Below are 919191 nucleotides of genomic sequence, written 5' to 3'. Positions count from 1 at the left end.
AAACGGTGTAAGGGCGAGTCAGCGGCGTCCGGCTCTCCAGGTGTAGGTATGTAGGGAATCAGGAACGCGCCCACGACGCCTGCAATGGTGGCATGCACTCCTGAGAGAAGCGTCACGTACCAAAGCAAGGCCAGGCCGATCAGATACGGCCATAGCACCATCACTCGCATGCGATTGAGCACGAACAAAACGCCGATGATCACTGCTGCTGCGAGCAGCGCCATGAGGTTGATTGAGGATGTGTAGAAGATTGCGATGATGGCCACTGCGCCCATGTCATCAATGATGGCCACGGAAACCAGCATCAGCTTGAGGGATAGCGGTGCATGGGGCCCTAGTAGAGCCAGGGCGCCGATGGCGAAAGCGATGTCGGTAGCGGCAGGAATGGCCCAGCCATTAGTCAACAGAGGGTCGCCCTGGGTTAGCGTCAGATAGATCACTGCCGGTACTGCCATACCCATCAGAGCTGGCAACGCCGGTAATCGGCGCTGCTCCCAGGAAGATAGGCGCCCATCTACCAGCTCGCGCTTGATTTCCAGGCCAACCAGCAGGAAGAAGATGGCCATTAGGCCGTCATTGATCCACAGGTGTAGTGTCATAGGGCCAAGCTTGTCGCTGAGCGTAGGGCCTGTTTCAACGTGGAGAAGATGCAGGTAGGTGCTGGCCCAGGGACTGTTGGCAACAATCACGGCGGCTGCGGCTGCGATCATCAGCAGTACGCCACCGGCTGCCTCGCTGGCCAGAAAGCGCTTGAGCGCGGACTGCCTTAGGGGGGATGACGATTGGGTCATGAAGGGTTCTCCTTTAGCGAATGAAAACTGGCGCTGTATCGCGCAGAGCACGCGGCCGTTAAACGGCGGACACAGCGAAGCACTGGCCAGGAAATACGCTGGTCAGCGGTAGGAATGCGGAGTGTTGAGTTGGCAGGGCGTGCCCAGCGGAGCTTCAGAGAAGCGGGGCGTTGCCATGAAAATTGGGACTGCTGCATGTCTCTGGAAAGCCTCACGGAAAACGACTAATCGTTCTCCGTATACGGGGCTAATCCCGGGCGCACGCAGCACACGCCAATAAACAGAATCATATCTCGGGGTCATGCGAACCTCAATCAAACAGCATTTCAGGCTGTTACGCGTGCTCTTCAAAAAATCGTTGATGGCACTAGCAATGCGATCAATGTAACATGTGGATATCCGCATATTCGGTTTTCCATTTATACGAGTCGCCATGCTGACCCCACCCGAAGCCTTCAAGTGCCTGGCAGACGAGACCCGCGCTCGTGCCACCCTCCTAATCTCTGAGCACGGAGAGCTCTGTGTCTGCGAGTTGATGTGCGCCCTGGAAGACAACCAGTCCAAGATCAGCCGTCACTTGGCGCAGCTCCGGACAGCCGGCCTGATGCTTGATCGCCGGCAGGGACAGTGGGTGTATTACCGGCTTAATCCCAGCCTTCCAGAGTGGTTCAAAGACGTGCTTCGCATTACGTCAGAAGGCAACGCTGCGTGGCTGGGCGACAGCACGGCCCGCCTGAGCAAGATGAATGGACGCCCCGAGCGTGCCACCAGTTGTTGCTAGTTTTTGCCGAGAGCCTTTGAGATGGTCGTCGCAGCGGCTGTATTTGTCTTCACCCTTATCCTGGTCATCTGGCAGCCACGCGGCTTAGGCGTTGGCTGGAGCGCAACTGTCGGTGCCACCCTGGCCCTGCTGGTTGGTGCGGTATCGTTTCAGGACATCCCGACTGTCTGGGCGGTGGTATGGAACGCGACCGCAACATTCATCGCGATCATCATCATTAGCCTGTTGCTGGACGAGGCCGGTTTCTTCGAGTGGGCGGCCTTGCACGTTGCTCGTTGGGCGAATGGTAACGGACGGCGCCTCTTTGCATTTACAGTGTTGCTGGGAGCAGCGGTTTCAGCGTTATTCGCTAATGACGGTGCCGCGCTAATCCTCACCCCCATCGTCATTTCGCTTTTGGTGGCACTGCGTTTCTCGGCGGGCGCCACACTGGCATTTGTCATGGCTGCAGGCTTCATTGCAGACACCGCGAGTATGCCGCTGGTGGTCTCCAATCTGGTCAACATCGTTTCTGCTGACTTCTTCAAACTGGGCTTTGCCGAATATGCCTCCGTCATGGTGCCGGTCACCGTGGCCAGCGTGGCATCGACGCTGCTGGTGCTTTTCCTGTACTTCCGCCGTGAGGTGCCAGCCACTTACTCGTTGGCCGATCTGAAAGATCCTCGATCCGCGGTGCGAGACCGCAGCACCTTCATCTGTGGCTGGTGGGTGCTCGGGCTGCTGCTGCTCGGCCTATTTGCGCTGGAGCCGATAGGCGTGCCAATCAGCGCAGTCGCTGCTGTATGTGCAGCGATCCTGTTTGCGGTTGCATCCAAAGGACATGTGATCTCGACTTGCCGGGTACTGCGTGAGGCGCCTTGGCAAATCGTGGTCTTCTCGCTGGGCATGTACCTGGTCGTCTACGGGCTGAGTAATGCAGGTCTCACCAGCCACCTCACAGCCGTACTCAACCGACTTGGCGAGCATGGCGTCTGGGCCGCAGCGCTCGGCACCGGGCTGCTGTCAGCCCTGCTGTCATCGGTCATGAACAACATGCCCAGCGTACTGATCGGTGCGCTGTCCATCAATGCGAGCGCCACCTCGGGCTTAGTACGCGAGGCGATGATCTACGCGAACGTGATCGGCTGCGATCTTGGCCCGAAGATTACGCCCATCGGTAGCTTGGCCACCTTGCTGTGGCTGCATGTCCTTCAGCGTAAAGGTATCCGAATCACCTGGGGTTACTACTTCAAGGTTGGTGCCTTGCTCACTTTCCCAGTTCTGCTCATCACCCTTTCTGCGCTCGCTCTGCGGTTGAGCCTTTGAGCCCGCCAATGGCGGTAGGAGTTAGCATGCGAGTTCTATTCATGTGCACGGCCAACAGTTGCCGGAGCATCCTCTCTGAAGCGATGTTCAACCACATCGCGCCCCAGGGATTCGAGGCTGTGAGTGCCGGTAGTTTTCCCAAGGGGCAAGTGTTGCCGCGCAGTCTGCAAACGCTGAAAGAGGCAGGTATCTCTACCGCAGGCTTGAGCAGCAAGGGTAACGACGCTTTCGAGGCGAGCCCGCCTGATATCGTAATTACCGTCTGCGACAAGGCCGCTGGTGAGGCATGCCCGGTGTACTTCGGCCCGGCGCTCAAATCGCATTGGGGGCTGGAAGATCCTTCCGATCTGCAGGGCGAAGAAACCGAGATTTCAGCTGCTTTCAATGCGACGCTCGCGCAGATTGAACGGCGTTGTCGCGCATTCCTGGAACTGCCGTTTGAAGACTTGAGCCGTGACGAGCTGAAGCGCGAGCTGGATCGTATTGGCCAACTCTGAGGAATCCATCTATGACCGTTGAACTCCCCAACGTCGAACACGCCCTGATAGGCCAATTCTCCAAACGCATCGAAGCGAGCCAGCACAAGCCGCGAATCCTATTGCTCCATGGCTCCACCCGTGAGCGCAGTTTCAGCCGGCTGTTGGTCGAAGAAGCTGCGCGACTGCTTCAGCACTTTGGCGCAGAGACCCACATCTTCGATCCATCGGGCCTTCCGCTGCCTGATGACGCGCCGGTTGAGCACCCCAAAGTTCAGGAGCTACGTAATCTTGTACTGTGGTCTGAGGGACAGGTCTGGTGCTCACCGGAGCGACACGGCGCCATGTCCGCTGTATTCAAGGCTCAGATCGACTGGATTCCGCTCACGCTGGGTGCGGTCAGGCCCAGCCAGGGCAAGACACTCGCGGTTATGCAGGTATGCGGTGGCTCGCAGTCGTTCAACGTGGTCAACCAACTGCGCGTTCTGGGTCGATGGATGAGGATGTTCACCATCCCTAATCAGTCCTCGGTGCCCAAGGCCTACATGGAGTTCGGCGAGGATGATCGAATGAAGCCATCTGCCTACTACGATCGCGTGGTCGACGTGATGGAAGAGCTGATGAGGTTCACCCTTCTGTTGCGTGATCAGAAAGACTTCCTCTTGGATCGTTATTCCGAGCGCAAGGAATCGGCTGAACAGCTATCTGCCCGCGTTAACCAACGCTCCATCTGAGGTGCCGGATCATGATCAATGTGAGGGAGGCATCCGATTCGGATGCCGAAGCAATCCAAGCAATCTGTGAACCTGTGGTGCTTGTCACTGCTATCTCGTTCGAAGAGGTGCCCCTTCAGTAGAGGAAATGCGGGGGCGGATACTTGCGACCCTTGAGACCTATCCCTACTTGGTGGCTGAACAAGAAGGAGTTGTCATCGGCTATGCCTACGCAAGCCAGCACAGTGCTCGAGCAGCATACCGCTGGGCTGTCGATGTGACGGTGTACATCGCTGAAAACGCGCGCCGTGAAGGGGGTGGGGCGGCGGCTGTACGCGACCTTGTTATCGATGCTCAAAGGGATGGGCTACCGCTCCGTCTATGCGGGAATTGCACTGCCAAATGCAGGGAGCGTCGGGCTTCATGAGCGGCTAGGTTCCCGGCATATCGGCACATTCCCCCAGGTGGGATACAAGCATGGTGCGTGGCATGACGTGGGGTACTGGCTTCTTGATCAGGGCGACCGATCAGTGTCGCCCCTGGGGCCTATTCGCTTTCTTGGGTACCTGCCGAATTGCGATTAGCGCATTATCTCCTAAGGCGAGGCAATGACTGCTTCTGGCCGATTGCTGCCGGTGACGACGGGCAGCTATCGGCCAATAGCAGACGTTCGCGGGTGACTGTTAACGCCATCCATAGCTGACAGTGGCTAATAGCGAGCGCAATTCGATTTGCTGTTGGCAGCCGTGGCCGACGCTACCCATCCCGAACGACGGCCATAGCGTGAGGTGCCTCTACCTTGCGTCATTGCAGAAGCGGTGAATTGCCCCGCAAGCCGCACGCAGCGACTCATCATCCAGAGCGTAGGCAATACGAAGGTAGCCTGGAAGTCCAAACGCACTACCTTGTACGACGGCCACGTTGGCCTCTTCAAGTAGTGCCAAAGCGACCGCTTCGTCGTCAACTAGATCACTGCCGCCCGGCGAGCGCTTGCCGATCAGGCCGGAACAATCGGCAAAGGCGTAGAAGGCCCCGCCTGGAACTTCGCAACTGATGCCCTGCGCCTGGTTGAGTAGCTCGACCATGAAATCTCGACGCCGCTGGAACACTTCACGGCTGTGGGCGATGAAGTCTTTCGAACCGTCCAGAGCAGCGACTGCCGCATGCTGCGAGATGGAACAGGCGCCCGAGGTCTGCTGGCCCTGCAACTTTTCCATCGCTTCGAGCAACCAGCGAGGCCCAGTGGCAAACCCGATCCGCCAGCCAGTCATGGCGTAGGCCTTCGATACGCCGTTCATGGTCAGCGTCCGTGCAGCCAGTAGGGGCTCAACTTGGGCGAGCGTGATGAAATCACGCCCGTCGAAGATCAGGTGCTCATAGATGTCGTCTGCCAAAATCATCACTTGCGGATGATCGAGCAACACCTCAGCCAGGGCTTTCAGCTCGTCGCGATCATATACAGCTCCCGTGGGGTTGGACGGCGAATTCAGGATCAGCCAACGAGTCTTCGGCCCGATGGCTCTGGCCAACGCTTGCGGCGTGAGCTTGAAGCCCGACTCGGCGCCACAGGTAACGATCCGCGACTCGCCGCTGCACAACTCAACTATTTCTGGATAGCTGACCCAGTATGGCGCGGGGATTACCACCTCGTCGCCTTCATTGAGGGTCGCGGCCAAGGCATTGAAGATGACCTGCTTGCCTCCACAGCAGACTAGTGTGTCCTGCCAGCTTACATCGAGACCGTTCTCGGACTGGTACTTACGGGCTATGGCTTCACGCAGCGCGCGAAGGCCTGCCACCTGGGTGTAGCGGGTATTTCCATTGTTGATCGCAGTGATGGCCGCAGCACGGATGTGCTCCGGGGTATCGAAGTCAGGCTCACCCGCACAAAGCGAGATGATATTCGCCCCTTCAGCGCGACGTTCCGCAACGCGGTCGATGATTTTATAGGTCGCCGAAGGCTTGGCAGCCTCCAAACGGCGGTTCAGCGTTTCCAGGCTCATGCGTGCGCCTCCGGGAGGGAAAGGCCCATCAGGTCCATGGTGGTGTGACCTTCGCGCAGCTTGGCCATGAACACTGCCTCTTTATCGGCGCGTTTCTGCCCTTCGTGCAGTGTGCGTTCAACTGCATCGACCGGGATGATGATCACACCATCCTCATCCGCGACCACTAGGTCGCCGGCAGTGACCTGCGCCCCGCTGAAGTCGAACGGTTTGCCTACGGACGGCGTGGTCGCCTTGACGGTACCTTTGACGGAGATGCCCCGAGCAAAAACCGGAAAGCCGCGCGCTTCAAGCGCGGCGATATCGCGCACGCCGCCATTGATTACCAAGCCAACAATACCAGCGGCTTCAGCCGCCACAGTAAGTACTTCACCCCAGTAGCCGGCAACGAAATCGGCGGAGTCACAGACCAGGACGCTACCGCGTGGCGCGTTCGCCACGGCAATGTGCAGGCCCAGGTTGTCACCTGGCGAACACTGCAGCGGGTACGCCGGTGCAGCAATGAATGCGCCTTTCCAGACAGCGCGAATCTCGCGGTCCACAGCGCACGGCAACCCGGAGGCCTCGTACAGGGTGGAGCTGCCGAGGACCTTTGCAATGTTCTGATACTCGTGTGGAAGGCTCATGATTTTTTGCTCTGCAGAGAATGGTAACCGAGGGCGTCACGGGCTTCCTTAAGGCTCTTGCCAGTGGCGATTTGTTCGCGGATCTGCGCTTCAACGTGTTCGATGCGCCGTGCCGATTCGGCGACTTCTTGAGCACGACCGCGCGGGACTATGACGACGCCATTGGCGTCAGCGACGACGATGTCGCGGGCACAGACCCGCGCTTGGCCAACCGACACCGGCTGGTTGACGGCCACAACTTCCACGCGGTCTTTGCCGGTACGCATGAAGCGACCTTTACTGAACAGTGGATACCCCTCGCCCAGAGCCTTGTTCACATCGCGGCAGACACCGTCTATGACCGTGCCGGCGATACCGCGGGCCAGGGCGTACTGGGTCATGATGTCGCCCCAAACAGTGCAATCGGTGCGACCCTCGTTGGCGATGACCACAACGTCGCCTGGTGCTACGTCATCGATGAAGTCCCCGACAGTGCCGGGCGGTGTGCTCGCACTGACGTACTGAACGGTGAAGGCTGGGCCGACCACAACTTGGCTGTAGTTAGCCAGCGGTACTACGCCAAAGGCTTGGCCTGGAAGGCCTAGCTTGTCCATAGCGTCGGAAATCCCCGGCGTATCCAGGCCTTCGAACAAGGCAACGAGGTCTTTATCTGAAAGGCTCATATCAGTGCTCTACCTTGATAGCTTCGAACTGGGTGTCGTGCATGACTTCCTCGACCGATCGGCCTGCACGCACGGCGTCCACCATGCCGGCTTGTCGGCGGTCGATACGCTCGGCCAGACCAAGAACCTTCTCGATGGCATTGGCGGGGACAAAAACGGTGCCGCATTCATCGGCGATCACATAGTCGCCTTCCTCTACCTCGACGCCAGCCATGCGAACTTTTACGGCTGCGTCTATCTGGATGAGCCGGTTACGGGCGCTGATCATGGTCACGCCGCGGCCGAAGACCGGATAGCCGATGTCCACGCTGCCGCGGATGTCACGGCTGAAACCGTCGATGACCGAGCCCCGGATACCTTTGCGCTGGGCGGCGTTCGCCAGGATGTCTCCCCAGCTAGAGATACCATCGACGCCACCCGCGATCACCAGCACGCGGTCATCGGTGGTGATCTGCTCCACTACCGGAGTAATCAGGTGAACGGTGGGCGCCACGTCCTGCTTGGGCCCCAATTGAACAGTGCTGGCTCGACCAACAATCTTTGGGCATTTCCAAAGCGGCATCAGGCCATTAGTGGCGCCAGGGAGCTGGAGGAAGTCCAGCGCGTCCGACACCGTGTTGGTGTCGAGTGCGGCCAGGCGCTCAAGCGGGGCTTTCAAACTCATCGGTTGCAGACCTCTTGCTAGGTGAGGCTTGAGTATCTGCGCCGAGATTTGATACGTATATTACGAAGAAGCTAAGCTTTTCATATCCAAAACCTATGGAAGTGCGCCGTGATCAACTTTCGCTTGATACGCCATCTATGGCTGTTCCTGGCCGTAGCTGAAGACCAAAACTTCACCCGTGCAGCTAAACGGCTGGGCATGTCACAGCCGCCATTGACCGAGCAAATCCAGGCGCTGGAGCAGTCCTTACGGGTTCAACTGTTCACTCGGTCTCGCCGAGGCGCTCACCTGACCGCTGCGGGAGCTGCCATACTCCCCGCCGTACGAAAGTTTGCTGATCAGCTGGAACGATTGGAGCTTGCGGTACACGAGGCCGTAGCCGGCCACGCTGGCGTAGTGACGATTGGGGCGATTACCTCAGCAATGATTGATGTACTGCCCCCGCTGATCGAGCAGTTTAAGCAGGATCATCCACTGATCACGGTATCGGTTCGAGAGATCGATAGCGCGGAGGCTATTCCCGCTCTTGAGGCCGGCGATATCGACATCGCCTTCGCGCGCCTTGAGGGCAACCTCGGTCGGCATTTGCAATCTCTACCGTTGTCCGAGGATCGACTGGCAGTAGCACTCCCCAACGATCATCCCTTGTCCGCGAGTAAGTCCGTCTCCCTCAAGTCCCTCGCCGATGAAACCTTGGTGATGGCTTCGCGCGATGTGAGTCCTGTCTACTTCGACTATCTGGTCGGACAGTGCAAAGCCAGCGGCTTCGCCCCGCGGATAGTGCACCAAGTTCGCTCGGTCTCGTCACAAGTTGCCTTTGTCAGCTGCGGCCAGGGCATTGCCTTGGTTCCCAGCTCGATGGGCAAGCTCGCGCCTAAAAACGTACTCATTCGGCCTCTGTTCCCGGAGGTCAAAGTGGTGACTACGGCCATGGCGTGGCACAGCGAGCATAAGAATCCGCTCGTGGATGCCATGATCGACCAAGCGAAGCAGACCTTGCTTTCATAGGCTAGGCATATAACAGGGTTCGTGGCTTCGTATTTTACAAATCCTATGGCGAGTTCAACATTGAGGATGTCTGTAATAGGAGCTCCGACCCGTGTCCCATCCAGCTCGCTTCACCCACGAGAAAATTCCACTGAACATCGACGGTATACAGCTCGACCTTGCGGTGATTCATCGCCGTGGGCCTAAAGCGCCCATCCTGTTCCTCCACGGTTTTGGCTCCACAAAAGAGGACTACGCCGATATCACGTTGCAGCCTTCTTTCGATGGGCATCCCTTCATTGCCTACGATGCTCCAGGCTGCGGTGAGACCGAATGCAGCGACCTCTCGCGCATCAACATCCCATTCCTGGTGAAAACCGCACAGGCCGTACTCAAGCATTTTGAGACCAACACTTTCCACTTGGTAGGTCACTCCATGGGAGGTTTGACCGGCCTGATGTTGGCTCATGGAGATCCTGCGCGCGTGCTGAGTTTCGTCGACATCGAGGGCAACATCGCTCCTGAGGACTGTTTCCTCAGCCGCCAAATCCACGATCATCGCTGTGATGATGTACGATTTTTCCGCGACTTTATTGAACGCACTCGATTGGCATCGGACCCTGCGAGCGCGCTGTATGCCGCAAGCCTGGCGCACAAAGTGCGTGCCGGCGCGGTGCGCGGCATTTTCGAATCAATGGTGGATTTGTCCGACAATGGTCAGTTGATGGATAAATTTCTAGGCCTGCCATTCCCGCGCCAATACATGTATGGCGTGACCAATTCCCACCTGTCCTACCTCAAGGACATTGCAGCACAAGGCGTGCACCTAGCGTGCATTCCTGATTGCGGCCATTTCCCGATGTACTCGAACCCTGTGCTCATGTGGCGGCGGATCAAAGCCCTACAAGACTTCGCCTAAGCAGATTTAACCATTTACACGCGGTTATGTCGGCCGCATGAAGCTCCGCACTACTCGGTAAAAATAACAATTAGGTTGCGCCATGCTTGAAGCCAATAGCGGTCATCGAGTGCCTACAAGACCAGTGGCGATTCACACCTGCTTTGATCCGCTTTTGTTCGCTGTAATTTCGACACGTCAAAAAGACAGTCTTGATGCCGATCAGTAGCGTCTAGCCATTACGATGCCTTGGCAGGTTTGGTACGTGTGGCCTTTGAAGTCGCTTTTTCACCTAGCCTAGTCGCGTTTGCCATTTTCGCGTCTATGCAAATCAAGGGATTACCGCATGAAAATGGACGTTATCAGACATCTCAAGGTGTGTTATGCGACAGCAATGTCGCCTAATTAATAGTTAGGCGGCAAAGGCACAGGAGGCATGTTACGGGCATAGAAGCTATTCATAGTTGTGCTGTTAAACAACGTGCACGCTCGAACTCATTCGCTGCTTACCAGGCCTCAAGTCCGATCATCAACGCCGTATCGGGGCGAACAGACCGCATGAGTGCGTTCCCAGCAAAAACCAATATGTTGCTTGCAGGGCCCTCGCGGGTTGGCCACAGTGCGGTATTTATTACCTGCGTCCGGCTCGAAGTCCTCTGCCTAACAGGTGGTTCAAGTCACTCGCTTCGCTCGTTCGGGATCGCGTTCCGCGGCCCCTTAACCAAACGTTAGGCGATGACATCGGCCCGCCAAAGCAGCAATTAAAGAAGGCTAAACCTCAATGAACCTCGACCTCTCACCTCCCTCGGTTGGTTTGAATAAGGATGCGCTCGCCCGGCTTGGTGCCTCTATTCAGGCCGACATCGACAGCGGAAGGCACTTTGGCGCTTCAATCCTCGTCGCTCGCCACGGTCAGGTGGCCTACCAGGCGACCTTCGGAACGGTTGCTCCGGGTCGGGCTCCATCAGGTGACGATCGATACCTGCTCATGTCGATGTCAAAGGCCTATACCGCGACGCTCGTCCTCAAAGCGATTGATGAAGGCCGTTTCGGCCTTGATACACGCATCGCGGACCTCGTTCCCGGCTTCGGCGCACTGGGCAAGCAGCGGGCAACCGTGCGGCAATTGCTGGCGCACACCGCGGGGCTGCCGTTCGGTCTCGTTCCGCCTCCGCTTGGCCTGGACAAGGTCGGAAACCTCGCGGTCAAGACAGCCGCGATGTGCGCATTGCCTGCGGCCTACAGTCCCGGCACCAAATGCATCTACACATCGGGCTTGGGCTACGATCTGTTGGGCCAGATCCTGGTCAATACCGATTCGAAAAAGCGCGGTTTCAATCGCATTGCCCAAGAAGATTTGTTCACGCCGTTGGGCATGGCGGACAGCAGCTTCGCGTGCTCGATCGACGATCCTCGACGGGTTCCGGTGTCGTTTACTGAGGCGAATGTGGGACCCACCACACCGATGCTTCTGCGCCTTTTCAATGAGTTCCTTGACGCGGACGCAGAGATGCCGAGCGGGAATGCGTTTTCCACGATCAAAGATGTCTTCCGGTTCACCGAAGTTTTCCGCGGGCGTGGGACAGCGCACGGCCAGCGTGTTCTCTCACCCGTGCTCTTCGACTACGCTCGGCAGGATCATGCGCCCGGCTTGATCAACGATGCGACCGCCTTCGAGGTCGAAGAGCGGGGCCTCAACGATTTCGCGGCGCACTTTACCTTGCTCGGTGGTTATATGCGCGGGAGTGGGCACATCCTGAACGCGACCGGGCACACCGCATCGCCTCAAAGCATTGCGGCGGTCGGCGGTGCCTCGACGGCATGGATGATCGACCCTGAGCGGGATCTAACCGTCATCTTCCTATCTGCCGGCTTTATTGAGGGCCTGCGCCATATCGAGCGTGTGCAACGTATCAACGACCTGGCCTTGGCCGCGGTCGAGGCCTAGCAATCTGCGGCGGAAGCAATCCGAGGACTGCCTAACAATTCGTTCAAGCCGAGCCCGCTTCGCGGCTCGACTTAACTCAGGCGTTATGCACACGAATATGCCCCATCGACAAGCGCGATTAAAGGGCATGCGACGTCTCCCCATCCTCAGTAGCACTTGTATTTAGAGTCGATCTATCTGTCCGCTTTTGGCCGATTGCTGCCGGTGGTGTCCTGGCAGCACACGGTTTCAGCCAGTTCGAATTTCATCTCATGGTAAGCAGGTAAGGAGATACCAGTCCTGTGGCCTAGCTCTAGCCAACGATCCTTACGCCAACAGCGACCATCTCCCACCAAATCACGCCCACGATCCAATCGTCTTGCCGGCCAAATACCGGGGGAGGCGAGGAGAAACAGCCAGATACGACAAAGCCCGCACAAGGCGGGCTTTGTCGAGGTGTTTCGCGAGCAGCGCAGGGCTGCTGGAAACTGGGATTTGGTCGGAGAGACAGGATTCGAACCTGCGACCTTCTCGTCCCGAACGAGACGCGCTACCAAGCTGCGCTACACTCCGAATGCGCCGAATTGTACTGAAAAAGTTTTGCAGCACAAGGGGTTAGCGCAAAATTTTTGATCGGGGCGCAGCGCCTGAAGCCTGCGCCCGCGATGGGTCAACGGTGCTTACAGCTCTTTGACGGTACGAACCTGATCTTTGTTGACCTTGGTGCGCTTGCCATCCAGTTGTTCGAATTCGTAGAAGCCAGTGTCGTCGTCGAAATCAGGGCGATCTACGGTCTGGATTTCCCGGCCATCGTTCAGGGTGATGACCGAAGGCGTGGAACAACCGGCCAGAGTAACCAGGCCGAACGCGAGTAGAAATGCAGCGGTAGTCCGTTGCTTCATGACATGTCTCCTTAAATCGAAGCTGAATGATTACTTGGGCTAAGACGAGCACGGCGACCCCAAGTTCCACCCTATTTATCCACTCGGCTGGCTGACTCGCAAGCGCGATCTATTCGAGAAGCTGCGGTGAATTGACGTTGCTCAGGCGCGGATCGTCTGGCGCGCAGGTTAGCGCCACGGGCTGGTGATCGTGCAGCCAGCGCTGTGTGCTGCGCTGGCCCGCCTGCCAGGCCTGCTCCAGAGAGGGCAGCAGGCTGCGCGGGACGACCGCGAACAGCGGTTCCCAGTGGCCGTCGCGCTTGGCCATCACCGGGCGCTCGCCGGCCAGCGCGATAAGTTCGTCGAGCAGGCTGCGGTCTACCCGGGGTGCGTCACAGGGCAGCACCAGCAGGAGAGGGTGGCGGGCGATCTGCAGGGCGGCGCGGATGCCGGCCAGGGGGCCGGGGTAGTCTGCGCTGTCATCGCCAACGAGGCGGTCGGCGTAGGGCGCATAGGCGTCATGGTTACGGTTGCAGGAGATGATCAGGTCGTCGGTGAGGGGGCGAACCTGGTCGTGCAGCCAGGCGATCATCGGGCGCTCCTGCCACTGCACCAGGCCCTTGTCGCGGCCCCCCATGCGCTGGCCGCGGCCGCCTGCGAGCAGGACCACCGAGAGGCTTTGGGGCGGGGCTGAGGTAGGCATGGCAGGGTCTCTGGAGGTGGCGCTGTGGTATAACACCGGCCATTGTTCACGACAACTGGAAGCCTGCCATGAGCCACAAGGCCGATGCGCCATTCGTGCCCCTGAATATCGCCGTTCTGACCGTCAGCGATACCCGCACGCTGGAAACCGATACCTCCGGGCAACTGTTCGTCGACCGCTTGAAAGCGGCCGGCCACAACCTCGCCGAGCGCGTACTGCTGAAAGACGATCTGTACAAGATCCGCGCCCAGGTCGCCACCTGGATCGCCGAAGACGTGGTGCAGGTCGTGCTGATCACCGGCGGCACCGGCTTCACCGGGCGTGACAGCACGCCGGAAGCGGTGGCCTGCCTGCTGGACAAACAGGTCGACGGCTTCGGCGAGCTGTTCCGGCAGATCTCCACCACCGACATCGGCACCTCGACCATTCAGTCCCGGGCACTGGCCGGCCTCGCCAACGGCACGCTGGTCTGTTGCCTGCCTGGCTCGACCAACGCTTGCCGCACCGGCTGGGACGGCATCCTGGCCGAGCAGCTCGACGCCCGCCATCGCCCGTGCAACTTCGTGCCGCACCTCAAGCTCGCTGCGCCCTGCGAGAGCCGCGGATGAGCGAGCCGCATTCGCCGCTGATGCCGGTGGAGCAGGCGCTGCAGCGTCTGCTGGCACTGGCCGAGGCCACGCCCATCGAGGGGCAGGAGCTGGTCGATCTGGCCGACGCCGATGGCCGTGTGCTGGCCCAACCGATGATCGCCGGCCTGGATCTGCCGCCATGGCCCAACAGTGCCATGGACGGCTACGCGCTGCGCCTGGCCGACTGGCAGGGCGAGGCGCTGCCGATCAGCCAGCGCATCCTCGCGGGTACCGCCCCGGAGGCGCTGCAGCCCGGTACCTGTGCGCGGATCTTCACCGGCGCGCCGGTGCCGCTCGGTGCCGACACGGTGGAGATGCAGGAAAACGTCAGCGTGGCTGATGACGGTCGCGTGCACTTCGATCAGGCCCTGAAGCTCGCCCAGAACATCCGCCCCCAGGGGCAGGAGAACCGCAAGGGTGAAACCCTGCTGACCGCCGGTACGCGGTTGGGCCCGGTGGAGCTGGGGTTGGCGGCGTCGATTGGCCTGGCGCAACTGCCGGTGCGTCGCAAGCCGCGGGTGGCGGTGCTCTCCACCGGTGATGAGCTGGTCGAGCCGGGGCAGCTGCTGGGCGCCGGGCAGATCTACAACAGTAACCGTTACCTGCTGGTCGCCTGGTTGCAGCGCCTGGGCTGCGAGGTGATCGATGCTGGCATTCTGGTGGATGATCTCGAGCGTACGCGCGAGGCCCTCGGTGCCTTGCAGGATGTCGACCTGATTCTGTCCACCGGCGGTGTGTCGGTGGGCGAGGCGGACTTTCTCGGCATCGCCTTGCGTGAGGCTGGCGAGCTGGCCCTGTGGAAGCTGGCGATCAAGCCCGGCAAGCCGCTCACCGTCGGTAAGTTCCGTGGCCGCCCGGTGATCGGCCTGCCCGGTAACCCGGCATCGACCCTGGTGACCTTCGGCCTGCTGGCGCGGCCTTATCTGCTGCGCCGCCTGGGCGTGCAGAAGGTCGAGCCGCTGGGCTTCGCGGTACCGGCGGGCTTCGTCTGGCCGAAACCGGGCAAGCGCCGCGAGTTCCTGCGGGCGCGGCTCGAGAACGGCCGTGCAGTGCCCTATGCCAATCAGAGCTCCGGTGTGCTGCGCAGTGCCGCGTGGGCCGAGGGGCTGGCGCAGGTGCTGGAAGGCACCACCCTGCAAGAAGGCGACAGCCTGCACTTCATTCCCATGAGTGAACTGCTCGGCTGAGGTGTAGAGTCGACGATGGGCAGGCGTGATTATTTCGCTTGCCCGTTGTCTGCATTGGCAGTCGTTTTCAATCCCGTTTTCCGGAGCCGTTATGCAAGAGCGTAAAGCGCTGTTGATCCTTCATGGTAAGCAGTCCCTCAACGAAGAGGTGCGTGCGGCGGTCAAGACCCAACGCGAGCGTGGCTGGGACCTGGCCGTGCGCCTGACCTGGGAGGGCGGCGATGCCCAGCGCCTGGTCAGCGAAGCGTTGCAGGCGGGCTATCCGACGCTGATCGCCGGGGGCGGCGACGGCACCTTGCGTGATGTCGCCGAAGCCATGGCCAAAGCCGAAACGGATGCCAGCCTGGTGCTGCTGCCGCTGGGCACCGCCAATGATTTCGCCAATGCAGCCGGTATTCCGCTGGCGCCGGCCGAGGCCCTGGCGCTGCTCGACACCCCCGCGCAGCCCATCGATCTGGGCGAGGTCGACGACCAGCTGTTCCTCAATATGGCCACTGGCGGCTTCGGCTCCAACATCACCGCCAATACGTCCGAAGACCTCAAGCGTGTGCTCGGTGGCGCGGCCTACATGCTTACCGGCCTGACCCGCTTCGCCGAAGTGCGCTCGGCCTTCGGGCGCTTCAAGGGGCCGGACTTCGAGTGGGAAGGCGAATTTCTCGCCCTGGGCATCGGCAATGGTCGCCAGGCCGGTGGTGGGCATGTGCTGTGCCCCCATGCCCGGGTCAACGACGGCCTGCTGGATGTGTGCATCGTGCCGGCTGCGTCGGATGTGGTCGGCACCCTCGGTACGCTGTTTTCCGGTGGGCTGAAGGGCATCGAGGGGGTATCGGTAAGCGCTCGGTTGCCCTGGCTGGAAATCGAGGCGCCCGAGGGGCTGGACCTGAACCTCGACGGCGAGCCGCGAGAAGGCCACAGCATGCGTTTTTCCGCGCGGCCCCAGGCGTTGCGGGTGCATTTGCCCCAGCAGTCGCCTTTACTGCAGGACTGAGCATGGCGCGCTGGTTTTCCGTCAGCCACTGGTGCAGGATGGCGTTGCGCCATGCCGCCTTCAGTAATGCAACGACTGGCCGATAGCCTCACAAGAACATCACGCCTCACAGGAGCGAATAATGGCCGGTATTCTCGACACCGTTGATCAACGGACACAGCTGGTAGGTGAGAACCGCCTGGAAATCCTGATGTTCCGCCTGGCTGGCCGGCAGTTGTTCGCGATCAACGTATTCAAGGTGCAGGAAGTCCTGCAGATGCCCAAGCTGACGCTGATGCCGCAGCGCCATCGTTTCGTCTGCGGGGTGATTCACCTGCGCGGCCAGACCCTGCCGGTGATCGACCTGTCCCAGGCCATCGGCATGCGCCCGATCGTGCCCGATGAGCGCAGCACCATCATCGTCACCGAATACAACCGTTCGATTCAGGCCTTCCTGGTCGGCGGCGTCGACCGCATTCTCAACCTCAACTGGGAATCCATCCTGCCGCCGCCTGGCGGAGCAGGGCGCCACCACTACCTGACGGCGATCACCAAGGTCGACGACCAGTTGGTGGAAATCATCGACGTCGAGAAGGTCCTGGCCGAGATCGTGCCGTACGACACCCGCATTTCCAGCGACCGCCTCGCCGATCCGCTGCTGGAGAAGGCCCGTGGCCGCGAAGTGCTGCTGGTCGACGACTCCAGCGTGGCGCTGTCGCAGTTGCGCGATACCCTGTCGCAGCTGGGGATCAAGATGCATGTGGCCACCGATGGCCTGAAGGCGCTGAACATGCTCAAGGCCTGGGCCGATAACGGCCAGGTGATGACCGACAAGCTGCTGATGATCTTCACCGACGCCGAGATGCCGGAAATGGACGGCTATCGCCTGACCACCGAGATCCGTCAGGACCCGCGCCTGCGTGATCTGTACGTGGTGCTGCACACCTCGCTATCCGGTAGCTTCAACGATGCCATGGTGAAGAAGGTGGGCTGCGACAACTTCCTCTCCAAGTTCCAGCCCGACAAGCTGGTCGACGTGATTCGCGAGCGCCTGGCGCTCGACGAGCAGTAAGCGCTCAACGCCACGCGCCTGGCTTGAGCCGCGGCGGCGGTTTGCGTATAACCGCCGTTTCGCTCTAGTCAGGACGCCGGGCCATGCACCTTTCCTCGCTTTATCGCTTTCCTCTCAAGTCCGCCATTGGCGAATCGCTCCCCAGCCTGCAGCTCGACGGCCTGGGCGTGGTCGGTGATCGCCGCTGGATGCTGGCGAGCGAGGAGAACGGCCGCTTTCTGACCCAGCGCACCTTTCCGCAGATGAGCCGCCTGACGGCGCGCTGGAATCAGAGCGGCGGCCTGACCCTCGAGGCGCCTGACAGGCCCTCTCTCGATGTGGCGCTGCCGGACCCGGACGAGGCGTTGCGCGGCGTGATCATCTGGCGCGACAGCATGCGCGTGCCGGATGCCGGCGACGAAGCCGCGGCCTGGGTCAGCGCGTTCATCGGCAAGCCCTGTCGGCTGGTGCACGTGCCTGCAGAGCGTGCGCGCTATATCGAGGGCAATGTGAGCGGCGATGAGAAGGTCGGGTTCGCCGACGGCTTCCCGCTGTTGCTGATCGGCCAGGCCTCGCTCGACGACCTGGTGGCCCGGGTTGGCCGCCCGCTGGAAATGCTGCGCTTTCGTCCCAACCTGGTGGTGCAGGGCAGCGAGCCCTATGCCGAAGACAGCTGGAAGCGCATTCGTATCGGCGATGTCGAGTTCACCCTCGCCAAGGCCTGTTCACGCTGCATCATCACCACCATCGATCCGCAAACCGGCGAACGCAGCGCGGATCGCGAGCCGCTGACCACCTTGCGCAGCTACCGCCAGCGCGAAGGCGAGATTCTCTTCGGGCAGAACCTGATCAACCACGGCAGCGGCGAATTGCAGGTCGGCATGCCGGTCGAGGTGTTGGCGTAGGTTGAGGCATTCACCCCAGATGTAGCCTGGGTCGAGCGCAGCGAAACCCGGGAGGGTGCCCTGGGTATCGCTGCGCTTAACCCAAGCCCCGGCGGCGGGGCCGCTGCGCGCTCTTTCTTGCCGCTTGCCGCCGCTTTATTGGTCGAAATAACGCTCGTGCCAGCCTACCAGCGGCTGCGGGGCGTTGAGTTTGTCGCCGTAGATCACCGCATAGGACAGCACGTTCTGCACGTACTGGCGGGTTTCATTGAACGGGATGTTTTCGACCCATACGTCGTAGGACAGGTGGTTGGCGCCGCGCAGCCATTGGCGAACGCGGCCTGGGCCGGCGTTGTAAGCGGCCGAGGCCAGCACGCGGTTGCCGTTGAACTGGCCGTAGATCTGGCTCAGGTAGGCGGCGCCAAGCTGGATGTTGACGCTCGGCAGCAGGGCGTTGTTGGGGTTGCTCAGGGGAATGCCGTACTTCTTGGCGGTCTCCTTGGCGGTGGCGGGCATGACCTGCATCAGGCCCATGGCGCCGGCGTGGGATTTGGCGTCGGCCATGAAGCCGCTTTCCTGGCGGGTGATGGCGAACACCCAGCTGGAATGCAGGCCGCGTTTCTTCGCTTCGGCGGTCAGCGGTTCGCGATGGGCCATCGGGAAGCGCACGTCGAGGTCATCCCAGTACTTGGCCTGGCTGATGGTGCGAATGGCCGGGAAGTACCACTCCATGTCGTAGGCCAGGCGTGCCTGGGCGACCAGTTCGTCGCGGTCGAAATGACGGCTGGCGTGGTACCACTCGCGGCGGCCGTCGACGATCTGGCCACGGTCATGGAATTCCATGGCACGGCGGATGCCGGGGGCGTTGCGGACCTTCTTGATCACCGCGGCGCTGAGCGGCAGCGGCGCGTTTTTCAGGTAGTAGGGTTCCTTGACCTGGTCGGCAGCCATGAAGCCATAGAAGTCGCGCTCCTTGGCCAGTTCGTGGAACAGCGGCTGTGCGGCCTTGCCGTTGGGTTGCGCCAACTGCAGGCTGCGCGCCTGCCAGTAACGCCAGCGGTTGGTGCTGATCAGGGAGTCGGGCATGCGGCTGATCAGTTTGTAGGCATCGTCCCAGCGACCCAGGCGCAGCAGCAGGCGCGCGCGCCACTCGCTGACGGTGTCGTCACGCAGGTTGGGGTCGTACTTGGCCATCACGTCGAGGGCACGCGGGTCGAAGCGGCGTGCCAGGGTCAAGCCGATCTCGTTGGCGATGGCCACCTTCTCCTGCTCGGAGAAGCGCATGCGCTGGGAATAGCCTTCGAGCAGGCTCAGGGCCTGTTCCGGGTCCTGGCGAGCGAGGCGGCGCAGGCCCAGGCTGACCACGTCGCCCATGGCGTCGTCGGCCGGCATGAAGCGCGCGGTCTGGGTGAGGATCTGCGGCTTCTGGCCGACTTCCACGAGCAGTTTGCCGTGGTTGCTGAGCGTCGGCAGGTCCTTGCTCAGGAAGGTGGCCAGGCTGTAGTTGCGCGCTTCGGCAGCCAGCTTGGTACGTTGCCAGCGGCGCTGTTCGGTCAGTTGCCCTTCGGCGGCCCAGCGGTCGAACAGGCGATCACAGGCTTCCGGTTGCGACTTGCCGACCAGCCACAGCTTCTCGGCGCTGGCGTAGCCTTCGGCGGTCTGGCCCTGATTGAGCTGGCGCTGGCCGTTGAAGCAGTCCAGTTCGGTGAAATTGAGGTTCGGATCGTAGTACTTGGCGAAGGTCTGCCATTCGCCACGCTCGGCCAGCCAGCGCAACCAGCGCAGCTTCATCCAGTTGGCCTGAGGCAGGTCACCATGGGCCGCGAGAAAGGCCTCGATCTCGTCGTTGCTGGCCCATTTCAGGCGCGCAGTGAGCTCGTCGTACGCCAAGTAGGGCGTCAGCGGGTAGTCACGCAAGGCGCTGGCATAGCGCTGATAGGGGCCCTTGTCGCCCTTGGCGAGGGCTGCTTTGGCCTCGTCGTAGTACTGGCGTTGCTGGGGCAGGCTGGCTGCCTGGCTCAGGGTTGCCGTGGTGGCGCAAAGGATCAGGCAGGACAGCAGACTGGGCAAACGACAGCGCATGGCACTTCCGGGGGATCATCTCGTGAGCGGGCGCGATCTGGCTGAATGCCGGTCGCTCGATGCGCCCTTGGGGCGGTTGCCGTTCTACAGGCGATCACGGCAGTGCCGGGCGCGGTGACGACAACGGGCGTTAGCTTAGCCTTTTGCCCACTTGGCGCGAAAGGGCCGTTGCAGCCTGGCGCATGTCTGTTTATGTCACGTCGACGGTCGGCACGCACGGCCTCACAGACGCCGAGGGTCTTCTCGGTTAGAATACGCGCCCGGTTTTTGGCTGGCGCATGCGCCGGCCAGATCAGTTTTCGTGGTGGTCGGCCACGCGACGAGCCCATTGGCTGCGTTCGCACACCCTTTCGCCCATCACCCCAGCGTATTGTCGAGGCAACTCCATGACCCTGCTCAAGTTCACCGATGTATCCCTGGCCTTTGGCGCCATGCCGCTGCTGGACAAGGTGTCTTGGCAGATCGCCCGGGGCGAGCGGGTGTGCATCATCGGTCGCAATGGCACCGGCAAGTCCAGCATGCTCAAGCTGGTCAAGGGTGACCAGAAGCCCGATGACGGTGCCGTGTGGCGCGCGCCGGGTCTGAAGATCGGCGAGTTGCCCCAGGAATTGCCGGTGGCCGACGGGCGTACCGTGTTCGACGTCGTCGCCCAGGGGCTCGACGGCGTGGGCGAGTTGCTCGCTCAGTACCACCACCTGGCACAGAACTGCGTCACCGAAGAGGACCTGAACAAGCTGATGCACGTTCAGCAGGACCTCGAAGCCCGTGATGGCTGGCGCCTGCAGCAACTGGTCGACAGCACCCTGAGCCGTCTGCAGTTGCCTGCCGACAAGACCCTGGCCCAGCTGTCCGGTGGCTGGCGCCGCCGCGTGCTGCTGGCCCAGGCGCTGGTCAGCGAGCCGGATCTGCTGCTGCTCGACGAGCCGACCAACCACCTGGACATCGGCGCGATCGCCTGGCTGGAAGAAGCCCTCAAGGATTTCCAGGGCGCGGTGCTGTTCATCACCCACGACCGTTCCTTCCTGCAGAACCTGGCCACGCGCATTCTCGAACTGGATCGCGGCGGCCTGATCGACTGGAATGGCGATTACGCCAGCTTCCTGGTGCACAAGGAGGCCGCGCTGGCCGCCGAGGAAACCGCCAACGCGCTGTTCGACAAGCGCCTGGCCCAGGAAGAGGTATGGATCCGTCAGGGCATCAAGGCCCGACGTACCCGTAACGAAGGCCGTGTGCGCGCCCTCAAGGCCCTGCGCGTGGAGCGCAGCGAGCGTCGCGAGCGCACCGGCAAGGCCAACATTCAGCTCGACACCGCGGAGAAATCCGGCAAGCAGGTGATGGTGCTGGAGAACGTCAGCTTCGCGCACGCGGGCGGACCGTTCCTGATTCGCGATTTCTCCATGGTGCTGCAGCGCGGCGACCGTATCGGCCTGCTGGGCGCCAACGGCACCGGCAAGACCACCCTGTTGAAACTGATGCTCAATGGTCTGCAGCCGACCAGCGGCACGGTGGAAGAGGGCACCAAGATCGATGTCGCCTACTTCGATCAGTTGCGCCACCAACTGGACCTGGAAAAGACCGTTATCGACAACGTGGCCGAAGGCCGTGACTTCATCGAGATCGACGGGCAGAACCGCCACGTGCTCAGCTACCTCGGCGACTTCCTGTTCAGCCCGCAGCGTGCTCGTACGCCGGTCAAGGCGCTGTCCGGTGGCGAGCGTGCGCGTCTGCTGCTGGCCAAGCTGTTCAGCAAGCCGGCCAACCTGCTGGTCCTCGATGAGCCGACCAACGACCTCGACGTGGAGACCCTCGAACTGCTCGAGGAAGTGCTGCTGACCTTCAAGGGCACCGTGCTGATGGTCAGCCACGACCGGGCATTCCTCGACAACGTGGTCACCAGCACGCTGGTCTTCGAAGGCGAGGGCAAGGTGCGCGAGTACGTCGGTGGTTATCAGGACTGGCTGCGCCAGGGTGGTTCGCCGCGCCTGCTGGGCGTTGGCGAGACCAAGTCGGGCAAGGCCGAGCTGGGTTCCGCAGTGGTCGAGGCGCCTGTCGCCGCCCCCGTTGCCGCCCCGGTGGAAAGCGCGCCGGCAGCCAAGAAGAAACTCAGCTACAAGCATCAGCGTGAGCTGGACGCCATGCCCGAGCAGATCGATGCTGCAGAGCAGAAGATCGCCGAGCTGGAAGGGCAGATCGCCGATCCTGCGTTCTATCAGCAGTCGGCAGAGCACACCGCTGCGGTGCTGGCGCAGTTGCAGGCGCAGCAGGAAGAGCTGGACCGTCTGGTGGAGCGCTGGGCTGAACTGGAAGGCTGACAATCGTCACAGGTGGTTGGGGCTTACCGCTGCCCTGTGAAGTAAGTCGATTGCAAAACGTCAGGTTTCTGTCTGGCCGGCAAGAGCATGTTCGATGCCGTTGCAGGAGCCAAGACCCCGCGGCGATCGCCGGCCTTCACACCACTGGTGTGAAGGCCGGCCATTGCATCGCGCCGGGGGCGACGCTCCTACGCGGGTTTCCGCCTTTTACTCAGCGAGTAGCGGTCAGACCGACGGCTTTTTCAGGCTGACGGCCAGTACGTCGCAGGGCGCGCCGTGCAGTACGTCATTGGCGGTCGAGCCGAGCAGCAGGGCCAGGCCGTGACGGCCATGGCTGCCGACGATGATCAGATCGCAGTGCTGTTCGGAAGCCAGGCGGTGGATTTCCTGGCGCGGCTGGCCGTAAGCGAGGTGGCGGCTTTCGGTGCCGAGCTGCGGGTGTTTGAGGGCGAAGGCGTCGAGGCGCTCCTTGGCCTGTTCGAACTGCTGTTGCTGCAGCATCGACAGGTCCATCGGTACGTCGCCACCAAAGGCCATGGCCATGGGTTCGACGATGTGCACCACGGACAGTTTCGCCTGGGTGCTGCTGGCCAGGGCCTGGGCGCGCTTCATTACCGGGTCGCACTCCTCGGTCAGATCGACGGCGACCAGAATGTGCTGGTAGGACATGAGATTGTCTCCTTACAAGGGTGACCAATGATTTCAAGTGTGGCTGATTTGAGCATTTACCACAGGTTGCACGGTCGAGATAGAAATTATGACGGGTTGGATCGTTGTCGCACTACTGGTAGTCGCCCTTAGCCCCCTGGTCTGGCTGGTGCCGTCGCGGCGTCAGCGCGGCCAGATGGACGTTCGCATGGAGGCGCGACGCATGGGGCTGGCCATGCAGCTGGCCCGGGAAGAATGGCCGTACTGGATGACCAGTGCGCCGCCGAGCCCCTGCCCGCAATACCACCATCCGCGGCCTCGCGGGCGGCAGGACAGCTGGTGCTACTGGCAGAAAGAGCCGGGCCTGTGGGTGAACAAATGGCAGGAGCCCTGCGCGGACAGGCCGCTTGCCGAGCAACTCGCCACGCTGCCGGGGGATGTCTACAAGGCCGAAGTGACCCCGCAGATGATCGCCTTGTTCTGGGGTGAGCGGGCGCGCCCCGAATCGTTGCAGGCTGTTGCGACTTTTCTCAAAACCCAGGCTTGAGGGTTGCTCATCAAGGGCTGTCATGACGGCTCGCTCACCTGGTCTTGGCGGGCGTAAAGCTCGGTAACCTCCATCAGCCCGCGGATGATGCTGTCCGAGTACTTGTTGACCAGAAACGGCACGCTCTTCTCGTTGTAGTTGCGCAGCGACTTCTCGATGTAGCGCCATTTGGTCGTCACCGCGTCGAGCGCCGTATCGATCCGTGCATCGTTGTCCGGCCGGTTGCGCAGTGCAGTCAGGCGGCTGGAGAAGTCAGTCACCTGATCCTCGATGGGCCGCTCGCTGCTGTCCCCGGAAAAACTCGCGCCTACCGATGCACTGCGTGCCGCGTAGCTCACGGCGATGCCTTGCATCAGCAGGCTGAGCTCTCGGGTGCTGGCGGTCTGCTCGGAGATCGCGCCGGGGTCCGTGCGCTGCAGGGCTTCGTACAGGGCCTGGCTGGTCGCCAGCACCTGGCGGTTGCGCGCGGCCATGTCGGCCACCGGCTGCAGGTCGGTATAACCCTGCTTCGCCAGGGCGGCCATCAGCTCGCTCAGATCCCGGTCATAGGCCTGCCATTGCTGCTGCAATTGGGCATGCAGGCGCGCTGCGCCAACGTCGGGGATGCCAGCCAGCGTGCTCAGTTGTTCACTGGCCTCCCGGCGGGATTCATCGATCATCCGCGCATAGCGCTGATCACCTTCCATACTGTTGTACATGTAGAAGTCGCCCAGGCTTTTCTGCGCAGCCAGGTGCAGGCGCAGCAGATGTTGCAGGTAGGGCGAGGTCTGCGCGGCAGCGGCCAGACCAGGCAGGAGCAGAAGGGTGGCGAGCAGGGTGTGCAGAGAGATGGCGCGCAGGCGTGAATGCATGCTGGAACCTCGGTGACGACATGTCGTTATTGTTGTTTTTGTCATTCGGTGGCAGCCGAATCGCGCGACTCTACCTGCGGCCTGAAATTTTGGCTAGCGGCGGATCGAGGTGCGGGCATGTCTACCGAATGATGCGTTATCGACGCCATTGATCTACTTTTCGCCGCAGCCTCGATCGATCACCTTGAGCAGGTAGTGCGCACTGCAAGTGGCTACAGAACGCCAATTGACAATTCACGGCTTTTCCGTGAATGTGTGCTCACCCAAATCAAACGGGCGTATGAATTGAGCGTTTGCCGTTTTGGCAGTGCCCAATCCAGTCCGATATCGCATCGGTGGGTAGCGGAATTTCGGCTACGGTGTCTTGTGGCGTGAGTCTGTGGATTGACTCCGGTGTGTACTGTTCAGATTCCCTAAGCGTGGAGATCAGTTGATGATTTACGAAGGTAAAGCCATCACGGTTAAGGCTCTTGAAAGCGGCATCGTCGAACTCAAGTTCGATCTCAAGGGTGAGTCCGTCAACAAGTTCAATCGTCTGACCCTGAGCGAGCTCCGTCAGTCCGTCGACGCGATCAAGGCCGACGCCTCGATCAAAGGCGTGATCGTCAGCAGCGGCAAGGACGTTTTCATCGTCGGTGCCGACATCACCGAGTTCGTCGACAACTTCAAGCTGCCGGAAGAGCAACTGGTCTCCGGTAACCTGGAAGCCAACAGGATCTTCAGTGATTTCGAAGACCTGGCAGTGCCCACCGTCGTCGCCATCAACGGCATCGCCCTGGGTGGCGGCCTGGAAATGTGTCTGGCCGCCGATTACCGGATCATGGCCGAAGGCGCCAAGATCGGTCTGCCCGAGGTCAAGTTGGGGATCTACCCAGGCTTCGGTGGCACCGTGCGCCTGCCGCGCCTGATCGGTACCGACAACGCCGTCGAGTGGATCGCCTCCGGCAAGGAAAACCGTGCCGATGAAGCCCTCAAGGTCGGTGCGGTGGACGCCGTGGTCAGCGCTGACAAGCTGCAGGCCGGTGCCCTGGACCTGATCAAGCGCGCGATTTCCGGTGAGCTGGATTACAAGGCCAAGCGTCAGCCCAAGCTGGAAAAGCTCAAGCTCAACGCCATCGAGCAGATGATGGCCTTCGAAACCGCCAAGGGTTTCGTCGCAGGCCAGGCCGGCCCGAACTACCCGGCACCGGTCGAAGCGATCAAGACCATTCAGAAAGCCGCCAACTTCGGCCGTGACAAGGCGCTGGAAGTCGAAGCCGCCGGTTTCGCCAAGCTGGCCAAGACCTCGGTCGCGGAAAGCCTGATCGGCCTGTTCCTCAACGATCAGGAACTGAAGAAGAAAGCCAAGGCCCACGACGCCATCGCCCAGGACGTGAAACTGGCCGCTGTGCTGGGTGCCGGCATCATGGGCGGCGGTATCGCCTACCAGTCGGCGTCCAAAGGCACGCCGATCCTGATGAAGGATATCCGCGAAGAGGGGATCAAGATGGGCCTGGGCGAGGCCTCCAAGCTGCTCGGCAAGCGCGTCGAGAAGGGTCGCATGACCACCGCGCAGATGGCCGAATCGCTGAGCGCCATTCGCCCGACCATGTCCTATGGCGACTTCGGCCATGTCGACATCGTCGTCGAAGCCGTGGTCGAGAACCCCAAGGTCAAGCAGGCCGTGCTGGCCGAGGTCGAGGCGGCGGTCAAGGAGGACACCATTCTGGCCTCCAACACCTCGACCATTTCCATCAGCTTGCTGGCCAAGGCCCTCAAGCGCCCGGAAAACTTCGTCGGCATGCACTTCTTCAACCCGGTGCACATGATGCCTCTGGTCGAAGTCATCCGTGGTGAGAAGTCCAGCGAGAAGGCGGTTGCCACCACCGTGGCGTACGCCAAGAAGATGGGCAAGAACCCGATCGTGGTCAACGATTGCCCGGGCTTCCTGGTCAACCGCGTGCTGTTCCCGTACTTCGGCGGCTTCTCCAAGCTGCTCAGCTTCGGTATCGACTTCGCACGTATCGACAAGGTCATGGAGAAGTTCGGCTGGCCCATGGGCCCGGCCTATCTGTCCGACGTGGTCGGCATCGATACCGGCCACCACGGCCGTGACGTGATGGCCGAAGGCTTCCCGGATCGCATGGCGGTAGAAGGCCGCACCGCGGTCGACGTGATGTACGAAGCCAATCGCCTGGGCCAGAAGAACGGCAAGGGCTTCTACGCCTACGAGACCGACAAGCGCGGCAAGCCGAAGAAGGTCACCGACCCCGAGGCTTACGAGCTGCTCAAGTCGATCGTGGTCGAGCGGCGCGAGCTGAGCGACGAGGACATCATCAACACCATGATGATCCCGCTCTGTCTGGAAACCGTGCGCTGCCTGGAAGACGGTATCGTCGAAACGGCTGCCGAGGCCGACATGGGCCTGATCTACGGCATCGGTTTCCCACCGTTCCGCGGTGGTGCGCTGCGCTACATCGACAGTGTCGGGGTAGCCGAATTCGTGGCCCTGGCCGACAAGTACGCCGATCTGGGCGCGCTGTATCAGCCGACCGAGAAACTGCGTGAAATGGCCAAAAACGGCCAGACCTTCTTTGGTTAATCGCGCAACGATTGGAGCGAGAGTGAATTTATGAGCCTGAATCCAAGAGATGCAGTCATCGTCGACTTCGGCCGTACCCCAATGGGGCGTTCCAAGGGCGGCATGCACCGTAATACCCGTGCCGAGACCCTGTCCGCGCAGCTGATCAGCAAACTGCTGGAACGCAACGACAAGGTCGATCCCAAGGAAGTCGAAGACGTCATCTGGGGTTGCGTCAACCAGACCCTGGAGCAGGGCTGGAACATCGCGCGCATGGCGTCGCTGATGACCCAGATCCCGCACACCAGTGCCGGGCAGACCGTCAGCCGCCTGTGCGGTTCGTCGATGAGCGCGCTGCACACCGCCGTGCAGGCGATCCAGACCGGTAACGGTGATGTGTTCGTGGTCGGCGGCGTGGAGCACATGGGCCACGTCGGCATGATGCACGGCGTTGACCCGAACCCGCACCTGTCGCTGTACGCTGCCAAGGCCTCCGGCATGATGGGCCTGACCGCCGAGATGCTGGGCAAGATGCACGGCATCACCCGTGAAGCTCAGGACAAGTTCGGCGTGCGTTCGCACCAGTTGGCCCACAAGGCCACTGTCGAAGGCAAGTTCAAGGACGAGATCATCCCGCTGCAGGGTTACGACGAAAACGGCTTCCTCAAGGTCTTCGACTACGACGAAACCATTCGTCCCGAAACCACCCTGGAAAGCCTGGCCAACCTCAAGCCTGCGTTCAATCCCAAGGGCGGCACCGTCACGGCGGGTACCTCCTCGCAGATCACCGATGGCGCTTCCTGCATGATCGTCATGTCCGCTCAGCGTGCTCAGGATCTCGGCATCCAGCCAATGGCAGTGGTTCGCGCCATGGCCGTGGCCGGTGTTGACCCGGCGATCATGGGTTACGGTCCTGTACCGTCCACCCAGAAGGCGCTCAAGCGCGCCGGTCTGACCATCGACGACATCGATTTCGTCGAGCTCAACGAAGCCTTCGCTGCCCAGGCCCTGCCCGTGCTGAAGGACCTCAAACTGCTCGACAAGATGGAAGAGAAGGTCAACCTGCACGGCGGCGCCATCGCTCTGGGTCACCCGTTCGGTTGTTCCGGGGCGCGTATCTCCGGTACCCTGCTGAACGTGATGAAGCAGAACAACGGTACCTTCGGCGTGGCGACCATGTGCGTCGGCCTGGGGCAGGGTATCACCACGGTGTTCGAGCGCATCTGACGTTTAGGTGGTTGCACAACCGGGGCTTCTGCCCCGGTTTTTGTTTTTTGGCACTGCATCGTTAATGCAGGCCATTCTGGTTTGGCTAGCGGCATGAAATGCTGCCCGACCGTTTTTATCGAACGAAAAAAATTTCCAGGAAATTGAATGATGTCGCTGCAGCCCGGTCTCTACCGTCACTACAAAGGTCCCGAGTACCGCGTACTGGGTGTAGCCCGGCATTCCGAGACGGAAGAGGACGTGGTCGTTTACCAGGCCCTGTATGGCGAATATGGCCTCTGGGTGCGACCGCTGGAGATGTTCCAGGGCGAGGTCGAACTGGACGGCAAGCGGGTTCCGCGCTTTGCTTTTGTCGAGGGTGAGGCAAGCGTTCTGCGTCGTCCCTGAGGCGGCTGCAAAAAACACTCGCCCTTGACCTCGGCTTGACCGCCACTATATATAGCGGGGCCAAAGCAGGTCGCAGGGCACTCGTGGTCCGTTGGATAACGACAGGATCGATGTGGTACAAGCGGCAGCGCCACGTTTTTTCGGTGTTCGCTCTGTCGAGCGGACGCTTTCATCGTCGATGCAGCGTGCGTCGAACCGAGACACCCAATAGTTCTTTCAGGCGCTAGCCCGCCTTTCAATTACCGAATTTCAGGAATTTTCCAATCCATGGGTAAATCGCTGGTCATCGTGGAATCCCCGGCCAAGGCCAAGACCATCAACAAGTATCTGGGCAGCCAGTACGTGGTGAAGTCGAGCATCGGCCACATCCGCGACCTCCCCACCAGTGGCGGGGCGGCAGCCAAAGAGCCTGCCAAGCGCGGCAAGGCTGCAGCTGGCGAAACGCCGGCCCTGTCGCCCAAGGAAAAGGCCAAGCGTCAGCTGTTCAACCGCATGGGCGTCGATCCCGAGCATGGCTGGAAGGCCAAGTACGAGATCCTGCCCGGCAAGGAAAAAGTGGTCGAGGAACTGCGTCGCCTGGCCAAGGAAGCCGACACCATCTATCTCGCGACCGACTTGGATAGAGAGGGGGAGGCGATCGCCTGGCACCTGCGCGAGTCCATCGGTGGCGACGACAGCCGCTACAAGCGCGTGGTGTTCAACGAAATCACCAAGAAGGCCATCCAGGAGGCGTTCTCCGCCCCGGGCGAGCTGGATATCAATCGGGTCAATGCCCAGCAGGCGCGCCGCTTCCTCGATCGCGTGGTGGGCTACATGGTTTCGCCGCTGCTGTGGGCGAAGATCGCCCGTGGCCTGTCCGCCGGCCGGGTGCAGTCCGTTGCCGTGAAGCTGGTGGTCGAGCGTGAGAAGGAAATCCGCGCGTTCGTCCCTGAAGAATACTGGGAAGTGCACGCCGACCTGGGCACCGCCAAGGGTGCCAATGTGCGCTTCGAAGTGGCCCGCGAGAACGGTGCGGCCTTCAAGCCGCTCAACGAAGCCCAGGCCATGGCAGCGCTGGCGACCCTCAAGGCGTCGAGCTACAGCATCGCCAAGCGTGAGGACAAACCGACCAGCAGCAAGCCGTCGGCACCGTTCATCACCTCCACGTTGCAGCAGGCCGCGAGCACGCGCCTCGGTTTCGGTGTGAAGAAGACCATGATGATGGCCCAGCGTCTCTACGAGGCGGGCTACATCACTTACATGCGTACCGACTCCACCAACCTGTCGGCCGATGCCATCGAAATGGTGCGCGGCTTCATCGACGGTGAGTACGGCAAGAAATACCTCCCGGAGAAGCCCAACGTCTACTCCAGCAAGGAGGGCGCCCAGGAGGCGCACGAAGCGATTCGTCCTTCCGACGTCAATCTGCGGCCGACCCAGCTGTCCGGCATGGAGCGCGATGCCGAGCGCCTGTACGAGCTGATCTGGCGCCAGTTCGTTGCCTGCCAGATGCTGCCGGCCGAATACTTGTCGACCACCGTCACCGTCACTGCCGCCCAGTTCGAGCTGCGTGCCAAGGGGCGTATTCTCAAGTTCGACGGTTACACCCGCGCATTGCCGCAAATCAGCAAGCCGGGCGACGACGCCGTGCTGCCGGAAATGAAAGAGGGCGAGGCGCTCAAGCTGATCAAGCTCGACCCCAGCCAGCACTTCACCAAGCCGCCGGCACGCTACTCGGAAGCCAGCCTGGTCAAGGAAATGGAGAAGCGCGGGATCGGTCGTCCGTCCACCTACGCAGCGATCATTTCCACCATTCAGGATCGTGGCTACGTGGCGTTGCACAACCGCCGCTTCTATTCGGAAAAAATGGGCGACATCGTTACCGAGCGCCTTTCCGAGAGCTTCTCCGACCTGATGGACTACGGCTTCACCGCCGGCATGGAAGAGAACCTCGATGACGTGGCCCAGGGCGAGCGCGAGTGGAAGCACCTGCTCGACGAGTTCTACGGCGACTTCAAGAAGAAGCTCGAAGTGGCCGCCGATGGCGACAATGGCATGCGTGCCAACACGCCAACGCTGACCGATATCGCGTGCCGCGATTGTGGCCGGCCGATGATGATCCGTACCGCCTCCACCGGCGTGTTCCTCGGCTGCTCGGGCTATGCCCTGCCACCGAAGGAGCGCTGCAAGGCCACCGTCAACCTGGTGCCCGGTGACGAGATCGCCGCGGATGACGAGGGCGAGTCCGAGTCCCGTGTACTGCTTGGCAAGCACCGCTGCCCGATCTGTGCGACGGCGATGGATGCCTATCTGCTGGACGAAACGCGCAAACTGCACATCTGCGGCAACAACCCGGACTGCGCCGGTTATGAGATCGAGCAGGGCCAGTTCCGCATCAAGGGCTACGAAGGGCCGAGCCTGGAGTGCGACAAGTGCGGCAGCCAGATGCAGCTCAAGACCGGGCGCTTCGGCAAGTTCTTCGGCTGCACCAACAGCGAGTGCAAGAACACCCGCAAGCTGCTGCGCAGCGGCGAGCCCGCGCCACCCAAGATGGATGCGGTGAAGATGCCGGAGCTCAAGTGCGAGAAGGTCGATGACACCTACGTGTTGCGTGATGGCGCCTCGGGCTTGTTCCTGGCTGCCAGCCAGTTCCCGAAAAACCGCGAGACCCGTGCACCGCTGGTGCTCGAACTGATCCCGCACAAGGACGAGATCGATCCGAAGTACCACTTCCTGATCGATGCGCCGGCCAAGGATCCTGAAGGTCGCGCTGCGGTCATCCGTTACAGCCGCAAGACCAAGGAGCAGTACGTACAGACCGAAGTGGACGGCAAGCCCACCGGCTGGAAGGCGTTCTTCGACGGCGGCAAGTGGAAGGTCGAAGACAAGCGTTGATCCGCGCCAGGCACGCTCTCGTGGAGCGTGCCTGAGGCTATCTGGAGAGTGCATATGGCTGGCGAACTGTATACCCGCACCAATCAGAAGATTTTCTACGCCGGGCTCTCTCTGGAGTCCTGGCGCAAGGCTGAAGAGGGCCGGGCGATGAATGCCCAGGCGTTGGTGCAGGCCGAGCGAGAGGCCACGCTGTTTCACCTGTATGGGGCGCTATTGGGCCTCTGCCACGAGATCGCCGGCTTCTATCGCTTGCCGAACAGCGGTGCCGCGCGGGCCGAACTGCTGCTGGATCGCCAGAACCTGGCGGCTGCACCGACCCCGGAGCTTGCCGAGCTGGTGGAGCTGTCCGAGAACGCGCACACCTGGCTCGGCCAGTTGCTGGCGGCCCATGCGCAACTGTTCAAGCCACCGCGTCCACCACGTGAAGCCAAGGCCGATCCTGGCGCTACGTCGCTGATCGAAGCGGTGAGCCTGGATGAGGAGTTGCCTGTTCTCGAGCGGGAAACCCTGGAGAGCTGGCGGCAGGAGCTCAAGGCGCTGGCGCAGCGTTTTCGCGTCGGCCTCAGCGAATGGTAAGCGTGTCGCTTGCCGTTGATTGAAAGCCCGTTCAGCACCTGGCGGTTTTTTCGCCAAGCGATCGAGCGGAGCGGCTGCTACAATGCGCGGCCTTTCGTGGAGAATCCGAGTTATGCCTACTTCCTTCCTTGAAATCGTCGAACTGCCCGATGGGCGTATTGCCCTGCGTCGAGCCGATGATGAGGAAGCACTGGTGGTGCTGGACTTCTCCGAAGATGCCAAGGCCTTTCTCCAGGGCCAGCATGTGGAAGTCGCCAAGGCGATGCTCAATGTCGGCGTGCAAATGGCCGGCAGAATGGCAGAGGGCGATTTCGAGCAGGAAGACGAGCAGCCTCGCGTCCTGCACTGATTCGGTTTTCTACCCGCGCCCCTCGAGGGAGAGCAGGTAGAAAAGCGAGGCTTCAGTTGTGATCATTTCTCTGTAACCGCGGATCAGCCCAGGCTGATGTTCAGGCTTTGCGCCTGACCGAGGCGTGCTGCCGCTTCCAGTTGCTGGCGCGCGTGCTGGGGCAGGGGATGCAACCAGCTCACTACCGTATGGCTACGGCCAAGCTTCAAGGCTTCCTGAGCCAGTAGCAGGGCGCTCTGGCTGTTGCGCGGGTGCAACAGCAGAATCCGCTCACGGTTCAGGCCTGCATCGCGCAGCCAGCTTTGGGTCAGGCTGGCCGGTGGGGCGATCAGGGTCAGCCAGCGTTCGTCGTCCTTCTCGCTCAGTTCCCGCAGCATGGGAGCCAGCAGTGTCAGACAGTTACCCGCAGCACCTCTCAGCGACACCTCGCTGAACGTGGTTTCCTGGGCTACCGGTTCGGGCTCGACCACTGCGAGGGTCGAGGCCAGAAAGGCATCGAACAGCGGAAGTTGGGTACGGCTCAGTGACTGAGGGAACTGCATAAAGCCTCCATTAGCGGCGTATGACGCCGACACTCAAGCCTTCGATGATCAGCTCCTGTTCTTCCAGGTTCACTTCGATCGGGGCGAATTCTGGGTTCTCGGCCAGCAACCAGACGGTGTTGCCTTCACGCTTGAAGCGCTTGACCGTTACCTCGTCATCGATGCGCGCGACCACGACCTGGCCGTTGCGTGCTTCGCTGGTGGTGTGTACGGCAAGCAGGTCACCGTCGACGATGCCGATGTCCTTCATGCTCATGCCGCGCACTCGCAGCAGGTAATCGGCCTTGGGGCGGAAGAAGTCCGGGTTGATCCGGCAGGCTTCCTCTATATGCTGTTGAGCGAGGATCGGCGCACCGGCAGCGACCCGACCGATCACCGGCAGGCCTTCTTCCTCGACCTGATTGGGCTCGAAGCCCGGGATGCGGATGCCACGGGAGGCGCCCGGGGTCATCTCGATCGCACCCTTGCGGGCCAGGGCCTTGAGGTGTTCCTCGGCAGCGTTCGGCGACTTGAAGCCGAGCGCCTGGGCGATCTCTGCGCGAGTCGGCGGGTAGCCGTTGTCTTCCAGGCACTGCTTGATGAAGGCGAGGATTTCGGCTTGGCGGGGCGTCAGCTTGATCATGTGGGCGGCTCTGTCTTTTTATACAGTGACTGGGATTATATACAGTAATCGGCGCTTGGCAATCCATTGATGTGCGTTGCGCCTGTGTTATCCGCCAGGCGGCGTTCCGGGCTATGCTCAGCGGGCCATTGTGCAAACCCGGCCGGGATGGCCGCGACGCTATCGCCAAATGATGACTGAGCATCCAGAATACGGCCTGCGCGACTTGACAGGCGTGCGCGCTGAAACGTATGTTTCAAACACTTGTTTGTCGGATGGATGTCATGGCGCAATCGGAAACCGTTGAACGCATTCTGGATGCCGCGGAACAATTGTTCGCGGAGAAGGGGTTCGCCGAGACGTCGTTGCGCCTGATCACCAGCAAGGCTGGGGTCAATCTGGCCGCCGTCAATTACCACTTCGGCTCGAAGAAGGCCCTGATCCAGGCGGTCTTCTCGCGTTTTCTCGGGCCATTCTGCGCGAGCCTCGAGCGTGAGCTCGACAAGCGCCAGAGCAAGCCCGGAGTGACCTTCAGTCTCGAGGAGCTGCTCGAGTTGCTGGTCGAGCAGACCCTGGCGGTGAAGCCGCGCAGTGGCAACGACCTGTCCATCTTCATGCGCCTGCTTGGCCTGGCGTTCAGTCAGAGCCAGGGGCATCTGCGCAAATACCTCGAAGAAGTCTACGGCAAGGTGTTCCGCCGCTACATGCTGCTGGTGCACGAGGCCGCGCCTGGCATTCCCCCGCTGGAACTGTTCTGGCGTGTGCATTTCATGCTCGGCGCCGCGGCGTTCAGCATGTCCGGTATCAAGGCGCTGCGCGCCATGGCCGAAAGCGACTTCGGCGTGGATACCTCCATCGAGCAGGTCATGCGCCTGATGGTGCCGTTTCTCGCCGCGGGCATGCGCTCCGAAAGTGGCGTGACCGACGAGCGTCTGGCCGCCGCGCAGATCATCCCGCGCAGCAAGGGCCCGGCCATCACCAAGGCCTGATCGCCTTGCCCGGCTTGCCGGTGGCTTGTCGCTGCCCCTAAGCTAGCGCCCCTGTCAGTCGCTGCTTCCTGCATCGCCCAGGTTCGGGCGAGCGTTTGCCAATCGCTGTGCCTGCTCGCTCGCCGAATACGGAACCTGTGCGTGCGATGCGGTCCCATGGCTGTTCCTGCATGTATGCAGGCAGAACCGCAGAGCTGCTGCAAGACTTTCCCTGGTGCCCGCTCGAGGCGTGGCGCTGATCGATGAAGCGCCTCGCTCCGGTCGAGCGGGGCGGCCACTCAATTAAGGATTACCCGTTGTGAGTACCCCCCTGTATGGCTCCCTGATGGTGGATATCGCCGGCACCTGGCTGACTGCCGAAGACCGGCAGTTGCTGCGCCAGCCGGAAGTCGGCGGCCTGATCATCTTCGCCCGCAATATCGAGAACCCGCGTCAGGTGCGTGAGCTGTCGCAGGCCATTCGTGCCGTGCGCCCGGATCTGTTGCTCGCCGTGGATCAGGAGGGCGGCCGCGTGCAGCGTCTGCGTGAAGGCTTCGTGCGTCTGCCAGCGATGCGCGCCATTGCGGGCTGCGCCGATGCGCAGAATCTGGCGCGACAGTGCGGCTGGCTGATGGCGACCGAAGTCCTGGCAGTGGGCCTGGACCTGAGTTTCGCGCCGGTGCTGGACCTCGATCACCAGCGCAGTGCGGTGGTCGGCCACCGAGCCTTCGAGGGCGACCCCGAGCGTGCCACCCAGTTGGCTGGGGCGTTCATTCGCGGCATGGCGGAGGCAGGCATGGCGGCGACCGGCAAGCACTTCCCCGGTCATGGCTGGGCGGAAGCCGACTCCCATGTGGCGATTCCAACCGACGAGCGCAGTCTGGATGCAATCCGTCAGACCGACCTGCGACCCTTCGCGGCCCTGAGCCGTGACCTGGCGGCAGTGATGCCGGCCCATGTCATCTACCCGCAGGTCGACAGTCAGCCTGCTGGCTTCTCGCGCCGCTGGCTGCAGGACATCCTGCGCGGCGAGCTGGGTTTCGAGGGGGTGATTTTCAGCGATGATCTGTCGATGGCTGGCGCCCATGTAGTTGGCGACGCCGCCAGCCGCATCGAGGCGGCCCTGACGGCCGGTTGCGACATGGGGCTGGTGTGCAACGACCGTGCAGCTGCAGAGCTCGCGCTGTCGGCAGCCCAGCGCCTGGGTGTGGTTGCGCCCAAAGGCCTGGCCGGCATGCGCCGTCGCGCCTTCCCCGGCACCGACTATCGCCAGGACCCGCGCTGGGCTCAGGCGTTGTCGGCATTGCGGGCAGCGCAGTTGGTGGAGGGAGCGCAAAGCCGGTATGGGTGGTGATATGGCCAGTTGGTGGGCTGAAGCCCACCCTACAGCTCTAATGATCGCAGCGAATCATCGTGGGAGCGGGCCGTGCCCGCGATTCGCGCGCCTGGCGCGCTGCCACTCTCGGTGCTTGCCGGGATCTGAGGTGGTGGCGGGGCAGTTGGTGGGCTGAAGCCCACCCTACAGCTCTAAGGCTCGCAGCGGATCAATGTGGGAGCGGGCCGTGCCCGGGATTCGCGCCTGGCTCGCTGCCACTCTCGGTGCTTGCCGGGATCTGAGGTGGTGGCGGGGCAGTTGGTGGGCTGAAGCCCACCCTACAGCTCTAAGGCTCGCAGCGGTTCATTGTGGGAGCGGGCCATGCCCGCGATTCGCGCGCCTGGCGCGCTGCCACTCTCGGTGGCTGAGGTGGCGGCGGGGCTGATGTGTAGGGTGGGCTTTAGCCCACCAATCGAGTGTCGAAGCTGGTGTAGGCCGTTTTACCAAGCCTCGGTCATCCCTTCGCTCGATACTGGCCACAAGCGATCAGGGCCGCTTGTGCGGCCCTGATCGTTTTCAGTCCTTCACCGTCGCCAGCAGGCGTTCGAGCAAGGCTTCCAGCGTGTTGAAGCGTTCTTCCGCCCGCTCCATGGGGATGGAGAAGCGGAACAGCGTGGCGCCTTCGAACTTGTAGCGGTTCGGCGCGCTCTGGATCAGCTTGATCAGCGTCAGCGGATCGACCGGGGTTTCCGCTGCGAACTCGATGCGCCCACCCTGCGGCCCGGCATCGATCTTCTTGATGCCCAGGCGCTCGGCCTGCAGCTTGAGCAGGGTCAGGCGCACCAGATGCTTGGCCGGCTCGGGGAGCAGGCCGAAGCGGTCGATCATTTCCACCTGCAGCTCTTTGAGGCCGTCCTCGTCGGTGGCGTTGGCGATGCGTTTGTAGAGGATCAGGCGGGCGTGCACGTCCGGCAGGTAGTCCTCGGGGATCAGTGCCGGCACGCGCAGGTTGATTTCCGGCCCGCCGCCCAGCGGTTGGTCGAGGTTGGGCTGCTCGCCCTTGCGGATCGACTTGACCGCGCGCTCGAGCATTTCCATGTACAGGGTGAAGCCCACGGCCTGGATCTGCCCGCTCTGGCCGTCGCCGAGCAGTTCGCCCGCACCGCGGATTTCCAGGTCGTGGGTGGCGAGCACGAAGCCGGCTCCGAGGTCCTGGGCATTGGCGATGGCTTCGAGGCGTTTCTGCGCGTCGTCGGTCATTTGCTTGCGCGGTGGCGTCAGCAGGTAGGCATAGGCCTGGTGGTGGCTGCGCCCGACGCGGCCGCGCAGTTGGTGCAACTGGGCCAGACCGAACTTGTCGGCACGCTCGATGATGATGGTGTTGGCGCTGGGCACGTCGATGCCGGTCTCGATGATGGTCGAGGCGATCAGCACGTTGAAGCGCTTGTGGTAGAAGTCGCCCATCACCTGTTCCAGCTCGCGCTCGTGCATCTGCCCATGGCCGATGCCGATGCGCGCTTCAGGCACCAGGGCGGCCAGATCCGCGGCGCACTTCTCGATGCTCTTCACGTCGTTGTGCAGGTAGTACACCTGGCCACCGCGCAGCAGTTCGCGCAGCAGCGCCTCCTTGATCGTCGGGTTGTTCTGCTCCATGACGAAGGTGCGCACCGAAAGGCGGCGGGCAGGCGGCGTGGCGATGATCGACAGGTCGCGCATGCCGGAGACGGCCATGTTCAGGGTGCGCGGAATCGGCGTGGCGGTGAGGGTGAGGATGTCCACCTCGCTGCGCAGCGCCTTGAGGACTTCCTTCTGGCGTACCCCGAAGCGGTGTTCTTCGTCGATGATCACCAGGCCCAGGTTCTTGATCTTGACGTCATCCTGCAGCAGCTTGTGGGTGCCGATGATGATGTCGATCTTGCCGTCGGCGAGCTGCTCGATCGCCGCGTTGACTTCCTTGGCGCTCTTGAAGCGGCTCATCACCTCGACGGTTACCGGCCAGTCGGCGAAGCGGTCGCGGAAGCTGTTGTAGTGCTGCTGGGCGAGCAGGGTAGTGGGCACCAGAATCGCGACCTGGCGACCGCCGTGTACGGCTATGAAGGCCGCGCGCATGGCCACTTCGGTCTTGCCGAAGCCGACGTCGCCGCACACCAGGCGATCCATCGGTTTGGGGGCGAGCATGTCGTCGCGCACCGCCTCGATGGCGCTCTGCTGGTCCGGCGTCTCTTCGAACGGGAAGCCAGCGCTGAAGGTTTCGTAGTCCGCCTTGGGGTCGTTGAAGGCATAGCCTTCGCGGGCGGCGCGACGGGCATAGATGTCGAGCAGCTCGGCGGCGACGTCGCGGACCTGCTCGGCGGCCTTGCGCTTAGCCTTCTGCCAGACTTCCGAGCCGAGGCGGTGCAGCGGCGCCAGGGCATCGTCGCTGCCGGTGTAGCGGGCGATCAGGTGCAGGCTGGCGACCGGCACGTAGAGCTTGGCTTCCTCGGCGTACATCAGGGCGAGGAACTCCGCGGCCTGACCATCGAACTCCATCGTCACCAGGCCCAGGTAACGGCCCACGCCATGATCGATATGCACCACCGGCGCGCCTTCGCGCAGCTCGGTAAGGTTCTTGATGACGTTGTCGCCGCCGTCGCGGGTCTTTTCACGACGCCGGCGCTGCATGACGCGTTGGCCGAACAGCGGGCTTTCCGCGATCAGCGCGATGTTTTCGAGCTGCAGACCTTCGTCGAGTGGCGCGATGGTGATGCCCAGGCGCTCCTTGCTCGCGCAGAACTGCGGCCAGCCATCGACTTCCTTGGGTTTGAGCTTCAGGCGCGCCAGCAGCTCCAGCAGCACTTCACGGCGCCCGGCGGATTCCGCGCAGAACAGCACGCGGCCCGGGTATTCCTCGATGAAGCGGCGCAGCGCGGCCAGCGGCTCGCTGGTTTTCGCCTGGATCGCCAGATCGGGCAGGGCGCTGGCTTCGAAACGCGTGCGGCCGACGCCCGGCTCGATGTCGTCGGCGCTGACGACCACGCGCGGCCAGTCCTTCAGGCGTGCGAAGCAGTCCTCGACCGGCAGGAAGATATCCGCCGGTGGCAACAGCGGACGCTCCGGATCGACGCGGCGTTCGTCATAGCGGTTGCGCGCGTCGGCCCAGAACTGCTCGGCGGCCTTTTCGATGCCGGGCAGCGAGAACACCTGGGTGTCCTGGGGCAGGTAGTCGAAGAGGGTGGCGGTTTCTTCGAAGAACAGCGGCAGGTAGTACTCGATACCGGCCGGGGTAATGCCGGTGGAGAGATCCTGGTAGATCGGGCAGCGCCTGAAGTCGACGTCGAAGCGCTCGCGAAAGCGCCCGCGGAAATCGGTGACGGCCTTCTTCTCGAGCGGGAATTCGCGTGCCGGCAGCAGCTTGATCGACTCGACCTTGTCGATGGAGCGCTGGGTCTCCGGGTCGAAGGTGCGCAGGGTTTCGATCTCGTCATCGAACAGGTCGATGCGGAACGGCAACTTGCTGCCCATGGGGAACAGGTCGATCAGCGCGCCACGCACGGCGAATTCACCGTGCTCATAGACGGTATCCACGCAGCGGTAGCCGGAGGCTTCCAGGCGCAAGCGCATGTCGTTGACGTCGATGCGCTGGCCGACGTCCAGCACCAGGCTGCTACCGAGCAGAAAGCGCGTTGGCGCCAGGCGATGCAGTGCCGTGGTGATGGGCACGACCAGTACGCCGTGCTTGAGTTCGGGCAGGCGATACAGCGCCGAGATGCGCTGGGAGATGATGTCCTGATGCGGCGAGAACAGGTCGTAGGGCAGGGTTTCCCAGTCGGGGAAATGCAGCACCGGCAACTCCGGCGCGAAGAAACTCAGTTCCTGCTCCAGGCGCTCGGCACTCTGGCTATCGGCGGTGAGCAGCAGGGTGAAGCGCTTCGCAGCGCTGGCCGCTTCGGCGATTGCCAGGCTCAGCGCGGCACCGGGCAGGTTGCCCCAGTGTTGTTTACCGGCGGTGGCCGGCAAGGACGGCAGACGCAGTACAGGCACAGGTGGCTCGCGATTGGTAACGATTTGGCCCCCGATTGTAACTATCCGCGAGGATGGCTGTCAGTGTTTCGACCGCTGCAGATTGCCGACCAATGTGTGTGTCGTCATAATGTAGCCCCTTTTTTCAGCCCCTACATGTGGAAGGTATTGCCGTGACTCAGAAGCCCGACCAGTGTCTTGGTGAATGGATTGACCGTGAAGCCCTCGCCGAGGCGATGATTCCGCTGATTGGTCAGCTATACCGCAACAACAATGTGGTGCTGTCGATCCATGGCCGCAGCCTGATCAACCGTTCGGTCATCGAGATCCTCAAGGCGCATCGCTTCGCTCGCCACCGTCAGGCTGACGAGAATGGCCTGGCCGTTCATGATACTTACGCCGTACTCAAGGCCATGAGCGAGCTCAAGCTGGGTGCAGCTTCCGTCGACCTGGGCAAGATGGTCGGCAAGTTCAAGGCCGAAGGCCAGGGCCGCAGCATCGAGCAGTTCGTCCGTGACGAGCTCGCCGACGTGGCCAACCAGCAGAACGCCTCGCCGCGCAAAGGCACCGACGTTGTCCTGTATGGCTTCGGTCGTATCGGCCGTCTGCTGGCCCGCATTCTGATCGAGCACACCGGTGGTGGCGACGGCCTGCGTCTGCGCGCCATCGTCGTGCGCAAGGGCGCCGAGAATGACCTGGTCAAGCGCGCCAGCCTGCTGCGCCGCGACTCGGTGCATGGCAAGTTCGATGGCACCATCACCATCGACGAAGAAAACAGCACCCTGACCGCCAACGGCAACCTGATCCAGGTGATCTACGCCAAGGATCCGTCGGCCATCGACTACACCCAGTACGGCATCAAGGATGCGCTGCTCGTCGACAACACCGGCGTATGGCGTGATGCCGAGGGCCTCGGCCAGCACCTCAAGTGCCCAGGTGTCGATCGCGTCGTGCTGACCGCTCCGGGCAAGGGCGCTCTGAAGAACATCGTGCATGGCATCAACCACGGCGAAATCACCGCTGATGACAAGATCGTCTCGGCCGCTTCGTGCACCACCAACGCCATCGTGCCGGTGCTCAAGGCCGTCAACGACAAGTACGGCATCGTCAATGGCCACGTGGAAACCGTTCACTCGTACACCAACGACCAGAACCTGATCGACAACTTCCATAAAGGCAGCCGTCGTGGTCGTAGTGCCGCGCTGAACATGGTCATCACCGAAACCGGCGCGGCCACCGCTGCTGCCAAGGCGCTGCCGGTTCTCAAGGGCAAGCTGACCGGTAACGCGATCCGCGTTCCGACGCCGAACGTGTCCATGGCGATTCTCAACCTGAACCTCGAGAAGGCCACCAGCCGCGAAGAAATCAACGAGTACCTGCGCCAGATGGCCATGCACTCCGACCTGCAGAAACAGATCGATTTCGTCAGCTCCCAGGAAGTGGTGTCCACCGACTTCGTCGGCTCGCGCCACGCCGGTGTGGTCGATGCCGAAGCCACCATCGCCAACGACAACCGTGTCGTGCTCTACGTCTGGTACGACAACGAGTTCGGCTACAGCTGCCAGGTGGTTCGCGTGATGGAAGACATGGCAGGCGTCAACCCACCTGCATTCCCGCGCTGATCACGGCGACCCGCAGCACGAGATAGGAGCCTTCGGGCTCCTATTTTTTTTGCCTGCTGTTTTGTCCGTGTCACTGCTGTCTTTGATGCCGGGAGGAGGGCGGTGCGGCGTTATGTCGCCGGTCGCCGAGCTCGTCGGCGTTAATTTCCTGTTGCGTTCTGTAACGGAAATCCGAAAAAAGCCAACCGCTTGGGTGGCGTCAGGTTGTCGCACAACTTTATAATCCCGGAGATTTCTTACCTGCGCTCAACATCTCCCGCGGCAATAGTGATATTGGCGTGCGTCCTGCCTTTTGGCTGACGTTTCGTTGAGTGCGTATCAAAAATTTTAAGCTCAGTGGTTAGGCAGACCTATGATCAAAATAAAACGTGGGCTGGATTTGCCCATAACAGGCGCGCCGGCTCAGCAGATCGAAGCATCGAGGCCGGTGCGCAGCGTCGCTGTCATAGGCTTCGATTATCACGGTATGAAACCCACCATGGCGGTTCAGGTGGGTGACCGGGTCAAGCTGGGTCAGATTCTTTTCTCCGACAAACGATCCGAGGGGATCCAGTACACGGCTCCAGGCGCTGGCATCGTCAGTGCGATTCACCGTGGCGAGAAGCGGGTGCTGCAATCGGTGGTCATCGATCTCGATGGCGACGAGCAGGAAACCTTCGCGCAATTTCCCGACGCCCAGTTGAGCAGCCTCGACGCTGCACAGGTTCGCGAGAATCTGCAGCAGTCGGGCCTGTGGACGGCGTTGCGCACGCGGCCATTCAGCAAGGTACCGGCCATCGATGCCGTACCGAGCTCGATCTTCGTCAGCGCCATCGATACCCACCCGTTGGCGGCCGACCCTGCGCCGATCATCGCCGAGCACGCGGCCGATTTCGAGAGCGGTCTCAAGGTGCTGGCTCGTCTGGGCCAGGTATTCCTGTGCAAGGGCCCGGATGTGAACCTTCCGGGCGAACAGGCCGAGGGTGTTCGCAGCCAGGCTTTCGCCGGCCCGCACCCGGCCGGTCTGGCGGGCACCCATATCCATTTCCTCGATCCGGTCAGCGCCAGCAAGAGCGTCTGGACGATCAACTATCAGGACGTGATTGCTGTCGGCAAACTGTTCACCACCGGTCGGCTGTGGGTCGAACGCGTGGTCGCCCTGGCCGGCCCGGTCGTCGAGCGGCCACGTCTGCTGCGTACCCGTCTGGGTGCCAACCTCGATGAGCTGACTGCCGGTGAGCTCGCCACGGGCGAGAATCGGATCATTTCCGGCTCCGTGCTGGGGGGGCGTACGTCCCGGGGTTCCTGTTCCTACCTGGGTCGCTACCACCTGCAGGTGTCTTGCCTGGCCGAGGGCAGCGAGCGCGAGTTGATGCATTACCTGCGCGCAGGGGTGAACAAACACTCGGTCCTCAATATCTTCGTGTCCAAGCTCAACGCCGCAAAGCGGTTCGCGTTCTCGACCACCACCAATGGCAGCCCGCGCGCCATGGTGCCGGTCGGCAACTACGAAGAGGTGATGCCGCTGGACATCCTGCCGACGCAACTGCTGCGTTCGCTGATCGTCGGCGATACCGAGATGGCCCAGCAGCTTGGCTGCCTGGAGCTCGACGAGGAAGACCTGGCGCTGTGCACTTACGTGTGTGCCGGCAAATACGAATACGGTCCGATCCTGCGGGATAGTCTGGCCCTCATCGAGAAGGAGGGTTGACCCGTGAGCGTGCGTGAATTCCTCGACAAGATCGAACACAACTTCGAAAAAGGCGGCAAGTACGAGAAGTGGTACGCCCTCTATGAGGCCGTGGACACCTTCTTCTATCGTCCTGCCAGCGTTACCAAAACCACCGCCCACGTGCGTGACGGCATCGACCTCAAGCGCATGATGATCACCGTCTGGGCCTGTACCTTCCCGGCGATGTTCTTCGGCATGTGGAACACCGGCTACCAGGCCAACCTGGTCTATGCGCAGAGCCCGGAACTGCTGGCCGCTCAAGACGGCTGGCGCTTCGCGCTGATCGGTGCGCTGGGCGGTTTCGACCCGAGCAGCCTGTGGGACAACTTCATCCAGGGGGCGGCGTACTTCCTGCCCGTCTACCTCACGGCGTTCATCGTCGGGGGGTTCTGGGAGGTGCTGTTCGCCTCGATCCGTCGCCATGAAGTGAACGAAGGCTTCTTCGTGACCTCGGTGCTGTTCGCGCTGATTCTGCCGCCGAGCATTCCGCTCTGGCAGGTCGCGCTGGGCATCAGCTTCGGCGTGGTGATCGGCAAGGAAGTGTTCGGTGGCACCGGCAAGAACTTCCTCAACCCGGCTCTGGTCGGTCGTGCCTTCCTGTTCTTCGCCTATCCGGCGCAGATCTCCGGTGATGGCGTGTGGACCGCCGTGGACGGCTATGCCGGCGCCACCGCGCTGACTGCCGTCGCTGGCGGTGGCGTGGAGAGCCTGATCGACAACGGCCTGACCTGGACCCACGCGTTCATCGGCCTGATGCCGGGTTCCATCGGCGAGACCGGCACCCTGGCGATCCTGCTCGGTGGCGCGGTGCTGCTGATCACCAAGATCGCCTCCTGGCGGATCGTCACCGGAGTCATGCTCGGCATGATCGCCACCGCCACGCTGTTCAACGCCATCGCCTCGGAAAGCAATCCGCTGTTCGCCATGCCCTGGTACTGGCATCTGGTCACCGGGGGCTTCGCCTTCGGCATGATCTTCATGGCTACCGACCCGGTGTCGGCGTCCATGACCAATACCGGCAAGTGGATCTTCGGCATCCTCATCGGCCTGCTGGTGACCATCATTCGTGTGGTCAACCCGGCGTTCCCGGAAGGCATGATGCTGGCGATCCTGTTCGGCAACCTGTGTGCGCCCCTGATCGACCACTACGTGGTACGGGCCAACATCAAGCGGAGGCTGGCGCGTAATGTCTAAGATTAAAGAAACTCCGACACGCACCCTAGTCGTGACCCTGGTGATGTGCCTGGTGTGCTCGATCGCGGTATCGGCCGCCGCGCTGATCCTGCGTCCGACCCAGCAGGAAAATGCGCTGGTCGACCGTCAACGCGCGGTACTGGTGATCGCCGAGCTCTGGCAGCCGGGCATGTCCAGCGATGAAGTGCGCGAAATGTTCTCCTCGCGCGTCACCCCACGTCTGGTCGATCTGCGTACCGGCGAGTACAGCGACGCCTTCGACCCGCATACCTTCGACCAGAACAAGTCGATCGCCGATGCATCCTTGTCCAGCCAGATCCCGGAAGGGCAGGACATCGCCTCGATTCGTCGCCGGGAGCACTACGCTGTGGTCTACCAGATCGAGCAGGACGGGCAGATGGATCGCCTGGTGCTGCCGGTGCGCGGCTACGGCCTGTGGTCGACCATGTATGGTTTCGTCGCCCTGCAGAGTGACCTGGAGACCGTCGCCGGCCTGGGCTTCTACCAGCATGGGGAAACCCCGGGGCTGGGTGGCGAGATCGACAACCCCAACTGGCAGGCCAAGTGGGTCGGCAAGAAGGTCTACCAGAATGGTGAACCGGCGCTGCGGGTCATCAAGGGCAGTGTCAATGAACAGAGCCCGCAAGCCGATTATCAGGTCGATGCCATCGCCGGTGCGACCATCACCGCCAACGGCGTGACTCACATGATTCACTTCTGGCTTGGTGAGGACGGCTTCGGCCCGTTCATCAAGAAGCTCGGCGCAGGGGAGGCTTGATCCATGTCCAAATCCAACATGAAAGAGCTGTTGCTCGATCCGATTCTCAACAAGAACCCGATCGGTCTGCAGATCCTCGGCATCTGCTCGGCACTGGCGGTCACGTCCAGCCTGAGCACGGCGCTGGTGCTGTCCATCGCGCTGACCGTGACCACGGCGTTTTCCAGCTTCTTCATCTCGATGGTGCGCCACCAGATTCCGGGCTCCATCCGCATGATCGCCCAGGTGGTGATCATCGCTTCGCTGGTGATCGTCATCGATCAGTTCCTCAAGGCCTATGCCTATAGCCTGAGTCAGCGGCTGTCGGTATTCGTCGGCCTGATCATCACCAACTGCATCGTCATGGGGCGCGCCGAAGCCTTCGCCATGTCCAACCCGCCGGTGGCGTCGTTCGTCGATGGCCTGGGCAACGGGCTGGGCTACAGCGCCATGCTGGTGGCGCTGGGTATCGTGCGCGAGCTGTTCGGTGCCGGTTCGCTGATGGGCGTGCAGATTCTGCATACCGTCAACAACGGCGGCTGGTATCAGCCCAATGGCTTGCTGCTGCTGCCACCGTCGGCGTTCTTCCTGATCGGCCTGTTCATCTGGGCACTGCGTAGCTACAAAAAGGAGCAGGTCGAGAAGGTCGAGTACCGCATGGCGCCGCAAGTGAAGAACGAGGAGGCTTACTAAATGGAACATTACATCAGCCTGTTCGTCCGTGCGGTGTTCATCGAGAACATGGCCCTGGCGTTCTTCCTGGGCATGTGCACCTTCCTGGCGATTTCCAAGAAGGTCGAAACCTCGTTGATGCTGGGTCTGACGGTGATCGTGGTGATGATCATCACCGTGCCGCTGAACAACCTGCTCTATGTCTACCTGCTCAAGGATGGCGCGCTTTCCTGGGCTGGTCTGCCGGAAGTCGACCTGAGCTTCCTCGGTCTGATCTGCTACATCGGCCTGATTGCCGCCGTGGTGCAGATCATGGAAATGGTGCTCGACAAGTACCTGCCTGCGCTCTACAACGCGCTGGGCATCTTCCTGCCGCTGATCACCGTGCACTGCGCCATCTTCGGCGGCACCCTGTTCATGGTCGAGCGTGACTACAACTTCACCGAGAGCGTGGTCTACGGCGCTGGTGCCGGTGTCTCCTGGGCACTGGCCATCGTGCTGCTGGCGGCGATCCGCGAGAAGCTCAAGTACAGCGATCCACCCGCCGGTCTGCGTGGGCTGGGTCTGACCTTCATCACCGTTGGCCTGATGTCGCTGGGCTTCATGTCGTTCTCCGGCGTACAGCTGTAAGGGGTTGCCAATGGCTTTCGAGATTCTAGTAGCAGTCTCCATGTTCACCGTGGTGATCATCCTCCTCGTGGCGGTGATCCTCATGGCGCGTGCACGCCTGGTTTCCGCGGGCGACGTGAACATCGAGATCAATGGTGAGCGCACCATCACCGTTCCGGCTGGCGGCAAGTTGCTGCAGACCCTGGCCGAGAACGAGATCTTCCTGTCGTCCGCCTGTGGCGGCGGTGGGACCTGTGCGCAGTGCAAATGCATCGTGGAAAGCGGCGGCGGCGAGATGCTGTCCACCGAGGAGTCGCACTTCAACAAGCGTGAAGCCCGTGACGGCTGGCGCCTGTCCTGCCAGACCCCGGTCAAGCAGGACATGAAGATCGAAGTGCCCGAAGAAGTCTTCGGCGTGAAGAAGTGGGAATGCACGGTGGAGTCCAACCCCAACGTCGCCACCTTCATCAAGGAGCTGACCCTCAAGTTGCCGGAAGGCGAGAGCGTCGACTTCCGCGCCGGTGGCTACGTGCAGTTGGAGTGCCCACCGCACACCGTGCAGTACAAGGACTTCGACATCCAGGAGGAGTACCGCGGCGACTGGGACAAATTCAACCAGTGGAAGTACGTGTCCAAGGTCGATGAGACCGTGATCCGTGCCTACTCCATGGCCAACTACCCCGAAGAAGTCGGCCTGGTGAAGTTCAATATCCGCATCGCTTCGCCGCCACCGGGCAAGGACCACCTGCCGCCTGGCCAGATGTCTTCCTGGGTGTTCAGCCGCAAGCCCGGTGACAAGGTCACGGTGTACGGCCCGTTCGGCGAGTTCTTCGCCAAGGACACCGATGCCGAGATGGTCTTCATCGGTGGTGGTGCCGGCATGGCGCCGATGCGTTCGCACATCTTCGACCAGCTCAAGCGTTTGAAGTCCACCCGCAAGATCAGCTTCTGGTACGGCGCGCGCTCGATGCGCGAGGCCTTCTATACCGAGGAATACGACCAGTTGCAGGCGGAGAATCCGAACTTCGAATGGCACCTGGCACTGTCCGATCCGCAGCCGGAAGACAACTGGACCGGCCTCAAGGGCTTCATCCACAACGTACTGTACGAGAACTACCTGAAGGACCACCCGGCACCCGAAGACTGCGAGTTCTACATGTGCGGCCCGCCCATGATGAACGCCGCGGTGATCAAGATGCTCACCGACCTGGGTGTCGAACAGGACAACATCCTGCTCGACGACTTCGGCGGATGATTCCACGGGCTGCAATACTGCAGCCCGCCCTTGTCACGGCCCTGGCTGTGGCATTGGCGGGCTGCGGCTTTTCCGAGCGTGTCGAAGAGTTCGGCGGCCCTGCTCAGGGCAGCACCTATTCGGTCAAGTACGTGAGCACTGCGTCCGCGCCGGACAAGGCGGCGCTCAAGGCCGAGGTCGAGGCGATCTTCTCCGAGGTCGACGAGCAGATGTCCACCTACCGTGACGACTCGCTGATCGAGCAGTTCAACCGCGCCCCGGCAGGCACCTGCATGCCCATGCCCGAAGGCGTGTTGACGCTGGTGCAGACCGGTGACGAGCTGCACCGTGACAGTGGCGGAGCCTTCGATCTGACCCTGGAACCGTTGCTCGATCTGTGGGGCTTCGGCCCGCGCGGTAACGGCGAGCGCCAGGTTCCGGATGGGGAGGCCCTGAAAGAGGTGCGCGGGCGCATCGGCCAGCAGCATTTGCATATCGAGGGTGATCGCCTGTGCAAGGATCTCGACCTGCAGGTCGACTTCAACAGCATCGCTGCCGGATATACGGTTGATCGAATCATCGAGCGTCTTGTCGAACGGGGTGTGCGCAGTTACCTGGTGGAAGCCACCGGCGAGCTCAAGGCGGTAGGGCGCAAGCCCGATGGTCAGCCCTGGCGCATCGCCCTGGAAGCGCCCCGCGATGATCAGCGCACCATCCAGCGGGTCATCGAACTGGATGGCTACGGCATTTCCACTTCGGGTGACTATCGCAATTATTTCGAGGAGCAGGGCGTGCGTTACTCCCACACCCTCGATCCGCAGACCGCCGCACCGATTCAGCACACCCTGGCGGCGGTCACCGTGGCTGCACCATCGACGCTGATGGCTGATGGCCTGTCCACCGTGCTGCTGGTGCTTGGCCCCGAGAAGGGCTACGCGTATGCAGAGCGTGAGGGTATAGCGGCGTTTTTCGTGACCCGTGAGGGTGACGGATTCGTCACACGCAGTACCGCCACTTTCGAGCAGCTTTTCGCTGCGGGAGGCAAACAATGACATTCGTAATCGTTTTTCTGGTCATGCTGACGGTCGTCGGCCTGATGGCCGTTGGTGTGATGATGGGCCGCAAGCCCATCGCCGGCTCCTGCGGCGGCATCGCCAATCTGGGGATCGAGAAGAAATGCTCGATCTGCGGCGACGACCGCGAGCTGTGTGAAGAAGTGACGCGAAGTAACGAAGACAAGGGCGCCTCCGGCGTGCAGAGCTTCGACGCGAGCAAGCGCTGATCGCCATTTGCGGTCTGGCCCGGTAGGCTATGCGCTGTTGCGAAATGTTGCGTACCAGGCCGCACGGTCGGTCTGGTTCTGCCGAGAATGCCCGATAAGCGTTCCGGCGTGATCTGAGGAGAGAACATGGCGGTCTACAACTACGATGTCGTGGTACTGGGTTCCGGCCCGGCGGGAGAAGGGGCTGCGATGAACGCGGCCAAGGCCGGCCGCAAGGTGGCGGTGGTCGATGACCGCCGCGAAGTCGGCGGCAACTGCACCCACCTGGGCACCATCCCGTCCAAGGCGCTGCGCCACTCGGTGCGGCAGATCATGCAGTTCAACACCAACCCCATGTTTCGCCAGATCGGCGAGCCGCGCTGGTTCTCCTTTCCGGACGTGCTGAAAAGCGCCGAGCGGGTAATCGCCAAGCAGGTCACCTCGCGCACCGGCTACTACGCCCGTAACCGTATCGACGTGTTCTTCGGCACTGGCAGTTTCGCCGACGAGCAGACCATCGAAGTGGTGTGCCCCAACGGCGTACTGGAAACCCTGTCGGCCAAACAGGTGATCATCGCCACCGGCTCGCGCCCGTATCGCCCGGCGGATATCGACTTCAACCACCCGCGCGTCTACGACAGCGACACCATCCTCACGCTCAGCCACACGCCGCGCCGTCTGATCATCTACGGAGCCGGGGTGATCGGCAGCGAGTACGCATCGATCTTCAGCGGCCTGGGCGTGCTGGTCGACCTGATCGACAACCGTGACCAGTTGCTCAGCTTCCTGGACTCGGAAATTTCCGACGCCCTGAGCTACCACCTGCGTACCAACAACGTGCTGATTCGTCACAACGAAGAGTACGAGCGCATCGAGGGCCTGGATAACGGTGTGATCCTGCACCTCAAGTCCGGCAAGAAGATCAAGGCCGATGCGCTGCTGTGGTGTAACGGGCGTACCGGTAACACCGACAAGCTGGGCCTGGAAAACATCGGTATCAACGTCAACAGCCGTGGTCAGGTGCAGGTCGACGAGCATTACCGTACCGAAGTCGACAACATCTACGCTGCCGGTGACGTGATCGGCTGGCCAAGCCTGGCCAGTGCCGCGGCTGACCAGGGTCGCTCCGCGGCCGGCAGCATCGTCGACAACGGCAGCTGGCGGATCGTCGATGACATTCCTACCGGTATCTACACCATTCCCGAGATCAGCTCGATCGGCAAGAACGAGCACGAGCTGACCAAGGCGCAGGTGCCGTACGAAGTCGGCAAGGCGTTCTTCAAGAGCATGGCCCGTGCGCAGATTTCCCACGAGCCGGTGGGCATGCTGAAGATCCTCTTCCACCGCGAAACCCTGGAAGTGCTCGGCGTGCACTGCTTCGGCTACCAGGCTTCGGAGATCGTGCACATCGGCCAGGCGATCATGAACCAGAAGGGCGAGGCGAATACCCTGAAGTATTTCGTCAACACCACCTTCAACTACCCAACCATGGCAGAGGCCTACCGGGTAGCGGCGTTCGACGGCCTCAACCGGCTTTTTTGAGCGGCTCCGGCCGGCGGCCTGAGCCGGTCGGGGATCCTTTCGCCGACTCCCGCGACTGGCGCTGGCCAAACCGCGAGAGCGTCTGAGCAGGCCCGAAAACCGATCCCTTGTGGATCGGTTTTTTTATGGACGGCACCTGTCGAAAGCAGACAGGGCAGCCGGGTCGAGCGCAGCGATATCCAGGATTATCTGATTCAAGCTTATCGCTGCCCTCGACCCCGTGCGGTGGCTCGTCATGCGTGAATCGCGGGCATGGCCCGCTCCCACAGCGTCAGGCCGAGCTTGGCTCACGAGGCAAAAACAACGGTGCGGCCACCAATCGCCTGCAAGCAGGCTCCTACAAGACGTTGGCACAGATCCGTAGGAGCCCGCTTGCGGGCGATGCGCCGGTGGCCATCTTGCCGCTGCCCTCGGACCGAGTGCGGGAATGCGCCATGCGCGAATCGCGGGCATGGCCCGCTCCCACAGCGTCAGGCCGAGCTTGGCTCACGAGGCAAAAACAACGGTGCGGCTACCAATCGCCTGCAAGCAGGCTCCTACGCGACGTTGGCACAGATCCGTAGGAGCCCGCTTGCGGGCGATGTGCCGGTGGCCATCCTGCCGCTGCCCTCGGACCGAGTGCGGAAACGCGCCATGCGCGAATCGCGGGCGTGGCCCGCTCCCACAGCGTCGAGCCGACGCCTGGCTCACGACACAAATAGCGGTGCGGCCACCGATCGCCTGCAAGCAGGCTCCTACGCGACGTTGGCGCTGATTCGTAGGAGCCCGCTTGCGGGCGATGTGCCGGTGGCCATCCTGCCGCTGCCCTCGGACCGGGTGTGGGAGCGCGCCGTGCGCACGAATCGCGGGCGTGCCCCGCTCCCACAGCGTCAGGCCGAGCTTGGCTCGCGAGGCAAAAACAACGGTGCTGCCACCAATCGCCTGCAAGCAGGCTCCTACGCGACGTTGGCACAGATCCGTAGGAGCCCGCTTGCGGGCGATGTGCCGGTGGCCATCTTGCAACGTCGCGGCATGGCCACCGATCGCCTGCACGGCGGCAGGCTGTGGAGGACTCAGCCGCGCAGGGTGCTCACTGCGATACCGGGGAAGTCGGTGATGATGCTGTCCACACCGAAGTCTGCGAGGCGGCGCATGAGGGCGGGTTCGTTGACTGTCCATACCGACACGTGCAAACCGGCCTTCTGGGCCTTGAGCAGGCGTTCCGGGGTGCACAGCGTCCAGTTCAGGGCCAGCAGGTCGCAGCCATAGTTGCGGGCGACCTTGAGCGGATCCAGCCAGGCGTATTCGGCGACCAGGCCGCGGGCCAGGTGCGGTGTCAGGCGCTGGGCGGCGCTCAGGACCTCACGGGAGCTGGAGGTGATGGTGATCTTGTCGTCCAGGCCAAAACGCCGGCTGAGCAGGGCGATGGCCTCCACCGTACGGGCGGCGCGGACCTTGGAGGCGCTCTTGACCTCCAGTTGCCAGTGCTCGAAATCGCACTGCTCGAACAGTTCGCTCAGGCGCGGAATGGGGCAGGGGTGGCGCCAGCCCGGGCCGCCACGACGGGCGTCGTAATGCACCAGGTCGGCGGCGTCATGCTCGACCACCTTGCCGCGCTGGCCGGTGGTGCGCTTCAACGTCGGGTCATGGATGACCATCAGCTCGCCATCACGGGACAGGTGCAGGTCCAGCTCGCAGCGACGCACGCCGTGCTCGAGGCACTGCTGAAAGCTGGTCAGGGTATTTTCCGGGGCTTCGCCCTTGGCGCCGCGGTGGCCGTAGATCAGGGTCACGGTTGCTCCTTACTCGGTTCGTGTGGTGCGCGGTTGTTGATGGCGCACGCTGTTGATCACGTGGTCGTATTCGAAGTAAACGCTGAATTCGCGGTAATCCCAGCGGGTAATCGGTGGCTTGCCGACTGCGGGATGCTCTTCGTCAGCCAGGCCGAAGCGCTCCAGCACCGAACGCTTGGACTGGCCGAGCTTCGGCAGGTCGGTGAGGTCGGCACCCTGCTGGCCGATGGGGATGGTCAGCGTGTCGGCATGGGCAGCGGCTGGCAGCAGCAAGGCCAGTGACAGGAACAATCGTAGTACGGTCATGCGGAATCCTCGCGAGCCTGACGGCGCTCCTGCGCCTGGCGTTGCAGGATATGTCGGGCGAGCAACTGGCGCTGTGCGTCAGTCAGCGCTTCGAATTCGGCGCCGATCTCGAATTGCCCTTCGTGGTCCTGGCAATGCAGCACCCTGGCACGCAGCAGCAGGCCCAGTGCCTGGGGCATGAGCACCATCTTCAGCGCCAGGTGCGTGTCGACCGGCAGGGGCTGGGCATTGAGGAAACTGATGCCGCCCTCCGACAGGGTGACGCGTTTCGGCGGGCCGATATCGCGCAGCAGGCTCTGGGCCATGGCCTGACCGAGCAGGTCGATGCGTTTGTTGACCACCTTGAGGTAATTGGCCAGGGTGCGGTCGCGCTCGCTGATGTTGCGCAGCAGGTGCTGGGACTCGAAGTCCATCAGATGCAGTTCGCTGAGCAGGTTGAACAGCGGTGAAGCGTCGTGAAGCTCGTCACTGGCCAGGGCTTCGGCACCAGCCAGTGGGGTGAAATCCAGTGCGATCGTGTCCTCGATACGGTAGTATTCGCGGCGATCATTTTCGTCTTGAGTCGACATGGCGAACCCATGGCAGCGGTGGTGGTCAGAGTGTAAGGCCGCTCGCCAGGCCCCGCCACAAGGACGTTTCTCTTTCCCTCGAACAAGCCCCCCACATGTTCAGACCCCTGTCCGTTTTTCTCGGTACGCGCTACACGCGGGCCAAGCGTCGCAACCACTTCGTTTCGTTCATATCCCTGACCTCGATGATCGGGCTGGCACTCGGTGTGCTGGTGATGATCCTGGTGTTGTCGGTGATGAACGGCTTCGACCATGAAATGCGTACCCGCGTGCTGGGCATGGTGCCCCACGCCACGGTCGAGAGCTCCCAGCCGATCAGCGACTGGCGCCGCCTCGCCGACCGTGCGTTGCAGAACCCCCAGGTCATCGCCGTGGCGCCGTTCAGCCAGATGCAGGGCCTGCTGACCAACGATGGCAAGGTACAGAAGGTGCTGATCAATGCCGTGGATCCCGTCGAGGAGCCCAAGGTGTCGATCATCGGCGACTTCTTCCGCGAGGGCCGGCTGGAGGATCTGCAGCCTGGCACCTTCGGCATCGTCATCGGTGACAAGGCGGCCGAGAAGCTCGGTGTTGGCCTGGGTGACAAGCTGACCTTCGTGGCACCGGAAGTCACCGTCACCCCTGGTGGCATGTTTCCGCGTCTCAAGCGTTTCACCGTGGTCGGCATCTTCCATGTCGGTGCCGGTGAAATCGACGGTTTCATGGCCATGACCCACATTCAGGATCTGGCCCGCCTGCAGCGCCACCAGGCCGATCAGGTGCAGGGCATCCGCCTCAAGTTCGCCGACCTGTTCCAGGCGCCGCGCACCGCCTGGCAACTGGCGCAAAGCTTCGGCGAGCAGGACTACCTGGCCCGCGACTGGACGCGCACCCACGGCAATCTGTATCAGGCCATCCGCATGGAAAAAGCCATGATCGGTCTGTTGCTGCTGCTGATCGTCGCCGTGGCAGCCTTCAATATCATCTCCACCCTGGTGATGGTGGTGACCGACAAGAAGGGCGATATCGCCATTCTGCGTACCCTGGGCGCCACGCCGATGCAGATCATGGCCACCTTCATGGTGCAGGGCACGGTGATCGGGGTGATCGGTACCCTGATCGGCGCGCTGCTGGGCATCCTCGCCGCGCTCAACATCAGCTCGATCATCGCCGGCGTCGAGCGCCTGCTCGGCTTCAAGTTTCTCAATGCCGATGTGTACTTCATCGACTACCTGCCGTCGCAGCTGATGCTCGCCGACGTGGTGCAGGTCTGCGGTGCGGCATTGGTCCTGAGTTTCCTCGCTACTCTTTATCCGGCCTGGCGCGCGGCGCGCACCCAGCCCGCGGAGGCATTACGTTATGAGTGATCCGGTCGTGCAGGCGCAGGCAAGCGCCGTGCTCAGCTGCCGCAACCTGAGCAAGCGCTACGAAGAAGGCCCGCAGTCGGTGGTGGTCCTCGACGACCTGCAACTGGAACTGTTGCCCGGTGAGCGGGTGGCCATCGTCGGCAGTTCGGGTTCCGGCAAGAGCACCCTGTTGAACATGCTCGGCGGCCTGGATACGCCAAGCAGCGGCAGCGTCTGGTTGGCCGGTGAGGAGCTGTCGGCGCTCAACGAGAAACAGCGCGGCCTGCTGCGTAACCGCGCCCTGGGTTTCGTCTATCAGTTCCATCACCTGCTGGCCGAGTTCACCGCGCTGGAGAACGTGTGCATGCCGCTGCTGATCGGCAAGACCTCGATCAGCGAGTCGCGTCAGCGTGCCACCGAGTTGCTCGAGCGGGTCGGCCTGGGCCATCGCCTGAGCCACAAGCCTGCCGAGCTTTCCGGTGGTGAGCGGCAGCGCGTGGCGATTGCCCGGGCGCTGGTCAATCGCCCGGGGCTGGTGCTGCTCGACGAGCCTACCGGCAACCTCGACAACCACACCGCTCAAGGTATTCAGGACCTGATGCGCGAACTCAGCACGCAGTCGCAGACCGCCTTTCTGGTGGTGACCCACGACCTGCAGTTGGCGCGGCAGATGGACCGGGTGCTGAGCCTGGAAGACGGCAAGCTGGTGCACGCCTGATGTTTCGCCCGCTGAGTGTCTTCATCGGCCTGCGTTACACCCGCGCCAAGCGCCGCAACCACTTCATCTCGTTCATTTCCCTGACCTCGATGATCGGCCTCTCTCTGGGCGTGCTGGCGATGATCGTGGTGCTGTCGGTGATGAATGGTTTTCACCGGGAAATGAGCTCGCGCATTCTCGGCATGGTGCCCCATGCGACCATCGCCGGTTCGCCAGCCCTGGCCGACTGGCAGGCGCCAGCCAAGGTCGCCCTGGAAAATCCCCAGGTGGAAGCGGCCGTGCCCTTCGCCGAGCTGGAAGGCATGCTGTCTTACCGCGGCGTGATGCAGCCGATTCAGCTGCACGGCATCGACCCCGAGCTGGAACCGAAGGTCTCGATCATCGGCGATCACATGGTGCAGGGCCGTCTGAGCGATCTGCGCGAAGGCGAGTACGGGGTGATCATCGGTGAGATCACTGCACGCCGTTTCCAGCTGCAGGTTGGTGATCGGCTGGCGCTGATCGTGCCGGAAATCAGCTCGGTACCGGGTGGTATCACGCCGCGCATGCAGCGCCTGAACGTGGTTGGCATCTTCAAGGTGGGCGCCGATCTGGACAGCTCCCTGGCCCTGATCAACGTAGCCGATGCCGCGCAGATTCAGCGCCTGGAACCCGGCTCGGTGCAGAGCATCCGCCTCAAGCTGAAGGATCTCTACCAGTCACCGCAGGTTGCCGCCGGCATTGCCGCGCAACTGGGCGAGGGTTACCGCGCCAGCGACTGGACGCAGACCCAGGGCAGCCTGTTCAGCGCCATGAAGATGGAGAAGACCATGATCGGTCTGCTGCTGCTGCTGATCGTCGCGGTGGCTGCCTTCAACATCATCGCCACGCTGATCATGGTGGTCGCCGACAAGGGCGCCGACATCGCCATCCTGCGCACGCTGGGCGCCACGCCGCGACAGATCATGGGGGTGTTCATGGTGCAGGGCACGGTGATCGGGGTGATCGGTACCCTCATCGGTGGCGTGCTCGGTGTACTGGCAGCGCTGAACGTCAGTGAGCTGGTGGGGTGGCTCGAGCGTATCAGCGGGCAGCATGTGTTCAGCTCCGACGTGTACTTCATCAGCACCTTGCCGTCCGAGCTGCAGGTCGCCGACGTGGTGCTGATCTGCAGCGCTGCGCTGACCCTCAGCTTCCTCGCCACGCTCTATCCTTCCTGGCGTGCGTCGCGCACCCAGCCAGCCGAGGCGCTGCGTTACGAATGAGCTGCTAAGCTGAAGGAGGCCGCTATGGATAGCGGCCTTTTCGTTTGTGTCGTGAGCAGGACAACCCATGGAAGGGACTCGATCAGGCAACCTGCGCAACGGGTTGCTGGGCTTGGCGGCAGGGCTGTTGCTGCTGCGCTTCTTGCCGCAACTACCCCCCGCGTCGCTGGTGCTGGCCGCCGCTTTGGTGGGGCTGGCTCTACTGCCGTTTCGCAGCTATCCCGTCGCTCTGTTTCTGCTCGGCTTGAGTTGGGCCTGCACCTCTGCGCAATGGGCGCTGGATGATCGTCTCGATCCAGGGCTGGACGGCCGCACCCTTTGGCTGGAGGGCAGGGTGGTGGACCTGCCGGATGTGCGTGAGGGGGTGGTGCGCTTCCATCTGCAGCAGCCGCAGTCGCGACGCGCGCAGTTGCCGCAGTTATTGCGGTTGTCCTGGTATGGCGGCCCCGAGATTCGCGCTGGCGAAACCTGGCGGCTGGCGGTCAATCTCAAGCGCCCCCATGGTCTGGTCAATCCGCAGTCCTTCGATTACGAAGCCTGGTTGCTGGCGCAGCGCATCGGTGGTGTCGGCACGATCAAGTCCGGGCAGCGCCTTGACGATGCAGGCGGTGGCAGTGCCTGGCGAGACCGTTTGCGGCAGCGCATGCTCGCCGAGGACGCCCATGGGCGCGCCGGAGGGTTGGCCGCACTGGTGCTGGGCGATGGCTCCGGGCTGTCGGTGGCCGACTGGCGCGTGCTGCAGGATACCGGCACGGTGCACCTGCTGGTGATTTCCGGCCAGCACGTGACATTGGTGGCCGGCATGTTCTACGGCCTGGTGTTCTGGCTGGCGCGGTTGGGCTGCTGGCCACGGTTTCTGCCCTGGTTGCCGACAGCGTGTTTGCTGGCGTTCTCGTCGGCGCTGGGCTACAGCCTGCTGGCCGGCTTCGACGTGCCGGTGCAGCGGGCCTGCGCCATGATCGGCCTGGTGCTGCTGTGGCGCTGGCGCTTTCGTCATCTGGGCATTGCCTTGCCGTTGCTGGTGGCGCTGGTCGCGGTGCTGCTGTTCGAGCCGCTGGCGGTGTTGCAGCCGGGGTTCTGGCTATCGTTCGGGGCAGTGGGGCTGCTGATCCTGATCTTCGCTGCCCGCCTTGGGGCCTGGGCCTGGTGGCGTACCCTGGGGCGTGCGCAATGGGCGATGACCGTGGGCTTGCTGCCGATGCTGCTGGCCCTCGGGTTGCCGATCAGCGCCAGCAGTCCCCTGGCCAATCTGATCGCCGTGCCCTGGGTGGGGTTCGCGGTGGTGCCGCCCGCATTGCTTGGCACGCTGTTGCTGCCTGTGCCCTGGCTGGGTGAGGCTCTGCTCTGGTGGGCGGGCTTCGCTCTCGAATGGCTGTTTCGCCTGCTGGCGCTGATAGCCGCCTGGCTGCCGGCCTGGATACCCAGCGCGTTGCCGTTCTGGGCCTGGCTGCTGGTGGCACTGGGCGCGCTGCTGATCCTGCTGCCCAGCGGGGTGCCGCTGCGCGGATTGGGCCTGGTGCTGCTCTTGCCGCTGCTGTTCACCCCGGTGCAGCGGCCGGCCGAACAGCGCGCCGAGGTATGGATGTTCGATGTCGGGCAGGGCTTGTCGATGCTGGTGCTGACTCGCGAACACGCGTTGCTCTACGACGCCGGGCCACGCTTTGGCGACTTCGATATCGGCGAGCGGGTGGTCGTGCCGTCGCTCAGGGCGCTGGATGTGCGCAGGCTGGACATGATGGTGCTCAGCCATTCGGACAACGACCATTCCGGTGGTGCCGAGGCGGTGGCCCGCGGCATGACGGTGAGCCAGGTGCTCAGCGGCGAGGCGCCCGAGTTGCCGACGGTGCTGGGCGCGCAACCCTGTGGCGAGGACAGCTGGATCTGGAATGGCGTGCACTTCAGCACCTGGCGCTGGGCGCAGGCGCGGGACAGCAACCAGTCATCCTGCGTGCTGATGATCGACGCGGGGGGAGAGCGCGCTCTGCTGACCGGGGATATCGATGTGCGTGCCGAGCGCGCCCTGATCGACACGGGGCGGGATTTGCGGGCCGACTGGCTGTTGGCTCCCCACCACGGCAGCCGCAGCTCTTCCTCGGCGATTTTTCTGGCCGCTGTCAGGCCTGGAGCGGTGCTGTATTCGCGCGGCAGGCACAATGGCTACGGGCATCCTCACCCCACGGTGCTGTCACGTTACGCGGCGATGGGCGCCAGGGCTTACGACAACGTCGAGACCGGCGCGCTGCGTATCGATCTCGGTACATTCGGTGAGCCGCACGCCTTGCGTAAAATACCGCGTTTCTGGCGGGAAAAATGAGAACCGCAGCCGTCGGCGACATCACGACCCTATGCTAGAGTGGCGCCACTTTTGTGAAGGGGATCTGCCACCGTGTGGGAACTGGTTATAGCTGGCGGCTGGGTGATGCTGCCGATCGTTCTGTGTTCAATCGCTGCCCTGGGCATCATTGCCGAGCGGCTGTGGACGTTGCGCGTCAGCCGAGTCACGCCGCCCAACCTGCTTGGGCAGGTGTGGCGCTGGATCAAGGACAAGGAGCTGAACAACCAGAAGCTCAAGGAGCTGCGCGCCGATTCGCCGCTGGGAGAAATCCTCGCCGCGGGTCTGGCCAACTCCAAGCATGGTCGTGAAGTGATGAAGGAGTGCATCGAGGAGGCTGCGGCCCGTGTGGTGCACGAGATGGAGCGCTATCTCAATGCGCTGGGCACCATCGCCGGAATCACGCCGCTGCTCGGCCTGCTCGGTACGGTGATCGCCATGATCGATATCTTCGGCTCGTTCATGGGGGGCAGCACGGCCAACCCGGCGTTGCTCGCCGGCGGTATCGCCAAGGCGCTGATCACCACCGCATCGGGTCTGACAGTGGCGATTCCGGCACTGTTCTTCCACCGTTTCCTGCAGCGCCGCGTCGATGAACTGGTCGTCGGCATGGAGCAGGAAGCGATCAAGCTGGTGGAGATGGTGCAGGGCGAGCGTGATGTCGACCTGGCCGAGGAGCCCAAGCCGGCCAAGGGGAGCAAGAAGGCGTGAAGTTCAGACGTAGACGGCGTGAGCAGGTCGAGATCAATCTCGCCTCGCTGATCGACGTGGTGTTCATCCTGCTGCTGTTCTTCGTGGTGAGCACTACCTTCACGCGTGAAACCCGTATGCAGGTCGACCTGCCCGAGGCTGCCAGCGGTACACCGCCCGAGCAGAGCGAACTCAAGCAACTGGAAGTGGTGATATCGGCAGAGGGCGGCATCTCGCTCAACGGCCAGGCCCTGATCAAGAATGATCTGGATAACCTGATGGCGGCCTTGCAGAAGGAGTCCGGTGGCGACAACAGCCTGCCGCTGACCATCAGCGCCGACGCCAAGACCAGCCACCAATCGGTGGTCACCGCCATGGATGCAGCCGGCAAGCTGGGCTTCGCGCACCTGCGCATCACCACGGTCGAGACTCAGGCCGCGCCCTGATGGCGAGCTTTTCCGACCGTCTGGTGCGGGCCTGGTACGAAGGGCATCCGGCTCTGGCGCTGTTGCGGCCGCTGGAGGCGCTGTACCGCGGTGTGGTGCAGCGCAAGCGCGCGCGCTTTCTCGCCGGTGCGGGTGAAAGCTACCGCGCACCGGTGCCGCTGATCGTGGTGGGTAACGTCACCGTCGGCGGCACCGGCAAGACCCCACTGATTCTCTGGCTGGTCGAGCAGTGCCAGGCCCGCGGCCTGCGCGTTGGCGTGATCAGTCGCGGGTATGGCGCCAAGCCGCCGAGCCTGCCCTGGCGGGTCAGGGCCGAGCACACTGCCGAGCAGGCTGGCGACGAGCCGCTGCTGATCGTGCAGCGCAGTGGCGTGCCGCTGATGATCGACCCGGATCGTGGTCGCGCCGCTCGCGCCTTGCTGGCCGAGGAGCCCCTGGACCTGCTGCTCAGCGACGATGGCCTGCAACACTACCGCCTGGCCCGTGATCTGGAACTGGTCCTGATCGACGCCGCGCGGGGGCTGGGCAATGGCCGCTGCCTGCCCGCCGGGCCGTTGCGCGAACCCGCTGAGCGCCTGCAGAGCGTGGATGCCTGCCTCTACAACGGCGCGCCGAGCGATCCCCTGGGTGGGTATGCCTTTACCCTGGTACCCAGCGCCCTGATCAACCTGCGCAGCGGCGAGCGCCGTCCGCTCGATCACTTTCCGCCCGGTCAGGCCGTGCATGCGGTGGCCGGTATCGGCAACCCGCAGCGTTTCTTCACGACCCTCGAGGCGCTACACTGGCGGCCTGTCGCGCATGCCTTCGCCGACCATGCTGCCTACAGCGCCGAGCTGCTGAATTTCTCGCCGGCGCTGCCGCTGGTGATGACGGAAAAGGACGCGGTGAAGTGCCGGGCCTTCGCGGCTGACGACTGGTGGTATCTGGCCGTCGATGCCCAGCCCTCCGTCGCGTTTCGTGACTGGTTCGAGGCTCGCCTGGATCGTCTGCTCGGCGAGCGGCAGTAACCGCGTCACGCGCTCACTCCTCTTGTTCTCAAGGATTTTCCCATGGACCCGAAACTGCTCGATATCCTGGCCTGCCCGATCACCAAGGGCCCGCTCAAGCTCAGCCAGGACAAGACCGAACTGATCAGTAAAGGTGCCGGCCTGGCCTATCCGGTCCGCGATGGCATTCCGGTCATGCTGGAAAGCGAAGCCCGCACCCTCAACGATGACGAACGCCTGGACAAGTAAGATGAGCAACGCCTTTACCGTGGTGATTCCGGCGCGCTATGCGTCCACACGCCTGCCAGGCAAGCCACTGCAGGATATCGCCGGCAAGCCGATGATCCAGCATGTCTGGGAACAGGCCTGCAAAAGCAGTGCAACCCAGGTCGTGGTAGCCACCGATGATGCGCGCATCGTCGAGGCCTGCCAGGGGTTCGGTGCCCAGGTGCTGCTGACCCGCGTCGATCACAACTCCGGCACCGACCGCCTGGCCGAAGTGGCCGCTGCGCTGGGCCTGGCTGCCGATGCCATCGTGGTCAACGTGCAGGGTGACGAGCCGCTGGTGCCGCCCGCGATCATCGATCAGGTGGCCGCCAATCTGGCCGGCAACCCCCAGGCCGCCATCGCCACCCTGGCCGAGCCCATCGACGATGTCGCCGCGCTGTTCAACCCCAATGTGGTCAAGGTCGCCAGCGATCTCAACGGTCTGGCGCTGACCTTCAGCCGTGCGCCGCTGCCGTGGGCGCGTGATGCCTTCGCTGTCGATCGCGATACCTTGCCTGCCAATGTTCCCTATCGCCGGCATATCGGCATCTATGCCTATCGCGCTGGCTTCCTGCAGGACTTCGTCGCCTGGGGCCCGTGCTGGCTGGAAAATACCGAGTTCCTGGAGCAGTTGCGCGCGCTCTGGCACGGTGTACGTATCCACGTCGCCGACGCGCTGGAAGCGCCGCCCGCCGGGGTCGACACTCAGGAAGACCTCGACCGCGTACGTCGGTTGCTGGGCGCCTGATGCGCGTTCTGTTCGTTTGCCTGGGCAATATCTGTCGTTCCCCCACTGCCGAGGCGGTATTGCGTCAGCGTCTGCAGCAGGCGGGGCTGGCCGAGCGCATCGAAGTCGACTCCGCTGGCACCGGCGGCTGGCACGTGGGCAAGGCTCCGGACCCGCGTACCCTGGAGGCTGCCAGTCGACGAGGCTATGACCTGTCCGGCCTGCGCGGCCGTCAGGTCTCTGCCGACGATTTCTCGCGCTTCGATCTGGTGCTGGCCATGGATGGCGCCAATCTGCGCGACCTGCAGCGCATGCGTCCTGCTCAAGCGCGGGGCGAGCTGGACCTCTATCTACGCCGCTACGACCTGGCCGTGGATGAGGTGCCCGATCCCTATTACGGCGGTACCGAAGGTTTCGAGCAGGTGCTGGATCTGCTCGAGCAGGCCAGCGACGCATTGCTGATCGAACTCAAGGGGCGTTTATGAAGGTGGTGGTCCAGGCCGGCGTTTCGCTCAAGGCTTACAACACGTTCGGCGTGGATGTGGCGGCGCGCTACTTTGCCGAGGCGGCCGACGACGACCAGGTGCGCCAGGCACTGAGCGCTGCCCGTGAGCGGCAGGTGCCGCTGCTGCTGCTGGGAGGCGGTAGCAACCTGCTTCTGACCGCGGATGTCGAGGCGCTGGTGCTGCGCATGGCCAGCCGCGGTATTCGTCTGCTGGCCGATGATGGCCAGCGGGTGGAGATCGAGGCGGAGGCGGGCGAGCCCTGGCATGGCTTCGTGCAGTGGACCTTGCGCCAGGGCTTTGTCGGCCTGGAAAATCTCAGTCTTATTCCGGGTACGGTCGGTGCCTCGCCGGTGCAGAACATCGGTGCCTATGGCGTCGAGCTGAAGGACTGTTTCCTTGGGCTGACGGCGCTGGATCGACACAGTGGTGAGGTCAGAGCGTTCGATCTGCAGGATTGTGCCTTCGCTTATCGCGACAGCCTCTTCAAGCGTGAAAGCGGGCGCTGGATCATTCTGCGCGTGCGTTTCGCCCTGAGCCGCAATGCTCCCTTGCACCTCGATTACGGCCCGGTACGCCAGCGCCTGGCGGAGCAGGGCATCGAGGCGCCGAACGCCAGCGATGTCAGCCGGGCCATCTGCGCCATCCGCAGCGAGAAGCTGCCAGACCCTGCCGTGCTCGGCAACGCAGGCAGCTTCTTCAAGAATCCGCTGGTGCCGGCCGAGCTGGCCGAGCGTCTGCAGCACATTCACGCTGATCTGGTGGCCTATCCCCAGGCCGACGGCCAGGTGAAACTGGCGGCTGGCTGGCTGATCGAAAGGGCGGGCTGGAAGGGCTTTCGTGATGGCGATGCCGGCGTGCATCGCCTGCAGGCGCTGGTGCTGGTCAATTACGGTCAGGCCAGCGGTCAGCAACTGCTCGCATTGGCACAGCGCATTCAGGCGGATATCGCCGAGCGCTTCGGCGTGAGCCTGGAAATCGAGCCGAACGTGCTCTGATCCTACATGCCGCGCAGCCTCGCCATGCTGGCGGAGCTGTGCAGGCCTGATCGCTCCATCCTTTTCGTTTTCGGACATCACTGCATTCAACAGCGCGCTGCGTTCTGGGCGCTTGCAGGGTCTGTTGACGTTTCGCGCTGAAACGTCAGCAGACCCTGGAAATCACAGTGTCTAGTCCTGAAATAGGTTTACACCGTTTCAGCTAGGTTTGCGGTACTCAAAATGCCCGATGCACCGCATCGGGCGTTTTGTATTTCAGGGCCAGATGCGGCCGCTCCGTGTTGTAGATCCTGACCGCCTCGCTAACCATTGATCTGGCCTGTTCTAGATCATTGGGGCTGCGTAGCAGCAGTTCGTTCTTCAGAATTCCATTGACCCGCTCCGCAAGCGCGTTCTGATAGCAGTCGTAGCCATCGGTCATCGAACACTGCACACCGTGGTATTTGTGCAGTGCCTGGTAGAGCGCTGAGCAATACTGGATTCCGCGATCAGAATGATGGACGAGTACCTGGTTACCCTGGCGTCTTTTTAGTGCTCGCCTGAAGGCAACCGCCACGGACTCTGCATGCAAGCCTTCATGGACGTGATGGCCGACGATCTTTCGGGAGTACGCATCCGTGACCAAGCTCAGATACAGCGGGCCGCCTCGGGCCGGCAGATAGGTGATATCCGCCACCCAAACATGGTCGGGCGCTGTCGCCGTAATCTGATCAGCTCCAGACTTGAGCAGGTTCGGATGCCGATAAAAACGATGAAAGCTCTGCGTGGTCTTGTGATACGCGCGCTTGGGCAGTACCAGCAGGCGGTGTTCGGCCAATATCTTGAATAGCCGGTCGCGCCCGACCTTCAGGCTGTCATTGGGTTGGCGGTGCAGAAGGTAATGTAACTTGCGCGTGCCGATCCTTGGCTGGCGAAGCCTTAACCGCTGGACATAACACGCGATCAGCTCATTCTGTATAGCGCGCTGATCAGCAACACGGTTGTGCTTGTAATAAGCCTGGCGACTGATGGATAGAAACTGGCAAGCCCTGACGATGCTCAGCCCTTGGGCTTGCCCTTGCGAGATGACTTGCCGGGTCGCTTTTTTACGATCGAAACACCGTAATCCTTCTTCAGCACGTCGACCACAGCTTCAAAGAACTGTGCCTTCTGGCTCATGAACTGCAGTTGCTGCTCCAGATCCTTGATGCGTTGCTCGGGCGTCAGGTCTTTGGGATCGGTCACGATCTGGCTCCTGCCGGCTCGAATCGAGGCCCCCTGACTCCAATCCTGCCGACCATGCTTACGCAACCATACCAAAACAGTGGACTTGCCCTGAATGCCATACCGGTCCTGAGCCTGTTTATAGGTCAGCTCGCCTTTTTCGATCTGATCGACCACCGACAATTTAAAAGTCAGCGAGTAATCACGCTGCGTACGTTTAGCACCTTGCTCCATTGAGTTCTCCAGATTCTCGGGCAGAAGGTGTAAACCTTATTCAGGACGGGACACAGGCAATAAAAAGGGGATGCCGAAGCATCCCCTTTTCTTTTGCGCTACCTAATCAGGCGTGCGGCTTGGGCGCGTCCTGATCGCGCTGAGCGCTCTCGTCGACCGGCGTGACGATGACGTCATCTTGCTCGACGGGCTCGCTGGCCGGTTGAGTGTCGACAACGGCTTCACTCTCGGTTGCCGGAGCAGCGGGCTCAGCTTCCACCACCGCTGCGGCTGGAGCGGCCTTGGCGGCCTCTTCAGCTTCGCGGGCCAAGCGCTCTTCTTCACGCTTGCGGCGACGCACTTCACGCGGGTCGTTCGGTGCGCGGCCGTTGCTTGCAACCAGTGCGGCTGAAGCGGCTTGCTCTTCGATCGCTGGCGCCTCGACCACAGGTGCTTCCACTGCAACTTCCTCGGCTGCCGGAGCGGCCTCGGGTGCGGCAGTGAAAGTGGTTTCGGCTACCGGAGCTTCGATGGCCGGTGCTTCGAACACTGGCGTTTCGGCAACGGGTGCTTCGACGACGACCGCTTCGCTGACTGGCTCGGCCGCGACCGGAGCTTCCTGCTGCACTGCTTCGAATTCCGCTGCCGAAGCACGTGGGCGTTCGATTTCAGGTAGGGGCTCGATCACTGCATCGGCACGCTCGGCAACTGTTTCTGCCGGCACTTCGACTGGCGCAGGCGCCTCTTCGACCACAACGGCAGCAGCTTGTGCAGGCTGCTCGGTCTCGACCGCTGGCTGTACGTCCTGTACGGCGACAGGTGCTGCGGTTTCGGTGGTGGCAAAGGTCTCTGCTTGCTGAGCGACCGGCTGTTCGGCTGGTTTCTCGGTTTCAGCGATAACGGCTGCCACGGTAGCGGCTGCAGCAATGCTGCCGTTGTCTACCGGCTCTTCCGCATTCTCGTCGCTGCCTTCGATCGGGTTGCCGTCGGCATCACGCTGACGCTCGCGACGATTGCTGCGGCGACGCTGACCGCGGGAGCGGCGACGTGGGCGATCACCGCCTTCGTTACCTTCCTGCTCGTCGTCTTGCTGCTCGTCGTTGTTCAGCACTTCGTCTTCAGCAGCGTCTGCCTGAGCCTGTTCGGCGCGAGGTTGACGTTCTTCACGAGGCTGGCGTGGCTGGCGCGGTTCACGTTGCGGGCGTTCGGCGCGAGCTTCTTCACTGGCGACGGCTGCAGTTTCGTTCTGCGGCTCGGCATCCAGCGGAGCGCGCAGTTCGCGCGGCTGACGCTCTTCACGCGGGCGACGTTCACGGCGGTTTTCCTGACCTTCACGCGGTTCGCGCGGCGGGCGGGATTGACGCACTTCCTGAGGCTCGCGAACTTCCACGTTCTCGCGCGGCTGGCGATCTTCACGCGGGGCGCGAGGCTGACGCTCTTCACGCGGTGCACGCTCTTCACGAGGCGCACGTTCCTCGCGGGCTGCGCGATCTTCACGTGGGGCGCGTTCTTCACGCGGCTTGCGATCTTCATCGCGACGGTTGCCACGGTTGCGGTTCTGCTGGCGACCGTTACGACGCTCGTCGCCACGCGGCTGACGCTCGCCCGGCTTCTTCTCGACCACGGTTGGTTTCTGCTCTTCGGCACTGGCGAACAGGCCTACCAGGGACTTCACCAGGCCTTTGAACAGGCCGGTTTGCGGTGCGGCGGCAACGGGTGCGGCAGCAGGCGCAGCTACGGCAACTTCCGGAGCAGGAGCGCTGCGCGGCGGAGCGGCCTTGATCGCAGCTTCCTGGCGAACCAGGGTGCGGGTGGCTGCAGCCGGTTTCTCTTCCTCGACTTCGACCGTGGCCATTTCGTAGCTGGTCTGGGTGCTCTGGGCTTCCGGGCTGTCGTCACGGATGCGCTGCACTTCGAAGTGCGGCGTTTCCAGGTGGTCGTTCGGCAGGATGACGATGCGCGCACGGGTACGCAGTTCGATCTTGGTGATCGAGTTGCGTTTTTCGTTGAGCAGGAACGCGGCGACCGGGATCGGCACCTGGGCGCGAACCTCGGCGGTACGATCCTTTAGGGCTTCTTCTTCGATCAGGCGCAGAATCGCCAGGGACAGGGATTCGACGTCACGGATGATGCCTTGACCGTTGCAGCGCGGGCAGACGATGCCGCTGCTTTCGCCCAGCGATGGGCGCAGGCGCTGACGGGACATTTCCAGCAGGCCGAAGCGCGAAATGCGACCGACCTGTACGCGGGCACGGTCGGCTTCCAGGGCTTCACGTACTTTCTCTTCGACAGCGCGCTGGTTCTTGGCTGGCGTCATGTCGATGAAGTCGATGACGATCAGGCCGCCGATGTCGCGCAGGCGCAGCTGACGGGCGATCTCTTCGGCGGCTTCCAGGTTGGTCTGCAGCGCGGTTTCTTCGATGTCGCTGCCTTTGGTGGCACGCGCCGAGTTGATGTCGATGGACACCAGGGCCTCGGTCGGGTCGATGTAGATCGAACCGCCGGATGGCAGCTTCACTTCACGCTGGAATGCGGTTTCGATCTGGCTTTCGATCTGGAAGCGGTTGAACAGCGGCACGCTGTCTTCGTACAGCTTGATCTTGCTGGCGTACTGCGGCATCACCTGGCGGATGAAGGTCAGGGCTTCTTCCTGGGCTTCGACGCTGTCGACCAGTACTTCGCCGATGTCCTGGCGCAGGTAGTCGCGGATGGCGCGGATGATGACGTTGCTTTCCTGATAGATCAGGAACGGGGCAGGGCGGTCCTGGGACGCTTCCTTGATGGCGCTCCACAGTTGCAGCAGGTAGTCGAGGTCCCACTGCATTTCTTCGCTGGAACGGCCCAGGCCGGCGGTGCGCACGATCAGACCCATGTCATTGGGGATGTCGAGACCATTGAGAGCTTCGCGCAGTTCGTTGCGCTCTTCGCCTTCGATGCGGCGGCTGATGCCACCTGCACGCGGGTTGTTGGGCATCAGCACCAGGTAGCGGCCGGCGAGGCTGATGAAGGTGGTCAGGGCTGCGCCCTTGTTGCCACGCTCTTCTTTCTCGACCTGAACGATGACTTCCTGGCCTTCCTTGAGCACGTCCTTGATGTTGACGCGGCCTTCGGGGGCCTTGCTGAAGTATTCGCGGGAGATTTCTTTGAGGGGGAGGAAGCCGTGACGCTCGGAGCCGAAGTCGACGAATGCCGCTTCGAGGCTGGGTTCTACGCGGGTAATGCGACCTTTGTAGATATTCGATTTCTTCTGTACACGGGCGCCGGACTCGATGTCCAGATCGTACAGGCGCTGGCCATCTACCAGCGCAACACGCAACTCTTCGGGTTGAGTCGCGTTAATCAACATTCTTTTCATGTGGTACCAATGGTTTCCGGTGCTGCCGGAAGCCGCGTTAGGCACACACGACGCTCAGGGTCGGTGTCAGGCGCGTCAGAAACGGTCGTAAATCGTTTCATTGTCGAGCGGCAGCAGCCAGTTGTGCTGGGCCGCGACGGACGTCTCCTGCTTGCTGTATGTGACAGAAAGCACTCAGAACTCGCTGGCGATCGGCTAAGCACTGGCCCTGCTGCGTTAAAACCTGCTTGGAAGATCGTTTACCTGGGTAAGCGAGCTTCTTTGCCTGCCCCGGATCGGGGGCTGTCACTAACGTAGCGTCTTGCGTGGCGCTAACTTGCGAGACCGTAAACGGGTTCTCAGTCAGGAGGAGGAATCAAGGGTCGGTAGCGGACGATATGACGCGTCTCTGATAAAGCTGTTTGCTACGCAGGCCGACCGTTGTGCATCTCCACCCTACACGTATCGCTGAAAATCGGGTGCCGCTCACGAAAAATCCGCAGCGGGTTGGCATTACCGCGACCCTCCATAAGGGCTGGTCGCGCATCTGTGTCTCAGGCCTTATTTCCGAGTTTCTCGAGCAGCCATGCAGGCCTATCGCTCTCTGAGACGCCCGTCGGACGGCCTTACGTCCTGAATGGGTTGCTTGATTCACGATGGCGGTTTGGCAACATCCGCGAATCAGGCCGCTTTTGGCGGCATTCGCGACTATAGCAGCAATGATTAAGTGCTTCAAATGCATAAAAATTGTATGATCTCGGCCATGACGACACCCACTACTCCAACCTCCGGCGTTCAGCTGCTCGAGGTCGCGCCTGAACTCGCGGGTCAGCGCATCGACAACTTCCTTCGTACCCAGCTCAAGGGCGTACCCAAGACCTTGATCTACCGCATCCTGCGCAAGGGTGAGGTGCGGGTCAACAAAGGTCGGATCAAGCCCGAATACAAGCTGCAGCCTGGTGACATCGTGCGCGTGCCGCCGCTGCGCCTGGCCGAACGCGACGAGCCCGAGCCGCTGGCCCAGGGCCTGCTGCAGCGCCTGGAAGCGGCCATCGTCTATGAAGACAAGGCGCTGATCGTTTTGAACAAGCCGGCCGGCATCGCCGTGCACGGCGGCAGTGGTCTCAATTACGGCGTGATCGAGGCCTTTCGCCAGTTGCGCCCGGATGCCAAGGATCTGGAGCTGGTGCATCGCCTCGACCGCGACACTTCCGGGCTGCTGATGATCGCCAAGAAGCGCAGCATGCTGCGTCATCTCCATGAAGCACTGCGCGGTGACGGCGTCGACAAGCGTTACATGGCCCTGGTGCGTGGCCACTGGGCGACCGCCAAGAAGCAGATCAACGCGCCGCTGCTCAAGAGCAATCTGCGTTCCGGCGAGCGCATGGTCGAGGTCAACCCCGAAGGCAAGGAGGCGCTCACCGTGTTCCGCGTGCTGCGCCGTTTCGGCGAATTCGCGACCCTGGTCGAAGCCAAGCCGGTGACTGGCCGGACCCACCAGATTCGCGTGCATGCCCAGTACGGCGGGCATTGCATTGCCGGTGACAGCAAGTATGGCGATGACGACTTCACCCGGGAGATTCGAGAGTTGGGCGGCAAGCGCCTGTTCCTGCATGCCTACGAGTTGAACATTCCGCTGCCCGAGGGCGGCGTGCTTAAGCTCGAGGCGCCGGTCGACGAGATGTGGGCTCGCACGCTGGAGCGCCTGAGTGCGTGATTATCGGCTGCTGATCTTCGACTTGGACGGCACGCTGGTCGACTCCATTGGCCGCATCGTCGCGGCCATGCACCAGGCGGCCGACCAGTGTTCCATGCCGCGGCGCAGTGACGAGGCGGTCAAGGGCATCATCGGCCTGGCGCTGCCCGAGGCGATCACCACGCTTTATCCGGAACTCGTCGAAGCCGCACACGTCGAACGCTTCCGTGTCAGCTACAGCGACTGTTATGTGGCCATGGATCAGACCCCCTCGGCGTTCTTCGCGCAGGTGGAGCAGAGTCTGGCGCAGTTCCGCGCGCAGGGTTATCAGTTGGCCGTTGCCACCGGCAAGAGCCGCCGTGGCCTGCAGCGGATTCTCGACGCGCTGGGCTGGCAGGAATATTTCGACATCACGCGGTGCGCCGATGAAACGGCGAGCAAGCCCGATCCGCGCATGCTGCATGAAATTCTTCAGCATTGTGGCGTGCCGGCCGGGCAGGCACTGATGATCGGTGATTCCTCGTTCGATCTGCTGATGGCGCAGCGCGCGGGTATGGATTCTGTGGCAGTGGGTTACGGTGCGCAGACGCTGACAGCGTTGAGTGCCTATGAGCCGAAGCTGTCGATCAACCATTTCATGGAACTGAGTGCCTGGCTGAACCAGACGGTGGCCGAGCCCCAAACCGAGGAGAGTGAGCATGTGGGGTGATAGAAAGACGCCGGTCGTGGCCGAGAGCGACCCGAAGAGCTGGAAACTCCTCGAGAAGACGCTGCTGGCCAGCGTTCACGAGCAGCGCCGCTCGCGCCGCTGGGGGATCTTCTTCAAGCTGCTGACCTTCATTTATCTGTTCGGTGCCCTGGCGCTGTTCTCGCCGCTGCTCAATCTGCAGAAGGGTGCCAGCAGCACGCCGCACACCGCGGTGATCGACGTGCGTGGCCTGATCGCCGACAAGGAAGCGGCCAGCGCCGACAATATCGTCGGCAGCCTGCGCGCAGCCTTCAAGGACCCCAACACCAAGGGTGTGATCCTGCGCATCAACAGCCCCGGTGGCAGCCCGGTGCAATCGGGCTACATCTATGACGAAATCCGCCGTCTGCGCGGCGAGAACCCGGACACCAAGGTGTACGCGGTGATTTCCGATCTGGGGGCTTCGGGTGCCTATTACATCGCCAGCGCTGCCGACCAGATCTATGCCGACAAGGCCAGCCTGGTGGGTTCCATCGGTGTCACTGCGGCCAGTTTCGGTTTCACCGGTCTGATGGACAAGCTGGGCGTTGACCGCCGCGTCTATACCTCGGGCGAGCACAAGGCGTTTCTCGATCCGTTCCAGCCGCAAAAGCCTGAAGAGGCGGCGTTCTGGAAGACCGTGCTGGAAACCACTCACAAGCAGTTCATCGACAGCGTGAGGAAGGGCCGCGGCGATCGCCTCAAGGATGCCGAGCATCCCGAGCTGTTCTCCGGCCTGATCTGGTCTGGCGAACAGGCGCTGAATCTGGGCCTGATCGATGCCCTGGGCAGCACCAGCTATGTGGCGCGTGACGTCATTGGCCAGGAAGAAATGGTGGATTTCACCGTCCAGGAAAGCCCGCTGGATCGCTTCACCAAGAAGCTGGGCGCCAGTGTGGCGGAGCAGTTGGCGATGTGGATGGGGTTCCAGGGCCCGGCACTGCGCTGATAGCCTGATATGCAATAAAGAGCCCCGGCACTTGGCCGGGGCTTTTTATTGGCCGATCGCTTTCAAGGTGGGCAGTTGGGCGCGCATGAAGCCGATGGCCGGATGAAGCGCCAGTTTCGCGCCCGATCCAGCCTACGCACGACCCCAGCACATCAGCCTGACGGCAGAGGTTCTGGTCGCGCGAAGATCACTTGACGCTTGTAACTTGCTACTGCTCTTAGCGCTCATCGAGTGCGAAGGCCGTCAGGCTGTAGGTGGGAATGCCCATGTCCTGCAGTTTGCGCGAGCCACCCAGCTCCGGCAGGTCGATGATCGCGGCCGCTTCATGAATGCCTGCCCCCATGCGTTTGACCAGTTGCACGGCGGCCAGCAGGGTGCCGCCGGTGGCGATCAGGTCGTCGACGATGAGCACCTTGTCGCCTTCGCACAGACTGTCTGCGTGCACCTCCAGAAAGGCTTCGCCGTATTCGGTCTGGTAACCCTGGCTGAGGACGTCGGCTGGCAGTTTGCCTTGCTTGCGGAACAGCACCAACGGCTTGTTCAGCTCATAGGCGATGATCGAACCGATCAGGAACCCGCGCGCATCCATGGCGCCGACGTGGCTGAAGTCGGCCTCGACATAGCGCTGGATCAGGCTGTCGATCACCATGCGCAGGGCGCGCGGCGACTGGAACAGCGGGGTGATGTCGCGAAACACCACGCCCGGTTTCGGAAAGTCGTTAACCGGGCGAATGAGGGTCTTGATACTGAATTCGTCGAAAATCATCGGTAATCCTTGTAGCGGTCAAAATTGAGCCTTGGAACCTGTTCATGACTTTGCGAGCTAGAGCCATGCAAGGGCTAGGCGCCCCTGCAAAAACAAGCGAGGAAGCGGACTGGGCTCGCACGCGAGTTTACGAGCTGTGAATGGGCATTCCGACGGGAGCGCCTAGCTTGGGCTGGCAATCCCGCTTGTTTTCAACGCAGCAGGGCCGACGCGCAGCAGATCATGAACGGGTTCTCGAGGCCCTATCAGCCATTAAGGTTACCACCCGCCAGAGCGCACAGCTCGATCGGGTCGAGAATATGCACTTCCTTGCCTTCGGCTTCGAGCAGTTTGCTCTGCTGGAAGCGGGTGAATACCCGCGACACGGTTTCCACCGCCAGGCCCAGGTGGTTGCCGATTTCATTGCGCGACATCGCCAGGCGGAACTGGTTGGCAGAGAACCCGCGGGCACGGAAGCGCGCCGACAGGTTGACTAGGAAGGTAGCGATGCGCTCGTCGGCGGTTTTCTTCGAGAGCAGCAGCATCATCTGCTGATCGTCGCGGATTTCACGACTCATGACGCGCATCAGCTGGCGGCGCAACTGCGGCAGGCTCGCCGACAGTTCGTCGAGGCGCTCGAACGGGATTTCGCAGACCGAGGTGGTTTCCAGCGCTTGCGCCGATACCGGGTACAGCTCGGTATCCATGCCGGAGAGGCCGACCAGTTCGCTGGGCAGGTGAAAGCCGGTGATCTGCTCTTCGCCCGCATCGCTGATGCTGAAGGTTTTCAGTGCGCCGGAGCGTACCGCGAAGACCGAGTTGAAGGTGTCGCCCTGACGGAACAGGAATTCGCCCTTTTTCAGGGGGCGGCCGCGTTTGACGATATCGTCGAGCGCATCCATGTCCTCGAGATCCAGCGACAGCGGCAGGCAGAGACTGGAGAGGCTGCAATCCTTGCAGTGTGCCTGATGAGTTGTACGCAGCTTGATGCTTTCGGACATCGCCCTTATCCCTAGTATAGACACAGAAGTCGTAAGGGTACCGCACCAGAGGGGGCACGGCCACCCAAGGGGGCGCGCTCAAGTGTCGCTCCCCCCTGCCGATAACGCTGAATCAGTGAGTTGACGGCCAGGAGCGTTGCAATGCGTGTAGATAATCCCGTTTCGCTCGAGCGCAGTATCGTGCCCTCCAGTTCGACTGCGACCGCCGCTGCGGCGCCTGCCGAAACCAGCGAAGAAACCTCGACTGCGGCGCCAGCGGCTGGCACCAGTGCCGAGCCGGGCGTCAAGGTCACGCTGTCCCTGGAGGGCCTGGCGCAGTCGAAGTCCGAGGACAAGAACAGCGATATCGACGAGAGCGACCTGCCTTCGAACATCAAGCAACTGCTCAAGATGATTCGTGAGCTGAAAGCCCAGCTCGCGCAGAAAATGGCCGAGTTGCAGGCGATCATGGCTCAGAGCGATATGGACGACGAAACGCGTCAGGCCAGTGCCCAGGCGCTGCAGACCGAGGTCAGCTCGATCAGCGGCGCCTTGAGCACGGCTAACGCCGAGCTGGTCAAAGCTATTCGCGACCAGGAACTCAGCACCGAGCAGAGCGTCACCGTCACATCGCTGATGATCAGCTGATTTTTTCTTCCTTGGCACGGCAGTAGCCGTACTCAGATCACCCGCGAGAAGCGCTGCAGGTTCTGCTCGCTGAGGTAGCGATCAAACAGCATGCACAGCGAGCGCACCAGCAATCGTCCCGCCGGCAGCACCTCGATGCTGCCATCTCGCAATTCGATCAGGCCCTCGCGGCTCATCTGCTGCAGGGCCGGCCAGGTGTCGGCGAAGTAGCTGCGGACATTCACCGCGAAGCGCCGTTCGATTTCCGCGAAGTCCAGCTGGAAGTGGCAGATCAGTTGCTGGATCACGGCGCGGCGAAGGCGATCGTCGTCGTTGCAGCCCAGGCCGCGCAAGGTCGCCAACTGGCGATTGTTCAGGTTGGCCTGGTAGGCGGCCAGATCCGAGCTGTTTTGGCAGTACAGATCACCGACCTGGCTGATCGACGACACGCCGAGGCCGATCAGGTCGCAATGCCCGTGGGTGGTATAGCCCTGGAAGTTGCGCTGCAGGCTGCCGTCTTCCTGAGCGCTGGCCAGTTCGTCGTCGGGCAGCGCGAAGTGATCCATGCCGATGTAGCGGTAACCGGCGCTCGCCAGTTGTTCGATGCTGCCCTGCAGCATGGCCAGCTTGTTCGCTGCACTGGGCAACTGGGTGCTGTCGATGCGCCGCTGCGGCATGAAGCGTTCCGGCAGGTGGGCGTAGTTGAACAGCGACAGGCGATCGGGTTGCAGGGCGATCACCTGCTGGACGGTGTGGGCGAAATTCTCCGGCGTTTGTTGTGGCAGGCCGTAAATCAGGTCGATGTTCACCGAGCGAAACTGCAGGGTTCGTGCGGCCTCGATGATGGCGCGGGTTTCTTCCAGGCTCTGCAGGCGGTTGATGGCGCGCTGCACGTTGGGGTCGAGGTCCTGCACGCCGAGGCTGACGCGGTTGAAGCCCAGTTCGCGCAGCAGGCCCATGGTCGACCAGTCCGCTTCGCGGGGATCGATCTCGATGCTGTAGTCACCGGAGTCGTCGTCGAGCAGGGTGAAGTGCTCACGCAGTTGCGCCATCAATCGGCGCAGTTCGTCGTGGCTGAGAAAGGTCGGGGTGCCGCCGCCCAGGTGCAGCTGTTCGATGTGCTGGCGCTTGTCGACATGGCGGCTGAGCAGTGCCATCTCCACTTCCAGCGCCTGCAGATAAGGCTGGGTGCGGCCGCGATCCTTGGTGATCACCTTGTTGCAGGCGCAGTAGTAGCAGATGTTGGCGCAGAACGGCAGGTGAACGTACAGCGACAGCGGGCGCAGGGCACGACGGCTTTCGCGCAGGGCGTGGAGCAGATCGAATGAGCCGACGCCGTCATGAAATTGCACGGCGGTCGGGTACGAGGTGTAGCGCGGGCCGGCTTGATCGTATCGGCGGATCAGGTCGGAATCCCACTGGATGGCGTCGAGCATGGCGAGTTCCGCTTCAGCGTTGAGTGCTCGGCAGTCTAGGGCGGGCCTGGGCGGGGCTCTTTGATCTGAGTCATGGGGGCGCAGTGGGGGTGTGACCGCTGGGTCGCCGACAGATCGAGCCTCAGTGCCCCATCAGCCAATGCTGGTGCGGACCGGGCAGTGTCCACAGACCGAACAGCATCACCAGCAGGCCGCCTGCCACGCGCACGCCACGCTTGCGCAGCAGGCTGCCCAGGCGCTCGGCCGCCAGGCCGGTGGCCAGCAGCACCGGCAGGGTGCCGACGCCGAATGCGAGCATCAAGGCGGCGCTGTGCAGGGCATTGCCCTGGCTGGCCGCCCACAGCAGGGTGCTGTAGACCAGGCCGCAGGGCAGCCAGCCCCACAGGCCGCCGAGGAGCAGTGCGCGCGATGGACTGGTGATCGGCATGAAACGGCGGGCGAGCGGTTGCAGATGTCGCCAGAGGCCGCGGCCCAGCGCCTCGATGCGCGTCAGACCGCTCCACCAGCCTGCCAGATAGAGCCCCATGACGATTAGCAACAGCCCGGCGATGCCTCGCATCACGATGGCCAGCGGGCCGCTGGCCAGTGCCCAGCCTGCCAGGCCGAGCAGCAGGCCGGCCAGGGCATAGCTGAGAATGCGCCCGGCGTTGTAGGCCAGCAACAGGCGCAGACGCTGATCACGCCGCTCGGGCGCAATGGCCAGGCTCAGGGCGCCCATCAGCCCGCCGCACATGCCCAGGCAGTGGCCACCGCCGAGCAGGCCCAGAATCAAGGCGGACAGCACGTGTGGCAGCAGCTCAGTCATGGGGTTTCTGGTCGGGCTCGCTGGCCTGCTGCACGGCGGCCTGGTGGCGCGGGTCATCGTCGTCGAAGAGGATGCGGTGAGCGGGGCTGTCGAGGTCGTCGTACTGACCGCTGTCGACCGCCCAGAAGAACAGCCACACGGCGAAGGCGACCAGCAGCAGGGCAACGGGAATCAGGATGTACAGCGCGGTCATGATGATTTCCCCAGGCGCAGTGCATTGAGCACCACCAGCAACGAACTGAACGACATGCCCAGCGCGGCCCAGATCGGGGTGATCAAGCCGAGGGCCGCGAAGGGCAGTACCAGGCCATTGTACAGCCCGGCCCAGGCCAGGTTCTCGATGATGATGGTGCGGGTGCGGCGGGCCAGGCGCAGGGCATCGACCAGGCTGCCCAGGCGATTGGACAGCAGCACCGCGTCGGCGCTGGTTTTCGCCAGGTCGGATGCCGTACCCATGGCCACGCTGATATCGGCTCCGGCGAGTACCGGCACGTCGTTGACGCCGTCGCCGAGCATCAGTACGCGGCGCCCCTGTTTCTGCAGGTCGTGAAGGATGGTCAGTTTGGCGTCCGGGGTCAGCCCGCCGTGGGCCTGTTCGATACCCAGCTTGGCCGCCACTTCGCCGACCATGGGCGAGCTGTCGCCACTGAGCAGGAGAATCTGCCAGCCGCGCGCCCGGGCGGACTCGATCAGCGCAGGCGCATCGTCACGCAGGCGATCATCGAGCACGAACCAGGCCAGAGGGCCCTGTTCGTCACCGAGCAGCAGCCATTGGCCCTGATCCCCCGGAATGTCGGGCGGTGGGCTGGCGCTGAGCGTGCTGACGAACGCTGGCTGACCGATGCGCAGGCGGCGGCCATCCACCATGCCCTGCAAGCCCAGGCCGGGAAAACTCTGCAATGCTTCGACCATTGCGGCTGTGTGGCCAAAGGCGCGGGCGATGGGGTGTTCGGAATGACTTTCCAGTGCGGCGGCAAGCGCCAGGCAGGTATCGCCATCCTGTGTGCCCAGCGGGTGCACGGCGCGCAGGGTGAGGCGGCCGTCGGTGAGGGTGCCGGTCTTGTCGACGATCAGCGTGTCGATCTGCTCCAGGCCTTCGAGCACGTGACCGCGAGTCAGCAACATGCCTTGTTTGTGCAGGGTGCCGGTGGCGGTGGTCAGGGCGGTTGGCGTGGCCAGGGCGAGGGCGCAGGGGCAGGTCGCGACCAGCAGGGCGAGGACGACCCAGAAGGCGCGAGACGGGTCGAGCTGCCACCAGACCAGGCCGACGACGGCGGCCACCACCAGAACGATCAACAGGAACCACTGCGCGACCCGGTCGGCGATTTCCGCCAGGCGCGGTTTTTCGCCCTGGGCGCGTTCCAGCAGGCGCACGATGGCCGACAGCCGCGTGGCGTCGCCCAGCGCCTGCACCTCCACGGCAAGCGGGCCTTCGACATTGAGGGTGCCTGCGGTAACCCCATCACCGACCGTACGAGGTTGCGGCAGGTACTCACCGGTGAGCAGCGATTCATCGATGCTGGAGTGGCCCTGCAGAACCTGGCCGTCCGCAGGTAGCAGCGCCCCAGGCGGAACCAGCACGTGGTCACCGAGACGCAGTTCGCTGAGCAGGATGCGCTGGCTCTGGCCGCGTTCATCCAGGCGCAGGCAGGAGGCCGGCAACAGCTTGACCAGTTGCGCGGTCGCCGCTGCGGTACGTTCCCGGGCACGGCGTTCCAGGTAGCGGCCGCTGAGCAGAAACAGGGCGAACATGCCCACCGCGTCGAAATACAACTCGCCGTGGCCCGTTACCGTGGACCAGATGCCCGCTGCGTAGGCGCCGCCGATGGCCAGCGACACCGAGACGTCCATGCTCAGTTGGCGGGTGCGCAGGTCACGCAGGGCGCCACGGAAGAACTGGCCGCAGCAATAGAAGACGATGGGGGTGGTGAGAAACAGGCTGACCCAGCGCAGGATGCTGTCCAGTTCCGCGCTCAGGTCGATATTGAATTCCGGCCAGGTGGCCATGCTCGCCATCATCACCTGCATCCACAGCAGCCCGGCCACGCCCAGTTCGCGCATGGCTCGGCGATTTTCTCGGGTCAACTGCTCGGCAGCGGCATCGGCCTGCCAGGGGTGGGCCGCATAGCCGATACGGCGGATCGCGCCGAGCAGTTCGCTGAGCGGCAGGGCGTTCGCGTCCCAGCGTACCAGCAGGCGGTGGCTGGACAGGTTGAGGTGCGCTTCGGCCACGCCTGCCAGGGTATTCAGGTGTTTCTCGATCAGCCAGCCGCAGGCCGCGCAACTGATGCCTTCGATGAGCAGATTGGCCTCGCTCAGCTCGCCCTGCTGTTCGACGAATGGCTGCTGCACGTCGTGGCGGTCGTAGAGCACCAGCTCATCCGGCAGTACCTGAGGCAGTTGCCGCGGATTGCTGGCAGCCTCGCTGCGGTGCCTGTAGTAGTGCTCCAGGCCGCTCTGCACGATGGTCTGCGCCACCGCCTGGCAACCGGGGCAGCACATTTCGCGGGGCTGCCCCAGCACCACGGTCTGGAAATGCGCGCCGGCGGGCACCGGCAGGCCGCAGTGGTAACAGGGCGTGGGGACGGCATGCACCGCCCCGGAGGCTGAAGCGTCGATCAGTGTTCATCCCCGAGCTGGATGCTCTGGCCGGGTTGCAGGGTTTCTTCCTCGAACAGGCGCCAGTCCTGACCGCCTTCCTGGCCGATCAGCTCGACGAAGCGCCGGCCCTGCACGCTGTCCTGCAGGTTGCCGCGATACAGGCCGTCCCCCTGATGCTGCAGTACCACGCGACGGTCGCGCTCGGGCTGGGTGGGCGATACCAGATTGAGCACCAGTTGCGCTGGCGCGCTGCTGCCCCGCAGGTGCAGCTCGGCGATGCCGCGCTGGTCATCGAGGTCGAGGCTGGCGCGCAGCTGCAGGCGCACGGCCAGGTTCTCGCGTTCCAGCGACTGGTTGATGCCCTTGCCGACGTCGTAGTAATCGTCGGAGATCAGCCCCGGTGGATTGCGTGTGGCCACGGTCAGCAGGGTCAGCCCCTGAATCACCGAGTAGCCGAGCAGGGCGATCAGAAACCAGGGCCAGAACTGCTTGTACCAGGGCGCGGGTTGGGTCTCTTCGTTCATGGCTGGCCTGCTTTCTCTTCTCGGTGTTGGTGCTTGGCTTGGGTCATTCGCTTTGGTGGGCTGAAGCCCACCCTACGGAGTTACGGCTGTAGGGTGGCGGGGAGGCGATCCAGCCGTTCAGCTATCTCACGCTGGGGCCGATAAACCGGCTGCTGGCGTCGTTGTGGATGCTCTCGTCATCCGTGGCACGGATGCGGAAGGTGATCTCGTTGGTGCTGGACGGCAGTTTCTCGGCGTCGATGGACAGCTCCACCGGAATCGCGAGCACTTCGCCGGCCAGCGCGCGGACCTCGCGGCGGCCTTCGTAGACCAGACCGTCCAGACCATCGGCCTCGATACGGTAGACGACGTCCTGTTGCGCCTTGTTCATGATCTTCAGGGTATAGACGTTCTCGATCCGGCCCTGCTCGTTCTCCCGGTAGAGCACCCGGTCCTTGAGCACGTCCAGCTCCACCAGCGGGCGGTCGTTCAGCGCCCAGCCGAACACCGCGAACATGGCCAGCAGTGCCAGCGCATAGCCGATCAGGCGCGGGCGCAGCAGCTGGGTCTGCTGCCCGGAAAGGTTGTGCTCGGTGGTGTAGCTGATCAGCCCGCGTGGGTAGTTCATCTTGTCCATGATGCTGTCGCAGGCATCGATGCAGGCGGCGCAGCCGATGCATTCGATCTGCAGGCCATCACGGATGTCGATGCCGGTCGGGCAGACCTGCACGCACAGGGTGCAGTCGATGCAGTCCCCCAGGCCCAGGGCCTGATGATCGGCGCTTTTCTTGCGCGCTCCGCGGGCTTCGCCACGGCGCGGGTCGTAGGAAACGATCAGGGTGTCCTGGTCGAACATCACGCTCTGGAAGCGCGCGTAAGGGCACATGTGAATGCACACCTGCTCGCGCAGCCAGCCGGCGTTGCCGTAAGTGGCGAGGGTGAAGAAGGCGATCCAGAACAGCGCCCAGCCACCGGCCTCGAAGCTGATCAGCTCGGCGAGCAGTTCGCGGATCGGCGCGAAGTAGCCGACGAAGGTCACCGCGGTGATCAGCGAAACGCCCAGCCAGATGCCGTGTTTGGCGAAGCGGCGCAGGAACTTGCCTGCGCTCATGGGCGCCTTTTCCAGCTTCATGCGTTGATTGCGGTCGCCCTCGGTGACCTTTTCCGCCCACATGAAGATCCACGTGAAGACGCTCTGCGGGCAGGTGTAGCCGCACCACACACGGCCGGCGAAGACGGTGATGAAGAACAGTCCGAAGGCGGCGATGATCAGCAGCGCCGAGAGCAGCACGAAATCCTGGGGCCAGTAGGTGGCGCCGAAGATGTGGAACTTGCGGTCCGGAAGGTTCCACCACACCGCCTGGTGGCCGTTCCAGTTCAGCCATACGGTGCCGAAGTAGAGGATGAACAGCAGCGCACCGCCGGCCCGTCGCAGGTTGCGGTAGAAACCACTGAAGGCGCGGGTGTGGATTTTCTCGCGACTGGCATAGAGGTCGATGGTCTCGCCGGCGGCAACCGGCGTGACGTTCTTGACGGGGATCTGTTGGCTCATCGAGGGCTACCACAACGGTTGGTCGGGCATGTCGCGACCGATACCTGCCGGTCGCAATCGTTCGCTGCGCCGATGGTACGCCTCCAGCCCTCATCGGGCTTGCGGCCACCCGTCGCAGGGATCAGGCGTGACCATCCTAGACGCAGCATCGGCAGCCCGCCCTGACCCAGATCAGTGCACTCACTCTTTCTCCCGGTCTGGCTCCGCCGCCGGTTCTTCGGCACGCTGCGACAGGCTGTACACGTACGCGGCCAGCAGGTGCACCTTGTCGTTGCCGAGGAAGTCCTCTTGCGCCGGCATCTGGCCGCTGCGCCCGTAGCGGATGGTCTGCTGCACCTGAGCGAAGCTGGAGCCGTACAGCCAGACCTTGTCGGTCAGGTTGGGCGCGCCGAGCACCTGCATGCCCTTGCCGTCGGGGCCGTGACACATGGCGCAGTTGGTGGCGTACAGCTGTTTGCCTTTGTCCATGTCCGCGGCGCTATCCGCCGGGTTCTCCAGGCCGGAGAGGCTGCGTGTGTAAGCGGTGACGTCACGCACGCCGTCATCGCCCAGCACTTCCTGCCAGCCGGGCATCACGCCCTGGCGACCCTGCATGATCGAGGTCTTGATGGTGTCCGGGTCGCCGCCGTACAGCCAGTCATCGTCGGTCAGGTTGGGAAAACCGTAGGCGCCCTTGGCATCCGAGCCGTGGCACATCGAGCAATGGTTGGCGAACAGGCGGCCACCTATCTTCAATGCCCGTTCGTCCTTGGCCAGGTCGGCGATGGGCATGGCGGCGTACTGGGCGAACAGCGGGCCGTAACGGGCATCGGCGACGGCCATCTCGCGCTCCCATTGGGCGACTTGCGTCCAGCCGTCGTCGTAGCCCGGCAGCAGCCCCCTGAAGTTGCCGAGGCCGGGGTAGAGCAGCAGGTAGCCGAAGGCGAACATCAGGGTGCCGACGAACAGCAGGAACCACCAGCGTGGCAGCGGGTTGTCGTATTCCTCGATGCCATCGAAGCTGTGGCCGACGGCCTGGTCGGTGTTGTCGGGGCGCTGGCCCTTGCGGGTGGCGAAGATCAGCCAGGTCACGGCCAGCAGCGTACCGAGGGTGAGCAGGGCGATGTAGCCCCCCCAGAAGCCACTCATGGCTTGTCGCTCCCGGTACCGTCCTTGCGAGCCTCCGGCTCGTCGGCGAAGGGCAGGTTGGCCGCCTCGTCGAAGCTGGGTTTGCGCTTGTTGCTGTAGGCCCAGAGCACTACCGCGACGAAGGCGATGAACACCACGGCGGTGCCGATGCCGCGGATGGTGCCGATGTCGGTCAGAAAGGCTGGCATCGGTTCACCGCTTGTTCTGAATGGCGGTGCCGAGCACCTGCAGGTAGGCGACCAGCGCGTCCAGCTCGCTTCGTCCTTCGACCGCTTCCCTGGCCCTGGCGATGTCCTGATCGCTGTAGGGAATGCCGAAGTCGCGCATCACCTTCATCTTCTCGGCGGTCAGAGAACCGTCCAGTTTCTTCTCGGCGAGCCAGGGATAGGCTGGCATCTTCGATTGCGGTACCAGGTCGCGCGGGTTGAGCAGGTGCACGCGGTGCCACTCGTCCGAGTAGCGGCCGCCGATGCGCGCCAGGTCCGGCCCGGTACGCTTGGAGCCCCACAGGAAGGGGTGATCCCACACGCTTTCGCCAGCCACCGAGTAGTGGCCGTAGCGCTCGGTCTCGGCGCGGAACGGGCGGATCATCTGCGAGTGGCAGCCGACGCAGCCTTCCTTGATGTACACATCGCGGCCTTCGAGTTGCAGCGCGGTGTAGGGCTTCATGCCGGCGACCGGCTCGTTGACCACATCCTGGAAGAACAGTGGGACGATCTGCGTCAGGCCGCCGATGCTCACCGCAATGACCATCAGCAGGGTCATCAGGCCGAGGTTCTTTTCGATGAGGTCGTGTTTCATCCCTTGGCGCTCCCTGACTGGGCAACGGGAATCCGTGCGGCGGCCTCGTACTGCGCCGGCTGGGCGCCACCGATGGTGCGCCAGGTGTTCCAGGCCATCAACAGCATGCCGGCGAAGAAGATCGCGCCGCCGATCATGCGCACCACGTAGCCGTAGTGGCTGGCCTCAAGGGATTCGACGAAGGAATAGGTGAGCGTGCCATCCTCGTTCACCGCCCGCCACATCAGGCCCTGGGTGATGCCGTTGACCCACATCGCGACGATGTACAGCACGGTGCCGATGGTCGCCAGCCAGAAATGCACGTGGATGGCCGCCAGGCTGTGCATCTGCTCGCGGCCGAACACCTTGGGAATCAGGTGATACAGCGAGCCGATGGTGATCATCGCCACCCAGCCAAGGGCGCCGGCATGCACGTGGCCGATGGTCCAGTCGGTGTAGTGGGAGAGGGCGTTGACCGTCTTGATGGCCATCATCGGCCCCTCGAAGGTCGACATGCCGTAGAACGCCAGGGACACCACCAGGAAGCGCAGGATCGGGTCGGTGCGCAACTTATGCCAGGCGCCGGAGAGGGTCATCATCCCGTTGATCATGCCGCCCCAGCTCGGTGCCAGCAGAATGATCGACATCACCATGCCCAGGCTCTGGGCCCAGTCCGGCAGGGCGGTGTAGTGCAGGTGGTGGGGGCCAGCCCAGATGTACAGGGTGATCAGCGCCCAGAAGTGCACGATGGACAGGCGATAGGAGTAGATCGGCCGGGCGGCCTGTTTGGGCACGAAGTAATACATCATCCCCAGAAAACCGGTGGTCAGGAAGAAACCCACGGCGTTATGGCCGTACCACCACTGGATCATCGCATCGGTGGCGCCGGCGTAGGCCGAGTACGACTTGAACAGGCTTACCGGCACTGCAGCGCTGTTGACCACGTGCAGCATCAGGGTGACCAGGATGAAGGCACCGAAAAACCAGTTGGCGACATAGATGTGGCGCGTTCTGCGCCTGGCGATGGTGCCGAAGAACACCAGCATGTAGACCAGCCAGACGATGCCCAGCAGGATATCGATCGGCCACTCCAGCTCGGCGTATTCCTTGCTGCTGGTGTAGCCCATCGGCAGGCTGATCACCGCCGCAACGATCACCGCCTGCCAGCCCCAGAAGGTGAAGGCCGCCAGACCGTCGGACATCAGCCGTACCTGACAGGTGCGCTGCACCACGTAATAGCTGGTGGCGAACAGCGCGCAACCGCCAAAGGCGAAGATCACCGCATTGGTGTGCAGCGGGCGCAGGCGGCCGAAGCTGGTCCACTCCATGCCAAGGTTCAACTGCGGCCATACCAGCTGCGCCGCGATGAACACACCCAGCGCCATGCCGACCACGCCCCAGACCACCGTCATCACCGCGAATTGGCGAACGACCTTGTAGTTGTACGCAGCCGGGCTGCTTGCTGGGCTCATGCTGGGTTCCACGCTGGGCTGGGTGCTGCGGATGGGGCGATAGATATTTCGGGCGGCGCGAGTATCCCCGACCGGCTCAGGCGGTGCAATGAGTTGGAAATATGCGGAAAGCGCTCTGTTACAAGCCTTGCTGTGTTTCTAGAAGAGGCGCGGCCAATGGTGGCGGGACTTTGGGGCGAGAGGAAATTACCGAAAGAGTAGAAGCCTGTGACCTGGGAACCTTGGTGGGCGGGGTTTTGTGGGAGGGGCTTTAGCCCCGAGTTTTATTCTGGAACGAAGAGCTCGGGGCTAAAGCCCCTCCCACGGTGGGTTGCATTGTAAGTTGATAGGTCAGCTTGAAAATATTGAGCTGATTTTCAGAGCCACACTGCATCCCCAAAAGGGTAATCGCCGATACGTTTTACCAGGCCTGCACGTAGAGGATTGGCAGCGATGTATCGTGCAGTTGGCAGTATGTCCTCCTCACGGCGTAGCGCTCTGTCATGGAAACCCTCTTGCCAGCGTTTGCCTTGGCGGCCGAGCCGACTGTTCACCTGCAAGGCGCTGCGTCCTTTGACGCGATGCATCAATTCGCTGAGCGAACCTTGTTGCAGGGATACCAGCCAGTGCAGGTGATCGGGCATGACTACCCAGGCGAGCGACTCAGCCAGTCCTGATGCCAGGGCATGATGCAACTCGCGAATCAGGAGACGAGCGGGCGCCAGGTCGGCAAAGATCGCCTGGCGATTTTCGACAGTGGCCGTGAGCAGGTAGATCTGGTTGGTTAGAGAGATTCGGCCTTTGCGCAAACTGACTGAGTGGGGCATTCCGTTGCCTCCTGAGTAGGTAAAGCAACGGTAGCTGATAGATGGCGACCTGCGGGGGGATCTCGTAGGAGCGGCTTTAGCCGCGAGCTTTATCGCCCGACCAGACACCAAAGAGCTCGCGGCTAAAGCCACTCCCACACATGGGCATTATTCGCCTGGTTGCGGTTTGCGGCTCAGGCTCAGCACGTAGGCCGCCAGCAGATGCACCTTGTCGTTGCCCAGGTACTGCTCCTGAGCGGGCATCTGCCCGTTGCGGCCGTAGCGGATGGTCTGCTGCAACTGCGCCAGGCTCGATCCGTAGATCCAGCCGCCCGGATGCGTCAGGTTCGGTGCGCCAAGCAAGGCCATACCGTTTCCGGTCGGGCCGTGGCAGGCCACGCAGGTGCTGTCGTACAGCTGCTTGCCCTTGTCCAGATCGGCATTGCTGCCTTCCGGCAATGGCAGTTTGGCCAGGCCGTTACGCACGTAAGCCGCCACGTTGCGCACGCCGTCATCACCGAGCACCTCACCCCAGGCTGGCATGGTGCCGATACGCCCGTTGAGGATGGTGGTCTTGATGGTTTCCGCATCGCCGCCCCAGCGCCAGTCCTGATCGGTCAGATTGGGAAAGCCCACCGCGCCCTTGGCATCCGAACCATGGCAGATCGAACAATAGGTGGCGAACAGCCGACCGCCCATCTTCAGCGCCTGCTCGTCCTGCGCCACCTGCTCCAGTGGCATGGCCGAATACTTGGCGAAGATCGGCCCGTACTGGGTGTCGGCCTTGGCCACTTCGCGCTCCCACTGGGCGACTTGCGTCCAGCCGTCGTCATAGCCTGGCAGCAGGCCCTTGAAGTTACCCAGGCCCGGGTAGAGCGCCAGGTAGCCCGCCGCGAAGATCAGCGTGCCGAGAAACAGCATGAACCACCAGCGCGGCAGAGGATTGTCGTATTCCTCGATACCGTCGAAGGAGTGCCCCATGGTCTGATCGGTGGTGTTCTTGCGCTCGCCTTTGCGGGTGGCGAACAGCAGCCAGAACAGCGCGACCAGGCTGCCGAGGGTCAGCAGCGTGATGTACCAGCTCCAGAAAGTGCTCATGGGGTGTTGTTCCTCGACGCTTCTTTGTTGGGTTCATCGGCGAAGGGCAGGTTGGCCGCATCCTCGAAGGCCTTGGCGCGTTTGCCGCTGTAGGCCCACAGCGTCACGCAGGTGAAGGCGATCAGCACCAGTGCGGTACCGATACCGCGCACCATGCCGATGTCGATCAGGTCGGTAAGCATGGGATCACCTCTTGTTTTTCAGCGCAGTGCCGAGCACCTGCAGGTAGGCGACCAGCGCGTCCATCTCGGTCTTGCCCTTCACCGCGGCGCTGGCGCCGGCGATATCGTCATCCGTATAGGGCACGCCGAGAAACTGCATGGCCTTGAGCTTGGCGGGGGTGTCCTTGCCGTCTAGCACGTTCTCCACCAGCCAGGGGTAGGACGGCATCTTCGACTCCGGCACCACGTTGCGCGGGTTGTACAGATGCGCGCGGTGCCACTCGTCCGAGTAGCGGCCGCCGACCCGGGCCAGATCCGGCCCGGTGCGCTTGGAACCCCACAGGAAAGGGTGATCCCACACGCTTTCGCCAGCCACCGAGTAATGGCCGTAGCGCTCGGTCTCGGCGCGGAACGGGCGGATCATCTGCGAGTGGCAACCCACGCAGCCTTCCTTGATGTACACGTCGCGGCCCTCGAGCTGCAGCGCGGTGTAGGGCTTCATGCCGGCCACCGGCTCGTTGACCACGTCCTGGAAGAACAGCGGGACGATCTGCGTCAGGCCGCCGATGCTCACGGCGAACACCATCAGCAGGGCCATCAGGCCGACGTTCTTTTCGATGATTTCGTGTTTCATCAGTGGGCTCCCCGTACCGAGAACTGGGCTGCGGCTTCGAGCTCGGCCGGCTTGCTGGCGCGCACGGTCTGCCAGGTGTTCCAGGCCATCAGCAGCATGCCGGCGAAGAAGATCGCACCGCCGATCACCCGCACCACGAAGCCGGGGTGGCTGGCTTCCAGTGCTTCGACGAAGGAGTAGGTGAGCGTGCCGTCGCTGTTCACCGCCCGCCACATCAGGCCTTGAGCGATGCCGTTTACCCACATCGAGGCGATGTACAGCACGGTGCCGATGGTGGCGAGCCAGAAGTGCGCGTTGATCAGGCCGATGCTGTGCATCTGCTCGCGGCCGAACACCTTGGGAATCATGTGGTACAGCGAGCCGATGGAAACCATGGCGACCCAGCCGAGGGCACCGGCGTGTACGTGGCCGATGGTCCAGTCGGTGTAGTGGGAGAGGGCGTTGACCGTCTTGATGGCCATCATCGGCCCCTCGAAGGTCGACATGCCGTAGAACGCCAGGGACACCACCAGGAAGCGCAGGATCGGGTCGGTGCGCAACTTATGCCAGGCGCCGGAGAGGGTCATCATGCCGTTGATCATGCCGCCCCAGCTCGGCGCCAGCAGCACCAGCGACATCACCATGCCAAGCGACTGCGCCCAGTCCGGCAGCGCGGTGTAGTGCAGGTGGTGCGGGCCAGCCCAGATGTACAGGGTGATCAGCGCCCAGAAGTGCACGATCGACAGGCGATAGGAGTACACCGGGCGCCCGGCCTGCTTGGGCACGAAGTAGTACATCATCCCCAGGAAACCGGCAGTGAGGAAGAAACCCACCGCGTTGTGGCCGTACCACCACTGGATCATCGCATCGGTGGCACCGGCATACAGCGAGTAGGACTTGGTCAGCGTGACCGGCACTTCCAGGTTGTTGACCACGTGCAGCAGCGCCACGGTGAGAATGAACCCGCCGAAGAACCAGTTGCCGACATAGATATGGCTGACGTTGCGCTTGATGATGGTGCCGAAGAACACGATCGCGTAGCTGACCCAGACGATGGTGATCAGGATGTCGATCGGCCATTCCAGTTCGGCGTATTCCTTGGAGCTGGTGTAGCCCAGCGGCAGGGTGATGGCCGCCAGCAGGATCACCAGTTGCCAGCCCCAGAACGTGAAGGCCGCCAGTTTGGGCGCGAACAGCGTGGCCTGGGAGGTGCGCTGTACGGCATAGTAACTGGTCGCGAACAGGGCGCAGCCGCCGAAGGCGAAGATCACCGCGTTGGTGTGCAGGGGGCGCAGGCGGCCGAAACTGGTCCAGGGCAGGTCGAAGTTGAGCCATGGCCAGGCGAGCTGCGCTGCGATAAGCACGCCGAGCCCCATCCCGACTATGCCCCACACCACCGTCATGATGGCGAATTGGCGAACCACCTTGTAGTTATAGGCGGAACTGGTTGTTGTGTTCATGTCTGGGTTTCCATCCACGGTTATGGGCAGATCATCTGCAGCCCCCACGCGGATCGACATGACCGCACGGTAACAGAGGGCTTTTTATGAGCGAGGCAAGCATGCGAGAAGGGCAGCGGAACGGTATTGACGCCGGTCAACAGGCACAGGGAAGTCCGGCGGCACAGCTGCTGTGGGAGCGGCCAACGGGCGACAGCCTGGGCACGCTGATCCTCGCCCACGGCGCCGGCGCGCCGATGGACAGCGATTTCATGAACCTGATGGCAGAGAAACTGGCGGCTCGCGGGCTGACGGTGGTGCGTTTCGAGTTCGACTACATGGCCGCGCGCCGGCAGGACGGCAAGAAACGCCCACCCAATCCCCAGGCCAAACTGCTCGAGCGCTGGCGCGAGGTGCATGCTGCCGTGCGACAACAGGTCACCGGCCCGCTGGCCATCGGCGGCAAGTCCATGGGCGGTCGCATGGCCAGCCTGCTGGCCGACGAACTGGGCGTGGATCGGCTGATCTGCCTGGGCTATCCCTTCCACGCCATCGGCAAGGCCGATAAACCCCGCACGGCGCATTTGGCCGACCTGAAAACACCGACCCTGATCGTGCAGGGCGAGCGCGACGCCATGGGCGACCGTCACACCGTGGCGAGCTATCAGCTGTCACGGGCCATCGAACTGTTCTGGCTGACCGCTGGCGATCATGATCTCAAGCCGCTGAAGGTGTCCGGCTATAGCCATGAGCAGCATCTGGAGTCGGCAGCGGATGCGGTCGCGGCGTTTCTTGCGCAGGGTGATTGAGGACGCTGGTGCTGCAGTTGAATCGTGGGAGCCGCGCCCCCGCGGCGAATGGCCCAGGCGATGCTGATATCCAAGATAGGCCGGAATCGCATCGCACCGAGGTCGACGCTCCTACACCCGAGAGTGGCTGGCAATGGGTAGGAATCGCTCACTCCTACAAGCGCTGCCCGCAATGCAGGCAGTTCGGCGTTGCCGGATCATGCAGATCACCGGCAACCTGATCCGCCTTGCTATGCGGTAGCTCACCGCAACCGGGGCAGGTAAAGCGCGATAGCAGTTGATGCTGGCGATAGAGGCTCAACACCACGCTTGCGACCACTGCGGCCAGCGCAATCAGCAGCTCACCGTCAGGCCGGAACATCGCCAGCACGAACAGGGCGATGACCAGCACGGCGAGCAGGGATTCGAGAAAGTCGACGTGTTTGCGAAGGCGGTTATAGTCATCCTGGCACATGGGAACGTCCTTGTTGTTGTCCTCGGATGCTGCCGTCTTGGCTGCGGGGTGACAACCTTCCCACTGGTTAGCTGATGTGTCGTACCTGCATCATGCTGACAGTGCTGATCGTTTCGTTATCGAGATGCCTGCTCGCCTAAACTAAATTGGCTTGTACCAAGGTCACGCCAGACTTCGACCTTAGAGGGCACCCACAACCGTAGGAGCCGGCTTGCCGGCGATACGATCTATCCCGCGAACCCCTCGTGCATCCTGCCACCGTCATCGCCAGCAAGCTGGCTCCTACACGTACGCCCGGTTTAATGCGTTCTTTTGGGACTGCATTCTGGTCGATGCCCATTTACGTTTACTGCGCTGTTTTCTTCAGCGCCATGCCCTGGCTCGCGGGGGCGGTCAGCGCAAAGCCGAACTGCTGGTAGAGGCGATAGGCCTCGCCGTCGGCGATCAGGCTCACGTACGCGGATTCTGGCACCTCGCGGGCGATGAAGTCGCTGATCGCGGCCATGATCTGCTTGCCCAGACCACGCCCCTGATGGGCTGGCAGCACCGCGATATCCACCACCTGATAGAACGAGCCGCCATCACCGATCACCCGGCCCATACCGACAGGCTCGCCAGCACAGAGAATCTGCACGGCGAACAGGCTGTTGGGCAGGCCACGGGTTGCCGCCTCGACGGTCTTGGCGCTCAGCCCGGCTGCGGTGCGCAGGTGGCGATAGGTTTCTACCGATGGGATGGCGTGTGTGACGGAATAGGTTTGCGGCGTTTCGGTCACGATGACGCTCCTGTGAATGGAGAGATGTGCATTGGGCAGGGCTGGACAGGCGATGTTTAGCGCTGCCGTTATTCGAAGTTTCGTAGGGTGGACGACGCTCCATCTGTCCACCGTTTGAGATCGCTATGGTGGATGGAAAAGTGTCATCCACCCTACGCGCTTAACGTTTAGCGGTGATACCAGTTTGCGGTTTTCGATTTTGCGTTTGGATTGTGTTTTTGCAGCAAGGATGCCATCTGCTCGAGCTGCTCGTACCCTTCGAAGCGAAGGTCACTGAATGATTCGTTCGTTAGCAGGATTGACGTCACCTTGCCCTTTAGCTTCTGGATGATCAGCTTTTCTATATCCGAAAGCGGCATGCTTATGGTCGTGTCGTTGTGCTTTATCCGGATTTCATTATCAAGTTCGCTTATTTCGACCTCCGGATATGATGCTTCGCCCATAACAACACGTCTGTAAGCAGCAGGCAGATACCTGCCCATGAGAAAAGCTGTTAGCGCTGCAATGCCTTTGTTGAGGAGGCTGTCGCTACTGATGAGCATCCAGATGCATCCGAGGAAAATTATCACCACCAGCAGTGCTGCAAGTACTGCGTTTCTTCTGTCGCGGCGTTTATAGTTTTCAGATACTTTGAATTTCATATGTTTCTCTAACGGTTAGTCAAAGCGAAATCATTGATCGTATGGTGTGCAGGGTGAGTGCGTTGGTAGTAGTTAGGTGCTGTATCTGGCTAACTATCCGCGGCCGATGCGTCGTTTGTTGAGAGTTGCTATTTCAGAACGGTCTTAAACCACAGTGCATCACCCAACTAGATGGCAAGCGTCTTCATCTGTCTGCTTTAGCGTTTTAGTTCGTAGGGTGGACGACGCTCCATCCGTCCACCGTTTGAGTCGCCATGGTGGATGAAAAAGCGTCATCCACCCTACTTGCTGGGCTGTTTCAGGCATCTTGCGGATTTACGCTCTAAAAGCCTAACGCTCGGTTTTGGGGCGGACTTTTAGCGGTGACGGTGGAAAGGCCGTCCCAGCCCCTCACGACTGAGTCCTCTAGATGAAGCTCCGCTAACGCTAGCAGCATGCGCGCGCCCGGAATGAATCCGAAAGCGCAATGCAGTGGGCGTCGCCGTGCCTGCCTTGGTTAGGCATTTCTGTAATGATCCTCAAGCCAACTCAAGGCCTCGTCAGCAGTATAAATAGTAGGATCATAGACGGCGTAGGCATTGCCCTCATGAACAATGTATTTGCCTACGACCTTGACCTCTCCCGAGAACCCAACCTCGTTTAACTTTCGACAAAGCTGATCCTCACCGTGCTCATACACCACGCGTGTATAGTCCATCACGGTGTCAGAGACTATTCCATGCCGGTTAAAACTTGCCATCGCCTCAGCAACATCTACAGATGAAATATTTTTGATCGTCTCTAGCACTTCATGGAGTGAATCGCTCGATATACTGCTCATACATTGCGCTCAATTGCCTACCGATTAAACCGCGCCACCAACGAATACTGCCCCTGCGCCGTACTGGTCAACTCTTCACTCAATAACGCCGTGCTTTGCGCCTCGCCAGCAGTCTGGTCAGAAAGTTGGGCGATGGTGGTGATATTGCGGCTGATTTCGTCGGCTACGGCGCTTTGTTCTTCGGCGGCGGCGGCGATCTGGTCGGCCATTTCGGCGATGTTGGCGACGGCGTCGCTGATACCGGCGAGGGCGTGGTCGGCTTGTTGTACGCGTTCGACGCCTTCGTCGGCCTGCTTGCGGCCTATGTCCATGGTCAGTACCGCTTCGTCGGCGGTGCGTTGCAGCTTGGCGATCAGTTCGTGGATCTGGCCGGTGGATTGGGCGGTGCGTTGCGCCAGGGAGCGGACTTCATCGGCGACCACGGCGAAGCCGCGGCCCATCTCGCCAGCGCGGGCGGCTTCGATGGCGGCGTTGAGGGCCAGCAGGTTGGTCTGGTCGGCGATGCCTTTGATCACGTCGACCACGCCGCCGATTTCGTTGCTGTCGTGAGCGAGGCGGGTGACGGTTTCGCCGGTTTCGCCCACCGAGAGGGACAGGCGCTGGATCGCTTCGCGGGTTTCGCTGGCGATGGTGCGGCCTTGCTGGGTGAGGCGGTTGGCTTCCTGGGTGGCGATGGCGGTGCGTGCCACGTTGTTGGCCACTTCCAGGGTGGTGGCGGCCATTTCGTTGACGGCGGTGGCGACCTGATCGGTTTCCTCACGCTGGCGCTGCAGCCCGGCAGAGCTGTTGTGGGCCAGCACGTCGGCCTGAGTGGCCTGTTTGGCGAGGTTCTCGGCGCTGTCCTGCAGGCGGGTGAGACAGGTCTTCAGACGTGCTTCCTGGCTGAGGATGGACAGCTCCAGGCGGCCCTCGACGCCTCGGCTGTCGGTGTACATCTGCGCGATCAGCGGGTCGGAGGTGCTTTGTTCGGCCAGTTGCAGCAGGCGCTTGATGCCGCGGCTCTGCCAGGCCAGGCCCAGCAGGCCGAGCGGGATCGACAGCGCAGCGGCGGCGATGAAGCCCCAGGTGCTGTCCAGCCAAGCGCCGACCAGAAAGCCGACCTGGCTGACCAGAATGAACGGCAGCCAGTTCTGCAGCACCGGTAGCCAACGGTCGCGGCTCGGTATGGCAGCCTTGCCAGCGTTGATGCGCGCGTAAAGCAACTGGGCGCGTTGAACCTGCTCGGCGGTGGGTTTGGTGCGCACCGACTCGTAGCCGGTGACTTTGCCATCATCGAGCACCGGCACCACGTAGGCGTTGACCCAGTAGTGGTCGCCGCTCTTGCAGCGATTCTTGACGATGCCCATCCACGGCCGACCGGCCTTCAGGGTGCTCCACATATGCTCGAACACCGCAGGCGGCACATCAGGGTGGCGCACCAGGTTATGGGGCGCGCGTATCAATTCGTCTCGCGAGAAGCCGCTGATTTCGACGAAAGCGTCGTTGCAATAGGTGATCTGGCCCTTGAGGTCCGTGGTCGAGATCAAACGCTGTTGCGCCGGGAACGTCCGCTCGTTCCCGGTAATCGGCTGGTTGTTACGCATGGCATCTACCCTGATGTTTTTTGATTTGTCGCGTACGCGTGGCAGGCCTGGGAGTGTAACCGGATTTGCATGCAGATCGCATTTTGACGCCGGTAAAGCGACAGTTCGTGCCGTCAGGTGGCTGGAGCTATTGGCGTATGGGGAGAGCGGAGGAGGGGGTAATTGGAGGGGTGATGGTGCCCGTGAGCGCATTCACGGGTGTCGCCGCGCTCGACCTGGGCTACGGATGGCAGAGGACGCCGCATCCTTGCGGCGCCCGTTGCAGCGCTGTCAGCCGGCGATCAGCTGGCGCAGCACGTAGTGCAGGATGCCGCCTGCCTTGAAGTACTCCACTTCGTTGAGGGTGTCGATGCGGCAGAGCAGCTCGACACTGCGCTGCTTGCCGTCTTCACCGGTGATCTCCAGCGTCAGCGGCATGTGCGGGCGTACTTCGACGCCGTCCAGGCCCTTGATGGCCAGGGTCTCCTTGCCGGTCAGACCGAGACTCTTGCGGTCGGCACCGTCGGTGAACTGCAGTGGCAGCACACCCATGCCCACCAGGTTGGAGCGGTGGATGCGCTCGAAGCTTTCCGCGATCACCGCTTTCACGCCCAGCAGGTTGGTGCCCTTGGCGGCCCAGTCGCGGCTCGAGCCGGTGCCGTATTCCTTGCCGGCGATCACCACCAGCGGCGTGCCTTCCTGCTGATAGCGCATGGACGCGTCATAGATGGCCAGCTTCTCGCCGCTGGGCACATGCACGGTGTTGCCACCTTCTTCACCGTCGAGCATCTCGTTGCGGATGCGGATATTGGCGAAGGTGCCGCGCATCATCACTTCATGGTTGCCGCGGCGCGAGCCGTAGGAGTTGAAGTCACGCGGCTCCACGCCTTGCTCGCGCAGGTAGCGGCCAGCTGGGCTGTCGGTCTTGATGTTACCGGCTGGCGAGATGTGGTCGGTGGTCACCGAGTCGCCGAGCAGCGCGAGGATGCGTGCATTGGCGATGTCGGTGATGGCCGGTGGCGCCTGATCGATAGCCTCGAAGAAGGGCGGGTGCTGGATGTAGGTGGAGTCGTTCTGCCAGGTGTAGGTATCGGCTTCGGGCACGGCGATGGCTTGCCACTGCTCGTCACCGGCGAATACTTCGGCGTATTCCTTGCGGAACATGGCGGTATCGACTTTCTGTACCGCCTCGGCGATTTCTTTCTGGCTCGGCCAGATATCGCGCAGGTACACCGGCTTGCCGTCGCGGTCTTCGCCCAGCGACTCCTCGGCGATATTGATCCGCACGTTGCCGGCCAGGGCATAGGCGACCACCAGCGGTGGCGAGGCCAGCCAGTTGGTTTTCACCAACGGATGCACGCGGCCTTCGAAGTTGCGGTTGCCGGACAGCACCGAGGCCACGGTCAGATCATGCTCCTGAATGGCCTTCTCGATCGGATCGGGCAGCGGGCCCGAGTTGCCGATGCAGGTGGTGCAGCCGTAGCCGACCAGATCGAAACCGAGCTTGTCGAGGTACTCGGTCAGCCCGGCAGCAGCGAAGTATTCGGTCACCACCTTGGAGCCTGGAGCCAGCGAGCTCTTGACCCAGGGTTTGCGCTGCAGGCCTTTTTCCACCGCCTTCTTGGCCAAGAGGCCGGCAGCCATCATCACGCTCGGGTTGGAGGTGTTGGTGCAGGAAGTGATTGCCGCGATCACCACGGCACCATCGCTGAGCGGATGACGCTTGCCGTCCATCTCGTAGTGGATTTCGTTCTGCGCGGCGTTGCCAACTGCCACGCCGCCACCGCCTTCGCTCTCCAGGCGGCCTTCTTCCTTGCCGCTGGGCTTGAGTTGCAGGCCGAGAAAATCCTCGAAGGCCTGGCTGACCTTCGGCAGGGCGACACGGTCCTGAGGACGCTTCGGGCCGGCCAGGCTGGCTTCCACCTCACCCATGTCCAGGGACAGGCTGTCGGTGAATACCGGCTCGGTACCAGCGTTGCGCCACATGCCCTGTGCCTTGGAATAGGCTTCGACCAGCTTCACAGTCTCCTCGGGGCGGCCGGAGAGGCGCAGGTAGCCCAGGGTGATCTCGTCGACCGGGAAGAAACCGCAGGTGGCGCCATATTCCGGTGCCATGTTGGCGATGGTGGCGCGGTCCGCCAGGGGCAGTTCGGCCAGGCCGTCGCCGTAGAATTCGACGAATTTGCCGACCACGCCCTTCTTGCGCAGCATCTGGGTGACCGTCAGCACCAGATCGGTGGCGGTGATGCCTTCCTTGAGCTTGCCGGTCAGCTTGAAGCCGATCACTTCGGGAATCAGCATGGACACCGGTTGGCCGAGCATCGCCGCTTCCGCTTCGATGCCGCCGACGCCCCAGCCGAGCACGCCCAGGCCGTTGATCATGGTGGTGTGCGAATCAGTGCCGACCAGGGTATCGGGGTAGGCGAAGGTGGTGCCGTCTTCTTCCTTCGTCCACACGGTGCGGCCGAGGTATTCCAGGTTGACCTGGTGGCAGATGCCGGTGCCTGGCGGGACCACGCTGAAATTGTCGAAGGCGCTCTGGCCCCAGCGCAGAAACGCATAGCGCTCGCCGTTACGCTGCATTTCGATCTCGACGTTTTCGCCGAATGCCGCAGGCGTGGCGAACTTGTCGACCATCACCGAGTGGTCGATGACCAGGTCTACCGGGGACAGCGGATTGATCTTCTGCGGGTCACCGCCGGCCTTGGCCATGGCGTCGCGCATGGCCGCCAGATCGACAACCGCGGGTACGCCGGTGAAGTCCTGCATCAATACGCGGGCAGGGCGGTATTGAATCTCGCGGTCCGAGCCGCGTTTCTGCAACCAGTCGCTCATGGCCTGCAGGTCGTCGCGGGTGACGGTCTTGTCGTCCTCCCAGCGCAGCAGATTTTCCAGCAGGACCTTCAGCGAAACTGGCAGCTTGTCGATATTGCCCAGTTGCCTGGCGGCCTCGGGCAGGCTGAAGTAGTCGTAGGATTTGCCGTCCACGTCCAGTGTGCGGCGGCAGTTCAGGCTATCGATGGAAGGCATCGTGCATCTCCTCGTGGCTTGCACGGTACAAGCCGTTCTGGTTTTGGCAGAGGTTCTCTCCAACTCTGCGCACTAATTCCCTTACGGCTTGCGATGAGCCGTGGTCCGGTCTTGCGCCGGGCGTGAAACGCCTGTGTGGCGGGGCCGGTAAATGCCGGGATTCTGTTCACTGGACAGGGGGCAGGCGCCGCGGGTTCCAGTTTTCGCTATCATGCGCGGCCCAAGGAGAGCCCTGATGAAGACTTTGTTGCTGCACTGCCGCCCCGGTTTCGAAAACGAGGTGTGTTCGGAAATCTCCGAACATGCGGCCCTTCTCGACGTACCCGGCTACGCCAAGGCCAAGCCCGATAGCGCCTGCGCCGAGTTCATCTGCGCTGATGCAGAGGGCGCCGAGCGCCTGATGGCGGGGCTGCGTTTCAGTCAGTTGATCTTTATCCGTCAGTGGGCTCGGGGGCGTTTCGTCGAGCTGCCCGAGAAGGACCGCATCAGCGTGCTGCTCGAGCACCTGGCGCCGTTGCCGGCCTTTGGCAGCCTGTGGCTGGAGGTGCTGGACACCAACGACGGCAAGGAGCTGTCCGGCTTCTGCAAGAAATTCGAAGGTCCGCTACGCAAGGCCCTGACGGCTGCCGGCAAACTGGTGGAGGATGGCCGGGCACCACGCCTGTTGCTGACGTTCAAGAGTGGCCGTGAAGTGTTCCTGGGCATGGCCGCGGCGAACAACTCGGCAATCTGGCCCATGGGCATTCCGCGGCTCAAGTTCCCCCGTGAAGCACCAAGCCGTTCGACCCTGAAGCTGGAAGAGGCCTGGCACACCTTCATCCCCCGCGAACAGTGGGACGAGCGTCTGTCGGGCGAAATGACCGGCGTTGACCTTGGCGCCGCACCCGGCGGCTGGACCTATCAACTGGTACGCCGTGGCATGCTGGTGACCGCTATCGACAATGGTCCGATGGCCGAGAGCCTGATGGAAACGGGCCTGGTGAAGCACTTGATGGTCGATGGTTTCACCTGGAAACCCAGGCAGCCAGTGGACTGGATGGTCTGCGATATCGTCGAGAAGCCCGCCCGCAGTGCCGCACTGCTGGAAACCTGGATCGGCGAGGGACATTGCCGCGAAGCGGTGGTCAATCTGAAACTGCCGATGAAGCAGCGCTACGCTGAGGTACGGCGCCTGCTCGAGCGCATTTCCGACGGGCTGGCGGCACGCAAGGTCAAAGTCTCCATCGCCTGCAAGCAGCTGTATCACGACCGCGAGGAAGTGACCTGCCACCTGCGGCGGTTGGGCAAATAAGGCGTCGCGCTGCCTGCACGCTACTGACTAGACGATTCGATATTCGCGGAGCCCCTGATGCTGGATTCAACACCTGACGACACCCTCGACGCTACCGGGCTGTTCTGCCCGGAGCCGGTGATGATGCTGCACAACAAAGTGCGCGACCTTGCGGCCGGTGGCCTGCTCAAGGTGATCGCCACCGACCCCTCGACTCGCCGTGACATCCCCAAGTTCTGCGTGTTTCTCGGCCACGAATTGGTGGACCAGGCCCAGGACGCAGAAACTTATCTGTACTGGATCCGCAAGAAAGCCGATTGAGCGCTGCAAGGCGTTAGCGGACCTTCGATTTGGTGGGCTAAAGCCCATCCTACAGCCGCGCATCTAACCGTAGGGTGGGCCGGGCGGCGATCCGCTTCAGTCCACCAATTGGCGCCCCGCAATCAACGGCGGCTACCGCCTTCTTGCTGTCAATTCACGCTTGGCTGCTTTCGCGTCCCGGCGCCGCGGCCAGCCAGATCCGCCGCTTGGCGCTGCTTTTCAGGCGCAGTGTCAGCATCAGGGCGGCGCAGGTCAGGCCGACGATCAACCCTTCCCAGAGCCCGGCGGGGCCGCTGGCCGGGCCGAACAGGTCGGTCAGGCCGAGCAGGTAGCCGACCGGCAGGCCGATGCCCCAGTAGGCGAACAGGGTCATGATCATGGTCGCCCGGGTGTCCTGATAACCGCGCAGAGCGCCTGCGGCGGTGACCTGCAGGGCGTCGGAGAACTGAAACAAAGCGGCGTAGACGATCAGGCTGGCGGCCAGGGCGATCACTTCGGGTGCGGGGGTGTAGATCTGTGCGATCTGCTCGCGCATCAGCAGCATGCAACTGGCCGACACGCAGGCATAAGCCAGCGCGGTAACCATGCTCACCCCGGCGGCGAAGCGCGCCTCACGCGGCTCGCCACGGCCCAGGGCCTGGCCCACGCGCACCGTGGCGGCCATGCCGATGGAGTAGGGGATCATGAACACCAGCGAGGCGAAGTTCAGGGCTATCTGGTGCCCGGCGACCACCGTGGCGCCCAGCCCGCCGATCAGCAACGCAATCACCGCGAAGATGCTCGACTCGGCGAATACCGAGATGCCGATTGGCAACCCTATGCCCAGCAGGCGCTTGATCAACGGCCAGCTCGGCGGGTCGAAGCGCTGCAGCGGCGTGGTGTCTCGATAGGCCGGTGCGCGGCGAATCCACCAGATCATGCCCGACAGCATGAACAGCATCACCAGTGCCGTGGCCCAACCGCAGCCCACGCTGCCGAGCGGCGGCAAACCGAGTTTGCCGTAGATGAGTACGTAGTTCAGGGGGATGTTCAGCAACAACCCGAACAGGCCCACCACCATGGCGGGGCGAGTACGGCCCAGGCCGTCGCTGTAGCAGCGCAGCACATGGAACAGTGCCACGCAGGGAAAGCCGAACGCCACGCCGTGCAGGTAGCCCATGGCGGGCTCGATCAGGTCCGGATCGACCTTCATCAGGCGCAGGACGAACTCGGCGTTCCACAGCACGATGCCGGCCATGCAGCCCACCGCGAGGGCCAGCCATAGTGCCTGGCGCACCAGCGGGCCGATCTCCCCAAGCTGCCCGGCACCGAAGCGTTGCGCCACTTTCGGCGTGGTGGCCAGCAGGATGCCGGTCATCAGCAGGAATACCGGCACCCAGATCGAATTACCCAGCGCTACCGCCGCCAGATCGCGGGCGCTGAAGCGCCCGGACATCACCGTGTCGACGAAGCCGATGGAGGTGTACGCCAGTTGCGCGATGATGATCGGCGTGGCCAGAGCCAGCAGCGTGCGCAACTCGGTGCGTACGCGCTGCAGGCGGGAGAATGCAGGCATCGGGGTTCCGTGATCCGTGGAAAACCGCACAGTCTACGCGTTGACGGATCGGTCAGGAAAGGCGCCGGAGAACGGTTTCCGGCGCCGCCCAGCCGAAGCCCGGTTGTTTTTCGTGCAGAGCCCGAGCAGTGCATCCGGTTACAATGCCTGCCTGATTGCGGAGATTCCCATGCGCATAGTCGCCGACGAAAACATTCCCCTGCTCGATGAGTTCTTCGCCGGTTTCGGCGAGATTCGCCGCTTACCCGGTCGTGCCATCGATCGTACCGCCGTTGGCGATGCCGAGCTGTTGCTGGTGCGCTCGGTAACCAACGTCGATCGTGCGCTGCTGGAAGGCAGCCAGGTGCGCTTCGTCGGCACCTGCACCATCGGCACCGATCACCTGGATCTGGAATATCTCGCCGAGGCCGGCATCGCCTGGAGCAGCGCACCGGGTTGCAACGCCCGTGGCGTGGTGGACTACGTGCTGGGCAGCCTGCTGGTGCTCGCCGAGCGCCTGGGCAGCGACCTGCCACAGCGTACCTACGGTGTGGTCGGCGCAGGCCAGGTCGGCGAGCGGTTGGTGCGTGTGCTGCGCGGCCTGGGCTGGCGGGTGCTGGTCTGCGATCCGCCACGCCAGCGCGCCGAAGGCGGGGACTTCGTCGACCTGCAGCAGATCGTCGAGCAATGCGACGTGATCAGCCTGCATACGCCGTTGACGCGCGACGCTGAGTTCGCCACCCGGCATCTGATCGATGCGCACTGCTTGCGGCGGCTGCGTCCCGGCGCCTGGCTGATCAACGCCAGTCGCGGTGCGGTGGTGGATACCGCTGCGTTGCGTGAGCATCTGCAGCAAGGGGCCGATCTGCATGTGGTGCTGGACGTCTGGGAAGGCGAGCCGCTGGTGGAGCCAGCATTGGCTGCGCTGTGCCATATCGCCACCCCGCACATCGCCGGTTACAGCCTGGACGGCAAGCTGCGTGGCACTGCGCAGATCCATGACGCGTTCTGCCGACACCAGGGCATCTCGCCGCAGGTGCAACTGGACGCCCTGACGCCCGAGCGCTGGTTGCCGCGCCTCAGCATCGGTGCCGGAAGCGAACCTGCCTGGGCGTTGGCGACGCTGTGCCGTGCGGTCTACGACCCACGCCGCGATGACGCTGACCTGCGTCGCAGCCTGGTCGCGGACGAGCAGGCACGCAAGGCCGGCTTCGACCTGCTGCGCAAGCAGTACCCGATGCGGCGCGAAATAGAAGGGTTGGAGGTGGAACTACGTGGCAGTGATCAGGGGCTGCATGCGCTGATCACGGCGCTGGGGGCACGCGTGATCAGCGCTCGTTGATAGCGGTGACGGTCAGGCAGGATTTTCGTCCCTGGGCTTGACCCACTGCTTGTCCAGCTCGCTGCAGGCTTGCTGGATCATGCTTTCGGTGATCGGGATTTCCCGGCCGCGAGGATCGATCACGGCACCATGGGTGGTTTCCGACTCCGCACTGGCTTGATTGGCGTGTTGCTCGTCAGGGCTGCTCATCGTGGTTTCCTCATCAGGTGTTCGCACTGTCTGCCGGGCATCTATGCTTGGCGACGTTATCTGGCGATGGGGGGCATCCCAATATGGCTTCAACCTTGCCCACCCATACTGTCGCAAAAAATTACCGGATAAAGAAGAGTGTCCGGCGAACGGTTTTGGCTTGAGAGGGAAGCATGGCGTGCTGAGATCATCATTATTGCTGCTGAGCTGTCTGCTGAGCCTGCAGGTATTTGCCGTGGAGCCGGCGAAGTTGGTGGATGGGGCTCGTCAGCAGGTCGGTGTGACCCTTGCCTACGATCCCGTTTACCGGGGCATCGATTACCCTGGCGGTGATGTGCCGATGGAGACCGGTGTCTGCACCGATGTGGTGATCCGCGCATTGCGCTTGCAGGGCCTGGATCTGCAGAAAGCGGTGCATATCGACATGGCGGCGAATTTTGCCGCGTATCCGAAGCATTGGGGGCTGAGCCGCCCCGATCGCAATATCGACCATCGCCGGGTGCCCAATCTGATGACCTGGTTCCGGCGCCAGGGCATGGCGTTGCAGGTCAGTCGGGAAGCCCGCGATTATCGTTCGGGCGATATCGTCACCTGGGATCTGGGGCGCGGCCTCACCCATATCGGCATCGTTTCCGATGGACTCTCGTCGACCGGAGAGCCGTTGATCCTGCACAACATCGGCGCTGGCACCCGGGAGGAGGCCATTCTGTTTCGTTTCACCATCACGGGTCATTACCGCTTCCCGGCCGGCTGATCCCAGAAACGACGAAGCCCCGCGCCGGTCAGGCTGCGGGGCTTCATTGCGGACACGTATCAGGCGTGGTGGTAGCTGATCACGCTGTCCTGTTCCTTGAGCATCTTGCGCATTTCTGCCGGGATGTTGCCGGCTCTGACGGCGAGCTCGAGGCGGATGTCTTCGAGGCTTTGGGCGAAAGCGTTCGAGTCGTTCAGCTGCAGCTTCTGCAGCACCCGGCTGTACGCGGTGGTATCGGCTTCATCGATCAGGGAGAGAACGATGCTGCCGTCCGGGCGAGGCCGACTGAAGGTGGCGCGTAGGGGGGCGAATAGCTGGTCGACAAGCTGTCGATTACTATTTTCCATTGACGAACTCCAGTTGAAGTATGAATACCTATGAGTGACCAGGATTCATTAAGTTCGACGATGGCTACTATTTCGCTCCCTTAATCGTGACGTTGTTTGCAGATTCGCCTGCGAGATCAGCGACGCAGTGCCTGGCGGGCACGTTCGATCACACCTTTCAGGGAATCGTCGCAGTATTGGCCGGGGTAAAGGCGCTGGCTGTGCTGGGCGACACCGGTGTGGTCCACGACTGTAAAGCTGAAGCTGCCCTTGCGGGTTGCCAGGATATGGCAGGCAAGCGGAGCGAAGGCGTTGGACAGGGTATGGATGGCGGTCTGGATTTGTTGGTTGGTATTCATATTTGGGTGTTTCCTGATACTACGGGCGCATGATCGCGCCATATAAAGAGGGCTCCGGGCACTGGCTTGGGCCAATACGATTGTTTGTCGGAGCGGACTGCGCGCTTTTAAGTTCCACCTATTTGCTGAGGTGAAAGCTAGAGCGGGTCTGTACGTCGGAAGACTGGCGAAGGTCGACGCGTGAGCGGGACGGCCAGATCAGTCAGAGGAGGGGGTCTTGGCGGTTGTGCGTGCATCCTGTGGATGCCGATTGCCAGGAAACCATCGGGAAGGCCTTGAGGCCGAATGACTTGCAGCGTGGTACGAACGGGACGGACTATACGTGACTGTATAAAATTTAGCCAGCCCCGTTTCCGATCTTTTTCATGTCCGCCAATCGGCGTCGCACTGATAGGCCGATTTGAGCTAGCATTAGTCCTCTTTTGCTTTCCTCTGGCGACGGTTTTCAATGAGTTATCAGGTTCTTGCACGCAAATGGCGCCCGCGGTCGTTTCGCGAAATGGTCGGGCAGACCCATGTGCTGAAGGCACTGATCAACGCACTCGACAGCCAGCGCCTGCACCACGCCTACCTGTTCACCGGTACCCGGGGCGTGGGCAAGACCACCATCGCGCGGATCATCGCCAAGTGCCTGAACTGCGAAACCGGCATCAGCTCCACCCCGTGCGGCACCTGCTCGGTGTGCCGGGAGATCGATGAAGGCCGTTTCGTCGATCTCATCGAAGTGGACGCCGCCAGCCGCACCAAGGTGGAAGACACCCGCGAGCTGCTCGACAACGTGCAGTACTCGCCGAGCCGCGGACGCTTCAAGGTCTACCTGATCGACGAAGTGCACATGCTCTCCACCAGCTCCTTCAACGCCTTGCTCAAGACGCTCGAGGAACCGCCACCCCACGTCAAATTCCTGCTCGCCACCACCGACCCGCAGAAGCTGCCGGTCACCGTGCTGTCGCGCTGCCTGCAGTTCTCGCTGAAGAACATGCCGCCAGAGCGCGTGGTCGAGCACCTGACCCACGTGCTGGGCGCCGAGAACATTCCTTTCGAAGACGATGCCCTGTGGCTGCTCGGCCGTGCGGCCGACGGTTCCATGCGCGATGCCATGAGCCTGACCGACCAGGCCATCGCCTTCGGTGAAGGCAAGGTACTCGCCGCTGATGTGCGTGCCATGCTCGGTACCCTCGACCATGGTCAGGTATACGGCGTGCTGCATGCACTGATCGAAGGTGACGCCCGCGGCGTGATCGAAGCCGTGCGTCAGCTCGCCGAACAGGGCCCGGACTGGAGTGGCGTGCTGGCAGAAATGCTCAATGTGCTGCACCGCGTGGCCATCGCCCAGGCGCTGCCGGATGCGGTGGACAACGGCCAGGGTGATCGCGACCGTGTTCTCGGCCTTGCTCAGGCGCTGCCGGCCGAAGACGTGCAGTTCTATTATCAGATGGGCCTGATCGGCCGACGCGACCTGCCGCTGGCGCCGGATCCGCGCGGTGGCTTCGAGATGGTCCTGCTGCGCATGCTGGCATTCAGGCCGGCGGGCGAGGGTGCTGCGCCGAGGGTGGCGCTAAAGCCACTGGGGATCAGCCAGGCCAAGGCTGATCCCCAGACAACGCCGGTGGCCGACGCAGCGCCTGCTGCGTCAGCCCCTGTTGTCAGTGCCGCGCCTCAGGCCAGCGTCGTCCCCAGTGTGCCGACGCCGGCCGCAGCCGTGCCGCCGCCAGCAGCGCCACCTGTTGCCGCTGCCATCACGCCACCGGCAGTTGCGCCCGCGGCCGTTGCTGCCCCTGCGCCTGTGGTCACTCCGCCGTGGGAAGAGGTGCCGGTCGAGGCCAAGGCCGCCGAACCCGCAGTACCGGTCGACGACACGCCTCCGCCGCCGGTCGCCGTGCAGGCGCAGCCTGAGCCGAAGGTCGAAGAGCCGGTCAAGGCCGTAGAGCCCGAGCCGGAAGTGGCGCTGCCCGTTCCCGAGCTGGCCGACGTGCCGGTGATCGACAGCAACTACCTGAATCCACCGGACAGCGATGACGAGCCACCACCCGGTGACTACGACTACGTGGCGATGGATGCCGAGAACCTGGATTACGATTTCGCCGATGCGCTCTCCGACGAGCAGCCACAAGCCGAACCCGAGCCTGCCTCGCTGCCGGCTACCGGCCTGGCGGCGGACTGGCTCGAGCTGTTCCCGAAGCTGGGCCTGGGCGGCATGACGGGCAGCATCGCCGCCAACTGCAGCCTGATCGCCGTCGAGGGTGACAAATGGCTGCTGCACCTGGATCCGGCCCATAGCGCACTGTTCAACGCGACCCAGCAGCGCCGCCTGAACGATTCGCTCAATGCCTACCATGGCCGTGAGCTGCAACTGGACATCGAGCTGATCAAGCCCGAACAGGAAACGCCTGCCCAGGCTGCCGCCCGCAAGCGCGCCAATCGCCAGCGCGAGGCTGAAGCGTCGATCCAGAACGATCCATTGATTCAACAGATGATTTCGCAGTTCGCCGCCTCCGTGCGTGCGGGCAGCATCGAACCCGTCGATACCGTCGTTAATCCCTGACTACCGAGGACAACATCATGATGAAAGGTGGCATGGCCGGCCTGATGAAGCAGGCACAGCAGATGCAGGAAAAAATGCAGAAGATGCAGGAAGAGTTGGCCAACGCCGAGGTAACCGGTCAGTCCGGCGCCGGTCTGGTCAGCGTGGTGATGACCGGTCGTCATGACGTCAAACGCGTCAGCCTCGACGACAGCCTGATGCAGGAAGACAAGGAAATCCTCGAAGACCTGATCGCCGCTGCCGTCAACGACGCCGTGCGCAAGATCGAAGCCAATAGCCAGGACAAGATGTCCGGCATGACCTCCGGCATGCAGCTGCCGCCCGGCTTCAAGATGCCGTTCTAAAGCAGTCGATCCTGGTGGGCTGAAGCCCACCCTACGGCTGTGGGGGCGGGCCATACGCGCGAAAAATCGCGGGCATGGCCCGCTCCCACGGATACTGCGTCAATGGCCGCTTTCGCCTCGAAGCGTCCGTACCGGCGCTATGCCGTCAAACCTCTCCGCTTTCATCGTCGAGCATCCGCGCCATGAGCTTCAGCCCCCTGATCCGCCAACTGATCGATTCCCTGCGCATCCTGCCCGGTGTCGGCCAGAAGACTGCCCAGCGCATGGCCCTGCAGTTGCTCGAGCGCGACCGCAACGGCGCCGTACGGCTGGCCCAGGCGCTGAACCAGGCCATGGAGGGGGTCGGTTACTGCAAATCGTGCCGCAGCCTCAGTGAAGACGAGGTCTGCCAGATCTGTCTCGACCCGCGTCGGGACGACAGCCTGCTGTGCGTGGTCGAAGGGCCGATGGACGTATACGCCGTGGAGCACACCGGCTTTCGCGGTCGTTATTTCGTGCTCAAGGGGCACCTGTCGCCGCTCGACGGGCTGGGTCCCGAGGCCATCGGTATCCCCGAGCTGTTGCAGCGCATCGAGGCAGGCCAGTTCAGCGAAGTGATCCTGGCCACCAACCCGACCGTGGAAGGCGAAGCGACCGCCCACTACATCGCCCAACTGCTGGCCGGTAAAGGGCTGGTAGCGTCGCGCATCGCCCACGGCATGCCGCTCGGTGGCGAACTGGAACTGGTGGATGGCGGCACCCTGGCTCACGCCCTGGCCGGCCGTCGGCCGATCAGCATCTGAGCCGCAGTAGCCCGGGTATCGCTATGCTCAGCCCAGGCTGCGGATCAGCAGCCTACGAATCCCTGTAATTCGCTTCTGAGAAGCATTACCATTCATGCCTCGTCCAGGTGCGGTGATGGTGTGCTCGATGTCGCTTGTTTCCTCTCAGCAGTCCCTGCAACAGTTGTATCGCGAGCACAGCAGCTGGTTGAACGGCTGGCTGCGCAGGCGGCTGGGCTGCGCCGAGAATGCCGCGGATCTGGCGCAAGATACCTTCCTGCGCGTGCTCAGCAAGGAGCGCGAGCTGCCGGCGTTGCGTGAGCCGCGGGCCTATCTGTCGACCATCGCCCACTCGCTGCTGGTCAATCACTGGCGGCGCCAGGCGATCGAGCGTGCCTACCTCGAAGCCCTGGCGTTGCAGCCGGAACAGCATGCCCCCTCGCCGGAAGCGGCCGAACTGATCATCGAAACCCTGCTGGCCATCGACGCCATGCTTCTGCGCCTGCCGGGCAAGGTGCGCGAGGCTTTTCTGCTCTCGCAACTGGACGGCCTGACCTACGCCGCCATCGCCCTGCGCCTGCAGGTGTCCGAGCGCATGGTGAAGAAGTACATGGCCCAGGCCATGCTGCAGTGCCTGTTGCTGGTGGAGAGCTGAGCGATGAACGCCGATCACCATACCCTGCAGGAAGCCGCCGAGTGGTTCGCGGTGCTGGCCGACCCACCCGTCAGCGACCATCAACAACAGGCCTGGCGGCAGTGGCTGGCAGCGCGGCCCGAGCATGCGGCGGCCTGGCAGCGGGTCGAAGCGATCAGCGGCCAGTTCACCCGGCTGCCCACCGATACCCGCCGTCAGGCTGCCGGCCAGGCGCTGCGCAGCACGGGTCGAAGTCGCCGTCAGGTGCTCGGCCTGTTCGCGTTGCTGGGAGCAGCGGGCATGCTGACGGTGGCGGGGCAGGGGCGTCCGTGGCGCGCCTGGGTCGCCAGTGAGCGAACCGCTACCGGGGAGATCCGCGCCACGCGCCTGGCCGATGGTACCCACCTGTGGCTGAGCAGCCGCACTGCGGTGGATGTCGACTACAGTGCGTCGACCCGCCTGTTACGCCTGTTTCAGGGCGAGGTGCTGATCGAGACCGCCGAGGATCCGCGTCCGCTGCTGGTGCAGGCCGTGCACGGGCGCCTGCAGGCGCTGGGTACCCGCTTCGGCGTGCGCGAGGGCCATGGCTTCACCCTGCTCAGCGTCTTCGATGGGGCGGTGCGCATCGAGCCTGGCAGCGGCGGTGCGCCGCTGGTCCTGCAGGCAGGCAATCAAGCGCGTATCGGCCCTGATGGCATTGCCGCGGGGGAGCCGGTGGAGCGTGCCCGCGAGGCCTGGAGCCGGGGTGTACTGCTGGCCGATAACCGCCGGTTGGGCGACTTCATCGAAGAACTCGCCGAGCACGTACCTGGCTATCTCGCCTGTGACCCGCGGGTTGCCGACCTGCGGCTGGTCGGCGCCTATCCGCTGGGCGACACGCAGCGCATTCTCGATGCGTTGCAGGGCAGCCTGCCGATACGGGTCAACCGCCGCCTGCCGTGGTGGGTGACGCTCGAGCCGCTACAGGGTTGAAGATTTCGGGCAATGCGCCGTTTTCGCGCTATTGGCAAAAAAATTCAAATCTGCGGTTCCCCTTTTTCATTTTCGCTTGGCTTCAGTGCATCCGGCCCTTGCGTGTCATGCGCGGCCCCTGCAATGAGGAAGTCCCATGTACTCGAATCCCCGTTTTTCGCCGAGCGCTCTGCGGCGGTCAATTCGCCTTGCCACGCTGACGCTGGCGGCCTTGTCGCCGCTGCTTGGTCATGCTCAGGTCGTCGAGGCTGATAGCTACCAGCAGAGCGCGCGCAACTATCAGATTCCCGCTGGCCCGCTGTCGGCGGCACTGAGCCGTTTCGCGGCCGAGACGGGTGTCCTGCTGTCGGTGGATGCACGCCTTACCGAAGGCAAGCAGAGCCCGGGACTGCAGGGCGAGTTCGGCATCGACGAGGGCTTCTCCCGCCTGCTGCAGGGCAGTGGCCTGCAGGCCACGGCGGACGGTAATGGCGGCTACTCGCTGCAGGCCGCCCGCCAGGCCGACGCTGGTTCCGTCGAGCTGGAGAGCACCGCCATCCGTGCCTTTGCCCTCGGCAATGCGCTGGGCAGCATGGACGGCTACAACGCCACCCACAGCAGCGTGTCGACCAAGACCAGCAAGGAGTTGCTGAAAACCTCGCAGAGCGTTTCGGTGGTCACCCGCGAGCAGATCGAGAAGCAGGGCGCCGCCAGCGCTGCCGATGCGATGCGCTACACCCCGGGCGTGCTCACCAACCCCTATGGCAACACGCACCGCTACGACTATTTGGCGATTCGCGGGATCAACGACGGCGCGGTGGACAACATCATCATCGATGGCCTGAAGTCCATGGGTGATCCTGGCTCCTACAGCAGCCTGCAGATCGACCCGTACTTCATCGAGCGTATCGACGTGCTCAAGGGGCCATCCTCCGTGCTCTACGGCCGCAGCAACCCAGGCGGCCTGGCGGCCATCAGCACCAAGCGGCCCGAGTTCACCCAGGCTGGGCGGGTGGATGTTTCCTACGGCAACAACAACCGCAAGTCGCTGGGTTTCGACGTCACCGGGCCGTTGAACGAGAACATCGCCTATCGCGTCGTCGGGCTGGCCAGGGATGCCGACTCCCAGGCCGACCACGTCACTGAAACCCGCTATGCACTGATGCCCAGCCTGGCGCTGAACCTCAGTGAAGACACCTTCATGACCCTCTACGCCTACCTGCAGGACGACCCCAACGGTGGCTACCACGGCAGCCTGCCGGCCTCCGGTACTCTGCACAAACGCAATGGTCAGCGCATCTCCAGCAGCTTCTTCGAGGGCGATCCTGCCGTCGAGGAGTTCACCCGCACCCAGCAGATGGTCGGTTACGAGCTGGAGCATCGTTTCAACGACACCTGGAGCACCCGGCAGAATTTTCGATACCTGGATGCGCGGGTAGCGAACAGCCAGATCTGGGGCTCGGGTTACCTGAGCGATACCAGCAACGAACTGTACCGTGGTTACAGCGGTGGCCAGGAGCGTTTGCACGCCTGGATCGTCGATAACATGCTGCAGGCCGAGTTCGCCACCGGTGCCGCCCAGCACACCGTGGTGCTGGGGCTGGATTATCAGTACTCGAAGAACAAGATCGCCAGCCAGCGTGACAACTCGATACTGCAGCCGCCGGGCTCGGTCACGCCCATCGACGTGTTCGACCCGGTCTACTACACCAATGGCCTGACCGCCATCACCCCGGTGAGCGATGCGCTGCGGCGCCAGAAGCAGACCGGTCTGTACCTGCAGGATCTGGTCGAGATCGACAACTGGAACCTGTCCGTCGGCCTGCGTCAGGACTGGTACGACGTTTCCATCGACGACGAAATCGCCGGCCAGAACGACAGCCAGGGCGAGAAACTCAGCGGCCATGCCGGTGTGCTCTATGCCTTCGACAATGGCGTGTCGCCCTACGTCAGCTATTCGACCTCGTTCAACCCGACGTCCAACTACTCCAGCGGTGCGCAGATTCTCGACCCCACCACCGGCGAGCAGTGGGAGGCCGGTATCAAGTTCCAGCCGCCCGGCACCGACGACCTCTACACCCTGTCGTTCTTCAATCTGGAAATGGAAAACCTCTACGCCAAGGAAAACAGCCTGATCACCGACAGCTTCTACAAGGGCGTGGGCGGGATCGAGTCCAAAGGCGTCGAACTCGAGGCGCGTTTCCGGCCCATCGACAACCTGCAACTGATGGCCAGCTACACCTACGCGGACGTCTCCTACAGCAAGTCCTATTTCGTCAACAGCGGCACGGGCGTGGTGGATGCCAACGGCAACAACCCACCGCAGACCCCCGAGCGGATGGCCACGCTGTGGGCGGACTACAGCTTCACCGCCGGGGCGCTCGCCGGCGTGACGGTTGGCGCCGGTGCGCGTTACGTGGGCAAGAGCAAGGGCAGCGAGCTGAACGACTTCGAGGTGCCGTCCTACACCCTGTTCGATGCATCCGTCGGCTATGACCTGACCCAGGTCGGGCTACGCGGAACCTCGCTGCGACTCACCGCCAACAACCTTACCGATGAGTACTACGTGGCTTCCTGCTATTCGGCAGTGGCCTGCTACCTGGGTGAGGAGCGCAGTGTTACCGCAACCCTTACGCAAAGGTTCTAGGGGGCGAGGGTTCTTGGCGGCAGATGTAAAAAAGCGCGTCACCGACCCCGATCGGTGACGCGCTCTTTCGGGTCTGCGATCAGCCCGCGTTGCGCAGCCTGTGCATGTCGCGCAGGGGGGGCGCGCCGAACAGGCGGCTGTATTCACGGCTGAACTGGGACGGGCTTTCATAGCCGACGCGGAAGCTGGCCGACGCCGCTTCCAGGCCTTCGCTGAACATCAGCCTGCGCGCTTCCTGCAGGCGCAACTGCTTCTGGTACTGCAGCGGGCTCAGGGCGGTGACTGCCTTGAAACGGTGGTGCAGGGTCGAGGCGCTGAGGTTGACTTCACGGGCCAGCTCTTCGATGCGCAGCGGTTTGTCGTAATGCTGGTTGATCCATTCGATCGCCCGGGCGATGCGATGGCTCTGGCTGTCCGCCATCACCAGTTCGCGCAGGCGTTGACCCTGGGGGCTGCGCAGCAGGCGATAGAAGATCTCGCGCAGCGCCAGCGGCGCCAGCATGGCGGCATCGCGCGGGGTATCGAGCAGGCGCAGCAGGCGGATCACCGCGTCGAGCATCGACGGATCCAGGCGGTCGACGAACAGGGCACGGTTGGCGCCGGGGTTGGGCAGGCCGATGGGGCCGGCTTCGGCGAGCAGGCTGCTGATCATCGCCGGGTCGATGTCCAGTTTCAGGCTCAGGTACGGCACTTCCGGCGTCGCCTCGACGACCTGACCGGTGACCGGCAGGGTTACCGAGGCCACCAGGTAGTTCAGCGGGTCGTAGAAGTACTGTTCCGCACCGAGACGGATCTCCTTGCGGCCCTGGGCGATGATGCACAGGCAGGGTCGGTAGAGCGTCGGCATCGGCAGGCTGGGCGCTGCCGTGTAGGCGAGGCTCAAACCCTCGATGAGGGTATCGTGCATGCCTTCCGAGGGCGTCTTGCGCTTGATCAGACTGGCAAGTTCGAGTTGCCGGGCGGCCAGTTCATCGAGCTGATCGGGTTGCATCATGGGGTCACTCCTGAGTCTGGGCGCAGATTATCCGGGATTTGCCCAGACGTCCTGCGCGGCAGTCGCACTCCACAGGAATGGGCAAGCATAAGAGAGGAATAGGCAATTTCCTGTAGGGGCGCCAGCACTCATGGGCGAGACGCGATGAAACCAAAACCGCATCAAGCAGAATCAGGCAAGAATGTTCCAGTAATCGACTAACGCCAAATCGCCCTGATCCTTAATCTCTGGACCTATCGCGGCGCAGTGAGCCGCACTCACCAGAGGATCTCGTCATGTCCAATATCCAAGAAAAAGTCGTACTGATCACTGGCGCCAGCAGCGGAATCGGCGAAGGCTGCGCCCGTCTGCTGGCAGAGAAGGGCGCTCGGGTGGTGCTCGGCGCACGCCGTGTCGAGCGCTTGCAGCAACTGGTCGAAGAGATCGGCGCGGCTGGTGGCCAGGCCATCGCCCGCCGCCTCGACGTCACCGACGCCGCTGACGTCCAGGCCTTCGTGGATGCCGCGCTGACCGAATACGGTCGCGTCGACGTGCTGATCAACAATGCCGGGGTAATGCCGCTGTCGATGATCGAGGCGCTCAAGCTCGACGAGTGGAACCGCATGATCGACGTCAATATTCGCGGTGTGCTGCACGGCATCGCCGCCGTGCTGCCGTTGATGCAGGGGCAGCGTAGCGGGCAGATCATCAACGTGGCATCCATCGGTGCCTATCGCGTATCGCCAACCGCTGCGGTGTATTGCGCCACCAAATATGCGGTTCGGGCGATCAGCGATGGTCTGCGCCAGGAAGTGGGTGGCGACATCCGCGTCACCCTGGTCTCCCCCGGCGTGGTCGAGTCCGAGCTGGCCGAGAGCATTTCCGACGAGGGCGCCCGTGAGGCCATGCGCGAGTTCCGCAAGATCGCCATCCGCCCCGACGCCATCGCCCGCGCTGTGGCGTATGCCATCGAGCAGCCAGCGGACGTCGACGTCAGCGAACTGGTGGTGCGCCCCACGGCAAGCATCCACTGAAGGTTACCGCTAAAAAACACCCCGGTTTTCAGTGGCGTCCTGGAAGGGGCGGCGCCAGTGTTCGGCGCCGCCCCCTGATTCATTCGTGAGGACACATTCATGCAGACCCACATCACCGTGCTCGATGCTCCACCTGGCCGCTGCGAAGAGTTGGGCGGCTACCTGCGAGACCTGCTGGAACCGCTGCGTGGCCTGGAGGGCTGCGTAGCTTTCGAACTGCAGCAGGACCGGCAACGCTGGCAACTGCGCAGCAGCTGGCGCTCTTCAGCCGATCTGGATCGCTACTTTCGCACGCCCTTGCTGCAGGAGGTGCTGGACAGCGCCTGGCGCAGCGGGGCGATCCAGCACTTGCAGAGCCGTGCCGCCTGAAACGACAACGCCCCGGAATGATCCGGGGCGTTGTCGTCGAGCGGCATGCCGTCAGCGAGCGATCACTCGACCAGCGTCAGAGTGACGTCGATGTTGCCCTGGGTGGCATTCGAGTAAGGGCACACGATGTGCGCCTTGTCGATCAGCGCCTGGGCTTCTTCACGGTCCAGGCCCGGCAGGGTGATCTTCAGTTCCACCTCGATGGCGAAACCGGTAGGCACTGCGCCGATGCCGACAATCCCTTCGATCCAGCTGTCCGGCGAGACCTTGTGCTTGTCACGGGCACCCACGAACTTGATCGCACCCAGGAAGCAGGCCGAGTAGCCAGCCGCGAACAGCTGCTCCGGGTTGGTGCCCTGGCCGCCAGCGCCGCCCAGCTCCTTCGGTGTGGTGAGAGCGACATCGAGTACGCCGTCGGAGGAAATGGCACGGCCTTCACGACCGCCAGTGGCTTCAGCGTAGGCGCGGTAGGCAACGGTTTCGATAGACATGTTGGAATCCTCTGTTCGTGGGTTGTATTTTGCGTGGTAAAGAATTGTGCGCAAGCTATTTGCTTGAGGTGGACTCTATTCCTGATTTAGTTAGTGCGCAAGATATTTTTCACGGCTTGCCGTATCGGGCTCGAAAGCCTCGGCTCGTGGCCGAGCAGGCGAGCCTTAGTGTAGGCCTGTGGCGGCAATCGAGCCGTTGCTATCAGAGGCTTTCCTGCAACTGCTTGCGCAGTGCCGTGAGTTCGGCGGTCAGGCTGGCCAGGCGTTTGGCGGTCTGGGCACTGGCGTTGAGGATGCAGCCGGGAATCTGCCGAGCCTCGGCGTGCAGGGCACGGCCCTTGTCGGTGAGCTGCAGGTGCACCACGCGCTCGTCGCTGCTGCTGCGCGTGCGGGTGATCAGACCCTCGGCCTCCAGACGCTTGAGCAATGGCGTGAGCGACCCCGGGTCGGTCAGCAGGCGAGCGCTGATCTCGCCCACGGTGATGCCGTCACGTTCCCACAGCACCAGCATGGCCAGGTACTGCGGGTAGGTCAGCCCGAGCTTCTTGAGCAGCGGCTTGTAGACCTTGGTCATCGCCAGGGAGGTCGAATGCAGGGCGAAGCACACCTGGTTGTCGAGCAGCAGATCAGCGCAGGTGTCGTCGGTGGTCATGAAAGCTCCGGAATGAGGGGGCAGGGCGGTTGGCGCAATTTATCGCGCCCGCAGCACCTATACCAGTTGTTTGCGTGACCCAGCGCAGACGAGCTGCCCTGTATCCGTCATACAATGCCGCGTCGCTGACCAGCGTCCTGCAACATGGGGCATGCGTGCTGGGCAGCCCGATTGAATTTCACGGGAGTGAAACGCATGAAAACCTTGATGGCCGGCCTCGCCGCGGCGCTGATACTGGCGGGTTGCAGCCACACCAAGCCACCGGCGCCGCAAGTACCCGTCACGGGCAAGATCAACCCGACGCGTGTCATGGTGACCCCGTCCGATGCCGACACCGAGGCGGCCAAGGCCAGCCTGTTCACGGCGATCGACCCGCGTGGCATCAGCTTCGACTCCCTGTTCGGTACCGCTGCCAGCCGTGCTGGCGATGATCTGGCGGTGTGCGGCTTCGCCAGCCGCGACGAGCAGCCGGGCGCCCTGTATTTCGCCTACTACAACGGCGAACTGCTGCTCTGGGACGAAGCCGCACCCCACGGCACCAGCACGGAAAACCAGTTCCTGGCGATGATCTGTTCGTACCGCTGATGGCCCTGCGCAGCTCGACGCGGACACACCCGCCGGCACGTCCGTCAGATCAACCCTGACCCAGCAGGCGCTGCGGCGCGGGTAGCCGCTTCACCGTGTCTGCCGGCTTTCTTGAGGCGGCCATGCGCCGCTTCGCCGGGCAGATACCGGTCACTCCGCGAAACAGGCCCAGCGCGCCTGCAGCGATGTCCACCAGGCCGAAGACGCCGCGTACGGCAAGCCCCTTGCGTATCAGCATCACCCCACCGGCAATGGAAATCACCCGTTCCATGGGCGCCAGGTTGATCGCGCTATCGTGCTTGGTGTGTTCGGTCATGTGCTACTCCGTTCGAGGGGGTCGCGTATCAAGAGGCTTTCTTCAGGGCGCTGATCAGCTGCGCCTTGCGCATGGTCGAGCGGCCGCTTATCTGTCGGGCGCGGGCCAGATGCAGCAGTTCCTGCTTGCTCTGGCTTTCCAGCGGCCGATCAGGGTGCACCTCGCCGCGGCGCGTGGCCGCAGCGCGTTGAGCCGAGTCCTGGCGGGCCCTGGCTTTGGCCTGGGAGCTGGTGCCACGCCCGGATCCGCCAAGGCGTTCACCACCACCGGATTGCTTGTTCACGGTCGCCCAGGCGCGAGCGCGGGCTTCGTCCGTGGGCACGCCGCGTTGCTCATAAGTGGCTTCGATCGCTGCAGCTTTGCGTTTCTGGGCTACGGTGTACTTGTCTTTGCTTCCGCTTGGCATGGGCGTCTCCTCGCGCTTGATGGAGCAGAGACCGGCGCGCGGCCAGTAGCGTTGTGAAACGCGGCGCGCGAGGCGAGTTCATGACGACGGATGAATGGTCGTCGGCAAATGCATCTATGGATTGAACTCTGTCGCATGTGGGGTACTCATTGCTAAGGACTTTGGGGCAGGGCTCTGGAATGCGCCTGACCAGCCACCGACAAATTCATGAGGAGATCGACGATGAAACGAGATTGGGAACTGATCCGTGAGCTGCTGCTGCAGATCGAGGCACTGGAGACCGGGCATCATTTCTACCCGCAGGACGTCGGCCAGCACTCCGCTGAAGCCGTCAGCTATCATATTCATCTGATGTGCCAGGCCAATCTCATCGAGTGTTCCCAGCATCACCCGTGGAACGGTGCGCCAGTCGCCATCGCCAATGGCCTGACCCTGACCGGCCACGACCTGCTCGACGGCATTCGCGAAGAAGCGCTGTGGGAAGCCAAGAAAGCCTTCCTGCAGGCACGCGCCGGTGGCATCACCTACGAAGGCCTGAAGAACGCACCAACCGCCGACTCCATGTTGTTCGCCGCCAACCGCGGTGCCGATGAGGGCCACAACGGTCACGTCTATAACTGATTCAGGGAGTGAACCTGTGATGGCCGAGGAAGCAGCGAAAGCAACAGACCACGTCGAAACTTTCAAACAACTGATCCTGGCCAAGCTCAGGTATGCGGTCGGCAAGGACCCGGGCAATGCTTTCGACCACGACTGGTTCGAGGCCGTTGCGCTGGCAGCCCGTGATCACTTGGTCGATCACTGGGAAGACGCCTCGTTGCAAGTCGACCGCCAGGACCAGAAGCGGGTCTATTACCTCTCGCTGGAGTTCCTGATCGGCCGTCTGCTGGTCGACAACCTCAGCAATCTCGGCCTGCTCGACACCGCTCGCGAGGCGCTCTCGCAACTGGGTGTGGATTTCGAGCAGATCCGTGACATGGAGCCCGATGCGGCCCTGGGCAACGGTGGCCTTGGCCGCCTGGCCGCGTGCTTCATGGAAAGCATGGCGTCGCTGAACATCGCCGCCCATGGTTACGGCATTCGCTACGAGCACGGCCTGTTTCGCCAGGTGGTGGTCGATGGCTGGCAGCAGGAGCACACCGAAACCTGGCTGGACTTCGGCAACCCCTGGGAGTTCGAGCGCCCGGAAGTGAGCTACCGCATCGGTTTCGGCGGCAGCGTTGCCAACCTCGCTGGCTCCGGCGAAGTGCCTCGCCACGAATGGCTGCCCAACGAACAGATTCGCGCCATCGCCTATGACACCCCCGTGGTCGGCTGGCGCCATTCCAGCGTCAACACCCTGCGCCTGTGGCGGGCCCGCGCCGAGGAAGACCTCAAGCTGGAACGCTTCAACGCCGGTGACCATTTCGGCGCGGTAGCCGATGTGGTCAAGGCCGAGAGCATCTCCCGGGTTCTCTACCCCGCGGACAGCACCGAGGCAGGGCAGGAGTTGCGCCTGCGTCAGGAATTCTTCTTCGTGTCCGCCTCGCTGCAGGATCTGATCGCCCGGCATCTGGAGCTGAACCTCGACATTCACTCGTTGCCCGACCGCGTCGCCATCCAGCTCAACGACACCCACCCGGCGATTGCCGTCGCCGAGCTGATGCGCCTGCTCGTCGACGTGTATCGCCTGGAATGGTTCGAGGCCTGGAAGCTGACCGTCGCCACGCTGTCCTATACCAACCACACCCTGCTGCCCGAAGCGCTGGAGTCCTGGCCGGTATCGCTGATGGAGCGCCTGCTGCCGCGGCACATGCAGATCATCTACCTGATCAATGCGTATCACATCGATTCGCTGCGGGCCAAGGAGATCCATGACTTCGAGCTGCTGCGCTCCATCTCGTTGATCGACGAAGACAACGGTCGTCGCGTGCGCATGGGCAACCTGGCATTCCTGGGCTCGCACAGCATCAACGGGGTGTCGTCACTGCACACCAATCTGATGCGCAAAAGCGTATTCAGCGACTTCCATCGCCTGTACCCCGAGCGCATCAACAACAAGACCAACGGCGTGACCTTCCGCCGCTGGCTGTATCAGTCCAACCCGCAACTGACCGAGCTGCTGGTCGGCGCGGTGGGTGATGAACTGCTCGATAACCCGGAAGCCACCCTGCGCAAGCTCGAGCCGTTCGCGGCCAAGGCATCGTTCCGCAAGCAGTTCGCCGCTCAGCGCCAGCACGCCAAGCGCGAGCTCGCCGAGTTGGTTCGCGAGCGTATGGGTATCAGCCTGGACACCCAGGCGATCTTCGACGTGCAGGTCAAACGCATCCACGAGTACAAGCGGCAACTGCTCAACCTGCTGCACACCGTGGCGCTGTACCAGGCGATGCGCAACGACCCGGCCACCGACTGGGCGCCACGGGTGAAGATCTTTGCCGGCAAGGCCGCGGCCAGCTATCACCAGGCCAAGCTGATCATCAAACTGGCCAACGACATCAGCCGCACCATCAACGTCGATCCGACCCTGCGCGGCTTGCTCAAGGTGGTGTTCATCCCCAACTACAACGTCAGCCTGGCCGAGGTGATCATCCCGGCAGCCGACCTGTCCGAACAGATTTCCACGGCGGGGCTGGAAGCGTCCGGTACCAGCAACATGAAGTTCGCCCTCAACGGTGCACTGACCATCGGTACCCTGGATGGCGCCAACGTGGAGATGTCCGAGCAGATCGGTCGCGAGAACATGTTCATCTTCGGCATGACCGCTCAGCAGGTGGCGGCGCGTTCGCGTCGTGACCTGAACATGAGCGCCGAAGTGGCCGCCTCCGAGCGCCTGGCCGGCGCCCTGGAAGCGATTCGCTCCGGGGTGTTCTCGCCGGACGATCCCGGTCGCTATGTTGGCCTGATCGATGGCCTGCTGGCTCACGACCGCTTCCTGGTGTGTGCCGATTTCCAGGCCTACTGGGACGCGCAGCGCAAGGTCGACATGCTCTGGCGCACCCCGGACCGCTGGTGGCAGGCGGCGGTGCTCAACACCGCACGTACCGGCTGGTTCTCCTCCGACCGCACCATCCGCGAGTACGCCAAGGACATCTGGAAAGTAGGCGGCATCGGCGACTGAGCGATACGCATGCAATGAACCAGCGCCCGTCATCGGTCACGAGACGGGCGCTTTCTTTTGCCTGAAGAAAGAACGCCGCGCGACCGCGCGGCGAATGGTGGTCCTGACGCGTTGTTGCGGTAAGCCGCCCATCGCATCGCCCGCAAGCGGGCTCCTACGGGGCGGGTGGCAGCGCTGTTTGCGTAGGAGCCAGCTTGCTGGCGATTTTTGGTCTCGATGCGTTGTGGTGGTATGGCTGCCATCGCATCGCCCGCAAGCGGGCTCCTACGGGGTGGGTGGCAGCGCCGTTTGCGTAGGAGCCAGCTTGCTGGCGATTTTTGGTTTGGATGCGTTGTGGGGGTATGCCCGCCAGATCGCATCGCCCGCAAGCGGGCTCCTACGGAGTGGGTGGAAGCGCTGTTTGCGTAGGAGCCAGCTTGCTGGCGATTTTTGGTTTGGATGCGTTGTGGTGGTAGGCCTTCCAGATCGCATCGCCCGCAAGCGGGCTCCTACGGGGCGGGTGGCAGCGCGGTTGCGTAGGAGCCAGCTTGCTGGCGATTTTTGGTTTGGATGCGTTGTGGTGGTATGGCTGCCATCGCATCGCCCGCAAGCGGGCTCCTACGGGGCGGGTGGCAGCGCGGTTGCGTAGGAGCCAGCTTGCTGGCGATTTTTGGTCTCGATGCGTTGTTGCGGTATGCCCGCCAGATCGCATCGCCCGCAAGCGGGCTCCTACGGGGCGGGTGGCAGCGCCGTTTGCGTAGGAGCCAGCTTGCTGGCGATTTTTGGTCTCAATGCGTTATTGCGGTATGCCCGCCAGATCGCATCGCCCGCAAGCGGGCTCCTACAGGGTGTGTGGCAGCGCTGTTTGCGTAGGAGCCAGCTTGCTGGCGATTTTTGGTTTGGATGCGTTGAGGTGGTATGCCTGCCAGATCGCATCGCCCGCAAGCGGGCTCCTACGGAGTGGGTGGCAGCGCTGTTTGCGTAGGAGCCAGCTTGCTGGCGATTTTTGGTCTCGATGCGTTGTTGCGGTATGGCTGCCATCGCATCGCCCGCAAGCGGGCTCCTACGGGGTGGGTGGCAGCGCCGTTTGCGTAGGAGCCAGCTTGCTGGCGATTTTTGGTTTGGATGCGTTGAGGTGGTATGCCTGCCAGATCGCATCGCCCGCAAGCGGGCTCCTACGGGGCGGGTGGCAGCGCTGTTTGCGTAGGAGCCAGCTTGCTGGCGATTTTTGGTTTGGATGCGTTATTGCGGTATGCCTGCCAGATCGCATCGCCCGCAAGCGGGCTCCTACGGGGTGGGTGGCAGCGCCGTTTGCGTAGGAGCCAGCTTGCTGGCGATTTTTGGTTTGGATGCGTTGAGGTGGTATGCCTGCCAGATCGCATCGCCCGCAAGCGGGCTCCTACGGAGTGGGTGGTTTTGCTGGCGCTTGTTGCAGCTCGCGCATCGCTGCCTGGTGGGCGGCTCTGGCCAGCTCGCAGGCGTCTTCGGTGAGCAGGTGCGCGACTTCGCTGATGTTACGGAGGTCGCTGGCGTCCGCCAGGGTGACGTTCATGACTGCGAGGCTGTACAGCAGGCCGCGTACGGCGTTGAGGCGTTGCTCGGCGCATTCCTGCAGGTCGATGTAGGAGCGGCTGGTGTCGACCAGCAGCACGGGCGTGCTGCTCGGGTTGCTCGACAGCGGGATGAGGTCAGGCATGTTGGTGGCCTCCCTTATCGTGGTCGGCAGCGCGGCATGCAGGCGGATTGGGGGCGTGTGTATGTTCCATGGTGTGAGGCTCCTAGAGTAGTGGAACCGCCACGGCCTGCTGCAAAACAGGATTGGGTGGCGGCTGTACGCAGGTTTGCAGACCGAGACTCTAGGAACCCGGCGCGCACGAAGGCGCCCTGCGCACAGCCACCATAAAGCGAAACAACGGGCACGAAAAAACGCCTGTTATCAGCTGGTGGCGCTGGTGCGCCTAGAGATGTACGGGCTGCAAAACCCGGCCGCTGGATTGACAGCGACGGCGCGCAGGTTAGCGCGGCGATAGCTCGGGGGCAAGCTGCCGCCCTAGGGCCGTAATGCCTGGTCGATCATCGTGAAACGTCGTGATAGACGGCGCAGCTGCTCGAGCTGCGTACGGGCTCGAGCGTGCCTAGCTGGTGAGCACGTGCTGGTGCTGCTGATAGGTTCGGTAGGCGCGTTCACGCAGCCGCGCACGACGCGGGGCATGCTGGCGCCGCCAGGATTGGCTGGTCGGCGAGGTGGGCAGGGGCGGGAACTCTTCGGCCAGCTGGGCTTCGAGCTGGTAACGGTTGATCAGGCGCAGCATGCCCCAGAGCATGGCCGCCGACACCAGCAGCCAGCCCGAGATCATCAGCAGGATATAGCTTTCGGTACTCATGGAGCCTCCTCGGCCTGTGGGCGAGCATCGACGTGTAGGCGTTGATTGACGCTCGTCCCCAGCAGGCATTGGTCTATCACGCTGCAGGCATAGCGTTGCAGGGTGATGATTGCAGTGTGGTCGCCATCCCGGGCGGTGCCTTGGCTGTCGCTCGGGCGATGGCCAGGTACGTCCACCAGCGTCCAGGCCAGTGGCGATTTGTGCAGGCTGTGCTGCAGGTGCTCGACCTTTTCGCCGGGCAAGTGCGCGGCATCGTCCAGCCAGCTGTGGTCACCGATCAGCAGCAGGCGTTGCACCCTCGCGCTGGGCAGTCCCTCGAGCAGGGCGATGATTGCGTCATACGTACGCTCGAACCCATTGCTGTCACAACCTGCGCGCAACTGGCGACTGCTCAACACAGCTATCACCGCGTCCGCTCCGGCGACGCTGCGGGCCACGCTGGCTGCATCGAAGGGGTTGCCGCTCTTGGCGCTGAGTTTCGGCCGCGCGGCGATGTCGGTGGGGTCGTCGACGATCACGATGGCCTGCAGGCCCTTGCTGGCCATGGCCTCGAGCAGGGCATCGGTCATTCTGTCCGGCGCGCCGTACAGGGCGATTTTCTCGATCACGTTGGTTTCGCTCATGGACGCGTGCTCAGCTCTGGCGAACCTGGCCGGGTTCCTGATCACCGGTATCACCCAGCGGCTTGACGTCGATATCGGTGATTTCGCTGGGCAACTCGCTGCTGTGCAGCGATTCGATATGGTGGCGCGCCTGTTCGGGCGTCAGCGCGGGCGCTGCTGCCTGGACCTCGGTGGATTTCTTCTGGCTACCCAGTTTGTAGCTGACGAGAAAGTAATGATTTCTGGACATTCGAACCTCCTGTCATTGGGCATCGTGATCGGTTGCAGTCACGTCACGGTTAATGAAACAGACTGAGCAGGGTTCACGGCCGTTCAGGTTTTTCGCCCAACGGTCAGTGCCGGAAAAAACCTTGAATGCGGATTGTCGTCCGCCTCTGTGACAGCCCGTAGGTCACGAAAAAAGCTCAAACCTATCGCTGCCCGCAGAGTCGATAGCGGAGCGCCAACAGCGCTTCGGCTGTGTCAGTGCGCCCATGAGCATCCGTGCCGGCAGGGAGCGATCATTTTGAGTTTCTGGGACGAAGTACTGGCCACGCTGGCCAACGAGTTTTCCGATCTGAGCACACCCGAGCAATTCACCCAGGTCACCCTGCGCCTGCTGCTGGCTGCGCTGCTCGGCGGTCTGCTTGGCCTGGAACGGGAAACCAATGGCAAGGCAGCGGGCATTCGCACTCACATGCTGGTGGCCATGGGCTCGGCGTTGTTCGTGCTCGTGCCTGCGCAGATGGGCGCCGAGAGCGATGCGATGAGCCGGGTGATCCAGGGGCTGGTGGCGGGTATCGGCTTTCTCTGCGCCGGCACCATCATCAAGGGCGACTCCATGGCCGAGGTGAAGGGCCTGACCACCGCCGCTGGCATCTGGTTGACCGCTGCGATCGGCATCACCGTGGGCATGGGACGCGAGGCGACCGCGGTGCTGGGTACCTTGTTGGCACTGTTCATTTTCAACACCGTGCCGCACTTCATCGGTTGGCTGGAAAAACGTACGCGGTGAAACCGTTGGAACACCTGCGCTTTCCCACGCTCCTATCAAATAGGCCCGCATCTTGAGGCCTCGAGACAGAAGTGGAGTCTGCTATGTTCAGAAACTTCAAGGGATGCATTGCCTGGACGGATGCCATGAAGGATGGCCAGCAGTACGTGGGCCTTATCGAGTACCAACCCAAGTGCGCCGGCGCAGCCGTGCAGATGCTCTGGGTGGCCGCTCCCGGCAGTATCTGCGAGAGCGAGGCGGAAACCGCGGCAGACAACATGCTGCGCGAGATCCGTGACATCACCATCGACGGCAGCGTGATCTATCGCGACGGCGTCGCGCTGTAATCATCGCTGCATGCTTCGCAACGCCAGAACTGCGCCATCGCCGCGCAGTTTTCCTTCATCCGTATTTCCCTTCTTTTTTCCGATGTCGGTCACGTGTCGCTGCCCTCCGGCGGATGACTGAAACTTTTGTTTTCGCGCTCAAGTCACCCGTTAACGTTCATATGGCGGGGGAGTGAATTCATGGCGCGTGCAATCTGGAAAGGGGCGATCAGCTTCGGTCTGGTCCATATCCCGGTTTCGCTGGTCTCGGCGACCGAGACCCAGGGCATCGACTTCGACTGGCTCGACTCGCGCAGCATGGAGCCGGTCGGCTACAAGCGCGTCAACAAGGCCACCGGCAAGGAAGTCGACAAGGAACATATCGCCAAGGGCGTGCAGGTGGAGAAGGGCCGCTACGTGATCATCGGCGAAGACGAGATCCGCGCCGCCCACCCCGAGTCCACCCAGACCATCGATATCTTCGGTTTCCTCGACGCCGAGGCGATTCCGTTGCAGCACATCGAGCGCCCCTATTACCTGGCGCCGGACAAGCGCGGCGAGAAGGTCTACGCCCTGTTGCAGCAGACCCTCAAGGATACCGGCAAGGTTGCCTTGGCTCACGTCGTGCTGCACGTCAAACAGCACCTCGCCGCGCTGATGGTCGACGACTCGGCGTTGCTGCTGGTGATGCTGCGCTGGCCCGACGAAGTGCGTGGCCTCGACACCCTGGAACTCAGCGAGGCGGTGACCGGCGCCAAGCTCAGCAAGGGGGAGCGCGACATGGCCAAGCGCCTGGTGCGCGACATGGCGGTGGACTGGGAGCCTGGGGAATACCACGACACCTTCCGCGACAAGATCATGGCGCTGGTCGAGAAGAAGGCCAAGGCCGGCAAGATCGAAGATGTGGAAAGCGGCGAGCGCAAACCGCCGAGCAAAAGCGCGGATGTCATCGACCTGACCGATCTGCTCAAGCGCAGCCTGGAAGGCAACTCGGCCAAGCCGGCACGCAAACGCACGTCGAAGTGAGGTGAGCGGCCATGGCCAAGGCGACCAGCGTCTACAACCGCAAACGCAACTTCGAGTCCACCAGCGAGCCCCGTGAAGCGACCACGCGGCCTCGTGCCAAGGCCGGGGCGCTGCGTTTCGTGGTGCAGAAGCACGATGCGCGCAACCTGCACTACGATTTTCGCCTGGAGTTGCAGGGCACCCTGAAGAGCTGGGCGGTGCCCAAGGGCCCGAGCCTGGACCCGAGCCAGAAACGCCTGGCCGTGCACGTCGAGGACCACCCTCTGGAGTACGCCAGCTTCGAGGGCAGTATTGCCGAGGGCAATTATGGCGCGGGTGACGTGATCGTCTGGGACCAGGGCATCTGGCAGCCCGAGGGCGACCCTGGCGCAGCGTACGAGGCGGGCAAACTCAAGTTCACCCTGATCGGCGAAAAGCTCACGGGCGCCTGGACGCTGGTGCGCACCCGTCTCAAGGGCAGCGGCGACAAGCAGCAGTGGTTGCTGATCAAGGAGCAGGATGACGTGGCGAGATCGGCAGGCGACTACGACATCGTCGCCGCGCTACCGGCCAGCGTGATCAGTGGCAATCTGGTCGGCGGCATGCACAAGCCCGCGGCCAACCAATCGCGGCCCGCGGTGGGCAAGGCAAAGCGGGCGACCAAAGGCAAACCGACGAGTGCCAAGGGCGAACCCATGCCCGAGGTGCTGTCGCCACAGCTGGCCACCCTGGTCAGCGATCCTCCATCGGGCGAGTGGACCTACGAAATCAAGTACGACGGCTATCGCATCATGGCGCGTATCGCCGACGGCACGGTGACGCTGTTCAGCCGCAACGGCCACGACTGGACCCGGCGCATGGCGCCCCAGGCCGCCGCGTTGGCCAGGCTCGGGCTGGGTGACAGTTGGCTCGATGGCGAAGCGGTGGTGCTCGACGCCCAGGGCATGCCGGATTTTCAGGCCCTGCAGAACGCCTTCGACGAGCAGCGCAGTGGCGACATCCTGTATTTCCTCTTCGATGCACCGTGGCTCGATGGTCGCGATCAGCGCAGCCTGCCAGTGCAGGAGCGGCGCTCGGCGCTGCTCGACAAACTACCGGCCAAGCGCGGCCCGCTGCGTTTCTCGGACGCTTTCGAGGTCGACCATCAGAGCGTACTGGGCAGCGCCTGCGCGTTGGGGCTGGAAGGTGTTATCGGCAAACGCGTCGGCAGCCCCTACCGATCCGCGCGCAGCCCCGACTGGATCAAGCTCAAGTGCCGGCAGCGTCAGGAGTTCGTGGTGGTTGGCTTCACCCGGCCGCAAGGCAGCCGCTCCGGCTTCGGCGCGTTGCTGCTGGCGGTCAACGATGACGATGGGCTGCGCTATGCGGGGCGGGTCGGCAGCGGTTTCAACGATGCGCTGCTGAGCAGCCTGCACAAGCGCATAAAGGCACTCGGTCGTGATGATTCGCCTCTGCGCAAACAACCGAGCGCCGCCCAGCGCCGCGGCGTGCAGTGGGTCGAACCGCAACTAGTCGTCGAGGTGGCATTCGCCGGCTGGACCCATGAAGGCCTGGTTCGTCAGGGCGCCTTCATCGCCGAGCGCGGCGACAAAGCTGCCGAGCAGATCGTCGAGGAGCGGCCAGTGCCCGCCGAGGTGCTCGAAGAGGTGCCCGCGCCTAGCGCCCAGCGCCGCACGGGTCGACAAGAGGTTGGCGAGGTGTCGATCAGCAACCCGGATCGGGTTATCGACGGGCAGAGCGGGGCGACCAAGGTCGAGCTCGCGCAGTTCTACGCCGGGATCGCCGACTGGCTGCTGCCGGACCTGCGCAGCCGCCCGGTATCGCTGTTGCGTGCGCCAGATGGCGTGGACGGTGAGCAATTCTTCCAGAAGCACGCCGAGCGCCTGGCGATCCCCAATATCCGCCAGCTCGATCCGGCGCTGTACCCTGGCCATGACCGGTTGATGGCCATAGACAGCGTGCCGGCGCTGGTCGGTGCGGTGCAGATGGGCACCATCGAGCTGCACACCTGGAATGCCGGGTACGCCAGCATCGAGCGCCCGGACCGGCTGATCCTCGACCTCGACCCTGATCCGGCGTTGCCCTGGCGCGCGGTGGTCGAAGCCACCCGCCTGAGCCTGGCGGTGCTCGATGAGCTGGGGCTGGAGGCGTTTCTCAAGACCAGCGGCGGCCATGGCATGCACCTGGTCGTGCCGTTGGCGCGGCATGTCGACTGGGACACGCTGAAGGCCTTTGGCAAGGCCCTCTCGCAGTTCATGGCCGACGAACTGCCTGACCGGTTCAGCGCCCGCATGGGCCCGAAGAACCGGATCGGCAAGGTTTATCTGGACTACCTGCGTAATGGCCGTGGTGCCAGCACGGTGGCCGCCTACTCGGTGCGCGCGCGGCCCGGGTTGCCGGTATCGGTGCCGATCCGCCGTGATGAACTGGCGCAACTGCAAGGCTCGGCTCAGTGGCATATCGGCAATCTGCAACAGCGGCTTTCACGCTTGAAAGGCGACCCCTGGGAGGGCTACGCCAACCGCCAGCGCATTACCCGCGGCATGTGGAAGAAGCTGGGCGCGGATGTCCCCTGACAACCTGCTGCTAGCCTCATTTCAGACAGATTCCAGCTCCTCGGAAACTCTGAACTTTGCCGGAGCCGGCAGGTTCGGAGATAGACAGGTCACGGCAACCCGGAACTTTTCATGACCTCGCACGCTAGAGCCTTTTCTTATGTATCAGGCCGACGCAGCAGATCCTGAAACGCCCCCGTACACCGTGGCAAACCCGCATTAGGTACGCACTTTCGTGTACGGCCTATGGCATGAGCCATACGGCTAACAGCTTATACGCCTGCCAGGCGTGAGGAGCCCGTTTCGATGCCGTCTGCTCATCTGCAAACCCCTTATCTGCAAGAGCCCGTCCGCTTGGGCCATGGCCAGTTGTCACTCGAACAGGCGCTGGAGTTGCCACGCCTGGCCATCGAGGCGGTGGAACCGCAGATCGAGCAGGGCCGTTTCGCGGTCAAGGCGATAGCGGGTGATCAGGTGACGGTCAGTGCGCTGATCTTCGCCGATGGCCACGACAAGCTGGCCGGTGAAGTGCTGTGGCGCGACGTCGGTGCCGAGGATTGGCACCGCGAGCCGTTGGAATTCATCGGCAACGACCGCTGGCAGGCACTGATCACGCCGCAGCGGGTCGGCGAAGTGGAGTTTCTCATCGAAGCCTGGTGGGACATCTACGCCAGTTACTGCTACGAGCTGTCGAAGAAGTTCGGCGCCGGGGTCACCATCGATCTGGAGCTGCAGGAAGGCGAGTTGCTGCTGCGTCAGGCTGCGGAGCGTGTGCAAGGCGATCTGGCAACGACTCTTCAAGCCCTGGTCGATGAACTGCCCCAGCAGAGCCTCGACGAGCGCGTGGCACTATTGCTGGCACCGGAAACCCAGGCTCTGGTGCGCCGTGCCGAAGGCCATCCGCACCGTACCCGCAGCGCCGTTTACCTGCTCGACGTGGAACGCCCGATGGCGCGCTTCGCCAGCTGGTACGAGTTGTTCCCGCGCTCCGAGACTGACGATCCCGAGCGCCATGGCACCCTCCGGGACGTGATCAAACGCTTGCCGGCGATCCAGGCCATGGGCTTCGATGTGCTGTATTTCCCCCCGATCCATCCCATCGGTACCGCGCACCGCAAGGGCCGCAACAATTCGCTGACCGCTGGCCCGGACGATCCCGGCAGCCCATACGCCATCGGCAGCCATGAGGGCGGCCACGAAGCGATTCACCCGCAGCTCGGTACCCGCGAGGACTTCGTCGCGCTGGTCGAGGCGGCCCGTGAGCATGACCTGGAAATCGCGTTGGATTTCGCCATCCAGTGCTCGCCGGATCACCCGTGGCTGCAAGAGCATCCCGGCTGGTTCAGCTGGCGTCCGGACGGCAGCATCCGCCACGCGGAAAACCCGCCGAAGAAGTACGAAGACATCGTCAACGTCGATTTCTATGCCAGCGACGCCATACCCGACCTGTGGCTGGCCCTGCGTGACGTGGTGCGCGGCTGGGTCGAGCTGGGCGTTTACCAGTTCCGGGTCGATAACCCGCACACCAAGCCGCTGCCGTTCTGGGAGTGGCTGATCGCCGATATCCGCAAGACCCACCCGCAGGTGATGTTCCTCGCCGAGGCCTTTACCCGCCCGGCGATGATGGCGCGCCTCGGCAAGCTGGGCTTCACCCAGAGCTACACCTATTTCACCTGGCGCAACACCAAGGCCGAGCTGGAAAGCTACCTGACCGAGCTCAACGAGGCACCGTGGCGCGACTGCTACCGCCCGAATTTCTTCGTCAATACGCCGGACATCAACCCCTATTTCCTGCACCACAACGGGCGCCCCGGTTTCCTGATCCGAGCTGCGCTGGCCACCATGGGCTCCGGGCTGTGGGGCATGTATTCGGGCTTCGAGATCTGCGAGGCGCTGCCGGTGCCAGGCAAGGAGGAGTACCTGGATTCGGAGAAGTACGAGATCCGTGTGCGCGATTACCAGGCGCCGGGCAACATCGTCGCCGAGATCGCCCAGCTCAACCGCATCCGCCGCCAGAACCCGGCCCTGCAGACGCACCTGGGCTTCAAGGCCTTCACTTGCTGGAACGACAACATCCTGTACTTCGGCAAGCGGACCGCCGACCGCGAGAACTTCATCCTCGTGGCCGTCAGCCTCGACCCGCACAACGCTCAGGAAGCCAATTTCGAGCTGCCGCTCTGGGAGCTGGGCCTGGACGACGATGCCACCACCCTGGGTGAGGACCTGATGACCGGGCATACCTGGCAGTGGCACGGCAAGGTGCAATGGATGCGCATCGAACCGTGGCACCAGCCGTTCGGTATCTGGCGCATCCGCGTGGCTGGCTGAGAGGGCATACCCAATGGCACGCAGAGCTCGCCGCGGGGCGTTTCTCAACGACCCGCAATGGTACAAGGACGCGATCATCTATCAGGTACACGTGAAGTCGTTCTTCGATGCCAACAATGATGGCATCGGCGATTTCCCGGGGCTGATCGAAAAGCTCGATTACATTGCCGACCTGGGCGTCAACACCCTGTGGCTGCTGCCGTTCTATCCTTCGCCGCGGCGCGATGATGGCTACGACATCGCCGAGTACCGCGATGTGCACCCGGACTACGGGACCATGGCCGACGCCCGGCGCTTCATCGCCGAAGCTCACAAGCGCGGCCTGCGGGTGATAACCGAGCTGGTCATCAACCACACTTCGGACCAGCACCCCTGGTTTCAGCGCGCCCGTGCCGCCAAACCCGGCAGCAAGGCGCGGGATTTCTACGTGTGGTCCGACACCGATCAGAAGTACGACGGCACGCGGATCATCTTTTTAGATACCGAAAAATCCAACTGGAGTTGGGATGCCGAAGCCGGTCAGTACTACTGGCATCGTTTCTACTCGCACCAGCCGGATCTGAATTTCGACAACCCGCAGGTGCTCAAGGAAGTGCTGGCGGTGATGCGCTTCTGGCTGGATATGGGCGTCGACGGCCTGCGCCTGGACGCCATTCCGTACCTGATCGAGCGCGACGGCACCAACAACGAGAATCTGCCGGAAACCCACGAGGTGCTGAAGAAAATCCGTGCCGAGCTGGATGCCCATTATCCGGATCGCATGTTGCTGGCCGAAGCCAATCAGTGGCCTGAAGACACCCAGCTGTATTTCGGTGGCCATGACGGTGGCCCCGGCGACGAATGCCACATGGCGTTCCATTTCCCGCTGATGCCGCGCATGTACATGGCCATCGCCCAGGAAGATCGCTTTCCGATCACCGATATCCTGCGTCAGACGCCGGAGATTCCGGAAAACTGTCAGTGGGCGATCTTCCTGCGCAACCATGATGAGCTGACCTTGGAAATGGTCACCGATCATGAGCGCGACTACCTGTGGAATTACTACGCCGCCGACCGTCGTGCGCGCATCAACCTGGGTATTCGCCGCCGCCTGGCGCCGCTGGTTGAACGCGATCGTCGCCGGGTCGAGCTGCTCAACAGCCTGCTGCTGTCCATGCCCGGTACGCCGACGCTGTATTACGGTGACGAGATCGGCATGGGCGACAACATCTTTCTCGGCGACCGCGACGGGGTGCGCACGCCCATGCAGTGGTCGCCGGATCGTAACGGCGGTTTTTCCCGCGCCGACCCGGCCAGCCTGGTGCTGCCGCCGGTGATGGACCCGCTGTACGGCTTCCAGAGCGTCAACGTCGAGACCCAGGCCCGCGACCCGCATTCGCTGCTCAACTGGACGCGGCGCATGCTGAGCATCCGCAAGCAGCACAAGGCCTTCGGCCGCGGCACCCTGAAGATGCTCATGCCGAACAACCGCCGGGTACTGGCCTACCTGCGCGAAGCCACCGATGCCGAGGGCAACCCGGAGCTGATCCTCTGCGTGGCCAACCTGTCCCGCGCTGCTCAGGCGGTGGAACTGGAATTGTCGGCCCACGACGGCAAGGTGCCGGTGGAAATGGTCGGTGGCTCGTCGTTCCCGCCCATTGGCCAGCTCAATTACCTGCTGACCCTGCCGCCCTATGGCTTTTACTGGTTTCTGCTCGCCGAGGAGGCGCAAATGCCCAGCTGGCACGTATCACCGGTCGATCGCATGCCGGAGCTGACCACTCTGGTGATCAAGAACCAACTGGGCGAGCTGTTGCAGCTGCCTGCCCGGGCGACCCTGGAGCAGGAGTCGCTGCCGGCCTACCTGCCCAAGCGTCGCTGGTTCTCCGGGCAGCGCGAAGACCTGCGTCAGGTCGAGCTGCTCTACGCGATTCCCTTTGGCGGCGCCGACGAGCTGTATGTGCTCAGTGAAGTGGAAGTCAGCCGCGCCTCGGGCGCCACCGAGCACTATCAGGTGCCGCTGGGGTTCGTCGGTGAGCATGAAGCCGGTAGTAGCGTGCCGCAGCAGTTGGCCTTGGCGCGTCTGCGTCGCGGCCGTCAGGTCGGCTTGCTGACCGACGGCTTCACCCTCAGTGGCTTCGTGCGCCATGTGATGCGCCACCTGAGTGAGCGCAGCGTGCTGGGTTGGCAGGGCAGCGAGATCCAGTTCGTGCCGACGCCACGCCTGGAGGCGCTGGGTGATCTGAGCAACGCGGATGTGCAGCTGATCTCTGCGGAGCAGTCCAACAGCTCGGCGATCATTGCCGAGCAGGCGGTGCTCAAGCTGATTCGCCGGGTGCTGCCGGGTATCCATCCGGAAGCGGAAATAGGTGGCTATCTGACCGCCGCCGGCTTCGAGCATATCGCCCCGTTGCTGGGTGAAGTTCGCCGGGTCGACGAGCAGGGCGTACCCCATACTCTGATGATTCTGCAGGGCTACCTGAACAATCAGGGCGACGCCTGGCAGTGGACGCAGAACAACCTGGAACGGGCCATCCGCGATGAACTGGCGGGCGGTCATTCCGATCAGGAGAACCAGCACTCGGCGTTGGCCGAACTGGAATCCTTTGCCGGGCTGCTGGGGCAACGCCTCGGCGAAATGCACATGGCGCTCGGCCAGGCCAGCGACAACCCGGATTTCGGCTACCGTCAAACAGGTGAAGCGGACGTTGCCGAGTGGTCGCAGAACATCGCCGTGCAGGTGCGCGAGGCGCTCAAGGTGGTTGCCGAGGGCAGGGGGCACCTGCCAGGTGAAGCGGCCAATCAGGCCGACTGGCTGGCCGCGCGCCACGACTCGATCATCGCCCTGGTGGACGACCTGGCACGGCGTTCGGCGGGCGGCATCCGCATGCGTGTACATGGCGACCTGCACCTCGGCCAGGTACTGGTGGTGCAGGGCGATGCCTATCTGATCGACTTCGAGGGCGAGCCGACCCGCACGCTGGACGAACGCCGGGCGTTCTACAGCCCGCTCAAGGATGTCGCCGGCATGTTGCGTTCCTTCGACTACGCCGCCGCCATGGCCATGCGCAGCGCCCAGAGCGCCGACGTGACGCCGGAAGCGGAACACGCGCGCCAGCATATCGCCGGGCTGTATCGCAGCCAGGCGAGAACGGCGTTCAACGAAGCCTATCGCCTGGCGGCGGCAGACCTGCCCCACGCCTGGCATGACCGTGAGGGTGAAGTGGCAGCGCTGGCGCTGTTCTGCATCGAAAAGGCGGCCTACGAAATTCTGTATGAAGCGCGCTATCGTCCCGATTGGCTGGAAGTTCCGGTACAAGGGTTGATAGAGCTGACCAAATATCTTCTGGGGAGCGGTAAACGATGATCAATGGAGAAACCGATCGCCAGGTGGCGGGTGTCGACCGCGCCGCCATCGAGGCCCTGATCAGGGGTGAGCATGGCGACCCGTTTTCGATTCTCGGCCCACACGAGTTCGCTCACGGCCTGACGATTCGCACCTACTTGCCTGGAGCCCTGGGCGTCGAACTGATCCATGCCGTCAGCGGTGAAACCCTTGGCGCGCTGGAACAATCGAGCGTGCCAGGGCTGTTCAGCATTCGACTGGATCAGCGCGTTCCCTATCGATACCGCATCAACTGGAGCGCTGGCGTTCAGGAGACCGAAGACCCCTATGCCTTCGGGCAATTGCTCGGGGAGATGGACCTGTATCTGTTCGCCGAGGGCAATCACCGCGAGCTTGGCAAGAGCCTTGGCGCTCAGCTGACTACCCACGAAGACGTGCAGGGCGTACGTTTTTCCGTATGGGCACCGAATGCCCGCCGGGTGTCGGTGGTCGGCGGCTTCAATGGCTGGGATGGCCGCCGCCACCCGATGCGCCTGCGCCAGCCGAGCGGGGTCTGGGAACTGTTCGTGCCGCGCCTCGGTGCGGGCGAGGTCTACAAGTTCGAGATCCTCGGCCGTGATGGCCTGCTGCCGCTCAAGGCCGACCCCATGGCGCTGGCCACCGAGCTGCCTCCCGCCACGGGGTCGGTGGTCTCCGCGCCGCTGGAATTCGACTGGCGCGATGGCGACTGGATGCAACAACGCCAGGCCCAGCAGGGCTATCAGGCGCCGATGTCGATCTATGAAGTGCATGCCGGTTCGTGGCGCCGCGAGGGGGGCGAAGACGGCCGCGTGCTGAGCTGGAAAGAGCTCGGCGAGCAACTGATTCCCTATGTGCAGCAGTTGGGCTTCACCCATATCGAACTGATGCCGATCATGGAGCACCCGTTCGGCGGCTCCTGGGGCTATCAGTTGCTTTCCCAGTTCGCCCCCACGTCGCGTTATGGCAGCCCGGCGGATTTCGCCGCGTTCGTCGACGCCTGTCACCAGGCCGGCATCGGGGTGATTCTCGACTGGGTCCCCGCGCATTTTCCCACCGATGCCCACGGCCTCGGCCAGTTCGATGGCACGGCACTGTACGAGTACGCGCACCCATTCGAAGGCTTCCATCAGGATTGGGATACCTACATCTACAACCTCGGGCGCACCGAAGTGCACGGTTTCATGCTGGCTTCGGCGCTGCACTGGCTGCGCGCCTATCACATCGATGGCCTGCGCGTGGATGCGGTGGCTTCGATGCTGTATCGCGACTACTCGCGCAAGGAAGGCGAGTGGATTCCCAACCGCCATGGCGGTCGCGAGAATCTGGAGAGCATCGACTTTCTGCGCCACCTCAACGACGTTGTCGCGCAGGAAGTGCCCGGCGCGCTGGTGATCGCCGAAGAGTCGACCGCCTGGCCGGGCGTCAGCCGCCCGACTCAGGAAGGCGGCCTGGGCTTCGCTTACAAATGGAACATGGGCTGGATGCACGACAGCCTCAAGTACGTCGCCGAAGATCCGCTGCACCGTCAGCATCATCACCATCAACTGACATTCGGCCTGCTGTACGCGTTCTCCGAGCATTTCGTGCTGCCGATTTCCCATGACGAAGTGGTGCACGGCAAGCGCTCGCTGCTCGACAAGATGCCTGGCGACCGCTGGCAGAAATTCGCCAACCTGCGCCTGTACCTGAGCTTCATGTGGAGCCATCCCGGCAAGAAGCTGCTGTTCATGGGCTGCGAGTTCGGCCAGTGGCGCGAGTGGAACCACGACCACGAGCTGGACTGGTACCTGCTGCGTTACGGCGAGCACAAGGGCGTGCAGCAATTGGTCAGTGACCTCAACGGGTTGTACCGCCATGAGCCGGCGCTGCACCGCATGGATGGCCAGGCCGAGGGCTTCGCCTGGCTGATCGGTGACGACGCCGTCAACAGCGTGTTCGCCTGGTTGCGTCAGGATGAAACCGGTGCGCCGCTGCTGGTGGTCCACAACTTCACGCCCGAGCCGCGTTATGGCTACCGCATCGGGGTGCCGAAAGCGGGGAGCTGGCACGTGCTGCTCAACAGTGACGCCGAGCGTTATGCCGGTTCGAATGCGGGCAGCCAGGGGGCCCTGTTGAGTGAAGCGCTCGCCAGCCATGGCCAGCCGCAATCGTTGCTGCTGGATCTGCCGCCGCTCGCCACGCTGGTGATCAAGCCGCACTAACGCAGAAGGGGTGGATCGGTTACCGATCCACCCCTTCTGGACTCAACGTGGCTTGAGCTGAAGCCCTACACGTAGGGCTGGCCAGCGAAGCCGCGTGGCAGGCGATGGGTACCCGGCAGCTCGGTAAGGCGTTGCTGCCACGACGAGCGCCAGTCGCTGCGAGGCTGATTGCTCTTGGCCCTGCGCGCAGCGCGGCGGCTGGCATTGCGAGTGTCGCGGCGAGCCTGCTTGTAGACTTCGGTGTTGCGGCAGTTGCGGCACTTCACCCGGTTCAGCTCTTTGCTGGAAGTGACGTTCTCGCCGTGGGTGCCGCAGGCCAGGTGACCATCTATCTTGTAATGGGTAACCATGGTGAATCTCCTTGCTCATGTCGGTCCGGGAGCGGAACTTGCTCCGTGTCCGCAGGCCCTTTGATTCGGACGCTGGGTTGCCGGTAGACCGTTGCGCTTGTGCTTAGGTTCGAATTGATTTTTCGCCTCCTTTCCTGCGATTTGGCCGAACGATACCTGCTATTTCATGCATGAAGACGTTGTCAGCGAGGTTTCTGACAGGGCCATGGCCCGTGCCGTTGTCGATCACCGACGCGCTGAACCAATCGCGCAGCGGAGCCGGCAGTCAATCGACCGAAATTGTCGCGGATAGGCTGGGGGTTGGCGTTGTCTCAGCAGGGTCGTTTCCATCCAAGGATTGTTCGGGTGAAGTCATCGTTCCTGCATACACCCTGTGCACTGTTGATGCTGCTACTGGCCGGCTGCTCCAGCCAGCCCCAGGTACCTGCGCCGAAACCGGCTGAGGTGCGCGCGCAGATCGTCCGCCTGATGCCGGTAAATACGCCTGATCGCGAGGGCTGGGCGGCGGATATCTATGCGGCGTTCGCCGCCCAGGAGATTGCGCCGAGCACCGAGAACCTCTGCGCCGTGCTGGCGGTGACGGAGCAGGAATCGACGTTCAATGCCGATCCGCAAGTGCCTGGCCTGGCGAAGATCGCTCGGGCGGAGATCGACCGTCGTGCTGCCAGCCTGCATATTCCGGGATTCGTGGTGAATGCCGCGCTGAACATCGAATCGCCCACCGGCAAGACCTATCAGCAACGCCTGAGCAGGGTTCGTACGGAAAAGCAGTTGAGCGCTATCTTCGATGACTTCACCGGCATGGTGCCGCTCGGTCGGCAACTGTTCGGCACCCTCAATCCCGTGCGCACTGGCGGGCCGATGCAGGTCAGCATCGCTTTCGCCCAGGCCAATGCCGAGGGCTATCCGTATCCACCTGATGGCTCGATTCGTCGTGAGGTGTTCAGCCGGCGTGGCGGCATGTACTTTGGCATCGCTCATCTGTTGGGCTATCCGGCCAACTACCCGAAACCCCTTTATCGCTTCGCCGACTTCAATGCCGGCTGGTACGCCAGCCGCAATGCGGCCTTCCAGCATGCGGTCACCATCGCGTCGGGTATTCCACTAGCGCTGGATGGCGACCTGATCATTCATGGCACTAGCAAGCCTGGCTCCACCGAACTGGCCGTGCGATCTCTGGGCAAGCGCCTGGACATGAGCGACCGGGCAATCCGCCGCGCGCTGGAGGAGGGCGATACGTTGGAGTTCGAAGAAAGCCGTTTGTATGAGCGGGTATTCGCCCTGGCTGATGAGGCAGAAGGCATGTCGTTGCCGCGGGCGGTGCTACCAGGCATCGTGCTGAAAAGCCCGAAGATCACCCGCCGGCTGACCACTGCCTGGTTCGCCGAGCGTGTCGATACGCGCCATCAACGCTGTATGGCCCGCGCTCGATAACCGGCTGCACAAAACTTCCAGAAAGCGTCTGGTTAGGTCGGTTAGCATGGACGCTCCGTATGGCGTGGCGCTGGAGCAGGCATGAGCGCGCAGAGTTGGGTCGACCTGGCCCAGGACGAAGACACCGGTATCGAGACCATCCGCGCGCATTTTCGCGGGCACGCCTACGATCCCCATTGGCACGACGCCTATCTGGTCGGGTTCACCGAGCAGGGCGTGCAGCAGTTCCATTGCCGCAAGCAACTGAACAGCAGCCTGGCCGGCCAGGTGTTTCTGCTCGAACCTGGCGAGCTTCATGACGGCCATGCCCCTGAGCCGGAAGGCTTCACCTATTCGATGCTGTACCTGGATGCCCACTGGCTGGAGCGCGAGTTGCGCAGCCTGTTCGAACAGGCGCCCGCTGACTGCCTGCCCGGCTTCAGCGCCACCCTGGCCAGCGAACCGCGCCTGCTCACGGCGGTCGGCGAGGCCTTTACCGCGCTGCATCGCCAGGAGATGCGCATGGTCAGGCAGAGCGCGCTCGATGGCCTGCTGATGCGCCTGACCGAGCAATTGCATTGGCGCCGGCGCCTCGATCCGGACCCGCGCCTGCCGCTGGTGGCGCAGCGCGCACGGGATTTTCTGCACGACCAGCACACCCGCGATATCGGTCTCGATGACCTGGCTGCCGCCTGCGGCGTCGACCGCTTTCGCTTGAGCCGCGCGTTCAAGGCGGCCTTCGGCCTGGCGCCACACGCTTATCTGGTGCAACTGCGCCTGGCCCGGGCGAGGCATATGTTGGCCCGTGGCGAACCACCGGCGCAGGTCGCGGCGGTACTTGGCTTTGCCGATCAGAGCCACCTCGGGCGCTGGTTCCGGCGTGCCTATGGTATGACCCCGGCCCATTACCAGCGGCGCTGCTCAAACCTTCCAGACGCCTGACGCTGCCCGACTCATGATCAGCGCTCGGTTTGTCTGGAGCCTGTTCATGACTCAGTTGTTGCCCTTCATGCTGTTCGCTTTCGTCGCGTCGATCACTCCGGGGCCTACCAATGTGCTGGTGCTGGGCAGCAGCGCCCGTTACGGCGTGGCGGCAACCCTGCCGCTGGTACTCGGCGCCTGCGCAGGCTCTGCGGCCATCGTGGTGGCGGTCGGGCTTGGCTTGGGCGAATTGCTGCAGCAGCACCCGCGCCTGCAATGGGCGATGGCCTGGTTCGGCGTGTTGTGGCTGAGCTACCTGGCGTGGCGCATCTTCAGCAGCCCGGCTGCCGCGCTGAGCGCTGCCGATGTGCAACCAGGCGAGCGGCGATTGGGCCTGTTCGCCGGCGCGGCACTGCAGTTGATCAACCCCAAGACCTGGATGATGGCCTTGGCGGTAGTCAGCGTGTTCGCCACCCCCGGCCCCGGGCAGGCAATGCGAGTGACCTTGCTGGCGGCGATCTTCCTGGCTATCGCCTTGCCATGCTTGGGCTGCTGGGCATTGCTCGGACGGGGCGCTGCCAAACTGTTCACCTCGGCCCGAGCCATGACCCGCTTCAATAACGCCATGGCGCTGTTGCTGCTGATTTCCGCCTGGCTCGGCGCGCCGCTCTGAACCTCCTCCATAACGCCGCGACCCCGCGGCGAATCCTGGGCATTGCGCCGTTTTGCGATATGGCTGCCATCGCATCGCCCGCAAGCGGGCTCCTACACGATAGCGGGGCTTCCGTAGGAGCCAGCTTGCTGGCGAATGGTGGCCGTGATGCGAGGTTGCGGTATGGCCGCTACCGATTTCGCGCCGAGGACGACGCTCCTACCCGATTGGCATGTATGCCGCGATCCCGGGGCGAATCCTGGGCATTGCGCCGTTTTGCGATATGGCTGCCATCGCATCGCCCGCAAGCGGGCTCCTACACGATAGCGGGGATCCCGTAGGAGCCAGCTTGCTGGCGAATGGTGGCCGTGGTGCGAGGTTGCGGGATGGCCGCTACCGCTTTCGCGCCGAGGGCGACGCTCCTACTCGATTGGCAGGGATGCCGCGATCCCGGGGCGAATCGTGGGTGCTGCGCCGTTTTGCGGTATGGCCGCCATCGCATCGCCCGCAAGCGGGCTCCTACACGATAGCGGGGATCCCGTAGGAGCCAGCTTGCTGGCGAATGGTGGCCGTGGTGCGAGGTTGCGGGATGGCCGCTACCGCTTTCGCGCCGAGGGCGACGCTCCTACCCGATTGGCAGGGATGCCGCGATCCCGCGGCGAATCCTGGGCACTGCGCCGGTTTGCGGTATGGCTGCCATCGCATCGCCCGCAAGCGGGCTCCTACAAGACGGTGGGGATCCCGTAGGAGCCAGCTTGCTGGCGAATGGTGGCCGTGATGCGAGGTTGCGGTATGGCCGCTACCGCTTTCGCGCCGAGGGCGACGCTCCTACGCGATAGTGGGGATCCCGTAGGAGCCAGCTTGCTGGCGATTGGTGACGTGATGCGTGGTTGAGGCTGCCCGATAGATATCTATCTCGCCCGCAATGCTTCCAGGCGCTGCCGCTGCTTGCCATGTTCGTCGAAGTTGTCGGGCGACAGCCAGCGTTGTAGGGCGTCGCGGCATTGCGGCCATTCGCTGTCGATGATCGAGAACCAGGCGGTATCGCGGTTCTGTCCCTTGATTACCGCGTGCTGGCGAAACAACCCCTCGTGAACGAAACCCAGGCGTTCGGCGGCGCGCAGCGAGCGGGCGTTGCGTGCATTGCACTTCCACTCCAGGCGCCGATTGCCCAGGTCGTCCATCGCCAGGCTCATCAGCAGCCAGATCGCCTCGGTTGAGGCGGGGGAGCGCTGCATGGCGTGGCCAAAGGCGATATGGCCGATTTCGATACAGCCGTCGGCGGGCGCGATACGCAGGAAGGACAGCAGCCCTACGGCCCGCCCGCTGGTCTTGTCGATCACGCTGAAGAACAGCGGGTCACTGGTGCTTTGCTTGTCCTGCAGCCAGGCATCGAACCCGGCGCGCTCGGCGAACGGACCATAGGGCAGGTAATCCCATAAGGCAGGGTCGCTGTCCACTCCTTGCAACGCCTCCCAGAGATCATCGCCATGCGCTGCTGCGTCCAGCGGTTCCAGGCACACGTAGCGGCCGTCGATGGCGCTGCGCGGTGGCGGCGAAACGGGTGTCCAGTCGAGCAGGGTGTCGTCGGTCATGGTCTGGGTTCCTGATTACAGCTGCTTGCGGTATTGCACGAAACCGGAGCGGTCGGCGATGTGATCGTAGAGCCGCATGGCGGTGGTGTTGCTTTCATGGGTCAGCCAGTGCACCCGCGAAGCGCCAGCCAGCTTGGCCTGAGCGTAAACATGCTCGATCAGCCCGCGCCCGGCGCCGCTGCCGCGAACGCTTTCGTCGACGAACAGATCCTGCAGGTAACAGTAATCGCCGGTCGTCCAGCAGGAGCGGTGGAAAATCCAGTGCACCAGGCCGATGGCGCGCACTTCGTGCCAGGCGAGAGCCGCATGCATCGGTTCGTCGTCAGCGAGAAAGCGTTGCCAGGTCAGGGCTGTGGTGGCCTCGGGCATCTGCTGCCCGTAGAAGCGCAGATAGCCCTGCCAGAGTGGCGACCAGGCAGCCTGATCGTCAGCGGTGATTGCGCGTATTTCCATGATCGAAGTCTCCTCGGTGATTAGTCATTCATTCGCTGCGCCAGGGCGCGGTCGCGGGGATCAGTGCTGGCGCTGAGACCGTCATGCACGCCCTGGCGATCGGCTTCGCTGCGGTTCTGGCCAAGCTTCCATTTGCCCTCCAGGCGTTCGATGGGCAGGGCGAAGCCGACGATGGCGCGCAGCATGCCGGCGATGTAGTCCTCGGGAGCATCGCTCAGCGCCCAGGGTTGCGGGCGCGGGTTCTCGTGACGGGCGCTGAGTTCGTCGAGCAGGCTCAGCAGGCGCTCGCTGTCATCGAAAACCGCGGCCTGGCCGTAGGCATGCACTGCGATGTAATTCCAGGTTGGCACCACCTTGCCGTGCTCGGCCTTGGCCGGATACCAGGACGGGCTGATATAGGCATCGGCGCTGTTGAAGATCACCAGCGCTTCACCGCCTTCGGCCAGTACCTGCCAATGCGCATTGGCCCGCGCCAGGTGGCCGTACAGCGTGCCGTTGCGGCCTTCTCCGGGGCGCAGCAGCAAGGGCAGATGGCTGGCTTGCAAGCCGTTCTCGCCATGGCTGATCAGGGTAGCCAGGCGGCAGTCGGCAATCTCCCGGTGCAGGGCGGCGAGGTCGTTCTGGCGAAATGCGGAGGGTACGTACATGGAGCATTCCCGTAGGTGGACGGACTCATGCTAGAACTGCCATTGGTCTGTTGTAAGATCCATTTTAAGTGACTTTCGTAGGGCCAATTAATGGCGTCTTCAGCTTCTTTGCCGGTCGACCTTTCCGGCCTGCATCTGCAGCCTGGCAAGGGATTGTCCCGCCAGCTCTACCAAGCCCTGCGCGAACGCGTGCTCGACGGCCGTCTGCCTGGCGGCACCCGACTGCCCGCCAGCCGGCAATTGGCCGAGCGCCTGGGGGTGTCCCGCAATACGGTGAACCGTGCGCTGGATCAGCTCTATGCCGAAGGCTACGTGCAGGGCCGGGTGGGTGATGGCACCTATGTGGCCGCCATCTCCGCGGTCGCGGAGCCGCCAGCCGCAGATGTGCCGGGCACGGCCAGTAGCGCCGCGCTGCAACGGCTCGACGAGTACCATCTGCCGGCACCGTTAGCCGGCGCACCGCGGGCGTTTCGGGTTGGCGTGCCGGCTTTCGATCTGTTTCCGTTCGAGACCTGGGCGCGGCTGTCGGCGCGTTTCTGGCGCAGGCCGTCACCGGCACGGCTGGGCTACGGCGATCCGGCGGGTGACCCGCAACTGCGCGAACTGATCGCCGCCTATCTGCGCAGCAGCCGGGGCCTGCAGTGCGATCCGGCGCAGATCATCGTCACCTGCGGCGCACAGCAGGCGATCAGCCTGTGCGCGCAATTACTGGTCGAGCCGGGTGATCCGGTGGCCGTCGAAGATCCGGGGTACCGTGCCGCCGGCCATGCCTTCAGCGTTGCCGGCGCGCAGCTGCGCGGTATTGCCGTCGATGGCGACGGCCTGGATGTCGCGCAGTTGGAGCGGGCAGGGGCGTGCCGGCTGGCCTATGTCACGCCTTCGCACCAGTATCCGACCGGGGTGACGCTGTCACTGCCCAGGCGCCTGGCGCTGCTCGACTGGGCCGAGCGTAACGATGCCTGGATCATCGAGGACGATTACGACGGCGAGTACCGTTACAGCGGCACGCCGCTGGCGCCGTTGGCCGCACTGGATCGTGGGCAGCGTGTGCTCTATGTCGGCACTTTCTGCAAAATCGCCTTTCCGGCGCTGCGGCTTGGCTATCTGGTGCTGCCACCCCGTCTGGCCACTGCCTTCTCCCGGCGTCGTGCGGTGGATATGCGCCACTCGGAGGTCGGCACCCAGGCGGTGATGGCCGCGTTCATCGCCGCCGGGCATTTTCAGCGGCACATCCGCCGCATGCGCAATGCCGCCCGCGCCCGTCGGGATGCGCTGCTGGCGGGCTGGCCGCAAAGTCTGCCGGGCTGCGAGCCGCTGCCCGATGTACACGCCGGCCTGCATCTGAGCGTGCGCTGCGAAAGCCTGGCGCGAGAACGGGAACTGGTTGCCGGTGCGGCGACGGTGGGTGTGGAGATCAACCCACTCAGCAACTACTGGCTACCTGGCGGTGATACGTCGATGGACGATCGCGCTGGCTTGGTACTGGGTTTCGCGGCGGTGCCGGAAAAGGCGATCGGCGAGGCCTTGCAGGCCTTGCGGGGTGCCTGGAAACTGTCTGATTAAAAAGGCGCCATCTTCGCCTGTAGACGAGTCTTCACGGCGGGCCACCCACTGTCGATGATGCTGAAACGCACCGAGTTGCACTTGCGCCCGTCGGGCATGATTCGTTAACGCTCACAGCCCAAGCTCCGAGCCGCATGCTCTGAGCCACCATCGGCGTTGAATGGCTTTGGTGGGTTAAAGCGCCACCCTACGGTCGATGCCCCTGGGGAGTAGGGTGGGCTTCAGCCCACCACCGACAACGCTCACAGCCCGAAGCTCCGAACCGCATGCTTTGAACGTCCAGCCACCTCGGCGTTGAATGGCTTTGGTGGGCTTAAGCCCCACCCTACGGTCGATGCTCCTGGGGAGTAGGGTGGGCTTCAGCCCACCACAACAACGGCCACAGCCCCAAGTACTGAACCGCATGCTCTGAGCCACCAGCCACCATCGGCGTTGAATGGCTTCGGTGGGCTAAAGCGCCACCCTACGGTCGATGCCCTGGGGGTAGGGTGGGCTTCAGCCCACCACGGATAACACCCACAGCCCGAAGCTCCGAGCCGCATGCTCTGAATAGCCAGCCACCATCGGTGTTGAATGGTATTGGTGGGCTAAAGCGCCACCCTACGGTCGATGCCCTGGGGGTAGGGTGGGCTTCAGCCGACCGAACGATCGCACCACCGCCCGACCAGGCGAAGCCCCTGAACAGGTTAAGATGGGCGCCCACCCAAGCACGAGGAACTGCCGATGCGGATGTTGCAGTCTGCCGAATTTCAGCCCCGTCTGCGTGAGGGCCTGCTCGAGTTTCCGGTGCACCATGTGCGCGGCGGGACGTCCACCGGCCTGGTGATCTGGGAACCGTTCGCGCCTGCGGATCCGGTGCTGCGCGAGGAACTGCTGCGCCATCTGATGGGTGTGCCCCTGAGTGGCTCGCAGCCCGGCAATCGTCAGATCACCGGCCTGGGCCGTGGTGCGCCGACCAGCAACAAGGTGTTCTTCGTCGACTGGGAAGCGACTCGTGACGGCGAGCGATTGGTCAGCACCCTGGCGCAACTGGCCAGTGATCACGCCGCCATCGACTGGAGCGTGAATTGCGGCAACCTGTCCAGCGCGTTGCCGCTGTGGGCGCTGGACGTTGGCCTGGTGACGGCAGCGGCGGGCGAAAGCCGTGACATCAGCATTCGCAACAGCAATACCGGAGTGATCAGCACCGGGCGCATCGGACGTACTGCCGAAGGCGCGCTGGTCTGTGCGTCGATTCCCGGTGTCAGCGGCGAATTTCCCTCGGTCGATCTGTTTCTGCACGATCCCGTGGGCGCCAAGACCGGGCAGTTGCTGCCGACCGGGCAGGCGGTCGAACAGATCGACGGGCGTGCGGTGTCCTGTGTGGATGTGGCGGTGCCGATGGTCATCACCCTGGCCAGCGATTTTGGCAAGACCGCCCATGAGCCCCTCGCCGACCTGCAGAACGACCAGGCCTTCATGGCCGACCTGCGCCGCGTGTGGGTCGAAGCGGGGTTGCGGATGAAGCTGCGCCGCCGCGACGGCGAGCTGATGACGGCGGACGAACTGGCGCGCAGCGAAACCCAGCCCAAGGTCTGCATCGTCGGCCCACCCCAGGCAGGCGGTAATATTTCGGTGCGTTATTTCACGCCCCAGGCACTGCATGCTTCGATGGCGGTTTCCGGTGGCTGCTGCCTGGCTGCTGCTGCACTGATCCCGGGCTCAGTGGCCTGGCAGGTGGCTACGGGGCTTGCCGCGCCGTCTGGCGAGTTCGCCGATATCGAGGTGGCCATCGAAAACCCGGCGGGCGTTCTCGCCACCACGGTGGTGGCCCGTGAGCGCGACGGCAAACTGCAGGTCAGCAGTGCCGCCTATCGGCGCACGGCGCAGGTATTGTTGCGCGGCCACGTACCGCTGTATCGGGCATCGCCAGGGCTGGTCGAAGCACTATTGCCGTTGACCCAGCGCTAGACCAGGCGCTGTTTCGGGTTCTGTTCGGCGGGAGGAGGCTCGATGCCCCAGTCGCCATGCAGGTACCAGTCGTCACCGAGCATTTCGCTGGGATGCTGGGTGCGGCCTGCACCGTTGCCACACTCCAGGTCGTCGGCAGCGCAATAGCGGTCGCACCCCCAGCAGACGCGCTCGGGGTTCTTCGGGAGCAGGGGGAATTTCTTGGCCATGTCGCGCACTCCTGTGAGTCTCGAACTCAAGCTAGCGCGTCTGGCGTCGCGGCCCTTGACCTGGGTCAGCAGGGCCGCTGTCGATGCTGACCCTCAGGCCGGGTCGGTCGCTTCGCTGGAAGCGTCCTGATTGCCGTTCTGGCGCAGCTTCTTGGCCCGCTTTTCCAGCACCAGATACACCACGCAGGCGACGGCCAGTGGCAACAGGAAGTAGATCGCCCGGTAGCCGATCAGCGCGGCGACGATGCTGCCCTTGGACATTTCGTGCTGCAGCAGGGCGATGAACACCGCCTCGATGACGCCCAGCCCGGCCGGGATATGGGTGATCACTCCGGCGATACTGCTGATCATCAGAATGCCGAGAATCATCGGGTAGAAGGCTTCTTCCGGCAGCAACAGGTAGATGATCAGCGCCATCAGCGACCAGTTCAGTGCACCCAGGCCCGCCTGCAACAGCGCCATCGGCAGCGCAGGGAGGGTCAGTTCATGGCCACGCACCTTCCAGGTTCGGCGTTTGGAGAACTGGCAGGCGAGCAGGTAGCCGATGCCCACCGCCAGCAACGCCAGGCCGATGATGCGCAGGCCCGTGGCGCCGATGGCCCAGCCTTCCGGCAGCTTGAGCAGGCCGAAGGTGAAGATCACGCCTGCCAGCAGGATGTAACCCAGCCAGTTGGTGATCAGGCTCATGCTCAATACGCGGGTGATGGTCGAAACCTTGAGGCCGAGGCGCGAATACAGGCGATAGCGCAGGGCGACGCCGCCCACCCAGGAACTCAGGTTGAGCGTGAAGGCGTAGCAGACGAAGGTCAGCGGCAGGATCTGCCGCGCTGGCAGCTTGTGGCTGGTGTAGGCGCGGCCGATCAGGTCGAAGCTCGAGTACACGGCGTAGCTCAGCGCCGAGACGCCGATCGCGGCGAGCAGAATGCCGCTGCTGTAACCGCGCAGGGCCTTGCTGACTTCCTGCCAGTCGAGGTTCTTGACCAGCATGAACAGCAGCACCGGCACCAGGATGAAAAAGCACAGGGTCAGCAGGCGCTTGGCCCAGCGCCATACCGGTTTGCCTTGCTTGTCGTCGGGCTCGCTCACGAGACTTTCTCCTGGTCGATCTGCAGGGTGTTGCACTGTGGCGCCTCGACGTTCGGTTGCAAGAGCTTGAGCCGTGGCGAGTGGGCCGGGAACCAGCCGGCGATGGCCGGAAAGTGGCGCAGGAAGTGGAAGCACATGAAGATCAGCGGCGCGCGCCACCAGTAGCCGCGCATCACCCGCTTTAGCGGCACCGATTTGCAGCTCGAGGTGGCCAGTTCCATCAGGTGCTCGTATAACCGGCGATTGAGGGCCGGGTCACGGACGATCACGTTGGCTTCCAGATTCAGCGACAGGCTCAGGGGGTCCAGATTGCTGGAGCCCACGGTCGACCATTCGTGGTCGGCCAGCGCCACCTTGCCGTGCAGCGGGCGCTGGCAGTATTCGTAGATGGTCACGCCGTCGCGCAGCAGGTAGTTGTAGGTCAGCCGCGAGCACAACCGCACCAGCGGCATGTCCGGTTGGCCCTGAAGAATCAGGGTGACCTTGACCCCACGCCGCGCCGCGTTGCGCAATTCGCGCAGCAGGCGGTAGCCGGGAAAGAAATAGGCGTTGGCCACCACCAGACGATGCTGGGCGTTGCGGATGGCGTCCAGGTAATGCTGTTCGATGGTGTTGGTGTCGTCGCCGTTGTCGCGGATCGCCATGAGCATCCGGCTGTTGCCTGCATGACGATGCTGAGTCGGCTGATTGCTGCGGCGCAGGGCCACTTCACGGTCGTCGCGCGCTTGCAGCAGGCGCTCGCTGGCCGCGTGCAGATCGGCAACGATCGGCCCGCGAACGCGAAGCGCGTAGTCCTGCTTGGCCATCGGCCCATTGGCGATGAGGTGATCGACGCCATAGTTGATGCCGCCGATGTAGGCCAGCTCGCTGTCGATCACCACGATCTTGCGGTGCAGGCGGCGGAACAGGTTGGTGCGCATGCCCATCAGGCGCTTGCCCGGATCGAACATGTGCACGCGCACGCCGGCAGCGACCAGCGCCGCGACGTATTCTTTCGACAGGTCGGCGGTACCGTAGCCGTCCACGGTGATCTCCACGCGGGCGCCGTTATGCGCGGCAGCGATCAACGCTTCCTGCAGCTCCATGCCAACTTTGTCTTCGAAGATGATGAAGGTTTCCAGCAGCACCTCGCGCTGGGCGTTGCGGATGCTTTCAAACACGGCAGGAAAGAAATCCTCGCCGTTGATCAGCAAATCGACCTGGTTGCCATCACGCCAGTCGTACTTCATAGCCGTATCTCCACAGCCAACGGTGCATGATCCGACAGGTGCGACCAGGGGCGGGTCGACAGCACCTGCGGGTTGTGAGTGGTTGCGTTGCGCACGTAGATGCGATCTAGGCAGAGCAGCGGCCAGCGCGCGGGAAAGCTCTTTGCCGGCGCGCCATGTTCGCTGACGAAGGCTTCCTTCAGACCGCTGGCGGCCAGCAAGCCGTCGGCACGTTTGCGCCAGTCGTTGAAGTCACCCGCGACGATCACCGGCGCATCGGCAGGCAGGCGGTCGAGCACCTTGCAGAGCAGACCGAGCTGCTGCTTGCGATGGATTTCCCGCAGCCCCAGGTGCACGCAGATGGCGTGTACTTCGGCGTGGCCCGGCACGTCGAGCACCGAGTACAGCAGCCCGCGCTGCTCCTGGGTGCCAATGGAGATATCCAGGTTCTCGTGGCGCAGGATGGGAAACTTCGACAGCAGTGCATTGCCGTGGTCGCCGTGGGGGTAAACGGCATTGCGGCCGTAGGCGAACTGCGGCCACATGCTGTCGGCGAGAAACTCGTATTGTGGCGTCGCTGGCCATTCTTCGTAGCGCTTGGCGTGGTGCTCGTGGGTACCGTGCACCTCCTGCAGGAACACCATGTCCGCCGACAACGTGCGGACCGCATCGCGCAGCTCCGGCAGGATGAAACGCCGATTCAGAGCGGTGAACCCCTTGTGGGTATTGACCGTGAGAATCTTCAGCGTGTGGACCGCCGTAGCCAGTTCGGTCGGTGCCGGTTGGTGGGTGCTCATTGGGAAACTCCTGGCGACCGGCCTGGGGCATTGGGCAGCCCCTCGGCCAGGTCGAACTGCTGTAAAAGCGAGTAGGCGTCGTAGGGGGCGCGTACCTTGAGATCGTTGTCGAAATAGCAGTAGACGTCGCGCGAGGCCCTGGCACGAGGCTTGTGGGCATCGATCAATTGCGCATCGCCTGGCTGGTTGCCGCGGCTCCAGGTGGCGATGCGCTGGTGCCAGTGGGCCAGCGCAGGCTCATCGTAGCCGCTGGCGTAGAGTTTCTTGTTGCCGTGCAGGCGCAGGTACACGAAGTCGCTCGTCAGGTCTTCGGCGTAGGGCCACTTGCCGCCACTGTCAGCGAACACCAGCGCCACCTTGTGCTTGCGCAGCAGGGCGATGAAGACCGGGTCCCGGAAACTGCCATGGCGGATTTCCACGGCATGTCGCAGACGCTGGTGATGGGGTGCGTCGAGACTGCCTTCGCTCTGCCGATCCGCTTCGCGGGCACAGCGTTGTGCCTGTTCGGTATCTTTGGGCAGCAAGGCGAGAAAGTCGGCGAAGCGCTGCTCATCGAAGGCCATGCTCGGCGGGAACTGCCACAGGAACGGGCCGAGTCTGTCGCCGAGTTGCAGAGGCCCGGAGGCGAAGAAGTTGGCGATCGGCGTGGCTACGTCGTTCAGGCGGCGTATGTGGGTAATGTAGCGCGGCGCCTTGACCGCGAAACGAAACCCCTCAGGCGTCTCGCTGGCCCAGCCGGCATAGCGCTCGGGCGTCTGCAAGGCGTAGAACGAGCCGTTGATCTCGATGCTGTTGACGGCCCGGGAGGCGAACTCCAGCTCCTCCTTCTGACGCAGGCCCTGGGGATAGAACTCACCCCGCCATGGCGCGTAACGCCAGCCGGAGATGCCGATATGGATGCGGCTCAAGGCGATTCACCCAAGCAACAGGCGCCAAGCGGCAAGCTGCGCGTGCAGGGCGCACACCCAACCGGATGCCTTCTCGTCGCCTGTATCGGCATGGCTCAGTGCGCTCCGGTGACGCTGCGAAACGGTGCCGTGCTGGCGTCACTGTCACCGGCCTGGGCGATGTTGCTCAGGGAAACGACACCCACCAGACGACTCTCGCGGCTCAGCACCGGCAGACGACGTATCAGGTTCTCACCCATGTTGCGGGCCACATGACCGACGTCTTCGTCTTCGGAGCAGGTGATATCGTTGATTGTCATTCTGTCCTCCGGTCGGTGGTCGAGGTGTTCAGCGAGGCGACTGGGCAGCTTCAGAGTGAGCTTCGGCATCGCAGGCGCTGGTTTAAATCGGACTGGAGGATCCCGAAAGCGGTTCAAGGTTTTCGCTAGGCAGGCGCTTCAGATGTGTTCCGCATCGAGCGATGCTCGACGTCGTTGACCAGAAAGTTTTTTGTCAGACAAAAGTGTCATTTATTGGGCGGTTAGCAGACTTTTCTAAACGAAGGGTCAGCGGATTTGACACTTGTTCATTTGTGCTCGGTGCGTGCCTTGGAGAAGATTTTCCCCACGGCGCGTAACGCGATGCGTCTGCTGGCTTGGCCGGGATTGATTCACCAGTGCATCTGCGCCTGGGCTGTTCGGCGGATCGAATGTTCGGAGGAGGTACCTGCACATGGACGTTCGCAGCCCATTGTTTCAAAACATCGCCCTGATTCTGGCGGGTGTGATGTTCCTCAACCCCATCGCCGCCACTGCCGCGCAACTGACCGTGGACGCGCAGGCGGGCGGCAACACCAGCCTGGGGCAGGCCGCCAATGGCGTGCCGATCGTCAACATCGCCACGCCCAACGGCAGCGGGCTGTCGCACAACAAATTCACCGACTACAACGTCGGCCAGCAGGGGCTGATCCTCAACAACGCCACCGAGCGGCTGCAGAGCACCCAGCAAGGCGGCATCATCATTGGCAACCCTAACCTGGGTGGCTCCACTCTGCAGGGGCGTGCGGCAGGGGTCATCCTCAACGAAGTGACCGGCAGCAACCGCAGCCAGCTCAAGGGCTACACGGAAGTGGCCGGGCAGGCGGCGAACGTCATCGTCGCCAACCCCCATGGCATCACCTGCGACGGCTGCGGCTTCATCAACACGCCGCGGGCGACCCTGAGCACGGGGGCCCCGGTGATCGAAAACGGCCAACTGCGCAGCTTCGACGTCATTGGCGTGTTGACTCCCGCAGCTCAGGGCAGCGATGAGAAGTCGCTGCAAATCGGGGCGCAGGTGGCTGGAAGGGCTACGCAGTACAACTATCTGGAACACTCGGATGTTTCGGCTTTTGCGGAAGATATGGCGTCCTGCGGAGAGGATGAAGGATGCCAGCAGAAGAAATGGAGCGATGAAAAGTATGAAGATGAGAGCCTTCTCAACCTGCTCGAGTCCGCGTTCGATAATAGCTTGCAGGGGATGTCCGTTCTGGCACAGCGAAGAACCTAAATGGTCTGTTTCAGCAGGGTATTGATGCCGGGCCAGATAGTTTACATATCTATGGGCATAGTCAAGGTGGTTTGCTGACTTGGGTCGCTATGAAGGGCTTGGATTTTTCCAACGGAGGAAGCCCTACTGCAACGCTGAACACCATCCAGCTCTCTGGGGCGCCGGTGGATGCTATTCAGTTCCACGAGGATGCAGAGACTGGCAGCTTCGGAAGAGGGTATAGCTTTTTTCAAGTGAACCGACCTGATGAGACAGTATTCTTCGGCCTTTTGCCGAAGACCGATACGGTCTCCGATTTGCCGCTATTCCTGGGAGGCAATGCGCAGTATTCGGATGATCCGGCGGCGCGCATCTGGGGTGCGCTGCTTAGTGTGACCAGCTTGTTTGGCGAGGGCAGTCCGCACAGCAATTATGCGTGTGTCTTCTGCAAGCCTTCGGCGCCTGGGAGTGCGGATGCACAGATACGTGACATTGTAATCAAGCCAACACTGATTGATAGGCAGGGTGATTTTAGGCGGATTGAATGAGTAAATATTTCTTAACTTTGGGGTTTCTGCTGATATTGCTAAGCGGTTGCAGAAGTTATCAAATGGAATATGGGGTGGTGAAGAATGGAGTGGTTTTTTATCCCCTGTGCGAAAGAGCAAAACAGCGTATCACCGATATGCAGCGTATCAGTTTTGAATTACCGCTCTTGTTCAGGCAGGCCTCCTGTCGTAATTGGCCTGACTATAGCTATAACTCTCGAATCGACAGTCTATCTGTAGAAGTTCCCGGTGTTATTGCCAACGAGTCGCATATGTCTGTTGGCGGTGTCTACTCTATGCTCTTTCGCGCGGGGCACGCGCGCACAGAATACTATTTGCCGCCTGACAAGTTTTTTGAGGATTACAAAGAATACCTCAGTGAGCGCAGGTATATTTCCAGTTTGGTTACCGCAAGTTGGGTGGACTGGCAAGGTGGGCGCTGTGCGCGTTTCTACTCGGATAGCGATACCGGACTTTTTCTTCGCAGGGTGCTCGACTACTTCTGCTGGGAGTCAGTCAGCGGCTCGAATTTCCCCATCCATATTGATGCTAGCGAGAAGCTACCGCCAGGCCACGCTCCAACCAACCTAGACAGGGAACTCATTGAGCCGGTACTGGCCAGCTTACAGATCAACCGTGTTCCAAAACAGCGTTTAGCTTTGTGGGACAGTTATCGTGCTGATTTTTGTAAGAGGTTGAAGGAGAGTTACGATAATAAGACAGCTATGCGCAGATTTCGCGACGGTCCCAATCGTCAGCGCGCTATTATTTTCTTGCGCGAGTGCGGTTATCAAATGCCAGATCCGGTCGGGCCAAGAAGCTGGGCAGAGCTCTTAAGGCCCCATGGACAATTGATTGGTAGAGCCGATGGAGAGCGAATGTTGCGTAAAGTAACTCATGCTCAGTTTGCAGAGCTGGAAGCTAAATTAATGTCCTTGCAACTCAAACTTGGTGAGCGCCCCGAAATCCGATCCTCTCGACTTTCACGAGATGGCAAATCTCTGGTAGAGGACTTTAGGGCTACAGGTCACTACGCTGGTGAGTGGTACAGGGTTCCACCCTATTACAGCGATCAGAATGGAATCGGCATTCGTAATGATCCGGTATTGGGGCGAGTGATAGATGTGCATTTAATGGACTTCCCGCCAGGCTTGAAAATTATAGGTGAGTGAGATTTTAATTGCAGGGTTTGACGGCGGTCACTCCTCTTTACGGGTTTGAATAAGGAGTAATAGGGGGCAAAAGTAATAGGGGACAGCCCACGATTATTTCTCGATCTTTGAGTGAATTGTGGTCTGTCCCCTAAAACCGATTCTAAAGATTTTGTTGTTTTTGACAAAGCGCGGATACGACTTATCACAGCCATGTCCGTTCTTGGAGTGATTTGCATCCAGACATGCAAAAAGCCCTGCAACAGGCAGGTATGGTTGATCGTAAAGGTAATATTCTTACTGGTGGAAAGCGATAATGAACTATCAAGACCCCCAGCCTTATAATAAGCGAGCTTTAGAAAAAGCTTTTGCTTCGAGGGATGTTAAGAGCATTTGTGAGGCACTTGTCTCCGTTGCTTTAAATGATTCTGATTGGAGGTGGGCACAGAATAAATGCTTAGAATTTCTCCGCAACGAAATCCCTGATGTTAGAGGGCTTGCAGCAACTTGTCTTGGACATATAGCAAGGATTCACCGCCAGCTTGATAAAGAAAAGGTACTCATTGCTCTTCGTGAGCATCTAGATGACAACATAATCTCAGGGCAAATTGCGGATGCCCTAGACGATATCGATATGTTCTTGAGGTAGTATCACATTGGTATTGTCGCGCTGATGTTGATTTATCTGTAAAAGTCTCGTGTCGAGCTGATCTGGCACTTTAGAGAAAAAGGGGACAGGGGAAAGGGGACAGATTTATTTTATTGCTGATGGACTATGCTGAAAGCCTCAATAGCGGAAAGGGGACGGATTCTTGACGCGGTAAGGCGGATCAAAACTCGTAGGATGGATTAGCGAAGCGTAATCCGTCGTTCATCGCGACCTCTTTCACCTGCCTATATACTACGCGGATCAGCCGCTCTTTAAAGCGGAAAGGAGGACAGATTTATTTTTCGGGTGGTTGAAGATTAAATAAATCAGTCCCCTTTTCTACATTGATTGATGAGTATGGCAATGCCAAGAGGTTACATTGAATAAGTGGTTTTTGTTGTTGGTCTTGTTGTCGTCGATTCTATCGGGTTGTGGCGGGTATGAAGTTAAATATGGTGAGGTTAGAACTAATGGGAGTATTCTTTATCCCTTGTGCGAAAGAGCAAAGCAGCGCGTCACCGATATGCAGCGTATCAGTTTTGAGTTACCGCTCTTATTCAAACAGGCCCCCTGTCGTAATTGGCCTGACTATAGCTATAACTCTCGATTCGACAGTCTATCTGTAGAAGTTCCCGGTGTTATTGCCAACGAATCGCAGATGTCTGTTGGCGGTGTCTACTCTATGCTCTTTCGCGCGGGGCACGCGCGCACAGAATACTATTTGTCGCCTGACAAATTTTTTGAGGATTACAAAGAATACCTCAGTGAGCGCAGGTATATTTCCCGTTTGGTTACCGCAAGTTGGGTAGAGTAATAGGGGACAGACCACGATTATTTATCGATCTTTGAGTGAATCGTGGTCTGTCCCCTAATACCAAAACACAAATGGTCAGTTCATGTATGTGATCGACCAGAAAGGCAATCTAATAATAGGTACGCGCTCTGGTCAGAAAATGTCTCACCCAACACTTGTCGGGGGGGGAGAATCCTCAAGTTTTGGGGGCTGGAATCGTTGAAATAAGGGGCGGCAAGATTTACTCGGTGGATAACGCATCAGGCCACTTCAAGCCAGGCGCAGGGTCGCTGGAGGCTGCAAAGAATACCTTTGGCAGCATTCCGGACAAGTACTTCAGTAAAGACTTTCAAGGGTACAAATCCTATGCAGACTAACTTTGCGGGTTCTTGGGGAATATATCCGTGGTCTCCCGAGCTGGGCGATAATTTAGTCGCCCCTGACTCTCTAGATGCAGTTCGGTCTATCAGGCCATATGGGAAACTATTTAGTTGTTCAGGGATGTCTAATGGGTATTTAACCTTGAGATATAGAGATCAGGAGCTTTTTGTAAGGCCTGATCTCTATGTTGTCGTGCAATGCCCTGGATTTGGCTTTCTAGATGAGGCGAAAATTTTGGGAACTGGAAAGGTTGGTGTGATTTTCGATATTGAGTGGCACTACAAAAGGGTAGAGCCGATTTTTTATCTTGAATTTAGTGGGAAGAGATCATCAAAACAGTATTTCAAGCCTGATCTTGTGCCGATTCGATGAAGCTCGGGGGGACATGGCTTGATAGCCAAACCCAATTCTCCGCCTGAAAGAACTTGAAGCCCTGTTGGTGCATCCGCAGAGCTTCAATTGTTAGTACCACAGGTTTTCCATAGCGTTGCCCGACAGTGACAGCTGTTTGTAAATCCTGCGACAGGTGCACATGGTGGCGATTGCCAGCAATCAGCCTTTGTTGACGAATCGGCTCTAGGAAGCGTGTGGCGGTGCCATGATAGAGAAATTCTGGTAGTAATAGGGGATATACCACGATTATTTCTCGATCTTTGAGTGAGTTGTGGTCTGTCCCCTAAAACCGTGCGTAAAGGTAAGTAGTGATGTTGTTAAAAATTGATGGCGCACATTGTCAAATGAAAGTCGTCTATTCACACTCGAAAGAATTGCAGAAAGATCCAGCCCGCGTTGCTGCTGCTCAAGCGTTAACTTTGAATTCTGGCAAGCCTCTGCTGGGGCTTAAAGGTAAGTATGGGTTGTATGGGTCTCAGGAGTGGTGGGGCAATATTTATCTCGGAAATGTGCCGCTCCTTTTCTTTTCTGGGATTATTGTTCGCGCCTACGCGGCTGGTCAGGATAATACAGCAGAAAACAACACTGTTGAGTTGTTGGTGGAAGATGGCTCGGTGATTGACATTGGTATATACGTAAATGAAAGCTCTGATGTTGAATTGTTTCGAGCTGGCTGTAAGTTGCAAATTGTATATGCGCTTGATGAAATGAAAAAGCAGCCAGGCCCGGATGGTAATATAAGTTATGCCAAAGTTGCACTTGAGGTGGCAGTGTCGTTGGGTTTTTCGGAAAGGTCGACAGATTTATTTTCTATCTGATCAGCTAAGCTAAAGGTCTCGATGGACGGAGGTCTTTATGCCGAGGATGAGGCTGATAGTAATAGGGGGGGCAAGTAATAAGTAATAGGGGGCAGTCCACGATTATTTCTCGATCTTTGAGTGAGTCGTGGTCTGTCTCCTAATACCGGTGATATTAACTTCTAGGAATAATCTATCAGGAGCTCAACCATGATTCGGGCGCCTTGGGCAAAACAAGAATATTGGGATAGGTGCGCAAATTATAGTGTCGAGAATGTTTTCAAGGATCTAGAGCAAATTAAAAAGCCATCAAATAATCCTGGGTGTCGACCACAATTTATTTGGGATTTGGTTACGGGGCGCTTTTCTTCGTTTCATCCTCCGACGCTATTCCCGAGGTGACGCAATCCGTGGGTTAAGTCAGAGTTTTCTGGCCTGCTCAATGCCTGGGAACTATCGAACAAACTAGCAGATGAGTTGAATGCACAGTTGAAACCCGGACAGGGCTGGGATCATCGGCATCTCTTAACGGCGCCTTTAGCAAGTGATGATCCACGTAGCCACACTGATCTGCATTCATGGGTTTTCAAACTGAGCGACCTCAACCACTACAACTGGTGTTTCTGGTTGGTGGGTCTGGCGCTTGCCCTGGAAATCCCGGACGAGCAATGGCAGCGGCTGTTGGTCTTGATCGGTGGCGAGGGAGAGGACGAACTGTTGGATCGGGTAATTGACAGCCGCCAGCCTGGTCGCAAGATTGGTACGATGTTGCTGCACAACAAGCCATATGCCCGTCTGCTCAAGGCCGTGAATGCACCGAAAGAGCAGCATGCCGTATTGCTGCGCGACTTTTTGGAGCATTGGTACGCCGAGTTGAAACGCAAGGGCAAGGATGAACTGTGGTGGTACATATACGGCGATCCGGAGAAGTATCCGCTGGAGAAAGGCAGCTATTTTGGCCGCTGGTGCATCGAGGCGGTCGCTGCCGTCAAGGCGTTCGAACTCGACGATAGTCTCTGCCTGGGGCACGAGCACTACCCCGGGGATCTGCTGCGCCCGGATGGGCCGAGCACCCATCCTGGGCGGTCGGAGCCGAATCGTTGCCCGTACCGGTCAGCGTTACCTGGCCGGGCTGACCAGCGACAAGGCGATGTTCCGCTACTTATAACCCGCAAGGTCAAAAGGTTAAGTTTAATCCTGCCATAAATATGTGGGTACCAGAATGATTGGGCAAGAAGATATGTGTGTAGCTTGGGATGCTCCGATTGTCCCAGGCTTTTCACTTGCGGGAATACCATTGCACATGGATGCTGCTGATCTTGAGACTGAGCTTTCGAGATATTTGGTTGAGGGCAGAAGGTTGCGTTATCGATTTGAAGGGGCGCCAGATCTTCATTTGAGTAATTTTGGTCTTGATGAGCATGGGAATGGTGGTTATTCATTTTCAATTTTTGAATCTGAAGTCGTTGGTGAATTGAGGTGGGGAACTCCTGCGTTATCGATACTCGTTGAAAGTGGAAAGGTATATGCAATTAAGGCTTATGACTTCAGCTTTCCTGGCGAGCCCGCTCATGGGCTCGTTTACAAGGGTAGGTTGTCTGGGAATATAGGCCTTGGGAGTCCGCTTTCAGAGGTTTTGTCGCTCTCGAGTTTGGAGTTTGATGACGCAGAAGAGTGGTTTTATACCAGCTGTGACTATGGTGTTCTTGAGGTATCGGGCTGGGGGGGGTCTCTGGATGACGAGCCAAATCAGCTTATTACGGCTATATGCGTTATATCAGCGTAGAAAAGGGACACAAAATCGATGGGGTCAGAGTCATCGATTTTGGCGTGTCATGACCGTTATCGTTTTCCGATCCTGAGGAGAGGGGTACGCCGTGGCCGGTATACCTCGTCTTTATTTTTCGGGATGCGTCCAGCACGTGATTCAACGAGGCAATGATGGTGAGTCCTGCTTTTACGATGAAGCGGATTACAAGGCTTACCTATATTTTCTGAACGACGCGGCCGAAAAATACCAGGTTGCCATTCATGCTTTTGTGCTGATGACAGATCATGTGCGCCTGCTAGCCACGCCCAGCGATGAGCAGGGTATTAGCCGGTTGATGCAGGCCCAAGGGCATCGAAACGTTCAACACTTAAATTTCATTTATGGTCGTACCGGCGCCTTGTGGGAAGGACGATATAAATCAACGCTTGTCGATAATGATTGCTACCTGCTAACGGTTTACCGCTATCTAGAACTGAATCCGGTACGAGCAGGCATGGTTGCTCATGCATCGGAATACCGGTGGTCAAATTATCAGGCCAATGCTTTGGGCAAGCCTATCCAGTTGCTCACGCCACACTCACTGTATCTTCGCCTCGGTAAAACAGAGGAGGAGCGCCTACCGTTTACTGTTCCGGGGGGGCGATTGCCTTAACGAAAGTTGTCGGAGGTTCGTGAGCGACGAACAAGGGTTGGGTGCTCGGTGATGGTCGGTTCAAGGCACAAGTCGAGGTCAAGACAGATAGACGAACAGCTCCTATTGGGCGAGGCGGCGATAGGAAATCTGCGAAATATCACGAGGCTAGCAGCTAAATCAATGACTCTGACCCCATCGATTCATGTTTTGAGGAAGAAGAGAGGTTTGTTGGTCGAGGCATTTGAGTCAACTCGAGAGTTCGCAAGATCAACTAGTTGACGGTTTAGAGGGGGCCAAGCCTCTGTCAATCGAAGCGCTAGGTGCGACGCTTTTATTATATATAAAAAATTCGTATTTTTATTCTCAGCGAGTTCACTTCATCCAACTCGGAGGGAGAGCAATTACTCAGTTTTCTTTTTGTGCTGATGAGGAAAATTTGTCATAAAATGAAAGGCTAAATAAGTACTCTTTGGATGGAAAAGGGGGGAGATTTATTTTTCAATTGATTAATCTTGAGGCGTGTAAAGACGGCAGTGTGACCGTTTTTGAGAATCTCGGAAGTATGCCGCCGGCGCTACGATGAATTACGGAGCGATGTACGACAGGTGTCGCTTGTTAATGGAAGTCAATAGGAATTGCAATGCGGAATAAATCTCTTGTTGTTGCTGGGTTTTTGGTGGGCTGCGCTCCTTCGTATTCAGTCTGGGAGAGGGGGCTTGATTCGTTTGTTGGAACGCCATTTTATTCGCATGTGTACAGAGATTGTACTAACGGTTGTGGTAGTTCGTATTGGTCGCCGGTGAATAAAAACGAGGTTTTTGATAGGGTTGTAGACGAAGGAGGCGACAAGCGCTACTACGTTACTTGGATAAGGTCTTGTAAGTATTCTATTTTGGTCTCTGGCAACGATGTTATAAAGTCATGGCGTTACGAGACGGATAGTTTAAAAGATTGTTACGTATTTTAGTCAGTGGTGGAAGTGTTAACGGAAGATGGAAACTACGCACTGAGTTATTTGCTGGAACGAAGGAAGCCTTGGGGGTGGAGAGTCAGAATAGGTAAGCCGAATCATCTCAAACGTACGCCAAGATTTTGAAAGCGGGAAGCGGACATCCATTAGCCGGCCCTGCGTGACAACTCAAAGCTAACTTGCCTCTTTTCACGACCTCATATCAATGACTTGAGGTAATCGCCAAAACCACCGCGTGCACGGCAGTCCAGTCGTGCGCTGGTGTAGACCTGTGGCAGGCAGCTCCAGGCGATGCGTGCGCCGATGCGCTCGAAGGCTGCTACCAGTTGTACGTCTTCATCGACCGGGATGGCCTTGAAACCGCCAGCGCGACGGTAGCAGGCGGCGCTGAAGGACAGGTTGGCGCCATGGATATGCCGGTGTCCGTCGCGGGCCTGGTAGGCGCTTGCGTAGCGCGCCTGCACCTCGTGGCCGAGGTCACCCCATTCGGCGACCTGCACGGTGCCGCAAACCATGTCGGCCTTCAGGCTCAACTGGCGTACCAGCCAGTCCGGGGCGACGCGGCTGTCGGCGTCCGAGCAGGCTATCCAGGTGGCGCCATGGGACAACAGCCACTCGATACCAGCAGCCCGCGCCAGGCCCACGTTCTGCGCCTCGATGGTGAGGGTGTCGACCGGGTAGTTGGCGATGACGCTGGCGGAGCCATCGGTACAGCTGTCGAGCACGACCAGAACGCGAACGGCCACCTTCAGCTCGGGATGAGCTGCGGCGGTGAGCACGGCGTCGAGGCACTGGTCGAGTGACCTTTCTTCGTTGTGCGCAGGAATGACGACGCCGATCATGCTGGCAACTCGTCACCCGTGGAGGGGGCCAGCCCCTCACGTTGCGCAACCGACGTTGGCTCGGTGCCCCATACCTCGAGCAGCATATCGGCATCTTCATGGCGCAGCAGGCGCGGCAGGCCTAGTGCCTGATGAATGCGTTGGTGGACCTGGTCACCGGTCAGCGGGCATTCGTCGATCGGCCAGCGCCAGTGGCAAGCGAGCAGGTTGCCGCCCTGATTGAGCGAGGTCCGTGCCCGCTCGATGAGGCGATCGAGGTCTTCGCTGTCGAGGTAGTAGCACAGCTCGCTGAGTACGATGAGGTCGAAGCTGCCCTCCGGCCACTGCTCCGGCAGGCGGGTCTGCAGCAGGCGCACGTTGCTGCGATGGGCGAGACGATTGCGGGCCAGTTCCAGCGCGATGGCCGAGGTATCGCTGCACAGCAGTTGGGTGCAGCGCTCGGCAAGGCGTGCACTGAGCTCGCCATTGGCACAACCTGGCTCGAAGATGCTGCCGTAATGGTTGCGCGGCAGGGCGGCGAGGGTCAGGTTGCGCTTGCGTTGCTCGTACCAGCGCTCGCGAAAGGACCAGGGGTCTTCGCTGCCTTTGAAGAGCCTGTCGAAATAGTTGTCGGCGACACTCATAAAAAAACCACCTCGAACGGTTGCTGCAGGCGCTCCACGGTCGTGGCCGAAAGCACCGGCTCGTGGCCCGTATCCGGGTCGCTGTAAAGCTGGCTGGCGAAGGCCTGTATGGCGTGGCGCTTGCGGGCTTGTGCCCATTTGTCCAGCTGCAGCTTGCGGGCCCGCTCCCAGGGCAGGCGAGGATCCTCGGGGTTCGCCCAGTGCCAGGCCCAGACCGGAATTTCGTGCACCTTTGCGCCGCAGCTCCTTGCCGCCGCCAGGGATGCGCGGCCTACGGCTTCATGATCGCTGTGACCGTCCTCGCTCCAGGTGGTGAACACCACGTCGCTGGGCTGCAGATAGGTGCTCAGGAATAGCTGCAGTTCGTGTTCGCGCGCGGCCACTCCGGTATCGGGAAACCCGCCGTGTACCCATTGCATCTGATTCAGGGGCAGGCCAAGGCGCTTCAGGGCGTCGGCGCTTTCCAGCGGGCGCACGACGCTGAGCCGCTGCGGTGTCCAATACCCGGAGTCCGGGTGGCTGGCACCGCCGTCGGTGACCGAGATCAACAGCACCTGGCGCTGTTCACGAGCGAGCAACTGCAGCAGACCACCGCAGCCGAGTATTTCATCGTCCGGATGGGGCGAGACGATCACCGCCCGGGAACCTGCCGGCACCAGTTGCGTGCAGTCCATGTCAGGTACCTGAGCAAGGTGCCGCGACGCTCTCCAGGCTTGTGGCGAGGTGCCTTGTCCCTGAATCGGATTGGCTTTCATAGCGTCCAGCTCCCTGGTCGTTGTTGCGCTGCGAGACGGCCGAGGTCGGCCAGGTCGCGTTCTGCATGGCTTTGTCGCAGGTACACCGGCAGATCGGCCAGGTGTCTGGCGAGTACGCCGTCACGGCAATAGGGAGCAGCGCCCAGTGCGCGGCCGACATGACGAATCACGCTGTCGGCAGCGCTTTCGCAGCGGGCACGCACCTGGCGCACCGGCAATTCGGCGTTCGCCTGCGGGTTGGCATCTATCCAGCGGGCGCAGTCGCGCAATGCGCTGGCCGCCGCGAGCAGGGCGTTGTCCACCTCGCCGAGGTGGGCGAGGGCGTGGGGTTCATCGTGGCGTGCACAGTGTTTGCGCAACGCCTCGCCGATCAATTGCGCCGAGCCGTACCAGCAGGCGGCGATACCGGCGCCACCCTGCCAGAAACCCGGACGCTGCAGATAGCCACCGGGCGGCCCCACGCGGTAGCCGCGAGCACCCTCGAACGACACCTCCACGCTTTGCGTGGCCTGCATGCCGATTGCCTGCCAGCCGCCGTTGCTGACGCTGACGCCTGACTGGGCCAGCGCGACAGCCACCAGTTGCTGCTCGCCGCTGGCATTCCAGGCGGTCAGTAGCCCATGGCTGAGCACCTTGGCGCCCGAGCACCAGGCCTTGCGCCCATGCAGATGGACACTGCCATCGCTCTGCTCGGCATGCAGCTCGACGCGTGCCTGGGGCGGCTCGGCGGCCCACATGCCCCAGGTGCTGTCGCTGGGCGGCGACGGTGCCGCGAAGTGCTGCATGATCGCCAGGGCGTCCGTGTGCCCTTCGTAGAGTTTGCACAGGCTCAGATCGTGTGCCGCGACCGTGGCCAACGCCTTCCAACGTTGCAGGGTATGGCCACCGCCGGGTTGCGGTAATTGGTCGAGGCCGGCGCCACAGAGCGTTTGCAACGCATGGGCGAGGGCCTCGGATTGGATCGGTGCAGCGAGCGGCAGCTCGTCCAGCATAACGCCGAGGCGATCCACGGGAGAGCCGCCGCCGGGCGTCATGCCTGTTTTTCCTTGTGCAGCTCGAAGAGCACCAGAGAGCGATGGGTCACGGTGAACTCGTCGCCGAACTGGAAGCTTTCGTCTTCCGGTTCATCGGTGCGGTTGGTATCGAGCATGCAGGTCCAGTGGCTGCCCTGAGCGACTTCCGGCAGGCGGAAGTTGACCACGTCGTGATGCGCGTTGACCACCAGCAGCAGGGTTGCGTCGGCGCCGCTGCGGCGAATGCCGGTCGGCTGCGCGCGGCCATCGAGCAGCATGCCCAGGCAGCGGGCGTGCGGATCGTGCCAGTTCTCTTCGCTCATCTCTTCGCCGTGGGGCGCCAGCCAGGTGACGTCCTTGACTCCCAGCTCTTCGTTGTAGGCACCGACGAAGAAACGGCCGCGACGCAGGATCGGGTAGCTCATGCGCAGCTTGATCAGGCGGCTTACGAAGGCTTGCAGTTGCTTGCCCTGTTCACCGAGGTTCCAGTCGATCCAGCCGATCTCGCTGTCCTGGCAGTAGGCATTGTTGTTGCCGTGCTGGGTGCGCGCGAACTCGTCACCGGCCACCAGCATCGGTGTGCCCTGGGCGAGCAGCAGGGTCGCCATGAAGTTGCGCATCTGCCGGAACCGCAGGTCGTTGGTGGCTTCGTCGTCGGTTGGCCCCTCGACGCCGTGGTTCCAGGACAGGTTGTTGTTGCTGCCGTCCTGGTTGTTCTCGTCGTTGTCCTCGTTGTGCTTGTCGTTGTACGACACGAGGTCATTGAGGGTGAAACCGTCGTGGGCGGTGATGAAGTTCACCGACGTGAACGGGCGCCGACCGCGCTGGTTGTACAGGTCGCCCGAAGCGGTCAGGCGGCTGGCGAGCTCGGCCAGCTGACCTTCGTCACCTTTCCAGAAGCCCCGTACGTTGTCGCGGAACTTGTCGTTCCACTCCGCCCAGCCCGGTGGGAAACCGCCGACCTGGTAACCGCCCGGGCCGCAGTCCCACGGCTCGGCGATCAGCTTGACCTTGCTCAGCACCGGGTCCTGGCGGCAGGCGACCAGGAAGCTGTGGCGCTCGTCGTAACCGTCGTGGGCACGGGCGAGAATGGTCGCCAGGTCGAAACGGAAACCGTCCACGCCCATTTCCTTGGCCCAGTAGCGCAGCGAGTCGGTGACCATCTGCAGCACGCAGGGGTGGCTCAGGTCCAGGGTGTTGCCGGTGCCGGAATCGTTGATGTAGTAGCGCTTGTCGTCGGGCATCAGCCGGTAGTAGCTGGCGTTGTCGATACCGCGCATGGACAGGGTAGGGCCCAGCTCGTTGCCTTCGGCGGTGTGGTTGTAGACCACGTCGAGAATCAGCTCGAGGCCGGCGTCGTGCAGGTGCGCAGCCATCTCCTTGAACTCGTTGATGTGCCCACTGGCCAGGTAGCGCGGATGAGGCGCGAAGAAGCCGATGCTGTTGTAGCCCCAATAGTTGTTCATGCCCTTTTCCAGCAGGTGCTGGTCATTGACGAAGGCATGCACGGGCAGCAATTCCACCGAGGAAACACCCAGTTTGCGGATGTGCTTGATCACGTCGGCGTTCATCAGCCCGGCGAAGGTACCGCGCTTGTCTTCGGCCACCGACGGGTGACGCATGGTCAGGCCGCGCAGATGGGCTTCGTAGAGCACCGTCTTGTCCCAGTCGACGCGATGGTTGCGGTGTTTGCCCCAGGTATAGGCAGGGTCGACGACCTTGCACTTGGGCACGAAGGGCGCACTGTCACGCTCGTCGAAGCTGAGGTCGCCATCGGGATGACCGATCTCGTAGCCGAACAGCGCTTCCGACCACTTCAGTTCGCCAACCAGTTGCTTGGCGTAGGGGTCGATCAACAGCTTGTTGGGGTTGAAACGGTGTCCGGCTTCCGGCTCGTAAGGGCCGTAAACCCGGTAACCGTAAATCAGCCCCGGATGTGCATCGGGCAGGTAGCCGTGCCAGATCTCGTCACTGTACTCCGGCAACTCGATGCGTTCGATCTCCTCGAGACCGTCCGGATCGAAGATGCACAGCTCGACCTTGGTGGCGTGAGCCGAGAAGAGCGCGAAGTTGACGCCCAAACCATCCCAGGTCGACCCCAACGGAAAGGGGTGACCTTCGGTAATACGCGAGCGTGGTTGACTCATTCTGGGTGGCTCCTGGTGTCAGGCCTTGGGTTTCTTGGGGGCGGGTTTCGCTGCGGTCGGTTTGGCCTTGGCCGGCGCCTTGGCCGGTTTCAGTTCGGCCGGCTTTTCGGCTGCGGCCGGCGCGGTCTTGCTGGCGCGCGGCTTGATCGGCGCGGCAGGCTTCGGCTCGGTGGTGGCGGCCTTCGGCTTGCTCACGCGCTTGGCGGTGGCCTTGGCAGGCGTCTGCTCGGCTTCGGCGAGCTTGGTGGCCATTTCCCAATGGCGTTTGGCCTGGCCGCTGGGTTTCCCTTCGGATTCCCAGATCTGGTAGGCGAATTCACGGATGCGGTCTTCTTTTGCGCTCATGGGTGTGACTCCTGAGAATGGGTCGGGGCGATCAGCAGATTGACGGGAACATCGCGCAGTACGTCGCGTACCGCGATATGGCCGTCGCTCGGTAACAGGTCGGCAGAGGAGAAGGCACTGTGCAAAGCCTTGTCGGACAGAGCCGGAGGCAGGGCGATGCGGGTGTCGCCCCATTGGTCATGGGCAATCAGCGGGGTCTGGCTGTCGCCCAGTAGCGATGCGGCCAGGCGTGGCACGATCACCAATGCGTGGGTGTCGCCATGGCTGCGCAGGAAGGCGAGCACCTTGCTGGCATGACGACCCGTTACGGTGAGCGGCTGATAGTCGCCTTTGGCGAACAACCGCTGATGTTGCTTGCGGGCGGCCAGGGTTGCGGCGATCAGCGCCTGCTTGATCTGGCCGTCGTGCCAGTGCGGCAGCGCCTCGGCAAGCGATGCATTGCTGTCCAGCGCCTGCTGGCGCGCGGCAAAATCCACTGGGCGGCGGTTGTCCGGATCGACCAGAGAGAAGTCCCAGAACTCGCAGCCCTGATACAGATCGGGTACGCCCGGCACGCTCATGCGCAGCAGGCTCTGGGCCAGACTGTTGAGTGCACCAGCAGGGGCGATCTCCACGGCAGCGGCGCGGATCTCTTCGCGCAGCTGGCTGCCTTGCCCGCTGCCCAGCAACTTCTCCAGATAGTCCCGGCAAGCACTTTCGTAGTCGCCGTTCGGGTTGCTCCAGGTACTGCGCAGCTTGGCCTCGCGAACGGCCTTTTCCTGCCAGGCGGTGACCCGCTCGGCGAGAGTCTGCAGGCCCTGGGAGTCATCCGCCTGGAGATCCAGCGGCCAGCAGGCCAGGAGGATCTGCAGCAGCATCAGCTCATCACCTGGCGACGGTGCAGTGCCGTCATCGAGCTCGTTGCGCAGCGGTGCTGCCAGCTCGCGCCAGCGTTGGCAACGTTCGGCGAACCATTCCGCGCGCTCGCTGAGCACCGCCAGCCGGGCACGGGTGTCTTCGCCACGCTTGTGGTCATGGGTCGCGGTGGTCAGCAGGTTGGCCGGAAAGTGCTGAGCACGTTCCTGGCAGCCCTGATGGAAAGCCTCGACGGGAGCACTGAACTGCTGCGGGTCGAAGCCCACGTCATTGCGCGACAACAACACCGCGCTGCGGTAGCAGGCGGTATCTTCCACCGCCTTGGCGGCGGCCGGGGAAGTGAGCTGCTGAAAGCGCTCGATCATTTTCGTCCACAGCTTGCGCTGCGGGCTCGGTGGCAGCTCGGAAAGCACCTGGCCGCCCAGCCAGTTGTCCAGGTGCTCGAGCAGCGGCCAGTCGGCTTCGGCCAGGGTGCTGCGCGCGCCTTCCAGGGCCTGGTCGAACACCGCCTGGTCGCTGGCGCTGCGTCCAGCGGCGGACACGTAAGTGCGGTACACGGGGAAATGCACGATCAGTTCCAGCAGGGCCCGGCGAATGGCACCCAGGGTCAGGTCGCGGGTAGCGATATCGTCCCGAGCGATCAGCAGTAGGCCTTGTGCCAGCGCCTCCAGATCGCCGGCCAGAGAGGTGGTCAGCACCAGTTGGCGGGCCTGACGCACTTCCTCCATGAAGTCGGCGCCACGGCCGCTGGTTTCGCTCCACAGTTGGGCCAGCACGGCCTCGCCCTGAGGGTCGTGCTGCAGCAGGGACACCTGGTTCATGAACTCGTAGCCGGTGGTGCCATCGACACCCCAGTCGAGAGGCAGCTGCTCACCCTCGCCGAGAATCTTCTCGACGTAGATCGGGAAGCGGCTGCCGCGCAGCTCGGCGGGGCGCTGCGGCAGCAGTCTCTCGACGCGACGGCGCAGCTTGCGGCAGTAAGCACGTGGGTTGGCCAGGCCATCGACATGGTCGATACGCAGACCGTCGACCAGACCTTTCTCGATCATCTCGAAAATCTTCGCGTGGGTCGCTTCGAAGACCTCGTGGCGTTCGACCTTGAGGCCGCCCAGTTCGTTGATGTCGAAGAAGCGCCGCCAGTTGATGTCGTCCGCCGCGGTGCGCCAACTGGCCAGGCGATAGTGCTGGCGCTCGAGCAGTTGATGCAGGGGCTCGAAACCCTTTTCTTCGCTTGGGCGCAGGCTGGCGATGGCGCGATCGATTGCGCCTCCGGCCTTGCTGGCCAGTGCGACCAGCTCACGGAACAGGGTGCGCGCCTGGCGTTGGCCGTCCTGGCTGTCGTCCAGTGCCGCGAAGCGCTTGCCCAAGGCCTGCAGTTCGGGATGCCCGCTGTGTTGCAGCACGTCGCCATAGGTCGACGGGTTGAGCGGAAAGCGGTGATCGTAGTGCTTGGCGTAGAGCAGGCCCCGTTCGGCATCGAAATGCAGCTCGATCTCGCCGGCTGCCAGGACCTCGCCATAGTCGCTGCGCAGGAAGGGCACCAGCAACTGACCGCGCAGCAGCGGGTCGTGGGACTGCCAGTGAATGTCGAAGAACTTGGCGTGGGGGCTGCTGATGCCCCATTCCAGAACGTCCAGCCACCAGGGGTTGGCGTCGCCGCCCACGGCCATGTGATTGGACACGATGTCGAGGATCAGGCCCATGCCCCTGGCGCGCAATGCCGCGACCAGGCGCTGCAGGGCCGCTTCGCCGCCCAGCTCAGGGTTGATGCGGGTCGGGTCGACCACGTCATAGCCGTGCATGGAACCCGGCCGCGCGGTCAGCAGCGGCGAGGCATAGATGTGGCTGATGCCCAGGCGAGCGAAGTAATCGACCAGGGGCACTGCGTCTTCGAGGGTGAAGCCCTTGTGGAACTGCAGGCGAACGCTGGCGCGCAAATCAGTCATGGCGTGTGCCCTCGACCAAATTGCGTGCCCACTGCAGGCGTTGCAGGCGGTGGCTGACTGCTGGCTCGTCGAGCATGCCATCGGCATCTTCCGACCAGCGCCGCCGCCAGTTCGGGTGTTCTTCGCCGGGGCCCGGCAGGTTGGGCTGCTCGGTGGCGGCCATGGCATCTTCCAGTGGCAGCAGTACCAGCGGTGCCGGTGTGCTGCCGATGAAGGCGATGCTGGCATCCAGTTGCTGGGTGTCGTCCATGTGTTCCGCAGTAGCGTGTCCGTGCTCGTGCAAGGCCTGGTGCAGTGCCTGGGTTTCGTGAGCGCGCAAGTCGTGATCCTGTCTGGTGTAGTCGTCGCTGCGGTGACCCGCGGCCTGGCGCCAATGGATGTCGCGGGAGGCAAGCCAGCCGCGGATACTCGGCAAATCGTGGGTCGTGGTGGTGGCCAGGGCATCGCGTGGCCAATGCGCCGGCGCGTTGAAGCGGCCATTGCTTTGCTCGAACAGCAGCACGCGCATGCCGAGGATGTTGCGCTGTGCCAATTCTTCGCGCAGACCATCGGGCACGGTGCCGAGGTCTTCGCCGATGATCAGCGCCCCGTGGCGCTCGGCCTCGAGGCACAGCAGGCGCAGCAGATCCCGGGACGGGTAATTGAGGTAGGCGCCTGCGCCGGAGTCCGCACCTTCGGGAATCACCCACAGACGGCGCATGCTCATCACATGGTCGATGCGCATGCCACCGGCGTGGGCCAGGTTGGCGCGCAGCATCTCGATATAGGCGCGGAAGCCGTTGCGTTGCAGACCGCTGGGCGAGAACGCGGAAACCCCCCAGTTCTGCCCGGAGCGGTTGAGGATGTCCGGTGGGGCGCCGACGCTCACTGCCTGCAGCAGTTCGGCCTGGCGAGCCCAGGCCTGGCTGCCGGCCGCGTCGGCGCCCACCGCCAGGTCGGCGATCAGGCCGACCGCCATGCCGGCTTCACGGGCGCTATACTGGGCACGGTCGAGGCAGCGGGCGATCAGCCATTGGGCGAAGGCGTGGAATTCGATTTCTTCCTGATGGCCCTCGCAGAACTGCTCGACGGCTTCGTTGGCCGGGTCACGGTACTGTTCTGGCCAAACGCGCCAGTCCACCGGCAGCCCGTTGAGATCCATGAACCCGCGCAGCGCTTCGAAGCGACAGTGCTGGCGCAGGGCGTCGCCAGCCTCGCGGCGAAAGTCGTCGAAGTCGTCGCGCAGCGGGTGGGCGCTGGCGCGAAAGTCGGCATGCAACTGACGCAGGATACGCATACGGCTGCCAGCCACACCCGGCCAGTCGATCAGCTCGAGGCTTTCCAGGCGCGCCAGTTCTTCACCGAGACCGCAGCTGCGAATCGCCTGCTGCAGCGCGTCTTCGCCAAGAATGCTGCCCGGCGCGGCATGCAGCACGTTGAAGAACAGACGGCTGGAAGGCGAGTAGGGGCTGTAGGTGTGCAGATTGGCGCTGAACATGGCATGCATCGGGCTGATCGCCACGGCATCGGCGCCACGCCTGGCTGCGTTGCGGACCAGGGACTCGAGCGCCTGGGTGTCGCCCAGGCCACCATCGTTGGGGCGACGCAGCGAGTACAACTGGGCACTCAGCCCCCAGATCTTGGCGTTTTCGCGGTCGGCCAACTGGGCGACGCTAGGGCAGGCCGCTGGTGCGACCGCCAGAGTCACCACGCCGCCAGCGATGCGCAACTGGTGATAACCGGTGATGCCGATGACCGGCAGGCGGCCGCTGTCATCCAGGCGGCCTTCTAGGCGTTCGCCCTGTTCCAGCTCGATCTCGTACAGGGTTCCTGGCGGGAAGTAACGGGTCAGATCGAGGGTTTCCTTGAGGTCCAGAGTCACCAGTGGTCCAAGTGCAAGGCTGTCCTGACGCTGTTGCAGTTCGGCGAGGCTGGCGTCGATCTGCTCGCTGTCCTGCACGGCATAGCCCAGTGCTTCGAGCAGGCGTCGCTGGTTTTCCGGGGTAACCGATTGCTGGCGACCATCGGCGTCGATCCAGTCGACGCTCAGGCCTGCGGCATGGCTCAGTTCGGCAAGGCGTGCATCGCTCATGCTGCGCCCTCCAGCAGAACCCGGATGCTGCGTGGCGGCAACTGGTCGGCATCCTTGTCCGCGCGATGGGCGAACAGTGTGGTGGCACCTGCAGGGGCATCTGCGGCGACTTGCGCGTCGCTCAGGTTCAGGTCGATGCGCAGGATCTGCCCATCACCCAGCTGCCAGCTGGCAGCCACTGCGGCGTCTGCCAGTACCCGGCTTTCCAGGGCCTGGCTGCCCTGCAGGCGCGGCACGATGTGCTCACGGCGCAGGCTAAGCAGCTCGCGGTAAAAACCCAGCCAGGCCTTGCCGGAGGCTGTCTCGCGGGTGTGGTGATCGGGGGTGGAGGCCTGGAATGTGCTGGTTTCGTTAGGAGCGGGAATTTCCTGTCCGGAGAACCTGGAGAATTCGCGAAACTCGTTCTGCCGGCCCTTGCGTACCGCTTCGCCCAGCTCGTCGTTGTGCGAGGTGAAGAACTGGAAGGGCTGTTCGCTGCCCCATTCCTCGCCCATGAACAACAGGGGAATCATCGGGCTGAGCAGCAGCAGGGCAGTGGCGCTCCTCAGTGCATCGCCGTCGGCCAGGCTGAGCAGGCGCTCGCCAAGAGCGCGGTTGCCGACCTGGTCGTGGTTCTGCAGGAACAGCACGAAGGCGCTGGGAGGCAGATGCCCGCTGCTGCTGCCACGGGCCGTGCCGTGGCGGGTGGTTTCACCCTGGTAGATGAAGCCTTCGCGCAGGCAGCGGGCGAGCTTGTGAGTGGCGTCCTCGGCGAAGTCGGCGTAATAGCCTTCGTGCTCGCCGGTGAGCAGATGATGCAGCACGTTGTGGCCATCGTCGTTCCACTGGGCGACGAAACCATGTTGCAGCAGCTCGGCGTCGTTGTTCTCGTTTTCCAGCACCAGGTGCAGATGACGGCCACTGGCAATCGAGCCATGTACACGCTCAGCCAGCTCGAGCAGGAAGTCGCGCTCACCGATGGCATGCACGGCATCCAGACGCAGGCCGTCGACGCGGTAGTCCTGCACCCACATCAGCGCATTGTCGATGAAGTAGTCGCGCACTTCGCGGCGGCGGAAATCGATGGCCGGGCCCCAGGGCGTGTGGACGTCCTCACGGAAGAAGCCACTGGCGTACTGGCCGAGGTAATTGCCATCGGGGCCGAAGTGGTTGTAGACCACATCGACGAACACCATCAGACCCAATTGGTGAGCATGATCGATCAGCGCACGCAGCTCGTCGGGGGTGCCGTAGGAGGAATCCGGGGCGAAGGGTAAAACCCCGTCGTAGCCCCAATTGCGGCCACCGGGAAATTCGCCCAGGGGCATCAGTTCGATGGCGGTGATGCCCAGCTCGCTGAGCGCCTGCAGTTTTTCCTGCACGCCTTTATAGCCGCCGAGGGTGCCGACATGCAGTTCGTAGAGCACCGTTTCCTGCCAGGGACGACCCTGCCAAGCGGCCGTGCTCCAGTGGTAGTGGCCAGGCGCGTCCACGCGGCTCGGGCCATGAACGTCCGCGGCTTGCCAGCGTGAAGCGGGATCGGGTACCAGCAGGTTTTCGTCGATCAGGTAGCGGTAGTCGCTGCCGGCACCTACCGGCAGCGTTGCCGTGAACCAGCCGTCCTGGCTGGCGGTCATTGCATGTCGCTGATTATCTTGCAGTGCTACTGCTACACGCTTGGCATCTGGTGCCCAGAGGGCGAAATGGGTGTGACCATGTTCGTCCAGCCAGGCGCCATGTCGTCGGGATTTCTCAACCATCACGCCAATTTCCCACCCGACATCTTCGCGGCCAGCAGCTTGCGGTACAGCGCCGCATAGGGCTCCACCGACTGCGTCCAGTACAGCGGTGATGCCATTGCACGGGCGCGCATGGCGTTGAGCAGCTGCGGATTGCGATGCACGGCCATGGCCCGGCGTACTGCTTCCAGATAGCTCTCGGTGCTGGTTTCGTTGAACAGGAAGCCGCTCACGCCATCTTCGATGGTGTCGGCCAGACCGCCGGTAGCACGGGCGATCGGCAGTGAGCCGAAGCGCTGGGCGTACATCTGGCTGAGGCCACAGGGCTCGAAGCGCGACGGCATGAGCAGGAAGTCGCTGCCTGCGAACATGCAGCGCGCGTCCGCTTCGTTGAAGCCGACATTGGCGCCGACCCGGCCCGGGTAACGGCGGGCGAGTTCTCGCACCGCTTCTTCCAGGTGCTCTTCGCCTCGGCCGATGATGGCGATACGGCCACCTTCGGCAACGATGGTGTCAGCGATTTCCAGGGTCAGGTCGATGCCTTTCTGTTGCACCAGCCGGGACACCACGGCGAACAGCGGACCATCGCTCTGCTCGAGGCCGAACATCTTCTCGACGTGGCGGGTGTTGACCCGTTTGCTTTCCCAGTCGTGGGCTTCGAAGCCCTGGACCAGATGCGGGTCGTTCAGCGAATCCCAGCTTTCGTCGATGCCGTTGGGGATGCCGCTCAACTGGTTGAGCTGCACCTTGAACTGCAGCATGCCTTCCAGGCCGCAGCCGAATTCCTGGGTGGTGATCTCGCGGGCGTAGTTTTCGCTCACGGTGGTCACGTGATCGGAGTACACCAGGCCAGCCTTGAGGAACGACAGTCTGCCGTAGAACTCCATGCCCTGATGGCCGCACGCCGAGGAGGGCAGGCCCAGTTCAGGGCTGCATTCGAGGCTGCACAGGCCCTGATAGGCGAGGTTGTGAATGGTGAACACGGTGGGGGTGTTCTGGCCACGCCAGGTCATGTAGGCAGGCGTCAGCGCAGCAGGCCAGTCGTTGGCGTGAACCACCTCGGGGCACCAACTCAGGCAGGCGGTACCGGAGGCGATCTCGGCGGCAGCCAGGCCCAGGCGGGCGAAACGGATGTGGTTGTCTTGCCAGTCGCGGCCCTGGGCGTCGGCGTAGGGGGTGCCGTCACGGTCGTAAAGCTCGGGGCACATCAATACATAAACGATCAGCCCGTCGGGCAGGGTCATGCAGCCTACGCGGGCCGGGGGCAGGGCGGCGTGGCCGGGAACGCTGCCCACGTCGCGAATGGCGTGACCGCTTTCCAGCACCTGGCGGTAGCCGGGGATCAGTACGCGAACATCGTGATTGGTGCTCATGGCGCGTGGCAGCGAAGCTGACACGTCACCCAGGCCACCCACCTTGATCAGGTCGGCGAGCTCGGAACTTACAAAGAGGACTTTCTTCTTTGCTGCATGCAAATTGGTGATTTTGCTCTGCGGCTTGAGCGGCATTTCTATCGATAAAGCCTGATCAAACCGTGTTGCCACGACAGCGTTTCCCATACCCACCTCCGATCGATTCTGTCCTTGACCCGTAACTGTTTCTTTCGCTTGCACGCTAACGGGAATATGCCGCATGTCGTTCCAATTGAATCCCGTGTCAGGGCCGGAGGAAAAGCTGCTTTCTGATTATTAATTCCCACGTAGTTCATGACCTAGGTAGGAAAGAAGAAGTTTCGACTATTTTCAATGTCGAGCCGCGCGGCGGGGAACTAATGGAAAACAGCAGGTTTTCGCTGCGATTACGCCGCAAGTGACTGATTTTCGACTGTGATAGGCGCTTCTGGTTGGAGCTTTCAGCTGTCCGAGAGTCGCTCTGGGAGGCGCTTGTCAGGTTTTTGACTCACTCAGGGCGACAGGCGGTCATGTTTACCTTCATCGCCGGGATTTTTGGTGGGCCCTTAATGGCTCAGGCAGGAGTTGGACAGAAACTTGGACAACTAAGGCCGGCGTGCAATTGATGAAGTGCTGGCACTTTAGTTTGATCGTTTGAATAACTATCGCCGCTAACGTCATATATAGCTTTTTGAGTGTTCAATATTCCCTGTCGTAAATTAGAGTGGGCACTTTTCAATCGGATGCTGCCCGCCGCACAAAGGCTGGCACGCTGCCGTCTTCTGCACTTTGCAGGCGCTCTTTTGCTTTCCTGGCGGATTAGCGCAGTCGCCTGTCGTGTGACGCTGTTGAAAATCGTGAACGCCTGCCCGCTCGGGAGGCGCGCGAACGGGGCATTCTGGTACTGTGGCGCAGCCCTCAACAGCACCCCATGGCCATGAACCTCGATAACCGCATCAAATTCCGCCACCTGACCTGCTTTCTGGAAATCGCCCGCCAACGCAGTTTCGCCAAGGCTGCCGACTCCCTGGCAATCAGCCAGCCGGCGGTATCCAAGACGCTCAAGGAACTGGAGGAAATTCTCGCTGCCGTGCTGTTCGAGCGGGGCAAGGGTGGTGTCAGCCTGACGGCCGCCGGTCTGGCGTTCATGCGCTACGCCGGGCCTTGCGTACAGGCGCTGCGCGACGGGGTGGCGAGCTTGCGTGGCGGCGAGCATGACGCCGGCCATGTGCGCGTTGGCGTGCTGTCGACCGTCGAGAGCCTGCTGATTCCGGAGGTGGTGCGCCGCCTGCACGAGCGTCACGCCGCGCTGGTGGTCAGTGTCGCCACCGGGCCAAGTGCCTATCTGCTGTCGCAGCTGCGGGTTGGCGAGCTGGATCTGGTGGTCGGTCGCATGACCGACAGCCCGGAGATCCAGGGTTTGACCTTCGAACACCTGTACAGCGAATCGATGAGCCTGGTGGTACGCCCGGGTCACCCTCTGCTCGCACTGGGCGACGAGGGCCTGGTGCAGCTGGGTGACTATCCACTGGTACTGCCGCTGGCAGGCACCACTATTCGCCGCTATGCCGACAGCCTGTTCGTGCAGTGCGGTGTGCCGCAGCCCCGGCAACGACTGGAAACCCTCTCGCCGGCCCTCAGTCGGCGTTACGTGCAATGCAGCGACGCGGTCTGGGTGGCGCCGCTGGACGCCGTACGCCTTGACCTGCAAAGCGGTGAACTGGCGGAACTGTCTCTGGGCATTCGCGAGCCCGGTGGTTCGGTCGGTATCTGCAGCAACGCGGCTCTGCCGCTGTCACTGGCTGCCCAGTGGTGTTGCGAGACCTTGCGCGAGTTGGCTTCGGAGTATCACGGGCACCGATCCTGAGCCTGCTCGAGGTCTGCCGCGGGTCGGCAACGTTGCGCTAAGCGGGTTCCGGGCGCCTGTCGAGCCGGTCGCGGGCCGCTGTCCAGCTGGTGACGTTGGGGCGTTGGTCATCCAGAGGTGGTGGCGCTGCATAGTGGGGATACTCGTCCGCAATGACCGTCTGCAGCACCGCTGGCAATGCAGCGATGCCAGGCACCTGCTGGCCCGTAGCGTTGAACACCATCAGGCCTGGTCGGCTGCCCATGCGCATGAAGGGCAGCCAGGGCGCAATGCGGACCCAGGCGACACTGGCGTTGGCGCTATCGGTATCGGTGCGCAGTAATTGTTCGCGGTCAGCCGTGAAATTGAAGATTTCCATGGCGTGGTACTGATTGCCCACCAGATCCTGATGGTTCCCGGCCAGTGGATTGTCATGGAACAGAGGAATCTCGGCGCTCAGGAACACCCGCTCAGCCTGCATGCGCAGGGGGGCTATGAAAGGGCGCCCCTGCACGTCGCGCTCGAAGAAGGGTGGCAGATTCACCGGGTCGTTGGCCACGTGCATGACGGCTACATCGGCCCCCGTCCAGGGATTGTGCCAGCTATGCAGTGGCTCGCCCGTCAGTGGGTCGAGGTAGAGCATCAGCTCTCGGGAGACGTGACGGAAGCCGATTCCGCGCCTGGGGTCTTGCAGGGTGCCAAGCTGGCGGATGTTCATGCCTTCGACCCGGAATAGCAGGCGGTCCGCTTCTCCCTCGACTCGCGACCAGACACGGCCTGACCAGTGATAGATGGTCGGGATGCCGTCAAGGGTCGAACCGTGGATCTTGCGCAGGGCGATGAGCGCGTCGGCAGGCTGGTTCAAGTCGAGCCGGCGAGTGCTTTCCAGCGTTTGAAGTGGCGTAAGCATGGGGAGCGATCCTCGGGCAGGGTGGCTAATCTGCCGATGCAGCCGTGGTGTGGCTTGCATTATCCGGTGCTTCACCGCTGCGCCGATAGGGCCGCACCGGGCCTGGTCGAGGGCGATGGCGGGATTTAATCCAATCTTAATTCATAACCCATGGGTTATTGATGGGCGGGTTATATTCATTGGGCGCGACGCGTTGCCTGCGTGATCATTGTCTGTAGAACCCGTACCGTCCGCCAAGCCTGAGCACGGTCAACGGGGCGACTCCATAATTTCAATAACCGGAGCCTGTCATGCCTGTTGAGGATAATAGCCGTTTCGTCATTCGTGATCGTAACTGGCACCCCAAAGCCTTCACTCCCGATTACAAGACCTCCATCCCACGTTCGCCGCGTCAGGCGCTGGTGAGCATTCCGCAGTCCATTTCGGAAACCACCGGGCCGAACTTCACCCATCTGAAGATGGGCCGGCACGACAACGACCTGCTGCTCAACTTCAACAACGGTGGCCTGCCGGTTGGTGAGCGCATTCTGGTCTGCGGGCGAGTGATGGATCAGTACGGCAAGCCGATCCCGCACACCTTCGTGGAGATGTGGCAAGCCAACGCCGGGGGGCGCTATCGTCACAAGAACGACCGCTACCTGGCACCGCTGGACCCGAACTTCGGTGGTGTGGGCCGGGCCCTGACCGACAGCGAAGGCAATTACAGCTTTCGCACCGTCAAGCCGGGTCCGTACCCGTGGCGCAATGGTCCCAATGACTGGCGGCCTGCGCACATTCACTTCTCCATCAGTGGCCCGTCGATTTCGACCAAACTGATCACCCAGCTGTATTTCGAAGGAGATCCGCTGATCCCGCTGTGCCCGATCGTCAAGGCCATCGCCAACCCGGACGCGGTACAGACGCTGATCGCCAAGCTCGACATGAGCATGGCCAACCCCATGGACTGCCTGGCCTACCGCTTCGATATCGTGCTGCGCGGCCAGCGCAAGACCCACTTCGAGAACTGCTGAGGAGCCTGTCATGCCTGTCGAACTCTTGCGCGAAACCGCTTCGCAAACAGCCGGCCCTTACGTTCATATCGGCCTGGCACTGGCCGCCGCCGGCAACCCGACCCGCGACCAGGAAATCTGGAACCAGATGGCCCAACCCGGTGCGCCAGGTGAGCACATCACCCTGATCGGCCACGTCTACGATGGCAACGGCCACCTGGTGCGCGATGCCTTTCTGGAACTCTGGCAGGCCGACCATCAGGGTCGCTATGACACCGAGTACGATCTGGACAAGCCCTTCAACGGCTTCGGTCGTACCGCGACCACCTTCGATGCCGGCAGCGAATGGACGGTGCAGACCATCAAGCCCGGCGTGGTCAACAACGCCGCCGGGGTTGCGATGGCACCCCACGTGAACGTCTCGCTGTTCGCCAGGGGCATCAACATCCATTTGCATACCCGCATCTATTTCGACGACGAAGCCGAGGCCAATGGCAAGGATCCGGTGCTCAACCTGATCGAGCAGCCATCGCGCCGCGAGACCCTGGTCGCCAAACGCTGCGAGGTTGACGGCAAGCCGGCCTACCGATTTGATATCCGCATTCAGGGGGACGGCGAAACGGTGTTTTTTGATTTCTGACAGAGGGCCGGATACGCCCGTCGAGCGGATCGGCGAGCGTATCCATCATGGGTTCACGGCGGCACTCGACGCCCGCGGCTTTCGTGCCGATACCGAGCAACAGCGAGCAATCGATACCCTGGCGCGGTGGCTGCAAGGCTGGCTCGCCGGGCGTCGTGGCTGGCTGCGCAAACCCGCTGCCGGTGTTTACCTGTGGGGCGGCGTGGGCCGCGGCAAGAGCTTCGTCATGGATGCCTTCTTCGCCGCCGCACCCTTCGCGGCCAAACGACGCGTGCATTTTCATGCGTTCCTGCAGGAACTGCAGGAGCGCATGAAGGCGTTCGCCGGTCACCCCGATCCTCTGGTGCTGGCGATCCGCGCGCTGGCACAGGACATCCGCCTGCTGTGCTTCGACGAATTCCACGTGCACGACATCGGCGATGCCATGCTGTTGCGGCGCCTGCTCGATGTGCTGGTCGAGGAGGGCGTTGGCCTGGTGATGACCTCCAACTACGCACCTGCGGGGCTGTGCCCCAATCAGCTGTACCGCCAACGCTTCACGCCGGCGATCGAGATGATCGAAAAGCGTTTCACCGTACTGACGCTGGACGCCGGTATCGATTACCGCGAGCTGCCCGGTGGCGGGCAGCGCTGGGGCGAATACCTCTGGCCACAATCGGCAGGTGGCCTGGCTTACCTGGAAACCTGGCTGGCGCTGGACGACCAGGCGCAGCGCGATCGATCGCTGACGGTCAATCATCACCCGTTGCAGGTAAGGGCGCTGGCCCCCGGTCGCGCCTGGCTGGAGTTCGCAGAGCTGTGCGGCAATGCCCATTCCACCGCGGACTTCCTCTGGCTGCTGCAACGCTACCCGCGCCTGGCGCTGACGGGTGTGCCGGCCCTGGATTCGCAACCTACCGACGCCTGTCAGCGGTTCATCAATCTGATCGATATCGCGTACGATGCGGGCGCGAACCTGCTGCTATGCAGCGAGTCCAGCCTCGAGCGACTGTGTCGCGGTTCGCCTCACCAGGACTTCGGGCGCACCCGAAGCCGCCTTAGCCAGCTCCAGGCACGTGAGCTCAGCGTGATCGAAAGCGCTAGCCGGCATGCCACTGGAGTCAGCGACAAGGAATTCTGAAACCGTGCTGCAAATCTTCCAGATCACCGCGCCGATCTTTCTGCTGATCGGGCTCGGTTATGCCGCCGCCATGAGCGCCGTACTCAATCGTGAACAGGTGCGTGGCATCGGTGCGTTCGTGATCACCTTCGCCATGCCGGCGCTGCTGATCAAGACCTTGGGCACTTCGCCGATTCAGCAGACCCTCATTCCTGGCTACCTGCTGGCCTATACCCTGGGTTCCTGCGTGGCCTTCGCGGCAGCGTTCGGCGTGTCGCGCTGGTTACGCGGCGACGATCTGTCGGGCTCGGCGATCAACGCCATGGGCATGTCGGTATCCAACAGTGGCTTCATCGGCTACCCGCTGGTGGCCGCGGCCATCGGATCACCCGCGGTGCTGGGCATGGCCATGGGCATGCTGGTCGAGAACCTGCTGCTGATTCCCTTGGCCCTGGTACTGGCCGAAGCTGGCAAGCAGCGGGGCGGTGGTGGGCTTACCGTACTGCGCATGACCTTCGGGCGACTGCTGAAAAACCCGGTGATCATCGGTATCGTCATCGGGCTTTGCGTGTCGCTGCTGGATATCGAGATTCCACCGCTGCTGCTCAAGCCCATCGACATGCTGGCGGGTGTCTCGGCGCCGCTGGCGCTGTTCGTGATCGGGGCCGGGCTGTTCGGCATGAGGGCCCGTGGCGTGTGGATCGACGCCGCGTGGATATCCGCCGGCAAGCTGATCATCCATCCGCTGGCGGTGCTCTGCGCGTTCATGCTGGTGCCTGATGTCAGTCCGGTGATGAAGGCGGTGGGGGTGTTGTTCGCCTGCTCACCGATGATGAGCATCTTCCCGATCCTCGGTCAGCGCTTCGGCCTCGAGGATCGCTGCAGCGCGACCCTGCTGGTGGCCACCGTGCTGTCGTTCTTCACCATCAGCGTGGCGCTGATGTTCATCCACGCCACGCCAGCCTGAGCGCTTGCCCCTCATGGCGGTGATGCGACCAGGTGGTGGCCCGGGCGGCGTCCACTGAAGCCCACCCTTGGCTCAATCGTAGGGCGGCAGGGAGGGCTTCAGCCCACCGGCTCGAGTGGCCGTTTCCGGCTCTATACCCGACTACCGAGTTGCTCGGCGCGCCGCAGCCAGTTCTGGCGCTGGGTTTCCGAAGAGGGGCGTACGGGGGAGAACTCTGCCAGACGCCGGGTCTTGATGCCGCAGAAGCCGAGAATGGTGCGTTTCATCTGGCGATGGGCCGGTGCGCCGTAGATCCAGCGGAAGTACCAGCTTGGCGTGTCCTGGGTCACCAGCAGGTCGGCGGTGCGGCCGCTGAGCAGCTTGTCCCACAATTGCGAGTCACTGCGGTACTTGAAGGCGAAACCGGGCAGCAGCACGCGGTCGAAGAAGCCCTTGAGCAGTGCTGGCAGGCCGCCCCACCAGACCGGGTAGACGAATACCAGATGCTGGGCCCAGTGAATCTGTCGCTGGGCTTCGAGCAGGTCCGGCTCCAGGGTCTGGCTTTGCGTATAGCCTTCGTGCAGCACCGGATCGAAGCTGATCGCTCCGAGATGAATCTGCCGCACCACATGACCCTCGGTGCGCGCACCCAGCGCGTAAGCCTCTGCCAGCGAGTGGCACAGGCTGTCACTTTTCGGCGTACCGATGATCATCAGGATGCGCTTGCCATCACCCTCGAGTGGGGTGGCGCCGCTCTTGGCGGTTTCAGTCATGTTGCCCTGCCTCCAGCATGGTTTCCGGGCGAACCCAGGCGTCGAACTGTTCCGCGGTCAGATGACCCAGCGCCAACGCCGCTTCACGCAGGGTGGTGCCGTCCTGATAAGCCTTCTTGGCGATCTCGGCAGCCTTGTCGTAACCGATATGCGGGTTCAGGGCAGTGACCAGCATCAGGCCACGTTCCAGGTGCTCCGCCATGCGCTGCTCATCAGGTTGCATCCCGACGATACAGTGTTCACGGAAGTTGCGACAGCCGTCGGCCAGCAGGCGAATGGACTGCAATACGTTGTGGATGATCACCGGCTTGTAGACGTTGAGCTGCAGGTGCCCCTGACTGGCCGCGAAGCCGATGGTCACGTCGTTGCCCATCACCTGGCAGGCGAGCATGGACAGCGCTTCGCACTGGGTCGGATTGACCTTGCCGGGCATGATCGAGCTGCCTGGCTCGTTGGCCGGCAGGCGTACTTCGGCGAGACCACCGCGCGGGCCGGAGCCGAGCAGGCGCAGGTCGTTGGCGATCTTCATCAGCGTGGTGGCCAGGGTTTTCAGGGCACCGGAGAGCGCTGCCAGCGGCTCATGGCCGGCGAGGGCCGCGAACTTGTTCGGCGCGCTGCGCAATGGCAGGCCGCTCAAGGCAGCCAGCTCGGCGGCGATGGCTTCGCCGAAGCCGGATGGCGAGTTCAGCCCGGTGCCCACTGCCGTGCCACCCTGGGCCAGCTCGCAGACCGCTGGCAGTGCGGCACGGATCGTCTGTTCCGAGTATTCCAGCTGGGCGACGAAGGCAGACAGCTCCTGGCCGAAGGTGATGGGCGTGGCGTCCATCATGTGCGTACGGCCGGTCTTCACCAGACGGCTATGGCGCGCGGCCTGGTCCGCCAGGGCTTCGGACAGTTCGCCGATAGCGGGCAGCAGGTCGCGTTGCACTGCACCGACCGCGGCGATATGCATGGCGGTCGGGAAGCAGTCGTTGGAGCTCTGGGCGCGATTGACATGGTCGTTCGGGTGCACCGGGCTCTTGCCGCCACGCGGGTTGCCCGCCAGCTCGTTGGCGCGCCCGGCGATCACTTCATTGACGTTCATGTTGCTCTGGGTGCCGCTGCCGGTCTGCCATACCACCAGCGGGAACTGCTCGTCGTGCTGGCCAGCGATGACTTCGTCGGCAGCCTGTTCGATCAGCCTGGCGATATCGGGAGGCAGGTCGCCGATACGGTCATTGATGCGCGCAGCGGCTTTCTTGATCAAGGCGAGCGAGTGCACCACGGCGATGGGCATGCGCTCTTCACCAATGGCGAAATTGATCCGCGAGCGCTGGGTCTGTGCGCCCCAGTAGGCTTCTGCGGGGACGTCGATGGGGCCAATGCTGTCGGTTTCGGTGCGGCTCATGGGGGGCTCTCCGTTGCTGTTCAGGCAGTTTAGGCTGCGACAACGGCGACACGTTCCACTTCCAGTCGCTTACCAGCGGCTTTTCGACGCGCCCATCCAGCCCAGCGCTGCCCTGACCGGCACGCGTTCACCCTGGGCGTCACGCAGCAGGCCGTCGTAATGACCGAACCATTCCTGGGTGTCTGCATACAGCAGGCCCAGTGCCAGTCGAGGTTTGGCGATGTGCAACTGGCGCGGGGTGAAGGTGAGATCGACCTGGCCGTCTTCGGTGAACAGCTGCCAGGGCGCCAGAGGGCTGTCCTGGGTCTGGCGCATCTGCACGGCCTGATCGACGTGCAGCAGTAACCCGCCGAACCACAGGGCGTTTTCCGTCAGGCCGCTGCCGTCCGTCCAGCCCGTGCCGAAATTGCCACCGATGCCGCCGGGGGCTGCGAACACCGCCCGGGTCCAGTGGCTGTGCAGCGGCCATACGCCACGGCCGAAATCCATCGACGCGAAGCTCTGACCCGGGCTGCAGTGGTATTCACGATCACCGAGGTGGACGCTGCCACTGACGGGCAGGCCGACCTGCCGGCAGGTGGCGTGAAACCCCCTGGAGCCGAACGGCACGACCAGATTCACCGACTCGAGGTGAGCAGGGCGCTGGATATCCAGGGCCAGATGCAGCGGCAGGCCGCCGATGTTCGCCGAGGTGGCGGTCAGCCGCACGCGGCCGGGGTATTCGTTGAAATGCAGCTGCAGGCGAGAGTGGTCGAAGGCATGGCTGCCCAAGGGGGTATCCGGCAGGCTGCAGCCGCGCCCGAACAGGCTCAACTGGCTATGGGCGACGTGCTCACCGCTGGCCAGATCGAGAAAGTACACGGCGCCATAGCCGACGTAGTCGATGTCGGCCTGGATCAGTGACAGCGTCCAGTCGGGCGTGTTGATGGTCCAGTGATTCCAGCGCTTGCGGCGTCCCAGATTGCCCGGCAGCGAGCAGGCGACCCGCGGTTGTGGCGACCAGCCAATGGCGTCCGGATTGAGGCGCCCGCGCGGGTCACACAGGGGAATCGGCGGTGGTGGAACGAAAGGGCTATTCATCGGGCACGTCCGTGTGTGCGACATCAGCCGCCGAGCATGAAGGCGTCGTGCGGCAGGAACAAGTACTGGCATTTTGGACCTGGCTGGAAGAGTGCGCCAGTAGGCATTTAGCGATAGTCATTGGCCGCCATATCGCCGCCGGTACATCTCTCGCGCTAACGAAAAGGCTTGAGAGGCACGGCCGCGGGGCACAAAATGCGCTGCAGTCGGTCCAAGCACCTCACCCTCGTGATCAGGAGTACCCCGATGTCCCGTATCCCCGCACTCTGCATTGCCGCTCTGATGGCTGTTGGCAGCACCCAGGTGCTGGCCGATGCCCGCAGCCATGCCGCCGATGCCGAGCGCTTCCTGCAGCTCGCCCACGCCGACAAGCTCGCCGTTCCGGTGTACGCCCAGGTCCAGCAGATGTTCGCCCAGCGCTTCGCCGAAGCCAAGGCCCCGGAAAGCAAGCAGGCGGTGCTGGAAACCTACCAGGCCAAGGCCAACGCCGAACTCGACAAGGCGGTCGGCTGGGACAAGCTCAAGCCTGATATGGTCAAGCTCTACACCAGCAACTTCAATGAACAGGAGCTCAAGGACCTGATCGCTTTCTATCAGTCGCCGCTGGGCCAGAAGGTCCTGCAGAAGATGCCGGCACTGACCGCGCAGTCCGCCCAGATCACCCAGGCCAAGCTGGAAGGCGCGGTACCCTCGGTGAACAAGCTGCTGGCGGATATGAGCACTGAACTGGGCGTCAAGAAGCCCTGATAGCCGTCGTGGCCGGCACCTTGCCGGTCACGGTTTCCCCCCGCGGAGCAACCGATGTCGAAAATCGAACACCTTCAGGCGGCCTTTGCGGCCCTGCAACCCGAGCACCTCGACGTGCTGGACGAGAGCCACATGCACAGCCGCGGTCTGGAAACCCACTACAAGGCCGTGATCGTCAGCCCGCAGTTCGACGGCCTCAATGCCGTCAAGCGCCACCAGAAGGTATATGGCGCACTTGGCGACCTGATGGGCCAGGTGCATGCCCTGGCGCTGCACACCTATACGCCCCAGGAATGGTCCGCCCAGGGCATCGCCCCGGACTCGCCAACCTGTCGCGGCGGCAGCAAGCACGACCATTGACGGTCAAAAGCCTACTCTTCAGGGCAGCGCGCATGGCATCACAAATGTGATGCGGTTGCGCTGGGCAGCGGCGTACACTCGGCCGATCACTGCTGCAAGAGTGTGCTGCAATGCGCAAGAAAAGCCTCATTATCTTGTATTGCGTACTGGGTGCCGTGGCCTACGTCCTGCCCATCGGTTTATCCATTTCCCTCGCCTGGCAGAGTGGCCATGCAGAGGCGCGGCACTACCTCGAGCAGTTGAGCGACGACGTGCTGCGGCGTTCTTTCGAGACGCACAGACAAGTCAGCATCGCGATCGCTGCCATGCAGGTGTCGCCGCAACTACCCACCTGTTCTCCTGAGCAATTGCGCCGCATGCGCGCGGTCGCTGCCGGTTCCGTTTACCTCGAAGGGCTGGGCTATCTGCAGGACAACGCGCTGCTTTGTGCGTCTTTCACGCAGCTCGATCAGCCGCTAGAGCTGGGTGAACCGGATCGCATCACCCCGTCCGGCGTGGTTTCCTGGAGTTCGGTGGAGTTGCCCAGCGTGCCGGGTGTTCGCTTCAACATAAACGCTCGTGACGGGTTCGCCGCGATCATCACTCAGGATCTGGTGCTCGACACGCTGCCCGACAACTCCATTTCGCTGGCTCATGTCAGTGATCAAGGCGTAATAGTCCGCTCGCGTGGGGTTTTCTTGCCAGAGTGGCTGAACGACTACAGCGGCGAGCCACTGACCTTTTCCAATGGCGAGTACCTCGTGGTCATCCGGCCCGCAGAAAACCGGGAAACCTCGGTCGTCGCTGCCATGACCCATGAGCAGTTGCTTGGCAAGATCCAGGCCGCCATGTGGCGTCTGGTGCCACTTGGTGTGCTCGTTGGGCTTCTGCTGGCAGGGCTGATGTATTTCATTGCACGCTATCGCCTGTCTCTCAAGGCTCAACTGCTGCGGGCCCTGAGTCGGCGGGAGTTCTACCTGCTTTATCAACCGGTGGTCGATTTGCAGACCGGCCAGTGTGTCGGTGCAGAGGCTTTGGTGCGCTGGAACCGACCCGCTGGTGATGCCATCGGCCCGGCGATATTCATCCCGGCCGCTGAAAAGCATGGGTTGATCGTGCAGATCACCGCGCAGGTCATGGAGATGGTCGCCAGGGACACGATTGAACTGCTGCGTGACCATCCGGATATTCACATCGCCATCAATTTCTCGGCGGACGATCTGCACTCTTCTGAAACCGAAGCCCGGCTGCAGTCGCTGATTGCCAACGCAGGTGGCACCTCGCGCAATATTCTCATCGAGGCCACCGAGCGCGGCTTCATGTCGCCTGAAAAAGCCAAGGGCGTTTTGGTTTCCGTGCGTTCCAAGGGGTTCAAGGTTGCTATCGACGACTTCGGTACGGGCAATTCCAGCCTCTCGTACCTGGCTACCTACGACCTGGATTACCTGAAGATCGACAAGATGTTCGTCGATGCATTGGGCACCGATACGCCGAGCAGTCGAGTCGCCTTCCACATTATCGCCATGGCCAAGAGTCTCGACTTGCAGATGATCGCCGAGGGAGTCGAGACCGAGCAGCAGCGGGATATCCTGCGCGACGCCGGCGTGCAGTTCGCCCAGGGCTGGGTGTTCGGCAGGCCTATGCCAATGCACGAACTGGCGGCGTTCATTCGCTTGCACATTGATGGTCCGCCTGAGCCCGCGGCTCCGTAGCCACTGCTACCGACCTGGTGAGTTGATGTCGTTTACGCTGTTGCGGCGATCCTGGCCCTACTAATCGCGTAGGGGCCTGCCGACCCACCAGATCAATCAGCGCCGGTGCTGGCTGGATTCACCTCGCAAGTTGCGTATCTACAAACCAGTGTGGGAGCGGGCCGCGCCCGCGATTCACGCGCATGGCGCGCTCCCACAGTCGTTGTTGGTGCTCACGCCAGTAGGTGGGTCACGCCTCACCGAGGTACCAGAGCACTCAACGCCGATGCTGGCTGGATTCGCCTCGCAAGCTGCGTATCTGCAACCCAGTGTGGGAGCGGGCCGCGCCCGCGATTCGCGCGCATGGCGCGCTCCCACAATCGTTGTTGGTGCTCACGCCAGCAGGGTGGGGCACGCCTCACCGAGGCACCAGAGCACTCAACGCCGGTGCTGGCTGGATTCGCCTCGCAAGCTGCGTATCTGCAACCCAGTGTGGGAGCGGGCCGCGCCCGCGATTCGCGCGCATGGCGCGCTCCCACAGTCGTTGTTGGTGCTCACGCCAGCAGGGTGGGGCACGCCTCACCTAGGCACCAGAGCACTCAACGCCGATGCTGGCTGGATTCGCCTCGCAAGCTGAGTATCTGCAACCCAGTGTGGGAGCGGGCCGCGCCCGCGATTCGCGCGCATGGCGCGCTCCCACAGTTGTTGTTGGTGCCGACGCCAGTAGGTGGGGCGCGCCTCACCGAGGCACCAGAGCAATCAACGCCGATGCTGGCTGGATTCGCCTCGCAAGCTGCGTATCTGCAACCCAGTGTGGGAGCGGGCCGCGCCCGCGATTCGCGCGCATGGCGCGCTCCCACAGTCGTTGTTGGTGCTCACGCCAGCAGGGTGGGGCACGCCTCACCTAGGCACCAGAGCACTCAACGCCGATGCTGGCTGGATTCGCCTCGCAAGCTGAGTATCTGCAACCCAGTGTGGGAGCGGGCCGCGCCCGCGATTCGCGCGCATGGCGCGCTCCCACAGTTGTTGTTGGTGCCGACGCCAGTAGGTGGGGCGCGCCTCACCGAGGCACCAGAGCAATCAACGCCGATGCTGGCTGTGCCGTTACCACTCGACCACGATCTTGCCGAAATGGCTGCCGCTTTCCTGCAGACGAAAGGCATCCGCGAGGTTCTCGAGGGCGAAGCTGCGGTCGAGAATCGGGCGCACGCCGGCGCGTTCCAGGGCGCGGATGTAATCCTGCTGGTGGCGGCGGCTGCCGACGATCAACCCCTGCAGGCGCACCTGCTTGGCCATCAGTACCGAGGTCGGCACTTCGCCCTGACGCCCGGTCAGCACGCCGATCAGGGCGATATGGCCGCCCACGCGCACGGCGCTGATCGATTGCGCCAGGGTGCCCGGGCCGCCGACTTCGACGACCTGATCGACGCCACGCCCATCGGTCAGCTCCAGCACCCGCTTGCCCCATTCCGGGGTCTGTCGGTAGTTGATGGTGTGATCGGCACCCAGCTTGCGCAGGCGCTCGAGTTTTTCGTCGGACGAGGAGGTGGCAATCACCGCTGCGCCCATCATCCTGGCGATCTGCAGGGCGGCGATGGACACGCCGCCGCTGCCCAGTATCAGCACGCTGTCACCGGCTTTGAGCCCACCATCGACGACCAGTGCCCGCCACGCGGTCAGTCCGGCGGTAGTGATGGTCGCCGCTTCGGCATGGCTCCAGCCGCGCGGCGCATGGGTGAAGGCCGAGGCGGCGCGCACCGCGTACTGGGTGGCGAACCCGTCGATGCCGTCGCCCGGCGTGCCGGCGAAGTTGCTGACCGGGGCGAACACGTCGCCGTCCGGCCATTGTGGGAAAAAGCCGGAAACCACGTGGTCGCCGACCTGAAATTCACTGACCCCGTCGCCCACGGCTTCGACCACGCCGGCACCGTCGGACATCAGCACCCGGCCGTCTGCCGTGGGAATGCTGCCATTGGCCACCAGCAGGTCGTGAAAATTCAGCGAGCTGGCGTGGAGGGCCACGCGAATCTGGCTTGGTCCCGGTTGGCCGGTATCGGCGATGTCGGTCACCTCGATCTTGTCCAGGCCTCCGGGGCTGCGAACGACGACGGCTTTCATGGGGTGCTCCTCTATGGTGGGTGTGGGCTTTGGCCAGCGCGGCGACGCTGGCGAACGACTGCGGCAGGGAATCACCGCGCTTCTCTCTCGACCACCCTCGCTACTGAGCGTTCCACTACACCTGAGCGTCCAAGACCAGTAAACTGCACGGCCCATTTCCGCAGCGCACCGCGCTATGCCCCGGCGACGCCATCGGGCAGTGCCATGCTTCGCTGAAACGGCTCCCATTTCGTACCCAGTCCGCCCTTTGCGAGGGCGACTACTGAAGGACAGTGACATGACCGATAACATCGTCGTGGCTGCGCTCTACAAGTTCGTCTCCCTGCCGGACTACGAGGCGCTGCGCCAACCCTTGCTCGATACCCTGGTCGCCAATGGCATCAAGGGCACCCTGCTGCTTGCCGAAGAGGGCATCAACGGTACCGTTTCCGGTAGCCGTCAAGGCATCGATGGCCTGTTCGCCTGGTTCGCCCTCGACCCGCGTCTGGCCGATGTCGACCACAAGGAGTCCTACTGCGCCGAGCAGCCTTTCTATCGCACCAAGGTGAAGCTGAAGAAGGAAATCGTCACCCTGGGCGTACCGGGCGTCGATCCCAATCAGCGCGTCGGCACCTACGTCGAGCCCCGGGATTGGAACGCGCTGATCGCCGACCCTGAGGTATTGCTGATCGACACCCGCAACGATTACGAAGTGTCCATCGGCACCTTCGAAGGCGCCATCGACCCGCAGACCAAGTCCTTCCGCGAGTTTCCGGCGTACATTCGCGAGCACTTCGACCCCAGCAAGCACAAGAAGGTGGCGATGTTCTGTACCGGCGGCATCCGCTGCGAGAAGGCCTCCAGCTACATGCTCAACGAAGGCTTCGAGGAGGTTTACCACCTCAAGGGCGGCATCCTCAAATACCTGGAAGAAGTGCCCCAGGAAGAAACCCGCTGGCAGGGCGACTGCTTCGTCTTCGACAACCGCGTCACCGTACGCCACGACCTCAGCGAAGGCGACTACGACCAGTGCCACGCCTGCCGTACCCCGATCTCGATCGAGGACCGCTCCTCCGAATATTTCAGCCCGGGGGTGAGCTGCCCGCACTGCTGGGACACGCTGCCGGAGAAGACCCGCGAGGGAGCCCGTGAGCGCCAGCGTCAGATCGAACTGGCGAAAGTGCGCAATCAGCCCCATCCTCTGGGCAACAATCCCCGCCAAAAACACGAGGCCTGAGGATGCATGCGCGCCTGCTCTACGTGATGGACCCACTGTGCTCCTGGTGCTGGGGCTTCGCACCGGTGCTCGAAGCGCTGGCCGCTCAGGCCGCCGAGCGCGGCGTGCCGGTGGAGCTGGTGCTCGGCGGCCTGCGCCGTGATCAGGTGGCCATCGATGCCGCTGCGCGGGTGCGTTACCTGGGCTACTGGCAGGCGGTCAACGCCAGCACCGGTCAGCTGTTCAACTTCGATGCCGGGCTGCCCGAGGGCATGCGCTACGACACCGAGGCGGCGTGCCGGGCGGTGGTCACCGTGCGCGGCCTCGACCCGCAGAGCGCCTGGCCGATGGCGCGGCGCATTCAGCAGGCGTTCTATCAGGAAGGCGCGGACGTGACCCAGGCACTCACCCTGGTGCGCCTGGCCGAAGAGGTCGGTATCCCGCGTATCGAGTTCGCCGAGGCCTTCGACAGCGAAGAACAGCACAGGGCCACGGCCGCGGATTTCAGCTGGGTGCAGGATCTCGGTATCGCCGGCTTCCCGACCCTGCTGGCCGAGAAGGGCGGGCGCCTGGCATTGCTCACCAACGGCTACCAGCCACTCGATGCGCTCTCGCCGCTGCTCGCGCGCTGGCTGGAGCACGCCATCGATGGTTGATCGCCTGAGCTGGGCGGAAATCCGTCGCCTGGCCTTGCGCCACAAGCGTGGGCTGATCCTGGCCAACCTGGTCGCCGTGCTGGCGACCCTGTGCAGTGTGCCGATCCCTTTGCTGCTGCCGTTGCTGGTCGACGAAGTGCTGCTGGGTGACGGCAACTCCGCGCTCAAGGTGATGGACAACTTCCTGCCTGCAGGTTGGCAGAGCGCAGTCGGCTACATCCTGCTGATGCTGGCGCTGACCTTCTTGCTGCGCGGCGGCGCGCTGATCTTCAACGTGGTGCAGGCGCGGCTGTTCGCGCGGCTCTCCAAAGACATCGTCTATCGCATCCGCATCCGTTTGATCGAGCGCCTCAAGCGGATCTCCCTGGCCGAGTACGAAAGCCTTGGGGGCGGTACCGTGACCACTCACCTGGTCACCGATCTCGACACCCTCGACAAATTCATCGGCGAAACCCTGAGCCGCTTTCTGGTCGGCGTGCTGACCCTGGCCGGTACATCGGGAATTCTGCTGTGGATGCACTGGAAGCTGGCGCTGCTGATCCTGCTGTTCAATCCTCTGGTGATCTACGCCACGGTGCAGCTGGGCAAGCGCGTCAAGCACCTGAAAAAGCTCGAGAACGACAGCACCTCGCGCTTCACTCAGGCGCTGACTGAAACCCTCGACTCGATCCAGGAAGTGCGCGCCGGCAATCGCCAGGGCTACTTTCTTGGCCGCCTGGGCGGGCGTGCCCGTGAAGTGCGCGACTATGCCGTCGCCTCGCAGTGGAAGACCGACGCCTCGAACCGTGCCAGCGGTCTGCTGTTCCAGTTCGGCATCGATGTGTTCCGGGCGGCGGCGATGCTCACCGTGCTGTTCTCCGACCTGTCCATCGGCCAGATGCTCGCGGTGTTCAGTTACCTGTGGTTCATGATCGGCCCGGTCGAGCAGCTACTGAGCCTGCAGTACGCCTTCTATGCCGCCGGTGGGGCGCTGACCCGCATCAACGAATTGCTCGGGCGTCGTGACGAACCGGACTATGTCGGCGGCGCCGATCCGTTCAAGGGCCGCGAAACCGTCGGTATCGATATTCGGGACCTGACCTTCTCCTATGGCGAGGAACCGGTGCTGACGGGGCTCAACCTGTCCATCGCACCCGGTGAAAAGGTCGCCATCGTCGGTGCCAGTGGCGGCGGTAAAAGCACCCTGGTGCAACTGCTGCTGGGCCTCTACACGCCTCAGGCGGGTGTCATCCGTTTTGGCGGCAGCAGCCAGGAAGAGATCGGTCTGCCGGCCATTCGCGAGCACGTGGCGGTGGTGCTGCAGCATCCCGCACTATTCAACGACTCCGTACGCGCCAACCTGTGCATGGGCCGCGACCGCAGCGACGACGCCTGCTGGCAGGCACTGAGCATCGCCCAGCTGGCGCAGACCATCCGCCAGTTGCCGCAAGGCCTGGATACTGTGGTCGGTCGCTCCGGCGTGCGCCTATCCGGTGGCCAGCGGCAGCGCCTGGCGATCGCCCGGATGGTGCTCGCCGAGCCGAAGGTGGTGATACTCGACGAGGCCACATCGGCCCTGGACGCCGCGACCGAATACGCCCTGCACGAAGCCCTGGCGCAGTTCCTCAGCGGTCGCACCACGCTGATCATCGCCCACCGCCTGAGTGCGGTGAAACAGGCTGACCGCGTGCTGGTCTTCGATGGCGGCAGCGTCGCCGAAGACGGCGACCACCGCCAACTGATCGCCGAAGGCGGCCTGTACGCCAAGCTCTACGGCAATCTGCAGCACTAGGCGGGTTCACGCCACTATCGGTTTGAACCACGAATTCGCCCGCAAGCGGGCTCCTACGGATATCGACGTGCCTGCTGCTGGGGCGGTGTTGACTCGGATGGCGTAGGAGCCCGCTTGCGGGCGATGGATAGCGGCCATACCGCAGCATCGCGTCAGCCAAACGATTCGCCCGCAAGCGGGCTCCTACGGATTATCGAGGTGCCTGCTGCTGGGGCGGTGTTGACTCGGATGGTGTAGGAGCCCGCTTGCGGGCGATGGATAGCGGCCATACCGCAGCATCGCGTCGGCCAAACGATTCGCCCGCAAGCGGGCTCCTACGGATATCGAGGTGCCTGCTGGTAGGGCGGTGTTGACCCCGATCGCGTAGGAGCCCGCTTGCGGGCGATGGATAGCGGCCATACCGCAGCATCTCGTCAGCCACACGATTCGCCCGCAAGCGGGCGCCTACGGATATCGAGGTGCCTGCTGGTAGGGCGGTGTGACCCCAATCGTGTAGGAGCCCGCTTGCGGGCGATGGATAGCGGCCATACCGCAGCATCGCGTCAGCCACACGATTCGCCCGCAAGCGGGCTCCTACGGATATCGAGGTGCCTGCTGCTGGGGCGGTGTTGACTCGGATGGTGTAGGAGCCCGCTTGCGGGCGATGGATAGCGGTCACACCGCAGCATCGCGTCAGCCACACGATTCGCCCGCAAGCGGGCTCCTACAGATTATCGAGGTGCCTGCTGCTGGGGCGGTGTTGACTCGGATGGTGTAGGAGCCCGCTTGCGGGCGATGGATAGCGGTCACACCGCAGCATCGCGTCAGCCACACGATTCGCCCGCAAGCGGGCTCCTACAGATTATCGAGGTGCCTGCTGCTGGGGCGGTGTTGACTCGGATGGTGTAGGAGCCCGCTTGCGGGCGATGGATAGCGGTCACACCGCAGCATCGCGTCGGCCAAACGATTCGCCCGCAAGCGGGCTCCTATGGATGCCGAGATGCCTACGTAGGAGCTGACGTGTGGGCGATGGGTGACTGTGCCGCAATCCCGTGCAGAGGCCGCCTGCACATCGCTACGCGAGCCTTTGCTTCGCTTGGTGAGGTCGCTGTCTCAAGGTTTCTGCTGGAGGCCTTCGAGCAATGCCTTGTGGAAGCGCTCCGGCTCCTGAATCTGCGGTGAATGGCCGAGATCCGCAAAGGTCACCAGGGTCGCATCGGGAATACGTTTAGCGGTCGCCGGACCCAGTGCCTTGTAGTCGCCGAGTTTGCTGCGCATCGCTTCAGGCGCTGCGTCCTTGCCGACCGCGGTGTTGTCCTTTTCGCCGATCAGTAGCAGCACTGGCATTTTCAGGTTGGCGAATTCGTAGACCACCGGCTGGGTGTAGACCATGTCGTAGGTCAGCGCCGAGTTCCATGCCACGATTTCCTTGCCATCGCCCTTGAACATGCCTGCCTGCATATCTACCCAGCGGTCGAACTCGGGGCGCCACTGACCCGCGTAGTAGGTGTTCTTCTGGTAGTTGCGGCTGGCTTCTGCAGTGGTCTTCAGTTCGCGCTGGTACCACTGATCCACGCTCAGGTAGGGAACGCCAAGGGTCTTCCAGTCTTCCAGGCCGATCGGGTTGACCATCGCCAATTGCTCGACCTGTTCGGGGTAGAGCAGGGCATAACGGGTGGCGAGCATGCCGCCCATGGAGTGACCCATGACCGTCACGCGCTCGATCTTCAACTGTTCCAGCAGCGCATGGGTGTTGCTGGCCAGTTGCTGAAAGCTGTACTGGTAATGAGCCGGCTTGCTGGACTTGCAGAAGCCCACCTGGTCCGGCACCACCACACGGTAACCGGCCTCGCTCAGCGCTGCGATGCTGCCTTCCCAGGTTGCGCCGCAGAAATTCTTGCCGTGCATCAGCACGATGGTTCGGCCATTGGCTTTCTTCGGTTGCACGTCCATGTAGGCCATCTGCAGCGAGCTGCCCTGGGACTCGAAGGTGAATCGCTTGATTTCATGTGGGTAATCGAAACCTTGCAGTTCGGGGCCGTAACTGGGCGTTTCGGTAGCCAGGGCTGGCAGGCTGCCAGCGATCAGCAGGGTGGCGAGGGCAATGCGCACGGGGAATGCTCCAGACGTTGGGGGAGCAAAGACTGACAGCAATGCATGGCTGGCATTGCCGGCAAGTGTTTACAAAACCTGTCCGAGTGGCGGGTTTCAGCCCAGTTCGCGAACGTAGTGCAGCATATCCGGGGCACCAGCCTGGCACAGGCCTTCGCCCAGTGCGGAGGCTTGGGGGGAATGCTTGGGCAACAGCAGAAATTCCGGCGAGCCCGGGGTGCGCAATAGGCTCAGGCGGGCGTAGGGCACGTCGTGATCCATCAGCAGTTGCATGAAAGCGGCATCGCTCCAGGCGGCGCAGGGCATGGCCAGGGCATGGTAATGCTGATCCAGATCATGCAGGCCTTGCGCGCTGACGCGGTATCGGGTGATGTCCGCCGGCAGGCTGATTTCCAGCCCACGCAGCCGCGCATAGGCCACGGCGCTCGCGAATGCCTGCGGGTGTGACTCCCCGGCCCAGAACAGCCGCTCACCGCGCCATTCGGCCTGGAGGAGATCGAGGCGCTGATTGGGGAAGCCGGGCAGCGCCTGACCGAGCGTCTTGAGGAAATCCCGATAGCTGATGATGCGGATTTTTCGGCAGGCGTCGCTGGCTGCATAGTCTTCGAAGCTGGCGTGTCGCTCATCGCAATGAACCAGACTGTCTACCTTGCGCAGGTCGAGCTGCTCGATCTGCCGGTGCTCGACCTCGATGAGATGGGTCAGCGCAGCATGAGCGTCTGCCTTGTCTTCCTGCACGGGGCCGGACAGTGCGCTACGCGGTAGATCCTTGAGGCGATGCAGCGGCGGGCCGCCAAGCCAGGAGATATTGTCGGTGAAGGTGGGAATCGCGGCGAACGGCAGGCACAGCTGGCTGGCGCGTTCGAAGATCGGCCTGCTGCCACGGCCGAGCAAACCCACACGCTGAGCCAGGGCGGTCAGGCGTGAGGTAATGGGGCTGGGCTGTTCAGGCAGGCTCATGGCAACTCGCGTACGTCTGTATGCCCGAGGCAGTGTGGCAGAGCTGGCACCGCAATGCCAAGCGCCAGTGCACGTGGCTGGCGGCCTTGTGGCAGAATCCGTTCATTCATTTGCAAGGAGCCTCCATGCCCAGCCTGGTTCTGGATATCGCGTTATCGGCAGAACGTCTGCGGGTGGTCTATCAGGGGCGGGCCAATCGCATCCAGGCCCTCAGCCGTGATGGCCGGCGGGTGAGCATTCCGTCCCATCATTTCCGGCCATTTCTGACCCATGAGGGCATCTATGGTTCCTTCGAGCTGCAATTCAACGAGGAAGGCGAGTTGCTCAGTCTGCGCCGCCTGCCTTAGGCCTCGCTAGGCGGGGCGTTGGGCGGCTATAATTCGCGCCTTTCGATTTCGCCACTGACGAGCTGAGCCTGCCCATGTACAACCTGGCCCGCGAGCTGCTGTTCAAACTGTCCCCGGAAACCTCCCACGAGCTGTCCATCGACCTGATCGGTGCAGCCGGCCGGCTGGGCCTCGCCGGACGTCTGTGCAAGGCGCCGAGCAGCCTGCCGGTTACGGTGATGGGCCTGCAGTTCCCCAACCCGGTTGGCCTGGCCGCAGGGCTGGACAAGAATGGCGATGCCATCGACGGTTTCGCGCAGCTGGGCTTCGGCTTCGTTGAAATCGGCACTGTCACGCCGCGTCCGCAGCCAGGCAATCCCAAACCTCGACTGTTTCGCCTGCCCGAAGCCGAAGCGATCATCAACCGCATGGGGTTCAACAACCACGGCGTCGATCACCTGCTCGCCCGCGTGCAGGCTGCCAAGTTCCGCGGTGTACTGGGGATCAACATCGGCAAGAACTTCGATACCCCGGTCGAGCGAGCGGTAGACGATTACCTGATCTGCCTGGACAAGGTCTATGCCCACGCCAGTTACATCACGGTCAACGTCAGTTCGCCGAACACGCCGGGGCTGCGTAGCCTGCAGTTCGGCGATTCGCTCAAGCAGCTGCTCGATGCCCTGCACAAGCGCCAGAACGAGCTGGCCCTGAGCCAGGGTCGTCGCGTCCCCCTGGCGATCAAGATCGCCCCGGACATGACCGATGAGGAGACCGTTCAGGTTGCCGCTGCGCTGCTGGAAAGCGGTATGGATGCCGTCATCGCCACCAACACCACGCTGAGTCGTGAGGGGGTCGAGAACCTGGCGTTCGCCAACGAGGCGGGTGGCCTGTCGGGTGCGCCGGTACGCGACAAGAGCACTCACACGGTCAGCGTGTTGGCGGGGGAGCTGGGTGGGCGTCTGCCGATCATCGCTGCTGGCGGTGTCACCGAAGGTCGCCATGCCGCAGAGAAGATCGCGGCGGGTGCGAGCCTGGTGCAGATCTATTCCGGGTTCATCTACAAAGGGCCGGCACTGATTCGCGAGGCGGTGGATGCAATTGCCGCGGCGCGCCGCTGAGAAGGGGAAATAAAAAGGGCTCCCTCAAGGGAGCCCCTGGGCTCTCGCCCGCCGCTCGGATGGAGCGTGCTTGGTGAAGTCGGTAGGTCCCTGGTTTAGCCGACAGCTCGAAGTTCGTTGAGTCGATGGATACCGGCGGTGCCGGTCAAACCGTCCCAGTTGTCACCGCGGCCTTCACGCCAGCCATTGAGCCAGGCCTGACGCACGGACGGAAGAGTGAAAGGACAAAGCTCGCGGGATTTACCACTGATGCCGTACTGATAGCCGCGCAGAAAAGCTTTTTCTAAAGGATCACGCTTAAGTCTTCTCATAGGGTGTTGCCCTCACTTGTTGACTGTTTATGTCCCATAGACCTCTGGGAGGTCAGGCAGAAGGTTCTGCCGTGGAGTTCGCTGCCGGCGTCGCGAGCCTCCTGTGCCACCGTCATTGCGACGATGGCCTGGGTAGATTTCTATCGAATGCATGAACCCGTGTGAATGATCGATTTGTCATAAGGACGTAACGGTTTTGCGGGTGAGGCCATAAGGTCGGCGTATTTTTCTGCCGCTCTTGAGCGAAAGTCCCGCTAGCTGGGGCTTTGCGCATTGCTTGCTGGTGTTTTGCCATCGTGAATGGCTATCGATTACACCTGCTATTTATTCCGACGAAGGGTCGCTTTGCGACTTTTTGTCACTTATTTTGGTTGTGCCTTCTGTTGCGCCCAACCCATTACTGCCTTCGGGCACTGGATCTCTGATGTCGGACGATAACGAACTCTTCCTCACGTGCCCCAAGGGGCTCGAAGGCCTGTTGCTGGAGGAAGCCAAGGCGCTGGGCCTGGAGCAGGCCCGTGAGCACACCTCGGCCATTCGTGGCGTAGCCAGCATGGAGACGGCCTATCGCCTGTGCCTGTGGTCACGCCTGGCCAACCGGGTGCTGCTGGTGCTGGCGCGTTTTCCGGTGCGCGATGCGGAGACCCTGTATCAGGGAGTACTCGATGTCGATTGGTTCGAACACCTGGAGCCGAGCGGTAGCCTGGCTGTCGAGTTCAGCGGCAATGGCTCGGGCATCGACAACACCCACTTCGGCGCCCTGAAGGTCAAGGACGCCATCGTCGACAAGCTGCGTCAGGCCGATGGCACCCGGCCGTCGGTGGACAAGGTCAATCCGGATCTGCGCGTGCACCTGCGCCTGGATCGTGGCGAAGCGATCCTGTCGCTGGATCTGTCCGGCCACAGTCTTCACCAGCGTGGTTATCGCCTGCAGCAGGGTGCTGCGCCGCTGAAGGAAAACCTCGCGGCCGCGGTGCTGATCCGCGCTGGCTGGCCACGTATCGCCGCTGAAGGCGGCGCCCTGGCCGACCCGATGTGCGGTGTGGGCACCTTTCTGGTCGAGGCCGCGATGATCGCTGCCGATATCGCGCCGAACCTGACCCGCGAACAATGGGGCTTCAGCAACTGGCTCGGCCATGTGCCAGCCACCTGGAACCGCTTGCGCGTTGAAGCCGAAGAGCGTGCCGCTGCCGGCCTGGCCAAGCCACCGCTGTGGATTCGTGGCTACGAAGCCGATCCGCGACTGATTCAGCCTGCCCGCAACAACATCGACCGGGCTGGGCTGAGTGACTGGATCAAGGTTTATCAGGGCGAAGTGGCGACCTTCGAGCCGCGCCCTGACCAGAATCAGAAAGGCCTGGTGATCAGCAACCCACCCTACGGCGAGCGCCTGGGTGACGAAGCGAGCCTGCTGTACCTCTACCAGAACCTTGGCGAGCGCCTGCGTCAGGCCTGCATGGGTTGGGAAGCGGCGGTATTCACCGGTGCGCCCGATCTGGGCAAGCGGATGGGCATCCGTAGCCACAAGCAGTATGCGTTCTGGAACGGCGCGTTGCCCTGCAAGCTGCTGCTGATCAAGGTTCAGCCCGAGCAGTTCGTCACCGGCGAACGTCGCACTCCCGAGCAGCGCGAGCGCGAGCGCGAACGAGAGCAGAGCGAGCTGCAGGCCGAAGAACCGAAACTCAACCGCAACGGCAACCCGATCAAGCCGGCACCGGCTCCCGTGGAGCAGGCGCGCCTGAGCGAAGGTGGACAGATGTTCGCCAACCGTCTGCAGAAGAATCTCAAGCAGCTCGGCAAGTGGGCGCGCCGCGAGGGCGTCGACTGCTACCGTCTGTACGATGCCGATATGCCCGAGTACGCCCTCGCTATCGACCTCTATCACGACTGGGTGCACGTGCAGGAGTATGCCGCGCCACGTTCCATAGATCCGGAAAAGGCCCAGGCCCGTCTGTTCGATGCGCTGGCCGCCATTCCCCAGGCGCTGGGCATCGACAAGAGCAAGGTGGTGATCAAGCGCCGCGAGCGGCAGAGCGGTACCAAGCAGTACGAGCGCCAGGCCGCTCAGGGCCAGTTCATGGAGGTGAAGGAGGGCGGTATCAAGCTGCTGGTCAACCTGACCGACTATCTGGATACCGGGCTGTTTCTCGACCACCGTCCCTTGCGCCTGCGCATCCAGAAGGAGGCCGCGGGCAAGCGCTTCCTTAACCTGTTCTGCTACACCGCCACGGCCAGCGTGCATGCGGCAAAGGGTGGTGCGCGCAGCACCACCAGCGTCGATCTGTCGAAGACCTATCTGGACTGGGCGCGGCGCAACCTGTCGCTCAACGGTTTTTCCGACAAGAACCGCCTGGAGCAGGGCGATGTGATGAGCTGGCTGGCCGATGACCGCGGCGAGTACGACCTGATCTTCATCGATCCGCCGACCTTCTCGAACTCCAAGCGCATGGAAGGGGTGTTCGACGTCCAGCGTGATCATGTGCAGCTGCTGGATCTGGCGATGGCGCGTCTGGCCCCGGCTGGGGTTTTGTACTTCTCCAACAACTTCCGCAAGTTCCTGCTCGACGAGCAGTTGCCATCGCGTTATCAGGTGGAAGAAATCAGCGCAGCGACCCTCGATCCGGACTTCGCCCGTAACGCCAAGATCCACCGCGCGTGGAAGTTGACGGCCAAGTAACCAACGGACCGTAGCTCGGGTCGAGCGCAGCGATACCCAGGGCGTTCTCCCGGGTGTCGCTGCGACGTCATGCTTTTATCTGGCAGCGCTCTTCGGCTGCTTGTAGAGGTCGAGCAGCACCTGATCGAGAATCACCGAAGCGCCCCAGGGTTTTGGGTCGTTGAGGATCGCCACCACGGCCCAGCTGTTGCCATTGCTGTCGCGGCTGAAGCCGGCGATGGCGCGCACGTTGTTCAGGGTGCCGGTCTTGATGTGCGCCTGGCCGGCCATCGGCGTGTTACGCAGGCGTTTGCGCATGGTGCCGTCCAGCGCGACGATCGGCATCGAGCTTATGAATTCGGCGGCATAAGGGCTCTTCCAGGCAGCCTCCAGAATACGGCCCATTTCTCGCGCGCTCAGGCGCTCCGCCCGGGACAGCCCGGAGCCGTTCTCCATTACCAACTGCGGCGCGGTAATGCCCTTGCGGGCCAACCAGGCGCGAATCACCCGCTGCGCAGCGTGGGCGTCGTCGACGTCCGCATTGGTGCGATTCTGCGCGCCGATGCTGAGGAACAGCTGCCGGGCCATGGTGTTGTTGCTGTACTTGTTGATGTCGCGGATGATTTCCACCAGATCCGGGGAAAAGGCTCGCGCCAGCAGGCTCGCGCTCTTCGGCACATCGGCTTGGCGGTTCTTGCCCATGATGCTGCCGCCCAGTTCCTGGAAGATGGCGCGCACGGCACCCGCTGCATAGCCGGGATGGTCGAGTAGCGACAGGTAGGTCTGGGCGCTGCAGCCATCGGTCAACTGGCCGGTGACGATCACCCGGGTGCCGTCGAACTCCTTGACCGGGTTGTAGCGCACGTCCGGCCAGGCGGGGCATTTGCCAGCCTTGAGCACCTTGACCTGATTATCCAGCGTCAACCCCGCCAGCGGTGGCTCGGCAGCGACAGTGACCTTGCCATTTTCGGCGCGGGCGATGAAGCGCAGCGCCTTGAGGTTGACCAGCAGCGAGTCGGGGGTGACCAGATAGGGCTTGTTGGCATCGCCGCCGTCGTCGTCGAAGGCGGGCAGGTCCGGTTGCGAGAAATAGCTGCGATCGAGCACCAGGTCGCCAGTCACCTGACGCACGCCATTGGCCCTCAGATCGCGCAGCAGCAGCCAGAGCTTTTCCATGTTCAGCTTGGGGTCACCGCCCCCCTTGAGGTACAGGTTGCCGTTGAGTACGCCGTCCTTGAGCTGGCCGTCGGTATAGAACTCGGTCTTCCACTGATAGGTCGGGCCGAGCAGTTCCAGTGCGGCGAAGGTGGTCAGCAGCTTCATGGTCGAAGCCGGATTCACCGACACATCGGCATTGAAGATGGTGCCGTTGCCTGGGCCAGTGAGCGGCAGGGTGACCACCGACAACGATTGCTGGCCGATCTTGTTGGCCTTGAGGCTCTTGGCCACGCTTTCCGGGAGGTTGGCGCTGGTCGCCGCATGGGCGGGCAGGGCAGTGGGCAGTACGAGGCAGGCGAGGGCCAGAGGGCGGAGGATGCGCAGCCTCCGGACGACGGGTACAACGGAAAATCGCATTACGAGCTCCCACAGCGGTTTGGGACAATGCCGCGCATTATGCCCCATGGCTGCGCTATCAGGGCTGCAATCGCCGGGTTTTTCATCAGCTGACGGGCATCGTGGCCGTGAAGCTGGTAGAGTGCCGCGCGTTATCACTCTGAAGGATTTTTACCCATGGCTACCAATCGTTCCCGTCGTCTGCGCAAGAAACTCTGTGTCGACGAATTCCAGGAGCTGGGTTTCGAACTGAACCTGAACTTCAAGGAAGACCTGAGCGACGAAGCCGTCGACGCCTTTCTCGATGCCTTCCTGAGCGACGCCATGACTGCCAACGGCCTTGGCTATGTGGGCGGTGACGACTACGGCCTGGTGTGCCTGTCCAAGCGCGGCTCGGTCAGCGAAGAGCAGCGCGCCGCTGTCGAAGCCTGGCTGAAGGGGCGTTCGGAACTGGTCGATTTCAGCGTCAGCCCGCTGCTCGACGTCTGGTATCCGGAAAACGAGATCAACTCGGCTTCCTGATTCCTGCAAGGGCCTCGTTCGAGGCCCTTCTCATTTGCGCAGGACGATGACGGTCTAGACAACCTGAGCCGGCGCAGCAGCCTTCATCCAGCTCCGCTCTCGGGCTCTTCGGCCTGACGACTTTCCAGATGCCGCGCGGTAATCGCTGCCACGGCTTCACTGAATGCCACGCATTGTTCATGACGGATGCCGCGATGGCCGTCCAGCAGCTCGCCTTGAAGCAGCACGAAGAGGCCGAGCAGCTTGCCCTGTCGATCACGCAAGGCAATGGCCAGTACGTTCACACGCGGTGTCCCGAGCGCATTGAGCAGCGGCTGAAGATCGCCGGCCTTGTCGAAGCCCAGTGACAGTGCTGCGGTGCCCTGATCCAGAGCCTGGGCCAGCCAGACCGGCGAATCGCCGCCATCCAGCGGCTGGGTCTGCAGGTCGCTGACGCGCAGCCTGTCACCACTGTGTTCCAACTCCAGCGTTTGCGCTCGCAGGCGCCCATCCTCGACCAGATAGACGATGCCAGCCTGGGCATCGATGGCCTGCAGGGTCTGCCGGGTTATCCATTTCAGCAGCGCCTGAACGCTCGGTTGATGTCCCAGTTCGGCGATGATCTGCTGGTAATGGATGAGGGCCCGATTCATCCGGGCCATGGCCTGGGCCAGGCAATCCACTTCCAGTACCGAGGAGCGTATGCCGCCTGCCGCGGCGAAGTCGAAACGCCCCATGGCTTCGGTTTGATCCTGCAGGGCGGCCAGCGGACGGGTGATGCAACGCGACACCAGCCAGGCGATCGGCAGACACAGCAGCAGGGTGGTCAGGGTAATCAGCGCGCCTTGCCAGCGGATCCGGTAGGCGTCGGCGAGCAGTTCGTCCTCGGGCACCAGCAGTGCCAGGTACAGGCCATCGGGCCCACCTTCGCTGACGTGGCTGCGTGAGACCACCCAGCGGCGCTTGTTCAGCGTCTCGATACCCTGCTGGTTGTGTCCCGGAGCCAGTTCGTCCAGCGTGCCGGCCAGCTCCGGTAGCAGCTCGGTCACTGGCCGCAGTCGTGGCTCGGGCGTGTGGTTGAGCAGGCGCTGGCTATCGGGATAGGCCACGGCCAGGCCTCGGGCATCGAACAGCACCACTTCGCTATTGGGAGTGACCTTGTGCTTGATCAGGGTGGCGGAGAGATCTTCCAGGGTCAGATCCGCGGCAATTACCGCCTCCTCACCGGCGGCATTGGCGAGGGTGGTGCCGATCGCGCCCGAGGAGAAGAATACGTAGGGCGTGGTGGTGACGCTGCCTTTCTGACTGCGGGCACGGCTGTACCACTCGCGCATGCGCGGGTCGTAATCCTGACTGCCCAACGTGCGCCTCTCCAGCAGATTCAGCGCGTCGTCGAAGAACAGATACTCGCCGATTCTGCCAGCATCGTGCTGCTCGACCGACCAGATTTGCAGGGATGCACCGTCAGGCGCCTGGAACTGTCGCTGGATGGCTCGGGTACGCAGGGCTCGAACCATGAAAAAGTCGCCGCTGCGGTAACCGAGATACAGCGAAGCCAGCTTGGGATTGTCACGCAGGGCCTGGGCGAAGGGGGCGAGCAGCGTCATGCGCGTTTGCAGGTCATCACTGCGAGCGCCTTGCGCGTAGGCCAGTACACCGAGCAGATGCCGAATGGGCTGGTAGGTGGCACTGATATCGCGGTGCACATCCTGCTGGATGTGTTCGAACAGGGTCGCGCTGCTGGAAAAGATGATCGCGGTGGTCTGGCGGTAGTTGAACAGGCCCAGTGCGCCGCCGGCGAGCAGCAGCATGAGCATGAACAGCACGCTGATGTGGACGTGCAGGGGTAATCTGCGTTCTGCGGGGCGGAAACTGCCGGGCATCGCGCCTCGCTCCATGGTTGCGCTATTAACTGGCCAGCATAGTCAAGCGTTCAGGATCCTGTCGACTCATGTGAATGCGCTGGGTCGTTATTGCCGACTGGTCGCCGTTTTGCTTCGGCTCGATTGTCCAGCCATTGCCGCAGGCCATGCATCAGCAGGGCGATGAACAGCGCCAGCAGGATGCCGAGGGTGACGTTGAACAGGCGTACCTGTGGCAGGTGCCAGTCCCTGGCCAGGCTCTCCGCGAGCAGCACGAAGCACACCGTGGTCTGCAGCACGAACAGACCGTAGTTGTGGGCCTGCAGCGCACGACTGAGGGTGATCAGCGGCAGCATGATGGCCACCATCAGCGGTGGGCTCTGCAGGCTGTTGCCGAACAGGATCAGCAGCCCGGCAGCGCTCAGGCTGGCCATGCTCGCCTGCAGGGCGCGCACCAGGCTCCCCCTGAACTCCAGCTGCAGCGTGGTGACCACCGCGAGGGTCAGCCAGTAGCCGCGCTGCAGGTGCGCGAGGTTGACGATCAGACCAGCCAGCGATACCGCCAGCGTGCAGCCCGTGGCGTACAACCACCATTGCTGGCGCGACTGGCGACGTGCGTGGCGGCGCAGCACCTTGAGCAGGCTCACCAGGCGCGGCATGTACGGCCACATGCGCAGGCCGTGGACGCCGCGCAGGCCGAACGCCAGGAGCATCACCCAGAGCCCGCCGAGAATGAACAGCATGGCGATGGCGTAGGGATTGTTCAGGCTGCTGCTGCCGTATTGGCCTTGCCCCAGGCACAGGCACACGGTGAGGCCGATACCCAGCTTGCCCGCCTCGGTGCCGTAACGCTGCAGCCAGGCCAGCAGCAGGCCGAAGGCGGCGAACAGCGACAGGCTGATCAGTGGGTGCGTGGCCGACCAGAAACCCAGCCCGGCGCTGCAGGCGCCCAGCCCGGTGAGCAGTAGCATGCGCAGCATGCCGAAGCGATGCAGCGGATTGGCCTGGGCAGCCTGAAAGGCGCCGACCGAGGCCCACAGGAAGCCAGGATGAGCGCTGAACAGCCCCAGCAGCAACGGCAGCGCACAGCCCAGGCCCGCCACCACGGCCGGCCCCCAGGCGGGTGGCCCGGCGTGCCAGCTGAACAGCTGTCGCAATACCTGGCGCATGCTCAGACCGGGCTCGAGCGACCGGTCATTTCGCGCGCCATTTCGGTGGCGTAGCTATCGGTCATGCCGGCAATGAAGTCGATCATCCGCAGGAAGGAGCGGTACAGAGGCCAGTGCGGATCTGGCGCGTTGTGGCCAAGCAGGTCGAGGATGCGCCGGTTCTTGAACGACGGCGTGCGCCCGCCATGTTGTTCCAGCGCCGCGCCGCAGAAGGCGTTGAGGAGGATTTCCAGGGTGGTGTAGGCGCCGATCTCGTGGAGCGTCTTGCGTTTGTCCTGAAAGATCTTCTCCCGGGCCATGGCCTTGGCAGCTTGCACGCAGTTCTTGGCCGGGCCGTGCATGTGCTCGACCAGATCGCCTTCCAGAGTGCCGGCCAGCAGTGCCGACTGCTGTTCGACGAAGGCGTGGGCCGCCGAGTTGGTGAGGTGCTCGATGGCCTTGCCGCGCAGGATCGCCAGCTTGCGGCGGCGTGAGTCGTGGGGCCCCAGCTGGCGATAGGTTTCCGGCAGATCATCGCCGACCAGATCGAGCAGCAGCGACTCCACTTCGGCGTAGTCGAGCAGCTCCATTTCCAGGCCGTCTTCGAGGTCGATCAGGCCGTAGCAGATGTCGTCTGCCGCCTCCATCAAGTAGACCAGAGGATGACGCGCCCAGCGCTGTTCCTCGAGTTGCGGCAGGCCGAGCTTGCTGGCGATCTGTTCGAGCAATGGCAGCTCGCTCTGGTAGCAGCCGAACTTGTGCTTCTTGTAACCCAGGGCTTCCGCATGGCGGGACGTCCAGGGGTACTTGAGGTAAGCGCCGAGGGTCGCGTAGGTCAGCCGTGTGCCGCCGTCGAACTGGTGGTACTCCAGTTGAGTGAGCACCCGAAAGCCCTGGGCGTTACCCTCGAAACTGAGGAAGTCGCCGCGTTCGGCATCGCTCATGGCGTCCAGCCAGCCCCGTCCGGCCGCCTGTTGGAACCAGTGGCGAATGGCGTCTTCGCCGGAATGACCGAACGGCGGGTTGCCAATGTCGTGAGCCAGGCAGGACGACTGCACCACCATGCCCAGGTCGCTCGGCTCGCACCAGGAGGGCAGTTCGCTGCGCAGTATCTCGCCGACGCGCATGCCCAGGGAGCGGCCGACGCAGCTGACCTCCAGCGAGTGGGTCAGCCGCGTGTGGATGTGGTCGTTGCTGGACACCGGGTGCACCTGGGTCTTGCGGCCCAGGCGCCGAAAGGCACCGGAGAAGATGATCCGGTCATGGTCCTTGTGGAAGGGGCTGCGGCCCAGCTCGTCGGCGCTGGGCGACGGTTTGCCGAGTCGTTCACGGGTAAGCAGGGTTTGCCAGTCCAAGCGTGCTTCCTTTGCCGGAGACGACGGCGCGGCCTTCGTCGGTCAGGTGCATGCGCTTTGCCGAAGGCTGCGCGCACGCGAATTGTCCGTTAGCTTCCCTGTTCGCTGGAGCAACTGCAAGGCCGCATCCACTAAAGTCCATGGGCATCGATATCGACCAGCAACAGACGATTGCCGTTGTCGATGAACTGCCCGGCCGTGAGGCAGTACTGGTTGCTGGTCGCATCGCGATAGGTGCTGGACAGAATCAGCCTGCGTTCTTCCCAGCCCTCGGCCAGCAACTGGTAGAAATATGGCCGCCACGACCAGTTGTGGCCGATGTATCGGTCATCGGCCTGCCAGGCGCCGTCGCGCCATTCCAGGTTGGGCGTCGTCTGGGTGCCATGCCGGTCACACTGGTACAGGCGTAGCAGCCAGGGGTAGGCGAGCGGTGCGGCGAGCGTCGTTGGCGAATCGCTTTCCAGATTGTCCTTGAGGGCGGCGAACAGCTCGGCGAGTTGCCGGCGCAGGCTCATCAGGCGCGCGCGTTCGGCCAGCTTCTGTTGAACGTAGCCGTCGCGCAGCAAGGCGAAACGCTCGACGAACGCATCGTTCTCGAAGAATCCCGGTTCGGGTCGTGCGAACAGATAGCCCTGGACATAGCGAGCCCCGCATTCCAGAGCGAAGTCCAGCTCGGCGTTGGTCTCCACGCCTTCGGCGATGATCCAGCAACCGGTTTTCTCGGCCATCATCGCCAGTGCCTTGACCACCTCGCCACTGGGACCGCCGCGGGCCGCTTCCTGGAACAGGCGCATGTCCAGCTTGAGGATATCGGGCCGCAAGGCCAGTACCCGGTCTAGCTGCGAGTAGCCGGCTCCGAAATCGTCGATGGCGATACGCGCTCCGGCTTCCCGATAGCGGGCCACCACCCCAGGCAGGCGCTGGCTCGCGCCGCCCAGTTCGGTGATCTCGAACACCACGCGCCTGGGATCGATGCCGCTGCGTTCGAGTTGCCGCAGGCTCGGTAGCGCCTGATCGGGCCGCAGGCGGCTGATCCAGCGTGGCGATATGTTCAGGCTCAGGAACCATTGCGACGGGGCGTCATGAAAACGCATCAACGCCTGTTCGCGTACCTGCCGGTCGAGGCGGCGCAGGGCGGTTGGCGGTGTCTTGGGATCGGCGAACAGCGGCCCTGCCGAGTGCAGGCGACCTTCTGCGTCACGCAGCCGGGCCAGCGCTTCGACACCGGCAATCTGGCCGGTAGCCGTATCGATGAAGGGTTGGAAGACGGCGAGCGGTTGACCGTCGAGCACCGAGCACATCCTTAGCGAAGGGAAAGGTAATGCCGAGAAATATCCGGCTCATACCCATGACACTAGCAAGAATGTGGCCAGCATCAGACCTGATCGGGCTCTTTTGCTGGCTTTTTGCCTTCAGGCCCCGCAGGGCGTTTTCTCAGGTTGGGGAACGCCTCCAGGGCCATGCGCAGCCAGCGCCGCCATTGACCCCCGCGCATGCCGAGCAGGGTCAATGCGAAGGCGCCGCCAGTGATCCAGATTGGTGCATTGCTGCCCTTGAGTTCCTGGCGCCAGTGGTTACCGAAGTCCTTGGCTTTCTGCAGGGGCTGCAAGATGACCATGGTTTCGTGGCGAATTTCCTGGCGATGCATTTCCAGGCGCAGGCGCAGCATGGTTTTGCGCAGTTCCTGGGTGGAGGCTTTGTCGCGTGCACGGGTCATGGCAGCAGTTGCTCCCGGTCGCGGGCCAGCTCTTCGAGGCTGGCGCTGAATGGAGCGGGGGCGTTGCGCATGCGCTGGACGAGGCTCGCTGCACAGGCAAGCAGGCCCAGGGTGTAGAAGAGGCAGAGCAGGGAAATCACCAGAATGCGATGGCTTTCCCAAAACGCGATCAGCAGCGCGGCAGACAGGCCGATGATCAGCAGCAGCCCGAACAAGATGCACAGGCCGGTCAGGATCAGCAGGGTGACGGTACGCGCCTGCTGCTCCTTGAACTCTTCGCTGAACAGTGCCACATGGCCGTGGATCAGCCCGAGCAGGGCACCGGCCAGACGCCGCGGCGAAGGGCCGCGGCTGGGAGGTGCTGCTGTCTGGCTGTCATCCATGTGCTGTCCTGATCAACGTCGGCTAATGAGCATGCCGATCAGTATACCAATGCCCGCGGCGATACCGATGGTCTGCCATGGATGGGTCTGCACATAGTCTTCGGTCGCGCCGACCGCAGCCTTGCCGCGCAGCACGACGTTCTCTTCGGTGTTCTTCAGCGTCGAGCGCGCACGGCCGAGGCTGTCACGGATCTGAGCGCGCAGCTCTTCGGCCTGATCGCCGACCAGGCTGGCCGAGTGTTGCAGCAGAACTTCGGTGTCGCGCACCAGAGCCTGAAATTCTTCGAGCAGCTCTTCTTTATTGGCAGGTGCAGCAGGGCGTGAAGGAAGTGGGCGGGCCATGGATCGTTCTCCTGTAGGTGTGATGCGGTGTAAGGGGTTCGAGTGGCTGCCATTGGCCAGGTTCAGTCTATCTGCGAATCGCCGGGAATGAAGCGGGCCTGAAAGGCATAAGCATTGCATTGGCGTGGTGCGTTCGTGCCTGAAATGCATGTTTCTGGTGCCTGTACTGCTAGGGAAGCAATTATCTGGTGCGTTCTTAACTAATTGATAATTAATGAATAAGCATTGAGTCGAGGGCATCGTTGAGCACCAGGATGGCGCTCGCTTTCAGCAGGAACCCGTGCGGGGCGATCAAATATGCCTCCTGGTGGTGCCTTCTGATGGCTGGATGTTCTTTTCTGGTGCATTTCTTTGCGGAGCCTCTGCCTCGATGGAAAACCTCAACAGTGCCGTGCAAACGCTGATTCACGGCTCCAATACATTGTTCATCCTGATCGGCGCGATCATGGTGCTGGCCATGCACGCCGGCTTCGCCTTTCTGGAAGTGGGCACGGTAAGGCAGAAGAATCAGGTCAACGCCTTGTCGAAGATCCTCTCCGACTTCGCGATCTCCGCCATGGCCTACTTCTTCGTCGGTTACTGGATCGCCTATGGCGTGACCTTTCTGCACCCCGCCAGCGTGCTGGTGGAAGGCAACGGTTACGCCTTGGTGAAGTTCTTCTTTCTACTGACCTTCGCTGCGGCGATTCCGGCGATCATTTCCGGTGGTATCGCCGAGCGCGCACGGTTCGGTCCGCAGCTCTGCGCCACGGCGCTGATCGTCGCCTTCGTCTATCCGTTCTTCGAAGGCATGATCTGGAACGGCAACTTCGGCTTGCAGAGCTGGCTGCAGGCGCAATTCGGCGCGCCATTCCACGACTTCGCCGGTTCGGTGGTGGTGCATGGCGTCGGTGGCTGGCTGGCATTCACCGCGGTGCTGCTGCTCGGTCGCCGGGATGGCCGTTACCGCGATGGCCGTCTGGTCGCCATGGCGCCGTCGAGCATTCCGTTCCTGGCGCTGGGTTCGTGGATCCTGATCATCGGCTGGTTCGGTTTCAACGTGATGAGTGCCCAGACCCTGGGCAGTATCAGTGGGCTGGTCGCGGTGAATACCCTGATGGCCATGGTCGGCGGCACCCTGGCGGCGCTGATCGTCGGTCGCAACGACCCGGGCTTCCTGCATAACGGCCCGCTCGCCGGGCTGGTGGCCATCTGCGCAGGCTCCGACCTGATGCATCCGGTCGGCGCACTGGTCACTGGCGCCATTGCCGGTGCGCTGTTCGTCTGGGCGTTCACCGCGACCCAGGTGAAATGGAAGATCGACGACGTGCTCGGCGTCTGGCCGCTGCACGGTCTGTGCGGTGTCTGGGGCGGTATCGCCTGCGGCATTTTCGGTCAGCAGGCCTGGGGTGGCCTGGGTGGTGTCAGCCTGGTCAGCCAGTTGCTCGGCAGCGCAGTCGGGGTAGGGGTGGCGCTGGTCGGCGGTTTTCTGGTGTACGGCGTGCTTAAAGGGGCCGTAGGCATTCGCCTGAGCCAGGAGCAGGAGTATTACGGCGCGGACCTGTCGATACACAAAATCGGTGCGGTCAGCCAGGATTGAGGCGGTTGCCGGGTCGATCAGGTCCTCTGGTCGATTCGGCGTCTGCTCGCCCTAAACTTTTGCCGGAAGCTGCCGTCAACCTTGGACATGCTCCGTTTCGGTGACTTGCCATGACTGTTTCCCTTCCGCTGTCGACACCAACGACAGGCCGTTCGCCTCAGATCGGCGGCCAGACCACCATCCGCAATGCGGCCGACGCCCAGGTCGCGCTGTCCAACCGGCTCGCCGAGCGTCTCGGCCTGCCTGCCGGCTCGCTGACTGCCAAGCAGGATGATTTCTCCCCGGAGAAGGTGGCGGATCGCGTGCTCGGTTTCATCGAGCAGCGACTGAAGAGCGAAGCGGCTTCGGGGGCCAATCCGGAAAAGCTGCAGAAGCTGCTGGATCAGGCGCGCTCCGGCGTTGAGAAGGGGTTCGACGAGGCTCGCAAGATTCTCGACGGCATGGGCCTGCTCAAGGACAAGGTCGCCACCGATATAGATGATACCTTCCAGCGTATCCAGCAGGGTTTCGCCGGCCTCGACAAGCAGTACGGCGCAGCGCCGGCGACGGGTGGCAACACGGGTGTCGTGCCGACTTCGAGCGACCGTTTCGCAGCCGTGGCGGAAAGTTTCGAGCTGGATATCACCACCCGCGACGGTGACCGCCTGCGCGTATCGATCGCGCAGGCGTCCGCCGCATGGTCACGTACCGAGGGCTCCGGCAGTGAGTCCGGCAGCCTGCAGATCGGCGGTTGGCAGGTGCAGGTCGAGGGTGATCTGGACGATCAGGAAAAGGCCGCCCTGGAAAAGCTGTTCACCCAGGTCCAGGATCTTTCCAATTCCTTCTATTCCGGTGATGTGGCCGGTGCCTTCGATCGAGCGATGTCGCTGGAAATGGACGGCTCGCAGCTGGCCTCCATGTCGCTGAAACTGACCCAGACCAGTGTGCGTCAGGCCACCGACACCTACGGCTCGGTGGCCAGTCAGGGCGGGCAGCCTGCCAGCGCGGTGAATGGCGCGCTCAACGACTATGCGCAAGGCCTGCTCGACGCGTTGCGTAATGCCAATGATTGGGTCAGCGATGGCAAAGGCCTGTTGCAGGACCTGCTCAAGGGCGGGTTCTCGCTGGATGAGCGTTTTGATAGCGCACGGCTGGACAAGGCAGAGCAACTCAACGGTCGCTTGTTGGACGGTCTGCAGGGTCTGCTGAGCTCGACCCTTGCGCCGAAAGCGGACGACGGAGCCGCGAGCGCCTGATTGCCGGGGCGGGGTGGTAGACTGCCACCTTTCTCACCTTGGAGGCTGACCCATGCTCCCTGAGTGCCAGTTGCTGGGAACCCTCGGCTGTCACCTGTGCGAATACGCCGAAGCGGTGCTGATGCCCTTCGTCGAGCACGGCCTGCTGGTCGAGTTGGTCGATATCGCCGAGCATGACGACTGCCTGGAACGCTATGCACCGCTGATACCCGTGCTGAAACGCACCGATACGGGCGCAGAGTTGCCCTGGCCATTCGATGCCCCGCAAGTCGCCGCTTTTCTCGGCTGATTCGCCGTCTGCACACAACGAGCCTGACGCATCTGAAGTCGGGCCAGGTTTTGCTTTTTTCAGGTTTGAAGGGGAGTGATTTCCATGAGTATGGTGCTGGGCGATGCGCTATCGCTGCTGCTGTTCCGTTTGCACAGTGGCCGTTTGCTGGGCATCAATCTGCTCAAGGTCAACGAGATCATTCCCTGCCCGCCGCTGACCAAGATGCCCAGTCGACACCCTCACGTGCGCGGCGTGGCGACCCTGCGCGGTTCGGCGCTGACGGTCATCGACCTGGCCCGGGCAATCGGCGAGCGGGGCGGTGGTGACAGTCAGGATGGCTGCCTGATCGTCACCGAACTGAGTCGCTCGCGTCAGGGCCTGCACGTGCACAGCGTGGAGCGTATCGTGCAATGCTCGACCCGCGATGTGCGGCCGCCACCGGCCGGTGCAGGCGTGCGTGCGTTCATCACCGGGGTGACGCAGATCGACGGCACCATCGTGCAGATTCTCGATATCGAAAAGGTGTTGCATGAAATCGCCCCGGCTCCGGCCGAAGAGGTGGTCGATGAATTGCTCAACTCGAGCGAGCGGCAACTTTTGCAGGGGCGTCGCGTACTGGTCGTCGACGATTCCCAGGTGGCGCTGCAGCAGACCCTGATCACCCTGCGCAAGCTCGACCTCGATTGCCAGGCCGTGCGCAGCGCCGCCGCCGCGCTGGAGCTGCTGCATGGGGCGCAGCAGGAGGGGCAGCCCATCGAGGTGCTGGTTTCGGACATCGAAATGCCGGAGATGGACGGCTATACCCTGGTTCAGCAGATTCGCAAGGACCCCGTTCTCGGCGAGACCTACGTGCTGCTGCACACCTCTCTGGACAGCACCATGAACACCGAGAAGGCGCGCGCGGTGGGGGCCAACGACGTACTCACCAAGTTCTCCAGCGTCGATCTGAGCAAGGCGCTGCTGCGCGCGTTTCAGCGCCTCGACGACTGAGGCGCGGCGCGTCTATTCGATTCGTTGTTCGCCGGTGAACTGCAGGGTGATCTTGCAGCGTCGGCAGTAGTAGCGACGGCCCTTGGCGACCAGGGCATGGCGCTGTGCCGAGAACGGAAACTCGCCCTGCGGGCATTGGCAGCGATAGATGAAGCGGCTGACCTGGCGGCGTTTCACGTCGTAACTGTGGCAGCGGTGCGGCGGCAGCTCGTAGACCCCGCGCATGATCAGTTGCCATTCCTCGCCATGGGGCTGGATGCTCAGGCCAAAGAGTTGATGGGCGACCAGGTGCGCCACTTCGTGGGGAACCGTCTGGCGCAGAAAATCTTCCTGATTCTCACGGTACAGCTGGGGATTGAAGCGCAGCTTGTTTTCCGTGAGATGAGCCACACCGGCCTTTTGGCCGCGCAGTTTGAAACTCACCTCGGGGCGCTTGAAGGGCTGCTTGAAGAAGTGTTCCGCCTGCTGATAGCAGGCTTCGACGCGGGCGTGGATCTGGTCTGGCATGTGGGCATCGGAGGCAGGTGACTGCAACCGATTATGCCGCAGATCATCCTGCCACGCAGCGTTTGCAGGCTGAACGGCAACTGCCTTCAGCGGTAATAACGCTGCAGCGTTTCCATGGCCTGATTGATGCTCTGCAACTGTTGCGTGCTGCCACCACGGTCGGGGTGATGGATGCTGACCAGTTGTCGGTAGCGCTGCCTGATGATCGTCAAGTCGAGATTGCCGTTGTGTGCCTCCAGCTCGAAAACGGCGAGGGCGGATTGTTTTTCGTCCCCGCCCTGCAGACGTACCCAGAACGCGCCAAGCAGTTTCTGCACATCGTCGGCGTCCGTATCGCGCAAATGGCTCAGGTCGAGATAGTACTCGCGTAGCGGGTCCTTTTCGCTCAATGCGCTTTCGCCTGCCTGGTAGGGCAACAGGCGAATGCACAGCGGGCTGATCTGCAGCACGGCAAGTTGCTCGGCATGCAGCTGGTCGCGCAGCCGGTAAAGCGTGTGGAACAGCAGAAAATGGGTGCGAAACAGCTCCAGAGTATCCGTGGGCAGGCGCTCTTCGGCGCCTTGCCAGCGGCTCAGGCGCAGCAGCAGTTCATACTCGGATAGGCCTTCGGGCGCGGCCTGGAGCAATTCGAAAAGGCGTGTGTTGGGGCAGGTTTCTTCGTTCATCGGCTCACCTTAGACGAAGGATTGCCGCCTTGCACGATCAGCCATCAGGCGAATCGGCGATGGTTGGTCGTTTTGTGGCTGGGGTACGCTTCGGTTTCCGGGTAAAATGCGCGGCCTCAGTACTTCTACCGGATTTACGCGCGCCATGGGCACCCTCTCGGTCAATCAGAACAAGCTGCAAAAACGCCTGCGTCGTCAGGCTGGCGAAGCCATTGCCGACTTCAACATGATCGAGGAGGGCGACAAGGTGATGGTCTGCCTGTCCGGTGGCAAGGACAGCTACACCATGCTCGACATCCTGCTTTACCTGCAGAAGGTCGCGCCCATTCACTTCGAGATCGTCGCGGTGAACATGGACCAGAAGCAGCCAGGCTTCCCCGAGCACGTGCTGCCGGCTTACCTGGAATCCATCGGTGTGCCGTACCACATCGTCGAAAAGGATACCTATTCGGTGGTCAAGGAGAAGATCCCGGAAGGCAAGACCACCTGCTCGCTGTGTTCGCGCCTGCGTCGCGGCACCCTGTACACCTTCGCCGACGAGATCGGCGCGACCAAGATGGCCCTCGGTCACCACCGTGACGACATCCTCGAGACCTTCTTTCTCAACATGTTCTATGGCGGCACCCTCAAGGCCATGCCACCCAAGCTGCGTGCCGACGACGGGCGCAACGTGGTGATTCGCCCGCTGGCCTATTGCAACGAGGCCGATATCGAGGCCTACAGCACGCTCAAGGAATTCCCCATCATCCCGTGCAACCTCTGCGGCTCCCAGGAAAACCTGCAGCGTCAGGTGGTCAAGGACATGCTTCAGGATTGGGAGCGCAAATCGCCAGGCCGCACGGAAATCATGTTCCGCGCCCTGCAGAACGTGGTGCCATCGCAGCTTGCCGACCGCAACCTGTTCGACTTCGCCAGCCTGAAGATCGATGACCAGGCCACGCCACGCTTCCTGAACGTGATGAATCTGTAAGGGGGCGAGTCATGTACAAGGCCATGCTGGTGATGTTCTGTCTGTTGCTGGGTGGCTGTGGCGGCAGTGACGAGCAGGGTCAGCTGACGCTCGAACTGGGTGGCAAGGCCATGCATTTCGATTCGCGGCTGGTGGCCCAGTTGGCCGAGAGCCGCGAACATCTGGTCATTGGCGGTCGTCTCGACGATGGGGCCTTGAGCGACAGTTACGATTTCGAGTTGTGGGCGCTGGGCGGTGAGATCACGCCAGGTACATACAGCCTGTCAGGCTCCAGGCTGGTCAGTCGTTATGCCATACAGCATGAGGGCGGCACGGAAATCTGGTCGGCGCTCAGTGATGAGGATGGCGCCGCATTCAATCTCAGGATCGACAGCATCGACGATTGGGGCGTGCGTGGCAGCTTCGACGGTCGCCTCAAGCGCCTCGGCGGCGAAGGTTTCATCGAGGTGAGCGAGGGTCGCTTCGCTGCACCGTTCAAACTCCAGTAGATCCCAAGGCAAACGATGCACGATTATCGATGGATGCATGAATATTGCGTGAACCGCGTCGGCTCGCTGGCAGCTCTCGAGGCGCGCTTGCCACAACCGGCTTCTGACAAGAAGCTGCGGGCCCTGGGTGATGATCGCTATCTGTCGATCATGAGCCTGCGCATCTTCCGGGCGGGTCTCAAGCACAGCCTGGTGGACGCCAAGTGGCCGGCCTTCGAGGAGGTTTTCTTCGGTTTCGATCCGGAAAAGGTCGTGCTGATGGGCGGCGAACGCCTCGAGCGTCTGATGCAGGACACTCGCCTGATCCGTCACCTGGGCAAGCTCAAGAGCGTGCCGCGCAACGCGCAGTTCATTCTCGACGTGGAGCGTGGTGCGCTGAGCGGGCCGGCTGCCGCCGTGAAAGCCACCACCCCGCGACCCGGCTTCGCCTTCGGTGCGCTGATCGCCGATTGGCCCGTGACCGATATCGTCGGGCTCTGGCACTGGCTGGCCAAGCAGGGTACTCAGCTCGGCGGCCTTTCTGCGCCGCGCTTTCTGCGCATGGTTGGCAAAGACACCTTCATTCCGTCCGATGACATGGTCGCCGCGCTCAAGGCCCAGAAGATTGTCGACAAGGTGCCGAGCAGTCAGCGCGACCGCGCGGCGGTTCAAGCTGCCTTCAACCAATGGCATGCGGAAAGTGGCCGGCCCATGTGCCAGCTGTCGGTGATGCTGGCCCATACGGTCAATCACTGATGCATCCGCTTCTGCCGCGAATCGCCTCCGCTATCGCCGATGCACGGCGGATCCTGATCATTACCGGAGCGGGCTTGTCTGCCGACTCCGGGTTGCCTACCTATCGTGGCCTCGGTGGTCTGTACAACGGCCATACCGAAGAGGGCGTGCCGATCGAAGTGGCGCTGTCAGGCGAGATGCTGCGTCGCGACCCGGCGCTGTGCTGGAAGTACCTGGCACAGCTCGGCACCGCCTGCCTGGCCGCCCAGCCGAATGCGGGTCACAAGGCGATTGCCGACTTGCAGGCCTTGAAGCCCGAGTGCTGGGTACTCACCCAGAATATCGACGGTTACCATCGTCTGGCAGGCAGCCCGGCGCAGCGGTTGATCGAAATTCATGGTGAGTTGGCGCCACTGCACTGCCAGCAATGCGCTGGCGTGGATGAGCGACTCGCCGAGCACCTGCTGCAGCCGTTGCCCCCGCTGTGCGGCAATTGCGGTGGCGTACTGCGTCCGCCGGTGACGCTGTTCGGCGAGATGTTGCCGGAAGACGCCGTCGGTCGCCTTTATGCGCAACTGGAGAAGGGTTTCGATCTGGTGATCAGCGTCGGCACCAGTGCCAGCTTTCCTTATATAGTCGAGCCGCTGCTGCGCACGCGACAGGCGGGCGGGGTGACGGTGGAGGTCAATTTGTCGCAGAGCGAGGTCAGCGATCTGGTTGACTTCAGGCTGGAAGAAAGGGCCTTAGATGTTTTTCCGGAACTACTGAGTCACATCGTTACTCATAATATTTGCAAATGATCCCGTTAGTGGGCATAGTCGCGGCTGTTCATTTTTCACGCCACGGTCGTGCCCATGCGCAAACGCTTCGCACCCCTCGTGCCTCTCGCACTTACGATGGTTCTCGCCGCCTGCGCTAACCATGCTCCACAATCCCAGATCGATGCCCCGGCCCAGGCTTCGTTGCCTGCCAGGCCAGTGGTTGCAGCGCCTGTTCTGGATCGCAACGATGTCGTCGAAGACGATGCGGTTGCCGACTTCGCCGACCACGCACCTTACGAGCTGCCACAACTGGCGGACAGCGTCCTCGAAAAAGGCCTCTCGCTGATCGGCACCCGTTACCGTTTCGGTGGCAATTCGGTGAAAACCGGTTTCGACTGCAGTGGTTTCATCGGCTATCTGTTCCGTGAAGAGCTGGGCATGGAACTGCCGCGCTCGACGCGTGAAATGATCAACATCGACGCCCCGCTGGTCGAGCGCAAGGCCCTGGAGCCGGGTGATCTGGTGTTCTTCAGTACCAACGGTCGCGGTCGTGTCAGCCATGCCGGCATCTATCTGGGCGATGATCAGTTCATCCATTCCTCCAGCAGCCGCAGCGGTGGGGTGCGTATCGACAGCCTGGACGATCGCTACTGGAAGCGCACGTTCATCGAGGCCAAGCGCGTCCTGGCTCTGGCGCCGACCGAGCACCTGGCGTCCCAGCACTGAGGCCTGAATGCCCGATCTGTCCGGATCGGGCAACATCTTGATAGTTTTCAAGCGACTGCAGCATAAAGCTAAAGCTTGCACTGCAGTTGTGAACGGGGCAGAGTAGGGCGCATTCAGGCTCCAGGATCGTCCGTCCATGACTGCCACCATCCGCATCGCCTTCCTGCTGCTCGCTGCACTGCTCAGTGCATGTTCCAGTCGCGCCCCCGTACCCGCTCCGCAGCCTGTGGTGATCGCGCCCGCTCCTGGCAATTATCAGGGCGGCGCCGACGACGTGCTGTTCCGTGCCCTGGGGCTCGTCGGTACGCCATACCGCTACGGCGGCAACACACCGGCCAGTGGTTTCGACTGCAGTGGGCTGATCGGCTATGTGTACCGTGATGCCGCAGGCATCCAGTTGCCTCGCTCCACCCGGGAGCTGATCAGCATGCGCGCCCCAGTGGTTGGCCGCGATGCCCTGCGCAGTGGCGATCTGGTGTTCTTCGCCACCAACGGTGGCCGGCAGGTCAGTCATGCCGGTATCTACGTCGGCGAAGGGCGCTTCGTGCATGCACCTTCTTCGGGCGGCACCGTGCGTCTGGACAGTCTCGGCAACAGCTATTGGCAGCGCACCTATATCGAAGCGAAGCGGGTGTTTCCGGTCGAGCTGGCCAGCCATCCCTGAGCGCCAGGCCAGCGTCCGCTGCAGCTCGGCCATGCTCCTTTGAGACCGCCCTGGGACCCTGCGTGGCTCTGGCTCGCCTGCCAGGGAGGCGGATTCTGAGTCTTCGATTGACGCTGAGGCGGCCAATCCTTACCCTTCGCGGCTTGCTTCAGGTGTCCCCGGTTTCGGCCGGGGGTGAAACTGGGAAGTCGGTGCGCCGCTGTTTCAATAGGCAGGCAAGGCCGACGCTGCCCCCGCAACGGTAAACGAGTCCAACCACGCTTCTCGCCACTGTATCGTCGATACGGGAAGGTCGCGTCGGTGTCCGCATTCTGCTGAGTGCGGTGCTCGCAAGCCCGGAGACCGGCCTGTCGCTTTTCCAGGTTTGCGCGGTGGGCGCGGCCGGTGCGCGGCCGACCCGGTCAGCTCCTGCCTGCTCCTGTGTGATTCCTTCATCGTCTGGCCTGAACCCGGTTTCCTGCCCGACCGTTTCACTGGCGTGTGCCGCGCGGCCTCGCGCAAAGGAGATCCCATGACCCCATCCCCAAGCCGAGAATCAGCAGAGCGCGACGCGCGGCACAACGCCCGCATGGCGCGCAAGAAAGCCCTGATGGACGAAAAGATCGCCCAGGCTCAGGACGAGTACGGCCTGCTGCTGGTGCACAGCGGCAATGGCAAGGGCAAGAGCAGCTCGGCCTTCGGCATGGTCGCCCGCGCGCTGGGGCATGGTCTCAAGGTCGGCGTGGTGCAGTTCATCAAGGGCGGCATGGCCACCGGTGAGGAGCACTTTTTCCGCCGCTTTCCCGATGAAGTCAGCTACCACGTGATGGGCGAGGGCTACACCTGGGACACCCAGGATCGTCAGCGGGACATCGAGAAGGCCGTTCAGGCCTGGGAGGTCGCCCGGCAACTGCTGAACGACCCGCAGATCGCCCTGGTGGTACTGGACGAGCTGAACATCGCCCTCAAGCACGGTTACCTGGACGTGGATGTGGTGCTGCGTGACATCGAGTCGCGCCCCGAGCTGCAGCACGTCGTGGCTACCGGCCGTGGCGCGCCACCGGCGCTGCTAGAGGCCGCGGATACCGTTACCGAAATGACGCTCGTGAAGCATGCCTTCAAGTCCGGCGTGAAAGCACAGAAAGGCGTGGAGTTTTGAGCGTTACAGCGTCTGTATCCGATGCGGGTGAGCGCGCGTCGCGCCACTGTCCGGCACTGTTGATCGCTGCGCCGGCCTCGGGGCAGGGCAAGACCACCGTCACTGCGGCCCTGGCACGCCTGCACACCCGGCAGGGCAAGCGGGTGCGGGTGTTCAAGTGCGGGCCTGACTTTCTCGATCCAATGATCCTCTCCCGTGCCAGCGGCCACCCGGTTTATCAGTTGGATCTGTGGATGGTTGGCGAGGCCGAGAGCCGCCGCCTGCTGTGGGAAGCCGCTGGCGAGGCGGACCTGATCCTCATCGAAGGTGTGATGGGGCTGTTCGACGGCTCGCCATCCGCCGCCGACCTGGCCCGCCGCTTCGGGGTTCCGGTGCTGGGGGTGATCGATGGCTCCGCCATGGCCCAGACCTTCGGGGCACTGGCCGTCGGCCTGGCCAGCTATCAGCCGGATCTGCCGTTCTCCGGTGTGCTCGGCAATCGCGTCAATCCCGGGCGCCATAACGATCTGATCCGCGACAGCCTGCCAGCCTCGATCCGCTGGTACGGCTCTTTGCCGCGTAGCGCCGCGATCGAATTGCCGAGCCGCCACCTGGGCCTGGTGCAGGCCGCCGAGCTCGCCGACCTCGATGTGCGTCTGGATACCGCTGCCGATGCTCTGGCACAGACCGCAACGGTTACCCTGCCGCCACCAGTGACCTTCGCTGCGCCGTCGATTGCAGCGCCATTGCCGCTGCTGGAGGGCGTGCGCATCGGCGTGGCCCGCGACGCATCCTTCGCGTTCACCTATCAGGCCAATCTCGATCTGCTGGAGCGCATGGGCGCGGCCCTGACGTTCTTCAGTCCGCTGGCAGATCAGAGCCTGCCCGAGGTGGACAGCCTTTATCTGCCAGGCGGCTACCCGGAGCTGCATCTGCAGGCGCTGGCCACCAACCGTTCGATGATCGAGGCCATCACCGCCCATCAGCGAGCTGGCAAGCCGATTCTCGCCGAGTGCGGTGGCATGCTCTACCTGCTCGACACACTGAGCGACGCGGCAGGCGAACGGGCGGAGCTGGCCGGCTTGGTGCCTGGCCATGCCCAGATGCAGAAGCGCCTGGTCGCCCTCGCGCTGCAGGCGGTCACGTTGCCCGAAGGGCTGTTGCGCGGTCACAGCTATCATCATTCGCGGCTCGAATCCGAGCTGCAGCCGCTGGCTCGCGGCGAGTGCCCCAATGACAAACCGGTCAGCGAGGCGGTGTTTCGTCTCGGCCGGCTCACCGCGTCCTATATCCACTTTTACCTGCCATCCGATCCTGCGGCCGCAGCGGCATTGTTCAGGCCATGAGCGACCACGCCTTCAGCGCCGAGGAGCGTGCCGCTGTCTATCGGGCCATTTCCGAGCGCCGCGATATGCGTCATTTCAGTGGTGGCGAGGTGGCGCCTGAACTGCTCGCCAAGCTGCTCGAAGCTGCGCACCAGGCGCCCAGTGTGGGGCTGATGCAGCCCTGGCGCTTCATCCGCATCACCCGGCCAGCACTGCGTGAAGACATCTATCAGTTGGTCGAAGCCGAGCGCCGGCTGACCGCCGAGGCGTTGGGCGAACGCTCCGACGCGTTCATGCGCCTCAAGGTCGAGGGCGTTCGTGAGTGCGCCGAGTTGCTGGTCGCGGCGCTGATGGACGGCCGTGACGCTCATGTCTTCGGCCGGCGCACCCTGCCAGAAATGGATATGGCGTCATTGTCCTGCGCCATTCAGAATCTCTGGCTCGCCGCCAGGGCCGAGGGGCTGGGCATGGGCTGGGTGTCGCTGTTCGATCCTCTCGCACTGGCCGAGCTGCTGGGCATGCCAGCCGGCAGCAAGCCGGTGGCGGTGCTGTGCCTGGGGCCGGTGCAGGCGTTCTACCCGGTACCGATGCTGGCCCAGGAGGGCTGGGCCGAAGTGCGACCATTGAGTGAATTGCTGTTTCAGGATCGCTGGGCATCACATGACGGGGAGCCACATGAATAGCGCAGTGTGTTTATGAGCCTGATCCTCAGTGCTGCCGTGGGCGTGGCGCTGGATGCCGCGCTTGGTGAACCGAGGCGTTGGCACCCGCTGGTGGGTTTCGGCAAGCTGGCCAATCGTCTGGAGCAGCGCTTCAACCCGTCCGGAGGCGGCTGGCGTAGCCACGGCGTGACGGCCTGGTGCCTCGCGGTATTGCCGCTCACGCTGCTAACCGTGCTGCTGGTGCAGGTGCCCTGGATCGGCTGGCTGGTGCAGATCATCGCCCTGTATGCGGCCCTCGGCTTGCGCAGCCTCGATCAGCATGCTCAGCCGGTGGCTCAGGCCCTGCGCCTTGGCGATCTGGCCCTGGCCCGCCAAAGGGTCGGCTATATGGTCAGCCGCCGCACCGATGACCTGGACGCCACCGGTGTGGCCCGTGCCGGTACTGAGTCGGTGCTGGAAAACGGCAGTGACGCGGTATTCGCCGCGCTGTTCTGGTTTCTCGTGGCTGGCGCGCCGGGTGTGGTGCTGTACCGCCTGAGCAATACGCTGGATGCCATGTGGGGCTACCGCAACGAACGTTTCGAGCGCTTCGGCTGGGCCGCCGCGAAGATCGACGACCTGCTCAACTACGTGCCGGCGCGCCTGGTCGCGCTGACCTACGCGCTGCTCGGGCGCACCACCACGGCAATGCGTTGCTGGCAGCGCCAGGCGCCGCAGTGGGACAGCCCCAATGCCGGACCGGTGATGGCCGCTGGTGCCGGTGCGCTGGGTGTCAGCCTCGGCGGTGCTGCCGTCTATCATGGCCAAGTGCACCAGCGGCCCGAGCTGGGCGAGGGCCCGCAGCCCCGGGCACGGGACATCGAGCGGGCGATGAATCTGGTCTGGGGGGGCGTCTCGTTGTGGCTGTTGCTCATGCTGATCGTGGGGGTGTGCGTTGCTTGAACATGGCGGACGTTTGCGGCGAGCGGCCCAGCAATACGGCATTCCCCTGAGCGACTGGCTGGACCTGTCAACCGGCGTGGCGCCTTATGGGCTACCCCTACCGGCGATTCCGGAGCAGGCCTGGGTGCGTCTGCCCGAGCAGGATGATGGGCTGGAGGCTGCTGCCTGCGCCTACTACGGCGTCGACCACCTGCTGCCAGTGGCCGGCTCCCAGGCGGCCATCCAGTGCCTGCCACGGCTGCGAAGCGAGGCGCGGGTGGGCATCGTATCGCCAGCGTATGCCGAGCATGCGGCGGCTTGGCAGCGTGAAGGGCATCGGGTGCTGGAGCTCTGCGAGGCGAGCGTCAACCGGGCGCTGGAGCGGCTCGACGTGCTGCTGCTGGTCAATCCCAACAACCCTACCGGTCGGCGATTTTCGCCGCAGCAACTGTTCGCCTGGCATGCGCGCCTGGCCGAGCGAGGGGGGTGGCTGATCGTCGATGAGGCCTTCATCGATTGCACCCCGGAACAGAGTCTGGCGGCTCATAGTCACCTGCCCGGGCTGATCGTGCTGCGCTCGTTCGGCAAGTTCTTCGGCATGGCCGGTGCCCGGCTGGGTTTCGTGCTGGCCGACGCCAAGCTGCTAGGTGAGCTGGAAGAAATGCTCGGTCCCTGGACTCTCAGCGGGCCGACACGCTGGCTGGGTGCCCACCTGCTCGAAGACCGCTCTGGCCAGCAGGCGCAGCAGCAGCGTCTGGTCAGGGATGGCCAGCGTCTGGCCGACCTGCTGCGCGAGCATGGCCTGGCTCCCACCGGCGGCTGCTCGCTGTTCCAGTGGATCGCCTGCGAGCGCGCGGCCCTGCTGCACGAATTCCTCGCCTGCAATGGCATTTTCACCCGGCTGTTCGAGCGGCCGGCAAGCATTCGTTTCGGCCTGCCGCCGGACGAAGAAGGCTGGCAGCGCCTGGACCGGGCGCTGAGCGTATTCGCCGAGGAGTCGCGATGAGCCGTTCTGAATCAGACGCCGCTCTTGTTCAGCAGGGCGCTACGTTAATGGTGCAAGGCACCACGTCGGATGCCGGCAAGAGCACCCTGGTCACCGCGCTGTGCCGCTGGCTGCGTCGCCAGGGCGTCAGCGTGGCGCCTTTCAAGCCGCAGAATATGGCACTCAACAGTGCGGTAACCGCCGACGGCGGCGAGATCGGCCGTGCTCAGGCCGTGCAAGCCCAGGCCTGCGGTCTGGCGCCCCATACCGACATGAACCCGGTGCTGCTCAAACCCAACAGCGACACCGGCGCTCAGGTGATCATCCACGGCCAGGCCGTCGGCAACATGAATGCCGTGGCCTATCACGATTACAAGCAGGTCGCCCGCCAGGCGGTGCTGGCGTCCCACCAGCGGCTGCAGGCGATTCATCAGGTGGTGATGGTGGAAGGTGCAGGCTCGCCTGCAGAGATCAACCTGCGCGCCAACGACATCGCCAACATGGGCTTTGCCGAGGCGGTCGATTGTCCGGTGATTCTGGTCGCCGATATCGACAAGGGCGGCGTCTTCGCCCACCTGGTCGGCACCCTGGAATTGCTCTCGCCCAGTGAACAGGCACGGCTCAAGGGCTTCGTGATCAATCGCTTTCGCGGCGATATCGCCTTGCTGCAGCCTGGCCTGGACTGGCTCGAGAAACGCACCGGCAAGCCGGTGCTTGGCGTGCTGCCCTATCTGATGGATTTCCATCTGGAGGCCGAAGACGCCATCGACCGTCGCCAGGTGAGCAAGACCGAACAGGTGCTCCGGGTGGTGGTTCCGGTGCTGCCACGGATCAGCAACCACACCGATTTCGACCCGCTGCGCCTGCACCCTCAGGTCGAGCTGACCTTCGTCGGCCCCGGCGAAGCGATCCCGCCCGCCGACCTGATCATTCTGCCCGGCTCCAAGAGCGTACGCGCCGACCTTGCCTTTCTGCGCAGCGGGGGTTGGGCCGAGGCCATCGAGCGACACCTGCGCTATGGCGGCAAGCTGCTCGGCATCTGCGGCGGGCTGCAGATGCTCGGGCGTTGCGTCGAGGATCCCGACGGACTCGAAGGGCCCGCCGGGGCTAGCCAGGGCCTGGGACTCTTGCAGATCGACACGGTGCTGGAGCCCCACAAGCAACTACGTAATGTGCGCGGGCGTCTGTGTCTGGAGGATGCCTCTATCAGCGGTTACGAGATTCATGCCGGGGTGACCTCGGGCGCCGATCTGCAGCGCGCCGCGGTTCGCCTCGATGATGGCCGTGCGGACGGTGCGCTGAGCGCCGATGGCCAAGTCATGGGTACTTACCTGCACGGCCTGTTCGAGTCGTCGCAAGCCTGTTCGGCGCTGCTGCGCTGGGCTGGCCTGGGGGAGGTGCAGGAGGTGGATTACCACGCCCTGCGCGAGCGCGATATCGAGCGCCTGGCGGATCTGGTCGAAGCGCACCTGGATCGCTCGGCCCTGCGCGCGCTATGCGGCCTGGCGGCCCCAATGGAGAGCGAATAGATGCAGGAGTTGATTCTCGGTGGTGCTCGCTCCGGCAAGAGTCGGTTGGCCGAGCGCCTGGCCCAGGAGTCGGGCCTCGAGGTGACATACATCGCCACCAGCCAGGCGCTCGATGGCGAAATGAGCGTCCGTATCCGTTCCCATCGCGATCGTCGTCCGGCGCACTGGGGGTTGGTCGAAGAACCGCTGGAACTGGCCCGGGTGCTTGGCGAGCAGGCATCGGCACAGCGCTGCCTGCTGGTCGATTGCCTGACCCTTTGGCTGACCAACCTGCTGCTGCTGGAAGATGACGCACGCCTGGTACGCGAGCGCGATGCGCTGCTGGCCTGCCTGGCGAATCTGTCAGGGCGGCTGATTCTGGTCAGCAACGAAACCGGGCTTGGCGTGGTGCCGATGGGCGAGTTGACCCGCCGTTATGTCGATGAAGCCGGCCTGCTGCACCAGGCCATCGCCGAACGCTGCCAGCGCGTGGTGTTCACGGTCGCTGGCCTGCCCATGATTCTCAAGGGAGATCCGTTATGAACCTCGACTGGTGGCTCAATCCCCCCCAGCCTATGGACCAGGTGGCGCGTGACAAGGCCGAGGCGCGGCAGGGGCAGTTGACCAAACCGGCCGGTTCGCTCGGCGAACTGGAGCGCCTGGCGATTCGCCTGGCCGGGCTGCAGGGCCGTGAGTGCCCGGGCGTCGACAAGGTGTGGATCGCCATTTTCGCCGCTGATCACGGCGTCGTGGCTGAAGGTGTCTCGGCCTACCCGCAGGCTGTCACCGGGCAGATGCTGCGCAACTTCGTCGCTGGCGGCGCGGCGATCAGCGTGCTGGCCCGGCAGTTGGACGCATCGCTGGAAGTGACCGATCTGGGCACCGCGCTGCCGCTCGAACCACTGCCAGGCGTGCGCCATTTGCAGGTCGGCGCTGGCACCGCCAACCTCATGCGCGAAGCGGCGATGACGCCTGCCCAGGCCCTGATCGCCCTGCAGGCCGGCCGCGACAGCGTCGTTCGTGCTGCACGGGATGGCCGCGAGCTGTTCATTGGCGGTGAGATGGGCATCGGCAATACCACCGCGGCCACGGCGCTGGCCTGCCTGCTGCTGGACTGTCCGGTGGCCGAGCTGGTGGGGCCGGGTACCGGGCTCGCCGCTGCCGGCGTGGCCCACAAGGCACAGGTGATCGAGACGGCCCTGGCGCTGCACCGCGCAGCTGCCAGCGAGCCGATGGAAGCCTTGCGTCGTCTGGGCGGTTTCGAGATCGCTGCACTCACCGGCGCCTACCTGGCGTGCGCCCAGCAGGGCGTGGTGGCGCTGGTCGACGGCTTCATCTGCAGCGTCGCCGCCTTGCTGGCGGTGCGTCTGAACCCGGCGTGTCGCGACTGGCTGCTGTTTTCTCATCAGAGCGCCGAGCCCGGTCATCAGCGTCTGCTCGCCGCCCTGCAGGCCACGCCGATCGTCAGCCTGGGCCTGCGCCTGGGCGAGGGTAGTGGGGCTGCACTGGTGGTGCCGATGCTGCGTCTGGCCTGTGCGCTGCACAATGAGATGGCCACTTTCGCCGAGGCGGCAGTGGCGGATCGCGCGCCGTGATCCTGCATCTCTTGCGCCACGGCGAAACCGAACAGGGCGGCGGCTTGCGTGGCAGCCTGGACGACGCGCTGACCGAGACCGGCTGGGCACAATTGCGGTCAGCGGTGCGCGCCGATGAACACTGGGATGCGCTGATCAGCTCGCCGCTGCAGCGCTGCGCGCGCTTCGCCGAGGAACTGGCCGCCGCCCGCGATCTGCCGTTGCAGTTCGAGGCTGGTTTGCAGGAGCTGCATTTCGGTGACTGGGAAGGACGTAGCGCCGCCCAGTTGATGGAGACCGACGCCGACGATCTTGGTCGCTTCTGGGCCGATCCCTATGCCTTCACGCCGCCCGCCGGCGAGCCACTGCTGGACTTCGAGGCGCGGATACTGGATGCAGTGCGGCGTCTGCAGGACAGCTATCAGGGGCGGCGGTTGCTGGTGGTCACCCATGGCGGGGTGATGCGTCTGTTGCTGGCGCGGGCACGGGGGTTGCCCCGAGAGCAACTGCTGCAGGTCAGTGTGACCCATGGTCAGCGGGTGCACCTGCAATTCGATGGCTTGGGCGTGCGGGAAATCCCATGACACCTTTCTGGATCGCATTGCAGTTTCTCACGCGCTTGCCGGTACGCCTGGCCGGCATGCCCACGCCTGAGCAAACGGGACGCTCGCTACTCTGCTACCCGCTGGTTGGTGGGGTGATCGGTTTGCTGCTGCTGGCTGCCGCGCACCTGCTCGAAGCGGCAGCGGTGCCCCTACAGGCGGCGCTGTTGCTGAGCCTGTGGGTGGCACTGAGCGGTGCGCTGCATCTGGATGGCCTGGCCGACAGCGCGGATGCCTGGATGGGCGGTTTCGGTGATCGCGAGCGCACCCTGGCGATCATGAAGGACCCGCGCAGCGGGCCGATCGCCGTGGTGGTGCTGGTGATGGTGCTGCTGCTCAAGTTCGTCGCCTTGCTGACTCTGCTCGAGCGGGGTGATCACCTCGCGCTGCTGCTGGTCCCGGTGCTGGGACGTGGCGCGCTGTTGGCCCTGTTTCTCTGCACGCCCTATGTCCGCGCGGGAGGTCTGGGCGAGGTGTTGGCCCGGCACCTGCCAAGGTCGTCCGCCATCGCGGTGCTGATGGTGACGTCGCTGACCTGTCTGCTGGCCGGTGGTATCTGGGTGATGCTGGCGGCGGTGGCAATTTTCTTCTGCTTGCGGCGCATGATGCAGCAGCGCCTGGGCGGCACCACTGGCGACACCGCCGGAGCGCTGCTGGAGGTGCTCGAGTGCGGGGTGCTGCTGGTGATGGCTTTGCACGTGGCGGGCTGACCACCTGGCCCATGGCTGGGTCGAGCGGGCGATACCCGCGTTTGCCAGCGCATGCATTGCATGTGGCCCGTTCTCCTGTCCTGAGAGCGCACGGAAAGTGTTGCATCGGGGGTTGTTTGGCGGGAGAAGCGGGTATATACATGCATTCCATGTTGCCTACCGAATGCCTCTGCACCCGCTTGCGTCGCGCCAGCCGTGGCGTCAGCAAGCTCTATGACGACGCCCTGAGCGGTGTCGGCCTCAATGTCGCCCAGTATTCTCTGCTCCGGCATCTGCAGCGCCTCGGTCAGCCGAGCATCACCGATCTGGCCGATGCCATGGGGCTCGAACGCAGTACCCTGGGGCGCAACCTGCGTGTTCTCGAGGGGCGTGGCCTGGTGATGCTGCAGGGGGGCGTGGACCAGCGCAATCGCCTGGTAGCGTTGAGCGAGTCTGGTGAGCAGCTGCTCGCCCAGGCTTTGGGCGCCTGGCAGACGGCGCAATTGCAACTGCAGCAACGATTGCCCCCGCAACACATGGAAGCGCTGGACGAGTTGCTCGCCAGCCTGGATTGACGGGAGCGGGCGTGGATCGCCTCTTCCCAGCTTGCGTTTCGACCTGACAACAGAAGGACATGCAATGAGTTCGGTATGGCGCACGAGTTTCTGGCTGATGCTGGGAGCCTCTCTGATCCTCGCCCTGTCCCTTGGCACGCGCCACGGGTTCGGTCTTTTCCTGTCGCCGATGAGCGATGATTTTGGCTGGGGGCGCGGTGTGTTCGCGTTCGCCATCGCCTTGCAGAACCTCATCTGGGGCATCGCTCAGCCCTTCACCGGTGCCCTGGCGGATCGTTTCGGCGCGCAGCGGGCGATCATCGTCGGCGGTCTGTTGTACGCGACCGGGCTGATCTTCATGGGGCTGTCGGACTCGCCGCTATCGCTGTCGCTGAGTGCCGGTTTGCTGATCGGCATCGGCCTGTCGGGCACGTCGTTCTCGGTGATTCTCGGCGTGGTCGGCCGTGCGGTGCCGGTGGAGAAACGCAGCATGGCCATGGGCATCGCCGCGGCGGCGGGGTCGTTCGGCCAGTTCGCCATGCTGCCGGGTACGCTCGGTCTGATCGGCTGGCTCGGTTGGTCGGCGGCACTGATTGCCCTGGGCATCATGGTGGCGTTGATCGCACCGCTGGCCGCCATGGTCAAGGATCGCCCGCAGGTGTCACAGGGGCCTCAGCAGACGCTTGGCGAGGCGCTGCGCGAAGCCTGCGGCCATTCCGGCTTCTGGTTGCTGGCGCTGGGCTTTTTCGTATGCGGGTTTCAGGTGGTGTTCATCGGTGTCCACTTGCCGGCCTATCTGGTCGATCAGCACCTGCCGGCCATCGTCGGCACCACCGTGCTGGCTCTGGTCGGGCTGTTCAACGTGTTCGGTACCTATATCGCCGGTTGGCTCGGCGGGCGGCGCTCCAAGCCGCGGCTGCTCAGTGCGCTGTACCTGGCCCGTGGCGTGGTGATCGCTCTGTTCATCACGGTGCCACTGAGCGTATGGACGGCTTATGCGTTCGGTATCGTCATGGGGCTGTTGTGGCTGTCCACCGTACCGCTGACCAATGGCACGGTGGCGACCCTGTTCGGGGTACGCAACCTGTCCATGCTCGGCGGCATCGTCTTTCTGTTCCACCAACTGGGTTCTTTCCTCGGTGGCTGGCTGGGCGGCTACCTCTACGACCACACGGGCAGCTATGATCTGGTATGGCAGATTTCCATCCTGCTCAGCGTACTGGCCGCAGCGCTCAACTGGCCGGTTCGCGAACAGCCCGTCGCCCGCCTGCAAGGAGCCCATGCATGACGCTCAGGCCCTGGATCGCAACCGCCCTCGGCGCCGCAGCGCTGTCGCTGCTGGCGTTGATCTTCTGGGGCTGGCATCAGGGTGGGCTGGCGATCATGCAGCTGGGGATGAGCCTCTGCTGAGCGGATTCACCGAGAAGGAAACCACCTGATGCGCGTGCGACTGTTTGCTCTGCCGCTGGTTCTGCTGGCGTTCAATGTCTCCGTACAGGCTGCCGAATGCCCGGCGCTGCTGGAGGGGGAGCTGCCCAAGTTGCGCTCCAAGGACAAGATCGACCTGTGTGAGCAGTTCGCCGGCAAGCCGCTGGTGGTGGTCAATACCGCCAGCTTCTGCGGTTTCACCTCGCAGTTCGAAGGGCTGGAAGCGCTCAATCAGCGCTACCGGGGGCAGGGCTTGGAAATTCTCGGCGTACCGTCCGATTCGTTCAAGCAGGAGTCGGACGACGCCGAAGAGACCGCCAAGGTCTGTTACGTGAATTACGGCGTGACCTTCACCATGAGTGAAACCCAGCCGGTGACCGGCGACCAGGCCATTCCCTTGTTCAAGGAACTGGCTGCGCAGACGGCAGCGCCACGCTGGAACTTCTTCAAATACGTGGTCGATCGCAAGGGCCAGGTGGTGGCGCGGTTTTCCAGCATGACCAAGCCCGATGACCCCGAGCTGATCGCCGCTGTGGAGAAGGCGATCGCCTCACAGCCCTGAGTCGAGGCAACAATGAAAAATCGCGGCATGAGCCGCGATTTTTGTTTCCGATCATCGTCTGATGAGCACGCCGCCCCGAGGGCCGTGCGTGCTCGAGATCGGTTCAGAAGCGGTAGGTCAGCGAGGCGCCCAGGCCGTGGGCGCTGTTCTTGTACGTGGCATTGTAAGTGCCGCGTGTCGCGCTGCTGCGATTGATATCGACTTCTTCTTCCTTGAGATAGGTGTAGGCCAGGTCGATGGTCATGTCGTCGCTTGGGCTCCAGCCTGCGCCGACGCTGAAAATCGTCCGGTCACCCGATGGGATGCGCGGCGAGCGATGTTCGTTTTTGGTGGGTGTCTGGTCGATGGCCACACCGGTACGCAGGACCCATTGCGGGTTCAGCTTGTAAGACACGCCAACCGCATGAGCCCAGGTGTCGTGCCAGTCCTGATCTTCGACGATGGTGTTCAGGCCGCCGGCCAGAAGGCCACCGACACCTTCGTTCTCCACGCGAATCTCCTTGAAGCGGCTCCAGCGTGTCCAGGTGCTGCCGGCATACAAGGTCCAGTCATCATTGAGGGCGTGGGTGATCGACAGGTCCACGGACTCGGGGGTGGTCACGTCGAGGGAGGCATCGTACTTGCCTGCGGAAGTGCCGATCACCGCCCCAGGACCCGATACGCGGGTGTCGCCTTCCAGCTCGTACTTGACCCGCGAGTGGTAGGCCAGGCCTACGCGTGTTTGTGGCGTGAACTCGTACAGAACACCGACGTTGAAGCCTACGGCCACGTCGTCGCCCTTGATCTTGACCTTGCCATCATTGCTGCCAGGAGGGCCGATCGGGTTGGTCAGCGACGAAGTGAGTTCGCCTTCTATGTGGTTGAAGGTGGGGCCGAAGCCGACCGACAACTGGTCATTGAAGCGGTAGCTGAGCGTCGGCTGTACCGTGATGACGCGTACATAACTCTTGTCCGCGAAGTAGCGGCCCTGGAAGCCACTCTCGTACTCGGTTGCCAGGCCGAAGGGCGCGTAGACGCCGATACCGAAAGCGACTTTTTCATCCAGCGGTTTGACGTAGTAACCCATGGGGACGCCCGTGGTCGGCACCATGTCACCATCGTTACTGCCACCATTGGCTGTGCCGGCAGCGGTCGTACTGCCGTTGCTGCTGATCCTGCTCTTGGCATGGATGGCCGCCACACCGAAATTGACCTGTTCGCGCTTGATTCGCGCCATGCCAGCCGGGTTGCCGAACACGGTGCTGGCGTCTTCCGCCGACGACGAGCGGCCAGCGAACGACATGCCCATGCCCGAGACGCTTTGCTCGTTGAGCGCAAAGCCACTGGCCAAGCTGTAGCTGGAGGTGGATGCGATGGCGATTGCCAGACCGGTTCTTAGGATTCTTGTACTCACGGGGTGCTCCTTGGCAGGGTCGGGGGAACTCTCGCTTTGCTGACTCAACGTCAATTCGGAAAGTTCAGGGTTAAACACGATCCGTCGAGGTGAAGCTGTCCGTTCGGGCAGGATATAGAGCCTTGCGGTGCTTGGCACCCGTGACCCGGTAGTCAGTTGCTCAGGCTGCAACCGACCGTCCGAAAATGCAGCGCTGCCAGGCTGAAACGAATTCGTCCGGCTTGCGATGGGGCGCGAAGACCTGCTGCCAGATCAGCGCCTGCGCACCGAGGTCGTCGGCGATGGGTAATGCCTTGCCATGGCTTTCGATGAGCAACCAGGCAATGGCGGTGGCATAGCGCAAATTGACGGTCAGCTCCAGGTGTGGCGCGCCAAGAAAGGCATGCTGGCTGGCCAGACCTCGTACCCGGCTGGCCAGTTCGGGGTCGCCAGCCAGGTGATCATCCCAGAGGTGCTGGTGGTGGTATGCCGAGATCCGGTACAGGCCGTAACCGCTGTGGTTGTCCAGCGCTGCGCCCAGAGATGACTGGCAAGCGGCGACGCCCAGCAGTAGCGCTTCGGCGGCGATGGATTGTTTATCCAGATACAGCAGGGTGGGGCGGATGACCTGCTGGTTCAGATCACAGGCAGCGATTCCCATACGAGCCTCTACGCAGAAATGGCCGGTGGAGGAGGGCGCTGGCAACGTCGTCTTGATCTGGTGGTGGCTTTTCGACGCGACCCACCGACCGTAAATCCCACCGGAAGCAGGGGTTAGCTGCTCAAATTCAAGCTTAGTGGGATATTCATACCGTAAAGAGCTGTTTTTAAATCGATTGAGGATTTACACCAGCCTGCATATGCCGAATTGGAACTGTAGCGAGCTGTATTGACACCATTGCGCTGCGTTCGGCAATATCGACCTCTAGTCGTCTTGCCCGAGCATTACATGTTCTCCATCTTCCAGCCCATGCCTTCTGTCCGCAGCCCCGCCGCTGCGTCGCAGAACGTTTGTCTGGAAGCTGGTAAGTCGAAGAAACAGTCGCTCATTTGACCGGGGCGCGCTGTCCCGTCAGATGGGCTGACAGGACAGAGGCGCGAGGTCGAAGCATCCCTTCGTCAGACTCCCTTCCCGCACTCCATCGACGGTGACCACACGGTCTACACCGAGGAGTTGCATGCATGTCTACATTTTCCGGAATCTGGGTCGCCCTGGTCACGCCGTTTCGCGATGGTCAGGTGGATCTACCGGCCTTGCGTTCGCTGGCCGTGCATCTGCTGGATGCTGGCGCGGCAGGTCTGGTGGTCTGCGGTACCAGTGGCGAAGCGGCGGCGCTGGATGAGCAGGAACAGTTGGCGGTGCTCGACGCCGTGCTCGAAGTGGTGCCTGCCAGCCGCGTGGTGATGGGGCTCAGTGGCAACAATCAGACTGCGGTACTGGCCCGCTTGCAGCGCATCCAGGGCCGCCCGCTGGCGGGGTTGCTGGTGCCGGCACCTTATTACATCAGACCGTCGCAGCAGGGGCTGCTGGCATTCTTCGAGGCCATCGCCGACGCTTCGCGGTTGCCGATCATCCTTTACGACATTCCTTACCGCAGCGCCGTCAGCATGGAGCTGGAAACCATCCGCCAGCTCGCCAGGCATCCGCGAATAATGGCGATCAAGGATTGTGGCGGTGACGTGCGCAAGACTCAGATGCTGATCGAGGATGGATTGCTCGACGTGCTCACCGGCGAAGACGAGCAGATATTCGCCACCCTGTGTCTCGGGGGGAGTGGCGCCATTTCTGCGGCAGCGCATATCCGTACCGCCGACTTCGTGCAGGTGGTGGCGCATCTGCAACAGGGCGATCTGCAGGCCGGTCGCGCACTGTTTCGCCAGTTGTTGCCGCTGATCCGGCTGGCCTTCGTCGAGCCCAACCCGGCGCCGGTGAAAAGCTTGCTGGCCATGCAGGGGTTGATCGCCGACGAGTTGCGTGAGCCCATGCTGCGCTGTTCGGACGGATTGCGTGAGCGCATGCGCAGTGAACTGCTGTGAGCGTGCAACACGGCAGAGGCTCACGGGATATACTGCGCGGCAATCTTTACGGGAGAGCCGCGTGAGCATCGAAATTGCCTGGATTCGAGACAACGCCAGCCTGGCGGAGCACTGCTCTGCCTGGCGCAAACAGCCATTTCTGGCGCTGGACACCGAGTTCATGCGCGTCGATACCTTTTACCCGATTGCCGGCCTTCTGCAGGTCAGCGAGGGCGAGCAGGCCTATCTGATCGACCCGCTGCAGATCGACGACTGGTCGCCGTTCGCTGCGTTGCTCGAGGATCCTCAGGTCATCAAGGTGGTGCACGCCTGCAGCGAGGACCTGGAAGTGCTCCTGCGCCTGACCGGCAGCCTGCCCGCGCCGCTGTTCGATTCGCAACTGGCCGCCGGTTACCTCAATCTGGGTTTCTCCATGGGCTATTCGCGGCTGGTGCAGGCGGTGCTGGGCATCGAACTGCCCAAGGGCGAGACCCGTTCGGACTGGCTGCAGCGTCCGCTGTCCGACACGCAGGTCAGTTACGCTGCCGAGGACGTGGTGCATCTGGCCGAGCTCTATCGCCGCCTGCAGGACAAACTCTCTGCCGAGAAGAATGCCTGGATTCTCGAGGACGGTGCCGAGCTGGTCGCCGGTCTGGGTCGCGAGATTCCCGCTGAAGAGGCGTACCGCGAAGCCAAATTGGCATGGAAGCTGTCGCGTGCCCAACTGGCCGTGCTGCGCGTGCTGTGCATCTGGCGCGAGCGCCAGGCGCGGGCACGCAATCAGCCGCGCAACCGAATCCTGCGTGAGCACTCGCTGTGGCCGCTGGCTCGCCAGCAGCCGAGCGATCTGGTCAGCCTGGCACGCATCGAGGACATGCACCCGAAGACCGTGCGCCAGGACGGCGAGACCATCCTGCAGATGATCCGCGATGCCGCCGCGCTACCTCAGAGCGAGTGGCCGCCGGCCATGCCGGAACCGCTGCCGCTGGAGTCCACGGCGCTGCTCAAGAAGCTGCGAGCCATTGGCCAGCGTGAAGGCGAACGTCTGGATATCGCCCCGGAACTGATGCTGCGCAAGAAGACCCTCGAGGCCCTGCTCAAGAGCGGTTACCCGGATGGTCCCTACCGCCTGCCCGACAGCCTGCGCGGCTGGCGCCGTGAGCTGATGGGCCAGGCGTTGCTCGATTGCCTGGCCGCTCGAGGAGAGTCCGCTTGAAACTTATCTGCTCCATCTACAAGAGCCCCCGCAAGGATGGCATGTACCTCTACGTACTGCGTGCCGATGCGCTGAAACAGGTTCCCGAGAATCTGCTGAGCGCCTTCGGGCCACCCGTCCTTGCCTTCGACATGGTGCTGACGCCTGAGCGCACCCTCGCACGCGAAGACATCCACAAGGTGCTGGAGAACCTCGATAGCCAGGGTTATCACCTGCAGATGCCGCCACCGGAAGAGGATTACATCGAGCATCTGCCGGAAGAGCTGTTACGTCGCAACGACCCTGTCTGAGGTAGGCCGAAATGCGTGTACTGATTGCCGAGAACGATCACGTTCTGTACCGCGAATTGCTGCAGAGGGCCCAGCCGGAGCTCGAGCTGATCGCTGGCGATGGCCCCGAGCTGGCGGCACAGGCGGGTAGTTGTCAGGTCTGGCTGGGTGAGCCGCATCTGTTCGCCGAACTGATCCGCGCCGGCCACAAGCCGGACTGGGTGCAGTCGACCTGGGCCGGTATCACGCCGCTGCTGGCGGAGGACTTGCCACGGGATTATCGACTGACTCGCGCGGTCGGGGTTTTCGGCCAGGTGATGGCCGAGTACGTGCTCTGTCACATGCTCGCCCACCAGCGCGAACTCTTCGCCCGCCTGCAGGCGCAGCGCGAGCGGCGTTGGGATGGTCGCCTGCCGGGCAGCCTGGCTGGGTGCAAGGTGCTGATCGTCGGTACCGGCGAAATCGGCCTGGCGGTTGCTCGCTTCCTGCAGCCGTTCAACGTCGTACTGACCGGGGTCGCCAGTAGCGCGCGGACACTGGCGCCATTCAGTGAAGTGGCGTCTGTCGAGGCGCTGCCGCGTCTGGTCGCCGAGGCCGATTACGTGATCAACCTGCTGCCCAACACGCCGGCCACCCGGGACATTTACGATGCGGCCTTGCTGGCATGCTTCAAACCATCGGCGGTATTGATCAATGCCGGACGCGGTACCTCGGTGGTCGATGAGGATCTGGTCGCGGCGCTTGCCCGTGGGCAACTGGCTGCGGCGGTGATCGATGTCTGCCGTGAAGAGCCGTTGCCCACCGGGCACCCGTTCTGGACCGCCGACAACCTGTTGCTCACCGGTCACAGCGCTGCGCCGAGCCTGCCACCGCTGCTGGTCGAGCTGTTCGTCAGCAACCTGCAGCGTTATCGAGCCGGCAGCGCCCTGCACGGGCTGGTGGATTTTTCCCGAGGCTATTGAGCCACGCTGCCGCGTGCAGCTTGTACTGTGCGGTCGGCAGACCTAGACTGCCGGCCTTTTCGCCCGTTACCTCCAGTTGCTGATCATGGCCGCGCCCGTCTCTCCGTTCTGGAAACACAAGACCCTCGAGCAACTCGACACCCGGGAGTGGGAGTCGCTGTGCGATGGTTGTGGCCTATGCTGCCTGCAGAAGCTCGAAGACGAGGATGACGGAGCCGTCTATTACACGCGTATCGCCTGCAAGCTGCTCGACCTGGATACCTGCCGCTGCAGCGATTACCCGAACCGCAAGACCTTCGTGCCGGACTGCATTCAGCTCACCCCAGCCCAGGCGGATCAGTTCCAGTGGCTGCCGCCCACCTGTGGTTATCGACTGGTCAGCGAGGGCAAGGATCTGCCGCTCTGGCATCATCTGGTGTGCGGTGACCCGGATGCGGTGCACCGTGAGAGGATCTCCCAGGCAGGGCGCATGCTCAGTGAAAACAGCGTGGCCGAAGATGACTGGGAAGAACACCTGATCTTTCGCGCTGGCTGAGGGTCTGTGATGTGCCGTTAAGGCTCGCTTAAGCGGGCCGGTGTCTCATAGCCCTGTTGCACCCTGCCTCTAGTGTGCTCTGATCCCATGGAACGTTCCGATTCGTCTGTTCTGGAGTTGCCTGTATGTCGATTCGCTGCCTGCTGCTGTCCGCTGTTCTGTTGAGTACCGGCACACCCCTGTGGGCAGCCGAAAAGGTCGATCTGGACTACAAGGTGAAATTCCTTCCGGAAAGCGATCAGGCTGAAGTCAGCATTAGCCTGGAGAAGGGCGAGCGCGTGCGCAGCCTCAACTTCAACCTGGGCGACGATGGCTATTACAGCGACTTCAAGGCTGACGGCGAGTGGAAGCAGGAGGGCGAGCAGCGCGGCCTGTGGGTGCCTGCCAAGGGCAAGGCCAGCCTGACTTACAAGGTGCGTATCAGCCACCCTCGTGGCGAAGGTCGTTTCGACGCGCGGATGACCGAGGACTGGGCTCTGCTGCGCGGTGACGATCTGATCCCCAGTGCGGTACTCAATCAGGTCGACGGCACGGATCTGGTGGCGCGCCTGGAGTTCGACCTGCCCAAAGGCTGGCGTAGCGTCGAGACCGGCTGGCCGCGCGTGGGCAAGAACAAGTTCCGCATCGACAACCCGCAGCGCAAGTTCGATCGCCCCACTGGCTGGATCGTCGCTGGCAAGGTCGGCACGCGTCGCGCCAAGCTCGGTGAAACCCAGGTAACCGTCGCTGCGCCGGTGGGTGAGGGCATGCGGCGCATGGATGTTCTGACCCTGCTGACCTTCGTATGGCCCGAGATGCAGGCGGTGTTCCCGCGTGACCCGGGCAAGCTGCTGGTGGTCGGCGCCGGTGACCCGATGTGGCGTGGCGGTCTGTCGGCCCCCAACTCCTATTTCATGCACGCCGACCGTCCGCTGGTCAGCGAGAACGGCACCAGCTCGCTGGTGCACGAACTGGTACACGTGTTCAGCCGCATCAGTGATACCGACAAGAGCGACTGGATCAGCGAGGGCCTGGCCGAGTACTACGCCATCGAAGTGATGCGTCGGGCCGGTGGGCTCAGTGAGGATCGCTACCAGAAGGTGCGCGAGCACCTGATCAAGTGGAGCAAGCCGGTCAAGTCCCTGCGCACCGAGAACTCCACCGGGCCGATCACCGCCCGTGCGGTGCTGCTCCTGCAGGAGCTCGACCGGGAAATTCGCCAGGCCACCAAGGATGGCCAGCAGCGCTCGCTGGACGACGTGGCTCGCGGCCTGATGCGCCTTGAAAAGGCCAGCACCAAGGATTTCATCGAGATCACCGAGAACGTCATGGGTCGCAGCTCCAAGGTGCTGGACACCCGATTGCTACGCTGATCGTTTGGAGCGACATCACCCTCGAGAGCCCTCTTTCGAGTCAGCAACGCCCAATCCGGTGCAGGCACCGGGTTGGGCGTTTTCGCATCCAGCCCCCGCCATTGCTGGTGTTCAGCAAGCTATCAATGAAGTCGATCTTTACTATTCCCAGGATCGAGTTTTTGATCAAATTTTCTTGAGTAACATGAGCTCCATACCCACTTACTTCCTCCCAAGGAGCTCAACATGAAAACCGAATTCATTGCCAGCCTGTTCATCGCCACCCTCGCCAGCGCCGCTTTTGCACTGCCGCAAGCACCTGTCGAGGCCACTACTTCGCACTCCGTTGGTGCGCAGAAAGTCGCAGAGGATGGTTACAAGCGTACCGGTGGCAAGTTCGCCGAGAGCGGCTTCGAACGTGTCGGCGGCAAGCTGGTCGCTGAAGATGGCTACGAGCGCACTGGCGGCAAGATCGCCGAGAGCGGTTTCGAACGCGTCGGCGGCAAGCTGGTCGCTGAAGATGGCTACGAGCGCACTGGCGGCAAGATCGCCGAGAGCGGTTTCGAGCGTGTCGGCGGCAAGCTGGTCGCTGAAGATGGCTACGAGCGCACTGGCGGCAAGATAGCCGAGAGCGGTTTCGAGCGTGTAGGCGGTAAATTGGTCGCTGAAGATGGTTACGAGCGTACCGGTGGCAAAGCTGCCCAGGCTTTCGAGCATATCGATGGCAAGCTGGTTGCCGAAGATGGCTATAGCCGTACGGGTGGCAAGGTCCAACCTTCCTGATCAGTCAGCGTCAACACAAAGCCCGGCTCGCTCCGGGCTTTATCTTGTCTGCAATCTGGCTCAGTACTTGGCGCCGGTTCTGGTGTTGTTGCCTTTGGCCAGGCGGTCATAGAGCACCACGTTGACCGTCGCCGCGAGGTTCATGCAGCCCTGCGTGGGGATGTAGACCACCTCTTCGCACCAGTCGCGTACTTCCTGGTCCAGCGAGCCGTCTTCCGGGCCGAAGATATAAAAGGCGCGATCCGGGTGGGTGTAGCTCGGCAATGGCCGGGCACCGTCCACCAGTTCCACGGCTACCGGGGTGCACCCCAGGGGAATGACTTTCTGCAGGTCATCGATGCCGATCAGGGGAATGTCCAGGTGCACCCGCTTGGTATCGGTGACGAAGTCCCGGGCGCGCTCGTAGCGCTTGCCGGTGTAGAACACCGAGGTCACGCCATAGCAGCCGGCGGCACGCATCACGGCGCCGACGTTCTCCGGTGACTTGGGGTTGTAGAGACCGATGCAGCTGTATCGTTTGTTGCCCACGGACAGGCCTCGCGCAAAAGGAGCGGCATTATACGGCCTGTTTGGCGACTAGGGTCTGTTGACGTTTCAACGCGAGCCGCGTTGCCGCGAGAAATCTCGCCAGGCCGGGCGGCGATCCGCTAGCGGAGGACGCAGGGAATGGACTAGCCGTCCGCGTTTTCCCTTGCCAAGTCCTCCAACAACGCATGGCGAGATTTCTCGCGCAACCCGCAGGGCCGGGCCCGTTTTTGCGCGATACGGCGTTACTCGATGTCTCATTTGGCCCACCAAACTTCGCATCTCGTGCCTTGCCTCGCGCAAAAACGGGCTCCGGCGCGGCCGTGCGTGAAACGTCAACAGACCCTAGGACTTTTTCTGCAGCAGATCGGCCAGATTGGCAAACGCCTTGTGGGTGGTTTTCGGCCCGCTCTGGCTGGCAGTGGAACCTTCGCTGAAATACTGCTGGTCGGTGTACCGGGAGTGTTCATTGTCGTGGCAGAACAGGCACAGCAGCTCCCAGTTGGAGCCGTCCTGGGGGTTGTTGTCGTGATTGTGGTCACGGTGGTGAACGGTCAGTTCACTGAGGCGCTTGCCTGAGAACTCGCGGGCGCAACGGCCGCAGACGTGCGGGTACATGCGCAGGGCCTTGTCCCGATAGCCTTCTTCACGGCTGCGCTGGGCATCGGCGAGGATGCGGTCGAGTTTGGACGTAGGCGTGGACGGGCTGCTCATGTTCGCTCCTTGGTGGGTAGCGCTCAGTATAGGGCAGCATCAGTGACTGCCGAGAGGAATCTGTTTGCACTTTCCGGCATCTCGCCAGCCCAAGGCAGTTCGTCCCATCGAACATTGGAGTACCCAACATGCGCAAGTCCATCGTGATGCTGATCAGTCTGCTGTCATTCGCCGGCATCGCTCATGCCCAGCAGGAACAGCCTTCTGCCGCCCAGCCCGCGGGTACCGTGCAGAGCCCCGACGTGCCCGATCCATCGGCCGTCGATCCCGACACTCCACCCGTGATCCGCGATGGCCGTGACAACGACGAGTCGACCGAGGCAGCCGACGACGCTGCGGAGCGTCAGCACGAGCAGCAAGACCAGCACAAGAAACACTGAGTGCTCAGCGCTGGCTGCCGGCCACGTCAGCCAGCCAGGTATCAGGCCTCGGAACGCAGGCCGAGTACCTTGAAGAGGAAGGCATATTCCAGCGCGACGTCCCGCAGCGCCTGATAGCGGCCACTCATGCCGCCATGGCCGGCTTCGAGGTCGGTTTTCAGCAGTAGCAGGTTGTCATCCGTCTTCAGTTCGCGCAGGCGCGCCACCCACTTGGCCGCCTCCCAATACTGCACGCGGCTATCGTTGTAGCCCGCCACCGCGAGAACCGCTGGATATCGCTGCGCCTGCACGTTCTCGTAGGGTGCGTAAGCCTTGATGCGCTCGTGCACCTCTGGCTGGTTGGGGTCGCCCCACTCATCGTATTCGGTGACGGTCAGTGGCAGCTCCGGGTTGAGCATGGTGTTGAGCACATCGACGAAGGGCACTTCGGCGATAGCCGCTGCGAACAGCTCCGGCCGCTGGTTGAGCGTTGCGCCGATCAGCAGGCCGCCTGCGCTGCCGCCGCTGATGGCCAGCCGCGACGGGCTGGTGAACCCTTGGGCGATCAGGTGCTCGGCACAGGCGATGAAGTCGCCGAAACTGTTCTGTTTGTGTTCCAGCTTGCCGGCCCGGTACCAGGCTTCGCCCAGTTCACCGCCGCCGCGAACGTGGGCGATGGCGAACACCACGCCGCGATCGAGCAGGCTCAGGCGTGCGTGGGAGAACCAGGGATCGAGGCTTTCGCCATAGGCACCGTAACCGTACAGATAGAGCGGAGCGGCCTGGCCCAGGGCATCGCGGCGGGCGACCAGGCTGATCGGTACCCGGGTGCCATCTTCCGCGGTCGCCCACAGCCGCTGGCTGAGATAGGCATCGGCATCGAACTCGCCGAGTACCGGGGTTTCCTTGAGAATCTGCTGGGTGCCATCGGCCAGGTTCAACTGGCGAATCTGCGCGGGACGATTGAGTGCCTCGTAACGCAGGCGGATCACCGGGCTGGCGAACTCCAGGCTGTCCTGCACGTACAGGCTGTAGGCGGCATCGGGCAGGCTGACCCGATAACCGGCCAGCCCTTGCGGGCGTACGTCGATGATCGGCAGGCCGCCTTCGCGCAGGCTGAGCACCAGCGCCGACTCGGCCAGGCTGACGCCTTCGAGCATCACCTGTTCGTTATGCGCCACCAGCTCCTGCCAGTGTTCGCGGGTCGGTCGTTCAGGCGTGGCACTGTACAGCGCGAAATTGATGCCAGTCTGGTTGCTGCGAATCAGCCAGGCCCACTGGCCGTCGAGTTTGCCGTGGTCGGGGTAGTACTCATGGCCTTCCTCGCGCGGCGCCAGGCACTGGAAGGGCTGCTGCGGCGTGTTCGCGTCCAGCACCCAGCATTCACTGGTGGTCTTGCTGCCCAGCAGCAGTACCAGCTGGCGTTCCGAGCTGCTGCGGTAGCAGGTGAGAAAGAAACGGCCATCGGGCTCGTGGAACACCTGGGCGCTCTGCGTTTCACCAAGTCGATAGCGATGCAGCGTGCTGGGGCGGTGGGCATCGTCCAGTTCGCCATAGAACAGGGTCTGGCTGTCGTTGGCCCAGGTCATGCTGCCGTCGCAGTCGTCGAACGGCAGCTCATCGATGGCGCCACTGGCCAGTTCCTTGACGAACAGGCGATAGATCTCGTCGCCACTGGTGTCCAGGCTGTAGGCCAGGCGCTGCTGGTCGGGGCTGATGCTGAAAGCACCCAGGGACAGAAAACCGCCCGCGGCGATTTCGTTGGGATCGAGAAGCAGTTGCTCAGCGCTTTCGTCGAGCTGCAGGCCGCCGTCCGCAGGGCGAGGGCAGCGATAGTGGCGGGGATACTCGTCACCGGCAGTGGTGCGTTGGTAGTAGAGGTAGTCACCCCAGGGGGTCGGCAATGACAGGTCGGTCTCGCGGATGCGCGCCTTTATTTCCTGGAACAACCGTTCGCGCAATCCAGCCTGATCGCTCAACTGGTCTTCCAGGTAGGCGTTCTCGGCACGCAGGTGGCTCAGCACCTCGTCGCTGTCGCGGTCTTCGAGCCAGTGATAGGGATCGGTGCCAGTGTCCTTGCGGGCAATGGGGGCAGTGGTCATGAGAGTCTCCAGAACGCAGGGCGATGGCAACGGGCACTTCTTAAAACTACCAACGTTTTTAGACGTACCCTAAAGGCGCCGAACCCGGGAAAAGCCGTTATCATAAGCGCCTTTGTCGCCAGGCAGCCGCCGAAAAATGCGGATTGACCCGTTCGAGCCAAGTAAAGCAAGGGAACCGTCCCCCTCATGATCGAAAACGACTATCTCCTCGCCTGGGGCGCTTATGCCATTGCCGCGTTGGGCTGCCTGCTGGTGTGGTTCCGTATCACCAGCTGGATGTGGCGCTACGTGCGCGAACCGCTGCGCGTGCTGGTGGCGATTCTGCTGTTCTGCCCGACCATCGTCGATCCGGCCAAGGAACTGTTCGCGCCTGCAGTGGCTATCGTCGCCCTCGATCTGATCTTCAAGGTCGGCAGCAATGCCTGGCGAGCCGTGGCTGATCTGGCCATGTACGGGCTTATCGTGTTCGCCATCTATCTGCTGTTCGTGGCCATTCGTTGGCCGTTCCTGCGCAGTGCCAGGGCCCGCAAGGCCGCACGCGAAGAGGAGCAGGGCGAGGACAGCGATCTGACCCTGCGCGAACGTCTGCAGCAGGAGCAGGAGCCGAAGTACACCGCGCCACGCAGTACCCGCAGCGCTCGCGTCGAGCCGCGGTTGTAAGCCGGATCAATCGAGAACCAGATCATGTGTGAACTGCTCGGCATGAGCGCCAACGTCCCGACCGATATCGTCTTCAGTTTTACCGGGCTGATGCAGCGTGGTGGGCGTACCGGGCCGCATCGCGATGGCTGGGGCATCGGTTTCTACGAAGGCCGGGGCCTGCGCCTGTTCCAGGATCCTCGCGCGAGCAGCGAGTCGGAAGTGGCGCAGCTGGTGCAGCGCTATCCGATCAAGAGCGAAGTGGTGATCGGCCATATTCGTCAGGCCAATGTCGGGCGTGTCTGCCTGGCCAACACCCATCCTTTCGTGCGCGAGCTGTGGGGGCGCAACTGGTGCTTCGCCCATAACGGCCAACTGGCTGATTTTCGCCCGGCCCTGAGTTTCTATCGTGCCATCGGCGATACGGACAGCGAATCGGCCTTCTGCGATCTGCTCAACCGCATTCGCACAGCGTTTCCGGAAGCGGTTCCCATCGAGGTGCTGTTGCCTGAACTTGTCGCTGCCTGTGCGGCCTATCGTCAGCATGGCGTGTTCAATTGCCTGCTCAGCGACGGTGACTGGCTGTTCAGCTTCTGCTCCAGCAAGCTGGCACATATCACCCGGCGTGCGCCCTTCGGGCCTGCGCACCTGCGCGATGCCGACATGAGCGTGGATTTTCATGCCGAAACCACGCCCAACGACGTGGTTTCGGTACTGGCCACCGAGCCGCTGACCGACAACGAGCAGTGGTCGCTGTATCAGCCGGGCGAATGGCGCCTGTGGCGCGCGGGCGAATGCATCGCCCAGGGCCTGAGCAACTGACGAGCGTCCCGCGTGGCGGGGCTGCGGGGGATGAATGTTAAGAAGTTATCTGCGTCTGGCGTTGTTCGCTCTGGGCCTGTTGCTTGGCGTTCAGGTGCCGGGTTTCATCGATGATTACGCTAAGCGCGTCGAAGCCCATCGCCTGGAATCCGAACAGAGCCTGAGCGGTTTCCGCGATACCGCCCGGCGCTTCTTCGATGGAGACCTGCAGCGCCTGGTCGGCCATTATCGTGGCAGTACCGACCCGGTGATGCAGAGCGACGCGCGCAGCGTGGGCCTGCTGGTCGAACGCTCCGAACTGTTGCAGCGCGAATCGCTGGCCATGCAGGGCCCCTGGTATCGTCAGGTCTGGCACCTGGCAACCGCTGCCGACGAGCAACTGCTGCAGGAAACCCACGCTGCCTACCGCTATCAGGTGCTCCTGGCGCCCGAGGCGATCGCCTGGGGTATCGCCTGCGCGCTTTTCCTCGCCTGGGTCGTGGAAAGCATCCTGCTGTTGCTGGCCCTGCCGTTCCGGCGCCGTGAGCGCCGCGTAGTGCCCGAACGTCAACAACCGCGCATGCGCTGAGAGCACGTGGCCTAGCCTGGGTTGAGCGAAGAACCGTAGGGTGGGTTAGTGACGCCATCCCCCGGAAAGCCAGGCGCATCTTGTTTCGGCGCGTCGCGTAACCCACCAAGTGATATTCGGCATTGCATAAAAGTGGGGTAGAGCGCCGTCAATCGTGTAAATACCCTTTGCACTGGCTGGCGCCTAACCTGTGCGACCCGACGTACCTTGGGTAGGGGCCGCGACCATCACTTGGCCAGAAAGCGCATCCCATCCTCCAACCCCTGCAGGGTCAGCGGGAACATCTGGTCGTTGATCAGTTCGCGGATGATGCCGGTCGAGGTGGTGTAATCCCAGGTCTGGCGCGGGTAAGGGTTGATCCAGATGAGCTTCTTGTAGGTTTCCATGAAGCGGCGTAGCCACAGGTAGCCGGCCTCTTCGTTCCAGTGCTCGACGCTGCCGCCCGGCTGGGTGATTTCGTAGGGCGCCATGGCGGCGTCGCCGATGAACACCACCTTGTAGTCGGCGCCGTACTTGTGCAGCAGGTCATGGGTGGAAACGCGCTCTGCGTTGCGGCGCTGGTTGTTCTTCCACACCGTCTCGTACACGCAGTTATGGAAGTAGAAATACTCCATGTGCTTGAACTCGGTGCGACAGGCCGAGAACAGCTCTTCGCAGACCTTGACGTGGGCATCCATGGAGCCGCCGATGTCGAACAGCAGGAGCAGTTTGACCGTGTTGCGACGCTCCGGGCGCATCTGGATGTTCAGCAGGCCGCCGTCCCGGGCGGTGTGGTCGATGGTGCCGTCGAGGTCAAGTTCGTCCTGCGCACCCTGGCGGGCGAATTTGCGCAGACGGCGCAGGGCCACCTTGATATTGCGGGTGCCCAGCTCGACCGAGTCGTCGAGGTTCTTGTACTCGCGCTGGTCCCACACCTTGACGGCCTTGCCCTGGCGCTCACCCGCATCACCGACGCGGATGCCTTCGGGGTTGTAGCCGCCCGAGCCGAAGGGGCTGGTGCCGCCCGTGCCGACCCACTTGTTGCCGCCGGCATGGCGCTCCTTCTGTTCCTCCAGGCGCTTCTTGAATTCCTCGATCAGCTTGTCGAGGCCGCCCAGGGACTGGATCTGCGCGCGCTCTTCAGCGCTCAGGGAACGCTCGAACTCCTTGCGCAGCCACTCTTCGGGGATCAGTGCTTCCAGGTGTTGATCGAGGCTCTGCAAGCCGTCGAAATAGGCGGAGAAGGCACGGTCGAACTTGTCGAAATGGCGCTCGTCCTTCACCAGGATGGCGCGCGACAGGTAGTAGAACTCGTCCATGTCGGCGAACACGACCTTGTGCTTGAGGGCATCGATCAGGTCGAGCAGTTCACGCAGGGAAACCGGCACCTTGGCGGCACGCATTTCAGTGAACAGGTTGAGCAGCATGGTGGCTTCCTCAGTCGCGACGTTCTACGGGCAGGCCGTCGGCGATCCGGTACCAGTCGGCGCAGGATTCGGCATGAATGTGTTGCTGCGCAACGCTGGGTAGCGGCGTATCCAGCGTCCCCAGGGTTACCGACAACCAGTCTGGACGGGGCTGCTCGGCGAACCACTGCAGATTCGAGCCGCAGCGCTGGCAGAAAGTACGGCCTACGCCTGGTGACGAGTTGAAGGTGCTGACCGATTCCTCGCCCTGGGTAAAGCGAAAGTGCTCGCGCCGCACGTTGCCGTACGTGGCGAACGCCGCGCCATGGCCTTTGCGGCACTGGCTGCAATGGCAATGATTGGCGGACTCGATGGGCGCGTCGATCTGGTACTTCACCGTACCGCAGAGACAGCTGCCGCTATGCATCTGGTTCATCCTCGTTATTCAACACAGCTTGGATTTCCAATGCCAGTGCTCCTTTGCTTATGCCGGTTCCTCGCAGATGTCGAGACGTGCTGGTTTGTGCGCTGACGTCGAGCCAAATGACTTTTGCTGAGTCATCCAGAGCGCTGTGATCTTCGTTGGTCGACAAGTCAAACTCGATGAAGCGATGTTCTTGGGTCAACAACATTCCGTTAACCCAATAACCGCCATAGATATTGGCGTCTAGCTCCATGATGATCGATCTATCCCAGTCTATCGCTTGGCCTAAAGCGTATTGCCGCAGGGCAAGCGGAACTCTGTCTGGATTGTCGCGATAAAAGGTGGCCGCTCGCAGCAGTGATTCCTGTCTCAGTAGCGTCTGTTCCTGGACGTTCTTCTGACGCTTACGACGTACTCGTTCGATATCCATTTTGATATCAGCGATTACCGCGGCGCGCCATGAAGGCCAGGCGCTCCAGCAAGTGCACGTCCTGCTCGTTCTTCACCAGGGCACCAGCCAGGGGCGGGATGGCCTTGGTCGGATCGCGCTCGCGCAGCACCGCCTCGCCGATGTTGTCGGCCATCAGTAGCTTGAGCCAGTCGACCAGTTCGCTGGTCGAGGGCTTCTTCTTCAACCCCGGCACCTTGCGCACGTCGAAGAACACGTCGAGGGCTTCGGCCACCAGGCTGTTGCTGATGCCGGGGTAGTGCACGTCGACGATCTTCTGCAGGGTCTGGCGATCCGGGAAGGCGATGTAGTGGAAGAAGCAGCGGCGCAGGAAGGCGTCCGGCAATTCCTTCTCGTTGTTCGAGGTGATGATGATGATCGGGCGCTGCTTGGCCTTGATCGTCTCGTCGGTCTCGTAAACGTAGAACTCCATCTTGTCGAGTTCCTGCAACAGGTCGTTGGGGAATTCGATGTCGGCCTTGTCGATTTCGTCGATCAGCAGCACCACGCGCTCTTCGGCCTCGAAGGCCTCCCACAGCTTGCCTTTCTTGATGTAGTTGCGAACGTCGTGAACCTTCTCGGAGCTGAGCTGCGAATCACGCAGGCGGCTCACCGCATCGTATTCGTACAGACCCTGGTGAGCCTTGGTGGTGGACTTGATGTGCCAGGTGATCAGGCGCGTGCCGAAGGACTCGGCCAACTGCTCGGCCAGCAGGGTCTTGCCGGTGCCAGGCTCGCCCTTGACCAGCAGCGGCCGCTGCAGGGTGATGGCCGCATTGACCGCCAGTTTGAGATCGTCGGTGGCGACATAGGACGGTGTGCCTTCGAACTTCATTGGATGATCCTCGTGCGTCGACGCCAGCAGGGGCAGGGCATGTGTCAAAGCGGAGACTATAGCGTGATGGGGTCACGACTGTGAACGCGGGGCGGCTATTCAGTCACTGAATAGACGTTTCATTGTTCCGTTGCCGCGCCTCGCTCGAAGCGGCTGTTGAACGCCTCGACGAAACCATTGCGCAGGATGCCGATGAACGCCTGGAAGGCGCTGATATCCTGCTGGCGTGTGCTGCCACGCAGCTCCACGCGGGTGGCGATCTGGTCCTGGCGCTGATTTTTCAGGACCTTCTCGCCGCCACCGACCACGGCTTCCCAGATGGAGCGGAAAAAGCCCTTGTTTTCGTTTTCCACGTCCTGCTGCCAGTCGAACACTTCGACGTTGCGCAGCAGTGGCTTGATGTAGCCGCTCAGTTGGGAGTCTTCGGCGAAGGCTTCGACCACCAGGTCACCGTTGCCGCTCTTGAAATCGAACTTGCCATAGGCATTGGCCAGGTCGTTGAGGCGTGGCAGTTCGATGCCGGTGGCGCGTACGCGGAATTCGAAATCCTGGAAGTTGTGGAAGGGGTCGAATACCGCGCTGGCTTCCAGGGGGGCATGGTCGAGCAACCGTGCCTTGCCTTCGAAGCGGGCGACCCGGTCACCCTGTTCGTCGGCCACGTTGGTCAGGTTATAGAGGCTGGCCTGGATGGCGTTGGCCTGGATCTTCACCGGTGGCGAGGCATTGAAGTTGTAGAAACCGAGGGTGCCATCGTTCACGCGAACTTCGTTGAGGGTGATGGGCAGCAGCTTGTTCAGTTGCTCGCGCCAGTCGACGCCTTCACCGGTCTGGGCGTCGTCGCGGTTTTCGCTGTCGACGAAATTCACCTCGGGTTTCTCGAACACCACCCGGGCGACCACTGCACGGGCACTCCACAGTTCGTTCCAGCTCACCGATATCTCGATCTGCGGCACCGCTACGAAGGGGACTGGAACGTCGCGCTCCGCCTTGACAATACGCAGGCCGTTGATGCGGTAACCGCCGCGCCACAGTGCCAGGTCGACATCCTCGACATGGCCGCGGTAGTCGCCCATGTCGGCGAGCTTCTCGTTCAGGTAGTCGCGTACCACATAGGGCAGGGCGACGTGGACGACCAGCAGCAGTGCGAGCAGGCCCAGGCAGATCCAGAGCGGCAGGCTGTAGCGGCGTTTCATCGGATGCATCCGTGTAGGTGTAGTCTGGGTGGACTGCAAGGGCGCCCGCAGAGTTCGACCTTCCCGACGCTGGACGCCCTGACGCATCGGGCATAGGCTGATGGGCTCAGTCATGACAAGGAACCGGTACACCATGAGCCGCATATATGCAGACAACGCACAGGCTATCGGCAACACACCGCTGGTGATGATCAACCGCCTCGGGCCCAAGGGCGTGACCATCCTGGCCAAGATCGAGGGGCGCAACCCTGCCTATTCGGTGAAGTGCCGGATCGGCGCCAACATGGTCTGGGATGCCGAGTCCCGTGGTGTGCTCAAACCGGGCATGACGCTGGTAGAGCCCACTTCGGGCAACACCGGCATCGGTCTGGCCTTCGTCGCCGCTGCCCGTGGTTACAAGCTGGTGCTGACCATGCCGGCGTCCATGAGCCTGGAGCGTCGCAAGGTGCTCAAGGCGCTGGGTGCCGAACTGGTACTCACCGAGCCGGCCAAGGGCATGAAGGGGGCGATCGAGAAGGCCGCCGAAATCGCCGCCTCCGATACCGCCAAGTACTACATGCCACAGCAGTTCGAAAACCCGGCCAACCCGGCGATCCACGAGAAAACCACCGGCCCGGAAATCTGGAATGACACCGAAGGTGCCGTGGATGTGCTGGTGTCCGGTGTGGGTACCGGCGGTACCATCACCGGGGTCTCGCGCTATATAAAGCAGACCCAGGGCAAGGCGATCCAGTCCATCGCGGTCGAGCCGGTCTCCTCGCCAGTGATCACCCAGACCCTGGCCGGCGAAGAGGTCAAGCCCAGCCCGCACAAGATCCAGGGCATTGGCGCCGGCTTCGTACCGAAGAACCTCGACTTGTCGCTGGTCGACCGGGTCGAGCAGGTGACCGACGAGGATTCCAAGGCCATGGCCCTGCGCCTGATGCGCGAGGAAGGCATTCTCTGCGGTATTTCCTGCGGCGCGGCAATGGCAGTGGCGGTGCGCCTGGCCGAGAAGCCGGAAATGCAGGGCAAGACCATCGTGGTGATCCTGCCGGACTCCGGTGAGCGCTACCTGTCGAGCATGCTGTTCAGTGACCTGTTCACCGAGCAGGAATTGCAGCAGTAACGTATTGGCCGCGTAGCCAATCGGATCGCTCCCCACGCTTGAGCGTGGGAGCCATCAAACGAGGCGAATTGGTGGGCTGAAGCCCACCCTACGTCAGCGCCCTGTAGGGTGGGGCTTCAAGCCCACCAAAATCGACAACCGACTCTCTTCAAAGTCGCCGCAAGGCGAATCACCACGAGGCAATGGTGATCTACACACGGCCATGCAAACGTCCCCTGTAGGGTGGGCTTCAGCCCACCAAAATCGACCACCGACTCTCTTCAAAATCGCCGCAAGGCGAATCACCACGAGGCAATGGTGATCCACACGCGGCCATGCAAACGTTCCCTGTAGGGTGGGGCTTCAGCCCACCAAAATCGACCACCGACTCTCTTCAAAATCGCCGCAAGGCGAGTCACCACGAGGCAATGGTAATCCACACACGGCCATGCAAACGTCCCCTGTAGCGTGGGGCTTCAGCCCACCTAATCGATCGTCCGGCACTGCTTTCGAGCCGTACGGGGGGCCGACGCTTCACTTGCACGCCGCGACCCACCCTATGGGATTGGACAGCTGTCTATGCCGGTGCTTTCGTCGCCGGGCGAACCACCAGCCACAAGGCGATGGCGATCAATATGCCGCCGTACAGGTGCGCCCAGGACAAGGGCTCGTCGAGCAGCAGCGCGCCCCAGAGCACACCGAAGATGGGAATCAGAAAGGTGGTGGTCGACGCCCTGATCGGCCCGATGTCGTTGAGCAGGCGAAAGTACAGCACGTACGCGAAGGCCGTGCAGCCCAGCCCCAGGGCCAGCAGGGAAGACCACTCCAGCCAGCCGCCCCAGGTGGCCGGTGGCTGTATCGCCAGTGAGCCACCGAACAGCGGCAGCAGGAACAGGCTGGCGCCGCACAGGCTGCCAAACGCGGTGAGGCGATTGTCCAGGCCACCGGCTATCCAGCGCCGGGTGAGGAAGCCAGCCAGGCCGTAACAGAGCGTCGCCAGCAGGCAGGCGAGGGCGCCAAGTACCAGATCGATATCCAGTTCCACCGGGCCGCTACGGGTCAGTACGGCGACGCCGAACAGGCCAAGGGCAACACCTGCGGCGCGGGTCAGCGTCATCGCTTCGGCGAAGAACAGGGCGCCGATCAGCACCCCCATCATCGGCGTGGTGGCGTTGATGATCGCCGAATAGCCGGCGGGCAGCACCAGTGCCGCCAGGCTGTACATGGCCGATGGAATGCCGGCATTGATCACCCCCAGCACCAGGCACAGGCCCAGCTTGCCATGGAAGTTCCACTTCACCCGCATCAGCAGCAGGATCGCCAGCAGGCCCAGCATGGCGATCGCGGCGCGAAAGAAGGCGGTCGGCATGCTGCCGATCACGGGGGCCACCACGCGCAGGAACAGGAAGCTGGCTCCCCAGATCGACGCGAGTAGCAGAAGGCGCAGCATGTCGGCAGGGCGCAAGGTGGGCTCCAGTTTCGGGCGGAAGGCCGGCAGTTTTGCCGGACGTCGCCCGCAAGGCAAGCGCGCAATGGGCTTTCAATGTCGGCAGGTGCACCTTTGGCGAGAAACACGCTGCAACTTTTATGAATCGCCCAGCGCACAACGGCTTCGCGTTCACGGTCACTATTGTTTGAACAAGCGCTCTGGCGCGCGGGTCGCACGTCAGGCTGCAAAGCACCATAATGGCGCCGCTCTCCATCGCCACTCAAATATGGATGGTCGCGCCAACTACGCGCTGTCGAAGAATCAAGGAACACGCCCATGAGCTGCAACCCGCCTGCGCAACTGCCCGAACTGTCCCGTCTGGCCAAGGCCATCCTGTTATGCAGCTGCGCGGCTGCAGGTGCGGCACAGGCGGCGGAGCCTGTCAGCAGGCTGGTGCTCGATCCCAGCGTGGTGACCGGCTCGCGTAGCGCGATGCAGAGTTTCGACCTGCCATTCTCGGTTGACGGCATCGACCGCGAGCAGATCAGCGATGGTCAGCTGGGTATCAATGCCTCCGAGGTGCTCACCCGGGTGCCCGGCTTGGTGGTGCAGAACCGCCAGAACTATGCCCAGGACCTGCAGATATCGTCCCGTGGTTTTGGCGCACGCTCGGCGTTCGGCGTGCGTGGGCTGAAGCTGATCACCGATGGCATTCCGGCCAGCACGCCGGACGGCCAGGGCCAGGCGGCGACCTTCAACCTGGATACCGCCGACCGCATCGAAGTGCTGCGTGGCCCGGCCTCGACGCTGTATGGCAGCAATGCTGGCGGGGTGATCCAGATGTTTTCCCGCGATGGCGTCGGCCGGCCGCGTATCGGTGCCGAGACCCTGATCGGCAGCGACGGCCTGACCCGCAACCACCTCACCGCCGAAGGCGAGGCGGATGGCGTGGGCTTCGTGCTCGACGCCTCGCGGATGGACACCGACGGTTACCGCGACCACAGCTCGGCACGCCGTGACCAGACCTTCGCCAAGCTCAACTTCAAACCGGATGAAGACAGCAAGCTGGCGCTGATCTACAGCAGCCTGGAGCAGAACGGTACCAAGGATCCCCTTGGCCAGGCTTGGGAGGCATATAAGGCCGATCCGCGCTCGGTGGCGGTCAATGCGCGAAACTTCAATACCCGCAAAAGCATCGATCACCAGCAACTGGGCGCCAACTATGAGCGCTATTTTGGTGATGCGACGCTGCAGGCCACGGCCTATGCAGGCAAACGCAGCGTGATTCAGTACCTGGCCATTCCTCAGGGGCCGCAGGGCAATCCGAATCACAGTGGCGGGGTAGTGGATTTCGACCGAGAATTTCATGGTGGCAGTGTTCGCTGGCTGCAACCGGTGGATGGGGTCGCGGGTGATCTGCGGCTGGTGTTCGGCCTCGATTATGATCAGAGCCGTGACGATCGCCGTGGATACGAGAATTTCTCTGGCTCTCAGGTAGGCGTCAAAGGTGCGCTGCGCCGCGACGAAGTCGACACCGTCACCAGCCTGGATCCCTACGCCCAGGCAACCTGGACACTGGGTGACTGGACGCTGCAGGGGGGGCTGCGCTACAGCACCGTGGAGGTGGACGTCGATGACAAGTACATCGTCGGTGCCAATGGTGACGACAGTGGCACCCGGCGCTACGAAAAGGCCACGCCCTCGGTCAGTCTGGGTTACGCCTTCACGCCCGACCTGAATGGCTATGTCAGTGTCGGCAAGGGTTTCGAAACGCCGAGTCAGGCCGAGCTGGCCTACTCGCAGGGCAATGCTGGCTTCAACTATGGCCTGGAGCCGTCGGAAAGCACCCAGTACGAAATTGGCCTGAAAGCCCGCGTTGCCGAAGGCACCCGCGTCAATGCCGCGATCTTCCAGATCACCACCGATGATGAAATCGTCGTGCTGGAAAACAGCGGCGGCCGCACCAGCTACCAGAACGCCGGCAAGACCCTGCGCCGCGGTTTCGAGCTGGGCATCGAGAGCCAGTTCAATGAGCAGTGGTCGGCAGCGTTGGCCTATACCTACTTGGCCGCGACCTATGATTCGCGCTTCGTCGCAGGCAATAACACCATCGACAAGGGCAACAATCTCCCTGGCGTGCCACGCACTACGCTGTTCGGCGAAGTGGCCTGGAAGCCCGTCGATGGCATCAGCACTGCCGTGGAAGGCCTGTATCGCAGCAAGGTGTACGTCGAGGACACCAACAGCCAGAAGGCTGCACCGAGTTACGCGGTCTTCAACTGGCGTACCCGCTTCGAGCAGAATCTGGGGGCCTGGAAGACTCACCAGACCCTGCGCCTGGATAACCTGTTGGATAAGCAGTATGTCGGCTCGGTGATTGTTGGCGATGGCAACGACCGCTATTACGAGGCGGCGCCGGGCCGTTCCTGGTATGCCGGAGCGGGTGTGGAGTATCAGTTCTGATGAAACCGGAGGGGGCTGTTGCATCGGCCCCCGATTGTCAGCAGGCGCAAAGCGACGGTCGGTAGCGCCTTGCAACGGTTGGAGGCTTGTTACATCTCCCCTAGTGCGATGGTTTCGGCTACTCTCAAGTCAAGCGGCCACCATAGCCGCGTGCAGTCGAGGATATCTCTTATGAAAGCCTGGTTCGAAAAACTTGCCGCACAGCTCAATGCCCTGTTTGCCCCGCGCATGCAGCCGATCCCAATCCGCAGTGAAGAGCAGCGCCGCCTGGCTGCCGAGCGTCAGCGCCGCCGCTGAGTAGCGCTGCGTCATTGATCTGGAAGCGCCGCCAGCGGCGCTTCGATGTTCACATCTGTATCCCCGCCCAGGGATTGATACAGCGTGACTGCATTTATCAGCTGGTTCAGACGATTCTCCGCCAAGGTAATTTGTGCCGTGCGGCGGGTGTCCTGTGCGCTCAGCCAGGATTGCAGATTCACAGCCCCTGATTCGTAACGAATTCGATAGATACGCTCGGCCTCGCGGGCTGCGTCCAGTGCGCGACTGCGCATCGCTTCCTGCTCGGCGTAGTGGCGTCGCCCCGCCAGCCCGTTCTCCACGTCGACCAATGCCTGATACAAGCTCTGCCGGAAGTCCGTCACCGCCAGCTCATAGTCGGTTTTCGACACCGCGAAATCGAGTTTCATCTGATTCCACTGCAGGAACGGCATGGCCAGGCTGGCGCCCACGGCGCCGACCGGATTCTGCAGCAGATTGCCCAGTGCCGAACTGGAGTAGCCTAAGGTGCCGGTCAGGCTCAGATCCGGGTAATAGCTGGCGCGGGTGGCATCCACGGATTTCAGGCTACTGCGCAGGCGCAGTTCAGCAGCGCGCAGATCCGGGCGACGAGCCAGCAGGCTGGCCGGTAGATCGGCGGCCACGGCCGGTAATACGCTGCCTTGCAGGCTCTGCAGTTCAATCAGGCTCACCGGGCTGGCCCCATCGAACAGCACGGCCAGGGCGTTGCGCTGCTCGACGCGTTGCTGGCGCAGGTCCACGTCACTGGCCAACTGGGTTTCCAGGCTCTGCCGCGCCTCGGCGAGCTCCAGCGCCGAAGCCTGGCCGGCATCGTATTGCACCTGAACCAACTGCAGGGTTGCCGTGCGTACTCGATGCTCGCGGCGCTGGCCGCCAAGCGTTCGTTGAGATAGCCGATCTGCCAATACAAGGTCGCCACCGTACCCGCCAGTGACAGGCGGGTAGCGGCGTAATCCTGCTCGGTCGCCAGCGCTTCGAGCTCGGCTGCATCGGTAGCGCTGCCCAGACGGTTCCACAGGTCGGCCTCCCAGCTCACCGAGCCGGTCAGCGAATAGCTGTGAGCGGTGCTGCCTTCCCCGCGCAAGGCACGCGTACGGTCGGCACTCAGCCCGCTGCTGAGCTGGGGAAACTGCCCATCGCGGGTCAGCCCAGCCTGCAATCGTGCGCGGCGTACGTTCAGCAATGCGGTGCCGATATCGTTGTTGCGGGCCAGCGCCGCATCGATCAGTCGATCCAACTCCGCATCATTGAAGGCTGTCCACCAGGCCTGGCCGCTGCTGGCCTGCTGTTGGCCAGGCTGCTGCCAGCTGGCGGGTACGTTCAGCGCCGGGCGCTCGTAAGGTGTGGAGAGCAGCGAGCTGCAGCCGCCCAGAGCAAGGGCGACGAGCAGTGACAGAGGTTTCAGGTAGTGACTGTGCATGATCGGCTACTCGCGAGACAAAGCGTCGACGGGGTCGAGGCGGGCGGCATTGCGGGCTGGCAGAAAACCGAACACCAGGCCGATGACCGTGGAACAGAGAAACGCAGCGATGATCGAGCCGCTGGAAAACACCAGGCTGAATTCACTGGTGAAACGGCTGAACAGCGCACCGAAGGCCAGCGCCGATATCACCCCCAGTGCGCCACCGATCAGGCACACCAGCACCGCCTCGATCAGGAACTGGCGAAGGATGTCGTTCTGCCGGGCACCCACGGCCATGCGCACGCCGATTTCACGGGTACGCTCGGTGACCGACACCAGCATGATGTTCATCACCCCGATGCCGCCGACCAGCAGGGAGATCAGGGCGATGGCCGAGATCAGCAGGGTCATTGTCTGGCTGGTCTTCTCGATGGTCTGGCGGATGGTGTCGGTGTTCATCACGAAGAAGTCCTGGACCCCGTGACGGCGGGTGAGCAGGCGGATGATGCCTTGCTCGGCGGCATCGCTCGAGACACTGTCGTCGACCCGCACGGTGATGCTTTCCAGGTACGACTGGCCGAGCATGCGGTTCATCACTGCGGTGTAGGGCAGATAGACGCGCAGCGAATCGCTGCCGCCGAAGTTGCTCTGAATGGGGTCGAGCACGCCGACCACGCGTACAGGAACGTTGCCCAGCAGAATCACCTGACCGAGTGCCTGCTTGCCGGCGAATAGCTTCTTGTAGGTGTTGTCATCGATGACCGCGCTCTGCGCCGATTCGCGTACCGCCTTGGCATCGAACGCGCGGCCCTGGGCGAAGGTGTAGCCCTTGGCGCGGAAGAACTGCTCGCCCACGCCGCTGGTGGATACGCTCAGCGCCTGCTCGCGATAGCGCAGGGTGCCGGAGCTGGAAACCGACGGCGTGACGCTGTCGACGAAAGCCTGGCCGGCCAGGGCGTCGGCATCGGCCGGCACGAGTGTCTGGATGCGCCCGGAGCGGCGATCACCAAAACCGCTGCCGGGATAGATGTCGATGGTGTTGGTGCCGATCGCACTGATGTTTTCCATGATCTTCTGCTGCGAACCCTGACCGAGCGCCACCACCGAGACCACCGAGGCGATGCCGATGATGATGCCGAGCATGGTCAGAAAGGTTCGCAGCTTGTGCGACAGCATCGCCAGCAGGGCCATGCGCAGGGCTTCGCGAAACTGGCCGAAGCCGGCCTTCACGGCATTGGCGGCCCGTGCCGGCGCGGGTTCAGGCATGGCGCGCACATCGTCCTCGACGGTGCGCAGGCGGCGGTCGGCGATGATGCAGCCGTCGCTGATCTCGATGATGCGGTCGGCGATTTCTGCGACCTTCATGTCGTGGGTGACGATGATCACCGTGTGCCCGGCGGCATGCAGCTCGCGCAGCAGCTTGAGCATTTCCTCGCCGCTGTGGCTGTCCAGTGCGCCAGTGGGTTCGTCGGCGAGAATCACCTGGCCGCCATTCATCAGCGCCCGGGCAATGGAGACGCGTTGCTGCTGGCCGCCGGAAAGCTGGTTCGGCCTGTGGCTCAGGCGCTCACCGAGGCCGAGCCGCTGCAACAGCGCTTCGGCGCGCTCGCGGCGGCTGGCGGCGTCCTTGCCGGCGTAGATGGCCGGTACTTCGACGTTACCCACGGCGTCCAGATCGCCAAGCAGATGGTAGCGCTGGAAGATGAAACCGAAGTATTCGCGGCGAAGTTCGGCCAGTTCGTCCGGTGACAGCTTGCCGGTTTCCCGGCCGGCGATGCGGTAGGTGCCGGCGCTGGCTCTGTCCAGGCAGCCGAGGATGTTCATCAGCGTCGACTTGCCGGAACCGGAGGTGCCGATGATCGCCACCATCTCGCCTTGTTCGATGCTCAGGTCGACATCCTTGAGCACGGCGATGGTCTGTTCCCCGGCAGGGAATTCGCGGCGCAGGCCGCTCAGTTCTAGGAGTGCCATATCAAAGCCTCATCGGCCCGCGCATGCGCAGGGTGGTGCTGGAGCCGGCCGCGGCATCGCCGAGCACCACCTTGTCGCCGGTCTCCAGACCTTCCAGCACCTGGGCATTGATCGAGTCTTCCAGGCCGGTGCGGATCTGTCGTGCCTCGACCTTTCCATCCTTGCCCATCACCTGCACGGTGTAGCTACCGTCACGGTTGGCGCTGCCCAGCGCCGACACCGGAACGCTTGCCGCGCCCTTGACGCTGTCGAGGACGATGTTCACTTCGGTGGTCATGGAAATGCGCAGCTTGCCGTCCGGGTTGGGCACGTCGAACACGGCGATGTAATACACCGCCGTATCGGTGGAGGTGGTCGACGATGAACTGCTCGAGGTGCTGTCGCTGGTGTTGATCGAGTCCGGTGCCGGCTCGATCATGCGCAGCGTCGCTTCATAGCGCTTGCCGGGCTCGCCGAGAATGGTGAAGTACACCGGCAGGCCAGGCTGCAGATTGACCACATCGGCCTCGGAAATTTCTGCGCGCACGGTCATCTTGTCGAGCTGGGCGACCTTGACGATGGTCGGCGCCGACTGCGCCGAGTTGACCGTCTGGCCTTCCTTGACCACCACGCCAACCACGGTGCCATCGATGGGCGCGACGATCTTGGTATAGCCGAGGTCGACTTCGGCGGTGGACACCTGAATCTGCGCCTGCTGAATCTGCGCATCCAGCGCGGCGACCTGGGCCTTGGCGGTATTCAGGTCGGCCTCGGCGGTCTCGTAGCTCTCCCGCGAGCTGGCGTTCTGGGCGAGCATCGACTTCTGGCGGTTGAAGGCGAGTTGCGCCTTCTTCAAGGTCGCGGCCTGCACCGCGCGCTGCGCCTTCACATTGGCCAGTGCGGCCTTGGCATTGGCCAGGTCGTTCTGCTGTGTCAGGGAATCGATCTCGGCGATGGGGTCGCCCTGCTTGACCAGATCACCGAAGTCGACGTGCAGGCTGGTGACCTGGCCGGACACCTGGGCGCCGACACTGACCTGTTTGAAGGCTTCCAGCGTGCCGGTGGCGATGACCGTCTGCTCGATGTCTGCCTGGCGCACCTCGGCCGTCAGCAGGCCGTTGCCCGGTGCAGGCTGCAGCCAGCCGTGGAGTGCATAGCCGCCCAGGGTCAAGGCGGCTATGGCGGGAATCAGGAGCAGCAGCTTGGGTCTTGGCATGGTGATGGCACGCAACGAATGTGGATGTCGCCACTATAGGGAGGCGGCCATCGGCGTTGGGTAAGAGCGAGGTAAGGTTCTGTCAGGAATAGGTAAAGTTCGTGGCGGACCACCGGCTGCGGTCATTTGTGACCCGGTGAAGGCGGCAAGGCTCTCAAGTCACCGCCGCGCTTGCCGACATTATGGAAAGCCCGATCGGGTAAGCAGGAAACAGGCGTGGCAGGGAGCCAAGTACGACGACTCCAACGTGCCATTTCGCTCGTGCTTAGTTGTTTAAAACCAAACGCCTACCTGTGCTGGCGCGGCAGCTTTGCTGTGCTAGACATAGTGGAGTGGCAGGGATGTACCCTTCACGAACTAAAGGATTGCAAGCATGCGTCAGAATCTGCCGGTGACTCAGCGCGAAAGGACTTTTCCTGCGCATGAGCGGTTGATCTCCACCACCGATCTGAACAGCAAGATCACTTACTGCAACGACGCATTCGTTGCCATCAGCGGCTTCACTCGTGAGGAACTGATCGGCCAGCCTCACAACCTGGTGCGCCACCCGGACATGCCGCCAGCGGTATTCGGCCACATGTGGGACACCATCAAGCAGGGCAAACCCTGGATGGGGATCGTCAAGAACCGCTCGAAGAATGGCGATTACTACTGGGTCAGTGCCTACGTCACGCCGATCTACCAGAACGGCCAGGTGTCGGGTTATGAATCGGTGCGCTCGCTGCCCAGTGAAGACCAGAAGCGCCGCGCCGAGGCGCTGTACGCCAGGTTGCGAGCCGGCAAGCCCCCGGTGCCGAAGATCGAATACCTGACCTATGACCTGATTCGCTCCTGGCCGCTGATTCTCGCCACACTGGTGATCCTCGCTGCTCAGTCGGTGCTTGCCGGGTTCTGGCTGGCGGCGCTCATCGTGGTGGTGATGGCCGCCCTGGGTTCCTATCAGCTGTACAGCAAGCGCTCGTTGATTCGCCGGACCCTGGCCGATCATCCCAAGGCTTTCACCAGCAGTCTGGTGGCGCTGACCTACAGCGAGAGCCGCGGCGCTCAGGCATTGCTGGACATGGCCATGATCAGCGAAGAGGCGAGGCTGCAGACGGCGCTGACCCGTCTCGAAGACGCCGGCGTCAACGTCAAGAAGCAGGCCGCCCAGTCCGCCGGTTTTTCTCGAGCGGGCGCCGAGATGCTCGACCTGCAGCGCAGCGAGACCGATCAGTCGGCCACGGCGATCAACCAGATGGCCGCGACCATTCAGGAAGTCACCCAGAACGTGCAGAGCACCAGTCATGCCGCCGAAGAGGCCGATCGCCTGGCCAAGGAAGGTCGGCAACTGGCCGGGGGCAGCCTGGAGTCCATGCAGCACATGGCCAAGGCGGTCGCCGACATCGGCCAGGCGGTGAACGACCTGGCCAACTCCACCCAGTCCATCGGCAGTGTCGCCGACGTGATCACCTCGATCGCCGAGCAGACCAACCTGCTCGCGCTCAACGCCGCCATCGAGGCGGCGCGCGCGGGCGAGCAGGGGCGTGGGTTCGCCGTGGTTGCCGATGAGGTGCGCTCCCTGGCCTCGCGTACGCGCGAGTCGACCCAGCAGATTCACCAGATCATCGCTTCGCTGCGTGCCGGCGCCGAGCGCGCGGTGGTCACGGCCGGGCGAGGCGAGGAGATCTCCCGGGAGAGCGTGCAGAGCGTCGAGGCGGTGCGTCTCGCGCTGGATGGCATCAGTGAATCGGTCAGCCGCATCACCGGCATGAGCCAGCAGATCGCCGCCGCTTCCGAAGAGCAGGGTCAGGTGGCCGAGGACATCAGCCGGCAGATCACCCGCATCGCTCAGCTTTCCGAGCAAGGCGCCGAGCAGGCTCACCAGGGCGCCGCCATCGGCAGGGAACTGGAAACCATGGCCGACTACCTGCATAGCCTGGCCGAGCGATTCAACCGCTGATACAACCGCTCCTCGGCTGTGCAAGTGTGCTATGGCACACTGCGCGGCCGAGGAGACCTGCCCATGTCACGCCCCCGTTGTTCCCGCTGCAAACGTCCCGAAAGCCATTGCCTGTGCGCGTTGATCCCCGATCTGCCCAGCCGTACCGAAATACTCGTGCTGCAGCATCCCGATGAGGTCGATCACGCCCTGAACACCGCCAATCTGGCCGTGCTCGGCCTGCGCAATGCAAGGCTGCGGGTTGGCGAGGTGTTCGAGGATCTGTCGTTGTGGTTGGCGCACCCTGACCATCGCACCTGTTTGCTATTTCCGGGGGACGATGCGCAGCCGCTGGACAGCCTGGTCGATGAACCGGATGGCAGACCATTGCGGCTGGTAGTGCCCGATGGCACCTGGCGCAAGGCACGCAAGCTGCTGCATCTCAATCCTGCGTTGGCAGCGCTGCCGCGGGTGACCCTGTCGGATGCACCGCCCTCACGCTATCGCCTGCGCAAGGCACCGATGCAAGGATCGCTGTCGACCCTCGAGGCGATCGTCGCAGCATTGAACGTGCTGGAGGCGCCAGCTGATTATCAGGCGCTGTTGAAACCCTTCGACGCCCTGATCGAAGGGCAGATCGCGGCGATGGGCGAGGAGACGTTCAGGCGCAATCACCTGCGTTGATTGGCCTTGAGGAGGTACTGGTGGGCTGAAGCCCACCCTACTTCCCTGGGGCATGAACCGTAGGGTGGGGCTTTAGCCCACCGAAGCCATTCAACGCCGATGGTGGCTGACTGTTCAGAGCATGCGGTTCGCAGCTTCGGGCTATGGGCGTCATTGGTGGTGGGCTGAAGCCCATCCTACCTCCCAGGGACATGAACCGTAGGGTGGGGCTTTAGCCCACCGAAGCCATTCAACGCCGATGGTGGCTGACTGTTCAGAGCATGTGGTTCGCAGCTTCGGGGCTGTGGGCGTCATTGGTGGTGGGCTGAAGCCCACCAAAGCCATTCAACGCCGATGGTGGCTGACGGTTCACAGCATGCGGTTCGCAGCTTCGGGGCTGTGGGCGTCATTTGCGGTGGGCTGAAGCCCACCCTACTTCTCAGGGGCATGAACCGTAGGGTGGGGCTTTAGCCCACCAATAGCGACGCCCGCTTCAGGCAAAGGTGCCGTCACGGAAGTCGCGCATCGCCTGTTCGATTTCTTCCCGACTGTTCATCACGAACGGCCCGTACTGCACGATGGGTTCGTTCAAGGGCTTGCCGGCGAGCAGCAGGACGCGAGCGCCGGTTTCGCTGCTCAGGTGTACGCTACCCTGGTCATCCAGGCGTACCAGCCTGCCGGCTTTCACTGCATGGCTGTGTTGAACATGCGCTTCTCCCTGGTACACGTAGAGCAGAACGCGATGCCCGTCGGGCAGGGTGGGGCTCAAGGTGCTGCACGCCGGCAAATGCAGGTCGAGCAGGTAGGGGGCGGTGTGCGGGCGCTGCACCGCACCGCTCTGCACCATCTCGCCTTCGGCGAAGCGGCCGGCGATGACCACCACTTCGGCGCCGTTGCCGAGGCGCACGCGAGGGATCTGCGCGGCCTCGATATCGCGATAGTCCGGGTTGGCCATCTTGCTCTCGGCGGGGAGGTTGAGCCATATCTGGAAGCCACGCATGGCACCCTGTTCCTGCTCCGGCATTTCGCTGTGGATGATGCCGCGCGCTGCGGTCATCCACTGCACGTCGCCGCCCTGCAGCAGCCCGACATTGCCCAGATGATCCTCATGGCGCATGCGCCCTTCGAGCATATAGGTGATGGTCTCGAAACCGCGGTGTGGGTGCGGCGGGAAGCCGGCGATGTAGTCGTCGGCATTCTCGGTGCTGAACTCGTCGAGCATCAGAAAGGGGTCGAAGCGTTCGATGCCGCCACCGCCGATCACCCGGTTGAGGCGCACACCGGCCCCGTCGGAAGCGGGTTGCCCCGGCTGAATGGCGAGTACGTTGCGTAGATGGGTCATGCTGGAGCCTCCTGAAACGCGGTAGGCCTATGTTAGGCGAGGCGATTCGGGAGATGGATGGGAAAAGGCCGTGTTATCCATCGAGAAAATCGATGCCGGATGGCGGCGCCAAGGGGCGCCGCCATGTCGGTCACTCGGCGATCTGCAGCTTGCGCGATTCGGTGTAGAAGAAGCGCAGCTTCTCGTACTCGAACGGCGAGTTGATCTGGCCATAGCGGAAGCTGGTGGTCGATCGCTGATCGACGCCCCTGAGCAGGGTGACCTCCGGGTGGTCGCTGGCCACTTCGGCCATGTTGAGGTAATTGACCGCTTGTGCGACGCCGAAGTCCACCGCCAGGCCACCCGTGTCGCGCAGGTTGGATGGGCCCAGAATCGGCAGCATCAGGTAGGGGCCGGCGGGGGTGCCATAGAAACCCAGGGTCTGGCCGAAATCCTCGCGCTGCTTGGGCAGGCCCATCAGAGTGGCTGGGTCCCACAGCCCGGCCACCCCGAGCGTGGTGTTGAACAGCAGGCGTGCCGTGGTGTTCAGTGCGCGCTGCCCCTTGAGCTGCGCCACGCTGTTGAACAGGTTGGGCACGTCGCCCAGGTTGCCGAAGAAATTGGTCACACCCTTTTGCACGAAGCCAGGTGTGATGTAGCGGTAACCGTCGACCACCGGCAGGAACACCCACTCGTCGAAGCGGTAGTTGAAGTGGTAGACGCGGCGGTTCCACGATTCCAGCGGGTCGAAGATTTCCAGCGCGGACAATGTCGAACGCTCGAACTCGCGCTGGTCCAGGCCGGGGTTGAATTTGAGCCTGCTCAACGGTTGCTTGAATCCGTCATCGTCGACCGTGGTCTGGGCAACGGCTGTACCGCAGGTCAGCAGGGCAGAGAACAGCGCGAGAGTAGGAAAGGACTTAGCCACGGAAGAACTCCAACATGTCTTTGCTGTTGACGCGGTAATTGAGGTTGCCGCAGTGGCCGCCGAGCGGGTACACGGTCAGACGGTCGCCCATGGTACGGCGCAGGAAACCCAGGTCACCCGGGCCGAGAATCACGTCATCGGCGTTGTGCATCACCGCGATTTTCGGGCTGTTCTTCAGGTAATCCTCGATCCCGTACAGGCTCACCTCATTGATCAGTTGAGTCATGCTGCCGCCGTCATAGCGGGCACGCCACATGGGGATCAGCTGTTCGGCCATGTAGCAGTCGAAATCGCATTGCAGTGCCCGGCGGAAGAACGGCGTCAGGCTGGTGCCCTCGCCAATCGGATAGTCCACCGGGGTGATCAGGCCTCGACGGTTGATCAGGTCGGACGTGAAGGTGATGTCGGCTGCCGAGAAACGGAAGGAGGTGCCGATCAGCATGGCCATCTGTTCGTCTGTCAGATGTTCCTTGGACTGCTGGAAGTCATAGAGCAGTGCATCGTTGATATCGACGTAACCCTTCTCCTGGAAGTAGCGGGTCAGTTTGCCCAGCACCAGTTCATAGAAGGTCGTGCGGTTGCTGATGCCCTTGACCTCGGTCTGTACCAGACGATCCAGGTTGGTGATCGAGGTGTACAGGTTGACCGGCGGGTTGAGCATCAGCACGCGCTTGAAATTGAAGCTGCGGCGGGTTTCGTCCAGTTGGCTGACGAATGCGGCGTGCAACGCACCGAGGCTGTAACCGGTCAGGTAGAAGTCGGTGACCTCCAGGCGCGGGTGCTGGGCACGCACTGCCTGCATGGCGCGGTACAGATCCTCGGCATCGTCACGGCTGATGCCCGGTGTGGCGAAACGTGAGGCCGAGGTCATGAAGTCGTAGCTGGTCGGCGACGACAGCTGCACGACGTGGTAGCCCGCGCCGTAGAACAGCTTCTTCAGGTACTCGGGGGTGCTGCTCGAGTAATGCGCGCCGGTGCCGGCGATGATGAAGATCAGCGGCGCTGGACCCTTCTGCTCGGCCAGCCGATAGCGCATCTTGGTCACCGCCCAGAAGTTGTCCGGCAACTGGAATTCGCGCTCCGGACGCAGGCGGACCTGGTAGTCCTTCTGATTGATATCCGCGTCGTTCGGTAGCTCCGGGCGCAGCTCCGGCGGCGTGGTGGCGATGGTCGCCTCGAACGGATTGGTGAGCGGATAGCCATAGGTCTGCGCGTCGATGTCGGCAGCCCAGAGTGGGGCGCTGAGCAACAGACTGCCGAGCAGAGCAGCGAGGCGGGGTATGAAAGACATACAAGATCCCTTTGGAAGAGAACATTCTTTTCAGAGGTGGGCGGGGCTGCCCGTGCTTTCGGCATCAGCCGCGATGACTAGGACAACTGCCCATGTGTCAAAGTGCCATGGGAAATTAGCGTTGCTTTGCAGCTTAATGCAGTAGATACCGGATTTGCCGCGAAAGGTCGAGCTAGCGCGGATTCACGCGGCTGCGCGCCGACTTCATTTGTGGCTTGCATCCGTCTGGCGGGCGATTATGCTGAGCGCCATTTCCACCCCCCTCTGGAGTGCCGCATGCCCCGTCGCCTGTCTATCGTTGTGCTGGTGATCACCGCCGTTGTGTGCGTGGTCGCCAGCTATGGCCTGCGTTACCTGCTCATGGAGGGTGATCAGTGGGTCGGTCGCTGTGTCGACGATCCGGCCAATCTGGCCTGCCAGGTCCGTGCCACGCTGGGTTGGATGATCCATCTGCGGATCATCGCCTGGGCCGCGCTTGGCTGCGCGGTGCTGGCATTCGTGCTGCCGGGTGCATGGGGCTGGCGTCTGGCGGTGCCGGGGCTGCTGCTCGGCTTGCCGGCGCTGGCGCTGTATACCGCGAGCCTGGCGGTGTTCGCGGTGGTACTGTCACTGCTGCGACTGGTACGCGCGCCTGCTTCGACCCTTGGCTGATGCCGCCCGGCGTTGCGCTCATTCGCAACGCCGGGCAAGGCCGTGCCGCGCTAGCCCTTTCAGGCTTTCGAGCGTTTCAGGCTTCGCCATAGCGCGAGCGCCAGCAGTACGCTGGTGATGGCCCAGCCAATCGCCTGCAGGTTGTCCAGCGTCTCTTCGTAGAGTTGCGGTATCACGCCTGCGGCGATCAGCACCGCCAGCAGGGCGATTTCCCGACGTGGTGCGGCCACCGGGCGCAGCAGATAGACCAGCGCCGGTAACAACAGCGCCGCGCTGGGGAAGCTGCGGTAGCGAGCGTCGGTGACCATGGCCAGCATCATCACCGCGCCGGCGAAGCCGGCTGCCGCCAGCCACCAGCCTGCACGACGCTCCAGCCAGGTGAATGCCCGCCCACGCCAGCCCTGTGCGGTGGACAGCGACAGCGCCGCATGGGCCAGTACCAGCACGTTGAGCGCGAGCAGGGCAGCGGCCCACAGCCATTCGCCGACGTAACGGCTGGTGACCCACGACAACTCTGCCCATAGCCCGATGCACGCTGCGCCCAGCGCGGCCAGCAGTGGCAGCAGCACGGCGTTGCGGGTCGAGCTCGGGCGCCCGCCAATCAGCAGGCCGAAGGCCAGAACGGCGCCACTGATGGCCAGCCAGATAGGCCAGTGCGGCAGGTTGGAAACCGGCCCGGCGAGGATCGACTTGTCCTGACGGTCGGCATCGTACAACCCCCAGAAGCCGCCGACGGCACCTTCGCTGACGCGTTTCCAGGGTTGATCGAAGGCTTCGATCAGGTTGTAGCGCCAGCCGTGCTGTTCGGCCAGGGCGACGAAACCACGGATGAAGGTGGCCTGGTTGACGCGGCTGGGCACGGCGGTTTCGCGCTGGCGGCCTTCGCTGGGCCAGCCGGTTTCGCCGATCATGATGTCCTTGGGCGCGAACTGCTTGCCGAACAGCTCGCGTACTTCGGTGACCTCATGCAGAGCCGCGTCGATGCCGGCAGGATCATCTTCCCAGTAGGGCAGCAGGTGAATGGTGATGAAGTCCACTGCCGGCGCCACTTCGGGGTGTTTGAGCCAGAACTCCCAGACATCGGCATACGTCACGGGCTGGGTGATTTCGGCCTTGACCTGATTGATCAGCTCGACCAGTTGCCCGCCCGTGACTTCCTTGCGCAGCAGCGCTTCGTTGCCGACGATCACCGCTTCGACGACGTCCGGGTTTTCCTTGGCCAGCTTGATCAGGCCCTGAATTTCGATGGCCGTGTCATGCGGGTTGCGGCTCACCCAGGCGCCGGTGATCAGCTTGAGGCCATGTTTGCGCGCCAGGTCCGGCAGCGCCTCGAGGCCTGTGACCGAGTAGGTGCGAATGCACTGGAAGCGCTCGGCGAGCAAGGCCAGGTCGGTGTCCATCTGCTGCGGATGAATCTGCAGAGGCAGATCGAACGGTGACTGATCCTTGCCGAATGGTGTGTAGGACGCGCACTGCAGCTTGTGCGTGGGTGTCGCGGCATCGGCCAGGACGACGGGCTTGCCAATGGTTTGCCAGAGACTGCCAAGCGCGAGAAATCCGATGACGCAGGCGCTGATGTAGGGGAGCAGAGGAAAGCGGGCGATGGCGGGCATGATCGAACACGCGTGGTAAGAGAGACGCGCATCTTAGCGGCGAGCAGGGGCTTTAGATAGCTGCGCGGACGGTGCTTTCGAGCTCACCCATTTGACAAGTGGAGCAGGCTGGCTAATTTTGTTGATGCGGCGTTAGGAATACCCGCGTCGCTCAATTCGAGTGGATCTATAAGGATATTGATCATGATGAAAACTACCCTGCACGCTCTGTTTTTCGCCGCACTTGCCAGTGCTTCCCTGTTGGCGAGTGCCAACGAAAGTGCGAAGAAGCCCGCCAGCGAACCGGTTGCCCAGCAGGTGGCCGAGCTCAACCCCATCAACCTCAATACCGCTGACGCGGAAACGCTGCAGCGCGAGCTCAGTGGCGTCGGTCTGGTCAAGGCGCAGGCCATCGTTGCCTACCGTGAGGCCAACGGCGAATTCGCTTCGATCGACGAAGTGCTCGAGGTCAAGGGGATCGGCGAGGCGTTGCTCGAGCGCAACCGTGCCAAGCTGACCGTCGGCCAGTAACCCTCACCAGCCAGCAACAGCGGAGCCGCTCGCCCTTTGGGGCGAGCGGCTTTTTCGTGGCTGCCGTAAGCGATGGCGGCCATGGCGCGCGATTCGAGTTGGCCTCGCGATTCGCCCGCAAGCGGGCTCCTACAATGTGCGGGCGGTTGCGTACTCCACGTCAGCCGCGGGCCGCGTAGGCGCGTCGACCTCGGCGCGAAACGATGGCGGCCATGGCGCGCGATTCGAGTTGGCCTCGCGATTCGCCCGCAAGCGGGCTCCTACAATGTGCGGGCGGCGGCGTACTCCACGTCAGCCGCCGTCCGCGTAGGAGCGTCGACCTCGGCGCGAAACGATAGCGGCCATAGCGCGCGATTCGAGTCAGCCGCACGCCGACGAGAATTGATGCTTGGCCGTTCAGACGCGATTGGCTCGCTTCCTGCTTTTACCCGTCTGCGCAGCGCCATGGCGCCAGCAAAACGATGTTCCGGGCAAAGGCGCGCAGTTGGCACCCTTGTTGCAATCACCCTTGCAAAGCACACGCGGCGTCAAAAAACCGCGGTCAGTGGAGGAAAGGTCATGAGTCAGGGTGTCGCGTTCAATCGTCTAATGCTGGAAATGCGCTCCATGCAGGCTGAGGCCATGGCTCGCAAACCGGCAGTCGCCGAAGCACAGGAGGCCGGTGCGCCGAGCTTCTCGGACATGCTCGGGCAGGCCGTGAACAAGGTCAGCGATACCCAACAGGCTGCTGGTCAGCTGGCCACGGCCTTCGAGATGGGCCAGAGCGGGGTCGACCTGACCGATGTGATGATCGCCTCGCAGAAATCCAGTGTTTCCTTTCAGGCCATGACCCAGGTGCGCAACAAGCTGGTTCAGGCGTATCAAGACATCATGCAAATGCCGGTTTAAGAGGTAAATTCCGATCATGGCCGACGCACTTGCCACCACCGTACCCGCCACTTCCGCTGGCAGCGCGCCGAAAAAGCCGCTGTTCGGGCTGACCTTTCTGGAAAATCTGTCCGATATGCCGGTGCTGCGTCAGGCAGGCCTGCTGGTTGGCCTGGCCGCCAGCGTGGCGATCGGTTTCGCCGTGGTGCTGTGGTCCCAGCAGCCGGAGTACAAGCCGCTGTACGGCAGCCTCGACGGTATGGACGCCCGCGGCGTGATGGAAACCCTGACCACGGCCAATATCGATTACACCATTGAGCCGAACTCCGGCGCGCTGCTGGTCAAGTCGGAGGACCTGGCCCGTGCACGCATTCGTCTGGCTTCCGCTGGCGTTGCGCCCACCGATACCAGCATCGGTTTCGAGATTCTTGACAAGGAGCAAGGCCTGGGCACCAGCCAGTTCATGGAAGCCACCCGCTACCGCCGCGGCCTGGAAGGCGAGCTGGCGCGCACGGTTTCCAGCCTGAACAACGTCAAGGCCGCTCGCGTGCACCTGGCAATTCCGAAGAGCTCGGTATTCGTTCGTGACGAGCGCAAGCCAAGCGCATCGGTACTGGTCGAGCTGTATTCGGGCCGTAATCTGGAGCCGAGCCAAGTGATGGCGATCGTCAATCTGGTCGCCAGCAGCGTGCCGGAAATGGACAAGGGCCAGGTCACCGTTGTCGATCAGAAGGGCAACCTGCTGTCCGATCAGCAGGAAATGTCCGAGCTGAGCATGGCCGGCAAGCAGTTCGATTACAGCCGCCGCATGGAGAGCCTGTTCACCCAGCGCGTGCACAACATCCTGCAGCCTGTGCTCGGCATGGGTCGCTACAAGGCCGAAGTCTCGGCAGACGTGGATTTCAGCGCCGTCGAGTCGACTTCGGAAACCTTCAACCCGGATCAGCCGGCGCTGCGCAGCGAGCAGCAGGTCAACGAACAGCGCAGCAGTGGCAGCGGCCCGCAGGGCGTGCCTGGTGCGCTGAGCAATCAGCCGCCTGGCCCGGCCGCCGCGCCACAGCAGGCTGGTGGTGCCGCCGCGCCCGCTGGGCCGATCGCTCCCGGCCAGCCGCTGGTCGATGCCAACGGTCAGCAGATCATGGACCCGGCCACCGGCCAGCCGATGCTGGCGCCGTACCCGGCCGACAAACGTGATCAGTCGACCCGCAACTTCGAACTCGATCGCTCGGTCAGCTACACCAAGCAGCAGCAAGGTCGCCTGCGCCGGCTTTCCGTCGCCGTGGTGGTCGATGACCAGGTGCGTGTCGACCCGGCTACCGGCGAAACCACCCGTGTGCCGTGGACCAGCGACGACCTGGCGCGCTTCACTCGGCTGGTCCAGGATTCGGTTGGTTTCGATGCCAGCCGTGGCGACAGCGTCAGCGTGATCAACACCGCCTTCAGCAGCGAAACCGCTGAAGTGATCGAGGTGCCGTGGTACCAGAGCGAGCTGTTCCTGATGGCCATGGGCGGGCTCAAGTCACTGTTCCCGGCACTGCTGATCTTCCTGCTGGTGTGGTTCGTGCTCCGCCCGGTGCTCAACAACATCACCGGTGGCGGCAAGGGCAAGGAGCTGGCCATGGCTGGCGGCGGCCGCGATGGCGATGTCGACCTCGGCGAAATGGGTGGTCTGGATGGCCAGTTGGCGTCCGACCGGGTGAGCCTGGGCGGCCCGCAAAGCATTCTCCTGCCGAGCCCGAGCGAGGGGTATGATGCACAACTCAATGCGATCAAGAGTCTGGTCGCCGAAGATCCGGGCCGTGTCGCCCAGGTAGTCAAAGACTGGATCAATGCCGATGAATGAGAACCGTACCACTGCCAAGATGACCAAGGTCGAGAAGGCCGCGATTCTTCTGCTGTCGCTCGGTGAAACCGATGCAGCACAGGTACTTCGTCATCTGGGGCCCAAGGAGGTCCAGCGGGTGGGTGTGGCGATGGCTGCCATGCGCAACATTCATCGCGAGCAGGTCGAACAGGTGATGGGTGAGTTCGTCGAAACCGTCGGCGACCAGACCAGCCTCGGCGTCGGCTCCGACAGCTACATCCGCAAGATGCTCACCCAGGCCCTTGGCGAAGACAAGGCCGGCAACCTGATCGACCGCATTCTGCTCGGTGGCAGCACCAGCGGACTGGACAGCCTGAAGTGGATGGAGCCGCGTGCCGTGGCCGATGTGATCCGCTACGAGCATCCGCAGATCCAGGCCATCGTGGTGGCCTATCTGGACCCTGATCAGGCTGGCGAAGTATTGGCGCATTTCGATCACAAGGTTCGCCTGGACATCGTCCTGCGCGTGTCGTCGTTGAACACCGTACAACCCGCGGCACTCAAGGAACTCAACCTGATCCTCGAGAAGCAGTTCTCCGGCAGTTCCAATACCACTCGCGCCACCATGGGCGGCGTGAAGCGCGCTGCGGACATCATGAACTACCTCGACAGCTCGGTCGAAGGGCAGCTCATGGACTCGATCCGCGAGATCGACGAAGACCTGTCGTCGCAGATCGAAGACCTGATGTTCGTCTTCGACAACCTGGCCGATGTCGATGACCGCGGCATCCAGGCGCTGTTGCGCGAGGTGTCTTCCGATGTGCTGGTGCTGGCGCTCAAGGGCGCGGACGAGGCGATCAAGGAGAAGGTGTTCAAGAACATGTCGAAACGTGCCGCCGAATTGCTGCGTGATGACCTCGAAGCGAAAGGCCCGGTGCGTGTCAGCGACGTCGAGACCGCTCAGAAGGAAATCCTCACCATCGCCCGGCGCATGGCCGAGGCTGGTGAAATCGTGCTGGGTGGCAAGGGCGGCGAGGAGATGGTTTAACCCATGGCCGGCAAGGAACCCGTCAGCGAACTGATTCGCGCCAAGGACCTGGGCAGCGTCAATCGCTGGTCGTTGCCAAGCTTCGACGAGCATGTCGATGTGCCCGAAGAAGAGCAGCCCACCAGCGAGCCGGCTGCCGAGGCTGCGTTGCCGGTGCAGGAGAGCGAAGAGGTCGCCCTCGAGGATGTCAAACCCTTGACGCTCGACGAGCTCGAGGCCATTCGCCAGGACGCCTACAACGAAGGCTTCGCCACCGGCGAGAAGGACGGTTTCCGCGCCGGCCAACTCAAGGCCAAGCAAGAAGCCGACACGGCGCTTGCCGGCAGGGTGAAGGCGCTCGAGCAGGTCATGAGCCAGTTGTTCGAGCCGATCGCCGATCAGGACCAACAGATCGAAGCGGCGCTGGTCACCCTGGTCGGCCAGATCACCCGTGAAGTCATCCAGCGCGAATTGAGCCGCGACTCCAGCCAGATCCGCCAGGTGCTGCGTGAAGCGCTCAAGTTGCTGCCCATGGGCGCAGAGAACATTCGCATTCATCTCAATCCCCAGGATTTCGAACTGGTCAAAGCGCTGCGCGACCGCCATGAGGAAAATTGGCGGATTCTCGAAGACGATGCGCTGCTGCCCGGCGGGTGTCGGGTCGAGAGCGAGCACAGTCGCATCGACGCCAGTGTCGAAACCCGTCTGAGCCAGGCGCTCAAGCAACTCTTCGAACAGCAACGCGAACACGCCACGACGCCTCGATCCGCTGACGTGCACATCGATCTGGATGACGCCAATGCGCCTTGAGCGCATCAGTTTCGCCCGGCGCATGGACGGCTACGGTGACGCCGTGAAGCTGCCGTCCCAGCCGATCGTCGAAGGTCGCCTGCTGCGCATGGTCGGCCTGACCCTCGAAGCCGAAGGGTTGCGAGCTGCGCTGGGCAGCCGCTGCCTGGTCATCAACGACGACAGTTATCACCCCGTGCAGGTGGAGGCCGAGGTGATGGGCTTTTCCTCGGGCAAGATCTACCTGATGCCGGTCGGCAGCCTGGCCGGTATCGCGCCGGGCGCGCGGGTGGTGCCATTGCCGGATACCGGGCGCTTGCCAATGGGCATGTCGATGCTCGGCCGGGTGCTCGATGGCGCTGGCCGTGCCCTCGATGGCAAGGGCGGGATGAAGGCCGAGGACTGGGTGCCAATGGATGGTCCGACCATCAACCCCCTCAAGCGCCATCCGATCAGCGAGCCGCTGGATGTCGGCATTCGCAGCATCAATGGCCTGCTCACCGTCGGTCGCGGCCAGCGGCTCGGCCTGTTCGCCGGTACCGGTGTCGGTAAGTCGGTACTGCTGGGCATGATGACCCGCTTTACCGAAGCCGAGATCATCGTGGTCGGTCTGATCGGCGAGCGGGGTCGCGAGGTGAAGGAATTCATCGACGAGATTCTTGGCGAGGAGGGCATCAAGCGTTCCGTGGTGGTGGCATCGCCTGCCGATGATGCGCCGTTGATGCGCCTGCGCGCCGCCATGTATTGCACGCGCATTGCCGAGTACTTCCGCGACAAGGGCAAGAACGTCCTGCTGCTGATGGATTCCCTGACCCGTTTTGCCCAGGCGCAGCGCGAGATCGCTCTGGCCATCGGTGAGCCGCCAGCCACCAAGGGCTATCCGCCGTCGGTGTTCGCCAAGCTGCCACGCCTGGTCGAGCGTGCCGGTAACGCCGAGGAGGGTGGTGGCTCGATCACCGCGTTCTATACGGTCCTCTCGGAAGGCGATGACCAGCAGGATCCGATCGCCGATGCCGCCCGCGGGGTGCTCGATGGGCACTTCGTGCTGTCGCGGCGTCTGGCCGAGGAGGGGCATTACCCGGCGATCGACATCGAAGCGTCCATCAGCCGGGTCATGCCTCAGGTGGTCAGCCCCGAGCACATGCGCAACGCCCAGCGTTTCAAACAACTGTGGTCGCGTTACCAGCAGAGCCGCGACCTGATCAGCGTGGGCGCCTATGTACCCGGTGGCGATGCCGACACCGACATGGCCATCGCGCGTCAGCCGGTGATGGTGCGCTACTTGCGCCAGAGCCTGGTTGAAAGCGAAAGCCTGGACAGCAGCCGCGACCTGCTGGCCGCGGTTCTGAACCCCACAGCGGCGTCCTAACCGGTGGCAACCAGTCGCGCCGCTCGGCTGGCGCCCGTCGTCGAGATGGCCGAAAAGGCCGAGCGCGAGGCCGCGCTGCAACTCGGACGAGCCCAGGGCATGCTGGGGCAGGCGCAGGGAAAACTGGCCGATCTGGAAAATTACCTGCAGGGCTATCAGCAGCAGTGGATCAATGAGGGGCAGCGGGGCGTGTCCGGTCAGTGGCTGATGAACTATCAGCGCTTTCTTTCCCAGCTCGATGTGGCGATCGCTCAGCAGCAGCAGGCCGTGAGCTGGCACCGTAGCAACCTGGACAAGATGCGTGAGATCTGGCAACAGCGCTATGCTCGTCTGGAAGGATTGCGAAAACTGGTGCAGCGCTATCTGGACGAAGCCCGTCTGGCCGAAGACAAGCGTGAACAGAAGTTGCTCGACGAGCTCGCGCAGCGCATACCTCGACGCGATTATCAGGAATGATGGTTGCCGCTGACGCAGGCTAATGCTAAATCTTCATATGCCGGAATTCAGGCCGCCGGAGAGCGGCCTGGGCAGGGTCAGGAAAAACAGGTGAGACACCGCGCCACGGCTCCGGTCAACAAGGTATAACCTGCTCATAAGGGTAGAGTCGGCCTGGTTGGCTCGCATACGGCGGGCCAGCGGGTTTCCCGGATCTCAAGGAGTGTTTCATGCCCATCACCTCGCTGCCTTCGGAAGACGGGCAAGAGTTGACCATAACGATTCAAGGTCGCTTCGATTTTGGCGTCCATCAGGAGTTTCGTCGTGCTTACGAGCGCGTCGACATTCGTCCGAAACGCTACGCGGTAGATCTCAAGGGGACGACCTACCTCGACAGCTCGGCGCTCGGCATGTTGCTGCTGTTGCGCGATCATGCCGGTGGCGACCGTGCGCAGATTCGTCTGCTCAACTGCAACCCTGACGTGCGCAAGATCCTGTCCATTTCCAATTTCGAACAGCTTTTCCAGATCGTCTGAGGCGCGATGAACGCCTCTCGACTCACCATCCTGATCGCCGAGGACAGCGCCACTGACCGCATGCTGCTGGCGACCATCGTCGGTCGTCAGGGGCACCGGGTGCTGGCTGCCAGCGATGGCCTCGAGGCGGTCGCGCTGTTCGAGTCGCAGCGCCCGCAATTGGTATTGATGGATGCGCTGATGCCGGTCATGGATGGTTTCGAGGCGGCGCGGCGAATCAAGGCCATGGCTGGCGATGCCATGGTGCCGATCATTTTCCTGACCTCCCTCAGTGAAGACGAGGCGTTGGTTCGCTGCCTCGAGGCAGGCGGCGATGACTTTCTCGCCAAGCCCTACAGCCGGGTCATTCTGGAAGCCAAGATCAACGCCATGGATCGCCTGCGTCGCCTGCATCAGGAGGTGTTGCAGCAGCGTGACCTGATCGCCCGCCACAACGAGCACCTGCTCAACGAGCAGCAGGTGGCCAAGGCGGTGTTCGACAAGGTGGCCCACTCCGGGTGTCTGGCAGCCGGCAACATTCGCTACATGCAGTCGCCCTATGCGCTGTTCAACGGCGATCTGCTGCTGGCGGCGTTTCATCCCAGTGGCGACATGCACGTGCTGCTCGGTGACTTCACCGGCCACGGTCTGCCCGCGGCGATCGGCGCGATGCCGTTGGCCGATGTCTTCTACCGCATGACCGGCAAGGGGCATTCACTGGCCGAGATCCTTCACGAGAGCAATGCCAAGCTGCGGCGTATCCTGCCGCGCGGGGTATTCTGCTGTGCCACGGTGTTGAATATCAGCTTTCGCCGTCAGGTGGTCGAGTTCTGGGGCGGCGGCCTGCCGGACGGCTACGTGCTGCGCAAGGGCGGCGAGCGAGTCGCGCTGGTATCACGCCATCTGCCGCTTGGGGTGCTGGAGCCGGACAGTTTTCGCGATGGCTATGAGGCCTATCCGCTGGAATTGGGCGATCGCGTATTCCTGCTCTCCGATGGCGTGCTCGAAGCCCAGAACGAGCATGAAGAGCTGTTTGGCGAGCAACGATTGCTCGACGTACTCGACAACGGTCATCCGCCGTCTGCGTTGTTCGACGACATTCAGCGTGCCCTGCAGCGCTTTCATGGCGAGGCGCGTGACGACGTCAGCCTGGTCGAGGTGACCATGGTCGAGGACAGCACGGTCAATCGACCGCCGCTGACGACCGGCGAATGGCGTGCCGGGCCTGAACAATGGTCGGCGCGTTTCGATTTTCGTGGCCCCACCCTGCGTGACTTCTATCCCTTGCCTTACCTGCTGCAGCTGTTGCTCGAAGTGCCCGGCTTGCGTGGCCATGGCGGCAATCTCTACAGCGTGCTCTGCGAGCTGTACACCAACGCCCTCGAGCATGGCGTATTGGGGCTGGACTCAAGCCTTAAACGCGATGCCGCAGGCTTTTCAGAATACTACCGGCAGCGAGCGGAGCGTCTCGATGACTTGCAGGATGGCTGCGTCAGCATCGCCGTCGACGTCAGTCGCGAGGAGGGCGGCGGGCGTTTGACGCTGACGGTGGAAGATAACGGCAAGGGGTTCGACCCGCTGGCGATACTGGCGCGTCAACATCCCGCCGGAGGGTTGAGCGGGCGTGGCATGAGCCTGGTTCGCGATCTCAGCGAGCGCAGCAGCTGGTCTGCTGACGGACGTCGGGTCACTGTGGAGTTTTCCTGGCCCGCAGAGGCATAATCGCCAATCAATTGATGGCTTCGGCTTGCTGGCGCGAGCCGTTTCGATCTGCTGCGGTGAACTGCCCCCCTGGGCAGGCTTGGAGTTAAGGGTGTCCGACAATCATCTAGACCGCGCCGTGCTGGTTGCCCTGCAGGACATCATGGAGGACGAGTATCCCGTGCTGCTGGATACCTTCGTCGCCGATTCCGACGAGCGCCTGCGCCTGTTGCAGGAGGCCGAGCGCCTGCAGGACGCCCAGGCCATGCGCCATGCTGCACACAGCTTCAAGGGCAGTTGCAGCAATATGGGCGCCAAGGTGCTGGCTGAATCCTGTCGCGAGCTCGAAGAGCTGGCGCGGCGCGGCGACCTCACCGATTCAGCCGAATTGATCGGGCGTGTCGAGCGCGAGTTCGCCATCGTGCGCATTCTGCTCAAGTCGGAACGCCAGCGTTTTTCCACCGATTGAATCTTCCGCTTGAGAGGTTGGCCCGACCCTTGCTTGGTCTCAGGTCACGACAACATTCATGCGGAGAGCATTCATGCCCGTTGCCCCTGATCTGCTGCTGACGCCTACGGCCGTAGCCAAGCCCAAGGCCCCTGCGGCGAACACTGCGCAGAACAAGGCTGAGCCGCGCAAGCAAGAGGCTTCCAGCTTCTCGCAGGTATATGCCAAAGAGCGTCAGGCCAAGGCGGCCGAGCGCCAGGACGATGCCGCCAAAAGCGCACGCGACAGCAAGAACGAGCCGCAGAAAGACGTCAGTAGTCCGGCGCCTACCGCGGAGCAGGCGCCAGCCGTTGCCGAAAGCGGCAAGGACTTGCCTGCCGACCCGGCAAGCGAGGACGCGGCGGTCGATCCGTTGCTGATGCTCGGTCTGTTCGAGCCACAGCCGATCGTCGAGGAGGTCATCGACCCCGCGCTGCAAGCGCAGGTCACTGCAGCCCCGACCAGCCTGATCGGCTCCGCGCCAGCCGCCATGACTGAAGCCAGCTTCGATCCGGAGATCGATGCGCTCAACCAGTTGCCCGCTGTGCGCCTGGCGCTCGATGTCGGCGTGCAGGAAAAGGTGGCCGAGCAGACCGCAACGAGCAACGGCGGGGCGTCGACGTCCTCGTCCGCCAGCAGTGGTCAGGCGTTCGCCAGCGCCATGGCGGCAATGGGCATGAAGACCACGGCTGTCGAGGGCGAAGCCGGCGAAACCGTCGAGCTGCCGCAACTGGAGCTCAGTACCCAGGGCCTGGAGGCGCTCAAGGAGAGTTCGGCCGATACCGCTCCCGAGCAGTTCGTCAGCAAGCTCAGTGCACTGACCCAGGCGATCAACCAGCAGACCTCGCAAGTGGCGCGCGTGCCCACGGTGCCTGGCCACCCGGTCGCCATGCAGCAGGCCGGCTGGAGCGAGGGCGTGGTGGACAAGGTGATGTGGATGTCCAGCCAGAACCTCAAATCCGCCGAGATTCAGCTCGACCCGGCAGAGCTTGGCCGCCTGGACGTGCGTATCAGCCTCAACCAGGACCAGACCCAGATCAGCTTCGCCAGCGCCCACCCGGGTGTGCGTGAGGCGCTCGAAAGTCAGGTGCACCGCCTGCGTGAGATGTTCACTCAGCAGGGCATGAACCTTGCCGACGTGAACGTTTCCGACCAGTCCCAGGGGCGTGCCTGGCAAGGGCAGGGGCAGGACGGTGACAGCCGTGGCCGTGGTGGCCGGCTCGCCGACGACGGCGCTGCCGGTGGCGCCGATGACGAGCGGGTGATCGGCAGCGTGGAGCTGCGTGATCCCGCTCAGGGCGCCGGCCGCGGCATGGTCGATTACTACGCCTGATCGAGGGCCTGGCGATCCTCGCTGGACGATTCCCGGGTAGCGCTGCGCTCGACCCCGGGGTCGATACGTCATCCGGCCCGCCTGTCGCCAAGCGCGAGGCAAACGCTTAAAACCGCTCAGCGTCGGTACTCTGTTCTAGACTTCACCCTGTCCGAGTCTGTCGGTCAGGGTGTTTTCGTTCATGGCCCGATGCCCGGGTCAGCGCTGGCGCTTTCGCGTACCATGGCGCGCGCAGCATTTGCGCCAGAGCTTATGAGCTGGCATAACACTTGCTCTTAACCCTTTGAAAGCGGAAGGTTCTCCGCCTCGTGACGGATTTTTGGCATGGCTAAGAAGAACGCCCCACCCGCTGCGGCTGCCGAAGCAGGCAGCAAGCCGCCAGGCAAGCTGAAGCTCATCATCGCGATCGTCCTGGCGCTGCTGCTCGCCGTGGGGCTGTCGGTCGGTGGTACCTGGTTCTTCCTCAGCAAGGGCGCCGCCAAGGAAGAGGCCTCCCACGAGCAGGCCGAGAATGCCGCGCCGGTCAAACAGCCCGCCATTTATGAAGAATTGACACCCGCGTTCGTGGTCAACTTCACGCAGAACGGCCGCGCTCGCTACATGCAGGTCAGCGTTGCCTTGATGACCCGCGACCAGGCCGGGCTGGATGCTCTCAAGGTGCATATGCCGGTACTGCGCAACAATCTGGTGATGCTGTTCTCCAGTCAGGATTTCGCCACGCTGATCACCCCGGTGGGCAAGGAGATGCTGCGTCAGCAGGCCACGGCCAGCGTGCAGCAACTGGCCGAGAAGGAGACCGGCAAGGTCACCGTCGAGCAGGTGCTGTTCACCAACCTCGTGTTGCAATAGGGCGGGAGTCCGATAATGGCTGTGCAAGACCTGCTATCCCAGGACGAGATCGATGCGCTGTTGCATGGCGTCGACGACGGCATGGTGGAAACCGAGGAGTACGTCGAGCCTGGCAGCGTCAAGCAGTACGACCTGACCAGCCAGGATCGGATCGTGCGCGGGCGCATGCCCACCCTGGAAATGATCAACGAGCGCTTTGCGCGCTACACCCGCATCAGCATGTTCAACCTGCTGCGTCGCTCTGCCGATGTGGCCGTGGGTGGCGTGCAGGTGATGAAGTTCGGCGAATACGTGCACTCGCTGTACGTGCCGACCAGTCTCAATCTGGTGAAGATGAAGCCGCTGCGCGGTACGGGTCTGTTCATTCTCGATGCCAAGCTGGTGTTCAAGCTGGTCGACAACTTCTTCGGCGGCGATGGTCGCCACGCCAAGATCGAGGGGCGTGAGTTCACGCCTACCGAATTGCGCGTGGTACGCATGGTGCTGGACCAGGCCTTCATCGACCTGCGCGAAGCCTGGGCCGCCGTGATGGACATCAACTTCGAATACGTCGGCTCCGAGGTCAACCCGGCACTGGCCAACATCGTCAGCCCCAGCGAAGTCATCGTGGTCTCGACCTTTCACATCGAGCTCGATGGCGGGGGCGGCGACCTGCACATCACCATGCCCTACGCCATGGTCGAGCCGATCCGCGAAATGCTCGATGCCGGCTTCCAGTCCGACGTCGACGATCAGGACGAACGCTGGGTCAAGGCCCTGCGCGAGGACATCCTCGAGGTCAGTGTGCCGCTCAGCGCCACGGTCGCAAGGCGTCAGCTCAAGGTACGCGACATCCTGCACATGCAGCCGGGCGACGTGATTCCCGTCGAGCTGCCGGAGCACATGATCCTGCGCGCCAATGGCGTGCCGTCCTTCAAGGTCAAGCTCGGTTCGCACAAGGGCAATCTGTCGCTGCAGGTGCTCGACCCGATCGAGCGTCACCGCTAGCCCCATTTTCGCCATGCGCCGAGCGCGTGGCCCAACCGATAAACGCCAGCCGAGGTTGAACGATGGCAGACGAGAACGAAAACACCACGCCAGAGGAACAGGCGCTCGCCGATGAATGGGCTGCGGCCTTGGCCGAGTCCGGTGATGCCGAAGGGCAGGACGACATCGATGCCATGCTGGCCGCCAGCGTGCCGAGCCAACCGGCTGCCCCGCGGGCGCCCATGGAAGAGTTCGGCAGCATGCCCAAGGCCAACAACCCGGTCAGCCTGGACGGCCCGAACCTCGACGTGATCCTCGATATCCCCGTGTCCATTTCCATGGAAGTGGGCAATGCCGATATCACCATCCGTAACCTGCTGCAGCTCAATCAGGGCTCGGTGATCGAGCTCGATCGCCTCGCCGGTGAGCCGCTCGACGTGCTGGTCAACGGCACGCTGATCGCCCATGGCGAAGTGGTGGTGGTCAACGAAAAGTTCGGCATCCGCCTGACCGACGTGATCAGCCCAAGCGAACGCATCAAGAAGCTGCGCTAGAGATCATGAATAGAATCCTGCTCGTTCTTCTCGCCCTGCCACTCTCCGTACTGGCCGCCGAACCCGCAGCCCAGGCGCCGGTGGCAGGCAGCGGTATCGGTGGCCAACTGGTGCAGCTGGTGATTGGCCTGTTGCTGGTCATCGGCCTGATCTTCCTGCTTGCCTGGATGATGCGCCGTGTACAGCGTCTCGGGCCAAGCGGCGGCAAGGTGATCAAGATCGTCGCCACCCAGGCGCTGAGCCCCCGTGATCGACTGGTGCTGGTACAGGTGGGCAACGAGCAGATATTGCTGGGCATGACCCCGGGGCGGATCAATCAGTTGCACGTGATGAGCGAGCCGGTTCATCTGCCCGATGCCGAGCCTGCTTCGACGGAGTTCGCCCAGCGCCTCATGGAGCTGCTGGGCAAGGACCAGAAGGACAAGTCCTGATGCTGCGCCTTCTGCTTGTGCTGGTGTTCACCCTGGGCGCCTCGCTGGCTTTCGCCCAGGAGCCGCCTGGCGGCAGTTCGCTGATCCAGCAGGGCAACAACCCGCTGTCGATTCCGGCGATCACCCTGAGCACCGACGCCGAGGGTCAGCAGGAATATTCGGTGAGTCTGCAGATCCTGCTGATCATGACCGCGCTGAGCTTCATCCCGGCGTTCGTCATGCTGATGACCAGTTTCACGCGGATCATCATCGTGTTTTCCATCCTGCGTCAGGCCCTGGGCCTGCAGCAGACGCCCTCCAACCAGATTCTCATCGGTCTGGCGCTGTTTCTGACCATGTTCATCATGGCGCCGGTGTTCGACCAGATCAATCGCGAGGCGCTGCAGCCCTACCTGAGCGAGCAACTGCCTGCGCAGCAGGCGATCGAGCGGGCGGAGGTGCCGATCAAGAACTTCATGCTGGCGCAGACCCGGGAGAGCGATCTGGAGCTGTTCGTGCGCCTCTCCAAGCGTACCGACATCGCCACGCCCGAACAGGCGCCGCTGACCATTCTGGTGCCGGCGTTCGTGACCTCCGAGCTGAAGACCGCCTTCCAGATCGGTTTCATGATCTTCATCCCGTTCCTGATCATCGACATGGTGGTGGCGAGCATCCTCATGGCCATGGGTATGATGATGTTGTCGCCGCTGATCATTTCGCTGCCCTTCAAGATCATGCTGTTCGTGCTGATCGACGGCTGGGCGCTGATCATGGGTACGCTGGCCAGCAGTTTCGGCACTTTATAGCGAGGCTCACATGACCCCTGAAGTCGCTGTCGACCTGTTCCGAGAAGGGCTCTGGCTGATCTGCCTGATGGTCGGCCTGCTGGTCATGCCCAGCCTGCTGGTGGGCTTGCTGGTGGCCATGTTCCAGGCCGCTACGCAGATCAACGAACAGACCCTGAGCTTCCTGCCGCGCCTGCTGGTGATGCTGCTGACGCTGATCGTCGGCGGGCCGTGGATGGTGCGTGAGCTGATGGAATACACGCAGAACCTGATCATGAACATTCCGCAGCTGATCGGCTGAGTGCGATGTTCGAGCTGAGCGATGCGCAGATAGGCAGCTGGGTCAGCAGTTTCGTGCTGCCGCTGTTTCGCATCGCCGCCTTGCTGATGGTGATGCCGATCTTCGGGACCCAGTTGGTGCCGACGCGGGTGCGCCTGTATCTGTCGCTGGCCATCAGCGTGGTGCTGGTGCCTACCTTGCCACCGATGCCGCAGGTGGACTCCATCAGCCTGCAGGCTTTCATGCTCATCGCCCAGGAAATTCTCATCGGGGTGATGCTCGGTTTCGTGCTGCAGCTGTTCTTCCATGTCTTCGTGGTCGCCGGGCAGATCCTGGCGATGCAGATGGGCCTGGGCTTCGCGTCCATGGTCGATCCGGCCAACGGTATTTCGGTACCGGTGATCGGTCAGTACTTCACCATGCTGGTGACCCTGTTGTTTCTGGCCATGAACGGCCATCTGGTGGTGTTCGAGGTGCTCGCCGAGAGTTTCGTGACGCTGCCCCCAGGTTCCGGCCTGCAGGTCGAGCATTACTGGGAGGTGGCGACCAAGCTCGGCTGGGTGATGGGAGCGGCATTGATTCTGGTGCTGCCGGCGGTCACCGCCTTGCTGGTGGTCAACATCGCCTTTGGCGTGATGACCCGGGCGGCTCCGCAGCTGAACATCTTTTCCATCGGCTTTCCGCTGACGCTGGTGCTGGGCATGATCATCGTCTGGATTTCCCTGGCCGATATCCTTTCGCACTATCAGGGCCTGGCGTCCGAGGCGCTGATCATGCTGCGTGAACTGGCGAGGGCGAACTGATGGCCGAATCGGAAAGCGGTGCCGATAAAAGCGAGGAACCCACGGAGAAACGTCGCCGGGAGTCTCGCGACAAAGGTCAGATCGCGCGTTCGCGCGAGCTCAACACCTTCGCCATCATGCTCGCCGGCACCGGCGGCCTGCTGGCGACCGGCGGAGCTGTCGGCAACGCCATGCTGGAGATCATGCGCGGCAATTTCGCGCTGTCACGCGAGGTGCTGATGGACGAGCGCAGCATGGCGCTGTGGCTGGCGGCTTCGGGGAAGATGGCCCTGGATGCGCTGATGCCGCTGTTCATCGTCCTGCTTATCGCTTCCATCGTCGGTCCCATCTGTCTGGGTGGCTGGCTGTTCTCGGCCAAGGCCATGGCCCCCAAGTTCAGCCGCATGAACCCGCTGGCCGGGCTAAAGCGCATGTTTTCGATGAAAGCGCTGATCGAGCTGCTCAAGGCATTGGCCAAGTTCCTGCTGATTCTGATGGTGGCGCTGGTGGTGCTGTCGATGGATCGCGACGACCTGCTGGCGATCGCCAACGAGCCGGTCGAGTCGGCCATCATGCACTCGGCGGAGGTGGTGGGCTGGAGTGCGCTGTGGATGTCCCTCGGGCTGATCCTGATCGCGGCCGTCGATGTGCCGTTCCAGCTCTGGGACAACAAGCAGAAGCTGATGATGACCAAGCAGGAGGTCAGGGACGAGTACAAGGACAGCGAGGGCAAGCCCGAGGTCAAGCAACGGATTCGTCAACTGCAGCACGAAATGACGCAGCGCCGCATGATGCAGGCTGTCCCACAGGCCGACGTGGTCATCACCAACCCGACCCACTTCGCCGTGGCCTTGAAATACGACCCGGAGAAGGGCCAGGCGCCCATGTTGCTCGCCAAGGGCAGTGACTTCACCGCCTTGAAGATCCGCGAGATCGCCCAGGAGCACAAGGTCATGCTGCTGGAGTCGCCTGCGCTGGCGCGTTCGATCTATCACACCACCGAGCTCGATCAGGAAATCCCCGCGGGGCTGTATCTGGCAGTCGCTCAGGTGCTCGCTTACGTCTATCAGATCCGGCAGTACCAGGCTGGCAAGGGCAAGCGTCCGGTGCCGCTGAAGGACCTGCCCATCCCGCCGGATCTGCGGCGCGACGAGTAAGCGCACACCACGAGCCACGGCTCGCGATGTGCGCCAGTGCAGTTACTTGATGACGCCACAGGCGACGCGAGCACCACCGCCGCCCAGCGGTTTCGGATGGTCGGCATGGTTGTCGCCGCCGGCATGCACCATCAGCGCCAGGTTCTTCAGCTCGTCCACGCTCTTGATGCGGGGTGCCAGCACGGGCTGGTTGGCCTTGCCATCGGCGGTGACCAGCAGGGCAGGGAGGTCGCCGAGGTGGCCGTCACCCCAGGGTAAGCCATGTTTGCCGGTGTTCTGCGGGTCCCAGTGGCCGCCAGCGGCTTCGGCAGCTGACGGCTGGCCGTCCTTGGGTGCCGGATCGCAGCTGGGCTTGCCGTGCACGTGGAAGCCGTGCACGCCGGGTTCCAGGTCATGCAGTTCGGGGGTGAAAACCACGCCGTAGGGGCTCTGGCTGATCACCACCTTGCCCACCGAGCTGCCGACGCCCTTGGCGTCCACGGCGTTGAGGTCGACCGTCAGGTCGGCGGCCTGCAGGCTTGCAGCGCAGCAACTGGCCAATGCGGCCATCATCCAGCGTTTCATACGTGACTCCTCGAGGATGGAAAAACGGGGGGCGAAACCACCGCCCACAGGGTGTGGACTCGTGTTTGCCGGCGGGGTTCGTGTTTTCGTCTCGCCTCGGTGCCGCTCACGGCACTCGTCATGGGCCTCGTAGCCCAGTCATTTCGCGCTTTTCGAAGAGTTGGAAAGGTTCTTGCAAACACCGGCAGCGAGGGCGTTCAGGCGTCAAAAGATTGAATAAGCCGGGGTAACCAAGTGGCAGTAGATCGCGCACAAATGATTGGCGACGTTCGCAGCAACCTTTCCGGGTTGCGCAACGGCAATCTCGGCATCCCGCTGTTGCTGCTGGTCATGCTCGCCATGGTCATGCTGCCGATTCCGCCGTTCCTGCTGGACGTGCTGTTCACCTTCAGCATCGCCTTGTCGATCGTCGTCCTGCTGGTGGCGATCTACGCGCTGCGGCCGCTCGACTTCGCGGTGTTCCCGACCATCCTGCTGGCCGCGACCCTGCTGCGCCTGGCGCTCAACGTCGCCTCCACGCGTGTCGTGCTGCTGCACGGCCAGGATGGCCATGACGCTGCCGGTAAGGTGATTCAGGCCTTCGGTGAAGTGGTGATCGGCGGTAACTACGTGGTCGGTATCGTGGTGTTCGCGATCCTCATGATCATCAACTTCGTGGTGGTCACCAAGGGTGCGGGGCGTATCTCCGAAGTGAGCGCGCGTTTCACCCTGGACGCCATGCCCGGCAAACAGATGGCCATCGACGCCGACCTCAACGCCGGCCTCATCGATCAGGTCGAAGCCAAGAAGCGCCGTACCGAAGTCGCTCAGGAAGCCGATTTCTACGGCTCCATGGACGGTGCCAGCAAGTTCGTTCGCGGTGACGCCGTCGCCGGCCTGCTGATCCTGTTCATCAACCTGATCGGTGGCATGGCCATCGGCATGCTGCAGCACGGCCTGAGTTTCGGCGAAGCCGGCCGCATCTACACCCTGCTGACCATCGGTGACGGCCTGGTGGCGCAGATCCCGTCGCTGCTGCTGTCCACCGCTGCCGCGATCATGGTGACCCGGGTTTCCAGCTCCGAAGACATGGGTGCCCAGGTCAACCGTCAGATGTTCGCTTCGCCCCGTGCGCTGGCGGTGTCCGCGGCCATCATGATCGCCATGGGCCTGGTACCCGGCATGCCGCACATGTCCTTCATCAGCCTGGGCCTGGTGGCTGCCGGTGCCGCCTACTGGATCGCCAACAAGCAGCGCAAGACCAAGGAAGCCGAAGTTCAGGAAGTGCAGCGCCAGCAGGAGTTGCTGCCCGCGCAGCGTGCTCAGGAAGTGAAGGAGCTGGGCTGGGATGACGTGATGCCGGTTGACATGGTCGGCCTGGAAGTCGGTTACCGGCTGATTCCGCTGGTCGACCGCAACCAGGGCGGGCAACTGCTGGCGCGGATCAAAGGCGTACGCAAGAAGCTCTCTCAGGAGATGGGCTTCCTGATGCCGTCCGTGCATATTCGCGACAACCTGGATCTGCAGCCCAACGCTTATCGCCTGACCCTGATGGGGGTGAGCGTCGCCGAGGCCGAGGTGTATCCGGATCGCGAGCTGGCGATCAACCCGGGTCAGGTGTTCGGCACGCTCAATGGCGTCGCCGCCAAAGATCCGGCGTTCGGCCTGGAGGCCGTCTGGATCGATCCCGGTCAGCGTGATCAGGCGCAGTCGCTCGGTTACACCGTGGTGGATGCCAGTACCGTGGTCGCCACGCACCTCAATCAGATTCTGCACAAGCATGCCCACGAGCTGCTGGGCCACGAGGAAGTCCAGCAATTGATGCAGTTGCTGGCGAAAAGCTCGCCAAAACTGGCAGAAGAGCTGGTTCCTGGCCTGATCTCGCTGTCGACCCTGCTCAAGGTGCTGCAGGCGCTGCTGCAGGAGCAGGTGCCGGTGCGCGACATCCGTACCATTGCCGAAGCCATCGCCAACGTCGCGCCACGGAGTCAAGATCCCGCCGCCATGGTGGCCGCAGTACGTGTCTCGCTGGCCCGTGCAATCGTGCAAAACATCGTGGGACTAGAGCCGGAGCTGCCTGTGATCACCCTTGAGCCAAGGTTGGAACAGATATTGCTAAATAGTCTTCAGAAGGCCGGTCAAGGCTCCGAGGATGGCATCCTCCTGGAGCCTGGCATGGCCGAGAAGCTGCAACGTTCCCTGGTGGAAGCAGCGCAGCGTCAGGAGATGCTTGGCAAGCCGGTGATTCTGCTGGCAGCCGGGCCGGTTCGGGGAATGCTCTCGCGTTTCGCCCGGTTGGCCGTCCCGAGCATGCATGTTCTGGCGTACCAGGAAATTCCGGACAACAAGCAGGTCACCATCGTTGCGACGGTGGGGCAGAACTAATCGAGGGTACGGGCCATGCAGGTCAAACGCTTTTTTGCCGCCGATATGCGCCAAGCCATGAAGCTGGTTCGTGATGAGCTGGGCGCTGATGCGACCATCATCGGTAACCGCCGAGTAGCGGGTGGCGTGGAATTGACGGCCGCGCTCGATTATCAGGTTGCGCCCCCACCGGCGCGACAAGCCAACCCGGCGCTGGAGGCCGAGCTGCGCAAGACTCAGTCGCGCATCGCTTCCGCCCAGGCCGAACTGACCACCCGTGCGCAGCTCGATGCCGGCAAGGATCGTCAGATGTTCGCCGAAGCGCCTGCTGCCGCGCCAGCCGACAGCCTGGACGCGGTACTCGAGCGTCAGCAGAAGAAGCCGGTCTCGGCTTCGGTCGATCAGTCTGCCCTGGAGTCCATGCGCTCCGAATTGCATGGTCTGCGTGAGTTGATCGAAATGCAGATGGGCTCCATGGCCTGGGGCCAGCTGCAGGCTCGTCGACCGCAACAGGCCACGCTGTGGCGTCGCCTGCAACGGATGGGCCTGCCTGGTGAACTGGCGCGTACGCTGCTCGATCGCGTTGCCTCGCTGAGCGATCAGCGTCAGGCCTGGCGCATGGTGCTTGCGCACCTTGCCCACTCGATTCAGACGCCCAAGCAGGAGCCGATGGAAGAGGGCGGCGTGATCGCTCTGGTTGGCCCGGCCGGCATGGGCAAGACCACCACCCTGGCCAAGCTCGCAGCGCGCTACGTACTCAAGTACGGCGCCACGAACATCGCTCTGGTGAGCATGGACAGTTACCGCATCGGTGCCCAGGAGCAGCTCAAGACCCTTGGCCGTATCCTTGGCGTATCCGTGACCCACGTCGATCCTGGTCAGTCACTGACTCAGGCGCTGGCACCGCTGGTGCGCAAGCGCGTGGTACTGATCGACACCGCCGGCTTGCCGGCCAACGATCCGGCGCTGCGCATGCAGTTGGAGACGCTGGCGAGCCGCGGTGTCAACGCGCGCAATTACCTGGTGCTGGCGGCTACCAGCCAGGCGCAGGTGCTCAAGGCGGCCTACCACAGCTACAAGCGCTGTGGGCTGGCTGGCTGCATTCTGAGTAAACTGGACGAAGCGACCAGCATGGGCGAGGTATTGGGTCTGGCTATTAGCCACCGTCTACCGGTAGCCTATCTGGCAGATGGTCCGCGGATCCCGGACGACGTTCATGTGCCGCGCAGTCATCAGCTGGTCAGCCGTGCCGTTGGCCTGCAGGCCCCGGATGAGCCGAGCGAAGACACGATGGCCGACATGTTCGCCGGGTTGTACCAGGACCCGGCACGACGTGCAGGATGAACAGGCAGGTGTGGCGAAGTGCTGGTTGTGCTCGCCACGGCAGCGCACAATGGCCCTAAGGCTTAAAGCGAAGTTAGATAAGGTGTGTAGATAACATGGGTATGCATCCCGTACAGGTGATCGCGGTGACCGGCGGCAAAGGCGGCGTTGGCAAGACCAATGTGTCGGTGAATTTGTCGCTGGCGTTGGCGGATCTCGGTCGGCGCGTAATGCTCATGGATGCCGACCTCGGTCTGGCCAACGTCGACGTGCTGCTCGGCCTGACGGCCAAGCGCACCCTGGCCGATGTCATCGACGGCCAGTGCGAACTGCGAGACGTGGTTCTGCAGGGGCCTGGCGGCATTCGTATCGTTCCCGCGGCCTCCGGCACCCAGAGCATGGTGCAGCTCACGCCCATGCAGCACGCCGGCCTGATCCAGGCCTTCAGCGACATCAGCGACAACCTCGACGTCCTGATCGTGGATACCGCCGCCGGTATCGGCGACTCGGTGGTGAGCTTCGTGCGCGCCGCCCAGGAAGTGCTGGTGGTGGTGTGCGATGAACCCACCTCGATCACCGATGCCTACGCGCTGATCAAGCTCCTCAACCGTGACCACGGCATGAACCGTTTCCGGGTGCTCGCCAATATGGCGCACAGCCCGCAGGAAGGCCGTAATCTCTTTGCTAAGCTGACCAAGGTGACCGACCGTTTTCTGGATGTCGCGCTGCAGTACGTGGGCGCGGTGCCGTACGACGAATCGGTACGCAAGGCCGTACAGAAACAACGTGCGGTGTATGAGGCGTTCCCTCGCTCGAAGTGCGCGCTGGCGTTCAAGGCGATTGCCCAGAAGGTGGATGCGTGGCCACTGCCGGCCAATCCGCGAGGCCATCTGGAATTCTTCGTTGAGCGCCTGGTGCAACAACCGACTGCAGACACGGCTGTATGACGACAGCCTCTGGACTCCGTATGTACAGCAAGGCAACAGCACGAGATTCACAGCATCAGTTGATCGAACGTTACGCGCCGTTGGTCAAGCGCATTGCCTATCACCTGTTGGCGCGGTTGCCCGCCAACGTGCAGGTGGATGATCTGATCCAGGCCGGGATGATCGGTCTGCTCGAGGCATCGCGCAAATATGACGCCGGCAAGGGCGCCAGTTTCGAGACGTTCGCCGGCATTCGCATTCGTGGCGCCATGCTCGATGAGGTCCGCAAGGGCGACTGGGCACCGCGTTCGGTACACCGCAACAGCCGTATGGTCAGCGACGCAATCAGAAAAATCGAAGCCAGAACGGGGCGAGACGCTAAAGATCAGGAGGTTGCTGCCGAACTCCAATTGAGTCTCGAAGATTACTACGGCATTCTTGGCGACACTTTGGGCAGCCGCCTGTTCAGTTTCGACGACCTGTTGCAGGAAGGCGAAAGCGGCGGACTGCAGGAAGACACGAATTCTTTGCACCATGGGCCATCGCATGAACTGGAAGACGATCGTTTCCAGGCCGCGCTGGTGGATGCCATCAGCAACCTGCCGGAGCGTGAGCGGTTGGTGTTGTCGCTGTATTACGACGAGGAATTGAACCTCAAGGAAATCGGCGAGGTACTGGGAGTGAGTGAGTCGCGGGTCAGCCAATTGCACAGTCAGTGTGCCGCGCGTTTACGCGCGCGGTTGGTGGAATGGCGCGCATAGGGAAATTTCAGGCGCTGGACATACACAGTGGACGCAGCAAAGCCGGGCGCAATAGGTTTGCGGCGTTCCGCCAGGCCGGTTTCACGATTTATAAGCGCTTTGGAATGCCGAGGCGTTTTAGGACTGTACGGAGGTCGACTTGGACAAGAACATGAAAATCCTCATCGTCGATGATTTCTCGACGATGCGACGGATCATCAAGAACCTCTTGCGTGATCTGGGGTTCACCAACACCGCGGAGGCCGACGACGGCACCACCGCATTGCCGATGCTGCAGAGCGGTAGCTTCGACTTCCTGGTGACCGACTGGAACATGCCGGGCATGAGTGGCATCGATTTGCTGCGCGCAGTGCGTGCCGACGAGCGCCTCAAGCAGATGCCCGTGCTGATGGTTACGGCAGAAGCCAAGCGTGATCAGATCATCGAGGCCGCCCAGGCCGGTGTGAACGGCTATGTGGTCAAGCCATTCACTGCCCAGGTGCTCAAGGAAAAGATCGAGAAAATCTTCGAGCGGGTCAACGGCTGATGTCTGCCGCGAGGTTGTTATGGAACACGATGATTCAAAAGAGGCCGACCTCGAGTCGACCCTGAAAAGCAATGCCCGCCAACTGGTCAACAGCCTCGAACAAGGCAACTTTGGCGAAGCGGTACAGCTGATCAACGAACTGAACAAGGCGCGCGACCGTGGTCTTTACCACGAAGTCGGCAAGCTCACCCGTGAGCTGCACAACGCTATCGTCAATTTTCAGCTCGACCCGCGCATGCCTCACGCCAAGGAGGTCTCGCAGATCTCCGATGCGACCGAGCGGCTCAATTACGTCGTGACCATGACCGAGCGTGCAGCCAACCGCACCATGGATCTGGTCGAGCAAAGCGCGCCGCTGGTCAACGACCTGAGCAGCGAAGCCGATGCCCTGAGCGAGGATTGGGGGCGCTTCATGCGTCGTGAAATGGGCGCTGACGCGTTCCGTGAACTGGCCAAGCGCATCGAGCTGTTTCTGGCGCGCAGCCAGCGTGACAGCAGCAAGCTGTCCGGGCACCTGAACGACATTTTACTGGCGCAGGACTATCAGGACCTGACCGGGCAAGTGATCAAGCGTGTCACGCAACTGGTCACCGAGGTCGAGAGCAATCTGCTGAAACTGGTGCTGATGGCCAGTCAGGTGGACCGCTTCGCGGGTATCGATCACGACCACGAAGAGCTGCGTGCCGAGCAAAACAAACAAAAACCTGCGTCACATGGTGAAGGTCCGCAGATTCATGCCGATAAGCGTGATGACGTTGCTTCTTCCCAGGACGACGTCGACGATTTGCTGTCCAGCCTGGGATTTTAGGAGCACGTCATATGAGCTTCGGCGCCGATGAAGAAATCCTCCAGGATTTCCTGGTAGAGGCCGGCGAGATTCTCGAGCAGTTGTCCGAGCAATTGGTAGAGCTGGAAAGCCGCCCGGACGATATGAACCTGCTCAACGCGATTTTTCGGGGATTTCACACGGTAAAAGGCGGTGCCGGTTTCCTTCAGCTCAATGAGCTGGTGGAGTGCTGTCATATCGCCGAGAACGTGTTCGACATCCTGCGCAAGGGTGAGCGTCGCGTCGACTCCGAGTTGATGGACGTGGTGCTCGAGGCGCTGGATGCCGTCAATGGCATGTTCGCCGAAGTGCGCGAGCGCGCCGAGCCGACGCCTGCATCTCCCGAGCTGCTGGCCGCCCTGGCGCGTCTGGCCGAGCCGGCCAGTGCCCAGCCGGCGCCGGTTGCCGCAGTCGCTGCGCCAGTGGCTGCTGCTGTCGCCGAGCCGGTGACAGCCGAAGCCTCGTCGGATATCACCGACAGCGAGTTCGAGCAGTTGCTCGACGCCCTGGGTGACGAGCCGCAGCCGCAAGCCAGCGCCTCTGATGATGAAATCAGCGATGACGAATTCGAGTCGCTGCTCGACCAGTTGCATGGCAAAGGCCAGTTCGCAGCGCCAGCAGCGGCTGCTGTCCAGGCGCCAGCGCCTGTGCCTGCTCTGGCCAGCGCTGCGAACAGCGCCAGCGGCGATGACATCACCGATGACGAATTCGAAGCCTTGCTCGACCAATTGCATGGCAAGGGCCAGTTCGTGGCTCCTGCGGTGGAAGCGCCGGCACCGGCTGCTCCTGCCGTATCCGCCAGCTCCGCGGCGCAGAGCGACGAAATCACCGATGATGAGTTCGAAGCGCTGCTCGATCAGTTGCATGGCAAAGGCAAGTTCGTCGAGCCGACACCGGTCGCTCCCGCTGCTCCCGCTGCTGCCGCTCCTGCTCCCGCAGCCGCTGCGGCCCCTGCGCCGAAGCCGGTAGCCAAACCCGCTGCGCCGGTAGCTGCCAAGGCTACGCCGGCACCTGCACCAGCACCTGCGGCCAAGGCAGAGCCGGCCAAGGCACCGGCTGCGCCGGCCGCCGCTGCTGCACCAGCCAGTGAAGCGGAAACCACCGTGCGGGTCGACACCGCGCGTCTGGACGAAATCATGAACATGGTCGGCGAGCTGGTGCTGGTGCGTAACCGCCTGGTGCGCCTGGGGCTCAACAGCGGCGACGAGGCCATGTCCAAGGCCGTGTCCAACCTAGACGTGGTCACCGCGGATCTGCAGACGTCGGTCATGAAGACCCGCATGCAGCCGATCAAGAAGGTCTTCGGGCGCTTCCCGCGCCTGGTTCGCGACCTGGCTCGCCAGTTGAAGAAAGAGATCAATCTGGAGCTGGTCGGTGAAGAGACCGATCTCGACAAGAACCTCGTCGAAGCCCTGGCCGACCCGTTGGTCCACTTGGTGCGCAACGCGGTCGACCACGGCGTGGAAAGCCCGGAAGAGCGCGAGGCCGCTGGCAAGTCGCGTACCGGTCGCGTGGTGCTGTCCGCCGAGCAGGAAGGTGACCACATCCTGCTGATGATCACCGATGACGGCAAGGGTATGGATGCCGACGTGCTGCGCAGCAAGGCCGTGGAAAAGGGCCTGCTGGACAAGGACGCCGCCGATCGCCTGACCGATCTGGAATGCTACAACCTGATCTTCGCCCCCGGTTTCTCGACCAAGACCGAGATTTCCGACGTGTCCGGCCGTGGCGTCGGCATGGACGTGGTGAAGACCAAGATTTCCCAGCTCAACGGCACGGTCAACGTGTTCTCGCAGAAAGGCCAGGGTTCGAAGATCGTCATCAAGGTGCCACTGACCCTGGCGATCATGCCAACGCTGATGGTGATGCTCGGCAACCAGGCGTTCGCCTTCCCGCTGGTCAACGTCAACGAGATCTTCCATCTCGACCTGTCGCGCACCAACGTGGTCGACGGCCAGGAAGTGGTGATCGTGCGCGACAAGGCATTGCCGCTGTTCTATCTCAAGCGCTGGCTGGTCAGCAAGGCTGCCCACGAAGAGCAAGGCGAAGGCCATGTGGTGATTCTCACCGTCGGCAATCAGCGTATCGGCTTCGTCGTCGATCAACTGGTCGGCCAGGAAGAGGTGGTGATCAAGCCGTTGGGCAAGATGCTGCAAGGCACGCCTGGCATGTCGGGTGCGACCATCACCGGCGACGGGCGCATCGCCCTGATTCTCGACGTGCCAAGCATGCTCAAACGCTACGCACGGCGTATCTGATCGTCCGCGGCGCGGCCTCTGCCGTGCCGCTTAGGAGTGTTTATGGTTGTCAAGGTACTGGTGGTCGACGACTCCGGCTTCTTCCGCCGCAGGGTTTCGGAGATCCTCTCGTCCGATCCCAACATCACCGTGGTCGGCACGGCCACCAACGGACGTGAGGCCATCGATCAGGCGCTGGCACTCAAGCCGGACGTGATCACCATGGACTACGAGATGCCGTTGATGGACGGCATCACGGCAGTACGCAGCATCATGCAACGCTGCCCGACACCGGTGTTGATGTTCTCCTCGCTCACCCACGAAGGCGCCCGGGTCACCCTGGATGCGCTGGATGCCGGGGCGGTGGATTTCCTGCCGAAGAATTTCGAGGACATCTCGCGCAACCCGGAGAAGGTCAAGCAACTGCTGTGCGAGAAGGTGCACAGCATTTCGCGCAGCAACCGCCGGGGGATCGGCACGGCGTCCCTGACGCCGCCTGCCGGCGGTAGCCTGAGCCGACCTGCCAGTACGTCGAGCGCACCTGCACCCGCGGCGCGGCCACAGCCAAGCGTGAGTCACCCGCCTGCCGAACGTCATTCGTCCAGCGCCAGTGCTGCGCCCAAGCGCAAGGCCTACAAGCTGGTGGCGATCGGCACCTCGACCGGCGGCCCGGTCGCTCTGCAGCGGGTGCTAACGCAGTTGCCGGCGAATTTCCCGACGCCGATCGTGTTGATCCAGCACATGCCTGCGGCCTTCACCAAGGCCTTCGCCGAACGTCTGGACAAACTCTGCAAGATCAACGTCAAGGAAGCCGAGGATGGCGACATCTTGCGCCCCGGGCTGGCCATTCTGGCGCCGGGCGGCAAGCAGATGATGATCGACGGGCGCGGCACCATCCGCATCCTGCCCGGCGACGAGCGTCTGAACTACAAACCCTGCGTGGATATCACCTTCGGTTCTGCCTCCAAGTCGTACAACGACAAGGTGCTGGCCGTGGTGTTGACCGGCATGGGGGCCGATGGTCGCGAAGGCGCTCGCCTGCTCAAGCAGGGGGGCAGCCAGGTATGGGCGCAGGACGAAGCCAGTTGCGTGATCTATGGCATGCCCATGGCGATCGTGAAGGCCAACCTGGCGGATGCGGTGTACCCGTTGGATGACATCGGCCGGCATCTGGTCGAGGCCTGCCTCTGATGGATGTACTGAGCCTGATCGGTCTCATCCTGGCATTCGTCGCCATACTTGGCGGCAATTACCTGGAAGGCGGTCATGTCTCGGCACTGCTCAACGGCCCGGCGGCGCTGATCGTGATCGGCGGTACGCTGGGTGCGGCGTTGCTGCAAACGCCGGTCATCGTATTCAAGCGCGCCATGAGCATCCTGCGCTGGATCTTCTTCCCGCCGCAGATCGATCTGCCTGGCGGTATCGACCGGGTGGTGAACTGGAGCATGACCGCGCGCAAGGAGGGCCTGCTCGGCCTCGAGGCGGTCGCTGACGGCGAAGCCGATCCCTACGCACGCAAGGGCCTGCAACTGCTGGTCGATGGCGCCGAGCCGGAAGCCATTCGCAGTATTCTCGAGGTCGATCTCTACACCCAGGAAAGTCGCGACATACAGGCTGCCAAGTTCTTCGAGTGCATGGGCGGTTACGCGCCGACCATCGGCATCATCGGCGCGGTCATGGGGCTGATCCACGTGATGGGCAATCTGGCCGATCCGAGCCTGCTCGGTGGCGGGATCGCCGTCGCTTTCGTCGCCACCATCTACGGCGTGGCCATCGCCAACCTGCTGCTGTTGCCCATCGGTGCCAAGCTCAAGTCCGTGGCCATGCGCCAGTCGGCGTATCGAGAAATGCTCCTCGAAGGCATTCTGTCCATCGGCGAGGGTGAGAACCCACGCTCCATCGAGTTGAAGCTGCAAGGCTTCATGAACTGATCATGGCTCGCCGACGCCGCCACGAAGAGCATGAGAATCACGAGCGCTGGCTGGTGTCCTACGCGGACTTCATCACGCTGCTGTTCGCCTTCTTCGTGGTGATGTACTCGATTTCCTCGATCAACGAAGGCAAGTACAAGATCCTTTCGGAAACCCTGACGGGCGTGTTCAATCAGCCTGATCGCTCGATCAAACCCATTCCGGTGGGTGATGAGCGACCGCGTACCACCGAGCCGGATCGCTCCATGGTGGATGAGGAAACGGCGCAGCAGATCGCCGCCTCGACCCTGGAGAGTATTGCCGACAGCGTGCGTGAAGCCTTCGGCGGGCTGCTGCAGAGCGATCAGCTGAAAGTGCGCGGCAACGAGCTGTGGATCGAAATCGAATTGAGCTCCGGGCTGTTGTTTCCCAGCGGCGATGCACTGCCCAACGATGCCGCCTTCGAGATCATCGAGAAGATTGCCAAGATTCTGGCGCCCTACGGCAACCCTGTGCACGTGGAAGGCTTCACCGACAATCAGCCGATCAGAACCGCGCAATTCCCAACCAACTGGGAGCTGTCTACCGCACGCGCTGCCAGCATAGTACGGATGCTGGCCATGGATGGCGTCGATCCGTCACGCATGGCGGCGGTGGGCTATGGCGAGTTTCAGCCGGTAGCCGACAACGCCACGGCAGAGGGCAGGGCGCGCAATCGTCGAGTGGTGTTGGTGGTCTCGCGTAATCTCGATGTGCGGCGTAGTGTAAGCGGCGTGGGTAGCGCCAATGCCCAGCCGGATGCGGCGATGCAGCGTGCTGGCACGCAACCTGCTTCAGCGCCTGCAGCACAGGCTCCAGCCAATGGCGCCGTCAATTCCCCGTCGCCTGCGCAATGAAGTGGGCACTCAGTCTCGGCCGGGCTCAGCCTGCTCCGGGAGGATGAAGAGTATGAGAGTTTGGGCTGTATCCAATCAGAAAGGCGGCGTGGGTAAAACCACCTCGACCATCGCCCTCGCAGGTCTGCTGGCAGACGCCGGCAAACGTGTGGTGGTGGTCGATCTCGACCCGCACGGCTCGATGACCAGCTATTTCGGTCACGATCCCGATAGCCTCGAAAACAGCGTCTTCGACCTGTTCCAGCATCAGGGCAGCGTGCCCCAGGGGCTGCCGCAGCAGCTGTTGCTGCCGACCAGTCACGAACGAATTTCCCTGCTGCCGTCGAGCACCGCACTGGCCACCCTGGAGCGACAGTCTCCCGGACAAAGTGGCCTGGGGCTGGTGGTCGCCAAGAGCCTGGCGCAGCTGTGGCAGGATTTCGACCACGCGGTGATCGACAGCCCGCCCTTGCTCGGTGTGCTGATGGTCAACGCCCTGGCAGCCAGCCAGCAGCTGGTGATTCCGGTGCAGACCGAGTTTCTTGCGGTCAAGGGGCTCGAGCGTATGGTCAGCACCCTGGCGATGATCAATCGCTCGCGCAAGCAAGCCTTGCCGTACACCATCGTGCCGACCCTGTTCGACCGCCGTACCCAGGCATCGATGTCGACGTTGCGGTTGCTCAAGAGCACCTATCCCGAGCATCTCTGGCAAGCCTATATCCCTGTCGACACCCGCCTGCGTGATGCCAGCCGGGCCGGGCTGACCCCCTCGCAGTTCGATGCCAACAGCCGCGGCTCCATCGCTTACCGGGCGCTGCTCAAGCATTTGCTGGCGCAGCAGCCTGCGTCTCAAGTGGCCTGATCCGCCATGGCCAGATATTCTGCGCAAACAGCCTCAAGTCTGCCGCCCTTGCGGCCGATAGCTCATACAGGTCTCCATTGCGGGTTGCATTCATGAGTCGTTCCACCGCCACAGCCACAAGGCCCCAACTGGCCCTGCAGTCGTACCTCGACGGGTTGCTGCAGGAGGCCGCGGTCGAGCTCGACCAGGAGCAGGCCCAGAGCAGCCTCGATGATTTCGAGGCTGCCGTGCTCGAGGAGCAGATTCGCGATGCCCAGGCCGCGCCGCGTGTCGAAGCCGCGCCCCTGACATTGGTGCAGCCGGTGGCCGAGGTGGTTGTCGAGCCGGTGGTCGAGGCATTGGCGCCGGTGTTCGTCGAGCCGATTGCCATGCCGTCGGTGGTCGAGCCTGTGGCCGAAGTGCATCGCCCGGCGCCGCAGATCGCCTCGGTGCTGGCAGACGGTCGTCCCGAGTGGGCTGAAGAGCCGTTCGAATGCCTGCTGTTCGACGTCGCTGGCCTGACGCTTGCCGTGCCACTGGTGTGTCTGGGCTCCATCTATCCGCTGGCGGGGCAGGACCTGACACCTTTGTTTGGCCAACCGGACTGGTTTCTCGGCATACTGCCATCACAGTCGGGCAACCTGAAGGTGCTCGACACCGCGCGCTGGGTTATGCCGGATCGCTATCGAGAGGATTTCCGCCAGGGGCTGCAGTACGTGATTTCCGTTCAGGGTTACGAGTGGGGTTTGGCCGTTCACCAGGTCAGCCGTTCGATTCGCCTGCACCCGGACGAGATCAAGTGGCGCAGTCAGCGGGCCCAGCGGCCCTGGCTGGCGGGTACGGTGATCGAACACATGTGTGCGCTGCTGGACGTCGCCGCATTGGCCGAGTTGATCGCCAGCGGCGCGACCAAGCGCATGAGCAACGGACAGATACACTGATTACTGGATGCGCGCGCCGTGGCGCGGGCAGCCGATTGAATAGCGGGAATCCCGCACACCGCCACACGCGGTCAATGACGAGGCTAGGCCATGAAGAAAAACTCTGCACAAGGCGCTGAAGATCCGATCCTGCAGTGGGTCACGTTCCGTCTGGACAACGAAACCTACGGCATCAACGTGATGCAGGTGCAGGAAGTCCTGCGCTACACGGAAATCGCCCCCGTACCGGGCGCGCCGAGCTACGTGCTGGGGATCATCAACCTGCGCGGTAACGTGGTCACCGTGATCGACACGCGCCAGCGTTTCGGCCTGGATTCCTCCGACGTCACCGACAACACCCGTATCGTCATCATCGAGGCGGACAAGCAGGTCGTGGGCATCATGGTCGATAGCGTGGCCGAAGTGGTTTACCTGCGTCAGTCCGAAGTGGAAACCGCACCGAACGTCGGCAACGACGAGTCGGCCAAGTTCATCCAGGGCGTGTGCAACAAGAACGGCGAGCTGTTGATCCTGGTCGAGCTGGACAAGATGATGACCGAGGAGGAGTGGTCGGAGCTGGAGAGCATCTGAGGTGCTCGAAGCTGCACTGATCGTTCTTGCCCTGGTCTGTGCCGGGCTGGTGGGTACCTGCGTGTGGTTGGCAGGGCGCTTGCGCCTGGCCAGCCAGCTACAGGCCGAGCGCGACACCCAGCGTGACCAGCGCATCCGCGAACTGGGCAAGCGCCTGGACACCTACCTGACTGGCAGCATCCGTATGGGCGAGGAGCTCCACGAGCTACGCCGCACCGTCGCGCCGCTGCCGGACAAACTGACCCAGATCGAACAACGCGATCCCTCCAGCCTGTCCTTCACCCAGGCCGCTCGCCTGGTCGGCATGGGTGCCAGCGCCGATGACCTGACTCAATCCTGCGGCCTGAGTAAGGCCGAAGCAGAGCTGGTCGCCAAGCTGCACCAGTCGCGCCGTACCTAGACGCCACAGCACTACGACAGCCCCGTAGGAGCCCGCTCGCGGGCGATACGATAGCGGCCACACCGCAATACCGCATCAAGCCCAGAAATCGCCAGCAAGCTGGCTCCTACGCCACGGCGCTACGACAGTCCTGTAGGAGCCCGCTTGCGGGCGAGGCGATAGCGGCCTTACCGCAACATCGCATCAAGACCAGAAATCGCCAGCAAGCTGGCTCCTACGTACAGCGGCGCTACCTGCCTCCGTAGGAGCCCGCTTGCGGGCGAGGCGATAGCGGCCATACCGCAACATCGCATCAAGCCCAGCAATCGCCAGCAAGCTGGCTCCTACGTACAGCGGCGCTACGACATTCCCGTAGGGCCCGCTTGCGGGCGATACGACAGCGGCCACACCGCAACATCGCATCAAGCCCAGAAATCGCCAGCAAACTGGCTCCTACGTACAGCGGCGCTACGACAATCCCGTAGGAGCCCGCTTGCGGGCGAGGCGATAGCGGCCACACCGCAACCCGCATCAAGCCCAGCAATCGCCAGCAAGCTGGCTCCTACGCAGCGGCGCGAGCCCGCTTGCGGGCGATACGATAGCGGCCATACCGCAACATCGCATCAGGACCAGGGATCGCCAGCAAGCTGGCTCCTACGTACAGCGGTGCGAGTCCGCTTGCGGGCGAGGCGGTGGCAGGCATGCCGCAACAACGGGTCAGGGCCAGCATTCACGCAGGGTCGCGGCTTCTCCAGGATTTGCACGAATCGCCGCCTGCGTCGAGCGAAGCGACGTTCGGGGTGCCGGCTTAGCGTTTGCTACTCGTGCGCTCCGGTCCGCCGAGCAGCAGCGGGCCGTCTTTCGGCTTGCCGCGCGGATCGAAGCCGGCCGGGAACTTGCCTTTCAGGTACCAGGCGAACGCGATGATTTCGGCGATGCAGCGATACAGCTGCTCGGGGATTGCCTCGCCCAATTCCAGCCGGGCCAGCAAGCGCACCAGCTCGGCATTCTCGTAGATCGGTACATCGTGGGCGCGGGCGATGGCGAGTATCGCTTCGGCGAGTTCGTCGTCGCCCTTGGCGCTGAGGTTGGGAGCGTTCTGGCCGTCGTAGGTGAGGGCGATGGCCTGACGGGGGGCTTTATTGCTCATGCGGTTTCATCGACCCAACGCTGTTCCAGTGAGGTTTTCGGGCCTTGCGGCGGCGTGCCCTGGCTACAGGCCAGGTCGCCGACGGTAAGGCCAGCTGCCACTAGGCGCTCACGCAGGTTGCCCAGTTCGCGGTCGATCAACCCCGCAGTGCTGGCACGCTCGGCCCAGAGTTGGCTGGACAGGCTGCCATGGGCCAGTTGCGCCTGGACCTGCAGTGGCCCCAACGGGTCCAGATCGAACGCCAGGTCGATACGCCAAAGCGCTTCCTTGGGATCCTGCTTGGCGGAGGGCGCAGGTTCTTCATGCTGGATCTTCACCTGCAGGGGCACCAGTTCATGCTGGTTGCGCATGGGCACCTCGATCTGCCAGGTCGTCACCAGTGCACCGTCGGGCCCGGTCTGGCTCTGTGCCAGGCTGGACAACTGATGGGTTTGCAGGCGCGAGATGGCGGCAGCGGCCAGTTTCAGCAGCGCTTCCAGGTCGGCCTCGCCGTCCATGGCCTGCATCAGGCGGCTGGGCAGGGGGAAGCTCATGGCCTGCTGACGACCGCTGCTCTGGCCGATATTGCCGAGAATATTGCGGGCGAAGGCGGGCAGTGCCTGGGTCATGGCATTGGTCGACGCGGTGGCGGCAGCCAGAGGCGCGGAACCGGGCAGCAACGGCAGCAACTGGCTGACCAGGCGCAGCAGGTTGGCCTTCATGTCGGCGCCCAGTGCGCCAGGCTGGCCGGTCAGCAGTTTGCTTTCGAGAAACAGGCCGCTGTTTTCCAGCGCCTGCATCAAGCCCTTGCCGCTGCTCATCTGCTCGCCACTTGGCAGCCCACCCAGCAGCTTGTCGATGCTGCCGCGCAGGCCATCGGGCATGCCATCCTGGCCGCCCATGCCCTTCAAGGCTGCCAGCAAGCCTTCCAGCGAGCCTTGGCGGCTCTGCTGGTTACCGAGCTGTTGGAGCAGCGCCAGTTGATCGAGCCTGCCGCTCAATGGCAGGAACGCCAGGGACTGATCGCCCTGCACGCGCGCGCTGAGCAGGCTGCCGAGGGGCAGGTCGAGATGGGTTTCCAGGCTCAGCTTGCTGCCGGCCAGTGGTGTGTTGAGCAGGTTCACCAGCACCTTGTAGACGGTTTGTGCAGCCTGAGCGGGCAGGGCTTCGCGGGCGATGACCTTGCCCTGCAGCAGGGTACCGACGGGCAATTGTTCGAGGTCGATACTGGTCAGCGGTTTACCGCCGGCGAGTACTGCCAGCGCCAGGCGCGTATCGGAAAGCGCCGTCACCGCCAGCGCCGTGCCCTGGGCGATGGGTTGCGGGCTGCTGGCCTGCAGCGTAGCCTGGCGACCGTTTTCCAGGGTGACGCGCAGCATCAGCTGGAAGTTCTGCGACACTTCCTTGAGGCCCACCACTTCTGCCTTGGCACTCTCGCCGCTGCTCATCAGGCCGTCGAGGGGCTGCAGAAGCTTTACCGCCAGGTCGGCAGCGTTGACTGGCGGCCTGTTGGCGGGAGCCGCTGCGGCGATAGGACGCGATCCACTGATCTCGGTCATTAAGTCTCATACTCTGTAGCCAAAAGCGCACTGCGAGTGGGCCTATTGGGCATGTATAATTCCGGCCACTTCAATGTCCGCATCATTATAGCGGCCACATTCGTCTCGACTTGAACCAGGTGTCCGCGCTGTGAGCAGTCCCTTTCTCGAAGCCATGGCACTTTCCTGCGAACGGGATTGGCGCCTGCTGTTCGAGAACCTCGATATTCAGCTGGACGCCGGGCAGATGCTACAGGTATCGGGCCCCAACGGCAGCGGCAAGACCAGCCTGCTGCGCGTGCTCGCCGGATTGAGACAACCCACTTCAGGGCAAATTCGCCTGAAGGGCCAGCCCCTGACCAGCCGCAGCGGCGATCTGGCCAGTGATCTGCTGTGGATCGGCCATGCCGCTGGCATCAAGGGTTTGCTCAGTGCCGAGGAAAATCTCGCCTGGCTGTGCGCCCTGCATCGCCCTGCGAGCCGTGAGCAGATCTGGCAGGCGCTGGAGTCGGTGGGGCTGCGCGGCTTCGAAGATGTGCCCTGTCACACCCTCTCGGCCGGCCAGCAACGCCGTGTGGCACTGGCGCGGCTTTATCTCGATGGCCCGCCGCTGTGGGTTCTCGACGAGCCTTTCACCGCTCTGGACAAGCACGCCGTCAGCCAACTGGAGGACCATCTGGCTGCGCATTGCCAGCAGGGTGGCCTGGTGATTCTGACCACCCACCATACGTTGAGCCGCATGCCAGCGAGTTACCGCGATCTTGATCTGGGACAGCATGCCGCATGAGTAGCGTATTTATGCTGCTGGCCGTGCGCGAGGCGCGACTGCTGTGTCGGCGCCCTGCAGAGCTGGCCAACCCACTGGTGTTTTTCGCTATCGTCATCGCCCTGTTTCCGTTGGCTGTCGGCCCGCAAACGCAACTGCTGCAAAGCCTTTCACCCGGCCTGATGTGGGTAGCGGCCTTGCTGGCGGTGTTGCTCTCCCTCGACGGCCTGTTTCGCAGCGATTTCGAGGACGGCTCCCTCGAACAGTGGGTGCTTTCCTCGCACCCGTTGCCGTTGCTGGTGCTGGCCAAGGTCTGCGCGCACTGGCTGTTTTCCGGCCTGGCCCTGGTGCTGCTGTCACCCTTGCTGGCCCTCATGCTCGGGCTGCCGGTGCGCTGCATGCCGGTGCTGCTCGCGTCGTTGCTGCTCGGCACGCCCATCCTCAGCCTGCTCGGCGCGGTCGGCGCCGCCCTTACCGTGGGCCTGAAACGCGGCGGGCTGCTGCTGGCACTGCTGATTTTACCCTTGTACATCCCGGTGCTGATTCTTGGCAGCGGGGCCTTGCAGGCGAGCCTGCAGGGGCTGCCGGTGGCGGGTCATCTGTTATGGCTGGCCAGCCTCACCGCATTGGCAGTAACCCTGACGCCTTTCGCCATTGCCGCTGGCCTGACCATCAGTGTCGGCGAATGATTCAACCGTGCTACCGAGGATGGCCAGCGATGGCCCCTACCTCGGAGAATGATGAGTGACCTGATGAATTGGACATGGTTTCACAAGCTGGGCTCGCCCAAATGGTTCTACGAGATCAGTGGCCGCTGGCTGCCCGGGCTGGCGATCGCCGCTGCCGTGCTGCTGGTCGTGGGTACGGTCTGGGGCCTGGCCTTCGCGCCGCCCGATTACCAGCAGGGCAACAGTTTCCGGATCATCTACATCCACGTGCCCGCGGCGTTCCTGGCCCAGTCGATCTACGTGATGCTGGCCGTGGCCGGCGTGGTCGGTCTGGTCTGGAAGATGAAACTGGCCGATGTCGCCCTGCAGCAGGCTGCCCCCGTCGGCGCCTGGATGACCGCCATCGCGCTGATCACCGGCGCGGTGTGGGGCAAGCCGACCTGGGGGACCTACTGGATCTGGGATGCGCGCCTGACCTCTATGTTGATCCTGCTGTTCCTGTATTTCGGCGTGATCGCCCTCGGCCAGGCGATCAGCAACCGCGACAGCGCCGCCAAGGCCTGTGCCGTGCTGGCGGTGGTCGGGGTGATCAACATTCCGATCATCAAGTACTCGGTGGAGTGGTGGAACACCCTGCATCAGCCGGCCACCTTCAGCGTTATCGACAAGCCGGCGATGCCCATGCAGATGTGGCTGCCACTGCTGATCATGGTGCTGGGCTTCTACTGCTTCTTCGCCGCCGTGCTGCTGATGCGCATGCGCCTCGAAGTGTTGCGCCGGGAAGCGCGCAGCAGCTGGGTGAAGGCCGAGATTCGCGCGCTGGTGGAGGGTAAACGATGAGCTTCGCGTCATTCGCCGACTTCCTCGCCATGGGCAACCACGGTGCCTATGTATGGTCGGCCTACGGTATCTGCCTGGCCGTGCTGGCGCTCAACGTGGTGCTGCCGCTGCGTGCGCGGCGTCGCCACCTGCAGGACGAGGCGCGTCGTATGCGTCGGGAGGAATCACGTTGAACGCTGTTCGCAAGAAACGCCTGTTCATCGTTCTGGCCATCGTCGCCGGGGTTGGTATTGCCGTGGCGCTGGCTCTGAGCGCGCTGCAGCAGAACATCAACCTGTTCTATACGCCGACGCAGATCGCCAATGGTGACGTGCCACACGACACCCGCATTCGTGCTGGCGGCCTGGTTGAGAAGGGCTCGGTGAAACGTTCCAGCGACTCTCTGCAGACCGACTTCGTGGTTACCGATGGCGTGGCGCGGGTGACCATCCGCTTTCACGGCATTTTGCCGGACCTGTTTCGCGAGGGGCAGGGTATCGTCGCCATGGGCAAGGTCGACGACAGCGGCATGCTGCTCGCCGACGAAGTGCTGGCCAAGCACGACGAGAATTACATGCCGCCGGAGGTCAAGCAGGCCCTGGAGCAGAGTGGCATGAACAAGCACTACGAGAAGGCCGGGGAGGCCGCGCGATGATTCCCGAACTTGGCCATCTGGCCATGATCCTGGCGCTGTGCCTGGCCCTGGTGCAGTCCACGCTGCCGCTGATCGGCGCCTGGCGCGGCGACCGGCAATGGATGAGCCTGGCGCAGCCGGCCGCCTGGGGGCAGTTCGCCTTTCTGACGTTCGCCTTCGCCTGTCTTACCTATTCCTTCATGGTCGACGATTTCTCGGTGGCCTACGTGGCGCAGAACTCCAATACCGCGCTGCCCTGGTATTACAAGTTCAGCGCGGTATGGGGCGCCCACGAGGGTTCACTGCTGCTCTGGGCGCTGATCCTCGGTGGCTGGACCTTCGCCGTGGCGATCTTTTCCCGACAGCTGCCGGAAGAGATGCTCGCCCGGGTGCTGGGTGTGATGGGCATCATCAGCGTCGGTTTCCTGCTGTTTCTGATCATCACGTCCAACCCGTTCACCCGCCTGCTGCCGAACGTGCCCGCCGATGGTCGCGATCTCAATCCGCTGCTGCAGGATTTCGGCCTGATCATTCACCCGCCGATGCTCTACATGGGCTATGTGGGTTTCTCCGTGGCCTTCGCCTTCGCCATTGCCGCACTGCTTGGCGGCAAGCTGGACGCCGCCTGGGCGCGCTGGTCACGGCCCTGGACCATCGTCGCCTGGGCCTTTCTGGGCATCGGCATCGCCCTGGGCTCCTGGTGGGCCTACTACGAACTGGGCTGGGGCGGCTGGTGGTTCTGGGATCCGGTGGAGAACGCCTCGTTCATGCCCTGGCTGGTCGGCACCGCGCTGATCCACTCCCTCGCCGTGACCGAAAAGCGCGGGGTATTCAAGAGCTGGACGGTGTTGCTCGCCATTGCCGCGTTCTCCCTGAGCCTGCTGGGTACCTTCCTGGTTCGCTCCGGTGTGCTGACTTCGGTGCACGCGTTCGCCAGCGACCCGGAGCGGGGCGTGTTCATTCTCGCGTTTCTGCTGCTGGTGGTCGGCGGCTCGCTGACCCTGTTCGCCCTGCGCGCCCCCGTGGTGCGCAGCCAGGTCGGCTTCAGCCTGTGGTCGCGGGAAACCCTGTTGCTGGCCAACAACCTGATTCTGGTGGTGGCGGCTTCTATGATCCTGCTCGGCACCCTCTATCCGCTGGTGCTGGATGCCTTGAGCGGCGCCAAACTGTCGGTCGGCCCGCCTTACTTCAACGCGCTGTTCGTGCCCTTGATGGGCTTGCTGATGGCGGTACTCGCGGTTGGCGTCTTGGTGCGCTGGAAGGACACGCCGCTGCGTTGGCTGCTCGGCATGCTCGCGCCGGTGCTGGTCGCCAGTGTGGTAGTGGCGCTGCTGGCCAGCTGGCTGTGGGGTGATTTTAACTGGGCGGTGCTCGGGGTCTGCCTGCTGGCCGCCTGGGTGGTGCTGGCCGGGCTGCGCGACATTCACGACAAGACCCGTCACAAGGGCCTGTTCAAGGGCATGGCCAGCCTGGGTCGCAGCTACTGGGGCATGCAGCTGGCGCACCTGGGCCTGGCGGTGTGCGCGCTGGGGGTGATCCTCACCAGCCTTGGCAGCTTCGAGCGTGACATGCGTATGGCGCCGGGCGATGCCGTGGAGCTGGGCGGCTACCGGTTCGTGTTCGAAGGTGCGGCGCATCACGAGGGGCCGAACTTCATCTCCGACCGCGGTACGGTACGGGTCTTCGAAGGGGAGCGGCAGATCGCCTTGCTGCACCCGGAAAAACGCCTGTACACCGTGCAGCAATCGGTGATGACCGAAGCCGGCATCGACGCCGGCCTGACCCGCGATCTCTTCGTCGCGCTCGGCGAGCCGCTGGAGCAGGGCGCCTGGGCCGTGCGCGTGCACATCAAGCCCTTCGTGCGCTGGATCTGGCTGGGTGCCCTGATGATGGGCTTTGGCGGCTTTCTCGCCGTCGCCGACAAACGCTACCGGATGAAGGTCAAGACGCGCGTCCGTGACGCCCTTGGCCTGCAGGAGGCACGAGCATGAGACGGCTGATTCTGTTGCTACCGCTGGTGATCTTTCTCGGCGTGGCGGTGTTTCTGTACCGCGGCCTGTTTCTCGACCCTGCCGAGCTGCCGTCGGCGCTGATCGACAAGCCTTTTCCTGCGTTCTCCCTGCCAGCAGTGCAGGGCCACCAACTGATCACCCAGGAAAACCTGCTGGGCAAGCCTTCGCTGGTCAACGTCTGGGCCACCTGGTGCGTCGCCTGCAAGGTCGAGCACCCGGTGCTCAACAAACTGGCCGCCCTGGGCGTGACCATCCATGGCGTCAACTACAAGGACGACAACGCTGCCGCGCAGAAATGGCTGAGCGATTTCCACGATCCTTATCAGCTAAACATCAGCGATCCGAAGGGCACGCTGGGCCTCGATCTGGGCGTGTACGGCGCGCCGGAGACCTTCTTCGTCGACGCCAAGGGCATCATCCGTCACAAGTTCGTCGGCGTGATCGACGAGGCGATCTGGCGTGAGAAGCTCGCGCCGCTATACCAGCAGATGGTCGACGAGGCCGGGCGATGAAGCGCCTGTTGATCGGGCTGAGCCTGTTGCTGGTGCTGGTCGGTGTCGCCCACGCGGCCATCGATACCTACGAGTTCGCCAGTGAGGCAGAACGGGCCCGCTACCGCCAACTCACCGAAGAACTGCGCTGCCCGAAATGCCAGAACCAGAACATTGCCGATTCCGACGCGCCGATCGCCATGGACCTGCGTGCCGAGATCTACCGCAAACTGGAGGCGGGTGACAGCAATGCGCAGATCATCGATTACCTGGTCGCCCGTTATGGCGATTTCGTGCTCTACAAGCCGCCGGTCACCCGCCGCACGCTGTTGCTCTGGTATGGCCCGGCAGCGCTTCTGGTCGGTGGCTTCGTGCTGCTCGGGGTGATCGTCCTGCGCCGTCGCAAGGCTGGCGGGGAGGTCTCCACCGGTCTGTCGAGCGATGAACAGCAACGTTTGGCGCAGCTGCTCGAGCAGGCGCCTCTGGATAAGAAAGAGCCATGATCGAATTCTGGTTGTCCGCCGGGCTGCTGTGTCTGCTCGCCGTGAGTTTTCTGCTGATCCCGCTGCTGCGCGGTCGCAAGGTTCAAACCGAGGAGGATCGCACCGCCCTGAACGTCACCCTGTACCAGGAGCGCCTGCGCGAGCTGGAGCAGCAGCACCAGGCCGGAACGCTGGATGACGCCCGATTGCAAACGGCCCGTGACGAGGCTGCGCGTGAGCTGATTGCCGATACCGAAGGCAGCGGTGAGACGAAGGCCGGGCGCCTGGGGCGCACCGTGCCGCTGATCGCCGCCGTGCTGGTTCCGCTGCTTGGCGTGCTGCTCTATGCGCAGTGGGGCGCTATCGGCGAGGTCGAGCGGGCGCGGACCTTCACTGGCGAGCCGCGCAGCATCGAGGAAATGACCGCGCGCCTGGAGCAGGCCGTGCAAGGCAATCCGGAGTCCCCCGAGGGCTGGTACTTCCTGGGTCGCAGCTACATGGCGCAGGAGCGCCCGGCGGATGCAGCGCGCGCGTTCGAGCAGGCGGTAAAGGTCGCTGGTCGCGAGCCCGAGCTGCTTGGGCAGTGGGCTCAGGCCCTGTACTTTGCCGGCAATAAACAGTGGGCCGCGCAACTGGATGCGCTGACCGGCGAAGCCTTGAAGGCCGACCCGGAAGAAGTCACCAGCCTGGGCTTGCTGGGCATCGCCGCTTACGAGGAGCAGCGCTTTCAGGACGCCATCAGCTACTGGGAACGCCTCGTCGCGATCTTGCCCGAGGGCGATCCGTCCCGTCAGGCAATCGCTGGCGGCATCGCTCGTGCCCGTCAGGAAATCGATCCGCAAGCCGGCGCTGCCGCCACCGCGCAGACGCCGGAAATCGGCAGCCTGCAGGTGCGTGTCGAACTGGCGGATGCGCTGCGTGACAAGGTGCAGCCGGGCGACACGGTGTTCGTCTTCGCCCGTGCTGCGTCCGGGCCGCCCATGCCGTTGGCGGTCAAGCGCCTGAGCGTGGCCGATCTGCCAGCGCAGGTCAGCCTCTCGGACAGCGATGCGATGATGCCGCAACTGAAACTTTCCGCGTTCGACCAGGTTCAACTGGTAGCGCGCATTTCGCGCGCCGGCGATGCGAAGAGCGGCGAGTGGATCGGCCAGGGGCAACCGTTGTCCAGCACCACCCAGACCGTGCAACGCCTGATCATCGATAGCGCTGACGGCAAACAACCATGAATAAACTGATGTCGGCTGCCCTTGCGGCCACCCTGTTGAGCCTCGCCGGCTGTACATTGCACAGCCCCGCACCCGGTACCGATGGCCCCTCGGCACCTGCTGGCTCACCGCCAGCCAGCAAATCCCACCCGCGCTTCGCACCGCCGCCGGGCGTCTCCAGTCATTGGGATGGCGGTTTGGGGGTCTATGTCGTCGACTCCGAGCGGGACACCTACTACCGCGAGCGCACCTTCTACCGCTGGAGCGATGGCTGGAGCTGGGCTGGCACCTTGCAGGGCCCATGGCAAACCGTGGACAGCAGCGGCGTACCCCCAGCCCTCTACCGGCATCACGCCCAGTAAGCGTCGCCTTCGACGCGGTATCCGACGCCGCGTGAACATCAGCCGCTACCGCGTTGAATGGCTTGGTGGGTCGATGAAGCGTGACCCACCCTACGGTCGTAGGAGCCTGCTTTCGGGCGATGCAATGATAGCTGTCCAGCGGCGTAGGGTGGGCTTCAGCCCACCAACACTGGCGTTTCGCATCAGGCGTCATCCCGCCGCCAGTACCCTGCCGCCTTGATGCGTTTCTCATCGATCTCCTGCTCTTCGATCAGCATGCGACGAACCTTGCGAGACTGATTGGCCTCGCAGGCGACCCAGGCGTACAGCTCGCCTTCAGGCTTGCGCAATGCGCGCGTGGCGTCGAGCAGGCTGCGTTCGCCGCGAATCAGCCAGTGCAGTTGCACCTCGGCCGCGCTGGGCAATCGCTGTTTTTCCGCCTCGTTCTCGATCTCCACCAGCACCGTCGCCTTGCGCCCTGGTGTGAGCGCCTCCAGCCATCGACCAATGGCGGGCAGGGCGGTTTCGTCGCCGATCAGCAGGTAGGCATCGAAGATATCCGGCACCACCAGAGAGCTCCGTGGCCCGGCGATATACAACTGCTGCCCCGGCTGCACCTGACTCGCCCAGGTGGAAGCAGGCCCGTCGCCGTGCAGGACGAAGTCCACGTCCAGTTCACCAGCCTGCGGGTCGTAGCGGCGCGGCGTGTAGTCCCGCGTTAACGGTCGTTCGCCATCGCGGCCCGCCAGAAAATCATCGAGGCGGCGTTGTTCGTCTTCGTTGTGTGCGAACAGTAGCTTGATGTGGTCATCCGCAGCGGCGGAAACGAAACCCTCGAGCGCCTCGCCAGTGAAGGTCACGCGGCGCATGCGTGGGGTGACATCCGCTACCCGTGCCACCGTCAGGCAGCGGCGGGCGGTGGGGTGCATCACCCGCTCGATGATCTTGGCCCTGGAGGTCACTCGTCTCACTCCTTTTTCCTAGAGGCATGACTTGCTCTGCCAGTGACAGTCTTGTGATCACCGAGTGCCAGTTTTGAGCCTCGGATACAGGGGCAAGCTCAGGATCGCTGCCGATTACCTTGCGATTATCGCACCGCAGTTCGATAATCGCGCATATCGTCAGGATGAGTTGATAGCCATGACCGAATCCCGTTCCCTGCCAAGCCCGATGGCGCCACCGATCATCGCATCGCCGGCTAAGCGTATCGAAGCGTTCACGGGCGATCCGAATTTCATGACTTCGCTCGCGCGCGGGCTGGCGGTCATCCATGCCTTTCAGGAGCGCAAGCGCCACCTGACCATCGCGCAGATCAGCCACCGTACCGAGATTCCCCGTGCCGCCGTGCGCCGCTGCCTGCACACCCTGATGAAGCTGGGCTACGTGACCACCGACGGGCGGGTCTATTCGCTACTGCCCAAGGTGCTGACGCTGGGCCACGCCTATCTGTCCTCGACGCCCATGGCGGTCACTGCCCAGCCGATCCTCGACCGGCTCAGCGAGCAACTGCACGAAGCCTGCTCCATGGCCACGCTGGAGGGCGACGAGATTCTCTACATCGCCCGTTCGGCCACGCCGCAGCGGCTCATCTCCGTTGACCTCAGCGTGGGTAGCCGGCTGCCGGCGTATTGCACGTCCATGGGCCGCATCCTGCTTGCAGCCTTGGGAGATGCGGCGCTGGACGATTACCTGAGCCATGCCGATCTGCAGGTAAAGACCAGTCGCACCCTGCACACGGCGGAAGACCTGCGCGCCAATATCGAGGAGATTCGCCGTCAGGGTTGGGTGATCATCGATCAGGAGCTGGAAGTCAGCCTGCGTTCCATCGCTGTACCGCTCAAGGATTCTGCCGGCCAGGTGCTGGCAGCGCTGAATGTCGGTACCCACGTTGGCCGCGTTTCGCGACAGGAGCTGGAAAATCGTTTCCTGCCGATCCTGCTGGAAGCCAGCCATGAGCTGAGTACGCGGCTGTTTCAGTGACGTGAAAAACACTCCCGGGTGTCGCGGCGCTCGACCCCGGCTACGTGCGAGCAACCGTCGGAATGGCGGCCTGGGTCGAGCGAAGCGATACCCAAGGACATGACCGACACACGATCTCCCCGCCATACCCGGCCCGCGGTCTGCCCATTCAACAGGCTGATGATGGCTGGGGCCTGGGTTTGCCTTCGCTACACTCGGGCTGTCTTTCATTGGCCAGCAGGGCAGGTTGCGTATGCACAATCGCATGATGATCACGGGTGCCGGGTCCGGTTTGGGGCGTGAGATCGCGCTGCGTTGGGCCCGTGAGGGCTGGCGCCTGGCGCTGTCGGACGTCAACGATGCGGGGCTGGCCGAGACCCTGAAGCTGGTGCGTAACGCTGGCGGGGAAGGTTTCACCCTGCGCTGTGACGTGCGCGATTACAGCCAGCTCACCGCGTTCGCTCAGGCGTGCGAAGAGAAGCTGGGTGGCATCGATATCATCGTCAACAACGCCGGTGTCGCCTCGGGCGGTTTCTTCGCCGAGCTGTCCCTCGAAGACTGGGATTGGCAACTGGCGATCAACCTGATGGGCGTGGTGAAAGGCTGCAAAGCCTTCCTGCCGCTGCTCGAACGCAGCCAGGGGCGCATCGTCAACATCGCTTCGATGGCGGCACTGATGCAGGGGCCGGGCATGAGCAACTACAACGTCGCCAAAGCTGGCGTGGTGGCGTTGTCGGAGAGCCTGCTGGTCGAGCTCAAACCGCTGCAGGTTGGCGTGCACGTGGTGTGTCCGTCGTTCTTCCAGACCAACCTGCTCGATTCCTTCCGCGGCCCTACGCCTGCCATGAAGGCTCAGGTCGGCAAGTTGCTGGAGAGCTCGCCGATCAATGCCGAATTCATCGCCGATTACATCTTCCAGGCGGTGGCCGACGGGCAGTTCATGATCCTGCCCCACGAGCAGGGCCGCCAGGCCTGGGCGCTGAAGCAGAAGAATCCGCAACTGCTCTATGACGAAATGACGCTCATGTGCGAAAAGATGCGCGCCAAGGCAACTGGTCTCAGAGAATCCTGAAGCCCTACGCAACCGTACCGCCGCAACCCTGCAGGAGCCCGCTTGCAGGCGATGCGGTCTTAGCCGCCATGCAATGGCCAGCAATCGCCAGCAAGCTGGCTCCTACAAAGGACCAGCCCCTGCCGCCCGCGGCACCGCCATGTAGGGACCAGCCCCTGCCGTCCGCAGCACCGCCATGTAGGAGCCCGCTTGCGGGCGATGCGGTCGAAGCCGCCATGCAATCGTGCGCCATGGCCGCCAATCGCCAGCAAGGACCAGCCCCTGTCGTCCACGGCACCGCCATGTAGGAGCCCGCTTGCGGGCGATGCGAGCGTAGCCGCCATGCAATCGTGCGCCATGGCCGCCAAGCGCCAGCAAGGACCAGCCCCTGCCGTCCGCAGCACCGCCATGTAGGAGCCCGCTTGCGGGCGATGCGGTCGTAGCCGTCATGCAATCGTGCGCCATGGCCTCCAATGCCAGCAAGGATCAGCCCCTGTCGTCCACGGCACCGCCATGTAGGAGCCCGCTTGCGGGCGATGCGATCGTAGCCGTCATGCAATCGTGCGCCATGGCCGCCAATCGCCAGCAAGGATCAGCCCCTGTCGTCCACGGCACCGCCATGTAGGAGCCCGCTTGCGGGCGATGCGATCGTAGCCGCCATGCAATCGTGCGCCATGGCCAGCAATCGCCAGCAAGGACCAGCCCCTGCCGCCCGCGGCACCGCCATATAGGAGCCCGCTTGCGGGCGATGCGATCGTAGCCGCCAGGCAATCGTGCGCCATGGCCTCCAATGCCAGCAAGGATCAGCCCCTGTCGTCCGCAGCACCGCCATGTAGGAGCCCGCTTGCGGGCGATGCGATCGTAGCCGTCATGCAATCGTGCGCCATGGCCTCCAATGCCAGCAAGGATCAGCCCCTGTCGTCCACGGCACCGCCATGTAGGAGCCCGCTTGCGGGCGAAGCGGTCGTAGTCGTCATGCAATCGTGCGCCATGGCCAGCAATCGCCAGCGAGCTGGCTCCTACATTATTGGGTGAGCCCGACTGTGGGAAATGGTGGTCCTCCCGACTCATGACTGCAGCGCTTTTAGAGACAAGGCCGCTGCCAGGCTTGCTCTAATCCAGGTCTGCCGGTAGGGTTGCCGCCTCGGCTAAACCTGGCCACCTGATCAGGATATCCTGTGAAACCCGTTTCTCGCGCTTTGTTGCTGTTGGCCCTCGTGGCCGCAGCGGTGAACCTGCGCCCCGGCATTACCTCGCTGGCGCCGCTTATCGAACGCATCGCTCAGGAGCTTTCCCTGAGCCGTGGCTTCATCAGCCTTACTACCGCGCTGCCGGTGCTGTGCATGGGGCTGTTGGCGCCGCTGGCTCCGCGCCTGGCGGTCAGGTTCGGTCTGGAGCGCACCATCACCCTGTGCCTGGGCACCATTACCCTGGCGTTGATGCTGCGCCTGATTGGCCATTCCAGTGTGATGCTGATCGGCAGCGCAGTGCTGATGGGAGCCTCCATTGCCATTGCCGGGCCGCTGCTGTCGGGCTTCATCAAGCGTCACTTCGTCGGGCGCATGGGGCAGGTGCTGGCCTGGTACTCCTTGAGCATGGCTATCGGCGGGGCGGTTGGCGTGGTGCTGACCATGCCGGTTACCCATCTGTTCGCCGATGACTGGAGTTACGGCCTGGCCATCTGGGCATTGCCCGCCGCCTTAGCCGTCGCCATCTGGTGGCGTCTGCCCAAGCACCGGGCCGAGCCGCTGAGCCATGAAGAAGCATCCGCCGGCTTGCCCTGGCGCGAGGCGCGGGCCTGGTTGATCGCCGGCTACTTTTCGCTGCAGGCCGGGCTGTTCTACGCGATTGCCACCTGGACAGTGGCGCGCTATCAGGAAGCCGGGCTGTCGGCGATGCACAGCAATACGCTGTTCAGCCTGGCCATGCTGATGGGCCTGCCAAGTTCCTTTCTGCTGCCCTGGTTGGTGCAGCGTGTCAGCAACCCTTATCTGCTGATGGTCGCTTGCGGTTCCATGACGCTGACCAGTCTGAGCATGATCACCTTCCTGCCTACCTTCGTCCCCGAGCTCTGGGCGCTGACCCTGGGCTTCGGCATGAGCGGATCTTTCGCCCTGTCGCTGCTGCTGCCCATCTACGAAGCGGGCTCGCCCATGGCGGTCAGCCGCTGGACGGCGATGATGCTCGGCCTGGGCTATAGCGTGGCCTGCCTCACGCCGGTGCTCAGCGGCCTGGCGCGGGACATGGCCGGTACCTACCAGGTGCCGTTCATGGTGCTGACCGGCATGGCTGCGGTGATGGTGCTGGTGGCCTGGGCGATGCGCAAGGGTCCACGCCGGCCGTAGCAGGGCGGGGAGGTGCGCAATGACCAAACCCGTCACAGCGCTCATCCGTGGAGTTTCCCTGAATCGCTCCCTGTGATAGAAGGCAGCCAGTTTTTTTGCGGAGTGACCCGTGGAATCGGAATCCATCGTCTATGGCAGCATTCGTGACTGGCCGTCGGACAGCCCATCGGAGAGCCGCTTGCGGCGTCTGCTCAACCAGCAGGTGCTGGAGGCCTTGCCTGTCGGTGATGCCTGGCCGTTTCTCGGGCGCGAGATGTTTTCCTGCTGCCAGCGGCCTGGCAGCGGTTTGTACCAGACCCAGGTCATCCATTTCGGCGCGAGCTACCAGACCATCGAATACGAATGGAAGCTCTGGGTCGCCGAGTTCGAGGCGCTGCTCAAACGCCTGTATTGGGCCAGTGCCGTGGTGCATCTGGAAACCGAGCTGAACGGCACCCACACCTTCCGCTGGGAGTCGGACACCGGCCGGCACAGCCCGCACGACGGTGGCTTGCGCGTGCGCTGCGCCTGGGAACGAGAAGGTGGCCTGCGCGGCTAGCTCCTCGGAAGTCGCCCCGGCGCGAAGGCGATTGCGGCCATTCCGCAAGACCGCGGCGCTACAACTATTCGCCGCGAGGTCGCAGCTCCTACGCCAATGCGGCGTTTCCTCCGGCCGTAGGAGCGTCGCCCCCGGCGCGAAAGCGATTGCGGCCATTCCACAAGACCGCAGCGCTACAACTATTCGCCGCGAGGTCGCGGCTCCTACGCCAATGCGGCATTTCGTCCGGCTGTAGGAGCGTCGCCCCCGGCGCGAAGGCGATTGCGGCCATTCCACAAGACCGCAGCGCTACAACTATTCGCCGCGAGGTCGCGGCTCCTACGCCAATGCGGCATTTCCTCCGGCCGTAGGAGCGTCGCCCCCGGCGCGAAGGCGATTGCGGCCATTCCACAAGACCGAAGGGCTACAACTATTCGCCGCGAGGTCGCGGCTCCTACGCCAATGCGGCGTTTCGTCCGACCGTAGGAGCGTCGCCCCCGGCGCGAAGGCAATTGCAGCCATCACCCAATCGTCGCTACTCCTCATCCTCTACCAGCCACTCCTTCGGCACATCGCGCTTGAGCGCCAATTGGCATTGCTGGCTTTCCGGATCGAACACGATCACCGCTTCGCCCTTGTCCAGTGCGCGACGTACGCGGATCACCCGGGTTTCCAGCGGTGTCTCGTCACCATTGTCGGTACCGTCGCGGGTCACGAAGTCTTCGATCAGGCGGGTTAGGGTGTCTGCTTCTAGCAGATTGGCGGGGATCAGCAAGGTTTTCTCCTAAGGCGCTCTCGGCCTCTTACCATCAATTGCGTTGGCTCTCTTGGACGGCGCTCGCGTTGTTTTGATCACCTCTTTCGCTGCTCGGCATGCAACATCACAGACGACTATCCCGAGCCAACCTGGCGACCAAGCAACATTCCAGCCCAGACAACGACTTACGTTCATCTGCCCGAATCTGCTGCAGTCGATTCAAGAACCGAACCACATTTTCCGAATTGGTGGTTTTTTAGACTGTTCAAAAGCTGATCAGCGTGCTACAACCATTCCATCGAGTGACATAGCCGCTTGAAAACGAAGGGAAAAGTATGACCAAGTCGGAGCTGATCGAAAGAATCGTCACCCACCAAGGACAGCTTTCAAACAAAGATGTCGAGCTGGCCATCAAGACCATGCTGGAACAGATGTCCCAGGCGCTGGCGACCGGCGATCGCATCGAGATTCGTGGCTTCGGCAGCTTTTCTCTTCACTATCGGGCGCCGCGTGTAGGCCGCAACCCGAAAACCGGCCAATCCGTTCGTCTGGATGGCAAGTTCGTTCCGCACTTCAAACCCGGTAAAGAACTGCGCGACCGAGTGAACGAAGAAGAGGAATGATGATGTACCCGGTGTCGCTCTAGCCTGGGTCTTTCAACGTCTTTCGCGCACCATCCCGCGTCTATGCCACCGTTATTCGGATTGGCTACGCCGTGAGCTCGCAACGAGCCAAGGCACCTCAGATCTAACTCACCCAATAATAAAGCGCCATACCGCCCTACAGCCGCCTGTGGCTTAGCCGATACTGGTAACGATGCCAGCGCATACCTTGCGATTGCAGCTCACCCTCCTATCTACAGGTTTGCATATGAACTGGTTCTACAACGCCAAGCTCGCGACCAAGCTGTACCTGGCATTCGCCCTCTGCGCCACGATCACTCTCGTTGTCGGTGCGGTAGGCAGTCAGGGGATCGGCTCACTGTCCTCCAGCCTGCAGCTGGTTTTTTCCAATAACCTCGTGTCTGTTGCCAAGACCGCCGAGGCTCGTTCCAACGCCGTTGCCCAGAACCGCGACCTGTATCGCTTGCTGGATGCGGCCACGGCTGGCGCTCCGCAATCTGAGCGAAGCGCCATCCTCACCTCCATGAAGGAGAACCGCCAGACCAGTGAACGTGCCTTCGCTACGTACCGCGCCACGCCTCTGGCTGACGACGAACGAGCCGCTGGCGACCGCATGGACAAGAGTTGGCCCGCCTATCAGGCACTCGTCGAGCGCGCGTTGGCGCTGATCGAGAGTGGCGACTTCGATGCCGCCAGGCTGCTGATTGCCGGTGACGTGTCACAGGCCTACCGCACAGTCATCGATGAAATGGGCATCATGGTGGAGTCCAACAACCGCCAGATCGGCGAAGGTGCCGAAGATGCTCGGCAGAGGGAGGCGGCCGCCAAGCTCAACCTGTATATCGGCATCGGCCTGGCGTTTCTCGCTGCCTTCCTGCTGGGCATGTTCATCAGCCGGGTGATCAGCGGGCCTATCACCCTGGCGGTGCGCAACGCCGAGCGCATTGCCGGCGGCGATCTCACCCACACCATCGCCAGCGGCCATCGCGACGAGGTCGGCCAGTTGCTGACTGCGCTCGGAGCGATGCAGGGCGGCCTCAAAGGCACCATTCAGCAGATTGCCAGCGCAGCCGATCAGTTGGCTTCGGCCGCGGAGGAGCTCAACGTCGTGACAGAGGAGAGCAGCCGAGGGTTGATTCGCCAGAACGACGAAATCCAGCTTGCCGCCACAGCTGTAACCGAGATGAGCGCAGCCGTCGAGGAAGTGGCCCGCAACGCCACCTCCACCTCCGAAGCATCCAGGCAGACCAGCCAGGAAGCCGCCAGCGGTCGCGATCAAGCGCGCGAGGCAGTCAAGGCCATCACCAGCGTGAACAGCGAGATTGGCCATTCGACCGTCATCGTCGACGAGCTGGCCGGTAGCGTGCGCGATATCGCCAAGGTGCTCGATGTCATTCGCGGTATCGCCGAGCAGACCAACCTGCTGGCTCTCAATGCCGCCATCGAAGCCGCACGAGCGGGAGAGCAGGGTCGGGGCTTTGCGGTAGTGGCCGACGAAGTGAGAGCGCTGGCTGCGCGCACCCAGGCATCCACCGGTGAAATCGAGTCGATGATTACCAGTGTTCAGTCACGCGCCGACGATGCAGTGAAAGCAATGGGCAATAGCAGAACCCTGGCCAACAGCACGCAAGAGCTGGCCAAGGCCACCGGTGAGTCCCTCGAGCGAATCGCCCATAACATCGCCGAGATCAACGACCGCAACATGCTGATCGCCACGGCATCCGAAGAACAGGCCAACGTCGCCCGGGAAGTGGACCGCAATCTGGTCAACATTCAAGACCTGTCGACCCAGACCTCGGCAGGTGCCCATCAGACCAGCGCTTCCAGCCAGGAGCTGTCGCGCCTTGCCATCTCGTTCAACAACCTGGTGAGCACCTTCAAGCTTTAAGGCGCTCGCCAGCCAGGGCCGTCGGCGGCGCAATGCCGCTGATCGCCCTGGCACCCGTTTTCGTAGCCTGGGTTGATCCCTGCCTTCAGCGTCGGCCGCACGCAAGAGATGCTCTACGAGCTGGAAGACATCATCCACAGCAAGAAACTGCACACCACAGCGGTACCAGAAACCTTTGTGGGAGCGGGCCATGCCCGCGAAGCTTTCAAAACTGCACCAAATGACCCTGCTGAAGTCGACTGGCCACGCCTGCCCATCATCCTGGATTCAGCCTTGGCAAGCCGCTTCATCCAGGGCTATCGCGAACTGAAAGACCATTAGAACGACGAAGTGCTGGCCCGCATGCAATCCGGCAGAAGGCCGATGGCCTTCGAGCAACTGATCACCATCGACAGCCACTCCGACCACCAGAGGATCCTCAATCACCTGGTAAGCAGCGCCAGACCCACCATCGTCATCGCTGGCAACGGCATGTGCTCCAGCGGCCGTATCCTCAACATCACTGACCCGATAGACCCATAGCCTCGGTTAGCCGAGGGGCATCCGGGATCCCCTTGAGGCGAGCCTATTCTGTCGCTCGTTTCGAATAAAATGCGTGTTCTGACCTCGAAACGGAACATGAACCCCGATGACCGCTATATCCGCAACTGCGCAAGGCACACCAGCTAGCGATCCTTCACCGAAGTCGAAACTGGAGCGTGTGCTAGCCCACTGGGGCGCAATTGCCTGGTTGCTCAGCTTGTTTGGATTACTGGCGGGGTTCGCGAGCCTGTTCTGTTACACCCATGCAATTGGCCGTATTGATCTCTTTCAGGCCGCTGCGGCGAATCAATCGATGCTGCTCGTTTGGTTGGCCTGGGTAGGGCTGATGTCGGTCGCCTTCATGCTTATCATGGCGAGCGCTGCCGTGTTACTCGCCTTGGCGGTCTCGATGCTCAACACTCATCACCGCTTGCAGCGCCGAGCGATCAATTCGCTGCTGTTCATCGTCTCGGCCGGGTATGCCTGTTTCGGTGGTCTGATTCTTTGGGCATCCGATTGGGGTGTCGAGTGGGTGGCGGTGGCGGTCTTTCTGGTCACTGCCCTGGCGACCACGCTGTTCTACTTCCTTAATCCCAATCTGCACATTCCGGTCGTGCTCTCCGCGCTCAGGCCGAAAAAAGGCAAAGCGGCATCGCCCTGGGCTCTGCTCTTCTTCCTGTTCCTGGCTTTGCTGGGCACGGTAGTGGCAGGTGTTTTCCCCGCGCAAATGGTGCTCATGGCTTACCGAGGAGAAGACACCCCCGATGCCGTGGGACAACTTATGCTGATTGCGGTGCTTTCGATGATTCTTGCGTTGCTGCCCGTGTGGGTGTTCTACAAGGCGCGTGGTGATCTTGCCCGCCGCTGGCAGTTATGCGTGGCTAGCCTGGTCGCTGCGCTAATGGTGTACCTCGTTCTGTCGCCAGCCACGCTAGGCATCATCACCTATGCTGCGGCGAGCTCCATGGGCATGCGTGATAATCAGGTACGGGCCTATATGCTCACCGACAAGCATGTGCTCGGTGAACTGGATTCGAGCGAATGGTCGCTCGAGGCCAGGCAGAAAGGCTCCGCCAGAATCGAAGCCTTCAAGCTGTTCGGTTTTGGCAATGTGTTATTGCTTTGCCCGGAAAGCTTGGTAAAAACCGAACTCAAGCATTGGCCGCAGCGCTCCGCGCGATGCCTGCTCACGAGCGCCACCTTGGCGCGAGTGTTACCCCAGTGACGGCTTAGGGCGCCCCTAAAGACCCGCCTCGGCGCATGCTGAACACCCGCGCGAGGTAGATTGTGACGGACATGGTGGCGGTGGAACCGCAAAAGGCATTGGTCAGAGCACTCGAGGTTTCATGCGTAAAACGGCAACAAGTTGTAGATATAAAATTCACATGAGAAAGAGCCGTGCTATAAGCAGCCAAAGGCTGACCTCGCCAGCCGTTCGTCTGAATGCAAGCCGCCGATGAACGGCAACTCAAGCTCTGAGGATATGAACGGGCGAGGGCAGTTGGCTTGTTCAGAGGCAGGTTGCCGCCAACCGTGAAGAGCAGTCGTTGGGAAAATGCGCTTTTCACTGAGATTTTCATCACAACCATGACGAAATCCACAAACAAAATTGGGTAGAATGCCGCGCTCGACAGATTCTGTTCGCTAGTAGTGGTACCGCTAATAGAAACTTCAGCTCGGCGGCAGGTGTATGACATCTGCGCTACCGGGTGTCGGCCGATGGTGAAAATCACAGCCCGCGCTACGCACGTGGGCTCAATAGGACTGCAGTGACGGCAATGGTTTTGCCGGATCCCGGAAAACGATGCCTGAATCGATCAAGAAATCATTGCGTTCGCTAAAGCTCTTTAAGCTTAGCCACCCCCTTCGCGCAGCCTCTGCCTGCCTGGTTATCGACCAGCTTGGCTACGGGGCCATGCCATGCAACCAGCAAAAAGATTCCATTTCCTCCATGAAACAGCTGGACGTTATGCGCCATGCCTGTTGAGTGCCTGTTGCCCCTATTACCCCCGAACTGCCCATGGCCCGCTGGCGCTGTGAGCTGGGGTGTGGACATTTATTTTCCAATCGCTTTGAAACAGGATGACTGAGCCCATGTCGCAAGCCCCAAACGTCCGTCCGCAGAACGATGACATCGATCTCGGCGAGCTAATGCGCGCACTGTGGGAGCGCAAGAAGCTGATCATCGGTGTCGCTGCCGTGGTCACCCTATTGGCAGTTGCTTATGCGCTGTTGGCTACCAAGTACTATCGCACCCAGAGCATCCTGCGCCCGGTTGCGATGAATGTATTGGATGAGCTCAATGCATCCGGCCTCTACGAATTGACGCCTGAAGAGGCGCTGCAGCGAGTCGGTGCGGGGATCAGCTCCTACGAGTATCGGCTCGAGTACTTCAATGCCAATCAGGAGCTATTTGGGCCAGATGCTATGAATGATGGGCAGACCGCTGAGCAGGCGATGAACCAAATCATCGAAGACTTTGAAATACTGCGGCCTGACCCTAATCGCCCCGACGGTGGCTTTTCCTATATAGGGCTCGCTTATACCTACCCATGGGGTGTGAAAGGTGCCGATATCGTCAATGGGCTGATCCAGTACGTGATCCAGCAAGAGCGTACTGCCCTCGCAGAAGACGTGGAAGTGATCATCCGTAACCGCTTGGCCAAGCTGGAGCAGCGTATGGCAGCCGAGCGTGCTGCCTACCAGGCAGACAAGCAAGCGAAGATTGCATCGCTTTCGGAGGCTGATGCTCTCAAGCGAGCTCAGCTGCAGGACGAACTGAACTCTTTGCGCAAGCAACTCCGTACTCGTCGTGATGACCGAATCGCACAACTAAATGAAGCTGTCATGATCGCGAAGTCGCTGGGCATCGAGAAGCCGAGTACGCCATCCACCCTTTCTGATAGCGCACCAGTGTCTGGCTCTGGCAATGTCATCCGCACGGAGGTCAATAACCAGCAGATCCCTCTCTATTTCATGGGCACTGAGGCGCTCGAAGCAGAGCGCGATGCGCTACAAAAGCGCCGCTCGGATGAGTTTACCGAGCCCCGTGTTGCAAAGCTCCAAGCCGACTTACGGTTGCTTGAGCAGAATCGCGAAGTTGAACTCCTCAAACAGCGCGCTGATGAGGATGTATATATCGAGAACTATGCGAAATGGAATCAGGAGGCTGCGGAGCTCAAGGGTCTCAATCTGAACCTTAATGCCTTGCAATTGGTGAACATCGATAGGCAAGCGATATATCCACGCTCTGCCATCAAGCCTAAGAGGATTTTGGTGGTGGCGCTAGGTGCTGTATTGGGCACCATGTTGGGCCTATTCATTGCGCTGATGAGCGTTTTGACCAGTAAGCCTAAAACGCACTCTCGTTTTAGCGACGCCGGTTAATTTTTATATCTATATTCTATAAGTATCTGGAGTGTTACATGACGTCAGCTATCAAGCAGACAAGCGTTGCCAAGTTCAAGAGCAGGGAGGCCCTGATTGGTATTGTCGGTCTTGGCTACGTAGGGTTGCCGCTTATGTTGCGCTACAACGCAATTGGATTCCGCGTTTTAGGTATCGATATCGATGTCAATAAGGTCGATACGCTCAATGCTGGCGGGAGTTATATTGAGCACATTCCCGCTCAAAAAGTAGCTTCCGCACGTTCTTCGGGATTCGAAGCGACAACGGATTTTCAGCGCGTCAGTGAGTGCGACGCTTTGATTCTATGCGTACCGACACCGCTAAATAAGTATCGCGAGCCGGACATGAGCTTCGTTATAAATACTACTGACGCGATCAAACCCTACCTACGTGAGGGGCAGGTTGTGTCATTGGAAAGCACCACTTATCCAGGCACCACCGAGGAGGAGCTGCTGCCACGTGTCGAGCATGCAGGGCTGAAAGTCGGTGAGAATATCTTCTTGGTCTACTCGCCAGAACGTGAAGACCCAGGCAATCCCAATTTTGAAACACGCACCATTCCGAAGGTAATTGGTGGTCATACGCCTGCCTGTCTCGATGTAGGTGTTGCGCTCTATGAGCAGGCCATCGACAAAGTCGTGTCCGTCAGCTCCACTAAAGCTGCAGAAATGACCAAGCTGCTCGAAAATATCCACCGTGCGGTAAATATTGGCCTAGTAAATGAGATGAAGATCGTCGCTGATCGCATGGGTATCGACATCTTCGAAGTCGTTGATGCCGCAGCAACCAAGCCATTCGGGTTCACTCCTTACTATCCTGGCCCTGGGCTCGGCGGTCACTGCATCCCAATCGATCCTTTCTACCTGACCTGGAAGGCTCGCGAGTATGGCCTGCACACCCGTTTCATCGAACTGTCTGGTGAGGTCAACCAAGCTATGCCTGAATATGTCGTCACCAAGCTGATGGATGGCCTGAACGACGCGGGTAAACCGCTTAAAGGCAGTAATGTGCTCGTACTTGGTATCGCCTACAAGAAGAACGTAGACGATATGCGTGAGTCGCCCTCGGTGGAGATCATGGAGTTGATCGAGGCGAAAGGATGTCGAGTCGCATATAGCGATCCACATGTGCCTAAATTTCCTAAAATGCGTGAGCATAATTTCGATTTGTCTAGCGAGCCGCTTACCGCCGAGAACCTCCAGCGCTTCGACGCAGTTATTCTCGCCACTGATCATGATAAGTTTGATTACGATTTGATCAGTCAGCATGCGAAGTTGATAGTCGATAGCCGCGGTAAGTACCGTGCGCCTGCTGCCAACGTAATCAAAGCTTAAGTGGGGGAGGTCATTTTGAAACGATTTGCACTTATCGGCGCCGCTGGTTATATCGCTCCTCGCCATATGCGAGCTATCAAGGATACGGGTAACGAGTTGGTCTCCGCTTATGACATCAATGACTCTGTCGGGATCATCGACAGCCTGTCGCCTCAGAGCGAGTTCTTCACTGAGTTTGAACGTTTCGCCGAGCATGCCAACCGCATCAAGCGAGATCCGGCCACGGCTCTTGATTATGTCGCAGTCTGTTCGCCCAACTACTTGCATCACGCGCATATCGCCGCCGGTCTGCGGCTGGGATGTGATGTTATTTGCGAGAAGCCGCTGGTACCTACGTCTGAAGTGCTGGATGAGCTGGCTCGCGTAGAGAAGGAGACCGGCAAGCGTGTTTACAACATTCTGCAGTTGCGGCATCACCAAGCAATTTTGAGCCTAAAGGAAAAGGTTGCCAGCGAAAATCGCGAGGCCAAGTACGATGTCGAGCTAACTTACATCACGTCCCGCGGCAAATGGTATATGGAGAGTTGGAAGGGGGATCCGCGCAAATCATACGGTGTCGCTACGAACATAGGTGTGCACTTCTACGACATGCTGCATTTCATCTTCGGCAAGCTGCAGCGCAATGTATTGCATTACGCTAACGACTACAAAGCGGCTGGCTACCTCGAATATGAGAAAGCACGTGTGCGCTGGTTCCTGTCCATCGACGCTGATGATTTGCCAGAAAGCGTGAAGGGTAAGAAGCCGACCTATCGATCGATCACCGTGGACGGCGATGAAATCGAGTTTTCTGAAGGCTTCACCGACCTACATACCATCAGCTACCAGGAAATTTTGGCGGGTCGCGGTTACGGAATTGAGGACGCCAGGCATTGTGTTCAGACAGTCGATACCATTCGCTCTGCCACTGCAGTTACTGCAGTGAATGGAGAGGGGCATCCCTTTCTCGGTCGTTTGAATTGACGCTGATCTCACGGGCTATTTCCGATGTTTAATACCAAGACAATCAGCCGCTCTTCTGCGCGCGATGTTCGGCGCGATGTTCAGGGGCTTCGTGCATTGGCGGTGCTGGCTGTCTTGGTGTTCCATATCGAAAAGGATTGGCTGCCTTCAGGCTTTACCGGCGTTGATATGTTTCTGGTCATATCCGGCTTCATCATCACGTCAATGTTGTTGAAGCAAGGCGATGCTGTCGATTGGAAGCTGTTCTACTGGGCACGCGCACGCAGAATTGTGCCGGCCTATCTGGTCATGCTGACCTTGGTTACCTTATTGGCAGCCTGGATGTTTCTGCCTCCTGACTTCGACATATACCAAGACAGCCTAGGTTCCGCTCTGGGCTTCTACAGCAATTTTTATTTTTCCGATTTCGGTAGTTATTTCGCGCCTGCAAGCCATGAACTGCCTCTGTTGCATACGTGGTCCTTGGCCATCGAGATGCAGTTCTATTTGTTTTTTCCACTCTTTTTTGGTTTGACTCCCGTCCGCTACCGAGCGCTAGCTCTAGCGTTTTTAATAGTCGTCACGTTAGGGTACTCGCAGTACCAGCTTTTAGCAGATCAAGCCACGCACGCTTATTTTTCATCTATTGGCCGGGCCGGCGAGTTTTTGATCGGGGCTTTGCTGGCGGTCTTATCGCTGGGGCGAAGTTGGTCTATTGCTCTAGCCACCGCTGCTGGTGGAGTAGGTCTTGTTCTGCTCATCGCGGGCTTCACCGTAGTCGACCAAGGTAGATTTCCCGGCCTCTGGGCGCTATTACCTTGTCTAGGCACAGCTCTCTTGATCGCCGCACGCAACGGCTGGATCAATATTCTATTGTCTCACCGCGCCGCTGTTTGGGTCGGTGGCTTGTCGTATTCCATCTATTTGTGGCATTGGCCGCTGCTTGCCATTTATCGTTATTACACTGGAGGTTACGAGCTTTCATGGTTGCCGGTGGTTGTAATCGTGGCAATGACATTGATCATCTCCGTGATTTCATTGCGCTGGATAGAGACGCCCGCGAGACGTTTGAAGTTGACGGCGTCGGGCTTTGGCATAGCCGCTGCCATGGCGTCGCTGTGTGTGCTGGTCATGGTGGCTTCGCCGCGCTTGGGTTCCGGACCGCAAGCGGAAGTTCCCGCGGCTATGGCGCGGTATGCAATACCAGAAGAAATATGCCATGGACGCTTGGTGGGCAATTGTGTTCGGGGAGACAAGCACATACCTCCAGAGGCGTTGGTTATTGGCGACAGCCACGGCGCCCAGCTCAATTATTTCTTCGATGTCGCAGGCCAGGCCGAAGGTTTCTCTGTGAAGCTAATCACTGGCAGCAGTTGCGTGCCTGTACCTGACTTCGATGTCGAGCGTCTTCCTGACTACGCTCAAGAGGACTGCCGCCACCAGATCAAGGCTGTACAGGATTCGTTAAGTGATTTCAAAGTAATCGTGCTAGCAGGTAAATGGCGGTGGCACTTCGGAAGCCAGCGGTTTCTCAGTGCTATCGCGTCCTTCGTGAGCAGCTCGGTTGCCGAGGGTAAGAAAGTCATTGTCCTTGCGCAGATACCCATGTTCGACGGCAATCTTCTGAGGGCTCGCCACTTTGAAGCACTGGGGTTGTCCGTCGCAGTCCACGAGGACGCGGAGTGGAGACATGCAAATCAGCAGATCAAGGAGCTGGTCACGAAATTTCCAGGCGCACAGTTTGTCGACTATTCCGGCTCAACCTTTTTCGCGAATGCACCGTTCGATCAAGGCGAGCTAATGTATATGGACGCTCATCATCTCAATGAAACAGGTGCTAGGCACTATGGGCGTTTCGTAGCATCGGACTTGGCCCTCTTACTTAAAGATCACCAATAACTATGAATTACTATAAACATCCCTCCGCAATAGTTGATGACGGTGCACAAATTGGTCAGGACTCACGCGTTTGGCACTTCGTGCACATCTGTTCGGGGGCACGCATCGGTGCCGGTGTTTCTCTTGGTCAAAATGTATTCGTCGGCAACAAAGTGGTCATCGCCGATAATTGCAAGATCCAGAATAATGTCTCGGTCTATGACAACGTATCTCTTGAAGAAGGTGTGTTCTGTGGTCCGAGCATGGTGTTCACCAATGTCTACAATCCGCGTTCGTTGATAGAGCGCAAAAGCGAATATCGCAACACGTTGGTGAAAAAGGGTGCGACGCTAGGCGCCAACTGCACGATTGTGTGTGGGGTGGTGATTGGCGAGTACGCCTTCATTGGTGCCGGAGCGGTCGTCAACAAGGATGTTCCAGCTTATGCCCTGATGGTGGGGGTTCCCGCGCGTCAGATCGGCTGGATGAGTGAATACGGTGAACAACTGCCCTTGCCCGTCACGGGTGAGGGTGCAGCCACCTGTGAATACAGTGGCGCCCGCTACGTTCTTAACGGCAACACTCTCTCCAAGGAAAATCTGTAATGATCGATTTCATCGACCTCAAAGCGCAGCAGGCACTGATCAAGGATAGGATCGATGCTGCCATTCAGCGCGTGCTAGCCCATGGGCAGTACATCCTCGGCCCTGAGGTCTCTGAATTAGAGGAGCGACTCGCCGATTTCGTTGGTGCCAAATACTGTATCAGCGTGGCGAATGGTACCGACGCGCTTCAGATCGCGCAGATGGCCCTCGGGATTGGCCCAGGAGATGAAGTCATCACCCCTGGTTTTACCTACATCGCCACGGCGGAAACTGTCGCACTGTTGGGAGCCAAACCGGTATACGTTGACGTCTGCCCGCGTACCTATAACCTTGATCCGCAATTGTTGGAGGCAGCTATTACACCTCGCACCAAAGCGATCATCCCAGTGTCGCTGTATGGGCAATGTGCCGACTTCGATGCCATTAATGCCATAGCGAAGAAACACGGCATTCCCGTCATCGAGGATGCGGCACAGAGTTTCGGTGCTACTTACAAAGGGCGTCGCTCGTGTAATCTATCGACTATCGCTTGTACGAGTTTCTTTCCGAGCAAGCCGTTAGGCTGCTATGGTGATGGTGGAGCTATTTTTACAAACGATGATGAACTCGCCAAAGTACTTCGCCAAATAGCCCGCCACGGACAAGACCGCCGCTATCATCATGTGCGTGTAGGGGTAAACAGTCGTCTTGACACACTGCAGGCCGCCATTTTACTACCGAAGCTCGATATCTTTCCTGATGAATTAGCTGCTCGTCTGAATGTCGCCGCTTCTTATAGTGAGCTGCTGGCACCATATGAAATAAAAACACCCTATATTGAACCCCATAATATAAGTGCTTATGCTCAATATACGATATGTGTTGAAGAGCGTGAGGCCTTGCAGCATAGGCTAAAGAGTGAGGGTGTACCAACTGCCGTACATTACCCTATACCATTGAACAAGCAGCCTGCTGTTGCTAATGAGAAGTATCTTCCGATCGGTGACAAACTTTCACAGAAAGTGTTGAGCTTGCCTATGCATCCTTATATGTTGGAGGAACATATTGGTTTGATAGTAAAAGCTCTATCAAAATGAAGCTTAATATTTTTAGTCAATTCAACTCAATAGTGGCGCGTTCGATAGCGGTGATGTTTGGGGGCACTGTCTTAGCTCAGGGCATTACATTCGCAGTAACACCTCTATTGAGCAGGTTGTTTTCGCCTAGTGACTTTGGTGTGCTGGGCGCTTTTGTTGCGATTTTGACAATTTTGATTTCTTTTTCATCTTTAAAGTATGAATTTGCTATACCACAGGTCTCAACGAAAAAGCATTCACTAGAATTAACGGTTTTGTGTCTTTATATATTGTTTGCCATGTCCCTTCTCGTTGCGGTTTCTTTGTTTTTGTTGTGGGCTTTTGATTTCTACCATGCGGACGCTTACTTTTGGCTCTTACCTTTGGCCGTTTTTTTTGCTGGTTCTTTCCAAGTTGCCACCTACTATTCGATTAAGGAAAAAGATTTTTACTTACTATCTAAGGCTAATGTGAGCAGAAGCTCCGGACAGGCAGTTTTGCAAGTCCTTTCGGGCATTTTTTCACTAGGCGGTGGCGCTCTTATACTGAGTTATGTTTTTAGTCAGGCTTTAGGAAGTTTTGAGATTCTATATCGTGCCTTGAAAGGATTTAAGTTTCCAAGTTTTTTGAGGCTGCTTGTGTTGTGCCGGAAATATATAAGATTTCCCAAATTCTCCGCTTCCGCGAGCACCCTGAACACAGCCGCTACCAACTCCCTGCCTTTTCTTATTATTTATTTCTGGTCAGTCGGAGAAGCAGGTCTTTTTGCGCTGACTCAGCGAGCCATGGGAGTGCCTATGGCATTTCTAGGAGCTGCTATCGCAAACGTTTATTTGGCTGAGCTACCAAGAATATTACAGCGAGATCCAGCTGAAGCAAAAAAATTCTACATAAAATCTCTTCGGAATTTAGTGTTGGCCGGGTTGCCTTTGATTGCCGTGTCAACGCTAATACTTTTTTATTATGCAGAATTTATATTTGGTGGTGAGTGGTTCGGGATATCTGCTCTAGTAATAGTCTTGGCGCCTTTCTTTCTAGGGCAGTTTGTGGCCTCTCCATTAAGTCAGACTCTCAATGTAATTGGACGGCAAGATGTTCAGTTGATTTGGGATCTTTGTCGGCTAATAGTTGTCTTGGGCTGTCTCGTTGCTTGTGGTATTTATCAGGTTGGTTTTTCTGTTTCGATATTAATCTACAGCATTTTGATGTTTTTTTTCTATGCTGTAAGTGTTGTCGTGACTTTAATTTTGATTGATCGAAACTCGTTGGAGGTTAAATGAAAGTCCTTACTGTGGTTGGGGCTAGGCCCCAGTTTATAAAAGCGGCAGTTCTTTCTCGTGCTTTTTTATTGCACGGCATTGAAGAGGTTCTTGTACACACGGGGCAGCATTATGATAACGATATGTCAGATGTTTTTTTTAGTGAGTTAAGTATCCCTCAGCCCTCCTACAATCTTGCTGTTGGCGGTGGCACGCATGGGCAAAACACAGGGCGCATGTTGGAAAAGCTTGAAGAGTTGATGGTTGCCGAAAAGCCAGACTGGGTTTTAGTGTACGGTGATACTGACAGCACGCTTGCTGGTGCACTTGCTGCTGCTAAGCTTCATATTCCAATTGCGCATATTGAAGCTGGGCTGCGCTCATTCAATCGTGCAATGCCCGAAGAAATTAATCGTGTTCTGACCGATCATGTGTCGTCGCTTCTCTTCTCTCCCACTAAAGTGGCTGAAGAAAACCTTTTGAGGGAAGGTATTGCTGACAAAAAAATCCATGTTGTTGGCGATGTAATGTACGATGCGACAGTTTTTTATTTGGACCGTGCTGTTAAGCCTAGTTGGTTCGATCTCGGTGGGTTCGAGGTTGACGAATTTATTCTCTGCACTGTTCACAGGGCTGAGAATACTGACTCTGAAGTTAGAATTAGAAATATCCTTTTGGGGCTGGGCAGCTCTAAATTGCCCGTGATTTTACCCATGCACCCTCGCACCCGAAAGAAGCTCGACTCGTTGTCAATATCAATACCAGATAATGTCCGAGTAGTGAGCCCGGTCGGCTATCTCGAAATGAACTGGCTGGAGGCTAATTGTAGATTAATAGCTACTGATTCAGGTGGTGTACAAAAAGAGGCATATTTCCATAAAAAATATTGTGTAACTATGCGCAATGAAACGGAGTGGGTCGAGCTTGTGAAGAAAGGTGTTAACGTTTTGGTTGGTGATTCTGCTGAGTTGATAAAGGATGCTATAAACTCTTCCAAGAAATACGATTTCAGTGAGTTTATATATGGTCGGGGTGACACAGCATCTAAAATTATAGATGTATTGGTCTCTAACGCTCGATAACTGACTTCTGCCTCTGCCTCTTAGAGATATAGATATGTTGATTTTAAAAAATCTAGCTGAGAGGCTTTTCTTTCCTGGGTTTGGTTTTTTTGTTTTTGTTTTGTTTATTGGTGTTACTTATTGCATCATCCCGTTTTTTCTTTTCATGTTTTTCTCAGTGGATGAGTTTTTTATAAAACTATCGGGGCTGACTTTTTTCTCCATTATCATACTAATAGTTGGGTATTTCACTCCATTAATTGATGGTCAGTTCTCTGAAGGTGCGCGTCGAATAGTTATTAGTAGCTCTTTTTTTAATTCTGTGGTGTGGGCGTTTTTTTTAGTTTTTGCTGCCTACACGTTTTATACTGCTCAATCTATACCGCTATATAGTGCGTTGTTGGGCGCCAGTGCAGATGCTTTAAGCCAGGAAAGAGGGGATTTTTTCAAAGGACGTACAGGTGCGGAATCAATGCTGTTGTACTTGAGTACAATTTTTACAACAGTGCTTATTCCTTATAGTTTAGTTCTAATGTATAGGGACAATAATAGATATAGGCATTTTTTGTTTTTGATGTCCTTTGCATTTTGCGTCAGTTTTTTGCAGAAAGCTCTTTTTCTCAATATTTTTTTGCCTGTCTTAGTTTGCTTTGCAATAACGGGTCGACTTTCACTTCGTATGTTTTTAGGTTGCTTGTTTGGTATACCTCTTATTTTGGTAGCTGCTGTTTTTCTTTCGCTCGGGGACGCGTCAACCGCTTTAGTGAGTGAGGGTGTAAAGCTGGATTATTATTTTTCTTCTAAGTATCTGCCGGTTGGTGGCATGGATTATTTGTTTTGGCGCATATTTGCAGTGCCGCTTTTTACGGCTACTGATACTTTGTTGGTGCATTCCGAGATTTTCAAAGGAGAATTTCTGATGGGGGCTACCAGTACCCTCCTGTCACTAATTTCAGGTATGGATAGGATTAATATAGAACGATATGTTTTTCAGCACCAGTTTGGAAGTTGGAATGAGATTGCGAACGCTAATGCTGTTTTTGTATCTGACGCCTATGTTAATTTTGGCTGGGTTGGCATTTTTTGCTTTTCCTTTCTTATCGGTCAGGTTTTCAGATGGTTCAGGCTGTCAAGTGATATCGCCTTCAAGTCGCTATGGCCCGTGTTTGCTTTGACACTATATTCTGCTTCTTTGATTGGAATGCTTATGAGTAATGGCTTTCTATACATACTGTTCCATGCGCTGTTTCTCCGGATTTATTGTGCCCCAAGATAAAGGCTGCATGATTCGCCGCTTATATAGATATTTCTGAGGTTATTTTATGAATGTTGTTTTTATCGTGCACTATTTTCCACCTGTAAATAGCTCAGGGGCTAAGCGTGTTGAGGCGATTTCTAAGTATCTCGCTTCGGATGGTAACTCTGTTACAGTTATTACAACTAAAAAAACTGCTTCTGACGGTAGATTTACGGAGGTTTATCCTAAAGGGGTCAATGTCATCGAGCTGGATGGTTTTGGTAGAAAAAAAGTATCAAGCGCGACTGATGGTGTTTTTGAGCCGATGTATACAAAAGCACCGTCCTTAAAGCGGCGAATCAAAGATTTTGTCCTAAAGATACTAGGCCAGATACCTGACCCCCGCTTACCCTTCGCGCTCGCTTTCCTGAAGCCATCATTAAGTCCTGAAGTGAAGCTTGCATTGGAGTCTGCAGACGTTGTAATCGGGTCTGCTCCGCCGTGGCCCATGATTCTCGCAGCTGTAATATGCAAAAAAAGATTCGGTGTTCCCTGTATTCTAGATTATAGGGATCACTTCAGTGAGTGCCATGAGATGCCTGGTGGGGCTTTTGCAAAGTGGTTGGAGTTAAGATTTGATAAGTGGCTGGTTAGGAACTCTGATCATGTTGTTGCGATTTCTGAACCGATGAGCTCCTATTATCGCGGTATGACTCCTGAAGTCACCACGATAATGAACGGCTACGATCATGAGGTTTTGGATGCTGCTCGTAGTAAAGTTACGTCGTTTGATTCGGATTTAACCGTCATTCGCTATATGGGAATTGTATCGCCTGGACGAGTGCCGCATAACGTTATGAAAGCGCTTGTGCGCCTGCGTGAGGTCAATCTACCCGCCTTTGAGAAACTCAGGTTTGAGTTTTATGGCGGTGCTGATTTGATCAAGGCTGCTCTGTCAAGTAGTTATCCAAGCATTCAAGGAGCATTTTCATTCTACGATGCAGTCCCGTACATAGAGTCTCTGAAGCTTGTAGTTGCAGCGGATTACTTGCTGTTTTCTGAGACATCTTCGCAGGGCACACTCAGTGCTCAGGGTATTTTGACCACTAAACTATTCGAGTATCTTGGTTCCGGTCGTCCTATCGTTGCGGATATATCTTCTCAAACTCTTGCTGGCTCATTTTTGGTTAGTGCTAGCGAGTCTCATGTAGTTGGAATTCATTCCGATGTATTTTTGAATGCCTTCCTTGATGAGGACTTCTATGTGAGGAAAGATAGCTTCGTCTCGGATTTCGCGAAAGGTCTTTCAAGGCGAGCTCAAGCTAATCAATATGCTGAAGTAATTCAGTTAGTGAAAAAAGGCTAATTATATGTCGACCAATCAATCGTCACGTGCAATCTGCCGTAATTGCATAATGGACACTAGTGATCCACGTATCTCTTTTGACCCTGAAGGAGTATGCGAATACTGCAATAATTTCAAAGCTGAAATTGCACCTAACTGGCACCCCGATGCACGCGGGGAGGCCGAGCTTGCAAATCTCGCGGCAAAGATAAAGAAACAAGGTGAAGGTAAGGATTTCGATTGTATCATTGGGCTGAGTGGCGGCCTCGATAGCTCGTATGCGGCTTACATCGCCAAAGAGAAAATGGGATTGCGGCCATTGCTATTCCATGTGGATGCAGGCTGGAATACTGACCAAGCGGTTGGCAATATCGAAAAACTGGTGGATGGGCTTGGTCTGGATCTCTACACCGAAGTCATCAACTGGGAGGAGATGAAGGATCTGCAGGTGGCATTCCTGCGTTCGCAGATTGCAGACCAGGATCTACCCCAGGATGCCGCCTTTTTTTCCGGCCTGTATAAGTTCGCACGCAAGCATGGCATCAAGTACGTATTGACCGGTGGTAACTATTCGACCGAGTGCTGCCGCGAGCCTGAAGAGTGGGGCGGCTATCCGGGCATCGACAAGACGTTGTTCGCGGACATCCACAAGCGCTTCGGCAAGCGTCCGCTCAAGACCTTCCCGCTGGTCGATATCATGACCTACAAGATCCTCTATCAGCGAGTGCTGGGCATGGAGATCGTCAAGCCGCTGAATCTGGTGCCGTACGTCAAGAAAGAGGCTGAAGCCGAGCTCGAACGCCGTTTCGGTTGGCAGAAGTTCCAGCACAAGCACCACGAGTCCCGCTTCACGCGCTTCTACGAAGACTACTGGATGCCGCGCAAATTCGGTTATGAGAAGCGCCGCGCGCATTTCTCCAGCCTGATCATGACCGGGCAAATGACTCGTGACCAAGCTCTGGAGCGTATTGCCAAGCCGGAGATGGATGAGCAGTTCCTGAAAACTGAATTCGAGTTCGTGGCCAACAAATTGGGGCTGTCGGTCGCGGAATTGCAGGCGATTTTCGAGGGAGAAAACAAAACGTATAAGGATTACAAGAACAAGCGCTTTCTAATCGGTATCGGTTCGCGTGTAATGAGCGCCCTCGGATTGGAGAGAAGGCTTTTCAGATGATCACCATCATCGACTACGGTCTGGGTAATATTCAGGCCTTCGTAAACGTCTACAAGCGACTGCATATACCGGTCACGGTAGCGACCAATGCTGATCAGCTGACCGGTGCCAGCAAGCTGATCCTGCCCGGCGTGGGCGCATTTGACCATGCGATGCAGCGCCTGAACGCGTCAGGCATGCGGCAGACGCTCGATGACATGATTCTTGGCCAGGGCATTCCTGTGCTAGGCATTTGCGTAGGCATGCAAATGCTCGCCGAATCCAGTGACGAGGGTGTGCTACCTGGTTTGGGCTGGATCCCGGGTCGAGTGCGCAACTTCCATTCGGTACCTGAATCGAGCGAGCTGGCATTGCCCCACATGGGCTGGAATGATGTACAGCCTGCTCCTGGCAGCCCTCTGTTCAAGGGCCAACAGGAAAGCTGGTTGTTCTATTTCCTTCACTCGTACTTTTTCGAGTGCACTGAGCCTGCGCATATCGCTGCGACTGCGACTTATGGTGCCAGTTTCAGTTGTTCCGTTGCCTCGAACAACGTGTATGGGGTGCAGTTCCATCCCGAGAAGAGCCACCACTGCGGTGTCGACTTGCTGAAGAACTTCGCGGAATTGTGAAATGTTGAGACCACGTATCATCCCTTGCTTGTTGATCCAGGATAGCGGTCTGGTCAAGACCGTGCGATTCAAGGATCCCAAATACGTCGGCGATCCGATCAATGCCGTGAAGATCTTCAATGAGAAGGAAGCGGACGAACTCATCGTCATCGATATCGATGCCAGTGCCCATGATCGTGAGCCGGACTATCAGCAGATCGCCCACCTTGCGTCGGAGTGCAGAATGCCGCTTTGCTACGGTGGCGGCGTGCGCACTGCCGAGCAGGCCAAGCGCATCATTGCGCTAGGTGTCGAGAAGGTAGCCATCAGCTCCGCTGCGCTGGCCAACCCGGGCCTTATCAGTGAAATCGCCGCTGAGATCGGTCGCCAAAGTGTTGTCGTGGTGCTTGATCACAAGCAGCGGTTGCTGGGCAAGACTCAGGACGTCTGGACGCACAATGGCACTCGCAACACAAAACGTAGCGTCGTCGATGTAGCCTTGGAGATGGAAAAGCTCGGGGCGGGCGAAATCGTCATCAACTCCATCGATAACGACGGAAAGATGAAAGGCTATGACTTAGCGCTGGCTGCTCACTTGCGTGAGGTGCTGACCGTGCCACTCACGGTGCTAGGCGGGGGAGGTAGCCTCGACGATATGCACAAGGTGGTCGCTGCCTGCGGGGTTGTGGGCGTCGCTGCAGGTAGTTTTTTCGTGTTCAAAGGCCCATATCGTGCGGTGCTGATCAGTTACCCCACCGCACAGCAGAAACGTGACTCTATTTATTCAGCCCTGCAAGGCCGCCGCTAGGCTGCTTCGCATTCAGATCTCAGGATTGCATATGTTCAATGGAAAGAAACTGCTCATTTCCGGTGGTACGGGCTCCTTCGGTAATGCCGTGCTCAAGCGCTTTCTCGACACCGACATCGCTGAAATTCGCATTTTCAGCCGGGATGAGAAGAAGCAGGACGACATGCGTAAGCATTACTCCAGCCCGAAACTGAAGTTTTATATCGGTGACGTACGCGATTATCAAAGCGTGTTGAATGCAACCCGTGGTGTCGATTACATCTTCCACGCGGCTGCCCTCAAGCAAGTTCCGTCTTGCGAGTTCCACCCGATGGAAGCTGTAAAGACCAACGTGCTGGGTACCGAGAATCTGCTCGAAGCTGCCATCCAGAATGGCGTCAAGCGCGTGGTCTGCCTGAGTACCGACAAGGCTGTCTATCCAATCAACGCCATGGGTATTTCCAAGGCCATGATGGAAAAGGTCATGGTTGCCAAATCGCGTAACCTGGATGAAACCAGCACCGTCATCTGCGGTACCCGTTACGGTAACGTCATGGCATCACGTGGCTCGGTGATCCCGCTGTTCGTCGATCAGATCCGCGCGGGTAAGCCGCTGTCTATCACCGATCCGAACATGACCCGTTTCATGATGACCCTGGCTGATGCGGTCGATCTGGTTCTGTACGCGTTCGAGCATGGCCGCAATGGTGATCTGTTCGTACAGAAAGCACCGGCTGCAACGGTTGAGGTGCTCGCGCAAGCGCTGACCTCGCTGCTGGGCAAGCCCGACCATCCCATCCAGGTCATCGGCACTCGCCATGGCGAGAAGCTTTACGAAGCGCTGCTGAGTCGCGAGGAGATGGCCTGCGCCGAAGATCGCGGTGAGTACTACCGTGTGCCGCCGGATCTGCGTGATCTCAACTACAGCAAGTTCGTCGAGCAAGGTGAAGAGCGCATCTCCCACACGGAAGATTACAACTCGCACAACACAGAACGTCTGGACGTGCCGGGCATGCAGGAGCTGTTGCTCAAGTTGAATTTCATGCGTGCCATTCAGCGCGGCGAAGACGCGGCGCCCGAGGAGTGAGCATGAAAGTTCTGATCACCGGTGCTAATGGTTTCGTTGGCAAGAATCTGATCGTTCATCTCAAGGAGCGCCAGGATGTCGAGATTCTCACTTTTGGCCGTTCTGACGACCTGAGCACGCTCGGTGAGCGTATTGCCCAGGCAGACTTCGTCTTCCACTTGGCAGGCGTGAATCGGCCTCAGGATCCTGCCGAGTTCAGAGAGGGCAACACCGAGCTTACCGTTGAGCTTTGCAAGGCGATTGAAGCCAGCGGCCGGCAGATTCCGGTTGTATATACCTCGTCGAGCCAGGCCTCGCTGGACAACCCTTACGGAGTCAGCAAGCGTGGAGCTGAAGAGGCCTTGCATGCACTTGCACAGCAGCACGGCAGCGCTGTGCATCTTCTGCGCTTGCCGAATGTATTTGGTAAATGGGCCAAGCCGAACTACAACTCGGCGGTGGCCACGTTCTGCCATAACATTGCCCGTGATCTGCCTATCCAGATCAACGACCCCGCAGCCGTCATCACTCTGGTGTATATCGACGACGTCATTGCCCACTTCCTTGCGTTAATGTCGGGAGAAACCAAAGGCGTTGACGTTGAACCGCAATACCGGGTCAGTGTTGGCGAGATCGCTGATCGTTTGCGTGGTTTCAAGGAAAGTCGCAATACCCTGATTACGGATCGGGTAGGTGAAGGCTTCGTGCGTGCCCTTTACTCGACGTATTTGAGTTACCTGCCTCCAGAGCGATTCACCTACGAAGTTCCCAAGTATGGTGATCCGCGTGGTGTGTTCGTCGAGATGCTGAAAACCCCCGACAGTGGGCAATTCTCATTCTTCACGGCTCACCCCGGCATCACGCGCGGCGGTCATTATCACCACACCAAGACCGAGAAGTTCCTGGTCATCAAGGGCCGCGCCCGTTTTGGTTTCCGGCATATAGTTTCCGGCGAGCTCCATGAACTCATTACGGAAGGCGACAAGCCGGAGATCGTTGAAACCGTGCCCGGCTGGACACACGACATTACCAATGTTGGTGATGACGAGATGATCGTGATGCTCTGGGCGAATGAGATCTTCGACCGCGCTCACCCTGATACCTACGCCTGCCAGGTGAAACCATGAAAAAGCTGAAAGTTGCCACGGTCGTTGGCACCCGTCCCGAAATCATCCGCCTGGCCCGAGTGATGGCCAAGCTGGACGAGCATTGCGATCATGTGTTGATCCATACCGGTCAGAATTACGATTACGAGCTCAACGAGATTTTCTTCGACGACCTGGGTATTCGCCGGCCTGACCATTTTCTCAACGCCGCGGGCGCCACGGGCGCAGAAACCATCGGCAATGTGATCATCGCGGTCGATAAGGTGTTGGCTGAAGTCCAACCGGATGCGTTGCTGGTGTTGGGTGATACCAATAGCTGCATGGCGGTGATTCCAGCCAAGCGACGCAAGATCCCCACCTTCCATATGGAAGCAGGCAACCGCTGTTTCGATATGCGTGTGCCGGAAGAGATCAACCGCCGGATCGTCGATCACACGGCGGATATCAACCTGACCTATAGCACCATTGCCCGCGACTACCTGCTGCGTGAAGGGTTATCACCGGATATGGTGATCAAGACCGGCAGCCCGATGTTCGAAGTGTTGACCTACTATCGTGAAGGCATTGACGCCTCCGACGTCCTTCAGCGTCTTGGATTGGAGGAGGGCAAGTTCTTCGTCGTCAGCGCGCACCGTGAAGAGAACATCGACTCGGAAAAGAACTTCCGCAAACTGGCCGAGACCTTGAACCAGGTCGCTGCGCATTACGGCATGCCGGTCATCGTTTCTACCCACCCCCGCACCCAGAAACGCGTGGATGCATTGGGCGTGACCTTCCATCCCAATGTGCGGCTGCTCAAACCGCTGGGGTTCAAGGATTACAACAAGCTGCAGGCCTGCGCCAAAGCTGTGTTGTCCGACAGCGGCACCATTTCGGAAGAGTCCTCGATTCTGAACTTCCCTGCGCTGAACATTCGTGAGGCCCATGAGCGTCCCGAGGGGATGGAAGAAGCCTCGGTGATGATGGTGGGGCTAGAGGTAGAGCGAGTGATGCAGGCGCTTCAGGTACTCGAGTCCCAGGGCCGCGGTGACGAACGCAGCCTGCGCTTGGTTGCCGATTACAGCATGCCCAATGTAGCGGACAAAGTCGTACGGATCGTTCATAGCTATCGCGACTACGTGATGCGCACGGTATGGAAACGGAACGACTGACGCGCATGCGAGAGGGAAAACTGAAGATATTGATCGTCAGCCAGTATTTCTGGCCCGAGAACATGCGCGTCAATGACATGGCCGAAGAGCTGGTGCGTAGAGGGCATGAGGTTACTGTGCTCACGGCATTGCCGAATTACCCTGAGGGTCAGGTATTCGAGGCTTATCGCGAGGCGCCGGAGCAATTCGCCAGTTATCGCGGCGCGGAGGTGGTGCGCGTACCGTTCATCCCGCGCGGCAAGCGCAGCCTCACCCTTATTCTCAACTACCTGTCGTTCGTAGTCAGTGGTTCGTTGCTGGGCAGTTGGAAGCTGCGGGGCCGAGAATTCGATGGGGTTTTCGTCTATGCAGTCTCGCCGATCATGTCGGCCATTCCGGCTCTGGTGATCGGCAGGCTGAAAAAGGCACCAGTCAGCGTGTGGGTGCTGGATTTGTGGCCGGAGACCCTGCGCGCGGTCGGTGTAGTCCATGATGACCGGGCCCTCGCATTAGTGGGCAAGATGGTTTCCTGGATCTACAACCGTACCGATTACCTGCTGCTTCAATCACGCGCTTTCCTGGATAGCGTGCGTTCTTACTGTACCCGGCCTATCGATGACGAGCGGCTGGTGTATTTCCCCAGTTGGGCAGAAGACGGATTCAACGAGCTACCTGAAGGGGCATCGCCTTTGCTGGCGCGCTCTCCGGACGAATTCACCATTCTGTTCGCCGGCAATCTGGGCGAAGCGCAGGATTTTCCCGCGATTCTCGAGGTGGCTCAGGCCCTGCGAGACACCGTCAAGGTCCGCTGGGTGCTGGTCGGGGACGGCCGCATGAGCGATTGGCTGCAGCGTGAGGTCGCGCAACGCAACCTCGACAACGTGCTTTTGCTTGGTCGCCACCCGCTGGATGCCATGCCGGGGCTTTTCGCCACGGCGGATGCGCTACTGGTTTCGCTGAAGACCAACGAGGTATTCGCCAAGACCATTCCGGGCAAGGTTCAGGCTTATCTGGCGTCAGGCAAGCCTGTGCTCGGGATGATTGGTGGCGAGGCCGCACGTGTCATCGAGGAGTCGGGAGCAGGACTCGCCTGCGCTTCTGGCGATCAGGAGGGCCTGTCTCTCATCGTGCAACGCATGGCGGCTATGACCTCGCAGGAACGTATTGCCATGGGGGAAGCAGGTAAGCGCTATTACGATGATCAGTTCTCCAAGGAAAAGATCTTCTCTAATCTGGAGCGCCTGTTCCGGCAGGGAACGCGCAGGGATCGAAAGCAATCATGAAACGAATAATGGTTACAGGTGGCAGTGGTTTTGTCGGCCGCACACTGCTCGAACGTTTGCATCAGGAAGGCCACGAGTTGATTGCCCCCTCGCGCTCCCCCTTGACCCAGGCACCAGTGAGCGTCGTTAACCCGCTGGTAGGTGGGCTGGCGGCAGATGTGGACTGGACCACCTCGCTCGAGGGCGTTTCGGTCGTCATCCACAGCGCAGCTCGCGTTCACGTCATGAACGATACGGCCGCCGATCCTCTGGTGGAATTTCGCAAGGCCAACGTTGACGGCACCCTGAGCCTTGCCAGGCAGGCGGCCGCAGCTGGCGTGCAGCGCTTCGTGTTCATCAGTTCGATCAAGGTCAATGGCGAGGGCACCCAGCCAGGGCATGCTTATCGGGCAGACGATACGCCCGCCCCCCAGGACCCTTATGGCGTATCCAAGATGGAGGCCGAGCAGGGCCTGCGCTCACTGGCGAACGAAACCGGCATGCAGGTGGTGATCATCAGGCCCGTGCTCGTTTACGGCCCGGGCGTGAAAGCCAACTTCCGCAGCATGATGAGCTGGTTGCGCAAAGGCATACCACTGCCGCTTGGCGCTACAGGAAACAAGCGCAGTCTGGTTGCAGTGGACAACCTCGTGGATCTGATAGCCACTTGTATCGATCACCCGGCGGCAGCCAACCAGACATTTCTGGTCAGTGACGGTGAGGACCTATCCACGACTCAACTGCTGCAGCGCATGGGTAACGCGCTTGGGCGACCCGCAAGATTGCTCCCGGTGCCAGCCACTCTGCTGCAAGCCGGTGCGGCAATGCTTGGCCGACGCGCCATCGCTCAGCGGCTATGTGGTTCCTTGCAGGTGGACATCGCTAAAACCCGAGAACTGCTGGGGTGGACGCCGCCCGTGAGCGTCGATGATGCATTGCGCAAAACGGCACTTGCCTTCGACGCTGGCTGAACAGCAATGCCTGCCGTGAGCGGCGGGGGTTAGGAGAGATTAATTGTTGATCACTGTTTTGCTGGTAGTCGCCAGCACGTCCTGTCTGCTGACCTGGTTGTTGAGGCGCTACGCCCTGGCTAGCAGCCTGATGGATATCCCCAATGCACGCAGCTCACACTCGGTGCCTACACCTCGCGGTGGCGGTGTGGCCATCGTGGTGTGCTTCATCCTTGCCGTGTTCGGCCTAGCGTTACTTGGTCGAGTCGACAGTGCTACAGCCTTTGCATTGGGCGGGGCAGGCGGGCTGGTGGCTGTGGTTGGCTTTCTTGACGATCACGGGCACATCGCGGCTCGCTGGCGGCTGCTCGGCCATTTTGCGGCCGCTACCTGGGCGCTTTTCTGGCTGGGTGGCCTGCCGGCAATCAGTTTGTTTGGCTCCGTGGTCGATCTAGGCTGGTTCGGCCATGTGCTGGCAGCCATCTATCTGGTCTGGTTGCTCAACCTGTACAACTTCATGGACGGCATTGACGGTATCGCCAGTGTGGAGGCCATCTGCGTTTGTATTGGAGGAGCCTTGCTATACGTCTGGCTCGGAAATGCCGATGGCTCACTGATTATCGTCTTGTCGCTGGCAGCCGCCGTGCTCGGCTTTCTGATCTGGAATTTCCCTCCGGCTCGTATTTTCATGGGCGATGCGGGCAGTGGCTTTCTGGGCATTACGCTCGGTGTTCTGTCCTTGCAGGCTGCTGCTGCGTTTCCTCAGTTGCTGTGGGCCTGGCTGATATTGCTCGGCGTGTTTGTCGTCGACGCGACCTTCACCCTGCTGCGTCGGCTAGTACGTGGCGATCGGGTTTACGAGGCCCACAGAAGTCATGCTTATCAGTACGCCTCGCGTCATTACGGTCGCCATTTGCCTGTCACCTTGGCGGTGACCGCGATCAACCTGTTATGGCTATTGCCCATCGCACTGTGGGTCGGGTTGGGTGGCGTGGACGGAACTATTGGATTGGTGATGGCCTATCTTCCGCTGGTCTTCCTGGCCATCAAGTTCAACGCCGGGTCTTTGGAGCCTAAATGATCGACAACACATTGCTGATACTGGGAGCCGGGGGGCATGGCAGGGCCGTTGCCGAGGCGGCTTTGGCATCCGGCCAGTGGCAGTCGGTTCGTTTTCTGGACGATCGCTGGCCGGGCTTGAGCGAGCTTTATGGGATACCGCTTGTCGGCAAGCCTGATGATCTCAGCGCTCATGCTGGCTCTGGCAATGCAGCGATTGCCGCCGTTGGCAACAATGCCCTGCGTGAACGGTGGAGTCAGCTGATCGAGTCTGCTGGGCTGTCGTTGGCGACCGTCGTCCATCCAAGGGCCTTCGTCAGCGACGATGCCGAGGTGGGGCGCGGCGTTGCCGTAATGGCGATGGCGATGGTTGGCGTAGGTGCCATCCTGGGGCAGGGTGCTATCGTGAACGCGAACGCCACCGTTGACCATGATGCGGTGCTGGGCGCTTACGCCCACCTCGGTGTCGGCGTACAGCTTGCCGGAGGTGTAAAGGTCGGTGCCAGAGCCTGGCTGCAGGCCGGCTGCTGCGCTGGCTATCATGTAGTGGTCGAGGAGGGTGCGGTGCATGCACCCGGAACGGCCTTGAAGTGTTGAATCGTTACCGTGAGATGGTTTAGAACCATTCATGCTTGTGCTGCTGGGTGTGAACCTGGCACTGGCTCGCTATAGGGATATGAGGTGTCGTTGTGTTGAGGTTTGCTGAGCTGCTACGTACTCGCCTGGTACGGCTGCGCCGTCGTCAGAAGCGCCTGATTCAGGTCGCCATCGACGTGATGTTGGTGTGGGCTGCACTGTGGTTGGCTTTTGTCGTTCGCCTGGGGGATTTCGAAGAGGTCTATCCGCTGGACGGGCACCTATGGCTTTTCGCGCTAGCACCTCTTATCTCCATTCCAATGTTCATCCGTTTCGGTATGTACCGGGCCGTGATGCGGTACTTCGGTACCGAAGCACTCATTGCCATCGCCAAGGCCGTGTCGCTATCCGCCTTGATTCTGGCGTTGGCCATTTACTGGCATCAGGATGCACGCGCAGTAATCCCACGTTCCATGGTGTTCAACTACTGGTGGCTGAGCATCATGCTCATCGGTGGGCTGCGTTTGGGGATGCGGCAGTTCTTCATGGGCCACTGGTTCGCCGCCGATCAGCCGTTCAAATTGAGTAGTCGCGATGCCGGGTTGCCGCCTGTCGCCATCTACGGTGCAGGCTCGGCGGGTAATCAGCTGGCCGCCTCCTTGCGGCTGGGCCGCTCGATGAGGCCGGTCGCGTTCATCGATGACGACTCGAACATTTCCAATCGAATCATTGCCGGTCTGCGTGTCTATTCGCCCAAGCATATTCAGCAGATGATCGATGAAACGGGCGCCGTCGAGATACTGCTCGCGCTGCCATCCGTTTCTCGTACTCGACGCCGCTCGGTATTGCAGCTACTCGAACAGTACCCGCTACACGTACGTTCGGTCCCGGGCTTTATGGATCTGGCCAGCGGTCGTGTGAAGGTCGAGGATGTTCAGGAGGTCGACATTGCCGATCTGCTTGGGCGAGACGCCGTTCCCCCACAGCGCGAGTTGTTCGAACGATGCATACGCGATCAGGTGGTCATGGTCACCGGGGCAGGTGGTTCGATTGGCTCCGAGTTGTGTCGGCAGATCCTTGGCTCCGGGCCAAGAACGTTGCTGCTGCTCGAGCATGGCGAATTCAATCTTTACTCCATCCACAGTGAACTGGAGCAGCGGATCCGCCGCGAGTCTTTGCCCGTTCGCTTGGTGCCCATTCTCGGTTCGGTTCGTAACCAGAATCGCCAGGTCGAGCTGATGCGCGCCTGGGATGTGAATACGGTTTATCACGCAGCAGCCTACAAGCACGTGCCAATGGTCGAGCACAATGTCGCCGAAGGCGTTTTGAACAACGTGTTTGGTTCGATGTGCACGGCCCAGGCTGCGTTACGCGCAGGCGTCGAACATTTTGTGCTGATCTCGACCGACAAGGCAGTTCGCCCCACCAACGTAATGGGCAGCACCAAACGTCTCGCGGAAATGGTGCTGCAGGCACTGAGCGAAGAAACGGCGCCAGTATTGTTCGGTGATAAAGAAGGGCTGCATCAGGTCAACAAAACCCGTTTCACCATGGTGCGTTTTGGCAACGTGCTGGGCTCATCGGGTTCTGTGATCCCACGCTTCTACGAACAGATCCGCAAGGGCGGACCGGTTACCGTCACTCATCCGAACATCACCCGCTACTTCATGACGATTCCCGAGGCCGCGCAACTGGTGATCCAGGCCGGCTCCATGGGGCAGGGTGGAGACGTGTTCGTACTGGACATGGGGCAACCCGTGAAGATCGCCGAGCTGGCCGAAAAGATGATTCATCTCACAGGCCTCAGCGTGGCTTCTGATCACAACCCCAGCGGCGATATCGCCATCGAGTTCACGGGGCTGCGTCCTGGTGAGAAGTTGTATGAGGAGCTGCTGATCGGCGACAACGTGAGCCCTACCGATCACCCGATGATCATGCGTGCCAACGAAGAGCACCTGCCTTGGGAAACGTTCAAGATCGTCATGGCGGATTTGCTCAAGGCCGTGGAGCAGGACGATTACGATCGCGTACGGCAATTGCTGCGTGACACTGTCTGCGGCTACACCCCTGAGGGCGAGATCGTCGACTGGATGCATGTGCGTCGTGCAGCCAAGAAGCCACTGGTTTAACGCGCTTCTACTGCCGCGGAAAGACGATCCCCATCGTTGCGCTAGCTTGCAACGATGGGGATCGTTGTTTTAGTGCTTGGGCTTCAGCCCTGTAGCCTGGCGTGCAGCGGTTGGTTTGCGGTGCACTAGCTCTAAGGCCATGCCATGTTTCAGCCCTCTGGCAAGCAGAGTGGTAACGGTCCGACTACTCACCTCGAGCTCCTCCCTGAACCTGTGATATCGCTCGCCGGTACAACACCACCAATTCATTCAGCAGTGCATTGGCTGCCAGCGAAGCCGCGAGTATTCGCAGGTAATCGGTTTCAAGCTGCTCCTGAATGACGAGATCATCCAGCAGCTCTCTCAGCATATCGGCACGCAGTTCGGCATCCGCCTGGGCGGGGCAGGCCTTGTAGCTGGTGACGCGGGCTGGGCTCGGGCGTGACGGGAAGGGCAGTACGCGGCCTGGTGAATCAGCCATGGTGCACCTCCTGGGGGGAGGCCATTGGCGTAGTTTTGCGGGCTGGGTGGTGCCCTGAACTGAAAGCGAGGTAGCGCATTGTCCTTATGCTCCTTGAACGATTGAGTGCCAGACAAGCCGAGGCCTGCCTTGAACGGCGTGCCCAAAAAAGCGGTAGCACGGCAATCGATACCGGCTAGGCAATTGGACGCACCGCGTCTCGAACATTCAGGTTGCTACTCCCGGTCACGGGATAGACCGTGACGGGCGCACTCTAGCTCGCGAGGTAGGTGATGGCAACCTTTGCAGCCGCCAGATAGAGGGGGCGGCAACGCTCAGCTGCCGATCGGTGAGCAGAGTTCGATCAGCGTGCCGTCCGGGGCGCGGATATAGGCGACGGTTTGGCCCCAGGGTTTTTGAATGGGGGCGCTGAGTTCCGTCGCACCTGCGGCGATCGCTTGTTGGTGTGCACCGGCTACGTCTTCCGTAACCAGCCCGATTTCCATGCCCAGCGGCTGGATGGACGTGTCGGCTCGCACGTGTCCACCCGGGAAGTTCATATCGCCGAGTTCGTGTGCGGCGAAGGCAAGCGTGGTGGCACCGGTGTCCAACTCGCCGTAGGTACCGGACTCGTGCAGAAAACGTTGTTCCAGGCCGAATGCCTGTTTGAAGAAGGCCAGCGAGGCCGCGACGTCCGGCACGTAGATGATGGTGTATCCCAGCTTCATGGTGAGCTCCTTGCCGTTGGACACGTGGTGGGCAGGTTACCGTGTTTGGCTGCTGGCGTAAGGGGTGGTGGTTTCGGAGAGGCTGACCTCGCTCCGTTACGACGTGTCGGCTGAACGTGTATCGCTGGCAAGCTAGCTCCTACATGGGCTCAGCCATCAACGCGATCGCGTAGGTGCCGGCTTGCCGGCGATGCGATGGTGAGTCTGTTGCGCCATTCGCGCCGGCTACGCCACTCGGCGCCGACGCGAGGGCGGCCAGACTGCAAGAATAGCGAATGGCCAACAATCGCTGGCAAGCCAGCTCCTACATGGGCTCAGCTATCAACGCGATCGCGTAGGAGCCGGCTTGCCGGCGATGCGGTGGTGGGTGTGTTGCGCCATTCGCGCCGGCTACGCCGACGCCGACGCCGACGCGAGGGCGGCCAGACTGCAAGAATAGCGAATGGCCAACAATCGCTGGCAAGCCAGCTCCTACATGGACTCAGCTATCAACGCGATCGCGTAGGAGCCGGCTTGCCGGCGATGCGGTGGTGGGTGTGTTGCGCCATTTGCACTGGTCCGCTCGACCCGACCCCGATGCGAAAGCGGCCAGACTGCAAAAATAGCGAATGGCCAACAATCGCTGGCAAGCCAGCTCCTACATGAGCTCAGCTATCAACGTGATCGCGTAGGAGCCGGCTTGCCGGCGATGCGATGGTGGGTGTGTTGCGCAATCTATGCTGCCGATGAGATTCGCCGCGAGGGCATGGCTCCTACGCTGGCTTAGCTTTCTCTATCTCTATTGCCCACCAAGCTATCGACGGTCGGCACGCGGGTGTCCGTTTCCATCTGCGCATCGTGTTCCAGTTGGTGGCTGAAGCGCTCCAGGGAGCCGTTTTCCGGTTGTGCGTCGCTGGCGAATACCGGTGGGCTGAGCAGGTAGGCGCCCAGCAGGCGGGAGAGGGCGGCGAGGCTGTCGATATGGGTGCGTTCGTAGCCGTGGGTGGCGTCGCAGCCGAAGGCGATCAGCGCGGTGCGGATATCGTGGCCGGCGGTAACCGCGGATTGGGCATCGCTGTGGTAGTAGCGGAACAGGTCGCGGCGTACCGGGATCTCGTTGTCGCTGGCCAAGCGCAGCAGTTGTCGGGACAGGTGGTAATCGTAAGGGCCGCCGGAGTCATGCATGGCCACGCTGACGGTGTGCTCGGTGGAGCGTTGGCCAGCGGCGACCGGAGCGATGTCGATACCGACGAATTCGCTGACGTCCCATGGCAGTGCAGCGGCCGCGCCGGAGCCGACTTCTTCGGTGATGGTGAACAGCGGGTGGCAGTCGATATGCGGCTCCTGGCCACTTTCGACCACGGCCTTGAGCGCGGCGAGCAGCGCTGCGACACCCGCCTTGTCGTCCAGATGGCGGGCACTGATGTGGCCACTCTCGGTGAACTCGGGGAGCGGATCGAAGGCCACGAAGTCACCAACCGAAACCCCGAGGCTTTCGCAATCGGCACGGCTGGCGACCAGGGCGTCCAGGCGCAGTTCGACGTGGTCCCAGGAAATCGGCATCTGGTCGACTTCGGTGTTGAAGGCGTGCCCGGACGCCAGCAGGGGCAGCACGCTGCCGCGCAGCACGCCATGGTCGCTGAACACGCTGACGCGGCTACCCTCGGCGAAGCGGCTCGACCAGCAGCCGATGGCGGTCAGGCACAGGCGGCCGTTGTCCTTGATCTCGCGCACCATGGCGCCAATGGTGTCGAGGTGCACGGAAACCGCACGGTCCGGGCTGTAGCGACGGCCTTTGAGGGTGCCGCGGATGGTACCGCGCCGGGTCATCTCGAAAGGGATGCCGATTTCCGTCAGGCGCTCGGCAACGTAGCGCACGATGGTGTCGGTGAAGCCGGTTGGGCTGGGAATGGCGAGCATTTCCAGCAGTACTTTCTGCATGTACTCGAGGTCGGGTTCTGGAATTTGCGACATGGGATCTCCATCTATGACGGGGATGGCCGCCGAGCGGCGTCAGTCTTGGGTGAATGCTTTGACGCCTGTCGACGGACGGTAAGAATCAGGTCTCTGTTACATGCTGACCTGCTATAGCGATGAGGGTTTCAAAGAGCTTTGGGGATATGACCGTCTTCATTCGCGCCGGGGGCGACGCTCCTACGCACGAGGTGATGCAACCGCCTCGTGGGAGCCGCGCCCCCGCGGCGAATCGTTTGGCCAGCGCCGGCATTGCGGTATGGCCGCCATCGTTCGCGCCGGGGGCGACGCTCCTACATACGGCGTGATGCAACCACCTCCGTGGGAGCCGCGCCCTCGCGGCGAATCGTTTGGGCAGCGCCGATATTGCGGTAAGGCCGCCATCGTTCGCGCCGGGGACGACGCTCCTACGCGGTATGCCGCAACCAGTAAGAACTTCCGGAATCACCTGTCATACTCAATCGCCTACGCCATGGCTGAGCGGGAACAGCAGGTCGATGAATCGCTCGGCGGTCGGCTGCGGCTCGTGATTGGCGAGGCCGGCGCGTTCGTTGGCCTCGATGAACACGTGCTCGGGCTGATCGGCTGCCGGTACCAACAGGTCGAGGCCCACCACGGGAATGTCCAAGGCGCGAGCGGCCTTGACCGCGGCTTCAGCGAGCGTGGGATGGAGGATGCCGGTGACGTCCTCGAGAATCCCGCCAGTGTGCAGGTTGGCGGTCTTGCGCACGGCCATGCGCTTGCCCTGAGGCAGCACGCTGTCGTAGTCGAAGCCGGCGGCATGCAGGGTGCGCAGGGTTTCGGCATCCTTGGGGATGCGGCTTTCGCCACCGGTGGCGGCCTGACGGCGACGGCTCTGCGCGTCGATCAGCTCGCCGATGGTGTGGCGGCCATCGCCCAGCACTTCTGCCGGGCGGCGTATCGCGGCGGCGACCACTTCGAAGCCGATCACCACGATGCGCAGGTCGAAACCTTCGTGGTAACTCTCCAGCAGCACACGCTCGTCGAAGGGGCGGGCGCGCTCGATGGCGGCTTGCACGTCGGCCGGTGTGCGCAGGTCGACGGCGACGCCCTGGCCCTGTTCGCCGTCTACCGGCTTGACCACCAGGCTGCCGTGCTCGGCGAGAAAGGCCGCATTGTCTTCCGCGCTGCCTGCCAGGCGCTGGGCTGGCAGGCTCAGACCGGCACGGCTGAGGGTGCGGTGGGTCAGGCGCTTGTCCTGGCACAAGGTCATGGTCACGGCGCTGGTCAGGTCGGTCAGCGATTCACGGCAGCGGATGCGGCGTCCGCCCTGGCTGAGGGTGAAGAGACCGGCTTCGGCGTCATCGATATGGGCATCGATGCCGCGGCGCCGTGCTTCGTCGACGATGATGCGCGCGTAAGGATTGAGGTTGTCGTCCGGGCCGGGGCCGAGGAACAGCGTCTGGTTGATGCCGTTCTTGCGTTTGACGCTGAAGGTCTGCAGCTCGCGGAAACCCAGCTTGGCATACAGCTTCTTGGCTTGGCCGTTGTCGTGCAGCACTGACAGGTCCAAGTGGCTCAGGCCACGGCTCATGAAGTGTTCGACAAGATGGCGCACCAGTACTTCGCCAACGCCTGGGCGGCTGCAGGCTGGGTCCACCGCCAGGCACCACAGGCTGCTGCCGAGTTCCGGGTCGTGGTAGGCCTTCTGGTGATTGAGGCCCATCACGCTGCCGATCACCGCGCCGCTGTCTTCATCTTCGGCCAGCCAGTAGACCGGACCGCCCTGATGACGGGGGGTCAGTTTTTCCGTGTCGATGGGCAGCATGCCGCGAGTCTGGTACAGGCAGTTGATCGCCTGCCAGTCGGCTGGCGTCTGCGCGCGCCGCACGCGGAAGCCACGAAAGCCGCGGCGGGCCTGACGGTAGTCGCTGAACCACAGGCGCAGCGTGTCCGACGGGTCGAGAAAGAGCTGTTGGGGTGCATACGACAGCACCTGCTGTGGCGCCGCGACGTAAAGGGCGATGTCGCGCTCGCCGGGCTGCTCGCTGAGCAGCTCTTCAGCCAGCACCGAGGCATCCGGGAAGGTGTGCCCGATCAGCAGTCGACCCCATCCGCAATGCACGATCTGCGGCTGGCTGATGCCGTCGCCGTGCTCTTCGGCGAAGCGGGCCTGCAGGCGCTCGTAGGAGGGGGATTGGCCTCGCAGGAGGCGTTGATTGTGGGCAGTGGCTCGCATTGGAGAGTGTTCCTTTGCTTTCGCATGTCCGGCATGTGCCGGCGATCGGTTGACCTGTCTGCTGATCCGCATCGAGGCGGATTCGGCCATTCCTGTTGGGTTGCGGGGGAGCCACTGGCTCCCCCGTCCTCGCTTACAGCCCCTGTTCGCTCAGCCACAGGTTGAGTGCTGCCATCTGCCACAGCTTCGAACCGCGCAGCGGGGTCAGCTGGCCTTGCGGGTCGGTCAGCAGGCGGTCGAGCATCTTCGGGTTGAAGATGCCGCGGTCATGAGCCGGGTCGACCAGCAGATCGCGAACCCAACCGAGCGTAGCGCCCTCCAGGTGCTTGAGACCCGGCACCGGGAAGTAACCCTTCTTGCGGTCGATGACCTCGGAAGGGATGACCTTGCGTGCGGCTTCCTTGAGCACGTACTTGCCGCCTTCTGGCAGTTTGTACTGGCCGGGGATGCGCGCGGACAATTCGGCCAGGCGGTAGTCCAGAAACGGCGTGCGGGCCTCGAGGCCCCAGGCCATGGTCATGTTGTCGACGCGCTTGACCGGGTCGTCGACCAGCATCACCGTGCTGTCCAGGCGCAACGCCTTGTCCACGGCCGCATCGGCACCGGGCTGGGCGAAGTGCTGGCGGACGAACTCCCCGGCCACGTCATCGGTCAGCCAGGCGGGTTGCACGCAAGCGGCATATTCATCGTGCTCGCGGTCGAAGAAGGCTTTGCGATAGGCGCTGAAGGCGTCTTCGGCACCATCGACCAGCGGGTACCAGTGGTAGCCGGCGAACAGCTCGTCAGCGCCCTGGCCGCTTTGCACCACCTTGCAGTGCTTGGCCACTTCCCGCGAGAGCAGGTAGAAGGCGATGCAGTCATGGCTGACCATCGGCTCGCTCATGGCGCGGAAGGCCGCTGGCAACTGATCGAGAATCTCGTTCTCGCCGATGCGCAGTTGGTGATGCTGAGTTTCGAAACGTTTGGCGATCAGGTCCGAGTACTGGAACTCGTCGCCACGCTCGCCACCGGCATCCTGGAAACCGATGGAAAAGGTCAGCAGGTTCTCGACGCCGGCCTCACGCAGCAGGCCGACCAGCATGCTCGAGTCGACCCCGCCGGAAAGCAGTACGCCGACATCGACCGCAGCACGCTGACGGATCGAGACCGCCTCGCGCATGCCGTCGAGTACCGCATCGCGCCACTCGTCGAAACCGTAGTTGGCTTCGTCGGCGTTCGGGCCGTAGTTCAGCGTCCACCAGACCTTCTGCTCGACCTTGCCATTGACGTCGATGCGCATCCAGGTCGCGGGTGGCAGCTTCTCGACACCGGCAAGAATGGTGCGCGGTGCTGGCACCACGGCGTGGAAGTTCAAGTAGTGGTTGAGTGCGATGGGGTCGAGGGTCTTGCCGATGTCGCCGCCTTTCAGCAGCGCTGGCAGGCTGGAAGCGAATCGCAGACGATCCTTGGTCTTGGACAGGTAGAGCGGCTTCACGCCAAGACGGTCGCGGGCGATGAACAGCTGTTGGCTGTCGCGTTCCCAGATCGCGAAGGCGAACATCCCGTTGAGCTTGGGCAGCAGGTCGGCGCCCCAGGCGTGATAACCCTTGAGCAGCACTTCGGTATCGCCGCCCGAGAAGAAGCGATAACCAAGCTGTTCCAGCTCGCCACGCAATTCCGGGTAGTTGTAGATGGCGCCGTTGAAGACCATCGACAGGCCGAGATCGTTATCGATCATCGGCTGGCCCGAAGCCTCGGCGAGATCCATGATCTTCAACCGGCGATGACCGAACGCAACGGGGCCGCGGCTATGGAAGCCATGGGCGTCAGGGCCACGCGGGGCGAGATGGTGAGTGATACGTTCAACGGCAGCCAGGTCGGCTGGTTGGTTATCGAAGCGTAGTTCGCCTGCTATTCCGCACATAGTCTATAAAGCCCTCGTATTTCCTGGGCTCTGTTCCTCCTTAGCGTCAGTCCGTACCAGTTGTGTACCGGTTCTGAGTTCCAGCGCGCGTCACCGCGCACCGGAGACAATCGAGCATCTGCGACCGATGCATGCCTGCGGCAGCACAGCGGTCCCGAGCTTTTTCGAGTCACCTCGACGCAGGAATGTTCAATAAAATGACGGGGTGGGTGGCGTACGGCTTGCGAATCCTTCCTTGCAGCCAGTACTGGCGACAGTGCCGAAATCGCGGCGTGGCCACGATCATTCGCGCCGGGGGCGACGCTCCTACGGATGCGGTGCTGCGATCGCCATGGTAGGAGCCGCGCCCGCGCGGCGAATCGCAAGGGCAACACCGAAATCGCAGTATGGCCACGATCATTCGCGCCGGGGGCGACGCTCCTACGGATGCGGTGCTGCGATCGCCATGGTAGGAGCCGCGCCCGCGCGGCGAATCGCAAGGGCAACACCGAAATCGCAGTATGGCCACGATCATTCGCGCCGGGGGCGACGCTCCTACGGATGCGGTGCTGCGATCGCCATGGTAGGAGCCGCGCCCGCGCGGCGAATCGCAAGGGCAACACCGAAATCGCAGTATGGCCACGATCATTCGCGCCGGGGGCGACGCTCCTACGGATGCGGTATCGCGATCACCATGGTAGGAGCCGCGCCCCCGCGGTGAATAGCAAGGGCAACGCTGAAATCGCGGCACATCCACGAACATTCGCGCCGGGGGCGACGCTCCTACGGATACGGTATTGCGATCACCGTGGTAGGAGCCGCGCCCTCGCGGCGAATCGCAAGGGGAACAATCGAATTGCGGTATGGCCCACTAGAGCCAGATTGCATCCCAGTGCGGATAATCGCCTATTCGCTTTACCAATCCAGCGCGCAATGGATTGGCTACGATGTAACGCGCAATATGAAGTACATCGTCCTCTCTGCGCACTGCATGATCGTGGAAACCCTTTTGCCAGATTGGCTCACCGATATGCCTCGACGACAGCGACTTCACTCTACCAACGAGCTGTGACAGGGTTCCTTGTCGTAACTGAAAGAGCCAATGTAGATGATCAGGCATCAACACATAGCTTAACGTCGTGTGCGTACCCGCCAGTGCGTCCTGCTTGATTATGTTGATCAGCTTCCTGGCTTGGTGAAAGTCAGCGAAGACAGGTTTTCTATTCAGAGTCACCGTGGTTATCAGGTAAACCTGGCCATGGGCTGACCACCTTCCCAAGCGAAGCCTATGGGCAAATCGGTGATTGGCGTTCACATTAATCCCTCCTTGGATCTACGTGTTTCGCTAGTGTAGTTCAGCGATCGGAACATTCGTTTTTGGCGAACAGCTGGGATCCGCGGTACAGCCACGATCATTCGCGCCGGGGGCGACGCTCCTACGGATACGGTATTGCGATCGCCATGGTAGGAACCGCGCCCCCTCGGCGAATCGCAAGGGCAGCGTCCGAATCGCGGTAAGGCCGCAACTGTTGGCGCGCCGCGCACCAATCGGTAGATATCAGCCCTTGCGGATCAGTTGCCGCAGCATGAAGCGGTTGGGGTGGCAGGCTTCGGCGATGTCCTGGGGGACTGGCAGCGGTTCGTCGTTGAGCCAGGCGGCGATCAGCTCGCCGGACAGCGGTGCGGTGATCAGCCCGCGGGAGCCGTGACCGCTGTTGATGTACAAGCCTTCCTGCCAGGGGCAAGGTACCTGCGGCACCTGGCGGGCGTCACGGGCCAGTACGGCGTAGGCCTCGGCGAAGGCGACAGGATCGGCGAGCGGCCCGACGATAGGCAAATAGTCCGGGCTGGTGCAGCGAAAAGCCGCGCGACCTTGCAGCGTATCCGGCTCGAGCGCGTCGACTTGCAGGCGGTCGGCGAGGTCGCCGGATATCTCCCGCAGCAGCTCCAGATTGCTGGCGTGCTCGGCGCTACTCGGCGTCAGGTCATCGCTGTCGAAATTGAAGCTGGCGCCCAGGGTATGTTCGCCCTGGCAAACCGGCGCCACATAACCTTCGGCGCACACCACAGTGCGCAACGCGATGCTCGTTGGTGACGCAGGCAGGCGGCTGATCTGCCCGCGGATTCGCTTGAGCGGCAACTGCGCGCTCTGTGCGAAGCGGGTGATATCCGCGGCCCCGCAAAGCACGACAACCGCTGCGCGGGCAATCATTCGCTCACCGCTCCAGGCCTGCCACTCACCGTCCACGCGTTTGAGCTGCAAGGCATGTTGACAACCGTGCAGGTTCACCTTTGGGTGAGCGATCAGATGCTGGCAGAGCGCAGGCGGGTGCACCCAGCCGGCGTCGGGGTAGAACAGCCCGCCGCTGGCCAGCCCGACACCCGCCTTGCGCTCGGCTTCCTCACGATCGATCTGAGTTAGCAAGGTGTCGGGAAAGGCGGCGGCGAGCTTGGCCTGGCGCTGTGCTTCACGCTCGTCGAAAGCCAGTTGCAGCACGCCGCAGTCGTCCCAGTCCTGTCCCTTGTGCAGACGCTCGAGCAGCCGGCGGGTGAAACCGAAGCCGTCGACGATCAGCCGCGACAGTGCCGTGCCATGGGCGGAGAGCTTGAGATACAGCACGCCCTGTGGATTGCCGGACGCTTCCTGAGCGATGGCCGCATGGCGTTCCAGCAGCTCCACCTGCCAACCCCGCGCGGCAAGGCTGGCGGCGGTAGCGCAGCCGGCGAGCCCTGCGCCGATCACCAATGCACTGCGCTCGCGTGGGCTATGGGCCGGGCGGGCGAACCACGGCTTGCTCGAGGTGCTGGCTGCACCGCCGAAGGTGCCGCGCATGACTTCCCATTTCTTGCCGAGGCCGGGAACCCGCTTCATCTGGAAGCCCGCGTCGTTGAGCGCACGGCGAACGTAGCCGGTGGATGTGAAGGTGCCGAGCGTGGTTTGCGCGGTGCTTAGCCGGGCCAGCTGAGCGAACAGGTCGGGGGTCCACATCTCGGGGTTCTTCGAGGGCGCGAAACCGTCGAGAAACCAGGCGTCGACACGAGCATCGAGCTGCGGCAGCATGGCCAACACGTCGCCGATCATCAGCGTCAGTACCACGCGCCCGGCGTCGAAAACCAGGCGCTGAAAGCCCGTGTTGATACCGAAATATCCATCGAGCAGTTGCTGGCTGTAGCGCTGCAGCGACGGCCACAGCGCTAGCGCGCGCTGCAGGTCGGCGTGGGTAAGCGGGTGCATTTCGACACTGACGAAATGCAGCCGTGCACCGCTTGGGGCCATTTGCTCGAACAGCTCCCAGGCGCAAAGAAAGTTCATGCCGGTGCCGAACCCGGTTTCGCCGATCACCAGTTGCTCGTCAGGTTGCAGCGCAGCGAAGCGTTGCGGCAGGTCGTTGTTGCTGAGGAATACGTAGCGCGTCTCTTCCAGGCCGTTCTCCCGGGAGAAATAGACGTCGGCGTATTGGCGTGACGAGGGCTGGCCCTGTTCGTCCCAGTCGAGTTGTGCGTGTTGATCGGCCATGGCGGCGTTCCTGAACGGGCAGGGCGGCGATTCTAACAGGGGCGATGTGCAGCGTGAGCGCCAACGCGGCTTGCACTGCAATGCCAACGGCCCCTAGTCTGGAGCATACCGTTCAGGAAGAGGTGCTTATGTTCGAATCCGCCGAGATCGACCACGTCATCGACAAGGCCACTTTCGACGCCGAAGAGCAGGTGCTGCGCGAGGCGCTGCTCGAGGCGCAATATGCGTTGCGCGAGCAGGGGCGTTCGGCGGTGATCATCCTGATCAACGGCATCGAAGGCGCAGGCAAGGGCGAGACGGTCAAGTTGCTCAACGAGTGGATGGACCCGCGCCTGATCCAGGTCAGTACCTTCGACCAGCAGACCGACGAAGAAATGGCCCGGCCGGCAGCCTGGCGCTACTGGCGGCAACTGCCGCCCAAGGGGCGGATCGGTATCTTCTTCGGCAACTGGTACAGCCAGATGCTGCAGGGCCGCGTCCACGGCGACCTGAAGAAGGACGACCTCAATGGCGCCATCGACGGCGCGCTCGGCCTGGAGCAGATGCTCTGCAACGAAGGCACGTTGATCTTCAAGTTCTGGTTCCACCTCTCCAAGAAACAGATGCTGGGCCGTCTCGAGAGCCTGCGGGACGATCCGTTGCACAGCTGGCGCCTTAGCCCGTTGGACTGGCAGCAGTCGAAGACCTACGACAAGTTCGTACGTGTCGGCGAGGATCTGTTGCGGCGCACCAGCCGCGATTACTCGCCCTGGTACATCGTCGCCGGTGCGGACGCCAATTACCGCAGCCTGACTGTTGGGCGCGTTCTGCTCGAGGGGTTGCAGGCCGCACTGCGCGGTACGGGTGAGCGTGCGCCGCTGCCTCATGCCACGCCGTTGATGACTCGAACCGACCAGCGCAGTCTGCTCGACAGCCTGGATATGAGTGCGCACCTGAGCAAAGCTGACTATCGCGAGCAACTGACCCGCGAACAGGCACGCCTGTCACTGTTGATGCGCGACAAACGCATGCGCCGCCATGCCTTGGTGGCGGTGTTCGAGGGTAACGATGCCGCTGGCAAGGGCGGAGCCATACGCCGGGTCGCCGCGGCGCTGGACCCCCGGCAATACCGTATCGTGCCGGTGGCAGCGCCGACCGAGGAGGAACGTGCGCAACCTTATCTTTGGCGTTTCTGGCGGCACATTCCGGCGCGCGGCAAGTTCACCGTGTTCGATCGTTCCTGGTACGGCCGGGTATTGGTGGAGCGGGTCGAGGGCTTCTGCGAACCGGCGGACTGGTTACGTGCCTATGGCGAGATCAACGATTTCGAGGAGCAGCTCAGTAATGCCGGCGTGGTGCTGGTGAAGTTCTGGCTTGCCATCGATGGCGACACCCAGCTGATGCGTTTTCGCGAGCGCGAGGCCAATCCGGTGAAGCGCTTCAAGATCACCGAGGAAGACTGGCGCAACCGCGAGAAGTGGCCGCAGTACCGCGAAGCGGTGGGCGATATGGTTGATCGCACCAGTACTCGCCTGGCGCCTTGGACGCTGGTCGAAGCCAACGACAAGCAGTTCGCCCGTGTGAAGGTACTGCGCACCATCAATGATGCGCTGGAAGCTGCTTTCGAAAAGGACGGGCGCTGAGGCCGTCGGTATCCGCGGCCCCTGGCCTGGCGTTGAGCGAAGCGAGACCCAGGGTTGATGGCCGATGGGTCAGGGCCTGAAGCCACCCTCGCTGTTGCGGCTCTCGATGATTGCCAGCGACTGCAGCATGCGGTCGATATAGCGAGGGATGCTGCGCTCGGCCTCATCCCGGGAAAAGTAGGGGCCTTCGAGGGTGCCTTCGCGCGTTGTGAAGAAGAACCGACCATTGATCGTGGTGACCCGGTCACTGCGGAAATGGGTGGTCGGGGTCGTATCCTGTGCACGCTGAGTCGTCATGCCTGTCACCTCCTGTGAACTGATCTCCCATGCAGTGTATCAGCGGATGGAAAATCTGTTGGCGATGCCCGGACGTGCAGTCTGGCTGTCTGCGGTCATGCCGATGGATCCTGGCGGATCAACCATCGCCCGCAAGCGGGCTCCTACAGTCGAGTGGCGTTTTGGGGGTGAGGGCGTGAGCCGATTCGAGCATTCCAACCTCCCGCGCAGTAGTGTTCGCGCCGCCGCGCACCCCGCAGGAGCCCGCTTGCGGGCGAAGCGAGGGTGGCCATTCTGATAGATCGGGGAGGCCGAACGACGGATCGCCCGCAAGCGGGCTCCTACAGTCGAGTGGTGTTTTGGGGGTGAGGGCGCTAGCCGATTCGAGATATTCCAACCTTTCGCACGGAAGCGATTCGCGCCGCCGTGCACCCCGCAGGAGCCCGCTTGCGGGCGAAGCGATGGTGGCCATTCTGATGGATCGGGGAGGCCGAACGACGGATCGCCCGCAAGCGGGCTCCTACAATCGGGTGGTGTTTTGGGGGTGAGGGCGAGCCAATTCGAGACATTCCAGCCTTTCGCACGGAAGCGATTCGCGCCGCCGCGCACCCCGCAGGAGCCCACTTGCGGGCGAAGCGAGGGTGGCCATTCTGATGGATCGGGGAGGCCGAACGACGGATCGCCCGCAAGCGGGCTCCTACAATTGAGTGATTTTTTGGACTTGAGGGCGCTAGCCGATTCGAGACATTCCAGCCTTCCGCACGGAAGCGATTCGCGCCGCCACGCACCCGTAGGAGCCCGCTTGCGGGCGAAGCGATGGTGGCCATGCTGATAGATCGGGGGCTGAACGACGGATCGCCCGCAAGCGGGCTCCTACAGTCGAGTGATTTTTTGGACTTGAGGGCGCTAGCCGATTCGAGGCATTCCAACCTTTCGCACGGTAGTGATTCGCGCCGCCGCGCACCCCGTAGGAGCCCGCTTGCGGGCGAAGCGATGGTGGCCATTCTGATAGATCGGGGGCCGAACGACGGATCGCCCGCAAGCGGGCTCCTACAGTCGGGTGGCGTTTTGGGCTTGAGGGCGCGAGCCGAATTCGAGACATTCCAGCCTTCCGCACGGAAGTGATTCGCGCCGCCGCGCATCCCGTAGGAGCCCGCTTGCGGGCGAAGCGATGGCGGTCATTCTGATAGATCGGGGGCCGAACGACGGATCGCCCGCAAGCGGGCTCCTACAGTCGAGTGGTGTTTTGGGGGTGAGGGCGAGCCAATTCGAGACATTCCAGCCTTTCGCACGGAAGCGATTCGCGCCGCCGCGCACCCCGCAGGAGCCCGCTTGCGGGCGAAGCGAGGGTGGCCATTCTGATAGATCGGGGAGGCCGAACGACGGATCGCCCGCAAGCGGGCTCCTACAGTCGGGTGGCTTTTTGGACTTTAGGGCGCGAGCCGATTCGAGATATTCCAACCTTTCGCACGGTAGTGATTCGCGCAGCCGCGCACCCCGTAGGAGCCCGCTTGCGGGCGAAGCGATGGTGGCCATTCTGATAGATCGGGTGCCGAACGACGGATCGCCCGCAAGCGGGCTCCTACAGTCGAGTGGTGTTTTGGGGTTGAGGGCGCGAGCCGATTCGAGCATTCCAACCTTTCGCACGGTAGCGATTCGCGCCGCCGCGCACCCCCGTAGGAGCCCGCTTGCGGGCGAAGCGAGGGTGGCCATTCTGATGGATCGGGGAGGCCGAACGACGGATCGCCCACAAGAGGGCTCCTACAATCGAGTGGCGTTTCCGGCGCGCAGGTGCTGTCGGCTATTCAGCGTCGGTCCGGCAGCGTCTTCTGTTTGAGGATGTACAGGCTGACGAGCACGGCGCTGGTCAGCATGAACAGGCGGGCCCATATCAGTGGTACCAGCCAGCAGGAAACACCGATGCTCAGCCACATCAGGCCGATCGCGTAAATCTTGGCCTTGCGGGGGATGCCTTCACCTTCGAGATAGTCGCGAATCCATGGGCCGAGGCGAGGGTGTTCCACCAGCCATAGATAGAAGCGTCGTGAGCTGCGCATGAAGCAGGCGGCAGCCAGCAGCAGGAAGGGAGTGGTTGGCAGTACCGGCAGGAAGATGCCGAGTACGCCCAGCGCTACGCTCAACCAGCCGAGGGTCAGCAGGCTATAGCGCAGCAGCGGGTTGCGTGTTTCGTAAGGTTCGCGCGCCATATCGATGGCGTCGCCATCAATGATGGCGAGGTTTGAGCAGGGCGGGCTTCTCTTCTGGCGCGTTGCACAGCAGGAACAGGGCGGTGAGCAGTTCGGGGATCTGCTCGATCATGCTGTCGACCAGATCGCGGTCACGGGCAATCTCGGCGAATTCCGGCTGCTCGTCGAACAGGCCGGAACCGACCATGATCGGCAGCAGCAGTTCGCTGACTTCGTCTTCGGCGTCGTCGAACCATACCGCTTCGCGCAGGAACACGCCTTCCATGAAACCGATGCACCAGCCGCGCAGGTCGGAGTCGTCAGGCTCGTCGCCCAAGTCCAGGTCGCAAGGGACTTCCGGCTCGTCGTCACTGGCCAGCTGGCGAGCGATGTGGGACTGCAGCTGGATAAGCGTGGCTTCGATGTCATCGCGCTCTTCATCGCTGCGGTAGTGCGGCGGCTCGGAGAACAGGGCATCGATCCACTCGCGGGTCTCGACCTTGTCCGGGCAGATGGAGAGGGCGGTCAGGTAACCGTGTGCGGCGACATAGTCCAACGCCTCTTCGTGCAGATCATCAGCATCGAGGAAGGCTTGCAGACGGGACAGTTGCTCGGCGAAGGACATCGGTGGCTACCTTGAAGAAGTAAACGAGGCTGGATTCTAGCAGGCTGTTGAAAAACTATCTGCGTTGCCGTTGCTTCGTTGAAAACAGGTTCAGCAAGGCGTTTACGGCTAACGCACTTCAGTGCGGCCCGAAGGGCGAGCGAAGCGAGTCATGCTCATTTACAACTCGTAAACTCCGCGTTCCCACCTGTTTTCGCCTTGCACCGGCTGCCTCGCCTAGGTTTTTCAACGGCCTGTTAGAGCAGACCAACCAGCCCGGCCAGAGTTGCAGGCAAAACGGCGTGCTAAACGCTAAAAAACACATCCGTTGCCCGTCGCCGCGAGACACTTGCGTATAATGCCCCGCTTGATTCGGAGACCCTACATGCTCGAGCAGGCGCAACGCATCCTCAAAGACGTATTCGGCTATGACAGCTTCCGTGGCCGCCAGGGTGCGATCATCGAGCGCGTGGCCAGTGGTGGCGATGCGCTGGTGCTGATGCCGACCGGTGGCGGCAAGTCGCTGTGTTTTCAGGTGCCGGCGTTGCTGCGCGATGGCCTGGCGGTAGTGGTTTCACCGCTGATCGCGCTGATGGACGATCAGGTGGCGACCCTGGAAGAGCTGGGTGTGGCCGCTGTGGCGCTGAACTCCACGCTGGATGCGGATCAGCAGCGCGATATCGCTGATCGTATCCGTCGCGGCGAGATCAAGATGCTCTATCTCGCCCCGGAGCGTCTGGTGCAGCCGCGCATGCTGGCCTTCCTGCAGCAGTTGCAGATCGCGCTGTTCGCCATCGACGAGGCTCACTGCGTGTCCCAGTGGGGGCATGATTTCCGTCCCGAATACCTGCAGTTGGGGCAACTGGCCGAGCTGTTCCCCGATGTGCCGCGCATCGCCCTGACCGCGACCGCGGACATGCGTACCCGTGAGGAAATCGTCAATCGTCTGCATTTGCAGAATGCCGAGCGCTTCCTGTCCAGCTTCGACCGTCCCAACATCTTTTACCGCATCGTGCCCAAGGAGCAGCCCCGCAAGCAGTTGCTGGCGTTTCTGGCCGCGCGCAAGGGCGATGCAGGCATCGTCTATTGCCTGTCGCGCAAGAAGGTCGAAGAGGTGGCGGGCTTCCTGACCGAGCAGGGCTTTCCGGCGCTGCCCTATCACGCCGGCCTGCCGGCCGAACTGCGGGCCTACAACCAGAAGCGCTTCCTCAATGAGGAAGGGCTGATCATGGTGGCGACGATCGCCTTCGGCATGGGTATCGACAAGCCCAACGTGCGCTTCGTCGCGCACCTCGATCTGCCCAAGTCGCTGGAAGCCTATTACCAGGAAACCGGCCGTGGCGGCCGCGACGGTCTGCCGGCCGACGCCTGGATGGCCTACGGCCTGCAGGACATGATCTTCCTCAAGCAGATGCTCGCCAATTCCGAAGGCGACGAGCGCCACAAGCGCGTGGAGCAGCACAAGCTCGATGCGATGCTCGCGCTGTGCGAGGAAACCCGTTGCCGCCGCCAGGTGCTGCTGGCCTATTTCGACGAAGAGTTGCCGCAGCCCTGCGGGCATTGCGACAACTGCACCGACGGCGTGCAAACCTGGGACGCCACCGAACCGGCGCGCCAGGCGCTGTCGGCCATCTACCGCAGTGGTCAGCGTTATGGCGTCGGCCACCTGGTGGACATTCTGCTCGGCCGTGACAACGAGAAGATGCGCGGCCTTGGCCATCAGCATCTCTCTGTTTTCGGTGTGGGCAGTGCGCTCAGCGAAGGCGAGTGGCGCTCGCTGTTCCGTCAGTTGGTCGCGCGTGGCCTGGCTGATGTGGACTTGGAGGGCTATGGCGGGCTGCGCCTGTCCGACAGCTGTAGGCCATTGTTAAGGGGGGAGGTGACGCTGCAACTGCGCCGTGACCTCAAACCGCAACAGAGTGCCAAGGCCTCGGGTAGCCCGGCGCGGCAGTTGGTGCGGGGCGAGGAGCGCGAGCAGTGGGAAGCGCTGCGTGCCCTGCGCAAGCGTCTGGCCGAGGAGCACGCGGTGCCGCCTTACGTCATCTTCCCGGATGCCACGCTGCTGGAGATGCTGCGCAGCAAGCCCACCACGCTGGCGGAAATGGCCCGTGTCAGTGGTGTCGGCGCGCGCAAGCTGGAGCGTTACGGCGATGCTTTCCTCGAAGTGCTGGCCGGCAACGAAGCGCCGCAGCCGGTGGTCGATCTGCGTCATGAATTGGTCAGCCTGGCGCGTGCCGGGATGACCCCCGCGCAAATCGCCAGTCAGCTCGGCTGCAGTCAGAAGAGCGCCTACTCGCTGCTTGCCGAGGCCATCGCTGACCAGCAGATTTCCCTGGAGCAGGCTCTCGATCTGCCTGAGCAACTGCTCGGCGAGATTCAGGACGCTTTCCTCGATGGCGAGGGTGAGCTACCACCTGTGGCGCAGATCAGCCCGCTGTTCGTCGGGCGCGTGGAGGAGGGTGTGCTGCATTGCGTCCGGGCCGCATTACAAGCTGAATTCGAAGCCTGATCGACGATTATTGACGCGACAGTCTCTTATCTCGCAACGACCGCAATCTTGCTCTCTGCCAAAAGCTATGGTTAGCTCGCTAATAATTAGTTTTTGATAATTCCAAGAGCGGCCTCAATGTCCCAATCCGAACAACACCGTTTTGCCATGCAGTTGGCCCAGCTGTCCCGTTCCTGGCGCGCCGAGCTGGATCGGCGGCTTGCCGGTCTGGGGCTGTCCCAGGCGCGCTGGCTGGTGCTGCTGCACATCGGCCGTTTCGCCGAGCTGCCGACCCAACGTGAGTTGGCCCAAAGTGTCGGTGTGGAAGGGCCTACCCTGGCCCGCTTGCTCGATAGCCTCGAGGCGCAGGGGCTGGTCACCCGCCAGGCAGTGCCCGAAGATCGTCGCGCCAAGAAGATCGCCTTGTGCCCTGCCGCCAAACCGCTGATCGAGCAGATCGAAGCCATCTCCACGCAACTGCGTGAAGAGCTTTTCGCTGGCATCGACGAGGAGGATCTGCGGCGCTGCCAGCAGGTCCACGCACGCATTCTGGGTAACCTGGAACGGCGTTGATGCAGGACCTGTCTCTCCTGCAGAGACGCTTCGGGCCACGTTATCCGCAGTATCTGCTGGTCGTGCTGATGCTGGGCAGCATGGCGATGATTCTGGCGTCGACCAGCATCAATGTGGCATTGCCGGCGATCATGGTCGATTTCCACATTGGCCGCCCCCTTGCCCAGTGGCTGTCCACCGGGTTTCTCGCGGCGATGACCGCTGGATTGCTGCTGTCTGCCTGGGCCCAGGCCCGGTTCGGCGCTCGCCGGACGGCGCAGGCGGGCCTGGGGTTGTTCATCGTTACCTCGTTGCTCGCACTGGTGGCCGATGCCGCCTGGCAACTGATCGCCTTGCGCGTCATTCAGGGGCTGTGCGCCGGTATCGTCCAGCCGCTGGCGATGGTGCTGATCTTTCAGGTGTTCGCTGGCGGTGGTCGCGGTACCGCGCTGGGGGCTTACGGGCTCGGCGTGATGATCGCGCCTACGCTGGGGCCGACCATCGGCGGCTATCTGGTCGATGACTTCGGCTGGTATGCGGTGTTCTGGCTGCCTCTGCCAATGTGCGTACTGGCCATGCTCGCCGGGCAGTTTCTGATGCCCAGCGCGCGTCAGCGCAATACGCCATTTCTCGACCTGTGGGCATTCAGCCTGTTGTGCGTTGGTCTGTTCGCCTGGCTCGGTGCCCTGGCCGAAGCGCAGCGCTTTCCCTGGGTGCAGCCGCGGGTCTGGCTCACTGGCCTGCTCGGCAGCCTGGCGATGGCCGGCTTTCTATGGCGCAGCCGCCACAGTGCTCGCCCGCTGCTGCCGCTCGGGCTCTGGCTGCATGTCGGCTTTCGCAAGGCCAGCTGGGTGGCGCTCGCGCTCGGCATGGGGCTGTACGGCACTACCTATCTGATTCCTCTGCATGTGCAGACCATCGAGGGCTATAGCGCGGGCAGGGCCGGTCTGCTGTTGCTGCCAACCGGCATTCTGATGGGTGTGGCCTCGTTTCTCGGTGGCTGGCTGAGTGACCGTCTGTCCACTGCGGTGTTGCTGGTCAGCGGCTTGCTGATGTTGGCGCTGTCTTCGTTCGGGCTGGGTTGGCTGGAACCGGGGGCCTCCTTTTTGGTGCTTTGCTGCTGGGCCTGCGTGGGGCGAGTCGGCCTGGGTATTCTGTTGCCCGCACTGAGCACCGGAGCGCTGGACATTCTCGGCCGTGAACAGCTGGCGCACGGAGCGGGCGCAATCACCTTCGTGCGTCAGTTGGGCGGTGCATTCGGCGTCAACCTGCTGACGTTCTTTCTGGAGTGGCGACATCGCCGGGAGGGCGGGGATTTCTCTGCCGAGGTGGTGGCGTTTCAGCAAAGTTATCTACTGATGGGGGCGCTGTTCGTCTTGACCGTTTTGGCTGCCTGGAACATTCGCCCGTCACAACGTTGACGTCGTTCACATAACTAGCCGTATTTCTGGCTTTTTGCGTATGATGGCCAGATGCTCGACTTCGAGCGGATCATGCGGGTTGAAAACTCGCAAGCCGTTGAATCGAGACCATACTCACTACTCGGTGGGACAAGGAGCGTTTGCCGACGCAGCGCTGTGCTACGCCGCATCTTGCAGGAAGACCGATCCGGTTTCGGTTGCTGCAGCTACTCTTCGAGCGGAGTTATCGGGAGCTTTTATGACTCGTGTTCGTCACTTACTGATCGGCCTGGCATCAGGTTCGGCATTCTATTCGGGACTGGCGCCAGCGCTGGGGCTGGGTGAGATCACCCTGCATTCGGCACTCAATCAGCCGCTGAATGCCGAGATCGAACTGCTGGCGGTCGGCGATGACATGAGCACTTCGGATATCAAGGTCTCACTGGCGCCGGCAGATGCCTTCAATCTTGCCGGTGTCGAGCGCATCTATTTTCTCAATGACCTGCGCTTCAGCCCGGTACTGCGCGGCGGCAACAGCGTCGTGCGGGTGGTCTCCAATCAGCCGGTGCGTGAGCCCTATCTGAACTTCATCGTCGAGCTCAAGCGGCCGGGCGGCCAGTTGCTGCGCGAATACACGGTGCTGCTCGATCCGCCGACGTCATCGTCCTACACCAGCCAGGCGGCTCAGGTTGGCAACGAACAGTTCACATCGTATGCGCCGCCGCGCCGCACGCCGATCGCCAGCCGGGGTGAGCGTTATCAGGTCGCCAGCGGCGAGAGCTTGTGGACCATTGCGTCCAAGCTGCGGGTTGAGGGCAATCAGTCCTCCCTGCAGGACCTTATGCTGGACATTCACGCGCTCAACCCCGAGGCCTTCAGCAACGGTGATATCCATCGTCTGCGCGCCGGGGCCTCGTTGCTGCTGCCGGATCACGCCCGCATAGCCGAAGCCGCACCCAGCCAGCCTGCGCAGTCAGGGCCTGCACCGCAGCCTGCAGCCCCTGCGCAGATCATCCCCGATACCGCGCCGCAACAGCCTGCCGAACCGCAGGTGGAAGTGCTTGCGCAGATTCGCCGTGTCGAGGAAGAGGTCGCCAACCGCAGTGCCGAGAACCTGCAACTGCAGCAGGACCTGCTGGTGGTGCAGAACCAGTTGAAAGACATGATGACGCGCATGGAAGCGCGTGATCAGCAGATCGCCCAGTTGCTCGAGCAGCTCGCCCAGCGCCCGGCAGCCGCTGCGCCTGCAGTGCCGGCCGCCGCTCCGGCACCGCCTGCGGCCGCGCAGGAGCCTGTTGCCGCTCCGGCACCTGCTGCGCAGCCGGCTGCCGAAGGTTTCTGGAATCTGTGGAACATGCTGCTGGCAGCCCTGCTGGGCTTACTGGCGCTCCTGTTGTTGCTGTTCAAGCGCAAGCGCACGCCTGCCCCCGAAGTCATCGCCGAGCCGGTCGTGGTGGTGCCGCCAGTGGTTCAGGCGCCCGCGCCCGAGGCTGTCGAACCGGTCGTGGCGCCGCGGGCCACGGTGGTGGATGTACCGCTGCCAGTACGCCCTGCAGTTGTCGCGAGGGCGGAGCCGAATCCCACCGATCCGCTGGATGGCGCCAATATCTACCTCGCCTATGGCCGTATAGGCGAAGCGGTATCCGTACTGCGCCAGGCGTCGCAAGCCAACCCGCAGCGCCTGGACATTCGCTTCCGTCTGCTCGAAGTGCTGGCACAGCAGGGCAATACGGCCGCTTTTGCCGAAGAAGAGAGCACGTTGCGTAACGCCGGGTTCGACGGTGAGCGTATCGACGAGCTCAAGGGCCGTTACCCGGCACTGTTCGCCTCGCAGCTGAGTGCCCAGGACCCTGACGATTCACTGGAGCCGCTGGAAGGTCTCGATGAGCTGATCCTCGAATTGGACGACACACCGGCTCCGGCGCCCGCGTCCGAGCAGAGGAAAGCCCAGGAGGACGATTTCCAGTTGAACCTGGACGATCTGTCGCTGGATGCCGACTGGGATCTGGTCAACCCCTTCGAAAATGGAGCACGCAAGAAGCGTGGTGGCGTCGACGCCGAATCCTCCGCGGCGCAGAGTGCCGAGCAGTCCACCGATATCTTCGGCCACGATGCCAGTAGCCCGTTCGCTGGCACCATGCTGGTCGAAGAGGAGGGGCCGGAGGATGAATGGCTCGAGCTGGACGATCTGCCCAGTGAGCCGGCTGAAGGGTTCGACCGCTTCGTCACCAACCACGAGAACCTCACCAAGCTCAACCTGGCGATGGCCTACATCGAACAGGACGATCTGGAAGCAGCCTGCGACATCCTCAACGAAGTGATCAACGAGGGTGACGAGGACGAGAAGCAGGAAGCCCGCGAGCTGCTCGCGCGTATTGCGTAGGCGCGTTTCCCCTGGCGCGAATGATCTTGCCTCACCGAAATTTGGGTGTTGGCCGCACGATTCGCCGCGGGGGCGGTTGCAGCACATCGCAGGTGGGAGCGTCGCCCTCGGCGCGAACGATTTTGGCCTCACCGCAATTTTGGTGTTGGCCGCACGGTTCGCCGCGGGGGCGCGGCTCCTACGCTAATGCGGCATTTCCGCCGACCGTAGGCGCGTCGCCCCGGCGCGAAAGCGATTGCGGCCATTCCACAAGACCGCAGCGTTACGACCATTCGCCGCGGGCGCGCGGCTACGGGGCTGGTGCAGTAACGCGGCTTGTCATGGCCGGCGCGCTGTTAAGATAGCGGCCAGAGCAATGGAGCCCACCCATGACCCCCAGCAAAGCCGAAGTCACCATCACCTATTGCACCCAGTGCCAGTGGCTGCTGCGCGCGGCGTGGTTAGCCCAGGAACTGCTGTCGACCTTCGCCGATGACCTTGCCAGGGTCAGCCTCGAACCAGCCACCGGCGGTACTTTCCGCGTTCAGTGCAACGGTGTCGAGATCTGGGAGCGCAAGGCCGATGGAGGGTTTCCCGAGGCCAAGGTGCTCAAGCAGCGGGTGCGCGACCAGATCGACCCGGCCCGCGACCTGGGCCACAACGACAGGCCCGCAGCCAATTGAGTCGCGCCGACTAGGCGGTTTTCGGCACTTGCCGCGAGCTGGCCTGAGCAGCGCTCATGCATACCGCGAAGATGATCAGGCTGCCGCCAGCGAGCATGCCAGGAGTCGGAACCTGGTTGAACAGCAGCCAGGCGAAGCCGATGCCGTACACCGGCTCGAGGGCGAAGATCAGTGCGGCATTGCGCGCTTTGACGACCCGCAAGCTGGCCACCAGCAAGCTGTGCGCCAGCGCCGTGCACAACACGCCCAGTAGCGCCAGCCAGAACCATTGAGCGGCTGCCAGGCTCTGCAGCGTTGCACCCGCGAATGGCAGGGAGCAGGCCAGTGCCACGAGGTTCTGCCCCATCGCCGCCTGGATCGGCTCGACGTGTCTGGCGATGGTTCGGCCAAGCAACGACAGCAGGGCGAACAGCAGCCCCGACATCACTCCCCAAAGCAGTCCCTGGGTGTGGCTGTCGCTCGGATCCAGAGCGGGCGCAACCAGCAGCAGACCGATACTGACCAGCGCGACCATCAGGTATTCACCAGGCCGTGGGCGTTCACCCAGCAGGAGCACTTCAAGCAGCACGGTGAAGGCTGGAAAGCTGGCGAAACCCAGCGTCGCGATAGCCACGCCTGACACCCGCACCGATTCGAAGAAGGTCAGCCAGTGCGCTCCCAGCAGCAGGCCGCCCAATACCAGCCAGGGCAGGTGACGGGCTGCGACGCGCAACGGTTTGCGTGTTGCGAGCAGAAACAGGCCCAGTGCAAGCACGGCGAACAGCGCGCGGCCGCTGACGATGGCGATCGGCGAGGTGCTCGCCAACTCGCCGAAGATCCCGGACAGGCCAAACGCCAGGGCGCCCAGATGCAGGCCGAGCAGTGCATTGCGGGTGTTCATGCCAGGCGCGCGCCATTGGGCAAGGGCTTGTCGAAGCTGGCCAGGACGACTTTGCCATCGCTGTCATAGACTCCCGTGACCAGTACTTCGGAACGTACTCCAGCAATGCGTTTGGGGGCGAAGTTGCAAACGCAGAGCACTTGGCGCCCCACCAGTTCGTCGGCGCCGTAATGGGCCGTGAGTTGGGCGCTGGAGGTACGGACGCCCAGCTCGCCGAGGTCCACCTGCAGCACGTAGGCGGGTTTCAAGGCTTTTTCGTTGGGTGATGCGCTGATGAGGGTGCCGACGCGCAGCTCGACGCGTTCGAAGTCCTGCCATTCGATGATTTGCATGATGCCGCTCCTGTTTTGGCTGCACTCTAAAGGGCCGGAACAGGATCAGCTGTCGCGTGACTGGCGTTATTTGTCGCGAGGCTGGCGCTCGCGCAGCGCTTTGGGCGTTTCGCCGAATTGTCGGGAGAGGGCGGCGGTGAACGCGCTCTGCGAGGTGTAGCCGACTCGTGCAGCGATCTCGCCGACGCTCAGGCGGCTGTTGTGCAGCAGTTGCCGGCCCAGGCGCAGGCGTTTATCGCGCACGTAGGCCATGGGGGTGAGCCCAGTCTCGTCGAGAAAGCGGTTGTGAAAGCGTGCGGCCGAAAGCCCGGCAAGGCTGGCCAGGTCCGCCACCTGAATGGGATGGGCAGCGTGCCGCTCGATATAGGCGTTCAGCGCGCTCAGCGGCAGGCCCAGGCTGGGACGTGAATCCGCCTGCGCACTAAGGCTGGCCAGCAGCAGGATAGAGCCCTGGCGAGCGATCAGCGGATCGTTGATCGGGCTGGCGGCCAGCCAGTTGACCAGGCCGCTCTGCGTGACCGACAGCTCGACCTTCTGCGGCGCGTCCAGCAGGCGTCGGCTGGCATCGACATGGTTGCCCAGGTGTCGCTCCAGCCAGTCACCCGCCGGTACGTCGAACACCAGGCATTCGCTACCGTGACGGCTGTCGCAGGCATGGCGTGCGCCGGCTGGCACCACCACCAGGGTTTGCCGGCTGATACGACTGCCAAGGCCCGCCACCTCGAACTGCAGGTGCCCGCTCACGCCGAAAACCAGTTGGGCATGGTCATGCTCGTGGCAGACGATGTCCTGATGGTAGTGGCGTACTGACAAGAGCGCTGACATGGCGGAGTTCCTCGAACGGTCGTGGCAGTTTACTCCGTGAGCCGGTTTTTGGGATCTGGGCAACGGGCGGGCGTCTGCGAAAAGGCCGCTTTCGTGATGCTGCTGTCATCGAATCGCCATGCCACGTTCACAATCATTTCACCGCTTTCGCTCAAGCTCGGCCGAAAATCTGCCGGAGATCGCCCGATGAGCATCGCACAACTGGTAAGGCCGAGCCGCAAGCAACGTGTCCGTACGCTGTGGATTTCCGATGTGCATCTGGGCACACGGGACAGCCAGGCCGAGCACCTGGCGGCCTTCCTCAAGCGTTATCAGGCCGAGCGCATCTACCTGGTGGGCGACATCATCGATGGCTGGAAGCTGCGTGGCGGCATCTACTGGCCGCAGGCGCATACCAACGTGATCAGGCGCCTGCTGACCATGAGCAAGCGCGGCACCCAGGTCATCTACGTCACCGGCAATCATGACGAGTTCCTGCGCCGCTATTCGAAGCTGTTGCTGGGCAACATCCAGCTTGTCGACGAAGCTGAACACGTCACCGCCGATGGGCGACGCCTGCTGGTGATCCACGGCGACCAGTTCGACGTGATCACCCGCTATCACCGCTGGTTGGCCTTTCTCGGCGATTCGGCCTACACCGTCACCCTGGTGCTCAATCGCTGGCTCAATCACTGGCGGCGCCGCTATGGGTACGGCTACTGGTCGCTGTCCGCGTACCTGAAGCACAAGGTCAAGACGGCGGTGAACTTCATCAGCGATTTCGAGGAGGCCATCACCCACGAGTGCGCTCGTCGTGGCTTCGACGGTGTGGTGTGCGGGCATATCCACCACGCGGAGATTCGCACGCTGGGAGACGTCGAGTACCTCAACTGCGGCGACTGGGTCGAATCCTGCACGGCGCTGATCGAGCACCCGGACGGGCGCATCGAACTGTACCGCCTGGCCGATGAGCAGGAGCGCCTGGCGCAACTGCAGGCAGACAAGGTCGCGGTCATTGAGCCGGCCGCATGAGGCTGCTGATCGTCACCGATGCCTGGGCGCCGCAAGTCAATGGCGTGGTCACCAGCCTGCAGGCCCTGGTCAGCGAGTTGCGGGACATGGGGCATCTTGTCGACGTGCTTTCACCCGGTGCGTTTCGCTGCGTGCCCTGTCCGAGCTACCCGGAGATTCCCTTGGCCTGGGACCTCTGGCGGGTCGCTGCGGCCATCGAGGCATTCGCGCCTGATTGCGTGCACCTGGCGACCGAGGGGCCCCTGGGGTGGGCCGCGCGACGTTGGCTGCTGCGCCGAGGTATGGCCTTTTCCAGCGCGGTGCATACCCGCTTTCCCGAGTACCTGACGACGCGCTGTCCGTGGCTTCCGCTGGGGTTGGGGTATGCCTATCTGCGTCTGTTTCATCGTCCCAGCCAGGCGGTGCTGGTGAGTACCGAACGCTTGCGCGAGGGGCTTGCCGGCCGAGGGCTGCAGCGCCTGGCGTTATGGCGCAAGGGCGTGCATACCCACCTGTTCGCACCCAAGGCCCGCGCCCAGACGCCGGTGACCGCGGTATTCCTGTACGTGGGGCGCATCGCGCCGGAGAAGAACCTGCAGGCATTTCTCGATCTCGACCTGCCCGGCGAGAAGTGGGTGGTCGGTGATGGGCCGCAGCGAGAGGCGCTGCAGCAGGCGTATGCTCAGGTCAGATTCTTCGGCTATCGACACGGCGAGGCGTTGGCCGATTTCTATCGTCGCGCCAGTGTGCTGGTGTTTCCCTCGCTGACCGATACCTACGGCCTGGTGATGCTCGAGGCTCAGGCCTGCGGCACCCCGGTGGCGGCCTTCGCCGTGCCGGGACCGCTGGACGTGGTGGTGCCGGGCGTGACGGGCGTGCTCGCCGACGATCTGCGTCAGGCCTGCCTGGCAGCGCTGGAGCTGGATCGCAGGCAGTGTGCGGAGGAGGCCGGGCGACAGTCCTGGCGTGCCTCGGCTATCGAGTTTCTGGCCCGGCAGCCCCTGTTGAGCGGTGAGCCGCTGGAGATCGCATTGCCGGCTCGTGTCGCGGGCAGTTGCTGACGCCCCGGCCGCGTTCGCGCTGGCGGTGTCACATGATGATCTTGTCGCGCAGCTTCTCGGCAGCCTGTTGCAGGGCCTGGATGACCCGTTCCTTGTCGAAGTTCTGAATGCCGTTGGTATCCAGGTACATGGAGAACCCGGGCAACTCGTGCTCGACGTAGCTGGAGGTGGCGCCCAGGTCGCGGCGGAAGTCCACCACCTGGTAGATCTGCACTGGTCGAGTGAAGCCCTTGACGTTGATCTGGCCCTTGTCGCGGCACATGATCACGTCCTTGATCAGCGAGTAGGTCTCGTGGGAGATCAGGATCTCGCCGGCTTCGGCGGCGCTTTCCAGGCGGCTGGCCAGGTTCACGTCGCGACCGATGATGGTGTAGTCCATCCGCGTATCGGCGCCGAAGTTGCCCACCGTGCAGTAGCCGGTATTCAGGCCCATACGGATTTCCAGCGGTTTGGTGATGCCCTGGGCGCGCCAGTGCTGGCGCAACACCTTCATGTGCTTGCGCATGGCGATGGCCATCGAGACCGCTGCCATGGCGTCCTTCTTGGCGCCCTGGCTGCTCGGGTCACCGAAGAACACCATGACGCTGTCGCCGATGAACTTGTCGATGGTGCCGCCGAACTTCATGCAGATCTTCGACATCTCGTTGAGATAGGTGTTGAGCAGGTCGGTCAGGGCCTCGGCTTCCAGTTCTTCGGACAGTTCGGTGAAACCGCGAATGTCGGAAAAGAACACCGTGAGCTTCTTGCGCTGGGTTTCCAGGCGCACGTGTTTCTTGCCGCTGAAGATCGACTCCCACACTTGCGGCGACAGGTACTTGGCCAGGTTGCGGGCCAGGCGTGCGGCTTTTTCCTGCTCACGCTTGATCTCGATACGTACCTGGCTCAGGCGGATGCTCTGCTGGTGCACGAAGTACGCGGTGATGCAGATGTACAGGGTGGTAAAGACGATACTGACCAGCGCCACCAGAGCAGGGGTTTCCGGTGCGACGTGCAGGTCGGTGAGCGAGGCGGTGAGCAGTGCACCGCTGCACGCCACCAGCAGCGCCAGGCCCATGTCGCGCAGCCCGCCGACGATCAGGGCACTGAACGTGAGGGTGAGCAGGCACATCAGGCTGGGTACCACCGAAAAACCCAGCAGTGCGGCGGCGGCACCACAGTGCAGGGCATCGACGAACAGCAGGGTCATGACGGTACGGTGTGGATGCTCGTCCCTGAAACGCTTGCTGAGCCAGTACGCCAGGTGCGGATAGAGCAGGGCGTAGGGCACCAGCCACAATAGTTCGTGGCTGAACACCTGCGCGTAGGTACCAGCGGCAACGCTGGCGGCCACGGCGATATAGGCCAGCACACGGGAGTAATACTCGCGCGTAGGCAGCGTTGGTAACCCGTTCGGAATGGCGGAAAGAGTTGCATTCATGCGGTGGTGACGATCCCTGCTGTAAATCCGACTGCATTACCGGGAGCCAGGCAGCACGGGGCGTGCGGACGGGGCCAGCGGAAAACCGGGATCATATACGTTGACGTCCAGACCAGCAAAGGCGAAGTGCCATAAGGCTCCGAACGGTCGCGTCGAACGGCTTGCCGGTCTTGCCGGTGCGCCCGGCTAGAAACGGATTTTCCCTGTCAGGGCGTCCTTGAGCATGACCCAGTCGCCCATCAGCGAGTACAGCGGATGCTGGAAAGTGGCCGGTCGGTTACGTTCGAACACGAAGTGCCCCAGCCAGGCGAAGCCATAGCCGATGACCGGCAGGGCCAGTAGCCAGAGCCATCGCTGGCTGACCAGCGCATAGCCGAGTACCAGCAGCACCAGCAGGCTGCCGACGTAATGCAGGCGCCGGCAGATCGGGTTGGCGTGCTCCTGCAGGTAGTACGGATAGAACTCGGCGAAGGAGTTGAAACGCTCGTGGGGCTGGCTGCTCATCGACGGCCTCCTGTTTTTGTTGTGTCAGGAGAGTATAGGGCCTGTTAACGCTGGCGCACGACCGTGCTGGCGGCCCTCTGGGCTGTGCGCAAGCCTCAGCAGGCCTTGGCCGAATCCGGGCGCTCGTGGCGCCCGGTCATCTGTGGCCAGGTGGTATCAATGCCGCCAGAACGCGGGCATCAGCAGCACCAGCACGGTAAGGATTTCCAGACGGCCCAGCAGCATGCCCAGAGTCAGCAGCCACTTGGCCATGTCCGGCAGGCTGGCGTAAGTGCCGGCAGGGCCGATGATCGGGCCCATGCCGGGACCGACACCGGCGACCGTGCTGGCGGCGCCGCTCAGCGCGGTGATCCAGTCCAGGCCGCAGAGGGTCAGCGCCAGCGCCAGCAGGGCGATGGTGATGGTGAAGAAAAACGAGAAGGTGAGAATCGAGCGGACGATGTCCTCGTCGAGACGGTGGCGGTTGTACTGCTGCTTGATCACCGCGCGGGGGTGCACCAGTTGCATCAGGTTGGCCTTGAGCAGAATGTAGGCGACCTGAAAACGGAAGATCTTCAAGCCGCCGGCGGTGGAGCCGGAGCAACCGCCGATGAACCCCAGATAGAAGAACAGCATCCCGGCGAAACCACCCCACAGTGAGTAGTCGCCGAGTGCGAAACCGGTGGTGGTCATGATCGAAGTGGTATTCACCGCGACGTGGCGCAGGGCATCGAGCCAGTGCAGGTCGGTAGTCAGGTAGTACCAGATGCCGAGGATCAGCCAGGTACCCAGCAAAATGGAGAGAAAACCACGCACTTGCTGGTCGCCCAGCACCGCGCCGAAGTTGCCGCGCAAGGTCGAAACGTAGAGCACGAATGGCAGGCTGCCGAGAATCATCAGCACCACGGCCACCCAATGCACCGCCGGTTGCGTCCACTTGGCCAGCGACAGGTCCGAGGTGGAGAAGCCGCCTGTCGAAATCGCCGACATGCTGTGGTTGATGGCGTCGAAGAAACTCATACCGGCCAGCCACAACCCCAGGCAGCCGAGCAGGCTGATACCCAGATAAGCCACCACCATGTACTTGGCGACCATGTGCGAGCGCGGCATGACCTTGTCGGAACGGTCCGACGACTCGGTCTGGAACAGCCGCATGCCACCGATGCGCAGCATCGGCAGAATGGCCACCGCCATGGCGATGAAGCCGATACCGCCGAGCCAGTGCAGCATGGAGCGCCAGATCAGGATGCCCGGTGACATGTTGTCCAGGCCGATCAGCACGGTGGCGCCTGTCGCCGTGATGCCCGACATGCTCTCGAAGAAGGCGTCGGTGTAACTCATGTGCTGGGTGAACATGAACGGCAGCGCGGCGAAAATGCACACCATCAGCCAGCTCGAAACCGTCAGCAGGTACATGTCGCGGGGGCGCAGATGCACATCCTGAGGACGGCCACGGGCGATCATCGACAGCCCGGCGATGAAGGTGATCAGGCTCGACCAGGCGAAGGGACTCACTTCTGCGGCGCGATCAAAGACGAACAGGGTGAACATCGGGCCGACCATGCCGATAGCCAGGGTGATCAGAAAGATGCCATTGATGAACGCGATGAGTCTTAGGGTTGGCCAGGCCATCGGTTTTATCCGCGAAAAAGTGGCGCCATTCTACCTGTGCCGCTGATGCTGTAAACCAGCCCGCTCAGGCGCCTCGATCGCCCGTCAGGGCGGCCACTCGTGCCACTTTACAAGTCCGTGGCGATGCATAGAATACGCCCTCAGGTGCCGGCCCTTGCCGGTTTCTGAGCCCTTTCCAAATCATGTCCAATCCTTGTCTCGCGTGTGGCGCCTGCTGTGCGCATTTTCGTGTGTCTTTTTTCTGGGGTGAGTGCCAGTCGGCAGGCGGAACCGTGCCGGACGAGCAGGTCATCCTGATCACTCCGCACCGCGTCGCCATGCGCGGCACCGAGGCCAAACCATCACGCTGCACCGCCTTGCTGGGCGATGTGGGGCAGGGCACTCGCTGCACGCTGTATGAACAGCGTTCCAGCACCTGCCGCGAGTTCGAGGCCTCCTGGGCCAACGGCGAGCACAACCCGCATTGCGATGACGCGCGCAGGGCCTACGGCTTGCCACCGCTGGTGCCGCCGTTGGAGCCTGAGCTGTCGCCGGACCGGGTTGCCTAGCGGCCAGGCCACGCATTTATGCGGGCATCCACCATCGCTTCGCCCGCAAGCGGGCTCCTACGGATCTGTGGTTGGTCGCACGCTGGTTGTAGGAGCCGGCTTGCCGGCGATGGGTGGGTGCGCCGCGGATTGGCGTGATGGCCATCATCGCATCGCCCGCAAGCGGGCTCCTACGGATCTGTGGCTGGTCGCGCGCTGTTTGTAGGAGCCGGCTTGCCGGCGATGGGTGGGTGCGCCGCGGATTGGCGTGATGGCCACCATCGTATCGCCCGCAAGCGGGCTCCTACGGATCTGGGCCCGTTCGCCCGTTTGTTGTAGGAGCCAGCTTGCTGGCGATTGGTGGGTGCGCCGCGGATTGGCGTGATGGCCATCATCGCATCGCCCGCAAGCGGGCTCCTACGGATCTGTGGTTGGTCGCGCATTTGTTGTAGGAGCCGGCTTGCCGGCGATGGGTGGGTGCGCCGCGGATTGGCGTGATGGCTGCCATCGCTTCGCCCGCAAGCGGGCTCCTACGGATCTGTGGCTGGTCGCGCGCTGTTTGTAGGAGCCGGCTTGCCGGCGATGGGTGGGTGCGCCGCGGATTGGCGTGATGGCCACCATCGTATCGCCCGCAAGCGGGCTCCTACGGATCTGGGCCCGTTCGCCCGTTTGTTGTAGGAGCCAGCTTGCTGGCGATTGGTGGGTGCGCCGCGGATTGGCGTGATGGCCATCATCGCATCGCCCGCAAGCGGGCTCCTACGGATCTGTGGTTGGTCGCGCATTTGTTGTAGGAGCCGGCTTGCCGGCGATGGGTGGGTGCGCCGCGGATTGGCGTGATGGCTGCCATCGCTTCGCCCGCAAGCCGGCTCCTCCGGAGCTGCGTCCAGGCCGTGCGTATGTGGCTCATGCTGGCGTCGCTTGGCTGGTAGAATCCCGGTTCTTTTTCTGGAGGTGAACCGATGGATGCTCTCGATGCGCTGATCAACCGTGTTTCCGCTCCTCGTTTGATCGACCCTGCACCCACCGCCGAGCAGCGTGAGCAGCTGTTTCGTGCCGCGTTGCGGGCGCCGGATCACGGGCAACTGCGCCCCTGGCGTTTCCTGACCGTCGAGGGTGATGCACGTCATGCGCTGGGCGAGCTGTTTGCCGAGGCGATCGCGGGCAAGTATCCCGATGCTGACGAGGAGGCGCTGACCAAAGCACGTAACATGCCGCTGCGGGCGCCACTGCTGATCGTCGTGATTGCCCGTACCCAGGAGCACCCCAAGGTTCCAGCTCAGGAGCAGGTACTGGCTGCAGGCTGCGCGGCGCACGGCATTCTGCTTGCCGCCTACGCCCAGGGTATCGGTGCGGTGTGGCGGACCGGCGAGTTGTCCCATGATCCGCTGGTGGATGCCGGCCTCGGCCTCGCGGGCAACGAGCAGGTGATTGGCTATCTCTATCTGGGGACGCCACAACGTGAACTGCGCGCTGTGCCACAAGTGGATACCGGCGAGTTCGTCAGTACCTGGATGGGCAACGCTTAGGGCTCGTTGACGTTCCTGCGCGAGCCGCGTTGCCGCGAGAAATCTCCACGGACCCTAACTACTTTCCCGCTCGATCAGCTCGCACGCCAGCGGTTGCGGGGCATCGCTCGGTGCCTCCTCGAGTACACCCAGTTTCTGCAGGATGCGCTGCGCCGCCACTTCGCCGATCTGCCTGGCCGGTGGCCGGATGGTGGTCAGGCTGGGTATCAGCATCGGTGCGAAGGCGTAATCACCAAAGCCCACCACCGCGCAGTCTTCCGGGATGCGCAGGTCGGCGCGGCGGCCGGCGAGCAGGCCGCCAGCGGCCAGGTTGTCGTTGGCGAAGATGATCGCATCCGGGCGCTGCGCCCCCCGCATCAGGCTTTCCATTGCCTGCTTGCCCGCTTCGAAGGGTTGCAGGTTCTCATCCGGTGCGAACGCCCAAGGCTCGAGACCTGCTGCCCGCAAGGTATCGGCGTAGCCGTCGCGGCGCTCCAGCGCGCTGAAATCCCCCGGCACGCTGTTCTGCACGAATGCGATGCGCCGATAGCCCTTGTCCAGTAGATAGCGCGCCGCGGTCACGCCAACCTCGTAATGCACGAAGCCTACCTGCAGGGGCGCTCGTTCGGGGCGGTAGTCCCAGATCTCCACCAGCGGGATGTCGGCGTCGGCGAGCATCTTTTCCGTACCGGCACTGTGGAAGTGGCTGGTGACCACCAGAGCGGCCGGCGACCAGCCGAGAAAGGCACGCACTGCGCTTTCTTCCTGTTCCTCGCTGAAATAGCTGGAAGCCAGCAGCAACTGGTAGCCGTGGCGGCTGAGGGTGTCGCTGAAGCCCTGGATGGTCTGGGCGAAGATCGGCCCGGAGATGTTCGGGATGACCATGCCGACGATCCGCCCCCGCGCGGATGCCAACCCGCCAGCCACCAGATTGGGCACGTAGCCCAATTCGTCCACCGCACTGCGGATGCGCTCACGCAGTTCTTCGGACACCTGATCCGGCTGGTTGAAGTAGCGCGAGATGGTGATCGAGGACACGCCGACGCGCTCTGCGACGCTGCTCAGCGTGACGCGGCCTGCGCCGCGTCTCTTGCGTGGCGAGTCGGCTGGAGGGCGGGGCATGGGTGATCCTGACAGGAGGCTGGGGCGCTAAACATACTGCAACGTTAGCGCTAACAAAAGCGTTGGCAGGGCGTCTGGATATTTATTTTTTTGGAATATAAAAAGCATTTTTTATTATTTGACGATCTCTTAGGCGCTCTCCACACTTTGCCTTGTTAGCGCTAACAGCGCATCGCACTTCCGTCGCATGACTGCCACTCGCACGAGCGAGATCCGTTGACGACTGTGTGCAGTACGCTCGCCATGGGGCGAGCATCAATCGGTCAATCAGGCAGTGAACGTCATGCATAACGCATTTTTGCCGGCCGCCCGCAGTGCGCGCCGCCTCCGTGTTTCGATTTCCCTCCACCCACTGGCGGTCGCCGTGGTGCTCGCTTCCGGGGCCGCACCGCTCTGGGCGGCCGAGCCGAGCGAGCCCGCCGCCACTTCGTTGAAAGCCGTGACGGTCACCGCGACCCGCCGCGAGCAATCCCTGCAGGACGTGCCGGTCGCCGTGTCGGTGGTCGATGGCGAGCAGCTCGAGCGTGACAATCGCAATGGCGTCGCCAGCATCGTGCAGCAGGTGCCTACCCTGAATTTCCGCTCAGGTGCATCGAACAAGGACACCTCGCTGTTCATTCGCGGCGTAGGCACCATCTCCACCTCGCCAGGTGTCGAGCCGACCGTCGCGACGGTGGTCGACGGCGTGGTGTTCGGCCGGCCGGGGCAGTCGACCCTGGACCTGCTCGATCTCGAGCGCATCGAAGTGCTGCGTGGCCCTCAGGGCACCTTGTTCGGCAAGAACGCCTCGGCTGGCGTCCTCAACATCGTTACCCGTGAGGCGCCCGAGGAGACCCGCGGTTATGTGGATTACTCGCACTTCGGTGGCGGCAACGAAAACCGCCTGCGCTTCGGCATCGGAGGCCGGTTGACCGACACCCTCAAGGGGTCGCTGAGTACCCTGTGGGGCAGCTACGACGGCAACGTCGAGAACGTCGCCAATGGTCATGACGTCAACGGTTACGACCGCAAGGGCGTGCGCGGCAAGCTGCAGTTCGAGCCCAACGAGGATTTCAAATTCACCCTGATCGGTGATTACCTGGAAGGCGAAGACACCATTCCCAGCGGCATCATCGTATCGACCACCGCGCCGGCACTGTCCGCCGGTTTGCGGCCGAGCGAGCACAACGGCAAGATCAACAGCGATTACAAGACCCACGTCGAGGACACCAATACCGGCTTGTCCGGGCAGGCCGACTGGAGCCTGGGTGATTTCACGCTAACCTCGATCACTGCCTGGCGCGGCTGGGACAACACCCAGTACCAGGATGGCGACCGCAGTGCCCAGTTGCCGACCACTGCCTCTCATGACAAGGGCGACGTACGCTACGACCAGTATTCTCAGGAGCTGCGCCTGGCTTCGCCAAAAGGCGAGTTTCTTGAATACGTGGTGGGCGCCTTCTACATGCATGGCCGTTCGGATGAGGTCTATCGCCGTCAATCGACCAACGGCGGCGTTACCAACAACGGCCGTGCCGATTACAGCGTGACCAACGACAGCTACGCGGTGTTTGGCGAGAACACCTTCCATTTCACCGATGATTTGCGCGGCATCCTCGGTCTGCGCTGGACCCATGACGACGTCGAGTACGATCACCGTCGCGCCTCCACATCGGCCACGGCAGTCACCGGCATTCAGCCAGCGACGCGCAGCTCCGGTTCGGTCGATGAAGATGGCTGGACCGGCCGTATCGGCGGTCAGTACGACTTCACCGACAACCTGATGGGCTACGCCACCTACTCGCGTGGTTACAAGGGGCCAGCCTACAACGTGTTCTTCAACATGCAGCCGCGCGATACCGAGGCGCTGAAACCAGAGACCTCCGATTCGTATGAAATCGGCCTGAAGAGCACCGCCTGGAACAACCGCCTGGTCACCAACCTCGCGGTATTCCACACCGATTACGATAACTACCAGGCCAACTTCTTCGACACCGTGGCCAATCAGGTGGTAACCCGCCTGATCAACGCTGGCAGCGTCAAGACGCAGGGTGTCGAGCTGGATTACAGCCTGCAGGCCACTCGTCAGCTGAAACTGTCCGGCGCCGTTGCCTACACCAAGGCGCGGGTCGACAGCTTCCAGTGCCCGCCGGGCGCTGCGGCAACCTGCGATATCGACGGCTCGCCATTGCCGTTCACGCCGGACTGGAAGAGCTACGTGCGTGCCGACTACAGCATCCCGCTGGACAACGGCCTGGACGTGGAACTGAGCTCGGACTACAGCTGGCAGGACAAGGTGCAGTACAGCCTCGACCAGAACCCAGGCACCACCCAGAGCGCCTACGGCATCTGGAATGCCAGCGTGGCCCTGGCCAACTACAACGATGGCTGGCGTGTGGCGCTGTTGGCGAAGAACCTGACCGACAAGTCCTACTCCACCATGCTGGCCTCGGGCGGTAACCATATCTACCGTATGGCGCCACGTGACGATCAACGCTATTTCGGTGTGCAACTGCGCAAGGATTTTTGACAAACAGCGTGCCTACCTAGCGTGCGGAACCCGCCCGAGCCGATAGAACGGCAGGGCGGTCATGCATTCACCCAGGGATTCATCATGACTCGATCCACCCGCCAGCTCAGTCTCGGCGCATTTCTCATGGCCACCGGGCACCACGTCGCTGCCTGGCGCCATCCGGACGTACCAGCCGATCCACTGGATTTCTCGGTTTACAAACGTACTGCGCAGATCGCCGAAGCGGCCTGCTTCGACGCGCTGTTCGTGGCCGACAGCGTGGCTGCACCGACCGATGCCATCGCCAGCCGGATGCCGCGCTCGGCGCATTTCGAACCCCTGACGCTGCTTTCTGCGCTGAGCGCGGTGACCGAGCGCATCGGCCTGATCAGCACGGTAACCACCAGCTACAACGAGCCCTATCACGTGGCCCGCAAGTTCGCCTCCCTCGACCAGCTCTCCGGTGGTCGCGCAGGCTGGAACCTGGTGACCTCGGACGCCGCCGCCGAGGCCTACAACTTCGGCCGCGACGCGCACATTCCCCACGCCGAGCGCTATGCCCGCGCGCGGGAGTTCCATGACGTGGTCACCGGGCTCTGGGACAGCTGGGCAGACGACGCCTTCCTGCACGACAAGGCCAGCGGCCAGTTCTTCGATCCGGCCAAATTGCATGTGCTCGACCATCAGGGTGAGCACTTCAAGGTACGCGGGCCGCTGAACGTGGCCCGCTCGCCCCAGGGCAGGCCGGTAATCGTTCAGGCGGGCTCCTCGGAAACCGGTCGGCAGCTCGCCGCAGAGACCGCCGAAGTGGTCTTCACGGCGCAGACCTCGCTGGCCAAGGCCCAGGCGTTCTATGCCGATCTCAAGGGTCGGTTGCACGGCTTCGGGCGCCGCGAGGATTCGCTGAAGATCATGCCCGGCGTGTTCGTGGTGGTCGGTCAGAGCGAGGGCGAAGCCCGCGAGAAATTCGAGCGCTTCCAGGAGCTGGTCGAACCACAGGTCGGCATCGCGCTGCTGGGGCGCATGCTGGGCAACTTCGATCTGTCCGGCTACCCGGCCGATGGTCCGCTGCCGGAGCTGCCGCTGACCGAGAATGGTCAGCAGAGCCGGCAGAAACTGCTGACCGAACTGGCAGGGGCGGAGAACCTGACCCTGGCGCAACTGGGGCGGCGTATCGCTGGCGGGCGCGGGCATTACAGCCTGATCGGCACACCCAGGCAGATCGCCGACGAATTACAGGCCTGGTTCGAGGAGCGCGCTGCCGACGGCTTCAACGTGCTGGTACCGCATCTGCCGGCCGGTCTGGAAGATTTCGCCACGCAGGTGGTGCCCGAGTTGCAGCGTCGCGGGCTATTCCGCCGCGAGTACCAAGGCCGCACGCTGCGCGATCATCTGGGCCTGAGTGCGCCGCAGAACCGCTTCTTCACGCAGGAAAATCGATGAAACTCGTCCTCGCCTGTCTGTTGGCCCTCGGGATTCCCGGCAGCGCGTTCGCGCTGTATGGCGACGCCCGCCCAGACGCCCCCGAGCTTGCCGCGCGCGGTGAGCATCAGGTGGGCGTACGTACCCTTGAGCTGGTAAACCGCGATCAACTCGACGTGCTGTCCATCGATGCCAGGAATCCTGCGCCGCGTTACGAGCGAAGGCTGCGCCTGGAAGTCTGGTATCCCGCGCAACTGTCGGCCGGGCAACAGGAGCTGACCACCTACCGCGACGTGCTGGGTGCCGGTGCCAACGACCCCAAACGGCCCAACACGCCGTTCGAGTTCCAGGGCCGAGCCTTGCGTGATGCGCCGGCGAGCGAGGGCCGTTACCCGCTGGTCATCGTCTCCCACGGCTACCCGGGCTCGCGCCTGCAGATGAGCTACCTGACCGAGCACCTGGCCTCCCACGGTTACGTGGTGGCGGCCATCGATCACCCGGAGTCGACCCGCGCGGACAAGGCCGGTTTCGCCAGCACGCTGCTCAATCGCCCGCTGGACGATCTGTTCGTGCTCCAGCAGTTGAGCGCCTTGAGCGAGGCTGGCAGTGACAGCTTCCTGGCCGGGCATCTGGACGTGCAGCGCACCGCTTTGCTGGGTTACTCCATGGGCGGCTACGGCGCATTGAATGCCGCCGGCGCCGGAGTCAGCGCGGTGGCCAGCAGCCTGGTGCCGGGCTCCGCGCTCGAGTCGCGACGTGCCGGAAACAGCGTTTACGAGGGTGGCCGAGATACACGGATCAAGGCGTTGGTGCTGTTCGCGCCCTGGGGCGGGCGGCAGGGCATCTTCGATCAGGCCGGTCTGGCTGGCCTGCGGGTGCCTAGCCTGTTCGTCGCCGGTGACCAGGACGACGTCTCCGGTTATCGCGACGGTATCAGGCGCCTGGTGGACGGCGCGGTGAATGCCGAGCGCTATCTGCTGGTCTATCAAAATGCACGCCATAACGTGGCACCGAATCCGCCACCGCCTGCCGCCAGCAGTCATCCCGACGATTTCTCCGCCTATGCGGAGCCGGTGTGGGACAGTGCGCGGATCAACAACATCAACCAGCATTTCGTTCTGGCGTTTCTCGACCAGCAGCTCAAGGGGCTGGACAGAAAGGCCTATCTTGACCTGACGCCCCTGGCCGTCGACGGCAAATGGTCGCTGGATGGCGAAGGTCGCCAGCAGGCCGACCACAGCTACTGGCATGGTTTCAAGCAGCGCAGCGCCGTGGGCCTCGAGTGGTACCACCTGCCCGCCGCGCAACCTGCACCTATTCCCTGATGGAGAACTTCTGATGACCTACATCGCCAACCCGCAGCGCTATGAGCGTGTACCCTATCGCCGCGTCGGCCGCAGTGGCCTGGTGCTGCCGGCCCTGTCTCTGGGGCTGTGGCACAACTTCGGTGACGCCACGCCCATCGACACCCAGCGCGCGCTGCTGCGTACGGCGTTCGATCTGGGGATCAATCACTTCGATCTGGCCAACAACTATGGGCCGCCCTATGGCAGCGCCGAGAGCAATTTCGGCCGTTTGCTGCGTGAGGATTTCAGGCAGTACCGTGATGAGCTGATCATCTCCACCAAGGCCGGCTGGGACATGTGGCCCGGCCCCTACGGGCAGGGCGGCAGTTCGCGCAAGTACCTGATTTCCAGCCTCGACCAGAGCCTGCAGCGCCTCGGCGTGGACTACGTCGACATCTTCTATTCGCACCGCTTCGACCCGCACACGCCGCTGGAAGAAACCGCCGGGGCACTGGCCAGCATCGTCGAGCAGGGCAAGGCGCTGTACATCGGCATCTCCTCCTACTCGGCAGGCAAGACCCAGGAAATCGCCGCGCTGCTGCGGGCACGCAACGTGCCGCTGCTGATCCATCAGCCGGCCTACAACCTGTTCAATCGCTGGATCGAGAAGGATCTGCTGACGGCGACCGAGGAGGAGGGCGCCGGGGTGATCGTGTTCACCGCGCTGGCCCAGGGGCTGCTCAGTGACAAGTACCTCGATGGCATTCCCGCCGACGCTCGGGTCAATCGCCCGGGTGGCGCTTCACTGCGGCCCGAGCATCTGTCCGACGACAACATCGCTCGTGCCCGCGCCCTCAACGAAATCGCTCAACGTCGCGGCCAGAGCCTGGCACAGCTGGCGCTGGCCTGGACCCTGCGCGATCCGCGGGTCACCTCGGCGCTGATCGGCGCGAGCAAGCCGGAGCAGATCACCGAGAACGTCGCGGCGCTGGACAACCTGGCGTTCAGCGCCGAGGAACTGGCGGAGATCGACCGCTACGCCGTCGAGGGCGGCATCAACCTCTGGGAAAAACCGTCGACCGACTGGCAGGAGTGAGCATGAAAGGTATGAAGTTAGCGCTCGCCGCAGTGGCGTTGATCGGTCTTGCGCAGGCTGTAAATGCCGACCCGCAGACCTTGCGCATCGGCTACCAGAAAGGCTCGGTCAGCCTGGTGCTGGCCAAGGAGCACGGCATGCTGGAAAAGCGTTTCGCCGACACCAAGGTGCAGTGGATCGAGTTCCCTGCGGGCCCGCAAATGCTCGAAGCGCTGAACATCGGCAGCCTGGATATCGGCGCCACGGGTGATATCCCGCCGATCTTCGCCCAGGCCGCAGGCGCCGATCTGCTGTACATCGCCGCCGAGCCACCGAAGCCCCAGGCCGAGGTGATTCTGGTGCCCAAGAGCAGCTCCATTCAGTCGGTAAAAGAACTCAAGGGCCGCAAGGTCGCCTTGCAGAAGGGCTCCAGCGCGCACAACCTGGTACTGCGTGCACTGCAGCGTGAAGGCCTGAGTTTCGCCGATATCCAGCCGATCTACCTGGCGCCCTCTGACGCCCGTGCCGCCTTCGAGAGCGGTAGCGTGGATGCCTGGGCCATCTGGGACCCGTTCTATTCGGCCATCGATCTGGAAGGCAAGGCGCGTCTGCTGGCCAATGGTGAGGGCCTGGGTTTCATCGGCCCGTTCTTCCTCGCTGCGCGGCCCTATGCCGAAGCCAACCCGGCATTCATTGCGCAACTGCTGGAAGAACTCGGCCGCGCCGAGGCGCTGACCCGCGATGACAAGGCAGCGAGCATCAGCCTGCTGTCACGCTTCATGGGTTTGTCCGAAGCGGTGATCGAGCGCACCTTCAGCCACCGCCCGCCGTCGCCGCCCATCCCGGTCAGCGACGAAATCGCCGCCGCCCAGCAGCGCACCGCCGACCTGTTTCTGGAAAACCGCCTGCTGCCCAAACGAGTCGATGTGCAGAGCGCCGTCTGGAGGCCTTGAGGTAGACGATACGATCGTTCCCACGTTGAACCGCGGCCTCTGGCGACACTTGGATCGTTCCCACGCTCATGCGTGGGAATGCCTCTGAGGACGCTCCGCGTCCAGTAACTCGCGTGACCACGCAGGCACGTGGGAACTATCGACAACGGACGGTGACCGGCTTATTTGGGCGCGCGCGAGGCGCGCGAATCGCGGGCATGGCCCGCTCCCACGGTGTGTCGCACGGTGTCAGCTCACCGCTTCGTGACCGCGATGGATCGTTCCCACGCTCCTGCGTGGGAACGCCTCTGAGGACGCTCCGCGTCCAGTACCTCGTGTGACCACGCAGGCACGTGGGAACTATCGACAACGGACGGCGACCTGCTTATTTGGGCGCGCGCGAGGCGCGCGAATCGCGGGCATGGCCCGCTCCCACGGTGTGTCGCACGGTGTCAGCTCACCGCTTCGTGACCGCGATGGATCGTTCCCACGCTCCTGCGTGGGAACGCCTCTGAGGACGCTCCGCGTCCAGTACCTCGTGTGACCACGCAGGCACGTGGGAACTATCGACAACGGACGGCGACCTGCTTATTTGGGCGCGCGCGAGGCGCGCGAATCGCGGGCATGGCCCGCTCCCACGGTGGAGCGCACGGTGTCAGCTCACCGCTTCTTGAGCGCGATGGTGTATGAAAAGAGCGTCAGCTACGCGTCTCGATCCACCCTGCATCTGTGTGGGAGCGCGCCATGCGCGCGAATCGCGGGCATGGCCCGCTCCCACGGTGTGTCGCACGATGTCAGCTCACCGCTTCGTGACCGCGATGGTGAATGAAAAGAGCGTCAGCTACGCGTCCCGATCCGCCCTGCATCTGTGTGGGAGCGCGCCATGCGCGCGAATCGCGGGCGCGGCCCGCCGTCACGTTAAACCACCGCCTCGAGCGGCAGAATCAGTTTGGCGCTGAAACCACCGTCCGGATGGTTTTCCAGCTGCAGGCGACCGCCGTGGCGTTCTGCGGCGCGGCGGGCGATGGCCAGGCCGAGGCCGTGGCCGGCAGCGCTCTGGCCGGGGGCGCGGAAGAAGGGTTCGCCGAGTTGTGCCAGGTGCTGTTCGGGAACGCCGGGGCCGTGGTCGCGGACCTCCAGGTACACCTCATCGGTGCGGCGTACGAAATTCAACTCGATGGGCTGCCCCTCGGGGCTGAAGCGCAGGGCGTTGCGCAGCAGGTTGTCCAGCGCCCGCTCGAGCATGTCCGGCCAGCCCAGCAGGTGCATGCCCGGCTGCAGGCTGACGTCCAGTTGCTGTTCGGGATGGCTGAGTTTGACGTCCTCGCGCAGCTTGCCGGCCAGTTGTGCCAGGTCGATGCCCTGCGCCGAACCCGGTTCAGCATCGAGGCGTGCCAGGGCGAGGATTTCGCTGATCAGGTCTTCCAGGCGATCGCATTCGCGAATCAGCCGTGGCCAGAGTTTTTCCCGCTCCGCAGGCTCTGCGCGTTCCGCCAGCGCCAGGGCGATGCGCAGGCGGGCGAGCGGCGAACGCAGCTCATGGGAGACGTCGCGCAACAGCTGACGCTGGCTGCCGATCAGGTCCTGCAGGCGCGCGCCCATGCGGTTGAAATCGTTGGCCAGCACACCCAGTTCATCACGGCGGCTGGCCAGGCGCGCCAGGCTGTTCTGCTGGTAAGCGGTCTGCCCGAGGTCGTGTACCGCGCCACGCAAACGATCCAGCGGGCGGGTGATGGACAGGGTCAGCAGTAGGCTGAACAGGGTCAGCACCACCAGTGCGATACCCAGCGCACTCAGCGGCCAGAGCAGGCTGCCACGGTGCCAGGCATCCAGCTCCGGGTGCGGGATGCGGTAGATGAACAGGTAGGTCTCACCGCTCGACGGGCTGGTGTAATCGGTGGTCAGGCGCCGCCAGGGCAAGCGCCGCTCGCCCTCGTTGCGCTCTTCGAAGGCCGCGGCGCGGGGCGGGAAGGTGCCGCGAACCACAGGCTGACCGGTTTCCGTCAGCACCTGGGTGTCGATGCGAAAACGCCGTTTGCGCTTTTCCAGCACGTCCTGCGCGGCGCGTGCGCCGTCCGTTTCATACGCCTGCACCCATTGTGCGGGCAGGTTTTCCAGGCCGGGGTGCTGGTTGAGAATCCAGGCGTCCTGGTTCAGGGCGCGACCCAGCAGCATGGACAGGCCTGCCACCAGGGCAATCGCCAGCCAGAAGCTGCCGAGAATCCGCCAGAACAATGAACGCACGTGAACTCCTTCAGACGCAGAAGCCTGTGCCACCCGAGGTGGCACAGGCGAGTAGTGGGGCCGTCATCTGGTCTTCAGACGACGGGCTGTCACGATCAGCCAGCTTTCTTGTGTTCGGCTTTCCAGGCTTCGAAGGCTTCGCGATCGGCCTTGCGTTCTTTCATCTTGGCCGCCTGTTCGTCGAAGGTCTTCTGCTGTTCCGGGGTCAGCAGGGCGCGAATGGCGCTCTGCTGCTTGTCGCGGGAAGCCTTGCGCTCGGTTTCCAGCGCCTGCTTGTCGGCAGCCGGCAGCTTGTCCAGATAACGCTGGGTGAGTTCGCGATAGTTCTTTCTCTGTTCGCCCATCAGTTTGTGTACCTGGCGTTGCTGGTCCTTGCTCAGATCCAGCTCATGGAAGAACCGCGGGCCGTGATCAGCGCCTGGGCGATGGTCACCACCGGGGGCTGCCATTGCCAGGGTCGGCAGGGTCATGGCGAGGAGCAGGGCGGTCATGGTCTTGCGCATGGTGTATCTCCTTGTCTCGAAACCGGCCAGTTGCCGGATGTGCCCAGATTAGGGGTTTCAAGGTAAGGCGCGGTCAGCCAAGGTAAAGGCAGGGTAAAGAGACTGAGTGCTATGTAAGTTGCTCAGATCGCGTAGTAATAGCCGCGGCTGCGCAGGGCGATGATGCGCTGGCGACCATCCGGGTGAGGGCCGATTTTCTTGCGCAGGTTGCTGACGTGCATGTCCAGGCTACGGTCGTACAGGGTCAGCTTGCGGCCCAGGGCCAGTTGCGCGAGCACCTGCTTGTCCACCGGCTCGCCGGGTTGCTTGAGCAGTGCTTCGAGGACCCGGCTTTCGGACAGGGTCAGGACGATCTCCTGGCCATCTTCGCCAAGTGCGGCCACGCCGCGCGCCGGGCTGAAGCGCAGATCGCCCAGTTCCAGCTGGCTGGAGGTGGCGGGCGGCAGGCTGCGGCGCAGCACGGCGCGCAGGCGGGCGGTCAGTTCACGGGGGTCGCAGGGTTTGGCCAGGTAATCGTCGGCGCCCAACTCCAGGCCTAGAATCCGATCCAGCGGCTCACCCCGGGCAGAGAGCATCAGCACGGGCAGTTCGGGGTGTTCGCTGCGTAGCTGCTTGAGTACCTCGAGGCCACTGCCGTCAGGCAGCATCACGTCCAGTACCACGGCGTCAGGGGCGCCTCGCGCGAGTGCCTGGCGGGCACTCTGGCCGTCGTGGCAGGCGGTGACCTGAAAGCCTTCCTGGGTCAGCCAACTGGCCAGCAGGTCACAGAGTTCGACGTCGTCGTCGATCAGCAGCAGATTGCTCATGGTAAGAGGCGACGATTCCTGATCAGGGCAGCACGTGTTTGAACGGCTTGACCACTATTTCCGCGTAAACGCCGGCCTCGCGGAAGGGATCGGCATTGGCCCAGGCTTTGGCGGCGTCCAGTGATTCGAATTCGGCGATGATCAGGCTGCCGCTGAAACCGGCCGGGCCTGGGTCGTTGCTGTCGATGGCCGGGTTGGGGCCGGCGATGATCAGGCGTCCTTCGGTTTTCAGTTTTTCCAGGCGTGCCAGGTGGGCAGGGCGTACGGAAAGACGACGCTCCAGGGAGTTTTCCACGTCGGTGGCGATGATGGCGTAGAGCATGTCGATCCTTGTGTTCGGAAACATCGGGTGGGAACGCTGTGCAGTGCCAGCAAGAATCTGCCAGCCGAGGCATAATAACAAACATGAATCGTCGGGAAAGCGCCCCTTATGCAGGTTGATCTTCACTGTCACAGCACCGCCTCGGACGGCGCGCTGCCGCCTGCCGAAGTGGTTGCCCGCGCCCATGGGCGTGGCGTTCAGATGCTGGCGCTGACCGATCACGACACCCTCGAAGGGCTCGATGAGGCCAGCGCGGCCGCCACGGCGCTGGGGATGCGGCTGGTCAATGGCATCGAGCTGTCCTGTACCTGGGGCGGGGCGACCATCCATGTGCTCGGCTATGCCTTCGACAGTGAAGCGCCGGCATTGCGCCAGGCGATCGCCGACTTGCATCAGGGCCGCTGGTTGCGTGCCGAGGAGATTTCCCGGCGCCTGGCGCTCAAGGGCATGGATGGTGCGCTGGAAGGCGCCCGGGCCATTCAGCAGGCACAGGGGGAGAGCGGCAACGCACCGGCGCGACCGCATTTCGCCGAGTTTCTGGTGCGCGGCGGTTACGTCAAGGACCGCGCCGATGCATTCCGCAAGTGGCTGGGCTCCGGCAAGCTGGGCGACGTCAAGCAGCACTGGCCTACGTTAGATGAAACGCTCGATACCCTGCGCCAGTCCAACGCATGGATCAGCCTGGCTCATCCCTGGCAGTACGATTTCACCCGCAGCAAGCGGCGCAAGCTGGTGACGGCTTTTGCGGCGGCTGGTGGCCATGCGTTGGAGGTGGTCAACGGCATGCAGCCTGCGGAGCAGGTCGGAGGCCTGGCGATCCTGGCGCGCGAGTTCGGTCTGCTGGCCAGTGTCGGCAGCGATTTTCACGCGCCCGGCGACTGGTCGGAGCTGGGACTGTACCGACCGTTGCCCGAAGATCTGTCACCCATCTGGACGCGGTTCGCCTGCGCCCCGTCTTCCGATGCCGTTTGAGAGCCCCTGACCATGAGCCAGTTTTTTCAGATACACCCGGAAAGTCCTCAGGCCCGCCTGATCAAGCAGGCGGTCGAAATCATCCGCAATGGCGGCGTGGTGGTCTATCCCACCGACTCGTCCTACGCGGTCGGTTGCGTGATGGGCGCCAAGAGTGCGCTGGAGCGCATTCGTCGCCTGCGTCAACTCGATGACAAACACAACTTCACCCTGGTGTGCCGTGACCTGTCGCAGCTCAGCACCTTCGCCAAGGTGGACACCGCCGCCTTTCGCCTGCTCAAGAACCACACACCCGGCCCCTACACCTTCATCCTCAACGCCACCCGGGAAGTGCCGCGCATGCTGCTGCACCCCAAGCGCCGTACCATCGGCCTGCGCGTGCCCAATCACCCGATCGCTTCGGCGCTGCTGGAGGAACTGGGCGAGACGATGATGAGTGTCAGCCTGATCCTGCCCGGCGAGGATCTGCCCATGAGCGATCCCTATGAAATGCGCCAGATACTCGAGCATCAGGTGGACCTGATCATCGACGGCGGTTTCGGTGGCCTGGAAGCCTCGACGGTAATCAGCCTGGTGGACGACGAGCCCGAGGTGATCCGCGTTGGCTGTGGCGATCCGTCACCCTTTGCCGAGCAGCGCTGAGCCGATGTCCGCCCCTGCCGAACAGCTCGACAGCCAGGCCGGTGCTCAACAGGAGTTGCCGTTCGCCCTGGTCTACGGGCAGGCGCTCACCGAGATGCCGGTGGATCTGTACATTCCGCCGGACGCTCTCGAGGTGTTTCTCGAGGCCTTCGAAGGCCCGCTGGACCTGCTGCTCTACCTGATTCGCAAGCAGAACATCGACGTGCTGGACATCCCCGTGGCGGAGATCACCCGCCAGTACATGGGCTATGTCGAGCTGATGCACAGCGTGCGCCTGGAGCTGGCCGCCGAGTACCTGGTGATGGCCGCCATGCTCGCCGAGATCAAATCGCGCATGCTTCTGCCACGCTCCTCCGAGGCGCAAGAGGAGGAGGACGATCCGCGTGCCGAACTGATTCGTCGTTTGCTGGAGTACGAACGCTTCAAGGCGGCGGCCGAAGGCATCGACACCTTGCCCAGGGTTGGCCGTGACCTGACCGTGCCGCGGGTCGAAGCCCCCGAAGCGCGAGCGCGCAAGTTGCTGCCCGAGGTCAGTCTGCAGGAACTGCTGGTGTCCATGGCAGAAGTGCTGCGCCGCGCCGATATGTTCGAGAGCCATCAGGTCAGCCGCGAGGCGCTCTCGACCCGTGAGCGCATGAGCGAAGTGCTGGAACGCCTCAAGGGCGGGGAGTTCGTGCCCTTCGTCGAGCTGTTCACGGCCGAGGAGGGGCGCCTCGGTGTGGTGGTGACCTTCATGGCGATTCTCGAACTGGTCAAGGAGTCGCTGGTCGAACTGGTGCAGAACGAGGCGTTCGCCGCCGTGCATGTACGTCTGCGCAATGAACAGAGCGTCGAGGAAATGGCGGACGAGCGCTGAGCCGCAGTAATCGCTTTCACTTTCCATCGCTATTTCCAGCCATTAATCAGGACGATTCAATGAGTCTGTTTTCCCGCTTCTTCGGCCGTCAGGACGGCAGCAGCCCCGATAACACCGAACTGGTCGCCAAGCCAGGCATCGACAACCCGCTCAGCCTGCAGGTGCTGTTCGCCCAGCCTCTGCGGATCGCCGAGGCGCCCCTGACGGCGGCCCTGCGCCGTTACCATCCGAGCATGAGCGATGCCCGCTGTGACATCGCCAACGAGGTTGAACAGTTCTTCGCCCTGGCCGGTTGGGGTTCCCATGTGGTGAAAATGGTCGGTTTCGACCATCCCTTTCCTGCTGACGCTCTGGAAAACTGCGTCGCTCCGGCGCACTACCCACAGCAGGTCAAGGACGAGGTGCGGCAACAGACCAGCCACATTCTGCTGTACTACGCAGGTCATGAAACCGATCCGCTGGAGCAATACGTGGCCCTGGCTGCCGTTGCCGGGGCGCTGGCTGGTTTCGGGGCGCTGGCGGTGCTCAACGAAACGGCGCATACCTCCTTGCCGGCCGCCGTGTTCGCTGATGAAGACATGGGCGAGCACAGTCTGGAGATCCTCCGTGACCTGCCGCTGACCATGCTGTACTGCGGCTTCGTGAAGTATCAGGTCGAGGGGGTGCATGGTGTGTGGATGCGTACTTATGGCAGTGATGCCTTCGGCCTGTCGGATTTCGCCGCGCTGGCTGCCGGTCACCATGAAGGCCAGCGTTACATGGACATCTTCAATACCGTGCTCGGCTATCTGATCCAGAGCGGCGCGCACATGGAGGCGGGGCACACCATGCAGATCGGCGAAACCGAGTTCATGCGGTTGCGCGATCCAGCCGAGGGCGAGTACTACCTGCATGGCTCCGAGCGCGTGCTGGTTGCCGAGATCATCGCGGCGAGCGAGATCGTCAGCCAGTGACGGCGTGGCGCTCGCTGATTTGCTAAGCTGGCGCCGCCCCAGAACCAAGCAGACCTTGCCCAGACGATGAACCTGTCCGATCCCAAACAACTCTCCACCCTGCTCGAAGGCCTGCTGCTGGCAGCCGGCAAGCCCATGTCGCTGGAACGGCTGATGGAGTTGTTCGAGGAGACCGAGCGGCCCGGGGCGGACATATTCAGAAAGGCGTTGGCGATTCTGGGCGGCAGCTGCAAGGGGCGGGCCTTCGAGCTCAAGGAAGTGGCATCCGGTTATCGCCTGCAGATCCGCGAGAACCTTTCCACCTGGGTGGGGCGTCTGTGGGAGGAGCGGCCGCAGCGTTATTCCCGTGCCATGCTCGAAACCCTGGCGCTGATCGCCTACCGTCAGCCCATCACCCGTGGCGAGATCGAGGAAATTCGCGGTGTGGCCGTGAACAGCCAGATCGTCAAGACCCTGCAGGAGCGCGAGTGGATTCGCGTGGTGGGCTACCGGGAGGTACCTGGCAGGCCGGCGATGTTCGCCACCACCAAGGGCTTTCTCGATCATTTCAATCTGAAGAACCTCGATGAGCTGCCGCCCCTGGCCGCGCTGCGCGAACTGGAGCCCGAGCCGATCCTGGCCCAGGATGACGATCCGGACGTACCGCCGAGCCTGCAGGCTCGTGCCGATCTTGCCCAAGGCGAAGAACCTGAAGCGGATGGCCGCTCCGAAGCCGCTGCCGAGACCAGCTTCGGTTCGCTGCTGGCCGAACTCGATGCCATGGAGCAGGGCCTGAAAACCGATTTCGATGATCTGGCGCGCGGTGACGAAGAGCCGAACCGCGAAGAGCAGGGTGATGTCTCTACAGCTGAGGATGACAGCCGTGAAGAGAGCCCATGAAAGATCCCTGCATCAGCGTCTGCAAGTTCAGCGATACCATCTGCCTGGGCTGCGGGCGCAGCAAGGCCGAGATAAAGGCCTGGAAAAAACTCGACAAGGCTGAACAGCGCCTGGTGATGGCCGAAGCGGATATGCGCCTGATCTCGCTTGGCCCGAAAGCCCGGCGCAAGCGCTGAGTCGACATCGCTGGCTGGACGCCGTCATTTGCTCAGCTATGCTCTTGCGCCAGGTGCGTCGAGCGCCTTATCCGCGTATGATGCGCGCCCCTTCGACGACATGATCGTCCTATCACCAGAGAACACCGGGAGGTGCCCAGATGAGTGAAACCGAAGAATACAGCCCCGCTGGCGAAAAACTGCAGAAAGTCCTGGCTCGCATGGGTCTTGCTTCGCGCCGCGAAATCGAATCCTGGATCAGTGCCGGCCGCGTCAAGGTCAACGGCAAAGATGCCACCTTGGGCCAGCGCGTCGATCTGCACGACGCCATCGCCATCGACGGCCGCGTGCTGCGCCGCGAAGAAGCGGCGGAAACCGTGCGCCGCGTGCTGATCTACAACAAGCCCGATGGTGAGATCTGCACCCGCGACGACCCGGAAAAGCGCCCAACCGTTTTCGACCGTTTGCCGCGTCCGAAAGAAGGCCGCTGGATCAATATCGGCCGCCTCGACATCAATACCACCGGTCTGCTGATGTTCACCACCGACGGTGAGCTGGCCAACCGCCTGATGCACCCGTCCTATCAGATGGACCGTGAGTACGCGGTGCGCGTACGCGGCGAAGTCGACGAGGAGATGATCGAACGCCTCAAGGCCGGCGTGATGCTCGAAGACGGCCCGGCGAAGTTCACCGACATCAAGGAAGCACCTGGCGGTGAGGGCTTCAACCACTGGTACCACTGCGTGGTCATGGAGGGTCGTAACCGCGAAGTGCGCCGCCTCTGGGAGTCCCAGGGACTGGTGGTCAGCCGTCTGAAGCGCGTGCGCTTCGGCCCGGTGTTCATGACTTCCGACCTGCCAATGGGCCGCTGGCGCGAAATGGGCCAGCGCGAAGTCGACATCCTCAGCGAGGAGGTCGGCCTCAAGCCAGTGGCTCTGCCGGAAATGAAGGAAAAGACTCGCGAGAAGCTCGATCGTCTGCAGCGTAAGGCCGCCAAACCCATTGGTCGAGGTGAGCGTCCGGCGCGTACCCTGCGCCCTGGCGCTCCAGCTCCCGCTCAGGGAACCGGCAATGGTCGTGGCGCGCGTGACGAGCAGGGCGAACGCCCGACGCGTGTACCTCGCGCACCGCGCGGAGAGGGCCGCAGCGAGCCCTCGCGCGGCACGCCAGTGGCCGAGCGCCCACGTGACGTCGGCAAGAAACCCGGCAAACCGCGTGGCGAGCGTGCCGAATCCGGCGAACGCGCACCGCGCAAGCCGGCAGGTGCCGACAAGGGCCGCGGTCGCCCGGCAGGCGAAGGTCAGCGTCCGGGGTTCGGTCGTGGTAGCCGCAAGCCGCAGTGACTGGTCGTAAGGCAGCGCGTAGCGGCTGCCAGCGGCCATGAAAAAGGGCCCCCTCCGTCAGGAGTGGGGCCCTTTTGATTTTCCGGTCTGGCGAAGCTTCTATTGGTCGATCAACCGGCCATGGCCATGCAATTGCGGCCATTGCGTTTGGCGCTGTACAGCGCCTTGTCCGCGCGGTTAAGCAGGCTTTCGATCGACTCGCCCGGCTCCAGAGCCGCGCAGCCGAGGCTGACCGACAGCTCGATGGGCTTGCCCTGAGCCACGCACTGCAGGTCGAGAACTGCCTGGCGCAGGCGCTCGCCGACCAGTGCGGCTCCCTCGCGCGGTGTGCCGGACAGCAGCACCAGGAACTCCTCACCGCCGTAGCGGAACACCATGTCGATATTGCGCAACTGGTCCTTGAGGGTCGTGGCGACGGCTTTCAACACTTCGTCGCCTGCACTGTGACCATGTTCATCGTTGATGCGCTTGAAGTGGTCGATATCCAGCATCAGCAGCGACAGCGGCTGGGCGTTACGGCGTGCCAGTTCGATTTCCCGGCCCAGTACCTGATCCATGGCAATGCGGTTGCCGGTGTTGGTCAGCGGGTCACGCAGCGCACTCTGGATGGCAACGCGATAGAGCAGGGCGTTGCGCAGAGGGAACAGCAGGCTGGCCAGTAACGACTCCAGTTGCGTCAGCTCCTGATCGGAGAAACGCTGGCGGCGGCGAAAGGTCAGTTCGCCCAAATACTCGCTCTCGTGGCTGAGGCGGTAGGTGGCCGAATGATTGGCCTGCTGGCCCATCTCCAGACGCAGATCGCTGCTCGAGTGCTGGTAGCCCAGTGCGTCGACCGGCACCAGATGCTGCAGCTCGCGGAAGAACATGCCGAGAATGCGTTCGGCATCCAGGCTGGTCTGCAGTTGCAGGCCGAGGCGCTGGCGCAACTGCGCGAGGCTGATCGGGCGAGCCTCATTCTTACGAGTCGAGAAGCCGAGGCGCTGCAGCTTGGCAGCGTCGAAATCGATCGTGTTTTTCTGGCTGGGTGGAACCATTTTGGTGAACCTCTGGCGCTTCGTTACGGCTTGTGAGCAATAGAGCGAATTTCGTGCCAGTCTTTTTGGGCCGTATAAAAGCCTTAAGGTTCAACAGGTTGGCTACCGGGGAGGGAGGCGCATGGCCATTAGTGGCAATGCGCCGTCAGAAGGACGGCAATCATTTGCCGGTTCGGGCGTTGCCGCGACAATTTACTGTCACGGCACGTCGGCCGCGCGATGGCGAGGGCTGGAGTGGGCGATCCCGATGATGACCGGGTCCCCCGGCGTACCTATTGGGCGTCGAAGGCCTGGCCATTGATGCCCTGGCTGTCGGGGCCCATCAGGTACAGGTAGACCGGCATGATGGCCTCGGGCAGCGGTTTGCTTTCCGGGTTCTCGCCTGGGTAAGCCTGGGCGCGCATGTCGGTGCGGGTGCCGCCCGGGTTGACGCTGTTGGCGCGAATCGCCGTGATGCCGTCGACTTCGTCTGCCATCACCTGCATCAGCCCTTCAGTGGCGAATTTGGATACCGCATAGGCGCCCCAGTAAGCCCGGCCCTTGCGCCCTACGCTGCTCGAGGTGAACACCACCGAGGCATCGGCCGACAGCTTGAGCAGCGGCAGCAGCGTGCTGGTCAGCATGAACATCGCGTTGACGTTGACCTGCATGACGCGCATGAAATTCTCGCCGGACAACTGCTCCAGCGGCGTGCGCGGGCCGATGATCGAGGCGTTGTGCAGCAGGCCATCGAGCTTGCCGAATTGCTTTTCGATCATCGCAGCCAGTTCGTTGTACTGATGCGGTAGGGCACTTTCCAGATCGAACGGAATGACCACCGGTTGCGGATGGCCAGCGTGCTCGATGGCGTCGTAGGTGCGCGCCAGGTTGTCTTCGCTCTTGCCGAGCAGCAGCACGGTGGCGCCATGGGCCGCATAGGCACGGGCCGCAGCTGCGCCAATGCCACGTCCCGCTCCGGTGACCAGAATCACACGATCCTTGAGCAGGTCGGGGCGGGCGCTGTAATCGAACATGGGAATTTCTCTAGCTAATGAATCAGGAAAAGGCCGGATCAATCGTGAGGCCACGACAGACCGCTGCCAGTTTGTGTCCATCTGGATCACGGACATAGGCGCCGAAGAAGTCGGGGCCATAGTGGGGGCGCAGGCCTGGCGGGCCTTCGCAATGGCCGCCGTTGGCGAGCGCTGCGTGGTGAAAGTCTCGTACGGCCTGCCAGCTATTGGCCTTGAAGGCGATCATGCTGCCGTTGCCTGAGCTGGGTGCTTCACCGTTGAAGGGCTTGCAGAGCCAGATGGCAAGCTCCTCACGGCCATTATCGAGATAGGTGCCCCAGCCCAGAAAATCCTCCCAGCCTTCCTCGTTCGGCGTGCAGCGCTGCAGGCCTAGAGGTGCAAGGGTTGCATCGTAAAAGATGGCCGCTCGCTGCAGGTCACTGCAGCCCAGGGTGATGTAACTGAACATGGGCAAGCCTCAGCAACTGCACAGCGCCTGATCGAGTACCTTGCGCAGTTCCAGTGGGTGATCGACCACCACGTCGGCGCCCCAGTGGCGCGGGTTGTCGTCGGGGTGGATGTAGCCGTAGGTCACCGCTGCGGTCTTGGTACCGGCGTCGCGACCGGACTCGATATCGCGCAGGTCGTCGCCGACGAACAGCACGCTGGCCGGATCCAGCTTGAGGGTCGAGCAGGCGAGGATCATCGGCTCGGGGTCCGGTTTGCTGCGGGTCACGTGATCAGGGCAGATGAGGATGGAGGAGCGTTCGGCCAGGCCCAGGCGCTGCATGATCGGCTCGGCGAAGCGCAGTGGCTTGTTGGTCACCACGCCCCAGATCAGCTTGGCGCGTTCGATGTCTTCGAGCAGCGTCTCGATGCCGTCGTAGGGACGGGTCAACACGGCACAATGATCCTGATAGCGCTCCAGAAACTCCAGACGCAGGGTTTCGAAGCCATCGCTCATCGGGTCGATGTCGAAGGCATTTAGGATCATCGCCCGGGCGCCGCCGGAGACGTGATCGCGAATCAGCTTTTCATTCACCGGCGGCAGACCGCGCTCGGCACGCATGGCCTGGCAGATGGCGATGAAATCCGGCGCGCTGTCGAGCAACGTGCCATCCATGTCGAAAAGAACCGCGCGCAAGCGCATCAGGCCTCCTTGGGGATTCGAGTCTAGCGTTGGCATATCGGCCCGCAGGCTGGTGTTCGGCAGTGGGCTGGCAGTTGGTCGTCAACCAGCTGCAGCGTCTCATGTTGCCAGTTTCCAGCGTCTGATTGGGCCGTGGTAATGCTCTCACTGTATGTCACTTTGTCGCAGCGTGCAGTGAAGGGTTGGTACTTCAGCTCATCAAGCTGACCTGTGCGGCCACGATGCGCCAGTTGCCTGCCAGTTTCACCCAGCTCTGCTGCTGGCGCCCGATTCTGTCGCTGCCTTCCCGGGTGAACTCGGTGCTGCACACCGCAAAGCTGTCACCGTAGGTGGTGATGACCGTGTTCCTCAGTTCGCGGTACAGCCCTGTCGCTGGCCGCGCAGCGCGAAACGCGCGGATTTCGCCGATGCCGTAGAGGTTTTCTCCGGCGCCCAGGCGTACCGTGCGTTCGTCGTGCCAGAACAGCTCGTCCAGCACGTCGATATCGTTGCCGGTCAGGGCTTTTTCGTAGCGCTGGAAGGCATGGGTGACCTCCGCCAGAACGTCCGGCAGATCTATCTGTTCAGTATTCATCGCGTCACTCCAGGTTGGCAGGTGTTGCGTGGGCGATGCCCATGCGCTCGAGCGCGCTGGCGGCGCGCAGGCAGGCTTGTTCGTTGAACGGCGCGGCGATCAGTTGCACGCCGATCGGCAGGCCACCCGCAGTGCGCAGCGGCACGCTGACCACCGGCAGGCCGAGGAAGGAGATCGGTTGAGCCAGCATGCCCATGCTCGCGCGGGTCGGCAGGTCGGTACCGTTGATGCGCAGGGTTTCCTGGCCGATGGGCGTCGCGCTGGTGGGCGTCGCTGGTGCGATCAACACATCCACGCCGGCGAACAGCGGCAGGACCTGCTGCTGGAAGTGACGACGGAAGCGTTGCGCCTGCACGTACCAGGCAGCCGGGATCATCGCACCGGCAAGCAGGCGCTCGCGTGACAGCGGCTCGAAGGAATCCGGCGAGCTGCGCAGTGCCGGCAGGTAGCTGTTGCCGCCCTCCGATGCACTGATGATGAACGCGGCGGTACGCGCCAGTTCTGCCTCTGCCAGGATGACTTCTTCGCTGGCGTCGAGGGCCTTGGCCACCTGGGCCACGGCATCGCGAGCGCTGTCGTCGCACCATTGCTGGAAGTAACCGCCAAGCACGCCGAAGCGCAGCCCATCGAGGTCGCGCTCCAGCAGCGCCGTTACCGGCTGCCTATCCTGCGCGGCCTGAAAGCCGTCTTGCGGGTCATGGCCTTGCAGCACGTCGTAAACCTCGGCGAGATCGCGGGTGCTGCGTGCCAGTGGGCCGATGTGGTCTAGGCTGCCCACGAACGGGTGTGAGCCGCTGCGCGACAAGCGGCCGAAGGTGGGCTTCAGCCCGAATATCCCGCACAGCGATGCCGGTACGCGGATGGAGCCGTTGGTGTCGCTACCCAGTGAGAAATTCACCAGTCCGGCCGCAACGGCGGCTGCCGAGCCCCCGGAAGAGCCGCCCGCGATGCGGGAGAGATCGTGGGGGTTGCGGGTTGCGCCGAAGTGAGTGTTTTCCGTGGTGAAGCCATAGGCGTAAGCATCCATGTTCAGCATGCCCGACAGCAGGCCGCCGCTGGCTGCCAACTGGCGTACCGCCCAGGCGTCGACAGTTGCTGCTGGGCGGTTCTGGAACAGGCGCGCTCCGGCCAGGGTCGGAAAGCCCGCGACATCGAACAGGTTCTTCACGGCGTAGGGCACGGCCGCCAGGGCGGGCAGGGGCGAGCCCTGGCGACGCAGGCGGTCGAGGTTGTCCGCTTCGTCTTTCATGCGCTGCTGGGTGATCTGCGTCCAGGCGTTGATCGTCGGGTCGTGCCGCTCGATGGCTTGCAGGCTGTGCTCGGCTATTTCACGTGCACTGAGCTCGCCGGATGCCAGGGCAGCGCGCAGCTGGGCAATCGATAAGAGTGCTGGATTCATGCTTTGTAGACTCCCGCGACTTCCAGTCGGTCGTCGAGCGGGTAGTCCATCAGCGGCTTGGCCATTGCCGCGATGCGGCTGAACTGGGTGAGCAATTCCTGACGGCGCGCATCGTCCAGTTGCAGGGCCAGAACCTCTTCCATCTGCGTGACGTACGCTGCCCAGTCGGGCGTGGTCTGTGTCATGGTGATCTCCTCTCGGAGGCAGCGGCACAGCCTCCTGGCGCGGGTTGACGGGTTTCTGCGTTGCGACTTCAAGCAGGCAGGTGACTTCCTATATCATCGGCTGAATGAAACGAAAGTTACAAGGCGCCACCATGAATCAACTCGATGAACGTCTGCGCAGTCATTACTCGCAGCTCGCGCCTCAGGAGCAGCGGATCGCCGACTTCGTGCTCGACCATTACGACGATCTGGTCAGCTACAACAGTGCCGAACTGGCCCGGCTGGCTGGCGTCTCCAAGGCGACCGTAAGCCGCCTGTTCAAGCGCCTGGGCTATGAAAAATACAAGGACATGCGCGAGGAGCAGCGGACCCTGCGCCAGAGTGGCATGCCGGTCGCAGACAGCCGCGACGCGGTGCAGGGCAACACCTTGCTGGCTCGTCATTACAAGCAGGAGATGGCCAATCTCACCCAATGGGTGAACGGCATCGATGCTGGCCAGTTCACCGAAGTGGTGCAGGCACTGGGTAGCAGCAGGCGAGTCTTCGTCATCGGCATGCGCAATGCCTTTCCCGTGGCGTTGCACCTGCGCCAGCAACTGCTGCAAATCCGTAGTGGCGTTCAGGTGCTGCCCCAGCCCGGGCAGACGCTGTCTGAGGAGCTGGTGGATCTGACTGGCGAGGACATGGTGGTGGTGCTGGCGTTCCGGCGTCGGCCGCGGATCATCCGCCCGCTTCTACAGGCCTTGCAGTTGCAGCAGGTTCCGACGCTGGTTATCTGCGAGCCCCAGGCCCAGGCAATCATCGAACTGGCCAGGTGGCAGTTGTGTACGCCGCTGGACAGCGTGTCGGCCTTCGACAGCTACGCGGGCGCCAACAGCCTGATCAACCTGCTGGTCAATGCCGTGCTGCACGAGCAGTTGACCGGAGGGCGGCAGCGAATTCATCAGATCGCCACGTTGTATGGACAACTCGACGAGCTGGAACAACGGTAGTGCACCTTGGTGGTGCATTAATTGAAGTGGGCGCCGTTTTGGCGCCCTTTTTTGTGGCGCGATTCTGGAAAAACGACCGCTCCGTGGCGGCACCAGAGCGGCCTGGATGATCGCTGGTTGCCTTGGAGGGCCCGCTATCCGGAGGTTTTTCTGTATCGATGAGGGTGATCGCAGAAAAAATCGATGGCATGAAAGGCTGTGGCACGTTGGTTGCAAAATCCTTGATAACGAATCTTTCGTTTCATGGCTGACGTTAACGGGGTGACGAAAATGAAGAAAGGATTGATCGCGATACTGGCTGCCGGTCTGTTGCTGACCCAGGCCACGACCGCCCTGGCGGACCAATTGCAGGACATCGAGAAACGCGGCGTGATCCGTATCGCCGTGCCGCAGGATTTTCCACCCTTCGGCTCCGTGGGCACCGATCTGCAGCCCCAGGGCTATGACATCGACATGGCCAAGTACCTGGCCAAGGAGATGAAACTTAAGTTGCAACTGGTTCCCGTCACCAGCGCCAACCGTGTTCCGTATCTGCAGACCGACAAGGTCGATCTGGTCATCTCCAGCCTCGGCAAGAACGCCGAGCGCGAACAGGTGATCGATTTCAGTGCTGCTTATGCGCCGTTCTTTCTCGGTGTATTCGGCGCCAAGGACAAGGCCCTGCAGAACGCCGAGGAGCTCGCAGGCAAATCGATCGGCGTCACCCGTGGCGCCGTCGAAGACATGGTGCTGACCGAGGTGGCGCCGAGCGGTGCACAGGTCAAGCGCTACGAAGACAACAACACGACCTTGTCCGCGTATCTGTCCGGGCAGGTCGAGTTCGTTGCCACCGGCAACCTGGTGGTCGCGGCCATCGAGCGGCAGAACGCCGATCGGGCACCCGTCGCCAAATTCATGCTCAAGGATTCGCCTTGCTACATCGGCCTGCGCAAAGGCGAAGCCGCGCTGAAGGCCAAGGTCGATGCGCTGATCGATCAGGCCAAGGCCGATGGCACGCTCAACGGTCTGTCGGAACAGTGGCTGAAGGCGCCGCTGCCGGCGAACCTGGGCGCATAAGGATTTCGCGATGATGGCGCAGCTGAATTTTTCCGCCCTGTGGCCCTACTGGCCGGAGTTGCTTTCCGGCCTCTGGGTAACCATCCAGCTCACGGTGATGGCGACCGTGGGCGGCGTGGCCCTGGGCATTCTGGGTGCTGCACTGCGCAGCGGCCGCCCGACCATTCTCAGCCGCCTGTGGGGCGTCTATGTCGAACTGATCCGCAACACGCCCTTCGTGGTGCAACTGTTCTTCATCGTTTTCGGCTTGCCGAATCTTGGCTTGAAACTGACGGCGGGAGAGGCTGCGCTGCTGGCCATGCTGATCAATCTGGGGGCCTACAGCACCGAGATCATCCGTGCCGGCATTCAGGTCACGCCGCGGGGGCAATGGGAGGCGGGGCGCGTGCTGGGCCTGAGTCGCACGCAAACCTTCATTCAGGTGGTCTTGCCGCCGTCCCTGAAGCGCATTTATCCGGCGCTGGTCAGCCAGTGCATCATCGTCATGCTCGGCTCGTCGGTGGTTTCCCAGGTGTCCCATGAGGAGCTGACCTTCGCCGCCAACCTGATCCAGTCACGTACCTTTCTGAGCTTCGAGGTCTATCTGGTGACCACGCTGATGTACCTGGCACTGTCCATCGCCATGCGTCAGCTGTTGCTGGCTGCCGGCCGCAAATGGTTTGGAGATCAGCCATGATGACCACCTTCACCGACTGGGACATCCTGCGCAATCTGCTCCTGGCTGCGCGCTGGACCGTTCTGCTGTCTCTCACGGCATTCATCGGCGGCACCCTGGTGGCCATTCCGCTGGTCATGGCGCGCTTGTCCAAGCGGGTCTGGCCACACTGGCTGATTCGCGGCTACACCGAGCTGTTCCAGGGGACGCCACTGCTGATGCAGCTGTTCCTGGCGTTCTTCGGCGTGGCGCTGTTGGGGATAGATGTATCGCCCTGGACGGCTGCCTCGCTGGCGCTGACGTTCTATACCAGTGCGTTCCTGGTGGACATCTGGCACGGCAGCATCCGTGCGCTGCCCAAGGGCCAGTGGGAAGCATGCCGCTGTTTGGGGCTGGATTTCGGTCAGACGCTGTTTCGCGTCATCCTGCCCCAGGCGCTGCGCATCGGTATTGCACCGACCGTTGGCTTCGCCGTGCAGGTCGTGAAGGGCACGGCTCTGGCGTCGATCATCGGTTTCGTCGAGCTGACCAAGGCCGGCACCATTCTCAACAACGTCACCTACGAGCCTTTCAAGGTGTTCGGTCTGGTGGCGCTGGGCTACTTCCTCATGTGTTATCCGCTGTCGCGTTACAGCCAGTATCTGGAGAAGAAATTCAATGCCGCTCATCACCATTGATCAGGTACAGAAGTACTACGGCGACAACCACGTACTCAAAGGGGTCGACCTCGATATCGAGGTCGGTGAGGTGGTGTCGATCATTGGCCGCAGCGGCTCGGGGAAAAGCACCTTGCTGCGCTGCATCAACGGCCTCGAAGGTTATCAGGATGGCAGCATCAAGCTCGGCGGCATGACCGTCACCGACCGTGACTCCCAGGCGCGGGAGATCAGCCGCTCGGTCGGCATGGTGTTCCAGAACTTCAACCTGTTTCCGCACATGACCGCCCGTGAGAACGTCATGCTGGCACCACGTCGGGTGCTGAAGAAGAGCGATGCCGAGTGCCGCGAGCTGGCCGCGCAGATGCTGGAAAAGGTCGGCCTGGGCGATCGCATGGACTATTACCCGGCCAACCTCTCCGGCGGCCAGCAGCAGCGGGTCGCCATCGCCCGTGCGCTGGCCATGTCGCCCAAGGTGCTGCTGTGCGACGAGATCACTTCGGCCCTCGATCCCGAGCTGGTCGGCGAAGTGCTCAAGGTGCTGGAGCAACTGGCGAAGGAGGGCATGACGCTGATTCTGGTCACCCACGAAATGAACTTCGCCCAGGAAGTTGGCGACCGCGTGGTGTTCATGCACCAGGGGCGCGTGTGGGAGCAGGGCCCCAGCCGCGAGCTGTTCGCCAATCCGCAGAGCGCCGAACTCAAGCAATTCATTTCGTCCGTGCGTGGACTGAACTGAGCGTCTTTAGAACGAGAAATCCCAGATGAACACGACTTTCCTGCCAGTGAATCCGCCCCAGCGTCTGTTGATGGGACCGGGCCCGATCAATGCCGATCCCCGTGTGCTGCGCGCCATGTCCAGCCAACTGATCGGCCAGTACGACCCGGCCATGACCCACTACATGAACGAGGTGATGGCGCTGTACCGCGGCGTCTTTCGTACTGCCAACGCTGCAACCCTGGTGATCGACGGCACCTCGCGGGCCGGCATCGAGGCCATTCTGGTCTCGGCGATTCGCCCTGGCGACAAGGTGCTGGTGCCGGTGTTCGGCCGTTTCGGCCATCTGCTCTGCGAAATCGCCCGGCGTTGCCGTGCCGACGTTCACACCATCGAGGTGCCCTGGGGTGAAGTGTTCACCCCGCAGCAGATCGAGGATGCCATCAGGCAGGTGAAGCCACGGCTGCTGCTGACCGTGCAGGGCGATACGTCGACCACCATGCTGCAGCCACTGGCCGAGCTGGGCGACATCTGCCGGCGCCATGGCGTGCTGTTCTATACCGATGCCACCGCGTCGTTGGGCGGCAACCTGCTGGAAACCGATGCCTGGGGGCTGGATGCGGTGTCCGCCGGTCTGCAGAAGTGCCTGGGTGGGCCATCCGGCACCGCGCCGATCACCCTCAGTGCGAGCATGGTGGAGGTGATTCGTCGCCGCGCCTGCGTGGAGGCCGGCATCCGTACCGCTGCTCATCAGGACGGCGACGACGAGATGATCTACTCCAACTATTTCGACCTTGGCATGATCCTCGATTACTGGGGCCCCGAGCGCCTCAATCATCACACCGAAGCCACGTCGGCGCTGTTCGCTGCCCGCGAGTGCGCACGGGTGATTGGCGAGGAAGGCCTGGACGAGGGGATCGCCCGACACAAGCTGCATGGCGATGCTCTGCTAAAGGGCATCCAGGGCATGGGTCTGGAAACCTTCGGCAACCTCGAATACAAGATGAACAACGTCCTTGGCGTAGTGATTCCCGAGGCGGTCAATGGCGACCAGGTGCGCAAGCTGATGCTCGAGGACTTCGGTATCGAGATCGGCACGTCGTTCGGGCCGCTGGCTGGCAAGGTCTGGCGTATCGGCACCATGGGCTACAACGCCCGCAAGGACTGCGTGATGCAGACCCTCAGCGCTCTGGAGGCGGTACTCAATCGTCTCGGCCTGCGTACCACTCAGGGCGCCGCGATGCAGGCGGCCTGGGATCACTACAGCGAGCGTTGCTGATGAGCGCCATGGACAAGCTGGCGGCAGGCCGTGCGGGCGCGCGGATCATGGCGCGTTGCGACGAGCTGGCGGCGATCAGCGAGTCTGCCGATGGCCTGACCCGTGTGTACCTGTCGGCAGAACACCTGCGTGCCAATGCGCTGGTGGGCGAGTGGATGCAGGCGGCCGGCATGCGCGTCTGGCAGGACGCCGTTGGCAACATCTGCGGGCGTTACGAAGGCCAGCGTGCTGGCGCGCAGGCGCTGTTGCTCGGCTCGCACCTGGATACCGTGCGCAACGCCGGTCGTTATGACGGCATGCTCGGTGTGGTCGCCGCCATCGAGACCGTGCAGCACTTTCATGACCGCGGCATACGTTTGCCGCTGGCCATCGAGATCGTCGGTTTCGCCGACGAGGAGGGGACCCGCTTCGGCATCACCCTGCTGGGTAGTCGCGGTCTGACCGGTACCTGGCCGCAAGGCTGGGTCGAGCAGGCCGATGCCAATGGCGTCAGTGTCGCCCAGGCGATGACCGCGGTCGGCCTGGATGCGGCGCAGGTCCCCAGTGCGGCTCGGAACGCGGATGACTTCGCCGCCTATCTGGAACTGCATATCGAGCAGGGCCCGTGCCTGGAGCGCGAAGAGCTGGCGCTTGGCGTGGTGACGGCCATCAATGGTGCGCGCCGGCTGAATTGCCGCTTCGTCGGTATGGCCGGGCATGCCGGTACCGTGCCGATGAGTCATCGCAAGGACGCCCTGGCTGCTGCGGCGCAGTGGATGGTCTACATCGAAGCGCAGACCGCGCAGCGCGATCCGCAGTTGGTGGCCACGGTGGGCAGCCTGCAGTGCCACCCTGGCGCGGTCAACGTGATTCCCGGTGAGGTCGCCCTGACCCTGGACGTGCGTGGCCCGGAGGATCAGGCATTGGCAGATTTGCTCGACGACCTGCTGAGTCAGGCGCAGGCGATTGCCCGGCAGCGCGGGCTGCAGTTCCATGCCAGCCAGTACTACGGCATACCGGCGACCCGTTGCGATGACGCCATGCAGGCTTCCCTGGCACAGGTGCTGACCCAGGTGCAGGGGCGCAGCCTGTCGCTGCCCAGTGGTGCAGGCCATGACGCGATCGCCATGGCCGAACACTGGCCGGTCGGCATGCTGTTCGTGCGCTGTGCAGGAGGGGTCAGTCATCACCCGGCCGAGGCCGTCGAGGTGGGTGATGTGGCGCTGGCGATTCAGGCGTGCGTGGACTGGGTTCAGGCGTTGGCGATGGAGCCGCCTGCCAAGTCGGTCGAATGAGCGCAGGGCGTTGAGGTCAGCCAGCGTACGGCCCGAGTGGGTGTGCGCTGGCTGGCCCGGCAGGATCAGTCTGCCTTGCTGGTGTGCACCATGTAGTTGACGTCCACGTCGTTGGCCAGCTTGTAGTGCTTGGTCAGCGGGTTGTAGGTCAGGCCGATGATGTCCTTGACCTGCAGGCCGGCGTCGCGGCTCCAGGCGCCCAGTTCCGATGGGCGGATGAATTTCTTGAAGTCATGGGTGCCGCGCGGCAGCAGGCGCAAGATGTATTCGGCGCCAATCACCGCGAACAGGTAGGCCTTGGGATTGCGGTTGATGGTGGAGAAGAACACCTGGCCGCCGGGCTTGACCAGCTTGTGGCAGGCGCGAATCACCGACGACGGGTCGGGCACGTGCTCGAGCATTTCCAGGCAGGTGACCACGTCGAACTGGCCGGGCATCTCTTCTGCCATGGCTTCGGCGGTGATCTGCCGGTAATCGACTTCAACGCCCGATTCCAGCTGATGCAAGCGGGCCACAGCCAGCGGCGCTTCGCCCATGTCGATGCCGGTCACCGTGGCGCCACGTTGAGCCATGGCTTCACTGAGAATGCCGCCACCGCAGCCAACGTCGAGTACCTTCTTGCCCGCCAGCCCGGCGCGCTCGTCAATCCAGTTGACCCGCAGCGGGTTGATCTCGTGCAAGGGCTTGAACTCGCTTTCCTTGTCCCACCAGCGATGGGCGAGGGCTTCGAATTTGGCGATTTCGGCTTGGTCGACGTTGCTCATGGTTTTCCCTGAATAAAGCGAATACGTATGACATGACGCGCAGTGCGTGCATGTTGCCAGCTTTGCTCGGCGCGCGGCTGGCCTCTGATGTGTGACAGTTTGCCGTAGTTTGCGCTCAATGGGTCGGACGCCCGGCTATCGGACACCCTAAAAATTACCGGCGTTGTCATCACTGCGTTAAAAACGGGCTCGTGCTGACTGCCTCGGCAAGGTTCTTAGCGGTGTCCGATTTTTGCGCCCCACTGTCGCGTGGTCGCGATGATGCGTTCCTCGTCGAGGCGCGTCAGTCTGCGGTCTTCGAACAGTGGCTTGCCAGCGACCCAGAGGTGCTCGACGCAGTCTCGGGAGGTGGCGTAGATCAACTGCGAAACGGGGTCGTAGACTGGTTGCTGGGCCAGGCCGCGCAAGTCGAAGGCGACGATGTCGGCGGCCTTGCCGAGCTCCAGTGAGCCAATCTCGCCGTCGAGGCCCAGGGCGCGGGCGCCATTGAGGGTCGCCATGCGCAGCGCGCGGTGTGCGTCCAGGGCGCTGGCCGAGCCGGCTACAGCCTTGGCCAGCAGCGCGGCGGTGCGGGTCTCGCCGAGTAGGTCGAGGTCGTTGTTGCTGGCGGCACCGTCGGTACCGATGGCGACATTGACGCCGGCCTGCCAGAGTTTCTCGACCGGGCAGAAGCCGCTGGCCAGCTTGAGGTTGGACTCCGGGCAGTGGATCACGCTGCTGTTGGTGGCGACCAGCAGGGCTATATCGTCATCATCGATCTGGGTCATGTGCACGGCCTGGAAGCGCGGGCCGAGCAGGCCGAGGCGGTGCAGGCGGGCCAGCGGGCGTTCGCCATGCTGTTCGAGGCTCTGCTGCACTTCGAAGGCGGTTTCGTGCACGTGCATATGAATGCCGGCGTCCAGCTCTTCGGCGAGGATGCGCAGTTTTTCGAGGTTCGCGTCACCGACGGTGTAGGGCGCGTGAGGGCCGAAGGCGACGCTCAGGCGCGAGTGGTGTCGCATTTCGTCGAACAGCGTCACGCCCTTGCGCAGCGCCTCGTCCGCGTCACGGGCGCCGGGGATGGCGAAATCCAGCACCGGAATGCTGATCTGCGCGCGCATGCCGCTGGCGTGCACCCGCTCGCAGGCCATCTCGGGGAAGAAGTACATGTCGGCGAAACAGCTGATACCGCTCTTTATCTGCTCGGCAATGGCAAGTTCGGTGCCGTCCTGAACGAACCGCTCATCGACCCACTTGGCTTCTGCCGGCCAGATGTGCTTTTCCAGCCAGGTCATCAGTGGCAGGTCGTCGGCCAGGCCGCGGAACAGCGTCATTGCCGCGTGACCGTGGGCGTTGATCAGGCCCGGTGTCAGCAGGCGCCCAGGCAGCTCGCGGATCTGCGTGGCGCCGCGCCGCAAGGCATCAGCGCGTGGTGCGATAAGGGCGATCTTGCCATCGCGAATGCCCAGGCCGTGATCGTGCAGTACCACGCCTGCGGGCTCGACCGGCACCAGCCAGGTGGGCAGCAGTAAAAGGTCGAGCGGAGCGTCTGCCATGGGTGGGTTCCGTCGTTGAAAACGCCGAGTCTATAGAGGAATGCCGTGATCTTGAAAGTGCGTAGCGTCGCCCAGCGCCGTGCGCGAGGTGCGGCTGCCGGTTCGCGCGGCGTATACTGGCCGGCTTTCGAGGATGGAGTGGGTAATGCGCGAGCGTTTGCTGGCTGCCGAGCAGGTCGTGGGCTTTGTCTGGCGCGAGGGTGCCCTGCATGTGCTCGATCAACGCCGCCTGCCCGGTGAGCAGGTCTGGCATGCCTGTCATTCGGTGTCTGCCGTTGTGGAAATGCTTGCTGGCGGTGCGCTGCAGGGGGCTGCCGCCAGGGTCATCTGCGGTGCTTACGCCCTGGTGCTCGGGGCGCGCCAGCGTGCCGACGAGGGTGGCGACTGGTATGCCGGGTTGCAGGTGGATGCCAGTCGGCTCGCCGAGGCGGGCCTCCATGCCCTCGAATGCGAGCGTTTGCTGCTGCGGATGCACGAGCGGCTGGCGCGCTCGCGGCCTGGCGCGCAGCCGCTGGAGGTGATGGAGGACGAAGCCCACGGCATTCATCAGCGTGATCGCGAGGCCAGCCTGGTCATGGCACAGCTGGGGGTGGAGCTGATTCGCGGTTTTCAGGGCAACTCGCAGAATCTGCTCAGCATCGGCTGCGCCGGGGCGCTGACCAGTGGTGGTTTCGGCACGGCGCTGGCGGTGATCCGCGCTGCTCGGCTCGAGGGGCTGCTGGAGCGCTGCTATCTGGGCGAAAGCCGCCCGTTGCTGCAGGGTGCTCGGCTGGCGGCCTGGGAGCTGCGTGAAGAGGGCATCGCCGTGGCGCTCAGTGCGGATGCTGCGCTGGCTCACCTGATGAAGGACCGTGGCATCACCTGGGCCATCGTCGGCGCCGAGCGAATCGCTGCCAACGGAGACGTGCTCGGCCTGATCGGCACCTATCAGCTGGCGGTCGCCGCCATGCACCATGGCGTACGGCTGATGGTGGTGGCGCCGAGCGCCGTCATCGACCTGCAGGCCGAGAGCGGCGAGGAATGTTTTCACGAGCTCGGTCATGCGCCGTTGGCCTATCCGCAGAGCGAGCGGGTGGCCGGTGTGGACGAGATCGAGCCGCAGTTCGACGTGACACCCGCCGATCTGGTGGATTTTGTGGTCACCGAGAAGGGCGTGATCGAACGCCCGGACGCTGCCAAGATCGCCCAGTTGATGTCGCGCAAGCGGCTGCACTGAGCCCCTGGCTTCATGAGCCTTCAGGGATAGGTGCGGGGCACGCTTTGTGGTAAGCTCCGGCAGTTTTCAGGGGCGCCGTCAGCGGTCGCCATTACTGCTCGAATGCATGGCATAACGTATTGATTTGTCGTGAGTCGTCGCTGGCCTGATGCCATTGCGACGCGCTTCGCCAGGTTCCCAATGAACGCGGCGGAGTTTCACCAGAAAAAAGGAATCAGGCTACTCATGGGCGAACTGGCCAAAGAAATCCTCCCGGTCAACATCGAAGACGAACTGAAACAGTCCTACCTCGACTACGCCATGAGCGTGATCGTCGGGCGTGCCTTGCCGGATGCGCGCGATGGTCTCAAGCCCGTGCACCGTCGGGTGCTGTTCGCCATGAGCGAGCTGGGCAACGACTGGAACAAGGCGTACAAGAAATCCGCCCGTGTGGTCGGTGACGTGATCGGTAAATATCACCCGCACGGTGATACCGCCGTTTACGACACCATCGTGCGTATGGCTCAGCCGTTCTCGCTGCGTTACCTGCTGGTCGATGGCCAGGGCAACTTCGGTTCGGTGGACGGCGACAACGCCGCAGCCATGCGATACACCGAAGTGCGCATGACCAAGCTGGCCCACGAGTTGCTGGCAGACCTGCACAAGGAAACCGTCGACTGGGTACCCAACTACGACGGTACCGAGCAGATCCCGGCGGTCATGCCGACCAAGATCCCCAACCTGCTGGTCAACGGTTCCAGCGGTATCGCCGTGGGCATGGCGACCAACATTCCGCCGCACAACCTGAGCGAAGTCATCGACGGCTGTCTGGCCCTGATCGACAACCCGGAGCTGACGGTCGATGACCTGATGCAGTACATCCCGGGGCCGGATTTCCCGACCGCAGGCATCATCAATGGCCGCGCCGGTATCGTTGAAGCCTATCGCACCGGTCGTGGGCGGATTTACATCCGTGCCCGCGCCGAGGTCGAAGACATCGACAAGGTTGGCGGTCGCCAGCAGATCGTCGTTACCGAGCTGCCTTACCAACTGAACAAGGCGCGCCTGATCGAGAAGATCGCCGAGCTGGTCAAGGAGAAGAAGCTCGAAGGCATCACCGAGCTGCGCGACGAGTCCGACAAGGACGGTATGCGCGTGGTCATCGAGCTGCGTCGCGGCGAAGTGCCCGAGGTGATCCTCAACAACCTCTATGCCCAGACCCAGATGCAGAGCGTCTTCGGCATCAACGTCGTAGCCCTGATCGACGGTCAGCCGAAGATTCTCAACCTCAAGGACATGCTCGACGCGTTCGTCCTGCACCGTCGTGAGGTGGTGACCCGGCGTACCGTGTTCGAACTGCGCAAGGCCCGTGAGCGCGGTCACATCCTCGAAGGCCAAGCCGTTGCGCTATCCAACATCGACCCGGTCATCGCCCTGATCAAAGCCTCGCCGACGCCTTCCGAGGCCAAGGAAGCGCTGATCACCACCGCGTGGGAATCCACCGCCGTGGAAGCCATGGTCGAGCGCGCAGGTGCCGATTCGTGCCGCCCTGAGAACCTCGATCCGCAGTTCGGCCTGCGTGATGGCAAGTACTACCTGTCGCCGGAACAGGCCCAGGCGATCCTGGATCTGCGCCTGCACCGCCTGACCGGCCTCGAGCACGAGAAGCTGCTGGCCGAGTACCAGGAAATCCTCACCCAGATCGGCGAGCTGATCCGCATCCTCACCAGCGCCGTGCGCCTGATGGAAGTGATTCGTGAGGAGCTGGAAGCGGTCAAGGCCGAGTTTGGTGACAAGCGCCGTACCGAGATCCTCGATTCCCGTCTGGACCTGACTCTCGGCGACATGATCCCCGAAGAAGAGCGCGTAGTGACCATTTCCCATGGTGGCTATGCCAAGACCCAGCCGTTGACCGCGTACCAGGCCCAGCGCCGCGGGGGCAAGGGCAAGTCGGCGACTGGCGTCAAGGATGAGGATTACATCGCTCACCTGCTGGTCGCCAACAGTCACGCCACGCTGCTGCTGTTCTCCAGCAAGGGCAAGGTGTACTGGCTCAAGACCTACGAAATTCCCGAAGCGTCCCGTGCTGCCCGTGGCCGTCCACTGGTCAACCTGCTGCCACTCGACGAGGGTGAGTACATCACCACCATGCTGCAGATCGACCTCGAAGCCCTGCAGCAGCAAGCCGGCGCCGACGACGTGGACGACAGCGACGATGCCGTGCTCGAAGGCGAGATCGTGGACGCCGAAGAAGTGGCTGAAGTCGCCGAGATCGAAGAAGTCGAAGGCGAGACCGCCGAGCTGGTGGCCGAACCGACCGGTGCCTACATCTTCATGGCCACCGCCTCCGGTACCGTGAAGAAAACCCCGCTGGTGCAATTCAGCCGTCCGCGCTCCAACGGCCTGATCGCGTTGAAGCTCAAGGAAGGTGACACCCTGATCGCCGCCGCCATCACCGACGGTGCCAAGGAAGTCATGCTGTTCTCCAGCTCCGGCAAGGTGATTCGTTTCGCTGAAAGCGTGGTGCGTGTCATGGGCCGTGGTGCCCGCGGTATTCGCGGCATGCGTATCGGCAAGGAACAGCGCCTGATCTCCATGCTGATCCCCGAGTCCGGTGCGCAGATTCTCACTGCTTCCGAGCGCGGTTTCGGCAAGCGCACGGCGCTCTCCAAGTTCCCGCGCCGTGGTCGTGGCGGTCAGGGCGTGATCGGCATGATCACCAAAGAGCGTAACGGTGCGCTGATCGGTGCCATCCAGGTGCAGGACGGCGAGGAAATCATGCTGATTTCCGACCAGGGCACCCTGGTGCGTACCCGTGTCGACGAAGTTTCCAGCTCCGGCCGTAACACGCAGGGCGTGACCCTGATCAAGCTGGCCAAGGACGAGAAACTGGTTGGCCTGGAGCGTGTGCAGGAGCCATCCGAAGAGGACATCGAAGAGGCGCTGGACGAAGAGGGCAATCCGATCGTCGTCGCCGACCTCGACGAGGCCGTTGCTGGCGATGAGCCGTCAGCGGAAGGTGACGAGCAAGGCGAAGAGCGCGACGCGTAAGCGCGCCGCTTTGCCTGCAGCACCCTGGTGCTGCAGGCAACATTTCGCCAGATAGATGTAGCGCTGTAACCAGACAGTCAAGCGAGAGTGAATTGTGAGCAAGCGAGCCTATAACTTCTGCGCCGGCCCGGCCGCGCTTCCCGAAGCCGTTCTGCAGCGTGCCCAGGCCGAACTTCTAGACTGGCAGGGTAAAGGCCTGTCCGTCATGGAAATGAGCCACCGCAGTGACGAATACACGGCCATCGCTGAAAAGGCCGAGCAGGATCTGCGCGATCTGCTGACCATTCCCTCCGACTACAAGGTGCTGTTCCTGCAAGGTGGGGCCAGCCAGCAATTCGCGGAAATACCGCTCAACCTGCTGCCTGAAGACGGTACTGCCGATTACATCGATACCGGCATCTGGTCGAAGAAGAGCATCGAGGAGGCCCGCCGCTACGGCAACGTCAACGTCGCCGCCAGCGCCAAGGCCTACGACTACTTCGCCATTCCCGGGCAGAACGAGTGGCAGCTGTCCAAGGATGCCGCCTACCTGCATTACGCCAGCAACGAAACCATCGGTGGCCTGCAGTTCGACTGGATCCCCGAGGCTGGCGACGTACCGCTGGTGGTCGACATGTCGTCCGATATCCTCTCGCGTGAAGTGGATATCTCCAAGTTCGGCCTGATCTATGCCGGCGCTCAGAAGAACATCGGCCCCAGCGGGCTGGTGGTCGCGATCATCCGTGAAGACCTGCTCGGCCGCGCGCGCAGCGCCTGCCCGACCATGCTCAATTACAAGATCGCTGCCGACAACGGCTCGATGTACAACACCCCGGCGACCTTCTCCTGGTACCTTTCGGGGCTGGTCTTCGAGTGGCTGAAAGAGCAGGGCGGTGTGGCCGCCATGGAGCAGCGCAACAAGGCCAAGAAGGAACTGCTGTACGGCGTGATCGACGCCAGCGAGTTCTACAGCAACCCGATCGCCAGCAATGCCCGTTCGTGGATGAACGTACCCTTCCGTCTGGCTGACGAGCGTCTCGACAAGCCGTTCCTGGCGGGTGCCGATGCCCGTGGCCTGCTCAACCTCAAGGGCCATCGCTCGGTGGGTGGCATGCGTGCGTCCATCTACAACGCAGTGGGCCTGGATGCCGTGCAGGCCCTGGTCGCTTACATGGCGGAGTTCGAGAAGGAGCACGGCTGATGACTGCGGATGCGAACACCGATCAGGCGCTGCAGGCTCTGCGCCTGCGCATCGATAGCCTGGACGAGAAGATTCTCGAACTGATCAGCGACCGTGCACGCTGTGCCGAAGAAGTGGCGCGGGTCAAGATGGCCTCGCTGCCCGCTGGCGAGCAGCCGGTGTTCTACCGTCCCGAGCGTGAGGCTCAGGTGCTCAAACGGGTGATGGAGCGTAATCGCGGCCCGCTTGGCAATGAGGAAATGGCGCGGCTGTTCCGTGAAATCATGTCCTCCTGCCTGGCGCTGGAGAATCCGCTGAAGGTCGCCTATCTGGGCCCGGAAGGTACCTTCTCCCAGGCGGCGGCCATGAAGCATTTCGGTCATGCCGTGATCAGTCAGCCCATGGCGGCTATCGACGAGGTGTTCCGCGAAGTGGTGGCCGGCGCCGTCAACTTCGGTGTAGTGCCCGTGGAGAACTCCACCGAAGGTGCGGTCAACCACACCCTCGACAGCTTCCTCGAGCACGATCTGGTGATCTGCGGCGAAGTGGAACTGCGCATCCACCATCATCTGCTGGTCGGCGACGCCACCAAGACCGACCGGATTACCCGCATCTATTCCCATGCCCAGTCTCTGGCCCAGTGCCGCAAGTGGCTGGACGCCCATTACCCGAACGTCGAGCGCGTGGCGGTTTCCAGCAACGCCGATGCCGCCCGCCGGGTGAAGAGTGAATGGAACTCGGCGGCCATCGCCGGTGACATGGCCGCCAACCTGTACGACCTGACCCGGCTCGCCGAGAAGATCGAGGATCGCCCGGATAACTCCACGCGCTTCCTGATCATCGGCAACCAGGAAGTCCCGCCGACCGGCGACGACAAGACCTCGGTGATCGTCTCCATGCGCAACAAGCCAGGCGCGCTGCACGAGTTGCTGGTGCCGTTCCACCAGAACAACATCGACCTGACCCGCATCGAAACCCGTCCGTCGCGCAGCGGCAAGTGGACCTACGCCTTCTTCATCGATTTCGTCGGTCACCACCGCGATCCGCTGATCAAGGACGTGCTGGAAAAAATCAATGGGGAAGCCGTGGCGCTCAAGGTGCTGGGCTCCTACCCGAAGGCGGTACTTTAAACAGCAGCTGCAAGCTGCGAGCCACGAGCTGCAAATGAGCGGCGTTCTGGCTTCTAGCTTGCGGCGTATAGCTTGAGGCTTGCAGCTATGTCTTGTGATTTCATCGCCCTGGCCCAGCCAGGCGTGCAGAAACTTTCCCCCTACGTGCCAGGCAAGCCGGTCGACGAGTTGGCCCGCGAGCTGAACATGGATCCGGCCAGCATCGTCAAACTGGCCAGTAACGAGAATCCGCTCGGCCCGAGCCCCAAGGCGCTGGCGGCAATTCGTGCCGAGCTCGACGAGCTGACTCGCTACCCCGACGGCAACGGTTTCACCCTGAAAACCCTGCTGGCCGAGCGCTGCGGCGTCTCCACCGCTCAGGTCACCCTGGGCAATGGCTCCAACGACATTCTCGAGCTGGTCGCCCGCGCCTACCTGGCCCCAGGTCTGAATGCGGTGTTCAGCGAGCACGCGTTCGCCGTGTACCCGATCGCTACCCAGGCCGTTGGCGCGCAGGCCAAGGTCGTGCCGGCGGTCAACTTCGGTCACGACTTGCCGGCCATGCTGGCGGCCATCGATGCCGACACCCGTGTGGTATTCATCGCCAACCCCAACAACCCGACCGGCACCTGGTTCGACACCCAGGCGCTGCGCGATTTCCTCGCCGGCGTGCCGGAAAACGTGCTGGTGGTGCTGGACGAGGCCTACATCGAATATGCCGACGGCGACGAGTTGCCGGATGGCCTGGACTTCCTCGCTGGGCACGCCAATCTGCTGGTCTCGCGCACCTTCTCCAAAGCCTACGGGTTGGCCTCGCTGCGCGTTGGCTACGGCCTCAGCTCGACTCAGGTCGCCGACGTGCTGAACCGTGTGCGTCAGCCGTTCAACGTCAACAGCTTCGCACTGGCCGCGGCCTGCGCAGCGTTCGACGATGCCGAGTATCTGGCCCGCAGCCGTGAAATCAACGCAGCTGGCATGTTGCAATTGCAGGAAGGTTGCCGCGAGTTGGGCCTGGGCTGGATTCCGTCCAAGGCCAATTTCCTGGCCATCGACTTTGCTCGTGATACCGCTGCGATCAACCAGGGGTTGTTGCGCGAGGGAGTGATCGTACGGCCAGTCGCCGGCTACGGCATGCCCAACCACCTGCGCGTTTCCATCGGCCTGCCGGCCGAGAACGCCCGCTTCCTGGAAGCGCTGCGCAAGGTGCTCAACGCGTGACCGAAGGCATGACACCGATAAACAAGCCTTTGGTCCAGCGCCTGGTCGTGGTTGGCCTCGGGCTGATCGGCGGCTCTTTCGCCAAGGGCCTGCGTGCCCGTGGCGTGTGTCGCGAGGTCGTTGGCGTCGATCTGGATCCGCAGGCGCGCCGCATGGCCGTCGAGCTGGGGGTGGTGGACCGCTGCGAGGAGCAGCTGGCTGCCGCCTGTCAGGGCGCGGATGTGATCATGCTGGCGGTCCCTATCCTGGCCATGGAGTGTTTGCTCGGCGAGTTGGCCAGGCTGGATCTGGGCGATGCCGTGCTCACTGATGCGGGTAGCGCCAAAGGCAACGTGGTGCGCGCTGCGGATGCGGTCTTCGGTGGCGTGCCGGCGCGCTTCGTGCCGGGCCACCCGATTGCCGGCTCCGAGCAGAGCGGGGTGGAGGCGGCCAATGGCGAGCTGTTCAAGCGCCACAAGGTGATCCTCACGCCGCTGCCGCAGACTGATGCGATTGCGCTGCAGCGCGTCGATCAACTGTGGCGCGAGCTGGGCGCCGACGTCGAGCACATGCAGGTCGAGCACCACGATCAGGTGCTCGCTGCCACAAGTCATTTGCCACATCTGCTGGCCTTTGGTCTGGTCGACTCGCTGGCCAAACGCAACGAGAATCTGGAAATTTTCCGCTATGCCGCCGGCGGCTTCCGCGATTTCACGAGAATCGCCGGCAGTGATCCGGTCATGTGGCACGACATCTTCCTCGCCAACCGCGAGGCGGTGCTGCGTACTCTGGATGTATTTCGCGACGACCTAGACGCCTTGCGCGATGCGGTCGACGCAGGGGACGGGCATCACCTGCTGGGCGTATTCACTCGCGCCCGCGTGGCCCGCGAACATTTCAGCAAAATACTGGCCCGTCGGGCCTATGTGGACGCTATGCACTCGAACGATCTGGTTTTCCTGGCTAATCCTGGTGGCAATGTCCGTGGGCGTATCCGCGTTCCAGGCGACAAGTCCATCTCCCACCGCTCGATCATGCTCGGCTCCCTGGCCGAAGGCACTACCGAGGTCGAAGGTTTTCTCGAGGGCGAAGACGCCCTGGCGACCCTGCAGGCGTTCCGCGACATGGGCGTGGTCATCGAAGGGCCGCACCATGGCCGCGTGACCGTGCATGGCGTTGGCCTGCACGGCCTGAAGCCGCCACCCGGTCCTCTCTACGTAGGCAATTCCGGCACTTCCATGCGCCTGTTGTCCGGCTTGCTGGCTGGCCAGCCCTTCGATGTGACCATGACCGGTGATGCATCGCTGTCCAAGCGCCCGATGAACCGCGTGGCCAATCCGCTGCGCGAAATGGGGGCCGTGGTCGAGACCGGCCCGGACGGTCGCCCACCGCTGACCATCCGTGGTGGCCAGAAGCTCAAGGCACTGACCTATACCTTGCCGATGGCCAGCGCCCAGGTTAAGTCGTGCCTGCTGCTGGCGGGTCTGTACGCCGAAGGTGTGACCACGGTTACCGAGCCGGCGCCGACCCGTGACCACACCGAGCGCATGCTGCGCGGCTTCGGTTATGCCGTCGAGTCCAACGGGCCGGTGGCTTCCCTGCAGGCCGGTGGCAAGTTGACGGCTACCCGCATCGAAGTGCCGGCGGACATTTCCTCGGCAGCGTTCTTTCTGGTGGCGGCTTCCATCGCCGAAGGCTCTGACCTGCTGCTCGAGCATGTCGGCATCAACCCGACGCGTATCGGCGTGATCGAGATTCTGCGCCTGATGGGCGGTGACATCACCCTGGAGAACCCGCGTGAAGTCGGGGGCGAGCCTGTGGCTGACCTGCGCGTGCGCGGCGCCAAGCTCAAGGGGATCGAAATTCCCGAAGCGCTGGTGCCCCTGGCCATCGACGAGTTCCCGGTACTGTTCATCGCTGCGGTCTGCGCCGAAGGTCGCACCGTACTGCGTGGCGCCGAAGAGCTGCGCGTGAAGGAGTCCGACCGTATCCAGGTGATGGCCGACGGCCTGACCAGTCTGGGTGTGAAGGTCGAGCCGACCGAAGATGGCATCATCATCGACGGTGGCCAGGCCATTGGCGGTGGCGAAGTGCACAGCCACGGCGACCACCGCATCGCCATGGCCTTCAGCGTCGCCTCGCTGCGTGCGACGGCGCCAATCCGCATCCATGACTGCGCCAACGTCGCCACCTCGTTTCCCAACTTCCTGGCTCTGGCCGAGCAGGTTGGCATTCGTGTGGCCGTGGAGGGGCAGCAATGAGCGTCAACGCGCCGGTCATTACCATCGACGGGCCGAGTGGCTCGGGCAAGGGCACGGTTGCCGGTCTGCTGGCCAGGCAGCTGGGCTGGAACCTGCTGGATTCCGGCGCGCTGTATCGTCTGCTGGCATTCTCCGCACGCAATCATGGCGTCGACCTGACCAACGAAGAGTCGCTGAAGCTGCTGGCCGCGCACCTCGACGTGCAGTTCCTCGCTGCCGGTGACGGCAAGCCACAGCGCATCATCCTCGAAGGCGAGGAGGTGACCGACGCCATCCGTAACGAGCAGATCGGTGCCGGTGCTTCTCAGGTCGCGGCACTGCCAGCGGTGCGTGATGCGCTGCTGCAGCGCCAACGCGCCTTCAACGAGGCGCCGGGCCTGGTGGCCGATGGTCGTGACATGGGCACCGTGGTGTTTCCAGAGGCCCCACTGAAGGTTTTCCTGACCGCCAGCGCCGAGGAACGTGCCAATCGACGTTACCTGCAGTTGAAGGCGAAGGGCGATGATGTTAATCTCGCGAGTCTTCTTGATGAGATTCGGGCACGCGATGAGCGTGATACCCAGCGTGCGGTGGCTCCGCTCAAGCCGGCAGCCGACGCGATCCAGCTGGATTCCACCGAATTGTCCATCGAGCAGGTGCTGGAAAGAATTCTGAGCGAAGTCGCCAATCGCGACCTCGCCGGTTGAAAAGAGCCATTTTCGGCTCGCAGGGGAGGCATACGGGGATACCAGTCCTAGTCCCGTAGGCCTTCTTTTATATGAATAAACCCGCATTGTCTGGAATGCGGAGCAGGGCGAATCCCCGCCCGATCCAACAGGAATCAACATGAGCGAAAGCTTTGCAGAACTTTTTGAAGAAAGCCTGAAAACCCTGGACATGCAGCCGGGTGCCATCATCACTGGCATCGTGGTCGACATCGACGGCGACTGGGTTACCGTTCACGCTGGCCTGAAGTCCGAGGGCGTCATCCCTCTGGAGCAGTTCTTCAACGAACAAGGCGAGCTGACCATCAAGGTCGGTGACGAAGTCCACGTTGCGCTGGACGCGGTTGAAGATGGCTTTGGTGAAACCAAGCTGTCCCGCGAAAAAGCCAAGCGCGCCGAGTGCTGGATCGTCCTGGAAGCAGCTTTCGCCGCTGAGGAAGTGGTCAAGGGCGTTATCAACGGTAAGGTTAAAGGCGGCTTCACTGTCGACGTTAACGGCATCCGTGCGTTCCTGCCAGGTTCCTTGGTCGATGTCCGTCCGGTGCGTGATACCACTCACCTGGAAGGCAAAGAGCTCGAATTCAAGGTCATCAAGCTCGACCAGAAGCGCAACAACGTTGTCGTTTCCCGTCGTAGCGTCCTGGAAGCCGAAAACTCCGCAGAGCGCGAAGCCCTGCTGGAATCGCTGCAGGAAGGCCAGCAGGTCAAAGGTATCGTCAAGAACCTCACCGACTACGGCGCATTCGTGGATCTGGGTGGCGTCGATGGCCTGCTGCACATCACCGACATGGCCTGGAAGCGTATCAAGCACCCGTCCGAGATCGTCAACGTTGGCGACGAGATCGACGTCAAGGTTCTGAAGTACGATCGCGAGCGTAACCGTGTTTCCCTGGGCCTGAAGCAACTGGGCGAAGACCCATGGGTTGCTATCAAGGCGCGTTACCCGGAAAGCACCCGCGTTGTTGCGCGCGTGACCAACCTGACCGACTACGGCTGCTTCGCAGAGCTGGAAGAAGGCGTGGAAGGCCTGGTACACGTTTCCGAAATGGACTGGACCAACAAGAACATCCACCCGTCGAAAGTCGTTCAGGTTGGCGACGAAGTGGAAGTCATGGTTCTGGACATCGACGAAGAGCGTCGTCGTATCTCCCTGGGTATCAAGCAGTGCAAAACCAACCCATGGGAAGATTTCTCCGGTCAGTTCAACAAGGGTGACAAGATCTCCGGCACCATCAAGTCGATCACCGATTTCGGTATCTTCATTGGTCTGGACGGCGGCATCGACGGTCTGGTTCACCTGTCCGACATCTCCTGGAACGAAGTCGGCGAAGAAGCCGTACGTCGCTTCAAGAAGGGCGACGAACTGGAAACCGTCATCCTGTCGGTCGACCCAGAGCGTGAGCGCATCTCCCTGGGCATCAAGCAACTGGAAGAAGATCCGTTCTCCGACTACGTTGCAGTCAACGACAAAGGCACTATCGTTCGCGGTACTGTGAAAGAAGTTGACGCCAAGGGCGCGATCATCACCCTGGCCGACGGCATCGAAGCCACTCTGAAAGCCTCCGAAATCAGCCGTGACCGCGTTGAAGATGCGCGCAACGTTCTGAAAGAAGGCGAAGAAGTCGAGGCCAAGATCATCAGCGTGGATCGCAAGAGCCGCGTGATCAGCCTGTCCGTCAAGTCGAAAGACGTTGAAGACGAAAAAGAAGCAATCAAGGAAATGCGTAAGCAGGAAGTTGAAACTTCCGGTCCGACCACCATCGGTGATCTGATCCGCGCGCAAATGGAAAACCAGAACTAAGTTCTGGTAATCCAGAAAAAGGGCGACTTCGGTCGCCCTTTTTTGTGGGCGTCGTTCAGGTATTCAGCTTCGAATCGAGTTTCAGCCGCAGGCGGGCGATCACCTCGGCTAAATCGCACAGGGTCCGAAAGCCTGGTCCTCCAAGGTGATTCCGCCCCGGCGGCCGTATCGCAGGGTGGTCACTCCGGATCGAGATGCTTGACCAGATTCAGGCAGCGCTTGAGCAGCGGTGAATCGTCATCCTTGCGGTAACTGATGACGATCGGCGAGGTGGCGCTGACGTCGAGCAGGGGCGTGTAGCCAATATCGTCGCGGTGCAGGCGCTGTACCGAAGCCGGCACCAAAGTGATGCCGATGCCAGCGGCCACCAGGCCAATGGCGGTCTGCAGCTCGTTGGTCATCTGTGCTACGCGAATCTTCAAGCCATTGCGCGCGAACAGCCCGAGCACATGGTCGGCATAGCTGGGCCTTGGCGTGCCTGGATAGAGCACGAACGGTTCCCGTGCCAGGTCTTCCAACGATGCGGGGGCGGCGAGCAGATGATGGCCAGCGGGCAGGGCGGCGACCAGTGGATCTTCACGAATGACCTCCTGCACGATGGCCGGGTCCTCGATATGGATGCGCCCGAAACCGATATCGATGCGGCCGCGTTTGAGGGCTTCCACCTGCTGCAGGGTGATCAGTTCGGACAACCCCAGCTCGATGGCGGCCTCGCTGCGCAGCTGACGGATCAGCTCCGGAAGTGCGCCATACAGTGTGGAAGGAGTGAAGCCGATTCCCAGCCAGCGTCTTTGCCCTTCGGCGATCCGCCGCGTGTCTTCGCTGACGCGGCCAAGCTGCTCAAGCAGCTGCACGGAATGCTCATAGAAGAACCGACCAGCCTCGGTCAGGCGCAACGGCCTGCCGCGCTCGATCAGGGCCACGCCCAACTCATCTTCCAATTGCTGGATTTGCCGGCTCAGCGGCGGCTGGGCGATATGCAGGCGTTCTGCTGCGCGCGTGAAATTAAGGGTTTCCGCGAGCACGCGGAAGTAACGCAGGTGGCGCAGCTCCATGATACCTCCAGGGTATGAAACCAGACCGATTCAATATTGGACTGGCTTATTTGCTGAGGTCAATCTGTGCCGGAACAAAAATAAAACCTGAAGGATATGCTCGTGATGACTCGCATCCTTTGCTCCTCCACCGCGTTCTTGCGTCTGGCTGGCCTTCTGAGCGAGGCGCCGCAGCGCTGCGTCTCGCAGCCTTTTGCCAGTCGTTCTGACCTGCACACGGATCACTTCCAATGAGCGTTCCCCTGATCGAAAGCCTCGAGACCCTGATCGTCGATCTGCCGACCATTCGCCCGCACAAGCTGGCGATGCACACCATGCAGCGGCAGACCCTGGTGATCCTGCGCCTGCGCTGCAGTGACGGTATCGAAGGTGTCGGTGAAGCCACCACCATTGGTGGCCTGGCCTATGCCGGGGAAAGCCCGGAAAGCATCAAGACCAACATCGATACCTACTTCGCACCGCTGCTGATCGGCCAGCCGGCCGGCAACATCAACGCCGCGATGCTGCGCATCGACCGCAACGTGCGCGCCAACACCTTCGCCCGCTCGGCAGTGGAAACCGCCTTGCTCGACGCCCAGGGCAAGCGCCTTGGCTTGCCGGTTGCCGAGCTGCTCGGTGGCCGTGTGCGTGACGGTCTGGAAGTCGCATGGACGCTGGCCAGTGGCAATACCGCCACAGACATTGAAGAGGCCGAGCGCATGCTCGACCTGCGTCGCCACCGGATTTTCAAGCTGAAGATCGGCAGCCGCGATGCGTCGCTGGATATCGCCCACGTAGCGGCCATCAAGCGCGCATTGGGCGACCGTGCCAGCGTTCGGGTAGACGTCAACCAGGCGTGGAGCGAAGCGGTGGCCATGCGCGCCTGCCAGGCGCTCGGCGATGCCGGCGTCGATCTGATCGAGCAGCCGATTCCTCGCCAGGACGTGCAGGCCCAGGCGCGCGTCAGCGCCCGCAGCCCAGCGCCGATCATGGCCGACGAAGCCATCGAGAGCGTGGAAGACAGTTTCAACCTGGCCCGTGCCGGCGCCGCACCGGTGTTCGCCCTGAAGATCGCCAAGAATGGTGGCCCGCGCGCCGTGCTGCGCAGCGCCCATATCGCCGAAGCCGCGGGTATCGCTCTGTACGGCGGCACCATGCTCGAAGGCAGTGTCGGCACCCTGGCCTCGGCCCATGCCTTCGCCACCCTCAGCAAGCTGGAGTGGCACACCGAGCTGTTCGGGCCGCTGCTGCTGACCGAGGACATCCTCGTCGAGGTGCCGGTGTACCGCGATTTCGAACTGAAGATTCCGACCACGCCCGGCCTTGGTGTGACGCTCGATGAAGAGCGTCTGCAGCACTTCCGCCGTCGTTGATGCTTACCGAAAGGACGTTGCCATGCTGTTCCATGTGCGCATGACCGTAAAACTGCCCACCGATATGCCGGCCGAACAGGTCACCCGCCTGAAGGCCGATGAAAAAGAGCTGGCTCAGCGTCTGCAGGGCGAGGGCACCTGGCGCCATCTATGGCGAATTGCCGGGCTGTACGCCAACGTCAGCGTGTTCGACGTGGCCGACGCCCAGGCTCTGCATGACACTCTGATGCAACTGCCGCTCTACCCCTGCATGGAGATCGAGGTCATGGCGCTGTGTCGTCACCCGTCCTCGATCCATGATGACGATCGCTGATTCGCCAGCATAATCCGTTCAAGAAAAAAACAAGATGAGGAAAAGACCATGACCGTACGTATCGCCCAGACCGTGGATGTGCAGAAGTTCTTCGAAGAGGCCAGTGGTTTCAGCAATGACCAGGGCAGCGCGCGCATGAAGACGGTGATTCACCGCCTGCTCAACGACACCGCGAAGCTCATCGAGGATCTTCAGATCACCCCGGAAGAATTCTGGAAAGCGGTGCACTACCTCAACGAACTCGGCAGCCGCCAGGAGGCTGGTTTGGTTGTCGCCGGTCTGGGTATCGAGCATTACCTCGACATGCTGATGGACGCCGAGGACGAAGAGGCCGGTCGCACGGGCGGTACCCCACGCACCATCGAGGGGCCGTTGTATGTCGCCGGAGCGCCGCTGAGCAAGGGCGAAGCCCGTCTGGACGATGGTCAGGATGCCGGTACACCGCTGTTCATGCAGGGCCGTGTGTTCGATACCGACGGCAAGCCATTGGCCGGTGCCATCGTCGACGTCTGGCACGCCAACACGGGCGGCACCTATTCCTACTTCGATCCCGCGCAGTCGGAGTTCAACCTGCGTCGCCGCATCGAGACCGATGCCGAGGGCCGCTATCGCTTTCGCAGCATCGTGCCGTCCGGCTACGGCTGCCCGCCCGATGGCCCGACCCAGCAACTGCTCGACCAGCTCGGCCGCCATGGCCAGCGTCCGGCCCACGTGCATTTCTTCATCTCGGCACCCGGCCATCGGCATTTGACTACCCAGATCAATCTGGATGGCGACAAGTACCTGCACGATGACTTCGCCTACGCCACCCGCGATGAGCTGATTGCGAAGATCGATTTCTTCGAGGATGCGGCGCGTGCCAGTGCCCACGGGGTGGCAGGACGCTTCGCCGAAATCGAATTCGATTTCACCTTGCAATCCACCGCTGAGCCCAAGGCCCAGCAACGCCACGAGCGGGTGAGGGCGCTGGAGGCCTGAGGGCTGCTCTGTCAGGCCCGGTTCTGAACCTGGCAAGCCTGGATTACCCCCTGCACAGGGGGTAATTGTGTTTGGCATGTAGGCCCGAAGCTGAGGGCTGTGTGGATACGCCGTGCAGGCCCATGGATGATGCGGCTGGCGGGTGTCGGGCGGGAAGGGAGAGCGGTTCAAGCATTGTTCGATTATCGAACAAATAATCGATTATCGGATTGTTAGCTCGCTATGGGCTGGGTACCTTGTACTCACACGGCGCAATAGCCGCCCCACGGTTTCCAGAGCAATAAGACGAGAACGACCATGGCTGAAATTCTCTCCCTGCGCGAGGCGGTTGAGCGCTTCGTTCACGACGGTGACACCATCGCCCTCGAAGGCTTCACCCATCTGATTCCCACTGCGGCTTCCCATGAACTGATCCGTCAGGGCAAGAAAGACCTGACGCTGGTGCGCATGACACCGGATCTGGTCTATGACCTGCTGATCGGTGCGGGTTGCGCCAAGCGTCTGATTTTCTCCTGGGGTGGCAACCCCGGTGTCGGCTCCCTGCACCGTCTGCGCGACGCGGTCGAGAAGCACTGGCCGCACAAGCTGGAAATCAGCGAGCACAGCCACGCGGCGATGGCCAACGCCTACGTCGCTGGCGCATCCAATCTGCCGTTCGCCGTGCTGCGCGGCTATCAGGGCTCGGACCTGGTCAAGGTCAACCCGGAAATCAAGTTCATCGAATGCCCGTACACCGGCGAGAGCCTGGCTACCGTACCGAGCGTGCGTCCTGACGTCACCGTCATCCACGCGCAGAAGGCCGACCGCAAGGGCAACGTGCTGATTCAGGGCATTCTCGGTGTGCAGAAGGAGGCCGCTCTGGCTGCCAAGCGTTGCATCGTCACCGTCGAGGAAATCGTCGACGACCTGCAAGCACCGATGAACGCCTGCGTACTGCCGACCTGGGCACTGACTGCCGTCTGTGTGGTGCCGGGCGGTGCTCATCCATCCTATGCCCATGGCTATTACGAGCGTGACAACCGCTTCTACCAGGCCTGGGATCCCATCGCCCGCGACCGTGAAACCTTCACTGCCTGGATCGATGAATACATCCGTGGCACCGAGGATTTTGCGCAGTACCAGGCGAAGGTTAACGGGGAGGCCAAGTGATGAGCGAGTTCAACACCAATGAAATGATGACCGTGGCCGCCGCGCGCCGCCTCGGCAATGGCAGCGTCTGCTTCGTCGGCATCGGTTTGCCGTCCAAGGCGGCCAACCTGGCGCGTCTGACCCACGCCCCGGAAGTGGTACTGATCTACGAATCCGGCCCGATCGGCGCCAAGCCCACCGTGCTGCCGCTGTCCATCGGTGATGGTGAGCTGGCCGAGACGGCCGATACCGTGGTGCCGACCGGCGAGATCTTTCGCTACTGGCTGCAGGGCGGTCGTATCGATGTCGGCTTCCTCGGCGCGGCCCAGGTCGACAAGTTCGGCAATATCAACACCACGGTGATCGGTGATTACCATGCGCCGAAAGTGCGTCTGCCGGGTGCCGGTGGCGCGCCGGAAATCGCTGGCAGCGCCAAGAAGGTGCTGATCATCCTCAAGCAGGGTCATCGCACCTTCGTCGACAAGCTGGCGTTCATCACGTCGGTGGGCCATGGCGAGGGTGGCGATCACCGCAAGCGCCTCGGCCTGCCGGGCGACGGCCCGGTCGCGATCATCACCGACCTGTGCATCATGGAGCCGGAAGCGGGCAGCAACGAATTCATCGTCACCTCCCTGCATCCGGGCGTGAGCCGTGAGCAGGTGGTCGAGAACACCGGCTGGCAGATCCGTTTCGCCGACAACGTGACCACCACCGAAGCGCCGAAAGCCGAAGAACTGGCTGCGCTGCGTGATCTGGAAGCACGCACCGCCGCTGCCCATGGGCAGAAGGGGAGTGACGAATGACTCGCGATGTATTCATTTGCGATGCGGTGCGTACGCCGATCGGTCGGCTCAATGGCGGCCTGTCCGCGGTACGCGCCGACGACCTGGCAGCCATTCCGCTGAAGGCACTGATCGAACGTAATCCGCAGGTCGACTGGTCGGCGGTCGATGAAGTGTTCATGGGCTGCGCCAATCAGTCCGGCGAGGACAACCGCAACGTCGCCCGTATGGCGCTGCTGCTCGCTGGCCTGCCGGAGACCGTGCCTGGCGTGACCCTCAACCGCCTCTGCGCCTCGGGCATGGAAGCGGTGGGTGCTGCCTTCCGAGCCATCGCTTCCGGGGAAATGGAGCTGGCCATCGCTGCCGGCGTCGAATCGATGACCCGCGCGCCATACGTGATGGGCAAGGCGGACAGTGCCTTTGGCCGTGGCCAGAAGCTCGAAGACACCACCCTGGGCTGGCGTTTCGTCAATCCGGCGATGAAGGAGCGCTACGGCGTCGACCCGATGCCGGTGACCGGTGACAACGTGGCCGAAGATTACGGCGTCAGCCGTGCCGACCAGGACGCCTTCGGTCTGCGCAGCCAGCAGCGTGCCGCCGTGGCGCAGCAAAGTGGTTACTACGCCGAGGAAATCGTGCCGGTAGTGATCAAGACCAAGAAGGGTGAAAGCATCGTCGATACCGACGAACACCCTCGCGCCGACACCACCGCCGAGGCACTTGCCAAGCTCAAGCCGGTCAACGGCCCGGACAAGACGGTGACTGCAGGCAACGCCTCGGGCCTCAACGACGGGGCGTCGGCGATGATCCTGGCGTCTGCCGAAGCGGTGCAGAAATATGGCCTCGGGGCCCGCGCCAAGGTACTCGGCATGGCCAGCGGTGGCGTGGCCCCTCGGGTCATGGGTGTCGGCCCGGTACCGGCGGTACGCAAGCTGCTGAGCCGCCTGAACCTCGATATCGATGCCTTTGACGTGATCGAACTGAACGAGGCGTTCGCCGCTCAGGGGCTGGCGGTCACCCGTGATCTCGGCCTGGCGGACGACAGCCCCAAGGTCAATCCGAACGGCGGCGCCATCGCCCTCGGCCACCCCTTGGGCATGAGCGGCAACCGCCTGGTGCTGACTGCCGTACACCACCTGGAAAAGACCGGCGGCAAGCTCGGTCTGGCGACCATGTGCGTGGGCGTCGGCCAGGGGCTGGCATTGGCGATCGAGCGCGTCTAGAAACCTGCAGATCGACCATGGGGCGTTACTCATGCGCTGTTTGGTGGGCTGAAGCCCACCCTACGTTACGTCGGGTGCTTGTCTCTTGTAGGGTGGGCTTCAGCCCACCAACATCGACGACCGCCAAGAGTCCGGCGATATGCCCACAGGTCCCAGAGTTTGTTTGCTTCGGTATCGGACAGGGCTCCACGCCGCCGTGTCCGGTACCGGTGCAAGCGATCAGGCGGGGTAATAATGCTCGAATCATTTGGTTACATGTAAGTCGGAGTAGGGAACCGTCCCGTTCCTTACCAGTGAGTATCCATGATGAGTTCCGAAGCCAGCACGGTGTACGAAGCCCCGAACTACAGCCCGGAAGAGCGCCGCAAGCGCATCTTCGCCATCGTCGGCGCTTCCTCGGGCAATCTGGTCGAGTGGTTCGATTTCTACGTGTATGCCTTCTGCGCGATCTACTTCGCGCCAGCTTTCTTTCCGTCCGACGACCCCACCGTCCAGTTGCTCAATACCGCAGGTGTATTCGCTGCCGGGTTTCTGATGCGACCGATTGGCGGCTGGGTATTTGGCCGGGTTGCCGACAAGTACGGACGCAAGGTCTCGATGATGATCTCCGTGCTGATGATGTGCCTGGGGTCGCTGGCCATCGCCTTCATGCCGACCTATGACAGCATCGGCGCCCTGGCACCGCTGCTGCTATTGCTGGCGCGCCTGTTCCAGGGGCTGTCGGTGGGCGGCGAGTACGGCACTACGGCGACCTACATGAGCGAAGTGGCGCTCAAGGGGCAGCGCGGGTTCTTCGCGTCGTTCCAGTACGTCACGCTGATTGGCGGGCAATTGCTGGCCGTGCTGGTGGTCGTGATCCTGCAGCAACTGCTCACCGAAGATGAGCTGCGTGCCTGGGGTTGGCGCATCCCGTTCGTGATCGGTGCCCTGGCTGCCGTGGTGGCCTTCTACCTGCGCCGTTCGCTGGACGAGACCGCCAAGAAGGACCAGATCGGCAACAAGGAGTCGGGCAGCATCGCCTACCTGTTCAAGCACCACAAAGCGGCGTTCTTCACCGTGCTTGGCTATACCGCCGGTGGCTCGCTGATCTTCTATACCTTCACCACCTACATGCAGAAGTACCTGGTCAATTCGGCAGGCATGAGCGCCAAGACCGCCAGCGGCATCATGACCGCTGCGCTGTTTCTGTTCATGATCATGCAGCCGCTGTTCGGCGCCTTGTCCGATCGCATCGGTCGACGCACCTCTATGCTCTGGTTCGGTGCCCTGGGGGCGATCTTCACCTGGCCGATCCTGGCGCTGCTGCAGACCGTGCACAATCCGGTGGTGGCCTTCCTGCTGATCATTGTGGCCCTGGCCATCGTCAGCCTGTATACCTCGATAAGCGGCCTGGTGAAGGCCGAGATGTTCCCGCCGGAAGTCCGCGCCCTGGGCGTCGGCCTGGCTTACGCGGTAGCCAATGCGCTATTCGGCGGGTCTGCCGAATACGTGGCCCTGGGCCTGAAGTCCATTGGCCTGGAGCAAACCTTCTACTGGTACGTGTCGGGCATGATGGTGCTGGCCTTTCTGGTCAGCTTGCGTCTGCCGCGCCAGGCCAGTTACCTACACCATGATCATTGACCACGGAGTTTCAGCAGTATGAGTTCAAGGCCCTGCAGCCAGTTGTTCGATGCCTACTTCACCAGTGCGCCGATGCGTGAGGTGTTCAGCGACCATGGCCGCGTGCAGGGCATGCTCGACTTCGAGGCGGCGCTGGCCAGGGCCGAGGCTGCGGTCGGCGTGATTCCCGCGGCAGTGGTCGCCGATATCGAGGCTGCCTGCCGGGCCGAACTCTATGATTTCGATGCCCTGGCCATCGCCATCGGCAGCGCCGGCAACTCGGCGATTCCGCTGGTCAAGGCGCTGGGCAAACGCATCGCCGCGCAGAGTGAAGAGGCCGAGCGCTACGTGCACCTGGGCGCCACCAGCCAGGACGCCATGGACAGCGGCTTGGTGCTGCAACTGCGCGCCGCCATCGTGCTGCTGGAAAACGACCTCGATGCCCTGAGCCGACTGCTGGCCGAACAGGCCGAGCGCCATGCGGCCACGCCCATGGCCGGGCGCACCTGGCTGCAGCACGCCACGCCGGTAACCTTGGGTATGAAGATCGCTGGGTGGCTGGGGGCGGTCGACCGCCATCGCCAGCGTCTCGCAGAGATCAAACCGCGCCTGCTGTGCCTGCAGTTCGGTGGGGCGTCCGGCAGCCTGGCGGCGCTGGGCGACAAGGCCTGGCCGGTGGCCGAAGCGTTGGCGGCTGAGCTGGATCTGCAACTGCCTGAACAGCCCTGGCACACCCAGCGCGATCGTCTGGTCGAGTTCGCCAGCCTGCTTGGCATGATCGCCGGCAGCCTGGGCAAGCTGGGCCGCGACCTCAGCCTGCTGATGCAGACCGAGGCCGGCGAGTTGTTCGAGCCCTCTGCGCCAGGCAAGGGCGGTTCCTCGACCATGCCGCACAAGCGTAACCCGGTCAGCGCTGCGGTGCTGATCGGCGCCGCGACCCGCGCGCCCGGCCTGGTTGCCACCATGTTCGCGGCCATGCCTCAGGAGCACGAGCGCAGCCTCGGCCTGTGGCATGCCGAATGGGAGACCCTGCCGGAGCTCTGCTGCCTGGTGTCCGGTGCCTTGCAGCAAGCGCTGCTGGTGGTGCCAGGGCTCGAGGTGGATGCCGGGCGCATGGCCCGCAACCTCGACCTGACCCGTGGCCTGGTGCTGGCCGAGGCGGTGAGCATCGCCCTGGCGCAACGCATCGGTCGTGACGCGGCTCACCGCCTGGTCGAGCAGTGCTGCAAACAGGCGGTGAAGGAGGGCGCTCATCTGCGTGAAGTGCTGGGCGCCAATTCCGAGGTCACTGCCCAGCTGTCCGCGGAAGAACTGGATCACCTGCTCGATCCTGCCCATTACCTGGGCCAGGCGCGCCGCTGGGTCGAGCGTGCCGTGGCGCAGAGCCGCGAACTGAATTCGTAGATCATCTAGGAGATTGTCATGCCCGTGGTATCCCTCGCCGATGGCGACCTGAACTACAAACTCGAAGGCCCGGCGGATGCGCCGGTGCTGGTGCTGTCCAATTCCCTGGGCACCAACCTGCACATGTGGGACGCGCAGATGCCGGCGTTCAGCGAGCATTTTCGTGTGCTGCGCTACGACACCCGTGGCCATGGCCAATCGCTGGTCAGCTCCGGCTTCTACAGCATCGAACAGAACGGCCGCGACGTCCTCGCGCTGCTCGACGCGCTGAACATCGACACGGTGCATTTCTGTGGCCTGTCCATGGGCGGTTTGATCGGTCAGTGGTTCGGCCTCAACGCCTGCGAGCGTCTGCAGCGCCTGGTGCTGTGCAACACCGCCGCCAAGATTGGCACCGATGAGATCTGGAGCACCCGCATCGACACCGTGCTCAAGGGGGGCGAGAAGGCCATGCGCGATTTGCGCGATGCCTCCATCGAGCGTTGGTTCACCCCGCCATTCGCTGCCAAGCACCCGGAAAAGGTCGACCCCATCGTTACCATGCTGGCGCAGACCTCGCCCCAGGGCTACGCGGCCAACTGCGCGGCGGTACGCGATGCCGATTACCGTGAGCAGATCGCTGCGATCGAGGCGCCGACCCTGATCGTCTGCGGTACCGGCGATGCGGTGACCACGCCGGAGCATGGCCGCTTCATGCAGGAACGCATCGCCGGTGCCGAGCTGGTCGAGTTCGACGCCGCGCACCTGTCCAACGTGCAGGCAGGCGAGTTGTTCACCCGGCGTGTGCTGGATTTTCTGCGCGCCAAATGACTGAGCGCTCTACCCCATGAAACCGGAGTTACCGATGGACGAGAAACAACGCTACGAAGCCGGCATGCAGGTGCGCCGCGCGGTGCTGGGCGATACCCACGTCGACCGCAGCCTGGAAAAGCTGACGCCGTTCAACGAAGAATTTCAGGAAATGATCACCCGTCATGCCTGGGGTGATATCTGGACGCGTCCGGGATTGCCGCGCCATACCCGCAGCCTGATCACCATCGCCATGCTGATCGGCATGAACCGCGAGGGTGAATTGAAGCTGCACCTCAAGGCTGCCAAGAACAATGGCGTCACCCGTGAGGAACTCAAGGAATTGATCATGCAGAGCGCGATCTATTGCGGCATTCCCGCTGCCAATGCGACCTTCCACCTCGCGGAAGAGCTGTGGGACGAAGTCGGCGTGGAGTCGCTGAACAAGGCGTAGGCAAGTTTCGTAGGGTGGAAGACGCTGTTTTCTTCCACCAGGCGATTCGAGTATCGCTCCGCTCGACCCAGGCTACGCGAAAGCCCCGCAGACGCGGGGCTTTCGCTTATCGGCTTACCACTGCGGTGCGAAGTCCGGGCTCACCAGGCGGCGATCCTTGGGCAGGCTGGCGATCAGCGCGCGGTCTTCATCGTCGAGGCGGATGTCCAGAGCGGCCAGGTTGGCCCGCTGGTTTTCCACGCCGCTGGCCTTGGGGATCGCTGCCACGTGGTCCTGAGCAAGCAGCCACTGCAGCACCACCTGACTGGGGAATACGCCGTGCTTGGCGGCAATCTGGCGGATTTCTGGCAGTTGCGCGGCTTCACCACGGGCCAATGGGCAGTAAGCGGTGAACGCCAGGTTGTGTTCGCGGGCGTAGTCGAGCATCGGTTGCTGATCGAGCAGCACGTGATATTCCACCTGAATCGCGGCGATCGGGGCTTTGAACTCCTCGATGCTCTGACGCAACAGCGGCAGCGGAAAATTGGCGACGCCGATGTTCAGCGTCGTGCCCTCGTCACGCAGTGCCGCCAGTGTCTCCAGGGCGCGGTGCAGGCCATCACCTTTCAGGCTGCCGGCGTTGCCTGGCCAGTGGATCAGGAACAGGTCGACATACTCGGTGCGCAGCGCCTGCAGGCTTTCGGTGAGCGAGGCGCGGATGGCATCGGGCTGCAGCTTGTCCCACCAGACCTTGGTGGTCAGGTGGATCTTCTCGCGCGCCACCTCGGTGGCCGCCAGCGCCTTGCCGACTGCCGCTTCGTTCTCGTAGGCCGTGGCGGTATCGATATGTCGGTAGCCGATCTCCAGGGCTTGATGCACCGCGCGGGTGCATTCGTCGTCGCGCATGGGCCAGGTGCCCAGCCCCAGTTTCGGCATGTTCAGTTGGTAACGATTGCGGATGGCCTGCATGTGAGTACTCCTGATGACAACGGGTGACTATTCGTAGGCGTCGATGCCCGCCGCGTGGCGCGCGGCGAGGTAGCCAAAGGTGAGGGCGGGCCCCAGGTTGATACCGCCGGAGGGGTAGTGGCCGCCGAACACGCTGGCCATGTCCGCGCCAGCGGCGTACAGGCCGCTGATTGGCAGGCCTTCGACATCAAGTACGCGGGCCGATGCGTCGGTCTTCAGGCCGGCGAACGTGCCGAAGCAGCCAGGCTCTACTTTGACTGCATAGAAGGGGCCCTGTTCGATCGGCGCGACGCAGGGGTTGGGCCCCGGATGCAACGGATCGCCCTGTTTCCGGTTGAACGCGGTGCTGCCGCGGCCGAACTCGGGATCGTCGCCCGCCCGCGCGTACTGATTGAAGGTCGCCACCGTGGTCGCCAGGGCAACCGGATCGATACCGCATTGCAGTGCCAGTCGTTCTACGCTGGCAGCGCGCTGCAGGTAGCCACTGCGCAGTGCCGACCACAGCGGCACGGGAGCCGGGCGGGCGAAGCCCAGGCCATAGCGACGCTGGAAGCGATGGTCGCAGATCAGCCAGGAACAGACTTCCTGTCCATCCGGCACCTGCTCGACCATGGCCGAAACGTAGTCGTAGTAACCGTGGGCCTCGTTGACGAAACGCTTGCCGTTGGCCAGTACGCCGATGATGCCCGGCTTGCCACGCTCGATGATATGCGGGAAGTGGCCGCTGCTGCCGTCGCGGCGCGGCACTCTGGAAACCGGCGCCCAGGCGACGGGCGACTTCAGCCGGGTGTCGACCTGAGCGCCTAGCGCCTCACCGAGGCGCAGCCCGTCGCCCGAGCAGGAGGTGGGTGGCAGCGCCAGGTTGTCCCGGCCGCTGGCATCGCGGGGAAACAGTTGCCGGCGACGCAGTGGATCGTTGGGGAAGCCGCCAGCGGCGAGAATCACTGCGCGGGCGCTGATGAAATGCTCGCCATCCTTGTGCCGGATCGTCACGCCGTTGACGTGACCGTCCTGCCGATGCAGGCGAACCACGGGCGCCGATTCGATCATCGTCACGCCCAGATCAGTGGCAGAGCGTACCAGCCGTGCGACCAGCGCCACACCGTTGACCAGATGCATGGCGCGGCCGTAGCGGGCCAGGTGGTAGAGGTGAGTGCTGAAGCGACGAACCACGTGCCACAGGGACTTCGGTGAGCGGGTCATGCTGAGGAAAGCCCCCAGATCAGCTCCGGCCATGATCGGCATGCCCATGAACGAGGTTTCCGCCATGGTCTTGCGCAGGCGCGGCAGCAGGTCGAGCACTTCGTGGGCATCATAGGGGGCGGCGATCACCTGATGGCCACCCGTGGCGGCCCCCGGCGTATCACCATGCATATCCGGGATGGCGTTGCCGTCGGCGAACTGCAAGGCCGTGTGTCGTTCGAAGAACGCCACCATATGCGGGCAGGCTTCGAGAAAGGCCGCGACGCGCTGGCCATCGAAGTGCTCGCCAAGTTCGTGGCGCAGGTAAGTGAGCGGCTGCTCAATGTCTTCCTCAATGCCCGCCCGGCGTGCCAGCGGGTTGCGCGGTAGCCAGGCCCAGCCACCGGACCAGGCGGTGGCGCCGCCGAGAACAGCGTCCTTCTCCACCAGCACCACCTTCTGGCCGTGCCAGGCGGCGGTCACTGCGGCAGCTAGCCCGGCGGCGCCGGAGCCGACCACCAGCAGGTCGCATTGTTGGGGGAGCGGGGTGGGAGGAACGGCGGGCATGAAGGGCTCCTGACGGCTTATGATTATTTTTGGAATCGAGTTCCATATATTAATTTCAACCGGGCGCTGTCGCCAAGAACGCTCCCCGCGCTTGATGTTTACCCCGCACGGCCCCATCTGATGGGCTAGAGCCCTTCTGCCATCAGCCTTCGAGCCTGCCATGAACCTGTTTTTGTCTTCCCGCCAGCGCGAGGCCCTGCGCATGTCGTGGGCGTTTATCGCCCCCTATCGTGGGCGCGTGGCCGGTGCGCTGCTGGCGCTGCTGTTTACCGCAGCGATTACCCTGTCCATGGGGCAGGGCATCAAACTGCTGGTGGATCAGGGCCTGGCCACGCAATCGCCGCAAGCGCTGCGCCATTCGATTCTGCTGTTCTTCGTGCTGGTGCTGGCCCTGGCGGTCGGTACCTACACCCGGTTCTATCTGGTGTCCTGGCTTGGTGAGCGGGTGGTGGCGGACATTCGCAAGCGGGTATTCGACCATCTGGTCGGGCTGCACCCGGGCTTCTACGCGCACAATCGCAGCTCGGAGATCCAGTCGCGACTGACCGCCGATACCACGCTGCTGCAATCGGTGATCGGTTCTTCCCTGTCGATGGCTTTGCGCAACCTGATCATGCTGGTTGGCGGCATGATCCTGCTGGTGGTCACCAACCCCAAGTTGAGCGCCATCGTGCTGGCTGCCTTGCCGCTGGTGGTGGCACCGATCCTGCTGTTCGGCCGCCGCGTACGGGAGCTGTCGCGGCTCAGTCAGGACCGCATCGCCGATGTCGGCAGTTACGTCAGCGAAGTGCTCGGGCAGATCAAGACGGTACAGGCTTACAACCACCAGGCCGAGGACCGTCGCCGCTTCGGCCTGTCCGCCGAGGCTGCGTTCGATACGGCGCGCAAGCGCGTCGCCCAGCGTGCCTGGCTGATTACCGTGGTGATCGTGCTGGTGCTTGGCGCCGTTGGCGTGATGCTCTGGGTCGGCGGCATGGACGTGATCGCCGGGCGCATCAGCGGCGGTGAGCTGGCTGCGTTCGTGTTCTACAGCCTGATCGTCGGCTCCTCGTTCGGCACCCTTAGCGAAGTGATCGGCGAGTTGCAGCGCGCGGCCGGCGCCGCCGAGCGCATCAGCGAATTGCTGCGCGCGCGCAACGAGATCCATGCGCCGCTCGAGGGTGCTCTGCTGCCGACCCCGCCCGTGCAGGGGCGCATCGAGGTTCAGGGGTTGTCGTTCGCCTATCCGACCCGCCCGGAAAGCCTCGCCCTGCAGGGCATCGATCTGACGGTGGTGCCCGGTGAGACCCTGGCCATCGTCGGGCCGTCCGGGGCGGGCAAGTCGACGCTGTTCGATCTGCTGCTGCGCTTCTACGACCCGCAGCAGGGGCGAATCCTCATCGATGGCCTGCCGATCGATCGGCTCGACCCGCACGCCCTTCGCGAGAACTTCGCGCTGGTCTCCCAGCACCCGGCGCTGTTCTTCGGCAGCGTGGAGGACAACATCCGCTACGGGCGCCTGGATGCCAGCAGCGCCGAAGTGGAAGCCGCTGCCCGTGCGGCCCATGCCCATGAGTTCATCGAGCGATTGCCGCGGGGTTATCAGACCCATCTGGGCGATGCCGGGCTGGGCCTTTCAGGTGGCCAGCGTCAGCGCCTGGCCATTGCCCGTGCGTTGCTCGTTGATGCGCCGATCCTGCTGCTGGACGAAGCCACCAGTGCCCTCGATGCCGAGAGCGAACACCTGATCCAGCAGGCGCTGCCCGAACTGATGCGTGGCCGCACCACCCTGGTGATCGCCCACCGCCTGGCGACGGTGAAGAGCGCGGACCGCATCGCCGTGTTCGATCAGGGACAATTGGTTGCCTTGGGCAAGCACACCGAATTGGTCGCCGGCAACCCGCTTTACGCGCGGCTGGCCGAGTTGCAGTTCGTGGAGAAAACCTGAGGCGGGTATCAGGAGCGGCGCGAGTCGGTTTACCGGCGATTGGTGGTCATACCGTAACAGTGCGCAATGACCACCACCGTTTCGCGCCGGGGGCGACGCTCCTACGGAAGTGGTGTGTTCATCCGACGCGTAGGATCCGCGCCCCCGCGGCGAATGGTACAGGCGGCACCGATATCGCGGTGACGCCAGCATCGTTTCGCACCGGGGCGACGTTTCTACAGTAAGCGCTGAGTGCTCGGTTTCAGCTATTGACCAGGCTGAGGAACTCGCTGCGGGTCGCGGCGTTTTCGCGGAACTCGCCGAGCATCACCGAGGTGACCATGGAGGAGTTCTGCTTCTCCACGCCGCGCATCATCATGCACATGTGCTTCGCTTCGATGACCACAGCCACGCCAAGGGCACCGGTGACCTGCTGGATCGCCTCGGCGATCTGCCGGCTCAGGCTTTCCTGGATCTGCAGGCGACGGGCATACATGTCGACGATGCGCGCCACCTTGGAGAGGCCCAGCACCTTGCCATTGGGGATATAGGCGACGTGGGCCTTGCCGATGAAGGGCAGCAGGTGATGCTCGCACAGCGAATACAGCTCGATGTTCTTCACCACCACCATCTCGCTGGCGTCGGAGCTGAACAGCGCACCGTTGGTGACTTCTTCCAGGGTTTTCTCATAGCCGTTGCAGAGGTACTGCATGGCCTTGGCGGCGCGCTTGGGCGTGTCGAGCAGGCCTTCGCGGGAGACGTCTTCACCCAGTTCGCCGAGGATCGCGGTGTAATGCTGTTCGAGAGTGTTACGGCTAGAGTCCATGCGGCTTCCAGTGATGTTCGGATGACAATGTACCTGCTGCCTGCCGGCCCGGCTGGCGACGCCGACCAGAGCGGTCTGGCGTCAATGGCCGGCATTGAGGTTCAAGCGGGCGGCAATTGTAATCCGCTCACGGCGATTTACCGAGCGTAATCGGCTTCGATGCCTCGCCGCACTGGTGGGCGGTGACTCATTTGGCTGCGTGAGCCGCCAGGCAGGTGTCGAGCATGCGGTTGGAGAAGCCCCACTCGTTGTCGTACCAGGCCAGTACCTTGACCAGCCGGCCGTTCACCTTTGTGTGGTTGGCGTCGAAGATCGACGACAGTGGATTGTGGTTGAAGTCGCAGGACACCAGCGGCAGTTCGTTGTAACCCAGCACACTCGATTGCTGGCTGGCGGCGCGCAACAGAGCATTGATCTCCTCGGCGCTGGTGTCGCGCTGCACCTGCACGGTGAGGTCGACCAGCGACACGTTGATCACCGGTACCCGCACCGCCATGCCGGTCAGGCGGCCCGCCAGCTCCGGCAGCACCAGGCCGACGGCTTCGGCCGCACCGGTCTTGGTGGGAATCATCGACTGGGTGGCCGAGCGCGCGCGGAATGGGTCGCTGTGGTAGACGTCGGAGAGGTTCTGGTCGTTGGTGTAGGCATGAATGGTGGTCATCAGCCCGCTCTCGATACCCAGTTCGCGCTGCAGCACCTGGGCGACCGGCGCCAGGCAGTTGGTGGTGCAGGAGGCATTGGAGATGATCTGATGACTGGCGCGCAGGCTGTCGTGGTTGACGCCGTAGACTACCGTGGCGTCAGCGCCCTTGGCGGGGGCGGAGATGATCACCTTGCGGGCGCCTGCAGTCAGGTGTGCAGCAGCCTTGTCGCGGTCGGTGAACAGACCGGTACACTCGAAGACCACGTCGACGGCAAGGTCTTTCCAGGGCAGATCCGCCGGGTTGCGGATGGCGCTGACGGCAATGCGATCGCCATTGATGATCAGGTTCTGGCCGTCGACCTCGACGGACGCATCGAAAATGCCGTGTACGCTGTCGTATTTGAGAAGGTGCGCATTGATTGCACTGTCACCCAGATCGTTGATCGCGACGACTTGCAGGTTTTCGCGGTAGCTCTGGGTATAGAGTGCACGCAGAACGTTACGGCCGATGCGGCCGAAACCATTGATGGCAATTCGCAGTGTCATGAGCGCTGATCCTTATATGTTGTTTTAAAAACAAGATTATTCTCATGAAAGTAGAAATCAAGCGTTTTAGCTGTCAGTATTTTGATAAAAATACAATTCGAATTGCTACCTGTTAGCCTGGAGTACACCATGCATCCCCGCATCCTCGAGGTAACCGACCGCCTGATCGCCCGCAGCCGCGCAACCCGCGAGCGCTACCTGGCGCAGATGGCCGCCGCCGACAGTGACGGTCCGCACCGCGGCGCATTGCAATGCGCCAACTTCGCCCACGGCGTTGCCGGCTGTGGTTCCACTGAAGACAAGCAGCGGTTGCGGCTGATGAACGAGGCCAACGTCGGCATCGTCACCGCCTACAACGACATGCTTTCCGCCCATCAGCCCTACGAACACTATCCCGAACTGATCAAGCAGGCGCTGCGCGCGGTGGGCTCGGTCGGCCAGGTGGCGGGCGGTGTGCCGGCCATGTGCGACGGGGTCACCCAGGGCGAACCGGGCATGGAACTGAGCCTGGCAAGCCGCGAGGTGATCGCCATGTCCACCGCCGTGGCGCTGTCGCACAACATGTTCGATGCGGCGATGCTGCTGGGCATCTGCGACAAGATCGTCCCGGGGCTGATGATCGGCGCCCTGCGTTTCGGCCACCTGCCGATGATCTTCGTGCCGGGCGGGCCGATGCCCTCGGGCATCCCCAACAAGGAAAAGGCCGAAGTCCGCCAGCTCTACGCCGAAGGCAAGGCAACCCGCGAAGAGCTGCTGGAATCGGAGATGAAGTCCTATCACAGCCCCGGCACCTGCACCTTTTATGGCACCGCCAACACCAATCAGGTGGTGATGGAAATCATGGGCCTGCACCTGCCAGGCTCGTCCTTCGTCAACCCGTACACGCCGCTGCGTGACGCGCTGACCGCCGAGGCCGCGCATCAGGTGGTGCGCCTGACCCGGCAGGGCGGCGAGTACACACCGCTGTGCCGGATCATCGACGAGAAGGCCATCGTCAACTCGGTGGTGGCGCTCAACGCCACCGGTGGCTCGACCAATCACACCCTGCACATTCCAGCCTTCGCCCGTGCCGCCGGCATTCAGTTGACCTGGCAGGACATGGCCGACCTGTCCGCGATCACCCCGACACTGGCCAAGGTCTACCCCAACGGCCAAGCCGACGTGAATCACTTCCACGCCTGCGGCGGTGTGCCCTTCATGGTGCGCACGCTGCTCGATGCCGGGCTGCTGCACGAAGATGTCTACACCGTCGCCGGCCATGGCCTGTCGCGTTACACCCAGGAGCCGTTCCTCGGTGACAACGGCCTGGTCTGGCGGCAGGGCCCGGAGCAGAGTCTGGATCGCAATATTCTGCGTGGCGTGCCGGAAGCGTTCTCGCCGGAAGGCGGGCTGCGCGTGCTCAAGGGTAACCTTGGCAATGGTGTGGCCAAGGTCTCGGCAGTGGCACCGGAACATCAGGTGGTCGAAGCCCCGGCGCGGGTATTCGAGACCCAGGTGGACCTCGCCGAAGCCTTCAAGGCGGGCGAGCTGGAGCGCGATTTCGTCGCGGTGGTGCGCTTCCAGGGCCCCAAGGCCAACGGCATGCCCGAGTTGCACAAGCTCACCCCTTATCTGGGCATCCTTCAGGATCGTGGCTTCAAGGTGGCGCTGGTTACCGACGGGCGCATGTCCGGTGCGTCCGGCAAGGTGCCGGCGGCCATTCATGTCAGCCCGGAAGCCTGGGATGGCGGGCCCTTGGCCCGGGTGCGCGACGGTGACGTGATTCGCGTCGATGGCGTGGAGGGCCGCCTGCAGATTCTGGTCGACGAGATCGAATGGGCGGCCCGCGATTCTGCGCCACGCCCGCAGGGCACGGGCATCGGTTGCGGCCGCGAGCTGTTCGCTTTCATGCGCGCCGCGTTCAGCCCGGCGGAAGAGGGCGCCAGTGCCTTCACCGCAGAACTGGACTCGCTGCGATGAGTCTGGCGCTGGTGGGCGACATTGGCGGCACCAACGCGCGCTTCGCCCTGTGGCGTGACGAACGCCTGGAGTCGGTGCGTGTATCGGCGACTGCCGATCACGCTACCGTCGAGCAGGCTATCCAGGCCTACATGGCGGCCGAGGGCCTGGCGCTCGGTGAGGTGGAGACCATCTGCCTGGCGTGTGCCGGCCCCGTCGAGGTCGACCCCTTTCGCTTCACCAACAACCCGTGGCGCATCGACCGCGCGACGTTTCGTGCCGAACTGCAGGTGCGCGAGCTGCTGCTGATCAACGATTTCTCCGCCATGGCGCTGGGCATGACTCGCCTGCAGGCCGATGAATACATCACCGTCTGCCCAGGCGTGGCGCAGCCGCAGCGTCCGGCCGTGGTGATCGGCGCCGGAACCGGCCTTGGCGTAGGCACGTTGCTGGCGCTGCCGGATGGCAGCTGGCACGCGCTACCGGGCGAGGGCGGGCATGTCGATCTGCCGGTGGGCAGTGCCCGCGAGGCGCTGATCTGGCAAGCGCTGCATCGTCAGCTCGGGCACGTCAGCGCGGAGGCCGGTGCGCTCAGCGGCAATGGCCTGCTGGCGCTGTACCGTGCGGCATGCGCGGTAGACGGTCAGCCCGCAGCGCTGCTGAGTGCGGCCCAGGTGACTCGCGCCGCGCTGGAGGGGGAGCCGCTGGCGGTCAATGTGCTGGAGCTGTTCTGCTGCCTGCTCGGTCGCGTCGCCGGCAACAACGTGCTGACGCTGGGCGCCCGTGGCGGTGTATTCATCGCTGGCGGCATGGTGCCGCGTTTCGCCGACTTCTTCATGGCCAGCGGTTTCTCCCGCAGCTTTCGAGACAAAGGCTGCATGAGCGATTATTTCGATGCCCTGCCCGTCTGGCTGGTGACTGCCGAATACCCCGGCCTGGTAGGTGCAGGGGTGGCTGCACAACAACACCTTCTACGGAGTTAGCGGACAAATAGCGTGTCCAAGCGTCGCCGATAACAACAATAAGGATTATCGATGTGAGCCCAACTGGAAAATCCATCCTGCTGGTCGACGACGACCAGGATATTCGTGAACTGCTGCAAACCTACCTGGGGCGTGCCGGCCTGCAGGTGAACGCCGTGGCGGATGGCGCCAGCTTTCGCCAGGCGCTGTGCGAAGGCGGCGCGGATCTGGTGATTCTCGACGTCATGCTGCCCGACGAAGACGGCTTCAGTCTGTGCCGCTGGACACGCGGTCATCAGCGTTTCGCCCAGGTGCCGATCATCATGCTGACGGCCAGTTCCGACGAGACCGACCGGGTGATCGGTCTCGAGCTGGGCGCCGACGATTACCTCGGCAAACCCTTCAGCCCCCGTGAACTGCTGGCGCGTATCAAGGCGTTGCTGCGCCGCGTGCACTTTTCTCAGGAGCGTGGCGCTGACGTGCTGGCCTTCGATGAATGGCGCCTGGACATGGTCAGCCATCGGCTGTTCCACCTCGATGGCGAGGAGGTGCTGCTGTCCGGCGCCGACTTCGCACTGCTCAAGCTGTTTCTCGATCACCCGCAGCAGATCCTCGACCGTGACACCATCGGCAACGCCACCCGCGGTCGCGAGATGATGCCGCTGGAGCGCATCGTCGACATGGCCGTGAGCCGCCTGCGCCAGCGCCTGCGTGACACCGACAAACCGCCGCGCCTGATCCGTACCGTGCGCGGTAGCGGTTACCAGTTGGCCGCCGCCGTTACCGCCCAGGCCGGCCATGCGCGTTGACTGGCGTCGGCTGTTGCCGATTCCGCGATCGCTGCTGGGGCGAATGCTGTTGCTGACCCTGCTCTCGGTGCTGGTCGCCCAGGCATTGTCCAGCGCCATCTGGCTGTCGCAGTTGCGCGCCACGCAGCTCGAAGGGCTGGTCACCACGGCACGCAGTCTGGCCCATTCGATGTCGGCCAGCGTGCGTTACTTCCGCTCGCTGCCGGTCGCCTACCGGCCGATGGTGCTCGACCAGTTGCGCAGCATGGGCGGCACGCGTTTCGTCGTCAGCCTCAACGATCGACCCCTGTCGATGCATCTGCTGCCGGTCACGCCGCGCAAGCAGGCGGTGATCCAGGCCGTGAGCGAGGTGCTGCGAGAGTCGCTGGGCAACAGCGCGGACATTTCCGTGACCTTCGTCAGCCCGGATGACTTGCGGATCTTCAACGGTGGCCTGAAGCTCGACGAGTTGCCGCGCTCCTGGGCGCATTACGCCCTGACCCTGGAACCGGTCAATCCACCGGTGCTGGTCACGCAGATCCAGCTGGCGCCCGGTGAGTGGTTGTATATCGCGTCGCTGCTGCCCGAACCCTACACCAGCCTGGAGGAGCCGGTACTGCCGACCCAGCAGCTGTGGTTCATCCTGCTCAGCAGCGGCTTTCTGCTCTTGTTCATCGGCATTCTGGTGCATTGGCAGAGTCGGCCGCTCAAGCGTCTGGCACGCGCCGCTCGGCATATGTCCCTGGGCGCCGACGTCGAGCCGGTGCTCGAGGGCGGCGGTCGTGAGGTGGTCGAGGTGGGCCGGGCGTTCAATGCCATGCGCGAGCGCATCAGCCGTTACCTGACCGAGCGCGCCCAACTCTTCAGCGCCATTTCCCATGATCTGCGTACACCGATCACGCGTTTGCGTCTGCGCGTCGAACTGCTCGACGACGAGACGTTGCAGACCAAGTTCGGCCGGGATCTGGACGAGCTGGAGCTGCTGGTCAAGGGTGCACTGCAGTGCGTGAAGGACACCGATATCCACGAAAACATCGAGCCCGTGGACCTCAACCTCCTGCTGCACTGCCTGGTCGAGCCTTGTCTGGCGCCAGCTGGCAACGGTCGGGTGACCTTGCATGGTGAAGCCAAGGCGGTGTATCCGGGCAAGCCCCTGGCCTTGCGGCGCTGCATTGGCAATCTGATCGACAACGCCCTCAAGTACGGCCACAAGGCTCATCTGCACGTCGAGGACGACGAGGGAGCCTACGTGCTGCATGTCGACGATGAAGGGCCCGGCGTTCCCGAGCAGCGCCTGGAGCAGGTCTTCGAGCCGCACTTCCGTCTGGCCGGGCAACAGCAGGGCTACGGCCTGGGGCTGGGTATCGCGCGCAATATCGCCCACAGTCATGGTGGCGAGGTGAGCCTGCAGAATCTGCGTGAGGGCGGGCTGCGGGTGACGCTTCAGCTGCCACGGTCGCCGGATTGAATGTCACGAGATGGTGACGAAGCGACCGGGCTTCGTTACCTGAGGGATGCGCGGCCACCAGTAGACTCTTGCCATGAGCACCCGGGGATTGATGGTTGCCCTGCGGTTCAAGCGTTGATCCTTTGCATGGAATAACAACAATGAAAACACCTGCACTGCCCTCCGACAGCTGGCTGGTCAAGCCAGCCCATCGTGCCTGGCTGAACGCCGAAGGCATGCGCCTGCTGCCGTTCGCCAGCACTTCTGGTGTCGCGCAGGGTTTCGCTGCGCTGGACGGCCAGGGGCGATTGCCCGCGGGAGCCAGCGCCGAGCTGATTCACACCACCCGCATGACCCACTGTTTCGCCCTGGCCCATATCCAGGGTATCCCCGGCTATGCCCATCTGGTCGATCACGGCATCGCCACGCTGCAGAGCGACCTGCGTGACGAGCAGGCTGGCGGCTGGTTCGCGGACGTCGGTCGCAAGGGCGACAAGTCCGCCTACCTGCATGCTTTCGTGGCCCTGGCCGCCAGCTCCGCGCAGGCTGCCGGCAGGCCCGGAGCCGAGGCGCTGCTGGCCGAGGCGATCGGCATCATCGAGCGGCATTTCTGGTGCGAGGAGGAGGGCGCGCTGCGCGAGAGCTTCAGTCGCGACTGGTCGCAGGAAGAAGCCTACCGCGGTGCCAACAGCAACATGCACGCCACCGAGGCGTTTCTCGCCCTCGCGGATGTCACCGGTGATGCCCTCTGGCTGCACCGCGCGCTGCGCATTGTCGAGCGTCTGATCCACCATCACGCGGCCTCCCGGGGCTATGTGGTGGTCGAGCATTTCGACCCGCAGTGGCAGGCCTTGCCCGAATACAACGTCGATAACCGTGCCGACCCGTTCCGCCCCTATGGCAGCACGCCGGGGCACAGTTTCGAGTGGGCGCGTCTGCTCTTGCACCTCGAAGCGGCATTGGCCCGGGCCGGCCTAGACGCGCCCGACTGGCTGCTGGAGGATGCCCGCGGGCTGTTCGCCAGTGCCTGTCGCGACGCCTGGCATGCCGATGGCGCACCAGGGTTGGTCTACAGCCTCGATTGGCTGGGGCGCCCGGTGGTACGCGCGCGGCTGCACTGGGTGCAGGCAGAGGCCTGTGCCGCCGCCGCAGCCTTGCTGCGACGCACGGGTGAGGCCATCTACGAGCAGTGGTATCGACGGTTCTGGGAGTTCGCCTCCAGTCATTTCATCGACCTGCAAAATGGCAGCTGGCACCACGAACTCGACAGCGACAACCATCCGGCCTCCAGCATCTGGCCTGGTAAGCCCGATCTCTATCACGCCTACCAGGCCGTTCTGCTGCCACGCCTGCCGCTGGCGCCGAGCCTGGCTTCGGCATTGGCAGCCATGTAACGAGGTGGTGACATTCGCGCATCCCTTCGTTACCTGGCTGCCAGCAAAGCCTGATTACACTCCATGCAACGCAAGCGCCACGACTTGCTTCTAACAACAAGAAAGGTACTTCGATGAACGCGATCACCCGTCTCGCCACTGCCGTTTCTCTCGCCTCGCTATTCCCGCTTGCTGCTCTGGCAGCCGACTCCAAAGGTACGGTCGAAGTCGTGCACTGGTGGACCTCCGGCGGCGAGGCTGCGGCCGTGAAGGTTCTGCGTGAGCTGGTCGAGAAAGACGGCTACACCTGGAAGGACAGTGCCGTGGCCGGTGGCGCGGGTTCCGCCGCGATGACCGTGCTCAAGACCCGCGTGGTTTCCGGCAACCCGCCGGGCGCTGCGCAGATCAAGGGGCCGGATCTGCAGGAGTGGGGCGCGCTGGATCTGCTCGCGCCGCTGGACGACGTCGCCAAGGCCAACAACTGGGATGGCCTGCTGTCGAAAACCGTGTCCAACACCATGAAGTACGACGGCCACTATGTCGCCGTGCCGGTGAACATCCACCGCGTCAACTGGTTGTGGATCAACCCGCAAGTGTTCAAGAAGGCCGGCATCGACAAGGCGCCGACCACCCTCGACGAGCTGTATGCCGCTGGCGACAAGCTCAAGGCGGCCGGCTTCGTGCCCCTGGCCCACGGCGGGCAGCCGTGGCAGGACAGCACCGTGTTCGAAGGCCTGGTGCTTGGCATCATGGGTGCCGAGGGCTACCACAAGGCATTCGTCGAGAATGACGAGGCGACCCTCACCAGCCCGCAGATGACCGAAGTGTTCACCGCGCTGAAAAAGCTCTCCACCTACATGGATGACAACCGCGCCGGTCGTGACTGGAACCTGGCGACGGCCGAGCTCATAGACGGCAAGGCCGGGATGCAGATCATGGGTGACTGGGCCAAGAGCGAGTGGACGGCCGCTGGCAAGGTCGCAGGCAAGGACTACCAGTGTGTGCCGATGCCAGGCACTGCCGGCAGCTACACCTACAACATCGACTCCATGGCCATGTTCAAGCTCAAGAACGAGGGTGACATCGCTGCCCAGCACGCCCTGGCGCGCATCGCCCTGGAGCCCGAGTTCCAGTACGTGTTCAACGAGAACAAGGGTTCGATCCCGGTGCGTTCCGACCTCGACATGAGCAAGTTCGACAGCTGCGCCCAGGCTTCCATGAAGGATTTCCAGGCGGCCGACAAGAGCGGCAAGCTGGAGCCGAGCATGGCCCACAGCATGGCCACCAACCTGGCGGTGCAGGGGGCGATCTTCGATGTGGTCACCAACTTCATGAGTGACAAGAACGCCGACCCGAGCAAGGCCGGCGCGCAGATCAACGCGGCGATCAAATCCGCCCAGTAGGTTGATTTGGGCCGGTTAGCCGGCCCATTTCCTTAGAACCTGTTCATGACCTGCTGCGCGTCGGCCCTGCGGCGTTAAAACAGACTCGGAATGCTCATTTACATCAGTAAAGTCGCCCGCGACTCCGACCGCTTCCTCGCCTGTTTTTGCCTTGCATTGCTCTAGGTCGCTAGATCGTGAACACGTTCTTATCAGCAAAGCCTCCTTCGACCAGGCCCTGGCCCAGTCGCAGGCGGCGTTCGACCCGAATTTCATCCCCACACTGGTAATGCCCGATGAGTGTCACGACGGTAATCGGCAAGGCTTCACCCTTCGACGCGCTGCAGCGCTGGCTGCCCAAGCTGGTGCTGGCGCCGAGCATGTTGGTGGTGCTGGTCGGCTTCTACGGCTACATCCTCTGGACGCTGGTGCTGTCGTTCACCAATTCCAGCTTCATGCCCAGCTACAAGTGGGTCGGCCTGCAGCAGTACGTGCGGCTGATGGACAACGATCGCTGGTGGGTGGCAAGCAAGAACCTGATGGTGTTCGGCGGCATGTTCATCGGCATCAGCCTGGTCATCGGCGTGTTGCTGGCCGTGTTGCTCGATCAGCGCATTCGTCGCGAGGGCTTCATTCGTACCATCTACCTGTACCCCATGGCGCTGTCGATGATCGTCACCGGTACCGCCTGGAAATGGCTGCTCAACCCCGGCCTGGGGCTGGACAAGATGTTGCGCGACTGGGGCTGGGAAGGCTTTCGCCTGGACTGGCTGGTGGATCAGGATCGGGTCGTCTACTGCCTGGTGATCGCTGCCGTGTGGCAAGCCTCGGGGTTCGTCATGGCGTTGTTCCTGGCTGGGCTGCGCAGCGTCGATCAATCGATCATCCGTGCCGCTCAGGTGGACGGCGCAAGCCTGCCGACCATCTACCTGCGCATCGTCCTGCCGAGCCTGCGGCCGGTGTTCTTCAGTGCGGTGATGATCCTCGCGCACATCGCCATCAAGAGCTTCGACCTGGTGGCGGCGATGACCGCAGGCGGCCCTGGTTACTCGTCCGATCTGCCGGCGATGTTCATGTACAACTTCACCTTCAGCCGCGGCCAGATGGGCATCGGCTCGGCCAGCGCGATGATGATGCTCGGCGCGATCCTGGCGATTCTGGTGCCCTATCTCTACTCGGAACTGCGGGGCAAACGCCATGACTAGAGCCTTCAGCCCAAGCCGTGTGGCGATCTACGCCACCCTGTTGTTCGCCGCGGCGCTGTACCTGGTGCCGCTGATCGTGATGCTGCTGACCAGCTTCAAGACCCCCGAGGACGTGCGTGCCGGCAACCTGCTGTCCTGGCCCGATGCGTTCACCCTGATCGGTTGGGTCAAGGCCTGGGACGTGGTCGGCGGCTATTTCTGGAACTCGGTGAAGATCGCCGTACCGGCCGTGCTGATTTCCACGGCGGTCGGTGCCCTGAATGGTTACGTGCTGTCGATGTGGCGCTTTCGCGGCTCGCAGCTGTTCTTCGGGCTGCTGCTGTTCGGTTGCTTCCTGCCGTTCCAGACGGTGTTGCTGCCAGCCTCGTTCACCCTCGGCAAGTTCGGCCTGGCCAATACCACCACGGGCCTGGTGCTGATCCACGTGGTGTACGGCATCGCCTTCACCACGCTGTTCTTCCGCAACTTCTACGTCAGCGTGCCGGATGCGCTGGTCAAGGCGGCGCGCCTCGATGGCGCGGGCTTCTTCACCATCTTCGGCCGCATCCTGCTGCCCATGTCGCTGCCGATCATCATGGTCTGCCTGATCTGGCAGTTCACCCAGATCTGGAACGATTTCCTCTTTGGTGTGGTGTTCGCCAGTGGCGATTCCCAGCCGATCACCGTGGCCCTCAACAACCTGGTCAATACCAGCACCGGGGCCAAGGAATACAACGTGGACATGGCCGCGGCGATGATCGCCGGGCTACCGACCCTGCTGGTGTACATCGTGGCGGGCAAATATTTTCTGCGCGGCCTCACGGCCGGCGCGGTGAAGGGTTGAAAGCTGCGCTTTCACAAGTGGAGAAGTAAATGGCAACGCTCGAATTGCGCAACGTCAACAAGTCCTATGGAAGTGGCCTGACAGACACGCTCAAGAGCATCGACCTGAAGATCGATGCCGGGGAGTTCCTGATTCTGGTCGGCCCCTCGGGTTGCGGGAAATCCACCCTGATGAACTGCATCGCCGGGCTGGAGAGCATCAGCAACGGCGCGATCCTGGTCGATGACGCCGACATCAGCGGCATGAGCCCCAAGGATCGTGACATCGCCATGGTGTTCCAGTCCTACGCGCTGTATCCGACCATGAGCGTGCGCGACAACATCGCCTTCGGTCTGAAGATGCGCAAGATGGCCCCGGCGGCCATCGACGAGGAAGTGGCACGGGTCGCCAAGCTGCTGCAGATCGAGCATCTGCTCAAGCGCAAGCCGGGGCAGCTTTCCGGTGGCCAGCAGCAACGTGTGGCCATGGGCCGGGCGCTGGCGCGGCGGCCGAAGATCTACCTGTTCGACGAACCGCTGTCCAACCTCGACGCCAAGCTGCGGGTGGAGATGCGTACCGAAATCAAGCTGATGCACCAGCGCCTGAAGACCACCACGGTCTACGTCACCCACGACCAGATCGAGGCAATGACCCTCGGCGACAAGGTGGCGGTGATGAAGGAGGGCGTGATCCAGCAGTTCGGCACCCCGCAGCAGATCTACAACGACCCGTCCAACCTGTTCGTGGCCAGTTTCATCGGCTCGCCGCCCATGAACTTCGTGCCCGTGCAACTGCAGCGCCGTGCTGGCCAGGTGTGGGCAACGCTGACCTCGTCGGCCGGCAGCTGCGAACTGCCCCTCGGCCACCTGCCCGAGGGCACCGAGCAACGCACGCTGCTGCTCGGTATCCGCCCTGAACAGATTCAGCCGGCCAGTGCGCCCGGTCAGGCTGCGTCACTGCCTGCCGTGGTCGAGGTCACCGAACCCACCGGGCCGGACACCCTGGTCTTCGTCAGCGTGAATGACGCCAAGCTGTGCTGCCGCCTGGCACCGGACCAAGCACCGGAGATCGGCCAAAACATCGAGTTGCAGATCGATGCCTCGCGGGTGCTGCTGTTCGATGCCGACAGCGGCGAGCGCGTACGCCCCGAAGCAGACATCGCTGCGCAGAGCAATGTCACCCAGTTAAAGAATCGTTGAAAAGGAGTCGGTCTCGCGAGTGCCGTCATGGCCTCGGTAGTCCTGATACCGGCAAGCGAAGCGGTAACAACAATAAAAACAGCAGGAGAGGGTATGAAACGATCAACGGGTTTCGGTCTGGCCATGGCGTTGGGTTCCCTGACGCTACCGGTCACGGGAATGGCGCTGGAATTCACCGGCTACGTGCGCAGCGGTGCCGGTACTGCCGACGGCAACGGCCGACAGTCATGCTTCCAATTGCCGGGGGCGCGCTCCAAGTATCGCCTGGGTAACGAGTGCGAGCACTACGCCGAGCTGGATCTGCGTCAGGATCTGTTCAGCCTGGACGATGGCTCGGTGCTGAGCATCGAGGGCATGGCGCAACTCTTCAACGAGTATGGCCACACCCCTAAATTCACCGGCGATCGTGGCACCGCCCGGATGAACCAGATGTACGCCGAATGGAGCAACATGCCGGCGCTCAACGGTGGATCGCTGTGGGCAGGGCGCCGCTTCTACAAACGTAACGACATCCACATCTCCGACTTCTACTACTGGAACCAGAGCGCCACCGGTTTCGGTATCGACGAGATGAAGATCGGTGATTACAAGTACAGCTACGTGTTCTCGCGCAAGGACAGCTACGACCAGAAGGAATACATCAACCGCCACGACTTCAACGTCGGCGGTTTCGTGACCAACCCGGGCGGCGAGATCGAGGTGGGGGTCAGCTACGTCGACAAGCCATCTTCCGTCGAGGATGCGAACAGCGGCTGGGCAGTGACCGGGCAGCACGTGCAGAAGAACTTCCTTGGCCTGGGCGGTGACAACAAGCTGGCCCTGCAGTACGGCGAGGGGCCGGGCACCGGCCTTGGCTACACCGGCGATCCGACCCTGGATCGCAGTGCCAAGAGCTGGCGGGTGGTCGAATTCTTCGACTTCCAGGTGACCCCACGCCTGGGCGGACAGGTTCAGGCCGTCTACCAGAAGGACAAGCGTGACGATGGCGCCGATCAGGACTGGTGGTCGGTGGGCGGGCGTACCAGCTATGCCTTCACCCAGCAGTTCAAGCTGGTCGGCGAGATTGGCCATGATCAGGTGGATGCCTCCGGCGGCACCCGCAAACTGAGCAAGTTCACCGTCGCCCCGACCTGGTCGCCTGCCGGGCCCGGCTTCTTCGAACGTCCGGAAATTCGCCTGTACTACACCTACGCCACCTGGAACAAGGCAGCGCAGGAAGCGGCGAATCTGTTGGCGGAAGGCTCGGCACTGTCCGACACCGGCGCCTTCGGTAGCGCCCGCAACGGCTCCAACTTCGGGGTGCAGGTGGAGTACTGGTGGAAGTAAGGCCTCGAGCTGCAAGCGACAAGCCGCAAGTAAAAGCTGACTACGATTTCGCAGTCGCGCAGCGCTAGCTTGCAGGCTCGTGGGGTGGGTAGGCGCTGGTCGTTTTCATCGGGAACGACCAGATTCTTGTGCGCCCTGGCCCACCATTCGGTATCAGCGTCGACCGCGTGGTGGGTTATGCGGCGCTCTGGACTTGATGTGGGTTGGCGGTCGCGGTTTGGCGCCGCTTCACCCACCCTACGCATGGCGCCATGCCGCTCAGCCTTGCTCTTCGCTGGCCGGATAACGGCTGGCGTTGAGGCTTTCCTTGATCTTGCGCAGGTGCGGCTGGAAATCCGCACCGCGGCGCAGGGTCATGCCGGTTGCCAGTACGTCGAGCACGGTGAGCTGGATGATCCGCGAGGTCATCGGCATGTAGATGTCGGTGTCTTCGGGCAACGGGATATGTACGCTCAGGCTGCAGGCTTGTGCCAGCGGCGAGCCGGCGGCGGTGAGGCCGAGTACCGACGCGCCATTTTCCCGCGCCAGACGCGCCACCTCGACCAGTTCGCGGGTGCGGCCGGTATAGGAAATGATCACGAACAGATCGCCGGTATGGGCCACCGATGCCAGCATCCGCTGCATCAGCACATCGGCGTGGGCGGACACCGCGAGGTTGAAGCGGAAGAACTTGTGCTGGGCATCCAGCGCGACGGGCGCCGATGCGCCAAGGCCGAAGAAATGGATCTGCCGGGCCTGGATCAACAGGTCGACGGCGCGGCTGATCAGGTTCGGGTCGAGGCTCTGGCAGGCGCTGTCCAGCGAGGCGATGGCGCTGCCGAATATCTTGCGGGTGTAGGCCTCGGGGCCGTCGTCGGCTTCCACGGCGCGGCTGACGTAGGCCGCACCGCTGGCCAGGCTCTGCGCCAGCTGCATTTTCAGCTCGGGATAGCCGTTGACGCCGAACGAGCGGCAGAAGCGGTTCACCGTCGGTTCGCTGACCTGAGCGGCCTGGGCGAGGGCGGCGATGCTCAGGCGGGTGGCCTGCTGCGGATTGAGCAGTATCACTTCGGCGACCTTGCGTTCGGCCTTGTTCAGGCTGTCGAGGCGGCCCTGGATCTGCTCGAGGAGATTGCGCACGCGATCCATTTTTGTCCTTGTCTGATAAAACGCCGGTCAATCGTACGACCGCTGCTGTCTACTGGCTATCGAGATCTGCAGTCTATAAAAATGTTGTTTTTATTACTACATTTCCAGTTGCGAAGTTAGCGGTTAACCGCTATCAATAGGGTAACTTGATAGAAGAACAAAGATCATGTCCGTGATTCCCGTTGAACCTTGTACCTTCGCTCTGTTCGGCGCCCTGGGCGACCTGGCATTGCGCAAGTTGTTTCCTGCCCTCTATCAGCTCGATCGTGCCGGGCTGTTGCATGAGGATACCCATCTGCTTGCCCTGGCGCGCGAGGGCGGCGACCCTGCCACGCACCTGAGCGCCATCGACAGTCATTTGCGCCGCTACCTGCCTGCCAAGGAACTGGACGAGGCCGTGATGCAGCGTTTCCAGGCGCGCCTGCGCTACCTGAGCATGGAATTCCTGCCACCTGATGGGTACCCGCAGCTGGCCGAGGCGGTCGGTAGCGGGCGTCAGCTGATCGCCTATTTCGCCACGCCCGCGTCGGTGTATGGCGGTATCTGCGCCAACCTCGCCGCGGTCGGTCTGGCCGAGGGCACACGGGTCGTGCTGGAGAAACCCATTGGCCACGATCTGGAATCGTCCCGCGCGGTCAACGATGCGGTGGCGGCGTACTTTCCGGAAACCCAGGTTTATCGGATCGACCATTATCTGGGCAAGGAGACGGTGCAGAACCTGATCGCGCTGCGCTTCGCCAACAGTCTGTTCGAGACCCAGTGGAACCAGAACCACATCACCCACGTGGAGATCACCGTGGCGGAGAAGGTCGGTATCGAAGGCCGCTGGGGCTATTTCGACAAGGCCGGGCAACTGCGCGACATGATCCAGAACCATCTGCTGCAGCTGCTCTGCCTGATCGCCATGGATCCGCCTGGCGATCTCTCTGCGGATGCCATCCGTGACGAGAAGGTCAAGGTGCTCAAGGCGCTCGAACCGATGAACGCCGAGCAGCTTTCCCGTCATGTGGTGCGTGGCCAGTACGTGGGCGGGACCAGCGATGGCAAGCCGGTGCCGGGCTATCTGGAGGAAGAGAACTCCAACGCCCATAGCGACACCGAAACCTTCGTTGCCCTGCGTGCCGACATCCGCAATTGGCGCTGGGCCGGGGTGCCGTTCTACCTGCGCACCGGCAAGCGCATGGCGCAGAAGCTGTCGCAGATCGTCATTCACTTCAAGGAGCCGCCGCACTACATCTTCGCTCCCGAGCAGCGGCAGTTGATCGGCAACAAACTGATCATCCGTCTGCAGCCGGACGAGAGCATTTCCCTGCAGGTGATGACCAAGGACCAGGGGCTGGACAAGGGCATGCAGCTGCGCAGCGGTCCATTGCAGCTGAACTTCTCGGCAACCTATGGCAGTTCACGCATTCCCGATGCCTACGAACGGCTGCTGCTGGAGGTCATGCGTGGCAACCAGAATCTGTTCGTGCGCAAGGACGAAATCGAGCATGCCTGGCAGTGGTGCGATCAGTTGATCGCTGGCTGGAAGAAACTCGGTGACCCACCCAAACCGTACGTCGCCGGTAGCTGGGGACCGATGAGCTCCATCGCCCTGATCACTCGCGACGGGAGGGCCTGGTATGGCGATCTCTGACCTCGAATTTCCCGCGGGCGTGGTTGCCCGCAGCCACGACAATTCGCAGCACCTGGCTCAGGCTTTGGCCGATCGCGTGGCCGGCGCGCTGCGCGATGCCATCGACAGCCACGGCACCGCTACGCTGGTGGTGTCGGGCGGGCGTAGCCCGATCGCTTTCTTCAAGGCACTGGCGCAGCAACGGTTGTCCTGGGCCAAGGTGCTGGTAAGCCTGGCGGACGAACGCTGGGTGCCGGTCGCCCATGAAGACAGTAACGAGGCACTGGTGCGTCGGCATTTGCTTCAGGGGCCAGCCGCCGAAGCGCGGCTGCTCGGCCTGTACCACAGCGCAGGTAGCCTCGAAGAGGCGGCGACGCTCACCGAACAGGCGTTGAACGACCTGCCTCCCATCGACGTACTGGTACTGGGCATGGGCACCGACGGGCATACCGCCTCGCTGTTCCCCAACAGCCCCAACCTCGATGAAGCGTTGCGGGGCGACGGCGAGCGCCGCTGCTTGCCGATGCTCGCCCCGGCGGTGCCACATCAGCGCTTGACCCTCACGCTGCCGTTGCTCAAGGCAGCTCGACTGCAACTCTTGTCGATCGAAGGAGAAGGGAAGTTGCGCGTGCTGGAGCAGGCGCTGGAACACCGTGATCACAAAAAAATGCCGATCAGCGCGTTTCTTGGCGCGCCTTTAGAAATTTACTGGTGCCCTTAGGCCAAAAGGATCAAACAACATGACACACGCCATCAGCCGCCCAGCCCCAACCATGGCTGAAAAGATCGCCAGCATCGACGCGCTCTGTGAGCGAGCGCGGATCATGCCGGTGATCACCATCGCCCGCGAGGAAGACATTCTGCCGCTGGCCGATGCTCTGGACGCCGGCGGCCTGCAGGTACTGGAAATCACCCTGCGCTCGGTGCACGGCCTGAGTGCCATCCGCCGCCTGCGCGAAGAGCGCCCACATCTGTGCGTGGGGGCTGGCACGGTGCTGGATCGCCGCATGCTCGAGTCGGTGGAGGAGGCCGGCGCTCAGTTCATCGTCAGCCCTGGCTCTACCGACGAACTGCTGCGTGCTGCGCTGGACAGCCCGATACCGCTGCTGCCCGGTGTGGCCAGTGCCTCGGAGATCATGGTCGGTTATGCCCTCGGTTATCGCCGCTTCAAGCTGTTCCCTGCGGAAGTCTGCGGCGGAACCGCGGCGCTCAAGGCCCTCAGCGGCCCGTTCGGAGACATCCGTTTCTGCCCGACTGGCGGTGTCAGCCCCGACAACATGCAGCGTTACATGGCCCTGCCCAATGTGATGTGCGTTGGCGGCAGTTGGATGCTGGACAGCTCCGCGGGTTGGGACAAGGTTCGCCAGGCGAGCGCCGACGCCCTGGCGCTGCTGAACTGAGCCAACTGATCTCGTCATAGCCCGCGCCGTGGGGCCGGGCTCCCTCCGTCCAGGAGTTCTCATGTCCCGTCCCTTCGACCCCGCTGCGCTGTTTCCCCGTCTGCACGACATTCCTGAAGCCTACCGCCCCGACGCACCGGTCGAGCAGCGTGAATACCTGGTCGGCGGCGAGTTGCGCCACTGGCAAGGGCCGCTGGCGCAGGTGCGCAGCCCGATCTATCTCGCCGAAGACGATGGCGAGCGCCAGGTGGTGCTCGGCAGCACACCGCTGCTCGACGCCGATGCGGCCCTGGCCGCTCTGGACGCTGCCGTCGCCGCCTACGATCACGGCCAGGGGCAGTGGCCCAACCTGCGGGTCGCCGAGCGCATCGCCCATGTCGAAGCTTTTCTGGCCCGCATGCGTGAACAGCGTGCTGCGGTGGTCAAGCTGCTGATGTGGGAGATCGGCAAGAACCTCAAGGACTCCGAAAAGGAGTTCGACCGTACCTGCGATTACATCGTCGATACCATCGGTGCGCTCAAGGAGCTGGACCGTCGTTCCAGCCGCTTCGAGCTGGAGCAGGGCACCCTGGGGCAGATTCGCCGTGTGCCACTGGGTGTGGCGCTGTGCATGGGGCCGTACAACTACCCACTCAACGAAACCTTCACCACGCTGATTCCGGCGCTGATCATGGGCAACACCGTGGTCTTCAAACCGGCCAAGTTCGGCGTGCTGCTGATGCGCCCTTTGCTGGAGGCGTTTCGCGACAGCTTCCCACCCGGCGTGATCAACATCATCTACGGTCGCGGCCGCGAAACGGTCAGCGCTCTGATGGAGAGTGGCAAGGTCGACGTATTCGCCTTCATCGGCACCCACAAGGGCGCCAGTGATCTGAAGAAGTTGCATCCCAAGCCCCATCGCCTGCGCGCCGCCCTGGGCCTGGACGCCAAGAATCCGGGCATCGTGTTGCCCGAGGTCGATCTGGACAACGTGGTGAGCGAGGCGCTGACCGGTGCCCTGTCGTTCAACGGTCAGCGCTGCACGGCGCTGAAAATCCTTTTCATTCACGAAGATGTGCTGCAGCCATTCCTCGAGAAATTCAGCGCCGGCCTGGCCAAACTCAAGCCCGGCATGCCCTGGGAAGCGGGCGTCGCGCTGACGCCACTGCCCGAACCGGGCAAGGTGGAGTACCTGAAAGCGGTCATGGCCGATGCCATCGACAAAGGCGCCAGGATCATCAACCCGGGTGGCGGCGAGCACTGCGCGAGTTTCTTCTACCCGGCGCTGCTGTGCCCGGTAACGCCACAGATGCGCCTGTATGGCGAAGAGCAGTTCGGGCCACTGGTGCCAGTGGTGCCATACCGGGATGTCGAGCAGGTGATCGATTACGTACTGCAGTCGGATTTCGGTCAGCAGTTGAGCCTGTTCGGTAACGATGCGCAGCAGATCGGCCGCCTGGTCGACGCTTTCGCCAACCAGGTCGGGCGCATCAACATCAATGCCCAATGCCAGCGCGGCCCGGATACCTTTCCGTTCAACGGTCGCAAGGATTCCGCCGAGGGCACGCTGTCGGTGCACGACGCCCTGCGTACCTTCTCGATCCGCACCCTGGTGGCGACCCGCTTCACGGACGATAACAAGGCGCTGGTCAGCGAAGTGATCCGTCAGCGTTCATCGAATTTCCTGACCACCGATTACATTTTCTAGGCGCCTGTCCAATGTCTCGCGTGCCAGCAATAACGGCGCGTAGAGGACTTATGACGGTTGCGAGGTTGTTTGCATGACTCTCAACATCAGCAAGGACACCCGCCTGTGCATGTCGCTTTCCGGGCGGCCGGGGAATTTCGGTACGCGCTTCCAGAACTATCTGTATCAGGAACTGCAGCTCGATTATCTGTACAAGGCGTTCACCACCACCGACCTGCCAGCTGCCATCGGCGGCATCCGCGCACTGGGCGTACGCGGTTGTGCGGTGTCCATGCCCTTCAAGGAAGCGTGCATCAGGCATCTGGACGCCTTGCACGAGTCGGCCGCGACCCTGCAGTCGGTCAATACCATCGTCGCAGACGACGGCCACCTGACGGGTTACAACACCGATTACAGCGCCGTGGTGCATCTGCTCGCGCAACACGGCGTACCCCCGAGCAGCCACTACGCGCTACGCGGCAGTGGTGGCATGGCCAAGGCGGTGGCTTGCGCATTGCGCGACAGCGGCTTCGGCGATGGCCATATCGTCGCCCGTAACGAAGCGGCGGGCAGGGCGCTGGCAGAGCAGTGCGGGGTGAGCTGGTGCGAGACACTGGACGAGAGACCGGCCGATCTGCTGGTCAACGTCACGCCGCTGGGCATGCGTGGCGCGGAGGCCGAGCAATTGGCCTTCGACGAGCGCGCCGTTGCCGCTGCCAAGTGGGTATTCGATGTGGTCGCCGTGCCGGTGGAAACCCCCTTGATTCGCCTGGCCCGCTCGCTGGGCAAACCGGTCATCACCGGTGGTGAGGTGATTGTCCTGCAGGCCGTCGAGCAGTTCGCCCTGTACACCGGCGTGCGCCCCGATGCCGAGCTGATCGACCGCGCTGCACGCTTCGCCCTGGCCGAATAACCGGTCAGTAGGGCGATACGGTGGTGGCCTTGCCGCTGAATCCGTATTGCCCCGGCGATTCGCCCGCAAGCGGGCTCCTACGGTATTGGCGGTGTCTGCAGGATGGATGTTCGACGCCGCGACGGTGTTGCCTGAGGCCCAACGAATATCTGCAGATCCTGGCCTGTAGGAGCCCGCTTGCGGGCGATACGATTGTGGCCTTGCCGCTGAATCTGCGTTTACCCGACGATTCGCCCGCAAGCGGGCTCCTACGGTATTGGCGGTGTCTGCAAGATGGATGTTCGAGGCCGCGACGGTATTGCCTCAGGTCCTGCAAATATCTGCAAATCCAGGCCTGTAGGAGCCCGCTTGCGGTGGCCTTGCCGCTGAATCTGCGTTTACCTGACGATTCGCCCGCAAGCGGGCTCCTACGGTATTGGCGGTGTTTGCAAAATGGATGTTCGACGCCGCGACGGTATTGCCTGAGGCCCAACGAATATCTGCAGATCCAGGCCTGTAGGAGCCCGCTTGCGGGCGATACGATTGTGGCCTTGCCGCTGAATCTGCGTTTACCTGACGATTCGCCCGCAAGCAGGCTCCTACGGTATTGGCGGTGTTTGCAAAATGGATGTTCGACGCCGCGACGGTATTGCCTGAGGCCCAACGAATATCTGCAGATCCAGGCCTGTAGGAGCCCGCTTGCGGGCGATACGATTGTGGCCTTGCCGCTGAATCTGCGTTTACCCGACGATTCGCCCGCAAGCAGGCTCCTACGGTATTGGCGGTGTCTTCAAGATGTGTGTTCGAGGCCGCGATTACGGTGTTGCCGAGGTCCTGCAAATATCTGCAGATCCAGGCCTGTAGGAGCCCGCTTGCGGGCGATACGATTGTGGCCTTGCTGCTGAATCCGCGTTGACCCGGTGATTCGCCCGCAAGCGGGCTCCTACGGTATTGGCGGTGTCTGCAAGATGGATGTTCGAGGCCGCGATGATGGGGTTGCCGAGGTCCTGCAAATATCTGCAGATCCAGGCCTGTAGGAGCCCGCTTGCGGGCGATACGATTGTGGCCTTGCCGCTGAATCTGCGTTTACCCGGCGGTTCGCCCGCAAGCGGGCTCCTACGGTATTGGCGGTGTCTGCAAGATGGATGTTCGACGCCGCGACGGTATTGCCTCAGGTCCTGCAAATATCTGCAGATCCAGGCCTGTAGGAGCCCGCTTGCGGGCGATACGATTGTGGCCTTGCCGCTGAATCTGCGTTGAACCGGTGATTCGCCCGCAAGCGGGCTCCTACGGCATTGGCCACTCGGTGCGACCTGAGTTCGCGGTTTGCGTAGAGCGTCAGCTCACGGCCTGTCTCGGCACTGCCGATTTAAAGTTTGCACTTTCCGTTTCCTTGCCAAGTCGTAAAAGGTGTAGGGCATGGCGCTGCGACGAGCGCTCTGCCAGACGCTGGCTTCGCCGCAGCGCCATGCCCTGCATCCGAACGGATGCCTGCACAGGCTTCTGATGCCAGGCGACCCACTTCGAGTGGCTCGCCGACAGATACGCAAGGAGATAGCCATGGGCTTGGGAACCATACTGCTGATCATTCTGATCCTGATGCTGATTGGTGCCATCCCGGCATGGCCGCACAGCCGCAGCTGGGGCTACGGTCCCACGGGTGGGCTTGGGCTGGTGCTGGTGATCGTGCTGGTGCTGCTGCTACTCGGCTACATATGAGCCAGCGCCTGCGTCACTGACGCAGGCATCGCCGTCGGCGGCGTCAGCCGCTGATGGCTCTGGCCACTCGCAGTTGCCCACTCCGTTTCATTCCCGTCTTTTCATTTTCCGGAGGTCGCCTGCTTGGATCTGGTGATTGCACGGCCCGAAGGCCTGTATTGTCCTCCCGGAGATTTCTACATCGACCCCTGGCGCCCGGTAGAGCGCGCCGTCATCACCCACGGGCACGGCGACCATGCCCGCGGAGGCAGCGCCCATTATCTGGCGGCCGCCCCGGGTGAGGGGATTCTGCGTACCCGTCTGGGTCGCGATATCAATCTGCAGACCCTGGCCTATGGCGAGACTATCGACCACCATGGCGTTACCCTCAGCTTTCATCCTGCCGGCCATGTGCTGGGTTCAGCCCAGGTACGTCTCGAGTACCGTGGTGAAGTCTGGGTAGCCTCTGGCGACTACAAGGTCGAACCGGATGGCACCTGCGACCCCTTCGAGCCGGTGCGCTGTCACACCTTCATCACCGAATCCACCTTCGGCCTGCCGATCTACCGCTGGCAGCCTCAGGCGCAGATATTCGCCGGTATCAATGAGTGGTGGCGGCAGAATCGAGAAGCTGGCCGAGCCAGCGTGCTGTTCTGCTATGCCTTCGGCAAGGCCCAGCGCATCCTGCACGGTATCGACGCGAGCATCGGGCCGATCCTTGGCCATGGTTCCATGGAGCCCTTGCATCAGGTCTATCGCGAGGCCGGCGTCCATCTGCCGCAAACGCGCTACGCCGGTGAGGTCCCCAAGGGTGATCCGCTGCTGCGCCAGGCACTGATCCTGGCGCCACCGTCGGCGGGCGGCAGCACCTGGATACGGCGCTTCGGTGACTACAGCGATGCGTTCGCCAGCGGCTGGATGCTGTTGCGTGGCACCCGTCGGCGGCGCGGTGTCGATCGTGGTTTCGTGCTCTCCGATCATGCCGACTGGCCTGGCCTGCTGTGGGCCATCGAGCAGACCGGTGCCGAGCGGGTCATGGTCACCCATGGTTCGGTGAACATCCTGGTTCGGCACTTGCGTGAGCAGGGCCTGGATGCCCAGGCATTCGATACCGAATACGGCGAGGAAGACGACGCGGCTGCGGAGCCCTCCACATGATCGCCTTTGCGCAGCTTTATGCGCGCCTCGACGCCACCACCTCGAGCAACGCCAAACTGGCGGCGCTGCAGGACTACCTGCGCGACGCCGAACCTGCGGACGCCGCCTGGGCTGTGTACTTTCTTGCCGGTGGCAGGCCACGGCAACTGGTGCCATCACGGCAGTTGCGGGAACTGGCCATGCAGCGGGCCGGACTGTCGGCATGGCTATTCGAGGAAAGCTATTCGGCGGTCGGTGATCTGGCGGAAACCATCGCGCTGTTGCTGCCTGAAGCGACCTCGACCTCCCGGGACGGGCTGGCCGTCTGGGTGGAAGAAAAACTGCTGCCGCTGCGCGGACTGCCTGCGGACGAATTGGCGATGCGCCTCGACGCATTGTGGGCGCAGCTCGATGCGCCATCGCTGATGGTCAGTATCAAGCTCATCACCGGCGCCTTTCGTGTCGGTGTCTCCAAGCTTCTGGTCACCCGCGCACTGGCTGCCATTGCCGATGTCGATGCCAAGCGCGTCGCTCAGCGTCTGGTCGGCTATACCGACTTGTCGCACCGGCCCACGGCCGCCTCTTACCAACGGCTGATCGCTGCCGAATCGGATGACGAGCACGCTCAGCGTGGTGGCCAGCCGTATCCGTTCTTTCTCGCCCATCCGTTGCAGCGGCCACTGCAGGAATTCGACGCCAGCCTGGGTTCGCCCGCTGACTGGCTGATCGAGTGGAAGTGGGACGGCATTCGCGCGCAACTGGTCAAGCGTGACGGCCAGTTATGGGTCTGGTCACGGGGGGAAGAGCTGATCAGCGAGCGCTTCCCCGAACTTCAGGAGCTTGCCGCATCACTGCCGGATGGCACTGTCGTCGATGGCGAACTGGTGGTCTGGCGCCACGCCCCTGAGGCCACCGCTCGGCAGGGCGAGTTGATGGCCCAGGCTGCCGGGCAATCCGCCGAGCGGCTCAACGACCAGGTCGAGGAACAGCTCGAACAATACGGCATTCAGCCTTTCGCGCTGTTGCAGCAACGCATCGGCCGCAAGACCCTGAGCCGCAAGCTGCTCGAAGAGGTGCCGGTCGCCGTGCTGGCCTACGACCTGCTGGAGTGGCAAGGCGATGACTGGCGCAGCCGGCCGCAACACGCGCGACGGGCGCAGCTGGAGCAGGTGGTCGCCCGCTGCGCCAGCCCGCGGCTGATGCCCTCGCCACTGCTGCACGGCGAGAGCTGGCAGGCCCTGGCCGAACAGCGCGAGGCGTCGCGGGCGCTGGGCGTGGAAGGCATGATGCTCAAGGCGCGTGAGTCCGCTTACGGCGTAGGGCGCAGCAAGGACGTTGGTGTCTGGTGGAAGTGGAAGATCGATCCCCTGAGCGTCGATGCAGTGCTGATCTACGCCCAGCGGGGTCATGGTCGGCGAGCCAGCCTGTACAGCGACTACACCTTCGCCGTGTGGGACGGCGCGCCGGGTGATCCCGAACGCCGGCTGGTGCCGTTCGCCAAGGCCTACTCCGGGTTGACCGACGAGGAAATGCGCAAGGTCGACGCCATCGTGCGCAAGACCACCGTGGAGAAGTTCGGCCCGGTGCGCAGTGTCACGCCAAGCCTGGTGTTCGAACTGGGTTTCGAAGGCATCGCTCGCTCCCCCCGTCACAAGAGCGGCATCGCCGTGCGTTTTCCGCGCATGTTGCGCTGGCGCCATGACAAGACCGTGGAGGAGGCCGATACCCTGGCGCTGCTGCAGGAATTGCTGCCATGAGTCTGGCCGGCACCTGGCTGCGTCGCAATGGCTGGAAAGCGTTCTATTTTCAGAAAGAGGTGTGGCAGGCGGTTGCCGAAGGGCATAGCGGCCTGCTGCATGCATCGACCGGTGCCGGCAAGACCTACGCCGTCTGGCTGGCCGCGCTCAATCGCTTCGCGGGCAAGAGCGTGCCGAAGAAAGCGCTGAGCGGCAAACGCGCGCCACCGGCTGCGCCACTCACGGTGTTATGGATCACGCCCATGCGTGCCTTGGCCGCTGATACGCAGCGTGCCCTGCAGGCGCCGCTCGATGGCCTGGAAATACCCTGGACGCTGGGCATGCGCACCGGCGATACCGGCAGCGCCGAACGGCAGCGTCAGGCACGCCGCCTGCCGACCGCGCTGGTGACCACGCCCGAGAGCCTGACGCTGTTGCTCACCGGTGCTGACGCGAAGGCGCAGTTCGCCCATGTCGGCATGCTGGTGGTGGATGAGTGGCATGAGTTGCTCGGCAACAAGCGCGGTGTGCAGTTGCAATTGGCGCTGGCGCGGCTGCGCCAGTGGAACCCGCAACTTGTCGTCTGGGGGTTGTCGGCCACCCTCGGCAACCAGCCCCATGCCATGGAGGTGCTGCTGCCTGACGGTGGTGGTCGGCTGGTTCGCGGTGAGCAGGGCGCCAGACCGCAGATCGATACGCTGCTGCCAGCGGCGATGGAACGTTTTCCCTGGGCCGGCCATCTGGGGTTGCGGCTGTTGCCGCAGGTGGTCGAGGAGTTGGAAGGCAGCAGCGTGACCCTGGTGTTCACCAATACCCGCTCGCAGTCCGAACTCTGGTATCAGGCATTGCTCGACGCGCGCCCGGATTGGGCCGGATTGATCGCCCTGCACCACGGCTCGCTGGCCCGCGAAGTCCGTGACTGGGTCGAGGCAGGGCTCAAGCAGGGCAAGCTGAAAGCCGTGGTTTGTACCTCCAGCCTGGATCTGGGGGTCGACTTCCTGCCTGTGGAGCGGGTTCTGCAGATCGGCTCGGCCAAGGGTGTCGCCCGCCTGCTGCAACGCGCCGGGCGTTCCGGTCATGCGCCGGGGCGTACCTCGCGCATCACCCTGGTGCCCACTCACGGCCTCGAACTGATCGAGGCCATCGCCGTGCAGGACGCTGTTGCGGCCGGGCGCATCGAGGCCCGCGAATCGCCTCATCAGCCGCTGGATGTACTGGTTCAGCATCTGGTCAGTATGGCTCTGGGCGGCGGCTTCAGGCCTGAAGAGCTGCTGCCGGAGATACGCAGCACCTGGGCGTACCGCGATCTGGGCGATGCCCAGTGGCGCTGGGCCCTGGCGTTCGTGCGACAGGGCGGGGAGTCGCTCAGCGCCTATCCCGATTATCAGCGCGTGGAGCCGGACGAAGAGGGCATCTGGCGCGTGCCCAGCCAGCGTCTCGCGCGCCGCCACCGGATGAGCGTGGGCACCATCGTCAGCGACGCCAGCGTCAGCGTGAAATGGTGGAGCAAAGGCGGCGGCGGTGGCTCGCTCGGCAGCGTCGAGGAAGGCTTCATTGCCCGCCTGCACCCGGGCGATGTGTTTCTGTTCGGTGGGCGACCGCTCGAACTGGTCCGGGTGGAGAACATGACGGCCTACGTGCGGCGCAGCAATTCCAGCAAGGCCAGCGTGCCGCGCTGGAATGGCGGGCGCATGCCGCTCTCCAGTGCGTTGGCCGAAGCCGTGGTGGCGCGTTTTGGCGAGGCAGCGCAGGGTCACTTCGATGGCCCGGAAATGCGCATGCTGCGACCGCTGCTGGAGGTGCAGGCGCACTGGTCCGCGTTACCGGCACCAGGAACGTTGCTGGCTGAAACCCTGCACTCGCGTGAAGGCTGGCACCTGTTCCTGTATCCCTTCGCCGGGCGCAACGTGCACCTGGGGCTGGCCAGTCTGCTGGCTTGGCGCCTGGGGCAGCGGCAGCCCTTGAGTTTCTCGATTGCCGTCAACGACTATGGCCTGGAGCTATTGTGTGCCAGCGAAGTGGACTGGGCGGGGCTGCTCGGCGGTGACCTGTTCGACGATCACGACCTGCTGCACGACGTGCTCGCCAGCCTCAACGCCAGCGAGCTTGCCCAACGGCGTTTTCGCGAGATCGCCCGTATCGCCGGCCTGGTGTTCGGTGGCTACCCTGGCGCAGGCAAGAGCCTGCGCCAGGTGCAGGCCTCCAGCGGGCTGTTCTTCGACGTGTTTCGCCAGTACGACCCGGATAATCTGCTGCTGACCCAGGCTCATGACGAAGTGCTCAGCCAGGAGCTGGATGTCAGGCAGTTGCAGCACACCCTGGCTGATATGCGCGCGGCGCGTCTGCATCTGCATGAGCTGCGGCGTGCCACGCCGCTGGCCTTTCCGCTGATGGTCGAGCGCTTTCGCGAGCGCCTCAGTTCGGAGAAGCTCGCCGACCGCATCGCCCGCATGCTCGGCGAACTCGAGCGTGCTGCGGGGCCGGGCGGGCAGGTGGCCGGCAAGCCGCTGATCGAGGTCGAACCCGCCTTGCGCCGTGGCGAACGCAAGCGCAAGGACGGCCGCCCACGCCGCAAGGCCAAGGGTAGCGGGGCATGAGTGGGGCGCCGCACCTGGCCGTGCAGGTCGCCGGTGAAACCCTCTGGTTGCTGGCCGACAGGGCCATTTACTGGCCTTCCGAGCAGACCCTGCTGATCGCCGACGCGCATCTTGGCAAAGCCGCCACCTACCGCACCCTGGGGCAGCCGGTTCCCCACGGCACCACGGCTCGCAACCTGCAGCGGCTCGATGAGCTACTGGCGAGCTACCCGGTTCGCCGTCTGGTGTTTCTGGGGGACCTGCTGCATGCGCGCCCGGCGCGAATCGGCACTACCCTGGCGGCCCTGCAGGCGTGGCGCAAGCGGCATACCGAGCTGCAGATCGTTCTGATACGCGGCAACCATGACCGCAGCGCCGGTGATCCACCGGCCGAGCTGGCCATCGAGGTGGTCAGCGAACCCTGGCGCATGGGGCCGTTCGCGCTGTGCCACGAACCTCTGGATTGCCCTGGTCTGCATGTGCTGGCCGGGCACCTGCACCCGGTATTCGTGCTGCGCGGCCGGGGGCGTGACCGCGTGCGCATGCCGTGCTTCTGCATCGAGCACAGCACCACCCTGTTACCAGCTTTCGGTGAGTTCACCGGCGGGATGGCTGTCGATGCAGCGCCAGGGCGGGCTATTTACGGTGCGCTCGATGGCGCGTTATGGAGCCTGAATCAGGAGTGATCTGCGGCCTGATGTCACGGATAAAAAACTGACTAACCAGCAAATAACCGACCTATCTATCTGATAAGCATCACTTTATAGGCCAATAACCTAGCGTGAGGCTGGGTTTCTATCCTGTTGAAGTGGCTATCTGCATTCTGCCGCTCTAGTTATTTATTTCGCCGCCGATAGAATGCGTGCCGCTTTAAATTTCAGACTGGTCCAAGAATAAAACTCCAGCTGCTTAACCCCTTAAAAAAGGTCGGAGAACACTATGAACAGCTGGTTCGCGAACATCAGCGTTACCTTGAAACTTGCCTTGGGCTTTGGCCTCGTGCTTGCCCTTACCTGCGTACTTGCTCTTGCTGGATGGACCAGTCTCGGCAGCTTGATCCAGCGCAGCAACTGGACTTCGGATATTGCCCGTCTCAACGACACGCTGACCGAGCTGCGTGTAACCCGCCTGCAATACATGCTGGCCAACGGGGACGAAACGGTCGCCGAAACCGTGCAGAAATCCCTCGATGGCTTCAAGGCCCAGCATGGCCAGGTACTCTCGAGCTTCAAGAGCCCGGACAACGTCCGCCTGCTGCAAGCGCAGGGTGCCCAGATCGACGCCTACCAACTGTCGCTGAACAAGATGCGCAGTGGCTACCGGGCGAGCAATGACGCGCGCCAGGAAATGACCCGCAACGCGGTGACGGCCGGCCAGGCGATCGACGAAATCAACACCGCAGTCTTGAACCTGCCACCCTACGATGAAAGCCGCAACGCACAATTCCAGGCGATCACCAAGGCCAAGGAAGACTGGCAACTGGTGCGTTATCAGGTACGTGGTTACACCGGCACGCCCAACGCCGACGCAGAGCGCGCGGCCATCACCCAGATCGAGACCACCATCAAGGATCTCGATCAGTTTCGTCAGGCGTTCTCTGCCGAGCACCCTCAGCGTGTCAGCCTGGTCGACACCGCGCTGGGCAATTACCGTACGGCGGTCATGGCGTTCAAGGCCGCGACCGAGACCATCGCCGTGGCACGTAAGGAACTGACCGAGGAAGGCTACGAAATCGTCAGGATCAGCAAGGAGCTTACCGCGATCCAGCTGGAACGCCGCGACAGCGAGACTGCGTCTGCGCGCACTCTGCAATTGAGCACGACCGTGCTGGCGTTGTTGGTCGGTATTCTCGCCGCCTGGCTGATCACCCGGCAGATCACCCGTCCGCTGCAGGAAACCCTGGTTGCGGTCGAGCGTATCGCCGGTGGCGACCTGAGTCAGACCCTGCACGTGACCCGCCGTGACGAAATCGGCGTGTTGCAGCAGGGCATCCAGCGCATGGGCACCACCTTGCGTGACCTGATTGGTGGCATTCGTGACGGCGTCACCCAGATCGCCAGCGCTGCCGAGGAGTTGTCGGCAGTCACCGAGCAGACCAGCGCCGGGGTCAATAGCCAGAAGGTCGAGACCGACCAGGTCGCTACCGCGATGCACGAGATGTCCGCCACCGTTCAGGAAGTCGCGCGCAATGCCGCCGACGCATCCCGTGCCGCTTCGGATGCCGACCGTGAAGCCACCCAGGGCGACCGCGTGGTGGCCGAAGCCATCGCCCAGATCGAGCGCCTGGCTGCCGAAGTGACCCGTTCCACCGAGGCGATGAGCCATCTGCAGAAGGAAAGCAACAAGATCGGCAGTGTGATGGACGTGATCAAGGCAGTGGCCGAGCAGACCAACCTGCTGGCGCTCAACGCCGCCATCGAAGCCGCTCGTGCTGGCGAAGCCGGCCGCGGTTTCGCGGTGGTCGCCGATGAGGTGCGTGGCCTGGCACAACGTACCCAGAAGTCCACCGAAGAGATCGAGGGCCTGGTTGCCGGGCTGCAGCAGGGCACCCAGCAGGTGGCCAGCATCATGCAGAGCAGCCGCGACCTGACCGACAGCACCGTGGAGCTGACGCGCAAGGCCGGTGGTTCGCTGGAAAGCATCACCCGCACGGTGTCCAATATCCAGTCGATGAACCAGCAGATCGCCGCCGCTGCCGAGCAGCAGAGTGCGGTGGCCGAGGAAATCAGCCGCAGTGTGATCAACGTGCGCGATATCTCCGAGCAGACCGCCGCCGCCAGTGAGGAAACCGCTGCGTCCAGTGTCGAGCTGGCTCGCCTGGGTAGTCAGCTGCAGCAGATGGTCAGCCACTTCCGGGTCTGATCATTACGTTCAGCTGAAATAAGAAAGGCCGTTACCCTTCGGGGTAACGGCCTTTTTTGTGGCCTTCCATTACTGGCAGGCGGCGCTTTCAGTGAGTCGCGATCCAGATGAGCAGGCCTGCCTGGAACAGGGCGAAGGCTACCAGGCAGGCGATGGTGAAACGCAGGCCGCCGTCCTCGCGTTTGAGTTGCTCCAGGCGCTCATGCTGCTTGCGCAGCTGCACATCCTGCTCGTGCAGATTCTGATCCGCCTGCTGCAGCATCTGCGCGGCGTCCAGCTGTTCGATGAACCTGACCTTTTCACCATTCCAGTCGCTGTGCAGGGCGCTGAGGCGCGATGCGCTGTAATTCGCCTTGAGCTGACCGTCCTGGTAGTCGACGGCGAAACCCTGGGCCTTCAGGCAATGGTCACGGCGCGCACGGGCCTCTTCGCTCATCGCGTCGCGGCTCGGCAGCGGGCCGCTCTCGAGGGTGTAATGAGCACAGTGCTGTTTGGCCCAGGCGGCTGCCTGGGCCAGCAGAAAGCGGCCAAGGCCGCGATTCTGCGGCTCCAGGCTCAGGCCGCTGTCGGGGCCGAAACGGGCTTCCTTGGCGCGGTGGTCGAGCCACAGCTCCAGTACGTTCTGTTCCTTGCGCACCTTCTGCCCCGGCAATTGCAGGGTAAGGCGCAGCAGGCTCTGTTCCTTGCTGTGCCGCTCGACGCGGCCAAGCTGGACGAAACGCAGCGGCCGCGCTCCGGTGTGGCGGTCGATGGGCAGAGGCGCCAGGCGCAGCAGGCGAAAGTGCTCGGGACCGAGCTTGGCCCACGGATGCGACGACTCGACCTGTTCGTCTTCAGGTGCGGCGACGGCTGGCGTTTCGCTGTCGGTCATGGGGGCATTCCTCGAAAAGCCGCCGCGAAGTTGAGCGTCGGCTTAATGAGTATCGGCAGCGACGCTGGTTTCTGCAGGCGGCAATGCCTGAATGAAATGGACGATACGGGTGGTCAGGGCGCGGGCCAGTGGCAGGTCGGGGTTGTCGTAGGACGCCAGTTGCGCGTCGAAATCCATCGGCACGATGCGCAGCACATGATTCATGCCGGTAATGATCTGCAATTGCGCGTCCGGGTTGGCGGCATGCAGCGCTTCGGCATCCTGCACGCGGACCTGAATGTCGTGATCCCCCTGGATGATCAGTGCCGGAACGCGCACCTTGGCAAAGGCGGCAGCCGGATCCTGCCGGAACAGCGAAATCAGGTAGGGCTGTACGCTGGTGCGGTACAGCACGGTCAGTTCGTCCGACACCTCGGGAACCTGGCGACCCTCGCGCAGGGCGACCAGCAAGGCATCGCTCTCGGCGCGCAGGCGCGGCGGCAGGCGGTCGCGCAGTTGCTCCTGAAGCAGCTGATCGATGGGGCGCGCGCTGCCAGCGATGGACACCAGGGCATCGGCAGCGGATTCGGGGGCTGCCAGGCTGGCGATCAGCGCGCCTTCGCTGTGACCGACCAGAATCACCTGGCTGAAGCGCTTGTCTTCATGCAGTTTGTGGCTCCAGGCAACCACGTCGGCAACGTAGCGCTCCACGCTCAGGTCGCGTTCGTGCGGAGTCGCGGCAAAGCTGGCGGCGATGCCGCGCTTGTCGTAACGCACGCTGGCGATGCCTTGTTGAGCCAGCGCCTGGGCCAGTTTGCGATGCGCATCGTTATGCCCGCCGCCAGGGTTGTTGCCATTACGGTCGGTCGGTCCCGAGCCGGCCACCAGTAGCACCACCGGTACGGCCTCGGTGCGTTGTGGCAGCACCAGCGAGCCATGCAGCACGCCCTGGCCGGTATCCAGGCTGACCTGTTCACGCAGGATGGGGGCAGCCTGAACCAGGCCGGTGAAGAGGGAGAGGGTCAAAAGCAGGGCTCGCAGCATGATGGGAACGTGTCTGTGTTGGGATCTGTTGGACGCTGGCAAATGGCCAAAGGTTCGCTCGCGGGTGATCTCCGCAGTTGCGACGGAGTATACTCAGCGGCTTTCCTCTTGGGCCTGCCTTTTCGCCGCAGGCTGCTGATCGAACTGATGTGGAGCCTCGCGCAATGTCCGGCAATACCTTCGGCAAGCTGTTCACCGTCACCACGGCAGGCGAGAGCCACGGCCCTGCGCTGGTCGCCATCGTCGACGGCTGCCCGCCTGGGCTGGACATTTCCCTGGATGACCTGCAGCGCGACCTCGACCGCCGCAAGCCGGGCACCAGCCGCCACACGACCCAGCGCCAGGAAGCCGACGAGGTGGAAATCCTCTCCGGTGTATTCGAAGGCAAGACCACGGGATGCTCCATCGGCCTGCTGATCCGCAACACCGACCAGAAGTCCAAGGACTACTCGGCCATCAAGGATCTGTTTCGCCCGGCCCATGCCGACTACACCTACCACCACAAGTACGGCGTTCGCGACTACCGCGGTGGCGGCCGCAGCTCGGCCCGGGAAACCGCGATGCGCGTGGCTGCCGGTGCCATCGCCAAGAAGTACCTGGCGAGCCAGGGCATCGTCATTCGTGGCTACATGAGCCAGCTGGGGCCCATCGAAATTCCGTTCAAGAGCTGGGACTCGGTCGAGGAAAACGCCTTCTTCAGCCCCGACCCGGACAAGGTGCCGGAGCTCGAGGCCTACATGGATCAGCTGCGCCGCGACCAGGATTCGGTCGGCGCGAAGATCACCGTAGTCGCGGAGGGCGTGATGCCAGGTCTGGGCGAGCCGATCTTCGACCGTCTGGACGCCGAACTGGCCCATGCGCTGATGAGCATCAACGCGGTCAAGGGCGTAGAGATCGGCGCCGGGTTCGCCTCGGTGGCGCAGCGCGGTACCGAGCACCGCGACGAGCTGACCCCCGAGGGCTTCCTGTCCAACAACGCCGGCGGCATCCTCGGTGGCATTTCCAGCGGCCAGCCGATCGTCGCTCACCTGGCCCTCAAGCCGACGTCCAGCATCACCACACCGGGGCGCTCCATCGACATCGACGGCAACCCGGCGGACGTGATCACCAAGGGCCGTCACGATCCGTGCGTCGGCATCCGCGCCACGCCGATCGCCGAAGCGATGATGGCCATCGTGCTGATGGATCACCTGCTGCGCCATCGCGGCCAAAACGCCGATGTGCGGGTGAATACGCCGGTGCTGCCGCAGCTGTGAGCGAGCGTCCTGGCATCCTGCCGGCGAGGGCGGCATGAACGAATTTCCCGAGGTGCTACGCAGCGTTACCGGCAAGCGCATCTCGGCGGTTCGTGATGCGCTGTTCGCGCTGGAGCCAGCCCATATCGGCGAGCAGGGCGCTGGGTACCTCGTTGCGCTTTACACCAGCAGCAAACAGCTCGATGTGCGCAAGCAGATACTCAGGCTGTTATATGACTTCGATTTTCCGGCGCTCGATGACTTTTTCGCCCTGGCCTATCGAAAGGAGCGCTACCTGGACATGAAGGTCTATGCCCTTCGTGGCCTGGCGCGCCGCTCCGAAGAGGGCCAGTTGCAGCGATTGCTCGAAGGCTTTCGCCAGACCTTGACTAAAAGACAGCAGTCCACGCCCTACAACTATCAGGAGTACGAACTACTCAGGGGACGCAACGCGTTGCCGTATCTGGTCGAGCGTTATGGCTACGCCTGCTTGCGCGATACCCTCGAGCAGGTCAACCGGCAGTACGAAGCGATGCCGGAGGCCTTCAAGGGGCATTTCACCGTGGATGACAACGGTACGGTGGTCACGCTGCGGGAACCGGGTGCAGGCAATGCACTGATTCGGCAATTCTTCGATAGCAAGGGTGTTCGGGATTGACTCCGGCAGTCCCATACTGGCGCCTGTCCGGCTTCTACCTGTTCTACTTCGCGCTGCTGGGCGCCACGGCGCCGTTCCTTGGGCTGTATTTCGCCCATCTGGGCTTCTCGCCAGCGCGTATCGGCGAGTTGGTGGCCATCCCCATGCTGATGCGTTGTATCGCGCCGAACCTGTGGGGCTGGCTGGGCGATTACAGTGGCAGGCGCTTGTTGATCGTGCGTCTTGGTGCGCTGTGTACGCTGCTCAGCCTGAGCCTGATCTTCGTCAGCCAGAGTTACGCCTGGCTGGCCATGGTGATGGCCTTGCATGCGTTCTTCTGGCATGCGGTGCTGCCGCAGTTCGAGGTCATCACCCTGGCCCATCTGCGCGAGCAGTCGGCCCGTTATGCGCAGATCCGTCTGTGGGGCTCGATCGGTTTCATCCTCAGCGTGGTGGGGTTGGGCAAGGCCTTCGACTGGTTCAGCCTGGACGTCTATCCCTGGGCGCTGCTGCTGATCATCACCGGCATCGCCCTGAGCAGCTTCTGGGTGCCAGACGCCCAGCCACTGGTGTCATCGCAATCGACGAGCCGCGGCGGCTTCCTGCAGCAACTCAGGCAGCCCGGTGTGCTGGCCTTCTATCTGTGCGTGGCGCTGATGCAGCTGTCCCACGGGCCGTACTACACCTTCCTCAGCATCCACCTGGAGCAGCTCGGCTACAGCCGCGGGCTGATCGGAATGCTCTGGGCGCTGGGGGTGGTCGCCGAGGTGCTGGTGTTCATGGCCATGGCGCGACTGCTCCGGCATTTCAGCCTGCGTCAGGTGCTGGTCGCCAGCTTCGCCATCGCCGCGCTGCGCTGGGTATTGATGGGCTTTTTCGCCGATCACCTGCTGGTGCTGCTGTTCGCGCAGGTGCTGCACGCCGCCACCTTCGGCAGCTTCCACGCGGCGTCCATCGCTTTCGTGCAGCGCAGTTTCGGCGCGCGCCAGCAAGGCCAGGGCCAGGCGCTGTACGCCTCGCTGGCTGGCATTGGCGGCGCCTTGGGCGCCCTGTATGCCGGTTACAGCTGGAATGGCCTGGGCCCGCAGTGGACATTCGCCCTGGCGGGGCTGGCCGCACTGGCCGCAGCCGTTATCATGGTCAGACGCACGACCGATCCGGCGCGTCCCTGATCGCTGGTCAAATCAAGCTGCCCGCAGGGTGGCGAGCACTTACTGAAGGATTTTCTCCATGAGCCGCCTGAGCGTCCACCATCAGTCCAGCCCCCATATTCCCAACAAGATACTGGGCCATGCTGAGGATATCGCCAGCACGCTGGCAGCGGCCGGTATCGATTACAGCGTTGTCGATGTTGACGCCAAACTGCAGGCCGGGGCCGCGCCGGACGCTATCCTCGCCGCGCTTGCCGGATCGCTGGAGCAACTCAAACGTGATCACGATCTCGGCCACGTGGAGGTCATCAGTGTCGACCAGCGCCGCTGGCCGAAGGAGGGCGAAAAGCCCGCCGAGCCGCCGCAGGAAATCATCTCCGGCGGCGCGCAGCTTTACCTGTTCCTGGCCGGGCAGGGGCTGCTGAATCTGCATGTCGACGACTATGTGTATGCGCTGTTGGGTGAGCGCAATACGCTGGTCTCGGTACCTGCCGGTACGCCTCACTGGTTCGATCTGGGCGAGTTTCCCCATTGCGCGTTGCTGCGCCTTTCGTCCGGCAGCGATGTTGCGGGCAGGCCCAGCGGTGATCCGATCGCTGCCTCTTTTCCGCGCCTGGAAGACTGAGCAGGCCTAGTCGAACAGCGAGGCCTGTGGCCGTGGCACCGCGCCTTCCAGTTCCAGCAGCAATTGCTTGCGTGGCAGGCCGCCAGCAAAGCCGGTCAGGCTGCCATCGCGGCCTATGACGCGATGGCAGGGGATGATGATGCAGATCGGGTTGGCGCCATTGGCGGCCCCGACGGCACGTACAGCCTTGGGTCTGTCGATGCGTTGGGCCAGTGCGCTGTAGCTGTCGATGCGACCGAAGGGGATGTCCTGCAAGGCGCGCCACACCGACTGCTGAAACGCTGTGCCCTGGGGGTTGAGCCGTAGGCCGAAGCGCTGGCGACGGCCGCTGAAGTATTCGTCGAGTTGGCGGCTGACGTCATCCAGTTGCGAGCCTGCCGCGCGCCAGTCATCGCCGATGCGCCAGGGCGTGCGCTCCACGTCCATGAGCAATTGCTGCAGGCCGGCGTCGTCACCAACCATGAACAGGCGCCCAATGGGGCTGTCCTGATAGCGGTAGAACATCTTCAGCCTCCTGAATAGTCTTGCCAGAGGTGGGCTGCCGCATAGGCCCTCCAGGGGCGCCAGGCCTCTGCATGGGCCTGCAGCTGTCGAGCGCTGATGCCTCCCGCTCCCCAGATTGGCGCCTTCAGCAGGCCCAGGTCACTGGCGGGAAAGGCGTCCGCGTCGCCGAATGCGCGCAGGGCGATGTATTCGGCGGTCCAGGGGCCGATGCCGGGCAGGGCGCACAGCCGCGCGATCAGCTCGCTCGCGCCCTGGCTGATATCCAGATGCAACGCGCCGCTGGCGACCTGGGCGGCGAAATGCTGCAGGGTCTGTACGCGTTTGCCGGGCATGCCGATGGCGTCGAGGTTTGCTGCAGCGATGGCCGCGGGTGTCGGGAACAGGCGGTCGATGCCGGTGGGGGCGTCTGCCAGCGACTCGCCAAGTCGGCTGACCAGGCGCCCGGTGATGGTCACAGCCGCCTTGACCGTGACCTGCTGGCCGACGATGGCCCGCACGGCCTGTTCGAAGGTATCGAACGCAGTGGGCAGGCGCAGGCCCGGGTTGCGAGCGAGCATCGGTGCGAGGTGCCGGTCGGCCGCGAAGTGGGCGGCGATGATGGCCGGGTCGGCATCCAGATCGAACATGCGGCGTACCCGTTGGGCCAGCTGCGGCAGGCAGGCTTCGGCCGAGGTGCTGTAAGCCAGCTCGAGCGCGTTCTGGTCGGGCAGGGCGCTGACGCGGAACCAGCCGGTAACGTCGGCCAGGCGAAAACTGCGGCAGTAGTCGCGATCGCCCAGAAGCTCTTGTCCGGGGATCGCCCGTAGCTTGAAGTGCTCATGGAACTGCTGCCAGTTCCATGGCGTGAGGTACGGAAGGCTGATGGTTCGGCTCTGTGTCATGGCGCTGAAGATAACCCCGGGGGCGATATCTTGTCAGTGTGCAAATGACTTTCAAACAGCGCGCCCGGTGTGGCCAGACTTCAGTGGAGCCACTGCGCGACGCTGAGAATCCTTATCGACAAAATTTTCACATCCACACGAACACACTCGCGCGGCACCAGTTGCCGTTATTCGCGGCGAGCTGGGCGGAATAAGTCTTTTGTGGATGATCGAACATGACCCCTACAGCAGTTCAGGGCACCCCTCCCAGCGCCTCGCATTCCTTTCAGCCGTTACGCAGCCAGTTGCTCTTCACCCTGTTCAGCGCCCTGGCGCTGCTGGTGATGTACACCGGATTGCGCGCCGCGTTGCTGGTCTACAACCGTGAGTTGATCGGCGATACGCCGCCTGCGGTGTTCGCCGAGGCGTTTTACAACGGTTTGCGGTTCGACCTGCGCGTGGTGGTCTATGCCTGCGCGCCGCTGCTGATCGCCTTGCTGAGCACCCGCGCCATGCTTGCGCGTGTGTGGCAGCGCGTCTGGCTGACGATCTTCTCCAGCCTCACGCTGTTTCTCGGCCTGGCCGAACTGGACTTCTACAAGGAGTTTCACCAGCGCCTGAACAGCCTGGTGTTCCAGTACCTGCAGGAAGATCAGGCTACCGTGATGAGCATGCTGTGGAACGGTTTCCCGGTTGCCCGCTACCTGATCGCCTGGTTCGTCATCACCGGCCTGCTGTGGTGGATGTTCACGCTGTTCGACCGCGCCAGCCGCACCAGGACGCGCAGTGGCGCTGCCGGTGTACGGCCCAAGGTTGCCTGGTACTGGCGCGCTTCGGTGTTCTTCCTGTGCCTGCTGATCGCGGTGATCGCCGCCCGTGGCCACCTGCGCCAGGGCCCGCCGCTGCGTTGGGGCGATGCCTATACCACCGAATCGATGTTCGCCAACCAGTTGGGGTTGAACGGCACCCTGACTCTGTTCACCGCTGCTCAGGCTACCTTCGGCCCGCACCGCGACAACACCTGGCAGCCGACCATGGAAGACGACCAGGCCCGGCAGATCACCCGCGACATGTTGCTGACCCCGGACGACAAGCTGGTCGACGCCGATAGCGCCGCCATGCGCCGCGTCTACACGCCGCCAGCCGATGGCACGCTGCCGATCCGCAACGTGGTGGTCATCCTGATGGAGAGTTTCGCCGGCCATTCCGTCGGTGCGCTCGGCGCGCCAGGCAACATCACCCCTTATTTCGACAAGCTGAGCAAGGAGGGGCTGCTGTTCGACCGCTTCTTCTCCAATGGCACCCATACCCATCAGGGCATGTTCGCCACCATGGCCTGCTTCCCCAATCTGCCGGGCTTCGAGTACCTGATGCGTACGCCGGAAGGCGCCCACAAGTTCTCCGGTTTGCCGCAACTGCTGGGTGGCCGCGGTTTCGACAACCTGTATGTCTATAACGGCAATTTTCAGTGGGACAACCAGTCCGGCTTCTTCAGCAACCAGGGCATGACCGACTTCATCGGCCGCGAGGATTTCGTCGACCCGGTGTTCATGGATCCGACCTGGGGCGTATCCGATCAGGACATGTTCGACCGCGGCGCCCAGGAGCTGAAGAGCAACTACGGCTACAAGCCGTTCTATGCATTGCTGCAGACCCTGTCCAACCACACGCCTTACGCCTTGCCCAAGGATCTGCCGGTGGAGCCGGTGCTGATCGATGGCAAGGAGAACATGCACCGTACGGCGATGCGCTATTCGGATTGGGCCCTTGGGCAATTCTTCGAGAAGGCGCGCAAGGAGCCGTACTTCAAGGAAACCCTGTTCGTGGTCGTGGGTGACCATGGCTTCGGTGGCTTCGATCAGGTTACCGAGATGGACCTGCAGCGTTTCAACGTGCCCTTGCTGCTGATCGCGCCGGGCATTCAGGAGAAGTTCGGCAAGGTCAGCCATACCGTGGGCACCCAGGTCGACATCGTGCCGACCATCATGGGGCGCCTGGGTGGCGAAGTGCGTCACCAGTGCTGGGGGCGTGACCTGCTCAATCTGCCGGAAGGCGATGGAGGCATCGGCGTGATCAAGCCATCGGGCGGCGACCAGACGGTGGCCATCGTCACCTCCGACAAAGTGCTGGTCCAGCCCAAGGGCTTCGAGCCGCGCCTGTATCGCTACAGCCTGGGCGCCAAACCGACAGCCGAGCGCATCGAAGGGCCGGTCGACGAGCTGCTGCAGAAGCGCCTCGAGGGTTTCCTGCAGACCGCCACCAAGAGCCTTTTGGATAATACCGCTGGCGTAGTGGATGGCATGCCCGACAAGCCGTAGCCTGAGGTGCTGCACGGTGGGCGTTTGAGGCGAGTCGCGCTGGCGCAGGTGCTGGGGCGGCCATGCTCATCGGTTCTGCTGAGCCCCCACCATCGCATCGCCCGCAAGCGGGCTCCTACGGGGCGGGCGATTCACGCAAGCGTGTAGGAGCCAGCTTGAACTGGCTTAATAAATCTGGACACCTCAATCGGGCGCTATGATGGCGTCCACAACAGGGGGTGTTTTGTTATGCGTAACTCCTACTCGAACGATTTCAAGATCAAGGCGGCCAGCATGGTGCTGGACGAAGGGCAATCAGTGCCCCAGGTCTGCGCCAATCTGGATATCGGGCCCACCGCACTTCGCCGCTGGGTCAGTCAGTTGCGCCAGGAGCGTGAAGGCATCACGCCGGTTGGAGCCAAGGCGATAACCTCTGATCAGCGAGAAATTCAGCGGTTACATGCCTTGCTCAAGCAAAAAGACCGGGACATCGAAATCCTAAAAAAGGCCAGTGCTCTCCTGCTTGCGGACGCCAAGGAACCTTCGCGTTAATCGAAAAGCTGGGCGAGCAGTACGACATCAATGAATGTTGCCGTGTACTGGCCGTCAGTCGCAGCGGCTTTTACAACTGGCGTCAACGCAAAGGCCGACCTTGCCCTGAGCGCGAGCAGCTCAAGGCCAAGCTGGTCAGGCATCACCGAGCCACGAGAGGATCGGCTGGTGCTCGCACGTTGGCCAAGTTGCTGCAGGCCGACGGCCACCGGGTGGGCCGTTTCAAGGCGAGTGGACTGATGCTTGAAGCCGGTATCGCCAGTCGGCAACGTCGCCGGCACAAGTACAAGTCCTCAGGAGTAGAGGCGTTAACGGCACCGCATGTCCTCAAGCGCCGGTTCGATGTAAAGACTCCTGACACGGTGTGGTGTGGGGATGTCACCTACATCAAGATTGGGAAACGGTGGCTTTACATGGCGGTGGTTCTAGACCTGTTTGCCCGGCGTGTCGTGGGCTGGTCGTTCTCGTTGATTTCGGATGCGGCGTTAGCCTGCGAGGCGTTGCGAATGGCCATTGAACTGCGGGGGCACCCGACAAATGTGCTGTTCCACTCCGATCAAGGCTGCCAGTACACCAGCCATCGATTCAGGGATGAGCTGAGCCGGCATGGTCTTCAGCAGAGCATGAGTCGCAAAGGCGAGTGTTGGGACAATGCTCCAATGGAACGTTTCTTTGGCAGCCTGAAGTCGGAATGGGTGCCCGATGGAGGTTATGAAACAGAGCATGAGGCCCGGGTGGATGTGCAGATTTACATCACGCGCTACAACACCATCAGGCCTCACAGTTATAACGGCTACCGATCACCCGTGGCTGCAGAGAAGCTGGCGGCCTAAACCATAAACGGTGTCCAGAATTACTTGACCAGTTCAGCTTGCTGGCGAATGTCAGCCATGGCGACGATGTCGCTGAGCACTCACCATCGTATCGCCCGCAAGCGGGCTCCTACGGCGTAGTGGATTCGCGTAGTCGTGTAGGCGCCAGGTTGCTGGCGAATGTCAGCCATGGCGACGATGTCGCTGAGCACTCACCATCGCATCGCCCGCAAGCGGGCTCCTACGGGGCTGGGGATTGACGCGGTCATGTAGGAGCCAGCTTGCTGGCGAATGGCGGCCATGCTGACGATGTCGCTGAGCACTCACCATCGCATCGCCCGCAAGTGGGCTCCTACGGCGTGGTGGATTCGCGTAGTCATGTAGGAGCCAGCTTGCTGGCGAATGTCAGCCATGGCGACGATGTCGCTGAGCACCCACCATCGTATCGCCCGCAAGCGGGCTCCTACGCGGAGGAAGGCGAGATCAGTGTCTCGCCCTTGGGGTCGCTCAGCTGCAGCCTTCCACGTAGAAGACGGCCGGTGGCATGCCGATGCGCCAGCGGGTTACCAGACCGTTGGGGTCGGTCTCGAAAACCAGTCGGGCTTCACTGTCGATGAACGGCTTGACGATAAAGTCGCTGGCACCTTTCACGTACTTGTGCGGCTGCTCCTCGAAGTGGCCGGGGAAGGTGGCGCGAATCTGCTGGGCACTGCTGCCAACCTGCAGACCACGAGGCGCCTTGCGCTCGCGGGTATCGATGTCATAGCGCACGAACAGCCCGTTCTCGAGCATGAACGAGGTACCGAAGCCTTTTGCAGGCCGTGGGTCCTGGACCAATTGGCGGCAGGTGTCAGAGGTGCCTCCGCCCTCGCGCAGAGAACCTTTCCAGGCTGCACGTACCGCCGCCTCGTCACTGCCGAAGCGCGCACTGGCGAACCCGGCGAATGGGCTGAGATCCGCTTTTTCCTGCAGCTTGGGCGGGCTGCTCTGGGCGGCGGAGGCGGTCTTGGCGGGGATCTTGTCGGCGTCGCTGCAGGCAGTCAGCGCCAGGATGCTGGTCATCAAAACTGTGGAAATGAAAAGCGTGTGTTTCGCCATGAAATCCAACCTTCGTCTCGAATGGGAGCGACCGCATCGGTGTGCGGCCAGGATCTATCTGGGCATGAGACCGGCTGGAATGGGCGCTTGCGCGCTTTAGCTGGGAAATGGAATGGCCCGCTGCGTATGCGGGCCACTCGATACGGCCTCATGCTGCGTGATGTTTGGCCGCGCTATCGGGAAAAAGATCCCGCTGTTTATCAAGATACTGATCGACCAGCCATTTACCGTGTGCGATGGAGGCGTGCTGGGCCTTGTTCAGGTCGTCGAGGAAGGCTCCATTCAACGGCAGCGCCATGCGCCGGGTGGTGCGTCCGTCCGGCGCGGTGATCCGGCAGCCCCCAGCCCAGGGGGTTGGGATGCCTGGATGCTCCATGACTTCGGCGCTGATGTGATGATCGCGGTGGGTGCACTGTAGCGTACTCATGGGTGATACCTCGTGTCTGGCCCGCGCCGGCAGCACGACGATCCCTGTTCGAAACGCACCTGCAAAACGGGCGTGGGTGTCATTAATGGGTATAGCATGGGGCTGCGACAGAACGACGCGAGCCGCTGAGCGGTCTACTCTCAATGACAGGGCCTATTTCTACGGTCCGCGTCGACCAATCAGACCAGGCACATGGGAGCCGTTGGTTCGGCGATCCAACCTTTCACCTGATGGAGATCAACGTTATGAGCACAGCCTTGCACGATGATGTCAGTGGTGGCGTTCTAGGTCGGATGAAGCAAGGGGGGTTCGATTTTGCCAGTGTCCATCCCATCGAGTTCTACGCAATTTTTCCCGATGAAAACAATGCACTGAAGGCGACACGAAATTTTCGTGGCGAGTCGCTGCACGCTCTGGTGACCGAGCGTGACGAGGGCGGTTGGCACCTGCAGGTGAGCAAGGTGATGCATGTCACCTATGCGGGTATCGATGATTTCGAGCAGGACATGCAAGCGGTGGTGGCACCACTGGGTGGCAAGCTGGATGGCTGGGGCGTGACCCAGGAGCCCAGGCCCGCCAGCCTCAGGAGCTGAAACCAGCCTTATCGATCCATGCGGCAAACCCTGGCAGCGTTCCGCTGCCAGGGGCTCAGGCCCCTTTCTCCCACAGTCTTATCAGCTCCCGAGGAGCCTGCTCTTCGGGAATCTGCAGCACCAGCTCACCTTGCTCTTGCTGGCGTGGCACCTGCAGCTCTATGCGATAGAAGCGCTGGTCGCCCTTGCCGACCTCGGGTCTGGCCACCGACAGACAGTTCTCCAGAACGGAGCACACCTGCCCGCGCTGGGTAGGGTCGCATTGAGCAAAATCGATTTCTCGCGGGCGACTCAATGCGCTGATCGCAGCGAAGCCTCCCTGCCGGGAAATCCGCACGACAGCGTTGGTACCCAGTTCCGGCAGTTCTTTCATGATGCGGCCTCTACGCCAACGTCTTGCCACGCCTTGCTGACGGCAAGTGCTTCCCGAGAACCCTGACCATAACGCTGTTCGGCGTTGTTCACGCACAGGCTGGCAAAGTCGACGAACGAGGCGTCGTTGCTCAAGCGTCCGTCGCAGAGCGTGTCGTACCAGATGAGCCCAGCCTTTTCCCAGGCAAAGCCACCAAGGGCGATGGCTGCCAAGTGGAAGGCACGGTTGGGTATCCCGGAATTGATATGGACGCCGCCATTGTCTTCCCGCGTGTCGACGAAGTCGCGCATGTGCCCAGGCTGCGGATCCTTGCCGAGCAGCGGATCGTCATAGGCGCTACCCGGAGCCGACATGGAGCGCAGGCCGTTGCCGTTGACCGCGTCGGTCAGCAGGCCGGCACCGATGATCCAGTCCGACTGTTCAGCGGTCTGCTGCAGGGTGTACTGCTTGGTGAGAATGCCGAATACGTCGGATAGCGATTCGTTCAGCGCGCCGGACTGGTTGACGTAGGCGAGGGCGGCTTCGGTATCGATGACGCCGTGGGTCAGCTCGTGTGCGACCACGTCCAGGGCGATGGTGAAGCGGTTGAAAATCTCGCCGTCGCCATCACCGAAGACCATTTGTTCGCCGTTCCAGAAGGCGTTTTCGTAAGCCTGTCCATAATGCACGGTACCCACCAGCGCAAACCCCTGGCCGTCGATGGAGTGGCGACCCAGAACCTCCCAGAAGAAGGCATAGGTCGCGCCCAGTGCCTCGTACGCTTCGTCTACCGCCACGTCGCCGGTTGCGGCCTGCCCTTCGCTACGACTCAGCTCACCGGGCAGGCGCATGTCCTGCCCGGCATCGTGGATGCTGCGCTGCGGCTGTCCCGCCTGTACGGCACTGCGGCCAGCCTGCTGCGTAGCAAGCCGAGGCGCGCCATTATTGTGCCGCAATGAATTGACATGATTGAGCGTGCTGCGTGCGCAATCGCGTTGACGCTCGGTTCCGTGACCGATGATACGGTCGAGGATGTAGGGAGGTACGAGGCAGCTGTTCATCGGGCGTTCCTTGTTCAGGGACGTTAGTTGTCAGCCGCGTAAAAACACGGCACCTGAAGCTGGGATCGCGTTGCGTCGCGGATGTTTCTATCGCAATGCTTTTTCTGGACGGAAGGACGTGAGAGAAAAGTGCAATGCTTTGCCGTCTCGCCTGTCTACGCTTTCATGAGGCGCGGCTGTAAAAACAAGATGCACGGGCGCCGGTCGTAGCCGCGCAGTGCAACGCGATGGAGCACGTCCGACAGCCAGTGAGCATCAGCGTGCGTCAAAGTGGTGCGACAGGGCTTGGTTGTAAATTTATATCATTGATTTTAAAGGAATAAATACGCTGGCTCGACGTTTGCAGCGTATGGGTTGACACGGGTGGCAAGGAGTACGGCATGGCCCGCACCTTTTATGATGAGATGCACCTGGCGGATGGCGCATGTCGTCCGCATTACCAAGCTTTTGCCCGCTGGTTGGCGGACACCCCTCAGGAGTTGCTGGCTCAAAGGCGCCGCGAGGCGGATCTGCTCTTCCATCGCGCCGGTATCACCTTCACGCTTTATGGTGACGATCAGGGCACCGAGCGGCTGATTCCCTTCGACATCATTCCGCGCAGTATCCCGGCCAGCGAATGGCGCATCGTCGAGCGTGGCTGCATCCAGCGGGTGCAAGCGCTGAACATGTTCCTCGCCGACCTGTACCATGACCAGCGCATCATCAAGGCCGGGCTGATTCCTGCCGAACAGGTGCTGGCCAACGAGGGGTATCAGATGGCGATGCAGGGGTTGAACCTGCACCGTGATCTGTATGCGCACATTGCTGGCGTCGATCTGGTACGTGATGGCGACGGCACCTACTACGTGCTCGAGGACAACCTGCGCACCCCCAGTGGTGTCAGCTACATGCTCGAAGACCGCAAGATGATGATGCGCCTGTTCCCCGAGCTGTTCGCCAATCAGCGCATCGCGCCCATCGACCATTACCCGAGCCTGCTGCTCGACACCCTGAAGACCTCCAGCCCGCTGGATAACCCCACGGTGGTGGTACTCACGCCGGGACGCTTCAACAGTGCCTACTTCGAGCACGCCTTTCTGGCCCGGGAAATGGGCGTGGAGCTGGTGGAGGGCGCCGACCTGTTCGTACGCGACGACAAGCTGTTCATGCGTACGACCTCAGGCGCCAGGCAGGTCGACGTGGTGTACCGCCGCCTCGACGACGCCTATCTGGATCCGCTGGCCTTCAACCCCGACTCGATGCTCGGTGTACCCGGCCTGCTGTCCACCTACCGGTCCGGCAACGTGGTGCTGGCCAACGCCATCGGTACCGGCGTGGCCGATGACAAATCGATCTACCCCTACGTGGGCGAGATGATCCGCTTCTACCTCGACGAGGAACCCATCCTCAAGAACGTACCGACCTGGCAATGCCGCAAGCCCAGCGAGCTGTCCCATGTACTGGCCAACCTCAAGGACCTGGTGGTCAAGGAAACCCAGGGCTCCGGTGGTTACGGCATGCTCGTCGGTCCGGCTGCCAGCAAGGCGGAGATCGAAGCGTTTCGCCTGCGCCTGATCGCCCGGCCGGAGGCATACATCGCGCAGCCGACCCTGTGTCTGTCGACCTGCCCGACCTTCGTCGAGAACGGCATCGCGCCGCGGCACATCGATTTGCGCCCCTTCGTCCTGTCCGGCAAGGAGACCCGCCTGGTGCCCGGTGGGCTGACCCGTGTGGCCCTGCGTGAGGGGTCGCTGGTGGTGAATTCGTCGCAGGGCGGCGGTACCAAGGACACCTGGATAGTGGAGGACTGAGCATGCTATCGAGAACTGCCTCCGATCTGTACTGGATGTCCCGCTATCTGGAGCGTGCGGAAAACCTCGCGCGGATGCTCGACGGCAGCTATTCGCTGTCGCTGATGCCGCAGGACGGCCGCCGCGACGGCCTCGACGAACTGGCGATGCCGCTGTTGATCACCGGCACCCTGGAGGAGTATCAGGAGCGCCACGGTGCCCTGCATGCCGAGCGCATGCTGCATTTCTTCGCACTGGATGCGCAGAACCCGGCGAGCATCTACAGCTGCCTCGGCGCTGCGCGCAGCAACGCCCATGCGGTACGCGGGCGCATCACCGCGGACATGTGGGAGAACATCAACGCAACCTGGCTGGAGATTCGCGGTATCGCCGATCAGGGCCTCGGCCGCTACGGCATCAATCGCTTCTGCGAGTGGGTCAAGGAGCGTTCGCACCTGTTCCGCGGGGCCACCTTTGGCACCATCGTGCGTGGTGAAGCCTATCGCTTCATCCGTCTTGGCACCTTCATCGAGCGGGCCGACAACACCCTGCGTCTGCTCGACTCACGCTACGAGCTGCTGGGCGAGGACATCGACGAGATCGATGGCCGGCCGGCACACAGTTACTACCAGTGGAGTGCCTTGCTGCGCGCGCTGTCGTCGTTCGAGGCGTTCGCCGAGGTCTATCGAGGCTCGCCAAGCGCCCGCAAGGTTTCCGAACTGCTGTTGCTGCGTCCCGAAGTGCCGCGTTCGCTGCGTGCCTGCATGGACGAGTTGTACCTGATGCTCGCCAACCTGCCTGGAGAGAACGGCCGACCGGCACAGCGCCTGGCCGCCGAGCTCGACGCACGGTTGCGCTACACCAGCATCGACGAGGTGCTGGAAGAGGGCCTGCATGCCTGGCTGACCGATTTCATCGGCCAGGTGCACGAGCTCGGTCGCGTCATTCACACGTCCTATCTGGAGGTCGCATGAGACTGTCCATTCGTCATAACACCACCTATCACTACGAAGACCAGGTACGTGCCAGCATCCAGTACCTGCGCCTCACGCCCCATGACAGCGAACGCCAGCAGGTACTCAGCTGGCAGCTGGATCTGCCGCGCCCGGTGCGTGCGCAGCGAGACCCGTATGGCAACATCCTCCACGTGCTGACGCTGGACGAGCCTCATGAGTCGATCGTCATCGGCGCCCGCGGTCAGGTGGAGATCGACGAGTCCAGCGACGCTGAACACGAAAGCCAGTCGGCACTGCCGTTTCTGCGCTTCACACGGCTCACCGAGGCGGACGAAGCGCTACGCGATTTTGCCGCCGTGCAGTGCGCGCGTCGGCGTGATCGCAATGCCCTGATCGATCTGATGCATGGCCTCAACGGCCATATCAGCTACCGGCCGGGTGTCACCGAGGTGGAAACCAGCGCGGCGCAGGCCTTTGCCGGCCGTCAGGGCGTTTGCCAGGACCACGCCCACGCCTTCATCGCCTGTGCCCGCAGCCTGGCAATCCCGGCGCGCTATGTGTCCGGTTATCTGTTCACCGACAGCCGCGATCACCTGGCCAGCCACGCCTGGGCCGAAGCCTGGCTGGATGGTGCCTGGTACAGCTTCGACGTGACCAACTGCCTGGCACGACCAGAACGCCACCTCAAACTGGCGGTCGGGCTGGATTACCTCGATGCCTGCCCGGTACGCGGCATGCGCCGTGGCGGCGGTGGCGAGCGGATGATGGCGCGCGTCGACGTGGAGCCGCTGATCCTCGCTCAGGAGCAGTGATGCCGTGAGGGCAGGGGCCTGATCGCCTGCCTCTCCCTTCGATGCTCCACTCCCGCGGCATCCATGCTTGCCAGTACTTGTACGACTTGCGATGAGTTGCTCATCGCTTCTAGGATGCACCCTTTGCCGAAGGGGAATGGCCATGTTGGCCGAGTTGTTCGCTGTACTGGCCCCGGTGGTCATCGTCTCCGGCATTGGTTATGCCTGGGCCCGCAGTGGCCAGAGCTACCCGATGGAGTTCATCGCCCGGCTGGTGCTGACCATCGGCACGCCAAGCCTGGTGCTGGCTACATTGAGCCGTGCCGACCTCCATCCAGCGGCGTTCACCAGCATGGCCCTGGGCTGCGTGCTGGTGACTGGCTGCATGGGGCTGTTCGGCTGGTTGTGTAGCCGGCTGTTCCGGCAGGAGTGGAAGGTGCTGGTGCCTGCCTTCCTGTTTCCCAATACCGGCAACATGGGGCTGCCGATCAGCCTCTATGCCTTTGGCGAGCATGGTCTGGCCCTGGCCGTGGCCTTCTTTCTGACCCTGTCGATCTTCCAGTTCAGCGTGGGTATCGCGCTGTCGGGCAATGCGGCATCGCTCCGCGATCTGCTGCGCAACCCGATCATGATCAGCCTGCTGCTGGCGCTGCCGATGATTTTCTTCGATCTGCAATTGCCACGCTGGCTGGACAACACCGTCAGCCTTCTGGGCGGCATGTCGATTCCGTTGATGCTGCTGACCCTGGGCGTTTCGCTGGCGAGCATTCGCCTGCATCACCTCGGTTCGGGGCTCGTGCTGGGTGCGTTGCGCATTCTGCTGGGGGCAGGGGTCGGCTGGGGAATTGGTGCAGCGCTGGGGCTCGAGCCGCTGACTCATGCCGTACTGGTGGTGCAATCGGCGATGCCGGTCGCGGTATTCAATTATCTGTTCGCGGTGCGTGCCAATCGTTCGCCCGAACAGGTCGCCAGTCTGGTGATGTGCTCGACCGTGCTGGCAGTGGGCTTGCTGCCGCTGATTCTGGCCTGGTGGATACCGCAGGTTAACTGACCGCGTATCAGCCGATCATCCTGCTCATGTTGGGCAGGATCAACAATACTGCAGTCGCAAAGAGGATAAGTCCCGCCTGACGGAATTTGGGCGTCTTGAACATGGCCGTTACCTTTTTGATTGTTGTCGTGTGGGCCGGTGAATGCCGCGTCCCCAGTGTCACCCCGGCAAGACCCGGCGGTGCATGTATTCACTGTAGAGCGGATGTCCTGTTTTTTTATATCAGTTGGTTCCTAACATAGTGCCGGAGAGTGCTGCACAGTTATGGAACCCCTCGTGTCTTTCGCACACCCCTGCGCCAGAGGCCGCGCGGGCGAATGCTTCTCTGAAAATCCCTGTTTACCGTTCGTCCGGATGCCCGATATCAAAGGACGAACCTACGAAAAACCGGCCCTAAGGCCGGCTTTCCACACGGTGGCAGCTTAGTTGTCCAGCTGCTCGCGAATGACCTTGCCCGATTTGCCGTCGATGCGGAATTCGTACAGGCGATTGTCCTGCTTGGTGCCTTCGCCTTCCCAGTAACCGGCGTCGTCGGCTTCGATCTTGTGAACCTGGGTAAAGCCAGCCTGTTTGGCGCTGCTCAGGGCTTGCTCGATGCTGATCCAGTCAGCGCCAGGGCGATCGGCCATGGCGAAGCCGGCACTCAGGGCAGCGGCGGCGGTGAGGGCAGTCAGGGTCTTCTTGAGCATCGTAAAACTCCTTTTTTCTTCGGGGAGGTTACGTCCGTTTTCGGACGTTGATGCTTGGAGTGCGCCGCTGCGCCTGTGGTTCAGAAAACCGTTGCGCTCAGTGATTCGTCTGCATGGCCGTCGAAGTGACCGGCAACGTGTCGTGGGCGTTACTGGGCATTGGCGAGTCGCTACGAGCACCGGGGGTGCCGTGCATGCTCATGCCGAGCAGCGCAGTGGCGATCACCAGGTAGAGACCGATGGCGGCGAGGGCTCCGTTGCGAGCATATCTGACGGTTTGCCTGTGCATGGTGCAGCACTCCGTGAATGGGGGATGAGCAGAATCATCTTCTGCATGAACAGCGAGCAGAAGCAAATGATCTTCATGGTCACTATCGAAACGACTGATCGTGCCTTTGGCGCTTGGCCTCTTGCCTTGGTCGGCGCGCGCAGGCACGCTTTAGCGGCGTCATCATTCTTTTCAGGTACCGCTCATGTCGTTGCAGATCTGCATTCTGGAAACCGACATCCTGCGCCCCGAGCTGGTCGATCAGTATCAGGGCTACGGCAAGATGTTCGAACGTCTTTTCGCTGGTCAGGCGATCGCTGCCACCTTCAGCGTATTCAACGTGATGAACGGCGACTATCCGCCGGCCGGTTCGCGTTTCGACGCCTATCTGGTGACCGGTAGCAAGGCTGATTCATTCGCCACCGATCCTTGGATCGAGAGCCTCAAGGCTTACCTGCTGGAGCGCTATCGGGCCGGTGACAAGCTCCTTGGCATCTGTTTCGGTCATCAGTTGCTGGCGCTGCTGCTCGGTGGCAAGGCGGAGCGCGCCAGTGGCGGTTGGGGCGTGGGGATTCATCGCTATCAACTGGCCGAGCAGCCGGAGTGGATGACGCCCTCGCTGGATGAAGTGACCTTGCTGATCAGTCATCAGGACCAGGTCACCCGCCTGCCGGAAAACGCCACCTTGCTGGCGTCCAGCCCATTCTGCGCCCATGCCGCCTACCGCATCGGCGATCAGGTGCTGTGCTTCCAGGGGCATCCGGAGTTCGTGCCCGAGTACTCGCGTGCCTTGCTCGATATTCGTCAGCAACACATAGGCGAGTCGGTGTATCGCGTGGCCGTGGACAGCCTGCACGAAGATCACCACGGGCGCACGGTGGGTGAGTGGATGCTGCGTTTCATCGCCAGCGGGCGTAGTGCCGAGCCAGCGAGAGCCTGAAGCCCTCGCTGGCGCGCCGAGCGTCAAATCGCAGAAACGAAAACGGCCCTTCAAGGGCCGTTTTCGTTTCTGCAGGGCGCCTTGCGTGGAGGCGCCCGTTCGGAAATGTTACTGGGCTTCGGCTGGCGCCTCGACCTCGGCTGGCTCTTCGGCCTGTTGCTGCTCTGGTTTGACCTCGACATAGGTCAGTTGCAGGCGCTCGCTGCTCCAGGCACGGGTCTTGTTGGTCAGCTCCAGGTTGTTGTTCAGGGTCTGGCCGTAGGAGGGGATGATCTGCTTCAGCTTGGCCTGCCACTCCGGCGTCTTGATCTTGTCCTTGAAGGTCTTTTCCATCAGGTGAAGCATGATCGGCGCAGCAGTGGAGGCACCTGGCGATGCACCGAGCAGCGCAGCGATGGAACCGTCTTCGGAGCTGACCACTTCGGTACCGAATTGCAGGACACCGCCCAGCTCAGGATCTTTCTTGATGATCTGTACGCGCTGACCGGCCTGTACCAGCTCCCAGTCCTTGTCCTGAGCTTCCGGGAAGTACTCGCGCAGCGAGTGCATGCGGTCTTCCTGGCTGAGCATCAATTGACCGATCAGGTAGGTGCTGAGCGAGAAGTTGTCGATGCCCGCATTGACCATCGGCGAGATGTTGTGGGTGGTGATGGTGCCGAACATGTCCAGCAGCGAACCGTTTTTCAGGTACTTGGTGGAGAAGGTCGCGAATGGCCCGAACAGGATGACTTTCTCGCCATCGATGACACGGGTATCCAGGTGCGGGACCGACATGGGCGGCGAACCGACGGAGGCCAGGCCGTAGACCTTGGCCTGGTGACGAGCTGCCACTTCTGGATTGCGGGTCACCAGGAAGGAACCACCAACCGGGAAACCGGCATAGCCGTCAGCTTCCGGAATGCCGGACTTCTGCAGCAGCTTGAGGGCGCCACCACCGGCACCGATGAACACGAACTTGGCGTTGACGGTGCTCAGCTTCTCGTCGTTGGCCAGGTCGGCCACGGTGACGTTCCAGGTGCCGTCGTCGGCGCGGGTGATATCGCGAACTTCATGCTGCACGTGGACGTTGAACACGTCGTTCTTCTGCGACAGCGAATCGAGCAACTGATTGGTGATCTCGCCGAAGTTCACGTCGGTGCCGGTCTGCACGCGGGTAGCGGCAATTTTCTCGCCCGGCTGACGGCCTTCCATCACCAGCGGAATCCACTGCTCGATCTGCGCAGGGTCGTTGGAGAACTCCATGTTGCGGAACAGCGAGCTGTGCTGCAGTGCGTCATAGCGCTTCTTCAGGAACTCGGTGTTCTTGTCGCCCCATACGAAGCTCATGTGCGCGACGTTGTTGATGAATGACTTCGGATTGTTCAGAACGCCCTGGTCGACCTGGTAGGCCCAGAACTGCTTGGAGATCTCGAACGACTCGTTGATCGCTACGGCCTTGCTGATGTCGATGCTGCCATCGGCCTTTTCCGGCGTGTAATTCAGCTCGGCGAGGGCCGAGTGGCCAGTACCGGCGTTGTTCCACGGATTGGAGCTTTCGCTGGCGACCTGAGGCAGGCGCTCGTAAAGGTCGATCTTCCAGGTCGGCTCCAGCTCGTTGAGGTAGGTGCCGAGGCTTGCGCTCATGATGCCCCCGCCGATCAGCAGGACGTCCACGGATTTTTCCGGTTCGGGCTGCTTGGCGCAGCCGAGCGCGCTCAAGCACAGTAGGGACAGCAGGAGTTTTTTCATTAGACAGACCATTTCATTAATGTGATTGCATGACGGCACGACCGACTCTGTACAGCCTTGGGTAGCGAAGCTGCATCGCCTGTTGCGTGCTGCCAGGTTCCGTTCTGCGAAACCGGTCAGTCCCGGTGATTTTTTGAAACGCCGGGCGATTTACCTTTGAAGTGCGCGCTTTCGTCGCAGGCGGCCGGCAGTAAGCAAAAGCGATGCCGGAAAGGGTACAGGTCAATGAACTAGTGATCTGTATCAATATGTTTGTCACATTTCTGTGAGTCAGGTGGCGATTTTCCGCCCCTGATTCGCCAGAAATGCGCTCGGTTTGGCGGAATCTCGCCTAATTGGTGGAGCTGCTTGTTGCTGGGCCACCGGTGTTGCCAGAGCTGGGGGAGCTCGGCGCTGCAGGTGAGCGTGTCGAGCCGCCCTGAATCGGTGGGGAATTCTGTCCCTCGCTTGCCGGCACGCCTGGGGTCTGGTTCGGCGGCTGCCGCTCGCTGGACGTATTGCCGGTCGGTTCGGCCGAGCGGTTCTGTCTGGCTGGCGAGTTGAGCGTACTGCGCGGTGCCTGCTGGTCAGGTACCTGATTGGGCTGTTGCTGCTGATTCTGATTGGTGGCCGGCTGATTGATGCTGTCTGCACTGGTGGGAGGTGTGCCGGTACGATCACGAACCATGTCATCGCCGATCTGCTGGCGCTGTTCCTGCAGTGACGGGGCACCATCGTCGGCCTGCGCGCCGGTGACGAACAGGGCAGCGAGCAGAACTGCCGATCCAGTGAGCGTTTTCATCGTCGTCTCCTCGACTTCATACTGTGAGCAGGTGACCGGCTGGCTTGGCGCAATGTTCACTGAATCTGCCCAAAGGCACGCCGCGACGAGGCTGGCGATGGCAGGCTCGACACCAGCGGCGAAAGCCGCGGGGAGCGTCTACCCTGATAGCTGCCACGCAGTTGCGTGCTCTGTCGCTCCTCGCTGCGGCACCGCTCGATGACCGGCGATCGCGTAGAGGCGCGCTGCGGCGCCTCAAGCGCCATTCGAATCGAACCAAGACCTGTCTCTCGCCTCAGAGGACAGGCTTCCATAAAAAGTAGAGGTCACTCACATGATTTATGCCAAACCCGGTACCGCAGGCGCTGTCGTCACCCTCAAGCCGCGCTACGGCAACTACATCGGCGGTGAATTCGTCGCCCCGGTCGGTGGCCAGTACTTCACCAACACCAGCCCGGTGGATGCCTCGGTGATCGGTGAATTCCCCCGTTCCGACGCCAAGGACATCGACAAGGCCCTCGACGCCGCCCATGCCGCCGCCGATGCCTGGGGCAAGACCTCGGTGCAGGACCGTGCGTTGATCCTGCTGAAGATCGCCGACCGCATCGAAGCCAACCTCGAACTGCTCGCCGTCGCGGAAACCTGGGACAACGGCAAGGCCGTGCGCGAGACCCTCAACGCCGACGTGCCACTGGCCGCCGATCACTTCCGCTACTTCGCCGGCTGCATCCGCGCGCAGGAAGGCAGCGCGGCGGAGATCAACGAACACACCGCCTCCTATCACTTCCACGAACCGCTGGGCGTGGTCGGGCAGATCATCCCCTGGAACTTCCCGCTGCTGATGGCCGCCTGGAAACTGGCGCCGGCCCTGGCGGCCGGCAACTGCGTGGTGCTCAAGCCCGCCGAGCAGACGCCGCTGTCGATCAGCGTGTTCGCCGAGCTGGTGGGCGACCTGCTGCCGCCGGGCGTACTCAACATCGTTCAGGGTTATGGCCGTGAAGCCGGCGAGGCGCTGGCCACCAGCACGCGCATCGCCAAGATCGCCTTCACCGGCTCCACGCCGGTCGGCTCGCACATCATGAAATGCGCGGCCGCCAACATCATCCCGAGCACCGTGGAGCTGGGCGGCAAGTCGCCCAACGTGTTCTTCGAAGACATCATGCAGGCCGAGCCGGCGTTCATCGAGAAGGCCGCCGAAGGCCTGGTGCTGGCCTTCTTCAACCAGGGCGAGGTGTGTACCTGCCCGTCCCGCGCGCTGGTGCAGGAGTCGATCTTCGAGCCGTTCATGGTCGAGGTGATGAAGAAGATCAAGGTCATCAAGCGCGGCAACCCGCTGGATACCGAGACCATGGTCGGCGCCCAGGCCTCCCAGCAGCAGTACGACAAGATCCTCAGCTACCTGGAGATCGCACAGCAGGAGGGTGCCGAGCTGCTCACCGGCGGTGCCACCGAGAAGCTCGAAGGCGACCTGGCCAGCGGTTATTACATCCAGCCGACCCTGCTCAAGGGCAACAACACGATGCGCGTGTTCCAGGAGGAAATCTTCGGCCCGGTGGTCGGCGTGACCACCTTCAAGGACGAAGCCGAAGCCCTGGCCATCGCCAACGACACCGAGTTCGGCCTGGGCGCCGGCGTGTGGACGCGCGACATCAACCGCGCCTACCGCATGGGCCGTGGCATCAAGGCCGGCCGCGTATGGACCAACTGTTACCACCTGTACCCGGCGCACGCTGCCTTTGGCGGCTACAAGAAGTCCGGGGTCGGGCGCGAAACCCACAAGATGATGCTCGACCACTACCAGCAGACCAAGAACCTGCTGATCAGCTACGACATCAATCCGCTGGGCTTCTTCTGAGCCGGGCGTCCAGCGCCAGCCGCTGGACGTAACACCAGCAATCGTGAAAACGCGGCCTCGGCCTCGGCCGCGTTTTTTGCGTCAGTTGCCGGCGCCGCGCTGCAAGCCGCTTTGCAGGGGAATGTCCCAGGGCGGAATCGGTCCGAAGCGGTTCTTCAGAAACTCCAGCAGTAGCCGGCTGCGAGAGTCGGTATCGCGCTCCAGTCGCAAGGCATAGATACCGCTCGGTTCCGGGGGCGGCAGGCCGTTCTCGCAAAATAGCGCGACCAGTTCGCCGCGGGCCAGGTATTCGCTGACCAGCCAGGTGGGTAGGTGCGCCACGCCAAGACCGGCGAGCAGACTGAATACCAGTGTCTCGGCATTGTTGGCCGTCATGCGCAGGCGCCGGGGCCGGAACATCGCCAGCTTGCCCTGATGCTCGAAACGCCAGGCATAGGCGGGTGCCAGGCCATCCCAGTCCAGGCCGTCGTGCTCCAGCAGCTCGGCAGGTGTGCGCGGCACCCCATGCCGCTCGAGGTAGGCCGGGCTGGCGCAGACCACGCGGACCATCGGTGCCAGCGGTGTGGCAACCAGGCGTGTGTCTGCCAGCGGTCCGATGCGCAACACCAGATCCACTTCGCCCAGGTGAGCGCCGTGCAGGTCGATGAAGCTGTCGATCAACCGCAGTTGCACGTCCAGGCCCGGATAGGCCGTCAGGAACTCGGCAATGGTCGGGGCCAGATGGCGGCGCCCGAATGGCGCAGGGGCGTCGATACGAATCAGGCCTTCGGGGGCGCTGCTCAGCGATACCGCCTCGGCGCGCGCCAGATGCAGCTCGGCGAGAATTCTTCTGGCTCGTTCGGCGAACGCCAGGCCGGCCGGTGTCGCACGCACTGCATGGGTGCTGCGGCTGAACAGGTTGCAGTCGAGCGAGCGTTCCAGCGCATCGATACGCCGAGAAACCGCCGAGGGCGTGAGGGGATGCAGCCTGGCAGCGGCGGAGAAACTGCCGCTCTCCAGCACGTCGAGGAACAGGCTGAGTTGGTCGGTCAGGGCATCTGGATTCATCGATTTTCCCGCTTTGCGTAATTCGCACAGCCATTGTGCCGGGCTGTGCGTTACCCCGCCAGTCGCCAGCGAGTAGGATGCGCACACCTCGCCCAAGGACTGCCCCATGGATCTGCTCGCATTCGCTCTGAATATCGTACTCGGCCTGCTGCTGGGCACCATTGGCGGTCTGTTCGGCATTGGTGGTGGGTTGATCGCGATTCCTGTGCTCGGGGTGCTGTTCGGGCTGGATCAGCAACTGGCTCAGGGCACCGCGTTGGTGATGGTGGTGCCCAATGTGCTGCTGGCGCTGTGGCGCTACCATCAGCGCAATCGGATCGACCTGCGCCACGCGTTGGCGCTGGCCCTGAGCAGCTTCGTGTGCGCGCTGTTCGGCGCAGGTTGGGCAGTCAATCTGGACCCCGAGTCGATGCGTATCGCGTTCGTCGCGTTTCTGGTGGCCCTGGCGTTCTACAACCTGCTGCGTATGTTCCTGCGTCCGCCAGCCGCCTCGGGCGAGTTGCGCCACCCCTGGCCGTGGTTGGCGTTGCTGGGCAGTGGTTCTGGCCTGCTGGGCGGGTTGTTCGGTGTAGGCGGGGCGGTTATCGCCACGCCGATTCTCACCAGTGTGTTCGGCACCTCCCAGGTGGTGGCGCAGGGCTTGTCGCTGGCACTGGCTGCGCCGAGTACTGGCGTGACTCTGGTGACCTATGCCCTGCATGATCATGTCGACTGGGTTCTGGCCATTCCGCTGGCCATCGGCGGGCTGCTCAGCATCAGTTGGGGCGTGCGTCTGGCTCATGCCTTGCCCGAGCGTCAATTGCGCGTGCTGTTCACCGCGTTCCTGCTGGTCTGCGCGCTGATGCTCGGCATCAAGGTGTGACTTCGACGCGTTGGCGCCGAGCCGAACGAGCAGCGACATCCATCTGCCGGAACGGCAATCGGCACAGGCTTGCGCTACAATGCGCGCCGAATTTGGCTCGCTCGAGAATTGCCCCATGTCCGTTTGTCAGACCCCGATCATCGTCGCCCTGGATTTTCCGACCCGAGAGGCTGCGTTAGCGCTCGCCGATCAGCTCGATCCCAAGCTGTGTCGGGTCAAGGTGGGCAAGGAGCTGTTCACCAGTTGCGCCTCGGATATCGTCGCTACGCTGCGCGAGCGCGGCTTCGAGGTGTTCCTCGATCTGAAATTCCACGACATCCCCAACACCACGGCCATGGCGGTCAAGGCCGCAGCCGAAATGGGCGTGTGGATGGTCAACGTGCATTGCTCCGGTGGTCTGCGCATGATGAGCGCCTGCCGCGAGACGCTGGATGCTTTCAACGGCCCGGTGCCGCTGCTGATCGGCGTGACCGTGCTGACCAGCATGGAGCGCGAGGACCTGGCCGGCATCGGTCTGGACATCGAGCCCCAGGAGCAGGTGCTGCGTCTGGCTGCGCTGGCGCAGAAGGCCGGTATGGATGGCCTGGTCTGTTCGGCTCTCGAGGCACCTGCACTCAAGGCCGCGCAACCTGGGCTGCAGTTGGTCACGCCGGGTATCCGTCCGGCCGGTAGCGCACAGGACGATCAGCGACGCATTCTGACGCCACGTCAGGCGTTGGACGCTGGTTCGGATTATCTGGTGATCGGTCGCCCGATCAGCCAGGCCGCCGATCCGGCTGCCGCGCTGGCCAAGCTGGTCGCCGAACTGGGCTGACCGGCCCATCCATTCCCGTATGGCGGCAGTCGAGCCGCCGCACCCATTGCGCCGCAGGTAAACCGTCATGCATTCCGTGGAACATTCGCCGCTGGGCAAGAGCAGCGAGTACATCGCCACCTATTCGCCCGAACTGCTGTTTCCCATCCCGCGGGCCGCCAAGTGGGCCGAGCTCGGTCTGAGCGCGCAAACCCTGCCATATCGCGGGGTGGATTACTGGAACTGCTTCGAGCTGTCCTGGCTGCTGCCGTCCGGCAAGCCGGTGGTGGCGATCGGTGAGTTCAGCATTGCCGCCGACTCGCCGAACATCATCGAATCGAAGTCCTTCAAGCTCTACCTCAACTCGCTGAATCAGTCGGTATTCGCCAGTGAGGCCGAACTGGTGGGCGTGCTCGAGAAGGATTTGTCCGCCACGGCTGGCAAGCCCGTGGGTGTTCGGGTGCGCAGCCTCGGCGAAGTGGCGCGGGAAGGTCTCGCGGTGCTGCCGGGAACCTGCATCGACGAGCTGGACATCAGCATCAGCGATTACCAGGCGCCCCGTCCCGAACTGTTGGTCTGCGATGCGTCACGTATCGTCGAAGAGAGCCTGCACAGCCACCTGCTCAAGTCCAACTGCCCGGTAACCGGTCAGCCTGATTGGGGCAGCGTGGTGGTCGAGTACCGCGGCGCCGCGCTTGAGCCAGCGAGCCTGCTGGCGTATCTGGTCAGCTTTCGGCAGCATGCGGATTTTCACGAACAGTGCGTGGAGCGTATCTTTCTGGATCTGCAGCGGTTGCTGCAGCCGGAACATCTGACCGTCTATGCCCGCTACGTGCGCCGTGGCGGCCTGGATATCAATCCCTATCGGACGACCCTGGAGCGACTGCCGGACAATCGGCGCCTGGTCAGGCAGTAGGCAATTAATAAAAAACCAGCCGGAGAGGCTGGTTCTTTATTTGCGGCGTTGGCATCAGATACCCATGTTGGCGAGGCTCTGCATGATGTTGCGCAGGCTTCCAGCCAGGGTCGGATGGCTCACTTCGAAGCGCTCCACGGCCAGATTGACGCTGTCGACCAGCGAAGCATCGGGCGTGGTTACCGGCTGGGCAGCCAGCTGCAGTTCGATGTCGCGAGCCAGCAGGGCGAGCGACTCGCGATCTTCCTCGTTTACCGGCGGATTCTGCGCCAGTTGCTTGTGCAGCTCTTCCAGTTGCTGCTGCAGATGGTTCGCAGGCATGGGGATTCTCCCTTTCTTGATAGGCAAGACAATTGACCGTGCGCCATGGCGAAAGGTCATTACTTCGTCTTCAGAATCTTCCTGCCTGCACCATTGCGACTGATCCGGCGCGGCCCTAGGGTTTCTCGCCCTTGCTGCGGCGGATCTGCAGGTCGTCCAGGCAGGCGGGCAGGTCGGTCAGCTGGTCGATCACCGAATGAGCGCCCAGGCGGTACAACGCCAGGGTCGCATCTGCGCGCAGGCGATCACGCTGCGCGGCTTCGAGCGTTTCCCAGTCGCCGAGGGCATGGCCACCCAGGGATCCGCAGGCGGCCAGGCCGACCGTCCACAGGCCCGCATTGAGGCCCGCCTGCAGCAGGCGAGGTTCACCGCTGACCAGTACGCAACCATCCAGGCGATCGATCTGCAGGGTGCTCAACGCCTGCCAGCAGGCATCAGGGGCAGGCCAGCTGCGCTGCGAGCAGGCTGGAGAGGCGACCAGCCATTCGGGTAGCTGGCTCGTCAGTTTCATCGCGAGGGTTTCGGGAAGTTCGTCCAGCCAGGCGCAGGGCACGCGTTGCTCACGCAGGCTGCGCAGGGTTGCCAGAGCGCCAGGGGTCGGTTCGGCACAGCTCTCCAGCTCCCGCGGGCTGGCGGTTTCGAGCGCACGCGCCGGGCCGCCGGCTTCACGGATCAGCGTCAGGTGGCGAGTGCCGGCCGACGACGCGCTGCGCGCGCCGAAATCGACCAGGCAACCGGACAGGCCGAACAGCACGGCGGTGAAGGAGGGTGTCACTGCGGAGAGCGCTGGCTGGGGCATGCGATGTCGTTCCCTGGCTATTATCGCGCTTACCATGACAAGCCAATGTGACGATGGCGTGACGGCGGTGAGCGGTCCGACGCCCGGTGAACGTCAGTGATGTGAAGTGGCTCAGGGTCGGGTAGGGTGGCCGGGCATCGGTGCTCTGCCTATTGCCCGTCCGCGGCTTTATACTAGGCCGCTGCTGCCGGAGAGACCGTGCTCATTAGCCTAGGAGAACAGTAATGCGTTTGATTGGATCGGATTGGATCGGGAGCTTCGGGCGAATGCTGGCCTGTGCCGGCCTGATGGTGCTGCCGCTGGCGAGCCAGGCGGCGACGGAAGACCCCTGGGAGTCGTTCAATCGCCCCGTTTTCCGCTTCAACGATACCGTCGATACCTACGCCCTCAAGCCTCTGGCTCAGGGCTATCAGGCCGTGACACCGCAGTTCCTCGAGACCGGTGTGCACAATGTGTTCCGCAACGTGGGCGATGTCGGCAACCTGGCCAACAACCTGCTGCAGGGCAAGGCTCACGACGCCGGCGTGGATACCAGCCGTCTGCTGTTGAACACCACCATCGGCGCGCTCGGCTTCTTCGACGTGGCCAGCCGCATGGGGTTGCAGCGCAGCGATGAAGACTTCGGCCAGACCCTCGGCGTCTGGGGCGTGGGCAGCGGCCCGTATCTGGTGCTGCCGCTGCTCGGGCCGAGCTCGCTGCGCGACGCGCCGAGCAAGATCCCGGACAGCTTCCTGACCCCGTACCCCTACATGGATCACGTGCCGAGCCGCAACGTCACCCGTGGCATCAACGTGGTCGACACCCGTGCCAGCCTGCTGGATGCCGAGCGCATGATCAGTGGCGACAAGTACATCTTCATCCGTAACGCCTACCTGCAGAACCGTGAGTTCCGTGTGCGTGACGGTGAGGTGGAAGACGATTTCTGATTGAGGCCGAGCCAGGGCAGCAAGGCTCGAGGGCAGAAGGTGCAACGACGCGATGGAGGCGGGCTCCATCGCGTTACAGCGTGTTTCAGTTCATCGATATCACGGCCAGACCGAGAATCTGTCGGCCACCTTCCTGGTCGGTCACCCGCACCACTTCCGCTTCGGTTTCCAGCCCTTTCAGTTCGTCGTGCCCGGAAGGGATCAACACGCGCACCTTGTCTCCAACCTGCACGTGGCACTGCGCCTCGAGCTGCATGCCGGTGCTCGACAGATCGCGGCACAGCGCCGGGATTGCCTGACCGCCATGGTGGAGCGTCACCTGGGTTTCCAGGCGCATGCGAATGTAATCGCGCTTTTCCTCGTAATCACGATCACTTTGGCTCATCAAGCTATCCTCATTGTGGTAGGGCTCTGCTGCGGTTCTTATAACCCTCACTGATTTCAGGTGTAAAGTCGCTCGGTGGCGAACGGCGCCTGTTGAATCGTATTGAGGATGGGAGTACCGTCTGCGCCTTGACGCGAACCGTGTACCCGCGCAGGTTGTTGGCTGCGTTTACGCTAACCATCCCCGGCGCAGTTTGCCTGGACACCCCATGCACAAAACCAGTGCCACGTTGCTGCTGATCGATGACGACGAAGTCGTCCGCGCCAGTATTGCAGCCTACTTGGAAGACAGCGGCTTCAACATCCTGCTCGCCGGCAACGGCTCGCAAGGTCTCGAAGTGTTCGAGCGCGAACGACCGGATCTGGTCATTTGCGACCTGCGCATGCCCCAGGTCGATGGTCTCGAGCTCATCCGTCGGATCAATGCTCTGGAAATCTCCGCGCCGATCATCGTGGTCTCCGGTGCCGGAGTGATGACCGACGTGGTCGAAGCCTTGCGCCTCGGTGCCGCCGATTACCTGATCAAGCCTCTCGAAGATCTCGCCGTGCTCGAGCACTCGGTACGCCGTGCGCTGGACCGCGTGCATCTGCGCCAGGAGAACGAGCGCTACCGGGAAAAGCTGGAAACCGCCAACCGCGAGCTGCAGGCCAGCCTGCACCTGTTGCAGGAAGACCAGAACGCCGGGCGCCAGGTGCAGATGAACATGCTGCCCGTCACGCCCTGGGAAAACGAAGGGCTGTCGTTCGCTCATCAGATCATTCCCTCGCTCTACCTCTCGGGCGATTTCGTCGATTACTTCCGTGTCGACGAGCGGCGTGTGGCGTTCTATCTGGCGGACGTCTCCGGTCACGGCGCGTCTTCGGCATTCGTCACCGTGCTGCTCAAGTTCATGACCACGCGCCTGCTCTACGAGTCGCGGCGCAACGGCATGCTGCCGGAGTTCAAGCCGTCGGACGTGCTCGGCCACATCAACCGTGGCCTGATCAACTGCAAACTGGGCAAGCACGTGACCATGCTGGGCGGGGTGATCGACGAAGAGCACAATCGCCTGACCTACAGCATCGGCGGCCATCTGCCGCTGCCCGTGATGTACAGCGGCGGCGAAGCCCATTATCTGGAAGGCCGCGGTTTGCCCGTCGGCCTGTTCAAGGAAGCCGATTACACCGATCTGGTGATCGACCTTCCGGAATCGTTCAGCCTGACTCTGTTGTCGGACGGCATTCTCGATTTGCTCGACGGCGACACCCTGCAGGAAAAAGAAGCCTTGCTGCCGAAACTGGTGAGCGAAGCAGGTGGAACCCTGGACGGGTTGCGCAGCGTGTTTGGACTGGCCAATCTGGCGGAGATGCCGGATGATATCGCCTTGCTGGTGTTAAGCAGGAACCTTGCATGAATCCTGGGATAAGCCCCGGTAGAATCCAGTTCGCCGAGCAGGACGGAACCTTCGTCCTGAAGTTCATCGGTGAGGTGCGCCTGACCTTGTGTTCGGCGCTGGATTCCACGATCGAAAAGATTTTCACCGCGCTGAATTTTTCCGCCATCGTCATCGACCTGACGGAAACGCGCAGTATCGACAGCACCACCCTGGGGCTGTTGGCCAAACTATCGATTCTGTCGCGGCAGAAGGTCGGTCTGTTGCCGACGGTGGTGACCACCCACGCCGACATCACCCGTCTGTTGCAGTCAATGGGCTTCGATCAGGTGTTCAACATCATCAATCAGCCCTACGAGTGCCCGGACTGTCTGGCCGACCTGCCGTCGCAGGATCAGTCGGAGGACGTAGTGCGCGCTCGCGTGCTGGAGGCGCACCGGATTCTGATGGGCTTGAACGAATCGAACCGCGCGGCTTTCCATGACCTGGTAAGCGCCCTCGAACAGCATCCCTGATCGCTGACTGCTGCAGATAGCGGGGCGCCGATGGAAGTCGGCGCCCCGTTTTCATTTCAGGCTCAGAGGTTGGCTGTCAGCAGCTTTTCCAGTTTTTCCTGATCACGGGCGAACTGGCGGATGCCTTCCGCGAGTTTCTCGGTGGCCATGGCGTCTTCGTTCATTTCCCAGCGGAACTGGCTCTCGCCGATATGCGCTTCGCTCTGCCCGGAAATTTCCGCGCTGAGCTTGCGCTGCAGCGGACCATTGTCGTCGGCCAGTTGCTGCAGCAGCTCCGGGCTGATGGTCAGGCGGTCGCAGCCAGCCAGCTGTTCGATCTGGCTGATGTTGCGGAAGCTGGCACCCATGACCACGGTCTTGTGGCCATTGGTCTTGTAGTAGTCGTAGATGCGCGCGACGGACTGCACGCCCGGATCTTCGGCGCCGACGTAATCGCGGCCTTCGGCCTTCTTGTACCAGTCGTAGATACGGCCCACGAAAGGCGAGATCAGGAAGGCGCCGGCATCGGCACAGGCGCGCGCCTGCGCGAAGGAGAAGAGCAGAGTGAGGTTGGTCTGCACGCCAGCCTTTTCCAGCTGCTCGGCAGCGCGGATGCCTTCCCAGGTGGAGGCGATCTTGATCAGGATGCGCTCGCGGGTCACGCCGGCCTCTTCATACAGCTCGACCAGGCGTCGGGCACGGGCCAGGGTCGCCTGGGTGTCGAAGGACAGGCGGGCGTCCACCTCGGTGGAGATGCGCCCCGGAATCACCTGGAGAATTTCCCGCCCAACGGTCACGCCGAAGCGGTCGCTGGCCAGATCGACATCGCCCTTGCTGGCACTGACCGCCTGCTTGAGCAGCTCGGCATAACGCGGCAGGGCGGCAGCCTTGAGCAGCAGGGAAGGGTTGGTGGTGGCGTCCACCGGCTTGAGGCGGGCGATGGCGTCGATGTCACCGGTGTCGGCAACCACGGTAGTGAACTGCTTGAGTTGATCCAGCTTGGAGGTCATGGCGGGGCCTTGTCGATTCGGGGTGCCATGACCTTACCTGAGCATCATGTAGTGCTCAACTGGTGGCACAACAGGTCGCTTTCGGCGACCCGCTAGCGGCCCTGCAGAAGCTCGGCAGCCTGGTCGAAAATGGCCAGCGGCTGATCGCTCTTGTGGATGTCCGCAGAAAGCAACTGGCGGAAGCGGCGAGCCCCCGCAAAACCCTGCGCCAGCCCGAGCATATGGCGGGTGACGTGGTGCATCAGGCCGCCGGCAGCCATGTGCCGTTCGATATAGGGGCGCATGACCTGCATGGCTTCCTGTCGGCTGATCGGTGGCTGTTCGCTGCCGAACAACTGCCCGTCGACCTCGGCCAGCAGGTAAGGGTTGTGGTACGCCTCGCGGCCGAGCATCACGCCATCGAAGGTCTCGAGGTGCTCCTGGCAGGCCTGCAAGGTCTTGATCCCGCCGTTGAGCACCAGCTCCAGGTCGGGGAAGTCCCGTTTCAGCTGCGCAGCGATGTCGTAGCGCAGCGGCGGCACCTCGCGGTTCTCCTTAGGCGACAGACCGGAAAGGATGGCGATCCGGGCGTGCACCGTGAAACTGCGGCAACCGGCGTCACGCACCTGGCCGATGAAGTCGCAGAGCTGCTCGTAGCTGTCACGCCCGTCGATGCCGATACGGTGCTTGACCGTCACGGGAATGCTCACCGCATCGCGCATCGCCTTGACGCAGTCGGCCACCAGCGTCGGATGGGCCATCAGGCAGGCGCCGATCATGTTGTTCTGCACACGGTCACTGGGGCAGCCGACATTGAGGTTCACTTCGTCGTAGCCCGCCTGCTCGGCGAGCCGCGCACAGGCCGCCAGATCGGCCGGATTGCTGCCGCCCAGCTGCAGCGCGAGCGGATGCTCGGTCTCGTCGTACTGCAGAAACCGGCGAGTATCGCCATGCAGCAACGCGCCAGTGGTGACCATTTCGGTATACAGCAGCGCGTGCTGCGACAACTGGCGCAGAAAGTACCGGCAATGGTGATCCGTCCAGTCCATCATCGGCGCTACGGAGAAGCGGCGGGAGGGCTGAGGGCCCGTATTTACTGGCTTTGAGGCTAATTCTGAGGGCATCGGCTCATGTCGTTTCAGTGCTAAAAAAGGCTATTTTTGGCCGTTTTTTGGCCTTCAGTGCTAAAATGTAGCACTGAGATTTTTTTTGTAGCACTGGTGGGAGGCAACTTGGGAACCATCACTCAGCGCGTTAAAAAAAACGGTAAACCCACGTACACGGCGCAGATTCGGCTGCGTCGCAACGGGGCCGTAGTCTATCAAGAAACCCAGACCTTCGATCGTAAGGCCGTGGCACGTGCCTGGTTGACTCGTCGGGAGGCGGAGCTTGCGTCACCGGGCGCTCTGGACCGAACCAAGGTCGAGGATGTCCCTCTGAAAACGATCATAGATCGCTACCTGGATGAGTACGAGCGAATCCGCCCACTTGGGAAAACCAAGCGAGCGACCTTGAAGGCAGTTAGTGAATCTTGGTTGGGTGATGTGGCTGGTGCCGATTTAACGAGCCAGAAATTGGTTGAATATGCGCAGTGGCGGATGAGTGAACACGGCGGCAGCGTTCAGGCGCAGACCGTCGGTAACGATCTTGCGCATGTTGGCGCCGTGCTCTCAGTGGCCAAACCCGCTTGGGGCTATCTCATCGATGCCACAGCCATGCCCGATGCCCGAAAGGTGCTCCGGAAGCTGGGAATGGTCAGCCGCAGTAAAGAGCGTGACCGTAGGCCGACCAAGGACGAATTGGATAAGCTGCTCAACCACTTCTTTGATATTCAACGGCGCAGACCACGTTCCATCAATATGGCCAAGATCCTGGCGTTCGCAATTTTCTCGACACGCAGGCAGGAAGAGATTACTCGGATCCGCTGGGAGGATCTGGATGCTCGGCGGCAGGCTGTGCTCATTCGAGACATGAAAAACCCTGGCCAGAAAATTGGTAATGACGTCTGGTGCCGTCTCCCGGATGAGGCCTGGAGAATCGTTCAGAGCATGCCCAAGGCCTGCCGTGAGATATTCCCTTATGACTCAACTTCGATTTCTGCAGCGTTCACCCGTGCCTGCCACTTCCTGGCGATCAAGGATCTGCGTTTCCACGATCTGCGCCATGATGGGGTGAGTCGGCTTTTTGAAATGGGTTGGGACATTCCGCGAGTTGCCAGTGTATCGGGCCACCGCGATTGGAATGCCATGCGCCGCTATACGCATCTGAAGGGGGTGGGTGATCCTTACGAGGGCTGGGGCTGGTTGGACAAGATTGTTGAGGCTCCCGTAGAACTCGGAATCAGGGTCGTAACCCCTGAAGCTACATCCGCCCCAGGGGTTAAGCTTCAGGCGAGGCGCCGCCGCACCCCCAGCTGATTCTGCTCTTTGAGTGCAGCTTCTCGCTGCCTATCGATGTAGGCAGCGAGATCTTCTAGATGCACGGCCAGGTTGGCCTTCTGCGAGCTGGTGCCAAGCCTCATCACAGGAAGATCGATTTCACCCATAAGGCGCTTGCGCTTGAACTTGTCGACTGAAAGACCGAGAAAGTCTCTGCATACCCAGTCGATTGGTATCACGGCTTGGCCGTCGTACTGAGCCATCAAAAGTAAGAGGGTTTTCATTGCTCCTTCCTACAAGTGGTTTCGGTGTTCCCAGCCTATGGGGCAGCTCCTTGAATGAAAACCGGCTGTGTCGCAGCCTGGCGTAGAAAAGGACGGCGGGATTCCTCGTACCACACTGGGCAATGTCTGAAAGTGCGCTCTGACGTCTCGGTTAAGCACATCGATATCAGCTACCTGACCACAGGTTTGTAAAACGGGTATGGCCCGCGACGCTGTATGAACCTCACTCTTATCGAGTAAAACTTGCTGCCACCTTTCCATCGGATTAAGACACACCAAACGTTCGCATTGGCACAGCAACTGCGTCGCTTGGGATCGACGTAACCTGGTTCAACTCGTATGGACTTTGCGCCCGGCCGGTGTGCCTGCGAGCAATACCTCTACGACGTTGATGGATTTCATTGGCGCCCCCGGATACGCCCTGTTTGTTTGATTTCTTCAAGCGAGACAGGCCGCTCATGCTTGAACAGGTCAGCGATTTGGCGTGTGGCACCAAGTGCTGTAGCGATGAGCACCAGAGCATCAAGGGTGATCTGCCCATTGGACTCAAATCGCTTGATGGTCGATTCGGACACACCCGCCATCTTCGCCAAGGATTTGCGGGAGAGGTTTTGTGCGAGTCGCGCTTCTCGGGCGTTGGCACCAATCTTCTGGGCCAGTTCGCCTGGAGCGAGCAGAGAATGGGTTAGAGCCAATGGACAACCTTATTTAATGGTTCATATATGATAAATTATATGTCATTTAGGTATTTATTGGTTCAAATATGATCCATTGTCTTCTTGGCCTGGATGGATCTAAGGCGGAGACAGATTTGAGGACTACTGATTTTTAATTCATTCAGAGCAACTTAGTACGAGTGTCCTTTTGACGAAGATCCGTACTCACATTCGTTACCAGCTTTTCCGGACGCAGGGGCTTTACAAGCGGCCTGTGAGCAGAACAATCGATGTTAGTAAGTGCATCGTCTAAGGCGATGTCCAGCGTGCGATGCGAGCGAAGCCAGGCTTTACGAACTGGGCGTCGTCAAAACGTCTAAGCAATCGCTGCGAAGCGCTCGATCGGAGGCTGCTCTCGATGCAGGGCTTGCCAGAGGTCATAGTCGGTCTGTACGCCAAGCCAAGTGCGAGCATTGCCGATGCCCGCCAGCTCCAAGCGAACTGCGAGATCCGGACTGATAGGCGCGCGGCCATGCAGGATCCGCGACAGCGTTTCACGTGCAAAGCCAAGCCGTCTCGCAAGCTCCGCAATGCTGATATCAAGTTCGGGGAGCACGTCCTCTAGCAACGTCTCACCGGGGTGCGGTGGGTTGAACATGGCCATGATTAAGCCCTCCTGTTCAGTGGTAATCGAGGTAGTCGACGAGTTCTATGTCGCTGCCCTCAAAACGAAAGATCACTCGCCAGCTACCGTTGACGGTGAGTGACTAGAACTCTTCCATTACCCTTTGAGGGGGTGGGCAACTGCCTACCCGGCATATCCATATCATGGCGTAAGTGTGATGTATTAGGTCACGGTTTTCAACCGGAGTGGACTTCATGCTGTCGCTTCGTCAATTGGGAAGGGGATGCAGACTCATCGGTTGCCGGTGCAGCATGTGTGTTCGCTCTCCCGAGCATTCCCCTCATGAGGGTTTTGAGCATGATTTGACGTTATTAATCTGGTGCGGACGCTAAAGCGTTGCTTTGCTCCGCTCACCTACGCGATGGAGATGCGGCTATTGATGTTCTTTTTGAGCCACGTGTTGTTCGCTAAGAACCCGCTGGGTTGTTTGTTCTATGTAGTCGAAGACTTGAGTGGGTACTGTGTGCTGGTATTGTTTACGGCGGTGCTTCGAAACAAAACCATCATTGGTGAGGCACATCATGACTAGGTTCGACAAGTCGCTGCCGCGGATGTCAAATTGTTCATCCACCGCCCTATAGACGGCGTCGTAGCACTCCAGAAAAGCGGCTTCCTCTCGGAGTTCGATCTCCAACGCGTGTTGAGCCATTTCCATGGTGAAAATGACGCAGGCAGTAGCGTCCCAGTAGCGGTAGATCGCGGCATCTCCTCGAAAGTCGAAGACCAACTTGCCAAAGTCGATCCACTGCACACCCCAGAAATCCCGAGCTGGGCGTGAGAATCCCTGTAGGGCCTCCAGGTACAGACGCTCCTCACGTTTCATTGCCACTGAGACTGGCAGTAGCAGGCCGTTCTCCAGGGCGCCCGCGCGGCAGAGTGCCTGGTGGATCAAGAATCTCGATAGGCGGCCGTTTCCATCCATAAAGGGGTGGAGGAATACAAATCCAAAGGAGATGATTCCAGCGGCTACCAGCGGATCGATCTGGGTAGGAGCCTCATTCGCAAACTGCATGAGGTGTTCCATCAGCTCGCGGCACAGATCCGGTGGTGGAGGAACGTAAGTCACCCCAGCTGCCCCCTGAAGGGCTCCTGCAAGGTGATTTTGTTCGTGCCTGAACGCCGCCGCTAGATCATAAGGGTTCGATACCGTGGCATTTTGCAATGCCACCAGATACTCCTCGGTTAGAGGCTGGCGCTCGTGCGCCTGGCGTAGCAATTGAATGAACCGCCGCGACTTGTCCTCGCTCGGCGCCTCGCGTTCGATAGCGAACGAATCCTTAGTTTCATGCAAATAGGCCCAGTTGATAGCCCGATCCATCATGAATGGAGAAAGGGACTCCATGAAGGCTTTTGCTCGACCAAGAATGTCGTGTTCCTGAAGTTCGATCAGTCTGGCGGTTCTTTCCACGGTGGCGCAGTAATCCACGTTGCCAAGACCATTGAATTCGACCCTCCATCGCGAGTTTCTCGTTCCAGGACGGGTCACGTAGCGCTTGGGATCAAATAGCGGCACGAAAGCCCCCCGAACGGGCGCACGCTGAGGAACCTCTTCGCCAGTGAACGCCTCTCTCAGGTAGCACGCCTTGCGAATGTAGATACCGTTGGGTGCCTCTTGCAGGGCTTTCGCCAAATCTGTCACTGGGAGCTTGGGGAGAGCCTGGGCCAGTATGGCTAGGTTGACTCCCTCATGCTTCAGGGCAAATAAGATATGGCCGAGCAAGTCATCGGCCAATGGCGCGGTGGCAGGTGGGACTGCCAGAGTTTGGCCGATCTTCTTCAAACGAGTGACAGGCTGCACGATCGCCGGCAGGCGCAAGGGGAATGCAGACAGACTCATGGTTTCGCGTAGCCAGGCGTAGCCAACTGGGTGCATGTCAAAAATCCTCTAGCTTGATTCTGTATTGCAGATTTTCTTGATTGAGGAAATAAAATCTTAACTTTCTTCGAGTCTACTGATTTTTTCTTAATTCAATCAGGCTAATTTCGCGTGATGTCTTTAGCGAAGAACCTACGCTCACACTTGTAGGGATATCAGCTAAATAAGGTGGGCAGCCAGGGTGCGATTACTCGGTAGTCAGCTTGTTGTACCAAGTCTTCTGAATACCCGATCCCTCGCCATGAACGCTTCCAGCATGTGCGGGATCAGCGTCAGCGCGTCAACCTCCTCGCCGTAGGTGTTCGAGTGCAATGCCGCGTAGCGTTCCAGGTCGCACTTCAGGTTCGCAGGGCAGGTGAATGTCAGTTTCAGGCTCTCGGTCTTCGGTAGTGGGCCGAGGCGCAGCTTGGCGTTACTCATTGCGGGTTCCTCTGCTGAATGAACAAGGGTTGATAGGGGCGCAGTGCCAGATCTCGGTTGACTATCACGCGCAGCGGCAGACCTTGCCGCTGGGTGAGGGTGGGCTGTATGTCGAGATTGCGCCGAGTGACTTCCTGACCGACCTGGTTCACCGTGTCCTGAAGGCTATCGCGCCCTGCAATGATGATCCGGTCACCGTCGTTTCGATTTCCAGGGGCGGCGAGTTCGGCGCCCACGCCCAGCAAGCTGGTCATCGCAGCGCCCGAGACGAGCCTGTCCCAGTGCCAGTCGACGCCGTCTTCGAGGCCTGCATACCCGGCGGCATCGGTGCCGACCAAGTCGTCGAGCTCGAACGAGGAGGTGTCGGGAAGGATTACGCGTTGCCACACGACCTGTACGCGACTCTGTCCATAGCTGACTTGGCTGTTGTAACGGCCGAGTAAGCGCGAGCCCTGAGGTATCAATACGTGCTGCCCTGTTGCGCTGTCGTAGACCGGCTCAGTGACGGTTGCAATCACATCACCTGGCAGGTCTGACTTGATACCGGTGACCAGTGCCGCGGCGATGATCGTGCCGGCCATCACCTGGTAAGGCGAGGCGGGTTTTTGCAGCAAACCGGACTTACTGATTTCTGTATCTACGGATTTACTGAAAGTCCGTTCGTCCTTGCCAGGCACCGATTGCCCTGTAGCTGAGCCGGTACTTCTTGAGGCCAAGCCATTGGGCGCAGTGTGCTGAGGGTCAGCCGATGCACCACCCAATCCACCCGATCTGTTGGTCTGAAAGAATACCGACGACAATGCTGCCTCCTCGGCCTCCTTCAGTCTCGCTAGACGCTCCGCCTCAGCGTTGTCGGTCGCAGCTTGGTCGTACTCATAGCCGTGCGTGCGTTGTTCGGCTTTCAAGATGGGGGCACCAAGGTCGCCTGGCAGTGGTGGGCCCAATTGAGGCACGTCTGTCGGAGTCACGGGCGTCGGCGGTAACTGCGAGTAATCCGCAGGCAATTGTTCGAGCGATTCTGAGCGAGCCACCCGGTCAACGTTGTACAGCTCGTTCTGCTCCTGGTTCTTGCGCTGCTGTTGGGGCTGCAGCGACCAAAGCATCGCGCCCAGTACTGTGGCTGATAGGCCGCCGATGATCGCGGCAAGCACGCGCGGATTCAGGCGAGTGATCGGCCTTGGCTGTGCTCGCAGCTCCAGAGATTCTGGTGATTCCTTCGGTGGCAACGAGGGGGAGGGCTGCTTGATCTCGTCGGTCATGGCTCAGTTTCCCCGTGCCACCCCATCGTTGCGCTCGATGCGCACGATGTCGCCTTTGTCTGCGCCCAGCCTGAGCTCGGCGGCGCCAAAAAGCCGATCCACGATGTAATACGGAGAGCGGAAGCGGTAGTTCACCAACTGCCCATCGCCCTCGGCGCCGATCACGAAAAGTGGTGGAAGATCGGTGTTGGAAATGCCCGCCGGGAACTGGATATACACCTTGCTGCCGTCATCAAATGCGCGCAGTGGTTTCCAGGCTGGGTCATCACCGCTGATTGCATAACGAAAGCGCAGGCGCTCCAGTACAAGGCCTGTATCCAGAGGCTCAGCTACCTTGGCTTCACCGGCGCGACGTTGCAGAGCCAGCATCTGATCCTTTGGGTAATCCCAGGATACTGATGCCATCCAGGCCTGCTCGGTTGAGGTCAGCTCGATCAGGTAGGTGCGCCGCGTTGTGGTGATCACCAGGTTGGTCTTGAGACCAATGCGAGTCGGCTTGATCAATACGTTGACGCGTAGGCTATCGCCTTGGCCTGTAGCCGTATCACCTAGGATCCAGCGTACGGTGTCCCCAGCTGCAACGGTCACCAGTTCCTCTCCAACCTGCAGGTTAATCGCGGTCACCCGACCCGGGCTGGTATACACCTGGTACAGCGCCCCATCCGAGTAAGGCCAGACCTGGATGGCGTTGATGTAGCCTTCCTGCGTAGGTGCCACCCGTGCGTCCCGGTTGGCACGCGAGACTCGGGCTTTTTCGTCGACAGGCTCGTTTGCCGGCTTGCGTTTGCCGGCTTCCGGCAGCGGCTTGAGCTGCGCCGGTAGCGCAAGAGGTTTGGGGACTTCCACGACTTCAACAGGCTTAGGCGGATCCGGTATCCGTTTAGCTTCAACGGGCTCGTCCAGCACAATTCTGGGTGGCTTCTGAGGGCTCGCACAGCCTGATAACAGCGTCATCAGTACGACTAGAAGGCAGAGGCTCGAAGACATTTTCATGGTTTCTTCACTCCTTCCGAGGTGTCCAGTTCTCGGCTCCAAGACAGCCCGTTTACATAAATGCCCAGCGGGTTACGCCGCAGTTTTTCCTCCGTGCGGGGATGCTGCAGCACCAGCGAAATCATTGCCGTCCAGCGTTCTGACCCGGCCGGGGCCCCATTCACGTAGCGGCGTTCGACCCAGCGCACCTGGAACGTTTCATCGCTGGCACGCACGACGCTGGTCACTTCGACGGCTACCGATTCCTTGCCGACCCGCGTGAATGGATCGTTGCTTCGGGCATAGTCATTGAGGGTTGCAGCGCCTCGGTCGGTGGTGAAGTGATAGGCCTCCAGCCAGTTTTGCCGCACGACCACCGGGTCGATGGAAAGAGAGCGGACCAGTCCGATAAACCGCGCCAGATGATGGGCAATCTGGGCGTCCTGGGGCTGGTAGGGACTGGTGGCTTCACCAACAGCGCGTACCTGCCCGAGCGTGTCGACTTCCACGACGTAGGGTGTCACCCGCGACTGCAGGGAAAGCCAGACGAGTCCTGACGCCATCACCAACGACAAGCTCAGGCAGCCGAATGCCATGAGGCGCCAATTCCGGGCCTGCGCCAGGCTGCTACCCATACGCAGATCCCAGGCTTGTCCGGCTCTCTGGTAAGGGGTTACGGGTATTGGGGTGTCGCTGTAGCGAACCCCTGGACGTTTGAATCGCATCCGTGTCCTCCTTCACGAATTCGATGGGTCGCGTACAACCGGACCCGATGATGAGCCACCGCCGTCGCCGCCACGCAGGGTGTGGGCAACGGTGGTAGCTGCCTGTGAAAGCTGCTGCCGGCGTTGCAGGCGCCTGGCCCAGTCAGGCTGAGTGGTAGTAGCTGTCGATAAATTGGAACCAGCACTCAACTGCGCCGCCGATGAGCTAGCAGAAGCCCCCGTGAGGGAATTCGAAGCCCCCATCGCCTGGCGGCCTGCTCCCGAAGTCATTCGAGCGCCTGCCATAACAGCGCCGCCCACACTGGACGCCACAGCTGCTGCGCCTGCTGCCATCCCTGCTGCTCCGAGTGCGGTACCGGCGACCGAACCAGCGCTCAGTTGTGGTGCACCGGAGACCAATCCCGTGGCAATCCCTGGTCCGAAAATACCCAGGCCGAACAACGCAAGCGAAGCGAGCATGACCACCAACGCGTTATCGATGGAGGGTTCATCGGGGACAGCCTGAAATTCGGCAAATAACCCGGTACCGATCCCGACGATCACCGCCAGCACAAGAACCTTGATGCCGGAGGCGACTACGTTGCCGAGCACCTTCTCAGCAAGAAATGCCGTCTTGTTCCACAGAGCGAATGGCACCAGAACAAAGCCGGCGAGGGTGGTCAGCTTGAACTCGATCAGCGTGACGAACAGCTGAATGGCCAGAAAGAAGAAGCTGATGATGACCACCAGCCACGCCAGGAACAGCACCAGGATGCTGTGGATATTGCTGAACACTTCCGGGAAGCCGCTCAGTCGGCTGATCTCCTCCAGCAGCGGTGCTCCGGCTTCAACGCCAGTCGCTGCCAGCCGCCCCGGTTGCAGGAACTCGTCTTGGCTCAGCGCAGACCCTGAGGCAAGAAGGCCCAGTCCCGCAAAGGAGTTGAAGACGATTTTCGCCAGGGCATTGAAGTTGCCGATGATGAAGGCGAAGGCGCCCACGTAGAGCGTCTTGCGGATCAATTTGGCGCTTACGTCTTCACCGCCCATGGCCCAGAACAGTCCCGCCAGCGTCATGTCGATCGCCACGAGGGTCAGCGTAAGAAATGCGACCTCATCACCGAGCAGGCCGAAGCCCGAGTCGATGTACTGAGCGAACACGTCGAGAAATCGGTCAATCACGCTGACGTCATTCATGGCACGACCTCATCGAAGCTCGGTGGAATGTCCGGCAGCTCGCTTGCATCCAGGAACTCGCCGTCCGGGGCGCAGCCGCAGTAGAAACGATCCACGGGATCCTCAGGCTTTGCAGTCGGCGAGTGGTCGTACCTACACGCTGTCAAAGCGACCAGATACAGCAGCAGCGTAGGGGCCTTCATAACGCAGCTCGCTACCGGTAGAACTGGACGGGGTGAGGGGTATAGGGCGTCCCGCTCCCCATGAACCGGCGGCTTAGCTCGCGTGCTTTCTCTTGCGCGGCGGCCTGACGTGCAAGCTCGGTGGCAACAGCCCGGTTCTGGGTGATCTGCAGCTGCTGGGACTGAATGGACTGCTTGGCCTGCAGGGCCAGCAACTGGTTGGTCGCCTGAGAAGCTTGCAGCGCTCCTTCGGCGGATTGGCTCTGATTCACGAGATTGGCGAGAGTGGCTTCATCCTGCCCAAGATTTTGCCGCACCTGCGCCTGCACGCGCATCGCGGTCTGAAGACTGTCGAGCCCCTTCTTCCAGCGCTCTCTCGTTTCAAGGGCAAGCTCTTCACTGCTGGTGTCGGCTGAGTACTGGTTTGGGTAGAGGCGCGAGAACTCCTGATCCAGGCGTTTAATTTCATACGCCAGCCCCTGTGCCTGGCTGATCAGGCGCTCGGTGTTGGCCAAGCTCGCAGCCAACTGATCCATCGCGTTGTAATCGAGGCGTGACAGATTGCGGGCCTGGTTCTTGAGCATCTGGGACTGATTCTGCAACTCGCTGATCTGGTTGTTGATCATCTCCAGCGTGCGCACTGCAGTGAGTGTGTTTTGAATCAGGTTGGCAGGATCGACCACTGTCATGGCCTGGCTCGACACTGAGCCGAGCAGGGCAGTCACCAGCAGAGCGGCGCGTTGAAAACGGCGGGTTAGGCATCTCATGACGTGTACTCCGTGCTTACTTGGGAATGATGAGCGAACAAGTCGCCGGCCCAATCCAGGCCGCAATGCCGAAGCCATGCTTCAGCGAAGTCCGGGGACTGGGCGTCCTGCTGGATCCGATCCATTTCACGTTGCTGTGCCGGGCTGGCAGAGGCAGCGAAGGCCAGCGCTAAGGGGCCCAGATCCAGATCGAACAAGCGATTGCCCAGGCGGGACTGGTAGTAGTACTCACGTTTGGGAGTTGCCTCGGCAACGATGTCGATCTGCCGCTCGTTAAGTCCGAAGCCCTGGTAGATGGTGCGGATCTGAGGCTCTCGAGCCTGGGGATTCGGTAAGAAGATGCGGCTGGCACAGCTCTCGATGATTGCTGTCGCGATAGTGGAGTCCTTGATATCCGCGAGCGACTGTGTCGCGAAGATCACCGAGACGTTCTTCTTGCGCAGGGTCTTGAGCCACTCACGAATGCGCGCGGCGAACAGTGGCTCATCAAGAAACAACCAGGCTTCGTCGAGGATCAGAAGCGTTGGCGAGCCGTCGAATCGATGCTCGAACCGCTTGAATAGATAGCTCAGCACAGCGGCCACCGCCGCCTCGCTGTGCATCAGTTCCTCCATCTCAAAGCACTGCACATCGGCGCAGCCGAGACGATCACTATCCGCGTCCAGTAGCTGGCCGTGGGCTCCGCCAAGGACGTACGGCTGCAGGGCTTGGCGCAGATTGTTGTCTTGCAGCAATACAGACAGACCAGTCAGCGTGCGTTGGGCCTCAGGCGCGCCGGCCAAGCTGTCCAGCGCTGTCCAGAGCGCTGACTTCTGCTCTGGATTGATGGCGACGCCTTCTTTGAGAAATCGCGCTGCCAGCCATTCGGCGGCCCAGGCCCGGTGTCCGGCCTGATCTATATGCGCCAGAGGCTGGAAGGCCAGGCCTGCATCGTTGCTCAGCGCGTAGTGCTCACCCCCCATGCCCAGTACGGCCGCTCGCAGGGAGCGGCCCATGTCGAACATCAAGAGTTGCGAGCCTGCGTATCGACGGAACTGCAGGGCGAGCGTGGCCAACAGCACCGACTTGCCCATGCCGGTGGGGCCCACGACCAACGTATGGCCCACATCACCGACATGATTTACCAACCTGAAGGGCGTCGCACCAGCGGTGCGGGTGATCATCAGTGGCGGCCCATCCAGATGCTCATTACGTACCGGTCCGGCCCAGACTGCCGAGACCGGCATCAGGTGTGCCAGATTCAACGTTGAAATCAGCGGTTGCCGGACATTGGCGTAGGCGTTGCCGGGTATCGATGACAGCCAGGCCTCAACCGAATTGAGGCTCTCGGCAATGGTCACGAAGCCGCGACCCTGAATCACGCGCTCGACCAGCCGTAGCTTTTGATCCGCGAGCTGAGCGTCCTCGTCCATGACCGTTACGGTGGTGGTGACGTAGCCGAACGCGACATGGTCTTCCCCAAGTTCCTGCAAGGCTGCGTCAGCATCGCCTGCCTTGTTGGCCGCGTCGTTATCGACCAGAGGACTCTCCTGCTGAAAGATGGCTTCACGCAGCAGCGCCAAGACCCCTTTGCGTTTGGCGAACCACTGGCGGCGCAGACGAACCAGCTCCCGTTCGGCCTCATCCTTTTCCAAACAGATGAAGCGGGTCGCCCATCGATAGGCGAAACCCAGGCGGTTCAACTCGTCGAGCACCCCAGGCCAGGTCGTCGATGGAAAACCGCGTACAGACAGTACGCGCAGATGCTGATCGCCCAACCGCGGCTGGAGGCCTGTGGTCAGGGGGCTGTCGGCCAGTAAGGCATCAAGGTGGAACGGGACGTCGGGAACCGCCAGTTGTTGGCGATGTGTCGAAATGGTCGTATGCAGATAAGTCAATGTCTGGCTGTCACTGAGCCAGGCGAGTTCCGGCATCACGCCGTCCAGCAAATCGAAGAAGCGATCGCTCTCGGCGATGAAACCTGCCAGCTGTTCGCGCCAGTCAACACGCTGCTGAGTCTGCCGTTCGAACAACAAGCCAGCCGCGCGCGAGTGCGTTTCTTCCGGCGCCAAATACAGCAGCGTCAGGTGATAGGCGCTTTCGAAGTGGCTGCCTTGTGCTTCGAATGCTGCCCGGCGCTCGTGGTCAACCAGCCAGGACAGGGCATCGGGGAACGCGCTCTGTGGGTAATCGCTCGCCGCGAGTCGCTCAGCGTCGATGAACAGCGCCCAGCCTGATCCAAGCCGGCGCAATGCATTGTTCAGTCGAGCTGAAAGGGCCAGCAGCTCACCCTGTGTAGCGCTGTCCATATCGGGGCCACGAAAACGTAGGGTGCGTTGAAACGCGCCGTCCTTGTTCAATACGACGCCAGGGGCTATGAGTCCTGCCCAAGGTAACCAGTCCGCAAGTTGGGCGGGGCGGCGCTGGAATTCGGAGAGATTCATCATCGTCTTGCACTCACACGTCCAGCAACGCGCGCTGCTTGATGTGCCTTGCGAAGACCGGCAGAAACTGGGGATCCAGCCGCGCGCCCCAGACCGCAAGCGAATGGCTGACGACCCATAGCACCAAGCCAGGAATCCATAGCTGAAGGCCCAGGCCTACCACCGCTGCTAGTGTGCCGTTGAGGATCGCGACATTGCGTGGTGCGCCGCCGAGCAGGATTGGCTCGGACAGCGAGCGGTGCAGCGGCACTTCGAAGCCGGTCATGCGTTCACCGTTCATACCGTCGCTCCCCCTGCAAAGCTGAAGAAGCTGAGAAAGAACGACGAAGCCGCGAAGGCGATCGAGAGGCCGAAAACGATCTGGATCAGTTTGCGAAACCCGCCGCTGGTATCGCCGAACGCAAGGGCTAGCCCCGTGGCGATGATGATGATCACCGCGATGATTCGCGCGACAGGCCCCTGTACCGAATCGAGGATTGACTGCAGCGGCCCTTCCCACGGCATGCCTGACCCGGCAGCAAGGGCTATTGCTGGCAGGCTGAGGTGGATCATGGCTCCCAGCAAGGCGTGAAAGATGCGCTGGCGAGCATGCGCGAAGAGACGTGTCATGACCGTTCTCCCTGGCTATCACGGGTACGAAGTAGGGTGTCGATGGACGCGAGCTGGTAACCGTGGCTGTCGTGTCCCATGACACGGGCAATCTGCTGGACGTGCCGGCTTCGCCCGCGGCCGGACAGGAAAACCACCAGGTTGACCGTCTCGGCGATCAACGCGCGGGGCGCTGTGAGCGCAACCTCGAGAATCAGTTGCTCGAGACGAAGCAGGGCACCTTGAGCAGAGCCGGCATGGATGGTCGCGATACCACCCGGGTGGCCAGTTCCCCAGGCCTTTATCAGATCCAGCGCTTCACCTCCGCGCACCTCACCCACCACGACCCGGTCAGGTCGCAAGCGCAGCGTGCTACGCACCAGATCCGCCATGGAAACGAGTCCGGGTTTCGTTCGCAGAGCAACGTGGTCATGGACTGGGCACTGCAGTTCGATGGTGTCTTCAAGCACCAGGACGCGATCATTGGTGCTGACAACTTCCTCGAGCAGGGCGTTGGCGAGCGTCGTCTTGCCGGTACCCGTACCACCTGCGACCAGAATGTTTTGCCGGTCGCGCACCGCTGCCTGCAGGTACTGCGCTTGATCGCAACTGAGTATTCCATCAGCTACGTACTGCCCCAGGGAGATGACGCCGCAGGAGCGTTTGCGCAAGGCGAAGGTTGGGGCACTTGCCACGGGGGGGAGAACGCCTTCGAATCGCTCACCCGTCTCTGGCAGTTCAGCGCTGAGCAATGGCTTTGTACGGTGTGCTTCGGCGCCAACGTGCGCAGCCACCAAGCGAATGATCCGTTCACCATCCTCAGGGGGCAGGGTGCCCAGACGGACGCGCCCTTCGGTAAGTCGATCTGACCAGAGCACCCCGTCGGGATTGAGCATCACTTCAACCACGTCGGGGTCGTCGAGTGCGGCAGCGATCAGCGGGCCCATCGCGGTACGCAGCATGCGGGTGCGGCGATCCAATGAGGCTTCAGCGGCAGCCGCTACGGAGAAGGCGGCGCTGCTCATTGATGATCACCGCCATGGTGATGAGTGCTCTGAGGCTCAGCCGCTTGCAGGTCTGTGACCAGACTGCGGCCTCGCTGAAGGTGACGGCCCAGTTGCTCTACGAACTGAGCGAAGCGCAGCTTGCCCTGTGCACGTGCTGCCTCCAGGTGTGCCTCGGGCACCGGTGTGCTGACCGTCAGGTAGTAGCGGATGTAGAGCGCCATGGTTTCAACGAGAATGTTCTGATCGCGTTCCAGGCGTTCGAATTGTCGTGACAGACGATCCAGTCGTTTGGCTATGGCCGTGTCACGCTGCTCGCCAGCCTGGGGCGCAAGCCAGGAGGCGAGGGCAGTGGCCACGATCGAGGACTTGGATACGCCCTTTTTGATCGCGAGTTCATTGAGGCGTTTTGCATGCTCGGGCTGAATGAATAGGTTCAAACGGGCGCGACTCATAAGGCAACTCCATCGTCAGGATCAAGGGCCGCCAGCCTTGCCGAACGTTGAAAGTCAGGATCTGGCTGGCATGGGAATGCACAAGGCATGTCGTCTTCATCGAGAAGGAAAAGATCACTGGAGACGTCAGCCGAAGCCTGCAGCTGGCGTGATTCGATCAGGTCGTGCTGGTAATCCAGGTGGCTGCCTCCGACTGGCGCCAAGCGGGTCGAGTCGCCGATCGGCTGGGCCTCTTGCGCCTCGGGCAGCTGCAAATTGCTCCAGTCATCAGCACGAGGTGTGGGTGCATCGGCATATCGTCCAGGCTCCAATTGAGGTGCCGGCAGCACGCGCGTTTGAAAGTTGTCATCGGTGAAGTAGCGCAACTTCTTGGCCCGTATCGGCGCATGGCCTGCGAGCATCACGACGGACTCTTCGGCTGGAAGCTGCATCACTTCCCCAGGCGTCAACAAGGGTCTGGCTGTCTCCTGACGGGACACCATCAAATGGCCCAGCCAGGGGGCTAGACGGTGGCCGGCGTAGTTGCGTTGAAGGCGCAGCTCTGTTGCGGTACCCAAGGTTTCGGAAATGCGCTTTGCGGTGCGCTCATCGTTGGTCGCAAACGTCACCCGAACATGGCAGTTGTCCAGAATCGAGTGGTTTTGGCCGTAGGCCTTGTCGATCTGGTTGAGCGACTGGGCAATCAGGAATGCACGCAGCCCATATCCGGCCATGAAGGCGAGCGCAGATTCGAAGAAGTCCAAGCGACCCAGAGCCGGAAACTCGTCGAGCATGAGCAGCAGCTTGTGCCGACGTGCGAGGCTGTCATTAGCTTCGAGCGACTCGGTCAGTCGCCGTCCGATCTGATTGAGGAGCAGGCGTATGAGCGGCTTGGTACGGCTAATATCGGATGGGGGGACGACCAGATACAGCGACACCGGGTGCTCGGCGGAAATGAGATCTGTGATCCGCCAATCGCAGCGTGACGTGACCTGTGCAACGGTCGGGTCTCGGTACAGACCGAGAAAGGACATCGCCGTGGACAGTACGCCTGAGCGCTCGTTTTCACTCTTGTTCAGAACCTCCCGTGCTGCAGACGCAACGATCGGATGTGGTGCATTTTTCAGGTGCGGGGTGACCATCATCTTGTGCAGGGTCACTTCGAACGGACAGGCAGGATCGGAAAGAAAGTTGGCCACGCCGCAGAGTGTCTTGTCCTGCTCTGCGTAGAGCACGTGCAAGATGGCGCCGACCAGCAGCGCGTGGCTGGTTTTCTCCCAATGGTTTCGGCGTTCTAGTGCACCTTCAGGGTCGACCAGTACGTCGGCAATGTTCTGCACATCGCGCACCTCGTGGGTACCGCGACGAACTTCGAGGAGAGGGTTGTAGGCGGCTGATGCCGGATCTGTTGGGTTGAATAGCAGGCAGTGCGAAAAGCGTGAACGCCACCCTGCAGTCAGACTCCAGTTCTCGCCTTTGATATCGTGGATGACCGCGGACGCCGGCCAGGAAAGCAGGGTAGGAACTACCAGTCCCACGCCTTTACCTGAGCGGGTTGGGGCGAAAGCCAAGACGTGCTCAGGACCTTCATGACGCAAGTAGGTTTGCTCGAATAGCCCGAGGAATACCCCGGCCGACTGTCTTAGCCCAGCCTCTCGCACCTCATCCGCGTCGGCCCAGCGGGCAGTGCCGTAGGTGGTGACACGACCGGCCTGACGCGCACGCCAGATGGCCATGACGATGGCAACGGCCAGAGCCAGCAAGCTGCTACTGGCCGCTATGGCACCGCCGGCATTGAAGACTTCCGGCGCGTAGGCATCAAAGAAGAACCACCACTCCAGCAATCGCCACGGATGGTAGATGGGGGTTTCACCCAGTTCGAACCATGCCGATCCCAGGCGTGGCTGGTGACCCAGTTGGGAGGCCGTCCACTGGGTTGCGATCCACACCCCCGAAAGGGTGATGCCCAAAACTATCAGTACCTGGCCGTAAAGTACCGTCGTGCCTCGCATTGCCGAACCTCATCTCCTTTGCGATATCCACGGCACCTAAGGGTGCCGTGGGCGTGAGATTCGGCTCTGCGAGGGGCCGGGTCAAAGACCGTTTCGGGGACGATTCAGAGCGTAAAGGAAAGATTTGAAACTGAACGCTAGAGGTCGCTCAGGTGCTCTGGGGTATCTGTAATCAATTAGGTTAATTGTCATGCACCCATCTCGAGACCTGTGAATGGCTAGCGATGCCGGCTTCAATTGAGCCCCTACGCGAGGACTACCTTTGGCCCGATAAGCAGGTGGAAGTACGCAGTTATTGGCAGATTGCTGCCAGTTGCGAAAGGTTACTACCGGCCAAAAGGAGTCAGTGGGATGTTTACGAAGCTAGGGGCTATTCACCACTGACCCCAACGCCTCATGTTAGTGGGGCTGGCTACGGCTGCGGTGTTTTTATCCTTTATTTGTCACCCTTCGCCTGTCACTACGTCGTCGATTTGGACGGCCGCCGACCAACTCGAAAGCCTATAAATCGCGGTGGCATCGATTCATTAATTCTGATGAAAGCTGACTCTGACTGGAGAACCTGATGGGATCTGCTGAAGCTCACACCAAAATCACGGTGGAGAACAGCCTGACGATGGGATAAATCATGCGGAGCCGATTTAGCCATTTTGATGTGCAGGACACTTGGATTGAAGCTGATTGTGATCGACTGCTATTTGGACAAAATTTTGACGAGGCTCTGGCTGCCTGCTGGCGCATTGAAGGCCCCAAAAGCGTCTCGTCATGTCCAGCGCCCCGCACACGTGCACTTCTTCATCTCTGCGCCTGGCTACCGGCATCTGACCTCTCACCTAGATCGGCAATTCGATCAAACCTTAATGAATAACTCGAAATGCATGAGCGACGAAGTTTGATCGTTACCTTCCAGCTGCAGTCGCATCACAGGGCCTACGCGAGTAGGTCTTTTCCGCCCAGCCTTTAAGATCGAGAGCACTCTGGCGGGATGTATTCTAGTTTGCGGTGATCAAAGGCTTGAGTTCACGCTTCCGCTAGCTTGGAGCGCTCGACCGATATTCTTCGCTGCTACCATTGTCAATGCCAGCGCTCGGCGTTCTAGTTCCTCGATGGAGCATCGCACTGCTGGCGCTGCGATACTGATGGCGCCGACAGGATAGCCGTCGATATCCAACACCGGAACGGCCAGGATTCTAAGCCCCTCGGCGAACAGCGAATCTGTAATCAAGTACCCGTCCTTTCGAATTTGCTCCAATACCTTGAAAAGCGGCTTAGCGAGCGTTTTACCGATGAGTGGCGTAGCGGAGGAAAGCGCCTCAATGCGTGCGACTTCTTGCTCGGAGAGGAATGCTAGGATCGATTGGCCAATCGCTGTCTGACAGGCTGGAACGGTGGTGCCGATACGAATATCCACACCCAACCTAGTAATACCGGCTCTTACACGCTCCAGATACAGCACGTCTGCGCCCTGCAGAACAGCGAAACTGGCGGCTTCACTAGTTTCGCTGACGAGCCCCCTCAAAACAGGACGGACCAGACTACGCAGGTCTGTGTGTGCGATTGCATGAAAGCCCAGATTAAGGATCTTAAGCGTTAAGGAAAATCGCTTGCTTTCAGGTATTCGAGAGACATATCCGAGGTCTACCAGCGTATTCAGCATACGGTAGGTGGTGCCTGGATCCAGATCCGCCTTGTCAGCGATCTGGCTCAACGTAAGCTCATCACTTTCCGCAGTGAAGGCCTCTAGAACGCGGAATCCCTTAGCCAGTGACTGAACAGTGCTGCGTTGATTTTTATCTTCGCCAGCGGCGTCCGTGGGTTGGTTTTTTACTGGGGTACGTGGAGCCATGCTCGATTTCTACCTAATTTGGTTATGATTTTCGGAATGCGAAAAATATCGAAGGAGAATATCACTCGACAGCGGTCTGTCCCACCGCGGGTTCAGGTCGCTTGAAGGTGTAAAAAGAAAAAATAGCGAATGAACCAAAAAAAGATTGGGCTCTGAAGATGTCTGGTGCTAGTGTATTTGAAAATAAGAAAAAAATTTCGCATTCCGAAAAAGAGGAGCGAATTAATATGAAATACATTCCCAAGCAATATGCCTACTCCGCCGGTGCCACATTCCGGGGTAAAGGCACTCATTTTAAAGCCTATCCCTATGTGATCCGCTCACGGGGGTCACGTGTTGCGTCAGGTTCCTATCCTCGGCCAGCTCTCCCTTGCGCTCAACTCAACAGTACGACCTCCTTCCATAGAGCGTGTTACTTCGATCATGCCGGTATCGTGTACTCGGGCCTTTTAAAGCCACGCATGAATGGCGCTTTCAATTCATCGTTTAAAAACTTTCCGGCCATTTCACCGCCGTGGTGGGCGCGTCTATAACGTCGACGTTTCCGAAAGGCTGATGAACTAGTAATAAAAATTGAGCTGGCACCGGTCAGCTCAAACCGGCTAAGCCATTGCACTGTATTTCTCAATGCGGGCTTCGTTCGCCTCGAATAATGCAAACAATAATAAAAGGAAGTGCCATGTTGATGCAGCAAGTTGAAACTGAGCCCTTGCCAGAGAAAGTAAATAGTCAGGCGAATATAAGTGCTCGCCTAGAACGACTCCCTATTACAAGGCAAGTGTTTTGGGCCAGGAATATTATTGGCGCCGCCACGTTCTTCGATGGCTACACGGTTATTGCCATTGCCTACGCGATGCCGGTACTGGCCAAGGAGTGGAGCCTTAGCGGTACCCAGATCGGTATGATCCTCTCTGCCGGTTATTTGGGGCAGCTGTTCGGTGCCTTGCTCTTTGGATGGCTGGCCGAAAGAATCGGGCGTATGAAGGTGCTGACGTTCACCATCTTGCTGTTTGTGTCGATGGACGTGGCCTGTCTGTTTGCCTCCAGTGCCGCGATGATGATCGCATTCAGGTTCATACAGGGCATCGGCACGGGAGGGGAAGTTCCGGTGGCGAGCGCCTATATAAACGAGCTGATTGGATCCAAGAAGCGAGGGAAGTTCTTTCTTCTGTACGAAGTCATGTTTTTGCTGGGTCTGGTAGGAGCCGGGATTATTGGCTACTTCCTCGTACCGATCTACGGCTGGAAAGCGATGTTCGCGGTAGGCCTGGTCCCCGCCATGCTGCTGATTCCACTTCGCTTCTTCCTGTTCGAGTCGCCGCGCTGGCTGGCGTCTAAGGGACGTCTGGACGAGGCTGACCGGATTGTCACCCGTCTGGAAAACAGCGCCGTTAAAGCCGGCAAGACACTGCAACCTGCAGTCGAAGTGCCGCAGATGCATGGGATCAATAACAAGGGTGGCTGGAAAGAACTTTTCAAAGGCATCTATTTCAAGCGCTCCCTCGTGATCTGGGCCATGTGGTTTGGCTCCTATATGGTCGCTAACGGACTTATTACCTGGCTGCCTACACTCTACCGTCAACATTTCCATCTGCCCCTTGAAACCAGCCTGGCCTATGGCTTTATGACCTCAGCCGCCGGTGTCGTCGCCGCTGTGATATGTGCGCTTCTGATTGATAAAGTCGGCCGACGTCGTTGGTATATAGGCGCCTTGTTTCTCGCAGCCATACCACTGGCAATATTGGCAACGACAGGTGCAACCGCGCCTATCAAGATATTGGTGCTGGCAGGATTGGGATATGCGTTGGTCCAGACAGTGACTTTTTCGCTCTATCTGTATTCGGCGGAACTCTATCCTACTCGTCTAAGAGCCCTGGGTACGGGCGTAGGCAGTGCCTGGCTAAGGTTGGGTTCGGCATTGGGGCCGATCATTGTAGGGTTTACTGTTTCCGGCGTGGGTGTTCAATATGTGTTCGGCATATTTGCGGTGGTTTTATTGATGACAGCCGTGATCACTGCCTCTTTCGCCATTGAAACCAAAGGCCGGATTCTGGAAGAACTTTCGCCATAGGTTTTCACGGTAGATACGTTTAAAACAACGGTACCTGACTCAGTAGTAAATCCAGAACACATCAGTGTGTGTTTTGCGCCCGCGCATGCGTTAGTTGCGAAATTTAACTAAACCAGAGGTAATAAAATGAGCACTAAAAACACTATCGACCTTAAAGGCCTCGTTCCTGCTCCGGTCACGCCGTTCACTCGTGATGGTGAGGTTGATTACGTAGCTATTCAGAAACTGGGTGCCTGGCTTGGCAGCTTTGAAGGCGTCAAGGGGCTGGTCGTTCTGGGCCACGCAGGTGAAGGCACCTTCTTGACTCAGGCAGAACAAGGCCGCGTCATTCAGGCTTTCAAGGAATCGGTAGGCGGCCGTTTGCCAATCATCGCCGGCATCACGGGCGAAGGTACCCAGGTTGCCGCTGAAGAGGCCAAACGCGCCGTCGCCAATGGTGCGGCGGCTGGCCTGGTTTATCCGTCCCATGGCTGGCTGCGTTTCGGTTACCAGAAAGGTGCTGCTCAGCACCGTTATAAAGCGATCTATGAAGAAAGCGGTATGCCACTAATCCTGTTCCAGTACCCAGACGTGACCAAGGCCACTTATGACCTGGAAACTCAACTGGAAATTGCTCAGCAGCCTGGCGTGTTTGCCATGAAGAACGGTGTTCGTAACATGCGTCGTTGGGACACCGAGATCCCGGTCATCCGCCGTGAAGTTCCCGAGCTGCAAATCCTGACCTGCCATGACGAATACCTGCTGCACACCATGTTTGACGTGGACGGCGCACTGGTTGGCTACGGTAGTCTGACTCCAGAGCCCCTGATCGAGCTGATCGCTGCCGGTAAACGTCGCGACTACCCGGCTGCGCGTGCCATTCACGACAAGCTGCTGCCGGTCACTCGTAACGTCTACCATCGTGGTTCACACATGGAAGGCACCGTAGCCCTAAAACATGGTCTGGTTGCTCGTGGCATCCTCGATCATGCCACCGTGCGTTCCCCGCTGCTGCCACTGGCCGATGGCGCCGACAAGGAAATCGCTGACGCGCTGCGCAGCGCTGGCCTGATCTGATCCTGATCCAAGTTGATGCCGTGCGCTAAAGGTGCCGGCTTTCTTAAACCCCGAGGGCCTGTTCATCAGGTCCTTGGCAACACTCGATTCGGATATTTCTCCACCCACGATTGACGATCCCTTTTCTAGGGAGAGCGGCATTACGCCCACTCATTCGCTGTGAATAGGATGGAGCAAGGGCTTTCGAGATTGCTAGTTTTTATCTAAGGCGTCAGGGGGAGACTTAACGGGCCTAGCCCATTTCGCGAAGCTGGATAAAGGAGTGTGTTCGTTCACGTGACCTCGAACAAGGGCATATGTCAGGTCGTACGACGGTGCCATCGTACATGCGCCATGGTCACTCGAAGACGTGAAGTCCATGGGAGCGACCCTTTCACTTCCGCAAGCAGAGCTCGTTTGTCCGAGGGCTAGTGAGCCGTCTTAGAAATCTATTGCACTGATGAGTTTCTTTATGTGTTTTGGATGATGTCTTTGTGACATGTTGCAAGCCTGCCTTCTGAGCACAGCAACATGCCTCTATCCGAATTGTGCCACCGAGAGATGGGATCAGTCCTAGCTTTTGCTGTACCAGATTTGGGTAACTGCCGCCTGCGGTCGAGCCAGATCAAGCCGCACTGGGAAAGAAGAGAATACGTCCGTCGGCCAAGTGAAATATTAAGTTGCAACTTTATTGGACTGCAATCAATCTTACGCACGATACCGATAGTGGCCTACTGGCATTACTGGTGAGCTACCGTTCAAAAAGGCGCGCCGACCGGGCGCAAGGAAAGCTCCCTTGAGAAGCTGAATGTTCTCGCCACCAAAATCCTAAGCCGACCCTATGAGGTCTGTGAGACCTATGAACATCCTTGCTCCTGCCATCCATATAACCAGCCGGTTGCGCTTTCCGGCAAAATTCGTACTGCTCGCGGTGATCGTACTGATTCCATTGACGCTGCTTGGTCTACGAGTTCTCACGCAAATCAATAACAGCATCGAGGGCATCCGCGCAGAGCAGGTCGGCCAGAGCTATCTGATGGATGTCACGCCCGTGCTTCGCTTGTCGATGTTGGAGCGCGCGCTCACCAATCGGCTGCTCAGTGGCGATCAAACAGCGCAAGCCGACCTTTCAGCCAACCGGATAAAGCTGCAGGAGGCCTTCTCGAAACTGCAAACTACGGATCGGCAGCTCAACGTGACCCTCGAAACGGGCGACCGTGTGGAGCGTCTACGTGTAGATGCGCAGCAACTGATTGATCGTGCCAAGGGGGATGCCGATCAGACCGAGCTTTTCGATGCCTGGAACGACCAGGTTGGTAAAACCGTAAATTTCGTCTATTTCGTGAGCGCCACATCAGGGATGGTGCTGGATGAAGACTATGCGTCGTTGTTCATGATCGACCAAAGTACCTTGAGGTTGCCACGGCAGATTAACGTGGTAGGGCAGCTCCGCGGGTTGGCCAGTGGCCTGCGGGAGGGCCAGCCCATGGCTGACGGCACCCGCTCCTCGTTGAGGGCATCGCTCAAGCAGGAAGCGCAGGTTCGCCAAGAGCTTGAGCAAAGCCTGAATCTCCTGCGCCGAAGGGAATCCGCCCTGGCCGACAGGATTCAATTACCGATCTCCAGCGCTTTGCAGGCACTGGACGCTTTCCGTAGTGACCTCGAAGTGATGCTTCGCTCTTCTGGTGACAGGGTGATGGGTGTTCAAGGGTTAGTGGCCAAGGGAAACGCAGTGGTCGCAGATTTGTATAAAGCCCAGGATGTCCTGCAGGACGAGTTGATGACCGCCCTGGATCTAAGAGCCCACAGCAGGATGTCCGAAAGGCTGTTCATTCTGGGTATGTTCACGCTCATGGGCTTGCTGCTCGCTTACGTCTTTTGTGGCATCTACGGCTCCATGCGCAAAGCCATCGAGGAAGTGCTGACGGCTACGCGTCTGATTGCTCAGGGTGATCTCACCGCGCATGTGCAGGTGCAGGGTAAAGACGAAATGGCGGACGTGGGCACCGGTTTCAATAACATGGTTCAAGCCTTTCGCGCGTCGTTGGCTCAGGTCGAGCAGAGCTCGCATGCGGTATCTGAGGCGTCACTGCGTATGGGCGCATCCATCGAGCGTGCCAAGCAGTCGATGAATGCTCAGCAGGGTGAAACCGAGCAGGTTGCCACTGCCATCAACGAGATGACCGCGAGCGTCGCGGATGTGGCCCAGAACACCGAAGGTGCTGCACGTGCTGCCGGGCAAGCCAGCCAGGCTTCAATCAATGGCCTTGCCGTGATGCAGGGCACCCGTAAGACCATTGAGGCCCTGGCCAACGAGGTCGAGCTCAGCTCGCAGAAGGTCTCTGCCCTTGCGGTACACAGCCAGGAAATCGGTGGGGTCATCGAAGTCATCCGCAATATCGCTGATCAAACCAACCTGTTGGCTTTAAACGCGGCGATCGAGGCGGCGCGGGCTGGCGAGCAGGGGCGTGGTTTTGCGGTGGTTGCCGACGAGGTTCGAACGCTGGCGTCGCGCACTCAGGGTTCGACCGAGGAAATCCGCCGCATTATTCAGGAGCTACAGTTGGCCATGTCGGCGGCGGTGGAACAGATGAAAACGGGCAAAGACAGGGCGCAGGAGTGCGTACAGTCAGCCGATCAAGCATCAAGGAGCCTGGGTGCTATCAATGATGAAGTCGAACTGATTGTCGGCATGAACACCCAGATTGCCAGCGCTGCCGTTCAGCAACACGCGGTGTCGGAAGACATCAACCGCAATGTCACCGAGATTCGTAACGGTAGCATCGTGTTGTTAGAGGGAATCGAAGAGAACGCCCTGACTGCGGAAGAGCTGTCCCGGTTGGCGGGGGAACTGCGTACGGTCGTCTCACGGTTCAAAATCTAGGGTGAAATTTCGTTCTGTGTGATGAAGCTTTGGAACTGCTGACTCGCGCAGTGCAGTGGTCGATAGAGCGACTTTGCACGCATCGGACAGAGCGCTATGTTTGCCTCCAGCGTAGCTCTTGAGTCGTCTCTAGATTCGTAAGTTGCGTTTGCTACCGATACAAGTTACATGTCGTCTGCCTGTGGTAGTCGGCTCGTGGCCGATTGCGACCTGTGGCCACTGGCAGGTGGTTGGTTGGTGTCGCAGAGGGGCATTCCGTCGAACCCCGTCCGCTTGCTCCGAGAATCTGTAGGCACGCAGCTCCCCTTCGATATACCTGAAAGCCCGCGTTAATGGCGGGCTTTTTTACATCGCGCCATAGGCCCGTCGATGGAAAACTATCGGCCGGTGGCTGCAAGTCGCTGAAGGCCGTTTTGGTCGGTAGCTATCCGTTGTCACCGGCTGCAATCGGCCATAGCGGTCTCTTATGGTCACACCACACTTTGACCTCGGCGACCTGATTCGACTCACTGCGTAAAATATCTAAAGATCGGTTGATTACGACCCTCTTGCAGGACACATCTCTGTTAGCGGTGACTGGCCGAGCTTATTGATCATGAGCTCGGCCAACTTAATGCTGCGATCTTTATCTCTTGACTGTGGTGCCTGCCTGAAGCGTGATCCCAATCGTCAAATCCATTGAAGGAACCATGGCGTTCAATAGACAGCGTCTGCATTAGCCAACGCTGATTTTACCAAGGTGGCCAGCGGCGTAGTGCCTCGGCCAATGAGCGCACTCAAATCATTGCCTTCATTGTAAACTTCGCCATCTGCCGCAGCTGTATCGGCCTGCGCCAAAGTGGTCGCAAGATTCTCCGACAGTCCGTAGCTGACCATCAAGGCTCGATATTCGGCTTCGGGCATATCGATGTAACTCACCGGAACACCTGCCTGTTTAGATATCTCTGCAGCTACGTCCGATAGGGTAAAGCTCGTATCGCCCGCCAATTCGTAGATGGGCTTAAGAGAGTCCATGCTGCTGAGTATGGTTGCCGCTGCCTGCGCGTAGTCGTTACGACTGGCACCAGAAATGCGACCTTTTTTCGCACAGCCGAAGAACTTGCCCCCTTGCAAGGCGTAGCCCGCATTCATTGTGTAGTTCTCGGTGTACCAGCCGTGTCGCAGGAAGACGTATGGCAATCCCGCCTCCTTGATCATGCGTTCTGTCTCGCGATCTTCACTGGCGTAGGGAACAGCTGATGAGTCAGCTCTTAGCATGCTGGTGTAAGCAATTAGCTTGACCGTGCTGCAGTCCTTCAGGGCGTCGACTACGGTCTTGTGATGCGCAATCCTCTTACCAACCTCTGGCCCTGAGATAAGCAGCACCTTGGAGACACCTTCGAGCACGGCCGGCCATTGCTCGGGCCGCTCGTAATCTCCAAGGCGAATGATGACGCCGCGATCTTGAAGATCTTTCACCTTCTCGGGGTGCCGTACTGCGGCAACGATTTTATGGGCGGGATATTTCTCCAACAGGTGTTCAATCACCAACCTGCCCAGTTGTCCAGCTGCGCCAGTTACCAGAATCATTGGAATCTCCTATCAATATTCAATGTAAACATACGATCAGATAGTATGCCGAAAAATAACCTGAGTTGATTCAGGCTCAAGGGCAACAGCAGTTGAATAATTTAACGAATCATTGATGCTAACCTTTAGTTGGCCGTCAATGCGAAGCCGAGTTTGAGAGCGTGTTCATTATTACAACCCCCGCAACGATGAAACCTATGCCTATGACTGCCCAAGTGTCGAGAGTCATTTTGAATACAACAACACTCACAATCGCAGTAAGGATGATGCCTAGCCCGCCCCAAATGGCATAGGCGACCCCTAGCGGGATTACTTTTAGCGCTTGAGATAGAAAGAATAACGATGCGCCAAAGCATAGCGCCATAATCACCGTAGGCATGAGTTTCGTGAATTGCTCGGACTTCTGCAAGAACGAAGAAGCTGTGACTTCGCTAATGATTGCGAGAGCAAGAGCACCGTAGGCGATAAGTTGTGGTGACATTTTATTTCCTCGAGCTGGATTGGTTTGCGAACTATATTTCTAAATTTATTCTGTGTCTTGATGACAGAAGCGCCAGCTGGTTTGCCTTTATGGTGTTGGTGCCTAAAGAAGTGCTCTGCAACCAATTTTGCTTTTGTCAGAATATTTGAATGTACTTTCAGTTGATCGCTCCTGAGGCAGCCAATCTGTGTCAGCCAGCGGAAGATAATCGACTGGTGTCAATATTCCGGTTGAATGGCAGGTCGATATATGGGAACCGAGATACCACCGCGCGGATACGCTTCTGACGCGATCCTGGATCTCCCCAAAGCACCTCCACACTCTCTCCCAAGTTGGCGTGATCAATATCCATTATCCCTAGCGAAATCATTTTCTTATAGTAGTAGCTAAACATGCGGCCACTGGAAATTCCGATTATCTTATCGCCGCTCAGTATGTCATCCGCGAAATTTAGGGACATGTAACCTTGCCAGATTGGATTTGCTGCGAAATCCATAAACTGGATGTCGGCCCCATCACGAAATTGCGATGCATAAATCTCGATTACATCGTTTCGATCCCACTCCAGCGTAACAATCTTTCTTTTGGGATTGCGGGCTATGCACTCAAGAGCCTCTCTGCCTCTAAATGAGTGGTCGAATGTGATTAGGTGGCCTATACCTAGTTCATAAGGATTTGCATACCGTTTTGATATGTCTTGCCCGGCGCTTCCAGGCAACCGCGAGGAGTTGTTCATGGACTGATGACTTAGAAAATTCATGAACACGTCGTCCTCCGTCCATGCATGGAGGTAGTGGATAAATGATTGCGCAAAGCCACCCTCTGTATGATTTAAACCATAGCCCTGCATTCCGAGACGCTCAATCCCAAAATCCTCACCTGCTTTCATTATTGCCTTGTAAACAGTCTGGGCATCTCGGATATCTCCGTGCACCTCATAGGCAAGCGTTCGCGAAACACCGAGCCGATAAACTCTGATATCGATAGTGCGATCGGAGAGCTCCGCTATGCGGAGCCGGCTTGGGCGATGCCAGAGGAATTCAAGATCCCTGAGGTTTTCACCAGTCAACGCCTCTACCACCTCAAGCGATCGCGGCCCTGCTATTTGAAAAAGGAATGTGTCAGAGTCAACGTCTTGTGACTTGAGCCTGTAAGAAGAGGACTCAACCAAGTAATCGACGTAAGGCCCGTGGCCGATGAATTCAAACTCGTCCTCTGCGATTCGCAGAATCATTCCTTCAGCCATGGTATTGCCAAGTTCGTTGCACATTACGCCATGCTTGGATGCACCGATCGAGAACCGAGTGAAGTCGTTGATGCAAGCGTCCTGAATTAGGCGCATCGCATCCGGGCCCTTGATGCGTTTGCGGAAGTTCGGATTCAGCCCTGCATGAAGGTAGCAGCCGGTTTTCCATGACATGGACTCGTTCTTCCAGCCCGAAAACTCCCATGGGGTCAGGTGACCGTATGAGCTACTGTACAGCTCGACCGCAGGATCGAACGGCATGTAAGGAGAATGGGGTATAGGGTTATTTTTCATCAGGCCTCCGGCGTTAAGATACCATACGGTAGGTTTGTTTGTCGCTTAAGCGTACTGATTGCACCCGTGCACACTTAGTTCCTCTGATCGTGATCGGTACTTCTAGGGTAGCGGGACCGCGATTGAGATGACGCGTGAGGGCGCTCCCTTCATCTCTCCAGCCTATACTGGCTGCAGTCCACAACCTGATCAGCCGATGAGTAATATGGTAAGCCCCTACAAACGTAAGAAAGCACCGGAGTTAGTACGCCGTGCTCTGCTGGACAGCGCAGCACGCCTAGCAGTAGAGGGCGGGCTAGCAGCCGTAACCGTTCAAGCCGTATCGCAGGCTGCCGGGGTTACCAAGGGTGGTTTTTTGCACCATTTCCCTAGCAAGCAGTCACTCATTGCTTCTGTATTTCAAGAAATGCTAGAAGCCATCGACGAAATTCTTGATGCCAAAATTGCGACTGACACCGATCGCTACGGCACTTTCACACGTGCGTACGTTCAAGCTGTTTTTGAAACTGAGTCAAACGCCGAGAGCGGCCCCTGGGCAGCTCTTTCGATGACCTGGCTCACGGACTCTGGCCTGAGAGCATTGTGGGCAGACTGGTTTCAACAGCGTTTAAATCGCCATCGAGACACGGATAATGACATCTCGCTGACGGCTGTACGCATGGCTGCTGACGGGATTTGGCTTGCGGAACTCGCTGGTGTCGTCATCGAAGATCGTAATTTATTACACGCTCGACTGGTTGAATCCACGAGAGCAGGGAAATCCATTGTCCTATCTGAAGTGAATTGACCAAATAGCTTGTACGTAACGAAGTGAGCGCTTTTGGCACAGAGTGTGTAAAAACGCTCAGCCAGAATTGAAGTAGCGTCTACGTGAAATCTGGAATTTATCAGCACGTCAGCAGATACAAATTTCGCCCAGATTCGCGATTTTCAATCCGGTTTTGAGTACCTGTCGTGCTCAGAAACGTTTTTACACACCCTCGGCCGGAAGCGGTCTTTTGCAACGAGACCGCTTTTCGGCCAGCAACTGGCATCAGTTCTGGTGATTAGTTTCGGACACCCGGTTGAGAAGCCCCCACTAAATTGCAACTCAGCGCACCAGGCAGGGCTTCTTGTTATCGAAGGTCCAGCCGCTGATCAGGTACTGCATGGCCACGGCGTCGTTGCGCGCGCCCAGGCCCATGCCCTTGTAGCACTTGTGGGCCTTGGCCACGGCGTCCATGTCCAGCTCCACGCCGAGGCCCGGCTTCTGCGGCACTTTGACCAGCCCGCCTTCGATACGGAACGGCTCCTTGGTCAGGCGCTGGCCGTCCTGCCAGATCCAGTGGGTGTCGATGGCCGTGATCTTGCCCGGCGCGGCGGCAGCCACGTGGGTGAACATGGCCAGGGAGACGTCGAAGTGGTTGTTCGAGTGCGAGCCCCAGGTCAGGCCCCAGTCGTTGCACATCTGCGCCACGCGTACCGAACCCTGCATGGTCCAGAAGTGCGGGTCGGCCAGGGGAATGTCCACCGATTGCAGCTGGATCGCATGCCCCATCTGACGCCAGTCGGTGGCGATCATGTTGGTCGCGGTCGGCAGGCCGGTGGCACGGCGGAACTCGGCCATCACCTCACGGCCCGAGTAGCCATTCTCGGCGCCACAGGGGTCTTCGGCATAGGCGAGCACGTGATGCTGGTCGCGGCACAGGCGGATGGCTTCCTGCAGCGACCAGGCGCCGTTGGGGTCGAGGGTGATGCGTGCATCGGGGAAGCGTTCGGCCAGTGCGGTGACCGCTTCAATTTCCTCGTCGCCGCGCAGCACGCCACCCTTAAGTTTGAAGTCCTTGAAGCCATAACGCTCGTAGGCGGCCTCGGCGAGGCGCACCACGCCCTGGGCATCCAGCGCTTCTTCGTTGCGCACCTGGAACCAGGCGTTGTCGGCGTCCGCTTCCTGGCGATAGGGCAGGTCGGTTTTCTTGCGGTCGCCGACGTAGAACAGGTAACCGAGCATCTCCACGGCATCACGCTGCTGGCCTTCGCCAAGCAGGGCGGCGACCGGTACTTCCAGGTGCTGACCGAGCAGGTCGAGCAGGGCGGCCTCCACGGCGGTGACGGCGTGGATGGTGATGCGCAGGTCGAAGGTCTGCAGGCCACGGCCGCCGGAGTCGCGGTCGGCGAAGGTCTGGCGTACCTGGCCAAGCAGTTTCTGGTACTGGCCGATGGATTGGCCGACCAGCAGTTGGCGGGCATCTTCCAGCGTCTGGCGAATGGCTTCGCCACCCGGCACTTCACCGACGCCGATGTGGCCTGCGTTGTCACGCAGGATCAGCAGGTTACGGGTGAAGAAGGGGGCGTGGCCACCGCTCAGGTTGAGCAGCATGCTGTCGTGGCCGGCAACCGGGATGACCTCCAGTGAGGTGATGACCGGGGTGCCTGTTTGGGGGCTGGAAATCATAAGTCCTGTCCTCGCGATTAGCGCGTAGCTTCTGTAGTGGTACCGGTATCGTTGTTCTCAGGCTTGAGGCCCTTGAGCTCGAAACGTTTGATTTCTCCAACGATTACCAGATAGCTGAATGCTGCGACAAACGCGTTGGCGCCGATGAATACCAAAGCAAGTTTGAATGAGCCGGTGGCAGCGATGATGTAGCCAATTACAATTGGGGTCGTGATCGAGGCCAAGTTACCGATGGTGTTGAACAGCCCACCCGACAGGCCTGCAATCTGCTTGGGAGAGGTGTCAGAAACCACTGCCCAGCCCAAGGCTCCAACGCCCTTACCGAAGAAAGCCAGCGCCATAAAAGCTACGACCATCCAGTCGGTCTCGACGTAGTTACAGATGATCATGCTCATGGAAAGTAGCATGCCGGCCACGATCGGGGTCTTACGTGCCACGCTCAACGAGTTGCCACGACGCAACAGCGCATCAGAAATTACGCCACCGAGAACGCCACCAACGAAGCCACAAATGGCAGGAAGCGAAGCGATGATGCCAGCTTTGAGAATGGTCATCCCGCGCTCCTGTACGAGGTACACCGGGAACCAGGTCAGGAAGAAGTAAGTGAGCGTGGTGATGCAGTACTGACCAAGATAAACACCCGCCATCATGCGGTTCTTGAGGAGCTGCATGATGTAACCAAACTTGGGGCCTGAGTCCTGTTTCTTGCCTGCTGCGTCCAAGTCGACCAGACCGCCGTTTTCGGCGATGTACTGAATCTCGGCGGCATTGGCGAGAGGGTGATCCTTCGGGTTGTGGATCACGAACATCCACACGATCGAGAACACGATCCCCAGTGCGCCCATCACCACAAAGACATGCTGCCAGCCGAAGGTGTAGACGATCCAACCCATGAGCGGTGCAAATAGGACGGTTGCGAAGTATTGAGCCGAGTTGAAGATGGCGGATGCAGTACCACGCTCCTTGGTGGGGAACCAGGCGGCGACAATGCGTGCATTACCGGGGAACGAGGGTGCCTCGGCCAAGCCCACCATAAAGCGCAACAGGAACAGTACAGCCACTGCACTGGCGACGCCGAAGGCGCCGATATAGCCCTGTAAGAGCGTGAAGAGTGACCAGAGGAAAATGCTGCCGGCATAGACCCTTTTGGAGCCGAAACGATCTAGCAGCCATCCACCTGGAATTTGCCCGAGCACGTACGCCCAGCCAAAGGCAGAAAAAATGTAACCCAGCTCGATTGCATCGATACCCAGGTCTTTTTGAAGGCTGGAACCTGCGATTGAGATCGTCGCCCGGTCTGCGTAGTTGATCGTGGTCACCAGGAAAAGCATGAGCAGGATCAAATACCGGGCGCGAGTCTTCTTGACTGCTTGCATGAGAGAACTCCGACGTTTGTTTTTGTATAGTTCGGCGCTTCTGTCAACTGTTAGCGTTAACAGATAACGTTAACAGTCTATTCTGATAACGTTATCAGTCGCTATGGGGTGCATAGATTTTTTAAGGTGTAGTGGCGCGGCGCGATATAAAAAAAAAGCCTATTAGGCCTTTGGGGGGGGACAGGAAGGGTGGGCACCACTCAGTCGAGGGTGCATGGCGCTATTTACGTGGGCTGATCAGGTGCTTTCGCGCTCAACGATCTCGAAGCTGGTGTCGACCTGACTCTCACCGCTGCCACCCTCCAAGCGTCGAAGCAGGGCTTCAGCTACTTGGTAGCCCATTTCCTGAGCATTCACGCTGACGGTGGAAAGAGATGGGTAAGCAAACTGCCCGTTGGAGATGTTGCCAAAGCCAAGCACAGCAATGTCATCAGGCACTGTCATCTTTCGGCTGGCGGCTTCAGCCAGCACGCCGAGCGCGACGGTGTCCGAGCTGCAAATAACGATTTCAGGGCGCGCGCCCTCGTCGAGCAGCATTGTTAATCCCTTCCTGCCCACCTCCCAAGTGGCTTCCGAGGGAAAAATCTGTTGATGCACATCACTAACGTCCAGCTCGTTGAGGCGAGCGGTCAAACTGTGGCAGCGGCGCATTGCACGAGGGTCATCGATACCGACTACGGCCCAGCGTCGATAGCCTTTGGCATGGAAGTGGTCGGCTACTGAAACACCGACTTTCTCGTGGGAGAACCCAACTTGAGTGTCTAACAGCGCGTCGCTCAAATCCCAGGCCTCGACGACCGGAATTCGAAGCGAAGCGAGGCGAGAGCGGATGCTGGGGGTATGCAGCGTACCGGTCAGGACGATGCCGTCTGGCCGTCTGCCAAGAATCGCATCAAGAAGCAGCTCTTCGTTTTCAGGCGAGTATCCGGTGGGGCCTACGAGAGACTGATACCCGAATGCGGACAACCTGCTGATTATCGACTGCACGGCAATCGAATAGATCGAGTTGGCAATGGTCGGAAGCAAGATTGCAACGAGGCGGCTTTTGCGGGTTGCTAGAGCCCCGGCCATGATATTGGGTACGTAGCCCATAGAGCGAACAATTTCGAGGACGTGCTCGCGGGTTGCCTCGTTCACCAATTCAGGGCGCTGAATAGCGCGCGATACGGTCATTACAGAGACTCCCGCCCTAAGCGCCACATCCTTCACGGTTACCGGCGGCTCTCCAAGATTACCGTTGTCTCTACCTGATTTACGCGCCACTTCGCTCCCTTAACACCGCTGTGTACATCCGCATTATGAGGGGCTGTAAGACCTTTTACTATGTAAGTCATTCGAGGTTGCTGTAGATGATGTATCAGGACATGCAACGAGCGACACCCTGCAGACTTGGGGGCTACTGAGGAAAGCTGGTATGAACGTAACATAAACGTAATCGCTAACAGCGTGGTTTTGTTCCTCAGGCGATCTCCTGTTGCGTGAGGGTTGAACCCAGTAAGGTTCGAGTTTCGGGCGGGTTTACTCGGTCGATGAAGCGGGCTAATTGCTCGGCCGGCTCCCTCCGGGGGCGGATCAAGTATGTGGTCAGCGGCGCGGGGCAACCAGCAAGGGGCCTAGCAACAACGTCAGGATTATTGAGCTCAGTGATACGAGCCTGGCCGGAGAAACCAAGTCCGTATCCGGCAGCCACCAAGGCCATCATCAGATCCAAGGTAGGCACCTGATCAGCAATGGTTAGCTGGGTGTCCACTGTTGTCAGTATTCGTTGCAGCTGGTTCCAGAATCCTTCGCAGACCTTGGGATCACAGAGCACTAATGGGTATCGCACGACCTCTTCTAATGGAATGCGCTTGTAGGTCAGCAACGGGTGACGAGAGGGTACTGTCACAACCACAGGATCGAACCACACTGGCTCGGCAATTAGCCTCTCACCGACCTCTTCGTACTGCGCCAAGCCCACGTCAAAAAGTCCGTCATCGAGTCCTTTGAGCTGCTCGCTGACAGCGACTTCGGACAGACAGATCTCAACCTCTGGCTCCTCCTCGCGGCACTGCGCCAACAGTGCCGCGAGTCGGGTCTGGGGGATACCGTCAGACAGTGCAACGCGAATTCGGCCTCGAAAACCCGCCGCTGCACTTTTGACGCTAGCCTGAGCCTGCTCGACAACTGCAAAAATGCGTCGAGCCTCTTCGAGTAATACTTCTCCAGCCCAGGTCAGCCGCGTGCGACGTGTCGTACGCTCGAACAGCTGCACGCCAAGGCGATACTCCAACTCCTTGATGATCCTAGAGAGTGGAGACTGCTCGATGTGCAGACGCGCGGCTGCGCGAGCGAAGTGCAATTCCTCTGCGACGGCGATGAAACAGCGAAGATGGCGCAGCTCCACGGCCAAACCTCCTTTATGGTTTATCAGCTTTGATGAGGGGGCACGCCGACCACGGCACTGTTGCGCCGACGTAGATTGATGATTTGCAGCAGGGCGCCCAAGCTGGCTACCGCACCGGCGCATGCGGCCAGCGTCCAGGTTGGCATTTGCAGGAGCAATACAAAGCCGCCTGCTGCTGCGCCAATCGCGCTGCCGAGATATAACGCTGACTCATTCAGAGCAATCGCGAGGTTGTCATCGCCGTGTGCTTGGCGCGCCAGAATGAGCTCATTGTTTTGCGGCACTTGCAGGGCCCAGCCGACTGCCCCCCATATGACAATTGGCAGCATCACCAGCCAGGAACTCAGCGCGGCCGCGAAGGGGAGCGCAAACAGCGAGACAGCCAGGATCACCATGATGGCAAAGGTGAGCAATGAACCTTTGAAACGGTCGACTAGCGGTCCGACCAGGAAGCTGCCTAATACACCACCGATTCCCCATACCCACAGATAGGCCGTGATTGAACTAACTGCCCCGTAGTTCGGGTCAGCCAGCAACGGTGCGATGAAGGTGTACATGCCCAGACTAGCAATGGCCGCCAGCAGCGAAACCAGCAAGATGACTGCCACGTGGCCATCTCCCAGGATCGCGAACTTCTGACTCAAGGAACTGGATGCTGCCGCGGGCAGGGCAGGGAGTTTCAGTAGCAAGCCGATGAAAGCGATTAGTCCAAGAACGCTGACCAGCCAGAGCGCGGCTTCCCATCCCAGTCGTTCGGCGATGAGCAGGCTGAGGGGGACGCCGAGCACGACGCCGCTTGCCATACCACCCATGATGATGGCGATGGCCTTACCGCGCCGCTCCGGAGTGGAGACTGCTGCGGCCGCCCCAATCCCCATTGCTAGGTAGACGCCTGCGCCGATCCCCGCAACCGCGCGCCAGATCATCAGCACGGTGAAATTCTCAGACAGCGCGCTTGCTACGTTAGCGATCACAAAAATGCCCAGTGCAACCAACAGGCCGGTGCGTTGGCGGTGTGGTGGCGTCAACGCCACAAATATCGGTGAGCCTAGGCCGTAAGCCAGGGTAAACGCCGTGACCAACTGGGCCGCAACCGCAACGGAGACCGCAAAGGAATCCTCGATCATCGGGATCAAGCCGGCGGTGACATAGGAAGCCATTCCGAGGGCGAAAGCCCCCAAGGCGATGAGATAAATGGGTGACTGGTTCGGAGTAGGCATACTCATACTCGATAGCGCCACGTGGCGCACTTGGACTGAAAAGGAGTGGCTACGGCCCCGTCCAGAGCCGTAACCGGTTCGGCGCTAAAGTTCGAGGCTGACCTCGTACTCGGTTAGCCAGGTATTGAGGCCGACCGCCAGCTCCATGCCCATGCGTTCGTACATGGGAGAGATGGTGCCTAGCGGCTTGGCCAACGCTCTCTGAACCTGCGCATCGTCAAGCAGCGGCGTCACCGGTGCGTTGCGGTTAGCGTGAACAGCGGCGAGCGCTTCACGAAGCGCCCGTTCATAAGCAGGGTCTTGAGTTGAGGGATAGGGGCTCTTAACGCGATCGCTGATTGATGCGGGCAGCAGGTCGCGTGTCGCAGCACGCAAAATGCTCTTTTCTCGACCATCGAAGGCTTTCATCGCCCAAGGGATGTTGAAGGCATACTCCACGAGACGGTGATCACAGAAGGGCACCCTTACCTCAAGGCCGACGGCCATGCTCATACGGTCCTTTCGGTCGAGCAGGGTCTGTACGAACCGGGTCAGGTTTACGTAGCTCATCTGTCTCATGCGTACGTCCTGCGCGCTTTCCCCGGGTAGTACCGGGGCTTCTGCGATAGCCTGGGCGTAGCTGTCACGCAGGAAACTCCCCATGTCCAGACGGTGCAGAAGGCTTGGGTCGAACAAGGGTTTGCCGTCAAAGTACTTGCCGGTCACCGAAGTCAGCCAAGGGAATGTGTCCGCCTGAATAGCTTCTGGGTCGTGAAACCAGCGATAGCCGCCGAATACCTCGTCTGCACTCTCACCAGAGAGAGCAACGGTCGAGTGCTTGCGGACCTCCTCGAATAGCCGGTAGAGCGACGGCCACATGTCACCCCAGAAAGCTGGCGGCAGATCTAATGCCCTGACAATCTGAGCGCGTAACGCTGGATCGGCCAACTCGCCACTGTTGAGGATGATCTCCTGATGGCTGGAATGAATCTTCTCTACCAAGTCGCGCACAAAAGGCGCATCGGGTGTGCCGCGTACCGCATCGCCAGTGAAGCCGTTGGCATGCTCGGTGAAGTCGACAGAGAAAGAGCGGATGTTCTCTTTTCCGGCAGCCTGAAGTTTTTTGGAGGCCAGTGCAGTGATGATTGACGAGTCGAGCCCGCCGGACAGCAGGCTGCACAGTGGTACGTCAGCGACGATCTGGTTGTCGATGATGTCTTCGAGTAAGTCACGGGTATGGCGAATGGTGCTGTCCAGCGAATCGCTGTGCTCGCGCGCTTCCAGTTTCCAGTATTGGCGTCGGCTCAGACCCTGTCGGTTAACGCGCACGATCTCGCCTGGCAAAACTTCACGCATACCGTCAAAGACGGCGTGACCTGGCGTCTTTACCATTTCCAATATCTCGCGCAGGCCATCTGCACGCACTTTGCGTGGTACGAGCGGATTGGCGAGCAATGCCTTCGGTTCAGAGCCGAAGATAACGCCATCCTGGGTCGGGTAGTAATACAAAGGCTTGACGCCCATCCGGTCCCGAATCAGCAGCAGCTCCTGCGTACGCCGATCCCAGATGGCAAATGCATACATGCCGTTGAGTCGCTCGACGAAGGCTTCGCCCCATTCGACGTATGCCCGTAGTACTACCTCCGTATCACTGACACTTTCGAAGCGATGTCCAAGGCGTTGCAACTCCGCGCGTAGCACGCGGTAGTTGTAGGCCTCGCCACTGTAAGTGATGGCGGCTACTTCATGGGGACCACCATGGATCGCTACCATCGGCTGGCGACCACCTTCCAGATCAATGACTGACAAACGGCGGTGACCAAGGCCTACTGGCCCGTCGATCCATAGCCCACGGGCATCCGGACCGCGTCGGGCCATTGTGTCGGTCATGCGTTGTAGGGTGATCCGCTGTGTTTCCATGTTTTGACCGTACGAAAGCCAACCTGCTATTCCACACATCGTCTTGCTCCTTGAAAATACGTTCAGCCAAGAATTTCGAGGTTGCTGTCTTCCGCCAGCAACGCGCGTTTACCGCCGCGGACATAACGGGCCGGCGGAGCCGTTTTCGCTTCGATTTCTATGGTGTTGAGCAAGCGCTGGAGAGCCAGGGCGGTGCTCAAATCTGCAAAGCCTTGTCGCGGAGGTTCCTTCATGCTCACAGCGCGCACGGCTTGCAGACACAACCTCGACAGCTTGTGCAGGGTCTCCAGTCCCGGCGTGTCGGGAGCGGTGGTGAACGCGTGCAGAAGAGCTTCAGATCCGTCGGCATTACGCGTCCAGATTCGTAATTGGTCGTGATCCCAGCACGGTGTGTCGAGCACCAGCCGCGCATGGATCAATTGCGAGCGGTGGTCCACGAAACTGAAATCCACGGTTCGTTGGCGGACGATATTTACGAAGCTGCTGAAGCCTGTAACCCGCGCCTCGCCCATGCTTGAAATGAGCTGCACGCTGTCGAGCACATTGGTGCCCGAGATTGAAAAGTCGGAGCGCACGCCCTGTATTCCGTGCAACTCCACCTGGCCGGCACGGGGGGAAATCCAACTGAGCAGATCCAGCGCATGGATCGCTTCGCTGATTACGCCGCAGGTAGGCCGGTAGTCATTGATGCGATCTTTGCCCCAGTGAAAGCTGGCCCGAACCAGTTCCCAGTTGTGCCGCTCGACCCACTCTCTTAGTTGCCGGCAGGCGTCCGAATAACGTTCAACCAGGTCTAGGGCGAAGCCGCTGACATCTCGCATCGCATCTGAAATCGCATCTAGGTCGTCATCGGGTGTCGCCAGCGGTTTCTCGCAAATGACGAATCCCTGGTATCCGGCCAACTGCTGCAAAACCGAGGCATGGCTGTGATCGTTAACGCTGACCACCACGATCTCTGGGGAAAAGTCGGTCACCGCTCGACTGACGCAGTCGTAGTAGGGCAGGTCGGCTGTTCTTTTCTGGCGACTGATATACGCCAACCTCAGCGGTATACCTGTGCTGGTGGCGATGTGTTCGAAGGCTCGGCGGTAGCGGTTGCCGGCGTAGCCTAAACCTATGATCAGGATCTTCATGGCAAGGTCTCCTGTCGGATCATCAGGCTCTCGTCACTCCTGATAAAACCCAGATCCTGGTACAGGGAGTCAGCGACCTTGGTGCTTTGCAGTGCCACTGCCGTAACGCCACGGTTGGCAAACCACCGGAGCAGGTGCTGCATCATCTGCCGAGCAATACCGAGATTGCGCCACTGAGACTCGACCACCACCGATTGCACCCAACCGGACAAGCCATTGAGGCAGCTGGGGGCAGGTGCACGCTGGTCAATGATGGCCGTCGCGCAGCCCAGTACCTGGCCGGACAGCTTATGTTCAGCCGCTACTATCTGGACGCTATCGCTCTCGCTCAAATGGCTGATAAGCCAGCTACGATAGGCCGCCCGCCAGCGCGTTGAGTCTTCAGGTGTTTTGCTCGAGTAGCTTGCGTTGGTTCCTTCAATGAGCTGCGCACGCAGCTCCACTAAACAGGCCAGATCGGCCGTGCTAGCAGGTCTCACGATGAAAAGAGGCTGTTGCATGTCAGGCCACCTCCGTACCAAAGGCCTGCGATGCCAGGGGAATGGTGAAATGATCGAAGGTCTCGCGAAGCGAAATGGCTAGATGCTCGATCTGTTCTTCGCTGTGATTGGGTGTCGCATTGACGCGGAAGCGTTCAGTGCCGACCGGCACAGAGGGAAAGTTGATCGGCTGTAGGTAAACACCATGCTTGCGCAGCAGGCGTTCCGCCGCTCCCTTGCACCGTGTTGCTTCGCCAACCAACACCGGGAGCACATGCGTTTGTGAACACGGCATCACCGGTATGTCGTAGTGCTTGAGACGCTCACGTAGCAAGGCAGTTTGGGCGTGCAGGCGTTCACGCTCCGCGCTACTTGCCTTAAGGTGTTCCACACTCGCCAAGCAGCCAGCGGTGACTGCGGGCGGTAGCGAGGTGGTGAAGATGAAGCCGGTAGCAAACGAGCGAACTGAATCAATGATGATTTGGCTGGCAGCTATGTAGCCACCGATGACGCCTATGGCTTTGGCCATTGTGCCCTGGATGACATCAACCTGATCCGCCACGCCAAGTTCAGCGGCAACCCCGGCACCTCGTGGCCCATACATGCCCACCGCGTGCACTTCATCTAGATAGGTAAGGGCGTTATGACGTTTGGCGACACTGATAATCTCGGCGATGGGAGCAATGTCGCCATCCATTGAGTACACCGACTCGAACACCACGATTTTCGGCCGATTCGATGGGTAACCGGCAAGGATCAACTCAAGATCTTCTATATCGTTGTGGCGAAAGATTTTGCGTTCGTTGGGTGTCGAGCGAATGCCGTTGACGATAGAGGCGTGATTTAGCTCATCGCTGATCACGACGCAGTCCGGAATGCGCCGCAGTAAACATTGAAGCGTCGCGTCGTTGGATCCGAAACCGGTGGGAAATACCAGCGCAGCTTCCTTTCCGTGCCATTCAGCCAGATTGGCTTCTAGGCGGGCATACAAATCGTGGGATCCGCCAATATTGCGTGAGCCACCTGAACCAGCCCCGTAGGCATCTAATGCCTTGTGCATCTGTCCGCGCACGGCAGGGTGCTGGGACATCCCGAGGTAGTCGTTGCTGCACCAAACCACCACGGGTTCCTGGCTGCCATCCTCAAGACGGGCAAGTGGATATTGACCGCAAATGCGACTGAGCGTCGTGAAGGTGCGGTATTGGTTCGATGACTTTAGGGTCTCAAGTTGTTGTTGAAGAAGTGCCTGGTACATCCGTATATCTCCTTAGCAAGTAATGCCCGTCGACGTGCGTTTCCTCATCAAGCAAAAGCCCCTAGCTCGAGTTAATGCGGCCAGGTCGAGGTATTCTTCTTCGGATTTATGGGGGTTACAATTTGACTGTTTATGCTATTACTGGAGGTAACCGGATGAGCGCACCCCGCACCCTTGAGCGCACGCGACTTGAATTGGCCGAGTTTCTTCGCAGCAGGCGTGAACGGTTGTCGCCAGCAGATGTTGGATTGAGTGCCGGCGGGCGCAGGCGGACACCTGGTTTGCGCCGTGAAGAAGTGGCCGCTTTAGCGGGAGTGGGTTTGTCCTGGTATACCTGGCTGGAGCAGGGGCGAGACATCAGCGTGTCAGCTACTTTCCTGGACAACCTATCGCGTACGCTCAAGCTAGATGCCACCGAGCGGCGTCACCTGTTCTTGTTAGCGCACCAGCGCCTACCGCCGGAACCTGGGCGCACTTGGTGTGTGGTTCCGCCGTTGATCCACAGGCTGATGTCCGACCTACCCTCTCGGCCTGCTTACGTGCTTAACCTGCGCTGGGATGTGCTGGCGTGGAACGGTGCCGCAGATCGGGTATTCGATCTGTCATGCCATCCTGCCGAACAGCGCAACCTCCTTTGGTTGTTGTTCACCTGTCCTGCCATGCGTGAACTGTTTCAGCCGTGGGATCAACAGGCGCTCCAGATGCTGTCCAGTTTTCGCCGCGACTTCGTTCGTGCCACTCAAGATGCGGACATCGTAGCACTGGTCAAAAAACTGGAAAAAGTTTCTCCCGATTTCAAGTCGTGGTGGCGGCAACAGGATATTCACGGACCCTGTCAGGGCATTCGTTACCTGACGATCCAGGGCGTGGGTGAGGTGGAGTTTGAGCACACCACACTCACCATCGATGAAGACAGACACCTACGCCTGGTTTACTACGCAGCAAAGGAAGGTGAGCCCCAAAGCAATGTTTTTGAACAGTGGCTGAAGGAAAAGACTGCCCACTCCTCAGTAGCCTTAGCCGATAGCGGGGCCACGCTGGCGGCCGATCTGCCATGACACGCTGTTGCCTCGCATCACTGCTGATAAGTTCTGGCCGAGGCGCTTGTCGATTACAGGCTTCCATGGCACCAGGCAGAAGCCCGCGCCGTCCTCTAGCAGCGCGTAGCGGCCACTGGCTAACTGCAGGCTGCGCCGGTAAACGCCACTAACACGTTCACCGTCGACTGGGACGCGATACCGTAAACCGGTGTTCTTTGATACCTCATGTGCGGCCGCAGTCAGCTCCCGGTCGCGTAACGTGGCGAGCAGGTTGCGAGTAAGCATCAAGCGCTGCCCCTCGCGCTTTGCGAGTCCCTGTTCAACCAGGAAGTCAGAGCGCCGTTCAAGAGCATCCCGCACTTCCTTTCCGAACCCGGTTGATGCGATATCTTGCCGACGGCTGAGCAGTTGCTCATCGAGCCAGGTGGCTCCGACAGCGCGCAACTGCCGCTCGATAGGCAGTGGTGTACGCAGTTCAACGGCTGTGCCCCCTGCGACGGATTTGTCGTACTGATGGCCGCGTTCAGGCAAGTCTTTAGGCACCTGCCACAGCCCCTCGCCAACGCGCTGTGCGACACCAGCCCGACACAGGGCTTCCAGACGCCTAACATGCCGCTCGACTATCGCGTCTGGATCTTGCGAGTGGTTACCTCCGGTCCGAATCAAGGCTCGGTGATGTTCTGCGCTGTAAACACCTGCTTGGGCCAATTGGCTAATGGAGGAGTCGATTGCTCGGGGTTCGCTGAGAGTGCGAGTCTGCACCACTGCGCCGATTGGATACGTGGCCAACTCCTCACGTGGAGGGAGCTGGAGATAGTGGGCCTTGCCGTCCAGCCCATCGACGATCAGGTAGCCACGGTCGTTGAGCTCGTCTGCTAATCCTTTGGCTACGACCCGGCCCGTAACCTCGTGACTGCCTACGCCGGGTTGAAATACGGACAGCTCGCGGGTGATGCCACTCATGGCACGCTGCATCGTTCGAACAATATCGCCGCGTTCGCCCATTGCGCGTAGCGTGCGTTGCGCGTCCTGGTGCAGCACCCATTTCGTATTACCGCTCTGGTGTGCCAAACCCAGTTGCTCAAGGTGCTGCAAACGGCCTAGCAACATCTGTCGATTGCCATGACCGGCTAACGCCTTAATCGGCAAGACCCCAGCCTGGCACTCACGAGTGATCATGCGATCCAGACTCGTCCAGCGATCCTGTGTCACCTCGCGCTGCAGTCCACGCTGAATTTCCAGTTCAGTCCGAGGGCCAAGCCATTCCGTCGCGAGCTCAGCAGCTCGGTTGCGCATGCCTGTTGCGATGTAATCGCGGGCGATTACCAGATCCTTACCTGTGTCGTCCTTACCACGTAGGACGATGTGCGTATGGGGGTTATCTGTGTTCCAGTGGTCGACGGCTACCCATTCAAGGCGGGTGCCTAAGTCGGCTTCCACCCGGCTCATCAGATGGCGGGTGTAGGTGCGCAAGTCGTCAAGCTGTTCAGCATCCTCCGCAGAGACGATGAAGCGGAATTGATGCCGGTCGTCTCGGCCTCTTATCTCGAATGCTTCAAGGTCGGCCAGATCCGTTTGTGGGCCATAAGCCTGGCCCGGATCACCCTCGCGACTCACACCGTCGCGCTCGATGTAGCGCAAGTGGCTCCGAGTAGAATGCTTGCCTACGCGCTGCAAATTTACCAACCGGGTCTTGATGGCTACGCGGCGAGCCAGGGGCGATAGCTGCTGAGCGCTGAAACGCGCAGCAACATGACCTCGACCAAGCCGAGCGCCCGGCTGGTGGCCAGATTTACCGCCACTGCCGAACCCGGCTTTATTTGTTTGTCGCAGTACCTGATTAATGAAGCGCTGATCCCCTTGTTTGACCTTTCCTGGTCGCAGGCGAAAGCGCGCCTCATGGTTTTCTCCTACTTCTTTTTCCATCCTGAAGGATCCTCCAGAGTGAACGAAACTCGCGTCGACGCCTTAATCACTGGCGCTTAGCACCATTGATTACACCTCAGCGCGCACTGGTAGTGCCGCGCATACCCCTCGTACAGGCTGGCCTCATGCGCAAACGTAGTGCTGCGCTCTTTTATCTTGCCCTCTGCTCTTACCCGGTGTTTTCGTCATGTCCCCGCTAACATTTACGCCAATCTGGCGCTCGATCCGCATGCAGTGCCGAGGCCTAGTCGTGAGTCAGCAGAGGGCGGCAACAGAGCCTGCGGGTTCTTCAAAAACCAGCGTCCGAAGCCCGGTGATCGCGATCATTGGTGCGTCGGTAGTCGCAATGGCAACGCACGTCCGATCACCGCATTGATACGGACGGGGCCGAAGTAGCGGCTATCAAATGACTCAGCGTTTGAAGTGCTGAGCAGGAGCAGCTCATCGTCAGACAGCCGCCGACATGCGTGCCAGGCAGGCAGCGGTCTACCGAGCCGATCGTGGCGCAACTGTCTGGCAACAACCTTGCCGTCGACGATTACGTTCCGTTGCTCCACGCACACTCGTTGCGGTGCGACCGCTGTCACCGGTTTCAGTAACGGAACCGTCGTCGGTAGGTAGCCGCGTTGCATCGCGAGTGTCGAAGCGTTCGCGGGCAGCCGAACGAGCACCCAGTCGCCAGGTTTGAAGAGGCTTGCCGCATTGATGCGGTACCAACCCTTAGGAACACTCGTTGACGCGTTGTAGACCAGCATGGGATGAGGGCGGTCGAGGGACGCGTAACAGAGCGCAATGAACGCAGTTCCTGATAGCAGCAATAGCGCAATTGCTCGCCGGGTCACGATGAGCCCTCCGGAAAGGCATCCTCCAGCACATCGCGCAGCATTGCTGCCATCGTGATGCCGCGATCAAACGCAGTCCGTTTGATGCGCGTGCGAAGGGCTGGCGTGATGTCTAATGTCAGGCGTGCGCTGTAAGGTCTGGCGTTGATGATGTCATCCAGTGAGCCTTGCACAATCCACGCTTCCGCATCCGGGTTGGCCAAAGGCCGAGCCCCTATAGCGATACGTTTGTTGCTCATGACGGACTCCTCAAAAGCTCATCGACCAAGGCACTGATCTCGCGCGCGGCGATGCTGTCTGCCGATAGTTCACGTACCAGCCGACCAGCCGCCACGCTCTCTGCGAACGCGATGCGTTGACGGATTTCGGCCTGCATAGCGGGCAACGATTGTTCGGCAAGCGCACTGCGCGCTTCCCTTCCGATGATCGTGGTACTGACACGCCGATTGATGACAAACGCTGCGTGAAGCGCGGGACGAAAGACCTGTGCTTCTCGAATCAGATTGAGCATCTCGGCGCTGGCCCAGAGGTCGTAGGGGCTTGGTTGAACAGGGATCAATACGCGGTCAGCGGCAAGCAACGCAGAGCGGGCGAGGGCGGCAATTCTAGGTGGCCCGTCAATGATCACGTGATCGGCGCGCTTGGCCAGTTCAGGTACTTCTTGATGCAGTGTTTCTCGCGCAAGGCCAACGGTGCTGAAGAGCCTGGGGTACCCCTGCTGGCTGCGTCGCTGTGTCCAGTCCAGAGACGAGCCTTGAGGGTCTGCGTCCAGCAACAGAACGTGATAGCCGCGAAGCGCCAATTCGCCGGCAATATGTGTGGCCAGTGTGGTTTTGCCCACACCGCCTTTTTGATTGAGCAGAGCAAGGATCATGCGCGTACCTCCCTGATACCCATACGCGATGCGGCGATCTTTCCTCTCACCCAGGACGCCCTACAACAAAAAGTTAGAGCTTTTAAGTTAGTTAAGTTAAGGGGCGTGCAAAGCCCCGCAGGACGTGGGCTGTAGCGGATTCGTTGCGCCTGATAGCACGATAGTCGTGCGCCTGATAGCACGAGCCTGCTTGCGCCTGATAGCACGAAGGGTTTCACAGCTTTTGCGCAGGTTATCCCCGTGCCGTTTGCGGCACGGGCTTGAAGGCGAGGATCTCGGTGGAGGGGGGGAGACTGACGATCTCCAACTGATAGCCAGGCAGTGACTGCCGAGCGACCAGGGCTCGCAGATCCAGAGCAAAGTCCGAGTAACGTGCCGTGCTCCCCGACTTGCGATGCAGGTGCCGGAAGTCGAACTGCCAGCCGTCTTCTTGCCGGCCCGCATGCTTGCGCACCAGGCGGTACATCCAGCGCTCTATGCCACCTTTGAGACGGAAGTAGGCCGGATCGATCGTCAGCACCAACGCCTGGTCCAAGACGCCGCTGTAAAACCAGTCGGCAAGGATCAGCTCGATACCCATAGGGCGACCGTCCGTGGCAGCCAGCTCTTTCCATTCGTTGATCCACGAAAACCGGTGAAGCCGTCGACCCGTTATCTCCCGGATAGAGGTCGCCACGCTGGTTGATTGCAGGCGATCGAGCGCTGCCTTCAGGCGCTGATAGTCGCGCGACGAGCTGCCGCGGCCGATGAAACGCAATATTTCGTAAGGCGTTGCCCTCATAAGCCGGGACGTTGGTATACCGGCATCGCGGGCTTCGACGATTTGGCTGGCAGCCCAGATCAGAATATCGGCATCCCAGATGGTGGCGATGCCGTGCTCCAACGTCCCCTCGACGTGAACGGTCACCGATCCCGCATGAAAGTTGATGGGTACCGTCCGCCTTGACTTGGCCAGCGAGAAGAACGGGTGCGCCATCAGATCTTGCGCATCTCGAGGAGCCATATCGCCGGGCAGGGCACGAAACATGTCCATCTGCTCGCCTTGCGCGAGCGGAGAATTGCTCATGTAAAACCACCTCACAGATCATCGCGATGCGCTCCTGGATGACGGCATACGTATTCAGGGTCGAAGGTGGTCTCGAAACTGCGTTCGCTGGCCCATGCCTCTACGTCTATGAGTGCATACATGACCCGCCGGCCAAACTTGTGAAAACGAGGTCCGCCGCCGGTGATGCGCAGTTTCTCAAGCGTGCGTGGTGAAAGGCGTAGGTAGGCTGCTGCTTCGTTGTTGGTGAGATATCCCGCCTTTTGATTGGTCGTGCCTGCTTCAGGCTGGCGCTCATCTGATGCGGGTTTCAGAGCGTGAGAGTGAGGGCCTGCTTTGCACAAACGCTTGAGATCAAAATCTGCACGCCAGTCACTGCGGTTGGGTTCTGCTAAGTGCGACACAATGCATCCTCCGATAAAGTTGGGAGCTGCAGGCTGCGTCAGCAAGCGCACGTGATCATGCCGGATTGGGTCATGGCGTTTTCGAGCGCAAAGGATGTGGCTATTGATACGCGAATAGTCAGAAGCTAGACGGGAGTGGGATCAATAGTGGCCGAGTCGAAAAATCCGCGCCCGTAAAAACGCAACGGCACGTAGCTGTGGAGTTACGGATTCAAAGTTTTCGGTAAATCCGCAGTACCGTAGGCACGGATTTCTGTAAATCCGCAAAACCGCTTTTGAGCTTTTACGAATTCGATGAAATAAGTCGGGGCGGAATTGCGCATTTACGGAAAAGACCATTGCCGTAATGGTCTTAGTGGGCGGTTTAAGCAGTGACACTGAGCGCCTGCGGCGCAGGTCTGGTCGCGGAGCAGGGCGCGACAGACATGCCATTAATGAGCGCAGCGAGCGTTAGCGTCAGATGCATTGATGGGTTATCACCGCCCAACCAGCCTCTCCTTGCCAGGCGCGCCGGCCGAGCGATGACAGGGGTTAGTATCTCATGGTGGTTTTCTGAGTGGCAGGGAATCAGGCTCAGAAGTTAAGCTGGATATGAAGCAAGGAACAGCGCCCACTGGGATCCCCACATGCGCCATACGGCCGGGCGATGGACAACTATCGGCTGGTGGCTGTCAGTCGCTGAATGCCGTTTTGGTCGGTAGCTACCCGTTGTCACCGTCTGCAATCGGCCCAGAGTGTGTAAAAACACTTTCGTATCGTGGATGCCTCGGCCCAGCGCAGTTGGGCGAGTCGATTGCCCACGCATTTGCCACGATCAGCACCGGTAACGCTCCGGAGCGCTTATGAAGTGTTTTAGCTCCACCTGGAGCAGTAAAAGCCGGGGGCTTTTACACCGCCATTGCCTTCAACAAGCCTTCGGCACCGATGATTCTCATGACCCGCTTCATGTTGTAGGCGAGCACATTCAGACTCATCTCCGCGCTGACGCCGGCCAGCCTACGTGTGAGGAAATGTGTGGATCCCATCCATTGTTTGAGCGTCCCGAAGGGATGCTCAACAGTGCGCTTTCGGACTCGCATCATGTCCGGCGCATGGTTCAGCCGGTTCTGCATTTCGTCTAGCACGGCTTCATGCTCCCAACGCCGCACTCGTCGCTGCTTGCTCGGCGTGCACTGAGTTTTCAGGGCGCAGCTCTGGCAGTTCGAACTCCAGTAGCAGTGCATGTTCAGGCCTTTCTCGACGCTGGAGAAACGCCAAATCAATGCCTCACCAGCTGGGCAAACGTATTCATTTTTAGCTGCGTTAAAAACGAAGGCATCTTTGTTGAAACGCCCGTCCGCTTTAGCTCCTGAAGTCATCGGTTTGGGTACATAGGCGGTAATTTTTGCATCATGGCAGGCCAGGATTTCCTCGCTTTTGAAGTAGCCTCGATCAGCCACGACCGACAGCGTTTCTGAACCAATGGCTTCCCGCGCCTGCTTAGCCATCGAGCTGAGTTGGTCGCGGTCAGAGCCAACGTTCGTGACCTCGTGAGCAACGATCAAATGGTGCTGGGTATCGACCGCCGTCTGTACGTTGTAGCCGACGATGCCATTGCCACGCGTCATCATCGAGCGGGCATCGGGGTCAGTCAGTGAAACCTGTTTGTCTGGAGAGTCGTTGAGCTGAGATTCGATTGCCTGAAGCTCTTTCATCTGAGCTTTGAGCTTGGCGATTTTTTCTTCCAGGCGCGTAGCATCTGGCTCAGCGGCGCTTGGCACTTGCCGATCAGCTGCATCAAGGGAGGTCAGGTAACGGTTGATGCTCGACTCGATTTCCTCCATTCGCCGCTTCAGTTTGGCGCTGGTGAAATTGCGGTCGCGGTTGTTCACTGCCTTGAATTTGCTCCCGTCGATGGCCACTAGGTTTTCGCTAAACAGCCCCAGCTGCTGGCACAGCACAACGAACTGGCGGCATGCGCCGCGAATGGCTTTGCTGTTGTCTTTTCGGAAGTTGGCGATGGTTTTGAAGTCGGGCATCAAGCGCCCGGTTAACCACATCAGCTCGACATTGCGCTGAGCTTCTCGCTCAAGGCGTCGGCTCGATTGGATGCGGTTCAGATAGCCGTAGATATAGGTCTTCAGGAGGATCGCAGGGTGGTATTCCGGTCTGCCGGTTTCGGCTGGAATGACGCCATCAAAACCCAGAGTGGCCAAGTTGAGTTCATCGACGAAGACATCAACCACCCGTACCGGGTTGGTATCGCTGACGTAGTCGTCGAGGCTCTCGGGAAGTAAGGTGCTTTGCCCTCGGTGCTCACCCTGGATAAACCGTTTCATGGGCTTCCCTTGCGATGAAGTTCTCAGAAATCATAGCAAGGGTATGTCCGGGCGTTTTTACACACTCTGGGCCAATAGCTGCCTTTGGGAGTCGACTGAAATCGACCCGAAGCGTGGTAATCCACAATTTTCTGGCTCTACCAGTATCAGCAAGCGATTTTCAATCTTTACTGACTCCGCTATACCGTAGACATGAGCGCCTAAAAAGCAGATACCACACGCCGATAGCATGCCTCTGAAAACGGTTAGGCCTGGCTTCGCGGTTAGGCCTTTGACTGCTCAAGGCAGCTTGCAAAGTGCTGAATCGCCATTCGATAGCCATCGGTGCCGAATCCCGCGAGCACGCCTTTAGCAACGCGTGACACGTAGGAAAAGTGCCTGAACTCCTCACGCCTGTGGACGTTTGAGATGTGAACCTCAATCACCTGCACCTCAGCCGCAATTAACGCATCGTGGATGGCTACTGATGTATGAGTCCATGCCCCTGGGTTGATCACAATCCCCGCGATCCTTCTGCGAGCTTGGTGAATCCAGTCAATCATTTGCCCTTCGTGATTGGTTTGTTGGAACTCAATTGCAACCCCCAGCGTTTCGCCGTACTGACGACAGGTCTGCTCAACATCAGCCAATGTCTCACGTCCATAAACCTCGGGCTCTCTCAGTCCCAACATATTCAGGTTAGGGCCGTTCAAAACTAGGATGGTGTTCATCATTTAATCCTCAACGAGCCGCTTCAGTTCTTCGCGGTGTTTATGGCTGCCAGGCGTGCCTTGTGGTATTCACCGGCTTCGATTGGTTGGGCATTTCGCTTACCGAGGTCGGCTGTAGGAATGCGAGAAGTCTCGGGCGCGCACCACGCCGCGAGACCAGCTAGCAACGTGCACACACAGGCGATCCCGCCGACAATCAACGGTATGTTTTCAGTACCCGGGCCTGCGACCAGGGCAAATAGAGCCGGTAGCATTGCAGTAATGAACAGACCGCAGTTTTGCGAAATGGCCATGCCTGATACCCGGTAGCGTGTTTCGAACTGCTCAGGGAAGAAGGATGGGAACACCGCGTTGTAGCCTTGATAGATCATTCCCCACATCAGCAGTGATGCGCCGAAAGCGAGCGGGAGGTTGTGCACGCTGATCGCGTAGAGATAGGCAAAGGACATCAGTCCGCTACCAAAGGCACTAACGATGATCAGAGGCCGGCGCCCGATCTTGTCAGAGAGATTGCCTACGAAAGGAATACACAGAACGGCCACGATGTTGCCCACGACGGGGATCCACAGGTACACGCTTTTATCGAAGCCAATGCCATAGGCCGGTTGCACGGCATAGGCGGCTCCGAACACGGTCGTAACGACAGGAATGACGTTCATCAACGAAACCCCTAAAACAACCAGCATGCTCCTCCAGCTATGTTTGAAGGCTCCAACTACCGGCGACTCAAGCTTCTCTGCTTTGGCAGTTTGCTCTACGAATGCAGGTGGCTCCTCAACCTCTCGGCGAATGATGAATCCCGCAATCAGTACCACTGCGCTCAAGAGAAATGGGATACGCCAGCCCCAGCTGTTGAAGGCTTCATCGGACATGAAATACGCGAGAGGCAGGAAGATTGCTGCTGCGAGAACTTGTCCTGCTTGCACGCCTTGAAGTGTGTAGCTGCCGAAGTATCCTCTTCGTCCCTGTGGGGCATGCTCCAGGATCATTGAGCTGGCTCCCGAGATCTCTCCCGCCACAGCAAACCCCTGCACTAGTCGCAGTACCACGAGCATGATCGGTGCCCAGATACCAATCTGGTGATAGGTCGGCAGCAGGCCGACTGCCAAGGTGGCGAATCCCATCAGGAACATGCATAGCAGCAGTACGTTCTTGCGGCCACGGGTATCCCCCCAGTGACCCAAGAAGACAGCACCGATGGGGCGAGCAATGTAACCAACACCGTAAGTGGCCATAGCCGCCACGATGGCGATCTTCGGATCGGTTGATGGGAAAAAGAGTTGTGGAAAGATCAATGCTGCCGCTTGGGCATAGATGAAAAAGTCGTAGTACTCCAAAGCGGAGCCAACCCAACCACTCGCGGTGGCTTTCTTGGCTTGTTTAGAACGGTGCTGTTCTGCCTCTGTTGCTGTGGTCATCTGAATACTCCAGATATTGTTTTTATAGATCTGGCAGGGCACCGAAAAGCACCCCGATACATTTAAGGCAGGGCATGACTAGACGCCATGCCACAGACTTAGATAGGGTCGATTTCTATGATCGAGCCGCTTTTCGCGGCTTCTGAGATAGCCTCAGTGATGATCAGATTCCGTAGTCCGTCGCGAACGGAAACCAGGGGCGATTCCGTACCTCTTATGACGTTGCAGAAGTGCTCAAGCTGGATCTCAAGCGGGTCTTGACGTTCAACCTTGGCAAGGCCCGTTTGGAAGGGCTTCCACCATGATCTGTCTTCGGTCTTCGCGTAGTATTTGAGGCGCATTGTGGGCACTGACAATGAGCCGTTCTTCCCACTGATGATGTAGCAATCCTCATCTTCGTAGGATGGATAGCTCGTGTTCTCTTGTGATGTCTGTTCCCAACTGCGGGCGCATCCAGTGCTGTCGGAAAGCAAGAAGGAACCCAGTGCTCCATTCTCAAAACGAAGGCCGATACACACGGTATCTTCGACAGGAAACCCACGTGCGGCACTGGACTGCATCGCCTGAACAGCAACAATCTCGCCGCACAGTGAACGCAAGTTGCCGATCTCGTGGATCATGTTGATCAGGATCGGGCCACCGCCTTCCTGGCGTCGCCAGATGGCAGCGTCGAAGTAGTCATCAGGTTTGTAAAACAGAGCGCTGCCTTGGACAGCAACGATGCCTCCAAGGATGTTGTCACGTATGACCTCTCGCGCCTTGGCAAGGATCGGGCTATGCGCACGATGATGCCCTACGAGCAGTTTGGCACCAGTCGCATCGGCGACCGCAAGTAACCGCTTGCCTTCTTCAACACTGTGCGCCACCGGTTTTTCGATCAATGCGGCAACACCAGCCTCGATGCATTGCAGGGTCTGTTCGACATGTAGAGCGTTAGGAGTGGCGAGAATTACGCCGTCAAGCGTGTCCTCGGCGAAGCAGGCAGGAAGGTTCGCATACTGCGAGACGCCTAGTGAATCCAGGTAAGTGGCATCAATTTCAAACGGATCGATAACCGCTGCCAGTTCACAAGAAGAACTCGCCCGGATGAGTTCGATATGGCGGCGACCGATAAGGCCGGCACCGGCTACCGCAATTCTGATTTTGGACATACTTTGATCTTCGCGAGCGTTATTGTTTTGAATCACGATGCAATTGAGGTCGTGGTTCGATCTGCTAGGATCAAGGCTACTATCAACCTCGCAGGCTATAATTGGCCGATATGGAAAATCAGAATTCTCCCGTAGTAAATAATGATCCCTTCCTCAGGGATCTGCTCCTGTTCTCTGTTATCGCCAAACGCGGCAGTTTTAGCGCTGCTGGCACAGAGCTTGGAATCTCTCCCGCTCATGTCAGCAAACGGGTTTTGGCGTTGGAGGAAACGTTGGGCTGCAAACTTTTTAACCGGACAACCAGGCGGGTTTCGATCACCAAGGATGGCGAGACGATGCTTGTTTGGGCGCAGACAATCATGGACAACGTCAATGGAATGCTTGAGACGTCACTGGGTGACCGTGTTGAGCCCAGAGGCACACTGCGCATCAGCACGAGCCAACGGATGGGGCGCTTTCACATCGCACCTGTTCTAGCGTTGCTCCGGAAACGCTACCCCAAGTTAGAAGTTTGGCTTGAGCTTGTTGACCGTCGAACTGACTTGGTTGCCGAGCAGTTCGACATCGACATCCGAGTTGGTGAAGTCAACGAGCAGAACCTGATTGTTCACAAGATCGCGGACAGCCAGAGGATTCTCTGTGCTGCCCCAAGCTATCTGGAGGAGCGAGGTAGCCCAACCACTCTGAGCGATCTTCAACGCCACGATTGTCTGTTGTTTCGTGGTAGGGATCAGAGCTTCGGTGTATGGCGGCTTGAGGGATCAAACGGCGTTGAGTCGGTAAAGGTCACGGGCCCCATGGCGTCCAACCACAGTGATGTTGTTCGAGAGTGGGCCCATGAGGGTTTCGGCATCATCATGGCTTCAACTTGGGATGTGGCCCCGAGCATCAGAAATGGCAAGCTTACCCGCATCCTGCCCGAGTACTTTCAGCCGGCTGATGTGTCCGCAGTAACCACGATCCGGGCTTCTGGGTCGATGAAGATCAGGGTATGCCTAGAGTTTCTGAGTGCACACTTGAGCTTTGGCCCTTACGCATTGCGAAATGGTTGAGTGGCAGAGGGTATTGATACGTCAGGCAGCTATTGGCCGATAGCTGCTGGTCGTGGAGGACGGCTATCGGCCACTTAGCGGCGGCCTGGGTTTGATCGTCGCTGTGCAGGATCAAATCTCAGTCTGTTCCGCCATCATTTGAAGCCTTAACCACCGCGAAGCGTCCACACTGGCATAGCTAAAGCAAATCTATTGGACGCTCTAGGCGCGCCTGATCTGCACAAGCCAGGAATGTCTCGATCACTTGGCTGCGGCGCTCGGCTAAGCAATACAGATATGTCTCGGTGTGCACTGGGTCGCCTTCCAGGCGTATAGCCTTGAGGTTGGGGCCTGGGATGTACTCGGCTTCTGACACTACGCCCAATCCAATACCTCGCGCCACCGCCTCGCGCAGTGCCTCACGGCTGCCAATTTCCATGATCATGCGCGGCGTCACTTCGCGCTCGGCCAGCGCCTGCTCAAACGCCAGGCGAGTGGTCGAACCTTGCTCGCGTCGTAACATTGGCTGGCCCTGCAGCTCTTCTATCCGCACCGTGTCGTGCTGAGCCAAGGGATGTTCATGATGGGCGAATACGATGATGCGATGACGGGCATACAACGTCGAGTGGAAAGCTGGATCCTCATGCAGGCCAGCCAATACCCCGATATCCGTCACGTAGTTCTCCAGGTCAGCTAACACCGACGCTGAGTTACCCACGCGAATAGACAACTCGACCTGGGGGTAATCTCGACGATAGGCATCGACCATCTCGATAACGTGAAACGGCCCAACTGCACCCAGACGCAGTTGCCCTCTGACCAACGCACCTGAGTCTCGTAATAGCCCGTGTGCTTCCGCTTCAAGAGCCATCAGTTGCTGCGCGATTGGCAGTAGCTGCCGGCCAACCGTCGACAGTTCGGCACGGCGACCACGGCGGTGAAACAGTTCGAGATTATGCAGCCTTTCTAAAGCCAGTATCTGCGTCGTTACGGTCGGCTGGCTGAGTCCGAGTGATCGTGCACCCGCGCTAAAACTGCCCTGGCGTGCCACTGCCAGGAAGGCACGTAGCTTACTGTTCGACACCTATAGATTCCTTCAATAGTTTTGCGAGAAAACCAATATTGAATCGATGGCATGACGGTCACATTACAAAACTAGGGTAGGCGGCATTCCAACCACAACTCGGATATGCCATGAAAACTCTCCGTAAGCTGTTTTGCGCTGTCAGTGTGTCGTTGCCGCTGTTAGTCAGTAGTGAAGTGTTTGCCGAAACGGCATTGAGGATCGGCCTCATCCCCTCCGAAGACTCGCAGTCGATGATCGAGAGCAGCCAGCAGGTGCTTGATCAACTGCAGGCCAAGCTGGGTATGCCGGTCAAACCATTCGTGGCGACCGATTACAACGGTGTGATCGAGGCTTTGCGCTCGAAGAAACTCGACGTCGCTTATCTGGGGCCGTTCTCTTACGTGCTCGCGAGCAAGGTAGCCGATGTTGAGGCTTTCGCCGTTGCAGTGACGAAGAAAACTGGGAAGAGCGCGTATCGCAGTGTTGTCGTGACGCGCTCTGACAGCGACATCCAATCGCTGGCAGATCTAAAAGGCCATACGTTCGCCTTCGTCGATCCAAGCTCTGCCTCTGGTCATCTCTTCCCCAAAGCAGGTATCGAGCAGGCCGGTTATCAGCCAGATGAACTGTTTTCACGGGTGATTTTCTCGGGCTCACACGATGCCAGCATCCTGGCGGTGGCCAATCGAAAGGTGGATGCGGCGGCTGTGGCCGACCGTATTCTTGCCACCGCCACGGCGCAGGGCCAGGTCAAACAGGACGAATTGCGCGTCGTATGGAGCTCTTCAGATATCCCCGAGTCGCCGATGGTCTGGCGCAAGGATCTGGATCCGGCGCTGAAGCAGAAGCTGGCTGCAGCACTCGCCGAGGTCAAGGACATTCCCTGGGGGGATCAGGGCATGCTCAACGGCTTTCAACCGACCAGTGACATCGCCTACGACGTGGTTCGCGACACCGCCAAGGTGCTCGATCTCGACCTGAGCAGAATGAAATGATCAGCGTCCACCAGCTTACCAAGCGCTATGGGGACAACCCCGTACTGCGGGGCATCGATCTGCAGATCGGCGCTGGCGAGTTCGTCGTGGTGCTCGGCCAGTCTGGCGCGGGCAAGTCCACGCTGCTGCGCTGCATGAACCGCTTGGCTCATGCAGATGGCGGCACGCTCCAGGTCGCCGGAATCGATGCCATGCAAGCGCGTGATGAGCGTGCCCTACGCCGCCAGGTGGCGATGATTTTCCAGCACCACAATGTGGTACCTCGCCTCTCGGTGTTGAAGAACGTGCTTACTGGGCGCCTGGGATCGCTGTCGACACTGGCCTCGGTTTTGCAGCTTTTCAGCCGAGCCGATGTGGAGTTGGCGCACCAGTGTTTGCGCCGGGTAGAGCTGATGCACAAGGCTGAAGCCCGCACCGACTCTCTTTCCGGCGGGCAAATGCAACGGGTCGGTATCGCGCGCGCGCTGGCTCAGCAGCCCAAGGTTATCCTCGCCGACGAGCCTGTTGCGAGCCTTGATCCGAAGACTGCGCGCCTGGTCATGCAATACCTGCGTGATGCCAGTCGGGATCTGGGAATTACCGTGGTTTGCAACCTGCATCAGGTGGACTTCGCTCGCGAGTTTGGCGATCGCATCATCGGTCTGGCACATGGTCGTCTGGTTTACGACGGCGACGCGGATGGTCTCGACCAGCCTACGCTGCATCGCATCTATCCCGGCGCGAACGAAGACAACCCGGTCGACGCCGAATGCTCTTCGCAGCTGCGTTACAGCACTGGCCTGGGAGGCTGACATGCGCACCCAAAATTACCGCTGGATGGTAAAAACTCCAGACAGCCTGCGCGGTTGGGCTTCAACTGCCTCACTGGTATTGATACTGGTGGTCGTATTGCACTGGAGTGCAAATGGCGCTCAGCTCAGTTGGGGCGAATTGGCGTCAGGCCTTCCGCAAATCGGCGATTTTCTCTCGCGTTCGGTGCCGCCAAATCTGGATATCTTGCCCAAGCTGATCGCACCGGCCTTAGAAACTTTGCAGATCGCAATCTGGGGCACGCTGCTGGGGATACTCTTTGCTGTACCTCTGGCCTTTCTCGCTGCTCGCAATCTGCAGAGCAACTGGTGGCTGTACCAAGGCACCCGGCAAGCGCTCAACATCATTCGCAGTATCAACGAGCTGATCCTCGCTCTGGTCTTCGTGTCCGCTGTGGGCTTGGGGCCATTTCCCGGTGTTTTGGCGCTGGCAGTGCACGGCGTAGGCATGCTCGGCAAATTCTTCGCCGAAAGCATCGAAGAAATAGACCAGGGCCCCCTTGAGGCACTTCGCGCCACCGGTGCTCGGCCTCTGCAAGTGATCGTGTTTGGTGTGCTACCGCAAGTCATCACGGCCTGGATTGCCGTGATCCTCTACCGCTTCGAGGTCAACCTGCGCTCGGCAACCGTGCTCGGCATGGTCGGTGCGGGCGGTCTCGGCTTCGAATTGGTCAGTAGCATCAAACTATTCAAATATCAGGAAACGGCCACCTGCATCATCGTGATCACGCTGATGGTGATTGCCGCCGACATGATTTCGAATCGACTGCGCGCCTCGATTCAACAAAACGGTAGGCACTGAGCAGCCTTCCGGCAGTTACTCCACAAGGCCGTGTTGACCAGCGCGGTCTCTCCAGGCAACTACACACAACCTAATCGAGCGGAGCATCGCAGCGGTGACGCACGTCTTCTCTACGACAAATGATATCGGCTCAGCCGATGCGGAGCTCGAATCAATCGATTTGAGCCGAATTAGCCTGGCGGCGAACATGGCCCCACATTCAAACAACAATAAAGGAACTGCCATGTCTGCCCACTTCCATAATCCAGTTGCTACCTATTTTGGTAGTGGCAGCCTGAGCCAGATCGCAGCGCTCACCGAAGGCCAGACAGTCGCCCTGGTGACTTTCCCCGAGGCGCGCGGTCTGGGTGTGATAGACAAGATCCAGGCGCTGTTGGGCGAGCGTCTGATTCATGTGGTGGAAGACGTGCAGCCTAACCCGGATGTCGCACAACTGAGTGAGACATACGAGCGTTTCTGGGCGCAGGCTGGCAGCTGCGAAACGGTGCTTGCGGTCGGTGGCGGCAGTGCCATCGACACCGCTAAAGCATTGATCGTCGGCACGGCGTCCGGGCGTTTCGATGAGCTGTTGACGCTGCTCGGCAGTGGCAAACCTTTCACACCTGCGCGCTGCAAGGCGCTAATCGCAGCGCCTACGACCGCAGGCACCGGTAGTGAAGTGACGCCATGGGCGACCATTTGGGACGCGGGGCAGCAAAAAAAGTATTCGCTGCATCTGGAGTGCACCTGGCCCAAAGCGGCAATCATCGATCCTGATCTCATGCTTACGGTCCCAGCCGGCGTGACGGTATCTACCGGGCTCGATGCACTGTCACATGCGCTGGAATCGATTTGGAACGTCAATGCCAATCCGATCTCCGACACCTTCGCGATTTCCGCGATTGAAGACATTCTCGAATGCCTGCCAGAGCTGCGCGAAAACCTGGGAAGCCGCGAACTACGTGCGCGCATGGCGCTGGCGGCACTCAAGGCAGGGATGGCCTTCTCCAATACCAAAACCGCGCTGGCTCATTCCATTTCCTATGAAATGACTCTACGCCACGGCCTGCCACACGGCATCGCATGCTCCTTCACCTTGCCCTACGTGCTGGGCCTGGCTTGGGGGCGAGATGCGGTTCGGGATCAGACACTACAGCGTGTGTTCGGGCCTGATCTCGCCGAGGCTCAAGCGCGCTTGCGCAGTTTCCTCCACCGCCTTGGCGTAAAGACCGAGTTCACCGACTACGGGGTGACGGAGGTCGAAGCGCAGGAGATGATCCTCTTTGCCATGCAAGGCGCTCGCGGTAAAAATTTCATCGGCTCGCGTGCCGCCTGATACACCGCCTACTCAACGTGGGCGGTTGTTAAGGCCGCCTGTTTCCTGTTGCACCGAATAAGAGTGCCGTTCCTTCAACAGCCTGGTTGGAGGAAGCGTAACAAGAAGGAAAATATGATGAATCGTGAGCATTCTCTGTCTGGTCTCGCTGTGCCCGCCAACCCATCCTTTCGCGTCGCTCAGTGGCGAATGTTGCTGGCGGCAATGTTCTGCTACCTGTTTTTTTATACCGGTCGGCAAACCTTTGGGTTCGCCATACCTGGCATGCAGGCCGAGTTTGGGCTGACCAAGGAGACGCTTGGCTGGATCTCCGCCGCCATGCTCTGGGCCTATGCCATTGGCCAGGCTATCAACGGTAACCTTGCGGATAAGTTTGGCGGCCGTCGCATCATGAGCCTCGGTGCCGTCCTGTCCTGTGGCGCGAACTGGATAACCAGTTTTGCCACAGGCTTTATGAGCCTAATTCTGCCTTGGGGGCTCAATGGCTACTTTCAGGCGCTTGGCTGGGCGCCTGGCAGCCGGCTGCTTTCCAACTGGTGGGGCGTTCATGAGCGCGGCAAGGTGTATGGCTTTTATGTGTTCGCAGCCGGCTGCGCCTCAATCCTCTCGTACGTCACTTCAATAGTAGTACTGGAAGTACTGCAATTGGAGTGGCGCTGGATTTTTCGTCTGCCAGTACTGCTAATGCTGGCAGGGGGGATTCTGTTCTTCATCATTGCTCGAGAGCGTCCGCAGGATCTCGGTTTTGAGCCATTGACCGATACCGGTGTGGCAAACAAGGACGATGTCTCGCAAGAGGCCTCTGTCGACGAAGTAGAGACCTCAGCGCAGCGCTACAAGGCGGTGTTGAAGAACGCACGCCTGATCATTGCGGCTGTTTCGCTAGGCTTCCAGAATGCCGCGCGCTACGGCCTGATCGTCTGGGTGCCGGTGCACTTTCTAGGTGCCGACTGGAAAAGCGGTGACGGCTGGATCGACCCCAAGTGGATTACGGTGGCCCTGCCGGTCGGCATGGCTGTGGGCGCGCTAAGCAATGGCTGGGTCTCGGATAAACTTTTCGGCTCCAAGCGTTACAAGGCAATCATGCTATACATGGTTCTCGGTGCAGCCACCAGCTTGTGGATGTGGAGTCTACCGGCACACAGCACCATTGGCCTGGTCGCTCTGTTCCTCTGCGGTTTCTTTGTTTACGGCCCGGCATCCAGCTTCTGGGCGCTGTGCCCGGACTTGGTCGGCGCCAAGCGCGCGGGTACCGCAACCGGGATCATGAATTTCTCGTCCTACCTGTTCGCGGGTCTCGCTGAACCGCTGATTGGCGGAATACTGGACAGCACTGGTAATACCTCGTTGATCTTCGTAGTAGTCGCCATCGCTTGTGGCTGCAGTGCGCTGGTCGCCCTGTTCGTGCGGCGCTGAGAACCGGAGTACAGAGCGATGTTTCAGTATCACAAGTGGTTGCGTTCCTTTCATGCGGTGGCCAGAACCGGTAGCTTCACATCTGCGGCTGAGTACCTGAGCGTAGGGCAGCCGACGGTTAGCGAACAGGTCTGCGCATTGGAGAGCATGTTCTCCGTCGAGCTGTTCCATCGTCGCGGCCGGTTCATCGAAATGAGCGCAGCTGGGCGTCAGCTGTACGCGATCACTCAGGGGGTGTTTGGCCAAGAAGAAGAGGCCATGCAATTACTGCAGAGCTTTCGGCAGCGTAAGGCAGGAATGCTGCGCCTTGGCGCGGTATCTCCCCCCATCGCCATGAGTCTTACCTACGCCCTGATGCAGCAATACCCGGATGTGGAGCTGGAAACGTCTTTTTCTTCAGAGCACGAGACGCTCGAAAGGCTCTACAACTTCGATATCGATGTGGCGATCCTGGCGCTTTCGGAGTTCGATCATCGCCTGCACACACAGCTCTATCGGCGCTATCCGATTGTCGGCGTGGTTCGCGATGACCATCCGTGGGCTGGTCTGGAGCAGGTTCGAATTGAGCAGATTCGCGGCGAACGGGTGGTCTTGCGCGAACGCGGCTCGCGCACCAGGCAGTTGGTGGAGGAAGCCTGTCAGCGAGCCGGTATCGAGCTGGACTGCGCGATGCAACTCAACAGCCGGGAGGCAATCGTGCATGCCATTGCTCAAGGAATCGGCATCGGCTTCGTGTCGGCGGTCGAGTATGCAGAAACGCCTGGCACCCGGCCGATCACCTTCGTCGACCACCCGTTTCATATCGAATACCACCTGTGCTGCCTGGGCATACGTCGTAACCGACCGATGATCGCCGAGCTGTTCGAGAGCAGCTTACCGCCACCGACCTGATTGCAACCGAATTCATAACCCAGCCTGCCCTGCCGACGGGGAGGACAGGCCTCACTCATCCTTCGTTTGGAGATACACCATGAACTACAAGCAGCCCACTCAATTGCAAGCCGCGATTCTCGACTGGGCAGGTACCGTCGTCGACTTCGGTTCTTTCGCCCCAACGCAGATCTTCGTTGAAGCCTTCGGCGAGTTCGGCGTCGAGGTTTCCCTTGAGGAAGCGCGCGGGCCCATGGGCATGGGTAAGTGGGATCACATCCGCACGCTCTGCGACCTGCCTGCCGTTGCCGAGCGTTACCGCGCGAAGTTTGATCGAACCCCGACCGATGCTGACGTGACAGCCATCTACGAGCGTTTCATGCCGCTGCAGATAGCCAAGATCGGCCTGCACTCTGCATTGATTCCCGGTGCATTGGATGCCATTGCGGCGTTGCGCGAAAAGGGTCTGAAGATCGGCACCTGCTCCGGCTATCCGGCGGTAGTGATGGCCAAGGTCGTGGAGCTGGCTCGGCACAATGGTTACGTGCCGGATCACGTCGTAGCCACCGACGAAGTGCCCAATGGTCGCCCCTATCCGGCTCAGTCACTGGCCAACGTCATCGCGCTTGGTATCAGCGATGTAGCAGCCTGCGTGAAGGTCGACGATACCTGGCCTGGCATTCTGGAAGGCCGCAGCGCTGGCATGTGGACAGTGGCACTGACCTGTTCGGGCAATGCCCTTGGCATGACGTATGAGCAGTACAAGAACACGCCTCAGGACAAGCTGGATCAGGAGCGCATTCGCATTGGCCGCATGCTAGAAGGCTCGCGTCCACACTACTTGATCGACACCATCGCCGATCTGCCAGCGGTGATCGATGACATCAACGCCCGCCTGTTGAGAGGCGAGGTGCCGCAAAACACCTGAGCCCTGCACGATGTATCTCTGGGGCTGTCGGCAAAGGCTGACTGCCCCACACTCGGTCGCGATGTAGCGGCCAACCGACAATAAGAGGTGATCACCATGATCTACGTAAACCCTGGATTATCTGGCGCCGTCGTCACCCTCAAGCCGCGCTACGGCAACTACATCGGTGGCGAGTTCGTCGCACCGGTCGCTGGCCAGTACTTCACCAACACCAGCCCGGTGGATGCGTCGGTAATCGGTGAATTCCCTCGTTCCGACGCCAAGGACATCGACAAGGCCCTGGACGCCGCCCATGCCGCCGCCGATGCCTGGGGCAAAACCTCAGTGCAGGATCGCGCGCTGGTTCTGCTGAAGATTGCCGACCGCATCGAAGCCAACCTCGAACTGCTCGCCGTCGCGGAAACCTGGGACAACGGCAAGGCCGTGCGCGAAACGCTGAACGCCGACGTGCCGCTGGCTGCCGACCACTTCCGTTACTTCGCTGGCTGCATCCGCGCTCAGGAAGGCAGCGCGGCAGAGATCAACGAACACACCGCCTCCTATCATTTCCACGAACCGCTGGGTGTGGTCGGGCAGATCATCCCCTGGAACTTCCCGCTGTTGATGGCCGCCTGGAAGCTCGCGCCAGCCCTGGCGGCCGGCAACTGCGTGGTACTCAAACCTGCCGAGCAGACGCCGCTGTCGATCACCGTATTCGCCGAACTGGTCGGCGATCTGCTGCCGCCGGGCGTGCTCAACATCGTTCAGGGTTATGGCCGTGAAGCCGGCGAGGCGCTGGCTACCAGCACACGCATCGCCAAGATCGCCTTCACCGGTTCCACCCCGGTCGGCTCGCACATCATGAAATGCGCCGCCGCCAACATCATCCCAAGCACCGTGGAGCTGGGTGGCAAGTCGCCGAACGTGTTCTTCGAAGACATCATGCAGGCCGAGCCGACTTTCATCGAGAAAGCCGCCGAAGGCCTGGTGCTGGCCTTCTTCAATCAGGGCGAGGTGTGTACTTGCCCGTCCCGTGCGCTGGTGCAGGAGTCGATTTTCGAGCCGTTCATGGTTGAGGTGATGAAGAAGATCAAGGCCATCAAGCGCGGTAACCCGCTGGATACCGAGACCATGGTCGGCGCCCAGGCCTCGCAGCAGCAGTACGACAAGATCCTCAGCTACCTGGAGATCGCCCAGCAGGAAGGTGCCGAGCTGCTCACCGGTGGCGCCACCGAGAAACTCGAAGGCGACCTGGCCAGCGGTTATTACATCCAGCCAACCCTGCTCAAGGGCACCAACAAGATGCGCGTGTTCCAGGAGGAAATCTTCGGCCCGGTGGTCGGCGTGACCACCTTCAAGGACGAAGCCGAGGCCCTGGCCATCGCAAACGACACCGAGTTCGGCCTGGGCGCCGGCGTGTGGACGCGCGACATCAACCGCGCCTACCGCATGGGCCGTGGCATCAAGGCCGGCCGCGTATGGACCAACTGCTACCACCTGTACCCGGCGCACGCTGCCTTTGGCGGCTACAAAAAGTCCGGGGTCGGGCGTGAAACCCACAAGATGATGCTCGACCACTACCAGCAGACCAAAAACCTGCTGATCAGCTACGACATCAATCCGCTGGGCTTCTTCTAAACGGTGCCAGACAAAACCTGCTAAGCAGGTTTTGTCTCAATCTCCAACGACGGATTCTGGCGCAAAAATGCGCATTAGATGACAGTCCCATTCAGAACTTTTCTGTGCAGATGCAGTACGGCAGCCAGACCTAATGCGAAGGATCCGAACTGCAGTCAACCAAGATGCTTCTTTTTGACAGCCCTTGAGCGCTGTGCTTGGCTTCTTAAGCAAATACGCCGACTGCACCGTGCTAACGCCCTCATACTTGCGGTGAGCGCTTTGCTCACGACGACCAGCCAGCTGTGTGAAGAATGTTGTATCGCTGCGGCGCTCATGATCTAGCCAAGCGGATATTCCTACATCGCTGCGCACCTACGTTTCATTGCGTATGGATTGCTCGAGAAAGGAAGCTCCATGGATTTTCTGCATCAGGTTCTGAACCAGTCACCTGAACTTGCATTGTTTCTGTCCCTAGCGATTGGCTATTGGGTGGGTAGCATCCAGTTCGGCAAGTTTCAGCTTGGCGGTGTGGCCGGATCGTTGCTGGCTGCCGTAGTCATCAGCCAGCTCGGCGTGACCATCGACAACGGCATCAAATCGGTACTGTTCGCCCTGTTCATCTACGCCGTAGGTTTCGAGAGTGGGCCCCAATTCTTCCGCTCGTTGGGTCGCCACTCGCTCCGCGAAATCGTGCTGGCAGCGGTCATGGCGCTCAGTGGTTTGGCGACGGTGGTCATTGCCGCCAGGTTGCTGGATCTGGACAAAGGGCTAGCCGCCGGTATCGCGGCAGGTTCCATGACGCAATCGGCGATCATTGGCACCGCCAGTGCGGCCATCGCCAAGCTGGATCTACCCCTTGAGCAGATCCAGGCGCTGCAGGGCAACGTCGCTGTCGGTTATGCCGTGACCTACATCTTCGGTTCGTTCGGCGCGATCATCATGTGCGTCAACATTCTGCCCTGGTTCATGAAGCGCGCCATCCGTGACGACGCGACCAAGGCCGAGGCCGAACTGCTCGCCGGCGCACGGGTTTACGGGCCGGGCGAACAACCTGCGATAGCGCCACTGATAGGTCGCATCTACCGCGTTGAACAGGCTGCGGGCAAGACCGTCGAGCAGCTCGAAGCGCTCCAGCAAGGCAGTGGCCAGACCACCTTGACCGTCGAACGCATCAAGCGCGGAGGTGCCTTGGTTGGCATTGCGCCGGATACGGTGCTTGAGAACGGCGATGTGGTCTTGGTGGTAGGGCGCCGTGCGGGCGTCGTGGCGATAGCCGAGCAGCTCGGTGCCGAGCTGCAATCCTATCCCGACATGGATGTGGTGGTGGTCCAGCGTGAACTCACTATCGACAACCCCGCGTTCCTCAATCGCACCGTGGCGGACATTCGTCAGGAGGCTAACCGGACGCTGCGCCACGGCGTGTACGTCGTGGAGGTCAAGCGTGGCGGGCGGCCGCTGGCCTTGCAGCACGATACGGTGATTGCCTCAGGCGACTTGGTCATGCTGTACGGCACCCCGGATGACATCCAGCGCGTAGCCAAGCAGGTCGGTTCGGTCATCGTGCCCAGCGACAAGACCGACTTCGTGTTTCATGGGTTCGGGCTTGTGGTGGGCTTGCTCATCGGCATGATCGTGGTGCGCCTCGGCGCCGTACCGCTGACCCTGGGCAGTGGCGGGGGGGCACTGATCGCCGGGCTGGCCTTCGGCTGGTACAGCAGCCTCCACATGACCCGGGGCAACATGCCCACCCCTGCTTCGACACTGTTGCGTGACCTCGGCCTGGCCGGTTTCGTGGCCGTGGTCGGTCTGCAGTCTGGGCGCCAGGCGGTGGAAACCATCGCCACGCAGGGCGTTTCCATCTTCTTGGTCGGAGTGGTGGTGTGCATTGTCCCGATCCTCATCGCCATGCTCGTGGGCCGCTATGTGCTGCGTTACGACAATGTGGCGCTGTTCGCCGGTGCCCTGTCTGGCGCACGCAGCGCCAATCCAGCCTTTGGCGAGGTGCTCGACAAGGCCGGCAATTCGATACCGACGGTTCCCTTCGCGGTCACATACGCCCTGGCCAACGTGTTTCTCACGTTGCTCGGGCCGCTGGTTGTCGCCTTCGCCTAACTGTAGAGAGGATGCCATGAGCAACGAGCAAGCCCAGAACGAAGACTACGCGCAGTACGCCAAGTTGAGCCCCTTCGAACTCAAGGACGAACTGATCAAGCTTGCCTCGGGCAGCGAAAACCGGCTGATGCTCAATGCCGGGCGGGGCAACCCCAACTTCCTCGCAACGCTGCCGCGGCGAGCCTTCTTCCGCCTGGGGCTGTTCGCCACCGCCGAGGCCGAGCTGTCTTACTCCTATATGCCCCACGGCGTGGGTGGTTTGCCGCAGATCGATGGAATTGAGGCGCGCTTCGAGCGCTTCACGTCCGAGCATCGCGACCAGCCCGGTGTACTTTTCCTCGCCAAATGCCTCAGCTATGTACGCGATCAACTAGGGCTGCCTGCTTCGGCCTTTCTCCACGAAATGGTCGAAGGCATCCTGGGCGTCAACTATCCTGTGCCGCCACGGATGCTCAGGGTTTCAGAGCAGGTAGTGCGCGAGTACATCGTCAAGGAGATGATCGGTGGATTCATCCCCGCCGGCACCGTCGATCTATTCGCGGTGGAGGGGGGCACGGCAGCGATGACGTACATCTTCCATTCGCTGCAGCAGAACGGCTTGCTCAAGCGCGGCGACAAGGTCGCGATCGGTATGCCAGCCTTCACGCCTTACATCGAGATCCCGGAGCTGGAGGAGTTTGGCCTGGATCAGGTGCATATCGATGCCGACCCGCACGCCAACTGGCAGTACCCGGATGCCGAGCTCGAGAAGTTGAAAGACCCCGCGATCAAGATCTTTTTCTGCATAAACCCCAGCAACCCGGCGTCCGTGAAGATGGATGACCGCAGCCTGGAAACGGTCGCGCGCATCGTATCCGAGTCGCGCCCGGATCTGTTCATCCTCACCGACGACGTCTACGGCACATTCGCCGACGACTTCCGCTCGCTGTTCGCCATCTGTCCGCGCAACACCATGCTGGTCTATTCCTTCTCCAAATACTTCGGTGCCACGGGGTGGCGCCTGGGCGTGATCGCCGCGCACAAAGACAGCGTTTTCGACAAGGCGCTAGAGGCGCTGCCAGATGAGACCAAAGCGTCGCTGAGCCGGCGATACGGCACGCTGCTTCCTGACGTCAAGAGCCTCAAGTTCATTGACCGAATCGTCGCGGACAGCCGCACCGTTGCCCTCAACCACACGGCCGGCCTGTCGACGCCGCAGCAGGTGCAGATGGTGCTGTTTTCCCTCTTTGCCTTGATGGATGAAAGTGACGGCTACAAGACCGAGCTGAAGAAGCTGGTGCGCCGCCGTGAGGCCGCGCTGTACAGGGAGTTGGGCGTTGCCCCGGAGCATGACCTGAATGCCGTCGAGTACTACACCTTGCTCGACCTTGAAGAGCTAGCACGCAAGATCCATGGCGACGACTTCGCCGCTTGGGTGAAGGCCAAATTCAGCAGTGGAGACCTGCTGTTCCGAATCGCCAAAGAAACCGGAATCGTGCTGTTACCGGGCAAAGGGTTCGGCACCAAGCAACCTGCCGCCCGCGTCTCCCTGGCCAACCTCAATGAATACGAATATGCCAGCATCGGCCGCTCGCTCAGGGCTATGGCTGACCAGTACTACGAGGAGTTTAAGGAATCCAAGGAAGGCACCCAGAGTTCGCCGAAAAAGGCCACCTGAAGCAGGTATCGTGGAAACTGTTGGGATTCTGGTGAACGTCACCGTAAAACCTGCGGTGACCTGGCCCAGCTCACGCAGAACCCTTCCAAGCCCAGAAACGGATACTCCAGATGAGAATCGCCGTCTTCAGTGCGCGTCCCTATGACCGCCATTCACTCGATCAGGCCAACAAGGCCGCCGCCGCAGGGCAACGGGTCCAGTTTCTTTACAACGAGGCCACACTCGATTCCCGTACAGCCGCGCTGGCGGATGGTTGCGACGGGGTTTGCGTGTTCGTCAATGACCGGCTTGATGCGCCGGTGCTGCAGACATTGCATGAGTTGGGTGTGAGTGCCATCGTGCTGCGCTGTGCAGGCTTCAATAACGTGGACTTGGCCACGGCGCAGAGGCTGGGCTTCTTCGTCGCCCGCGTGCCTGCGTATTCGCCCGAAGCAGTGGCCGAGCACACACTGGCGCTGGTGATGACGCTGAACCGCCATACACACCGCGCCTACAATCGCGTACGCGAGGGCAACTTCATGCTAAATGGCCTCCTCGGACGAACGCTGCACGGCAAAACGGTGGGCATCGTGGGCACAGGAAAGATCGGGTTGGCAACGGCGCGCATCTTTAAGGGCATGGGCTGCAGGTTGCTTGGCCATGACCCGTATCCATCGCCTGCCTTCCAAGCAATCGGTGAGGATGTAGAGCTTGACGAACTGCTGGCACGCTCAGACATCGTCTCTCTGCATTGCCCACTGACCGCGCAAACAGAGCACTTGATCAATGATGTCTCGCTGTCCCGGATGAAACCCGGTGCCATGCTGGTCAATACCTCGCGCGGTGGGCTGGTGGACACCGGTGCGGTAATTCGTGCGCTGAAGTCGCGCCATCTGGGTCACGTCGCCATCGACGTGTACGAGCAGGAAAGCGAGTTGTTCTTCCAGGATCGCTCCGGCGAGATCATCGACGACGACGTGTTCCAGCGCCTGATGACCTTCCCGAATGTGCTGGTGACCGGGCATCAAGGGTTCTTCACCGCCGAAGCGCTGGAAGAGATTGCACAGACCACGCTGGCCAATCTCGGGCACTTTACTGCCGGCACGCCGTGCCCGAACTGCGTCACCTGATTCAGCCGGCAATCCATACCCGGCAGTGCGTTGCGCCCGCGCCCGCACTTCCGCAGCGCCCGTTGCCACCACCCGGAGCCCCCATAATGTGGCCGCAGAACTACGATCCGCTGGGTAACCCTAATCTCTCCGCACTGCTGGCTGCGTTGCCCGTGCTGGTGTTCCTGCTGGCACTTACGGTGTTTCGACTCAAGGGGTTGACTGCCGCACTGCTGGCTGTGGTCGTCTCGGCGGCGGTCTCCGCGCTGGTATTCGCAATGCCTTCCAGCGCAATTGCCGGGGCGGCGATCTTCGGTATTTTAAGCGGCGTGTTCCCCATCAGCTTCATCGTGCTGATGGCGGTTTGGCTGTACAAGCTCGCAATCCGTAGCGGCAAGTTTGAGATCATCCGCAGTAGCATCGCGACGGTATCGGAAGACCAGCGCGTCCAAGTGCTGTTGATCGCTTTCTGCTTCGGCGGCTTTCTGGAGGGTGCGGCAGGATTCGGAGTGCCGATCGCCATCTGTGCTGCGCTGCTGGTTGAGCTGGGCTTTCGGCCACTAAAGGCGGCCATGCTATGCCTGCTGGCCAACGGTGCGGCGGGGGCCTACGGAGCGATTGGCATTCCGGTGCTGGTCGGTGCGCAGCAAGGCGGGGTGGCAGTATCCGAAATGGCTCCGATGCTCGTGGCGCTGGTCCAGGTCATCGCTCTGGTGTCGCCTGCCATCCTTGTACTCATGCTGGACGGGTGGCGTGGCGTGCGTGAGACCTGGCCGGTGCTGATCGTCGTCGGCGTTGTCTTCAGTGGTGTGCAGACGGCCACGTTGTACCTGCTCGGGCCTGAGCTGGTGGATATCCTCGGGCCACTAGCGGCGATGGGGGCTCTGGCCGGCTTCATGCAGCTCTGGCGTCCCAAGCGGATCTATCGCGAATCCGACACGGCGTCTGGGCCAGCACGCCATTACACCCTCAGGGAGGTGCTGCAGGCTTGGTCGCCATTCTACATTTTGACCGGAGCGATCCTACTGTGGAGCCTGCCCGCGTTCAAGTCGCTGTTCGTGCCAGGTGGGGTGCTGGCGAAGACGGTCTTGGAACTGCCCATCGGGCTGCTGGATGGAAGGGTACAGGAGCTACCACCTCTGGTGCCGCAGGTACACGTGCTGTCGGCGGTATGGAATGTGGGTTGGCTCAACGCCTCCGGAACCGCGATTCTAGTGGCAGCGGTGCTGACAGTCGTACTGTCGCCGCGGCTCAACGCGCGTATTGCCGGCCAGGAGCTGGCGCAGGCCTGCCGGGAGATGTGGAAGCCGCTGGCGACGGTTTCGCTGGTCATGGCGGTGGCCTACATCACGAACTATTCGGGTGGATCATCGACCATCGGGCTGGCGCTGGCGCAGACCGGCGGCGTCTTCCCGCTTCTGTCGCCGGTGATTGGCTGGATGGGTGTCTTCATAACCGGGTCGGTAGTCAATAACAACACGCTATTTGCCCATCTGCAGGCGGTGACTGCCGGACAGATCGGTGCACCAGAGGCGCTGCTGGTGGCCGCAAATACAGCGGGTGGCGTCATGGCCAAGTTGGTTTCGCCGCAGTCCATTGCCATTGCCGCAGCGGCGGTGAAACTGGTGGGCCAAGAGGCCGCGATTATGCGCACAACGCTCTCTATAAGCGTTGTGCTGCTCGCCTACGTTTCCCTGTGCACATGGGTGCTTTCTATCATGTAAGGCCGCATCCTGGCCGGGTAAGCGGCGTCGTCATTTCCGGCGCGGGCATTTGCGGCCGTTTTTAAATGTGTGCAATAGTCATTCATTGAACGACCGGGTCAACTGTGCCTCGGGCATCTCACCGAGGTGCTTTAATCGGACTGAATAGGTTCAGAGGCACTGGTACAGAACAACGCCACCTTGTTCCCGTCAGGGTCTCGCAGATAGCCCACGAAGAAGGTTGGACTGTAGGCCTCGCGAAACCCAGGAGGGCCATCGTCCATTCCGCCGTTTTGTAGCCCCTCTGCATGCAGGCTTCGTACCTTCTCATGGGTAGGAACGCGGAAAGCGACCATTGTGCCGTTGCCAACTGTTGCCGGTTTTCCGTCGTACGGAATGGTGACGTGAAAGGCGCCTGGGCCATTCTCTCGATCATCGATGCCGGGAAGCGAGTAGCAAAGCTGCTTTTCCCATCTTTCCACTTCGTACCCCAGCGGGGTCAGGATCGAGTTATAGAACGTCCCCGCGGTGCTCAAGTTATTGGTCCCGATCATGGTGTAACTCAGCATGGTTTATAGCTCCAGCACTATGGATCAGGGGTTGCCTCGGCGAGTGTTACTTAGAGAGATTGTAAAATTTTCGCCTCGTCGAGAAGTCTCTGGCGGATGATGAGCGCTCAGAAAACAGCTTCGCTCTCTCTATGCGTAAAACTTTCGTTTGAAAGCTCCACCACGTTGGTTGAGCGCTGCCGATGAGCGCAGCCGTATATTTGTTCGCAAATGCGCGGATTTTTTACCGTTTCCATGGAGATACTAGTCCAACTCAGAGCCACGCCCACGCACGCTTCATCGGCTCAGAAAGCCCTGGTGAGAATGTTGGATGTATCCAAGTCTGGCACGGCCCATTAGTGGCGAGTCATGTTCGCTGAAAATGCGCTTCGCTCTGAACGCCAATCAAGGGAGTCAGCCTAACCATAGGCTATCAGTCGCTTATGGCTGAAGTCTGTCGGTGTATAAGTATCGCTATACGCGGCCAAACCCATTCATTCGTAAAGTCCCCATGTCGTTACTAGCCAATCTCTAATTACTTGGTGACTCGAGATTCATTTCTCTCTCCGGTAAGGGGGCTTTCAAGCAGGGTTCGTTGAGAGGGCGCGATGGAACACGGCCAATTATTTTGTCGGACTGATAGCCGTTTAGGCAGGTCAGAAGTCCATGACTAATGATCAGGAAGCCCTGGATGAAACGCCTTCGGATCGCGACCTTCAATATCAATGGCATCAACGCGCGGCTCTCCAATCTCCTGACTTGGTTAGAGCGCGAAACACCTGATGTTGTTTGTTTGCAGGAGCTGAAGACGCCTGACAAATCGTTTCCTGCCAAGGACATTGAGGCGGCCGGGTATGGTGTGGTTTATCACGGGCAAACGTCATGGAATGGGGTGGCAATTCTTGCTCGCGATGCGCAGCCGCTGGAGATTCGTCGATGGTTGCCGGGAGCCGAGTGGGATAAGCAGGCGCGGTATATCGAGGCTGCGGCGCATGGCGTTGTGGTCGCGTGTCTGTATTTGCCTAACGGCAATCCACGTCCAGGCCCGAAGTTCGATTACAAACTCGCTTGGTTCGAGCATCTGATCGAGCACGTGGAAACGCTTCAGGCCCTTGAGCATCCAGTAGTATTGGCAGGCGACTTCAATGTGGTGCCGACTGACTTCGACATCTACAACACGCGGTCATGGTTAAAGGATGCGCTGTTACAGCCAGAAAGCCGGGCGTGCTACCAGCGACTCTTGGATCAGGGCTGGGTGGACGCTATACGGCACCTTCACCCCGACGAACAGATCTTCACCTACTGGGATTATTTCAGACGCCATTGGCAGACCAATTCGGGTCTGCGCATTGATCATCTGCTGCTTAACCCCGCTCTCGCTACTCATCTCGTCGCGGCTGGGGTGGACACATGGGTGCGGGGGGAAGAACACCCCAGCGACCATGCCCCGACTTGGATTGAAATAGGCGGTCGTAAGCACGCTCACAAGCTGTCGGCGGTGACGGCAGAGAAGGGCGCAGGTCGACGAATGCGAGCGACCTCTCCGGAGGCGAAAGCAGCGCTTGCTGATCCTGAGCTGCAGACCAGCAAAAGCTCCAAGAAGCATTCGAGCGGTGCCATGCCCGAGGCTCTTCAACCGCAGTTGGCCACGCTCGTGGAGTCAGCCCCTCCCGGTGAGTGGCGCTACGAGATCAAGTTTGATGGCTACCGCATACTCACTCGCATCCTGGATGACGAGGTGACTTTCTTCACTCGCAATGGCCATGACTGGACGAAGAAGCTGCCCGAACAAGCGGCTGCTGTGGCTGCACTCGGTATTGAAAACGGCTGGCTGGACGGTGAAATGGTGGTACCTAACGATAAGGGGCTGCCGGACTTTCAGGCGTTACAAAATGCCTTCGACTCTTGTGCCAGTGGCGACATCATCTACTACCTGTTCGACCTCCCGTATCTTAACGGTGATGATCTACGCAGTGCTCCGGTGGAAGAGCGTCGTGATGCGCTCGCCGCACTGCTGAACGATTCCAAGTCTGAAACAAAGCTTCTGCGTTTCTCTGACGATTTTGAGGAGGCGCCCGAGGCGCTTCTCAACAGTGCCTGTCAGATGCAGATGGAGGGCTTGATCGGCAAGCGGGTCGGTAGCACTTATAGATCACGGCGCAGCGACGACTGGATCAAGCTGAAATGCAAAAGGAGACAAGAGTTTGTTGTCGTGGGCTACACGGATCCAAAGGGCGCACGTGCCAAATTCGGAGCCTTGCTACTGGCACTGCATGATTCGGACTCTGGTGAGCTGAAATACGCCGGCAAGGTTGGCACAGGCTTCAACGAATCGACCTTGAACTCGCTTCACGCCGAGCTCCGCTCCCTGGTGGTGAGGAACGCAACCGTCGCGAACCCACCGAAGGGCCCTGACGCAAGGGGCGTGCACTGGCTAAAACCTGTCTTGCTGGCGGAGATCTCGTTTGCGCAAATCACCAAGGATGGCATCGTCAGGCATGCCGTTTTCCAAGGGCTCCGTGCCGACAAGCCTGCGGTAGCTATCACCGAAGAGCGGCCAACAGAGATCGGCTCCGAGCCTGAGGAGAGCGACGTGGAGCCCGTTGCCTGTAAACCCGCAAAGCGAGGCGGGAGCAGTGTCACAGGTAAGTTGCGGCTGACTCATCCGGATCGCGTTATTGATCCCAGCAGCGGTCTCACCAAGCGAGATCTGGCTGAGTACTACGTTCGAAGCCTGGACTGGATTGTTCCGCAACTTGCCGACCGCCCGGTGGCACTGGTGCGAGCACCAGAGGGCATCGGCGCGCAGCTCTTTTTTCAAAAGAATCCGGAGAGTCTGGCCATCCAAGGTATTGATTCGATCAGCAAAGCCCAGGCCGGACACCCTGCAATGGTCATCAACACCCCCGAGGCCCTGCTCGGGGCGGTTCAGATGAGCACCATTGAGCTGCATACCTGGAACGCTACCAGCGGTGATCTGAGGCGACCTGATCGCTTTGTACTGGATCTGGATCCTGATCCATCACTACCTTGGAAAAGCATGGTTGAAGCCACGCAACTGACGCTCACGGTGCTCGATGAGCTCGGCCTGCAATCGTTTCTCAAGACTAGCGGAGGGAAGGGCATTCACATCGTGGTGCCGCTCACGCCTAAAGACAGTTGGGAGGAGGTGAAGGCGTTCAGTCAGAGCATTGTGAAGTACATGGCACGACTGATTCCTGATCGATTCTCCGCCGTCTCCGGCCCTAAAAATCGCGTGGGCCGGATCTTCATCGACTACCTGCGCAATGGGCTCGGTGCAACGACCATCTGTGCTTATTCGGTTCGCGCTAGAGAGGGGTTACCGGTGTCCGTTCCGATCCATCGTGAAGAAGTGAGCGAGCTCGAAGCGGCCAATGCCTGGACTATCGTTAACTTACACAAGCGATTGGATCAGCTTGATGAAGACCCTTGGGCGCGATTGCCTGACACCAAACAAACGATCACCCGAGAGATGCGCATACGCATTGGCATAAAGTGAGCTGTCCATAGCTGTCCATAGCAGGCCAGGCGCGGCTGGCATTGCGCACTGAATTTTTCTACGTTCCCTAGGGTCTGTTGCCGTTTCACGCACGGCCGCGCCGGAGTCCGTTTTGTCGCGAGGCAAGGCACGAGCCGCGAAGTTTAGCTAGCTAAATGAGCCGGCGAGAAACGCCGCATCGCGACAACGCGGCTCGCGTCGAAATGGCAACAGACCTAGGCTGTAAGCGGTCTGCAGGCCTACCCACATCTCCGGCGTCCCGCCGATCACATGGCTCAGCCGCAGCGCCATTTCGCTGGTCAGTTCAGCCTGGCTACGACCAGACTGACCTCCCGACAGGGTGCTACAGAGGGCTCAGTAGGCAGTAACGGAGCAAAGCTTGCTCGACGCTCTGCTTCTGTCTCAATACCAGCTCAACCGCGATGTCATTATCGAAAACCTCATAGAGGACTCGGTAATCATCCGTATTGAGCTCACGGTAATGGATCACGCCCACCTCGCTGGCTTGCTGCGAGATAGGGTATCCAACAGGGGCGGCCTTGAGCCTGGCCTCGATCGTATCGACCAGTTTGTCGATTTTCGCGAGGGCTGCTTGAGTACCTAGAGAGGTGGTCAGGTGGTGCACCTGGTCTTCGAGGCTTTGGGATGCGGTATCAGTGAAGCGTACTTTTTTTGTAGTCATTTTTACTCCTAGTTAGTTTTGGGCGAACCTCCTGGCCAGGCGGGCTTTCAGATCTTCAGCAGAGCAGTGCTTGCCTTGGGCGTACTCTCGCGAACCAATCGCAAGAAGTTTCACCAGGGCGATCGCCTCATCTCGACGCTTACGCTCTTCGTAAGTCTCGATGACGTAGGCAGGTACGCCGTTCTGCGTGACGACCATTGGCTCATCGAGATCCAGGTCGGCTGCGTGTTTTTTCAAATAGCTAATCGTTTCAACTCTCATGAGTTGAACCTCCTTCTTGGTTGTCGATGGCCGTGCCACCGACGACACCCCCGGAAGCCGGGGAAGACAAAATTCACCGCCCTAAAGCAATGAAGAGCAGTTTTCCACATGACGAATTTTCAGCGTCAGAATCTACTATAGCACATATTTGGTCTGAATTTAGCCATCACAAGGAAGGAATTTATCACGAGGATGCAAGCTGTTTCTTAAAATTAACCATTAGATAGCGAAAATCCTAGGGCCTGTTGCCGTTTTACATGGGCAACCATGGGAAGGCACAGGCCATGGCCACCACGCTCTCGTAATTGCTCTTGAGCTTGTCGAATCGAGAGGCCACCGCCCGGTAGTGCTTCAGCCGGGCAAAGGCGTTTTCCACCAGGTGGCGATTTCAGTACAGAGCTCTGTCCAGATCCGCGTTGCCTTTCACAGAGTTACGCTTCCTCGGGATCACGGCCTTGGCCCCTTGTCGCTCAACCTACTCTCGGATTCTCTCACTGTCATAGCCCTTATCCGCAACGATGGTTTCTGCCGCCGGGAGCTTGGAAATCAATGCTGGTGCCTGAGTACAGTCATTGATTTGGCCTCCCGTGATTTCAAACTCGATGGATAAACCATGGGCGTCCACTGCCAGATGAACCTTTGGTATTACCGGCCCGGCTTTTCCCTATAGCTTCATCATTTGCGCTGGCAGCGCCTGCACTGTGCTGGTGAGTCTTGGCATAGCTGCCATCAATGAACACCCACTCCATGTCGGGCTCCGCCATCAGCATCTTGAAGACCTTGAACCATTTGCCGGCAGCAGACCATGCATTGAAGCGTTTGTAGACCTTATTCCAGTTGCCAAACGCCTTGGGCAGGTCTCTCAGGGACATCCCGTGCGCATGCGGTACAGCATGCCCTCCACGGTCATTCATAGATCAAGGTTGTTGTAGATGGCCTTGTGCAGCAGAATTTCCCGCAGCTTCGACCAATGCTCGTCGTTGAGCAGTAATCGGGGCATTGCAAGCTCGTATCGATATTGGGTCAGAGCTTCAACGATACGAGCTTGCTCTTATAGATCAATTGGTTAGCGCGAAACGGCAACAGACCCTAGGGAGGCAGACGTGCAGGATTTCGCCAGGAGGCAAACGGATACGCCGCCCAAGAGCAGTCATACACGGCGAATGCTCGTCTTCGTCGTAGCCTTCGTGTGCGCGCTACTAATAGCTTCCACGGCACTGCATGTGAGATGGGATAAATCGCAGGCGATAGCTCAAAACACAGAAGCAATGCAGACGCTTGCAACGGCACTGAGTAGCCAGGCTGAATCTACTATACGGGTCGCTGAGACAATACTGACCGCATTGGCTTCCAAGCATCGTCTGGGCGGTCATCGCGACGCGAACCTGCAGGAGCTGAACGAAATCGCGGCAGCCCAGATTCAGAAGCTCGGCGAGCTGGATGGGTTGTTTATGTCAGACGCGGCCGGGCGCTATTTCCTCACCACCAATGCGACTGACAAGGCTTTGAACAATCGGGATCGAGCTTATTTTCAGTATCACCAGACCACTAGCGATCCTGGAATTTATATTGGCCAACCGGTGAGGAGCAAAACCACAGGGGACTGGGTCATCACCTTGTCTATGGGCTTGTACGGACGTGAGGGTGATTTCCAGGGCGTGGTGCTCGCGACGCTGAACGTTGACCGTTTTGTTACCCTCTACCAATCGCTTCCTCTCGGAGAAGTGGGCATCGTGGTGTTGGCAAAGCGCGATGGAGCAATCCTCGCTCGGTCGGACAGCAATGCTGAAACCTACCTCACCAATATCTCCGAGAGCCCAATGCTGAAGATGGTGAATCAGGGCGTATCTAAAGGCTCGGTTGCCCTCACCGCAATCGTGGATGGTGTGCGAAGAATTTACGGATTTGACGCGAGTGACAAGTATCCCGTGCTTGTCGCCGTGGCGATGGCCGAGGTCGACGCGTTGACTGCATGGAAGCAGCGGGCCCGAACGATGTGGTCTTTTGCAGTTATAGCGACTCTGATTGTCGTCGCTATGGGAGCACTGGTCTTGCGTGCTCTGAGAAAACAGTCGGAGTTGGCAATCGAGCTGCTTGCTGCACACAAGTCGTTGTCCGCAGCGAACAAGACCTTGGCAACGCTGGCATCTGAGGACGGGCTAACCGGCCTGGCCAATCGAAGGCACTTGGATGAGCGCCTGGAAAGCGCCTTTGAACAAAGCCTTACCGAGAGCGCGTCTTTCGCGTTCGTGCTGATCGATGTGGATTACTTCAAGCTCTACAACGACACGTATGGTCATTTGATCGGCGACAGAGCATTGATCGAGGTGGGGCGGGCGATGCGGCTGCATGCGCGCAAAGGCACCGACCTGGCAGCCCGCTACGGTGGTGAGGAGATGGCACTGATTCTCTGCGGGTTGGATGGTGGGCAGGCTTTTGCCATCGCTGAGAAAGTGCGCGGCTCAGTAGAACGTTTAGCCATCGAGCATCGCGAGTCTCCCTACCACTGTCTAACGGTGAGTATTGGCGTCGTCGCGGGCAGTGCCGGATCCAGTTTTAGTAGCGTAGAGGAGGTGGTAATGGCGGCCGACCAGGCGTTATACGCAGCAAAGCGAAAGGGCCGTAATTGTGTTGTGCTGGGCCGTTGCTCGTTCTGAGCTCTGTGGACGTCATGGCCGTTGCGCGTCTTAGCCCTATAGGTCAGACACCATCGTTTGACCGGAAACAGAACCCTGTCCTCGGTCAAGTACCTGTAGGAGATTTTGAAGCTCTACCAAGCCGCTTTAGTGTTTTGAGTACGTCGATAACTGAGCAGTCGCTGGCGCATCTTTTGTGATGACTAGGTCGACGACAGCGACATGCACCAGTCCTGACAGCGCGTGACGTTAAGCAGTAGGGCGATGGCTAGAAAAAATACCTGACCGATGCGCCCAGCGTTGTCGATGGCTGCGGAACGATCACCAGCCCACTTGTTGTGCCGTAGGCTACTTCGGTGCCATAACGGTGGGGTTGAAAAGTCCCATACACGCTGAACTGGTAGTCGCTGTAGTCATATGACGCGCGCAGGTCATACCGGGTATAGACCGGCATTTCCCTCTTCTCTGTCCCCACGTAGTAAGGGATCCCGGTGAGGTGGTAGGTATCGGCATTGAGCGTCAGCTGCCCCGCCATGAAGGCATCTTGATACTGCAGGCCGGCTTTATAGGTGTGCTCTGGGACTACCAACCTGTCGCCGGTACCAGCAGCCGGATTGTCTATCACTGCATCGATGATTCGGCCATAGCTTGCGTAGGTACTGACTGTGGATGTGGCTTGGTAGTTGAAGCTGGTTTCCACGCCTTTACGTGTGGTGTCGCTGACCTGCTCGAAGACCCCCGGTGAAGTTTGCAAGGTCTCGCTATCGTTCTGGATGTAGTAGAACTCGGTGGTGCTGGAGAAGCGCTCAGTCGGGCGTACGGTGAAGCCGATGTCATAGGACGTGACCTTGCTGGGCCGTACGCTACCGTTGATCCGACCACCTGTCTCGCTCGGCGGCAGAGCACCGCTGCTGCCGGAACTGATGTACTCCGCAGCTGGCGAACGAAAGCCCTGAGAAGCGTTGGTGAACACTTCGAACTGCTCGATCGGCGTCCATACCAGGCCGAGTTTCGGTGTGGTTACCGAGCTGTGGTAGCCAGTATCGGCGTTGCGAAACTTGAGGTTGTCGATGTCGTAGTCGAAGCGGTCGTAGCGAATGCCTCCCAGCAACTTCAGTGAGTCGACCGGCTTGTATTGTCCTTGGGCAAACACACCATAGGTGATCAGGTCTTGGTCGAAGTCAAAATAGAAATTGGGTGTGGGTTCGAAGTTGCGATACTGCTGGCGGTAGGCGTCGCCCTTGTCGCGGCGCACGTCGGCACCGACCATCAACGATGCCGAGTCCTCATAAACGAAGTTATAAGCCAGGCGCCCGCCGTAGATGTCACGATCATCCTTGCCGTAATTATGGGTGTTGGTACCATTGGAAATGCCGCGCACACGTTTGAAATCTTCGAAGTAAGCGGTGTAGTACAGGCCCTCGTCTCCTTCTGCGGGCGCGCGATTGAAGACGTAGGTGTTTCGGTTGGCATTGCCGAAGCCATAAAGATTGTCGGTGTCGCGGCGGCTGATCGTACCGGCCTTGAGAGCGGGTAGGTTCAGGTAGCCATCGTTCTTGAAATCCGATTCGTAGTGGCTGAAGCGCGCCGAATACTTCGCATCGCCAAAGACCTTAGAGAGCTTCCAGAAGTAGTTGTCGCGGTTGGTCTCAGCCGCTTTGCGGTAGCCATTGGTCTTGTAGATATCGACCACGAACAGCGATTCGAAACCTTCATGCTCCCCGCCCAGTACCAGGTTGGTTCGACGGCCATCAAAGCTGGCGATATCCACACCAAGGCTCGAGGCCACGTCCCCACCATCGAGTGTCTCGATGTTCACCGCGCCTGCGCGGTTCTGGTCGCCATACAGCGCAGATATCGGGCCTTTGATGACGTCGACGCGCTTGATCATTTGAGGCGTCAACCACTCAAGGAACACCGGGCCGTGGCCTGCACCACCCTGGCTTGAGGGAATGTTCTGCGGCACGCCGTCGACGTACACGGCCACGTCGGCGCCGTGAGTGCCATTGGTGGTGAAGCCGCGCATACGGAAGCCATTGCCGGTATCGCCTTGGTCGATGTTGTTGGCTACGACGCCTGGCACACGACGATAGATGTTGGAGATATCGCGATCTACGTTGAGTGTTCGAATATCTTCGTCCGTGATCGTGGTCACCGCAGCTGGCAAGCTGTTGGGAGCATTGCTCACTTTGCTTCGTGTCAGCGGTTTGATACGTCCCGAATTGCTTCCCTCACCAACGACTTCGATGGCTTCCAGCTCAGTGGCTTCTTCTGCCTCTGCCGCATATACCATTGTGCACGAGACCAAGCAGGTAAGTGCGGCGCCTCCAAGAATCCAATCCCTACCGCGATGCGCAGATCCGTACATGAAGCAGACTTCCTCAATATTGTTGTGGCGAAATCGCGAATGATAACAACGTTATACCATAACATTATGAGTTGACTCATTAATGGATATATCCGCATCGGGTGTCGGATCAAACAGCAAATTGGCCATCGACGCTGCCCGAAGGGCGCAGCCGCGGGGAAGAAAACGGTTTGTCATCACTGGTTATGAAATGCCACCGGTCAGGAATCGCCGCAATTTTCCTGAACGGCCTCCTTTGCGCTGAACACCAACTTATGTAGCAACGAAAGCGCGTATGGCGCTCCTTTGAACTAACTTGGAGAACCCACATGAAGGCAATCGTCTACAACGGACCACGTGACGTCAGCGTACAAAACGTCCCGGATGCAAAGATTGAAAAACCTACCGACGCCCTAGTACGAGTCACTTCCACCAATATCTGTGGCTCCGACCTCCACATGTACGAAGGCCGCACCACCTTTGAAACAGGCCGTGTCTTTGGTCACGAAAACCTTGGCGAGGTGATTGAGGTGGGTGCCGGCGTCGAAAGGGTCAAAGTTGGCGACATGGTCTGCTTGCCGTTCAATATCGGCTGCGGCTTTTGCGAAAATTGCGAAAAGGGCCTTACCGGGTATTGTTTGACGGCTAACCCGGGCAGCGCCGGCGCAGCCTATGGGTTTGCTGAGATGGGCACCTATGATGGCGGCCAGGCCGAGCTGCTGCGAGTTCCCTTTGCGGACTTCAACTGCCTCGTTTTGCCTGAGGATGCCAAAGAGCGGGAAGACGACTACGTGATGCTCTCCGATATTTTTCCTACCGGATGGCATGCGACCAGGTTGGCAGGGCTACAGCCTGGCGAATCCATCGCCATATACGGCGCAGGGCCAGTGGGCTTGATGGCGGCACACTCCGCTATCATCCAAGGCGCGTCGCAGGTTTTCGTCATAGACGATCAGCCAGACCGTCTGAAGCTGGCTGCAAAGATGGGGGCAACACCAATCAATTCCGTTGAGCAGAAGGCTGTCGATGAAATTCTGAATTACACCGACGGCAAAGGCACGGATCGTGGTTGCGAATGCGTGGGTTACCAATGCTGTGACAAGCATGGCCACGAGGTGAATCACCTGACCATGAACAACCTTGTCGCCTCAACCAAAGCAACTGGTGGGATAGGTGTTGTTGGGCTATTCGTTCCCCAGGATCCTGGTGCTGAAAATGAGCTGGCCAAAGACGGGAAGATGGCTTTTGACTTCGGCGCATTTTGGTTCAAAGGCCAGACAATCGGTACTGGGCAGGCCAACGTCAAGGCGTACAACCGTCAATTGGCAGCGCTGATTCACCACGACCGTGCCAAGCCATCGCAGATCGTCTCCCATCGCCTCAAATTGGCTGAGGGCCCAAGCGCATACAAGCACTTTGACGCCCGTGACAAAGGCTGGACCAAAGTCGTCATGAAACCAGCTGCCTGATACTTCAGAGGCCGCCTCATCCGCGGACGTCGAACCAACGTTCCAAAGACTTGGCATAACCTCAAACTCCAGGCCGAGGCCGTTCGTTGAATGGACGCCTCGGCCAATCAGAACTGCTATTTGCAATTGCCGGCTTTCCGGAAGCCAGCGGCAATGGCGTCCGACTCGGTTTCGAATGGAACGCGATTTTTAGAGGCAACTTGCCCATAGCCTGGGCATCCGGATGCCAGGTGATAGAGACGGCTGTTCCGATTGCCGATCACAGAACCCGATGAGCTTTCGACTGCCGTACTGCTGCGTGCTGAAGGTGTGGATTTCGCGCTAGCGACTTTCGACACGCCATCGCCGGTAGGCTTGTAGCCTTGCGTCCACATGCGCTCACCGGTCACAAACTCGTTGGAGTGTCCGACGATCTTCTCAATGCGGGCGTTCCGCTCGCGCTCCCAATCCGTTACCGGATACTGCTTGCCCCAGGCCATCAGCACCTGTTGCTGCTGGCGCGACATGTTGAGGCGATACCGGTCAAACATGTAGAACGTAGTGCGTGCGACCAGGCCTTTGACTTCGTCTCGCGGCTCAGCGGTTCGGCTGCTGAAATCGATCCTCGTAGAGCAGGCGCCATACTGCGGCTCGCTGCTCGATACCATCCCGTAGTTGTAGTTCGCGCGATCGCCATTGACCTCGCCGACCGAGGGGTAGAGGTTGTAGAGATCTGCTTCCATTGCCCGGAACACGGGGTCACTTGCGACGCAGTTCTTTCTGCCGCCTTGCTGCCAGCACTGCCGCTGATGCCCGAACGTCCAGGCAGGGACGATATGTTCCCACTCGGTGCGCTCGGCGCGCGTGGCCTGTTTCCTGACCTCATAGCCACAGGATTTCGCATCGACTCTGCCGCCCGACTTACCCACCCACGTCCAATTGCAGCCGCAGTACAGATCGCCCACCGAGCCGTCTGCCTGGTCGAAGAAAACCTGCCGTTTAGCCACGACTTTCGCTTCGGTGAAGGTCGAAGGAGCGCTGGCAAAGGCTGTGGTGATGAGGAGAACGGAGAGGGCGAAAGCTGAAAAAACGTGATTCATGGATGGCGAAGACTTGGCTTTTGGGGGCCGCATTATGGCATTTAGGTGACCTCTGGCGCCGATCCACTCGCATCACCAGTGGGCTGATCAGCCCGTCGAGCCGATTCCGGTCATTAGCCCGTTGCGGAACGGCAACGCTGCTCTCGGGTCTGACCCAAAACTCATCCGACAGGATGACTCGACTTCTAACCTGGCTCACGCAGAAGTGAGAGGACAACATGCTCAAACCGATTCTTCTTGTGGAAGACAATCCACGCGACCTAGAGCTCGCTTTGATAGCGCTTGAGCGCAGCCGGCTTTCTAACGAAGTGATCTGTGTTCGAGATGGCGAAGAGGCATTGGCCTACCTGAGGCGCACTGGTGAATATGCCGCGCGCCACGAGGGTAATCCTGCAGTCGTGCTGCTGGATCTGAAACTCCCTAAGATTGATGGGTTGCAGGTACTCGGGGCTGTTCGGGCTGACGATCAGCTCAAGAGTATTCCCATTGTGATGCTGACGTCGTCGGAGGAGGAGCCGGATCTGGAAGAGGCGTACCGTCTAGGAGTTAACGCTTATGTGGTCAAACCTGTCGAATTCTCTGATTTCGTCAAGGCGATATCGGGCCTCGGGATATTCTGGGCCATTCTCAACGAGCCGCCTGCCGGTTCCGTTCGTCCTGCAGGACGGCTTCCTGAGCCGTGCTAGACCTGCGATAAAGAAAAGCCGGGCAATGCCCGGCTTTTTCACTTTCAAAGAGCTTAAAAAGCTTATTGAAGCCAGCCTTCAACCGCTTCCGCGCCGTGCTGATCTTTCCAAGCTTTGAGCACCTTGTGGTTAGCGCCCTTAGTCTCAACGATCTCACCTGTTTCGGGATTTTTGTACACCTTGATTGCGCGCTCTCGCTTCGGGCCCCGGGCAGTTTGAAAGGAGAGCTTGGCGCTCCGGGGAGATTGCGGATCGAGTAGAGAAATGATGCCGCCAAGGCTGACGCCGTAATCGGACATCAGCGAGCGAAGTTTTTTCTCAAATTCGATCTCGCGCTGCAATCCACCATCATTTTTTAATGCATCAAGCTGTGAAAGTTGAGCGGCGAGTTGAGCCTCTAGGGCTTTGAATTCGGCAATTTTGGACATGGATAACCTTTTTTGGTCGAGAGCTGCACACTTTAGTTGGCTTACTTTACGTTGAAATTCAAGCCAGGGTGAGTGGTTGATGCCGTGTTGCCAGTGCCGAGCATACTAAGACCAACCTTGGGCTCAGCATGGAGTCCAGGTTGAGCGTTACGCTAAACGCGTAATTAAGGGGCCCAGATGATTAGTTGATCGTACGTGTGGGGCATTAGAGGATCTCCAATCAGTGTTAGGAAATCTACCCGCTGTTGGCAGGCGATTTCCTCGCGTCGTCTTCTCGGCTCGATTTTGAACAGTCGATGACCCCATGCGTTGATCAAGCGACAATTGAGTTGGAGAATTAGCCCCAAGTCCGTGTCTTCTAACAGAGGCTGCGCATGGCAGCGCCGTTTCGAGTGGCCGGTGACCTTGTGCCGGATTCGTTTGATCGCATGAATTCATAGGGAGGAGACCGTGGGCAGAGTTGGTAACAGGCTTCTGATCGGAGGTGGTGAGACGGGAGAGCTCATCCGTCGGCACGATTGGTCTTCGACACCGATAGGCTCGCAAGATGCTTGGCCGCAGTCCCTGCACAATGCCCTGGAGCTCATGCTCAATTCACCGGAGAGCATGTATCTGGTTTGGGGGGAGGCGCTGACCTTTTTCTACAACGATGCCTATCGGCCACTCCTTGGGTCTCGCCTGGAAGGAGCGTTGGGTCAATCCCTGCCGGTGTTGTGGGCAGACGCGTGGGATGCGGTGCGTGACTCAATGCGCAAAGCACTGTCAGGGCAGTCGATCCGTTCCGATTACGCGCCGATCATCATGGCGCGAGAAGGTGTGCCAGAAGAAACGTGGTGGAGCTATTCATTTTCGCCACTGCGCGATGATCAGGGATCCATCCGTGGTGTCCTCTGCTATACCCGGGAAATGACCGATCAAGTGAACACTACGCTGGCACTCGCTGAAAGCGAGCAGCGGTTGGACGCCTTAGTACGGTCATCGAGTGAGGTTCGTTTCTCAATCAATGCTGATTGGACTCAGCTCCATCAGCTCAAGGGCGGCAACTTTATTCCGGATACGGACACGGACAATTCCAATTGGCTCAATGACTATATCCCTGTCGAAGCGCGCGATGCGGTGCGTGCAGAAATTGCCCGAGCCATCAGTACCAGATCGACCTACAGCATCGAACATCCGGTCAACCGCGTCGACGGAAGTGTCGGGTGGGCACAGGTACGTGCGGTACCGCTCTTTGACCAAGGCGGAAAAATTACTGGCTGGCTGGGCGCGGCGTCCGACATCACTGACAGGAAAAACGCTGAAGCTTTCCTGAAGGAGAGCGAGGCCCAACTGCGTGATTTTAACGCCATGCTCGAGGAACAAGTCGCTGAGCGTACCGCAGAGCTAAGACTGTACCGCGACGTGATTGACGCCAACGCGGTGCCAACCTGCATCTTTGACAATGAATACCGCCTTGTAGCCTTCAACGAGGCCTATTCTCAGGCTTTTCGAGCGATCTACGGTTATTCGCTGGAGGGACGCGAATTATTGCCAGAGCTCTTGCCGGCGGAACAAGCACTAGTCCTACGCGAACAACTGAGGCGTGTCTTGAGTGGCGAGACCTTTCGGGTATCCGCTGAGTTCGGTGACCCCAGCCTTTTGAGACGTAGCTATGAACTCGCTTATACGCCCTTACGTGATCCCTCCGGCTCCGTCGCTGGAGGCTTCTGTTTTGCCAACGACGTCACCGAGCAAATCAAGTCTCAGGTTGAGCTTGAACGGGCTCAAGCCGCCCTGCGACAGGCGCAAAAAATAGAAGCTGTCGGCCAGCTAACCGGCGGTGTCGCGCATGACTTTAACAATCTTCTGACCATTATCAGATCCTCCTGCGATCTGTTAAAGCGCCCCAATCTTCTTGAGGAGAAACGCTTACGGTACATCGAAGCAATCTCGACCACAGTGGATCGTGCGTCACGCCTGACAGGTCAGTTGCTCGCATTTGCCCGGCGTCAAACACTGAAGCCAGAGGTCTTTGCTCCCTGCGAGAATATTCGCTCTGTCGCAGAGATGCTGGCGACGTTGAGTGGTCCTCGTATCGACATCGATATCCGATCGCCAGAAACACCCTATTACGTTTATGCGGACTCAGGCCAATTCGACACCGCGCTCGTTAACATGGCAGTGAACGCGCGGGATGCGTTATGCGGTAAAGGCCGTATCGAGATCCGTGTGTCCCCGGCAGATAAAATTCCCGCGGTTAGGCTTCAACCAGCAACAACTGGCCGCTATGTTGCTGTATCAGTTTCTGACACGGGCACCGGTATTGCGCCTGAGCAACTGGAGTCTATCTTCGAGCCTTTTTTCACGACCAAGGCTCTTGGCAAGGGCACAGGACTTGGGCTATCGCAGGTCTTTGGCTTTGCCAAGCAATCGGGCGGGGAGGTCATCGTCGAGAGTAAAGTTGGCAAGGGTTCAACATTCACTCTGTATTTGCCGAGGGTCGATAGTCGAGTCGAGCCTCGTAGGGAAAAGCCCCCAGCCCCCGAGCCGCTGGTACCAGACCATGGCACACGCGTGCTGATGGTCGAAGATAATCCCGACATCAGTGCGTTCTGCCAGACCGCGCTGGTCGAGCTGGGTTACCAGCCATCCACCGCGGCTAACGCGGAAGAGGCACTGGAGCTGCTGTCAAAGCAACCGGACCAGTTCGACGTGGTTTTCTCTGACGTCGTCATGCCTGGAATGAACGGCATCGATCTTGGCAAAACGATCCGCAGACAGTATCCACTGATGCCTGTCGTGCTGACTTCCGGTTATAGCGAGGTGCTTGCACAACATGGCAGCTACGGCTTCGATCTCCTTCAGAAACCCTATTCGATTGATCAGCTATCCAGCTTTCTGACGAAGGCGATTAGAAGGGCCGCGGTTCATCGCTGAAGCTGGATAACTGAGTTAAGGAGGGTAACTGAGCTTGACTATCAACTTGGGGCCGCTGGCATTAGCGATGCCGCACGTCGTGCTGATGGTGAGCCTGGCCCTATCGATCCTTACCGGCTGGTGGCTGGGGCGGCTAAGTAAACTTGATCCTGAGAAACAGGTATTCAGGTTGCTTCTGGTGACGCTGGTCGTTGCTCGGATCGCATTTGTAGTCACGTATCTGGAGCATTTTAGCGACCAGCCCTGGCGAGCAGTCGACATACGTGATGGTGGCTTCATCGCCTGGCCGGGTCTGCTAGCAGCGCTGTGTCTCGGCACGTGGATGTGCTGGCGCGACCGCAAGCTGCGCAAGCCACTTGGTTGGGCGATTACGGTAGGGATGCTGGCCTGGGTATCCGGCTCGTTCCTGCTTCACACCGTCGAACAATCCAATCGTTTGCCCGATTTGAGTTTTCGCAATGAGCAAGGTGAGCGGGTAACGCTGCGTGACTTCGCAGGCAAACCGCTGGTGGTCAATCTCTGGGCAACCTGGTGTCCGCCCTGTCGCCGCGAGATGCCGGTCATGGCGAAAGCCCAGCGTGAGCTGTCAGGCACCACGTTTCTCTTCGTCAATCAGGGCGAGAGTGACGCGGTTGTGGCAAGGTTCTTTGCTACTGAAGGGCTGGGTCTGGCCAATGTACTGCTGGATCCGGGCGGCCAGCTGGGCCAACACGTTGGATCAGGCGCGCTGCCGACCACCCTGTTTTTCGATGCCGAGGGGCGCCAGGTGGGCAGCCACCTTGGCGAGTTGTCGCATGCGAGTCTGTCCCATGCGCTCAAGCAGCTCGAGGAAAGCACGCGACTAGAGGAGTGAAGTGCTGCGTTGTAATGCCGTCGTCAGTCTCCAAGCATTTAGGTGAGCAGCTTCTGAACCATCAGCTTGAACTGCGTGACTGCGAAGGGTTTGAGCAGCAATTCGGTCTGGCCGCTTTTCATGGCAATCGCGGGCACGGCGTTTTCGGCGTAGCCGGAAATGAACAACACCTTGAGTGCCGGGTGTGCATCCAGTGCCGCTACAGCTAACTCATCGCCGCTCATTCCGCCTGGCAGGCCGATGTCGGTAATCATTAGACCCATCTCAGGCAGTTGCTTAAGCAGTTGCAGCGCCTCGGCAGCAGTCGCTGCCTTGGCGACCTCATAGCCCATGTCTTCCAGTGTTTCGCCGACGAGATCCCGGATTGCGTCCTCATCGTCGACCACGAGAATTAAACCGCTCGGTGTGTAAGCCACGTCTTCCGAATTGGATGGCGTTGCGAGGTTGGCAGTGGTCAGCGTGCCGTAGTGAAGTGGCAGAAACAGGTTCACTTTGGTGCCTTTTCCCACCTCCGATTCGATCTGGGCGTCGCCGGATGACTGCCGAGTAAAACCGTACACCATCGAGAGGCCCAGCCCGGTACCGGAGCCCAATGGCTTGGTGGTGAAGAACGGATCGAACGCGCGTTCCACCACGCTCTGTGGCATACCCATGCCGGTATCCGTTACCTGGAAGTGAGCATATTCACCTGCGTTTAGCGTCTCGGTGGCTTGCGCCGGCTCGATGCGCTGCTTGCTGACCTCTATCCTTAACCGCCCGCCCTGGGGCATGGCGTCGCGTGCGTTGATGCACAGGTTCAGTAGCGCATTTTCAAGCTGATGAGCGTCGCACAAGCACAAGATGGATTCCTGTGGTGTCGCTACCTCTAGCTCGACACGCGGTGTCAGCGTCCTGCTGATCATCTCTTTCATGTCCTGGATCAGCAATGCCGGGTCGACCACCGTACTCGCCAATGTCTGACGCCTGGCGTAGGCGAGTAGGCGGTGGGTGAGGGAGCCCGCGCGGGCGGAGGCGTTGCGGGCCAGCGCAACGTATCGCGGGAGCTCGCTGTGCCGCCCTTGAGCGATGCGCTGGTCGAGCAAGTCCAGGCTACTGGTGATCACCGTCAGCAGGTTGTTGAAGTCGTGGGCCAGTCCCCCCGTTAACTGACCCACCGCTTCCATCTTCTGACTTTGCTGCAACTGCGCCCTGACTTGCTCCAGGGCTTCCTGGCGTTCCTTGTGTTGCGTGATATCCCGGGCGACCGCGAAGTAGTACCCCTCACGGCGTGCGATCCGCCAGTTCAGGTGCAGCGGCTGACCATTGCTGCGGGCTCCCTGGGTATCGAGTTCTGCAATCGGCTGCTGATCCAGGCTGCGCAGGGCGTCGAACAATTGGGAAGGGGAGATAAAAGCGAAAAACGCTCCGTCCTTGAGAACCTGCTCAGTGTGGCCGGTCTCGGTTTGCCAGGCCGGATTCATCGCCACCACCTCACCGCCCTCGGACAGGGTGCAGATCAGGTCCGGGGAGACATTCCAGATGCCATCGCGCTCTAGGGTGCGCCGTTCGACCTCATACTCAAGGCGCTCGTTGATGTCGGAGAGTGCGTTCAAGCTTCGGCGGAAAAGCGCGCAGACGACAGCCATACCGAAGGTGACCAGAGCAAAACTCGCGCTACTGATCCATGCGGTCAAACCGTCCTGGAAGCCGATCGCCCCGATGAAGAAGTAGTGCGCCGCCAGTACCGACAACATGCAACCTAGCAGTGAAGGGCCAACGCCGAAACAGAAACCGATGAACATCAAGCCGGGAATGAAAAACAGGTACGGTAGTGCTGCAAAAGGAAGTTGTGCACGCAGCGCGCAGCAGAACGCCACGACAAGGACTGCGCCCGCATAACGGGTCGGCTTGCTTGGCTGAGTGCGCGCCAAGCGGCGGACCAACTGCAGGCCCCGTGACAAAATACTGATCAAATAGGGCTCCAGGGGCCAGATCCGGAATTTCGGATGTGCAACAGGGATGAGTGACAACGCGCGAGGGCAATCAATACGTCAGTACAGGGCCTTTCGACTAATTGTACAACCTGCTTCAGCCTGCGCGGGAAACATGCAGGTGCGGCCTATAGCTTTGATCTATCTGGCATGTGAGCAAAGCCCAATTGTCCAACCGGACGCGTCATCGATAGGATCGGCCATGCAACATTAGACAACCCAGCGCTATATTTCCCCTTACGCCTCTCCTGATAGTAGCCAACATGACCTCGTGCAACATCCTTACCCCGCAAGAAGAACGTGCACGTTTGGCCGAAGTGGATCGTTTGACGTCGGAGCTGGAAATCGGCTCGGATTCTGTGCTCAACAGCGTCGTCGCAATGATTTCCGCCTACTTCGGGGTACCTACTGCGCTCGTGAGCATCATCGAGCGCGACTACCAGGTCTTCAAGGCCCGGGTTGGCATGGAGCCCGAGCGCACGCTGCGTGAGATGTCGTTTTGCGCCCACAATCTCGACGAAGGGGCCGTGCTGGAAGTCTGTGACCCTCTCAGTGACCCGCGTTTTTCGAGTAACCCGCTGGTCAATGGTGACCCTTTCATCCGCTATTACGCAGGCGCGCCCCTTGTTATCCAGCCCGGGCTGAGCCTTGGCAGGTTGTGCATCATCGACAGAGAAACCCACCGCCCGATGGACGAGCAGGGCCAGGCTCTGTTGCGAGACGCTGCCAAGGTGGTCGTGGCACGCCTTGAGTCGATCCATCTTCAGCACTTCTATGACCTGACAACAGGCCTGCCAAACCGGCAACGCTTCGAAGCAGATCTTCTAACCGAGTCGGCGAGGGATGGACGGGTTGCCATTCTGGTGGAGCCACTATCCGCGTCCGGCATGGATCGATTGGTCAAGGCGTTGGGAATGGAGTTCTTCGTTAACTTCATGCTGGCCGTCAAGGAGGTCTTGCTGGCGGTGTTGCCTGAGGGCGCACGCCTATACCGCTCAGGCACATTAGGTTTCGTAACCCTCTTTGCGCCCTCGCAGGGGCTGTCAATGCAGAGCCTGCTCAGTGGCATCGTGGACGCTCTCGCTCGACCGCTGTATAGCGCGGACGTACCTGTGTTCCCCGATGTGGGGATCAGCGTGCTGCAGCTGGATCGTGAGGCTGCTGCGCCAATGGATATCCTGCGCCTGATGGCCAGCATCACTGATGCTGCGCGCGCAAGTGAACGTCGCTGGCTCGATTACGATCCCGCGATCGATTCAAGTCTGAGGCGCAGCACCGAGTTGCTCAACGCCATCGAATCAGCCCTTATCTCTGCGGACCAGTTCAGGCTGGTGTACCAACCACGGGTCGATCTGGCGAGCAATCGCTGCGTGGCCGTTGAAGCACTGTTGCGCTGGACGCATCCAACGCTGGGGGAAATCAGTCCCACCGAATTCATTCCTCTTGCTGAAACCACCGCTTCGATCCGGCACATCACGCGGTGGGTCGTTCGACGTGTCTGCGAGCAGTTGGCGCAGTGGGCAAGCGAAGGGCTGGAAATGACCACATCGCTGAACGTGTCGGCCCTGGATCTGACCGATGGCCTACTGTTCGATGAGCTGGTTCAGGCGCTGCGCGACTTCGACGTGGCGCCTCAGTACATCGAACTCGAGTTCACTGAGAGCGTATTGGTAACCGATTTCCCAGCCGTGCAAGCGCAGCTGCAACGCTTTCGTGACCTGGGGGTGGCCATCGGCATCGATGACTTCGGTAGTGGCTACAGCAACTGGGCCTACCTGCGGCAGATTCCTGCCACCAGCGTAAAGCTCGACCGCTCGCTGCTGGCCGACCTCCAACCGGGTAACAGCGACTGGCACATTATCCGCGGCCTGATCAGTCTGGTGAAGGATCTGCGTCTGACGGTCGTGGCCGAAGGCATTGAAACCGAACTGCACTACCATCTGCTGCGCGGCTGGGGTTGTCAGCAGGGCCAGGGATACTATTTTGCCAAGCCATTATCGCCGGCCGAGCTGGTGGCCTGGTTGAATGGCCACAAGAGCCCGGCCGGCCTTATCTAAGGCTCCGCAAGCGATGTGTGGCGCGGAAGATGTCGCTGGCGAAACGAAAAGGGCACAGGCAGCCCTCATGACAATCCTAGACGCGGCCGCGTCATGACTTATGTGCGCTGCGTGATTCTGGTTGATGGAGCGGGTTGTTCAGAGCAGTTCGTCCAGCGGGCCGCGGGGGCAGAGTGTCCAGGGCACCTGGATCTTGTGTTCAGGTTCTCGGCAGTGCCATTCCTGCTGGTACATAACGCCATCAACGAACTCCACGCCCTCAATGGTGAGGGCGAGTATCGCCATGCCGCCGATGCGAGCCTCATAGAGCTGGGGTAAGGGATTACCACCTTGAGCAGATGGGACGGTAATGGCAATGCTTGACCTGCGCCCGAAAGGCGTCTCTAGCGCTTCCTCTATTCGTACATCAGCCCTCAACCGGGGCTCGGAGCTGTAGGCTTTCTTAGGCTTGCGCTTGCCGCGTTCGAACAGAGGGAGGACTTCATAATGCATGGCCGCACCATAGCTAATCTGTATGTATATACAGGTATTCTAGATCCGGCCATGAAATGGGTCGAGGACAATTCGTCGGCTCAGCGCTTGGTATTTTTCAGCCCGTCGAGGTAGTCGAGGTCTTCAGCCGTTGGCTTGATGTTCGGCTTGGGTTGTTCTGGTTGAGACTGGATCTGCTGTGCTTGAAGAGCGTCTATCAGCAGATTTTGCCTTGCGTGATTTTCAAGGTGCGCCTCAATGGCTGCGACGATTTCGCCGTTCATGCTCATTTCGCTATCGCCAGCGAGTTGAGCGACCTTTGCACGCATCCCATCAGGCATGCGCACCACGAACTTATCCTTTAAGCCACTTGGGTATTTCCGTGCAGCCATTTTTTGCTCCTGCAGGTTGAGTACTGATACAAATTTTGTAGGCGAATTTTACGAAAAGTTCTCCCTATTATTGGGCTTCTTACCGATAGGGAGAGCCTGGTAGTTGCCGGGATTCGTGGGGTGGATTTTGTGGCTGCTGAGCAGCCAGGCGCTGATCTAGATCGGGGAGTTTGGGGCCGTGATCCGCCGTCAGGCAGCCCGCTATGGCCTTGTCGGCAGAGCCCGCGTTTAGCCCTTCCAACGGACGTACGCTGCCGGCCGTTGTTGCGAGCACGGACTTCGTATCAACAGACCTAGAGGACGTCGAGGAAACCCTGGATTGCATTTTGATCTATGGGTTGATTGCCAAAGAATTCGACTTCTAGAGGGAAGTCTCGTCATCAGACTGCACAGGGTCGGACGGTCTCGAAAACTGGAAAGCTGCACCAGGCTTCCAGTAGTGCTATCCGGGCAAATGCAACAGCTCAGCGGACATGGGCTTGTTGCGTGATCTCCTAGAGTGAAGGTCACGCGGAAAGTGCATCACTTTTCGATTTTCAGCCGCTGCCTTATCCAGTCTTGATCTGCCCTCACACCGAGGAGCTGTGCGGAGAACTGTCGGCGTACCTTGGCCCCTTCAGCATCCACCATCTCTACATACGCCGACACGTCGAATTTGCAGCTTTCGACTTGAGTAATCTGGACCCCGTCAGCACCAAAAGCGGGGAACACCAACGACTTTGGTGCTTCCAGATTATCGGCTACGTATTCGGTCGCGACTTTGTAGGCTTGTTCTTGGGTGCATTCGAAATCTGGGTATCCGCAACCCGTAACTAGCAGTGCAGAACATCCCATCATGGCCAATCGCAGCATTGTTGATCTCCTTGCACTTCAGACTGCCGCCATCTCGGCAAAAAACGCCGAAAACACTCCGTCTGTCCTTAAAGATATGGTTGCTTGGTATTCGAAAGCCAGAATCCGTCTTACGCTCTTGGCAACTGTCCGGCTCACGCAAAAGGTGTGGGAGAGGGTGCTGAGCGGGGCGCTGAACCGCCATAGCTCATGTGTGCTATTGAGCTGCCGGTCTCTGAGTCCTAGCCTGCTGGGTCGAGCTTCATCCTCAGTCTGTAAGGCTGCAAACTTGCAGATGATGGTGCAGTGCCAAATTCAAGGAAGATCTCAATGCTGCTTTCAACGCATTTTCGGTACCTATTGCTCTCTGCTGCCCTGGTCGTTTGCGCCCCAATGGCTTATGCCCAGACCGCCCACGGTGATTACTGGATCATCTACGGTCAGGGTGAGGGTCGGAAAAATGAGATGTACGTAGCCGATGCTACGGGCATCTTGCAGAAACCGGGGGATGTCCTGTCTCTCCTGATCTTGCACATCTTCCAAGACGTTACGATGCCGGCATTCGCGGCTTATGAGGTCGAGGTTAAGTGCTCACAACGGCAGACACGCTTAACCAGCGCCAAGGTTTTCAATCGTATTGACCTCGGAGTACGAGAAGCTCCGTTCTCGCCCGGATGGCGCGGTGTCGAAGAGTACTGGCTGCAAAGGACGTTCGCGTTTGCCTGCGCGCCTGGCAACCGAACAAATAACCAGATGTTATCTGCTGGCAAGATGGACGCTGGTCAGATGATCAACCTCGCCCAACAGATGTTCATTCAGCAGGCTCCGCTGGAGCAAAGGGATCAGACGCTAAAAGATCTCGATGAAATGCTTGGCAATACCAAGCCCTAAACAGTAGCGGAGCAGAAAGCATGCGTAACGTACTTGTCGGCGCTCTGGTTGCGGTAATCATAGCTGGATGCGGTCAGATACCCAGTGTTCCCGAATACGGCGCACGCAGTAAATGGAATGGACGTAGTGCGGCTGAAGCCATCGAGTTCTTCGGCGCACCTGACGAAATGAAGCCAGTAGGCGAAGGGCAGGCAGTTCTGATCTGGAGCAGGGACACTTCATACTGGCGCACTCGCCAAACCGGACGTACCACTGATGTTCAGGGCGGCGTGCGAGTAAACACCACGTATTACGAAGACTACATTCAAGACTCCGGGTGCAGGGTCTCGATCTTCGTCAACAAGCAGAAGACGATCACCAACCTCGATCTGTCTGGACACAATTGCGCGGGGGTCAATGTCGGTGAGTAGATCTGCTGCAGACGACCATTTCGCAATCAATGGAGTACGTTAGACGAGAGAACAGACGTAACCCCTCTGGGGATTTCTTAGCCCGGCGGGATACCTAGCACCATATGGGAGAGAGTGACTTCGTCAGACCTGCCGTTATGTTAGCGATCACGAAGCTTGTTCGGGTTAGTAGGAGCCAAGGATGGGAGTTTTCACTCCAGCTGGAGAAACGCGCGTAGCTGTTCTGGTCGATTGCGACAACGTGTCACCAGAAATCTTGGAACACGCTTTGCGTGTAGTCGCCCAGTTCGGACGTGTTGTTCTGAGGCGTGGTTACGGCAATCACGGCACCTTGGCCAACAAGTGGCAGGAGGCTTTAGTGCGCCTGGCCTTCACGCCCTGCCTGCAGTACCAATACGCTGCTGGCAAGAATACGTCCGATATCGCCTTGGCCCTGGATGCAATGGAGGCGCTGTTTGACCACCGGGCAGACACGTTCTGTCTGGTCACCAGCGACTCTGACTTCGCCTACTTGTGCCGCAAACTCAGGGAGCGTGGCGCCACTGTGTGCATAGTTGGGGAGGCCAAGACGCCGGATGCGCTACGCAACGCCAGCGACCAATTTTTTGAATGGCGTCGCGAAGAACACCTTTTGGACGCTGCAGGGGAGCAGGTCGACAAACTGACAAAAACTGAAGCCTGCGCCAAGCATGAGGCGATCAAGCTTGACTCCAGCAAGCCGGTGGTCAAACGGCGACCCAAGTTTGTCGTGGATGCCGTGTCGCTATTGGCAGGCGGAACCAGTGAAGGAAAGGTGAGCTTGAGCGCCCTCGGCCAGTACCTCAAACGGACGGATCCGGCGTTCTCGCCAAATGCCTACGGCCACTCAGGCCTACTCGATATGACCAGAACCTATGATCTGCTGCACTTGGTTCAGGAGCACGGTGGGCATTGGAATGTCGGGTTGGCTGCCAAGGACGAAGATAATGCGGAAAATACGGCCCATGCGTGACGGCGGCATAGCAAAAAGGGCGGTGACACCACTCACGCTCTACTGACGCCGCCGCGCTGACCGATTTATCCTAAAGCAGCCGTTGCTATGGTTTGCATGAGCTACTTCCTATTCCAGCCCAACTGCGCAGAAACCTGTTGCGCGGTTTCCATCAGCCGTTTGACGTAATCCTCCTTGAGTTCTTCGCGGAAGCGAAAGCACGGGAAGGACACGCTCAGCCCGCCGATCACATGGCCAAAGCGGTCGCGTATCGGTGCTGCCAGGCAGCGCATGTTGTCCTCGAACTCCTCATGATCCTCCGCGTAGCCCTGGGCGCGAACCACCTCCAGTTCCTGCAGGTAGGCCTCGATGCTGGTCAAGGTGTTGGCTGTGCGGCGCTCGAAACTCTCTTCCTGCAGGTGGGCCAGCAACTCCGGTTGCTCGAGCCAAGCCATCAGCACCTTGCCAATCCCGGTGCAGTAGAGCGGCGCCCGCCGACCGATGCGCGAATACATGCGCAGGTTGTATTTGGAGTCGATCTTGTGGACGTAGACGATGCTGCCTTCGTCAAGGATCCCCAGGTGCACAGTCTCACTGGTCAGTTCGTTGATGCGCCGCATGCCCGGTTCCGCCTCCCGGATGATGTCCAGATGGGGCAGGGCCTGCGCGCCTAATTCAAACAGCCGGACGCTGAGTCGATAGCGATCCTCTGCGTCCTGTACTACGTAGCCACGCGCCTTGAGCGACTGCAGGAAGCGGTAGACCGTGCTTTTGGACATATCCAGTTTCTGGGCGAGTTCCGATACGCCGCTTTCCTCGGGATGCTCGGCCAGCGCCTCAAGGACAGCCATGGTGCGGCCCACGGCAGAGACCAGTTCGTTGTTCTGGAGAGTGCTGTTGTCCATGAAGGCTCCAACGGAAACTAAAACCAGAGGATATACGCTAGCGAATCAAAACGCTGTTTCATTTTTCTTGACGAGGCAAGAATTCGGATTAAACTCGCCATCACAAGCTAGAAATGAAACGCCGTTTTAAAAATAACAAAGGCGCGTAGCCATGAATGCAATAACCGGGCGATGCCCGAATACCGATTCATCTCGCCGGCTCAAAGTCGCGTTAATCGGCGAGTGCATGATCGAGATGCGTGCACACAACGCTTCAGCGTTCAGCCAGACCTTCGGCGGCGACACGCTCAACGCAGCGGTCTACCTCTCCCGGCTGAACCCTGTGGGGCAGGTAAGCGCGGATTACGTCACCGCCCTCGGCGACGACAGCTTCAGTGAAGCCATGCGTCAGCTGTGGCGCGACGAGGGTGTCGGCGACCAGCATGTGCGCGAAATCAAGGGTGCGCTTCCGGGGCTGTATTTCATTCAGACCGACGCCCAAGGCGAGCGACGCTTTCTGTACTGGCGTGGCGAAGCCGCCGCACGGCAGATGTTCGACGGTGACGCCGCCGATGACCTGCTCCGGGCGCTCGCGGGTTACGACTACCTCTACCTGAGCGGCATCAGCCTGGCGATTCTCACCGCCACAGGCCGCGACCGCCTGCTGCACACTCTGCGCCACGCCCGTGAGTCGGGTACCCGAATTGTCTTCGACAACAATTACCGCCCCCATCTCTGGCCCGACGCTCAAGCTGCGCGCGACGTCTATGGCGATGTACTGCACCTGACAGATCTGGCCCTGATCACCTGGGAAGATGACGCCGCACTGTTCGGGTATGCCGATACGGACGCGTTGTTTCAGGCCTATGCCGAGTTCGGCGTAGCTGAGGTCGCCCTCAAGCGCGGTGAGGCATCGTGTCTGATCCAGTGCGATACGGGCCGTTTCGAAGTACCCGCGGAGCAGGTGGGCCAGATCGTCGATACCACGGCGGCGGGCGATTCGTTCAGCGCGGCCTATCTGGCGTGCCGCCTGCAGGGTGGCAATCCGCAACTGGCGGCGCGCTGGGGCCATCGACTGGCCTCCCAGGTCGTCCAGCACCGCGGGGCCCTGATCCCTCGAGATGCCATGCCCGTTTTGGATCTGTCTTCATTCTCTTCTGCCGTAGAGGCCTGACCCCATGAAAATCACCGAAGCCCGCGTCATCGTCACCTGCCCGGGGCGCAACCTGATCACCCTGAAAATCGTCACAGATTCCGGTATCTACGGGATCGGCGACGCGACCCTGAACGGCCGGGAGCTGGCGGTGGTCGCCTATCTGGAAGAGCATGTGCTGCCGGCACTGATTGGCCGCGACGCACATCGTATCGAAGATATCTGGCAGTACCTGTACCGCGGGGCCTACTGGCGTCGCGGCCCGGTCACCATGACCGCGATTGCCGCCGTGGACGTCGCCCTGTGGGACATCAAGGCCAAGGCCGCGCAGATGCCGTTGTACCAGTTGCTCGGGGGCAAGAGCCGCGAGCGGGTGATGGTCTATGGACATGCCACCGGCAAGGACATCGAAGGCTGCCTGGACGAAGTCGCCCGGCATGTCGAACTGGGCTACAAGGCGGTGCGCGTGCAGTGCGGGATTCCGGGCATTGCCACCACATATGGCGTGGCCAAGCGCAGCGGGGAGCGCTATGAGCCCGCCGACAGTGACCTGCCCGCCGAACACGTGTGGGACACCGCCAAATACCTGAACCATGTGCCCAAGCTGTTTGCCGCCGTGCGCGAGCGATTCGGTGACGACCTGCACATTCTTCATGACGTGCATCACCGCCTGACGCCCATAGAAGCAGGCCGCCTGGGCAAGTCGGTCGAGCCCTTCAACCTGTTCTGGCTCGAAGACTGTACCCCGGCCGAAAACCAGGAAGCCTTCCGCCTCATTCGCCAGCACACCACCACACCGCTGGCGGTAGGTGAGGTGTTCAACTCGATCCATGACTGCCGCGAGCTGATCCAGGAACAGTTGATCGATTACATCCGCGCCACGCTGGTGCATGCCGGCGGCATCACCCACGTGCGGCGCATCGCCGACTTTGCCGCGCTCTATCAGGTGCGCACCGGCTTTCATGGCGCCACCGACCTGTCGCCAGTGTGCATGGGCGCGGCGCTGCATTTCGACACCTGGGTGCCCAACTTCGGCATTCAGGAACACATGCCTCACGACGAGCGCATCGACGAAGTCTTCCCTCACGCCTACCGCTTCGATGATGGCCACTTCACCCCTGGCAAAACCCCGGGACACGGCGTCGACATCAACGAAGAGCTGGCGGCGAAATATCCCTACAAGCGCGCAAGCCTACCGGTCAATCGCCTGGAAGACGGCACTCTCTGGCACTGGTAACCGCGGCGGATCCATAACAACAAGCACACAGGGCGGCGTCCGCCCTGTCAGGAGTTGTCCATGAAAGCTTTTCAGGTAAATGCACCCTTTGAGTTCGCGCTGGCCCATGTCGAAGTGCCGCAGGTAGCGCCGGGTGAGGTCAAGATCGATGTGGCCTACGCCGGGATCTGTGGCTCGGACATGCACATCATCCACGGGCAGAACGCCTTTGTGCGTTTTCCACGCATCACCGGCCATGAGTTCTCCGGCGTGGTGCGTGAAGTAGGCCCGGGAGTCGAGCACCTCAAGGCGGGCGACCGCGTGTGCATAGACCCGGTCATCAGCTGCGGCACCTGCTACCCATGCCGCATCGACCGGCCGAACGTGTGCACGCACCTTCAGGTGATTGGCGTACACCGCGACGGCGGGTTCAGTGAGCACGTCTGCGTGCCGGCCGAGAATGCCCATCGCCTGCCAGACACGCTGCCGCTCAGCCACGCCGCGCTCGTGGAGCCTTACACCATCGCTCTCAACGTGCTGGATCGGATGCAGCCCCATCCGGGCGACAGCTTGCTGATCTACGGCGCTGGCGTGATCGGCCTGACCCTGGTGCAGATGGCCCGGGCCCTGGGGCTTACCGACATCACAGTGACCGACGTCATCGACACGCGCCTGGAAACGGCCAAGTCGCTGGGCGCCAGTCGTGTCCTCAACGGCAAGGCGGTCGATGTCGAGGCGCACATGCGCGAAGTGACCCAGGGTGAGGGCGTGCCGCTGATCGTAGATGCGGCCTGCATTCCGGCGCTGATGCCACAGATGGTGCGTTTGGCGGCACCGGCTGGGCGTATCGGCCTGCTGGGGTTCAACGCCGAACCCAGCGACCTGGTGCAGCTGGAAATGATCAAGAAAGAGCTGACGCTGGTCGGCTCGCGCCTAAACAACCGCAAATTCCCGAAAGTCATCGAGCTGATCGCCAGCGGCAAGCTGCAGGTACAGGAACTGATCAGCCATCAGGTGAGCTTCGACGACATGCCGGCTGCCATCGGGCTAATCGAAAACCACCCCGAACAGACCCGCAAGGTGCTCGTCGAGGTGGGCAGGGCCCACTCATAACGCTGTGCAGAGATTCGTGCCCCCTCGGGGCACCCCTCACCGAATAAACACAAAAAGCGGGAGGTTCCAATGTTTGGTCAAGGTCGCACGTTAATCATCATCATGCTGTTCCTGGCAGGCGTCATCAACTACCTGGATCGCTCAGCATTGTCCGTGGCGGCCCCGTTCATCCAGGAGGACTTCGGTCTGACCACGGGTGAAATGGGCATCATTTTCAGCAGTTTCTTCGTCGGCTATGCGGCGTTCAATTTCATCGGTGGCTGGGCCGCCGACCGATATGGAGCCAAGACCACGCTGTTGCTGGCGATGGTGTTGTGGTCGCTGTTCAGCGGGCTGACGGTGCTCACCGTCGGCTTGGTCTCGCTGGTGATCATCCGCATCCTGTTCGGTATGGGTGAGGGGCCGTTGAGTGTCACCACCAGCAAAATGGTCAATAACTGGTACACACCCAAGCAACGTGCGCGAGCGCTGGGCACCTCGATGTCCGGCACCCCGCTGGGCGGCGCCATCTCCGGGCCGGTGGTGGGTTTTATCGCCGTCAGCTACGGCTGGAAGGTGTCGTTCATCATCATCATGCTGATGGGGCTCGTGTGGGCGGTTGTCTGGTTCAAGTTCGTCAAGGACAAGCCTGACGGCAAGGTCGCCGAGGAAATCCGCCGCGCCGAGGAAAAAAGCGAAGTCTCCTCGCTGCCAGTCCATCCGCTGCGCTACTACCTCAAGCAACCGACCGTGCTGTTCACCGCCCTGGCGTTCTTCTCCTACAACTACACGCTGTTCTTTTTCCTCACCTGGTTCCCCAGCTACCTGACCATGGCCCACGGCCTGAACGTCAAGGACATGAGCATCGCCACGGTCATCCCCTGGTTGCTCGGGTTCCTGGGCCTAGCCCTAGGCGGATTCATCTCCGACTTCGTGTTCAAGAAAACCGGGCGGGTTATGTTCTCGCGCAAAGTGGTGCTGGTGACCTGCCTGTTGCTCTGCGCCGTTTGCATCGCCTTTGCCGGTCTGGTCAAGACGCTGTATCCGGCGGTGATCCTCGTCGCCTGTGCAGTGTTCTTCCTGTACCTGACCGGGGCGATCTACTGGGCGATCATCCAGGACACCGTGCCTGCGGCGCGGGTCGGCGGGGTCAGCGGCTTCATGCATTTTCTGGCCAACACCTCGGGCATCATCGGCCCGACCCTGACCGGCTTTCTGGTGCAGTTCACCGGCTCGTTCACCACGGCGTTCCTGCTCGCCGGGTTGCTGACTGTGATCGGTGCGGTGTGCGTGGCACGCTACGTCAAACCGCTTTCGGCAGCTGATAGCGGCAAGGCTGCAGTACCCAGCACCAACCCGAATTCGGCCTTGAGTCGGCCATGAGCGGCCACCCACACAAGGAACCTGTCGATGCCTGCCATTAACCATGTGCCCTTTATCGGTTCCGCTCCCGAGATCGGTATCGTGCACCTTGGCCTGGGGGCGTTTCACCGCGCCCACCAGGCGGTCTACCTGCAACGCCACCTCGAACGTGTCGGCGAAAGTTCTTGGGGGCTGTGCAGCGCGAACCTGCGCTCCAATCGCCACCTGGTTGACCAGTTGAGCGAGCAGGGCGGCCGCTATCATGTAGCCGAATACCGCGACAGCGAGCATGTCACGCTGCGCGAAGTTAGCGTGTTACGCCAGGCGCTTTACGTGGGCGAGGGTGGCCATGACCTGGAGGTTCTGCTGCAGCGCATGGCTGCGCCGCAAACCCGAATTGTCACCCTGACCGTCACCGAGAAGGGCTACTGCCTGAGCCCCACTACGGGGCAGCTGCGCGTGGACGATCCGGTGATCGCCCATGATATCGCCCATCCCCGGGCACCGCGTTCGGCGCCAGGTATCGTCCTGGAAGCCTTACGCCGCCGCCACGCCGCCGGCATCCCGGCCTTCACTGTCCTGTGCTGTGACAACATGCCCGATAACGGTCAGCGCACCCGCCAGGCAGTGAGCGCCCTGGCCGCGTTACAGGAGGAAGGGCAGGCCACCGGGTTGACGCAATGGATCAGCGATCACGTCGCGTTCCCCAGCTCCATGGTCGATCGCATTGTCCCAGCCATGGATGACGCATCCTTCTCCCGGCTGGCCCAGCACCTGGACTGTACAGACCCGGCTGCAGTGGTTTGCGAGCAGTTCAGCCAGTGGGTGATCGAGGATCAGTTCCCCCTTGGGCGTCCGGACTGGGAAGTGGAGGGCGTGCAGATGGTGGACGACGTTCGCCCGTTCGAAACCATGAAGCTGCGCATGCTCAACGGTAGCCATTCGCTGCTGGCTTACGTCGGCTTGCTGGCCGGACACGAGACCGTGTTCGATGCGATCACCGATGCGGACATGGCGGGCTTCATCGCGCGTTACATGACCCAGGAAGCGGCGCCGACGCTGGACATGCCGGAAGGCATTGACCTGACCGTGTATGCCCGCGCCCTGACTGCACGCTTTGCCAATGACAGCCTGCAACACCGCCTGCGCCAGATCGCCATGGACGGCTCGCAGAAACTGCCGCAGCGCTGGCTGCTTGGTGCGCAGCAATTGCTCGACGACGGCCGCGACCTGAGCTGTACCGCGTTAGGCATCGCTGCCTGGATTCATTACTGCTCGCGGCCGTTGCCTGGCGCTGCTGCGCCGGTGATCGACGATCCGCTGCGTGACACCTTTGCCGCGCTTGCCGAATGCTTCAAAGGGCCAGCCCTGGTAGATGCCTTTCTTGACCTGCAAGAAGTGTTTCCCTCCGCCTTGTCCGGCAGAACCGAGTTTCGCCAGTCGGTACAAACGGCTTACAGCGCCCTGTTGCGTGATGGCATGGGCCCCGTATTGCGCGCCTTTGCCGTAGCTACCCCACAATAAGAGGAGATCATCATGGAACATACATGGCGCTGGTTTGGCCCCAAGGATCCCATCTCGCTGGCGGACGTACGCCAGACCGGTGCAACCGGTATCGTCACCGCCTTGCATGACATCCCCAACGGCGCTGTCTGGCCGGTCGAGGCCATAGCCGAGCGCAAGCAGATGATCGAAGCCGCCGGCCTGAGCTGGTCGGTGGTGGAAAGTATTCCGGTGCATGAGGACATCAAACGCGGCTGCGGTCGGCGCGACGAGTACATTGCCAACTACCAGCAAAGCGTGCGCAACCTGGCCAGCTGTGGCATCGATATCGTCTGCTACAACTTCATGCCGGTGCTCGACTGGACCCGCACCGACCTGGCCTGGGAGCTGGCCGACGGTGGGTGGGCTCTGCGCTTCGACCAGACCGCGTTTGCCGCCTTCGACCTGTTCATCCTCCAACGTCCGAGCGCCGAGGCCGAGTACAGCGGCGAGGACATTGACCAGGCCAAGACCTACTTCGAGCAACTGACGCCAGCGCGCACCGAAACTCTGGTCAACACGCTGATCGTCGGCCTGCCTGGTGCAGAGGAGCACTACAGCCTCGATGATTTCCGCGCCTTGCTGCGCACCTACGCCAATATCGACGAGAGCCGGTTGCGCGAGCACCTCGCGTATTTCCTGCGCGCCGTTATACCGGTTGCAGAGGAGGTGGGTGTGCGTATGGCGATCCACCCGGACGATCCGCCCCGCGCCTTGCTGGGGCTGCCGCGCATCCTGTCCACCGCAGCCGATGCGCAGTGGTTGCTGGACGCCGCGCCGAGTCCGGCCAATGGCCTGACCTTCTGCACCGGCTCTTATGGCGTGCGTGAGGACAACGATCTGGTGGCCATGGCCAGGCAGTTCGCCCCCTCCATCTACTTCACCCACCTGCGCTCCACTCGCCGTGAGGCCGACCCGCGCAGCTTTCACGAGGCCCATCATCTGGACGGCGACGTCGACATGGTCGGGGTCATCACGGCCCTGGTCGAGGAAGAGCGTCGCCGTGAACGGGACGGTGGCCCGCGCCTGCCGCTGCGTCCCGACCATGGTCATCAGCTACTCGACGACCAGCACCGCAAGAGCAACCCCGGCTATTCGCTCATCGGTCGCCTCAAGGGTCTGGCAGAACTGCGCGGCGTGGAACTCGCCGTCAGGCAGCAACTGAAAGGCGCGGCGCACACCTGACCTACAGCGAAGCAAAAAAAGGGGGCCGAAGCCCCCTGCGGTTCAGAGCAAGCCCTGCTCGGCAAAAGACACCGTTCGTTGGCCTGCCATGGTGTTGTGATGCAGCAAGCGGCTGCAAGAGCCTCTTTCAGCTACTGCTTTAAAGCATTCTTTACGTCTGTCCAAGCCCCCAGCCATCGTCCGCTGCGGCCAAATCAAGCTCAGCCTCATTCACAACAGCCGATGATCATTTGGGAATTGAGCAGGGGCTGTGAATTTCAAGCACGTCGACTTTTTCTGGGATGACTGAGTCGCGGTAGCACTGAGCCGGGTACGCTTACACGTTCAACACCTCGATGGTCTTATTCATCTTATCAAAGGCACTATTCTTACGCTTCTTGGCATGTTCCTACCTTTCGACCTTGATGACGAAAGCAGTCTAATCAAGGCACGTGCTGCATGTGCAGGCTTAGGATGGGACGAGTTGGTGAGGCTAAGTTGAGAGAAGAAACCGTAGTAAGCCTGACTTGGCTTAAGAAGATTGACAGCACTATTGCATTGCAAGTTATGGAACTGATCAACAGTACAACTAAGGATGGCGGCACACTTGGTTACGACAAGCCGATGACGCCCGATCAGTGTGCCGAATTCAGCCTATCTCTTCAGGATGAAATACAGAAAGGCGATTCTTACGCCATTTTGGGCAGCAGCCCCGTCGGCCCGGCCTGCTTTGCGGTAATCATGCAAAGCCGAATGCCGAACTGCCGCCACATCGCAAATTTGAGCAAGGGGGTTGTGCACCCTAGTCACCGCGGTATGGGGTTGGTTGCAAAGGTATTTCGGGAAATTGTCGATTTTTCTGAAGCACACGATATCGAATTGCTTACGCTTGATGTTCGAGAAGGGACGCGAGCTCATCTTCTTTGGGAGACGCTAGGATTTAGATCGTTTGGCGTGCTTGATGATTATGCACGAGTAAACGGTGTGAAGTATCGAGGACATTACATGTCGCAATCGGTTGAAAATCTGGCAAAAAGACTACGGTTAGCGAACTGAGTCTGACCAAAAGATGCATTAATTATTTATTCTAATCAAATCGCAATGAAGCGCTTTTGAGTGCGGCTGCGCGGACGTTTTGCAGAGAGTTCTTTATGGCTATGGATACGAAAGATTTCAGGGATGCGCTGGAGCAAAAGTTACATCACCATCTGACGCTTTCTCACCCGATATTTCGAGAACTGTTGTCGCCTGAAGGAAATATTGAGTTGCTTCGGAAGGTGGCGCTTCAAGGTTACCAGTTGACAAAGTATTTCCTGAGTTATGTTGAAAATCTTTTTTTCTATTGTCCCCTGCCTTCCCACAAGCGGGCATTAATAACCAATTGCTTCGAAGAAGAAACGGGACGTTTGTCTCGAACCGATAATCACGTTGTGTTAATGCAGAATTTTCTACGGGCGCTTGGAATCAGTGATTCTGAAAGGGAGTTGGAAAAACCGCTGCCTGCAACGAAGGAACTCATCGAATACCGGCTAAATGCGGTAAAAAATCCCGCCAAGTACCACATTGGTGCCGCCGCAGTAATGATTGCCAGCGAGGGCCAAAATCTTGAGACGGTGGCAGGGGATGCACGCCATGTTCTGTTAGGCCGTGCATACGGTTTGACGGAAAATGATCTGCTGTTTTTTTCTGTACATCAGAAAGAGGATGTGGGTCATGTAAACGAAGGGTTGGACTTGGTTTCTGAGCTTTGCACAACAGAAGACATGCAGCGCGAGGCGTTGGAAGCGGTGGATCATACATGCAGGCTGTTTTATGCAATGTATGAAGATATGTACCGCTCCTACTGCTAACTCAGCTTGTTGTGGTTTTTGTTGATAGAGGGAATAGCGCATGAATCGACAGTTCAGCCCAGTGGTAATTGGTTCGGTACTGACAGTCGGGTTTCTGGTGATGTTTTTCGCCAGTGCACTGAAGGGATTATACCAAGTGTACTTTGTGGACTTGGCTGTTCACTTTGGAGGCAGTCGAGCAGCTTTGGCAACTGCAGGATCAATCTTCGTCTTGACCATTGGCTTGGTATCACCAGTGGTTGGTTGGTTGAGTGACAGTGTAGGTCCATTGCGAACGGTGACGATTGGAAGCCTATGTGGTGGCGTCGTGCTGGCGGGGGCAACCTTCATCGGTAGCGACCTGATGCTGTTCACGCTGCTTTACGGCTTGCTTGGTGCTTTCGCGCTCGCTGCGATGACATACGTGCCTATGGGCATTCTTGTCGATCGTCTGGTTGCTGAAAATTCAAAGGCATTTGCATTTGCTTTCGTCACCAATGGCACTGCAATTGGCTTCATTGTTCTCTCACCGCTGTGGATATTTCTTGAGCAATCTGTGGAATGGCAGGAGGTGTTCTTTTCGGTCGGCCTGATATACCTGATTCCTTTGAGCCTTTCATTGTTTCTCGTTTCCCGTGTTGTTCCGCTGTTGCCTGAGCCAAAGATTGCGCAGGCCAAGCGATCGCTGAGTTTCCTCCTTCGCGACCCCCGTTTCTTTGTACTCGCGCTGAGCTTTGCCAGTTGTGGCGCGACGATGGCATTCATTGATGTTCACTTGGTTCCGTACTGGCAGGAGGCTGAGTTACCCGTTTCAATTCAAGCCAGTGGCCTGAGCCTTCTTGGCATCTTGGAGTTGGTGAGTGGTCTGCTGGCTGGATGGCTGGCCACGCGCTACAACAAGGGCATGCTCCTCGCGGGCTTCTACTTGTTACGAGCCGGGGCAGTGGCGGTATTGCTAACGGATCCAGGACCTCTAACTACGTACGTATTTGCTGCACTTTTTGGTGCCAGTTATCTCGGCACTGTGGTGCTCACATCCGCCTTTTGCTTCTCCATTTATGGCAGTGAAGAAAAAGGTAAGGTTTTTGGGATGTTGTTTCTTGTGCATCAACTGGGTGCGCTGGCTGCCACGCAGTTGGGTGCGATGGAGTACGACAGAAGCCAGACTTATGAATTCACGATTATGGCCTTGGTTCTGTCGACTGTGGCGGCAGCCATTCTTTCCTTGACGCTGATATCAGTCAGGCAGGGAGAGAATGACTGCGGGGCAGCCGCAGCCAAAGTTGACTGAGCGACCATGCTTTGGAAATTTATATGAGCACGTGGTGGGAAAGGAGTAGGGGATCGATGGATGAGGACATGGTCGACTTGGCTGGTTTCGATAGTACAGCTGCCTTGCATCGAGGACGCGAGATTGACGTATCAGACGTGTTTTGCGAGCCGCTGGCAATGACGTCTGCCTACACCTTCACATCAGCTCAGGATGCATGGGAGCGCTTTAGTGGTCAGAAAGAAGGGAACGTGTATTCACGGTTCACCAACCCGACGGTCACAGCCTTGGAACGTCGTGTGGCCGCGATGGAGTCAGCAGAAGACGCCGTTGCATTTGCCTCCGGTATGGGCGCATTTGCGGGCCTATGCCACGCGTTTCTGCAACAGGGCAATAACATTGTCTGCAGTCGTGACGTGTTTGGAACGACTGTAAACGCTTTTCGCAATTACATGGGGCGTTTTGGCATCGAGTCGCGGTTTGTCGATTTAACTGATCTGAGCCAGTGGGATGCCGCCATAGATGGCAATACCCGTCTAGTCGTTATGGAGTCACCCTCAAATCCCACTCTCAAAATCGGTGATATTCAGGCTATCAGCCGATTTGCCCACGCCAAGGGGGCGTTACTTGTAGTCGATAACACAATGCTGACCCCTGTTTTTCAACAGCCCCATACGTTCGGGGCTGATTTGGTGATCCATTCGGCCGGTAAATACATGGATGGTCAAGGCAGAGTTTTGGCTGGCATAGTGACCGGCTCGACAGTCATGACCAGAGAACTACGGGGTGTTCTCAGAACCCTCGGAATTTCGTGTAGTCCCTTCAACGCTTGGTTAATACTCAAAGGACTTGAAACGCTTGAAGTGAGAATGCTCCGCGTGCAGGACAGCGCGATCGAGCTTTCAAACTGGGTCTCGCGCCAAGGGTGTGTGCGCTCAGTTCACTACACTGGCCTGACCGATCATCCTCAGTTTGCGCTTGCCAGTCGCCAGCAGCAGGGTCATGGGGGGCTAATATGTTTTGAGGTTAAGGGCGGGCAAGAGGCGGCATGGCGATGGATCGATGCTCTGTTGTTGGTTGCGCGTTGTACCAACATTGGAGATACGAGAAGTATGGTGACCCATCCGGCCACCACTACCCATTGCCGCTTGAGTGAGATTGAAAGACAGATGGCGGGTATCTCCGATGGCATGATTCGGATGTCCGTCGGGCTGGAGAGCCTTAAGGATCTTAAAAAAGACTTACGCCAAGCGTTTGATGTGATTGAGCGTCAATACCCTTCGAACTCAGAAAATCACACTCATGCCGAGAGCTGCCAGTGATGCATGAGGTTATAGTTTTTAGTGCAGGTGTCGGAGCATCTGCTGTTGTAGTTCAGATGCTTGCGTTGGTTGCAGTGTATAGAAAAGATGTTTTGTTTTCCCTACCTTTTGCAGTAGCCATTGTATTTTCTGTTTTTTTTTTACTATGGCTTGGGATCTTTTCACCGTTTTCCAGCATTGCGTGGAGCATGTACGACATATATTTTTCTTCTTTTTGCGGGTAAGAAGTTTCTTGTCAGCGCGGCTCCAAATAACGAATCGGTTTGTTGGTGGCTTAGTCCAAAGGTCATGATTGTTTTACTCGTATAAGTCTAGGGAGTAGGTAATGGCAAAGGTATTGGTTTTGAGGGGCATCTTGGCCGGCGTTTTGATGTTCGCATATGGACCACTGCCGTCCTGGTCGGCTGAGGATGAAAGTCTGGCGCCTGTGAGCAAGCGTTTGGTAAGTTTTAATTCTCAGCCACTACCCTTATTCGATGCCCAGGGCGACCTTAGTATTCCTGCGGTGCTTTCCATCCCCGCTCGGCGTAACAACTCAGTACCGGCAGTCATCATTCTTCATGGCTCGGCGGGTATGGACTCCAGAGGGGAGCTGCACAGTCGTGATCTCAATCAGCTTGGGATAGCAACCTTGGAGCTCGACATGTGGGGCGCGCGTGGGATCGAGGGCGGTGCAAGTGGAAGGCCTACCAGAGTCCACGACACACTCCCTGACTTGGCTGGCGCGTTGAGTTATCTAGCGAAATACCCAGGCATTGATCCGGCTCGCATTGGGGTAGTGGGGTTTTCTTGGGGAGGGGTACAGGCCATGCTTGCATCAACCGCTACTGTCAGCGCGGAACTGGTCAAGAAGACTGGGGTTCGTGTCACCGCGTTGGCAGCGTTTTATCCCGTGTGCTGGGGGTACAATCGAGTACCCGGATACGAATTCAAGATGTTAGCCCCAGTGCGATTAATCGTGCTCACCGGCGGGGACGATCAATACGACGACGATCCTGCGGCCTGCCCATCGCTTATTTCGGCACTACCGCATTCGGAGCGAATCAAAATTGATATTCATGTCTACGAGGGGGCCCAGCATGGCTTCAATGGCTTTGAAGCTGCTCAGCAGTATGAAGATCCCTTTTTACATAGAGGTAAGGGCGGCGTAGGAACCTCGGCCCCACATGCGATAGCGCGAGAGACATCACGTCAGGCTGTTAGAGATTTCTTCACTGACGCTTTCGAGCAAAAAGATACCAGTGTCGCTCATAGTCAATTCATGTCTACAACTCAACGCCGGGATCCATTGGTGTTCTAGCTGGACGTCATGCCGGCGGCATTACGAAACTGTGACGGCGTATCCTGCATCTCCTGTCGCCACGCCAAACGGAATGCATGGCTGCTGCTGTAGCCACAATGCTCAGCGATCTGCTCGACATTAAGGTTGGTGGTACAGAGGAGGTTGCGGGCATGTTCCATGCGCTGTAGGCGCTGGTAAGCGTGCAGCGTGTGGCCGGTGTTCTCTCTAAACAAACGCGCTACATGGCGATAGCTGATGTTGAATTGGCTTGCGAGTGACTCGAACTTGAAGTCCGAACTCAGGTTAGCGTCAATATAGTCTTGGATGGCATGCACTATTGGGTGTAGATGATTTCTTGTCAGATCTACTGTTTTTAGCTGAGAGTCTTCACCTGCGCGCCTACGATAGATAACCAGCTCTCGAGCTATCCGGTTGGCGGTATCTTGGCCAAATAAGCGGGTGACCAGGTGTAATGCCAAGTCAGTACCGCTCGAAACACCAGCAGACGAGAATATACGGCCGTCCTCAATAAACAGGCGATTATCAAGAACGTTCGCCTTCGGATAGCGTTCTTGCAGAAGAGAAACATAGCGGTGGTGAGTGGTGCACTGGCGATCATCGAGCAAGCCCGCCTCACCTAGCAAAAACGCACCGGTACAGATGGAGCAGATCAGAGCACCGTCCGATATTTCCGTAATCTTCGATAACCATTTTGCCGTCTTCGCGAAGATGAGGTTTTCAGCAGGAGATAGAGAGAGTTTGTTCCCCACTACAAACAACACGTCGTCGGGCTCTAACTGCTGAGGTAGCGTTTCCAGCCCGCTCAAGGTGAGCCCCTGGAAGCTCGTAACCTCTTTCTCAAGTGAAATACAACGCACCTCGATGGGGGCTAGCTCGAGCTCGGCAATGCTAGTCATCGTCTGGAGTGGGCCTCCAAGGTCTAGGATGTGCGTTCCTGGAAGGAGGAGAAACCAGATTGTATGCATTCACTTACTCTGAGGATGGGCAGCCAAAAGATTTGTTGGTGCGGTCAGGATGGTTAGTTGCAGCGCTGCTGCAGTGCTCTTGTGTGCTTTGCTCATGTCTGACGCCACCTTGCACGGGAGAGCTGTTGCCTAGGCCACTGGCCTTCAACCCACCAAGACGACTGTGGAAGGAGTTTAATGTGCCAATCCAATTGAGGCCCATCTGACCCGACGTTTGAGTGCTCAGCTCCTAAGCTATCGTCATGGGCAGAATTGGGTACTGAGCTTGCGGGTAACGATGATGGACTACCCACTAGCTCATTAGAAAGACCTGCGTTTAGATCAATTCCTCCTCAGCGAACGAAACCGTGCGTAGACGACCAAGCTGATGCGATCTGGTGAGCGTGCATCCAGGCGCTCAAGCCCCTCGTTCGATGATCGCTAGACCGTTATTTCAGCCTGACTCGACTTCCAGACGTAGCTCGCTGCCGCCCCATAAAGCGCAGCATAATTCGCACAGCCGATGATCACCTAGGCGTTGAGCAAGGACTGTAAATCTCGAGCACATCGACTTCTTCCTTGATGACTCGAGTGGCATAACCCGCCTGAATTACAGTCGTCTTCTCGACCGTTTCACCGGTTGGGCGCTGGAAATTCACGTCAGGGCCATCGAAGCTTTGTTGACCGTTACTGTGTAGGTAATCGAAAAGCCGCGCTTTGAAACCAGTATTAATTTCGTCTCGGTCGGCCTGCAGTGGACCCAGCATTAACGCTTCGTTCTTGGTGAAAGCGAAGAAAATGCCGTCCGCAGCTCCGCCTCCCGGGACGGTCGAACAGACCACATCGTCAGACTTGAGGGTGCGTGCTTCGACGTATCTTCCCTCGACCAAGTGAGCCATGACCAAGCCGTCAGGGGTCACGACGCCAACTCCTTTTTCAGGCTGGCAACCAGGGACGCTACCGTAGGAGTGGATACACCAGTTCATGCGGGAGGAGTCCACGATGGTCGTCAGCTTCAAGTCTTGCCTGATCTTTTCCTGTGCCTCCGGCGTATCGTGACGCACGCTGGCGCAAGCAGTCACGAGTGTGCCAACCATCAGCGATATCAATGCTCGCATCATGGCTTGCCCTCAGAGCATGGACTAAATACTTCTCGCACTTCCGTGCCTACCACGATGGGAATCGGACCGCTCGGAGCGGAGATGTTATGAACGCTGTAATCCTTCCTGCCGGTCTCCCGGGTGAAGGTGGCAGCATCACCGGTCAGGTAGGGCTGGCCGTTGCTCAACAGCATTTTGAGAGCCTTGGCCCGGTACTCGGGATTGTTCACTGGCAGCGATCTGTGCACTTCGGTGTAGGGGATCACGGACACGGCCAACTGATCTTTGAAGATATAGAAGTTCTGCCCGTCGTGATCACTGATGCATCTGACATCCTCGGTTTTGATGATGTCCTTTTGCACGTAGGCACCGCTCTCATAGTCCACGAGAATCAGGCTATCAGAAGTCAGGACGCTGATCGCGGAGGTGTACTTGCAATTAGCCTGTCCCCCAATCTGTAACCAACAGAAGCTCGTTTGAGCCGTGTCGGTTATGTTTGCCAGCTTGAGATCGTGCTGGATCTGCTGCCGAGCTTCAGGAGTTTTATGTTGGATATTGCAGGCGGTGAGAAGCAGAGCAGCCGATGCGATGGCAATGTAACGGAACATAATCAGTCCTTTGATCGGGGCGTCGGTTAGCGAGGACGCCTAAGTGGGTCGACCTGACCTGCTCGGGGCTTTGAGTGGGCAACCCATCGAGGCGAGCAGATCCAATCGAGTACAGCGGTATAAATTTCATCACACCGCTCGCGGCAGATACCTTTGTCTGCAAAACGCGCAATCAGTTCGGAGCAGGGTGCTTTCGGTCAGGCTTTGCTCCTGCTGCGGTGCGCGGTGCGTCTCCGCTCGTGCTCTCAACAGTGGAAACGCAGACCATCAGCAGCCCGTGAAAGGGAAGCATGCTGATGCAGAGAAATACCAAGTTCCACGCGGCGCAGCAAAAAGGGGGCTAAGCCCCCTTAGGTTCACAGTAAGCCCTCTTCAGCGAACGACACTGTACGTTGGCCTGCCACGATGATGTGATCCAGTGATCGAACTTCGACCAGTGCTAGCGCCTCTTTCAGCCGCTGTGTGAGCGTCCGATCTGCCTGACTCGGCTCTGGGTTACCGCTGGGGTGGTTGTGCGCGTAAATCACTGCAGCAGCATTCAATCGCAGTGCCTCCTTGACCACTTCCCGCGGATAGACCGAAGCGCTATCGATGGTGCCCCGGAACATCTCGACGTACTGGATCAGCCGGTGCTTGGCATCCAAGAACAGTGCCGCAAATACCTCGTGTTCGAAACCTGCCAGCTTGGTGATCAGGTACTCCTTGACCAGCTCTGGCGAAGTGAAGGCCTCACCTCGTTGAATTTTCTGATCGATCACCTTGCGAGCTGCTGCCAGGATCTGCTCGGCAGTGGCTGGCGCGTAGCGACCCTGCTCGTCGCGAACCAGCAGGGAGTCAAAGGCGAAAGTAAGCTGCGACATGATCGTTCTCCAGTTGCTCGGGCGGAATTGCCCGGAACCGGCACAAGCACGGTGCAGCGCAGCAGTCAGGGGGCGACAGCCGGCCCAGCCGCAAGCGCGCGAAGCGCGAGCAGCCCTTGACGGCGAGAACGCCGTGATAGGGTCAGAGGAAACAGCAAGACCGTTATTCCACCGATCTCACAGGCGCCACCAGCAAGCGCAGCGCGCAGCAATAAACGAAGCGCGGTTGTAGTCGCCATCGACGGTTCACAACAGCTGATGCAGTGCACAGCCGTAGGTTCGTGCAAGCCCTTATAGAGCAAACTCTCGATGATCTTTAGAGTCTGGCGAGACCGCTAGTTTTACCCTTCATGCCGGTACTGCATGACAGGGAAACATAGCGATCAGCGGCTTCCCGTATTAATGAACTATGGGTAGTTATAATAACTGTTTCACACCGCTGCTTGATGAGTTTGATGATTTTAAGCGACAGCTCCTCCCCTAAGGCAGCCGTGGGTTCGTCTAGCACGATAATATCTTTATTGCGCAGTAATGCGCGTGCAATGCAGATGCGCTGTATTTCGCCTCCGCTAAGTCCAGCGCCGCCATTGCGGATATCTCTTTTCAAAAGCTTGCGTGCAGACTCCAAGTCAGTTGTCACAACTTCGAGAGCCTGCAGTGTTTCAATTAAGATTTCGTCGCTCAAGTCAGATTCAAGGCCGTATCGCAAATTATCCTCAACGCTTCCTGGAATAAGAGCGGGCCTCTGTGGTACTACGGCAACTCGTCGCGCTATAGCATCGCTATTGTCTGGGGTTACTTCTGAGCCAGAAAAAAATATATGTCCTTTTTCAGGTGCCTCTAGTCCAAGCAGTATATTCAATAGTGTGGTTTTTCCTGCTCCAGAAGGGGCGGTAATCGCTAGGCTTTCTCCTTCCTGAACTTTAAAGCTCAGCTCTGAAAAGAGATTTCGACCTCCGCGAGTGCAGGTTAAATCTACAGCTTCGAACACATGGGAGGGTGCGATGGGGGGATGAAGATCTTCAAAGCCAACGACCTGAAGGTCCGAGTATTCAACTACCAGCTTGAGGAAAACGATGTTGCGCTGTATATCAATGAGCGACCCTGCTATGAGTCTGAGCTGAAGCGTAAGCATGCCAATGTATCCGGCAACTAGTATGAAATCACCGGAGCTAAGTCCGCTGGCACCCTTGTAAAAAGTTAGGGCTAAAACTGCTATGCCCAGCAGGAAGCCGACTAGCATTACCTGAAATGTAAGAAGCAAGCCTATCCGGCGATTGGTTGAGGCGATAGTTTTGACATACTCATCGAACAGCGAGTTTCGATAATTTTGCTCCCGAGAATGCGCAGAGTTTAGTCTGATGTCTAAAAGTGTGCTGAGTCGAGAAAGCATATACTCTGAAACTTTGTTTTGGACATGCATGACCTCGGTATGAACATTTCGGCTACGAACAGATATAGCAAATGATAATATTATGAGCATGATTACGAAGCAGAAAAAAATCAGCGCGTATATGGTTCCTAGGCTTTGCTGAAGAAAATACAGCGCAAGAATAAGCTCAAGAAAAACTGGGAGCAATGTCCAAAATACTGAGACCGTGAGATCACTAAATGCTAGCGAGCCACGATTGATGTTTTCTGTAATAATTACATGATTAAGCTCGCGCTGCTTATAAAATGAAGTAGCCAGTTTCTTTGACAGCACTTGGTCCATCAAAGCAGTGGCTGCTCGGGCGAGAATCCCTGCTGTAAATATTCCCTTGACGTTCCTGAGAACTTCAACAAACGTCCAGCAGAATGCATACGATAAGGCAGCGATCCAAAATGTTTGCAGGGCACCGCTGTTGCTCGAGAACGCCTCTGCAGTTAATTTTAAAAGGTATGGCAGCACCCCCGCTATCCCAGATGTTATAAAAAATAATATAGACACCATAAGAAATGATCGAGTAAATTTCGGGTAGGACTTTCGAACAGCTCGATATGCTGAGGCATAAGTTTTAACCGCTGATGCCAAATACGAGGTCATTTATCTCCCCCTAGGGATAAGATTTTAGTCATGTTTGAAACCGAGGCGTCGCCGGTGTCTACAGCAACGCCTTGGATTTCCACCCATGCATGTGAGAGGAAATCATAACGCTGATACCCAATATTCAATTCCGGTTGTAAACCTTCTCGCCGTAGAAGTAAGTACAGCGCAATCGATGCCTCCATGCATTTACATCTAAAAGGTAGAGCAGGAGCTACAAACTTAATTGCGGCTAAAATCCTGTTTGCATGATCCATCTGGCACTGCCTGTCGATCTCTTTTGACTGTGGATAGACTTTGTAATTCCGGCAAGCCTGTAAACACCCATGAAATCCTTTTCTTTTTAATAAGTATACTGAGGAGCAGAGTGCTAGGGCTGCTTTGAACAATGTTTTGAGGGAATGACGAGTAATCGAGTTTTCGTAAGTGCCAGAACTCCAGTCTAGCAAACCCGCGCCGCCCTCTTTAGTTGAGTTTGGCTTAAGGCACTCACCCTCCGCGAGCTGGAGTATTTTTTCCAATACTAACTGCCGCACGAATGAGTCAGTTATTCCGCTAGTCATTGAGACGCTAAGCGCCGTTGTCTGGTCTTGATCAAGAAGTATGTATCGATCATTGATTTCATCAAGGATCGTGACTTCCCCGTTCAAGTGTGAGTGATGGACGTAACGTGCAAAGCGTAATGTGTTCATGATTGACCTAGCTTTTTCAGCAATAACTCAGCCGTTATGATCCTCATTACAAAGCTATTAAGGCCACCGACCCCTCTAGAACTAGCCTCAACATCAGTCAACAGTGCTGAGGTATTTAGTATTTTCCGTCTTGCTAGATAGCCCTGCTCTATAAGAGACTTGATCTGAAGCTTTCTTTCTCGAAGCGCAACTTGGTACGCTCCTGTCACATGACCTTTTTGGATCCTTTTTATCGGGTAACTCCATTTTTTTTCAATCGCATCCCGATACTGCTTTCTACGAACTTGGCTATCGAACGACCGTTCAATGCATAGGTTTGCGCCATATCTGATCATCGACTTTCCAACGAAAGGGAAGTGGACGTTTGTATAGCGATCTACAACCGACGAAACTGCAACTTGAGCTACCGCTTCCTCCAAGTGATCTATTCTTTCTTGATAGAGGCTGCATGGAATCTCTATTTTGGGAAGCAAAGATGGTTCAAGGAGGTATCTCTTAACCGATGCATCGAATGCATTCTGTTCTAGGCGTTTTCGATTCATTGTGGTAAATAAGTTGAGGCCTTCCATTCGAGCCATGTTTTTCGCAGTTCGAATTGCCTCTAAAGGCCGTAATTCTTTAAGTAGTTGTGATATGACCCTTACTGGTATGCGCTCACCGAAAACATGGTCCCCGCCATGACCATCGAAAACGATGTGATTTCCGCCCGTCACATTTTCAATTCTTCTCCGCTCGTATTCGTAGAACGAGATAGAAGCATAGCGAGAGCTTAAAATCGGTAACGCATTAATTTCTATCTCTCGAAATATATGCGTCGGGAGTAGGTCCAATATCATGTGAGGTATCTTTAGCTCACGACACATTAGTGATGCGTTTTCAATATCTTCGTTGCAAGAGCTGTTCAAAGATCTATATGTAACGGCCAATATTTTACTTGGGGCGACCATCGACAGTAATGAGAGCAAAATGCCCATCGAATCTAACCCCCCGCTAAAACGAACCACGTACCGCGTAGCGATATCGGAGTTTTGAATGCTCGCCTCTATGTTTTTGAATAGTAGGTCTGCCGGATCATCATCATTAGTTGGGGGGGTTAACCACGCGTCTTGAAACTTTATGCTTTGATCGTGAAATTCAGATGTAAGTGGGCTCACAACAGTCCCAGTTGGTCTCAATAACATGTTTTTGTCAAAAGACAAATTCTGGAATTTTGGGCCAAGAAAAATTGCAGATAATAGCCTTGACAGCGACATGTCTGCAGGGGAGCCTAAATATTTATCTTCTGCTTCAAACCAAAAATTATCATTTTTGCAATAAAGCATCGGCTCATTTAGACAACTTTTAACTGTCGTCATTTTCCGTCCTTAGAAACTTGAGTCGTCATGGATCAGAAGGGTGACGCACGTTTGAGTGCGTCACCAAACTTGCTAGCCCCAGCAGGGAAGGGGAACGCCGCAGCCTGGAGAGCGCCATACTACCCAAGACCCCTCAATAATCGAGCCACCTCCAGATCCATTCGTAACCTTCGAAGCTGATAGAATTAGAAGCTTGGAACCGTTAGTCGCGTCTACTTTCTTCACCTCGGTAGATACTTGTTTCATGAAAAATATCCTCAGTAAGTTGTGTGTCGCGTCAATGCGACAATCTAAATCTAGATGAGAATCGATAGCATTCAACTATTGAATGTAACAAAGCATGTCAGAGGTTGGTCTTAGATTTGGCCTAATGCATGTCTTGCGAGCGTCGAGCTTGGTGTAGCTTCTAACCTACGTTCATTTGTTCTATCAAAATAGATACCTCACCGTGCCACGCCTTTTGATCTATAACCTTACGCGGCGCGGCCAGGATCAGTACGGCAGTGGCTGGCGCCTAGTGACCTTGCTCGTCGCGAACTAGCAGGGAGGAGTCAAAGGCGAGAGTAAGCTGCGATATGATCGTTCTCCAGTTGCTCGGGCGGAATTGCCCGGAACCGGCACAAGCACGGTGCAGCGCAGCAGTCAGGGGGCGACAGCCGGCCCTGCCGCAAGCGCGCGAAGCGCGAGCAGCCCTTGACGGCGAGAACGCCGTGATAGGGTCAGAGGAAACAGCAAGACCGTTATTCCACCGATCTCACAGGCGCCACCAGCAAGCGCAGCGCGCAGGCTTTACCCAGCCAAAACGCACAAGGCGTATTGGCGAGCAGCAGGCATGCCCCACGGCATGCATCCACAAAATCGCGAACGCGGCAGGCGAGCGCTCGACTTGCCGCAGCCCACGGCGGGCTGGCAGGTCGTTGCCAGCAAACGTCCAGCGCTGAGCTAACGAAGCGCGGGCATGTCCGGTGCCCATGCCACACACTCCGCTAGTCCAGAACCTGCCTTTCCGGCGTGAGAACAGACCGATCGAACAGCCATCTGACATCGACTGAGGGTCAGCCGTGACAGCACGCCTCGAGCACAGGCTCTGCCTTCCTCTGAACTATGTAGTCACCAGACGTACATCGGATCTCCGGCTGAGTGCTGTCTTGGTTCGACCGCAGGCGCTGATGGATGCGACTCAGGAAGCCCACCTCAAAAGCGCGCCTTTCAATGGCTCGTGGCAGCAGATCACGCTCTGCGATCATCGCTGCCCAGAGCCAGCCGCTACGGGAACAGTCGAGCCAAGTCTGGGCCAGCTTTACGCCCTGGTAGAACGCATCACTGCAGTCAGCGGCCCACTGAATCTCCATGCCAAGGTGACCATCGTGAGGCGGCAGACATGTGGTGAAGACCTTACTCATCCCGCACCTCCTCGCGCCTCAGAAAGCGCGCGGCGATACAGAACGACCATCTCGTCCAGCAGATCCAGAGCAGAGTAGGCCGTGATGCGCACACGCAGATTCTCCGGCTGCAGCCCTTCGGGCTCAGCCAACTGATCCAGCAGATTGCCGAGCATCACTGCTCGCATCTCGGCGGCGGCTTCAGACGGTAGGGAAGAGCGTTCAGATTCATGCAGCGGACTGGGCCGCAGCGGAAAGGGTATTACACAGGGTTCGAGCTCAGCCATGGCGCACCTCCTGATCAGAGGCGAACAGCAAGACCGAAAGCCCAAGGCGGAGCTCTTGGGTAAAAAAGGGGTAGTGCATTTTCCTTATGCTCCTTCATGAAGTTAAGGAGCCGCTTGCCATTCGCTACCACACGAATGGAGGCGGACCGTGCAAGGGTGGTAGACCGACCCACGAAGGAATGTCGGCCAGGCCGAAGCCTGCCTCACACGGCCCGCCATAACTGCACAAGAAATCGCAGACATTGAAGTCTGGTTCTCGTTATGACGCTGCCGCGTCCTCGTGTGAATCGGGCTACCACACCCGGTCGTGGGATTTACCACGACCGGGGCAGTCTAGCTCGTGGGTTTTAGGAGGGCAACATGCTGGGGCGTAGTAGCGCGCAAGCTGGTCGAGGGGTGGCCAGCTCTCCAAAGGAGGTCGCTTTCGGCCAATAGCTACCCTTCGATGACGCCTGTTTTCCCGGCCCATCCAGCTTGCTCCAGTGGGCAGAACTCCGTAACGCAGCTAGATCTGAGCAATGTGACTGTACGCGCCTGTGCCTTCAGCATCGGACTAATAGCTTTTATAGCGATTAAATCTATCTGTGATGGATTAACTGATTGCGCATCGTCTCCCGCTATTCGTATTGTGTAGCGCAACACGATACGGAGCCACGCTATGACTGAGATATCCCCTGAGCATCCTGGTTCCTATATCCGTCGAGAAGTGCTTCCTCCCGAGATGACGGTCAAGAAGGCTGCAGAAATTCTTGGGGTCGGCAGGCCGGCGCTATCCAACCTTCTGAATGGAAAAGCGGCGCTCTCTGCGGAAATGGCGCTCCGCATTGAAAAGGCATTCGGCACCAGCTCGAAAGAGCTTCAAGCGCTTCAGACACAGTATGACCAAGGTGTGATGCGCTCATCTGAAAAGGCAATCGCTGTCAGAGCCTATGTGCCTGATTTCCTTTCCATTACTGCATCACAGATTGATGCATGGGCCGATCGTATAGACACGCGATCGGTGCTGGCGGTTCTGATTCGTCGTTTAGTAACCAGTACGACTTCAGACCTCTTGAGTATCAACTTTCCTGCATATGACAGCTCGCAGCGCCATGGCTGGGATGGAGAGACCGACAGCAGCGTTGCATCACCGTGGGTGCCGAAAGGCACTTCTGGCTGGGAGTTCGGCTGTAACAAGAATCCGGCGTCAAAAGCGGAAGAAGATTACAAGGCTCGCACTGAGAGCATTCCGGCAAGCGAGCAGCGAAAGATGACATTTGTCTTCGTCACGCCTAGGAACTGGCCTGGTGGAAAGGCGTGGGCCAAAGGGAAGGTGGCGAACGGCAAGTGGAAGGATGTTCGGGTAATAGATGCGGGAGATTTGGAGCAATGGCTGGAGCAGTCTGTCTCCGCGCAGGCATGGCTGGCAGAGCAGCTTGCTTTAAATCCAGATGGCATACAAAGCATGGAAGCTACTTGGCGGTCTTGGGCGGCGGTCACGACGCCAAACCTAAGTCCTCGCCTCTTCGACAAGTATCTCCAGCAGTCGATGCCGAATTTAAGTGAGTGGCTCAGATCTAATCCAGATAGACCTTTTTTGATCACAGCAAACTCGATCGAAGAGGGGCTGGCTTTCGTTGCATGTGCATTCGCCGAGCTTCCGACTGGTATTTCGTATGATCGAACGCAGGCTTTGGTATTGCGCACCTCTGAAGCATTCGCGCGAGTGACCAGAGCCTCTTCGCAGTTCGTGGTAGTTATCGCCGATAGTGATGTAGAACTTGCTTCTGCCGGCATCCATTCGAAGCAGCATACGATCATTGTCAGAACGAAGAGCGCGTCAGTAGAGCAGCCAGATGTTGCTTTAGATCTCGTTGATGATGAGAGTTTCAAGGCTGCAATTCTTGAAATGGGTTTCGATGCTGGCAAGGTCGACCAGCTGGCCCGGGAGTCTGCTCAATCGCCCGTGGTTCTTCGACGTCGTTTGGCTGAAATTCCGCAGATCAAGACCCCTCCGTGGGCACATTTAGCTAAGGCGCGGCAACTAGTCCCGATCGCTTTAGCAGGGGTCTGGAGCGCTGACAGTGATGCTGACCGTGTGATCATGTCGGCATTGACCGGAGATAGAAAGATATATGCCGAGATAGAGGCTGATCTGATTGAACTGCTCAACACCGAGCAAGCACCAGTTTGGTCAATTGGGCGCCACCGAGGTGTTGTGTCGAAGGTTGATGCTTTGTTTGCAATTCATGCTTTCATCAGTGCCGAGGACTTAGATCACTTCTTCTTCACTGCGGAGTACGTGTTGAGTGAAGATGATCCTACATTGGACCTTCCTGAGAGTGAGCGATGGACTGCCGGCCTGTATGGTAAGACTCGATCCCACTCCGGTGTACTGCGCGAAGGTGTGTGTGAAACACTGGTCATACTTGCAGTGCATGGCAACACCTTCTTCAAAGCTCGACTGGGAATCAACGTAGAGGCCAAAGTTCATCAGTTGATCCGCAGCCTGCTCACGCCGTATAGAGCTAGAACGTGGGAAGCGCACTCACATGACTTGCCTCGCTATGCCGAGGCTGCTCCAGATACGTTCCTCGACATTCTAGAAACTGATCTAGAAAACCTAGAGCCGCAGGTTTTGAAGCTGCTCAGGCCCGTTGAAAGTGGCCCCTTTGGCGGTGGGTGCCCCCGTTCAGGACTTTTATGGGCATTGGAGCGCGTTGCTTGGGATTCCGATCGAATGACACGCGTTGCCTTGCTCCTCGCGCAACTATCGCAGTTACCAATCACCGACAATTGGAGCAATAAGCCAGAAAACTCCCTGGAGGCTTTGTTTCGCTCTTGGATGCCACAGACTTCAGCACCGCTTGAACAGCGGTTGACTGTCCTAGGACTGATCGTCCTTCGCTTCCCAGATGTGGGGTGGCGTCTATGTATGAGCCAGCTAGACCGGACGTCCACGCTAGGGTTTCACAGTGATAAGCCACAATGGCGGAAGGATGCGATTGGCTTTGGGGAACCGGTCTCTAGGGGGGAAATGGCGGGGACAGAACGCCGTGCGCTGGATCTGGCAATCCAATGGGCGGCGCATACAGAAAAGACGCTGGGGGATTTAATTAGAATCCTCGAAAGTCTATCGGAAGAAGATCAGCTTTCCATCTGGCTGCAAATTGAAGAGTGGATTGAGACTTCTCCGAACGATGTTGCTAAAGCTCGCCTTAGAGAGACTATTAGGCGCTATGCGTTCACTCGGCTAGGCCGCAAAAGAAAACTTTCTGCATTGGTACTCAATAAATCGCGAGATCTCTCAGCGCGCCTAGAGCCCGCTGATGTTGTGGTTAGACATCAGTGGTTGTTTGCCAAGCATTGGGTCGAAGAGTCGTATGAAGACCTGGAGAAGGAAGACTTCGACTTCCGCAAACGGGACGAGCGGATAACCAGGCAAAGGCTTGATGCTATGCAGGAAGTATGGGATGCGAGGGGCCTGGATGGAATCATTGAGCTTAGCGAGGGCGGGGAGGCTAGCTTCGTCGTCGGGATGCTACTTCCTCGCGAAGCTGTAACGGAGCAAAAGTGTTTACCAATCGTGGAGAAAGTGCTTTCGTGCATGCTCTCTAGTCAGTCCCGGAAGTGCGGATTTTTACTGTCGGGATTCTTGCACGGACTGGAGCCTAGTTTGTGCCAATCGGTACTGGCAGCTCTGTGTATGCGTTGGGCAGTCGGTTCGGATGATGAGCGCGAGCTCTTATTGGGGGCGTTCATTAACGCACCGTTTAGGTCTGGCACTTGGACGTTGGTTGCGGAATGCCCTGAGCCTGTGCGCTTTGCGTATTGGTCCTCTGTTACTCCAGAGTGGGGGCGGCGCAGTCTGGATGAAACTAGTGAGATGATTGATTGCCTACTGGGAGCGCGCCGTCCCCGGGCAGCGATTAACGCAGTACATCTGGACTGGAAGGTGGTAACTACTGATCGGCTACTTCGGCTTCTCAGAGATGCGATTTCGAATAGCGTTGAGCCCAGTGATCAGTTTCAATTGAATGGGCATGATCTCTCGGTCGCGATGACAGAGCTTTCCTCCCGGGAAGGGGTATCGCCTGATGAGCTCGCGCAACTGGAGTTCTTTTATCTCCGCGCACTTGATCATTCAGAGTACGGCATTCCTAATCTCGAGCGACAAATGGCTGCATCACCAATGTTTTTTGCTCAATTGGTCGCTTTCTTATATCGCCGTTCCGACGATGGGGTGGATCCTTCTGAGTGGGGAACGAATGGCGAGAATTCACAGGATCTTTCGACGCAGGCCTATCACCTCCTCGGTCGGGTAAGGCGTATTCCGGGTGGCGATGACAATGGACAAATTGATGGCGACGCTCTTCTGGCCTGGATTCGGGAGGCCCGAGGCATCCTTCAGGTGAACGCCCGAGCAGACATCGGAGATCACGTAATCGGAGAGCTTCTTGCCAAGTCGCCGGCTGACCCTGATGGCCTCTGGCCGTGCGGTGCGGTGAGACAAGTGCTCGAAGTGCTTGCGTCTAAGGCGATTGCTAAAGGGATGGTCTTAGGAGTGCGGAACGGGAGAGGTGTTCACTGGCGTGGAGACGGTGGAGATCAAGAGCGTGGTCTGGCTTCCAAGTATCGCAATTGGGCTTATCAGGTTCGGTCATCCTATCCGTTTGTTGCTCGACTCCTAGAAAGCATCGCTGAACAATACGACTATGAGGCAGAGGCAGAGGACACGGATGCCCAGGTTCGGCGGCGGCTCAGGCGCTGATTCGAACCTGCGGGCTTCCCCCTCGAAAAGGATGTCCGCTTTTGGCCGAGGCTGTGTAAAAACGTTTTTTGAGCGCGTCAGATACTCCAAACCAGACTGGAAATCGCGCTTCTACGCGAAATCCACATCTGCAGACGTGCCGATAAATTTCAGATTTAATGTAGACGCGCACACTTCAATTTTGGCGAAGCGTTTTTACACACTCTGGGCCGGTAGCAGCCCTTCGCTAGCGTCTCTTTCCGGCCCAATTGCTGCCGCATCAATGGGCGCCTGCCCGAGTCACACAAGATGACTGGGGCAGACCATAATGGGTCTCTGGCCGAGGCCAAGTAAAGAGTTCTGAAACCCAAAGGAGCTTCAATGCATCTGGTAATGCTCGATACATGCGTATGGCTTGATATTTCATGCCAGAAATCAGAGCTGCCAATGCTCACGGCGATAGAACATCTAGTCGAGGATGGCGTTATCAAGATCCTGCTGCCCGACTTGGTACGGACTGAGTACGAGCGAAATAAAGACAGGGTGATCGAGGTCACACGCAAACGCCTCGCGAACGAATTCAGGGTGGTTAAAGGTGTCATTGAGTCGTTCGGCGGCGACGGAAGAGACGTAGCGCTTCAGACGTTGGATGACGTGAATCACCGTCTGCCAATACTTTCAGAAGCTACGGAGGGCACGGTTAAGCGCGTCCTTAGGTTATTCGACACAGCTTTAGTTGTAGCAATAACTGATAAGGCAAAAATTAAAGCAGCTGAGCGTGCAATCGCGAAGAAGGCTCCGTTCCACAAGCAAAAAAATAGTGTTGCCGACGCGGTGCTTATTGAGGCATTCCAAGAGTATCGGATAAATCACGCAGATGAGTACGACTCCTTTCGGTTCGTCACCCATAACGTCAATGATTTTTCAGCTAAAGACCACCGCTTACATCACGAAGATTTTGCAGAAATCTTTGATGACCAAACCCATTTCTATAATTCCACAAGCCAGGCCGTAGAGGATCTGCTAGACCTCGAAGAGTTCCACTATGAGTACGACTGGGCTTGGGAGGATCAGACACGCGGCCTACAAGAGATCTTGGGGGCAATGGACGAGCTGGTCGATAAAGTTTGGTACAACAGGCATATGAACCGCGCTCACTACATTGAGCAAGGAACTATCAATCTCATCCCAGATGGAGTTGAGCATAATTCCAATGGTGAGATTCACCAACACATCTGGAAAGGTGCATTGGCCGCAGCTGAGAGGGTGAGAAATCAGTACGAGGACACTGGCCCTTGGGACGATTTTGAGTGGGGCATGCTCAACGGCAAGCTTTCCGCTCTCCGCTGGGTACTAGGAGATGAATGGGACATGCTCGACACCTAAAGCACCACCTCGACTCAAAACAGCGGGTCGCGATAGGCAATAACTGGCCACAAGGAGCCGTCTGTACCAGACCTCATGCACTACCTACCGTACGCCGCTACGCTTCACTCTGAACTGGACGGTGTGCTTTGGGATAGGTGGTGCCGATGCCATATACGAGGCATTGATCGGCAGATTGCCTAGCGGCCGACTCACTTACTGATTAAAAGCACGAAGGATGAACGAAGTGCTAAAGCCAATCCAAAAAGAGCCAAGTGTTAACGAAAGCGAAAGGATTCTCGCCTCCATTGCAAGAAATACATTTTTCAGTCTGTGGTGTTATCCAAGTTTATTTCGCTCCGTAGGCAAAGGTAAAGAACTAACAGACCTCACTATTTATTTTAATGGAACTCTTATCCTATTTTCTGATAAAGGGCATGTTAAATTCCAGGCTCACAATGAAATAAAACTAGCATGGAGCCGATGGTATAGAGCTGCAGTAAAGGAATCAGCGAAGCAGCTGCATGGTGCTGAGAGCTTTGTAAGAAACCACCCTGATAAAATTTTCCTCAACAGGGAGCTAGAAGACCCTTTCCCATTTGACCTTACGAGCTCTGAATTAAAGATCCATCTGATTGCCGTCACTAGAGGTATCGGTGATCATGCCAAGCATTTTTTTGACTCCATCAAACCTGGCAGCAGCGGCACACTTGGCTACTACTACCAAGTTCCCGAGAAGATATTGCTCGATAAACCATTCTTTGTAGGAGATGTAGACCAAGAGAAGACCTTTGTGCATGTGCTTGATGAAAGCGGAATAAAACTTTTGCTTGAAGAGTTATGCACTCCTACGGACTTCATTCGATACTTAGAGGCAAAGGAAAAGGCCATCCGCGACAAAAGCTTCTTGTATAGCGCTGGTGAGGAAGAAACACTCGCTTTCTATCTCCAAGAAGATGGCGGCTATGGCTACGGAGATATTTCAAATCCCCCTGAAAATCAAGGAAATTTCTTCAGCATCCCGGAGTGGGAGTGGCGACACTACAGGCAGACAGTAGATTATGCTCTTCGGTACGGTCATAAACAGAAAGCGAAGCTTTGGAATGAACTTATAGCTCGTTTTTCCGACGCCATAGCAGACGCGTGCGTAGGCGAAGCTAGCGACCTTCCCTTTCTAACTCATTCAAGTGCAGTACAAGTTCTCGCTTCAGAGAACCTTTACTCAAGTAGCCTTCTAGCCTCTGCTCTGTTTGAGAAATTCGAAAATGTAACTAAAGGTACTCGCTCTGCGAGGACAGTTCCGTCCATGAGCAAACCTGGAAGGATATATATTTTCATATTCTTCCCTTGGAATGAAAGTCATGGCTCTTATGATGAATACAGAAAGGAGCGAAGCGCCTGTATGCAACTGTATGCCTCTGTTGCTCGCTACAAATTCCAGGGCGCCAAAGAGATATTGCTTTTAGGAGCTGATACAAAGGGGCGCGGGGGTAGCTCTGAGACCATTCTCGCTATTGATGCATCTGTTCCGCTGACGAGCGATGAGAGGGTTATGTCTCAAAAAATCATGAGCACCTATCAAATCCTCGACAATGTTTCCGAGAGGCGAATTAAGACATCCCACTCCATCAAGGACGTGGGGCGAAATGATCCTTGCCCATGCGGGTCGGAAAAGAAATATAAAAAGTGCTGCTTGAATTCAGGCACGCTGTGAAAATGTCCGGGACAAGCTCCCCACATACCCATCGACTGTCCCCTATCACCAGAGGCTGCTCCTGGCCCAGAGTGTGTAAAAACGCCCGGACATACCCTTGCTATGATTTCTGAGAACTTCATCGCAAGGGAAGCCCATGAAACGGTTTATCCAGGGTGAGCACCGAGGGCAAAGCACCTTACTTCCCGAGAGCCTTGACGACTACGTCAGCGATACCAACCCGGTACGGGTGGTTGATGTCTTCGTCGATGAACTCAACTTGGCCACTCTGGGTTTTGATGGCGTCATTCCAGCCGAAACCGGCAGACCGGCATACCACCCTGCGATCCTCCTGAAGATCTATATCTACGGTTACGTGAACCGCATCCAATCGAGCCGGCGGCTTGAACGAGAAGCCCAGCGCACTGTCGAGCTGATGTGGCTAACCAGGCGTTTGATGCTCGATTTCAAAACCATCGCCAACTTCCGCAAAGACAACAACAAGATCCTTCGCGGGGGCTGCCGCCAGTTCGTTATGCTCTGCCAGCAGTTTGGCCTTTTCGGAGAAAATCTGGTCGCCATCGACGGCAGCAAATTTAAGGCGGTTAACAATCGTGACCGCAACTTCACCAGCGCCAAACTCAAGCGGCGGATGGAAGACATTGAGTCGAGCATCAGCCGTTACCTGGCCGCACTTGATGCGGCTGACCGGCAGCGCCAACAGCCTCTGTCCCAGACGCTACTAGCCTGGCGGAGAAAATCGAGAAGCTTAAAACTCAAATGAAATAGCTTCAGCTGATCGAATCTCAGCTCAACGATTCGCCATTCCCGTTCGATGATGACGCGTGGCAACTGAATTGTCGGCTACGACGTGCATACGGCGATCAATACACTGCACCATTTGATCGTTGCCCACGAGGTCACGAACGCCGGTTCATACCGCGACCAGCTCAGCTCCATGGCGAAGCAGGCAGTAAAAGCCATCGGCTCCAAAACGCTATAAAATCGCGAAGGCGGCAGGCGCGCTCGCGACTTGCCCGCAGCTCACTGCGGGCGGCAGATTACTGCCAGCAGCTTTGCTGAGCTAGCGAAGCGCGTGTAAACCTAATGCCTAGGCCACGCCCTCCGCCAGTCCAGAACCTACCTTCATCCAAGCAGACTGATCGAACACAACTCTCAGTCGACTTAAGGTTAGCCGTGGTAACACGCCTCGACCACAAGCTCTGCCTTCTTCTGAACAATGTAATTACCAGACGTACATCGGATCTCCGGCGGAGTGCTGTCTCGGTTCGACCGCAGGCGCTGATGGATGCGACTCAGGAAGCCCACCTCAAACGCGCGCCTCTCAATGGCCCAAGGCAGCAGATCGCGCTCTGCGATCATCGCTGCCCAGAGCCAGCCGCTACGGGAACAGTCGAGCCAGGTCTGAGCGAGCTTAACCTCCTGATCGAATGCTTCCCTGCAGTCAGCTGCCCAGAGGATCTCCGTGCCCGGGTGACCATCGTGAGGCTGCAGATACGTAGTGACGCCCTTGCTCATCCCGCACCTCCTCGCGCTTCAGAAAGCGCGCGGCGATACAGAACGACCATCTCGTCCAGCAGACCCAGAGCCGAGTAAGCTGTGATGCGCGCGCGCAGATTCTCCGACTGCAAGCCTTCGGGCTCAGCCAGTTGATCCAGCAGATTACCGAGCATCACTGCTCGCATCTCAGCAGCGGCTTCAGACGGTAGGGGAGAGCGTTCAGATTCATGCAGCGGACTGGGCCGCAGCGGAAAAGGTATTACACAGGGTTCGAGCTCAGCCATGGCGCACCTCCTGATCAGAGGCGAACAGCAAGACCGAAAGCCCAAGGCGGAGCTCTTGGGTAAAAAGGGGGTAGTGCATTTTCCTTATGCTCCTTGGACAGGTTAAGGAGCCGCCTACCAGCCTTCTCACGAGCATAGGAGGCGGACCGTGCAAGGGTGAGAAACCGGCGTCCAAGGGAACCGGCCAGGCAAAAGCCTGCCTTACACGGCCCGCCATAGATATGCAGAAGCGCAATGGTCAACCATCAGCTTTGCACTATGACGCTACCGCGCCTTGGACAACGAACGGGTTCTCACGCCCGGTCGTGGGATTTACCACGACGTGAGCACTCTAGCCCGCGGGTTTCAGGATGGCAACATACTGGGGGGTAGTTGTTTTGTGTGCCGGCTAGAGAAACAGCACGCAGCGGTATTCAGCGGAACCTTCGCTGAATGACTAGGTTTGAGGAGACCACCAATATATTTGCGTCATCAAGAGTGATGAGGGTGAGCTTAACGTAGCCTGACCTCTACAAAGATGCGAATCCCCGGAGCGAGTCGGTAGTTGAAGGATGCACGCGAAATGCTGACCTATCGCAGCAATCAAGTGCGCTGGGCAAACGCACTCCATACGCTGAAGGCGTTTGAGTCGTTCGGAGTCTCGCTCGTGGCCGCGACCGGCCAGCGGGGGGACTGGAGCTGCGATTCATCAGCCGGACTTGGCGGCGATCGCCTTGAGCTTCGACTCAAGGAAGTCAATCTGCTCGATGTCACCAGGGTAGGACTGCTGCAGTATTTTCAGGGCTTTTGCATAGGAGGCACTCGCTTTAGGCGTATCGCCCTGAGCCTCATATACCCGTGCCAGGTTGGTGTAGCGCAACACCACTTTCGGGTGGTTCTCACCGAAGGTGGCGAGGTCACTGTTCAGCGCCTTGTTCAGCAATCGCTCCGCCTCGTCGTACCTGCCCTGGCCGCGCAAGGCGTCGCCCACATTGTTCCAGCGGGCCGCAATGGTTGGGTGCTCTGGCCCGTACAGGCGCAGATCGATATCCAACGCTTGCTCAAAAAGCGGCAGAGAGCGCTCATAGTCGCCCTTCAGGTTGTAGGCGTTACCTAGGTTATTTACCGCGACGGCAACCAAGTGATCATCCGGCCCGAGCAAACGCTCTCTTAAGGTCAGATTTTTATTCAAGTATTCGAATGCCTCGTCATAGCGACCCAATCGACTAAGCGTCGTGCCGATGTTGTTGTAGCTATCGGCAGTGCGGAGATCCTTTTCGCCAAAAGCGGCCAGACGCATCTCCAGTGATTTCCTGTGGTAGCCCAGCGCTGCCTCGAAGTTGCGCTGGCGCTCGCTGAAGTAACCGAGGTTATTCCAGTAGTCGGACTGCTGAGCGATCGTTACCTGCCCATTCCTGCGAGAGGCTTCAAGGGCCTGTAAGACCAGGCGGATTGCCGTCTCGTCATCTCCCAGAACGGATACTGACAGCGCCTTGATATTCAAGGCCTGGCTGTCATCCGGCTGCTTTTCCAGCACCCTGTCTGCCTCTTGGATCGATGCCTGATATTGCTCCGCTTCAAAAAGGCTCACCGCTTTGTCAACTGAGCCGGCCATAGCGGCCTGGAAGCCGAACACCATGAAGAGCAATGACCAGGGAAGCAGCTTGTCTCGAGTGCGCATAGGGGGTCTCGTGGCGTGAGGAGACAGATTATCGCCGAAGCGAGGATCGGTACATCTCGATAACTGCAGAAGCCACTAGAGTTCTGGAGCTCCTGAGTTTGTAGCGGCAGCGTGAGGCTACCGACCTGCGCTCAAGCAGCTGACGCCCAAGCACTCCGCCGAACATTACGACTGGCCTTAGAACTACACCTCAGCCGCCTGCCAATCGAGTGGCAAAAGCCGCTGATCGCCTTAGCAAAAACGCCAGAGTAAAACCCTATCCAGCTCAATCATGATTATGGCAAAAGGGCAGCGAGCCGCAAAGAATCTCGGCTTGCCCCCAAAGCTGTGAGGAAGTGGTTAATTAATGAATTGGCTAATAATCAGACAGATTGTCAGTCCAGTCAGACCTACAAGGGTTTTCATCACTGTCCAAGATTTTAGGGTGTCGGACACGCTCATACCGAAATAGCGGTTGGCCATCCAAAATCCGGAGTCGTTGACATGGGAAAACGCCGTACCACCGCATGCGATCGCAATTACCAGCAGCGCTGTCATCTGGTCGCTAACGCCCATCAGTTCGGCAACAGGAGCAGTCAGGCTCGCCCCTGTAATCATCGCGACAGTGCCCGACCCCTGCGAGATGCGCATTACTGCCGACGTCATGAAGGCGAAGAGCACAAGAGGAATACTCAGGCTCTGCATGGCAGAGGCCAGGATTTCGCCGATTCCCGAAGCAACAAGCACCTTGCCAAACACGCCGCCCGCCCCGGTGATGAGTATGATGATGCCAGCCGGCTCCAGAGCCTTGGTGGCAATCTTCTGCAGCTCGTCCTTGCTGTAACCACGCTTGTAGCCGAAGACCCAGAAGGTCAGCAGGCAGGTAAGTAGCAATGCGATGATCGGATTGCCGACAAACATCAGGATATCGCGCAGAAGGTTACCTTCGGCCAACAGCAACTCGGCCGAGGTATTGCTCAAGATCAGCAGTAGTGGCAACAACAGCGTCAACACAACGGAGCGGAACGACGGCAGCTTGCTCGTATCGTCGAAGGTACTTTGCCCCTGATTCATATGTTCCGGTACCGGTACGAAAATCCGGCTGGAAATGAACTTGCCGAATATCGGCCCGGCTACAGCCATTGCTGGCAAACCGGCAATCACGCCCCAGATGATCACCCAACCGAGATCAGCACCCAGAATGCTCGCAGTGGCGATCGGGCCGGGTGTTGGCGGGATGAAGGTGTGGGTCACGCTCAGACCTGCGCACAGGGGAATGCCGTAGTACAGCAGAGAGCGTTTGGTACGCTGGGCGATGCCATAGATCAGCGGTACCAGGATGATGATGGCGACATCAATGAATACCGCGATCGACACCAGAAACCCCGCGAGCCCCAGAGCCCACGGCACCGTTTTGTCGCTACAGCGTTCAACAAGATTGAGTGCCAGGCGCTCGGAGCCACCGCTGACTCGCAACATCTCACCGAACATGGCCCCCAGGCCGATGATCAGTGCAACGAAACCCAGCGTGCCGCCCATGGACTTGACGATGAAATCGAGCAACTCCTGCGGCGGCATGCCGAGAGCGAGGCCGGTGCCCACGCTGACCAGTATCAGCGCAAGGAAGGGTTGAAAGCGAAACCTGACGATGAGAACCAGCAACGCCAGAATGGCACTGACCGATACCGTCACGATCAAGGCGGTATTTTCCATGAGTAACTCCGTTTGTTTTTATAAGGGGAGTGTCGACGGGAAAGGCGCCGGTCTGCTGCGAGCGGGCCGACACACTGAGGTGTGCTCAGCGATCCTCCGGCACCTTTGCGCGCATGGCTGGCGGTCTCAGGAATTCGAAATCGCAGCCTTTGTCGGCTTGAGTGATCTGCTCGTAGAACAACTTGCGGTAACCGCGCTCGGCATCTACCGGCTGGGGTTGTTGCCAAAGTGCACGGCGGCGAGCCAGCTCCTCATCTGATACCTTCAGTTCGATGCTGCGCTCGGCCACACTCAGACGGATGCGATCACCACTCTGCACCAGGGCCAGCGGCCCGCCCTTGGCGGCCTCCGGCGTTACGTGCAGAACGATGGTGCCAGCGGCCGTACCGCTCATGCGGCCATCGGAGATCCGCACCATGTCCTTGACGCCAGCCCGAGCCAGCTTCTTGGGAATGGGCAGGTAGCCGGCTTCCGGCATACCCGGCGCACCGACAGGGCCAATATTCTTCAGCACCAGGATGTCATCTGCGTTGACGTCCAGTTCCGGGTCATCGATGCGCAGCGCCATGTCTTCGGAGTTCTCGAAAACAACGGCGCGGCCTTCGTGTTCCATAAGCCGGGGATCGGCCGCCGATTGCTTGATGATTGCGCCTTCCGGTGCCAGGTTGCCGCGCAGGAACGCGATGCCTCCCGCCGGGTAGATCGGATCAGCGAAGCTTCGTACCACGTCCTGACTGAATACCGGCACATCGTCCAGCTCTTCGCCCAAGGTGCGCCCGGTTACGGTCAGCGCATCCAGATGCAGCAGCGGACGCAGTGCATGCAACACGGTCTGCAGCCCTCCTGCCCGGTGCAGATCTTCCATGTAGTGCTGCCCGGAAGGTTTCAGGTCGACCAGCACCGGGGTCTCGCGGCTCATGCGGTCGAACGCCTCCAGATCGATGTCGAAACCCATCCGCCCGGCGATCGCGGTCAGGTGGACGATTCCGTTGGTCGAGCCACCGATGGCCAGTAGCACACGCAGCGCATTCTCGAACGCCTTGGCAGTGAGGATCTTGTCCGGCGTCAGGCCGCTGCGGGCCATTTCCACTGCCTGCTTGCCGGTCAGCTCGGCAATGCGAATACGATCCGAGGTCACGGCGGGTGGCGATGCACCACCGGGCATGACGATCCCCATGGCCTCACCCAGGCAAGCCATGGTGCTGGCTGTGCCCATTACCGAGCAGGTACCAACACTCGCCACCAGCTTGGAGTTGACCTCATTGATTTCCTGCTCGTCGATTTCCTGGCCGCGGAATTGCCCCCAGTAACGGCGACAGTCGGTGCAAGCACCAACTCGCACGCCGCGGTGTCCGCCAGTCAGCATCGAGCCGGTGATCAACTGGATGGTCGGTACGTTGGCCGATGCGGCCCCCATCAACTGGGCGGGTACCGTCTTGTCACAACCGCCGATCAGCACCACGGCATCCATCGGCTGCGCACGGATCATCTCCTCGGTGTCCATCGACATGAGATTACGCAGGTACATGCTGGTGGGAGTGGAAAAGCTCTCAGCAACGGAAATGGTCGGGAAGTCGATGGCAAGGCCCCCGGCCATCATCACACCTCGCTTGACCGCTTCGATCAATTGCGGCGCGTTGCCATGGCAGGGGTTGTATCCACTGCCGGTATTGGCAATACCTACGATGGTGCGATCCAGAGCCTCGTCGGTGTACCCGGCGCCTTTGATGAAGGCCTTGCGCAGAAACAGTGAAAATCCGGTGTCACCATAATTGGTGAGGCCCTTTCGTATGCCTTTGGGTACCACCACGGCTGGGGTATCGGCTGCTTTTTTTGTCATGCGGCAGTCTCTTGTCGATTAGATTATTGATAATCCTGTCGATATAGTTAGCCACGTCACAATGAAGATGGCAACCGTCTCTGCGCTGATCAGCTATTGATAGCGTTACGAAGGTAGATTGAGACACGAGGCTAGGCGCTCTATATTCTTGTGTTGCACTTCAACGATACGGAACCGAAAGCGTGACCCTGGATGTAGTGAAGATACAAAGAGCAGGAGACACTGAACCCACCGTGAGCAGTGTCGTCGAGACTCTTGAAGAGGAGATCGTGCTGGGCGTTCTTTACCCCCGGGAGCGTCTCGTTGAAGACGAATTGCTCAGTCGCTTTCAGCTGAAGCGCCATGTCGTTCGTCAGGTGCTGGTCGAGTTGGAGCGAATGGGGCTGGTTGAGCGCAAAAGAAATATCGGCGCCTTGGTCAAGGCCTACAGCACGGAAGAAGTGAAGAATCTTTATGCCGTCCGTGAGCTACTGGAAACTCAAGGAGCCCGGATGATTCGCTTCCCCGTGAGCGAAGCCAGGCTAAATGCCTTGATTGCGGTTCAAGAGCAGCACGATGCAGCGGTAACTACCGGCGATATGCGCCGGATCTTTAGACTCAATGTAGTGTTTCATCGGGAGTTCTTTAGCCTTTCCGATAATCCAGTTTTGGTGGCGGCCATTCAGGATCACGCACAGCGAGCTCACTCTATTCGGGCTTCCACTATGGTTCTGCCAGAACGAGTAGAGCAAGCTCGCCAGGAACACTGGCGACTTATCGATGCATTGCGGGCAGGCGATACGCAGCGCCTTGTTGATCTTTGTAGCCTCCACCTGAGCCCATCAAGGGATGCATACATTGAGGTTCAAAACCGTCGCAGCTCAACAAAGTCGAGCAAACCTGCTGATTCTGAGCGACCACTGGCCCAGTAGTTGCTGCGATACCGACTGCGGGGCATAGGAGATGACCGCGCATCCTCCACTTGGGATCTGTTTGACCGACGACGTCTCCCCCCCGATTTGAGTAGCGCCCAGCTTTAAAGTCCATTCCCAACAATCAGGAGATGGACATGAAGAAGTGTTTCACTGAAGAGCAAAATCATTGCTTTCCTGCGGGTATTTTGTAACGGTTTCTATGCCTGGCAGCAGCGGCCTCCTTCGGCGAGAGAGATGGCCAATCGGCCCATGAGCCAAGCGAGTCGCACCATCCACCATGAGCTAATGGGATCTATGGCCATCGCCGCATAAAGGCTGAACTGTCGCCTATGGGGTACGCGTGTGGTCGGCACCAAGTTGCTCGACTGATGCGCGAAGTCGGCCTGCAAGTCTGATCACGCAAGCGTTGGCGGCTGGTTTCCAGCAGTTGTCACGACCTACCCATTACTCCGAATCACAGGCAGCGGAGAGCCAACCGGAAGCGATTCAGCTGCAACCGATGGCTTTGATTTGAGCAGCGGTATCAATGGTCGCCTTGGTTATCAGCGCAGCCAGTCAGAATGGAATGAGCAAAGCGGGAGGCGCATAGGGTTCTCGTGGCGTGAGGCGACAGATTATCGTCGAGGCGAGGATCGTTACATTCGATAACTGCAGAAGCCACCAGAGTTCTACAGTTTCTAAAATTGTAGCGGCAGCGTGAGGCTACCGCCTGCACTCGAGCAGCTGACGCCCAAGCATTCCGCCGAACATTACGACTGGCATTGGCGCTCCACCTCAGCCGCCTGCCAATCGAGTGGCAAAAGCCGCTGATCGCCTTGGCAAAAACGCCAGAGTAAAACCCTCTCCAGCTCGATATCATAATGATGGCAAAAAGACGCAACCTTTCGCAGATCACACCTGTCGAACTGGGCGCTGACAACTGACTCGTCATGGGTCTCGCGTCATCAGCTTCCTGCACCGCAATTTGAGCCATGGATTCGGCATCTTTCGTCTTCCCTCGAGTACCGACCATGCTGCATCTATTTCGCAAGCGCAGTGAGCTTCAAGCTCTCAATCAATTGTTCGCCTCACTCCCGAACTCTTCCCAAGGTGCTGCTGGCAGAGGTGCAGCTAAGTGGGCAGACGTGCTTCGTGAATGGATATCACGCGAACAGAAGGCCGTGGACAGCGATGCACGTGTTGCAGAGCTTGAGCGCGAACTCGAGTCCGCGCGTTTATTGCTAGCTGAGGCCGATGCCAGCGCCAGAGCTTCAGAAACTCGCTTCGACTTGGTCAACCGCGCATCAAGCGAAGGCCTCTGGGACATGGAGGTTGTCGCTGGAGATCCGGTAAACCCGCGCAACCGATTCTGGTGGTCGCAGCAGTTCAGGGAGATGCTCGGTTTTCGCAATGAGCAGGACTTTCCCAACGTCCTGGCCAGCTGGGCTGATCGCCTGCACCCCGCCGATAAAGCCGCCACGCTCGACGCTTTTGCCCGTCATCTGAACGACAAGTCTGGTATGACCCCTTATAGAGTCAGAAACCGCCTAGCGATGAAGGACGGCAGCTATAGGTGGTTTTTTGCCCAAGGTGAAACCCTTCGTGATAATCGCGGTGTCCCGCTGCGCGTCGCCGGCGCACTGCGTGATATCCACGATGAACTCGAGAGGGAGCAGCATCATGATGTGATCATCACCCGCTTCGAGCTGGCCCGCGAAATGCTGTCGGACGGCCTGTGGGACATGGAGGTGATTGCGGGCGATCCGGTCAATCCAAAAAATCCGTTCTGGTGGTCTCCGCAATTCCGCCGTTTGCTGGGATTCGAGACGGTTGAGGAGTTTCCTGACGTGCTCGATAGCTGGGCATCGCGCCTGCACCCGGATGACAAGGCATACAGCCTCAATGCTTTCCAAGCGCACTTGACTGACCGATCTGGCAAAACCCCGTTCGATATCGAGTATCGGCTGAAGATGAAAAGTGGCGAGTACCGATGGTTCAGGGCGCGCGGCCAGACCAAGCGCGACGCCTCTGGCGCACCACTGCGAGTAGTAGGGGCACTGGTCGACGTTGACCTTGAGCATCAGCAGAACGCCATGCGTGAGACGGAGGCGGCGCACCAGCGCACCTTGGAGGCGAATATCGTCAAGCTCACCCAGATCGTGGGCACCATCCAAAGCATTGCCAGCCAGACCAACCTGCTGGCGTTGAACGCCGCCATCGAGGCCGCCCGTGCAGGAGAAGCGGGTAGGGGATTTGCAGTCGTTGCGGACGAAGTTCGTAAGCTTGCTACCAGAACTACAGAGGCCACCGAACAAGCGGCCGAGATGATGCGGACTTAAACTCTGAAGAGATGGCGTACGGGCTGCAGCTTTGGCTTTAGCCCAAGTTCTTGGCGCTGCTTGAAACGGTCGTACCTCACCATCGCACGAGATGGCACCGGTAGGTGAGCAGCCATATCCTGAATCGCTAGCGGCGAAACCCAGCAGTAGATGCACCTACAGGCTGCTCTAAAGGACTACGTAGGATAAGCTTCCGTTCGTATCAACCATGAAACGGTGAAATGAACGATGGGTTTTGAGCAATTAGCTGAGCTGCGTGACCGTCTGCGGGCTGAAAAAGAGCCGAAGACGGATGGCGCCAAGCAGCGCAAGCGGGCGCCTTCGGCGCAAGCGAAGCCTCGTGAGCAAGATCCTGCAGTAGAAGCGATCTGGCGACTGCAGAAGCATTTTCCATTGGCGTTTCCGGTCAATCCGGCTCCCAAGGTTCCGCTGAAAGAGGGCATCCTCAAGGACGCGGAACAACACCTTGAGCTGCTCGGCGTCTCCAGCGAACAGCTCAAACTGGGGCTCGCTTCCTGGTGCCGCGGAAGTCGCTACTGGGCGAGCATGACGGAGAATGCGCCGCGCCTGGATCTGAATGGACAAGCCGTCGGTGCGGTAACAGCGATCCAGGCGCTGCATGCAAAGCAGCAAGCCAAGAAGCAGCGAGTGCAGGCACGGCGTGCCCAGGGTGAGCGCCCGGCCAAGGCCAATGCTGAGTAACACACTTCAACGGACGGACAATGCTTATCGTATTCAGCGGCCTTCCTGGCACCGGAAAAACCACGATCGCCAAGGGGGTCGTCGATAAGATAGGTGCTCTCTACCTTCGGATCGATACGATTGAGCAAGCGATACGAAACTCCGGCGCGCTTGCTCAAGATGTGGGGCGCAGTGGTTACATGGTTGCTAATGAGCTTGCGCTGAGTAATCTCAATCTCGGGCGTACAGTCATCGTTGATTGTGTAAATCCAGTGGTCGAAAGCCGAATGGCCTGGAGTGAAATCGCCTCAAGGGCCGGCGCTCGGTTGATAAATATTAAAGTGATTTGCTCGGATAAAGATGAACATCAGCGCCGTGTGGAAACAAGGCTGAGTGATGTTCCGGGGCTGACTCCACCAACCTGGCAATCTGTGCTGGATCACGAATATGAAGCCTGGGCCGAAGCCCCGTTTTCGATAGACACGGCGCTGACTTCACCGGTGCAAGCAGTGTCGATGGTCACCAAACTGCTGCAAGCGCATAGCGTCCGCTAAACAAGGCGACAGGGGGTGATCACTGGATGCTTACTGCTCAGTCAAACTATCCCCGCATCGATATCACGTTTGGACAACGCCGCCGACGTAATTCCGGCAACCCAGCACCTGAATACACCAGCTCAGCTGCGCAGCGGAGGTAGTCCTTCTATTGACACCGACGTTCACTCAGCCAAGACAAATCAGCCCTGTGTGATCGCTTTAGGCTTCCGAGACATCACTCAAGCGGCCCATGCAAGAATCCAGAAGAGTGTGCAATTCGGCAACACGCTCGTGGCCAAGAAGTTCGTTGAGGGCTGTCTGAGCTGATTTCCAAGCGCGTTGGGCTTCGGCCCGCTTGGCTATACCGGCCTCAGTTGCCTGAATCAGATGACTGCGCGCATCAGGGCCTGCCTCAGTGGTTAGAAGCCCCAGGCTGGCCAAAGGGCGCAGGTTGCGCGTGAGGGTGGAGGCATCTATGTGCATGTGGCGAGCTAAGTCCACGGGCCGAACAGGACCGAGTTTGACCACGTGCGAGAGCAAGGCGTACTGGGTGTTTTTTAGCCCTGTCTTACCGACATATTGGTCGTAGTGACGCGTCACCACACGATCAAGTTGGCGCAGCTTCAGATTGGTACAGCCCTGTGGTTTGCTGACGTTTTCCATGATATATGTTGTGCCTGCAACTGTTGTAGACACAATCATAAGCCATTGGGAGCGACAGATGGAAGTAGATGAGATTCTCGTCCAGTGGCGTGCAGATGAGCAGGCTGTCAGGTCTACTCTTGGTGCGCCTGGTGTTGCATCGGCGAGTGAGGTCGCCGGTAAGTCCGGGATGGAGTTTTTTGAGGCCGTCTTCGCTGGAGTGCTTCCTCAACCGCCTATAGGACAAACACTCGACTTCGTGCCGATCCACATGGAACCAGGTGTGGCCATATTCCAAGGCCGCCCACAGCGCCATCACTATAATCCCATGGGGACAGTGCACGGCGGCTGGTTCGCGGCCATGCTCGACTCTGCGGTTGGTTGTGCGATCCACTCTACGCTCGCGGCTGGTAAAAGCTATACCACGCTGGAGCTTAAAGTGAACATGGTGCGGCCACTGAGCGACAGCGTACCGCTGGTACGCGCCGAGGGCAGGTTGATCCATGCGGGGCGTCAGGCGGCAACAGCTGAAGGGCGCATTATCGATGCGAGCGGTAAGTTGTACGCTCATGCGACCACGACCTGCTTAATTTTCGATGTTCCCTCACCTCGGGGCCAATGATCAAAACTGACGTGGCCTCTCTGGGGCGTTGAAATCCACTGCTGGAAAAATCAAGCACCCGGGGAGGTGCTTCCAGCACGCCGGATCACCGAGTTGGCGCAAAGAAGATTGGACTACTGCCCCTCTTATTTTGGCTAACTATCAAACGCGATTTACTACGCCCGTACTACCAGCGGGTGGATCGTGGCGGAGCTAGCAGAGCAGGGTGCTCAGAGATTTTGATTGTTGGCGTGACAGCTATCTCGCGCATGTCAGGTCTGGTGTAGGCCGTAGTGAGCAGAGATCGATTCGCCGTAATCGTAGCGTCATGCCAGCTTGTTTTGTCTCAAGAACTCAATAGGTAGACGGGTTTACTGTTACGGTCTTTTCCGTAAGGAGCTTCTCTTGAAAAACTATGACGTAATCGTTATCGGTGCAGGGCCTAGCGGCTATGACCAATCAAGTCTGACCTTCGCAACTAGAAGGTGTCACTTCACGAAGGAGCGGTTGGGATAATCGAAATTTTCCCGTTCTTTTCGATGATGGCGAATTTGATCTGATCAAGCCGCTCAAGTCCTTGCTTCTCTCTCGCGGACTCTAAAATGTCTTCGATCTTGATACGGGCTGCCTTCAGGCGCGAGTGAAGTGGTACGCCGTTCTCAACGACTATGATTGGCGACCCTTCCAGCCAGAGATCCACGCGCGGCCACCGCCATTTTATCGACGAAAAAAGCATGTCGAGCGCGATCAGCGTCGCGACGACCAATATAGCGTTGGTGATTGAGAAGTCGTCCCCAAGGAGTGCTTGCTGCGTCGCTTCACCGATAATCAGCAATAGCACGAAATCGAAAATTGTTAGCTCTGCAAGCGAGCGCCGGCCGGAAAACTTGAAAAGTACCAATAGAGCCAGGTAAATAGCGACTGCCCTCAATACTGAGTCCATTTCGCGCTCCTACGGGTAGATGAATTGCCAGAAGTCGATAGCTTTACCATTGGCCATGATGCGCGAGCGATACAATCCTGTCCCATCCGCTCGCAATGCAAGGTGAAGACGAACATGACCGCTTTGATCACCTAGCACTTGCAGCGAAATTCCAGTCTTTTCCAGTGTCGAGGCGCTTTTTGGCTGCGGATGAATGCTCTCCAGCGTAGAGCCTTCAAGCATCTCGCCAGTAATCTCTATACGGCCCAAGCCCTGTAATCCAGACGCATCGATGATCAGGTTGCTCGTTGCGCCATTGCGCATGAAGCGTTCGTACTCGACATGAAGCGTGTTATCAACCCCACGCGCTGTGGTGGTGCTTAGCATTCCATCTGAAAACAGGCCGAACAGGGTAAGCGTGACGATAATGAGCAGGATCCAACCACCGATGCGTTCAATCCCCCAGTATTGCTTCTGAATACGCATATTTTCCTGGACGGGATAGCTGCGATCTTGCATCTCATCAAGTCGATTGCTCACTGCAATGCTCCCGTGTCTGGCGGCTTTACGGATGGCTCGCCATAAAGTTTCAGTAACTCAATGCTGGGCCGCTTCACCGATTCGCAACCAAGATCTTGGAGTGAAAACCACTGGCAGTCGGCAATTTCATTTTGCGGCTGAGCGATTATCGAGCCGGGCACCGAGAACTGAAACACATGGTGAGAGCGGCCTTCAAATTTATGGATGCCAATAAATGCCAAGGCTTCTGAGGTCATTCCCGTCTCTTCTGAAAGCTCCCGCGCTGCCGCTTCAATCGGGGCTTCATCAGGCTCGATCTTTCCCCCTGGCAATACCCATTTCGCTTTAGGCTTTCTCACAAGTAGGACTTTTTCATCCCGATAACAGATGACAGTCGCTCGCCCTTTGCATGATCTGGCCATTTTCATCCCCACGCCGACCTACAATTGAAAGGCACGGTTCCACAGCCAAACGTTCGACCAAGACGACAACTGGCGGTCGGGAGAGGATTCATGGCTCAGGGCTTTGACTCTGGCTAAAAACCCTGGCGGATCACCGCTTGGGGCTTCAGAGAACCGGCTTACCACCCGTGACAGCATATCGGGAACCCGATATGTAGCTCGCTTCGTCGGAGGCTAGCAAAACAAAGATTGGCGCCACCTCCACTGGCTGACCAGGACGGCCTAATGGTGTCTTTTCACCAAAGCTGGTTACGGCCTCTGCTGGCATCGTAGATACGATCAATGGAGTCCAGATAGGGCCGGGGGCGACACTGTTGACCCGAATCCCTTGAGGGCCGAGCAATTGTGCGAGACCCGCCGAAAAGTTAGCGATCGCCCCCTTACTGGTTGCGTAGGCGAGCAGCGTCGGTGTCGGGTCATCGGAGTTGACCGAGGTGGTGTTGATGATCGAGCCTCCTCGGGGCATCGAGGGCACAGCGGCTTGACAGAGACGAAACATGGCAGTGATGTTCACATCAAAGGTTCTCAGCCACTCCTCGTCAGGGATGTCGTTGAGCGATTGGCGAGTCATCTGGAAGGCCGCGTTGTTGACCAGGATATCGATCTTGCCGAATTGCTTGACTGTCGTCGCCACGGTTTCTAGGCACACCGCTCTGTATGCGAGGTCGCCAGGTAATAGCAAGCATTGTCTCCCGGCCTCTTCAATCCATCGTGCGGTTTCCCGAGCGTCTTTTTCCTCTTCCAAATAAGCAAGTGCGATGTCCGCCCCTTCGCGGGCGAACGCAATGGCGACGGCGCGGCCAATACCGCTATCGCCTCCGGTGATCAGTGCGACTTTACCCTTCAAGCGACCATTGCCGACATAGGAGAGCTCCCCACAGTCTGGTTCTGGCTGCATTTTACGCTGTGATCCCGGTACCGGTTGAGGTTGCTCCGGAAAGGGTGGAGTCGGATAAGTAGTCATTGCCATATCTCCTATGTAGATAGGGATTTCTATCTATCCTCTTAGGAGAAGGAGCCATGCTTAAAAGTTGTATCAATCGAGGCGTGTGTCGATGAAAGGTAGAATCTGTGCTCCACTCGTCTATTCCCATGCACTCTCATAGGAACATTCTCTATCCATATAAATGGTTTCTCGTGTGTGAATATAAAAACTAAGTCAGGTAGAAGAGGGGGTTGAAGGCGGCTCAGGCCTCGACAAGTCGAGCAAATGCCGGCAAAAGTTGATTTTGAATACGGATGGCAAATCTCGTGAATGTAATGCTCGGGCGTTGTCTTGACTCCACGGACGAGAGCAATTAAAAAACCCCGCTGCTTGAGCGGGGTTAAAGCAATCCTTTTGGTCTGATAGAAGGACACTATCGTTACCAAGATTGCAGTGTGCAATAAAATGATTGTACAAAAACATCCTTGATGCAAGTTTTCCGCTAATTTTTTCTCCAGCATCATTCTGATATTGGGCGCCTGATGTAAGACCTTGTTGATACCAGTTTGAAATCAATTTGCCATCGTAACTACCGCTTGTCGTCGCTCTGGATTTTTACCCGAACTATTCTCATACACTATCTTTCGTATTCTCTGTAAGGCGTATGGCCTCGCATCACGATGATTTAATGGAGGAGGGACGATGGCTGTCAACAACCCTGATTACTCCGCTAATGACCATGAGAGCGCCTTCAAAGCTGGCCATAAAGGCGACCAGCCAAGCCTCAAACCGAGAACAGGGTAAGTCGCAGCTAGGTGAGGGCTCTTCAAAGGGGCCTTTTCGTTTGATTGAATAGGAGGGCGTCTAATGGGAGAGACCTACTGGTATTTTATAATTGGTAGCGCTGTGGTCATCGCTTTTATTGATCTGGTGGCAGTGATGAACTTGTGGCAGAGCGATAAAAGTCCCGCCACCAAATGGCTGTGGACGCTGATCATTATTTGCCTGCCTGTCATTGGCCTAATAATTTGGGGAGCTGTAGGGCCGCGCGGCATGCCTAAACCCCCGACATCTCCAGAGCAAAGTAAGTGACCGAAGAGTTGTCACTCGCTTGACTAGCTTTTCCTAAGGCGGAGCAGAGTGAGTAAGGGCTCGCCGCCGGAAACCTGGTTTTAGCCAGAGTTTGGGCATAGTTCCTACTATCAGCAGCGAGTGATGACGCGCATGTCTGCCTATCGAAACTTGCCGTTCATCATGAAAAATTGCGCGCTTTATCCACCTGATCTCTTCCGGTCTATAACCATAAACACTGGTCTTCGCCAACATATTTTGATCTCCAGCCAGCATCGGCTCTTCCACCCCTGCCAACCGCGCGCGATCAACTCTTAGATTCGAGTGGGCCGCTCTCATGTCCGAGCACCTTCGGGTTTAAGGCGCTATAACTTGAGCCGTTGATCCATCAGGCTGAAACAAAAGCAAATTTCGGGTGCCTTTATGTAATCGGTAGTAACAAAGAGGCAGTAAGAATGGACGTCCCGCAGTTAGTCGTCGAATTTTTACAAGAACGCAACAGCGTCCTATCGACCGCGGAATCCTGTACAGGCGGGCGCATAGCCGCTCTGCTTACTGAGGCATCGGGCTGCGGGAGCTGCCTGGATTGCGGCTATGTGGTGTATTCACCTTCTGCAAAAGCGCGCGAGCTCGAAGTCAGCCAATTAACCATGGATACGTTTGGGCTGACCAGCGAAGAGGTGGTAGTAGAAATGGCGAAGGGGGCGCTGATGAACAGCGTTGCCAACGTTGCAGTAGCCACCACCGGGGTTACAGGCGATGACGCGATGGACGGCGTGCCGCCTGGCACGGTTTGGTTCGCGTGGGCGTTTCAGGATAATGGAAACACGCAAATCGTCACCCGGAAGGAGCGCTTTTTTGGCAGTCGCAAAGAGGTGCAACTGAACAGTGCGCTTTACGCGCTCAAGGGAATTCTCCGGTGGCATCCTTGAGCTTCTGCAAAGCAAACGGCTAGGCGAAGAGCGGATAAATTTTGAGCCTGGCTGCTTAATTGCCGTTTGGCTGGTATCGACAGCCGCTAGGTGGAAAAGCTCATCCAACAGTCGCTGGGGATTCCTTCAACTATTCCAGTGAGCGTTTTCTCAGAATGATTTTGCTGAGCTCTCGCAAGCACTACTACCGCTACTCCAATGGGTTGAACTTCATCATAAAGCGCTGCTTCCTAACTTTAACGTCGGCGCTCCGCAGCGATGGCTTAAGCGATTGAGGTGGCGCCTGACGGCTTAGTGATGAACCCGCTCGAAGGAGTATGTGTAATGACCCGTAACCAGCAAAATCAGTACGCTATGCAAAACCCCCTCACTCAGTACCCGCAACCCGAGTTCCCCTCCCAGCAACAGCCAGAGCCTGGACTCGGCCAACGGATGGTTCCGGAACCAGACCACGGTGAGCAGAGCTACGTGGGCTTTGGTCGTTTGGTCGGTCGCAAGGCTCTGATCACTGGCGCGGATTCTGGAATTGGGCGTGCTGCTGCGATTGCCTATGCCCGCGAAGGTGCAGATATCGTATTGAATTACCTGCCAGAGGAAGAGACTGATGCCTTACAGGTTGTGAAGCTAATAGAAGCGGAAGGGCGGCGGGCCGTCGCTTTGCCCGGGGATCTTAAGGACGAAGCATTCTGCACCTCGTTGGTCGCAAATGCGGTGGAGGCCCTTGGCGGTCTGGACATCCTCGTCAATGTCGCAGGCAAGCAAATAGCCCAGCATCATATTAGTGACCTGACCACGCAGCAGTTCGATGACACCTTCAAGACCAACGTCTATGCGATGTTCTGGCTGTGCAAAGCTGCCGTTCCGCATATGCCCGCCGGCGCCACGATCATCAACACCGCCTCGATTCAGTCCTACGATCCTTCCAAGACGCTGCTCGACTACGCATCCACCAAGGCCGCTATCGTCGCATTCACAAAAGCCCTGGCCGGCCAGGTGATCGACCAGGGCATTCGTGTCAATGCCGTGGCCCCAGGGCCAATCTGGACAGTGTTGCAGCCTACCGCTGGTCAACCCGCCGAGAAGATTCCCACGTTTGGTTCGCAGACGCCCATGAAGCGACCTGGCCAGCCTGCGGAGTGCGCCTCCTTGTATGTCCTGCTCGCTTCACAGGAATCGAGCTACATCACTGGCGAGGTATTTGGTGTAACGGGCGGCAATCCTCTCCCGTAACTCAGTACAGCTCGTAATCACCTTTGCGCCCTCATACATCGGGACACTCAACGGCGTGTAGGGGCCCGCAGTCGCAAAGGTGATTCTCACGCGCATATCACGTAAGGCGGATCGGCTATGACGAGCACAAGAGGTGTTGCATTGATTGATATGAATGCGGCATTGCCTGAGCACGACGCTGAAATGCAGCTACTGCTAGGCGAAAAGCTGGCCTCGCTATTGGCAATCCCTTTGTTGGGTTGGCGTGGTCAGGATCTCCCGAATGACGACTGTTACTTGTTGCCCTCCGACACGGTCATCGGCTTAGAGGCCATAGGTCGCCTTGGCATAGGCCGAGCGGAGAATTTTTTTGGTGGTGCGGTGCCGCAACCCTTCATGGCAACCAAGGCCATCAGCCATCCGTTGATCGACGAGCCCAGGCACGTACCTGAAGGTTGGAGCGCCGCTTTTCATGCTCGTATTAAATCCTCGGTATTGGCCGGCAACACGGCTTTCGATCTGGAGGATGCAAGGCATGCAGCGACGCGCTTGTTGCATAACGGGCCAGTGAGAATTAAGCCAGTGCGTGGAAGAGCCGGACGCGGCCAGCAATTGATTGCAGACCAGGCCGAATTGGAGGCGTGTCTCGACGGTCAGGACGCTGAAGAAGTGAAGCAGTGGGGTCTGGTGTTCGAGGAGCATCTGCAACGTGTCGCGACGTTTAGCGTGGGGCAGGTGACTGTCGCAGGCATTACCGCGAGCTATTTTGGCACGCAGCGACTGACTCGTGATGATAACGGGCATGAGGTTTACGGCGGCTCGAAGCTGAGCATAGTGCGAGGCGGTTATGCAGAGCTGCAGGCTCTGCCACTCGATGCTCAGGCGCGCGAAGCCATTGATCAGGCGCAGTGCTACGAACAGGCAGCGCTTGAGATTTATGGCTTGATTGCATCGAGGCGTAATTATGACATCGCCCAGGGCGTTGACCATTCCGGTTGTCAGCGATCCGGGGTTCTGGAGCAGTCATGGCGGCTTGGCGGTGCCAGCGCCGCGGAGCTCGTCGCGCTACAGGCCCTGCAGCAAGATCCTCAGCTGTCACAGGTATGTGCCAGTACCTACGAGTCCTACAGCGATGATGCGCCATCGGGCGCGCAACTGCTTCAACGTCGCTACATCGCTCCCCATGGGACGCTCAGCAGATACGTGAAGGTTGAAACCGATGGCCGCACATAGCGAAAAGATCAATATTGAGGTTGGGAACGAGCTCATGGTGGGCACCTTGATGTCGCCTGAACGTAAGGTGCCGGGTGTGCTTTTTGTTCATGGCTGGGGTGGCAACCAACAACGCGACCTAGCGCGGGCCAGGGGCATTGCTGGGTTCGGTTGCGTATGCCTGACGTTTGACATGCGTGGTCACGAACAGACTGCTGCCAGCAGGCAGAGGGTATCGCGTGAAGATAGCCTGGCCGATATCGTTGCTGCTTACGACCGCCTGGTGAGCCAACCAACTATTGATCCCGAGAAGATTGCGGTCATAGGTACCAGCTACGGCGGCTACCTGTCTGCCATCCTCACAGAGCTTCGCGCCGTGCGTTGGTTGGCGTTGCGTGTGCCGGCGCTGTATTGGGATGAAGAATGGAGCTGTCCCAAGCAATCATTGGATCGTGAGCGTTTAGCGCAGTATCGACGGTCGGCTCTCACTGCAGCTCAGAACAGAGCACTGAGTGCCTGCGCTAAATTCACGGGTGACGCGTTGCTTGTTGAATCCGAGTTCGACGATTTCGTTCCGCATACCACTTTAATGAATTATCGGGCCTCGTTTGAAAAAGCGCATTCGTTATCGCATCGCATAATGAATGGTGCTGATCATGCATTAACGCAAGACAGTGATCAAAAAGCATATACGGCGATATTGACCAATTGGCTGAGCGAAATGATCGTTGGTTCACGCACTGCTGATTATCCTTATTACTCCGCGTATTACTCATGAATCTGCCTGCTCTGGCCGAACTCTCCAAATTAAAAATAAGTTGGTGGAATGCGGCAATTTAATATCACGGGCCCGCTGTGTTGACGGTGCGTACCGGCAGATTTTTCACGCCGCGTTGGCTTCGCTGGCTATAATAAATTCAATACTTCGTCGCTGTTCTACGTAGCTTCTCTATGAGGGGCTTCAGAACATCGTTACTCCCAGCCGGGGCTGATTAGGTCGCTTTCAATCACGCCACACTCTTCACTGAGGTCTCCCGTACGCGGGACAACAATTAGGACCATGGATGAGCAAGCCCACGCGTAATGCTGGAACTCCCTCTACACCGGTTGAACCGAGCCACTTGAGATTTCCAGTCGTCGGGCTGGGCGCATCAGCAGGAGGGCTGAGCGCTTTATTGCGGTTGTTCGAACACATGCCAAGCAACAATGGCATGGCGTTCGTGGTGGTCATGCACCTGTCTCCCACCCACGAAAGCAACGCCGACAGCATCCTGCAGAAAGCCACCAAGATGAAAGTTCGTCAGGTGAGCAAGCCGGTGCCCATCGAACCCAACTGCATTTATCTGATTTCACCTGGCAAACAATTGACCATGAACGATGGTTATTTACGGGTAACGGATATGCCCGAAAATCAGCCTCGCAATATTGCGATCGACTTGTTCATGCGTACGCTGGCCGATGCACATCAGGAGCGGGCCATCAGCGTGATCCTGACCGGTAGCGGTAGCGACGGTTCATCGGGGCTATCTCGCGTCAAAGAGCAGGGCGGGGTAACCATTGCCCAGTCGCCGGGCGACGCTGAATACGACGATATGCCGCGCAGCGCCATTGCAACAGGCCAGGTCGACTTCACCCTCCCCGTGATTGAAATTCCGCAGAAGTTAATAGAGCTGTGGGACACCATGCGGAACATCCAGCTACCCGCGGATGTAGACATTCCAACCCCTCATCAGCGTATTCAAGATCCCGAGCAGGCGAACGCTGCCGAGGCTGCTCTGAAAGAAATCCTCACGCTCCTGCGCACGCGTACCGGCCATGACTTCAAGCATTACAAACGGGCAACGGTCTTGCGGCGAATTGAGCGACGGATGCAGGTCAACCGCGTCAATGACCTACCGGCGTACCGTACATTTTTACAGGAGCACACCGAAGAGTCGAAGAAGCTACTCGACGACATGCTGATTGGGGTGACCAACTTCTTCCGTGATCGCGAAGCTTTCGAAACGCTTGAGCGCGACATCATCCCACGTCTTTTCGACATTCCGTCCGAAAGTGAAGCTGTCAGGGTCTGGAGTGCCGGCTGCTCATCGGGGGAAGAGGCGTACTCATTGTCCATGTTGCTGGCGGATCAGATCGCATACAGCCAGCGCGATTGTACCTATCAGGTTTTCGCTACTGACATCGATGAGCATTCCATTGCCACTGGCCGTACTGGACTGTACCCAGAGTCGGTGCTTCCAGATATTTCGCCAGCGCGTTTGCGCCAGTATTTTACAAAGGAGCAGTCGCGCTATCGGGTCAAGAAGGAGATACGCGAGCGCGTGTTGTTCGCCATGCATAGCCTGTTGCGTGACCCCCCCTTTTCCAAGCTGCATCTGATTTCTTGCCGGAACTTGCTCATCTATCTCGACCGTGATGTTCAGGCGCAGATCCTACAGATGTTCCATTTCGCCCTGTTGCCAGGTGGGTATCTGTTCCTCGGCAGTTCCGAGTCGGCCGATATCTGTCTTGAGCTGTTCACACCTGTCGACAAGAAAAACCGTATCTACCGTGCCAAGGCCGGCGCTGCCCAGATTCGTCCCAGTTCACCGTTACCCTTCGAAGCAAACACGGCGTCGGTGCGTACCAGCCAAACCGCATCTCCCGAGCGCCGGAAAATTTCCTTCGCCGATCTACATCAGCGCGTGCTTGAGCAATATGCGCCGCCGAGTGTAATCGTCAATCACGAATCGGACATCGTGCACATGTCCGATCAGGCGGGGCGCTTTTTACGTTATGTGGGCGGTGAGCCTTCTCATAACTTGCTCTCCTTGATTCACCCATCGCTGCGCTTGGAGCTGCGTACAGCACTGTTCCAGGCATTCCACACGGGCAAGAGTGTGGAGGCGCGTCGGGTACGGCATCAGCGTGACGAGCGCAGTTATTACATCAACATGATTGCCCGACCCTTTCGCGACATGGACGCCGACTTCGCTCTGGTTCTGTTCGACGAAGTCGAAGAAACCATGAGCGCGGATGCAGCCTCTTCGCCAAAAGAGGGCAAGGACAGCGTGTTGTCGCAGTTGGAGAGAGAGCTGCAGAGCACCAAGGAGCAGCTTCAATCAACCATTGAGCAGGCTGAAACCTCCACAGAAGAGCTCAAGGCGTCCAACGAAGAACTGCAGGCCATCAACGAGGAACTGAGATCAACGACCGAGGAGCTGGAAACCAGCAAGGAGGAGTTGCAGTCGATCAATGAGGAATTGATCACCGTCAATCAGGAGCTCAAGTCCAAGGTCGAAGAGACCGGCCAGATCAATGACGATCTGCAGAACTTCATTGCTTCCACGGATATTGCTACCGTCTTTGTCGACCGCAACATGCGCATAAAGTCCTTCACGCCTCGTGCCTCCGAGATATTCAGCATCATCAACTCGGATGTCGGCCGCTCGCTACTCGATATCACTCATCGCCTCGACTACGCCGACATGGCCGATGATGCCTCGACAGCATTCGAATCGCTGCGCCTCATCGAACGTGAAGTCGCGAGCTCGGGGCAGCGTTGGTACATCGCGCGCATGCTCCCGTACCGCACCACGGAAAACATCATAGATGGGGCGGTACTTACCTTCATTGACATTACCGAACGGCGGCTTGCCGAGGATCGGGTCAAAGAGGGAGAGGAGCGGCTTCGTCTGGCTGCGGAAACGACCCAAGATTACAGCATCATCACCATGGATTCGAAAGGTCATGTGACGGGGTGGAACCTGGGTGCTGAGCGGCTTTATGGCTATGCCGAGGCGGAAATGATCGGTCGCTCCGCTGGGCTTATTCATAGTGATGAAGACCGCGCGGCGGGTATATTTGAAAAAGAGTTGAGTACGGCATTGGAGGCGGGCAGGGCAGAAGATGACCGCTGGCATGTGCGCAAGGATGGCACCCAGTTCTTTTGCAGCAGCGTCCTGACGTCCTTGTCCAACGGCGGTTTGCATGGCTATGCGAAGATCGGCCGCGATATCACCGACAAGAAGCACCATGAAGCGGAGCAGGAGAGCCTTCTGGTGCAGAACCAGGCGAATGACAGGCTCAAAGATGAGTTCTTCGCCATGATGTCCCACGAGCTGAAGCACCCGCTGAACTTGATTCAGCTAAACGCCGAGCTGATGTCGCGCCTGTCGGTAGTCAAGACGCAGGCCATTGCGGCCAGGGCTGTTCATACAATTCTTGGCTCGGTACGCAGCCAGGCGCGCATCATTGATGACCTGCTTGATCTGTCGCGTATCAACACCGGTAAGTTCAAATTGAACCTTGCTCCTGTGAGTTTGCAGCCGTGCATCGAAGAAATTGTCGGTGTCTTGCAGGCCGAAGCCACTGACCGGGACATCGCTATTACGATGCAGATGCCGGCAGCGGGCAGCGACCCCCTGGTTGCAGACGCAGACCCGATACGTGTGGAGCAGATAATCTGGAATCTGCTGAACAACGCTTTGAAGTTCAGTGAGAACGGCGGCGTGCTGCATGTGGGGCTAAGCCAGGACGAGGACTATCTGAAGCTAACTGTCCGCGATCAAGGTGAGGGGATTGCCGCTGAATCATTGCCAAAGATATTCGAGTTGTTCGGGCAGGTTAGCGATCACCGTCGCTCTGTGCGCAAGAACGGGTTAGGCATCGGCTTGGCTTTGGTCAAGGAGCTGGTGGATGCGCACCAAGGAAAGATCGAGGTCAGCTCGCCGGGCGTAGGGCTTGGGGCGACCTTCAGTGTCTGGCTACCGCTTTATCAGAAAGACGATGAAGCTGTGGTGAGCACGAGCGAGGCTGGCGGACACTTTTCCGGTTTAAGCATTTTGCTCGTCGACGACTCGGAGGATATCTGCATGATCATGGAAGAACTCCTGGTGATGGAAGGCGCCTCTGTCACGATCGCGCATGATGGCAGCACCGCCCTTGGCCTATTGGAAGTACAGGAATTCGACCTGATTCTTTCTGACATCGGTATGCCTGGGATGGATGGGCATGAGCTTTTACGGCACGTGCGAAAACTGCCTCTGCATATGAACACTGCCGCAGTAGCGCTTACGGGCTATGGCGGGTCGAGCGATATCGAAACGGCTTTGGAAGCAGGCTTCAATGCTCACATCAGCAAGCCAATATCCATCGAGACGCTGGAGCAAGTGCTGATCGACGTGATGACGGAGAAAAAGAGGGCGGAATGACCCATACCGTGCTCCTTCGGCGTAGACGAAGGAGCGCGAGGCTTAGAGATAGTCTCGATGTTCCGCAGAGCGCGCGGGCGAAATTGCGGATGCTCAGGAAAGGGCTGAACGGACTATCGGGCGGTTGCCTGCTTTTCTGAACTCGGTTGTATTCGTGGGTGAGTAGGTACGTTCTTCTTGCAAGGATCCATCCTCGTAATAGAACTTGACTACTCCCGGTCTGTTTATCATGAATTCAGAAATTGTCTCTACCAACTCATCACGCGATTGAGCGCGTTTTGATGGACGGGTAGCGCCCTGCTTTATCAATTCCCAACCCCGCTCTCCGGGCATGGCGTGATAGATGTTCAACGGACTTCTCCTGTTTCGGAGCTTTAAAGCTCGTTAATTTTGCAGTGTTGCGACAGCTCTCGAAGCATATCTCATGCCATTAATTCGGCTTGCTATGGCGTTGTCCCGCGCAGGTTGAAATCATTTTGATATTTGCAGGTTGCACTATTCTGGCAATAATCAATTGCAAATTGCATGCATGAATTTATGGCGACTAAAAAATGGCGCAGACCATCTAGTGGCCCGGGCCAGCTTTAACTTTGTTATTTCTCATGGTTGCGAAAGAGTGGAAATGTTGACTAAGTTTTAAACTTAATACGGTGATATCAAAGTGGCTTGATTTTATAGGTGAGGTCGACGCATATTTTAACTATCTATCCCATTAATGATATTGGCGTGATATTAAGCTAGCCATTCGTCGACAGTCGTTACTAAATGTAGAACTAATGGAGTGTGCCTGTTTCTTAATCTCTGTAAGGCAGTTGCTTTACAAAATACAAACTTATTTGGAGATAGAAAATGACTACCAAAAATACAAATCCTGGTAATTTTGCCAATAATCGTGAAAAAGCATCCGAGGCAGGCCACAAGGGCGGGCAAAACAGCGGAGGTAATTTCGCTAATGACCGCGAAAAGGCATCCGAAGCCGGTCGCAAAGGTGGCCAGATTAGCCACGGGGGCACCAATCGTTAATGCGCGGTTATATGCAAAGGCCTGCTGATGCAGGCCTTTGTCTATATGAGATGGTATTTATTCTAGAGAGCTACCGCAGCCCACACCGTTGCAACGGATTCCATATGGCGTAGGAAATTAGATATGGTCAGCCACGTTATTCATTTCACGGCCCCCATTAATTCCGCCACTTGCGGTAAATTCATTGACCGCTGCTCCCAGGCGATACAACAAGGCGCAGATGAACTGGTCATAAAGATAGCAACTATGGGAGGAGAGTGCAGTTACGGATTCTCGCTCTATAACTTTCTGATATCGTTGCCGGTTGTCGTCCGCACGCACAACCTAGGTACGGTAGAGTCGATGGGCAATATCATTTTTCTCGCTGGCGAGCGACGCACCGCCTGCGAATACAGCAAATTTCTCTTTCATCCATTCCATTGGAACTTAAATGGCTCGGTCGATCATGCGAGGATGTCGGAATACGCCATGAGTTTGGATTACGACCTTGATCTGTATGCGCGGATTGTCAGCGAGCGTACCAGCTGCAACAGGGAACCGTTAGATGTCAGTGAATACCTTAAGGCTTCACCGCAGATTTTCAATGCAACAGAGGCGTTGAGAGCGGGGCTTATCCACGACATCGATTGTTTAGAGATGTCGGCAGATGCGGTGAATTGGTGTGTACATAATTAATTATGTAATCGTTTGCTGTCTCGCAGTGATCTGGCATAGGCTGCTCGAGGTTTTTAACCTGAGCGTCCGCCTCCTATGGAGAAAAACAGTTTACTCAGGTTTGGTCTTCCGACTGCCAGCTTTTCTCAAGCACCTTCGAGCCCTTGATTATAGGCAAGTGATTCGATTCTTACCGGAGAGCCGCCAACTCTTTCGAGCAGCGCTGGTGGTGCATCGTCCGAGAACTCCACGATGTGTCCATATCCCGAGCCGCCGTCTTGGTTTTCTGGATAATCGCTTATTACCCACATGTCCACATCCTCCGGGGTTATCGAAAGTGCTTTTGCAAGCACCTGAACGCGATGCTTGGCCCAGAATTCCTGCATGTGCTCATTGTTCATTTTAATCACCTGTCGTGGGTAGTGGCTTTAAAATGGCTCGTGCGTTTAAGCTGTTGTCCGTTTGTTGGCGTGGGAGCCCTCCTGCAAATGCTGTCTCACCTCCAGAACCAATTGCGATATCGATCTTGAAGAGTCCAGGTTGCTTCGCTTCAGACCAGCAACAATCAACTGAACCTGGCCCGAATGTGAATCCTTTATTTCGATTGTTACGGAGTCATTCGCATCAATTTTGCAATGGCAATGCAGAGGCAAAAAAGCGGATTCAATTATTTGTCTCTGCTCTAAAATAGACATCATTTTACTATTACCTCTAATCCGGACTAGCACGCATTAATTATCATGCTGCTACATTCTGGTTACATGATGTTTTGATAGGCATCTGAGTATCAAGGGATGCGTTATCGTCATAAAAATATCGTCCAAGATTTCTGATGTTGCAAGTCGATTCCCCAGTTGGCTGCCGAGTGGCTATCAAAGCTCCACGCTATAAAACGTTTTGCCATCATCTTGATGCATGGCTGATATCAGCCTGAGATTATTTATAGATTAGTTTTAATGCCCGGTGACGTAGAACGTGCGGACAACCGGATAGTCGAAAAGACATTGCCAATGCTACCGAGAGGCTAGCAGCAAACCGCTTGAATTTTTTTGTATTTGAGTCGTACGCCGACACGCTTGTGCCCCTATCGGTAAATATTATCTGATAGGAATCATCGGGTGTTAGAGCTGGCAGGGAGCGTATATGGCGTGTCATCTCCGGCCGGTTGATGCAGCCGAGCTGATTCATTTCAGACAGAGAAACGCATATTCAACGATCCGACGCAGTATGAGCCGCGCTGATCGCAAAAGGCATTCACGAACTAGAACATGCTCGTGCACAGTGGGAGACGTCATCACTTTGGGAGAACCGCTTTTGCGTATTCTCTCCAGCGACTCGCGGGTAGAGTTTGATATAGAGCACAAGCCTGTGCCACGGTTGGTCGCTTAAAGCGATTCCAGAACCTTGGCCTCGGTAATTAGTCGCTCGCGGATCTGGTTGAGCACCCGGTAAACGGCCTCGCGCTCATCATGGGAGAACCCCTCATGTGACAGATCTGCCTCACTCGGCGGTGCGCTATTGATAAGCGCAGCTGCGTACCTGCTGGCGAAAGCTTGAATCTTCGGATTATCCACGATGCATCTCTGATCAATCGGTAAATAGCAATCTAGACCATGCAGACTGCCCCTGCTACGAGCTGATTAGTTACAGCCTTTGCCTGATGAAAGAGGCGCTCCTAGGAGCGCCTCTTTACTGTCTTACTGCGAGCTTACTGCTTTGAGCTCTGGCTTGGTCGCATCAGCAATCTCGATGCGCCGAGGCTTGGCGTCCTCCGGTACAACACGCAGCAGGTTCACGCTGAGCAATCCGTTGCTAAGTGACGCGCCCTGGACTTCGATGTGATCGGCCAGGCGGAAAGACAACTGGAACGCCCTCTGTGCGATTCCCTGATAGAGGTAGGTCACATTCGTATCGCTTTCGCGCTTACCGCCGGCGACGGTTAAAACGCCTTTCTCGACTTGAATATCCATATCAGCCTCGGTCAAACCAGCGGCAGCAATGACAATTCGGTATTCGTCATCGCCATGCTTTTCGACGTTGTGAGGCGGATAGGCATTCCCGGTCTCAGTACGGAGCGCCGATTCGAAAAGGTCGTTAAAACGATCAAAGCCTACAGACTGGCGGAACAGTGGGGCCAGCGAAAGGGTATTAGCCATTGCGTAATCTCCTGAGATTTCTCCAAGTGATTTACACACGACCCGATTTCGGCATCGTGTAAGGCGAATTTAGGTGCGGATCGCTGGGTTTCAAGAGGCGATGCCAATTTTTTAAAGCAATCAGCGGGGGTTGAAGAAACGCATGTTTGGGCGTTGCGGGAGTTGACCCTTGAATCGCCCCTAGTTTCGTAGACACCTCCAAGCCTCATAATGAGGCCCACTAGGAGGTGCCATGAGCAACCAGCGTTACCCCGAAGAATTCAAAATCGAAGCGGTCAAGCAAGTGACCGAGCGTGGCCTTCCTGTAGCCGAAGTGGCAGCGCGGTTAGGTATGTCGGTGCACAGCCTGTATGCCTGGATCAAGCGCTACAGCAAGCCCCAGGAAAAGCGGCAGCAAGAGGACGATCAGCAGGCCGAACTGCGTCGTCTGCGTGCTGAACTCAAGCGAGTGACCGAAGAGCGAGACATCCTAAAAAAGGCCGCCGCGTACTTTGCCAAGGAGTCCGGCTGAAGTACGCCTTCATCAGCAAGCTGTCGGTGGAGTATCCGGTTCGGCGTCTCTGCCAAAACCTCAAAGTGCACCCCAGCGGTTACTACGCTTGGCTATCCGAGCCTAACTCCGTACGCGCCAAGCAAGATCAGCGTCTGCTCGGGTTGATCAAGCATGCGTGGCTGGAAAGTGGTGGTGTCTACGGTTACCGAAAGATCCACGACGACCTGCGTGAGCTGGGCGAGTCTTGTGGCCGTCACCGCGTGGCCCGCCTGATGAGGTTGGAGAAGCTGCGCTCGCAGACTGGTTATCGTCGGCGCCCTGGCTGTTATGGCGGCAAGCCGACAGTAGCCTCGCCCAACCGCCTGGAGAGACAGTTCAAGGTCGCAGAACCCAATAAGGTCTGGGTCACAGATATCACCTACATTCGCACCTATGAAGGCTGGCTGTACTTGGCAGTGGTGCTGGATCTGTTTTCACGCCAGGTGGTTGGCTGGTCGATGAAGCCACGGATGTGCAGCGATCTAGCAATTGATGCCTTACTGATGGCTGTGTGGCGGCGCAAACCCAAGCAGGAAGTGATGATCCACTCAGACCAGGGCAGTCAGTTCAGCAGTCTGGACTGGCAAAGTTTCCTCAAGGCCAACAACCTGATCAGTAGCATGAGCCGGCGCGGTAACTGTCACGACAACGCCGTGGCAGAGAGCTTTTTCCAACTGCTGAAGCGCGAACGCATCAGGCGGAAAACCTACGGCACTCGTGAAGAAGCACGCGCTGATGTGTTCGATTACATCGAGATGTTTTATAACCCTAAACGCCGGCACAGCAGCGCTATGCAGCTATCGCCAGTGGATTTTGAAAAGCGCTATTTCCAGAGCTTGGAAAGTGTCTAGGAAAGCCGGGGCGATTCAATCTATGCCATTTGGCAAACTAGCTGCTGCCTATTTGACACTGGCGCAACGTTCCAGCTGCTTGCAAGCTCTGAGTTCTGTGCTTTAATAATGATGTTCTTCAATTTCGTAGTCAGGGAAATGCAGTGATTCGTATATCCATCTGGATATTGAAGAACTAACGCCGAATTGATTTGGCGATTATTAATTGCAATAGGGAAATTTCATGAAGATCAGTAAGCTTTTTGGCTCCATCGCTCTCGCCGCATCAATGGTTGCGGGCGCCCATGCAGGCACTAGCGTTACAATTAAGGTGAAAAACTCCACCACGGCGGATGCTCAATTCACCTACGAGTACTTCTCGGGAAGTGTCTCTCCTGCACCAGGTTCAATTTTGCCGTCAGGCACAAGCACTTTTATCCTCACTAGTGGTGCTGACACCGTTTCTGGCATGCGTTTTGTCTATACCTCGGGCTCGAAGCAATGCCGCTTTGCTGCATCCCATACTGTCGATCCGCGTACTCGCGTCCCCACGTTCAATAAAACTGGAACGAGTATTGGTACTCACGACCATTACTCCCTCTTTGCCGTTTGATTACACGGTCGAGTTCGAGATCCGCTAATACTAGCGTTTAATAATATGGCCAGATAGAGCGGATTAGCCCTATGTCCGGCCTTTTGGGTGTGAAAATGAACATTTCCATTAAGTCTTCACAATCAGAGGTCGTCACCAAGTCACCGGTGCCGACTAAGGCTACGTCAGAAGTGCAGGCCGGGTCGATAACCGAAACGGGTGGGGCGGTAAACTCGCAGCGAGAGAATGTTTCGATTTCCGGTGCTGCCCAGGCGCTTTATGCCCAAAGCTCTGCTGCGGAAAGACAGTCTTCAATGTCGAAAAGTCAGTTGAAAAGCCTGCATGCCAACACTTGGGATAACCTGTATTCATTTAGTCAGAGCATAGCGAACAAAAGTTATAGCAAAGAAGCAATGTTGCCTAACACAGATGATCCAGCGCGCTTGGAAATGGCACAAAAATCTTTAGATTATGCAGTTTCTTTGCATCAATCCCCGCCAGGGCGCGCATCTAATCCTTTTGCCGGGATGGAGCGCAACGATTTGAGTGCCGTCGTTTACGATGACTCAGGTACTTTTACCATGGCTGAGCGTTACGCGGCTTCCGCCGAGCTACGGATGCAAGACGAGGCTCGTTTTTCGGCTTTGGCTGCAAAGTTGAAGCCGGGCGGTGATAATCGTGAGGTCTTTAAAGGTATTCTTGAGTACTTCGACGATCTCCCCCCTGTTGAAAAGTCCGCATACCCAGATGGATATCGGGATAGTATTGATGACCGGCTTCAAGAACAGATAAAGCAATGGGGCCCTCTGGCAGGGTTGATCGAGGAAAGCGAAGATAAGTCGAGTAATTTCTCTGAGATAATTGTTAAAAAGGATAAGACTTCAATGGAAATCTTGAATAGTATCTTTGATAAAGCGAAAGAGCTTTCAAAGGCGCCTGATTGAGGTTTAGTCATATTGCGGTTCGAATCCGCAATTGACGACGCTCTTGGGGGGGCTAAGGCAAGGTTGCGATTCAATTCTGCAACCAGTTCGCGCATTATTACTTTTGCTCATTCAATTTTATTTGCATATATTTTTGGAACCCTGGGAAGTCTAATGCTTTTACTTCTCCGGTGGTTTCAAGTAAGTGTTCTTGTTCGATAGGAGCCGCTAGCTCTGCACCGAGGATGCGTACCTTGAGCCTAAGCCTGCCTGAAGCCTCCGGGATGATAGCAAGCGTCTCAGATTTGGCCTGCTCTCCCGGTAGAAGAGTCCCAAGCCGGATGTGACACACCGGGGTATAGTCGCTTTCATCCATCACCAAGTTCGCTTCATTCGTGATCCGCGCCTCTTGCGCAGAGACAATATTGGAAATGTTCCACGTCGGCTTTGGCTGTGTGGGTAAATTACGGCCTGGGATCATTTTAATCGGCTGGGAGTCCAGCGCTTCGACTGAGACCTCTATCTTTGCTTTGGATAGCTGTACAGCAGATTCATTGGTCAAAGCGAAGCGCATAGTGATAAGCGCTTCCTGCATTTGAAGGTACTCAGCGTACTCTCGCCAGAAATCACCATTATCTCTCTCAAGGCTGGAAAATACGGGCGGATCGAAGGGCCCGCGAGGCTTTCGTGACATTTCGAAGTCCGGGAAATCCTCGACGAGCTGCAAGTAGGTGTGAGCGAAGCTCCTAGGCAAATTTGTGTTCTCTGGTGCTAGAACGGACAGACTAACCTTCAGATTGCCGCGACCGCTGTCTTCCTTCGCCATTTCGATTATTTCGACCGGCTCTGCCTCGTCAGTGCTACTGCCCCGGCGTACATAAACCACATTGCTCTTAAGCTTGCCGTAAGGGTTTGCGAGGTAGAAGGGGCGCTTCTGCTTAGGGATGATGATGGCGCCAATGGTCTTGCCTTCGTAAAGATGCTCTTCATAGCGGAACGTCAGCTTTGGTTTCACCTTTCCATGCACGAACTGCTGGATCTGAGAATCGTCGATGCTTTCCTGGATACCGACGACCTCGGCTGGGTGCGGTCTGTGGTGGTCTACTAAACCCGGACACCCATTTAAGGCGAGAATGCTCGCCATAGGAGAGGTGTCTGATGACCAAGCAACGTCGTACGTTTACGCCCGAGTTCAAGCGCGAGGCAGCCTGCCTGGTGCTCGACCAAGGCTACAGCCATATCGAAGCAGCCCGTTCGCTTGGGCTCGTTGAGTCGGCCCTGCGCCGATGGGTTAGCCAGCTCCAAGAGGAGCGAAACGGTATTACCCCGGCCAGCAAAGCGCTGACGCCCGAGCAGCAAAAAATTCAGGAACTGGAAGCTCGGATCAATCGCCTGGAGCGGGAAAAGTCGATTCTAAAAAAGGCCACCGCGCTCTTGATGGCCGAGGAGCACGAGCGTTCGCGTTGATTGATCTACTCCGCGCCGAAGAGCCGGTGGATCTGTTGTGCTCGGTATTTGAAGTCCCCCGTTCCTGCTACTACGCGCACTGTCGTAAGCGCCAATCTCCGGACGTTAAGCGGTTGCTTCTGCGCAGCCGAGTGAACGAGCTATTTACCCAAAGCCGCAGTGCTGCGGGTAGCCGAAGCATCATGTTCATGATGCGCGAAGACGGGATCGAAATTGGACGATACAAGGTGCGCAAGCTGATGAGTGAGATGAAATTGATCAGCAAACAGCCGGCTCGCATGCTTACAAAAAGGCGACGGTGGAACGACCGGATATCCCGAACGTGCTGGGTCGCGAGTTCACCGTATCGGCACCGAACGAGGTCTGGTGCGGTGACATCACATACGTATGGGCCCAAGGTCGTTGGCACTATGTGGCAGTGGTGATCGATCTGTTTGCTCGCCGCGTAGTGGGCTGGGCATTTTCGTCAAAGCCTGATGCCGACCTGGTGATCAAGGCGTTGGACGTGGCCTACGAACAGCGTGGCCGTCCTCAAAATGTGCTGTTCCACAGTGATCAGGGCAGCCAATACGGCAGCAGAAGTTTCCGCCAGCGACTGTGGCGTTACCGGTTCAAACAGAGCATGAGCCGACGCGGAAATTGCCACGACAATGCGCCAATGGAACGACTATTTCGCAGCTTGAAAACGGAATGGCTGCCGAGCGTGGGTTACATGAGCGCTTCGCTGGCACAGCAGGATATCGGTCGATTTTTGATGCAGAGGTACAACTGGCAAAGGCCACATCAATTCAACGGCGGCCTACCGCCCGCCGTAGCCGAGGAAAAACTTAACGCAGTGTCCGGGATCAGTTGACCACTACACAATCCATTTGATGGAGAATCGCTATACCAGAACAAAAGCCGACCGTGATCATGATCAATAATGCGAAAGCGAGGAACAACATGGATGTGAACATCGACTGAGCCTTCTTCTCAGAGGAGCCCGAAAGGGCATATGAGATAGAAGGCTCAGGATCGAGAAATGTTCAGGTAAATTGCAGTGCCGAGTATCGGTCACCAGCAGTAGTCCTCAGAAGCTGACTGCTGATGATCTGTAGGAGTTAGCCTCACGCCGTTTCCACATGGTTTTAGCTGCCGTCGGATTTATCGGCGCGCCAGTAAAGGTGGGAAGACTGCGGTGAACCCATTGCGCTCCAGCTCCCTTCCAGCTGACCTCGCCACTCACCAGCTTGTGATCACGTTGGATTTCACGCAGTAGACCCCTCAACCCTTCCTCAACAATAACGGCCTGTGGCTCAACAGCTTTCATGAAAATCGCTTCACCATTCCTGCTTAACGTCACCAATAGCTTGCCGTCGGGGCGCTTAGCGATTTTCACGTCATGTCCAGGCAGGCTGTCAGTCAGAAATTGAGCGGCATGATCCATGTCCGATTCCCTCTGTAAGGTTGGTGATGTACCACCTATTTAGCAGAGAGCATGCCAAAAATATAATCAGTGCAAGCTATTGATTTATAAGTAAATAAACAGATTTTATGAGTTGCCGATGTTGCATGATGCAAGGGTGGGTGCGAATTTGCCATGCAGAATGCAATGTGTCCTAAACAAGCAAATTTCGCACCTTTCATCTGGCTTGATATTTATCTAATCCGGCGTTTCCGCAGGCTTTCGTTTAGGACTGTGCATACCGCCTTTTCGCCCAGCCTCTCTGGCTTTCTCCCGATTATTGGCGAAGTTACCCCCGCTGTTAGATCCACCTTTTTTGCCCGCGGCAGAGGCTCGTTCACGATCATTTGCAAAGTTGCCAGAGTTGGTATTAGCCATTTCCCTATCCCCTTGATGGATGCGAAATAAAAAGTTGTGATGCAGATATTGGAAGAGGCGTTGCTATCCATGGTTCGAAGGTAGCGACCAGCGGATGCTGGCAAAATGGCTGATGGAGGGAGGGCAAACGCCTGTGAACAGGCGCCTGCAGCGCACTTAGCGATCACCCGCGACTCACACAATTCAGCAGCGCTAAAGCAGCGGGTTGCTGATCTCCTGTGTGAGCTCCACGCCGTGGTTGTTCACGTTGCCAACTGCCTTGCCGACCGGAAACCACTCGAACTCAGTGACCGGCGTCTCGTGGTGTCTTGCCAAATCCTCTGCGAGCTCCGGCAGTAGCCCATGCTCAAGCCATTCCCTCGCGACATCAGGACGAAGCACAACGGGCCGACGGTCGTGGATGTCGACCATGCGCACATCACTCGCAGCTGTGATCATGGCAAATCCACCGTCCTCATGCGCTGTCGAGGGGAGGTCGGCTATCGCTGCAAAGAACATTGGTTCCTTGCTCTTCAACCGGATCAGGTAGGGCTGTTTCAGCTTTTTATCAGTAGGGTGCTTCTTCCATTCGTACCAACCATCTGAGGGCACTATCACACGGCCCTTTTTCCAGATCGCTCCCCAGAACCTACTCGTGCTGGCTGTCTCGATCCTGGCGCAGGTCGCCGCCGGACGCTTACCGTCTACCCAGTGTGGCGCGTAGCCCCAGCGAACGGGCAGGGCATGCGTCCCATGTTCGTTTTGGTGTAGAACCATCACCCGAGACTGCGGTGCAACGTTGTAGCGCTCAAGGGGGTGGTTCGACCAATCCCCCTCAAGCAGGCCGAGCTGCAGGGCCTTTGCGTACTCATCAACGGTTCGGTACTGGGTGAATCGTCCACACATAAAACCCTCCGGTCGTCAGATGGCCATCATGATCCTTTGACCGCGAGCTAACTGATTTGGTATCTGTATATACATACAGTATGCTTTCAGGTCTCTCTCATGGGCAACGCAGCTATTCTTGGCCCGCTGGGCAGCTCCGATATCGAGCTGCCCTTTTTTTCTTTCCGCGTTCCTGCCGGCTTTCCGAGCCCCGCGCAAGATCACATCGAGAAGAAGATCTCACTGGATGAGCTTCTCAACGTCTTTGCGCCTCAGTCCTACTACGTACGTGTCGTGGGCGACAGCATGATCGGCGTCGGCCTATTCGATGATGATGTGGTGATCGTCGATCGCTCGCTCGAAGCGGTTTCCGGCGACGTCATAATCGGCGCGATCGACAACGACCCACTGGTAAAGACCTACATCCGGGAAGGCAACCAGGTGATTCTCCGATCAGAGAATCCAGCTTATGCGCCGCGGTACGTGCTTGAGGGTGAGCAGTTCGAGGTGTGGGGCGTCGTAAAAGGTGGGCTGCGCATGTTCCGCGGTCATGCTTGAGCCTGTCGTCGCGCTGATTGACTGCAACTCGTTCTATTGCAGTTGTGAGCGTGTATTCCGCCCCGATCTTCGGCGAGTCCCGCTGGTGGTACTCAGCAACAACGACGGCTGCGTGATCGCCAGGTCTGCCGATGCCAAGCCCTTTGTGAAAATGGGTGAGCCGTACCACCTGGTGGAAAAGGTGTTGCGAGAGCATGGCATTTTGGCTTTCAGTTCTAACTACGCGTTGTACGGCGATATGTCGGAGCGGGTGATGGCTGTGATAGAGGGCATGGTCTCTGCTGTGGAGGTTTATAGCATCGATGAGGCCTTTGCTGACCTGACCGGGATGCCTGGAAACCTCGAGCAGCTCGGCCGCGATATCCGCACACGCGTCCTGAAATGGACGGGCATACCCACTGGGGTCGGCATCGCCAATACGAAAACCTTGGCAAAGCTGGCCAATCACGCTGCAAAGAAGTGGCAGAAGCAGACCGGCGGTGTGGTCGACCTGCGCGATCCGGTGCGGCGCGACAAGGTTCTGCGGGTTCTGCCTGTGAGCGAGGTGTGGGGTGTCGGCCAACGCATGACCGAGCACCTCAACGCCCAAGGTATCAACACAGCATGGGATCTCGCTCAGGCCGACGCCTGGACGTTACGCAAGCAGTTCAGTGTCGTGATCGAGAAGACTGCCCGCGAGCTGCGCGGCACGCCTTGCCTGGAGCTTGAGGAGGCAGCGCCGCCTAAACAGGAAATATGCTCGAGCAGAATGTTTGGCAAGCGCCTGCAGGACATCGAATCGATTCGCCAGGCCGTGGCCACCTATACCGCAATCGCGTGCGAGAAGCTGAGGGCGCAACAGTCCGTGTGCCGCCAGATCCGCGTTGGTGTGCGCACAGGCATGCACAATCCTGACGAGGCGAAGTACGCCAAGGGTGTTGCAGTGCAGCTGCCCTGGGCGACAGACGACACGCGGATGATTACTCACTACGCCATGCATGCGCTGGAGCAGGCGTATCGCGCCGGGTATTCGTACAGCAAGGCGGAGGTAATGCTGCTTGATCTATGCCAGCGCACCGAAATCACGGGCGACCTGTTCGCACCTCAACAACCCGTTGAGTCAACGAGGGTGATGGCCGTACTCGATGAGATCAACGCAAAGTGGGGCAGGGGAACGCTACGTCCTGGACGTGTAGAGCTACAACCTGAATGGGGGATGAAACGAGAGATGCTCAGCCCGAGCTATACGACGCGACTTGATCAGCTTTGGACTGTCGGATGCAAATGAGTACAGATTGCAAATCGTCGTTGCATTTGCTGTTGCCACTGCTACGATCTCGACAGAAAACCCTACTTTTGGAAAGGACTCCTAACGAATGATGTCACCGCTTGAATTTCGCCAAATTGTTGAGTCGGCGTTCCTACCGATGAAGTGCACCTGCAGCGTAGCGCCTGATGATTCAGTGACGATTCAAATTCGGGATCCTGCTACAGAGGCTGTGCTGCTGAATGTCGCGGGCCTGAAGCGCTCCGAACTGGGCTCATCACGAGCAATATCCAAGATTGTTCTGCAGATTCGCCAAGACTTGGCTGCGCTGCAGATGGCGTCCCCGATCTGCCGGCGGCAGATGTAGCCAAATAGCGATGCGCGATCCGCAAGCCATGATGGCCAAACAGCACTCACGGTACTAAGTCTGGCCAGTACTACAATTGAAATTGCTTAATCGTGTCCAAACTGGTCAATCAAACCCAGACGTGGAACATGTGTGTTAGGCGCCAGTATCGCACCGGGAGCAATCACTGCATTTGCCCCAATTTTACAGCGGTCGCCTACTAAAGCACCGAATTTTTTGACACCCGTCTCGATCACGCTGTCTAAATAACGGATTTTAATATCCGCACCATCCAACTCGTTACGGTAGTTGGCAATGATTGCACCTGCTTCAATATTTACGTTTTCGCCAATCAGTGAATCGCCGACAAAGTTAAAATGTGCAAGCTTGCTTCCAGCAAGCATGAAGCTGCTTTTGACTTCGCAGCTAGGGCCAACAATGCAGTTGTTTCCCAGGTAAACTCCGCCACGCAGATAAGCTCCCGCCGCCACAAATGATCCCTCACCGATGATGATTGCGCCCTTCAGTACAGCCCCTTGCTCTACAACGGCAGTCTCGTGTATGGCACAGTTTCCATGGCGTCGGTAACCCGCTCCAAGGCCAGCCATCAAGGCTAAGACTTGGTTTTCGCAGTCTTCAGAAACCAGCCAGGCGTAGGAGGGGGCCAAACCTAGCGAGGGCCACTTTGCTATAAAGGTACTGATCTCAGGTAGCTTCATAAACTGTTCCAGTCTAGATAAAGTTCGGGTATCCATCGTGCGATACGACTATGGAATTCGCTGAGAATTCAGGACTGTGCAAGGGCTTTGTTGATCTGAGTAGATGACTGCGCTCGGCGGATGGACGAACCTCATTCGAGTGACAGAATAGGTAACATCAGCCAAGTTGGAGATTAATTGCGTACGAAGCAATTGGCTGCCAACTGCAAAAAAGCGAGTGGTGCGCGATGGTAAAGTCCGCATTACAATCAGGAAAAATGTATGTGCAGCATGGCGCTAGAACTACTCGGCAAATATTCGGGTTTCACAAATGATTGAAAAAAGGCCTGGAGAAGTCTCCAGGCCTTATTCATTACTTCACCGTACCACCAGAGCCAAGATCTACCCCAGTTTTCGGGTTGGCGGTTGGATCTGACATCGTTCTCTCTTTCATCTGTTCGAGAGTTTTCTGATCTTTGGATGAGAGTTCAACGGAAGCTGATCCGTCACCGCCGTCGACCGCTGGCTGAGGACTTTCCATATAAATCCAGTCCCCCCCATCATTCCACGACCCCTTCATGTCGCCTTCGCCCTGTGACAAATTGAAGTACGTGTCAGTGAATTCTGGCAAACCTGGAAGCTTTCCTTGCGGGAAGTTCGGCTGAATGGAGTGCAGCGCTTTTTCGAAAGACTTCTGGTGGGCGAGCTCACGAGACATCAAGAACTGAAGTGCGTCTTTGATACCTGGGTCATCCGTGACATTGATCAGCCTTTCATAGACTATCTTCGCGCGGGCTTCCGCGGCGATATTGGATCTTAGATCAGAAGTTGGCTCTCCAATAGAGTCCACATATGCACCAGTCCATGGTACGCCGGCTGAGTTCACCAACGCTGGACCACCACCGTAGAGTAGCGAGGTAATGTGAGAGTCATTACCGCCACCCGTCAGTGAGCGGTACAGCTCCGCTTCCTTTTCAACGCCTTCTGCGAGTTGACCCTTAGCACCCTTGTTGAGCATGCCGATAATCGTGCCAATAATTTCCAGGTGGCTGAGTTCTTCTGTTGCGATGTCCAACAGGAGATCCTTACGGCCTGGATCATCTTCAGCGAGGCCTTGAGTGAAGTAGCGCATCGCGGCTGCCAATTCGCCATTCGCCCCACCGAATTGTTCGAGGAGGAGGTTGGCCAGCCCTGGGTTAGGGCCGGCGACTCTTACGGTATATTGAAGTCGTTTATTGTGAACAAACATTATTATCACCTCATCGTGGCGTTTTAACATCCTATGTTCATAGCACCTGCTTGGTTGAAAACATGGAGGAGTTGGCTTTTGGAAAAGTTCAGCTGACTCGCTAAGTGGAATAAAACTGTGCCGTTCGTCTCCTACGGCGAACGGTTGCCGAGCGACTGTAATCACACAGTTTCTCTTCAGAAACTTATGAGGTGAATGTCATGGCTACGCGTGCTGAGAACCTTTTGGACTGGCTGCGTGATGCGCACGCGATGGAGCAGCAAGCTGAAAAAATGTTGAAGGCCCAAGCGTCTCGGTTAGAGCATTACCCCAAACTTAAAGCTCGGATCGAGGAGCATTTAAGCGAAACGGTGGGGCAGCGTGAGTTGCTCGAAGGGTGCTTGGAACGCCTCGGTGAAAAACCATCAACCGTCAAAGATATAGCTGGCAAGCTCGCGGCGTTTGGCCAAGCTCTTGGCGGCTCGCTGATGAGTGATGAAGTGATCAAAGGTGCGATGAGCGGGTATGTGTTTGAAAATCTCGAGATTGCTTCCTACACCGTGCTGATCGCCGCCGCTAAAGCCGCGGGGGATGGTGAGACTCGCAGGGTCTGTGAGCAGATTTTGGTTCAAGAGCAGGCAATGGCTGACTGGCTGAAGCAGCACTTACCAGAACTGACCCAAGCGTTTTTGGCTCGTTCAGAAGCTCCGGATACCCAAGCAAAACGGTAACGTGGGGGAATTCAAAAACGCTGATTTTGATAGCTGTGAAACTCAGTAATCAATGTAATGGTTGCTGAGTTTCGCAGCCTGACTACTCCGGGGATGGGGCGCAGGTAGACAGGTAGATAAGCAATTAATCGAAAGTCGACATGTTCGTAAATCACAAGTTAGATCAAGCAGGTTAGCTTATTACAAAGACATGTAAAAAACCCGGCGCTGCGGCCGGGCTTTCTCGCTACTGAATCAGTTACTTCTGAGCACGGGCCTGATCGCGGAGTGCTTTGATCTGATCGTGGTTGCGCAGCACACCGTCGTACTGTCGTTGAATGACTGCACGCACGTCCGGAGTCAGATCATTATTCTCCAACGCCTTGGAGTAGCTCTTCTTGGCTACGTCTTCACCGCGCTCAGCTTCGTTCAGTAATGCAGCATCATCCTTACCGGTGATTGCAGACTTCAGATCAACCCAACGACGGTGCAAGTCACCGCTCACGCTGGTAGTAGTTTCCGGGTCACCGCCAAGGGTACGCACGAGTGCTTGCAGTTCGGCGGAAGCACCGGAGGTGTCAGCGGCGCGCTTAGTGAAGACACCGCGAAGCTGTTCGTTGTTAGTGTTTTCGGCCAGGTCTTTAAAGCCAGCCTCGCCATCTTTGGAAGTCTCGATCAGGTCGTTGAGAATCTTGATGGTTTCTTTATGGATGTCAGTCATTTCCTGTATCTCCAGACGGTAAGCCCAAAGGGGGCTTTAAGGGCAGTAGTGCCAAGCGCAACGTATGCACTTGGTATTTAGGGAGTGCCTACGGAAGAAGGTTCAGGGATTTTCCAGGTATGAAATCGGTGTCATGCGAATCGAAACGGCAACGCCAACCCTTCGCTTGGCTAGAAATGCCTAAACACGCTTTAGCTGCTTGGCAAAGCTGTCTGATTAGTGCTCCTGGATAGCGTTGTTCTGAGATCTGTGAGCACAAGGCTGACCAGCGCAGTGTTCTTCAACTGCCTTGCTGTAAATATCCTTGAGCCGACTAAGTTGCCTACGAGGTCATTGCAAAGCAGAGTCATGCCGTTAGGGCTGGACTGAGTATGAATCACGTAATCGCGAGCGACTGAAGATTCAAATTGCTTGATTTGGAAGTTCATAGAAAATGCTCGAGCGGTAGTGAGGCTAAGAGCATTAGCGTTAGCTGACAGTTTCCACGATCTTACGGACGGTAGATATCGATAGTCTTGCGGTCAAAAAATGATTGCACTCCGATATCAAAACACCGCTTATCGGCAGAGCCAAATTTTGACCAGAACATTCAGAGCGTTCTTCATCTCATAGGTTTAGCTGCCACTAAGAGCAGGCGAATAGAGAGGAAGCCTAATGCCCAGATCGCCCTCATTTGTCATTTCGCATTGACCCTAAGGTATGGCAGTTCGAATGCTGAAACTCTTTTCAGCCACCGAGATCGCTGCATTTTTGATTAGTTGGAAATCATTTTGCAGACGAACATCCTCAAACCAACGCTCCATAGGAGATTTCGATATGAAACAGTCCGCTGTATTGCTTGGTACAGCCTTGGCTTTGTTGCTGGGGCTTAGCAACGCCACTCATGCCGCCTCCCAGATAACTCCTGAAGATTTTGCCGAAGAGGCCTCGGCAAAAGGCATTGCTGAGATCGAGACCGGCAAGCTGGCACTCGAAAAGGGCACCCGCGACGAAGTAAAGAAATTTGCGCAAACCATGGTTGATGACCATACCCGCGCGAATGAAGAGCTCAAGGCTCTGGCCGAGAAAAAACAGCTAAAGATTTCTACTGATGCCGACCTGATGAACCAGGCAAAAGCAAAGATTCTGCAGGTGCGTGAAGGTGAGAGCTTTGATGATGCTTACGCCAACAATCAAGTAGAAGCTCACGAGCAGGCGATCGAGCTTTATGAAAAAGCTGCAGCCTCTGAGGATGCCGAGCTCAGCGCTTGGGCCAAGGAGGTGCTGCCGAAGCTTAAACACCATCTGGAAATGGCTCGTGACCTGCGAGAGCTGACTCATCAACGTACTCCTCCAGCGCAGAGTGTCCAGTAGGCGCCGCTCCAAAGAGAGTTTGTTCCTCAAGTAACAGGAGACCCCGATGAAAAGTCGCATCAGCGTTCTGCAACCCTTATTGGCAGCGTTAGCACTCAGCGCCTGCGCCGGCGGCGAGAGCCCCTCAAATGTTGGCGTTGAGGGTAGGCCTACCGAAGTCGATACGCAGTTGCTTGACGCTGGTGCTGCACTGCTGCAATCCCGTCCGCCTGTCGCTGCGTTGAACGCTTATCTGGACGGATTCCATTTCTACAGCGGTCGACCCGACGCGCAGATGGAAGCGCATCATTACTGTTCAATACTCAGCGAAGAGTTGATTCAGTGCGTGATTTACGATGGCAATGTCGAGGACGCCAAACTCATGGGCGTCGAATACATCATCAGCGAACAGCTGTTCAAAACCTTGCCCGAAAAGGAAAAGGCGCTGTGGCACAGCCACGTGCATGAGGTGAAATCAGGTCAACTGATCGCACCTGGCATTGCGCAGACGGCGGAACATGCGCTGATGCGTAAGCTGGTGCGTACCTACGGTAAAACCTGGCATACCTGGCACACCGACCAGCACAAGAGCCTGCCGTTGGGCGTACCTCAGTTGATGATGGGGTTCACTGCCGACGGCCAGGCAGATCCCAAAATGGTTGACGAGCGCGATCAGCGTTTTGGCATCGACAGTAAGCAAAAACGCCTTGATCGTGCCGATATCGAAACACCTGCAGTTGATCCTGGAGCCGATGCTTGGCAGAAAGGCCGGGCTTTCCAGATTGACGATCCGACTAATGCCCATGGCGAGCACTGAGGGCGGCCGTTGGCAGGATGAGTGGCTTGGTTAGAGCGACTGTTGTGCACCATCCTCAGTGGCATCTGGCCGCACAGCACCATCTACTTATTTCGGCCTGGACGCCTCTGGCGAGCCAGAGCTCAAGCAGTTGGCCCCTGATGCAAAGAAGTGGCCGAGAAGATCCAGGCTTCTAAGCCGGGAGCTAATCGTATTCAGACATACAAGGTAACGAGCATGCCTGTGCCGAAGAAACAGCCCACCTCCACGTTAAAGCGCGCCGTGACGGGACCAATGTTGATGCTGTTCATTCTCGGCGACGTACTGGGAGCTGGTGTTTACGCCCTGGTTGGCACTATCGCTGGGGAGGTAGGTGGGGCGATCTGGGTGGCACTGCTGGTCGCCCTGGGGTTCGCGCTGCTGACTGCTGGATCCTATGCAGAACTGGTGACCAAGTATCCACATGCTGGTGCCTCGGCTGTATTCGCGGCCAAGGCTTACAGGTCTCCGCTGGTTTCTTTCCTAGTGGGCTTTTGTATGCTTGCTGCTGCGGTTACTAGCGCGGCAGGGCTATCGCTGGCATTCGCGGGGGACTATCTCGCGGCCTTCGTCGACATCTCGCCGTACATCGCCGCGACGATATTTCTGATCTTTATCGCGTTGCTCAATGCACGGGGTATCAAGGAGTCGTTGTCGGCGAATGTGGTCATGACCATGGTTGAGCTGTCAGGGCTGCTGCTGGTCATATTCGCCGCTGCCTGGTTTTTCCGTACTGGAGAAGCGGATTTCAGCCGAGTCATCGAATTCAAAGCGGGGGTCAGTCCGGCTTTTGCGGTGCTCGCTGCAGCGCTGCTAGCGTTCTACTCATTCGTCGGCTTTGAAACATCGGCCAACCTCGCTGAAGAAATTCGCGATGTGCGTAAAACGTATCCCCGTGCGCTGTTCGGGGCGCTGATCGCTGCCGGGGCGATTTATATGGCCGTCGCCATCGCCGCGGCGGTGGTGATGCCGGTCGAAAACATGGTGAATTCCTCAGCGCCACTGTTGGAAGTAGTAAAAGCCTCGGGCCTCGGGATCCCACCGCAACTGTTCGCCTTTATCGCTTTGATCGCCGTAGCCAATGGCGCGCTGCTGACGATGATCATGGCCAGCCGCCTGGCATATGGCATGGCCCAGCAAGGGCTGCTGCCAAGCGCTCTCGCCAATGTCTTGTCAAAACGGCGTACACCAGGCGTGGCCATCGTGATTACGACGTTGGTGGCCATCGCGCTCACGCTCACCGGTTCGCTGGCGACATTGGCGCAGACAGTCGTTTTACTGCTGTTGTTCGTTTTCATCAGCACCAACCTCGCCGTTCTGGTTCTCAGACGTGACAAGGTTTCGACCGACCATTTTCGTGTGCCCACCTGGGTTCCGGTTTTGGGCATTGCCTCGTGCCTGCTGCTAATGTCGCAACAAGATCTGGAGACTTGGCTTCGCGCGGGAGCGCTGCTGCTTGTGGGAGTCGTCGTATATGGCATCACGCGTGCTGGCGGCGTAAAACCGCTCAATGCCGACGATTACAGCGTTGTGAGCGAGACGGAAAAGTAGGGGGGTGGGTAATGACGCCTTTAAGGTGAGTGAAATGGGGGAGTCTTCAGACTGCCGCACTTTACTTCAGGCAATAAAAAACCCGCCGAAGCGGGCCTTTACTGACCAGTGCCAACATCCTGTCGGCTCGCCATCCTGGCTGTGGTCACATCATCCATGACCCTGAGCACGTCCTGTGCTCCAAGGTGGGCTTAGATTAAGACGCCGCTTGGGTCGTCACCAGAGCCAACCGACACAACGCCGTGTAAGCCTTTCGCTATACCAGAGCGTGCCCGCTGATGGAACTTGAGCTGAGTCTATCGTCGAGGGACATTGGCTTGTCCGGGAACTGGCGATTGGCTGCGCGATGCATCCGTTTGGCTGGCTTTTCCCTTTGATGCCAATAGGTACGGAGCCTCCGTCTTTTTACTGAAAACAGGCAGCGCCTCGTCAAGGATGAGCGATCCTTTACAGCACCGATAGCTGTGTAAAAGCGTTCAGTGCTAAAAAAATGCTTAAATTTCGAGGCTTAAAAATTTAATTAATTGAAAATATTAGATATTTTACAAATATCCGTCCAATCCATCATCGGCGCCACGGAGAAGCGGCGGGAGAGGCTGGGTAGCGTGGTTTCTGGCTTTGAGGCTGGTTCTAGAGGCATTAGCTCGAGTCTGTATAGTGCTTGAAAAGGCCATTTTTGAGCGTTTTCAGCCGGCATTGTTAAGCGCCTGCACCAGTGGCACGCAGCGAGTCAACGAAGGCGCTCAGGCCGGTACAGGGGGCGGATCCGGTACGCCGTAACGGGGAGGCAGTTTATCAAGAAAGCCGGTCTTCGGATCGCAAGGCTGCGGTTCGCGCAGGGATGATACGGAGCCAGGCGGTGCTCGGAGTGCCTGGCGCATTCCATCGTGGAGCGCCTGACGAGGTGCCCGTCGAGGCGATGAAGGTCGTCTTTCTGGACCTCAGCTATTGGCCATCCAGCGCGCCAGACCGTGTCGTCCCCTGACGCCAAGCTTGCTGGCAGCGCGTTTCAGGTAGCTTTCTATCGAGCTGTTCTTGACCTCCAGCCGCCGTGCCAGCTCAGGTACCGTTATCCCTGACAGAAGGCCAACGCAGACTTCCCGCTCGCGGGCAGACAGCGGAACGCCCTGCCACTCGAGTTTTTTGCAGAAGGCGTTGTCCACCGAGCCAGCATGATTGTTTTGCTTGGCGGCAGACTGCCGGACTCGCCCAAGGCTTCGCGAGTGATGCTCGAGAAGAAACAGCAAGGTTTCAGAGAAGGTTTTCAGTGCCGACATTTCTGGCAAGGTGAAGGTACGCAAGCTCGACTGGCGGTAGAAACAGATGATGCGCCGCAGGTTACCGTTGCCTGCTACCAGGTTGCATTGGTGAACGGGGCACAGCGGGTGCAGCTTGCTCGAAGGCAGCCGGCGCTGAATGAGCAATGGATCGTTCATGTGCAGAATGCTGGGCAGCAGGCCCTGATCCAGCGCAGCGCAGCGCGCGCGTTCACGCGCTATCCCTGCAGTGCCCAGAATGCTGATCTCTCGAATCGTGGCACTTGGAATATCCAGGGTCCATTCGCTCAGTTCGAGGCCGTGAATCGGCACCAGATCTTGAATCAGTTCAAACAACTGATCAGCGAAGTTCGGATAACCGGTACTCGATACCACCCGGGCCAACTTACGACAAAAGAGTCGGTCGTTATCCTCTTCGAACTCTACTGCACGGTTCATGGCAATCGGTCGACCCTCCAGAAATTAAGCCCTTGAGACCGGGCCCCCCGGTCTCTCCCCAGGATGTTCAGCCTAGGTTCAGTTTTGTAAATCCTTCAGGCAAACAGTTACAAATGATTACTGTTCCATTTGCCCCGGTTTGAGGGGTCATGCACGGCAAAATCGGCAATGTTTAATGGCACTTAAATTTCTGCCAAGAAGGACCTTGAGCCATGCCCGTTCGTGCCGTCGATCCTCTCCCACTGAGCGCTGCCCAACGAGACATCTGGCTCGACCAGATCACTCACGGCGACTCCCCCCTCTACAACATTGGCGGTTACGTGAAGCTGACCGGGCCCATCGAGGCCTCGAAGCTGCATCAGGCACTGGAACGCCTGGTCAGCGCCCACTCGGCTTTACGCACGGTCATGGTCCCCGGGGAGGGAGACGACGGTCTGCCGATGCAGGTCTTCGCCGCGTCGATGCCCGTTACTCTGCCGCTGCACGACCTGAGCCAGTGCCACGAACCCGTCGCGGCGGCAGAGCGCCTGATCGACGAGCAGATGCAACGTCCCTATCGGCTGTATGACGGCCCGCTGTTCACCTTCTGTCTGATTCGCCTGGCTGACCAGGAGCATTGGCTGGTGACCCAGGCCCACCACCTGATACTCGACGGTTGGGGCTTCGGGCAGATGATCAAGGCGCTGGGCGAGCACTACACCGCGCTGTGCGAAGGTGACCGTATCGAGGACGAGGGCCTGTGCTACGGCCGTTTCGTCGAGGACGACTTGCGTTACCGCCAGTCGGGCCGATTCCTGCAGGACCAGGCCTACTGGCTGGACAAGTATCAGGACCTGCCGGAACCCGTGCTGGCCCCGCGCCAACGGGGTCGTGCGGCGAGCGCCGAGACACCCTCGCACACCTGGGTGCAGGCGCTGCCAGCCGCACTGCATGGGCGTATGCAGGCACTTGCGCAGCGCCACCGCGCCTCGGCCTTTCACGTTCTGCTCGCGACACTGCATGTGTATTTCACCCGCACCGTACAACGCCCTGAGTGGGTGGTGGGCCTTCCATTGCTCAATCGCACCGGGGCACGCAGCAAGGCCACCCTGGGGCATTTCGCGCAGGTCAGTGCGGTGCGCCTGGCCACTCCTGCGCAACAGGATTTCGCCACCTTGATCAGCGAGGTGCGCGATAGGCTCAAGCGCGATTTTCGCCATCAACGTTTCCCTCTGAGCGAACTCCATCGCACCCTTGGCCTGTCCCGCGAAGAGCGCGCGCAGCTGTTCGAGGTATCGGTTTCCTATGAGCAGGAGGATCACGATTACCGCTATGGCAACGCCCGCGCCAGCACCTTGAAGGTCTCCAACGGACACGAAAGCACCCCTCTGGCGGTGCACCTGCGCAGCAACCGGCACAGTGGCGACACCTGGCTGCACCTAGTCTACAACCGTGCCTGGCTGTTGCACGACGACGCCCAGGCCATTGGTGCGCGCCTGCTGCAGGTGCTGGAGCAGGGGCTGGAAAACCCGGCCCTGGCGATTGCCGATTTCGTGCTGCCTACCCCGGCCGAAAGCCAGCGCATGGCCACCTGGAACGACACCGGCATGGCGGCGGTCGACGAGCCGTTGATTCACCGGCGAATCGAGCACCATGCGCGTCAGCGCCCCGATGCCCTGGCAGCGGTACACCTCGACCAGCACCTGACGTATGCGCAGCTCGACCAGCGCGCCAATGCCCTGGCCGCGCACCTGATCGACTGCGGCGCCGGCCCCGAGACCCGTGTGGCGGTGGTCTGCCAACGCGGCCTGGACACCCTGGCGGGGCTGCTGGCGGTGCTCAAGGCGGGTGCCGCCTATGTACCGGTCGACCCCGCGCATCCTCCTGAGCGTCTGGGCTATCTGCTCACCGACAGTGGCCCAACCCTGGTGTTGACCCAGGCCGCACTGGTCGAACGCTTACCGCCCCTGGCGGTGCCGATCGTCGCGCTGGATGCCGTGGCGTTGCAGGCTCCGGGGCGCGTCGCTGAGCCGGCCGGCGGGCTGGGCGGCGACAACCTGGCGTATGTCATCTACACCTCCGGGTCGACCGGCCAGCCCAAAGGCGTGATGGTGGAGCACCGCATGCTCGCCAACCTGGTCGACTGGCATTGCGCAGCCTTCGATGTACGACCGGGCACCCAGACCTCCTGCCTGGCGGGGTTCGGTTTCGACGCCATGGCCTGGGAAGTCTGGCCGACCCTGTGTGCTGGCGGCACCCTGCATCTGGCACCGGTGCAGGAGGGCGGCGACGATGTCGAGGCCTTGCTGGACTGGTGGCGTGCCCAGCCGCTGCACGTCAGCTTCTTGCCCACACCCGTGGCGGAATACGCCTTCGGCCATGCGCAGGAACATCCGACGTTGCGCAGCCTGCTGATCGGCGGCGATCGCCTGCGCCAGTTCACCCAGGCGCGTCGCTACGAGGTGATCAACAACTACGGCCCTACCGAAACCACCGTGGTCGCCACCTCCGGTGCGGTGCAGGCCGGGGCGTCTCTGCATATTGGCGGACCGATCGGCAACACCCAGGTCCACGTGCTGGATGCGCACCTGCAGCCGGTGCCCGTCGGTGTGTCCGGTGAGCTGTACATCGGCGGGGCAGGGGTCGCCCGTGGTTACCTGAACCGGCCGCAACTGACCGCCGAACGCTTCATCGCCGACCCCTTCAGCACGGTACCCGGTGCGCGTCTGTACCGCAGCGGTGACCAGGTGCGCTGGCGTGCCGATGGCACCCTGGAATACCTGGGCCGTAACGATGACCAGGTCAAGATCCGCGGCATGCGCATCGAACCTGGCGAGATCGAAGCGGCGCTTGCCAGCTGGCCGGGGGTCAAGGATGCGGTGGTGATGGTGCGTGATGAACACCTGGTGGCCTGGTTCACCGAGTCGGCCCGTGTCGATATCGGCCCGTTACGCGAAGCGCTGCGCGGGCTCTTGCCGGGTTACATGGTGCCCCGCGCCTTCATGCGCCTGGAGCAGTGGCCGCTGACCCGGCATGGCAAACTCGATCGCCGGGCATTGCCCGATCCGGATACCGCCAGCCTCGGCGTCAGCGCCTACGAGGTGCCGCAGGGGGGCGTGGAAACCCGTATGGCGGCGATCTGGGCCGACGTACTGGGCACCGAACGGGTGGGTCGGCAGGACAATTTCTTCGAGCTGGGCGGGCATTCGCTGCTGGCCATCGAGCTGGTCAAGCGCCTGCGCGGCGCCGGCCTCGACGCGGATGTGCACACCTTGCTCACCCATCCGACGGTGGCCTTGCTGGCCGGCAGCGAGCGGCGCAGTGCGGTGCTCAGCGTACCGGCCAACCGCATCCCCGCGGGCTGCACGCACATCACGCCGGAGCTGCTGAGCCTGACCCGGTTGAGCCAGGCCGAGATCGACGGGATCGTTGCCGGGGTGCCGGGCGGCGCTGGCAATATCCAGGATATCTACCCGTTGACGCCCTTGCAGGAGGGCATCGTCTACCATCACCTGAGTGCCGGGCAGGGCGATCCCTACCTGCTGCAGTGGCGCCTGACCTTCGACTCGCTGGCCCGTTTGCAGGCCTGGGCGGCGGCGCTCCAGCAGGTCATCGACCGGCATGACATCCTGCGCACCTCGCTGGTCTGGGAGGGCCTGGAGACCCCGCATCAGGTGGTCTGGCGCCAGGCGCCGCTGTCGGTGCAAGCGATCAGCCTCGACCCCGGCGAGACCCAGGCGTCCGTCCTCGAGCGCCTGCAGAGCCAGTTCGATGCCCGTCACCATCGCCTGGACCTGGCCCAGGCCCCGCTGATTCGCCTGGTGCATGCCCGGCAGCCGGGCAGCGACGAAATCGTCGCCATCATCCTGTTCCACCATCTGGTGCTGGACAACAGCGCGATGGAAACCGTCAGCCGCGAAATGGCCGCCTTGCTGGAGGGGCGCCAGGCCGAGCTGGCGCCGCCCGTGCCTTACCGCGACTACGTGGCTCAGGTGCGCCTGGCCAGTGACGATGCGCGGCACGCCGCGTTCTTCAGCGACATGCTCGGCGCTGTCGACGAGCCGACGCTGCCCTTCGGCCTGCAGGAAGTCGCCGCGGACGGCAGTGCCATCGAAGAGAGCCGACGTGCGCTGGGCGGCCAACTCGCCCAGCGCCTGCGCGAGCAGGCCAGGCGTGCCGGTGTGAGCGCGGCGAGCCTGCTGCACGTGGCCTGGGCCCGGGTGCTGAGCACGCTGGCCAGGCGCGACGACGTGGTGTTCGGCACCGTGCTGCTGGGGCGCATGGGGGCGGAGGGCTCCGACCGGGCGCTGGGCGTGTTCATCAACACCTTACCGCTGCGCGTCGAAACGGCGCTCGATACACGTAGCGCGGTACGGTCCGTGCACGCTCGGCTGTCGGCACTGATCGCCCACGAGCATGCCTCACTGGTGCTTGCTCAGCGTTGCAGCGGCGTGCCGGGCGGTACGCCGCTGTTCAGCGCCTTGCTCAATTACCGTCACAGCGCGGCGGTGAAACCCCGTGAAGGCAAGGGCCTCTGGCAGGGCGTCAGGGTGCTGGGCGGGGACGTGCGCAGCAACTACCCGCTGACGCTGAGCGTGGACGATCTCGGCGAAGGTTTCGACCTGCACGTGCTGGCCCAGCAAGGCCTGGGCGCTCAGCGCATCGTGGGCTGGGTGGAGCACAGCCTGGAGCAGTTGGTCGAGGCCCTGGCATCGGCTCCGGCGATCGGTCTGCAGCAACTGCCCATGCTGAGCGCCGACGAGCGCCGACGGCTTCTGGATGGCTGGCGTACGACCGCGCAGCCTTTTCCACGGCATGTCGCGGTGCAGGCTCTGGTCGAGGCGCAGGCGGTTCAGCACCCCGACGCACCCGCGCTCATCCAGGCGGGACAGGTGCTCAGCTACGCCGAGCTGAATGCCCAGGCCAACCGCCTGGCCCACCATCTGATCGACCTCGGTATCGCGCCCGAGCAGCGTGTCGCGCTGTGCTTGCAGCGTGGCGTGCAGCGCGTGGTCGCCATGCTGGCGGTGCTCAAGGCCGGTGCCGCTTACGTGCCGGTGGACCCGGCGTATCCGGCTCAACGGATCGCCTATCTGCTCGCCGACAGCGACCCTCGCGTAGTGCTGACCGAGGCGTCGACCGATGCGCTGGCCGCCGACCGGCCGCGACTGAACATCGATTCGCCCGCTTGGCGGCAGGCCCGCGAGAGTAATCCTCGAGTGCCTGGCCTGGACTCGAACAACCTCGCCTACGTGATCTACACCTCCGGCTCCACCGGCCAGCCGAAGGGCGTGATGGTCGAGCACCACACCTTGGAAAATCTGGTGCACTGGCATGCCCAGGCCTTCGCGTTGACCGCAGGCAGCCACACCAGCAGTGTGGCCGGCTTCGGCTTCGATGCCATGGCCTGGGAGGTCTGGCCAGCCCTGTGCAGCGGTGCGGTGCTGCACCTGCCGCCAGCCCGGGTAGGCAATGAAAATGTCGATGAACTGCTCGACTGGTGGCTGGAGCAGCCGCTGCAGGTCAGCTTCCTGCCAACCCCGGTGGCGGAGCAGGCGTTGCGCCGTACGCGTCAGCACCCGACGCTGCGCACCTTGCTGGTCGGAGGTGATCGCCTGCGTCAGTTCGACCGTGAGCCCGGTTTTGCAGTGGTCAACAACTACGGCCCGACCGAGACCACGGTGGTCGCCACTTCCGGCGTGCTGCTGCCGGGCGGGCCGCTGCATATCGGCCGGGCGATCGCCAACACCTGGGTCTACGTGCTGGACGAGCACCGCCAGCCGGTGCCCGAGGGCGTGGCCGGTGAGTTGTACATCGCAGGCGCGGGTGTTGCGCGCGGCTACCTGAACGCCGCGCAGATGACCGAGGCGCGCTTCCTGGCGGACCCGTTCAGTGCCAGCTCCGGCGGGCGTATGTACCGCAGTGGTGACCTGGTGCGCTGGAATCAGGATGGCACGCTGGACTACCTGGGGCGCAACGACGACCAGGTGAAAATCCGGGGCATGCGTATCGAACCGGGTGAAATCGAGGCCGCGCTGGTTAGCTTGGAAGGTGTGCAGGACGCCGTGGTGCTGGTGCGCGAGCAGCGCCTGTTGGCCTGGTTCACCAGCGCTACCGAAGTTGCCGGCGAGACCCTGCGCGAAGCGCTGAAAGCGCGTTTGCCAGCGCACATGGTGCCGTTGCTGTTCACCCGCCTGGATGCCTTGCCGCTGACCGCGCATGGCAAGCTCGACCGTCGGGCGCTGCCCGATCCGGGCCGCGAAGAACTGGTCAGCCGTGCCTACGAGGCACCGCAGAACGAGGTGGAGGAGCGCATCGCCGAACTCTGGGCGCAGGTCCTGGGTGTGGAGAAGGTCGGTCGGCAAGACAACTTCTTCGAACTCGGCGGCCATTCGCTGCTCGCCGTAACCCTGGTCGAACGCCTGCGTAGCGCCGGCCTGCCCGTCGATGTGCGCGTGCTCCTCGGCCAGCCTACCGTCGCCGCGCTGGCGGCCTCGGTCGGCCGTGGCCGCGAGGTACAGGTGCCGGCCAACCGGGTGCCGGAGGGCTGCACGCGCATCACTCCGGAGCTGCTGAGCCTGACCGAGCTCGACCAGGCGACGCTCGATCGCATCGTCGCCGGCGTGCCTGGTGGTGCCGCCAATGTGCAGGAAATCTATCCGTTGGCGCCGCTTCAGGAGGGCATTCTCTATCATCACCTGACGGGCGAGCAGGCCGACCCCTATCTGCTGCACCTGCATATGAACGTCGACAGCCGAGAGCGTCTGGAGACGGTCGTCGATGCCTTGCGCAAGGTGATCGCACGTCACGACAGCCTGCGTACCGCCGTGGTCTGGGACGGCCTGACCACGCCTCAGCAGGTGGTCTGGCGTCACGCCGAACTGCGTGTCGAGGAAGTCGCGTCGCGGGTTCCGGGCAGCCTCGCTGCCCCGGCACGCATGGACCTGACCCAGGCGCCGCTGCTGCGTCTGGAATTCAGCCAGCGACCAGGTGAGGAGGGGCTGTCGGCCACCCTGTTGTTCCACCACATCGTGCTGGATGCCACCGCCCTTGACGTGATGCGCGACGAGATGCTCGCCCACCTGCGCGGTGATCCGATGCCGACGCAGCCGGCCGTGCCTTATCGCAATTACGTGGCACATGCGCGGCTGGGCATGAGCGAGGCGGAACACGAGGCCTACTTCCGTGAGCAGTTGGGCACCATCGAGGAGCCGACGCTGCCGTTCGAGCTGCACGACGTACAGCGTGGCGAGCAGCCTCTGGAGGAAGCCTGGCAGCGCCTGCCCGACGTGCTGGTGCGGCGCCTGCGCAGCCAGGCGCGGCAGTTGGGGGTCAGCCTCGCCAGCCTGTTGCACCTCGCCTGGGCCCGTGTTCTGGGCGCGGCCACTGGCAATGGACAGGTGGTGTTCGGTACGGTGCTGCTTGGGCGCCTGCAGGGCGGTGAGGGCGCTGACCGCGGGCTGGGCATGTTCATCAATACCCTGCCGCTACGCGTCGACCTCGACGGCATCGGCGTGCGCGAAGGCGCGCGTGCCACCCATGCGCGTCTCGCCCGGTTGCAGGCCCATGAGCACGCTTCGTTGGCCCAGGCGCAGCGCTGCAGTGCGGTGTCCGCCCAACTGCCGCTGTTCAGTGCGATCCTCAACTACCGTCATGCGGCTGGCCAGGCCCGCCAGGATGCCCAGCACGACGCGTGGCGTGGTCTGGAAATCCTCGACAGCGACAATCACACCAACTACCCGCTGAGCCTGAATGTCGACGACCTCGGCGAGCGCTTGCGCGTGGGCGTCACCGCCCCGCAAACGGTCGGAGCGCGACGGGTCTGCGACCAGCTGCTCGAAGTGCTGGAAGGGCTGGTCAATGCCCTTGAAAGCCAGCCGGAGCTGTCGCTGCACCGCTTGCAGGTTCTGCCTGCCCAGGAACGCAAACGTTTGCTAGTTGATCTCAACGACTCGGTATTGCCGTTCGATCAGCACAAGACGCTGCATACGCTGTTCGAGGAGCAGGCCCGTCGCACGCCGCACGCGATGGCCGTGCTCTGCGAGCAGGAGCAGGTGAGCTACCGGCAGCTCAACGAGCGCGCCAACCGCCTGGCTCACCATCTTGTCGACCTGGGTGTGCAGCCCGATGACCGCGTGGCGGTGTGCGTGGAACGCGGTGTGTCGCTGGTCGTCGGCCTGCTGGCGATCCTCAAGGCCGGTGGCGCCTACGTACCGCTCGACCCGAGCTATCCTCGCGAGCGCTTGCAGTACATGCTCGAAGACAGCGCGCCCGCTGCGCTGCTGGGCCAGGCAGGCACTCGGCATCTTCTCGAATGTCAGGGCGTGCCGCAGGTAGATATCGATGCCCTCGACGCGCTCGGAGAGCGGCTGCACGATCCGCGGATCGAGGCCCTGCAGCCGGGCAACCTGGCCTACGTTATCTACACCTCCGGCTCCACAGGCCGGCCCAAGGGGGTGATGGTCGAGCATCGCAACGTGGTGAACCTGGTGCACTGGAGCGCCCAGCTGTTCCCGCAGGGGGCGGACAGTCGCGTGTTGCACAAGACACCGATCAGCTTCGATGCCTCGGTCTGGGAGCTGTTCTGGCCGTTGTGCAGCGGGGTGCCGTTGCTGCTGGCCCGCCCGGATGGGCAGCGCGATCCGGCCTATCTGGCGCGGATGATCAGCGAGTGGCGCGTCAGTGTGGTGCAGTTCGTACCCGTGCTGTTGCAGCAGTTCCTCGACCTGCCACAAAGCGCAGCCTGCGACAGCCTCACCGATATCGTCTGCGGCGGCGGCGAGCTGACTCCGGCGCTGGCCAGCTTGCTGCGCCAGCGCCTGCCTCGGGTACGCCTGCACAACGTTTACGGCCCGACGGAAACCACCGTTGACTGCAGCATCTGGACCCTGGCAGCGGAGCAGCCGGTACCCGGCAGCTTCCTGCCGATCGGCCGACCGGTGGCCAATACCCGTCTGTATGTGCTCGATGCCTGGGACCAGCCGGTGCCCCTAGGCGTGGTCGGCCAGTTGCATATCGGCGGCGCGGGGGTTACCCGTGGCTACCGCAACCTGCCACTGGCTCAGGCCGAGCGCTTCATCGCCAGCCCGTTCGTGCCGGGTGAGCGCCTGTACCGCAGTGGTGACCAGGTACGCCAGCACGCCGACGGCAATCTGGAGTTCCTCGGTCGCAACGACGATCAGGTCAAGCTGCATGGCCTGCGCATCGAGCTGGGCGAGATCCAGGCGGCGCTTGCGCAGTGCCCCGGTGTCGAGCACGCCGTGGTCATGGTGCGCGACGATGGCCCGGGCGGGCAGCGGCTGGTGGCCTACTACACGGGCACGCCAACCCGCGCCGAGGTGCTGCGCGAGGCCCTGCGCAGCCATCTGCCGGACTACATGTTGCCGGCCTTCTACCTGCACCTGCAGGGCCTGCCACTGAGCCCCAACGGCAAACTGGACCGCCAGGCCCTGCCGGCCCCCGGCAGTGAGGCCCTGCCGGCACGTATCCACGAAGCACCGCAAGGCGAGATGGAACAACTGCTGGCCGACCTCTGGCGCGAACTGCTGGGCGTGGAGGCAGTGAGCCGCCATGACAACTTCTTCGAGCTCGGTGGTCACTCGCTGCTGGCCATCAGCCTGACCGCACGCTTGCGGCAGGAAGGTATCGAGGCCGACGTCCGCGCCTTGTTCGAACAACCGACACTGGCCGGTTATGCCGCCATCACAGAGAGCATGGAGATTATCCTGTGAGCATCAACGAGCTTCTGGCGACACTCAAGGCACTGGACATCCAGCTGGCCGTCAAGGATGGGCAACTGGCCGTGCAGGGCAATCGCCGCGCGCTCAGCGACAATGGCCTGGTCGATCACCTGCGCTCGCACAAGACAGCGCTCATCGAGCTGCTCGAACAGGGCCTGTACACCCATGGCAGGCGCGGCATGCCGACGCTGCCTGCCAATGGCATCGCTGTCGGCTGCACACGCATCACGCCCGAGATGCTGACCCTGGTGGACCTCGATCAGGCCGCCATCGAGCGCCTAACCGACCTGATCCCTGGCGGCGCCGCCAACGTGCAGGACATCTACCCCCTGGCGCCCTTGCAGGAGGGCATTCTGTACCACCACGTCAGCGCCAGCGGCCGCGATCCCTATGTGATGCGCGTGGATTTCGCCCTGGCCGACCAGCAGCGTCTGGACGCCTTCGTCCAGGCCTTGCAGGCAGTCATCGATCGGCACGACATTCTGCGCAGCTCGGTGCACTGGCAGGGACTGGAACAGCCGGTGCAGGTGGTCTGGCGCAGCGCCCGGCTGAACATCGACAACCGGGCGGACAGCCCCGACGCCGAACAGCCGGGGCTGGATCTGGGCCAGGCGCCGCTGTTGCGTCTGGTCTGCGGCGGCGCCGACGATGGCCGGGTACGCGCCAGCCTGCTGTATCACCACATCGCTCTGGACCACAGCGCGCTGGAGGTGGTGCGTCAGGAAATCCATGCCTGCCTGCTCGGCCAGGGAGCGACGCTGGGCACGCCGGTGCCGTTTCGCAACTACGTGGGGCAAGCGTTGCTGGGCGTCAGCGAGGCCGAGCACGAGGCGTTCTTCCGCGGCATGCTCGGCGACGTAGTGGAGCCGACCCTGGCCTACGACCTGCAAGACCTCAGTGGGGACGGTGAGCATGCCAGCGAGCACAGCATCACCCTGGACCCGGCTTTTTGCCTGCGCCTGCGCGCACAGGCGCGCACCCTCGGGGTGAGTGTCGCCAGCCTGTTCCACCTCGGTTGGGCACACGTCCTTGCAGGGCTGACCGGTCGTCAGCGGGTGGTCTTCGGTACCGTGCTGATGGGGCGGTTGCTGGGTGCCGAGGCCACCGAGCGAGCCTTGGGCATCTTCATCAACACCCTGCCATTGTGCCTGAGCCTGGAGGCCCAGGAGGTGTCCTCGGCGATACGCACCACGCATCAGCGGCTGACCACACTGATGCGTCACGAGCATGCACCGCTGGCCCTGGCGCAACGTTGCAGCGGCGTGGCTGCGCCGACACCGCTGTTCAATGCACTGCTCAACTACCGCCACAGTTCGCCCGAGCACGGCAGTGGCGAACTGTGGCAAGGCATCGAAGTGCTGCAGGCCAGAGAGCGCAGCAACTACCCCGTGGTCATGAGCGTCGACGACTTGGGCGAGGCGTTTGCATTTACCGCGCAGACGGCAGCGGGTGTCGACCCGCTGCGAACTTGCCGCTACCTGCAGCGGGCCATGGAGCAGATGCTCGATGCGCTGGAGCAGGCGCCAGCCGCTTGTTTCGAGCGGGTCGATATCCTGCCGGACGACGAGCGCATCCAGCTGCTGCAGCACTTCGCCGGCTCGCGCAGCCCCTATGAAAGCCTGCACACGGTGCACTGGCGCATCGAACGCCAGGCGCTTGAAAGGCCAGGCGCCGTCGCCGCCGCGGTTGGCGAGCAGGCGCTGAGCTATGCCGAGTTGAACGCTCAGGCCAACGGCCTGGCCCATCGCCTGATCGCGCTCGGCGTGCGCCCGGACGACCGCGTGGCAGTGGTCGCCCGTCGCGGCCTGGACACCCTGGTGGGGCTGCTGGCGGTGCTCAAGGCCGGTGCCGGATACGTGCCGGTGGACCCGGCGCACCCGGACGAACGCATCGCCTACCTGTTGAGCGACAGCGCCCCCGTGGCGGTGCTCAGCCAGCAGGGTCTGATCGAGCGTCTGCCAGCACTGGAGACTCCTGTCGTACTGCTCGACCAGCCGAGCTGGAGCGCCCGCGAGGACAACCCGCAGGTGCCGGGGCTGAATGCCCGTCACCTGGCCTACGTGATCTACACCTCCGGCTCCACTGGCCAGCCGAAAGGCGTGATGGTCGAGCACCAGAGCCTCAACAACCTGGTGGACTGGCATTGCCAGGCCTTCGACCTGAAGGTTGGCAGCCACACCGCCAGCGTCGCCGGCTTCGGCTTTGACGCCATGGCCTGGGAAGTCTGGCCAGCGCTGTGCGCCGGGGCGACCCTGCACCTGCCGCCAGCGCACATCGGCAACGAACAGCTCGACGCCTTGCTCGACTGGTGGCAGGCGCAGCCACTGCAGGTGGCCTTCCTGCCCACCCCGGTGGCCGAGTACGCGTTCAGTCGCGAGCTGCGTCACCCGACGCTGCGCACCCTGCTGATCGGCGGTGACCGGCTGCGCCAGTTCCCCCGTGACCCCGGCTTCGCGGTGGTCAACAACTACGGGCCCACCGAGGCCACGGTGGTGGCCAGCTCCGGGCGCCTGTGGCCCGAAGGCCGCCTGGACATCGGCAAACCGATCGCCAACACGCGCCTGTACCTGCTCGACGAGCACCGGCAACTGGTGCCCAGTGGGGTGGCGGGCGAGCTGTACATCGGCGGCGAAGGGGTGGCGCGGGGTTACCTGAACCGCGCGGAGTTGACCGCCGAACGCTTCCTCGACGACCCCTTCGTCGCCCAGCCTGGCGCGCGCATGTACCGCAGCGGTGACCTGGCGCGTTGGAATGCCGACGGCACGCTGGATTACCTGGGGCGCAACGATGACCAGGTGAAGATCCGCGGCATGCGTATCGAACTGGGCGAGATCGAGAGCCAGCTGGGGCAGGTGGCGGGAGTCGAAGAGGCCCTGGTGCTGGCCCGCGAAGACGCGCCCGGCCAGCCACGTCTGGTGGCGTATTTCACGGGGTCGCAGACGCTGTCGGCCAGCGGTCTGCGTAGTGTCTTGCTGGCGCGGCTGCCAGGCTACATGGTGCCGGGTGCCTTCGTGCGCCTGGAGGCCTGGCCGCTGACGGCCAATGGCAAGGTCGATCGCCGGGCGCTGCCGGCACCGGATCGCGAGGCATTGCCGGAGCGCACTTTCGAAGCACCCCAGGGCGAACTGGAAACCACCCTGGCGGCGATCTGGTGCGAGTTGCTGCAGGTCGAGCGGGTAGGGCGGCACGACCATTTCTTCGAACTGGGTGGCCATTCGTTGCTGGCCATGCGCATGGTGGCCCAGGTGGCCCAGCGACTGCAGCGGGTTCTGACCCTGGCCGACCTGTTCGCCGACAGCAGCCTGGCCGCGGTCGCTCAGTGCCTGGAGGGGGCGACCCCCGACCATCTGCCGGCCATCGAGGCCGGCGCCCGCAGCGGGCCGCTGCCGTTGTCCGCCGCGCAGCAACGCATCTGGTTCATGGCGCAGATGACGGATGCCAGCAGCGCTTACAACATTCCGCTGGGCCTTGCCCTCAACGGCCCGCTGGACAGCCGTGCGCTGCGCCTCGCTCTGGAGCGTATCGTCGCGCGTCACGAGGCACTGCGCAGCCTGTTCGTCGAGCACGACGGCGAAGCCCGGGTTCAGGTGGCCCCCGACAGCGTGCGACCGGATATCTGCTGGCAGGACATGCGTGATCAGGACATGCAGGCCATACGTGAGGTGATCCGCGACGAAGCCGGGCAACCCTTCGACCTGCAGCATGATCTGCCGATTCGCGGGCGCTTGTTGTGCCTGGAAGAAGACCGCCACATCCTGCTGCTGACCCTGCATCACATCGTCGCCGACGGTTGGTCGCTGGGCGTGCTGACCGCTGAGCTGAGTGCCCTGTACCAGGCGTTCAGCCAGGGCGAGGCCGATCCGCTGCCGGCGCTCGCGCTGCAGTACGGCGATTACGCCCTGTGGCAACGCCAGTGGCTGGACGCACAGAGTCTGAGTGCGCAGGCCGGGTACTGGCAGCGTACCCTCGAGGGTGCGCCCATGCTGTTGACCCTGCCGACCGACCGGCCGCGGCCGGAACGCCAGGATTATCGCGGGGCCACCGTGCCCCTGCAGCTCGATCCCCAGCTGTGCGCCGACCTGCGCGCCTGCAGCCAGCGCCAGGGCGTGACCCCCTTCATGCTGTTCATGGCCGCCTGGGCGGTACTGCTGGCGCGGTTGTCCGGCCAGGGCGAGGTGGTGATCGGTATGCCGGTGGCCAACCGTCGCCGTGCCGAGATCGAAGGGCTGATCGGCCTGTTCGTCAATACCCTGGCCGTGCGCGTGGACACCAGCGGTGAGCCGGATGTGGCCACGTTGCTGGGCCGGGTGAAGAACCGCATCATCGAGGCCCAGGCCAATCAGGACCTGCCTTTCGAGCAGGTCGTGGAGCACCTGCGGCCCGTGCGCAGCCTGGCCCACAGCCCGCTGTTCCAGGCTTCGCTGGCCTGGGACGGGAGCCATGGCGCGCCGCTGCGCCTGGGTGACCTGCAACTCGAAGCGCTGGGTGAGCAACCAACCTTCGCCAAGTTCGATCTGACCCTGAGCGTCAGCGAAAGCGCCGAGGGCTTCACCTGCATGCTCGACTACGCCACGGCACTGTTCGACCCGGCGACCGTCGAGCGTTACGCCGGTTATCTCAAGCAGGTGCTGCGCGGCATGGCCGACGACGCCCGCGCGCTGCCCGAACGCATCGAGATGCTGGGCGCGCAGGAGCGCCAGCGCCTGCTGTTCGAGCTCGATGCCAGCGAGACCGCCGCGCAGGGGGCAGAGCGCCTGCCGACGCTGTTCGAGGCGCAGGTCGCACGCACCCCGGAGGCCATCGCGCTGGACGTCGATGCCCGGCAGTTGAGCTACCGGCAGCTCAATGAACAAGCCAACCGCCTGGCCCATTACCTGATCGAGCAAGGGGTGAGTGCCGACAGCCGCGTGGCGATCTGCGTGGAGCGCGGGGCGCAACTGGTCGTCGGCTTGCTGGCCATTCTCAAGGCCGGTGGCGCTTACGTGCCGCTGGACCCTGGCTATCCGCACGAACGTCTGGCCTACATGCTCGAGGACAGCGATGCCCTGGCGCTGCTGGTCGATGGCACCACCCGTGAACGCTTTGCCGGCGGTACGACGCCGTTGATCGACCTGGATGCCTGCATCTGGGCGGAACACTCCCTCGCCGACCCGCAGCTGGACACGGCCGGGGCCAGCGACCTGGCTTACGTCATCTACACCTCGGGCTCGACCGGCACGCCCAAGGGCGTGATGGTCGAGCAGCGCAACCTGTGCAACCTGGTGCAGTGGAGTTCGCGGCTATGTCCACCTGTCCCGTCGGGCGCGCTGCTGCACAAGACCCCGGTCAGCTTCGACGCGTCGGTCTGGGAGCTGTTCTGGCCGCTGTGCGCCGGGCTGCGCCTGGTGCTGGCGCGGCCCGGTGGGCAGCGCGATGCCGATTACCTGGTGGAAGTGATTCGCCAGCGGCAGGTCAGCGTCGTGCAGTTCGTACCCGCCTTGTTGCAGCAGTTCCTGGCTGCAGCCGACTGCCACACCTGTACCTCGTTGACCGATATCGTCTGCGGGGGCGGCGAACTGACCGCCGCGCTGGCCGCCCAGGTCCGTCAACGCCTGCCCATGGCGCGCCTGCACAACGTCTACGGACCCACGGAAACCACGGTGGACTGCAGCGTCTGGACCCTGCACCCCGGGCAGCCGGTGCCCGACGAAACGCTGCCGATCGGGCGGCCGATCAGCAACACCCGGCTCTACGTGCTGGACGCCTGGGACCAGCCGGTCCCGCAGGGCGTGGTCGGCCAGTTGCACATCGGCGGTGCCGGCGTGGCGCGTGGCTACCTGAACCTGCCTGCCGTACAGGCCGAACGCTTCATCGCCAGCCCGTTCGTGGCGGGTGACCGCCTTTATCGCAGTGGCGACCTGGTGCGCCAGGGCGCGGACGGCAACCTGCTGTTCGTCGGTCGCAGCGATTTCCAGGTCAAGCTGCATGGTCTGCGCATCGAACTTGGCGAGATCGAGGCCCGCTTGCTCGAACACCCGGCCGTACGCGAAGCGGCGGTGCTGCTGCGTGGCGACCGTCTGGTGGCCTGGTTCAGCTGCGAAGCGGGACCGCGGCCGGGCATCGATGCCTTGCGCAACCATATGCTGGGCGGCCTGCCGGATTACATGGTGCCCGCCGCCTATGTCGCGCTGGACAGCTTGCCGCTGACGCCCAACGGCAAGCTCGACCGCGCGGCCTTGCCAGTACCGGACGACAGCGCCGTGCTCGCGCGCACCTACGAGGCGCCGCAAGGGGACATCGAAACCTGGCTGGCGCGCGTGTGGGCCGAGTTGCTCAACGTGCCGCGTGTCGGGCGGCAGGACAATTTCTTCGAACTGGGCGGGCACTCGCTGCTGGCCGTCAGCCTGGTGGCGCACATGCGCCGCGCCGGGCTCTGCGTCGATGTGGGTGCACTGTTCGCCCAACCGACCCTTGCGGTGCTGGCGCGCAGCGTGGTGCGCCAGGATCGCCAACCGGTGCCGGCCAACCTGATCGCGGCGGGCTGCACGCAGATCACCCCCGACCTGCTGTCACTGGTCAGCCTCGCCCCGTCGGACATCGAGCGCATCGTCGCCCGCGTAGCGGGTGGCGCGGCCAATGTCCAGGATATCTACCCGCTGGGGCCGCTGCAGGCCGGCATTCTCTATCACCATCAGTTGGCGGCCGGCGATGCCGATCCCTATCTGCTGGAAGCGCGCTTCGCCTTCGTCGGTGGCGAGCGCCTGGACGCTTTCTGCCAGGCGTTGCAGCGGGTCATCGACCGTCATGACATCCTGCGCAGCGCCTTGCACTGGGAGGCCCTGCAGACCCCTGTGCAAGTGGTCTGGCGCCATGCCAGTCTGCCGATCAGCGAGGTTCCTCTGGCCTCACTGGACGACTGCGCAACCCTCGACCTGACCCAGGCACCGCTGCTCCATCTGGCCCACGCCCGGGACCGGGCCAATGGCAAGATCGTCGCCGTGCTGCGTTTTCATCACGCGATCATGGATCACATCGGCCTCGAGGTGCTGGGTCAGGAAGTGCAGGCCATGCTGCTCGGCGAGCAGGCGCAGCTCGCCGAGCCGGTTCCCTATCGCAACTACATCGCTCAGGTACTGCAAGGGCCCGACGAGCAGGCCCACGAGGCGTTCTTCCGTGAGCAGTTGGGCGACATCGACGAACCCAGCCTGCCTTATGGCATGACCCCGTCGCGCAGCGTTCAGGCCCCTGGCATGGCGGCCTTGCCGCTCGACCCTGAGCTGGCTCTGCGCCTGCGCGGGCAGGCACGCCAGTTGAACGTCAGTGTCGCGAGCCTGATGCACCTGGCCTGGGCCGAGGTGCTCGGGCAGCTCTCCGGGCGTGAGCAGGTGGTGTTCGGCACCGTGCTGCTTGGCCGAATGCTCGGCGGCGAGGGCGCCGAGCGGGCCATGGGCGTGTTCATCAATACCCTGCCGCTGCGTATCGACCTGGGCAAGTCGGATGCCCGCGACGCGGTGCTTGATACCCACCAGCGCCTGAGCGCGCTGCTGGCCCATGAGCAGGCGCAACTGGCGCTGGCCCAGCGCTGCAGTGCGCTGCCTGCGGGCACGCCATTGTTCAGCACGCTGCTGAACTTCCGCCACAGCAGCGCGGCGCAGAGCGACGCGAGCGCGCGGGAAGCGTGGCAGGGCATCGAGGTTCTGCAGGCCGAAGAGCACAGCAACTATCCGTTGACCATGAGCGTCGATGACCATGGCGATGGCTTCACCCTGACCGCTCGAACTCAGGGTGGGCTGGATGCGCAGCGCATCTGCGCGTATCTGCAGCAGTCTCTGGGCGAGCTGGCGAGGACGCTGGAGCAGCATCCGCAGCATGTCCTGGCAGGGGCGATCATTCCGCCGGGCGAGCGTGAGCGCCTGCTGGCGACCTTCAACGACACCTGCCTCGACTACCCGCGCGACCAGCCGGTGCACCAGCTGTTCGAGCAGCGCAGCGCCCTGCATCCGCAAGCCGTGGCGGTGGTGGATGGCAGCCACTCGCTCACCTATGCGCAGTTGAACGCACGTGCCAATGCGCTGGCGCATCATCTGCACGGGCAGGGCATCAGGCCCGGCGACCACGTTGGCATCCTGCTGCCGCGCTCCGCCGACCTGGTGATCGCTCAGTTGGCCATCGGCAAGTGCGCGGCGACCTATGTGCCGCTGGACGTCAATGCGCCCGCCGAGCGGCACAGCTACATGCTCGATGATTGCGCCGCCGTGTGCCTGCTGACGCAACGCGCGCTGCCGGTGGCGGCGGCGGTCAGGCGTATCGACCTGGACGAGCTGACCCTCGATCCCACCGCGGTACACAACCTCGACCTGCCCCTGGCGGCGGATTCGCCGGCCTATGTGATGTACACCTCGGGCTCCACCGGGCTGCCCAAGGGCGTACGGGTAGGGCACCGGGGCATCGTGCGTCTCGTGGTGAACAATGGCTACGCCGAGTTCAGTGATCGCGACTGCTTCGCCCTGGCGTCCAACCCTGCGTTCGATGCCGCGACCCTGGAGGTATGGGGCGCGCTGCTCAACGGTGGGCAAGTGTTCGTCATCGACCATGCGACCCTGGTCGATCCTCAGCGCTTCGCCACGGCGCTGCGCCAGGGCGGGGTCAGCGTGCTGTTCCTCACCACCGCACTGTTCAACCAGTACGCGCAGCTGCTGCCGCAGGCTCTGGCCGAGCTGCGCGTGTTGTTGTCCGGGGGCGAGCGGGCCAGCCCGGCGACCTTCCGCACTTTGCTGGCCCATGCGCCGAACACCCGTCTGTTCAACGCCTATGGCCCGACCGAAACCACCACCTTCGCGACTGTCCACGAAGTGCGGGCGGTCGACGCAGGCATGGAAGCCCTGCCGATCGGCCGACCGATCGGCAACACGCGCCTCTACGTACTGGACGCGCGGCAGCGCCTGGCACCACTGGGGGTGGTCGGTGAGCTGTATATCGGTGGCGATGGCGTGGCCATGGGCTACCTGAACCGCGCGAGTCTCACCGAAGAGAAGTTCGTCGCCGACCCGTTCAGTGACCAGCCAGGGGCGATGATGTATCGAACCGGCGACCTGGGGCGCTGGCTGGAGGACGGCCAGCTGGAGTGCCTGGGGCGCAACGACGATCAGGTGAAGATCCGCGGTTTCCGCATCGAGCTGGGCGAGATCGCCAATGCCCTGCAGCGCCTGCCCGGGGTACGCGATGCCGTGGTTCTGGCCCGTGAGGATGAGCCGGGGCAGGTGCGCCTGGTGGCGTACTTCACCGCCGGCGGTGCGGGCGAGATCGAGACCGCGCAGCAGATGCGTGCGCAGTTGCAGACCCAGCTGCCGGACTACATGGTGCCGTCTGCATGCGTGGAGCTGAAGACGCTGCCGCTGACCGCCAATGGCAAGCTCGATCAACGGGCGCTGCCCAAGCCCGATCACGCGACCCTGTTCGGGCTCGTCTACGAGGCACCGCAGGGGGACATGGAGCAGGCCCTGGCAGCGATCTGGGCCGAAGTGCTGCAGGTCGAGCGAGTCGGGCGCCACGACCACTTCTTCGAACTGGGAGGGCACTCGCTGCTGGCGATGCGCATGGTTTCCCAGGTGCGTCAGCAACTGGGCCTGGAGCTGCCGCTGGGCGAGCTGTTCGCCCTGGGCGAACTGGCGGCGGTGGCGGCTGCGCTGTCGAACCAGCAGGTGCTCGAGGTCGAGGTCATCCGTGCGCTGCCACGGGGCCAGCGAGCTGCGCTGTCGTTCGCCCAGCAGCGCCTGTGGTTCCTGACCCAGATGGAAGGCGGCAACCAGGCCTATAACATTCCCATGGCCCTGGAGCTGCGTGGGCCACTCGACGTGACGGCGCTGCAGCGCAGCCTGGAGCGGATCGTCGAGCGGCATGAAACCCTGCGCAGTCGTTTCGTGCCCAGCGATCAGGGCGCCGAAGTGGCCTTCGTGGCCAGTGCGGCGCAACTGCCGCAGGAAGACCTGCGTGACAGGCCGCAGGCGCTGCACGGACGGCTCGCAGTGCTGGCCGTCGAACCCTTCGACCTGAGTCAAGAGCCTGCGCTGCGTTCGCGCCTGCTGTGTCTGGGCGAGGACCACCACGTGCTGTCGCTGACCCTGCACCATATCGTTGCCGACGGTTGGTCGATGGGCGTTCTGACCCGTGAGCTGCTGGCCCTGTACCCGGCGATGCAGCGTGGCAAGGCCGACCCGCTGTCACCACTGGCGATCCAGTACGCCGATTTCGCAGCCTGGCAACAGAGCTGGCTGAGCGGCGAACGCCTGCAGCGCCAGGCCGCCTACTGGCGTCAGGCACTGGATGGCGCGCCCACGCTGCTGAGCCTGCCCACCGACCGGCCCCGCCCGGCGCAGCAGGATTTCGCAGGTGCAAGCCTGGCGCTGCGCCTGGACGCCGCGCTGACCGCCAACCTGCGTGCCCTGGCGCAGCGTCAGGGTGTCACGCTGTATATGACCCTGATGGCGGCCTGGGCCGCCTTGCTGGCGCGCTTGTCGGGCCAGGCCGATGTGGTGGTCGGCAGCCCGATCGCCGGGCGCAGCCGGGTCGAGCTCGAGCCGCTGATCGGCCTGTTCGTCAACACCCTGGCGATTCGCCTCGACCTGTCTGCGGCGCCCACCGGCGAAGCCCTGCTGGCCCAGGTGCGCAGCCGTGTGCTGGAAGCGCAGGATCATCAGGACCTGCCGTTCGAACAGGTGGTCGAGAGCGTGGCACCGGCACGCAGCCTGGCGCATTCGCCGTTGTTCCAGACCACCCTCAACTGGCTGGCCGGGGAAAGCACGCTGCCAGCGCTGGATGGCCTGACGCTGTCGGTGGTGGAGCAGAGCAGCCAGGTGGCCAAGTTCGACCTGTCCCTGAACCTGGGCGAGTACGGCGATGTGCTGGTCGGCACCCTGGACTACGCCACCGCGCTGTTCGACGAGGCCAGCGTTCGCCGTTACGGCCGGTATTTCGAGGCCTTGTTGCAGGCGTTGGTCAGCGACGAGCAATGCGTTATCGACGCGGTGCCGCTGGTGAGCGGGGACGAGCGTGAAACCTTGCTCGACACCTTCAATGCCAGCGCCATGGCGTTCGCGCCGGCGCAGACCCTGCATGGGCGGATCGAGGCCCAGGCCGTTGGCGCTGCCGAGGCCATCGCCGCCCGCATGGGGGATGAAGCGCTGAGCTATGCCCAGTTGAACGGCCAGGCCAACGGCCTGGCCCACCGCCTGATCGCGCTTGGCGTGCGCCCGGACGACCGCGTGGCAGTGGTCGCCCGTCGCGGCCTGGACACTCTGGTGGGGCTGTTGGCGGTGCTCAAGGCCGGTGCCGGCTACGTGCCGGTGGACCCGGCGCACCCGGACGAACGCATCGCCTATCTGTTGAGCGACAGCGCCCCCGTGGCGGTGCTCAGCCAGCAGGGTCTGATCGAGCGTCTGCCAGCACTGGAGACTCCTGTCGTACTGCTCGACCAGCCGAGCTGGAGCGCCCGCGAGGACAACCCGCAGGTGCCGGGGCTGAATGCCCGTCACCTGGCCTACGTGATCTACACCTCCGGCTCCACCGGCCAGCCGAAAGGCGTGATGGTCGAGCACCAGAGCCTCAACAATCTGGTGGACTGGCATTGCCAGGCCTTCGACCTGAAGGTTGGCAGCCACACCGCCAGCGTCGCCGGCTTTGGCTTCGACGCCATGGCCTGGGAGGTCTGGCCGGCGCTGTGCGTGGGGGCGACGCTGCACCTGCCGCCAGCGCACATCGGCAACGAACAGCTCGACGCCTTGCTCGACTGGTGGCAGGCGCAGCCGCTGCAGGTGGCCTTCCTGCCCACGCCGGTGGCGGAGTACGCATTCAGTCGCGAGTTGCGTCACCCGACGCTGCGTACCCTGCTGATCGGCGGTGACCGGCTGCGCCAGTTCCCCCGTGACCCCGGCTTCGCGGTGATCAACAACTACGGGCCCACCGAGGCCACGGTGGTGGCCAGCTCCGGGCGCCTGTGGCCCGAAGGCCGCCTGGACATCGGCAAACCGATCGCCAACACGCGCCTGTACCTGCTCGACGAGCACCGGCAACTGGTGCCCAGTGGGGTGGCGGGCGAGCTGTACATCGGCGGCGAAGGGGTGGCGCGGGGTTACCTGAACCGCGCGGAGTTGACCGCCGAACGCTTCCTCGACGACCCCTTCGTCGCCCAGCCTGGCGCGCGCATGTACCGCAGCGGTGACCTGGCGCGCTGGAATGCCGACGGCACGCTGGATTACCTGGGTCGCAACGATGACCAGGTGAAGATCCGCGGCATGCGTATCGAACTGGGCGAGATCGAGAGCCAGCTGGGGCAGGTGGCGGGGGTCGAAGAGGCCCTGGTGCTGGCCCGCGAAGACGCGCCCGGCCAGCCACGCCTGGTGGCGTATTTCACGGGGTCGCAGACGCTATCGGCCAGCGGTCTGCGCAGTGCCTTGCTGGCGCGGCTGCCAGGCTACATGGTGCCGGGTGCCTTCGTGCGGCTGGAGGCCTGGCCGCTGACGGCCAATGGCAAGGTCGATCGCCGGGCGCTGCCGGCACCGGATCGCGAGGCATTGCCGGAGCGCACTTTCGAAGCACCCCAGGGCGAACTGGAAATCACCCTGGCGGCGATCTGGTGCGAGTTGCTGCAGGTCGAGCGGGTAGGGCGGCACGACCATTTCTTCGAACTGGGTGGCCATTCGATGCTGGCGGTGACGCTGATCGCCCGCCTGCGCACCCTGGGCCTGGCAGCGAACGTGCGGGCGTTGTTCGCTCAGCCGACCCTGGCGGCGCTGGCCACGAACCTTGGCCAGGGCGCCGAACAGGCCACGTTGCCGGAAAACCGTATCCTTGCCGGTTGCCAGCGCATCACGCCTGACATGCTGACCCTGGTGAAGCTGGAACAGCCGAGCATCGAGCGGATCGTCGCCGCCATTCCTGGCGGTGCAGGCAATGTGCAGGACATCTATCCGCTAGGGCCCTTGCAGGCTGGCATCTTCTACCACTATCTGTCGCGCCCCGACGACGACCCCTATCGCTTGCAGGCGCGCTTCGCTTTTGCCGACCGTTCGCGCTTGCAGGCCTTCTGCCAAGCGCTGCGACAGGTCATTGCCCGCCACGACGCGCTGCGTACCTCGCTGTTCTGGGAGGGGCTCGAGGCGCCAGTGCAGGTGGTCTGGCGGCATGCCGAACTGGTACCGCAGGAAGTGGCGCCGGCTGAGCTGGACGACCTCGAAGCGCTGGCTCTGGAGCGGGCTCCGCTGCTTGGGCTGGCCTATGCCGAAGACCCGGACAACGGGCGCATTCTCGCTGTGCTGTCGTTCCATCACCTGATCATGGATCACCTCGGCCTGGAGGTGCTGGGCCAGGAGCTGCACGCCTTGCTGCTGGATCAGGGCGCTTCTCTGGCTGACCCGGTGCCTTATCGCAACTATATCGCCCAGACCCTGGCCGGGGCGGGGCAGCCAGCCCACGAGGCGTTCTTCCGCGAGCAACTGGGCGACATCGACGAGCCCACCCTGCCTTACGGGGCTGCGGCGCTGCACAGCAGTCGTGCGCTGGGCGAGGCCCGTCAGCGTCTCGATGCGGCGCTGTGCAAGCGCATCCGCGAACAGGTGCGCGCCTCGGGCGTGAGCCCGGCGAGCTTGATGCACCTGGCCTGGGCGCAGGTACTGGGGCAGTTGTCCGGGCGTGACACGGTGGTATTCGGCACCGTGCTGCTGGGCCGCCTGCAAGGCGGCGAGGGCATCGAACGCACCCTGGGCGTGTTCATCAATACCCTGCCGCTACGCATCGACCTGGCCGGGCAATCCGTGCAAGAGGCGCTCGTGCAGACCCATCGGCGTCTCACCGGCCTGCTGGACCACGAACATGCCCCGCTGGCACTGGCACAACGGGCCAGTGCCCTGCCAGCCGGTGCGCCATTGTTCAACGCCTTGCTCAACTACCGGCACAGCGCTCCACAGGAGCGCGCAGGCGAAGCCTGGCAGGGTATCGAGCTGCTCCAGGCAACGGAGCGCAGCAGTTACCCGCTGACCCTCAGCGTCGACGACCTGGGCGAGGCCTTCGAGGTGACCGCACTGACTGCCAATGGTATCGATGCGCGGCGGGTATGCCGTTATCTGGTTTGCGCCGTGCAGCAACTGTCACTGGCCCTGGAGCAGGGCGCCACGCAGGCTCTGCACAGCCTCAGCATATTGCCCGAGAGCGAGCGCAACGAATTGCTGGAGGTCTTCAATGAACCGGGGGCGCTGTCGACCAAGCCCTGGACCGTCCACCAACGCATCGAACGCCAGGCGCTTGAACGGCCAGGCGCCGTCGCCGCCGCGGTTGGCGAGCAGGCGCTGAGCTATGCCGAGTTGAACGCTCAGGCCAACGGCCTGGCCCATCGCCTGATCGCGCTCGGCGTGCGCCCGGACGACCGCGTGGCAGTGGTCGCCCGTCGCGGTCTGGACACCCTGGTGGGGCTGCTGGCGGTGCTCAAGGCCGGTGCCGGTTACGTGCCGGTGGACCCGGCGCACCCGGACGAACGCATCGCCTTCCTATTGAGCGACAGCGCCCCCGTGGTGGTGCTCAGCCAGCAGGACCTGCTCGAGCGTCTGCCGGCGCTGAGCGTTCCGGTGCTGCTGCTCGACCAGCCGAGCTGGAGCACCCGCGAGGATAACCCGCAGGTGCCGGGCCTGAATGCCCGTCACCTGGCCTACGTGATCTACACCTCCGGCTCCACCGGGCAGCCTAAAGGCGTGATGGTCGAGCACCAGAGCCTCAACAACCTGGTGGACTGGCATTGCCAGGCCTTCGACCTGAAGGTTGGCAGCCAAACTGCCAGCGTCGCCGGCTTCGGCTTCGACGCCATGGCCTGGGAAGTCTGGCCAGCGTTCTGCGCCGGGGCGACCCTGCACCTGCCGCCAGCGCATATCGGCAACGAACAGCTCGACGCCTTGCTCGACTGGTGGCAGGCGCAGCCGCTGCAGGTGGCCTTCCTGCCCACGCCGGTGGCCGAGTACGCATTCAGTCGCGAGTTGCGTCACCCGACGCTGCGCACCCTGCTGATCGGCGGTGACCGCCTGCGCCAGTTCCCCCGTGACCCCGGCTTTGCGGTGATCAACAACTACGGGCCCACCGAGGCCACGGTGGTGGCCAGCTCCGGAGTGATGGCGCCTGGTGGCGTGCTGCACATCGGCAAGCCGGTGTTCCATGCGCGCCTGTATGTGCTCGATGCGCGTTGTCAGCCTGTCCCGGTCGGCGTTCCGGGCGAGCTGTACATCGGCGGTGCGGGGGTGGCGCGGGGTTACCTGAACCGCGCGGAACTGACCGCCGAGCGCTTCCTCGATGACCCCTTCGTCACCCAGCCTGACGCGCGCATGTACCGCAGCGGCGACCTGGTGCGCTGGCTGGATGACGGCACCCTGGATTATCTGGGACGCAACGACGATCAGGTGAAGATCCGTGGCGTGCGTATCGAGCTGGGCGAAATCGAGCAGCACCTGGCGCAGTGCCCCGGTATCGGTGAGGCCGTAGTCGTGACCCAGCAGATGGAGGACGACGCGGTGCGCCTGGTCGCCTACTTCACCCGTCGTGACCCGGCGCTGGAGGGCTCGGCGATTCGCAGCCACCTGTTGGAGCGCCTGCCGGAATACATGGTGCCAGCGTTCTACATGGGCCTGGACGCCATGCCGCTGACCCAGAACGGCAAGGTCGACCGTCGCGCACTGCCCGAGTTGGCTGCGCACAACGCGACAACCGGTGGCTACGAGGCACCGGGCAGCGCACTCGAACAGCGTCTGGCCGAGCTCTGGACGCAAGTGCTGGAGGTCGGCCCGGTCGGTCGTCGCGACAACTTCTTCGAGCTGGGCGGGCACTCGCTGTCGGCCATCCGTCTGGTCAGCCTGATGCAGGACGCTGGGCTGCCAGTGACCCTGGCCGAGTTGTTCCAGCGGCCTGATATCGCGGCGCTGGCCGAACTGCTGCAACAGCGCCCGGCCGCGGTGTCGGTGCGTGAGCTGATCGAGGTACGGGCTGGCGGTGACGAGCCGGCGCTGTTCCTGTTTCACGACTTCACCGGCCTGGACGCCTATTTCCCGGTGCTGGGTCAGCATCTGGGCGGTGAGTTTCCGATCTACGGCCTGCCGGGCATCGCCCTGGGCGCCCCGCAGCTGAACACCATCGAATGCCTGGCCGCGCGGTTCATCGAGTTGATGCGTAGCGTGCAGCCCAGGGGCCCGTATCGCGTCGCCGGCTGGTCGTTCGGTGGCGTGCTGGCCTACGAGGTCGCCAGCCAACTGGCTGGCATGGACGAAGAGGTCGGTTTCGTTGGCCTGATCGACAGCTACATTCCGCGCCTGACCGATCAGGGCAAGGCGCGCTGGCAGGGGCCGGATGCGCTCCAGCGCCATCTGCTCGCCCATTGCCAGGCGCACTGGCAGGCCCAGGGCGAGACGGGGGCCGCTGCCCAGGTACGCCTGGCGGCCTGGCAGGCCAGAGCGGTGCTGCCTGCTTTCGATGAGCTGCTGCAGGCGTGTCGCCACGAGCAACTGCTCTACGACGAGCTGGCTCAGGCCAGCGACCGGGATCTGCGGCATTTCCTGGCGCGCGAAGTGGCCCACGGACATGCCCTGGCCCATTACCAACTGCAACCTCTCGCTCTGCCGGTACACCTGTTCTGTGCCGAGCAGCGCGAACAGGCTCCGGCGCAGGCCAGCGCCTGCAACGGCTGGGAGGCGGTACTGCCTGCGCCGTACCTTCAGCGTGTGAGCGTGCCGGGGGATCACATGAGCCTGATGCGTGCGCCCCACGTCGCAGTGCTCGCCCAGGTGCTGGGCGACGCGCTGCGCGGCGCATCGCAGCAACGGCCCGATAGCGAGCCCCATGCGACGCTGCTGGCGATCCAGAGTGGCAAGGCCGAACGCACCCCACTGTTCTGCGTGCCCGGCGCCGGTGACAGCGTGACCAGCTTCATCGGCCTGGCCGAGGCACTGGGCGGCGACTGGCCGATCCATGGCCTGCAAGCGCGAGGACTGGACGGACGCAGCCTGCCGCACAGCCGGGTGGAAGCTGCCGCTCGCCATTACCTGGCGGCGCTGGAGGCCCACTACCCGCAGGGGCCGCTGCATCTGGTGGGGCACTCGTTCGGCGGTTGGGTCGCCCATGCCCTGGCCTGCCAGTTGGAGGCCAAGGGCCGGCAGGTCAGTTCGCTGACGCTGATCGACAGCGAAGCGCCGGACGACGATGTCCGCTACAGCAAGGCCTACACCAGCACGGCGGTACTGGAACGCCTGATCGAAGCGTTGCAGCTGTCCAGCGGCAAGTCCCTGGGCCTGTGTACGCAGGCGTTCGCCAGCCATGACGACGGTACGCAGATGCGTCTACTGGAAGAGGCCATGGTCGGGGTCGGTCTGTTGCCGTCCCGATTCGCTGCCCAGGCTCTGCAGGGCATCGTGCGTACCTTCGGCAGTGCCCTGCGTAGCGCCTATCGGCCACAGCCTGGCGGTTACGGCGGCGCGGTGAACCTGGTTCAGGTGGCCGACCCGAGCCTCGATGCGCTGGCGAATCGTCTCGCGCAGGCGGGCGCCGCAGCCGCCTGGGGGCAGTTGCTGCCACAGCTGAGCCTGTGGCACGGCCCGGGTGACCATTTCAGCATCCTCAAGGCCCCGGATGCTTACAGCCTCGCCGCCTGGTGGTACGAGACGCAAGCCAGCGGTATCGAGGAGGCCCTGTCATGACCGGGTGGGTCCGGGCTGGGCAAATGAGCTGACGGCCTGCCCATGCCCTGCGCCGAATCCAGCGCAGGGCGAGGGTGGCCGCTATCGAGAATCTGACGTCGCCCGCGCCTGTTCGGGCGATGTCCTCACACGGCTGTGAAGGAATCATGAGCAAATCGAGAATGCGTCGTATGGGGTGGCTGGGGGCATTGCTGCTGGCAGGGTGCGTTGGGCTGTACGCCATCGGCTCACCCGCCAAGCCGCCGAGTTACATCAGTGCCGAGGTGAGCCGTGGCGACATCGAGGATGCCGTGCTGGCCACCGGGGCACTGGAGGGCGTCAGGCAGGTGGATGTGGGCGCCCAGGTTTCCGGGCAGTTGATGTCGCTCAAGGTGAAACTGGGCGACAAGGTGCAAAAGGGCCAGTGGCTGGCCCAGATAGACCCGCTGGTCTTGCGCAATACCCTGCGTCAGGCTGAGGTCGACGAGGAACAACTGCAGGCCGAACGGCGTTCGACCCTGGCGCAGGTGAAACAGGCCAAGCGACTGTACGAGCGCTATCGGCAACTGCAGGCTGACCAGGCCGTGTCGCGCCAGGATTTCGAGAAGGCCGAGTCCGATTACGACGTGCTCGAGGCCAACCTCGGATCGCTCGACGCGAAGATCAAGAGCGCGCAGGTGCAGATCGATACCGCCAAGGTGAACCTTGGCTACGCGCGCATCGTCGCGCCCATCGATGGCGAGGTGGTGGGCATCGTGACTCAGGAAGGTCAGACGGTGATCGCCCAGCAAATGGTGCCGGTGCTGCTCAAGCTCGCCAACCTGGACAACATGACCATCAAGGCCCAGGTATCGGAAGCCGATGTCATCCACATCAACCCGGGGCAGCCGTTGTATTTCACCATCCTGGGCGACGACAAGCGCTATTACGCCACCTTGCGCGGCACCGAACCAGCTCCCCAGGACTACCTGGAAACCGAGAACAACACCTCGGCGCGAAAGAACGCGGCGGTTTTCTACAACGCGCTGTTCGACGTCCCCAACCCCGATCAGCGTCTGCGTATCGGCATGACCGCCCAGGTGCGCATCGTCCTCGACACCTCCAGCAATGCCTTGAACGTGCCGGTCGCGGCGCTCGGAGCCGGCAACGGCGACGGTACCCACACCGTCCGGGTGCTGGATGCCCAGGGCTTCGCGCAGCCACGCCAGGTCACCATCGGCATCAACAACAAGGTCCAGGTCGAGATCCTGAGTGGGCTCGAGGAGGGCGAGCGCGTGGTGATCGCCGATCCACAGGCGATCGTGGCCGGGAGCTGAGCATGAACCAGAAGGTCGATCTGCTGCCGCTCGAAAACCCTCCGGTGGACGCCGGCGTACCGCTGCTGCGGCTCAGGAACCTGAGTCGACGCTTCATGGCCGGTGACCGTGAATTCAGCGCGCTGCGCGGCATCGATCTGGATATTCATGCCGGTGAACTGGTGGCGATCATCGGTGCCTCCGGCTCGGGCAAGTCGACCCTGATGAACATTCTCGGTTGCCTGGACCACGCCAGCGCAGGCAGCTATCAGGTCAAGGGGCAGGAGACGCGCTCGCTCGACGATGACGCCCTGGCGGCACTGCGCCGTGACCACTTCGGCTTCATCTTTCAGCGCTACCACCTGCTGCCCCACCTGGATGCGGTTCGCAACGTGGAAATCCCGGCCGTCTATGCCGGTACGCCGCAGGTGGCACGGGACCAGCGCGCCGAGGCGCTGCTGACCCGGCTCGGGCTGGGTGGCCATCTGGAGCACCGGCCGAGCCAGCTTTCCGGCGGCCAGCAACAACGGGTGAGCATCGCCAGAGCGCTGATGAACGGCGGTCAGGTGATACTCGCCGATGAGCCTACCGGTGCGCTGGACAGCGCCAGCGGGCGTGAGGTGATGAGCATCCTGCGCGAGCTGCACGCTGCCGGGCACACGGTGATACTGGTCACCCACGACCCGAAGATCGCCGAGCACGCCGAGCGGGTGATCGAGGTCAGTGACGGGCAGATCGTCAGCGACCGGCGCCATGCTCCCGGCGTTCGCGAGGCGCCGCTGCAGCAGATCCAGGCAGCGCCCCGGCGCGGCTGGGTCGCGAGCCTGGGGCTGTTTCGCGAAGCCTTCGCCATGGCCTGGATAGCGCTGATCTCGCATCGCATGCGCACCTTGCTGACCATGCTGGGGATCATCATCGGCATCACCTCCGTGGTGTCGATCTCTGCCATCGGCGAAGGCGCCAAGCGCTACGTGCTGAAGGACATCCAGGCCATCGGCAGCAACACCATCGATATCTATGCGGGCAGCAACTTCGGCGATAGCCGGGCCAAGTCGATCGAGACGCTGCTGCCCGCCGACGTCACGGCGCTCAATCAACTGTATTACGTCGACAGCGCTACGCCGGTGGTGGGCCGCAGCATGCTGTTGCGTTACCGCAACCTGGACGTCGACGCCCAGCTCAATGGAGTCAGCAGCCGCTACTTCCAGGTGCGCAACCTGCGGCTCGCCGCCGGCATCAGCTTCAGCGACGAGGATGCCCGGCGCCAGGCTCAGGTCGTGGTGCTCGACCACAACACCGCACAGCGTCTGTTCGGCGCCGATGTGAACCCACTCGGCCAGGTGATTCTGGTCGGCCAACTGCCGTGCACGGTGATCGGTGTCACCGCCGACCAGAAGAACCTGTTCATCGCCGGCAACACCCTCAATTTCTGGATGCCCTACGAGACGGCTGCCGGGCGCGTACTGGGCCAGCGGCACCTGGACAGTATCAGTGTACGGGTCAAGGACGGCATGCCCAGCAAGGCAGTGGAGGAACGCATCAACGCGCTGATGCTGCAGCGCCACGGCACCAAGGACTTCTTCACCAATAACCTGGACAGCGTGATGCAGACCGTGGACAAGACCAGCCGCTCGCTGACCCTGCTGCTGTCGTTGATCGCGGTGATCTCGCTTGTGGTCGGCGGCATCGGCGTGATGAACATCATGCTGGTTTCGGTGACCGAGCGTACCCGGGAGATCGGCATCCGCATGGCCGTGGGGGCGAGGCAGTCGGACATTCGTCAGCAGTTTCTGGTGGAGGCGATCATGGTCTGCCTGATCGGCGGGGTCATAGGCATCGCCTTGTCCTACGGGATCGGCTATCTGTTCACGCTGTTCTTCAGGCAATGGGAAATGGTGTTTTCCCCCCAGTCAGTGATAACGGCGTTCGCCTGCTCGACGCTGATCGGCGTGCTGTTCGGTTTCGTGCCAGCACGCAATGCCTCCAGGCTCGATCCGATCAACGCCCTGGCCCGTGACTGATGCCGTTGGCCAGCGCAGGCAAGGGGCATCAATTGGCCGATGCCATGTCCTCGGGCGAGTCGTACAGCCAGCGCATCAGGGCATTTCGGCCGCTTATTCCCAACTTGGCCGTGGCCCTGCGCATGTAGCTGCCGACGGTATTGACCGTGAGTGTCAGTTGCTCGGCCTGTTGCGGCACGGTATGACCGGCAAGCAGGCCAAGACAAACCTGCTGCTCGCGCTCGGAAAGCTTCATGCCGGTTTCACGCAGGCGCTCTCGAAAGCGGTATTCGATGCTCGTTGAAACGTCGACGCGGCGTCGGTGGGCTTGCAGGTGCTGTTCGAGCAACGAAAAAAGCAGCGGCGCCAGGTGCTTCAACTGAGTGCTCTCCTGCTCGCTGAACATTGGCGCCTTGCGCAACAGCACGATGCGATGCCGGAAGTTCTCGGTGGTTTCTTCCAGGCAGAGCTTAGAGGCGTCATCGGCCGCCGATTCACCGCAATTGGAGGTGATTACATCGTCCAGCGACTGCGCCGACTCGATGGCCGAGGGGAGGGTGGCCTCCGACTGGAAGTGAATCGCATCCACGCTGAGCTTCGCCGCAATCAGGCCGTGAAGGGCAATGGTGAACTGATTGCTGCCAATGGTGGCAATGGTTCTGCCGATTTGCGGAAGTAGCGAATGAGGCATTGGGTATCACCCATAACGTTAGAACGCATATTTACTTTTAGATGATTAAATGACTGTGCGGTCACATTTTTTTGCGACGCATTTGGCAGGATGAAGCCCTGAAGAAATCACTGCGGGAAATAGGGGCTGCGTGCAGATGCGCCTTGGTGAGGATAGCGGCCCATGTGTGACCGAATCATGTTACGCGGCACCTGGAGATGCCTCGACAATACGATAGGACGACCTCTGCGAATCGTTGAGGCGCTTAAAAAACGGGCCATAAACTTGAGCCAGCTCCTGACTCGAGATTTTTCATCTTGACGTAATCCACCGATCTCTTAGGATTCGCCACCATGCCCGCTCATGATGGCAATTTGACAAGGATCGTTGATGAGATATTTCGTTGCGCGCGCGGGCTTGATGTCCTTGCTGCTGGTTTCGATGGTCGGCCACGCACAAAGCCGCGAAGGGCAGTCCGCTACCCGGGCCAGTCTGCTGTCGGTGTACACCCAGGCCGCACTGAACGACGCGGAGCTGTCGGCTGCACGCCATGAGTATCAGGCGCGTACCGAGGCGACCCCTCAGGCGCGTTCTGGGTTGCTGCCGAGCATCACTGCCGGGATGGTCAGCGAGTCGACCCGGCTGGACAGGGACAAGCCGGAACTGATTCGCTCCCGCAGTGGCACGACACTTCGTGCAAGCCTTACTCAGCCGCTGTTTCGCCTCGATCGCTGGTTCGAGCTCAAGGCTGCCCAGGCCGATGTCGCCCAGGCGGAAATGGAGCTGGCAGCCAAGGAGCAGGCATTGATCCTGAGGGTTGCCGAGGCCTATTTCGAAGTGCTGCGTCAGCTCGATGCCCTTGCTGCCTCCCGTGCGGAAGAGTCGGCCTTGCTGGAGCAGCAGGCACAGGCTCAAGGACGTTTGGAGGGCGGTGTGGCGAGCATCACCGATGTGCTCGACGCACAGGCTGCCTATGACTTGGCAAAGGCGAACAGCAAGGTCTTTCAACGTAACGCCGATGAGGCCTTCGATGTGCTGTTCCGGCTGACCACGCGCGACTATGCCTATATCGATGGCGTAGATCATTCCATGCCGGTAAACCCGCCATTCCCCAATGATGCAGCGGTATGGGTCGACTCGGCCACCAGGCAGAACCTCAACCTGCTCGCGAGCAACCACGCGGTCAGCTTCGCTGAAGAGAAGGTCAGGCAAAGCAAGGCGGGGTTTGCACCCACCGTCGATGTCGTCGCCTCCTACCGAAAAGGAGACAACGACAGCTTCGGCTACAACAACCCATCCGACTTTGGCCGCAGCGACTACCGCGATGACGTGGCGCAAAGCAGCATCGGCATCGAGTTGAACATTCCCCTCTACAGCGGCGGCATGACTCGCTCCCAGGTACGGCAATCGGTGGAGCTTCTGGCGAAGAGCGAGGATGACCGCGAAAACGCCAGGCGCGAGGTCGTTTTCGTGACGAGAAGCTCGCATCGGGCGATCAACGCCGGCGTGGAGCAGGTTGCTGCACGGCTACAGGCCATCAAATCCGGCAGGATGTCCCTGGAGGCTAACGAGGTCGGATTGCGGGTAGGGACTCGCAATATGGCAGATGTGCTGAATGCCCAGCGCCAACTGTATGCGGCTGTTCGTGACTACAACAATTTCCGCTATGACTACATCATCGATAACTTCAAGCTCAAACAGGCTGCGGGGCTTCTGGGTGTTGGTGATCTCGAAGAATTCTCCGGTTATCTGAAGTCGGATTACGATCCTGATCGCGATTTTCTGCCGGCAGCGAGCGCTGGTGGGAATCAGCGTTGATACGCCTTTCGGGCAGTTGGAGACAGGCATCGCGCTAGGCGGAAATCAACAGGGCGACGCCTCTACCCTGGTTCTTTGCAGGCGACGCAGCTGCACTGAAAATTCTGTGATCCAGTTGGTGTTCGGCATCTTGCTCTATTGCGGCGCCTAAGTAGAATCCGCATGAGCTATGGCGCTTCGCCATCCCACATGCACGGATGCACAAATGCTGAACGATTCAGCTGCTCCCGAGCCAGCCCCTGAGCTGGACACAGGCCTTGCCTGCCTGGTCATGTTGGCGCGTTTTCACAACGTTGCCGCTTCCCCTGAACAACTCACCCACGAATACGCCGAAGATGGTCGACTGTTTGGTCGCCCAGAAATCCTGCTGGCTGCGAAAAAGCTCGGCCTTAAAGCGAAGTCCGCACGCAGTTCGCTTTCGCGACTGACGCAGACGCCGCTGCCGGCCATAGCCGTCGACACTGAGGGCCGTTTTTTCATCATCGCGCGGATGGATGAAGGCAAGGCGCTGATCCACGACCCTCGTGCGCAGCGTCCTGAAGTGCTCACCCTGGAAGACCTGGAGGCTCGCTGGACGGGGGATCTGCTGCTGATCCGCTCCGAGGCCTCGATGAGCGGCGAGCTATCGCGCTTCGACTTCACCTGGTTCATTCCGGCGATCGTCAAATACCGCAAGCTGCTCGGCGAGGTGCTGCTCGTCTCCTTCGTGCTGCAGATATTCGCGTTGCTGACGCCACTGTTCTTTCAGGTGGTCATGGACAAGGTACTGGTGCACCGCGGCCTGACCACCCTCGACGTGATTGCCATCGGCCTGCTTGGCATCATGATTTTCGAGACGCTGCTGTCAGGGCTGCGTAGCTATGTCTTCGCCCACACGGCCAGCCGAATCGATGTGGAGCTCGGGTCACGGCTGTTCCGCCATCTGGTCACGCTGCCCTTGTCCTACTTCCAGGCGCGCAGGGTGGGTGACTCGGTCGCCCGGGTTCGCGAGCTGGAGAACATCCGCAGCTTCCTGACCGGTAACGCGATCACGCTCGTGCTGGACGTCCTGTTCTCGGTGGTCTTTATCGCCGTGATGTTCATGTACAGCGGCTGGCTGACTCTGGTGGTGATCCTGTCGCTGCCGCTGTACTTCATCGTTTCGCTGCTGATTACGCCGGTACTTCGCGCGCGGCTGAACGAAAGTTTCACCCGAGGTGCGGAGAACCAGGCGTTTCTGGTGGAAACCGTCAACGGTATCGACACACTCAAGTCCATGGCGGTCGAGCCGCAGATCAACCGCAAGTGGGATAACCAGCTCGCCGGTTACGTGGCAGCAAGCTTCAAGACCCAGAACCTGTCGAACCTGGCCAACGAAAGCGTCGGCCTGATTGGCAAGCTGGTGACGGTGGCGACCTTGTGGCTGGGCGCCCGTTTGGTGATCGATGGGCAGCTGAGTGTTGGCCAGTTGATCGCTTTCAACATGCTGGCCGGCCGGGTGTCGCAGCCGATCATGCGCCTTGCTCAACTGTGGACGAACTTCCAGCAGACGGGCGTATCCGTTCAGCGCCTTGGCGATATTCTCAACAGCCGTACGGAAATGTCCCAGGCCTCGCGCAGCGCCTTACCGCCGCTCAAGGGGGATGTCGAATTCGATCAGGTACAGTTCCGCTACCGGCCGGATGGTTCCGAAGTGCTGCGTGGAGTCAGCCTGAAGATCCAGGCGGGTGAGGTAATCGGAGTCGTGGGCCGCTCCGGCTCGGGCAAGAGCACGCTGACACGCTTGTTGCAGCGCCTGTATACCCCAGAGCGGGGCCGTGTTCTGGTCGACGGCATGGATCTCGCGTTGGCAGATGTGTCGTCTCTGCGCAGGCAGATTGGTGTGGTGCTGCAGGACAACATGCTCTTCGCCCGCAGCATTCGTGAAAACATCGCCCTGACGGATCCCGGTGCGCCGATCGAAGCCGTGATGCAGGCCGCCAAGATGGCGGGGGCCCATGACTTCATCCTCGAGTTGCCGGAAGGCTACGACACCGTCGTCGGCGAGCACGGCGCCTCGCTGTCGGGTGGTCAAAGGCAGCGAGTGGCTATCGCCCGAGCACTGATCGGCAACCCGCGCATCCTGATTTTCGACGAGGCCACCAGTGCCCTCGACTACGAATCCGAACGGGTCATCCAGCAAAACATGCAGGCCATCTGCAAGGGACGGACGGTGATCATCATTGCTCACCGGCTATCCGCTGTGCGCGATGCGAACCGCATCGTGGTCATGGATCGTGGCCAGATCGTGGAGCAGGGCAGTCACTCCGAGTTGCTGACCCACCAGGCGGGGCACTACTCACGTCTGCATCGGTTGCAGCAGGGGGATGTGGCATGAATACAGAGATAGTCGTGCGTGCAGCATACCCATTGCAATCGGCAAAGGATGACAGCCATGGGTGCTAAACGTGAGTTGATGAGTCGTTACCGCAGCGCCTGGCGGCACTCATGGAGTAACCGTAAGGCGATGGACGCGCCTCCCCGGCTGAATCACGAAATCCAGTTCCTGCCTGCCGCATTGGCTTTACAGGAAAAGCCCGTGCACCCAGCGCCACGTTACATTCAGTGGACGATCATGATTTTCGCGGCGCTCGCGTTGGTCTGGGCCTGTGTCGGCGAGATCGACGTCGTGGCTACTGCGACTGGCAAGATAGTGCCAAGCGGTAAGACCAAGGTGATCCAGCCCAATGAGGTCGCCGTCGTAAAGGCCATCTATGTGCATGATGGCCAGCAGGTGAAGGCGGGTGAGCTGCTCGTTGAACTCGATAGCCAGATCACTGGTGCGGATGTCGAGAGGCTTCACAGTGAGCTACTCGCCGCCCAGGTCGATAGCGCCCGCGCACAGCTGCTCTTGCAGGCAATAAAGGATAAGACCGAGCCAGCATCTGTTTCCGGTTTTATTGCGAACGCCACTCCCTCGCAGCAAGAAAGTTTGCAGCGGTGGGTGCAAGGTCAGTATCTCGAACTGCGTGCAGCCCTTGACCAAAGCGATGCCCAGATCGAGCAGCGCGAGGCTGAAATACGCTCTATCCGAGCCTCTATCACCGCACTCAGTAAAACGCTTCCTATCTCCCGTGAGCTCGCAGCCGACTACCGTGGCCTGCTCGACAAGCAATTTGTTGCCAAGCACGCCTACCTGGAGAAAGAGCAGATTCTCTTGGATCAGGAGCGTGAGCTGACCCAGCAAAAAGCACGAATCAGCGAACTGGAAGCTGCTTTGAAAGCTGCGCAGCAGCAACGAACCGGAGTCTTGGCTCAAACGCGCAGAGCGATGCTCGATCTGCAGAATGATGCGGAGGTTCGTGCTGCAAGCCTCACTCAAGAACTGAGAAAGGCAGAGCAACGTAACCGGCTCACACAGCTCACGGCACCTGTAGACGGGACTGTCCAGCAACTGGCGATTCATACCCAGGGTGGCGTTGTCACTCAGGCCCAGCGGCTGATGGTGATTGTTCCAAGTGATCAGCCAGTAGAAGTAGAAGCGATGCTGGAGAACAAGGACGTCGGCTTCGTACGCCCTGGCCAGGCCGTAGAAGTGAAGGTTGAGACGTTTAACTTCACAAAATACGGTGTGGTCGATGGGACTGTAGTTAGCGTATCCAGTGATGCGATTGAAGATGAGAAGCTCGGTTTAATTTACAGCGCACGGATACAGCTGAAGAAAAATACAATCCAGATAGGGGGTAAAAATATATCGCTATCACCGGGTATGGCTGTGCGGGCGGAGGTCAAAACCGAAAAAAGGGCGGTGATCGAATACTTCCTTAGTCCCCTGCAGCAACATCTGAATGAAGGTCTATCTGAACGCTGATATTAATCAATGGTGAACTTATGAGAAGTAAACTACTTGCATTAGATTTTTTTTCAATACTGCTGCTCGGTGCGAGTTCTGCCCATGCTGATGATCTTTCAGCTATACGGGCTGCTGCGGGTAACGGAGATTGCTACGTTACTCATGAAGGGCGAAGAGAACCGACCATTGCGTTGACTGCATCAGCTTATGACCTTCCAGACTCCGACAGGCAAGAAGTCCAAGCTCTGATATCTGCATTCGTGGAACACGGCTGTTCAGTTGACCAGCCCGACAGTGCAGGGATGTCACCGATCAATGTTTCAGTGCTTACAGCTGAGCCGGAGCTCTTGCGCTTCCTACTAAAGGTTGGCGCAAACCCGTCTAAACGGATTAGCGGTTCCCGTCCGTGGGCGAATGGGAAAAACAGCGTTGAGTTTGCCCAGTCACTAAACAAGATTAAGCCCAGCGCGCAACGAGCAGAAGTACTGGAAATACTTCACTCGAACTAAATTTTTTATATCTTTGAATGGAGGCAATGATGGGTACCATCAAGCGTGCGGTGGATGCTGGAAAAGAAGCGATAGAGGGCGGTAGTCAGCCTTACACTAATGAGAATCCAGGCAACGCTGCCGATGTAATCGACGATCTGGCAGATGTTTTGCCAGGCGGTAGCCTGCTGCCTGACGGGTTTTGGGACAAGGTAGTCGACGATACCCGTAAGTTAGGTGCTCATGATGACTTAGAGAGACTTGAGCGCGAGATGATGGGAGACCCTGAGTCGCTACCGACCCCGGATACGCCTCCTGAAAATGAGACTCCGCCTCCGCCGCCGCCTCCCGCGCCGCCGGAGCCTCCTCGCGATCCGCTTTCCATCGATATTGACCGCAACGGCTCAATTTCAACGCTACACAAGGATCACGGCGTTCACTTTGACCTAGATAACAGCGGATTCGCTGAAAGTACCAGTTGGGTTGCTCCTAGTGATGGCTTGCTAGTGCTCGATCGTAACGATAATGGGAAGATCGATGGTGGTGCCGAGTTATTCGGCACTGAGACGAAATTGACTGATGGCTCGTTCGCCTTCAACGGTTTCGAAGCTCTTGCGGATCTCGACGAAAATAAGGACGGTATGCTCTCTGCGGCCGACGAAGTTTTCTCGGAACTGCGGGTGTGGATCGACGGCAACAGCGATGGCATTTCCACTGAAGCGGAGCTGCACACCCTGACCTCGCTCGGGATTGAGTCAATTTCTACCCAGTATCAGGTGGCACCTAAGCTCGATGCCAATGGCGTAGAACACCGCGAGTTTGGTGAGGTTACTTACGCGGATCAGTCGAAGGGGCTAGCTAATACCCTTTGGTTTAATTCTGACCGCACCGATACTGTTCCTATTGAAATTCACACCGGAGAAGGTATCCCACTGCCAGCTGACATCCTGGCTTTGCCTAATGCCGTAGGCTATGGGAATACGTATTCATTGCACCAAGCGATGTCGCTTGATGCTTCTGGACAATTGAAAAGCCTCGTAGATGCATTCAATCAGGAAACAAACCCGTCCTCTCGAAAGGCTCTCGTTGGACAGATTTTGTATCTGTGGGCAGGCCAGGCGGATACGCCGCCCAATAGCCGTGGCTCTGAAATTGACGCTCGCCAACTTGGAGTTTTGGAGTCGTTCTGGGGCTTCCCTGCGCTTCAGGAAAACCCCTCCGGTCTCTACGCGCAAAACTTGCGCACAGTCTATGAGCAACTGGAGCAGTCCATTTACTCACAGTTGATGACGTCGAGCAAAGCGCGTGGCGATTTCGCGCTAGTTTCGTCTACGATTCAAGACAATACCCGAATCTTTGACTTCACCTACCTAGCTTCGAAGTATGCCCTTCGTATCAGTCAGGGGGATGCAACGGTTATCGCTGACCTCAATGATGCCATCGACATTGCGACCGGCCTAAATCCGTACGATCCTTCTGCCAGAACCCAGTTCCTAGCAGCCCTAGAGATAAGTGCAACTCACCTCAGCGCTTCTGACCGACACACTCTCTATCAGGTGATTCGGGTCGGTGACGATACCATCCTTGGCACCGGCGGTTCTGATGTCATTCGAGGGTATTCCGGTAACGACGTGATAAAGGCGGGCGCCGGTAACGATCTTATCCACGGCAACGAAGGCGACGATACCCTTTATGGCGGTGCCGGTGATGATTTCCTACTTGGTAATCAAGGAAATAACACGTTGTATGGCGAGGACGGAGATGACAATCTATTCGGCGGTGAGGGGCGAGATAATCTCTATGGCGGCCGCGGAAACGACGTACTAATTGCTGGTAGTGGCGCGAACTCTCTCTATGGAGAGGATGGAGACGATACTATGTTCGCTGGAGATGGCGCGAGTGTGCTGTCAGGTGGTACTGGTAACGATTTCTATATTTTCGCTGCCGGCAACGGCAATACCATTATCAATAACTGGGATAACCAAGTTGGTAATGTAGACAAGCTAATCATTGAAGATTATGCGTTAGCGGATTTGGCCATCACCCGCTTCAATGATGACCTCATTGTCACGGTGAAAGAAACCGGGCGGACATTGACCGTCCAGAGTTATTTCCAGAACGATGCGGAAGGTGGATACGCGCTTGATTACATTGGCTTGGAAAAAGACGGAACAATCCTTGATATCTCTACCATCAAGGCGTTAGTGCAAGTAGCGTCTGAAAGCGCCGATCGTCTTTATGGCTATTCTGGTTCTGACACACTATCAGGGCAGGGTGGTAACGACCTGATCTTTGGCGGCGCAGGTAATGACATACTTTCCGGTGACGCAGGCGATGACCAGATTACTGGTGGGGCCGGCACCGACGTCTACCGTTTTGAACTCGGTTGGGGCCAGGACGTCATTAACAATTACGACACCGGCACTGAGAAAACTGATGCCATCGTATTCGGACAAGGCATCGCCAAGGCCGATATCGCCATCACCCGTAGCGGCTCCGACCTGATTCTCAGTTATAGGGGCGCCGCGGACAAGATCACTGTTCGGAATTACTTCGATAGCGATGGTGCTAGTGCCTATAAACTCGAAGAAATCCGATTCGCCGATGGCTCGCAGTGGACTATCACGCAGGTCAAAGAGTTGGCTATCCTAGGTACAACCGGCAATGACACGCTGACGGGGTACGCAACGGACGACTCCATTTCTAGCGGCGCCGGTAATGATCGCATTGACACACTTGGCGGCAACGACACTCTCGACGGCGGCGTAGGTAATGACACGCTCAATGGGGGGTTAGGTTCGGACGTTTACCGTTTTGAGCTCGGCTGGGGCCAGGACGTCATTAACAATTATGACACTGGCATTGAGAAGACCGATGCCATTGTGTTCGGACAAGGCATCGCCAAGGCCGATATCGCCATCACCCGTAGCGGCTCCGACCTGATTCTCAGTTACAAGGGCACCGCGGACAAGATCACTGTACGGAATTACTTCGATAACGATGGTGCCAGTGCCTATAAACTCGAGGAAATCCGATTCGCCGATGGCTCGCAGTGGTCGATCACACAGGTCAAAGAGTTGGCGATCCTAGGTACAACCGGCAACGACACGCTGACGGGGTACGCAACTGACGATTCGATTTCTAGCGGCGCCGGTAATGATCGTATTGACGCACTTGGCGGCAACGACACTATCGACGGCGGCGAAGGCAACGATACGCTTAATGGCGGTGCTGGCGATGACGTACTTATCGGCGGGGCTGGCAATGACACGCTCAATGGCGGTTCAGGTTCGGACGTCTACCGGTTCGAGCGTAGCTGGGGACAGGACATCCTCGACAACTACGATTCCTCCGAGACAAAGATCGACGCGATCGAGTTTGGTAGTGGCATCACTAGTGGCGACATCTTAATTACCCGCAACAACTCTGATCTAATCCTCACCCTTGCGGGCTCTAGCAACAGCATCACAGTTCGCAGCTATTTCAATCAGGACGGCGCCAGCTCTTCGCGGCTAGAGGAAATACGCTTCGAGGACGGTACCATCTGGACTGTAGATACAGTTAAATCCCTGGCCGTCCAAGGCACTTCAGGGAACGACAATCTGCGTGGCTATGCTTCCAACGACACGATCGCAGCTGGCGGCGGTGATGACTGGATTTATGGCGAGGCTGGCAATGATTCTCTGATTGGGAACGAGGGTAACGACCAAATCTACGGCGGTGCTGGCGACGACGTTCTGGATGGTGGCGAAGGTAGTGACTATTTAGTTGGTGGTGCTGGCTCCGATCTATATAAGTTTGCTCCCGGCTGGGGCCAGGACACCCTAGAGAACTACGACACAGATGCTGCAAAACTAGATGCCATTGTCTTCTCGGAAGGTATCGCACCGACGGACATCACTGTTACCCGGAGCAGCGACAATTTGGTGCTGTCTTTGGCAGACAGCGCCGATCGCATTACCGTTCTCAATTTCTTCCAAGCCGATGGTCAGAGCAACTACCGGATTGAACAAGTTCGCTTTTCCGACGGCACGGCTTGGAGCATTGCTCAGGTCAAGGCGATGGCTATCACCGGCACCAACGCAAGTAATCACCTGCGTGGCTATGCAAGCGACGACGTCATCTCGGCTCAGGCGGGCGACGATACTGTTTACGGCGCAGCAGGTAACGACGTAATAGATGGCGGCCAAGGAAATGACTTGCTGTATGGCGAGGTCGGCAACGACATTCTGTCCGGTAACGAAGGCGACGACAAACTCTGGGGCGGTGAGGGGAACGACGTACTAGCAGGCGGCACTGGCGACGATTTGCTCAGTGGGGGGAGCGGAGCCAACACCTATGTCTTCCGTGCCGGCGATGGCCAGGACAGGATCAACGATGATTATACTTCTGGTCTAACGCTAAAACTGCCAGATACGGCCGAGAGGGAGGTAATCTTCAGGAAGGTCGGCAGCGACCTGCAGATCAGCTTTATCGGTAATTCCGATCAACTGACGCTGGAGGGTTTCTACCAAGGGGAAATGCCACGCACGACCATCGACTTGCATCTGGACGGCAATCTGCCTGCTCTTTTGGGAGCAGCTCATCTGTACCAGCTCACCCTCAAAGGTACGAATCTCGCGGACATCATATATGCCTATGCTTCCGATGATGTAGTGCTCGGGCTGGACGGCAATGATTTCATTGATGCCGGAGCAGGCGACGACGAGATTTACGGTGGCTTGGGTGATGACACGCTGCTCGGTGGCGCTGGCAACGACATTATCAATGGTGGTGTCGGCAGCGATCGCCTTGAGGGTGGTGATGGCGACGACATTTACACCTTTATCGGTGGCAGTGGCAATGATGTGGTAGTGGACAGCGCTGGTGCTGACACTCTCCATTTTGATGACGCGCTGGCGACCGACTTGCTGCTACGCCGCGATGATTTTGATTTAGTGATCACTCGGGCGGCCACCGGCGACGAACTGCGGATCCTTGGCCAGTTTTCCGATCAGGCGGGAATGTCGGGAGCAACTGCGGTAGAGGCCATCATCTTCTCCGACGGTCTGCGTTGGGATTACACCCAGATCAAACAGATGGCTATTGCCGGAACAGAGGCTTCGGACACGATCTTCGGTCATGCCGACGACGATCTGATACATGCCGGAGCTGCCGACGACACCGTTCATGGCCAGAATGGTAACGACACAATCTACGGGCAGGACGGCGACGATATTCTCAACGGCGGTGAGGGTAACGACCGGTTATTCGGTGATGCTGGCGACGATACCCTGAATGGCGACTGGGGCGATGACGAGCTCCACGGTGGTGACGGCAACGACACCCTCCATGGCGGCGGCGGTTATGACCAACTCCATGGTGATTCCGGTGATGACCATCTTTATGGCGATGGGGTGCTCGATGGCGGTTCCGGGAATGACTATCTGGAAGGCAGAGGCCTGCTAGCTGGCGGGGAGGGTCACGACACCATCAAGGGCCAAGGCTTCGACACCCTGCAAGGCGGTGCTGGTGATGATCTAATTGAGGCATACAGCAATGCCTGGAATCAGGGCAGCAATATCATCGAAGGTGGCACGGGTAACGACACCATCTACGGCTCGTTCGGTGAGGACACCTACATCTTCAATCTGGGCGATGGCCATGACCTGCTGATTGAGCGTCGTGCCAATGAGGCCTACAGCAACATTGAGCCGACTGCCGATACCTTGAGCTTCGGTGAAGGTATTTCGGCCAGTGATCTGAGTTTCCACCGCCGTGGTCTGGACATGGTTATCGAGCATGCCAACGGCACTGACTCGATCACGGTACAGAACTGGTTTAAGGAGCCCAATGATCACTTCAAACTGGAGTATTTCGTATTCGCCGATGGTAGCGAACTGAGTCAGGCTGAAGTCGAAGGCCAGGTGATCTGGCACGGCACCGCTACTGCGGATAGCTTTATCGGTTATCGCGACCTCAACGACACCATGCGGCTCGGCGCCGGTGACGACCAAGCATGGGGCCGCGCTGGCGACGACGCGATGCATGGTGAAAACGGCAACGACTACTTGGATGGCGAGGCTGGTAACGACACCATCTTTGGCGGCGCCGGAAACGATCAACTAATGGGCGGTGCAGGTGATGATCTGTTGGCCGGAGGTGTTGGAGACGATAAGTACGTTTACTTCCCTGGCGGCGGTTCAGACACGATCGACAATACCGGTGGTGGCAATGATGGTGTGTTCTTCAGCGGTGGTATCGACGAGGCGCGCCTAACGTTCAAACGTGACGGCAATGATCTCCTGATCCTTGTGGATGAGGACGCTGAGCAGTCAGTACGAGTGCTAGGTCATTTCTTGGGTGGCGACAAAGCCATCAGCTATGTGCAGCCTGATGGCGGCTTCATGATCAATGCCGCTCGCATTGCGCAGATCGTGGCAGCCGCAAACATCCCGGGTGGTTTCGAAACTCTGGTTGAGGGTACAGCCACGGGCGAGCAACTCGCTGGCGGACAAGGTAAAGATTTACTCCGCGGTCTGGCTGGCAATGACACCTTATTTGGCATGGGTGGTGATGACCAGCTCGAAGGCGGCGATGGCAACGACTACCTTTCCGGTGGCAACGGATCGCAGAGTGGTTCGGGTAGCGACATACTGATTGGCGGTAATGGCAACGACGTGCTCGATGGAGAGGATGGCAATGACCGGCTGGCCGGTGGCGCTGGCGACGATCAGTACTACTACCGTGCTGGTGGCGGTGTCGATGTCATCGACAACAGCGGCGGTGGTTTCGACGGTGCATTTTTCATCGGTATCGCGCGAACTCGATTGAGTTTCCATCGTGAGGGTAACGATCTGCTGGTTCTGGTGGACGGCGATATCCAGCAGCAGTTGAAAGTTACCGATCACTTCCTCGGTGGCGATTTCGCCATTGATTACATTCAGCCCGATGGTGGTAACTACATCACCACCGCCCAGATTGCTGGTCTGCTAACAGCTATGCCCGGCGGTGGCACCGGCGAGCCGGGCGATGGTGAAGGCCCTGGTAATGGTGAAGAGCCAGGTGACAGCGGCACCAATCCAGGCGGCGGCGATCAGCCTCCGGTTGCAGGCGTTGGTGGTGATGATGTCCTCACCGGAACTGCTGCCAATGATGTGCTAATTGGTGGTGCTGGTAAGGACACCCTCAATGGCGGGGCGGGTAACGACCGGCTGCTGGGTGGTGTTGGTGACGACACCTATATCTACACAGCTGGCCAGGATGTGCTTGAAGAGCTCGGCGGCATCGACACTCTGCGCTTCGCCAATGGAATTACCTTTAACCAGGTGGCTTCTGGCCTGGGTAAGTCGGGTAACGACCTCGTCCTGAAGGTAAATGGCAGCTCCACCAACCAAGTGACCCTAAAAGACTTCTTCCTGGGTGGTGATAACTTGGTTGAAACCATCAGCTTCGATACAGGCGGGCAGTTGACTGCGGCGCAGATCTTCGGAGCTTTTGGCCTTGCTGTACCTGCAGCGTCTGCGGCTGCGTTTGACAGTGTAGTGCAGGGCACCGGTGGTAATGATGCGGCACTGAATGGCACTGCTCAGCGTGATTTGCTGCAAGGTTTTAACGGCAATGATCAGCTCTCTGGTGCTGCTGGTAATGATCGCCTTGAAGGTGGCAACGGTAACGATACCCTCAGCGGTGGCACTGGTAATGACACGCTAGTTGGCGGCCGTGGCGATGATACTTATGTGTTCGCGGCGGGCGGTGGGCAGGACGTTATCGACAACATCGGTGGTGGCTTCGACACCTTGCGTTTCGATGGCATTACGTTCAACCAGGTCTCCAGCGGTCTGATGAAAAGTGGTAACGATCTGGTGCTTAAGGTCAGCGGCGGTAGCGACCAAGTCACGCTGAAAAACTGGTTCTTGGGTGGCGATCATGTGGTCGACGTAATCAGCTTCGCTTCGGGCGGCCAATTGACCGCTGCTCAGCTGTTCGGCGCGTTTGGTTTGAGCAACCCGGATACCAAAGGCTCGCCGAACTATCAGGGTGTTCCTGACGAGCGTGCCTTCGGAACGGTTCTAGCTGGGCAGGCCGGAGATCAAAATATTCTTGGCTCGTCCGATGCCGATCTCATCGACGGTGGCGCTGGCAATGACAAGCTCCGTGGTGGAAAGGGCAATGATTACCTGCTCGGTGGTGATGGAGGTGATACTTACTACTTCGCTGCTGGGGATGGCCAGGATGTGATAAATAACCTCTCCAATACGCCTGCTGACAACGACATTCTGAGCATCGAAGGCATCACACGAGATAACCTCTGGTTGTCGCGCCAGGGTAATAACCTGGTGGTCGATGTACGCGGCTCAGGTGACAGCGTCACCGTACAGGATTGGTATGCAGATTCGGCACAGCGTCTGGATGTCATTCAAGCCGGCAGTTCTTCTCTGTACGCCAACCAGGTCGATAACCTCGTCAACGCCATGGCTGCCTTCGGCGCACCCGCTGGAGGCGAGATCAATCTGACGCAAGCTCAGAGAGATCAACTCAATGTCGCTATAGCTGCTAACTGGCAGTAAACCAAAAAGGGCTGTAGCTCCTGCTTTGGCAGGGGCTACGGCCCTTTTTCTATTTCGCTTGGGAATTTAGCGGCCTAGTTGTTCAAAAACTTAGACGGCCTCTTGTGTTGGCTTGGCGAATTGCTCGCCAAGCCATTCACTCGATCACTGCCAGTTGGCAGCGATCACCAGATTGAGCTCATCTCGTTGGGCCGTAGTGAGATTACCCTCAGCCCCCGCTGGTACGCCGAACGCGGCCATCGCATCCACCAGCCCTTGTACTTGGCCGTCCAGCAAGGTCTTGCCATCGGCAGACTTGAACTGGTCGAGCTGATAGGCGCTCCCTTTGTACCAGTTCGCGATGGTGATCCGCTCACTGCCACCGACCAGACTGACATCCAGGTTGTTGCCGCTCTGGCGGAACCAGAGTTGCTCTGCTGATATGCCCTCGCTGAACGACAGAGTGTCCAGACTATCGGCAGTCGCTTCGGAGTTGTCGATCCTGTCTTGACCATCACCGCGGCCAAACAGGTAGGTGTCAGAACCGGCTCCACCTAGGAGGGTATCGTTTCCGGTACCGCCCTGAAGCAGGTCATCACCGAATCCTCCATGCAGCCAGTCGTCTCCCGCGCCGCCCAGCAAAGTGTCGTTGCCGTTAACACCACGTAGGCTGTCATTGCCAAGGCCGCCCGAGAGCAGATCGTTCAGAGGGAAGCCGGTTCGGACATCGTTGCCATCACCCCCGGTCAGGAATGACTGATGGAGTTGCTGGTAGGTCACGACACTGCCATCAGCGAAGCGTATTTCCTCGATCACGTGAGTGTTGAAACGGAAGTAGCCGTACACGCTGATGCTGTCGGTCGAGCCTCTGAGCTGGAGGTTGAGATTGCCATCCGCATGGCTGAATACGATGTCCTCGGGTGTAATCCCTTCACCGAAGACAATGGCGTCGGCACTGCCGGACGCCACATCCACGTCGGCGATGGTGTCCTGGCCCCAGCCGCGGGTAAAGAGGTAGACATCGTTGCCGTAACCGCCCTGCAGGTTATCGTTGCCAGGCCCGCCATCGAGGGTGTCGTTGCCGCCCAGGCCTCCCAGCGAATCGTTACCTAGGCCGCCGACAATCAGGTCATCAAAATTGTATCCGCCCAGCCAATCGTTTCCATCACCGCCTTGCATCGACTGGGTGCGTAACTGCTCGGCGTTCCAAACGGTGCCGTCGGCGAAACGGACTTCATTCACAACGTAAGTAGCGTTCCAGCCGAGGACGAGCGCATTGGTGATAGTGATTCGGTCATCGCTGCCTTTGAGCGTCAATTGCAGATCTGACCCAGACTTTCGGACGCCGATGTCGCTGGGAGATATCCCCATGCCAAACTCGATGGTGTCGCGCTTACCGGCGCTGGAGTCGAAGTTGTTCAGCGTGTCTTGACCCCAGCCTCGCTCGAACACATAGATGTCGTTGCCCGCTCCACCGCTGAGTGTATCGTTGCCGGCGCCACCGATCAGGCGATCAGCACCCGCGCCGCCGCTGAGCAGGTTAGCTGCCTCGTTGCCGATGAGCAGGTTGTCCAGCGTATTGCCTGTGCCGTTGATGGCCGTGGTACCGGTGAGCAGCAGGTTCTCGATATTGCTACCGAGGGTCAGGCTTACGCTGGATTCGATGGTGTCGATGCCCGCATCCGGGTTCTCGATCACTGCATCGTCCAGGGAGTCGACCTGGTAGATGTCATCACCGGTTCCGCCTTCCATGCTGTCATTGCCCAGGCCACCCAGCAGGCGGTCGTTCCCAGCGCCGCCAAACAGCCTGTCATCACCTGCACCGCCGTCGAGGGTGTCATCGCCGCCCAGGCCGTACAGTTCATCATGGCCGTCATCCCCGGCGATGCCGTCATTGGTGGAGAAGCCCCGCAGGGTATCGTTGCCGGAAGAACTCTGCAGCGTGCTGTTGCGGATATAGTCGCCGGTCCAGACGACGCCATTGCCAAAGCGGACTTCCTCGATGGAGGCCGGGCCCGTGCCATCGCCCTGGAAGAAGTCGATGACGGTGAGTGTGTCTTGAGTGTTATTGCGGCTGAATACCAGGTTGTCAGCGACACGGCGGAAGCTGATGTGCTCGGGGTTGAAGGCCGCGAACTCGATGACGTCGTGCTTGCCGACACCATCGTCCTGGTTGTGGATGACGTCCTGTCCCCAGTAGTTGTCGAATACGTATGTATCGTTGCCCGTACCGCCCACCAGGGTGTCGTTGCCAAGCCCGCCGTTGAGACGATCATCACCGGCTTCACCGCGCAACAGGTTGTTGCCGTAGCCACCTTGGATGTCGTTGTTCAGCGCATTGCCGATGCCTTCTACCGCTGGCCCGCTGAGAATCAGGTTTTCGATGTTGTCGCCCAAAATCCAAGAGGCGCGTGACTCGATCGTGTCTGTACCGCTATCCATGGCTTCGATCACCACGTCATCGGCATCCACCCAGTAGCGGTCATCGCCTGCGCCACCGATCAGCGTATCGGCGCCAGTATCGCCACTCAGCAGGTCATCGCCATCTCCACCGTCCAGCAGGTCGTTCCCTGCACCGCCGTACAGCGTGTCATTGCCTGCCAGGCCGGACAGGCTATCGTTGCCGGCCTGGCCCATGAGCACGTCGGCACTGGCGAACCCAATCAGACTGTCGTTACCGGCATCGCCCTGCAGCACTTGCGATCGGAGCTGCTCTGGCAGCCACTGGGTGCCGTCGACGAAGCGGACCTGCTCCACGGCGGCAGTGCCTTCGGTACCGAAGTAGCCCACGACCCGGATGCTGTCGGTGCTGCCCAGCAGTTTCAGCAGCAGGTCGTCACCGTCATGGCTGACGGTGATATCGTCGGGCGTGATCCCCGCCGCGAAATCGATTACATCCAGTGCACCCTCGGTGTCCAAGATCACATCCTGACCCCAGCCCCGGGCGAAGGTGTAGAGGTCATTACCTGAGCCACCTAGCAGCTGGTCGTTGCCCGTACCGCCCACCAAGCGATCATCGCCGAAACCACCAGCGATCGAATCGTTTCCGCTGCCACCATCGAGCGTATCGTTGCCACTGCCACCGATAATGCTGTCGTTGCCGGCGCCGCCGATGATGCTATCGGCGCTGGCGTAGCCGGTTAGCGTGTCGTTACCGCTAGTGCCCAGCAGGACCATCGCCTTGATTGTCGAGATGCTCCAGCGGGTACCGTTGGCGAAGCGGATCTCGTCCACCGCATAGGAGGTGGCGCCGTCGTTCTGGAAGTAGTTGGTGACAGTGATGCGGTCACTGCTGCCATTGAGGCTCAGCACCAGGTTGCTTCCGCTTCGTGAGGCGCGGATGTCGCCTGGCTGGATGTCCGCAGCGAACTCGATGGCATCCAGACCGTTCGAGAGTGACTCGTAGTTCTGCACCGTATCGGCGCCCCAGCCTCGGGCGAAGCGGTAAACATCATTGCCGATGCCGCCTTCGAGGGTGTCATTGCCACCTTCGCCACTCAGCGTGTCGTTGCCGGCATTGCCGACCAGGTAGTTGGCGCCCTGATTGCCGGTGATCAGATTGTTCGCGGAGTTGCCGATGCCGGTCAGGTTGCCATTGCCAGTCAGACGCAGGTTCTCGATATTGGCGCTGAGCGGACTGGGAATGCTGATGCTGGACTCGATGGTGTCGATACCCTCGTTGGAGTTTTCCAGGATCACATCGCCAAGCGAGTCGACCACATAGGTGTCGTTACCGAAGCCGCCGCGCATGGTGTCGTTGCCGGTACCGCCGTTCAGTACGTCGTTGCCGTCGCCGCCATATAACAGGTCGTTACCTTCCGCGCCGTTGAGGGTGTCGTTTCCTGCTCCCCCATCCAGCGTATCGGCGGTGTTGAAGCCGTTGAGCAGATCATCTCCGTTCTCCCCTCGCAGCGCCAAGGCATGCACTTGACCAAAGCTCCAGAGCTGGCCATTGGCGAAGCGGATCTCTTCGATGGCATTGCTGCCCGTGCCGTTGTTGAGGAAGTAGCCGACCACGCGGATGGAGTCTGTCGAACCTTTAAGGTTGAGAATCAGGTCTCCGCTCCGATGCAGCGCCTGGATATCGCTTGGCATGATTCCGGCAGCGAACCGAATGACATCCAGCCCATTGCCGTTATCGGCGATGGTGTCCTGCCCCCAGCCTCGGCTGAAGAAGTAAGTGTCGTTGCCAGCGCCTCCGCTGAGCTGGTCGTTACCGGCGCCACCGTCGAGGTAGTCATTGCCAGCTCCGCCTTCGAGCTTGTTGTTGCCCGCATTGCCGATGACCTCATTGTTCAGCTCGTTACCAAAACCGTCGATATGCTCGGTACCGGTAAGAACCAGGTTTTCAAGGGCATAACCCAGGCCGAAGGTGATGCTGCTGCGCACTGTGTCCAGCCCGCCGTCGGGTGTTTCGTAAATCGAGGATTTGTTTTGGTCAATGACATAGGTGTCATTACCCATCCCGCCAACCAGTCGATTGAAACCGTCTCCGCCATCGAGCCAGTCGTCACCATCACCGCCGATCAGTTCGTCGTCGCCTGAGCCACCGTAAAGGCTGTCGTTGCCCACGCTGCCTTCCAGTGTGTCATTGCCGTCCAGACCATAGAGGCGGTCGTTACCGGCCTCGCCCTTGAGGCGGTTATTGCCGGTATTACCAGTGAGTTCGTTGTCCAGCTCGTTGCCGTTGCCATCGATATGGGCACTGCCGGTAAGGACAAGATTTTCGAGAGCGTAACCAAGCATGTGGGTCATGCTGCTGCGTACTGTATCGATCCCGCCGTTATCATTCTCGATAATGGAGGTGTAGTTTCGACCCATTACGTAGGTGTCATTACCCATGCCACCGATTAGCTGGTCATAGCCTTCGCCGCCATCGAGCCAGTCGTCGCCGTCGCCGCCGTTGAGGTTATCGTTGCCTGCGCCGCCATAGAGGTTGTCGTTACCCATGCCTCCTAGCAGGACGTCGTTACCGTCCATACCGTTGATGAGGTCGTTGCCCTCTCTACCCTCTAGGTAGTTGTTGCCGGCATTGCCGGTTACTTCGTTATTCAGGTCATTGCCGAAACCGTCGCTATTCGCGCTGCCGGTCAGTATCAGGTTTTCGAGGGCGTAATTGAGCCAGTGGTGCGTGCTGCTGCGTACCGTATCGATACCGCCGTCAGCATCTTCCTGAATGAAACTGGAGGGTTGGTCGACTACGTAGGTGTCATTACCCATCCCGCCGATGAGCTGGTTGTGGCCTTCGCCGCCATCGAGCCAGTCGTCACCATCGCCACCGATCAGTGTGTCGTCGCCCGCACCACCGTACAGCGTGTCATTACCTGCGCCGCCTTCCAGGCGGTCGTTGCCGCCCAGGCCAGAGAGCTGATCGTCGCCCATGCCTGCGAACAGATAGTCTGGTGCATCGGTGCCTGTCAGGTTGTCGTTGTAGGGCGTGCCAACGCTCAGTAGATTGAGAACGTGGGTACGGTTCCAGCTCTGGTCGGAGAAACGAATCTCTTCAATGGCACTTTGGCCGTCAGCGCTTGTGCTGAAATAGTTGCTGATAGTGACTCTGTCGCTTGTATCTCGTCGGAGCAAAATCAGGTCATTGCCAACTCTCTGCAGCTGCATGCTGATCGACGACACATTGAATAGCTCGATTACATCGAAGCCACCACTGGCCTGCTCGTTGATGAGTACCTGGCCCCAGTCGGCTGCCAGACGATAAATATCATTGCCTTGGCCACCTATCAGGGTGTCGAATCCAAGGCCGCTTACCAGCGTGTCGTTGCCGTCACCGCCTAGCAGCAGGTCATCGCCGCTGCCGCCGTTGAGCAGGTCATCGCCAGCACCACCGTCCAGAGTGTCTGCTGTGGCACCACCGAGCAATACATCCGCTCCAGAGGTACCGACCATGAGCGCCCCCTGAGGGGCGTTCTCCACTCTCATCCGTACTTCGTAAGGTGACCAATGAGGGCCGTTGGCAAAGATGATTTCCGCGATTTCCGGCAGGCTTGTGTTGGAAAAGTAATTGCGCACAACGACCTGGTCATTCGAGTTAACAAGGCTCAGTACCAGGTCATTATCGATACGCCGGCAACTGACATCCTCCGGCATGATGCCAGCGTCGAATTCGAGACGATTGATGAAGCCGTCATCCCCCGCGTCGTCGATCACGTCGCGCCCGCCACCGCGACTGAAGCGATAGGTATCCGCTCCCTGGCCGCCCCGCAGAGTGTCGTTGCCCAAGCCACCTGACAGCGTGTCAGAACCAGCTCCGCCAATCAGAAGGTCATCACCTCCCAGGCCGGAAATCTGGTCTGCTACGTCGCTGCCGATCAGGGTGTCGTTACCGTTCGTGCCTTGAATATCCATACCCACTCCTTTGATGGATCACCACAAGCGAACACGCTCGCGACCCTGACCGGTATGTCAGCCAGATGCACGGGCGTGGTTTGAAAAAGGGAGGTTCACCGCCTCCAATGCGTTCAGGCGGGTATCACGGCCAGGTCGATGCCCAGCACCTTCAGGTATCCGGCGACACCGTTTTCGGTCGAGTACTCTCGGGCGCTGATCGCCGCCTGCCGCCTGATAGGCTCGAAGCGTTCAGGCTGCGTCAGGGCCAGCAGGGCATTTTCGGCGATTTGTCCGCTGTCGAAGAAATCCACCAGCACACCGTTATGTCCGTCTTCGATCACCTCACGCACTGGCGCGGTGTCTGAGCCGATGATCAGGCAGCCGCTGGCCATCGCTTCCAGCAGCGACCAGGACAGCACGAAGGGGTAGGTGAGGTAGACGTGGGCGGCGGATACCTGCAGTACCCGCTTGTAGGTGGAGTAGGGCAGCTTGCCGAGGAAATGTACCCGCGACCTGTCGAACGGGTTTTCTGCCAGTAGCTTGCTGCGCCAGTTGGCTGAGTCCTTCGGCCGGCTGCCATAACTGACGTCGTCACCACCTACCACCACTACTTGGCAGCTTGGATGTGCCTCGAGGATATGTGGCAAAGCACGCATGAAACTGTGGAAGCCCCTATAGGGTTCAAGGTTGCGTGCCACATAGGTCAGGATGGGTTGCCCGGCCTTCAGCACTTGCCCCGTGGGCAGCTCCAGCGTGGCTTCGGGATCGCTGGCAAGGCCGGCTAGGTCGATGCCCTCGTGGATCACCTGAATCCCATCACGGTACGCCGCGGGGTGCAGGCTGCGCTGCCAGTGTGTCGGGGTAATGGCCTGGTCGCAGTTTTCCAGATTGAGCAGGTGCAGGGCGTTGCGGCTGCGGATGCTCGCGGCGCCATTGGTGTCGAAGGGAAACTCGGGGTCGAACCCGGCATCCGCGCCACGGGCCTGATAGTAGTACTCGCAGAAGTGGATCAATCGCGCCGAAGGGAAGGCCTCCTTGACGAACAGGCTTTCACCCCAGCCAGGGTGCGCGATCACCACATCCGGTCGATAGCCCTTGCCCTTTAGGTCCAGCAGCAGGCGCAGCACCTGCTGGCCGTGCAACACACCGTCTTCGAAGCTGCGTACGTAAGGGTGCGTCTGCGGGCTTGCCTTGCGATGGGGCGTGTAGCGCAGCAGCTTTACGCCCGGTAGCCCAGGTGCCTGCTCGCGACCGATGGCCAGAACCTCGGTGTCGGCACGAGCGGCCAGATTCAAGGCGATATGCCGGAATTGTCCAGGGAAATTCTGGTGTATGAAAAGCACGCGCATCGCGCAGCAACTCCTTTGCAGTTTCGTCCATGTCCCTATGGGGCAGGTCTGGAAAGCGCCTGCCAGGGCCGCTTTCCAGGCGCTCCGATGGCATTGCGCCATTTCGAGAAGGATGTACCCGAGACATGAGTCTAAGGAAGGTGGGAGCGTGATACGGTTCACGATTACGTGAAGAATAGTTGGTGGCTGGCGCCACGCCAGCGGCTGTAGGGCGGTCGCTTAACCCTGTATGGAGCCGCCATCCTGGAACTGCCAGGCGGCGATGCTGGATGGACAGCGCGAATGCTCGCGCTTCGGACTGGCACATGCCGGTACTCCCTGTGTAGGATGGCGCTCGGGTGTTAGCCGCATGGTGCGGTGAGACAGGTTCAGTTGCGTTGGTCGGGCCGCCGCGCGGAGCCCGTTCGCCCATGAAATCGCGCCCGTCTCGTCAGGATCTTCCCCGTGCCCAGCATTTGGCTGAGTGCGTCTTCGCTTTCATTCGCCGTCTTCTCCATCGTGAAGCCTTCAGTGGCGTGGTGTTGTTGCTTGCCACCGCTGCCGCGCTGATCTGGGCCAATTCGCCCTATGCCGACAGCTATCACGCGCTCTGGCACGCTCCGGTGTCGTTTGGCTTCGGCAGCTTCGGCTTTTCCCAGTCCCTGCATTTCTGGATCAACGACGGCCTGATGACCCTGTTCTTTCTGGTCGTCGGCATGGAGATTCGCCGTGAGATGCATGACGGCGCGCTCGCCGACCTGCGTCAGGCGTCGTTGCCGATCGCTGCAGCCTGCGGTGGCGTGATAATGCCAGCGCTGATCTATGCCAGCCTCAATCATCAGGGCGCCGGGCTGCATGGCTGGGCGATTCCGGCGGCGACCGACATCGCGTTCGCCGTGGGGCTGCTGGCCTTGCTGGGCAAGGGCATTCCTTCCAGCGTGCGCATCTTCCTGCTGACCCTGGCGGTGATCGACGATGTCATCGCGGTGATCCTGATCGCGCTGTTCTATTCGGATGGGCTCGACTACAGCGGCTTCGCCCTGGCCGGTGTCGGCGGCTTGGCGGTGCTGGGGTTGCAGCGCATCGGCATCGGCTCGGCCTACGCCTATGTGCTGCCCGGCGCGCTGATGTGGGGCGGCTTGCTGATGACCGGGGCGCACCCCACCCTGGCCGGGGTGATTCTCGGCCTGATGACGCCGGTGATCTGCCTGCCGACCCGGGAACTGCCCCGCGATGCGGTGGGCCGTATCGCCCGTGAGCTGGAAGACGACAGCGGCACCGCCGTGGCCTCCAACGAAGCGGCGCAGTCGTTGCGTGAACTGCGCCTGGCCCAGCGTGAGTTGCTGCCGCCGGTGGTGCGCGTGCAACTGGCGCTGCATCCCTGGGTCACCTTCGGTCTGATGCCGCTGTTCGCCCTGGCCAATGCCGGTGTGAGCCTGGGCGGCGTCGACCTGTCCGAAAGCACATCGCACTGGGTGATGATGGGCGTGGCCATCGCGCTGCTGGCGGGCAAGCCCATTGGCGTGATCAGCGTCAGCTGGCTGATGGTCAAGCTCGGCATATGCCGCCTGCCAGCCGATGTGTCCTGGCGCGGCGTAACGCTGATCGGGCTGCTGGCCGGGATCGGCTTCACCATGTCGATCTTCATCGCCAACCTGGCGTTCAGCGATGCCAATCTGCTGGGTGCTGCCAAGCTCGGTGTGCTGCTGGGCTCGCTGGCGTCGGCGCTGGTCGGTCTGGCCTGGGGCGTGCTCTACGTAAGGGGCTTGCGCAGCGCTCGGCCAGGCAGCGAGGGTTAGTCGGCGAAAGGGATCTGCGGCGTGTCCGGGTCCAGTTGCTGACGACGGAACTGCCCAGGTGGCAAGCCGTGGATCTGCCGGAAGCGCCGCGAAAAGTACGCCTCGTCGGCGAAGCCACATAGCCGCGCCACTTCGCCCACCGGCTTGCTGCCGTTGAGCAGGTGGTTGCGGGCGGCGTGCATGCGCCGCTCCAGCACCATATCGCTGAAGGTCTTGCCGACTTCCTTGCGCAGCCAGTGGGTCAGGTAGCTGGGTGACAGATAAGTGGCCGCAGCGACCTTCTTCAGATTCAGGTCCGGGTCGGCGATGTTGCGCCGCAGGTATTCGGACATCCGCCCCAGCGCATCACGACGGCTCGCCTGGGCTGCGTTGCTTTCCGCCAGTTGCTTGAGCGGCTCGGCGTAGAGCATGCACACCAGGCCGATCAGTTGCAGCATCAAGCCCTTGAGGATTTCCCGCACGCCAAACTGGCGGCTGACGTCCAGTTCGCGCATCTGTGCGATCAGTGCGCAGACTCGTGCGAAATGCTCGTCGTCGAGGGTGAAATCCAGGTATTCCTGAAAGCGGAAGGGCGACAGCTCCGGTGCGAGCAGAATGGACACGTCTTCCAGGTCCATCGGGTCGCATTGCAGATGGGGCAGCAGGAAGGTCTGCGAGAAGTTGATGACCATGAAGCTGCTTTCCGGTGGATGGGGAATCACGTGCACCCGATGGGGCAGGATGAACGCCAGGGTGTTGCGCGGAAAAGGCCGCTCGACGTTGCCGATGTGCTGAACGGTGTCGCCACCAAGGTTGATCTGGATCTGGAAGTATTCGTGACGATGCGGCGCCGTCTCTGCACGACGGCCCTTCTTATCGCGGATATAGAAATCCGTCAGCTCGCTGCGCTGCTGCATCAAGTAGGTAGGAACGCGACTCAGTGAAGACATCTACAGCTCTCGGGTTAAGAATGTTTCGCAACATATTGGCCGTTGACGGAGGGCTCTGGCAAGCGGTTGTACGATGATTGGCCCGTCTGGGTGCGATAGTTGCCGAGGCTGGCCGTTGCGTTCTGTCCAAATCAAGGACGCTGCTCAACACATCGGATGACCCTTCTAGAACAGTACTTTCAGGGTTTTTTCGTGTGTTCATAACTCCCGGTCAGGCAGCAGGATTTTTTGGACTGGTTCAATACGGGAGTAGGGCACAGCAAAAAACGATCTAATGGAAATATTGATTTACGAGAGTTGTACGATCACCTTGTGGGCATGCACAGCGACATCTCATCCAAAAACAATCTCAGGTGCAGCCCATGACTCTTCGCCTCGTTTCATTGCCAACTACTAACTCGCCCCCACGCCGATCACCCCGCACGCCATTCAGGCGCGCCGGCTGATTCTGCACGGCGTCTGCCACGCCGCGTCATAACGCCCGAACTCCAACGATAACGCCCACCCCCGGAAACCGAGGGTGCGGGACGTCTTCGCCCGAAGAATCTCGATAATTCCAATCACAAGAGGTCACCCATGTCGAGTCTCCCTGCCTCCCAGGCAGCAGCAGCCGAGCACACCGGCGCTGCCGAGGCAGTCTCGGCGCAGAGCCTGCCGACCCGTCGGCGCTGGTTCATGCTGTCGCTGCTGCTGATCGCCACCATCATCAACTACGTCGATCGGGTGAACATCTCCATCGCCGCGCCGTTCATGGCCGAGGACCTGGGTCTGGACAAGATTCAGATGGGCCTGATCTTCTCGGCCTTCGCCTGGACCTACGCCCTGGCACTGGTGCCTGCCGGCTTCGTCGCCGACCGTTTCGGCTCGCGGCTTACCTATGGCGTGTCGCTGATCGGCTGGTCCGCGGTCACCGTGTGCCAGGGGCTGGTCAGCAGCTTCGGCGCCTTGTTCGGGCTGCGACTCGCCGTGGGCGCCATGGAGGCGCCGGCATTTCCGGCCAACAGCCGTGCGGTGACGGTCTGGTTCCCGGCCCGTGAGCGTGGGGTGGCCAGCAGCATCTACGTCTGTGGCCAGTACCTGGGCACCGCGCTGTTCACCGGTGCGCTGCTGTGGCTGGCGACCACCTATGACTGGCGGCACATCTTCTACACCACCGGCGCGGCAGGGATTCTCTTCGGGGTGATCTGGCTGTATCTGTACCGGGATCCGATGAACTGCAAGAAGGTCAGCAAGGAGGAGCTGAAATACATCGAGGAGGGCGGTGCACTGGCCAAGAGCAGCCAGCAGCGCACCAAATTCAACTGGCGTCAGGTCGCTGAACTTTTCCGCTACCGCCAGGTGTGGGCGATCTGCATCGGCAAGTTCGCCAGTACCTCGGCGCTGTATTTCTTCCTGACCTGGTTTCCGACCTATCTGATCGAGGAGCGCCACCTGACCATCATCAAGGTCGGCATCTTCGCGGTCATGCCGTTCATTGGCGCCACGATTGGCATCCTGCTGGCGGGCATCGTCTCCGACACGCTGATCCGTCGTGGCTACTCGCTGTCCTTCGCGCGCAAATTGCCGCTGGTGGTCGGCTCGATGCTCGGCATGTCCATCGTGCTGGTCAACTTCACCGACTCCAACGTGCTGTGCATCGCCATTCTCACCCTGGCGTTCTTCGCCCAGGGCATCGCGTCTTCGTCATGGGCGGCGGTGTCCGAGGTGGCGCCCAAGGAGCTGATCGGCCTGACCGGTGGCGTCACCAGCCTGGCGGCCAACATCGGCGGCATCGTCACGCCCATCGTGATCGGCGCCATCGTGCAGTCCACCGGCTCGTTCGCCATGGCCTTCTGGTTCATCGGCGGCGTCGCGCTGATGGGCACGCTGTCCTACTCACTGTTGCTGGGTCGTTTGTACCGCATCCAGTTGCAGACACGCTGACGCTGCGGCGTCGGCGCTCCAGCGTGCCGACGCCAGCCGTTGAATTGACCGGTTTTGTCCAATACGAAGCGGCTTTCGTCCAACTATCAACGAGCGTACGGCCTTAGGCTGAACGCTCTACACAGGAACCCAACAACAATGACTTCCATCTCCTATGTCTTCACGCCCGAGCCCCAGGTCGACCTGCCGGTAGCCGGCAACGATCAGCGCTTTCCCGTTGGCCGCGTATTCTGCGTTGGCCGCAACTATCCCTGGCCGGGCGCCGGCAGCGAAAAGCCCGACGCGCCGGTGTTCTTCATGAAACCTGCCAGCGCCGTGGTCGAGGCGGTGGGCGAGGTGATCTATCCACCGATGACGGACGAGTTCTGCCATGAAATCGAATTCGTGGTGGCGATCGGCAAGGGCGGCGCCAGCATCGCCGAAGCCGACGCGCTTGAACATGTCTGGGGCTACGCAGCCGGTCTCGATCTGACCCGCCGTGATATCCAGATGCGGGTCAAGAGTGCGGGCATGGCCTGGGAAATGGCCAAGGTCTTCGAGGGGGCTGCGCCGATCACCGCGGTGGTGCCGGTCGCCAGGGCCGGGCATCCGGATCACGGCGCGGTGTGGTTGAGCGTCAATGGCCAGGAGCGCCAGCGCAGCAGCCTGGAAGAGCAGATATTCACGGTCGGTGAAGTGATCAGCCTGCTATCGCGTTTGGTGCCGCTGCGCCCTGGTGATCTCATCATGACCGGCACGCCACACGGTGTCGCCGCCCTCAAGCCGGGGGACGTGATCAATGCGGGTATCGGCGGCGTCGCCGAACTGGAAATGCGCGTTGGCGAGCGCCCCTAGTATTTTCGAGCAAGGGCTGCATTGTTGAAGCGGGCGTTCGATTTGGTGGGCTAAAGCCCACCCTACGCTTGGATGCACGGCTGTAGGGTGGGCTTCAGCCCACCAATTGGAGCCCCACTGAAACCCCGAAAAAGGTCGCCCTGGTAACTTCTAGCAAGGGCTGCATTGGTAACGCGGGCGTTCGATTTGGTGGGCTAAAGCCCACCCTACGCTTGGATGCACAGCTGTAGGGTGGGCTTTAGCCCACCAATTGGAGCCCCACTGAAACCCCGAAAAAAGTCGCTCTGGTAACTTTTAGCAAGGGCTGCATTGGTAACGCGGGTGTTCGATTGGTGGGCTAAAGCCCACCTGCTTGGATGCACGGCTGTAGGGTGGGCTTCAGCCCACCAATTGGAGCCCCACAGCGCACGTCCGCTGTCACCACTTCGCTGCCGTTAAACAAGCCGACTGCACGTCGTAAACAGGTCGTCGAGGAGAACAAAAATGTCCCATGAAACCCTGAAAAAAGTCGCCCTGGTAACCGGTGCCGGCAGCGGTATCGGCAAGGCCGTCGCCGAGGCGCTGATGGCCGACGGTTTTTCGCTGGTACTGGCCGGGCGTCGGCCCGAGCCGCTGCAGGCATTGGTCGAGATTGCCCGTACCCGTGGCCAGGAAGCCATCGCGGTGCCTACCGACGTCCGCGATCCGGCCAGCGTCGATGCCTTGTTCGCCAGCGTCGAGGAGGTCTACGGGCGGCTCGACGTGGTCTTCAACAACGCCGGTGTCAACACGCCCGCCGTGACCCTCGACGAGCTGGATGTCGAGCAGTGGCGCAACGTCATCGACACCAACCTCAATGGTGTCTTTCTCTGCGCGCGTGGCGCCTTCCGGCTGATGCGCAAGCAAACCCCACAGGGCGGCCGGATCATCAACAACGGTTCGATTTCCGCACATACGCCGCGGCCCTACAGCAGTGCTTACACCACCAGCAAGCACGCGGTGCTGGGCCTGACCAAGTCCCTGGCACTGGATGGCCGCGAGTTCAGCATCGCCTGCAGCCAGATCGATATCGGCAATGCCCTGACCGAACTGTCGGTACGCATGACCAAGGGCGTGCGCCAGGCCAATGGCGAGATCGCCGTCGAGCCCATGGTCGACGTCAAGCATGTCGCCGACGCCGTGCGCTACATCGCCGGGCTGCCGCTCTCGGCCAACGTGCTGAACATGACCGTGATGGCCACCAACATGCCCTTCGTTGGCCGCGGCTGATCGACAGGCCGGTACGACCTGCCCAACAGATAAACGAGGTACCCATGAAACCAGAAGTCCTGCAGCTTAGCCCCATCCTGATCCCCGAGATTCGCGACAAGCTCGACCAGCTGTTCACCATCCGCCGCTACTACGAGCAGGCCGACAAAGCGTCTTATCTGGCGCAACACGGCGCCAATATCCGTGGCGTGATCACTGGCGGACACACCGGCATCACCCAGACGGTGATGGCGCAGTTGCCGAACCTCGAAGTGGTGGCGGTCAATGGCGTGGGCACCGACGCCATCGATCTGGCCTATGCCCGTGATCGCGGTATCCAGGTGACGGCCACTATCGGGGCATTGACCGAGGACGTCGCTGACCTTGCCATCGGTCTGCTGATTTCCGCATGTCGTGGCATCAGCACGGGTGACCGTTATGTGCGTAGCGGGCAGTGGGCAACGAGCGCCACGCCGCTGGTGCCATTGCCGCTGGCCCGACAGATGTCCGGTATGCGCATCGGCATCGTCGGCATGGGCCGCGTTGGCCGAGCCGTGGCCACTCGCGCCGCTGCATTTGGTTGCCCAATCAGTTACACCGATCTGCAGGCGATGAGTGACGTGCCGTACACCTTCGTGGCGGATCTGCTGGCGCTGGCCAGCGACAGCGATGCGCTGATCCTGGCGGCCGCTGCCGACAAGGGCGAAGCCATCGTCAACGCCGAGGTGCTGCATGCCCTGGGCCGCGACGGTTACCTGATCAACATCGCCCGCGGCAAGCTGGTCGACGAGCCGGCCCTGGTTGCCGCGCTGCAAAACGGTCAGATTGCCGGTGCTGGCCTGGACGTGTTCGCCGACGAGCCACAGGTGCCTGGCGAGCTGTTCGAGCTCGAGCAGGTGGTGCTGCAACCGCATCGCGCCAGTGCCACGGTGCAGACCCGCACGCGCATGGGCGAGATGGTGGTTGCCAGCCTGGTGGACGTGTTCGCCGGGCGCAAGCCGGGCGGTAGCGTTACGGGCTGATCGCTTTACTTGGCTTTTGCGGATGGTGGCTCTCGACGAGCTGCCCCTTGGGGCCGCGGACGGCATGTCCGGCCCCTGTTTTGCGGCTGATGGATAGTTGCCGACCGCGCAACTCGTCGGCTTTTCCCGGCAGAAAAAGTGGTTTTTTCAGTCGTTACTTTTGGGTAAAGTGCGGGCCTCTTTGGGGAGTAGCCTGCTGTCGAGTTCGCTCGGTAGCGTTCGTATCAACATTCTCGGCAGAAGCCGTGGTGCGAACACCGTGAGGTTGGTGAGACCAATGACAGATACGTGCCTAAGGTCGGGCGCGTGTATCCGTCATTGACTCATAGCCCGACCGAGACGTAACCGTGAATCCCATTTCCCTCATCCTTCTGGCTTTCGCCATGTCCACGGACGCTTTCGCCGCGGCTATCGGCAAGGGCGCCAGTCTGCACAAACCCCGCTTCATCGATGCCCTGCGCACTGGACTGATCTTCGGCGTGATCGAAGGCATCACCCCCGTGGTCGGCTGGTTCATCGGCCAGGCCGCCGCCAGCTTCGTCGAGGAATGGGATCACTGGATCGCCTTCGTGCTGCTCCTGCTGCTCGGCCTGCACATGATCTACGCTGGTCTGCAGCCCGATGCCGCGGACGCCGCCGAGAAAGCCAAGTCGCACTCCTTCTGGGTGCTGGCGGTGACGGCCTTCGCCACCAGCATCGACGCATTGGCCGTGGGCGTCGGCCTGGCATTCGTCGACGTCAACATCTGGGTCGCCGCGCTGGCAATCGGTCTGGCGACCATGACCATGGTCACCATCGGCGTGATGCTCGGCCGGGTGATCGGCACCGCTATTGGCCACAAGGCGGAAATCATCGGTGGTCTGGTGTTGATCGGCGTGGGTGCGGCGATCCTCTATGACCACACCATGCTCTGACTCATCCGGGTGCGATCCGGGCAACCCTGAACCGGGCTGCCCGATGGCCGCTCAAGGTGCCGGGTTGGGCTGGCTGCGGTGGATGGCCTCCAGAGCAGCCAGCAGGTCGTCATCGAGATGCAGCTCCACACTGGCCAGGTTGCTGCGCAATTGCTCCAGCGTCGTGGCGCCGATGATGTTGCTGGTCACGAACGGCCTCGAAGTCACGAACGCCAGCGCCAGTTGTGCCGGATCCAGCCCGCGTTCCCGGGCCAGGTCGACGTAGGCGCTGGCCGCTCGTTCGACCTGCGGGTTGTTGTAGCGCTGGAAACGCTCGAACAGTGTCAACCGGCCTTTCGCCGGGCGCGCACCGTTCAGGTACTTGCCGGACAGCACACCAAACGCCAGTGGCGAGTAGGCGAGCAGGCCGATCTGCTCGCGCAGGGCGATTTCCGCCAGGCCGATCTCGAAGGTGCGGTTGAGCAGGCTGTAAGGGTTCTGGATCGACACGGCGCGAGGCCAGCCGCGTGTTTCTGCCAGGTGCAGGAAGCGCGCGGTGCCCCACGGCGTTTCATTGGACAGGCCGATATGACGAATCTTGCCGGCCTTGACCAGCTCGTCGAGCACTTCGAGGGTGTCTTCGATGGCCACCGACTGATCGTCCGGCTCGTGGCTGAAACCGAGCTGGCCGAAGAAGTTGGTCTTGCGATCCGGCCAGTGCAGTTGATAGAGATCGAGATAGTCGGTCTGCAGGCGATCCAGGCTGGCGTCCAGGGCGGCGATGATGTTCTTGCGGTCCAGGCGCGGATTACCGTCGCGAATGTGTTCCATGCGGCCTGGGCCGGCGACCTTGCTGGCCAGTACCCAGTCGGCACGATCGGCGAAGCGCCGGAAGTAGTTGCCGATGATGCTTTCTGTACTGCCGTAGGTCTTGCCGTTGGGCGGTACGGGATACATTTCCGCGGTGTCGAGGAAATTGACGCCGGCATCCTTGGCCAGGCGAATCTGCTCGAAAGCCTGGGCCTCGGTGTTCTGTTCGCCCCAGGTCATGGTGCCCAGGGCGATGACGCTGACGTCGAGGTCGGTACGGCCTAATGTACGCTTTTGCATGGAAACTCCTGTGAGGGTGATCAGTGGCGCCCGCTGACGAAGTGGGCGGGGTCGTTGAATCCGTGTGTCGAGGCGTGGCCGGGAGCGACCAGGCCGTCGATGAATGCCTCGTCCTCGCCGTCCAGGCGCAGCTCCAGGGCGCCGATATAGCTCTGCCACTGCTGCAGCGTCCGCGGTCCGACGATGGCGGCGCTGACCTGAGGGTTGGCCAGCACCCAGGCGATGGCGAAGCTGATCGGGTCGCTACCGCGGCGCTGTGCGTGGGTGCTGACCTGCTGCGCCAGGGCCAGTGATTCCGGGCGCCATTCTGTCTCCAGAATCCGTTTGTCCTGCCGTGCCGCCCGCGACCCTGCATCCGGTTCGCTGCCGGGCTGGTACTTGCCGCTCAGTACGCCACGCGCCAGCGGGCTGTAAGGCACCACGCCGAGGCCGTAGTGGCGCGCCGCGGTGAACTGCTCGGTTTCCGCCTGACGGTTGACGATGTTGTACAGCGGCTGACTGGCCACGGGATCGTCGACGCCTTGGCGGCGAGCGATGTTCACCGCCTCGGCCAGCCGCCAGCCACGGAAGTTGGAGACGCCCCAGTAGCGGATCTTGCCCTGGCGGATCAGGTCGCCGATGGCGGAAATGGTTTCCTCCAGCGGCGTATCGTGATCTTCGCGGTGCAGGTAGTAGAGGTCTAGGTAATCGGTGCCCAGGCGCTGCAGGCTGCCCTCGAGGGCATCGAAGACGGATTTGCGGCTCAGCCCCTGATTGGCTGGATGGGACCACGAGCGCGGGCTGCCGACCTTGCTGGCCAGCACCCAGTTGGCTCGGTCGGCGGCGATCGCGCGGCCGGTGATTTGCTCGGAAATGCCGCCGTTGTACACGTCCGCGGTGTCGATGAAGTTGACCCCCAGATCCCGCGCCTGATCGATGATGCGCCGCGATTCGGTTTCGTCGGTGGCGCCGCCGAACATCATGGTGCCCAGTGATAGTGGCGATACCTTGAGGCCGGATTTGCCCAGTGAACGGTAATCCATCGGTGATTTCCTCCAATTGGCTTTGCTGCTGGTCAGTGTTCCGACCGCAGCGTTACTGAAACGGCTCGGTGAATCAGCCCCGTGATACTTCCAGTCCCGATTCCCTGTGCAGTTTGCGGAACACAGCGGTGGACGCCAGGCAGAACAGGCTGACCAGCACGACGGTCAGGCCGATATCGTCGACGTCAGGGACCGCGTGGTTGCGAGCACGCTGGATAAGCCCGAGCAGCAGGGCCGCGATGCACACCGCCATGCTCATGCCCAGTTGCACGGACATTGCGGACAGGGTGCTGGCTTTACTAGCGTGACAACTGCTGACATCAGCGTAGGTCAGCGCACCCATGGTGCTCATCTGCAGGGAGCGGGACAGGCCGCCCATGAACAGCATGACGATCACCAGCAGCGCGGGCGTGTCGGCCCGCAGCAACGCACAGATGGCCACAGAAAGGCCACCGATGACGGCGTTCCACAGCAGAATGCGCCGAAAGCCGAAGCGCCTCACCATGCGTACCGAGATGAATTTGATCAGCAACGCACCAGCGCCAGCGGCGAAGGTCAGCAGGCCTGCCTGCAGGGCGCTGAGGCCGAAGCCGACCTGAAACAGCAGCACCAGCAGAAACGGCAGTGAAGCGCTGCCCAGGCGGAACAGCGTGCCGCCCCACAGGACGATCGCGAAGGTAGGAATGCGCAGCAGCGAGAAATCCAGTAGCGGTGCCGCCGAACGCCGGGCATGGCGAATGTAGGGCAGGCCGAACAGCAGGCCATTGCCCAGCAGCGCACACGACCAGAACCACGCCAGTGAGCGGCCGTGGCCGAGGGATTCGAAAGCCAGTACCAGGCTGGCCAGCGCCAGGCTGCTGAGCAGAAAGCCGGCGAGATCGAGGGGCTGGCGTCGGTGCCCGGGGTAGTCCGGAATGTGCCGCAGGATCAGGACGATTCCCAGCAGGCCGATGGGCAGGTTGATCAGAAAAATCCAGTGCCACGACAGCGTCGTCACCAGCAGGCCGCCCAGCGGCGGCCCGACCATCGGCCCCAGCAAGGCCGGCATGGTGAGGAAGGCCATGGCGCGCATCAGGTTGGCCTTGCTGGTCCAGCGCAGCAGGATGATCTGCCCGACCGGTACCATCATCGCGCCCGCAGTGCCCTGGCAGAAACGTGCCAGGGAAAGCTGCAGCAACGAAGTGGACAGCGCACAGGCCAGCGAGCTGGCGATGAACAGCCCGATGGCGGCAATGAACAGGCGCCGTGGGCCGTAGCGCTCTGCCAGCCAGCCGCTGATCGGGATGAACATCGCCACGGCGAGCAGGTACAGGGACACGATCAGGTTCATGTGCACGCTGGACTCGCCGAAATCCTCGGCGATCTTCGCCAGCGCCGTGAGCACGGCGGTGGAGTCGAGCAGCTCCATGAACAGGGCGCAGCCGATGATCATCGGCACCTTGCGATCGAATGCCGCCTCAGGCTCCCGGGTGTCGAGCCCGTCGCCCTGCGCCGGGTGCGGCAGCTCGACATCGGGGGACGCCCGGCGCTCGGAAACCGCGCCGCTCAGGAGAAGCGGCCGTAGCGGCCCGAAGCGTAGAGCAGCGGCTGCTGATCGTCGTGCCAGCAGTCCAGCACTTCGGCAATCGCTACCAGATGGGTACCGACATGGTGGAAGTCGGTAATCCGGCAGTCGAAACCCGCGGTGCTGGCCAGCAGCGCCGGATTGCCGCTGTCCAGGCGCCGCCAGGCATGCTTGCCGAAACGCTGCTCGGGCGGCAGGCGGCCGGCGAAATCATTGGCGGCTTCTTCGGCATCGGCATTCAGCACGTTGACGCAAAAGCGTTTCTGGCGGATCAGGTGCGGATAGAGGCTGGCGCCGCTGTTCACCGCGATCAGCACGGTGGGTGGGTCGGCGGTCACCGAGCTGAACGCGGTCGCGGTGAGCCCGTAATCGGCATCGTCGCCAGCGCAGGTGATGATGTTCACCGAAGCGGCGGTGTTGCGCATGGCTTGCTTGAAATCGGTAGCATCGACGGTGTCGATGAGGGGTTTTTCCAGAACGAGTACGGTCATGGGGGACTCACGTTTTTTGGCTGTCAGGTCTCAAATTTCGAATAGGGCAAAGGGCGTCACAAGGCGAAAGCAGGCGTTCGCCGCTCCACTGTGGGAGCGCGCCATGCGCGCGAAAAATCGCGGGCATGGCCCGCTCCCACAGATAGGGCAGTCTCGACTAACGCAGCGCCAGGCCCTGTTCGTTCAACGTATGGCTGATCCGCTCGCGGCCATGCAGCGACTCCACGCCCTTGAGGCGATTGATCACCTGCTCGCTCCAGCCTGGCGTGTTCTGCCCCTGGGCATGGCTGAAGGCAGCAGCGGTTCCTTCGTAGGCCGCGACCCGTTCGGCCTCGCCGTCGACGCCGTAGGTCTCGCGGTGCAGCGTCACGGCCTGGGGCAGCCGGGGCTTGATCGCCGCCGGCTGCTGCGGATCGGCATAGCCGACGCACAGCCCGAACACCGGGAACACCAGAGGCGGCAGGTGCAGTTCGTCGATCACTGCCTGCAGGTCATTGCGCAGCGCGCCGATGTAGACGGTACCCAGGCCCAGAGATTCGGCGGCGACCACGGCGTTTTGCGCTGCCAGGGCAGCATCGATGCTGCCGACCAGCAGGCTGTCCAGATAGGCTGGCGCCTGCAGTTGCACGTCGCGCTGCTCGGCGATGCGCTGTGCTCGCGAGAAATCCGCCAGCCAGATCAGGAACAGAGGCGCCTTGCGGATATGCGCCTGATCGTTGGCCAGCGCGGCCAGACGCTCCTTGCGCGCAGGGTCTTCTACTGCCAGCAGGCTCCAGGCCTGCAGGTTGGAGGAGGTGGAGGCCGACTGCGCGGCGGCCAGCAGGGTTTCCAGGGTACCGGCCGGCAGCGGCTGTTCGAGATAGGCACGTACGCTGCGATGCGCGAGCAGGTGCTCGATCACCGGGTTGGCCCGCCAGTCGGCAGCATCGATGCTGCCACCGTAACGTTGTTGCCAGAGTGCTGATGCAGTGCTTTCAGGCATTTCCCATCTCCTGTATTCAAGCGCGGATGGCGTACCTTAGGGGCCTGCCGTGCGCTTGTGAAATACCTGCTGATGCTAAGTTAATAATCAAAATAACGAATATTGTTTTCTTGGTAATATGCTCTTTTAGGATGTTATATGGCGACCTGAAAATGCAGGCTGTCCAGATAGCGTTGCCCGGGTACGTCGCTGAGCAGGCGCTGCGTATAGGCGTTGGCAGGCGCGCGAAACAGCTGCTCGGCTGGGCCCTGTTCGACGATCCGGCCTGCCTGCATCACCACCACCTGATCGGAAATCTGCCTCACCACTGCCAGATCATGGGAGATGAACAGGTAGCTAAGGCCCAGCTCCCCCTGGAGTTCGGCCAGCAGGTCGAGAATCTGCTTCTGCACCGAGGCATCCAGGGCGGAAAGTGGCTCGTCGAGAATCAGCAGTTGCGGCTCCAGGGCCAGTGCCCGGGCTATCGCCACCCGCTGACGCTGGCCGCCGGAGAGGTGCGCGGGGCGGCTGCCCAGCAGCGTGACCGGCAGGCCGACGCGCTGCAGCAGTGTCGCTGCCCGTTGCCGCTGCTCGGTACGGTCGCCAATCGCGAAGGCGCGCAGTGGCTCACAGATGATCTGCTCCAGCGTGAAGCGCGGGTCCAGCGAGGCGTAGGGGTTCTGATAGACCACCTGCACGCGACGGCGGTAATCACGCAAGTGGGCTGCGTCGCGGGTCAGCACATCCTGGCCGTCGAACAGCACGGTACCGGCAGTCGCCTGTTCCAGGCGCAGGATCATGCGTGCAGTGGTCGACTTGCCCGAACCGGACTCACCGACGAGGCTCAGCGTGGTGCCTCGCTGGATGTCGAATGACACCTGCGAGACAGCCGGCGGCAGATCATCGCGCCAGCTGGTGAATTGCTTGCTCAGCCCCCGTACGCTGAGCAGCGGCGTCTCGCTCGCGGAAACCTGGCGCCTGTCTGGTAGCGCCTGGGTGAAACTGGGGGCGGCATCGAGCAGCCGACGCGTGTAGGGATGGCGAGGGCGCAGGAAGATATCCTGAGTGCTGCCACTCTCGACGATCCGCCCCTGCTGCATGACGATCACCCGCTCGGCACGGTCCATGGCCACGCCCAGATCGTGGGTGATCAACAACACGGCGATCTTCTGTTCGCGGGCCAGGTTCTGCAGGTGATCGAGCACCTGGCGCTGCACCGAAACGTCCAATGCGCTGGTCGGCTCGTCGGCGATGATCAGCGACGGGTGATTGGCCATGGCGATGGCGATCAGCACACGCTGGCGCATGCCGCCGGACAACTCGTGAGGGTAGCGCCGAGCCAGCCGCTCGACATCGCGCAAACCGACCTGGGCGAGCACTTCCATGCTGCGTGCTTGCGCCGCTTTACGAGGTACGCGATGCACGGTAAGGGCTTCGATGACCTGCTGGCCGATGCGCTTCACCGGATCCAGGGACAACGCCGGATCCTGAGGCACGAAGCCGATACGGGTGCCGCGTAGCTGCCGCCAATGACGGTCGTCGAGCTGCTCCAGGGCCTGGCCATCGAACTCGATGGTGCCGGCGCCGATGCGTGCATTGTCCGCCAGCAGGCCGATCAGCGCCGAGGCGGTGGTGGATTTGCCCGAGCCGGATTCGCCGACGATGGCGACGAACTCGCCGCGGCCGATCTGCAGGTCGATGTCCCGGGTGGCGGGCTGCGCGCCTGTCAAGCCCAGGTAGTCGATCGACAACCCGCTGACCTTCAACAGTGGGCGGCTCATCGCTGTTCTCCCCAGGTTTTCTGCATGGCGCGGGCGAGCTGGTTGGCGGCCAGCACCACGGCGGCTACCACCAACCCTGGCAGGGTGGTGTACCACCAGGCGGCGACGATGAAGTTGCGCCCCTCGGCGATCAGCAGGCCCCATTCCGGTTGCGGTGGCGGTGCGCCGAAACCGAGAAAGCTCAGTGCCGATACCGCCAGTACCGCGCCACCGAACTCCAGAGCCGCCAGTGCCAGCACCGGCCCCGCTGCGTGCGGCAGGATATGCCGGCCAATGATGCTCCAATGCCCGACGCCGCTGGCGATGGCGGCTTCGACGAAGGTGCTGGCGCGCCAGCGCAGCACTTCACCGCGGGTCATCCGCGTGAAGGTCGCTACCGACGACAGGCCCACGGCCAGGGCGATATTGAGGGTGCCGAAACCCAGTACGGTGATCACCGCCATGGCCAGCAGCAGTGAAGGGATGGCCATCAACACCTCGATCAGGCGCATCAGCAGGGCGTCCACACGGCCGGAGAAATAGCCCGAAATCAGGCCCAGGGCGCCGCCTGTCAGTAGCGCAATCAGTACTGCCAGGGTGGTGGCGCGCAACGACAGACCGGCGCCATGCACGGTGCGCGCATACAGGTCGCGGCCCAGGTGATCGGTGCCGAACCAGTGCTCCCCGGAAGGCGCTTGCAGGGCCTTGGCCGGCACCGCGAGCAATGGGTCGATGCGGGTGAACAGGCTGGGGAACAATGCCCAGCCGAGCACCAGCGCCAGAACCAGCAGGCTGGCCAGCAGCACGGGGCGCAGGCGCCACGGCCACAAGGTAAGGCTCGTCCGGGCCACGGGTGACAAGCTGCTCATGGCGTCTTCCTCAGGTTGATACGGGGGTCGAGCAGGGGGTAGAGCAGGTCCACCAGCAGGTTGACGAGGATGTAGATCAGCGCCGCCAGCAGCACCACGCCCTGCACCATGGGGATGTCTTGGCTGGCCACGGCGCCCTGGGCGAGGCGGCCGATGCCATCTCGGGAGAACACCGTCTCGGTGACCACCGCACCGGCCAGCAGGTTGCCGATGATGCCGCCAGCCAGGGTCAGCAGCGGAATCGAGGCGTTGTGCAGCACATGGCCGAACAGTACGCGGCGGCGGCTGACACCCTTGCTGCGCAAGGCGCTGACGAAGGGCTGGCGAATCACCCCGGCGATGGACCGTGACAGCACCTGGGCGATCACCGCCGCGGTGGGTATCGCCAGGGTCAAGGCTGGCAGCACCAGCGATGCGAGGCCCTGGTTGCCCATGGCTGGAAACAGATGGAGGCGGAACGAAAGCCCCTGCAACAACAGCAGGCCGACCCAGAAGGTGGGCAGGGAAACCGCCACCGATGGCAGTGCCAGCAGGGTCTCCTGGCCGCGCGGATTACGCACCAGGCTGGCCAGTAGCGCCAGGCCAACCCCAGCGGGAATCGCCAGCAGCAACGCCGCAGCAGTGAGCGCGGCCGTTCCGGGCAGCGCCTGCCAGAGCGTCAGGGTGACGGCCTTGCCGCTCTGGATCGAGGTGCCCAGGTCCAGTTGCAGGGCCTGCCACAAGGCGATGGCGTACTGCACTGGCAGAGGCTCGTCGAGGTGGTAGCGGGCCTTGAGGGCATCGATCTGCGCCTGATCCGCCGCGCTCATCTCCCCGCTCTGACTGAGCATGATGGTCACCGGGTCGCTCGGCAGCGCGTAGAGGATCACGAACGACAGCGTGAAGGCTGCCCACAGCACGAACAGCGCCTGGCCCAGGCGGGCGAGCAGCCCGTAGGCCTGAGCGAGGACGCGCCGTCGAGTGGCGGCAGACAGGTTCCAGAAAGTGCTCGCGATCATCGTGGTTCCAGCCAGGTATCGAAGAATTGCAGGCGGGTGGAGGCCTCGTAATGCAGGCCGTGAACCTGGTTGCCGAATGCCGTCACCGTGGCCGATTCGTACAGCGGCAGGATGTGGCCCTGCTCGACGAGCAACTGACTGGCGCGCTGGATCAGCTGGCGGCGCTGCCCCGCATCGAGCACCGAGGCCGACGCCTGCAGCACTTCGTCGACCTCCGAAAACGGACGCTTGTTGACGTTGCGCCCGGAGGCGAAGAACACCGTGCGCAGTACGTCGGGGTCGGCACGGGTGAGGTTGAAGAACCACAGGTCGTAGTCGCCTTCGCTTTGCAGCGCGCTGGTCTGACTGATGGTGGTCTTGTTCAGGCGCAGCTCGATACCGGCCTGGCGCAGTTGCTGCTGGATCAGTTCCAGCACCGGCGTCGAGGCCTGCCAGTAATCGACCCGGAACGACAGCCGCTGGCCATCCCGTGCTCGGATACCATCGGCGCCGAGTTGCCAGCCGGCCTCGTCGAGCAGCCGTGCGGCGCCTTGCGCGTCGTGCTGCAGCGCCCCGGACAGGTCGTGATACAGCGGCGTGCTGCTGGCCAGAGCCGAAGTCGCGGGCTTCTGATAGCGGGAGATGATGCCCTGCAGTTCGCTGCGGTCGATGGCCTTGTTGAGGGCCTGGCGAACGGCGGTTTCCTTGAGCAGTTCGCGGGATTCGTTCGGCGCCAGGTTGAAGACGATGCCCGGGTTGGGACGAGCGATGAACGGGATGCCCTGCGCCTCGAGAATGCCTTCGTCCTGCACCGCCACGCCGGTATTCACGTCGATCTGCCGTGACAGCAGGCTGCCCAGGCGCACCCCCGATTCCGGAATGATCACGAACTCGATGCCATCGAGCCAGGCACGACCCTGATGGCCTGCCAGGGATGATGGCCAGGCGTAATCGGCGCGGTGTGAAAGCTTCACGCTCTGGTTATGGGTAAAGCTGTCCAGTACGAAAGGGCCCGAGCCGACCAGAGCACCCTGGCAGCGTTCCTCGCTGGAGCGTTGCAGCGTGCTGGTGGCGAACAGGCCCAGACTCATGGTCGAGGTGGCCTGCAGGAACTGGGCGTTGGGCTGCTTGAAACTGACCACCAGGGTCAACGGCTCGGGTACTTCGATGCTTTCCAGCCCGGACAGATAGGTACCGCCGAGGGTGGCCAGGGCGCCGAGGCCGATGATCGCCTCGAAGTTGGCCTTGACCGCGGCGGCGTCGAGCGGTGTGCCGTCACTGAAGGTCACCCCCTCGCGCAGGTGGAAGGTGAACCGCCGCGAGTCTTCGCTGATTTCCCAGCGCTCGGCCAGCCAGGGCACGATCTCGCTGGATTGCGGATCCTGATCGGTGAGCGAGTCGGTCAGTTGCCGACCCACATTGAGCGCCGTGTTGTTGCCGGCCTGGTGCGGGTCGATGCACAGCGGGTCACCGTCGAAGGCGACCCTGAGTATCCCGCCGTGTGCCGGTGCCTTGGCCGACGAGGGGGTGTCGCTCGGCGGCGCCGGGTCGCCGCAGCCAGCCAGGCCGATGGCCAATGCCAGGGTCGTCGTCCATAAGAGAGGGCGGCGTGTCATGGAGGTCTCCAGTCAGATCAGCGGTGGCGGTTCTGCCGATAGGGCAAGCCGAGGTTTTCGCGCAGGGTGGTGCCGGCGTATCCACGCTGGAACAGGCCGCGGCGCTGCAGCTCGGGCACGACCCCGTCGACGAAATCGTCGATGCCGGCGTGCAGGCCGGAGAACATCACGTTGAAACCGTCGGCGGCGCCACTGTCGAACCAGTGCTGCAGGTCGTCGGCGATGCTCTGCGGGGTGCCGATCAGTACGCGGTGGCCGCCTGCGGTGAGTTTGTTGAACAGTTGCCGAACCGTCGGCCGTTCGCGGCGGATCAGGTCGTAGATCAGCTTCTGCCGGCTGGGGTGGCTGTCGGTGCTGAACTGCTCGGGCGGTAGGGGCACTACCTCATCGAAGGGCAGTTCGGAGAGGTCGTAATCCAGGCTGGCGAAACGCGAGATGCGACTCAGGAAGGATTTCGGGTCGAGCAACTCCTGCAGGCGCTCGTACTTGGCTTCGGCCTCGGCCAGCGTCTTGCCGACCACCGGCGAAATGCCTGGCAGCACGATGAGTTGCTCGGCCGAGCGACCGAACTCGGTTGCCGCCTGATCCTTGATGGTGCGGTAGAACGCCAGGCTTTCCTCGACCGTCTGCTGCGCCGTGAAGATCAGTTCGCCAACCCGAGCACCGAGGCGGATGCCAGCCTCCGAGGAGCCCGCCTGGGCGATCACCGGGTGACCCTGGATCGGCCTGGCCACGTTGAGCGGCCCCTTGACCTGGAAGTGCTTGCCCTGATGGTCGAGCACATGCAGTTTGTCGAGATCCAGCCAGGTGCCGGATGCCTTGTCCTGCACGAAGGCACCATCCCCCCAGCTGTCCCACAGGCCGCTGATCACGTCGAAGAACTCTTCGGCGCGCTCGTGACGATCACTGTGCTGGCTGTGCTCGGCGCGATTGAAGTTCTCGCCACCGCCCAGCGATGTCACCAGGTTCCAGCCCGCTCGACCCTTGCTGATGTGATCCAGCGACGCGTATTTGCGTGCCAGGTTGTAGGGCTCGTTGTAGGTGGTGCTGCCGGTGGTGATCAGGCCGATATGCCGGGTGACCAGGGCCAGTGCCGGGGCCAGGATCAACGGATCCCAGCGCACGCTGTTGGCGCCTTTCTCCAGGCCCGGATCGAGGTCGACCTTGACGCCGTCGTTGAAGAACAGCGCGTGAAAGCGCCCGGCTTCCAGCTTCTCGGCGATGTAGCGGTAATGGTCGAAGTCCAGAAAGGTGTCTTTCGGCGCTTCCGGCAGGCGCCAGGCCGAACCGGTCAACACCCCGGGTACGAAGGCCCCGAGAATAATCTTCTTGTCTGCTGTGCTCATGGCGTTTTCCACGGGTTGGCCTGCGGCGCTGCCGGAGGCGTTCGAAGGGTCAGAAGTTGTAGGCGACGCGGGTGTACCAGTAGGCGCCGTTGTCATCGAAGGGCGCGTTGGCGTAGGGCGGGAAGCCGTTGGTGTTGCCGCTTGGGTACTTGTGCTCGTCCGGTTTTACGTCGAACAGGTTGCTGGCGCCCAGCACGACATTGAGGTTGTCGCTGAGGTCGTAACCGAACTCCACATCGGTGATCCACTTGGCGCCGTAGGTCTGGTCGAACTGCGGGCCGCCGGTATCGCGCTCGGTCACCTTGTCGTGACGGGTGAGGGTCAGCGCGGCGCTGAAGTCGCCGATCCGCCAGTCGCTGCCGAGGATCAGTTTGCTGCGTGGGTAGGAGTCGGTCAGGTAGCCCTGAGAAACGTGATCGACCAGCGGCTGGTTGACGCCGATGGCCGCCAGCACGCCCGGTGTGGAGGCCAGCTTGTCGATCTCGGTCTTGTTGTAGTTGTAGCCCAGGCTCCATTTGACCTGGCCGTAGCGGCCGAAGTCGGAACGGTAATCGGCGACCAGATCCAGCCCCGTGGTGGTGGTGTCGGCGGCATTGGTGAAGTACTGCACGCGGTAGCCCGGTGCATAGCCGAGGTTCGCCAGCAGGGCGTTCACCGCGCTGCCGGAGAAATAGGTACTGCCGCTGATGCGATCCTTGACCTCCACCTGATAGACGTCGAGCGTCACGTTGGCGGCCTGAACCGGTTTCCAGGTGAAGCCGACACTGATGTTGGTGGACTTCTCCGGCTTCAGGTCGGTAGCGCCCAGGGCGCGCGCCAGTTCGCTGTCGACGGCAGCCGTCTTGGTTTGCGCGTAGACCGCCTGGCCGCCGACGCTGGTGTAGGCGTTCTGGCTGCGTGCAAACGAGGTCTGCGACAGCGACGGGGCGCGGAAGCCATTATTGATGGTGCCGCGCAGGGCGAAGTCAGGGGTGAATTCGTAGCGCAGCGAGAGCTTGCCGCTGGTGGTGTCGCCCGCGGCGTCATCGTATTCCTCGTAGCGCCCGGCCAGACCGACGTAAAGCTTCTCGGTCGGGTAGAAACCGACATCCACATAGCCGGCGTAGTTGCTGCGCTGCACGTCCGCTTCGTCTTCCGGGAGCAGGGTGATCGCACCCTGGGCACCGATCGAGCCGGTGCTTGGGTTGAGCGGATTGCCCACCGGGTACTGATAGGTACCCGCCGCGTATGAGGCTGGGTCACCGGAAATGGTCTTGAAGCCATCCTCGCGGTATTCCGCACCCCAGGAAAATTGCAGGGGCTTGCTCAGGCCGACCTCGAAGGCGCGAGAGAAGTCGAGGTTGGTGGTCCACTGTTCGGACTCCGAGGTGTAGGTCCAGAAGCTCGTCGGGCTGGACGGGCCGAGGGATGCATTGAGGCTCTCGCGCGAGCCGTGGTCGATCTCGTTGCGTCCGTAGGTGGTGCTCAGGTCCCAGTCCCAACCGGCGGCCAGCCCCTTCACGCCACCCGCGACCTGCCAGTCGGTTTCCTCGAAGGTCACGAATGGGGCGGTGCCGTCGGGGTAGATGGACTCGATGATGTTGGTCGAGTTGGGCCGCCTGAAATTCTGGCCGACCCTTGAGTCGCGTTCGGTATAGGTGGAGAAGGAGTACAGCGACACCTCGTCGTTGACCGGCAGCTCCAGGTTGTAGGAGCCGTTGAAGCCCTTGACCTTGGGCTTGCCGTTCTTCGAGACCTTGCGGCTGACGGTGGCTTCGCGTGGGTCCGGCTGGCCATTGACCGGGTGGTAGAAGGCGCCGGTGGCGTCCAGCGACTTGACTGCCGTTTGCTCCGAGCGCCCGTCGATGGCCAGGTTGATGAAGCCGTCGTTGGGCAGGGCGAAGCCCTTGTTGGCAGCCAGCTTGAGGTTCTCGCCATCGCCCTCGAAGTACTCGCCCCAGTAGGCACTGGCAGAGCCGCCGTGGTCGGTCTCCTTGAGGATGATGTTGATCACCCCGGCAACCGCGTCCGATCCGTATTGCGCCGCAGCGCCATCGCGCAGCACTTCGACGTGGTGAATGGCGCTGACCGGAATCAGCTCCAGATCCACCGAGGTCGCGCCGTTGGACTCCAGGCCGCCCAGGTGTACCGATGAACTGGTGTGGCGGCGCTTGCCGTTGACCAGCACCAGCACGTCGGCCGCACCCAGGCCGCGCAGCTTGGCGGGACGGTGCACGGAGTCGTTGGAATTGCTGCGTACCGAGCGCACCTGATATGACGGCAAGGCTTTCTGCAGGGCGGTCTTCAGGTTGGTTTCGCCGGTCTTTTCCAGCTGCGTGCTGTCGATCACGTCGATCGGCGATGGGCTGGTGGTCACCGTGCGTGCTTCGCTGCCGCGTGATCCGGTGACGATCACGGTGTCCAGCTTGTCGTCGGTCTGTGCGGCGACGGCAGCGATCGGGCTGATCAGATAGCCGGCCAGCAGGGCAGGCGCCAATGACAGCACAGGGTAATTCAATGTGGATTTCATCCATTTGCCCCTCATTCTCGATAATTGTTCAGGCATCTGGGAGCCCGGTATTCGTGCTTTCCGCTGCACGGCGTGTTTCGTCCTGATGGAGACAATCCCGGGTTTGCCCTGAGGGTCTTGCCTGATAGTTCTGGTGCACGTGCTGGCGCACTGTTAGTTGCTGTTTGCAGGCAGCAGGGCGCCGTCGCGGCAACGTTGACGCGTTGCCGTTCAATGAATGGGCAGTTGTGTCTGATGGGGGGCTCGGTATCGTTAGAACAGGTGCTCTTTCATGCTGTTGAGTGGGGTTCGTTATTCATGTTCAGCCGCTCAATAGTTCGCTGAACTGTTTGTCCCACAGTGGGCGGACATCGACTTTCTGACGTATCAGGCCGCTCTCGTAGAACACATCGGCAACTTGCTGCTGGGCCTCTATGGCGGCATCTTCCACGGGCCTTATTCGCGCCGGCTGGCTGCGTTGTTCGAATTGCTGCAAATAGAGCTCCCGGGGAATGCCGGTGAGCGTTTCACTGCGCAATGCCCACTGTTCGGGGTGGTTCTCGATCCAGTCCCAGGCGGCTTTTTCACGCAGCAGAAAATCACCGATGGCTGCCCGTTTACCGGGTTTGGCCAAGGCGGTTCGGGTCGTGGAGATCAGGTAGTTGCCCGAGTAATAGCCCTCGGCGCTTTGCAGCAATACGCCGTCGAGGTTGGCCTCGGCATGAATCGCGCTGATGCCACCGGTCACCAGTGCATCGATATGGCCGTTCTGGAAGGCACTCAGGCCGTCCTGGGCCGGTAGCGGGATGGCCTGTACGTCGGACAGCGCCAGGCCGTTCTGGCGCAGCATGTTGAGTACCAGATAGTGCGTGTTGGTGGCACGCACGTAGCTGATACGTTTGCCACGCAGGTCACTGACCTGGCTGATGCCGCTGTTCTTCTTCACCACGATGCCGGTCTTGTTGTTGTCGCCGCTGTAGCTGGCGATCAGGGCCAGCGGAGCCTTGGCGATGCTGGCGAAGATCGGCGGGATTTCGCTCATGAAGGCGTAGTCGAGGCTGTTGCTGGTCAGTGCTTCGAGCACCAGGTTGCCACCGGCGATATCGACCCATTCCAGAGGGTAGGGCGCTTGTGCCTGGCCAGCATCGTCGAGGAAATAGGCGATGGTGCCCTTGTAGCGCCAGACCCGCAGCGGCTGGCTGTCATCGGCTGCAGCCCAGCCGGGTAGCAGCCCGCCGGCAGCCAGAATGGCGCCATTGCGCAGCAGGGAGCGACGGTTGATGGTAGGCATGTGCTGGCTCCCGCTCAGTCCAGAAGGTCTGGTTGCTGGCGGATGATGCGATCCCATAGCGGCAGGAAGTTCACCCAGGCGAAGAACTCACGGCGTGCCTTGGGGGCACGGTCGGCAGGGTCGATTTCTGGCACCACCGGCTGCCCGGCAGCATAGGCCAGCAGGTGTGCCCGGGCGCTGTCATCGGCCTGGATGAAGCGCCACGCGGCGCTCTCGACGGTTTCGCCTGTGGTCCACAGGCCATGGTTCTGCCACACCAGCAGGTTATTCGCGGCAAAGTGCTCGACGAATGACCGGGTGACGATCTGGCGATCCTGCTCCAGCGCTCCATCGGCACTGCGCAGAGCATTGCGTGCGAAGATCACCTGATCATCGATGAACGCCGAAGACTCGGCGGTGATCGGCTCGAACAGGCGTCCGAACGATGACCAGACGCGACCATGAAAGCCATGCAGGTGGGCGATGCCGACCACCTCGGGGCGTGCCCGCTGCAGCTCGTAGTGCAGATCCAGCGCGCTGGTGTTGAGCAGGCCGTCGCCTTCGACCACCTGGCCTGCGCCATCGACCCGCAGCAGGTCGGAAACACGAATCTGCGAGAACGGTACGCCCAGTGGGTTGATCCAGTAATGGTCGGTTTCGATCGGGTCGCGGGCCGTGAAATGCCCGGCCACTCCCACTTCGAAACCCAGCTCGGCGAACAGCCGGTACGAGGCCGCGAGGCGCTGTTTGCGGTGCAGGCGCTCGGCGTGTGGATCGGACAGCCTGGGCACTTCGGTGGACAGCAGGCGGTTATTGTCGTGGGGCAGTGAGCGGATGCTGTGAACGGGCGGGAATATCTCGCGACGGGTCATTTCGGTGGGTCTCAGGCTCGATCAGGTTATGCGGGCGTTGATCATTCAACGTCTCGCCGTATATCGAACGCAGAGCAATAACGGGAAGCGGAGCGTACAACGTTACTATCCGACTTCGTCGTCACGTCATGCGTGTCGATAGCCTCCACCGGGTGAGGGGTCGGAATGGTTAAAATCTACGGAAATTAAACAGGCTTGATAAATACTGTTTTGGTCTAAACATATTATTCTTTTAATTAATTACCATTATGGATAGTTATGTTTATTTTGAATTTTATATGTGCACTGGTCCTGGTTCAGAAATAGCGCCAGGAATTAATTCGCGCGCACGGTAATAGCCTCGAAGAGCGCCATCGAGTTGCAGGTGATCGAATCGCAGTGTGGGGCTGCGCGAGGCCGATGAAGGCCTTGTCGACACGCCCACAGCAGCGCCTGGAGCGTGTCGACCAAGGCGTGCTGTCAGGCCGGTACGGCCTGCGCTCGCGGCGCCTGCTGGATGCTGGCGTCCTTGGCGGTATGGCGGTTGCCGGGTACCGGTAGTCCGAGATGACCACGCAGCGTGCGCGCCGTGTAATCGGCACGGAACAGACCGCGCTCACGCAGGATAGGCAGTACTTCGTCGGTGAAACGGGCGAATTCGCTGGGGGCGCCAACATGGATGTTGAAACCGTCCACGGCGCCTTCGCGGAACCAGCGCTCTATTTCGTTGGCCACCGTGAGCGGCGAACCGACGAAGCTGGAGTAGGGCTGGCCGAAGCGCAGCGCGGTCTGGCGCAGCGTCAGGTGCTGTTCACGGGCCACCCGCTTGATGCGTTCGGCGTGGCCGCGATAGCCATTGCTGCCCAGGTCGCCGAGATCGGGGAAGGGCGCGTCCAGCTCGTATTGGCTGAAATCGTGGTAGTTGAACGGGCGGCCCAGTTGCACCAGGGCCTTGTGCAGGTCCAGCTCGCCCTTGCGCTCACGCTCGATGGCCTGGGCCTGCTCATCGGTGTCGGCGATGATCGGCTCGATACCCGGGAACAGCAGCACATGATCGGGGTTGCGTCCGGCTTCGGCGGTACGCCGCTTGATGTCCGCATAGTACTCGCGGGCATCCTCGAAGTTGTCCACGCCAGCAAAGATGCCTTCGGCGATGGCGGCAGCCAGGCCGCGGCCGGATTCGGACACGCCCGCCTGGAAGATCACCGGCTGCCCCTGAGGGGAGCGGGAGATGTTCAGTGGGCCGGTAACCGAAAAGAACTCGCCTTGATGATCCAGGCGGTGCTGTTTGGCCGGGTCGAGAAAGCGCCTGCTGGCCTTGTCGCGTGGGAAGGCATCGTCTTCGTATGAGTCCCACAAACCCTGTACTACCGCAACGTGCTCGTGGGCACGCCGGTAACGCTCGCCGTGGTCGATATGCTGCTCGCGGCCAAAGTTGCCCGCCGCACCCTCCAGGCCGGTGGTCACCACGTTCCAGCCGGCGCGGCCATGGCTGATCTGGTCCAGCGAGGCGAACTGGCGCGCAACGTTGAAGGGTTCGGTGTAGGAGGTGGTCAGCGTGGCCACCAGGCCGATCCGCTCGGTGGCGCCGGCCAGGGCGGAGAGCAGCGTCAGCGGCTCCAGGCGATTGAGAAAGTGCGGTGCCGATTCCGGCGTGATGTAGGGGCTGTCGACGATGAACACGAAATCGAACCTGGCCGCCTCGGCAGCGCGTGCCTGCTGCTTGTACCAGTCGATGTCGATGCTGGCGTTGCCGGGAATTTCCGGGTTCAGCCATTCCTGCTGGCTGGTGCCAACGCCCGTGAGAATGGCGCCGAAATGCAGTTGTCGTTGAGTCATGCTGTTATCCCCTGGTCATGCCAGTCGCGAGTGAGGGTTGCCACGGTGCATAGCGCTGGCGCAGTCGCTCAGCGCTGCGCTTCATGCGTCGAAGAACGGCTTGTGCAGCAAAGGCGTGGTGCGGATGTCGGCAACCGTGGCAGCGCCGGAAAGTTGCATGACGATGCGCAGTTCCTGCTCGAGCTGTTCGAGCACCCACTGCACCCCTTGCGAGCCATTGAGGGCCAGGCCGTAGAGCACGGGACGACCGACTGCGACCAGATCAGCGCCGGCGGCGATGGCCTTGAACACATCGAGGCCGCGCCGGATGCCGCTGTCGAAGATGAGCGGGACGCGACCCTTTACCTCGGCGGCCACTCGCTGCAATGAGTCGAACGCTGCCGGGGAACCGTCCAGCTGGCGGCCGCCGTGGTTGGAAACCTGGATGGCATCGACACCGTGTTGCAGCAGCGCTCGCGCATCCAGCGCAGTGGTCACGCCCTTGACGATCAACGGCAGACCACCACTGTGCTCGCGCACGAAATCCAGGCTGTCCAGGCCAATACTGCTGTCGAACGCGAACTCGATCTTACGAGGTCGATTACTGGTATCTAGAAAGTTGCCGGGGGTTGGCATGCGCAGGTTATTGCGCCGGTCCTGCTCGCGGTTACCGCCGACCGTCACGTCTGCAGTCAGGACGATGGCTTTGTAACCCGCCGCGTGCGCGCGTTGCAGCAGTTCGCGGTTGAAGCCGCTGTCGCGCGTCAGGTAGCACTGGAACCACTTGTCACCGTTGCTGGCCGAGGCAACTTGCTCGAGGTTCTGGGTCGAGACGGTGCTGACACCCAGCAGTGTTCCATAAGCAGCGGCGCCTTTTGCCGTGCCGGATTCTGCCGATGGGTGCGCCAGACCGTGCGCTGCCATCGCGGACACTACGACAGGTGCACGTAGTGGGCTGCCGAGGATTTTCGTCTCCAGGCTCTTGACCGTCTTGCCGGTCAGGATGCGCTGGTCGAGGAAGGCTCGGGAGAATGCCGTGCGGTTCTCCCGCAAGGTCTGCTCGTCACCGGCGCCCCGTGCGATGTAATCGAAGGCCGGGCGAGGAATGACCTCTGATGCGAGCGCTTCCAGCTCCAAAAGGTTGTAGGTTTTCGGCGCTTGCCGGGGAGTCGATGAGTCTTTCACGCGGCGTGGGCTTTCTTTGAGTGGCGAGTGCTCGGAGCCCAGTGCCGACTGTGCCGCCAACAGGGCGGCACCTCCAGTGAGCATCCCCAGGGTGTCGCGTCTGCTTGGCGGCATCGTGGTGATTCCTGCTCAGGCGTTCTGGACTTTCTTCGCACTGCCTTGCTGCTCGACCAGGGCGCGAATGCGTGGCAGCAGATCCTGGCCGTATTCCGCCGCATCGCGCAGTTGCTCGAAGCCACGGAACAGAAAGGTGGTGATGCCAGCGTTGTAGTAGTCCAGCGCCGCATCGGCGACCTGATCCGGTGTGCCCACCAGCGAGGTGGAGTTGCCGGCACCGCCGCTCAGGGCGGCGATCTCGGTCCACAGGCGCTTGTCGTGCACCTTGCGTTGGCTCGCCAGCTCGACCAGCCGTGAAGAGCCCGAATTGCTGGTACCGAAGTTCTTGTCGCGACGTTTGCCTTGGCGCAGATGAATCAGTTCACGGGCATCGGCCAGGATGCGCTCGGCGCGGGCCCAGGCTTCATCTTCGGTGGCACCGAGGATCGGCCGTAGCGACAGGCTGAAGCGGATATGCTTTTCGCGGCCGTATTTGGCCGCGGCCTTGCGCACCTTGGCGATGCGCTCACGGACCTGTTCCAGTGGCTCGCCCCACATCATGTACACGTCGGCGTGCTTGGCGGCGACTTCCACCGCAGCGTCGGATGCGCCGGAAAAGTAGACCGGGACGTGAGGCTTCTGAACCGGCTTGACCAGCGTCAGATTGTCTTCGATACGGTAGTGCTCGCCCTGATGATCGAAGGGCTCGGTGCTCGTCCAGACCTTGCGCAAGATATCCAGATACTCCTCGGTGCGCGCATAGCGGGCGTCCTTGTCGAGGAAGTCACCATCGCGCTGCAGGTCACCGCTGTCGCCACCGGTGATCACGTTGATCGAGGCACGGCCACGGCTGAGGTGGTCGAGGGTGGCGAACTGCCGGGCGGCGAAGGTTGGCGCCTGGAAGCCCGGACGGTGCGCGACCAGCAGGCCGAGCTTGTCGGTCACGGCGGCGACATAGCTGGCCAGAATCATCGAATCCGCCGCGCTGGTGTTGACCGCCAGCAGTGCCTTGTCGAAGCCACCGTACTCCTGAGCCTGGGCGAATGCCTTGATGAACTCGATGTCGACGGCGGGGCCACGGGCCGCTTGCGATTCACTGCCTTCCTGCGGGCCAATCAGGCCGATAAATTCGAGACTCATTGCGGGGAACTCCTGTCTGTTCGGTGGGTGCCGCGTTGATTGGCGCGGCCTCTGGATGCACGTCAAGGCAATGGACGGATACTAGGAAAGGCCTTTTGAATATGCAAAGAACGTATAAAAATATGCTTATGTTATTTTCTAAATCTATTAACCGGGGTGCGCAATCCGAGGTGCTCGCGCAGGGTGCTGCCCTGGTAGTCGGTACGGAAGATTCCACGCCGCTGCAGCTCGGGCACCACCTGATCGAGAAAGCGCTCGGCGCCGCCTGGCATGTAGGGCGGCATCACCACGAATCCGTCCGCAGCCTCCAGTTCGAACCACTGCTGGATCTGCTCGGCGACCGTCTGCGGTGAACCGATGAACTTGGCGAACGCCAGGCTCGATGCGTACCAGCGGCCCAACTGTTCGAGTGTCCAGCCGGCTTCGATGGCATTGCCGATCACCACGTCGAAGCGCCCCTTGCTGCCGCGGATGTGCTCGCGGATATCCGGCACCAGCGCCTTGGGGTCATGCCTGGCCAGGTCGTAGTTCATGCTCGCCGACATGAATGCCAGGCCGGCGATGGGCAGGATCTGCTCGTCCAGTTCGGCGGCCAGGGCGTGGGCCTGTTCATCGCTGTCGGCGATGATCGGATAGAGGCCGGGCAGCACCTTGACGTCATCGGGCTGGCGGCCGGCGGCGACCACCTGCTCCTTGAATTCGCGGTAGAACGCTCTGGCCTTTTCCAGCGTCGACTGCACCGGGAAGACCACCTCGGCGTTGCGCGCCGCCAGCGACTGAAAGGCCGGCGACACGCCGGCCTGGATCAGCACCGGGTGCCCCTGGGGCGGGCGCGGCAGATTGAGCGGGCCGCGTACCTTGAACCAGTCGCCCTGGTGGTTGGCGTAATGCAGCTTGCTGGCATCGGCATAGCGGCCACTGGCCTTGTCGACCAGCAGCGCATCGTTTTCCCAGGTATCCCAGAGGGTGCGCACCACATCGAGAAACTCGCTGGCCTTGGTGTAGCGCTCGGCGTGGCCGAGATGCTCATCCAGACCGAAGTTGCGGGCCTCGCCATCGTTCACCGAGGTCACCGCATTCCAGGCCGCGCGGCCGCCGCTGAAATGATCCAGCGTGGCGAACTGACGGGCGACATGGAACGGCTGGTGATAGCTGGTGGAAATGGTCGCACCGAGGCCGATGTGCGATGTCAGCACGCTGAGCGCCGAGAGCAGCGCCAGGGGCTCGGGCGAACCGCTCGGTCGCCAGGTCACGGCGGCATCGAAGGAGCCGCCATGGATGTCGTCCAGGGCCAGCTTGTCGGCCACGAACAGCATGTCCAGTTTGGCGGCTTCGGCCTGTTGGGCCAGGCGCTGGTAATAGCGGATGTCCAACGCATTGCCGACTTCCGCTTCGGGCAGGCGCCAGCCCGCAAGGTGGCTGCCGGCATGGCTGACGAACAGCGCCAGGTGCAGTTGCCGGGCCATCAACCGGCTACCTGCGCGCGCATGCGGTGGGGGATGTCGTCGTCGGCGATCAGCACCCGTTCCATCACCCGGTCGAAGTCGCCGTAGTTGTAGACCGGGTAATGCAGCAGCGCGCGGTTGTCCCAGAACGCCACGGTGCCTGGCGTCCATTTGAAGCGCACCTGATATTCCGGATTGCCGACTTCTCTGAGTAGCTCGGCGACCAGTGCGCGACTTTCCTCGACGGACCAGCCGATCACCTGTGGCGACATCGAGAAGTTGATGAACAGTGCGTCCTCGCCGGTTTGCGGATGGGTGCGCACCAGCGGATGGGCGAGGATCGGGTAGCTGTAGCCGACCCTGTCCAGCGACGATTTGAAATTGTGGGTGACGTAGAGGTTGTCGATACGCGCTTTCAGTTCATCCGAAAGGCCGCGGTAGACCAGGCCGGCATCTGCCCACACGGTGTCGCCACCCAGCTCCGGCAGCGCTACCGCACGCAGCACCGCGCCCCAGGTTGGCTTGAGCATCCAGCTGGTATCGGTGTGCCAGCGACCCTTGCGTGCATCGCCGTAAGCCTCCTTGGCCTGGCTGGCGAGAATCAGGTGGGCCTGGGGTTTGTTGCGGTCTTCCTGGCTGGTGGTGGGGTGCACGTACAGCTCGCCGAACTGGCTGGCGAAAGCGATCTGCTGTTCGCTGCTGATGTGCTGGTCGCGGAAGAAAATCACCTTGTGGCGCAGCAGCAGCCCGTGAATCTCGTCACGCTGTCGCGCACTGAGTGGCTTGCTCAGGTCGATGCCGCTTATCTCGGCGCCCACGGTGGGCTCCAGTGGCGTGACCACGAGGGTTTCGGTGAGCGCGACGACGTTCTCTGCGGGCATGGGGCTGTCCTCTTGTCGTTACCAGTCGTAGGAAAGGCGCGCGTAATAGAACGCGCCGTTTAGCCCGTAGGGGCTGAAGCTGCCGTATTCATCAGGGTTGTTGATTTCGCTCGGGTTCGCTGCGCCCAGCCCGGTGACGCTGGGGTTGGCGGCCTGCTTGTCCGGGCGTATGCCGAACAGGTTGTTGGCGCCGATGGAGGCGGAGAGGTTGTCGTTGACCAGGTAGGTCAGGTCGAGGTCGGTGATCCAGCGGGCGCCGAACTCGCGGTCGGCTGCTGCACTGATGCCCGCTTCGGTGTACGTGCCGTAGCGGGTCAGTTGCACATCGGTGATGAAGTCGCCAATGCGCCAATTGCTGCCGAAAACCAGTTTGTCGCGTGGCGTTCCGCGGGTCAGATCGGTCTGTGCCTGGTGGCCGAAGATCACGTAGTCGCTGCCGAGCAGATTGCTGACCGTGCCGTTCTGCTTGATGTCGCGAATGGTCGTGTGGTTGTAGCTGTACAGCGCCGACCAGCGCACCTGGCCGAAGCGCCCGTAATCGCTGTTCAGTTCGCTGACCAGATCGACGCCGTCGGTGCGAGTGTCGACGCCGTTCATGTTGTATTGCGCCGAGTACAGGTCGTTGATGCCGAGCGAGGCGAGGGTGTCGCGGATCACCGTGGAAGAGCCGCTGTCGCGGATGATCTCGCTCTTGACGATGCGGTCCTTGATCTCGATGCGGTAGGCGTCGAGCGTGATGCGCGCGTTGCGCGTCGGTTCCCAGGAGATGCCCACGCTGAAATTGGTCGATTTTTCCGGTTCCAGATCCTGGCCGCCCAATGCCTGGGCCGCGGTGCTGCCAGGCGGCAGGTAGCGCGCCAGCAGCAACTGATAGCTGCCGTCCGGCAGCCGCACGGCGGTGTTCTGGGTGACGGAAAAGGTCTGCTGAGCCAGCGAGGGCGCGCGAAAACCGGTGTTGAAGGTACCGCGCAAGGCCAATCCCGGGGCCAGCTCGTAACGGGTCGAGAGCTTGCCGCTGGCGGTGTTGCCGGAACTGTCGTCGTAGTGCTCGAAGCGCACGGCGGCGCTGGTGTACCAGCGCTCGGTCAGGTTGCTGCCGGCGTCGAGGTAGACGGCGTAGCTGTCACGGTCCAGCGAGCCGGCATCGGCCACCGACGTGCCGGTGAACGACTGCAGGCCGGCGCTGGGCCGTTGCCCGGCACGCGGGTGGCCAACCGGGTAGACATAGCCGCCGTCGCGGTACGAGTCGGGTTCGCCTTCGGTCTGCAGGTACTTTTCCCAGCGATGCTCGATACCGGCCGACAGTTGCAGCGGTTTCGGCAGGCCGATTTCGAAAGGCCGGGTGATATCGAGGTTGCTGGTCCATTGTTCGAACTCCAGCGCGCCCAGGTAGAACGAGGTCTTGCTTGCCGGCCCCAGGGAGGCATTCAGCGTGTTCTGTGCCCCCAGGCGTACGTCGTCCTTGCCGTAGGTGGTGCTCAGGTCATAGGCCCAGCCGGCCAGGTCGCCCTTGCCGCCAAATGCCACCTGGAAGTCGCGCTCGTCGATCAGGCGCTGGGCATGAAATCCATCCGGGTAGATCTCGGGTATCGACGCCAGGCTGGTGGCGCGGAAGCTGCCACGGGTGTCGACGATTTCCCGGTCGCTGTAGGTGGCGAACGAGTACAGCGTCAGATCGTCGCGCAGCGGCAGTTCGGCGTTGTAGGAGAGGTTGTAGACCTTGTCGCGGTTGGACCGGCCATATCCCTTTTCCAGCAGCCGATCCACCGAGCCCTCGCGGGGGTCAGGCTGTGCGCCGGGTGTGCCGAACGGCACCGACTGACCGCCTTGCACCGGGTAGTACCAGGCGCCCTGGGCATCGCCGGCCGCATAGGAGGGGCCCTGCAGGCGGATATCCAGCGAACTGTTGAAGAAGCCGCCGTTGTCGCCAAGCGCGAAGCCGCCATTGAGTCCGGTCTGGGTCAGGTCGCCGGGTTTGTCTTCCTGCTGGCCGCTGGTCACGCTGGCGCTGCCGCCATTGTCCTGACTCTTGAGGATGATGTTCAGTACTCCGGCGATGGCGTCCGAGCCGTACTGCGCCGAGGCGCCGTCGCGCAGCAGTTCGATGCGCTCGATGGCCGAGGTGGGGACCAGGTCGAGATCCACCGGCACGCTGCCGCTGGCGATACGCGCGAAGTTGTTGTAGACCGCCGTGTTGTGGCGACGCTTGCCGTTGACCAGTACCAGCAGGTGATCGCCACTCAAGCCACGGATCGACACCGGGCGTACCGAGGAAGAGGTGCCGCCACCGGCCTGGGCGGGCGCGCTGAATGACGGCACGATGCGACCCAGGGCCTCACGCAGGCTGGCCTTGCCGGTCTTGCGAATCTGCTCGCCGCTGATGATGTCGATCGGCGAGGGGCTGTCGGCCACGGTCAGGGTATTGCTGCGGTTGCCGGTGGATATCACCGAAACCGTACCGAGGGCCGTGTCCTTTTCCGCGGCCCAGGTCGCCCCCGGTAACGCCAGGCAGAGCAGCGACAGGGCATAAGGCAGGCGTTTTTCGGGACGAACGAATCCTGGCGCGTGCATGGGCCGCATCCTTTTTAGAGAGAAAGAGTCGTGTTGTAGGGCGGCTTCGGCTTTTGTAGGGTGGACCGGGACGAACTACATCAGGCGCTTCTCGCCACCTTGTCGGTGACCCCAAGCACCTCATCCACCGCATCGATGATCGGTTGCGCTTCGCTGCGCACCAGCCAGTCCGGGCTGACCTCGGCGAAGTGCACGCGGTGGTCGCTGCCGATCACCACCACGGTCGGTTGCGGCAGCTCCCAGGTGCCGGTACCGGTCACGGCGCCGATGCCCGGGCCCTTGCTGAGTGCGGCCTGGCGCGACGGCTCGTCGAATTCGTAGAGAATGCCGAAGCGCCGAGCCAGGGCGTTGTCCCGATCGCTGGCGACCTGCAGGGTCAACCGATGCCTGTCGCGGATCTCCACCAGGCGCTCCGGCACCTGCGGGCTGACGGCCACCAGCGGTACCCCGCGCTGCTGCAAGGCCGGCTGCAGATGGCGTTGGTAATGGGGGATGGCGATATTGCAGGCCGGGCAGCCGGCGAAGCGAAAGAACACCAGCACCGCCGGGCCGTCGGCGACCAGGCTTTCGAGGCTCAGGGTGCTGCCGTCGACGTTCTCCAGTTCGAAGGAGGCGACGTTGTCGCCGACCTTGATGAAGGCGTCGTGACGCGCCTCGTCCACCAACTTCTGGCGTTGCTCGATATTGACCTTCAGCGCCTCGGGGGCCCAGGTGCGCTCGCGCTCGGCGTGCAGTTCGGCCAGCAGATCGTTCAGGGAATCGCTCATGCCACTTCTCCTTGTGCGCGTTGCAGCGTGTTGCGGTTGGTGGGTACGGCCAGGCCGAAGTTGTCACGCAGGGTATTGCCCTCGTATTCACGGCGCAGCAGGCCGCGGGTTTGCAGCAGCGGCACCACGTGCTCGGTGAAATAGGCCAGGCCGTCAGGCAGCAGCGAGTTGACGATGAAACCGTCGGCGGCGCCGTCCTCGAACCAGTCCTGCAGGGTGTTGGCGACTTCTTCCGGAGTGCCGACGAAATCGCGGCGTGGGCGCGAGAAGTGCAGGGCGACTTCGCGCAGGGTCAGGTTCTCTTCGCGGGCCTGCTGCTTGATGCGGTCGGAGCCGCCTTTCTGACTGTTGCTGCCCAGGTCACCAAGGTCGGGGAAGGGCGCGTCGAGATCGTGTGTGGAGAAGTCGTAATCATTGAACGGGCGCCCCAGGGCGACGATGGCATCCTCGATGCTCACCAGTTCGACGGCCTGCTGGTAACGGCTTTCCACCTCTTCGGCATCGCGGCCGATGATCGGGCGGATGCCTGGCAGGATGAACAGCTCGTCCGGATTGCGGCCGGCCTTGGCCGCACGCTGCTTGAGGTCCGCGTAATAGGCGCGGGCCTCGCTGAAGGATTCCGGGCTGACGAAGATCGCATCGGCGTTCTGCGCGGCGAAGTTGCGGCCATCCTCGGAGGTGCCAGCCTGGAAGATCAGTGGTTGGCCCTGGCGCGAACGCTGGATGTTCAGTGGGCCCTTGACCTTGAAGAACTCGCCCTGGTGATTGAGGGCATGGAGTTTTTCCGGGTCGAAGAATTCGCCGCTCTGCTTGTCGCGGGTGAAGGCATCGTCTTCCCAGGAATCCCACAACCCCTTGACCACGTTCACGTGCTCCCGGGCGATGCGGTAGCGCGTGGCGTGCGGCGGGTGCTCGGCCTTGCCGAAGTTATCGGCGGTGCCGGAGAGCCAGGAGGTGACCACGTTCCAGCCAGCACGCCCTCCGCTGATGTGATCCAGCGAGGCGAACTGGCGAGCGACCTGGAACGGCTCGGTGTAGCTCACCGTCACGGTCGCCACCAGGCCAATGTTCTCGGTGACCGCAGCCAGCGCCGAGAGCACGGTCAGCGGCTCGAAGCGGTTGAGATAGTGCGGGCTCGACTTGGCGTGGATATGCAGGCTGTCGGCGATGAAGGCGAAGTCGAACTTGGCGCCTTCGGCCAGCTGTGCCTGCTGCTTGTAGAAACCGAAATTGACGCTGGCATCGGCCAGGGCGTTCGGATGGCGCCACTCGCCCCAGCCGTGGCCGACGCCGTGAATCATCGCGCCAAGTTTGATCTGTCGTTTGCTCATGGAAAATGCTCCTGTCGATTTACTGAGGTTGCGCCTGGGCAACCGCCTTGCCCGGCTGCTCGGCACGGGCAGCGTTGAAACTCGGATCGAACCCCTGGGATACGTCCACGGCGCGGGTCAGCACGCCCTCTTCGAGATAGATGTCCGAGACCTGCTGCAGGTCGCTGATCACCTTGTCGGTGATCTCGGCGCGGGAGTGGGTGGTTTCCTTGACCGACTCCAGGTGCACCGCGACCGGCAGGCCGGTAACCCGAGCCTGGGCTTCTGCATAGGCCTGGTGATGGTCGTTGGCCCACAGGAAGGCGCGCTCGACACGTTTGACGAAATCCTCGAGCTGCACGCGTTTGCCGTCTACGGCGTCCTGGGTGGCAGCCAGGTAGAAGTGGTTGGTCAGCAGGTCGTCGCTGTCACGCAGGATGCGTGCGCCGTTCTGGGTGATGGCGATGGTGGTGTAGGGATCCCAGGTCGACCAGGCATCCGCGGCACCGCTTTCCAGGGCGCTGCGGGCATCGGTGGGCAGCAGGTTGACGAAGGTCACGTCGGAGGTTTTCAGACCGGCTTCGCGCAGCGCCCGGATGACCAGGAAGTGGCCGATCGAGCCGCGGTTGGTGACGATGCGCTGGCCCTTGAGATCGGCCACGGTTTTCAGTGGCGAGTCCTTGGGCACCAGAATCGAGGTGGTGTAACGGCCATCTCGCTTGATGATTTCCACCACCTTGAGCGGCGCCCCGGCACCCAGCGCGAACACGTAAGGGGCATCGCCAAGACCACCGATGTCTACGGCGCCAGCATTCAGCGCTTCGCCCAGTGGCGCCGCTGCGGGGAATTCGGAGAAGTCGATGCGGTAGGGCACGTCGTCGAGTTCACCGGCAGCCTGCAGCAGCAACTTGATGCCGGATTTCTGATTGGCGACGCGTAGCGGTTCGAGATCGGCAGCGCTAGCTTGGCCACCCAGCAACAGGCTGCTGCCCAACAAGGTGGCGATAAGGGTACGAATCAGCATGTGATGGCTCCTGGTTCGGCTTCATCGGCCGATGGAAGGTGAATGTTTGTGGGGTGCCAAGGGCGCGCCGTGTGGCGGTCGTGAGCGCAGAGAGGGCACGGTCGCGGTGAGCGCAGCGTGCGGCCGAGCGCTATCGGGCAATACAGCCCCGATAAGCGTTGGCAGATGATGGTGGGATGTCATGACGTTGCGCTCCTGGGATGGCTCGTGGGGACGGCCTCCACCAGGAAAGGGGTCGGTCTGGAACTGACCTTATCCCTCTAATAAACAGCTGTGAAAGTCTTTATGGTTCTAAGCTAATTATGTAATTTCATTATTTAAACTATTTTGAAATATCAGAAATGAGTATTTAATGCCTGCCACGAGTAGATCGTTGCGGATTTTCATATGAGCGGTAAAAGGCAGATCAAGCTGGGCGCGGTGGCCATGGGCGTCGGTGGCCCGGGCCGGCACAATCTCTGGCACGACCCCGAGATTCCAAGTGATGCCAGCGTCAATATCGACTGGTTCATCGACCTGGCGCGACAGGCCGAAGCGGCGCTGTTCGACCTGATCTTCATCGTCGACAGCCAATTCATCACCCCTGACTCGCCACCCCATTACCTCAACCGGCTGGAGCCGTTGACGCTGCTTTCGGCTCTGGCGGTGATGACCCGTAATATCGGTTTGGTTGGCACCCTGACCACGTCCTACAACGAGCCCTTCAACGTGGCTCGCCGCCTGGCCTCGCTGGATTTGATCAGCAAGGGGCGCGCCGGTTGGAACGTGGTCACCAGTGGCGATGCCGGTACCGCCGGCAATTACGGGCGCGACGAGCATTACGACTACGACACTCGCTACGGGCGTGCCCTGGAGCACGTGCAGGTGGTGCAGAAGCTTTGGCAGTCCTACGAGGACGATGCGCTGCCGCGCAACCGTGAGACCGGGCAGTTTCTTGACCGCTCCAAGCTGCATGCCACGCACCACAAAGGTGAGTATTTCTCGGTGGTCGGGCCACTGAATATCCAGCGCTCGCCCCAGGGGCAGCCCGTGATTTTCCAGGCCGGTGATTCGCAGCAAGGCCGCGAACTGGGTGCGCGCATCGCTGATGTGGTGTTTACCCACGCGCCAAGCGTGGAGAAGGGGCAGGCCTTCTATCAGGACATCAAGCGTCGTGCGCAGCAGCAGGGTCGTGACCCGGACGAAGTGCTTATCCTCCCAGGTGCGCAGATCTTCATCGGCGACACCGACCAGCAGGCGCGAGAAATCGAGCGGCGCTATCACGAAGCGGATCACAGCTTCGAGCAAGCTCTGGCCGAGTTCGGCCGCTCCTTCGGCTGGCATGACTTTCGCCAATACGACCTCGATGCGCCATTCCCGGTCGAGGCGCTGGAGCATGCGCGCAGCAGTTTCTACACCGCCGCCAAGGCGGCCACCGACATGGCCGTCAGCAAGGGCTGGACGCTACGCCAGGCGGTCGCCAACGGCCTCACGCTGCGGCCCAACGCGTTCGTCGGTTCAGCGCAAACCGTTGCCGATGAGATGATTCGCTGGTTCGAGGCGCGGGCGCTGGATGGCTTCAATATCTACGTGGGTCACCCGGAGCAATTTCGCCGTTTCACCGAACAGGTGGTGCCGATCCTGCAGGCGCGCGGTGTCTATCGTCGGCAGTACGAAGGCAGCACCTTGCGTGAGAGCTTGGGGCTGGATATTCCGCGCAATCGGCGGCTACCCGCCTGATCGGCAGATACACCACGTTGGTTTTCAATGCGCCGTAGAAAAACGGGATCGCACCGGTAAGATTTCCACGCCAGGACGTATAGGTAAGCAGCACATGGCAATGAACCATTGTTTATGCCGAACCGCGCAGCAGAGTCGCACCTGGCTGCTAACGCAGCGGCTGGAAGCGATCGTGCGGCAGTCTTCCTGGTTCATGGATGCGTTGCAAGGGGCTCGCCAGCTGGAGTTGAGCGATTGGTGCATCGGCGCCGGGGCAGTGCGCAATCTGGTTTGGGATCACCTGCACGGTCATACCGAACCGTCGTTCCTGGCGGACATCGATCTGGCTTATTTCGAACCGCTGGAGTCGTCTGCGGCGACGGATACCGAGTTGCAGGCGATGCTGGGTGTACTCGCTCCTCGCTTTCCCTGGGAGGTGACCAACCAGGCGGCAGTGCACCTGTGGTTCGAGTCATGTTTCGGCCATGCCGTCGAGCCGTTGCAGTCGCTCCATGAGGCGGTGGCGAGCTGGCCCGAGTTCGCCACTTCGGTTGCCGTGAGTCTGGACGCCGATGGCGCTTTGCGCATCATTGCCCCACATGGGCTGGATGACCTCTTCGATATGCGCGTGCAGCGCAACCCGGCGCGTGTCAGCGAGCAGACCTACCGTCAGCGGATCGAGCAGAAGCGCTACCAGGAGCGCTGGCCGTTGGTCACTGTGATCGATGCCGGGTAACGGGGTTGGCAGGTTCCGTACCTGGGCGATAAGCGCGTCGTTCAAACGGGTACGAACGCAGCAGGTTACGCCAGAGCCTGGGCTTGGCGATGGCGCGCAATCGACGCCTGCAGCGGAGAGTCTGTTTTTCGAAGAGTCTGCAGGCCCAGGGTCTGTTGACGTTTCAGCGCGAACCGCGTTGCTGCGAGAAATCTCGCCAGGCGAGGCGGAGGACGCAGGGAATGACATTCCCTTTTCAAGTCTTCCAACGACGCATGGCGAGATTTCCCGCGCAACCCGGAGGGCCGGGCCAGTTTTAGCGCGATGCTGCGTTTCTCGGTGGCTCATTTGGCCAGCCAAACTTCGCACCTCGTGCCTTGCCTCGCGCAAAAACTGGCTCCGGCGCGGTCGTGCTGAAACGTCAACAGACCCTGAGTACTTCATGTCGCTCGCCTTGGCGGAAGGTAGACGAGCTTTACCGGCGTGCTTGCCGAATCCACCGGTCGGTTGCGTGCTGGTCCGAGAGGGCAGGGTCGTCAGCCGAGGCCACACCCAGGCGCCTGGTCAGCATCATGCCGAAGCGATGGCTCTGGCCCAACTGCCATCGGGAAGTCAGCAGGGCCTGACGGCTTACGTCACCCTGGAACCCTGCTCGTTTCATGGGCGCACGCCATCATGCGCTCACGCCCTGGTCAGGCAGGGCATCGAACGGGTGTTCATCGCCATACTGGATCCCGATCCGAGAAATGCAGGTGCCGGCGCACGGATTCTTGTCGATGCCGGCATTGAGGTGATCATCGGGACAGGTAGTGAAGAAGCTGAACGCGATCTGCGGGGCTATCTTCTGCCTGGCGGCGCTTGAGTGGCTCAGGGCAGCACCCGGATGGGACTGCTGCCGCATCTACCCCTATGACGAGGTGGCGCCTGCTCAGCCGTAGCGTCCGGCATCGAAGCAGCCCGGGTCCTCTCTTCATCCTGCGCCACAGCGTGGTGGTGCTGATGCCCAACTGCTCGGCTGCGCCTTGCCAGTTGCCGCTGGCCACCAAGGAGTTCTAACCGTAGGAGCCCGCTCGCGGGCGAATCGATTGCAGCCATCCAGCAGGACCTGCGATGCAACCACCAATCACCCACAACCGATGAAGTTCTACCCCGTAGGAGCCCGCTCGCGGGCGAATCGATCGTGGCCATCCAGCAGGACTTGCGATGCAACCACCAACCGCCCACAAGCGATAAAGTTCTACCCCGTAGGAGCCCGCTCGCGGGCGAATCGATTGCAGCCATCCAGAACACCTGCGGTGCAACCACCAATCGCCCGCAAACGATGAAGTTCTACCCCGTAGGAGCCCGCTCGCGGGCGAATCGATTGCAGCCATCCAGCAGGACTTGCGGTGCAACCACCAATCGCCCGCAAGCGGGCTCCTACATGCGTGCAATGGCTGCATGGGGCGGAGCGTTCCATGGCTGGACGCCGCCAGCGCGATCTCCTATCTCGGCAAAAGCGTCCTCATGGAACTGTACTGGGAGGGTGAGGCGGAGTCCTACGGGCACCTCGCCCATATCATCGGTGTGGTCTTGCCCATGACCGGCATCAACCCGCATGCCTACTTCCTGATCGTGGCGCTGGACTGCGACGAGCGCCGCGACCCTTACGAGGTGCACCTCTCCGATATCCGTGCGATCGGCGTGGTGAAGGGGCGAGAGCAGGGGGCTATGCCAGGTTTGGCGTGACCTGCGGCAGTGTGTTACTGCCGTATTCGGCGGTGAAGGATGTCAATGGCGGGCTCACTTGCAGTTCACAGATCGCGGCGTTGTCCAGTTGCCAGTCGAACAGGTCGTGGTGATCGCCCCGCGCGATGGCACGGATGACCTTGGCCACGAAGCCGTGGGCGACCAGCAGTACGGTCGCGTCGGCATTGTGCTGGAGCAGTTCTGCCAGGCCTGCATGAACGCGGGCGAATACCGCGGCGATGGTTTCACCTTCGTCGGGCGCTGCAGACCACTGGCGGGTGATGTTTCTCGCCCACAGGCCGGGAAACGCCAGGCGCGCCTCGCGCTGGGTAAGCCCTTCGAAAACACCTACGTTGCGCTCGCGGAACGCGTCGTTCACAACCACTGCAGGTCCGCTTTCACCACGCAGAATCTCCGCTGTCTGGCGGGCGCGCAGCAGCGGCGAACTGATCAGCACGTCGATGCTCTCGGGCAACCGAGCCCGCAGCCTTTGCGCTTGGGCGATGCCGGTGTCGTTCAAGGGGGGATCGAGGGCGCCGAGGTAGCGCTGCTCGAGGTTGAATGCCGTTTGTCCGTGACGTACCAGCAACAGGTTCATGCCTTCTCCTCATCATCCAAGGCGATGCTCGCCAGGCCTGTGGAGGGCTGGCGGGCATCGCTGCGTCAGAACGCGTAGCTCAGTCGGGTGTAGTAGTAGCCACCGGTGAAGCCGAATGGCGAATAGGTGCCGTAGCCGGAGCCCATGGTCGCGCTGGCGATGCCCTGACGTTTCGGATAGACGTCGAACAGGTTCTTCGCACCGATGGCCAGATCGAGGTTCTCGGTAAGGCTGTAGCCGACATCGAGGTCGGTGATCCAGTTGGCCTTGTAGACACGGTCAAGGCTGCGGTCATTGGCGTCGTTGACCTCCCGATAAGAGCCATAGCGCGTCAGGCCGAGGTTGACCGTCCAGTCGTCGAGGCTCCAGGTGGTACCGAGGATCAGCTTGGTGTTGGGCTGTACGTTGGTCAGCAGGTTACGGGCCTCGCGGTTCATCAACTCGTAAGCGGTGCCGAGAATCTCGGTGCTCTGCTGGTAGCTGCGGATCTCGGTGTCGTTCCAGTTGAAGGCCGCCGTCCATTTCAGCGAGCCGAAGCGTTGCAGGTTCTGGTTGTAGCTGGCGACGATGTCCAGGCCTTTGGTGCGGGTGTCGGCACCATTGACGAAGTACTGGCCACCCGAGGTCGAGGTAATGCCGTTATCGATCAGCGTCTGGCGCACCTCTTCGCCCAGCAGGCGGCCGGTGAGGGTGATGCGATCGCGTATGTCGATCAGATAGGCGTCGGCGGTAAGCGACAGCTCGGGCGTCGGCGTGTAGGTCAGGCCCAGGCTGAAGTTGGTGGATTTTTCCGGTTTCAGCGCCTTGGCACCAAGCGCCCGGGCGGCGGCGGACTCTACCGGCAATACGCCGAAGTTGAATGACTGATACACACCGTCGATCACCGCGTAGCTGGTCGAGCGCGCACTGAACAGGTCGTTGGCCAGCGACGGCGCGCGGAATCCGTTGCTGACGGTGGCGCGCACGGCGAACTCGGGCGTGAAGTCATAGCGGGTCGTCAGTTTGCCGCTGCGCGTGGCACCTACGCCCTGATTGTAGTGTTCATAGCGCAGGGCGGTGCCCAGGTACCACTTTTCGCTCGGGTTGAAGCCGACGTCGACGTAGCTGGCAACGCTGTTGCGGCTGGCGCTGGTGGCTTCGGCCGGGGAGATGCCGTTGGTGACCTGGGCGCCCGACGATGCGCATTCCTGGGCGCCACTGACCGGGTTGGCTCGGCAGTAACCGCCATCCGCCCACGAAGCCCAGTCGCCAGCACGCACCTGGTAGGTTTCCTTGCGGTGCTCCAGGCCCCAGGACAGGTCCAGCGGCTTGCTCAGACCGACCTCGAAGTTGCGGCTGAAATCGAGGTTGCTGGTCAGTTGCGTGGCGATCCAGGTACCGGACTCGAACGAGTTGGGAGTGGCTTCGCCCAGGGAGGGATTCTGGTTGTTCCAGGTGCCCTGTTCGGCGGCGTTGCGTCCGTAAGTGCTGGAGAGATCCCAGCCCCATTCACCCACATCGCCGCGCCCGCCAAAGGCTGCCTGCAGGTCGTCTTCTTCGATATACCAGGTTGGCGTGTAACCGGCAGGGCGTCCGTTGGGCCCGGTGGTGATGGTGTTGACGATGGTCGGCAAGCGGAAGTTCTGGCCCTGTTCGCCCTTGCGATACGACCAGGTGGTGAAGGAGTACAGCTCCAGATTGTCGTTGATCGGCAGCTCGGCGTTGTAGCCCAGGGTCAGCAGGTTGATCTTGGGTGTACCGTAACCGCCGTAGGTGGATTTGCCTGCCAGATCATAGGCCTGTTCATAGGTGTAGCCGTTGGCGCGTGCCTTGTTGTCGTCGTTCTGGCTGCGTGCATCGAGAGCGAATTGCAGGACGCCGCCATCACCGATCTCGAAACCCTTGTTGAGGCTCTGCTGCACGGTCTGTTTCTTGCCGTCGTAACCTTGACCCAGGTTGGTCACCGCAGCGCCGCTGGTGTCGGCCTTGAGGATGACGTTGATCACCCCGGCGATGGCATCCGAGCCGTACTGCGCCGCCGCGCCGTCACGCAGCACCTCGACGCGATCGATGGCGCCGATGGGGATCAGGTCGAGATCCGTGGGCGCAGCACCGGCGTTGATGCCGTTGATGTTCAGCGTGGCGCTGGTGTGGCGGCGCTTGCCGTTGACCAGCACCAGTACCTGGCTGGCATTCAGGCCGCGCAGGTTGGGCGCGCGGGCGATACCGCTGGCATCCCAGCCGGTTTTTTCCGGCAGGGTCAGCGAGGGGACGCTGGCACTGAGCGCTTCCATCAGACCGGGCTTGCCGGTTTCCTGTAACTGAGCGGCGCTGATCACGTCGATGGGGACCGGGCTGCTGGTTACCGTGCGAGCTTCGCTACCGCGGTTGCCGGTGACGATCACGGTGCCAAGTTGCGACGAAGCAGCCGGCTGGCCGCCATGGGTTTGCGCCTGGGCGCTCGCTGAACCCAAACCTGCAGCGGCGATTGCCAGGGCAAGCAGGGCGGGTGTGAAACGGGCAGTGGGCAGATCGAAGGGTGATGAAGGCATGTGCTCTCTCCATGAGGCAGTCGAACGTGCAGATTTTTCGGGTGCACGCCGCCTCTCCGCCGGGCTGGCCCGGCGGAAAAGGCTTATCAGGTGTTGAACGGGTATCTAAGGCGCTTTGGCTGCGATCGCTTCGATCTCTACCAGAGCGCCTGGCAGCGGCAATGCAACGACTTGCAATGCCGTACGGGTGGGCTTGTTGGGCTGTTGCGCGGTAGCGAAGAACTGGGTGTAGGCAGCTTGCAGGCCGGCGAAGTCGAGCTTGCCGTCGTGGGCCGGGTCTCCAACCAGGAACACCCGCAACTGCACGATGTCACCGAGATCCAGGCCCTGGCTCTGCAATGCCGTGCGAATCTTGTTGAGTACCGAGAGGGTCTGGGTCTCGGTATTGCCGTAGGCCGCGATGGTCTGTGGCTTGGCCTTGGGGTCGGCGACATCGGGCAAGGTGCCGCTGACGAAAGTCAGCGAGCTACCGGCAGGTACGGTGACCAGTTGCGAGATGGGGAAGTTGGAGCCTGGTGGGTCGATACGCTTGATGGCATCGGCCTGGGCATTGATAGCGGTCAGGGTCATGAGGGCTCCGAGTAGCAAGGCAGGGTTTTTCATCGTCATTCCTTTCAGGCGGCAACGCCGGATCGTTGTTGGAGGGCATGGGTGGCGATCAGCCCTACCACGCGGCGCGCCGACTCGGCTGCGGTGTTCTGCCAGATGCCGACGCCGCCATGGGCCAGTGAGTCGCTGGCCAGCCAGGTACGCCCCTGGGGCTGATTGAGTTCGTCGTAGGACGGGCTGGAGGTACCGGCACCGTGGACGATCCACGGGCTTTCACTGAAGGCGATCTTCGACCAGTTGACCGCCAGCGGCCGCCCGAGCTTGCTGCTGTGCCCCGGGTGCAGGGATTCCACGGCCTGCCGCGAGGAGGCGATCTGCTGCTCCAGGGTTTTGGCGGCGAAGGTCTTGGCTACCTCGCCGTTGTTGTAGGTGCCCACCAGCACGCCCTGGGCGCTGTTGAGGCCCTCGCTGGGGTACCAGAGCGTGCGCGCTTCGTGGTTGATGTAGGAAAGCCCACCGTATATCTGGTACTCGGTTTCCCAGAAGCGCGGTGACTGCCAGGCGATCTTGTTGCTGTAGTCGCCCTCGGTTCTGCCCAGTGCGGCCTTGAAGTCCTTGCTGAAGTTGCTCGGTAGTTTGGCCAGCAGGGGCGTCGGCAGGGTGACGATGGCGTAGTCGGCTTCCTCGCTGTGCTGCCTGCCGCTGAGGCGATCCTTCCAGAGCACTTTGCTACCGCGTTCCGAGGTTTCAACGCCAAGCACTTCGGCATTGAGCTGCACGTGCTGTTTGACCCGCTCATAGAACGCATAGGGAATACGATCCATGCCGCCGACCGGTTGCATCATGGTGGCGGAGAACTCGGGGATCTCCTCGAATATCTGCGGCAGCAGCAGATTGCTGTCGAGCAGGCGTGTCAGTTTCTCGGGTTGCCGGGTGATTGGTGTCTGGTCGCCAGCGCCGGCGAAGCGGCTATAGCCGGCACGCACCGAACCCTTGTAATGGTGTTCGGCGTCGAGATCGCCATATACCCGCAGGAAATCCAGCAGCCCCTTGCGCTCATCCGCAGAGAGCTGCTGATCCAGGGCATGGCTGCTGACACTGCGAGACAGCAGTTCGCTGAGCCAGCCGCGGGTGTCGTTGACTACCTGGCGAAGCTGCAACGGCGGGCGGCCAAGATCCGGCTGCACCAGGGCACTGCGGCTGCTGTTGACCAGCGGTTGCAGCTCGACACCGAACTCCCGGCAGTAACCGAGAATGGTCAGGTGATGGCTGGGAATGCGGCCGGCGCCGGCGTTGAAGAACAAACCCTCGTCGAATTCCACGGTTTGCCGAGAGCCATCGTTATGCTCGATGCGATCGCCGTTGCGCAGGGTCCAGACACGACCACCAATACGCTCGCGGGCCTCCAGCAGCTTGACCGAGAAGCCGGCCTTGGCCAGCTCGTAGGCCGACACCAGGCCGGCGATGCCGCCGCCAACGATCAGCACGCGCTTGCCATTGCCGGCACTGCCCGCGATGTTCAGCGGCTCGAACGCCGCCGCCTGCAGGTGGCCCGGCATCAGGCCCAGGCCGCTCATGGCGCCCATGGCGGCGGAATAGCCGCCTACGGCGGCGATGCGGGAAATCAGGTCTCTGCGGGTAAGTCCCATTTCTATCTCTCCTTGAAGGTAAAAGGGCGCTCGCTCAAAGGTCGTAACGCACGCTCAGCAGAACGGTGCGTGGGTCATTGACCGAGTAGTAGGCGGTGCGACTGGCGGCCGAATAGGCGACGCTTTGCGGGTAGGCGCGGTCCAGCAGGTTCTGGACCGACAGCGTGGTCGTCCAGTGACCGTCGCCGCTGGCATAGCTGGTGCTGGCGTTCCAGAAACCCTGAGCCGGGACTTCGTAGATGTCGGCGTTCAGGGCGTTGGCGTAGGAACGGGTCTGGTACTGGTAGTCGGTAGCAGCGATCAGCGCGCCGGGCAGGGCGACCGGCACCGTCCAGTTGAGGCCCAGGCTGGCATTCCAGCGGGGGGCGAAGATCATTTCCTTGCCGTCAGCGCTGACCCCCGGGCCGCTGGCGTTCTGGAAATCGTCATACTTGCTCTTCAGGTAGCCGATGTTGGCGGTCAGGCGCAGGTCGCGGGTTAGCAGCGCGGTGTTCTCCAGCTCCAGGCCGTAGGTATGGGCGCTGCCGACGTTGGTACGCAGGTTGGCGCTGATGGCCGGATCCCAGGCGTTGGTCTGCAGATCGTCGTAATCGTTGTAGAACAGGGCGATGTTGCTGCGCAGCCGGCCAGCGGCGAAGTCGCCCTTGAAGCCGACCTCGTAGGTGGTCACGTTTTCCGGATCGAACCCCTGTTCGGCCGCCAGCCGGGTCGGCGCGCGGTTGTCGAAACCGCCTGCCTTGAAGCCCTTGGCCACGTAGCCGTACTGCACCAGGTCATCGCTCCAGGCGTATTCGAGGCCGACCTTGGGGCTGAACGAAGCCCAGGATTCGCTGGTTTCGGCACTGAAGTTGGTGCCGGTTATCTGTCTGTCCGGGGTGATGGCGTAATTGCTGTAACGGAAGTTCTTGTGCTCGCTGGTATAACGCAGGCCGGTAGTCAGCGACAGGCGCGGGGTCAGCTTGTAGTTGCTCTGGCCGTACAGCGCATAACTTTCGGTATCGGTGGTGCTGTACTGGCCGGAAGCGTTGACCCGGTCGGCGGCCACCGAGTAGGTCAGGCTGTCGCGTTCGGCGCGGAAGCGCTCCTTGTAGAGGTACAGTCCGAGGGTATAGGTGAAGTCGTCATGGCTGCCGTTTAGCTGGAATTCCTGGGTGGCGTAACGCTGCTTGTAGAGGATCAGGTTGTTCTGGATCGGTGCGGCGTTGCCGCTGTTGGCCTGACCGGAGTTGTCGTAGTCCACCGGCTGATCGAACTCAGACCAGGCGGTGACCGACTTGAAACTGAGGTTGTCGTTCAGGGTGTAGATCGCACGCAGCACCGCGCTGCCCTGGTCGAGTTTGTTCTTCGGGTCGAGGCTGCTGTAGGTCTTGAACTTGTCGTAGCGACCGGTCGCTGGATCGAAGGGCGAGTAGCTGGTGGTATCGCCACGGTCGAATGTGCCGGCCAGGGTCAGTTGCACATCCCAGGGCGAATCCTCCGGCGCGAGGCGCAGCTTGCCGCGATAGGACTGGATGTCGACGTTGTTGACGTCCTTGTCGCGGGTACGGTTGCGAACCGTGCCGTCACGGGTCAGGCGGATCGCCGAGAAGCTGCCGAACAGGGTGTTGTCGACCAACGGGCCGCTGATCAGCAAGCGGCCGTTGCGGGCGTTGTAGGTGCCGGCACCGAGTTCGAAGAAACCGCGCGTCTGCTGATCCGGATCACGGGTGATGACACGTACCGCACCGGCGGCACTGTTGCGCCCATAGAGCGTGCCCTGTGGGCCGCGCAGTACTTCCACGCGCTCGACATCGTTGAAGTCGATCATCGAGGAAATCGCCCGGGGGATGTACAGGTCATCGGCATACACGGCCACCGCAGCCTCCTGGATCGGGTCGGTTTCACCGATACCCCGGATGCCGTAGGTCTGCGCGCTGTAGGAAATCGACTGGCGATTGAGGGTCAGGTTCGGCACCCGGCCCGAGAGGTCACGTACGTTGTTGATCTGCGCGTCGCGCAGGGCGTTCTCGTCGAAGGCGCTGATCGCCAGTGGGGTTTTCTGCAGGTTTTCCGAGCGGTGTTCGGCGGTCACGGTGACGGTCGGCAGGCGATCGTTATCGGCTGCACCGGCCAGTGCCGAGATACTCAACGCGATGGATAACACGAGTGGGTGCAACGGGTGGAGGAGGGTTGGCATCGCAGGCTTTCCTGGCAGTCATCGATAGGATCGTGATGTCGGAAACCGGCCGCCTGCGGGCAAGGGAGCAACCCCGTCGTCAGGACACAGTGCAGCGGGAATCCATTGCCTCCACCGTGTCGGGGTCGGGTTGCATAAACGATATTCGTTTTAAAAATGTCTGTGAAAGCACATTTACTTCTAAACTAATTATTTATTTGTCTTATTTAGTCGTTTTAAAATATCAAATTAATTGATTTTAATGGGTGCGCTGATTGCTGCGGATCGGTGCATGATCACGGGCATGAACCTGTGTAGTGCTGGGGTCAAGACGGGCACCCTGGCTTGAGCTGGGTGTGGTGAGGCGTTCTTAATGACGCCACGTCGGCGGTGCCGGACGGCAGTCGCCATCGAAGAGAAAGCCTCCATGGGGTGATAACTCATCTTCTGCCAAGCGAATGACTGGCTCGACGCTGGCGTATACGAACAACGCGCCGAAAGCCTCGTCGAATCGATTCGCCACCAGCGGGCTAACTTCACCCAGAAGGCGTGGTGCCCATTTGCCGGTCCCATACCAGCGGCCCCGCCCACGTAACGCGATTTCCACCAGTTTGGCATCACCCCGACCGAAATCGGCACGGCCTCTGGTCGCTGCCGCTGTTCGGCATCTTCATCGTCACGGCGATGGTGACCGGCGAGCTGCCGGTAGGCTAAGCAGCCCCGTAGGAGCCCGCTCGCGGGCGAATCGATCGTGGCCATTCAGCAGGACTTGCTGTGCAATCACCAATCGCCTGCAAGCGGGCTCCTACATGGCCGGAGTTCTGACCCGTAGGAGCCCGCTCGCGGGCGAATCGATCGTGGCCATTTAGCAGGACTAGCTATGCGATCACCAATCGCCCGCAAGCGGGCTCCTACACGGCCGGAGTTCTAACCCGTAGGAGCCCGCTTGCGGGCGAATCGATTCATCGGCGTGGTGCAGGGGCGCGAGTAGCGAATCCAGTCTGCCTTCGGCGATCCGCAATGCAGCATCTTCAGGCCGCCGCAATGGCCGGGCGGCGGCCCGGAATGGCCGCGATCAGTTCACGGGTGTAGTCGCTGGCCGGATGGTCGAACACCTGGCTTACCGGGCCTTGCTCGATCATCTTGCCGTTGCGCAGTACCAGCACCTGGTCGGCGACGTTGGCGACTACGGACAGGTCGTGGGACACCAGCACGTAGGCGATGCCCAGCTCGCGCTGCAGTTCGAGGAGCAGGTCGAGGATCTGTGCCTGCACCGAGACATCCAGCGCCGAGACCGGTTCGTCGAGCAGCAACAGGTCGGGTTTGAGTGCCAGGGCACGGGCTATGGCGACGCGCTGGCGCTGACCGCCGGAGAGCTCGCGGGGCAGGCGATCCAGGTAGCTGATCGGCAGGTGCACGCGGCTGATCAGCTCGCGGGCCGCCTGCTCCAGTGCCGGCCCCTTGAGCAGGCCGAAAGACACCAGTGGCTCGACGATGCTGTCGAAGATGGTGAAACGCGGGTCTAGAGCAGCGAAAGGATTCTGCTGTACCAGCTGCATGCGCTGGCGCAACGGCCGAAAGGCGCGCCAGCTGAGGTCGGTGATGTCCTGCTGTTCGAACAGCACGCGGCCCTGGCTGGGTTTCTCCAGGCCCAAAGCGATACGTAGCGCTGTGCTCTTGCCCGATCCGGACTCGCCGACGATGGCCAGGGTCTGGCCGGGGTAGACCTGCAGGCTGAGGTCTTCCAGCGCCACGAAGCTGCTGTCCTCGCCCTTGACCCGTGGCAGGGCGAAGCGCTTGCCGACGTTGTGCAGGCTGAGGATCGGCGTGGCATCGGCTGCAATCTGCTCGTGTGCTCGCACCTTGCGGCGGTTGGAAAAGGCCGGTGCAGCGGCGATCAGCGCGCGGGTGTAATCATGTTGAGGCGCTGTGAGGATCTGCTTCGGCGGGCCTTGTTCGACCAGTTCGCCCTGTTTCATCACCAGAATGCGGTCGGCACGATCCGTGGCCACGCCCAGGTCGTGGGTGATGATCAGCAGGGAAATGCCACGCTCGGCGACCAGGCGTTGCAGGTGGTCGAGGATGCGCCGTTGCACGGTGACGTCCAGGGCGCTGGTCGGCTCGTCGGCGATGATCAGCCGCGGGTTGCCGGCCAGGGCGATGGCGATCAGCACGCGCTGACGCATGCCGCCGGAGAGCTCGTGTGGATACTGGTGGGCGCGCAACAGCGGCTTGTCCAGACCGACCTGCTCGAGCAGTTCGATCACGTCGGCATCGACACCGGGGTAGCGACGGCCCTGGGCGAGAATCAGCGCTTCGCCGATCTGCTTGCCGATGCGCAGGGTCGGGTTGAGGCTGACCATCGGGTCCTGTGGCACCAGGCCGATTGTCCGGCCACGCAGGCCGCGCTTTTGCCGCTCGCTGGCGTGGCTCAGGTCGACGCCCTCGACGTGCAGCTCGCCAGCGGTGATCGCCGCGCTCTCGGGCAGCAGGCCGAGAATGGCGTTGGCCAGGGTCGATTTGCCCGAACCGGACTCCCCGACGATGGCCACCGTCTCCCCTTGCGCGACGGAAAAAGACAGGCCTTTTACCGCATCGGTGGTCTGCCCGGCGGAGCGATAGCTGACGGCCAGGTCGCGAATGTCGATCAGTGGGCTGCTGCTCATCGCTGGGTCTCCTCAAGGGTGCGGGCAATATGGTTGAGGCTGAACACCACGGCCACCACGAATAGCCCGGGCAGCAGCGATACCCAGGGGGCGGTGATCAGGAAGTGGCGACCGTTGGCGATCAGCGTGCCCCATTCCGCGGCCGGTGGCGCGGCGCCGAAGCCGAGGAACGACAGCCCGGCGGTGGCCAGGATGGCCGCGCCGAAGTCCAGGGTCGCGAGTACCGCTACCGGGCCCCAGGCGTTGGGCAGAATGTGTCGCAAAAGAGTGCGGCTCCAGCTGGCGCCACCCAGGCGGGCGGCCTCGACATAGGGCAACGTCTTGACGCGTAGCACTTCGGCTCGGGTGGTGCGGGCGAAGCCGGGAATGATGCCCACGCCCACGGCAATCGCCACCGGGATGGTACCGAAGCCGATAGCGGTGACGATGGCCAGCGCCAGCAGCAGCCCGGGCAGGGCCAGCAATACATCGACGAAACGCATGATGAGCGCATCGATACGCCCGCCGGCGAAGCCGGACAGCACGCCGAGACCGAGCCCGCCGAACAGGGCGATGCCCACCGCCAGCAAAGCGGCTTGTACCGACAGGCTGGAGCCATAGACCACGCGGGTGTAGAGGTCGCGACCCAGCTCATCGGTGCCGAACCAGTGCAGCGCGTTGGGCGCGGTGAGTTTGTCCGTCGGCGAGGTCGCGTAGGGGTCGAAGCCTGTCAGCAGTTGCGGCACCAGCGCCGCTACCAGGGCGAACAGCACCACCGCCAGTGCCAGGCTGAAGCCCGGTTTGCGCAGCAAGGGGCGTAGCGCCGCTGTGGCCCGTTGCAGGCGGCTGCGGCGCCGCCAGGTCAACGCCACGCTGGCCGGTGAGTGGGACAACGAGGAAATGCGGCTATCGGCATTCATGGTCAGGACACCTTCGGCGTGTGGGCGATGCGCGGATCGAGGTAGGGGTAGAGCAGGTCGACGATCAGGTTCACCAGCACGAAGGCGGCGGCCGACACGGCGACGATCGCCAGCACCACCGGAATGTCCTGGCGCAGTACCGCCTCCTGAGCGAGGCGGCCGACACCGTTGCGGGCGAAGATGGTCTCCACCAGCACCGCGCCGGACACCGTGTTGCCCACCTGCAGGCCGATCAGGGTGAGGATCGGCAGGGCGGCGTTCTTGAAACCGTGGCGGGCCTGCACCTGCCAGCGACTCAGGCCCTTGGCATAGGCCGTGGCGATGTAGGGTTCCTGCCACACGCCCTGAAAGCCGCGTTGCAGTACCTGGGCATACACCGCCGCGCTGGGGATCGCCAGGGTCACGGCCGGCAGGATCAGGCTGTCGAAGCCGCGGCTACCGGTGGCCGGGAACCAGCCGAGGCTGAAGGCGAACACCTGGATCAGCAGCAGACCCATCCAGAACACCGGCACCGAAAAACCCAGGGAAGGCAGGCGGGCCATCGCCACTTTCAGGGGCTGCCAGCGCACGTAGGCCGTCAGGTAGGCCAGGCCGATGCCGCCGACCATCGATAACACGATGGCCAGGCCGGCCAGCGACAGGGTTTGCGGCAGTCGCTCGGCGAGCAGCTCGCTGACCGGGCGATTGAGCGACAGTGATTGCCCGAAGTCGCCCTGGATGGCGTTCCAGAGCAGGCTGAAGTACTGCTCGAAAATGCCCTTGTCCAGGCCGTAGTAGGCTTGTGCCTTGGCCAGATCTTCTGCCGACAGCGCATCGGCCTCCATGCCCGAGGCGCTGAGCATGATCGACAGGGTGTCACCCGGCAGCAGGTAGAGGATGAAGTAGGTGATGCTGTAGGCACCCCATAGCACCAGCAGCGCCTGGCCGACCCGGCCGATCAGGTAGCGGTTCATGGTTCACCGACCTCGATGTCGTTGAGCAGCGCGAAGCCCTCGGCGGTCCAGCGGAAGTTCTTCACCCGTTGCGCCGTGGCGGCCTGCCAGACGCGCTCGTAGATCGGAAACGCGGATGCCTCGTCGACCAGCAGATCCTGCAGGTCACCATAGGCCTGTGCACGTTGTTCGGTCTGCGTGGCGGTGATGCCGGCATCGAACAGGGCCTGGGCCTTGTCCAGTGTCTGTGGCTCGTACAGGTTGGTGGCCAGGGTCGAGCTGTTGGCGGTACGCGGATCGAGGATGGTCTGCAGGATGATCGGATCGGCGCGGGTCATGTAGGTTGAAGTCAGGTCATAGTTGCCCTGAGAGTTGGTGGTTACCCACTCGGCGCGAGTGACCACCGCCAGTTTGAGCTCGATGCCGATCTGGCGCAGCTGATCCTGGATCAGCACGTCACCGGCGGTTTCCGCACCCTGAATGTTGTAACTCAGGCTCAGGCGCTTGCCGTCCTTGCTGCGATAGCCATCGGCGCCTTTGTGCCATCCCGCCGCGTCGAGCAGTCGTTCGGCACCCTGAGGGTCATAAGCGAGCTTGTCGCCCTGGTCCTTGAAGTAGGGCGTGGTGACATCGTAGATGCCCTTCACCACCGGGAAGTCGGCGTTGTACACGGTGCTGGCGTAGGTCTTGCGGTCGATGCCTTTCTGCAGCGCCAGGCGCACCTGCTTGTCGGCCAGCAGGCGCTCACCGCGGGTGTTGGGGTAGAGGTTCAGCGCAGGTCCCGGCAGGGAGCGGCTCTGGATGGTCGCGCCCTTGGACTGGAACAGCTTGAGGTCCACTTCGGAGAACGGATTGCGTGGCCAGAGGATGTCTGCCTTGCCCTGCAGGAACAGGCCGTTGCGGACACTCTCCTCGGGGATGTAGCTGATTTCCACGGCATCCAGATGGGCTTCGCCGCGATTCTTGACGTTGGCCGACGCCCAGGCGTACCCCTGGCGCTTGACCAGCTTGGCGCCGACTTCGGGCGTGTAGTGATCGAGCACGAACGGGCCGGTGCCGATGATCTTGCCGAGCGAGCGCTCCTTGGCGCTGAGCGCGTAGGAGGCGGGGGCGAGGATCGCCAGGTTGGTGGTGGAAGTGGCCTGCAGGAAGCCGGCGTTCGGCCGCGACAGCACCAGCCTGACGGTGAAGTCGTCGACCACTTCGGCGTGGTCGAAACCTGCCAGGTAGGTGGCGCCGAAGGTGGCGGGAAGCTCGGTGGCCAGGGCCTTGTTGCTGTCGAAGGCGGCCTTCACGGCGTTGGCGTCGAAACGTTCGCCGTTGCTGAAGGTGACGTCGTCACGCAACCTGAAGGTGTAGTTGAGGGCGTCATCGCTGACGTCCCAGCTCTTGGCCAGCCAGGGGATGATCTCGCCGCTGTCCGGATCCTGGTCGGTGAGCGACTCGGCGACGTTGCGCAGCAGCACGCGGTGCTCCAGCCAGTACACCTGGAAGGGGTCGACGCTGACCAGGGTGGTGTTGTCGCCGAAGAAGGCGATGTTCAGGGTTTTGCTGGCGGCTTCATCAGCGGAGGGCGAGCAGCCGATCAGGCTGAGGGCAAGGGCGCAGGAGGCCAGCAGGTGCGTCGCAAGGCGGGTTTTCTTCATCTCTTCTTCCCACTGTTTCGAATGAGGTGCATGCAGGGATTCCAGGCAAAATGGCCGCACTGCTCTTGGGCAATGCGGCCTTGCAGTCAGAAGTCGTAAGCGAGTTTGGTGTACCAGAAGCCGCCACCAGGGTGGAAAGGCGGGTTGCCGTAGTTGTATTTGAAGGCCGCCTGGGTGATGCCGTTGTTGTCAGGCTTGACGTTGAAGATGTTGGTGCCGCCCACGCTGACCGTCAGGCTGTCGAACAGCAGGTAGGAAAGATCGAGGTCGGTGATCCACTTGGCTCCGAAGGTGCGATCCTGGGCGGCATTCTGCTGCCAGGTTTCGACCTTGCCGTAGCGAGTGGTCTGCAGGTTGGCGGCGAAGTTGCCCAGGCTCCAGTTCGCACCCAGCACCCATTTGCTGCGTGGCGTGGCGGCGACCACCAGGCCTTCGGAGGCATGCCCGGCCACCTCGATACCGGCGTTCTGCAAGAACGACGGGTTGTTTCGCTTATCGCGAACAGTGGTTTTGTTGTAGTTGAATGCGGCGCTCCAGCGCACATCGCCCCAGGCGCCGAACTGACTGCGGTGATCGGCCACCAGATCGATGCCTCGGGTACGGGTGTTGAACGCGTTGGTGTAGTAGCTGACCCAGGTGTTGCGTGCCACGCCGGCGGACTCGAGGATGTCACCGATTGGACCGGCGCCGCCGCCCGGCGCTGCGATGTTGTCGCTGAGCACGATGCGGTCGTCGATGTCGATCAGGTAGGCGTCGGCAGTGAAGCTGGTGCGTGGGGCTGGCTGCCAGGTCACGCCCAAACCCAGGTTGCGCGACTTTTCCGGCTTCAGATCGGATGCGCCCAAGGCTTGGCCCAGAGCGCTATCCGGCGTGGCGGTATAGCGCAGGGCCGGGACCGCGTTGCCGTTGGCATCTGCAGCCGTGCGGTTATCGGAGACGGTATAGCCCAACTGAGTCAGAGACGGCGCCCTGAAGCCCGAGCCAACCGTCCCGCGTAGCGCTACCTGGTCGGTCAATTCGTAGCGCGAATTGAGCTTGAAGCTGAAGGTGTTTTCCTTGATGTCGTCATAGTGCTCGAGCCGGCCTGCAAGGCCCAGGTACCAGCGCTCACTGAGGTCGAAGCCGAAATCCAGATAGCCTGCGAGGTTGTTGCGTTTGATGTCGGCTTCATCCTCCGGGCGAATGGCCACGACAGCCTGGGCGCCGACCGATGGCTGCGCGCCGTTGGCGGCATTCTGCTGACTGCCGGCTGGAAAGGTGTAGGGGCCGACGCTCCAGGCACGTGGATCACTGCCTGCGAAAGTCTGGAAGCGCTCCCAGCGATGCTCCACGCCTGCAGAGACCTGAGTCGGTAGAGACAGGCCAAACAACCCGTCGAAAGAGCGGGTGACATCGAAATTGTTGACCCACTGTTCGAACTGCAGGCTGGCCAGGTCATCCCAGGAGGTGGGCGATGCGGCGCCATAGGTGGGGTTGATGGTCAGGTCGCTGGAATGCTCGATCTTGTTGCGGCCGTAGGTGGTGGACAGATCCCAATCCCAGTCCGCCACGTTGCCTTTGCCGCCAAACAGAAACTGGTAATCCGTGTCCTTGAGGTTGTTCAGCGGGTAGTAGCCGTCGGGGAACAGTTCGGGGATCGAGGCCGCGCCCCTGGCCGTGCGCAACTGATTCAGCGCCTCGGTTTTGCGCTCGCCGTAGGTCGCATACGAGTACAGTTTCAGATCATCGGCCAATGGCAGCTCGGCGTTGTAAGCCAGGTTGAAGGCCTTCAGGTCGGGGTCGCCATTCTTGGTGCTCACGCGATCCCAGGCGGCCTGACGTTCAGGCTCGAAATAGGCTTGGACGGTGCTCGGCGACTTCCCGACCCAGGTCGCCGTGCCGCGCTTGCGCGCATCTGCGGAAAGGTGCACGAAGCCCCCGTCGCTGCCCAGCGCGAAGCCGTGGTCGGCGGCGGTTTTGATGGTTTCGCCCTGGCCGGAGAAGAGCTTCCCGTAGCTGGTCTCCACATGGCCACCAGAGGTATTGCCCTTGAGGATGATGTTGATCACCCCGGCGACGGCGTCGGAGCCGTACTGGGCGGCGGCGCTGTCCTTGAGCACTTCGATGTGCGAGACGGCGCTGACCGGGATCTGATCGATGTCCACGGCGTTCGCGCCGCTGTTATCGGTGCTGCCATTGGCGGGTGCAGCGCCGTTATGACGGCGTTTGCCGTTGACCAGGACCAGTGTGTAGGCCGGGCCGAGGCCCCGGTTGCTCAGCGGGCGAATCGAGGAGTTGACCCCGGCGATGTTGGTGCCGAAGTTGAACGAGGGCAGCAGCTTGGAAATCGCTTCGGAGAGTTCGGCGCGCCCGGTCTTGAGCAGCTGCTCGCTGTTGATGATGTCGATTGGCGTCGGGCTGTCGGCAACCGTGCGTTGCTGCCCGCGGATGCCGGTGGAGATCACGTTGACGGTTTCCAGGCGTGTTTCGCTGCTCTGCGCCTGCACGCTGGGCGCCAACAGGCAGGCCAGTGAAAGTACCGAGAAGGTCAGTCCTGCGCGAGCCGGGGCGCTGCGCAGATGGCGCAGGCGTGTGCTGGAAAAAGGTGTTGCCATGGCGCTTGTCCCTGTCTGAAAGGCTGGGGCGACAGCCAATATGGCGTCGCCCGGAAAGGTGTCCACTGCCGTACGCAAGGCGCACGAAACCCTGACGCGCGTTTTCACGTGCGGGCTGTCTTGCAGTGGTGGGGGCGACAAGGCGGTGGTAGGTCGCTCCAGGTCTTGCGTGGTCTGTCCGGTGGGCTATCCGGTTAGACGATCAGCGCTGGCGGCACATTCGCTCGCCGTTGTCTGCCGGCGGCACACCCGGCCAGCCGATCAGTGTGCTGACGCTGTCGCCATGCAGGTTGTCGAGCAGGCGACTGGCGAGGCGGGAAAGATAGCGTTTCATGACTGACCTCCTGCCTTAGATGGCGATGGCGCTGAGCGGGTAGCCCGACGCGAGAAAGGGGTTGTGATCACGACCGAGGCTGTCCGGGTCGTCCTTCTCCACGCCGAGCAGTGCCAGCAGGCGCGTGCGGATATCGTTGAAACCGGTCTGGCCGTTGTCCCGCGGGCGGCCCAGGTCGACGCGCAGTTCTTCGGCGATGCGCCCGTCCTGCAGCACGATGATGCGGTCGGCGAGCAGAATGGCTTCGTCGACATCGTGGGTGACCAGCAGAACGGCTGGCGTGTGCTTTTGCCACAGGTCGATGATCAGGCGATGCATGCGGATACGGGTCAGCGCATCGAGGGCGGCGAAGGGTTCGTCGAGCAGCAGCAGTTTGGGCTCGCGAACCAGGCTGCGCGCCAATGCCACGCGCTGGGATTCACCGCCGGACAGGGTGGCGGGAAAGGCTTCCAGGCGATGGGCCAGGCCCACTTCGGTCAGCGCCTGGATGGCACGCTGCTTGGGGTTGGCCACGCGCAGGCCGAGGGTGACGTTCTTCCAGGCGCGCTTCCAGGGCATCAGCCGCGGCTCCTGAAATACCGCCGCGCGGGCTTGCGGGGCGATCAGCTCGCCGCCGTCGATGGGGTCCAGGCCTGCCAGGGAGCGCAGCAGGGTGGTCTTGCCGGAGCCGCTGGCCCCGAGCAGGGCGACGAATTCGCCTGGGGCGATGTCCAGGTTCAGTTCATCGATCACCCGGTTGTCCCCGAACTGACGCACCACGCCGCGCAGGCTGACGGCCGGCGAGTAGTCGATCTTGCTGTGCGCATTCATGCTTCAGGTCCTTATGAACGAGGGGCGCCAGGCCAGAGCCAGGCGTTCCAGGGTGCGAATCAGGCCGTCGATGAGCAGACCCAGCAGGCTGTAGATCAGCAGGCAGATGACGATCACGTCGGTGCGCATGAAGTCGCGGGCATCGCTGGCCAGGAAGCCGATACCGGCGGTGGTGTTGATCTGCTCGACGAACACCAGAGCCAGCCAGGAAATCCCCAGGGAGTAACGCAGGCCGACGAAGAACGAGGGCAGGGCGCCAGGCAGAATCACGTGCCAGATGAGTTCGCGACGGTTCAGCCCCAGGGTATTGGCCGCTTCGATCAACTTCGGGTCGATATTGCGGATGCCGGCGAACAGGTTGAGGTAGATCGGAAAGGTGGTGCCCATGACGATCAGCGCCACCTTGGTGAATTCACCAATGCCGAACCACAGGATGAACAGCGGCACCAGGGCCAGAGACGGAATGGTACGCAGCATCTGCATGGGGGAGTCGAGGGCGATTTCGCCACGTTTCGACAGGCCGGTGATCAGCGCTGCCGTGACGCCAATCGCCACGCCGATGCCGAGGCCGGTCACGGCCCGCTGCAGAGACACCAGCAGGTGGCGCAGCAGTTCACCGCTGCGCGTCAATTCCCAGAGCGTGCCGCTGATCTCGCTGGGGGCGGCGATCACGCGGGCTGGAATCAATCCGGCCCGCGAGGCGATTTCCCAGAGCAGCAGAATGGCCAGGGGGCTGATCAGGCGCAGAACGAAATCCGGCGTGGTCCATTTGCTGCGGCGAGCGGGCTGTACCGTGCGGCTCACGGTGATGGTGCTGGCGTTGGTCATGGAGGTCTCCCGCTGATCAGTGCTTGTAGCTCTGGCCTGAAGCCCGTTCGAGCTGGCGAATCAGCGCGTCCCAGTGCAGCTTGATGCCCGGCCCTTTGCCATCGGAAAAACGCGCCGATTGCTGGCGAACCTTCTCGATGGCCTCGGCGGGGGCATGCAGCAGATCGGCATTACCGCCGGCCTGTGCGGCGATCTGGATGTTGCAGGCGCGTTCCAGCCCATGCAGCTCGCGGAAGGCGTGTTCGACGCTGATGCCGCCGGTGAGCAGGCCATGGTTGCGCAGGATGAAGATGTTGCTGTCGCCGAGGTCGGCAACCAGGCGCTCCTGCTCGTCCAGATCCAGCGCCACGCCTTCGTAGTCGTGGTACTTCACGCGGCTGTAGAAGCCCAGGGCATGCTGCGAGAGCGGCAGCAGCCCGCCGCGCTGGGCGGATACCGCTGCGCCATCACGGGTATGGGTGTGCAGCACGGCCTGCAGATCCGGGCGCGCGCGGTGGATGGCGCTGTGGATCACGTAACCGGCCTGGTTGATACCCAGGTTCAGCGGGTCGTCGATGATGGTGCCGTCGACATCCACCTTGACCAGGTTGGACGCGGTGATCTCGTCGAACAGCAGGCCGAAGGCGTTGATCAGGAAGTGTTCGTCCGGCCCCGGCACACGGGCGGAGAAGTGCGTGTAGATATGATCCGTCCAGCGAAACAGCGCAGCCAACTGGTAGGCGGCAGCCAGTTTGACGCGCACTTCCCATTCTTCAGGGCTGACGCGCTCCTGGACGGAAGGAATGCTGTGCAGGGTAGCGAGTGAACTCATGGCAATCTCCAGGCCCTGGTGGGCTGTCTGTTCAGTAACCGCGTCCGATATCGACGAGGTTTTCCAGTTGCGCTTGCGCCTGGAAACGCTGGAAGTTGGCGACGAAATCGTCGACGAACTTGCGCTTTCCATCGGTGGACAGGGCACTGGTGTGGGGTGAGATACGTACCCGCGGATGCAGGTACAGCGGGTGATCGTTCGGTAGCGGCTCGGGTTCGGTGACATCCAGGGTGGCGCGGCCGATGCTGCCGTTGTCCAGCGCCTCGAGCAGGGCGTTCTGATCGAGCAGGCCCCCACGAGCCAGGTTGATCAGGTGCAGGCCAGGTTTGGCGCTGCCCAGCACGTCGCGGTCGAGCAGGTGGCGGGTATCCGCGGTCAGCGGCGCAACCACCACCAGGTGGTCGGCTTCGGCGAACAGATGGTGAATGTCGCGGGCGGCCTCGATGCCGGGGATTTCGGCGATGGCGTGGCCAGGGCGACCCAGGGCGATGACGCGCATGCCCAGGGCCAGCGCCTTGTGCGCCAGGCTCTGGCCAATCGAGCCGAGGCCCAGAATACCCAGGGTCGCGCCCTTGACCGGCTGCAGGTAGGTGAAATGCCAATCGTCGTTCTTTACCCAGATGTCCGGAAGCTGCTTGGCTGCGCTGAAGATCGCCGCCAGGGCGAATTCGGCGACATGGTTGGCGTTGGCACCCTTGGCGCTGGCAACCTGCTCTACGTCGAACAGCCAGTGCGGGTAGAAATCGATGCCCGAGGAGGCCAGTTGCACCCATTGCAACGACCACGGCCAGCCGGCTGGCGCTTCCTTGAGTTCGACGCCGCGGACGTTGATGGGGCGTACGATCAGCGTGCTGGCGTCAGCGGGAATCTGCGCCAGGCCTTCCGGGCCAAAGGGGATTTCGACGATGCGCTGCTGCGGCAGGCGCTCGCGCAGATAGGCGTTGGCCTCGGTATCCAGCTGGCTGACGATGGTCTGGCTCATTGCGCTGCCTCCCGGGCCTGGGCGAAGGCGCTACGACCGACGGCGCTGAGCGCCACGTCGTCCTGCGGGGTATGGATGCGGCTGCACAGCACGTCACGGAAATGCCGCTCCAGCGGGTTCTTGCGTGACAGCCCCGGGTTGCCGGATGCCTCGATGGCGAGCTCCACGGCACGTATGGCGTTGCTGCTCACCAGTTGCTTGATCTGCCCGGCGTGCGCTGCCTCGACCTGGCCTGCGGCAGCCGAATCGAGCAGGGTGCGGTTGGCGAACAGCAGGGTATCGATGCGCCCGACGATCTCCTGAAAGCGCGGCAGGCTGGAGAGCGGTGCGCCGAGGTTGGACGGCGTGCGTTGTTCGAGAAAGCCCACCAGCCAGTCCCGCGCCGCCTGGGCGACGCCATCGTAGATGGCGGGCAGCAATACCGACATCCACAACATGCCTTCACCGTCCAGTTCCGGCCTGGGTGCACTCCACGGGCTGACGCTGACTGCGTGATCGAGAGGGATCAGCACGTCGTCGAACTGCACTTCATGGCTGCAGGTGGCGCGCATGCCCAAGTGGTCCCAGTCCTCGACGATACGAATGCCGGGGGTGTCGCGATGTACCAGGTAACCGCCAACCAGCGGGTCGGCATCGTCGCTGCGTGCCCACACCAGGTACCAGGTCAGGCCGTGACTGCCGGTCGAATAGATCTTGCGGCCGCTCAGGCGCCAGCCTTCGCGGGTACGCCGGGCAGTGGTCGCTGGCAGACCACCGCGCGCCGGCGTGCCGAGTTCGGGTTCGACGCGAAAGGCGTTGATCAGTGCGCCGTTTTCCACCGCATCGATACCGACCTGGCGACGCAGCTGCTCGGGCCAGTTGAGGTTCTGCTGCAGGCGGAAGTGCTGCAGGTACTGCATGACCAGAATCAACGCCGTGGACGGCTCACCCTTGGCCACCGCGCTGATCACCCGCCGCGCGGTAGGCAGATCGGCGCCACCACCCCCGAGCGTCTTCGGCACCGTCAACCCCAGCAGGCCGTGGCGCTGCAGTAGGGCGAAGTTCTCGGCCGGAAATTCGCCACTGCGATCGAAACGCGCGGCGCTGGCGGCCAGGGTCGCGGTGATTTCATCGAGCTGGCGGGTGAAGCGGGCCTCGTCGCGCTCCGGGGATACGCGATGGGTGGGGAAGGCGAGGGTGTCGGCGGATTGCGTCATGGGTCTCTCATCACGGGCGCAGATGGCAGGCAATGCCTGTTCGATTTCTGAGCGCCCCAGGGTGATGAGGTGGCCTGGGTGAGACCGTATTCTTATAGCTTTACGCTGTAAAAGTCTTTTTGGTTCTAAGCTAATTATCAGCTTTTCTGAATTAACAATTTTGTTGTTATGCGTTTGTGGAATTTTGAGGGGCGTGAGAAGTGCCTGTCGATGCCGCCAGCGGCTTACGGCCAGTAGCGACCAGCGATCTGGCCCTGCGTCAGCGACTCGCGCCGCTCACGCTGAGGGTTGCAAAGGGCGAGGAGCCACTGCCGTCGATCACAGGGCGCGATAATGGCTCGGAACTTCGCCCGGCCCTATTGCGAGCGCAAGCGCTGCGCGGCGACGTCGCTGAACAGGTTCACGGCGTCCTGCAGGTTGCCCAGGTACTGCGGGTGCAGCAGCCAGAGATCGATCATCGGCTTGAAGTCGCTGACGTTGATCACGTCCAGTTGCTCGCGGTGCCCGCTGCGCTCGAGCAGGGGCGCGGGCACCAGGCCGAAACCCATGCCGCTGGCGACCAGGCCCAATTGCAGTTCGGTGCCGAAAGTTTCCAGGTTGATCTGCAACGACAGGCCCTGTTCGGACAGCGCGCGTTGCAGGCCTGCGCGGAAACCACAGCCGTCGGGGTTGAGCACCCAGCCCTGCTGGTAGCAGTCCTTGAGCTTGCAGCTGCGCTTGCGCATCGCGCCCTTGGCGGCCACCACCAGCAGCGGCATGCGGCCGATGGAGCGGCTGGCGATGCCTTCGGGGAAGATCTTGCCCGCCGGGAAGAGTACTGCGGCGGCATCCAGCTCACCGTTTTCCATGCGCGCGATCAGGGTGCTGCCCCAGCCATTGATGACCTGGGTCTTCAGTTCCGGGAAGGTTTCACGAATCTGCTGCAGGGCGTCGAGCAGCACCACGTCACTGATGGTTTGCGGCACTCCCAGGCGCAACGAGCCACTGGGCGAGCCATCGCTGGCGACCAGTTCGCGCAGCGAGTCGATCTCGCGCAGGATCGCCTTGCACTGATCGTAGACACGCAGGCCCATGGGGGTCGGTTTGAGCGGCTTGGTATTGCGGTCGAGCAGATTGGCGCCCAGATCCTCTTCGAAATTCTGCACGCGGCGAGTGATCGCCGGTTGAGTCAGTTGCAGAGCATCGGCAGCCAGCTTGGTCGATTGACAGCGGATGACGGCGACGAATGCATCCATGTCATCGATCTTCATCTCAGGTACTCACATATTAAGGGCAGGAAAAATGCCTCGATAGAATAATCATCTTTAACCATTTTGGGCACGGCCTTTTCCTTTTCGTGAGCATTCGACGGCGATCCTGATCGCTGAAATTCTCCGCCATAAGCTTATTTCTTAATCGTATTTCAGATCAGCCCGGTTATTCGCTATTTTCTCGTCACTACTTGTTATGACAAGTTGATCAAAAAGGATTCACATGTCTCAGCTCATACCGCTTTCGCCCGTTCCCCTGTACAGCCAGCTCAAGGAGTTGCTGCGCTCGCGCATCCTTGATGGAACCTATGCGCCGCACAGCCGCATGCCCTCGGAGAACGAGCTGGGCCAGACCTATGGCGTCAGCCGCATCACCGTGCGCCAGGCGCTGGGTGACCTGCAGAAGGAAGGGCTGATCTTCAAGATCCACGGCAAGGGCACCTTCGTGGCCAAGCCAAAGGCGTTCCAGAACGTCAGCACGCTGCAGGGCCTGGGCGAATCGATGAAGCAGATGGGCTACGAGGTGATCAACAAGTTGCGCAGCCTGCGCCACGTTCCGGCGTCGGCATTGGTTGCCGAGCGCCTGCAGGTGGCAGAGGGCAGCACCGTCACGGAAATCCGCCGGGTGCGGCTGATCAACCGCGAGCCGATTTCCCTGGAAATCACCTGGCTGCCCCATGCCGTGGGCGAAAAGCTGGAGAAGGCCGATCTGGTCACGCGTGACATCTTCCTGATCCTCGAAAACGACTGCGGCATCGCCCTGGGTCATGCCGATCTGGCCATCGATGCCGTGCTTGCCGACAGCGACCTGACCCAGGCGCTGGCCGTGGAGGAGGGCTCGCCGATCATGCGTATCGAGCGCCTGACCCACACCGCCGATGGCACACCGCTGGATTTCGAACACCTCTATTACCGTGGCGATGCCTTCCAGTATCGCCTGCGCATCGACCGACAGAAGGGCGCGCAGCCATGAGCATCAACACCTTGGAACAGGAATACGACATCGTCATCATCGGCGGTGGTACCGCTGGCCCCATGGCCGCGATCAAGGCCAAGGAACGCAACAAGACGTTGCGCGTGCTGCTGGTCGACAAGGCCAACGTCAAGCGCAGCGGAGCGATCAGCATGGGCATGGATGGCCTCAACAATGCCATCGTGCCCGGCCACGCCACGCCCGAGCAGTACACCAAGGAAATCACCGTGGCCAATGACGGCATCGTCAATCAGGCCGCCGTGTACGCCTATGCCACCCACAGTTTCGAAACCATCGAGCAGCTCGACCGCTGGGGCGTGAAGTTCGAGAAGGACGAAACCGGCGACTACGCGGTGAAGAAGGTGCATCACATGGGCGCCTACGTGCTGCCGATGCCCGAAGGGCACGACATCAAGAAGGTGCTGTATCGCCAGCTCAAGCGCGCCCGGGTGGAAATAACCAATCGCCTGGTGGCCACACGCCTGCTGACCGATGCCGACGGCGCGGTCAACGGCCTGATGGGTTTCGACTGCCGCACCGCCGATTTCCACGTGATCAAGGCCAAGGCGGTGATTCTTTGCTGCGGCGCGGCCGGACGTCTCGGGCTGCCGTCTTCCGGCTACCTGATGGGTACCTACGAGAACCCGACCAATGCCGGCGATGGCTACGCCATGGCGTATCACGCCGGTGCCGAGCTGGCCAATCTGGAGTGCTTCCAGATCAACCCGCTGATCAAGGATTACAACGGCCCGGCCTGCGCCTACGTGACCGGCCCGCTGGGGGGCTATACCGCCAACAACAAGGGCGAGCGCTTCATCGAATGCGACTACTGGAGCGGCCAGATGATGTGGGAGTTCCATCAGGAACTCGAGGGCGGCAACGGCCCGGTGTTCCTCAAACTCGATCACCTGGCCGAGGAAACCATCCAGAACATCGAGGAAATCCTGCATAGCAACGAGCGCCCCAGCCGCGGCCAGTTCCATGCCGGGCGTGGCACCGACTACCGCTCCAGCATGGTCGAGATGCACATCTCCGAGATCGGCTTCTGCAGTGGCCACAGCGCTTCCGGCGTGTGGGTCAACGAGCGGGCGGAAACCTCGGTCAAGGGCCTGTATTCGGCCGGAGACATGGCAGCGGTGCCGCACAACTACATGCTCGGCGCCTTCACGTACGGCTGGTTCGCGGGCAACAACGCTGCCGACTTCGTCGCCGAACGCGACCACAGCCCACTGAATCAGGCGCAGATCGACGCCGAGCGGGCGCGGGTCTACGCGCCGCTGAACCGCGAGCATGGCCTGCCGCCGGCACAGGTGGAGTACAAGCTGCGCCGCTTCGTCAACGATTACCTGCAGCCACCCAAGGTCACCAGGAAGATGGAGATCGGCCTGCAGCGTTTCGCTGCCATCGAAGCGGATCTGGGCGAGCTGAAGGCCAGCAACGCCCACGAACTGATGCGCGCCATGGAAGTCAGCGTGATCCGCGACTGCGCCGAGATGGCCGCCCGCGCCTCGCTGTTTCGCAAGGAAAGCCGCTGGGGCCTGTATCACCACCGGGTCGATCACCCGCAGCGCAATGACGCCGAATGGTTCGTGCACTGCCACCTGAAAAAGGACGAACACGGCCAGATGGTCAGCTTCAAGAAACCGGTCGAACCTTACCTGATCGCTCTGGATGATGAAGAGCAGCAGGCCTACAACCGCCTGCGGGTAAAGACCGAAGCGGCGTGAGCAGGGTGGGCTTTGGCCCACCAAGTGGCATCAGGCTGAGCTTTCCCGGTGAGCTGAAGCGGATTGCCGTGGGCCCACCCTACATCCTAGAAAAACACGAGAGCCACAGGCTCCGAGGACACCGTGATATGGCCTTCCAGCCCCAGGAAATCCTGTTTCGCAGCAATGCGCCCGTGACCATCGACGAAGACAAGTGCATCGCCCACAAGGGCTGCACCGTGTGCATCGATGTCTGCCCGATGGATCTGCTGGCGATCAACCCGGCGACGCAAAAGGCTTACATGGCTTTCGACGAGTGTTGGTACTGCATGCCGTGCGAGAAGGATTGCCCGACCGATGCGGTGCGCGTCGAGATTCCTTATCTGCTGCGTTGAACAAAGCGCGACCTGGAGTTTTGTAGGCGCCCGCTTGCGGGCGATCAACGGGAAAGCATCGCCCGCAAGCGGGCGCCTACGGAATTCAACGCTCGAGACTCTGCAGCTAGCGCGAAGCTTATCCACCGAATATCCAACATAAAAAAGCAACACGCCATCCGGCCAACCACCGGACGCCTGATCAACAGACCCCTCGTTTCCCACCGGCCGACCACCCGGCGGAGACGATTCCAATACCTATTGATTCGAGGGGAGACACCCATGCACTTGCGTACCACTCTGGTCGGCCTCGCGCTGGCCATCGGCAGCATCACTGCTCAGGCGCAATCCAACCAGGAGCCGATTCGTATCGCCATCGGCACTCAGGACACCACCATCAACTGCGCCACCGGCGGGTTGTTGATCCGCGAGCTCGGCCTGCTCGACAAGTACCTGCCGCGCGATGGCAAGTACAAGGACGCCAAGTACGAAGTGGAGTGGAAGAACTTCACCAGCGGCGCGCCCCTGACCAACGAAATGGTCGCCGGCAAGCTCGACTTTGGCGCCATGGCTGACTTCCCCGGTTCGTTCAATGGTGTGGCCCACCGCGATGCCGGCAAGCAGAGCCTGTTCATCACCGTGTTGTCGGGCAGCACCAAGGGCAGTGGCAACGGCATCGTGGTGCCGGCATCCTCCAGCGTGCAATCGCTGGCCGAGCTCAAGGGCAAGACCATTTCCGTGCCGTTCGCGTCCACCGCCCATGGCATGCTGCTGCGCGCCGTTGCCGCCCAGGGCTGGGATCCGCAGAAGGACGTACGCATCATCGCCCAGGCCCCGGAAATCGCCGGCTCGGCGCTGCGCAGCAATCGCATCGAGGCCCACGCGGACTTCGTGCCGTTCGCCGAACTGTTCCCCAACCGTGGCTTCGCGCGCAAGATCTACGATGGCTCCCAGGCGGATGCACCCACCTTCCATGGTGCGCTGGTGGATGCCGATTACGCCAAGAAGTACCCGGAAGTGGTCACCGCCTACCTGCGCGCCGGCCTGGAAGCGGATCGCCTGTTCGCAGCCGAGCCGGAGAAGTACAGCGAGCTGATCGAGAAGGTCACCGGTATCGAGGCCGAGGTGAATTACCTGTTCCACGGCCCGCTCGGGTTGCAGACCCGTGACCTGACCTGGAAGCCCGAGTACCGCCAGGCAGTCACCACCTCCATCGAAACCCTCAAGTTGCTGAAGAAGACCGACCGCGGTCTGAACGTCGAGCAATTCGTCGACGATCAGTACATCAAGGCTGCCTTCAAGGCCGAAGGTGGTGATTACGCACAGGCGCTGGCCAATTACGCACAACTGCCGCTGAAAGCCAATGATGCAGTGACCGGCCAGCCGATCACCGATTTCAAGCGCGTGGCGCAGATCTGGGTGCGTGGTGAAAGCAAGGTACGTCACTACGCCTCACCGGAAGCGGCCTTCAAGGCGCTGGCGCAGCTCGAGGAAGAGGGCAAGGACATCCGTGCCATCTACGCCCAGGCCAGCGACAGCGGCATCAAGCTGCTGGCCAACCAGGCCTGGTTCGTACGCAACGGCAAGGGCGAACTCAATGCCTTCCTGCTCAAGGGCCAGGCTGAAGCCTATGCCAAGGCTCACGGTGGTGAGGCGCTGGACTTCGGCAGCGCCAACCAGCGCTTGGTAGCCGCACGCTGATCGGCCCGCTGCGCCATGCCTCCCGTGGCGCAGCACCTTACTGGAGCCTGATGATGACTTCTCTACACCGTTGGCCGTTGCGCCTGGCGTCGTTGGCGTTCTGCCTGCTGTTCTGGCAGGTGGCGACCAGCTCGCGCCTGGATCTGGGGCTGCTCACCTTCATCTACGTGCCCACGCCCGAGTCGGTGGCCGATGCGGCCATCGCGCTGATCGAATCCAGCAGACTCTGGGATCACGTCGGTGCCAGCCTGGGGCGGGTATTCAGCGGTTACCTGATCGCCGCCGTGCTGGGCGTCACCCTCGGCATCGCCATCGGCCGTTCCCGCTGGGCCGAAGACAGCCTGCTGCCGCCGCTGGAGGTGCTGCGGCCGATTCCTGCCGTGGCCTGGATTCCCCTGGCGATCCTGATGTTTCCCTCGTCGGAACTGTCGATGATCTTCATCACCTTCACCGGTGCGCTGTTTCCGGTGCTGCTCAATACCGTGCACGGGGTGGAGGGTGTCGATGCCCGCTTGATCGCGTCGGCCCGCAGCCTTGGCGCAGGGCGCCTGGCGATCCTGCGTGAGGTGGTCCTCCCGGGCGCTGCGCCGAGCATCGTCACCGGCCTGGCGATCGGCATGGGTACCTCCTGGTTCTGCCTGGTCACCGCGGAAATGATCTCCGGGCAGTTCGGCATCGGCTATTACACCTGGGAGTCGTACACCATCCAGAACTACCCGGACATCATCGTCGGCATGCTGCTGATCGGCCTGCTCGGCATGGGCAGCAGCCTGCTGGTCAAGCGCCTCGGCAGCCTGCTGACGCCCTGGTATCGCAGCGGAGGGCGTCGCTGATGAGCATTCATGAAACCGGCCTGTCGGCCGGACGCATCGATATCGAGAAACTGACCATCCGCCTCGGTGAGGGCGTGCAGGCGTTCGAAGCCGTGCAGGCGCTGGACTTCTCCATCGCCGCTGGCGAATTCGTGTGCATTCTTGGCCCCTCCGGCTGCGGCAAGTCGACCTTGCTCGGCGCCCTGGCCGGACACCTGACGCCCAGCGCCGGTAGCTTGCGGGTCGATGGCCAGGCGGTGGATGGCCCGTCACCGCAGCGTGGCATGGTGTTCCAGCATCACACCCTGTTGCCCTGGCGCAGCGTGCTCGACAACGTCGCCTTCGGTCTGAAGATGCAGGGCATCGGCAAGGCTGAACGGCAGCAGCGGGCGCGTGAGTTTCTCAACCTGGTCGGCCTTCAGGATTTCGCTGCGCGCTGGCCCAATCAGCTCTCCGGCGGCATGCAGCAGCGCGCCGAGATCGCCCGGGTGCTGATCAACCGTCCACGCCTGTTGCTGATGGACGAACCCTTCGGCGCGCTGGACGCGCAGACCCGCAGCAAGATGCAGGAGTTGCTGCTGGATATCTGGGGCAGGGTGCGCACCACCGTGGTGTTCGTCACCCACGATATCGACGAAGCCCTGTTCCTGGCCGATCGCATCTTGGTGATGAGTCCGCGGCCGGGACGTTTCATCGAAGACCTGCGCCTGGACTTTCGCCGTCCGCGGCATGCGGGCCTGTTGACCAGCCCGGAATTCGTACAGCTCAAGCGCCACTGCCTGGAGCTGCTGCGCCACGAAGAAGGTCGCGAGCTGCCACGCCTGACCCCGCTCGGGCTGCCCACCGAACATCCGCCATTGCGAGTTGCCCTATGACCGACCTGAGCACCTATGTAAGCACCGATAACCCCGACATTCTCGACCTGCTGCCACGCCTGCAAGATGAGGACGCCGGCGTGCGCCGCATCGCCCTGATCGAACTGGCGGACCTGGAGGAGCCGGACGCCTTGCCCTGGCTGACCCATGCCCTGACCCGTGACACATCCGCCGATGTCCGCGCCGAGGCGGCTCGCCTGCTGGAGGCCTGGGAGGAGCCCGAGGTGGTAAATGGCCTGTGCGCTGCCCTGACCGATGCCGACGCCCGCGTGCGCGGCGCCGCAGCCCAGAGCCTCAGCGAGTTGAAAACCGCCGATGCCGGTCGCGTGGTGCTGCCCTGGGCCAGGCATGCCGACCCGTTCGTGCGGGCCAGTGCCTTGCGAGCCCTGCGCGAGTTGCGGCTGATCGACAGCGTACCCACTGCCGTCGCCGCGCTGCAGGACAGCGATGCCTTCGTGCGCCGTGAAGCGGTCGGTATCCTCGGCTGGTTGAAACAGGCCGATGCGCTGCCGCAACTGGCGCGCCTGGCCAGCGACGATACCGATACCGAAGTACGCCGTGCCGCCACCGGTGCGCTGGGGCTGGCCAGCGACGACAGCGTGCTGCCAGCCCTGCAGACGGCGCTCAAGGATCGCGAATGGCAGGTGCGTGAAGAGGCCGCCACCACCCTCGGCAAAGTTGGCCACGCGGGTGCCGGCCCTGCGCTGCTGGAGGCGCTGAGCGACAGCTACTGGCAGGTACGGCTGCGTGCGGTGCGCTCGCTCGGCCGCCTGCGATTCGCCGCGGCCCGTGAGGCGCTGGTGGAACTGCTTGGGCACGCCATCAGCAACCTGCGCAAGGAGTCCGCGCTGGCGCTTGGCGAACTGGGCGACGCTCAGGCACTGCCCGCATTGCTGGCCGTCGAGCACGATGCCGACCCGGAAGTGCGCAAGGCGGTGCGTATCGCCATCGGCCAGTTGCGCCTGCAAAAGTCATGAACCAGGCACCCGTCGCAATACGTAACAGTGCCACGCAAGCGACATTGAGCGTGGATTGGGGGCAAGGGCAGGTACAGGTGCTCGCCCACGGGCGCCTGCGTGCCGGGTGTCCGTGCTCGAAATGCCGGGCGGCTCGGCTGGCGCAGCGCATCGACGTGGTAGCGGATGGCGTCCGCATCACGGCAGTTCACGCACAGGGCTATGGGCTGCAATTGGTGTTCGACGATGGCCACGACCGCGGCATCTACCCCTGGAGCTATTTGCGTGAACTGGGGGAGGTGGCAGGTTGAGTTGACCGGGCTTGTCGCATGGCCTGCTCGTCACGGCGTCAGCCGCGGAATGAGCGAAATCGCCCCGCGGCGACCAGAAAATGGCGTCGAACACCCATTTTCGCAGGCGCCCCGATGCTGTCGGACCGTGCCACGCGGCGAATGGTGGGTACGGCGCGGATGCAGAGAATGGCTACCATCGCATTCGCGCCGAGGGCGGCGCTCCTACCGGCATGGCTTCACCCCAACGATTTCGCAGGCGCCCCGATGCCGTCGGACCGTGCCGCGGCGAATGGTGGGCACGGCGCGGATGCAGAGAACGGCTAGCATCGCATTCGCGCCGAGGGCGGCGCTCCTACCGCAATGGCTTCGCCCCAACCATTTCGCAGGCGCCTCGATACTGTAGGAGCCCGCTTGCGGGCGAATGGTTGTCGCGCCACAGACCTGGAGAGACGGCTGTGAACGCGCCGCGCCGAGAGGCTGATGCAGGCGCTTAGCCCTTGTTCTTGCGCTGCGGTTTGGGCCGGCCTTGCACGCACTTGAAGCGTGGTTCGGTCTTGCAGATCACGTAGATGCGACCCCGGCGCTTGACGATCTGGCAATCGCGGTGGCGCAGTTTGGCCTGTTTCAGCGAGGCGACGACTTTCATGAGCGGGCTCCTGCGAAACCGGCGAAGCGTTTGTTGAAGCCGGCCACCCGACCTTCGCTTGCCGTCTGGCGCTGCTGGCCGGTGTAGATCGGGTGCGACGCGCTGGAGATATCGAGCGTGACGTAGGGATAGGTGTTGCCGTCGCTGTGCTCGCGGGTCTTGTCGGTGCTGACGGTGGAACCGATCAGCCAATAGGTGTCGGCCGAGACATCGTGAAACAGCACGGGGCGGTAGTCGGGGTGGATACCAGGTTTCATGAGCACTCCAATAAATACGTTATAAGGTAACAATATCAAGTCTTGTTGATTTTGGTTCTCATTTCAAGCCTGAATCCGAATTTTTCCACCACGGTGTCGATCGGCTCCATGGATCTTTCGATCAGGAGCTGAAGCGAGCACTCAACTCGACTTGCTAAATTGTTATATTATAACAATAATGGTCGCCAGCATTAGCCGCACAGGTGCTGCAACGGCTTCGGTATGTCGAGATGAATGCGCAGAAACTGCAGCGAAGCGCTGCAGGGCAGCGACCTAATCGTTTAAGATGCCGCCCGCCGGTTTCCGCGAGGAATTAATAGGGAATCCGTCGCCATTTCTGATGGCCAAACGGAACTGCCCCCGCAACTGTAGGTACCGAGCAGCGCTGCATTCGTGTCACTGGGGGCGAACCCGGGAAGGCCACAGCGCTGCCGCGACGTACCAGTCAGGAGACCTGCCGGCATCGGTCCGATCAGCTGCAATCCAGCTGTGTTTGGACACTGCAATCGAACCAGCCGGCGGGGTGTCCGGGAGGGGGCATCCGTAATCACCTTCCTGATGGACAGGTGCGGCCATGGCCGCTTGGCGTGATGTGTTCTCCAGCCTGCGCACTGCCATTTATGCGTATCTGTTGATTGGGAGATCACCCGCATGACCGTGTCTCGTTTTGCCGTTCTGGCCGCCACCCTTGGCCTGTCTTCGATGGCGCTGGCCGCCACCCCGACTCGTTACCCCCTGACCCTCGAGAACTGCGGCCATGAGCTGAGCTTCGCCGATGCGCCGAAGAGCGCCGTGACCATCGGTCAGGCCGGCACCGAAATTCTCTATTCCCTCGGGCTTGGCGACCGTCTGGTGGGTACCTCGCTGTGGTTCAGCAACGTCCTGCCCGAGTTCGAGGCGCAGAATGCCAAGGTCGAGCGCCTGGCCGATAACGACCCGAGCTTCGAGTCGGTGATCAACAAGCGCCCCGGGCTGGTGGCCGTGCAGTTCGAGTGGATGGTGGGCAAGCAGGGCGTGGTCGGTACCCGTGAGCAGTTTCACGCGCTGAAGATTCCGACCTACATCATGCCGTCCGACTGTGAGGGCAAGGACAATCTGGTGGGTGCCGACGGTACTCGCCTGCAGCCGTTCCAGATCGACAGCCTGTACAAGAGCATTCAGCAGCTGGCGCAGATCTTCGACGTGCAGGCTGAGGGCGACAAGCTGGTCGCCAGCCTGCAGGAGCGACTCGGCAAGGCGGTTGCAAATGCCGAGCAGCGCCAGGCGAAGCAGATCTCCGCCGCGTTCTGGTTCTCCAGCGCCGACCTGGATCTCGACCCCTACATGGCCGGTCAGAAAGGCGTTGCCGATTACATGATGAAGTCGCTAGGGCTGCAAAACGTGGTCGAGTCCAGCGAAGAGTGGCCAACCGTCGGCTGGGAAACCCTGGCCAAGGCCAACCCGACCGTGCTGGTGCTTGCGCGCATGGATCGCCGCCGTTTCCCGGCTGACGACGTGGAGAAGAAACTCGAGTTCCTGCGCAATGACCCGGTCGCCAAGCACATGGATGCGGTGAAGAACGGCCGCATCGTGATTCTCGATGCCGACGGCATGCAGGCTTCGCTGCGAATGATCACCGGCATCGAAACCCTGGCCAAGGCCGTTGACGGGTTCGATCTGCAGAAATGATTGCCCGTGGCTCCCGCCTGTTCCTGCTGACCATCGTCTGCCTGCTGTTGCTGGCCGTGGCGGTGGTCGTCGGTGTGGCGCTGGGTGAAACCCGCATCACGCTGTCGGTGGTCTTTCAGGTGCTGGCCAACAAGCTGTTCGGGGCGGGCTTCGTGCTCGATCCGATCGACGAGGGAATCGTCTGGAACTACCGCCTGACCCGGGCCCTGGTGGCCGCCTGCTGCGGCGCCGGGTTGGCGGTTTCCGGGGTGGTGCTGCAGGCGCTGTTGCGCAATCCGCTGGCCGATCCCTATCTGCTGGGGATTTCCGCCGGTGCCTCCACCGGAGCGGTTTCGGTGGCGCTGCTGGGGCTCGGCGCAGGCATGCTGTCGCTGTCCATGGGCGCCTTCATCGGTGCGATCGCCGCCTTCAGCCTGGTCGCGCTGCTGGCGCGGGCCGCCGGTGGCGGCGCGCTGAATGGCACCGGGCAGATCATTCTTGCCGGTATCGCCGGCTCCCAACTGTTCAACGCGCTGACCTCGTTCCTGATCACCAAGTCGGCCAGCGCCGAGCAGGCCCGGGGCATCATGTTCTGGCTGCTCGGCAACCTCAGTGGTGTCAACTGGCACGATGTCGCCCTGGCCGTGCCCGTGGCGCTGGCCGGGGTGCTGCTGGTGGCCTGGCATACTCGCGCGCTGGATGCCTTCACCTTCGGTGCCGAATCGGCTGCGTCGCTGGGCGTGCCGGTGCGTCGGGTACAGGCCACGCTGATCGCCTGCGCGGCGCTGGTCACGGCGGTGATGGTGTCGATCGTCGGCTCCATCGGCTTCGTCGGTCTGGTGATCCCTCACGCTGCACGGCTGCTGGTCGGCGTGCGGCATGGCCGGCTGGTGCCGGTCGCGGCCCTGACTGGTGCGGTGTTCCTGATCGCCGCCGACGTGCTGTCGCGTACGGTGATCAAGGGCCAGGTACTGCCCATCGGTGTGGTCACCGCGTTGATCGGTGCGCCGGCCTTCGCGGTGATTCTGGTACGCGGGAGGCGGGCGCGGTGAGTACGGTGCTGCAGTGCAGCGACCTGGGCTGGTCGGTGAAGGGTAGGGCAATCGTCGCCGGCGTCGATCTGCAACTGCGTCAGGGCGAGACGCTCGGCCTGATCGGTCCCAATGGCTCGGGCAAGTCGACCTTGCTCAAGCTGCTGTCCGGCATCCGCACGCCGGGCAGCGGCCAGGTGCACCTGCAGGGCAAGCCGCTGGGTGGCCTGAGTCGCCGGGATGTCGCCCGCCAGTTGGCATTCGTCGAGCAACAGGCCGACACCGGTGACGCGGTGACGGTGCGCGATGCCGTCGAGCTGGGCCGCACGCCCTGGCTGTCGGCCTTGCAGCCCTGGTCGGCGGAGGACGAACGGATCGTCGTTCAGGCACTGGCGGATGTGGACATGGCCGAAATGCCGGAGCGAGCCTGGAGCACCCTGTCGGGCGGTGAACGCCAGCGCGTGCACATCGCTCGGGCACTGGCGCAGAAACCGCAGATCTTGCTACTCGACGAACCCACCAACCATCTGGATATCCAGCACCAGCTGTCGATCCTCAATCTGGTGCGCACGCTGCCGGTGACCACGCTGATCGCCTTGCATGACCTCAACCAGGCTCTTGAGTGCGACCGCCTCGGGGTGATGGAGCGCGGTCGGCTGGTGGCGCTGGGGGCACCGGCCGAGGTGCTGACCACCGAGCGTTTGCGCGACACCTTCGGCGTACGCGCCCGCTACCTGGTCGACCCTGAAGACGGTGCCCGGGTACTGCGCTTTCAACCTATCTGAGACGAGTCTTTTGTCATGCGTTTTTCGCCGCTCTTCGCTTTGCTCGCTACGCTTGTGTTCACAGCTCCGGCATTGGCCGAAACCCACGAAGTGAAAATGCTCAACCGTGGGGAGTCCGGTTCGATGGTCTATGACCCGGATTTCCTGGCCATCGCCCCCGGTGACAGCGTGACGTTCATCGCCACTCACCCGACCCACAACGCTGCCAGCATCCCCGGCCTCCTGCCGGAGGGCGCCGAGCCGTTCAAGGGCAAGATCAACGAAGAGATCGAGGTGACTTTCAGTGAGGCAGGGCTCTATGGCATCCAGTGCATTCCGCACCTGGCGATGGGCATGGTGATGCTCATTCAGGTCGGCGATCAGCCGGTCAGCGCGGCGCAGATTCCCGCGCAACTGCCAGCGCGAGCCAGGCAGCGTCTGGAACAGATCGTCCAGCGTGCGAGCGAATGAGCCAGCCATGAGCCGGGTGCTGGGTACCTTCGCCGGCCTGTCACCCGCCGCACGGGTGCTGGTGCTCAACAGCCTGGCGTTCAACTTCGGCTTCTACATGCTAGTGCCGTATCTGGCCGGGCACCTCAGCGAGAGCCTGGGGCTGGCGGGTTGGGCGGTGGGCCTGGTGCTCGGCATCCGTGTGTTCAGCCAGCAGGGGCTGTTCCTGTTCGGCGGCTTGCTGGGTGACCGCATCGGCTACCGTCGCGCCATTCTCATCGGTTGCCTAGTGCGTTGCGTGGGGTTTGCCGTGCTCGGCTTCTCGGAAAGCCTGGCGGTTCTGCTGCTGGCCGCCTGCGTCAGCGGCTTTGCCGGTGCGCTGTTCACGCCTTGTGCCCAGGCCTACCTGGCCGATGAGTGCCAGGACATGCAGCAGCGCAAGCGCGCATTCGCTCTGCAGAACATGGCCAGCACCGCCGGCATGCTGCTCGGGCCGCTGGCAGGCCTGCTGCTGATCGGCATCGATTTCGCGGTATCCGGCAGTGTGGCAGCCGGGCTGTTTCTGCTCATGACCTTGGTGCAGTGGCGCTTCCTGCCCAGCAAGGAGCTGGTTTCCGGTGACGAGCCGGTGACCATGCTGCGCCAGTGTCTGGACATGCTCCAGCAGTGGTCATTCCTGCGCTTCGCCCTGTTGGCTGCAGCCTATCCGTTGTTGTTCCATCCGCTTTATCTGGCGATCCCGGCCTACAGCCACGCCCACGGCGGCGGCCAGGCGTGGATCACACGGGTATTCGTGATCACCGCGCTGGTTGGCGTGCTGCTGCAGATGCCGATCAGCGCGCTACGCCAGCGTTGGCTCAGCGAGGGGCAGGGCATGGGCCTCGGCCTGGCGTTGATGGCGGTCAGCTACGCGCTGTTGGCCGAACCTTTCGCCAGTCTGTTGAGCCCGTATTGGGCGGTTCTGCTGATGGCCGCTTTGCTTAGCCTCGGCAGCCTGCTGGTACTGCCGCTGCTGTCGGCCCACGTGCCTCATTACGCCCGGCGCGGGCAGCTGGCCGCCTATTACGGCTTCTTCGCCGGTGTGGGCGGGTTGGCGGCGTTGTTCGGCAATGTACTGATCGGCCGGCTGCTGCCCGCTGAGCAGGCGCCGCCACAGTTACTCTGGTGGGCGCTGGTCGGCATTGGCCTGGCTGCGGCTTTCGGCTTGGCCCGACACATGGCCGGTTTGAGCCGTAACAGCACGCAACCATGAGCCGCCAAGCCAGCATGCAGGGTGCGGTAGCATGGGGCGATTCACGCTGCTGGAGCTACCCGTGTCGATCCGTCTGAAACTCGCTGCCGGGTGCCTGCTGGCCCTGTCCTGGGCCGTGCCGGTGCAGGCCGCCTTCACCTTGCCCGGCGATGCCATGCGCTGCACCCGCAGCGCCACGCTGCTCAATTGCGCGGATCGTTTCGGCAACCACTACGGTATCGCTCAGCGCGGTAACGACACGCTGATGCGTGGCTTCGACGCTATCAGCGGGCAGACCTGGGCGCAGACCAGCACCACCTATGGCCGCTTGCAGCTGTTCACCGGCGTCGCCAGCAATGGCGAGCTGTGGGTGGGCTCCAGCAGGCGCATCGGCTGGAACGTGGTCAGCCGGCTTTCCAGCTCCAACGGCGAGCGTGAGCGGGTCAACTGCAACCGCATGATGGGCTGCCGATAGGCAGCCGTTGCCTTCGACTGGACGGCCCCACGCTCTGCGCCCAGCCTGGCGTCAGCTGAACCGAGGCAGGCGCTGGTCGCGCTCGGCCGAATCGTCCTGCTGTTCGTGCTGCGGTAACCCGGCAACTTTCAGCGTCGGCATCTTTTCACCCACCAAACGCAGATCGCGACGCGGCAGGGCGAAGCGCACATCCAGTTCGCGCAGGGCATCGAGCAGCTGCAGGTTGATCTCTTGCTGGATATCCATGTACTGGTTGTAGTCCGAACTCTGCACGATGTAGACCACTTCGAAGGTCAGCTGGCTCTCGTCGAAGCCGAGAAAGTGCGCGCGGTCGAACTTGGCCTTCGGGGTCGCACGGATGATGTCGCCGACCTTCTCCGATACCTGGCGAACCTTGTCGCTCGGGGTGTCGTAGCTGACGCCGAACTTGAAGACGATGCGCCGCGTGTCCATGCGCTTGTAGTTGTGCACGATCTGGCGCAGCAGGTCGGCGTTGGCGCACACCACCTGTTCGCCGCTGAGGCTGCGGATGCGCGTGGTTTTCAGGCCGATATGCTCGATGCTCCCAGCCACTTCTCCGAAAACCACGAAATCGCCGATCTCGAACGGTTTGTCGACGCCAATCGACAGCGAGGCGAATATGTCGCCCAGCACCGTTTGCACTGCCAGGGCGATGGCAATACCGCCAACCCCCATGCTGGCCACCAGCGCGGTGATGTCCACACCCAGGTTGGCGAGGATCGACAGCAGCATCACCGACCACACCACGATCAGCACCATGATGCTGACGATGGTGGTCATTACCGGGTTGAAACTGCCGCCCCCGTTCTTGCCGACCACCAGGCTGCGTGCCCAAAGGCGTACGCCGGTATCCACCCACAAGGCGATCTGCAGGGCGAGGGCAACGAACCAGGTGTGGCTCAGGGCTGCCTGCCAACTGCCGGGCAGGTCCGGCAGGCGCAGTGCCAGCAGCAGCGAGAAGGCGAGCAGCAGCAAGCGGCTGGTCCGCCCGATCACCACCGCGACGAAGTGCTGCCAATTACCGTCCTGGCCTTTCGACCAGGTGGTCAGGCGCTTGTGCACGATGCCCACCACGGTACACAGCACGGTGTAGATCAGTGCAGTAGCGATCACGACGATGCCGACGCCGAGCCATAATTCGCGGTCGAGCCAGATGTTCCACTGTTCCATTTCGGGTCCCCTGAAAAAGCCAATACAGTTTTCTGTAGGCCTCAGGGCCCAGAAGTTCCCCCTCAATGGTCCGCGGGTTCTGCACTACCGCCGCACCCGCGTGTCACGAGCGAAGGTCTGAGCTATCGTGTAGAGGCAGCGATCGGCAAGGGCTCTGGGCGCTCATCAGCGACGCCGGCCGGGCGCGGCCGTGCAGCGCGACAAACGACAACCTTGCCGTAGATGCTGTTAAACCCGATGCGAGCACCAAGTATGCTCGCCTGGAGGATGACGTGACTTTTTATAGCCTGGATCTGCTGCTGATTCTGCTTCTGGTTACCGCACTGTTCACTGCCTTGCCGATCATCCTCATGCGCAGCCTCTGACCTGCTGCGCAATCATCGATCCGCTGGCCGATCATCTGGCGGATCGACGCATCCGAACTGCGTTCGCTATGGTTGGCGATTGGCAGGGGCTGGCTCGTTTCAGCCAGCAGCGGATTGCCCGAGCAATTCATGAAAGCGCGACGGGTCGACCTGTTGAATCAACAGCAGGGCGCCGACGGTGCTCGCCGGGGTGCCTGGCAGATAGGCTGCCGGTATGACGCCGGGCAGTCGAACCTGCCAGGCAGCGATCAGGTCGGCTGGCTCCGCGCCGTTGCCGAGGAGTTCGTCGAGGTTGATCTGCACGCCCATGTTGGCAGCCAGGCGTATGGACCGCCGCAGCAGCATTTCAGCCATTTCGTGCTGCTCGACCGGGCTCCGTGCCTGGTAGCTGGACAACCACTCGCCGATGGGGCGGCGGCACTGCGCCGCGCCTCCGCGAAAGTGCTGTAACAGCAGATAGGCAGTGCCGACCAGCACGATCGCTATGACAGTGAAGACAAGTTCCATCAGGGCTCCTGGCGTGAAGGATCAGCCTGCCCCGGTGGGCGAACAGCATGGCGGCGAAACTACCCGAACTGTCTACAACGACTCAAGTCATTTGCTGGCTTATGGCCATCTTTTTTTGGTCTGTGATCACTGACGGCGAGCGGCAGGGGGCCGCTCGCCGAATGGCTCAGACCTTGAGCACCAGTTTGCCGAAGTTTTCCCCTTTGAAAAGCTTGAGCAGGGTTTCCGGGAAGGTTTCCAGGCCCTCGACCACGTGCTCCTTCGACTTGACCTTGCCGCTGGCCAGCCAACCGCCGATTTCAGCCGCTGCACTGGCGAAGTTGGCCGCGTGATCCATCACCACGAAGCCCTCCATGCGTGCGCGGTTGACCAGCAGGGACAGGTAGTTGGCCGGGCCCTTGACCGCTTCCTTGTTGTTGTACTGGCTGATGGCGCCGCAGATGACGATGCGCGCCTTGGGAGCCAGGCGGCCGAGTACCGCATCGAGGGTGTCGCCACCGACGTTGTCGAAGTACACGTCGATGCCTTTCGGACACTCGCGCTTGAGCGCCTCGGGCAGCGACTCGCTCTTGTAGTCGATGGCCGCATCGAAGCCCAGCTCATCGGTCAGGTAGGCGCATTTTTCCGCGCCACCGGCGATGCCGATGACCCGGCAGCCCTTGAGCTTGGCGATCTGCCCGGCAATGCTGCCCACCGCTCCGGCTGCACCGGAAAGCACCACGGTGTCGCCGCTCTTCGGCGCGCCGACGTCGAGCAGGGCGAAGTAAGCGGTCATGCCCGTCATGCCGAGGGCCGACAGGTAGACTGGCAGGGGGGCACGCTGCGGATCGACCTTGTAGAAGCCCTTCGGCTCGCCGAGGAAGTAGTCCTGCACACCCAGGGCGCCGTTGACGTGGTCGCCGACTGCGTAGTCCGGGTGGTTGGAGGCAATCACTTCACCCACGCCGAGTGCGCGCATCACATCGCCCAGGCCAACCGGCGCGATATAGGACTTGCCTTCGTTCATCCAGCCGCGCATGGCCGGATCCAGCGACAGATAGAGATTCTTGACCAGGATCTGCCCGCTGCCAGGTTCGCCGACCGGTTTTTCCACGTAATCGAACGTATCGCGGCTGACCATACCGGTCGGGCGTTTGGCGAGCAGAAACTGGCGGTTGAGCTGAGTGGACATGGAAAACCTCCGTTGAAATAAGCAGTGGTGATAATCCTCGCCGGGGTATTGGACAAGGATGTCGCAGTGGCCGAATGTCTGTCGATCCATCGAACTGATGGGGCTGGGTTTGCTGCCGCGCCTCATGCGCAGGCCGGCGATTGCCCGCTACAGTGTGGATCAGGATCACGGAAGTCAGACCGCGGAGATGTACCGATGACTGCAAGTCCTTTGCTGAGCGTGTTTCTTCCCCTGGCTTTGGGCATCATCATGCTCGGCCTGGGCTTGTCCCTGACCCTGGCGGATTTCGCCCGGGTGGTGAAGTACCCCAAACCGGTGCTGATCGGCCTGTTCTGCCAACTGCTGCTGTTACCGGTGGCCTGTTTCTTCATGGTGCAGGCATTCGGCCTGGCGCCTGCCCTGGCCGTGGGCATGATGCTGCTGGCCGCGTCGCCTGGTGGCACCTCCGCCAACCTGTACAGCCACCTGGCACATGGCGACGTGGCGCTGAACATCACCCTGACGGCGGTGAACTCGGTTGTCGCGGTGCTGACCATGCCCTTCATCGTCAACCTGTCGCTGGCCTACTTCATGGAGGGCGACCAGGCGATTCCGCTGCAGTTCGCCAAGGTGGTGCAGGTTTTCGCCATCGTACTGGGGCCGGTGGCCATCGGCATGTTCCTGCGTAGCCGCTTTCCAGGCTTCGCCCTGCGCATGGAAAACCCGGTGAAGATCATCTCGGCGCTGTTCCTGCTGCTGATCATCGTCCTGGCACTGGTCAAGGACTGGCAGACCGTGCTCGATTACGCACCGGTAGTCGGTGCGGCGGCCCTCGCATTCAATCTGCTGAGCCTGGCGGTGGGCTACTTCGTGCCGCGCCTGCTCAAACTGAGCCTGCGGCAGGCCATCGCCATCGGCATGGAGATCGGCATCCACAACGGCACCCTGGCCATCGCCCTGGCGCTCAGCCCGGTATTGCTGAACAACAGCACCATGGCGATTCCCGCGGCGCTGTACAGCATCATCATGTTCTTCACCGCCGCCGCATTCGGCTGGTGGGTCAATGCGGCCCATGGCAAGCAGCTGGCGACGGAGGCCGAGCGTAGTGTCTAGAGGCGGGCGCTTCGGGTCGCGGGTTCAGGTAGTCCGGTGCTGGTCGTGGACAATACGCTATCCGCGATAACGCCGGAAAAGCTGTGCGCTACCGGTCCGGTGAGAAATACCGGGCCGCTGCCATCCCAGTGAACCGTCGCCGTGCCGCCATCGCATTCGACATCGACGGTGTCGTCCAGCAGGCCGCGACGCATGCCGTTGACCGCGGCGCCGCAGCAGCAGGACCCCGAGCCGAGGGGAATGCCGCCGCCGCGTTCCCAGATGCGCAGCCTGATGCGTTTGCGGTCGATGATCTGCACGAAGTGCACATTGGTTTTGCTGGGGAACAGTGGGTTGATCTCCAGCACCGGGCCGAGTGTGGCGATATCCAGCGCTGTCAGGTCATCGACGAAATAGGTGCAGTGCGGATTGCCCATGCTGCAGGCCGCTGGGGTGCCGGCGAGCGGTAAGGCAACTGTGTCGTGCTCCTCGGCCAGGGGGATATTCGCCCAGCCGAACAGCGGCTCCCCCATGCTCACGGCAATGGCTGCATTGCTGGTACGTTCGCAGGTCAGCAAGCCCCGGTTGCTGCGCAGTACCAGCCTGGTGACGCTCGACTCGCGCATCAGCAGGTCCGCAACGCCCCGGGTCGCGCTACCACAGGCATCCAGCATCGAGCCATCGGCGTTCCAGAACGTCAGGCGTGCGTCGGCATCAGCGCAATCGAGTATCACGGCCAGTTGATTGAAGCCGATACCGCGCTTGCGATCGCCCAGGCGTCGAGCCAGGGCGCTTGTTATCGGGTTGAGCGAGTTGCGTGAGTCGACCACCACGAAGTCATCGCCATTGGCGTGCATCTTGTGAAAGCTCAACGGCATGCCAGGGGCCTCGATATGTTCATCGCCGCTCAGACACGTTTGCCGCCATTGAGCAGCGCCAGAGTCAGCAAGCCGGCGACGATGCCCCAGAACGCCGAACCGACGCCGAACAGGGTCATTCCCGATGCGGTGACGAGAAAGGTGATCAGCGCCGCTTCGCGTTCCTTGGGTTCGCTCATGGCCTGGGTCAGGCCGCCGATGATCGAGGCGAACAGTGCCAGGGCGGCGATGGACAGGATCAGCGCCTTGGGCAGTGCAGCGAACAGGGCGGCGAGGGTGGCGCCGAACAGCCCGGCGATGCCGTAGAACACCCCGCACCAGATCGCCGCCGTGTAACGCTTGCGTGGATCCTCATGGGCCTCGGGGCCAGCGCAGATCGCCGCGCTGATGGCCGCCATGTGAATGCCGTGGGAGCCGAACGGTGCCAAGAGGATCGACACCAGGCTGGTGGTGTTGAGCAGTGGCGATGCCGGAACGTCATAGCCGTTGGCGCGCAGCACCGCCATGCCTGGCAGGTTCTGCGAGGCCATGGCGACGATGAACAAAGGAATGCCGATGCTGATCGCCGCGGCGATGGAGAAGCTGGGTGTGGTCCATTCCGGCGTCGCCAGTTGCAACTCGAACTGGGAGAAATTCAGCAGCCCCAGGGTGCCAGCCAGCACGCAGCCGACCAGCAGCGCCGCCAGTACGGCGTAGCGGGGCAGCAGGCGTTTGCCCAGCAGGTAGGCGAACAGCATGGCGATCACCAGCAACGGTTGCTGCTCGGCGGCCACGCAGATTTCCAGGGCGATCTTGAACAGCACGCCGGCCAGCAGGGCGGCGGCGATGGAGCCGGGGATGCGCCGCATGATGCGGTCGAAGCTGCCGGTCAGGCCGCAGATCAGAATCAGCGCGGAGCACAGGATATAGGCGCCAATCGCCTCGCTGTAAGGCACGCCGGGCAGGCTGGTGATCAGCAGTGCCGCGCCGGGGGTCGACCAGGCGACCATGATCGGCGCGCGGTAGCGCAGGGACAGACCGATGCAGGTCACCGCCATGCCGATCGACAGCGCCCAGATCCACGAGGAAATCTGCCCGGCGCTGAGCCCGGCAGCCTGGCCCGCCTGGAACATCAGCACCAGCGAGCTGGTGTAGCCCGTGAGCATGCCGATGAAGCCGGCCACCACGGCGGAGGTCGAGGTGTCGGCCAGCGGACGCAGGCGCGCATGGCTGCTCTCGAGCATCACAGCACTCCTTTCATGTCGGCGAAGATCGGGTACAGCGAGGCCACCAGCAGCACCGCCATGCCTATGTTGAAGGCACGCAGTACACGGGGGTTGCGCAACCAGTTGCGCAGCAGCGAGCCGGCGACCGTCCACAGCCCCACGCTGGGGCAGTTGACCAGCGCGAACAATCCGGCGATCAGCAGCACGTTGACCAGGAAGTTCTCCTGCGGCGTGTAGGTGGTGATGGCGCCGATGGCCATCACCCAGGCCTTGGGATTGACCCACTGAAAAGCGGCGGCCTGAAGAAAGGTGAAGGGCTTGCCACGTTCGCCCGTCGTGCTGTCCGGAGCGCCGGAGCCGGCGATCTTCCAGGCCAGGTAGAGCAGATAGGCCGCCCCCAGGTAGCGCAGCAGGGTGTAAAGCGCCGGTACCTGCTCGAATACCTGACCCAGACCGAACCCCACGCACATCACCAGCACCATGAAGCCGAGGCTGATGCCGAGCATGTGCGGCACGCTGCGGCGCAGGCCGAAGTTCACCCCGGAGGCGAGCAGCATCATGTTGTTGGGGCCAGGTGTCACCGAGGTGACGAAGGCAAAGGCGATGAAGGCGATCAGCAGTTCCGGTGTCATGGCGAATTCTCGTGGTTGAGTTGCCACGATAGGGGCTGCCGGCGCGTTCGTCGCGGTACAGAGGCCGCTATAAGCAGCCATACAGTCGCGCCCGGGTTACTCGGCTGTGCGACCTGTACCGCTCAATGCCTTGTTCACCGCCAGCCAGCCCTCGACCGCGTGCTTGCCGCTGTCATCGAAAGCACGCTGCAGCAGCTTTACCTGTTCCCGGCGCAAGGCCCGCTCCAGATTGGCGCCTTCGGCGGTAAGGCCGAGCAGGCGTTTGCGCTTGTCATCTTCGGCGGTGACGCTCTGCGCCAGGTGCATCTCCAGCAGCTGGCGCAGGGGAATGCTCAGTGCCTGCTTGCTCACCCCCAGGTAGCCGAGCAGCTCCTTGACGCTCAAGCCGGGATGGCGGGCGATGAAGAACAGGATGCGCTGGTGCACCCGCGACAGCCCCCGGCGCGCGAGCATTTCGTCGGCCTTGGCGGTGAACGCCTGGTAACCGAAGAAGAAGGCTTCCATGGCCGCTTGCTGAGCGGCTGAATTTTTAAGGTCAATCATGTTGACGTATATGTCTCGGGCGTCGTACTTTCGGTCAACCAGTTTGACTCAATTTTCCCGACTTATCACCCGGTGACCTCCATGGCCTTCTCCGAACGCATCACCCGCCTGAAAAGCTCCCTGATCCGAGAGATTCTCGCTGCTGCCCAGCGTCCGGAGGTGATGTCGTTCGCCGGTGGCCTGCCTGCCGAAGAGATGCTGCCCACGCTCGACTGGTCGCAGATGCCTACCAGCATGGGCCAATACGGGATGAGCGAGGGGGAGCCGGCGCTGCGTGAAGCCATCGCCGCCGAAGCCCGTGCCCTGGGCGTGCCGTGCGAGGCGAGCCAGGTGCTGATCGTCAGCGGCTCGCAGCAGACCCTCGACCTGGCCAGCAAGCTGTTCATCGACCCAGGTACCAAGGTGCTGCTTGAGGCGCCAACCTACCTGGCTGCGCTGCAGGCCTTCCAGCTGTTCGGCGCCGACTGCATCGCCGTGCCGCAGGAGGCCGATGGCCCGCAGTTGCAGGCGCTCGAAGAGCAGCTGGAACGCCAGCGCCCAGCTTTCGCCTACCTGATTCCGACGTTCCAGAACCCCAGTGCCGTGCGCTACAGCGAGGCCAAACGTGACGCCGTGGCGGCCCTGCTGGACCGTTACCAGGTGACGCTGATCGAGGACGAGCCTTACCGCGAACTGGTGTTCGATGCAGGCAGCGCCACACCGATCGTAAGCCGCCTGCGCAAGGCCAGCTGGATCTACACGGGGACCGTCTCCAAGACCCTGTTGCCGGGGCTGCGCGTCGGTTACCTGATCGCCACGGCGGATCTGTACCCGCATTTGCTGCGCCTCAAGCAGTCGGCGGATCTGCATACCAATCGCGTAGGTCAGTGGCAGGCGCTGCAATGGCTGGGTACCGAGCGCTACAGCGAGCATCTGGCTGAATTGCGGGATTTCTATCGCCTGCGGCGTGATGCGATGCAGGCGGCGCTCGTCGAACATTTCAATGACCTGGCCGAGTGGCAGATTCCCCAGGGCGGTCTGTTCTTCTGGCTGCGCCTCAAGCAGCCCCAGGACACCCGTCTGCTGCTCGACGCGGCGCTGGCACAGAACGTGGCATTCATGCCGGGCGAGCCGTTTTTCATCGACCCGGATCGCGAGCACGGTTACCTGCGGCTGAACTTCAGCCACGTGGCACCGCAACGCCTGGGGGAAGGGCTGCGTCGGCTGGCGGGTGTGGTGCGGCAGGGACTGGCCGCGAACGCGGCGTGACTATCGGACAAGAGGACTTGAACATGTACAAGGTGTATGGCGATTACCGTTCCGGCAACTGCTACAAGGTCAAGCTGATGCTGACCCTGCTCGGCAAACCGTTCGAATGGGTGCCCATCGATATTTTCAAGGGCGAGACACAGAGCCCCGAGTTCCTGGCCAAGAACCCCAATGGCAGGATTCCGGTGCTGGAGCTGGAGGACGGCTCGTACCTCTGGGAGTCCAACGCCATTCTCAATTTCCTCGCCGATGGCAGCGAGTTCCTGCAGACCGAACCACGCCTGCGCACTCAGGTGCTGCAATGGCAGTTCTTCGAGCAATACAGCCATGAGCCCTACATTGCCGTGGCTCGTCGCATTCAGTGGCTCGAAGGCATGCCAGCGGCACGCGCCGAGGAGTACAAGGTGTGCCAGGTGCGCGGCCACAAGGCGCTGCGGGTCATGGAGCGTCAGCTGGAGCAGACTCCGTATCTGGTCGGTGACCGCTACTCCATCGCCGATATCGCCCTGTACGCCTATACCCACGTGGCTCACGAGGGCGGTTTCGACCTGAGCGGCTACCCGGCGGTCAACGCCTGGCTCGATCGTGTCGCCAGCCACCCGCAGCACGTGACCATGCTGGGCTGATCGGCTTTGCGGAGGGTGGGGGCGCAACCCATCGTCCATCCTGCGTTTTGAGTGGTCTCGCGGCGGACAATATCCTGTGGGAGCGGGCCATGCCCGCGAATCGGGCGCATGGCGCCCTCCCACAAGGGAAATGTGGAGTAGGCAGCCGCGTAGGATGGGTGAAACCCATCACCTTATTTATGGGTTTCACCTACGCGGCCCAATCCATTAGCCCGCATCCAGGAAGCTGTCGCGCGCATGGCGCGCTCCCACAATGAATACGTGGGCGCTGCTACTTTCGCAACAACCGCAACCCGTTAAAGACCACCAGCAAGCTCACCCCCACATCGGCGAACACCGCCATCCACATGGTGGCTTGGCCGCTCACGGTCAAACCCAGAAATACCGCCTTGATACCCAGCGCCAACACGATGTTCTGCTTGAGAATCGCGGCCGTCTGCTGAGACAGACGAATGAACGTGGGGATCTTGCGCAAATCGTCGTCCATGATCGCCACGTCGGCGGTTTCGATGGCCGTGTCGGTGCCGATCGCCGCCATGGCGAAGCCGACATCGGCGCGGGCCAGGGCAGGGGCGTCGTTGATGCCGTCGCCGACCATGGCGACCACGCCCTTCTGACCGAGCAGGCCCTCCACGGTGGCCAGCTTGTCGGCGGGCAGCAGGTCGCCGCGTGCTTCATCGATGCCCACCTGAGCGGCGATGGCCTGGGCGGTGTGCTGATTGTCACCGGTGAGCATCAGGGTCTTGATACCCATTTCATGCAGGGTGGCGATAGCTTCACGGCTACTGGCCTTGAGCGTGTCGGCGACCGCGAACAGCGCCAGGGCGCGTTTATCGTCGCTGAGCAGAATCACCGTCTTGCCCTCACGTTCCAGTGCGTCGAGCCGAGCTTCGATCTCCGGCGAGCACAGACCCAGCTCTTCGAGCAGGCGATGGTTGCCCAACTGGTAACGCTGGCCGTCGATCACGCCGCGCACCCCGCGCCCGGGCAGCGCCTCGAATGCCTGCACGTCGTCGAGCGCGATACCTTGCTCCTCGGCTGCCTTGGCCACCGCCTGGGACACCGGGTGATCGGAGCGAGCGGCCAGGCTGGCCGCAAGTTTGCGGCAGGCATCGGCATCGCCTTGCAGGGCCTGATAGTCGGTCTGCACCGGTTTGCCATGGGTCAGGGTACCGGTCTTGTCCAGCGCCAGGTGGGTGATGTGCCGGCCGTTCTCCAGGTACACGCCGCCCTTGACCAGAATGCCCTTGCGCGCCGCTGCCGCCAGACCGCTGACGATGCTCACTGGCGTGGAAATCACCAGGGCGCAGGGGCAGGCGACCACCAGCAGGACCAGCGCGCGATAGACCCACTCGAACCAGTCACCATTGAGCAGTAGCGGCGGTACCACGGCCACGGCGAGGGAGAGCAGGAACACCAGTGGGGTGTAGATGCGTGCGAAACGGTCTACGAAACGCTGGGTTGGTGCCCGCGCGCCCTGGGCTTCTTCCACGGCCTTGATGATGCGTGACAGGGCGCTGTTGCTGGCGGCAGCGCTGACCTGGTAGTCCAGCGCGCCACTCTGGTTGATGGTGCCGGCGAACAGGGTGTCGCCCACGCTTTTCTCGATGGGCAGGCTCTCCCCGGTGATCGGTGACTGGTCGACCGTGGAGTGCCCATCGAGCACCTGGCCATCCAGGCCGATGCGTTCGCCGGGGCGCAGGCGAACCACGCTGCCGATGGCCACCTGCGTGACGTCCATTGTCTGCCAGCTGCCGTCGGCCTGACGCACCGTGGCTTGCTCCGGGGTCAGTGCCATCAGGCCACGAATGGCATTGCGCGCGCGATCCAGGGATTTCGCCTCGATCCGCTCGGCGATGGCGAACAGCACCATGACCATTGCCGCTTCGGGCCACTGGCCAATCAGCACGGCGCCGGTCACGGCGATGCTCATCAGCGCATTGATGTTCAGGTTGAAATTCTTGAGGGCGATCCAGCCTTTCTTGTAGACATCGAGCCCGGCCGTAAGGATCGCACCCAGCGCGATCAGCGCGACCACCCACTCCGGCGCGGTGTCGGTGAAGTGCACCAGCTCGGCCATGAATGCCGCCACGCCAGCCACTATCAGTCGCCACGGCAAGCCATCATGGGGTTGCTCGGCAACTACGCTCTGGCTTTCATCGCCTTCGGGCTGCGGGGTGAACCCCAGTTCACGTATGGCCTGCAGCGCTGGCTCGAGGGCGTCCGGACGATGACGAATGGTCAGCACCCGCTGCATCAGGTTGAACTGCAGGGCCTCGATACCGGGCTGACGGGCGAGCTTGTCGGTGATCAGGCGCTCCTCGGTGGGACAGTCCATCTGCTCGATGCGCACCCGGGTCTGTGCTGCCAGCGGCAATGCCTGCATGCCCAGGCTGGCGATGGCCTTGACCAGCAAGGGGGCCGCGCCCGCCTGGTGCTCGACCAGTAGCGTGCGGTTGAGCAGATTGAACTGCATGGCGTGCACTTCGGGCAGATGCTGCAGCTTGCCGCGAATCAGACCTTCCTCCGTAGGGCAGCACATCTGCTCGATGCGCAAGCTACTGCTCTCCATCGCCGGGCCGGTGTGGGCGGCCACGGGCTCAGCGATTGCGGTGATCAATGGGTTGCCCGAGTCGCAGCAAGGCGATGTGTTGTCGCCCGCGCAGCAAGCGTCCTGGGGGCGAACGGGCTTGGGGGTGTTGTCGTGATCGCAGCAGTTGGTCATGGTGCTTCTCCGAATAACCTGTTGCGGAGTGAACACCCTGTAGCCACTATAGGGTCAAGCATTCGAGGATCGGATCATGAAAATTGGCGAATTGGCGGCAGTCACCGGGTGCCAGGTGGAGACCATTCGATTTTACGAGCACCAAGGGCTGCTGCCTGCGCCGCAGCGTAGCGAGGGTAATTACCGGCTGTACCGGCCGGAGCACGTCGAACGGCTGACCTTCATCCGCAATTGCCGCACCCTGGACATGACCCTCGACGAAATTCGCGAGCTGCTCAGCCTGCGCGGCCGTCCATCGGAAAACTGCGAAGCCATCAATACCCTGATCGATGAACACATCGAACACGTCAGTGCACGCATCGCCAGCCTGCAGTCGTTGCAGGGGCAACTGGTCGAGCTGCGCAACAGTTGCTTGGCGGATCAGCAATCGTCGCCCTGCGAGATCATTCGCCAGCTCAGCACCAGCGACAACCTGCATGCCGAGAAGGATGTGTCCCATGTCGGGCGCAGCCATCAGCATTGAGGTGCGTCCAGGAACCACCTGGGTTGGAAGAAGCCTGGACTGCTAGAGGCGCCCTACGAACGCTTCACCCCGCGAAACGCTGATCCAGATAGGCTGCAATGGCCTTGGATTCATACAGCCAGGTGCTCTGGCCATTTTCCTCGATACGCAGGCACGGCACCTTGATCTTGCCGCCCTGGCTCTCCAGTTCGCGGCGCGAGGTGGCGTCGTTCTTGGCGTCACGCAGGGCGACAGGCACATTGAGGGTGTGCAGCTTGCGGCGAACCTTCACGCAGAATGGGCAGGCCTTGAACTGGTAGAGCGCCAGATCACCTGCGGCCTGGTCGACGGCAGCCTGTGCTTCAGGTGCACGCTTCATCTTGGCCGGACGGGTGGCGAGGTCGCCGAGAACGATCAGTTGGCCTAGGCCGAGGCGCAGTGCCTTGATAATCATGGAGAGTACCTGCAGATGTGAACGGCGCGCAGCTTACCCGAGTTGAGCGGTCGGCCCAACCGCCTGGCGGTTGCGGCATAATGCCCCGCTCATGCAACTCCGATGGCCGATGTGATGAAACCCGAAGACCTGAAATTGCTGGTGAGCCGAGAAATGCCCTTCGGCAAATACAAGGGGCGGCTGATCGCCGATCTGCCCGGGCATTACCTGAACTGGTTCGCCCGTGAGGGCTTCCCGAAGGGCGAGATCGGTCAGTTGCTGGCGCTGATGCAGGAAATCGATCACAACGGCCTGTCATCGCTGCTCGACCCCTTGCGCAGCAAACCGCGGCAGCCGTTTCGCGAGTGATCAGCGCTCGCTGAGCCGCTGTTCCAGATGCTCGATGATGCTGTCGGGCTTGAGCACCAGAATATCGCTTTCCAGGCTGTCGAGGATCACCTCGGCGGTGTTGCCGATCAGCGCACCGCTGAAGCCGGTACGCGCGACGGTGCCGATCACCGTCACGGCCGCCTGCAACTGCTGGGCGAAGTGGGGGATCAGTACGTCGGCCGGGCCTTCGGCGATATGCAGGTGTTGGTCGTCGATGTCGTAGGCCTGCTGGAACGCGAGGCACTGTTCGCGGTAGCCGTCCTCGATGGTTTCGCGCAACTGGAAGGTTGGGTCTGCGGCAGCCAGCACGGGCGATGGATGGGCGCTGAGCACGTGCAGTTCGGCTTTCGCCAGGTTGGCGAGGTCATAGCCGTGGTCGACGATACGGGTGTGAAGCGCCCGGTGCTCGCTGTCGGCATTGCCTACGTCGACGGCTGCCAATACCGTGCCGCCGATCCAGGGCGTCTGAGTCTTCACCAGCAGCACCGGGCACGGGCAGTAGCGCAGCAACTTCCAGTCATCGGGCGTGAGCAGGGCCTTTTTCAGCAGGTTGTCAGGCATGTGCTGCTTGATCACCAGACCGCAGCCCTCGGCTTGCTGCACGACACTGACCGTCTCATGCAGGCTGCCATGCCACGCCTGCTCGGTACTGACGCTATAGCCATCCTGCTGCAGTGCATTGCTGAGCAGCCGCAGGTGGCCGTGATGTTCGCCCGATTCATCGCAAATCAGCAGGTGCAGATGAGACTGTGTCACGCCAGCAATCAGCTTGGCGCGTTTCAGGGCAAGTGCCTCCAGATGATCCGACTGGATTACAACGAGAATGCTGCGGATGGCTTGCATGGGGTTTCCTCGGCGTGTGGCTCGCCCTATTGACTATAGATGGCTTGGTGCGCCTCGGACCGTGGCTCGGTGGCGCAAGCGGCGGCGGCGGGCTGCATCTTGACCTTCCCGTCGTGGCAAGGTGTAGGTTCTGAGCTCCTATTAATGGTCGAGGACCGTCAATGAAAGCCAAAGCGCTGGGTTTACTTCTGTTTGCCGGGGCGTCCGTACTGACCGCCGGCCTGGCGGCCGCTCAAGATGCCGCCAATGGTCATACGGGCGGGCATGCCGCACACTCGGCCGAGGTCGCGTCGGCGAATGCCGGTGCCTCGACGGCCGCCTACCGGGCGATCAACGACAGGATGCACAAGGCGATGGCCGTCACCCTGACGGGCAGTGCCGACGTGGATTTCATGCGCGGCATGATTCCCCATCATCAGGGCGCCATCGAGATGTCCAAGGTCGCGCTGCAGTACGGCAGCGATGCAAGGGTGCGTGCCTTGGCCAACGAGGTCATTGCCGCGCAGGATCAGGAGATCGGCCTGATGAACGAGTGGCTGGCCGCTAACGCGGCGCGATACGAGGCTACCGTCGACGCCGGCAGGAGCGCTGAAGTCAAGGCCGCGTTCGAGGCCGTCAACCATCGTATGCACGGTGCCATGGCCGTTGATTTGAGCGGTGACGCCGATCAGGACTTCATGCGCGGGATGATTCCGCACCATCAGGGCGCCATCGACATGGCCAAGGTCGCACTGGCTTACGGTTCCGACCCGGCAGTGCTGAAGCTTGCCAAACAGGTCATCGCCGCGCAGGAGCAGGAAATCAACCAGATGAAGGCTTGGCTGGAAAACTGAGCCGTTCGACCAATCCACGCTCTGCGCGGGTCGATAGGCAGGACGCGCCGCTCTGGCGGCCTTATAATGGCCGGCTTATCGACTAGCCAGCCGCCAGAGCCCAGACCCGTGTTGTTTCCAGCCACTGCTCCCGATCAGCCATCGCCCAGCCGCCGCAGCGCCATGCCGAACCTGCCGGAAATCCATGAATTTCTCGGTTGCCGCACGCCTCGGGCCTGGGTCGATGCTGCCCTGGCCAACCAGGAAATCATGCTGATCGACCACAAGAACTGCGAGTTCAAGGCCGCCAGCACGGCGCTCAGCCTGATCGCCAAGTACAGTTGCCACGCGGATTTGATCACCATGATGTCGCGCCTGGCCCGTGAGGAGTTGGTGCACCACGAGCAGGTGCTGCGCATCATGAAACGCCGCAGGATCGGCCTGCGTCCGGTTTCCGCCGCGCGCTACGCTTCGGGCCTGCGCAAGGTGACGCGCAATCACGAGCCGTACAAGCTGGTCGACACCCTGGTGGTCGGTGCCTTTATCGAGGCACGCAGTTGCGAACGTTTCGAAGCGATCGTGCCGCATCTGGACGAAGAGCTCGGCAAGTTCTACTTCGGCCTGTTGAAAAGCGAGGCGCGGCACTTTCAGGGTTACCTGAAGCTCGCCTATCAATATGGCGATGCGGCGGATGTCGATCAGGCCATCGAGCGGGTGAGGGCGGTCGAGCAGGAGCTCATCGAATCACCCGATACGGAGTTTCGCTTCCACAGTGGCGTCCCGCAGGCGTAGATCAGTCTTGCGCATCACCCGGGTATGAGAGGTCATTCCCGGGTATCGCTTCGCTCTACGCCGGGCTACCTGTCGTTTCAATCCAGGGCGAAGGCGCTCTGGTTGAAGCCGTTTTCATCGACCTGCAGCGCCCAGCCCTGTTTATCCCAGTCACCCAGGACGATTCGCCGTGCCGGTTGGCCATCGATCAGCACGTCGTGGGTGGCAGGGCGGTGGGTGTGGCCGTGGATCAGTGTCCGTACGCCATGGGCCGCCATCACCCGCTGCACTTCATCCGGCGTGACGTCGACGATGTCGCTGGCCTTCATGCGGGTCTGCGAGCGACTTTCCGAGCGTAGCTTGCGCGCCAGCTTGTGGCGGGTGCTCAACGGCAGGTTGCGCAGGATGAACAGGCTGACGGGGTTGCGCAGCAGGCGGCGCATCTTCATGTAGCCGACATCCAGGGTACACAGGCTGTCACCGTGCATGAGCAGCACCTTCTCGCCAGCGAAGCGCACTTCGTGAGGATCGCCGAGCAGCGTGCAGCCGGCCTCGCGACAGAAAGCCTTGCCAAGCAGGAAGTCACGGTTGCCGTGCATCAGGTAGACCCGCGTGCCGCTGTCGCTCAAGCGACGCAGCGCCTGGGCAATGCCGCGCTGAAAGGGGGTCATGGCGTCGTCGCCAATCCAGACTTCGAAAAAATCGCCAAGGATGTACAGCGCCTCGGCCTGGGGCGCCCGGTGGGCGAGGAAATGCAAGAACGCCCGGCTGATATCCGGGCGCTCCTCTTCAAGATGCAGGTCGGAGATCAGCAGGATCACTCGACGATCTCGGCCTTCTCGATGATCACGTCTTCAGCCGGAACATCCTGATGGCCGGATTTCATGGTGGTGGCGACGCCCTTGATGGCTTCGACCACTTCCAGGCCTTCGACCACTTCACCGAACACGGCATAACCCCAGCCCTGTACGGTCTGTGCGCTGTGGTCGAGGAACGTGTTGTCGGCGACGTTGATGAAGAACTGCGCGGACGCCGAATGCGGTTCCATGGTGCGAGCCATGGCCACGGTACCGGTTTTGTTGCTCAGGCCATTGTTGGCTTCGTTCTTGATCGGCGCCTTGGTCGGCTTCTGCTTCATGCCCGGTTCGAAACCGCCACCCTGGATCATGAAGTTGCCGATCACGCGGTGGAACACAGTGCCGTCGTAATGGCCGCTCTTCACGTATTCCTTGAAGTTGGCGACGGTTTCCGGTGCCTTGTCTTCGAACAGGTTGAGGGTGATGACGCCGTGGTTGGTGTGCAGCTTGATCATGTGGTTATCGCTCTGTCGAGAAAATCGCGGGCTGCTCCCGGTTCGGTACGGACATTTATGTCGCCCGAAGGTCAGGAGCAGGCACCAAGGCCTGTCAGGGGGTTGACAGCTTGGGCTATGATAAGCGCTTTGTTTTAGTCGGCCTACCCTGTGCCGCAATCCGCACGCGCTAAGGACACCATGAGCAAGCCCACCGTCGAAAAAGCCGCCAACTTCCTGCGTCCCCTCGTTCAGGCTGATCTGGACGCTGGCAAGCACGCCAAGATCATCACCCGTTTCCCGCCGGAGCCCAACGGCTACCTGCATATCGGCCATGCCAAGTCGATCTGCCTGAATTTCGGCCTGGCCGAGGAGTTCGGTGGCGAGTGCAACCTGCGTTTCGACGACACCAACCCCGCCAAGGAAGATCAGGAATACATCGATGCCATCAAGGCAGATGTTGAGTGGTTGGGCTTCAAATGGGCCGGCGAGGAGCGTTATGCCTCCAATTACTTCGACCAGCTGCATGACTGGGCCGTCGAACTGATCAAGGCGGGCAAGGCCTATGTCGACGACCTGTCGCCGGACGAGGCCCGCGAATACCGCGGCACCCTGAATACGCCCGGCAAGGACAGCCCGTACCGCGAGCGCTCGGTCGCCGAGAACCTCGATCTGTTCGCACGCATGAAAGCCGGTGAATTCCCGGATGGTGCCCGCGCCCTGCGCGCCAAGATCGACATGGCGTCGCGCAACATGAACCTGCGCGACCCGATTCTCTATCGCATCCGCCACGCCCATCATCACCAGACCGGTGACAAGTGGTGCATCTACCCGAGCTACGACTTCACCCACGGTCAGTCGGATGCCATCGAAGGCGTGACCCACTCCATCTGCACCCTGGAGTTCGAAGACCATCGCCCGCTGTACGAATGGTTCCTGGCCAATCTGCCGGTGCCGGCGCAGCCGCGTCAGTACGAGTTCGCCCGGCTGAACCTGAACTACACCATCACCAGCAAGCGCAAGCTCAAGCAGTTGGTCGACGAGAAGCACGTCAATGGCTGGGATGACCCGCGCATGTCGACGCTCTCGGGCTACCGTCGCCGTGGTTACACGCCGGCTTCGATCCGCACCTTCTGCGACATGATCGGCGTCAACCGCGCCGGCGGCCTGGTGGACATCGGCATGCTCGAGTTCGCCATCCGCGAAGACCTGGACGCCAACGCGTCGCGCGCCATGTGCGTGCTCAAGCCGCTCAAGGTGGTGATCACCAATTACCCGGAAGGCAAGGTCGAGAACCTGGAACTGGCGCGCCATCCCAAGCAGGATATCGGCACCCGCGCGCTGCCGTTCTCCCGCGAGATCTACATCGACGCCGGCGACTTCGAAGAAACCCCGCCGGACGGCTTCAAGCGCCTGGTTCCCGGCGGCGAAGCGCGCCTGCGCGGTAGCTACGTGATTCGCGCCGACGAAGCGATCAAGGATGCCGCCGGCAATATCGTCGAGCTGCGCTGCTCCTACGACGAAAACACCCTGGGCAAGAACCCGGAAGGCCGCAAGGTCAAGGGCGTGATCCACTGGGTCCCGGCGGCCGAGAGCGTCGAGTGCGAGGTGCGCCTGTATGACCGCCTGTTCCGCTCGGCCAACCCGGAGAAGGCCGGTGAAGACGGCGAGCAAGGCGGCAGCTTTCTTGACAACATCAACCCCGACTCCCTGGTGGTGCTCAAGGGGTGCCGCGCCGAGCCGTCGCTGGCCCAGGCTGCTGTCGAAGATCGCTTCCAGTTCGAGCGCGAAGGCTATTTCTGCCTGGACGCCAAGGACTCCAAGCCGGAGGCTCTGGTCTTCAACCGCACCGTCACCCTGCGCGATTCCTGGGGGCAGTAAATGGCACTGAGCATTTACAACACCCTGAGCAAGGTCAAAGAGCCCTTCAAGCCGCTGGTCGGCAATCACGTGCGCATGTACGTGTGCGGCATGACGGTCTACGACTTCTGCCATATCGGCCATGCCAGGGTGATGGTCGCGTTCGACGTGGTCACCCGCTGGCTGCGTCATCGCGGCTATGACGTGACCTACGTGCGCAATATCACCGACATCGACGACAAGATCATCAAGCGTGCCAACGAGAACGGCGAGCCGTTCGAGGCGCTGGTCGAGCGTATGATCGCGGCGATGCACGAAGACGAAGCGCGCCTGTCGGTCTTGCGCCCGGACCAGGAGCCACGTGCCACCGGGCATATCGCCGGCATGCACGAGATGATTCAGACCCTGATCGACAAGGGCTATGCCTATGCGCCGGGAAATGGTGACGTGTACTACCGCGTCGGCAAGTTCGTCGGCTACGGCAAGCTGTCGCGCAAGAAGATCGAAGACCTGAAAATCGGCGCGCGCATCGAGGTCGACGAGATCAAGCAGGACCCGCTGGACTTCGTCCTGTGGAAAGGCGTCAAGCCGGGCGAGCCGAGCTGGGCGTCGCCCTGGGGCGCCGGCCGGCCGGGCTGGCACATCGAGTGCTCGGTAATGTCCACCTGCTGCCTGGGCGAGACCTTCGACATCCACGGCGGCGGCCCGGACCTGGTCTTCCCGCACCACGAGAACGAGATCGCGCAGAGCGAAGCGGCGACCGGCAAGCAGTATGCCAATGCCTGGATGCACGCTGGCGCGGTGCGTGTGGATGGCGAGAAGATGTCCAAGAGCCTGGGCAACTTCTTCACCATCCGTGAGGTGCTGGAGAAGTACCACCCGGAGGTGGTCCGCTACCTGTTGGTGTCCAGCCATTACCGCAGCCCGATCAACTACTCGGAAGAAAGCCTCAAGGAAGCCAAGGGCGCCCTGGAACGCTTCTACAACGGTCTCAAAGGCTTGCCCGACGTCGCTCCGGCCGGTGGCGAGGCGTTCGTCGAGCGTTTCGGCGCGGCGATGGATGACGACTTCAACTCGCCGGAAGCCTGCGCGGTGCTGTTCGAGTTGATCCGCGAGATCAACCGCCTGCGCGAAAGCGACCAGCAGGCCGCTGCTGGTCTGGCCGCTCAGCTCAAACAGCTGGCTGGTCTGCTGGGGGTGCTGCAACTGGAGCCGGATGCGTTTCTCAAGGCCGGCGCCGAAGGCAAGGTCGATGCGGCCGAAGTGGAGGCATTGATCGCTGCGCGCCTGCAGGCTCGTGCCGAGAAGAACTGGGCCGAGTCCGACCGTATCCGTGATCAGATCACTGCGCTGGGCGTGGTGCTCGAGGATGGCAAAGGTGGCACCACCTGGCGACTCGCCGAGTAAGCGAGCGTCGCAACGAAAAGGCCGCTGATGCGGCCTTTTCGTTTCCAGAAGCCTGCATCCAATTCGCTATGGGAAAACCATGCTGACGCGTTACAAACTTCTGTTGTCCACCACGCTGGCCCGCTATTTTCCGCGTACCGCCGCTTATCTCGAGGCTGAGAAGCATGCGGCGGCCGAACGCCTGAAGGCTGCACCGAAAGCCAAAGGAAAAACCACCTCTGCCAAAAAAGCTGCAGCTCCAAAACGCGCAGGGAAGGGCGCAAGCTCCGCAACAAAAAAGCCCGTTAGGCGCACGAGCGCCGGTATCTACTCGGCTGCAGCGATGAAAATCAGCTCGGCTCAGGAGCAGGCCATGCGTGACACCGTCGCCCGAGCCGTAGCGGTCGGAGTGGTCGGTGCGCCCTCCGACGAGCAGTGGGCGATGATTCTGGGGCGCGCGCCATTGACGCGCATCTTTGCCGGTGCAGGATCGGGCAAGTCGACGACGCTGGTGCTGCGTGTGGTCTTCATGCTCTGTCACCTGAACATCGAGCCCGAGCGGTTGACGGTGATTTCCTTTACCAATGCATCCTGCGTCGAGCTGCGCGAGCGGCTGCTCAAGGTGCTGGGGTTCTGGTCGTCGCCGGTCGACGAGCGGGCTGTACAGCAGTGCGTGCGTACCTTTCACTCCGCCATGGGCGTGCTGGCCCGTCAGGTATTGGGCAATCCAGGCTGGTTCGAGCAGCTCGGTGATCGACAGGCCTCGCCCAGCGAGCCCGATAATCCGCTGGCCGGCGGGCGTCTGGGGGCTGCGCAGGGGCGGCTGCTCAAAGAGGTCTACCAGGCGTGCTACGCCGAGAGTCCGGCGTTTCGCTCGCAGGTTCACGCCTTGTTGGGTTCGCCAGCGCCGGATGAGCAGAAGCCTTTGCCCAAAGCGCCAATGCAACCATTCAGGCTGGCAGGCGAGCTGCATGCCGCACCACTGTTCGAGGTGTTCCACGGGCAGGCAGGCTTTATCGAGAGCATCGGCATTCGTATCGACCAGCTGGCGGTGGCCGCGGTGCCTTGTTCGGAGCAGGAGCGCCTTTTTCTCCTCGCCTTGCAGGCTTTCTGGCAGGCACTGCGGCAGCGTCTTGGCGAGCAGGGCCTGATGACTTTCAACGGCGCCTTTCAACAACTGACGCAGATGCTCGAGGACGGCGACGAGCGGCTGCCCGCCGAGGCGCTGGCCAGCTTCACCCACCTGTTGATCGACGAATTCCAGGATGTCTCACCGCAGATCGTGCAATGGCTGCAGGCCGTGCATCGGCGCCTAGCCGGCGCTTCGGTGGCGGTGAGCCTGATGGCCATCGGTGACGATTGGCAGTCGATCTACGGTTGGCGCGGCAGTTCGCCGGAGTTGTTCATGGCCTTCGATCGGCACTTCCCGAGCAAAGGCAAGGGCAAGAGCGCGGTGCTGATGCTGCAGGCCAATTACCGCTCGATCCAGCCGGTGATCCGTGACGCCGAGTCGATACTGCGCGAAGTGGCCGTGAAGCAGGATAAGACCACCGAAGCGATCAGGGCCACGCCGCCCGGCGGGCATGGCGTGCAACTGGTGACGCCATTCGATCTGGCCCGGCAGATGCCCGATCTGCTGAAGGAAATCGCCGCCCAGTGTGAATACGCCAGCTCCATCGATTCCGGGGAGCGCACCGCGGTGCTGCTGCTGGGGCGGCGTAACGAGACCCTCAAGGAGGTGCAGGCCGGGCTCGATCGCAAGCTCCCGGTCAAGGCCTACACCATCCATCGCGCGAAGGGCCTGCAGGCCGAGGTGGCGATCATCATCGACGACTGCCTGCCGTCAACGCCTCATCCGTTGCGCAACGCGCTGTACGCCTATTGTGGCTTCTTCGCCAACAGCTACGATCAGGCCATGGCCGATGAAAGTCTGCGCCTGGGCTATGTGGCGGTGACCCGCGGCGTCAGCCGGGTACTGTGGTTCGTGCGCAAGCCGCAGGGAGCGACGGGTGCACTGAAATAGAAACGGCGCCTCGAAGGCGCCGTTTTCATTGCTGCGAAACGCCATCAGGCGTGCAGGTGTTCCGCTGCATGCAGGGTGTTTTCCAGCAGGCAGGCGCGGGTCATCGGGCCTACGCCGCCTGGCACCGGGGTGATCCAGCCCGCACGGGGCAGGGCGGTTTCGTACACCACGTCGCCAATCAGTTTGCCGTCCGTCTGCCGGTTGATGCCCACGTCGATGACGATGGCGCCTTCCTTGATCCATTCACCCTTTACCAGTCCGGGTTTACCGGCCGCCACCACGACGATATCGGCTTGGGCCACGTGGCCGGCCAGATCCTTGGTGAAACGGTGCGTGACGGTCACGGTGCAGCCGCCCAGCAGCAGCTCCATGGCCATTGGCCGACCAACGATGTTCGAAGCGCCTACCACCACGGCGTGCAGGCCGTAGAGATCCTGGCCGGTGCTCGCCAGCAGGGTCATGATGCCCTTGGGGGTGCAGGGGCGCAGCAGCGGCATGCGCTGGGCCAGGCGGCCAATGTTATAGGGATGGAAGCCATCGACGTCCTTGTCCGGACGGATGCGCTCGAGCAGCAACGAGGAATCGAGGTGTGCCGGCAGCGGCAACTGAACCAGAATGCCGTCGATGCTGGCGTCGTCATTCAGCGAATCGATCAGGGCCAGCAGTTCGTCCTGGCTGGTTTCGGCGCTCAGGTCATACGCGCGGGAAACGAAACCGACTTCCTCGCAGTCCTTGCGCTTGTGCGCGACATAAACCTGAGAGGCGGGGTCGCTGCCGACCAGGATCACTGCCAGGCCGGGCGCACGCAGTCCTTGCTGGCGCCGTTCGGCGACGCGCTGGGCGATCTGCTGGCGGATATTGGCGGCAATCGCTTTGCCATCTATCAGTTGTGCGGTCATTGCGCTCGATTAACCATTGAAGGGGAGTGAAAAAGGACGCGCATTCTCGCATGGCATTAAGGAAGGGCAAAGGCGCCAGACAGCAGATTTGGTGTAACTCCTTTATCTAACTGAATTTTTTTAGATTTGGGTGTTGACGGCTCTGGGGTGCCTCTATAAGATGCGCACCACTTGGCGAGCACAGCAAGTGACAGGGTAAAGCGGCAAAGGCAGCAACGAAAGTCGCCGCTCCAGTCGAAGCTTGAAGTCTGCTCTAGTGGATGGATAAGTGCCCGTAGCTCAGCTGGATAGAGCATCCGCCTTCTAAGCGGATGGTCGCAGGTTCGAGTCCTGCCGGGTGCGCCACTAGGTGAATCGGCACAAGTGAAGCGGTAAAGCAATATGGTGGGCGTAGCTCAGTTGGTAGAGCACAGGATTGTGGCTCCTGGTGTCGAGGGTTCGATCCCCTTCGTCCACCCCATATTCTGAAAGCGCCAGGCCCTAAAAAGCCTGGCGTTTTTGTTTGTAAAAAATGTATTACCACGCGGACGTGGTGGAATTGGTAGACACACTGGATTTAGGTTCCAGCGCCGCAAGGCGTGAGAGTTCGAGTCTCTCCGTCCGCACCATATTTAGCGCCCCTCCCGTTTGCCACCTGCATCTAGGGTGACTTCTGCAACACCTCCCTCTAGAATGCATGCCCTTGAATGGGGCCGGTAAACGGCCGGCATACGTCTGTGCAACGAGGAATATCCATGCAAGTTTCTGTTGAAAGCACTTCCGCTCTCGAGCGCCGCATGAGCATTACTGTGCCGGCCGAGCGTATCGAGACTCAGGTCAACAAGCGTCTGCAGCAGACTGCACAGAAGGCCAAGATCCCCGGTTTCCGTCCTGGCAAAGTGCCAATGAGCGTGATCCGTCAGCGTTTCGAAGCTGACGCGCGTCAGGAAGCGGTCGGTGACGTCATCCAGTCCTCCTTCTATGAAGCCATTGCCGAGCAGAAGCTCGCTCCAGCCGGCCAGCCTTCGGTCGAGCCTAAAGTGCTGGAGAAGGGCAAGGACCTGGAGTTCGTCGCCACGTTCGAAGTGTTCCCGGAAATCAAGGTCGGTGGCCTCGAGGGCATCGCCATCGAACGTCAGCAGGCTGACGTTGCCGATTCCGACGTAGACAACATGCTGGATATCCTGCGCAAGCAGAACACCCGTTTCGAAGCTGTCGAGCGTGCTGCCGAGAAAGATGACCAGCTGAACATCGACTTCGTCGGCAAGATCGACGGTGAAGCCTTCGCTGGCGGTTCCGCTACCGGCACTCAGCTGGTTCTGGGCTCCGGCCGCATGATTCCTGGCTTCGAAGACGCCCTGGTCGGCGCCAAAGCCGGTGAAGAGCGCGTGATCAACCCGACGTTCCCCGAGGACTACCAGAACCTCGATCTGGCCGGCAAGACCGCCGAATTCACCGTCAAGGTGAACAGCGTCTCCGCTCCGCAACTGCCAGAGCTGAACGATGAGTTCTTCACCCTGTTCGGTATCAAGGAAGGCGGCCTGGAAGGTTTCCGTACCGAGGTTCGCAAGAACATGGAGCGTGAGCTGCGTCAGGCCATCAAGTCCAAGATCAAGAACCAGGTAATGGAAGGCCTGCTGGCTGCCAACCCGGTCGACGTGCCGAAAGCGCTGATCGCCAACGAAGTGAACAACCTGCGTGTGCAGGCCGTTCAGCAGTTCGGCGGCAACATCAAGCCCGACCAACTGCCGGCTGAGCTGTTCGAAGAGCAGGCCAAGCGCCGCGTGTCCCTCGGCCTGATCGTCGCCGAAGTGGTCAAGCAGTTCGAACTGAAGCCGGATGACGCCCGCGTCCGTGAGCTGATCCAGGAAATGGCCTCGGCCTACCAGGAGCCAGAGCAGGTCGTGGCGTGGTACTACAAGAACGACCAGCAGCTGAACGAAGTGCGTTCGGTTGTACTGGAAGAGCAAGTTGTAGATACTGTTTTGCAGAAGGCCAATGTGACTGACAAATCGGTCTCTTACGAAGAAGCAGTCAAGCCGGCAGAAGCTCCACAAGCCGCCTGATTTCTTCACCTCGTTCGAGAAAACCATAAGCCAGCCTCAGTGCTGGCTTATGCGTATTCGAGACATGACTTTTATTAGGGAGCGAGTGCTGGAAATGTCGCACAATCCTTTCATGCAGCAAATGCCCAACATTCAGGCCGCTGGCGGTCTGATCCCTATGGTTGTCGAGCAGTCCGCCCGTGGTGAGCGCTCTTATGACATCTATTCGCGGTTGCTCAAAGAGCGCGTGATCTTTCTGGTTGGACCGGTAGAGGACTACATGGCCAACCTGATCTGTGCGCAACTGCTGTTTCTCGAGGCGGAAAATCCGGACAAGGACATCCACCTCTACATCAACTCGCCAGGCGGTTCGGTGACAGCTGGTATGTCGATCTACGACACCATGCAATTCATCAAGCCGAATGTCTCGACCACCTGTATCGGTCAGGCATGCAGCATGGGTGCATTCCTGTTGACCGCTGGGGCAGCCGGCAAGCGTTACTGCCTGCCGAACTCGCGCGTGATGATTCACCAGCCGCTGGGCGGTTTCCAGGGGCAGGCGTCGGATATCGAAATCCACGCCAAGGAAATCCTGTTCATCCGTGAGCGCCTCAACACGCTGATGGCCAAGCACAGTGGGCGTACGCTTGAAGAAATCGAGCGCGACACCAACCGTGACTACTTCCTGAGTGCGGATGCCGCTCTTGAGTATGGGCTGATCGACGAAGTCATCGCTCAGCGGCCAGCCTGACTCAATCCGTTCAGAATGGATTTGATCGGCTAGTCTGATCATTTGCGGGCTTGAAAAAGCCCGCAAGAGCCTTCATCTTCTGTGTAAGCCTATCGGATTTGGATCGAACGAATGACTGACACCCGCAATGGCGAAGACAACGGCAAGCTGCTTTATTGCTCCTTCTGCGGCAAAAGCCAGCATGAAGTGCGCAAGTTGATTGCCGGACCCTCCGTCTTTATCTGCGACGAGTGCGTTGACCTGTGCAATGACATCATCCGCGAGGAGGTGCAGGAAGCACAGGCCGAGAATAACGCGCACAAATTGCCGGCTCCCAAGGAAATCAGCTCGATCCTCGATCAGTACGTGATCGGTCAGGAGCGCGCGAAAAAAATCCTGGCAGTCGCAGTGTACAACCACTACAAGCGCCTCAATCAGCGCGAGAAGAAGGATGATGTCGAGCTCGGCAAGAGTAATATCCTGCTGCTCGGCCCGACCGGTTCGGGCAAGACTCTGCTGGCCGAAACGCTTGCGCGTCTGCTCAACGTGCCGTTCACCATCGCTGACGCTACCACGCTGACCGAAGCGGGCTATGTGGGTGAGGATGTCGAGAACATCATCCAGAAGCTGCTGCAGAAGTGCGACTACGATGTCGAAAAGGCCCAGATGGGCATCGTCTACATCGACGAAATCGACAAGATTTCCCGCAAGTCTGACAACCCGTCGATTACCCGCGACGTGTCGGGGGAGGGTGTTCAGCAGGCGCTGCTCAAGCTGATCGAGGGCACCGTTGCCTCGGTTCCGCCGCAGGGCGGTCGCAAGCATCCGCAGCAGGAGTTCCTGCAGGTCGACACGCGCAATATCCTGTTCATCTGCGGTGGTGCTTTCGCCGGCATCGAGAAGGTCATTCAGAACCGTTCCACCAAAGGTGGCATCGGTTTCGGGGCTGAAGTGCGCAGCAAGGAAGCCGATAAGAAAATCGGTGAATCGCTGCGTGAAATCGAGCCGGATGATCTGGTCAAGTTCGGTCTGATCCCCGAGTTCGTAGGTCGCTTGCCGGTTATCGCGACCCTCGAAGAGCTCGATGAGGCTGCTTTGGTGCAGATCCTTACCGAACCGAAGAACGCACTGACCAAGCAGTACGGCAAGCTGTTCGAGATGGAGGGGGTGGATCTCGAGTTCCGTCCCGACGCGCTCAAGGCCGTCGCTGTCAAGGCGCTGGAACGCAAGACCGGTGCCCGTGGCCTGCGCTCGATTCTCGAAGGCGTATTGCTCGACACCATGTATGAGATTCCGTCGCAATCGGACGTCAGCAAGGTGGTCATCGATGAGAGTGTCATCGACGGCAGTTCCAAGCCGCTGTTGATCTACGAAAACAGCGAGCCGCCTGCCAAGGCAGCACCAGACGCATAACGCGTTTGTCATATGTTGAAAGCAAGGGGCCTGCGGGCCCCTTTGTTTTTGCCGACAGCAGTGCTTGTTTTTTCCTGGGGCTACCCCCATCTTAGGGCCAAGGGTAATCCCACCGTTTACGGCCGCAAGGCCGCTGTAGAGCCAAAATCATGAAGACAACCATCGAATTGCCTCTCCTGCCTTTGCGCGATGTCGTGGTCTATCCGCACATGGTCATCCCGCTTTTCGTGGGGCGCGAGAAATCCATCGAAGCACTCGAAGCGGCGATGAACGGGGAAAAGCAGATCCTGCTGCTGGCCCAGAAGAATCCCGCTGACGATGAACCGAGTGAAGAAGGGCTCTACCGAGTCGGCACCGTTGCGACCGTGCTGCAATTGCTCAAGCTGCCCGATGGCACCGTCAAGGTGCTGGTCGAGGGCGAGCAGCGCGGCGAGATCGAGCAGTTCTTCGAGGCCGACGGCTACAGCCGTGCCGAGGTCCAGCTACTCGACGAGATCGACGCGCCGGAGCGTGAGGCCGAGGTGTTCACCCGCAGCCTGCTCAGCCAGTTCGAACAATACGTACAGCTAGGCAAGAAAGTGCCTGCCGAAGTGCTGTCGTCACTCAACAGCATCGATGAGCCCAGCCGTCTGGTCGATACCATGGCTGCCCACATGGTGCTGAAGATCGAGCAGAAGCAGGAAATCCTCGAGATCGTCGATCTGCCGACCCGTGTCGAGCACGTACTGGCCCTGCTGGATGCCGAAATCGACCTGCTGCAGGTCGAGAAACGCATCCGTGGCCGCGTCAAGAAGCAGATGGAGCGCAGCCAGCGCGAGTACTACCTGAATGAGCAGATGAAGGCCATTCAGAAGGAGCTGGGTGACAACGAAGAGGGGCACAACGAGCTCGATGAGCTCAAGCGCCGCATCGAGAACGCCGGGCTGACCAAGGAAGCCTACGGCAAGGCCCAGGCCGAACTGAACAAGCTCAAGCAGATGTCGCCGATGTCCGCCGAGGCCACGGTGGTCCGTTCGTACATCGACTGGCTGGTCAACGTGCCCTGGAAGGCCCAGAGCAAGGTGCGCCTGGACCTGACCCGTGCCGAAAACATTCTCGATGCCGACCATTACGGCCTCGAGGAGGTGAAGGAGCGTATCCTCGAGTATCTTGCCGTGCAGAAGCGCGTGAAGAAGCTCAAGGGCCCCGTCCTGTGCCTCGTAGGCCCGCCTGGCGTGGGCAAGACGTCGCTGGCCGAGTCCATCGCCAGCGCCACCAACCGCAAGTTCGTGCGCATGGCCCTGGGTGGCGTACGGGACGAGGCGGAAATTCGTGGCCATCGGCGTACCTACATAGGTTCGATGCCTGGTCGTCTGATTCAGAAAATGACCAAGGTCGGCGTGCGCAACCCGCTGTTCCTGCTCGATGAAATCGACAAGATGGGCCAGGACATGCGCGGCGATCCTGCCTCCGCGCTGCTCGAAGTGCTCGATCCCGAGCAGAACCACAATTTCAACGACCATTATCTCGAGGTCGATTACGACCTGTCCGACGTGATGTTCCTGTGTACCGCCAACTCCATGAACATTCCGGCGGCACTGCTGGATCGTATGGAGGTGATTCGTCTGCCCGGTTACACCGAGGACGAAAAGGTCAATATCGCCGTCAAATACCTCGCGCCCAAGCAGATTCAGGCCAATGGCCTGAAAAAAACCGAGCTGGAATTCGAGGAAGCGGCGATCCGTGACATCATTCGTTACTACACGCGAGAAGCGGGTGTGCGTAGTCTCGAGCGGCAACTCGCCAAGGTCTGCCGGCGTGCGGTCAAGAAACACGCGAAGGAAAAACGCTTCCATGTGCTGGTCACGGCCGATTCGCTCGAGGACTTCCTGGGCGTTCGCAAGCACCGCTATGGCCTTGCCGAACAGCAGGATCAGATCGGCCAGGTAACCGGTCTGGCATGGACTCAGGTGGGCGGCGAGCTGCTTACGATCGAGGCGGCAGTGGTGCCCGGCAAGGGCAATCTGATCAAGACCGGCTCGCTTGGCGATGTCATGGTCGAATCGATCACAGCCGCGCAAACAGTGGTCCGCAGCCGTGCCAAGAGCCTTGGAGTGGCCCCGGATTTCTATGAGAAACGCGATATTCATATCCACATGCCCGAGGGGGCTACGCCGAAGGATGGCCCCAGTGCGGGCGTCGGCATGTGCACCGCATTGGTGTCCGCTCTGACCCAGATTCCCGTCCGCGCCGATGTGGCGATGACCGGGGAAATCACCCTTCGCGGGCAGGTTCTGGCGATCGGTGGCCTCAAGGAAAAACTGCTCGCGGCGCACCGTGGTGGAATCAAAACCGTGATCATTCCCCAGGAGAATGTTCGCGATCTGAAGGAGATTCCGGAGAACATCAAGCAGGACCTGCAGATTAAACCGGTTAAATGGATTGACGAGGTCCTGCAAATTGCGCTGCAATACGCCCCGGAGCCCTTGCCAGACGCGGCTCCGGAGTTGGTTGCAAAGGATGAAAAACGCGAGTCTGATTCCAAGGAGCGAATCAGCACGCATTAGCCGGGCGGCTTCCTTGACACAATTTTAGAGCCCTTGTTATAAAGCGGCTCTTATCGTGTCGGCAGAGCCATCCAGCACCCGATTCGCTTCCATTAAAATCAAGAAACAAACTCAACCGAAATTAAGGGGACTTAGAGTGAACAAGTCGGAACTGATCGATGCCATCGCTGCATCTGCTGATATCCCGAAAGCTGTTGCTGGCCGTGCGCTGGACGCAGTGATTGAATCCGTTACTGGCGCTCTGAAAGCTGGTGACTCCGTGGTACTGGTAGGCTTCGGTACTTTCGCTGTCAAAGAGCGCGCTGCTCGTACTGGCCGTAACCCGCAGACTGGCAAGCCGATCAGCATCGCTGCTGCCAAGATCCCAGGTTTCAAAGCTGGTAAAGCACTGAAAGACGCCGTCAACTAAGCGTCTTCGGGCTTTTGCCCGCCGGGTCGGTTAACCCCGGCTCGGTTGCGGAGCGGCAATAGGACCTTCTGGTCCGTAACGCCGGGGATTGTAGATTGATGATCCCGATCCGCTTCGCACGTTACGAGAAGGCGCATCCCAGGATGCGCCTTTCTTCTATCCGGATTTTACCCACGCTGCGCGGCCATTCTTAGTACGTGGTCGTTCTGGGGGAAGCATGCTGCAAAATATCAGGGACAATTCACAGGGTTGGATTGCCAAAACCATCATCGGCCTGATCGTCGTCCTCATGGCGTTGACCGGCGTTGACGCCATCATCACGGGTGCCAGCAACAGCCAGAATGCTGCCGAAGTGAATGGCCAGGCGATCAGCCAGAACGAACTCAATCAAGCTGTGGAAATGCAGCGCCGTCAGCTGTTGCAGCAGCTCGGCCAGGAATTCGACCCATCTCTGCTGGACGAAAATCTGCTGCGTGAGGCTTCGCTGAAAGGCTTGATCGAGCGTTCTCTGCTGCTGCAGGGCGCTGCGGATGCCAAATTCGCCTTTTCTCAACCCGCTCTCGATCAGGTAATCGTGCAGACACCTGAATTTCAGGTGGATGGCCGCTTCAACGCCGAGCGTTTCGATCAGGTGATCCGCCAGCTTGGCTACACCCGTATGCAGTTCCGTCAGATGCTCGAGCAGGAAATGCTGATCGGCCAGCTGCGTGCAGGTCTGTCCGGTAGCGGTTTCGTCACCGATGAAGAAGTGTCGGCATTCGCTCGCCTGGAAAAGCAGACCCGCGATTTCGCCACCCGCACCATCAAGGTGGATGCCGGCTCGGTGCAGGTCAGCGACGACGACGTCAAAGCTTACTACGACGCCCAGCAGTCTCAGTTCATGAGCCCGGAGCAGGTGGTACTCGAGTACGTCGAGCTGAAGAAGGATGCCTTCTTCTCGGAAATTTCCGTCAGCGACGAAGAGCTGAAGGCTGCCTACGAGTCGGAGATCGCCAACCTGGCAGAGCAACGCCAGGCAGCCCATATCCTCATCGAGGTCGGCGGCGACGTCAGCGACGAGCAGGCCAAAGCCAAGATCGACGACGTGCAGAAGCGTCTGCAGCAAGGCGAAGACTTCGCTGCGCTGGCCAAGGAGTTCTCCCAGGACCCGGGTTCCGCCAACGAAGGTGGTGATCTCGGTTACGCAGGCAAGGGTGTCTACGACCCTGCCTTCGAGGATGCCCTATACGCATTGAACAAGGACGAAGTATCGGCACCGGTACGCAGCGAATTCGGCTGGCACCTGATCAAGCTGCTGGGCGTACAGGCGCCTGAGGTCCCGACGCTCGCCAGCATGAAGGACAAGCTCGAGGCCGATCTCAAGGCGCAGCGTGTCGAGCAGCGTTTCGTCGAAGCTACCAAGCAGCTGGAAGACGCCGCATTCGAGTCCTCCGATCTGGTTCAGCCAGCTCAGGAACTCGGTCTGAAAGTGCAGACCAGCGAGCCGTTCGGTCGTCAGGGTGGCCAGGGCCTAGCCAGCAACCGTCAGGTGCTGCAGGCTGCATTCAGTCAGGAAGTCCTGGAAGATGGCAGCAACAGCGGTGCCATCGAGCTCGACCCGAGCACACTGGTGGTCGTTCGCGTCAAGGAGCACCGCAAGCCGCAACAGCTGACGCTGGAGCAGGTGAGCGACAGCATCCGTGGCCAACTGACCCAGACCCGTGCCAGCGAAGCGGCCAAGGCCGCTGGCGAGGCGCTGGTCGCCGAGCTGCGTGACGGCAAGGCGCAGGCAGAGGGCGGTGACTGGCAGGTGGTGGAAGCCGCTACCCGTAACCAGGAAGGTGTCGACCCGGCCGTGCTGCAGGCGCTGTTCCGCATGCCCAAGCCGACTGGTGACGCTTCCGAGTTCACTGGCGTTACGCTGGGCAACGGTGACTTCGTGGTGGTACGCCTGAAGGGTGTCAGCGAGCCTGAGCAGGCACTGAGTGATGAGGAGAAGGCGATGTACCGCCGTTTCCTCGCTTCGCGCAGTGGCCAGCAGGACTTTGCAGCCTTCCGCAAGCAGTTGGAGAGCAAGGCAGACATCGAGCGCTTCTAAGCGCCGCTGTCCGCCAGTGAGCAAAGGCCCCGGTTTCGGGGCCTTTGTGTTTCTGCCGACCTGTCTCGGTGCAAAGAAAAGGCCCCGCGTCGCAGGACAGCGGGGCCTTTTGCGTTGCATTACCGCAGGTTTATGCGCTGCTGGCCGGCGACAGAAACGCCGCTTCCAGCAGTTGCTGGGTGTAGGCGTGCTGTGGTGCCCGGAAGATCGCCTCGGCGTCGCCTTGCTCGACCACCTGACCTTGCTTGACCACCATCAACTGATGGCTGAGCGCTCGTACCACTGCAAGGTCATGGCTGATGAACAGGTAGGTCAGGTTGTACTTGGTCTGCAGCGAACGCAGCAGCTCGACGACCTGACGTTGCACGGTACGATCCAGTGCCGACGTAGGTTCATCCAGCAGAATCAGCGCCGGTTTGAGCACCAGGGCGCGAGCGATGGCGATACGTTGCCGCTGTCCACCGGAGAACTCGTGGGGGTAGCGGTGGCGGCTTTCGGGATCCAGACCGACTTCCTGAAGCGCGTCGATGATCGCCTGCTCCTGTTCGCCAGCATTGCCGATGCCATGGATACGCAGGCCTTCGCCAACGATCATGGCCACCGTCATGCGCGGGCTGAGGCTGCCGAAGGGATCCTGGAACACCACCTGCATCTGTCGCCTGAATGGACGCACCTGCGTTTGCGACAAGCCATCGAGTGACTGTTTGTCGAAGCGTATGCCGCCCTGGCTGCCGATCAGGCGCAAAATGGCCAGCCCCAGCGTGGATTTTCCGGAGCCGCTTTCGCCGACGATACCCAGCGTCTGGCCGCGCTGCAGGCTGAAATTGATGCCATCCACCGCTTTTACATGATCGACGGTGCGGCGCAGCAGGCCTTTCTTGATCGGAAACCAGACGCGCAGGTCATCCACTTCGAGCATGGTTTCAGCGGCTTGCGTGGCCACCGGGTTGCCATCCGGTTCGGCGGCCAGCAGTTCGCGGGTGTAGGGGTGTTGCGGGCTGGTGAACAGCGCCTCGCATTGAGCCTGTTCGACCAGTTCGCCGTTCTGCATCACGCAGACGCGGTTAGCGATACGTCGCACCAGGTTGAGGTCGTGGCTGATGATCAGCATGGCCATGCCCAGACGCGCCTGCAGCTCCTTGAGCAATTCGAGAATCTTCAATTGCACGGTGACGTCGAGGGCGGTGGTCGGCTCGTCGGCGATCAGCAGTTCCGGCTCGTTGGCCAGGGCCATGGCGATCATCACCCGTTGCCGCTGCCCGCCAGAGAGCTCGTGGGGCAGGGCCTTGAGGCGCTTCTGCGGCTCCGGTATGCCGACCAGCTCGAGCAGCTCCAGAGTGCGCCGTGTGGCTGCCTTGCCACTCAGGCCCTTGTGCAGGGCAAGCACCTCGTTGATCTGCTTCTCGATGCTGTGCAGCGGGTTCAGCGAGGTCATCGGTTCCTGAAACACCATGGCGATACGGTTGCCACGAATGCCGCGCAGCTTTCTCTCGCTGATCTTGAGCAGATCCTCACCGGCGTAGTGAATGCTGCCACTGGGGTGCTGCGCCTGCGGGTAGGGCAGCAAACGCAGGATCGAATGGGCGGTAACCGATTTGCCAGAGCCGCTTTCACCGACCAGAGCCAGGGTTTCGCCCCGGCGAATGTCGAAGCTGATGGTGTTGACCACCTGCCGGTGGCTGTCGCCATTGACGAATGCAACGGACAGGTCACGGACTTCGACGAGGTTTTCGGGATAGGTCATCTTATTTCCTCGGGTCGAAGGCATCGCGAGCGGCCTCACCAATGAACACCAGCAGGCTGAGCATGATGGCCAGCACGGCGAAGGCGCTGATCCCCAACCATGGCGCCTGCAGGTTGGACTTGCCCTGGGCGACCAGCTCGCCAAGCGACGGGGCGCCGGCAGGCAGGCCGAAGCCGAGGAAGTCCAGCGCGGTGAGGGTGCCGATGGCGCCAGTGAGGATGAAGGGCAGGAAGGTCATGGTCGACACCATGGCGTTGGGCAGGATGTGTCGGAACATGATCGAGCCATTGCGCATGCCCAGCGCGCGGGCAGCGCGCACGTACTCCAGGTTGCGGCCACGGAGGAATTCAGCCCGTACCACATCCACCAGGCTCATCCACGAGAAGAGCAGCATCAGCCCCAGTAGCCACCAGAAGTTGGGCTGCACGAAGCTGGCGAGGATGATCAGCAGGTACAGCACCGGAAGGCCTGACCAGATTTCCAGAATGCGCTGCCCGGTCAAATCGACCCAGCCACCATAGAAGCCTTGCAAGGCGCCCGCGGCAACGCCGATCACCGAGCTCGCCAGCGTCAGGGTCAGGGCGAACAGCACGGACACCCGGAAGCCGTAGATCACCCGGGCGAGCACGTCACGCCCCTGGTCATCGGTGCCCAGCCAATTGTCCGCCGAGGGCGGTGCGGGGGCGGGTACCTTGAGGTCGTAATTGATGCTGGAGTAGCTGTAGGGAATCGGCGGCCAGACCATCCAGCCATCCTTCTGCTCGATCAGATCGCGGATATACGGGCTTTTGTAATTGGCCTGCAGCGGGAACTCGCCACCGAAGGTGGTTTCCGGGTAGCGCTTGAGCACGGGGTAATACAGCTCGCCGTCATAGCTGACCACCAGTGGTTTATCGTTGGCGATCAGCTCGGCGCCGAGGGTCACGAAGAACAGCGCAAGGAAGATCCATAGCGACCACCAGCCCCGTTTGTGGGCCTTGAAGCGTTCGAATCGGCGTTGGTTGAGCGGGGAAAGGGCCATGAGTCAGGCCTCCCTGCTTTCGAAGTCGATACGCGGATCGACCAGGGTGTAAGTGATGTCGCCGATCAGTTTCACGACCAGTCCCAGCAAGGTGAAGATGAACAGGGTGCCGAAGACCACCGGATAATCGCGGTTGATCGCCGCCTCGAAACTCAGCAGGCCGAGGCCGTCGAGAGAGAAGATCACCTCGATCAGCAAGGATCCGGTGAAGAAGATGCCGATGAAGGCGGCCGGAAAACCGGCGATGATCAGCAGCATGGCGTTGCGGAACACGTGGCCGTAGAGCACGCGGGTGTTGCTCAGGCCCTTGGCCCTGGCGGTGGTCACGTATTGCTTGTTGATCTCGTCGAGGAAGCTGTTCTTGGTCAGCAGGGTGAGGGTGGCGAAGTTGCCGATCACCAGCGCCGTGACCGGCAGTGCCAGGTGCCAGAAGTAGTCCAGCAGTTTGCCGCTGAAGCTCAGTTCGTCGAAGTTGCTCGAGGTCAGTCCGCGCAGCGGGAACCAGTCGTAATAGCTACCACCAGCGAACAGCACGATCAGCAGGATGGCGAACAGGAATGCCGGAATCGCGTAGCCGATGATGATCGCCGAGCTGGTCCAGACGTCGAAGGCGCTGCCGTGTCGGGTGGCCTTGGCAATGCCCAGCGGAATGGATACCAGGTACATGATCAGGGTGCTCCATAGCCCGAGGGATATGGATACGGGCATCTTCTCCATGATCAGGTCGATGACCTTGGCGTCACGGAAGAAACTCTCGCCGAAATCCAGTTGGGCGTAGTTCTTGAGCATGATCCAGAAACGCTCGGGCGCCGACTTGTCGAAGCCGTACATCTTCTCGATCTCGGCGATCAGCTCGGGGTCGAGGCCCTGCGCGCCGCGGTAATTGGAACCGGCGGTGGACACCTCGCCACCGCCGCCTCCGGAGATTCTTCCGGTGGCCCCACCGGAGGCGGCATCGAAACCTTCGAGTTTGGCGATCATCTGCTCGACCGGGCCACCGGGGGCGGCCTGGATGATCACGAAGTTGATCACCAGAATGCCGAACAGGGTCGGAATGATCAGCAGCAGGCGCCGCAGGATATAGGACAGCATCTAGCGTTCTTCCTGCTCGGTGGTGGGCGCTTCTTCAGGGGTGACCACTTCGCCGACGGGTTTTTCCTGCCACCAGGTCATCAGGCCGTAATCGTACAACGGCGATTTTTCCGGATGCCCGAAGCGCTTCCAGTAGGCCACGCGGTAGGCGTCGACGTAATAGTTGGGCACGACGTAGTTGCCCCATAGCAGAACGCGATCCAGCGCTCTGGTATGGGTGATCAGCGACGCCCGCGAGTCGGAGCGGATCAAGCCGTCTACCAGTTGATCGATTGCCGGATCGCGCAAGCCGATGACGTTGCGGCTGCCTGGATTGTCGGCGCTGCTGGAGTGCCAGAATTCGCGCTGTTCGTTGCCTGGAGAGCTGGACTGCGGCCAGATCGTCGAGGTCATTTCGAAGTCCCGCGAGCGCAGGCGGTTGATGTACTGGGATACGTCGACGCGGCGGATCTGCAGGTCGATGCCCAGCTCCGCGAGATTACGCTTGAACGGCAGGATCACCCGCTCCAGGTTGGCCTGGTGATTGAGAAACTCGAAGGCCAGCTGGTTGCCGTTGGCGTCGACCATCTTGTCGTTCTCGATGCGATAGCCTGCCTCCGTGAGCAACTGATACGCGCGGCGCGCCTGGTCACGGATGATGCCGCTGCCATCGCTGACCGGTGATTTGAACGTCTCGGTGAACACCTTTTCCGGGATCTTCCCGCGCAGTGGCTCCAGCAGCTTCAGCTCAGCTTCGCTGGGCAGACCGGTGGCAGCCATTTCCGAGTTCTCGAAGTAGCTGTTGGTGCGCTTGTAGGCGCCGTAGAACAGCTGCTTGTTGGCCCACTCGAAATCGAACAGCAGCGCGATCGCCTCACGCACGCGTGGATCCTGGAACATCGGCTTACGGATGTTGAACACGAAACCCTGCATGCCGGCCGGATTGCGGTTGGGGAAGGCCTCCTGCACGAAGCGCCCGGCGCGCAGGGCCGGTGAGTTGTAGCCGGTGGCCCAATCCTTGGCCGAGTACTCGAGGTTGACGTCGAACTGGCCAGCCTTGAACGCCTCGAGGGCCACCGCCATGTCGCGGAAGTACTCGATGCGAATCTCGTCGAAGTTGTATTGGCCGCGGGCCACGGGCAGGTCCTTGGCCCACCAGTCCTTGACGCGCTCGAAGCGGATCGAACTGTTCGGCGAGAAACCCGCGATGCGGTACGGGCCGCTGCCCAGGGGAATTTCCAGGCTGCCTCGGGAGAAGTCACGCTCCGCCCACCAGTGCTTGGGCAGCACCGCCAACTGGCCGAGAATCAGCGGCAGCTCGCGGTTGCCGGCGTGTTTGAAGTCGAAGCGCACGGTGCGTTCGTTCTCGGCGACGACCTTGGCGACATCGGCGTAATAGTGCCGGTACATGGGGTCGCCATGTTCGAGAAGCGCGTTGAAGGTGAAGATCACGTCCTCGGCGGTCACTGGCTCTCCGTCGTGGAAGCGCGCCTTGGGGTTGAGGAAGAAGCGTACGTAGCTGTCGTCTGCGGCCTTTTCGACCTTTTCCGCCAGCAGCCCGTACTCGGTGAAAGGCTCGTCCGGCGAGTGGTAGGTGAGGGTGTCGTAGATCAGCCCTACACGGTCGGCCGCGTTACCTTTGGGGATGAACGGGTTGAAGCTGTCGAAGCCATTGAGGCCTGGCAGACGCAGGATGCCACCCTTGGGCGCATCGGGATTGACGTAGTCGAAATGCTTGAAGTTGGCCGGGTACTTCGGCGGCTCGCCGTAAAGCGTCAGGGCATGCTGTGGGGCAGCCTGGGACAGGCTGGCAAGGCCAAGCAGCAGCAGGGCGCTGCCATGCATCAGAAATGAGCGCAGTGGATGCGTCATCGGGTGTTCTCCGTGGTTTTCAGCCACCAGGTGCGCAGCCCCAGCGTGTAGGGCGGCGTGGTGACGAATGCAAAGCGATTGCGGTACGCCAGGCGGTGATAGTCGATGTACCAGTTTGGAATGGTGTAGTACTGCCAGAGCATCACCCGATCCAGGGCGCGGGTAGCGGCCACCTGTTCGTCGCGGCTGCGGGCAGAGAGCAGTTTTTCCAGCAGGGCGTCGACCACCGGGTCGTTGATGCCTGCGTAATTCTTCCCGCCCTTGACGCTGGCCTGGCTGGAGTGGAAGTACAGTGACTGCTCCAGGCCTGGGCTGAGGGTTTGCGGCAGGGTCAGCAATATCATGTCGAATTCGAACTGATCCAGACGTTGCTTGTACTGGGCACGATCCACGGTTCTCAGGTTGGCCTGTATGCCGATGCTCGCGAGGTTTTCGGTAAAGGGCTGAAGGATACGCTCGAGGTTGGGATTGACCAGCAGGATCTCGAAACGCAGCGCCTGTCCCTTGTCGTTCAGCAAGCGTTGGCCAGAGGGTTTCCAGCCAGCGTCGGCCAATAGACCGAGGGCATGGCGCAAGGTTTCGCGGGGGATGCCGCGGCCATCGGTGACCGGCATCTGGAACGGTTCGGTGAACAGCTTCGGCGGCAGTTGTGCACGAAAGGGCGACAGCAGCAGCCATTCTGCTCCTTCCGGCTTGCCCTTGGCAGAGAACTCGCTGTTCGGGTAGTAGCTTGCTGCACGGGTGTAGGAGCTGTTGAAGAGCGTGCGGTTGGTCCACTCGAAATCGAACATCAGGCCCAGGGCCTCGCGGACTCGCACGTCTTCGAAAGTGCCACGGCGCGTGTTCATGAACAGCGCTTGAGTCTGAGTAGGAATCTGGTGAGGAATTTCCGCACGTACCACATCGCCACGAGTGACGGCGGGGAAGCGGTAGCTGTTGGCCCAGTTCTTCGCCTGCTGTTCGATGTAGAGGTCGAACTCACCGGCCTTGAAGGCTTCGAAGGCGACATGGCTGTCGCGGTAGAAATCCACCTCGACGCGATCGAAGTTGTACTTGCCGCGGTTGACCGGCAACGAGGCGCCCCACCAGTCCTCGACCCGCTCGAAGCTCAGGCTGCGTCCGGGGTTGACCCGGGTGATTCGATAAGGGCCGCTGCCCAGTGGTGGCTCGAAGGTGGTCGCTTTGAAATCGCGGTCCTTCCAGTAATGCTGCGGCAGCACCGGCAACTCGCCCAGGCGCAGGATCAGCAGCGGATTGTTCGAGCGCTTGAGAACGAAACGCACGCGATGGCGATTGAGGATGTCGACCCGCTTCACTTCCTGCAGGTTGGTGCGGTACTGCGGGTGCCCCTCCTTGAGCAGCAGGCGGTACGAAAAAGCCACGTCGTAGGCGGTAATCGGCTTGCCATCATGGAAGCGTGCCTCCGGACGCAGATTGAACACCACCCAGCTGCGATCCTCGCTGTACTCCACCGACTGGGCGATCAGCCCGTAACTGGACGCGGGTTCATCACCGGAGGGGTCGTACATTCCGGTGCCGACCATCAGCGGCTCGTTCAGTTCGTTCACGCCATATTGCAGAAAGTTGGCCGTGGCGACCGGGCTGGTGCCCTTGAAGGTGTAGGGATTGAGCGTGTCGAAGCTGCCGGACGCCATGATCCGCAAGGTGCCGCCTTTGGGGGCCTCGGGGTTGACCCAGTCGAAGTGGGTGAAGCTGGCTGGATACTTGAGCGCACCGAACTGCGCATACCCGTGGCTTTCGCTGAGCGTTGCCAGGGCCGGGAAGCTGGTGGCCAGGCCGAAAATCAGCGAGAGGAGAGGGCGTCTCAAGTGCAATATCCGGTCCGGGGCGGCAAAGGTCTCCGTACAGTAACAGCTTGTCTGTACAGGAAAAAGACCGGCCCCGGCGGTGTGCATCAAGTGTGTTGCAATGCGCTTCAGTCAGGCAGGCGCAGGGTCAGGACCTGGCCTGGCTTGAGCGCCTTGCCGGTTCTCGGGTTCCAGCTCTGCAGGTTCTTCATCTGCACGTTGAAACGCTTGGCGATCAGGTGCAGCGAATCACCCTTGCGTACCTTGTAGTAGGTCACGTCGTCGCGCTCGGCGCGGGCGACTGCCTGGGTGCTCGCGCCCCCCTGCAGCTTGAGGTCCTGGCCGACGCGCAGGGCGTTGCCCTTGAGCGCGTTCCAGCGTCGGATGTCGGTGACCGAGACGTTGTGAGCCTTGGCGATCTGCCACAGGTTGTCACCGTTGCGCACCTGATAACTGCGCGAGGCGATGGCGGTATTGACCGTGCGTTGCGGCGTCGAGTCCGGTGCCGGTTGCGCCGTGCTTGGCAGATTGAGGTGCTGGCCGACGCGCAGGGTGTTGCCGGCGATCTGATTGAGCTCCTTGATACTGGCAACGCTCAGCTCGTAGCGGTTGGCGATGCCGTGCAGGTTATCGCCCGGACGCACCACGTACTCCTGCCAGTTCTGCAGATCCTCGGGCTTGAGAGTCGACAGGTTGGCAGTCAGCAGTTCGACTTTCTGCGTCGGCACCAGCAGATGCTGTGGGCCGTCGACGGTGATGCGCTTCTTGAAGGCCGGGTTGAGCAGGTAAAGCTCGTCTTCATCGACTTCGGCGAGTGCGGCGACCCGGGAAAGATCCATGCGCTGCTTGAGCTCCACCTCCTCGAAGTAGGGTTCGTTGGCGATCGGGCTCAGGCTCACGCCGTAAGCGTTGGGTGCCATGATCACCTGGGAAAGGGCAAGCAGCTTGGGCACGTAATTCTGGGTTTCCTGAGGCAGCGACAGGTTCCAGTAATCGGTGGGCAAGCCAAGCTTCTGGTTGCGCTCGATGGCCCGGCTGACTCGACCTTCACCGGCGTTGTAGGCAGCCAGGGCCAGCAGCCAGTCACCGTTGAACATCTCGTGCAGGCGGGCCAGGTAGTTCATGGCGGCCTGGGTGGATGCCGTGACGTCGCGACGGCCGTCGTACCAGCTGGTCTGGCGCAGGTTGAAGTTGCGCCCCGTGGAGGGGATGAACTGCCACAGACCCACCGCATCGGCTGGGGAATAGGCGAAGGGGTTGTAAGCGCTTTCGATCATCGGCAGCAGCGCCAGCTCCATCGGCATGTTGCGCTCCTGCAGGCGCTCGACGATGTAGTGGATGTAGGGACTGCTGCGCTCGCCGGATTTCTCGACGAACGACGGGTTGCTGGCAAACCACAGGCGTTGTTGCTCGATACGCGGGTTGACACCGATGTTGTCCTGCAACTGATAACCCGCGCGTACCCGCTCCCAGATGTCCTTGGGCTGCTCGGCCTGGGCCGATCCATTGATCCAAAGGGGCTCATGCGGCGTTCTGCCGCTCAAATCGACCGCTGGGGCTGAATCAACGTTCTGTTGATCCAGGCTCTGGCAGCCGCTGAGAACGGCACAGATGGCCACGGCGAGCGCCGGGTAGCGCAAGGCCAATGCCTTTGAATTCAATGAGTTACAAGGTTGCGAAGGCATTGGTTGGTGGGGGCGTCCTGGATCGAAAGTCGGGGGATTCTAGAAACCGATCCAGGGGTGGTCAAGTTTTGACCAGAATTTTGCGGCTCAGTCGGCGCTTCAGAAGCGATCCTTCCAGGCGCGCAACGCGGCGAAAACCTCGGCCTCGCTGTCGATCGGGCGACCCTCGCGGCTGGCGATCATTTCTTTAACCGATGTTTCAGCGCCGCGCAGAAAGGGGTTGGTCGCCCGTTCCAGTTCCAGCACGGAAGGCAGGCTGATACGACCCTGCTCACGCCATTCGGTGACCTGTTGCAGGCGTTCGGCGATCGCCGGATTCTCGGGTTCGACCGCGTGGGCGAAGCGCAGGTTGCTCAGGGTGTATTCGTGGGCGCAGTAGATCAGGGTGTCATCCGGCAATGCGGCGAGGCGTTGCAGCGAATGGTGCATCTGCGCTGGCGTTCCTTCGAACAGCCGGCCACAGCCTGCCGCGAACAGGGTGTCGCCACTGAACAGCCAGTGATGGTCGCCCTGGTAGAAGGCAATGTGGCCAAGGGTATGGCCCGGTACGTCGATCACCTGAAAGCAGAGGCCAAGCACTTCTATACGTTCGCCATCGACCAGCGCCTGGTCGCGGGCGGGGATGTTTTCCCTGGCAGGGCCATAGACGCGGGCACCGCTGTCACGGCGCAATTGCTCGACGCCGCCAACATGGTCGGGGTGATGGTGGGTGATCAGGATGTCGCTCAAGGTCCAGTCGGGACGAGCGTGCAGCCAGGCCTGCACGGGCGCGGCATCACCGGGGTCGACCACGGCGACACGCTTGCGCGGCTCATCCTGGAGCAGCCAGATGTAATTGTCCGAGAATGCACTCAGGGCTTCGATCTTGATCATCAGGTGGTCGCCAAGTTGGGGACAAAGGTGCATCTTAGGTGTCATTGTTGAAGATGGCCATGCAGGTGATCCCTATGAACAAGAGTCCGTGAGCAAGCGTCCATGAGCGACAATCCCTTTGCCCAGGCCGATGCCGATTGGCTCCAGCTGATCGGTGCTGCCCGAGAATGGTTCACCAGCCCGCTGGGGCGTCTGCTGCTGGAGCAGGAGCAGCGCCTGCTCGATGAAGAACTGGCACGCTTCTTCGGCGGCTATCTGGTGCATTACGGCCCCTGTGCCGAAACCGCCATCGAAACCCAGCAGATTCAGCGCAGCGTGCGCCTTGGCGCGCCATTCGCGGGGGTCGAGATCGTCTGCGAGGAACAGTCCTGGCCGCTGGTCGAGCATGCCGCCGATGTGGTGGTGCTGCAGCACGGTCTGGATTTCTGCCAGTCACCCCATGGGCTGCTGCGCGAAGCTGCACGCAGCGTGCGCCCTGGCGGCCATCTGCTGGTGGTGGGGATCAACCCGCTGAGTGCCTGGGGAGTACGCCATCTGTTCGCCCATGACATCCTCCACGACGCGCGCTGCATCGCTCCCGGGCGCCTTGGCGACTGGCTCAACCTGCTTGGCTTCGCGCTGGAGAAACGGCGCTTCGGATGTTATCGTCCGCCGCTTGCTTCCGCTGCCTGGCAGGCTCGGCTAGCCCCTCTGGAACGCTGGGGCGGAGCCTGGCAGTCGCCGGGTGGCGGTTTTTACGTATTGGTAGCGCGCAAGCTGGTGGTCGGCCTGCGCCCGCTGCGCCAGTCCCGTCGCGAGCCGATGGGCAAGCTGGTGCCCATGCCGGTAGCCAAGGTCAGCCGTCGCGATAGCGACGCGCCCTGAGCGCTGTTGCATTATCGAATCAGACCATAGATAGAAAGGCGCTGAATGTCCGAACAAGTTGAGCTTTACACCGACGGTGCCTGCAAGGGCAATCCCGGCGTCGGTGGCTGGGGCGCATTGCTGGTCTTCCAGGGTGTGGAGAAGGAGTTGTGGGGTGGTGAAGCCGTGACCACCAACAACCGCATGGAATTGATGGGCGCGATCCGCGGCCTGGCCGAACTGAAGCGCCCCTGTGACGTACGCCTGGTCACCGACTCGCAGTACGTCATGAAGGGCATTCAGGAATGGATGCCCAACTGGAAGAAGCGTGGCTGGAAAACCGCCGCGAAAGAGCCGGTGAAGAATGCCGACCTGTGGCAGCAACTCGACGAGCAGGTGAACCGGCACAACGTGACCTGGCAATGGGTGCGCGGCCACATCGGCCACCCCGGCAATGAACGTGCGGACCAACTGGCCAACCGCGGCGTCGAAGACATCAGGAGCATGAAGCGTGCGTAGAGTCGTACTGGATACTGAAACCACCGGTATGCCGGTCAGCGATGGCCACCGGGTCATCGAGATCGGCTGCGTCGAGGTCGAGGGTCGCCGCCTGACCGGACGCCACTTCCATGTATACCTGCAGCCGGATCGCGAGATCGACGAAGGCGCCATCGCGGTTCACGGCATCACCAGCGAAGACCTCAAGGACAAGCCGCGCTTCAAGGAAGTCGCTGACGAGTTCTACGAGTTCATCAAGGGCGCGCAGCTGATCATCCACAACGCGCCGTTCGACGTGGGCTTCCTCAATAACGAGTTCGCCCTGATCGGTCAGCACGATCGCGCCGATCTGGCCTCCTACTGCGATGTGCTCGACAGCCTGCAAATGGCCCGCGAGCGTCATCCGGGGCAGCGCAACAGCCTTGATGCGCTGTGCAAGCGCTATGGCGTTGACAACTCCGGCCGCGAACTGCACGGCGCCTTGCTCGACTCGGAGATTCTCGCCGACGTCTACCTGGCGATGACCGGTGGGCAGACCAACCTGTCCCTGGCGGGTGATGGTTCCGAAGGCGACGGCAATGGCCGTCAGCAGCCGACACCGATTCGTCGCCTACCGGCAGACCGTGCTCGGGGGGCGGTGATCGCCGCCAGCGCCGACGACCTTGCCGCACACGTCGCACGACTGGCCGCTATCGAGAAATCCGCTGGTGCGCCGGCCGTATGGGCGCAGATGGAGCAGGACACTTCCGCCTCCTGAGCGGCGAATTGCGACCTTTTCGTATAGCCGCGCCCGCGAGGGGTTCCGTCCTTTCCGGCGAGCCTCTACCCTGAGGGCACAGCGGGCCAATCCCGTGTGACCTCAGGTGTTGCTGATGTACAAAGACCTCAAGTTCCCCGTACTCATCGTTCATCGTGATATCAAGGCCGATACCGTGGCCGGCGAGCGGGTACGGGCCATCGCCCAGGAACTGGAGCAGGACGGTTTCACCATCCTCTCCACCGCCAGCTCGGCGGAAGGGCACATCGTCGCCTCGACCCATCATGGCCTGGCCTGCATCCTCGTCGCTGCCGAGGGCGCCGGGGAAAATCGCCATCTGCTCCAGGACATGGTCGCGCTGATCCGCATCGCCCGTCGGCGTGCGCCACAGTTGCCGATCTTCGCGCTCGGCGAGCAGGTCACCATCGAAAATGCACCGGCCGAAGCCATGGCCGACCTCAACCAGCTGCGCGGCATTCTCTATCTGTTCGAAGACACCGTGCCGTTTCTGGCCCGCCAGGTGGCACGTGCTGCCCGTAATTACCTCGATGGCCTGCTGCCGCCGTTCTTCAAGGCCCTGGTGCAGCACACCTCGCAGTCCAATTATTCCTGGCACACACCGGGCCATGGTGGTGGTGTGGCCTATCGCAAGAGCCCGGTCGGGCAGGCCTTTCACCAGTTCTTCGGCGAGAACACCCTGCGCTCCGACCTTTCGGTGTCGGTGCCCGAGCTGGGGTCGCTGCTCGATCACACCGGCCCGCTGGCCGCCGCCGAAGAGCGGGCCGCCCGCAATTTCGGCGCCGATCACACCTACTTCGTGATCAACGGCACCTCGACCGCCAACAAGATCGTCTGGCACTCGATGGTCGGCCGCGATGACTTGGTGCTGGTCGATCGCAACTGTCACAAGTCGATTCTCCACGCGATCATCATGACCGGCGCCATTCCGCTGTACCTGTCGCCGGAACGTAACGAGCTGGGCATCATCGGGCCGATTCCGCTGAGCGAGTTCTCCCGCGAGTCGATCCAGGCCAAGATCGATGCCAGCCCGCTGGCTCGGGGCCGTGAGCCCAGGGTCAAGCTGGCGGTGGTGACCAACTCGACCTACGACGGCTTGTGTTACAACGCCGAGCTGATCAAGCGCACCCTGGGCGATTCGGTGGAGGTTCTGCATTTCGACGAAGCCTGGTACGCCTATGCCGCCTTCCACGAGTTCTATGCCGGTCGCTACGGCATGGGCACCACCCGTGAGGCCGGTGGGCCCATGGTGTTCACCACCCATTCGACTCACAAGCTATTGGCGGCCTTCAGTCAGGCGTCGATGATTCACGTGCAGGATGGTGGCGTGCGCAAGCTCGACCGTGACCGCTTCAACGAAGCGTTCATGATGCATATCTCCACGTCGCCGCAGTACGGCATCATTGCCTCGCTGGACGTGGCCTCGGCGATGATGGAAGGGCCGGCCGGGCGCTCGCTGATCCAGGAAACCTTCGACGAAGCCCTGAGTTTCCGCCGCGCGCTGGCCAACCTCGGTCAGAGTTTGAGCAGCGAGGACTGGTGGTTCAGCATCTGGCAGCCGCCGCAGACCGAAGGTGCCGACGACGTGTCGACGCCCGACTGGCTGCTGCAGCCCGAGGCCGACTGGCACGGTTTCGGCGATGTGGCCGAGGATTACGTGCTGCTCGACCCGATCAAGGTGACGCTGGTGATGCCGGGACTGACCGCAGGCGGTCGTCTCCACGAGCGTGGTATTCCTGCCGCGGTGGTCAGCAAGTTTCTCTGGGAGCGTGGTCTGGTGGTCGAAAAGACGGGGCTGTATTCGTTCCTCGTGCTGTTCTCCATGGGGATCACCAAGGGCAAATGGAGCACCCTGCTGACCGAGTTGCTGGAATTCAAGCGCAGCTATGACGCCAACCTGCCGTTGAGCGCCGTGTTGCCGTCCATCGCCCGGGAAGGCGCAGGCCGCTATCAGGGCATGGGCCTGCGTGATCTGTGCGACGCCTTGCACGACTGCTACCGGGAAAACGCCACCGCCAAATCTCTCAAGCGTATGTACACCGTGTTGCCACAGATTGCCCTGAAGCCCGCCGATGCCTATAACCAGTTGGTACGTGGCGAGGTCGAGGAGGTGCTTGTCGACGACGTGCAGGGGCGCATCGCTGCAGTGATGCTGGTGCCTTATCCGCCGGGTATTCCGCTGATCATGCCGGGTGAGCGATTCACCACGGAAACCCGCTCGATCATCGATTACCTGCGCTTCGCACAGGCCTTCGAGCAGCGCTTCCCGGGTTTCGACGCCGATGTGCATGGGCTGCAGCGTCACGAGGGCGAGCAGGGCAGTTATTACACCGTGGATTGCATCATCGAGGCATGAACCGGGCGCAGCCGTCATGCTGAAACACCCGCTTGGGCCAGGCGTGCTCCACGTCACACCGGGCGTGATCGACTTTCAGGCGCTGCTTGCTATAGTTGCCCGGTTTGCAAGCAGCTGCCTTGGCGGCGCTCTCAGAGCCGCTGACAAGAATCCGTTCAACGTACCCCGGGCGCCCAGCGCCGTCTGCCGAGGATGACTGCAATGCCCGAATATCAGGCCTTTCGTGTCGAGCTGCTGGACAAGGTCGCCCACGTGGTGATCAACCGCCCCGACAAGATAAATGCGATGAATGCCGCCTTCTGGACGGAGATCATCGAGATCTTCCGCTGGATCGACGAGACCGACGAAATTCGAGCTGTGGTGTTGTCCGGTGCCGGCAAGCACTTCTCTTCGGGCATCGATCTCAGCCTGCTGGCCCAGGTCGGCACGCAGCTGGGCAAGGACCCCGGCCGTAACGCGCGGACGCTGCGACGCAAGATTCTCGACCTGCAGGCCTCGTTCAATGCCGTCGACGGCTGCAGCAAGCCGGTGTTGGCCGCCATTCACGGTTATTGCCTGGGCGGCGCGGTCGATCTGGTGTCGGCCTGCGACATGCGTTACTGCGCCGAGGATGCCCAGTTCGCCATCAAGGAGATCGATATCGGCATGGCCGCCGACGTCGGCACCCTGCAGCGTCTGCCACGGATCATCGGTGATGGCATGCTGCGCGAGCTGGCGTTCACCGGGCGTAGCGTGGGCGCGGCAGAGGCCCGGGAGATTGGCCTGGTCAACCAGGTATACGGCGATTTCGACGCATTGCTCGCCGGGGTGATGGACATTGCGCGCGTGATCGCCGCAAAATCCCCGGTTGCCGTGCGCGGCACCAAGGAAATGATCCGCTATATGCGCGATCATCGCGTCGACGACGGCCTCGAATACGTCGCCACCTGGAATGCTGCCATGTTGCAATCCGCTGACCTGCGTGTGGCCATGGCGGCCCATATGAACAAGCAGAACCCCGAGTTCGCTGATTGATTGCGGTTCTATCACCTGTGCGGGAGGCACAATAGCGAATGGTTTCTGGAGCATCGTCACTGGGGCTGGTTCGCGACGAACTGTTCGCCACGATCGAAGAGGCCGAAGCGAGCCTCGAACAGTTCATCGTCGAGCGTAATAACGGCAGCTTGCTGCAACAGGCCGTGGACAACCTGCAACAGGTGCGTGGCACGCTCAACCTGATCGAGCTCACCGGTGCCGAGCTGCTGGCCCAGGAAGTGCTCGACCAGGCCACAGACATTCCCGCTGGTGTGGGCCCTGAACGTGACGCCCAGTTGGCGGCGCTGAGCAATGCTCTGCATGTGCTGCGTCGGTATCTGGAAGGCCTTGACGCGCATCGCCAGGAAATGCCCGAACTGCTGCTGCCGGCGATCAACGATCTGCGCCACGCCTGCAAGCAGCCGCCGCTACCGGAGAGCTTCTTCTTCAGCGTGCGCCTCGACCAGGCCAGGCCGCGCATGGTGCCGCCTGCGCTGGACGCAGCCGCCAAGGAAAACGAAGGCCGCCGCCTGCGACAGATGTACCAGGTCGGTTTGCTTGGCTTCATCCGCGAACAGAACCCGGCCGCCAGCATGCGCCTGATGGGCCGCGCGATGAGCCGCCTGGACGGGCTGTTCGCCAACGAGCCGCGCGGTCGTCTGTGCTGGTTGGGGGCGGCTGCCCTGGAGGCTCAGAACGATGGTCAGCTGTTGCCGCGCAAATCGCGCAAGCAGCTGTTCTCGCGGATCGACCGCGAATTGCGGCAGATCCTCGCCAACGGTGCCTACGAACCGCCGCGCAGCCTGCTCAAGGAGTTGCTCTACCTGGTCGCGTTGTCCGGCGGCCAAGGGGCACTGGCAGCCGAGGTGCGCGAGTTGTTCGGCATCACTCCGTTGCCGTTCACCGATCACCTGCTGGAAGAGGAATATCAACGGCTATCCGGGCCCGGCAAGGCGGTCATGCGTTCGCTCAGCTCGGCCATCCGTGAAGAGCTGGCCAGCGTCAAGGACCTGCTCGATCTGATCGAGCGCGGTACGTTGCAGGGTGACGGGCTGAGCAGCTTGCATGCGCTGCTGGGCAAGCTGAGCAAGACCCTCGCCATGGTCGGCCTCAGCTCCGCAGGCAACTCCCTGGCCAACCAGTTGCCAACCGTCGCTGCCTGGTGCGAAGGCGCTGCGGCCCAGCCGGATGAATTGATCACCCTGGCCGATGCCGTGCTCTATGTCGAAGGGATGGTGGCCACCCTCGAACGTGGCGAGCGAGTGGTCACGCCACGGCCGGAGCCAGAAGTATGCACCTTCGCGCAGCATCAGCTCTTCGAAGCGCGCATCGTGGTGCTGGACGAGGCGCGTGCCGGTCTCGCCCTGGCCAAGCGTGCGATCACTGCCTACCTCGAAGCCGCCGGTGATCGCATGCACCTGGCCAACGTGCCGTTCAGCCTGCAGGCGGTTCGCGGCGGCCTGTGGTTCCTCGGCCAGGAACGCGCTGCGGCCTTGGTGGGTGCCTGTGCCGACTACATCCAGACGCAGATGCTCGATGCCGAGCAGATGCCTGCCGAAACACGCCTGGAGGTGCTCGCCGACGCGCTGAGCAGCCTCGAATACTACCTGGAAGCCGACAACGGTCTGGCGCAGCCAAGCGTGCTGGATCTGGCCACGGAAAGCGTGCGCGCCCTGGGTCAGCCGGTGGCCGCCTGATGCGTTCGGGCTGGGTTCCTCAACTGTTGGATTGCCGGCAGCCTGGCGGCCTGGTGCTGGCACACCATCGCCAGCATTTTCTGGGCGACGCCCATGGCCTGCTGTTTCCCCGTGACTGGCTGAAGAGTCAGAGCCTGCCGGTGATCGCCGAGCATGGTCTCGGCCATTTTCGCGGTGAGCCGCTCTACCTCCTCGAGCTCGATGACAAGGCGGAGCTGCCGGGGTGCAGTTGGCAGGGCCTGCGTCAGGTCATGCTCGAAGGCGACGCCGAGTTGTTCCAGATGCTCGGCTATGCGGCGCAGATCGGCACCTGGGCCAGTGACAACCGGTTCTGTGGTGGCTGTGCCACGGCCATGCAATCCGTCGCTGGCGAGCGGGCCATGCACTGCCCGCGCTGCAACCTTCGTCAGTACCCGCGTTTGTCGCCGAGCATGATCGTGCTGGTCACGCGCGGTGACGAGGTCTTGCTGGCGCGCTCACCGCGCTTCGTCACCGGCGTGTACAGCACCCTGGCCGGCTTCGTCGAACCCGGCGAGTCGGTGGAGCAGTGCGTCGCCCGGGAAGTGCGCGAAGAGGTGGGCGTGGAGGTGTGCGACATCGAGTACCAGGGCAGCCAGAACTGGCCGTTTCCGCACTCGCTGATGCTCGGCTTCCATGCTCGCTATGCCGGTGGCGAGATCGTCAGGCAGGAGGAGGAGATCGAGGACGCGCAATGGTTCTCCGTGCATGAGCTGCCACCATTACCGGCGTCTCGGTCCATCGCTCGATACCTGATCGATCTGTATGTGGCGCGCCGCTTAGGCCGCGCTGAACCAGTGCTGCCAGACTAGCCGCGTAGTCAGCCCCAGAACCACCAGAATGAACACGGGGCGGATGAACCGGGAGCCGCCGCCTATGGCGGTGCGCGCGCCGAGAAAGGCGCCGGCCATCAGCGAGAAGCCCATGCATAGCCCCAGCACCCAGGCTACCTGACCCGCCGCGATGAACACCGCCAGCGCACAGGCATTGCTGATGAAGTTCATCGAGCGCGCCACGCCGCTCGCGCGGACCAGATCCAGCGGGTACATCAGCAGCGTACTGACCGTCCAGAACGCACCGGTTCCTGGGCCGGCCACGCCGTCGTAGAAACCCAGGGTCAGGCTCTGCGGCCACTGGCGTTTTTTAGCGATCGGCAGGTCGGCGTCCAGCGGAGCGCTGGGGGTCTTGCCGAACAGCAGATAGAGGCCGCAGGCGAACACCACCACCGGCAGCATCTTGTTGATCCACTCCGCAGGCATCCAGTGCACCAGCACGGCACCGGCAATGGCGCCGATGGCCGTGCCGATCATCGCGTTGCGCCACTTGGCCGGGGTGAACAGCTTGCGCCGATAGAAGGTATAGCCCGCAGTACCGGAGCCGAAGGTCGCACAGAGTTTGCTGGTTCCCAGCACCAGGTGCGGTGGCATGCCGGTGGTGAGCAGCGCGGGAATGGTCAGCAGGCCGCCGCCCCCGGCGATGGCGTCGATGAATCCGGCGATGAAGGCAACCAGGGCGAGCAGCAGCAACGTCGTGGGATCGACGGCCATTTCGAACGGGAGGGACATAAAAGGCGACCTGTATCCGATTGTGCGGTGTCGGCGCTATTCGCATGCGAATGCGCTGCGCATAATGCCGACATTTTCACGTACAAGGAATTGATTCCATGCAGTACAACGGTCTTGCCTGGGCGACGGCTCTGCTGGCGTTGCTGGTGCTCTTCGTCGCGGTGCGTATCCTGTTCGGCGGGCGCTGGTTCCTGGCCTGGCTACGCGGCACCTGCGGGCTGGTATTTCTGCTCGCCGCAGTGCTGGTCGGGCTGGTGGCCTACGACCTGAGCCGTTACGAACCATGGCCGGCGGACAAGCCACTGCTGACCCTGAGTTTTCATCGTGCGGGCAATGTCTATCAGGTCGATATCACCGAGGGCGCTGCCCAGCGCAGCGTCAATCTGGAGGGCGACCTGTGGCAGCTGGATGCGCGCCTGTTGCAATGGAAGGGGCTGGCGGACCTGATCGGCCTCGAGCCGGGCTATCGCCTGGAGAAGCTCAACAGCCGTTTCCTGGCCATCGAGCAGCAGAGCCAGGCTCGCTACACCCAGGTGGAGCTGACCCAGAGCCTGTATGGCGTCGATCTGTGGCGCTGGCTGCGCCTGGGCCAGCATGATCTGTTCATGTTCGATGCCCAGGCCCGCCGTGTAACCTATCTGCCGATGGCCGATGGGGCGGTATTCAACATCAGCCTGACGCCTACCGGGTTGCTGGCCCAGCCGATGAACCAGGCCGCCCACCAGGCGCTGCAGGACTGGCAGTAAGGCGCGTAGCCTCAGGACAGGAAGCCACCGTCGACATTCAGCGACACCCCGGTGGTGTAACTCGACGCGTCGCTGGCCAGGTAGAGCACCGCGCCGGCCATTTCGCTCGGGTCGGCGACGCGCTTGAGCGGAATGCGCTGCAGGGCGAAGTTGAGGATCGTCTCGTTCTTGGTCAGCGCCGAGGCGAAGCGGGTATCGGTGAGCCCGGGGAGCAGGGCGTTGCAACGGATGCCGAACTGCGCGCATTCCTTGGCGAACACCTTGGTCATGCTGATAACGGCAGCCTTGGTGACCGAATAGATGCCCTGGAACTCACCCGGTGATACGCCGTTGATCGATGCCACGTTGATGATGCTGCCGCCGCCGCTTTCCTTCATCAGCTTGCCGCCTTCGATGGACATGAAGTAGTAGCCACGGATATTCACGTCGACCGTCTTCTGGAAGGCGCCGAGATCGGTATCCAGCACGTTGCAGAATTGCGGGTTGGTCGCGGCGTTGTTGACCAGAATGTCGAGGCGGCCGAAGCGCTCGCGGATTTGTGCGAATACCGCCTGGATCTGCTCCATCTCGCCAATGTGGCAAGCCATCGCCACTGCCTTGCCACCTTTGGCAATGATGGCATCCGCCACCGTCTGGCAGTCGTCCAGCTTGCGGCTGGCGACGATCACCTGGGCGCCTTGCTGGGCCAGCAGATGGGCGATCGCTTCACCGATCCCGCGGCTGGCACCGGATACGAAGGCGATCTTGCCATCGAGGTCGAACAACTGGGTCTTGGACATGTGAGCCTCTCTGAATGGGTGACGTCAAAGTGACGAGCGAGCGATGACCCCAAGAGCCATCTGTTCCAGCAATGCGTTCATCTGCACGAATGAGGCGAAGCGCTTGTCGGCGGTCTGACCGTGGTAGTAGCGGTAATAGATCTGCTGAACGATTCCGGCGAGGCGGAACAGGCCGTAGATGTAATAGAAGTCGAAGCACTCGATCTCGATGCCGGCGCGTTGCGCGTAGTAATCGACGAAGGCCTGGCGAGTCAGCATGCCGGGGGCATTGCTCGGCTGGCGGCGCATCATCTGCACGGCGGGTGGGTCGTCTGCCTCGATCCAGTAGGCGAGGGTGTTGCCCAGATCCATCAGCGGGTCGCCCAGGGTGGTAAGTTCCCAGTCGAGCACGCCGATGATGCGCATGGGATCCTGAGGATCGAGAATCACATTGTCGAAGCGATAGTCGTTGTGCACGATTGCCGGTTGCGGGTGGTCGGCCGGCATCTTCTCCTGCAACCAGCGCCTGACCTCTTGCCAGAGCGGTGCGTCGGGTGTCAGGGCGTTATCGTAGCGCTCGCTCCAGCCACTGATCTGCCGCGCCACGTAGCCGTCCGGCTTGCCGAGATCGGCCAGGCCGCAGGCGGCGTAATCGACCTGATGGAGTTCCACGAGACGGTCGATGAAGCTCTCGCACAGGGTGGTGGTCTGCGCAGGCGTGAACTGCAGCTCGGCAGGCAGATCGGCGCGCAGGATGATGCCCTCGACCCGCTCCATGACGTAGAACTCGGCGCCGATGACCGACGGATCGGTGCAGTGCACGAAGGCTTGTGGGCAATAGGGGAAGGCGTCACGGAGCCTGTTGAGAATGCGGAATTCGCGGCCCATGTCATGGGCCGACTTCGCCTTGCTGCCAAACGGCGGGCGACGCAGCACCAGTTCCCGATCGGCATAGCGCAGCAGGTAGGTCAGGTTCGAGGCGCCGCCGGGAAACTGGCTGATTTGCGGTGTGCCGCTCAAACCATGCATATGCGCCTTGAGATAGACGTCGATGGCAGTGGCGTCGAGTTCCTCGCCCTGGCGAATGGCACTGGATCGGTCGGTGAGTGTCATCCCTATCCCTTTCTAGTTGTCGTTGGCGGTGATGATCTGGCCAATCTAATCAGCCCGGCCCGGGGCCACAAGCACATCACCGGCTTATCGATATGGCTGTTGGTAGCGGATCAAGGCCGCTGATGCGTCCCTGGCAGACGAAAAAAAACCGGAATCGCAAGACTCCGGTTTTGGCTGCCGAACCTGTCGCTGCGGTCTCAGACCGGGAACAGTTCGCTCAGCTTGAGCGCCAGCATCATGTCGCCCTCGGCGCGCAGCTTGCCGGCCATGAATGCCTGCATGCCGTCGGTTTCACCGGTGGTGATGCCCTTGAAGGTTTCCTTGTCCATGATCAGCGTGACGTTGGCGTCCGGGCTGTCGCCCTGTTTGACGTCGCAGGTACCGTCCTTGACGATCAGGTAGTGGTTGTCGGCATCTTCGATATTGAACTGGAAGACCAGGTCCAGGCCTTCGGCGGCGCTGGGGTTGAACTTGGCCTGCATGGTTTGGACGATGTCTGCGACGCTCATGGTGGTTTCCTTTGTTTTCGGGGTGTTCTGCACCCTCGCGGGTACGTTGACCGAAGCTCAGCGATAGGTGATGAGCGACGGTGTATTCAACAGCTGCAAATGGGCGTGGCTGTTGAACGAAGCCAGGGTCACCCGCTCGCCCTGAAACTTCAGGCAGCTTAGCGAGGTGTTGACGATTTGCCAGTTCATCGCGAAGGCACTGGCGACCGGCATGCCGGTCAGCAGGTGCAGCAACGCGGTGATGGTGCCGCCGGAGGTGAACACGGCGATTTTCTCTCTGGATGTTGTACTGCCGAGCAGGCGCTGCAAGCCGCCGTCCACCTGATCGACGAAAGCCTGCCAGCTTTGCAGCGCCGGGGCGTCGTAATCGCCACCTATCCAGGTTTCCAGCAGCCGCACGAACAGGCGCTGGAATTCGGCGCGGTTGTGCGCGGCGTCACGCATGATCTCGACGGCCTTCGGCTCATGGGGTAGCAGTGCCGGGAGCAGGGCGCGGATAACGCCCTCTGCATCGAATTCGTTGAATGCCGGATCGGTTTCCAGCGCAGGAGCCTGCTCCAGTTGTTCGAGTACCAACCGCCCGGTGTGGGACTGGCGTAGCAGGTTGCCGCTGATCGCCCGATCAAGACGTAGCCCGGTTTGCGCCAGGTGGCTGCCAAGCAGGCTGGACTGCTGCGCGCCCAAGGGCGAGAGAACGTCGTAATCCTCTGCACCGAACGAAGCCTGGCCATGTCGAATCAGGTAGATGCTGCCCACGTCCGCTGCAACCCGGGAACCTTGAATGTTTGCCGAGGGTAGGAGGGTGGCCCGAGGCTGTCAACGAAAATTCATACGTTTGTTTGAATTCGTATGGCATGCATCCGTTGAAAGCCGCGAAGCTGTCTGGCCGTGCCCAGGTGGCGCCGGTATGCTTGGGTAACGCAAGGTCTCTATGAGAGGCCATCGATTGGATAGAGGGGAAGTGTGTGGAGTTTCTTGCTGATTACGCAGGGTTTCTGGCCAAGACGGTCACGCTGGTGGTGGCCTTCATCGTCGTACTGGTCGCCCTCGTCGCAGTGCGCAGCCGTGGTCGCCGTGGTGGTGGCCAACTGCAGGTGGTCAAACTCAACGATTTCTACAAGGCACTGCGTCAGCGCCTGGAGCAGTCGATCCTCGACAAGGATCAACTCAAGGCCCTGAGCAAGGAGGAAGCCAAGTCGGCCAAACTTGCCAAGAAGAAGCCGCAGCAGAAGTCCCGGGTTTACGTGTTGGATTTCGATGGCGACATCAAGGCCTCGGCGACCGATGGCCTGCGTCACGAAATCACCGCGCTGCTGAGCCTGGCCACGCCTCAGGATGAGGTCGTGCTGCGCCTGGAAAGTGGCGGCGGCATGGTACACAGCTACGGGCTGGCATCCTCGCAGCTGGCGCGTATCCGCCAGGCCGGCGTGCCGCTGACGGTGTGCATCGACAAGGTCGCGGCCAGCGGCGGCTACATGATGGCCTGCATTGGCGAGAAGATCATTTCCGCACCCTTCGCCATCCTCGGTTCCATCGGCGTGGTCGCCCAGTTGCCGAACGTCAATCGCCTGCTGAAGAAGCACGATATCGACTTCGAGGTGCTGACCGCTGGCGAATACAAGCGCACCCTCACGGTGTTCGGCGAAAATACCGAAAAGGGCCGGGAGAAGTTTCAGGAAGACCTGGAAACCACCCACGAGCTGTTCAAGAACTTCGTCGCTCGCTACCGCCCACAGCTGGAGATCGATGAAATTGCCACCGGCGAAGTCTGGCTGGGCATGGCTGCACTGGAAAAACAGCTGGTCGATGAGCTGAAAACCAGTGACGAGTACCTGGCCGAGCGTGCCCGCGACGCCGATCTGTTCCAACTGCACTTCGTGCAGAAGAAATCCCTGCAGGAGCGTGTCGGTCTGGCTGCCAGCGTGGCGCTGGATCGCTTTGCACTGACCTGGCTAGGCCGTCTCGGTCAGCAACGCTTCTGGTAACCGCTACGTTCCGCCAAGGCGGATGAAGGAGGTTTGGATGACGAGTTTTTTCGCTCTACAGGCAGCCCCGGATGCAAGTGGCACCTTCGCCCAGCAGGTGGTCGAGCGCGATGTCGCCGACTTGCCGGCGGGCGAGCTGCTGATCCGCGTTCAGTACTCTTCTCTCAACTTCAAGGACGCGCTCTCGGCCAGTGGGCAGCGGGGTGTCAGCCGTCATTACCCGCATACCCCGGGCATCGATGCGGCGGGTGTGGTGGAGCATTCCAGCGCCGCGGAATTCAACGAGGGCGACGAGGTGATCGTCACCGGCTACGACCTCGGCATGAATACCGCTGGCGGTTTTGGCCAATACATCCGTATTCCCGCCGGCTGGGCGATCAAGCGGCCCCAGGGGCTGTCACTGCGTGAATCGATGATTCTCGGTACCGCAGGCCTGACTGCCGCCCTGTGCGTCGACAAGCTGGAACGTGCCGGTCTAGCCCCGGACGACGGTCCGGTGCTGGTGACTGGCGCTACGGGCGGTGTGGGCAGCATCGCGGTGATGTTGCTGAGCAAGCTGGGCTATCAGGTGACGGCGGCGACCGGCAAGGCGCAGGAAAGCGAACTGCTGACCCGCCTCGGTGCCACCCAGGTGATTCCGCGTCTCGAGCTGCAGGCAGGCTCCGATCGACCGCTGCTGCGCGAACAATGGAGCGGTGCGGTGGATACGGTCGGGGGCGACATCCTCTTCAACGTTCTCAAGGCCACCCAGTACGGCGGCAGCGTCGCTTGCTGCGGGCTGACTGCGGGCGTCGAATTTCAGGCCAGCGTGCTGCCCTTCATCCTGCGTGGTGTGAATCTGCTGGGCGTCGACTCGGTCGAGCTGCCACTGGTGGTCAAGGCATCGATGTGGGACAAGCTGTCGCTGCAGTGGAAACTGCCGAACCTCGATGATCTGGTCAGCGAAGTGGGGTTGGCGCAGTTGCCCGAGGCGATCGAGCGAATTCTGCAAGGTGGTCAGGTCGGGCGGATACTGGTCAGGCTGGACTGACGTCAGCGGCTTTGTGAACGAAGCGCCCGGTATCGCCGGGCGTTTTCATGTCAACTGCACTCTGGCGGGTTGCGTCGATCCGCGCCGCGGATCAGGGCAAAAAAAGCCCGGCGGGTGCCGGGCAAGGATGGTGCGGGTATCAGACTTGCGGTGGGTTGGTCTCGCGGGATGGGTGGCGGTGCTGGGCGATACCGGCGATCAGTTGATCGATGAGCGCCTGATCCGCACTGCTGCCTTCGTAGACCCCGGCAGGCGCGCTCTGCAGCGGCACATCGGCTTTCTCGAGCAACTGAGTGCCGGCACCGATGGCGAGAATGCTCTTGCCGTGGCGGAAGCTGTCACGCACGAACTCCAGCGCGCGCCCATCCGCTTGCAATGCGGTGCTGGCATCCTGGCCATCGGGTACCACCAGCGCATCGAAGAGCGGTGCCGGCTGGTTTTCCAGCGAGCAGTCGGCTTCGATGACACTGCCGTCAGCGGCGTTGAACGGACCTACCCGTGGGCCAACCAGGCGTACCACCGCGCCTTCGGCCTGCAGGGCGCTAGACACCGCTTGCAATGAAGTGGCGTCTACACCGGCAGCCAGAAGAATCGCCACCTGGCGGGTACGAATGCTGCCATCGCCTGGTCGTGCCAGCAGCGACAGGGCAGGAGAGTCCTCTATTTCAGCCGCTATGGGCTGCGGGTTGGCCTTTGGCAACGGCTCCGGCAATGGCATGCCGAGACCATCGGCGACGCCCTGGGCCAGGGTTTCCGAGATATTGCGCAGCATCGCCAGGGTACGGTTACGAATACCGGGCACAGTCACCTTGCTCAATTCGAAGCGCAGCGCATCGATGATGTGCTGTTGCTCGTGGTCCGCCTGGCTGTTGAAGAACAGGCTGGCCTGGTTGTAGTGCTCGGCGAACTTCTCTGGCTTGCCACGCACTTCGTCACCCTGAATCGGCTCGGGGAAGGGGACGAAGCCCATCTCGCCGTTCTGGAACGGGCAGCCACCCGCCAGGGAGTTCGGCTCGTAGGCCACCCGACCACGGTGGATGGTCTGCCGATGCATGCCGTCGCGTTGATTGTTGTGTACCGGCACAACCGGGGCATTGATCGGCAACTCCTGGAAGTTGGCACCACCCAGGCGAGTGATCTGGGTATCCACGTAGGAGTGGATGCGCCCGGCCAGCAGCGGGTCGTTGCTGAAGTCGATGCCTGGCACCACATGTGCGGTACAGAAGGCCACCTGCTCGGTTTCAGCGAAGAAATTGTCCGGGTTGCGGTTCAGTACCATGCGACCGATCGGGCGCACGGGTACCAGTTCCTCGGGAATCAGCTTGGTCGAGTCGAGAATGTCGAAACTGAAGGATTCCGCCTCGGCCTCGGAGATGACCTGTACGCCCAGCTCCCATTCCGGGTACTCGCCGGCCTCGATGGCTTCCCAGAGATCGCGGCGGTGGAAGTCCGGGTCGGCGCCGGAAATCTTCACCGCCTCGTCCCACACGTGGGAGTGGGTGCCGAGCTTCGGGCTCCAGTGGAATTTGACGAAGTGCGATTCCCCTGCGGCGTTGACGAAACGGAAGCTGTGCACGCCAAAGCCCTGCATCATCCGGTAGCTACGCGGGATGCCGCGGTCGGACATGACCCACATGATCATGTGCGCCGACTCCGGCATCAGCGAGATGAAATCCCAGAAAGTGTCATGGGCCGACGCTGCCTGCGGCATGCCGTGGTGGGGTTCGGGTTTGACCGCATGGACCAGGTCGGGAAACTTCATCGCGTCCTGAATGAAGAACACCGGGATGTTGTTGCCCACCAGATCCCAGTTGCCCTGGTCGGTGTAGAACTTCACCGCGAAACCACGGGCATCACGGGCGGTGTCCTTGGAGCCACGCTCGCCGGCCACGGTGGAGAAACGCACGAAGACCGGAGTCTGCTTGCCGGCTTCGGCGAACAGCGAGGCGCAGGTCAGGTCCTGCAGCGAATCGTAGCTCTCGAAGTAGCCGTGGGCTGCCGAGCCGCGAGCGTGGACGATGCGCTCCGGAATCCGCTCATGGTCGAAATGGGTGATCTTCTCGCGGAGGATGAAGTCCTTGAGCAGCGCCGGGCCACGCAGCCCCGCCTTGAGCGAGCTCTGATTGTCCGCGATGGGCACGCCGAGGTTGGTGGTCATGCCCTGGCCGCCGCTGTCGGCACGGACTCTCGGCAAATGGCCACTGGCGGCATTGACGCCCTGTTCGGGCGCGTCACCGGTCTTCTCGTTGGTATTGGTCTCGCTGACGGTGCTGGCGCCCACGCTGAAGGGGCAGCCGACCGCAGCGCCCTGGCGCGGCTTGCTGGAGGCCTCACCGTATTCATCGGCCTTGTTGGCGTTGTGCGGCATGGCGTCGACGGTTTCGCCGGTGGCACGCTTCTGTTCGATGACTGCCTTGCCGGTTCCGGCAGGCGGCGCCGCAGCGGCGGCGCTATCGCTTTTCAGATAGGCGCTGTCGGCGGCGGAGGATTTCGGGGTGGAGGTTTTGCGCGAAGCCATTTGCTTTATCCTCATCAGGGCTGCCACGCATCGGTTGTGCGCAGCTAATTGCAGACAAGGGCCGCCGAGCGATTTGTAGTAGTTGCTCTGGCTCGACGCCCATGGCCTTGGTAGGCCTATGGGTACGAATGACCTGACGCGAGTTAGGTTCAGGGTAAAGTCCTCAACGGTCACCGGCCTTGTGCCACCTTGGAGAGGATGCAACGATGCCCCCCGCACGATTATTCACCGATACAGGAAATACCATGGATACGATGGCGGTTACGATCGAGGACTGGGATGGCGACGGTGCCATACGGCTGCCCGATGAGGCGTTGCAGGAACTTGGCGTCGACGTGGGTGACAGGCTCTATCTTCTGGAGACCCTGGTGGGCAACCAGAAAGCCTTCATCCTCTCCAGGCAACCGCAGATTCCCGAACGAATCGATGAGCTGGCCGAGCAGTTCGGCAAGCTGGATCGGTAGGGCGGACAGCGCCCAGAAAAAAGCCCCGCCGATTGGCGGGGCTTCTGGTTTCAGGCGCGGCGCCTGAACAGAGGTACCGGCTGGTCGCTGGAGGCCTGATAGACCTCGGCGAACTCCTCGAAGGCTTTCAGCGCGTCTTCGGGGTCCTTGTCTTCGCGCAGGGCGAAGGCATCGAAGCCACAGCGCTTGAGCGCCCACAGCTGGTCACGCAGCACATCACCGATGGCGCGCAGTTCACCCTTGAAGCCGTAGCGGGTGCGTAACAGGTAGGCGGAGGAGGAGTGGCGACCATCGGTGAAGGCCGGGAAGTTCAGCGCGATGAGCTGAAAATCGTCCAGCGCATCGATGATGGACTCGATCTCTTCCTCGGCATCCAGCCACACGCCCAAGCCGCCGTCGCGCGCTTTGAGCGCGTTGCCATGCTCCAGCCAGAGTGCCAGCGGGACGATCAGGTCGTCGCAGTTGGACAGCTCTTCGAAGGTGGTTTCCTTCGGCAGCAGGTGCCAGCTTTCGTCGACGATCTGGCCGTTCTTAATGATTCGCTGCATATACGCGCTCCTTGAACGGGGCGACACCGATACGGCGGAAGGTGTCGAGGAAACTCTCTTCTTCGGTACGTTGTTCGACGTAGACGTTGACGATCTTGTCGATCACGTCCGGCATGTCGTCCTGAGCGAAGGACGGGCCGAGGATCTGCGCCAGGCTGGCGTCACGCCCGGCGCTGCCGCCGAGCGACACCTGGTAGAACTCCTGGCCTTTCTTGTCCACGCCGAGAATGCCGATGTGGCCCACGTGGTGGTGGCCGCAGGCATTCATGCAGCCGGAGATGTTCAGGTCGATGTTGCCGATGTCGAACAGGTAGTCGAGGTTGTCGAAGCGCCGCTGAATGGCTTCGGCGACCGGAATCGACTTGGCGTTGGCCAGGGAGCAGAAGTCGCCACCCGGGCAGCAGATGATATCGGTCAGCAGGCCCACGTTCGGCGTGGCGAAACCCTGCTCGCGCAGCTCGCCCCACAGGGTGAACAACTGCTCCTGCTCGACGTCCGCGAGAATGATGTTCTGGTTGTGGCTATTGCGCACCTCACCGAAGCTGTAACGGTCAGCCAGCTCGGCGATGGCCTCGAGCTGCTTGTCGGTCACGTCGCCCGGCGCTACGCCAGTCGGCTTGAGCGACAGCGTCACGGCGACGTACCCCGGCTTCTTGTGGGCGAAGGTGTTGCGCTCGCGCCAGCGGGCGAAGCCTGGATGCTCGGCGTCATGGCCTGAGAGGAGGGCGTCCTGATCCTGCAGCGCCTTGTAGGCCGGGTCGACGAAGTGAGCGGCGACGCGCGCCACCTCTGCATCGGTCAGGGTGGTCGGGCCGTCCTTGAGGTGCGCCCACTCGGCGTTCACGCGTTCGGCGAACACTTCGGGGGTCAGCGCCTTGACCAGGATCTTGATGCGCGCCTTGTACTTGTTGTCACGACGGCCATAGCGGTTGTACACACGCAGGATGGCGTCGAGATAGGAGAGCAAATGCTTCCACGGCAGGAATTCGTTGATGAAGCTGCCAACGATAGGGGTACGTCCGAGACCGCCGCCCACTGCTACGCGGAAGCCCAGCTCACCGGCTTCGTTGTTCACCGCTTCCAGGCCGATGTCGTGCACTTCGATGGCCGCACGGTCACTGGTCGAGCCATTGACGGCAATCTTGAACTTGCGTGGCAGATGGCTGAACTCGGGATGGAACGTCGACCACTGACGGATGATCTCGCACCAGGGGCGTGGATCGATCAGTTCGTCCTTGGCAACACCGGCGAACTGGTCGGTGGTGGTGTTACGGATGCAGTTGCCGCTGGTCTGGATCGCGTGCATCTGCACGGTAGCCAGTTCGGCGAGAATCTCAGGCACGTCTTCCAGCTCCGGCCAGTTGAACTGGACGTTCTGACGGGTGCTGATGTGGGCATAGCCCTTGTCGTAATCGCGGGCGATCTGTGCCAGCTTGCGCACCTGCGTGGAAGACAGCAGGCCGTAGGGGACGGCGACGCGCAGCATGGGCGCGAAACGCTGAATGTACAGACCGTTCTGCAAGCGCAACGGACGGAATTCTTCACCGCTCAGTTCGCCACTGAGATACCGGCGGGTTTGATCGCGGAACTGCTTGACGCGGTCCTCGACGATTTGTTGGTCGTACTGGTCGTATACGTACATGGAGAATCCTGTTATCAGGCTGCTTGCCAGATCGGTGAAAGGCTACTGCGCGCAGCTGTGCGGTATTGGAATCGGCGTCGCGACGGTTAACCGTCCGTTTACTGATTCCGTTCCTGGCTAGCCGTCGCTCGCAACGTTCTCGATGACCTGTTACAGCAAATCTGCGCGCACGGCCGCGCACTCCAGGCGGAGCCGGGGGAAGATACCAGTTCAGGTTTATGCGCAAAAGTGACGTTTTAATATATGAAAAGAACTTTTGGTACTAAGCAACAGTGCATGCATAACTGCACGGGGCGAGCCAGCACCGGGGCCGGGCCGAATCGCTCGCCCTGGTCGGGCGCCACTCGGGAATGGTTCGCAATAGCCCGATAAAACAAGCGCTTGCAGATCTGGCGAACAGACTGTCCGGTGACCCCGAGCAGCATGTCCATCGCCTGGGAGTCAGCAGATGCTGGCAACCGATGATCGGGTGGATGCCGATTCGATCATACGCCGACCCTGGCTTGAAGATAGTGCGCTGATCTCCGGTTAGACGGCCGGCATGCAACGTTAAGATGAAACGCCGCGGATCATCGGGCTGTCGCAGCTATCAAGTGGATATCAACGTCTTCGTTCATTCGGTCAGAGGGGTTACATGCAAACGCTTTCGCAGCCCACCAGTTTTCTGCAGGCCTGGCTCACTCAGGTGCGGGCATCGCCCTGGGTCGCCGCCGGGCTCGCGGTTGCCCTGCTGGTCGTGCTCTGGTTACTGATAAGCAGCCTTTTCAACGTATACGAAGACGGGCACCCCGAGCGTGTGCGTCATGCGCTATACGGTGGCGGAGCTGGCTTCGCCGCCACCGCCCTGGGGGCGTTGGCGGCGCTGGCGCTTGGCACCATCAGCGTAAGAACCCAGGACAGCCTGCTTGGCTTCGCCGCGGGCATGATGCTCGCCGCCAGTTCCTTCTCGCTGATCATCCCGGGCCTGGAGGCTGCCGAAAGCATCACCGGCAGCGGCATGCTCGGCGCCGCCACCGTGGTGGTCGGCTTGGCCCTTGGTGTCCTGCTGATGCTGGGCCTCGATCACTTCACCCCGCACGAGCACGAGAGTACCGGGCCGCTCGGGCCGCAGAGCGAACGCTTGAACCGCGTATGGCTATTCGTCTTCGCCATCACCTTGCACAACCTGCCGGAAGGTATGGCGGTTGGTGTCGGTTTCGCCGGCGACGACATGAAGGTGGGGATTCCTCTGGCCACCGCCATTGCCATTCAGGATATTCCCGAAGGCCTTGCGGTCGCCCTGGCGCTGCGTACCACCGGCCTTTCGGCCTGGCAGGCGGCGCTGATCGCGGCGGCCAGTGGACTGATGGAGCCACTGGGGGCTCTGGTTGGCGTTGGCATGTCCAGCAGCTATGCGCTCGCCTATCCGATCGGCCTGGGGCTGGCTGCGGGGGCCATGCTGTTCGTGGTGTCCCATGAAATCATCCCGGAAACCCATCGCAACGGTCATCAGACGCCTGCGACACTCGGATTGATGGGCGGATTTGCTGTGATGATGTTCCTGGATACGGCACTGGGCTGATTGGCGTTTCTGCGCACCTGATGCACACTGCAGCCGAGCGGTCGGATAGGGGGGCGCGTGTGCGGATAAGTGATGTGAGGGCGCGCTGTCTCCGGGCTGGCTGCGCACTCCTGGTTGTCGGTGCGCTATGGGGTACAGGCAGCGTGCAAGCCGAGCCGTTGAATATCTATGTCGGTCAGGGGCAGATGCCATTCGCCGATGGCGTGGCCGACCGAGCGGGGCTGTTTGGCGATCTGATGCGGGAATTGTGCGCTCGTACCGAGCAACAATGCGTTTTTCGCAGCGTACCCTGGCGCCGGGTGTTGAGCGAGGCGAGCGACGATGAGCACGGCATCGTGCTGAACCTCGGGCGTACTGCCGAGCGTGAGGGCGATTTCGCCTGGCTGCTCGACGTGCTGCCCACTCCCTACGTGCTGGCCAGCGTCGATCACCCTTACAACAGCCTGGCCGAGGCGCTGAAGGCTGGCCCGGTAGCGGTCATGGGGGGGACACCCAGAGCCAACGATATCAATGCCATTCGTACCTCGGGGCAACGGGTCGTCGAAGTCACCGATCCACAGCAGGCTGCTCAGCTGCTGCACAGCGGCCGGGTGGTCGCCTGGTTCGAGATCGACCTGCGTGCGCTGTATCTGTGGCGTGAGTTGGGGTACGAGGCGCCGCTGTTATTCGGCAAGCCACTCAGCCAGACGCGCAGCCATATCGCCGCCAGCCTCAGGTTCGATGGCGCGCAAGCCTTGCGCCAGAGAATGAGCGACGCCTTCGCGCAAATGCGCAGCGACGGCAGTTGGCAGCGCATATTGGCGAGCTATCTGGGCCTGGAAAAGTCACAGACTTTGCTGTCGGACGGCTGGTGAGTCATGCTATCGCCCTGAAAACACCGCGTGGAGCGCCTGATGAAGTTCATACACCAGCGCGAGCACCTCAACGAAGACGACCTGGTCGTCATCGAATGCTCGCAACCCTGCAATATCCGCCTGATGAGCGACGCGAATTTTCGCAGCTTCAAGAATGGTGGCCGGCATACCTATCACGGCGGGGCTTTCGATAAATTCCCGGCAAAGATCACCGTGCCCAGCAGTGGTTTCTGGAATATCACCATCGATACCGTGACCCGCAAGGCGATCAGCGTCACCCGCAAGCCGACGCTGAAGCATTCCATCAAGATCGTGCGCCGCTCGTCTTCCGATCTGTCCTGATACCGCCAGGTCTCGCCATGCAGCCTGGCGGCGAGGCCCTAAATCACGCTGGTATTGAAGCCTTCCTCGATAAGCAGTTCACCCGTGGCGGGCGTGAAGCTGCAGATAACTTCCAGCCCGAGATAATCGGCCGACTCGTGAGCGTCCTCTTCGAGGCAGCGGATCTGGATCCACAGTTGGTAGTCACCGTCATCGCGATAGCCTTCGAACGTTTGCGAGCCAATGTAGTACTGGCCCGATAGACGGCTGCGGCTGGGGAATTGCTCCTCATCGCCAAAGCACTGCCGAGGGTCGTTGACGAACGCATTGATGCGCTCGTCCAGGCTGGCGTGAATCCGCTCCAGCAGCGGCTCGAAAGCCCGCTGGCTGGCCTCGCCATCATCGCCGAGGTAGTCGGTCACGTGGCGTGCGTAGTCGGGAGCCCAGTGCGGCGGGTCGATGCGGGTCATCTTCAGCACGTGGGCTTCTCCTTGAGGGTGGGCTGCTACTCGTCGTCGCTGCTGGCTGCGGTCGCGGCAAAACAGCGGAGCTGATGATCACCCAGCGTCCAGCTGTCATTGGCAGAGCGATACTCGGCCTCCATCACTGCGTTATAGCTGAACTGCCAGCGTTTGCGCTCACGACCGTCCTGCACCTCGATGGTCAGGACGGTGGCTTCGCTGGCGAACGGCTGATCGGCTTCGGCGGCAGCCTCGGCCTGGTCGAGCAACCCGTCGTCGAGCTGGAAGTCGAAGACATGCAGGCCGTCGATCTCCAGCATGTCGGCGGTTTCCAGCTGGTCGAGCAGGTAAGGTTGATCACTCATTCGTCGTATCCCAGGTTGGGTGCCAGCCAGCGTTCGCTGACGGTAATGTCCTGATTCTTGCGCTCGCTGTACTGCTCGATCTGGTCCTTGTCGACCTTGCCGACGGCAAAGTACTGGGCCTCCGGGTGGGCGAAGTACCAACCGCTGACAGCCGCTGCAGGGAACATGGCGTAGTGCTCGGTGAGGAACACGCCGCTGCGGCCCGCCTTGTGGTAGTCGGCCTCCGGGTCGAGCAGGTTGAACAGGGTTCGTTTCTCGGTGTGATCCGGGCAAGCCGGGTAACCGGGGGCAGGGCGGATGCCCTTGTAGGCTTCCTTGATCAGATCGTCGTTGCTCAGGTGCTCATCCGGCTGATAGCCCCAGTGCTCCCTGCGCACGCATTCGTGCAGCCATTCGGCGCAGGCTTCGGCGAGGCGGTCGGCCAGCGCCTTGACCATGATCGAGTTGTAATCGTCGCCGTTGGCCTCGTAGGCCTTGGCCACTTCCTCGGCACCGATGCCCGCGGTGGTGATGAAGCCGCCGACGTAGTCGCTGATGCCGCTGTCCTTCGGCGCGACGAAGTCGGCCAGGGACAGGTTCGGCTTGCCGTCGGGCTTGATGGTCTGTTGGCGCAGGTGGTGCAGGGTGGCAAGCGGCTGGCCGTCGTCGCCATAGACTTCGATGTCGTCGTCGCGTACCTGGTTGGCCGGCCAGAAGCCGAATACGGCGCGGGCCTTGATCAGCTTCTCGTCGATCAGCTTCCTGAGAATCACCTTGGCGTCATTGAACAGGCTGGTGGCCGCTTCGCCGACCACCTCGTCGGTGAGGATGCGCGGGTACTTGCCGGCCAGGTCCCAGGAAATGAAGAAAGGCGTCCAGTCGATGTACTCGGCCAGCACGTTGAGGTCGATGTCATCGAGCACCTTCACGCCGGTAAAGCTCGGCTTCGGCGCGGTGTAACCGGCCCAGTCGAACGTTGGCTTGTTGGCGATGGCCTTGTCGTAACTCAGGCGCTCGGTGCGCGAGGCACGGGCCGAGGTGCGTTCGCGCACCACCACGTAATCGTCGCGAGTGCGCTGCACGAAGTCGGGCTTGAGTTCCTTGGACAGCAACTGAGTCGCCACGCCCACGGCGCGTGAGGCGTCGGTGACGTAGACGACCGCATCGTTGCTGTACTGCGGGTCGATCTTCACCGCGGTGTGCGCTTTCGAGGTAGTTGCGCCGCCGATCATCAGGGGCAGGGTGAAGCCCTGGCGCTGCATTTCCTTGGCGACGTGCACCATTTCGTCCAGCGACGGGGTGATCAGGCCGGACAGGCCGATGATGTCGCACTTCTCGGCGATGGCGGTCTGCAGGATCTTCTCTGCCGGCACCATCACGCCAAGGTCGACGATGTCGTAGCCGTTGCAGCCGAGCACCACGCCGACGATGTTCTTGCCGATGTCATGCACGTCGCCCTTTACCGTGGCCATGAGAATCTTGCCCTTGGCTTCCGGCTTGTCGCCTTTCTCGGCTTCGATGAAGGGAATCAGGTGGGCGACGGCCTGTTTCATCACGCGGGCGGACTTCACCACCTGGGGCAGGAACATCTTGCCCGAGCCGAACAGGTCGCCAACGATGTTCATGCCGCTCATCAGCGGCCCTTCGATGACTTCGATCGGCCGCGTGCATTGCTGACGGCACTCCTCGGTGTCTTCGACGATGAACGCGGTGATGCCCTTGACCAGGGCGTGTTCCAGGCGCTTGTCGACCGGCAGCGAACGCCACTCTTCGTTCTCGACTTCCTTGGTCGCGCCACCGCCCCGGTAGTTGTCGGCGATCGCCAGCAGCGCATCGGTGCCCCCTGGGGTGCGGTTGAGCACCACGTCTTCGACCTTGTCGCGCAGCTCTTTGGGAATCTCGTCGTAGATCTCCAGCTGGCCGGCGTTGACGATGCCCATGGTCAGGCCATTCTGGATGGCGTAGTAGAGGAACACCGAGTGGATCGCTTCGCGCACCGGGTTGTTGCCACGGAACGAGAACGACACGTTGGATACCCCGCCCGAACTCAGTGCGTAGGGCAGGTTGTCGCGAATGAAGGCGCAGGCTTCGATGAAGTCCACGGCGTAGTTGTTGTGCTCCTCGATGCCGGTGGCGACCGCGAAGATGTTCGGGTCGAAGATGATGTCTTCCGGCGGGAAGCCCACGTCGTTGACCAGAATGTCGTAGCTGCGCTGGCAGATCTCGCGCTTGCGGGCGGCGGTGTCGGCCTGGCCGACCTCGTCGAAGGCCATCACCACGACGGCAGCGCCATAACGCTTGCACAGCTTGGCGTGGTGCTTGAACTGCTCTACGCCTTCCTTCATGGATATCGAGTTGACGATGCCCTTGCCCTGGATGCACTTCAAGCCTGCCTCGATCACTTCCCACTTGGAAGAGTCGATCATGATCGGCACGCGGGAAATGTCCGGCTCGCCGGCGATCAGGTTGAGGAACCTGACCATGGCCGCCTTGGAGTCGAGCATGCCCTCGTCCATGTTGATGTCGATCACCTGGGCGCCGGCTTCCACCTGCTGCAGGGCGACTTCCAGTGCCTCGGTGTAATTCTCTTCACGGATCAGCCGGGCGAACTTGGCCGAACCGGTGATGTTGGTGCGCTCGCCGACGTTCACGAACAGCGACTTGCGGTCGATGGTGAACGGCTCCAGGCCGGACAGACGGCAGGCCTTCGGAATATCCGGGATCGGCCGCGGCGGGTACTTGGCGACCGCCTCGGCAATGGCCTGGATATGCCCAGGCGTGGTGCCGCAGCAACCACCGATGATATTGAGGAAGCCGCTGGCGGCGAACTCTTCGACCACCGCGGCCATTTCCGCGGGGGTCTCGTCGTATTCACCGAACGCGTTGGGCAGACCGGCGTTGGGGTGCGCGGAAACGTGAGTACCAGCCTTGTTCGACAGTTCTTCCAGATAGGGCCGCAGGTCTGCGGCGCCGAGGGCGCAGTTGAGGCCCACGGAAATCGGCTTGGCGTGGGCGACCGAGTTCCAAAACGCCTCGGTGGTCTGCCCGGACAGCGTGCGGCCGGAGGCGTCGGTAATGGTGCCGGAGATCATGATCGGCAGCTCGACGCCATCCTCGTCGAACACCTGTTGTACGGCGAAGATCGCCGCCTTGGCATTGAGGGTGTCGAAGATGGTCTCGATCAGGATCAGGTCGGCGCCGCCCGCGATCAGGCCGCGGGTGGCCTCGGTGTAGTTGTCCACCAACTCGTCGAAGGTGACGTTGCGGTAGCCCGGATCGTTGACGTCCGGAGAGATCGAGCAGGTGCGGCTGGTAGGGCCCAGTACGCCGGCGACGAAACGCGGGCGATCCGGGGTTTCCAGGGTCTTGGCATCGGCCACCTCGCGGGCCACCCGGGCTCCGGCCAGGTTCAGCTCATAGGCCAGCGACTCCATGCCGTAGTCGGCCTGGGACACCTGGGTGGCGTTGAAGGTGTTGGTTTCGAGGATGTCCGCGCCGGCATCCAGGTAGGCCTTCTCGATGGCCGCGATGATCTGCGGCTGGCTGAGCAGCAGCAGGTCGTTGTTGCCCTTGACGTCGCTCGGCCAGTCGGCGAAGCGCTCGCCGCGGTAATCGGCTTCTTCCAGCTTGTAGCTCTGGATCATGGTGCCCATGCCGCCGTCGAGAATCAGGATGCGATTCTTGAGGGCTTGCTGAAGTGCTTGAAAGCGGGCGTTACGATCTGACAAGGGCATGGAAAAGGCTCTGAACGGGAGGCTACGACAAGACCGCAGATGATAACAAACCTTGGCGGATTTTCTGCGCTGCGCGGTTGTGCATGAAATATGCTCATGTTCGCGGGGGCGGACCTGCCATTTTCGCTCGATGCAGGCATAGCGATAGCACAAGCGAGACGGCTAGAATGGCCGGCTATTTTTTTGGATTTGCGACCATGCGCTACCGGCTGCTGTTGAGTGTTTGTCTTGCCTTGATCAGCCCGTTGGCGGTGGCGCAGTCGGTTTCTTATACCCGGGACGTCCAGCCGATCTTCACCCAGAACTGCGTGGCCTGTCATGCCTGTTACGACGCGCCGTGCCAGCTCAACCTGGGCAGTGGCGAGGGCGTCGAGCGCGGTGCCAGCAAGGCCACCGTTTATGACGGCACGCGCACCAAGACCCAGGCCACCACACGGCTGTTCATGGACGCCCACGGTGAGCCGGCCTGGCGCCGCAAGGATTTCCACTCGGTACTCGAACAGCAGGGCGGCCAGGCTGCGTTGATGGCGCGCATGCTCGAGCTCGGGCATGCTACGCCTTTACCCGCCAACAGCAAGCTGCCCAAGGACCTGGCCATTGGCATCGACCGGGAAAACCAGTGTCCGTTGCCCGGCGAGTTCGAGGCGTTCGCGGCCAAGAACCCAATGGCCGGCATGCCGTTCGCGGTCACCGGCCTGACCGCGCAGGACTACCAAACGGTGCAGCGCTGGCTGGAGCAGGGCGCGCCGCTCGACGAGCAGGCATTGCAACCCAGTGCAGGCGAAGCGCGGCAGATCGCCGAGTGGGAGCGTTTTCTCAACGCCCCGGGTGACGAGCAGGGCCTGGTCAGCCGCTGGCTGTATGAGCATCTGTTTCTCGCGCACCTGCATTTCAAAGGTGGCGAGCCCGGGCACTTCTTCCAGCTGGTGCGTTCGCGCACGCCCAGCGGCCAGCCGGTGGACATCATCGCCACCCGACGTCCCAATGACGATCCCGGTACCACCGTCCATTACCGCCTGATGCCGATCCAGGGCGTGATCGTCCACAAGACTCACATCACCTACCCGCTGAGCGCCGAGAAGCTGGCCCGGGTCAAATCGCTGTTTTTCGGTAGCGACTGGCAGGTGGGCGTGGTGCCGGGCTACGGGGTGCAGCGCCGCTCCAACCCGTTCGAAACCTTCGAGGCGATTCCGGCTCAGGCGCGTTATCAGTTCATGCTCGATAACGCCGAATACTTCGTGCGCACCTTCATCCGCGGGCCGGTATGCCGTGGGCAGATCGCTACCGACGTGATTCGCGACAACTTCTGGGTGGTCTTCCAGGACCCGCAGCATGATCTGTACATCACCGACCCAGCTTATCGGGGCGAGACGACACCGTTGCTGTCCATGCCTGGCCAGCTCGACCAGATCGGCGACCTGCTGGGCCTGTGGCGCGCCTACCGCAACAAGCGCAACGATTACGAGGCCCTGCGCACCTCCGGCTATGCCGAGGCGCCTGCGCCTGACTGGTCACACATCTGGCGCGGCAACGACAACGCGCTGCTGTCGATCTTCCGTCAGCACGACAGCGCCTCGGTTCGCAAAGGGCTGGTCGGTGAAATTCCGCAGACCCTGTGGTGGATGGATTACCCGCTGCTCGAGCGTACCTACTACCAACTGGTGGTGAATTTCGATGTATTCGGCAATGTCTCGCATCAGGCGCAGACTCGCCTGTACTTCGACCTGATCCGCAACGGAGCGGAGCAGAATTTCCTGCGCCTAATGCCAGCCGACGCGCGCTCCGGGCTGTTCAGCGACTGGTATCAGAAGAGCGGCAAGCTCAAGGCGTGGATGGATTACTACCCGCTGGACCGGAAAACCCCGAGTGGCCTGCCACTCTCCGGCGAGGATCCCAAGCGGCAGTTCGCCGAGCAGTTGCTGCAGCGATTCGCCGCCCTCAACGCACGGCCTGACCCGATCAATCGTTGTACCGGTCAGCACTGCCATCGCGATGGCCTGCCAGCCGACCTGCAGCAGGCGGAACAGGCACTGAGTCGCCTGGCCTCCAGGCCTGCCTCGCAACTCAAGGTGATCCACCAGTTGCCGGAAGCGACCTTGTTACGTGTCGAGGCTGGCAATGGTCGCCGTGAGGTCTACAGCCTGTTGCGCAACCGCGCGCACAGCAACGTGGCCTTCATGCTTGGCGAGGACCTGCGTTACCAGCCACGTCTGGACACCCTGACCCTCTATCCGGAGGTGATGACCAGCTACCCGAACTTCATGTTCTCGGTGCCGGCCAGTCAGGTGGCGGATTTCGTTGACGCTCTGGAGCAGGTCGACAATTCCGCCAGCTTCGACAAGGTGGTCGAGCGCTGGGGCATTCGTCGTACCCATCCGCAGTTCTGGCGGTATTTTCACGACCTGAGCGCGCATATCCGTGAGCACGACCCAGTGGAAGCCGGCGTGCTGGACATGAATCGCTACGAGAACCTCTGACCCCGTGCAGCGCTTGGCGCCGAGCGCTGCAATGCCTGTAAAGCACGGGCCGCATCGCCAGTGCCGTCGCCTCCAAGCTGCACCTGCGCAGCGTGGAATCCGGCGGGCAGCCATGGCCTGCCGGGCACCTAGGGGCATTTCTCTCGACCTTTCTCAAACCGCTGCGGTCGGACCTTGTGGTGGTCTGATTCCGGGCCACCCGTATCGGTTTCAACGAGAGGGAGAATGGCGGTTCTATGCTGATTTCAGTGCAGGCATTGCGGGCGTTGGCAGCCTGGGTAGTGGTCTTTCACCATGTCATGCAGGTGTTCTTCGATTTCAAGGCAGATAGCTTCATGGGCTATCTGTTCACCGACAAGGGAGCCGTCGGTGTCGATATCTTCTTCGTGATCAGCGGGCTGGTGATCTACCTCTCCACCCAGGGCAAGAGCATCACCCCCTGGCGCTTCATGCTCAACCGCGCGCTGCGTATCGTCCCGGCGTACTGGCTGTATTCGCTGATCGCCGCCCTGATCATCGCCTTCGCCAACCCGGTGATGCCGACCCAGGCATTCGATATGCAGCACCTGATGATGTCGCTGCTGTTCATCCCCGCAGAAAACCCCGCTGGTTTCGGTCTGTACCCCACGCTCAACGTCGGCTGGACACTGAACTACGAGATGTTCTTCTACCTGCTGTTCGCGCTGGCCTTCATGGTTCCAGAGCGCTTGCGCCTGCTGCTGATCACCAGCACCTTGCTGGTTTTCGGGCTACTGGCGACGCAGCCCTGGGTCAGCGATTTCTACCGCAACAGCATCGTCTACGAGTTTCTCTTCGGCGTGCTGCTGGGCATGGTCTACAACCGCGGCTGGATCCGCCAGGGCTTGTGGCTGCCACTGCTGCTCATCGCCGGCTCGCTGCTGGCCATCTATCACCTGGACAACACCATGCGCCTGTTGCACTGGGGCGTGCCGAGTGCGCTTATCGTCGCCGCCTGCATCGCCATGGAGCCCTGGTTCAAGGACAATCGCCTGCTGGCGCGAATGGGCGACTGCTCCTACTCGGTGTATCTGCTGCACGTGATCGTGCTCTCGCTGGGCTGGTACCTGCAGGCCAGCCTGGATCTCAATCCCTACGTGGTGATCGCCGCGTGCATGCCGCTGATCGCCCTGGCGTCCTGGGGCAGCTACGAGTTGATCGAAAAGCGCTTTTTCGTGCAGGCCAAGGTATGGATCGCCGAACGCACGGGCAGCGGCCGTGTTCAGGCGCTATCCTGAGTAAAATAGTAGGACTTTGTCCGGGGCCGCCATTTGGCGTACAATTCAGCACATGACCGTGAGGAGTTGCCATGAGCACTATTACCATTACCGATGCCGCCCATGATTACCTGGCAGACCTGCTGAACAAGCAGAATACTCCGGGAATCGGCATTCGCGTTTTCATCACCCAGCCCGGTACCCAGTACGCGGAAACCTGCATCGCCTACTGCAAGCCCGGTGAGCAGAAGCCGGAAGATCAGGCCATCGGCCTGGCCAGCTTCACCGCGTGGATCGACGCCGTCAGCGAGCCGTTTCTGGAAGACGCCGTGGTCGACTACGCCACCGATCGCATGGGTGGCCAGCTGACCATCAAGGCGCCAAATGCCAAGGTGCCGATGGTCAACGAAGACAGCCCGCTCAACGAGCGTATCAACTATTACCTGCAAACCGAGATCAATCCCGGTCTGGCCAGCCATGGCGGCCAGGTGACACTCATCGACGTGGTCGACGAAGGCATCGCCGTACTGCAGTTCGGTGGTGGTTGTCAGGGGTGCGGCCAGGCCGACCTGACCCTCAAGGAAGGTATCGAGAAGACCTTGCTCGAGCGCATTCCGCAGCTCAAGGGTGTGCGTGACGTGACCGATCACAGCAATCGCGAAAACGCGTACTACTGATCATCGGCTTGCTGCAAAAGGCGACTTCGGTCGCCTTGTCCGTTTTCAGGGTGCTACGGTTCACGAAAGCAGGATAAAAAAACAAAAGCGTAATGGCATTCTGCTATAGATTGTCAGGAACGCTCTAGGATGGCGCCATCGTTGTCGGCATTTCACCGCAGCGTAACAAGCCGGAACTGGCTCACCTTCTCGAGGCGTACCGATGCCGGAAGCATCTCTTCTCGTTTGCGACGATTCGAACATGGCACGCAAGCAACTGCTGCGCGCCTTGCCCGCGGATTGGCCGGTAACGGTCAGCCAGGCCAGCAATGGTGAGGAAGCCCTCGAGCAGCTTCGTGCGGCGCATTTCGATCTGTTGCTGCTCGACCTGACCATGCCGGTGCTCGACGGCTATGGCGTGCTGGCCGCGCTCAAGGCCGAAGGTCTTGCCCAGAAGGTCATCGTTGTCTCCGGTGACGTTCAGGAAGAAGCCGTGCGCCGGGTTCAGGAGCTCGGCGCGCTGGCCTTTCTGAAAAAACCTGCCGATCCCGAGTTGCTGCGCCAGACCCTCGACCGTCTGGGCTTCCTCAGCGCGCCCTCCGCGCCGGCCACGGCACCCGTGGCGGCGCTGGGAGAGCCCAAGGTATCGTTCCGCGACGCTTTCCGCGAAGTGGTCAACGTCGCCATGGGCCAGGCGGCAGCGCTGTTGGCGCGGGTACTGGGTGTGTTCGTGCAGTTGCCGATCCCCAACGTGAACATTCTCGAAGTCAGCGAGCTGCACATGGCGCTGGCCGATGCCCAGCGCGGCAATGGGCTGACTGCGGTGTGCCAGGGCTATATCGGTGGCGGCATCAGCGGTGAAGCCCTGCTCATCTTCCATGACTCGGAAGTAGGGGACATGGCCAGGCTGATGCAGTGGCAGCAGCAGAATTATTCGTCCATGGAAATGCTCCTGGACATGTCCAGCGTGATCATCGGCGCGTGCCTGAGCGGCATTGCCGAGCAGCTCGACGTGAGCTTCTCCCAGGGCCACCCGCAGGTGCTCGGTGAGCATGCCTCGATCGACGAACTGATCCGCCTCAACGGTCAGCGCTGGCGCAAGACCCTCGCCGTGGAAGTCAGTTACAGCATCGAAGGGCACAATATCCACTTCGACCTGCTGTTGCTGTTCACCGAGGACTCGGTGCCGCTGCTGACCAAAAAACTCGCCTACCTGATGGAATGACAGACATGGTCGCGAACATGGATTTCAACGAGTTCCACTGGCTGCTGGCGATCGTGCAGAGCATCGACGTCGGTGTGGTGGTGCTGGATCGCGACTACCGGGTCGAGGTATGGAACAGCTTCATGGAGAATCACTCCGGGCGTACCGCGCAGGATGCTGCCGAGCGCTCGTTCTTCGAACTGTTTCCCGAGGTCGAGGAAGGCTGGTTTCGCCGCAAGGTGGATAGCGTCGCCACCCTTGGCACGCCGGCTTTCACCATCTGGGAGCAGCGGCCTTATGTGGTGCGCTTCAAGAACTACCAGCCGATTACCGGCCTGGAAGATTTCATGTACCAGAACACCACCGTGCTGCCGCTGCAGGCCACCAACAGCAAGATCGAGCACCTGTGCCTGATCATCTATGACGTTACCAGCGTCGCGGTGAACAAGCGCCAGTTGCAGTCGATGAGCGATCAGTTCAAGCACCTGTCGCGTACCGACCGACTGACCGGCCTGAACAATCGCGGGCACTGGGAAGAAGAGCTCAAGCGCGAGCATGCCCGCCATCGTCGCTACGGCAGCAGTGCCTCGCTGGTGATCTTCGATATCGATCATTTCAAGAAGGTCAACGACACCTATGGCCACCAAGCAGGCGATGCGGTGATTCAGGGCCTGGCCAAGGTGGTCAGCGAGCAGATCCGCGATACCGACATTGCCGGGCGCTACGGTGGCGAGGAATTCGTGGTATTGCTGCCCGACGTCGACTGTGCAGGTGGGCGAGTCTTCGCCGAGCGCCTGCGTGGCGTGGTCGAGCATCTGCAGATCAGTCACGAGGGGCAGGTGATTCCCTTCACCATCAGCCTTGGCGTGGCAGACCTGAGCGAACCCAGCCACGACCACCTGCAACTGCTGCAGTGGGCCGATCAGGCGCTTTACACCTCCAAGCGCAACGGCCGTAACCAGGTGACCGTTTTCGGCGCCTGATGGCTCAACAACGCCATTGCCTGTGCAGCAATACGGGCAGCGGAGCGCATCACCAGTATTTGGGATATCGAGCTTCGCGACTGGCGTTGTTGTAGATCAATGCCACCAGAACCAGTAGCACGGCGCCACTTAGCGTCGGGTAGAGCAGGAAATCCCAGCCTGGCAGCGCAAGGAAGACGATTACCGGGTTGGAGCCAGCCGGTGGGTGCACGGTACGGGTCAGCATCATCAGTGCAATCGCGCTACCTACCGCCAGCGCTACGGCCCACCAGTGTGGCCCGCATAGGTGCAGAAAGACGAGGCCTGTTAATGTGCTCAGCAGGTGCCCGAATACCACGTTGCGTGGTTGCGAGAAGGGCACGTCCGGGAAGCCAAATACCAGCACGCACGACGCGCCAAAGGACCCCAACAGCAAGCTCAGGGTCAGTACGTCGCCGAGTCCGGCAATCACAGCGATTGCCAGCACACCACCCAGCCAGGCGATCAGCACTTGTCTCAGATTCGGGCGAAGGGGCAGGGTCGCGCCGTCGCCACGAAGCTTCTCCAATAACTTGAGCATCATATTCCTCATTGATCAGGCGGGTCGGGCACAGCCAGCGGGGTTGTAGACCCGCAACGTCGACGGCGGGTTGGCAGGCAGCTTCGCGGCCGGGCGGATCGGGCGGCGGACCAGTTCGCCCGAGCAGTTCGGGCAGTGGCCTTGCAAGTGGGTGTCGGCGCAATCGCTGCAGTAGGTGCATTCGAACGAGCAGATGCGCGCGTCGCAGGACTCGGGTGGCAGGTCGCGGTCGCAGCATTCGCAGTTGGGGCGCAGTTCAAGCATGGGATGTCTCCTGGCCGAAACGTTCGGCGTATTCCTGGGGGCTGATGGAAAGGTGCTTCTGAAAGACCCGGCGCAGGTTCTCCGGGTGGCCGAAGCCGGTAAGGCGTGCGACCGTCGCCACGGAGGCCTGGGCGTCCTGGAGCAGCGCGCGGGCGGCTTCCAGGCGAATGCGCTCCACGTAACGTGCCGGGCCGGTGCCCAGCTCCCTGGCGAAAACCCGGGAAAGAGTGCGTGGCGCCATCTTCGCTTCGCTGACCAGCGCCTCCAGTGACAGGTCTGCCCCCAGATTGGCGGGAATCCAGTCGAGCAGCTCGGCAAGCCGAGGCGTGCGGCTGGGTTCCGGGGCGAGCAGGGCGCTGAACTGCGCCTGGCCGCCAGGGCGGCGCAGGAACATCACCAGGCGGCGCGCTACGGCCAGTGCCATGCTGCGGCCAAGGTCGGCCTCCACCAGCGCCAGGGCCAGATCGATACCGGCCGTGACGCCGGCGGAGGTGAACAGATGGCCGTTGCCACCGGCGCCAGCGGGGTCGTAGGTGTGCAGGCAGTTGCTGTCGACGCGTAACTTATCGTGTTGGCGAAGGGCGTCTATATCCGCCCAGTGCGTGGTCACCCGTTGGCCGTCGAGCAGGCCGGTACGCGCCAGGATCAGTGCGCCCGAACAGACCGATCCCAGGCGGCGTATGCTGGGCTCGGCACCGCGCAGCCAGCTCAGCAGGGCCTGGTTTTCACATTGAACGGTTTCACCGATACCACCGGGAATCAGTAGGGTGTCCAGGCTGGCGGGGTCACAGTCGGCCCAGGCGGCGTCTGCCACCATGCGCATGCCAGAAGAGCTGCGCACCTGCCCAGCTTGCTCGGCGAGCATCAGCAAGCGGTAGGCATCGCCCAGCCCCTGGCGATTGCGCTCAACGTTGGCGGAGGCGAATACCTGCAAGGGGCCGACCACGTCGAGACTCATGAAGTCGGTGTAGACCAGTGCGGCGATGCATCTGCTTTCGTCCATGACAATCCCTCGGGGAACATGGACGCAGTGTGCGCGGGCGAGAGAGTGGCGGCAATGACATTATTCCCACATATCTCGCCACATTGAAGGGGCTCAGGGCACTGGGATCTTTTCCAGAAACCGCATCAGCAGGCTTTCCTCTGATCGCAGCCCCTTGCGCGCCGCAGCGAGGCGCAAATCGGCGAGCTCACCGCAGTGGAAGGCATCTATCAGGGCCGGGTGGATGTAGCATTTGCGGCACACCGCCGGCGTGTTGCGCAGCTCTTCGGCAACCTGCTTGACCATCGCCACCACGTGCTTCTTGGCCGAGCTCTCCGGCTGCCACTCCAGTTCACGCAACAGGGTCAGCGCCAGAGCGCTTCCCGCCCAGGTGCGGTAATCCTTGGCGGTGAAATCGGCACCCGTGAGCTCGCGCAGGTAGTTGTTGATGTCGGTCGATGTCACGGTATGGCGTTCGCCATTCGCGTCGAGGTACTGGAACAGATGCTGCCCCGGCAGCTCCAGGCAACGGCGGATGATGCGTGCCAGGCGCCGGTCACTGACCTCCACCTCGTGCTCGATGCCGCTCTTGCCGCGGAAGTGGAAACGTATGGCGCTACCCTGTACTTCGACGTGGCGGTTGCGCAGGGTCGTCAGGCCGTAAGAGCGGTTTTCCTTGGCGTAACGTACGTTGCCGATACGGATCAGCGTGTTGTCGAGCAAGGTAATGACCGTGGCCATGACCTTTTCCCGACCATGCTCGGGCAACATCAGGTGTTGCTCCACCGTCTGGCGCAGTTTCGGCAGTGCTTTGCCGAACAGCAGCAGATTGGCGTACTTGTCGGTGTCGCGCACTTCGCGCCAGCGGGGGTGATAACGGTATTGCTTGCGACCTCGCGCGTCGCGGCCGGTAGCCTGCAAGTGGCCCTTGGGATCCGGGCAGATCCATACGTCGACGTAGGCGGGCGGGATGGCCAGTGCATTGATGCGCGCGATCTGCTCGGCATCGCGGATGCGTTCACCGTCAGGCTCGAAGTAGCAGAACTTGCCGCGCAGTTTGCGCCGGGTGATCCCCGGGCCGCCGTCATCGACGTAGTGCAGGTCGTTGGGTAGCTCGGGGATCAACGACGAATCGCTCATCGACGGCCCTCCGCTGCGGCAACGGAGACGGTGGTGAGCGTGATGCCAACCAAGGGGAGGGCGACGCAATACGTCACCGGAAACCGCTGTACTTCATCGACGTAATGCATGCCGGCCAGCTCGTTGCGACGGATAAAGACTTAGCCAGCCGAACACGACAGGAAGTTCAGTCTTTTACCGATACGGTGAGTGGGGCGGATAACGCGGAAGGGGGATGTTTCAATCCAGAGACAAGTTGCCGCACCCGAAGTGCGGCAACTTTCATGGCAATAACGAAAGTCAGCGACTGGCGCTCTATTCCGGCATGCTCCACGGGGCGAGGTCGAAGCCTTTGCTGCTCAGCTCGTCACGGGACTTTTTCAGTGCCTTGGCCAGTTCTAGCGGATCGCTGTAAATGCTGCTGGTGAGTTGCGTACGATCGATCAGGCGAGTGCTGGTGCGGTCTACGACCGTAAGGCTCAGCACGCCGGTACCGTCCTGGGGAGCCCAGGCGACACAGTGAAAAGGTTGAAAGGCACGATCGGCAATCAGCAGTGCATCATTGAAACGCAGCGAAGCGTTCATGGGGTCGGTTCTCCGAGGTTTTCCCAATGATTCATAGTGTCAGCATCGTGTGTTAACGCTGACGTTCATAGCTGTTGATGTTTCGATGAGCCCTGCAAGTCACATCCGAATCAATTAATTTTTCAAAAAACCGAAAATTAAATTGTGAAGTTGACGAGCATCAAAGTTTTCAAGGGTTCCTGTACGTAGTTACGTACCGACCATTGAAACGACACCAACAGTTAATAGGAAAATAACCCGGGTATTCGGTTCCGTTTGGTTCCGTATTTTTTATCAACAACGGCAAGCGCTTAAGCGCAGCGGAAGATTTTCTGCCGGTTTTCCGGCGTCCATGCCGCTACCGCCTAGAGCGGCTGCAGTCGGTCTGCCAGGCTGCCGGTCTCGAGCAGTTCGAGAAATTCATCGCCCATGCGCTGACTTTCGTCCATTGCCAGGCGCCAGTAGCGCTCACGCCCGGCGTCATCGCCGAGAAAACGGCTGAAATCCTTGCGGTCCGGCAGCTTGCCGAAGGGCAGGCGCGCCAGGTATTCCCGCGATGGCGCCAGGAGCAGGACATCCTGCAGGCGTGTGGCGTCACCGCGACGCCAGGGCATGCCCTTGTCGAACCAGCCGGGAATGACGCGATCGGTGAAGTGCGGGTACAGCACGATGTCGTCACCGCTGTATGGCAGGTCCAGGTGATAGTCGAGCAGGCCGCCATCGCGATAGGTGCCTGGCCCAACACCAGGAATGTCGCGTACGCCCTGCATCACGAAGGGGATCGAGCCGGATGCCAGCAGGGCATGGCGCAGATTGCCGACATCGAGCGGCAGGCAGCGTGAAGGAAAATCGGTGAGCGGGTGCAGCGGTGGTGCCAGGCGCGCGTCGTGGAGAATCACCCGCTCGAAGTGGCGGGCCAGACGCGGGCGCCCGAGGATGTTGCTACCCATCACCGACGACAGACCCAGCCCTAGCGCGCGTCGGCCATCTTCGGCAAGCCGACCGTGGCTTTTCACCACCACGATATTGAGCCGGTAGTGGGCATTGTCGAGCACTGCAGCATCTTGCTGCTGCAGCAGTTCATCGAGCATCTGCGCACAGCGCCGGGACACTTCGAGCATGCTCACGCCCTTGGCGAAGCGCATGCCGGTGTACAGCTCGCCCAGGCGTCGCAAGGCCACCGCTGGCTCTGGCAGACACGCACTGGCGAAGCGCCAGGAGCCAATCGAGGCGCCGATCAGCGAGCGCTCCCGCGGGGCACGCGCCAGCCAGTCGCCGAACAGCGCGATATCCAGCCCCTGGATGCCCAGCGCCTTGGGGCCACCTGCGGCACCGGGCAGGGTGCCGACATCCGCTGGCTGCAGATGACGCTCGCGAATGCGCGCCAAGGCACGGCGGCCCGCTTTGAGGGTAAGGGCAGGGTACTTGATCTGAATGGCGCTCATGGGGGGCTCCGGCGGCAAGGCGCCAGTATAAGGCGTGCGGTGCCGGCCGGTCTGTGCAGCAATTCAGTTTGAGTTAAGTCGCTTCCCTTAATCTGAACACCGTCGAAACAGTTCACCAAGGAGTTAACCGTGAAGAAATTGACCGCATTGTTCGCCGCTGCCGCTCTAATCGCCACCGCCGGGATCGCCCAGGCCCGTGACCTGGGTCCGGACGAGGCACTCAAGCTGCGTGACGCCGGTACCATCCAGTCCTTCGAAAAACTCAATGAGGCTGCCCTTGCCGAGCATCCGGGCGGTAAACTGGAGGGCACCGAACTCGAGGAAGAATATGGTCGCTACCTCTATCAGGTAGAAGTGCGTGACGCCCAGAACCGCAAATGGGATGTCGAACTCGACGCGACCAATGGCACCATCCTCAAGAACCATCAGGATGATTGATGAAAGGCAATCCGCTTTTACGCTTCATTTCCATCATGCTGCTGGTGACGCTGACTTGCGCCGCCAGTGCGCGTGACCTCGATCAGGACGAGGCGCGGGATCTGCGCTTGAGCGGCGTGATCCTGCCGCTCGACCAGTTGATGCGTGAAGCGCTGGAGCGTTATCCCGGCGCGACCCTGCTCGAGGCCGAGCTGGAGGAAGAGGACGATGTCTTCGTTTACGAAGTGGAACTGCTGACCCGGGAGGGCGTGGTTCGCGAGTTGGAACTGGACGCCCACGACGGGCGGATACTGAAGGATGAGGTAGACGACTGACATGCGCCTGTTGCTGGTGGAAGACCATGTACCGCTCGCCGATGAGCTGATCGCTTCGCTGACCCGCCAGGGCTATGCGGTCGACTGGCTGGCCGATGGCCGCGATGCCGTCTATCAGGGGGCCAGCGAGCCCTATGACCTGATCATTCTCGACCTCGGCCTGCCTGGCAAGCCGGGGCTAGAGGTGCTGCAGGAATGGCGCAAGGGTGGCCTCGCCACCCCGGTGCTGGTGCTCACCGCTCGTGGCTCCTGGGCCGAGCGTATCGAAGGGCTGAAGGTCGGTGCCGACGATTATCTGACCAAGCCGTTTCACCCCGAAGAGCTGCAGTTGCGCATTCAGGCGCTGCTACGCCGTGCCCGCGGGCTGGCCAACCAGCCACAGTTGCAGGCTGCCGGCTTGCATCTGGATGAAGGCCGGCAGTGCGTCAGCCGTGGCGAGCAGGAGATCGAGCTGACCGCTGCGGAGTTTCGCCTGCTGCGCTACTTCATGCTGCACGCCGGGCAGATCCTCTCCAAGAGTCACCTGGCCGAGCACCTCTACGATGGTGAAACCGAGCGTGACTCCAACGTCATCGAGGTTCACGTCAATCACCTGCGCCGCAAGCTCGGCCGCGAAGTGATCGAAACCCGACGCGGCCAGGGCTACCGGTTCAGCGGTAGCGCCGCTTGAGGTCGATACAGCGGCGCCTGAGTCTCGGCCTGATCAGCGTCCTGCTGATCATCGGCCTGCTGCTGGCGCAGACCTGCCTGTGGCTGTTCGACAACAGCCTGCGGCGCTACATGCAGTCCGGCCTGGAGGAGGAGGCGCAATCGCTTCTCGTTGCACTGGTGCGAGGGCCCTCCGGCATCCAGCTGGATGAGTCGCGGCTCAGTGCGGCGTTCCAGCGCCCATACTCCGGCCTTTATTTTCGCATCGACTTCGCCGACAAGAGCTGGCGTTCACGTTCGCTGTGGGACAGCGAATTGCAGCCCAGCGATGTGGATGGCCTGCAGCCCGAGCTGCAGGATGGCCCCCAGGGGCAATTGCTGGTGACATTTCGCGGCGATTACCGGCGTTTTGGCCAGCAACTGAACATTTCAGTGGCTCGCGATTACACACCGGTTCTGGAAAGCTTCCGGCGCGTGCAGCGCATCGGCCTGGGCCTGGGCCTGGGCAGCCTGGCTTTGATCCTGTTGCTGCAACGGCTTGCCGTCAGCCGCGCACTGCGCCCGCTGGAGCAGACCCGGGTGCAGATCGCCCAACTCCAGCAAGGCCAGCGTTCGGAACTGGATGAGCGGGTACCCGAGGAACTCGAGCCCCTGGTCGAGCAGATCAACCATCTGCTGGCCCACACCGAAGAAACCCTGAAGCGTTCACGCAATGCCCTGGGCAACCTCGGGCATGCCCTGAAAACGCCGCTGGCGGTGCTGGTCAACCTGGCTTCGCGGGACGAACTGCGCGCCCATCCGGAGCTGCGCGACAACCTGATCGAACACCTGCAGCAGATCGAGCAGCGTATCGCCCGCGAGCTGGGCCGTGCCCGGCTGGCCGGAGAGGCCTTGCCCGGCGCGCATTTCGATTGCAGAGAAGAGTTGCCTGGGCTGTTCGCCACCCTGGGCATGATCCACGATAGCGGCCTGGACCTGAGCTGGCAGGCCTCGCCGCCGGACCTGCGTCTGCCACGGGACCGCGAAGATCTGCTGGAACTGCTCGGCAACCTGCTGGACAACGCCTGCAAGTGGGCAGACAGCCAGGTGCGCCTGCATATCGGGCGCACGGCCGACGCCTACGTGATGGATGTCGACGACGATGGCCCGGGGATCGACAGCGAGCGGCGCGAGGAGGTGCTCAGCCGCGGCATTCGTCTGGATGAGCAGACCGCCGGGCACGGCCTGGGGCTGGGCATCGTGCGTGATATCGTCGACGCCTGGGGCGGCACGATATCGTTGCACGACAGTGATCTGGGTGGGCTGCGGGTGAGAATCGAGTTGCCGCTGCGCGGCCGCTGATCGCTATTGCACTGAGCGTTGTGACCAGAGTTTTCCTCGGTCCCAACCCGGCTCATGGCCTGGTTGCAGTGCGAGGCATCGATCGACGAATACCTCGCTGTTGCTTACATGCCGTTGGTGAACGCCGGATCGCTCAGGTCGATATTGGCCCGTACCGGCTTCAGCGCTTCACCGTACTGGGCGAGGATGTCCAGAGCGTAGTCGATACGTGCACGAATGCGGCCGTCGTCTTCGCTGGCTGGCTGTTCGTCGTTGAGCACCTTGGTCACCTGACGGATGATCAGGTGTTCCGGCAGGTAGTTGACGCGGCAGTTCTTGTAGCTCGAGCTGCGCAGCTCGGCGATCGGGCTGCCGCCGCCAATGCCCGAAGAGACCCCCACCAGCAGACCCGGCTTGTGGGCCAGCTCGGCCTTGCTGGCGTAGATGAAGAAGTTCTTGATCGCCGGCCCGGCCATGCCGTTCCACTCGGGGGCGATCACCACCACCGCATCGGCGCTTTTCAGGCGCTGGCTGTAATCCGGCCAGGTGCCGTTGTCTTCGGCTGGCCACAAGGGCAGGGGGCCGGTGCCCAGATCGATGACCTGGCTCAGCTCGGCGCGGGTCTTGCCCAGTGCAATCAGACGCTGACGCAGAAAATGGGCAACCTTCGCGGATTGGCTGTCAGGGCGGCTTGAGCCGGCAACCAGAACGATATCGAGCATGTGCATCCTCCATGGGTAAAAGGCGTGAGGCTAACCTTCGCGACTGAAATCGCAAAGGACGTTTGTGCTATTTGCTTAGAACCGTTCTCGAATCGGCCGCATCGATCCAGCTGCAAGCGCACGCTCGGTTTTTTGACACCCAGGTCAGCTTCCGGCAGAGTGCGACGCTTTTTGTGGCCTGCCGCTCCTTGGCGGTCACCCAATGGGCCGTGGCTTGCGCGGCGATTCCAGGAGCCATCAATGAACGCAGTTATCGCCGCCGTCGGCATCATGCTGATCCTCAGCCTTTGCCGGGTCCACGTGGTGGTAGCGCTGATCGTCGGCGCGCTGGCTGGCGGAATGATCGGTGGTCTGGGCATCGAAGGCTCCCTTGCAGCATTCAACAAGGGCCTGGGCGGCGGCGCTACCGTGGCGCTTTCCTATGCTCTGTTGGGCGCCTTCGCCGTGGCCATCGCCAAATCCGGGCTGGCCCATGCCCTGGCCGACAAGGCGCTGGTGCTGGTCGGCCGTCAGGACGCACGCGGTGGTGGCAGCGGTTCGCTGAAGTGGATGCTGGTGGGACTACTGCTGGTGGTAGCGATCTCCTCGCAGAATATCCTGCCTATTCACATCGCCTTCATTCCGCTGCTAGTACCACCGCTGCTTTATGTCATCACTCGCCTGCAGCTCGATCGCCGGCTGATCGCCTGCGTGCTGACCTTCGGCCTGATCACTCCCTACATGTTCCTGCCGGTAGGCTTCGGCAACATCTTTCTCAACGAAATTCTGCTCGCCAACGTGGTGCGCAGTGGCGTGGACGTGACCGGTGTGAACGTCAGCCACGCCATGCTGATCCCGGCCATGGGCATGGTCACCGGCCTGTTGCTGGCGCTGTACAGTTATCGGCGCAAGCGCAGTTACGACCTGGCCCTGGTCGAGCGAACCGAACGTGTGGATGTCGCCTACAACCGCCGTAGCCTGGCCGTGGCAGGTATTGCGGTGGCCATCGCGTTCGGCGCACAGCTGTGGCTCGACTCGATGATCATCGGCGCGCTGCTCGGTTTCGTGGTGTTCTCCGCCTCGGGCATCGTGCGCTGGAAGGAAACCGACGACCTGTTCACCGAAGGCATGAAGATGATGGCGATGATCGGCTTCATCATGATCGCCGCCTCGGGTTTCGCCGAAGTGATGCGCGAGACGGGAGAGGTGAAAGGGCTGGTAGACGCCAGCGCCGAATGGATCGGCGACAGCAAGGGCCTGGGTGTGCTGATGATGCTGTTGGTCGGCCTGCTGGTGACCATGGGCATCGGCTCGTCGTTCTCCACGGTGCCGATCATTGCCGCGATCTTCGTGCCGCTGTGCGTGCAGTTGGGCTTCAGCCCGCTGGCCACGGTGTGCATCGTCGGCACTGCCGGCGCCATCGGCGATGCCGGTTCGCCTGCGTCGGACTCGACCCTCGGCCCGACGGCCGGCCTCAACGTCGACGGCCAGCACAACCATATCTGGGACACCGTGGTGCCCACTTTCCTGCACTACAACCTGCCGCTGCTGGTGTTCGGCTGGGTTGCGGCGATGGTGCTGTAAAGCCGCAGGCGCAATTTCCAGACGGCCACTGGCGAGCTTAAGGTTTCGCTGGGGCCTGCCGATGACCTGAGTAGAAGCCTTCTCCCCTTGGCTTCGCCTGGCCACAAGGAAAATAAAAATGCGCCTGACCTTGAAGTCCAAAGTCGTGCTGTTGGCACTGGTTCCGGTTCTGCTGTTCGCCCTGGTGCTCAGCGGCGCTGCCGCCAAGGTGCTGTACGGTCTGGCGGAGCAGGAGGTCACCGAGACCCGTGCTCGCCTGCTGGACGAGAAGCGCAACGAACTGAAGAACTACAGCTCGATCGCCATGGGCGCCGTACAGACGCTCTACGATGCCGCTGCCCAGGGGGATCTGGCCAGCCGAGCGCAGGCCATCGCCATCCTGTCGAAGATCAAGTACGGCCAGGATGGTTACTTCTTCGGGCATGACTCCAACGTGGTCCGGCTGTTCAGAAGCGACAGCCCCGTGGATGTCGGCAAGAGCCTCAACGATCGGCGTGACGTCAACGGCGTCTACGTCAACCGCGAGCTGGTGCGCGTCGCCAAGGACAACAGCAACTACGTCAACTATTCCTCGCCGCTGCCGGGCAACGAATCGATTCAGGTGCCCAAGCTCGCCTACAGCTATTACCTGCCGAAGTGGGACATGGCCCTGGGCACGGCGATCAATCTGGACGGTGTGGAGGCGCAGATCGCGACCGTTCGCGAGGGCATCGATCAGCGCGTGAGCACCATCATCACCAGCATTCTGGTAATCGCCGTGGTGTTGCTGGTGGTATTCGGCGTGATCGGGGCGATTCTCGCCAACACCTTCCTGCGCCCCCTGCAGCAGATCAAGGCCAATCTGGACGACATCGCGGCTGGCGACGGCGACCTGACCCGTCGCCTGCCGGTAACCAGCCGCGACGAGCTGGGCGAGCTGGCCGGCTCGTTCAACCGTTTCGTCGACAAGGTGCATGGCCTGGTACGGCAGATCGTCGACATGACCGGGCAACTGACCGAACTGGTCGGCCAGGTTGCCGCCCAGGCGCAACGTTCCGAACAGGCCATGGAGCGTCAGCGCCATGAGACGGATCAGGTTGCCACGGCGATCAACGAGATGTCCGCTGCTGCCCACGAGGTGGCGAAAAGCGCCCAGGGTGCGGCTGAGGCTGCCCAGCAGACCGATCGTGAAGGGCAGGCGGCCAAGCAGGTGGTCGACGGCAGCATCGCCCGCATCCACTCTCTGGTTGGCGACATTCGCGGCAGCGGCACCTCACTCGACAACCTGCAGAAGGACGTGCACTCCATCGTCAGCGTGCTCGACGTGATCCGCTCGATCGCCGAACAGACCAACCTGCTGGCCCTCAATGCGGCCATCGAGGCGGCGCGTGCGGGTGAGGCTGGCCGAGGTTTCGCCGTGGTCGCCGATGAGGTTCGGGCGCTGGCCAGCCGTACCCAGCAAAGCACCCAGGAGATTCAGGGCATGATCGACCGCCTGCAGAGCGGCACCCGCGATGCGGTCAACGCCATGCGCCAGTCCAGCGATGCCGGCGATATCACCAGCGAACAGGCCAACAAGGCCGGCACCTCGCTGGACGCCATCGCCGGGCTGATCGGCACCATCAACGCCATGAACGCGCAGATCGCCAGCGCCGCCGAAGAGCAGACCGCCGTCGCCGAAGAGATCAACCGCAGCGTGCATCAGATTGCCGGCGCAGTGGATAGCGTCGCCGACGAAACCCGCCAGGGCGCGCAGACCGCACGCAGCCTGGCACAGCTGGGGCAGGGCCTGGAGCAACTGGTACGCCAGTTCAGAATCTGAGTAACGTGGGCAGGGAGGCCCTTCTCGAGAAGTTTCTCGCACTTTGTTCGGACCACAGCACACTAACGGGCATACCCCTCCTGTGATCCGACCATGCCGACTACCTCCCTCGAAAAGAAAACCTTCATCCTGCTGCTCGTCCTGGTGACGATCGCTTTCATCTGGATCCTGCTGCCGTTCTACGGGGCGGTGTTCTGGGCGGTGGCGCTGGCGGTGGTGTTCGCCCCCCTGCAGCGGCGCATGGCCCGGCGCATTGGCGGGCGCGGCAACCTGTCGGCCTTGCTGACGCTGGTCATTTGCCTGTTGGTGGCGATTCTGCCGGTGATCTTCATCACCTCGGCGATGGTTGCCGAGGGCACCAGCATCTATCAGCGCATCGAATCGGGCGATCTGGATGTCGGCGCCTACGTCACCAGTACCAAGGAGATGCTCCCCGCGTTCATGCAGCAGCAGATCGATCGTATCGGTATGGGTAATCTGGACGGCCTGCGTGAGCAGATTTCCAGCGGCGCTGCGGCGGGCAGCCAGTACCTGGCGACCAAGGTGTTCTCCATTGGTCAGGGCACCATTCAGTTCGTGATCAGCTTTTTCATCATGCTCTATCTGCTGTTTTTCCTGCTGCGCGATGGCCAGGAACTGGTGCGGGATATCCGCATGGCAGTCCCGCTGGGCGACAACACCAAACGTCGCTTGCAGATCAAATTCACCCGAGTGGTTCGCGCTACGGTCAAAGGCAACATCGTGGTCGCTGCGGTACAGGGCGCCCTGGGTGGTCTGATCTTCTGGGTGCTGGGCATTCCCAGCCCACTGCTATGGGGCGTGCTGATGGCCTTCCTGTCGCTGCTGCCCGCCGCAGGCGCCGGCATCGTCTGGGCTCCGGTTGCCATTTACCTGTTCCTCAGCGGCAGCATCTGGCAGGCCGTGGTACTGACCCTGTTCGGCGTGCTGGTAATCGGCCTGGTGGACAACATCCTGCGTCCGATTCTGGTCGGCAAGGACACTCGCTTGCCCGATTACCTGATCCTGATCTCGACCCTGGGCGGCATGGCGCTGTTCGGTCTCAACGGCTTCGTTCTCGGCCCGCTGATAGCGGCATTGTTCGTCGCCAGCTGGAACCTGTTCAGCGCCGGTAAGAAGACCGTCAGATTGCCCGAATAAGAGTGCGCACAAACCAGAACGGCTGCCCAAGGGCAGCCGTTCTTCGTTATCAGGCAGAACCATCGTTCATCGGTAGCCTGGGTGAAGCCAAGCGAAACCCGGCGGCGGTAGCCGCGTGAGTGAGGGTACTCGTCTTCCTGCGCATCGCTTCGCTCAGCGGCAGGCTACGTGGTGTGCCCGGCCAGCTTTCGGATGCTGAATGAAAAATGGCTGCCCAGTGGCAGCCATTTTTCGTTGCAGTGCGATCAGAGCGCGGCGCTGAGGCCTGCCTGTTGCACCAGATCCAGCAGCGGCTGTGGGTAGACGCCGAGGATGAAGGCCAGAATGGTCACCAGAATCAGCATGATCCCACCGGCACGCTGGCCCCAGTTGAACTGGGCATCGTGGCGATGCAGATTGGGCTCGACCAGGAACAGCGTGACCATCACCCGCAGGTAGTAGAACACCGCGATGGCACTGCCCAGAATCAGCGCGCCGATCAGCCACCACAGTTGCGCCTGAACGCCTGCGGCAATCACGTAGAATTTGCCGATGAAGCCCGCGGTGAGCGGGATACCGGCCAGCGACAGCATCATCACCGTGAGTACCGCGGTCAGGTACGGACGGCGCCAGAACAGGCCGCGGTACTCGTACAGCGCGTCAGCGTCACGGCCATTGTAAGGCGTGGACATGAGCGTGATCACACCGAACGCGCCGAGGCTGGTGAGCACGTAGGTGGCCATGTATACACCGATGGCTTCCACGGCCAGGCCTTTGCTGGCGATCAGTGCCACCAGCAGATAACCGAAGTGGGCGATGGACGAATAACCGAGCAGACGCTTGAGGTTGTTCTGTACCAGAGCCAGCAGGTTGCCGAACAGGATCGAGGCGATGGCGATGACCGTCAGCAGGTCGTTCAGCCAGCCGCCGGCGGTGGCCGGAGAGAGCTGATAAAGACGCAGCAGCACGGCGAACACCGCCACCTTGCTGGCCGTGGCCAGGAACGCGGCGACAGGAGCCGGAGCACCTTCGTAGACGTCTGGCGTCCACAGGTGGAACGGCACCATGGACAGCTTGAACGCCAGGCCGATGAGCATCATGCCGATGCCGATCTGCACCAGTTGACTGCCGCTGGCACCGGCCAGACTGGCACCGATCTCGGCGAAGCTCAGGCTGCCGGCGTCGGCATACAGCAGCGCCATGCCGAACAGCAGGAAGGCACTGCCGGCTGCCGACAGCACCATGTACTTGATACCGGCTTCCAGGGAACGCTTGTTGAAGTAGGCGTAGGCGATCATCCCGTAGGTCGGTACCGAGAGCAGCTCCAGGCCGATGAACAGGCCTGCCAGGTGCTCGGTGCTGACCAGCACCAGGCCGCCGGCGGCGGAGAGCAGCAGCAGGAGATACATCTCCTCGCGGTTGCGCGGGTAGCCCTTGGTCTTGCCGTCGTCGACCGTCGCCTCGCCCAGGTAGGCGTGGGTCAGGGTCACGCAGGCCAGCGTCGCGATCAGTACCAGCGCCATGTAGTAACAGGCGAAAGTGTCGATCTGCATCAGCGGGGTGACCTGCAGCGGGGTGACGCCGATGGTCGGCAGCAGCGACAGCAGCGCCGCGTTGAGGCCGATCACCGAGAGCACGAAGGTCAGCGCGTGGCTGCGTTTCCAGGCGATGGCCAGCATCACCACGACCACGGTGGCGCAGGTGACCAGCAGCGGGAGCAGGGCGATCAGGTGTTGGGTGGTGAATTCCACAGCGTGATGTTCCATAACGTCTACTGGCCCGAAGCGAGTTGATTGAGGGCGCCGCTGAACCACTGCTGCACGCCTTGCATGCTGGCGGCGGAGGTGTCGAGCACCGGCTGCGGGTAAACGCCGAGCAGAATCAGCAGCACGGCCAGGCACAGCACCATGCTCAGTTCACGGAATTGCAGGCCTGGCAGTGGGCTGTCGTTCTTCACCGGGCCGAAATGCGCACGGTGGATCATGATCAGCGAGTACACCGAGCCCAGCACCAGACCGGTCGCCGCGATCACGGTGACCCAGGGTGCGGTCGGGAAGCTGCCGATCAGAATCAGGAACTCGCCAACGAAGTTGCCGGTGCCCGGCAGCCCCAGTGCGGCAGCGGCGAAGAACAGGCTCAACGCCGGCAGCCAGGACATGCGTGCCCAGATGCCACCCATCTCGCGCATGTCGCGGGTATGCAGGCGCTCGTACAGCTGACCGCAGAGGATGAACAGTGCAGCAGCCGACAGGCCGTGAGCCATCATCTGCACCACCGCGCCCTGCAGGGCGATCTGGCTGCCGGAGTAGATGGCGATCAGCACGAAGCCCATGTGCGACACGCTGGAGTAGGCCACCAGGCGCTTGATATCGGTCTGCGCGAAGGACAGCAATGCGCCGTAGATGATCGCGAACACGCCCAGGTACATGGCGATGGGCGCGAACTCGGCGGAAGCATTGGGGAACAGCGGCAACGCGAAACGCAGCAGGCCGTAGGCCGCAGTCTTCAGCAGGATACCGGCGAGGTCCACGGAACCGGCGGTCGGTGCCTGAGCGTGAGCGTCCGGCAGCCAGGAGTGGAAGGGCACCACCGGGAACTTCACCGCGAAGGCGATGAAGAAGCCGAGCATCAGCAGGTATTCGGTGCCTTCCGACAGTTCGGTCTTGAGCAGGTCCGCGTAGTTGAAGGTGAACACGCCGGTCTGGTTGAAGTGCACGAACACCAGGCCGAGGATCGCAACCAGCATCACCAGGCCGCTGGCCTGCGTGAAGATGAAGAACTTGGTGGCCGCGTTGATGCGGCTCTTGCCAGGGCTGCCGCTATGACCCCAGAGCGCGATGAGGAAATACATCGGCACCAGCATCATTTCCCAGAAGAAGAAGAACAGGAACAGGTCGATGGCCAGGAACACACCTACCACGCCGCCGAGAATCCACATCAGGTTGAGGTGGAAGAAGCCGACGCGGTTCTGGATCTCGTTCCACGAGCAGAGCACCGAGAGCACACCGAGCAGGCCGGTGAGGGTGACCATCAGTACCGACAGGCCATCCATCGCCAGGTGAATGCTGATGCCGAAGCGCTCGATCCAGCGCACCTGGAACTCGTGGGCCCAGCGTGGCTCGGCACCCGGCGCAGGCGCCAGGCTGAAGTCGCCGGTGCCCCACAGCCACAGGCCGAGGCCGAACAGCAGGGACATGGTCAGCAGCGCTATCCAGCGCGGCAGGGTTCCGCCGAAGCGCTCCGCCTGCCAGCACAACAGGCCGCCGATGAAGGGAATCAGGATTAGCCAAGGCAGAATCATGACGGGCGAGTTTCCTTAGAAAAAGTATTCGGGATCATCGGTCAGGCCAGCAACACAGCGGCGAGCACCAGCACGGCGCCCCCGGCGATGGAGATGGCGTACCAGCGCAGATGCCCGGTCTCGCTGCGGCTCAACACGCCATGACCGCCGCGCGCCAGGCGCGGCACGATGCCAATGGCACCGTCGATGGGGTCGCGGGCGAGCACGCGGCAGAGGAACAGGTAGGGCTGCACGAAAATCTTGTCGTAAAGCCAGTCGAAGCCCCAGGCGGCGAACCACCAGGCCGACAGGAAGCGACCCGGCGCGCTGCTGGCGACGGTATTCACGAAACTGCGCTTGCCGAGGAACAGCATGGCCGCCAGCAGGATGCCGGCCAGGGCGATGCAGCCCGAGACGATTTCCAGGCTGTGCTTGGCTTCGCCACCGGCATGGCCGGCGCTCTGCGGCAACACGCCAGCCAGTGGCGGGGTGATCCAGGCGCCGATGAAGGTCGACAGCACGATCAGCACCAGCAGCGGCAGGTTGTGGGCGATGCCATGACCGGCGTGGGCCTCGGTCTTCTGCTCGCCATGGAAGGCGATGAAGATCAGCCGGAAGGTGTAGATCGAAGTCATGAAGGCGCCCAGCAGGCCGGCGTAGAGCAGGCCGGAGTTACCGCTGGCGAAGGCTTCCCAGAGGATCTCGTCCTTGGAATAGAAGCCCACGGTGATCAGCGGCAGCGCTGCCAGGGCCGAGCCACCGACGATGAAGCTGGCGTAGGCCAGTGGCAGTTTCTTCCACAGACCGCCCATCTTGAAGATGTTCTGCTCGTGATGGCAGGCATGGATCACCGAACCGGAGGCCAGGAACAGCAGCGCCTTGAAGAACGCGTGGGTCATCAGGTGGAAGATCGCCGCGTCCCAGGCACCAACGCCCAGGGCCAGGAACATGTAGCCGATCTGGCTCATGGTCGAGTAGGCGAGGATGCGCTTGATGTCGGTCTGAACCAGGGCGGCGAAACCCGCCAGCACCAGGGTCACGCCACCGACGATGCCGACCAGCTGGAGAATTTCCGGGGTCAGCAGGAACAGGCCGTTGGTGCGGGCGATCAGGTAGACGCCCGCGGTGACCATGGTGGCGGCGTGGATCAGTGCCGAAACCGGAGTCGGACCGGCCATGGCGTCAGCCAGCCAGGTCTGCAGCGGCAACTGCGCGGATTTGCCGACCGCGCCGCCGAGCAGCATCAGGGTCGCCAGCCACAGCCAGGTATCGCCAGCCGCGTACTTCTGCGGGGCCAGCACCATCAGCTCCTGAATGTTCAGGGTGCCGAGGTTGAGGAACAGCAGGAACAGGCCAATCATCAGGAACACGTCACCGATGCGGGTGACGATGAAGGCCTTCAGCGCCGCGTTGCCGTTGGGCACGTGCTTGTAATAGAAGCCGATCAGCAGGTACGAGCACAGGCCTACGCCTTCCCACCCGAAGAACAGGGTCATCAGGTTGTCGCCCAGCACCAGCAGCAACATGCTGAAGATGAACAGGTTGGTGTAGGAGAGGAAGCGCGAATAACCCTCTTCACCACGCATGTACCAGCTGGCGAACATGTGGATCAGGAAGCCCACGCCGGTGACCACGCCGAGCATGGTCAGCGACAGGCCGTCCAGATACAGGGTGAAGCTCGGCGCCAGGCCATCGACGCTCATCCACTGCCACAGGGTCTGGGTGTACACCCCGCCTGCCGGTGGTGCGCTGTTGAACTGCCACATGATCCAGGCGGTGGTCAGTGCCGACAGGCCGACCGAGCCGACGCCGATCAGTGCCGCGCTGCCTTCGCTCAGGCGACCACGGGAGAAAGCCAGAATGAACCAGCCAATCAGGGGGAACAGTAACGTCAGGAATAGGAAGTTCATCCGCGCATCTCGCTGGCTGCGTCGATATCGAGGGTGTGGAAGCGGCGATACAGCTGCAGCAGGATCGCCAGGCCGATGCTCGCTTCGGCAGCCGCCAGGGCGATGACCAGAATGAACATGATCTGCCCGTCAGCCTGGCCCCAGCGCGCACCTGCCACGACGAAGGCCAGGGCTGCGGCGTTCATCATCACTTCCAGGCTCATCAGCACGAACAGGATGTTGCGGCGCACCATCAGGCCGACCAGGCCGAGACTGAACAGCACGCCGGCCAGCGCCAGGCCGTGCTCCATTGGAATACCGTTCATGGCGTAGCGTCCTTGATGTCATTGCGGCCCAGGTGATACGCGGCGACCAGCGCGGCAAGCAGCAGCATGGAAGCCAGCTCCACGGCCAGCAGATAAGGGCCGAACAGGTGAATGCCGACGGCTTTGGCATCGACCGTGGTATGGCCGATGGTGGCACCGCTCGGTACGGCGAACAGCACGTACAGCAATTGCCCCAGCAGCACGGCGGAAAGCAGCGCCGGACCAATCCAGATGCCTGGGCTGAGCCAGGTGCGTTCCTGCTCGACCGAGGCCGGGCCCAGGTTGAGCATCATCACCACGAACACGAACAGCACCATGATGGCGCCGGCGTAGACGATGATTTCCAGCGCGCCGGCGAACGGCGCACCCAGGCTGAAGAACACCATGGAAACGGCCAGCAGCGAGATGATCAGGTAGAGCAGGGCGTGCACCGGGTTCTTGCTGGTGATCACGCCCAGGGTCGAGGCAACCGCGACCCCGGCAGAGAAGTAGAAGGCGAATTCCATTATGGCAACAACCCTTTGACGTTGATCGGCTCGGCTTCATCCTGCGCGGCGCCCTTGGGCTTGCCGGCAATGGCCATGCCGGCCACGCGGTAGAAGTTGTAGTCCGGGTTCTTGCCAGGGCCGGAGATCAGCAGATCCTCTTTCTCGTAGACCAGATCCTGACGCTTGTACTCGCCCATCTCGAAATCCGGGGTGAGCTGGATCGCGGTGGTCGGACAGGCTTCCTCGCACAGGCCGCAGAAGATGCAGCGCGAGAAGTTGATGCGGAAGAAGTCCGGGTACCAGCGACCGTCCTCGGTTTCCGCCTTCTGCAGCGAGATGCAGCCCACCGGGCAGGCCACGGCGCACAGGTTGCAGGCCACGCAGCGCTCTTCGCCGTCGGGGTCGCGGGTCAGCACGATGCGCCCCCGGTAGCGTGGCGGCAGGTAAACCTGCTCTTCCGGGTATTGCAGGGTGTCGCGCTTGCGGAAGCCATGGCCGAAGACCATCACCAGGCTGCGCAACTGGGTCGCGGTACCGACCAGTACGTCCCATATGTATTTGAACATCGCTTTTTCTCCTTACTGGGCCGTGGCCAGCACAACGGCGCCGGTCACCAGCAGGTTGATCAGGGTCAGCGGCAGACAGAACTTCCAGCTGAAGGCCATGACCTGGTCATACCGTGGGCGCGGGATGGAGGCGCGCAGCAGGATGAAGATCATGATGAAGAAGCAGGTCTTGATCGCGAACCAGAAGAACGGGATCTGCGGCAGGATGCCGAACGGGCCGTGCCAGCCGCCGAAGAACAGGGTCACCAGCAGGGCGGAAATGGTCACGATGCCGATGTATTCACCGACGAAGAACATGCCCCATTTCATGCCGGCATACTCGATGTGGTAGCCGTCGGCCAGTTCCTGCTCCGCTTCAGGCTGGTCGAAGGGGTGACGGTGAGTCACGGCCACACCAGCGATGAAGAAGGTGCAGAAGCCGAAGAACTGCGGAATGATGAACCACAGGTTCTGCGCCTGGTAGTCGACGATATCGCGCATGTTGAACGAGCCGACCTGGGCGACGATGCCCATCAGCGCCAGGGCCAGGAACACTTCGTAGGAAATGGTCTGGGCCGACGCGCGCAGGCTGCCGAGCAGGGCGAACTTGTTGTTGCTCGACCAGCCGGCGAACAGTACGGCGTATACCGACAGACCCGCCATGGCGAAGAAGAACAGAATGCCGATGTTCAGGTTCGCCACGCCCCAGTTGGGCGTGATCGGGATGATCGCGAAGGCGATCAGCATCGCGCCCATGGCGATCACCGGGGCCAGGGTGAAGATCACCTTGTCGGCGAACGGTGGCGTCCAGTCTTCCTTGAAGAACATCTTCAGCATGTCCGCAGCGATCTGGAACATGCCGAACGGGCCGACCCGGTTGGGGCCGTAGCGATCCTGCCACCAGCCGAGCAGACGGCGCTCGACGAAGCTCAGCAGGGCGCCGGTGACCACCACCGCAAGCAGGATGACGATGGCCTTGAGCACTTCCTGAATGATGTCGAGCAACTGAGGTGTCAGCCAACTCATCGCGCGGCCTCCCCGATGTTGGTCACGGCCGCACCGGCGATGCCAGCAGGAATGCCTGCCAGGCCCGCTGGCAAGCCAACCAGGCCGACACCCAGCTCTTCACTGACGCGCAGCGGCAGGCGCAGGTTTTGGCCTTTTACGTTCAGCTGCAGCAGGGCGCCGTCGTTGACACCGAGGCGATCGGCCTCATCCTTGGCCAGGGCCACGTAGGCCTCAGGCGTGCGTTCGGCGATCGGCGCGGCGCGCGAGGACATTTCCTCGCTGCCGAACAGGTGGTGCAGCGGTACTGCCTGCCAGGTGCCCTGAGCCGGGTTGAAGGCCGTTGGCGCGCTGAACCAGCCCAGGTTTTCACCTTTGGCTTCGATCAGGCGCACGCCTGGGTCGCCTGCACGCAGATGACCGCCGACTTCGTCCTGGAACTTGTTCCAGGCCTGGGGCGAGTTCCAGCCTGGCGACCAGGCGAAGGGGATCTGCTGACGGTCTTCCTTGCTGCCCGAATAGCCTTCCATGGAGAACGCGAAAGCCGAGTCCTTGTCCTGGGGCTGACGCGGTTCGTGCACGCTGATGTTGGCGCGCATGGCGGTACGCCCGCTGTAGCGGTGCGGCTCACGAGCGAGCTTGAGGCCCTTGATGCGGAACGAGGCGCTTGGCGCGGCGTCACGGATACCGGCCAGCTCGGCACTGCTGGCCGCGCAGGCGGCGGTGACCTGATCCAGCTGCGTCCAGTCCACGCCACGGTTGTGCAGCGTGCTGTGCAGCGCGTGCAGCCAGCGCCAGCCTTCACGCACCAGGATGTTGGCGTCGTAGTAGGACGGATCGTAAACCTGGAAGAAGCGCTGCGCGCGACCTTCCTGGCTGACCAGGGTGCCGTCGCCTTCGGCGAAACTGGCGGCTGGCAGCAGCAGGTGCGCCTTGGCCGTGGTGGCGGTGCTCTGGTGATCGGCGACGATCACCACCTTGGCGGCTGCCAGGGCAGCGTCGACACGGGCAGCGTCAGCGCGGTGGTAGAGGTCGTTTTCCAGCACCACCAGTGCGTCGGCCTGGCCCGAGGTGAGCGCGTGCAGCGCGTCGTCCAGGCTGTTGCCGGCGAACTTGTCGCCCATCAGCAGGGCCAGGCCCATGCTGTTGGCTTCCGGCACCACCAGACTGATGGAGCCGGCCTTGTCGCGATTCTTCAGGGCGCTGGCGATGTTCGCCGCTGCTTCGATCAGGGCGCGATTGCCCAGCGAAGCACCGGAGACGATCAGCGGGCGCTTGGCGTTCAAGAGCGCGTCGGCGATGCGCTGCACCAGCTCGGCGGCTTCAGCTTCCAGACCTTCGACTGCCGGTGCGCTCGGGTCAATGGCGTGAGCCACGGCAAAACCGATACGCGCGAGGTCGTCCGGCGCGGCGTGTACGCACTGCTCGGCAACATCGTCGAGGCGCGTGGCGGTTACGCTGGCGATGAACAGTGGATTGAGCGCGTGCTGGGCGACGTTCTGCACCGCAGCCATGTGCCAGTCCTGGATCTTCGCACCGGCCGCGATCTCGGTGGCCTTGCCCTTGACCGACTGGCGCAGCGCCAGAGCGATACGGGCGGCGGTCTGGGTCAGGTCTTCACCGAGCACGAATACCGCGTCGTGGTCTTCGATATCGCGCAGGGTCGGCACCGGCAGCGGGCCGTTCTGCAGCACGTCACGGATCAGGCGGATATTGGCCTGCTCAGCCGCCGCGATACCGGAATAGAAGTTCTCGGCGCCGACCAGTTCGCGCAGGGCGAAGTTGCCCTCGAGGCTGGCACGCGGCGAGCCGATGCCGATCACCTTGCGGTTCTTCAGCAGGGCAGCGGCCTGATCGAGGGCGGCATCGAGGCCCATCTTCATCTTGCTGAGCACCATCAACGGCTGACGCGGACGGTCTTCACGGTTGACGTAGCCATAACCGAAACGGCCACGGTCGCAAAGGAAGTACCCGTTCACCGAGCCGTTGAAGCGGTTCTCGATGCGACGCACTTCGCCATAGCGCTCGCCCGGGCTGGTGTTGCAGCCGCTGGAGCAGCCATGGCAGATGCTCGGCGCGAACTGCATGTCCCACTTGCGGTTGTAACGCTCGGAGTGGGTCTTGTCGGTGAACACGCCGGTCGGGCAGACCTCGACCAGGTTGCCGGAGAACTCGCTTTCCAGGGTGCCGTCTTCGACACGCCCGAAATACACGTTGTCGTGAGCGCCGTAGACGCCCAGATCGGTACCGCCAGCGTAGTCCTTGTAGTAACGCACGCAGCGGTAGCAGGCGATGCAGCGGTTCATCTCGTGGGCGATGAACGGGCCGAGTTCCTGGTTCTGGTGAGTACGCTTGGTGAAGCGATAACGACGGGCGTTGTGGCCGGTCATCACCGTCATGTCCTGCAGGTGGCAGTGGCCGCCTTCCTCGCAGACCGGGCAGTCGTGCGGGTGGTTGGTCATCAGCCATTCGACGACGCTCTTGCGGAAGGCCACGGCCTCTTCGTCGTCGATGGAAATCCAGCTGTTGTCGGTCGCCGGCGTCATGCAGGACATGACCAGGCGGCCGCGCTTGTCGTTTTCGTCGGTGTACTGCTTCACCGCACACTGGCGGCAGGCGCCGACGCTGCCGAGCGCCGGGTGCCAGCAGAAGTAGGGGATATCGAGTCCGAGGGACAGACAGGCCTGCAGCAGGTTGTCCGCACCATCGACTTCGAGATCTTTGCCGTCTACGTGGATAGTGGCCATTTTCTTCAGTCTTCGTTTGCCCACCCGAAGGTGGACGGGCTAAGGGAATTCTTTGTCGTGACCCGGGCCGGACGGCGCAGCGCGCCCACATGTCCGGCCATCAGGCTCATACCGCGTGTGCCGCCACGGGCGGCTGGATCGCGTCGGTGATCACACCGGCGTCGAACTCCTCGCGGAAATACTTGATCGCGCTGCCCAGCGGCTCCACGGCACCCGGCGCGTGAGCGCAGAAGGTCTTGCCGGGGCCGAGGAAATTGACCAGGCCGAGCAGGGTGTCGATGTCCTCGCGGGTGCCTTGCTTGCGTTCCAGAGCGCGCAGGATCTTCACGCTCCACGGCAAACCGTCACGGCATGGCGTGCACCAGCCGCAGGATTCGCGAGCGAAGAACTCTTCCATGTTGCGCAGCAACGACACCATGTTCACGGTGTTGTCGATGGCCAGGGCCAGGCCGGTACCCATGCGGGTGCCGACCTTGGCGATGCCGGCGGCGTACATGGAAGCATCCAGATGTTCGGGAAGCAGGAAGCCGGTACCGGCGCCGCCTGGCTGCCAGGCCTTGAGCGTGTAACCGTCGCGCATGCCACCGGCGTAGTCTTCGAACAGTTCGCGGGCGCTGATGCCGAATGGCAGCTCCCAGATGCCCGGGTTCTTGACCTTGCCGGAGAAGCCCATCAGCTTGGTGCCGTGGTCTTCGCTGCCTTCGCGGGCCAGGGATTTGTACCAGTCGACGCCGTTGCCGATGATCGACGGCACGTTGCACAGCGTTTCGACGTTGTTGACGCAGGTCGGCTTGCCCCACACACCCACGGCGGCCGGGAAGGGCGGCTTGGCGCGCGGGTTGGCGCGACGGCCTTCCAGGGAGTTGATCAGTGCGGTTTCTTCACCGCAGATATAACGCCCGGCGCCGGTGTGTACGAACAGCTCGAAGTCGAAACCGCTGCCGAGAATGTTCTTGCCCAGCAGGCCGGCAGCCTTGGCTTCGTCGATTGCCCGGTTGAGGTTGGCGGCCGCGTCGACGTATTCGCCGCGCAGGAAGATGTAGCCACGATAGGCCTTCAGCGCCCGGGCGCTGATCAGCATGCCTTCCACCAGAAGGTGCGGCAGCTGTTCCATCAGCATGCGGTCTTTCCAGGTGTTGGGCTCCATCTCGTCCGCGTTGCACAGCAGGTAGCGGATGTTCAGGGATTCGTCGTTGGGCATCAGGCCCCACTTCACGCCCGTGGGGAAGCCGGCACCGCCACGGCCCTTGAGGCCGGAATCCTTGACCGTCTGCACGATGTCGGCCTGGGCCATTTCGGCCAGCGCCTTGCGGGCAGCGGCATAGCCGTTCTTCTGCTGGTATTCCTCCAGCCAGACCGGTTGCGCGTCATCGCGCAGGCGCCAGGTCAGCGGATGAGTCTCTTCGCTGCGGGCGATGCGGTTCGCCGGGCCGAAAGACGTCAGCAGGTTCGAGCTGCGACTGATCATTGGAAATTCTCCAGCAGTTGCGCCACGCCTTCGGGCTGAACGTCACCGAAGGTCTCGTCGTCGATCATCATCGCCGGCGCCTTGTCGCAATTGCCCAGGCAGCACACGGGCAGCAGGGTGAAGCGGCCGTCAGCGGTGGTTTGCCCAGGCACGATGCCCAGCTCGGACTTGATGCTGCCGAGAACGTTTTCATGGCCGCCGATGAAGCAGGTCATGCTGTCGCATACACGGATGATGTGGCGGCCGACGGGCTGGCGGAAAATCTGGCTATAGAAGGTGGCGACACCTTCCACGTCGCTGGCCGGGATCCCGAGGATCGCGCCGATGGCGTCGGCGGCGCCGTCCGGCACCCAGCCGCGTTCCTTCTGCACGATCTTCAGGGCTTCGATGGACGCCGCACGGGGGTCTTCGTAGTGGTGCATCTCGTGCTCGATGGCCGAGCGCTCGGTTTCGCTGAGGGCGAAACGGTCGGTCTGAATCAGGGCTGCATTGCTCATGGTGTTTTCCTCAGCGATCCACGTCGGCCATAACGAAGTCGATACTGCCCAGATACGCGATCAGGTCAGCGACCATGCTGCCGCGGATCACCGAAGGGATCTGCTGCAGGTGCGGGAAGCTCGGGGTACGGATCCGGGTGCGATAGCTCATGGTGCTGCCGTCGCTGGTCAGGTAGTAACTGTTGATCCCCTTGGTCGCTTCGATCATCTGGAAGCTTTCGTTGGCCGGCATGACCGGGCCCCAGGAAACCTGCAGGAAGTGGGTGATCAGCGTTTCGATGTGCTGCAGCGTGCGTTCCTTCGGCGGCGGCGTGGTCAGCGGGTGATCCGCCTTGTACGGGCCTTCCGGCATGTTGCGCATGCACTGGTCGATGATCTTGATGCTCTGACGCATCTCCTCGACACGCACCATGCAGCGGTCATAGGCATCGCCGTTGACGGCCAGCGGCACTTCGAACTCGAAGTTCTCGTAGCCGGAGTAGGGGCGTGCCTTGCGCAGGTCGAAGTCGCAACCGGTGGCGCGCAGGCCGGCCCCGGTGGTGCCCCATTCCAGCGCTTCCTTGGTGTTGTACTGAGCGACACCGATGGTCCGCGCCTTGAGGATGCTGTTGCGCAGCGCGGCCTTCTCGTATTCGTCGAGGCGCTTGGGCAGCCAGTCGACGAATTCCTTGACCAGTTTCTCCCAGCCGCGCGGCAGGTCGTGAGCGACACCGCCGATGCGGTACCAGGCCGGGTGCAGGCGGAAACCGGTGATGGCTTCGATCACCTTGTAGGCACGCTGGCGGTCGGTGAAGGTGAAGAACACCGGGGTCATCGCGCCGACGTCCTGGATATAGGTACCCAGGAACAGCAGGTGGCTGGTGATGCGGAAGAACTCGGCCATCATGATGCGGATGGTGTCGACCTTCTGCGGCACCTTGATGCCCGCGAGCTTCTCGACCGAGAGCACGTAAGGCAGGTTGTTCATCACCCCGCCGAGGTAGTCGATACGGTCGGTGTAGGGAATGAAGCTGTGCCAGCTCTGGCGTTCGGCCATTTTCTCGGCACCACGGTGGTGGTAACCGACCTCTGGCACGCAATCGACGATTTCTTCACCGTCGAGCTGCAGGATGATGCGGAACGCACCGTGCGCAGACGGGTGGTTGGGGCCGAGGTTGAGGAACATGTAGTCCTCGTTCTCGCTCTGGCGCTTCATGCCCCAGTCCTCGGGGTTGAAGCGTGCGGCTTCCTCCTCGAGCTGTTGCTTGGCCAGGGTCAGGCTGAACGGATCGAATTCGGTGGCGCGCGCCGGATAGTCCTTGCGCAGCGGGTGACCTTCCCAGGTCGGCGGCATCATGATCCGGGTCAGGTGCGGGTGACCGGTGAAATGGATGCCGTAGAGGTCCCACACTTCGCGCTCGTACCAGTTGGCGTTCGGCCAGATACCGGTCACCGAAGGCAGGTTGAGATCGCCCTCGCGCAGGGCCACCTTGATCATCACGTCGCTGTTACGCTCCAGCGACATGAGGTGGTAGAACACGGTGAAGTCAGCGTCCGGCAGGCCGCGACGCTGAGTGCGCAGGCGCTCGTCGACGCCGTGCAGGTCATACAGCATGACGTAGGGGCGCGATGCCTGGCGCAGGAAGCGCAGCACCTCGACGAGCTTGTCGCGGCCGACCCAGATGACCGGCATGCCGGTGCGGGTGGCCTGCAGCGTGAAGCTGTCGGCGCCAAAACGGGATTGAAGCTCAACGACGACGTCTTGGTCGTCCGCCTTGTACGGCGCAATGGACACGGTGGTGTCTGCAGTCATGGTCTCGATCGCTATCGGTCAACGGTGAGAGTGAATCCGGCCTTGCTGGAAAGCGGGACTCAGACTTCGTCAGGGGAACGCAGGTTGGTAACCGCAATACGCTGCTCGCGGCGCTGTTCTTTCTGGGAAGGCATCTCGGCGCGATAAACGCCTTGATCGCCAACGACCCAGGACAGCGGGCGGCGCTCCTGACCGATCGATTCCTGCAGCAGCATCAGCCCTTGCAGAAATGCCTCGGGACGGGGCGGGCAACCGGGTATGTAGACGTCGACGGGAAGGAACTTGTCGACACCCTGAACGACCGAGTAGATGTCGTACATGCCGCCGGAATTGGCGCACGAACCCATGGAGATGACCCACTTGGGCTCGAGCATCTGCTCATAGAGACGCTGGATGACGGGCGCCATCTTGATGAAGCAGGTGCCGGCGATGACCATGAAGTCCGCCTGGCGTGGGGATGCGCGGATTACCTCGGCACCGAAGCGCGCAACGTCGTGCGGCGCGGTGAAGGCGGTGGTCATTTCCACGTAGCAGCACGACAGGCCGAAATTGTACGGCCACAGGGAGTTCTTGCGACCCCAGTTCACCGCACCACTGAGAACATCCGAGAGTTTCCCCATGTAGATGTTCTTGTGCACTTCGTCTTCTAGACGCTGGTCGGAAACGACCTCCTGCTTGCCGATCGGGTATTGCTCGTTGGGAGCATCCGGATCGATCCGAGTAAGTTTGTATTGCATCGCCAAAGCCTCATTGTTTCAGCTTCGCTTGCCGAGACTTACGGCCCTCGGGTGCCCAATCGAGCGCACCGATACGCCAAAGGTAGACAAGACCTGCCAACAGAATGTTTATGAAAACGGCTGCTTCGATGAAGCCGGCCCAGCCGCTTTCGCGAACGGAGACGGCCCAGGCGAAGAGAAAGAGGGCTTCGACGTCGAAGATCACGAAGAGCATCGCGACCAGATAGAATTTTGCGGACAGACGCAGACGTGCGCTGCCAGTGGGAAGCATGCCCGATTCGAACGGCTCGTTCTTGCTGCGGCCCCATGCCTTGCTACCCAGCAGGCTGGATACGCCCATCATGAACGCACAGAGGCCAACGACCCCCAGCAGAAAAACGGCCAACGCCCAGTTGTGGGACAGGGAACTGCTTGCTTCCAACATGCCGGGACTCCTCAGGCAAGGAACGGCTTCACGCGTAATTAAAGTTATGGCAAGGCAACCACAGCCGCCTCGCATCTATTTGCATAATGTTATGCCTGTATTGGGTGTAAGTAAATTTTTCAGCGCAAAAAATTAATATTAAGTCGCTTGCCTGACATCGAGAAAAGAGCATTTGCCCTTTTAAATCAATGACCTATAAAAATGACATGGCTCTATGGTCGCCCCGCTTAAATGCATGTAGTGAATAATTAAACAGACTTCAATGGGAATATTTATCATTTGAGAATTTGTTCTTTTAAGCTTTTACTTGTCGCTTAGTTGTCCATCCATGGCGCACTTCAACACACAATGACCATTGAACTTTCTCGCCTATTAGTTACAGCAATAAAAAAACCCCGACATCGCTGCCGGGGCTCAAGGGTTACAGCGTGCGCCTGACGACGCGCACGTCTGTCAGTTCTGTCAGTGGAACTGGTTCATCGTGTTGTCCTTGCCGCCGGCCTTCAGTGCCGCTTCACCCGCAAAGTACTCCTTGTGGTTGTCGCCGATGTCCGAGCCAGCCATGTTCTGGTGCTTGACGCAGGCGATGCCCTGGCGGATCTCCTGACGCTGCACGCCCTTCACGTAGGCCAGCATGCCCTGGTCGGCGAAATAGCCCTTGGCGAGGTTGTCGGTGGACAGCGCCGCAGTGTGGTAGGTGGGCAGGGTGATCAGGTGGTGGAAGATACCGGCGTTGGCCGAACCATCGCGCTGGAAGGTGCGGATCTTCTCGTCGGCAACCTGAGCCAGCTCGGTCTCGTCGTACTCGACGCTCATCAGCTTGGCGCGGTCGTAGCCGGAAACATCCTTGCCGTCGGCGACGAACGCGTCGAATACCTGCTGACGGAAGCTCAGCGTCCAGTTGAACGACGGGCTGTTGTTGTAGACCAGCTTGGCATTGGGAACGACTTCGCGAACGCGATCGACCATGGCCTTGATCTGCCCGACGTGAGGCTTCTCGGTTTCGATCCAGATCATGTCGGCGCCGTTCTGCAGCGAGGTGATGCTGTCCAGTACGCAGCGATCTTCACCGGTGCCCTTGCGGAACTGGAACAGGTTGGACGGCAGGCGCTTGGGTCGCAGCAGCTTGCCTTCGCGGTTGATCACCACGTCGCCGTTCTTCAGTTCCGATGCACTGATTTCATCGCAGTCGAGGAACGAGTTGTACTGGTCACCCAGGTCGCCCGGCTCGCTGGTCACGGCGATCTGCTTGGTCAGGCCTGCCCCCAGGGAGTCGGTACGGGCGACGATCACGCCGTCGTCCACGCCCAGCTCGAGGAAGGCATAGCGCACGGCGTTGATCTTGGCCAGGAAGTCGACATGGGGAACGGTGACCTTGCCATCCTGGTGGCCGCACTGTTTCTCGTCGGACACCTGGTTCTCGATCTGGATGCAGCAGGCGCCTGCCTCGATCATTTTCTTGGCCAGCAGGTAAGTGGCCTCCGGGTTGCCGAAGCCGGCGTCGATGTCGGCGATGATCGGCACCACATGGGTTTCGAAATTGTCGATCTGCGCCTGAATTTCGCTCTGCTTGGCCTTGTCACCGGCGTCGCGGGCGGCGTCCAGGGCGCTGAACAGCAGGTCCAGCTCACGGGCGTCGGCCTGGCGCAGGAAGGTGTAGAGCTCCTCGATCAGCGCGGCGACCGCAGTCTTCTCGTGCATGGACTGATCGGGCAGCGGGCCGAAATCGGAACGCAGCGCGGCGATCATCCAGCCGGACAGGTAGAGGTAGCGTTTGTTGGTGGTCTTCAGGTGCTTCTTGATGGAAATCAGCTTCTGTTGGCCGATGAAACCGTGCCAGCAGCCGAGGGACTGGGTATAGACGGAGGAGTCGGCGTCGTACTCGGCCATGTCCTTGCGCATGATGGCTGCCGTGTACTTGGCGACGTCCAGGCCGGTCTTGAAGCGGTTCTGGGCGCGCATGCGTGCGACGGATTCCGGGTTGATGGCGCTCCAGCTGCTGCCAGCGGCTTCTTTCAGGGCGGCAACGGCTTTGATGTCGTTTTCGTAAGCTGACATGGTCAATCCTTCAAGTGTGTGTTTGGTCGAGCGCCGAACGTCGCGCGCAGTCAAGGCGCAGGGCTCGGAGCGAGCTCACCGCAGACGTTGAGAGGAAACCGGAATGAGGAGGACACTTGGGTCGGGTGGACGAAACGTATCGTTTGCCACTCGCCGGGTAGGCGAGCTGTTGTGCGTGCAGGCCCGTGGACGCCCTTGGCACTGTGCAATTCGATACGTGAAACGCTTCCCCGTCCCTCAGGACAACCTCGTTCCAGTCGCCATCTCGTCGAACTGCCTTGTGGGCTTAACAACACGAATCGATCTTGCGGTAAGCAAGAATACGACCCGGAGGCTCCGTTTCCAGAGCCCCTGATTAGCGGGAGCGAGGCCATCATGCGACCGACGAAAATGTTCGTCAATCGTTTTTGTAGTGTTTTTTTAGATCTACTACATAAGTCTTAGATCGACCGTATAGTCACGTTTTACGGGGCTTTCAGTCGATTACGTCGACCTTCACGCGCATGCTCATATCTTCACGGCCTTCGGTCGAGTAGCGCCGCAATACGCCGCTGCGGTCTGCCTGGCTTTGCTCGCTGCTGCCGCCAATGCTGATCCACTCGCCGATCCGGCCGCTGACCCGGGTATCGGCCTGCTGAATGTCGATCACGCCCGGCTGGTTCTGATTCAGCCGATCTCGATTGCTGCTGATATCCAGATGCACGACTTCGCCGGCCAGGCTGGCGGTGACGTAGAAGCCTTGGGTGACGTTGCGGTATTCGGTGTTGTTGGTGATCTGGCCGTAGGGGCCGCGGCTGCTGGTGGTCACCGGCACGCTCTGGCCGACCTGAATCAGCGCTGGATAGCCTTCGCTGGTCTGTACCTGCTGAGTGCCGCCGCCGCGGCTGTCGGTGCTGCGGCGGATGATGCGTGCCTGATCACGCCCCTGGATTTCACCGCGGCCGATATCCACCTGGCCGTTGCCGGCGCTGATGCTGCCATCGACGCTGTACCCCCGGTCATCGCGGTAGGCGGACTCACTGGTGTCGACGCTGATCAGCAGCCGCCGGGGCTGAGTATCGAGCTGGCCGAGCAGGGCGCGGACCTCTTCGATCTTGCCGGGTGACGCATTGACGATGAGCTGGTTGCCGTAGGCGCTGACGCGCCCCTCGTTGCCGAGGGCCGACTGCACCACGGGCAGCAGGTCGGCTGCGGTCCGGTAGTTGAGCGGGATGACTTCGGTGGCAGCCGACGCCGAGAGACTGAAAGCGAGCAGCGCTGCGCCGAGAAAGCGCCGTTTCAGCAGGAAACTCTTCATAGCAGAAAACTCCGCAAATCAGGATCGGTGATACTGGTATCCCAGGTTTGGTCGAACAGCCGCTGCAACTGGCGAACACGAGCGGGATCCTGGTATTTCGCATAGCCGGCAAATTGATCCGGCTCGGGGCGCACCAGCAGGCCCTGATCGTCAGCCAGCAGAAAAGCGCCCTCGGGGGCCGGGTAATCGGGATGGCAGCGGCGAATCTGCACGTGACTGGACAGCTTGCGCGACAAGGCGATCAGTCGATGCCCGTCACGAACTGCGCGACTGCTGTCACGCACCAGAATGCGTAGCCGGCTGTTGCGGTGGCTCAACAGAAACTGCGTGCACGCCTGTTGAATACTGCTGTGGTGGTAGAGCCAGGGCTCGAGATCGGGGCTGTAAAGGCACAGCGTGCGGCCGGCCTGTTGCATCAGTGCCAGTGCATGGCTACGGGCGTGGTCGGGCAAACTGAAGCGCTGTAGCGCCTGCTCGCTGCCCAGCACGAAGGGCGCCGGTTCCCAGGCTGCAGGCGATGGCAGCTGGCTGTCCGGGTTGTGCAAGGTGAAACGCCCGGGTGACTCGAACTCGATGGGTTCGAGTTCGGCATCATCGGGCGTGTGTTCATCGTTCATGCTGACCTCTGTGGCACCGGCGTAGCCACAGCTGATTCATCAGCCGCTGCTGCGCACCATGTCGACGTGGGGAATGCCCGCTTCCAGGTATTCGTCACTCACTACAGTGAAGCCCAGCTTTTCATAGAACGGCGTTGCCTGCACCTGGGCGCTGAGCATTTGCTGACTCAGCCCGCGTTTCTCGGCTTCGGCGATCACTGCATGCAGCAGCGCTTCGCCGACCTTCAGTCCGCGCCAGTCCTTGAGTACCGATACCCGACCGATCTGACCATCGGCCAGCAGGCGCGCGGTGCCGATCGGGTAATCGCCTTCGCAGGCGAGAAAATGCACGGCATCACTGTCTTCGGCGTCCCATTCCAGCTCAGGCGGCACCGCCTGCTCAGCGACGAATACCGTTTCACGGATGCGTCGCAGTTCTTCGTAATCCCTGTGCCAGTCGGCGATGCGTACGTGCAGGTCATTCATCGGCGAACTCCACGCTCCCTTGCTTGGCGAGTTCCAGCAGCAGGGTGCGTGCTTCGTCGTTGGCCAGCCATGGGCCAAGGTTTTCCAGGTGCAGGGCATCGGCAGAGCAGATCATTTTCAGCAGCTCACGCAGGCCGGCGGAAACGACGCGACTCTGGCCGCTGGCGAACAGCACCAGGTCTTCGCCGACTTCGGACCAGGCCATGCGTGCACTGGGGTTGCGGATCATCACGGCGCCGTCTTCCAGCTGGTCGAGGAAGCCGTCTTCGTCGATCTCGATACCGGCGATCAGCTCCGGGTAGCGTGGCTCGGTCATGAACTGGCCGAACCAGGTCATCAACAGGCGCTCGTCGCTCATGTGCTCGGCGAGCAGCGCCTTGAGGCGGTCCAGGGCGTCGCGCTGAATCTCGTTGGGGTCGCTGACGGGCACGGTGCCGGCGTCGCTATAGCGCGTTTCATCGGGCAGGAACTGACCGAGAAAATCGGTGAAATGGGTCAATACTTCGGCCGCGCTGGGTGCGCGGAAACCCACGGAATAAGTCATGCAGTCATCCTCGGCGGTGCCACTATGGGCCAGGAGCGGCGGCAGATAGAGCATATCGCCGGGCTCGAGAACCCATTCTTCGGTTTGATCGAATTGAGCCAGGATCTTCATGTCGAGATCCGGCAGCAGGGGGCTTTGCGAATCGCACATCTGGCCGATCTGCCAGCGACGACGGCCATGGCCCTGCAGGAGAAACACATCGTAGTTATCGTAGTGCGGACCAACGCCGCCGCCAGGTGCGGCGAAACTGATCATCACGTCATCGATACGCCACTTGGGCAGAAACTTGAATTCTTCCAGCAGCTCGGCAACCTCTGGAACGAACTGGTCGACGGCCTGCACCAGTAGCGTCCATTCGCGCTCTGGCAACTGCGAGAACGCATCCTCGGCGAAGGGGCCCCGGCGCACCTCCCAAGGCGTTTCGCCATGCTCGATTACCAGGCGCGATTCCACTTCTTCCTCGAGGGCGAGGCCGGCCAGTTCGTCCGGAGAGATCGGGCTTTCGAACGCGGGGATGGCCTGGCGCACCAGCAGGGGCTTCTTCTGCCAGTAATCGCGCAGGAACTCACGTGCGCTCAGGCCACCCAATAGCTGAAGAGGAGCATCAGGATTCATCTGTAAGTCCTTGATATTTATTAAAGCGTATAAAAAGAAACGCCCGGCTTCAGCCGGGCGTCCTTGAGACTGGCTATAGCCTAGATGCGTTTGGCCTGAGCCACCGCGTTGCCGATGTAGTTGGCGGGAGTGAGCTGCTTTAGCTCTTCCTTGGCCTGCTGCGGCATATCCAGGCCATCGATGAAGGCCAACAGCGCTTCTGGCGTGATGCCCTTGCCGCGAGTGAGCTCCTTGAGCTTCTCATAGGGGTTCTCGATGGCGTAGCGACGCATGACGGTCTGGATCGGCTCAGCGAGCACTTCCCAGCAGGCGTTCAGGTCTTCAGCAATACGTTGAGCATTGAGCTCCAACTTGCTGATTCCCTTGAGGCTTGCTTCATAAGCGATCACGCTGTGGGCGAAGCCGACACCAAGGTTGCGCAGCACGGTGGAGTCGGTCAGGTCACGCTGCCAGCGGGAAATCGGCAGCTTGCTGGCCAGGTGCTGGAACAGCGCGTTGGCAATACCCAGGTTGCCTTCGGAGTTCTCGAAGTCGATCGGGTTGACCTTGTGTGGCATGGTCGACGAGCCGATCTCGCCGGCGATGGTCTTCTGCTTGAAGTAGCCCAGGGAGATGTAGCCCCAGACATCACGATCGAAGTCGATGAGGATGGTGTTGAAGCGGGCGATGGCATCGAACAGCTCGGCGATGTAATCGTGCGGCTCGATCTGCGTGGTGTAGGGGTTCCACTGCAGGCCCAGATCGTTCTCGATGAACTGGCGGGCGTTGGCTTCCCAGTCGATCTGCGGGTAGGCCGACAGGTGAGCGTTGTAGTTGCCCACCGCGCCATTGATCTTGCCCAGCAGCGGCACGGCGGCGATCTGCACGATCTGACGCTCGAGGCGATAGACGACGTTGGCCAGCTCTTTACCCAGGGTAGTGGGCGAGGCTGGTTGGCCGTGGGTACGCGACAGCATCGGTACGTCGGCGAACTTCACCGACAATTCGCGGATGGCGCTGGCGATCTGGCGCATCAGCGGCAGCAGCACGTTGTCACGGCCTTCACGCAGCATCAGGGCGTGGGACAGGTTGTTGATGTCCTCGCTGGTGCAGGCGAAGTGGATGAACTCGCTGACCTTGTCCAGCTCCGGCAGCTTGGCAGCCTGTTCCTTGAGCAGGTACTCCACGGCTTTGACGTCGTGGTTGGTGGTGCGCTCGATTTCCTTGACGCGCTCGGCGTGCTCGACCGCGAAGTTCTCGGCCAGCTCATCGAGCAGCGCGTTGGCTTCGGCGGAGAAGGGCGCGACTTCACTCACACCTTCGTGGGCAGCGAGGCGCTGCAGCCAGCGGACTTCGACCTGAACGCGGAAGCGGATCAAGCCGTATTCGCTGAAAATGGGGCGCAGAGCGCTGGTTTTGCCGGCATAGCGGCCATCTACGGGCGAAACCGCGGTGAGCGAGGAAAGCAGCATGGGAGGCGTTCTCGGACAGTCGGGCGTTGAAAAGGGGGCATATCATACACGAAGTGGCGCGTTGCAAGCGCCAGGCTTCGAGTAACAGCGGACTGATGGCTTTTCAAGAAGCGAGATTTTCAAATGAAAATCCATACTAATCATGAAGATAAGCCAGAGTCTTGATATTCGGCTTGAGAGTGCTGTCAGCCGCGCAGCATCGGGTAAAGCTCACGCAGCAATTTGCGACGACTGAACACCAACTGCCAGCGATGACCGCCCAACTGCCGCCACAGGCGTCCGGAACGGATGCCAGCGAGCAGCAAGGCACGGATTTTCGAGGCATTGGCCGGCTGCTGCAGAAAGCGGCTGTCGCCCTGCACCTGAATGCGCTGCTTGAAGGTACTGATGGTGTCCTGATACAGCGCGCCGCACGAGGAAATCACGTTCTCGTGGCCAATGCCGAAGTGTTCTGCCTGGCTCTGGACCTGATCGAGGCGCCCACCCATCAACTGCAGCAGGTCGCCACGCTTGTCGAGCTGACGTTCCAGGCCGAGCAGGGCGAGTGCATAGCGCAGGGGCTCGCGCTGCAGGCTGGTCGGGTCGCGCTCCAGGGCGCTGACCAGGGCGCGGTAACCGTCACGCAGATTGAGGTCATCCCCGCCGAACACATCCAGGGTACCTTTGGGGTCACGCACCAGCAGGCTGCCGATCAGGCAGGTCACTTCGCTCTCGGCGGCCTGGCCGGTCTTGGCGATCTTGTCGACCATCACCGCGGCCTGAAATACCGCGCCAAGGGCGATCAACTGTTCTTGTATCGGGTTCATCGCGGGGCGCCCTCGCTCCAGGGCTCGGCGCTTTCGATCACGCCACCGCCAAGACAGATATCACCATCGTAGAACACCACGGACTGTCCGGGCGTGACTGCGCGCTGCGGCTGGTCGAACGCGGCCCGGTAGCCATCGACGCTGCGTTCCAGGGTGCAGGTCTGGTCGGCCTGGCGATAGCGCACCTTGGCCGTCAGCTGACGCGGAGCATCGAGCTCGATCGGATTGACCCAGTAGATCTGCGAGGCGTTCAGGGCGCGGGAGAACAGCCAGGGGTGTTCGTTGCCCTGGCCGACCACCAGCACGTTGCGGGTCAGGTCCTTGTGCAACACGTACCAGGGCTCGTCGCCGGCATCCTTGAGACCGCCGATACCCAGGCCCTGGCGCTGGCCGATGGTGTGGTACATCAGGCCGTGGTGCTTGCCGATGACCTCGCCTTCGGTGGTTTCGATGTCGCCCGGCTGCGCCGGCAGGTACTGCTTGAGAAAATCGCTGAAGCGCCGCTCACCGATGAAGCAGATGCCGGTGGAGTCCTTCTTCTTGGCGGTGGCCAGCTCGTATTTCTCGGCGATGGCGCGCACCTGGGGCTTTTCCAGCTCGCCAACCGGGAACAGGGTCTTGGCGATCTGCTCGCCGCCAACGGCGTGCAGGAAATAGCTCTGATCCTTGTTCGGGTCCAGCCCCTTGAGCAGCTCGCTGCGCCCGTCGATGTCACGCCTGCGCACGTAGTGGCCGGTGGCGATGAGGTCGGCGCCGAGCATCAGGGCGTAATCGAGGAACGCCTTGAACTTGATTTCGCGGTTGCACAGGATGTCCGGGTTCGGCGTGCGACCAGCCTTGTACTCGGCCAGGAAGTGCTCGAACACGTTGTCCCAGTACTCGGCCGCGAAGTTGGCGGTGTGCAGCTTGATGCCGATGCGGTCGCAAACGGCCTGGGCGTCGGCCAGGTCGTCCATGGCGGTGCAGTATTCGGTGCCGTCGTCCTCGTCCCAATTCTTCATGAACAGGCCTTCGACCTGATAGCCCTGTTCGAGCAACAGCAGGGCCGATACGGAGGAGTCGACGCCGCCGGACATGCCGACGATTACGCGCTGAGTGGCTGGATCTTGCATGGTCGGGATCAATACAGGCTTCAAAGGGGCGAGATTCTAACAGGATGTGCCCGACGTTTCAGTTCGGCCGCTTGCGCGAGCGCCGCCCGTGCCTACATCGGTTCGTGGATGAGGCTCAAGGGAAAGCGGGCGCCCGCCAGGTAGTCGTCCAGGCAGCGCATCACCAGCTCGCTGCGCAGGTGATCGGACTCGGCCTGGAGCTCTTCATGAGTGAGCCAGCGGATGCCGCTGATATCGCTATCCAGCGCGCGCTCGGGGTGATGCGCGAGCAGATTGGCGGTGAAGCAGATGCGTTGATAGGTCACGCCGTTGCTCGGTGCGGTGTACAGGTAGATGCCGGTAACGCCGGTCAGTTCGACATCGCAGCCGGTCTCTTCCAGGGTTTCCCGTACCGCGGCCTGCAGCAGGCTTTCCCGGGGTTCCAGATGGCCGGCGGGCTGATTGAGCACCAGGCGGCCGCCCTTGAGTTCTTCGACGAACAGAAAACGTCCGTCTTGCTCGACGATCGTTGCAACGGTGACGTGCGCATGCCAGGTCATGAAGCCTCCTTCAGCGGGTAGGAAATAAAAAACCCCGGCACAGGGCCGGGGTCCTTTTAACTCAACGAATCACTCAAGCCAGAGAGGCCAGGGCGGCGTTGAGGGTCGCGCTTGGACGCATGACTTTTTCGGTCAGCGCCTTGTTCGGCGCGTAGTAACCACCGATTTCAGCCGGCTTGCCCTGTACCGCGCCCAGTTCGGCAACGATCTTGGCTTCGTTGTCGCTCAGGGTCTTGGCCAGCGGTGCGAACTGCGCCTGCAGTGCGGCGTCTTCATTCTGTGCCGCCAGAGCCTGAGCCCAGTACAGCGCCAAG

At 61.2% G+C, this 919191-nt stretch carries 803 protein-coding genes, 4 tRNA genes, 10 pseudogenes and 2 riboswitches (2 of these 819 cut by a window edge); of the genes and pseudogenes, 451 read left to right on the top strand and 366 right to left on the bottom strand.

Annotation, left to right across the window (positions count from 1 at the left end; all coding sequences use genetic code 11):
• A protein-coding gene (gene nhaA, locus FHR27_RS11220) for a Na+/H+ antiporter NhaA (RefSeq protein ID WP_179538597.1) crosses the window boundary here: on the bottom strand, positions 1 to 791 show its 5' portion. Its footprint begins 475 nt before the window's first position; only the first 791 of its 1266 coding nucleotides appear in the window; the start codon lies at positions 789 to 791; the stop codon falls past the left edge of the window.
• Between the two features lie 433 nt (positions 792 to 1224).
• On the opposite strand from nhaA (FHR27_RS11220), the gene FHR27_RS11215 reads away from it, so the two are divergent.
• The 5 genes and pseudogenes from FHR27_RS11215 (at position 1225) to FHR27_RS11195 (ending at position 4650) form a co-directional block, all read left to right on the top strand.
• A complete protein-coding gene (locus tag FHR27_RS11215) occupies positions 1225 to 1572 on the top strand; it encodes a metalloregulator ArsR/SmtB family transcription factor (RefSeq protein WP_042555563.1) in 348 nt (115 codons plus the stop codon).
• A gap of 21 nt (positions 1573 to 1593) precedes the next feature.
• Positions 1594 to 2877 (top strand): arsenic transporter, encoded by a 1284-nt coding sequence (locus tag FHR27_RS11210; protein WP_179538596.1) that lies wholly within the window; start codon positions 1594 to 1596, stop codon positions 2875 to 2877.
• Between the two features lie 26 nt (positions 2878 to 2903).
• Positions 2904 to 3374 (top strand): arsenate reductase ArsC, encoded by a 471-nt coding sequence (locus tag FHR27_RS11205; RefSeq protein WP_042555565.1) that lies wholly within the window; start codon positions 2904 to 2906, stop codon positions 3372 to 3374.
• A gap of 11 nt (positions 3375 to 3385) precedes the next feature.
• Positions 3386 to 4087: an arsenical resistance protein ArsH gene (gene arsH, locus FHR27_RS11200; protein WP_042555566.1), complete on the top strand. Its 702-nt coding sequence runs from the start codon at positions 3386 to 3388 to the stop codon at positions 4085 to 4087.
• Positions 4088 to 4098: 11 nt separating this feature from the next.
• A pseudogene (locus tag FHR27_RS11195) lies at positions 4099 to 4650 on the top strand (arsinothricin resistance N-acetyltransferase ArsN1 family B).
• A 210-nt stretch (positions 4651 to 4860) separates the two neighbouring features.
• Here FHR27_RS11195 and FHR27_RS11190 read toward each other — a convergent pair.
• The 4 genes from FHR27_RS11190 to FHR27_RS11175 are packed head-to-tail and all read right to left on the bottom strand — an operon-like array spanning position 4861 to position 8021.
• A complete protein-coding gene (locus FHR27_RS11190) occupies positions 4861 to 6069 on the bottom strand; it encodes a pyridoxal phosphate-dependent aminotransferase (protein ID WP_042555567.1) in 1209 nt (402 codons plus the stop codon).
• A complete protein-coding gene (locus FHR27_RS11185) occupies positions 6066 to 6695 on the bottom strand; it encodes an RraA family protein (protein WP_042555568.1) in 630 nt (209 codons plus the stop codon). Before FHR27_RS11185 ends, FHR27_RS11190 begins: the two co-directional genes overlap by 4 nt.
• On the bottom strand, positions 6692 to 7357 hold the full coding sequence (locus FHR27_RS11180; RefSeq protein ID WP_179538595.1) for an RraA family protein: 666 nt from the start codon (positions 7355 to 7357) through the stop codon (positions 6692 to 6694). The genes FHR27_RS11185 and FHR27_RS11180 overlap by 4 nt, the downstream gene beginning before the upstream one ends.
• Before the next feature lies 1 nt (position 7358).
• Entirely contained in the window at positions 7359 to 8021 is a 663-nt protein-coding gene (locus FHR27_RS11175) for an RraA family protein (RefSeq protein WP_042555570.1), read from the bottom strand.
• Between the two features lie 108 nt (positions 8022 to 8129).
• On the opposite strand from FHR27_RS11175, the gene FHR27_RS11170 reads away from it, so the two are divergent.
• From FHR27_RS11170 to FHR27_RS11160, 3 genes are all read left to right on the top strand, one after another.
• The gene (locus FHR27_RS11170; RefSeq protein ID WP_042555571.1) at positions 8130 to 9029 is read left to right on the top strand and encodes a LysR substrate-binding domain-containing protein; all 900 of its coding nucleotides are present in this window, start codon (positions 8130 to 8132) and stop codon (positions 9027 to 9029) included.
• A 91-nt stretch (positions 9030 to 9120) separates the two neighbouring features.
• Complete coding sequence (locus FHR27_RS11165; RefSeq protein WP_179538594.1) at positions 9121 to 9927, top strand: alpha/beta fold hydrolase; 807 nt, start codon at positions 9121 to 9123, stop codon at positions 9925 to 9927.
• A 760-nt stretch (positions 9928 to 10687) separates the two neighbouring features.
• Positions 10688 to 11854, top strand: coding sequence for a serine hydrolase domain-containing protein (locus FHR27_RS11160; protein ID WP_179538593.1), 1167 nt, complete (start codon positions 10688 to 10690; stop codon positions 11852 to 11854).
• Positions 11855 to 12329: 475 nt separating this feature from the next.
• On the opposite strand, the gene FHR27_RS11155 is transcribed toward FHR27_RS11160, so the two are convergent.
• The 3 genes from FHR27_RS11155 to mobA all read right to left on the bottom strand — a co-directional run bounded on the left by FHR27_RS11155 (position 12330) and on the right by mobA (position 13417).
• Positions 12330 to 12406: transfer RNA gene (locus FHR27_RS11155), tRNA-Pro, on the bottom strand.
• A gap of 107 nt (positions 12407 to 12513) precedes the next feature.
• Positions 12514 to 12735, bottom strand: a complete 222-nt coding sequence (locus FHR27_RS11150; protein ID WP_042555582.1) for a YgdI/YgdR family lipoprotein — start codon at positions 12733 to 12735, stop codon at positions 12514 to 12516.
• Between the two features lie 109 nt (positions 12736 to 12844).
• A complete protein-coding gene (mobA, locus tag FHR27_RS11145; RefSeq protein WP_042555583.1) occupies positions 12845 to 13417 on the bottom strand; it encodes a molybdenum cofactor guanylyltransferase MobA in 573 nt (190 codons plus the stop codon).
• A gap of 68 nt (positions 13418 to 13485) precedes the next feature.
• On the opposite strand from mobA, the gene moaB reads away from it, so the two are divergent.
• The 5 genes from moaB (at position 13486) to FHR27_RS11120 (ending at position 18156) form a co-directional block, all read left to right on the top strand.
• The gene (gene moaB / locus FHR27_RS11140) at positions 13486 to 14025 is read left to right on the top strand and encodes a molybdenum cofactor biosynthesis protein B (RefSeq protein ID WP_042555584.1); all 540 of its coding nucleotides are present in this window, start codon (positions 13486 to 13488) and stop codon (positions 14023 to 14025) included.
• Positions 14022 to 15233, top strand: a complete 1212-nt coding sequence (locus FHR27_RS11135) for a molybdopterin molybdotransferase MoeA (protein WP_179538592.1) — start codon at positions 14022 to 14024, stop codon at positions 15231 to 15233. The genes moaB and FHR27_RS11135 overlap by 4 nt, the downstream gene beginning before the upstream one ends.
• Before the next feature lie 91 nt (positions 15234 to 15324).
• Positions 15325 to 16221 (top strand): lipid kinase YegS, encoded by an 897-nt coding sequence (gene yegS, locus FHR27_RS11130; protein WP_042555586.1) that lies wholly within the window; start codon positions 15325 to 15327, stop codon positions 16219 to 16221.
• A 121-nt stretch (positions 16222 to 16342) separates the two neighbouring features.
• Positions 16343 to 17272, top strand: a complete 930-nt coding sequence (locus tag FHR27_RS11125) for a chemotaxis protein CheV (protein ID WP_042555587.1) — start codon at positions 16343 to 16345, stop codon at positions 17270 to 17272.
• Positions 17273 to 17355: 83 nt separating this feature from the next.
• Positions 17356 to 18156 carry an MOSC domain-containing protein gene (locus FHR27_RS11120; protein ID WP_179538591.1) on the top strand — a complete coding sequence of 267 codons (801 nt, stop codon included), beginning with the start codon at positions 17356 to 17358 and terminating at the stop codon, positions 18154 to 18156.
• Positions 18157 to 18291: 135 nt separating this feature from the next.
• Here FHR27_RS11120 and FHR27_RS11115 read toward each other — a convergent pair whose 3' ends face one another.
• Complete coding sequence (locus FHR27_RS11115; RefSeq protein WP_179538590.1) at positions 18292 to 20217, bottom strand: transglycosylase SLT domain-containing protein; 1926 nt, start codon at positions 20215 to 20217, stop codon at positions 18292 to 18294.
• A 386-nt stretch (positions 20218 to 20603) separates the two neighbouring features.
• Between FHR27_RS11115 and FHR27_RS11110 the strand changes: the two genes are divergently transcribed.
• Positions 20604 to 22529 (top strand): ATP-binding cassette domain-containing protein, encoded by a 1926-nt coding sequence (locus FHR27_RS11110; RefSeq protein WP_179538589.1) that lies wholly within the window; start codon positions 20604 to 20606, stop codon positions 22527 to 22529.
• A 225-nt stretch (positions 22530 to 22754) separates the two neighbouring features.
• On the opposite strand, the gene FHR27_RS11105 is transcribed toward FHR27_RS11110, so the two are convergent.
• Positions 22755 to 23198, bottom strand: coding sequence for a universal stress protein (locus tag FHR27_RS11105; protein ID WP_179538588.1), 444 nt, complete (start codon positions 23196 to 23198; stop codon positions 22755 to 22757).
• An 88-nt stretch (positions 23199 to 23286) separates the two neighbouring features.
• Between FHR27_RS11105 and FHR27_RS11100 the strand changes: the two genes are divergently transcribed.
• A complete protein-coding gene (locus FHR27_RS11100; protein ID WP_179538587.1) occupies positions 23287 to 23724 on the top strand; it encodes a hypothetical protein in 438 nt (145 codons plus the stop codon).
• 20 nt (positions 23725 to 23744) lie between these two features.
• On the opposite strand, the gene FHR27_RS11095 is transcribed toward FHR27_RS11100, so the two are convergent.
• Positions 23745 to 24575: a hypothetical protein gene (locus tag FHR27_RS11095; RefSeq protein WP_179538586.1), complete on the bottom strand. Its 831-nt coding sequence runs from the start codon at positions 24573 to 24575 to the stop codon at positions 23745 to 23747.
• A gap of 433 nt (positions 24576 to 25008) precedes the next feature.
• Between FHR27_RS11095 and fadB the strand changes: the two genes are divergently transcribed.
• From fadB to FHR27_RS11065, 6 genes are all read left to right on the top strand, one after another.
• Complete coding sequence (gene fadB, locus FHR27_RS11090; protein WP_179538585.1) at positions 25009 to 27156, top strand: fatty acid oxidation complex subunit alpha FadB; 2148 nt, start codon at positions 25009 to 25011, stop codon at positions 27154 to 27156.
• A 30-nt stretch (positions 27157 to 27186) separates the two neighbouring features.
• Entirely contained in the window at positions 27187 to 28362 is a 1176-nt protein-coding gene (gene fadA, locus FHR27_RS11085) for an acetyl-CoA C-acyltransferase FadA (RefSeq protein WP_042555595.1), read from the top strand.
• A gap of 150 nt (positions 28363 to 28512) precedes the next feature.
• Entirely contained in the window at positions 28513 to 28749 is a 237-nt protein-coding gene (locus FHR27_RS11080; protein WP_179540088.1) for a DUF1653 domain-containing protein, read from the top strand.
• Between the two features lie 267 nt (positions 28750 to 29016).
• A complete protein-coding gene (gene topA, locus FHR27_RS11075; protein WP_179538584.1) occupies positions 29017 to 31623 on the top strand; it encodes a type I DNA topoisomerase in 2607 nt (868 codons plus the stop codon).
• Positions 31624 to 31677: 54 nt separating this feature from the next.
• Positions 31678 to 32199 (top strand): DUF6586 family protein, encoded by a 522-nt coding sequence (locus tag FHR27_RS11070; RefSeq protein ID WP_042555597.1) that lies wholly within the window; start codon positions 31678 to 31680, stop codon positions 32197 to 32199.
• A 112-nt stretch (positions 32200 to 32311) separates the two neighbouring features.
• A complete protein-coding gene (locus FHR27_RS11065; protein WP_042555598.1) occupies positions 32312 to 32548 on the top strand; it encodes a hypothetical protein in 237 nt (78 codons plus the stop codon).
• An 83-nt stretch (positions 32549 to 32631) separates the two neighbouring features.
• On the opposite strand, the gene sulA is transcribed toward FHR27_RS11065, so the two are convergent.
• Positions 32632 to 33090, bottom strand: coding sequence for an SOS-induced cell division inhibitor SulA (sulA, locus tag FHR27_RS11060; protein ID WP_042555599.1), 459 nt, complete (start codon positions 33088 to 33090; stop codon positions 32632 to 32634).
• 10 nt (positions 33091 to 33100) lie between these two features.
• Positions 33101 to 33712 carry a transcriptional repressor LexA gene (gene lexA / locus FHR27_RS11055; protein WP_042555600.1) on the bottom strand — a complete coding sequence of 204 codons (612 nt, stop codon included), beginning with the start codon at positions 33710 to 33712 and terminating at the stop codon, positions 33101 to 33103.
• Positions 33713 to 33975: 263 nt separating this feature from the next.
• On the opposite strand from lexA, the gene FHR27_RS11050 reads away from it, so the two are divergent.
• Positions 33976 to 34680: a TetR/AcrR family transcriptional regulator gene (locus FHR27_RS11050; RefSeq protein WP_042555601.1), complete on the top strand. Its 705-nt coding sequence runs from the start codon at positions 33976 to 33978 to the stop codon at positions 34678 to 34680.
• A 325-nt stretch (positions 34681 to 35005) separates the two neighbouring features.
• Positions 35006 to 36013, top strand: coding sequence for a beta-N-acetylhexosaminidase (nagZ, locus tag FHR27_RS11045; RefSeq protein WP_444964384.1), 1008 nt, complete (start codon positions 35006 to 35008; stop codon positions 36011 to 36013).
• A 537-nt stretch (positions 36014 to 36550) separates the two neighbouring features.
• On the opposite strand, the gene mfd is transcribed toward nagZ, so the two are convergent.
• On the bottom strand, positions 36551 to 39994 hold the full coding sequence (mfd, locus tag FHR27_RS11040; protein ID WP_042555603.1) for a transcription-repair coupling factor: 3444 nt from the start codon (positions 39992 to 39994) through the stop codon (positions 36551 to 36553).
• 152 nt (positions 39995 to 40146) lie between these two features.
• Between mfd and FHR27_RS11035 the strand changes: the two genes are divergently transcribed.
• The 10 genes from FHR27_RS11035 (at position 40147) to sthA (ending at position 50575) form a co-directional block, all read left to right on the top strand.
• Positions 40147 to 41595, top strand: a complete 1449-nt coding sequence (locus FHR27_RS11035; protein ID WP_042555604.1) for a glyceraldehyde-3-phosphate dehydrogenase — start codon at positions 40147 to 40149, stop codon at positions 41593 to 41595.
• A gap of 352 nt (positions 41596 to 41947) precedes the next feature.
• Complete coding sequence (locus FHR27_RS11030) at positions 41948 to 43285, top strand: Na(+)-translocating NADH-quinone reductase subunit A (RefSeq protein ID WP_179538583.1); 1338 nt, start codon at positions 41948 to 41950, stop codon at positions 43283 to 43285.
• Between the two features lie 3 nt (positions 43286 to 43288).
• Positions 43289 to 44500 (top strand): NADH:ubiquinone reductase (Na(+)-transporting) subunit B, encoded by a 1212-nt coding sequence (locus FHR27_RS11025; RefSeq protein WP_179538582.1) that lies wholly within the window; start codon positions 43289 to 43291, stop codon positions 44498 to 44500.
• A complete protein-coding gene (locus FHR27_RS11020; RefSeq protein WP_042555607.1) occupies positions 44493 to 45278 on the top strand; it encodes a Na(+)-translocating NADH-quinone reductase subunit C in 786 nt (261 codons plus the stop codon). Before FHR27_RS11025 ends, FHR27_RS11020 begins: the two co-directional genes overlap by 8 nt.
• A gap of 3 nt (positions 45279 to 45281) precedes the next feature.
• The gene (locus tag FHR27_RS11015) at positions 45282 to 45950 is read left to right on the top strand and encodes an NADH:ubiquinone reductase (Na(+)-transporting) subunit D (RefSeq protein ID WP_179538581.1); all 669 of its coding nucleotides are present in this window, start codon (positions 45282 to 45284) and stop codon (positions 45948 to 45950) included.
• A complete protein-coding gene (nqrE, locus tag FHR27_RS11010; protein WP_042555609.1) occupies positions 45951 to 46559 on the top strand; it encodes an NADH:ubiquinone reductase (Na(+)-transporting) subunit E in 609 nt (202 codons plus the stop codon).
• A gap of 10 nt (positions 46560 to 46569) precedes the next feature.
• Entirely contained in the window at positions 46570 to 47793 is a 1224-nt protein-coding gene (nqrF, locus tag FHR27_RS11005; protein ID WP_042555610.1) for an NADH:ubiquinone reductase (Na(+)-transporting) subunit F, read from the top strand.
• Positions 47790 to 48824 (top strand): FAD:protein FMN transferase, encoded by a 1035-nt coding sequence (locus FHR27_RS11000; RefSeq protein WP_179538580.1) that lies wholly within the window; start codon positions 47790 to 47792, stop codon positions 48822 to 48824. Before nqrF ends, FHR27_RS11000 begins: the two co-directional genes overlap by 4 nt.
• The gene (gene nqrM, locus FHR27_RS10995) at positions 48821 to 49054 is read left to right on the top strand and encodes a (Na+)-NQR maturation NqrM (protein WP_042555612.1); all 234 of its coding nucleotides are present in this window, start codon (positions 48821 to 48823) and stop codon (positions 49052 to 49054) included. Before FHR27_RS11000 ends, nqrM begins: the two co-directional genes overlap by 4 nt.
• A gap of 126 nt (positions 49055 to 49180) precedes the next feature.
• The gene (gene sthA / locus FHR27_RS10990) at positions 49181 to 50575 is read left to right on the top strand and encodes a Si-specific NAD(P)(+) transhydrogenase (RefSeq protein WP_042555613.1); all 1395 of its coding nucleotides are present in this window, start codon (positions 49181 to 49183) and stop codon (positions 50573 to 50575) included.
• Positions 50576 to 51627: 1052 nt separating this feature from the next.
• On the opposite strand, the gene FHR27_RS10985 is transcribed toward sthA, so the two are convergent.
• The 3 genes from FHR27_RS10985 to FHR27_RS10975 are packed head-to-tail and all read right to left on the bottom strand — an operon-like array spanning position 51628 to position 53222.
• On the bottom strand, positions 51628 to 52347 hold the full coding sequence (locus tag FHR27_RS10985) for a glycerophosphodiester phosphodiesterase (RefSeq protein ID WP_042555614.1): 720 nt from the start codon (positions 52345 to 52347) through the stop codon (positions 51628 to 51630).
• Positions 52348 to 52356: 9 nt separating this feature from the next.
• Complete coding sequence (locus FHR27_RS10980) at positions 52357 to 52653, bottom strand: hypothetical protein (RefSeq protein WP_042555615.1); 297 nt, start codon at positions 52651 to 52653, stop codon at positions 52357 to 52359.
• On the bottom strand, positions 52650 to 53222 hold the full coding sequence (locus FHR27_RS10975; RefSeq protein WP_042555616.1) for a PilZ domain-containing protein: 573 nt from the start codon (positions 53220 to 53222) through the stop codon (positions 52650 to 52652). Before FHR27_RS10975 ends, FHR27_RS10980 begins: the two co-directional genes overlap by 4 nt.
• A gap of 95 nt (positions 53223 to 53317) precedes the next feature.
• Here FHR27_RS10975 and FHR27_RS10970 point away from each other — a divergent pair, with 95 nt between their 5' ends.
• The 11 genes from FHR27_RS10970 (at position 53318) to murB (ending at position 63458) form a co-directional block, all read left to right on the top strand.
• Positions 53318 to 54568, top strand: a complete 1251-nt coding sequence (locus FHR27_RS10970; protein WP_042555617.1) for a lipoprotein-releasing ABC transporter permease subunit — start codon at positions 53318 to 53320, stop codon at positions 54566 to 54568.
• Positions 54561 to 55265, top strand: a complete 705-nt coding sequence (gene lolD / locus FHR27_RS10965; RefSeq protein ID WP_042555618.1) for a lipoprotein-releasing ABC transporter ATP-binding protein LolD — start codon at positions 54561 to 54563, stop codon at positions 55263 to 55265. Before FHR27_RS10970 ends, lolD begins: the two co-directional genes overlap by 8 nt.
• A complete protein-coding gene (locus FHR27_RS10960; RefSeq protein ID WP_042555619.1) occupies positions 55265 to 56509 on the top strand; it encodes a lipoprotein-releasing ABC transporter permease subunit in 1245 nt (414 codons plus the stop codon). The genes lolD and FHR27_RS10960 overlap by 1 nt, the downstream gene beginning before the upstream one ends.
• Before the next feature lie 91 nt (positions 56510 to 56600).
• On the top strand, positions 56601 to 58823 hold the full coding sequence (locus FHR27_RS10955; RefSeq protein ID WP_179540086.1) for a DNA internalization-related competence protein ComEC/Rec2: 2223 nt from the start codon (positions 56601 to 56603) through the stop codon (positions 58821 to 58823).
• A 72-nt stretch (positions 58824 to 58895) separates the two neighbouring features.
• Positions 58896 to 59552: a MotA/TolQ/ExbB proton channel family protein gene (locus FHR27_RS10950; protein WP_042555620.1), complete on the top strand. Its 657-nt coding sequence runs from the start codon at positions 58896 to 58898 to the stop codon at positions 59550 to 59552.
• Positions 59549 to 59977, top strand: a complete 429-nt coding sequence (locus tag FHR27_RS10945; protein ID WP_042555621.1) for an ExbD/TolR family protein — start codon at positions 59549 to 59551, stop codon at positions 59975 to 59977. The genes FHR27_RS10950 and FHR27_RS10945 overlap by 4 nt, the downstream gene beginning before the upstream one ends.
• Positions 59977 to 60984, top strand: a complete 1008-nt coding sequence (gene lpxK, locus FHR27_RS10940) for a tetraacyldisaccharide 4'-kinase (protein WP_179538579.1) — start codon at positions 59977 to 59979, stop codon at positions 60982 to 60984. Before FHR27_RS10945 ends, lpxK begins: the two co-directional genes overlap by 1 nt.
• 42 nt (positions 60985 to 61026) lie before the next feature.
• Positions 61027 to 61212, top strand: a complete 186-nt coding sequence (locus FHR27_RS10935; protein ID WP_042555623.1) for a Trm112 family protein — start codon at positions 61027 to 61029, stop codon at positions 61210 to 61212.
• Between the two features lies 1 nt (position 61213).
• On the top strand, positions 61214 to 61978 hold the full coding sequence (gene kdsB, locus FHR27_RS10930; protein ID WP_179538578.1) for a 3-deoxy-manno-octulosonate cytidylyltransferase: 765 nt from the start codon (positions 61214 to 61216) through the stop codon (positions 61976 to 61978).
• Positions 61978 to 62442, top strand: coding sequence for a low molecular weight protein-tyrosine-phosphatase (locus FHR27_RS10925; RefSeq protein WP_179538577.1), 465 nt, complete (start codon positions 61978 to 61980; stop codon positions 62440 to 62442). The genes kdsB and FHR27_RS10925 overlap by 1 nt, the downstream gene beginning before the upstream one ends.
• A complete protein-coding gene (murB, locus tag FHR27_RS10920) occupies positions 62439 to 63458 on the top strand; it encodes a UDP-N-acetylmuramate dehydrogenase (RefSeq protein ID WP_179538576.1) in 1020 nt (339 codons plus the stop codon). The genes FHR27_RS10925 and murB overlap by 4 nt, the downstream gene beginning before the upstream one ends.
• A 217-nt stretch (positions 63459 to 63675) precedes the next feature.
• Here the strand turns inward: murB and FHR27_RS10915 are convergent.
• Together FHR27_RS10915 and rne are read right to left on the bottom strand one after the other, a co-directional pair.
• Positions 63676 to 64895 (bottom strand): IS3 family transposase gene (locus FHR27_RS10915; RefSeq protein WP_179537961.1). Its coding sequence is split into 2 segments (ribosomal slippage): positions 63676 to 64547 and positions 64547 to 64895, totalling 1221 coding nucleotides; the frame shifts between segments, so codons are not numbered across the junction.
• A 106-nt stretch (positions 64896 to 65001) separates the two neighbouring features.
• Positions 65002 to 68229: a ribonuclease E gene (gene rne / locus FHR27_RS10910; protein ID WP_179538575.1), complete on the bottom strand. Its 3228-nt coding sequence runs from the start codon at positions 68227 to 68229 to the stop codon at positions 65002 to 65004.
• Between the two features lie 742 nt (positions 68230 to 68971).
• On the opposite strand from rne, the gene rluC reads away from it, so the two are divergent.
• Genes rluC through sppA form a run of 3 tightly spaced genes read left to right on the top strand, consistent with a single transcriptional unit; the run spans position 68972 to position 71580 of the window.
• Positions 68972 to 69925, top strand: coding sequence for a 23S rRNA pseudouridine(955/2504/2580) synthase RluC (gene rluC, locus FHR27_RS10905; protein WP_042555819.1), 954 nt, complete (start codon positions 68972 to 68974; stop codon positions 69923 to 69925).
• Complete coding sequence (locus tag FHR27_RS10900; RefSeq protein WP_179538574.1) at positions 69918 to 70613, top strand: HAD-IA family hydrolase; 696 nt, start codon at positions 69918 to 69920, stop codon at positions 70611 to 70613. Before rluC ends, FHR27_RS10900 begins: the two co-directional genes overlap by 8 nt.
• Positions 70603 to 71580 carry a signal peptide peptidase SppA gene (gene sppA, locus FHR27_RS10895; RefSeq protein WP_042555629.1) on the top strand — a complete coding sequence of 326 codons (978 nt, stop codon included), beginning with the start codon at positions 70603 to 70605 and terminating at the stop codon, positions 71578 to 71580. The genes FHR27_RS10900 and sppA overlap by 11 nt, the downstream gene beginning before the upstream one ends.
• A gap of 217 nt (positions 71581 to 71797) precedes the next feature.
• On the opposite strand, the gene FHR27_RS10890 is transcribed toward sppA, so the two are convergent.
• Positions 71798 to 72346 carry an adenine phosphoribosyltransferase gene (locus FHR27_RS10890; RefSeq protein WP_042555630.1) on the bottom strand — a complete coding sequence of 183 codons (549 nt, stop codon included), beginning with the start codon at positions 72344 to 72346 and terminating at the stop codon, positions 71798 to 71800.
• Between the two features lie 245 nt (positions 72347 to 72591).
• Positions 72592 to 73326 (bottom strand): fumarate/nitrate reduction transcriptional regulator Fnr, encoded by a 735-nt coding sequence (fnr, locus tag FHR27_RS10885; protein ID WP_042555631.1) that lies wholly within the window; start codon positions 73324 to 73326, stop codon positions 72592 to 72594.
• Positions 73327 to 73467: 141 nt separating this feature from the next.
• Between fnr and FHR27_RS10880 the strand changes: the two genes are divergently transcribed.
• Positions 73468 to 73953, top strand: a complete 486-nt coding sequence (locus FHR27_RS10880; protein WP_052493846.1) for a hypothetical protein — start codon at positions 73468 to 73470, stop codon at positions 73951 to 73953.
• Between the two features lie 32 nt (positions 73954 to 73985).
• Here FHR27_RS10880 and hemN read toward each other — a convergent pair whose 3' ends face one another.
• From hemN to ccoN (FHR27_RS10805), 15 genes are all read right to left on the bottom strand, one after another.
• Complete coding sequence (hemN, locus tag FHR27_RS10875) at positions 73986 to 75368, bottom strand: oxygen-independent coproporphyrinogen III oxidase (protein WP_179538573.1); 1383 nt, start codon at positions 75366 to 75368, stop codon at positions 73986 to 73988.
• A gap of 121 nt (positions 75369 to 75489) precedes the next feature.
• The gene (locus FHR27_RS10870; protein WP_179538572.1) at positions 75490 to 76173 is read right to left on the bottom strand and encodes a sulfite exporter TauE/SafE family protein; all 684 of its coding nucleotides are present in this window, start codon (positions 76171 to 76173) and stop codon (positions 75490 to 75492) included.
• Entirely contained in the window at positions 76166 to 76366 is a 201-nt protein-coding gene (gene ccoS, locus FHR27_RS10865) for a cbb3-type cytochrome oxidase assembly protein CcoS (protein ID WP_179538571.1), read from the bottom strand. The genes FHR27_RS10870 and ccoS overlap by 8 nt, the downstream gene beginning before the upstream one ends.
• Complete coding sequence (locus FHR27_RS10860; RefSeq protein WP_179538570.1) at positions 76363 to 78768, bottom strand: heavy metal translocating P-type ATPase; 2406 nt, start codon at positions 78766 to 78768, stop codon at positions 76363 to 76365. The genes ccoS and FHR27_RS10860 overlap by 4 nt, the downstream gene beginning before the upstream one ends.
• A gap of 23 nt (positions 78769 to 78791) precedes the next feature.
• The gene (locus FHR27_RS10855) at positions 78792 to 79298 is read right to left on the bottom strand and encodes a FixH family protein (protein ID WP_042555635.1); all 507 of its coding nucleotides are present in this window, start codon (positions 79296 to 79298) and stop codon (positions 78792 to 78794) included.
• Between the two features lie 121 nt (positions 79299 to 79419).
• On the bottom strand, positions 79420 to 80829 hold the full coding sequence (ccoG, locus tag FHR27_RS10850) for a cytochrome c oxidase accessory protein CcoG (RefSeq protein WP_179538569.1): 1410 nt from the start codon (positions 80827 to 80829) through the stop codon (positions 79420 to 79422).
• Positions 80830 to 81009: 180 nt separating this feature from the next.
• The gene (gene ccoP, locus FHR27_RS10845; protein WP_179538568.1) at positions 81010 to 81957 is read right to left on the bottom strand and encodes a cytochrome-c oxidase, cbb3-type subunit III; all 948 of its coding nucleotides are present in this window, start codon (positions 81955 to 81957) and stop codon (positions 81010 to 81012) included.
• Complete coding sequence (locus FHR27_RS10840; protein ID WP_042555638.1) at positions 81954 to 82145, bottom strand: cbb3-type cytochrome oxidase subunit 3; 192 nt, start codon at positions 82143 to 82145, stop codon at positions 81954 to 81956. Before FHR27_RS10840 ends, ccoP (FHR27_RS10845) begins: the two co-directional genes overlap by 4 nt.
• Positions 82146 to 82149: 4 nt before the next feature.
• Entirely contained in the window at positions 82150 to 82758 is a 609-nt protein-coding gene (gene ccoO / locus FHR27_RS10835) for a cytochrome-c oxidase, cbb3-type subunit II (RefSeq protein WP_179538567.1), read from the bottom strand.
• Positions 82755 to 84209: a cytochrome-c oxidase, cbb3-type subunit I gene (gene ccoN / locus FHR27_RS10830; RefSeq protein WP_042555640.1), complete on the bottom strand. Its 1455-nt coding sequence runs from the start codon at positions 84207 to 84209 to the stop codon at positions 82755 to 82757. The genes ccoO (FHR27_RS10835) and ccoN (FHR27_RS10830) overlap by 4 nt, the downstream gene beginning before the upstream one ends.
• Positions 84210 to 84565: 356 nt before the next feature.
• On the bottom strand, positions 84566 to 85015 hold the full coding sequence (locus FHR27_RS10825) for an REP-associated tyrosine transposase (protein WP_179538566.1): 450 nt from the start codon (positions 85013 to 85015) through the stop codon (positions 84566 to 84568).
• A gap of 147 nt (positions 85016 to 85162) precedes the next feature.
• Positions 85163 to 86092, bottom strand: a complete 930-nt coding sequence (ccoP, locus tag FHR27_RS10820) for a cytochrome-c oxidase, cbb3-type subunit III (RefSeq protein WP_042555642.1) — start codon at positions 86090 to 86092, stop codon at positions 85163 to 85165.
• Complete coding sequence (locus FHR27_RS10815; RefSeq protein ID WP_082045865.1) at positions 86089 to 86274, bottom strand: cbb3-type cytochrome oxidase subunit 3; 186 nt, start codon at positions 86272 to 86274, stop codon at positions 86089 to 86091. Before FHR27_RS10815 ends, ccoP (FHR27_RS10820) begins: the two co-directional genes overlap by 4 nt.
• A gap of 4 nt (positions 86275 to 86278) precedes the next feature.
• Complete coding sequence (ccoO, locus tag FHR27_RS10810; RefSeq protein WP_042555643.1) at positions 86279 to 86887, bottom strand: cytochrome-c oxidase, cbb3-type subunit II; 609 nt, start codon at positions 86885 to 86887, stop codon at positions 86279 to 86281.
• Positions 86887 to 88326, bottom strand: a complete 1440-nt coding sequence (gene ccoN, locus FHR27_RS10805; RefSeq protein ID WP_042555644.1) for a cytochrome-c oxidase, cbb3-type subunit I — start codon at positions 88324 to 88326, stop codon at positions 86887 to 86889. Before ccoN (FHR27_RS10805) ends, ccoO (FHR27_RS10810) begins: the two co-directional genes overlap by 1 nt.
• 101 nt (positions 88327 to 88427) lie before the next feature.
• Here ccoN (FHR27_RS10805) and FHR27_RS10800 point away from each other — a divergent pair, with 101 nt between their 5' ends.
• Positions 88428 to 89114, top strand: coding sequence for an alpha/beta family hydrolase (locus FHR27_RS10800; RefSeq protein WP_179540085.1), 687 nt, complete (start codon positions 88428 to 88430; stop codon positions 89112 to 89114).
• A 154-nt stretch (positions 89115 to 89268) separates the two neighbouring features.
• Here FHR27_RS10800 and FHR27_RS10795 read toward each other — a convergent pair whose 3' ends face one another.
• From FHR27_RS10795 to acnA, 6 genes are all read right to left on the bottom strand, one after another.
• Positions 89269 to 89568 carry a hypothetical protein gene (locus FHR27_RS10795; protein WP_179538565.1) on the bottom strand — a complete coding sequence of 100 codons (300 nt, stop codon included), beginning with the start codon at positions 89566 to 89568 and terminating at the stop codon, positions 89269 to 89271.
• A 346-nt stretch (positions 89569 to 89914) separates the two neighbouring features.
• Positions 89915 to 90343 carry a GNAT family N-acetyltransferase gene (locus FHR27_RS10790; RefSeq protein ID WP_264650077.1) on the bottom strand — a complete coding sequence of 143 codons (429 nt, stop codon included), beginning with the start codon at positions 90341 to 90343 and terminating at the stop codon, positions 89915 to 89917.
• A gap of 167 nt (positions 90344 to 90510) precedes the next feature.
• A complete protein-coding gene (locus FHR27_RS10785) occupies positions 90511 to 90984 on the bottom strand; it encodes a hypothetical protein (protein WP_042555650.1) in 474 nt (157 codons plus the stop codon).
• 496 nt (positions 90985 to 91480) lie between these two features.
• Positions 91481 to 91804, bottom strand: coding sequence for a hypothetical protein (locus FHR27_RS10780; protein WP_179538564.1), 324 nt, complete (start codon positions 91802 to 91804; stop codon positions 91481 to 91483).
• A 17-nt stretch (positions 91805 to 91821) separates the two neighbouring features.
• Positions 91822 to 93387, bottom strand: a complete 1566-nt coding sequence (locus tag FHR27_RS10775) for a methyl-accepting chemotaxis protein (protein ID WP_042555652.1) — start codon at positions 93385 to 93387, stop codon at positions 91822 to 91824.
• Between the two features lie 270 nt (positions 93388 to 93657).
• Complete coding sequence (gene acnA, locus FHR27_RS10770) at positions 93658 to 96396, bottom strand: aconitate hydratase AcnA (RefSeq protein WP_179538563.1); 2739 nt, start codon at positions 96394 to 96396, stop codon at positions 93658 to 93660.
• Between the two features lie 235 nt (positions 96397 to 96631).
• Here acnA and rlmM point away from each other — a divergent pair, with 235 nt between their 5' ends.
• Both rlmM and tusA read left to right on the top strand, forming a co-directional pair.
• A complete protein-coding gene (gene rlmM, locus FHR27_RS10765; RefSeq protein ID WP_179538562.1) occupies positions 96632 to 97687 on the top strand; it encodes a 23S rRNA (cytidine(2498)-2'-O)-methyltransferase RlmM in 1056 nt (351 codons plus the stop codon).
• Between the two features lie 57 nt (positions 97688 to 97744).
• Positions 97745 to 97987, top strand: a complete 243-nt coding sequence (gene tusA, locus FHR27_RS10760; RefSeq protein ID WP_042555655.1) for a sulfurtransferase TusA — start codon at positions 97745 to 97747, stop codon at positions 97985 to 97987.
• A gap of 154 nt (positions 97988 to 98141) precedes the next feature.
• Here tusA and FHR27_RS10755 read toward each other — a convergent pair whose 3' ends face one another.
• Complete coding sequence (locus tag FHR27_RS10755; RefSeq protein ID WP_179538561.1) at positions 98142 to 99542, bottom strand: MATE family efflux transporter; 1401 nt, start codon at positions 99540 to 99542, stop codon at positions 98142 to 98144.
• Positions 99543 to 99711: 169 nt separating this feature from the next.
• On the opposite strand from FHR27_RS10755, the gene pdxB reads away from it, so the two are divergent.
• Positions 99712 to 100863, top strand: coding sequence for a 4-phosphoerythronate dehydrogenase PdxB (gene pdxB / locus FHR27_RS10750; RefSeq protein ID WP_042555826.1), 1152 nt, complete (start codon positions 99712 to 99714; stop codon positions 100861 to 100863).
• A 12-nt stretch (positions 100864 to 100875) separates the two neighbouring features.
• Here the strand turns inward: pdxB and FHR27_RS10745 are convergent, their stop codons facing one another.
• Positions 100876 to 101052, bottom strand: coding sequence for a PA1571 family protein (locus tag FHR27_RS10745; RefSeq protein ID WP_179538560.1), 177 nt, complete (start codon positions 101050 to 101052; stop codon positions 100876 to 100878).
• Between the two features lie 181 nt (positions 101053 to 101233).
• On the opposite strand from FHR27_RS10745, the gene FHR27_RS10740 reads away from it, so the two are divergent.
• Entirely contained in the window at positions 101234 to 101806 is a 573-nt protein-coding gene (locus FHR27_RS10740) for a DUF1287 domain-containing protein (protein ID WP_179540083.1), read from the top strand.
• 59 nt (positions 101807 to 101865) lie between these two features.
• Here the strand turns inward: FHR27_RS10740 and FHR27_RS10735 are convergent, their stop codons facing one another.
• Complete coding sequence (locus tag FHR27_RS10735) at positions 101866 to 102153, bottom strand: DUF3509 domain-containing protein (RefSeq protein ID WP_042555657.1); 288 nt, start codon at positions 102151 to 102153, stop codon at positions 101866 to 101868.
• Positions 102154 to 102269: 116 nt separating this feature from the next.
• Positions 102270 to 102491, bottom strand: a complete 222-nt coding sequence (locus FHR27_RS10730; protein WP_042555658.1) for a hypothetical protein — start codon at positions 102489 to 102491, stop codon at positions 102270 to 102272.
• Between the two features lie 448 nt (positions 102492 to 102939).
• On the opposite strand from FHR27_RS10730, the gene dnaX reads away from it, so the two are divergent.
• The 6 genes from dnaX to FHR27_RS10700 all read left to right on the top strand — a co-directional run bounded on the left by dnaX (position 102940) and on the right by FHR27_RS10700 (position 110373).
• Positions 102940 to 105036, top strand: coding sequence for a DNA polymerase III subunit gamma/tau (gene dnaX, locus FHR27_RS10725; RefSeq protein WP_179538559.1), 2097 nt, complete (start codon positions 102940 to 102942; stop codon positions 105034 to 105036).
• Positions 105037 to 105053: 17 nt separating this feature from the next.
• On the top strand, positions 105054 to 105380 hold the full coding sequence (locus tag FHR27_RS10720; RefSeq protein WP_042555660.1) for a YbaB/EbfC family nucleoid-associated protein: 327 nt from the start codon (positions 105054 to 105056) through the stop codon (positions 105378 to 105380).
• Positions 105381 to 105562: 182 nt separating this feature from the next.
• On the top strand, positions 105563 to 106162 hold the full coding sequence (gene recR / locus FHR27_RS10715; RefSeq protein ID WP_042555661.1) for a recombination mediator RecR: 600 nt from the start codon (positions 105563 to 105565) through the stop codon (positions 106160 to 106162).
• A gap of 127 nt (positions 106163 to 106289) precedes the next feature.
• Positions 106290 to 106796 (top strand): sigma-70 family RNA polymerase sigma factor, encoded by a 507-nt coding sequence (locus FHR27_RS10710; protein ID WP_156152771.1) that lies wholly within the window; start codon positions 106290 to 106292, stop codon positions 106794 to 106796.
• Positions 106797 to 106799: 3 nt separating this feature from the next.
• Entirely contained in the window at positions 106800 to 107747 is a 948-nt protein-coding gene (locus FHR27_RS10705; protein WP_042555662.1) for a FecR domain-containing protein, read from the top strand.
• A 136-nt stretch (positions 107748 to 107883) separates the two neighbouring features.
• Positions 107884 to 110373: a TonB-dependent siderophore receptor gene (locus FHR27_RS10700; RefSeq protein ID WP_179538558.1), complete on the top strand. Its 2490-nt coding sequence runs from the start codon at positions 107884 to 107886 to the stop codon at positions 110371 to 110373.
• Between the two features lie 79 nt (positions 110374 to 110452).
• Here the strand turns inward: FHR27_RS10700 and FHR27_RS10695 are convergent, their stop codons facing one another.
• Positions 110453 to 111364, bottom strand: a complete 912-nt coding sequence (locus FHR27_RS10695; protein WP_082045876.1) for an AraC family transcriptional regulator — start codon at positions 111362 to 111364, stop codon at positions 110453 to 110455.
• Between the two features lie 278 nt (positions 111365 to 111642).
• On the opposite strand from FHR27_RS10695, the gene FHR27_RS10690 reads away from it, so the two are divergent.
• A complete protein-coding gene (locus FHR27_RS10690) occupies positions 111643 to 112380 on the top strand; it encodes an SDR family oxidoreductase (protein WP_042555665.1) in 738 nt (245 codons plus the stop codon).
• Positions 112381 to 112479: 99 nt separating this feature from the next.
• Positions 112480 to 112749, top strand: a complete 270-nt coding sequence (locus FHR27_RS10685) for a putative quinol monooxygenase (RefSeq protein ID WP_042555666.1) — start codon at positions 112480 to 112482, stop codon at positions 112747 to 112749.
• Positions 112750 to 112811: 62 nt separating this feature from the next.
• Here FHR27_RS10685 and FHR27_RS10680 read toward each other — a convergent pair whose 3' ends face one another.
• On the bottom strand, positions 112812 to 113240 hold the full coding sequence (locus FHR27_RS10680) for an organic hydroperoxide resistance protein (protein ID WP_042555667.1): 429 nt from the start codon (positions 113238 to 113240) through the stop codon (positions 112812 to 112814).
• Positions 113241 to 113442: 202 nt separating this feature from the next.
• Positions 113443 to 113892, bottom strand: coding sequence for a MarR family winged helix-turn-helix transcriptional regulator (locus FHR27_RS10675; protein WP_179538557.1), 450 nt, complete (start codon positions 113890 to 113892; stop codon positions 113443 to 113445).
• 195 nt (positions 113893 to 114087) lie between these two features.
• On the opposite strand from FHR27_RS10675, the gene FHR27_RS10670 reads away from it, so the two are divergent.
• Positions 114088 to 114477 (top strand): hypothetical protein, encoded by a 390-nt coding sequence (locus tag FHR27_RS10670; protein ID WP_042555669.1) that lies wholly within the window; start codon positions 114088 to 114090, stop codon positions 114475 to 114477.
• A gap of 49 nt (positions 114478 to 114526) precedes the next feature.
• On the opposite strand, the gene FHR27_RS10665 is transcribed toward FHR27_RS10670, so the two are convergent.
• Complete coding sequence (locus FHR27_RS10665) at positions 114527 to 114793, bottom strand: YgaP family membrane protein (protein WP_179538556.1); 267 nt, start codon at positions 114791 to 114793, stop codon at positions 114527 to 114529.
• Positions 114794 to 114821: 28 nt separating this feature from the next.
• Positions 114822 to 115199, bottom strand: a complete 378-nt coding sequence (locus FHR27_RS10660; RefSeq protein WP_179538555.1) for a Rho termination factor N-terminal domain-containing protein — start codon at positions 115197 to 115199, stop codon at positions 114822 to 114824.
• Positions 115200 to 115421: 222 nt separating this feature from the next.
• Here FHR27_RS10660 and FHR27_RS10655 point away from each other — a divergent pair, with 222 nt between their 5' ends.
• Positions 115422 to 115820 carry a DUF2513 domain-containing protein gene (locus FHR27_RS10655; RefSeq protein WP_052493848.1) on the top strand — a complete coding sequence of 133 codons (399 nt, stop codon included), beginning with the start codon at positions 115422 to 115424 and terminating at the stop codon, positions 115818 to 115820.
• A 19-nt stretch (positions 115821 to 115839) separates the two neighbouring features.
• Entirely contained in the window at positions 115840 to 118296 is a 2457-nt protein-coding gene (locus FHR27_RS10650) for a glycogen/starch/alpha-glucan phosphorylase (RefSeq protein WP_042555672.1), read from the top strand.
• A gap of 1378 nt (positions 118297 to 119674) precedes the next feature.
• Here the strand turns inward: FHR27_RS10650 and FHR27_RS10645 are convergent.
• From FHR27_RS10645 to FHR27_RS10630, 4 genes are all read right to left on the bottom strand, one after another.
• A complete protein-coding gene (locus tag FHR27_RS10645) occupies positions 119675 to 119971 on the bottom strand; it encodes a hypothetical protein (RefSeq protein ID WP_179538554.1) in 297 nt (98 codons plus the stop codon).
• Positions 119972 to 120410: 439 nt separating this feature from the next.
• Entirely contained in the window at positions 120411 to 120659 is a 249-nt protein-coding gene (locus FHR27_RS10640) for a hypothetical protein (protein ID WP_042555674.1), read from the bottom strand.
• Positions 120656 to 121282 carry an NAD(P)H-binding protein gene (locus tag FHR27_RS10635; RefSeq protein WP_042555675.1) on the bottom strand — a complete coding sequence of 209 codons (627 nt, stop codon included), beginning with the start codon at positions 121280 to 121282 and terminating at the stop codon, positions 120656 to 120658. Before FHR27_RS10635 ends, FHR27_RS10640 begins: the two co-directional genes overlap by 4 nt.
• A gap of 10 nt (positions 121283 to 121292) precedes the next feature.
• Positions 121293 to 121511: a hypothetical protein gene (locus FHR27_RS10630; RefSeq protein WP_042555676.1), complete on the bottom strand. Its 219-nt coding sequence runs from the start codon at positions 121509 to 121511 to the stop codon at positions 121293 to 121295.
• 273 nt (positions 121512 to 121784) lie between these two features.
• On the opposite strand from FHR27_RS10630, the gene FHR27_RS10625 reads away from it, so the two are divergent.
• From FHR27_RS10625 to glgB, 7 genes are all read left to right on the top strand, one after another.
• Positions 121785 to 122276: an MgtC/SapB family protein gene (locus FHR27_RS10625; protein ID WP_042555830.1), complete on the top strand. Its 492-nt coding sequence runs from the start codon at positions 121785 to 121787 to the stop codon at positions 122274 to 122276.
• 83 nt (positions 122277 to 122359) lie between these two features.
• Positions 122360 to 122602, top strand: a complete 243-nt coding sequence (locus FHR27_RS10620; protein WP_042555677.1) for a hypothetical protein — start codon at positions 122360 to 122362, stop codon at positions 122600 to 122602.
• 180 nt (positions 122603 to 122782) lie between these two features.
• Entirely contained in the window at positions 122783 to 123607 is an 825-nt protein-coding gene (ku, locus tag FHR27_RS10615) for a non-homologous end joining protein Ku (protein WP_042555678.1), read from the top strand.
• An 11-nt stretch (positions 123608 to 123618) separates the two neighbouring features.
• A complete protein-coding gene (gene ligD, locus FHR27_RS10610; RefSeq protein ID WP_179538553.1) occupies positions 123619 to 126162 on the top strand; it encodes a DNA ligase D in 2544 nt (847 codons plus the stop codon).
• Between the two features lie 285 nt (positions 126163 to 126447).
• Positions 126448 to 128469: an alpha-1,4-glucan--maltose-1-phosphate maltosyltransferase gene (locus tag FHR27_RS10605; protein ID WP_257026882.1), complete on the top strand. Its 2022-nt coding sequence runs from the start codon at positions 126448 to 126450 to the stop codon at positions 128467 to 128469.
• 13 nt (positions 128470 to 128482) lie between these two features.
• Positions 128483 to 131815 carry a maltose alpha-D-glucosyltransferase gene (gene treS / locus FHR27_RS10600; protein WP_179538552.1) on the top strand — a complete coding sequence of 1111 codons (3333 nt, stop codon included), beginning with the start codon at positions 128483 to 128485 and terminating at the stop codon, positions 131813 to 131815.
• Complete coding sequence (gene glgB, locus FHR27_RS10595; RefSeq protein ID WP_179538551.1) at positions 131812 to 134016, top strand: 1,4-alpha-glucan branching protein GlgB; 2205 nt, start codon at positions 131812 to 131814, stop codon at positions 134014 to 134016. The genes treS and glgB overlap by 4 nt, the downstream gene beginning before the upstream one ends.
• A gap of 65 nt (positions 134017 to 134081) precedes the next feature.
• On the opposite strand, the gene FHR27_RS10590 is transcribed toward glgB, so the two are convergent.
• Positions 134082 to 134366, bottom strand: a complete 285-nt coding sequence (locus tag FHR27_RS10590; protein ID WP_179538550.1) for a hypothetical protein — start codon at positions 134364 to 134366, stop codon at positions 134082 to 134084.
• A 384-nt stretch (positions 134367 to 134750) separates the two neighbouring features.
• Between FHR27_RS10590 and FHR27_RS10585 the strand changes: the two genes are divergently transcribed.
• The 3 genes from FHR27_RS10585 to FHR27_RS10575 all read left to right on the top strand — a co-directional run bounded on the left by FHR27_RS10585 (position 134751) and on the right by FHR27_RS10575 (position 137373).
• Entirely contained in the window at positions 134751 to 135800 is a 1050-nt protein-coding gene (locus tag FHR27_RS10585; protein WP_042555832.1) for a DUF1615 domain-containing protein, read from the top strand.
• Between the two features lie 81 nt (positions 135801 to 135881).
• Positions 135882 to 136721 (top strand): AraC family transcriptional regulator, encoded by an 840-nt coding sequence (locus FHR27_RS10580; protein ID WP_179538549.1) that lies wholly within the window; start codon positions 135882 to 135884, stop codon positions 136719 to 136721.
• A gap of 46 nt (positions 136722 to 136767) precedes the next feature.
• Positions 136768 to 137373, top strand: coding sequence for a LysE family translocator (locus FHR27_RS10575; protein ID WP_042555684.1), 606 nt, complete (start codon positions 136768 to 136770; stop codon positions 137371 to 137373).
• Positions 137374 to 138263: 890 nt separating this feature from the next.
• Here the strand turns inward: FHR27_RS10575 and FHR27_RS10570 are convergent.
• From FHR27_RS10570 to FHR27_RS10560, 3 genes are read right to left on the bottom strand one after another with little or no spacing between them, the layout of a single operon-like run.
• A complete protein-coding gene (locus FHR27_RS10570) occupies positions 138264 to 138947 on the bottom strand; it encodes a GNAT family N-acetyltransferase (protein WP_042555685.1) in 684 nt (227 codons plus the stop codon).
• Positions 138948 to 138962: 15 nt separating this feature from the next.
• Entirely contained in the window at positions 138963 to 139400 is a 438-nt protein-coding gene (locus FHR27_RS10565; RefSeq protein ID WP_179538548.1) for a GNAT family N-acetyltransferase, read from the bottom strand.
• Positions 139401 to 139420: 20 nt separating this feature from the next.
• Positions 139421 to 140047 carry an FMN-binding negative transcriptional regulator gene (locus FHR27_RS10560; RefSeq protein WP_179538547.1) on the bottom strand — a complete coding sequence of 209 codons (627 nt, stop codon included), beginning with the start codon at positions 140045 to 140047 and terminating at the stop codon, positions 139421 to 139423.
• Positions 140048 to 140137: 90 nt separating this feature from the next.
• On the opposite strand from FHR27_RS10560, the gene pdxR reads away from it, so the two are divergent.
• Positions 140138 to 141610: a MocR-like pyridoxine biosynthesis transcription factor PdxR gene (gene pdxR / locus FHR27_RS10555; RefSeq protein WP_179538546.1), complete on the top strand. Its 1473-nt coding sequence runs from the start codon at positions 140138 to 140140 to the stop codon at positions 141608 to 141610.
• On the opposite strand, the pseudogene FHR27_RS26920 reads toward pdxR, so the two are convergent.
• Positions 141607 to 141714, bottom strand: a pseudogene (locus FHR27_RS26920) (GNAT family N-acetyltransferase); the annotation flags it as partial. The gene pdxR and the pseudogene FHR27_RS26920 sit on opposite strands and share 4 nt — an antisense overlap.
• Before the next feature lie 619 nt (positions 141715 to 142333).
• Here FHR27_RS26920 and FHR27_RS10545 point away from each other — a divergent pair.
• Entirely contained in the window at positions 142334 to 143560 is a 1227-nt protein-coding gene (locus tag FHR27_RS10545; protein ID WP_257026881.1) for a PrpF domain-containing protein, read from the top strand.
• On the opposite strand, the gene FHR27_RS10540 is transcribed toward FHR27_RS10545, so the two are convergent.
• The 6 genes from FHR27_RS10540 to FHR27_RS10515 form a co-directional block, all read right to left on the bottom strand.
• Positions 143557 to 143769, bottom strand: coding sequence for a DUF3079 domain-containing protein (locus FHR27_RS10540; RefSeq protein ID WP_179538545.1), 213 nt, complete (start codon positions 143767 to 143769; stop codon positions 143557 to 143559). The two genes, FHR27_RS10545 and FHR27_RS10540, sit on opposite strands and share 4 nt — an antisense overlap.
• Positions 143770 to 143862: 93 nt before the next feature.
• The gene (locus FHR27_RS10535; RefSeq protein ID WP_179538544.1) at positions 143863 to 144855 is read right to left on the bottom strand and encodes a lysylphosphatidylglycerol synthase domain-containing protein; all 993 of its coding nucleotides are present in this window, start codon (positions 144853 to 144855) and stop codon (positions 143863 to 143865) included.
• Positions 144852 to 146084, bottom strand: coding sequence for a cardiolipin synthase ClsB (clsB, locus tag FHR27_RS10530; RefSeq protein ID WP_042555691.1), 1233 nt, complete (start codon positions 146082 to 146084; stop codon positions 144852 to 144854). Before clsB ends, FHR27_RS10535 begins: the two co-directional genes overlap by 4 nt.
• Complete coding sequence (locus tag FHR27_RS10525) at positions 146081 to 146860, bottom strand: endonuclease/exonuclease/phosphatase family protein (protein WP_179538543.1); 780 nt, start codon at positions 146858 to 146860, stop codon at positions 146081 to 146083. Before FHR27_RS10525 ends, clsB begins: the two co-directional genes overlap by 4 nt.
• Positions 146857 to 147768 (bottom strand): DUF72 domain-containing protein, encoded by a 912-nt coding sequence (locus FHR27_RS10520; RefSeq protein WP_179538542.1) that lies wholly within the window; start codon positions 147766 to 147768, stop codon positions 146857 to 146859. The genes FHR27_RS10525 and FHR27_RS10520 overlap by 4 nt, the downstream gene beginning before the upstream one ends.
• 95 nt (positions 147769 to 147863) lie before the next feature.
• On the bottom strand, positions 147864 to 148067 hold the full coding sequence (locus tag FHR27_RS10515; protein ID WP_373565120.1) for a CBS domain-containing protein: 204 nt from the start codon (positions 148065 to 148067) through the stop codon (positions 147864 to 147866).
• Between the two features lie 412 nt (positions 148068 to 148479).
• Here FHR27_RS10515 and FHR27_RS10510 point away from each other — a divergent pair.
• The 5 genes and pseudogenes from FHR27_RS10510 to FHR27_RS10490 form a co-directional block, all read left to right on the top strand.
• A pseudogene (locus FHR27_RS10510) lies at positions 148480 to 149094 on the top strand (two-partner secretion domain-containing protein); the annotation flags it as partial.
• A gap of 299 nt (positions 149095 to 149393) precedes the next feature.
• Positions 149394 to 149822, top strand: coding sequence for a hypothetical protein (locus FHR27_RS10505; RefSeq protein ID WP_179538539.1), 429 nt, complete (start codon positions 149394 to 149396; stop codon positions 149820 to 149822).
• The gene (locus FHR27_RS10500; RefSeq protein ID WP_179538538.1) at positions 149819 to 150994 is read left to right on the top strand and encodes a hypothetical protein; all 1176 of its coding nucleotides are present in this window, start codon (positions 149819 to 149821) and stop codon (positions 150992 to 150994) included. Before FHR27_RS10505 ends, FHR27_RS10500 begins: the two co-directional genes overlap by 4 nt.
• A gap of 295 nt (positions 150995 to 151289) precedes the next feature.
• Complete coding sequence (locus FHR27_RS10495) at positions 151290 to 151622, top strand: hypothetical protein (RefSeq protein WP_179538537.1); 333 nt, start codon at positions 151290 to 151292, stop codon at positions 151620 to 151622.
• A 1159-nt stretch (positions 151623 to 152781) separates the two neighbouring features.
• Entirely contained in the window at positions 152782 to 153168 is a 387-nt protein-coding gene (locus tag FHR27_RS10490; protein WP_179537470.1) for a DUF6960 family protein, read from the top strand.
• On the opposite strand, the pseudogene FHR27_RS10485 reads toward FHR27_RS10490, so the two are convergent.
• Positions 153140 to 153412 (bottom strand): annotated as a pseudogene (locus FHR27_RS10485) (RNA 2'-phosphotransferase); the annotation flags it as partial. The gene FHR27_RS10490 and the pseudogene FHR27_RS10485 sit on opposite strands and share 29 nt — an antisense overlap.
• Positions 153413 to 153500: 88 nt before the next feature.
• On the opposite strand from FHR27_RS10485, the gene FHR27_RS10480 reads away from it, so the two are divergent.
• From FHR27_RS10480 to FHR27_RS10465, 4 genes are all read left to right on the top strand, one after another.
• On the top strand, positions 153501 to 154007 hold the full coding sequence (locus FHR27_RS10480) for a hypothetical protein (RefSeq protein ID WP_179538536.1): 507 nt from the start codon (positions 153501 to 153503) through the stop codon (positions 154005 to 154007).
• Between the two features lie 456 nt (positions 154008 to 154463).
• Complete coding sequence (locus FHR27_RS10475) at positions 154464 to 155192, top strand: PoNi-like cognate immunity protein (protein WP_257026880.1); 729 nt, start codon at positions 154464 to 154466, stop codon at positions 155190 to 155192.
• Between the two features lie 97 nt (positions 155193 to 155289).
• Positions 155290 to 155772: a hypothetical protein gene (locus tag FHR27_RS10470; protein WP_257026878.1), complete on the top strand. Its 483-nt coding sequence runs from the start codon at positions 155290 to 155292 to the stop codon at positions 155770 to 155772.
• A 91-nt stretch (positions 155773 to 155863) separates the two neighbouring features.
• Positions 155864 to 156409: a transposase gene (locus FHR27_RS10465; protein ID WP_218878474.1), complete on the top strand. Its 546-nt coding sequence runs from the start codon at positions 155864 to 155866 to the stop codon at positions 156407 to 156409.
• Positions 156410 to 157558: 1149 nt separating this feature from the next.
• Here the strand turns inward: FHR27_RS10465 and FHR27_RS10460 are convergent.
• From FHR27_RS10460 to glgA, 10 genes are read right to left on the bottom strand one after another with little or no spacing between them, the layout of a single operon-like run.
• A complete protein-coding gene (locus tag FHR27_RS10460) occupies positions 157559 to 158203 on the bottom strand; it encodes a glycosyltransferase (protein ID WP_179538534.1) in 645 nt (214 codons plus the stop codon).
• Positions 158200 to 158826 carry a class I SAM-dependent DNA methyltransferase gene (locus FHR27_RS10455; RefSeq protein ID WP_042555695.1) on the bottom strand — a complete coding sequence of 209 codons (627 nt, stop codon included), beginning with the start codon at positions 158824 to 158826 and terminating at the stop codon, positions 158200 to 158202. Before FHR27_RS10455 ends, FHR27_RS10460 begins: the two co-directional genes overlap by 4 nt.
• Positions 158823 to 159581 carry a PIG-L deacetylase family protein gene (locus tag FHR27_RS10450; protein WP_179538533.1) on the bottom strand — a complete coding sequence of 253 codons (759 nt, stop codon included), beginning with the start codon at positions 159579 to 159581 and terminating at the stop codon, positions 158823 to 158825. The genes FHR27_RS10455 and FHR27_RS10450 overlap by 4 nt, the downstream gene beginning before the upstream one ends.
• Positions 159578 to 160573: an acyl-CoA dehydrogenase family protein gene (locus FHR27_RS10445; protein WP_179540080.1), complete on the bottom strand. Its 996-nt coding sequence runs from the start codon at positions 160571 to 160573 to the stop codon at positions 159578 to 159580. The genes FHR27_RS10450 and FHR27_RS10445 overlap by 4 nt, the downstream gene beginning before the upstream one ends.
• 38 nt (positions 160574 to 160611) lie before the next feature.
• On the bottom strand, positions 160612 to 162741 hold the full coding sequence (glgX, locus tag FHR27_RS10440) for a glycogen debranching protein GlgX (RefSeq protein ID WP_179538532.1): 2130 nt from the start codon (positions 162739 to 162741) through the stop codon (positions 160612 to 160614).
• 18 nt (positions 162742 to 162759) lie between these two features.
• Entirely contained in the window at positions 162760 to 163086 is a 327-nt protein-coding gene (locus FHR27_RS10435; RefSeq protein ID WP_042555698.1) for a DUF2934 domain-containing protein, read from the bottom strand.
• On the bottom strand, positions 163083 to 165887 hold the full coding sequence (locus FHR27_RS10430) for a malto-oligosyltrehalose synthase (protein ID WP_179538531.1): 2805 nt from the start codon (positions 165885 to 165887) through the stop codon (positions 163083 to 163085). Before FHR27_RS10430 ends, FHR27_RS10435 begins: the two co-directional genes overlap by 4 nt.
• A complete protein-coding gene (gene malQ / locus FHR27_RS10425) occupies positions 165880 to 167958 on the bottom strand; it encodes a 4-alpha-glucanotransferase (protein ID WP_179538530.1) in 2079 nt (692 codons plus the stop codon). Before malQ ends, FHR27_RS10430 begins: the two co-directional genes overlap by 8 nt.
• Positions 167955 to 169697, bottom strand: a complete 1743-nt coding sequence (treZ, locus tag FHR27_RS10420) for a malto-oligosyltrehalose trehalohydrolase (protein WP_179538529.1) — start codon at positions 169695 to 169697, stop codon at positions 167955 to 167957. The genes malQ and treZ overlap by 4 nt, the downstream gene beginning before the upstream one ends.
• Entirely contained in the window at positions 169697 to 171235 is a 1539-nt protein-coding gene (gene glgA, locus FHR27_RS10415; protein WP_179538528.1) for a glycogen synthase GlgA, read from the bottom strand. Before glgA ends, treZ begins: the two co-directional genes overlap by 1 nt.
• A 769-nt stretch (positions 171236 to 172004) precedes the next feature.
• On the opposite strand from glgA, the gene pcaQ reads away from it, so the two are divergent.
• Complete coding sequence (gene pcaQ / locus FHR27_RS10410; RefSeq protein ID WP_042555836.1) at positions 172005 to 172934, top strand: pca operon transcription factor PcaQ; 930 nt, start codon at positions 172005 to 172007, stop codon at positions 172932 to 172934.
• A 37-nt stretch (positions 172935 to 172971) separates the two neighbouring features.
• Here the strand turns inward: pcaQ and FHR27_RS10405 are convergent, their stop codons facing one another.
• A complete protein-coding gene (locus tag FHR27_RS10405) occupies positions 172972 to 173823 on the bottom strand; it encodes a DUF1838 family protein (protein ID WP_179538527.1) in 852 nt (283 codons plus the stop codon).
• Positions 173824 to 174113: 290 nt separating this feature from the next.
• Here FHR27_RS10405 and pcaH point away from each other — a divergent pair, with 290 nt between their 5' ends.
• Genes pcaH through FHR27_RS10385 form a run of 4 tightly spaced genes read left to right on the top strand, consistent with a single transcriptional unit; the run spans position 174114 to position 177518 of the window.
• A complete protein-coding gene (gene pcaH / locus FHR27_RS10400) occupies positions 174114 to 174833 on the top strand; it encodes a protocatechuate 3,4-dioxygenase subunit beta (RefSeq protein WP_179538526.1) in 720 nt (239 codons plus the stop codon).
• Between the two features lie 10 nt (positions 174834 to 174843).
• Positions 174844 to 175452 carry a protocatechuate 3,4-dioxygenase subunit alpha gene (gene pcaG, locus FHR27_RS10395; RefSeq protein ID WP_042555705.1) on the top strand — a complete coding sequence of 203 codons (609 nt, stop codon included), beginning with the start codon at positions 174844 to 174846 and terminating at the stop codon, positions 175450 to 175452.
• On the top strand, positions 175442 to 176572 hold the full coding sequence (zapE, locus tag FHR27_RS10390; RefSeq protein WP_179538525.1) for a cell division protein ZapE: 1131 nt from the start codon (positions 175442 to 175444) through the stop codon (positions 176570 to 176572). Before pcaG ends, zapE begins: the two co-directional genes overlap by 11 nt.
• 4 nt (positions 176573 to 176576) lie before the next feature.
• Positions 176577 to 177518 (top strand): AEC family transporter, encoded by a 942-nt coding sequence (locus FHR27_RS10385; RefSeq protein ID WP_042555706.1) that lies wholly within the window; start codon positions 176577 to 176579, stop codon positions 177516 to 177518.
• A gap of 131 nt (positions 177519 to 177649) precedes the next feature.
• Here the strand turns inward: FHR27_RS10385 and FHR27_RS10380 are convergent, their stop codons facing one another.
• The 3 genes from FHR27_RS10380 to FHR27_RS10370 all read right to left on the bottom strand — a co-directional run bounded on the left by FHR27_RS10380 (position 177650) and on the right by FHR27_RS10370 (position 180737).
• Positions 177650 to 178270 carry an NAD(P)H-dependent oxidoreductase gene (locus tag FHR27_RS10380; RefSeq protein WP_042555707.1) on the bottom strand — a complete coding sequence of 207 codons (621 nt, stop codon included), beginning with the start codon at positions 178268 to 178270 and terminating at the stop codon, positions 177650 to 177652.
• Positions 178263 to 179657 carry a class II fumarate hydratase gene (locus tag FHR27_RS10375; RefSeq protein ID WP_179538524.1) on the bottom strand — a complete coding sequence of 465 codons (1395 nt, stop codon included), beginning with the start codon at positions 179655 to 179657 and terminating at the stop codon, positions 178263 to 178265. Before FHR27_RS10375 ends, FHR27_RS10380 begins: the two co-directional genes overlap by 8 nt.
• A gap of 69 nt (positions 179658 to 179726) precedes the next feature.
• Positions 179727 to 180737, bottom strand: a complete 1011-nt coding sequence (locus FHR27_RS10370) for a DUF2804 domain-containing protein (protein WP_179538523.1) — start codon at positions 180735 to 180737, stop codon at positions 179727 to 179729.
• A 246-nt stretch (positions 180738 to 180983) separates the two neighbouring features.
• Between FHR27_RS10370 and FHR27_RS10365 the strand changes: the two genes are divergently transcribed.
• From FHR27_RS10365 to FHR27_RS10355, 3 genes are all read left to right on the top strand, one after another.
• Positions 180984 to 181484: a DUF2059 domain-containing protein gene (locus FHR27_RS10365; protein WP_042555710.1), complete on the top strand. Its 501-nt coding sequence runs from the start codon at positions 180984 to 180986 to the stop codon at positions 181482 to 181484.
• A 54-nt stretch (positions 181485 to 181538) separates the two neighbouring features.
• Positions 181539 to 181844, top strand: a complete 306-nt coding sequence (locus FHR27_RS10360) for a BolA family protein (RefSeq protein WP_179538522.1) — start codon at positions 181539 to 181541, stop codon at positions 181842 to 181844.
• 110 nt (positions 181845 to 181954) lie between these two features.
• Complete coding sequence (locus FHR27_RS10355) at positions 181955 to 183535, top strand: EAL domain-containing protein (protein ID WP_179538521.1); 1581 nt, start codon at positions 181955 to 181957, stop codon at positions 183533 to 183535.
• Between the two features lie 1083 nt (positions 183536 to 184618).
• On the opposite strand, the gene FHR27_RS10350 is transcribed toward FHR27_RS10355, so the two are convergent.
• The gene (locus FHR27_RS10350) at positions 184619 to 185632 is read right to left on the bottom strand and encodes a zinc-dependent alcohol dehydrogenase family protein (RefSeq protein WP_179538520.1); all 1014 of its coding nucleotides are present in this window, start codon (positions 185630 to 185632) and stop codon (positions 184619 to 184621) included.
• Between the two features lie 277 nt (positions 185633 to 185909).
• Between FHR27_RS10350 and trhO the strand changes: the two genes are divergently transcribed.
• Genes trhO through FHR27_RS10335 form a run of 3 tightly spaced genes read left to right on the top strand, consistent with a single transcriptional unit; the run spans position 185910 to position 189254 of the window.
• Positions 185910 to 186848, top strand: a complete 939-nt coding sequence (gene trhO, locus FHR27_RS10345) for an oxygen-dependent tRNA uridine(34) hydroxylase TrhO (protein ID WP_179538519.1) — start codon at positions 185910 to 185912, stop codon at positions 186846 to 186848.
• A 2-nt stretch (positions 186849 to 186850) separates the two neighbouring features.
• Positions 186851 to 187483 carry a DsbA family protein gene (locus FHR27_RS10340; protein WP_179538518.1) on the top strand — a complete coding sequence of 211 codons (633 nt, stop codon included), beginning with the start codon at positions 186851 to 186853 and terminating at the stop codon, positions 187481 to 187483.
• Positions 187476 to 189254, top strand: a complete 1779-nt coding sequence (locus tag FHR27_RS10335) for an ABC transporter ATP-binding protein (RefSeq protein ID WP_042555715.1) — start codon at positions 187476 to 187478, stop codon at positions 189252 to 189254. The genes FHR27_RS10340 and FHR27_RS10335 overlap by 8 nt, the downstream gene beginning before the upstream one ends.
• Positions 189255 to 190346: 1092 nt before the next feature.
• Here FHR27_RS10335 and FHR27_RS10330 read toward each other — a convergent pair.
• Both FHR27_RS10330 and FHR27_RS10325 read right to left on the bottom strand, forming a co-directional pair.
• Entirely contained in the window at positions 190347 to 191345 is a 999-nt protein-coding gene (locus tag FHR27_RS10330; protein WP_264650078.1) for an alpha/beta fold hydrolase, read from the bottom strand.
• Positions 191346 to 191441: 96 nt separating this feature from the next.
• Positions 191442 to 192305, bottom strand: a complete 864-nt coding sequence (locus tag FHR27_RS10325) for a DUF6685 family protein (RefSeq protein ID WP_042555717.1) — start codon at positions 192303 to 192305, stop codon at positions 191442 to 191444.
• Between the two features lie 125 nt (positions 192306 to 192430).
• On the opposite strand from FHR27_RS10325, the gene FHR27_RS10320 reads away from it, so the two are divergent.
• Together FHR27_RS10320 and FHR27_RS10315 are read left to right on the top strand one after the other, a co-directional pair.
• Positions 192431 to 192652 carry a DUF2835 domain-containing protein gene (locus FHR27_RS10320; protein WP_042555839.1) on the top strand — a complete coding sequence of 74 codons (222 nt, stop codon included), beginning with the start codon at positions 192431 to 192433 and terminating at the stop codon, positions 192650 to 192652.
• Between the two features lie 74 nt (positions 192653 to 192726).
• Positions 192727 to 193749 (top strand): quinone-dependent dihydroorotate dehydrogenase, encoded by a 1023-nt coding sequence (locus FHR27_RS10315; RefSeq protein WP_179538517.1) that lies wholly within the window; start codon positions 192727 to 192729, stop codon positions 193747 to 193749.
• A gap of 95 nt (positions 193750 to 193844) precedes the next feature.
• On the opposite strand, the gene rmf is transcribed toward FHR27_RS10315, so the two are convergent.
• The gene (rmf, locus tag FHR27_RS10310) at positions 193845 to 194060 is read right to left on the bottom strand and encodes a ribosome modulation factor (protein WP_073268316.1); all 216 of its coding nucleotides are present in this window, start codon (positions 194058 to 194060) and stop codon (positions 193845 to 193847) included.
• A 424-nt stretch (positions 194061 to 194484) separates the two neighbouring features.
• Here rmf and rlmKL point away from each other — a divergent pair, with 424 nt between their 5' ends.
• Complete coding sequence (rlmKL, locus tag FHR27_RS10305) at positions 194485 to 196737, top strand: bifunctional 23S rRNA (guanine(2069)-N(7))-methyltransferase RlmK/23S rRNA (guanine(2445)-N(2))-methyltransferase RlmL (protein WP_179538516.1); 2253 nt, start codon at positions 194485 to 194487, stop codon at positions 196735 to 196737.
• Between the two features lie 75 nt (positions 196738 to 196812).
• Here rlmKL and dacB read toward each other — a convergent pair whose 3' ends face one another.
• A complete protein-coding gene (dacB, locus tag FHR27_RS10300; protein ID WP_042555720.1) occupies positions 196813 to 198291 on the bottom strand; it encodes a D-alanyl-D-alanine carboxypeptidase/D-alanyl-D-alanine endopeptidase in 1479 nt (492 codons plus the stop codon).
• Between the two features lie 156 nt (positions 198292 to 198447).
• Between dacB and FHR27_RS10295 the strand changes: the two genes are divergently transcribed.
• The gene (locus tag FHR27_RS10295; RefSeq protein WP_042555721.1) at positions 198448 to 198792 is read left to right on the top strand and encodes a YggL family protein; all 345 of its coding nucleotides are present in this window, start codon (positions 198448 to 198450) and stop codon (positions 198790 to 198792) included.
• An 83-nt stretch (positions 198793 to 198875) separates the two neighbouring features.
• Here FHR27_RS10295 and FHR27_RS10290 read toward each other — a convergent pair whose 3' ends face one another.
• The 7 genes from FHR27_RS10290 to FHR27_RS10260 all read right to left on the bottom strand — a co-directional run bounded on the left by FHR27_RS10290 (position 198876) and on the right by FHR27_RS10260 (position 205578).
• A complete protein-coding gene (locus FHR27_RS10290; RefSeq protein ID WP_179538515.1) occupies positions 198876 to 200654 on the bottom strand; it encodes a cache domain-containing protein in 1779 nt (592 codons plus the stop codon).
• Positions 200655 to 200704: 50 nt separating this feature from the next.
• On the bottom strand, positions 200705 to 201802 hold the full coding sequence (locus tag FHR27_RS10285; RefSeq protein WP_042555722.1) for an FUSC family protein: 1098 nt from the start codon (positions 201800 to 201802) through the stop codon (positions 200705 to 200707).
• 2 nt (positions 201803 to 201804) lie between these two features.
• Complete coding sequence (locus FHR27_RS10280; RefSeq protein ID WP_179538514.1) at positions 201805 to 203136, bottom strand: deoxyguanosinetriphosphate triphosphohydrolase; 1332 nt, start codon at positions 203134 to 203136, stop codon at positions 201805 to 201807.
• 131 nt (positions 203137 to 203267) lie between these two features.
• On the bottom strand, positions 203268 to 204428 hold the full coding sequence (locus FHR27_RS10275; protein ID WP_042555724.1) for an EAL domain-containing protein: 1161 nt from the start codon (positions 204426 to 204428) through the stop codon (positions 203268 to 203270).
• 83 nt (positions 204429 to 204511) lie between these two features.
• Positions 204512 to 204853: a hypothetical protein gene (locus FHR27_RS10270; RefSeq protein WP_042555725.1), complete on the bottom strand. Its 342-nt coding sequence runs from the start codon at positions 204851 to 204853 to the stop codon at positions 204512 to 204514.
• Positions 204850 to 205236, bottom strand: coding sequence for a phage holin family protein (locus FHR27_RS10265; protein ID WP_179538513.1), 387 nt, complete (start codon positions 205234 to 205236; stop codon positions 204850 to 204852). Before FHR27_RS10265 ends, FHR27_RS10270 begins: the two co-directional genes overlap by 4 nt.
• Positions 205237 to 205248: 12 nt before the next feature.
• Positions 205249 to 205578 (bottom strand): DUF883 family protein, encoded by a 330-nt coding sequence (locus tag FHR27_RS10260; protein WP_042555727.1) that lies wholly within the window; start codon positions 205576 to 205578, stop codon positions 205249 to 205251.
• Positions 205579 to 205948: 370 nt separating this feature from the next.
• Between FHR27_RS10260 and FHR27_RS10255 the strand changes: the two genes are divergently transcribed.
• From FHR27_RS10255 to FHR27_RS10240, 4 genes are all read left to right on the top strand, one after another.
• Positions 205949 to 207157: an ammonium transporter gene (locus tag FHR27_RS10255; protein ID WP_179538512.1), complete on the top strand. Its 1209-nt coding sequence runs from the start codon at positions 205949 to 205951 to the stop codon at positions 207155 to 207157.
• A 110-nt stretch (positions 207158 to 207267) separates the two neighbouring features.
• Positions 207268 to 208392 carry a DUF5610 domain-containing protein gene (locus tag FHR27_RS10250; RefSeq protein ID WP_179538511.1) on the top strand — a complete coding sequence of 375 codons (1125 nt, stop codon included), beginning with the start codon at positions 207268 to 207270 and terminating at the stop codon, positions 208390 to 208392.
• 52 nt (positions 208393 to 208444) lie between these two features.
• Entirely contained in the window at positions 208445 to 208681 is a 237-nt protein-coding gene (locus tag FHR27_RS10245; RefSeq protein ID WP_042555729.1) for a glutaredoxin family protein, read from the top strand.
• Between the two features lie 84 nt (positions 208682 to 208765).
• Positions 208766 to 209653 carry a chemotaxis protein CheV gene (locus FHR27_RS10240; RefSeq protein WP_179538510.1) on the top strand — a complete coding sequence of 296 codons (888 nt, stop codon included), beginning with the start codon at positions 208766 to 208768 and terminating at the stop codon, positions 209651 to 209653.
• 12 nt (positions 209654 to 209665) lie between these two features.
• Here FHR27_RS10240 and FHR27_RS10235 read toward each other — a convergent pair whose 3' ends face one another.
• A complete protein-coding gene (locus FHR27_RS10235) occupies positions 209666 to 210160 on the bottom strand; it encodes a SprT family zinc-dependent metalloprotease (protein ID WP_042555731.1) in 495 nt (164 codons plus the stop codon).
• Positions 210161 to 210246: 86 nt separating this feature from the next.
• Positions 210247 to 210825: a DNA-J related domain-containing protein gene (locus FHR27_RS10230; protein ID WP_042555732.1), complete on the bottom strand. Its 579-nt coding sequence runs from the start codon at positions 210823 to 210825 to the stop codon at positions 210247 to 210249.
• A gap of 145 nt (positions 210826 to 210970) precedes the next feature.
• On the opposite strand from FHR27_RS10230, the gene ttcA reads away from it, so the two are divergent.
• The 20 genes from ttcA to FHR27_RS10135 all read left to right on the top strand — a co-directional run bounded on the left by ttcA (position 210971) and on the right by FHR27_RS10135 (position 227075).
• Positions 210971 to 211795 (top strand): tRNA 2-thiocytidine(32) synthetase TtcA, encoded by an 825-nt coding sequence (gene ttcA, locus FHR27_RS10225; protein WP_042555733.1) that lies wholly within the window; start codon positions 210971 to 210973, stop codon positions 211793 to 211795.
• An 11-nt stretch (positions 211796 to 211806) separates the two neighbouring features.
• Positions 211807 to 212283: a hypothetical protein gene (locus FHR27_RS10220; RefSeq protein ID WP_042555734.1), complete on the top strand. Its 477-nt coding sequence runs from the start codon at positions 211807 to 211809 to the stop codon at positions 212281 to 212283.
• Positions 212284 to 212298: 15 nt separating this feature from the next.
• On the top strand, positions 212299 to 213018 hold the full coding sequence (locus FHR27_RS10215; RefSeq protein ID WP_179538509.1) for a DNA-3-methyladenine glycosylase I: 720 nt from the start codon (positions 212299 to 212301) through the stop codon (positions 213016 to 213018).
• Positions 213018 to 213797, top strand: coding sequence for an NAD-dependent deacylase (locus tag FHR27_RS10210; protein ID WP_179538508.1), 780 nt, complete (start codon positions 213018 to 213020; stop codon positions 213795 to 213797). The genes FHR27_RS10215 and FHR27_RS10210 overlap by 1 nt, the downstream gene beginning before the upstream one ends.
• A 54-nt stretch (positions 213798 to 213851) precedes the next feature.
• Complete coding sequence (locus FHR27_RS10205) at positions 213852 to 214484, top strand: C40 family peptidase (RefSeq protein ID WP_042555737.1); 633 nt, start codon at positions 213852 to 213854, stop codon at positions 214482 to 214484.
• A gap of 136 nt (positions 214485 to 214620) precedes the next feature.
• A complete protein-coding gene (locus FHR27_RS10200) occupies positions 214621 to 215148 on the top strand; it encodes a C40 family peptidase (protein WP_042555738.1) in 528 nt (175 codons plus the stop codon).
• A 133-nt stretch (positions 215149 to 215281) separates the two neighbouring features.
• A riboswitch (cobalamin riboswitch) is annotated at positions 215282 to 215513 on the top strand.
• Positions 215514 to 215659: 146 nt separating this feature from the next.
• Positions 215660 to 216286 (top strand): cob(I)yrinic acid a,c-diamide adenosyltransferase, encoded by a 627-nt coding sequence (gene cobO / locus FHR27_RS10195; RefSeq protein WP_042555739.1) that lies wholly within the window; start codon positions 215660 to 215662, stop codon positions 216284 to 216286.
• Positions 216283 to 217611: a cobyrinate a,c-diamide synthase gene (locus tag FHR27_RS10190; protein WP_042555740.1), complete on the top strand. Its 1329-nt coding sequence runs from the start codon at positions 216283 to 216285 to the stop codon at positions 217609 to 217611. Before cobO ends, FHR27_RS10190 begins: the two co-directional genes overlap by 4 nt.
• Positions 217608 to 218273: a 5,6-dimethylbenzimidazole synthase gene (gene bluB / locus FHR27_RS10185; RefSeq protein ID WP_042555741.1), complete on the top strand. Its 666-nt coding sequence runs from the start codon at positions 217608 to 217610 to the stop codon at positions 218271 to 218273. Before FHR27_RS10190 ends, bluB begins: the two co-directional genes overlap by 4 nt.
• 12 nt (positions 218274 to 218285) lie before the next feature.
• The gene (gene cbiB / locus FHR27_RS10180; RefSeq protein WP_179538507.1) at positions 218286 to 219194 is read left to right on the top strand and encodes an adenosylcobinamide-phosphate synthase CbiB; all 909 of its coding nucleotides are present in this window, start codon (positions 218286 to 218288) and stop codon (positions 219192 to 219194) included.
• On the top strand, positions 219187 to 220179 hold the full coding sequence (gene cobD / locus FHR27_RS10175; protein ID WP_042555743.1) for a threonine-phosphate decarboxylase CobD: 993 nt from the start codon (positions 219187 to 219189) through the stop codon (positions 220177 to 220179). Before cbiB ends, cobD begins: the two co-directional genes overlap by 8 nt.
• Complete coding sequence (locus tag FHR27_RS10170) at positions 220176 to 221687, top strand: cobyric acid synthase (RefSeq protein ID WP_179538506.1); 1512 nt, start codon at positions 220176 to 220178, stop codon at positions 221685 to 221687. The genes cobD and FHR27_RS10170 overlap by 4 nt, the downstream gene beginning before the upstream one ends.
• Positions 221688 to 222209 (top strand): bifunctional adenosylcobinamide kinase/adenosylcobinamide-phosphate guanylyltransferase, encoded by a 522-nt coding sequence (cobU, locus tag FHR27_RS10165; protein WP_179538505.1) that lies wholly within the window; start codon positions 221688 to 221690, stop codon positions 222207 to 222209.
• Entirely contained in the window at positions 222206 to 223261 is a 1056-nt protein-coding gene (gene cobT / locus FHR27_RS10160) for a nicotinate-nucleotide--dimethylbenzimidazole phosphoribosyltransferase (RefSeq protein WP_179538504.1), read from the top strand. Before cobU ends, cobT begins: the two co-directional genes overlap by 4 nt.
• Positions 223258 to 223824, top strand: a complete 567-nt coding sequence (gene cobC / locus FHR27_RS10155; protein WP_179538503.1) for an alpha-ribazole phosphatase family protein — start codon at positions 223258 to 223260, stop codon at positions 223822 to 223824. Before cobT ends, cobC begins: the two co-directional genes overlap by 4 nt.
• Positions 223821 to 224552, top strand: a complete 732-nt coding sequence (locus FHR27_RS10150) for an adenosylcobinamide-GDP ribazoletransferase (protein ID WP_179538502.1) — start codon at positions 223821 to 223823, stop codon at positions 224550 to 224552. Before cobC ends, FHR27_RS10150 begins: the two co-directional genes overlap by 4 nt.
• Positions 224553 to 224701: 149 nt before the next feature.
• Positions 224702 to 225106, top strand: coding sequence for a MarR family winged helix-turn-helix transcriptional regulator (locus FHR27_RS10145; protein ID WP_179540078.1), 405 nt, complete (start codon positions 224702 to 224704; stop codon positions 225104 to 225106).
• 64 nt (positions 225107 to 225170) lie between these two features.
• Positions 225171 to 226373 carry an MFS transporter gene (locus tag FHR27_RS10140; protein WP_042555749.1) on the top strand — a complete coding sequence of 401 codons (1203 nt, stop codon included), beginning with the start codon at positions 225171 to 225173 and terminating at the stop codon, positions 226371 to 226373.
• Positions 226370 to 226495: a hypothetical protein gene (locus tag FHR27_RS26915; protein ID WP_257026877.1), complete on the top strand. Its 126-nt coding sequence runs from the start codon at positions 226370 to 226372 to the stop codon at positions 226493 to 226495. Before FHR27_RS10140 ends, FHR27_RS26915 begins: the two co-directional genes overlap by 4 nt.
• 28 nt (positions 226496 to 226523) lie before the next feature.
• Positions 226524 to 227075 carry a glutathione peroxidase gene (locus tag FHR27_RS10135; RefSeq protein WP_042555750.1) on the top strand — a complete coding sequence of 184 codons (552 nt, stop codon included), beginning with the start codon at positions 226524 to 226526 and terminating at the stop codon, positions 227073 to 227075.
• 103 nt (positions 227076 to 227178) lie between these two features.
• Here the strand turns inward: FHR27_RS10135 and FHR27_RS10130 are convergent, their stop codons facing one another.
• Entirely contained in the window at positions 227179 to 228468 is a 1290-nt protein-coding gene (locus tag FHR27_RS10130) for an OmpP1/FadL family transporter (RefSeq protein WP_042555751.1), read from the bottom strand.
• Between the two features lie 160 nt (positions 228469 to 228628).
• The gene (locus FHR27_RS10125) at positions 228629 to 229108 is read right to left on the bottom strand and encodes a hypothetical protein (protein ID WP_042555752.1); all 480 of its coding nucleotides are present in this window, start codon (positions 229106 to 229108) and stop codon (positions 228629 to 228631) included.
• A 521-nt stretch (positions 229109 to 229629) separates the two neighbouring features.
• Between FHR27_RS10125 and dapA the strand changes: the two genes are divergently transcribed.
• From dapA to FHR27_RS10090, 7 genes are all read left to right on the top strand, one after another.
• Complete coding sequence (gene dapA / locus FHR27_RS10120) at positions 229630 to 230484, top strand: 4-hydroxy-tetrahydrodipicolinate synthase (protein WP_042555753.1); 855 nt, start codon at positions 229630 to 229632, stop codon at positions 230482 to 230484.
• A gap of 61 nt (positions 230485 to 230545) precedes the next feature.
• Positions 230546 to 231679: a ribonuclease D gene (rnd, locus tag FHR27_RS10115; RefSeq protein WP_042555754.1), complete on the top strand. Its 1134-nt coding sequence runs from the start codon at positions 230546 to 230548 to the stop codon at positions 231677 to 231679.
• Complete coding sequence (locus FHR27_RS10110; protein WP_179538501.1) at positions 231676 to 231969, top strand: YcgL domain-containing protein; 294 nt, start codon at positions 231676 to 231678, stop codon at positions 231967 to 231969. The genes rnd and FHR27_RS10110 overlap by 4 nt, the downstream gene beginning before the upstream one ends.
• Before the next feature lie 11 nt (positions 231970 to 231980).
• A complete protein-coding gene (locus FHR27_RS10105) occupies positions 231981 to 232910 on the top strand; it encodes a D-2-hydroxyacid dehydrogenase (protein WP_179538500.1) in 930 nt (309 codons plus the stop codon).
• A gap of 85 nt (positions 232911 to 232995) precedes the next feature.
• Positions 232996 to 233445 (top strand): YcgN family cysteine cluster protein, encoded by a 450-nt coding sequence (locus tag FHR27_RS10100; protein WP_179538499.1) that lies wholly within the window; start codon positions 232996 to 232998, stop codon positions 233443 to 233445.
• A gap of 125 nt (positions 233446 to 233570) precedes the next feature.
• Positions 233571 to 234797: a hypothetical protein gene (locus FHR27_RS10095; protein WP_042555757.1), complete on the top strand. Its 1227-nt coding sequence runs from the start codon at positions 233571 to 233573 to the stop codon at positions 234795 to 234797.
• Positions 234798 to 235022: 225 nt separating this feature from the next.
• A complete protein-coding gene (locus FHR27_RS10090; RefSeq protein WP_179538498.1) occupies positions 235023 to 235559 on the top strand; it encodes a heme utilization protein in 537 nt (178 codons plus the stop codon).
• A 60-nt stretch (positions 235560 to 235619) separates the two neighbouring features.
• On the opposite strand, the gene FHR27_RS10085 is transcribed toward FHR27_RS10090, so the two are convergent.
• Together FHR27_RS10085 and FHR27_RS10080 are read right to left on the bottom strand one after the other, a co-directional pair.
• The gene (locus tag FHR27_RS10085; protein WP_179538497.1) at positions 235620 to 236087 is read right to left on the bottom strand and encodes an RNA methyltransferase; all 468 of its coding nucleotides are present in this window, start codon (positions 236085 to 236087) and stop codon (positions 235620 to 235622) included.
• Positions 236088 to 236429: 342 nt separating this feature from the next.
• Positions 236430 to 236798 carry a YajD family HNH nuclease gene (locus tag FHR27_RS10080; RefSeq protein ID WP_042555759.1) on the bottom strand — a complete coding sequence of 123 codons (369 nt, stop codon included), beginning with the start codon at positions 236796 to 236798 and terminating at the stop codon, positions 236430 to 236432.
• A 128-nt stretch (positions 236799 to 236926) separates the two neighbouring features.
• Here FHR27_RS10080 and FHR27_RS10075 point away from each other — a divergent pair, with 128 nt between their 5' ends.
• Positions 236927 to 237178: a hypothetical protein gene (locus FHR27_RS10075; RefSeq protein ID WP_179538496.1), complete on the top strand. Its 252-nt coding sequence runs from the start codon at positions 236927 to 236929 to the stop codon at positions 237176 to 237178.
• A 41-nt stretch (positions 237179 to 237219) separates the two neighbouring features.
• On the opposite strand, the gene FHR27_RS10070 is transcribed toward FHR27_RS10075, so the two are convergent.
• Positions 237220 to 239259, bottom strand: coding sequence for a S9 family peptidase (locus FHR27_RS10070; RefSeq protein WP_179538495.1), 2040 nt, complete (start codon positions 239257 to 239259; stop codon positions 237220 to 237222).
• 186 nt (positions 239260 to 239445) lie between these two features.
• On the opposite strand from FHR27_RS10070, the gene FHR27_RS10065 reads away from it, so the two are divergent.
• From FHR27_RS10065 to FHR27_RS10055, 3 genes are read left to right on the top strand one after another with little or no spacing between them, the layout of a single operon-like run.
• On the top strand, positions 239446 to 239919 hold the full coding sequence (locus FHR27_RS10065) for an MFS transporter (RefSeq protein WP_179538494.1): 474 nt from the start codon (positions 239446 to 239448) through the stop codon (positions 239917 to 239919).
• 24 nt (positions 239920 to 239943) lie between these two features.
• Positions 239944 to 240720 carry a class II glutamine amidotransferase gene (locus FHR27_RS10060; protein ID WP_042555763.1) on the top strand — a complete coding sequence of 259 codons (777 nt, stop codon included), beginning with the start codon at positions 239944 to 239946 and terminating at the stop codon, positions 240718 to 240720.
• Between the two features lie 34 nt (positions 240721 to 240754).
• Complete coding sequence (locus FHR27_RS10055) at positions 240755 to 241288, top strand: DUF2937 family protein (RefSeq protein ID WP_179538493.1); 534 nt, start codon at positions 240755 to 240757, stop codon at positions 241286 to 241288.
• Between the two features lie 227 nt (positions 241289 to 241515).
• Here FHR27_RS10055 and FHR27_RS10050 read toward each other — a convergent pair whose 3' ends face one another.
• The 5 genes from FHR27_RS10050 to FHR27_RS10030 all read right to left on the bottom strand — a co-directional run bounded on the left by FHR27_RS10050 (position 241516) and on the right by FHR27_RS10030 (position 245582).
• A complete protein-coding gene (locus tag FHR27_RS10050; RefSeq protein WP_179538492.1) occupies positions 241516 to 242694 on the bottom strand; it encodes a vWA domain-containing protein in 1179 nt (392 codons plus the stop codon).
• A gap of 10 nt (positions 242695 to 242704) precedes the next feature.
• A complete protein-coding gene (locus tag FHR27_RS10045) occupies positions 242705 to 243100 on the bottom strand; it encodes a GFA family protein (RefSeq protein WP_179538491.1) in 396 nt (131 codons plus the stop codon).
• The gene (locus FHR27_RS10040; protein ID WP_042555767.1) at positions 243093 to 243527 is read right to left on the bottom strand and encodes a hypothetical protein; all 435 of its coding nucleotides are present in this window, start codon (positions 243525 to 243527) and stop codon (positions 243093 to 243095) included. Before FHR27_RS10040 ends, FHR27_RS10045 begins: the two co-directional genes overlap by 8 nt.
• A 7-nt stretch (positions 243528 to 243534) precedes the next feature.
• Entirely contained in the window at positions 243535 to 244380 is an 846-nt protein-coding gene (locus FHR27_RS10035; protein WP_042555768.1) for an AAA family ATPase, read from the bottom strand.
• A 119-nt stretch (positions 244381 to 244499) separates the two neighbouring features.
• Entirely contained in the window at positions 244500 to 245582 is a 1083-nt protein-coding gene (locus FHR27_RS10030; protein WP_444964383.1) for a DUF748 domain-containing protein, read from the bottom strand.
• A gap of 124 nt (positions 245583 to 245706) precedes the next feature.
• Between FHR27_RS10030 and cysK the strand changes: the two genes are divergently transcribed.
• Positions 245707 to 246681 (top strand): cysteine synthase A, encoded by a 975-nt coding sequence (cysK, locus tag FHR27_RS10025; protein ID WP_042555770.1) that lies wholly within the window; start codon positions 245707 to 245709, stop codon positions 246679 to 246681.
• Positions 246682 to 247237: 556 nt separating this feature from the next.
• Here cysK and FHR27_RS10020 read toward each other — a convergent pair.
• On the bottom strand, positions 247238 to 248125 hold the full coding sequence (locus tag FHR27_RS10020; protein WP_179538489.1) for a DMT family transporter: 888 nt from the start codon (positions 248123 to 248125) through the stop codon (positions 247238 to 247240).
• A 300-nt stretch (positions 248126 to 248425) separates the two neighbouring features.
• Between FHR27_RS10020 and FHR27_RS10015 the strand changes: the two genes are divergently transcribed.
• Together FHR27_RS10015 and FHR27_RS26910 are read left to right on the top strand one after the other, a co-directional pair.
• On the top strand, positions 248426 to 250552 hold the full coding sequence (locus tag FHR27_RS10015) for a TonB-dependent receptor family protein (protein WP_179538488.1): 2127 nt from the start codon (positions 248426 to 248428) through the stop codon (positions 250550 to 250552).
• 171 nt (positions 250553 to 250723) lie between these two features.
• A complete protein-coding gene (locus FHR27_RS26910) occupies positions 250724 to 250849 on the top strand; it encodes a PA1414 family protein (protein ID WP_257026875.1) in 126 nt (41 codons plus the stop codon).
• 11 nt (positions 250850 to 250860) lie between these two features.
• Here FHR27_RS26910 and FHR27_RS26720 read toward each other — a convergent pair whose 3' ends face one another.
• From FHR27_RS26720 to FHR27_RS10000, 4 genes are read right to left on the bottom strand one after another with little or no spacing between them, the layout of a single operon-like run.
• A complete protein-coding gene (locus tag FHR27_RS26720; protein ID WP_264650108.1) occupies positions 250861 to 251472 on the bottom strand; it encodes a TolC family protein in 612 nt (203 codons plus the stop codon).
• 44 nt (positions 251473 to 251516) lie between these two features.
• Complete coding sequence (locus FHR27_RS26905; RefSeq protein ID WP_257026874.1) at positions 251517 to 252269, bottom strand: TolC family protein; 753 nt, start codon at positions 252267 to 252269, stop codon at positions 251517 to 251519.
• Positions 252270 to 252275: 6 nt separating this feature from the next.
• The gene (locus FHR27_RS10005) at positions 252276 to 254222 is read right to left on the bottom strand and encodes a MacB family efflux pump subunit (RefSeq protein WP_179538487.1); all 1947 of its coding nucleotides are present in this window, start codon (positions 254220 to 254222) and stop codon (positions 252276 to 252278) included.
• Between the two features lies 1 nt (position 254223).
• A complete protein-coding gene (locus tag FHR27_RS10000; protein WP_179538486.1) occupies positions 254224 to 255417 on the bottom strand; it encodes an efflux RND transporter periplasmic adaptor subunit in 1194 nt (397 codons plus the stop codon).
• A 373-nt stretch (positions 255418 to 255790) separates the two neighbouring features.
• Between FHR27_RS10000 and FHR27_RS27440 the strand changes: the two genes are divergently transcribed.
• Together FHR27_RS27440 and FHR27_RS09990 are read left to right on the top strand one after the other, a co-directional pair.
• Entirely contained in the window at positions 255791 to 257356 is a 1566-nt protein-coding gene (locus FHR27_RS27440) for a methyl-accepting chemotaxis protein (protein WP_179538485.1), read from the top strand.
• Positions 257357 to 257419: 63 nt separating this feature from the next.
• Entirely contained in the window at positions 257420 to 258019 is a 600-nt protein-coding gene (locus FHR27_RS09990) for a tRNA-uridine aminocarboxypropyltransferase (protein WP_179538484.1), read from the top strand.
• A 472-nt stretch (positions 258020 to 258491) separates the two neighbouring features.
• Here the strand turns inward: FHR27_RS09990 and FHR27_RS09985 are convergent, their stop codons facing one another.
• The 3 genes from FHR27_RS09985 to FHR27_RS09975 form a co-directional block, all read right to left on the bottom strand.
• Positions 258492 to 259340 carry a pirin family protein gene (locus FHR27_RS09985; RefSeq protein ID WP_042555775.1) on the bottom strand — a complete coding sequence of 283 codons (849 nt, stop codon included), beginning with the start codon at positions 259338 to 259340 and terminating at the stop codon, positions 258492 to 258494.
• Positions 259341 to 259470: 130 nt separating this feature from the next.
• Positions 259471 to 260220: an MlaA family lipoprotein gene (locus FHR27_RS09980; protein ID WP_042555848.1), complete on the bottom strand. Its 750-nt coding sequence runs from the start codon at positions 260218 to 260220 to the stop codon at positions 259471 to 259473.
• Positions 260221 to 260239: 19 nt separating this feature from the next.
• Positions 260240 to 261538 carry a serine/threonine protein kinase gene (locus FHR27_RS09975; protein ID WP_042555776.1) on the bottom strand — a complete coding sequence of 433 codons (1299 nt, stop codon included), beginning with the start codon at positions 261536 to 261538 and terminating at the stop codon, positions 260240 to 260242.
• Between the two features lie 276 nt (positions 261539 to 261814).
• On the opposite strand from FHR27_RS09975, the gene FHR27_RS09970 reads away from it, so the two are divergent.
• Positions 261815 to 262189, top strand: a complete 375-nt coding sequence (locus FHR27_RS09970; RefSeq protein ID WP_042555777.1) for a hypothetical protein — start codon at positions 261815 to 261817, stop codon at positions 262187 to 262189.
• A 59-nt stretch (positions 262190 to 262248) separates the two neighbouring features.
• Here the strand turns inward: FHR27_RS09970 and FHR27_RS09965 are convergent, their stop codons facing one another.
• On the bottom strand, positions 262249 to 263802 hold the full coding sequence (locus FHR27_RS09965; RefSeq protein ID WP_179538483.1) for a glycoside hydrolase family 17 protein: 1554 nt from the start codon (positions 263800 to 263802) through the stop codon (positions 262249 to 262251).
• A gap of 183 nt (positions 263803 to 263985) precedes the next feature.
• Here FHR27_RS09965 and FHR27_RS09960 point away from each other — a divergent pair, with 183 nt between their 5' ends.
• The 19 genes from FHR27_RS09960 (at position 263986) to flhB (ending at position 280422) form a co-directional block, all read left to right on the top strand.
• Positions 263986 to 264312, top strand: coding sequence for a ComEA family DNA-binding protein (locus FHR27_RS09960; RefSeq protein WP_179538482.1), 327 nt, complete (start codon positions 263986 to 263988; stop codon positions 264310 to 264312).
• Positions 264313 to 264870: 558 nt separating this feature from the next.
• Positions 264871 to 265200, top strand: coding sequence for a flagellar hook-basal body complex protein FliE (gene fliE / locus FHR27_RS09955; protein WP_042555780.1), 330 nt, complete (start codon positions 264871 to 264873; stop codon positions 265198 to 265200).
• 16 nt (positions 265201 to 265216) lie between these two features.
• Complete coding sequence (gene fliF / locus FHR27_RS09950) at positions 265217 to 267022, top strand: flagellar basal-body MS-ring/collar protein FliF (RefSeq protein WP_042555781.1); 1806 nt, start codon at positions 265217 to 265219, stop codon at positions 267020 to 267022.
• Positions 267015 to 268031, top strand: a complete 1017-nt coding sequence (gene fliG / locus FHR27_RS09945; protein WP_042555782.1) for a flagellar motor switch protein FliG — start codon at positions 267015 to 267017, stop codon at positions 268029 to 268031. Before fliF ends, fliG begins: the two co-directional genes overlap by 8 nt.
• Before the next feature lie 3 nt (positions 268032 to 268034).
• The gene (fliH, locus tag FHR27_RS09940; protein WP_179538481.1) at positions 268035 to 268820 is read left to right on the top strand and encodes a flagellar assembly protein FliH; all 786 of its coding nucleotides are present in this window, start codon (positions 268035 to 268037) and stop codon (positions 268818 to 268820) included.
• Complete coding sequence (gene fliI, locus FHR27_RS09935) at positions 268810 to 270168, top strand: flagellar protein export ATPase FliI (protein ID WP_042555784.1); 1359 nt, start codon at positions 268810 to 268812, stop codon at positions 270166 to 270168. Before fliH ends, fliI begins: the two co-directional genes overlap by 11 nt.
• Positions 270169 to 270171: 3 nt before the next feature.
• Positions 270172 to 270624: a flagellar export protein FliJ gene (fliJ, locus tag FHR27_RS09930; protein ID WP_042555785.1), complete on the top strand. Its 453-nt coding sequence runs from the start codon at positions 270172 to 270174 to the stop codon at positions 270622 to 270624.
• Between the two features lie 209 nt (positions 270625 to 270833).
• On the top strand, positions 270834 to 271139 hold the full coding sequence (locus FHR27_RS09925; RefSeq protein WP_042555786.1) for an STAS domain-containing protein: 306 nt from the start codon (positions 270834 to 270836) through the stop codon (positions 271137 to 271139).
• A 6-nt stretch (positions 271140 to 271145) separates the two neighbouring features.
• Entirely contained in the window at positions 271146 to 272840 is a 1695-nt protein-coding gene (locus FHR27_RS09920; RefSeq protein WP_179538480.1) for a fused response regulator/phosphatase, read from the top strand.
• A gap of 91 nt (positions 272841 to 272931) precedes the next feature.
• Positions 272932 to 273288: an Hpt domain-containing protein gene (locus FHR27_RS09915; RefSeq protein WP_042555788.1), complete on the top strand. Its 357-nt coding sequence runs from the start codon at positions 272932 to 272934 to the stop codon at positions 273286 to 273288.
• A gap of 73 nt (positions 273289 to 273361) precedes the next feature.
• A complete protein-coding gene (locus FHR27_RS09910) occupies positions 273362 to 274639 on the top strand; it encodes a flagellar hook-length control protein FliK (protein ID WP_042555789.1) in 1278 nt (425 codons plus the stop codon).
• Between the two features lie 324 nt (positions 274640 to 274963).
• Complete coding sequence (gene fliL, locus FHR27_RS09905; RefSeq protein WP_042555790.1) at positions 274964 to 275488, top strand: flagellar basal body-associated protein FliL; 525 nt, start codon at positions 274964 to 274966, stop codon at positions 275486 to 275488.
• Between the two features lie 15 nt (positions 275489 to 275503).
• Positions 275504 to 276475: a flagellar motor switch protein FliM gene (fliM, locus tag FHR27_RS09900; RefSeq protein ID WP_042555791.1), complete on the top strand. Its 972-nt coding sequence runs from the start codon at positions 275504 to 275506 to the stop codon at positions 276473 to 276475.
• A 62-nt stretch (positions 276476 to 276537) separates the two neighbouring features.
• On the top strand, positions 276538 to 277008 hold the full coding sequence (gene fliN, locus FHR27_RS09895) for a flagellar motor switch protein FliN (protein WP_042555792.1): 471 nt from the start codon (positions 276538 to 276540) through the stop codon (positions 277006 to 277008).
• A 5-nt stretch (positions 277009 to 277013) separates the two neighbouring features.
• Positions 277014 to 277439, top strand: a complete 426-nt coding sequence (fliO, locus tag FHR27_RS09890; RefSeq protein WP_042555793.1) for a flagellar biosynthetic protein FliO — start codon at positions 277014 to 277016, stop codon at positions 277437 to 277439.
• Complete coding sequence (gene fliP / locus FHR27_RS09885; protein WP_042555794.1) at positions 277439 to 278224, top strand: flagellar type III secretion system pore protein FliP; 786 nt, start codon at positions 277439 to 277441, stop codon at positions 278222 to 278224. Before fliO ends, fliP begins: the two co-directional genes overlap by 1 nt.
• A 10-nt stretch (positions 278225 to 278234) precedes the next feature.
• Positions 278235 to 278504 (top strand): flagellar biosynthesis protein FliQ, encoded by a 270-nt coding sequence (fliQ, locus tag FHR27_RS09880; RefSeq protein WP_042555795.1) that lies wholly within the window; start codon positions 278235 to 278237, stop codon positions 278502 to 278504.
• A 5-nt stretch (positions 278505 to 278509) separates the two neighbouring features.
• Positions 278510 to 279286 (top strand): flagellar biosynthetic protein FliR, encoded by a 777-nt coding sequence (fliR, locus tag FHR27_RS09875; protein ID WP_042555796.1) that lies wholly within the window; start codon positions 278510 to 278512, stop codon positions 279284 to 279286.
• Positions 279286 to 280422, top strand: a complete 1137-nt coding sequence (gene flhB, locus FHR27_RS09870; protein ID WP_042555797.1) for a flagellar biosynthesis protein FlhB — start codon at positions 279286 to 279288, stop codon at positions 280420 to 280422. The genes fliR and flhB overlap by 1 nt, the downstream gene beginning before the upstream one ends.
• A 42-nt stretch (positions 280423 to 280464) precedes the next feature.
• Here the strand turns inward: flhB and sodC are convergent, their stop codons facing one another.
• Positions 280465 to 280986 carry a superoxide dismutase family protein gene (sodC, locus tag FHR27_RS09865; RefSeq protein ID WP_042555798.1) on the bottom strand — a complete coding sequence of 174 codons (522 nt, stop codon included), beginning with the start codon at positions 280984 to 280986 and terminating at the stop codon, positions 280465 to 280467.
• Between the two features lie 255 nt (positions 280987 to 281241).
• On the opposite strand from sodC, the gene flhA reads away from it, so the two are divergent.
• The 14 genes from flhA to FHR27_RS09795 all read left to right on the top strand — a co-directional run bounded on the left by flhA (position 281242) and on the right by FHR27_RS09795 (position 295465).
• Complete coding sequence (flhA, locus tag FHR27_RS09860; RefSeq protein ID WP_042555799.1) at positions 281242 to 283350, top strand: flagellar biosynthesis protein FlhA; 2109 nt, start codon at positions 281242 to 281244, stop codon at positions 283348 to 283350.
• A gap of 15 nt (positions 283351 to 283365) precedes the next feature.
• The gene (flhF, locus tag FHR27_RS09855; protein ID WP_179538479.1) at positions 283366 to 284673 is read left to right on the top strand and encodes a flagellar biosynthesis protein FlhF; all 1308 of its coding nucleotides are present in this window, start codon (positions 283366 to 283368) and stop codon (positions 284671 to 284673) included.
• Positions 284674 to 284768: 95 nt separating this feature from the next.
• Positions 284769 to 285599, top strand: a complete 831-nt coding sequence (gene fleN, locus FHR27_RS09850) for a flagellar synthesis regulator FleN (protein ID WP_179538478.1) — start codon at positions 284769 to 284771, stop codon at positions 285597 to 285599.
• Positions 285596 to 286339, top strand: a complete 744-nt coding sequence (fliA, locus tag FHR27_RS09845) for an RNA polymerase sigma factor FliA (protein WP_082045875.1) — start codon at positions 285596 to 285598, stop codon at positions 286337 to 286339. Before fleN ends, fliA begins: the two co-directional genes overlap by 4 nt.
• A gap of 151 nt (positions 286340 to 286490) precedes the next feature.
• Positions 286491 to 286865: a chemotaxis response regulator CheY gene (locus FHR27_RS09840; RefSeq protein ID WP_175154250.1), complete on the top strand. Its 375-nt coding sequence runs from the start codon at positions 286491 to 286493 to the stop codon at positions 286863 to 286865.
• 19 nt (positions 286866 to 286884) lie between these two features.
• Positions 286885 to 287673 (top strand): protein phosphatase CheZ, encoded by a 789-nt coding sequence (locus FHR27_RS09835; protein ID WP_042555803.1) that lies wholly within the window; start codon positions 286885 to 286887, stop codon positions 287671 to 287673.
• A gap of 11 nt (positions 287674 to 287684) precedes the next feature.
• Positions 287685 to 289949 (top strand): chemotaxis protein CheA, encoded by a 2265-nt coding sequence (locus tag FHR27_RS09830; RefSeq protein ID WP_179538477.1) that lies wholly within the window; start codon positions 287685 to 287687, stop codon positions 289947 to 289949.
• A gap of 42 nt (positions 289950 to 289991) precedes the next feature.
• Entirely contained in the window at positions 289992 to 291119 is a 1128-nt protein-coding gene (locus FHR27_RS09825) for a protein-glutamate methylesterase/protein-glutamine glutaminase (RefSeq protein WP_042555805.1), read from the top strand.
• Positions 291119 to 291859: a flagellar motor protein gene (locus FHR27_RS09820; protein WP_179538476.1), complete on the top strand. Its 741-nt coding sequence runs from the start codon at positions 291119 to 291121 to the stop codon at positions 291857 to 291859. The genes FHR27_RS09825 and FHR27_RS09820 overlap by 1 nt, the downstream gene beginning before the upstream one ends.
• A gap of 2 nt (positions 291860 to 291861) precedes the next feature.
• Complete coding sequence (motD, locus tag FHR27_RS09815) at positions 291862 to 292734, top strand: flagellar motor protein MotD (RefSeq protein ID WP_042555807.1); 873 nt, start codon at positions 291862 to 291864, stop codon at positions 292732 to 292734.
• Between the two features lie 52 nt (positions 292735 to 292786).
• Entirely contained in the window at positions 292787 to 293575 is a 789-nt protein-coding gene (locus tag FHR27_RS09810; protein WP_179538475.1) for a ParA family protein, read from the top strand.
• A gap of 92 nt (positions 293576 to 293667) precedes the next feature.
• Positions 293668 to 294495 (top strand): CheW domain-containing protein, encoded by an 828-nt coding sequence (locus tag FHR27_RS09805; RefSeq protein ID WP_179538474.1) that lies wholly within the window; start codon positions 293668 to 293670, stop codon positions 294493 to 294495.
• A 90-nt stretch (positions 294496 to 294585) separates the two neighbouring features.
• Positions 294586 to 295065, top strand: coding sequence for a chemotaxis protein CheW (locus FHR27_RS09800; RefSeq protein ID WP_042555810.1), 480 nt, complete (start codon positions 294586 to 294588; stop codon positions 295063 to 295065).
• A gap of 1 nt (position 295066) precedes the next feature.
• A complete protein-coding gene (locus tag FHR27_RS09795; RefSeq protein ID WP_042555811.1) occupies positions 295067 to 295465 on the top strand; it encodes a DUF2802 domain-containing protein in 399 nt (132 codons plus the stop codon).
• Between the two features lie 787 nt (positions 295466 to 296252).
• Here the strand turns inward: FHR27_RS09795 and FHR27_RS09790 are convergent.
• Together FHR27_RS09790 and fliK are read right to left on the bottom strand one after the other, a co-directional pair.
• Positions 296253 to 296594 carry an EscU/YscU/HrcU family type III secretion system export apparatus switch protein gene (locus FHR27_RS09790; protein ID WP_042553972.1) on the bottom strand — a complete coding sequence of 114 codons (342 nt, stop codon included), beginning with the start codon at positions 296592 to 296594 and terminating at the stop codon, positions 296253 to 296255.
• On the bottom strand, positions 296591 to 298132 hold the full coding sequence (gene fliK, locus FHR27_RS09785) for a flagellar hook-length control protein FliK (protein WP_179538473.1): 1542 nt from the start codon (positions 298130 to 298132) through the stop codon (positions 296591 to 296593). The genes FHR27_RS09790 and fliK overlap by 4 nt, the downstream gene beginning before the upstream one ends.
• A gap of 130 nt (positions 298133 to 298262) precedes the next feature.
• On the opposite strand from fliK, the gene ccmA reads away from it, so the two are divergent.
• From ccmA to FHR27_RS09735, 10 genes are read left to right on the top strand one after another with little or no spacing between them, the layout of a single operon-like run.
• On the top strand, positions 298263 to 298898 hold the full coding sequence (gene ccmA, locus FHR27_RS09780; RefSeq protein WP_042553974.1) for a cytochrome c biogenesis heme-transporting ATPase CcmA: 636 nt from the start codon (positions 298263 to 298265) through the stop codon (positions 298896 to 298898).
• A complete protein-coding gene (gene ccmB / locus FHR27_RS09775; protein ID WP_042553975.1) occupies positions 298895 to 299566 on the top strand; it encodes a heme exporter protein CcmB in 672 nt (223 codons plus the stop codon). Before ccmA ends, ccmB begins: the two co-directional genes overlap by 4 nt.
• A 60-nt stretch (positions 299567 to 299626) precedes the next feature.
• Complete coding sequence (locus FHR27_RS09770) at positions 299627 to 300385, top strand: heme ABC transporter permease (protein WP_179540077.1); 759 nt, start codon at positions 299627 to 299629, stop codon at positions 300383 to 300385.
• Positions 300382 to 300558, top strand: a complete 177-nt coding sequence (gene ccmD / locus FHR27_RS09765; RefSeq protein WP_042553976.1) for a heme exporter protein CcmD — start codon at positions 300382 to 300384, stop codon at positions 300556 to 300558. The genes FHR27_RS09770 and ccmD overlap by 4 nt, the downstream gene beginning before the upstream one ends.
• Positions 300555 to 301019, top strand: a complete 465-nt coding sequence (gene ccmE, locus FHR27_RS09760) for a cytochrome c maturation protein CcmE (protein WP_042553977.1) — start codon at positions 300555 to 300557, stop codon at positions 301017 to 301019. Before ccmD ends, ccmE begins: the two co-directional genes overlap by 4 nt.
• The gene (locus FHR27_RS09755; RefSeq protein ID WP_179538472.1) at positions 301016 to 302989 is read left to right on the top strand and encodes a heme lyase CcmF/NrfE family subunit; all 1974 of its coding nucleotides are present in this window, start codon (positions 301016 to 301018) and stop codon (positions 302987 to 302989) included. The genes ccmE and FHR27_RS09755 overlap by 4 nt, the downstream gene beginning before the upstream one ends.
• Complete coding sequence (locus FHR27_RS09750) at positions 302986 to 303522, top strand: DsbE family thiol:disulfide interchange protein (RefSeq protein ID WP_042553979.1); 537 nt, start codon at positions 302986 to 302988, stop codon at positions 303520 to 303522. The genes FHR27_RS09755 and FHR27_RS09750 overlap by 4 nt, the downstream gene beginning before the upstream one ends.
• Positions 303519 to 304004 (top strand): cytochrome c-type biogenesis protein, encoded by a 486-nt coding sequence (locus tag FHR27_RS09745; RefSeq protein ID WP_179538471.1) that lies wholly within the window; start codon positions 303519 to 303521, stop codon positions 304002 to 304004. Before FHR27_RS09750 ends, FHR27_RS09745 begins: the two co-directional genes overlap by 4 nt.
• Positions 304001 to 305209: a c-type cytochrome biogenesis protein CcmI gene (ccmI, locus tag FHR27_RS09740; RefSeq protein WP_179538470.1), complete on the top strand. Its 1209-nt coding sequence runs from the start codon at positions 304001 to 304003 to the stop codon at positions 305207 to 305209. The genes FHR27_RS09745 and ccmI overlap by 4 nt, the downstream gene beginning before the upstream one ends.
• Positions 305206 to 305550: a hypothetical protein gene (locus FHR27_RS09735; RefSeq protein ID WP_179538469.1), complete on the top strand. Its 345-nt coding sequence runs from the start codon at positions 305206 to 305208 to the stop codon at positions 305548 to 305550. Before ccmI ends, FHR27_RS09735 begins: the two co-directional genes overlap by 4 nt.
• A gap of 182 nt (positions 305551 to 305732) precedes the next feature.
• Here FHR27_RS09735 and FHR27_RS09730 read toward each other — a convergent pair whose 3' ends face one another.
• Positions 305733 to 306491, bottom strand: a complete 759-nt coding sequence (locus FHR27_RS09730; protein WP_373565119.1) for a siderophore-interacting protein — start codon at positions 306489 to 306491, stop codon at positions 305733 to 305735.
• Positions 306492 to 306669: 178 nt separating this feature from the next.
• Here FHR27_RS09730 and FHR27_RS09725 point away from each other — a divergent pair, with 178 nt between their 5' ends.
• The 4 genes from FHR27_RS09725 to FHR27_RS09710 all read left to right on the top strand — a co-directional run bounded on the left by FHR27_RS09725 (position 306670) and on the right by FHR27_RS09710 (position 311422).
• Positions 306670 to 307509 (top strand): IclR family transcriptional regulator domain-containing protein, encoded by an 840-nt coding sequence (locus FHR27_RS09725; RefSeq protein WP_042553983.1) that lies wholly within the window; start codon positions 306670 to 306672, stop codon positions 307507 to 307509.
• Positions 307510 to 307741: 232 nt separating this feature from the next.
• Positions 307742 to 308560: an SDR family oxidoreductase gene (locus FHR27_RS09720; protein ID WP_179538468.1), complete on the top strand. Its 819-nt coding sequence runs from the start codon at positions 307742 to 307744 to the stop codon at positions 308558 to 308560.
• 1157 nt (positions 308561 to 309717) lie between these two features.
• Complete coding sequence (locus FHR27_RS09715) at positions 309718 to 310884, top strand: MFS transporter (RefSeq protein ID WP_179538467.1); 1167 nt, start codon at positions 309718 to 309720, stop codon at positions 310882 to 310884.
• A gap of 109 nt (positions 310885 to 310993) precedes the next feature.
• Positions 310994 to 311422 carry a hypothetical protein gene (locus FHR27_RS09710; RefSeq protein WP_042553986.1) on the top strand — a complete coding sequence of 143 codons (429 nt, stop codon included), beginning with the start codon at positions 310994 to 310996 and terminating at the stop codon, positions 311420 to 311422.
• A gap of 514 nt (positions 311423 to 311936) precedes the next feature.
• Here the strand turns inward: FHR27_RS09710 and FHR27_RS09705 are convergent.
• Entirely contained in the window at positions 311937 to 312176 is a 240-nt protein-coding gene (locus tag FHR27_RS09705; protein WP_042553987.1) for a YheU family protein, read from the bottom strand.
• A 317-nt stretch (positions 312177 to 312493) separates the two neighbouring features.
• Here FHR27_RS09705 and ihfB point away from each other — a divergent pair, with 317 nt between their 5' ends.
• From ihfB to FHR27_RS09575, 26 genes are all read left to right on the top strand, one after another.
• On the top strand, positions 312494 to 312781 hold the full coding sequence (gene ihfB, locus FHR27_RS09700; protein WP_042553988.1) for an integration host factor subunit beta: 288 nt from the start codon (positions 312494 to 312496) through the stop codon (positions 312779 to 312781).
• 247 nt (positions 312782 to 313028) lie between these two features.
• Complete coding sequence (locus FHR27_RS09695) at positions 313029 to 314669, top strand: methyl-accepting chemotaxis protein (protein WP_179538466.1); 1641 nt, start codon at positions 313029 to 313031, stop codon at positions 314667 to 314669.
• Positions 314670 to 314777: 108 nt separating this feature from the next.
• Positions 314778 to 314990: a hypothetical protein gene (locus FHR27_RS26900; RefSeq protein ID WP_257026869.1), complete on the top strand. Its 213-nt coding sequence runs from the start codon at positions 314778 to 314780 to the stop codon at positions 314988 to 314990.
• Between the two features lie 21 nt (positions 314991 to 315011).
• On the top strand, positions 315012 to 315191 hold the full coding sequence (locus FHR27_RS26895) for a hypothetical protein (RefSeq protein WP_373565118.1): 180 nt from the start codon (positions 315012 to 315014) through the stop codon (positions 315189 to 315191).
• A 106-nt stretch (positions 315192 to 315297) separates the two neighbouring features.
• A complete protein-coding gene (locus FHR27_RS09685; protein ID WP_179538465.1) occupies positions 315298 to 316416 on the top strand; it encodes a hypothetical protein in 1119 nt (372 codons plus the stop codon).
• Between the two features lie 869 nt (positions 316417 to 317285).
• Entirely contained in the window at positions 317286 to 318578 is a 1293-nt protein-coding gene (locus tag FHR27_RS09675) for a Wzz/FepE/Etk N-terminal domain-containing protein (protein ID WP_179538463.1), read from the top strand.
• A 38-nt stretch (positions 318579 to 318616) separates the two neighbouring features.
• On the top strand, positions 318617 to 319933 hold the full coding sequence (wbpA, locus tag FHR27_RS09670) for a UDP-N-acetyl-D-glucosamine 6-dehydrogenase (RefSeq protein ID WP_084307831.1): 1317 nt from the start codon (positions 318617 to 318619) through the stop codon (positions 319931 to 319933).
• Between the two features lie 15 nt (positions 319934 to 319948).
• Positions 319949 to 320896, top strand: coding sequence for a UDP-N-acetyl-2-amino-2-deoxy-D-glucuronate oxidase (gene wbpB / locus FHR27_RS09665; RefSeq protein WP_179538462.1), 948 nt, complete (start codon positions 319949 to 319951; stop codon positions 320894 to 320896).
• 24 nt (positions 320897 to 320920) lie between these two features.
• Positions 320921 to 322774: an acyltransferase family protein gene (locus FHR27_RS09660; protein ID WP_179538461.1), complete on the top strand. Its 1854-nt coding sequence runs from the start codon at positions 320921 to 320923 to the stop codon at positions 322772 to 322774.
• A gap of 2 nt (positions 322775 to 322776) precedes the next feature.
• A complete protein-coding gene (gene wbpD, locus FHR27_RS09655) occupies positions 322777 to 323358 on the top strand; it encodes a UDP-2-acetamido-3-amino-2,3-dideoxy-D-glucuronate N-acetyltransferase (RefSeq protein WP_179538460.1) in 582 nt (193 codons plus the stop codon).
• Complete coding sequence (locus tag FHR27_RS09650) at positions 323358 to 324434, top strand: DegT/DnrJ/EryC1/StrS family aminotransferase (protein WP_179538459.1); 1077 nt, start codon at positions 323358 to 323360, stop codon at positions 324432 to 324434. Before wbpD ends, FHR27_RS09650 begins: the two co-directional genes overlap by 1 nt.
• The gene (locus FHR27_RS09645) at positions 324431 to 325693 is read left to right on the top strand and encodes an oligosaccharide flippase family protein (protein ID WP_179538458.1); all 1263 of its coding nucleotides are present in this window, start codon (positions 324431 to 324433) and stop codon (positions 325691 to 325693) included. The genes FHR27_RS09650 and FHR27_RS09645 overlap by 4 nt, the downstream gene beginning before the upstream one ends.
• Positions 325690 to 326754: a non-hydrolyzing UDP-N-acetylglucosamine 2-epimerase gene (gene wecB, locus FHR27_RS09640; RefSeq protein WP_179538457.1), complete on the top strand. Its 1065-nt coding sequence runs from the start codon at positions 325690 to 325692 to the stop codon at positions 326752 to 326754. The genes FHR27_RS09645 and wecB (FHR27_RS09640) overlap by 4 nt, the downstream gene beginning before the upstream one ends.
• Positions 326755 to 326788: 34 nt before the next feature.
• Entirely contained in the window at positions 326789 to 328009 is a 1221-nt protein-coding gene (locus tag FHR27_RS09635; protein WP_179538456.1) for a hypothetical protein, read from the top strand.
• Between the two features lie 46 nt (positions 328010 to 328055).
• A complete protein-coding gene (locus tag FHR27_RS09630) occupies positions 328056 to 329336 on the top strand; it encodes a glycosyltransferase (protein WP_179538455.1) in 1281 nt (426 codons plus the stop codon).
• Between the two features lie 4 nt (positions 329337 to 329340).
• Entirely contained in the window at positions 329341 to 330489 is a 1149-nt protein-coding gene (locus FHR27_RS09625; protein ID WP_179538454.1) for an N-acetyl sugar amidotransferase, read from the top strand.
• The gene (gene hisH, locus FHR27_RS09620) at positions 330486 to 331100 is read left to right on the top strand and encodes an imidazole glycerol phosphate synthase subunit HisH (RefSeq protein WP_042553999.1); all 615 of its coding nucleotides are present in this window, start codon (positions 330486 to 330488) and stop codon (positions 331098 to 331100) included. The genes FHR27_RS09625 and hisH overlap by 4 nt, the downstream gene beginning before the upstream one ends.
• 1 nt (position 331101) lies before the next feature.
• Positions 331102 to 331887, top strand: coding sequence for an AglZ/HisF2 family acetamidino modification protein (locus tag FHR27_RS09615; RefSeq protein WP_179538453.1), 786 nt, complete (start codon positions 331102 to 331104; stop codon positions 331885 to 331887).
• 31 nt (positions 331888 to 331918) lie between these two features.
• On the top strand, positions 331919 to 332953 hold the full coding sequence (locus FHR27_RS09610) for a polysaccharide biosynthesis protein (RefSeq protein ID WP_042554001.1): 1035 nt from the start codon (positions 331919 to 331921) through the stop codon (positions 332951 to 332953).
• A gap of 2 nt (positions 332954 to 332955) precedes the next feature.
• Entirely contained in the window at positions 332956 to 334059 is a 1104-nt protein-coding gene (gene wbjC / locus FHR27_RS09605) for a UDP-2-acetamido-2,6-beta-L-arabino-hexul-4-ose reductase (RefSeq protein WP_179538452.1), read from the top strand.
• Complete coding sequence (wecB, locus tag FHR27_RS09600) at positions 334056 to 335189, top strand: non-hydrolyzing UDP-N-acetylglucosamine 2-epimerase (protein WP_042554003.1); 1134 nt, start codon at positions 334056 to 334058, stop codon at positions 335187 to 335189. The genes wbjC and wecB (FHR27_RS09600) overlap by 4 nt, the downstream gene beginning before the upstream one ends.
• Before the next feature lie 5 nt (positions 335190 to 335194).
• Positions 335195 to 336451 (top strand): glycosyltransferase family 4 protein, encoded by a 1257-nt coding sequence (locus FHR27_RS09595; RefSeq protein WP_179540075.1) that lies wholly within the window; start codon positions 335195 to 335197, stop codon positions 336449 to 336451.
• Positions 336448 to 337401 (top strand): UDP-glucose 4-epimerase family protein, encoded by a 954-nt coding sequence (locus FHR27_RS09590; RefSeq protein ID WP_084307843.1) that lies wholly within the window; start codon positions 336448 to 336450, stop codon positions 337399 to 337401. The genes FHR27_RS09595 and FHR27_RS09590 overlap by 4 nt, the downstream gene beginning before the upstream one ends.
• Positions 337402 to 337450: 49 nt before the next feature.
• On the top strand, positions 337451 to 338461 hold the full coding sequence (locus tag FHR27_RS09585) for an MraY family glycosyltransferase (protein ID WP_373565150.1): 1011 nt from the start codon (positions 337451 to 337453) through the stop codon (positions 338459 to 338461).
• The gene (locus FHR27_RS09580; RefSeq protein ID WP_042554007.1) at positions 338458 to 339036 is read left to right on the top strand and encodes an acetyltransferase; all 579 of its coding nucleotides are present in this window, start codon (positions 338458 to 338460) and stop codon (positions 339034 to 339036) included. The genes FHR27_RS09585 and FHR27_RS09580 overlap by 4 nt, the downstream gene beginning before the upstream one ends.
• A gap of 92 nt (positions 339037 to 339128) precedes the next feature.
• Complete coding sequence (locus FHR27_RS09575; RefSeq protein ID WP_042554008.1) at positions 339129 to 341144, top strand: polysaccharide biosynthesis protein; 2016 nt, start codon at positions 339129 to 339131, stop codon at positions 341142 to 341144.
• 184 nt (positions 341145 to 341328) lie between these two features.
• Here FHR27_RS09575 and FHR27_RS09570 read toward each other — a convergent pair whose 3' ends face one another.
• The 7 genes from FHR27_RS09570 to mnmC form a co-directional block, all read right to left on the bottom strand.
• Entirely contained in the window at positions 341329 to 341604 is a 276-nt protein-coding gene (locus tag FHR27_RS09570; protein WP_042554009.1) for a hypothetical protein, read from the bottom strand.
• 314 nt (positions 341605 to 341918) lie between these two features.
• On the bottom strand, positions 341919 to 342311 hold the full coding sequence (locus tag FHR27_RS09565; RefSeq protein ID WP_084307845.1) for a VOC family protein: 393 nt from the start codon (positions 342309 to 342311) through the stop codon (positions 341919 to 341921).
• Between the two features lie 762 nt (positions 342312 to 343073).
• On the bottom strand, positions 343074 to 344264 hold the full coding sequence (locus FHR27_RS09560; RefSeq protein WP_042554011.1) for an osmoprotectant NAGGN system M42 family peptidase: 1191 nt from the start codon (positions 344262 to 344264) through the stop codon (positions 343074 to 343076).
• A gap of 457 nt (positions 344265 to 344721) precedes the next feature.
• Positions 344722 to 346464, bottom strand: a complete 1743-nt coding sequence (gene ngg, locus FHR27_RS09555) for an N-acetylglutaminylglutamine synthetase (protein ID WP_042554012.1) — start codon at positions 346462 to 346464, stop codon at positions 344722 to 344724.
• A gap of 133 nt (positions 346465 to 346597) precedes the next feature.
• A complete protein-coding gene (locus tag FHR27_RS09550; protein WP_179538451.1) occupies positions 346598 to 348367 on the bottom strand; it encodes an N-acetylglutaminylglutamine amidotransferase in 1770 nt (589 codons plus the stop codon).
• Between the two features lie 850 nt (positions 348368 to 349217).
• Complete coding sequence (locus FHR27_RS09545) at positions 349218 to 349661, bottom strand: REP-associated tyrosine transposase (protein WP_179538450.1); 444 nt, start codon at positions 349659 to 349661, stop codon at positions 349218 to 349220.
• A gap of 243 nt (positions 349662 to 349904) precedes the next feature.
• On the bottom strand, positions 349905 to 351863 hold the full coding sequence (gene mnmC, locus FHR27_RS09540; RefSeq protein WP_179538449.1) for a bifunctional tRNA (5-methylaminomethyl-2-thiouridine)(34)-methyltransferase MnmD/FAD-dependent 5-carboxymethylaminomethyl-2-thiouridine(34) oxidoreductase MnmC: 1959 nt from the start codon (positions 351861 to 351863) through the stop codon (positions 349905 to 349907).
• A 128-nt stretch (positions 351864 to 351991) separates the two neighbouring features.
• Between mnmC and pap the strand changes: the two genes are divergently transcribed.
• Positions 351992 to 353485, top strand: a complete 1494-nt coding sequence (gene pap / locus FHR27_RS09535; RefSeq protein ID WP_179538448.1) for a polyphosphate:AMP phosphotransferase — start codon at positions 351992 to 351994, stop codon at positions 353483 to 353485.
• Between the two features lie 69 nt (positions 353486 to 353554).
• Here the strand turns inward: pap and FHR27_RS09530 are convergent, their stop codons facing one another.
• The 3 genes from FHR27_RS09530 to FHR27_RS09520 all read right to left on the bottom strand — a co-directional run bounded on the left by FHR27_RS09530 (position 353555) and on the right by FHR27_RS09520 (position 356572).
• Positions 353555 to 353782: a DUF6316 family protein gene (locus FHR27_RS09530; RefSeq protein WP_179538447.1), complete on the bottom strand. Its 228-nt coding sequence runs from the start codon at positions 353780 to 353782 to the stop codon at positions 353555 to 353557.
• 1784 nt (positions 353783 to 355566) lie between these two features.
• Positions 355567 to 355968 carry a YbaN family protein gene (locus tag FHR27_RS09525; RefSeq protein WP_042554018.1) on the bottom strand — a complete coding sequence of 134 codons (402 nt, stop codon included), beginning with the start codon at positions 355966 to 355968 and terminating at the stop codon, positions 355567 to 355569.
• 16 nt (positions 355969 to 355984) lie between these two features.
• Positions 355985 to 356572 carry a UPF0149 family protein gene (locus tag FHR27_RS09520; protein ID WP_042554019.1) on the bottom strand — a complete coding sequence of 196 codons (588 nt, stop codon included), beginning with the start codon at positions 356570 to 356572 and terminating at the stop codon, positions 355985 to 355987.
• 364 nt (positions 356573 to 356936) lie between these two features.
• On the opposite strand from FHR27_RS09520, the gene recQ reads away from it, so the two are divergent.
• The 5 genes from recQ (at position 356937) to FHR27_RS09495 (ending at position 364036) form a co-directional block, all read left to right on the top strand.
• Complete coding sequence (recQ, locus tag FHR27_RS09515; protein WP_179538446.1) at positions 356937 to 359060, top strand: DNA helicase RecQ; 2124 nt, start codon at positions 356937 to 356939, stop codon at positions 359058 to 359060.
• Positions 359061 to 359177: 117 nt separating this feature from the next.
• Positions 359178 to 359612 (top strand): MarR family transcriptional regulator, encoded by a 435-nt coding sequence (locus tag FHR27_RS09510; RefSeq protein ID WP_042554021.1) that lies wholly within the window; start codon positions 359178 to 359180, stop codon positions 359610 to 359612.
• Positions 359612 to 361012 carry a DHA2 family efflux MFS transporter permease subunit gene (locus FHR27_RS09505; RefSeq protein WP_179538445.1) on the top strand — a complete coding sequence of 467 codons (1401 nt, stop codon included), beginning with the start codon at positions 359612 to 359614 and terminating at the stop codon, positions 361010 to 361012. The genes FHR27_RS09510 and FHR27_RS09505 overlap by 1 nt, the downstream gene beginning before the upstream one ends.
• Before the next feature lie 238 nt (positions 361013 to 361250).
• Positions 361251 to 363374 (top strand): FimV family protein, encoded by a 2124-nt coding sequence (locus tag FHR27_RS09500; RefSeq protein WP_179538444.1) that lies wholly within the window; start codon positions 361251 to 361253, stop codon positions 363372 to 363374.
• A gap of 368 nt (positions 363375 to 363742) precedes the next feature.
• The gene (locus FHR27_RS09495) at positions 363743 to 364036 is read left to right on the top strand and encodes a SelT/SelW/SelH family protein (protein WP_042554023.1); all 294 of its coding nucleotides are present in this window, start codon (positions 363743 to 363745) and stop codon (positions 364034 to 364036) included.
• A 10-nt stretch (positions 364037 to 364046) separates the two neighbouring features.
• Here the strand turns inward: FHR27_RS09495 and FHR27_RS09490 are convergent, their stop codons facing one another.
• The 3 genes from FHR27_RS09490 to FHR27_RS09480 all read right to left on the bottom strand — a co-directional run bounded on the left by FHR27_RS09490 (position 364047) and on the right by FHR27_RS09480 (position 366073).
• The gene (locus tag FHR27_RS09490) at positions 364047 to 364916 is read right to left on the bottom strand and encodes a DMT family transporter (protein WP_179538443.1); all 870 of its coding nucleotides are present in this window, start codon (positions 364914 to 364916) and stop codon (positions 364047 to 364049) included.
• The gene (locus tag FHR27_RS09485; protein ID WP_042554025.1) at positions 364913 to 365248 is read right to left on the bottom strand and encodes a tRNA-binding protein; all 336 of its coding nucleotides are present in this window, start codon (positions 365246 to 365248) and stop codon (positions 364913 to 364915) included. Before FHR27_RS09485 ends, FHR27_RS09490 begins: the two co-directional genes overlap by 4 nt.
• Positions 365249 to 365314: 66 nt before the next feature.
• Entirely contained in the window at positions 365315 to 366073 is a 759-nt protein-coding gene (locus FHR27_RS09480; RefSeq protein ID WP_179538442.1) for a helix-turn-helix transcriptional regulator, read from the bottom strand.
• A 186-nt stretch (positions 366074 to 366259) separates the two neighbouring features.
• On the opposite strand from FHR27_RS09480, the gene FHR27_RS09475 reads away from it, so the two are divergent.
• Both FHR27_RS09475 and FHR27_RS09470 read left to right on the top strand, forming a co-directional pair.
• On the top strand, positions 366260 to 367084 hold the full coding sequence (locus FHR27_RS09475) for a UDP-2,3-diacylglucosamine diphosphatase (protein WP_042554027.1): 825 nt from the start codon (positions 366260 to 366262) through the stop codon (positions 367082 to 367084).
• A complete protein-coding gene (locus tag FHR27_RS09470) occupies positions 367081 to 368124 on the top strand; it encodes a glycosyltransferase family 4 protein (protein WP_179538441.1) in 1044 nt (347 codons plus the stop codon). The genes FHR27_RS09475 and FHR27_RS09470 overlap by 4 nt, the downstream gene beginning before the upstream one ends.
• 28 nt (positions 368125 to 368152) lie before the next feature.
• Here the strand turns inward: FHR27_RS09470 and FHR27_RS09465 are convergent, their stop codons facing one another.
• The 3 genes from FHR27_RS09465 to FHR27_RS09455 form a co-directional block, all read right to left on the bottom strand.
• Positions 368153 to 369541 (bottom strand): adenylate/guanylate cyclase domain-containing protein, encoded by a 1389-nt coding sequence (locus tag FHR27_RS09465; RefSeq protein ID WP_042554029.1) that lies wholly within the window; start codon positions 369539 to 369541, stop codon positions 368153 to 368155.
• A gap of 186 nt (positions 369542 to 369727) precedes the next feature.
• On the bottom strand, positions 369728 to 370045 hold the full coding sequence (locus FHR27_RS09460) for an Mpo1-like protein (protein ID WP_042554030.1): 318 nt from the start codon (positions 370043 to 370045) through the stop codon (positions 369728 to 369730).
• A gap of 156 nt (positions 370046 to 370201) precedes the next feature.
• A complete protein-coding gene (locus tag FHR27_RS09455) occupies positions 370202 to 371656 on the bottom strand; it encodes a TrkH family potassium uptake protein (RefSeq protein WP_042554031.1) in 1455 nt (484 codons plus the stop codon).
• A gap of 182 nt (positions 371657 to 371838) precedes the next feature.
• Here FHR27_RS09455 and FHR27_RS09450 point away from each other — a divergent pair, with 182 nt between their 5' ends.
• On the top strand, positions 371839 to 372204 hold the full coding sequence (locus tag FHR27_RS09450; protein WP_042554032.1) for a YkgJ family cysteine cluster protein: 366 nt from the start codon (positions 371839 to 371841) through the stop codon (positions 372202 to 372204).
• 938 nt (positions 372205 to 373142) lie between these two features.
• The gene (locus tag FHR27_RS09445) at positions 373143 to 373709 is read left to right on the top strand and encodes an NAD(P)H nitroreductase (RefSeq protein ID WP_179538440.1); all 567 of its coding nucleotides are present in this window, start codon (positions 373143 to 373145) and stop codon (positions 373707 to 373709) included.
• A gap of 54 nt (positions 373710 to 373763) precedes the next feature.
• On the opposite strand, the gene FHR27_RS09440 is transcribed toward FHR27_RS09445, so the two are convergent.
• The gene (locus FHR27_RS09440; protein ID WP_179538439.1) at positions 373764 to 374810 is read right to left on the bottom strand and encodes a LacI family DNA-binding transcriptional regulator; all 1047 of its coding nucleotides are present in this window, start codon (positions 374808 to 374810) and stop codon (positions 373764 to 373766) included.
• A 283-nt stretch (positions 374811 to 375093) separates the two neighbouring features.
• Here FHR27_RS09440 and FHR27_RS09435 point away from each other — a divergent pair, with 283 nt between their 5' ends.
• The 5 genes from FHR27_RS09435 to FHR27_RS09415 all read left to right on the top strand — a co-directional run bounded on the left by FHR27_RS09435 (position 375094) and on the right by FHR27_RS09415 (position 382037).
• The gene (locus FHR27_RS09435; protein WP_179538438.1) at positions 375094 to 377319 is read left to right on the top strand and encodes a TonB-dependent receptor; all 2226 of its coding nucleotides are present in this window, start codon (positions 375094 to 375096) and stop codon (positions 377317 to 377319) included.
• Between the two features lie 84 nt (positions 377320 to 377403).
• The gene (locus FHR27_RS09430) at positions 377404 to 378744 is read left to right on the top strand and encodes an LLM class flavin-dependent oxidoreductase (protein WP_179538437.1); all 1341 of its coding nucleotides are present in this window, start codon (positions 377404 to 377406) and stop codon (positions 378742 to 378744) included.
• Entirely contained in the window at positions 378741 to 380048 is a 1308-nt protein-coding gene (locus FHR27_RS09425; protein ID WP_179538436.1) for an alpha/beta hydrolase family protein, read from the top strand. The genes FHR27_RS09430 and FHR27_RS09425 overlap by 4 nt, the downstream gene beginning before the upstream one ends.
• 13 nt (positions 380049 to 380061) lie before the next feature.
• On the top strand, positions 380062 to 381105 hold the full coding sequence (mgrA, locus tag FHR27_RS09420) for an L-glyceraldehyde 3-phosphate reductase (RefSeq protein ID WP_042554037.1): 1044 nt from the start codon (positions 380062 to 380064) through the stop codon (positions 381103 to 381105).
• A 2-nt stretch (positions 381106 to 381107) separates the two neighbouring features.
• Positions 381108 to 382037 (top strand): sulfonate ABC transporter substrate-binding protein, encoded by a 930-nt coding sequence (locus tag FHR27_RS09415; RefSeq protein WP_179538435.1) that lies wholly within the window; start codon positions 381108 to 381110, stop codon positions 382035 to 382037.
• 897 nt (positions 382038 to 382934) lie between these two features.
• On the opposite strand, the gene FHR27_RS09410 is transcribed toward FHR27_RS09415, so the two are convergent.
• The 4 genes from FHR27_RS09410 to FHR27_RS09395 form a co-directional block, all read right to left on the bottom strand.
• Positions 382935 to 384260, bottom strand: coding sequence for a sensor histidine kinase (locus FHR27_RS09410; protein ID WP_042554038.1), 1326 nt, complete (start codon positions 384258 to 384260; stop codon positions 382935 to 382937).
• 95 nt (positions 384261 to 384355) lie between these two features.
• Complete coding sequence (locus FHR27_RS09405) at positions 384356 to 384763, bottom strand: Spy/CpxP family protein refolding chaperone (RefSeq protein WP_179538434.1); 408 nt, start codon at positions 384761 to 384763, stop codon at positions 384356 to 384358.
• 122 nt (positions 384764 to 384885) lie between these two features.
• Positions 384886 to 385569, bottom strand: coding sequence for a response regulator transcription factor (locus tag FHR27_RS09400; protein WP_179538433.1), 684 nt, complete (start codon positions 385567 to 385569; stop codon positions 384886 to 384888).
• Between the two features lie 22 nt (positions 385570 to 385591).
• Positions 385592 to 385891, bottom strand: coding sequence for a YciI family protein (locus tag FHR27_RS09395; RefSeq protein WP_042554041.1), 300 nt, complete (start codon positions 385889 to 385891; stop codon positions 385592 to 385594).
• 108 nt (positions 385892 to 385999) lie between these two features.
• On the opposite strand from FHR27_RS09395, the gene FHR27_RS09390 reads away from it, so the two are divergent.
• From FHR27_RS09390 to rluB, 7 genes are all read left to right on the top strand, one after another.
• Positions 386000 to 386863, top strand: coding sequence for a PHP domain-containing protein (locus tag FHR27_RS09390; RefSeq protein WP_042554042.1), 864 nt, complete (start codon positions 386000 to 386002; stop codon positions 386861 to 386863).
• A gap of 12 nt (positions 386864 to 386875) precedes the next feature.
• Positions 386876 to 387505: an L-threonylcarbamoyladenylate synthase gene (locus tag FHR27_RS09385; RefSeq protein ID WP_042554043.1), complete on the top strand. Its 630-nt coding sequence runs from the start codon at positions 386876 to 386878 to the stop codon at positions 387503 to 387505.
• Between the two features lie 4 nt (positions 387506 to 387509).
• The gene (locus FHR27_RS09380; protein WP_444964377.1) at positions 387510 to 388361 is read left to right on the top strand and encodes a segregation and condensation protein A; all 852 of its coding nucleotides are present in this window, start codon (positions 387510 to 387512) and stop codon (positions 388359 to 388361) included.
• 59 nt (positions 388362 to 388420) lie between these two features.
• Positions 388421 to 389314 carry a DUF4261 domain-containing protein gene (locus tag FHR27_RS09375; RefSeq protein ID WP_179538432.1) on the top strand — a complete coding sequence of 298 codons (894 nt, stop codon included), beginning with the start codon at positions 388421 to 388423 and terminating at the stop codon, positions 389312 to 389314.
• 66 nt (positions 389315 to 389380) lie between these two features.
• Positions 389381 to 390193 carry an SMC-Scp complex subunit ScpB gene (gene scpB / locus FHR27_RS09370; protein ID WP_042554046.1) on the top strand — a complete coding sequence of 271 codons (813 nt, stop codon included), beginning with the start codon at positions 389381 to 389383 and terminating at the stop codon, positions 390191 to 390193.
• Positions 390190 to 390369, top strand: a complete 180-nt coding sequence (locus tag FHR27_RS09365; RefSeq protein ID WP_042554047.1) for a DUF1289 domain-containing protein — start codon at positions 390190 to 390192, stop codon at positions 390367 to 390369. Before scpB ends, FHR27_RS09365 begins: the two co-directional genes overlap by 4 nt.
• Before the next feature lie 140 nt (positions 390370 to 390509).
• On the top strand, positions 390510 to 391691 hold the full coding sequence (gene rluB, locus FHR27_RS09360; protein WP_179538431.1) for a 23S rRNA pseudouridine(2605) synthase RluB: 1182 nt from the start codon (positions 390510 to 390512) through the stop codon (positions 391689 to 391691).
• Between the two features lie 110 nt (positions 391692 to 391801).
• Here rluB and FHR27_RS09355 read toward each other — a convergent pair whose 3' ends face one another.
• The 7 genes from FHR27_RS09355 to hpxX form a co-directional block, all read right to left on the bottom strand.
• The gene (locus FHR27_RS09355) at positions 391802 to 392725 is read right to left on the bottom strand and encodes a GGDEF domain-containing protein (RefSeq protein ID WP_042554049.1); all 924 of its coding nucleotides are present in this window, start codon (positions 392723 to 392725) and stop codon (positions 391802 to 391804) included.
• Between the two features lie 272 nt (positions 392726 to 392997).
• Positions 392998 to 393738, bottom strand: coding sequence for a YciK family oxidoreductase (locus tag FHR27_RS09350; protein WP_042554050.1), 741 nt, complete (start codon positions 393736 to 393738; stop codon positions 392998 to 393000).
• 22 nt (positions 393739 to 393760) lie between these two features.
• Positions 393761 to 394186 (bottom strand): VOC family protein, encoded by a 426-nt coding sequence (locus tag FHR27_RS09345; protein WP_042554051.1) that lies wholly within the window; start codon positions 394184 to 394186, stop codon positions 393761 to 393763.
• Positions 394187 to 394195: 9 nt separating this feature from the next.
• The gene (mupP, locus tag FHR27_RS09340; RefSeq protein ID WP_042554052.1) at positions 394196 to 394867 is read right to left on the bottom strand and encodes an N-acetylmuramic acid 6-phosphate phosphatase MupP; all 672 of its coding nucleotides are present in this window, start codon (positions 394865 to 394867) and stop codon (positions 394196 to 394198) included.
• A gap of 190 nt (positions 394868 to 395057) precedes the next feature.
• Positions 395058 to 395441 carry an oxalurate catabolism protein HpxZ gene (gene hpxZ / locus FHR27_RS09335; RefSeq protein WP_042554053.1) on the bottom strand — a complete coding sequence of 128 codons (384 nt, stop codon included), beginning with the start codon at positions 395439 to 395441 and terminating at the stop codon, positions 395058 to 395060.
• 4 nt (positions 395442 to 395445) lie between these two features.
• Entirely contained in the window at positions 395446 to 396840 is a 1395-nt protein-coding gene (locus FHR27_RS09330; RefSeq protein ID WP_179538430.1) for an AtzE family amidohydrolase, read from the bottom strand.
• Positions 396837 to 397025, bottom strand: a complete 189-nt coding sequence (hpxX, locus tag FHR27_RS09325; RefSeq protein WP_042554055.1) for an oxalurate catabolism protein HpxX — start codon at positions 397023 to 397025, stop codon at positions 396837 to 396839. The genes FHR27_RS09330 and hpxX overlap by 4 nt, the downstream gene beginning before the upstream one ends.
• A gap of 131 nt (positions 397026 to 397156) precedes the next feature.
• Between hpxX and FHR27_RS09320 the strand changes: the two genes are divergently transcribed.
• The 7 genes from FHR27_RS09320 (at position 397157) to hpxK (ending at position 403634) form a co-directional block, all read left to right on the top strand.
• Complete coding sequence (locus FHR27_RS09320) at positions 397157 to 397996, top strand: MurR/RpiR family transcriptional regulator (RefSeq protein WP_042554056.1); 840 nt, start codon at positions 397157 to 397159, stop codon at positions 397994 to 397996.
• 261 nt (positions 397997 to 398257) lie between these two features.
• Positions 398258 to 399052, top strand: coding sequence for a transporter substrate-binding domain-containing protein (locus FHR27_RS09315; RefSeq protein ID WP_373565149.1), 795 nt, complete (start codon positions 398258 to 398260; stop codon positions 399050 to 399052).
• Positions 399053 to 399062: 10 nt separating this feature from the next.
• Entirely contained in the window at positions 399063 to 399728 is a 666-nt protein-coding gene (locus FHR27_RS09310; RefSeq protein ID WP_042554057.1) for an amino acid ABC transporter permease, read from the top strand.
• On the top strand, positions 399728 to 400384 hold the full coding sequence (locus FHR27_RS09305; RefSeq protein WP_042554191.1) for an amino acid ABC transporter permease: 657 nt from the start codon (positions 399728 to 399730) through the stop codon (positions 400382 to 400384). The genes FHR27_RS09310 and FHR27_RS09305 overlap by 1 nt, the downstream gene beginning before the upstream one ends.
• Entirely contained in the window at positions 400365 to 401102 is a 738-nt protein-coding gene (locus FHR27_RS09300; RefSeq protein WP_042554058.1) for an amino acid ABC transporter ATP-binding protein, read from the top strand. The genes FHR27_RS09305 and FHR27_RS09300 overlap by 20 nt, the downstream gene beginning before the upstream one ends.
• Positions 401103 to 401127: 25 nt before the next feature.
• Positions 401128 to 402360, top strand: coding sequence for a pyridoxal-phosphate-dependent aminotransferase family protein (locus FHR27_RS09295; RefSeq protein WP_179538429.1), 1233 nt, complete (start codon positions 401128 to 401130; stop codon positions 402358 to 402360).
• Entirely contained in the window at positions 402360 to 403634 is a 1275-nt protein-coding gene (gene hpxK / locus FHR27_RS09290; protein ID WP_179538428.1) for an allantoate amidohydrolase, read from the top strand. Before FHR27_RS09295 ends, hpxK begins: the two co-directional genes overlap by 1 nt.
• 65 nt (positions 403635 to 403699) lie before the next feature.
• Here the strand turns inward: hpxK and ubiG are convergent, their stop codons facing one another.
• Together ubiG and FHR27_RS09280 are read right to left on the bottom strand one after the other, a co-directional pair.
• Positions 403700 to 404398, bottom strand: coding sequence for a bifunctional 2-polyprenyl-6-hydroxyphenol methylase/3-demethylubiquinol 3-O-methyltransferase UbiG (gene ubiG, locus FHR27_RS09285; protein ID WP_179538427.1), 699 nt, complete (start codon positions 404396 to 404398; stop codon positions 403700 to 403702).
• A gap of 215 nt (positions 404399 to 404613) precedes the next feature.
• The gene (locus FHR27_RS09280; RefSeq protein WP_179538426.1) at positions 404614 to 405933 is read right to left on the bottom strand and encodes a TRZ/ATZ family hydrolase; all 1320 of its coding nucleotides are present in this window, start codon (positions 405931 to 405933) and stop codon (positions 404614 to 404616) included.
• A 145-nt stretch (positions 405934 to 406078) separates the two neighbouring features.
• Here FHR27_RS09280 and FHR27_RS09275 point away from each other — a divergent pair, with 145 nt between their 5' ends.
• The 8 genes from FHR27_RS09275 to rpsA all read left to right on the top strand — a co-directional run bounded on the left by FHR27_RS09275 (position 406079) and on the right by rpsA (position 418410).
• Positions 406079 to 407149 carry a s-methyl-5-thioribose-1-phosphate isomerase gene (locus tag FHR27_RS09275; RefSeq protein ID WP_042554063.1) on the top strand — a complete coding sequence of 357 codons (1071 nt, stop codon included), beginning with the start codon at positions 406079 to 406081 and terminating at the stop codon, positions 407147 to 407149.
• 225 nt (positions 407150 to 407374) lie between these two features.
• A complete protein-coding gene (gene gyrA, locus FHR27_RS09270) occupies positions 407375 to 410179 on the top strand; it encodes a DNA gyrase subunit A (RefSeq protein ID WP_179538425.1) in 2805 nt (934 codons plus the stop codon).
• A gap of 94 nt (positions 410180 to 410273) precedes the next feature.
• A complete protein-coding gene (gene serC / locus FHR27_RS09265; RefSeq protein WP_042554065.1) occupies positions 410274 to 411359 on the top strand; it encodes a 3-phosphoserine/phosphohydroxythreonine transaminase in 1086 nt (361 codons plus the stop codon).
• A complete protein-coding gene (gene pheA, locus FHR27_RS09260; RefSeq protein WP_179538424.1) occupies positions 411359 to 412468 on the top strand; it encodes a prephenate dehydratase in 1110 nt (369 codons plus the stop codon). Before serC ends, pheA begins: the two co-directional genes overlap by 1 nt.
• Before the next feature lie 87 nt (positions 412469 to 412555).
• A complete protein-coding gene (hisC, locus tag FHR27_RS09255; protein ID WP_042554067.1) occupies positions 412556 to 413665 on the top strand; it encodes a histidinol-phosphate transaminase in 1110 nt (369 codons plus the stop codon).
• Positions 413666 to 413694: 29 nt separating this feature from the next.
• Positions 413695 to 415905 (top strand): bifunctional prephenate dehydrogenase/3-phosphoshikimate 1-carboxyvinyltransferase, encoded by a 2211-nt coding sequence (locus tag FHR27_RS09250; RefSeq protein WP_179540073.1) that lies wholly within the window; start codon positions 413695 to 413697, stop codon positions 415903 to 415905.
• Entirely contained in the window at positions 415902 to 416591 is a 690-nt protein-coding gene (gene cmk / locus FHR27_RS09245; protein ID WP_042554068.1) for a (d)CMP kinase, read from the top strand. Before FHR27_RS09250 ends, cmk begins: the two co-directional genes overlap by 4 nt.
• 139 nt (positions 416592 to 416730) lie before the next feature.
• Positions 416731 to 418410, top strand: coding sequence for a 30S ribosomal protein S1 (rpsA, locus tag FHR27_RS09240; protein ID WP_042554069.1), 1680 nt, complete (start codon positions 416731 to 416733; stop codon positions 418408 to 418410).
• A gap of 179 nt (positions 418411 to 418589) precedes the next feature.
• Here rpsA and FHR27_RS09235 read toward each other — a convergent pair whose 3' ends face one another.
• The gene (locus FHR27_RS09235; RefSeq protein ID WP_179538423.1) at positions 418590 to 419465 is read right to left on the bottom strand and encodes a LysR family transcriptional regulator; all 876 of its coding nucleotides are present in this window, start codon (positions 419463 to 419465) and stop codon (positions 418590 to 418592) included.
• Positions 419466 to 419695: 230 nt separating this feature from the next.
• Here FHR27_RS09235 and FHR27_RS09230 point away from each other — a divergent pair, with 230 nt between their 5' ends.
• The 10 genes from FHR27_RS09230 (at position 419696) to pcaC (ending at position 429487) form a co-directional block, all read left to right on the top strand.
• Positions 419696 to 420817: a muconate cycloisomerase family protein gene (locus FHR27_RS09230; RefSeq protein ID WP_179538422.1), complete on the top strand. Its 1122-nt coding sequence runs from the start codon at positions 419696 to 419698 to the stop codon at positions 420815 to 420817.
• Positions 420818 to 420839: 22 nt separating this feature from the next.
• Positions 420840 to 421130 (top strand): muconolactone Delta-isomerase, encoded by a 291-nt coding sequence (gene catC / locus FHR27_RS09225; RefSeq protein WP_179538421.1) that lies wholly within the window; start codon positions 420840 to 420842, stop codon positions 421128 to 421130.
• Between the two features lie 48 nt (positions 421131 to 421178).
• Entirely contained in the window at positions 421179 to 422108 is a 930-nt protein-coding gene (gene catA, locus FHR27_RS09220; protein ID WP_042554073.1) for a catechol 1,2-dioxygenase, read from the top strand.
• 297 nt (positions 422109 to 422405) lie between these two features.
• Positions 422406 to 423257: a CoA transferase subunit A gene (locus FHR27_RS09215; RefSeq protein ID WP_042554074.1), complete on the top strand. Its 852-nt coding sequence runs from the start codon at positions 422406 to 422408 to the stop codon at positions 423255 to 423257.
• On the top strand, positions 423257 to 424039 hold the full coding sequence (locus FHR27_RS09210) for a CoA-transferase subunit beta (protein ID WP_042554075.1): 783 nt from the start codon (positions 423257 to 423259) through the stop codon (positions 424037 to 424039). Before FHR27_RS09215 ends, FHR27_RS09210 begins: the two co-directional genes overlap by 1 nt.
• Positions 424036 to 425241: a 3-oxoadipyl-CoA thiolase gene (gene pcaF / locus FHR27_RS09205; protein WP_179538420.1), complete on the top strand. Its 1206-nt coding sequence runs from the start codon at positions 424036 to 424038 to the stop codon at positions 425239 to 425241. Before FHR27_RS09210 ends, pcaF begins: the two co-directional genes overlap by 4 nt.
• Before the next feature lie 306 nt (positions 425242 to 425547).
• A complete protein-coding gene (locus FHR27_RS09200; RefSeq protein WP_042554193.1) occupies positions 425548 to 426861 on the top strand; it encodes an MFS family transporter in 1314 nt (437 codons plus the stop codon).
• Positions 426862 to 426879: 18 nt separating this feature from the next.
• Positions 426880 to 428244, top strand: a complete 1365-nt coding sequence (locus FHR27_RS09195) for a 3-carboxy-cis,cis-muconate cycloisomerase (RefSeq protein WP_042554077.1) — start codon at positions 426880 to 426882, stop codon at positions 428242 to 428244.
• A gap of 18 nt (positions 428245 to 428262) precedes the next feature.
• On the top strand, positions 428263 to 429054 hold the full coding sequence (gene pcaD / locus FHR27_RS09190; protein WP_179538419.1) for a 3-oxoadipate enol-lactonase: 792 nt from the start codon (positions 428263 to 428265) through the stop codon (positions 429052 to 429054).
• Between the two features lie 34 nt (positions 429055 to 429088).
• Positions 429089 to 429487 carry a 4-carboxymuconolactone decarboxylase gene (gene pcaC, locus FHR27_RS09185; RefSeq protein WP_042554079.1) on the top strand — a complete coding sequence of 133 codons (399 nt, stop codon included), beginning with the start codon at positions 429089 to 429091 and terminating at the stop codon, positions 429485 to 429487.
• A 114-nt stretch (positions 429488 to 429601) separates the two neighbouring features.
• Here pcaC and FHR27_RS09180 read toward each other — a convergent pair whose 3' ends face one another.
• Both FHR27_RS09180 and FHR27_RS09175 read right to left on the bottom strand, forming a co-directional pair.
• Positions 429602 to 430435, bottom strand: coding sequence for an aldo/keto reductase (locus tag FHR27_RS09180; RefSeq protein WP_179538418.1), 834 nt, complete (start codon positions 430433 to 430435; stop codon positions 429602 to 429604).
• 27 nt (positions 430436 to 430462) lie between these two features.
• On the bottom strand, positions 430463 to 432184 hold the full coding sequence (locus tag FHR27_RS09175; RefSeq protein WP_179538417.1) for an FAD-dependent oxidoreductase: 1722 nt from the start codon (positions 432182 to 432184) through the stop codon (positions 430463 to 430465).
• Between the two features lie 160 nt (positions 432185 to 432344).
• Here FHR27_RS09175 and FHR27_RS09170 point away from each other — a divergent pair, with 160 nt between their 5' ends.
• Positions 432345 to 434111: an ABC transporter transmembrane domain-containing protein gene (locus FHR27_RS09170; RefSeq protein WP_179538416.1), complete on the top strand. Its 1767-nt coding sequence runs from the start codon at positions 432345 to 432347 to the stop codon at positions 434109 to 434111.
• Positions 434112 to 434352: 241 nt separating this feature from the next.
• Here the strand turns inward: FHR27_RS09170 and folE are convergent, their stop codons facing one another.
• Together folE and gap are read right to left on the bottom strand one after the other, a co-directional pair.
• Entirely contained in the window at positions 434353 to 434916 is a 564-nt protein-coding gene (gene folE, locus FHR27_RS09165) for a GTP cyclohydrolase I FolE (protein WP_179538415.1), read from the bottom strand.
• Positions 434917 to 435103: 187 nt separating this feature from the next.
• A complete protein-coding gene (gene gap, locus FHR27_RS09160; RefSeq protein WP_179538414.1) occupies positions 435104 to 436105 on the bottom strand; it encodes a type I glyceraldehyde-3-phosphate dehydrogenase in 1002 nt (333 codons plus the stop codon).
• Between the two features lie 129 nt (positions 436106 to 436234).
• Here gap and edd point away from each other — a divergent pair, with 129 nt between their 5' ends.
• The 10 genes from edd to FHR27_RS09110 all read left to right on the top strand — a co-directional run bounded on the left by edd (position 436235) and on the right by FHR27_RS09110 (position 448527).
• Positions 436235 to 438064: a phosphogluconate dehydratase gene (gene edd, locus FHR27_RS09155; protein ID WP_042554084.1), complete on the top strand. Its 1830-nt coding sequence runs from the start codon at positions 436235 to 436237 to the stop codon at positions 438062 to 438064.
• On the top strand, positions 438061 to 439026 hold the full coding sequence (locus tag FHR27_RS09150; RefSeq protein WP_179538413.1) for a glucokinase: 966 nt from the start codon (positions 438061 to 438063) through the stop codon (positions 439024 to 439026). Before edd ends, FHR27_RS09150 begins: the two co-directional genes overlap by 4 nt.
• 53 nt (positions 439027 to 439079) lie before the next feature.
• Entirely contained in the window at positions 439080 to 439814 is a 735-nt protein-coding gene (locus tag FHR27_RS09145; RefSeq protein ID WP_042554086.1) for a response regulator, read from the top strand.
• Entirely contained in the window at positions 439804 to 441261 is a 1458-nt protein-coding gene (locus FHR27_RS09140) for an ATP-binding protein (protein WP_042554087.1), read from the top strand. Before FHR27_RS09145 ends, FHR27_RS09140 begins: the two co-directional genes overlap by 11 nt.
• Before the next feature lie 140 nt (positions 441262 to 441401).
• Positions 441402 to 442634, top strand: coding sequence for a D-mannose isomerase (locus FHR27_RS09135; RefSeq protein WP_179538412.1), 1233 nt, complete (start codon positions 441402 to 441404; stop codon positions 442632 to 442634).
• 113 nt (positions 442635 to 442747) lie between these two features.
• The gene (locus FHR27_RS09130; RefSeq protein ID WP_042554089.1) at positions 442748 to 444016 is read left to right on the top strand and encodes an ABC transporter substrate-binding protein; all 1269 of its coding nucleotides are present in this window, start codon (positions 442748 to 442750) and stop codon (positions 444014 to 444016) included.
• A 275-nt stretch (positions 444017 to 444291) separates the two neighbouring features.
• A complete protein-coding gene (locus tag FHR27_RS09125) occupies positions 444292 to 445200 on the top strand; it encodes a carbohydrate ABC transporter permease (RefSeq protein ID WP_042554090.1) in 909 nt (302 codons plus the stop codon).
• Positions 445193 to 446023 (top strand): carbohydrate ABC transporter permease, encoded by an 831-nt coding sequence (locus FHR27_RS09120; protein WP_042554091.1) that lies wholly within the window; start codon positions 445193 to 445195, stop codon positions 446021 to 446023. Before FHR27_RS09125 ends, FHR27_RS09120 begins: the two co-directional genes overlap by 8 nt.
• 29 nt (positions 446024 to 446052) lie before the next feature.
• Positions 446053 to 447201, top strand: coding sequence for an ABC transporter ATP-binding protein (locus FHR27_RS09115; protein WP_179538411.1), 1149 nt, complete (start codon positions 446053 to 446055; stop codon positions 447199 to 447201).
• A 93-nt stretch (positions 447202 to 447294) separates the two neighbouring features.
• Positions 447295 to 448527, top strand: a complete 1233-nt coding sequence (locus FHR27_RS09110) for a maltoporin (protein WP_042554093.1) — start codon at positions 447295 to 447297, stop codon at positions 448525 to 448527.
• A gap of 258 nt (positions 448528 to 448785) precedes the next feature.
• Here FHR27_RS09110 and FHR27_RS09105 read toward each other — a convergent pair whose 3' ends face one another.
• On the bottom strand, positions 448786 to 449655 hold the full coding sequence (locus tag FHR27_RS09105; protein ID WP_042554094.1) for a MurR/RpiR family transcriptional regulator: 870 nt from the start codon (positions 449653 to 449655) through the stop codon (positions 448786 to 448788).
• 166 nt (positions 449656 to 449821) lie between these two features.
• Here FHR27_RS09105 and zwf point away from each other — a divergent pair, with 166 nt between their 5' ends.
• The 11 genes from zwf to FHR27_RS27435 all read left to right on the top strand — a co-directional run bounded on the left by zwf (position 449822) and on the right by FHR27_RS27435 (position 465237).
• A complete protein-coding gene (gene zwf / locus FHR27_RS09100; RefSeq protein ID WP_042554095.1) occupies positions 449822 to 451291 on the top strand; it encodes a glucose-6-phosphate dehydrogenase in 1470 nt (489 codons plus the stop codon).
• Positions 451278 to 451991, top strand: coding sequence for a 6-phosphogluconolactonase (gene pgl, locus FHR27_RS09095; protein ID WP_179538410.1), 714 nt, complete (start codon positions 451278 to 451280; stop codon positions 451989 to 451991). Before zwf ends, pgl begins: the two co-directional genes overlap by 14 nt.
• Before the next feature lie 19 nt (positions 451992 to 452010).
• Positions 452011 to 452670: a bifunctional 4-hydroxy-2-oxoglutarate aldolase/2-dehydro-3-deoxy-phosphogluconate aldolase gene (locus tag FHR27_RS09090; protein ID WP_179538409.1), complete on the top strand. Its 660-nt coding sequence runs from the start codon at positions 452011 to 452013 to the stop codon at positions 452668 to 452670.
• Positions 452671 to 452731: 61 nt separating this feature from the next.
• On the top strand, positions 452732 to 454357 hold the full coding sequence (locus FHR27_RS09085; RefSeq protein WP_179538408.1) for an NADP-dependent glyceraldehyde-3-phosphate dehydrogenase: 1626 nt from the start codon (positions 452732 to 452734) through the stop codon (positions 454355 to 454357).
• A gap of 73 nt (positions 454358 to 454430) precedes the next feature.
• The gene (locus FHR27_RS09080) at positions 454431 to 455249 is read left to right on the top strand and encodes a shikimate 5-dehydrogenase (protein ID WP_179538407.1); all 819 of its coding nucleotides are present in this window, start codon (positions 454431 to 454433) and stop codon (positions 455247 to 455249) included.
• 1539 nt (positions 455250 to 456788) lie between these two features.
• Positions 456789 to 456947: a DUF3309 family protein gene (locus FHR27_RS09075; RefSeq protein WP_004373322.1), complete on the top strand. Its 159-nt coding sequence runs from the start codon at positions 456789 to 456791 to the stop codon at positions 456945 to 456947.
• Positions 456948 to 457070: 123 nt separating this feature from the next.
• Positions 457071 to 458084: a ligase-associated DNA damage response exonuclease gene (locus tag FHR27_RS09070; protein WP_179538406.1), complete on the top strand. Its 1014-nt coding sequence runs from the start codon at positions 457071 to 457073 to the stop codon at positions 458082 to 458084.
• The gene (locus FHR27_RS09065) at positions 458081 to 459820 is read left to right on the top strand and encodes an ATP-dependent DNA ligase (RefSeq protein ID WP_179538405.1); all 1740 of its coding nucleotides are present in this window, start codon (positions 458081 to 458083) and stop codon (positions 459818 to 459820) included. Before FHR27_RS09070 ends, FHR27_RS09065 begins: the two co-directional genes overlap by 4 nt.
• Positions 459817 to 462396: a ligase-associated DNA damage response DEXH box helicase gene (locus tag FHR27_RS09060; protein ID WP_179538404.1), complete on the top strand. Its 2580-nt coding sequence runs from the start codon at positions 459817 to 459819 to the stop codon at positions 462394 to 462396. Before FHR27_RS09065 ends, FHR27_RS09060 begins: the two co-directional genes overlap by 4 nt.
• Positions 462393 to 463061 (top strand): ligase-associated DNA damage response endonuclease PdeM, encoded by a 669-nt coding sequence (pdeM, locus tag FHR27_RS09055; RefSeq protein ID WP_179538403.1) that lies wholly within the window; start codon positions 462393 to 462395, stop codon positions 463059 to 463061. The genes FHR27_RS09060 and pdeM overlap by 4 nt, the downstream gene beginning before the upstream one ends.
• A gap of 253 nt (positions 463062 to 463314) precedes the next feature.
• Positions 463315 to 465237: a methyl-accepting chemotaxis protein gene (locus FHR27_RS27435; RefSeq protein WP_042554104.1), complete on the top strand. Its 1923-nt coding sequence runs from the start codon at positions 463315 to 463317 to the stop codon at positions 465235 to 465237.
• A gap of 88 nt (positions 465238 to 465325) precedes the next feature.
• On the opposite strand, the gene FHR27_RS09045 is transcribed toward FHR27_RS27435, so the two are convergent.
• Positions 465326 to 466108, bottom strand: a complete 783-nt coding sequence (locus tag FHR27_RS09045; RefSeq protein WP_179538402.1) for a hypothetical protein — start codon at positions 466106 to 466108, stop codon at positions 465326 to 465328.
• Between the two features lie 42 nt (positions 466109 to 466150).
• Entirely contained in the window at positions 466151 to 467131 is a 981-nt protein-coding gene (locus tag FHR27_RS09040) for an alpha/beta hydrolase family protein (protein ID WP_179538401.1), read from the bottom strand.
• A 164-nt stretch (positions 467132 to 467295) separates the two neighbouring features.
• Between FHR27_RS09040 and aroC the strand changes: the two genes are divergently transcribed.
• The 4 genes from aroC to FHR27_RS09020 are packed head-to-tail and all read left to right on the top strand — an operon-like array spanning position 467296 to position 470779.
• A complete protein-coding gene (aroC, locus tag FHR27_RS09035) occupies positions 467296 to 468387 on the top strand; it encodes a chorismate synthase (protein WP_179538400.1) in 1092 nt (363 codons plus the stop codon).
• 34 nt (positions 468388 to 468421) lie between these two features.
• On the top strand, positions 468422 to 469024 hold the full coding sequence (locus tag FHR27_RS09030; RefSeq protein ID WP_052493800.1) for a hypothetical protein: 603 nt from the start codon (positions 468422 to 468424) through the stop codon (positions 469022 to 469024).
• Positions 469021 to 470175 (top strand): MFS transporter, encoded by a 1155-nt coding sequence (locus FHR27_RS09025; RefSeq protein ID WP_042554107.1) that lies wholly within the window; start codon positions 469021 to 469023, stop codon positions 470173 to 470175. The genes FHR27_RS09030 and FHR27_RS09025 overlap by 4 nt, the downstream gene beginning before the upstream one ends.
• A 58-nt stretch (positions 470176 to 470233) precedes the next feature.
• A complete protein-coding gene (locus tag FHR27_RS09020; protein WP_179538399.1) occupies positions 470234 to 470779 on the top strand; it encodes an acireductone dioxygenase in 546 nt (181 codons plus the stop codon).
• A gap of 6 nt (positions 470780 to 470785) precedes the next feature.
• Here FHR27_RS09020 and FHR27_RS09015 read toward each other — a convergent pair whose 3' ends face one another.
• The gene (locus FHR27_RS09015; RefSeq protein WP_042554109.1) at positions 470786 to 471283 is read right to left on the bottom strand and encodes a methylated-DNA--[protein]-cysteine S-methyltransferase; all 498 of its coding nucleotides are present in this window, start codon (positions 471281 to 471283) and stop codon (positions 470786 to 470788) included.
• Positions 471284 to 471285: 2 nt separating this feature from the next.
• Complete coding sequence (locus FHR27_RS09010; RefSeq protein WP_179538398.1) at positions 471286 to 472164, bottom strand: DNA-3-methyladenine glycosylase family protein; 879 nt, start codon at positions 472162 to 472164, stop codon at positions 471286 to 471288.
• Between the two features lie 215 nt (positions 472165 to 472379).
• On the opposite strand from FHR27_RS09010, the gene FHR27_RS09005 reads away from it, so the two are divergent.
• From FHR27_RS09005 to FHR27_RS09000, 3 genes are all read left to right on the top strand, one after another.
• On the top strand, positions 472380 to 474461 hold the full coding sequence (locus FHR27_RS09005) for an LTA synthase family protein (RefSeq protein WP_179538397.1): 2082 nt from the start codon (positions 472380 to 472382) through the stop codon (positions 474459 to 474461).
• 228 nt (positions 474462 to 474689) lie between these two features.
• Complete coding sequence (locus FHR27_RS26890; protein WP_257026799.1) at positions 474690 to 474992, top strand: transposase; 303 nt, start codon at positions 474690 to 474692, stop codon at positions 474990 to 474992.
• Positions 474992 to 475825, top strand: coding sequence for an IS3 family transposase (locus FHR27_RS09000; protein WP_319802000.1), 834 nt, complete (start codon positions 474992 to 474994; stop codon positions 475823 to 475825). Before FHR27_RS26890 ends, FHR27_RS09000 begins: the two co-directional genes overlap by 1 nt.
• 486 nt (positions 475826 to 476311) lie before the next feature.
• Here FHR27_RS09000 and FHR27_RS08995 read toward each other — a convergent pair whose 3' ends face one another.
• Both FHR27_RS08995 and FHR27_RS08990 read right to left on the bottom strand, forming a co-directional pair.
• A complete protein-coding gene (locus FHR27_RS08995; RefSeq protein WP_052493801.1) occupies positions 476312 to 476866 on the bottom strand; it encodes a hypothetical protein in 555 nt (184 codons plus the stop codon).
• A 184-nt stretch (positions 476867 to 477050) separates the two neighbouring features.
• Positions 477051 to 477329, bottom strand: a complete 279-nt coding sequence (locus FHR27_RS08990; protein ID WP_082045790.1) for a hypothetical protein — start codon at positions 477327 to 477329, stop codon at positions 477051 to 477053.
• A 245-nt stretch (positions 477330 to 477574) separates the two neighbouring features.
• On the opposite strand from FHR27_RS08990, the gene FHR27_RS08985 reads away from it, so the two are divergent.
• Positions 477575 to 477922, top strand: a complete 348-nt coding sequence (locus FHR27_RS08985) for a ribonuclease E inhibitor RraB (protein WP_042554113.1) — start codon at positions 477575 to 477577, stop codon at positions 477920 to 477922.
• Positions 477923 to 477977: 55 nt separating this feature from the next.
• On the opposite strand, the gene FHR27_RS08980 is transcribed toward FHR27_RS08985, so the two are convergent.
• The gene (locus FHR27_RS08980) at positions 477978 to 478295 is read right to left on the bottom strand and encodes a protealysin inhibitor emfourin (protein WP_042554114.1); all 318 of its coding nucleotides are present in this window, start codon (positions 478293 to 478295) and stop codon (positions 477978 to 477980) included.
• On the bottom strand, positions 478292 to 479335 hold the full coding sequence (locus FHR27_RS08975; protein WP_042554115.1) for a M4 family metallopeptidase: 1044 nt from the start codon (positions 479333 to 479335) through the stop codon (positions 478292 to 478294). The genes FHR27_RS08980 and FHR27_RS08975 overlap by 4 nt, the downstream gene beginning before the upstream one ends.
• Positions 479336 to 479715: 380 nt before the next feature.
• Between FHR27_RS08975 and FHR27_RS08970 the strand changes: the two genes are divergently transcribed.
• The 4 genes from FHR27_RS08970 to FHR27_RS08955 all read left to right on the top strand — a co-directional run bounded on the left by FHR27_RS08970 (position 479716) and on the right by FHR27_RS08955 (position 483902).
• On the top strand, positions 479716 to 481125 hold the full coding sequence (locus FHR27_RS08970) for a circularly permuted type 2 ATP-grasp protein (RefSeq protein ID WP_042554116.1): 1410 nt from the start codon (positions 479716 to 479718) through the stop codon (positions 481123 to 481125).
• A 2-nt stretch (positions 481126 to 481127) separates the two neighbouring features.
• On the top strand, positions 481128 to 482078 hold the full coding sequence (locus FHR27_RS08965; RefSeq protein WP_042554117.1) for an alpha-E domain-containing protein: 951 nt from the start codon (positions 481128 to 481130) through the stop codon (positions 482076 to 482078).
• Positions 482075 to 482872, top strand: coding sequence for a transglutaminase family protein (locus FHR27_RS08960; RefSeq protein ID WP_042554118.1), 798 nt, complete (start codon positions 482075 to 482077; stop codon positions 482870 to 482872). Before FHR27_RS08965 ends, FHR27_RS08960 begins: the two co-directional genes overlap by 4 nt.
• Positions 482873 to 483014: 142 nt before the next feature.
• Positions 483015 to 483902 (top strand): AEC family transporter, encoded by an 888-nt coding sequence (locus FHR27_RS08955; protein WP_179538396.1) that lies wholly within the window; start codon positions 483015 to 483017, stop codon positions 483900 to 483902.
• A gap of 422 nt (positions 483903 to 484324) precedes the next feature.
• Here the strand turns inward: FHR27_RS08955 and FHR27_RS08950 are convergent, their stop codons facing one another.
• Together FHR27_RS08950 and FHR27_RS08945 are read right to left on the bottom strand one after the other, a co-directional pair.
• The gene (locus tag FHR27_RS08950) at positions 484325 to 484591 is read right to left on the bottom strand and encodes a PepSY domain-containing protein (RefSeq protein ID WP_042554119.1); all 267 of its coding nucleotides are present in this window, start codon (positions 484589 to 484591) and stop codon (positions 484325 to 484327) included.
• Positions 484592 to 484688: 97 nt separating this feature from the next.
• Positions 484689 to 484880, bottom strand: a complete 192-nt coding sequence (locus FHR27_RS08945; protein WP_042554120.1) for a hypothetical protein — start codon at positions 484878 to 484880, stop codon at positions 484689 to 484691.
• A 184-nt stretch (positions 484881 to 485064) separates the two neighbouring features.
• On the opposite strand from FHR27_RS08945, the gene FHR27_RS08940 reads away from it, so the two are divergent.
• Complete coding sequence (locus tag FHR27_RS08940; protein ID WP_042554121.1) at positions 485065 to 485799, top strand: amidotransferase; 735 nt, start codon at positions 485065 to 485067, stop codon at positions 485797 to 485799.
• A 108-nt stretch (positions 485800 to 485907) separates the two neighbouring features.
• On the opposite strand, the gene FHR27_RS08935 is transcribed toward FHR27_RS08940, so the two are convergent.
• Together FHR27_RS08935 and FHR27_RS08930 are read right to left on the bottom strand one after the other, a co-directional pair.
• The gene (locus FHR27_RS08935; protein ID WP_042554122.1) at positions 485908 to 487527 is read right to left on the bottom strand and encodes a malate:quinone oxidoreductase; all 1620 of its coding nucleotides are present in this window, start codon (positions 487525 to 487527) and stop codon (positions 485908 to 485910) included.
• Positions 487528 to 487858: 331 nt separating this feature from the next.
• Positions 487859 to 488308, bottom strand: coding sequence for a hypothetical protein (locus tag FHR27_RS08930; protein ID WP_179538395.1), 450 nt, complete (start codon positions 488306 to 488308; stop codon positions 487859 to 487861).
• A gap of 313 nt (positions 488309 to 488621) precedes the next feature.
• On the opposite strand from FHR27_RS08930, the gene exaC (FHR27_RS08925) reads away from it, so the two are divergent.
• On the top strand, positions 488622 to 490142 hold the full coding sequence (gene exaC, locus FHR27_RS08925; protein ID WP_042556415.1) for an acetaldehyde dehydrogenase ExaC: 1521 nt from the start codon (positions 488622 to 488624) through the stop codon (positions 490140 to 490142).
• 81 nt (positions 490143 to 490223) lie between these two features.
• On the opposite strand, the gene FHR27_RS08920 is transcribed toward exaC (FHR27_RS08925), so the two are convergent.
• On the bottom strand, positions 490224 to 491189 hold the full coding sequence (locus FHR27_RS08920) for a LysR family transcriptional regulator (RefSeq protein WP_179538394.1): 966 nt from the start codon (positions 491187 to 491189) through the stop codon (positions 490224 to 490226).
• A 106-nt stretch (positions 491190 to 491295) separates the two neighbouring features.
• Between FHR27_RS08920 and FHR27_RS08915 the strand changes: the two genes are divergently transcribed.
• The 3 genes from FHR27_RS08915 (at position 491296) to queF (ending at position 493760) form a co-directional block, all read left to right on the top strand.
• Entirely contained in the window at positions 491296 to 492051 is a 756-nt protein-coding gene (locus FHR27_RS08915; protein ID WP_179538393.1) for a sulfite exporter TauE/SafE family protein, read from the top strand.
• A 115-nt stretch (positions 492052 to 492166) separates the two neighbouring features.
• Positions 492167 to 492865, top strand: coding sequence for an orotidine-5'-phosphate decarboxylase (gene pyrF, locus FHR27_RS08910; RefSeq protein WP_179538392.1), 699 nt, complete (start codon positions 492167 to 492169; stop codon positions 492863 to 492865).
• Positions 492866 to 492932: 67 nt separating this feature from the next.
• Entirely contained in the window at positions 492933 to 493760 is an 828-nt protein-coding gene (gene queF / locus FHR27_RS08905) for an NADPH-dependent 7-cyano-7-deazaguanine reductase QueF (RefSeq protein ID WP_179538391.1), read from the top strand.
• Between the two features lie 54 nt (positions 493761 to 493814).
• Here the strand turns inward: queF and FHR27_RS08900 are convergent, their stop codons facing one another.
• Together FHR27_RS08900 and FHR27_RS08895 are read right to left on the bottom strand one after the other, a co-directional pair.
• Positions 493815 to 494081: a DUF4404 family protein gene (locus FHR27_RS08900; protein ID WP_042554129.1), complete on the bottom strand. Its 267-nt coding sequence runs from the start codon at positions 494079 to 494081 to the stop codon at positions 493815 to 493817.
• 115 nt (positions 494082 to 494196) lie between these two features.
• Positions 494197 to 494880: an HAD family phosphatase gene (locus FHR27_RS08895; RefSeq protein ID WP_179538390.1), complete on the bottom strand. Its 684-nt coding sequence runs from the start codon at positions 494878 to 494880 to the stop codon at positions 494197 to 494199.
• 224 nt (positions 494881 to 495104) lie between these two features.
• Here FHR27_RS08895 and FHR27_RS08890 point away from each other — a divergent pair, with 224 nt between their 5' ends.
• On the top strand, positions 495105 to 495806 hold the full coding sequence (locus FHR27_RS08890) for an MlaA family lipoprotein (RefSeq protein ID WP_042554131.1): 702 nt from the start codon (positions 495105 to 495107) through the stop codon (positions 495804 to 495806).
• A gap of 85 nt (positions 495807 to 495891) precedes the next feature.
• On the opposite strand, the gene FHR27_RS08885 is transcribed toward FHR27_RS08890, so the two are convergent.
• Positions 495892 to 496191: a PilZ domain-containing protein gene (locus FHR27_RS08885; protein WP_042554132.1), complete on the bottom strand. Its 300-nt coding sequence runs from the start codon at positions 496189 to 496191 to the stop codon at positions 495892 to 495894.
• A gap of 208 nt (positions 496192 to 496399) precedes the next feature.
• Between FHR27_RS08885 and rssB the strand changes: the two genes are divergently transcribed.
• Both rssB and rssC read left to right on the top strand, forming a co-directional pair.
• Positions 496400 to 497584, top strand: coding sequence for a two-component system response regulator RssB (rssB, locus tag FHR27_RS08880; RefSeq protein WP_042554133.1), 1185 nt, complete (start codon positions 496400 to 496402; stop codon positions 497582 to 497584).
• 8 nt (positions 497585 to 497592) lie between these two features.
• Positions 497593 to 498078, top strand: coding sequence for an anti-sigma factor antagonist RssC (gene rssC / locus FHR27_RS08875; protein WP_042554198.1), 486 nt, complete (start codon positions 497593 to 497595; stop codon positions 498076 to 498078).
• Between the two features lie 62 nt (positions 498079 to 498140).
• Here rssC and tal read toward each other — a convergent pair whose 3' ends face one another.
• Complete coding sequence (gene tal / locus FHR27_RS08870; protein WP_042554134.1) at positions 498141 to 499067, bottom strand: transaldolase; 927 nt, start codon at positions 499065 to 499067, stop codon at positions 498141 to 498143.
• A gap of 92 nt (positions 499068 to 499159) precedes the next feature.
• Positions 499160 to 500170 (bottom strand): tRNA dihydrouridine(20/20a) synthase DusA, encoded by a 1011-nt coding sequence (gene dusA, locus FHR27_RS08865; RefSeq protein WP_179538389.1) that lies wholly within the window; start codon positions 500168 to 500170, stop codon positions 499160 to 499162.
• 108 nt (positions 500171 to 500278) lie between these two features.
• Between dusA and FHR27_RS08860 the strand changes: the two genes are divergently transcribed.
• Positions 500279 to 501463: a tyrosine-type recombinase/integrase gene (locus FHR27_RS08860; protein WP_179538388.1), complete on the top strand. Its 1185-nt coding sequence runs from the start codon at positions 500279 to 500281 to the stop codon at positions 501461 to 501463.
• On the opposite strand, the gene FHR27_RS08855 is transcribed toward FHR27_RS08860, so the two are convergent.
• From FHR27_RS08855 to FHR27_RS08770, 18 genes and pseudogenes are all read right to left on the bottom strand, one after another.
• Positions 501433 to 501708, bottom strand: coding sequence for a pyocin activator PrtN family protein (locus FHR27_RS08855; protein ID WP_042554137.1), 276 nt, complete (start codon positions 501706 to 501708; stop codon positions 501433 to 501435). The genes FHR27_RS08860 and FHR27_RS08855 overlap by 31 nt on opposite strands.
• A 398-nt stretch (positions 501709 to 502106) precedes the next feature.
• Positions 502107 to 502403, bottom strand: a complete 297-nt coding sequence (locus FHR27_RS08850) for a helix-turn-helix domain-containing protein (protein WP_179538387.1) — start codon at positions 502401 to 502403, stop codon at positions 502107 to 502109.
• Positions 502404 to 502740: 337 nt separating this feature from the next.
• The gene (locus FHR27_RS08845) at positions 502741 to 503028 is read right to left on the bottom strand and encodes a HigA family addiction module antitoxin (protein WP_179538386.1); all 288 of its coding nucleotides are present in this window, start codon (positions 503026 to 503028) and stop codon (positions 502741 to 502743) included.
• A gap of 16 nt (positions 503029 to 503044) precedes the next feature.
• Positions 503045 to 503131, bottom strand: a pseudogene (locus FHR27_RS27265) (type II toxin-antitoxin system RelE/ParE family toxin); the annotation flags it as partial.
• A gap of 291 nt (positions 503132 to 503422) precedes the next feature.
• Positions 503423 to 504922, bottom strand: a complete 1500-nt coding sequence (locus FHR27_RS08835) for a Fic family protein (RefSeq protein WP_179538385.1) — start codon at positions 504920 to 504922, stop codon at positions 503423 to 503425.
• A 201-nt stretch (positions 504923 to 505123) separates the two neighbouring features.
• A complete protein-coding gene (locus tag FHR27_RS08830) occupies positions 505124 to 505345 on the bottom strand; it encodes a DUF2274 domain-containing protein (RefSeq protein WP_179538384.1) in 222 nt (73 codons plus the stop codon).
• Positions 505342 to 506604 (bottom strand): TrbI/VirB10 family protein, encoded by a 1263-nt coding sequence (locus FHR27_RS08825; RefSeq protein ID WP_179538383.1) that lies wholly within the window; start codon positions 506602 to 506604, stop codon positions 505342 to 505344. Before FHR27_RS08825 ends, FHR27_RS08830 begins: the two co-directional genes overlap by 4 nt.
• A 3-nt stretch (positions 506605 to 506607) precedes the next feature.
• Positions 506608 to 507597, bottom strand: a complete 990-nt coding sequence (trbG, locus tag FHR27_RS08820) for a P-type conjugative transfer protein TrbG (RefSeq protein ID WP_179538382.1) — start codon at positions 507595 to 507597, stop codon at positions 506608 to 506610.
• Positions 507594 to 508301 (bottom strand): conjugal transfer protein TrbF, encoded by a 708-nt coding sequence (gene trbF / locus FHR27_RS08815; RefSeq protein WP_179538381.1) that lies wholly within the window; start codon positions 508299 to 508301, stop codon positions 507594 to 507596. The genes trbG and trbF overlap by 4 nt, the downstream gene beginning before the upstream one ends.
• A 12-nt stretch (positions 508302 to 508313) precedes the next feature.
• Positions 508314 to 509474 carry a P-type conjugative transfer protein TrbL gene (gene trbL, locus FHR27_RS08810; protein ID WP_179538380.1) on the bottom strand — a complete coding sequence of 387 codons (1161 nt, stop codon included), beginning with the start codon at positions 509472 to 509474 and terminating at the stop codon, positions 508314 to 508316.
• Positions 509471 to 509656 (bottom strand): hypothetical protein, encoded by a 186-nt coding sequence (locus tag FHR27_RS08805; RefSeq protein WP_179538379.1) that lies wholly within the window; start codon positions 509654 to 509656, stop codon positions 509471 to 509473. The genes trbL and FHR27_RS08805 overlap by 4 nt, the downstream gene beginning before the upstream one ends.
• 11 nt (positions 509657 to 509667) lie before the next feature.
• On the bottom strand, positions 509668 to 510402 hold the full coding sequence (gene trbJ / locus FHR27_RS08800; protein ID WP_179538378.1) for a P-type conjugative transfer protein TrbJ: 735 nt from the start codon (positions 510400 to 510402) through the stop codon (positions 509668 to 509670).
• The gene (gene trbE / locus FHR27_RS08795) at positions 510399 to 512828 is read right to left on the bottom strand and encodes a conjugal transfer protein TrbE (protein ID WP_179538377.1); all 2430 of its coding nucleotides are present in this window, start codon (positions 512826 to 512828) and stop codon (positions 510399 to 510401) included. The genes trbJ and trbE overlap by 4 nt, the downstream gene beginning before the upstream one ends.
• A gap of 10 nt (positions 512829 to 512838) precedes the next feature.
• A complete protein-coding gene (locus FHR27_RS08790) occupies positions 512839 to 513105 on the bottom strand; it encodes a VirB3 family type IV secretion system protein (protein WP_042554149.1) in 267 nt (88 codons plus the stop codon).
• Positions 513102 to 513434, bottom strand: a complete 333-nt coding sequence (locus tag FHR27_RS08785) for a TrbC/VirB2 family protein (protein WP_179538376.1) — start codon at positions 513432 to 513434, stop codon at positions 513102 to 513104. The genes FHR27_RS08790 and FHR27_RS08785 overlap by 4 nt, the downstream gene beginning before the upstream one ends.
• A complete protein-coding gene (gene trbB / locus FHR27_RS08780; protein ID WP_179538375.1) occupies positions 513431 to 514438 on the bottom strand; it encodes a P-type conjugative transfer ATPase TrbB in 1008 nt (335 codons plus the stop codon). The genes FHR27_RS08785 and trbB overlap by 4 nt, the downstream gene beginning before the upstream one ends.
• Entirely contained in the window at positions 514435 to 514872 is a 438-nt protein-coding gene (locus FHR27_RS08775; RefSeq protein ID WP_179538374.1) for a ribbon-helix-helix domain-containing protein, read from the bottom strand. The genes trbB and FHR27_RS08775 overlap by 4 nt, the downstream gene beginning before the upstream one ends.
• On the bottom strand, positions 514869 to 516863 hold the full coding sequence (locus tag FHR27_RS08770; protein ID WP_179538373.1) for a conjugal transfer protein TraG: 1995 nt from the start codon (positions 516861 to 516863) through the stop codon (positions 514869 to 514871). Before FHR27_RS08770 ends, FHR27_RS08775 begins: the two co-directional genes overlap by 4 nt.
• A 761-nt stretch (positions 516864 to 517624) precedes the next feature.
• Between FHR27_RS08770 and FHR27_RS27260 the strand changes: the two are divergent.
• Positions 517625 to 517694 (top strand): annotated as a pseudogene (locus FHR27_RS27260) (dioxygenase family protein); the annotation flags it as partial.
• A 175-nt stretch (positions 517695 to 517869) separates the two neighbouring features.
• Here FHR27_RS27260 and FHR27_RS08760 read toward each other — a convergent pair.
• Positions 517870 to 518709, bottom strand: a complete 840-nt coding sequence (locus FHR27_RS08760; RefSeq protein ID WP_179538371.1) for an IclR family transcriptional regulator — start codon at positions 518707 to 518709, stop codon at positions 517870 to 517872.
• A gap of 679 nt (positions 518710 to 519388) precedes the next feature.
• Between FHR27_RS08760 and FHR27_RS08755 the strand changes: the two genes are divergently transcribed.
• From FHR27_RS08755 to FHR27_RS08745, 3 genes are all read left to right on the top strand, one after another.
• Positions 519389 to 520780: an MFS transporter gene (locus FHR27_RS08755; RefSeq protein WP_179538370.1), complete on the top strand. Its 1392-nt coding sequence runs from the start codon at positions 519389 to 519391 to the stop codon at positions 520778 to 520780.
• Between the two features lie 126 nt (positions 520781 to 520906).
• Positions 520907 to 521836, top strand: coding sequence for a dihydrodipicolinate synthase family protein (locus FHR27_RS08750; RefSeq protein WP_179538369.1), 930 nt, complete (start codon positions 520907 to 520909; stop codon positions 521834 to 521836).
• Between the two features lie 838 nt (positions 521837 to 522674).
• On the top strand, positions 522675 to 524699 hold the full coding sequence (locus FHR27_RS08745; protein WP_179538368.1) for a methyl-accepting chemotaxis protein: 2025 nt from the start codon (positions 522675 to 522677) through the stop codon (positions 524697 to 524699).
• Positions 524700 to 525395: 696 nt separating this feature from the next.
• On the opposite strand, the gene FHR27_RS08740 is transcribed toward FHR27_RS08745, so the two are convergent.
• The 3 genes from FHR27_RS08740 to FHR27_RS08730 all read right to left on the bottom strand — a co-directional run bounded on the left by FHR27_RS08740 (position 525396) and on the right by FHR27_RS08730 (position 528289).
• On the bottom strand, positions 525396 to 526268 hold the full coding sequence (locus tag FHR27_RS08740; protein WP_179538367.1) for an SDR family oxidoreductase: 873 nt from the start codon (positions 526266 to 526268) through the stop codon (positions 525396 to 525398).
• 136 nt (positions 526269 to 526404) lie between these two features.
• Positions 526405 to 526749: a DMT family transporter gene (locus FHR27_RS08735; RefSeq protein ID WP_179538366.1), complete on the bottom strand. Its 345-nt coding sequence runs from the start codon at positions 526747 to 526749 to the stop codon at positions 526405 to 526407.
• A 190-nt stretch (positions 526750 to 526939) separates the two neighbouring features.
• A complete protein-coding gene (locus FHR27_RS08730) occupies positions 526940 to 528289 on the bottom strand; it encodes a hypothetical protein (RefSeq protein WP_218878468.1) in 1350 nt (449 codons plus the stop codon).
• A 196-nt stretch (positions 528290 to 528485) separates the two neighbouring features.
• On the opposite strand from FHR27_RS08730, the gene FHR27_RS08725 reads away from it, so the two are divergent.
• Positions 528486 to 529076, top strand: coding sequence for a TetR/AcrR family transcriptional regulator (locus FHR27_RS08725; protein ID WP_218878467.1), 591 nt, complete (start codon positions 528486 to 528488; stop codon positions 529074 to 529076).
• Positions 529077 to 529379: 303 nt separating this feature from the next.
• Here FHR27_RS08725 and gudD read toward each other — a convergent pair whose 3' ends face one another.
• The 9 genes from gudD to hemA form a co-directional block, all read right to left on the bottom strand.
• On the bottom strand, positions 529380 to 530723 hold the full coding sequence (gudD, locus tag FHR27_RS08720) for a glucarate dehydratase (protein ID WP_179538365.1): 1344 nt from the start codon (positions 530721 to 530723) through the stop codon (positions 529380 to 529382).
• Between the two features lie 17 nt (positions 530724 to 530740).
• A complete protein-coding gene (locus tag FHR27_RS08715) occupies positions 530741 to 532099 on the bottom strand; it encodes an MFS transporter (protein WP_179538364.1) in 1359 nt (452 codons plus the stop codon).
• Between the two features lie 237 nt (positions 532100 to 532336).
• Entirely contained in the window at positions 532337 to 533362 is a 1026-nt protein-coding gene (locus FHR27_RS08710) for a LacI family DNA-binding transcriptional regulator (RefSeq protein WP_179538363.1), read from the bottom strand.
• Between the two features lie 196 nt (positions 533363 to 533558).
• Positions 533559 to 534485, bottom strand: a complete 927-nt coding sequence (locus FHR27_RS08705) for a LysR family transcriptional regulator (RefSeq protein WP_179538362.1) — start codon at positions 534483 to 534485, stop codon at positions 533559 to 533561.
• Positions 534486 to 534508: 23 nt separating this feature from the next.
• Positions 534509 to 535705 (bottom strand): MFS transporter, encoded by a 1197-nt coding sequence (locus FHR27_RS08700; protein ID WP_179538361.1) that lies wholly within the window; start codon positions 535703 to 535705, stop codon positions 534509 to 534511.
• Between the two features lie 84 nt (positions 535706 to 535789).
• Entirely contained in the window at positions 535790 to 537643 is a 1854-nt protein-coding gene (gene asnB / locus FHR27_RS08695) for an asparagine synthase (glutamine-hydrolyzing) (protein ID WP_179538360.1), read from the bottom strand.
• Positions 537644 to 537666: 23 nt separating this feature from the next.
• Positions 537667 to 538737 carry a Gfo/Idh/MocA family oxidoreductase gene (locus tag FHR27_RS08690; protein WP_179538359.1) on the bottom strand — a complete coding sequence of 357 codons (1071 nt, stop codon included), beginning with the start codon at positions 538735 to 538737 and terminating at the stop codon, positions 537667 to 537669.
• The gene (locus FHR27_RS08685; protein ID WP_179538358.1) at positions 538734 to 539237 is read right to left on the bottom strand and encodes a GNAT family N-acetyltransferase; all 504 of its coding nucleotides are present in this window, start codon (positions 539235 to 539237) and stop codon (positions 538734 to 538736) included. The genes FHR27_RS08690 and FHR27_RS08685 overlap by 4 nt, the downstream gene beginning before the upstream one ends.
• A gap of 1 nt (position 539238) precedes the next feature.
• Positions 539239 to 540471, bottom strand: coding sequence for a 5-aminolevulinate synthase (hemA, locus tag FHR27_RS08680; protein ID WP_179538357.1), 1233 nt, complete (start codon positions 540469 to 540471; stop codon positions 539239 to 539241).
• 155 nt (positions 540472 to 540626) lie between these two features.
• Between hemA and FHR27_RS08675 the strand changes: the two genes are divergently transcribed.
• Complete coding sequence (locus FHR27_RS08675) at positions 540627 to 541529, top strand: helix-turn-helix transcriptional regulator (RefSeq protein WP_179538356.1); 903 nt, start codon at positions 540627 to 540629, stop codon at positions 541527 to 541529.
• Here the strand turns inward: FHR27_RS08675 and FHR27_RS08670 are convergent.
• The 10 genes from FHR27_RS08670 to FHR27_RS08625 form a co-directional block, all read right to left on the bottom strand.
• Positions 541488 to 543437 (bottom strand): relaxase/mobilization nuclease and DUF3363 domain-containing protein, encoded by a 1950-nt coding sequence (locus tag FHR27_RS08670; RefSeq protein WP_179538355.1) that lies wholly within the window; start codon positions 543435 to 543437, stop codon positions 541488 to 541490. The two genes, FHR27_RS08675 and FHR27_RS08670, sit on opposite strands and share 42 nt — an antisense overlap.
• A gap of 323 nt (positions 543438 to 543760) precedes the next feature.
• Complete coding sequence (locus FHR27_RS08665) at positions 543761 to 544279, bottom strand: S26 family signal peptidase (RefSeq protein WP_264650079.1); 519 nt, start codon at positions 544277 to 544279, stop codon at positions 543761 to 543763.
• Positions 544276 to 544518: a hypothetical protein gene (locus FHR27_RS08660; RefSeq protein WP_179538354.1), complete on the bottom strand. Its 243-nt coding sequence runs from the start codon at positions 544516 to 544518 to the stop codon at positions 544276 to 544278. The genes FHR27_RS08665 and FHR27_RS08660 overlap by 4 nt, the downstream gene beginning before the upstream one ends.
• Entirely contained in the window at positions 544515 to 545153 is a 639-nt protein-coding gene (parA, locus tag FHR27_RS08655) for a ParA family partition ATPase (RefSeq protein WP_179538353.1), read from the bottom strand. The genes FHR27_RS08660 and parA overlap by 4 nt, the downstream gene beginning before the upstream one ends.
• 232 nt (positions 545154 to 545385) lie before the next feature.
• Positions 545386 to 546219, bottom strand: coding sequence for a replication initiator protein A (locus FHR27_RS08650; RefSeq protein ID WP_179538352.1), 834 nt, complete (start codon positions 546217 to 546219; stop codon positions 545386 to 545388).
• A gap of 11 nt (positions 546220 to 546230) precedes the next feature.
• Positions 546231 to 546602: a helix-turn-helix domain-containing protein gene (locus FHR27_RS08645; protein ID WP_444964376.1), complete on the bottom strand. Its 372-nt coding sequence runs from the start codon at positions 546600 to 546602 to the stop codon at positions 546231 to 546233.
• 887 nt (positions 546603 to 547489) lie between these two features.
• On the bottom strand, positions 547490 to 548920 hold the full coding sequence (locus tag FHR27_RS08640) for an IS1182 family transposase (protein ID WP_179538351.1): 1431 nt from the start codon (positions 548918 to 548920) through the stop codon (positions 547490 to 547492).
• Between the two features lie 263 nt (positions 548921 to 549183).
• Entirely contained in the window at positions 549184 to 549633 is a 450-nt protein-coding gene (gene aroQ / locus FHR27_RS08635; RefSeq protein ID WP_179538350.1) for a type II 3-dehydroquinate dehydratase, read from the bottom strand.
• Positions 549634 to 549653: 20 nt separating this feature from the next.
• Positions 549654 to 551048: an MFS transporter gene (locus tag FHR27_RS08630; RefSeq protein ID WP_179538349.1), complete on the bottom strand. Its 1395-nt coding sequence runs from the start codon at positions 551046 to 551048 to the stop codon at positions 549654 to 549656.
• Positions 551049 to 551146: 98 nt separating this feature from the next.
• Entirely contained in the window at positions 551147 to 552199 is a 1053-nt protein-coding gene (locus FHR27_RS08625; RefSeq protein ID WP_179538348.1) for a Gfo/Idh/MocA family protein, read from the bottom strand.
• A 110-nt stretch (positions 552200 to 552309) separates the two neighbouring features.
• Here FHR27_RS08625 and FHR27_RS08620 point away from each other — a divergent pair, with 110 nt between their 5' ends.
• Complete coding sequence (locus FHR27_RS08620; protein WP_179540067.1) at positions 552310 to 553251, top strand: LysR family transcriptional regulator; 942 nt, start codon at positions 552310 to 552312, stop codon at positions 553249 to 553251.
• A gap of 178 nt (positions 553252 to 553429) precedes the next feature.
• Here the strand turns inward: FHR27_RS08620 and FHR27_RS08615 are convergent, their stop codons facing one another.
• Positions 553430 to 554314, bottom strand: coding sequence for a LysR substrate-binding domain-containing protein (locus tag FHR27_RS08615; protein ID WP_179538347.1), 885 nt, complete (start codon positions 554312 to 554314; stop codon positions 553430 to 553432).
• Between the two features lie 110 nt (positions 554315 to 554424).
• Between FHR27_RS08615 and phnD the strand changes: the two genes are divergently transcribed.
• The 12 genes from phnD (at position 554425) to FHR27_RS08555 (ending at position 569611) form a co-directional block, all read left to right on the top strand.
• Positions 554425 to 555291, top strand: a complete 867-nt coding sequence (gene phnD / locus FHR27_RS08610) for a phosphonate ABC transporter substrate-binding protein (protein ID WP_179538346.1) — start codon at positions 554425 to 554427, stop codon at positions 555289 to 555291.
• On the top strand, positions 555288 to 556082 hold the full coding sequence (gene phnC / locus FHR27_RS08605; RefSeq protein WP_179538345.1) for a phosphonate ABC transporter ATP-binding protein: 795 nt from the start codon (positions 555288 to 555290) through the stop codon (positions 556080 to 556082). The genes phnD and phnC overlap by 4 nt, the downstream gene beginning before the upstream one ends.
• 1 nt (position 556083) lies before the next feature.
• Positions 556084 to 556902 carry a phosphonate ABC transporter, permease protein PhnE gene (gene phnE / locus FHR27_RS08600; protein WP_179538344.1) on the top strand — a complete coding sequence of 273 codons (819 nt, stop codon included), beginning with the start codon at positions 556084 to 556086 and terminating at the stop codon, positions 556900 to 556902.
• A 223-nt stretch (positions 556903 to 557125) separates the two neighbouring features.
• Complete coding sequence (gene psrA / locus FHR27_RS08595) at positions 557126 to 558217, top strand: iron-containing alcohol dehydrogenase PsrA (RefSeq protein WP_179538343.1); 1092 nt, start codon at positions 557126 to 557128, stop codon at positions 558215 to 558217.
• A 117-nt stretch (positions 558218 to 558334) separates the two neighbouring features.
• Positions 558335 to 559633, top strand: coding sequence for an MFS transporter (locus FHR27_RS08590; protein ID WP_179538342.1), 1299 nt, complete (start codon positions 558335 to 558337; stop codon positions 559631 to 559633).
• An 18-nt stretch (positions 559634 to 559651) separates the two neighbouring features.
• Positions 559652 to 560524: a LysR substrate-binding domain-containing protein gene (locus FHR27_RS08585; RefSeq protein WP_179538341.1), complete on the top strand. Its 873-nt coding sequence runs from the start codon at positions 559652 to 559654 to the stop codon at positions 560522 to 560524.
• A gap of 79 nt (positions 560525 to 560603) precedes the next feature.
• The gene (phnX, locus tag FHR27_RS08580; protein ID WP_179538340.1) at positions 560604 to 561431 is read left to right on the top strand and encodes a phosphonoacetaldehyde hydrolase; all 828 of its coding nucleotides are present in this window, start codon (positions 560604 to 560606) and stop codon (positions 561429 to 561431) included.
• A gap of 96 nt (positions 561432 to 561527) precedes the next feature.
• Positions 561528 to 563048, top strand: a complete 1521-nt coding sequence (gene exaC / locus FHR27_RS08575; RefSeq protein ID WP_179538339.1) for an acetaldehyde dehydrogenase ExaC — start codon at positions 561528 to 561530, stop codon at positions 563046 to 563048.
• Between the two features lie 396 nt (positions 563049 to 563444).
• Complete coding sequence (gene aspT / locus FHR27_RS08570) at positions 563445 to 565142, top strand: aspartate-alanine antiporter (RefSeq protein WP_179538338.1); 1698 nt, start codon at positions 563445 to 563447, stop codon at positions 565140 to 565142.
• A gap of 16 nt (positions 565143 to 565158) precedes the next feature.
• The gene (locus tag FHR27_RS08565) at positions 565159 to 566799 is read left to right on the top strand and encodes a bifunctional aspartate transaminase/aspartate 4-decarboxylase (protein ID WP_179538337.1); all 1641 of its coding nucleotides are present in this window, start codon (positions 565159 to 565161) and stop codon (positions 566797 to 566799) included.
• 110 nt (positions 566800 to 566909) lie between these two features.
• The gene (locus FHR27_RS08560; protein ID WP_179538336.1) at positions 566910 to 567908 is read left to right on the top strand and encodes a 2-hydroxyacid dehydrogenase; all 999 of its coding nucleotides are present in this window, start codon (positions 566910 to 566912) and stop codon (positions 567906 to 567908) included.
• Between the two features lie 86 nt (positions 567909 to 567994).
• The gene (locus FHR27_RS08555) at positions 567995 to 569611 is read left to right on the top strand and encodes a lactate permease LctP family transporter (RefSeq protein WP_179538335.1); all 1617 of its coding nucleotides are present in this window, start codon (positions 567995 to 567997) and stop codon (positions 569609 to 569611) included.
• A 131-nt stretch (positions 569612 to 569742) separates the two neighbouring features.
• On the opposite strand, the gene FHR27_RS08550 is transcribed toward FHR27_RS08555, so the two are convergent.
• The gene (locus FHR27_RS08550; protein WP_179538334.1) at positions 569743 to 570159 is read right to left on the bottom strand and encodes a VOC family protein; all 417 of its coding nucleotides are present in this window, start codon (positions 570157 to 570159) and stop codon (positions 569743 to 569745) included.
• Positions 570160 to 570829: 670 nt separating this feature from the next.
• Between FHR27_RS08550 and ligD (FHR27_RS08545) the strand changes: the two genes are divergently transcribed.
• Entirely contained in the window at positions 570830 to 573658 is a 2829-nt protein-coding gene (gene ligD / locus FHR27_RS08545) for a DNA ligase D (RefSeq protein WP_179538333.1), read from the top strand.
• Between the two features lie 343 nt (positions 573659 to 574001).
• Here the strand turns inward: ligD (FHR27_RS08545) and FHR27_RS08540 are convergent, their stop codons facing one another.
• The 3 genes and pseudogenes from FHR27_RS08540 to FHR27_RS08530 all read right to left on the bottom strand — a co-directional run bounded on the left by FHR27_RS08540 (position 574002) and on the right by FHR27_RS08530 (position 575601).
• On the bottom strand, positions 574002 to 574340 hold the full coding sequence (locus FHR27_RS08540) for a type II toxin-antitoxin system RelE/ParE family toxin (protein WP_179538332.1): 339 nt from the start codon (positions 574338 to 574340) through the stop codon (positions 574002 to 574004).
• Positions 574341 to 574352: 12 nt separating this feature from the next.
• Positions 574353 to 574601 carry a type II toxin-antitoxin system Phd/YefM family antitoxin gene (locus FHR27_RS08535; protein WP_179538331.1) on the bottom strand — a complete coding sequence of 83 codons (249 nt, stop codon included), beginning with the start codon at positions 574599 to 574601 and terminating at the stop codon, positions 574353 to 574355.
• A 253-nt stretch (positions 574602 to 574854) separates the two neighbouring features.
• Positions 574855 to 575601, bottom strand: a pseudogene (locus FHR27_RS08530) (IS5 family transposase).
• A gap of 103 nt (positions 575602 to 575704) precedes the next feature.
• On the opposite strand from FHR27_RS08530, the gene FHR27_RS08525 reads away from it, so the two are divergent.
• Positions 575705 to 577258: a sensor domain-containing diguanylate cyclase gene (locus FHR27_RS08525; protein WP_179538330.1), complete on the top strand. Its 1554-nt coding sequence runs from the start codon at positions 575705 to 575707 to the stop codon at positions 577256 to 577258.
• Between the two features lie 247 nt (positions 577259 to 577505).
• On the opposite strand, the gene FHR27_RS08520 is transcribed toward FHR27_RS08525, so the two are convergent.
• Positions 577506 to 579605: a TonB-dependent receptor gene (locus FHR27_RS08520; RefSeq protein WP_179538329.1), complete on the bottom strand. Its 2100-nt coding sequence runs from the start codon at positions 579603 to 579605 to the stop codon at positions 577506 to 577508.
• A 308-nt stretch (positions 579606 to 579913) separates the two neighbouring features.
• Here FHR27_RS08520 and FHR27_RS08515 point away from each other — a divergent pair, with 308 nt between their 5' ends.
• Complete coding sequence (locus FHR27_RS08515) at positions 579914 to 581053, top strand: glutathione-independent formaldehyde dehydrogenase (RefSeq protein ID WP_179538328.1); 1140 nt, start codon at positions 579914 to 579916, stop codon at positions 581051 to 581053.
• A gap of 116 nt (positions 581054 to 581169) precedes the next feature.
• On the opposite strand, the gene FHR27_RS08510 is transcribed toward FHR27_RS08515, so the two are convergent.
• Positions 581170 to 582132, bottom strand: coding sequence for an endonuclease (locus FHR27_RS08510; RefSeq protein ID WP_179538327.1), 963 nt, complete (start codon positions 582130 to 582132; stop codon positions 581170 to 581172).
• A gap of 218 nt (positions 582133 to 582350) precedes the next feature.
• Here FHR27_RS08510 and FHR27_RS08505 point away from each other — a divergent pair, with 218 nt between their 5' ends.
• The gene (locus FHR27_RS08505) at positions 582351 to 582818 is read left to right on the top strand and encodes a response regulator (RefSeq protein WP_179538326.1); all 468 of its coding nucleotides are present in this window, start codon (positions 582351 to 582353) and stop codon (positions 582816 to 582818) included.
• A gap of 62 nt (positions 582819 to 582880) precedes the next feature.
• On the opposite strand, the gene FHR27_RS08500 is transcribed toward FHR27_RS08505, so the two are convergent.
• Positions 582881 to 583246 carry a histone-like nucleoid-structuring protein, MvaT/MvaU family gene (locus FHR27_RS08500; protein ID WP_179538325.1) on the bottom strand — a complete coding sequence of 122 codons (366 nt, stop codon included), beginning with the start codon at positions 583244 to 583246 and terminating at the stop codon, positions 582881 to 582883.
• Between the two features lie 585 nt (positions 583247 to 583831).
• On the opposite strand from FHR27_RS08500, the gene FHR27_RS08495 reads away from it, so the two are divergent.
• Together FHR27_RS08495 and FHR27_RS08490 are read left to right on the top strand one after the other, a co-directional pair.
• Positions 583832 to 586162 carry a PAS domain-containing protein gene (locus tag FHR27_RS08495; protein ID WP_179538324.1) on the top strand — a complete coding sequence of 777 codons (2331 nt, stop codon included), beginning with the start codon at positions 583832 to 583834 and terminating at the stop codon, positions 586160 to 586162.
• 67 nt (positions 586163 to 586229) lie between these two features.
• A complete protein-coding gene (locus FHR27_RS08490) occupies positions 586230 to 587015 on the top strand; it encodes a prolipoprotein diacylglyceryl transferase family protein (RefSeq protein ID WP_179540066.1) in 786 nt (261 codons plus the stop codon).
• Positions 587016 to 587053: 38 nt separating this feature from the next.
• On the opposite strand, the gene FHR27_RS08485 is transcribed toward FHR27_RS08490, so the two are convergent.
• On the bottom strand, positions 587054 to 588967 hold the full coding sequence (locus tag FHR27_RS08485) for an ATP-binding protein (RefSeq protein WP_179538323.1): 1914 nt from the start codon (positions 588965 to 588967) through the stop codon (positions 587054 to 587056).
• Positions 588968 to 589248: 281 nt separating this feature from the next.
• Here FHR27_RS08485 and FHR27_RS08480 point away from each other — a divergent pair, with 281 nt between their 5' ends.
• Entirely contained in the window at positions 589249 to 591042 is a 1794-nt protein-coding gene (locus FHR27_RS08480; protein WP_179538322.1) for a sensor domain-containing phosphodiesterase, read from the top strand.
• Between the two features lie 138 nt (positions 591043 to 591180).
• Here the strand turns inward: FHR27_RS08480 and FHR27_RS08475 are convergent, their stop codons facing one another.
• From FHR27_RS08475 to FHR27_RS08465, 3 genes are all read right to left on the bottom strand, one after another.
• Positions 591181 to 591534: a hypothetical protein gene (locus tag FHR27_RS08475; RefSeq protein ID WP_052493806.1), complete on the bottom strand. Its 354-nt coding sequence runs from the start codon at positions 591532 to 591534 to the stop codon at positions 591181 to 591183.
• An 80-nt stretch (positions 591535 to 591614) separates the two neighbouring features.
• The gene (locus tag FHR27_RS08470) at positions 591615 to 591905 is read right to left on the bottom strand and encodes an Arc family DNA-binding protein (protein WP_179538321.1); all 291 of its coding nucleotides are present in this window, start codon (positions 591903 to 591905) and stop codon (positions 591615 to 591617) included.
• Between the two features lie 522 nt (positions 591906 to 592427).
• Positions 592428 to 592757, bottom strand: a complete 330-nt coding sequence (locus FHR27_RS08465) for a hypothetical protein (RefSeq protein ID WP_179538320.1) — start codon at positions 592755 to 592757, stop codon at positions 592428 to 592430.
• Positions 592758 to 593066: 309 nt separating this feature from the next.
• Here FHR27_RS08465 and FHR27_RS08460 point away from each other — a divergent pair, with 309 nt between their 5' ends.
• The 3 genes from FHR27_RS08460 (at position 593067) to FHR27_RS08450 (ending at position 595028) form a co-directional block, all read left to right on the top strand.
• Positions 593067 to 593627 carry a hypothetical protein gene (locus FHR27_RS08460; protein ID WP_179538319.1) on the top strand — a complete coding sequence of 187 codons (561 nt, stop codon included), beginning with the start codon at positions 593067 to 593069 and terminating at the stop codon, positions 593625 to 593627.
• Between the two features lie 20 nt (positions 593628 to 593647).
• Entirely contained in the window at positions 593648 to 594037 is a 390-nt protein-coding gene (locus FHR27_RS08455) for a hypothetical protein (RefSeq protein WP_179538318.1), read from the top strand.
• A 181-nt stretch (positions 594038 to 594218) separates the two neighbouring features.
• Positions 594219 to 595028 (top strand): NYN domain-containing protein, encoded by an 810-nt coding sequence (locus FHR27_RS08450; RefSeq protein WP_179538317.1) that lies wholly within the window; start codon positions 594219 to 594221, stop codon positions 595026 to 595028.
• 101 nt (positions 595029 to 595129) lie between these two features.
• On the opposite strand, the gene kdgR is transcribed toward FHR27_RS08450, so the two are convergent.
• Complete coding sequence (kdgR, locus tag FHR27_RS08445; RefSeq protein WP_179538316.1) at positions 595130 to 595912, bottom strand: DNA-binding transcriptional regulator KdgR; 783 nt, start codon at positions 595910 to 595912, stop codon at positions 595130 to 595132.
• A 151-nt stretch (positions 595913 to 596063) separates the two neighbouring features.
• On the opposite strand from kdgR, the gene FHR27_RS08440 reads away from it, so the two are divergent.
• The 10 genes from FHR27_RS08440 to FHR27_RS08395 all read left to right on the top strand — a co-directional run bounded on the left by FHR27_RS08440 (position 596064) and on the right by FHR27_RS08395 (position 607841).
• Positions 596064 to 597065, top strand: coding sequence for a sugar kinase (locus FHR27_RS08440; RefSeq protein ID WP_179538315.1), 1002 nt, complete (start codon positions 596064 to 596066; stop codon positions 597063 to 597065).
• 4 nt (positions 597066 to 597069) lie between these two features.
• On the top strand, positions 597070 to 598281 hold the full coding sequence (gene manD / locus FHR27_RS08435; protein WP_179538314.1) for a D-mannonate dehydratase ManD: 1212 nt from the start codon (positions 597070 to 597072) through the stop codon (positions 598279 to 598281).
• 60 nt (positions 598282 to 598341) lie between these two features.
• The gene (locus FHR27_RS08430; RefSeq protein WP_179538313.1) at positions 598342 to 599373 is read left to right on the top strand and encodes a Zn-dependent oxidoreductase; all 1032 of its coding nucleotides are present in this window, start codon (positions 598342 to 598344) and stop codon (positions 599371 to 599373) included.
• A 69-nt stretch (positions 599374 to 599442) separates the two neighbouring features.
• On the top strand, positions 599443 to 600735 hold the full coding sequence (locus FHR27_RS08425) for an MFS transporter (RefSeq protein WP_179538312.1): 1293 nt from the start codon (positions 599443 to 599445) through the stop codon (positions 600733 to 600735).
• Positions 600736 to 600762: 27 nt separating this feature from the next.
• Complete coding sequence (locus tag FHR27_RS08420; protein ID WP_179538311.1) at positions 600763 to 602238, top strand: mannitol dehydrogenase family protein; 1476 nt, start codon at positions 600763 to 600765, stop codon at positions 602236 to 602238.
• Between the two features lie 12 nt (positions 602239 to 602250).
• A complete protein-coding gene (uxuA, locus tag FHR27_RS08415; RefSeq protein ID WP_179538310.1) occupies positions 602251 to 603441 on the top strand; it encodes a mannonate dehydratase in 1191 nt (396 codons plus the stop codon).
• A gap of 546 nt (positions 603442 to 603987) precedes the next feature.
• Positions 603988 to 604476 (top strand): GNAT family N-acetyltransferase, encoded by a 489-nt coding sequence (locus FHR27_RS08410; protein WP_257026858.1) that lies wholly within the window; start codon positions 603988 to 603990, stop codon positions 604474 to 604476.
• Positions 604477 to 604571: 95 nt separating this feature from the next.
• Positions 604572 to 605270, top strand: a complete 699-nt coding sequence (locus FHR27_RS08405) for a TenA family transcriptional regulator (RefSeq protein ID WP_179538308.1) — start codon at positions 604572 to 604574, stop codon at positions 605268 to 605270.
• Between the two features lie 40 nt (positions 605271 to 605310).
• Positions 605311 to 606540 carry an MFS transporter gene (locus tag FHR27_RS08400; RefSeq protein ID WP_179538307.1) on the top strand — a complete coding sequence of 410 codons (1230 nt, stop codon included), beginning with the start codon at positions 605311 to 605313 and terminating at the stop codon, positions 606538 to 606540.
• A gap of 23 nt (positions 606541 to 606563) precedes the next feature.
• A complete protein-coding gene (locus tag FHR27_RS08395; RefSeq protein ID WP_179538306.1) occupies positions 606564 to 607841 on the top strand; it encodes an aminotransferase class I/II-fold pyridoxal phosphate-dependent enzyme in 1278 nt (425 codons plus the stop codon).
• Between the two features lie 52 nt (positions 607842 to 607893).
• Here the strand turns inward: FHR27_RS08395 and FHR27_RS08390 are convergent, their stop codons facing one another.
• The gene (locus FHR27_RS08390) at positions 607894 to 608040 is read right to left on the bottom strand and encodes a hypothetical protein (RefSeq protein ID WP_179538305.1); all 147 of its coding nucleotides are present in this window, start codon (positions 608038 to 608040) and stop codon (positions 607894 to 607896) included.
• Positions 608041 to 608166: 126 nt separating this feature from the next.
• On the opposite strand from FHR27_RS08390, the gene FHR27_RS08385 reads away from it, so the two are divergent.
• On the top strand, positions 608167 to 609141 hold the full coding sequence (locus FHR27_RS08385) for a dienelactone hydrolase family protein (RefSeq protein WP_179538304.1): 975 nt from the start codon (positions 608167 to 608169) through the stop codon (positions 609139 to 609141).
• Here FHR27_RS08385 and FHR27_RS08380 read toward each other — a convergent pair.
• The 9 genes from FHR27_RS08380 to FHR27_RS08340 form a co-directional block, all read right to left on the bottom strand.
• On the bottom strand, positions 609138 to 610109 hold the full coding sequence (locus FHR27_RS08380) for a GlxA family transcriptional regulator (protein ID WP_179538303.1): 972 nt from the start codon (positions 610107 to 610109) through the stop codon (positions 609138 to 609140). The two genes, FHR27_RS08385 and FHR27_RS08380, sit on opposite strands and share 4 nt — an antisense overlap.
• 506 nt (positions 610110 to 610615) lie before the next feature.
• Complete coding sequence (locus FHR27_RS08375; RefSeq protein ID WP_179538302.1) at positions 610616 to 611209, bottom strand: hypothetical protein; 594 nt, start codon at positions 611207 to 611209, stop codon at positions 610616 to 610618.
• On the bottom strand, positions 611206 to 611796 hold the full coding sequence (locus tag FHR27_RS08370; protein WP_179538301.1) for a hypothetical protein: 591 nt from the start codon (positions 611794 to 611796) through the stop codon (positions 611206 to 611208). The genes FHR27_RS08375 and FHR27_RS08370 overlap by 4 nt, the downstream gene beginning before the upstream one ends.
• Before the next feature lie 356 nt (positions 611797 to 612152).
• Complete coding sequence (gene radC / locus FHR27_RS08365) at positions 612153 to 612656, bottom strand: RadC family protein (RefSeq protein ID WP_179538300.1); 504 nt, start codon at positions 612654 to 612656, stop codon at positions 612153 to 612155.
• A gap of 316 nt (positions 612657 to 612972) precedes the next feature.
• Positions 612973 to 614547 (bottom strand): ATP-binding cassette domain-containing protein, encoded by a 1575-nt coding sequence (locus FHR27_RS08360; RefSeq protein ID WP_179538299.1) that lies wholly within the window; start codon positions 614545 to 614547, stop codon positions 612973 to 612975.
• A 131-nt stretch (positions 614548 to 614678) separates the two neighbouring features.
• Complete coding sequence (locus tag FHR27_RS08355; RefSeq protein ID WP_179538298.1) at positions 614679 to 615374, bottom strand: lasso peptide biosynthesis B2 protein; 696 nt, start codon at positions 615372 to 615374, stop codon at positions 614679 to 614681.
• A complete protein-coding gene (locus FHR27_RS08350; RefSeq protein WP_179538297.1) occupies positions 615371 to 616729 on the bottom strand; it encodes a hypothetical protein in 1359 nt (452 codons plus the stop codon). The genes FHR27_RS08355 and FHR27_RS08350 overlap by 4 nt, the downstream gene beginning before the upstream one ends.
• A gap of 1055 nt (positions 616730 to 617784) precedes the next feature.
• Positions 617785 to 618132, bottom strand: a complete 348-nt coding sequence (locus FHR27_RS08345) for a LasR-specific antiactivator QslA (protein ID WP_179538296.1) — start codon at positions 618130 to 618132, stop codon at positions 617785 to 617787.
• Positions 618129 to 618398 (bottom strand): hypothetical protein, encoded by a 270-nt coding sequence (locus FHR27_RS08340; RefSeq protein WP_179538295.1) that lies wholly within the window; start codon positions 618396 to 618398, stop codon positions 618129 to 618131. The genes FHR27_RS08345 and FHR27_RS08340 overlap by 4 nt, the downstream gene beginning before the upstream one ends.
• Before the next feature lie 658 nt (positions 618399 to 619056).
• On the opposite strand from FHR27_RS08340, the gene FHR27_RS08335 reads away from it, so the two are divergent.
• The 4 genes and pseudogenes from FHR27_RS08335 to FHR27_RS08320 all read left to right on the top strand — a co-directional run.
• Complete coding sequence (locus tag FHR27_RS08335) at positions 619057 to 623148, top strand: HigA family addiction module antitoxin (RefSeq protein WP_179538294.1); 4092 nt, start codon at positions 619057 to 619059, stop codon at positions 623146 to 623148.
• 360 nt (positions 623149 to 623508) lie between these two features.
• Positions 623509 to 624513, top strand: coding sequence for a PIN domain-containing protein (locus FHR27_RS08330; protein WP_179538293.1), 1005 nt, complete (start codon positions 623509 to 623511; stop codon positions 624511 to 624513).
• Between the two features lie 217 nt (positions 624514 to 624730).
• A complete protein-coding gene (locus FHR27_RS08325; RefSeq protein WP_218878464.1) occupies positions 624731 to 626206 on the top strand; it encodes a YecA family protein in 1476 nt (491 codons plus the stop codon).
• A 136-nt stretch (positions 626207 to 626342) separates the two neighbouring features.
• Positions 626343 to 627185 (top strand): annotated as a pseudogene (locus tag FHR27_RS08320) (transposase); the annotation flags it as partial.
• Positions 627186 to 627376: 191 nt separating this feature from the next.
• Here FHR27_RS08320 and FHR27_RS08315 read toward each other — a convergent pair.
• From FHR27_RS08315 to FHR27_RS08295, 5 genes are all read right to left on the bottom strand, one after another.
• Positions 627377 to 627724, bottom strand: coding sequence for a LasR-specific antiactivator QslA (locus FHR27_RS08315; protein WP_179538292.1), 348 nt, complete (start codon positions 627722 to 627724; stop codon positions 627377 to 627379).
• Positions 627721 to 627990, bottom strand: a complete 270-nt coding sequence (locus FHR27_RS08310; protein WP_179538291.1) for a hypothetical protein — start codon at positions 627988 to 627990, stop codon at positions 627721 to 627723. The genes FHR27_RS08315 and FHR27_RS08310 overlap by 4 nt, the downstream gene beginning before the upstream one ends.
• 688 nt (positions 627991 to 628678) lie before the next feature.
• A complete protein-coding gene (locus tag FHR27_RS08305) occupies positions 628679 to 629650 on the bottom strand; it encodes a tetratricopeptide repeat protein (protein WP_179538290.1) in 972 nt (323 codons plus the stop codon).
• 339 nt (positions 629651 to 629989) lie between these two features.
• Positions 629990 to 631342 (bottom strand): GntT/GntP/DsdX family permease, encoded by a 1353-nt coding sequence (locus FHR27_RS08300; RefSeq protein WP_179538289.1) that lies wholly within the window; start codon positions 631340 to 631342, stop codon positions 629990 to 629992.
• 85 nt (positions 631343 to 631427) lie between these two features.
• Positions 631428 to 633182: an IlvD/Edd family dehydratase gene (locus tag FHR27_RS08295; RefSeq protein WP_179538288.1), complete on the bottom strand. Its 1755-nt coding sequence runs from the start codon at positions 633180 to 633182 to the stop codon at positions 631428 to 631430.
• A gap of 182 nt (positions 633183 to 633364) precedes the next feature.
• On the opposite strand from FHR27_RS08295, the gene FHR27_RS08290 reads away from it, so the two are divergent.
• From FHR27_RS08290 to FHR27_RS08270, 5 genes are all read left to right on the top strand, one after another.
• Positions 633365 to 634093, top strand: a complete 729-nt coding sequence (locus FHR27_RS08290) for a GntR family transcriptional regulator (protein ID WP_218878463.1) — start codon at positions 633365 to 633367, stop codon at positions 634091 to 634093.
• Positions 634094 to 634386: 293 nt separating this feature from the next.
• A complete protein-coding gene (locus FHR27_RS27255; RefSeq protein WP_179540063.1) occupies positions 634387 to 634491 on the top strand; it encodes an IS3 family transposase in 105 nt (34 codons plus the stop codon).
• A 615-nt stretch (positions 634492 to 635106) separates the two neighbouring features.
• On the top strand, positions 635107 to 636414 hold the full coding sequence (locus FHR27_RS27085) for a PAS domain-containing protein (RefSeq protein WP_179538287.1): 1308 nt from the start codon (positions 635107 to 635109) through the stop codon (positions 636412 to 636414).
• 228 nt (positions 636415 to 636642) lie between these two features.
• The gene (locus FHR27_RS08275) at positions 636643 to 637116 is read left to right on the top strand and encodes a ProQ/FinO family protein (protein WP_179538286.1); all 474 of its coding nucleotides are present in this window, start codon (positions 636643 to 636645) and stop codon (positions 637114 to 637116) included.
• A gap of 20 nt (positions 637117 to 637136) precedes the next feature.
• Positions 637137 to 637649, top strand: coding sequence for an AAA family ATPase (locus FHR27_RS08270; protein ID WP_179538285.1), 513 nt, complete (start codon positions 637137 to 637139; stop codon positions 637647 to 637649).
• Between the two features lie 201 nt (positions 637650 to 637850).
• Here FHR27_RS08270 and FHR27_RS08265 read toward each other — a convergent pair whose 3' ends face one another.
• Positions 637851 to 638294: a MarR family winged helix-turn-helix transcriptional regulator gene (locus tag FHR27_RS08265; protein ID WP_179538284.1), complete on the bottom strand. Its 444-nt coding sequence runs from the start codon at positions 638292 to 638294 to the stop codon at positions 637851 to 637853.
• 58 nt (positions 638295 to 638352) lie between these two features.
• Here FHR27_RS08265 and FHR27_RS08260 point away from each other — a divergent pair, with 58 nt between their 5' ends.
• Positions 638353 to 638895 (top strand): PaaI family thioesterase, encoded by a 543-nt coding sequence (locus FHR27_RS08260; RefSeq protein ID WP_179538283.1) that lies wholly within the window; start codon positions 638353 to 638355, stop codon positions 638893 to 638895.
• Between the two features lie 472 nt (positions 638896 to 639367).
• Here the strand turns inward: FHR27_RS08260 and FHR27_RS08255 are convergent, their stop codons facing one another.
• The 4 genes from FHR27_RS08255 to FHR27_RS08240 form a co-directional block, all read right to left on the bottom strand.
• Positions 639368 to 639817 (bottom strand): DUF421 domain-containing protein, encoded by a 450-nt coding sequence (locus tag FHR27_RS08255; protein ID WP_179538282.1) that lies wholly within the window; start codon positions 639815 to 639817, stop codon positions 639368 to 639370.
• A gap of 9 nt (positions 639818 to 639826) precedes the next feature.
• The gene (locus FHR27_RS08250) at positions 639827 to 640336 is read right to left on the bottom strand and encodes a hypothetical protein (protein ID WP_179538281.1); all 510 of its coding nucleotides are present in this window, start codon (positions 640334 to 640336) and stop codon (positions 639827 to 639829) included.
• Positions 640333 to 640743, bottom strand: coding sequence for an NUDIX hydrolase (locus FHR27_RS08245; protein ID WP_257026857.1), 411 nt, complete (start codon positions 640741 to 640743; stop codon positions 640333 to 640335). The genes FHR27_RS08250 and FHR27_RS08245 overlap by 4 nt, the downstream gene beginning before the upstream one ends.
• Positions 640744 to 640882: 139 nt before the next feature.
• A complete protein-coding gene (locus FHR27_RS08240) occupies positions 640883 to 641740 on the bottom strand; it encodes an SDR family oxidoreductase (RefSeq protein ID WP_179538280.1) in 858 nt (285 codons plus the stop codon).
• Between the two features lie 828 nt (positions 641741 to 642568).
• Here FHR27_RS08240 and FHR27_RS08235 point away from each other — a divergent pair.
• The 6 genes from FHR27_RS08235 to FHR27_RS08210 all read left to right on the top strand — a co-directional run bounded on the left by FHR27_RS08235 (position 642569) and on the right by FHR27_RS08210 (position 651317).
• Positions 642569 to 642793 (top strand): PLD nuclease N-terminal domain-containing protein, encoded by a 225-nt coding sequence (locus tag FHR27_RS08235; RefSeq protein ID WP_179538279.1) that lies wholly within the window; start codon positions 642569 to 642571, stop codon positions 642791 to 642793.
• A 434-nt stretch (positions 642794 to 643227) separates the two neighbouring features.
• Positions 643228 to 643704 carry a CinA family protein gene (locus FHR27_RS08230; protein WP_179538278.1) on the top strand — a complete coding sequence of 159 codons (477 nt, stop codon included), beginning with the start codon at positions 643228 to 643230 and terminating at the stop codon, positions 643702 to 643704.
• Between the two features lie 324 nt (positions 643705 to 644028).
• The gene (locus FHR27_RS08225) at positions 644029 to 644934 is read left to right on the top strand and encodes an SDR family oxidoreductase (RefSeq protein WP_179538277.1); all 906 of its coding nucleotides are present in this window, start codon (positions 644029 to 644031) and stop codon (positions 644932 to 644934) included.
• 117 nt (positions 644935 to 645051) lie between these two features.
• Positions 645052 to 646146, top strand: coding sequence for a DUF3182 family protein (locus FHR27_RS08220; RefSeq protein ID WP_179538276.1), 1095 nt, complete (start codon positions 645052 to 645054; stop codon positions 646144 to 646146).
• Complete coding sequence (locus FHR27_RS08215) at positions 646133 to 646903, top strand: alpha/beta hydrolase family protein (RefSeq protein ID WP_179538275.1); 771 nt, start codon at positions 646133 to 646135, stop codon at positions 646901 to 646903. The genes FHR27_RS08220 and FHR27_RS08215 overlap by 14 nt, the downstream gene beginning before the upstream one ends.
• Before the next feature lie 286 nt (positions 646904 to 647189).
• A complete protein-coding gene (locus tag FHR27_RS08210) occupies positions 647190 to 651317 on the top strand; it encodes a CheR family methyltransferase (RefSeq protein WP_179538274.1) in 4128 nt (1375 codons plus the stop codon).
• A gap of 93 nt (positions 651318 to 651410) precedes the next feature.
• Here the strand turns inward: FHR27_RS08210 and FHR27_RS08205 are convergent, their stop codons facing one another.
• Positions 651411 to 651650, bottom strand: a complete 240-nt coding sequence (locus tag FHR27_RS08205) for a DUF2188 domain-containing protein (RefSeq protein ID WP_179540061.1) — start codon at positions 651648 to 651650, stop codon at positions 651411 to 651413.
• Between the two features lie 516 nt (positions 651651 to 652166).
• On the opposite strand from FHR27_RS08205, the gene FHR27_RS08200 reads away from it, so the two are divergent.
• A complete protein-coding gene (locus FHR27_RS08200; protein WP_179538273.1) occupies positions 652167 to 652340 on the top strand; it encodes a general stress protein in 174 nt (57 codons plus the stop codon).
• 123 nt (positions 652341 to 652463) lie between these two features.
• A complete protein-coding gene (locus FHR27_RS08195; protein WP_179538272.1) occupies positions 652464 to 653015 on the top strand; it encodes an ATP-dependent Clp protease proteolytic subunit in 552 nt (183 codons plus the stop codon).
• A 125-nt stretch (positions 653016 to 653140) separates the two neighbouring features.
• On the opposite strand, the gene FHR27_RS08190 is transcribed toward FHR27_RS08195, so the two are convergent.
• The 3 genes from FHR27_RS08190 to FHR27_RS08180 form a co-directional block, all read right to left on the bottom strand.
• Complete coding sequence (locus tag FHR27_RS08190) at positions 653141 to 653395, bottom strand: hypothetical protein (RefSeq protein ID WP_179538271.1); 255 nt, start codon at positions 653393 to 653395, stop codon at positions 653141 to 653143.
• 45 nt (positions 653396 to 653440) lie between these two features.
• Positions 653441 to 653689, bottom strand: a complete 249-nt coding sequence (locus FHR27_RS08185; RefSeq protein ID WP_257027059.1) for a DUF1652 domain-containing protein — start codon at positions 653687 to 653689, stop codon at positions 653441 to 653443.
• A gap of 1002 nt (positions 653690 to 654691) precedes the next feature.
• Positions 654692 to 655150, bottom strand: a complete 459-nt coding sequence (locus FHR27_RS08180; RefSeq protein WP_179538269.1) for an Hsp20 family protein — start codon at positions 655148 to 655150, stop codon at positions 654692 to 654694.
• A gap of 232 nt (positions 655151 to 655382) precedes the next feature.
• Here FHR27_RS08180 and FHR27_RS08175 point away from each other — a divergent pair.
• The 3 genes from FHR27_RS08175 (at position 655383) to FHR27_RS08165 (ending at position 658048) form a co-directional block, all read left to right on the top strand.
• Positions 655383 to 656533 (top strand): IS3 family transposase gene (locus tag FHR27_RS08175; protein ID WP_179538268.1). Its coding sequence is split into 2 segments (ribosomal slippage): positions 655383 to 655620 and positions 655620 to 656533, totalling 1152 coding nucleotides; the frame shifts between segments, so codons are not numbered across the junction.
• 223 nt (positions 656534 to 656756) lie between these two features.
• Positions 656757 to 657125 (top strand): hypothetical protein, encoded by a 369-nt coding sequence (locus FHR27_RS08170; RefSeq protein ID WP_257026856.1) that lies wholly within the window; start codon positions 656757 to 656759, stop codon positions 657123 to 657125.
• Between the two features lie 71 nt (positions 657126 to 657196).
• Positions 657197 to 658048, top strand: coding sequence for a hypothetical protein (locus FHR27_RS08165; protein WP_257026855.1), 852 nt, complete (start codon positions 657197 to 657199; stop codon positions 658046 to 658048).
• A 97-nt stretch (positions 658049 to 658145) separates the two neighbouring features.
• Here the strand turns inward: FHR27_RS08165 and FHR27_RS08160 are convergent, their stop codons facing one another.
• Entirely contained in the window at positions 658146 to 659171 is a 1026-nt protein-coding gene (locus tag FHR27_RS08160) for an AlbA family DNA-binding domain-containing protein (protein WP_179538267.1), read from the bottom strand.
• A gap of 14 nt (positions 659172 to 659185) precedes the next feature.
• Here FHR27_RS08160 and FHR27_RS08155 point away from each other — a divergent pair.
• Positions 659186 to 660347: pseudogene (locus FHR27_RS08155) on the top strand (IS3 family transposase).
• 216 nt (positions 660348 to 660563) lie between these two features.
• Here the strand turns inward: FHR27_RS08155 and FHR27_RS08150 are convergent.
• The 3 genes from FHR27_RS08150 to FHR27_RS08140 form a co-directional block, all read right to left on the bottom strand.
• The gene (locus FHR27_RS08150) at positions 660564 to 660920 is read right to left on the bottom strand and encodes a hypothetical protein (protein WP_179538266.1); all 357 of its coding nucleotides are present in this window, start codon (positions 660918 to 660920) and stop codon (positions 660564 to 660566) included.
• Between the two features lie 216 nt (positions 660921 to 661136).
• Positions 661137 to 661316 carry a general stress protein gene (locus FHR27_RS08145; protein WP_179538265.1) on the bottom strand — a complete coding sequence of 60 codons (180 nt, stop codon included), beginning with the start codon at positions 661314 to 661316 and terminating at the stop codon, positions 661137 to 661139.
• A gap of 192 nt (positions 661317 to 661508) precedes the next feature.
• On the bottom strand, positions 661509 to 662201 hold the full coding sequence (locus FHR27_RS08140; protein WP_179538264.1) for an SOS response-associated peptidase family protein: 693 nt from the start codon (positions 662199 to 662201) through the stop codon (positions 661509 to 661511).
• A gap of 99 nt (positions 662202 to 662300) precedes the next feature.
• Between FHR27_RS08140 and FHR27_RS08135 the strand changes: the two genes are divergently transcribed.
• From FHR27_RS08135 to FHR27_RS08125, 3 genes are all read left to right on the top strand, one after another.
• Positions 662301 to 662738: a LexA family protein gene (locus FHR27_RS08135; RefSeq protein ID WP_179538263.1), complete on the top strand. Its 438-nt coding sequence runs from the start codon at positions 662301 to 662303 to the stop codon at positions 662736 to 662738.
• Positions 662731 to 664005 (top strand): translesion error-prone DNA polymerase V subunit UmuC, encoded by a 1275-nt coding sequence (gene umuC, locus FHR27_RS08130; protein WP_179538262.1) that lies wholly within the window; start codon positions 662731 to 662733, stop codon positions 664003 to 664005. Before FHR27_RS08135 ends, umuC begins: the two co-directional genes overlap by 8 nt.
• 88 nt (positions 664006 to 664093) lie before the next feature.
• Positions 664094 to 664351, top strand: coding sequence for a DUF1652 domain-containing protein (locus FHR27_RS08125; protein WP_042552953.1), 258 nt, complete (start codon positions 664094 to 664096; stop codon positions 664349 to 664351).
• A gap of 86 nt (positions 664352 to 664437) precedes the next feature.
• Here FHR27_RS08125 and FHR27_RS08120 read toward each other — a convergent pair whose 3' ends face one another.
• Together FHR27_RS08120 and FHR27_RS08115 are read right to left on the bottom strand one after the other, a co-directional pair.
• Complete coding sequence (locus FHR27_RS08120; protein ID WP_042552952.1) at positions 664438 to 665049, bottom strand: DapH/DapD/GlmU-related protein; 612 nt, start codon at positions 665047 to 665049, stop codon at positions 664438 to 664440.
• 352 nt (positions 665050 to 665401) lie between these two features.
• The gene (locus FHR27_RS08115; RefSeq protein WP_042552951.1) at positions 665402 to 666277 is read right to left on the bottom strand and encodes a manganese catalase family protein; all 876 of its coding nucleotides are present in this window, start codon (positions 666275 to 666277) and stop codon (positions 665402 to 665404) included.
• A 200-nt stretch (positions 666278 to 666477) separates the two neighbouring features.
• Here FHR27_RS08115 and FHR27_RS08110 point away from each other — a divergent pair, with 200 nt between their 5' ends.
• Positions 666478 to 666987, top strand: coding sequence for a ferritin-like domain-containing protein (locus tag FHR27_RS08110; RefSeq protein WP_042552950.1), 510 nt, complete (start codon positions 666478 to 666480; stop codon positions 666985 to 666987).
• Between the two features lie 238 nt (positions 666988 to 667225).
• Here the strand turns inward: FHR27_RS08110 and FHR27_RS08105 are convergent, their stop codons facing one another.
• Positions 667226 to 667687, bottom strand: coding sequence for a PA2169 family four-helix-bundle protein (locus tag FHR27_RS08105; RefSeq protein ID WP_179538261.1), 462 nt, complete (start codon positions 667685 to 667687; stop codon positions 667226 to 667228).
• An 816-nt stretch (positions 667688 to 668503) separates the two neighbouring features.
• Between FHR27_RS08105 and FHR27_RS08100 the strand changes: the two genes are divergently transcribed.
• The 3 genes from FHR27_RS08100 to FHR27_RS08090 all read left to right on the top strand — a co-directional run bounded on the left by FHR27_RS08100 (position 668504) and on the right by FHR27_RS08090 (position 671405).
• Positions 668504 to 669040: a DUF4142 domain-containing protein gene (locus tag FHR27_RS08100; protein ID WP_042552948.1), complete on the top strand. Its 537-nt coding sequence runs from the start codon at positions 668504 to 668506 to the stop codon at positions 669038 to 669040.
• 46 nt (positions 669041 to 669086) lie between these two features.
• Positions 669087 to 669836: an OBAP family protein gene (locus tag FHR27_RS08095; protein WP_042552947.1), complete on the top strand. Its 750-nt coding sequence runs from the start codon at positions 669087 to 669089 to the stop codon at positions 669834 to 669836.
• Between the two features lie 216 nt (positions 669837 to 670052).
• Positions 670053 to 671405: an APC family permease gene (locus FHR27_RS08090; protein WP_179538260.1), complete on the top strand. Its 1353-nt coding sequence runs from the start codon at positions 670053 to 670055 to the stop codon at positions 671403 to 671405.
• A 941-nt stretch (positions 671406 to 672346) separates the two neighbouring features.
• On the opposite strand, the gene FHR27_RS08085 is transcribed toward FHR27_RS08090, so the two are convergent.
• Positions 672347 to 673120, bottom strand: a complete 774-nt coding sequence (locus tag FHR27_RS08085) for a helix-turn-helix transcriptional regulator (RefSeq protein WP_179538259.1) — start codon at positions 673118 to 673120, stop codon at positions 672347 to 672349.
• Between the two features lie 212 nt (positions 673121 to 673332).
• Between FHR27_RS08085 and FHR27_RS08080 the strand changes: the two genes are divergently transcribed.
• From FHR27_RS08080 to FHR27_RS08065, 4 genes are all read left to right on the top strand, one after another.
• A complete protein-coding gene (locus FHR27_RS08080) occupies positions 673333 to 682830 on the top strand; it encodes a non-ribosomal peptide synthetase (protein ID WP_179538258.1) in 9498 nt (3165 codons plus the stop codon).
• On the top strand, positions 682827 to 700535 hold the full coding sequence (locus tag FHR27_RS08075; protein ID WP_179538257.1) for a non-ribosomal peptide synthetase: 17709 nt from the start codon (positions 682827 to 682829) through the stop codon (positions 700533 to 700535). The genes FHR27_RS08080 and FHR27_RS08075 overlap by 4 nt, the downstream gene beginning before the upstream one ends.
• Before the next feature lie 146 nt (positions 700536 to 700681).
• Positions 700682 to 701830, top strand: coding sequence for a macrolide transporter subunit MacA (gene macA / locus FHR27_RS08070; RefSeq protein ID WP_179538256.1), 1149 nt, complete (start codon positions 700682 to 700684; stop codon positions 701828 to 701830).
• 2 nt (positions 701831 to 701832) lie between these two features.
• Positions 701833 to 703830 carry a MacB family efflux pump subunit gene (locus tag FHR27_RS08065; protein WP_179538255.1) on the top strand — a complete coding sequence of 666 codons (1998 nt, stop codon included), beginning with the start codon at positions 701833 to 701835 and terminating at the stop codon, positions 703828 to 703830.
• Positions 703831 to 703858: 28 nt separating this feature from the next.
• Here FHR27_RS08065 and FHR27_RS08060 read toward each other — a convergent pair whose 3' ends face one another.
• Positions 703859 to 704500 carry a helix-turn-helix transcriptional regulator gene (locus tag FHR27_RS08060; protein ID WP_179538254.1) on the bottom strand — a complete coding sequence of 214 codons (642 nt, stop codon included), beginning with the start codon at positions 704498 to 704500 and terminating at the stop codon, positions 703859 to 703861.
• A gap of 369 nt (positions 704501 to 704869) precedes the next feature.
• Between FHR27_RS08060 and FHR27_RS08055 the strand changes: the two genes are divergently transcribed.
• The 5 genes from FHR27_RS08055 to FHR27_RS26870 all read left to right on the top strand — a co-directional run bounded on the left by FHR27_RS08055 (position 704870) and on the right by FHR27_RS26870 (position 719145).
• A complete protein-coding gene (locus FHR27_RS08055) occupies positions 704870 to 706297 on the top strand; it encodes a TolC family outer membrane protein (protein WP_373565117.1) in 1428 nt (475 codons plus the stop codon).
• Between the two features lie 205 nt (positions 706298 to 706502).
• Complete coding sequence (locus FHR27_RS08050; protein ID WP_179538253.1) at positions 706503 to 708653, top strand: type I secretion system permease/ATPase; 2151 nt, start codon at positions 706503 to 706505, stop codon at positions 708651 to 708653.
• Between the two features lie 57 nt (positions 708654 to 708710).
• Positions 708711 to 710126: an HlyD family type I secretion periplasmic adaptor subunit gene (locus FHR27_RS08045; RefSeq protein ID WP_179538252.1), complete on the top strand. Its 1416-nt coding sequence runs from the start codon at positions 708711 to 708713 to the stop codon at positions 710124 to 710126.
• 20 nt (positions 710127 to 710146) lie between these two features.
• Positions 710147 to 710617 (top strand): hypothetical protein, encoded by a 471-nt coding sequence (locus FHR27_RS08040; RefSeq protein WP_139207528.1) that lies wholly within the window; start codon positions 710147 to 710149, stop codon positions 710615 to 710617.
• Positions 710618 to 710646: 29 nt separating this feature from the next.
• Entirely contained in the window at positions 710647 to 719145 is an 8499-nt protein-coding gene (locus tag FHR27_RS26870; RefSeq protein ID WP_179538251.1) for a calcium-binding protein, read from the top strand.
• 144 nt (positions 719146 to 719289) lie between these two features.
• Here the strand turns inward: FHR27_RS26870 and FHR27_RS26865 are convergent, their stop codons facing one another.
• Complete coding sequence (locus tag FHR27_RS26865; protein ID WP_306456079.1) at positions 719290 to 725484, bottom strand: calcium-binding protein; 6195 nt, start codon at positions 725482 to 725484, stop codon at positions 719290 to 719292.
• Between the two features lie 113 nt (positions 725485 to 725597).
• Positions 725598 to 726815 carry a glycosyltransferase family 4 protein gene (locus FHR27_RS07945; protein WP_179538250.1) on the bottom strand — a complete coding sequence of 406 codons (1218 nt, stop codon included), beginning with the start codon at positions 726813 to 726815 and terminating at the stop codon, positions 725598 to 725600.
• Between the two features lie 410 nt (positions 726816 to 727225).
• Here FHR27_RS07945 and nhaA (FHR27_RS07940) point away from each other — a divergent pair, with 410 nt between their 5' ends.
• Positions 727226 to 728593, top strand: coding sequence for a Na+/H+ antiporter NhaA (nhaA, locus tag FHR27_RS07940; protein ID WP_179538249.1), 1368 nt, complete (start codon positions 727226 to 727228; stop codon positions 728591 to 728593).
• Here the strand turns inward: nhaA (FHR27_RS07940) and FHR27_RS07935 are convergent.
• The gene (locus FHR27_RS07935; protein WP_042556435.1) at positions 728590 to 729522 is read right to left on the bottom strand and encodes a helix-turn-helix transcriptional regulator; all 933 of its coding nucleotides are present in this window, start codon (positions 729520 to 729522) and stop codon (positions 728590 to 728592) included. The genes nhaA (FHR27_RS07940) and FHR27_RS07935 overlap by 4 nt on opposite strands.
• 576 nt (positions 729523 to 730098) lie before the next feature.
• Between FHR27_RS07935 and FHR27_RS07930 the strand changes: the two genes are divergently transcribed.
• The 5 genes from FHR27_RS07930 to mntP all read left to right on the top strand — a co-directional run bounded on the left by FHR27_RS07930 (position 730099) and on the right by mntP (position 735442).
• Positions 730099 to 731445 carry an MFS transporter gene (locus FHR27_RS07930; RefSeq protein ID WP_179538248.1) on the top strand — a complete coding sequence of 449 codons (1347 nt, stop codon included), beginning with the start codon at positions 730099 to 730101 and terminating at the stop codon, positions 731443 to 731445.
• Positions 731446 to 731583: 138 nt separating this feature from the next.
• Positions 731584 to 732279, top strand: a complete 696-nt coding sequence (locus FHR27_RS07925) for a fumarylacetoacetate hydrolase family protein (protein ID WP_179538247.1) — start codon at positions 731584 to 731586, stop codon at positions 732277 to 732279.
• Between the two features lie 483 nt (positions 732280 to 732762).
• Positions 732763 to 733527, top strand: coding sequence for an SDR family oxidoreductase (locus FHR27_RS07920; protein ID WP_042556438.1), 765 nt, complete (start codon positions 732763 to 732765; stop codon positions 733525 to 733527).
• Between the two features lie 44 nt (positions 733528 to 733571).
• Positions 733572 to 734528 carry a 2-hydroxyacid dehydrogenase gene (locus FHR27_RS07915; protein ID WP_179538246.1) on the top strand — a complete coding sequence of 319 codons (957 nt, stop codon included), beginning with the start codon at positions 733572 to 733574 and terminating at the stop codon, positions 734526 to 734528.
• Between the two features lie 347 nt (positions 734529 to 734875).
• Entirely contained in the window at positions 734876 to 735442 is a 567-nt protein-coding gene (gene mntP, locus FHR27_RS07910; protein ID WP_042556440.1) for a manganese efflux pump MntP, read from the top strand.
• A gap of 51 nt (positions 735443 to 735493) precedes the next feature.
• Here mntP and FHR27_RS07905 read toward each other — a convergent pair whose 3' ends face one another.
• The 22 genes from FHR27_RS07905 to FHR27_RS07800 all read right to left on the bottom strand — a co-directional run bounded on the left by FHR27_RS07905 (position 735494) and on the right by FHR27_RS07800 (position 763983).
• The gene (locus FHR27_RS07905) at positions 735494 to 736531 is read right to left on the bottom strand and encodes an NADP(H)-dependent aldo-keto reductase (RefSeq protein WP_179538245.1); all 1038 of its coding nucleotides are present in this window, start codon (positions 736529 to 736531) and stop codon (positions 735494 to 735496) included.
• Between the two features lie 20 nt (positions 736532 to 736551).
• The gene (locus FHR27_RS07900) at positions 736552 to 737553 is read right to left on the bottom strand and encodes an aldo/keto reductase (RefSeq protein ID WP_179538244.1); all 1002 of its coding nucleotides are present in this window, start codon (positions 737551 to 737553) and stop codon (positions 736552 to 736554) included.
• A 73-nt stretch (positions 737554 to 737626) separates the two neighbouring features.
• Positions 737627 to 738985, bottom strand: a complete 1359-nt coding sequence (locus tag FHR27_RS07895; protein WP_179538243.1) for an MFS transporter — start codon at positions 738983 to 738985, stop codon at positions 737627 to 737629.
• Positions 738986 to 739098: 113 nt separating this feature from the next.
• Positions 739099 to 739608 (bottom strand): flavin reductase family protein, encoded by a 510-nt coding sequence (locus tag FHR27_RS07890; protein ID WP_179538242.1) that lies wholly within the window; start codon positions 739606 to 739608, stop codon positions 739099 to 739101.
• A 157-nt stretch (positions 739609 to 739765) separates the two neighbouring features.
• A complete protein-coding gene (locus FHR27_RS07885) occupies positions 739766 to 740590 on the bottom strand; it encodes an NADPH-dependent oxidoreductase (RefSeq protein ID WP_042556445.1) in 825 nt (274 codons plus the stop codon).
• Positions 740591 to 740724: 134 nt separating this feature from the next.
• Positions 740725 to 742350 (bottom strand): dipeptide ABC transporter ATP-binding protein, encoded by a 1626-nt coding sequence (locus tag FHR27_RS27430; RefSeq protein WP_179538241.1) that lies wholly within the window; start codon positions 742348 to 742350, stop codon positions 740725 to 740727.
• Entirely contained in the window at positions 742347 to 743198 is an 852-nt protein-coding gene (locus FHR27_RS07875) for an ABC transporter permease (protein WP_179538240.1), read from the bottom strand. The genes FHR27_RS27430 and FHR27_RS07875 overlap by 4 nt, the downstream gene beginning before the upstream one ends.
• The gene (locus tag FHR27_RS07870) at positions 743195 to 744196 is read right to left on the bottom strand and encodes an ABC transporter permease (protein ID WP_179538239.1); all 1002 of its coding nucleotides are present in this window, start codon (positions 744194 to 744196) and stop codon (positions 743195 to 743197) included. The genes FHR27_RS07875 and FHR27_RS07870 overlap by 4 nt, the downstream gene beginning before the upstream one ends.
• On the bottom strand, positions 744193 to 745791 hold the full coding sequence (locus tag FHR27_RS07865; RefSeq protein WP_179538238.1) for an ABC transporter substrate-binding protein: 1599 nt from the start codon (positions 745789 to 745791) through the stop codon (positions 744193 to 744195). The genes FHR27_RS07870 and FHR27_RS07865 overlap by 4 nt, the downstream gene beginning before the upstream one ends.
• Positions 745792 to 745808: 17 nt before the next feature.
• Positions 745809 to 747137, bottom strand: coding sequence for an LLM class flavin-dependent oxidoreductase (locus FHR27_RS07860; RefSeq protein ID WP_179538237.1), 1329 nt, complete (start codon positions 747135 to 747137; stop codon positions 745809 to 745811).
• Between the two features lie 49 nt (positions 747138 to 747186).
• Positions 747187 to 749646, bottom strand: coding sequence for a TonB-dependent receptor plug domain-containing protein (locus tag FHR27_RS07855; RefSeq protein ID WP_179538236.1), 2460 nt, complete (start codon positions 749644 to 749646; stop codon positions 747187 to 747189).
• A gap of 301 nt (positions 749647 to 749947) precedes the next feature.
• A complete protein-coding gene (locus FHR27_RS07850) occupies positions 749948 to 750916 on the bottom strand; it encodes an ABC transporter substrate-binding protein (protein ID WP_179538235.1) in 969 nt (322 codons plus the stop codon).
• A gap of 14 nt (positions 750917 to 750930) precedes the next feature.
• A complete protein-coding gene (locus FHR27_RS07845; protein ID WP_179538234.1) occupies positions 750931 to 751767 on the bottom strand; it encodes a class II aldolase/adducin family protein in 837 nt (278 codons plus the stop codon).
• Between the two features lie 459 nt (positions 751768 to 752226).
• Positions 752227 to 753585, bottom strand: a complete 1359-nt coding sequence (locus FHR27_RS07840; protein ID WP_179538233.1) for an LLM class flavin-dependent oxidoreductase — start codon at positions 753583 to 753585, stop codon at positions 752227 to 752229.
• Positions 753586 to 753666: 81 nt separating this feature from the next.
• Positions 753667 to 754863, bottom strand: coding sequence for an alpha-hydroxy acid oxidase (locus FHR27_RS07835; RefSeq protein ID WP_179538232.1), 1197 nt, complete (start codon positions 754861 to 754863; stop codon positions 753667 to 753669).
• 15 nt (positions 754864 to 754878) lie between these two features.
• A complete protein-coding gene (locus FHR27_RS07830; protein ID WP_042556455.1) occupies positions 754879 to 755985 on the bottom strand; it encodes an LLM class flavin-dependent oxidoreductase in 1107 nt (368 codons plus the stop codon).
• A gap of 131 nt (positions 755986 to 756116) precedes the next feature.
• Positions 756117 to 757451: an LLM class flavin-dependent oxidoreductase gene (locus FHR27_RS07825; RefSeq protein ID WP_218878461.1), complete on the bottom strand. Its 1335-nt coding sequence runs from the start codon at positions 757449 to 757451 to the stop codon at positions 756117 to 756119.
• A complete protein-coding gene (locus FHR27_RS07820; RefSeq protein ID WP_179538231.1) occupies positions 757451 to 758311 on the bottom strand; it encodes a TauD/TfdA dioxygenase family protein in 861 nt (286 codons plus the stop codon). The genes FHR27_RS07825 and FHR27_RS07820 overlap by 1 nt, the downstream gene beginning before the upstream one ends.
• A gap of 18 nt (positions 758312 to 758329) precedes the next feature.
• On the bottom strand, positions 758330 to 760882 hold the full coding sequence (locus FHR27_RS07815; RefSeq protein ID WP_179538230.1) for a TonB-dependent receptor plug domain-containing protein: 2553 nt from the start codon (positions 760880 to 760882) through the stop codon (positions 758330 to 758332).
• An 80-nt stretch (positions 760883 to 760962) separates the two neighbouring features.
• Positions 760963 to 761649 (bottom strand): peroxiredoxin-like family protein, encoded by a 687-nt coding sequence (locus FHR27_RS07810; RefSeq protein WP_042556459.1) that lies wholly within the window; start codon positions 761647 to 761649, stop codon positions 760963 to 760965.
• Positions 761646 to 762980, bottom strand: a complete 1335-nt coding sequence (locus tag FHR27_RS07805; RefSeq protein ID WP_042556460.1) for an LLM class flavin-dependent oxidoreductase — start codon at positions 762978 to 762980, stop codon at positions 761646 to 761648. The genes FHR27_RS07810 and FHR27_RS07805 overlap by 4 nt, the downstream gene beginning before the upstream one ends.
• A 19-nt stretch (positions 762981 to 762999) precedes the next feature.
• Positions 763000 to 763983, bottom strand: a complete 984-nt coding sequence (locus FHR27_RS07800) for an ABC transporter substrate-binding protein (RefSeq protein WP_042556461.1) — start codon at positions 763981 to 763983, stop codon at positions 763000 to 763002.
• Between the two features lie 387 nt (positions 763984 to 764370).
• On the opposite strand from FHR27_RS07800, the gene FHR27_RS07795 reads away from it, so the two are divergent.
• From FHR27_RS07795 to FHR27_RS07785, 3 genes are all read left to right on the top strand, one after another.
• Positions 764371 to 765702, top strand: a complete 1332-nt coding sequence (locus tag FHR27_RS07795) for an LLM class flavin-dependent oxidoreductase (RefSeq protein WP_179538229.1) — start codon at positions 764371 to 764373, stop codon at positions 765700 to 765702.
• A 172-nt stretch (positions 765703 to 765874) separates the two neighbouring features.
• Positions 765875 to 766417, top strand: coding sequence for a nucleotidyltransferase family protein (locus tag FHR27_RS07790; protein ID WP_042556463.1), 543 nt, complete (start codon positions 765875 to 765877; stop codon positions 766415 to 766417).
• A 421-nt stretch (positions 766418 to 766838) separates the two neighbouring features.
• Positions 766839 to 767258 carry a bifunctional diaminohydroxyphosphoribosylaminopyrimidine deaminase/5-amino-6-(5-phosphoribosylamino)uracil reductase RibD gene (locus tag FHR27_RS07785; protein ID WP_179538228.1) on the top strand — a complete coding sequence of 140 codons (420 nt, stop codon included), beginning with the start codon at positions 766839 to 766841 and terminating at the stop codon, positions 767256 to 767258.
• Here FHR27_RS07785 and FHR27_RS27235 read toward each other — a convergent pair.
• Positions 767191 to 767439 carry a helix-turn-helix domain-containing protein gene (locus FHR27_RS27235; RefSeq protein ID WP_179538227.1) on the bottom strand — a complete coding sequence of 83 codons (249 nt, stop codon included), beginning with the start codon at positions 767437 to 767439 and terminating at the stop codon, positions 767191 to 767193. The genes FHR27_RS07785 and FHR27_RS27235 overlap by 68 nt on opposite strands.
• A 463-nt stretch (positions 767440 to 767902) precedes the next feature.
• Between FHR27_RS27235 and FHR27_RS07775 the strand changes: the two genes are divergently transcribed.
• Positions 767903 to 768124 (top strand): hypothetical protein, encoded by a 222-nt coding sequence (locus tag FHR27_RS07775; protein WP_179538226.1) that lies wholly within the window; start codon positions 767903 to 767905, stop codon positions 768122 to 768124.
• Here the strand turns inward: FHR27_RS07775 and FHR27_RS07770 are convergent.
• The 17 genes and pseudogenes from FHR27_RS07770 to FHR27_RS07695 form a co-directional block, all read right to left on the bottom strand.
• The gene (locus FHR27_RS07770; protein ID WP_179538225.1) at positions 768105 to 768722 is read right to left on the bottom strand and encodes a histidine phosphatase family protein; all 618 of its coding nucleotides are present in this window, start codon (positions 768720 to 768722) and stop codon (positions 768105 to 768107) included. The two genes, FHR27_RS07775 and FHR27_RS07770, sit on opposite strands and share 20 nt — an antisense overlap.
• A 65-nt stretch (positions 768723 to 768787) precedes the next feature.
• Positions 768788 to 771253 carry a TonB-dependent receptor plug domain-containing protein gene (locus FHR27_RS07765; RefSeq protein ID WP_179538224.1) on the bottom strand — a complete coding sequence of 822 codons (2466 nt, stop codon included), beginning with the start codon at positions 771251 to 771253 and terminating at the stop codon, positions 768788 to 768790.
• A gap of 105 nt (positions 771254 to 771358) precedes the next feature.
• Positions 771359 to 771856: a RidA family protein gene (locus FHR27_RS07760; RefSeq protein ID WP_042556467.1), complete on the bottom strand. Its 498-nt coding sequence runs from the start codon at positions 771854 to 771856 to the stop codon at positions 771359 to 771361.
• Positions 771857 to 771867: 11 nt separating this feature from the next.
• Positions 771868 to 773451, bottom strand: a complete 1584-nt coding sequence (locus tag FHR27_RS07755; RefSeq protein WP_179538223.1) for a flavin monoamine oxidase family protein — start codon at positions 773449 to 773451, stop codon at positions 771868 to 771870.
• Positions 773452 to 773485: 34 nt separating this feature from the next.
• Complete coding sequence (locus FHR27_RS07750; RefSeq protein ID WP_179538222.1) at positions 773486 to 775627, bottom strand: TonB-dependent receptor; 2142 nt, start codon at positions 775625 to 775627, stop codon at positions 773486 to 773488.
• A 1010-nt stretch (positions 775628 to 776637) separates the two neighbouring features.
• Positions 776638 to 778272 (bottom strand): dipeptide ABC transporter ATP-binding protein, encoded by a 1635-nt coding sequence (locus tag FHR27_RS07745; RefSeq protein WP_179538221.1) that lies wholly within the window; start codon positions 778270 to 778272, stop codon positions 776638 to 776640.
• A complete protein-coding gene (locus FHR27_RS07740) occupies positions 778269 to 779171 on the bottom strand; it encodes an ABC transporter permease (RefSeq protein WP_179538220.1) in 903 nt (300 codons plus the stop codon). Before FHR27_RS07740 ends, FHR27_RS07745 begins: the two co-directional genes overlap by 4 nt.
• Positions 779172 to 779173: 2 nt before the next feature.
• A complete protein-coding gene (locus tag FHR27_RS07735; protein WP_042552529.1) occupies positions 779174 to 780124 on the bottom strand; it encodes an ABC transporter permease in 951 nt (316 codons plus the stop codon).
• Positions 780121 to 781749, bottom strand: coding sequence for an ABC transporter substrate-binding protein (locus FHR27_RS07730; protein ID WP_179538219.1), 1629 nt, complete (start codon positions 781747 to 781749; stop codon positions 780121 to 780123). Before FHR27_RS07730 ends, FHR27_RS07735 begins: the two co-directional genes overlap by 4 nt.
• Before the next feature lie 86 nt (positions 781750 to 781835).
• Positions 781836 to 784343 (bottom strand): TonB-dependent receptor plug domain-containing protein, encoded by a 2508-nt coding sequence (locus FHR27_RS07725; RefSeq protein WP_179538218.1) that lies wholly within the window; start codon positions 784341 to 784343, stop codon positions 781836 to 781838.
• 202 nt (positions 784344 to 784545) lie between these two features.
• Complete coding sequence (locus tag FHR27_RS26860) at positions 784546 to 784677, bottom strand: hypothetical protein (protein WP_257026851.1); 132 nt, start codon at positions 784675 to 784677, stop codon at positions 784546 to 784548.
• 15 nt (positions 784678 to 784692) lie between these two features.
• Positions 784693 to 785487: an ABC transporter ATP-binding protein gene (locus tag FHR27_RS07720; protein ID WP_179538217.1), complete on the bottom strand. Its 795-nt coding sequence runs from the start codon at positions 785485 to 785487 to the stop codon at positions 784693 to 784695.
• A 3-nt stretch (positions 785488 to 785490) separates the two neighbouring features.
• Positions 785491 to 786249 (bottom strand): annotated as a pseudogene (locus tag FHR27_RS07715) (ABC transporter permease); the annotation flags it as partial.
• Between the two features lie 82 nt (positions 786250 to 786331).
• A complete protein-coding gene (locus FHR27_RS07710) occupies positions 786332 to 787126 on the bottom strand; it encodes a class II aldolase/adducin family protein (protein ID WP_042552534.1) in 795 nt (264 codons plus the stop codon).
• A 31-nt stretch (positions 787127 to 787157) separates the two neighbouring features.
• Positions 787158 to 788108 (bottom strand): D-isomer specific 2-hydroxyacid dehydrogenase family protein, encoded by a 951-nt coding sequence (locus FHR27_RS07705; RefSeq protein WP_042552535.1) that lies wholly within the window; start codon positions 788106 to 788108, stop codon positions 787158 to 787160.
• Positions 788105 to 789304: an acyl-CoA dehydrogenase family protein gene (locus FHR27_RS07700; protein WP_082045723.1), complete on the bottom strand. Its 1200-nt coding sequence runs from the start codon at positions 789302 to 789304 to the stop codon at positions 788105 to 788107. The genes FHR27_RS07705 and FHR27_RS07700 overlap by 4 nt, the downstream gene beginning before the upstream one ends.
• A 356-nt stretch (positions 789305 to 789660) precedes the next feature.
• A complete protein-coding gene (locus FHR27_RS07695; RefSeq protein WP_042552536.1) occupies positions 789661 to 790554 on the bottom strand; it encodes a LysR family transcriptional regulator in 894 nt (297 codons plus the stop codon).
• A 223-nt stretch (positions 790555 to 790777) separates the two neighbouring features.
• Here FHR27_RS07695 and FHR27_RS07690 point away from each other — a divergent pair, with 223 nt between their 5' ends.
• The 8 genes from FHR27_RS07690 to FHR27_RS07655 all read left to right on the top strand — a co-directional run bounded on the left by FHR27_RS07690 (position 790778) and on the right by FHR27_RS07655 (position 798262).
• On the top strand, positions 790778 to 791527 hold the full coding sequence (locus FHR27_RS07690; RefSeq protein WP_042552537.1) for a GntR family transcriptional regulator: 750 nt from the start codon (positions 790778 to 790780) through the stop codon (positions 791525 to 791527).
• Positions 791524 to 793254, top strand: a complete 1731-nt coding sequence (locus tag FHR27_RS07685) for a fumarate reductase/succinate dehydrogenase flavoprotein subunit (RefSeq protein ID WP_218878460.1) — start codon at positions 791524 to 791526, stop codon at positions 793252 to 793254. The genes FHR27_RS07690 and FHR27_RS07685 overlap by 4 nt, the downstream gene beginning before the upstream one ends.
• Before the next feature lie 128 nt (positions 793255 to 793382).
• Positions 793383 to 793628: a 4Fe-4S dicluster domain-containing protein gene (locus FHR27_RS07680; RefSeq protein ID WP_179538216.1), complete on the top strand. Its 246-nt coding sequence runs from the start codon at positions 793383 to 793385 to the stop codon at positions 793626 to 793628.
• A gap of 261 nt (positions 793629 to 793889) precedes the next feature.
• Positions 793890 to 795308, top strand: a complete 1419-nt coding sequence (locus tag FHR27_RS07675; RefSeq protein WP_179538215.1) for an ABC transporter substrate-binding protein — start codon at positions 793890 to 793892, stop codon at positions 795306 to 795308.
• Positions 795309 to 795358: 50 nt separating this feature from the next.
• Entirely contained in the window at positions 795359 to 796141 is a 783-nt protein-coding gene (locus tag FHR27_RS07670; RefSeq protein ID WP_179538214.1) for an ABC transporter permease, read from the top strand.
• Positions 796141 to 796995, top strand: a complete 855-nt coding sequence (locus tag FHR27_RS07665) for an ABC transporter ATP-binding protein (protein WP_042552542.1) — start codon at positions 796141 to 796143, stop codon at positions 796993 to 796995. The genes FHR27_RS07670 and FHR27_RS07665 overlap by 1 nt, the downstream gene beginning before the upstream one ends.
• Positions 796992 to 797972, top strand: a complete 981-nt coding sequence (locus tag FHR27_RS07660; protein WP_179538213.1) for a HEAT repeat domain-containing protein — start codon at positions 796992 to 796994, stop codon at positions 797970 to 797972. Before FHR27_RS07665 ends, FHR27_RS07660 begins: the two co-directional genes overlap by 4 nt.
• On the top strand, positions 797969 to 798262 hold the full coding sequence (locus tag FHR27_RS07655) for a DUF971 domain-containing protein (RefSeq protein WP_042552544.1): 294 nt from the start codon (positions 797969 to 797971) through the stop codon (positions 798260 to 798262). Before FHR27_RS07660 ends, FHR27_RS07655 begins: the two co-directional genes overlap by 4 nt.
• 472 nt (positions 798263 to 798734) lie before the next feature.
• Here the strand turns inward: FHR27_RS07655 and ykgO are convergent, their stop codons facing one another.
• Together ykgO and FHR27_RS07645 are read right to left on the bottom strand one after the other, a co-directional pair.
• Positions 798735 to 798890: a type B 50S ribosomal protein L36 gene (gene ykgO, locus FHR27_RS07650; protein WP_042552546.1), complete on the bottom strand. Its 156-nt coding sequence runs from the start codon at positions 798888 to 798890 to the stop codon at positions 798735 to 798737.
• Entirely contained in the window at positions 798887 to 799147 is a 261-nt protein-coding gene (locus tag FHR27_RS07645; protein WP_042552547.1) for a type B 50S ribosomal protein L31, read from the bottom strand. The genes ykgO and FHR27_RS07645 overlap by 4 nt, the downstream gene beginning before the upstream one ends.
• Before the next feature lie 280 nt (positions 799148 to 799427).
• Positions 799428 to 799623, top strand: a riboswitch (cobalamin riboswitch).
• Between the two features lie 175 nt (positions 799624 to 799798).
• Between FHR27_RS07645 and FHR27_RS07640 the strand changes: the two genes are divergently transcribed.
• The 6 genes from FHR27_RS07640 to FHR27_RS07615 all read left to right on the top strand — a co-directional run bounded on the left by FHR27_RS07640 (position 799799) and on the right by FHR27_RS07615 (position 804745).
• Positions 799799 to 800815 (top strand): ABC transporter substrate-binding protein, encoded by a 1017-nt coding sequence (locus FHR27_RS07640; RefSeq protein WP_179538212.1) that lies wholly within the window; start codon positions 799799 to 799801, stop codon positions 800813 to 800815.
• Positions 800812 to 801846 carry a FecCD family ABC transporter permease gene (locus FHR27_RS07635; RefSeq protein ID WP_179538211.1) on the top strand — a complete coding sequence of 345 codons (1035 nt, stop codon included), beginning with the start codon at positions 800812 to 800814 and terminating at the stop codon, positions 801844 to 801846. The genes FHR27_RS07640 and FHR27_RS07635 overlap by 4 nt, the downstream gene beginning before the upstream one ends.
• The gene (locus tag FHR27_RS07630) at positions 801843 to 802610 is read left to right on the top strand and encodes an ABC transporter ATP-binding protein (protein ID WP_042552550.1); all 768 of its coding nucleotides are present in this window, start codon (positions 801843 to 801845) and stop codon (positions 802608 to 802610) included. The genes FHR27_RS07635 and FHR27_RS07630 overlap by 4 nt, the downstream gene beginning before the upstream one ends.
• Positions 802611 to 802625: 15 nt before the next feature.
• Complete coding sequence (locus tag FHR27_RS07625) at positions 802626 to 803060, top strand: pseudoazurin (protein ID WP_179538210.1); 435 nt, start codon at positions 802626 to 802628, stop codon at positions 803058 to 803060.
• Positions 803061 to 803067: 7 nt separating this feature from the next.
• Positions 803068 to 804291: an MFS transporter gene (locus FHR27_RS07620; protein ID WP_179538209.1), complete on the top strand. Its 1224-nt coding sequence runs from the start codon at positions 803068 to 803070 to the stop codon at positions 804289 to 804291.
• Between the two features lie 67 nt (positions 804292 to 804358).
• Complete coding sequence (locus FHR27_RS07615; protein ID WP_373565146.1) at positions 804359 to 804745, top strand: hypothetical protein; 387 nt, start codon at positions 804359 to 804361, stop codon at positions 804743 to 804745.
• 51 nt (positions 804746 to 804796) lie between these two features.
• Here FHR27_RS07615 and FHR27_RS07610 read toward each other — a convergent pair whose 3' ends face one another.
• The 3 genes from FHR27_RS07610 to FHR27_RS07600 form a co-directional block, all read right to left on the bottom strand.
• On the bottom strand, positions 804797 to 805936 hold the full coding sequence (locus FHR27_RS07610; protein ID WP_179538208.1) for a mechanosensitive ion channel family protein: 1140 nt from the start codon (positions 805934 to 805936) through the stop codon (positions 804797 to 804799).
• Between the two features lie 464 nt (positions 805937 to 806400).
• Positions 806401 to 806808, bottom strand: a complete 408-nt coding sequence (locus FHR27_RS07605) for a hypothetical protein (protein WP_179538207.1) — start codon at positions 806806 to 806808, stop codon at positions 806401 to 806403.
• Positions 806809 to 806974: 166 nt separating this feature from the next.
• A complete protein-coding gene (locus tag FHR27_RS07600) occupies positions 806975 to 807979 on the bottom strand; it encodes an NADP-dependent oxidoreductase (protein WP_042552556.1) in 1005 nt (334 codons plus the stop codon).
• Positions 807980 to 808174: 195 nt separating this feature from the next.
• Between FHR27_RS07600 and FHR27_RS07595 the strand changes: the two genes are divergently transcribed.
• Entirely contained in the window at positions 808175 to 809071 is an 897-nt protein-coding gene (locus FHR27_RS07595) for a bile acid:sodium symporter family protein (protein ID WP_179538206.1), read from the top strand.
• On the opposite strand, the gene dapF is transcribed toward FHR27_RS07595, so the two are convergent.
• The 4 genes from dapF to FHR27_RS07575 form a co-directional block, all read right to left on the bottom strand.
• A complete protein-coding gene (gene dapF, locus FHR27_RS07590) occupies positions 809068 to 809928 on the bottom strand; it encodes a diaminopimelate epimerase (RefSeq protein WP_179538205.1) in 861 nt (286 codons plus the stop codon). The two genes, FHR27_RS07595 and dapF, sit on opposite strands and share 4 nt — an antisense overlap.
• A 29-nt stretch (positions 809929 to 809957) precedes the next feature.
• Positions 809958 to 811151, bottom strand: coding sequence for a benzoate/H(+) symporter BenE family transporter (locus tag FHR27_RS07585; RefSeq protein ID WP_042552559.1), 1194 nt, complete (start codon positions 811149 to 811151; stop codon positions 809958 to 809960).
• Positions 811151 to 811765: a LysE family translocator gene (locus tag FHR27_RS07580; protein ID WP_042552560.1), complete on the bottom strand. Its 615-nt coding sequence runs from the start codon at positions 811763 to 811765 to the stop codon at positions 811151 to 811153. The genes FHR27_RS07585 and FHR27_RS07580 overlap by 1 nt, the downstream gene beginning before the upstream one ends.
• 96 nt (positions 811766 to 811861) lie before the next feature.
• On the bottom strand, positions 811862 to 812308 hold the full coding sequence (locus FHR27_RS07575) for a MarR family winged helix-turn-helix transcriptional regulator (protein WP_042552561.1): 447 nt from the start codon (positions 812306 to 812308) through the stop codon (positions 811862 to 811864).
• 81 nt (positions 812309 to 812389) lie between these two features.
• On the opposite strand from FHR27_RS07575, the gene FHR27_RS07570 reads away from it, so the two are divergent.
• Complete coding sequence (locus tag FHR27_RS07570) at positions 812390 to 813556, top strand: aminotransferase-like domain-containing protein (protein WP_042552562.1); 1167 nt, start codon at positions 812390 to 812392, stop codon at positions 813554 to 813556.
• A gap of 23 nt (positions 813557 to 813579) precedes the next feature.
• Entirely contained in the window at positions 813580 to 814182 is a 603-nt protein-coding gene (locus FHR27_RS07565) for a glutathione S-transferase family protein (protein ID WP_042552563.1), read from the top strand.
• A gap of 271 nt (positions 814183 to 814453) precedes the next feature.
• Here FHR27_RS07565 and FHR27_RS07560 read toward each other — a convergent pair whose 3' ends face one another.
• Positions 814454 to 816568 (bottom strand): heavy metal translocating P-type ATPase, encoded by a 2115-nt coding sequence (locus FHR27_RS07560; RefSeq protein ID WP_257027054.1) that lies wholly within the window; start codon positions 816566 to 816568, stop codon positions 814454 to 814456.
• A 415-nt stretch (positions 816569 to 816983) separates the two neighbouring features.
• Here FHR27_RS07560 and cadR point away from each other — a divergent pair, with 415 nt between their 5' ends.
• Positions 816984 to 817430, top strand: a complete 447-nt coding sequence (gene cadR / locus FHR27_RS07555; RefSeq protein WP_042552564.1) for a Cd(II)/Pb(II)-responsive transcriptional regulator — start codon at positions 816984 to 816986, stop codon at positions 817428 to 817430.
• A 64-nt stretch (positions 817431 to 817494) separates the two neighbouring features.
• Here the strand turns inward: cadR and FHR27_RS07550 are convergent, their stop codons facing one another.
• Complete coding sequence (locus FHR27_RS07550) at positions 817495 to 817863, bottom strand: glutathione S-transferase N-terminal domain-containing protein (RefSeq protein WP_042552565.1); 369 nt, start codon at positions 817861 to 817863, stop codon at positions 817495 to 817497.
• 114 nt (positions 817864 to 817977) lie between these two features.
• On the opposite strand from FHR27_RS07550, the gene FHR27_RS07545 reads away from it, so the two are divergent.
• A complete protein-coding gene (locus FHR27_RS07545) occupies positions 817978 to 818211 on the top strand; it encodes a DUF3820 family protein (protein ID WP_042552673.1) in 234 nt (77 codons plus the stop codon).
• Here FHR27_RS07545 and FHR27_RS07540 read toward each other — a convergent pair whose 3' ends face one another.
• A complete protein-coding gene (locus tag FHR27_RS07540; protein ID WP_179538204.1) occupies positions 818212 to 819075 on the bottom strand; it encodes a universal stress protein in 864 nt (287 codons plus the stop codon).
• Positions 819076 to 819236: 161 nt separating this feature from the next.
• Between FHR27_RS07540 and copM the strand changes: the two genes are divergently transcribed.
• Positions 819237 to 819908 (top strand): CopM family metallochaperone, encoded by a 672-nt coding sequence (gene copM / locus FHR27_RS07535; RefSeq protein ID WP_179538203.1) that lies wholly within the window; start codon positions 819237 to 819239, stop codon positions 819906 to 819908.
• A 162-nt stretch (positions 819909 to 820070) separates the two neighbouring features.
• Complete coding sequence (locus FHR27_RS07530; protein ID WP_042552674.1) at positions 820071 to 820679, top strand: tRNA-(ms[2]io[6]A)-hydroxylase; 609 nt, start codon at positions 820071 to 820073, stop codon at positions 820677 to 820679.
• A gap of 77 nt (positions 820680 to 820756) precedes the next feature.
• Here FHR27_RS07530 and lpxH read toward each other — a convergent pair whose 3' ends face one another.
• Together lpxH and FHR27_RS07520 are read right to left on the bottom strand one after the other, a co-directional pair.
• Complete coding sequence (gene lpxH, locus FHR27_RS07525) at positions 820757 to 821479, bottom strand: UDP-2,3-diacylglucosamine diphosphatase (RefSeq protein ID WP_042552568.1); 723 nt, start codon at positions 821477 to 821479, stop codon at positions 820757 to 820759.
• Positions 821476 to 821970 carry a peptidylprolyl isomerase gene (locus FHR27_RS07520; protein ID WP_179538202.1) on the bottom strand — a complete coding sequence of 165 codons (495 nt, stop codon included), beginning with the start codon at positions 821968 to 821970 and terminating at the stop codon, positions 821476 to 821478. Before FHR27_RS07520 ends, lpxH begins: the two co-directional genes overlap by 4 nt.
• 180 nt (positions 821971 to 822150) lie before the next feature.
• On the opposite strand from FHR27_RS07520, the gene FHR27_RS07515 reads away from it, so the two are divergent.
• The 3 genes from FHR27_RS07515 (at position 822151) to FHR27_RS07505 (ending at position 827218) form a co-directional block, all read left to right on the top strand.
• Positions 822151 to 823830, top strand: coding sequence for a glutamine--tRNA ligase/YqeY domain fusion protein (locus FHR27_RS07515; RefSeq protein ID WP_179538201.1), 1680 nt, complete (start codon positions 822151 to 822153; stop codon positions 823828 to 823830).
• Entirely contained in the window at positions 823831 to 825216 is a 1386-nt protein-coding gene (gene cysS, locus FHR27_RS07510) for a cysteine--tRNA ligase (protein ID WP_042552571.1), read from the top strand.
• A 79-nt stretch (positions 825217 to 825295) separates the two neighbouring features.
• Complete coding sequence (locus tag FHR27_RS07505; RefSeq protein ID WP_179538200.1) at positions 825296 to 827218, top strand: UvrD-helicase domain-containing protein; 1923 nt, start codon at positions 825296 to 825298, stop codon at positions 827216 to 827218.
• Positions 827219 to 827262: 44 nt separating this feature from the next.
• On the opposite strand, the gene folD is transcribed toward FHR27_RS07505, so the two are convergent.
• Positions 827263 to 828117 (bottom strand): bifunctional methylenetetrahydrofolate dehydrogenase/methenyltetrahydrofolate cyclohydrolase FolD, encoded by an 855-nt coding sequence (gene folD / locus FHR27_RS07500; protein WP_042552573.1) that lies wholly within the window; start codon positions 828115 to 828117, stop codon positions 827263 to 827265.
• Between the two features lie 268 nt (positions 828118 to 828385).
• Here folD and FHR27_RS07495 point away from each other — a divergent pair.
• From FHR27_RS07495 to FHR27_RS07455, 9 genes are all read left to right on the top strand, one after another.
• A tRNA-Arg gene (locus tag FHR27_RS07495) sits at positions 828386 to 828462 on the top strand.
• Positions 828463 to 828501: 39 nt separating this feature from the next.
• Positions 828502 to 828577, top strand: a tRNA-His gene (locus FHR27_RS07490).
• A gap of 63 nt (positions 828578 to 828640) precedes the next feature.
• A tRNA-Leu gene (locus FHR27_RS07485) sits at positions 828641 to 828725 on the top strand.
• Positions 828726 to 828851: 126 nt separating this feature from the next.
• A complete protein-coding gene (gene tig / locus FHR27_RS07480) occupies positions 828852 to 830162 on the top strand; it encodes a trigger factor (RefSeq protein ID WP_179538199.1) in 1311 nt (436 codons plus the stop codon).
• Between the two features lie 94 nt (positions 830163 to 830256).
• Positions 830257 to 830892, top strand: a complete 636-nt coding sequence (gene clpP, locus FHR27_RS07475) for an ATP-dependent Clp endopeptidase proteolytic subunit ClpP (protein WP_042552575.1) — start codon at positions 830257 to 830259, stop codon at positions 830890 to 830892.
• A 111-nt stretch (positions 830893 to 831003) separates the two neighbouring features.
• The gene (gene clpX / locus FHR27_RS07470) at positions 831004 to 832284 is read left to right on the top strand and encodes an ATP-dependent Clp protease ATP-binding subunit ClpX (protein ID WP_042552576.1); all 1281 of its coding nucleotides are present in this window, start codon (positions 831004 to 831006) and stop codon (positions 832282 to 832284) included.
• 149 nt (positions 832285 to 832433) lie between these two features.
• Complete coding sequence (lon, locus tag FHR27_RS07465; RefSeq protein ID WP_042552577.1) at positions 832434 to 834830, top strand: endopeptidase La; 2397 nt, start codon at positions 832434 to 832436, stop codon at positions 834828 to 834830.
• Positions 834831 to 834966: 136 nt separating this feature from the next.
• Positions 834967 to 835239 carry a nucleoid-associated protein HU-beta gene (gene hupB / locus FHR27_RS07460; RefSeq protein WP_003239952.1) on the top strand — a complete coding sequence of 91 codons (273 nt, stop codon included), beginning with the start codon at positions 834967 to 834969 and terminating at the stop codon, positions 835237 to 835239.
• A gap of 217 nt (positions 835240 to 835456) precedes the next feature.
• Positions 835457 to 837316 carry a SurA N-terminal domain-containing protein gene (locus tag FHR27_RS07455; RefSeq protein ID WP_179538198.1) on the top strand — a complete coding sequence of 620 codons (1860 nt, stop codon included), beginning with the start codon at positions 835457 to 835459 and terminating at the stop codon, positions 837314 to 837316.
• Between the two features lie 130 nt (positions 837317 to 837446).
• Here the strand turns inward: FHR27_RS07455 and FHR27_RS07450 are convergent, their stop codons facing one another.
• The 7 genes from FHR27_RS07450 to gloB form a co-directional block, all read right to left on the bottom strand.
• Positions 837447 to 839060, bottom strand: a complete 1614-nt coding sequence (locus tag FHR27_RS07450; RefSeq protein WP_179538197.1) for an ABC transporter ATP-binding protein — start codon at positions 839058 to 839060, stop codon at positions 837447 to 837449.
• 1 nt (position 839061) lies between these two features.
• Positions 839062 to 840081 (bottom strand): ABC transporter permease, encoded by a 1020-nt coding sequence (locus tag FHR27_RS07445; RefSeq protein ID WP_042552580.1) that lies wholly within the window; start codon positions 840079 to 840081, stop codon positions 839062 to 839064.
• Between the two features lie 3 nt (positions 840082 to 840084).
• Positions 840085 to 841173 carry a microcin C ABC transporter permease YejB gene (locus tag FHR27_RS07440; RefSeq protein WP_042552581.1) on the bottom strand — a complete coding sequence of 363 codons (1089 nt, stop codon included), beginning with the start codon at positions 841171 to 841173 and terminating at the stop codon, positions 840085 to 840087.
• Positions 841174 to 842997 carry an extracellular solute-binding protein gene (locus FHR27_RS07435; protein WP_231570113.1) on the bottom strand — a complete coding sequence of 608 codons (1824 nt, stop codon included), beginning with the start codon at positions 842995 to 842997 and terminating at the stop codon, positions 841174 to 841176. It abuts the gene before it with no gap.
• A gap of 23 nt (positions 842998 to 843020) precedes the next feature.
• The gene (locus tag FHR27_RS07430; RefSeq protein ID WP_179538196.1) at positions 843021 to 844853 is read right to left on the bottom strand and encodes an extracellular solute-binding protein; all 1833 of its coding nucleotides are present in this window, start codon (positions 844851 to 844853) and stop codon (positions 843021 to 843023) included.
• Positions 844854 to 844960: 107 nt separating this feature from the next.
• The gene (locus FHR27_RS07425) at positions 844961 to 846517 is read right to left on the bottom strand and encodes a LysM peptidoglycan-binding domain-containing protein (RefSeq protein ID WP_042552584.1); all 1557 of its coding nucleotides are present in this window, start codon (positions 846515 to 846517) and stop codon (positions 844961 to 844963) included.
• A gap of 99 nt (positions 846518 to 846616) precedes the next feature.
• Entirely contained in the window at positions 846617 to 847390 is a 774-nt protein-coding gene (gloB, locus tag FHR27_RS07420; RefSeq protein ID WP_179540054.1) for a hydroxyacylglutathione hydrolase, read from the bottom strand.
• 102 nt (positions 847391 to 847492) lie between these two features.
• Here gloB and FHR27_RS07415 point away from each other — a divergent pair, with 102 nt between their 5' ends.
• From FHR27_RS07415 to nudC, 7 genes are all read left to right on the top strand, one after another.
• Positions 847493 to 848254 (top strand): class I SAM-dependent methyltransferase, encoded by a 762-nt coding sequence (locus FHR27_RS07415; RefSeq protein ID WP_179538195.1) that lies wholly within the window; start codon positions 847493 to 847495, stop codon positions 848252 to 848254.
• 45 nt (positions 848255 to 848299) lie between these two features.
• Positions 848300 to 848752, top strand: coding sequence for a ribonuclease HI (gene rnhA / locus FHR27_RS07410; RefSeq protein ID WP_042552587.1), 453 nt, complete (start codon positions 848300 to 848302; stop codon positions 848750 to 848752).
• Positions 848745 to 849488, top strand: coding sequence for a DNA polymerase III subunit epsilon (dnaQ, locus tag FHR27_RS07405; protein ID WP_082045724.1), 744 nt, complete (start codon positions 848745 to 848747; stop codon positions 849486 to 849488). The genes rnhA and dnaQ overlap by 8 nt, the downstream gene beginning before the upstream one ends.
• 115 nt (positions 849489 to 849603) lie before the next feature.
• Positions 849604 to 851862, top strand: a complete 2259-nt coding sequence (locus tag FHR27_RS07400) for an Orn/Lys/Arg decarboxylase N-terminal domain-containing protein (protein ID WP_179538194.1) — start codon at positions 849604 to 849606, stop codon at positions 851860 to 851862.
• A gap of 201 nt (positions 851863 to 852063) precedes the next feature.
• Entirely contained in the window at positions 852064 to 852876 is an 813-nt protein-coding gene (locus FHR27_RS07395) for a crotonase/enoyl-CoA hydratase family protein (RefSeq protein ID WP_042552589.1), read from the top strand.
• A 38-nt stretch (positions 852877 to 852914) separates the two neighbouring features.
• Positions 852915 to 854573, top strand: coding sequence for a hypothetical protein (locus tag FHR27_RS07390; protein WP_042552590.1), 1659 nt, complete (start codon positions 852915 to 852917; stop codon positions 854571 to 854573).
• Positions 854573 to 855403 carry an NAD(+) diphosphatase gene (gene nudC / locus FHR27_RS07385; RefSeq protein WP_179538193.1) on the top strand — a complete coding sequence of 277 codons (831 nt, stop codon included), beginning with the start codon at positions 854573 to 854575 and terminating at the stop codon, positions 855401 to 855403. The genes FHR27_RS07390 and nudC overlap by 1 nt, the downstream gene beginning before the upstream one ends.
• Here nudC and FHR27_RS07380 read toward each other — a convergent pair.
• The gene (locus FHR27_RS07380) at positions 855371 to 856156 is read right to left on the bottom strand and encodes a TSUP family transporter (protein WP_179538192.1); all 786 of its coding nucleotides are present in this window, start codon (positions 856154 to 856156) and stop codon (positions 855371 to 855373) included. The genes nudC and FHR27_RS07380 overlap by 33 nt on opposite strands.
• A gap of 98 nt (positions 856157 to 856254) precedes the next feature.
• On the opposite strand from FHR27_RS07380, the gene FHR27_RS07375 reads away from it, so the two are divergent.
• Entirely contained in the window at positions 856255 to 856902 is a 648-nt protein-coding gene (locus tag FHR27_RS07375) for a hypothetical protein (RefSeq protein WP_042552593.1), read from the top strand.
• 11 nt (positions 856903 to 856913) lie between these two features.
• Here FHR27_RS07375 and FHR27_RS07370 read toward each other — a convergent pair whose 3' ends face one another.
• The 4 genes from FHR27_RS07370 to FHR27_RS07355 form a co-directional block, all read right to left on the bottom strand.
• On the bottom strand, positions 856914 to 857681 hold the full coding sequence (locus FHR27_RS07370; protein ID WP_179538191.1) for an SDR family oxidoreductase: 768 nt from the start codon (positions 857679 to 857681) through the stop codon (positions 856914 to 856916).
• 24 nt (positions 857682 to 857705) lie between these two features.
• Positions 857706 to 858773 (bottom strand): phosphotransferase family protein, encoded by a 1068-nt coding sequence (locus FHR27_RS07365; protein WP_042552595.1) that lies wholly within the window; start codon positions 858771 to 858773, stop codon positions 857706 to 857708.
• Between the two features lie 197 nt (positions 858774 to 858970).
• Positions 858971 to 859282, bottom strand: a complete 312-nt coding sequence (locus FHR27_RS07360; protein WP_042552596.1) for an SCP2 sterol-binding domain-containing protein — start codon at positions 859280 to 859282, stop codon at positions 858971 to 858973.
• 57 nt (positions 859283 to 859339) lie between these two features.
• Complete coding sequence (locus FHR27_RS07355; protein WP_179538190.1) at positions 859340 to 860038, bottom strand: histidine phosphatase family protein; 699 nt, start codon at positions 860036 to 860038, stop codon at positions 859340 to 859342.
• A gap of 209 nt (positions 860039 to 860247) precedes the next feature.
• Between FHR27_RS07355 and sohB the strand changes: the two genes are divergently transcribed.
• Positions 860248 to 861267: a protease SohB gene (gene sohB, locus FHR27_RS07350; RefSeq protein ID WP_042552598.1), complete on the top strand. Its 1020-nt coding sequence runs from the start codon at positions 860248 to 860250 to the stop codon at positions 861265 to 861267.
• A gap of 37 nt (positions 861268 to 861304) precedes the next feature.
• The gene (locus tag FHR27_RS07345; protein ID WP_042552599.1) at positions 861305 to 862297 is read left to right on the top strand and encodes a YhdH/YhfP family quinone oxidoreductase; all 993 of its coding nucleotides are present in this window, start codon (positions 861305 to 861307) and stop codon (positions 862295 to 862297) included.
• 139 nt (positions 862298 to 862436) lie between these two features.
• Here FHR27_RS07345 and FHR27_RS07340 read toward each other — a convergent pair whose 3' ends face one another.
• A complete protein-coding gene (locus tag FHR27_RS07340) occupies positions 862437 to 864815 on the bottom strand; it encodes a catalase (RefSeq protein ID WP_179538189.1) in 2379 nt (792 codons plus the stop codon).
• A gap of 245 nt (positions 864816 to 865060) precedes the next feature.
• Here FHR27_RS07340 and FHR27_RS07335 point away from each other — a divergent pair, with 245 nt between their 5' ends.
• Positions 865061 to 865279: a hypothetical protein gene (locus FHR27_RS07335; RefSeq protein WP_042552601.1), complete on the top strand. Its 219-nt coding sequence runs from the start codon at positions 865061 to 865063 to the stop codon at positions 865277 to 865279.
• A 50-nt stretch (positions 865280 to 865329) separates the two neighbouring features.
• Here FHR27_RS07335 and FHR27_RS07330 read toward each other — a convergent pair whose 3' ends face one another.
• Both FHR27_RS07330 and FHR27_RS07325 read right to left on the bottom strand, forming a co-directional pair.
• On the bottom strand, positions 865330 to 865827 hold the full coding sequence (locus tag FHR27_RS07330; RefSeq protein ID WP_179538188.1) for a DUF934 domain-containing protein: 498 nt from the start codon (positions 865825 to 865827) through the stop codon (positions 865330 to 865332).
• Complete coding sequence (locus FHR27_RS07325) at positions 865811 to 867469, bottom strand: nitrite/sulfite reductase (RefSeq protein ID WP_179538187.1); 1659 nt, start codon at positions 867467 to 867469, stop codon at positions 865811 to 865813. Before FHR27_RS07325 ends, FHR27_RS07330 begins: the two co-directional genes overlap by 17 nt.
• Before the next feature lie 634 nt (positions 867470 to 868103).
• On the opposite strand from FHR27_RS07325, the gene FHR27_RS07320 reads away from it, so the two are divergent.
• The 3 genes from FHR27_RS07320 to FHR27_RS07310 all read left to right on the top strand — a co-directional run bounded on the left by FHR27_RS07320 (position 868104) and on the right by FHR27_RS07310 (position 870226).
• A complete protein-coding gene (locus FHR27_RS07320) occupies positions 868104 to 869030 on the top strand; it encodes a ZIP family metal transporter (protein ID WP_042552604.1) in 927 nt (308 codons plus the stop codon).
• A 143-nt stretch (positions 869031 to 869173) separates the two neighbouring features.
• Complete coding sequence (locus tag FHR27_RS07315) at positions 869174 to 869884, top strand: substrate-binding periplasmic protein (protein ID WP_042552605.1); 711 nt, start codon at positions 869174 to 869176, stop codon at positions 869882 to 869884.
• Between the two features lie 39 nt (positions 869885 to 869923).
• Entirely contained in the window at positions 869924 to 870226 is a 303-nt protein-coding gene (locus tag FHR27_RS07310) for a DUF1883 domain-containing protein (protein ID WP_042552606.1), read from the top strand.
• 38 nt (positions 870227 to 870264) lie between these two features.
• Here the strand turns inward: FHR27_RS07310 and FHR27_RS07305 are convergent, their stop codons facing one another.
• Genes FHR27_RS07305 through metH form a run of 3 tightly spaced genes read right to left on the bottom strand, consistent with a single transcriptional unit; the run spans position 870265 to position 874744 of the window.
• Positions 870265 to 870684: a hypothetical protein gene (locus FHR27_RS07305; RefSeq protein ID WP_042552607.1), complete on the bottom strand. Its 420-nt coding sequence runs from the start codon at positions 870682 to 870684 to the stop codon at positions 870265 to 870267.
• 26 nt (positions 870685 to 870710) lie between these two features.
• Positions 870711 to 871031 carry a DUF5629 family protein gene (locus tag FHR27_RS07300; RefSeq protein WP_179538186.1) on the bottom strand — a complete coding sequence of 107 codons (321 nt, stop codon included), beginning with the start codon at positions 871029 to 871031 and terminating at the stop codon, positions 870711 to 870713.
• A complete protein-coding gene (gene metH, locus FHR27_RS07295; protein WP_156152660.1) occupies positions 871028 to 874744 on the bottom strand; it encodes a methionine synthase in 3717 nt (1238 codons plus the stop codon). Before metH ends, FHR27_RS07300 begins: the two co-directional genes overlap by 4 nt.
• Positions 874745 to 874941: 197 nt before the next feature.
• On the opposite strand from metH, the gene FHR27_RS07290 reads away from it, so the two are divergent.
• From FHR27_RS07290 to FHR27_RS07270, 5 genes are all read left to right on the top strand, one after another.
• The gene (locus FHR27_RS07290; protein WP_179538185.1) at positions 874942 to 877221 is read left to right on the top strand and encodes a fatty acid cis/trans isomerase; all 2280 of its coding nucleotides are present in this window, start codon (positions 874942 to 874944) and stop codon (positions 877219 to 877221) included.
• A gap of 236 nt (positions 877222 to 877457) precedes the next feature.
• Positions 877458 to 878477 carry an acyltransferase family protein gene (locus tag FHR27_RS07285; RefSeq protein ID WP_179538184.1) on the top strand — a complete coding sequence of 340 codons (1020 nt, stop codon included), beginning with the start codon at positions 877458 to 877460 and terminating at the stop codon, positions 878475 to 878477.
• 71 nt (positions 878478 to 878548) lie between these two features.
• Positions 878549 to 879133, top strand: a complete 585-nt coding sequence (nfuA, locus tag FHR27_RS07280; RefSeq protein WP_042552611.1) for a Fe-S biogenesis protein NfuA — start codon at positions 878549 to 878551, stop codon at positions 879131 to 879133.
• Positions 879134 to 879335: 202 nt separating this feature from the next.
• Positions 879336 to 880337, top strand: a complete 1002-nt coding sequence (locus FHR27_RS07275; RefSeq protein ID WP_179538183.1) for a response regulator — start codon at positions 879336 to 879338, stop codon at positions 880335 to 880337.
• A gap of 5 nt (positions 880338 to 880342) precedes the next feature.
• A complete protein-coding gene (locus FHR27_RS07270; RefSeq protein ID WP_179538182.1) occupies positions 880343 to 881299 on the top strand; it encodes a GGDEF domain-containing protein in 957 nt (318 codons plus the stop codon).
• A gap of 49 nt (positions 881300 to 881348) precedes the next feature.
• Here FHR27_RS07270 and FHR27_RS07265 read toward each other — a convergent pair whose 3' ends face one another.
• The 6 genes from FHR27_RS07265 to FHR27_RS07240 all read right to left on the bottom strand — a co-directional run bounded on the left by FHR27_RS07265 (position 881349) and on the right by FHR27_RS07240 (position 886232).
• The gene (locus FHR27_RS07265) at positions 881349 to 881858 is read right to left on the bottom strand and encodes an HPP family protein (protein ID WP_179538181.1); all 510 of its coding nucleotides are present in this window, start codon (positions 881856 to 881858) and stop codon (positions 881349 to 881351) included.
• Positions 881859 to 881873: 15 nt separating this feature from the next.
• A complete protein-coding gene (locus FHR27_RS07260; protein WP_179538180.1) occupies positions 881874 to 882122 on the bottom strand; it encodes a DUF1272 domain-containing protein in 249 nt (82 codons plus the stop codon).
• Positions 882115 to 883125, bottom strand: coding sequence for a GlxA family transcriptional regulator (locus tag FHR27_RS07255; protein WP_179538179.1), 1011 nt, complete (start codon positions 883123 to 883125; stop codon positions 882115 to 882117). Before FHR27_RS07255 ends, FHR27_RS07260 begins: the two co-directional genes overlap by 8 nt.
• A 93-nt stretch (positions 883126 to 883218) precedes the next feature.
• Entirely contained in the window at positions 883219 to 884244 is a 1026-nt protein-coding gene (locus FHR27_RS07250; protein WP_179538178.1) for a DNA topoisomerase IB, read from the bottom strand.
• A gap of 294 nt (positions 884245 to 884538) precedes the next feature.
• Positions 884539 to 884808, bottom strand: coding sequence for a hypothetical protein (locus FHR27_RS07245; RefSeq protein ID WP_042552618.1), 270 nt, complete (start codon positions 884806 to 884808; stop codon positions 884539 to 884541).
• A 344-nt stretch (positions 884809 to 885152) separates the two neighbouring features.
• Positions 885153 to 886232, bottom strand: a complete 1080-nt coding sequence (locus FHR27_RS07240; protein ID WP_042552619.1) for a hypothetical protein — start codon at positions 886230 to 886232, stop codon at positions 885153 to 885155.
• Positions 886233 to 886361: 129 nt separating this feature from the next.
• Between FHR27_RS07240 and FHR27_RS07235 the strand changes: the two genes are divergently transcribed.
• From FHR27_RS07235 to FHR27_RS07220, 4 genes are read left to right on the top strand one after another with little or no spacing between them, the layout of a single operon-like run.
• On the top strand, positions 886362 to 886670 hold the full coding sequence (locus FHR27_RS07235; RefSeq protein ID WP_042552620.1) for a PepSY domain-containing protein: 309 nt from the start codon (positions 886362 to 886364) through the stop codon (positions 886668 to 886670).
• 35 nt (positions 886671 to 886705) lie between these two features.
• Positions 886706 to 886984 carry a PepSY domain-containing protein gene (locus FHR27_RS07230; protein ID WP_373565145.1) on the top strand — a complete coding sequence of 93 codons (279 nt, stop codon included), beginning with the start codon at positions 886706 to 886708 and terminating at the stop codon, positions 886982 to 886984.
• A 1-nt stretch (position 886985) separates the two neighbouring features.
• Complete coding sequence (locus tag FHR27_RS07225; protein ID WP_042552622.1) at positions 886986 to 887654, top strand: response regulator transcription factor; 669 nt, start codon at positions 886986 to 886988, stop codon at positions 887652 to 887654.
• The gene (locus tag FHR27_RS07220) at positions 887651 to 888973 is read left to right on the top strand and encodes a sensor histidine kinase (RefSeq protein WP_179538177.1); all 1323 of its coding nucleotides are present in this window, start codon (positions 887651 to 887653) and stop codon (positions 888971 to 888973) included. Before FHR27_RS07225 ends, FHR27_RS07220 begins: the two co-directional genes overlap by 4 nt.
• Positions 888974 to 889077: 104 nt before the next feature.
• Here the strand turns inward: FHR27_RS07220 and FHR27_RS07215 are convergent, their stop codons facing one another.
• Positions 889078 to 889674, bottom strand: coding sequence for an NADPH-dependent FMN reductase (locus tag FHR27_RS07215; protein ID WP_042552624.1), 597 nt, complete (start codon positions 889672 to 889674; stop codon positions 889078 to 889080).
• Positions 889675 to 889914: 240 nt separating this feature from the next.
• On the opposite strand from FHR27_RS07215, the gene FHR27_RS07210 reads away from it, so the two are divergent.
• From FHR27_RS07210 to FHR27_RS07200, 3 genes are all read left to right on the top strand, one after another.
• Positions 889915 to 891237, top strand: a complete 1323-nt coding sequence (locus FHR27_RS07210) for a Na+/H+ antiporter family protein (protein WP_179538176.1) — start codon at positions 889915 to 889917, stop codon at positions 891235 to 891237.
• 118 nt (positions 891238 to 891355) lie between these two features.
• The gene (locus FHR27_RS07205; protein WP_179538175.1) at positions 891356 to 893038 is read left to right on the top strand and encodes a methyl-accepting chemotaxis protein; all 1683 of its coding nucleotides are present in this window, start codon (positions 891356 to 891358) and stop codon (positions 893036 to 893038) included.
• Between the two features lie 93 nt (positions 893039 to 893131).
• Positions 893132 to 894196, top strand: coding sequence for an AI-2E family transporter (locus tag FHR27_RS07200; protein WP_042552627.1), 1065 nt, complete (start codon positions 893132 to 893134; stop codon positions 894194 to 894196).
• Between the two features lie 245 nt (positions 894197 to 894441).
• Here FHR27_RS07200 and nuoN read toward each other — a convergent pair whose 3' ends face one another.
• The 23 genes from nuoN to FHR27_RS07085 all read right to left on the bottom strand — a co-directional run.
• Positions 894442 to 895926 carry an NADH-quinone oxidoreductase subunit NuoN gene (nuoN, locus tag FHR27_RS07195; RefSeq protein WP_042552628.1) on the bottom strand — a complete coding sequence of 495 codons (1485 nt, stop codon included), beginning with the start codon at positions 895924 to 895926 and terminating at the stop codon, positions 894442 to 894444.
• Between the two features lie 20 nt (positions 895927 to 895946).
• Positions 895947 to 897476 (bottom strand): NADH-quinone oxidoreductase subunit M, encoded by a 1530-nt coding sequence (gene nuoM, locus FHR27_RS07190; protein ID WP_042552629.1) that lies wholly within the window; start codon positions 897474 to 897476, stop codon positions 895947 to 895949.
• Between the two features lie 41 nt (positions 897477 to 897517).
• Positions 897518 to 899365, bottom strand: coding sequence for an NADH-quinone oxidoreductase subunit L (gene nuoL / locus FHR27_RS07185; protein WP_179538174.1), 1848 nt, complete (start codon positions 899363 to 899365; stop codon positions 897518 to 897520).
• The gene (gene nuoK, locus FHR27_RS07180) at positions 899362 to 899670 is read right to left on the bottom strand and encodes an NADH-quinone oxidoreductase subunit NuoK (RefSeq protein ID WP_027905359.1); all 309 of its coding nucleotides are present in this window, start codon (positions 899668 to 899670) and stop codon (positions 899362 to 899364) included. The genes nuoL and nuoK overlap by 4 nt, the downstream gene beginning before the upstream one ends.
• On the bottom strand, positions 899667 to 900176 hold the full coding sequence (gene nuoJ, locus FHR27_RS07175) for an NADH-quinone oxidoreductase subunit J (RefSeq protein ID WP_042552631.1): 510 nt from the start codon (positions 900174 to 900176) through the stop codon (positions 899667 to 899669). The genes nuoK and nuoJ overlap by 4 nt, the downstream gene beginning before the upstream one ends.
• Complete coding sequence (nuoI, locus tag FHR27_RS07170; protein ID WP_042552632.1) at positions 900176 to 900724, bottom strand: NADH-quinone oxidoreductase subunit NuoI; 549 nt, start codon at positions 900722 to 900724, stop codon at positions 900176 to 900178. Before nuoI ends, nuoJ begins: the two co-directional genes overlap by 1 nt.
• 12 nt (positions 900725 to 900736) lie before the next feature.
• Complete coding sequence (nuoH, locus tag FHR27_RS07165; protein WP_042552633.1) at positions 900737 to 901729, bottom strand: NADH-quinone oxidoreductase subunit NuoH; 993 nt, start codon at positions 901727 to 901729, stop codon at positions 900737 to 900739.
• The gene (gene nuoG, locus FHR27_RS07160; RefSeq protein WP_179538173.1) at positions 901726 to 904455 is read right to left on the bottom strand and encodes an NADH-quinone oxidoreductase subunit NuoG; all 2730 of its coding nucleotides are present in this window, start codon (positions 904453 to 904455) and stop codon (positions 901726 to 901728) included. Before nuoG ends, nuoH begins: the two co-directional genes overlap by 4 nt.
• Before the next feature lie 106 nt (positions 904456 to 904561).
• Positions 904562 to 905923 carry an NADH-quinone oxidoreductase subunit NuoF gene (gene nuoF, locus FHR27_RS07155; protein WP_042552635.1) on the bottom strand — a complete coding sequence of 454 codons (1362 nt, stop codon included), beginning with the start codon at positions 905921 to 905923 and terminating at the stop codon, positions 904562 to 904564.
• Positions 905920 to 906420, bottom strand: a complete 501-nt coding sequence (nuoE, locus tag FHR27_RS07150; protein WP_042552636.1) for an NADH-quinone oxidoreductase subunit NuoE — start codon at positions 906418 to 906420, stop codon at positions 905920 to 905922. The genes nuoF and nuoE overlap by 4 nt, the downstream gene beginning before the upstream one ends.
• Before the next feature lie 10 nt (positions 906421 to 906430).
• Entirely contained in the window at positions 906431 to 908212 is a 1782-nt protein-coding gene (nuoC, locus tag FHR27_RS07145) for an NADH-quinone oxidoreductase subunit C/D (RefSeq protein WP_042552637.1), read from the bottom strand.
• A 59-nt stretch (positions 908213 to 908271) separates the two neighbouring features.
• Positions 908272 to 908949: a NuoB/complex I 20 kDa subunit family protein gene (locus FHR27_RS07140; protein ID WP_042552638.1), complete on the bottom strand. Its 678-nt coding sequence runs from the start codon at positions 908947 to 908949 to the stop codon at positions 908272 to 908274.
• A 10-nt stretch (positions 908950 to 908959) separates the two neighbouring features.
• Positions 908960 to 909373, bottom strand: a complete 414-nt coding sequence (locus tag FHR27_RS07135; RefSeq protein ID WP_042552639.1) for an NADH-quinone oxidoreductase subunit A — start codon at positions 909371 to 909373, stop codon at positions 908960 to 908962.
• A gap of 462 nt (positions 909374 to 909835) precedes the next feature.
• Positions 909836 to 911431 carry an isocitrate lyase gene (locus FHR27_RS07130; RefSeq protein WP_179538172.1) on the bottom strand — a complete coding sequence of 532 codons (1596 nt, stop codon included), beginning with the start codon at positions 911429 to 911431 and terminating at the stop codon, positions 909836 to 909838.
• Between the two features lie 475 nt (positions 911432 to 911906).
• Positions 911907 to 912728 carry a secretin N-terminal domain-containing protein gene (locus FHR27_RS07125; RefSeq protein WP_082045726.1) on the bottom strand — a complete coding sequence of 274 codons (822 nt, stop codon included), beginning with the start codon at positions 912726 to 912728 and terminating at the stop codon, positions 911907 to 911909.
• The gene (locus tag FHR27_RS07120; RefSeq protein WP_042552641.1) at positions 912725 to 913345 is read right to left on the bottom strand and encodes a DUF7931 domain-containing protein; all 621 of its coding nucleotides are present in this window, start codon (positions 913343 to 913345) and stop codon (positions 912725 to 912727) included. Before FHR27_RS07120 ends, FHR27_RS07125 begins: the two co-directional genes overlap by 4 nt.
• 39 nt (positions 913346 to 913384) lie before the next feature.
• Complete coding sequence (locus FHR27_RS07115) at positions 913385 to 913810, bottom strand: GNAT family N-acetyltransferase (protein ID WP_042552642.1); 426 nt, start codon at positions 913808 to 913810, stop codon at positions 913385 to 913387.
• Positions 913803 to 914969: a ribosomal protein uL16 3-hydroxylase gene (locus FHR27_RS07110; protein ID WP_042552643.1), complete on the bottom strand. Its 1167-nt coding sequence runs from the start codon at positions 914967 to 914969 to the stop codon at positions 913803 to 913805. The genes FHR27_RS07115 and FHR27_RS07110 overlap by 8 nt, the downstream gene beginning before the upstream one ends.
• Positions 914970 to 915049: 80 nt before the next feature.
• Entirely contained in the window at positions 915050 to 916420 is a 1371-nt protein-coding gene (purB, locus tag FHR27_RS07105; protein WP_042552644.1) for an adenylosuccinate lyase, read from the bottom strand.
• Positions 916421 to 916605: 185 nt separating this feature from the next.
• Positions 916606 to 917226 carry a high frequency lysogenization protein HflD gene (hflD, locus tag FHR27_RS07100; RefSeq protein WP_179538171.1) on the bottom strand — a complete coding sequence of 207 codons (621 nt, stop codon included), beginning with the start codon at positions 917224 to 917226 and terminating at the stop codon, positions 916606 to 916608.
• Positions 917223 to 918338, bottom strand: a complete 1116-nt coding sequence (gene mnmA / locus FHR27_RS07095; protein ID WP_179538170.1) for a tRNA 2-thiouridine(34) synthase MnmA — start codon at positions 918336 to 918338, stop codon at positions 917223 to 917225. Before mnmA ends, hflD begins: the two co-directional genes overlap by 4 nt.
• Positions 918339 to 918430: 92 nt before the next feature.
• Positions 918431 to 918877, bottom strand: coding sequence for an NUDIX hydrolase (locus FHR27_RS07090; RefSeq protein WP_042552647.1), 447 nt, complete (start codon positions 918875 to 918877; stop codon positions 918431 to 918433).
• Between the two features lie 73 nt (positions 918878 to 918950).
• A protein-coding gene (locus tag FHR27_RS07085) for an NADP-dependent isocitrate dehydrogenase (RefSeq protein ID WP_179538169.1) crosses the window boundary here: on the bottom strand, positions 918951 to 919191 show its 3' end. 1988 nt of this gene lie beyond the right edge of the window; the window shows 241 of its 2229 coding nt (coding positions 1989–2229); its start codon lies beyond the right edge, outside the window; the stop codon is at positions 918951 to 918953.

It is taken from the genome of Pseudomonas flavescens, assembly GCF_013408425.1.
Taxonomy (GTDB): Bacteria; Pseudomonadota; Gammaproteobacteria; order Pseudomonadales; family Pseudomonadaceae; genus Aquipseudomonas; species Aquipseudomonas fulva_A.
Note: the sequence above shows the minus strand (reverse complement) of the source record. Positions and strands in the feature narration are given on the sequence as shown.

What these genes read in the sequence shown, in the direction of transcription:
- FHR27_RS11215 (WP_042555563.1), top strand. Translation starts at nt 1,225, where the DNA reads ATGCTGACCCCACCCGAAGCCTTCAAGTGCCTGGCAGACGAGACCCGC.
- FHR27_RS11210 (WP_179538596.1), top strand. Translation starts at nt 1,594, where the DNA reads ATGGTCGTCGCAGCGGCTGTATTTGTCTTCACCCTTATCCTGGTCATC.
- FHR27_RS11205 (WP_042555565.1), top strand. Translation starts at nt 2,904, where the DNA reads ATGCGAGTTCTATTCATGTGCACGGCCAACAGTTGCCGGAGCATCCTC.
- arsH (WP_042555566.1), top strand. Translation starts at nt 3,386, where the DNA reads ATGACCGTTGAACTCCCCAACGTCGAACACGCCCTGATAGGCCAATTC.
- FHR27_RS11190 (WP_042555567.1), bottom strand. Translation starts at nt 6,069, where the DNA reads ATGAGCCTGGAAACGCTGAACCGCCGTTTGGAGGCTGCCAAGCCTTCG.
- FHR27_RS11185 (WP_042555568.1), bottom strand. Translation starts at nt 6,695, where the DNA reads ATGAGCCTTCCACACGAGTATCAGAACATTGCAAAGGTCCTCGGCAGC.
- FHR27_RS11180 (WP_179538595.1), bottom strand. Translation starts at nt 7,357, where the DNA reads ATGAGCCTTTCAGATAAAGACCTCGTTGCCTTGTTCGAAGGCCTGGAT.
- FHR27_RS11175 (WP_042555570.1), bottom strand. Translation starts at nt 8,021, where the DNA reads ATGAGTTTGAAAGCCCCGCTTGAGCGCCTGGCCGCACTCGACACCAAC.
- FHR27_RS11160 (WP_179538593.1), top strand. Translation starts at nt 10,688, where the DNA reads ATGAACCTCGACCTCTCACCTCCCTCGGTTGGTTTGAATAAGGATGCG.
- FHR27_RS11150 (WP_042555582.1), bottom strand. Translation starts at nt 12,735, where the DNA reads ATGAAGCAACGGACTACCGCTGCATTTCTACTCGCGTTCGGCCTGGTT.
- mobA (WP_042555583.1), bottom strand. Translation starts at nt 13,417, where the DNA reads ATGCCTACCTCAGCCCCGCCCCAAAGCCTCTCGGTGGTCCTGCTCGCA.
- moaB (WP_042555584.1), top strand. Translation starts at nt 13,486, where the DNA reads ATGAGCCACAAGGCCGATGCGCCATTCGTGCCCCTGAATATCGCCGTT.
- FHR27_RS11135 (WP_179538592.1), top strand. Translation starts at nt 14,022, where the DNA reads ATGAGCGAGCCGCATTCGCCGCTGATGCCGGTGGAGCAGGCGCTGCAG.
- yegS (WP_042555586.1), top strand. Translation starts at nt 15,325, where the DNA reads ATGCAAGAGCGTAAAGCGCTGTTGATCCTTCATGGTAAGCAGTCCCTC.
- FHR27_RS11125 (WP_042555587.1), top strand. Translation starts at nt 16,343, where the DNA reads ATGGCCGGTATTCTCGACACCGTTGATCAACGGACACAGCTGGTAGGT.
- FHR27_RS11120 (WP_179538591.1), top strand. Translation starts at nt 17,356, where the DNA reads ATGCACCTTTCCTCGCTTTATCGCTTTCCTCTCAAGTCCGCCATTGGC.
- FHR27_RS11115 (WP_179538590.1), bottom strand. Translation starts at nt 20,217, where the DNA reads ATGCGCTGTCGTTTGCCCAGTCTGCTGTCCTGCCTGATCCTTTGCGCC.
- FHR27_RS11110 (WP_179538589.1), top strand. Translation starts at nt 20,604, where the DNA reads ATGACCCTGCTCAAGTTCACCGATGTATCCCTGGCCTTTGGCGCCATG.
- FHR27_RS11105 (WP_179538588.1), bottom strand. Translation starts at nt 23,198, where the DNA reads ATGTCCTACCAGCACATTCTGGTCGCCGTCGATCTGACCGAGGAGTGC.
- FHR27_RS11100 (WP_179538587.1), top strand. Translation starts at nt 23,287, where the DNA reads ATGACGGGTTGGATCGTTGTCGCACTACTGGTAGTCGCCCTTAGCCCC.
- FHR27_RS11095 (WP_179538586.1), bottom strand. Translation starts at nt 24,575, where the DNA reads ATGCATTCACGCCTGCGCGCCATCTCTCTGCACACCCTGCTCGCCACC.
- fadB (WP_179538585.1), top strand. Translation starts at nt 25,009, where the DNA reads ATGATTTACGAAGGTAAAGCCATCACGGTTAAGGCTCTTGAAAGCGGC.
- fadA (WP_042555595.1), top strand. Translation starts at nt 27,187, where the DNA reads ATGAGCCTGAATCCAAGAGATGCAGTCATCGTCGACTTCGGCCGTACC.
- FHR27_RS11080 (WP_179540088.1), top strand. Translation starts at nt 28,513, where the DNA reads ATGTCGCTGCAGCCCGGTCTCTACCGTCACTACAAAGGTCCCGAGTAC.
- topA (WP_179538584.1), top strand. Translation starts at nt 29,017, where the DNA reads ATGGGTAAATCGCTGGTCATCGTGGAATCCCCGGCCAAGGCCAAGACC.
- FHR27_RS11070 (WP_042555597.1), top strand. Translation starts at nt 31,678, where the DNA reads ATGGCTGGCGAACTGTATACCCGCACCAATCAGAAGATTTTCTACGCC.
- FHR27_RS11065 (WP_042555598.1), top strand. Translation starts at nt 32,312, where the DNA reads ATGCCTACTTCCTTCCTTGAAATCGTCGAACTGCCCGATGGGCGTATT.
- sulA (WP_042555599.1), bottom strand. Translation starts at nt 33,090, where the DNA reads ATGCAGTTCCCTCAGTCACTGAGCCGTACCCAACTTCCGCTGTTCGAT.
- lexA (WP_042555600.1), bottom strand. Translation starts at nt 33,712, where the DNA reads ATGATCAAGCTGACGCCCCGCCAAGCCGAAATCCTCGCCTTCATCAAG.
- FHR27_RS11050 (WP_042555601.1), top strand. Translation starts at nt 33,976, where the DNA reads ATGGCGCAATCGGAAACCGTTGAACGCATTCTGGATGCCGCGGAACAA.
- nagZ (WP_444964384.1), top strand. Translation starts at nt 35,006, where the DNA reads ATGGTGGATATCGCCGGCACCTGGCTGACTGCCGAAGACCGGCAGTTG.
- FHR27_RS11030 (WP_179538583.1), top strand. Translation starts at nt 41,948, where the DNA reads ATGATCAAAATAAAACGTGGGCTGGATTTGCCCATAACAGGCGCGCCG.
- FHR27_RS11020 (WP_042555607.1), top strand. Translation starts at nt 44,493, where the DNA reads ATGTCTAAGATTAAAGAAACTCCGACACGCACCCTAGTCGTGACCCTG.
- FHR27_RS11015 (WP_179538581.1), top strand. Translation starts at nt 45,282, where the DNA reads ATGTCCAAATCCAACATGAAAGAGCTGTTGCTCGATCCGATTCTCAAC.
- nqrE (WP_042555609.1), top strand. Translation starts at nt 45,951, where the DNA reads ATGGAACATTACATCAGCCTGTTCGTCCGTGCGGTGTTCATCGAGAAC.
- nqrF (WP_042555610.1), top strand. Translation starts at nt 46,570, where the DNA reads ATGGCTTTCGAGATTCTAGTAGCAGTCTCCATGTTCACCGTGGTGATC.
- FHR27_RS11000 (WP_179538580.1), top strand. Translation starts at nt 47,790, where the DNA reads ATGATTCCACGGGCTGCAATACTGCAGCCCGCCCTTGTCACGGCCCTG.
- nqrM (WP_042555612.1), top strand. Translation starts at nt 48,821, where the DNA reads ATGACATTCGTAATCGTTTTTCTGGTCATGCTGACGGTCGTCGGCCTG.
- sthA (WP_042555613.1), top strand. Translation starts at nt 49,181, where the DNA reads ATGGCGGTCTACAACTACGATGTCGTGGTACTGGGTTCCGGCCCGGCG.
- FHR27_RS10980 (WP_042555615.1), bottom strand. Translation starts at nt 52,653, where the DNA reads ATGACCGTACTACGATTGTTCCTGTCACTGGCCTTGCTGCTGCCAGCC.
- FHR27_RS10975 (WP_042555616.1), bottom strand. Translation starts at nt 53,222, where the DNA reads ATGTCGACTCAAGACGAAAATGATCGCCGCGAATACTACCGTATCGAG.
- FHR27_RS10970 (WP_042555617.1), top strand. Translation starts at nt 53,318, where the DNA reads ATGTTCAGACCCCTGTCCGTTTTTCTCGGTACGCGCTACACGCGGGCC.
- lolD (WP_042555618.1), top strand. Translation starts at nt 54,561, where the DNA reads ATGAGTGATCCGGTCGTGCAGGCGCAGGCAAGCGCCGTGCTCAGCTGC.
- FHR27_RS10960 (WP_042555619.1), top strand. Translation starts at nt 55,265, where the DNA reads ATGTTTCGCCCGCTGAGTGTCTTCATCGGCCTGCGTTACACCCGCGCC.
- lpxK (WP_179538579.1), top strand. Translation starts at nt 59,977, where the DNA reads ATGGCGAGCTTTTCCGACCGTCTGGTGCGGGCCTGGTACGAAGGGCAT.
- FHR27_RS10935 (WP_042555623.1), top strand. Translation starts at nt 61,027, where the DNA reads ATGGACCCGAAACTGCTCGATATCCTGGCCTGCCCGATCACCAAGGGC.
- kdsB (WP_179538578.1), top strand. Translation starts at nt 61,214, where the DNA reads ATGAGCAACGCCTTTACCGTGGTGATTCCGGCGCGCTATGCGTCCACA.
- FHR27_RS10925 (WP_179538577.1), top strand. Translation starts at nt 61,978, where the DNA reads ATGCGCGTTCTGTTCGTTTGCCTGGGCAATATCTGTCGTTCCCCCACT.
- murB (WP_179538576.1), top strand. Translation starts at nt 62,439, where the DNA reads ATGAAGGTGGTGGTCCAGGCCGGCGTTTCGCTCAAGGCTTACAACACG.
- rne (WP_179538575.1), bottom strand. Translation starts at nt 68,229, where the DNA reads ATGAAAAGAATGTTGATTAACGCGACTCAACCCGAAGAGTTGCGTGTT.
- rluC (WP_042555819.1), top strand. Translation starts at nt 68,972, where the DNA reads ATGACGACACCCACTACTCCAACCTCCGGCGTTCAGCTGCTCGAGGTC.
- sppA (WP_042555629.1), top strand. Translation starts at nt 70,603, where the DNA reads ATGTGGGGTGATAGAAAGACGCCGGTCGTGGCCGAGAGCGACCCGAAG.
- FHR27_RS10890 (WP_042555630.1), bottom strand. Translation starts at nt 72,346, where the DNA reads ATGATTTTCGACGAATTCAGTATCAAGACCCTCATTCGCCCGGTTAAC.
- fnr (WP_042555631.1), bottom strand. Translation starts at nt 73,326, where the DNA reads ATGTCCGAAAGCATCAAGCTGCGTACAACTCATCAGGCACACTGCAAG.
- FHR27_RS10880 (WP_052493846.1), top strand. Translation starts at nt 73,468, where the DNA reads ATGCGTGTAGATAATCCCGTTTCGCTCGAGCGCAGTATCGTGCCCTCC.
- hemN (WP_179538573.1), bottom strand. Translation starts at nt 75,368, where the DNA reads ATGCTCGACGCCATCCAGTGGGATTCCGACCTGATCCGCCGATACGAT.
- FHR27_RS10870 (WP_179538572.1), bottom strand. Translation starts at nt 76,173, where the DNA reads ATGACTGAGCTGCTGCCACACGTGCTGTCCGCCTTGATTCTGGGCCTG.
- ccoS (WP_179538571.1), bottom strand. Translation starts at nt 76,366, where the DNA reads ATGACCGCGCTGTACATCCTGATTCCCGTTGCCCTGCTGCTGGTCGCC.
- FHR27_RS10855 (WP_042555635.1), bottom strand. Translation starts at nt 79,298, where the DNA reads ATGAACGAAGAGACCCAACCCGCGCCCTGGTACAAGCAGTTCTGGCCC.
- ccoG (WP_179538569.1), bottom strand. Translation starts at nt 80,829, where the DNA reads ATGAGCCAACAGATCCCCGTCAAGAACGTCACGCCGGTTGCCGCCGGC.
- ccoP (WP_179538568.1), bottom strand. Translation starts at nt 81,957, where the DNA reads ATGAGTGGCTTCTGGGGGGGCTACATCGCCCTGCTCACCCTCGGTACG.
- FHR27_RS10840 (WP_042555638.1), bottom strand. Translation starts at nt 82,145, where the DNA reads ATGCCAGCCTTTCTGACCGACATCGGCACCATCCGCGGCATCGGCACC.
- ccoO (WP_179538567.1), bottom strand. Translation starts at nt 82,758, where the DNA reads ATGAAACACGACCTCATCGAAAAGAACCTCGGCCTGATGACCCTGCTG.
- ccoN (WP_042555640.1), bottom strand. Translation starts at nt 84,209, where the DNA reads ATGAGCCCAGCAAGCAGCCCGGCTGCGTACAACTACAAGGTCGTTCGC.
- FHR27_RS10825 (WP_179538566.1), bottom strand. Translation starts at nt 85,015, where the DNA reads ATGCCCCACTCAGTCAGTTTGCGCAAAGGCCGAATCTCTCTAACCAAC.
- ccoP (WP_042555642.1), bottom strand. Translation starts at nt 86,092, where the DNA reads ATGAGCACTTTCTGGAGCTGGTACATCACGCTGCTGACCCTCGGCAGC.
- FHR27_RS10815 (WP_082045865.1), bottom strand. Translation starts at nt 86,274, where the DNA reads ATGCTTACCGACCTGATCGACATCGGCATGGTGCGCGGTATCGGTACC.
- ccoO (WP_042555643.1), bottom strand. Translation starts at nt 86,887, where the DNA reads ATGAAACACGAAATCATCGAAAAGAACGTCGGCCTGATGGCCCTGCTG.
- ccoN (WP_042555644.1), bottom strand. Translation starts at nt 88,326, where the DNA reads ATGAACACAACAACCAGTTCCGCCTATAACTACAAGGTGGTTCGCCAA.
- FHR27_RS10800 (WP_179540085.1), top strand. Translation starts at nt 88,428, where the DNA reads ATGCGAGAAGGGCAGCGGAACGGTATTGACGCCGGTCAACAGGCACAG.
- FHR27_RS10795 (WP_179538565.1), bottom strand. Translation starts at nt 89,568, where the DNA reads ATGTGCCAGGATGACTATAACCGCCTTCGCAAACACGTCGACTTTCTC.
- FHR27_RS10785 (WP_042555650.1), bottom strand. Translation starts at nt 90,984, where the DNA reads ATGAAATTCAAAGTATCTGAAAACTATAAACGCCGCGACAGAAGAAAC.
- FHR27_RS10780 (WP_179538564.1), bottom strand. Translation starts at nt 91,804, where the DNA reads ATGAGCAGTATATCGAGCGATTCACTCCATGAAGTGCTAGAGACGATC.
- FHR27_RS10775 (WP_042555652.1), bottom strand. Translation starts at nt 93,387, where the DNA reads ATGCGTAACAACCAGCCGATTACCGGGAACGAGCGGACGTTCCCGGCG.
- acnA (WP_179538563.1), bottom strand. Translation starts at nt 96,396, where the DNA reads ATGCCTTCCATCGATAGCCTGAACTGCCGCCGCACACTGGACGTGGAC.
- rlmM (WP_179538562.1), top strand. Translation starts at nt 96,632, where the DNA reads ATGAAGACTTTGTTGCTGCACTGCCGCCCCGGTTTCGAAAACGAGGTG.
- tusA (WP_042555655.1), top strand. Translation starts at nt 97,745, where the DNA reads ATGCTGGATTCAACACCTGACGACACCCTCGACGCTACCGGGCTGTTC.
- FHR27_RS10755 (WP_179538561.1), bottom strand. Translation starts at nt 99,542, where the DNA reads ATGCCTGCATTCTCCCGCCTGCAGCGCGTACGCACCGAGTTGCGCACG.
- pdxB (WP_042555826.1), top strand. Translation starts at nt 99,712, where the DNA reads ATGCGCATAGTCGCCGACGAAAACATTCCCCTGCTCGATGAGTTCTTC.
- FHR27_RS10745 (WP_179538560.1), bottom strand. Translation starts at nt 101,052, where the DNA reads ATGAGCAGCCCTGACGAGCAACACGCCAATCAAGCCAGTGCGGAGTCG.
- FHR27_RS10735 (WP_042555657.1), bottom strand. Translation starts at nt 102,153, where the DNA reads ATGGAAAATAGTAATCGACAGCTTGTCGACCAGCTATTCGCCCCCCTA.
- FHR27_RS10730 (WP_042555658.1), bottom strand. Translation starts at nt 102,491, where the DNA reads ATGAATACCAACCAACAAATCCAGACCGCCATCCATACCCTGTCCAAC.
- dnaX (WP_179538559.1), top strand. Translation starts at nt 102,940, where the DNA reads ATGAGTTATCAGGTTCTTGCACGCAAATGGCGCCCGCGGTCGTTTCGC.
- FHR27_RS10720 (WP_042555660.1), top strand. Translation starts at nt 105,054, where the DNA reads ATGATGAAAGGTGGCATGGCCGGCCTGATGAAGCAGGCACAGCAGATG.
- recR (WP_042555661.1), top strand. Translation starts at nt 105,563, where the DNA reads ATGAGCTTCAGCCCCCTGATCCGCCAACTGATCGATTCCCTGCGCATC.
- FHR27_RS10710 (WP_156152771.1), top strand. Translation starts at nt 106,290, where the DNA reads ATGTCGCTTGTTTCCTCTCAGCAGTCCCTGCAACAGTTGTATCGCGAG.
- FHR27_RS10705 (WP_042555662.1), top strand. Translation starts at nt 106,800, where the DNA reads ATGAACGCCGATCACCATACCCTGCAGGAAGCCGCCGAGTGGTTCGCG.
- FHR27_RS10700 (WP_179538558.1), top strand. Translation starts at nt 107,884, where the DNA reads ATGTACTCGAATCCCCGTTTTTCGCCGAGCGCTCTGCGGCGGTCAATT.
- FHR27_RS10695 (WP_082045876.1), bottom strand. Translation starts at nt 111,364, where the DNA reads ATGCAACCCGATCAGCTCGATGAACTGGCCGCCCGGCAACTCGAACTT.
- FHR27_RS10690 (WP_042555665.1), top strand. Translation starts at nt 111,643, where the DNA reads ATGTCCAATATCCAAGAAAAAGTCGTACTGATCACTGGCGCCAGCAGC.
- FHR27_RS10685 (WP_042555666.1), top strand. Translation starts at nt 112,480, where the DNA reads ATGCAGACCCACATCACCGTGCTCGATGCTCCACCTGGCCGCTGCGAA.
- FHR27_RS10680 (WP_042555667.1), bottom strand. Translation starts at nt 113,240, where the DNA reads ATGTCTATCGAAACCGTTGCCTACCGCGCCTACGCTGAAGCCACTGGC.
- FHR27_RS10675 (WP_179538557.1), bottom strand. Translation starts at nt 113,892, where the DNA reads ATGACCACCGACGACACCTGCGCTGATCTGCTGCTCGACAACCAGGTG.
- FHR27_RS10670 (WP_042555669.1), top strand. Translation starts at nt 114,088, where the DNA reads ATGAAAACCTTGATGGCCGGCCTCGCCGCGGCGCTGATACTGGCGGGT.
- FHR27_RS10665 (WP_179538556.1), bottom strand. Translation starts at nt 114,793, where the DNA reads ATGACCGAACACACCAAGCACGATAGCGCGATCAACCTGGCGCCCATG.
- FHR27_RS10660 (WP_179538555.1), bottom strand. Translation starts at nt 115,199, where the DNA reads ATGCCAAGCGGAAGCAAAGACAAGTACACCGTAGCCCAGAAACGCAAA.
- FHR27_RS10655 (WP_052493848.1), top strand. Translation starts at nt 115,422, where the DNA reads ATGAAACGAGATTGGGAACTGATCCGTGAGCTGCTGCTGCAGATCGAG.
- FHR27_RS10650 (WP_042555672.1), top strand. Translation starts at nt 115,840, where the DNA reads ATGGCCGAGGAAGCAGCGAAAGCAACAGACCACGTCGAAACTTTCAAA.
- FHR27_RS10645 (WP_179538554.1), bottom strand. Translation starts at nt 119,971, where the DNA reads ATGCCTGACCTCATCCCGCTGTCGAGCAACCCGAGCAGCACGCCCGTG.
- FHR27_RS10640 (WP_042555674.1), bottom strand. Translation starts at nt 120,659, where the DNA reads ATGAGTACCGAAAGCTATATCCTGCTGATGATCTCGGGCTGGCTGCTG.
- FHR27_RS10635 (WP_042555675.1), bottom strand. Translation starts at nt 121,282, where the DNA reads ATGAGCGAAACCAACGTGATCGAGAAAATCGCCCTGTACGGCGCGCCG.
- FHR27_RS10630 (WP_042555676.1), bottom strand. Translation starts at nt 121,511, where the DNA reads ATGTCCAGAAATCATTACTTTCTCGTCAGCTACAAACTGGGTAGCCAG.
- FHR27_RS10620 (WP_042555677.1), top strand. Translation starts at nt 122,360, where the DNA reads ATGTTCAGAAACTTCAAGGGATGCATTGCCTGGACGGATGCCATGAAG.
- ku (WP_042555678.1), top strand. Translation starts at nt 122,783, where the DNA reads ATGGCGCGTGCAATCTGGAAAGGGGCGATCAGCTTCGGTCTGGTCCAT.
- ligD (WP_179538553.1), top strand. Translation starts at nt 123,619, where the DNA reads ATGGCCAAGGCGACCAGCGTCTACAACCGCAAACGCAACTTCGAGTCC.
- FHR27_RS10605 (WP_257026882.1), top strand. Translation starts at nt 126,448, where the DNA reads ATGCCGTCTGCTCATCTGCAAACCCCTTATCTGCAAGAGCCCGTCCGC.
- treS (WP_179538552.1), top strand. Translation starts at nt 128,483, where the DNA reads ATGGCACGCAGAGCTCGCCGCGGGGCGTTTCTCAACGACCCGCAATGG.
- glgB (WP_179538551.1), top strand. Translation starts at nt 131,812, where the DNA reads ATGATCAATGGAGAAACCGATCGCCAGGTGGCGGGTGTCGACCGCGCC.
- FHR27_RS10590 (WP_179538550.1), bottom strand. Translation starts at nt 134,366, where the DNA reads ATGGTTACCCATTACAAGATAGATGGTCACCTGGCCTGCGGCACCCAC.
- FHR27_RS10585 (WP_042555832.1), top strand. Translation starts at nt 134,751, where the DNA reads ATGCTGCTACTGGCCGGCTGCTCCAGCCAGCCCCAGGTACCTGCGCCG.
- FHR27_RS10580 (WP_179538549.1), top strand. Translation starts at nt 135,882, where the DNA reads ATGAGCGCGCAGAGTTGGGTCGACCTGGCCCAGGACGAAGACACCGGT.
- FHR27_RS10575 (WP_042555684.1), top strand. Translation starts at nt 136,768, where the DNA reads ATGACTCAGTTGTTGCCCTTCATGCTGTTCGCTTTCGTCGCGTCGATC.
- FHR27_RS10570 (WP_042555685.1), bottom strand. Translation starts at nt 138,947, where the DNA reads ATGACCGACGACACCCTGCTCGACTGGACACCCGTTTCGCCGCCACCG.
- FHR27_RS10565 (WP_179538548.1), bottom strand. Translation starts at nt 139,400, where the DNA reads ATGGAAATACGCGCAATCACCGCTGACGATCAGGCTGCCTGGTCGCCA.
- FHR27_RS10560 (WP_179538547.1), bottom strand. Translation starts at nt 140,047, where the DNA reads ATGTACGTACCCTCCGCATTTCGCCAGAACGACCTCGCCGCCCTGCAC.
- pdxR (WP_179538546.1), top strand. Translation starts at nt 140,138, where the DNA reads ATGGCGTCTTCAGCTTCTTTGCCGGTCGACCTTTCCGGCCTGCATCTG.
- FHR27_RS10545 (WP_257026881.1), top strand. Translation starts at nt 142,334, where the DNA reads ATGCGGATGTTGCAGTCTGCCGAATTTCAGCCCCGTCTGCGTGAGGGC.
- FHR27_RS10540 (WP_179538545.1), bottom strand. Translation starts at nt 143,769, where the DNA reads ATGGCCAAGAAATTCCCCCTGCTCCCGAAGAACCCCGAGCGCGTCTGC.
- clsB (WP_042555691.1), bottom strand. Translation starts at nt 146,084, where the DNA reads ATGAAGTACGACTGGCGTGATGGCAACCAGGTCGATTTGCTGATCAAC.
- FHR27_RS10525 (WP_179538543.1), bottom strand. Translation starts at nt 146,860, where the DNA reads ATGAGCACCCACCAACCGGCACCGACCGAACTGGCTACGGCGGTCCAC.
- FHR27_RS10515 (WP_373565120.1), bottom strand. Translation starts at nt 148,067, where the DNA reads ATGACAATCAACGATATCACCTGCTCCGAAGACGAAGACGTCGGTCAT.
- FHR27_RS10500 (WP_179538538.1), top strand. Translation starts at nt 149,819, where the DNA reads ATGAGTAAATATTTCTTAACTTTGGGGTTTCTGCTGATATTGCTAAGC.
- FHR27_RS10495 (WP_179538537.1), top strand. Translation starts at nt 151,290, where the DNA reads ATGAACTATCAAGACCCCCAGCCTTATAATAAGCGAGCTTTAGAAAAA.
- FHR27_RS10490 (WP_179537470.1), top strand. Translation starts at nt 152,782, where the DNA reads ATGCAGACTAACTTTGCGGGTTCTTGGGGAATATATCCGTGGTCTCCC.
- FHR27_RS10480 (WP_179538536.1), top strand. Translation starts at nt 153,501, where the DNA reads ATGTTGTTAAAAATTGATGGCGCACATTGTCAAATGAAAGTCGTCTAT.
- FHR27_RS10470 (WP_257026878.1), top strand. Translation starts at nt 155,290, where the DNA reads ATGGATGCTGCTGATCTTGAGACTGAGCTTTCGAGATATTTGGTTGAG.
- FHR27_RS10460 (WP_179538534.1), bottom strand. Translation starts at nt 158,203, where the DNA reads ATGATCGGCGTCGTCATTCCTGCGCACAACGAAGAAAGGTCACTCGAC.
- FHR27_RS10455 (WP_042555695.1), bottom strand. Translation starts at nt 158,826, where the DNA reads ATGAGTGTCGCCGACAACTATTTCGACAGGCTCTTCAAAGGCAGCGAA.
- FHR27_RS10450 (WP_179538533.1), bottom strand. Translation starts at nt 159,581, where the DNA reads ATGAAAGCCAATCCGATTCAGGGACAAGGCACCTCGCCACAAGCCTGG.
- FHR27_RS10445 (WP_179540080.1), bottom strand. Translation starts at nt 160,573, where the DNA reads ATGCTGGACGAGCTGCCGCTCGCTGCACCGATCCAATCCGAGGCCCTC.
- glgX (WP_179538532.1), bottom strand. Translation starts at nt 162,741, where the DNA reads ATGAGTCAACCACGCTCGCGTATTACCGAAGGTCACCCCTTTCCGTTG.
- FHR27_RS10435 (WP_042555698.1), bottom strand. Translation starts at nt 163,086, where the DNA reads ATGAGCGCAAAAGAAGACCGCATCCGTGAATTCGCCTACCAGATCTGG.
- FHR27_RS10430 (WP_179538531.1), bottom strand. Translation starts at nt 165,887, where the DNA reads ATGACTGATTTGCGCGCCAGCGTTCGCCTGCAGTTCCACAAGGGCTTC.
- malQ (WP_179538530.1), bottom strand. Translation starts at nt 167,958, where the DNA reads ATGAGCGATGCACGCCTTGCCGAACTGAGCCATGCCGCAGGCCTGAGC.
- treZ (WP_179538529.1), bottom strand. Translation starts at nt 169,697, where the DNA reads ATGGTTGAGAAATCCCGACGACATGGCGCCTGGCTGGACGAACATGGT.
- glgA (WP_179538528.1), bottom strand. Translation starts at nt 171,235, where the DNA reads ATGGGAAACGCTGTCGTGGCAACACGGTTTGATCAGGCTTTATCGATA.
- pcaQ (WP_042555836.1), top strand. Translation starts at nt 172,005, where the DNA reads ATGAACCTCGATAACCGCATCAAATTCCGCCACCTGACCTGCTTTCTG.
- FHR27_RS10405 (WP_179538527.1), bottom strand. Translation starts at nt 173,823, where the DNA reads ATGCTTACGCCACTTCAAACGCTGGAAAGCACTCGCCGGCTCGACTTG.
- pcaH (WP_179538526.1), top strand. Translation starts at nt 174,114, where the DNA reads ATGCCTGTTGAGGATAATAGCCGTTTCGTCATTCGTGATCGTAACTGG.
- pcaG (WP_042555705.1), top strand. Translation starts at nt 174,844, where the DNA reads ATGCCTGTCGAACTCTTGCGCGAAACCGCTTCGCAAACAGCCGGCCCT.
- FHR27_RS10380 (WP_042555707.1), bottom strand. Translation starts at nt 178,270, where the DNA reads ATGACTGAAACCGCCAAGAGCGGCGCCACCCCACTCGAGGGTGATGGC.
- FHR27_RS10375 (WP_179538524.1), bottom strand. Translation starts at nt 179,657, where the DNA reads ATGAGCCGCACCGAAACCGACAGCATTGGCCCCATCGACGTCCCCGCA.
- FHR27_RS10370 (WP_179538523.1), bottom strand. Translation starts at nt 180,737, where the DNA reads ATGAATAGCCCTTTCGTTCCACCACCGCCGATTCCCCTGTGTGACCCG.
- FHR27_RS10365 (WP_042555710.1), top strand. Translation starts at nt 180,984, where the DNA reads ATGTCCCGTATCCCCGCACTCTGCATTGCCGCTCTGATGGCTGTTGGC.
- FHR27_RS10360 (WP_179538522.1), top strand. Translation starts at nt 181,539, where the DNA reads ATGTCGAAAATCGAACACCTTCAGGCGGCCTTTGCGGCCCTGCAACCC.
- FHR27_RS10355 (WP_179538521.1), top strand. Translation starts at nt 181,955, where the DNA reads ATGCGCAAGAAAAGCCTCATTATCTTGTATTGCGTACTGGGTGCCGTG.
- FHR27_RS10350 (WP_179538520.1), bottom strand. Translation starts at nt 185,632, where the DNA reads ATGAAAGCCGTCGTCGTTCGCAGCCCCGGAGGCCTGGACAAGATCGAG.
- trhO (WP_179538519.1), top strand. Translation starts at nt 185,910, where the DNA reads ATGACCGATAACATCGTCGTGGCTGCGCTCTACAAGTTCGTCTCCCTG.
- FHR27_RS10340 (WP_179538518.1), top strand. Translation starts at nt 186,851, where the DNA reads ATGCATGCGCGCCTGCTCTACGTGATGGACCCACTGTGCTCCTGGTGC.
- FHR27_RS10335 (WP_042555715.1), top strand. Translation starts at nt 187,476, where the DNA reads ATGGTTGATCGCCTGAGCTGGGCGGAAATCCGTCGCCTGGCCTTGCGC.
- FHR27_RS10325 (WP_042555717.1), bottom strand. Translation starts at nt 192,305, where the DNA reads ATGAGCCTGCCTGAACAGCCCAGCCCCATTACCTCACGCCTGACCGCC.
- FHR27_RS10320 (WP_042555839.1), top strand. Translation starts at nt 192,431, where the DNA reads ATGCCCAGCCTGGTTCTGGATATCGCGTTATCGGCAGAACGTCTGCGG.
- FHR27_RS10315 (WP_179538517.1), top strand. Translation starts at nt 192,727, where the DNA reads ATGTACAACCTGGCCCGCGAGCTGCTGTTCAAACTGTCCCCGGAAACC.
- rmf (WP_073268316.1), bottom strand. Translation starts at nt 194,060, where the DNA reads ATGAGAAGACTTAAGCGTGATCCTTTAGAAAAAGCTTTTCTGCGCGGC.
- rlmKL (WP_179538516.1), top strand. Translation starts at nt 194,485, where the DNA reads ATGTCGGACGATAACGAACTCTTCCTCACGTGCCCCAAGGGGCTCGAA.
- dacB (WP_042555720.1), bottom strand. Translation starts at nt 198,291, where the DNA reads ATGCGATTTTCCGTTGTACCCGTCGTCCGGAGGCTGCGCATCCTCCGC.
- FHR27_RS10295 (WP_042555721.1), top strand. Translation starts at nt 198,448, where the DNA reads ATGGCTACCAATCGTTCCCGTCGTCTGCGCAAGAAACTCTGTGTCGAC.
- FHR27_RS10290 (WP_179538515.1), bottom strand. Translation starts at nt 200,654, where the DNA reads ATGCCCGGCAGTTTCCGCCCCGCAGAACGCAGATTACCCCTGCACGTC.
- FHR27_RS10285 (WP_042555722.1), bottom strand. Translation starts at nt 201,802, where the DNA reads ATGCGCCAGGTATTGCGACAGCTGTTCAGCTGGCACGCCGGGCCACCC.
- FHR27_RS10270 (WP_042555725.1), bottom strand. Translation starts at nt 204,853, where the DNA reads ATGACCCGTGCACGCGACAAAGCCTCCACCCAGGAACTGCGCAAAACC.
- FHR27_RS10265 (WP_179538513.1), bottom strand. Translation starts at nt 205,236, where the DNA reads ATGGATGACAGCCAGACAGCAGCACCTCCCAGCCGCGGCCCTTCGCCG.
- FHR27_RS10260 (WP_042555727.1), bottom strand. Translation starts at nt 205,578, where the DNA reads ATGGCCCGCCCACTTCCTTCACGCCCTGCTGCACCTGCCAATAAAGAA.
- FHR27_RS10255 (WP_179538512.1), top strand. Translation starts at nt 205,949, where the DNA reads ATGGAAAACCTCAACAGTGCCGTGCAAACGCTGATTCACGGCTCCAAT.
- FHR27_RS10250 (WP_179538511.1), top strand. Translation starts at nt 207,268, where the DNA reads ATGACTGTTTCCCTTCCGCTGTCGACACCAACGACAGGCCGTTCGCCT.
- FHR27_RS10245 (WP_042555729.1), top strand. Translation starts at nt 208,445, where the DNA reads ATGCTCCCTGAGTGCCAGTTGCTGGGAACCCTCGGCTGTCACCTGTGC.
- FHR27_RS10240 (WP_179538510.1), top strand. Translation starts at nt 208,766, where the DNA reads ATGAGTATGGTGCTGGGCGATGCGCTATCGCTGCTGCTGTTCCGTTTG.
- FHR27_RS10235 (WP_042555731.1), bottom strand. Translation starts at nt 210,160, where the DNA reads ATGCCAGACCAGATCCACGCCCGCGTCGAAGCCTGCTATCAGCAGGCG.
- FHR27_RS10230 (WP_042555732.1), bottom strand. Translation starts at nt 210,825, where the DNA reads ATGAACGAAGAAACCTGCCCCAACACACGCCTTTTCGAATTGCTCCAG.
- ttcA (WP_042555733.1), top strand. Translation starts at nt 210,971, where the DNA reads ATGGGCACCCTCTCGGTCAATCAGAACAAGCTGCAAAAACGCCTGCGT.
- FHR27_RS10220 (WP_042555734.1), top strand. Translation starts at nt 211,807, where the DNA reads ATGTACAAGGCCATGCTGGTGATGTTCTGTCTGTTGCTGGGTGGCTGT.
- FHR27_RS10215 (WP_179538509.1), top strand. Translation starts at nt 212,299, where the DNA reads ATGCACGATTATCGATGGATGCATGAATATTGCGTGAACCGCGTCGGC.
- FHR27_RS10210 (WP_179538508.1), top strand. Translation starts at nt 213,018, where the DNA reads ATGCATCCGCTTCTGCCGCGAATCGCCTCCGCTATCGCCGATGCACGG.
- FHR27_RS10205 (WP_042555737.1), top strand. Translation starts at nt 213,852, where the DNA reads ATGCGCAAACGCTTCGCACCCCTCGTGCCTCTCGCACTTACGATGGTT.
- FHR27_RS10200 (WP_042555738.1), top strand. Translation starts at nt 214,621, where the DNA reads ATGACTGCCACCATCCGCATCGCCTTCCTGCTGCTCGCTGCACTGCTC.
- cobO (WP_042555739.1), top strand. Translation starts at nt 215,660, where the DNA reads ATGACCCCATCCCCAAGCCGAGAATCAGCAGAGCGCGACGCGCGGCAC.
- bluB (WP_042555741.1), top strand. Translation starts at nt 217,608, where the DNA reads ATGAGCGACCACGCCTTCAGCGCCGAGGAGCGTGCCGCTGTCTATCGG.
- cbiB (WP_179538507.1), top strand. Translation starts at nt 218,286, where the DNA reads ATGAGCCTGATCCTCAGTGCTGCCGTGGGCGTGGCGCTGGATGCCGCG.
- FHR27_RS10170 (WP_179538506.1), top strand. Translation starts at nt 220,176, where the DNA reads ATGAGCCGTTCTGAATCAGACGCCGCTCTTGTTCAGCAGGGCGCTACG.
- cobU (WP_179538505.1), top strand. Translation starts at nt 221,688, where the DNA reads ATGCAGGAGTTGATTCTCGGTGGTGCTCGCTCCGGCAAGAGTCGGTTG.
- cobT (WP_179538504.1), top strand. Translation starts at nt 222,206, where the DNA reads ATGAACCTCGACTGGTGGCTCAATCCCCCCCAGCCTATGGACCAGGTG.
- FHR27_RS10150 (WP_179538502.1), top strand. Translation starts at nt 223,821, where the DNA reads ATGACACCTTTCTGGATCGCATTGCAGTTTCTCACGCGCTTGCCGGTA.
- FHR27_RS10145 (WP_179540078.1), top strand. Translation starts at nt 224,702, where the DNA reads ATGTTGCCTACCGAATGCCTCTGCACCCGCTTGCGTCGCGCCAGCCGT.
- FHR27_RS10140 (WP_042555749.1), top strand. Translation starts at nt 225,171, where the DNA reads ATGAGTTCGGTATGGCGCACGAGTTTCTGGCTGATGCTGGGAGCCTCT.
- FHR27_RS26915 (WP_257026877.1), top strand. Translation starts at nt 226,370, where the DNA reads ATGACGCTCAGGCCCTGGATCGCAACCGCCCTCGGCGCCGCAGCGCTG.
- FHR27_RS10135 (WP_042555750.1), top strand. Translation starts at nt 226,524, where the DNA reads ATGCGCGTGCGACTGTTTGCTCTGCCGCTGGTTCTGCTGGCGTTCAAT.
- FHR27_RS10125 (WP_042555752.1), bottom strand. Translation starts at nt 229,108, where the DNA reads ATGGGAATCGCTGCCTGTGATCTGAACCAGCAGGTCATCCGCCCCACC.
- dapA (WP_042555753.1), top strand. Translation starts at nt 229,630, where the DNA reads ATGTCTACATTTTCCGGAATCTGGGTCGCCCTGGTCACGCCGTTTCGC.
- FHR27_RS10105 (WP_179538500.1), top strand. Translation starts at nt 231,981, where the DNA reads ATGCGTGTACTGATTGCCGAGAACGATCACGTTCTGTACCGCGAATTG.
- FHR27_RS10100 (WP_179538499.1), top strand. Translation starts at nt 232,996, where the DNA reads ATGGCCGCGCCCGTCTCTCCGTTCTGGAAACACAAGACCCTCGAGCAA.
- FHR27_RS10095 (WP_042555757.1), top strand. Translation starts at nt 233,571, where the DNA reads ATGTCGATTCGCTGCCTGCTGCTGTCCGCTGTTCTGTTGAGTACCGGC.
- FHR27_RS10090 (WP_179538498.1), top strand. Translation starts at nt 235,023, where the DNA reads ATGAAAACCGAATTCATTGCCAGCCTGTTCATCGCCACCCTCGCCAGC.
- FHR27_RS10080 (WP_042555759.1), bottom strand. Translation starts at nt 236,798, where the DNA reads ATGAGCAGCCCGTCCACGCCTACGTCCAAACTCGACCGCATCCTCGCC.
- FHR27_RS10075 (WP_179538496.1), top strand. Translation starts at nt 236,927, where the DNA reads ATGCGCAAGTCCATCGTGATGCTGATCAGTCTGCTGTCATTCGCCGGC.
- FHR27_RS10070 (WP_179538495.1), bottom strand. Translation starts at nt 239,259, where the DNA reads ATGACCACTGCCCCCATTGCCCGCAAGGACACTGGCACCGATCCCTAT.
- FHR27_RS10065 (WP_179538494.1), top strand. Translation starts at nt 239,446, where the DNA reads ATGATCGAAAACGACTATCTCCTCGCCTGGGGCGCTTATGCCATTGCC.
- FHR27_RS10060 (WP_042555763.1), top strand. Translation starts at nt 239,944, where the DNA reads ATGTGTGAACTGCTCGGCATGAGCGCCAACGTCCCGACCGATATCGTC.
- FHR27_RS10055 (WP_179538493.1), top strand. Translation starts at nt 240,755, where the DNA reads ATGTTAAGAAGTTATCTGCGTCTGGCGTTGTTCGCTCTGGGCCTGTTG.
- FHR27_RS10050 (WP_179538492.1), bottom strand. Translation starts at nt 242,694, where the DNA reads ATGCTGCTCAACCTGTTCACTGAAATGCGTGCCGCCAAGGTGCCGGTT.
- FHR27_RS10045 (WP_179538491.1), bottom strand. Translation starts at nt 243,100, where the DNA reads ATGCATAGCGGCAGCTGTCTCTGCGGTACGGTGAAGTACCAGATCGAC.
- FHR27_RS10040 (WP_042555767.1), bottom strand. Translation starts at nt 243,527, where the DNA reads ATGGATATCGAACGAGTACGTCGTAAGCGTCAGAAGAACGTCCAGGAA.
- FHR27_RS10035 (WP_042555768.1), bottom strand. Translation starts at nt 244,380, where the DNA reads ATGAAGTTCGAAGGCACACCGTCCTATGTCGCCACCGACGATCTCAAA.
- FHR27_RS10030 (WP_444964383.1), bottom strand. Translation starts at nt 245,582, where the DNA reads ATGCATCCGATGAAACGCCGCTACAGCCTGCCGCTCTGGATCTGCCTG.
- cysK (WP_042555770.1), top strand. Translation starts at nt 245,707, where the DNA reads ATGAGCCGCATATATGCAGACAACGCACAGGCTATCGGCAACACACCG.
- FHR27_RS10015 (WP_179538488.1), top strand. Translation starts at nt 248,426, where the DNA reads ATGAGCTGCAACCCGCCTGCGCAACTGCCCGAACTGTCCCGTCTGGCC.
- FHR27_RS26910 (WP_257026875.1), top strand. Translation starts at nt 250,724, where the DNA reads ATGAAAGCCTGGTTCGAAAAACTTGCCGCACAGCTCAATGCCCTGTTT.
- FHR27_RS26905 (WP_257026874.1), bottom strand. Translation starts at nt 252,269, where the DNA reads ATGCACAGTCACTACCTGAAACCTCTGTCACTGCTCGTCGCCCTTGCT.
- FHR27_RS10005 (WP_179538487.1), bottom strand. Translation starts at nt 254,222, where the DNA reads ATGGCACTCCTAGAACTGAGCGGCCTGCGCCGCGAATTCCCTGCCGGG.
- FHR27_RS10000 (WP_179538486.1), bottom strand. Translation starts at nt 255,417, where the DNA reads ATGCCAAGACCCAAGCTGCTGCTCCTGATTCCCGCCATAGCCGCCTTG.
- FHR27_RS27440 (WP_179538485.1), top strand. Translation starts at nt 255,791, where the DNA reads ATGCGTCAGAATCTGCCGGTGACTCAGCGCGAAAGGACTTTTCCTGCG.
- FHR27_RS09990 (WP_179538484.1), top strand. Translation starts at nt 257,420, where the DNA reads ATGTCACGCCCCCGTTGTTCCCGCTGCAAACGTCCCGAAAGCCATTGC.
- FHR27_RS09985 (WP_042555775.1), bottom strand. Translation starts at nt 259,340, where the DNA reads ATGACCCATCTACGCAACGTACTCGCCATTCAGCCGGGGCAACCCGCT.
- FHR27_RS09975 (WP_042555776.1), bottom strand. Translation starts at nt 261,538, where the DNA reads ATGTCTTTCATACCCCGCCTCGCTGCTCTGCTCGGCAGTCTGTTGCTC.
- FHR27_RS09970 (WP_042555777.1), top strand. Translation starts at nt 261,815, where the DNA reads ATGCCCCGTCGCCTGTCTATCGTTGTGCTGGTGATCACCGCCGTTGTG.
- FHR27_RS09965 (WP_179538483.1), bottom strand. Translation starts at nt 263,802, where the DNA reads ATGCCCGCCATCGCCCGCTTTCCTCTGCTCCCCTACATCAGCGCCTGC.
- FHR27_RS09960 (WP_179538482.1), top strand. Translation starts at nt 263,986, where the DNA reads ATGATGAAAACTACCCTGCACGCTCTGTTTTTCGCCGCACTTGCCAGT.
- fliE (WP_042555780.1), top strand. Translation starts at nt 264,871, where the DNA reads ATGAGTCAGGGTGTCGCGTTCAATCGTCTAATGCTGGAAATGCGCTCC.
- fliF (WP_042555781.1), top strand. Translation starts at nt 265,217, where the DNA reads ATGGCCGACGCACTTGCCACCACCGTACCCGCCACTTCCGCTGGCAGC.
- fliG (WP_042555782.1), top strand. Translation starts at nt 267,015, where the DNA reads ATGAATGAGAACCGTACCACTGCCAAGATGACCAAGGTCGAGAAGGCC.
- fliH (WP_179538481.1), top strand. Translation starts at nt 268,035, where the DNA reads ATGGCCGGCAAGGAACCCGTCAGCGAACTGATTCGCGCCAAGGACCTG.
- fliI (WP_042555784.1), top strand. Translation starts at nt 268,810, where the DNA reads ATGCGCCTTGAGCGCATCAGTTTCGCCCGGCGCATGGACGGCTACGGT.
- FHR27_RS09925 (WP_042555786.1), top strand. Translation starts at nt 270,834, where the DNA reads ATGCCCATCACCTCGCTGCCTTCGGAAGACGGGCAAGAGTTGACCATA.
- FHR27_RS09920 (WP_179538480.1), top strand. Translation starts at nt 271,146, where the DNA reads ATGAACGCCTCTCGACTCACCATCCTGATCGCCGAGGACAGCGCCACT.
- FHR27_RS09910 (WP_042555789.1), top strand. Translation starts at nt 273,362, where the DNA reads ATGCCCGTTGCCCCTGATCTGCTGCTGACGCCTACGGCCGTAGCCAAG.
- fliL (WP_042555790.1), top strand. Translation starts at nt 274,964, where the DNA reads ATGGCTAAGAAGAACGCCCCACCCGCTGCGGCTGCCGAAGCAGGCAGC.
- fliM (WP_042555791.1), top strand. Translation starts at nt 275,504, where the DNA reads ATGGCTGTGCAAGACCTGCTATCCCAGGACGAGATCGATGCGCTGTTG.
- fliN (WP_042555792.1), top strand. Translation starts at nt 276,538, where the DNA reads ATGGCAGACGAGAACGAAAACACCACGCCAGAGGAACAGGCGCTCGCC.
- fliO (WP_042555793.1), top strand. Translation starts at nt 277,014, where the DNA reads ATGAATAGAATCCTGCTCGTTCTTCTCGCCCTGCCACTCTCCGTACTG.
- fliP (WP_042555794.1), top strand. Translation starts at nt 277,439, where the DNA reads ATGCTGCGCCTTCTGCTTGTGCTGGTGTTCACCCTGGGCGCCTCGCTG.
- fliQ (WP_042555795.1), top strand. Translation starts at nt 278,235, where the DNA reads ATGACCCCTGAAGTCGCTGTCGACCTGTTCCGAGAAGGGCTCTGGCTG.
- fliR (WP_042555796.1), top strand. Translation starts at nt 278,510, where the DNA reads ATGTTCGAGCTGAGCGATGCGCAGATAGGCAGCTGGGTCAGCAGTTTC.
- flhB (WP_042555797.1), top strand. Translation starts at nt 279,286, where the DNA reads ATGGCCGAATCGGAAAGCGGTGCCGATAAAAGCGAGGAACCCACGGAG.
- sodC (WP_042555798.1), bottom strand. Translation starts at nt 280,986, where the DNA reads ATGAAACGCTGGATGATGGCCGCATTGGCCAGTTGCTGCGCTGCAAGC.
- flhA (WP_042555799.1), top strand. Translation starts at nt 281,242, where the DNA reads ATGATTGGCGACGTTCGCAGCAACCTTTCCGGGTTGCGCAACGGCAAT.
- flhF (WP_179538479.1), top strand. Translation starts at nt 283,366, where the DNA reads ATGCAGGTCAAACGCTTTTTTGCCGCCGATATGCGCCAAGCCATGAAG.
- fleN (WP_179538478.1), top strand. Translation starts at nt 284,769, where the DNA reads ATGGGTATGCATCCCGTACAGGTGATCGCGGTGACCGGCGGCAAAGGC.
- fliA (WP_082045875.1), top strand. Translation starts at nt 285,596, where the DNA reads ATGACGACAGCCTCTGGACTCCGTATGTACAGCAAGGCAACAGCACGA.
- FHR27_RS09840 (WP_175154250.1), top strand. Translation starts at nt 286,491, where the DNA reads ATGAAAATCCTCATCGTCGATGATTTCTCGACGATGCGACGGATCATC.
- FHR27_RS09835 (WP_042555803.1), top strand. Translation starts at nt 286,885, where the DNA reads ATGGAACACGATGATTCAAAAGAGGCCGACCTCGAGTCGACCCTGAAA.
- FHR27_RS09830 (WP_179538477.1), top strand. Translation starts at nt 287,685, where the DNA reads ATGAGCTTCGGCGCCGATGAAGAAATCCTCCAGGATTTCCTGGTAGAG.
- FHR27_RS09825 (WP_042555805.1), top strand. Translation starts at nt 289,992, where the DNA reads ATGGTTGTCAAGGTACTGGTGGTCGACGACTCCGGCTTCTTCCGCCGC.
- FHR27_RS09820 (WP_179538476.1), top strand. Translation starts at nt 291,119, where the DNA reads ATGGATGTACTGAGCCTGATCGGTCTCATCCTGGCATTCGTCGCCATA.
- motD (WP_042555807.1), top strand. Translation starts at nt 291,862, where the DNA reads ATGGCTCGCCGACGCCGCCACGAAGAGCATGAGAATCACGAGCGCTGG.
- FHR27_RS09810 (WP_179538475.1), top strand. Translation starts at nt 292,787, where the DNA reads ATGAGAGTTTGGGCTGTATCCAATCAGAAAGGCGGCGTGGGTAAAACC.
- FHR27_RS09805 (WP_179538474.1), top strand. Translation starts at nt 293,668, where the DNA reads ATGAGTCGTTCCACCGCCACAGCCACAAGGCCCCAACTGGCCCTGCAG.
- FHR27_RS09800 (WP_042555810.1), top strand. Translation starts at nt 294,586, where the DNA reads ATGAAGAAAAACTCTGCACAAGGCGCTGAAGATCCGATCCTGCAGTGG.
- FHR27_RS09790 (WP_042553972.1), bottom strand. Translation starts at nt 296,594, where the DNA reads ATGAGCAATAAAGCCCCCCGTCAGGCCATCGCCCTCACCTACGACGGC.
- fliK (WP_179538473.1), bottom strand. Translation starts at nt 298,132, where the DNA reads ATGACCGAGATCAGTGGATCGCGTCCTATCGCCGCAGCGGCTCCCGCC.
- ccmB (WP_042553975.1), top strand. Translation starts at nt 298,895, where the DNA reads ATGAGTAGCGTATTTATGCTGCTGGCCGTGCGCGAGGCGCGACTGCTG.
- ccmD (WP_042553976.1), top strand. Translation starts at nt 300,382, where the DNA reads ATGAGCTTCGCGTCATTCGCCGACTTCCTCGCCATGGGCAACCACGGT.
- FHR27_RS09755 (WP_179538472.1), top strand. Translation starts at nt 301,016, where the DNA reads ATGATTCCCGAACTTGGCCATCTGGCCATGATCCTGGCGCTGTGCCTG.
- FHR27_RS09750 (WP_042553979.1), top strand. Translation starts at nt 302,986, where the DNA reads ATGAGACGGCTGATTCTGTTGCTACCGCTGGTGATCTTTCTCGGCGTG.
- FHR27_RS09745 (WP_179538471.1), top strand. Translation starts at nt 303,519, where the DNA reads ATGAAGCGCCTGTTGATCGGGCTGAGCCTGTTGCTGGTGCTGGTCGGT.
- ccmI (WP_179538470.1), top strand. Translation starts at nt 304,001, where the DNA reads ATGATCGAATTCTGGTTGTCCGCCGGGCTGCTGTGTCTGCTCGCCGTG.
- FHR27_RS09735 (WP_179538469.1), top strand. Translation starts at nt 305,206, where the DNA reads ATGAATAAACTGATGTCGGCTGCCCTTGCGGCCACCCTGTTGAGCCTC.
- FHR27_RS09725 (WP_042553983.1), top strand. Translation starts at nt 306,670, where the DNA reads ATGACCGAATCCCGTTCCCTGCCAAGCCCGATGGCGCCACCGATCATC.
- FHR27_RS09720 (WP_179538468.1), top strand. Translation starts at nt 307,742, where the DNA reads ATGCACAATCGCATGATGATCACGGGTGCCGGGTCCGGTTTGGGGCGT.
- ihfB (WP_042553988.1), top strand. Translation starts at nt 312,494, where the DNA reads ATGACCAAGTCGGAGCTGATCGAAAGAATCGTCACCCACCAAGGACAG.
- FHR27_RS09695 (WP_179538466.1), top strand. Translation starts at nt 313,029, where the DNA reads ATGAACTGGTTCTACAACGCCAAGCTCGCGACCAAGCTGTACCTGGCA.
- FHR27_RS26900 (WP_257026869.1), top strand. Translation starts at nt 314,778, where the DNA reads ATGCTCTACGAGCTGGAAGACATCATCCACAGCAAGAAACTGCACACC.
- FHR27_RS26895 (WP_373565118.1), top strand. Translation starts at nt 315,012, where the DNA reads ATGCAATCCGGCAGAAGGCCGATGGCCTTCGAGCAACTGATCACCATC.
- FHR27_RS09685 (WP_179538465.1), top strand. Translation starts at nt 315,298, where the DNA reads ATGACCGCTATATCCGCAACTGCGCAAGGCACACCAGCTAGCGATCCT.
- FHR27_RS09675 (WP_179538463.1), top strand. Translation starts at nt 317,286, where the DNA reads ATGTCGCAAGCCCCAAACGTCCGTCCGCAGAACGATGACATCGATCTC.
- wbpA (WP_084307831.1), top strand. Translation starts at nt 318,617, where the DNA reads ATGACGTCAGCTATCAAGCAGACAAGCGTTGCCAAGTTCAAGAGCAGG.
- FHR27_RS09660 (WP_179538461.1), top strand. Translation starts at nt 320,921, where the DNA reads ATGTTTAATACCAAGACAATCAGCCGCTCTTCTGCGCGCGATGTTCGG.
- wbpD (WP_179538460.1), top strand. Translation starts at nt 322,777, where the DNA reads ATGAATTACTATAAACATCCCTCCGCAATAGTTGATGACGGTGCACAA.
- FHR27_RS09650 (WP_179538459.1), top strand. Translation starts at nt 323,358, where the DNA reads ATGATCGATTTCATCGACCTCAAAGCGCAGCAGGCACTGATCAAGGAT.
- FHR27_RS09645 (WP_179538458.1), top strand. Translation starts at nt 324,431, where the DNA reads ATGAAGCTTAATATTTTTAGTCAATTCAACTCAATAGTGGCGCGTTCG.
- wecB (WP_179538457.1), top strand. Translation starts at nt 325,690, where the DNA reads ATGAAAGTCCTTACTGTGGTTGGGGCTAGGCCCCAGTTTATAAAAGCG.
- FHR27_RS09635 (WP_179538456.1), top strand. Translation starts at nt 326,789, where the DNA reads ATGTTGATTTTAAAAAATCTAGCTGAGAGGCTTTTCTTTCCTGGGTTT.
- FHR27_RS09630 (WP_179538455.1), top strand. Translation starts at nt 328,056, where the DNA reads ATGAATGTTGTTTTTATCGTGCACTATTTTCCACCTGTAAATAGCTCA.
- FHR27_RS09625 (WP_179538454.1), top strand. Translation starts at nt 329,341, where the DNA reads ATGTCGACCAATCAATCGTCACGTGCAATCTGCCGTAATTGCATAATG.
- hisH (WP_042553999.1), top strand. Translation starts at nt 330,486, where the DNA reads ATGATCACCATCATCGACTACGGTCTGGGTAATATTCAGGCCTTCGTA.
- FHR27_RS09615 (WP_179538453.1), top strand. Translation starts at nt 331,102, where the DNA reads ATGTTGAGACCACGTATCATCCCTTGCTTGTTGATCCAGGATAGCGGT.
- FHR27_RS09610 (WP_042554001.1), top strand. Translation starts at nt 331,919, where the DNA reads ATGTTCAATGGAAAGAAACTGCTCATTTCCGGTGGTACGGGCTCCTTC.
- wbjC (WP_179538452.1), top strand. Translation starts at nt 332,956, where the DNA reads ATGAAAGTTCTGATCACCGGTGCTAATGGTTTCGTTGGCAAGAATCTG.
- wecB (WP_042554003.1), top strand. Translation starts at nt 334,056, where the DNA reads ATGAAAAAGCTGAAAGTTGCCACGGTCGTTGGCACCCGTCCCGAAATC.
- FHR27_RS09595 (WP_179540075.1), top strand. Translation starts at nt 335,195, where the DNA reads ATGCGAGAGGGAAAACTGAAGATATTGATCGTCAGCCAGTATTTCTGG.
- FHR27_RS09590 (WP_084307843.1), top strand. Translation starts at nt 336,448, where the DNA reads ATGAAACGAATAATGGTTACAGGTGGCAGTGGTTTTGTCGGCCGCACA.
- FHR27_RS09580 (WP_042554007.1), top strand. Translation starts at nt 338,458, where the DNA reads ATGATCGACAACACATTGCTGATACTGGGAGCCGGGGGGCATGGCAGG.
- FHR27_RS09570 (WP_042554009.1), bottom strand. Translation starts at nt 341,604, where the DNA reads ATGGCTGATTCACCAGGCCGCGTACTGCCCTTCCCGTCACGCCCGAGC.
- FHR27_RS09565 (WP_084307845.1), bottom strand. Translation starts at nt 342,311, where the DNA reads ATGAAGCTGGGATACACCATCATCTACGTGCCGGACGTCGCGGCCTCG.
- FHR27_RS09560 (WP_042554011.1), bottom strand. Translation starts at nt 344,264, where the DNA reads ATGTCGCAAATTCCAGAACCCGACCTCGAGTACATGCAGAAAGTACTG.
- ngg (WP_042554012.1), bottom strand. Translation starts at nt 346,464, where the DNA reads ATGCGAGCCACTGCCCACAATCAACGCCTCCTGCGAGGCCAATCCCCC.
- FHR27_RS09550 (WP_179538451.1), bottom strand. Translation starts at nt 348,367, where the DNA reads ATGTGCGGAATAGCAGGCGAACTACGCTTCGATAACCAACCAGCCGAC.
- mnmC (WP_179538449.1), bottom strand. Translation starts at nt 351,863, where the DNA reads ATGGCCGATCAACACGCACAACTCGACTGGGACGAACAGGGCCAGCCC.
- pap (WP_179538448.1), top strand. Translation starts at nt 351,992, where the DNA reads ATGTTCGAATCCGCCGAGATCGACCACGTCATCGACAAGGCCACTTTC.
- FHR27_RS09530 (WP_179538447.1), bottom strand. Translation starts at nt 353,782, where the DNA reads ATGACGACTCAGCGTGCACAGGATACGACCCCGACCACCCATTTCCGC.
- FHR27_RS09525 (WP_042554018.1), bottom strand. Translation starts at nt 355,968, where the DNA reads ATGGCGCGCGAACCTTACGAAACACGCAACCCGCTGCTGCGCTATAGC.
- FHR27_RS09520 (WP_042554019.1), bottom strand. Translation starts at nt 356,572, where the DNA reads ATGTCCTTCGCCGAGCAACTGTCCCGTCTGCAAGCCTTCCTCGATGCT.
- recQ (WP_179538446.1), top strand. Translation starts at nt 356,937, where the DNA reads ATGCTCGAGCAGGCGCAACGCATCCTCAAAGACGTATTCGGCTATGAC.
- FHR27_RS09510 (WP_042554021.1), top strand. Translation starts at nt 359,178, where the DNA reads ATGTCCCAATCCGAACAACACCGTTTTGCCATGCAGTTGGCCCAGCTG.
- FHR27_RS09505 (WP_179538445.1), top strand. Translation starts at nt 359,612, where the DNA reads ATGCAGGACCTGTCTCTCCTGCAGAGACGCTTCGGGCCACGTTATCCG.
- FHR27_RS09500 (WP_179538444.1), top strand. Translation starts at nt 361,251, where the DNA reads ATGACTCGTGTTCGTCACTTACTGATCGGCCTGGCATCAGGTTCGGCA.
- FHR27_RS09495 (WP_042554023.1), top strand. Translation starts at nt 363,743, where the DNA reads ATGACCCCCAGCAAAGCCGAAGTCACCATCACCTATTGCACCCAGTGC.
- FHR27_RS09490 (WP_179538443.1), bottom strand. Translation starts at nt 364,916, where the DNA reads ATGAACACCCGCAATGCACTGCTCGGCCTGCATCTGGGCGCCCTGGCG.
- FHR27_RS09485 (WP_042554025.1), bottom strand. Translation starts at nt 365,248, where the DNA reads ATGCAAATCATCGAATGGCAGGACTTCGAACGCGTCGAGCTGCGCGTC.
- FHR27_RS09480 (WP_179538442.1), bottom strand. Translation starts at nt 366,073, where the DNA reads ATGTCAGCGCTCTTGTCAGTACGCCACTACCATCAGGACATCGTCTGC.
- FHR27_RS09475 (WP_042554027.1), top strand. Translation starts at nt 366,260, where the DNA reads ATGAGCATCGCACAACTGGTAAGGCCGAGCCGCAAGCAACGTGTCCGT.
- FHR27_RS09470 (WP_179538441.1), top strand. Translation starts at nt 367,081, where the DNA reads ATGAGGCTGCTGATCGTCACCGATGCCTGGGCGCCGCAAGTCAATGGC.
- FHR27_RS09465 (WP_042554029.1), bottom strand. Translation starts at nt 369,541, where the DNA reads ATGAATGCAACTCTTTCCGCCATTCCGAACGGGTTACCAACGCTGCCT.
- FHR27_RS09460 (WP_042554030.1), bottom strand. Translation starts at nt 370,045, where the DNA reads ATGAGCAGCCAGCCCCACGAGCGTTTCAACTCCTTCGCCGAGTTCTAT.
- FHR27_RS09455 (WP_042554031.1), bottom strand. Translation starts at nt 371,656, where the DNA reads ATGGCCTGGCCAACCCTAAGACTCATCGCGTTCATCAATGGCATCTTT.
- FHR27_RS09450 (WP_042554032.1), top strand. Translation starts at nt 371,839, where the DNA reads ATGTCCAATCCTTGTCTCGCGTGTGGCGCCTGCTGTGCGCATTTTCGT.
- FHR27_RS09445 (WP_179538440.1), top strand. Translation starts at nt 373,143, where the DNA reads ATGGATGCTCTCGATGCGCTGATCAACCGTGTTTCCGCTCCTCGTTTG.
- FHR27_RS09440 (WP_179538439.1), bottom strand. Translation starts at nt 374,810, where the DNA reads ATGCCCCGCCCTCCAGCCGACTCGCCACGCAAGAGACGCGGCGCAGGC.
- FHR27_RS09435 (WP_179538438.1), top strand. Translation starts at nt 375,094, where the DNA reads ATGCATAACGCATTTTTGCCGGCCGCCCGCAGTGCGCGCCGCCTCCGT.
- FHR27_RS09430 (WP_179538437.1), top strand. Translation starts at nt 377,404, where the DNA reads ATGACTCGATCCACCCGCCAGCTCAGTCTCGGCGCATTTCTCATGGCC.
- FHR27_RS09425 (WP_179538436.1), top strand. Translation starts at nt 378,741, where the DNA reads ATGAAACTCGTCCTCGCCTGTCTGTTGGCCCTCGGGATTCCCGGCAGC.
- mgrA (WP_042554037.1), top strand. Translation starts at nt 380,062, where the DNA reads ATGACCTACATCGCCAACCCGCAGCGCTATGAGCGTGTACCCTATCGC.
- FHR27_RS09415 (WP_179538435.1), top strand. Translation starts at nt 381,108, where the DNA reads ATGAAAGGTATGAAGTTAGCGCTCGCCGCAGTGGCGTTGATCGGTCTT.
- FHR27_RS09405 (WP_179538434.1), bottom strand. Translation starts at nt 384,763, where the DNA reads ATGCGCAAGACCATGACCGCCCTGCTCCTCGCCATGACCCTGCCGACC.
- FHR27_RS09400 (WP_179538433.1), bottom strand. Translation starts at nt 385,569, where the DNA reads ATGAGCAATCTGCTGCTGATCGACGACGACGTCGAACTCTGTGACCTG.
- FHR27_RS09395 (WP_042554041.1), bottom strand. Translation starts at nt 385,891, where the DNA reads ATGCTCTACGCCATCATCGCCACCGACGTGGAAAACTCCCTGGAGCGT.
- FHR27_RS09390 (WP_042554042.1), top strand. Translation starts at nt 386,000, where the DNA reads ATGCAGGTTGATCTTCACTGTCACAGCACCGCCTCGGACGGCGCGCTG.
- FHR27_RS09385 (WP_042554043.1), top strand. Translation starts at nt 386,876, where the DNA reads ATGAGCCAGTTTTTTCAGATACACCCGGAAAGTCCTCAGGCCCGCCTG.
- FHR27_RS09380 (WP_444964377.1), top strand. Translation starts at nt 387,510, where the DNA reads ATGTCCGCCCCTGCCGAACAGCTCGACAGCCAGGCCGGTGCTCAACAG.
- FHR27_RS09375 (WP_179538432.1), top strand. Translation starts at nt 388,421, where the DNA reads ATGAGTCTGTTTTCCCGCTTCTTCGGCCGTCAGGACGGCAGCAGCCCC.
- scpB (WP_042554046.1), top strand. Translation starts at nt 389,381, where the DNA reads ATGAACCTGTCCGATCCCAAACAACTCTCCACCCTGCTCGAAGGCCTG.
- FHR27_RS09365 (WP_042554047.1), top strand. Translation starts at nt 390,190, where the DNA reads ATGAAAGATCCCTGCATCAGCGTCTGCAAGTTCAGCGATACCATCTGC.
- rluB (WP_179538431.1), top strand. Translation starts at nt 390,510, where the DNA reads ATGAGTGAAACCGAAGAATACAGCCCCGCTGGCGAAAAACTGCAGAAA.
- FHR27_RS09355 (WP_042554049.1), bottom strand. Translation starts at nt 392,725, where the DNA reads ATGGTTCCACCCAGCCAGAAAAACACGATCGATTTCGACGCTGCCAAG.
- FHR27_RS09350 (WP_042554050.1), bottom strand. Translation starts at nt 393,738, where the DNA reads ATGTTCGATTACAGCGCCCGCCCCGACCTGCTCAAGGATCGTGTGATT.
- FHR27_RS09345 (WP_042554051.1), bottom strand. Translation starts at nt 394,186, where the DNA reads ATGTTCAGTTACATCACCCTGGGCTGCAGTGACCTGCAGCGAGCGGCC.
- mupP (WP_042554052.1), bottom strand. Translation starts at nt 394,867, where the DNA reads ATGCGCTTGCGCGCGGTTCTTTTCGACATGGATGGCACGTTGCTCGAC.
- hpxZ (WP_042554053.1), bottom strand. Translation starts at nt 395,441, where the DNA reads ATGAATACTGAACAGATAGATCTGCCGGACGTTCTGGCGGAGGTCACC.
- FHR27_RS09330 (WP_179538430.1), bottom strand. Translation starts at nt 396,840, where the DNA reads ATGAATCCAGCACTCTTATCGATTGCCCAGCTGCGCGCTGCCCTGGCA.
- hpxX (WP_042554055.1), bottom strand. Translation starts at nt 397,025, where the DNA reads ATGACACAGACCACGCCCGACTGGGCAGCGTACGTCACGCAGATGGAA.
- FHR27_RS09320 (WP_042554056.1), top strand. Translation starts at nt 397,157, where the DNA reads ATGAATCAACTCGATGAACGTCTGCGCAGTCATTACTCGCAGCTCGCG.
- FHR27_RS09310 (WP_042554057.1), top strand. Translation starts at nt 399,063, where the DNA reads ATGATGGCGCAGCTGAATTTTTCCGCCCTGTGGCCCTACTGGCCGGAG.
- FHR27_RS09305 (WP_042554191.1), top strand. Translation starts at nt 399,728, where the DNA reads ATGACCACCTTCACCGACTGGGACATCCTGCGCAATCTGCTCCTGGCT.
- FHR27_RS09300 (WP_042554058.1), top strand. Translation starts at nt 400,365, where the DNA reads ATGCCGCTCATCACCATTGATCAGGTACAGAAGTACTACGGCGACAAC.
- FHR27_RS09295 (WP_179538429.1), top strand. Translation starts at nt 401,128, where the DNA reads ATGAACACGACTTTCCTGCCAGTGAATCCGCCCCAGCGTCTGTTGATG.
- hpxK (WP_179538428.1), top strand. Translation starts at nt 402,360, where the DNA reads ATGAGCGCCATGGACAAGCTGGCGGCAGGCCGTGCGGGCGCGCGGATC.
- ubiG (WP_179538427.1), bottom strand. Translation starts at nt 404,398, where the DNA reads ATGAGCAACGTCGACCAAGCCGAAATCGCCAAATTCGAAGCCCTCGCC.
- FHR27_RS09280 (WP_179538426.1), bottom strand. Translation starts at nt 405,933, where the DNA reads ATGGCAGACGCTCCGCTCGACCTTTTACTGCTGCCCACCTGGCTGGTG.
- FHR27_RS09275 (WP_042554063.1), top strand. Translation starts at nt 406,079, where the DNA reads ATGCGCGAGCGTTTGCTGGCTGCCGAGCAGGTCGTGGGCTTTGTCTGG.
- gyrA (WP_179538425.1), top strand. Translation starts at nt 407,375, where the DNA reads ATGGGCGAACTGGCCAAAGAAATCCTCCCGGTCAACATCGAAGACGAA.
- pheA (WP_179538424.1), top strand. Translation starts at nt 411,359, where the DNA reads ATGACTGCGGATGCGAACACCGATCAGGCGCTGCAGGCTCTGCGCCTG.
- hisC (WP_042554067.1), top strand. Translation starts at nt 412,556, where the DNA reads ATGTCTTGTGATTTCATCGCCCTGGCCCAGCCAGGCGTGCAGAAACTT.
- cmk (WP_042554068.1), top strand. Translation starts at nt 415,902, where the DNA reads ATGAGCGTCAACGCGCCGGTCATTACCATCGACGGGCCGAGTGGCTCG.
- rpsA (WP_042554069.1), top strand. Translation starts at nt 416,731, where the DNA reads ATGAGCGAAAGCTTTGCAGAACTTTTTGAAGAAAGCCTGAAAACCCTG.
- FHR27_RS09235 (WP_179538423.1), bottom strand. Translation starts at nt 419,465, where the DNA reads ATGGAGCTGCGCCACCTGCGTTACTTCCGCGTGCTCGCGGAAACCCTT.
- FHR27_RS09230 (WP_179538422.1), top strand. Translation starts at nt 419,696, where the DNA reads ATGAGCGTTCCCCTGATCGAAAGCCTCGAGACCCTGATCGTCGATCTG.
- catC (WP_179538421.1), top strand. Translation starts at nt 420,840, where the DNA reads ATGCTGTTCCATGTGCGCATGACCGTAAAACTGCCCACCGATATGCCG.
- catA (WP_042554073.1), top strand. Translation starts at nt 421,179, where the DNA reads ATGACCGTACGTATCGCCCAGACCGTGGATGTGCAGAAGTTCTTCGAA.
- FHR27_RS09215 (WP_042554074.1), top strand. Translation starts at nt 422,406, where the DNA reads ATGGCTGAAATTCTCTCCCTGCGCGAGGCGGTTGAGCGCTTCGTTCAC.
- FHR27_RS09210 (WP_042554075.1), top strand. Translation starts at nt 423,257, where the DNA reads ATGAGCGAGTTCAACACCAATGAAATGATGACCGTGGCCGCCGCGCGC.
- pcaF (WP_179538420.1), top strand. Translation starts at nt 424,036, where the DNA reads ATGACTCGCGATGTATTCATTTGCGATGCGGTGCGTACGCCGATCGGT.
- FHR27_RS09200 (WP_042554193.1), top strand. Translation starts at nt 425,548, where the DNA reads ATGAGTTCCGAAGCCAGCACGGTGTACGAAGCCCCGAACTACAGCCCG.
- FHR27_RS09195 (WP_042554077.1), top strand. Translation starts at nt 426,880, where the DNA reads ATGAGTTCAAGGCCCTGCAGCCAGTTGTTCGATGCCTACTTCACCAGT.
- pcaD (WP_179538419.1), top strand. Translation starts at nt 428,263, where the DNA reads ATGCCCGTGGTATCCCTCGCCGATGGCGACCTGAACTACAAACTCGAA.
- pcaC (WP_042554079.1), top strand. Translation starts at nt 429,089, where the DNA reads ATGGACGAGAAACAACGCTACGAAGCCGGCATGCAGGTGCGCCGCGCG.
- FHR27_RS09180 (WP_179538418.1), bottom strand. Translation starts at nt 430,435, where the DNA reads ATGCAGGCCATCCGCAATCGTTACCAACTGAACATGCCGAAACTGGGG.
- FHR27_RS09175 (WP_179538417.1), bottom strand. Translation starts at nt 432,184, where the DNA reads ATGCCCGCCGTTCCTCCCACCCCGCTCCCCCAACAATGCGACCTGCTG.
- FHR27_RS09170 (WP_179538416.1), top strand. Translation starts at nt 432,345, where the DNA reads ATGAACCTGTTTTTGTCTTCCCGCCAGCGCGAGGCCCTGCGCATGTCG.
- folE (WP_179538415.1), bottom strand. Translation starts at nt 434,916, where the DNA reads ATGGACTCTAGCCGTAACACTCTCGAACAGCATTACACCGCGATCCTC.
- gap (WP_179538414.1), bottom strand. Translation starts at nt 436,105, where the DNA reads ATGACACTGCGAATTGCCATCAATGGTTTCGGCCGCATCGGCCGTAAC.
- edd (WP_042554084.1), top strand. Translation starts at nt 436,235, where the DNA reads ATGCATCCCCGCATCCTCGAGGTAACCGACCGCCTGATCGCCCGCAGC.
- FHR27_RS09150 (WP_179538413.1), top strand. Translation starts at nt 438,061, where the DNA reads ATGAGTCTGGCGCTGGTGGGCGACATTGGCGGCACCAACGCGCGCTTC.
- FHR27_RS09140 (WP_042554087.1), top strand. Translation starts at nt 439,804, where the DNA reads ATGCGCGTTGACTGGCGTCGGCTGTTGCCGATTCCGCGATCGCTGCTG.
- FHR27_RS09135 (WP_179538412.1), top strand. Translation starts at nt 441,402, where the DNA reads ATGAAAACACCTGCACTGCCCTCCGACAGCTGGCTGGTCAAGCCAGCC.
- FHR27_RS09130 (WP_042554089.1), top strand. Translation starts at nt 442,748, where the DNA reads ATGAACGCGATCACCCGTCTCGCCACTGCCGTTTCTCTCGCCTCGCTA.
- FHR27_RS09125 (WP_042554090.1), top strand. Translation starts at nt 444,292, where the DNA reads ATGAGTGTCACGACGGTAATCGGCAAGGCTTCACCCTTCGACGCGCTG.
- FHR27_RS09120 (WP_042554091.1), top strand. Translation starts at nt 445,193, where the DNA reads ATGACTAGAGCCTTCAGCCCAAGCCGTGTGGCGATCTACGCCACCCTG.
- FHR27_RS09115 (WP_179538411.1), top strand. Translation starts at nt 446,053, where the DNA reads ATGGCAACGCTCGAATTGCGCAACGTCAACAAGTCCTATGGAAGTGGC.
- FHR27_RS09110 (WP_042554093.1), top strand. Translation starts at nt 447,295, where the DNA reads ATGAAACGATCAACGGGTTTCGGTCTGGCCATGGCGTTGGGTTCCCTG.
- FHR27_RS09105 (WP_042554094.1), bottom strand. Translation starts at nt 449,655, where the DNA reads ATGGATCGCGTGCGCAATCTCCTCGAGCAGATCCAGGGCCGCCTCGAC.
- zwf (WP_042554095.1), top strand. Translation starts at nt 449,822, where the DNA reads ATGTCCGTGATTCCCGTTGAACCTTGTACCTTCGCTCTGTTCGGCGCC.
- pgl (WP_179538410.1), top strand. Translation starts at nt 451,278, where the DNA reads ATGGCGATCTCTGACCTCGAATTTCCCGCGGGCGTGGTTGCCCGCAGC.
- FHR27_RS09090 (WP_179538409.1), top strand. Translation starts at nt 452,011, where the DNA reads ATGACACACGCCATCAGCCGCCCAGCCCCAACCATGGCTGAAAAGATC.
- FHR27_RS09085 (WP_179538408.1), top strand. Translation starts at nt 452,732, where the DNA reads ATGTCCCGTCCCTTCGACCCCGCTGCGCTGTTTCCCCGTCTGCACGAC.
- FHR27_RS09080 (WP_179538407.1), top strand. Translation starts at nt 454,431, where the DNA reads ATGACTCTCAACATCAGCAAGGACACCCGCCTGTGCATGTCGCTTTCC.
- FHR27_RS09075 (WP_004373322.1), top strand. Translation starts at nt 456,789, where the DNA reads ATGGGCTTGGGAACCATACTGCTGATCATTCTGATCCTGATGCTGATT.
- FHR27_RS09065 (WP_179538405.1), top strand. Translation starts at nt 458,081, where the DNA reads ATGATCGCCTTTGCGCAGCTTTATGCGCGCCTCGACGCCACCACCTCG.
- FHR27_RS09060 (WP_179538404.1), top strand. Translation starts at nt 459,817, where the DNA reads ATGAGTCTGGCCGGCACCTGGCTGCGTCGCAATGGCTGGAAAGCGTTC.
- pdeM (WP_179538403.1), top strand. Translation starts at nt 462,393, where the DNA reads ATGAGTGGGGCGCCGCACCTGGCCGTGCAGGTCGCCGGTGAAACCCTC.
- FHR27_RS27435 (WP_042554104.1), top strand. Translation starts at nt 463,315, where the DNA reads ATGAACAGCTGGTTCGCGAACATCAGCGTTACCTTGAAACTTGCCTTG.
- FHR27_RS09045 (WP_179538402.1), bottom strand. Translation starts at nt 466,108, where the DNA reads ATGACCGACAGCGAAACGCCAGCCGTCGCCGCACCTGAAGACGAACAG.
- FHR27_RS09040 (WP_179538401.1), bottom strand. Translation starts at nt 467,131, where the DNA reads ATGCTGCGAGCCCTGCTTTTGACCCTCTCCCTCTTCACCGGCCTGGTT.
- aroC (WP_179538400.1), top strand. Translation starts at nt 467,296, where the DNA reads ATGTCCGGCAATACCTTCGGCAAGCTGTTCACCGTCACCACGGCAGGC.
- FHR27_RS09030 (WP_052493800.1), top strand. Translation starts at nt 468,422, where the DNA reads ATGAACGAATTTCCCGAGGTGCTACGCAGCGTTACCGGCAAGCGCATC.
- FHR27_RS09020 (WP_179538399.1), top strand. Translation starts at nt 470,234, where the DNA reads ATGAGCCGCCTGAGCGTCCACCATCAGTCCAGCCCCCATATTCCCAAC.
- FHR27_RS09015 (WP_042554109.1), bottom strand. Translation starts at nt 471,283, where the DNA reads ATGTTCTACCGCTATCAGGACAGCCCCATTGGGCGCCTGTTCATGGTT.
- FHR27_RS09010 (WP_179538398.1), bottom strand. Translation starts at nt 472,164, where the DNA reads ATGACACAGAGCCGAACCATCAGCCTTCCGTACCTCACGCCATGGAAC.
- FHR27_RS09005 (WP_179538397.1), top strand. Translation starts at nt 472,380, where the DNA reads ATGACCCCTACAGCAGTTCAGGGCACCCCTCCCAGCGCCTCGCATTCC.
- FHR27_RS26890 (WP_257026799.1), top strand. Translation starts at nt 474,690, where the DNA reads ATGCGTAACTCCTACTCGAACGATTTCAAGATCAAGGCGGCCAGCATG.
- FHR27_RS08995 (WP_052493801.1), bottom strand. Translation starts at nt 476,866, where the DNA reads ATGACCAGCATCCTGGCGCTGACTGCCTGCAGCGACGCCGACAAGATC.
- FHR27_RS08990 (WP_082045790.1), bottom strand. Translation starts at nt 477,329, where the DNA reads ATGAGTACGCTACAGTGCACCCACCGCGATCATCACATCAGCGCCGAA.
- FHR27_RS08985 (WP_042554113.1), top strand. Translation starts at nt 477,575, where the DNA reads ATGAGCACAGCCTTGCACGATGATGTCAGTGGTGGCGTTCTAGGTCGG.
- FHR27_RS08980 (WP_042554114.1), bottom strand. Translation starts at nt 478,295, where the DNA reads ATGAAAGAACTGCCGGAACTGGGTACCAACGCTGTCGTGCGGATTTCC.
- FHR27_RS08975 (WP_042554115.1), bottom strand. Translation starts at nt 479,335, where the DNA reads ATGAACAGCTGCCTCGTACCTCCCTACATCCTCGACCGTATCATCGGT.
- FHR27_RS08970 (WP_042554116.1), top strand. Translation starts at nt 479,716, where the DNA reads ATGGCCCGCACCTTTTATGATGAGATGCACCTGGCGGATGGCGCATGT.
- FHR27_RS08965 (WP_042554117.1), top strand. Translation starts at nt 481,128, where the DNA reads ATGCTATCGAGAACTGCCTCCGATCTGTACTGGATGTCCCGCTATCTG.
- FHR27_RS08960 (WP_042554118.1), top strand. Translation starts at nt 482,075, where the DNA reads ATGAGACTGTCCATTCGTCATAACACCACCTATCACTACGAAGACCAG.
- FHR27_RS08955 (WP_179538396.1), top strand. Translation starts at nt 483,015, where the DNA reads ATGTTGGCCGAGTTGTTCGCTGTACTGGCCCCGGTGGTCATCGTCTCC.
- FHR27_RS08950 (WP_042554119.1), bottom strand. Translation starts at nt 484,591, where the DNA reads ATGCTCAAGAAGACCCTGACTGCCCTCACCGCCGCCGCTGCCCTGAGT.
- FHR27_RS08945 (WP_042554120.1), bottom strand. Translation starts at nt 484,880, where the DNA reads ATGCACAGGCAAACCGTCAGATATGCTCGCAACGGAGCCCTCGCCGCC.
- FHR27_RS08940 (WP_042554121.1), top strand. Translation starts at nt 485,065, where the DNA reads ATGTCGTTGCAGATCTGCATTCTGGAAACCGACATCCTGCGCCCCGAG.
- FHR27_RS08935 (WP_042554122.1), bottom strand. Translation starts at nt 487,527, where the DNA reads ATGAAAAAACTCCTGCTGTCCCTACTGTGCTTGAGCGCGCTCGGCTGC.
- FHR27_RS08930 (WP_179538395.1), bottom strand. Translation starts at nt 488,308, where the DNA reads ATGAAAACGCTCACTGGATCGGCAGTTCTGCTCGCTGCCCTGTTCGTC.
- exaC (WP_042556415.1), top strand. Translation starts at nt 488,622, where the DNA reads ATGATTTATGCCAAACCCGGTACCGCAGGCGCTGTCGTCACCCTCAAG.
- FHR27_RS08920 (WP_179538394.1), bottom strand. Translation starts at nt 491,189, where the DNA reads ATGAATCCAGATGCCCTGACCGACCAACTCAGCCTGTTCCTCGACGTG.
- FHR27_RS08915 (WP_179538393.1), top strand. Translation starts at nt 491,296, where the DNA reads ATGGATCTGCTCGCATTCGCTCTGAATATCGTACTCGGCCTGCTGCTG.
- pyrF (WP_179538392.1), top strand. Translation starts at nt 492,167, where the DNA reads ATGTCCGTTTGTCAGACCCCGATCATCGTCGCCCTGGATTTTCCGACC.
- queF (WP_179538391.1), top strand. Translation starts at nt 492,933, where the DNA reads ATGCATTCCGTGGAACATTCGCCGCTGGGCAAGAGCAGCGAGTACATC.
- FHR27_RS08900 (WP_042554129.1), bottom strand. Translation starts at nt 494,081, where the DNA reads ATGCCTGCGAACCATCTGCAGCAGCAACTGGAAGAGCTGCACAAGCAA.
- FHR27_RS08895 (WP_179538390.1), bottom strand. Translation starts at nt 494,880, where the DNA reads ATGCCCCAGCCAGCGCTCTCCGCAGTGACACCCTCCTTCACCGCCGTG.
- FHR27_RS08890 (WP_042554131.1), top strand. Translation starts at nt 495,105, where the DNA reads ATGCGTTTGATTGGATCGGATTGGATCGGGAGCTTCGGGCGAATGCTG.
- FHR27_RS08885 (WP_042554132.1), bottom strand. Translation starts at nt 496,191, where the DNA reads ATGAGCCAAAGTGATCGTGATTACGAGGAAAAGCGCGATTACATTCGC.
- rssB (WP_042554133.1), top strand. Translation starts at nt 496,400, where the DNA reads ATGCACAAAACCAGTGCCACGTTGCTGCTGATCGATGACGACGAAGTC.
- tal (WP_042554134.1), bottom strand. Translation starts at nt 499,067, where the DNA reads ATGACCTCCAAGCTGGATCAACTCAAGCAGTTCACTACCGTGGTTGCC.
- dusA (WP_179538389.1), bottom strand. Translation starts at nt 500,170, where the DNA reads ATGCCCTCAGAATTAGCCTCAAAGCCAGTAAATACGGGCCCTCAGCCC.
- FHR27_RS08855 (WP_042554137.1), bottom strand. Translation starts at nt 501,708, where the DNA reads ATGAAAACCCTCTTACTTTTGATGGCTCAGTACGACGGCCAAGCCGTG.
- FHR27_RS08845 (WP_179538386.1), bottom strand. Translation starts at nt 503,028, where the DNA reads ATGGCCATGTTCAACCCACCGCACCCCGGTGAGACGTTGCTAGAGGAC.
- FHR27_RS08835 (WP_179538385.1), bottom strand. Translation starts at nt 504,922, where the DNA reads ATGCACCCAGTTGGCTACGCCTGGCTACGCGAAACCATGAGTCTGTCT.
- FHR27_RS08830 (WP_179538384.1), bottom strand. Translation starts at nt 505,345, where the DNA reads ATGAGTAACGCCAAGCTGCGCCTCGGCCCACTACCGAAGACCGAGAGC.
- FHR27_RS08825 (WP_179538383.1), bottom strand. Translation starts at nt 506,604, where the DNA reads ATGACCGACGAGATCAAGCAGCCCTCCCCCTCGTTGCCACCGAAGGAA.
- trbG (WP_179538382.1), bottom strand. Translation starts at nt 507,597, where the DNA reads ATGAAAATGTCTTCGAGCCTCTGCCTTCTAGTCGTACTGATGACGCTG.
- trbF (WP_179538381.1), bottom strand. Translation starts at nt 508,301, where the DNA reads ATGCGATTCAAACGTCCAGGGGTTCGCTACAGCGACACCCCAATACCC.
- trbL (WP_179538380.1), bottom strand. Translation starts at nt 509,474, where the DNA reads ATGAATGACGTCAGCGTGATTGACCGATTTCTCGACGTGTTCGCTCAG.
- FHR27_RS08805 (WP_179538379.1), bottom strand. Translation starts at nt 509,656, where the DNA reads ATGAAGGCCCCTACGCTGCTGCTGTATCTGGTCGCTTTGACAGCGTGT.
- trbJ (WP_179538378.1), bottom strand. Translation starts at nt 510,402, where the DNA reads ATGAGATGCCTAACCCGCCGTTTTCAACGCGCCGCTCTGCTGGTGACT.
- trbE (WP_179538377.1), bottom strand. Translation starts at nt 512,828, where the DNA reads ATGATGAATCTCTCCGAATTCCAGCGCCGCCCCGCCCAACTTGCGGAC.
- FHR27_RS08790 (WP_042554149.1), bottom strand. Translation starts at nt 513,105, where the DNA reads ATGAACGGTGAACGCATGACCGGCTTCGAAGTGCCGCTGCACCGCTCG.
- FHR27_RS08785 (WP_179538376.1), bottom strand. Translation starts at nt 513,434, where the DNA reads ATGACACGTCTCTTCGCGCATGCTCGCCAGCGCATCTTTCACGCCTTG.
- trbB (WP_179538375.1), bottom strand. Translation starts at nt 514,438, where the DNA reads ATGAGCAGCGCCGCCTTCTCCGTAGCGGCTGCCGCTGAAGCCTCATTG.
- FHR27_RS08775 (WP_179538374.1), bottom strand. Translation starts at nt 514,872, where the DNA reads ATGAGTCGCGCCCGTTTGAACCTATTCATTCAGCCCGAGCATGCAAAA.
- FHR27_RS08770 (WP_179538373.1), bottom strand. Translation starts at nt 516,863, where the DNA reads ATGCGAGGCACGACGGTACTTTACGGCCAGGTACTGATAGTTTTGGGC.
- FHR27_RS08760 (WP_179538371.1), bottom strand. Translation starts at nt 518,709, where the DNA reads ATGGCTCCACGTACCCCAGTAAAAAACCAACCCACGGACGCCGCTGGC.
- FHR27_RS08755 (WP_179538370.1), top strand. Translation starts at nt 519,389, where the DNA reads ATGTTGATGCAGCAAGTTGAAACTGAGCCCTTGCCAGAGAAAGTAAAT.
- FHR27_RS08750 (WP_179538369.1), top strand. Translation starts at nt 520,907, where the DNA reads ATGAGCACTAAAAACACTATCGACCTTAAAGGCCTCGTTCCTGCTCCG.
- FHR27_RS08745 (WP_179538368.1), top strand. Translation starts at nt 522,675, where the DNA reads ATGAACATCCTTGCTCCTGCCATCCATATAACCAGCCGGTTGCGCTTT.
- FHR27_RS08740 (WP_179538367.1), bottom strand. Translation starts at nt 526,268, where the DNA reads ATGATTCTGGTAACTGGCGCAGCTGGACAACTGGGCAGGTTGGTGATT.
- FHR27_RS08735 (WP_179538366.1), bottom strand. Translation starts at nt 526,749, where the DNA reads ATGTCACCACAACTTATCGCCTACGGTGCTCTTGCTCTCGCAATCATT.
- FHR27_RS08730 (WP_218878468.1), bottom strand. Translation starts at nt 528,289, where the DNA reads ATGAAAAATAACCCTATACCCCATTCTCCTTACATGCCGTTCGATCCT.
- FHR27_RS08725 (WP_218878467.1), top strand. Translation starts at nt 528,486, where the DNA reads ATGAGTAATATGGTAAGCCCCTACAAACGTAAGAAAGCACCGGAGTTA.
- gudD (WP_179538365.1), bottom strand. Translation starts at nt 530,723, where the DNA reads ATGATTTCCAGCCCCCAAACAGGCACCCCGGTCATCACCTCACTGGAG.
- FHR27_RS08715 (WP_179538364.1), bottom strand. Translation starts at nt 532,099, where the DNA reads ATGCAAGCAGTCAAGAAGACTCGCGCCCGGTATTTGATCCTGCTCATG.
- FHR27_RS08700 (WP_179538361.1), bottom strand. Translation starts at nt 535,705, where the DNA reads ATGCCTACTCCGAACCAGTCACCCATTTATCTCATCGCCTTGGGGGCT.
- asnB (WP_179538360.1), bottom strand. Translation starts at nt 537,643, where the DNA reads ATGTGTGGAATAGCAGGTTGGCTTTCGTACGGTCAAAACATGGAAACA.
- FHR27_RS08690 (WP_179538359.1), bottom strand. Translation starts at nt 538,737, where the DNA reads ATGAAGATCCTGATCATAGGTTTAGGCTACGCCGGCAACCGCTACCGC.
- FHR27_RS08685 (WP_179538358.1), bottom strand. Translation starts at nt 539,237, where the DNA reads ATGCAACAGCCTCTTTTCATCGTGAGACCTGCTAGCACGGCCGATCTG.
- hemA (WP_179538357.1), bottom strand. Translation starts at nt 540,471, where the DNA reads ATGTACCAGGCACTTCTTCAACAACAACTTGAGACCCTAAAGTCATCG.
- FHR27_RS08675 (WP_179538356.1), top strand. Translation starts at nt 540,627, where the DNA reads ATGAGCGCACCCCGCACCCTTGAGCGCACGCGACTTGAATTGGCCGAG.
- FHR27_RS08670 (WP_179538355.1), bottom strand. Translation starts at nt 543,437, where the DNA reads ATGGAAAAAGAAGTAGGAGAAAACCATGAGGCGCGCTTTCGCCTGCGA.
- FHR27_RS08660 (WP_179538354.1), bottom strand. Translation starts at nt 544,518, where the DNA reads ATGAGCAACAAACGTATCGCTATAGGGGCTCGGCCTTTGGCCAACCCG.
- parA (WP_179538353.1), bottom strand. Translation starts at nt 545,153, where the DNA reads ATGATCCTTGCTCTGCTCAATCAAAAAGGCGGTGTGGGCAAAACCACA.
- FHR27_RS08650 (WP_179538352.1), bottom strand. Translation starts at nt 546,219, where the DNA reads ATGAGCAATTCTCCGCTCGCGCAAGGCGAGCAGATGGACATGTTTCGT.
- FHR27_RS08640 (WP_179538351.1), bottom strand. Translation starts at nt 548,920, where the DNA reads ATGAAACGGTTTATCCAGGGTGAGCACCGAGGGCAAAGCACCTTACTT.
- aroQ (WP_179538350.1), bottom strand. Translation starts at nt 549,633, where the DNA reads ATGATGAACACCATCCTAGTTTTGAACGGCCCTAACCTGAATATGTTG.
- FHR27_RS08630 (WP_179538349.1), bottom strand. Translation starts at nt 551,048, where the DNA reads ATGACCACAGCAACAGAGGCAGAACAGCACCGTTCTAAACAAGCCAAG.
- FHR27_RS08625 (WP_179538348.1), bottom strand. Translation starts at nt 552,199, where the DNA reads ATGTCCAAAATCAGAATTGCGGTAGCCGGTGCCGGCCTTATCGGTCGC.
- FHR27_RS08620 (WP_179540067.1), top strand. Translation starts at nt 552,310, where the DNA reads ATGGAAAATCAGAATTCTCCCGTAGTAAATAATGATCCCTTCCTCAGG.
- phnD (WP_179538346.1), top strand. Translation starts at nt 554,425, where the DNA reads ATGAAAACTCTCCGTAAGCTGTTTTGCGCTGTCAGTGTGTCGTTGCCG.
- phnC (WP_179538345.1), top strand. Translation starts at nt 555,288, where the DNA reads ATGATCAGCGTCCACCAGCTTACCAAGCGCTATGGGGACAACCCCGTA.
- phnE (WP_179538344.1), top strand. Translation starts at nt 556,084, where the DNA reads ATGCGCACCCAAAATTACCGCTGGATGGTAAAAACTCCAGACAGCCTG.
- psrA (WP_179538343.1), top strand. Translation starts at nt 557,126, where the DNA reads ATGTCTGCCCACTTCCATAATCCAGTTGCTACCTATTTTGGTAGTGGC.
- FHR27_RS08590 (WP_179538342.1), top strand. Translation starts at nt 558,335, where the DNA reads ATGAATCGTGAGCATTCTCTGTCTGGTCTCGCTGTGCCCGCCAACCCA.
- FHR27_RS08585 (WP_179538341.1), top strand. Translation starts at nt 559,652, where the DNA reads ATGTTTCAGTATCACAAGTGGTTGCGTTCCTTTCATGCGGTGGCCAGA.
- phnX (WP_179538340.1), top strand. Translation starts at nt 560,604, where the DNA reads ATGAACTACAAGCAGCCCACTCAATTGCAAGCCGCGATTCTCGACTGG.
- exaC (WP_179538339.1), top strand. Translation starts at nt 561,528, where the DNA reads ATGATCTACGTAAACCCTGGATTATCTGGCGCCGTCGTCACCCTCAAG.
- aspT (WP_179538338.1), top strand. Translation starts at nt 563,445, where the DNA reads ATGGATTTTCTGCATCAGGTTCTGAACCAGTCACCTGAACTTGCATTG.
- FHR27_RS08565 (WP_179538337.1), top strand. Translation starts at nt 565,159, where the DNA reads ATGAGCAACGAGCAAGCCCAGAACGAAGACTACGCGCAGTACGCCAAG.
- FHR27_RS08560 (WP_179538336.1), top strand. Translation starts at nt 566,910, where the DNA reads ATGAGAATCGCCGTCTTCAGTGCGCGTCCCTATGACCGCCATTCACTC.
- FHR27_RS08555 (WP_179538335.1), top strand. Translation starts at nt 567,995, where the DNA reads ATGTGGCCGCAGAACTACGATCCGCTGGGTAACCCTAATCTCTCCGCA.
- FHR27_RS08550 (WP_179538334.1), bottom strand. Translation starts at nt 570,159, where the DNA reads ATGCTGAGTTACACCATGATCGGGACCAATAACTTGAGCACCGCGGGG.
- ligD (WP_179538333.1), top strand. Translation starts at nt 570,830, where the DNA reads ATGAAACGCCTTCGGATCGCGACCTTCAATATCAATGGCATCAACGCG.
- FHR27_RS08540 (WP_179538332.1), bottom strand. Translation starts at nt 574,340, where the DNA reads ATGACTACAAAAAAAGTACGCTTCACTGATACCGCATCCCAAAGCCTC.
- FHR27_RS08535 (WP_179538331.1), bottom strand. Translation starts at nt 574,601, where the DNA reads ATGAGAGTTGAAACGATTAGCTATTTGAAAAAACACGCAGCCGACCTG.
- FHR27_RS08520 (WP_179538329.1), bottom strand. Translation starts at nt 579,605, where the DNA reads ATGTACGGATCTGCGCATCGCGGTAGGGATTGGATTCTTGGAGGCGCC.
- FHR27_RS08515 (WP_179538328.1), top strand. Translation starts at nt 579,914, where the DNA reads ATGAAGGCAATCGTCTACAACGGACCACGTGACGTCAGCGTACAAAAC.
- FHR27_RS08510 (WP_179538327.1), bottom strand. Translation starts at nt 582,132, where the DNA reads ATGAATCACGTTTTTTCAGCTTTCGCCCTCTCCGTTCTCCTCATCACC.
- FHR27_RS08505 (WP_179538326.1), top strand. Translation starts at nt 582,351, where the DNA reads ATGCTCAAACCGATTCTTCTTGTGGAAGACAATCCACGCGACCTAGAG.
- FHR27_RS08500 (WP_179538325.1), bottom strand. Translation starts at nt 583,246, where the DNA reads ATGTCCAAAATTGCCGAATTCAAAGCCCTAGAGGCTCAACTCGCCGCT.
- FHR27_RS08495 (WP_179538324.1), top strand. Translation starts at nt 583,832, where the DNA reads ATGCTCAATTCACCGGAGAGCATGTATCTGGTTTGGGGGGAGGCGCTG.
- FHR27_RS08490 (WP_179540066.1), top strand. Translation starts at nt 586,230, where the DNA reads ATGCCGCACGTCGTGCTGATGGTGAGCCTGGCCCTATCGATCCTTACC.
- FHR27_RS08480 (WP_179538322.1), top strand. Translation starts at nt 589,249, where the DNA reads ATGACCTCGTGCAACATCCTTACCCCGCAAGAAGAACGTGCACGTTTG.
- FHR27_RS08475 (WP_052493806.1), bottom strand. Translation starts at nt 591,534, where the DNA reads ATGCATTATGAAGTCCTCCCTCTGTTCGAACGCGGCAAGCGCAAGCCT.
- FHR27_RS08470 (WP_179538321.1), bottom strand. Translation starts at nt 591,905, where the DNA reads ATGGCTGCACGGAAATACCCAAGTGGCTTAAAGGATAAGTTCGTGGTG.
- FHR27_RS08465 (WP_179538320.1), bottom strand. Translation starts at nt 592,757, where the DNA reads ATGCTGCGATTGGCCATGATGGGATGTTCTGCACTGCTAGTTACGGGT.
- FHR27_RS08460 (WP_179538319.1), top strand. Translation starts at nt 593,067, where the DNA reads ATGCTGCTTTCAACGCATTTTCGGTACCTATTGCTCTCTGCTGCCCTG.
- FHR27_RS08455 (WP_179538318.1), top strand. Translation starts at nt 593,648, where the DNA reads ATGCGTAACGTACTTGTCGGCGCTCTGGTTGCGGTAATCATAGCTGGA.
- FHR27_RS08450 (WP_179538317.1), top strand. Translation starts at nt 594,219, where the DNA reads ATGGGAGTTTTCACTCCAGCTGGAGAAACGCGCGTAGCTGTTCTGGTC.
- kdgR (WP_179538316.1), bottom strand. Translation starts at nt 595,912, where the DNA reads ATGGACAACAGCACTCTCCAGAACAACGAACTGGTCTCTGCCGTGGGC.
- FHR27_RS08440 (WP_179538315.1), top strand. Translation starts at nt 596,064, where the DNA reads ATGAATGCAATAACCGGGCGATGCCCGAATACCGATTCATCTCGCCGG.
- manD (WP_179538314.1), top strand. Translation starts at nt 597,070, where the DNA reads ATGAAAATCACCGAAGCCCGCGTCATCGTCACCTGCCCGGGGCGCAAC.
- FHR27_RS08430 (WP_179538313.1), top strand. Translation starts at nt 598,342, where the DNA reads ATGAAAGCTTTTCAGGTAAATGCACCCTTTGAGTTCGCGCTGGCCCAT.
- FHR27_RS08425 (WP_179538312.1), top strand. Translation starts at nt 599,443, where the DNA reads ATGTTTGGTCAAGGTCGCACGTTAATCATCATCATGCTGTTCCTGGCA.
- FHR27_RS08420 (WP_179538311.1), top strand. Translation starts at nt 600,763, where the DNA reads ATGCCTGCCATTAACCATGTGCCCTTTATCGGTTCCGCTCCCGAGATC.
- uxuA (WP_179538310.1), top strand. Translation starts at nt 602,251, where the DNA reads ATGGAACATACATGGCGCTGGTTTGGCCCCAAGGATCCCATCTCGCTG.
- FHR27_RS08410 (WP_257026858.1), top strand. Translation starts at nt 603,988, where the DNA reads ATGGAACTGATCAACAGTACAACTAAGGATGGCGGCACACTTGGTTAC.
- FHR27_RS08405 (WP_179538308.1), top strand. Translation starts at nt 604,572, where the DNA reads ATGGCTATGGATACGAAAGATTTCAGGGATGCGCTGGAGCAAAAGTTA.
- FHR27_RS08400 (WP_179538307.1), top strand. Translation starts at nt 605,311, where the DNA reads ATGAATCGACAGTTCAGCCCAGTGGTAATTGGTTCGGTACTGACAGTC.
- FHR27_RS08395 (WP_179538306.1), top strand. Translation starts at nt 606,564, where the DNA reads ATGAGCACGTGGTGGGAAAGGAGTAGGGGATCGATGGATGAGGACATG.
- FHR27_RS08390 (WP_179538305.1), bottom strand. Translation starts at nt 608,040, where the DNA reads ATGTCGTACATGCTCCACGCAATGCTGGAAAACGGTGAAAAGATCCCA.
- FHR27_RS08385 (WP_179538304.1), top strand. Translation starts at nt 608,167, where the DNA reads ATGGCAAAGGTATTGGTTTTGAGGGGCATCTTGGCCGGCGTTTTGATG.
- FHR27_RS08380 (WP_179538303.1), bottom strand. Translation starts at nt 610,109, where the DNA reads ATGCATACAATCTGGTTTCTCCTCCTTCCAGGAACGCACATCCTAGAC.
- FHR27_RS08375 (WP_179538302.1), bottom strand. Translation starts at nt 611,209, where the DNA reads ATGATGCGAGCATTGATATCGCTGATGGTTGGCACACTCGTGACTGCT.
- FHR27_RS08370 (WP_179538301.1), bottom strand. Translation starts at nt 611,796, where the DNA reads ATGTTCCGTTACATTGCCATCGCATCGGCTGCTCTGCTTCTCACCGCC.
- radC (WP_179538300.1), bottom strand. Translation starts at nt 612,656, where the DNA reads ATGTCGCAGCTTACTTTCGCCTTTGACTCCCTGCTGGTTCGCGACGAG.
- FHR27_RS08355 (WP_179538298.1), bottom strand. Translation starts at nt 615,374, where the DNA reads ATGAACACATTACGCTTTGCACGTTACGTCCATCACTCACACTTGAAC.
- FHR27_RS08350 (WP_179538297.1), bottom strand. Translation starts at nt 616,729, where the DNA reads ATGACGACAGTTAAAAGTTGTCTAAATGAGCCGATGCTTTATTGCAAA.
- FHR27_RS08345 (WP_179538296.1), bottom strand. Translation starts at nt 618,132, where the DNA reads ATGAGTAAGGTCTTCACCACATGTCTGCCGCCTCACGATGGTCACCTT.
- FHR27_RS08340 (WP_179538295.1), bottom strand. Translation starts at nt 618,398, where the DNA reads ATGGCTGAGCTCGAACCCTGTGTAATACCCTTTCCGCTGCGGCCCAGT.
- FHR27_RS08335 (WP_179538294.1), top strand. Translation starts at nt 619,057, where the DNA reads ATGACTGAGATATCCCCTGAGCATCCTGGTTCCTATATCCGTCGAGAA.
- FHR27_RS08330 (WP_179538293.1), top strand. Translation starts at nt 623,509, where the DNA reads ATGCATCTGGTAATGCTCGATACATGCGTATGGCTTGATATTTCATGC.
- FHR27_RS08325 (WP_218878464.1), top strand. Translation starts at nt 624,731, where the DNA reads ATGAACGAAGTGCTAAAGCCAATCCAAAAAGAGCCAAGTGTTAACGAA.
- FHR27_RS08315 (WP_179538292.1), bottom strand. Translation starts at nt 627,724, where the DNA reads ATGAGCAAGGGCGTCACTACGTATCTGCAGCCTCACGATGGTCACCCG.
- FHR27_RS08310 (WP_179538291.1), bottom strand. Translation starts at nt 627,990, where the DNA reads ATGGCTGAGCTCGAACCCTGTGTAATACCTTTTCCGCTGCGGCCCAGT.
- FHR27_RS08305 (WP_179538290.1), bottom strand. Translation starts at nt 629,650, where the DNA reads ATGCGCACTCGAGACAAGCTGCTTCCCTGGTCATTGCTCTTCATGGTG.
- FHR27_RS08300 (WP_179538289.1), bottom strand. Translation starts at nt 631,342, where the DNA reads ATGGAAAATACCGCCTTGATCGTGACGGTATCGGTCAGTGCCATTCTG.
- FHR27_RS08295 (WP_179538288.1), bottom strand. Translation starts at nt 633,182, where the DNA reads ATGACAAAAAAAGCAGCCGATACCCCAGCCGTGGTGGTACCCAAAGGC.
- FHR27_RS27085 (WP_179538287.1), top strand. Translation starts at nt 635,107, where the DNA reads ATGCTGCATCTATTTCGCAAGCGCAGTGAGCTTCAAGCTCTCAATCAA.
- FHR27_RS08275 (WP_179538286.1), top strand. Translation starts at nt 636,643, where the DNA reads ATGGGTTTTGAGCAATTAGCTGAGCTGCGTGACCGTCTGCGGGCTGAA.
- FHR27_RS08270 (WP_179538285.1), top strand. Translation starts at nt 637,137, where the DNA reads ATGCTTATCGTATTCAGCGGCCTTCCTGGCACCGGAAAAACCACGATC.
- FHR27_RS08265 (WP_179538284.1), bottom strand. Translation starts at nt 638,294, where the DNA reads ATGGAAAACGTCAGCAAACCACAGGGCTGTACCAATCTGAAGCTGCGC.
- FHR27_RS08260 (WP_179538283.1), top strand. Translation starts at nt 638,353, where the DNA reads ATGGAAGTAGATGAGATTCTCGTCCAGTGGCGTGCAGATGAGCAGGCT.
- FHR27_RS08255 (WP_179538282.1), bottom strand. Translation starts at nt 639,817, where the DNA reads ATGGACTCAGTATTGAGGGCAGTCGCTATTTACCTGGCTCTATTGGTA.
- FHR27_RS08245 (WP_257026857.1), bottom strand. Translation starts at nt 640,743, where the DNA reads ATGAAAATGGCCAGATCATGCAAAGGGCGAGCGACTGTCATCTGTTAT.
- FHR27_RS08240 (WP_179538280.1), bottom strand. Translation starts at nt 641,740, where the DNA reads ATGACTACTTATCCGACTCCACCCTTTCCGGAGCAACCTCAACCGGTA.
- FHR27_RS08235 (WP_179538279.1), top strand. Translation starts at nt 642,569, where the DNA reads ATGGGAGAGACCTACTGGTATTTTATAATTGGTAGCGCTGTGGTCATC.
- FHR27_RS08230 (WP_179538278.1), top strand. Translation starts at nt 643,228, where the DNA reads ATGGACGTCCCGCAGTTAGTCGTCGAATTTTTACAAGAACGCAACAGC.
- FHR27_RS08225 (WP_179538277.1), top strand. Translation starts at nt 644,029, where the DNA reads ATGACCCGTAACCAGCAAAATCAGTACGCTATGCAAAACCCCCTCACT.
- FHR27_RS08220 (WP_179538276.1), top strand. Translation starts at nt 645,052, where the DNA reads ATGACGAGCACAAGAGGTGTTGCATTGATTGATATGAATGCGGCATTG.
- FHR27_RS08215 (WP_179538275.1), top strand. Translation starts at nt 646,133, where the DNA reads ATGGCCGCACATAGCGAAAAGATCAATATTGAGGTTGGGAACGAGCTC.
- FHR27_RS08210 (WP_179538274.1), top strand. Translation starts at nt 647,190, where the DNA reads ATGAGCAAGCCCACGCGTAATGCTGGAACTCCCTCTACACCGGTTGAA.
- FHR27_RS08205 (WP_179540061.1), bottom strand. Translation starts at nt 651,650, where the DNA reads ATGCCCGGAGAGCGGGGTTGGGAATTGATAAAGCAGGGCGCTACCCGT.
- FHR27_RS08200 (WP_179538273.1), top strand. Translation starts at nt 652,167, where the DNA reads ATGACTACCAAAAATACAAATCCTGGTAATTTTGCCAATAATCGTGAA.
- FHR27_RS08195 (WP_179538272.1), top strand. Translation starts at nt 652,464, where the DNA reads ATGGTCAGCCACGTTATTCATTTCACGGCCCCCATTAATTCCGCCACT.
- FHR27_RS08190 (WP_179538271.1), bottom strand. Translation starts at nt 653,395, where the DNA reads ATGAACAATGAGCACATGCAGGAATTCTGGGCCAAGCATCGCGTTCAG.
- FHR27_RS08185 (WP_257027059.1), bottom strand. Translation starts at nt 653,689, where the DNA reads ATGTCTATTTTAGAGCAGAGACAAATAATTGAATCCGCTTTTTTGCCT.
- FHR27_RS08180 (WP_179538269.1), bottom strand. Translation starts at nt 655,150, where the DNA reads ATGGCTAATACCCTTTCGCTGGCCCCACTGTTCCGCCAGTCTGTAGGC.
- FHR27_RS08170 (WP_257026856.1), top strand. Translation starts at nt 656,757, where the DNA reads ATGAAGATCAGTAAGCTTTTTGGCTCCATCGCTCTCGCCGCATCAATG.
- FHR27_RS08165 (WP_257026855.1), top strand. Translation starts at nt 657,197, where the DNA reads ATGTCCGGCCTTTTGGGTGTGAAAATGAACATTTCCATTAAGTCTTCA.
- FHR27_RS08160 (WP_179538267.1), bottom strand. Translation starts at nt 659,171, where the DNA reads ATGGCGAGCATTCTCGCCTTAAATGGGTGTCCGGGTTTAGTAGACCAC.
- FHR27_RS08150 (WP_179538266.1), bottom strand. Translation starts at nt 660,920, where the DNA reads ATGGATCATGCCGCTCAATTTCTGACTGACAGCCTGCCTGGACATGAC.
- FHR27_RS08145 (WP_179538265.1), bottom strand. Translation starts at nt 661,316, where the DNA reads ATGGCTAATACCAACTCTGGCAACTTTGCAAATGATCGTGAACGAGCC.
- FHR27_RS08140 (WP_179538264.1), bottom strand. Translation starts at nt 662,201, where the DNA reads ATGTGTGGACGATTCACCCAGTACCGAACCGTTGATGAGTACGCAAAG.
- FHR27_RS08135 (WP_179538263.1), top strand. Translation starts at nt 662,301, where the DNA reads ATGGGCAACGCAGCTATTCTTGGCCCGCTGGGCAGCTCCGATATCGAG.
- umuC (WP_179538262.1), top strand. Translation starts at nt 662,731, where the DNA reads ATGCTTGAGCCTGTCGTCGCGCTGATTGACTGCAACTCGTTCTATTGC.
- FHR27_RS08125 (WP_042552953.1), top strand. Translation starts at nt 664,094, where the DNA reads ATGATGTCACCGCTTGAATTTCGCCAAATTGTTGAGTCGGCGTTCCTA.
- FHR27_RS08120 (WP_042552952.1), bottom strand. Translation starts at nt 665,049, where the DNA reads ATGAAGCTACCTGAGATCAGTACCTTTATAGCAAAGTGGCCCTCGCTA.
- FHR27_RS08115 (WP_042552951.1), bottom strand. Translation starts at nt 666,277, where the DNA reads ATGTTTGTTCACAATAAACGACTTCAATATACCGTAAGAGTCGCCGGC.
- FHR27_RS08110 (WP_042552950.1), top strand. Translation starts at nt 666,478, where the DNA reads ATGGCTACGCGTGCTGAGAACCTTTTGGACTGGCTGCGTGATGCGCAC.
- FHR27_RS08105 (WP_179538261.1), bottom strand. Translation starts at nt 667,687, where the DNA reads ATGACTGACATCCATAAAGAAACCATCAAGATTCTCAACGACCTGATC.
- FHR27_RS08100 (WP_042552948.1), top strand. Translation starts at nt 668,504, where the DNA reads ATGAAACAGTCCGCTGTATTGCTTGGTACAGCCTTGGCTTTGTTGCTG.
- FHR27_RS08095 (WP_042552947.1), top strand. Translation starts at nt 669,087, where the DNA reads ATGAAAAGTCGCATCAGCGTTCTGCAACCCTTATTGGCAGCGTTAGCA.
- FHR27_RS08090 (WP_179538260.1), top strand. Translation starts at nt 670,053, where the DNA reads ATGCCTGTGCCGAAGAAACAGCCCACCTCCACGTTAAAGCGCGCCGTG.
- FHR27_RS08085 (WP_179538259.1), bottom strand. Translation starts at nt 673,120, where the DNA reads ATGAACCGTGCAGTAGAGTTCGAAGAGGATAACGACCGACTCTTTTGT.
- FHR27_RS08080 (WP_179538258.1), top strand. Translation starts at nt 673,333, where the DNA reads ATGCCCGTTCGTGCCGTCGATCCTCTCCCACTGAGCGCTGCCCAACGA.
- macA (WP_179538256.1), top strand. Translation starts at nt 700,682, where the DNA reads ATGAGCAAATCGAGAATGCGTCGTATGGGGTGGCTGGGGGCATTGCTG.
- FHR27_RS08065 (WP_179538255.1), top strand. Translation starts at nt 701,833, where the DNA reads ATGAACCAGAAGGTCGATCTGCTGCCGCTCGAAAACCCTCCGGTGGAC.
- FHR27_RS08060 (WP_179538254.1), bottom strand. Translation starts at nt 704,500, where the DNA reads ATGCCTCATTCGCTACTTCCGCAAATCGGCAGAACCATTGCCACCATT.
- FHR27_RS08055 (WP_373565117.1), top strand. Translation starts at nt 704,870, where the DNA reads ATGAGATATTTCGTTGCGCGCGCGGGCTTGATGTCCTTGCTGCTGGTT.
- FHR27_RS08050 (WP_179538253.1), top strand. Translation starts at nt 706,503, where the DNA reads ATGCTGAACGATTCAGCTGCTCCCGAGCCAGCCCCTGAGCTGGACACA.
- FHR27_RS08045 (WP_179538252.1), top strand. Translation starts at nt 708,711, where the DNA reads ATGGGTGCTAAACGTGAGTTGATGAGTCGTTACCGCAGCGCCTGGCGG.
- FHR27_RS08040 (WP_139207528.1), top strand. Translation starts at nt 710,147, where the DNA reads ATGAGAAGTAAACTACTTGCATTAGATTTTTTTTCAATACTGCTGCTC.
- FHR27_RS26870 (WP_179538251.1), top strand. Translation starts at nt 710,647, where the DNA reads ATGGGTACCATCAAGCGTGCGGTGGATGCTGGAAAAGAAGCGATAGAG.
- FHR27_RS26865 (WP_306456079.1), bottom strand. Translation starts at nt 725,484, where the DNA reads ATGGATATTCAAGGCACGAACGGTAACGACACCCTGATCGGCAGCGAC.
- FHR27_RS07945 (WP_179538250.1), bottom strand. Translation starts at nt 726,815, where the DNA reads ATGCGCGTGCTTTTCATACACCAGAATTTCCCTGGACAATTCCGGCAT.
- nhaA (WP_179538249.1), top strand. Translation starts at nt 727,226, where the DNA reads ATGAAATCGCGCCCGTCTCGTCAGGATCTTCCCCGTGCCCAGCATTTG.
- FHR27_RS07935 (WP_042556435.1), bottom strand. Translation starts at nt 729,522, where the DNA reads ATGTCTTCACTGAGTCGCGTTCCTACCTACTTGATGCAGCAGCGCAGC.
- FHR27_RS07930 (WP_179538248.1), top strand. Translation starts at nt 730,099, where the DNA reads ATGTCGAGTCTCCCTGCCTCCCAGGCAGCAGCAGCCGAGCACACCGGC.
- FHR27_RS07925 (WP_179538247.1), top strand. Translation starts at nt 731,584, where the DNA reads ATGACTTCCATCTCCTATGTCTTCACGCCCGAGCCCCAGGTCGACCTG.
- FHR27_RS07920 (WP_042556438.1), top strand. Translation starts at nt 732,763, where the DNA reads ATGTCCCATGAAACCCTGAAAAAAGTCGCCCTGGTAACCGGTGCCGGC.
- FHR27_RS07915 (WP_179538246.1), top strand. Translation starts at nt 733,572, where the DNA reads ATGAAACCAGAAGTCCTGCAGCTTAGCCCCATCCTGATCCCCGAGATT.
- FHR27_RS07905 (WP_179538245.1), bottom strand. Translation starts at nt 736,531, where the DNA reads ATGCAAAAGCGTACATTAGGCCGTACCGACCTCGACGTCAGCGTCATC.
- FHR27_RS07900 (WP_179538244.1), bottom strand. Translation starts at nt 737,553, where the DNA reads ATGGATTACCGTTCACTGGGCAAATCCGGCCTCAAGGTATCGCCACTA.
- FHR27_RS07895 (WP_179538243.1), bottom strand. Translation starts at nt 738,985, where the DNA reads ATGATCATCGGCTGCGCCCTGTTCATGGAGCTGCTCGACTCCACCGCC.
- FHR27_RS07890 (WP_179538242.1), bottom strand. Translation starts at nt 739,608, where the DNA reads ATGACCGTACTCGTTCTGGAAAAACCCCTCATCGACACCGTCGATGCT.
- FHR27_RS07885 (WP_042556445.1), bottom strand. Translation starts at nt 740,590, where the DNA reads ATGCCTGAAAGCACTGCATCAGCACTCTGGCAACAACGTTACGGTGGC.
- FHR27_RS27430 (WP_179538241.1), bottom strand. Translation starts at nt 742,350, where the DNA reads ATGAGCCGCCCACTGTTGAAGGTCAGCGGGTTGTCGATCGACTACCTG.
- FHR27_RS07875 (WP_179538240.1), bottom strand. Translation starts at nt 743,198, where the DNA reads ATGAGCAGCTTGTCACCCGTGGCCCGGACGAGCCTTACCTTGTGGCCG.
- FHR27_RS07870 (WP_179538239.1), bottom strand. Translation starts at nt 744,196, where the DNA reads ATGATCGCGAGCACTTTCTGGAACCTGTCTGCCGCCACTCGACGGCGC.
- FHR27_RS07865 (WP_179538238.1), bottom strand. Translation starts at nt 745,791, where the DNA reads ATGACACGCCGCCCTCTCTTATGGACGACGACCCTGGCATTGGCCATC.
- FHR27_RS07860 (WP_179538237.1), bottom strand. Translation starts at nt 747,137, where the DNA reads ATGAGCACAGCAGACAAGAAGATTATTCTCGGGGCCTTCGTACCCGGG.
- FHR27_RS07855 (WP_179538236.1), bottom strand. Translation starts at nt 749,646, where the DNA reads ATGAAATCCACATTGAATTACCCTGTGCTGTCATTGGCGCCTGCCCTG.
- FHR27_RS07850 (WP_179538235.1), bottom strand. Translation starts at nt 750,916, where the DNA reads ATGCCTACCATCAACCGTCGCTCCCTGCTGCGCAATGGCGCCATTCTG.
- FHR27_RS07845 (WP_179538234.1), bottom strand. Translation starts at nt 751,767, where the DNA reads ATGACCCGTCGCGAGATATTCCCGCCCGTTCACAGCATCCGCTCACTG.
- FHR27_RS07840 (WP_179538233.1), bottom strand. Translation starts at nt 753,585, where the DNA reads ATGACTCAACGACAACTGCATTTCGGCGCCATTCTCACGGGCGTTGGC.
- FHR27_RS07835 (WP_179538232.1), bottom strand. Translation starts at nt 754,863, where the DNA reads ATGCCGCCAAGCAGACGCGACACCCTGGGGATGCTCACTGGAGGTGCC.
- FHR27_RS07830 (WP_042556455.1), bottom strand. Translation starts at nt 755,985, where the DNA reads ATGAGTCTCGAATTTATCGGCCTGATTGGCCCGCAGGAAGGCAGTGAA.
- FHR27_RS07825 (WP_218878461.1), bottom strand. Translation starts at nt 757,451, where the DNA reads ATGGCCCGGCAACTGCACCTGGCGCTGTTCGTCAGCCATGCCGGCAGC.
- FHR27_RS07820 (WP_179538231.1), bottom strand. Translation starts at nt 758,311, where the DNA reads ATGCCCGCAGAGAACGTCGTCGCGCTCACCGAAACCCTCGTGGTCACG.
- FHR27_RS07815 (WP_179538230.1), bottom strand. Translation starts at nt 760,882, where the DNA reads ATGCACGCGCCAGGATTCGTTCGTCCCGAAAAACGCCTGCCTTATGCC.
- FHR27_RS07810 (WP_042556459.1), bottom strand. Translation starts at nt 761,649, where the DNA reads ATGAGCGATTCCCTGAACGATCTGCTGGCCGAACTGCACGCCGAGCGC.
- FHR27_RS07805 (WP_042556460.1), bottom strand. Translation starts at nt 762,980, where the DNA reads ATGAGCAAACGACAGATCAAACTTGGCGCGATGATTCACGGCGTCGGC.
- FHR27_RS07800 (WP_042556461.1), bottom strand. Translation starts at nt 763,983, where the DNA reads ATGCTGATTCGTACCCTTATCGCCACCTTGTTGGGCAGCAGCCTGTTG.
- FHR27_RS07795 (WP_179538229.1), top strand. Translation starts at nt 764,371, where the DNA reads ATGAGCGGTAAAAGGCAGATCAAGCTGGGCGCGGTGGCCATGGGCGTC.
- FHR27_RS07785 (WP_179538228.1), top strand. Translation starts at nt 766,839, where the DNA reads ATGTCGCTCGCCTTGGCGGAAGGTAGACGAGCTTTACCGGCGTGCTTG.
- FHR27_RS07775 (WP_179538226.1), top strand. Translation starts at nt 767,903, where the DNA reads ATGGAACTGTACTGGGAGGGTGAGGCGGAGTCCTACGGGCACCTCGCC.
- FHR27_RS07770 (WP_179538225.1), bottom strand. Translation starts at nt 768,722, where the DNA reads ATGAACCTGTTGCTGGTACGTCACGGACAAACGGCATTCAACCTCGAG.
- FHR27_RS07765 (WP_179538224.1), bottom strand. Translation starts at nt 771,253, where the DNA reads ATGCCTTCATCACCCTTCGATCTGCCCACTGCCCGTTTCACACCCGCC.
- FHR27_RS07760 (WP_042556467.1), bottom strand. Translation starts at nt 771,856, where the DNA reads ATGAAAAACCCTGCCTTGCTACTCGGAGCCCTCATGACCCTGACCGCT.
- FHR27_RS07755 (WP_179538223.1), bottom strand. Translation starts at nt 773,451, where the DNA reads ATGGGACTTACCCGCAGAGACCTGATTTCCCGCATCGCCGCCGTAGGC.
- FHR27_RS07750 (WP_179538222.1), bottom strand. Translation starts at nt 775,627, where the DNA reads ATGCCAACCCTCCTCCACCCGTTGCACCCACTCGTGTTATCCATCGCG.
- FHR27_RS07745 (WP_179538221.1), bottom strand. Translation starts at nt 778,272, where the DNA reads ATGAGCAGCAGCCCACTGATCGACATTCGCGACCTGGCCGTCAGCTAT.
- FHR27_RS07740 (WP_179538220.1), bottom strand. Translation starts at nt 779,171, where the DNA reads ATGAATGCCGATAGCCGCATTTCCTCGTTGTCCCACTCACCGGCCAGC.
- FHR27_RS07735 (WP_042552529.1), bottom strand. Translation starts at nt 780,124, where the DNA reads ATGAACCGCTACCTGATCGGCCGGGTCGGCCAGGCGCTGCTGGTGCTA.
- FHR27_RS07730 (WP_179538219.1), bottom strand. Translation starts at nt 781,749, where the DNA reads ATGAAGAAAACCCGCCTTGCGACGCACCTGCTGGCCTCCTGCGCCCTT.
- FHR27_RS07725 (WP_179538218.1), bottom strand. Translation starts at nt 784,343, where the DNA reads ATGGCAACACCTTTTTCCAGCACACGCCTGCGCCATCTGCGCAGCGCC.
- FHR27_RS26860 (WP_257026851.1), bottom strand. Translation starts at nt 784,677, where the DNA reads ATGAAACGCTATCTTTCCCGCCTCGCCAGTCGCCTGCTCGACAACCTG.
- FHR27_RS07720 (WP_179538217.1), bottom strand. Translation starts at nt 785,487, where the DNA reads ATGAATGCGCACAGCAAGATCGACTACTCGCCGGCCGTCAGCCTGCGC.
- FHR27_RS07710 (WP_042552534.1), bottom strand. Translation starts at nt 787,126, where the DNA reads ATGAGTTCACTCGCTACCCTGCACAGCATTCCTTCCGTCCAGGAGCGC.
- FHR27_RS07705 (WP_042552535.1), bottom strand. Translation starts at nt 788,108, where the DNA reads ATGAGCCAGACCATCGTCAGCCAGCTGGATACCGAGGCCAACGCCTAT.
- FHR27_RS07700 (WP_082045723.1), bottom strand. Translation starts at nt 789,304, where the DNA reads ATGACGCAATCCGCCGACACCCTCGCCTTCCCCACCCATCGCGTATCC.
- FHR27_RS07695 (WP_042552536.1), bottom strand. Translation starts at nt 790,554, where the DNA reads ATGAAGATCGATGACATGGATGCATTCGTCGCCGTCATCCGCTGTCAA.
- FHR27_RS07690 (WP_042552537.1), top strand. Translation starts at nt 790,778, where the DNA reads ATGTCTCAGCTCATACCGCTTTCGCCCGTTCCCCTGTACAGCCAGCTC.
- FHR27_RS07685 (WP_218878460.1), top strand. Translation starts at nt 791,524, where the DNA reads ATGAGCATCAACACCTTGGAACAGGAATACGACATCGTCATCATCGGC.
- FHR27_RS07680 (WP_179538216.1), top strand. Translation starts at nt 793,383, where the DNA reads ATGGCCTTCCAGCCCCAGGAAATCCTGTTTCGCAGCAATGCGCCCGTG.
- FHR27_RS07675 (WP_179538215.1), top strand. Translation starts at nt 793,890, where the DNA reads ATGCACTTGCGTACCACTCTGGTCGGCCTCGCGCTGGCCATCGGCAGC.
- FHR27_RS07670 (WP_179538214.1), top strand. Translation starts at nt 795,359, where the DNA reads ATGATGACTTCTCTACACCGTTGGCCGTTGCGCCTGGCGTCGTTGGCG.
- FHR27_RS07665 (WP_042552542.1), top strand. Translation starts at nt 796,141, where the DNA reads ATGAGCATTCATGAAACCGGCCTGTCGGCCGGACGCATCGATATCGAG.
- FHR27_RS07660 (WP_179538213.1), top strand. Translation starts at nt 796,992, where the DNA reads ATGACCGACCTGAGCACCTATGTAAGCACCGATAACCCCGACATTCTC.
- FHR27_RS07655 (WP_042552544.1), top strand. Translation starts at nt 797,969, where the DNA reads ATGAACCAGGCACCCGTCGCAATACGTAACAGTGCCACGCAAGCGACA.
- ykgO (WP_042552546.1), bottom strand. Translation starts at nt 798,890, where the DNA reads ATGAAAGTCGTCGCCTCGCTGAAACAGGCCAAACTGCGCCACCGCGAT.
- FHR27_RS07645 (WP_042552547.1), bottom strand. Translation starts at nt 799,147, where the DNA reads ATGAAACCTGGTATCCACCCCGACTACCGCCCCGTGCTGTTTCACGAT.
- FHR27_RS07640 (WP_179538212.1), top strand. Translation starts at nt 799,799, where the DNA reads ATGACCGTGTCTCGTTTTGCCGTTCTGGCCGCCACCCTTGGCCTGTCT.
- FHR27_RS07635 (WP_179538211.1), top strand. Translation starts at nt 800,812, where the DNA reads ATGATTGCCCGTGGCTCCCGCCTGTTCCTGCTGACCATCGTCTGCCTG.
- FHR27_RS07625 (WP_179538210.1), top strand. Translation starts at nt 802,626, where the DNA reads ATGCGTTTTTCGCCGCTCTTCGCTTTGCTCGCTACGCTTGTGTTCACA.
- FHR27_RS07620 (WP_179538209.1), top strand. Translation starts at nt 803,068, where the DNA reads ATGAGCCGGGTGCTGGGTACCTTCGCCGGCCTGTCACCCGCCGCACGG.
- FHR27_RS07610 (WP_179538208.1), bottom strand. Translation starts at nt 805,936, where the DNA reads ATGGAACAGTGGAACATCTGGCTCGACCGCGAATTATGGCTCGGCGTC.
- FHR27_RS07605 (WP_179538207.1), bottom strand. Translation starts at nt 806,808, where the DNA reads ATGGAACTTGTCTTCACTGTCATAGCGATCGTGCTGGTCGGCACTGCC.
- FHR27_RS07600 (WP_042552556.1), bottom strand. Translation starts at nt 807,979, where the DNA reads ATGTCCACTCAGCTCAACCGCCAGTTTCTGCTCGCCAAACGCCCGACC.
- FHR27_RS07595 (WP_179538206.1), top strand. Translation starts at nt 808,175, where the DNA reads ATGACTGCAAGTCCTTTGCTGAGCGTGTTTCTTCCCCTGGCTTTGGGC.
- dapF (WP_179538205.1), bottom strand. Translation starts at nt 809,928, where the DNA reads ATGCCGTTGAGCTTTCACAAGATGCACGCCAATGGCGATGACTTCGTG.
- FHR27_RS07585 (WP_042552559.1), bottom strand. Translation starts at nt 811,151, where the DNA reads ATGCTCGAGAGCAGCCATGCGCGCCTGCGTCCGCTGGCCGACACCTCG.
- FHR27_RS07580 (WP_042552560.1), bottom strand. Translation starts at nt 811,765, where the DNA reads ATGACACCGGAACTGCTGATCGCCTTCATCGCCTTTGCCTTCGTCACC.
- FHR27_RS07575 (WP_042552561.1), bottom strand. Translation starts at nt 812,308, where the DNA reads ATGATTGACCTTAAAAATTCAGCCGCTCAGCAAGCGGCCATGGAAGCC.
- FHR27_RS07570 (WP_042552562.1), top strand. Translation starts at nt 812,390, where the DNA reads ATGGCCTTCTCCGAACGCATCACCCGCCTGAAAAGCTCCCTGATCCGA.
- FHR27_RS07565 (WP_042552563.1), top strand. Translation starts at nt 813,580, where the DNA reads ATGTACAAGGTGTATGGCGATTACCGTTCCGGCAACTGCTACAAGGTC.
- FHR27_RS07560 (WP_257027054.1), bottom strand. Translation starts at nt 816,568, where the DNA reads ATGCAGGCATTGCCGCTGGCAGCACAGACCCGGGTGCGCATCGAGCAG.
- cadR (WP_042552564.1), top strand. Translation starts at nt 816,984, where the DNA reads ATGAAAATTGGCGAATTGGCGGCAGTCACCGGGTGCCAGGTGGAGACC.
- FHR27_RS07550 (WP_042552565.1), bottom strand. Translation starts at nt 817,863, where the DNA reads ATGATTATCAAGGCACTGCGCCTCGGCCTAGGCCAACTGATCGTTCTC.
- FHR27_RS07545 (WP_042552673.1), top strand. Translation starts at nt 817,978, where the DNA reads ATGAAACCCGAAGACCTGAAATTGCTGGTGAGCCGAGAAATGCCCTTC.
- FHR27_RS07540 (WP_179538204.1), bottom strand. Translation starts at nt 819,075, where the DNA reads ATGCAAGCCATCCGCAGCATTCTCGTTGTAATCCAGTCGGATCATCTG.
- copM (WP_179538203.1), top strand. Translation starts at nt 819,237, where the DNA reads ATGAAAGCCAAAGCGCTGGGTTTACTTCTGTTTGCCGGGGCGTCCGTA.
- FHR27_RS07530 (WP_042552674.1), top strand. Translation starts at nt 820,071, where the DNA reads ATGCCGAACCTGCCGGAAATCCATGAATTTCTCGGTTGCCGCACGCCT.
- FHR27_RS07520 (WP_179538202.1), bottom strand. Translation starts at nt 821,970, where the DNA reads ATGATCAAGCTGCACACCAACCACGGCGTCATCACCCTCAACCTGTTC.
- FHR27_RS07515 (WP_179538201.1), top strand. Translation starts at nt 822,151, where the DNA reads ATGAGCAAGCCCACCGTCGAAAAAGCCGCCAACTTCCTGCGTCCCCTC.
- cysS (WP_042552571.1), top strand. Translation starts at nt 823,831, where the DNA reads ATGGCACTGAGCATTTACAACACCCTGAGCAAGGTCAAAGAGCCCTTC.
- FHR27_RS07505 (WP_179538200.1), top strand. Translation starts at nt 825,296, where the DNA reads ATGCTGACGCGTTACAAACTTCTGTTGTCCACCACGCTGGCCCGCTAT.
- folD (WP_042552573.1), bottom strand. Translation starts at nt 828,117, where the DNA reads ATGACCGCACAACTGATAGATGGCAAAGCGATTGCCGCCAATATCCGC.
- tig (WP_179538199.1), top strand. Translation starts at nt 828,852, where the DNA reads ATGCAAGTTTCTGTTGAAAGCACTTCCGCTCTCGAGCGCCGCATGAGC.
- clpP (WP_042552575.1), top strand. Translation starts at nt 830,257, where the DNA reads ATGTCGCACAATCCTTTCATGCAGCAAATGCCCAACATTCAGGCCGCT.
- clpX (WP_042552576.1), top strand. Translation starts at nt 831,004, where the DNA reads ATGACTGACACCCGCAATGGCGAAGACAACGGCAAGCTGCTTTATTGC.
- lon (WP_042552577.1), top strand. Translation starts at nt 832,434, where the DNA reads ATGAAGACAACCATCGAATTGCCTCTCCTGCCTTTGCGCGATGTCGTG.
- FHR27_RS07455 (WP_179538198.1), top strand. Translation starts at nt 835,457, where the DNA reads ATGCTGCAAAATATCAGGGACAATTCACAGGGTTGGATTGCCAAAACC.
- FHR27_RS07450 (WP_179538197.1), bottom strand. Translation starts at nt 839,060, where the DNA reads ATGACCTATCCCGAAAACCTCGTCGAAGTCCGTGACCTGTCCGTTGCA.
- FHR27_RS07445 (WP_042552580.1), bottom strand. Translation starts at nt 840,081, where the DNA reads ATGGCCCTTTCCCCGCTCAACCAACGCCGATTCGAACGCTTCAAGGCC.
- FHR27_RS07440 (WP_042552581.1), bottom strand. Translation starts at nt 841,173, where the DNA reads ATGCTGTCCTATATCCTGCGGCGCCTGCTGCTGATCATTCCGACCCTG.
- FHR27_RS07435 (WP_231570113.1), bottom strand. Translation starts at nt 842,997, where the DNA reads ATGCATGGCAGCGCCCTGCTGCTGCTTGGCCTTGCCAGCCTGTCCCAG.
- FHR27_RS07425 (WP_042552584.1), bottom strand. Translation starts at nt 846,517, where the DNA reads ATGCCTTCGCAACCTTGTAACTCATTGAATTCAAAGGCATTGGCCTTG.
- gloB (WP_179540054.1), bottom strand. Translation starts at nt 847,390, where the DNA reads ATGATCAAGATCGAAGCCCTGAGTGCATTCTCGGACAATTACATCTGG.
- FHR27_RS07415 (WP_179538195.1), top strand. Translation starts at nt 847,493, where the DNA reads ATGAGCGACAATCCCTTTGCCCAGGCCGATGCCGATTGGCTCCAGCTG.
- rnhA (WP_042552587.1), top strand. Translation starts at nt 848,300, where the DNA reads ATGTCCGAACAAGTTGAGCTTTACACCGACGGTGCCTGCAAGGGCAAT.
- FHR27_RS07400 (WP_179538194.1), top strand. Translation starts at nt 849,604, where the DNA reads ATGTACAAAGACCTCAAGTTCCCCGTACTCATCGTTCATCGTGATATC.
- FHR27_RS07395 (WP_042552589.1), top strand. Translation starts at nt 852,064, where the DNA reads ATGCCCGAATATCAGGCCTTTCGTGTCGAGCTGCTGGACAAGGTCGCC.
- FHR27_RS07390 (WP_042552590.1), top strand. Translation starts at nt 852,915, where the DNA reads ATGGTTTCTGGAGCATCGTCACTGGGGCTGGTTCGCGACGAACTGTTC.
- nudC (WP_179538193.1), top strand. Translation starts at nt 854,573, where the DNA reads ATGCGTTCGGGCTGGGTTCCTCAACTGTTGGATTGCCGGCAGCCTGGC.
- FHR27_RS07380 (WP_179538192.1), bottom strand. Translation starts at nt 856,156, where the DNA reads ATGTCCCTCCCGTTCGAAATGGCCGTCGATCCCACGACGTTGCTGCTG.
- FHR27_RS07375 (WP_042552593.1), top strand. Translation starts at nt 856,255, where the DNA reads ATGCAGTACAACGGTCTTGCCTGGGCGACGGCTCTGCTGGCGTTGCTG.
- FHR27_RS07370 (WP_179538191.1), bottom strand. Translation starts at nt 857,681, where the DNA reads ATGTCCAAGACCCAGTTGTTCGACCTCGATGGCAAGATCGCCTTCGTA.
- FHR27_RS07365 (WP_042552595.1), bottom strand. Translation starts at nt 858,773, where the DNA reads ATGACACTCACCGACCGATCCAGTGCCATTCGCCAGGGCGAGGAACTC.
- FHR27_RS07360 (WP_042552596.1), bottom strand. Translation starts at nt 859,282, where the DNA reads ATGAGCGTCGCAGACATCGTCCAAACCATGCAGGCCAAGTTCAACCCC.
- FHR27_RS07345 (WP_042552599.1), top strand. Translation starts at nt 861,305, where the DNA reads ATGACGAGTTTTTTCGCTCTACAGGCAGCCCCGGATGCAAGTGGCACC.
- FHR27_RS07340 (WP_179538189.1), bottom strand. Translation starts at nt 864,815, where the DNA reads ATGGCTTCGCGCAAAACCTCCACCCCGAAATCCTCCGCCGCCGACAGC.
- FHR27_RS07335 (WP_042552601.1), top strand. Translation starts at nt 865,061, where the DNA reads ATGGATACGATGGCGGTTACGATCGAGGACTGGGATGGCGACGGTGCC.
- FHR27_RS07330 (WP_179538188.1), bottom strand. Translation starts at nt 865,827, where the DNA reads ATGCAGCGAATCATTAAGAACGGCCAGATCGTCGACGAAAGCTGGCAC.
- FHR27_RS07325 (WP_179538187.1), bottom strand. Translation starts at nt 867,469, where the DNA reads ATGTACGTATACGACCAGTACGACCAACAAATCGTCGAGGACCGCGTC.
- FHR27_RS07320 (WP_042552604.1), top strand. Translation starts at nt 868,104, where the DNA reads ATGCAAACGCTTTCGCAGCCCACCAGTTTTCTGCAGGCCTGGCTCACT.
- FHR27_RS07310 (WP_042552606.1), top strand. Translation starts at nt 869,924, where the DNA reads ATGAAGTTCATACACCAGCGCGAGCACCTCAACGAAGACGACCTGGTC.
- FHR27_RS07300 (WP_179538186.1), bottom strand. Translation starts at nt 871,031, where the DNA reads ATGAGTGATCAACCTTACCTGCTCGACCAGCTGGAAACCGCCGACATG.
- metH (WP_156152660.1), bottom strand. Translation starts at nt 874,744, where the DNA reads ATGCCCTTGTCAGATCGTAACGCCCGCTTTCAAGCACTTCAGCAAGCC.
- FHR27_RS07290 (WP_179538185.1), top strand. Translation starts at nt 874,942, where the DNA reads ATGCGCTACCGGCTGCTGTTGAGTGTTTGTCTTGCCTTGATCAGCCCG.
- FHR27_RS07285 (WP_179538184.1), top strand. Translation starts at nt 877,458, where the DNA reads ATGCTGATTTCAGTGCAGGCATTGCGGGCGTTGGCAGCCTGGGTAGTG.
- nfuA (WP_042552611.1), top strand. Translation starts at nt 878,549, where the DNA reads ATGAGCACTATTACCATTACCGATGCCGCCCATGATTACCTGGCAGAC.
- FHR27_RS07275 (WP_179538183.1), top strand. Translation starts at nt 879,336, where the DNA reads ATGCCGGAAGCATCTCTTCTCGTTTGCGACGATTCGAACATGGCACGC.
- FHR27_RS07270 (WP_179538182.1), top strand. Translation starts at nt 880,343, where the DNA reads ATGGTCGCGAACATGGATTTCAACGAGTTCCACTGGCTGCTGGCGATC.
- FHR27_RS07265 (WP_179538181.1), bottom strand. Translation starts at nt 881,858, where the DNA reads ATGCTCAAGTTATTGGAGAAGCTTCGTGGCGACGGCGCGACCCTGCCC.
- FHR27_RS07260 (WP_179538180.1), bottom strand. Translation starts at nt 882,122, where the DNA reads ATGCTTGAACTGCGCCCCAACTGCGAATGCTGCGACCGCGACCTGCCA.
- FHR27_RS07255 (WP_179538179.1), bottom strand. Translation starts at nt 883,125, where the DNA reads ATGGACGAAAGCAGATGCATCGCCGCACTGGTCTACACCGACTTCATG.
- FHR27_RS07250 (WP_179538178.1), bottom strand. Translation starts at nt 884,244, where the DNA reads ATGAGCGATTCGTCGTTGATCCCCGAGCTACCCAACGACCTGCACTAC.
- FHR27_RS07245 (WP_042552618.1), bottom strand. Translation starts at nt 884,808, where the DNA reads ATGAACGCTTCGCTGCGTTTCAATGATGCACTGCTGATTGCCGATCGT.
- FHR27_RS07240 (WP_042552619.1), bottom strand. Translation starts at nt 886,232, where the DNA reads ATGAGCGCCATTCAGATCAAGTACCCTGCCCTTACCCTCAAAGCGGGC.
- FHR27_RS07230 (WP_373565145.1), top strand. Translation starts at nt 886,706, where the DNA reads ATGCTGCTGGTGACGCTGACTTGCGCCGCCAGTGCGCGTGACCTCGAT.
- FHR27_RS07225 (WP_042552622.1), top strand. Translation starts at nt 886,986, where the DNA reads ATGCGCCTGTTGCTGGTGGAAGACCATGTACCGCTCGCCGATGAGCTG.
- FHR27_RS07215 (WP_042552624.1), bottom strand. Translation starts at nt 889,674, where the DNA reads ATGCTCGATATCGTTCTGGTTGCCGGCTCAAGCCGCCCTGACAGCCAA.
- FHR27_RS07210 (WP_179538176.1), top strand. Translation starts at nt 889,915, where the DNA reads ATGAACGCAGTTATCGCCGCCGTCGGCATCATGCTGATCCTCAGCCTT.
- FHR27_RS07205 (WP_179538175.1), top strand. Translation starts at nt 891,356, where the DNA reads ATGCGCCTGACCTTGAAGTCCAAAGTCGTGCTGTTGGCACTGGTTCCG.
- FHR27_RS07200 (WP_042552627.1), top strand. Translation starts at nt 893,132, where the DNA reads ATGCCGACTACCTCCCTCGAAAAGAAAACCTTCATCCTGCTGCTCGTC.
- nuoM (WP_042552629.1), bottom strand. Translation starts at nt 897,476, where the DNA reads ATGATTCTGCCTTGGCTAATCCTGATTCCCTTCATCGGCGGCCTGTTG.
- nuoL (WP_179538174.1), bottom strand. Translation starts at nt 899,365, where the DNA reads ATGAACTTCCTATTCCTGACGTTACTGTTCCCCCTGATTGGCTGGTTC.
- nuoK (WP_027905359.1), bottom strand. Translation starts at nt 899,670, where the DNA reads ATGAACGGTATTCCAATGGAGCACGGCCTGGCGCTGGCCGGCGTGCTG.
- nuoJ (WP_042552631.1), bottom strand. Translation starts at nt 900,176, where the DNA reads ATGGAATTCGCCTTCTACTTCTCTGCCGGGGTCGCGGTTGCCTCGACC.
- nuoI (WP_042552632.1), bottom strand. Translation starts at nt 900,724, where the DNA reads ATGTTCAAATACATATGGGACGTACTGGTCGGTACCGCGACCCAGTTG.
- nuoH (WP_042552633.1), bottom strand. Translation starts at nt 901,729, where the DNA reads ATGAGTTGGCTGACACCTCAGTTGCTCGACATCATTCAGGAAGTGCTC.
- nuoG (WP_179538173.1), bottom strand. Translation starts at nt 904,455, where the DNA reads ATGGCCACTATCCACGTAGACGGCAAAGATCTCGAAGTCGATGGTGCG.
- nuoF (WP_042552635.1), bottom strand. Translation starts at nt 905,923, where the DNA reads ATGATCAGTCGCAGCTCGAACCTGCTGACGTCTTTCGGCCCGGCGAAC.
- nuoE (WP_042552636.1), bottom strand. Translation starts at nt 906,420, where the DNA reads ATGAGCAATGCAGCCCTGATTCAGACCGACCGTTTCGCCCTCAGCGAA.
- nuoC (WP_042552637.1), bottom strand. Translation starts at nt 908,212, where the DNA reads ATGACTGCAGACACCACCGTGTCCATTGCGCCGTACAAGGCGGACGAC.
- FHR27_RS07140 (WP_042552638.1), bottom strand. Translation starts at nt 908,949, where the DNA reads ATGCAATACAAACTTACTCGGATCGATCCGGATGCTCCCAACGAGCAA.
- FHR27_RS07135 (WP_042552639.1), bottom strand. Translation starts at nt 909,373, where the DNA reads ATGTTGGAAGCAAGCAGTTCCCTGTCCCACAACTGGGCGTTGGCCGTT.
- FHR27_RS07130 (WP_179538172.1), bottom strand. Translation starts at nt 911,431, where the DNA reads ATGTCAGCTTACGAAAACGACATCAAAGCCGTTGCCGCCCTGAAAGAA.
- FHR27_RS07125 (WP_082045726.1), bottom strand. Translation starts at nt 912,728, where the DNA reads ATGAAGAGTTTCCTGCTGAAACGGCGCTTTCTCGGCGCAGCGCTGCTC.
- FHR27_RS07120 (WP_042552641.1), bottom strand. Translation starts at nt 913,345, where the DNA reads ATGAACGATGAACACACGCCCGATGATGCCGAACTCGAACCCATCGAG.
- FHR27_RS07115 (WP_042552642.1), bottom strand. Translation starts at nt 913,810, where the DNA reads ATGAATGACCTGCACGTACGCATCGCCGACTGGCACAGGGATTACGAA.
- FHR27_RS07110 (WP_042552643.1), bottom strand. Translation starts at nt 914,969, where the DNA reads ATGAATCCTGATGCTCCTCTTCAGCTATTGGGTGGCCTGAGCGCACGT.
- purB (WP_042552644.1), bottom strand. Translation starts at nt 916,420, where the DNA reads ATGCTGCTTTCCTCGCTCACCGCGGTTTCGCCCGTAGATGGCCGCTAT.
- hflD (WP_179538171.1), bottom strand. Translation starts at nt 917,226, where the DNA reads ATGAACCCGATACAAGAACAGTTGATCGCCCTTGGCGCGGTATTTCAG.
- mnmA (WP_179538170.1), bottom strand. Translation starts at nt 918,338, where the DNA reads ATGCAAGATCCAGCCACTCAGCGCGTAATCGTCGGCATGTCCGGCGGC.
- FHR27_RS07090 (WP_042552647.1), bottom strand. Translation starts at nt 918,877, where the DNA reads ATGACCTGGCATGCGCACGTCACCGTTGCAACGATCGTCGAGCAAGAC.